Raw genomic sequence first — 901,550 nt, forward strand, 5'->3', positions numbered from 1 at the left:
GCTTCGGCGAGCCGTCGGAATTGAACAATCCGAAATTGGCCTCGGGATTGGTATTGCCGGCGGACGAGTCGCGATCGAACAGCTCGTAGAGATAGGTGGCGCTCACGCCGGCCTTGTAGGCATCGACCAGGGTGTTGAGGATCGATTTGGCCTGCACCGTCTCGTCGACGCCGAGATATTGGGTGTTGGCCTGGGTGGTGTAGCCGGTCTCGGTGATGACGACGGGCTTGCCCGGCGCCGCGGTCATGACGGCGCTCAGCGTTGCCGAAATCGAGCTGCCGGTCGTCAGGCTGGTGCTGACATAGGCATGGGCGTTGGCGTAGTCGACCGAGCCCGACATGTTGCCGAGCTGGCTGTAGCCTTGCGGATCGTTGTAGGCCAGTGACAGATTGTAGACGGGGATGCTGCCGAGCGTGGCGTTGGCATTGACGGCCTGGTAGAGCGCGCTCTGGAACTGGGCCGCGGCGCTGAGGCTCGAGCTGCCATTGTAGCTGAAGGGCTGGTGATTGGCCTCGTTGAGCCCTTCGATGGCGCTGATGCTGCCCGGATGGCTCACCGCGAACTTCTCGAGCGAGGCGATGTAGTTCTGCAGTCCGGTTGTGCCGGTCTGGGGCAGGGCGGACGACACCAGGAAGTCGAACTTGTAGCCGGCGGCGGCCAGGCCATCGACGACGGGTTGCGCAGCCGGGCTGGTCCCCATCGCGTCGCGGAGGTGGGTGACGCCGAGATACTCGAGGTCGTCGACCATCAGCGCGAGATTGTTGTAGCCGGTCCACCCGAAGCCGGCGTGGGTGTTGACGCCAATGGAGTTGATGAAGCCGCTGGCGGACAGGATGGTTTGATCGGACATTGCACACTCGATTTCAGCGCGAACGAAATTGCTCGCAGGATTTGCGTTCAAGCTTCTCTGTCGAGTGTGAATTTCAGATAAAAACGAAGCTGCAAATCGCGAGCGAAACGCGGTTCCTTGTGCAGGAACAGACTTGCTCGGCAGCAGCAGAATATCGATGCGATGCCGGTTCAGCGTGGCGCGAGGAAGGCGCTTTCAAGATTTTCGCGATTTGCACTGCTGAATGTATGCGCAGGCGGCGCGAAGGATTTCGTACGACGGGTGTTGCGACGCCGCGATGTGGCGCTCGTGTCCGCCGTTCGGAGTATCTTCGCCTCGTGCTTTCGCGCAGCTCGCACTCTGTCCTGCACGGGAAGTTCGTGGATGCCGCTTCCATGGGCGGTTAAACCCCATGATTTACCCGTAGGAGTTGTGGATGCTCAGGGATGCGGCAGGAGCGCGTTGCTGAGGGCCCGTTCCGCACCGGAACCCGATCTGCATCGCAAGAGGTGCGAGGATCAGCCGCGGCGGGCCGGCATCAGAAAGTCCCCGCGCCATCCAATGACCGCGGTCGCAATCGCTGCGATCACGATCTTGCCGGCGAGCCATGTCGCGGGCTCCGTCGGCATCGAGCCGAGCGATCCGATCAGGATCGCGGCCACCAGGGCCTGCATGACGAGCGGCCAGCGCGGGAATGCCTCAAAGCGCAGGGTCGGACCGAGTGCGACCAGCATGGTCGCGAGCGTGGCGACCGCAGCGCAGCCGACTGCGCCGCGCGGGGACAGGCCGACCGAGGTCGCAACCAGCGCGAAGGCGACGACAAGAGCGAGCTGGCCGGCCGCGACGAGGACCAGCCTGGTCGCCAGCTTCTCGAGATGGGGGACGACCGCGATCGTCGCCTGCAGATGGGTGTGCAGGAAATAGAAGGCGGCGACCATTGGCGCCGTCTCGAGAAAGCCGGCCAGGCTCGCCTGCGGCACCAGGATATGGGCTGCATCTGGAATGAATCCAATCAGTCCGCCGAGCAGCACCAGGGTGGTGCAGATCATGAATTCGAACATCCGCCGCGCCGACTGCACCGATTTTGCGCCGCTTGCGTGCTCGAAATCGTGGACCACCTCGGGATAGCTCACGGTGTGGATCGCCGCATTGAGAACCCAGAAGGGACGTTGCAGCAGGTCGAGCGCCATCGAAAATCCGGCCCCGGCCCCCGTCGCGCCCAGCCGGCCGATGACGATGACACGGAGCAGCACCGGCACCGACAAATGGATGACGGACGCGCCCGCCGCAAGCATGCCGTAGCGGGAGAATTCCTTCCAGTCGGCCAGCATCCTCTGCAACGACACGCGCTCCATCGGCGTGCGATAGGCGGCAAGGCCGGCGAGGAGGCCCAGAGCGTGCCCCGACGCGATGCCGAGCAGCGCCGCTTCGGCCGTTCCCGAGATCACGCCTCCGGCGACGGCACCGGCCAGAAGGGCGGTGGCACGCAGCGCCAGAAGCACGGAGGCGATGCCGAGCCGGTCGGACAGGCGGATCGACAGGAAATAGAGATCCGTCAGTCCCTGGAGGACGGAGATGCTCAGGCCCAGCGCGATAATCCCTCTCGGCAGCACGCTGGTCAGCGACGCGCAGCTCCCGACCACGACGAGCGCGGCCGCGCTCGTCAGGCCGGCCGCAAGCAGCGACCACCTCAGCCGGGCCGCCTCGTCCTCCTTGGCTGCCGCCAGAAAACGCAGTCCGGCCAGCTGCAGCCATTCGAACATCAGCACGCAGAGCAATTGGCTCGAGGCCAGCGCGAGGGAAAAGTTGGTGTAGTCGGCGGCGGGCAGCAGATGGCTGATCGCGAAGATCAGGATGATCGCCGCGGCGCTCTGATAGACGTAGCCCGCCATCGCGAACAGGCGTGTCATCGCGGAATGAGGCGCTCCTTACCGACGATCGCCGCTCCCTGCGGCGCTTCGGCCGTTGCTGCGCGCACCTGCGACATCCGCTGCTCGCGCAATTGTTCATACAGGTTCTTGTATGAAGACAGCACGTCCGAGAAGATCCACTTGTTGGTATCGGCGATCAGGCGCCGGCTGATCTCGTCGATCTTGTGCGGGTCGGCTGCGACCGCGAGCATGCTCTTGGCCAGGGATTGCGGATCGGCTTCGGTCAGCCAGCCGGTCACCCCGTGCTGGATGACCTCGGGCATGCCGCCGAAGCGCGTTCCGAGCAGCGGCCTGCCGGCCGCCTTGGCATCTGCGACGACCAGGGGACCGGGGTCGTGCCAGATGGAGGGCGCGACCACCACGTCGACCTGCTTGTAGAAATCGTCCGGCGCCACGAAGCCCATGAACTCGATTCGCGCATCCGGCGCGAGCGTCCTGAGGCGTCGCTGCTCCTCGTCGCTGACTCGGCCGGCGATCATCATGCGGATGCGATCCGGGGGCAGCAGCGCCAGAGCTCGCATCAAATTGTCGATGCCTTTTTCCTCGGTGAGGCGGCCGATGAATCCGAACGTCACCTCGGTGGTGCAAATCGGACGGGGATAGGGCGACTGCGGCGGCTCGGTCGAGGCATTGCGGATCACGGTGCGGATCGGCGTCTCCGCGAACATGCCCATATCGGTATGAATGGACAGGACGCGCTCGCTCACGCCGACCACGGCGCTGAGCCAGTGCGTGGCACGCTTGCGATGAAAGGTCAGAATTCCGCAGCTCGTGCAGGTGTGCTCGCAGGATCGTCCGTGGTCGAAGCGGGAGCAGCGCGGACAGGTCAGGTAATAGTCGTGAAGCGTATGAAGCACGGGAACGCCGAGCTGGGCGGCGACGCGCCAGATCGCGGTGGTGAGGCCCGACAGATTGTTGGAGTGCAGCACGTCCGGCTTGAAGGCCCGGATACGTTCCGCGATCAAGGGTGCCTGCATCTGCCAGTCGTCGATTGCGTGCCAGATGCTGCGCAATGCGATGTTCTTCTGCTCCGTGAAGGGCAGATACACGTTCCGCACCGGAGCGGAGTAGATGTTGATGCCGTCGCAGGTTTCCGGGGCCTGCTCGGGGGTGGATGCGGCCCGGATCACTTCCACCTCGTCACCGCGTTGCACCAGGCCTTCGGCGAAACGGCGGGCGAAGATCTCCGCGCCGCCGACGATCTTGGGTGCCTGAGGCGTCGGATAAAGCGTGGATGTCAAAAGAACTTTCATCGCGTCAACCTCATGTCTGCAAAATCGGCTCTACCGCGCCGGCCTGATCTCCAGGGTGGGAACGGCACTGTCATTGGCTGCAATCAGAACAGGTGTGCTCGAGACGGGAATCCAGACCCCGGACGCAGGCTTCGCCGCCTGGTCGCATGGCATCGCAAAGCTTGCGCCTTGCTGATCTCCCTTGAGCCGAATTTCGTAGCGCCGGTCCGGAGCCTCGGACCAGACGGCAATTCTGCCGCCGGAGGCCGTCGATGCATTGATCGACACGACGCCGCTGGCGAGCTCGCGTCGCTCGGCACTCAGGCTGGAGCGAATGAAGGCCCAGGCGCCTTGAGCCGCGCAGGCGACCGGCTTTGGCGAATTGTCGAAACGATAGAGCCCGAAATTGTCCTCCAGCTCGGACGGATTCTTTCCACTGTCCTTGAGCTCATAGAGCCACATGCCCTTGAGCCAGCGGGCCGCGGTCGACGCCCACAGGATGAGCTGCGCTGTATTGTCGGCCTGGGCCTGCTCACTGACGCCGCATTTGTTGCTGGCTGTGGTCCAGCCCGTCTCGGTGACATAGATCGGGAAGTTGGGGTTTCCGCTTGCCTGGCCGACGAGGCGGTGAAACGCCGTGAGCCGGTCGATGATCTCGGCCGAGGTGCGTTTGCTCGGGCCCATGCAGAAATTGTAGAGATGGATCGAAGCGCCGTCGGCATATTGAAGGATGCCGGTTCGCAGCATCTTCTCCGTCCATGTCCAGCCCGGATCGTCGCCGAGCGCGCCGACCAGGAAAGGCGCATTCGGTGCAACCCGCTTGACCGCCGGCCGCGCGACTTGCGCGAGCGCCAGATAGTTCTCCGGCGAGAACGCGGCGTCTTTCTTCGCCGCCAGATTCCATTCGTTCCAGAGTTCGAAGAGTGGGTGCTGCGGCAGGACCGATTGCGCCGCCGCCGCCGCATAATCGGCGAACCGCTGCCGCGCCTCATCGGTCGTCGGCGGCGTGGAATTCGGGACCAGATGATGGCCGAACGCAAGGATCAGAAGGGGGCGGGCGACGCCGGACCTGACTTGCGATTCCAGCCGGCTGAGCCTGGACGTGAACCCCATCCGGCGTCCCCCCACCTCGAAATCGGACCAGGGAAAATCGTCGCGGAAGGCGTTGAGGCCAAGCTGCTTGATCTGGGTGACGTTCTCCGCAGGCACGTATCCGCGCGGGCTCACCGGGCCACCCAGGCCCTGATGCGTGCCGACCCCCAGCAGGAATCGGGCATCGAGCGGCTGCGCCTGCTGTGCGCAGACGGAGACCGGCAGGAAAACGGATGCGATGAGGCTCGCGAGGCGGAGACTGTCGCGAACCAAGGTGCGTGCGAATAGTCGAGCCATCAGAAATTCTTGGAGAGATCCGATTGCAGTCCCGCCTTCGCCGCGACCGGCGTCCCTTCGTTCTGGAGCAGCTCGAGATAGACCTGCTGCAACTGCCCATGCGTCTTCTGAACGTCATAGAGTTGCTTGAACCGGTCGTAGCCGCGCTGTCCCAGCACCTTGAGATCGAAATCGAGCGCCCGCCGAAAACCGTCGACGAGCGGCTGAACGGCGACGGGCTCGCAAAGCACGCCGGTGACGCCGTCGACGACGATCTCGGGCAATGCTCCGCTGCGGAACGCCAGGATGGGTTTTGCTGCGCGCATCGCTTCCAGGGCAACGAGGCCGAAGGCCTCCCATCGTGACGGGATCACGACGAGATCGGCAGCCTCGAGCTGGGTCTCGATGGTCGGGCGGTCGAGCCAGCCCAGCAGGGACACGTTAGGCGGGACGCTCGGGCCTTCATATTTGTTGACGACGGAGGCGCCGATCATACGGACATCAAGTACGTCTTCGAGTTCGCGCGCCGCCTCGATCAGGAGATCGAAGCCCTTCTGACGGTCCAGGCGCCCGATGAAGAGAACCTTGACCTTCTTGGAGGTCCAGTCTGCCGCGACGGGCTGCGGCGAGCGCGTCTTCGAGATGCCGTTATGGACGAGCGTGAGGCGGTCGGCGGGAATTCCCGCCCGGACGGCTTCGTTGAACTCGTCGCCGGAGATGCAGATGATTCGGTCCGACGTTCGTGCGAGCAGGTTCTCCGCCGCCTTCGTCACCACGTGACTGAGCCGGCCGGTCTGGCGCGAAAACGCCCAGCCGTGCGGACAATAGACGACGCGCGGTCCGTCCGAGCGGGCCGCAAGCGCAGGGCGGAGCACGAGGCCCGCGAACGAGGAATGCAGGTGCACGACATCAGGACGGAAGGCATCCAGGGCCTGCATGCTCGCGCGCAGCATCTGGAAGAGTCCGGCGACGCCGCGGCTGGGTCGTTCGAACGTCGTAATGTGATTGTCATCGACCCCTGGAAGATCGCGACGATGATCCGACGGCACGACATAATGCACATTGTCCGCGCCGAAGCTTGCCTGTTGCTGGGGATGCAACTCGTTCAGGTAGCTCGCAATCCCGCCCCGAATCGTCTCGGCGATGTGCAGCACTTTCATCGTTTGCCTCGCATAAGGCTGCGTCGGAGAGCCGGACATCGTGTATCCCTGTTCTGTGTTCGCTAGTGCGAAACACAGTTCCTCGAATACGTAGCGATAATGGGGCAGCGATGTGGTGATGTTGCGCCATGATCATTCGCGTGCGTGCGATCGCTGTAAAAGCGAAAGAAATGTCATGGAACCATGCATCAGGCAGCAAGTTGCAAAAGGTTTGTGCAGGAACCATTGCGCGCAACGGGCGAGTCGTGTCGAATTTCAAGCAGCGCTGGCGACGTTTGCCGGGCCTGCGAGATGATCGAGCAGGGCCTTCGCCGATTTCTTCCACGAATAGAATGCAACGCGATCGTGCTGCCGCATGCGTTCCTGATCGGAGACGGCACCCGTTGCCAGTCTTTCGAGCATGAGCTGCTTCAGCGCTTCGGCATCGCTGGCGCTAAAATACGCAGCGGCGTCGCCGCATGTCTCCACGACGGCATCGGCCGTCGAGGCAATGACCGGGCAACCGAAGATCATGGCTTCGAGTGGCGGCACGCCAAAACCCTCATAGAGCGAAGGGAATACGAACGCCGACGCGTGCGCATAGAGCGCCGCGATCTCGCTGTCCGTGAGACGCCCGGCCAGCAGCAGGCCGGAGGCTCCATCGCCTGAATTGTCCTGAAAGACCTTGCTGTTATCGCCTCCGACGATGACCAGCGGAACGTCGGCCCGATCGAGCAGCTGGACCGCTCGGATCGCGACCGAAAGATTCTTGTTCTTGGTCCGCGAGCCCACATAGAGAAAGAACTTCCGGGGCTGGAGGCCGAGTCGGGCAATGATGTCCGGATCAGGCTTCGTCTTGGCGAAATGCTCTGCGCTGTTGGGAAAAACCGGGATCGCGGTTGCCGACAGATTCAGCACTTCGGCAAGCTCCTTGCGCGAAAAAGCGGATACGGTTGCGATGCTTGCATGTCGGGCCAGCAGCCGGCCCATCGTGCGGTGAACGGCCAGATAACGCCAATTGAAGAAGTCGGGCCTGCGAAAAACCTGCGCGTCGTGGATCACGACAATGTGGTCGCGATGGAACACCGGGCCGGCATTGGCCAGGCTGATCAAGCGGCCTCCCGCCGCGGCCCGCGCCAGATCGATTTGATCCCAGGCGTGCCCGCGCAAGCGGCCGACGTTGCGGACCTTGATTCGCTCGAGGTGAAGGTCCTCGCTTGCATCCACGGGCGTCAGCAATTGCCAGTCTGCATTTCGCAGCGACGCCGGCGTTTGCTCCGATGCCAGCTGCGCGTCGATCGCCTTGACGATCTCGGCAGCGTAGCGCTGAACGCCGGTGAGTTTTTGCGATAAAAAGCGGCCGTTGATGAAGAATTTCAATTGGCTACCACAATGGTTGATCGGAATTCGCCCGGGCTGCGAGACGCAGGCGGTGGACGAACCCGTAAAGGAGCAACCGTTAGGTACAGAAATATGACGCAGCTCTGCACGGTGCCGACGCTCCGCGCATGGCTGGTGCCCGCCTTGCTGCGGTTGGAGGCGCAGTGTAGATGTCGGCCATGAGTGACGATACCCACACTCTCCGCAGCGGCGGACTTGTCTCGACCATCAAGGCGCATGGCGCCGAGCTGTGCTCGTTGAAGGACGGCACCACCGAATTCGTCTGGCAGGCGGGGCCGGAATGGCTGCGCCATGCGCCATTGCTGTTTCCGATCGTCGGGCGCCTCGCCAGGGACGAATTGCGGCACCGGGGCAAGACCTACCGGCTGACCCAGCACGGCTTTGCGCGCGACAACCGTTTTGCGTGGAGGGAGCGCGGCGAGAGCCGCTGCGTGCTGGTGCTCGAAGACAGCGAGACGACGCGTGCGCTCTACCCGTTCGCATTCCGGCTGACCGCAACTTATACGCTCGACAGCGCCGGCCTCGATCTGACTCTCACGATCGCCAACAAAGGCAAGGAGACATTGCCGGCTTCGATCGGCGGTCATCCCGCGTTCAACTGGCCGCTCCAGCCGGGGCTTGCCAAGGAGAGCTATTCGCTGACTTTCGCGAGCGCGGAATCGTCTCCCGTCCGCCGTCTCGATGGCGGATTGCTGCGCCCGGCAACGGAGCCGAGCCCGGTCAAAGGTGCGGTGCTCCCCTTGTCCGAATCCCTTTTCACCGACGATGCCGTCATCTTCGACCGGATCGAGAGCAACGCGGTCCGCTATGCCGCGCCCACCGGTCCCTGGCTCACAATGTCCTGGCGCGGCTTTCGCGAGCTTGGCGTCTGGTCGAAACCATCCGGCGCACCCTTCCTCTGCATCGAGCCCTGGCGCGGTTACGCCAGTCCAGCCGGGTTCGACGGCGAGTTCAGCGACAAGCCCGGCCTGATGCACATCGCAGCAGGCGCGGAAGAGCAATTGTCGTTCCGGATCGAGGTCGGATCGTCCTGATGCCGGAAGGCCGCGCGCACATCCCGTTGCGGGCCGGGCGACGGCCCTCAGAGTTCGATCCGCGTGAGATCCTCGCCGAGCACGACAGGACCCGAATAGTCCTGCCTGACATCTTCGAGCAGTGCGTTCAGCATGGCGTCGTTGGTACGCGGCCGATGATGGGTCAACGCGAGCTTCTTGACGCCGGCCTTGGCCGCCACCTTGCCGACGGTGTCGCCGCAGGCGATCGTGAATTTCGCAAGACGGCGAAGGTGCTCGTTGGTGATCTCCGGCGTTGCGAGGAAACAGCACTGGACGAGCAGGTCGGCTCCCTGTGCCAGCCGCTCGAGCCCGGGGCAGGGGACGGTGTCGCCGGAAATCGCAATGACCTTGCCCTCGGCTTCGAAGCGGTAGCCGAGGCACATCCACCGCGCGAGGAAGGCCGGCTGCATGTCGAGACCGTCGCCATGCTCGACCAGCTCGGCGCTGATCTTCCAGCGTCCGGTGTCGAGAACGGGACCCGGTATGATGTCGGCTGCGACGACGGGTTTCCAGCCGCCGAGGCTCGGCTCGCCCTGATCGCGCCAGGCGATGTCCTTGTCGTAGACCTGCGTGATCAGCGTGTTGACGAGCCGTTCGGTATCCGGGGGACCATGGACGCGCAACGCGTCCTTGCGTCCGTGCATCCATGAATTCAGCATCACGTCGTAGAGGTCGCCGATGTGGTCGAAGTGATGGTGCGTGAGAAAGACCGTGTTGATCGCGCCGAGTGGAACGCCGGCCTTGCTGAGCTGCACCACGACGCCGCGGCCGGCGTCGAACAGGATGTTCTCGTCGCCGAGCCTGATCAGCGTGGTCGTCGCCATGCGCCGCGGGTCCGGGCGCGGGCCGCCGGTGCCGAGCAGTATGACCTCCATGGTGCCCACTCCCGTGTGAAGAGTCTTCACAGTAGAGTCGAAGGCGGCAATGAAGCAAGCCGCACCTGATCGGCGGGGAGCGGGTGGTGGTCGTTCAGCGCATGCTGGTCGCCGTGGCGGCGACGGTTGGCCGGAGGCTTGACCGGTCCGATCCCGTTGATGTCAGGCGATGCGCCAGGTCCTGCGCGCGCCGTTCGACCAGATGCCATGTGGCGCGTGCGATCAGATAGCTCAGCGCGGCGGTGGCGACATAGGCGATGAGCAGCGAAACCAGCCCGTCCGCGAGCGGCCAGAGCTGACGCAGGCCGTAGACCACCGCGAAATGCGACAGGTACATCGAATAGGAATTGCGGCCGAGCGCCTCGAGCGGCTGGAAGCGGATGGCAAGCTTGATGCAACCGGCAACCAGCGCGCCGAGCACGAGGTTGATCATGAGATAGTTGAACTCGTGTGAGCCCGTGACGCGGTCGGCGATGAAGGACAGCGCGATGAAGACGGCATAGATCGCGGCGTCCGACTTGGCAAAGCCGTCGCGCAGCGAGAAGAACAGAGCGCATCCGACCAGAAAGACCGGAAGCTGGTTCAGGAAGCTGAGGTGGAGCGTGGTCCAGACGAACGCCCCGTGGCCGGGGCCGTAATAGGCCGAGAACAGCGCGAAGGCCCACGGCTTGAACAGGAAGACATTGACGAGATGCAGCACGATCGCCAGCGCGAGATAGCGATGACGGCGCGACCCGAATGCGGTGATCAGAAGCGGGAAGACGAGATAGAAGGTCATCTCCGCTGCGATCGACCAGTCGCCGGGCACCACGCTGTTGACGCTGTCCGGCCAGAAGCCGTGCAGGAAGGTCGCGGTCAGGATCACCTGAAGCGGCCCGATACCATTGGGCGCATTGTCGCTTGGTCCGGTGCCGTTGATGATGAGATAGATCGGGATCGCGAGCCAGAACAGCGGCGCGATACGCAGGAAGCGGCGGATATAGAACTTGCGCGTCGGACTGGTTTCGGTGCGCTGCGTCCACATCAAGCACATCGTCATGGCGCTGACGAAATAGAACACGTTGACGCCGGTCCAGCCGCACATGAAGGCGAAATCGATGGCGCGGATATTCGACGGAAATGCCTGCGAGACATGGATCGCCATCACGCCGGCGATGGCGAGGCCGCGCAGGACATCGAGCGTGTGTGAACGAGCGAACGGCACTGTGCCTTGCTCGGTTCGACCGGCAGCCAACCGGGCCTGCCCCTGCATCACGCCTGCTCCGTGGTTTTGTGCTGGCGCGACCATAGTGGCGGCGCCGGGCTTTCCGAAGCCGAACGCCTTTTTTACCTTAACCGGGGGTTGAGCCCGGTTTCGAATGTTCGGGATCGGTGGCCGAGGCTGGGTGCAATGCCGGCGACAGGGCCCACCCTGCACATTGATGCGCGCGATGAGAATTGTGGGCCACTTCATACTTAATGTGTGGAGACCATGAGCAATATTGTTTGCGCGTCGCAACGCGCCTATTATTGCGGCGGCTAATTTCGGGGGCTCGAACAAGTCGTGAATGTCCGTTCACATGACAGCGCATTGCGCGGCGGCTTGAATTTGCAAGGCGGGCCGCAGGCAAACAGGACACCCAAGACCGTGGTTGATTCCGCACTTCGGGAATTGCGTCCCGCCGGCCGCGAGCGGCTGATCGTCGTCGAGGACGATCCGGTGACGCGGACGATGCTGGTCGGCTATTTCAGCGACAACAATTTCGACGTGGTCGGCGCCGGCTCCTGCGCGGAATGCCGTCAGGCGCTGCGCGCGCGCACCGATCTCGTCTTCCTCGACCTGCAGCTGCCCGACGGCGACGGCTTCGAGCTCGCCAAGGAGATCCAGACGACCAGCAACGCGGGCATCATCTTCGTGACGCGCCGCGACACCGACGTCGATCGCATCCTCGGCCTCGAGATCGCCGGCGACCACTACGTCACCAAGCCGATCAATCTGCGCGATCTGCTGGCGCGCGCCCGCAGCGTGCTGCGGCGGCGCTCGCTCGACCGCAAGGCGGCGCGCAACCACAATTCGATCGCCTTCGGGGACTGGATCATCGACCTGACCCGGCGCGAGCTGCTCGGCAGCGATGGCAAGCCGGTGGCGCTGACGCGTGCCGAGTTCGACCTGCTCGCGGCGCTGGTCGGCGCCGACGGACGGCCGCTCAGCCGTGACTATCTGATCGAAGTCGTCAGCAACCGCCAGGCCGAGGTCGACATCCGCACGGTCGACGCGCTGGTGGCGCGGCTGCGCCGCAAGCTCGTCGGCAGCGGCACGCCGGTGATCGCGACCGTCACCGGGGTCGGCTACAAGCTCGCGCTCAGCGAGCGGCTGTAACGCAACCTCGTCAGCGCGAAGCGACCCGCTTCCATTTCGCCTCGATGCGCGCCTTGATCCGGCTGACCCTGGCCTCGTGAGCAGCCCAATAGGCGCGGCTGGCCGCCGCGGTGCCCTGACGATAGCGGGCATAGACGGTTTTGGGCTGCGCCGCGACCTTCGATGTGTTCACCCGTTTTGCCGGGACCGCTGCGGGCGCGGCGGGAGTGGGGCGGGGCGCCGGCGCCGGCTCCGGTACGGTCGCGACCGCGGCCTCGGGCGCCTTCGAGTTCAAGGCGGCGAGACGGTTGCGGGCCCGGTTGCAATAAACCTGCGACCGCGGCGTCATGGCTTCCTCGCCATGGCCTGCCCGGTATTTCATGAGGGCGCGGCAGATGTCCCCGCCGGCCAGACGCCAGGCCTGGCTGAGATAAAGCACCCCATAATGGATGTTGATGTCGGGTTCGGCGAGTTCCGCATCGCTGCCCCGGAAGCCCAGCATCGCCGCCGTCTCGGGCCGCACCTGCATCAGGCCGATCTCGCCGACGCTGCCGATGACGGCCGAATTGTAGCCGCTTTCGACGAAGACGACCGCTTCGGCGATGTCGGCCGGTAAGTCGGTCTTCGCGGTTTCTCGCTCGATGATCTTCCGGATCAGGGCCCGGGATGACGGCGTCTCGCCGGCGCCGAGCTCCGTGGCGCCGTCTGCGGCGTGCGCGCCGAGCGGGGCCGACAACAGCAGGACGACCGCCACGTGTCTCCACGTTGCGCCGAGATTGAAGCGTGCCCGATCCCACAGCATTGCTCCGTCATAAATCGCCGGAGTTAACAACCGGCTTCCCGCGCGGTCACTGCCGCGCGCGGGCGCTCTGATCGGTGGGGGGCGCTTGCAACGGCCCGGCCAGATGGTCGTCGATCGCATAGAGCGTGCAGGTCTGCGACCATTTCAGGCAGGCAGCCAGCGAGTCGCGCTGGGCCTCCTCGGCCGTGACGCGTCCCGCGCGCCAGCCATAGCCGCCGTTCGGCGAGACCGCGAAAGCCTTGTGCGGCAGCATGCTGGCGAGATAGCGCGCGAACTCGCCCCTGGCGGCCTCGTTGAGCTGGCGCGGCGGCGGTAAGGTCTCGGGCAAGCCCAGGATGTCGCGACCGAGGAGGCCGCGCTCGCGCAGGAAGGCGTCGACATAGGGCGTCCATTGCGGACGGCTCGCCACCGAATAGAGATAGTGACCGTCGTCGCCGAAGGGCGGCGCAGCGATGAATGTCGCGTTGCCGCCACCGGCGCGAAACCCGTCATGGAGGCGGCGCGCGAGGTCAGGGCCGAAATAGGAATCGTTGGTCGCGTAGACCCACAGTGTCGGCACGCGCGAGGTCTTGCCGAAGGTGGCGAAAGCCTGCGCCAGCCCATCCTCGTTGCAGACGTCGTCATCGTCGCGCGAGCCGCGGCCGCCGGCGAAATTGATCGCGGCAATGAGACCAGGCGGCGCCTGCGCCGTCAGCGCGATGGTCGCGAGCCCGCCGGCGGAATGGCCGGCCGCGATCATGCCTGATGTCGTGACGTCGCTCCGCCGCGCCATCGCATCGATCGCGGCGCGCAAATCAGCCACCGCGACCGTGGCGGCGGGGAGGTAAGCGGCCTTGGCGCAACCGCCGACGCTGTCGACGCGTCCGCCGGGCGAGGTGCCGTAGCCGCGCCGCATCACAATCAGTGCCGCAAAGCCGCGCCGGGCATATTCCAGCGCGATGCCGTAATATCGGTGCGCGGACATGCTCGCGCGGTCGTCGAAGCTGCGCGGCGAACCGTGGCTGAGCAGCGCGAGCGGATAGCGCTTCGCGCCGGCCGGGCGGACCAGAAAGGCCTCCAGACCCTGCGGCCCGGCCTCCGCCATGGGGATGCGGAGATCCTCGGTGTAAAACTCCGCCGCCACCGCAGACGACGGCCCGCCCGCCGGGATCAGCCAGGCGATCAGCAGGGGGAGCAGCTTGCGCAGGACAGCCATGAGGCGATTCGAACAGCCGGAAGACCTCGACCATAGCATGATCCCGCAATTTGCATTGCGGTGCCGACAGTACGACGCGCGGCGCTAGCGCCCGGTGGATGCGCCGGGGCTGTCCGTGCTGTCGCTACGGAGCTCCCGCTCGAACCGGCGCTTCACCTTGGCGAGGTCATGATCCACGGCTGCGTTGCGCAGCATCGGGTTGAGTTCGATACCGGTTTGCTCGACGTATCCGGGAGACGACAGCACCAAGGAACTGGCGAGCAGCAGGGCCGTTGCGAGAATGGTCATGTCCCCATTCATGGACCCAAATGCGGCCATTTGTTGCCGGCGTCGGCCGATGGCTTTTGAGTTGGCGTGTGCAAGCCCAATGCTATGGTGCGGCAGGGCCTCAATTCGACAACGACGAGGATAGTTCAGTGGCTGATGTTCATCCCGCGGCAGGCAAGCAGGCTTCGCCGGACGCGCTCACCAATATTCCGCGGCTGGTGACGGCTTATTTCGCCGGCAAGCCCGATGTAGCGGATCCCGCGCAGCGCGTGGCGTTCGGCACCTCCGGCCATCGCGGCACCTCTGTCAAGAACACGTTCAACGAAGGCCATATCCTCGCGACCACCCAGGCGATCTGCGACTACCGGAAGGAAAAGGGGCTGACCGGCCCGCTCTTCATCGGCATCGACACCCACGCGCTGGCCGAGCCGGCGCTGGTGAGCGCGGTCGAGGTGTTCGCCGCCAACGGCATCGACATCATGATCGACAAGGACGGCGGCTATACGCCGACGCCCGTGATCTCGCACGCGATCCTCACCTACAACAAAGGGCGCACGAGCGGCCTTGCCGACGGCGTCGTCATCACGCCATCGCACAACCCGCCGGAAGACGGCGGCTACAAATATAATCCGCCGCATGGCGGCCCGGCCGACACCGATGTCACCGGCGTCGTCGAGAAGCGCGCCAATGCCTACCTCGCCGACGGCCTCGAGGGCGTGAAGCGCGTGGACTATGCCAGGGCGCTGAAATCATCGAACGTCCATCCGACCGACTTCGTCACGCCCTACGTCGCCGATCTCGGCAACGTCGTCGACCTCGAGCTGGTCAAATCCGCCGGCATCAACATCGGCATCGATCCGCTCGGCGGCGCCGCCGTGCACTACTGGCATCCGATCATCGAGCGCTACGGCTTGAAGGCCACCGTGGTGAACGAGGCGATCGACCCGACCTTCCGCTTCATGACGGTGGACTGGGACGGCAAGATCCGCATGGACTGCTCGTCTCCTTACGCGATGGCGAGCCTGATCGGGATGCGCGACCGCTTCGACGTCGCGTTTGCCAACGACACCGACGCCGACCGGCACGGCATCGTCACGCGCACCGGCGGCCTGATGAATCCGAACCATTATCTGGCGACCGCGATATCTTACTTGTTCGCGCACCGCCCGAACTGGAGCAAGGATGCCGCGATCGGCAAGACCGTGGTGTCGAGCTCGATCATCGACCGCGTCGCCAAGAAGCTCGGACGCAAGCTGGTCGAGACGCCGGTCGGCTTCAAATGGTTCGTCGACGGCCTGCTCACGGGCGGCTTCGGCTTCGGCGGCGAGGAGAGTGCGGGGGCCTCATTCCTGCGCCGCGACGGCGGGGTCTGGACCACCGACAAGGACGGAATCATCCTCGGTCTGCTTGCCGCCGAGATCATGGCGAAGACCGGCCGCGATCCCAGCCAGCTGTTCGGCGATCTCACCGCCGAGTTCGGCATGCCCCATTACGCCCGCATCGACGTCGCCGCGACCGGGCCGCAGAAGACCATCCTGAAGTCCGTCACGCCGGAGCAGCTCGGCTTGAAGGAGCTCGCCGGCGATCCCGTCCGTGCCACCCTGAGCAAGGCGCCCGGCAACGGCCAGCCCTTCGGCGGCATCAAGGTCGAGACCGATTTCGGCTGGTTCGCGGCTCGGCCGTCCGGCACCGAGGACGTCTACAAGATCTACGCCGAAAGCTTCCGCAGCCCCGAGCACCTGAAGCGGATCCAGCAAGAGGCGCAGGCCGGCCTGGCGAAGGTGTTTGCGCTGTAGCCGCTAGCCTCTCTTACCCTCCCCTCGAGGGGGAGGGTCGATCGCGCGTTAGCGCGAGCGGGGGGAGGTGAAGGTTCCTCCGCGACTAACAGTGCCCGAGGGGAGGGATCACCCCACCCGCTCCGCATCTTGCTTCGCTTCATGCGCAGTGGCCCTTCCCCTCTAGGGGAGGGTAATGCGCGCCATCATCTGAGAGGAAACGACCTGGGCGCGGTGTGTATACATAAATTGTCATATAGGTACTATGGTAGTCATAAATAAGGCTTGAATGACGCGACCTCCCTGTTATTGTATACATAACGCATACATGATCCGTGGGAGTGAGACCGATGACAAAACCCTTCCCGATGAATGCCTGGTACGCCGCCGCCTGGGATGCCGACGTCAAGCCGGCGCTGTTGCCGCGGACGATCTGCGGCAAGCATGTCGTGATGTACCGCAAGGCCGACGGTTCGGTGGCTGCGCTGGAGGATGCCTGCTGGCATCGCCTGGTGCCGCTGTCCAAGGGCCGGCTCGAAGGCGACACCGTCGTTTGCGGCTATCACGGCCTCAAGTTCAACGCGCAGGGCCGCTGCACCTTCATGCCCTCGCAGGAGACCATCAACCCGTCGGCCTGCGTGCGCTCCTATCCCGTGGTCGAGCGTCACCGCTACATCTGGCTCTGGATGGGCGATCCCGCGCTGGCCGATCCCGCGCTCGTTCCGGACATGCACTGGAATCACGATCCGGCCTGGGCCGGCGACGGCAAGACCATCCACGTCAAATGCGACTATCGCCTCGTGCTCGACAATCTCATGGATCTCACCCACGAGACCTTCGTGCACGGTTCCTCGATCGGCAACGAAGCAGTCACCGAAGCGCCGTTCGACGTCACCCATGGCGAGAAGACGGTGACGGTGACGCGCTGGATGCGCGGCATCGAGCCGCCGCCGTTCTGGGCCAAGCAGCTCGGCAAGCCCGGTCTCGTCGATCGCTGGCAGATCATCCGTTTCGAAGCGCCATGCACCATCGCGATCGACGTCGGCGTGGCGCCGACGGGCACCGGCGCGCCGGAAGGCGACCGCTCCCAGGGCGTCAACGGCTTCGTGCTCAACACCATCACGCCGGAAACCGAGAAGACCTGCCATTATTTCTGGGCCTTCGTGCGCAACTATCAGCTCGGTGAGCAGCGCATCACCTCCGAGATCCGCGAGGGCGTCTCCGGCATCTTCCACGAGGACGAGTTGATCCTCGAAGCGCAGCAGCGCGCCATGGACGAGAACCCGGACCGCATCTTCTACAACCTCAACATCGACGCCGGCGCGATGTGGTCGCGCAAGCTGATCGACAAGATGGTGGCGAAGGAAACCGCGCCGCAGCGCCTCCAGGCCGCGGAGTAACCGGCCATGGCCGAGCGTGAGGTCGACCGTTCCGTCTCGCAAACCGTGAAGGCGCAGCTCGCATTGCGCGACCAGATCCTGTCGGGCACTTTGCGTCCGGGCGAGCGCATCTCCGAACTCCAGGCGGTGGAGACCACCGGCGCCTCGCGCACACCGGTGCGCATGGCGCTGGTGCGGCTGGAGGAGGAGGGCCTCCTGGAGGCGATCCCCTCCGGCGGCTTCATGGTGAAGGCGTTTTCGGAGCGCGACATCTCCGACTCCATCGAGCTGCGCGGCACGCTCGAAGGCCTCGCCGCGCGCTTTGCGGCCGAGCGCGGCGTCTCCGCGCGCGAGCTCGAGCCCCTGAAGGAGTGCCTGGCCGCGATCGACGAATTGCTGCGCCAGGTGCCGATCTCGATCGAAGCCTTCTCGTCCTACGTCACGCTGAACGCGCGCTTCCACGCCCTGCTCACGGAACTGTCGCGCAGTCCGCCGCTGATCCGCCAGATCGACCGCGCCTCGGCTCTGCCGTTTGCCTCGCCCAGCGGCTTCGTGATGGCGCAATCCGCGCTGCCCGAGGCGCAGCAGATCCTGATCATCGGGCAGGACCACCATCGCGTCGTGATCGACGCGATCGAGAACCGCGAAGGCGCGCGCGCCGAGGCGATCATGCGCGAGCACGCGCGGCTCGCCGTGCGCAACTTGCGGCTCGCGCTGCGCAACCGGACCCATCTGGACCTCTTGCCGGCGCTCGCGCTGATCAAGTCTGCAGCCGACTGAGGGCCATCACCATGCGCTTCATCGAAACCTGGACTCCGGCAACGCTCGTGTCGACGCGCGATCTCGCTCCCGGCATCCGCGAATTTCTGATCCGGCCGGATCAGTATGACGGCGTCGCCTATCCGGTCGGCAGCCACATCAACGTCAGCGTGACCATCGACGGCCTGCCGGAGACGCGGTCTTATTCGCTGGTGGGCGAGGCCTCCCCGGCCGGCTTCAAGATCGCCGTGCGCCGCGCCGAGGATTCCCGCGGCGGTTCGCGCTACATGTGGCAGCTCGCGCCGGGCGCGCGGCTCGACATCACGCAGCCGGCCTCGCTCCTTGCCGTGGACTGGTCGCGCGAAAGCTATTGCCTGATCGCCGGCGGCATCGGCATCACGCCGATCCTCGGCGCCGCGCAGGCGCTGGCGCGCCGCGGCGCCGACGTCGCGCTGCATTATGCGGTGCGCTCCCGGGCAGAGGCCGCCTATCTTGATGACCTCGCAGCGCTGCTCGGCGATCGCCTGGTCGTTCATGCCGGCGACGAAGGCAAGCGGCTCGATCTCGACGCGCTGTTCGCCTCGGTGCCCAAAAGCGCGCTCGCGCTGTTCTGCGGCCCGATGCGCATGCTCGATGCCGCGCGCCATTCCTGGATCGGTGCCGGCCATGCGCTGCCCGATCTCCGCTACGAGACCTTTGGCTCCAGCGGCGCGCTCCCGACCGAAACGTTCCGTGTGCGCCTGAAGGGCTCCAATGTGGAGCTGGAGATCCCGCGCGAGCGCTCGATGCTGGATGTGCTCAATGCCGGCGGTCACGACGTGATGTACGACTGCAAGCGCGGCGAATGCGGCCTGTGCGCGATCGACGTGGTCGAGGTCGACGGCGAGATCGACCATCGCGACGTCTTCTTCAGCGACCATCAGAAAGAGAGCAACCAGAAGATCTGCGCCTGCGTCTCCCGTGCGCGGGGCACCATCACCGTGGATACGCTGCTGCGGGCGGATGCGATATGAGGTAGGAAGGATCGTAGCCCGGATGGAGCGAAGCGAAATCCGGGGGCGGTCTTGCTCCGTCGCGCGCTGTCCCGGATTGCGCTTCGCTCCATCCGGGCTACTTCGTCCCAAAGGATGGCCGTGCGGGAAAACCTACGCCGCGAACGTCGCTCGATACTTCTTGGTCTCCAGCAGCGCCAGCACGCCGTCCGCCGACACCGGGCGGCTGATCAAATAGCCCTGAACCTCGTCGCAATTGATCTGCCTGAGATATTCGAGCTGGTCGGCGGTCTCGACGCCCTCGGCGACCACGCCGATGTCGAGGTCGCGCGCAAGCGAGACCACCGACTTCACGATGGCCGCGCAGTCGGGCTGCACCAGCATGTCGCGGATGAAGGACTGGTCGACCTTGATGCGGCTGAACGGAAGCTTGCGCAAATAGGTGAGGGAGGAGAAGCCAGTCCCGAAATCGTCGAGCGCCACGGTGACGCCGAGCTGCAGCAGCGCGTTCAGCACGGGCTCGGCCGAGCCGTATTTCGACAGCAGCATCGATTCCGTGATCTCGATCTCGAGCCGGTGCGGGGCGATCTTGGCGTCGCTGAGCGCCTGCACGATGATCTGGAGGATGCCGGCGTTGTGAAACTGCGCCGCGGAGAAGTTCACGGCGACCCTGATCTCGTCAGGCCATTTGGCAACCGTCGCGCAGGCGCGGCGGATGACCCATTCGCCGATCTCGTGGATCAGTCCCGTCTCTTCCGCGATCGGGATGAATTCGCTCGGCGGCACCAGTCCGCGCTCGGGATGTTGCCAGCGCAGCAGCGCCTCGAAGCCGGTGATCCGGCTTTGGTCGAGATCGAGGAACGGCTGGAAGACGAGGAACAGCTCGTTTCGCGCGATCGCGCCCTCGAGGTCCGATTGCAGTGCCTTGCGATCGCGTGACACCCTGTCGTCGGCTTCCTCGAAGAAGCGGATCGTGCCGGGGCCAGCCTTCTTGGCGCGGTAGAGCGCTGCATCGGCATTCTTCATGATGTCGAGCGGCGTGGTGCCGTCGCGCGGCGCCAGCACGATGCCGACGCTGGTTGCGCCCACGACCTGGCGGCCCTCGATGCGGAACGGCTCCTCGAAGGCCGCGACGAAGCGTTCGGCGATCTCGAGGGCATCTTCGGGGCGCGCCAGATTGGCCATCACCAGCGCGAATTCGTCGCCGCCGATGCGCGCGACATGCTCGGCGGCGCGGGTGCAGCGTTGCAGGCGGCTTGCGACCTGGACCAGGAATTCGTCGCCGGCGGGATGGCCGAACTTGTCATTGACCTCCTTGAAGCGATCGAGATCGAGCAGGAGCACCGCAAACTCCTCGCCGGAGAGCGCCAGTCGCTTCAGCGCAGCCTCGAGCGTCTCGTTGAAGGCGACGCGGTTGGGCAGGTGGGTCAGGGGATCAAGGCGCACCGTGCGCTCCGCCTCGATCTGCTGCGTGACGCGCCGCGCGAACGAGAACGAATTGACGAACACGCCGCGGATCAGCACGCTGCCATAGACCACGACGAGGAAGGCGATCAGGAGAAAGGCCAGATCGCCGTTCCTGCCGAGGCAGATGGCGATCCCGACGAAGATCGGGGCCGTGAAGGCGATGGCCGCGATCGGGATGGTGGCAAAGGCGAGCGCACCGCCGGCCAGCATGCCCGAGCACAGGCAGGTGATGACGAGCTGGCCGCCGGTCGAAGCATCGGTGAAGAAGGCGACGGGGACGATGCCCCAGGCGGCACCGAGGACGAAGGCATTGCGCACCAGGCGGTGCATGGTGCGGCGGGAGACGAATTGCGGCTTGGTGATGCGGCGCGCGGCGCGGGATTGCAGACCGAACGCGATCGCGGCGCTGGCCACGGCGGCGGCCCAGACCAGGGCGGGTATCCTGTCGGGCGACTGCCACAGCGCGATGGCGAGCACGAGGGCGTTGCAGGCATTGGCGAGCATGATGCCGACCGAATAGCCGAGCACCAGCGCCATCTGTTCGGCACGGATATGGCCGGCCACGGCTTCGTCCGTCACGGGACCGCCGAACGCCGACAGATCGCCGGCAAACAGCCGCGCGAAATAGGTGGTCAGTTGAGTCCGCATTCCAGAGCCTAGCACAAGGGGGCGTTCGTCCAGCTCGGTCCGGAGAATTCGCTGCAAACCTTTGACGAACTATGAATTATCCCCGTTTGCGGCTGGCGGCGTGACCACTTCTGCGTGTTCAAGCGAGGGTATCGATAACAAATCGATACAAATGCGGGATGGGAGGGGAATGGTGGCGCCAATTCCCGCTGTCATGCTCCGCGAAAGCGGGGCATCCAGTACGCCGCCGCTTTTCGGCGTGATACGTTTCGTGCATCGACGAGGCTCCCGTGCGCCGCGTCGGCAACGGATGCATTTGCGATCCCGAGGGCCTGGCCATGAGCGAGCCTTCCGCCGATGTTTCGGCGACGGTCGAATACACGATGGATAAATGGCGGATGGACCGCCTTCCCTGGGCCATGTGGGCCTGCGTCGCCGGGCTTGCGATTGCCCTCCACGCCGAGAGCCGCGCCCAGAGCGGAGCGGTTTTGGCCGCCGTCTATCTTGCTCTCCTGGGTCTGGCGTTCGCAGCCTATGCACTGACGACGCTGATCGGACGGTCCGGCCTGCCATTGCTTCTTGAATTGTTGATCGGCGTCCTTGTCCTGATCGTCGTTTCCGGCCTGATCGGTTTCATCAGCGTGTTGGTCGGTGGACCAAATGGCCGCTCCAGCTATGTCGGCGTCATGCGCGGTCTCTACTGGAGCCACCTCGTCAATCCATCGCTGAACGTCTTCGGCTGGATGTTGCTCTATCTGGGTTTCGGATGGATCCTGTTCTCAGCTTACCGGCACCTCTATGCGGATCGGGCAGTCGTCTCGATGTCTGCCGCGGGCATCCGGTTTCATAGGCCGTGGCTCAAGGGTCTCTTCATTCCCTGGCAGGAGGTGCGTGGGGTGGGCCATCTCGTCGTTCCCGGCATCTCGGGCGTGCCGTTCGTAAGTCCATATGCCGCGGCCGTCACGGTCGGTCGGGATTTCCATGAGCGGCACATCGCTCCGAAGCGCAGCTTTTTCGCGCCACCCGGGGCCGAAGCCATGTTCCAGCCGAAAGGCGAGATGATGCAGGTGGTGCTGAACAGCGCCGACATGACGGTCAAGCCGGAAGATTTTCTCGGGCCTGCCGAGGCGCGCTGGAAGGCGTTTCGGGATCAACCGGGCTCGCCCTCCCAGCATTGCGGCACCATCGTCTACGGACGCTGGTCGATCGACGGATCTCGGTGGCAGGCCGTTCGGTTTCTTGCGCCTCTGGTCGGCATGGTCGTGGTCCTGGTGTACCGGTAGGTCCGATCCTGCTCAGCGCCCCAGCTGCTTCGGATCGTAGTAGAACCGCTCCTCGATCAGCTTGTCGCCGCGCCAGGTCTGCCATGCGATCTCGTCCAGCGTTCGTGTGACGCCTTCGGCATTCGTGAAGCTGAAGGTCCAGCGGGTCGCGACATGGTCTCCCTCGATCAGGCTCGGTCCGACGCGAACGGCCTTGACCTCCTTGGTCGCGGCCAGCACGCCGCGCTCCTTCGCGACCAAATTTTCCCGCCCGACGGTCGGGGCGGCGTTGTTCTCGTAGGTCGCGGCGTCGGGCGTATAAAAGTGCTCGATCGCGCCGACGAAATCTCCGTCCTCCAGGCGCTTGGCAAAAGCTTCGACGATGTCACGGCTCGGCATGATGCATCCTGTGATAAAACCGACTGATGGTCGGTAAATACCGACCGATGGTCGAAAAGTCAACTGGCGGCCCGCCTATGATTGGATTAGACGAGACCCATGGCCAAGCAGGCGGAACGGCGGGCGGCGACATCGGAGGCGATCCTGACGGCGGCACGCCGCCTGTTCGGGACGCAAGGCTTTGCCGCTACCACCATGGACGAGATCGCTGAGGCAGCCCGCATCGCCAAGGGCGCGGTCTATCATCACTTCAAGACCAAGGAGGCGGTGTTCGAAGCCGTGTTCGACGAGGTCTCACGCGACCTCGTCGTCGAGATCGACGGTGCCGCGCGCGCGGAGAAGGATGTGCTGGCCGCGATGGTCGCCGGCACCCAGCATTACTTCGCCGCCACCGCGAAGGGACCGACCGGCCAGATCATTTTGCGCGACGGCCCGGCGGTGCTCGGCTGGGAGCGCTGGCGCGAGATCGACGCAAGACACTTTGGCGGCAAGATGCCGCGCGCGCTGGCGGCGGCGATGGAGGCCGGTCTCATTGCAAAGCAGCCGGTCGAGCCACTGGCGCGGCTGCTGCTCGGCGCGGTGACCGAAGCCGCCGTCGCCTGCGCCGGCCGGGCCGATATCGCAAGGGCGGGCGCGGAATATGCCCGTGCGTTCAAGTCGCTGGTCGAGGCGCTGCGCGCCAAGCCATGATCGTGCTAGTGACGAAATGGAAACGCCCACACAACAAGAAGAACCGTAGCGCATGAACGCAAACTCCTCCCTCACGCCGTCCGACCCTGAGTTCGATTACATCATCGTCGGCGCAGGCTCCGCCGGCTGCGTGCTCGTCAACCGGCTTTCCGCGAACGGCAAGCACAGCGTGCTGCTGCTCGAGGCCGGGCCGAAGGATTCCAACATCTGGATCCATGTGCCGCTCGGCTACGGCAAGCTCTTCAAGGAGAAGACCGTCAACTGGATGTACCAGACCGAGCCCGAGCCGGAGCTGAAGGGCCGCCAGGTGTTCCAGCCGCGCGGCAAGACGCTGGGCGGCTCGAGCTCGATCAACGGTCTGCTCTATGTCCGCGGCCAGCACGAGGATTACGATCGCTGGCGCCAGCTCGGCAATACCGGCTGGGGCTATGACGACGTGCTGCCCTACTTCAAGAAAGCCGAGAACCAGTCGCGCGGCGCCGATCAGTATCACGGCACGGGCGGTCCGCTGCCGGTCTCCAACATGGTGGTGACTGACCCGCTGTCGAAAGCCTTCATCGACGCCGCGGTCGAGACCGGTCTGCCCTATAACCCTGACTTCAACGGTGCCACGCAGGAAGGCGTCGGCCTGTTCCAGACCACGACGCGCAACGGCCGCCGCGCCTCGACCTCGGTCGCTTATCTCGGCCCCGCCAAGGCACGCGGCAATCTCAGGATTGAGACCGAGGCGCTCGGCCAGCGCGTGCTGTTCGAGGGCCGCCGCGCCGTTGGCGTCGAATATCGGCAAGGCGCGCAAATCCGTCGCGCCCGCGTGCGAAGAGAGATCGTGCTGTCGAGCGGCGCCTACAATTCGCCGCAGCTGCTCCAGCTCTCCGGCGTCGGTCCCGCCGATCTCCTGCGCAAGCTCGGCATCGACGTCGTGCTGGACGCGCCGGGCGTCGGCCACGATCTCCAGGACCACATGCAGGTCCGCATCGTCATGCGCTGCTCGCAGAAGATCACGCTGAACGACACGGTCAACCATCCGCTCCGCCGCACACTCGCCGGCGCGCGCTATGCGCTGTTCCGGAAGGGGTGGCTGACGATCGCGGCCGGCACCGCGGGCGCGTTCTTCAAGACCAATCCGCGCCTCGCCTCGCCCGACATCCAGGTGCACTTCCTGCCGTTCTCGACCGACAAGATGGGCGAGAAACTGCACGACTTCTCCGGTTTTACGGCCTCGGTGTGCCAGCTCCGCCCCGAGAGTCGCGGTTCCCTGCGCATCCGGAGTGCCGACCCTGCGGCGCCGCCGGAAATCCGCATCAACTACATGTCGACCGAGACCGACCGCACCACCAATGTCGAGGGCATCAAGATCCTGCGCAGGATCCTGAATGCGCCGGCCCTGAAGCCGTTCGTGGTCAGCGAATACGATCCCGGCACGAAGGTATCCACGGATGCCGAAATTCTGGATTATTGCCGCGAGCGCGGCAGCACCATCTACCATCCGACCTCGACCTGTCGTATGGGCAACGACGCGCTCGCGGTGGTCGATCAGCGGTTGAAGGTGAGGGGGCTCGAAGGCATCCGGGTCGTCGACGGCTCGATCATGCCGGACCTCGTGTCGGGAAACACCAACGCGCCGATCATCATGATCGCCGAAAAGGCCTCCGACATGATATTGGAGGATGCGCGGTAGAGCATGATCCGGACCCGGAGGGCCGCGTTAGCGCAAAGTGGGGACCGGTTTTCCGATAAGATCATGCTCAAAACGAACGCCTCTCGAAAGGACAGGACTTGGCTACGCGATTGAAGATCGGCACACGCAAGAGCGCGATGGCGCTGGCACAGACGGAAGAGATCGCGCGCCGCCTGACCGCCGCCGTGCCCGGTCTCGACGTCGAGATCGTCAAGTTCGACACCACGGGCGATACCGACCAGATCAGCAAGCTGCTGCCGCATGGCGGCAAGGGCGGCGCCTTCGTGGCGCAGATCCGGGCCGCCGTGCTCTCGGGCGAATTGCAGGCGGCGATGCACTCGCTGAAGGACATGCCGGGCAACGAGGACACGCCGGGCCTCGTCATCGGTGCCACGCTGTCGCGCGATCCGTCCAGTGACGCGCTGGTGCTGCGCGACGGAGTTTCGCTCGATGCCTTCCGCCAATTCGGTGGCAAGGGATTCAAGATCGGCACCAACGCCGTGCGGCGGGCGGCGTATGCCCGACGGTTATTTCCAGAAGCGGAGATCATTCATTTCCGCGGTGCCGCCGACACGCGCGTGCGAAAGCTCGACAATCAGACGAAGCAGCGGCTGCCTGACGGCGGTGAGGTCGGACCGGCAGATGCACTGATCATGGCGCGTTCCGGACTCGATCGTGTCGGCCTTTCTCATCGCCTCACCTACGAATTCACGGCCGCGGAGATGCTGCCCGCCGCGGGGCAGGGCATCGTCGCCGTCGAATGCGCGGCGCAGGACTGGCAGACGCGACAAATCCTGTCATCGATCGACGATCCCGCCGCGCACGCCAGCGCGGATGCCGAGCGCGAGGTGTTGTGGGTGCTGAACGGCCACTGCAATTCGCCGGTGGCGGGCTTCTCGACCATATCAGGCGATCAGATGTCGCTCACCGCATCCGTGCTCGACCTCTCCGGCAACACCATCATCGAGGCTTCGCGCCAAGGCCCGGCCAATCGCCCGCGCGAGCTCGGCCGTGCGGTGGGTCTCGATCTGCTGGCCAAGGGCGCCGCCGAGATCATCGAGCGCAGCCGGCCGCGCTAGGCCTCGCTGCGAAACGCCGCGCCTGTTTGCCCCCGCGTCAAAAGCGCGTCCAAGTCGCATCATGGCAGCCCAGCCTTTTCAACGACTTGTCTACTGTGCATGGGGTTGTTTTCGCGTTTTTAAGTCCGCCCCCTCGGGGGCGGGGCGGAGCTAGCCCCGCACGCGCTTGATCATCTGCTCGACATGGGCGATCGGCGTCTCCGGCTGGATGCCGTGGCCGAGATTGAAGATGAAGCGCCCTGGCGCAAAATTGGCCAGCACGTCGTCGACCGCGCGATCGAGCGCGGCGCCGCCCGTGATCAGCACCAGCGGATCGAGATTGCCTTGCACCGCGACCTTGCTCTGCACGCGCTCACGGATGAAGGAAGGCTCCGCGGTCCAGTCGATGCTGACCGCATTGACGCCGGTCGCCTCGACGTAACCCGGCAGCAGCGCACCGGCGCCGCGGGGGAAGCCGATGATCTTGGCATCGGGCATCTTGGCCCGCACGCCCTCGACGATGCGCCGCGTCGGCTCGACCGACCAACGCGCGAATTCGGCCGGCGGCAGCACGCCGGCCCAGGTGTCGAAGATCTGCAGGGCATTGGCGCCGGCTGCGAGTTGCGCGAGCAGATACTCGATCGAGCTCTCGACCAGCACGTCGATGATCTCAGCAAATGCCTCCGGATGCCGGTAGGCCATCATCCGTGCCGGCCCCTGGTCGGGCGTGCCCTGGCCGGCGACCATGTAGGTCGCGACCGTCCACGGCGCGCCGCAGAAGCCGATCAGCGCGGTCTTGGGGTCGAGCGCGCTGCGCACGAGCTTGAGCGCCTCGAACACCGGCGCGAGCTTGCCGAGATCGGCGCGCGGCGCCAGCGTTGCGACCTTGGCGGGATCATCCAGCGGCTCCAGCCGCGGGCCCTCGCCGACCTCGAACCGGACCGAGCGCCCGAGCGCATAGGGGATCACCAGAATGTCCGAGAAGATGATCGCTGCGTCGAAGCCGAACCTGCGGATCGGCTGCAGCGTCACCTCGGCCGCCAGCTCCGGGTTGAAGCAGAGATCGAGGAAGCCGCCGGCCTTGGCGCGCACCTCGCGGTATTCCGGCAGATAGCGGCCGGCCTGCCGCATCATCCACATGGGCGGGATGCTCTGGCGCTGGCCGGAGAGCACGTCGATGAAGGGCATTTTTGCAGATTGGGGCACGAACGGTCCTGAACAGGGTGATGGCCCCTGATACACCGGCTCGGCCCCCAGCGGAACAGGGGAACCAGCGCAACAGGGCCGCGTTGACCAGCCAATGGAGGAAGATCATGGCTGAGACATTCAATCCCGCGCCGCATGACAAGCACGCTGACGATCTGCACGAAGCGCTCGCTGCCGACCGGCAGTCCAAGCTCGACGCCGGGCTGAAGGATACCTTCCCAGCGTCTGATCCCGTGAGCGCGGCGCAGCCGACGCCCTCAAAGGCCGACGCGGAGGCCGACAGTCCCTCGCTCTGGGACAAGGTCAAGGCGATCTTCAGCTAGCGGGCAGGCACGCCGGATTCCGATCGGCTTGCTAATATCCTGTTAGCAATGCGCCGATTGCGGCCTCCGTAGGACTACTGGAACCGGGCCAGATTACCGGGTATCCCGGTGGCGACTTCAGAGTTCACTAACAGAAGCGGCAGAGGTTCCGAAACATCGGAGACCTCTGCCGCATGAGCGCTGCTAACCAACGAGCTGGATGGAGCCGCCTGCCGCTGCGCGCGGCGGCGTTCGTCGTGCTGACCTGCGTGGCCATCCTCGGCGTCAGCGGCTGGCGCGAATGGGCGGCGCGCGATGCGGTGCTCAGGGGTGCCGAGACCGAGATGGCGAACGTCGCCCGCTCGCTGACCCAGCATGCGGAAGACAGCCTCGATCTCCTCGATTCCGGCGTCGTCGGCGTCGTCAGCCGCCTCGAGATGGATGGTACCGGTCCCACCACCATCGCCAAGCTCGGCAACGTCCTGGAGGCGCGCAAGAAGGCCGTCCCGCGCATCCACAGCCTCGCCATCATCGACGACCAAGGCAATTGGCTGACCTCGCCGGGCACGACCGGCTCGACGCTCAGCGACGATGCGTTCTTCCGCCATCATCAGCTCTCGCCGAAACGGGAGCCCTATGTCGGCCATCCCGTGAAGAGCCTCCTCGAGGGCCAATGGGTGGTCACGCTGTCGCGCCGCTTCAACAAGCCGGACGGCAGCTTCGGCGGCGTGGTGCTCGCGACCATCAACTCCGGATATCTCGCGCACTTCTACGAGCAGTTCGAGATCGGCCGCAACAGCTCCGCGACGCTGGTGCATGGCGACGGATTGATCATCGCGCGCAATCCCAGCAACGATAAGTTCGTCGGCCGCAGCGTCGCCGACACTCCGCTCTTCCGCGACGCCAGCCTGCAGCGGCCGAGCGGCGCCTATCATTTCAAGTCGCCGCTGGACGGCGCCGAGCGCGTCAGCTCCTTCAAGCGCTCTGGCCGCTATCCGCTGGTCCTGCTGGCGACGCTCGACAAGGAGGAACTGCTCGCGCCCTGGCGCGCCGCGGCAATCTCCCGCATGCTCTACGTCATGGCACTGGTGGTGCTGATTGCGGTCATCGGCGCCGTGCTGGTGCGGCAACTGCAGCGCGGCCAGCGCATGGCCGCCGCCCTGGTCGAGAAGGAGGCGCATTTCCGCCTGCTCGCCGAAGGCTCCAGCGACATGGTGACCCGCATCGGGCTCGACGAGCGGCTGCGCTATGTCTCGCCCTCGTCCGTGCGCGTCGTCGGCTGGCGCGCCAATCAATTGATCGGCACGCCGGCGCTGGCAGGCATCAATCCGGAGGACCTGCCGGAGGTCCAGGCCATCGTCGACGCCATGAAGCGTGGCGAGCGGGAGGAGGCGCGCCTCATCTACCGCAACTCGCACCGGCAGAACGGCGAAGTCTGGCTGGAATCGACCATGCGGGTGACGCGCAAGGACAATGGCCGCGTCGACGGCGTGGTCGCGATCTCCCGCGACATCACCGAGCACAAGAAGCTGGAAACCAGGCTCGAGACGCTGGCGATCGAGGACAGCCTCACCGGGCTTGCCAATCGCCGCCGCTTCGACGATCGGTTGAAGGAAGAATGGGCGCGCGCCTATCGCGACCGCTCCAGCCTCGCTTTGCTGATGATCGATGTCGATCACTTCAAGGCCTATAACGACGAATACGGTCACCCCGCGGGCGATGCCTGCTTGCGCCTGGTCGCGAAGATCATCGCCGCCGAGACGCAGCGCGCCGGCGATCTGGCCGCGCGCTATGGCGGCGAGGAATTCGCCATGCTGCTGCCGAACACCGATGCCGCCGGCTGCGCCCAGGTCGGCGAACGGATCCGCCAGGCCATTCACGAGGCCGGCCTCGTTCATAGCAGCAATCAGGCAGCCGGATGCGTCACCGTCTCGGTCGGCGGTGCGACCTGCCGGCCGGCGCTGGAGCGCACGGCCGGAGTGGCCTCGCTGGTTGAAGCGGCCGACCGGGCGCTCTACGCCGCCAAGGACGCCGGCCGCGACCGCTTGATGATGTCCGGCGAGCTCATGAACCTGCTGCCGAAGGCGTCCGGCCAGTAGGACGGGTCAATAATGCGGCGGAGGCTCGTTGGCGGGTCCCGGCGCATGGGCCTCGGCGTCCTGCAGCCGCTCGCCGAGCTCCGCGATCTTCCGCGTCAACAGATCGATCTGCTTCCACTGCGCCGTGATGGTCTGGTTCAGCGTCTCGATCGTGTCGTCCTGATAGGCGATGCGTGTCTCCAGCGTGTCGATGCGCTCGCCCAGCGTCTTGATGTCATTCGTCACGCGTTGCGTCCTTGTTCCGTTCGCGCAAGCCATGGCCAAGCGCGACACGCTCGTCGAACACGAAACATTCGCCGCGCCAGTGGCTCTGCGCCTCCGGCACCTCTTCCAGATATTTGAGAATGCCGCCCTTGAGGTGATAGACCTCGGCAAAGCCGCGCGCGAGCAGATGCGCGCTCGCTTTCTCGCAGCGGATGCCCCCGGTGCAGAACATCGCGATCCTGCGATGCCTGGCCGGATCGAGCCGCTCGGCGGCGAAATCCTTGAACTGGCCGAAGCTCCCGATGCCGGGGTCGACGGCGCCTTCGAACGTTCCCATCGCCACCTCGAAGGCGTTGCGGGTGTCGAGCAGCAGCGTGTCGGGCGCCGAGATCAACGCGTTCCATTCGCTTGCATCGACATAGGTGCCGACCTGGCGGGTCGGATCGGCAGCCGCATCGCCGAGCGTGACGATCTCCTTCTTCAGCCGCACCTTGAGCCGTCCGAACGGCATCGCTTCGGCAGCCGAGAATTTCAATTCGAGATTGTTCAGCCTGCCGCCGAACATGTCGCCGTGCACCAGCTCATGGGCGAGGGCGTCGATCGCACCCGGCGCACCGGCGAGCGTGCCGTTGATGCCCTCCTGCGCCAGCAGCACGCTGCCCTTCAGCTTGAGGCCGTCGCAGAACGCGCGCAGGGGCTGGCGCAGCTCGCGGTAATCCGGGAGGGCGGCAAATTGGTAGAAGGCGGCGACCTTGGTGACCGAATTCGGATCAGACATGGCGGCTCGTTTAGCAGGCGCGTGCGGCCTGGAAAACCCGCATGAGCCGCCTGCCCCGAAGGTCTATACGCCCAGCGGATGGCAGCCATTTCACTGGCATGCCAGCATTGCCCCTGCGGGCGGGAATGTGTCATGTAGACCCGGTTTTTCCGAGATGGCGCGCCACCTGCGCCCACGGCCAAGAGAGCAAGAAATTCGATGAGAAACTTCCATTTCCCCGGCCGGTCCACGGTCCACGCCACCAACGCGATGGTTGCGACCTCGCACCCGCAGGCCTCGCTCGCGGCGATCGAGGTGCTGCGCGAGGGTGGCACGGCGGTGGACGCGGCGGTGGCCGGCTCGGCCGTGCTCGGCGTGATCGAGCCGCAATCGACCGGCATCGGCGGTGACTGCTTCGCACTGGTCCAGCCGCGCGGCGAGGGCAAGATCATCGCCTATAACGGCTCCGGCCGCGCACCGAAGGCCGCAAACGCCGACTGGTATCTCGAACGCAAGATCAACTCCGTGCCGCTGACCTCGGCGCATGCGGTGTCGATCCCCGGCGTGGTCGATGCCTTCGCCACCGTCTTGCGCGATCACGGCAAGTTCGGCTTCGACCGGCTGCTCCAGCCCGCGATCAAGGCGGCGGAGGAAGGCTACGTCGTCGCGCCCCGCATCGCGTTCGACTGGAAGAACCAGTTCGAGAAGCTGAAGGCCGGCACCAACACGGTGCGGTACCTGCTGCCGGGCGGCAAGCCGCCGGTGGCCGGTGACGTCATCCGCCAGGCCGAGCTCGGCAAGACCCTGCGCGCGATCGCCAAGGATGGCCGCGATGCCTTCTATAAGGGCCCGATCGCCGAAGACATGGTCGAGACGCTGCGCGGGATCGGCGGCCTGCACACGCTCGACGATTTCGCCGCGCACACGACCGAGACGACGACGCCGATCGGCACCATGTACAAGGGCTACGACGTCTGGCAGTGCCCGCCGAACGGGCCCGGCCTCACCATGCTGCTGATGCTCAACATCCTGTCGCGGTTCGACCTGACGAAGTTCGCTCCGCTCAGCGTCGAGCGCTTCCATCTCGAGGCAGAAGCCGCGCGCATCGCCTACATGCATCGCGAACTGCATGTCGCCGATCCCGAGCACATGCAGGTCGAGGTCGCGAAGATCCTCGCCAAGGAGTTCTGCGACGAGCACATCGCCAAGATCCGCATGGACGGCATGCTCGATCTGCCTAATGTCGCGCCGCCGATGAACCCGTCGACGATCTACATCACCGTCGTCGACAAGGACCGCAACGTCTGCTCCTTCATCAACTCGATCGCGCATTCCTTCGGCTCGGCGATCGTCTCGAACAAGACCGGCGTCCTGTTCCAGAACCGTGCCGGCGGCTTCCGCATCCAGCCGGGGCATCCCAACTGCATCGAAGGCGGCAAGCGTCCGCTGCACACGATCATGCCGAGCCTGCTCACCAAGGGCGGCCGCTCCGTGATGCCGTTCGCGGTGATGGGCGGGCAGTACCAGCCGGTCGGCCAGACCCGCGTGCTGACCAACATCCTCGATTACGGCTGCGACGTGCAGGAGGCGATCGATATGCCGCGCGGCCTGCACTACGAGGGCCAGTATCAGCTCGAGGACGGCGTGCCGGCCGCGATCGTCGAAGGGCTGAAGAAGCTCGGCCACAAGACCGCCAGCGTGGTCGGCCCGCTCGGTGGCGCGCAAGCGATCTGGATCGATTGGGACAAGGGTACGCTGACCGGCGGTTCCGATCCGCGCAAGGACGGCTGCGCATTGGGTTATTGATCGCCAGCGCAAGTTCCTCGCGCGCGAGATCAGGAAAAGTTGACGAAGGGCGATGCGGCATTTGCTGCATCGCCCTTTTCCGTTCGGAACGGAGCTCATTGCTTCAGGTTAAGGGGCGATGAGCGGTGCAGGCGTGCGCTGCTTCGAGAGATCAGCGGCGGAGGCCTGGATGTCCGACATATCAAGTTCCAAACAATCAGCATTCGATCGGCGCGCCTTCATGGCCGGCGCGGCCGGCAGTGCGCTCGTCCCGATCACGGCGCGCGCGGCCGCAGAGGAGGCCAGGGCCCCCGCGGTACAGGACCCGTCACTCCCTGTCGATGTCACGCTGCGGGTCAATGGCAAGGACAAGCGCCTGCACATCGACGCGCGCACCACGGTGCTCGATGCGCTGCGCGACCATCTCAAGCTCACGGGCAGCAAGAAGGGTTGCGACCACGGCCAATGCGGCGCCTGCACGGTGCTGATCGACGATCGGCGGGTGGTGTCCTGCCTGACTCTCGCGCTCGCGGCCGAGGGGCAGGAGATCACGACGATCGAGAGCCTCGCCACCGACGATCGCCTGCATCCGATGCAGCAGGCCTTCATCGACAACGACGCGTTCCAGTGCGGCTATTGCACGCCCGGCCAGATCATGTCCGCGATTGCCTGCGTGAAGGAGGGTCATGCGGGCAGCGAGGCCGACATCCGCGAATATATGAGCGGAAACATCTGCCGCTGCGCCGCCTATCCCAACATCGTCGCCGCCGTGAAGCAGGCCGCGCCCGAGATCATGAAAGGCTAGGCGCATGCGACCGTTCACGTATCAAAGGGCAACGGACCCGAACGCTGCCGTGCAGGCGCTCAGCGCCGCTGCGGCCGCCAATAGTCCGCTGACCCAGGCCCAGGCGCAGCCGCTGGCCGGCGGCACCACGCTGATCGATCTGATGAAGCTCGACGTGATGCGGCCCGCCGCGATCGTCGACATCAATGCGCTCGCGCGCGGCTGGTCGGCGATCGAGCCGAAGGGCGACGGCCTGCGTCTCGGCGCGCTCGCGAAGATGTCGGATGTTGCCGCGCACGACGAGATCCAGCGCAATTACCCGGTGATCGCCAATTCCCTGAAGCTCGCCGCCAGCGCCCAGTTGCGCAACATGGCGACGCTCGGCGGCAACGTGATGCAGCGAACGCGCTGCAGCTATTTCCGCGATGTGTCCTATGAGAATTGCAACAAGCGCAATCCCGGCTCCGGCTGTGCCGCCATGGACGGCGTCAACCGCATGCACGCGGTGCTCGGCGTCTCCGACCAGTGCATCGCGACCTATCCCGGCGATTTCGCGCAGGCCCTGATCGCGCTGGATGCAACCGTCGAAATCACCGAAAAATCCGGCGTCCGCAGCCTGCCATTTGCGCAGCTGCACAAGGCGCCCGGTAGCACACCCGACATCGAGACCAGTCTTCAACCGGGTGAGCTGATCTCGGCGTTCTCCATTTCCGGACGCTGGCCCCGTTCGGTGTATCTCAAGGCGCGCGACCGGCAGTCCTACGAGTTTGCGCTCTCCTCGGCGGCGGTCGCGCTCGACGTGCAGGACGGCATGATCAGGGACGCGCGCGTTGCGCTCGGCGGCGTCGCCACCGTGCCCTGGCGGGCGCGTGAGGCGGAGGCGCTGTTGAAAGGACAGAGATTCGACGACGGCCTGGCGCAGCGTGTTGCCGATGCCGCCTTCGCGGACGCCAAGGGGCGGCAGCACAACAGCTTCAAGATTGAGCTCGGCAAGCGCGTCGTGGCACGCGCGCTCCAGCAAGCCGTAACGATGGAGATCTGATCATGACCGTTGCTGCTCCCGAGCCGAAGACGAACATGGGCCAGCCGGTGCCGCGCTATGATGGGGTCGTAAAAGTGACGGGACGAGCGACCTATGCGTCCGACATGCCGCTCGCCGACCCCGCCTATGCGTTTCTCGTCACCAGCGCCATCGCCAAGGGACGGATCGACAGCTTCGATCTCGATGACTCCAGGCGCGTCCGCGGCGTGATCGATATCGTCACCCACGAGAACGCACCGAAGCTGAAGGACTCCAAGCTCTTCAGCAATGGCGGCTATGCGGGCACGACGATCCAGCCGCTGAAATCCGCCGAGATCGCCCATGACGGCCAGATCATTGCGGTGGTCGTTGCCGAAACCTACGAGGCGGCCCGTGAGGCCGCCAACCGCGTCAAGGTCAGCTACACGGCCGCCACGCCAAGCGCGACCTTCGACTCCCCGGGAACGACCAGTGCGTCTGCGAAGGGGCAGAATGCCCAGTTCAAGGAAGACCCGAAGGTCGGCGATTTCGCCAAGGCGTTCGACGAGGCGGAGGTCAAGCTGACCGCTTCCTATGAGACGCCGGCGCAGCATCACAATCCGATGGAGCTGTTTTCGACAAGCTGCGCCTGGATGGGCGACGAGCTCGTCATCTACGAGCCGAGCCAGTTCGTCTACGGCCTGAAATATGGGGTCGCCGAACAGCTCGGCATCGACGCCGACAAGGTGCGCGTGGTCAACCCCTATGTCGGTGGCGGCTTCGGCTCGCGCGGCTCCATGACGCCGCGTACCGCCATCATCGCCGGTATTGCCAGGCGGCTGAACCGGCCGGTCAAGCTGGTCCCGACCCGCGACCAGGGCTTTACCATCACCACCCACCGTGCAGAGACCCGCCACGAGATCAAGCTCGGTGCGCGCCGCGACGGCAAGCTGGTCGCGCTCAGACATGAGGGCGCCGAAGTGTCCTCTCGGCCCGATGCCTATTGCGTCGGCGGCACCAAGACGACGACGCGGCTCTATGCCTGTCCGAATGTCGACAGCCTCGTCTCCATCGTGCGGGCCGACCGCAACACGCCCGGCTTCATGCGCTCGCCACCGGAGGTGCCGTATCTGTTTGCGCTGGAAAGCGCAATGGACGAGCTCGCGGTCAAGCTGAACATGGATCCGGTCGAGCTTCGACGTATGAACGACACCACCAACGAGCCTATCGGTGGCAAGCCCTACACCTCGCGCTCGCTGATGGCCTGTTTCGACGAGGCCGCCAAGGCGTTCGGCTGGACGCAGCGCTCGCCGCAGCCGAAATCGATGTCGGACGGGGACTGGCTGATCGGCTATGGCTGTGCCGCAACCTGCTATCCGACGCAGATGGGCCCCGCTGCAGCACGCGTCCGGCTGCAGCGCGACGGCCGTACCCGCGTCGAGATCGCCGGCCACGAGATCGGGACAGGTGCCTATACCGTCATTGCGCAGACTGCGGCCGAAAGGCTCGGCGTGCCGCTGGAGAAGGTCGCCGTCTTCATCGGGGATAGCGATCTGCCGCCGGCGCCCGTTGCCGGAGGCTCGAACTCCACGGCCAGCACCTGCTCGGCGGTGACGATGGTGTGCGATCAGATCCGGCAGCGCCTGTTCAAGGCGGCGATGCCGGGCCAAAGCCTGACGGACAAGGCCAAGGAGACCGTCGGCCTCGGCCAGACGCCGGCCACGCAGGCAGCAAAGGGCGATCGGCCGCTCGACCTGGAGAAGGCGTTCGACGCGCTCGGGGTCGGCGTCGTCGAGGAATATGGCGAGTGGAAGCCGGAAGGCGCGCCGCTGGATTCCTTCCGCGCCATGCATAGCGGGCAGGTGCGGCTCGTGGGCGGACACCAAATGAAGGATCAGATCGCCTATGCGTTCGGAGCGGAGTTCGTCGAGGTGCGCGTCAACCGCTTCACGCACGAGATCCGCTGCCCCCGCCTGGTCGGCGCCTTCGCTGCAGGCCGCATCATGAACCCGCGCACCGCGCGCAGCCAGCTGATGGGCGGACTGATCTGGGGCATGTCGTCGGCGCTGCTGGAGGCCACCGAGATCGACGAGCGCAATGCCCGCTACGTCAACGACAATCTTGCCGACTACCTAGTGCCCGTGAATGCCGATGTGGCCGACGTCGAGGTCATCTTGCTGTCCGAGCAGGATGACCGCATCAATCCCGTCGGCGCAAAGGGCGTCGGCGAGCTCGCCAATGTCGGCACCAATGCGGCGATCTGCAATGCGATTTACCACGCCACCGGCCAGCGCATCCGCAAGCTCCCGGTCCGGCTGGAAAATATCGAGGTGTGAGGGGTGGAAACCCCAACCGCGTTGCGCTAGACACCTTCCGCCACAAACGGAAGGTGTCTTTATGCAGCGTTTCCAGCGCGCGCTCCTCACCCTGATGTCGGCGCTCGCGATCACCGTGATCGCAGGCGTGTCGCATTTCGTTTCCACCACGGCCTCGGCCCAGACCGCAGGAAAGACCATGACCACAGCTTCAGGCTTGCAGATCATCGACTCCACCGTCGGCACCGGTGCCTCGCCGCAGCCCGGCCAGATCTGCGTGATGCACTACACTGGCTGGCTCTATGAGAACGGCCAGAAGGGCAAGAAATTCGACAGCTCCGTCGATCGCAAGGAGCCGTTCGAATTCCCGATCGGCAAGGGCCGCGTCATCGCCGGATGGGATGAGGGCGTTGCCTCCATGAAGGTCGGCGGCAAGCGCACGCTGATCATTCCGCCGCAGCTCGGCTACGGCGCGCGCGGCGCCGGCGGCGTTATTCCGCCGAACGCGACGCTGATGTTCGACGTGGAATTGCTCGCGGTGAAATGACGGCGCAGCTGTCGTTCCGGGTTCGGCTCTTCGAGCCGCCCTGGAATGACTGGACAAACAAAAAGACCGGCCTTTCGGCCGGTCTTTTCGCATTCAGCTCCTTTGCGCGTCATTCCGTCGCGCGCTTTGCGGAGGCCGCGGCGCGATCGATCGCATCCTTTGCGGCGTCCTTGGCATCGCCCATGGCCTGCTGGCCCTTGCCCTTCACTTCCTGAACGACACCTTCGCCCTTCAAGCGCTCGGAACCGGTGGCTTCACCGACGCCCTGCTTGGCCTTGCCGATTGCTTCGTTCGCGTTGCCCTTGATCTTGTCGCTGGTGCTGCCCATGAAACTCTCCTTTTCATCTGGTCGTGTAGTCAACGTCCCGGGGCTATGAGGGTTCCAATTTTGGTATGGCTCACGGGCGCGGCTTCGGGTTAGTTTGCCGCGCACGGAACCAACAGAAAGCAAGTCCCATGACCGGCCATGACCATTCGTATTCTCACCATGACCACGGTCATGACGATCGCTGGAAACATGACGGCGTGCGGGTCATTCCCGGCAACCAGCTCGATACCAACGTGCCGTCCACGGCCGGCATGGATCGTGCGGCCGCGATCAATTTCGCGCGTGTCGGTGCGCAGAAATTGTGGGCCGGCACGGTCAGCATCAAGCCCGATGCCAAGACCGGCGCGCACCACCACGGCCATCTCGAAAGCGTCATCTACGTCGTGAAGGGCAAGGCCCGGATGCGCTGGGGCGAGAAGCTGCAATTCACGGCAGAGGCTGGCCCCGGCGATTTCATCTTCGTCCCGCCCTACGTGCCGCACCAGGAGATCAACGCCAGCCCGGACGAGGTGCTGGAATGCGTGCTGGTGCGCAGCGACGGCGAAGCCGTGGCGATCAACCTCGACATCGAGCCAATCGAGAAGCCCGAGACCGTGCTGTGGATCGATCCGGTACACCGGGACCCGAACGAGAAGAAGTAGGACTGGCCCGGGGGGCGGCGCGATCGTCCCCCGGGACTCGAAAAAAAAATTCGGAGGCCGTGTCGGATGGCCTGTGGGCCATCCGTCCTTGGGCAGAACCCGCCCCAAGGAGCCTCCGATGCCCAAGATGATCTTCGTCAGCCTGCCGGTGACCGACCTCGCGCGCGCCACCGCGTTCTACGAGGCGGTCGGCGCGGTCAGGAACCCGCAATTCTGCGACGATACGGCGAGTTGCATGGCCTTTTCCGAGACCATCTTCGTCATGCTGACGACGCACGACAAATTCCGTCAATTCACGCCGAAGCCGATCGCGGATGCCAGAACCTCGAACCAGGTGCTGCTCTGCCTGTCGGCGGACAGCCGCAGCGACGTCGACGAGATCGTCGGCAGGGCCGAGGCCGCGGGCGGGGTGGCCGATCCCAGCCCGAAGGACGAATACAGCTTCATGTACGGCCGCAGCTTCGAGGATCCGGACGGCCACATGTGGGGCGTGAACTGGATGGATCTGGCGGCCGCGCCCGCGCAGCCGGCCATGGCCGACGCCTGATCGAAATCCGCAAATATCCAACATTCGAAGAGGAGCACTCGAGATGTCCAAGCTCGTGCCTTGCATGTGGTTCAACGGCGATGCCGAAGAGGCCGCGAAGTTCTATACCTCGCTCGTTCCGAACTCCGAGATCACGCACGTCCAGCGCAACGTTTCGGACGGCCCCTCCGGCAAGACGGGCTCGGTGCTGGTGGTCGAGTTCACGGTGGCCGGCCAGCCCCTGGTCGCGCTCAACGGCGGCATGAAGATGGAGTATACCCACGCCATCTCGCTGATGATCCATTGCGACGACCAGGCCCAGGTCGATAGCGTCTGGAATGCCTTTCTCGCGGATGGCGGCAAGGCAGAGCAGTGCGGCTGGCTCAGGGATCGCTGGGGCGTGGCCTGGCAGGTGGTGCCGAAGGTGATGTTCGAATTCCTGTCGAGCCCCGACAAGGCGGCCGCCGCGCGCGCGATGCAGGCGATGATGAAGATGGTGAAGCTGGATGTCGATGCGTTGCGCCGCGCGTTCGAGGGCAAGTCGGCGGCGTGACATCAGCGCGGATGCCGTAGGGTAGGCAAAGGCGCGTTTGCGCCGTGCCCACCCTTTGTCTCCAATATCGAGAGGTGGTGGGCACGCTTTCCCTATGCGCACCCTACGAAACTGCGCCCGCAGCTAGTAATTTATCCTTAGCCCGACGCCGCCGTGGATGGTGTTGCCCACCGGCTGCGGGCCCAGCGTGCCGTTGGCGAAGAGATCCACGATCCAGCCCTTCTGCACGCGGAAGCCGAGGCGGCCGCCATATTCGAACCAGCCCTGGTTGCCCATGGTCGGCACCACCACGCCCTGGCCGGTCACGGTCGCCACGATGCCGCTGCGGCTGGCAAACGACTGCACCCAGCCGCCATTGATGTTCGTCTCGAAATTGCTACCGAACAGATGTGTCCACTGGCCGCCGATCTTGACCAGGCTGGTGCGGTCGGTGCCATCAGCGATGGTGGCGTCGAACGGATTGAATGCCACCGCATTGTCGCTGTAGCCGGACACGCGCTGCCAGAGCTGCCAGACCTCGATCGAGGCTGCGACTTCGTCGCGCGGCGACAGGCGGCTCATCCAGCCGGCGCGGCCGTAGACCGCGTAGTTCGAGGCGTTGGTCGAGCTCGTCACGCTCACCGGCCCGAGGCTGGTGTTGTAGCTGCGGGTGTAGCGCGCCTTCTCCCACGGCGTCAGGATCGTGCCGACGTCGAAGAACGGACGCGACGAGCCCCAGTCGGTAAAGTCGTAACGCAGTGCGAAGGCGCCGATCGGTGCGCTCGTGATCTTGTAGCCGCCCTCGTTGTATTGCGTGTAGGCGATGCCGGCGAGCAGCGACAAATTGTTGGTCAATTCCTTGCGGCCGTGGATGCCGGCCGAGAACGAGCCGGCCGAGCCGAATGCGCTGATGCAATCGCTGCAATTGACTTGCTCGTTGACGCCCAGCAACACCGTTCCGAGCACCCGGTTGGTGATCATCTGGTTGAAGCGCTGGCCCGCGAGGCCGCCGATCGAATTGCCGCTGGAATCCGCACCGGTCGGCGTCGGCGCCGAGGTCGGTGATGGAGATGGACTCGGCGACGGCGACGGCGAGGGATAGGGGCTGGGCGAAGGAGAGGGAGAAGGCGACGGCGAAGATGTCGGTGATGGGGACGGAGAATAGGTCGGGTAAGGCGTCGGCTCACCACATTCGATCTCGCAAGAAGCCTGAGCTGCAACCGGGCGAACATCGAGCGCGACGAACGCAAGCGCGGCGGCCACGGTCAGCAGGCCGGCGAGGGCGAAGAGTCGAAAGTTGAATTTCGCCATCGTCAGCGCCCGCACAGCATGCCGTCGTCATGGACGGCGGGCGTGATGGTCGGCGAGGCGTCGGCATATTGGTTTACGGCGCAAAGCCCGGCGCTCGCGGCGCAGTTGGCGGCGAAGGTCCAGGGCGGCGAGTTGGATTTGGTGATGCCGACCTTGCCGCCGCTCGAGGTGATGATTGCGGTGTCGCCAGGCTGGGTGAGCTGCACGCACTGGAAGCTCGTCGTGCAGACGCTGGCTGCGCCGTCCTGAAGCACGACGACGGAGCGTCCGCGCTGCGAGAGGATGTCGAGCGTGGTGCCGCGCACGCCGATGGTGGCAAGCGGCGTCGTGATCTTGTAGGCGGTCTTCTCGGAATGTCCGGTGACGAAACGGAATGCGCCCGTGGTCATGCGGATCGCGACATCGCGATAGCTGTGTTCGTCGTTGAAGACGGTGCGGTCGAGCTTCAGCGTGGCGCTGGGGCCGAGCGACAGATTGGTGCTGTCGGCCATCACGAAGCGCGCCGCGCTGTCGGCGCCGGTGCGCACGGTCTCGTCGCGCAGCATGCTGTCGCCGACATTGATCGGCGTGGTGGACGCAGCGACGCGCACCACCTCGTTCTGGATCACGACGGCTTCGCCGACGCGCGTCTGCGCCATTGCGCAGGGCGCGGCGCCAAGCGCCGCCGACAACAGGGTGGGGAAAAACCAGAAACGCAAATTCATTTTCGCAACCGATCGATGTGTCCCTGATCGTACCGGATCGCGCAAGCTTGCGATGTGGCGGAATTATCACAAGCCGCGCGGGACGTGCGTCATGCTTAGTGACAGTTGCGGCAGAATGCGTTCAATGAAAAACGAGACTTCTATTTTTGTCCGCGGTGACGCCAATTTGCCACGCAAAACAGCCTCCCAGCAGCCGCTCGAATTGTCCGCGGTTCCGATGATGTCGCGAAGCGCAGTGATTGCTGTCGCAATCTTCCTGGTTGCGCATCTCGCGCTGTTGATCGGACTGACGACGCCGGAGAAGTTCGTCTTCGACGAGGTGCACTACGTGCCGGCGGCGCGGCAGATGCTGGCGCCGGCGATGTCGCAGCCGATGCTCAATCCGATGCATCCGCCGCTGGCCAAGGAGCTGATCGCGACCTCGATCGCGACCTTCGGCGACAATGCGCTCGGCTGGCGCTACCCCGCGACGTTGTTCGGCGCGCTCGCCGTCGTCGCGATCTATCTGTGCGGCCTCGCGCTGTTCGCGGCGCAAGGCCCCGCGGTCGCCGCGGCGCTGATCGCCGCCTTCAACCAGATGCTCTACGTGCAGGCACGCATCGCCATGCTCGATATCTTTGCGCTCTCCTTCGGTCTGCTCGCGACCGCCGCCTTCATGCACGGGTTTCGACGACAGCGTCCGCAGGCGCTGTTCGCGCTCGCCGGCAGCCTGTTCGGCTGCGCTGCGGCCTGCAAATGGAGCGGCCTGTTTCCGCTCGGCGTCTGCATCGTCATCGTCGCGGTGATCCGCCTGATGCAGGGCTGGCGTACGCTGTTCGCCGACGCGAAGCCGCAGGACTGGTATCGGCCGGACCTCTGGCCCGGCCTCCGGCTGCATCATGTCGTGCTCAGCTTCGCGATTCTGCCGGGCGTGGTCTATCTTGCCGCTTTCGTTCCGCTTTACGGGGTGTCGCTGCCGGAGCTGATCGAGGCGCAGCGCCGGATCTTTGCCGACAACACCACGACCGCGATTGCCGGCCACACCTATATGAGTTCATGGCCGTCCTGGCCGCTACTCGCGCGCCCGGTCTGGTTCCTGTTCGACAAGGTCGCGGAAGACAACGTCTCCGCGGTCGTCTTCCTCGGCAATCCGCTGGTTTTGTGGCCGGCGCTGCTCGCGCTCGCGCTCGTGCTGCGCGATTTCGTCGTCGAGCGCCGCTGGGATGCGTTCCTGATCGCGGCGTTCTATTTCGGTCCTTGGCTTGCCTGGGCCCTGCTGCCGCGCACGCTGGGTTTCATCTACTATTATCTGCCCGCCGCCACCGCGGCGTCGCTCGCCCTGGTCTATGTGCTGCGCCGGGACGGTCTGCCGCGCTGGCTGCTGTGGGCCTATGTCGGCGTTGCCGGGATCGGCTTTGCGGTCATGCTGCCGATTTCGGCAGCCTTCATCGGGACCTCGATGCGGAGCTTCGGCCGGCTGATGGTGTTCCAAAGCTGGATCTAGTGCCCGCTTGCGTGCATATGTTTGGTAGAATTATCTTGCCTGAATCAATCTGCGCGTGTGGACTGGCCGTCATCCTCGGGTCTGAGGAGCCTTCGGGTGAGCATGGAGGATCGCATCGCCAGTCCGGACCAGTCCAACGCTGATTGGCTGCGGGCCGTCGTCGACACCGCAGTGGACGGCGTGATCCTGATCGATGCGCGCGGCGGCGTGCTGATGTTCAATCCGGCCTGCGAGAAGCTGTTCGGCTATGCCGCCGAGGAAGTCATCGGGCGGAACGTCAAGGTTCTGATGCCGTCGTCCTACCGCGACGCCCACGACGGATATCTTCACAATTACCACGTCAGCGGCGAACGCAAGATCATCGGCATCGGCCGAGAAGTGGTAGGCCGGCGCAAGGACGGCTCGACCTTTCTGATGCATTTGTCGGTCGGCGAGAGCAAGCAGGTTGCCGGTGATTCGATCTTCGCCGGCATCATTCACGATCTCACCGAACGCGAGCGCGTCGAGCGCGAGCTGCGCGAGAGCGCTGCGCGGTTGCGGGCGGTAGTCGACACCGCCGTTGACGGCGTGATCCTGATCGATTCCGACGGCATCATCCTGAAATTCAATCCGGCCTGCGAAAGGCTGTTCAAATACGAGGCCGACGAGGTGCTCGGACACAATGTCCGGATGCTGATGCCCGAGCCCTACCGGTCCGAGCATGACGGCTACATCCGCAATTTCATCGCGACCGGCGACAAGAAGATCATCGGCATCGGCCGCGAGGTGCTGGGCCGGCGCAAGGACGGCACGACCTTCCCGATGGACCTTTCGGTCGGCGAGGCCCAGCAGGACGGCTCGTCCATCTTCGTCGGCATGATCCACGATCTCAGCGACCGCAAGCGCACCGAGGCCCAACTGATCCAGGCGCAGAAGATGGAGGCGGTCGGACAGTTGTCCGGCGGCATCGCCCACGACTTCAACAATCTCCTCACCGTGATCGTCGGCAATGCCGAATATCTCGCCGAGCAATTGGTGCCGCGCGGGGACCTGAAGCGCCTTGCCGACGACATCTGCAGCGCCGGCGAACGTGGCGCCGAGCTGACGCAACGCCTGCTCGCCTTCAGCCGCAAGCAGCTGCTGCGGCCGGTCGAGACCGAATGCAACAAGCTCGTCGAGTCCATGTACATGCTGTTGCGGCGAACGCTGCGCGAGGACATCGAGATCGCCACGCAGGCCGATCCTGCGCTCCGGCAGGCCTTTGCCGATCCGGCGCAGCTCGAGGCGGCGGTCCTCAACCTCGCGCTGAATGCCCAGGATGCGATGGCGTCAGGCGGACGCCTGACCATCTCGGCGGCGAATGCATCGCTCGATGCCGGTGATCACAATGCGCATCCCGATGTCGGGCCGGGCGAATATGTCGTGATCGCTGTGACCGACACCGGCACCGGCATGCCGAAGCGGGTGCTGGAACGCGCGTTCGAACCCTTCTTCACCACCAAGGAGGTCGGCAAAGGCAGCGGGCTCGGGCTCAGCATGGTGTATGGCTTCGTCAAGCAATCCAACGGCCACGTGACGATCTACAGCGAGCCGGGCCTGGGAACGACGGTGCGGATCTATCTTCCGGCCGTGCTGAGCAAGTCGCAGGGCGCGCCGCTGGCGGTCGAGAAGGAGGTGGCACAGAGCGGTTCGGAAATCGTGCTGGTCGTCGAGGACGATCCGTTCGTCCGCTCCTATGCGGTGATGAGCCTGGAGAGCCTGGGCTACAAGGTGATTTCCGCCGTCGACGGCAAGGGAGCCCTGCAGACGCTTGCCGTAACGCCGCATGTCGACCTGCTCTTCACCGACGTCGTCATGCCCGGGGGCGTCAACGGATGGGAACTCGCGGGTCTCGCCCGGAAGGAGAGGCCCGAGCTGCACGTATTGCTGACCTCGGGTTACGCCCTCGAAACGCTGGCCGCGAACGGCCACGTCCGGCAGGGCGCCCTGATCCTGGAGAAGCCTTACCGCAAGGCCGAGCTCGCGCGGCTGGTCCGGGAGGCGCTCGCCGGAGCGGTGCCGGTCTGAGCGACGGTCCGCCTGCCGGAGGGCCGGCAGGCGATGGTCGTCATCAGATCATTTCGACGCGGTCTTGGTGTCCATGTTCACGACCTGGACGCGGCGGTTGATCGGGTCGGCGCCGTTGGCGGTATCCTTCAGCTTGGTCTCGCCATAGCCGACGGTGACAAGATCGGTGCCGTTGAGGCCGTAGTTCTGCACCAGGTACTTCTTGATGGTGTCGGCGCGCCGTTCGGACAGGCCTTGATTGTACGCTTCGCCGCCGGTCGCATCGGTGTGGCCGGCGACCACGAAGGTCGAGCCCTTGAGCGCCGGATCGGACAGAGCCTTGCCGAGCGCCTGCACCGAGGGCACCGACGTCTTGGCAATATCGGCCGAGTTGTAATCGAACTGGATTTCCAGGTCGATTTTCGGCTTGGTCGCGGCGAGCTCGGCGATCTGCTCACGCTCGCCCGTCGAGAGCGAGCGGGTCGAGCGGTTGCGCACGGTATTCAGGAAGGTCGCTTCCTTGGCCTGCACGGCCGTGTCGGCCTGCGGACCGACGGACAGGCCGCGGGTTGCCGGCTTCGGCTTCAGTGCATCCAGGATCTGGCCAGTGGTGACATTGCTGTCGCCGGCCAGAGCCAGGCCTGCCGTCATCGACAGCGCGGCGGAGAGAGTTATCGCCTTCAGTCCAAAGAACTTATCAAAATGGGTCATTGTCGTATCCTCGCTGTTACGCCTGATAGCGATTTGATGCTGCGAGCATAGGTCGGGTTCAAAGGGCCCGATGTGATCTTGGTCACGGTGACGACACCGCGTCCAGGCCTGTTCTCGTGTATTTTCCGGCGTTCGGGCGGTGAACGGGCACGTTTGGCAGCCGTTCCGGGAGCGGAGCCGTTCGTCCCAATAGAGTGGTCGCATTCTCTCCGGGATAGGTTCACGCGGCGCCGGGCCCGATGTGATTGAAATCACCTTGCGATGCGCAGGCTCTTGGACCGCGTCGTCGCGCGGTCCAGTCGTGAGCAGGAAATCGGCCCGGTGCGCGCCCTGACCGTCCGCTTTCGCACCGCAGCAAGAAAATTATCTTCTCCGCGAAACGTCAGCGCGCGAGAATACGTAATTGCGAAGGCCGGCATGACGCCGGTTTCGTTTTACGGAGGAGACTTTTAGATGAAGATCTTGCTCACGGCCGCCGCCTTTGTCGCGTTCACCCTTTCGCTGTCCCCCGCGTCCGCCGCGATGATGGCGTGCACCAAGGACAACATGATGAAGTCCGCCGCGATGATGGGGGGCACGCCCGACACACCGGCCAAGATGGCGTCGAACAAGGAAATGGCCATGGCCAACACCGACATGAGCAATGGCAAGATGAAGAGCGCCTGCATGCACTACATGAAGTCGCAGAAGGCCATGATGGCGAAGTAGGCCTCGGCGACATCGAACAGCCGCGCTGTCAGCAGATGGCAGCGCGGCTTTTTCTTTGTCGGTTCTGGCCCACTGCTTTCTCCCGGCGCGAATCCCGCTACATTGCGTTCTGCAATGTCACGCACGCCCAAACCCCATCCCCTCACGACGAAACAGGCCCGGCAGATCTGGCTGCACGCCCAGCGGCTGGATGAGCGCGCCCCGTTCGGCGAGGGAGCGCAGGCCGTTGCGGACGCGGTCGCTCATCTCGGCTATGTGCAGATCGACACCATCAACGTCATCGAGCGCTGCCATCATCATATCCTGTTCAGCCGGATCCCGTCCTATCGCCGCGCCGATCTGCGTCATGCCCAGAGCGTCGACCGAAGCGTGTTCGAATATTGGACGCATGCGCTCGCTTACGTGCCGACCGGCGACTTCCGCATATTCCTGCCGGCGATGCGCGAGCATCAGCGCGAGGGGCACAAATGGTTCGCTTCGGTAAAGCCGGCCGACACGCGCAAGGTGATGCGGCTGGTGCGAGCCGGTCCGCTGACGATCCGCGACATCGAGGATGACGTGCTCACCGAGAAGGAGCATTTGTGGCAGAGCCGCAAGCCTTCGAAGCGGGCGCTACAGCTCGCCTTCTATACCGGCGCCGTCACCATCAGCGAGCGACAGGGCATGCTCAAGACCTATGAGCTGATGACGCGCCATTTCGGCTGGGACAAGCTGCCGAGGCCGGCCTCGGCCAGGGAGATCACGGCCTATCTGCTCGATCGCGCATTGCGCTCGCAAGGTGTGGTGAGTCTCGATTCCATCTGCCATCTCGATGCGCCGCGCAAGAAGGCGGTGGCCGGACTGATCGCCTCGCGCGTACGCCGCGGCGAGCTCGTGCCTGTTGCGATCGACGGCGCCGGCAAGCAGGAGCATTGGGCGGCGCCGGCCGCGCTCGAGGGGAATGGTGAGATGGTCTCGCCAGACCTCGTCCACATCCTCTCGCCGTTCGATCCCCTTATCATCCAGCGCAAGCGCACCAATCTCATCTTCGGCTACAACCATCTGTTCGAGGCCTATGTGCCGAAGGCCAAGCGCAAGCTCGGTTATTTCGCGCTGCCCGTGCTGGTCGGCGACGAGATCGTCGCCGCACTCGATCTGAAGACCGATCGGCAGGCCAGGAAGCTCTTGATGCAGAAATGGACCTGGGTCGGGCAGGGCAATAGGACGGCGGGGCGCAAGGCGCTCAAGCAGGGCATCGAGGAAGAGCTCGATCGCTTCGAACGGTTTCAGCTGGCGGAGTAACTGCGCCTTCGTAGGGCGGATTAGCCGAAGGCGTCATCCGCCACGGCCGTCGCGACGAAGAGAAGATGAGGCGGATTACGCTCCGCTAATCCGCCCTACGCCTTTCGGCGAACCGATCGATCCACACGCCGAATGCAATCCCCATCCCATACGCCACCACATTCCACAGCGAGAAGATTCGCCCCAGGAGCAGCGCGCCGGCCGTCGTCAGCCGGAATGCGTCGAGCCATGGCGTGTGCACCAGCCGGGAGAATTCCACGACGATGGCGATGATGGCCGCGACGGCTGCAATCTGCGTCCGCGTGAGTCGCGGCAGTAAAGCTCCGGCCAGCAGAAACACCATCGTGGCCCACAAGAGCGAGCCGCCATACTTCACCACGAAGGCGGGCAGGCCGAGTGGAAAGCCGTACCAGCGCAAGGCCAGTCCGCAGGCGATGACGATCAATGCGAGAGCCGCGCGGATCAGCGATGTCCGGAGCGGCGCAATGGCTTGATCCGGCTGCGTCCCGTGCATTGCTCGCTCCATTGACTCTTCGCCTGCGATGCTGAAAACCGCACACCAGCCCACAAAAGCAACAACCAGGGGGAAGCCATGAGCCAGACCACCATCGATGCCGGTTCCGCCGGCGGCGCCAACAACGCCAAGAGCGAAATCGAAACATCGACGATCCGCGCCATCTCCTGGCGCCTGATTCCCTTCCTGGTGCTGGCCTACTTCTTCTCCTATCTCGACCGCGTCAATCTCGGCTTCGCCGCGCTGACCATGAATGCCGAGCTGAAGTTCACCCCGCTGATCTTCTCCTGGGGCGCCGGCATCTTCTTCATCGGCTATTTTATCTTCGAGGTGCCGAGCAATCTGGCGCTGGAGAAATTCGGAGCCAGCCGCTGGATCGCCCGCATCATGGTGACCTGGGGCATCATCTCCGCCCTGATGGCGGTGGTCAGCGGCGTGACGAGCTTTTACGTCCTGCGCTTCCTGCTCGGTGTCGCTGAAGCCGGATTCTTCCCCGGCATCATCCTCTATCTCACCTATTGGTATCCGGCCGAATATCGCGCCCGCTTCCTGGCGGCCTTCGCCATCGCGGTGCCGGTCTCGACCGTGATCGGTGCGCCGATCTCCGGCCTCTTGCTCGGGCTCGACGGCATGATGGGCCTGAAGGGCTGGCAGTGGCTGTTCATCATCGAGGGTATCCCCTCCGTGCTGCTCGGCATCGTCACCTGGTTCTATCTCACCGACAAGCCGGAGAAGGCGGACTGGCTCTCGGCCGAGCAGAAGGCCTGGCTCAAGGCGAAGCTCGATTCGGAAATCGCGGCCAAGCAGGCCGTGAAGCATGTCTCGCTTGGCGAAGCGCTGTCCTCGCCGAAGGTGATCGCGCTCAGCCTGATCTATTTCGGCTTCGTCGGGGCGCTCTATGGCATGCAGTTCTGGCTGCCGCAGATCGTCAAGGCGTTCGGGCTGACCAACGCGCAGACCGGCTTCGTCACCGCGATCCCGTATCTGTTCGGCACCATCGCCATGATCCTGTGGGCGCGGCACTCCGATGCCACGCGCGAGCGCGTCATGCATGTCGGTGCGCCGCTGCTGCTCACCGCCGTCGCGCTCGCCGTCTCCAGCTACCTCACCGATCCCACCATGACGATGGTGGTGCTGACAGTGGCCGCGATCGGCGTGTTCTGCTGCTTCGGCGTGTTCTGGACCCTGCCGACCGCCTGGCTCTCCGGTACCGCCGCCGCCGGCGGCATCGCCCTGATCAACTCGATCGGCAACCTCGCAGGCTTCGGCGGGCCGTATCTGATCGGCTGGGTCAAGGAGGCGACGGGACAGACCTCGACCGGCCTCCTGGTGCTCGCCGTGCTGCCTCTTCTCGCCGGCATCCTGGTGTTCATTGGCGGCCACGAGACCAAGCACGAGTTCGCCGGGCAGGGGCGGTAGAGCGCACCGTCCGCGCTACCGGCTAATCTGCGTCGGCGCTTCTCTGTGAGCCAGCCAATCCCGAAAACACCAACATAGCGCGGTTGAGGCGCGACAGGTCGTCATCATCAAGTCGTCCCACTCCCTTAACGATCACGCATTCCTGATGACTGACGATTATTGACTTTTATCAGTGATTAGTCGACATTCCTCTCATTCGAGCTGCAGGAGTGTCCTTCGATGTTCGTCCGGTCGGTTTTGTCGAGCTATTCCAGGCTATTGGCAGGCGTGTCGCTGGCTCTGATGGCCGCGGCCCTGGCTGGGTGCAATGATACCGTTGCCGAGAAGGCCGAGCCGCCGCGGCCGGTTCTGGTCGCAACCGCGCATTATGATGCCGAGACCCCGGAACGCAGTTTCGTCGGCACCGTCAGGCCCCGGATCGAGAGCGATCTCGGCTTCCGCGTCGCCGGCAAGGTCGCCAAGCGCCTCGTCGAAGTCGGCCAGACCGTCGAAATCGGCCAGCCGCTCGCGACCCTCGATGAAGTCGATCTGAAGCTGCAGGCCGAGCAGGCGCTGGCCGAGCAGACCGCCGCGACCGGTGTGCTGGCCCAGGCCGCCGCCGCCGAGCAGCGCGCCAAGGATCTGAAGGCCAAGGGCTGGACCACGGATGCGCAGATGGATTCGAGCCGCGCCGCTGCGGACGAAGCCCGCGCGCGCCTGAACCGCGCCGAGCGCGCGCTCGAGCTGAGCAAGAACTCCCTTTCCTACGCGACGCTTGCTGCCGACGCCCGGGGCGTCGTCACCGCAACGCTGATCGAGCCCGGCCAGGTGGTCGCCGCGGGCCAGGCTTCGATCCGTGTCGCCCGCTTTGCCGAGAAGGAAGCGGTCGTCGCGATCCCTGAGACGCTGGTTGGACGCGCCAAGTCGGGCGTCGCCAGCGTCACTCTTTGGTCCGAGCCGGACAAGAAATATGCGGCCAAGCTGCGCGAGATCGCGCCGACGGCCGATCCGGCCACGCGCACCTATCTTGCGAAATTCTCGCTGCCCGAGGCCGACGACAAGGTTGCGCTCGGCATGACCGCGACGCTGACGCTGTCGGACGCTGCGACCGAGCGCGTCGCGCGACTGCCGCTGTCGGCGCTGTTCAACGAGGGCGGCAAGCCGTCCTTCTACGTCGTCGACGACAACGGCGCGCTCACCTTGAAGCCGGTGACGGTGAAGTCCTACGAGAGCAACGATGTGCTCATCACCAGCGGCGTGGATGAGGGCGCCAAGATCGTTGCCCTCGGTGTGCAGAAGCTAGATTCGGGCCAGCGGGTGCGGGTCGTGTCGTCACTGTCGTTTTAACTTTCGTCATTCCGGGCGATGCGCCCCGGAGTGACAAGAGAATGAGTTACGTCGTGTGAGGTGAGTTTCGGCCCTTGTCCCTAAGCAAAGGCTGAAGCGGCGAAGCGATCCAGAACCTGCCCAGCCCCCTGGATTGCTTCGCTGCCTCGCGACGACGGAATGAACAGAGTGGCTGTCGTGTCTTTGGCAACTGGATCGTCTTTTCGGAGAGAGCGATGAAGCGCTTCAACCTTTCGGCCTGGGCCGTCAGCCATCCGACGCTGGTTCTCTTCCTCATGATCATTCTCGGCGTCGCCGGATTCTTCTCCTATGAGAAGCTCGGCCGGGCCGAGGATCCGTTCTTCACGGTGAAGGTGGTCAACGTCTCCGTGATCTGGCCGGGCGCGACCGCGCAGGAGATGCAGACGCAGGTCGCCGATCCCATCGAGAAGAAGATCCAGGAGCTGCCCTATTTCGAGAAGGTGCAGACCTATTCCAAGCCCGCCTTCACCGCGCTCCAGGTGACCTTCCGCGACTCGACGCCGCCGAAGGACGTGCCTTATCTCTTCTATCTCTTGCGCAAGAAGCTGGTCGACGTGCAGGGCCAGCTGCCGTCGGGCATTCTCGGACCCGTCGTCAACGACGAGTTTTCCGACGTCGATTCCATCCTGTACATGATGACCGGCGACGGCGCCGATTACGCCCAGCTCAAGAAGGTTTCGGAAGGCTTCCGTCAGCGCCTGCTCAAGGTGCCCGGTGTGACCAAGGTCGACGTCTACGGCAACCAGGACGAGCGCATCTTCGTCGAGTTCAGCCACGCCAAGCTCGCCACCCTCGGCATCACGCCGCAGGCGCTGTTCGATTCGCTCGCCAAGCAGAACAACGTGACCCCCGCCGGCACGGTCGAGACCTCCGCGCAGCGCGTGCCGCTGCGTGTCACCGGCGCGCTCGACGGTGCCAAGGCCGTCGCCGAAACGCCGGTCGAGAGCAACGGTCGCGTGTTCCGCTTGGGGGATATCGCCACCGTCACCCACGGCTATGTCGATCCGCCGAGCTTCGTCGTCCGCCAGGAAGGCAAGGCCGCGATCGGAATCGGCGTCGTCACCGCCAAGGGCGCCAACATCCTCGAGCTCGGCAAGGAGGTCGAGAAGGCGACGGCCGACTTCATGAAGGCGGTGCCGCAGGGCATCGACGTCAAGCTGATCGCCGACCAGCCCAAGGTGGTCGAGCACGCCGTCGGCGAGTTCGTGCACTCCTTCATGGAAGCGCTCGTCATCGTGCTGTTCGTCTCGTTCCTGGCGCTGGGCTGGCGCACCGGCATCGTGGTCGCGCTGTCGGTGCCTTTGGTGCTCGGCATCGTCTTCGTCGTCATGAACATGATGTCGCTCGACCTGCACCGCATCACGCTCGGCGCGCTGATCATCGCGCTCGGCCTGCTTGTCGACGACGCCATCATCGCGGTCGAGATGATGGTGGTGAAGATGGAGCAGGGCTGGGACCGCATGCGTGCGGCGTCGTTTGCCTGGGAATCAACTGCGTTTCCGATGCTCACGGGAACGCTGGTCACGGCCGCTGGCTTCCTCCCCATCGGCTTTGCCAATTCCGCGGTCGGCGAATATGCCGGCAGCATCTTCTGGATCGTGGCGATCGCGCTGGTCGCCTCCTGGTTCGTGGCGGTGATCTTCACGCCCTATATCGGCGTCAAGCTGCTGCCGGAGATGAAGGTGCACCACAACCACGATCCGCACGCGGTCTACGAGACCCGAATGTACCGCGGCCTGCGCGCCATCGTGCAATGGTGCGTCAACCACCGCATCACCGTGGTGGCCGCGACCGTCGGCGTCTTCGTCGCCTCGATCGTCGGGTTCGGCCATGTCCAGCAGCAATTCTTCCCGCTGTCGGAGCGGCCCGAGCTGTTCTTCCAGCTGCGCCTGCCCGAGGGCACCGCTTTCAACGTCACCGAAAAGGCGGTGAAGAAGGCCGAGACGCTGCTGAAGGACGACAAGGACATCGAGACCTATACGTCCTATGTCGGCCAGGGCTCGCCGCGCTTCTGGCTCGGCCTCAATCCGCAGCTGCCGAACGAGGCCTTTGCCGAGATCGTCATCGTGGCCAAGGGCGTCGAGGCGCGCGAGCGCATCAAGGCCAAGATCGAGAACGCGGCTGCCGAGGGCTTCCTGTCCGAGGCGCGCGTGCGCGTCGATCGCTTCAATTTCGGTCCCCCCGTCGGCTTCCCCGTGCAGTTCCGCGTGATCGGCCCCGACGCCAACACGGTGCGCGAGATCGCCTACCAGGTCCGCGACGTCATGCGGCAGAACAAGAGCGTCAAGGATGTCCAGCTCGACTGGAACGAGCAGTCGCCCTACCTCAAGCTCGTCGTCGACCAGGACCGTGCCCGCGCCATGGGCCTGACGCCGCAGGACGTCTCACAGGCGCTCGCGATGCTGATCTCGGGCTCGCAGGTCACGACCGTGCGCGACGGCATCGAAAAGGTCGGCGTGGTCGCCCGTGCGGTCTCGTCCGAGCGCCTCGACCTCGGCGGCGTCGGCGACCTCACCATCACCTCGCGCAATGGCGTTGCCGTGCCGCTGCAGCAGATCGCCAAGATCGAGTATGCGCACGAGGAGCCGATCATGTGGCGGCGCAACCGCGACATGGCGATCACCGTGCGCTCCGACGTCGTCGACGGCGTGCAGGCGCCCGACGTCACCAACCAGATCACGCCGAAGCTGAAGGCGATCAAGGACCACCTCGAGCCGGCCTACCGTATCGAGGCGGGCGGCGCGTTCGAGGAATCCGCCAAGGGCAACGCCTCGATCTTCATCCTCTTCCCGGTGATGGTCATGGTGATGCTGACGCTGCTGATGATCCAGCTGCAGAGCTTCTCGCGCCTGATCCTGGTGTTCCTGACCGCGCCGCTCGGCATCGTCGGCGCCTCGCTCGGCCTCAACGTCGCCAATGCCCCGTTCGGCTTCGTGGCGCTGCTCGGCCTGATCGCGCTCGCTGGCATGATCATGCGCAACACGGTCATCCTGGTCGACCAGATCGAGACCGACGTCTCCCACGGCCTGACCCGGCGCGAGGCGATCGTGGAAGCCACCGTCCGCCGCGCCCGTCCGGTGGTGTTGACGGCGCTCGCCGCCATTCTCGCCATGATCCCGCTGTCCCGATCGGCCTTCTGGGGTCCGATGGCGATCACCATCATGGGTGGCTTGTTCGTCGCGACGTTCCTAACGCTGCTGTACCTGCCGGGCCTCTATGCGCTGTGGTTCAGGAAGAGCCTGGACGAGGCGGGCACCCCCGAGCAGCCTGCCGCGCCGCAGCATGGGAGCGATGACCCCCACGCAATTCCGCTTGCTGAAGCGGCTGAATAAATGAGAAGACTGCTGACGAACGAGTCCTGATCGATGGCCCTTATTTCGGAACATATCGAAGGCGACACCCGGGATCGTATCCTCGAGGTGGCCGAACGGCTGTTCCGCCAGATCGGCTACCAGAAGACCACGGTCGGCGACATCGCCAAGGAGCTCAGGATGAGCCCCGCCAATGTGTATCGCTTCTTTGAATCGAAGAAGGCGATCCATCAGGCGGTGGCCCGCTCGCTCATGGGCGAGGTGGAGCTCGAAGCGCAGCGGATCGTGGCAAGGCCGGGGCCCGTGCTGGACCGCTTCCGCGAGCTCCTCACCACCATCCATCGCATGAACACCGAGCGCTATGTCGGCGACAACAAGCTGCATGAGATGGTCGAGATCGCGATGCAGGAGGATTGGGACGTCTGCGTCAACCACATGGAATGCGTCGCCGGAATGGTCGGCCAGATGATCGCGCAAGGCGTTGCCACCGGTGAGTTCGAGGCGCCCGATCTGCAACTGGCCGCGCTCTGCTCGTGCACCGCGATGATGCGCTTCTTCCACCCCCAGATGATCGCCCAATGCGCCACCAAGCCGGGCCCGAACATCGACCAGATGATCGATTTCGTCATCGCGGGTCTGTCGCCGCGGCACTGACAGGCGGGACGTTTCTCCCTATAACGGCTGCCGTCATTCCGGGTCGCGCGTAGCGTGAAGCCGGAATCTCGAGATTCCGGGTTCGATGCTTCGCATCGCCCCGGAATGACGGATAGCGGAGAAGCAAGCGCGTGACCGACAAAGACCTGTATTTCTACGAGCCCTCCAAGGGCCACGGCCTCAAGCACGATCCCTTCAACGCCATCATCGCGCCGCGGCCGATCGGCTGGATCTCCTCCCGTGACGCCAAGGGCCACGTCAACCTCGCGCCTTACAGCTTCTTCAACGCCTTCTGCTACGTGCCGCCGATCATCGGCTTCTCCTCCACCAACTGGAAGGACACGGTGGAGAACATCCAGCAGACCGGCGAATTCGTCTGGAATCTCGCCACGATGGACCTTGCCAAGCACATGAATGCGACCGCTGCGCATGTCGCGCCCGAGGTCGACGAGTTCAAGGTCGCGGGCCTCACCGCGGTGCCCGGCAAGCTCGTCAACGTGCCGCGCGTCGGCGAGAGCCCGGTCGCCTTCGAATGCAAGGTGTCCGACATCATCCGGCTCAAGGGCGCCGACGGCAAGGAGGCCGACGCCTGGCTGACGCTGGGTGAGGTCGTCGCGGTCCACATCGACAAGGCCATGATCAAGGACGGCGTCTACCAGACCGCCGCCGCCCGCCCGATCGTCCGCGCCGGCCGCCGCGGCGATTATTTCGAGATCAAGCCCGAAAACATGTTCGAGATGGTGCGGCCGGATTAAGGCCGCCGCTTCGCTCTCCACGCCGTCATTCCGGGGCGCGCCGTCAGGCGCGAGCCCGGAATCCATTTATCGACAAACATTGCGGCGCGATGGATTCTCAGGTGCGCAATTGCGCACCAGAGCTCACGCTTCGCGTGCCCCGGAACGACGTGGGGAGACATCTAGCCCCATTCCCCTCCCGGAACTGCTCGCGCACCCTGGCCGTTATGGTCCGGGGCCCGCCCGGCCGCGTCAATTTTGCAGGCGAGATGTTCGCCTCCGCCAGCCAGTTTCCGCTAAAATGCCCGATAACCGCGCCGATGCACGAGGTCAGCCATGAGCTTCCGCCGCGACAACATCACGAAGCCGATCTTCTCCTGGGCGCGCGGCGTGCTGCCGGCGATGTCCGACACCGAGCGCGAGGCGCTGGAGGCGGGCGACGTCTGGTGGGACGCCGATCTCTTCACCGGCAATCCCGACTGGTCGAAGCTGCTGAAAATTGCGCCAGCCAAATTGACCGAGGAGGAGCGGGCTTTCCTCAACGGGCCCGTCGACGAGCTCTGCGCCATGCTCGACGAGTGGAAGATCTTTTGGGAATGGCGCGACCTGCCGCAGGACGTCTGGCACTTCGTCAAGCGCGAGAAATTCTTCGGCATGATCATTCCGAAGGAATTCGGCGGTCTCGGCTTCTCGCCCTACGCCCATTCGGAAGTGGTGCGCAAGATCTCGACCCGCTCGATCGCGGCCGCCGTCACCGTGATGGTGCCGAACTCGCTCGGCCCCGGCGAGCTCCTGATGCGCTTCGGCACAAAGGAGCAGCAGGAACGCTGGCTGCCGCGCCTCGCCGATGGCCGCGACATTCCCTGCTTCGGCCTCACCAGCCCGGAAGCCGGCTCCGATGCCGCCTCGATGATCGACAGCGGCGTCATCTGCAAGGGAGAGTTCGACGGCCGCGAGGTCATCGGGCTGAGGCTCAACTGGCACAAGCGCTACATCACGCTCGGGCCCGTCGCGACGCTGCTCGGCCTTGCCTTCAAGGCCTATGATCCCGAGCATCTCGTCGGCGATCAGGAAGAGCTCGGCATTACCGTGGCGCTGATCCCGACCGATCTGCCCGGCGTCGAAATCGGCCACCGCCATCTGCCGTCGATGCAGGTGTTCCAGAACGGGCCGAACCGGGGACGTGACGTCTTTATCCCCCTGGATTACGTCATCGGCGGCAAGGAGCGGCTGGGGCAGGGCTGGAAGATGCTGATGACCGCGCTTGCCGCCGGCCGCGGCATCTCGCTGCCGTCACTCTCTGCCGCGGGGGCCGCTTACGCGGCGCGCACCACCGGCGCTTATGCTCGGATCCGCGAGCAGTTCGGCATCTCCATCTCGAAATTCGAAGGCGTGGAAGAGCCGCTCGCGCGCATCGTGGCGACCGCTTACCAGCTCGATGCGGCGCGCCGGCTGACCTGCGCGGCGCTGAATGCCGGGGTGCATCCCGCCGTCATCTCCGGCATCATGAAGCTGCACGCGACCGAGCGGATGCGCACCGCGATCGACGACGCCATGGACATCCACGGCGGCAAGGCCGTGATCGACGGTCCGCAAAATTATCTCGGCAATCTGCACCGCGCCGTGCCGGTCGGGATTACGGTCGAAGGTGCCAACATCCTGACGCGCAATCTCATCGTGTTCGGGCAGGGGGCGATCCGCGCGCATCCTTATCTGCTCGACGAGATGAACGCGCTCGCGGACACCGATCGCGAGCGTGGGCTGACTGCATTCGACAAGGCGTTCTGGAAACATGTCGGGCATAGTTTCCAGACGCTATTCCGTGCCTTCGGTCGAAGCTGGACTTTTGGCGCCTTCGCGATGGCGCCTGACGCCGGCGACGCCACGCCGTTCTACCGCCAGCTCTCGCGCTATTCGGCGGCCTTTGCGCTCTGCGCCGACATGGCGCTCCTGACGCTCGGCGGCGCGCTCAAGCGCAAGGAGATGCTGTCGGCGCGCTTCGGTGACATCCTGTCCGAGCTGTATCTGCTCTCCGCCGCGCTGAAGCGCTGGCAGGACGAAGGTCGGCAGAAGGAGGACTTTGCCGCGCTGGAATGGTGCATGGCGAGCGGCTTCAGGACGATCGAGAACCGGCTCGCCGAAATCCTCGCCAACCTGCCGAACCGCTTCGTCGCCGGCTTCCTCAAGCTCGTCGTCCAGCCGTTCGGCGCGCGCGTGCTCGGCCCGTCCGACCGCGTCGTGCACCAGTGCGCTGCCATCGTGCTGGAGCCGTCGGCGGCGCGCGAGCGCCTGACGCCGGATCTGGCCCATGTCGACGACGACGGCGGCTTTGCCCGGCTGGAGCGTGCGTTCAAGCTGGTCGTGGGCACCGATGCGATCGCCAAGCGCATGCGCGCGGCGCATATCCGCGACTGGAAGGAAGCCGTCACCAAGGGTGTCATCACGCAGGCCGAGGGCGAGCAACTGGCCGCTGCTCATAGCGCCGTCACCGAAGTGATCGAGGTCGACGATTTTGCGCCGGAAGCGCTGTCGCCGATTTACAAGAAAACCGTCAATGTGCATCAGTTCTTCCAGGAACTCGGTGACCAGAGGGCGGCGAGCTGATGGCACGACCGGTATTCATCGTCGACGGCAGCCGGACGCCGTTTCTGAAGGCGCGTTCGGGCCCCGGCCCGTTCACGCCGGTCGATCTCGCCGTGCAATGCGGCCGGCCGCTACTGGCGCGCCAGCCGTTTTCGCCCGACAGCTTCGACCAGGTCATCCTCGGCTGCGTCAACGTGATCGCGGACGAGATGAATCCGGCCCGCGTCGCGGCGCTCCGGCTCGGCATGGGCGAGGACATGGTCGCCTTCACGGTGCAGATCAATTGCGGTTCGGGCATGCAGTCGATCGACACGGCCTACCGCTATATCCGTGAAGGCCATGCCGACATGATCCTTGCCGGCGGCTCCGAGGCGCTGAGCCACGCGCCGCTGGTCTGGCCGAATTCCGGCGTGCGCTGGTTCGCCGGCCTCGCCACCGCCAAGGGCGTGGCCGCCAAGCTCGCCGCGGCTTTCAAGCTGCGCCCGCGCGATCTCAAGCCGATCATCGGCCTCGAGCGCGGGCTGACCGATCCCGTCACCGACCTCAACATGGGCCAGACTGCCGAGGTCGTCGGCCATCTCTTCGGGATCACGCGCGCGCAGTCCGACGCCTATGCTGCCGAGAGCCATCGCCGGCTCGCGCACGCGCAAGGCGCGGGATATCTCAAGGGCGAGGTCGAAACTGCGTTCTCGCGCGATGGCAAGTTCTTCGACCATGACGACGGCGTGCGGCCGGATTCCACGGCGGAGACGCTGGCAAAGCTGAAGCCGGTGTTCGAGCGCCCCTGGGGCCAGGTCACCGCCGGCAATTCCTCGCAGATCACCGACGGCGCCTCCTGGGTGATCCTCGCCTCCGATGCCGCGGTCGCCAAGTACAAGCTCACGCCGAAAGCCGCGATCGTCGACAGTCACTGGGCCGCGCTCGACCCTGCTATCATGGGGCTCGGTCCGGTGATGTCGGCAACACCACTGCTCCAGCGCAACGGCCTTACCATCAAGGATGTCGAGACCTGGGAGCTGAACGAGGCTTTCGCCACCCAGGTGCTGGGCTGTCTCGCGGCCTGGAACGACGACAAATTCTGCCGTGAGATCCTTGGTCTCGACGGCGCGGCCGGCGAGATCGACCGTGACAAGCTCAACGTCGATGGCGGGGCGATTTCGCTGGGCCATCCCGTCGGCACCTCCGGCAACCGTATCGTGCTGCATCTCGTCAATGCGATGAAGCGGCTCGGCACGCGGCGGGGCGTCGCCACCGAATGCATCGGTGGCGGGCTCGGCGGCGCCATGCTGATCGAGGCGGTGTGACCATGGATTCCAAGATCATGACCGCGCTCGGCGACCGCGTCCTGGAACTGGGGCCCAAGCCCGCGCCGGACAGTCCGTACAAGCATTTCAAGCTCACCCGCGATGAAGACGGCGTCGCCTGGCTGCTGTTCGACCGCGCCGATGCCAGCGCCAATACGCTCTCGTCCGACGTGATGGAGGAGTTCGACGCCGCGCTCGCGGCGATCGAGACCGAGCGTCCGGCCGGCCTCGTGATCCGCTCCGCAAAGCCGTCCGGCTTCATCGCGGGCGCCGACGTCAACGAATTCCGCGGCGCGTCCGACCCGGAGGTGGTGGAGACCCGTATCCGGGCCGCGCATGCGGTGGTCGATCATCTCGAAGCGCTCAAATTGCCGACGGTCGCGGTCATCCACGGCTTCTGTCTCGGCGGCGGGCTCGAGGTTGCGCTGGCCTGCCAGTCGCGCGTCGCCGTCGACGGCGCGCGCTTCGGCTTCCCGGAGGTGATGCTCGGCCTGCATCCCGGTCTCGGCGGCACCGCGCGGCTTACCGCGCTGGTCAACCCGACCCAGTCGATGGCCTTGATGCTGACCGGCCGCACCATCGATGCGCGACGGGCCAAGGCGATCGGCCTCGTCGATACCGTCACGCAGGAGCGCCATGTCCGGGGCGCGGTGAAGGATGCGCTGTTCGGCCGGATGAAGCGGGCGCGCGCTGGCTTCCTGACTCACGCGACGAACTTCGGCCCGGTCCGCGGGCTGCTCGCAAAGCGCATGCGCTCGGAGGCGGCGAAGGCCGCGTCTCGCGAGCACTATCCCGCACCCTATGCGCTGATCGACCTCTGGGAAACCCATGGCGGCGGCAAGGCCGCGATGCTGAAGGCGGAGCAGGCGTCCTTCGCCAAGCTGATGGTGACGCCGACCGCGCAGAATCTGATCCGCGTCTTCTTCCTGCGCGAGCAGATGAAGAAGGCGGCAGGCTCCGGCAACTCGATCAAGCATGTCCACGTCATCGGCGCGGGCGCCATGGGCGGCGATATCGCGGCTTGGATAGCCGGGCAGGGCTTTCGCGTCTCGCTCGCCGACATGAAGGCCGAGCCGATCGCGGGCGCGGTGAAGCGCGCCGCCGAGCTCTACGGCAAGATCATCCGCAAGCCGGCCGAGGTGCGCGACGCGCTCGATCGCCTCATCCCCGACATGGACGGGGAGGGGGTGCGCAACGCCGATCTCATCATCGAGGCGGTCCCGGAAAAGCTCGAGCTCAAGCAGAAGGTCTATGCCGGGATCGAGCCGCGCATGAAGCCGGGCGCGATCCTTGCGACCAACACGTCGAGCATTCCGCTGCAAGATTTGCGCACTACGCTCGCGCGGCCGGAGCGCCTGGTCGGCCTGCATTTCTTCAATCCGGTATCGCGGCTGCAATTGGTCGAGGTCGTCAGCCACGACGGCAACGACGCGCAGACGCTGAAGGACGCACTTGCTTTCGTCGGTGCGATCGACCGCCTGCCATTGTCTGTGAAGAGCTCGCCCGGCTTCCTCGTCAACCGCGCGCTGACGCCCTACATGCTGGAAGCCATGGTGATGCTGGACGAGAAGATCGACCAGCGCCTGATCGACGCCGCAGCCGAGCAGTTCGGCATGCCGATGGGGCCGATCGAGCTCGCCGACCAGGTCGGGCTCGACATCTGCCTCGACGTCGGGGACATGCTGCGGACGAAGTTCGGCGACCTGCTGCCGCCGACGCCCGCCTGGCTGCGCGACAAGGTCGCCAGGGGCGAGCTCGGCCGCAAGACCGGCAAGGGCTTCTACACCTGGAAGGACGGCAAGGCAGAGAAGGCGCCGCTCCCCGAGACCGGTCCGCGCGTCACCGACCAGATGATCGACCGCCTGGTGCTGCCAATGTCCAACGTCTGCGTTGCGGCGCTTCGCGAAGGCATCGTCGCTGATGCCGATGCTGTCGACGGCGCCATGATCTTCGGCACCGATTATGCACCGTTCCGCGGCGGTCCGCTGAACTATGCGCGCACGCGCGGCGTGGAGAATGTCGTGTCCACCTTGCGCGGGCTCGCCGAGAGGTTCGGCGGACGTTTTGCGCCGGATGCGGGCTGGGACGGTTTGCGATAGGGAGCCGTCGGCAAAAGATGCTATCATGGGTGGTAGAGCCCAGGGAGCATCGCCGATGCCGACGATCCCGTTCTTCAAGCACGCGACCCCGCGCGAGATCATCATCACGCGGCTGTGCTGCGGGGCCGACGTCGTGGTGATCCTGTGTTGCGCAGGCTATCTCGTCGGGACTTATCCCGCGGCGGGATTGCGTTGGCCGTGGCTGATCGCGGCGCTCCTGGCCGGGTATTTCCTCGCTGACCTGTTTTCCGGGCTGGTGCATTGGGTGGTCGACACCTGGCTCGACGAGGGGATGCTCGGCCGCGGCATCGCGATCACGCGCGAGCATCACACCCATCCCGGCCACGTCCTGTTCTACGACTTCCTCGACCAGGCATCGCTCGGTGCGGCACCGAGCGCCGTAGTGGTCGGAATTGCGGCCGCCGTCACGGCGTCGTTTCCGGTTTCCACGTTCACTTATGCGCTGATGATCGTCTGGTTCGTGATCGCGATCTGCATGCTGTTTGGCATGAGCTTTCACAATCTCGCGCACTGGTCACACCGCCCGCCGCTCCTGCGCATCGCGCAACGGCTGCATCTGGTCTGCTCACCCGAGCATCATTGGCGTCATCACCATGACCACACCATCCGCTATTGTGTCATCAATGGATGGGCCAACTATCCCTGCGACCGTCTCCGGATTTGGAGCAGGCTGGAACGGCTGGTGACGGCGGTGACCGGACGCGCGCCGCGGGCTGACGATGCGGAGTGGCAACGCAGACTGAACGATGCCGGCGGCCTCGTTGGGGCGCCGTGGCCAATTGGATAGCGCAAGCTTGTCTCGTGTCGATGTTGCGCAAGGCGCCGCGGCTTTGTATCGAGAGCTGAGAGCCGCGGGAGACCAGCCATATGACCGATACGCAAATCCACGCCCCTGACAGCTCAGGCACCGGGCCAGGCGGCGATCTCTGTATCCGCACGCTGGCGATGCCTGCCGACACCAACGCCAATGGCGACATCTTCGGCGGCTGGCTGCTGAGCCAGATGGATGTCGGCGGCGGCGTGTTTGCGTCAAAGGTCGCGAAATCGCGGACCGTGACGGTCGCGATCGAGGCGATGAACTTTCGCAAAGCCGTCTATGTCGGCGATCTCGTGTCGGTCTACGCCAACATCGTGCGCGTGGGCCGCACCTCGCTCACCGTGCATCTGGAAGCGTGGGCGCTGCGTCGCGGGGAGGAGCATCCTTTCCTCGTCACCGACGGCAACTTCACCTACGTCTCGATCGACGAACACGGTCGCCCGCAGGCGGTTCGTCCGGCCGACGCAACCATCGCGACGTAACGACGTGCCTCATTGATATTGCATCGTCCGCTTCGTGAATGATGACCGATCACGTGTTCCTGCGTCGCGGCTTCGCCAAGAACCAGTCAAGAACCAGTCATAAAACGGATGAGGTCACGGCGTACTCAATTGCGTGTCGATTCGAGGTGGAAACGGCCTCAAATGCCCTGGGAACCTTTGGGCAGGAGCACCGTTATTTGCCCGCACTGAGGAATCCACGGACTATGCCGGACAGCTACATCATCGAAGTCGATTCGCAGACCGCAGGTATCGTCGTTCGTTCTTCCGGAGGCTACTGCTTCTTCGCCTCGTCCCACCGATTCAACCGTCTCGAAGGCCAGCTTTTCCGCAACGCGCGTGAAGCCGAGCGCGCCGCGCGCAAGCTGGTGAACGGAGATGTGAAGGAAGCGGCGTAAGCGCCCGCCGGTCGATCGGCCCGCGAAATGTGGGCGGAATTTTTTGCCGCCCTTGATACTGCCTTCCCCTGCGGGAGAAGGTGGCGCGAAGCGCCAGATGAGGGGGTCTATCGGTGAATTCAAAACCTAAGAGACTAACTCGCTGAGGCAACCTCTCACCCGTCTCGCCGATGTCGCGGCGAGCCGCCCTCTCCCACAAGGGGAGAGGGGCAAGAGCGTCATCACAACTTCGTTGCAGCTCGCGACAGCAGCTTCCACTCGTCGCCTTGCTTCTGCCAGTTCATCAGGATGTGAAGATTGGTGGATACCTTCTTTCCGTCGGCCGCCATCTCCTGCTCGCCCAGCCAGTGGAAGCGCACGATCGCGGCGGGGCCGACGACCTTGATGGTCGGATCCTTGTACTCGATCGACAGGAATTTGGATTTGCCGTCGGTGGCGTTGGCAATGAACGTCGCCTTGTCCTCGACCTTGCCGCTGGAATGGCTGTAGCTGAGATCGTCCCAGCACAGCGCGCCGAGCGCCTTCGGGTCAGCCGCGATCTGGGCGAGACGGAAGGCCTCGACCTTCTTCGCCACCGCCTCTTCGTCTGCCGAGGCGGCGAGCGCCGGTGCGGTGAGCGCAAGCGCGGAGACGGCAAGAGTCGAAAGAGCAAGGTCGCGTCGGTTGATCATCGTTTCCTCCTTTTTGATCTTGCAAGGAGTGTTGCAGTCGCGCGCGACTTTGTCGAGTGCTGCATTGTCGTCATGTGGATGCGCCATTGCGCGCTCGAGCCCGTATTGATACGCCTTTCGCATTGATGCGCCGCGGTTTTGGGAAAGTAGGGAAATGATCGAAGCAATCGGCAGGGCATTGTTGTTCGACATCGACGGCACGCTCGCCAACACCGACCCGCTGCATCTCGAGGCCTTCAACCAGGTGCTCGGGCCCCGCGGCCATGTGTTCGACCACGCGCGCTTCTCCAGGGAGCTGCAAGGCTTCGCCAACGTATCGATCGGCGACCGCTTTCTGCCCGACGAAACGCCGGAGCGGCGCGCCGCGATCCTCGCCGAGAAGGAAGCGATCTTCCGTGACCTCGTGGCAGGGCAGATCGAACCGTTGCCGGGGCTGATGGCATTGCTCGACCGCGCAGACGCGGCCGGCGTTCCCATGGTTGCCGTGACCAATGCGCCGCGTCTCAACGCCGAGCTGCTGCTGTCGGGCCTCGGCATCACCGCGCGGTTCAAGGCGATCGTGATCGGCGACGAGCTGCCGCACGGCAAGCCGCATCCGCTGCCCTATCAGGAGGGGTTGCGCTTCGTCGGAGCCAGTGCGGCGGCTTCGGTTGCGTTCGAGGATTCCCGCTCCGGCGTGCAATCGGCCGCCGCCGCCGGCATTCCGACGATCGGAATCCGGACCAGCCTCAGCCACGCCGACCTTGTCGGTGCCGGCGCAATTGCCTCTGCGAGCGCGTTCGACGATCCGGACCTGCTCGTGCGCCTTGCCGCCGCGATGGCATGGTGAGCCCACCTCATCCGTTAACCGTGATCGAGGCGCGCATTGACCGCCGCTGCGAACCGCCGCACCATGCCGCTTCCTGATTTGAGGCCCTTGCCGTGACCGGACTGACCCATCGCCAAGCCGAAATCCTCAACATCGCGCGCGCCTCGGGCCGCGTCATGGTCGAGGAGCTCGCGCGCCGCTTCGAGGTCTCGGCGCAGACCATCCGAAAAGATCTCAACGACCTCTGCGAGCGGCGCTCGCTGACCCGCATCCATGGCGGCGCCATCATCGCCTCCGGCGTCGAGAACCTCGCCTATGAGGCGCGCCGCTTCGTCGCCGCCGACGAGAAGAAGGCGATCGGAGCTGCCGCCGCATCCCTGATCCCGAACGGGTGCTCGCTCTTCATCAATATCGGCACCACGACGGAGGAGGTCGCGAGCGCGCTCACCTCGCATGAGGATCTCCTCGTCATCACCAACAATCTCAACGTCGCGATGCTGCTCTACCGCCACCCCCGCATCGAGGTCGTGGTTGCCGGCGGCACGGTGCGGCGCGCCGACGGCGCCGTGGTCGGCTCGACCGCGACGCAGCTGATCGGCCAGTTCAAGGTCGACTACGCCATCATCGGCGCATCCGCGATCGACGAGGAGGGCGCGCTGCTCGACTTCGACTATCGCGAGGTGCAGGTCGCACAGGCCATCATCGCCAACGCCCGCAGCGTCATGCTGGTCGCCGATTCCACCAAGCTGCGTCGCAGCGCGCCGGTGCGCATCGCCCACATCACGCAGATCCAGACCTTCGTCACCGACCAGGAGCTTCCCGAGCGCCTCGCCACCATCTGCCACAGCAAGGGCATCGAGGTGATGGCGGCGATGCCGAAGGGCGCGGATATCGACGATGCGCCGGCAGATAGCCAGGATGCCGCACCGGAGGCCGCGCCGGTGGTGCGTCTGCGATAAGACTAGGCGTCGCCCCACGGATTGTGCAGCGCCACGCCAGTGGGTTCGAAATCCGCGACATTGCGCGTCACGACGGTCAAGCCGTGAACAAGCGCGGTCGCTGCAATCAGGGCATCGCGTTCAGCCCAAGGATTGGGAACGTGAAGTTGCGCGCAGCACTGCGCGACCGCCGTATCGATGGCCAGAATCCGCTCTTCGAAGCGGGCCAGGACGTAATCGTCGATCCAGGCTCGCAGGATAGCACCTTGAACTGCGTCTTTCCGCTCGATCAGTCGCGCCCCGAGTTCAATTTCAAGAATCGAGATGGCGGACATGAAGAAATGTGCCGCGGGCACTGCATTGGCCCAGGCGAGAACGTTGCGATCAGCCTTGTCCGGCCGCCTCAGTTCGGAAATGACATTGGTGTCCAGCAGAAACATCAGTCGAGATCGGCGGGCCTGGAGATGCCGCCCTCGATGCGAGGCGGATCGAAATCGAAGTCCGCGTTCCCCTGAGCCAGAGCTTCGGCGAGGCTCATATGCCCGCCGCTCAGGCGCAGATAGTCTTCGATGGTTAGCAGGACATGGGCCGGGCGGCCGCGATCCGTAATGAAGACCGGGCCCTGCCAGGCAGCCTTCTTGGCTCCGCCGGTATCCTGGTTGAATTCTCGGCTGGTCAGAGTCGTCACCATCGTCAGTGCGTCCTTCGCCGTAGCAATGTCTCCAGCCCAGAATATGTAGTTATGTTGCTACATTCAAGGCGGACGGTGGCGTTCGGGGTATGGCTTGGCCGTCTCTTGGGCAGTCTGCCGCCAAATTTGCCCGTTCTTCGGCCGATTTCTTCGGCTTATGGACGTGGAAAAAGTTCCGCTTTCGCTTCTTTTCGCCTCTCTTTCATCTTGCTTTCGTTTTTCGGTGTGATCTAATCAAAAACGAAAGTAGCCGACCGAAGGAACGGGCGGCCGTCAGGGGAAGCGTCTGTTGGAGCGTATCTTCGACCTCGCCATCATCGGAGGCGGTGTTAATGGCTGCGGCATCGCGCGGGACGCGGTGGGTCGCGGTAACACTGTCTTCCTGTGCGAAATGAACGATCTGGCGAGCGGGACGTCGTCCTGGTCGACCAAGCTGGTGCATGGCGGCCTGCGCTATCTCGAATATTACGAGTTTCGCCTGGTCCGCGAGGCGCTGATCGAGCGCGAGATCCTCTGGGGCATCGCGCCCCACATCATCCGCCCCTTGCGTTTCGTTTTGCCGCATCACGCTGGCTTACGCCCGGCCTGGCTGCTGCGCCTCGGCCTCTTCCTCTATGATCACATTGGCGGCCGGCATCTGCTGCCCGCGACCCGCTCGGTTGATCTCGGGCGTGACGAGGTCGGCAAGCCGCTGATCCCGAACCGCTACACCCGCGCCTTCGAATATTCGGATTGCTTCGTCGACGATGCCCGCCTCGTCGTGCTCAACGCACGCGATGCCGCCGACAAGGGCGCCGAGATCCGTACCCGCACCCGCGCCACCGAGATCCGCCAGGCCGATGGCCTCTGGACCGTCGGCATGGTCAACACGCTGACCGGCGAGCGCTCGCAGATCCAGGCGAAGGCGCTGGTCAATGCTGGCGGCCCCTGGGTCGAGGACGTGCTCGGCCGCGGCGCGGGCGTCAACGCCAAGGCCAAGGTGCGGCTGGTGCAGGGCTCGCACATCGTGGTCCGAAAGCTCTACGACCACGACCGTGCCTACATGTTCCAGAATGCCGACGGGCGCATCATCTTCGTGATCCCGTATCAAGATGATTTCACGCTGATCGGCACCACGGACCGCGACTATGACGGCGATCCCGCCAAGGTGAAGGCGACGCCCGAGGAGATCCAGTATCTCTGCACGGCGGCGAGCGAATATCTGGCCAAGCCGGTGACGCCGGACGATGTGGTCTGGACCTATTCGGGCGTGCGACCGCTCTATGATGACGGTGCCAGCGAGGCCAAGGCTGCGACGCGCGACTACGTGTTCGAGCTCGACACGCCCGGCGGGGCGCCACTGCTGTCGATCTATGGCGGCAAGATCACGACCTATCGCCGCCTCGCCGAGGAGGCGCTGGAGCGGCTCGCGCCTTACTTGCGCAGCGCGAAGGCGCGCGAGGGCTGGACCGGCAAATGGCCGCTGCCCGGCGGCGACATGAACGTGTCCGACATCGACGGCCTGATCGCCGAACTTCAGCGGGGCTATCCTTTCCTCAGCCATGAGCATGCGCGGCGTCTCGCCCGCGCCTATGGCACAAGGGCCGCCAAGCTGCTCGGGGATGCCAAGGCAGCCGCCGATCTCGGCCAGTCCTTTGGTGCGACGCTCACCGAGCGCGAGGTCCGCTATCTCATCGCCCATGAATGGGCCGTGACCGCCGAGGACGTGGTCTGGCGCCGTTCCAAGCTTGGCCTGCGACTATCTGCCGACGAGATCGCCGTGCTCGACGACTGGATCAGGAGCCACGCGGTGTCGCAAAGTCCCCTGCTGGAAGCGGGAGGACGCTCATGACCGTGACACTCGACCACGTGACCCGGACCGTCGAGGGTGTCGAGCACATCCGCGACGTCTCGCTGACGCTCGAGAGCGGCACGTTGAACGTGCTGCTCGGGCCGACGCTGTCGGGCAAGACCTCGATCATGCGGCTGCTCGCCGGCCTCGACAAGCCGTCCAGTGGCAAGGTGGTGGTGAATGGCAAGGACGTCACCGGCGCCGACGTGCGCCAGCGTTCGGTCGCCATGGTCTACCAGCAGTTCATCAACTACCCCTCGCTCACGGTTTACGAGAACATCGCGTCGCCCCTGCGCGTGCAGGGCAAGCCGCGCGACGAGATCGAGGCGCGGGTGGCGGAGGCCGCAAAGCTGCTGCGGCTCGAGCCGTTCCTGAAGCGCACCCCGCTGCAACTTTCCGGCGGCCAGCAGCAGCGCACCGCGATCGCGCGCGCGCTCGTCAAGGGCGCCGACCTCGTGCTGCTCGACGAGCCGCTCGCCAATCTCGACTACAAGCTTCGCGAGGAACTGCGCGCCGAGCTGCCGCGGATCTTCGAGGCCTCGGGCGCGATCTTCGTCTATGCCACCACCGAGCCGACCGAGGCGCTGCTGCTCGGCGGCAACACGGTCTGCATGTGGGAGGGACAGGCGCTGCAGATGGGCGAGACCGCCAACGTCTATCGCCGGCCGCAGACGCTGCGGGTCGCCCAGGTGTTTTCCGACCCGCCGCTCAACCTGGTCGGCATCGAGAAGAAGAACGGCTCCGTGCAATATGCCGGCGGTACGGCATCGCCCGCCTCCGGTCTCTATTCGAGCCTTGCCGACGGCGCCTATCGCGTCGGCTTCCGAGCGCATCAGCTTGCGCTCGCCAATGGCGAGGCCGATCGTCACGCCTTCCACGCCACTGTTACGGTGACCGAGATCACCGGTTCGGAGAGTTTCGTGCATCTGACCCGCGACGGATCGAACTGGGTGGCGGTGCTGCACGGCGTGCACGAGTTCGAGCCCGGCCAGACGCTCGATGCCGTGCTAGATCCCAACGACCTCTTTGTGTTCGACGCGGCTGACCGCCTGGTCGCCGCGCCGGGCTCCTAAGGGGGAGGTGCGCCATGGCCCGCATTGACCTCGTCGATCTCGCGCATTCCTACGGCGGCAATGATGCGCCGCAGGAAAGCTTTGCGCTGAAGCCTGTGACCATGACCTGGCGGCAGGGCGGCGCCTATGCGCTGCTGGGCCCCTCCGGCTGCGGCAAGACCACACTGCTCAACGTCATCTCCGGCATCATCACGCCGTCGCGCGGGAAAATCCTGTTCGACGGCAAGGACATCACGCCGCTGTCAACCCAGAAGCGCAACATCGCCCAGGTGTTCCAGTTTCCGGTGATCTACGACACCATGACGGTCGGACAGAATTTGGCGTTCCCGCTGAAGAACCGCGGCGTGCCGCAGGCGGATATCGACCGGCGCGTCGCCGAGATCGGCCGTCTGCTCGACCTCGAACCCTACCTCAACCGCAAGGCGACGCGTCTCACGGCGGATGCCAAGCAGAAGATCTCGCTCGGCCGGGGCCTCGTGCGCAACGACGTCGCCGCGGTGCTGTTCGACGAGCCGCTGACGGTGATCGATCCCGAGCTGAAATGGCAGCTCCGCTCGAAGCTGAAGGCGCTGCATCGCGAGCTCGACCTCACGATGATCTACGTCACCCACGACCAGACCGAGGCGCTGACCTTCGCCGACACCGTCGTCGTCATGCATGACGGCCGCGTCGTGCAGAGCGGCACCCCGGCCGAGCTGTTCGACAAGCCGGCGCACACCTTCGTCGGCTATTTCATCGGCTCGCCCGGCATGAACATCCTGCCGGCGGAGGTGAGGGGACGCGAGGCCATCGTCGGCGGCCACGTCATCGCGCTCGACCGTGCTTACGACAATCTGCCTGCCGGCGCCAAGATCGAGATCGGCGTCCGCCCCGAATTCGTCGAGGTCGTCGCGCCCGCGCCGGGCCTGCTCACGGCGAAGATCGAGCGCCTCGACGATCTCGGCCGCATCCGTTTCGCGCGCGCGCGCTTCGGCGATGCCAAGCTCGCGGCGCGTGCGCCGGCGGGCTTTACCAGTCCGGACGGCATGGCCGGACTGAAATTCGATCCGTCGCACGTCCACGTCTATGCCGACAGCCTTCTGGTGGAGGGAGCCGCCTGATGGACAAGACCGTCAACCAAAAAGCCTGGTTCCTGGTGCTGCCGGTGTTCCTGGTCGTCGCCTTCTCGGCGGTGCTGCCGCTGATGACGGTGGTGAACTATTCGATGCAGGACACCTTCGGCAACAACCAGTTCTTCTGGAACGGCGTCGGCTGGTTCAAGGAATTGCTCGATCCCTCGACCGATCTGGGCGGCCGCTTCCTCGCCTCGCTCGGCCGTAACCTGTTCTTCTCGATGGTGATCCTCGCCATCGAGGTGCCGCTCGGCATCGTCGTCGCTTTGTCGATGCCGCGCCAGGGCTGGACGGTGGCGGCCTGCCTCGTCATCCTCGCGCTGCCGCTGCTGATTCCGTGGAACGTTGTCGGCACGATCTGGCAGATCTTTGGCCGTCCCGACATCGGCCTGCTCGGCTATGTGCTGAATGCCGCGGGCATCGACTACAATTACGTCTCCAACGACATCGACGCCTGGGTCACCGTCATCGTGATGGACGTCTGGCACTGGACCAGCCTCGTCGCGCTGCTGTGCTATGCCGGCCTGAAGTCGATCCCGGAAGCCTATTACCAGGCCGCCCAGATCGACGGCGCCTCGCGCTGGGCCGTGTTCAAGGCGATCCAGCTGCCGAAGATGAACCGCGTGCTGCTGATCGCGGTGCTGCTGCGCTTCATGGACAGCTTCATGATCTACACCGAGCCGTTCGTCGTCACCGGCGGCGGCCCCGGGAATTCCACCACCTTCGTGTCGATCGAGCTCGTCAAGATCGCGCTCGGCCAGTTCGACCTCGGCAAGGCCGCGGCGCTGTCGCTGGTCTACAACCTGATCATCCTGATCGTCTGCTGGATCTTCTACACCGTCATGACCAATGCGGGCGCCGAGCGGAAGCCCCAGGAAGGAGCCGCGTGATGCACTCGATTCCCGGCCGCCGCCTCATCATGGGGCTGTTCCTGATCTTCCTGCTGCTGCCGATCTACTGGCTCGTCAACATGAGCTTCAAGACCAACGCCGAGATCGTCTCGACGATGACGCTGTGGCCGCACACGCCGACGCTGCAGCACTACAAGCGCATCTTCACCGACGAGAGCTGGTATTCCGGCTACATCAACTCGCTGGAATACGTCGTCCTCAATACCATCATCTCGATCTCGGTGGCGCTGCCGGCGGCCTATGCGTTCTCGCGCTACCGCTTCCTCGGCGACAAGCACCTGTTCTTCTGGCTGCTGTCGAACCGCATGGCGCCGGCCGCGGTCTATGCGCTGCCGTTCTTCAACCTCTATTCGGCGATCGGCCTGTTCGATACGCCCTGGGCCGTTGCGCTCGCGCACTGCATCTTCAACGTGCCGCTGGCGGTGTGGATCCTCGAAGGCTTCGTGTCCGGCGTGCCGCGCGAGATCGATGAAACGGCATTCCTGGACGGCTATTCCTTCCCGCGCTTCTTCATCAAGATCCTGGTGCCGCTGATCGCGAGCGGCATCGGCGTCGCCGCCTTCTTCTGCTTCATGTTCTCCTGGGTCGAGCTGCTGCTCGCGCGCACGCTGACCTCGGTCTCGGCCAAGCCGATCGCCGCGATCATGACGCGCACGGTGTCGGCGTCGGGCATGGATTGGGGCCTGTTGGCCGCCGCCGGCGTGCTCACCATCATCCCGGGCGCGCTCGTGATCTGGTTCGTCCGCAATTACATCGCGAGCGGTTTCGCGCTCGGTCGGGTCTAGGGAGGCATCAATGGAAACCATCGCATGGATGGCCTGGACGCCGCCGACGGCGATCTTCTTCGCCGCGCTCGCCTGCACGCTCGCCGTGATGACGTGGCTTGCGGCGGTCTATCCCGAGGCCGAGCGCGTCGGTGTGCTGCGCATCCCGACCACGCGCGGCGATCGCCTGTTCATCTCGCTGATCTCGGCGGCCGTTATCCACCTTCTCTGGATCGGCTTCTTCGGCACCGATGCGATCGCAACGCTGCCGATCGGCGAGGACGGCGTCGAGATCTCGCGCCTGTGGCTCGCAAGTGGAATTTCGCTGGTGACGGCCGTGCTCATATTCCGCACGGTCTGAAGCTCGCGAAGGGACGGCCAGGCCCGGGGGCAATCCGGGTCTGTATAAAAGTTTGTCGCTGCAACGGAGGAACAACATGCGACAGTTTAGGAGAAGGAAAGGTCCATTGACCAAGAGCAGTTTTCTGACCATGTCCAGCGCCGCCGCGATCATCGCGGTGTCGTTCGCCGTCTCGGCGCCGGTCCGCGCCGCCGACGACGCCGTGATCCAGAAATGGATCGCGGAATTCCAGCCCTCGACGCTGTCGAAGGAAGACCAGAAGAAGGAGCTGGAGTGGTTCGCCAAGGCCGCCGAACCCTTCAAGGGCATGGAGATCAACGTCGTCTCCGAGACCATCACGACCCACGAATATGAATCGCAGACGCTGGCCAAGGCGTTCTCCGAGCTCACCGGCATCAAGCTCAAGCACGACCTCATCCAGGAAGGTGACGTCGTCGAGAAGCTGCAGACCCAGATGCAGTCCGGCAAGAACGTCTATGACGGCTGGATCAACGATTCCGACCTGATCGGCACGCATTTCCGCTACGGCCAGACCATCGTGCTGTCGGATTACATGACCGGTGAGGGCAAGGACGTCACCGATCCCATGCTCGACGTCAACGACTTCATCGGCAAGTCGTTCACGACCGGTCCGGACGGCAAGCTCTATCAGCTGCCCGACCAGCAGTTCGCGAACCTCTATTGGTTCCGCTACGACTGGTTCACCAACGCCGACTACAAGGCCAAGTTCAAGGCCAAGTATGGCTACGAGCTCGGCGTGCCCGTGAACTGGTCCGCCTATGAGGACATCGCCGAGTTCTTCACCAACGACATCAAGGAGATCAACGGCGTCAAGGTCTACGGCCATATGGACTATGGCAAGAAGGACCCCTCGCTCGGATGGCGCTTCACCGACGCCTGGCTGTCGATGGCCGGCAACGGTGACAAGGGCATTCCGAACGGTCTGCCGGTCGACGAGTGGGGCATCCGCATGGAAGGCTGCCGCCCGGTCGGCTCCTCGGTCGAACGTGGTGGCGACACCAACGGTCCGGCCGCGGTCTACTCGATCACCAAATACCTCGAGTGGCTGAAGAAGTATGCGCCGCCGCAGGCGCAGGGCATGACGTTCTCCGAAGCAGGCCCCGTCCCGGCCCAGGGCAACATCGCCCAGCAGATGTTCTGGTACACCGCCTTCACCGCCGACATGGTGAAGCCGGGCATCGCCGTGATGAACGCGGACGGTACGCCGAAATGGCGTATGGCGCCGTCGCCGCACGGTGCGTACTGGAAGGAAGGCATGAAGCTCGGCTATCAGGACGCCGGCTCCGTGACGCTGCTGAAGTCGACCCCGGCGGACCGCCGCAAGGCGGCCTGGCTCTATCTCCAGTTCATCATCTCCAAGTCGGTGAGCCTGAAGAAGAGCCATGTCGGTCTCACCTTCATCCGTGAATCCGACATCTGGGACAAGTCGTTCACCGAGCGTGCGCCCAAGCTCGGCGGCCTGATCGAGTTCTACCGCTCGCCCGCGCGCGTGCAGTGGACCCCGACCGGCAACAACGTGCCCGACTATCCGAAGCTCGCTCAGCTGTGGTGGCAGAACATCGGCGATGCGTCGTCCGGTGCGAAGACGCCGCAACAGGCGATGGATGCTCTCGCGGCGGCTCAGGACTCCGTCATGGAGCGCCTGGAGAAGTCCAACGTGCAGGGCGCCTGCGGTCCGAAGCTCCACAAGAAGGAGAAGCCGGAGTACTGGTTCGCGAAGGCCGAGAAGGACGGCACCATCGCGCCCCAGCGCAAGCTCGCCAACGAGAAGCCGAAGGGCGAGACGGTCGACTACGACACCCTGATCAAGTCGTGGCCGGCGACCCCCCCGAAGCGCGCGGAAGCCAAGTAAGCGGCGAATAGCGTCACCAAATGCGAAAGGCCGGGAGCGATCCCGGCCTTTTTTCTTAGCCTCGCCCCGCTTGCGGGGAGAGGGAGAAGATCACTCCGCCGGCTCGGCCGCCAGCGCCGGATAGTCCGTGTATCCCTTCGCGCCGCCGCCGTAAAAGGTGTTCTTGTCCCAGTCGTTCAGCGCTGCGCCCTGTTTCAGCCGCTCGACGAGGTCGGGATTGGAGATGAAGGGCTTGCCGAAGGCGATGAGGTCGGCCGCGTTCGCATCCAGCACCTTGGTGGCGAGATCGAAATCGTAGCCGTTGTTGGCGACGTAGGCGCCGGCGAAGCGCTTGCGCAAGGACGCATAGTCGAACGGGGCGAAGTCGCGCGGGCCGCCGGTGGCGCCTTCGACGACGTGGAGATAGACCAGCTTCAGCGCGCTGAGACCGTCGACGATGTGATCGAACAAAGCTTGCGGATTGCTGTCGGAGATGTCGTTGGCCGGCGTCACCGGCGAGATGCGGATGCCGGTGCGATCGGCGCCGGCCTCCGTCGCAACGGCCTTGGACACCTCGAGCATCAGCCGCGCGCGGTTTTCGATCGAGCCGCCATAGGCATCGGTGCGCTTGTTGGCGCCGTCCTTGGCGAACTGGTCGAGCAGATAACCGTTGGCGCCGTGGATTTCGACGCCGTCGAAGCCGGCCTCCAGCGCGTTCTTGGCGGCACGCTTGAAATCGTCGATGATGTCGGGAATTTCGGCAAGCTCCAGCGCGCGCGGCTCGGAGACGTCGGCGAAAGTACCGTTCACGAAGGTCTTGCCCTTGGCGCGGATCGCGCTCGGCGCCACCGGGGCCGCGCCATTCGCCTGCAGATCGACATGCGAGATGCGGCCGACATGCCAGAGCTGGATGAAGATCTTGCCGCCACGCTCATGGACCTTGTCGGTAACCTTGCGCCAGCCGGCGACCTGGTCCTTGCTGTAGATGCCGGGGGTGTCCTGGTAGCCTTGGCCCTGCTGTGAGACCTGGCTCGCTTCGGTGATCAGAAGCCCTGCGGAGGCGCGCTGGCCGTAATACTCGGCGGCGAGCGCGCCGGGTACGAATGTGCCGGGCACGGCGCGGTTGCGCGTCAGCGGCGCCATGACGAGGCGGTTGGCCAGCGTGATCGGGCCGAGCTTGTAGGTCTCAAACAATTTGGTCGAACGGCTCATTTGCGATGTTCCAGACGGTGAAAGGTCAGGAACACTTGTGCATCGCGACATCAGGCGCAAGGGCGGAGCCATACTCAAAGCGCAGGCTAGCTACGCGGCCGGGCCGCGTAGCATGATTCATGTGCAATTCCGGCTGCGGCAGGAGAATTCCACCACGCAACCGTGCGATTTGGCAAATCAGTTCGCGCCCATGAAATCGCGCTTGCCGATTTCGACGCCGTTGTGGCGCAAGATTGCGTGGGTCGTCGTGGCGTGAAAATAGAAATTCGGCAGCGAGAAGGCGCTCAGGAATTGCTGGCCCTTCATGGTGATGGATTTGTCCGGGCCGGCCGGGAAGGTGACGTCCTTGGTCTCGGCGCCCTCGAATTGCTCCGGCTTGAATGACTTCACGTAGTCGATGGTCTTCGCCAGCCGCTGCTTCAACTCCGCGAAGCTCGTCTCGGTGTCGGGCGTCGAGGGGACCTCGCTATGCGTCAGGCGGGCACAGCCCTTGGCGGCGAAATCGCTGACGAGCTGGACCTGCTTCGACAGCGGCAGCATATCCGGAAACAAGCGCGAGCCGAGCAGGACGCTGGGATCGATCTTCTTGGCCGCACAATGCGCCTCGGCTTTGGTAAGCAGCCCGGTCACGCTGTTCAGCATTTGCAAATAGGCAGGGACGACCGCGTCGTAGAAGGACATGTGATGCTCGCTTGTGAATGGGAAACCTCAGGAGAAAACCTGATCCACTCACATGGGAGGCTCATGGAAAAATACAATCGCGGGGAGGGCTTGTGCGGTGCGAAAATTCTATCGCACCACGCCCGCCGGCTGCGCCTGCGCCGTGCTGCCGCGCAGCCGTGCCAGCAGCTCGGCGGTCGGCCAGGAATCCGCGGGCAGGCCGAACTTGATCTGCATCGCCTTCACGGCGGCGCGGCTCTGCTGGCCCATCACGCCGTCGACCTTGCCGACATTGAAGCCGGCACGCACCAGGAGCTGCTGCAATTCCTTGAGCTCGTTGAACGGCAGCTGCGGGACCGGTTGGGCCGGCTTGCGCATGGGAGCTGCACCCGCAATGCGTGAGGCGAGATAGCCCGCCGTGGTCGAATAGATCAGCGAGTTATTCCACTCGGTGTAGGCCGCGAAATTCGCATAGGCCATGAAAGCCGGCCCAAAGCGTCCCATCGGCAGCAGCACGGACGCCGGCAGATTGTCGTTCGGCAGGGGACGGCCGTCGGGATAGGTGACGCCGAGTTGCGCCCAGGTCGAGCGCGGCTCCTTCACCGTGAGATCGGTCTTGTCCCACGGCAGGTTTGGCGGCACCTTGATCTCCTCAAGCCAGGGTTCGCCGCGCCGCCACTTCAAGCCGTTGGCGATGTAATTTGCGGTTGAGCCGATCACGTCGGCCGGCGAGCGCAACAGGTCGCGACGCCCGTCGCCGTCATAGTCGACGGCGTAGTTGGCGTAATGCACCGGCAGGAACTGGGTCTGCCCGAGCTCGCCGGCCCAGGAGCCGATCATCTCGTCGGGATGCAGATCGCCGCGGTCGATGATCTTCAGCGCGGCGATGGTCTCGCCCACGAACATCTCGGAGCGGCGGCAGTCATAGGCGAGCGACACCAGCGATTTCAGCGTCGGCAGATTGCCCATGTTCGCGCCGAAGTCGCTTTCCAGCCCCCAGAATGCGGCGATCACCGCCGGCGGTACGCCATATTCCTTCTCGGCGCGCGCGAACGCGCCCGCATGTTGCTTGATGTGCTGCTGGCCGTTCTGCATGCGATAGGGCGCGGCCATGCGTCCGGCGAATTCAGTGAAGAGCTGGCCGAACACGCGCTGGCCGCGGTCGCGGTTGACGATGCCCTGGTCGTAGATGAGATAAGGCGAGGCCTCCGCGATCGTCCGCTGCGACACGCCGGCCGCCACCGCTTGGCTCTTCACGTCGGCCAGGAAGCGATCGAAGCTCGCGCCATTATGACAAGAAGCCGCGCGCGGCGAGGGCACGGAGGCTCTTGGCGCGACAGGCCTGGCGGGCGGCGGCGCGAGCTGGGCGGAGGCGCTGGCGGGGCATGCGAGGAGCGCGGCGGCCGCAATCGCAAATCGGATCTGGAGCATGGGGGTTCCGGCGGGGAGGGCAGGCGTGGATTCGCCCGAAGTCTAGGTGAAGTGACGGCTCCAGACCATACTTTCCATGCCGTGCCGCTTGGCATGCGAGCGAGCCGCTGTCGCGGGGATTAGCCGAACAGCCGCATCAGCAGCGCCTTCCCGACCGGAAGTGCCCTGACGCCCCGATACGCGCGGACATATTCGCCGGCATAAAACGCTCTGATCGCATGCACGCGCGTGTCCATCCCCTCCTCAAACCGCACGGCAAATCCATCCGTGGTGCGTCGGACCACGACGGCCGCGATCGAGCGGCCGTAGATCTTGCATTCGATCGTGCTGCCGGGGAGCGGCGGATCGGGATCGATCAGCCGGGCGCCGGTGATGGAGATGTCGGCGAGCCGCGCCAGATGCGACTTGCCGGCCTGACGCAGGAGGATGGCTTCGTTGCGATCGAAGCGCTCCGCCTTGCGCTTGCGCGGTTGCTCGATGCAGACGAAGCAGACCACGGTGAGGATGAGCGCGTTGTAGAGGCTCCAGGCCAGCGCCAGTCCGCCATAGGCGATGTTCTCGCCGCGAAGGTGCAGGATGAAGGCATAGGCGATGGCGGCGAGCGTGATGAGAAGGGCGCAGCCATAGAGCCGCAGCAGCGGCCATTCGACAAATCGCCTGTCGCGGTCGCCGCCCTTCGCGGTCACCCTGAATTTATGCCCTTTCGGCTTCGTCAGACCGGTGGCGACGGCCTTGAGCACCGCGGGCGCGGCGATGAGTTGCGACACGTCCGTCATCATGGCGAGCGAACGGCCGCGCGACAGCCAGGCCATGGTGAGACCGTGCCAGACGTAGAACGGCAGGAAGAAGCGTAGCAGTTCGGTGAGGTTCGCCTGCACGGCCTTGATGCCGAACAGCAGGAACAGCCATGGCACCACGAGCCCGGCCACCTTCGAAACGTAGACTGCCGACCAGCTCATGAAGGCGTCCACAAGGGACAGTCGGTCGATGAAGGAGAGTTTAGACCCCTGCGAGAGCGGTCCGCTGCGGCCGCGGACGATCTGCATGAAGCCAAGGCACCAGCGCGCGCGCTGGGTGATGTATTCCTTCAGCCCCTTCGGCGCGAGTCCGATCGTCAGCCGCTCGTTGAGATACACCGTGGTGAGGCCGAATTCCTTCAGGCGCAACGTCACGAGATAGTCTTCCGTCACGGACTCGGTTGGAAAGCCGCCGATCTGCACCAGTCCGTCGTATCGAATGAGCGATGAGGTGCCGCAGCAGAAGGCGACACCCCAGGCGTCCTTTGCCGGCATCAGGATGTCGAAGAAGAACCGCTGCTCGTCCGGCCAGACGTCGGTTGCGGCAAGGTTGGTCTGGATTGGATCGGGATTGATGAAGTGCTGCGGTGTCTGCACCACGCCCACCGAGGCATCGTCCATCAGCGAGACGGTTCGCGCGAGGAAGTCGGGCCGCGGCACGAAGTCGGCGTCGAGGATGGCGATGAAGTCAGGCCGCTCCGATAGTGTGCCGACATGCCTGAGGGCATGGTTGATGTTGCCGGCCTTGGCGTGATGGTTGTCGCGGCGCGTGAGATAGTGACAGTTGAGCTCGCCCGACAGGCGCCGCAGCCACGGCCGGCGGCCGTCGTCGAGCACCCAGACCCGGTAATTGCCGTACTCCATTCCGGTCGCGCCGATGATCGTGCGCTCCAGGATCGATCGCTCCTCGTTGTAGGTGCAGATGAAAACGTCGATCAGCGGCGCGGCGGGATCGGTGGCGCGGCCGTCGATCCTGGACGATCCGGTACGGTCGACCGTTCGGCTCAGGAAGAACAGCGACAGCGTGACCGCGACGAGCGAGGCCACTTCCAGCAGCATGAAGGGATAGCCGATTACCGCATCGGCCGTCAGATGCGGCGGCGGAAGAGTTGCCGTGACGCGCCAATGGAGATAGCGGAGCAGGAAAACGAGTGACACGATGGCCAGCAACGAGCGCGCCTTCGTGCTGTCGCGCCGCAACAGCGGCACGATAGCCATGAAGGCGCCGAGCGTGATCAGGCCGGGTGTCAGCGCCGCCATCACGACGCGGGCTCATGCCTTGCAAACACGACGCGTCCGGTGCGACCGACGGTGCAGGTGCGCGCGGCGATATCGCCCAGCGCGACGGTCACGCGATAGGGCTCCTTGCTCAGCGCGTCGGGATTGATGGCGAGGTTGGCGGGCGCGCCGGCGGCACCGGTCAGATTGACGACGGCACCGGAGATCGCCTCGCCGCCGTCGTTCGGCTCGAACGTCGCGCGGTCGCCGAGCTGCAAGCGGTTGTAGACGCTTTCGGTGATGACGGCGCCGCTGCAATCGAGCACCTTGAGCAGGGGCTGGCCGGCCTGCACGTCCTCACCGGGTGAGGTCATCATCTCCCAGACGCGGCCCGCGACGGGTGTCGTGATGTTGGCCTCGGAGAGATCGGCGAAGCGAACCTCCTCGACGATGATCTCGTTGCCGAGCCAGGCGATCTCGGTGTCGCCGCGGACAAGATCGGCCTCGAGGTCGCCGGCGCGCTGACGCATCTCCTCCTCGCGTTGCACCGAGCTGGGCCGGTCGTTGTAGCTGTCGCCGAGGAACGAGCCATTCTGTGCGGCGGCAAGCTCGACCTTGGCGGCATCCAGCCGCTTGCGCGCGCCGAGCTCGGTCTGCTGCGACACCGAGAGCTCGCGTGTCAGGCGGGCCAGCTCGACGGTCGAGACATTGCCGGATTTCGCCAGCGAGGAGGCACGTTCCACCGCGGCGCTGGCCTCGTCCCGCCGCGCGGCCGCTGCTTCGATCGAGGTCTGGATCTCCGCGATACGGGCCTCGAGCTGCAGCACGCGTCCCTCGCGGAATTGCGCGGCCTGCCGCGCCAGATCCTTTTGCGCGGCCTGAGCCAAGGCAAGTTTTGCGGCAAGGCTCGGCCGCTCGTTCTCGAGGCGCGCTTTCTGCCGCCGGAGATCGTCGAGCCGGGTGCGGTCGCCGCGCGAGTTCACGACGCGCAGGACCACGGTTCCGGCATCGAGCCTGGCCTGATCGGTGACGTGCCGGACGGCCGATACGCGCCCGCCAATCGGCGTGCGCAGGGTGACGAGGCGCGAATTCAGCACCGCCTCGACGCTCGAATTCTCCCACAACGCGCGCAGCGGCAGCCAGCCGAAAATCGCGATGATGGCAAGTCCGATGACGATCTTGGTGCTCCGCCGCAGGCGGGACCAGCGACGCGGCGCGTCCGGCGCGATCGGCGCTTCGGGTGCGCGGCCGGGCTCGTCGTTGGCGAACATCTGCTCGTACAGCGCTTCCTGCAATCCCTTCGCGTCGGTCCTGGTGTCGTGAGGAGAGGAAGCGGATGCGGGATCGACGGAAGCGGGCGAGCGGTCCATCATGGCGGTCACCTTGCTGACGGGTGCCAACGGAAGCGGTCAATGCGCAACCACCGCGGGGTGTGCCGGGCTACCGCCACTTAAGCGGAGATGCGCTTTCCAGATTGCTAAGCGTCCGTGCGCGTTTTTGCGCAAATCCCGATCAAGGTTTAGCGGGGCCAGCAAGGCTGCTGCCCCAGTCCTGATGCGAGATGGATCTGCGGCCGGGCGACGCACGACCTTGCGGGATCTGGCGGCATTCATAGTTCTGGAGCGGCGGCCGAAGGTTTGCCCGCGGCCGGCCCAGGAGACGGCCATGAACTATCTTCGTACCGCAATGCTGCTTGCAGGCCTGACTGCCCTGTTCATGGGCGTCGGCTATCTGATCGGCGGTGCCTCGGGCGCCATGATCGCGCTCGTCATTGCTGCGGCGACCAATCTCTTCACCTACTGGAACTCCGACCGCATGGTGCTCTCGATGTACGGCGCCCATGAGGTCGACCGTTCGACTGCGCCGGAGCTGGTCGGGCTCGTCGCCGAGCTCGCCGGCCGCGCCGGCTTGCCGATGCCGCGCGTGTTCCTGATGGACGAGGTGCAGCCCAACGCCTTCGCGACCGGGCGAAACCCGGAGAATGCCGCGGTCGCCGTCACCACGGGCCTGATGCGCCAACTCAGCCGCGAGGAGCTCGCCGGCGTGATCGCGCACGAGCTCGCCCATATCAAAAATCACGACACGCTGTTGATGACGATCACTGCGACCATCGCCGGCGCGATCTCCATGCTGGCGCAGTTCGGCATGTTCTTCGGCGGCAATCGCGAGAACAACAATGGTCTCGGCATCGTCGGCTCGATCCTGATGATGATCCTCGCTCCGCTCGGCGCCATGCTGGTGCAGATGGCGATCAGCCGCACGCGCGAATACGCCGCGGATAATCTCGGTGCGCGCATCGCGGGACAACCGATGTGGCTGGCCTCCGCGCTGGTCAAGATCGAGGGTGCCGCGCATCAGGTGCCGAATTACGAGGCCGAGCGAAACCCCGCGACCGCGCACATGTTCATCATCAACCCGCTGTCGGGCCATGGCGTGGACAATCTGTTCGCCACCCATCCCTCGACGCAGAACCGCATCGCCGCGCTCCAGCAGCTGGCGGCCGAGCTCGGCACGCGGGCGGCGCCGTCGGTCGGTGCCAACGAGAACTATCCGCCGGCGGGACCGTGGGGGCGCTCGTCGTCGCGAGGTCCGTCGCGTGGCCCCTCACGTGGTCCTTGGGGCTGACGGAGCCGGCCCGGATCGAGGCCGGTTTTGTGACCTGGCGCACACAGGATCGCCTGATCGGGTGCTAACACGCGCGGGTGATGCTTTCTTCGAAAGGGGATGTGTGGCCGGCCCACTGCCGGTCACCGTCGAAGATGACCAGGTTTGCCATACCATTGCTGATCGTCCTTTGCGTGCTCTTGGGCCTGTCCACGCACATGGTCGTCAATTGCGGCGATGAGGACGATCCCGACATCTGTTCGGCGGTGATCGGCTTCTCGCCGCTGCGCGGCTCGCTGATCGCCTTTGCCTATGAAGGGCGCGGACGGATCGCGCTGCGCCATGGCGACTTCAGGCGGGCGATCGCCGATTTCGACGAGGCGATTCACCTCAATCCCAACCGCGCTGCGCTCTATCGCGACCGCGCGCTCGCGCGCCGCCAGAACGGCGACCTCGAGCTCGCCATCGCCGATTATGACGAGGCGATCGCGCATGATCCCAAGCTCGCTGCGCCCTATCACCAGCGCGGCCTCGCGCTCGCCGCCACTGGCGATCTCGATCGCGCCATCCTGAGCTACAACACGGCGGTCCGCCTCGATCCCAGCAATGCCGAGGCCCGCCTCGACCGAGGCCTCGCGTTCCTCGCCCGCGGCCAGGCCGACGACGCGCGCGCCGATTTCGAGGCGGCGCTGGCGCTGCCATCAGGCAAGGACGGCCGCGCGCGCGAAGCCGCCCGCGCCAAGCTCGCCGAACTCGCGAGCGCCGAGCCGGCGCAGGCGTCCGTGCCGAGGCGATAAAATTCTCGTGGATCTTGCTCTCTGTACCCTCTCTCCCCCTTGTGGGAGAGGGCGGCTCGCCGCGTAGCGGCGAGACGGGTGAGGGGTATCTCTCCGCGCGTGAATCTCTTGCGTTGAGTTTGCGGAGGCAACCCCTCATCCGGCGCCATAGCCGAAGCTTTGCTTCGGCGTTCCTCAGAACGGCGGCCCATGGCCGCCTCCTTCTCCCACAAGGGAGAAGGGAAGAATTCCAGCGCTTACTTCGCCTTCTTGGCTTTCGCCTTCTTCGCCTTGGCAGCCTTCTTCGCCGGCTTCTCGTCCTTGGCCTTCTTCTCCACCTTCACCGCAACCGGCGTGCTGGCGGCGATCCGCATCGACCGCGCGTAGCTGTCGGCGACGTTGTCGGCGGACATCTGTAGGCGCTTGGCGGCAGCGGTGGCCTGCTCCAGAGTGGCCTTGGCCATCATCTTGAAGCGCTCGGCTGTCTCCTTGCTCTTGGCCTTGGCCGCAAGGCCGTTGAAGCGATCCCGCCGCTCCTTGGCGCGGGTCATCAGGCCCGTATGCAGCTGTCTGGCCAGTTGCCGGATCACGACATCCAGGTCGGCGTCCGCCATGTTGTTCTATCCTCTTGAAATCAGGTATCGATGCGGGCGGGACTATGCAGATCGGGCCCCGCCTTGGCAATTCCCGGCCGGGTGTCATCCGCAGCTTCTGGCCGGCCAAAACCAAAAAAGCCGCGCATGGCGCGCGGCTTTCCAATGTTTCGGCGGGGTGCCTTATTTCAGCGAGGCAACCGGACCGTTCGCCGCCGCCGGCTCGGGGTCGAATCCGAACACGCCGACCAGATATTTGTAATAGTCCGGCATCTTCTCCTTGAGCGTCTCGCGCGACTTCGGGTCGTGGAATTCGCTCTTTCCGGCCAGGAAGATGCTGGCGGTCACCGCGAAGAACTCCATGGGATTCTTCATCGCATAGCTGTCCTTGGGCAGCAGGTCTTTGGACTTCGCCAGGGCGTAGTAGGCGATCACGCCCTTGTTGGAATAGCCGTCCGGCAGCAGCCGCGCATGATAGGCGTGAAGCAGCTCGTGCAGCAGCACGGCCTCCTTCTCGTAGCGCATCATGTCCGGGCGCAGCATGATCACGCCGAGCCCCGAATCGACCGCGAGGTCGACGGCGTTCGGATTGGTCCAGCGCTGCTTGTCCGGATCCCACACCGTGAGCGTCCGCGGCGCGGTGCGGCGGATGTCCGGCGTGACCCGGCCGTAGCACGCGGTCGCGGCGCCTTCGTCGAGGCAGGCGAGCTCGCTCGCGACGATCGGCACCGTATGGAAGAAGCGCAGCACGCGCGGCGACAGGCCGGCGCCTTCGACGAGGTCGATCTGCTGCTTCAGATTGTCGGTGAGCTTGTCGACGTCCTTGCGGTCGGAATTCTCCGACAGGTCGAACATGTAGCCGCGGTAGCTCTGGAAGCCCGGTGGCAGCGGCTGTGCTGCATCGGCATCGAGCGATCCGGCATGGGACGGACTGGCGAAGAGCGCGCCGACGATGATTGCGGTCAGCAGCAACGCAATGCGCATGATGAACCCCCTGATGTCACTTCGCCCGGCACAATAGGTCACCGTTGTTTGCGAAAAGTGAGTGGGGCGAGACTAAGGCACCGATGTTGAGGCGTGCTTAACCGTTGGTTGCAGAACGCCGCAGCGGATTAGGGCAGGGTTAACCAAGCATGGATTGGCGGGGCGCTTCGGCGTAACATCGTTCCGGGCAACAAGCCCCTCATCACGAGCCGGAAGGGAGGATGCCATGTATGCCGCCATCCGTCAGGCCAAGGCGAAAAGCGGGAGTGCGGAAGAGCTGGCGCGCCGCATCAAGGACGGCGCCGTTCCGATCATCAGCGACGTCGACGGCTTCCGCGCCTATTACGTCGTCTATGCCGGCGACGACACGGTCACCGCGATCTCGATCTTCGACAAGTTCGAGCAGGCCGAGGAAGCGAACCGGCGCGCGATCGCCTGGATCGAAAAGGATCTCGGCCCGCTGCTCGCCGGGCATGCGAGCGCCGCCGCGGGCCCCGTGATCGTGCATACGCTGGCGTGAGGCGTTGGCGGGTCAGTCGCGCCACATTCTCCGCTGTCATCGCCCGCGAAGGCGGGCGATCCAGTACTCCGTGACAGTTATGATGGAGCCAATGGGCCGCGGCGTACTGGATGCCCCGCCTTCGCGGGGCATGACAGCGGTGTGAGTGGGCTCGCTTCCCGCAAGAGATACTCCCTCACAACTCCCGAGCATTCGAGAACGCAAAACTCGACACCCTTCGCGTCGTCTCATCCAGAATCAGCGTGCGCGTGATCGGCGGCTCGGCGCGCTGGGCGCAGTTTTCGCGCTCGCAGAGACGGCAATTGACGCCGATCGGCGTGCCCTCGGTCTTCTCCAGGTCCATGCCGGCGGCATAGGTGAGGCGCGCGGCATGGCGGATCTCGCAGCCGAGGCCGATGGCGAAGCGCGGTTGCGGCAGCGGGTGCGGCGCGACCGGGCGGCGCACCATCTGCGCGATCGAGAAATAGCGCGTGCCGTCGGACAGCTCGATCACCTGCTTGAGCAGGCGGTCGGGCGTGTCGAAGGTCGAATGCACGTTCCACAGGGGACAGGTGCCGCCGAACTTCGAGAACGGGAAGGTGCCTGACGAGAAGCGCTTGGAGACGTTGCCGGCATTGTCGACGCGCAGCAGGAAGAACGGGATGCCGCGCGCGTTCGGCCGCTGCAAAGTCGTGAGCCGGTGGCAGACCTGCTCGAAGCCGGAATTGAAGCGCTGCGCCAGCACGTGGATGTCGTAGTTCAGCGCTTCGGCGGCGGCGAGGAACGCCGGATAGGGCATCATCACCGCCGCCGCAAAGTAATTGCCGAGCGTGATGCGGAACAGGCGGCGCGGCGCGTCGTCGAGCGGTCCGGCACGGCCGATGATGCTCTCCAGGGCTTGCGCGCATTCCCCTAAGCCAAGCTGGAAGGCGAGCTGGAAGGCGCGGCCGGGCGGGTCGACCAGCTCGGAGATCAGGAGCTGGCGGCGGTGGCGATCGAAACGCCGCAGCGTCTCGCGCATCACGTCGACCGGCATGACGCGGGTCTGGATCGAATGCTTTTCCCGCAGCCGGGCGGCCAGCGCCGCATAGAGTCCTTCGGCCGGCACGTTCAGCTCATCCCGCAACGTCTCGGCGGCCTGCTCCAGCTCCGGAAAATAGTTGCGGTTGGCCTCGATCAGCTCGCGCACCCGCTCGACCGGGTTGGCTTCGTAGCGCGTGCCGACGTCGCGGTCGGCCATTTGCGCTGCGGCCAGCGTCTCGCCCTGGCGGGCCTCGGTATAGGCCGCATAGAGCCGCTGCAGCGCATGGGTGACGCCGGGGCAGAGCTCGGCGAGGTCGCGCAGCTCCTGCTTGGGCACGTCGATCTGGCGGAACAGGGGATCGGAGAAGATCTCGTTGAGCTCGGCGAAGAAGCGGTCTTCGTCGGCGGTGGCGAGGTCGCGCAGATCGAGGTCATAGGTCTCGGCCAGCCGCAGCAATATCTGCGCGGTCACCGGGCGCTGGTTTCGCTCGATCAAATTGACATAGCTCGGCGAGATCCCGAGCCCCTCGGCAATCTGGGTCTGCGACAGCCCCAATTGCTGCCGGATTCTCCGGAAGCGCGGGCCGACGAAGAGTTTCTTGCCGGAACTGGCGGGCATGTCTCGGATCTCCAGAGTCGTACAAGGACAGGCTTGCTGACCTATTATTTTACAATATTTACAAAATAACATCTATTACATGTTCTGATGTTACATGACATCACCAATAAAAAACAAGCCATCTATACGAAGTTTCCGTTTTCGCGTTTAGCTCCTGACACGCATATCGCAATGCACTGTCAAGAATGTCGATGGCCTGCCATCGCCATCGCCAGCAAAGGGATTAGGCACATGAACTATCAGCCGCGCGGCATCAGCACCCTCCAGGGCCCGTCCTCGTATCAGGACGAGGTCAAGGCGGCTCAGGCGCTCCTCGAGACCCAGCCCACCTGGAACGGCGTGTCGGCCGAGGCCGTCGCCCGCATGCGCCTGCAGAACCGCTTCAAGACCGGCCTCGACGTCGCCCGCTACACCGCGGCGCTGATGCGGGCCGACATGGCGGCCTATGACAAGGACCCCACCAAGTACACCCAGTCGCTGGGCTGCTGGCACGGCTTCATCGCCCAGCAGAAGCTGATCTCGGTCAAGAAGCACTTCGGCGGCAAGACCGATCGCACCTATCTGTACCTCTCCGGCTGGATGATCGCGGCGCTGCGCTCCGAGTTCGGTCCGCTGCCCGACCAGTCGATGCACGAGAAGACCTCGGTGCCGGCGCTGATCGAGGAGCTCTACACCTTCCTGCGTCAGGCGGACTCCCGTGAGCTCAACGACATCTTCCGCCTGCTCGACAAGGCGCGCAAGGAAGGTGACACGACCCGTGAGAAGGAGCTGATCGCGAAGATCGACAACTTCCAGACCCACGTCGTGCCCGTCATCGCCGACATCGATGCCGGCTTCGGCAATGCGGAAGCGACCTATCTGCTCGCCAAGAAGATGATCGAGGCGGGCGCCTGCGCGCTGCAGATCGAGAACCAGGTCTCGGACGAGAAGCAGTGCGGCCATCAGGACGGCAAGGTCACCGTGCCGCACGAGGTCTTCCTGGCGAAGATCCGCGCCTGCCGCCATGCCTTCCTCGAGCTCGGCGTCGAAGACGGCATCGTCGTGACCCGCACCGACTCGCTCGGCGCCGGCCTGACGCAGCAGATCGCCGTCAGCCACAAGCCCGGCGACCTCGGCGACCAGTACAACAGCTTCCTCGATTGCGAGGAGATCACTGCGGAGAACGCTCGCAACGGCGACGTCATCATCAACCGCGACGGCAAGATGATGCGTCCGAAGCGCCTGCCTTCGAACCTCTACCAGTTCCGTCCCGGCACCGGTGCGGACCGCTGCGTGCTCGACTGCATCACCTCGCTGCAGAACGGCGCCGACCTGCTCTGGATCGAGACCGAGAAGCCGCATATCGAGCAGATCGCCAGCATGGTCGATCGCATCCGCAAGGTGGTGCCGAATGCCAAGCTCGCCTACAACAACTCGCCGTCGTTCAACTGGACGCTCAACTTCCGTTGGCAGGTCTACGACGCGATGAAGGAAGCGGGCCAGGACGTCAGCAAGTACAACCGTGCCGAGCTGATGAAGGCGGAGTACGACGATACGCCGCTGGGCAAGGAAGCTGACGAGCGCATCCGTACCTTCCAGGCGGATTCGGCCAAGCGCGCCGGCATCTTCCACCACCTGATCACGTTGCCGACCTACCACACGGCGGCGCTCTCGACCGACAATCTCGCTCGCGAGTATTTCGGCGAGCAGGGCATGCTGGGCTACGTCAAGAACGTCCAGCGCGCCGAGATCCGTCAGGGCATCGCCTGCGTGAAGCACCAGAACATGGCCGGCTCCGACATCGGCGACGACCACAAGGAGTACTTCGCCGGCGAGGCTGCCCTGAAGGCGGGCGGCGCCCACAACACGATGAACCAGTTCGGCTAACGCAGCACGCTATTGGACAGGAGACTGACAATGACCAAAGGCAGCAATTTCTGGGTGATCGGCGGCGAGTTCGGCTCGATGAACTTCCACAAGCTCGTGGAGGGCTCCGCCCAGGTCAAGGGTCCGTTCAAGACCCGCAAGGAAGCGGAGGACTGCTGGAAGGAAGTCTCGGAAGAGAGCCGCCACAAGGCCGGCGTCCGCTTCTCGATCGTGGAGGAGCCCTCGCGGGTCTCGGCCTGATCGCCCTCACTTAAGAAGACGTCCAAGGACGGATGGTCCCATCCAGGCTCTGCCTGGGTGGGATCGTCTGTTTTTGGCACAGGCGAAACGGCTGTGGGCGCCGTAAGTATCTGGAATTGTGGGTCTTTGCTGAGGGTGTGGTTGCTGATAGGTTAATGAGGATAAGTCGAGGACGAGGCCGACCATGTCAGAGCCCGAGACCAGCGGGACCCCTCCCGGCCAGCCGCGCCCGGTGCGGCTGCGCGATGCGCTGCTGCGTGCGCGGATCGAGGCCGCGGACCGGACCGGCGTCGTGGTCGATCTCAGGGACGCCGAGGTGGCGCGGCTCGAAATCCTCAATGATGCGCTCGACCCGCTGTTCGCTCAGGTGCCCGACCAGATCGACCTGTTCGACCGCGGCGTCAGCCAGGGCGATACGCCGCGGCTGTGGATCGACGTCGTCGCCCACATCGTGATGGGACGCGACAAGCGGATGTACCGCTTCGTCCAGGACACCCGCTTCGGCCGCATCGTGCTCGCCGAATCGCACGACACCGGGGCAATCGTCGAGGCCGTCACCGACTATGTCGCGCGCCGCATGGTCGAGCGCGAGCGGGCCATGGTGGTCCCGCCCGAACCCATGCCGGTGGCCGAGCCGCCGCCGCGTCGCTCGCGCCTCTGGCCGTTCGTGTTCGGATTCGTGCTCGGCGCCGCCGCGCTGTTCGGGCTTGCCGTGGTGGCGGCCTTGCGGAGCTGGTGAATTTTCTTCACGTCATTCCGGGGCGCCCGAAGCGCGAACCCGGAATCCATTCATCGCCACGCACTGCGGCCCGATGGATTCTCAGGTGCGCAATTGCGCACAGTCGCTCATGCTGCGGAATGATAGCGAGCTAGATCAGCCTCACATGCTTGATCTGCCCGACCTGAAAACCGGCCCCGAGCCCGCGCACCGTCTGCTCGCAGCGCCAGCCGGCATTGTCCTTCTCGATTCTGAGCAGATTATACGCCGCCGCCGGGTAGCGCCCGTGCGCGAGCGCGGAGGCCGAGGGCACGCCGAGCGCGGGAATGTTGCCGTTGGGGCCTTCGAACCACATCGTCGAATGAATGTGGTCGTGCCCGTGCAGGATCAGCTCGACGCCGTGGCGCTTGAGCAGCGCCAGCAGCGCGGCTGCGTCCGTCATCCGCTTCTGGCGCGCGTCGGATTTCAGCGGATGATGCACCAGCAGCACGCGAAAGACGTCCTCGGCCGCGAGGCGATCGAGCAGCGCTTCGAGGGCTGCAAGCTGATCGCGTCCGAGCGTGCCCGTTGCCATCAGCGGCAGCGTCGGCACCGCCGTGGACAGGCTGATCAGCGCGAGAGGCCCACGCCGGCGCACCGAGGGAAATCCGATGCGGCCGTCGTCGCCCGAGAGATAGGGAGCAAAGGTTTCGCCGAAGCGGTGGAAGGTCGCGCGGACATAGGCGTCGTGATTGCCAGGAATCGTCGTGACGCGGTCGGGCGGGCCGACCTCGTCGAGCCAGGCGCGAGCCGGCGCGAACTCGGCTTCGAGCGCGAGGTTGACGAGGTCGCCGGTCACTGCGATGTGGTCGGGCGCCTGCGCCTTCATGTCGGCAACCAGCGCGTCGAGCACCTCGCGGCGCTGGTACTTGTGGCGGTTGCGCGTCCAGTTGACGTAGCCGAACGCGCGCTTGCCCGCGAGCTCGATCAGCCGCGGTTTCGGCAGGGGCGCCAGATGCGGATCGGACAGATGGGCGAGCGTGAAGGGAGCCAGCGTGTTGGGAGCCATCGTGTTGGGAGCCATGGGGCGCGATTGCCTCGCTATTGCTCTGCTGTAATGGCAAGCTCGCAAGGAACGCGCAAGCAGAGCCTGAACCGCGGCGTCGAGGAAGCCTGATGGGAGAACGTCTGAACCGTGTCCGACGGAAAGCCGAGCCGCTGCTGCGGCGATTCTTCCACGCCTATTTCCTGATCGTCCGCGGCATGACGCTCGGCGTCCGCGCCGTGGTGCTGGATGCCGACAACCGCGTGTTCCTGGTCCGGCACAGCTATGTCAGCGGCTGGTATTTGCCCGGCGGCGGCGTCGATCTCGGCGAGACCATGGAACAGGCGATGCGGCGCGAGCTCAAGGAGGAGGGCGAAATCGACCTCACCGGTGCTGCCGAGCTGCATGGCATCTTCCTCAACAGCCACGTTTCCCGCCGCGATCACGTCGCAGTCTACGTGGTCAGGCATTTCCGGCAGGACCGCATCCCTGAGCCCAACCGCGAGATCGTCGAATGCGGATTCTTCGCGATCAATGCGCTGCCCGAGGGGACCACGGTTGGCACGCGGCTGCGCATTGCGGAAGTGCTGGATGGCAAGCCCCTGATTGCGACTTGGCGGTAAGGTGATCTGGCGGTGAAGCGATCCGGCGTTGAGGCAATCTGGCGGCCGAGCTCAACCGTCGGACCGGCCGCTCTTTTTTGCCTGCAGCTCCAGCGCAAGCAGGCTCTGCTCCTGAATCAGCGCGCAGTTCTGCCGCTCCAGCCTGTGCAGCCGCGCCGTCATGTTGTGCATGAACGCGAAGACCACCAGGAACAGGGCGCCGAACATCACCACGAATGGAAATACGACGCCGGTCAAATGGCTGACGAGATAGGCGATGCTCGGAAACAAGGCGAACGCCGCCGGGATGATCGCCACCATGGACAGCATCAGGAAATCGTAGAGATCCAATCTGCCCCGCAGCGTCCTCTTCAGCAGCATCAGCATGTAGATCAGTGCGAAGACGGAGATGACGATGACCGTCTCTAAGCTGGGAAGAACGTCCGTCATCGCGGTCCCCTCGGGATGTTCGACGAGCTGGTGAAGTGGCAGGACGATGTGGAACAGCGCGTCATGGCGATCTCACCAGACGCGCGAGCAGGATGTAGCCGAGGACGCGGATCATGTAGCTCGCCGATTTCAGCCCGTCGATCGAGCTGACGCCGGTTTCGCGCGCCCGCATCTCGACCGGGACCTCGTTGACCGTGAGGCCGGCGCGCATCGCCCAGGCCAGTGAGATCGGCTCGGGGAAATCCGCAGGATAGGCCTTCGCGAAGAAGGCGATGGCGGAGCGGTCGAGCAGCCGCATGCCGCTGGTCGGATCGGTGATGCGTCCGCCGGAGAACAGGCTGTTGAGCGCCAGCACGATCAGCTTGATGCCCGCGCGCCGCATGCGCGTCGAGCAGAAGCCGGCATTGTCGATGAAGCGGCTTCCGATGGTGATGTTGGCGGGGTCTTTGCGATAGGCGTTCAGCAGCGTCTCGATGGCGCGTGGATCGTGCTGGCCGTCGCCGTCGATCTGGATGCAGAAATCGAAATCCTGACGCGCCGCATATTTGATGCCGGTCTGCACCGCGCCGCCGATACCGAGATTGTGCGCGAGGCGGGCGACCGGTGAGCGGCAAGCTGCGACCGCGCTAGTTGCGTCGGACGAGCCGTCGTCGACGACGAGGGTGTGATAGCGGCGGCGGGTCGCGGCGATCTCATCGAGGAGATTGCCGATCGAGGCTTCTTCGTTGAAGCAGGGGATGACGAGCAGGATGCGCGGTGCGGCGGCACCGTCGTGGCACGCGTCGGTTGAATTCGATGCCGCGACCGAATCCAAGCCCATATCCATGCCCAACTCGGCCACGTCAGCCTCACCTCCAAAATCCCCCACCTTGCTATACTTGCCGATGCTTTTCCTGTACAGGCGGCCTGCCTTTTCCCCAGCTGCGCCGGGCCGCCCGGCAGACCTCCATGAGAGCTGCAAAAGTCCTTGTCTCGATTTTGTTTCTGGCAATGCTGGCCAGCAATATTCGCTTGATCTCGCATTGGAGCGAGAGCCGCGGCGTCTATGACGACATCTGCTATCTCAGGCAGGCGCATCTGTTCCAGCGCTTCGGATGGCAGGGGCTCGACACCAGCCTCGCCCGCGAAACCGACGGTTATCTCGCGAGCAAATTGCGCAGTATCGGTTATCCCGACTGGAGCGATCGGACCCGGGCGCCGTGCCACACGCTGACGACTGACGGCAGCAAGAGCGTGATGACGCCGCCGCCAGGCACCGGGTTCGTGCTGGCGCTGTTCCCGGAAGGGTTCCAGGTCGTTCCGCTCTATGTGCTGGCGAATTCGATCATCGCAGCGCTTGCGCTTTACGGCGTGTGGCGGGCGCGCGAGAGGGGCGCGTTGACGCTTGCCGCATTGTTCGGCGCGCTCTCGATCTATTTCATGATCAATCCGACCAAGGCGAGCTATTCGATGGCGCCGACCATGGTCGTCTGTGCATTGACGGGCCTGCTCACGGCGAGGCTGTTCGTCGAAGAGGACCGGCGCCGGCTGCTGATGATCGCAGCCATCGGCATTCTGCTCGGCCTGTCCGCGAGCTTCAGGATTGCCAACGTCGTTCTGTCCGCGGGCTATTTCCTGTTCTTCGGATTGTCCTTCCTGATCTGGCGCAGCCGCGAGACCTTCGCGGCAGGGCTCGCATTGGGCCTCGCGTTCCTGGTCGGGCTGTTGCCGGTGTTCGCGGCGAACCTCGTCAATTCGGGCCATCCCCTGGTCTCGGCCTACGGCGGTCAGGATACCGCGCCGCCGCGCCTCGATCCCGAAGTGCTGCTGGCCTATCTCCGCGACACGCAGTTTCCGCTGATCGTGATCGCCTGCGCGTCGACCGTGCTGTTGTGGCGCTTCGCCGGCCATCCCGGCGTCAGGAAGCTCGCGCTGCTCGTCGCCGGCAATCTCGTGCTGAACCTGGCTTTCTTTGCCACGCATCCGGTCTTCACGCCGTACTATGTCATTCCGATCCTGATGCAGTCGCTTTGGACGCTGCTGTTCGCGGTCGTCCTCACCCGCGGCCCGGTCCGGGGGTCCATCGCCCACGAGGCCGATGGACCGCGGCCCGCCGAGATGTTATCCCGCTTGTGACATTGACGCGTTTTCCGAACGCGAATTGGGACTTCTTCGCTCGAAGACGCATGCCGACATGACCGATCTCTCACTGACCATCCTTCCCGAAGCTGCCGGCGATGCCCAGGCGATCGAACGGTTGCACGAACGTACGTTCGGCCCCGGCCGCTTCGTGCTCAGCGCCTATCGCATCCGCGAGCACGTCGATCACCTGCTCGAATTGTCGTTCACCGCCCGCATCGGCACGCTGCTGGTCGGCTCGGTCAGGCAACTGCCGGTGCTGGTCGGCGAGACACCGGCCTTGCTGCTCGGGCCGCTTACCGTCGAGCCGCCATTCCGCGATCGCGGTATCGGCCGGCAGTTGATGGAGCGCGCGCTGAAGGACGCGAAGGCCAAGGGCCATTCCATCGTGCTGCTGGTCGGCGACGAGCCCTATTACAGCCGCGTCGGCTTCAAGCAGGTCCCCAAGGGCCGCGTCACCATGCCGGGCCCGGTCGATGCCGCCCGCATCCTGGTGTTCGAGCTCGTCGATGGCGCCTTCGAGGGCGTGTCGGGCCCGGTCGGCCCGGACTGGAGCAAGGCGCGGGCAGGATAGGGATATAGCTCCGGGCTACGGCGATCTCTTGGAGTCACGACCATGCAGGTGCGTCCCGCCGACCCCGCCGAGATCGATCACCTCGCGCAGGTGTGGCACGACGCCTGGCACGGCTCGCACGCCTCGCTCGCACCGCCCGAGCTCGTCCGCCTCCGCACGTTGCCGAACTTTCGTGATCGCCTCGCAGCCATGCTCGACACCATCATTGTCATGGGCCCGGTCGGCACGCCCTCGGGCTTCTGCGCGATCAAGTCTGACGAATTGTATCAGCTCTTCGTGTCGCAGGCTGCCCACGGGACGGGGGTGGCTGCCGCACTGATCGCGGACGCCGAGAAACGCCTCGCGGCGCGGGGTGTCGAATTGGCGTGGCTCGCATGCGCGGTCGGCAACATGCGTGCCGCGCGATTCTACGAAAAGAGCGGCTGGGACAACGTCGGCACCTTCGTCATGATGTCGGAGACCTCGATCGGGCCATTTCCCGTCGATCAATGGCGTTTCGAGAAGCGGCTCGCGCGCTCGGCGTGAGTCCGCAGCCCCGATTTCACTGCGCTCCATCTGGGCTATAGCCCACCGCTGAACAGGCATATGTCGGGGCCCTAAAGGCCCCGACCGCATTCCGCCTCAGAACTTGAAGTTCGCGAATGCCCGCACTCCGATGCCGGGCATCAAGACCTCGTCCTTGTTGTAGGACACAGAGTTGCGGATGTTCTCGTTGAGGAGATTGTTGCCGACGATGCCGGCCATCATCTCGCGTGCGCCGAACCAGTTGCGGTCGAGCTTGGTCTTGTAGCTGATTTCGGCCTTCAGCAGATTGTAGCCTGCCGTCGGCGTCTCCGCGATCGCCGCGACGTTGTTCTGCGCGAAGGCGTGCAGGAGGTTCACGCGCATCAGCCAGTTGTCGTCGCGCCAGAACACGCCGCCGCCCATGCGCATCGGGGGAATGCGCGGCACGTTGGTGCCGTCGCTGAACGTGGCGCGGACGAAATCGAGCTGGTTCTCGATGCCCCAGATGCCGCCCTGGAAGGCGCCGACGTCGAGCTGCGACTGGAATTCGCCGCCGCGGAAGTTCGCGTTGCGCTGCGAGTAGACCGCCTGGTTCAGCTCGGCGCCCGGGGTGCCGCAGGATGCGAAGTCGTCGTCGCAGGACACGCCGGTGAGGCGGCGATAGATGAAATTGTCGAAATGCGTGTAGTAGACGGTCGCCTCGAAGCGGAACGGCCCCGTTGCCCTGCGCACGCCGAGCTCGACCGATTTCGCCGTCTCGATGGTGAGATTGGGATTGCCGATGTCGAACGTCGCGGTCGCGTCGTGCCCACCGCGCGAGAACAATTCGGCCGCCTTCGGCGCGCGCTCGACATATTGCGCGGTGATGCTGCCGACCATACCGCCGGGCAGGTCCTGCAACAGCCCGATGCTGCCGCTCTTCGGCGTGAACGATGGATTGCGCGCGATCGCCGCCTGCGGCGCGCCGTCGGGGAGGTAATCCGCCGGGAAGTCCGGCGTCGTGCCGTGCAGCTCGACATGCTCGATGCGGCCGGCGACCTGCGCCCGCGTCGCAGCCGTGAACTTGAACTCGTTGAAGGCGTAACCGGCAACGCGTGTGCTGTTGTTGGGGTCCCACAGGCCGTTGAACAACGTGCCGGGATTGTCCGGGCTCGGCGCGCTCAATTCCTGATGCCCGACCTGGAAGCCGAGCGCGGTCGTCACCTCGGCGAAGCGCGCGTTGAACGGGATCAGCTGCACCTCGGTGCGGATCTCCTGCTCCTTGTTGGTGAAGGTCTGGCGGATGCCGTCGCTGTTGAGATCGGCGGGATCGGCAAGGCCGATCTCGTTGTGACGGTAGTCGGTCGCGCCGGCCCAGAAGCGCACCGTGTCGATCGCGGCCGCATCGGGATGGTACTCGCCCTTGACGTTGATCTTGGTCTGGTGGCCGTCGATCCGCGTGTGGTGGTCGGCGCCGTCGATGCCGGGGATGTGGTAGAGCGAGTCGTTCTGCGTGATCGACGCGCCGATATAGCCGCCCTGGAAGAAGTAGGAGCCGCCGATCGAGGCACCGTCCGAACGCGTCGCCGAGTTCGGCTGGCGGCCATTCACGGGGCGCGACTGATCATTCAGATAAGGATAGCCCGGAATGGAATAGTCCGAGGTCGTGCGGCCATAGGCATCGGCGTGGAACGCGAAATTGCCGCCGCCGGTGTCGAGCAGCACGCCGCTTTCGACGCCGCGGTCGACCGAAGAGAACGCGGTGCGCGTCTCGGCGGTGACGCAAGGCGAGGTCGAGGCGCTTGCGAGCGGGGCCTTGGTCGGCAGGCCGTAAGCCTGGAATGACGGCGCGCAGGATGGCACCGCATCTGGAATCCGGTTGTTGGTGGCGCTGACGACGCCGCCGATCGAGGTCGAGCCGTAGCGCAGCGCAGCAGGCCCGCGCACCACTTCGATCTGGTTGGTGGCGAGCGGATCGATCGGGACGAAATGATCTTCGCCGAGATCGGATGCGCCGCTCGAATTGGTGCCGTTTTCGACGATGCCGACGCGGTTGACATCGAGCCCGCGGATGATCGGCCGGCTGGAGGCGCCAGGCGCGAAGCTCGATCCGGTGATGCCGGGCTTGGAGAACAGGAGATCGCCGAGCTGGCCGCCGCCCTCGCGGCGGATCTCCTCGTTCGGCACCACCGTGACCGTCGCGAACTGGTTGGTCACAACAGGCAGCACGCCCTGCTGGGGTATGGCGGGCGCGGCCGTTGCCGGCGTTGCTTCCGCCGCCTGCTCGCGGTTGCGCACACGTGCCGTTCTCGTACCGCGGCCGGGATTGCGGGACGGCACCACCGCTCTGCGCACGATCGGGCTCGGGGCCGTCACGGTGACAGCGGGGATTTCGGTCGACGATTTGTCTTGCGCAGGCGTTTGGGCGAAAGCCGGTGTGGCGGCGGCACCGAGCAGGAGCAGGCTTGCTCCGCCAAGACGCTGCGCGCGTCGCGATTGAAATGACATGTCCTGATTCCAGTCAGGCGCCGTCCGCATGATGGTCTGCTGATCGGAGGCGGCCTGCCGTCGCGGCGCGACGGAATTCGACTTCAACGGATCCCGGGCATGCGCCGATCGGCGGCGAGCCCAGGCATGATCAATCGTTGGAGATCAGGACGCGGGAGGAGCGCGCGGCTGGAACGCCGTGCCGGCCGATTTCAGATGGAGAAATTCGGCGTCAGTGGTGCGGTAGAGCAGGTCGATCGCCTGCGGCAGCTGCAAGAGAGGCGGCGTCGCGAACAGGATCGTGCTCGCCATCGCGACGACGGCGCAGATCGCGCAATTGTCGTCAGCCGGATGGTCGCCATCGGGGGTCGAGGGCGATGGCTTGTGAATCGCGGAGCGGTCGGCCGAAGCCTGGTCTTTGGCACTGTCTTTGCCGCCGTCGGTCTGCTGCAGTGTGGCCTGGGCAAGCGGTGCAGCCTGCGCGAACCAATGGCTGTGCCCGAACGTCAGCGCGAACTGCACCAGCATCGCGAACAACGCGAGCCGGGCGCCGTGCCTGATATTCGACCGGAACCACTTCATCGGAACAAGCTACCCCCACATCGCAAGGCGCCAGATCCGAGGGCGTCGCGATGTTATAATGTAACATCACTCGACCCATGAGTAGATGTCAACGGTTCTCGAACCAAGCAGCGAGGGGTGGCGGGCCGATGTGGCGTTCGAGCAACGGAGCGCTCAGCGCCCCTCGCGCACCCACGTCGCCGCGAACGCGCCGAGCAGCAGCAGAAGTCCGATCAGGCCGGCAAAGATCGGCAGCACGCCGACGCCCTTGACGACGCTGGCATCGCGCATCCGCACGCCCATCCAGCCGTCACCGGCAAAGACGCTGGCCGAACGCACCGGGAGGATGCGCGGCAGCTCGACGCTGGCGCTGCTTGCCACGCGCACCGCGTTGCCGCCGGTCGCCTGGGCCAGAGGCTTCAGGGTATCGACCGTCGATGTGACTTCCGAAAACTCCTTCGGATTGGTCGGGCCGACATTGATCAGTGCCTTCAGCGTGCCGTCGGTGGCCTGCCACAGGCCGAGCTCGCTCGCGGGAAGGCTGGCGCGCCATTCGCCGGGATCGCCCGGGCTCAGCGTCAAATCGTTCGACACGCCCGACGGCGAGGTCACGCTCACCGGCTGGACGCTGTCCGCCATGGTTTGGCGTACCACGACGAGGTCCTTGCCCTGCACCTGCAGGCGCAGCGCCTCCTCGTCCAGATCGGGTTGCTTCATCAGCCAGTGCGACATCCGCCTGAGCAGGTCGAGATGCGGGCCGCCGCCCTCATAGCCGCGCGCCCACAGCCAGATGTGGTCGGAGAGCAGCAGCGCGACGCGGCCGTCGCCGAAGCGCGACAGGAACAGCAGCGGCTTGCCGTCGGCGCCCGTCATGACAGGCGGGTTGACGGAATTGCGGGTGTCGACCGTCCTGAAGAAACGGCTCCAACGCGGCGGCTCGGAGGCCGAGCCCTCGAGAGCGCGCGTCACGGGGTGGCGTTTGCCGATGTCGGACAGATGCGCATAGAACGGCTTTTCCGTCACCCCGACCGGTTCAGCCGGCAGCACCGTATCCAGCGGCGTGCGCCAGATGCTGGTGTTGGAGGCGTAATCGGGTCCGGCCGAGACCAGCACCGCGCCGCCACCGCGGACATAGCGCGCGATGTTATCGAAATAGGCGATCGGCAGCACGCCCTGGCGCGCGTAGCGATCGAAGATGATCAGCTGGAATTCGTTGATCTTCTGCTGGAACAATTCGCGGGTCGGAAACGCGATCAGCGACAATTCGTTGATCGGCGTGCCGTCCTGTTTCTCCGGCGGACGCAGAATGGTGAAGTGCACGAGGTCGACGCTGGCGTCGGACTTCAAGAGGTTGCGCCAGGTGCGCTCGCCGGAATGCGGCTCGCCAGAGACCAGCAGCACCCGCAGCTTGTCGCGCACGCCGTCAATGGCGACGACGGCCCGGTTGTTCACCGGCGTCAATTCGCGCTCGAGCGGGGAGGCCTCGATCTCGACGATGTTCGGGCCGGCATGCTTGATGTCGACGTCGACGCTCGCGGCCTGGCCGCTCGACAGCGTGCGCTCGTTGATGACCTCGCCGTCCCTGCGGATCGTGACCCTGGCGCGTTCGCCGGTGACGCCCTGGTCGTCGAGGCGGTAGCTGATGGTCTGGGTCTGCCCGACGATGCCGAAGCGCGGCGCGGCCGTGATCGCGATGCGGCGGTCGCGCTCGTCCTTCTGGCCGGTGATCAGCGCGTGTACCGGCGCCTGGAAGCCGAGCGCGGCGGCGTTCGCCGGAATGTCGTGGACGCGGCCGTCGGTGATCAGGAACGCGCCGGCGACGCGGTCGACCGGCACGTCGGACAGGGCCGAGGCGAGGGCGCCGAACAGTTTTGTGCCGTCGGTCTCGCCGTCAGCCTGTCCGGCCTCGACGACGCGCACTTCCAGCCCTTTGATCTTCTTCAGGCCGTCGACCAGCGCTTCCTGCGCCTGCGCGGCTTCACGATTGCGGCTGCCGAAATTCTGGCTCGGGCTCTTGTCGACGACGACAGCGGCGACCGAGGTGAGAGGTTCGCGGTCCTCGCGGGTGAAGGAGGGATTGGCGAGCGCGAGCAGGAACAGCGCCAGCGCGGCCACGCGCACGGCGGCGCCGCGCGCGCGCGCAACCAGCAGCACGAGCGCGATGACGACGATCGCGGCGAGCGCGAGCCACAGCACGATCGTGGGGACCAGCGGCGTGAAGGCGATGCCGTAGTTCATGACGATCCTATTGCCCCAGCCGTTCGATCAGCGCCGGTGCATGCACCTGGTCAGCCTTGTAATTGCCGGTCAGCGTGTACATCACGATGTTGGCGCCGGCGCGGTAGGCGAATTCGCGCTGGCGGGTGTCGCCGCCGGTCACCGGCAGCATGGCCTGGCCGTCGGGCCGCACGGCCCAGGCGCCGGCGAGATCGTTCGAGGTGATGATGATCGGCGAGACGCCGTCGCCGCCGCGCGCCGGCCGCTGCGCGCTGTCCTCGTCCTCGTCGCGCGGCAGGGTCTCGACCCAGGTCTGGCCGGTGACGAAGCGGCCGGGGAAGTCGCGCAGCAGATAGAAGGTCTTGGTCAGCACGTGCTCGCGCGGCACCGGCTCGAGCTCGGGCACGTCGAGCGAGGACAGGATCTGGCGCAGCGTCTGCATGGCCGGCGTCTGCGCGGCGCCGTTCGCGCCGGGCGGGGCTTCGATCGCGTCGCGGGTGTCGAACAGCACGGTGCCGCCCTGCTTCATGTAGGCGTCGATCTTGTTGATGGCGTCCTGCGGCGGCTTGGGCGCGCCCGGCACGATCGGCCAGTAGATCAGCGGGAAGAAGGCGAGCTCGTCGCGCGCGGGATCGACCCCGACGGGGTCGCCGGCCTCGAGCGCGGTGCGCTGCGCCAGGAACAGCGTCAGCCCGTTCAGCCCCGCTTTGACGATGGAATCGACGTCGGCATTGCCTGTCACGACATAGGCGAGGCGGGTCTGCGCCGTCGCTCGCATCGCGAAATCGTCGGTGGCATCGTCGGCGCGAGATGGCGCCGGGACGAGCGATGCGAACAGCAGGCCAAGGACAAAGCCAAGCACGATCATGGCGGGCGCGGCGCGGCGGCGCAGCAGCGCGGCGATCCCGCCGCCGAGCACCGCGACGATGATGGCGTCGATCAGGAACAGCGCGAGCGCGGTCGACAGCAGCCAGCCGCGCAGGTCCTGCGGCTCGGCGTTGGTGTAGGTGGCGTGCCGGGCGCGCAGGCTCGCGGTGTTGAGGGCCGCGATGCGGTCGGCGCTGGCAAGCGTGTTCACGGCGAGCGGTCCTTCGGCCGGGCCATAGAAGCCCGGCGGATGATCTGACGTGGCGCGGTCGCGATAGTCCGCGGGCAGGGGTTTTGCGGTCGCCGGCGGCGGGCCGAAGGCGCCGAAGCCGTCGAGGATGTGCAGCGGCGCCACCGTCTCGGTGGTCGCTTCGCTGGCGACGCCTGCGCCGGGCTTGGACGTGTAGCCGGACATGTCGACCACCCGGCGCAGCATTTCGACGAAGGTGCCCGACATCGGCAGGTCCGACCAGCGCATGTCGGCGCTGACGTGGAACAGGCTGACCAGCCCCTTGCCGCGATGCTCGCCGGTGACGAGCGGCGTGCCGTCTTCCAGCGAGGCCCAGCTCTTGGTGGCGAGCACCGCGTCGGGCTCGGCCAGCACCTGGCGGCTCACGGTGACGTCCCTGGGGACCATCACGCCGGCAAACGGGCCGTCGGCGGCGAAGGTCGCAAGATGCTGCGGCTTCTCCCAGGTCAGGCTGCCGCCGAGCGTGCGGCCGCCCTTGCGCAGCTTGACCGGCACCAGATCGTCCTCGGCCTGCGCGAGGCGGGGACCTGCGAACCGGACCAGGACGCCGCCCTGGTCGATCCAGGCGTTGAGCCGCTCGCGCAGCTCAGGGGCGATGGTGCCGACATCGGCGAGGATGATCATCGGCAGCTTCTGGTCCAGAAACTGCGTGATGCCCTGCTGCGGCGAGCCCTTGTCGGCAAGCCTGACGTCGGCGAACGGCGCCAGCGCGCGGGTGAGATAGAACGTCGGCGCCAGCAGCGGCTGCGCGGTCTCGCTGGTCGCGCCCGAGACGATGCCGATGGCGCGGCGGCGCCAGCGCTTGTCGAGCAGCTGCACCGCGCCGGCGGAGCGCTCGCCCGAGATCTCGAGCCGCGTGATGTCGTTGCGCAGCTCGACCGGCAGGTCGAACGCCGCGTCGGTCTCCTTGTCCTGCGGGCCGAACGAGAAGCGCGCCTCGCCGATCGGCGAGGCCTTCTGGTCCAGCGCCCGCACGGTGCCGATCGCGATTCCGCTGTCGGTACGCAGCACTTTCACCGTCATCCGTGCGGCGGCGTTCTCGGCCGCGACCAGCGCCAGTGGCGAGGAGGTGCCGCCTTCGAAGATGGTCAGGCTGCGCTCGCCGACGGTCTTGCCGAGCCCGGTCACGAACTCCTCGCCGCGGCCGGTGTCGATGCCGTCCGACAGCCAGGCGATCTCGCAATCGCCGGTCGCTTTCAGGAAGCGGTCGATCGCGGCGAGCGTGTCGACGCGGTCGATGGAATAGGGCTTTGGCGCGAGATGCCGCAGCGCGACGCGCGCGGCGCCCGCCGGCATCAGGGTGATGTCGCGGTTCGGCTCGGACAGCGGCACCAGCGCGATTGCGCGGCGGTCGTTGTCGGCATTGGCGATTAGCTCGTCGGCGGCCCTGACCCTGACGTCCCAGTGCGATGCGGCGCTCCAGCCGTCGTCGAACATGATCATCAGCGGCGCCTTGCTGCCGGCGAGGCCGGTCTGCGGATTCCAGATCGGGCCTGCGGCCGCGAAGATCACCAGCGCAGCCGCAAGCAGACGCAGCGCGGTCAGCCACCACGGCGTCCGCGACGGCGTCTCTTCCCGCGGGGCGATGTCGAACAACAGGCGCGTCGGCGGAAACTCGATGCGGCGCGGCCGGGGCGGCATCACACGCAGCAGCCACCACAGCACCGGGAGGCTGACGAGGCCGATCAGCAGCAGCGGTTCGGTGAAGGCGAGCGGCAGTCCCATCATGCGGCAGGCCCCGCCTTGATGGTCGTGGCGCGGGCGCCCGACTTGCTCACCTGCATGCCGGCATGCAGGAACAGCAAGAGTTCAGCAGCGGAGCGGTCGGTGGCGTGCGTGGTGAACAGCCAGTCGAGCTTGCCCGTCTCGGCGCGGATCTGGTCGCGGTGCAGCGCGAGCCGCGTGGTGTAGTCCTGCGCCCAGCTCTCGGCGCGGCCGGCGGTGATCACGCCGAAGCCTTCGGGCTCGACGAACTCGACGCGGCCGGAATAGGGGAACGATTCTTCGGCGGGATCGACGATTTGCACCAGCGTGCCGTGCGCGCCCGAGCCGGAGAGTCCGGCGAGCGTCGTCCTGATCTCGGAGATCGGCGACCAGAAATCCGACAGCACGATCGTCTCGGCGAGCGCGGCAGGCACGAAGGACGGCGGCAGGCTGAGACGATCGGCATCGTCATGCAGCATCGCCTGCGCCATCTTGTCGATCACGCTGCGGCTCGCGGTCGGCGCCATCAGCCCGGGAATGCCGACGCGTTCGCCGCCGGAGACCAGGAGCTCGGCCAGCGCGAAGGCGACGATCAGCGTCCGCTCGAGCTTGGACTCGCGCGCGGTCTTCGAGGCGAACGCCATTGAGGGCGAGCGGTCGGGCCAGATCCACACAGTGTGCGAGGCTTCCCATTCGAGCTCGCGGACATAGAGATGGTCGTCCCGCGCCGAGCGCCGCCAATCGACGTTCTGCGCCGGCTCGCCGGAGACGAAGCGGCGATACTGCCAGAAATTCTCGCCGGAGCCAGCGCGGCGCCGGCCGTGCAGGCCGTGGATGACGTTGGCGGCGATACGGCGGGCTTCGAGCACCAGGCGTGGCAAGGACGCGGCGAGCGTGCGGCTTTCGCCATCGGCACGTCGGATCGCGATGATCTCCTTCGCCGTGTGCCCGTTCTCCGCTGCCATCAACCGATCCGTGTCTTGAGCTGCTTGATCACGTCCGGAATCGTGCGGCCCTCGGCGCGCGCCTGGAACGTCAGGGCCATGCGGTGCTTCAGCACGGGCTCGGCGAGGTCGAGCACGTCGTCGACCGAGGGCGCGAGGCGCCCGTCGATCAGCGCACGCGCGCGCACGGCCAGCATCAAGGATTGGCTGGCGCGCGGGCCGGGGCCCCAGGCGATGAACTTGCCGGCTTCGCCGCTCTCCGCGCCCGGACGGGCCGAACGCACCAGCGACAGGATCGCCTCCACGACGGAATCGCCGACCGGCAGGCGCCGGATCAGCCGCTGCGCGGTGATCAGCGCGTCCGCGGTCATCGATCCCTTCGCCAGCGTTTCCTCGGCGCCGGTGGTCTCGAACAGGATGCGGCGTTCGGCGTCGCGATCGGGATAGTCGACGTCGATCTCCATCAGGAAGCGGTCGAGCTGCGCTTCGGGCAGCGGATAGGTGCCTTCCTGCTCCAGCGGGTTCTGCGTCGCGAGCACGTGGAACGGCTTCGGCAGATCGTGGCGCGCGCCGGCGACGGTGATGTGCTGCTCCTGCATGGCCTGCAGCAGCGCAGACTGCGTGCGCGGTGAGGCGCGGTTGATCTCGTCCGCCATCAGCAGCTGCGCGAACACCGGACCCGAAATGAAGCGGAAGGCGCGCTTGCCCGCGGTGCTCTCGTCCAGCACTTCGGCGCCGAGAATGTCGGACGGCATCAGGTCCGGCGTGAACTGGATGCGCTTGGCATCGAGGCCGAGCGTCACGCCGAGCGTCTCGACCAGCTTGGTCTTGGCAAGGCCGGGCACGCCGATCAGCAGCGCATGGCCGCCGGAGAGGATGGTGACCAGCGTGTTTTCGATCACGCGATCCTGCCCGAAGATGACGGACGCGATCGCTTCCTTCGCGGCGCGAATCTGGCCCGACACCTGCTCGGCCGAACGGACGATCCCGTCCTCGAGTTTCTCGACACTCTCCGCCATCCGTTCGCTCCTTCAGCCCGCCATGCGGCTTGCCTAGGCCGTCATGTCATCGCATCACGTCAGATCATCACGTTAGATCATGGGCCCCATGCTAGACTTGCAGGAAGGCCATGTATTCGTTGAATTAACCTATCCCCACCTTATCGGCTTCGGGTTATGTACGGCATCACGAAGTGGCGACCTCCCACACCGGGCTCATCCGGGGTGGAACCGTGCACCCGAGTACAACGTAGACCTGCACCAAACGTGCCAAGGACAAAGTCAGGGCAAACCATGGCGAACCAAGGGCAGAGCGCCAATCACGGTCTCGAAGGGCTAACGGCCGCTGCCAAAAACGCTGCCAATACCGAAGGCGCCAAAAAGGGCCTGCCGCCGGTGCATCTGTGGAATCCGCCGTTTTGCGGCGATCTCGACATCCGAATCGCCTCCGATGGTACTTGGTTCTACTTGGGCACGCCAATCGGACGTCCCGCTTTGGTGCGGCTGTTCTCGACCATCCTCAAGCGCGAGGGCGACAAGCATTTCCTGGTCACGCCGGTGGAGAAGGTCGGCATCCGCGTCGACGATGCGCCGTTCATGGCGGTCGAGATGCTGACGCATGGCGAGGGCCGCCAGCGGGTGCTGAGCTTCCGCACCAATGTCGACGACTGGGTCACCTGCGATGCCGCGCACCGGCTGCGCTTCGAGCAGGCGGCGGACGGCGGGCTGACGCCCTATTTGCATGTCCGCGCCGATCTCTGGGCCAAGGTCACGCGGGCGCTCTATTACGATCTGGTTGACATGGGCGAGGAGCGGATGGTCGATGGCCAGCCGATGTTCGGCGTCGAATCATCCGGCGAATTCTTCGCCATGGCCGATGCGGAGCAGGTGAGGGCCGCGCTTTGAACAAGCCAATCCTGAAGAAAGATCCAGTCGCGATTGGCGCGGCGGATTTCTTCGCCCGCTCGAAGGCGAAGCTGGGCTTCGACGTGCCGGCCGGCCTCTACGATCCCAACATCATTCCCGCCTCGGGCGATCCCGGCACCGACAAGATGCTGGAGATCGTCGCGCGCGAGCAGCCGGTGCGGCCCGCGGCGGTCCTGATCGCCGTGGTCGATCATCCGGAGCCGACCATCCTGTTGACGCAGCGCTCGGCCCATCTCAACGACCATGCCGGCCAGATCGCCTTTCCCGGCGGCAAGATCGACGCGACCGATTCCTCGCCGCTGGACGCGGCGCTCCGCGAGGCCGAGGAGGAGGTCGGGCTGTCCAGGGATTTCGTCGAGCCGCTCGGCTATCTCGATCTCTATGGCACCGCGTTCGGCTTCCGCATCCTACCGACGGTCGCCAGGGTGCGGCCCGGCTTTTCGCTCAGCATCAACCATTCGGAGGTTGATGACGCCTTCGAGGTGCCGCTATCCTTCCTGATGAACCCCGTGAACCATCAGGTGCACAGCAAGGAATTCCGCGGCATGGAGCGGTTCTACTACGCCATGCCGTTCGCGGAACGCTACATCTGGGGAGCGACGGCCGGAATGCTGCGTGTGCTGTATGAGCGGATCTATTCGTCATGATCCGGCCGGTTCTGACCGAGATCGGAATCTTCCTCATTCCCTTTGCCGTCTATGCGCTGTTCCTGGCCGCAACGCGCTCCGGCCTGTTCGCGCGCTCGTCCTGGCCGGTCACCGTCGTGGCGCGCCTCGTCCTGGCAGCGCTCGTGCTCGTCATCGCGGGGTTGATCGGCTTCGCGCATTTCTCCGGCGCCGCCCCGGATTCGACCTATATTCCCGCCCATATCGAGAACGGCAGGCTGGTGCCTGGCGTGGAAAGATAGGGGCGGCACGATGAGCCAGGAGCCCCTGGTTGCGCCGATACTCGCCGATGCGCCCTGGCTGATCTCGGGCGGGACCGCGCGTGTCCTGCGATTGCTCAATGCCGACGGCGAGGAGGCGCGGGTGGTCGGCGGCGCCGTGCGCAATGCGCTGCTCGGCCTTTTGCCCGGCGACATCGACATCGCCACCACGGCGCGGCCGGAGGAGGTGATGCGGCGCGCCAAGGCCGCCGGCATCAAGAGCGTGCCGACCGGCATCGATCACGGCACCGTCACGCTGGTCATCGACAGCCACCCCTACGAAGTCACGACGCTGCGCGAGGACACCGAGACCTTCGGCCGCAAGGCCAAGGTCGCGTTCGGCCGCGACTGGGTGAAGGACGCCGAGCGGCGCGACTTCACCATGAACGGCCTGTCGGTCGATGCGAGGGGCGTCGTCTACGACCATGTCGGCGGCATCGCGGATGCCAGAGCGCGCCGCGTGCGCTTCATCGGCGATCCCGACCAGCGCATCGCCGAGGACTATTTGCGCATCCTGCGCTTCTTCCGCATCCACGCCGCGTTCGGCGCGGGCGAGCCCGACCGCGACGGCACGCTCGCCTGCATCCGCGGGCGCGACGGCCTCGCCAGCCTCTCGGCCGAGCGGGTGCGTATGGAAATGCTGAAGCTCTTGGTGGCATCGGGCGCCGCGGCCGCCGCGCTGGCCATGGCCGAGGGCGGCTTGCTGCAGGCGCTGGTCGGCGGCGTCGTCTACACCGGGCCGCTGGCGACGATGATCGCGATCGAGCGCGAGCTCTGCCTCGCCGCGAGCAGCACGCGGCGCCTCGCCGCGCTGACCGTCGCCGTGACCGAGGATGCCAAGCGCGTCGCCACGCGCTTGCGGCTGTCCAATGCCGAGACCAAGGCGCTGGATTCGATGGGCCACCGCTGGTGGCGCCTCGCCACCAAGGACGATGCCAATGCCCGGCGGCTGCTCTACCGGCTCGGGCCTGAGCGCTATCACGATCGCGTGTTGCTCGGCTGGGCGAGGAACGGCGGCGATGTCACCTCGATGCGCTGGCGCGCGCTCGCCGAGCTGCCGCAGCGCTGGACTGCGCCGAAATTTCCGCTGAAAGCCGCCGATTTCCTCGCGCGCGGATTGTCCGAAGGACCCGCGCTCGGGCATGTGTTGACGCTCGCCGAGGACGCTTGGCTTGCGGCGGATTTTCCACTAGATGATGCCGCGCTCGCTTCCATCGCCGATCAAGCTGCGGCCCGCATCAGCCGCGACGAGAGAACGTGACCATCGTCTCAGCCTTCGCCGACATCTCGATCTTTCAGCTCTTGCTGGTCGCGTTGATGGCGTTGTTTGCTTCGGTCATCGGTGGTCTCGCCGGCTATGGCACCGGCGCCCTGATGCCGCTGGTGCTGGTGCCGCTGGTCGGCGCCGAGCCCGTGGTGCCGATCATCGCGATCTCCGCCATCTTCACCAATTGCAGCCGCGCGATTGCCTATCTACGCTACGCCGACCGCCGCCGCGCAGCTATCGTGCTCGCCTGCGCCGCACTGACGACGGCGCTCGGCGCCTATGGCTACACGCGGCTGACCAATGCGGGCGCAGCTCTCGTGATTGGCACCATGCTGATCCTGAGCGTGCCGCTGCGCCGGGTGCTTCGCCGCCGCGAGGTCAAGATCTCCGACAGCGGTCTTGCCGCCGGCTCGGTCGGCTATGGCGTTCTCGTCGGCGGCACCTCGGGCTCAGGCGTGATCCTGCTCTCGCTCCTGATGGCCGCGGGCCTCGAGGGCGCCGCCGTGATCGCGACCGACGCGATGATCTCGCTCGGCACCGGCCTCATCAAGGTTTCCGTGTTCGGCCTCGCCGGCGCCGTCACCGCGCAGGTGCTGGCCTTAGCCCTCCTGATCGGCGCGATCGCGATCCCCGGCGCGTTCCTGGCAAAGGCATTCGTGGAGCGGATGCCCGTGCATATCCACACGGTGATCCTGGATGTCGCGGTGATCACCGGCGGGCTGGTGATGATCTCGGCGGCGGCGCGGCAGCTCTTGGCGTAGCTTGCCTGGGCCCGATCGGGCATTCGCGGCTTTCCGCGATCCGGGTCGTTATCATAACGTCGGCTGCCGAGGGCCAATCGGAAGTCGCTGAACTCGATTGTCCGCGGCAGCTTTTGACCCATTGCAGACGTCGGTCTCCGCTGTCATTTTCCTCGAAGGGACGGGAAGGATTAGACGGATGTCACCGCAACGGCTCCACGACAAATACAAGTCTCGCATCTTGCAGCAACATGAAAGTAGTCAAGACGCGGACTTGATAAGCCTCATGGCGGCCAATGGCCTACGCGGCACGGTTTTTCACGTGCTAAAAACCATTACAGAACAATACGAAGACATATACACCGTGCTTATCGATGACCGGTCGGTTGTTACTTTTGAGATTCCGCGCACTGCTGGGGCGCTGACCGTCAAAGAACTCAGTGTTTTCTCTCTTAGCCAATATCGTGACGAACTAGGCCAAGGGAAGAGCCGCATGCGCTTGGACCGAGCGGCGGAAGATGCACGGAAACTCCTTATCAAATGAGTAAGGTGACGCAATTAGTTGGCGGCCCCGTTCCAGATCGCGAACGTCCGCTGTTGGCCCTTCTGCGACATTCAGCGATGTCCGCCGTTGCGCCATGATGGGCAGAGAAGCGGACATCGGACGCACTGGGACCGGGGCAGGCCGGGCTGACCGGAATGCGATCTTAGGCGGTGCTTACTCCTCGTCCTCGTCTTCGTCCTCGTCGTCCTCTTCCTCGATTTCCACGCGGTCGAGCACAGCCAGCGGCAGCGTCTCGCGGAACAGATCGCCTTCCATGCCCATCCAGAGGCAGAGCACCTCGTCCTGCTTCACGTCCGCAACCGTCAGCGGCTGGCCGCCGGATTTCAGCATCACGACATCGCCGGCTTTCAAGTCCATCGCGTGTTCCTTTCGCGTGATCGATCCGGAAGGCAAGCTAGCAAGCGGAGATGACAGACCGATCACGGCCGGCCGAGGCGGGAATTCCGCCGACGCAGAGGTGGAGAGCAGGGCGACGCAAATCAGGGGAGATCGCGAGGCAAACTCCGCCGTAGTCGCAGCAGCGGATAAGGCCGCCCATCACGATCGGTTTGCTTCGATTCTACGACGCGAAAACCCATCGCGTCGTAGAATGTGACGGCCTGGGTGTTTTGGGCATTCACCTCGACCTCGAGGTTCTCGCCACGAGAGGCCGCCTCGGCCACGAACCGCCGTCCCAGTCCCTGACGGCGAAACGCCGGCGCGATGTAGAGCGCGTCGATCTCCGTTCCTTCCATCCTCATGAATCCGATCACCCGATCGTCCTCGTCGACCGCAACGGTGAAGTCGCGATGCGGAAGATAGTCTCGCCGGACCTGAATGCAGATGTCCGCGAAATCGGATTCGCTGAGGAAGTCGTGGGTGGCCAGCACGGCAGCACGCCACACCTCGTACATCGCTTCGATGTCGTCAGGCCGCGACGCCCGCAGTCGCCAACCAGCCATGATGAAGCTAGTCGTTCGTCAGCCGCAGAAGATGCGGCACGGCCTCGGTGTCGACGGTGGCGCCGAGGCGCTCATAGAATCGCATGGCCGACGCGTTGTGCTTCCAGACATCCCAGCCGAGCCTCGTGACGCCGTAATCGGAGCCCCACTCCTTGGCCTTCATCATCAGCGCTCTGCCGATGCCCTTCCCGCGCGCATCGGCGTGTACCGCAATGTCGCTGATGTAGAGCGCGGCCTGAGCGCTATAGAGCTCGTGCGTCAGGATCCACGCGATCATGCCGACGACGCGATCTCCAAGCAGCGCGACGAAAAGGTGCACGGGCGCATGCTCGCGCGCATAGAAGGCGACATAGCGGTCCAGCGTCAGAGGCGGCGGCGGCTCTTCGATATGAGCCGCCAGTGCGTCCGCAAGAGCGCGAACGGCGGCATAGTCGCTCGCCTCGGCTTTTCGGATGTTCAATTCTCCACTCACGATGCCGTGCCTCCCGTTGGCGCTGAAACGCGCCCGCGGGGTCATCTACGTGCAAGCTCGGCAGGTCGTTACGTCAGCAGGCGAAGAAATTTTGGCGGCTGCTGCCGTTCGAGGCCGGCAGATGACTGCAACTCGCGCCAAAATCTCCCCGCCGCAAGTTTCGACGATGGCATCATACCCCTGTTTTGCCCGACGGATCAGAAGGCCTTTTTTGGAGAATCCGTAACCCTTTGATTCTGCTAGGGCCGTCTACTGTGCATGGGGTTGTTTTCGCATTTTTTGTTTGGAGCCCCTGCTCAGGAGCGGCCCGGCACCAGCTCGGTCAGCGAACGGATGATGCGGTCGGGCTTGACGGTCGAGCCTTCGGGCAGGCCGTCACCATGCACGTCGATCCAGATCGAATAGATGCCGAGCCGCTGCGGCGTCACGACTTCCCATTCCAGATTGTCGCCGATCATCCAGGTGTCCTCAGGCGTGACGCCGAGCGCCTCCATAGCGTGCAGATAGGCGCGCTCCTCGGGCTTGCCGAAGCCGTGCTCGCCCTCGATCTGGATGTGGTCGAACCGATGCGTCAGCTCGAACCGCTCGACCTTGGCGCGCTGCATCTCGGCGGCGCCGTTGGTGACGAGCGCGAGCTTGACGCCGCTGGCCCTGAACGCGTCGATCGCATCATGGGCGCCGGGGAAGACGAAGATCGCTTCCTCGCGGTAGGTGGTGAAACGGTCGGCGATGCGATCGGCGAGATCGTCGGGCAAGGCGCGATGGCCGCTTGCGGCGAGCGCGGCAAAGCCGCCGCGCACCGTGAGCCGCCGCGCCTCGCCGAGCTTCATCCGCCATGCGGCTTCCGCGTTCGCCCAGAAGTTTCGCGCGAAGGCGAGCACCGCGGCCGCGACCTGCGGCGGCGGCAGCGGCGCGAGCTCCTCGGCAAACTCGTTCGCGATCGTGTTCCAGGCGATCTCGGGCCGGCCATAGGCGGACAGGATGGTGTCGTCCATGTCGATCAGCATGGCGCGGGGCAGCGGCTTCAAGGCGGGCTTCATCGTCGTCACGGCCATTTCACCTCGGGCGGCATCGACGACAGGATCGACTCGACATTGCCGCCGGTCTTGAGCCCGAAGATGGTGCCGCGATCATAGAGCAGGTTGAACTCGACATAGCGGCCGCGCCGGATCAATTGCTCCTCGCGGTCGGCGGCGGTCCAGGCGCTTTCGAAATTGCGCCTGACGATCTCGGGATAGACCTTCAGGAAGGCGCGGCCGACGTCCCCGGTGAAGGCGAGGTCGGCGTCCCAGTCGCCGCTGTCGTGCCAGTCGTAGAAGATGCCGCCGATGCCGCGCGCCTCCTTGCGGTGCGGCAGGTAGAAATATTCGTCGCACCATTTCTTGTACTTGTCGTAGTCGGCAACGCTGCCGTGCTGGTTGCACGCCTCTTTCATCGCGGCGTGGAAGGCGATGGTGTCGGCGTCGTCCTGCGTGCGCCTGCGGTCGAGCACCGGCGTGAGATCGGCGCCGCCGCCGAACCAGGCCTTGGTGGTGACGACGAAGCGCGTGTTCATGTGCACGGCGGGCACGTTCGGATTGCGCATATGCGCGATCAGCGAGATGCCCGAGGCCCAGAATTTCGGATCGTCCGCGGCGCCGGGAATTTGAGCCCGAAACTCGGGGGCGAACTCGCCGTGCACCGTCGAGCAGTGCACGCCGACCTTCTCGAACAGCCGGCCATGCATCATCGACATCACCCCGCCACCTCCGGCCGCGCCGGTATGGTCGGTGCGCTGCCAGGGCGTGCGCTTGAAGCGGCCGGCCTCGCCCGGATAAAGGCTTGGCGGCGCGTCGTCCTCGAGCCGCTCGAAGCTCGCGCAGATGTCGTCGCGCAAGGCTTCGAACCAGGTGCGGGCGCGGGTCTTGCGGTCTTCGATCGTCGAACTGTCCATCTGCATTCCCGGTCGCGTTCTATCTGATGCCGAGCGACTTATGCGTCTGCACGCTGAGCCGCCATTGCGGGTGGTGCAGGCAGTAGTCGATCGCGCGCGCGGTGTTCTCGATGACCTCGGGGCCGTCCATCGGCTGCAGCGAGAAGCGCTCGAAGGCGAGGTGCTCGAAGGCTTCAGGGGCGGCGAGGGCCTGCGGATAGACCAGCTTCAGCTCGTGGCCCTGGCGCAGCACCAGCTCGCTGCCGCCCTTGGGGCTGACGCAGATCCAGTCGAGGCCATCGGGCGCTTCGATGGTGCCGTTGGTCTCCACCCCGATTTCGAAGCCACGGGCGTGGAGCGCCTCGATCAATGCGGCATCGACCTGGAGCAGGGGCTCGCCGCCGGTGAGCACGACATAGCGGTTGGCTGTGGAGGCGCGCCATTGTGCGGCGATGGTATCGGCGAGCTCGGCAGCCGAGGCGTAGCGGCCGCCGAGGGTGCCGTCGGTCCCGACGAAATCCGTGTCGCAGAACTTGCAGGTGGCCTCGAGCCGATCCGCCTCGCGCCCGCTCCAGAGGTTGCAGCCGGCAAAGCGGCAGAACACGGAGGCGCGCCCGGCATGGGCGCCTTCGCCTTGCAAGGTCAGGAAGATTTCCTTGACCGCGTAACTCAATCGTCTCTCCTCAAACCTTCAAACTTGCGGGTTCCGGATCTGCCGCAGCGCCTCGCCTGCGGCCATCGCCGCGGTCATGGCCACATTGAGCGACCGCAGCCCGGCTTTGATCGGGATCACCAGCCGCGCATCCGCGGCCTCGACCACCGCGTCGGTGACGCCGGCGCTCTCGCGCCCGAATAGCAGGATGTCCGACGTCTGGTAACGGAAATCGCGATAGTCGGTGGCGGCCTTGGTGGTGAACAGCAGCAGGCGGTGGCCATGCGCGGCGCGCCAGTCCTCGAATTTCAGCCAGGAGTCGTGCCTGACGATGCTGACATGGCCGAGGTAATCCATTCCCGCCCGGCGGAACGCGCGGTCGGAGACCGGGAACCCCGCCGGTTCGATGATATGGGCGTCCAGTCCGAGGCAGGCGCAGAGCCTGAGAATCGTGCCGGTGTTCTGTGGGATGTCGGGCTGGAAAAGCGCTATCTGCATCGGGGGTGGCGGGTTGGTTGCGGGTCGGAAATGTCTCAATAAAACATCGCATGGCCGGGAATTCGTGCATGGCACGCCCCCGCGCCGATAGCGGGCTTGCGCTCGCCCGGCAAGGGTGCCAATAGAACGATTCTGGACTGCTGTTTCGCCTGTTTAGAGGCGAATAAGCGAAGTTCTGCCGCCGCGGGGGGCCGCGGGCGCCGGCAGCCTTTCCGGGGACCTCATGGGCGCCTCCTGGAGCGGTTCCGCCGGCTGCGTAAGAAGAAAGGGTTGGAATCGTGACGACAGCGTCTTCGGCGGACCATCCGACACGCCGTGATTTCTTATTCGTTGCAACGGGGGCAGCTGCCGCAGTAGGGGGCGCAGCCGCGCTCTGGCCCTTCATCTCGCAAATGAATCCTGACGCCTCGACCATCGCCGCCGGTGCGCCGATCGAGGTCGATCTCAGCCCGGTCGCCGAAGGGCAGGACATCAAGGTGTTCTGGCGCGGCAAGCCGATCTACATCAGCCACCGCACCAAGAAGCAGATCGACGAGGCGCGCGCCGTCAACGTGGCGAGCCTGCCCGATCCGCAGACCGACGAGGCCCGGGTCAAGTCCGGCCACGAGCAATGGCTGGTCGTGATCGGCATCTGCACCCATCTCGGCTGCATCCCGATCGCTCATGAAGGCAGCTACGACGGGTTCTTCTGCCCCTGCCATGGTTCGCAGTACGATTCGTCCGGCCGCATCCGCCAGGGGCCCGCGCCCGCGAACCTGCCGGTGCCGCCGTACACGTTCGTTTCCGACACCAAAATCCAGATCGGCTGAGCTTCGGACGCACGTCCGAAGCTTCGCGCCGTCTCGTCGTTTTATTTCCTCAGGATCGCATCATGAGCGGACCATCCGACTACCAGCCGAGCAATCCGGCCCTGCAATGGATCGAGCGGCGCCTGCCGATCTTCGGCCTCATGCATTCCTCGTTCGTCGCCTATCCCACCCCGCGTAACCTGAACTATTGGTGGACCTTCGGCGCCATCCTCTCCTTCATGCTGGGGATGCAGATCCTGACCGGCGTGATCCTGGCGATGCACTATACGCCGCATGCCGATCTCGCCTTCAAGTCGGTCGAGCTGATCGTCCGCGACGTGAACTACGGCTGGCTGCTGCGCAACATGCACGCCTGCGGCGCGTCGATGTTCTTCTTCGCGGTCTACGTCCACATGCTGCGCGGTCTCTATTACGGCTCCTACAAGGAGCCGCGCGAGGTGCTGTGGATCCTCGGCGTCATCATCTACCTCCTGATGATGGCGACGGGCTTCATGGGCTACGTGCTGCCCTGGGGCCAGATGAGCTTCTGGGGCGCCACCGTCATCACCAATCTGTTCTCCGCCATTCCCTATTTCGGCGAGAGCATCGTGACGCTGCTGTGGGGCGGCTATTCGGTCGGCAACCCGACGCTGAACCGCTTCTTCTCGCTGCATTACCTGCTGCCGTTCCTGATCGCGGGCGTCGTTGTGCTCCACGTCTGGGCGCTGCACGTCGCCGGCCAGAACAATCCTGACGGCGTCGAGCCGAAGACGGAAAAGGACACGGTGCCGTTCACGCCGCACGCGACCATCAAGGACATGTTCGGCGTCGCCTGCTTCATGCTGCTCTACGCCTGGTTCATCTTCTACATGCCGAACTATCTCGGCGACGCCGACAACTACATTCCGGCGAACCCGGGCGTGACGCCGCCGCACATCGTGCCGGAATGGTATTACCTGCCGTTCTACGCGATCCTCCGCTCGATCCCGAACAAGCTGGCGGGCGTCGTCGCGATGTTCGGCGCGATCATCATCCTGTGCTTCCTGCCCTGGCTGGACGCCGCGAAGACCAAGTCGTCGAAGTATCGTCCGCTGGCCAAGCAGTTCTTCTGGATCTTCGTCGTGGTCTGCATCCTGCTCGGCTATCTCGGCGCACAGCCGCCGGAAGGCATCTACGTCGTTGCCGGCCGCGTTCTGACGGTCTGCTACTTCGCCTACTTCCTGATCGTGCTGCCGCTGCTCTCGCGCATCGAGAAGCCGCGGCCCGTGCCGAACTCGATCTCCGATGCGGTTCTGGCCAAGACCGGCAGCCGATCGACGCCGATGGTGTCGACCGCGATCATGCTGGCACTGGCGGGTTCGCTGTTCGCGGGCTCGGTCGACAGCGCGAAGGCGTCTGAAGGCAGCGACACGCCTCCCGGCAACAAATGGTCGTTCTCCGGCCCTTTCGGTAAGTTCGACCGCGGCGCGCTGCAGCGCGGCCTGAAGGTCTACAAGGAGGTCTGCGCCAGCTGCCACGGGCTGTCCTATGTCTCCTTCCGCAACCTCGCCGAGCCCGGTGGGCCCGGCTATTCGGTGGCGCAGGCGGCAGCCTTCGCGTCCGAATACAAGGTCAAGGACGGTCCGAACGATGCGGGCGACATGTTCGAGCGCGCAGGGCGGCCGGCGGATTATTTCCCCTCGCCGTTCCCGAACGAGCAGGCCGCACGTGCCGCGAACGGCGGCGCGGCGCCGCCCGACCTGTCGCTGATCACCAAGGCGCGCTCCTATAAGCGCGGTTTCCCCTGGTTCATCGTCGACTTCTTCAGCCAGTACCAGGAGCAGGGTCCGGACTACGTCTCGGCGGTGCTGCAGGGCTTTGACGATCACGTCCCCGAGGGCGTCACCATTCCGGAGGGCTCGTACTACAACAAGTACTTCCCGGGCCACGCCATCAAGATGCCGAAGCCGCTCAGCGACGGCCAGGTGACCTATGACGACGGCTCGCCGACCACGGTGGCGCAGTATTCCAAGGACGTCACCACGTTCCTGATGTGGACCGCCGAGCCGCACATGGAAGCGCGCAAGCGCCTCGGTTTCCAGGTCTTCATCTTCCTGATCCTGTTCGCGGGCCTGATGTACTTCACCAAGAAGAAGGTCTGGGCCAGCTCGCACTGAGCAGCGCGCGCGAAACGAGAGATGAGAAGCCCCCGCAAGGGGGCTTTTTTTCTGAGCTCAGCTCTCGGTCATTCCGGGTTCGCACTGTCGTGCGCCCCGAAATGACGAGAGTGTGGATTGCGCCTCGCGGTCCCAGCCGCCAAAATGCACGTCAATCGCTCTGCCAGAAACTCATCGGAGGACACCATGGGAACCGCCATCACCTTCAAGCGCCCGGATGGCAAGGACGCCTCGGGCTATCTCGCCAATGCCGCGCGCGGCAACGCGCCGGGCGTGGTCGTGATCCAGGAATGGTGGGGCCTGTCGGACCAGATCAAGGGCCTGTGCGACCGCTTTGCGCTGGCCGGCTTCGATGCGCTGGCGCCCGATCTCTACAAGGGCAAGGTGGTGCCGTATCACGACACGGACAGCGCCAACAAGGAGATGAACTCCCTCGACTTCATGGACGCCACCACGCAGACGGTGCGCGGCGCCGCGCAATATCTGGCGCGCAACGGCGCCAAGGTCGGGCTGACAGGCTTCTGCCTCGGCGGCGCCGTGACCATCATCGGTTCGGTGCACGTGCCTGAACTCGCTGCCGGCGTCGTGTTCTACGGCATCCCACCGGAGCAGGCGGCCAAACCCGCCGACGTCAAGATCCCGCTGCAGGCTCATTTCGCCAACAAGGACGATTGGTGCACGCCGGAGCTGGTCAGCGGCTTCGAAAAGGCCATGAAGTCCGCCGGCAAGTCGCTCGAGCTGTTCCGCTATGACGCCGAGCACGCCTTCGTCAACGAGCAGCGCCAGGCCGTACACGACCGCGAAGCTGCTGAACTCGCCTGGGGCCGGGCGACGGAGTTTTTCAGGAAGCATCTGGGGTAGCATGACGGGCAGCCCGAACCTCAGCTTCCGGCCGCTCGAAACGCACGATCTCAAGGCGATCAGTCTCGTGCACTACCGCGCCTGCCTGATCGCCTATCAATTCATGAACTGGTCGTATTCGCTGCAGGAGGTCGAGGCCTGGTATTCGCCTAAATTCGCCGAATGGAGCTGGACACTCGCAGCATTCGAGGCGGACGCCATGGCGGGTTTCATTGCGCTGGAGGGCCGGCATGTCGATCAGCTCTTCGTCGATCCATCGTGTCACCGGCGCGGCGCCGGTTCGGCGCTGCTGGAGCGAGCGATCGCGAGTGCGCATGCGAGTGCTCATGGCCGGTTCACGCTCAATGTATTCGAGCAGAATTTCGCTGCGCGTGCGTTCTACGAGAAACACGGCTTTCGCGAGCGCGATCGATGGATGAACGAGGAAGAAGGCGCCATCGACCTGCTATATGTCCGCGAGGGCTGAACAACCGTCAGGCTGTTTTCACGCTTTCAAGCCTCGAAAGAGGGCCCGGACGGGCAGGGGCGTGGTTCCGTCTCTTGACATGGCCTCTCTCGGATGGTGAGTATCCGCCCATGAGCACGGCCGTCCGCCCAGCCCGTCTTTGGTGGCGCACCTCCTAAGAGGTGGCCGGTGCGATTTATTCTCCCAAAATCGTCTGAGGTCGCCTGCACAGTGCGGCGGCCTTCTCGTTTGTCCTGTGTGGCGTTCCCTCGGCAAGTTTCGTAAGAGGACGACATGAACAGGACAGTCTTTGCCCTCCCGGCCCGAAGCGATTACTTGACCCGCGCAGGTCTCGCGATCACGCGCGTGGCCGAGCAGTTCACGGGCGGCGCCAACCGGCTCGACGATCTCATCAACCTGCTCGACCGCCGCCGCGGCGTAGTGCTGTCCTCGGGCACCACCGTGCCCGGCCGCTACGAGAGTTTTGACCTCGGCTTCTCCGATCCGCCGCTCAAGCTCGAGACCACTGGCGTCGATTTCAAGCTGGAAGCGCTGAATGGGCGCGGCCAGGTGCTGATCGCCTTCCTCGCCGATGTCCTGCGCGAGCCCTGCGTCGTGATTTCCGAGAAGAGCGCGACGCATCTTGCCGGCCACATCGTCCGCGGCGACGCGCCGGTCGAAGAGGACCAGCGCACCCGCCGCGCCAGCGTGATGTCGCTGGTGCGCGACATCATCGCAGCCTTCTCCGCCAATGACGACGGGCTGCTCGGCCTGTTCGGCGCCTTCGCCTACGACCTCGTGTTCCAGATCGAGGATCTCGAGCAGAAGCGCGCACGCGAGGCCGACCAGCGCGACATCGTGCTCTACGTGCCCGATCGCCTGCTGGCCTATGACCGCGCCACCGGCCGCGGCGTCGTGCTCGCTTACGACTTCGCCTGGAAGGGCAAGTCGACCGCAGGCCTGCCGCGCGAGACCGCCGAAAGCCCTTATTTGAAGACGCCGCGCCAGGGCTTCGCCGATCACGCGCCCGGCGAATATCAGGCGACCGTCGAGACCGCGCGCGCCGCCTTTGCGCGCGGCGATCTCTTTGAAGCGGTGCCGGGACAGCTGTTCGCCGAGCCTTGCGACCGCTCGCCGGCCGAAGTCTTCCAGCGCCTCTGCGTCATCAACCCGTCTCCTTACGGCGCGCTGATGAATCTCGGCGAGGGCGAGTTTCTCGTCTCGGCTTCACCGGAAATGTTCGTGCGCTCGGACGGCCGCCGGGTCGAGACCTGCCCGATCTCGGGCACCATCGCGCGCGGCACGGATTCGATCGGCGATGCCGAGCAGATCCGCAAGCTTCTGAACTCGGAGAAGGACGAGTTCGAGCTCAACATGTGCACCGACGTCGACCGCAACGACAAGGCGCGGGTCTGCGTCCCCGGCACCATCAAGGTGCTGGCGCGGCGCCAGATCGAGACCTACTCAAAACTGTTTCATACCGTCGATCACGTCGAGGGCATGCTGCGCCCCGGCTTCGACGCGCTCGATGCCTTCCTCACCCATGCCTGGGCGGTCACCGTGACAGGCGCGCCGAAGCTGTGGGCGATGCAGTTCGTCGAGGATCACGAGCGCTCGCCGCGGCGCTGGTATGCCGGCGCCATTGGAGCTGTGAATTTCGACGGCAGCATCAACACCGGCCTCACCATCCGCACCATCCGCATGAAGGATGGTCTTGCTGAAGTGCGCGTCGGTGCGACCTGCCTGTTTGATTCAGACCCCGCCGCAGAAGACCGCGAATGCCAGGTCAAGGCCGCAGCCCTATTCCAGGCCCTGCGCGGCGATCCGCCGAAGCCGCTGTCGACCTTCGCACCGGATGCGACCGGCTCGGGCAAGCGGGTGCTGCTGATCGACCACGACGACAGCTTCGTGCACATGCTCGCCGATTATTTCCGCCAGGTCGGCGCCGAAGTCACCGTGGTCCGCCATGTGCACGCGCTCGACATGCTCAAGCAGAAGACTTGGGATTTGCTGGTGCTGTCGCCGGGGCCCGGGCGTCCTGAGGATTTCGCGATCAAGAAGACGATTGATGCGGCGCTCGAGAAGAAGCTGCCGGTGTTCGGCGTCTGCTTGGGCGTGCAGGCGATCGGAGAATATTTCGGCGGCGAGCTCGGCCAGCTCACCCATCCCGCCCACGGCCGCCCCTCACGGGTGCAGGTGCGCGGCGGGCGCTTGATGCGCAATCTGCCGAACGAGATCGTCATCGGCCGCTATCACTCGCTCTTCGTCGAGCGCGACAGCATGCCGGAGGTGCTCGATGTCACCGCCAGCACCGAGGACGGCGTCGCCATGGCGCTGGAGCACAAGACCCTGCCGGTCGCCGGCGTCCAATTCCACCCGGAATCGCTGATGTCGCTCGGCAACGAGGTGGGACTACGTATTGTTGAAAACGCGTTCCGGCTGGATGCGCGTGTCGATTGAGAGGCACCAATGACCTTTGACCACGACATCAAGGCGAGCGTCCGCACCATCCCCGACTATCCCAAGCCCGGGATCATGTTCCGCGACATCACCACGTTGCTCGCGGACGCGCGCGCGTTCCGCCGTGCAGTCGACGAGCTCGTCAATCCCTGGGCCGGCAACAAGATCGACAAGGTCGCCGGCATGGAGGCGCGCGGCTTCATCATCGGCGGCGCGGTGGCACACCAGCTCTCGGCCGGCTTCGTGCCGATCCGGAAAAAAGGCAAGCTGCCGCACACCACGGTGCGGATCGCCTATTCGCTCGAATACGGCATCGACGAGATGGAGATGCATGTCGATGCCATCCAGCCCGGCGAGCGCGTCATCCTGGTCGACGACCTCATCGCCACCGGCGGCACCGCGGAAGGCGCCGTAAAATTGCTGCGGCAGATCGGCGCCAACGTCGTCGCCGCCTGCTTCATCATCGACCTGCCGGAGCTCGGCGGCGCCGCCAAGCTCCGTGCCATGGACGTGCCGGTGCGCACGCTGATGACGTTCGAGGGGCACTGAGCCGCCGTCGGCGGTCAGATCGCCTCGGCCTTGAGCTCGGCCCGCCAATGCAGCAGGCGCTCCTTCAGGAGCGCGTTCCTGACATAGGCACTCTCTTCGTCCTCCAGACGCTCGCATTCGTCAAACGTCAGGCCGGCCTCGCCGTGGGCTTTCCAGGCGGCCTGGAGGCTGCGGCAGGTATGGCTGCCCTGGCGGAGCGAGAACCAGATGCGGTTCCGGATCGTCTCGAGGTTCGGCGCCTGGCCGACCCAGGCCTCGCCCGAGGCCGCGCAGCGGACAACGTAGATGCCTGCAACGGTCTTGCGCTCCTTGTAGGCGGCGATCGCTGCTTTCCGGTCGATGCTCACGGGGGATGGGCCTTGCTGAGGGGATGTCGATGCCCGTCTCAATAAATCGGCTTCAGCCCGTCGTCAATATTATCCGGGTAAAAAACCAGCGCAATCAGGACCGCTGCAGGATCAGGCTGAGCTCGAGCTCGCGGAAAGCGAGGTAATTGCGCCGGGTCCATTGGTGCAGCTCGGTCGAGGCGTCCTTCTCCTGGCGGAGATAGCCGGTGAAGGAGAAGTTCAGCCGGTCGATATAGGTCTTGAGGAAGCCGGGCAGGGCGGGCAGGCGGAACAGCCGGCCGCCGGCCATCGCAGCTGGCAGCTCGCCGCGCACCACATGTTCGTTGTCGACCGTGATCAGGTTCATCCGCGGGATCCGCCCGCGCAGCATCTCGTGGGCGCGGGCCGAGACGCGGTCGGTGTCGGCGACGAACAGGATCTGGGGCGCGACGTGTCGGCGCGCCGCCTCCTTCAACAGGCCGATCTCGTCGGTCATCTTGAAGAACTCGTCGAAGGCGTGGAAGCCGAGGTCGATCACCTTGGGAAGCCCATCGTCGATGATGACGCGGTCCATCAGCTGCATCTTGCCGTAGGTGTCGATCACGTCAGCGGTCTCTGTGACCCCCGGCAGGTAGTCGAGCAGCGACGGCTCCTTCAGATTGACGTCGAAGGCCGCGACATTGCCGTTCTTGAGCAGCAGGAATTCGCTCAAAAGCCGCGCCAGCAGGGTCTTGCCGACCTGCGGGCGGGGCGAGCAGATGATGTAGACGGGCGTTGCGGGCATCGACAGCTATATCAGTCGAACTTGGCGACCAATCCAGCCGTATCAGCCCGGCTTGCGCAACTATTTTTCGCTGTTGCGGGTCACGGACTTCGAACCGACGATGTCGGTCAGGCGGATGCGGTCGAACTCGCTCCAGACGTTGGCCAGCCAGTGCCTGACATAGCCGCGCAGCACGAAGGAATAGTTCGCGGCCTCGTCGTTGATGCCCTTGTTGGCAACGAATTTCAGGAACGGGACGGACGACACCTCGACCTGCTCATAGGCCATTTCGTTGAGCTTGGGGATGGTCAGCTCGGTGGCGTCCTTGATGCGGTGGAAGTAGGAATTATAGGTCGCCTGGTCCCACTGGAAGAACTGGGTGTCGTTGATGAAGTTCTTCACCAGGAAGTATTTGGCACCGGTCATGAAGCCCGCGGTCTCGGCGATTTCGTCCAGAGAGGCGATCGAGGGTCCGAGGATGTGAAACACGGCAAAGGTGATCTGGCCGGCCTTGGCGGCGTCGAGGAAACCGATGTCGCGCAAGGATGCGAGCGCCGGCGAGAGCAGGCCGGCGCGGACGTCGATCACGGTGACCGACGGGCTCGTCGCGTTGAGCGTATCGAAGATCTTCATCTGATCGGCCGTCGTCGTCATGTCGACGATCTCGGTGATGTCAGGGTGGAAGCGCTTCAGGGTTCCGCGGGGCGACTCCGTGTCGAAGGCGCGCGTCGGCACGTTGTTGGCTGAGAAATAATCGAGCAAGGTGCGCGACACCGTGGTCTTGCCGACCCCGCCCTTGTCCGCGCCCACCACAACCACTGCCGGCTTTGCCATTGCTGTCCCCTAACGCGCGCCCCCCGATCGCGAGGTCGCGATCGGCCGGGTCCCAAATCGATGTCCCGAGGATGGTCCCAAGGATGTCCCGAGTCTGCTGTTGGGCGCGAACATGGCAGAAACAAGGGAGAATTCAATTCCGCAGCCCGTCGATACGGCAATTCCCGAAGTTTTTCCCAAGCGCGACGAAACTGCCGCGCGTGACGGCATATCGCGCGCTCAATGACGGCCCCAAGGGCCCATGGGATTGCCCGCGGGGTTGCTGTTCGCGGTTCCGGGGGCAGGCATGGGCGGCGGAGCGGCTGGGCCGCTGGCATCGTTCCAGGGACCATGATGGAGCGGCGGTGGGGCATGCTGCGGGTCGGCTGGCGCCCCGGGCTTGCCCGTTTCCTCGGTTGGTAGCAGCGGGCCCGGATCATGGCCGCCGGCAAACTTGACCAGTGCATCCACCCTCGATTGCACCGAGGGGTGGGTTGCGAACAGGTCGGCAAAGCCCTCGCGGGGATTGTCGACGCAGAGCTCCATCACGGCCGAGGTCGCGCCGGGCAGCTCGCCACGATTCTCGATCTTGCGCAGTGCTGAGATCATGGCATCGGGATCTTTGGTCAATTCCACCGAGCCTGCGTCGGCCAGATATTCGCGCGAGCGCGACAACGCGAGCTTGACCACCTGCGACAGCAGCCAGGCCACCACGATCAGTACGATCGCGATGATGATCACGATCACCGCGCCGCCGCCGGAGCTCTTGCTGTCGCTCGACGACGAGGAAGACGAGCGCGACGACGAGGAGGAGCCCGAGGACCACGAACCGCCGGAGCCGGAGCTCCAATTGAAATTTGTGAACAGTCGGAAGAACAATTCGCCGAAGAAGCCGACCACGCCGGCGATGATGACGGCGACCACCATCAGCTGTACGTCGCCATTCTTGATGTGGGTCAGCTCGTGGCCCAGCACCGCCTCGATCTCCTTGTCATTGAGCGTATCGAGGAGACCCGTGGTGACGGTGATGGAATATTGCCTGGGATTGAGGCCGGTCGCGAACGCGTTCAGCGCCGGGCTGTCCATGATCTTCAGCTTCGGCATGGTGATGCCGCGCGAGATACAGAGGTTTTCGAGCAGATTGTAGAGCCGCGGCTCTTCTTTCCTGTCGACGTCGTGGCCGCCGGTCACCGCATCGATCATCGATTGGTGGAAAAAATAGGCGATCACGATCCAGGCCGCGGCCACGACCGTTGCAACGGGCGCGGCGACGATGAGGTCGTGGAAGGCGCGGTTCAGATAATAGGCGACCGTGCCATTGCTGTTGATGACGACCTCGGCGACCAGCGCGCCAGCATAGACCAGCACATAGACCAGCGCGAACAGGCCGCCGAGCAACAGCATCGAACGAAACTTGTTCGAGGCGATGTGCGTGTAGAGACCATACGCGGCCATGACGCGGTTGCCCTGCGACCTAGCGGCTCAAGATCAGAACTTTACCTGCGGCGCCGCCTCGACCTCGGTGCGGCTGGCGCCGAGATCGAAGAAATCCCTCTTGGTAAAGCCGAACATGCCGGCGAACAGCGCCGCGGGCAGCTGCTGGATACCGGTGTTGTATTCCTGGACCGCGTTGTTGAAGAAGCGGCGGCTCGCTGCGATCTTGTTCTCGAGGTCGGAGAGCTCGGATGCGAGCTGCTGGAAATTGGCGTTGGCCTTGAGGTCCGGATAGGCCTCCGACAGCGCGATCAGCCGGCCGAGCGCGCCGGACAGCTGGTTCTCGGCCGCGGACACCTGCGCGGGGCCTTGCGCCGACATCGCCGAATTGCGCGCCTTGATGACGTCGTCGAGCGTGCCGCGCTCATGCGAGGCATAGCCCTTCACGGTCTCGACCAGATTGGGCACGAGATCGTGGCGCTGCTTGAGCTGAACGTCGATATCGGCAAAGGCCTGGCCGACGCGCTGGCTCAGCGCCACAAGGCGGTTGTAGGCGCTGAACGCGAGGAAAGCGAGGACGACGATGACGCCGAGAACGATCCAGCCGGTCGACATGGAGAACTCCTGAAGGGGGAAGAAGGCGGGCCTAGCCTAGACCAAATTGGCGCAGAGCGAGAGCCCCGGCGCAGAGGAGAGGTAGGACTTGGTCGAACGGGGAGCCGCCCGAGTTCAAGGCAAAAGCTCCCGATGAGGTTAACTTTCGGCAATGACGGCGTCGCCCCAGCGCCAACGCCGGGCACTCGCGTAGGCGGCCTTGTCGCGCCGTGGGACCTTTGTCAGTGCGACACCTTCTTCGGTGCAGAGTTTCGCCGCGATCTCGGCCTTGCCAACATCCGGCGGGGCCAGCACGCGTGCGGCGCGGCTCGCCGGCGCTGTGCGAGTCAGGGCGACGTAGATGAAGCGCTCGTCCTCGAACGGCACCTCGGCGCCCTTGATCTGCCGGTGCGCCTGCGAGCGGGGGAGGCGCTGAGAGAAATGGCACCAGTCGGGCGCGACGAGCGGGCAGGGCCTTTCGTGCGGGCAGGGCGCGGCGACGTAGGCGCCAGCCGCGATCAGTTGCTGGCGCAGCGCGAGGATGCGCGCGTAACCCGCGGGCGTGCCGGGCTCGATCACGACCAGCGCGTGGCGCGCTTTGGCCCACATGGTTTCCGCGAGCTTGCGCTGGTCGGCCTCGCTGAGCTCGCCGATGATGTAGCTGGCAATCACGAGATCGGCTTGCGAGGCCTCCGCGAGGTTCGCACCGGCATCGCCGGGCAGATAACGGCACTCCGCCAATCGCGAGCTGCCGCGTGCAAGTTCGAGCGCGAGCCGGCTCAACGTGGCGTTGGCGTCGAGCAGGGTGAAATCCTGCAGCGAGGGAAAGGTCTCCGCTGCCGCCCAGCTCGCGGTGCCCGGGCCTGCGCCGACGTCGAGCAGCGTTTCAGGTGCGAGGCTTGGTGCGATCTCGGTCAGCGCATTCAGGCTGGCCGCGACGGCGGCGTAGGTCGCGGGCATGCGCGCCAGCGCATAGGCGAGCGCATCGGCTTCGGACTTGATCGTGCCGGAGCCGCCGCCGGCGCGATAGGCGGTCGAGATTTTTTGCGAGCGCTGCGCCGCGTCGGTGCGGGAGAAGCCCTGCAGCTTGCCGTCGAGGGCGGCCTTCAGTTCGGCGGGGAGGGTGGGGGAGATCATCTTTGCCCACCGTCATTCCGGGGCGATGCGTAGCATCGAACCCGGAATCCATCGCGCGGCAGAGTCGGTCGAGGAATGGATCCCGGGTTCTCGCTGCGCGAGCCCCGGAATGACAGCCACGTCACGCCACGTTCTGGTCGAGAATGTCCACGGCCTCGGACAGGCTGACCGACACCAGTTGCGACACGCCGCGCTCGGCCATGGTGACGCCGTACAGACGGTTCATCCGCGCCATCGTGATCGGGTTGTGCGTGATGATGACGAAGCGCGTGTCGGTCGAGCTGGTCATCTCATTCAGCAGGTTGCAGTATCGTTCGACGTTGTGGTCGTCGAGCGGCGCGTCGACTTCGTCCAGCACGCAGATCGGCGAGGGGTTGGTCAAGAACACCGCGAAGATCAGCGCCATCGCGGTCAGCGCCTGCTCGCCGCCCGACAGCAGCGACAGCGTCTGCGGCTTCTTGCCCGGGGGCTTGGCAATGATTTCGAGACCAGCTTCGAGCGGATCGTCGCTTTCGATCAGGTGCAGCGCGGCCTCGCCGCCGCCGAACAGCTCGACGAACAGGCGCTTGAAGTGGTTGTTGACGACCTCGAACGAGGTCAACAGGCGCTCGCGCGCTTCCTTGTTGAGGCTCTGGATGCCCTGGCGCAGCCGCTTGATGGCTTCCACGAGGTCATCGCGCTCGGTGACGAGGCCGGTGTGCTGGGTCTCGACCTCGCGCAGCTCTTCCTCGGCGCGCAGATTGACGGCGCCGAGGCGCTCGCGGTCGCGCCGCATCTTTTCGAGGTCTTCCTCGATGTCGTGCAGCGGCGGCAGCTCCGCGCCGGGCTCGAGCTCGGCAAGGCCGGCGACGGCCTGCGGCTCGACCTCGAGCATGTCGCGGATCTCGCGCTCGATGTCCTCGAGCCGGCGCCGCGCGCCTTCCATGCGCTCCTCGGCGCGGGCCGTGGCCTCGCGGGAGCTCGACAGGGCTTCGAGGGTCAGCTTGGCGACGCGATCGGTCTCGGCCATCGCGCTTTCCGCGGTGGCGAGTGCGTCGGCGGCCATGCGGCGGTCGTTTTCCGCGTATTCGATCTCGGTGATCAGCGCGCTGCGCTTCTCGGCGAACACTTGCGGCGCGTTTTCGAGCTCGCTGCGCTCGATCGTGAGCTCGGCGATGCGGGCCTGGATGGTGTCGATGTGGGAGGCCGCGCTTTCCTTGCGGTACTGCCACTCGGTGCGCTCGGCGAGGATCGCCTGCACGCGGCGGTCGGCGAGCTCGGCCTCGCGGGCCAACGCCTGCGCCTCGGCGCGGACCTGGGCGGCCATGCGGCGGTGGCCTTCGATGTCGCTGCGGACGGCGGCGAGACGGGTCTCGGTGTCCTCGCTCGACGGCAGCTCGGAGATGCCGGCCTCGGCATATTCATAGGCAGCCTCGGCTTCGGCGCGGTCGGCGGCGAGGCGGCTGTGCGCTTCCGACAGCGTCGCCTTGCGCGCGGCATGGCGGCTGATCTCGCGCTCGGCGGTGGCATGGCGCTCGCGCGCGACGTTCAGCTCGCGCTGCGCGGCGCGCCAGGCTTCGCGGCTGGCGCCTTCCGTGCTGGCGGCCATCTGCAGCTCGGACTCGGCATTCTCCAGCGCTTGGCGCTTGATCTGCGCGTCGATGCGGGCCTGCTCCAGCTCGTTCTCGATGTCGACGAGACGGGCACGCTCGGCGAGGCGGCGGGCCGCGCCGGTTGGAGCATGGGCGGCAGCGACAAAGCCGTCCCAGCGCCAGACGTCGCCTTCGGGCGACACCAGCCGCTGGCCGGTCTTGAGCTGCGAGACCAGCTCGGCACCGCGCTCGCGCGGCACCACGCCGATCTGGGCCAGACGTCGGGCCAGCTCGGCCGGCGCCTGCACGTGATTGGAGAGCGGCACGGCGCCTTCGGGCAGTTCCGGATCGCCTTCGGTGTGGCCGACATTGGTCCAGCGCATCGGCGCCGACGGGTCGATCGGGGCGTCGAGATCGTCGCCGAGCGCGGCGCCGATCGCCTTCTCGAAGCCCTTGTCGACGGTGATGCCGTCGATGATCGGCGGCCACAGATTCTTGGTCTCGCCGTTGACGATCTTGGAGATCGTGCGTGCCTCGGTGTCGAGCCGCTGCACACGCTTGTCCGCTTCGACCAGCGGCGAGCGCGAGGATTCCAGCGTCTGGCGCGCGGCGACGTGCGCGGCTTCGCTGGCCTGCGCCGCGGCTTCCGAAGCCGCCAGCGTCTGCTCCGCGGTCTCGACCAGAGCGGTCAGCTCGTCGAGGTCGCCGAAGCCGCCGGTCTCGGCGGCAAGCTTCTGCTCTTCCGCGGCGACGTTCGCGATCTCCTGGTCGAGCCGGGCGAGCTTGTCGCGGTGGGTGCGGACATTGGCCTCGAGCTGATTGCGCTTGGCGGTGAGGTCGGCGAGCGCGGTGGTGAGCTCGGCGAATTGCTGCTCGGTCTCGGTCAGCACCGCCTCGGCTTCGGCGACGCGCTCGTCGACGCCGGAGCGCTTCTCGACGCGCGACTTGATCTCTTCCTTGAGCTCGGCGTCTTCGGTGTCGAGTCGCTGCAGCGCGACATCGGCATCCATCGTCTGCTGCTGGGCGCGGGAGATGTCGCCCTCGAACTGCGCGAGGCGGCGCTCGAGCTCGGCGACGCGCTCCTTGGCGCGCTCTTCCTCGCGGTCGAGCAGCTCACGGGCATTGGTCAGGCGCTGCAGCCCGGCGGCGGCGCGCGCTTCGGCATCGCGCAGCGCCGGCATTTCGGCGGCACGAATCGCCTGGATGCGAGCGGCCTCGGCCTGGTGCTGGGTGCGCTCGGCCATCTCGCGGACGGCGAGATCATGGGTCTGGCCGGATTCGTTGACGTCGGCATGCGCGCCGATCCAGCGCAGGTGGAACAGGGTGGCTTCGGCCTTGCGGACCTTGGCCGCGACCTCGCGATAGCGCACCGCCTGGCGGGCCTGCTTCTTCAGGCCTTCCATCTGCCCGGAGAGCTGGCCGATCACGTCCTCGACGCGCGTGAGATTGGTTTCGGCAGCCTTCAGCCGCAGTTCGGCCTCGTGGCGGCGGGCGTGCAGGCCGGCAACGCCCGCTGCGTCTTCCAGCACGCGGCGGCGCTGCTCGGGCTTGGCCTGGATGATCTCGCCGATCTTGCCCTGGTGGACGAGGGCCGGCGAGCGCGCGCCGGTGGCGGCATCGGCGAACAGGATCTGCACGTCGCGCGCGCGCACGTCGCGGCCGTTGATGCGGTAGACCGAGCCCGCTTCGCGCTCGATGCGGCGAGAGATTTCGAGCAGCTGGCTGTCGTTCATCGCCGCCGGCGCGGTGCGATCGGCATTGTCGATCGTCATCGTCACTTCGGCGTGGTTGCGCGCGGGACGGTTGCCGGAGCCGGCGAAGATCACCGCGTCCATGTCGGCGGCGCGCAAGCTCTTGTAGGAGGTCTCGCCCATCGCCCAGCGCAGCGCTTCGACGAGATTCGACTTGCCGCAGCCGTTGGGGCCGACCACGCCGGTCAGGCCGGGCTCGATGACGAAGTCGGTCGGCTCAACGAAGGACTTGAAGCCGTGAAGTCGCAGGCGGGTGATTTTCATAAGCACGCATCTCTGTTGGCAGGCGCGAATCCCCCTGCCGGGACACTACCATGGAAGGCAATGTCGCTATCCGGGCGAGTCGCGCGAGGCGCCTCATGCGGCTGGACAATGGCCGCGGTATGCCGCGAGGGCAACCGGCCAAAGCCGCTTTTCCCAAGGGATTTATGCCGGGAAAGATACGGCTTTCGAGATGCGAATCAGAGTCTTGACGCGCGAATCAGCTCTTGAGCAGCGGATTGATCTTCTTGGCGAACTCTTCGAACGAGGCCTCGCCTTTGATCTTCTCGCCGTTGATGAAGAAGGTCGGCGTCGAATCCACCTTGAGCACGTCGCTGGCGTATTTCTGGTCGGCGGCGATCTTGTCGAGCAGCGCCTGGTCCTTCAGGCAGGCTTCCACCTGCTGCTGCGTGAGGCCGGCCTGCTTGCCGATCCGCGTCAGGGTCTCGGTGGTGTTCTTCACGACCCAGTCGTTCTGCTGGCGGAACAGCATGTCGGTGACCGCGAAATATTTCGGTCCGTCGTCCTTCGCGATGCAGCGCGACAGCATCGAGCCGGCCGCGGCTTTGATGTCGAGCGGGAACTCGCGGAAGATGTAACGCACCTTGCCGGTGTCGATGTATTCCTTCTTGATCTTCGGGAACACCTGCTCGTTGAAGGCGGCGCAGTGCGGGCAGGTCATCGAAGCGTATTCGGTGATGGTGACGGCGGCGTCCTTCGGGCCGAGCGCCATGTCGGGCAGCGACACCGGCTTGGCCACATCGCCAGCCGACTGCGCCATGGCGTCAGAAATCAACCGGAGCGGCGAGAACCCGGCGACCGCGGCAAGCCCGGTCAGCGACAGCATCGTGGTGAAGGCGCGGCGGGTGATGATCAAGGTCGGCTCCCGGATTGGCGTGGTCTTGCCCCAGGGGGATATCGAGTTCCCGCCGGGCGGCCTGTCGCTAGCTTGAAACGTGGTTTGAAGCAATGGCGAGCGGCAGGGACGGGTCCAGATTGGCCGCAAAATAAGGCTCAATTTCGCTTGATGGCCGCCCCAAGCCGCGCCAGCGCCGTCTTCAGTTCTTCGTCTTCGATCGCCCCCAGGCTCTCCGCCACCTTGGCGACCGATTTGGGGTCCGGCGGGCCGGGCCGCTTCCGGGTCCGTGGCCGCGAGAGCGGGGCCTGGCGGAAAGCCAGCTTGCCGACCGCGCTCCAGCCGAAGAAGCGGTTGACCCGCTGCAGGATCACGTCGGCGGAATGCTGGATCTCCAGCGCCATCGGCCCCTCGACCCGCAGCACCAGCGTCGCCGGCTCCTGCGGCTGGCCCTCTACGGGCCGCGGCCATTGCATCTTCAAGGGCTCGGCATGGGCCGCGATCTCAGGCCCTGCGATCTGCGCCCACCGCGTCACCAGCTCGCGCGCGGCAAAACCCTGCTTGGCATAGGCCTCGGCAAAGACGTCGTCGAGCAGGATGCCGAGCGGTTTGGCGCTGATCGGGCCGGGTTTGGGAGGAAATTTGGACATGACCGGATCTAGGCCGCTGCACGCGGCCGAATGGCCTTGAGGTCGCGATCGATCTCGCGTCGCCGCTGCATCAGGTCGTAATCCATCTGAAGCCCCAGGAAAAAGCCCTCCGACAGACCAAAATAGCGGGCCAGCCGCAGGTCGGTGTCGGCGGTGATGTCGCGCTTGCCAAGCACGATCTCGTTGATCCGTCGCGGCGGCACGCGAACGGCGCGGGCCAGTGCGTTCTGGCTGAGATCCATCGGCTTCAAAAACTCCTCCAGCAGGATCTCGCCGGGGTGCGGGTTGCGGAGGAGCCCGTTCCTAGTCGTGGTAGTCGACGATTTCGACATCTCTCGGACCTCCGTCATCCCAAACAAAGCAGATGCGCCACTGATCATTGATCCGGATTGAATGCTGACCCCGGCGATCAGCCCTCAAGGCTTCGAGCCGGTTGCCCGGGGGAACCCTGAGATCGGCCACCCGCGCCTGGTTCAGCAAACGCAGTTTTCGCAGCGCTGCATTCTGAATGTCGGGCGGCAGTTTCCTGCTTCGCCGCCCGGACCAGATCAACTCGGTCTCGGAGTTGGCGAAGCTCTGGATCATGCTTGTGTATAACGCAAGGCGTTATAGCTCGCAACGGTCCGGTCGCGCTGGCCACAGGCGAAATCCTCCTCTAGTAAAGGCGAATGTCCTCCACGACGGCGCGCAAGAAAGAAAGGAGCACGACGTCCACCACGTCGTCGGCTCGCCCCACCTTGCTGCTCGCCTGGTACGACCGCCACCGGCGCCGGCTGCCTTGGCGGGCGGCGCCCGGAGAGGCGTCGGACCCGTACCGCGTCTGGCTGTCGGAGATCATGCTGCAGCAGACCACGGTGAAGGCGGTCGGGCCTTACTTCGAGAAATTCGTCGCGCGCTGGCCTGACGTCAGGGCGTTGGGGAACGCCTCGCAGGACGACGTGCTGCGAATGTGGGCCGGCCTCGGCTATTATTCGCGTGCGCGCAATCTCTACGCCTGTGCCGTTGCCGTCACGCGCGAGCGCGGCGGCGTCTTTCCGGACACCGAGGAGGGCCTGCGCGCGCTGCCGGGGATCGGGCCCTACACGGCGGCGGCGATTGCGGCGATTGCCTTCGACCGCCATACCATGCCGGTGGACGGCAATATCGAGCGCGTGGTGTCGCGGCTCTTTGCGGTTGAAGAAGAACTCCCGCAGGCGAAGCCGCTGATCCAGCAATTGGCGGCGACGCTGCTGGCGAATTCGCGCGCCGGCGACAGTGCCCAGGCGCTGATGGATCTGGGCGCCTCGATCTGCACGCCGAAGAAGCCGGCCTGCTCGCTGTGTCCGCTCAATGAGGATTGCATCGCGCGTGCGCAAGGCACGCAGGAAACCTTTCCGCGCAAGGCGCCGAAGAAGAGCGGCACGTTGCGGCGCGGCGCCGCCTTTGTCGTCACGCGCGGCGGCGAGCTGCTGGTCCGTTCGCGGCCGGAAAAAGGCCTGCTCGGCGGCATGACGGAAGTGCCGGGCTCGGACTGGCTCGCCGGCCAGGACGATGCGACCGCGAAGCAGCAGGCGCCGGAGTTGAAGGGGTTGTCGCGCTGGCAGCGCAAGGTGGGCGTCGTCACCCACGTCTTTACGCATTTTCCGCTGGAGCTCGTGGTCTATACCGCGAAGGCGGAGGCGCGCACGCGTGCACCCGAGGGTATGCGCTGGGTGCCGACTGCGACCCTGGCCGGTGAAGCGCTGCCCAACGTCATGCGCAAGGTGATCGCGCATGCGCTGGATCTTCCACCAAGCCGATCCTCCTGACAGCACGCTGGCAGCAGCGTTGCGCTAGGGGATTGCGAAACGGAGGCTGCCAATGGTCAAGACCGCACTCGACAACTTTCCAAGACCGCCCTGTGCCGAGCTGCTGGGGTGGCGGCTACTCGATGCGCGTCCGGAGGACGGTTGGATCAAGCTCGCCTTCGAAGCCAGGCCCGAGTTCTGCAATCCGGCAGGCTTCATCCAGGGCGGCATGCTCTCGGCCATGCTCGACGACACCATGGGCCCGGCCGTGCTGGTGATGAGCGAGGGCCGGCTCTACACCACCACCATCAGCATGACCGTGAACTTTTTGGCGCCGGCCAAGCCTGGGACGATTGTCGGCGAGGCCAAGGTGACGCAGCTCGGCAAGACGATTGCGTTCGTCGAGGCGAAGCTGATGGCGGAAGACGGCACGGTGCTGGCAACGGCAAGCGCGAGCGAGCGATTGCTGGAGGCGGCGAGGGTGGTGGGGAAATAGGCCGGGCCGCGCGCTCCTCTTCCCTTCTCTCCTTGCGGGAGAAGGTGGCGCGAAGCGCCGGATGAGGGGTATCTCTCCGCGAACTCTCATCGCGAGTTGAGCGCGGGGGGACAAACCCCTCAGGGCGCATTCATGCGCATCTCGCTTCGCGCGAAGTCCTAAGCTCCCGCCCGCGCATCCTTGCTCACGATCGGCGGCTTGGCGTTCAGCGCCTCCACCTGGAACCCCGCCACGCGCTTGTAGTTCGCCGCGATGTCTTCCAGCTCCTTTTGCGACAACACGTCGGTGACGACCTGGTACCCGTCGGGCGCGCGCTCCTCGACCAGCTGCATCACCTGCTCGGGGCCGTTCTTGCGGTTGAGCAGGACGAGGTCGGTGGTCGCGGGCCTGCGCTCGGCTTCATAGGCGAGCAGCGCCGCGCTCGTCGGGCCATGCGCGAGAATCTCGCGGGTGATGGTGCGGGCATCGAGGATCGCCTGCGAGGCGCCGTTCGAGCCGATCGGATACATCGGATGCGCGGCATCGCCCATCAGCGTGACCTTGCCAAAAGTCCATTGCGAGACCGGGTCGCGGTCGACCAGCGGATATTCATAGGCGTGGGGGCAGTTTCGGATCAGGCCGGGCACGTCGAGCCAGTCGAACTGCCAGCTCTCGAACCAGGGCAGGAACTCTTCCAGCCGCGCGGTTCGGTTATAGTCCTCGCGCCGCCACTGATAGGTCGGGGGCATATGTCGCTCGGCGACCCAGTTGATCAGGTGATTGCCGGATGCATCCGGCTCCTTGCTGATCGGATAGCAGACGAATTTCAGGATCTCATGCCCGGCCATGATCATGGTGCGGCCGCTGAGGAAGGCTTTCGCCGGCGTGACGCCACGCCAGAGGATGCGGCCGTTCCAGATCGGCGGGCCTTCGTTCGGGTAGAGCTTTTCTCGCGCGGCGGAATGAATGCCGTCGGCCGCGATCAGGATCGCGCCATCATAGGTCCCGGCGGCACTACCGGTCGCCCGGTCGATGAAGTCGGCGCGCACGCCGTCTGCGGTCTCGGTCCAACTGGTCAGATGATGGCTGGTGAGAATGTTGCCGCGGCCGAGCCGCTCGACCGCGGTGTCGAGCAGGAGCTGCTGCAGCGTGCCGCGGTGGATCGAGAATTGCGGCCATTTGTAGCCGGCCTCCAGCCCGCGCGGCTCGCTCCAGATCGGCTTGCCGTGCTTGGAGAAATAGGCGAGCTCGCGCGTCCGCACGCCGCTGGCGTCCAGCCTGTCCAAAAGCCCGAGTTCGATCAGTTCGCGCACCGCATGCGGCAGCACGTTGATGCCGACGCCGAGCGGCTTCAGTTCGGCGACACTCTCGAACACTTTTACGGGAACGCCGATCTGGTGCAGGCTGAGCGCAAGCGTCAGGCCGCCGATGCCGCCACCGGCGATGAGTACGGTCATGACAATCCCCCTCCGATTGACGCGTCTTCGCATGGCAGGGCGGCGGTGGGCAACTGCGAAGAGGTCGCCTATGGACGGCGCGGCGGGGGGCCGTTAACCTCGGGTTTTCCCATGAGGTCCGACATGCTCAAGCTCTACTACGCCACCGGCACCTGCGCGCTCGCCACCTACATCACGCTGGAAGAGGCCGGCGCCGACTACACGGCCGAGCGGCTGAGCTTCAAGGACAACCAGCAGAACAGCCCGGATTACCTCAAGATCAACCCGAAGGGCCGCGTCCCGGCGCTGGTGACCGATCGCGGCGTCCTCACCGAGACGCCGGCGATGCTGGCTTACCTCGCGCAGACATTCCCCAAGGCTAAACTCGCGCCGCTCGACGATCCCTTCGACTTCGCCCAGGTGCAGTCGTTCAACTCCTATCTGTGCTCGACCGTGCACATCAATCACGCCCACAAGATGCGCGGTGCGCGCTGGGCGACGCAGGAGAGCTCGTTCGCCGACATGAAGGCGAAGGTTCCGCAGACCATGGCCGCCTGCTTCGCGCTGATGGAGCAGAAAATGTTCAAGGGGCCGTGGGTGATGGGCGAGCAGTACACGATCTGCGATCCCTATCTCTACACGCTCTCGACCTGGCTCGAAGGCGACAGCGTCGACATCAAGGCCACGCCGAAGATCGCCGATCACTTCAAGCGCATGTCGGACCGCCCGGCGGTGGCGAAGGTGATGGCGGCGCAGAAGGCGTGACAGCTCTTGTAGGGTGGGTTAGCTGAGCAGATGCGCAAGGCGCATTTGCTCGGCGTAACCCACCATGCTCAGCGATCTCGACGAGGTAGGCGGATTACGCTTCGCTGATCCGCCTACGAAGATTTGTTCTCCAGCTCCCGGCCCGTTTCCAGCATCAACCGCCGCAACCAGATCGAGCCCGGGTCCATCTGCGCCCGCGTCGGGTAGAACATGAACTGCTCGTCGATGCCGGGGTCGAGCGGCGGCGTCACCGTGACGAGGCCGAGCTGTTTCGACAATGCGGCGATCAGCCGGCGCGGCACGAAGGCGACGAGATCGGTCCGGGCGGCGACGTGCAGTGCTTCGAGATATCCTGATACGACCAGCGAAATATGCCGCTCGATGCCCTTGGCTTGCAGCCAGGTGTCGATCAGATCCTCGTTGCTGCCGCGGATGATCACGCCGACATGGCGCGCGGCCAGGAAGGTCTCGCGCCGCTTCAGCTTCGCGGCCCAGGGGTGGCCGCGCCGCACCGCGAGGGCGTCGCTGTCGGTGTAGAGCAGCTGGCGGTGAAAGCCTTTGAAGGCATTGCCGATCGAGATCACGAGGTCGATGGTTTGGGCGAACTCGGCGTGGAAGATCGCAGGTCCCCGCCACGGCACGATGTCGATGCGAACATTGGGCGCGGCCCGCGTCACCTTCTCCATGAGCGGCGGCATCAGCAGCTCGACTGCGAGATCTGGCATCATCAGGCGGAATTGTCGTTCGCTGCGCGCGGCGTCGAAATCGTCGGGCACGAACAACCCGCGCACCTGGTCGAGCGCCTGCGCGAGCGGCGCGCGCAGGGCCTGCGCCCGCGGCGTCAGCTCCATCCGCGCGCCGGTGCGCACCAGCAGCGGATCGCCGAAGATGTCGCGCAGGCGCTGCAGCGCGTGGCTCGTCGCCGGTTGCGACAGCCCGATCCGCATGGCGGCACGACTGACGCTGGCCTCGCGCAGAAGCGCGTCGAGGGCGGTCAGCAGATTGAGGTCGAGCGAAGTCAAATTCATCAAACGAATAGATATCATATTCTCTATCGATTTGAAGAATTGTCTTCGCGCGGCGATGATCTCCGTGTTCTCACCAAACGGAGATGCCGCCATGAGCGCCGCCGCCAACAAGAAACTGATGCAGGATATTTTCGCCGCCGCCGCCAATCCCGATCCTGCCGCGCGCGATCGTGCCCTGTTCGCCGCAAGCCTTGCCGAGGACGCCAAATGGGTTGTCACCGGCCAATATTCCTGGTCGCGCACCTTTTCGGGCAAGGAGGCAATCCTTGTCGATCTGCACGGCTATGTGCGCAGCCGACTGCGCGACCGCACGCGCACGGTCGCGCACCGCTTCATCGCCGACGGCGACGTAGTCGTCGTGGAGGCCAAGGGCGACAACGTCACGCCTGAGGGCGTGCGCTACGACAACGACTATTGCCTGGTGTTTCGTCTCGAGGGCGGCAAGATCAAGGAAATCCGCGAGTACTGCGACTCGATCCTGACGGAGCGGGCGCTTGGTCCTTTTCCGCAGGCGCCGGTGAGAGCTGCGAGCTGAGGAGCGTGCGCGTCACCTCCGCCGGCCGGTGTCATCGGGCCGAGCCGGCGAGGGTCATGCGGGCCTGGCAGGCGCTCGTCGAGATGCTCCGGCACAAGCGCGAAGGGTCCCGGGTCCGAAATCAACTCGCTGCAATGACCGAGCGGGAGCTTCTGGACTGCGGAATGACCAGGGCGGAGATCACGTACGAGCTGCACAAGCCCCGCCTCCGGCAATAGAGGTCCGGGGGCATGGTCCGTCACCCGCGCCAATTTTGCAGCGCCGGTGGAACCCTTTGGGTTCCGCCGGCGTTTTCTTCGCTTCCGGGGCAATTGCGCCGCGGCATCGCGCGCGTTTGGGAAGTTCATGCTGGCTGGGGTTTCGGACGTTTCCACACAGGTAGACAGCAGCTTTCCCGGACTCCGTGGACGATTGAGAGACGCGACCGCGGCGGCGCACCGGGAGCTCGATGCGCAATTGTCGTCGTTCGATCTCACCGTCCTGACCGGCTATCGCCGCTTTCTCCAGGCCAGCGCCGGCGCGCTGCTTCCGCTCGAATCCGCGCTCGAGGCGGCTGGCGTCACCTTCATGTTTCCCGACTGGCCGGAGCGGGCGCGCAGCGCGGCGATCGCGGCAGATCTTGGACGGCTCGGCAGCGCCGCGCCATCTCCCGTATCGGTGCTGCCGCTGACGCCCGGGGGCTTGCTCGGGACCATGTACGTGCTGGAGGGCTCCCGGCTCGGGGCCAAGTTCCTGCTGAAAGAGGTCGCGGAGGCCGCCGATCCGCGCATCAGCGCGGCCACTCTCTATCTCCGTCACGGCACAGGCAAGCGGCTCTGGCAGAGCTTCCTGGCGAAGCTCGAAAGCGAGGCCTGCGACGAGGTCGAGGTGATCGCGGCGGCGCGCATGGCTTTCGCCGCGTTCGAGCAGGCGGCGGACCGCGCATGAACGAGGCCGTCAATCTCACCAATTGCGATCGCGAGCCGATCCACATTCCCGGCAGCGTGCAGCCGTTTGGCTTCATGCTCGTCGTTCTCTCGGATTTCACGATCTGCATGGCCTCGGACAATGTCGGCGGCTTTCTCGGAAGCGATCTTGCCGACATCCTCCAGCGGCCGTTGGCGACCGTCATCTCCGAAGCGGCCGTCGAGACCATCCGCAGCCGCGTCGATCATCTGAGCGGGCCGGATGCGACCGAGCGCCTGTTCGGTATCGAGCTCCAGGCCGGCAAGCCGCAATACGATCTCTCGATCCATTTCTCCGGCGTCTACCTCATCATCGAGGCGGAGCCGAGCGTCCACGAGCCGGGTGTCAACTCCGGCGAGCTGGTCCGCCTGATGCTCGACCGGATCCGCAAGACGCGCGGCATGACCGATCTTGCGCGCGAGGCGGCGCGCCAGCTCAAGGCGCTGGCCGGCTTCGACCGGGTGATGGTCTATCAGTTTCACCCGGACGGATCGGGCGAGGTGATCGCCGAGACCGCGGAGGCGGGACTCGAATCCTTCCTCGGCCTGCGTTATCCCGCCTCCGACATCCCGAGGCAGGCCCGAGCGCTCTATCAGCGCAACTGGCTGCGTATCATCGCCGACGTCAATGCCGTACCGGCAGCCTTGGTGTCCACGGCCACACACAATGCCGGGCTGCTCGACCTGTCGATGAGCGTGCTGCGCTCGGTCTCGCCGATTCACATCGAATATTTGCGCAACATGGGTGTCGCCGCCTCGATGTCCGTGTCGATCCTGCGCGACGGCAAGCTGTGGGGACTGTTTGCCTGCCATCATTATTCGCCGCGTTACATCTCATTCGACAAGCGTACGGCCTCCGAGCTGTTCGGGCAGATGTTCTCCTGGATCGTCGAGGGGCGCGAGCGCGAGGGCGACGTCGCCTATGAAGCCCGTGCCCACCAGGTTCAGGAGCGGTTGATCGAGATCGCGGCTGCGCATGAGCACAGCCGCCGCGCCATCGTCGACTTCCTCGGCGACTATCGCAAGATGGTCGACTGCGACGGCGTCGCGGTGTGGTCGGACAACAAGATCGCGCTTCAAGGAGACACGCCGACCGAGGAGGAAGTGAAGGACCTCGTCGCCTTCATCAACCGGACCTCGCCCGGGCGGATCCTGGCGAGCGCCGAGATCGCCAAGGTCTATGCCGCCGGCCAGTCCTTCCGCGACCGTGCGGCGGGTTTTCTCGCCATTCCGATCTCGCGAACCCCGCGCGATTGCCTGATCTTCTTCCGCCGCGAGGTCGTGCGGTCCGTGAACTGGGCCGGCGCTCCCGACAAGGTCTATGATGAAGGTCCGAACGGGCCGCGGCTGACGCCGCGCAAGAGCTTCGAGCTGTGGCAGGAGACGGTGGCGGGCCAGTCGAAGCCGTGGTCGGCGGCCGACATCCGCATCGCCGAGAGCCTGCGAGTCACGCTGCTGGAAGTCATCCTGCAATTGTCCGACCTCGCCGCGCGCGAGCGCCGCGGCGCGCAGGAGCGGCAGGAGCTGATGATCGCCGAGCTCAACCACCGCGTCCGCAACATCCTGAGCCTGGTCCGCGCCCTGGTGGCGCAGAGCAAGGACACCGCGACGAGCGTCGAGGAGTTCGCCAGCGTTCTCGGCGGCCGCATCCAGGCCCTGGCGCGCGCCCACGACCAGATCACCAATCTGAACTGGGCGCCGGTGGCGCTGCGAACCCTCGTCGAATCCGAGGCCGGCGCCTATCTCGGGGCGCGCGCAGGCCGGGTGAAGATGGGCGGGCCCGACGTCGCGCTGGATCCCAAGGCGTTCGCCACGCTGGCGCTCGTCGTCCACGAGATGATGACGAATTCCGCCAAATATGGCGCGCTCGCCGATTCCACCGGCAGCGTCGAGGTGGTCTGGCGCCTCGATCCCTCGTCGAGCCTGGTGATCGAATGGAAGGAAAGCGGCGGCCCGCCGGTGCAGCCGCCGTCGCGGCGGGGCTTCGGCACCACGATCATCGAGCGCTCGGTGCCGTTCGATCTCAAGGGCGACGCCGAGATCCGCTTCGATCTTCTGGGTGTGCAGGCGACCTTCGTCATCCCCGCAAATTTCGTAGAAATCGTGCCATCAATAGCAGGAGCCGCCATGCGCATCGAGGAGCAACAGTCCAGCCGTCCACGGCTGTCCGAGACCGCGCTGATCGTCGAGGACAATCTGATCATCGCCATGGCGGCGGAGGTCATCCTGCTCGATCTCGGCGCACGCCACGTCGACACCGCCGCGAGCGTCGATCAGGCGCTGCGTTCGATTGAACGCACGCGGCCGAGTTTTGCCCTGCTCGATCTCAACCTCGGCAGCGAGAGCAGCATCAAGGTGGCGCAGAAGCTGAAAGAGATCGGCGTGCCCTTCATCTTCGCAACCGGCTATGGCGAGCGCGCGCCGCTTCCGGCCGAGCTTGCCTCGGTGCCGGTCATCCAGAAGCCTTACACGCTCGAAGTGGTCGACCACGCCCTCGGCAAACTGCAGCAAGCCAGCGTTCTCTGAGGGTTCGCGTGCGACGCTATGCATGCCGCTGCGGATTCTTGCACAGCTTCGCATAGCTGCCGATAAAATCAGCAAGTCGATGTGCGACGAGGCGTGCACGCGCGAAGAATTTGAAGGTTCAATTAACGAGTGTCCTCCATTGTGTCGCGGTGCAGCGTGGGTCGCAAGGACGCGACGCGCGGCTGCCAGGTGGCCGGCAAAGAGCGCCGGACTCGGTCGGCTGCCCGAAGTGAAATGCATCTTGGTGGACAGTGGGAATGCCGAAGTTTCGTTTGCGGATCAGGGGACGCCTGTACGCAGGCTTCATGGCCCTTGTGGCGGTTGGTCTCGTGATGGCGGTGGTCGCCGTCTGGAATTTGTGGGCGGTCCAGGATCAGGTCGCAAGACAGTCCGCGCTCTCGGACAGCACGGCGCGGGTGCTGGAGATCTCTACCCACCTTCAGGCCATCCAGCGCGCCAATCTGCGCTATGTCTACGATGCCAACGAACCCGCGATGAAGGAGGCGCAAGAGCGCGAGACCGCGGCGACCGAGCTGTTGCGGGTTGGTGCAAAAGGAACGGCCTCCGAGGAGCGGCGGGCGCTCTATAACGGCCTGATCGACGACATCGGCAAAATGCGACGCCTGCGTGACAATCTCGGCGACGCCGTCAACGAGGCGAGAACCGGCAAGGCGACGTTGCTGCCGAGCGGCGAGGATCTCGCCACCAAGACCGGCAAGCTGGTCGATGTGGCGCGTGCGGCCGTGGACGAAGACACCGCGGCCCTCGTCGCCGACCTCGAATCCAGGATCCTCCTGGTCCGAATCGCAAACTGGCGTTTCCTGGCTTTGCGCGATGTGCAGGGGCCGGCGAGCTTCCGGGCCAGCGTCGACAGGGCGGCACAACGGCTCGCGGCGCTCGAGAAGAGCCCGCAGGCGACGGAACTGCGCTCGACACTGGCGCCGGTGAAGACCGCGCTCGGCCTCTACAAATCGGCGTTCGAGACGACATCCGCAGCGATGCTTCAGGCCGACGAGATTTATCACAAGAACCTCGCGCCCCTCATCGTCGACAGCATCGGCAGGCTCAAGGCCGCGGAAACGACCCTGAAGAAGGACTATCAGGACTCGCGCAGCCAGGCCGAAGCCGTGATCGCGAGCACGACGACCATTCAGGAGATCGCAGGCGGCCTTGCCATCCTGTTCGGCGCCATCGTCGCGTTCCTGATCGCCCGCAGCATCGTCGGGCCCCTGGCCTCGATGACGAGCGCGATGGGGCGGCTTGCCGGCGGCAATCTCGAGGTCGAGATCCCCGGTCGCGGCAAGACCGACGAGATCGGCGACATGGCCAAGGCGATCCAGGTGTTCAAGGACAACATGATCGACACCGAGCGCATGCGCGCCGAGCAGGCCGAGCTCGAGGCAGGGCAGGCCGAAAGCCGCAAGAAGGACATGGCCAGGCTCGCCAACCAGTTCGAGCAGGCCGTGGGCGAGATCGTCAACACCGTGTCGACGGCCTCGAGCGAGCTCGAAGCCTCTGCCGGCACCTTGACCACGACTGCTTCCCGGGCCCAGGACCTGTCGACGGAGGTCGCCTCCGCGTCCCAGGAAGCGACCGCGAATGTCCAGGCGGTTGCCACCGCGACCGAGGAACTGTCGTCCTCGGTCGGGGAGATCGCCCGCCAGGTGCAGGAGTCTGCACGCATTGCGGGCGAAGCCGTCGGCCAGGCCACCCGGACCAACGATCGCGTCGGCGAGCTCTCCAAGGCCGCGGCCCGGATCGGCGACGTGGTCGAGCTGATCAGCACCATCGCGGGTCAGACCAACCTCCTGGCGCTGAACGCCACCATTGAGGCCGCTCGTGCGGGCGATGCCGGCCGCGGCTTTGCCGTCGTCGCCACCGAGGTGAAGGCGCTGGCCGAGCAGACCGCGAAGGCCACCGGCGAGATCGGCCAGCAGATTGCAAGCATCCAGACGGCGACCGAGCAATCGGTCGGCGCCATCAGGGAGATCAGTGGCACTATCGAGCGGTTGTCGGAGATCTCCTCCGCGGTCGCCGCTGCGGTGGAGCAGCAGGGCGCGGCCACGCAGGAAATCTCCCGTAACGTGCTGCAGGCCGCTCACGGCACCCAGCGGGTCTCGACGAACATTGGCGACGTGCAGCGCGGGGCGTCCGAAACCGGTTCAGCCTCGTCGCAGGTGCTCTCGGCGGCGCGCTTGCTCTCGGCGGACAGCAACCGGCTGAAGCAGGAAGTCGCCAAGTTCCTCAGCTCGGTCCACGCTGCCTGAGGCTTGAAAGCAAAAGGGCCACGCGCATGCGCGTGGCCCGACCGGCTTTGTCGTGGGATCAGGCGACCTTGGTCGTCATGTGCTTGAACATGTTGGCGCGCGCCTCGTCGTCCATCTCGGCCTTGAAGGTGAACTTGTCCTTCAACGCGATCGCACGGCCCGCTGCGGGGCGCGCCGAGATCTCGTCCACCAGCCGCTTCACGTTCGGGTATCGCGCAACGGCGTCGTCGCCGAGCTTGAACGGCAGCATCCGCGCCCAGCCCCACAGCGCCATGTCGACGATCGAATAGTCGTCGCCGACCATGTAGCGGCGGCCTTCGAGGTGACCGTCGAGAATCTTATAGTGGCGATCGGTTTCGTACTGGTAGCGGTTATGGGCGTAGTCGTGGTTCTGGTCCTTCGGCGCAAAATGCTTGAAGTGCACCGCCTGGCCCGAATAGGGTCCGACGCCGGTGGCGATGAACATCAGCCAGGACAGGGTCTCGCCGCGCACGCTCGCGGAGGGCAGGAACTTGCCGGTCTTCTCGGCGAGATAGAGCAGGATGGCGTTCGAGTCGAAAACGATGGTGCCATTGTCGTCGATCGCCGGCACCTTGGCGTTCGGATTGATCTTCAGATAGTCCGGCGTGAACTGCTCGCCCTTGCGGGTGTCGATCTTCACCGGCTCGTAGGGCAGCCCGGACTCTTCGAGATAAAGCGCGACCTTGGTCGGGTTCGGCGATCCGTTGAAATAGAATTTGAGCATCGGTCTCCCCAGGGTTTGTTGCCAGGCGCGAATGCAGCGTCATTGCCGCGCCGCCTCTCTTGCCTGAACAGCGTCGAAGAGGGCAACCGGCGAGTTTGCCGGGCGGTATCTGCGCGGTACGCAGATCAGCCGGCGTAACAAAGGCCGATCGCCGCCGTAAGGACCATCGCCACGCCGGCCGCCTCCAGGCGCAGTCCGAGCCGGGTGGCCAAATGCATGTCGCAGGCCCGCGCCTTGCGCTCCGATCCGCGGGCGTAGCCGTGGACGATGACGTCGTGATTGAAATTGTCGTGCGCCTCGTTGCTGCTGGCGAGCCCGACGGAGATCACGAGCACGCCGAACAATGCGAGGCCGGCGAAGCCGAGCAGGGCGATCAGGAACATCGGAAACATGCCGACCAGGAAGATCGGCAGCAGCGGCACCAACAGCAATGTCTCGGACTGTCGTCGCATGGGAGCGGCCCGGCCAGGACGGAGGCTGATCGGGGGAGTCTAGTCCTGGCGGCGGCGGCATTCAACCATTGACGCCGTCGTTCCGGGGTGCGCTTCGCGAGCCCCGGAATGACGGCGAAGGGAGCTACTCCGCCGCCATGCCGGCGCGGATCTCGGCGCGCAGCTCGTCGATCAGCTTGAGACCCTTCTTGGTCTCGACGTGCCAGAAGGTCCAGCCGTTGCAGGCCTGGGCGCCCTGCGCCACCGCGCCGATGCGGTGGATCGAGCCGACCTTGTCGCCGAACATGATGGCGCCGTCAGCGCGGACCAATGCGCCGAGCTTCTTCTTGGCGTCGAACAGCTTCGTGCCGGGCATGATCATGCCGCGCTCGATCAGCTCGGAGAACGCGACTCGCGGCGCTTCGCGCGCGGTCGTGAACGGGGCGAGGCTGGCTTCCGGCAGCGGCTCGACCCTGGCGATGCGCTGCTCCGCGGCTTTGGCGTAAGTCTTGTCGCGCTCGAAGCCTATATAGGAGCGGCCGAGGCGTTTTGCGACCGCGCCGGTGGTGCCGGTGCCGTTGAACGGATCGATCACGAGATCGCCGGGCTTCGATGACGACAGCAGCACGCGCGCCAGCAGGCCTTCCGGCTTCTGCGTCGGATGCACTTTCTTGCCGTCGGCGCCCTTGAGGCGCTCCTCGCCGGTGCAGAGCGGGATCAGCCAGTCGGACCGTGCCTGCACGTCCTCATTGGCGGCCTTCAGCGCCTCGTAATTGAACGTGTAGCCCTTGGCCTTTTCGTCGCGCGCGGCCCAGATCATGGTCTCATGCGCGTTGGTGAAGCGGCGGCCGCGGAAATTCGGCATCGGGTTCGACTTGCGCCAGACGATGTCGTTCAGAAGCCAGAAGCCGAGGTCCTGCATGATCGCGCCGACGCGGAAGATGTTGTGATAGGAGCCGATCACCCAGATCGTCGCCGACGGCTTCATCGCGCGGCGCGCGGCAAGCAGCCAGGCGCGGGTGAAATCGTCATAGGCGGAGAACGAATCGAACTTGTCCCAGTCGTCGTCGACGGCGTCGACGTGGGATTCGTCGGGGCGCTTGAGATCGCCCTTGAGCTGGAGATTGTAGGGCGGATCGGCGAACACGAGATCGACCGAACCAGCCTGAAGCTTCGACATCTCGGCGACGCAATCGCCGAGGATGATGCGATGCGACGGAGACTCAAAATTTGTGCGGGGCGCCCTTGCAGACGCCCCGCGACGCGACTCTACCATGACTCAAGAACTCTGACTCAGGCGACGCTGTCGGCGACGCGGGACCAAACAACCGACTGACCGTTACATTGAAGCGGCAAAGTAAAAATCGACTTAATCCGCCGCTTTGGTGAGCAAGTCGCTTATCCCGTTCTGCGTGCATGTCATCGTGCGCATTCGCCGTGTTTTACAGAGGATTTCGCGATTGCCTGGGCCGCGGACGCCATCATGGCTGCAAAAAGACCGCAAATTTCTCTCGGAAAAAATTGCTCGACCCTCGGAAAATATTGCTGGCGTCGGCAGGTTGCCGCACTAGGCAATTTTTGCCGGCCACGATATTGATAAAGGCAACGGAAATTTTACGTGTGTGGCGCGTTGAGCTTTCGCACCTGTGCGCTCATCGAGCCGACGACATCGAAGCAGGGCCCCGCGAATCGGGACACCGGAGGGAAAGGCCGCCATGCGTTACGATGACTTCCGCCGCAGCGACGACATCGAGGATCGTCGCGACGAAGGTGGTGGCTTTGGCGGCGGCGGGGGCGGCGGGTTCGGCCTGCCCATGGGCGGCGGCGGGCTCGGCATCGGCACCATCATCATCCTCGGTCTGGTCGGCTACGCCTTCGGCATCGATCCGCGCATCCTGATCGGCGGCGCCGAGATTCTCACCGGCGGTGGCCAGGCACCGAGCTACCAGACGGATCGCCAATCCTCGTCAGGCAAGCGCGGCGCGCCGACCGACGAGATGGGCAGCATGATCTCGGGCATTCTCGGTGAGATCGACGATCGCTGGAGCGAGATCTTCCAGGCCTCGGGCCAGTCCTATACCGGCCCGAAGGTCGTGCTGTTCCGCAACGTCACCAATGGCGGCCGCTGCGGCCGGGCGGAGTCGGCGATGGGGCCGTTCTATTGCCCGCCGGACCGCACCATCTTCCTCGACACCTCGTTCTTCCGCGAGGTCGAGACGCGCTTCCGCGGCTGCTCCGGCAAGTCCGCGTGCAATTTCACCACCGCCTACATCATCGCGCACGAAGCCGGCCATCACATCCAGAACCTGCTCGGCATCATCCCGCGCGTGACGCGGCTGCAGCAGCAGGCGGGCTCGAAGGCGGAGGCCAACGCGCTCCAGGTCAAGGTCGAGCTGCAGGCCGACTGCCTGTCCGGCGTCTGGGTCAATCGCGAGGCGAAGAAGCGTCCGAACTTCCTGGAAGCCGGCGACATCGACGCCGCGCTGACCACCGCGAGCGCGATCGGCGACGATACGCTGCAGCGTCAGGCCACGGGCCGCGTCGTGCCGGACTCTTTCACGCACGGCTCGGCCGCGCAGCGCAAGCAATGGTTCATGACCGGCTACCAGCAGGGCACGGTCCAGGCCTGCAACACGTTCGGCGGCGGGGGGTAACAAACAAGACTTCGTGCCCCGGACGCAGCGCAGCGCTTCTTCAGCGGAGCGCTGCAGAGCCGGGGCCCACAATGCCGGTCTCCCAAGTCTCCAGATGGGTCCCGGCTCTGCGGTGCGGCGCTGATGCGCCGCACCTTGTCCGGGACATGAGAGACGCATCAATGGCTTCCATCGACGAATCCAAGCAGTTCATCCCGCTCAACATCGCGGTCCTCACCGTGTCGGACACGCGCGCGCTCAGCGACGACAAGTCCGGCCAGACGCTGGCCGACCGTCTGACCGCTGCCGGCCATCGTCTTGCCGCGCGCGAGATCGTCACCGACGACGTCGAGGCGATCCGTGACGTCGTTCGGCGCTGGATCGCGGATGCCGGCGTCGACGTCGTCATCACCACCGGCGGCACCGGCTTCACCGGGCGCGACGTCACGCCGGAGGCAATCGAGCCGCTGTTCGAAAAGCGCATGGACGGTTTCTCGATCGCCTTCCACATGCTGAGCCACGCCAAGATCGGGACGTCGACGATCCAGAGTCGCGCCACCGCGGGCGTCGCGGGCGCGACCTACATCTTCTGCCTGCCTGGCTCCCCCGGCGCCTGCCGCGACGGCTGGGACGGCATCCTGGCGGCCCAGCTCGACTACCGGACGCGGCCCTGTAATTTCGTCGAGATCATGCCGCGGTTGGACGAACATCTGCGAAGGCCGAAGGCGCAGGGCGCGACGGCGTAGGTGCGGATGGCTGACCCGTATCTCCCACGCCGACGGCCTTGCGACAGTGCTAGAGATCCATCTCCCAGGTCTCGCCGACCAGATCGACACCGAAGCTGTGGTGCTTCTCTTCCTTCACGAGCTTGAAGCCGGCGGTCTTATAGATGCCGCGCGCGGCGACCAAAATGCTCTGGGTCCACAGCGTCATCCTGCTGTAGCCCCGCTCGCGTGCGCCCTGGATGCACTGCTCGACCAGCGCGCGGCCGACGCCGAGCCCTCGCGCCTTCTTTTCCACCTGCAGCAGGCGTAGCTTGGCGATCTCGTCCGTGGCCTTGACCAGAAAGATCGAGCCGACCGGCTCGCCATCGACCTCCGCGATCCAGCAGTGCTCGCGCGCGGCGTCGTAATTCCTGATGAACTGCGCGCAGATCTCGGCGACCAGCGCCTCGTAGCTGATGTCCCAATTGTAGTCCGCGGCATAGGCAGCACCCTGCCTGGAGATCACCCAGCCCATGTCACCGACGCGATGGCTGCGCAGCATGAAAGCTGCGGGCCTTGTTCGGCGTTGCTCCAGCACGGACTCGATGGTCGCCATCGCCTGCGTGAGCCGCGATGCATCGCCGGCCGAAAGCTGAGCCAGCATTGCGGCGACCTCATTTTGCGAGCTCAGGTTCAGCTTGGCGAACGTCTGGCGGCCTTTGGCGGTGAGGCTGAGCTGGTATTGCCTGCGATCCGCGGGCAGGGGCCTGCGCGTGATCAGCCCCTTGTCATCGAAGTTCTGGACGATGCGGCTGAGATAGCCGGGGTCGAGACCCAGCTCGTTTCCGATCTCTTTTGCCGCGAGGTCGTCGCGATGCGCGAGCTCATACAGGACCCGGGCTTCGCTGAGCGAAAACGAGGTCTTGCCAAGATGCTGGTCGAGTACACCGAGCTTGCGAGTATAGAAGCGGTTGAAGGCGCGGACCGCGGCAACATGGTCGTCGGTACTGTCGATGGGCATGGATCACCTCAATACTTGCCATTGTCAAATAATTATTTGACTTTGGCAAGTATCTGCCGGCATCAGCCGACCATGACGATCCGGCTGCGCAGCATGGTGCGGGACGAACGGCCGAGGCGCCGGAGCAGCTGCGCCTCGGAACGGCGGGCCTGCGGCGGGTAGCCGCCGACCCGGTCGTAATGGTCACGGGCAATCAAGAGCCCTTGATCGCCGAACGGGCCAGCCAGCCCCCGTGCCACGGCCCTGAGGATGTCGCGCCATCCGGTATCCGCATAAGGCGAGCGTGCATAGCGGAACACTGCCGCACGATCCCGTCCGCTGGTCGCCACGGCCTGGATGAACTGGGTGGTCTCCTCGATCCAGCCGGTTTCCAGCACGGCCCCTGCGGGCAGGAACATCAACCAGGGCGAACGAGCCTGCAGCGCGCCGGCGGCGAGTGCGGCCCCCGGCGAGGTCCCCTCGAAGCCGACGAAACGGCAGCCTGCAACGTCGGCCACGCGCTCGATGACGCCGTTACGGGTGCCGTCGACCAGAAGCACTTCCCGGACGATGCCGGCGGCGGCTCCGGGCACCAGCGCGGCCAGACTTGCCACCGCCGTCTGCTCGACGCCTTCGGTCGGGATGATGACGCTCAGCATGATTGAGACTTCACTGTCCGCACTTCGGGAGAAGCGTAGTTCATTGTGAGGCTGTCATAAACCGGTAGCATTGCCGAGTGCAACTTTCTGGCGGCGCTTCGGCGTGGATGGTAAACCGCAGCCGGTCATCGGAGCCAAATGTGTCACGGCGACGCCGTCAATATTGTCGAATGTTTCGGCACGAGCTCATTCCAGCGGCATTCACCGTAATTTTACGGCGACGCTGCGCAGCGCGCGACAACAAACGTCGAAGGCGATGCGCCTTGCGAGAAAGACCCGAGCAGGAAAATGTGTGACGTTGGTGCCGGCGGAGGCCGCATATGAACGCCGATCAACTTCCCGTTGGCACGGCGCCAACATCGCCGACGCAGGAGGCTGCGCCGAGCTTGCGGATCCGGGCGCTGATGCTGGGCGACCGCATCAATGCGTCCGGCCTGGAGATCGGGACGCTGGTCTCGTCCACCCCGGCGGCCTTCCGCGTCCATGCCGGTCTTGCCGTGATCTTCCGCTACGGCGTCGTGGTGCTGATCGGTCTGCTCCCTTCGGAAGAGAAGGTTCTCATCGACAATTTGAAGTCACGCGTGACCGGAGAGCTCAGCCCCATCGAGGAGGAGATCGCGCAGGCGCAGCTCTGCAACGATGAGGCCGCCGAGGCGATCCAGCCGGGCGGACCGATCTGCCTTGCCAAATTCTCCGACGACCGGCTGCTGCTGGTTGCGGATGCGCTCGCCAAGAGCACGTCGCTGGCACGTGACGAGCGCCGCGTCGCGGCCGTCTTCGACGTGATCGAACCTTTTGCGCGCGAGCTCGCCGAACACGGCCGCACGCCGCGCCGGCGCAGGGCCATCCTGCAACTGATCGGCAACGCATTGCTGGTGCAGCAGCGCGTCGCCGGCCGCGTCGCGATCGCCGAGAAGCCCGACGTGCTCTGGGAGAAGCCCGAGCTCGACCGGCTCTATTCCCGTCTCGAGGACGAGTACGAACTCAAGGAGCGTCTCGACACGCTCGAGCGCAAGCTCACCGCGGTGTCGGAGACCGCCAACGCCCTGACCGACATCATCGACACCCAGCGCTCGCTCCGCCTCGAGATCGCGGTCGTGGTGCTGATCGTGATCGAGGTCGCGATCGGGTGTTTTCAGATATGGTCGGGCACACATTAGTGCAGCGAGAGGGCTGCGCGTGACTGTGCCGACTCCCCTTGTGGGAGAGGGCAGCTCTGCTGGGAAATGCAATCTCACTCGGGCGAGGGGTCTGTCTCCGCGACTCCAGCTCGCAATTTAGACTCGCGGAGAGATACCCCTCATCCGGCGCTTCGCGCTACCTTCTCCCACAAGGGGAGAAGGGAAGGGCCGCCGATGGCAATTCACCCCACGAGCACCATCTTGCAGTGCCGTGCGATCGTCAGCTCTTCATTCGTTGGAACGACGAATATTTCGACGTCACTCGCGTCCGCGCTGATCCGCTCGCGCGTCGCGTCATTCGCCGCAGCATCGATCCGCACGCTGAGCCAGCCGATGCGCTCGCAGATCGCGCTGCGAATTTCCTTGGCATGCTCGCCGATGCCGCCGGTGAAGACCAGGCAGTCCAAGCCGCCGAGTGTGGTGGCCATCATCGCGACTTGCTGCGCCGCCCGGAAGACGAACAAATCGACAGCTTCACGCGCGGCGGCCTCGCCGCTCGCCAGCAACGTTCGCATGTCCGCCGAGATGCCGGAGACGCCGAGCAGGCCGGACTCGTGATAGAGCAGGTGCTGGATCTCCTCCGCCGACATCTTCTCGTGCTGTTGCAGATAGAGCAGCACGCCGGGATCGATGGTGCCGCAGCGGGTCCCCATCACGAGGCCGTCGAGCGGCGTCAGTCCCATCGTGGTGTCGATGCTGCGGCCCTGGTGCAACGCGCACAGGCTGGCGCCGTTGCCGAGATGTGCGATGACGGTGCGTTTGGCGACGATCTCCGGAGCAATCTCGCCAAGGCGTCCCGCGACATATTCGAACGACAGGCCGTGAAAGCCGTAGCGCCGGACGCCGCGCTGCTCATAGCGCCGTGGAATCGCAAAGCGGCGCGCGGACGGCGCGAGGCCGTGGTGGAAGGCGGTGTCGAAGCAGGCGATCTGCGTCAGCGCAGGCCGGATAGCCGCGAGCGCGCGAACGGGCGTAAGGCACCGCGGCTGGTGCAGCGGTGCCAGCGGCGTCAACGCGTCCAGCTTCGCGGTGACATCGTCGGTCAGCACGACCGGGCCTGAATAGTCCGGCCCGCCATGGACGATCCGGTGACCGACGGCGCGCAGGCTGTGGTTGTCGAACCTCTCCTCGATGAAGGCGAGCACGTCGGCGAACAAATCGCCGCCGTCGGCATCCGGCGCCTCTCTCCGTGTCGCGAACAGGTCCTCGCCCGCCGGACTCTTCACGACGAGGCGAGGTTTTGCCTCGTGCTCGTCGAGCAGGCCCTTGCAGAGCAGGGCGGGCTCAGCCGCCGAGATGTCGAACAGGCCGAACTTGATGCTCGACGATCCCGAATTGAGGACGAGGACCGTGTCCGACATGGCTAGTCGCCGGCCTCAGTCGGCGTGTTGCCGCCGGAGCTGTTGGGCCAGACCCAGCCCTGGATCTCCGGCATGTCCTCGCCGTGCTCCCGCACATAGCGAGAATGTTCGATCAGCTTGTCGCGGAATTGCTGCTTGGCCTGCGCGGCCTTGGCCGCCAGTCCAGGCACGCGTTCGATCGCCTCGATCGCGAGGTGGTAGCGGTCGAGCTCGTTGAGCACGACCATGTCGAACGGCGTGGTCGTGGTGCCTTCCTCGGCAAAGCCGCGCACATGCATGCCGGCATGGTTGGTGCGGTTGTAGGTCAGCCGATGGATCAGATAGGGGTAGCCGTGATAGGCGAAGATGACAGGCTTGTCCGTCGTGAACAGGCTGTCGAAGTCGCGGTCGGACAGGCCGTGCGGATGCTGCTCCTTCGGTTGCAGCGTCATGAGGTCGACGACGTTGACGACGCGGATCTTCAGGTCCGGCAACGCCTTGTGCAAGAGATCGACGGCGGCGAGAGTCTCCAGCGTCGGCACGTCGCCGGCGCAGGCCATCACCACGTCGGGCTCGCCCGTTGGCTCTTCCGTCCCCGCCCAGGTCCAGATGCCGATGCCGGCGTCGCAATGCGTGGCGGCGTCCTGCATCGAGAGCCATTGCGGCGCCGGCTGCTTGCCGGCGACGATGACGTTGATGCGGTTGTAGGTGCGCAGGCAGTGGTCGGCGATCCACAGCAGGGTGTTGGCATCGGGCGGGAAGTAGATGCGGACGATATCGGCCTTCTTGTTGGCGACGAGATCGACGAAGCCGGGGTCCTGATGGCTGAAGCCGTTATGGTCCTGGCGCCAGACATGCGAGGTCAGGAGATAATTGAGCGAGGCGATCGGGCGCCGCCATGGCAGCTCGCGCGTGACCTTCAGCCATTTGGCGTGCTGGTTGAACATGGAATCGACGATGTGGATGAAGGCCTCGTAGCAGGAGAAGAAGCCGTGCCGGCCCGTGAGCAGATAGCCTTCGAGCCAGCCCTGGCAGAGATGCTCGCTCAGCACCTCCATGACGCGGCCGTCCTGCGCCAGATGAACGTCGTAAGGTTCGATCGGCTCCATCCAGACCCGTTCGGTCGCCTCGAACACCGCATCGAGACGATTTGACGCGGTCTCGTCCGGGCCCACGATGCGGAAGTTGCGCTCCTTCGCGTTGAGGCGGATGACATCGCGCAGGAATTTGCCGAGCTCGCGCGTCGCTTCGGCCACGACGCCGCCGGGCTGCGGCACCTCGATTGCGAAACGGTGGAAGTCCGGCAGCTTCAGCTCTTTCTTCAGGAGGCCGCCATTGGCATGCGGGTTGGCGCCCATGCGCCTGTTGCCGTAGGGCGCGAGCGCCTGAAGCTCGGGAACGAGGGCGCCGCTCGCGTCGAACAGTTTTTCGGGCTCATAGCTGCGCATCCAGTCTTCGAGCACTTTCAGGTGCGCCGGGTTTTCGCGGCAGCCGGCCACGGGCACCTGATGGGCGCGCCAAAAGCCCTCGACCTTCTTGCCGTCGACCTCTTTCGGCCCGGTCCAGCCCTTCGGGCTGCGCAGCACGATCATCGGCCAGCGCGGCCGCTCGACGCTGCCGCGGCCGTCGCGTGCGTGCTGCTGGATCGAGCGAATGCTGGCGAGCGCGACGTCCAGCGCGTCCGCCATGGCCTGGTGCATCAATTTGGGATCGTCGCCTTCGACGAACAGCGGCTCGTGTCCGAACCCGCGGAAGAGATCGCGGATTTCAGCATCCGGCATCCGCCCCAGCACGGTCGGATTGGCGATCTTGTAGCCGTTGAGATGCAGGATCGGCAGCACCGCGCCGTCATGGGCAGGATTGATGAACTTGTTGGAGTGCCAGGATGCAGCGAGCGGGCCGGTTTCCGCCTCGCCGTCGCCGACCACGCAGGCGACGATCAAATCGGGATTGTCCAGCGCCGCGCCATAGGCGTGCACCAGCGCGTAGCCGAGCTCGCCGCCTTCGTGAATCGAGCCCGGCGTTTCGGGCGCTGCATGGCTCGGGATGCCGCCGGGAAAGGAGAACTGCCTGAACAGCTTGCGCAGTCCGTCCGCATCGCGCGCGATCTCGGGATAGATCTCGCTGTAGCTGCCTTCCAGATAGGTGTTGGCGACCATGCCGGGCCCGCCATGGCCGGGGCCACAGACATAGATCACGTTGAGATCGAGCGCGCGGATCACGCGGTTGAGATGGGCATAGATGAAGTTCAGGCCGGGCGTCGTGCCCCAATGGCCGAGCAAACGCGGCTTGATGTGCTCGGCCCGCAGCGGCTCGCGCAGCAGGGGATTGTCGAGCAGGTAGATTTGCCCGACGGAGAGGTAGTTTGCGGCGCGCCAGTAGCGATCGAGGAGATCGAGGTCATTGCTCGCTGTGGCCGATTGTTGTTGATTTGTCATGTTCTTGCCGATTGTTGCCGAGCTGAGCCCCGCGATCGTCACCAACATTGTTCCGGTGCGATCGATCCCTGACCGGCATCAAACGAGATCGTTGCGACAGCCATGTTGCGTGAGGTCAAAGGACCGCGCCCGAAATTTGGGCGGGCTTACTTTGCATGGGGTTGTTTTCCGGTTTTTGGTTTGCGTTCTTGATTTGTTCCTTTTGCATGCTATCTTGGCTGCATGAGTCCAGCAGCATCCTCACATGCTCTCAAGCACCCGCCGGTCAAGGCGCCCTCCGAGCCGGCGGGTGCGGACTCTGACTTCCCTGCCGATTTTCCAGAACTTGGCGTCGCCATCGACCGCGCGCGCCGGCGCGGGCGGGGCGCGCAGTCCAATGCCAGCGGCCGCTTTGAGGCCGAGGCGCGCGTCGCGTTCGACGATGGCTGGCAGAGCCTGGAAGAGCTGCCGCCGTTCAAGACCACGGTCGCAATCGACACCTCGCGCAAGGTGATCACCCGCAACGATTCCCCCGATATCGGCTTCGACCGCTCGATCAATCCCTATCGCGGCTGCGAGCACGGCTGTGTCTATTGTTTCGCCCGGCCGACCCACGCCTATCTCGGCCTGTCACCGGGGCTGGACTTCGAATCCAAGCTGTTCGCAAAACCCGAGGCGCCTGCGCTGCTCGAGAAGGAGCTCGCCGCCTCCGGCTACGAGCCGCGGATGATCGCGATCGGTACCAACACCGATCCCTACCAGCCGATCGAGCGCGAGCACAAGATCATGCGCGGCATCCTCGAGGTGCTGGAGCGGGCCGGCCATCCCGTGGGCATCGTCACCAAGTCGGCGCTGGTGCTGCGCGACATCGATATTCTCCAGCGGATGGCCAAGCGCAACCTCGCCAAGGTCGCGATCTCCGTGACCTCGCTCGATCCGAAACTGGCGCGAACCATGGAGCCGCGCGCCGCGACGCCGCCTAAGCGGCTGGAGGCGCTGAAGCAGCTCGCCGACGCCGGCATTCCGACCACTGTGATGGTCGCGCCCGTGATCCCCGCGCTGAACGATTCCGAGATCGAGCGCATTCTTGATGCCGCCGCCCATGCCGGCGTCAAGGAAGCCTCCTATGTGTTGCTGCGGCTGCCGCTGGAGGTGCGCGATCTCTTCCGCGAATGGCTGATGGCGAATTATCCGGACCGCTATCGCCACGTCTTCACCCTGATCCGCGACATGCGCGCCGGCCGCGACTACGACGCCAAATGGGGCGAGCGCATGAAGGGCACGGGACCGATGGCCTGGACCATCGGCCGCCGCTTCGAGATCGCCTGCGAGCGGCTAGGGCTGAACAAGCGGCGCTCCAAGCTGACGACCGATCACTTTGCGCGGCCGAAGCGGAACGGCGATCAGCTCAGCCTGTTCTGACCCCTGTTCTGACTTGGAGTGGATGAGGCGCAGCATGGTCAGGGAACCCAACGTGCCGGTGCCGCGGCTCACCGTCATCACGCTCGGCGTCAGCGACATCCGCGCCAGCATCGCTTTTTACGACGCGCTCGGTTTCTCGCGCCGGCTGAAGGCGACCGGCGAGGCTGTCGCGTTTTACGAGACCGGTGGTCCAGTGCTCGCCTTGTATCGCTGGGACCAGCTTGCAGCCGACGCCGCGCTGCCGGACCAGCCGAGGCCGCAGGCCTTCCGCGGCATGACGCTCGCCTGGAACTGTCGGACCCGTGAGGAGGTCGATGCGGTGATGGCCTTCGCGCTCAGCAAGGGCGCGAAGCTGGTGAAGGCCGCGCACGAGACCGATTACGGCGGCTATTCCGGTTATTTCGCCGATCCCGACGGCCATCTTTGGGAGGTCGTGGTCGCCCCCGGCATCGATGTCGGCGACGACAGGCGGGTTCATTTGGCCGAGTAGGGCGGCCTGAATAACGGGAATTGCGCCGGGTTCCCGGTTGCGCAGGCCGGGCCGCTTGCGCACGATCCCGGCCATGATTCGAGACAAGTCCGCAACGAAGCCGGCCAAAGACGCGCCCAAGACGGCTGCTGAAAAGAAGGCCGCTGAGAAGAAGGCTGCTGCGAAGAAGGCAGTGCCTGCCAAGGCGGCAAGAGCGGCTGCGACCAAGACAAATGTCACCACGGCCATTCCAGCCGGCAAGAAGGGTATCATTGCCATCACCACCCCAAGCTTTCGCCGCGAGCGCGCGCTGATCAAGCGCGGCGTCTGGCCGGTCGCCGGCTGCGACGAGGCCGGCCGCGGGCCGCTGGCGGGGCCCGTAGTGGCGGCTGCCGTGATTCTCGACCCCAACCGCATCCCGCGCGGCATCGACGATTCCAAGCGCCTGACGGCCGAGGAGCGCGAAAAGCTGTTCGACAAGATCTGCGCCACAGCGCAGGTCTCGGTCGCCGTCGCCTCGCCCGCGCGAATCGATCGCGACAACATCCTGCGTGCCTCGCTGTGGGCGCTGAAGCGCGCCGTGGTGGCGCTGCCGGAGGCGCCCCGGCATGTCTTCGTCGACGGCCGCGACCGGCTCGACACGCAATGCGACTGCGAGGCCGTGATCGGCGGCGACGGCATCGTGCTGTCGATCGCCGCAGCGTCCATCATCGCCAAGGTCACGCGCGACCGCCTGATGTGCGCGCTGGCACAGGACTGCCCCGGCTACGGCTTCGAGCAGCATAAGGGTTACGGCGTCCCCGAGCACCTCGATGCGCTGAATCGCCTCGGTCCCACCATCCACCACCGCAGCTTCTTCGCTCCCGTCGCCGCCGCGCGTGCCAAGCACATGCCGTGGACGGTCGAGCCGGTGCAGGACCTGTTTACGGTGACCGAGGGCGAGATACAGGTGGAAGCCAGCGTCGAGATCGACGTATCGGCTGGGCTCTAGGCACCTAACCCAGCCCTCTGTCCGTCATTCCCAGGCATCCGCGGTCTCCGGAGCGACAGGAAAGACGAGGATGGCCGGGTCATAGGCGAGCGGAAGCGACGCCGTCCTTCGGACGACTAAGCCCGGCCATGAATGATCTGTTGTGCGTGTGCCTTTCGCTCCGCGTAAGAACGGGGAGAGGGAGCAGACCGTCGTTGCCACAACGCGTGACGCCCTTTATCAAAACAGATGTGAGCGAATAGGGCCGGCTGGACGGGTTGGCTGCATCTTTCGGGCGTTGCATGCGGTTTACCTCCCTGGTCATCGAGCTCATTCGCGCCCGGCCGCGGCTGATCGTGTGGATCGCCGTGCTGCTGCAGGCTGCGATGTGGCTGTTCGTGGCGCTGGTATTCTACCGCAGCCCGCCCGGCACGCTGGCGACGCTGCTGGCTTTCGGACGCGAATACCAGGTCGGCACCGACCTCGGGCCGCCCCTGCCGGTCTGGCTCGCCGACATCGCTTATCGCGCCGCCGGCGGCCACATGTTCGGCGTCTATGTGCTGGCCCAGCTGTGCGAGATCGCGACGTTCATTGCGCTCTATCATCTGTCCCGCGCCGTGGTCGGCTCGCAGCAGGCAGTGCTCGCCGTGCTCCTGACCATGACGGTGCTCGCCTTCTCCTCGTCGGCGCTCGACTTCGGCCCCCTTGTGCTGGCCCGGCCGCTGTGGGCGCTGCTGCTGCTGCACTCCTGGCAGATCATCGGCCAGCGCCGCGGCAATGCCTGGTTCGCCTGGTCGATCGAGGCCGGTCTCTTGCTGCTGACGACGCCCGCGGCGATCTTCCTGCTGCTGCTGCTCGTCGTATTCGCGGTCTCGACCGCAGGCGGCCGCCGGACGCTGCGCGCGTTCGATCCGCTGTTCGCGCTTGTCGTCGTCGCGGTGCTGGCACTGCCCTATGCGGTCTGGCTGATGCGCGCCGAGACGCTTGTGATGCCGGCCCTGCCGCAAATCTCGGAGCTGAATGCCCGAGCCCTGCACGCGGCCTGGCTGCTCGGCGGCCTCGTGCTCGGGGCCGCCGCGATTCCGGCGCTCGCCTTCCTCAACACCGGATTGTTCGCCACAAAGGGCGAGGAGCCGCCGATCATCTATCGTCCGCCGGTCGCGCCGCTCGCGCGCAACTTCGTCTATTTCTTCGCGCTGGCGCCGGCGCTCGGCGGGGTGATGATCTCCGGCCTGCTCGGGCTCGATTCCGTCGTCGGTGGTTCCGGGGTCGTATTGATCGTGTCCGGACTCGCCGTGGTGGTCGCGGCCGGCGATCTCATCGCGATGCGCCGTGCGCGAATGCTGCGGACGGTCTGGGCCGCGGCCGTCGTGGCCCCGGCCATCGGCGTCGTGCTGGCCGTCCTGTTGCTGCCCTGGACCGGTGCCAATGAGATTGCGACCTCGATGCCGGCGCGCGCGATTTCGGATTTCTTCGACGACAGCTTCGCCCGCCGCACCAACCATCGCCTGCGCGCCGTTGCCGGAGAGACGCAGCTTGCGAGCCTGATCACGCTGCATTCCGGCCGGCCGCATCTCTTCATCGACGCCGACCCTGCGCGCACGCCATGGATCAATCAGACGAAATTTGCCGAGACCGGGGGCGTCGTGGTCTGGCGCGCCTCCGACACCGCGGGCACGCCCCCGCCCGACATCCTCAAACGCTTTCCCGGCATCGTGCCGGAAGTGCCGCGCGCCTTCGAATGGCTGGTGACCGGCCGCCAGCAGCTGCTGCGCATCGGCTGGGCCATCGTGCGGCCGAAGGGGACGTAGCGTAGGTCTGTGCCTTGGCTCTGAGGAGCGCCACTGCGTGACGCACCGCGTCCGGGACACGAGAGAGCTCGCTACCTACCCCGCCAGCACCTTCGCGATCGCGCGCAGATCCTGCCATGCCAGCCTTTTGTACGACGGCGAGCGCAGCAGGTAGGCGGGATGGAACGTCGGCAGCGCGCGGATGGTGCGTTGGCCCGTCTCGTAGTCGAACCAGCGTCCGCGGGTGCGCATGATGCCCTCGCGCGTTCCGAGCAGCGTCTGCGTCGAGGGATTGCCGAGCGTCACCAGCACGTCGGGATCCACCAGCTCGATCTGGCGCTGGATGAAGGGCAGGCAGATCTGCGTCTCCTGCGGCGTCGGCGTGCGGTTGCCGGGTGGCCGCCAGGGAATCACGTTGGCGATGTAGGCGGTGCTGCGGTTGAGGCCGATGGCTCCGATCATCAGGTCGAGCAGCTTGCCGCTGCGCCCGACGAAGGGCAGGCCCTCGATGTCCTCGTCGCGGCCCGGCGCCTCGCCGACGAACATGATGCGTGCCTGCGGATTGCCGTCGGCGAACACCAGCCGCGTCGCTGTGTGCTTCAGCGCGCAGCCCTCGAAGCTCTGCATCAACTCGCGCAGCGCCTCCAGCGTCGGCGCGGTGCGCGCGGCCTCGCGCGCGGAGGCGATGGCGATGTCGGGGGCAGGGGCGGCCTCGCCGCGCATGACCGCGGGGGCGGCGACGGGGCGCGGTGCCTCGACCGAAGGCGCCGCGCGCGGGGCCGGCGGTGGGGCATCCAATTCCGCCAGGCGGTCGATAGGTTCCTCGGCGAGCGCGCAATCGACGCCGGCCTCCAGATAGAAGGCGAGAAGCTCTCGGACGGTGGGTGCGGGTTCGGGGATCATCTGGAAAGTCAGACTATTAGTTCATCTTAGACCGCCTTGCATCCCAGCGAAATGCGATTCCGAGGTTGTCCTACCCGGAAAAATCGGAAACAAGAGGGCGCAAACGACCGAGGACCGTCTCAAGGGCTGAGATCAGATGAGCACTGAAGAACTTCCCCCGCGCGAATCTATGGAATTCGATGTCGTCATCGTCGGCGCCGGCCCTTCGGGCCTGTCGGCCGCGATCCGGCTGAAGCAGCTCAATGCCGATCTCAACGTCGTCGTGGTGGAGAAGGGCTCCGAAGTCGGCGCGCATATTCTCTCCGGCGCGGTGATCGATCCGGCCGGGCTCGACAAGCTGGTCCCGGACTGGCGCGAGGATTCCGACTGCCCGCTGAAAACGCAGGTGAAGGACGACCGCTTCTACTGGATGACGGCCGGCGGCGCGATCAGGCTACCCAACTTCGTGATGCCGCCGCTGATGAACAATCATCACTGCTTCATCGGCTCGCTCGGCAATGTCTGCCGCTGGCTGGCGCGCAAGGCCGAGGCGCTCGGCGTCGAGATCTATCCAGGCTTTGCTGCCGCCGAGGTGCTCTATGACGAGGGGGGCAGGGTCAAGGGCATCGCCACCGGCGACATGGGCATCGGCCGCGACGGCAAGCCGAAGGACTCCTTCACCCGTGGCATGGAATTGCTCGGCAAGTATACGCTATTCGCCGAAGGTGCGCGCGGCAGCTTGACCAAGCAGCTCATCGCGAAGTTCGCGCTGGATGCCAAGAGCGAGCCGGCGAAGTTCGGCATCGGCCTCAAGGAAGTCTGGCAGATCGATCCGGCGAAGCATCAGAAGGGGACGATCCAGCATTCATTCGGCTGGCCGCTCGACCTGAAGACCGGCGGCGGCTCGTTCCTCTATCATTACGACGACAATCTCGTTGCCGTCGGCTTCGTCGTGCATCTGAACTACGACGATCCCTATCTGTCGCCGTTCGACGAGTTCCAGCGCTTCAAGACGCATCCGTCGATCCGCAGCACCTTCGAAGGCGCCAAGCGGCTCGCTTATGGTGCGCGCGCCATCACCGAGGGCGGCTATCAGTCGGTGCCGAAACTCAGCTTCCCCGGCGGCGCGCTGATCGGTTGCGCGGCCGGCTTCGTCAACGTGCCGCGCATCAAGGGCGTGCACAATGCGATGGGCACCGGCATGCTCGCAGCCGAGCACGTCGCGGCAGCGCTCGCCGCCGATCGCGCCAATGACGAACTTGTCGAGTACGAGAACGCCTGGCGCTCCTCGTCGGTGGGCAAGGACCTGTTCCTGGTGCGCAACGTCAAGCCTCTGTGGTCGAAGTTCGGCACCGTGCTCGGCGTCGCGCTCGGCGGCTTCGACATGTGGTGCAACACGCTGTTCGGCGCTTCGCTGTTCGGTACCCAGTCTCATGCCAAGCCCGATCGCGCTACGCTCGATCCGGCCAAACAGCATGCGCCGAAGAACTACCCGAAGCCGGACGGCAAGATCTCGTTCGACAAGCTGTCCTCCGTGTTCCTGTCCAACACCAACCATGAGGAGGACCAGCCGGTCCATCTCAAGGTCACGGACATGAACCTGCAGAAGACCTCGGAGCACGACGTCTTCGCGGGTCCTTCGAATCGCTACTGTCCCGCCGGCGTCTATGAGTGGGTCGAGGAGGGATCGAGCCCGCGTTTCCAGATCAACGCCCAGAACTGCGTCCATTGCAAAACCTGCGACGTGAAGGATCCCAACGGTAACATCACCTGGGTTCCCCCCGAGGGCGGTGGCGGTCCGAACTACGAGGCGATGTAACGGCCGGCCGGGCAAGCGGATCGGGTCACGACGTGGTCCGGTGCACGTTCGCGTGAGGAGGGGGCCGGCGCCCCCGGTCCTGGCCACGATAAGGCCATAGTAGCGGCGTCTTGGGGCTGCTCCTGACCGGTGACCTGGCCGTTTTGGGGTGTGCGGAAGGGGGCGTCCGGTCCGAATCCTTGCGGCGAAGCGCCAAAAGCGGCATTGTCGGCCCGACGGTTCCGGGTCCCGATGCCACCGGCCGCGTTCGCATGCGAGACGGCCCTCTGCTGCAAACCCAGGCACTACCAACTCAAGGCGAGCCCTGATGTTTTCAAATCGTTTCAACCGCTGGACTGTTGCCGCCATCGCCCTCATGAGCACAGCGATCGCGACCGTCCCGGGCAGGGTCCTGGCGCAGACGCCGGATCACCCGGAGAACACGGCGGCGCAGTTTCCGACCCGAAACGATCTGAAGTCGCTTACCGGGGCCGGCAGCTATCTCGCCGCTCGCCACGCCAGCGTCGAGCGTGACGCGGCCTCTGCCGCCGCGTTCTACCGCTCCGCCCTGCGCACTGATCCCAAGAACAACGAGCTGCTCGATCGCGCCTTCATTTCGTCGGTCGCCGACGGCGACATCGAGGAGGCGGTCAAGCTCGCCGAGCGCGTCCTCACCATCGATAAGACCAACCGCGTCGCGCGTCTCGTCGTCGGCGTGCACGATCTCAAGGTGAAGAAGTACGCGGCCGCGCAGACCAACATCAACCAGTCGATCCGCGGTCCGATCACCGATCTCGTTGCCACGCTGCTCTCGGGCTGGGCCGCCTATGGTGCAGGCGATGCCAAGGGCGGTGTCGCCACCATCGACAAGCTGGCAGGTCCGGAATGGTATCCGCTGTTCAAGGACCTTCACGCCGGCATGATCCTCGAACTCTCCGGCAAGGAGAAGGACGCCGGCACCCGCTTCGAGCGCGCCTACAAGCTCGACGATTCCATGCTGCGCGTGACCGAGGCCTATGCGCGCTGGCTGTCGCGCAACAAGGACTCCGCCGCCGCGACCAATGTCTACCAGGCCTTCGACAAGAAGCTGGCGCGTCATCCGCTGATCCAGGAAGGCCTGCGCGAGACCAGGGCCGGCAAGAAGATGCCGCCGCTGGTCGATTCCGCCCAGGCCGGCGCCGCCGAAGCGCTCTACGGCATCGGCGCCACGCTGACCCGCCGCGGCGGCGAGGATCTGGCACTGGTCTATCTCCAGCTCTCGCTCTACCTGCAGCCGACGCATCCGCTGGCGCTGCTCTCGCTCGCCGATCTCTATGAATCGGTGAAGCGGCCGCAGATGGCGATCAAGGTCTATGAGCGCGTGCCGTCGAGTTCGCCGCTCAAGCGCAATGCGCAGATCCAGCTCGCCATCGATCTGGATTCCGCCGACCGCACCGAGGAAGCGATCAAGATCCTCAAGGGCGTCACCACGGAGGATGCCAAGGACCTCGAAGCCATCATGGCGCTCGGCAATATCGAGCGCGGCCGCAAGAAGTTCGGCGACTGCGGCGCGACCTATTCGCAAGGCATCGACGTGCTGCCGGCCGGCAACGACAAGGCCAACAGCGTCTGGTATTATTATCGCGGCATCTGCGAGGAGCGTTCCAAGCAGTGGGCCAAGGCCGAGGCCGACATGAAGAAGGCGCTCGAGCTGCAGCCCGACCAGCCTCACGTCCTCAACTATCTCGGCTATTCCTGGATCGACCAGGGCGTGAACCTCGACGAAGGCATGAAGATGATCAAGCGCGCCGTCGAGCAGCGTCCCGACGACGGCTACATCGTCGACTCGCTCGGCTGGGCCTATTACCGCATCGGCAATTACGAGGAAGCGGTGAAGAATCTCGAGCGCGCGATCGACCTCAAGCCCGAGGATCCCACCATCAACGACCATCTGGGCGATGCCTATTGGCGCGTCGGCCGCACGCTGGAAGCCAAATTCCAGTGGGCGCACGCCCGCGATCTCAAGCCCGAGCCGGAAGAGCTGCCGAAGATCGAGGCCAAGATCGCGAACGGGCTGACCGAGGACAATTCGAACTCTTCGGCCGCGCAGGCGGAGAAGAAGAAGGACGACGGCAAGGGCGGTTAGTCTTAAGCGAAGTTGGGGCGTGTCGCCGATGCCGGCGTTGATTGAAGAAGGGCGCGCGAAGGTCAATTTGAGCCTTCGCGTCGTGGGCCGTCGTGCCGACGGCTATCATGATCTCGAAAGTGTGGTTGCGTTCGCCGACTGCGCCGACCGCCTTACGCTGGAGCCGGGCGGCGAGCTGAGGCTCACCACCACCGGGCCGCTGGCCGCGGCCTGTGGCGATACCTCCGACAATCTCGTGTTCAAGGCCGCCAAGCTGCTTGCCGAGGCGGTGCCGGGCCTGAAGCTGGGCGCGTTCGCGCTCGACAAGGTGCTGCCGGTGGCCGCCGGCATCGGTGGCGGCTCGGCTGACGCTGCGGCGGCGCTGCGGCTCCTGGCGCGCCTCAACGATCTGTCGCTCGATGATCCCCGGCTGCAGAAGGTCGCGCTCGCGACCGGCGCCGACGTGCCGGTGTGCCTGGCCTCGCGTGCCTGCGACATGACCGGCGTCGGCGAGCAGCTGCTGCCGCTCGCACTGCCGAGCATGCCTTGCGTGATGGTCAATCCGCGCGTGCCCGTTGCCACCAAGGACGTGTTCAGCGAATTGGGCCTGCGCAACGGTCAATTGCTGGTCGGTGTCGCCGACGTCATCCGCGCTCCGGCCTGGCCGGAGGAGGGCGGATCGATCGCCGATTGGATCGATGTTCTCGAACGCGTTCCCAACGATCTCGAAGCGCCTGCGCTGCGGATCCAGCCCGTGATCGGCGAGGTGCTGGAAGCCCTGCGCGACTCCCCCGGCGTCAAGCTCGCTCGCATGTCCGGCTCGGGCGCGACGTGCTTTGCGATCTACGGCGCGGCCAACGAAGCGCATACCGCCGCCGAAAAGATCCGGCGCGACCACCCCGGCTGGTGGGTGCATGCGGGGACGTTGAGCTAGGGCTTTCGCCGAAGACGCTGGAGCGTGCCACCCTACGGCAGTCGCACTAAATCTGCGGCGTCCTCAGCCAGCCCAAGAAACCGCCGGATCTCGTCCAGCACTTCCTGCGGCTTGTCATGCTGCAGCCAGTGTCCGGCGCCGGCGATGGTCTCGACGCGCGCTTGCTGGAAATACCGTTCGAGGCCCGCCGCCCTGGCACCGGCGAGAAAGCTCTCGCCGGCGTTGAGCAGCAGCGTCGGGCAGGCGATGCGGCGCCACAGCGCTATGTGATCGTCCGGCCAGAGCCGGTGCGGCGCGGAGGCGCGCTGATAGGGATCAAATTTCCAGCTATAGGAACCGTCCTCGTTCCGCCGCGCGCCGTGAGTGGCGAGATGCAGCGCGAGGTCACGGGTGAGACGCTTGTTGTGCAGCACCATCTGCGCTGCCGCGTCCTCGAGGGTCGCGTAGCGGCGCGGCGTGCGGTCATGCAGTCTGTCGAGCTGGCCGACCCATTTGCCGATGCGCTCATGCACTGGGGCCTTAGGCGTATCCGGCAGCATTGTCACGCCGTCGAGCACGACAAGCTTCGTGACCTTTTCAGGGAACGATCCTGAAAAGATCAGGCTCACCATGCCGCCCATCGAATGGCCGATGAGAGTGACCGCCGGCGCTGCGACGACGCGGATGAGCTGGGCGAGGTCGTAGACGTACTCGGTCAGCGCGTAGCTGCCGCCTCGGGTCCATTGGGAATCGCCGTGGCCGCGCAGATCGGGTGCGATTACGTGGAAATGCGGCTGCAGCGATCGGGCGATGACGTCCCAGCTCCGGCAGTGGTCGCGCCCGCCATGCACCAGGATGAGAGGCGGCGCGCTCTCATTGCCCCAATCGGCGTAGTGCAGCCGCAGGCCGTGGGATTCATAGAAGCGGTCCTGCGGGATGCTAGCCATTTGCCGGTCGCCGCGCCAAGGCCAACGAAAGGCCGAGACCTGCAATGAAGACGCCGGAGCTTTGGGTGAGACGCCGCATCAGATGCGGCCGTCCGATCAGCTGCGTGCGCGTCGCGGAGGCCATCAGCACCACGACGATGTCGGCGAGCGTGTTCAACGCCACCGAGATCGCCCCGAGCATGATGAATTGCAGCGTGGGGCTCGATCCGGCGGGATCGAGGAACTGCGGAATGAAGGCGAGGAAGAACGCGGCGGTCTTCGGGTTCAGCGCCTCGACCAGCACGCCGTCGCGGAAGGCGCGTTTGTCGCCGACAGCGTCGCTCTCGAGCGACAGCGCGCGGCCGGAGCTGCGAAACGTCTTGATACCGAGCCAGACCAGATAGAGCGCGCCGACGAATTTGACGGCGGCGAACAATTCGGCGCTCGCAAGGATGATTGCGGAGATGCCGAGGCTGCCGGCGACCACATGAACAAGCCCGCCCAGGGCCGTGCCCGCGGTCGAGGCAAAGCCGCTGGCGCGCCCGTCCGACAAGGTCCGTGCCGCGACGTAGAAGATGCCGGGGCCGGGAACGGCGGCAATGAGACAGGCTGCGGCCAGGAACAGCCAGAAATTGGTTTCGATCATCCTGTTTTCGTAGCGCAGCGGACCGCGATTGCAAGTCTTCTAGCTGGAACGGTCCCTCGTTTAGTCCACGCGGCGGAAGATCACGCTGGCATTCACCCCGCCGAAGCCAAAGCCGTTGGAGATGGCATGCTGCATCGGCAGCGGCCGCGCGTGGCCCGAGACGATGTCGATGCCGTCAGCGCCCGCATCGGGGTTTTCGAGATTGAGCGTCGGCGGCGCGATCTGGTCGCGCAAGGCGAGCACGGTGAAGATCGCTTCGAGGCCGCCGGCGGCGCCGAGCAGATGGCCGGTGGCCGATTTGGTCGCGCTGACGGCAATGCCGCGGTTGCGGCCGAACAATGCGGCGATTGCGCCGAGCTCGCTCTCGTCGCCCGCCGGCGTGGAGGTCGCATGGGCATTCAGGTGCTGCAAATCTTCCGGAGCAAGCTTCGCCTGCCGAAGTGCGATCTCCATGGCGCGGCGGGCGCCGTCGCCGTCAGGCGGGCCCGATGTCATGTGATAGGCGTCGGCCGTCGTGCCGTAGCCGACGAGCTCCGCGATCGGCGCGGCGCCGCGGGCGAGCGCATGTTCCCGCTCCTCGATGACGAGAATGCCGGCGCCTTCGCCCATGACAAAGCCGTCGCGATTCCGATCGAACGGGCGCGAGGCGCGCGCGGGCTCGTCGTTGAAGCCGCTCGACAGCGCGCGGGCCGCGGCGAAGCCGCCGAGGCTGACGATGTCGATGCAGGCCTCTGCGCCACCGCAGATCGCGACGTCGACCTCGCCTGATCGGATCATGCGCGCGGCATCGCCGATCGCCTGCACGCCGGCGGCGCAGGCGGTGACCGGCGTGCCCAAGGCGCCCTTGTAGCCGTATTTGATCGAGACGTGGCCGGCGGCGAGGTTGGCCAGGAACGAGGGGATCGTGAACGGCGACAGCCGGCGCACGCCGCGCTGCTCGGTGATGCGCACCGCCTCCGCCATCGCCGGGAAGCCGCCGACGCCGGAGGCGATGATCGTCGCGGTCCGTTCCAGCGCGGCCGCATCCTGCGGCGTCCATTTCGCCTGTGCGACGGCTTCTGCCGTGGCGAGCAGCGCGAACAGGATGAAGCGGTCCATCTTGCGCTGGTCTTTTGGCGCGGCCGCCTGTGCAGGATCGAAGCCGCCGTCGGCGTCATCGGCCTTGTCGGGCACGAGCCCGGCAATGCGCGCGGGCAGCGCCTGCGACCATTCCGGCAGCGGGCGCAACCCGCTTTGGCCGGCGAGCAGCCGGCGCCAGGATAATTCGACACCGCAGCCGAGCGGCGACACCGCGCCCATTCCCGTCACGACGATACGACGCATGTCAGTCTCCAGCCGGCGCGACGGCCGGGTTCATAGCCCTAAGCGAAGCGAGTCGTGTACGCATCCCGCGGCTCGCACGGGGACCTGCGATGACGACCGCATTGGCGAGTGTGATCGGTTGCATGTCGGTGGCATCGACCACGACCGGATCGAACGGACGACTATCTTTGCGGTTCGCCAGCAGAATGGATTCGCCCTTCGGCGCGAGATGCCTGTTGCCCCAGGCCAGCAGCGCCGCGACCACGGGGAAGAAATCCCGCGCCTTGTCCGTCAGCACATATTCGTAGCGCGGCGGCCGTTCGTGATAGCGGCGCCGGACGAACATGCCTGATGCGGTGAGATGGGCGAGCCGCCGCGACAAGATGTTCGGTGCGATGCCGAGGCTTTGCGAGAATTCGTCGAATTTCGTCGCCCCCTGAAACGCATCGCGCAGGATCAGAATGCTCCACCATTCGCCGACCGTCTCAACGGCCCGGCCGACGGGGCATTCTTGGATGGAAGGTAATTTGGGCTGCATGGGCAGAAAGTAGGTAAGTAACTTGCAAAATGCAAGTAACAGGGTAGGCGAGACCGAAGCTGAGCCGCTGTCGTGCCCCGGACGCAGCGCAACGCTTCTTCAGCGGTGCGCGGCGGAGCCGGACCCCATATTGCTGATCTCGGGGTGCCGCCTAGGTCCCTGTGTATCGAAATCCTGTCATGGTGGAGTGGGCGGGAAGCCGTTGGGTCCTTGGCGCTTGACGCCGTGAGCCGGCTCGGTCTCCCGCCCGTTCCATCTATCAACCTGAACAGTTGCACGAGGCTGCGCCAACAGACCTCGCATCACAGGGACAGGCACCATGATCATACGCCCTCGTTACGTCGGAATCGACGTCTCCAAACGATATCTCGATATCTTCGATGAGAGCCTGGGCGTGCCGGAGCGCATCGCCAACGCGCCGCAGGCCATCACACAGATCGCGGCGCGTTGGCGCTGCGATGTGCTGGTCGTCTTTGAAGCCACGGGCGTCTATGACCTTGAGCTTCGTGAGGCGCTCAGCCAGGCCGGCATCCGCTTTGCCCGGATCAACCCGGCCCGGGCCCGGGACTTTGCGCGCGCCAGCGGCCAGCTCGCCAAGACCGACCCGATCGATGCCCGGATGCTGGCGAGCTTTGCCCGGGCCATGCAGCCTGCCGCTGAGCAGGCTGCCAATCCTGCCCGCAATGCCCTGGCGGGGCTTGCAAAACGGCGGGATCAACTGGTTCTCATGCGTGCCCAGGAGAAGAACAGGCGCAGCGAGGCCGAGGACCGCGCCATGGCCGATCGCATCGGTCGGCTCATTGAAGTCCTCGACAATGAGATCGCCGCAATCGAGGCCGATATTAGCGCACTGATCAAGACTGAGCCGGAGGTCTCCGATGATGCGCAGTTGATGCGGTCACTTCCCGGCGTGGGCCCCGTAACCTGCATGCAGCTGATCGCGCAGATGCCGGAACTCGGAAAAGTGGGACCGAAGCAGGTGGCCGCGCTCGCCGGCCTGGCTCCCTTCAACGTCGACAGCGGCGCTTACCGCGGCAAGCGGAAGATCGTCGGGGGCCGAAAGCGCGTCCGCGATGCCCTCTACATGGCCGCTCTCAATGCGGTCCGCCGGGCCGATCCATTCAAGGCCTTCTACGCTCGACTGCGACAGGCCGGTAAACCTGCCAAGCTCGCTCTCATTGCCGTTGCCAGGAAGCTGTTGACGGTCCTCAACGCCATCATGCGCGATCGAAAGCCGTACCTGTACACTAGACCAACATAACAGTTGCCGGCTCTGCGCAGCAGCGTTTCACGCTGCAGAGCGTCCGGGACATGAGAAGAAGTGGGGCATCTTGCTCGGTGAGTGGGAGTGCAGCGAAGCAATCCAGGCTCTTTCCGCGGAGGGATTCTGGATTGCTTCGCTGCGCTCGCAATGACGGGGAGAGAGTTGCGCGCACACTCTCCCAGCGCCCAATCCAGGAAGAGCGTCAGCCGCCGCCTAATGCGACCGCGCCAGACAGAACGCCACCACCTGCTCCAGCGCGCTCTTCATCGGCGAGGACGGGAACAGTGCCAGTGCGTCGACGGCCATCGCGCCGTAGTGCTGGGCGCGGCTCAGCGTGTCTTCCAGCGCGCGGTGCTTGTTCATGAGCCCGATGGCGTGATCGAGATCGCTGTCGCCGATCTCGCCGCGCTCCAGCGCCCGGATCCAGAAGGCGCGCTCGGTGTCGTTGCCGCGGCGGAACGCGAGCACGACGGGCAGCGTGATCTTGCCCTCGCGGAAATCGTCGCCGGTGTTCTTGCCGAGCTTGGCGCTCTTGCCGCCATAGTCGAGCACGTCGTCGACGAGCTGGAAAGCGATGCCGAGATTCATGCCGACCGAGCGGCAGGCGGTCTGCTCGGCCTTCGGGCGGTTGGCGATGACGGGGCCGACCTCGCAGGCCGCCGCGAACAGCTCGGCGGTCTTGCCGCGGATCACGGCGAGATATTCGTCCTCGGTGGTCGCGGTGTTCTTGGCGGCCGCAAGCTGCATCACCTCGCCCTCGGCGATGGTGGCGGCCGCCGCGGAGAGGATGTCGAGTGCGCGCAGCGAGCCGACCTCGACCATCATGCGGAACGCTTGGCCGAGCAGGAAGTCGCCGACCAGCACGCTCGCCTCATTGCCCCAGAGCATGCGGGCCGAAAGCTTGCCGCGGCGCATCTCGCTCTCGTCCACGACGTCGTCGTGCAGCAGCGTGGCGGTATGCATGAACTCGACGGAGGCAGCGAGCTTGATGTGGCCGTCGCCGGCGTAGCCGGCGAGGTTGGCCATGGCGAGCGTCAGCATCGGCCGCAGGCGCTTGCCCCCCGAGGAGATCAGATGGTTGGCGACCTCCGGGATCATGGTCACGTCCGAACCGGTCCGCGACAGGATCGTGGCGTTGACGCGCTCCATGTCAGGGGCGACAAGGGCAACCAGCTCTTCGATCGACGCGCCGGGAGTTTCGAAAGGTACGATGACGGCCACGCCGGTCTCCAATATTTGCCCCAGAAGGGCTATTCTGACGGAAAGACAATAGAAACTGGCGGCGGATGCGGCAAGTGCTGCGGAACCATTGACATTTGCCGTCCCCCCCTTTTCAGGCAGGAGACCTGCGATTTGCGTGAACTGGTTCGGACCAACGATATGGTGCTGGTGTCGGCGATCGGCGCGCTGCTCGATGGCGCCAACATCCATCATCTGGTGCTGGACCAGAACATGAGCATCATCGAGGGCTCGCTCGGTATCCTGCCGCGGCGGATCCTCGTCCACGAGGACGACGCCCAGGAGGCGAGGGAGCTGCTGACCGAGGCCGGCCTCAGCCACGAACTGCGCGGCGATGAGTGAGGCGACAGATATTACCGAAGACGCCTTTCTCGGCGGGCGGTTGCGCCTCAAGCAGAAGCGGTCCGGCCATCGCGCCGGGCACGATGCGATCCTGCTCGCGGCGGCGACCGAGGCGCGCACTGGAGATCGCGTGGTCGATTTCGGGGCCGGCGTCGGCACGGCCGGGCTGGCGCTGGCCCGGCGTATTCCCGGGATCAGGCTCAGCCTGGTCGAGATCGATCCGGAGCTGGCCGAGCTCGCGCGCGACAACGCGGCGGCAAATGCGATTGGCGCCGAGACGATCGTGCTCGACGTCACGGCCGACGCGCAAGGCTTTGCGTCACATGGGCTGTCGCCCGACAGCGTCGACGTGGTGCTGATGAATCCGCCATTCAACGATCCGGCCCGGCATCGCGGCTCGCCCGATCGGCTGCGTCACACCGCGCATGTAGCAACGGAGGAGACGCTGCATGCGTGGGTGCATGCAGCGCGGCGCATCCTCCGATCGAATGGCGTGCTGACATTGATCTGGCGTGCAGATGGTATCGCCGATGTCCTGGAGGCCCTGTCGCGCGGCTTCGGCAGCCTTGCGATCCTGCCGGTTCACGGCGAGGCGGGGCGGCCCGCGATCCGCGTGCTGGTGCGTGCGGTCAAAGGTGGCCGGGCCCCGACGCGATTGCTGCCGGGCCTCATGCTCAATGATGAGGCGCGCGTTTCAAAAAACGAGATGATCGAGATTTTGGAGGGGAGAGCGGCCTTACCGCTGATGGAACCTTGACGGCTTACTGCGGAAGCGATTCCGACTGCTGCTCTTGCGGAGTCGTCAGGCGGATCGCCATGAACAGCGCACCGATCAGCAGCATCAGCAGATAGATTTTCATGGTGTTCTCCGCTGCCTCATTGCAGCCTCCCAACGAGAAATCTGCAAAACACGTTCCAGGCACTTCCAATGACAGTCGCGTGATAAGAAATGGTTAATCAGAGGTAACGGCATGGCCGAACAATTGAACGATCGTGAGAGTTCCGGCCTGGCCGACAAGCTCATGCAATATCTGCCGGCGCGCTTCCGCCCCGGCACTGCGGTGGTGCCGGTGGTGCGGCTGTCGGGCGTGATCGGCGCGGTGACGCCGCTGCGTCCCGGCATGACGCTCGCGGGCGTCGCCAAAGCGCTGGAGCGTGCGTTCTCGATGCGCAACGCCAAGGCGGTGGCGCTGGTGATCAATTCGCCCGGCGGCTCGCCGGTGCAGTCGCGTCAGATCTATCTGCGCATCAAGCAGCTCGCGGCGGAAAAGAAGCTGCCGGTGCTGGTGTTCGTCGAGGACGTCGCCGCCTCCGGCGGCTACATGATCGCCTGCGCCGGCGACGAGATCATCTGCGATCCATCTTCGATCCTCGGCTCGATCGGCGTGGTCGGCGGCAGCTTCGGTTTTCAGGAGGCGATCAGGCGGCTCGGCATCGAGCGGCGTCTCTACACGGCCGGCGAACACAAGGCGATGCTCGACCCGTTCCTGCCCGAAAATCCCGATGACGTCGCCAAGCTGAAGACGATCCAGCGTGAGATCCACCAGATCTTCATTTCGCTGGTGAAGGAGAGCCGCGGTGCGCGCCTCAAGGGCGCGGACGATACCCTGTTCACGGGCGAATACTGGGCCGGCGAGAGCTCGGTGGCGCTGGGACTTGCCGACAGCATCGGCGATCTCCGCTCAACTCTTCGTGCCCGGTATGGCGACAAGGTTCTCACCCCCGTGATCGCGCAGCCAACCGGGTTGCTGTCAGGTCTTTTGGGCCGGAAATCGCCCGGCGCGGGGCAGCTTTCGGCCCTGGAATCAATGGCCGGGCTGCCGGACGAGCTGATTTCGGCGGTCGAGACGCGGGCGATTTGGGCGAAATTCGGGTTCTAGCCGGAGTCCTTCCGCGCCATTTGGTCCGGGGGAACTTGAGGGCGAGCCAATTGCGGCGCGGCCCGGTCTGCGCAAGAATGTGCGTGGGGGCTGAGCACTCAACAAGGATCGACCGATGCCGCCGTTCGTCGCTTTCGCGGGCGTGCTGGGCGGGCTTGCCGTGGTCCGCTGGGCCTACAAGACCGCCATCAAGATCAACCAGGAGCTGGAGGAGATGCGCCTGTCACGCGTCGCCGAGGCAGCCCACATGGGGGATATCCAGACGCTGAAACGTGACCCCGTGACCGGGGCGTTCAGGCCGGGGTAGCCGCGCCTTTCCCATTTGCGCCGTCATTCCGGGGCAATGCGAGGCATCGAACCGGAATCTCGAGATTCCGGGTTCGCCCTCCGGGCGCCCCGGAATGACTGCTCTTTGCCCCCCTTTGCCTTGATTCCCACCCCCGCCGTCGATACGGTCCCGCGCGATTCAAAACCCCCGCGAGAGCCTGATCTGACGATGGACGCCTCATTGCCCGCCCATATGCGCCCGGAACGCTCGTTCCAGGGTTTTATCCTCGCGCTACAGCGGTTCTGGGCCGAGCAGGGCTGCGTGATCCTGCAGCCCTACGACATGGAGATGGGCGCGGGCACCTTCCATCCGGCGACCACGCTCCGCGCGCTCGGGCCGAAGCCCTGGAACGCCGCCTATGTTCAGCCCTCGCGCCGACCCAAGGACGGCCGCTACGGCGAGAACCCGAACCGGATGCAGCACTATTACCAGTTCCAGGTGATCATGAAGCCGTCGCCGCCGAACCTTCAGGAGCTGTACCTGAAGTCGCTCGCCGCGATCGGCATCGATAGCGCCGAGCACGACATCCGTTTCGTCGAGGACGATTGGGAGAGCCCGACGCTGGGCGCTTGGGGCCTCGGTTGGGAGTGCTGGTGCGACGGTATGGAGGTGAGCCAGTTCACCTATTTCCAGCAGGTCGCGGGCTTTGAATGCGCGCCGGTCGCGGGCGAGCTCACCTACGGGCTCGAGCGCCTCGCGATGTATGTGCAGGGCGTCGACCGCGTCTACGACCTCAATTTCAACGGCCGCGATGGCGACGCCAAGGTCACCTATGGCGACGTCTTCCTGCAGGCGGAGCGGGAATATTCGAAGCACAATTTCGAGGTCGCCGACACGGCGATGCTGTTCGAGCAGTTCAAGATGGCGGAAGCCGCCTGCAGGAAGTACCTCGATGCCGGCTGGAAGGACGACAAGCGCGAGGCGCATTTGATGGCGCTGCCGGCCTATGACCAGTGCATCAAGGCCAGTCACGTCTTCAACCTCCTGGATGCGCGCGGCGTGATCTCGGTGACCGAACGTCAGAGCTACATCTTGCGCGTGCGCGAATTGGCAAAAGCCTGTGGCGAGGCTTGGATCCATACTAAAGCGGGCGGAGCGGCCTGATGCCCGATCTTTTGCTTGAACTGTTCTCGGAAGAGATCCCCGCGCGCATGCAGGCCAAGGCGGCCGACGATCTGCGCCGCATGGTCACCGACAAGCTGGTCGCCGAAGGGCTCGTCTACGAGGGCGCGAAGGCGTTCGCGACGCCGCGCCGCCTCGCGCTCACCGTGCACGGCGTTCCCGCGCGTCAGCCGGACCTCAAGACCGAACGCCGTGGCCCGAAAATCGGCGCGCCCGATGCGGCCGTGCAGGGCTTCCTGAAAGCGACGGGTCTGAAGTCGCTGGACGAAGCAAAAATCCAGCGCGATCCCAAGGGTGATTTCTACATCGGCTTGATCGAGAAGCCCGGCCGCGATGCGATCGACGTGCTCGCCGAAATCCTCCCTGTCATTATCCGCACCTTTCCCTGGCCGAAATCGATGCGCTGGGGCGCGCGATCGGGCAAGCCGGGCTCGCTCAATTGGGTGCGCCCGCTGCACGCGATCACCGCGACCTTCGGGCTCGAGACCGAAGAGCCGGATGTCGTGAAGTTCGAGGTGGATGGCATTCAGAGCGGCCAGACGACATATGGCCACCGCTTCCTTGCGCCGGCGCCCATTCAGGTGCGCCGCTTCGAGGACTATGAGGCGAAACTTCTCAACGCCAAGGTCGTGCTCGACCCCGAACGCCGCAAGGACGCGATTCTCACCGACGCCAAGCAGCTTGCGTTTGCGCAAGGATTCGAGCTCGTCGAGGACCAGAACCTGCTCGACGAGGTCGCCGGCCTCGTCGAATGGCCGGTCGTGCTGATGGGCTCGTTCGAGCCGGAATTCCTGGCGACGCCTGCTGAAGTGATCCGCGCCACCATCCGCAACAACCAGAAATGCTTCGTGGTGCGCGATCCCAAAACGGGCAAGCTCGCGAGCAAGTTCATCCTGGTCGCCAACATCGAGGCGACCGATGGTGGTGCGACCATCATCGCCGGCAACGAGCGCGTCATTCGCGCGCGGCTGTCGGATGCGAAGTTTTTCTATGAGACCGACCTGAAGACGAAGCTCGAGGAGCGGCTGCCGAAATTCGAGCAGATCGTGTTCCACGAGAAGCTCGGCACCCAGGCTGCGCGCATCAAGCGCATCGAGCGCCTCGCCGCGGAGATCGCGCCGCTGGTCGGCGCCGATGTCGCCAAGGCGACGCGTGCCGCGCATCTGGCGAAGGCGGATTTGCTGACCGAAGTCGTCGGCGAATTCCCCGAGGTGCAGGGCCTGATGGGCAAGTATTACGCGCTGGCGCAGGGCGAGGATGCGTCCGTCGCGGCTGCGTGTGAGGAGCATTACAAGCCGCAAGGTCCTGCGGATCGCGTGCCGACCGATCCGGTCAGCGTCGCCGTGGCGCTCGCCGACAAGCTCGACACGCTCGTTGGATTCTGGGCCATCGACGAAAAGCCGACCGGCAGCAAGGACCCATATGCGCTGCGCCGCGCAGCACTCGGCGTGATCAGGCTGATCGCCGAGAACGCACTTCGTCTGTCGCTCATGAAGGTGGCAGCGTCCGCGCTCGTCGGCTTGTCGGTCAAGCCAGCCGATGCCTCGAAGGTGCCAAGCGACCTCCTCGCCTTCTTCGCCGACCGTCTGAAGGTCCAGCTCCGCGAGCAGGGCGCGCGGCACGATCTCGTCGATGCCGTGTTCGCGCTCGGCGGCCAGGACGATCTCCTGATGATCGTCCGCCGCGTCGAGGCGCTCGGCAAATTCCTGGAAAGCGATGACGGCAAGAACCTGCTCGCTGGCACCAAGCGCGCCAGCAACATCCTCTCCATCGAGGAGAAGAAGGACAAGCGCACGTTCGACGGCGCGCCCGATGCCGCGCTCTATGGCCTCGCTGAGGAGAAGGCGCTGGCGAAAGCGATCGACGAAGTGAAGGCGGAAGCCAGTGCCGCCGTCGCCAAGGAGGATTTTGCCGCCGCGATGCGCGCGATGGCGAAGTTGCGTCCGCCGGTCGATGCGTTCTTCGACAAGGTTCGCGTCAATGACGACGATGCCAAGGTGCGCGAGAACCGCCTGAAGCTCTTGAACGAGATCCGCAGCGCCACGCGCGCGGTGGCGGATTTCTCGAAGATCCAGGATTGAGGCTGCGTGCCTCAATCACCGCTTGTTATTCCGGGGCGCGCCACTTGGCGCGAGCCCGGAATCCATTTCACTTCATGATGCGCGGCACGATGGATTCCGGGTTCGCGCGCCCCGGAATGATAGTCCCAAAAAAGTGCCCCGCCCGGCGGGGGGAAGACCGGGCGGGGCCTGATGTCCGTTTTTAAACTGCTCGCGCCAGCCTGATGTGACGCGCCGGACATCTAGTTGAACTAGTCCAGCACCTCGACGATGCGGCGCGAGCGCGGCTCGACGAGCACGGTCTCGCCGTTCACGACGGTGTAGCGGTAGGTGGTGGCGCCGAAGCGTTGCGGCACGTCATAATAAGTGACGCCGCTTTCGGGTAAGGTGGCGCCGACCACGATGCGATCCGGAATCCGGAAGGCGGGCACGCGTTGTTCGACGACATATTCGCGGAAAGCGGGCCGCTGTTCGGCCGCAATGGTCGGAGCGCTGTCGACCACGGCGGGTGCGCGTCCGACGGTGACACCGCTTTGCGCCTGCGCCGCCAGGGGCGAGCCGATCGCGGCCGCGAGCGCTGCAAGGGCAAGAATCCTGTTCCGCATGGACAACTCCTTCGACGTGATGGTTCGGGCGCGCCAGCGGCGCGACCGGTTGCCAATGCATGCGTGTTGGCAATGTTCCGGGAAAAGCCCCGCCGCAACAGCGGCAATTTCGGGCAGTTTTCGTGGGAGCCGGAACTCGACTCGCCTGTTGCGCGTCTCTACTCCCGGAACCGGGAGGGCTATGATCCGCCCGCGATTCGCACCGCCTCCACAGAAAGATAATTCATGCACATCACCGTCGCCCACATTTCGCCGATCCTGTCGTTGATTGCGGGCGTGCTCATCCTGATCATGCCGCGGCTCCTCAACCTGATCGTCGCGATCTTCCTCATCGTGAACGGCGCGATCGGGCTCGGGCTCCTGAAGTGGCTCCGCTTCTAGGCGTTCACTTTTCGGAACTGTCCGACTTGCGCGGGCCCGCCCAAAATGGTGTAAGGCCCGCGATTTCCCATTCCTCTCGCAGGTTGTGTGCAAGCTATGGCCAAAGCCGCCTCGAAGCCTAAAAAAATGCCAGCGAAATCAAAGTCCTCCGCCGCCGCGAAGGCCGCGCCGCCGGCCCGCAAGGCGTTGGCCAAGAGCGCGCCGAAGCCGGTCGCCAAGCCCGCTGCAAAGGCTGCCGCCAAGCCCGCGGGCAAGCCGGCGGCAAAGGCCGTAACCAAGGCGGCCGCGCCCAAAGTCGCCGCGAAGCCCGCGCCGAAGAAGGCTGCGCCCGCGAAGACGACGCCAGCCGCGGGCAAGGCCGGCAAATGGGTTTACACGTTCGGTGACGGCAAGGCCGAAGGCCGGACGGAGATGCGCGACCTGCTCGGCGGCAAGGGCGCCAATCTTGCCGAAATGGCCAATCTCGGCCTGCCGGTGCCTCCCGGCTTCACCATCCCAACCTCGGTCTGCACCTACTTCTATGCCCACGGCAAAACCTACCCCAAGGAACTGCAGGCGCAGGTCGAGAAGGCGCTCGACCATGTCGGCAAATTGACCGGCAAGATCTTCGGCGACACCAAGAACCCGCTGCTCGTCTCGGTGCGCTCCGGCGCGCGCGCCTCGATGCCGGGCATGATGGATACCGTGCTCAACCTCGGCCTCAACGACCAGACCGTGGAAGCGCTGTCCGAATTGTCGGGCGATCGTCGCTTCGCCTATGACAGCTATCGCCGCTTCATCACCATGTATTCGGACGTGGTGCTCGGTTTCGAGCATCATCACTTCGAGGAAATCCTCGACACCTTCAAGGACAGCCAGGGCTACACGCTCGACACCGATCTGTCGGCCGACGATTGGGTCGACCTGGTCGGCAAGTACAAGGACGCGGTAGCCCGCGAGACTGGCAAGGACTTCCCGCAGGATCCGCACGACCAGCTCTGGGGCGCGATCGGCGCCGTGTTCTCATCCTGGATGAACGCGCGCGCTGTGACCTATCGCAAGCTGCACGACATTCCGGAATCCTGGGGCACCGCGGTCAACGTGCAGGCCATGGTGTTCGGCAATATGGGCGAGACCTCGGCTACCGGCGTTGCGTTCACCCGCAACCCCTCGACCGGCGAGAGCAAGCTCTACGGCGAATTCCTGATCAACGCGCAGGGCGAGGACGTGGTGGCGGGCATCCGCACGCCGCAGGACATCACCGAGGAAGCGCGCAAGGAATCGGGCTCCGACAAGGCGTCGATGGAAGCGGCGATGCCGGAGGCCTTCAAGGAGCTGACGCGGATCTACACGCTGCTCGAGAAGCACTACCGCGACATGCAGGACATGGAGTTCACGGTCGAGCAGGGCAAGCTGTGGATGCTGCAGACCCGCGGCGGCAAGCGTACCGCGAAAGCCGCGCTGCGCATCGCGGTCGAGCTCGCCAATGAAGGCCTGATCAGCAAGAAGGAAGCGGTCACCCGCATCGATCCGGCTTCGCTCGACCAGCTCCTGCACCCGACCATCGATCCCAATGCCAAGCGCGACGTGATCGCGACCGGCCTGCCGGCATCCCCGGGTGCTGCCTCCGGCGAGATCGTGTTCTCCTCGGACGAGGCGGCCAAGCTTCAGGGCGACGGGCGTAAGGTGATTTTGGTCCGCATCGAGACCAGCCCGGAAGACATCCACGGCATGCACGCCGCCGAAGGCATTTTGACCACCCGCGGCGGTATGACCTCGCACGCAGCGGTCGTCGCCCGCGGCATGGGCAAGCCCTGCGTCTCCGGCTGCGGCACCATCCGCGTTGATTACGGCCGCGGTACCATGAGCATCGGCTCGCGCACCTTCAAGACCGGCGACGTCATCACCATCGACGGCTCGCTCGGCCAGGTGCTCGCCGGCCGCATGCCGATGATCGAGCCGGAGCTGTCCGGCGAGTTCGGCACGCTGATGAATTGGGCCGACCAGGTCCGCAAGATCGGCGTCCGCGTCAATGGCGACACGCCCGACGACGCGCGGACCGCGATCAAGTTCGGCGCCGAAGGCATTGGCCTCTGCCGCACCGAGCACATGTTCTTCGAAGAGACGCGCATCCGCACGGTGCGCGAGATGATCCTCTCCGAGGACGAGCAGTCCCGCCGCGCCGCGCTCGCCAAGCTGCTGCCGATGCAGCGCGCCGACTTCGTCGAGCTGTTCGAGATCATGAAGGGCCTGCCGGTCACGATCCGGCTTTTGGATCCTCCCCTCCATGAATTCCTGCCGCACACCCACGCCGAGGTCGAGGAAGTGGCGCGCGCCATGAACACCGACCCGCGGCGCCTCGCCGATCGCGCGCGCGAGCTCTCGGAGTTCAATCCGATGCTCGGCTTCCGCGGCTGCCGCATCGCGATCGCCTATCCGGAGATCGCCGAGATGCAGGCGCGTGCGATCTTCGAGGCGGCGGTCGAAGCCGAGAAGCGCACCGGCAAGGCCGTCGGCCTCGAGGTGATGGTGCCGCTGATCGCGACCAAGGCCGAGCTCGATCTCGTCAAGGCGCGGATCGACGCCACCGCACAGGCCGTGATGCGCGACACCAACACCAAGCTGACCTATCAGGTCGGCACGATGATCGAGCTTCCGCGCGCCTGTCTGCTCGCGGGCGAGATCGCGAAGTCGGCCGAGTTCTTCTCGTTCGGCACCAACGACCTCACGCAGACCACCTACGGCATCAGCCGCGACGACGCGGCGAGCTTCCTCGGTCCCTACGTGGCGAAGGGCATCCTCTCGGTCGATCCCTTCATCGCGCTCGACCAGGAAGGCGTCGGCGAGCTGGTCAAGATCGGCGTCGCGCGCGGCCGCAAGACGCGGCCGAAGCTCAAGGTCGGCATCTGCGGCGAGCACGGCGGCGATCCGGCCTCGGTCGCCTTCTGCCACAATATCGGTCTCGACTACGTCTCCTGCTCGCCCTACCGCGTGCCGATCGCCCGCCTTGCCGCCGCGCAAGCAGCGCTCGGCAAAGCGATCGCGAGCCAGGCGTAAGCAGAACTAAAATGCTGGAATGAAGAGGCGGGGCGAAAGCTCCGCCTCTTTCCGTTTTGGCCGATGCTCTCTCCCCCCGTCATTGCGAGGAGCCCTTGCGACGAAGCAATCCAGATCGTCTCCGCGGAGAGATTCTGGATTGCTTCGCGGCGCTCGCAATGACGAGCATCGCGGATGCACCGCGCAACACGGGGAACTCGTCGCGCATCCGTAGTGATACGCGCCGTCAAGAGTTCCTTCACCATTCGCGTTGACGGGTCGTTTACCGCTTCACGTGACGACGCATTTACCAGCGCGCGCGATCGCCCCGTGAAAACACCTGTGTTCGCTTGAGTGTGCCGCACGCGCAACGCCGATTAACGCCCCGGCAACCTAAATTGGATACTTACGATAAAGATCGAATTGCACGGATGTACTGCTGCTCGATTTTTCTGGCGTAAGCGTAGCGTGAGCGTAACGATGTCAGTGTTGCGTAACCATCCGAAGGGCGCGCGGTTCGCGTCCTTCGGAATCGGTCTCTGCATCTTCGCATTGATGCCGAGAGAGACCGGCTATCAGGACATTGCCTCCTTGCTGGCGCGCCAACCTGGCGTTGCCGAGCGTTGGCAGAAGCAGGTGTTCTCTGCGGCGTCCTCGATCCAGCTCGCCACCTACAGTTTTTCGCGGCCCATCGGCACCTCCGTGCCGCAGAGCGCGATGGTGCGTCTCGCGAGCCTCGATGGCCGCGACGTCACTGGCGCGATCAGCCGCAATCCGGCGCTGCAGACCGCGCCGCGCTACCAGGCTTCCGACTTTCCCAAGGTCGATCGCTCCATGAAGGGTGATCGCCTCGCAACAATTGCACCGGGCCAGGCTCCGGAGACGAATGCGCCCGCAGCGGCACCGTCGCAGGAAGATCCCGCGACGTCGAACAGCTCGGTGTTCGGGGCCAAGACGGCCGCGTTGCCGCAGGCGATGTCGCCGGAATCCGCGGCCGCGCTCGATCCCGAGCTCCAGGAGGCGCTGCGCGCGCCGCCGCTGCCGCAATATGCAAATCCGCCACAAGCCAGCGATGCCGCGCGTGCGTTCGCGGTCCAGCCCCTCGAAGCGCTGAAGCGGGCGACTGCGCCGACGACGCCTGTGCGCGATCCCTTCAGCGTCAAGACCTCGAACCTGTTCTTCGGCAGCTCCTCGCTCGGCGGCAATCTCGAGAGCATAGAGAGCTGGAAGCCCGGCGCCGAACCGCTGATCGTGATGCCCGACCCCGACATGAAGGTGACGGCCTCGCTGACGCCGCCCACGGTGGAGATCGCCAAGGACATCGAGAGCGGCGAGAGCGTTGCTCCGAAGGGCGAGGTCAACGCCGACAACCAGCGGACCAGGTCTCCGGCGGAACGGCTCGCGCTCGACGACAAGTCGCGCGCGAAATCCGAGAAGTGCCTCGCGGAAGCGGTCTACTTCGAATCCCGCGGCGAGGCCGTCCGCGGCCAGATGGCCGTCGCGCAAGTCGTGATGAACCGCGTGTTCTCCGGCAAGTACCCCGATACGGTGTGCGGCGCGGTCTATCAGAACAAGCACCGCCATCTCGCCTGCCAGTTCACTTTTGCCTGCGACAACAATGCCGACGTGATCCGCGAGCCCGAGATGTGGGAGCGCGCCAAGAAGATCGCGAAAGCCATGCTCGATGGCCAGATCTGGCTGCCCGAAGTCGGCAAGTCCACGCATTATCATGCCTATTGGGTGCGCCCGTCCTGGGTCGCCGAGATGAAGAAGATGTACAAGACCGGCGTGCACACCTTCTACCGCCCGCGCGCCTGGGGCGACGGCAGCGAGGAACCGAGCTGGGGCACGCCGGCCCAGACCGCCGCGCTCTCCGCCGAGCTCGCCCAGGAAGCCAAGAGCTCCGCCGAGATGGGCGCGAGCGAGCGGAGGTAGTCGTCTTCACAAAGACACCGTCATGCCCGGGCTTGTCCCGGGCATCCACGTTCTTCGTTCCGCGTGGCTAAGGCGTGGATGGCCGGGACAAGCCCGGCCATGACGGAAAGACCGCTCACATCTCGATATCCAGCGCGCAATCGAAATTCGGCGCCGAATGGGTCAGCGCGCCCGCTGACGCGTAATCGACGCCGGTTGCGGCGATGGCGGCGATCGAATCCAGCGTGACGCCGCCGGATGCCTCCAGCTCGAGGCGGCCTTCGTTGAGCCGCACCGCCTCACGCAGCGTCGCAAGATCCATGTTGTCGAGCAGCACGGCGTCGGCGAGCCCGCTGTCGAGCACCTCGCGCAGTTGCGCCAGCGTATCGACCTCGATCTCGATCTTGACCAGATGGCCGGCGTGGCTGCGGGCGCGCTCCAGCACCGCTCGGACGCCGCCGGCGACCGCGATGTGGTTGTCCTTGATCAGGATCGCGTCGTCGAGGCCGAAGCGGTGGTTGAAGCCGCCGCCGCAGCGCACCGCGTATTTCTCCAGCGCGCGCAACCCCGGCGTGGTCTTGCGCGTGCAGCAGATGCGCATTGTCGTGCCTTCGGTGCGCGCGACATAATCCGCCGTGAGCGTCGCAACGCCCGACAGGCGGCCGACGAAGTTCAGCGCGGTTCGCTCCGCGGTGAGGATGGCGCGCGCGGGGCCCGAGATCGTCAGCACCTGCTGTCCCCTTGCAACGCGTGCGGCGTCACGGACATGCGCGCGCACCTCGATGTCGGGCGAGAGCCTTTGCAGCGTCACGAGCGCGAGCGGCAGACCTGCGATCACGCCGGGCTGGCGCGCGACCAGGATCGCTTGGGCCCTGGTCGCTTCGGGAATCGTCGCAAGCGAAGTGATATCGCCGGCGCGGCCGAGGTCCTCGTCGAGCGCGCGCTGCACGGCCGCGTCGATGGCGAGCGGCGAGAGGAAGGCGTCGGGATAGAGCAGTGAGGTCGGGTTCATCAGAGGCTTCCTTCAGGCAATCATGGGCTGGACGGTGCGCGGCAGGGGCTGCTCGCTCAGGCTTTCGGCGATCTGGCGCGCCGCCGCGAGATCGGTCATCGTTCGCTGCGCCAGCGCGGGCACATCCGTCGGATGGTCGATGCGGAAATGCGCGCCGCGGCTTTCGCGCCGGCTCCACGCCGAGGCTGCGACGAGCAGGGCGGATGTCGCCATATTGCGCAGCGCGGTGCTGGTTGCCTCGCGTTCGAGCGTGGCGATGTGGCGCACGGCTTCCGCAAGGCCGGGATCGTCGCGGACCACGCCGACATGCGCGCTCATCATCGCTCGCAGCCGCTTCACCATCGCGGCATCCGGCGCGCCGCCACGCGAAGCAACCGGTGCGTCGGGGACGCCGGCAGGCGAGGGGAGAACGCGGCCGGCGATGTCCTCGGCGATGCGCGCGGCGTAGACCACGGCCTCGAGCAGCGAATTCGAGGCGAGCCGGTTGGCGCCGTGGGCGCCGGTCGACGACACCTCGCCGCCGGCCCAAAGCCCATCGATCGAGCTGCGGCCGCGCCCGTCCACCGCGATGCCGCCCATATGGTAATGCGCGGCGGGCGCGATCGGGATGGCTTGCGTCGCCGGATCGATGCCGGCGGCGAGGCAGCTCGCATGCACGGTCGGAAATCTGTCGGCGAAACGTTTGCCCAGCGCCGCCCGCGCATCGAGGAAGGCGCCGCGCCCGGCCGCGATCTCGGCGAACACGCCGCGTGCCACGATGTCGCGTGGCGCGAGCTCGGCGAGCGGATGACGCGCCGCCATGAAGCGCTCGCCATTGCCGTTGATCAGCGTCGCGCCTTCGCCGCGCAGGGCTTCGGTGGCGAGCGGCGCCGGATCGCCTCCGGTCATGATGGCGGTCGGGTGGAACTGGACGAATTCGGGGTCGGCGATCACGGCACCCGCACGGGCGGCGATGGCAAGGCCGGAGCCGCCAGCCTCGCGCGGATTGGTGGTGACGGCATAGAGATGTCCGATGCCGCCGGTGGCAAGCACCACCGCGCGGGCGGCGAGCACGAGCGGCCGTGCCGAAGGATTGTCTGCTTCGCGCAACTGAAGTCCTGTGACGGCGCCATCCTCGGTCAGGAGCGTTTCGGCGACGACACCTTCGATGACGCGGATCGACGGCGTGCGGCGCACGGCCTCGCTCAAGGCCGCGATGATCGCGGCGCCCGCGCCGTCGCCCCTGACATGCACGATGCGGCGGGCGGAATGTGCCGCCTCACGGCCGACGGCGAGCCTGCCTTCGAGATCGCGATCGAAGGGGACGCCATAAGTGAGCAGGTCATGGATGCGGGGTGCCGCTTCGCGCGCGATGCCGAGCGCCACCGCCGCGTCGACGAGGCCGCCACCGACCGCGATCGTGTCGGCCGCATGCGCCTCCGGCGTGTCGCCCTCGGCCACGGCCGCGGCGATGCCGCCCTGCGCCCACGCCGATGATGCGCCCTGTCCGAGCGGCGCGGCCGAGATCAAGGTCACCGGCCGCGGCGCGAGTTTCAGCGCGCAAAACAATCCGGCAAGACCGCCGCCGACGATGACGATGTCGGTGCGGGTGGGATTGTGGATGTCGTTGGTCATTATTCTCTCCATTCACTCCGCTGTCGTCCCCGCGAAGGCGGGGACCCATAACCCCAGGGAGCAGTTGTGACGCGAGCTCGTCACTCCGAGTCGTCGCCAAACATTTTCCTGGGGCTAGCGCGACGAGCGCGAGCGCTCGCTCGGAGGTCCCGGATCTGCGCGCGCCTGAGGCGCGCTTGTCCGGGACGACAGCGGTGGTTGTTGCCGATCCTTGCCTTCAATTCTTCAGATTGATCATCCGCTCGACCGAGCGCCTTGCGCGATCCGCAAGCGCGGGATCGATCGTCACCTCCTCACGGAGCGTCAGCAGGCTTTCCAAAATGTTGGCGAGCGTGATGCGCCTCATGTGCGGGCAGAGATTGCAGGGTCGCAGCATCTCGACGTCAGGCAGCTCGGCCCGCACATTGTCGGCCATCGAGCATTCCGTGATCATCACCAGCCGGCGCGGCCGCCGCTCACGCACCCAGTTGATCATGTGCGCGGTCGACCCCGTGAAGTCGGCTTCCGCCAGCACGTCGGGCGGGCATTCCGGATGCGCGATGATCTGCACCGAGGGATCGGCCTCGCGGAAGGCGCGCAGCTCTTCGCCTGTGAAGCGCTCGTGCACCTCGCAGGCGCCCTTCCAGGCGATGATCTTCACGTCGGTCTTCGAGGCCACGTAAGTGGCGAGATAGCGATCGGGCAGGAAGATCACGCTTCGCGTACCCAAGCTCTCGACCACCTGCACCGCATTCGACGAGGTGCAGCAGATGTCGACCTCGGCCTTCACCTCAGCCGAGGTGTTGACATAGGCAACGACAGGTACGCCCGGAAATTTTTCGCGGAGCAGGCGGACGTCGGCGCCCGTGATGCTGGCGGCGAGCGAGCAGCCGGCGCGCGAGTCCGGGATCAGGACCGTCTTGTCCGGGTTGAGCAGCTTCGAGGTCTCCGCCATGAAGTGCACGCCGCACTGGACGATGATGCCGGCCTTCACCTTGGTGGCTTCGACGGCGAGCTGGAGCGAGTCGCCGCCGATATCGGCGACACAGTGGAAGATCTCGGGCGCCTGGTAATTGTGCGCGAGGATCACCGCGCCGCGCGCGCGCTTCAGCTCGTTGATCGCCAGGATCGTCGGCGCCATCAGCGGCCACTCGATCGGCGGGATCACATGCTTCACACGCTCGTAGAGCGGCGCGGTGGCGCGCGCGACCTCCGGCGTCCATGCCAGCGAGGGCGTCGGCAGCGTGGGTCCCGTTCGCGCCGGTGCGGCACGGGGGGAGGCGGTAGCTTGGCCTTGGTGCTGGCCCTGCGGCCGGTTGGCAAAGTCGTCGGGACCGTAAATTCCAGCGATCGGCATCGAAGCCTCCCTTGCATGTCGATTATGCTCATAATGAGTATATCTTGAGCCTGAAGAATCCGCCGGCGGGCGGGCATGGACTTTGTCAGGATTGATATACTCAGTATGAGCAAATCAGATATCATGCTCTGCCGGGAATGGCCAGATGCGCCCGCACACATTTTCGTCAGGTCCGGGCCGGTCGCCTCTGGCGAGGCCACATTGAAACGCAAGGCTCCCGCGGCAGCTCCCCGTGGAATGCAATCGTTTTTGACTTGGGATCTTCATGCAAGTGCATTAAATGGCACTTCGCGGCCGCTCCTGCGAATCCGCCAATGACAGACGAGGAACACCATGTCGATTTCAGCGGGCGAACTTCCCAGCTCACGTTCCTCCAATTGGCGCACCCCGGCCGTCATCATCCTCTGCGGCTGTGCGATCGGCATGCTTGGCTTCGGTCCGCGCTCGGCGCTCGGCTTCTTCGTGCAGCCGATGAGTCACGAATTCTCCTGGGGCCGCGACGTGTTCGGCCTCGCGATTGCCGTACAGAATCTGTTGTGGGGCCTGGGCCAGCCATTCGCCGGTGCGGTCGCGGATCGCTTCGGACTGTTTCGGGTGATGTGCGTCGGCGCTCTGCTCTATGCCGGCGGCCTTCTTCTGATGCGCTACTCCTCGACGCCGTTATCGCTCAACATCGGCGCCGGCGTCATGGTCGGTTTTGGTCTTGCCGGCTGCTCGTTCAATCTGGTGCTGTCGGCGTTCACCAAGCTGCTGCCGGCCGAGAAGCGCGGCCTTGCGCTTGGTGCAGGCACGGCGGCGGGCTCGTTCGGGCAGTTCCTGTTCGCGCCGATCGGCGTCGCGTTGATCGACAATTTCGGCTGGCAGCAGGCGCTCTCCGTGTTCGGCTTCCTGATGCTGCTGATCATCCCGCTAGCGCTGGCGCTCTCGACGCCGCCGGTGACGACCAAGGCCAATGCAGCTCCTGCGGATGATCAGACCATCACCAAGGCGCTCGCGGAAGCCTTCGGTCATCGCTCCTACGTGCTGCTGGTGCTCGGCTTCTTCACCTGCGGCTTCCAGCTCGCCTTCATCACCGTGCATCTGCCGGCGTTCCTGGTCGATCGCGGCATCTCCGCGCAAACCGGCGGCTGGGTGATCGCCGCCATCGGCCTGTTCAACATCATCGGCTCCCTCAGTGTCGGCTACCTCCAGAACTCGGTGCCCAAGCGCTACATCCTCTCGACCATCTACTTCACGCGCGCGCTCGCGACACTGGCCTTCATCTCGTTCCCGATCACGCCGTTTTCGGCGATTGCGTTTGGTGCGGTCTCCGGCCTGACCTGGCTCTCCACGGTGCCGCCGACTTCGGCGCTGGTAGCGCTGATGTTCGGCACGCGCTGGCTTGCGACGCTCTACGGCTTCGCCTTCGTCAGCCATCAGGTCGGCGGTTTTCTCGGCGTCTGGCTCGGGGGCATCGTGTTCGAGAAATTCGGTTCCTACACGCCGATCTGGTGGCTCTCGATCCTGTTCGGCGTGCTCTCCGCACTGATCAATCTTCCGATCGTGGAAAAACCCGTTGCACGGGCGGTTGCGCAGCCTGCCTGATCGGCTAAACATCCCCGGCAAACAAGTCAGGGAGTTCAGTCGTGGCCACATTCAAGGCGATCCGGATCGACAAGGCGGACAAGGGCACCACCGCCGCGCTCACGCAGTTCGATGAAGCCGAGCTGATGGACGGCGACGTCACGGTCCGCGTGGAATGGTCGACGCTGAACTACAAGGACGGCCTCGCGCTCACCGGCAAGGCGCCGGTGGTGCGCCGCTTCCCGATGATCGCCGGCATCGACTTTGCCGGTACGGTCGAGGCATCCTCGCATCCGCAGTGGAAGGCGGGCGACAAGGTGGTCTGCACCGGATGGGGCATGGGTGAGACCCATCTCGGCGCCTATGCCGAGAAGGCGCGGGTCAAGGGCGACTGGCTGGTCGCCCTGCCGCAGGGGCTCTCGGCGCGCGATGCCATGGCGATCGGCACCGCCGGCTTCACCGCGATGCTGTCGGTGCTGGCACTGGAAAGGCACGGTCTGTCGCCCAAGAGCGGCCCGGTGGTGGTGACCGGTGCCGCCGGCGGTGTCGGATCGGTGGCGACCGCGGTGCTGTCGAAGCTCGGCTACCACGTCATCGCCTCGACCGGCCGCGCCGCCGAAGCGGACTACCTGAAACACATTGGCGCCGCCGAGATCGTCGATCGCAACGAATTGTCGGGGGCGGCCAAGCCGATCGCCAAAGAGCGCTGGGCGGGCGGCGTGGACAGCGTCGGATCGACCACGCTGGCGAATCTGCTGTCGATGGCCAAGTACGGCGGGGCGATCGCGGCCTGCGGCCTCGCCGGCGGCCTGGACCTGCCGTCTTCTGTCGCCCCCTTCATTTTGCGCGGGGTGTGCCTTCTCGGCATCGATTCCGTGATGTGCCCGATTGAGCCGAGGAAAGCTGCCTGGCAGCGTCTGGCGTCCGATCTCGATCGAGCCAAACTAACTGAAATTACTCATGAAATTTCGCTGGACGACGTTCCCCAATGGGGCGCGAAAATCCTCGCCGGCGAGGTGCGCGGGCGCATCGTGGTAAAAATCGCTTAACGGCGTTTAGACTTTGCCAACCAAGCTGCTTCAATGTCGCCATGGTTAGTATGGTAAGCAGCGGGTAAAGAGTTAAGGCATCGCCCGCTGCGGGGTTGGGTTCGGAGTTGAGCATGCTTGCGCGTATTGTGTTGGGGGCTGTCACGGCGGCAGCAACGTTTGCGCCGGCCATTGCCGGAAGCATGAACGCTGACGAAGCGCGTCGCTTCGTGGCCGGCAAAGTGTTTGCCTTCACCTGTTTCGACGGCACCCGCGGCGCAGGCCGTATCCTCGACGATCTCGGCGCCGCCGGTGCGGTGCAGTTCTCGGGCGCGGGCCCCGTCAAGCACCTCCGCCTGCCCGGAAATACGCTCCAGATCCGCGGCCAGAACGTCTGCGCCTCGATCAAGGGCATTCCATTCGAGCCCTGTTTCAACCTGGAAAAGACCGACGATCGCAGCTTCCGCGGCTCGGTGTCGGGCATGGGCTTCGCCTATTGCGACTTCCATCACCAGGGCGGCAACCAGATGCTGATGGCGCGCGCTGCGGCGCGGCCACGCTCGCTGCACAGGCCGGAGCACACCGGTTCGGTCGGCCCGGCCAACACCGAAGTCGCCGCGCGCGTGGAAACGCCCCGCGTCGAGAGCAGCCGGCTCGAGCCGGTCAAAGCGGAAGTCAGGTCCGAGCCCGCCAAGAACGAAGGTCCGCTGGAGCTGCGCCGTTCGACTCAGTGAGATGGCCCTGCGGGGACTATCTGCACGCTTTAGTCGTTGAAGACGTTGATCAAACATGAAGCCGCCGCGCCGTAGTCATACGGACGGCGGCTTTCATGCGTTGGTAGCTGTTCGCGTCCCAGTTTACGTCCGGCCGGGGGGCGCGGCCCTACACAAGGGTTCAACGATGTCGCTGTACTTCTTCCGCATCAGCACCGGTCGCTATTCCGGCGCCGCCGACCAGCCGTACGAGTTCGAGGATCGCGCAGCCGCCTGGACCGAGATGACCGAGGTCTGCGCCAATTTGCTCGGGAGCATCGCGCGCGGCCTGAAGCCGAACGCCGAATGGTGCATGGAGCTGCTCGACGAGAACAAGAAGCCGGTTTTTCGCATCAGTCTCGTCGGCGAGAACGTGCCCTGACGGTTCGCCAACGTGCGACCGGCGTTAACCAATGTCAGTGCATGCAAATCCGCGAAGTCCGGGCTGTTGCACGTAGAAGCTGCGAAAAATCGCGAGGCTGAGCGGGTATTTCAGTACTTCTACTTAGGCTGTCGCGGTGCTGCTTAACGTTAATGAGGAACGTCGCTGTTAGCTTTCCCGGGTTGTGCACGTGCTTCGTCGCGGCAGTCGCATACGTCCGGGGAAATTTCGATGATGTTCATTCAGAACCTGCGAATTGGCACCAAGCTCGCCGTCACCTCCGCGTTGACCATAGGGCTGGTCGCGCTGATGATCTTTCTGCAGATGAGAGGGGATGCCGATGTCCAAAGGCTCAACAATGCCGCGTCAGGACAGCAGGCGATCGCGCAAAATGCCGCGGAAGCGAAGGCGTCGGTCCGGGGCATGCAGATCGGCATTCGCGACATCCTGACGTCTGCATCGCCGGCCGAGCTGCAGAAGGCGGTCACCTATTTCAACGACCGTCAGAGCGCTGCCACAAAATTCTCGAACGAAATGGCGAAGCTTTCACGCTCGCCGGAGAACCGCAAGCGGATCGATCGTCTGACCGTGCTGATCGGGGAGTTCGGCAAGGGCCAGCAGCAGATCGAAGCCATCCGCAAGCAGGAGCTGGCGCTCGAGGAGAAGAAAGACGCTGAAGGGGCGGCGCAGATCGCCAAGCTCGTGAGCGAGGTCGATCGCTTCCGCAAGGGAACGCTGGCGCCGATCAACGAAGAGATCAACCAGCTGGCCAACCAGATTACCGATTTCGCCAAGCAGAGAACCGTTGAGGCGCGTGCGGAAGCGGAAGCCGAGGCCGCCTCGGTCGCCCGGACGTCGCTCGTGACCGGCGTGCTGGTTGCGCTGGTGTTGATTGGAGCCTGCATCTTCTCGGTGTTCAGCATCGCGCGGCCCATGCGCGCGCTGACGCTGGCGATGGAGAAGCTCGCCGGCGGGGACTTCTCGGTGGTGCTCCCGGGCCTGGGCCGCAAGGACGAAGTCGGCGAGGTCGCTGGTGCCGTCGAAAAATTCAAGGTCGTGTCCGAGCAGAAGGCGCGCGAAGAAGCGGAGGGCAAGGTGCGGCAGGATCAGATCGCGGCCGAACGGCGCAAGGCCGAAATGTACAAGCTCGCGGACAGTTTCGAGTCTGCGGTCGGAGAGATCGTCGGCACGGTGTCCTCGGCCTCGACCGAGCTTGAGGCCTCCGCTACCACGCTGACCTCGACCGCCGAGCGCACGCAACAGCTTACCACTGTGGTGGCGGCCGCATCGGAAGAAGCATCGACCAACGTGCAGTCGGTGGCATCCGCAACGGAGGAACTGTCCTCCTCGATCACCGAGATCAGCCGCCAGGTGCAGGAATCCGCGCGCGTCGCCGGCGAGGCAGTCAGCCAAGCCCGCACCACGACCGACCGCGTCGGCGAACTGTCCAAGGCAGCGGCGCGGATCGGCGATGTGGTTGAGCTGATCAACACAATCGCGGGCCAGACCAATCTCCTCGCGCTGAACGCAACCATCGAGGCCGCTCGCGCCGGCGAGGCCGGACGCGGCTTTGCCGTCGTCGCTTCCGAGGTCAAGGCGCTTGCCGAGCAGACCGCGAAGGCGACCGGCGAGATCGGGCAGCAGATTGCCAGCATCCAGTCTGCGACCGAGCATTCGGTCGGTGCCATCAGGGACATCAGCGACACCATCGAGAAGCTGTCGGAGATCTCTTCGACCATCGCAGCCGCCGTGGAAGAGCAGGGCGCCGCGACGCAGGAGATTTCCCGCAACGTGCAACAGGCAGCGGCAGGCACGCATCAGGTCTCGTCCAACATCACCGACGTGCAGCGCGGCGCGAGCGAGACCGGCTCGGCATCCTCGCAAGTGCTGTCGGCTGCGCAGATGCTGTCGGGCGACAGCAACCGCCTCAAGCTCGAGGTCGGGAAGTTCCTCGAGACGGTGCGCGCCGCCTGACGGGGCCGGCGAGACGGGGCCGCCTCGGCGCAGGTGCATTCCGCCGCAGTCGCTCTCGCAGGGGAGGGCAAGCGGCTCAGGACCGGGGTCTCTCGCTTTCTGGAGGCGGTGCGTGCCGCGCGATGCCGGCTGCGCTGCAACAGATGGCTGCGGAACATATAACGGCTGCGGTGCCGAGTTCCGTAATTTAACGTAGCTTCCTGTTAACGCCTGTTTGCAACTATGGGCGCAATTTTACGGGATAAGAACCAGCCATCATCGTTGGAATGCCCTCCGCCCTATCGCCCTCGCGACGATCACGGCGCAGGTGATTTGTGCGTCGTAGGTCTCAACGGGATTTTTTGTGATGTCGAAGTTGTCGATCGTTTTCAAGCTTCTGACCGTGCTGTCGGTCCTCGTGCTCTCGCTCGCCGGTGTCGGCGTGATGGCGATCGGCACGATGCAGAACATCAATTCCCACACGGTCGAGATCGCGGAGAGCTGGCTGCCGAGCGTGCGTGCGCTAGGCTCCATGCGGGCCGACATCAATGAGCTGCGCGTCGCGCTCCGACTGCACCTGATGCAGGACAGTGCCGAGGGCAAGGAGGCCGCCGAGAAGCGACTGGCAGGCTTGCGCGAACGAATCGAGAAGACCCGCAAGGTTTACGAGCGCCTGATCAATGTGCCCGAGGAGCGCTCGCTCTACGAGCAATGGAGCAAGGCGTGGGCCGAGTACCTGAACGGCGTGCAAGAGACTATGGCGCTGTCGCGCAAGAGCGTCGGCCGCTTCCCGACCGATGCAAACGAGATGTTGCAGACCAAGGTCGCCAAGATGGCGCAGGCCGCCGATCCGCTGCTTCAGAAAGGCATCGAGCTCAACAACAGCGGCGCCGAGCTGGAGACTAAGCAAGCGGCCGACAGCTATGCGCTGATCTTCCGCGTGCTCGTCGGCATTATCATCGCGGCCGTCCTGATCGCGATCGGCGCCGCCTATTATCTGGTACGCGACGTTTCTCGCGGCATCGCCTCGATCATCCGCCCGATGCAGTCGCTCGGCGAGGGTGACCTCTCGGCCGAGGTGCCGCATCGTGGCGAGAAGACCGAAATCGGATCGATGGCGGATGCGCTGCAGATCTTCAAGGAGGCGCTGATCGCCAAGAAGGCCGCCGACGAGGCCGCGGCCGCCGATGCCGAAGCCAAGATCGAGCGCGGCCGCCGCGTCGATGCCATCACCCGCAAGTTCGAGGCGATGATCGGCGAGGTGGTCGGCACCGTCTCTTCGGCCTCGACCGAGCTCGAGGCCTCGGCCTCGACGCTGACCGGCACCGCGCAGCGCGGCCAGGAACTCGCGACCGTGGTTGCCGCGGCGTCCGAGGAAGCCTCCACCAACGTCCAGGCGGTCGCCTCCGCCTCGGAGGAGCTGTCGTCCTCCATCACCGAGATCAGCCGCCGCGTGCAGGATTCGGCGCGGATGGCGGCGGAAGCCGTCGAGCAGGCGGCACGGACCAACGAGCGCGTCAACGCGCTGTCCCAGGCCGCCTCCCGCATTGGTGACGTGGTCGAGCTCATCAACACCATCGCGGGCCAGACCAATCTGCTGGCGCTGAACGCCACCATCGAGGCGGCGCGTGCGGGCGAAGCCGGCCGCGGGTTCGCCGTCGTCGCCTCCGAAGTCAAGGCGCTGGCCGAGCAGACCGCGAAAGCGACCGGCGAGATCGGGGCGCAGGTGTCGGGCATCCAGGCCGCGACGCAGGAATCCGTCAGCGCCATCCAGGAGATCGGCGGCACCATCGAGCGGTTGTCCGAGGTGTCGGCGGCGATTGCCGCTGCCGTCGAGGAGCAGGGCGCGGCCACGCAGGAGATCTCGCGCAACGTCCAGCAGGCCTCGGTGGGTACGCAGGAAGTTTCGGCTAACATCACCGACGTGCAGCGCGGTGCGATCGAGACCGGCGAGGCCTCGGTCGAGGTGCTGTCGGCCGCGAAATCGCTGGCATCCGACAGCACGCGTCTCAAGGTCGAGGTCGCGCAGTTCCTGGAATCGGTCCGCGCGGCCTGATGATCAACTGCCCGTCTGCGGAGCCGGCGGCGGTGCGACCTGCCGCCGGAACAGGATGCGCTGGTACAGCCAGCCGATCGCAACCAGCACGATGCCGAGGCACATGAACGACAGCGCCTGGTAGACGCCTGTCAGCGTCGACATGTCGATGACGAAGGCCTTCAGGATCGTCAATGCGATGACGGCGGCCGAGGCCAGCCGCGCGCGCTCGGAGTTGACGAGAATGCCGACGCCGAGCAACACGACGCCGAAGGTCAGCCAGCCGATCGAATAGGTGTATTGCTCGGCGCCCGTGGTCGGTCCGCTGGACAGGATCGGGCCGTGATAGAAGCGGCGGATCTCCAGCGTCACGTAGGCGAGCGCGAACACCAGCGCACCGCCCGCGATCGTGTTGGCGTAGGCCTTGCCGCGCGCCCCGACCACCGCATAGGACAGCAGCAGCATTAGCACCGCCGGCAGCGCATAGCCGAGCAGCAGCAGGTTAAACACCGCGCCGCCGACGTCGATGCGCCAGATCAGCGGGTTCTCCAGGATCAGGAGGCCGAACACGCTGATCAGCCCGCCGATCGCCGTGAGCACGATCGCGCCGATATCGTGCACGATGCTGTGGCTGCGCAGCCGCAGGCGCTCCAGCCCGATCGCCATCGCGAGCGTGATGCAGACCTGGAGTGCGAATTCGAGCAGCGAGGGCGGCGAGATCATGTCGCCACCGGTCGCGAAATGCCGGATCTCCATGAAGGCGAGCAGCGCGGTGAACAGGATCGCGGCGGTCTCGACCATGCGCAGCGGCGGATCGTCGGCGCGGCGGCGAAGGAAGACGCTCGCGCCCCAGAACGAGGCCGCCGGCAGGCCGTAGCCCCAGAGCAGCCAGTTGAAGATCGGCGTGGTGCCGACGGCGTCGCCGACGATGCGGGGATCGTAGGCGATGCGCGCCGTGACGAGCCCCGCGAAGATCGCGGCGAGCCAGCGCAGGAACGGGATCGGCCGCTGCAGCGAGATCCAGGCGGTGCCGAGCGACATCAGCGCCAGCGCGATCGTCAGCCAGCCCTTCTCCAGCGCGAAGGTCAGCGCCAGCGCCAGCGCACCGAGCGTGCCGGTCGCGTACAGAGCGGTGGAGATCATGGTGCCCGGCCGGGTCTCGCGGCGCGAGAGAGCCTCGGTCGCGGCGCCGAAGCCTGCCGCGAGCAGTACCGCGAGGATCGCGAACGGGATCGAGCGGTCGAGATGGGCGATCCGCGCGTAGAGCGCGACGAGGATCGCGATCGGCGTCGCGACTGATGTCGCCGACCACACCACCGGGATGATCGCCGAATTCGACCGGCCTTGCGCGAGGAAGCCGGCAATGCCGAAGCCCGCGGCGAAGATCGCGGCCGTCACCAGATGCAGCGTCACGGAGCCGTCGATGGCGCTGGGCCCGATTCCGGACATCGCACCGCCCGGCAGCACCAGCATGTCGGGATTGGCGCGCACCGCCCATTCGGCGAACACGATGAAGACGGTCGCTGCGGCCGCGCCGAGCGCGCCGGTGGCGGCCGGCGCACGCCAGGCGACGAGCAGGGTTGCGCCGACGAGCAGCGTAAACGCGATCAGCGCCAAATCGGCATGCGCGCTCGACAGCACGATCAGCATCGCGCCGAACAGATAGGCACCGAGCGAGCCCGACGAGATCGGCTCGATCTCGCCGTCCTCGATGCTGGGTCCGAACATGAAGCCGCAGACGACGAGCAGCGCGGCCAGCACGAAGCCCGCGACGGCATGGAAGGCGTGCGGCGCGACCTGCAATTCGCTCGCGTCGAGGCCCGGGAAGATCCAGAGCACGGCAAAAGCAATCGTCGTGACCGCGAGCCAGCGCCACAGCCGGATGCGGGCGAGGCCGAAGCTCGCGGCGGTGACGACGGCGAGATAGATGTAGAGCGCCCAATAGTCCGGCTTGCCGCTGGAGACGAGCACCGGCGTCACGAAGGCGCCGACCACGCCGAGGCCGGCGAGCGCGGGGCCGTGCAGCAGCGCGGCCGCGAGCGTGCACATCGCGACGATGCCGAGCAGCACGAAGGCCGTGGCGGGCACGAGGAAGTCGTAGAGCGCATAGGCCGCATAGATGGTCGCGAACGCCACAGCCGTACCTGCCGCGGTGAGGATCGCGGGGATGTTGGCCATCGGCAGCGCGGCGATGGCCGAGATGCTCTCCTTGCGCCGCGTCCATTCGCCGGCCCCGAGCAGCGCTGCTGCGAACAGGCCGCCCAGGAACACGCGCACGCCTGGGCCGAGCAGGCCGGCCTCGATCGAATAGCGCACCATGAAGAAGCCGCCCAGCGCCAGCGCAAGGCCGCCGATCCACACCACCCAGCGCGTGCCGAGCTGCTCCTCGAAGCCGGGTTCACGACTATCAGGCGCGCGCCCGGGGAGCGGCGGCGGGGCATCGGCCCCTTGACTCGCTGCGAGCGGCGGCGGCTCTTCGGTGACGAGCGGAGGCGGCGCCGTTTCGGCCTCGGGCGCGAGCGGCGGAGGTTCGGTGGTCGCCGTTGCGGGAGCTTCAGCCTGCACGTATGCCGGCAACGGTGGCGGCGGCTGGACCGGTCGCTGCTGCGCGTAAACCCTCTCTTCGAGCGCGCTGAAGCGCCGACGCAGCTCGGTCGCCTGGCTTGACGCCTTGACTGCGATCAGGATGGCGATGATCGCGATGATCAGCGCAAAGACGTCAAACGGGCCGTCGAACATGAAGCCTCCAGGCGACCGGCGGGCAGGGGCCGATCGCGCAAATCTTGAGTTAGCGCCGGGAGCGTACGCGCAACCCCGGTGCGGGCCGCTCCTGGAGCACGTCGCGGCGGAAGCGGTAGAGCGCCGCCGGCCGTCCGCCCGTCTGTGTCGACATCACCCCGGTCGGTTCGACCAGGGCTTCCATTTCGACCAGGCGGCGGAAATTCTGCTTGTGCAGGTGCCGGCCGGAGATCGCCTCCACCGTATACTGCAGTTCCGTAAGTGTGAATTCGGGCGGCAAAAGTTCAAACACCACAGGACGATACTTCAGTTTCGCACGCAGCCGCGCGATCGCCGTGGCAAGAATCCGGCGATGGTCGAACCGCATCGAGGTCCCGAGCGGGGGAAGCGCCGTGCGCGCCAATGCCGCAGGGCGGCCGTCGCGCCTGGCTTCCTCGACCAGCCCGGCCTCGTACAGGAGCTCGTAGCGGTCGAGCACGCGCTCCTCGTCCCAGGCCGCCCCGTCGAGGCCGAAATAGAACCGCACGCGATCCTTGCGCGGCAGCGCGCGGGTCGTCTCCGGCGTCTCCTCCGCGGCCCACTCGGTCAGCGCGGGAATGATGTCGCGGGCAATGATCGCCGGCGGCTCCTCGCGCCGGTCTTCCCAGGGGAGGAAGCGATACCATGGCGCGAAGCTCGCCGCGTTCGCCGCTAGCTCGCCGTCCACCGCGCGCGTCAATGCGAGATAACCGATCGACACCATATGCGCCCCGGTGTCGCCGGCCTCGGCATGGCGGCCGCGATCGCCAAAGGTGTAGAGCTGCTCGACATAGCCGAGCCGCAAGCCCGCCTGCTCCTCGACCCAGGCGCGCAGGCCGATCTCGAAGGTGCGGTGCGCGAGCGCGTCGAACGGGCCGAACGGCAGGCCGGCAAGCCCTTCACTGTCGCGCGCGGTCAGGATCAGCGGCTCATGACCCTCGATCGCCACGATCGCCGCGGTCAGGCCGATCTCGATCGGCGTCAGCAGCTTCTCGCTCATGCGGCTGATATCACAGCTGTCATTCGAGCTCGATCACGAAGGGGCGGCCCTCGACCATCATCGCGCCCGGGCCGATCTCGTCGAGCGCGCGCAGCATGCGGCCGTTGCGCCCCAAGGCGCGGTCGGCAAGGCCGACGATGCGCCGGTTCGGCGAGGCGATCGGCGAGGCCGCGCGGATCTTCCTGGCGATCTCGAGCTCGTCGCGGTTGGGATTGAGCGCGCAGACCGCCGCGAACGCGCTCGCGGTCGAGCGGCTGATGCCGGCATAGCAATGCACCACCAGCGGTGCGCCGCGGTCCCAGGAGCGCACGAAATTCAGCACCTGGTCGATGTGCCCCTCGGAGGGTGCGACGAAACCGTCCATCTCCTCGGTGATGTCGTCCATCGACACCTTGAGATGATTGGCCGGCAGCACGGAGACCGGCCGGGCCACCTGCTCGACATTGGCCATCACGGTCAGCACATGGCTGGCCTTGGTGAGGCGGACGGTTTCGGGAAGCGCGGCGAGCGAACAGACGTGGATCATGGTGGACCTTTTTGCCGCGATTATAACGAGCGCTCGTAGGGTGGGCAAAGGCGCAAAGTGCCCACCATCTCGCAATTGCGCGCATCTCGCCTGGTTTCGCGGGCACGCTTCGCTTTGACCACCCTACGAAGGGATGATGCTACGCAGACACCGCGCCAAACCGCTCCAGAAACTGCTTCTCGGCCCGCGCCGCGGTCCAAGGCGTGAGATAATCGCGCCGGACGCTGTCGGTGAGGCCGGGATCCTTGCCGAACAGGCGCCGCGCCTCGCTCTCGCTGAAGCCGGCAAGCTCGGTCGCTTCCAGATAGGCCGCGCCGCGGTCGGCGGCCTTGATGGCTGATGTGATCTCCTCCGGCAAGTCCGGTGGCAGGCCGAAGCGGATATGGATGGCGCCGAGCAGGCGCTTCTCCACGGCCTTGTAATGGCCGTCGAGCACTGCCTTGAACGGCGAGATCATGTCGCCGATCACGTATTCCGGCGCATCGTGCAGCAGTGCGGCGAGCCGAATGCGCTGATCGGCGCGCGGCATCTCGTGCCGCAGCACGATCTCCACCAGCAGCGTGTGCTGCGCGACCGAGAAGATATGCGCGCCGATGGTCTGGCCATTCCAGCGCGCGACGCGCGCCAGCCCGTGCGCGATGTCGGCGATCTCGACGTCGAGCGGGGAGGGATCGAGCAGATCGAGCCGCCGGCCCGACAGCATGCGCTGCCAGGCGCGGGACTGCGCGTCGCGCGGGGTCTTCTTCACGGTCATTTGGACTTGAGACGCGGCTTGCGCGGCGCCTTGCCGCAAGTCGCGTGACAATGGCAGTCGACGAGATGGTCGTTGACCATGCCGGTCGCTTCCATGAAGGCATAGACGATGGTCGGGCCGACGAATTTGAAGCCGCGCGAGGACAGCTCTTTCGAGATTTGGGTCGACAGCGGCGTCGAGGCGGGCACGCTTGCCGTGGTCTTGAAATGGTTGACCTTGGGCTTTCCGTCCATGAAGTCCCACAGCAGCTTCGAGAAGCCCGGGCCCTTCTCCATGATGTCGAGATACGATCTCGCGCTCAGGATCGCGCCGTCGATCTTGGCCTTGTTGCGCACGATGCCGGCATCGTTCATCAGTGCGTGGACCTTCTTCTCGTTGTAGCGCGCGATCTTCTCCGGCTGGAAATCGTCGAAGGCTTGGCGGAAATTGTCGCGCTTGCGCAGGATGGTGATCCAGGACAGGCCGGCCTGGAAACCGTCGAGGATCAGCTTCTCGTAGAGCGCGCGGTCGTCATATTCCGGCACGCCCCATTCGGTGTCGTGGTACGCGACATAAAGCGGATCTTCGCCGGGCCAGGGGCAACGCGTCTTTCCGTCGGGATGCAGGCGAGGGGCTCGGCTCATGCGGTGGGCTGCTTCGCGGGGATACGAACGACGTCCGGGTCTGCCAGCTTCAACGCGAGCCCGCCAGCGGTCAGCGGCTGGCCGGCATCGAGCGCCTCGGCGACGCGGTCAATGCGCACCAGGGCAATGCCCTTGCCTTGCGCCGACGAGCCCATGGTGCCGACCGGCTTGTCGCCGGCCATGACGCTGACGCCGGCCTCCGGCGAGAAGTCGTCGAGCAGCACCTTGACGCTGCGGGTGCGTGCGGTGCCGCGATGCTGCATGCGCGAGACGACCTCCTGGCCGACATAGCAGCCCTTGTCGAAATCGACGCCGGCAAGGCGGTCCATGTTGGTCTCGTGCGGAAAGGCGTCGTTGTACGAGAAGTCGAGCCCGCCGCGCGGCACGCCGAGCGCGATGCGGTGCGCCTCGTATTCGGTCGCATCGACAAGCTCGGCCCCGATGAGGTCGGAGAGCTTCTGCTTGAGATCCTCGGGGATCAGGATGCGATAGCCGAGCCCGTCCTGGCGCGGATCGGCGAACGCAAGATCGGGCTGGGCCGCTGGCTGGCCATCCCAGGCGGCGAGCACGCCGAGATCGAGGTTTTCCACCGTGACCTTGGCGCGCAGCTTGTAGAATTTCAGCTTGGTGGCGAGGCTATCCGCCAGCGCTTTCGGGCAGTCGAGCAGGAACCCGCCGCCATGGCCTGCGGGCACCTCGGTGATCAGGAAATCGACGATGATCTTGCCCTGCGGCGTCAGCAGCGCGCCGAATCGCCCCAGGCCCGGCTTCAACCTGTCGACGTCGGTCGTGACCAGGCCGTTGAGGAAGTTGCGCGCATCCTCGCCCGCGACCTTGACCACGCCCCGGTCGGGAAGAAACGCTGATTTCATGCGAAAATCTCTTGCGACATGTTGCTCCGGAACGTAAGCCCGCGAGGCATAAACGACAAGACCTCGAGCCCTGCGCTTGGGGACGAGAGAGGCCTTCAGCCATGACCCAACGCTTCGATGTGATCCTCAAGAATGGCACCGTCGTCAACCAGGACGGCGAGGGTGTTCGCGATATCGGCATCACCAATGGCCGCATCGCCGAACTGGGTCCGCTGTCGCAGGCCTCCGCCGCGGAGGTGATCGACTGCAAGGGCCTGCACATCCTGCCCGGCGTGATGGACACCCAGGTGCATTTCCGCGAGCCCGGGCTGGAGCAGAAGGAAGACCTCGAGACAGGCTCGCGCAGCGCCGTGATGGGCGGCGTCACCGCCGTGTTCGAGATGCCGAACACCTCGCCGCTCACCGTGACCGAGGCCACCTTCACCGACAAGGTGAAGCGCGCCCATCACCGCATGCATTGCGATTTCGCCTTCTTCATCGGCGGCACCCGCGAGAACGTGCAGGACCTGCCGGTGCTGGAGCGCGCGCCCGGCTGCGCCGGCGTCAAAGTGTTCATCGGCTCCTCGACCGGTGCGCTCCTCGTGGAGGACGACGAAAGCCTGCGCCGCATTTTTCAGGTAATCCGCCGCCGAGCCGCCTTCCATGCCGAGGATGAGTACCGTCTCAACAATCGCAAATCTCTGCGTCTCGAAGGCGATCCGCGCTCGCATCCGGTCTGGCGCGACGAAACCGCGGCGCTGATGGCCACGCAGCGCCTGGTCAAGCTCGCGCACGAGACCGGCAAGCGCATCCACGTGCTGCACATCTCGACCAAGGAAGAGATCGAGTTCCTCAGGGATCACAAGGACGTCGCCTCTTGCGAGGCGACGCCGCATCATCTCACGCTGGTCGCGCCGGAATGCTATGAGCGCCTCGGCACGCTGGCGCAGATGAACCCGCCGGTGCGCGGCGCCGATCACCGTGCTGGCATCTGGCGCGGCATCGAGCAGGGCATCATCGACGTGCTTGGCTCCGACCACGCTCCGCATACGCTGGAGGAGAAGCAGAAGACCTATCCCGCCTCGCCCTCCGGCATGACCGGCGTGCAGACGCTGGTGCCGCTGATGCTCGACCACGTCAACGCGGGCCGGCTCTCCCTGGCGCGCTTCGTCGACCTGACCAGCGCCGGCCCCGCGCGTCTCTACAACATGGCCTGCAAGGGCCGCATCGCCGCGGGCTACGACGCCGACTTCACGGTCGTCGACCTCAAGCGCAGCGAAACCATCACCAACAAATGGGTCGCGTCGAAGGCAGGCTGGACCCCCTATGACGGCCTGCGTGTCACAGGCTGGCCCGTCGGCACGTTTGTCCGCGGCCGCCGCGTGATGTGGCAGGGCGAGCTGGTGACGCCATCGCAGGGCGAGCCGGTGCGGTTTCTGGAGACGCTGACGCAGTAGGACGCTTCGGTCGGGGACGAACGCACCATCCCCGTCCTTGCGAGGAGCCCTTGCGACGAAGCAATCCAGCGGCCCTCCGCGGAAAGATTCCGGATTGCTTCGCGGAGCCTGTCATCGGGCCGCGCTTCGCGCGGACCCGGTGGCTCGCAATGACGAGAGGAGAGAGCTACACTTCCTTTCGAACGGGAGTGCATTCCGATGTCAGAGCCAGCCGCCCTCATCACCACCGACCAGCTCGCCGCCATCCTCGGCGATCCCAACCTCCGCCTCTACGACTGCACGACCTATAACGAACCCGTCCCGCCGGGCAGCGACGTGCCGTATCGCGCGGTCCCCGGCGACAAGACGTTTGCAGCCGGCCACATTCCCGGCGCCGATTTCCTCGACCTGCAGGGCGAGTTCTCCGACACCTCGTCGCAACAATTCTTCATGATGCCCGATTTGGCCCAACTCGAAGCCGCCTTCGGCCGCCACGGCCTCGATGCAGGCAAGACCGTCGTGCTCTACAGCATCGGCACCATGATGTGGGCGACGCGGTTCTGGTGGATGCTGCGCTCGCTCGGCGTCGATGCGCAGGTGCTCGACGGCGGCTTCGACAAATGGAAGGAGGAGGGACGCCCAATCGAGACTGGCATACCGAAAGGCTATCCCGCGACGACCTTCAAGGCCACGCCGCGCGCGGATTTCTTCGTCGACAAGACCGCCGTGAAGGCGCGGATCGGCGATCCCGCGACGGTGATCGTCAACGCGCTCGGTCCGCAATTTCATCGCGGCCTCGAGCCGAGCCGCTACGGCCGGCCCGGCCGTGTGCCCGGCAGCGTCAACGTATCGGCCGCGACGCTCGTCAATGCCGACAAGACCTTGACGAGCCTCGCAGACGCCGAAGCCAAATTCACTGCTGCCGGCGTCACGCGCGACAAGAACGTGATCCTCTATTGCGGCGGCGGCATCTCGGCGACGATCGACCTGTTCCTGCTGACGCAGCTCGGCTACGACAGGCTGACGCTCTACGACGCTTCCATGGGCGAATGGGCGAGGGACCCGTCGCTGCCGATCGAGACGGATTAGCGAGGACTAACAAATCGGGAACCTTTTCCCTGGACTTGCATCCAATGTCCGGAACCAATGGAGAGAGGTAGCCATGCCAGGGACCGCAGCCGGCCTGTCCGTCGGCGCCAGGACGTCGGAAGTCGAGCTGATCGCGCGCGCACGGCACCGCGACGAAGCCGCATTGCGCGAGATCATGCAGGGCAACAACCGCAGGCTCTATCGCCTCGCCCGCGGCATTCTGCGCAGCGACAGTGAGGCCGAGGACGTGGTGCAGGAAACCTATGTCCGCGCCTTCACGCATCTCGACGGCTTTCTTGGTACGTCGGCGCTGTCGACCTGGTTGTCGCGCATTGCCATCAACGAAGCGCTAGGGCGCCTGCGCAGCCGGAGGCCGCAGGTCGAGCTGGGATCGGTGCCGGAGGCAGCGCTAGAAGCACAGATCATCAAGTTCCCCCTTTCGTCCGCCGCAACCGATCCGGAAAGATCCATGGCTCAACGCGAAATCCAGCGCGTCGTCGAACACGCGGTCGACGAATTGCCCGACGCCTTCCGCATGGTCTTCATCGCGCGGGTGATGGAGGGAATGAGCATGGAGGAGACGGCCGAGCTGCTCGGCATCAAGCCCGAGACCGTGAAGACGCGTTTGCATCGTGCGCGCGCCCTGCTGCGCGAGAACGTCGAGAAAAAGATCGGCCCCGTCGTGATGGACGCCTTTCCGTTTGCCGGGCAGCGTTGCGAACGCCTGACCGAGGCTGTGCTCAAACGCCTCGGCATCGGCTGATTGGCATCTGTTGATTGGCATCGGCGCGTCATTTTTCGGGAACGTTTGCGCGAAACTCCCATCCAATCCCTGTGACGCAATGCGCCGGGCAATGCCGGCACCACAGGAGCACCAAGCCATGTTCACCCGACGGAGCGCGGCGATCGCCGCGGCCATTCTGTTGTCGAGCTCCGCGCTGCTGCAAGGCGCCAGCGCCGCCGACAAGCCCACCGATCCGCAGATCGCCCATATCGCCTACACCGCTGGCGTGATCGACATCAACGCGGCCAAGCAGGCGCAGAAGAAGGCCAAGAGCAAGGACGTGAAGGCGTTCGCCGAGGACATGCTGCGTGACCACGAGGCCGTCAACAGGCAGGCGCTCGCGCTGGTCAAGAAGCTGAACGTCACCCCTGAAGACAACGACACCAGCAAGGCGCTGTCCAAGCAGGCGAGCGACAAGCTGGCCGAGCTCGACAAGCTGAGCGGTGCTGCCTTCGACAAGGCCTATGTCGCCAACGAGGTCGCCTACCACAAGGCGGTCAACGGCGCGCTGGAGACGCAGCTGATTCCGTCGGCGAGCAACGCCGAGCTGAAGAGCCTGCTGCAGACCGGCCTGAAGATCTTCCAGGGCCATCAGCAGCACGCCGAACATGTCGCGGCCGAGCTGAAATAGGGAGTGTGCGATGATGTCGGGGCGGCTGACTTCGTTTCCCATCGCGCTTGTCTTCGCCGCGATGGTCGTCCCGGCGCACGCCGCGACGATCGAGATCACGATGGAGAACCTCGTGATCTCGCCGGTTGAGGTGTCGGCCAAAGTCGGCGATACCGTCAGCTGGATCAACAAGGACGTCTTCGCCCATACCGCCACCGCGAAGAACGGTGATTTCGACGTGAAGTTGCCGCCCAAGGCATCGGCGACGTCAGTTCTGAAAAAGGTGGGAACGGTCGAATATTACTGCCGCTATCATCCCAACATGAAAGCGACGCTCAAGATCGAGCCGTGAGGGGAGGGAGCGCATTCCCGACTCCGTCAGGAACATCTCCCGGCCATTGCGAGACTAATGCTTGTCGGGGGCAAGCGGCTTCCGTGCGATAAAGCCGGCAGACTTTTGCGAAGCCTTTCGGCCAAATCTCTTCGCAAAGTCATTCATCCGTTGACTGGCCCCGCCCAAGCGGCGGGGTCATTTTCGGAAGCCTACTGCCTGCAGATGTCGACCGAGAATTCGCCGTTGCGGATACGGCCGGGGAAGCCTTCGACGAATTTGGCGACCGCGTCCTCGCCATAGGTGCCGACGAGCTCGGCAAAGGCCGCGAACAGGCTCGCCTGTGCCAGGCAGTCGCCGTCCACGCCGTCATGGCGCGCTTCGGCCCAAGCCTCGTTGAGATAGCTCAGTGCGGCCTGTTTCTGCTCGTGATCGGGCAGCGGCGCGCGGGCGGGGGCGTAGGAAATCGGCTGGCTCATGAAACTCGATCAGGGCTGGGGCGCGATCCACGGCGATGCGCTGTGCGAGAGGTGTAGCACGGGCGTTAACGACCGCTAGGCCACATCTTTAGGAACGGTTAACGGCTGTGTACAAAGTCGACGACAGAGTTCCGGCCCGGCTGTCGTTCCGGGGCGCGACGAAGTCGCGAGCTATGGTGCGTAATTGCGCACCTGAGAATCCATCGCGTTACAGAGTCGGTGGATGAATGGATTCCGGGCTCGCGCTGCGCTCACCCCGGAATGACACGAGGAGAGAACTAGTTCGCGTAACGCGCCGTGAGATCCCGCGAGATCTTCGAGCCTTCCTCGATATAGCGGCGGATCGCCACCGTCGCGGCCGGCGTGCAGCTGCGGTAGGTCTGCTGGAAGCCGTTATAGCCGCGGTTGAAACCGGCGATCATGCGGGTGCGGCGCTCCCCGGAGGGGGTTTCGGCATCGATCAGCGCCTGCATTTCGTTGCGCCATTTGTTGCCCTCGTTGGACCCGCAGACGCCGCGCAGATAGTGCAGCCCGCCGAGGATCTCGGCCAGCCGCTGCAAATCGGCGTCGAACGGCGCCGCCACGTCCTGGGCCCGAATGGGTCCGGAGGCGCAGGCGAGAATCAGGACAAAAATGGCCAGAAATCGCGTGGACATCGGCGGGGTGTATGCCCCCTCGAGGCGGTGGACGCAAGGCGGGGGCGCTCAGGGGCCAATCAGCCGCGCGGCGGACTGGATCACCTCTTCCAGCCCCCCGGTCAGCTTCAGGTCGGTAAGGCTCGCCAGGGCACTAGGGGAGATCCAGCGGTAATCGTCGAGCTCGTCGTTGAGGGACGGCTCCCTGGCCACCCAACGGGCGGCAAACGACATGATCAGATAATGGCCGGCGCCGGGCGCGGCCGGCAGCACCTCGCGCCAGCCGGCAAGGCCTGCGACGGCAATGTCGAGCCCGGTCTCCTCATCGACCTCGCGCTTAAGCGCCTGGTGCAGCGATTCGCCGAACTCGACCCGGCCGCCGGGCAGCGAATAGAACCCCTTCGCCGGCGAACGGGCGCGACGGGTCAGCAGCACCTTGCCGTCGCGGAAAATCGCGGCACTCACGGCAAGCTGGGGGTGGGTGGGCTGGACGACCGACGCCATTTCTTACGAGACCTGTTTTACAGGACTGGTTCCTACAGGAATTGGCTCAGTTCGCCATGATGGTATCGACGTCGGCTTCGGCGCCGCCGTGGATGATACCGCCGCAGGCCGCGATCAGCGGCTTGACCCAGAGCGCGGCCTGCTCGGCGAGGCGGATCCGCGTCGTGTCCTTCTCGACCTCGCGCATGGCCGTGCCGACCGCGGTCAGGATCGAGGTCATGGTATCCGTGAGGTGGTCGAACTGGGCGCGCACGTTGGGATCGGCCTTCTCATAGGCTTCGATGGCGAGGTCGCGCGCCTTGAAATTCGACGCCGTGAAATGCTCGGCATAGGACAGGGGCGACCAGGTCAAAAAATCCTCGGCGCATTCCGGCATGTCCGGAACCATTTCCAGCAGCATCACGGCTTCATTGAAATGGTTGAGATAGTCAGTGGCAAGCCCGGTCCGCGGGTTGATATTGGCCACGCGCAGCCGCTCGGCCCAGGCGGCGGCCTCGGGGCCCGTCTGTACATGCGTCCGCGCGGGTTGGGAGGCCGTTGAGCTCATCTGCCACAGTGTTAACGTTCGGGGTTAAAAGGACCTGAACGGACCCTATATAGACGCCCTGAGATGTGTGGACGCTTCGTCATAACTTCGGCCCCCGCGGCTTTGCGGCAACTGTTCGGCTATGTCGAGCAGCCGAATTTCCCGCCTCGGTACAATGTCGCGCCGACACAACCGATTCCGGTCGTGCTGGTCGAGAACGGCGCGCGGCATTTCCGGCTGATGCGCTGGGGATTGCTGCCCGGCTGGGTCAAGGATCCCAAGAGCTTTACCCTCCTGATCAATGCCCGCTCGGAGACGATCCTCGAGAAGCCCGCATTCAAGCGGGCGATTCGCCGGCGGCGCGGCCTGATCCCGGCCGATGGCTATTACGAATGGAAGGTGGAGGACGGCCGCAAGCAGCCCTTCTTCATCCACCGCGCCGACGGCGCGCCGCTTGGCTTCGCTGCGGTGTTCGAGACCTGGGCCGGCCCGAACGGCGAGGAGCTTGACACCGTCGCGATCGTCACGGCCGCGGCGGGCGAGGATCTCGCCGCGCTGCATGACCGCGTGCCCGTCACCATCGGCGAGCGCGATGTCGAACGCTGGCTCGACATCAAAGGCGACGATGTCGATTCGATCCTGCCGCTGCTCGCCGCCCCACGCATCGGCGAATTCGCCTGGCACCCCGTCTCCACCCGCGTCAACCGCGTCGCCAATGACGACGAGCAGCTGCTCTTGCCGGTCAGTGCGGAGGAGATGGCGGCGGAAGCTGAAGCGGCCAAGCCGAAGAAGGCGGCGCGGAAGGTTACTGCTGCATCATCGGATGACGGACAGGGCTCGTTGTTCTAATCACTGCCACCCTGCGGCAGCGGTGTTTTAAACGATCTCCCTCGCCCTCAACGCCGCAATCTCGGCGGCATCGAATCCCAGCTCGTCCAGCACCGCATCCGTATCGGCGCCCAGCTCCGGCGCCATCCGGTCCAGCCGGCCGCCGCCATGGGCGAGCTTGAAGCCGCTGCCGGCAAAGCGCAGCCGGCCGTAGGGCGTGTCGAGTTCCTGGATCGCGCCGCGCGCCTTGATTTGCGGATGGTCGATGACTTCCTCGACCTTCCAGATGCTGGCGCAAGGCGCGCCGGCGTCTTCCAGAATGGTCTCCCATTCGCGCGCAGGCCTCGCCGCAAGCGCCTCCTCGATGATGGCGCGCAAGGCCGGCTCGTTCTCGTTGCGCGAGAACCAGTCGGCAAAGCGTGGGTCGCTCAGCGTGTCTTCGCGGCCGAGCGCGGACATCAGCGCGCGATACTGCTTCTCGTTGTTGACGGCGAGCAGGATATGGCCGTCGCCGCATTTGAACAGGTTTGCCGTGGTCCGGCGGCTCACCGCCTGGTTGCCCGACAGTTGCTGGCGATGTCCCGCGACCGACCAGTCCGCGATCTGCCCGGAGAGGAAGGCCATTGTCGCCTCCAGCATGGAGACGTCGATGAGCTGTCCCTTGCCGGTGCGGTCGCGCTGGTAGAGCGCGCTCGAGACGCCGAAGGCAGCGGTCGCGCCCGAGAGCACGTCGCACACCGCAAAGCCCGCGCGCGTCGGCCCGGTCTCGGGATGGCCGGTGATCGCCATGATGCCCGACAGCGCCTGCATCTTGCCGTCATAGCCGGGCCGCAAACGATCCGGGCCGGTCTGGCCAAAACCCGACACCGCGCAATAGATCAGTTTTGGATTGATCGCCGAAAGCGCCTCGTAGCCGATGCCGAGCTTGTCCATCACGCCCGGGCGGAAATTCTCCATCACGACGTCGACGGTCGCGGCAAGCTTCTTCACGATCGCGATCGCCTCCGGCTTCTGCAGATCGAGCGTCAGGCTGCGCTTGTTGCCGTTGATCGCCTGGAACGCCGGTGCCAGCCCGCGCTCGGCCCATTCGCGTGAGAGCGGCGTGCGGCGCATGTCCTCGCCCTCGCGCCGCTCGACCTTGATGACGTCGGCCCCGAGCAGCGCGAGCTGGTAGCTCGCATAGGGGCCGGCCAGCACTTGCGTGAAATCCAGGATCTTCACGCCCTCGAACGGTCGCGTCACGTCGTTCTCCCGATAATTATTGTTCCTGGAGCCGTCAGGCGGCGCGGTTGCCGCGCGCGATCTCCTTCTGCTTGTCGAACTCGGCGCGGCGGCGTGCCAGTTCTTCCGGAGAGAGCTGCGCGACGTTGTTGTAGTCGAGCTTCCAGGAGGCGTCCTCGCTCCAGCGCAGCGGCGACTGCATCGTCGTCTGCGGGCCGCTCGCGGTCTCCAGCAGCTGAAGCGCCAGCTCCAGCGTCTGCGCCTGCGAGGCGACGTCGTGCGGCTTGCCGGCGGAATTGCCGAGCGGGAAGTCGGAGAACAGGAAGCGCGGCGCGGCCGCGTGCTCGATGATGTCCTTGGCGCAACCCATGATCACGGTCGGGATGCCGCCGGCCTCGAGATGCCGCGCCACCAGCGCCGTGGTCTGGTGGCAGACCGGGCAGTTCGGCACCAGCACCGCGACGTCGACCTTATCGGCAAGGCAGCGCGCCAGAATTTCCGGTGCATCGGTGTCGAGCGTGACGCGGTGGCTGCGGTTGGTCGGCGCGCCGAAGAAGCGCGGGGCAACCTCGCCGATCCGGCCCGCCGCGCTCGCCTTCAACAGCTGCGGCAGCGGAAACCAGGTGCCGTTGTCGGTGGCGCTGGTGTGCTTGCGGTCGTAGCCGATATGCGAGATGCGCAGGTCGTGCTCTCTCGACGTGTCGCCGTCATAGACCTGGTAGAACTTCGCGCTGCCATTATAAGCCGCGCCCGGCCCCTGGTCGCCCTTGGCGGGATCGTAGGGCGCGGCGGTGGTGATGATGGTCACGCGCGACTTCGCCAGCGGCTTCTTCAGCGGCTGGAACGGCGCTGCAGTGTAATGCGCCCAGCGATACGCCGTGGTGTAGCCGATCGCCGCGTAATATTCGCGCGTGCGCTGCATGTAGGGGATGGGAGAATCATAGTCGGGCGCAAAGCCGAATTCGTCGTCGCGCGGCGCGGTCATGGGCGCGTCTCCTGGTTCTTGGTTGGCGACAGACTAGAGATAGTTTTGGGGGTGCTCAACAGGGGAGCGGGGCAGCGCAGGGCTGAATTGCATGTGAGGATGCTGCGGCATCGGTGCTGCCACTTACCCTCCCCTGGAGGGGCCCCTCCAGGGGAGGGTAAGAAGCTCACCTGAACACGTGCAGCGCCGCGTATTGCAGCAGCATGATGGCCTTGGCGTCGATGATGCGGCCGTCAGTGATCATCGCCAGGGCCTCGTCGATCGAGAGCTCCAGCACCTCGATGTCCTCGCCCTCGTGCTCGAGGCCGCCGCCGTCGCTGACCCGCATCTCCGGCTCGTACTCGGCGACGAAGAAATGCAGTTTCTCGGTGATGGCGCCCGGGCTCATGAACGCCTCGAACACCTTGTGGACGTGATGCAGGCGATACCCGGTCTCTTCCTCCGCCTCGGCGCGGATGCGCTCCTCGGGCTCGGCATTATCCAAAACGCCGGCGGCCGCCTCGATCAACAGGTCGTCGTAGCCGCGTATGAAGGCCGGCAGGCGGAATTGCTTCACCAGGATCACGGTGCGCCGCGCGAGATTATACGGCAGCACGGCGGCGGCGTTGTCGCGCTCATAGGTCTCGCGATGCTGCGTTTGCCATTCGCCGCTGGCGCGCCGGTACTCGAACGTGGTGTTCTTGAGCGTGGTCCAATTGTTCGAGAGCACGCGGACGTCCTTGATGCGGACGCGGTCGGAAACGGTCATGATCTTCTTCCGGAACTAGGTGGGAGTGCGGCCGTCGAGCCACTTCTGGAACATCACGGAGGTCGATAGCTCGAAGCCCAGCGAGCCGTAGAACGCATTGGCCGCTTCGTTCTCGCGGCGGACCAGGAGCTGCAGCTTCGAAATTCCGGCCGCGCGCAGCCACTCCTCGGCCGCCGCCATGATGAGGCGGCCGAAGCCGCGCTTCTGGCAGTCTGGATCGACCGCGACATAATAGACCCAGCCACGATGGCCATCATGGCCGACCATGATTGTCGCCACGATCGCGCCGCCCTCGCGGCCGATCAGCACGGTGGAATTGTCGCGCCGCCGCGCCAGGGCGATGTCGGCATGCGGATCGTTCCAGGGCCGCGTCAGGCCGCAGCGCTGCCACAGCGCCACCACCGGTTCGACGTCGGCATCGGTGATCGCGGAGATCGCGAGCGCACTCACAGCACCTTCCCCGGATTCATGATGCCCTGCGGATCGAGCATCGCCTTGATCGCGCGCATCAGCTCGATCGCGGTCTTGTCCTTGACGTCGGGCAGCTCGTCGCGCTTGAGCACGCCGATGCCGTGCTCGGCGGAGATCGAGCCGCCCATGCGCAGCACGATCTCGAACACCACGGCGTTCACATCGTGCCAGCGCGCCAAATAATCGGCGGTGTCGGCGCCGACCGGCTGACTGACATTGTAATGCAGATTGCCGTCGCCGAGATGGCCGAACGGCACCGGCCGCGCGCCCGGGATCAGCTTCACCACGGCGGCATCTGCCTCGGCGATGAAGGCGGGCACGGCGGCGACGGGCACCGAGATGTCGTGCTTGATCGAGCCGCCCTCGGGCTTCTGCGCCGCTGACATCTCCTCGCGCAGCTTCCAGAAATTGTTGCGCTGGGCAAGGCTCGCCGCGATCACGGCGTCGTCGACGATCTCCTCTTCCATGGCGCGGGCCAGGATCGTCTCCAGCGGCGTGCGGGCGTCGTCGCCGGGCGAGGACAATTCCATCAGCACGTACCAGGGATGTTTCTCCGCGAGCGGATCGCGCACGTCGATGCCGTGCCGCACCGAGAAGTCGACGGCCATCTCCGACAGCAGCTCAAAGCTCGTCAGCGCATTGGCGGCTTCGCCCTGCGCGATCGTCAGCAGCTTCAAGGCCGCAGCCGGCGACTTCAGCCCGACATAGGCGGTCTCGACCGCTCGCGGCTTCGGAAACAGTTTCAGGGTCGCCGCGGTGATGATGCCGAGCGTGCCTTCGGCGCCGATGAAGAGATTGTGCAGATTGTAGCCGGTGTTGTCCTTTTTCAGCTTCGAGAGCGTATTGAGGACGCGCCCGTCAGCGAGCACGACCTCGAGCCCCAATGCCATCTCGCGCGCGACGCCATAGGCGAGCGCGGCGGTGCCGCCGGCATTGGTCGAGAGATTGCCACCGATGGTGCAGCTGCCTTCCGCGCCCAGCGACAGCGGAAACAGCCGGTCCACGTCGGAGGCCTTTTGCTGCGCCACCTGCAGCACGACGCCGGCCTCACACGTCATGGTATTGGAGGCAGTGTCGACCTCGCGGATCTTGTCGAGCCTGCGCAGCGACACCACGACCTCGCCATTGTGCGGGGTCTGGCCGCCGACGAGCCCGGTGTTGCCGCCCTGCGGCACCAGCGCGATCCTGTGCGCGGAGGCGAGCTTGCAGATGTCGGAGACTTCGGCCGTCGAGCCCGGGCGCAGCACCAGCGGCGAGCGGCCGTGGAACAGATTGCGCTCCTCGGTGACGTAGGGCTGGATATCGTTGGCATCGGTGATCGCGTGACGCTCGCCGACGATCTCACGAAATTGCTCGATCAGCTCGGGCGCAAGCGGCGGGACGGCGGGTGTGTTGACGTTCATTGTCGTGTCTCTTCTCAAGCTTCTCAGCGCGCAACCGCCGCCCGGCGCAACCGGTCGTTGATCGCTTCACCCAAATCTTCCTCGGGGATCGCCATCACCGCAATCGCCCGCGGGCCCTTCGCATCGAGCTCGCGAAGATAGCCGAACAGATTGGCGGCGGCTTCATCGAGATCAGAGGTGGGCGACAAATTCATGACAGCGGCGGCGGCCTCCATGCCGGGTAGGCGTGCAGGACCGAACGCCAGCAGCGCTTCGCTTGGCGCCACGTCCTGCGCTTTCAGCCGCACAGGCGCGCGCGGCGCGTAATGCGAGGCCAGCATGCCCGGCGCCAGCGGCTGGCTGTCGCCGATTTCGGCCTCCACCGGCGGCCGCGCCAGGGGCACGCCGAGCACCGCCTCGATCCGCTCGCGCGACAGCCCGCCGGGCCGCAGCAGCATCGCGGTCTCGAAGCAGCCGACGATGGTCGATTCGACGCCGACCGCGACGGGCCCGCCGTCGACGATCAGGTCGATCCGCCCTGACAGGTCGCTCTCGACATGGGCGGCCAGTGTCGGCGAGACGTGGCCGGAGATGTTGGCGGACGGTGCCACCACCGCCCCGCCGAAGGCGCGCAGGATCGCCTGCGCGACCGGGTGGGCGGGAATGCGGATCGCGACCGTGTCGAGGCCAGCGGTGGCGAGATCCGCCACCGGGCAGTTCTCCGTCTTCGGCACCACCAGCGTCAGCGGCCCCGGCCAGAACGCCTCGGCAAGCTTCAACGCGCGCGCGTCGAACCGCCCGATCCGGCGCGCGGCGGCGATATCAGGCACATGGGCAATAAGCGGATTGAACGCCGGCCGCCCCTTGGCGGCGTAGAGATGGGCAATCGCGGTGGCGTTGGCGGCATCCGCCCCAAGCCCGTAGACCGTCTCGGTCGGAAACGCGACCAGCCCGCCGGCCGCCAGCCGCCGGGCGGCAGCCTCCGCGCCGGCCGCACCGGCCGGTAAAATCAGCGTTTCAACACCCGTTTTCACAGGGACAAAATTCCTCATCTCGGCCGCTTGCGGTGCGCCAAACCCGACGCTATAAGCCGGCCTCTTGTCGGAGTGTGGCTCAGCCCGGTAGAGCACTGCGTTCGGGACGCAGGGGTCGCAGGTTCGAATCCTGCCACTCCGACCATTCTTCCAAAAGTTGACGTTTTCCAGAGGCTTGGCAGACCGGCTGTCAGCGCCTCGGAGCGCCTTTCTGCTACGATTTCGGGATCGGGTCCACGGCCGATTTGGCGGGGCAGGGCGGCTTGCTGCGGCGGCATGGCATGAAGCTTTGCACACCGCCAAGGTTCGTCGGTCCAGGCGCCGGCCCGACCAGCCGCGCCTGTTGCCGTCAAAACAGCTCCGGACGCACCACCTGCACGTCACTGACCGAGACCAGGCCCACCTGCCGGGCGACGATGGCGAAGACGGCCTGAAGCAGCTCGTCGAGGCGAGCTGCGTCCACGATACACCACAGCGCGAACATTCCGGCGGCATCGCTGATCTGGCCATCCGCTTCCCACCGACCGGCGTGGCCACGCCCGCCGGCGAGGGGCGCGACGGAGTAACCGCTCACGCCCGTGCGCTCGAGTTCGTCGGTCAGCCGCTTCAGCAGCGCCCGCTCGATCAGGATATCGATCCGCTTCTTGGCAAACATCTGCATGCTGTCTTCACCGTGCGATGATCTGGGCGGCGGCGATGTAGAGCGGGATGCCGACGATCAGATTGAAGGGAAAGGTCAGGCCGAGCGAGAGCGTCAGAGCGATCGCCGGGTTCGCGGCGGGCAGGGCCAGTCGCATCGCGGCCGGAACGGCGATATAGGAGGCGGATGCCCCTAGCGTCATCAGGATCGCGGTGCTGCCTGGCGACAGCCCGATGAGCCAGGCGAAAGTCGCAGCGAATGCGGCGCCGATCAGCGGCATCACCCAGGCAAAGCCTACGACCGCAGCAGACAGCGATTTCCAGCCGTCCCGCAGCCCGCGCCCGGCGATCAGGCCCATGTCGAGCAGGAAGACGCACAGGAAGCCGGGGAATGCATCGAGCAGGAAGGGCCTCAGCGAGGTCATCCCGCGTTCACCCGTGATGCAGCCGACCGCGAACGCGCCGAGCAAGGCAACGATCGAGCCGTTGAGTGCGATCTCGCGCAAAAAGCCTCCGGAGAACTCGCCTTTCGCTTTCCCTTGTCCGCTGCGCGCGATCAGCAGCGCCGAGAAGATCGCCGGTGTCTCCATCGCGGCCGCGACCGCGATCATATAGCCGTCAAAGGGCAGCGCGAGCTGGGTGAGCGCGCCGGTCACGGCCACGAACGTCACGGCCGAGATGGACCCGTAGTGACTGGCCACGGCGGCGGCGTTGATGTGGTCGAGGCCCGCGCCATAGCGCAGCAGGGCGTAGGCAATGAAGGGCAGGCCGGCCGACAGCACCACGCCGGCCCCGATCGTCAACACCAGCGCCAGCGTCAGGCCCTGATGGGCGACCTCGGCGCCGCCACGAAAGCCGATCGAGATCAGCAGATAGAGCGAAAGGAAGCGCGCGATCGCCTCCGGCACGGAGAGGTCCGAGCGGCCGAGCGAGGCGCCGAGGCCCACGCCGAAGAACAGCACCGAGGGTGAGACGAGATTCTGAACGGCGAGCGCGAGCATGGGACCTCCTGGCGGGTTGGGGCGAACGGAGGGCTGCATAGCTTTTCGTTGGTGTTTGCCAAAATTGATTGTATCAAGGATCATCATTGAAAAAGGCAATGATAATGGCTCGTCCGCGCCAAAACCTCGACATCGACCTGATCAGGTCCTTCGTCACCATCGTCTCGCTCGGCAACTTCACGCGCGCCGCGCAGACGCTGGGCTTGCAGCAGTCGACGATCTCCCTGCAAATCCGCCGGCTCGAGCAAATGGTCGGTGGCAAATTGCTCGAACGGTCGCCGCAAGCGGTCGCGTTGACCCCGGAAGGCGAGACGTTCTTCGACGATGCCCGGCGCATGCTCGACTTGAATGACGAAATGGTTGCGCGCATTCAGGAGCCGGCGATGCGGGGCCTCGTTCGCCTCGGCGCGCCCGAGGATTTCGCGACCCGCCATCTTCCCGATGTGCTTGCCCGGTTCGCCCACGCCTATCCCCAGGTCGATCTCGAAGTCACCTGCGATCTGACGATGAACCTGATCGAGCGCTTTCGCAAAGGTGCTTTCGATCTGGCGCTGATCAAACGCGAGCGCTCGATCGAAATCCCCGGCACCCGCGTGTGGCGTGAGCCGCTGGTCTGGGTCACCGGCGGCGTCGATCTCAGGCAAGGCGTGCTTCCGCTCGCGGTCTCGCCGAAACCCTGTGTCTACCGGAAGCGCGCAACCGAAGCCCTCGACCGCGCCAGACGATCATGGCGTGTCGCCTACACCTGCGGTTCGCTGGCCGGGACACTTGCCGCGGTCCGCGCGCGGCTTGGCGTGACGGTGCTTCCGAAGGATATGGTCCCTCCCGATCTCCACGTGGTGGACGGAAAGCCAATGCCCGATCTTAAGGACACGGAGATCGCGATCCTTGAACGCGACCGTCTTCCGCTGCCGGCGCAGCGGCTGAAGAGTTTCGTGATCAAGACCTTGAGCTGAATGTCCGGCCCGGACCGGTGGAACGTCGGTGCGGCGTCTCGTCACTGCCCGTCGATTTTCAAAAGAGCGGTGATCCAGCCGTCGCGAGGCTTCGTTTCAAGGGGGTCGATCGCAACGGATCGGACGATGGATGCGCGATAGCGCGTGCACCCATCGCGTCGGCATGGATCAATCACATCTGGAGAATTTGATGACGCCCGCAATTCGTTCGTTCGTGGCCGGAGCGGCCATGGTCGCTGGCCTGCTTGGTTCGTCTGCGGCACGCGCCGCCGACATCGTGGACACGGCGGTGTCTGCCGGCTCGTTCACCACGCTGGTGACGGCCGTGAAAGCGGCCGGCCTCGTCAATACGCTCAAGGGCAAGGGCCCCTACACCGTGTTCGCGCCCAATGATGCAGCCTTCGCCAAGCTGCCGCCCGGAACGGTCGAGTCGCTGTTGAAGAACAAGGCCAAGCTGGCGGCCATTCTGAAGTATCACGTCATCCCAGGCCGTGTGAAGGCTGCCGATGTCGCCGGCAAGTCGCTCAAGGTGGCGACCGTTCAAGGTCAGCCCGTGAACGTCGACGGAAGTCTCGGTGTCCGCGTCAACGATGCGCACGTGATCCAGCCGGATATCGAAGCGTCCAACGGCGTCATCCACGTCATCGACACCGTTCTGCTGCCGCCGGCCCGCGGAAAGAAAATGCACCATTGAGACGACTGCCTCATCCGCCTGGCCGCTGCGGCGGCCAGGCATTTGCGGGACGAGGTCGTCGGCAGTCTGGCGCGGGGCTCTACCGCCGCGCTATCACAACGCCCGCGAGGAACGCGACCATCAGCGCCGGCAGCGGCGCCTCGCGCACCATGCCGCGGACGATGTCCGGCCAGTGCTGCTCGGGGACCAGTCGCGGCGATCGCACCTTTGGTGCGGATTCGATGCCCCAGTTCGAGGCGAGCTCGGCAACCTCGCTTTCCGCGAGGCGCACGCCGTCGCGCACGCGGAAGATCGCAGCCTCCGATCGCTCGCGCGGCGCGAGCTGCATCAGCGTCGCGACAGCGGTGCGCAACGTCATCTCGCCAAAGCCTTGCAGCCGTACCTGCTCCTCGGGGTCGGAGGTCATGCCAAATCCCTCACAGCGCAAAATGGCGCGCGAGGGCGAAGGCCGCCGTCGCGCAAAGGACCAGCGTGGACACCGCGCCGGCCACGCCGCGTGCGAGATGGGCTCGCGTCAGGTGCCTGGTCATGATCGTGCTCCATGCTCTCATGGAAATGGCGGCACGTGACGTTGGTTCCTTCAGCGCCCCGAATCGACAAGCTCAGCCCTGCTGATTACTTCCGCAGCAACTCGCTCAAGGCCGCCGTCGCCTCGGCGCAGCGGATGTCGTCGATCTCGCGGGACAGGCTGAGCGCGCTCGCTTTGAGCTCTTCGAGCTTCCCGCTCGAAGAATGCAGGCTTTCCAGCTGACCCAGGCGCTTATTGAGATCGTCCAGTTTCGATTGGAGATGCCCGATGCTGGCGTCCCCATTCACTTTCCAAACGCGTTGTGCACGCATCGTCGTTCCCCTGATAGTCTCACGGCCTTGTGAGAGCGGTTCGTGGCCGGATTGGGAGTTTGTTTTGTCCGGCTTCAGACCGTGGGGAACCGTTGCATATCCGCAACGAAGTTCCCGATTCTTTGCCAAGGCGCGCGCGGCTCCGCACGATGATACCCGCAGGCATGAAATTTGATTGTGTGCCGTCACGACGACGGGCGAGCCGGCCTGTGCGCGCGGTGCGCCGCTCATTAGGCTCAGGCCCGACGCACTCCGGGACATGAAGGAATCACGCGTGACGAGATTTGTGACTGTTGCGGCCGGCCAGCTTGGCCCGATCGCGAGGAGCGAGAGCCGGACCCAAGTCGTGGCACGGCTGATGGCCTTGATGCGCGAGGCGAAGGCCAGTGGCTGCGACCTCATCGTCTATCCCGAGCTCGCGCTGACGACGTTTTTTCCGCGCTGGTATTTTGAGGATCAGGCCGAAATCGACAGCTTCTTCGAGCGCGAGATGCCGGGCCCGGAGACGCGAGCCCTGTTCGATCTTGCGCGCGCGAGCGGCATCGGTTTCAGCCTCGGCTATGCCGAACTGGCGGTCGAGGCCGGAATCGTCAGGCGCTACAACACGTCCATTCTCGTGGACAAGAGCGGCGCGATCACCTTGAAGTATCGCAAGGTTCATCTGCCCGGTCATGCCGAGCATGAGCCTTGGCGGAAATTTCAGCATCTGGAGAAGCGCTATTTCGAGCCGGGCAGCGGCTTCGGCGTCGCCAATGCGTTCGGCGGTGTGATGGGCATGGCGATCTGCAATGACCGCCGCTGGAGCGAGACCTATCGGGTGATGGGCCTGCAGGGCGTCGAGATGGTGATGATCGGGTACAACACGCCGGTGCACAATCCGCCCGCGCCCGAGCATGACGATCTCTCGCTGTTCCACAACCACCTGGTCATGCAGGCCGGCGCCTATCAGAACGGGACCTTCGTGGTCGGCGTCGCCAAGGCCGGCGTCGAGGAGGGTGTCGACCACATCGGCGGCAGCTGCATCATCGCGCCCTCGGGCGAGATCATCGCGCGCTGCGCCACCAAGGGCGACGAGCTCGCGCTCGCCCGCTGCGATCTCGACCTCTGCAATTCCTACAAGCGCACCACCTTCAATTTCGACGTCCACCGTCAGCCGCAGACCTATGGCATGATCGTGGACCGGAAGGGCGTGATGACGATGGCGGATGGATCGCCCGTGCGGGCAAAGGCATGATCTCCTCGTCGTAGCCCGAATCAGCGCAGCGATACCCGGGGACAGGCCGTGGCCGTCGCCCGTTTCGCCCGCTGTCACTCCCGTGCCCCGGACGCACCGCCGCGCCCCCGGCGATGCGGAGCATCGTCCGGGGTGGTGCGCTAGAGAGGCGGGGACCATCGCACCGCATTGGACCGTGCCGCTGCTGGATCCGGCCGCTGCGCCGCAACGCCAAACGGCGCTGCAGCTCGTCCGGGACACGCACCCCAACCAGCCTGCAGGCCTCCCCGGGCCGTGCCTTGCGGCTCGTTTACCAATCCCATTCGGCTGCAATTTCCATCTCGCGGTTTGCCTGCGGCTGTAGTACTTTCGTCTCAAGCGGGCCCGGTCAAAGGGCGGCAGGGGGAGGCTGATGAGGCGTGCGGGACTGTTTGGCGTACCGCGGGTACGGCCATGGTCGTGGCAGGCATTTCTGCTTGGATGCGTCGTCGTCGCTGTGTCGGCTGTGCTTCAGGGCATCTGCATCGCGCTCGGCGCGAAGCTCTATTTTGCGGTGTTCCTGCCCGGCTTGTTCGTGCTCGGCCTCGTCGCGGGCACGCCGGCGGCGGGATTTGCCGCACTGTTCACCATTCCGCTGGTGTGGTGGGCGTTCATTCCGCCCTTCTTCGAGTTCAACGCGCTGAGCAGCGCAAATACCGATTCCATCAACCTGTTCTGCCTGCTCGCGGTGCTGCTGATCGGCCTTGCCGATCTCTGCCGCGAGACGGTGAGGATCATCAGCCGCGGCGGGCTGAAGTCCCCGGCCGAGAGCGCGGCAACGAATCCGCAATAAATCGCTTTCGAAATCGTCTCCGAAATCGTCCTGGCAGCACGTCGCGCGTTGCGTGCGCGCAACAGTCCGGCAACCATCCGCGAGCTTGCCGCGCGCCGCTAACTTTTCGAAAAAGATTTGGCCGCAATTTCTCCCCCGGGAATGACGAGGGAGTTTTCGGACATGAACGGTCACGCCATCTTGGAGAATGTGCGCCGCTATCGCGGCATCGCATCGCTCTATCGCCAGACCGCTGCTTTCCGCCCGGGCCAGAGCTGGTCGCTGCTGGAGCAGGCGAAGGATTGGGAAGAGCGGGCTCTGTCGGAGCTGGAAGCCTATTTCGCTTTGCGCGCGGACCATTCCGCTCCGCTCGCTGCCTGATCGTTAACCATCGCTCAGGATACGATCGAAAGATCGGACGCGGGCACCACGAATTGTCCGCCCCACGCGCGAACCTCCGCCAGCTGCGCGATGATCTCGTCCTTCAGATTCCAGGGCAGGATGAAGACGTAATCGGGCCTAGCTGCGATCAAGGCGGCGGGATCGCGGATCGGCAGATACGTTCCCGGCAGCAGCAGGCCCTGCTTGTGCGGATTGCGGTCCACGGTGAACGAAATCAACTTGCGCGTGACGCCGCAATAATTGAGCAGCGTGTTGCCTTTCGCGGGCGCGCCATAGGCCACCACCGTCTTGCCCGCGCGCTGCGCGCCGACGAGAAAGCCGCGGATCATCTCGCGCTTCGCCGCGACCTTCGCCTGAAAATCACGATAGGTCGCAGGCTGGTCGAGCCCGGCGTCCCTTTCGCGTTGACGCAACCTCTCGAGCGTGGGCGAAGCGCCCTGAGGCGCGGCTTCGGCGCAGACATGCAGGCGCAGCGAGCCGCCATGGGTCGGCAATTCGTCCACGTCGAAGACGCGCAAGCCATGCGCGCGAAACACCGTCTCCAGCGTCGCGAGCGAGAAGTACGAGAGGTGTTCGTGATAGATCGTGTCGAACTGGATCTGTTCGATCAGATGCAACAGATGCGGCAGCTCCAGCGTCGCACGGCCGGTCTCGGGCAGGAGAATGCGCAGACCCGCGACGAAATCGTTGAGGTCGGGGACATGCGGCAGCACGTTGTTGGCGACGATCAGGTCCGGCTCGTGGCCTTCGGCGCGAAGCGCTGCGGCGGCACCGCGGCCAAAATAGCAGGTCCGGGTCGGAATCCCCTTGGCGATCGCCGTCGCCGCCGGACCGCTGGCCGGCTCGATCCCGAGCGCGCGGATGCCGGCGCGTTGAAAATATTGCAGCAAATATCCGTCATTGCTGGCGATCTCGATCACCTTGGACGCTGCACCGAGCCTCGCGCGGGCGATCATCTCGTCGGCGTAGCTCTCCGCGTGACGCAGCCAGCTCTCGGAATAGGACGAATAGTAGAGATAGCGGTCGAAGATGTTGGCCGCAGGCTCGAATTGCGGAAGCTGGACCAGCCCGCAGGCACCGCACGCGCGGGCATGCAGCGGATAGGTCGGCTCGGCCGCATCCGCCCGCTCCGTCGGGACGAAGGAGTTCGCCAAAGGCGACAGGCCGAGATCGACGAAGGTCTCGTCGAGCGCCCGCGCGCAGAAGCGGCATCGATGCCTGTCCATGAACGGGGCGTCCCGTTGTGCCGTCGTGCGGCGGCTGTTAGTGAATTCTCACACGTCACGGAAATTCCGCCAACGTTGCGCATGATGCAACCGAAAAGGCGTTTCGGTGAACGGATGTTCGCAACGGCGGTGTCGCGTTGCGGGGGCCCGAGATGAAGTTCACTCCATTGGCGCTGCCGGGCGTGGTTGAAATCGGGATCGAGCCGGAGCCTGATGCGCGCGGATTCTTCGCCCGACTGTTCGACGCCGAGGCGTTCGCGGCGCATGGATTGCCGACGCATTTCGCGCAACATAGCCTCTCCCGCAACGAACGCGCCGGCACCCTGCGAGGGCTGCACCACCAGGCCAGCCGGCCGGAGGCCAAACTGGTGCGCTGCATTGCCGGCCGCGCCTTCGACGTGATCGTCGATTTGCGCCGGTCGCTGCCGAGCTATGGACAATGGTGCTCGGTCGAGCTCGCCGCCGATCGGCACAACGCCGTGTTCATTCCCGCCGGATGCGCGCACGGCTTCCAGACGCTCGTGGACGGGACCGAGCTGATGTATTGCATCGACGTGCCCTATGACGCGCAAGGCGCAGCCGGCATTCGCTGGGACGATCCGTCGCTGGCGATCGCATGGCCGCTGCCTGATCCGATCCTGTCCGCGCGCGACCGCGCGCTGCCGTATCTCGCATGAGGCGGGTGCTGGTCACGGGCGCGTCAGGCTTCATCGGCCGCGCATTGCTGCCTGTGCTGGCGGCTCGCGGCTTCGAGGTTCATGGCATCGCGCGCACGGCGCAGCCGGCGATGTCAGGCATGACGTGGCGTGCGGCCGATCTCCTCACCGAAGCCGGCCGCGAGGAGGCACTGGCCGCAGTGCGGCCGACGCACCTCGTTCATCTCGCCTGGGAGGCCCGGCCGGGCCACTACCGCGAGGATCCGGTCAACCGGCTCTGGGCGGAGGCCAGCATCGACCTGCTCGCGCGCGCCAGGGCCTGCGGCACCGAGCGCATCCTCGGCATCGGAAGCTGCCTCGAATACGGACCGCAGGGCGGACCTTGCGAGGAGCGCACCAGCCAATGCCGTCCCACGACATTGTACGGACAAGCCAAGCTCGCCGCGGCCGAAGCCTATATCGCGGCGGGCGCCGCGTGGGGCCGCGTGTTTGTCCCGTTCGGCCCGCACGAGCCCGAAGCGCGCCTCATCCCGTCGCTGATCCGAAGCCTTCACGCGGGACAGCCCTTCGACTGCTCGCATGGCGGGCAGCTGCGCGACTTCGTCTATGTCGATGACCTCGCACAGTTGATCGCTGCCGTGCTCGACAGCGATCTCACCGGCGCGGTCAATCTCGCCAGCGGTGACGTGCGCAGCCTGCGCAGCGTAATCGAGCACGTCGCTGAGCTCCTCGATGCGCGCCATCTGGTCAGGTTCGGCGCCGTCACCGCCACGGGGGTCGACGCCGAGCCGATCATGGCCGCCGACGTCCGCCGCCTTCGCGAGGTGATCGCAGGCATACCGTCCATCGGGTTCGAAGAGGGGGCCGCACGCGGCCTTGCGTGGTGGATCGATCGTCGGTCGGGGAGGGCGTGAGTAGTTACCCCGCTGCACCCGTGGCAATTACGGAGTTGTCTCGCGGCCCACCTGTGCTAGCAACGGGCCGATCCAAATCACCTTCACGCCGGCCGGGGCAAGCGATGACCACGTTCAACCGCATCTTCACGACGGAGCGCCTGCTCCAGATCATCGTGATCCTGGCGGCCACCGTCGCGATGAAGCTGATGAGCTGAGCGCCGGCGCATTATCGCCCGCCGAACTCGGGCACGTCGGGCAGATAGTTCGACCCTTCCGAGCCCAGAAAATCGAACATCGCCTGCGCCGGCGGCAGCAGCACCTTGTCGCTGCGGCGGATCACGTACCATTGCCGCACGATCGGCAGGCCCGCGACGTCGAGCACGACGAGCCGGCCCTCGGTGAGCTCGTGCGCCACGGTGTGGGCCGAGATGAAGGCGATGCCGAGCCCGGCGATCACAGCCTGCTTGATGGTCTCGTTGCTGCTCATCTCCATGCCGATGATCGGCTCGAGGTCCGACTTCTGGAACATGCCCTCCATCAGCGTCCGCGTGCCCGAGCCGGGCTCGCGGGTGAGGAAGGTTTCGTGCACGAGATCGGTCAGGTTGAGGCCGGAATCCTTCTCCAGCCAGTGTCCCTTGCGCGCGACGATGATGTGCGGATTGCGGCCGAGCTGGCGGACGTCGACGCTGACGTCGGCCGGTGGCCGACCCATCACTGCGAAATCGAGGTCGTAGCCGTGCATGGCCCCTCGGATCTCCTCGCGATTGCCGATGGTGAGCTTGATCTCGATCTTGGGATAGCGCTTGGAGAACGCCGCGATCGCATGCGGCACGAAATATTTCGCGGTCGAGACCGCGCCGAGATGCACCGTGCCGCCGGTCCGCCCCGCGAGCAGATCGAGTGCGCCCTGGCAATCCGTGATCGCGGCCTCGACCCGCTCGGCCAGCGCGAGGACCTCCTTGCCCGCCTCCGTCAGCAGCATGCCGTCGCCGGTCCGCTGCACCAGCGGCAAGCCTGCGAGGTCCTGCAGCTGCCGGAGCTGCTGGGTCACGGCCGGCTGGGTCAGCCCGAGATGGCCGGACGCGGCCGTCACACTGCCCTTGGCTGAGAGCGCGGCAAGCGAACGCAGCTGCCGGATCGTCAGATGCCGGAGCTGAGCCGCCGCATGGCTGAGACCATTATAAGAAAATTCTTTGACGGTCATTATGAATAGAAATTTTCCTTATTAAGCTGCCCCTGTCAATCTCCTGATGCCGGGACTGACCGCAACGACCTCCAGAGGGGAGGGAACGGATGCGGCGCCGGCAAAGGGGATGAACGCAGATGACCGGGCAACTCAGGCTGGACGATCACCTTCAACGGTATTCCGAGACCGCGCCGCATGCGCTGGCCGTGGCCGCCGCGGTCGATGCCATCGCGGCAGCGGCCATCGAGATCGCCGACCTCATCGCGTCAGGCGATCTCGCGGATGCCTCCGGCCTGACGAGGGGGCTCAACAGCGACGGCGACGTCCAACGCAACCTCGACATCCAGGCGGATGCGATCCTGCGCCGCTGCCTCAGCAAGCTGCCGATCGCAGCGCTGGCGTCGGAGGAGATGCGCGAGGCCCAGATCGGCGATCGCGAGGCAAAGATCTGCGTCGCGATCGACCCGCTCGACGGCTCCTCCAACATCGACATCAACATGACCGTCGGCACGATCTTCTCGATCCTGCCTGCCCCGGATGACCTCACGCTCGCCTTCCATCAGCGCGGCTCGGCGCAGCTCGCGGCGGGCTTCGTCACCTACGGCCCGCAGACCTCCCTGGTGCTGACGCTTGGCGAGGGCGTCGACATCTTCACGCTCGACCGCAAGGCGGGCTGCTTCCGCCTCGCCCGCAGCGGCGTGCAGATCGCCGAGGCGTGTGAGGAATTCGCGATCAACGCCTCGAACCGCCGGCATTGGGATTCGCCGGTGCGCGCCTTCATCGACGAATGTCTCGCCGGCGTCGAAGGCCCCGCCAACCATGATTTCAACATGCGCTGGATCGGCTCGCTGGTCGCCGAGGCCTATCGCATCCTCACCCGCGGCGGCGTGTTCCTCTATCCCTCCGACGCGCGTCCCGGCTATGGCGACGGCCGCCTGCGCCTTGTCTACGAGGCGCATCCGATGGCCATGATCATCGAGCAGGCGGGCGGCTCGGCCACGACCGGGCGCGAGCGCATCCTCGACCTCTCGGCGCACAGCCTGCACCAACGCGCGCCGCTGATCATGGGCTCGAGCAACGAGGTGCACCGCGTCGAGGAGCTGCATTGCGATCCGCTGCTGGTTGCCAGCGTCTCGGCGCCGCTGTTCGCGCGGCGTGGCTTCTTCCGGCTGTGAGGAGGGTGACGCATGTCCAGGAAGCATCCGATCATCTCCATCACCGGCTCCTCCGGCGCCGGCACCACCTCGGTGAAGAAGACGTTCGAGCAGATATTCTTCCGCGAGAAGGTCAACGCCGCCTACATCGAGGGTGACGCCTTTCACCGCTACGACCGCGCCGAGATGCGCGCGCAGATGGCCAAGGAAGCCGATCGCGGCAACAGGCATTTCAGCCATTTCAGCCCCGGGACCAATCTGTTCGAGGAGCTGGAGCGGGCCTTCCGCGACTATGGCGAGACCGGCACGGCGGTGACGCGGCACTATGTGCACGACGCCGAAGAGTCCGCGCTGCACGGCGCGGCGCCCGGCACCTTCACCGATTGGGAGAAGCTGCCGGAGAACTCGGACCTGTTGTTCTACGAGGGCCTGCACGGCGCCGTGGTCACCGACAAGGTCAACGTCGCGCGCTATGCCGACCTCAAGATCGGCGTCGTGCCGGTCATCAATCTCGAATGGATCCAGAAGCTGCACCGCGACCGCAGCGCGCGCGGATATTCGACCGAGGCCGTCACCGACACCATCCTGCGGCGGATGCCGGATTACATCCACTACATCTGCCCGCAATTCTCCGAGACCGACATCAACTTCCAGCGCGTGCCGACGGTGGATACCTCCAATCCGTTCATCGCGCGCTGGATCCCGACGCCGGATGAATCGATGGTGGTGATCCGCTTCAAGAATCCGCGCGGCATCGACTTCCCCTATCTGCTGTCGATGCTGCCGCAGAGCTGGATGTCGCGCGCCAATTCCATCGTCTGCCCCGGCGCGAAGCTCGATCTGGCGATGCAGCTGATCCTGACGCCACTGATCATGCAGCTGATCGAGCGCAAGCGCAGCCTGAAGTGAACAGGGAGAGACACCGATGAACATCTCCGTCCACGCCGAAGCCGACCTCTCGGCGGTCACGCGCAATGATCTCGCCAACGCCGTCCGCTTCCTCGCGGTCGATGCCATCGAGACGTCGCAGTCGGGCCATCCCGGCCTGCCCATGGGCATGGCCGATGTCGCAGCCGTGCTGTTCTCGCGCTTCCTGAAATTCGACTCGGCTCATCCCAATTGGCCGGACCGCGACCGTTTTGTCCTCTCGGCCGGCCACGGCTCGATGCTGCTCTATGCGCTCCTGCATTTGACCGGTGGAGACGTCAGCCTCGACGACATCAAGGCCTTCCGGCAGTGGGGTTCGAAGACACCCGGGCATCCGGAATACGGGCACACCCCTGGTGTCGAGACCACGACGGGGCCGCTGGGTCAGGGCATCGCGACGGCGGTCGGCATGGCGCTCGCCGAGCGCATGGCGAACGCGCGGCATGGCGACGGCCTCGTCGATCACTTCACCTATGTGATCGCCGGCGACGGCTGCCTGATGGAAGGCCTCAGCCAGGAAGCGATCTCGCTCGCCGGCCATCTCGGGCTCGGCCGTCTGATCGTGCTGTTCGACGACAACGGAATCTCGATCGACGGACCGACCTCGCTGGCCACCTCCGATGATCAGCTCGCGCGTTTCGCCGCCTCCGGCTGGTCGGTGCGCAGCATCGACGGGCACGATCCCGATGCCATTGCGCAGGCGATCGCGGATGAGCGGGAGACCGCAAAGCCGTCGCTGATCGCCTGCCGCACCATCATCGGCTACGGCGCGCCCGACAGGCAAGGCACGGAAAAGGCGCACGGCGCGCCGCTCGGGACCGAGCAGGCCGCGGCGGCGCGGCGGACGCTCGGTTGGGATTATCAGCCCTTCGTGGTGCCGCTGCCGATCCTCAAGGCGTGGCGAATGATCGGGCAGCGCGGGCAGGTCGATCGGCTCGCCTGGCTCGATCGCTATGAACGCGCGACGCCGGAGCAGCGCGACATGTTCGTCGAAGGCAAGGCCGTCGCTCTGCCTGCCGCCTATGCGCTGGCCGCCGCGAGATTGCGCGAACGCTTCGCATCCGAACGTCCGAAGCTCGCGACGCGGCAGGCCTCGCAACAGGTGCTCGATGGCATCGCCGGGACGATTGCCGGCCTGGTCGGCGGCTCCGCGGACCTGACGCATTCGAACCTCACGCATGCCAAGACGCAGGCGCCCGTCAAGCGCGACGCGTTCGCTGGCGACTACATCCATTACGGCATTCGCGAGCACGGCATGGCCGCGGCGATGAACGGCCTCGCGCTTCATGGCGGCTTCATTCCTTATGGCGGCACGTTCCTGGCGTTCTCCGATTACAGCCGGCCCGCGATCCGCCTTGCGGCGCTGATGCGGCTGCGCGTCATCCACGTGATGACGCACGACTCGATCGGCCTCGGCGAGGACGGCCCGACGCACCAGCCGGTCGAGCATCTCGCGGCGCTGCGGGTGATCCCCAATCTCCTCGTGTTCCGCCCCGCCGACGCGGTGGAGACCCTGGAGGCCTGGGACTGCGCACTCAGCTCCGAGAACCGTCCGTCCGTCCTGTGCCTGTCGCGGCAGGCGCTGCCGACCTTCCGCAGCGACGCGCGCGGCAGAAACCGCGTCGCGTGCGGCGCCTATCTCGTGGTCTCGCCGGACGGCGGCCGCGACGTGACGCTGATGGCGACCGGCTCGGAAGTCTCGATTGCGCTGGAAGCCGCTCGCCTGCTTGCGACCGAGCATATCCGCGCGGCCGTGGTGTCCGCGCCGTGCTTCGCCCTGTTCGAGGAGCAGCCCGACGATTACCGCGCCGCCGTGCTCGGCACCGCGCCGTGCGTCGGTGTAGAGGCCGCCGTCGCCGGCGATTGGCATCGCTGGATCGGCACGGACGGCGAATTCGTCGGCATGCGCGGTTTCGGCGCTTCGGCGCCGGCGCCGGTGCTGTATCGCGAATTCGGCATCACGCCCCAGAGCATTGCGGAAGCCGCCCGCCGGGCAATCGCCCGCAAGCGCCAATAAGGAGGATCAATCGTGGCTCGTATCACCCTTCGCCAATTGCTCGATCACGCGGCCGGCCATGGCTACGCGGTGCCGGCGTTCAACATCAACAACATGGAGCAGGGCATCGCGATCATGCAGGCGGCGGCCGAGGTCGATGCGCCAGTGATCATCCAGGCCTCGCGCGGCGCGCGCAGCTATGCCGGCGATCTCATGCTCTCGCACATGATCGATGCGCTGGAGCGGACCTATCCGGACATCCCGCTCTGCATGCACCAGGACCACGGCAACGACGAGGCGACCTGCGCGTCCGCGATTGCCCATGGCTTTACCTCGGTGATGATGGACGGTTCCCTCAAGGCCGATGCCAAGACTGCCGCCGATTACGATTATAATGTCGCGATCACCCGCCGCGTCGTCGATCTCGCCCACTGGACTGGCGCCTCCGTCGAAGGCGAGCTCGGCGTGCTCGGCTCGCTTGAACATGGCGGCGGCGAGCAGGAAGATGGTCATGGTGTCGAGGGCAAGGTCAGCCACGACCAGCTCCTGACCGATCCCGACCAGGCCGTCGACTTCGTCCGCGCCACCAAGGTCGATGCCCTCGCGATTGCGATGGGCACCTCGCACGGCGCCTACAAGTTCAGCCGGAAACCGGACGGTGACATCCTGGCGATGCGGGTGGTCGAGGAGATCCACCGCCGGTTGCCGAATACGCATCTCGTCATGCACGGCTCCTCCTCGGTGCCGCAGCTGCTGCAGGACATGTTCAACCAGTTCGGCGGTGAGATGCCGCAGACCTGGGGCGTGCCGGTCGAGGAGATCGTCCGCGGCATCAAGAGCGGCGTGCGCAAGGTCAATATCGACACCGACTGCCGGCTGGCGATGACCGCGGTGTTCCGCAAGGTTGCGGCGGAGACGCGCTCAGAGTTCGATCCACGCAAATTCCTCAAGCCGGCGATGGATGCGATGCGCGAGCTCTGCCGCGATCGTTTCGAGCAGTTCGGCACCGCGGGCCACGCCAGCAGGATCAAGGTCATTCCGTTGAGCGAGATGGCGCGGCGTTACCGCGCCGGCGAGCTCGATCCGCGCATCGGCGCGCGCGAGCCTGTTGCGGCCTAATCATTCAGAGAGAGAAGAGCAGGAGAGAGCCATGAATGCACACGCAGGCACCGTCCGCGGCAAGGAACGCTATCGTTCGGGCGTGATGGAATACAAGCGCATGGGCTATTGGGAGCCTGACTACACGCCGAAGGACACCGACGTCATCGCGCTGTTCCGCGTGACGCCGCAGGAGGGCGTCGATCCGATCGAGGCTTCCGCCGCGGTCGCCGGTGAATCCTCTACCGCGACCTGGACCGTGGTGTGGACCGATCGCCTGACCGCCGCCGAGAAGTATCGCGCAAAATGCTATCGCGTCGATCCTGTCCCGGGCTCGCCCGGCTCGTATTTCGCCTACATCGCCTATGATCTCGACCTGTTCGAGCCGGGCTCGATCGCAAACCTGTCGGCCTCGATCATCGGCAACGTGTTCGGCTTCAAGCCGCTGAAGGCGCTGCGTCTCGAAGACATGCGCTTCCCCGTCGCCTATGTGAAGACGTTCCAGGGACCCGCGACCGGCATCGTGGTCGAGCGCGAGCGGCTCGACAAGTTCGGCCGGCCGCTGCTGGGCGCGACGGTGAAGCCGAAGCTCGGGCTTTCGGGCCGCAACTACGGCCGCGTGGTCTATGAGGCGCTGAAGGGCGGACTCGACTTCACCAAGGACGACGAGAACATCAACTCGCAGCCCTTCATGCACTGGCGCGATCGTTTCCTCTATTGCATGGAAGCCGTGAACCGCGCACAGGCGGCTTCCGGCGAAGTGAAGGGCACCTACCTGAACGTCACCGCGGGCACGATGGAGGACATGTACGAGCGCGCGGAGTTCGCCAAGGAGCTCGGCTCCTGCATCGTCATGATCGACCTCGTGATCGGCTACACCGCGATCCAGTCGATGGCCAAATGGGCGCGGCGCAACGACATGATCCTGCATCTGCATCGCGCCGGTCATTCGACCTATACGCGGCAGAAGAGCCATGGCGTGTCGTTCCGCGTCATCGCGAAGTGGATGCGGCTCGCCGGTGTCGACCACATCCATGCCGGCACGGTGGTCGGCAAGCTCGAAGGCGATCCCAACACCACGCGCGGCTACTATGACGTCTGCCGCGAGGACTTCAACCCGACCAAGCTCGAGCATGGCCTGTTCTTCGACCAGTCCTGGGCGAGCCTCAACAAGATGATGCCGGTCGCCTCCGGCGGCATCCATGCAGGCCAGATGCATCAGCTGCTCGATCTCCTGGGCGAAGACGTCGTGCTGCAGTTTGGCGGCGGCACCATCGGCCATCCCATGGGCATTGCGGCCGGCGCGATCGCCAACCGCGTCGCGCTGGAAGCGATGATCCTCGCCCGCAACGAGGGCCGCGATTACGTCCACGAGGGTCCGGAAATCCTGGCTCGGGCGGCCGAGACCTGCACGCCGCTGAAGGCGGCGCTCGAAGTCTGGAAGGACGTGACCTTCAACTATCAATCCACCGACACGCCGGACTTCGTGCCGACCGCGCTCGAAACCGTTTAGGGAGATTTGACATGAAGCTGACTCAAGGCTGCTTCTCGTTCCTGCCGGATCTGACCGACGACCAGATCTACAAGCAGGTGCAGTATTGCCTCACCAATGGCTGGGCGGTGAACATCGAGTTCACCGACGATCCGCATCCCCGCAACACCTATTGGGAGATGTGGGGCCTGCCGATGTTCGACCTTCAGGATGCCGCCGGCGTGATGATGGAGCTCGCCGAGTGCCGCAGGGTGTATGGTAATAGCTACATTCGCATCAGCGGATTCGATTCCAGCCATGGCTGGGAATCGGTGCGGATTTCCTTCCTCGTCAACCGGCCGCCGCAAGAGGCGGAGTTCGAACTGGTACGGCAGGAAGTCGGCGGTCGCGCGATCCGTTACACCACGGTGCGGAAGCCGGCTGCGCACGCCTCTCCATAACCATTCTCCTCCGCGCGGAGCACTCCCTGCTCCGTTTCGTTGGCGGACCACTGCTTCGCCGCTCCCCCGCGGCGAAGCTCTTTTCTTCGAGGGTAGCCATGCTGGATGTTCCCCACGCAACCCCGGCCGAGGCCGGCGAGACCCATTTCGATCTCCGCAAGGAAGCTGAAGCGGCCGGGATCACCGACACGCTGCAGCAGCTCGAGCAGGAGCTGGTCGGATTGAGGCCGGTGAAGAGCCGCGTGCGCCAGATCGCCTCACTGCTGCTGATCGAACGTATCAGGCAGCGCGCGGGGCTGGCGTCGGCACCGCCGACGCTGCACATGTCGTTCACCGGCAATCCCGGCACCGGCAAGACGACGGTGGCGCTGCGCATGGCCAGGATTCTGCACGGCCTCGGCTTCGTGCGGCGCGGGCAGGTGATCTCGGTGACGCGCGACGATCTCGTCGGCCAATATATCGGCCACACGGCGCCGAAGACCAAGGAGATCTTGAAGAAGGCGATGGGCGGCGTGCTGTTCATCGACGAGGCCTACTATCTCCATCGCCCCGACAACGAGCGCGACTACGGCCAGGAGGCCATCGAGATCCTGCTCCAGGTGATGGAGAACCAGCGCGAGGACCTCGTCGTGATCCTCGCCGGCTATGGCGAGCGCATGACGAGCTTCTTCGCCTCCAATCCCGGCTTCCGCTCGCGCATCGCCCACCACATCGAATTCCCCGACTATGCGGAGGCCGAGCTGCTCGTCATCGCCGAGCTGATGTTGAAGGAGCGCGGTTATCGCTTCTCGGCGGCGGCGCGCGAGGCGTTCGAGACATACATCGCGCTGCGCCGGACCCAGCCTTTCTTCTCCAATGCGCGCTCGATCCGCAACGCCGTCGACCGCATCCGGCTGCGGCAGGCCGATCGCCTGGTGTCCGATCTCGACCGCATGCTCGATGTCGCCGACCTCGAAACCATCGATCCCATGGACGTCCTGGCGAGCCGCGTCTTCAGCGGCGGCGCTGATGCGCGGAGTGCAAAATCATGAGCAGAGAGATCATCATCGCGCCGTCGATCCTGGCTGCGGATTTCGCGCGTCTCGGCGAGGAGGTCGCGGCCATCGACGCGGCCGGCGCCGACTGGATCCATTGCGACGTCATGGACGGGCACTTCGTGCCGAACATTAGCTTCGGCGCCGACATTATCAAGGCGATCCGGCCGACGACGAAGAGGATTTTCGACGTGCATCTCATGATCGCGCCTGTCGATCCCTATCTCGAGGCGTTCGCGAGGTGCGGAGCCGACGTCATCACGGTGCATGCCGAAGCGGGCGCCCATCTCGACCGCTCGCTCCAGGCGATCCGCGCACTCGGCAAGAAGGCCGGCGTGAGCTTGAATCCCGCGACGCCCGAGAGCGCGATCGAATACGTGCTGGACCGTCTCGATCTCGTGCTGGTGATGACGGTCAATCCCGGCTTCGGCGGCCAGTCCTTCCTCGAATCCCAGCTCGAGAAGATCAGGCGCATTCGAGCCATGATCGGCGACCGGCCGATCCGGCTCGAGGTCGACGGGGGTATCACGCGCGACAATGCCGCTGCCGTGGCGGCAGCCGGCGCCGATACGCTGGTGGCGGGTTCCGCTGTCTTCCGCGGCAAGAGCGTTGCCGATTATGCCGCGAACATCCAGGCCATTCGCAGCGCTGCCGAGTCGGGGCGGGTTCCGAAGCGGCAGGATAATGCCGTGCAGCCGATGCGCGTCGGCGAAGGCGCGTGCACCCGGTAGGTTACGGGTGGCATCTCCAGGCTATTGCGCGGCGGTATCGAAGTTTTTCCGGAGTCTTACGGAGAATTTGGCGCGACTCCGCAATGCTTTCATGTCGGGGTAACCAACGGTGCCGAAGTACGCAGGCGATTAACGGCGACGCAATGCGCCGCTTCACAATCTGTGGTTCAAGGACTGCAGAGAGTGTGGGATGCAGATTCAATATCTTCACTGGAATGCTGCCCATGGCTGGCGCGGAGCGGATGCCCTGCGCGAGCCTCCCCAGCTCGTGCTTTATTTCGGCAGCCGTGAGCAACTGGTGGACGGCGAACGTTATGGCGAGCTGCGCGGGCTCTATCCCGACAGCCATATCGTCGGTTGCAGCACCGGCGGACAAATTCATGGCGACGACATTTGCGACGACGAAGTGGTCGCGGTCGCCTTGCGCTTTGCCCGCACGCAGGTGCGGCTGGTGCAGGAGCTCATTGAGAGCCGCGACGCGTCTCGGGCCTGTGGCGCGCGTCTTGCTCGCCAGGTTATGGCGGCCGATTTGGCGGGCCTGTTTGTCCTGTCGGACGGGTTGGCGGTGAACGGGGGCGAACTGCTTGCCGGAATCACTGAAGTGCTAGGGCCGGATTTGCCCGTCACCGGCGGGCTCGCCGGCGATGGAACCCGATTTGAACAGACGATCGTCGGAGCCGACGCGGAGCCGTCGCCCAACCGTGTCGCCGCAATCGCATTCTACGGCGCCTCGTTCCGTTTCGCGCATGGCTGCGCCGGCGGCTGGGATGTGTTCGGGCCTCGCCGCAAGGTGACGAAGGCGGAAGGATCGGTAGTCGTGGAGCTCGACGGCGAGCCGCCGCTGGACCTCTATACTCGCTATCTCGGCGAGGAGGAGGCCGAGGCGATGCCGGGTTCGGGCCTGGCATTCCCGTTGCGCATTCACGACGAGGCGGAGCCGAACCGGCAGATCGTGCGCTCGGTGTTCGCGGTGGATCGCAATGCCCGCACCCTGACATTCGCCGCCGACATTCCGGAAGGATGTACCGCGCAATTGATGCGCGCCAATTTCGACAGTCTCGCCGCCGGTGCCGGCGAGGCCGGCAGGCAGGCACGCAGCGCCCTCGCGGAAGGGGTCGCCGGCGACAAGCTTGCGATTCTGGTCAGCTGTACCGGCCGCCGCAGGGTGATGGGGCAGCGTACGCAGGACGAGCTGGATGCCGTTGCCGCCGAACTCGGCGAGGACGTCGTCCGGATCGGATTCTACTCCTACGGCGAGATCGCCCCGCCGGCCGCATCCGGCCGCTGCGAGCTGCATAACCAGACCATGACCGTCACTGTCATCGCGGAGGCGGCCGCTTGACCATGCATCGGTTGCTCGCAAGACAGATCCGCCAGGCGACGGACGAATCCGGACAGGTCGATGTGACCAAGCTCTGTGAGCTCGTCGGCGCGGCCTATGAGGAGAGCGACCGGGATCGCCGTCGCACCGACCGTGCTATCAAGCTGATGATCGAGGAGCTCGAACAGACGCACAAGCGCGCCGAGCAGGATCTGCTGCGGGCGCGCGAATTCCTCGACAGCATCATCGAGAACATCCCGATCGCGGTATTCGCCAAGGATGCGAAGGACTCCCGCTACGTCCTGCTCAACCGCGCCGGCGAAGAATATTACGGAATGCCGCGCGAGGAGATGCTGGGCAAGACTCCGGAGCAGATCTTTCCGGACAGTATCGCCCGTGTCGTCAACGAGCAGGATCGCCGCGTCGTCGACAGCGGCTCGCCGATGTTCCTGGAGGGGCATCTGCTCGAAGTCGGCGTCAAGGGCCGCGATCGTCTCGTCAACTCGCGCAAGTTGCTGATCAGGGACGGTGCGGGCGCGCCGCAATATCTGGTCGGCGTGATCGAGGACATTACCGAGAGGATCACGAACGAGGCGCGGATCAGCCATCTCGCGCATCATGATGCGTTGACCGACCTGCCGAACCGTAGCGCCTTCAACGCCGCGCTCGACGAGCGGCTGGAGCGGGCGCAGGAGGCGGCGACCAGTTTTGCCGTGCTCAGCCTCGATCTCGACCGCTTCAAGGAGGTCAACGACGTATTCGGCCATCCCGTCGGCGACATGCTGATGCGGGCGGCGGCGGACCGGCTTGCCGCGGAAGCCGACGGTGCCTTCGTCGCCCGGATCGGCGGCGACGAGTTCATGATCCTGATGCCCGACGACATCAACCGGGAGGACGTTCTGGCGCTCGCCGAACGCCTGGTCGACACGATCGGCAAGGAGCTCGAGGTCGACGACTATCTCCCCCATGTCGGCCTCAGCATCGGCATTGCGTTCTATCCGGATGACGGCGTCAATGCCGCCACGCTGCTCGCCAACGCCGATTCAGCGCTCTATCGCGCGAAGCGCGAGGGCAGGGGGCGGGTCCGGGTCTTCGAATCCGAGATGGACCAGGAGCTGCGCGACCGCAGGCTGTTGCAGCACGATCTGCGACAGGCGCTGGAGCAGAACCAGTTCCTGGTCTACTTCCAGCCGCAGGCGCGGGTGGATGGCGAAGTCATCGGCTTCGAGGCTCTGCTGCGCTGGAACCATCCGACACGCGGCTTCGTGCCGCCGGACCAGTTCATTCCGCTTGCCGAGGAGATTGGGCTGATCGTCGAGATCGGCGAATGGGTCTTGCGCGAAGCGTGCCGCGAGGCGGCATCCTGGCCGCGTCCTTTGCAGGTCGCCGTCAATCTGTCCCCGGTCCAGTTCCAGGCCGGCGATCTCGAACGTTGTATCCACCAGATCCTGCTGGAGACCGGGCTTTCGCCGACGCGGCTCGAGGTCGAGATCACCGAGGGCGTGCTGATCGGCGATTTCACCCGCGCGCTCAACCTGCTACGGCGGCTGAAAGCGCTCGGCGTCCGCATCGCGATGGACGATTTCGGCACCGGCTATTCCTCGCTGTCCTATCTCCAGTCCTTCCCGTTCGACAAGATCAAGATCGACCGCGGTTTCATCTCCAACCTGGAGGCGTCGCCGCAATCGGCCGAGATCGTCCGTGCGGTCCTGAGCCTCGCGCACGCCCTGAACATCCCGGTCATCGCCGAAGGGGTGGAGACGGAAGCGCAGCGGGCCTTCCTGGCGCGCGAGGCCTGCGAGGAGATGCAGGGCTATCTGGTCGGCCGGCCTGACCTGATCGAACGCTACCTCGACCTGATCGGCGTGACCGTGGAGCGCCGGCTCTACGCCTAGCCCAAGTCCAGCGGCGCGGTTCCGGGCGTCAGTCCGACACCATTTGGAACTTTGACCCGGACATATATTTCCTAATAGCGAGCCGAGGCCAAGCGCCGCGGGGGGCGCAGCAAATCTTATGCACTACCGCCATCGGCCTGACGTAAATAGGGGCAATAAGCTCTGCGAATGCGAGGGAGGGTCTCATGGAGAACGTACGTCGCTACCGGGCGCTGGCGTCCCTCTGTCGTCAGCAGGCGGCTTACCGGCCGCTTCAGAACTGGGAACTCCTCGGCCAGGCCGAACATTTCGAGTATCTCGCCGAGGTCGAGCTCAAGGCGCATTTCGACGCCTGCAACGCGAAGCACGACGAGGGCGCCGCAGCGCCCGAGGCCTGGGAAACTCCGGTCGCGGCGTGACGGTGCCTGTTGGTCTCAATGCGACATCAGCGTCGGGACCGTCATGGCTTCCAGCATAGCACGGGTGACGCCGCCGAGAACGCGTTCCTGCAAGCGCGAATGGCCGTAGCCGCCCATCACCAGGAGATCGAGCCCCTTGTCGGCCGCCAGCGACAGGATGGTCGGCTGGATGTCGGCGCGCGTCGCCGACAGGCCGACCGTGCGCGTCGACAGTCCACGCCGGCCGAGATGTCTTGCCAGATTGTTCGCTGACGCTTCGTCCGAGACCGCTTTGGCTTCGTTGATGGTGATGATCACGATCTCCTCGGCGCGCGCCAGGAATGGCGCTGCGTCGTGCACGGCACGGGCCGCGACGCGGCTGCCGTCCCAGCAGATGCCGATCCGGCCTGCCTTGAATGCGCCATGGAAGGTGTAGGGCAGGAACAACACCGGGCCGCCGGATTGGAACAGGATCTCGCCGGGTACGTCGTTGTCGAACGAGCCGTGCGCAGGCTCGGGCTGAAGCACGACGCTGAGGTCGTGCAGCCGCGCCATCTCGCCGAGCGAGCCGGCTGCATCCACCGGGATCGCGCCGAGCGGACGGCAGGCGTAGGAGATGCCGGCGTTCGCCGCTTCGATCTCGAACACCGAGAGGGCCGCCTCGGCCCGCTCCACGGCGCGCTCGCGTTCCAGCTCGAACACGGCGGCAACCGCAGCGCCGCCTTCCATCACATAGGCTGCACTGGTTGCGACATAGCCGACCGCGACCGCGTCGAGATGGGCGTTGAACTGCGCTGCCAGCGAAATCGAGCCATCGATCGCGGAGCGCATGGGGCGTTCGGTGGGGATGTGAACGAGAATATCTTTGTACATGGGGCGCCTCCGATGAACATCATCCGGTGGCCGCAGTTTTTCACTGCCCGAAGGACTTGCGTTGAGCTGCATCAAATGTGCGGAAACGATCTTCCGACTGGTGTCCGCTCGCATGTTCTTTGCCAAGATTTAATCGGACGGACGGGACGTCGTAAGGTGACGATGTCCATGTTGGATGCAAGGCGACAGCTTCCAACATGGACATTTCGACATGAACGATCGCGTCAATTCCGGCACCCCGACGTCCCGCAAGATCCTGAAGCCGCGCCGGCTCGCGCTGCTCGGCACCGTGGCCGCGCTCGGCGTGGCCGTGCTGGCGGCCTCTCCCGGCTCTTCAAAATTCGGCCCGAGCTCCTTCATTGCGCCGGCGGAGGCTGCGGAATCCGCCGCGACGCCGCCGGGCTTCGGTGATCTCGTCAGCAGGGTCAAGCCGGCCGTCATCTCGGTGCGGGTCAGGATCGACCAGGACAGCGACAAGAGCGCGATGCTGCAACAGAACCGGATGGACTCCGACGAGGGCTCGCCGTTCGACCAGTTTTCGCGGCAGTTCGGCTTCCGTTTCCCCGGCGGCCCGAACGGCATGCCGCGCCAGCGCCATCAGACGATGACAGGCGAAGGCTCCGGCTTCTTCATTTCCGCCGACGGCTATGCCGTGACCAACAACCACGTCGTCGACCACGCCACCTCGGTGCAGGTGACGTTGGACGACGGCACGAGCTACACCGCGAAGGTCGTCGGCACCGATCCGAAGACCGATCTCGCGCTGATCAAGGTGGACGGCAAGACGGACTTTCCGTTCGTCAGATTCTCCGACCAGAAGCCGCGCATCGGCGACTGGGTGGTCGCGGTCGGCAATCCCTTCGGTCTCGGCGGCACGGTGACCGCCGGCATCGTCTCGGCCAGCGGCCGCGACATCGGCAACGGTCCCTATGACGACTTCATCCAGATCGACGCGCCCATCAACAAGGGCAATTCCGGCGGCCCGGCCTTCGACATGAGCGGCAACGTGATCGGCGTGAACACCGCGATCTTCTCGCCCTCCGGCGGCTCGGTCGGCATCGGTTTCGACATTCCGGCATCGACCGCCAAGCTCGTCGTTGCGCAGTTGAAGGACAAGGGCGCGGTGACCCGCGGTTGGCTCGGCGTGCAGGTCCAGCCGGTGACGTCGGAGATCGCCGACAGCCTCGGGCTGAAGGAAGCGCGCGGCGCCATCGTCGACACGCCGCAGGATGGCAGCCCGGCGGCGAAGGCCGGCATCGCGGCGGGTGACGTCATCACCGCCGTCAACGGCACCGCGATCAAGGACTCCCGCGACCTCGCCCGCACCATCGCCACGATTGCGCCGGGCAGTTCGGTGAAGCTCGACGTCTTCCGCAACGGCGGGACCAAGACACTGACGCTCGCTCTCGGCGAGTTGCCGAACGAGCGGCAGGCCAAGGCAAATGGCGGCGCCGACGGGGGCGTAGAGCAGCCGAGCGCCGGCACGCCCCGTCTCGGGCTCGGTCTGGCTCCGGCCGGTGACGTCCAGGGTGCCGGCCAGAAGGGCGTTGTCGTCACCGAAGTCGATCCGCAAGGACCGGCGGCGCAGCGCGGCATCCAGACCGGCGACGTCATCCTCAATGTCGGCGGCAAGGCCGTCGCCAATGTCGGCGACGTCCGCTCGGAGCTGGCGCAGGCCAAATCATCCGGCAAGCGCAGCGTGCTGTTGCAGGTCAGGAGCGCCGAGGCGACGAGGTTCGTCGCGGTGCCGCTCGCCTGAGGCGACCCGTATCTTCCCAACAAGCCAAAGGGCGGCCCTCGGGCCGCCCTTTCCTTTGCCGCCAGGATGTACGGCAAGCGCGGATAACATTCTCGTTAACGGCAGCGATGGTGACCCGGTTCATACGAAAAAGCCGCGTTCGGTCATCACAGTTCCGAGTCGTGGATATGCTCGGCGGCAACGAGGCAGTCGAGAGTTGCAAGCGTGGAACTTCGAACCCGCCGCCGTCTTGTGGAACTGGCCGGTGGTTCGCACTTGATCGGTGCCGACATGGATCGATTGAAGCTCTCGCTGAGGGGGGCGCTGCTTGCGGCGCCGTTCGTGCTCTGGGGTGGAAACGCGCTTGGTCGCGATGACGGCCGCTACGCGGACTCGCCCCTCAAGCCGTGGTTCGACAGCCTGCGCAGCCACCTCGGTCCGTGCTGCTCGGACGCCGACGGTTTTGCCGTCGCCGATCCCGACTGGGAGTCGCACAACGGGCACTATCGCGTGCGGCTCGACGGGGAGTGGGTCGAGGTGCCCGATGAAGCCGTCATCACCGAGCCGAACCGCGCCGGCCGCACCATGGTGTGGCCGGTGAAGACGGCTTTCGGAGTCTCGATCCGCTGCTTCATGCCGGGCAGCATGATCTGAGACAGGTCAGCATCAACGCGTGCTGGATTTGCGCTTCGACGATTTCCTGGCTGTCTTCTTCGTCGTCCGCTTCCTGGTCGTCTTCTTCTTGGACGTCTTCTTGCTGGCCTTCTTCGGGACCTTCTTGCCCTTCTTGCGCGCCTTCGACAGCCCGATCGCGATCGCCTGCTTGCGACTCTTCACGCGTCCGCCACGGCCTTTGCGGCCGCTCTTGGCCGTGCCCTTCTTGTAGCGGCGCATCTCGCTTTCGACATCGCTGCCGGAGCTGCGTGAGTAGCGGCGCTTCTTTGCCTTGCGTGCCATGCATGTTCTCCCTTGGCCGGAAGAACCGTTCGACACGGGCATGGTTCCGAAGAGCGCGCAACCTTCCAGGCGAAAGCCTAGAAGGAATTCGCCAGCTCGATCTCCGCTTCCAGCACCTGGATGCGCCGTGCGGCCTCGGTGGAGGACAGGTCGCGCGCATATTGTGCGGGCTGATAGGCCTCTTCGCTCAGCCGTTTCAGCCGCAGCGATTGCGCCCGCGTCATCTGCTGGGCAAGAAAGATCCTGGCGTCGTATTTACCTTGAACCTGCATCTGGCATCTCCGTCCTGAATTCGTGGCTTGACTATATGTTCTTATTTTGTTCTAACAAGCCATGGACAACAGAATTAATGAAATTCGACGTAAAATCAGTGCCTTGAGGCTGGAGATGGCCGACGTCGAGGCGTCCGTGCGCGCTTCCGTCAACGGCGATCGCGATTGCACCGAACAGGCCCTGGCGCAGATGGATCTGCGCCGAAAGGTCAATTTGCTGATCGGGAAATGGAATGCCGCCGGCGGTCCCGATGTCCTGCCTGACGTCCGAGACCGCGTGCGCCTTCGTCTCGTGAAGACAGCCGGTATTCCCCAGCGCGCGAGCAGAGGGCGATGAAATCTTTGAGGGGGGCGCCGTGGATGAGGACCCGGACAGTTACCGGATCTTGAGGTTGCGCGCCGAGATTCTCGAACTGGGCTCTGCCATCCGGCAGTTGCAGCGCGCGGGTCTTGATGATGCTGCGGCCCAACTTCTGATCGGACGCAAACGGGCGCAGCTCGATCATCTCGTGAAGACGAATGCTGAGGGGCGCGGGCTCAATCTCGGAACGCGCCGGCCGCCATGAGCTGACGCCTGACCATTTGGTGTTTGATTGCAGACTGAGACCAAGAAAAAGGCCCCGCGTCGCCGCGGGGCTTTTGATGTCGTGCCGGCCTGGGCTCACTTGGTGTTGGTCATGCCCTTGCTGGTCTTGTTCGTCATGGTGCCGCCCTGGTCGGAGCCGGGGCCCGAACCGCCCTGGCCGGAGGGATCGGCGCCCTTGGACGCCTTGGTGTTGGCGCCGGTGGTCTGCGACGACGACATCGACGATCCATGTTTCGCCTTGTGCGACTTGGCCTGTGCTGCGAGCGGCGCGGCGGCGAGACCGGTCGCCAGCATTGCGGTGAGAACGAGCTTGGTCGTTGTCATGCGAGGGAACTCCCTGGGTTAAATTGACGCAGGCAGCCAACCGCCGTTGAGCGCAGGAGTTCCCCGCAAAGCCTTCGGGCGCTTAGCGCACGCTTCAAGATTGCTTGTCCTCGGCGAGGATGAACACGACGCCGGTAAGTGTCGCGCCGATGGCGAAAGTCGTCACCAATGTGAGAGCGAAGATGATCGCGGCTTGGTTTCCGCCGTGACTGAGCAGGCCGGCGACGGCCGGATTGCAGAGGATCAGCGCGAGACTGAAGGCGAGGCCGAGGGCTGCGCCCATCAAGGTATGCGTCATCAGCCTGATGAGGCCGGTCGCAGAGATCAAGTCCGACGACTTTTTTGCGCGCATGGGAACAGCATCCCAATTTGGCATGCAACGCGGGCGATAATTCGCTGGTTCCATTTGAATGAAGGAATTGTCATCAACGGCTTCATCCGACGTTCATGCCGGGCTTGCGAGGATGAGCACCAGCAAAACGGGAACATCGACATGGGTAAGGTAGTCTTTCTTTACCGCTCGCTGGCCTATCGCAACGCGGCCGCGGACATTCTGCGCAAGGCGCGCAAGCTGCCGCGCGGGGCGGAGCGAAGCGCGGCTCGCCGCTATGCCAGGGCGCTACGCGATCTCGCCCAGACGGAAGCCTGGCTCGAGGGGCGGGTTGCGCGCGAACCGCGGACGATGCGACGCATGATGAGCGTGGCGTCCGGTTGATGCTTTTCCGCTCCGCCTGGATCGGAGCGGAAGCTCTCGGTTCTCGCCGGCTCTCGACGCGAGCCGGTCGCGATTTCGCTGGAAAACGCTCTAACCGGATGCGCGCTGCAATTCGGCGGAGCCGGCGTCCTCGAACTCGCCGGATGCGGGCGCCGCCGCCGTCTTGCGTGTCAACGGCACTTCGAGCCGGCACAACAGGCCTTCGGCTCGCCAATCGAACTTGGCCTGTCCACCAAGCTGGGACTCCACGCTCGCCAGCAGGCTCCGCGTGCCGAAGCCGCGCGATTTCGGAGTCATGACGAGCGGGCCGCCGGATTCCTCCCAGTTCAGCGTAAGCAATTGGTCCTCGACCTGCCAGCCGATCGTGAGCCGTCCCGACCTGGTCGAGAGGGCGCCGTACTTGGCCGAGTTGGTGAAGAGCTCATGGAGGGCGAGCGCCAGCGTCTGGGCCGTTGCCGGCAGTAACTGGACCTCCGGACCTGCCAGGATGATCTGGCCGCCGAGCGAATAGGGCGCCAGCTCCTCGTCGATCAGCCTGGAGAGCTCGGCACCCTGCCAGCTCGACAGCGACAGGATGGTGTGCACGCGCGCCAGCGCGTTGATGCGTCCCTCGACTGCGTTGACATAGGCCTTGACCTCGTCGGCCCGGGTAAGGCGCACGATCGACTGCGCCAGCGCCAGCGCGTTCTTGGCGCGATGATCGACCTCCCGCGCCAGCAGATTCTGCCGTTCCTCGGCACGCTTGCGTTCGGTGATGTCCACGGTGACGCCACTCACGCGCACGACGCGACCGCTATCGTCCACCGTCGCTGCCGCCGTGCCGACGCACCAGCGCACTTCTCCGTCGGGCCGCATGATCCGGAATTCGGTCTCGTAGGCCCGCGTGCCCCTGTTGAACTCGGCGATCGCCTTGCGCAACTGGTCGACGTCATCGGGATGCAACAGCGCCTGAACGTTGGCCGGGTTGACCTCGAAGCTCTCGGGGCTGACGCCGAAGATGCGATATTGCCCTTCGTCCCACATCCAGTCGCCGCTGATCCAGTCCCAATCCCAGGATCCCATCTTGCCGGCGGCGATCGCCATGCTGCGCCGCTGCTCGCTCTCGCGCAGCTTCGCCGTGGAGTTCTCCAGCTCCGCCGTGCGCGCGCGGACGCGATCCTCCAGCTCCTGGTTCAGCCGTTCGAGCTCGCGGGTCTTGCGGTAGAGTTCGGCGAACACCTTGATCTTGGCGCGCAGGACTTCCGGCACGACCGGGACCGGCACGTAGTCGACCGCGCCCATCTCGTAGCCGCGCAGCCGGTCGATGTCGCTGACCTGGATGGCGGAGATGAAGATCATCGCGGTCTTCTGGAAGCGCGGATGCTCGCGGATCATCGCGGCGAGCTCGAAGCCGTCGAGCTCGGGCATGCAGACGTCGACCAGGATCACCGCGATCTCGGTCTTGAGCAGCACCTCCAGCGCCTCGCGCCCCGACGAGGCGATCACGAGGTTCTCGCCGAGATCCTTCAAGATCACCTCATAGGCGAGCAGCTTGGCCGGCTGGTCGTCGACGAGGAGGATGTTGACCTTTTCGTGGTCCATTCTCGGGTCCAACTCAGCGGTGCAGCCACATGCGGATCGCAAGCAGCAATTGATCGGTGTTGACGGGTTTGGCGAGATAGTCGGACGCGCCGGCCTCCAGGCACTTCTCGCGGTCACCCTTCATCGCCTTGGCGGTCAGCGCGATGATCGGAAGACGGGCGAAGGCCGGGTTTTCGCGAATGACGCCGATGGTCTGATAGCCATCCATCTGCGGCATCATGATGTCCATCAGCACGATGGCGATTTCCGGATTGGATTCGACCAGCGTCACCGCCTCGCTGCCGGTCGTGGCCGTCAGCACTTTCATGCCGCGCCGTTCCAGCACGCTCGACAGCGCGAAGATGTTGCGGGCGTCGTCATCGACGAGCAAGGCGGTCTTGCCGATCAGGTCCTCGTCGGAACTGTTCAGCTTCTCCAGCATGCGCTGCTTCTCGACCGGAAGTTCCGTGATCACGCGATGCAGGAACAGTGCGGTCTCGTCGAGCAGCCGCTCCGGCGATTCCACGCCCTTGACCACGATGCTGCGTGCCATGGTGTGGAGTTCCGCGTCCTCCTCCGCCGAAAGCTCGCGGCCGGTGAAGACGACCACCGGAATGTTCGACAGCGCCTCGTCGTTGCGGATCTGGTCCAGCACCTCGAAGCCGCTCATGTCGGGCAGCCGGAGGTCGAGCACCACGCAGTCGCAGGGCGCCTCGCGCAGCGTCGAGAGCGCACCGGCACCGGTGTCCGTCGTCACGATCTCGATGTCGTCGTGATGCAGCAGCTCGCGGATCGAGAGCTGCTCGGCCTCGTTGTCCTCGACGATCAGGAGCCGCTTGCGCCTGGGACGTGCATATTCCTTGATCTGCGTCAGCGCGGCGGAAACGCCTTCGGTCGTCGTCGGCTTGTTGACGAAGGAGAAGGCGCCACGCGCCAGCGCATGCTGGCGGTCTTCGTCCAGCGTGATGATCTGCACGGGGATGTGGCGGGTCAGCGGATTGTGCTTGAGCTGGCTCAGCACGGTCCAGCCGAGCATGTCGGGCAGGAACACGTCGAGCGAGACGGCTCTCGGCTGGTATTGCTTGGCGAGCTCCAGCGCCTCCGCGCCGCGGGCGGCGACGAGCACCTTGAATCCCTTGTCGCGCGCGAGGTCGACCAGCACGCGCGCGTAATGCGGGTCATCCTCGACGATCAGGAGGATGCTGTCGCCGGGCTCGAGGTTGAGCCGGTCGTCGGGAAGCTGCTCGATGACGCGCTGCTCCGGCGCGGCCGTCTGGAGCGCCGGCGGCTGGTTATGCTGCTGCGGCGCTGGCGCCGCGCGCGGTGCCAGCGTCGGGCCGGAATATTTCAGCGGCAGGTAAAGAATGAAGGACGACCCCTTGCCGGGCGAGCTGCGCAGATGGATCTCGCCGCCAAGCAGGCTCGCCAGCTCGCGGCTGATGGCGAGGCCAAGGCCGGTGCCGCCGTATTTCCGGCTGGTGCCGGCGTCGGCCTGCTGGAACGCCTCGAAGATCAGCTTCTGCTTCTCCAGGGGAATGCCGATGCCGGTATCGGACACTTCGAACGCGATCACGGCCGGTGCGGAGTTCAGCACCGGGTGATCCGTTCCCCAGCCGCCGAGCGCGCCGGCGACCTTGAGGCGGACCTCGCCCTCGGCGGTGAACTTGAAAGCGTTGGAGAGCAGGTTCTTCAGAACCTGCTGCAAGCGCTTGGAGTCGGTGACGATGCTGCGCGGCAGGTTCGGATCGATGTCGATCTTGAACGACAGATTGCGGTTGTCCGCCTCGTGCCGGAATGGACGCCCGACGGTATCGAGCAGGTTCGCGGTCAGGATTTCCTCGGCGTCGACCGTCACCGTGCCGGATTCGATCTTGGACAGGTCGAGAATGTCGCTGATCAGATTGAGCAGGTCGGTGCCGGCGCCGTGGATGGTGCGGGCGAATTCGACCTGCTTGGCCGAGAGGTTGCCGTCCGGATTGTCGGTGAGCTGCTGTCCCAGGATCAGGATCGAGTTCAGCGGTGTGCGCAGCTCGTGGCTCATATTGGCGAGGAATTCGGACTTGTACTTCGAGGTCAGCGCAAGCTCGGTCGCCTTTTCCTCCAGGGCGCGGCGGGCCTGCTCGATCTCCTGGTTCTTGCGTTCGACCTCGACGTTGCGCTCGGCGAGCTGCTGCGCCTTCTGCTCGAGCTGGTCGTTGGTCTGCTGCAATTCGCGCTGCTGGGTCTGCAGCTCGCCGGCGAGCTGCTGCGACTGCTTGAGCAGGCCTTCGGTCTGCATCGTCGCTTCGATCGAATTGAGCACGATGCCGATGGAGTCGGTGAGCTGTTCCAGGAACGTCATCTGCGACGTCGTGAAGGAGACGAGCGAGGCGAGCTCGATCACGGCCTTGACCTGGCCCTCGAACAGCACCGGCAGCACGACGAGGTTCTTCGGTGCGACGCGGAACAGCGCCGAGTTGATCGGCACCACGTCGGGCGGAATGTCGGCGACCACGCGCGGCCGCTTGTCGAGAGCGCATTGGCCGATCAGGCCGTCGCCGAACTGCAGCACGCGCTGATAGGGGTAGATGCCGTCGCTGGCGTAGGAGGCCAGCAGCAGGAGCTGCGGATTGTCCTCGTTCTCGACCTGGTAGATCACGCCGGTATGCGCATTCACCAGCGGCGACAGCTCGGTCAGCAGCAGCCGGCCGACCGTGGTGAGGTCGCGCTGGCCCTGGAGCATGTTGGTGAATTTGGCGAGGTTGGTCTTCAGCCAGTCCTGCTCGGTGTTCACGTCCGTCGTAAGACGGAGATTCGTGATCATCGTGTTGATGTTGTCCTTCAGTTCGGCCATTTCGCCGCGCGCATCGACCTGAATCGAGCGCGTCAGGTCGCCCTTGGTCACGGCGGTCGCGACCTCGGCAATGGCGCGCACCTGCGAAGTCAGGTTGGCGGCGAGCAGGTTGACGTTACCAGTGAGGTCCTTCCAGGTGCCGGCCGCGCTCGGCACGTTGGCTTGGCCGCCGAGCCGGCCTTCGACGCCGACCTCGCGCGCCACGCTGGTCACCTGATCGGCAAAGGTCGCGAGCGTCTCGGTCATGTTGTTGATGGTGTCGGCGAGCGCGGCGACTTCGCCCTTCGACTTCACGGTGAGCTGCTGCTTCAAGTCGCCGTCGGCAACCGCGGTCACCACTTTGACGATGCCGCGCACCTGTTCGGTCAGGTTCGCCGCCATGAAGTTCACGGTGTCGGTGAGGTCCTTCCAGGTGCCGGCGACGCCGGGCACCTGGGCCTGGCCGCCCAGCTTGCCTTCGGTGCCGACCTCGCGCGCCACGCGCGTCACTTCGCCGGCAAAGGCGTTGAGCTGGTCCACCATGGTGTTGATGGTGTTCTTCAGCTCGAGGATCTCGCCCTTCACGTCGACAGTGATCTTGCGCGAGAGGTCGCCGCGTGCCACCGCCGTGGTCACTTCGGCGATGTTGCGGACCTGTGTGGTGAGGTTCGCGGCCAGGAGGTTGACGTTGTCGGTGAGGTCCTTCCAGGTGCCGCCGACGCCCGGGACGACGGCCTGACCGCCGAGGCGGCCCTCGGTGCCGACCTCGCGCGCGACGCGCGTCACTTCGGCGGCGAAGGAGCGGAGCTGCTCGACCATGGTGTTCAAGGTGTCCTTGAGCAGCAGGATCTCGCCGCGCACGTCCACCGTGATCTTCTTCGACAAATCGCCGCCGGCAATCGCGGTCGCGACCTCGGCGATGTTGCGGACCTGGGCCGTGAGGTTCGAGGCCATGAAGTTGACGTTGTCGGTGAGGTCCTTCCAGGTGCCGGCGACGCCGGGCACCTCGGCCTGGCCGCCGAGCTTGCCTTCGGTGCCGACCTCGCGCGCCACGCGCGTCACTTCGCCGGCAAAGCCGTTGAGCTGGTCCACCATGGTGTTGATGGTGTTCTTGAGCTCGAGGATCTCGCCCTTCACGTCCACGGTGATTTTGCGCGACAAGTCGCCGCGCGCCACTGCGGTAGTCACTTCGGCGATGTTGCGGACTTGGGCGGTGAGATTGCCCGCCATCGAATTCACACTGTCGGTGAGGTCCTTCCAGGTGCCGGCGACGCCGGGCACGTTGGCCTGGCCGCCCAGGCGGCCTTCGGTGCCGACCTCGCGCGCCACGCGCGTCACCTCGCCCGCGAAGCGGTTGAGCTGGTCGACCATCGTGTTCAGCGTGTCCTTGAGCTGAAGGATCTCGCCGCGCACGTCCACGGTGATCTTGCGCGACAGGTCGCCGCCGGCGATCGCGGTCGCGACTTCCGCGATGTTGCGGACCTGGGCGGTGAGGTTGCCCGCCATCGAGTTCACGCTGTCGGTGAGGTCCTTCCAGGTGCCGGCGACGCCGGGCACGCCGGCCTGACCGCCGAGCTTGCCGTCGGTGCCGACCTCGCGGGCGACGCGCGTCACTTCGCCGGCGAAGGCGTTGAGCTGGTCCACCATCGTGTTCAGCGTTTCCTTCAGCTGAAGGATTTCGCCCGACACGTTCACCGTGATCTTCTTCGACAAATCGCCCTTTGCGACCGCGGTCGCGACCTCGGCGATGTTGCGGACCTGGCCGGTCAGGTTCGAGGCCATCGAGTTGACGCTGTCGGTGAGGTCCTTCCAGGTACCGCCGACGCCGCGCACGACGGCTTGGCCGCCGAGCTTGCCTTCGGTGCCGACCTCGCGCGCGACGCGCGTGACTTCGCCGGCGAAGGCGTTGAGCTGGTCCACCATGGTATTGATGGTGTCCTTCAGCTCCAGAATCTCGCCGCGCACGTCCACCGTGATCTTCTTCGACAAGTCGCCGCCAGCGACCGCGGTCGTCACCTCGGCGATGTTGCGGACCTGGGCGGTCAGGTTCGACGCCATCGAGTTGACGCTCTCCGTCAAGTCCTTCCAGGTGCCGGCGACGCCGAGCACGTTGGCCTGGCCGCCGAGCCGGCCCTCGGTGCCGACCTCGCGTGCCACGCGCGTCACTTCGCCGGCAAAGGCGTTGAGCTGGTCGACCATGGTGTTGAGCGTCTCCTTCAGCTGAAGGATTTCGCCCGAGACGTTCACCGTGATCTTCTTCGAGAGGTCGCCGCTCGCGATGGCCGTGGCGACGTCGGCGATGTTGCGGACCTGCGCGGTCAGGTTCGAGGCCATGAAGTTGACGTTGTCGGTGAGGTCCTTCCAGGTGCCGGCCACACCGGGCACCTGGGCCTGGCCGCCGAGCTTTCCTTCGGTGCCGACCTCGCGCGCCACACGCGTCACTTCCGAGGCGAAGGAGTTCAGCTGGTCCACCATGGTGTTGATGGTGTCCTTCAGCTCCAGGATTTCGCCGCGCACGTCCACCGTGATCTTGCGCGAGAGGTCGCCGCGCGCCACGGCGGTGGTGACGTTGGCGATGTTGCGCACCTGGGCGGTCAGGTTGCCGCACATCGCGTTGACCGAGTCCGTCAAGTCCTTCCAGGTGCCGGCGACGCCGGGCACGATGGCCTGGCCGCCGAGCTTGCCGTCGGTGCCGACCTCGCGCGCCACGCGCGTCACTTCGGAGGCGAAGGAGCGGAGCTGGTCCACCATCGTGTTGATGGCTTCCTTGAGCTGCAGGATCTCGCCGCGGACGTCCACCGTGATCTTCTTGGAGAGGTCGCCGTTGGCGACCGCGATCGTCACCTCGGCGATGTTGCGAACCTGGTTGGTCAGGTTGTTCGCCATCGAGTTGACGCTCTCGGTGAGGTCCTTCCAGACGCCGGTCACCTCGGGCACCTGGGCCTGGCCGCCGAGCTTTCCTTCGGTGCCGACCTCGCGCGCCACGCGCGTCACCTCGGAGGTGAACACGCCGAGCTGCTTGATCATGGTGTTGACGATGGTCGCCGACTGCAGGAACTCGCCGCGCAGCGGACGGCCGTCGACGTCGAGCTTGACGGTCTGGAGCAGGTCGCCTTGTGCGACGGCGGCGACCGCGCGCGTCACCTCGCGCGTCGGCCACAGCAAATCGTCGATCAGCGTGTTGACGGAGCCTTCCATGTCGGCCCAGGAGCCCGAGGCGAGGCCGAATTTCACGCGCTGCCGGGTCTTGCCTTCGCGGCCGACCACCTGGCCGACCAGCTCGAGCTGTTGCGCCATGCGCTGGTTGGCGGCGATGATTTCATTAAAAGTGTCGGCGATCTTGCCGTCGATGCCGAGATAGTCGCCGCTCATGCGCACGGAGAAATCGCCGCTCCGCATCGCCTGCAAGGCGAGCAGCAGTTCAGCCCGGGAATCCGGATCCGACATACCGTTGGCTTTTGGCTTTGGGACGCGACGACCGGACCGTGATGCAGCTCCGGGATCGAGGTCGCTCATACTGATTCCCCCGCAAGCCTCGGCCGAATCCAAGGCAGACGCAATTTGTCAAAATAGAGCGTCAGCCAAATTCGAAATCAAGCGCCAAGGTGTGACGCGAGGAATGGAACCTGCCTTGCTCAGCCCGACATTAATAACCGCAATGTGCCGAATTGGTTCCATGCGGCTCCGAGAATGGTTGCCGTCTGTCTGGGCGTCATGCGGGGGGAGGCGCCGGCCTCCTTCGGAACGGAGCTCGAGCCCCGCGGTTAGCCCGCGCAAAGAGGAGAACAAACATGAAAGCAGGACTTGCTGCGATCGTGGCCATGCTGTTCGCCGGGGCGGCCCTGGCGCAGGGCGGTGCGCCCAGCGGCCGCGGGGCAGTGACCGGCGACCCAGCCGCAAGCTCCGCCACCCCGAAGGCCGATACGCCGACCACGGGGGCCGCAACCAGATCGAACCCGAGCGGAAGCGGCACCTCCTCGTCGGGCGGCAAGGACGACAATGGCGACGCGGGCCGGGACAAGATGCCGGAGAGCGACCGCACCGTGCGTCCGCACAGCCAGCAGCATCATCCGAACGACAAGTAGGGCTACTTGTCGGCCATGGTGCGCTCGGCATCCTTGACCTGCGCGTGCAGCAGGGGGAGCTGCTCGCGCGCGAAGGCTGCGAGCGCGGCGTTGTCGGGCGCCTTCAGATAGCTTTCGAGCAGCTTGATGGCCGATTCGTATTCGGGAATCTGGGAGGCATAGAAGCTGCGGATGTAGGTCGGCCCGTCCGAAGCGTCGGGCTCGACCAGGCTGGCGCTGACGGACGTCGTCTTGCCAACGCGGGGCTCCGCGCCAATCGTCTCCTGAATCTGCTTCAGCGCCTTGTCGCGTTTGGCCGCTTCCTCGGCCCGCAAGGCGGCGAGGTTCTTGACCTCGGTGTTGCCCTTCAGATCGGTGCTCTCGAGCAGACCCTGCTGAAAGCGGCTGAAATCGTACAGGCCGCCGATGACGTCCGTTGCGTTCGGCGGACGGTCGAGCGGCTTGCGTTCGCCGGTGCTGTCGGCAAGCGCAACAGTGCTGATCAATGCCAATATGATGGCGACGAGAACTCGCATCGATATCAACCGCGGATGGCGGGCGAAGTTCCCGAACGTTACGATGCGGTAAGGGCATTGCGACCCCGGAGTTCCGTCCCCACGTCTTCCCGATGAAACAGTCTGACATCTTCAGGGACAATGCCGACAATTGCCTTCAGCTCGCTGAGCGCGCCGAGGGACAACCCGCACACAAGCGCTTTTCGCGCATGGCGGACGCCTGGACGGCGCTCGCCCACGAGCAGGACTGGCTGGATGGCGAGATCCCGCCCGTCGCGGCCCGTCCCCCTCAACATCGGAGCGCGTGAGGGCTCGCCTTTTCGTGAGGGCGCGTGTGAGACCGCTCACGGAATGCTTGCGACCAATCCAGGATGATCAGGGATAGTCAATCGCGTTGGTTTCGATTCCAGAAGGAGGTTTTGCGATGGCTCCACGTCTGGCTCTGCTTTCACTCATTCTCGCCTTTGGCGTCTCGGTCGCGTTTGCGACGGTGACGACGGTGCGTCAGGTGCATCTGGAAAAGACGCCCGCCATCCACGCGGCGCACAGCTAGCATAACGCCGGAACATTCGAGGCCGCAGTGCGTAACCGCTTCGAGACATCAGAAGAGGCGAAGGCACATCATGGCCCATTCCGACCACGGCATCGTCAAGGACAAGCGGGCGGAGGAGCAGCCGCGTGACAAGCAGCGCGCGCAATCCGTGCACAAGACCGATCCGCAAAACGCCGATGCGAAAGGCTCGCCATCGCGAGAGGCGACGCGCGATCCCAAGCTGAACGATAACAGCAAGACTCCGGGCTCCGGCATGACACCGGATGATTCCGGCGGCGCGCCGAGCGGCTAGACGTCGAGCTACTCGAGGAACGGCAGATTTCGCGCGAGGAACGAATCTTCGCGCGTGGCGTCGACAGGTTGCTTCCGGTTGTCATGCCCCCGGTGCGCCGGAAGCAATCTCCAAGGACGGCCCTGGCGCTCACCGTGCCCGGGCCGTTTGCTTGTGGAGGTCTCCCGGCTAGTCTTCGGCGCCGCTTTCGGGCTCTCCCTGCGTGTGCCCGTCGGGTCCGCGGCCGAACACGCCGAAGCTGCTCGACTTCACGCCGGCGGCTGCGTCCACGCTCGCGGCAGCCAGCCCGAACCTGAGAAGCTCGCGGACCGCCGCAGCCCGCGTCGGCATGCGATGTTTGAACCGGAAATCGTCAACGGCGGCCAACTCGTCCGGCGAGAGCATGACCTGAAGCCGCTCGGCGCGAAGATCGTTCATGGTCGTCACGCAAATGAGTAGATTGAGTAGGTTACTCAACAACCCAACTTGGGGAAAGTTCCACAAGAGGCGGTGGAGTCCCCAAATGAGTAAAAATAAGCAGTAAAATCAATGATTTAGCATTGAACAATGGCAGCGGTCGCGCATTCTCCTTGAGAGGGAGAAAAGCCATGACGGATGAAGTCAGGTTGCCCCGTAAGCTCTCCGAAGAGCCCGAAGCCGCCAAACCGGTGCGGCCGAGCCACCAGAAGGTCATCGAACAAGTCGAGCGCTGGGCCAACAGCCCTGGGCTGCAACCACCGAGGACGGAAGATGCGAAGACGGTCTGAGCCCCATACATTCGAACAACGTCTCACGGCGCAGAAGCTGCGGCTCGAGCACGAGCTGTCGGGCCTGCCGGACGGACGCCAGCGCGAGATTGTTCTTGCGCGTATCGACCAGCTTCAGACCGCAGCCGAGATGTACGGCTTTCTGATGCTACGGGGAGATGCCGCGGCCGTTCGCTGATGCCCCGATGCGCACGGTGCGAGCGGTGATGCGAAGCTTTCGTCTCAGCCACCACGCCGAGACCGAAACGGTCGCCCATGCCAGAATGGCGGCGACGAACGCGCCAATCGTGGTCGTCGAAACCACGACATAAAAGACGCTCGCGAATGCCGCGAGACCAATGCTTCCCAGGCCGGCACCTGCAGCGTCGAGCGCTGCGGCCTGTTGCCCGCGTCTGTCTCCGCTGAGGCCGGCCTTTTCCTTGGCGCGGCGCTCATGGCTTTCGATCAACGTCGCGCTGGCGCAGAAGATGGCGGGGAGTGCCAGGAAGAGCCCGCCGACGGAGACCCCGAAATAGCTGCCGAGGAGGCCTGCTGCGACCGTTGCAAGGCCGCCAAGCGCGAAACGCACCGCGTATTCGTACCAATGCGTTTGCTTAAGCGAAGATGTCGACAGTTTCACCGGCATCACGCGGCGCCTCCGAAACCGGCAAGCAAACCAAACGCGACGACGATCCAAACCGCAAATGCGAGGATCGTCGCCGGCAGCGCCCCGAGACGAAACCGCATCAGCAGATGGCAGACGGCGAGGCTGTAGCAGCCGAGGGCAACCGCGCCGTAGATCATCGTCCAGCTTTCGGCGGCGACATATTGCGGGCCGTGCTGGACGACGGCGATGCCGAGCGTGGCGAGGGCGACGGATGGTGCGGCACCGAGGAGCCCCGCAAAACTCTTCGGCCGGAGCATGTCGCCTGCGATCGCGAAGGCGGAGACGATCAAGCCGCCGGCAACGAAACGCATGACATATTCCATCATGACAAGCCTCGCGAAGCCGACGCTCGCTGCTGGCTTGACCTTCCCAGCGTGAACGGCCTGAACGATCGCTCGACGATGACGCCAAGGATAAAGCCCGCCACCACGTCGCTCGCCCAATGTGCGAGAAGCACGACGCGCGTCGATGACAAGGTGACGGCGAGCGTGCGTGCCAAGCGGCGCCAGATGGCCGGCAACAGGCCGGCGGCCGAGGCGAGGGCGCCCATATGCACGGCGTGACCGGAAGGAAACGCGTCTCGCGACCGTCCCGAGAAGGGGACGCCATGCCGGTGCCCTGTGACGGTCAATCGGTCAGGCCTGGTCTGATCGAACACGGATTTCAGAACATGCGGCAGTACGGCCGTTGCGAAGGAGACCATCAGGATGTGATTGGCAACGGGGCGATGCTGCGGATGGAGGCGGGTGTAAAGCCATCCGGCCGCCGCGAGCGCGAGCAGCACATGCTCGTCGGCGCCCCAAGTCAGTGCTTGCGCGGCGTGCTCGAGGCTTGAGGTCGTGTTGTCTGCGATCCCGTTCGCGATCGCCGTATCGATCCGGGTGGGTTTGACTGTTACGAGCGCCATCGGTCAGCCGGCGATGTTTCCTCCATGACAGTTTTGTAAAAGCTGGGAGACAAGGATGGTTCCTGAGCTTCGGGAGCTTCCGCCGCGAGGCCTGACTACGGCTGTCCGGATCCGCCGGCGGCGCCATATACCTGGCCAGTCGCATAGCTGGCGTCGGCGGCGGCAAGCTGCACATAGATCGAAGCGAGCTCGACCGGCTGGCCCGGACGGCCGAGCGGTGTCATGCCGCCGAATTTTTCCAGCTTCTCCATCGTGGCTCCGCCGGAGACCTGCAGCGGCGTCCAGATCGGCCCCGGCGCGACGCCGTTGACACGGATGCCCCTGGAAGCGAGCTGCTTGGCCAGCGACTTTACGTAGTTCATCGTCGCCGCCTTGGTCTGCGCATAGTCGTAGAGATCCGGCGAGGGATCATAAGCCTGCTCCGATGTCGTGCCGATGATGCAAGCGCCGGGTTTGAGATGAGGCAAGGCCGCCTTGATGATCCAGAACGGCGCGTAGATGTTGGTCTTCATGGTCGCGTCGAAATCCTCCGACGGGACGTCGAGGATGGAGGCGCGGGTCTGTTGCCGGGCCGCGTTGTTGACGACGATATCGAGGCCGCCGAGGCCTTGCACCGCCTGCTCGACCAGCCTGCCGCAGAAGGCTTCGTCCTTGAGGTCGCCGGGGACCGCAAGTCCGATGCGTCCTTCCTTCTTGATCAACGCGATCACTTCCTGGGCGTCGGGTTCTTCCGCCGGCAAGTAATTGATGGCGACGTCGGCGCCCTCGCGAGCGTAGGCAATCGCGGCGGCGCGGCCCATGCCGGAATCGCCGCCGGTGATCAGGGCCTTGCGGCCGGCTAGCCGGCCGGAGCCCTTGTAGCTGGTCTCGCCATGATCGGGCCGCGGCTCCATCTGGCCGGCGAGGCCTGGCCAAGGCTGCGACTGCTTCTTGAACGGCGGCTTCGGATAGCGGCTGACGGGATCGATCAAGGCGTGCTCGGCCATGGACGTCTCTCCTTTCGCTGCAGACGCCAGCGAAGCCGCCGCGAGCGTTGCGCTCGCGCCGTGCATGACGTGGCGGCGGGATAGTGAGGTTTGCTGGGATTCGACATGATGCTCTCCGCGGTGGCCAGGGCTCAATGCGCGGAGACGGTCGATGTTGCTAAGCGAAGGACGCCGGGCATGCCCGACGTCCTTCAGCAATGTGTTACTTGGTGGATTGGCCGACGCTCGGGGCCTTGCCGAGCTCCTTGGCCATGTCGAGATGGTGCTTGAGCGCCGGCAGCGTCTTGCCGGCCCAGTCCTTCAGCGCGGAATTGTCACCGCCCTTGGCGTAGCGCTCGAACAGCGACACCGCATCCTCATGGGCGCTGACCTGGTAGGAGTTGTAGTCCGAGCTGAAATCCTTGCCCGAGGCATTCTTGAGCTTGTCGAGCTTGCTCTGGTGCGAGCTGTCGAGCGCCGTCGGAAGCGTCGCCTCGACCTTCTTGTCGCCGACCAGGCCCTTGAGCTCGGTGCTGGTCTTGGTGTGATCGGTGATCATCTGCTGCGCGAAGCTCTTCTCCTGGGCGTTGCCCTTCTGCTCGGCGAGCTTGCTCGACTCGATCTCGAACATGTCGCTGATCGCGACCTCCTTGACGAAGTCGGCGGTCGAAGGTGCGACGCCGAGCGCCGAGTTGACGCCGGTCTTCTCGCCCAGCGACTGGGCGAGCGCGGGGCCTGCGAAGAGCACGCAAGCAAGGGCGATGACGGCACGTTTCATGTGTGGTCCCTCCAATTGGACGCGCGGCCGCTAGCCGCGCCATGTTGCGCCGATCAACACGCCTCGGGGGCCGTGGTTCCTAACGATCAATCCGTGGGATTGCGCCCGGTGCGCGGATTGATCGGATCGGTCGGCTTGCGTCGAAGCCGCTCGGGCAGAAACGGCTCGTCGGAGGCGGCCGTGGCGTCGGCCCGCACGTCGGCATGCCGCTGCGCGCGCTCATGCGCCGTCTTATTGTCGTTGATCTGCCGCTTCACATCGAGGCCGTGAACGGGATCGTTGACGCCGTGCTGGATGTCGCGGAAGTCGCTCATGGTTCACCTCATTGCTTTCCGGGCAGGATCGTTTCGAGCACCTGCCGTGCTGCTCCCTTGATCATCCCGCCTTCGTTCGGGTCGCCCTTCATCAGGGCGAGGGAGAAGTTCTTGGCCTGTTGCAGCGTGATATGCGGCGGCAGCGGCGGCACTTCGGGATCGGTCTTCACCTCGAGCACGACGGGCATCTCGCATCCAAGCGCCTGCTCCCAGGCAGAGCCGAGCAGGTCTGGGCTGTCGACGAAGATGCCGCGCAGGCCGATGAGCTCGGCGAAGCGGGAGTAGGAGACGTCGGGAATGCGCTGCGAGGCCCCGAATTTCGGGTCGCCGTTGATGATGCGCTGCTCCCATGTGACCTGGTTGAGGTCCTCGTTGTTGAAGACGCAGACGACGAGGCGCGGATCCTTCCAGCTGCGCCAATATTTCGCGGCGGTGATCAATTCCGCCATGTTGTTCATCTGCATCGCGCCGTCGCCGACGAGGGCAATCACCGGCCGATCCGGATGGGCATACTTTGCGGCGAGCGCATAGGGCACGGCGGCGCCCATCGAGGCGAGGCCGCCGGAGAGCGAGGCCGTCATGCCGCGCCGCATCTTGAGGTCGCGCGCGAACCAGTTGGCGCAAGAGCCGGAATCGCTGGTGACGATCGCACGCTCGGGCAGGCGCGGGGACAGTTCCCAGGCAACGAGCTGCGGATTGACCGGGGCTGCGGGCTGATGTGCCCTTCCGTCCAGCGTCTTCCACCATTTCGCCACGTTATCTTCGATTCCATGGCGCCAGGCGCCGTCGCTCCTGGGTTTCAATCGCGGCAGCAATGCGCGCAGTGTCTCGGCGGCGTCGCCGACGAGGCTGACCTCCATGGGAAAGCGGATCGACAGCATGCTGGCGTCGATGTCGATCTGCACGCCGCGCGCGGCGCCTTCCCTCGGCAGGAATTCGGCGTAAGGGAAGGCGGATCCGACCATCAGCAGCGTGTCGCACTCCATCATCATGTTGTAGCTGGGCTCGGTGCCGAGCAGGCCGATCGAGCCGGTGACCCATGGCAAATCGTCGGACAGCACGGCCTTGCCGAGCAGCGCCTTGGCACAGCCCGCCGACAGCCGGTCGGCGACGGCGATCACCTCGTCGGTGGCACCAAGCGCGCCGGCGCCGACGAGCATCGCAACCTTCTTGCCGGCATTGAGCACCTCCGCGGCGCGATCGAGGTCGGCCTCGCGCGGCGTGATGCTGGGTGCGCTGTAGCCGATGCCGGAATGCAGCGTGCCGTGGGCGTGGGGCGGGCTTTCGTAAGGTTCCTCCTGCAGGTCGTTGGGCAGGATGATCACGGTCGGGGTCCGCCGCGCCAGCGCGATCCGGACCGCGCGGTCGATCAGGTGCCGCACCTGCGCAGGCGAGGATGCCTGCATGACATAGGCGCCCGCGACGTCCTTGAACATCGAGAGAAGGTCGAGCTCCTGCTGGTAGTGCCCGCCCAGGGCATTGCGGGCCTGCTGGCCCACGATCGCCAGCACCGGCTGGTGATCGAGCAGTGCATCGTAGAGCCCGGTGACGAGATGCGAGGCGCCGGGTCCGGAGGTCGCGATGCAGACGCCGAGCTGGCCTGAGAATTTTGCGTAAGCGGTCGCCATGAACGCCGCCATCTCCTCGTGCCGGGCCTGCACGAAGCCGATCTCGCCGTCCTGCCCCTGGGCCCGGTTCATCGCGCCGAACACGCCGTTGATGCCGTCGCCGGGGTAACCGAAGATGTGGCGCACGCCCCATTGATGCAGACGCTGGACGATGAAGTCGGAGACGGTCTGGGACATCGCGCGAACCTTGGCTGAGTGGATGAGCTCAGAACGGCTGCTTCCCTGCGATGTTCCTGTCTCGTGCCTGGGAACACGGACCGGAACGATCGCTGCCCCCTCGCGGTTGATTCAGAAATGGCTGAGTGGAGAATGACGATGCTGAATCAGGGCGAACTGGACCGCGACGAAATGGGTCGGCTGATCGGAAGCGACAAGGTCGAGGGAACATCGGTCTTCGGAGCCGATCGAAACAAGATCGGCTCGATCGAACGGGTGATGATCGACAAGATCAGCGGCAAGGTCTCCTACGCGGTGCTTGGCTTCGGAGGATTCCTCGGCCTCGGCAATGATCATTATCCGCTGCCCTGGCAATCGTTGAAATACGACACCGAACTTGGCGGTTACATTACCGCGATCACCGCCAAGGAACTGGAAGGTGCTCCCAAATATAGCGAGCAGACCGAATGGAACTGGAGCGATGACGCTGCCGTTCGCGGTATCAATTCCTATTATGGCGTCCCGTTCGCGTAGCAGAAGGATCAACCAATGAGCAAGGAACGGCCCACCGACGATCCCCGTAATCAGAATGATTGGGGTTCGCACAGGCAAACGGACAAGCCCTGGAAGGGCAATCCGGAGAAGGAGCAGGGAACGGACGAGGTGAAGCCCGACCTCGAGAAATGGCATCGGACCAAGACGCACTGAACCAAACGATTTCGCGGAATAAATAGGAGCGCAGCAGGCACAATGCTGCGCTCTATTTTTGTTGGCAGCGCGATCACGAATGACGGCGGCGCGCTGGGTGTGCGGAACCATGTTGCGGCGCCGTGGTTAGGCCCGCGGCGCGCACGACCGGTGCAAATCGGCTTGGCGCCAGCTCAATCCCAAGAGAGGTTGTTGGCCGTGGATGCTCAGACACGGGAGCGTGGCCCGTCCGCGGAGCAGCCGCAGAGGGCGAAGGACGCTCCACCACCGAATCCCGATCCGCCGCGCGACGCCAAGGATCAGCCGGAGAAGCCAGCGCCGTCGCTGCGAGACCGGCTTCGCGAGCATTGGCTGCTCGCGACCGCCGGCGCCATCGTGCTGATCGCCGCGATCGTCGGCGGTCTGCTCTACTGGCTCGAGGTGCGCCATTACGAATCCACCGACGATGCGTTCGTCGCGGCGCGCAGCTTTTCGGTGGCATCGAAGGTCGGCGGCTATGTGACCGACATTCCCGTCACTGACAACCAGCATGTCAGTGACGGCGATCTTCTCGCCAAAATCGACGAGCGCGACTATCGCATCGCCATCGAGCAGGCGGGCGCGCAGGTCGCCGTCTCCAAGGCGAACATCGACAATGTCGAGGCGCAGATTGTTTCGCAAGAGGAGCAGATCAAGCAGGCCCAGGCGCAGCTCGAGCAGGCGCAGGCCCAGCTTCAATTCGCGCAGCAGGAGTTCAAGCGCGCGGAAGAGTTGGTCGAGAAGGGCGCCGGCACCGTGCAGCGCCAGCAACAGACCCGCTCTGATCTCCAGGCGCAGCAGGCCAACACCGAGCGCGCCAAGACGGCGGTGACGTCGGCGCAACTCGGCATCAAGACGCTGCAGGCCCAGCTCGAAGGCGCCAAGGCGCAGCTCGCGCAGTCGCAGGCGCAGCTCGACCAGGCGAAATTGAACCTGCAATACACCAGCGTCGTCGCGGCGCAGTCCGGCCGCGTCGTCAAGCTCTCGGGCGCCAAGGGCACGTTCGTCACCGCCGGCCAGAGCCTGATGATGTTCGTCCCCGACGAGGTCTGGATCGTCGCGAACTACAAGGAGACGCAGCTGAACGACATGCGTCCGGGCCAGCCGGTCGAGATTCGCATCGATGCCTATCCCGGTCGCAAGCTCACCGGCCATGTCGATTCCGTGCAGCCGGGCTCCGGCACCGCGTTCAGTCTTCTGCCGGCCGAGAACGCCACCGGCAACTACGTCAAGGTGGTGCAGCGCGTGCCGGTGAAGATCGTGGTCGACAACTGGCCGGCCGATCTGCCTGTCGGTCCCGGCATGTCGGTCGTGCCCTGGACCAGGGTGCGATGACGGACGCTGCGCAAGGCGGCGCGTCTGCGGGCGGCTGGTCGCCGGAACGTTCGGCGGCCGGCGGGCACAATCCCTATCTCATCGCCTTCGTGGTCTCGATCGCGACCTTCATGGAGGTGCTCGACACCACCATCGCCAATGTCGCGCTGCGTCACATCGCGGGCAGCCTCGCGGTCGGCATCGACGAGAGCACCTATGTCATCACCAGCTATCTGGTCGCGAACGCCATCGTGCTGTCGATCTCGGGCTGGCTGTCGACGGTGATCGGCCGCAAGCGCTTCTATATGATCTGCGTGGCGACCTTCACATTGTCCTCGTTGCTGTGCGGCTTCGCCTGGAATCTGCAGTCGCTGGTGCTGTTTCGCATTCTTCAGGGCCTCGGCGGCGGCGGCATGGCCACCAGCGAGCAGGCGATCCTCGCCGACTCCTTCCCGCCGCACAAGCGCGGCCAGGCCTTCGCGATCTACGGCGTCGCCGTCGTGGTCGCACCGGTGATCGGCCCGACACTCGGCGGCTGGATAACCGACACCTACACCTGGCACTGGGTGTTCCTGATCAACGTACCGATGGGTCTGTTGTCGCTGTTCCTGGTCGGGACGCTGGTCCGGGAGCCCTCAGGCGCGGAGGAGGAGAGGGAGAGGCTGCTCAGCAAGGGCCTGCGCGTCGACTATATTGGCTTCCTGCTCGTCGCGATCGGGCTCGGCTCGCTCGAGTTCGTGCTAGATGAAGGCCAGCGCAACGACTGGTTCGGCTCGAACATGATCATCATGTTCGCGCTGCTGGCCGCCGCCTGCCTGCTCGCGCTGATCCCGTGGGAGCTGACGCGCGAAGATCCCATCGTCGATTTGCGCCTGCTCGGCCGCCGCCAGTTCGCCGCTTGCTTCCTGGTGATGCTCGCTACCGGTGCCGTGCTGATCTCGACCACGCAGCTCCTGCCGCAACTGCTTCAGACCGAGCTGAACTACACGGCGATGCTGGCCGGCCTCGCGCTATCGCCGGGCGGCATTGCGACCCTGGTGCTGATGCCCGTGGTCGGCCGCCTCGTCAGCTCGGTGCAACCGAAATACCTCATCATGTTCGGCGCGGCGATCGTCGCGTTCTCAATGTGGCATCTCACGGGACTGACCGGCGACATCACCTACGGTTACGCGGCGCTGTCCCGCATCTTCCTTGCGCTCGGTCTGCCCTTCCTGTTCCTGCCGGTGACGACCGCGTCCTATGACGGCGTGCCACCGGACAAGACCAACCAGGCCTCGGCCCTGATCAACGTCGCCCGCAACATCGGGGGATCCATGGGCGTCGCGCTGGCGCAGACGGTGCTGGCGCAGCGCCAGCAATTCCACCAGAGCCGCCTGATCGAGCACGCCGCACCTTCCGATCTCGGCTATCAGCAGACCATCGATGCGATGACGCGCTACTTCCAGGCGCAGGGCTCCAATGCGAGCGATGCGGCATCGCAGGCGGTCGCCTGGGTCGGTCGCACCTTGCAGCAGCAGGTCGATCTGCTCGCCTATATCGACGTGTTCTGGACGCTTGCGATCGTCGCGGTGCTGATGATCCCGACGGCAGCCGTGCTGCGGCCGATCAAGCTCGGTGGGCCGGCGCGGGGGCATTGAGGAAGCCTTGCCTGCAATCTCAGAGAAAGGGTGACCGCGGCGCGAAAGTCCGGCTAGACTGCACCCAATCCAAGGCAGAATTCCGGGAGGTAGTTACGTGAAGACCGCGATCACCGAGCTGTTCGGCATCGAGCACCCCATCATCCAGGGCGGCATGCATTTCGTCGGCTTCGCCGAGCTGGCAGCAGCCGTTTCCAATGCCGGCGGGCTCGGCATCATCACCGGTCTCACGCAGAAGACGCCGGAGCTGCTCGCCAAGGAGATCGCGCGCTGCCGCGACATGACCGACAAGCCGTTCGGCGTCAACCTCACTTTCCTGCCGACCTTCGCGGCGCCGCCCTATCCGGAGTATATCGCGGCCATCGTCGAAGGCGGCATCAAGGCGGTGGAGACCGCAGGCCGCAGTCCGGAGCAGTACATGCCGGCGCTGAAGGCCGCCGGCATCAAGGTGATCCACAAATGCACCTCGGTCCGCCACGCGCTGAAGGCCGAGCGCATCGGCTGCGACGCCGTCAGCGTCGATGGCTTCGAGTGCGGTGGTCACCCCGGCGAGGACGACATTCCCAACATGATCCTGCTGCCGCGTGCGGCAGAGGAATTGAAGATTCCGTTCGTCGCCTCCGGCGGCATGGCGGACGGGCGCAGCCTGGTTGCGGCCTTGTCGCTGGGCGCGGCCGGCATGAACATGGGCACGCGCTTCATCGCCACCAAGGAGGCGCCGGTGCATCAGAACGTGAAGAACGCGCTGGTCGCGGCCACCGAGCTCGACACCCGCCTGATCATGCGCAGCTTGCGCAACACCGAGCGCGTGTTGAGGAACGCCAATGTCGATCGCCTCATCGAGATCGAGCGCGAGAAGGGCGACAAGCTCAAGATCGACGACATCCACGACCAGGTTGCGGGCGTCTACCCCAGGATCATGCTGGAAGGCCAGATGGACGCCGGCGCCTGGAGCTGCGGCATGGTCGCCGGGCTGATCCACGACATCCCCTCCTGCAAGGAACTCATCGATCGGATCATGGGGGAGGCGGAACAGATCATCCGCAGCCGTCTGATGGGGTTCCTGGATGGGACGGGGGCGACGCGAAAGGTCGCCTGACACCGGCAAACTTCTTAACCACGGCGGCACTTGGCCACTGGAATTCCAGGCGAAGCCTCCCAAATAAGGGTAAATTACCCTTTCAAAATCAATTTCAGGAGGCGTCCGTGGTCCTGAAAAGCGGTTCTTTTGCAATTGCCGTTGCCCTCGTGCTCGCATGGGGCGGCATCGCGCGCGCTGACGACTACAAGCCAAACGAATATCTCGGTCTCGATCTCTCCAGGGCCGTGCTGTCTCCAAAACGTCTCGGGCCTGAGACGCAATTTGCACCGGTCGCCCTCGAAGCGCGCGGCGGCAACGAGGCGCAGGCGCGCGCGGAGCCCGTCGACGTGCCGAAGAAGGTGGCCGCCGAACGCGTCCGTGCGGTCGAGCCGAAGGTCGCGCATGCGAGGCCCGCGCAGCCGCGCGGCGCAGCCCGCACCAAGCTTGCGCATCGTCACGGCAACCCGCTCGACGCGCAGGCGATGGACACCCGCATCCAGACCTGGCCCTGCCGCTCCGGCGGCATCTGCAACTGGAAGCACTGAACGGGGGGCACCCCGTCATCCCCGCGTCGCAAAACCGTAGGCGGGGAGTCAAGAAACCGTAAGCTGGAAGTTAAGGAGCGCAGGCACCTTCCGTCGCGATTCGACGAAGGTTTCCTGAATGGCAACGCTCCGCGCCTCGCGCGCATGGACCCGGCGGCAATTCCTGGTCCGTTCGACTTCAAGCCTGGCGGTTGCCTCGCTCGGCACGCTCGCGACACCCTATCTCAGCCGCGCCGCTGATCGGCCGCAAGTCGCAGGCGGCATCCAGTCGGGCGACGTCTGCGATGGATCCGCCGTCATCTGGGCGCGTGCCGACCGTCCCGCGCGAATGCACGTGGAGTGCTCGACCGTCGAGAGCTTCAAGACCATCATTGCGTCGGCTTCGCGCGACGCGCTGCCGGACGCGGATTGCACCGCGAAGCTGCAGCTCGACGACCTGCCGCCCGAACAGGACATGTTCTATCGCGTCCGCTTCGACGACATCGCAACCGGCCTTTGCGGCGAGAGCCGCATCGGCCATTTCCGCACCGCGCCGGCAGCAGGCCGGTCGATCTCGTTCGTGTGGTCCGGCGATGTCGGAGGGCAGGGCTGGGGCATCGACATCTCGCGCGGCGGCTATCGCAGCTATCGCACCATGCTTGACAACCGACCGGACTTCTTCATCCATTCCGGCGATCACATCTACGCCGACTGCACGATTCCTGCCGAGCAGAAACTGCCGAACGGCGAGACCTGGCGCAACCTCGTGACCGAGGAGAAGTCAGATGTGGCGCACACGCTGGCGCAGTTCCGCGGCAATTACAAATACAACCATCTCGATGAGCACTTCCGCGCCTTCCACGCGGAGGTGCCGATGTTCGCGCAATGGGACGACCACGAAGTCACCAACGACTGGTCACCGACCGGCAGCTACGATGACGCAGGCTTTGAGGATGACGGCACCCCGCGCCTCGTCGCACGCGCTAGCCGTGCCTTCTTCGACTTCATGCCGATCCGCGACATCGGCGTGCGGCAGGGCCGGGTCTATCGGAAGATCGCTTACGGCCCGCTGCTCGACATCTTCATGATCGACATGCGCAGCTATCGCGACGACCGTTGGAATAAGGGCAGCGACCATCGCGGCTGGATCCTTGGTGCCGAACAGCTCGCCTGGCTCAAGCGCGAGCTTGCCGCCTCGCGCGCGACCTGGAAGGTGATCGCGGCCGATTTGCCGCTCGGCCTGATCAGCCTGGACGCCGTCGCGCTCGGCGACGGGCCGCCCGATCGGCGCGAGCACGAGATCGCCGATCTTCTCGGCTCCATCAAGCGCGCCGGTGTGCGCAACATCGTCTGGCTCACCGCCGACATGCACTACACCGCCGGGCACTACTACGATCCGAACAAGGCGCAGTTCAGGGATTTCGAGCCGTTCTGGGAGTTCGTTTCGGGCCCGCTGCATGCCGGCACCTGGGGTCCCGCCGAGCTCGACAACACCTTTGGGCCCGTCGCGATGTACCAGAACGGCTGCAGCGCGGCGCAGGGCGATAATCTGGCACCGTGCTTCGGCCTGCAGTTCTTCGGCCGCGTCGACATCGACGGCCCGACCGGCGTGATGACCGTGACCTTGAAGGACGTCGACAACCGCAGCCTCTGGTCGGTCGACATCGCGCCGCAGCCACAGGCGCGACCTGCGGTGGTTGCGCAGCATTCGTGAGGGGCGGATAACCTCTCCGCGTCGTCATGGCCGGGACAAGCCCGGGCATGACGTCGAGGACGCATCGCGCATCCCCGCTCTAACCCGATCTTGATTGGCCGCAGGGCTGCTCCCGCGCTAGATTGGCTATTCCCGCCACCTCTTTTCCATCACCAAAGAGTCTGCTTCCAACGCCCTCACGGTGTGGTCGGCGGGATGCAATATGTCAGGAGCCTGTTCATGGACAATCTGAAGACACAGGGCATCAGCATGCCCAAGCTCGGCCTCGGCACCTTTCGCATGCAGGGAGATGCCTGCCGCGCCGCGGTCGAGAGCGCGCTGTCGATCGGCTATCGCCATATCGACACCGCCGAGATGTATGCCAATGAGGAGCCGATCGGATCAGCCATCGCCGCGTCCCGCCTGCCGCGCGCCGAGCTTCACGTCACGACGAAGGTCTGGCACGAGAACCTCAGTCCCGACGCGATCCGTCGTGCCTTCGATGCGAGCCTGAACAAGCTCCGGCTCGACCATGTCGATCTCTATCTCGTGCACTGGCCGTCGACGGCCGCGAACTGGGGCGCAGTGTTCGAGACCTTGATGAAGCTGAAGGAGGAGGGACGTACCCGCGCCATCGGCGTCGCTAATTTCACCACGGCGCTGCTCAAGATCGCGGTCGAGGACGTCAGGGCGCCGATCGCCTGCAACCAGGTCGAATATCACGCGATGCTCGATCAATCGAAGGTGCGCGCCTATCTCGCGGCGAAGTCGATCCCGCTCGTCGCTTATTGTCCGCTGGCGCAGGGGCGCATTGCATCGGAGCCGGTGCTGGCCGAGATTGGCGCCAGGCACAACGCGACCGCCGCGCAGGTGGCGCTGAAATGGCTGCTCGACCAGGACGGCGTCGCCGCGATCCCGAAAGCCTCGCGCCGCGAGAGCCAGCAGGCCAACCTCGATGCGCTGAAGATCACGCTCGACGATGCCGATCGCAAGAAGATCGCCGCGCTGCCGAAGGATCGCCGCTGCGTCAATCCGGGCTTCGCACCGGCGTGGGATTAGTTCGATCCTTGATGCGCAAAGAAATGGCCCCGTGAGGGGCCATTTCCATATGCGCTCTCAGTTAGTCCCAGTGGCGATGGCTGCGCTTGATCACCACGACCTTGTCGCGATGATGGCCGCGATGCCAGCCGTAATCGCGATGGCCGCGGAATTCGGCGCGGGCGCCGTAGGGACCGTGATGATGATGGTGATAACCGCCACGCTTGATCACGACCGTTTCCGCGCTTGCCAGCGTCGGCGCCGCGATCACGAGTGCACCCAGGGCCGCAACCACATAACCAAGCTTCTTCATGATGTCCTCCTCGAAATTCGAATGCACATCTAAACCGCGCATTGATGCGAACGTTCCGGGAGAATCGCAGGAGAATTCTGAACAGCTGTTCAGGTAGCTAGTCGCAACGCTGCTGCGTCGGCGTGGGCGCGCCGGTGGCGACGTATTTGCCGTCCTTGATCGTATATTCGCCGCGCTCGCTGCGATTGTAGATCGCGCGCAGGCTGCCGTCCTTGAGGAGTAGCAGCCCGAATTCTCGGGCCTGGTGCAGCGAGGGGAAGTACACCATCACATTGAGCAGGCCCTCGGCGTTGACCGTGGCCGACACCACCTCGTTCTCGTCCCTGGCCTCGCCGAAATTGCGCCGGTACATCACCCGGCCGTCCTTCCGGATCTCGTAGGTCAAGAGCGCGCCCTTGTCGCGGTCGGGCCGGGCCGCGCAGTCGACCGCCCATGAGCCGAGCAGGCCCCATTGCTCGACCGTCGCGGCCAGCGTCTCGGCGCTTGCAGTTGCGGTGACCGCCCCCCACAGCATCGCGGCCGCGATCCAGCGGCCCAAACCACGCGTCATGTCCTGAAAGAACCCCCGCCTCGAAGAATTCCAAAGTGTAGCATCCCGTCGGCTGCCGTCCATGGCGGCCGCCGATCGCTCGCGAATTTGATCCGCGTCAATGAAGCCGGACTTTTCCGGGGTAGGATGACGCTTCCCGAAGGCGAACCTGGATAGACCAATGCTGAATCAAGTCATGGATTTTGCGGGCGAAGTGCTGCCAGGGAGTTGTGCCGTGCCGCCTTATTCCGAGACCGAGTTTCTGACCGAGCTGGGCGATCGCCTGCGGTCCTCGCGCATGCGCTGCGACCTGTCGCGCCGCGAGCTGGCCCGCCGTTCCGGGATTTCCGAGCGCTATATCGCCCAGATCGAGGCCGGCAAGGGCAATGTCTCGATCGTCCTGCTGCTGCGCCTGGCCTCCGCAATCCACGGCAGTCAGCCGCAGGCGGCCTGACGCTTCGAGGGGACCGCCATGGGGCAGCTCGTACTCGCCGCCAAGGTCACCCACGTTCCATCATTGATGCTGTCGGAGCTACCGGGCAGCCCGCTCCGCGCCGCGCGCGAGCCGGCGGTCAGTTCCTTGCGCGAGCTGGGCCGGCGGGCGAAAGAACGCGGCGTCACCTGCTTCGTGGTGTTCGACACCCACTGGCTCTCCAATTTCGGTTACCACATCAATGCCAATGCGCGGCATCGCGGCTCGTTCACGAGCCACGAAGCGCCGCAGATGATCCAGGATCTGCGCTACGATCTGCCGGGCGACACGGGCCTGGCGAAAGCCATCGCTGAGAGGGCCGGGGACGCAGGCCTCAACGTGATCGCCCATGAGGTGGCGAGCCTCGGGCTCGAATACGGCACCGTCGTGCCGATGCACTACCTGAACCCGGACGGCTTTGCGAAGGTCGTCTCGGTGGCCTCGCCGCTCTTCACCTCGTTCGAGGAGAGCCGGATCCTCGGTGAAGCGACCCGCCGCGCGATCGACGAATCCGGTGAGCGGGTCGCGATCCTCGCCAGCGGCTCGCTCTCGCATCGGCTCTGGCCGAACAAGAAGCTGGGCCCCGAGGCGTGGACCTCGGTCGCCAGCGAGTTCAACCGCCAGGTCGATCTGCGCGTGCTCGAGCTGTGGCAGAGCCGTCGCTACCGCGAATTCCTCGACATGCTCCCGGACTACGCCACCAAGTGCAACGGCGAGGGCGGCATGGCCGACACCATCATGCTGTTCGCCGCGCTCGGCTGGTACGACTATCGCGGCGCCGCTGAACAGCTCTGCGACTACTTTCCCTCGTCCGGCTCCGGCCAGGTCAACGTGGAGTTTCACGTCGAGGCGTGAGGCTGCGGCCTCAGGCCCGCTTCTCCACATTGGCGCTGCGGGCGGGCACGCCGAATTCCTTGCGGCAGACCTCGGCCAGCACGGCGACGCCCTCGCGGATTTGCTGATGCGAGGGACTTGCAAAGCACAGCCGCAGCCGCGAGCTGGAATGGCTCTTGTTGGTCGACCATTCCGGGCCCGGATTGATCGAGACGCCGGCGGCGAGCGCGGCCTGATAGAGCTTCAACGTATCGACCTGATCCGGCAGCTTGACCCAGAGGAAGATGCCGCCCTTGGGCTCCTCGAACTCGGCGGCCGTGCCGAACTGCTCGTTCAGCGCTTCCATCAGCGTGTCGAGCTTGGTGCGCAGTGCTTTCGTCAGCGCCGGTACATGGCTTGCGAAATGCGGCTTGCAATAGGTCGCCAGCACCATCTGCTCCAGCGCGCCGGAGCCCGCATCCGTCTTCAGCGCCAGCATCCGCGACATCACCTCCCAGGGCGCCACGATGAAGCCGACGCGCAGCGCCGGCGCGATCGATTTGGAGAACGAGCCGATATGGATGACGCCGCCGCTCTCGCTCATCGCGTAGATCGCCGGCGGACGCTGCCCCGACCAGACGAGGTCGGCATAGCAATCGTCCTCGAAGATTGGCACACCATACTCGGTCGCGAGCCGCACCAGCTCGGCGCGGCGGCTCTCGGGCATGATGCTGCCGGTCGGATTCTGCACCGTCGGGATGGTGTAGATGTATTTGGGCCGGATGCCGCGGCTCTTCAGATCGGCCAGCGTCGCGGCCAGCAGGTCCATGCGCATGCCGTCCTTGTCGAGGGGGACGCCGACGACGTTGACGCCGAGCCGCGCCAGGCGGGTCAGAGAGCCCTGATAGCTGTCCTGCTCGAAGATCACGGTGTCGCCGCGGGTCAGCAGCGTCGCGTTGACGAGGTCGAGCGCCTGCAGTGAGCCGGAGACGATCAGGAGATCGTCGATGGTGCACGTGAGGCCGGCATCGCGCTTGAGCTTGGTCACAAGGAATTCGCGCAGGGGCAGGTAACCCTGCGGGCCATGCGCCAGCCCGTAAGTGGCGAGCGACCGGCCCTCGCGCCGCAGCACCGCGTTGGCCGCTTCGACCAATTCGTCGAGCGGGACCTGTTCGGAATCGTTGTTGCCGCCGACGAAGCTGTATTTGGCAAGGCCCGTCCAGCGACCAGAAGGGGCCGGCAGCCCTGCCGGAAACAGGGGGGCGAAGTCGAAGCTGGACGTCATGGGGGCGTTCCTCGTTTTGTTCTTGTTGAGCAGCCGGCGTTGCACCGGGCGCCTTGTTCTTTCCCGTCCGCCCCCGGGGCGGGCGGGCCTACTTCTTGCCGGCCGTCCGGGTCGGACGGCCCTGGCTGATGAAAGCGTAATGCGCATTGGCGACGCCGCCAACCATCAGCGCCTCGACCACGGGCTCGGCGATCTCGCCTGTCGCGGCCCAGTCGACCAGGAAATTGGCGCCGGTCCCGCCGCGCACGTCGTCGGTCGGAATGAAGATCGAGATCGTCGCCAGAGGCTTCAGGGCGACCTGTCCCTTCAGGTAGGTCTCGACCTGCTTGCCTGCGGTGTCGAAATAGGCGATGCGTTTGACTACCAGTGCTTGCGTCTCGGAGGCGTTGTGAACACTCAAGGTCACCGAGAAGTCGACGCGCAGCTTGCCCTGGCTCATCGCCACGCTGGAATAGGCGGGCACGTAGAACCCGCCGGAGACGGCGAGTTCCTGGTTCGGCATTGCGGTGAGGGAATCGGCAAAGTTCTGTTCAATATTGACCTTGGATTGTGCGGCGGCGGGCACGGCAAAGGCGAGAGAGCATAGCAGCATTGCTGCGAACGACGCTTCTCGCATGTGACGAATTGCTCGCTTGCCGCGCCGCAACCCGCCTCTAGGGTGCGGCAAAACGGACCAATTTGGTATGCACGAGCTCATTCGCGACATCACTCTCTGTATTCTGTTTGCCTGGATGCTGGGCCTGCTCGCCCATTTCTCACGGCAGCCGCTGATCCTGGCCTATCTTATCGCCGGCTTCTGCATAGGTCCATTCGGCACCGGCTGGGTCCACTCGCAGGAATCGATCGGCGTCATCTCCGAGCTCGGCCTGATCTTCATGCTGTTCATGATCGGGCTCGAGATCGACCTGAAGAAGATCGTGCGGGCGGGAAAGGTGATCCTGTTCGCGGCGGGCGGCCAGCTGCTCGGCGGCTGCCTGCTCGGGGTGCTGTTCTTCGTCGGCATCGGCCTGTCGCTCGGCGGCGGGCACTTCGATGCGGTCTATCTCTGCGTCGCCTGTGCGCTGTCGAGCACCGTGATCATCGTCAAGGTGCTCTACGAGAAGCGCGAGCTCGACACGCTGCCGGGGCGCATCACGCTCGGCGTGCTGGTGCTTCAGGACATCTTCGCCATCCTGTTCCTGGCGGTGCAGCCGAGTCTTGCCAATCTGCAGGCCAGCGTCATCCTGCTCTCGATCGGCCGCGTCGCGGTGCTGGTCACTGCTGCGCTCCTGGTCAGCCGCTACGTGCTGCCGCGACTGTTCCACCAGATCGCCCGGCGCCCCGAGCTGATCCTGCTCGGCGCGCTGGCCTGGTGCTTTCTCGTCGCCGAGACCGCTGAACGGCTGTCGCTGTCGCGCGAGATGGGCGCCCTGATCGCCGGCGTCTCGCTCTCGACCTTTCCCTACGCGCTCGACGTCACCGCCAAGGTCACCACGCTCCGCGACTTCTTCATCACCCTGTTTTTCGTCGCGCTCGGCATGACCATTCCCATCCCCGGCCTCTCCGTGATCGGACTGGCGCTGATGATCGCGGCTTTCACGGTGGTGAGCCGCATCGTCACCACCTTCACGCCGCTCTATCTGATGAAGCAGGGCCTGCGCGCCAGCCTGTTGCCGGCGCTGAATCTCGCGCAGATCTCCGAGTTCTCGCTGGTGGTTATCCAGACCGGCGTCAACGATCACCATATCGCAGCGCAGACAGCCAACGCCGCCTCCTTCGCCTTCGTGGTGCTGGCGGTGCTCTCGACCTTCGCGATGAGCCGGAGCGACGAGATCACCCGCTGGGCGATCGGCCCCCTGAAGCGGATCGGCCTTAGGGATCTCGACCATGGCAGCGGCCATGGCGAGGAGGGGCACGAGGGCGGGCACGGCGAGGCCCGCCGTATCGTCATCCTCGGGTTTTTCCGTGCGGCGAGCGCGCTGCTGGCCGAGATTGAACGGCAGGCGCCGGTGCTGCTCGAGCAGATCACGGTGGTCGACTTCAACCCCAATGTGTACCAGACCCTGCTTTCGCGCGGCCTGCACGTGATCTACGGCGATATCAGCAATGTCGATACGCTGCTCCATGCCGGCATCGGCAAGTCCGAGATGATCATCCTCAGCGTGCCGGATTCGCTGCTGAAGGGCGCCACCAACGAGAAGCTGGTCCGCCACGTCCGCGCGCTCAATCCGACCGCCCTGATCGTCGCCACCGCCGACTTGCTGGCCGATGTCGGCGCGCTCTACGAGGCCGGCGCCAGCTACGTCACCGTGACCCGGCTCAGCGATGCGCACGAGCTGTTCACGGTCATCGAGGCGGCCCAGGCTGGCCTTCTCGCCGACAAGCGCGCCGAGCTCGATCAGCGTCTCGGCGAGCGCCGCGAAGTGTTGCCCTGAGGGCGGCCGGCCGCCTTCCGCTCCGGCTGTCTGCGCCCATATCCCTGGTATCTTCGGTGCAAGCCGGGCCCCGGATGGTCCGCGACCCGGAATAAGCGGTTGCGTCCAGGACACTAGCGCCCCGCCCCAAGTCCGGCTAAGCCTCCCGCTCATAACCGATAGAGATTGGGACATGCCCGATAGCGTCCAGGAAGTTTTGCAGGCCTTTGCCCGGGGTGAGCTCGTGGTCGTCACCGACGACGAGGACCGCGAGGGCGAGGGCGATCTGATCGTCGCCGCCTCGCTCTGCACCGCCGAGAAGATGGCGTTCATCATCCGTCACACCTCCGGCATCGTCTGCGCGCCCGTGACCACCGAGGACGCTCGCCGCCTGCGGCTCGACCCGATGGTGGCCCATAACGATTCCGCGCACACCACCGCGTTCACGGTCTCGATCGACTACAAGCCCGATGGCGGCACCGGCATCTCCGCCGAGGAGCGCGCCTCCTGCTGCCGCGCGCTGGCCAATCCCAACGTCGGCGCCAACGATTTCGCCCGGCCCGGTCACATCTTCCCGCTGATCGCCAAGGACGGCGGCGTGCTCTTGCGCTCCGGCCATACGGAAGCCGCCGTCGATCTCTGCAAGCTTTCAGGGCTGCCGCCGGTCGGCGTCATCAGCGAGTTGATGAACGACGACGGCAGCGTGATGAAGGGCGAGCAGGTCGCCCGCTTCGCCGCCCAGCACAAGCTGAAGCACGTCACCATCGCGGACATGATCGCCTACCGCCAGGCGCGCGAGAAGCTGATCGAACGGGTCTCGACCTTCGTCACCGAAAGCCCGATCGGACCGTTGCAGGGCTATGCCTACCGCTCGCCGTTCGATTCCATCGCCCACGTCGCGTTCGTCTACAACGGCGTCGGTGACGGCAAGAACGTGCTGACGCGCTTCCACAAGCCGAACATCGTCAAGGACATCTTCACGGGCCACAAGCGCATGGCGGCGGTGCTCGAGCATTTCAAGAAATCGGGCCGTGGCGTGCTGGTCTATTTGCGCGATGGCGCGGCCGGCGTGCCGGTGTCGGCATTGCCGGACGAGACCGCAACGGAGGCCGACCGCAACCGGCAGTGGCGCGAGGTCGGCGTCGGCGCGCAGATCCTGCGCGATCTTGGCGTTACCTCGATCCGGCATCTCACCTCCTCGGTGCACGACTACAAGGGCCTGTCGGGCTTCGGCATCGAGATCGTCGCCAACGAGCAGCTCGAGAGCTGACACGTCGTGTCGTTCCGGGATGGCGCTGAAAGCGCCCCGGAATGACGAAACCAGGATGCAATTGCACTTGTTGCCGCGGCGCTTTACTTTGTCGGGCAAATTTTGACGGAACCAGACGAAAGGACGTTTCATGAGCGTGCGCCCTCAGGCCAAGGACAAGCCGGCTGCGGCTTCATTCCAGTGGGACGATCCGTTCCTGCTCGACGAGCAGCTCACCGAAGACGAGCGCATGGTGCGCGACACCGCCCGCGCCTACGCCCAAGACAAGCTGCTGCCGCGCGTCTCCAAGGCCTATCTCGAAGAGAAGACCGACCGCGAGATCTTCAACGAGATGGGCGAGCTTGGCCTGATCGGCATCACGCTGCCTGAGGAATATGGCTGCGCCAATGCGAGCTACGTGGCTTACGGCCTGGTCGCGCGCGAGATCGAGCGGGTCGATTCCGGCTACCGCTCGATGAATTCGGTGCAGTCCTCGCTGGTGATGTATCCGATCTACGCCTATGGCGACGAGAACCAGCGCAAGAAGTACCTGCCGAAGCTCGCCAGCGGCGAGTGGGTCGGCTGCTTCGGCCTGACCGAGCCTGACGCGGGCTCCGATCCGGCCGGCATGAAGACGCGTGCCGAGAAGGTCGCGGACGGCTATCGCCTCACCGGCAGCAAGATGTGGATCTCGAACGCGCCGATCGCCGACGTGTTCGTGGTCTGGGCCAAGTCGGCCGCGCACGACAACCAGATCCGCGGCTTCGTGCTGGAGAAGGGCATGAAGGGCCTCTCCGCCCCGAAGATCGGCGGCAAGCTGTCGCTTCGCGCCTCCATCACCGGCGAGGTCGTGATGGACGGCGTCGTGGTCCCCGAGGACGCGCTGCTGCCCAACGTCTCCGGCCTGAAGGGTCCCTTCGGCTGCCTCAACCGCGCCCGCTACGGCATCTCCTGGGGCGTGCTCGGCGCCGCCGAGGACTGCATGCATCGCGCCCGCCAGTACACCCTGGACCGCAAGCAATTCGGCAAGCCGCTCGCCGCGACCCAGCTGGTGCAGAAGAAGCTCGCCGACATGCAGACCGAGATCGCGCTGGGCCTCCAGGGCTCGCTTCGCGTCGGCCGCCTGATGGACGAGGGCAAGTTCGCCCCCGAGATGATCTCGATCATGAAGCGCAACAATTGCGGCAAGGCTCTCGACATCGCCCGCGTCGCACGCGACATGCATGGCGGCAACGGCATCTCGATCGAGTACCACGTGATGCGCCACGTCCATAACCTCGAGACGGTCAACACCTACGAGGGCACCCACGACGTCCACGCCCTGATCCTCGGACGTGCGATCACGGGCATTCAGGCGTTTTTCTGAGCTCGAGAGTCGAGGTAGGAAACTCTGACGTCATGGCCGGGCAAAGCGCGAAGCACGTCTTCGCGCTAGATGTCCCGGCCATCCACGTCTCAGGGCCACGCGAAGAACGCGGATGCCCGGCACAAGGCCGGGCATGACGAAGTCAGCAAGGTATGAGCAAGCCATGTCCGACAATGACGACGTCCCGTTCAACCGCAATTTTCCGCTGAAGCCCGGCATCGTCGAGGAAGTCCGGCCCGGCGTGCGCCGCGTGCTCTGCAACAATCCGAGCCCGTTCACCTTCACCGGCACGGTCAGCTACATCGTCGGCCGGGGCAATGTCGCGATCATCGATCCCGGCCCGGACGACGCGGCACATGCGGCTGCGCTGCTCGATGCCATCAGCGGCGAGACGGTGAGCCATATCTTCGTCACGCATACCCATCGCGACCATTCGCCGAACACCGCGCGGATCAAGCAGGTGACGGGCGCGCCGGTCTATGCCGAAGGCCCGCACCGCGCCTCGCGCCCGCGTTTCGAGAGCGAGAAGCACAATCCGGAATCCGGCTCCGATCGGGATTTCGTGCCCGACATCAAGATCGCAGATGGCGATGTCGTCGAAGGCGACGGCTGGCGGCTCGAGGCGGTGGCGACGCCGGGGCACACCGCCAATCATCTGGCCTTCGCCTGGCCGGAGCGAAAGTTCACTTTCGTCGGCGATCACGTGATGGGCTGGTCCACCTCGATCGTGGCGCCGCCCGACGGCTCCATGATCGACTACATGGACTCGCTCGACCGGCTCGCCGCGCGCGAGGAGGACCTCTATTTCTCCGGCCACGGCCCGGAGATTCCCGACGGCCGGCGCTTCGTGCGCTTCCTGATCCGCCACCGCAAGGCGCGCGAGGCCTCGATCCTGCACCGCCTCGCCAAGGGCGAGACCGACATCCCGACCATGGTCCGCGCAATCTATATCGGCATCGATCCCCGGCTGACAACGGCCGCCGGCTATTCGGTGCTGGCGCATCTGGAAGATTTGGTCGCCCGCGGCGTGGTGGCGACGGATGGCGATCCCGTGATCGGCGGGACGTATCGGATGGCTTGAGGGCGAATGGCGAATAGGGAGTAGCGAATAGGGTGGCGTCCACTCGCTATTCGCCACTTCCCATTCGCTACTTCTTCACCGTCTTTGCCGGTGCCTTCGGCGGCGTCACCGGCGTCTTCTTCACCGGCTTGAGCGCGTCGGCATCGGCGGCGGTGTTGAGATCGTCGATGAATTTCTTGACGCGCGCGGCGTTGCTGCCGAGATCGCTGTCGAAATTGCGCGAGGCCGAGCGGATATCGACGCGGGAATCATCGCCGTCCGCCACGAACCTGATCGAAACGTCCTCGCGGAAACCCATGATCGGCGTCCGCGCCACCGCCTCGATGCGGCCGATGCGGCGCGGCGGCTGCGGTGCACGCTCATCGATGACGATCCATTTGCGCTTGTTGACGAGTTGGAGCGCGATCGCATAGGCGCGGTCGACGGAAATCTCGAGCTCGACGGGCTCGATGTCCGGATAGAAGTGGCGCTGCTGCTCCGCCGAATAGAGGCCGGCATAGACCGCGGTGTTGGTGCCCTCGCCGGTGCGCAGGCGCGCTAAGGCCTCGAAACGCGGCGGGTCGATCGGGTCGGTGGTGATGTCGTAGATCGCCGGCAGCTTGCGATATTGCAAGGCCAGATAGGCGGGATAGGCGAGGATCGCTCCGTCGATCAGGAACGCGAGCAGGATGCGCGCCATGCCGCGCGAGCCGTTCTGCCAGATCGCGGCAAAGCCTAGGAGACCGAACAGGATCGAGAGGCCCGCGATCGCGAGCCCACCGAAGAAGGTCGCCAGCGCCGGCTTCGGCTCCAGGAAGTCGAAGCGGACGATGATGACCGACACCACCACCGCCACCACCGCGAACACGGCCAGATTGCGCGCCCAGCTCGCGAGGCTGGACACGGGCTCCGACTGATAGGGAGCGGAAAACCTGCGGGCCATCGAGTGAGCTCTGCCGGGGTTGGCGATGCCGGCCAGTGCGGCGCGACGATGCGCCGTTGAGACCACGGCGCGGGGGCAAATTCAAGGGAGACCGGACTGTTACGGCCCGGACGAACCGTCATTCCGGGTTCGATGCTTCGCATCGCCCCGGAATGACATTCGAACGATGGCCTTACGCCGCCGCGTTCGGGAAGCGATAATCCTTGAACTGGTCGCGTAGCGCCGTCTTCAGGATCTTGCCGGTGGCGGTGTGCGGAATACCTTCGACGAAGGCGACGTCGTCGGGCATCCACCATTTGGCGATCTTGCCGTCCATGTATTTCAGGATCTCCTCGCGCGTGGCCTGCTGGCCCTGCTTGAGCTGCACGATCAGGAGCGGCCGCTCGTCCCATTTGGGGTGGAACACGCCGATCACGGCGGCTTCCGCCACGGCGGGGTGACCGACCGCGAGGTTTTCGAGGTCGATCGAGGAGATCCATTCGCCGCCGGACTTGATCACGTCCTTGGAGCGGTCGGTGATCCGCATGTAGCCGTCCTCGTCGATGGTCGAGACGTCGCCGGTGTCGAAGAAGCCGTCCTCGTCGAGAATGTTGCTATCGACGCGGTAATAGGCCTTGGCGACGGCGGGGCCGGAGACCTTGAGGCGGCCGAAGGTCTTGCCGTCCCAGGGCAGCTCCTTGCCGGCATCGTCGGTGATCTTCATCTCGACCGCGAAGGGCGCATAGCCCTGCATCTGCAGCACGTCGAGCCGTGCATCGCCGGTGGCGTTCTGGAACGGCGGCTTCAGCGCCGCGACGCTGCCGATCGGGCTCATCTCGGTCATGCCCCAGGCGTGACGCACGTTCGAGCCCATGTCGAGGAAGGCCTTGATCATCGAGCGCGGCATCGCCGAGCCGCCGCAGATCACCATCTTCAGGTCCGGCAGCTTGAGATTGTTCGCGGACATGTGCTGGAGCAGCATCAGCCACACCGTCGGCACGCCGGCGGTGTGCGTCACCTTCTCGGTCGAGAGCAGTTCATAGACCGAGGCGCCGTCGAGCTTGGCGCCGGGCATGACCAGCTTGGTGCCCTGCGAAGGGGCCGAGAAGGCGATGCCCCAGCTGTTGGCATGGAACAGTGGAACCACCGGCAGCATTGTCTCGGACGCGCTCGTGCCGAGGGCGTCGACATTGTTGGCCATCAGCGCGTGCAGCACGTTGGAGCGATGCGAATACAGCACACCCTTGGGGTCGCCGGTGGTGCCGGAGGTGTAACACATCGCGGCTGCCGTGTTCTCGTCAAAGTCCTTCCATTTGAATTTGCCGTCCGCCTGCGCAATCCAGTCCTCGTAGGCGATCACGTTCTTCAGCGTGGTCTGCGGCATATGCGCCTTGTCGGTGAGCACCACGTAGCGCTCAACGCTCGGCAGCTTGTCGGCGATCTTCTCCAGGATCGGAACGAAGGTGATGTCGGTCATCACGATGCGGTCCTGCGCATGGTTGATGATCCAGGCAATCTGCTCGGGGAAAAGGCGGGGATTGACGGTATGGCAGATGGCGCCGATTCCCATGATGCCGTACCACACCTCGAGATGGCGCCAGGTGTTCCAGGCGATCGTTGCGACACGGTCACCGAGCTTGATGCCGTCGCGCTCCAGCATCTGCGAGACCTTCAGCGCGCGCTTGTGGATCTCGCCGTAAGTGGTGCGATGGATCGGTCCCTCGACCGAGCGTGTGACAACCTCCTGCTTGCCATGAATTTTGGCGGCGTGTTCGATGATCCGGTGGCAGAGCAGGGGCCAATCTTGCATCAAACCAAGCATTCCGACGTTCCTCCGAGAAGTCGCTGGGCGCGTTATCGCTCTCAGCGTAGGGCCAAAGATTGCCATGAGTTTTAGCCTGCCGGACTTTCGCCGCAAATGGTCTTGTCGCGGCTATATGTCCGCTGGCGCGGCAATGGTTACCGCTGCGCTGGGATTGTCGCTGGTGCTCACCGAGAGGGCGGAGGCACGAAAATCGACATCCCCGCTGGACATCTTCGGTATCGCCGCACCCCGGCCGCGTCCGGCGGTCCATGCCGCCAAGATCCCGCTTCCGAGACCGCGCCCCGAGGAGGCGCCCAAGGCCTCGGATGAGGCTCCGCCAGATGCCGAGGGCAAGCCTGCTTCTGCAGACAAGCCCGGCACCGACAAGCCTGCCGAGGCAGCGACGCCACCCCCAAAACCGGTCTCGGCCTGCCGTCTCGCGCTGACCGAGGAGATCGCGATCGCGCCCTCCATTCCGGATATCCGCGGCCCCGGCGCCTGCGGCGGCGAGGATCTGGTGCGGCTGGAGGCCGTCGTGCTGCCGGACAAGCGGAAGGTGGCGGTCAAGCCGGCGGCGATCCTTCGCTGCACCATGGCGACCGCGCTCGCCGATTGGCTGCGCAAGGACATGGTGCCGCTGGCCAACAGCCTCGGCACGACCATTGGCGAACTCGACAATTTCGACAGCTTCGAGTGCCGCGGCCGCAACCGCGTCGCCGGCGCAATGCTGTCGGAGCACGGCAAGGCCAACGCCATCGATGTCCGCGCCATCAAGCTGGCCAACGGGCAGTCGATCGGCCTCACCGACCGCACCATGTCCCGCGACGTGCGCGAGCGCGTGCTGCACTCGGTCTGCACGCGGTTTTCCACCGTGCTCGGTCCGGGCTCGGACTGGTACCACGAGGACCACATCCATCTCGATTTGGCGCAGCGGCGCAACGACTACCGGATCTGCCAGTGGAATGTCTGGGATCCCTTGCCCCAGGTCGCCCCGCTGCTGCCGGCGGAGCGTCCCGAGGAGGCGCCGCCACGCGAGATCGCCGCCAAGCCCGAGGCCAAGGAGAACGTCAAGGACGGAGCCGACGACGAGGCGGCCGAGAAGGCTCCCGCGCCTGCGGACAAGCCGGCAGCCGAGGGCAGCAAGTCCCGGCCGCACAAGTCGGCAACAAAAAAGCGCCGGTGAAACCGGCGCTTCTGATGTCAGGAGATCAGGGGGCGATCAGTAGCTGCCCGCCTGGCCGGTCTGGCTGCTGCCGAGCGCAAGCCGCGAATTGTAGGGCGAGTCGCCGTGCTTGGGCTCGAGCACCACGACGAGGGTGCCGACCTTGACGCGATCATAGAGGTCGATCGCATCCTCGTTGGTCAGGCGGATGCAGCCCGAGGAGATCGAGGCGCCGATATATTCCGGCTGGTTGGTGCCGTGGATGCGGAACAGCGTGTCCTTGCCGCCCGAATAGAGGTACATCGCGCGGGAGCCCATCGGATTGTCCGGACCCGGCGCGACATAGGTCGGCACGCCCAGGCGCGAGATCTCGCCGGGGGTCGGATGCCAGGCCGGCCATTCGGTCTTGCTGCCCACCTTGGCGATGCCCGACCAGGCCATGGCTTCTTCGCCGACGGTGATGCCGTAGCGGATCGCCTTGCCGCCATCCAGCACGTAGTAGAGATAATGGTTGTCGGAATCGACCACGATCGAGCCCGGCGTTTCCTTGCGGTGGTATTCGACGATGGCGCGGCGGAACGGCTCGGCAACCGCGGTGTTTTCGTACCGGACCTTGGCGAGCAGTTCCTTGTCCTTCGGCTTGAAGGCCTTGGTGTCGGTCGCCTCGTAACGCGTGGCCTGCATACAGCCCGACAGCATCAGGCCAGCGGCCAAAATCGCAAATTTAACTTTCAGCGACGACATGGTTTGGTTCCAATCAAAACAATACCGTGCGGAACGCCTGAGCTTAACGCCCAAGTTCCTCGACTCCGTTTAATCCCATTATCGTTGAAATCTGCCACAATTCCAGCACTGAAGCCCTTTTCCCGCGCTGCGAGAGCCTACCTGTGGCTTTTCTGCCGCAAATTTTGCGGCCGCGTGGAGGTTTTGGGGCGGGGAACGCCGGACTGTCGATTCCGTGCCACAGTTGGGCCATGGCACCGCCACAAATGCAAACGCTTCCTTAATGCAGTTGTCATCGTGAACTGGCCAGAATCGCGCTAAGGGCTGTCATTCTGTCGCAGATCCTCGGAGTCGTGCATGTTTTCGGTGTTTGTTCCCTCCGAGTCCGCGCTGAAGAAGGTTGTCGTTGAGAATCTCGCCGCGTTGCCCGAAAGCGCGGTCTGGATCGATCTCGTCAATCCGACCGGGGCCGAGGACAAGGCGGTAGAGCGGCTCGCGGGTGTCGCCATTCCGACCCGGGAGGACATGCAGGAGATCGAGATCTCCAGCCGCCTCTATATCGAGAATGGCGCGCGCTACATGACCGCGACGCTGATGTGCCACTCCGATACCGACATGCCCAGGACCACGGCGGTGACCTTCATCCTCGCCGATCATCGCCTGGTCACGGTGCGCTACGACCAGCCCAAGCCGTTTGCCCTGGTCGAGGCCAAGTTCGCCCGCTCCTGCGCGCCGTCCATCACCGGCGAGGCCGTGCTGATGGAGCTGCTGGACGCCGTCATCGACCGTTGCGCCGACATCCTGGAGCGATGCGGCGCCGAGATCGACCAGGTCAGCCACGACATCTTCGAGCCCGAGAGCGAGCGCCACGGGCAGGCCAAGAGATATTCCCAGATCCTGATCTCGATCGGCCGCAAGGGCGATTTGACCTCGAAGGTTCGCGAAAGCCTGGTCTCGATCGGCCGCGTCGTGACGTTCCTGTCCGCGGTGGTGGAGGGCGTGAAATGGTCAAAGGACATGCGCGAGCAGCTCAAGACCATGCAGCGTGACGTGGCATCACTGACCGACCACGCCTCCTATCTCTCCAACAAGATCACCTTCGTGCTCGACGCCATGCTCGGCGTCGTCAATCTCGAGCAGAACAACATCATCAAGCTGTTCTCGGTCATGGCCGTTGTCCTGATGCCGCCGACGCTGATCGCATCGATCTACGGCATGAACTTCAAGGTGATGCCGGAACTCGAATGGGTGCACGGCTATCCGATGGCGCTGGTGATGATGCTGATCGCCGCGATCGTCCCGTACTGGATATTCAAGTTCAAGAAGTGGCTCTGAACGCGTCGCGCTCTCGGAAAATAGTGACCGAGACCTTACGCCGGACGCAGAGACACGGCTCATCGTGTCGCAGAATAGATCGAGATTGAGGCGTCGCGGTGATGGGTGCACCGTGCCGCAATTCCTCCGGTAAAATTTGAGCGGTGGGCTGAACGTTTGCGCGAAACTTGTCTGCGATAAGCAGTGCGTAGCCGCGAGGAACAACCATGGTTGAGAAACACATAACGTCGCCCCGCAACGTCATCGATCTGGCGAACTATCGTCAGGCGATGACGATCGGCAAGGCGTCGTCGATGTCGGTGCGCATGTGCCGGCACTGTGGTGCTCCGCTGCTCGACGGTGAGAATGACGACGACTGCTCGACCGCATTCAGCTCGGCCGCTCCGCGGCCGCGCGACAGGTCACGTCGGATTCGAATCGATTGAGGAACGGAAGGTAAGGGCGATCCAGGTCTTGCGGCGGCGTTGTCTGGATCGCCTTGCTTCCTTCCTTCGTTATCTTTCAGGTCTGTCAGCTGTGACGCCTGATGGGCAGGTGCGCTAGCGGTCGACTGAACCGCTCATTCAGCCGAAACAGAGCCTGTGTCGGCTGCTGTCAACCAGCTCGCGCAAAAATATTCCACTTTACCGAAATTCGGTTTTGGCGTATGTGTCGCCCATCCCGGCTCACCAGGAGGGGCGATCTCGAGGTCGTCTTGATCGCGAGCCGGGCTTGCGGTGGACGCGGCAGCGTCGGCATGAGAGGTGCGGGCAGGGCGGGTAGTCCCTGTGAGCCCGTGGCCGCGTGCAGACGAACGGCGCTGTTCAATTCGTCTCGCCACGTTCTTTCGGTAACGTCGACTAGGCCGGGAGATAACGTGGTGACCAGCGAATGCGCGTACGGCAAAACCGTGTGGTCCTGGCCGTCGTTGCTACGGTCAAGCCTGTTCGAAGATGCGCGCGAGCCCAACCGGGTGGACGGCATCGTCAATTCGAACGGCGAGGGAGGCCAAAGGAAAGTTCGGCTCCCGGGAGAGCGCGGCATAAGCCGTCCGACCATCGCGCAGGGAAGGTCGAGTGTTCGGCCACACCTGTATGCTGCTGTGCGGTTCTTCCTGCGTGTGCTCTAGCGCAGCGGACCGCGGGTGCGTGCCAGCACCCGGCCTTCCCTGCGCCCTCTTGGCTTGAGGGTGGAGCGACGAAGCAAATCTCGGGCGAATTCAGCCGCGAGAACGCGAAGGCATGCCTGCAAGGCGACGAAGCAATCCGGAGTCTTTCCGCGGAAAGATTCCGGATTGCTTTGCTGTGCTCGCAATGACGAGAAGAACCTATACGTGCTGGCCGCCGTTGATGTGGATCTCCGCGCCGTTGACGTAGGAGCTGGTGTCCGTGCACAGCACGTAGATGATCTTGGCGACCTCGTCGGGGGTGCCGAGGCGGTGCATCGGGATCTGCTGCTCGACGATCTTCTCGGTGCCAGGCGACAGGATCGAGGTGTCGATCTCGCCCGGTGCGATGGCGTTGACGCGCACGCCGACGCGGCCGAAGTCGGACGCCATCTCACGCGTCAGCGAGGCGAGCGCGGCCTTCGAGGTGGCGTAGGCGGCGCCCGCGAACGGATGCACGCGCGAGCCGGCGATCGAGGTGACGTTCACGACCGATCCCTTGGCCGCCTTCAATTCCTCGATCAGTCCGCGCGCGATCATGATCGGCGCGAAGAAATTGACGTGGAAGACATGCGTCCAGGTATCGAGATCGGTGTCGACCGAGCCGAGCCGGGAGCCGCCGGGGCCCTTCGGCGAGATCGCGGCGTTGTTGACCAGCGCATGCAGCATGCCGCCTTCGAGCCGGTCGCGGATATCGGAGATCGCGCGGGTCGTGTCCGCGGGATTGCTGAGATCGACCTGGATGTGATCCTCAGGGCCGGCATCCCACGGACAATCCTCCGGGAACGGATGCCGCGAGCAGGTGATGACGCGCCACCCCGCCGAGGAAAAGCGGATCACGGTGGCGTGGCCGATGCCGCGGCTTGCTCCGGTCAGGAGCAGCGTGCGGCGCGGCGCATTGGACGAATGCGGCATGGACATCTTTCAGGTCGGCCCAAAGTCTTAAGGGTACATCCGCGTCTTGGACCACGGTTGGCCGGCCGCGTCACGGCGAAATTCGATGCGGTCGTGCAGGCGGAATGGGCGGTCGTGCCAGAACTCGATCCGCGCGGGCGTGATGCGCCAGCCGCTCCAGCCCGGCGGCCGCGGCACTTCGCCGATGACGTGTCTGGCCGCGACTTTCGCGATGGCTTGTTCGAAGGCGAAGCGGCTCTCCAGCTCCTGCGACTGCTTGCTCGCCCAGGCGCCGATCTGGGCCTGCTTGGGCCGGGTGGCGAAATAGGCGTCGGCCTCGGCCTCCGTCACCGGCGTCACGTTGCCGCGGATGCGGACCTGACGGCGCAGCGACTTCCAGTGAAAAAGTAAAGCGGCCTTAGGATTTGCGGCGAGTTCGCGGCCCTTCTGGCTTGCGATGTGGCTGTAGAAGACAAAACCCTCGGTATCGAAGCCTTTCATCAGCACCATGCGCACATCAGGCAGCCCGTCGGGGTCGACGGTTGCGAGCGCCATGGCGTTCGGATCGTTCGGCTCGCTCTCGATCGCCTCGTTCAGCCAGCTCTCGAACAGCGCAAATGGCTCGTCGGCGGCGGTGAAATCACCGGATGTTAAGGGTGTCTGGTGTTTCATCGAGGTCGTGTCGGTCATGTCTGGAGTCCGAGTTGCGTCCCGCGGCCCAAAACGCGTTGTCGTCCGCTACCGCCCTATATAGGGCATGGGGACGCGTTGGCCTATCGGCGATCCGACCCACAGGCCTCGTCATGACGATCATTCTGATCGGACTCGGTACCGGGGGATGCAGCTTTTCCCGCAAGGACCAGAGCGCCTACGCCAAGGCCGACGACAGCGACCTCACCGGCTCGATCGCGCGACCGGCGAAGGAGGCCCCGCCGACCGAGACCGATCTCGCCTTCGCCCGCAACGCCGCCTCCGACGTCCTCAGCAAGGGCGACAAGGATTCCAGTCAGCATTGGGAGAATCCGGAGACCGGGGCGCGCGGCTCGGTGACGCCGATCGCGCAATCCTATGCCGCCGAGGACGGCCGCAAATGCCGCGATTTCCTGGCGAGCTATGTCAACGGGGCGACCGAAAGCTGGCTCCAGGGCGCCGGCTGCCAAAGCACCCGTGGCCGTTGGGAGATTCATACGCTAAAGCCGTGGCGGAGCTAGGATTCGGTCGGCAAGCCTAGTTGCAAAAATGCCACTCCGCCCCCACATGGATCGCAGGTGGGGCGGGGAGCCCTTTGAACAATTCGATTTCTTGAAGGAGACGTGACGGATGCGCGACCCCTATGAGGTCTTGGGGGTGCCGCGGAGCGCTAGCGCTGCCGCGATCAAGAGCGCCTATCGCAAGCTTGCCAAGAAGCACCATCCCGACAGCAACAAGGACGACCCCAAAGCCGCCGAGCGCTTCTCCGAGATCAACTCGGCGAACGAGATCATCGGCGACGAGGACAAGCGCAAGCAGTTCGACCGCGGCGAGATCGACGCCGAGGGCAAGCCGCGCTTCCAGGGGTTTCCGGGCGGTGGCGGGCCTCGTGGCCGCGCCGGTCCCGGCGGCTTCGAAAGCTATTCGTTCCGCTCCGGCGGCGGCCCTGGCCAGGGCGGCGGCGCCTTCGAGGATATCCTCAACAGCATGTTCGGCGGCGGGATGCGCGGCGCCCGTCCCGGGGCCGGCGGTGGAGCCCAGTTCGAATTCGACACCGGCGGCGTCGGGCTCGATCTCGACGTCAACGTTGCCATGTCCGTCTCGCTGGAAGAGTCGGTCAAGGGCGGCGAGAAACGCGTCCGGCTGCCGACGGGCAAGGAGCTCAACGTCAAGATTCCCGCCGGCGTCACCGAGGGCCAGCAGATCCGGCTCCGGGGGCAAGGCGAGTCCGCGCAAGGCCATCCGCCCGGCGATCTCCTGATCACCATCAACATTGCCCCGCACCCGTTCTTCAAGGTCGAGGGCGCCGACCTCAGGATCGACCTGCCGGTCACGCTCTACGAGGCCGTGCTCGGGGCCAAGGTCCGCGTGCCTACCCTCGGCAACGCCGTGGAGCTTTCGGTACCGAAAAACACCTCCAGCGGCCGGACCTTCCGCCTCAAGGGCAAGGGCCTGCCAAAATCCGGTGGAACCGGGGATCTCTTCGTCACCGTCAGGATTATGCTACCGGACGGGAACGACGCCGAGCTTGAAGCATTGATGGAGAAGTGGCGGGACCAACACCCCTACAATCCACGTAGCGGGCTTGGTTAGGCGATTCGAACTGAAGGGGTTCTCCTAAAGGCCTAGGGCATCGTCCGGGAGATGATGCTCATCATATGCCTGAGGCGTGGTAGCGCTTCACGAATTCGACGTGTCGGCTGTCCGGCGGGGCAGCCGATAAAAAGGTGCGGCCTCGAGAGGGGGACCAGCGCGGTACCAAAAACCCCAATCGAGGCCGCCCGCGTCGATCGGCGGATCGAACGCTGCTCATTTTCGCGTGATCATCCGGTGCGATAATGAGACGCGCCGATGTCTTCATTCCAAATTTTCAATGTCGGAATCTGGGCACTGCGGTGCAGCAGTCTCTCAGGTGCCGTTTTTCTCGGCCTGATCATAGACCGCCTGCGCCACCTTGGTCAGCCGGTCGCGATCACCGCCCCCGCTGACGACGTAGCCGACGCCGCGCTCGGCCCAGAACAGCGCGCCGTCCTTGTCCGTTTTGGCGTAGCGCATTTGCGTTGCACCATTCTCGGTCTTGGCCGTGTAGATGGTGTAGCGCTCGCCCGAGGCACCTTCATACATCAGGAACGAGGCCGGACCGCTTGGCCCCGGCAAAAGCCGGCCGCCGACGAGCTTCAGCCCGCTGGCCTCCAGGTTCGGCGCGAACACGGTCCAGCCGCAGCGCCGGGTCAGCCAGGCCTGGAGGTGGTCGCGCTCATTGCCGCCGACCTCGACGGGGTGGCGGACCTCGACGACATAGAGACGGTGTGCGTCGAGCGCGTCCGCGGTAAAGCTCTGGAAGGTCGAGGGCGCGCTGGCGGCGCCGTGTGCGACCCAGCCGGCCGTGCCGCCGGCGACGAAAGCAACCAGCACAGCCGCGGCGGCGCCATAGAGCCATTGCCGCGGGCGGCGTTCCAGCCGCTCGAGCTCCAGCCGCGCCGGCACCGGCTCCTGGGCAATGGAATCGTAGCGGGCGTGCAGCATCTCCGCCATCGCGCGCCAGGACTGCACGCGCTCGGCCTCTTCAGGATGGGCGGCAAGCCAGGCCTCGACGTCGGCGCGGCGCTCGGCCGGCAGCTCGCCGTCGACATAGGCGTGCAGTTCGTCCTCGGTCACTGGGATCTTGCGCTCGTTCATTTCGATCGTCTCTGGCTCTGTGGCCCTGAATGTCGTTCAAAGTTCAACTTCGCGTCGCTCATCGGCATGCTGCCGGCGGACAATACGCGATGCATCAATCCTGCCATCATTTCACCCGCCGCAGTGCCGGGCGCTCGCCTTCCAGCGAGGCCTTGACGTGGGCGCGGGCGCGGGCGAGGCGCGACATCACGGTGCCGATCGGCACACCCTGGATGTCGGCGACCTCGCGGTAGCTCATGCCTTCCAGCATGACCAGCAGCAACACCGAGCGTTGCTCCTCGACGAGCGTCGCCAGCGCCCTCTCGATGTCGCGGCCTTCGGCTTCGGTGCCGCTGGCATCCGGGTTGTTGTCCGTCAGCTGCATGAACTGCGGACGCCTTGCCAGCGAGCGCCGCCGATTCTTGTTGAGGTTGGTCAGGATCGTGTAGAGCCAGCTCCTGACGTCGCCCCCGAGAAACAATCGCTCCGAGCGCAGGGCCCGCACCAGCGTGTCCTGCACCAGATCGTCGGCTGCGTCCGCGTCGCGCGTGAGCGCGCGGGCGTAGCGGCGCAACGCCGGGATCATGGCTTCCACACTCTGGCGAAACGCACTCATTGCGGTCTTGACGTCCTGGTGTCAGGCGCGAGCGCCCATAGCGATCATAACACCCGAATGGAACGGCTATTCCGCCGCTCTAAACAGCGTTAACACGGCGTATTAGGGCTGTACCGCAGGGGAGGGCTGGTGTACCTCCAGACCTCACCAAGAGTTCGACGGGACGTTCAAAAATGGCGCAGAATTCAGGTCTGATGCAGGGAAAGCGCGGGGTGATCCTCGGTCTTGCCAACAACCGCTCGATCGCCTGGGGCATCGCCAAGGCATGCCACGCCGCCGGCGCCGAGCTCGCCTTCACCTATCAGGGCGATGCGCTGAAGAAGCGCGTCGAGCCGCTCGCCGCCGAGATCGGTGGTCTCGTGCTCGGCCATTGCGACGTCACCGATGCTGCGACCATCGATGCCGCGTTCGCGGTGCTGAAGGAGAAGTGGGGCAAGATCGACTTCCTGGTGCACGCGATCGCCTATGGCGAGCAGCTCGAGGGCCGCTACGTCGACACCACGGCGGAGAATTTTTCCAAGTCGATGCTGATCTCCTGCTACTCGTTCACGGCCGTGGCGCAGCGCGCCGAGAAGCTGATGACGGATGGCGGTTCGATGATCACGCTCTCCTATTACGGTGCCGAGAAGTGGATGCCGCATTACAACGTGATGGGCGTGGCCAAGGCGGCGCTGGAGGCTAGCGTACGCTATCTCGCCGCCGATCTCGGCGAGAAGAACATTCGCGTCAACGCGATCTCGGCCGGTCCCATCAAGACCCTCGCGGCATCCGGCATCGGCGACTTCCGCTATATCCTGAAGTGGAACGAGACCAACGCGCCGATGCGGCGCAACGTTTCGACGGAAGACGTCGGCGGCAGCGCGTTGTATCTGCTCTCCGACCTCTCGCGCGGCGTCACCGGCGAGGTGCATCACGTCGATTCCGGCTATCACGTGCTGGGCATGAAGCGGCCCGATGCCCCGGACATTTCGTTCGGCGGCAAGGACTAGTTTCAAATCCGGAATGGCCGTGCCCACGATCTACTATCTTCGCCACGGCGAGACCGAGTGGAATGCGCTCGGCAGGCTTCAGGGCACCAAGGACATCCCGCTGAACGCGCGCGGGCGCGATCAAGCCATCCAGGCCGGCAGCATCCTCGCCGATTTGTTCAAGCGCGAGGGGCGCGACAAGGCGGCGCTGCCTTACGTGTCGAGCCCGCTCGGCCGTGCGCGCCAGACCATGGAGCTCGCGCGCGGCAAGCTCGAACTACCGGTTGCCGACTATGCGCTCGATGATCGGCTGCGCGAGATCGGCTACGGCAGCTGGGAAGGGCTGACGCTGGCCGAGAGCGAGGCGAAAGATCCTGACATTTACGCAAGGCGCCTCGCCGACAAATGGACGGTGGGTCCGGCGGGCGGGGAGACCTATGCCGACGTCCAAATCCGCGTGCGCGCCTGGTACGATCAGCTCCAGGCCGACACCGTCGCGGTCGCCCATGGCGGCACCTGCCGGGCCCTGATGGTGTCGCTTGGGCTGGAGACACCAGCCAGCGCCGCCGAGCTCTATATCCAGCAGGGCGCCGTCTACGTGTTCCGCGAGGGACGGCTGGAGAAGTTCAGTTAGGCCACCATCGTCATTCCGGGGCGGTGCGAAGCACCGAACCCGGAATCTCGAGATTCCCCGGTGCGCAATTGCGCACCTGCGGTCTGGTCCTTCGGACCATCCTGGAATGAAGGAACGGGGTTGAACGCCGTGTTCCGCGGCGCTACCACAAGTCAGAACTGACTTACGAACCACCGAGCAGCGATGTCCTTCAACACCTTCGGCCACATGTTCCGCGTCACCACCTTCGGCGAAAGCCATGGGGTGGCTATCGGCTGCGTGGTCGACGGCTGTCCGCCCATGATCCCGCTCACCGAGGCCGACATCCAGGGCGACCTCGATCGCCGCCGGCCCGGTCAATCGCGCTTCACCACCCAGCGCCAGGAGCCGGACCAGGTCAAAATCCTCTCCGGCGTGATGGCGCATCCGGAGACCGGCGTGCAGGTGACGACGGGCACGCCGATCGGGCTCCTGATCGAGAACACCGACCAGCGCTCGAAGGACTATTCCGAGATCAAGGACAAGTTTCGCCCCGGGCACGCCGACTTCACCTATGAAGCCAAATACGGCCTGCGCGATTATCGCGGCGGCGGCCGCTCGTCCGCGCGCGAGACCGCGACGCGCGTCGCGGCCGGTGCGATCGCGCGAAAAGTGCTGCCCGACGTCCGCGTGCGGGGCGCTCTGGTGCAGATGGGCCCGCACAAGATCGACCGCGCCAAGTGGGACTGGGACGAGATCGCAAGGAATCCGTTCTTCTGCCCGGACAAGGACAAGGCCGCGTTTTTCGAGACCTATCTCGACGGCATCCGCAAGAGCGGCTCCTCGATCGGCGCGGTGATCGAAATCGTCGCCGAAGGCGTGCCCGCCGGACTGGGCGCGCCGATCTACGCCAAGCTCGATTCCGATCTGGCGGGGGCGATGATGACCATCAACGCGGTGAAGGGCGTCGAGATCGGCGCCGGCTTTGGCGCGGCCGAGCTCACCGGCGAGGAGAATGCCGACGAGATGCGCACCGGCAATGACGGTACGCGCTTCCTGTCCAACCATGCCGGCGGCGTGCTGGGCGGGATCTCCACGGGGCAGCCGGTGGTGGTGCGTTTCGCGGTGAAGCCGACCTCCTCGATCCTGCAGCCCCGCCGGACTGTCGATCGCCAGGGCGCAGACACCGAAATCTTCACGAAGGGCCGCCATGACCCCTGCGTCGGCATCCGCGCCGTTCCCGTCGGCGAGGCCATGATGGCGTGCGTGCTGGCCGACCACTTTCTGCGCGACCGCGGGCAGGTGGGGCGCTAGCGCCGAGTAGGGCGTCGCGCCGCGGTACTACCCACCGCGCAGCTTGACGATCCCGCAACTTCGTCAGCAAATGCGGGCATGCAAAGCTCCGAGCTCCAGCGCGTCTCTAACTGGCTGATCGACGGCGCTTGGGCAGCTCAGGAGTCGACCGTAGGGATTGCCGATTTCTGCGAACATCTCGTCGCGGCCGGCCTGCCGCTGACGCGTTTCGGCATTTTCATCCGTACGCTGCATCCCGAAGTCTTCGGCCGCAACTTCATCTGGCGGCAGGGGGAGGAGGTCGAAGTCGGCACCGTCGATTTCGACATCCTGGACACCCCCGAATTCGCCCGCAGTCCGCTCCGCATCGTCTTCGAGCAGGGCATCGAGGTCAGGGGACGCGCAAGCGATCCCCACAGCACGCGGTTTCCGTTCGTCAACGACATGCGGGCCGAAGGCGCGACCGACTACGTCGCGGTGCCGATGCCGTTTCTCGACGGCTCGGTCCATGCCACGAGCTGGGTGACACGGCATCCGGGCGGCTTCAGCGATGACCATATCGCGGCGATCCGGTCCATCGTGACGCCGCTGGCGCGCGTCAGCGAGATCATCACCCTGCGCCGTACCGCCGAGATGCTGCTCGACACCTATGTGGGCAACCGCGCCGGCGCGCGCATCCTCGGCGGCCAGATCCGCCGTGGCCATAACGACACGATGCAGGCCGCGATCTGGCTCTCGGACCTGCGCGGCTTCACCGCGCTCTCGGACCGGCTGCCCGCCGAGACCGTCGTCGAGATCCTCAACCACTATTTCGATTGCCAGGTCACCGCGATCCGTGGCCATGGCGGCGAGGTACTGAAATTCATGGGCGACGGCCTGCTCGCGGTGTTTCCGATCGACGAATATGTCGGCGACGCCGCTCATGTCTGCGCGCGCGTGCTGGAAGCGGCGCGCGAATCCCGCGCCAGCGTCGAGGCGCTGGCCTTTCCAGTCGGCGACGCCGTCGAGCGCTTCCGCTTCGGTGTCGCGCTGCATGTCGGCAACATCCTCTACGGCAATATCGGCGGCGGCAACCGCCTCGACTTCACCTGCATCGGCCCCGCGGTGAACCTTGCCGCAAGGCTTGAGAAGATCACGGGTCGGCTGGGGCGGACCGTCGTCGCCTCGGAAGGTTTTGCCAATGTCTGCCGGCACGACTGGCACGAGCTCGGCGAATTTCCGATTGCCGGGTTCTCCAAGGCGCAGCGCGTGTACGGGCTGGCGGAAGAGACGCCGGCGCTGGTCGATTGAGCCGCTATTCCTCCGGCTCGGTCGTGAACAGCAGTGGATAGCCCTTGGCGCGGCCGGCGTCGGTGGCGCGGGTCGCCTTGGTCTCGGCGACGTCCTTGGTGAATACGGCGACGACGCAGGCCCCTAGCTTGTGGGCGGTGATCATGACCTTAAAGGCCTGATCCTCCGTCATGCGGAATTCGGCCTTCAGCACCATGGTGACGAATTCGCGCGGCGTGTAGTCATCGTTGATCAGGATGACCTTGTGCAGCTTCGGCCGCTCGACCTTGGTCTTCGTCCTGGTTTTCGGCTTGGTAACGGTGTCGTTCATTCCGCCTCCTGGAATCGGCGGGCTCGGTTCCAGCCGCGGCGATCAGCTCGCAGCCTTCTCACCATATTGCAGGACCTGCACCTTCTCCAAGGTGATCAGCCCGCTCGACATCATGCCATCCAGGATGGGCAGGAATGCGTTGATGTTGTCCTCGCTGTCGACGATCTCGATCAGCAGCGGCAAATCTTCCGAAAGCCGCAGGATCTTCGAGGTGTGCAGCCGGCTCGATTTGCCGAAGCCCATGGGCCCGCGCAGCACGGTGGCGCCGGCAAGGTGCCGCTCGCGCGCCGTCATCACGATCGCTTCATAGAGCGGTTTGCCCTCGAAATGATCGCTCTCGCCGATGAAAATCCGGAGCGAAACTGCCTGATTGGGAATTTGCATGGTCAGCTCCTTGTCAAGCGGTTGTAGCGGCTCGCCATGATATGGCCGCTCCATACCGACACCAGCCAGCAGATCACGGAAGCGGCGATGTAGGCGAGCGCCGTGTATTTCATGCCGCCATGGAGCAGGCGGAAGGTCTCCAGGCTGAAAGTCGAAAAGGTGGTGTAGCCGCCGCAGAACCCGGTCATGACGAACTGCCGGTGCTCGGGCCGCGCCAGCATCCGGCCATCCGGGCCGGTCAGCGTCGCGTAGAAGCCGATGATCAGCGAGCCCGTCGCGTTGATGAACAGCGTAGCGAAGGGAAAGCCCGGTCCGGTATCGAGTGCAAGCCCGACCAGATAACGCGTCAGGCCGCCGACGATGCTGCCGGCGGCAACCCAGGCATAGAGCATTGCAGTGCGCCAGCGCTCGGCGGAAGGGGAGTTCATCAGCCGCTAGCCTCCCAGACGATCCGCAAGGAGGAAGCCGCAACTGACGGCGGCAAGGCACAGTCCGACGGAGAACACGATGTTGCCGAGCGCGTGCATCGGCTCGCCGCTTCGCGCGAGCGTCAGCGTCTGCAGGCTGAACGAGGACACCGTGGTGTAGCAGCCGAGAAATCCTGTCACCGCGAACAGCCACGGATCGGGCGTGGCGAACACCGAGCCGGGATGGGTCGCCAGCGCGCCGAAAATGCCGATCAGGAAGGCGCCGGTGACGTTGATGGTCATGGTGCCCCACGGAAAGGTCTCGCCCAGCCGCCGCGCGATCGCACCGGAGACGAAATAGCGTGTGCAGCCCCCTAGGGCGCTACCGACCACGATCGCGATTGCTCCGCTCAGCACGATGAACAGCCTCCCGTCATGATTTATCTTCCGCCGCCAGACCGTTGCCGACGGCGAGCAGCCCGATGAGCGCGACCAGCGCGAAGCCGAGTCCCGCAAGGAACGTTCCCGCCGGACCATAGACGTCCCACAGCGCGCCCGCGATCACGCTCGCGGCCAGCAGAGCAAGGCCGGTGAACAGATTGAAATAGCCGAACGCGGTGCCGCGCAGGTTCGGCGGTGCGGCATCGGCGACGAGGGCCGAGAGCAGGCCCTGCGTCAGCCCCATATGCAGTCCCCACAGCACCACACCGAGCGCGAGGCCTGCCAGATTAGGCAGCAGCGCAAGCGCCAGATCGGCCCCGGCGAGGAAGACGAGCCCGAGCGCGAGCAGGCCGGTCCGGTTGATCCGGTCCGAGAGCACGCCGGCCGGATAGGCCGACATGGCGTAGACGATGTTCATCAGCACCAGCACCGCCGGCACCCACATCGCATTCAGCCCGATGTTCTGTGCGCGCAGGATCAGGAAGGCCTCGCTGAAACGCGCCAGCGTGAAGATGATTCCGACGGCGACGACGCGCCAATAGACCGCTCCGAGCTGCCGCATCGCGGCGAGGTTGAGCGGATTTTTTGCAGGCTCCCGGCTTGGGTCCGGCTCCGGCTCGCTCACCGCGAACGCGATCAAGCCGAAGGACAGGAAGGCCGGCAGCACCGCGACCCAGAACACGATGGAAAAATTATCTGCCGTCCACCACATCAGGCCGATCGCTACCAGCGGTCCGACGAAGGCGCCGATGGTGTCGAGCGATTGCCGCAGGCCAAAGCTCGCGCCGCGCAGGCCGACGGGAGCGATATCGGCGATCAGCGCATCGCGCGGCGCGCCGCGAATGCCCTTGCCCACGCGGTCGATGAACCGCGCCGCCACCAGCCATCCGACGCTGGGCGCAAGCGGGAACAGCGGCTTGGTCAATGCGGCGAGGCCATAGCCGAGTGCGGCGAGCAGCTTGCGGCGGCCGAGCCAGTCCGACAGCGCGCCGGAGAAGATCTTGGTGATCGAGGCGGTCGCCTCCGCAATGCCCTCGATGAAGCCGACGGTCAGTGTCGAAGCGCCGAGCACGGTGACGAGATAGACCGGCAGCAGCGCGTGGATCATCTCGGAGGAGATGTCCATCAGCATCGAGACGAAGCCGAGCACCCAGATTCCTCTCGGTAGCCCGCTACGTGCGGCATTCGATGTCGTCGTCGTCACGTCTTCGCCTTCTCCTGGCCTTGCACCAGACAACAAAAAACCCGCCACCGGCGGGTTTGTCCATGCTCCCGCCGAAGGCAGAGGCTCAAAGATTGCCCCTCCTCAAGCAGGAGTCATCAGCCCACTACGGTCCAAGATTGCGGGTCAAGGCCGCCGGGCGGTTGTCGGGGGACTCCATCCCCATCTGTGCGGCCAACCTAGCATGGAAATCGCTTGGAACAAGTGGCGGGCGCGTCTCGGCCGGCGCCGTCATTCGGGATTCGGCTCTTCGAGTCGCCCCGGAATGACAGTGCTTATGATCGCGCCTGTTCCGGCAGCGCAAGCGCAACATGGCGGCAGCATTGCGCAAAGCGCGCGTCCTTCTAACCCGCAGATTCCTAACTTGAATGTGAAGCGCAAGCGATCTTCGCGCTTTGCGGCAAGGCGATTGCATGTCACCATCGCATCATACGACGGGAGAGGCTGCGATGCGCTTGCTGTTCTCGATCGGGGCTGTGCTGGCGGCCGGCATGTTTGCCGGAGGAGACGTCGCGGGCATCGCGGCGCCAGGACCTAAATTCGAGCCGCCCAAAAGTCAGCCACAGAGGTCGGCGGCCGACAGAGACGCGCAGACGGTTGACGTCGAGCTGGTCCTCGCTGTCGACGTGTCCTACTCCATGGACATGGACGAGCTCGCGATCCAGCGCGAGGGCTATGCTCAGGCGATCCAGTCGAAGGAGTTCCTCCAGGCCCTGAAGCTCGGCCCGAATGGACGGATCGCGGTGACCTATTTCGAGTGGGCCGCGTCCAGCGACCAGAAGATCATCATCCCCTGGCGGCTGGTCGATGGTCCTGAAACGGCGGATGCGGTCGCCGCCGAGATCATGAAGACGCCGATCCGGCGCGCCTCGCGCACCTCGATCTCGGGCGCGATCACCTTCGCGATGCCGCTGTTCGAAGAGGATCCCTATCGGGGCCTGCGCCGTGTGATCGACATTTCCGGCGACGGCCCAAACAACAATGGCGGCCCGGTCACGGTGGCGCGCGATGCCGCGCTCGAGAAGGGCATCGTCATCAACGGCCTGCCGATCATGGTCAAGGAGCCGTCCTATTCGACCATGGATATCGACAATCTCGATTTCTACTACGAGGACTGCGTCATCGGCGGCCCTGGCTCCTTCGTCATCACGATCAAGGACCGCGACAAATTCAAGGAAGCGATCCGCACCAAGCTGCTGATGGAGGTCGCCGGCCGCACGCCTGAGCGTCCGGTGATGCGGGTCGCCGACAAGGAGCCGCGCGTCAACTGCCTGATCGGCGAAAAGATCTGGTCGGACCGCTGGGGGCGCTGAAGGGCCGGCTGAGACCTTTTGCCCGCCCGGCCCATGCCCGAGCTTAACGGCTCGTTAACCGGTGCAGGGCCCTAATCAGCCGGTTTCTGTTCGTTTCCAGTCGGCATCCTGACATTGCCGAAGCGAATGAAAGCGGGTTTATCCGGCCCGTCTCCGAGCAATCCAATGGCCATCGTCTCATCGAGCACCAACCAGATTTCGCCCGCCAACGAGCGGCTGTATCACCAGAGCGCTCTGGTCGGCGACTGGAAGGGCAATTGGGTCGGCAACAACCAGCCCGTCGGCTTCAAGGTCGTGAACATCCGCGGCGCCCGGGCGCAGGTCGAGTACACCCATAACGGCCACACTGAGCGCGGCTTTGCCGAGGTCCAGGGCACGCTCATCACCTTCGGCGGGGTCACGGTCGGCACCAAGGACGGCAAGAACATGGTGATGCTGTTCTCCTTCGGAGGCGCCGGCAAGCAGACCGCCAATCTCGAGAAGCAGGCCCCACCGGCTTCCGACAGCCGTCTGATGGGAAGCTGGGGCGGCTATTCCAGCGCCAACGGCAAGAGCGCGAGCTTCAAGGTGCTGGCCGTCAACGGCAAGGAAGCGCAGGTCAGCGTTACCACCGACGGCGTCACTCGCCAGGGCACCGGCTACGTCTACAAGAACGTCATCATGTTCGGGCAGACGCAGATCGCGACAGACGACGGGCAGAACGGCAAGGTGATCTACCAGGTCGGCACGAAATCCTTCATGGTGCCGGTGACGAAATATCCGCCGGCCGATTCATCGTCCTCCGTGGACAGGACCGCCTGAGCGCGCCGTCTTTCGTCGGTCTCTCCATCACCGGTTCGGCGCCCGCTTCTCCACGAACGCTCTCAAACGCTCCTGCGCCTCGTCGGTCGTTGCGACATTGCAGAAATCATCCACGGCGCTCGCGATGCTGCGCCGATAGTCGAGATCGACCTGGCGCATGAAGGCGGCGCGGCCCATCCGCAGCACCGCGGCCGATTTAGCGGAAAATTGCGCCGCAAGCCTCAGCACCTCCGTCTCGAGTTCGGCATCATCCACCACGCGGTTCAGCACGCCGAGCTCGCGCGCTTCCATGGCGCTGAAGACCCGGCCGGTGAACAGCAGCTCGAAGGCACGATGACGTCCGACGATGCGCGGCAGATGCGCATAATGGATCGCGGGAATGACGCCGACGTCGATCTCGGGATAGCCGAACGTCGCGCTCTCCGCCGCGAGCACCACGTCGCACGACACCGCCATGGTCATGCCGCCGCCGCGCGCCGCGCCACCGACCGCGGCGATCGACGGCTTTCCCAGCCTGTACTGCGCATCGTAGAGGTCGATATAGAGCGCCTGGAGGAATTCGCGGATCTCGGCGCCGGACTTGCCGAGCAGGATGTCGAGATCGAGGCCCGCCGAAAAACGTTTTGCAATCGCACTCGCCAGCACGACGACGCGCGCGCCGTCATCGTCCGCCGCGCGGCGGAAGGCTGCGACGACGCTGCGGATCATCTCGAGGCTCAGCGCGTTGACGGGCGGGCGGCGTAGCGTGATGCGAGCGACGTCGCCGAGACGTTGGTACGCGACGGGATTGTCAGATGTCACCGCTTTCTCCATGCCTTCATTGGGACAGCACCTTCAACTCGCGGTCGATGTTGCGCAAGACGTCACAAGCGGGTGCAAGGGCGCCATCGCCGATCAGCCGCCAGACGTCGTCGGTCCGTTCCGCCAGATGCGGGATCGTCAGCGGCAACAGGGCGGCTTCGTGCAGCGCGCCCTTTTCGTTGATGAGATAGCGTTGGTTGAGCGCGAACAGCACCTGCGCGATGCAGGCGAGCGATCTGTAGAGAGAGCCCGCGACGTGGGTCCGGTCGCCGCGCGCAACGGCGAGCTCGGCGTTCTCGATGCCGAATGAGATTTCCCACTGGAAGCGCTGGATCAGGACGTCGCGCAGCGGTCGTGGATAGGGCAGGGCGATCGATTTCAGCCGCGCGATCAGGTCCTCCGGATCGTGCAGGGGCTGGCAATAGGCGATCTCGCCCATCCAGATGGCCGAGCAGAAGCCGTGCGGATGGCCGGGCTGATAATCCATGGTGACGAGGCCGGCATGGCAGGACTTCATCACGGCTTCGACCGTATCGGCATTGCGATAGAGCAGATCGACCTTGCGGCCTTCCACAGACAGCCAGGCGCCGCCGACGATCCATGGTCCCCATTCGCCGACCGGCGTCACGGTCGTGGCGGCGGGATCGTCGGCGATCTCCTTCGCAGCCGCCAGCAGCCGCTCGGTGTCGAGCGGGCTCGCGGCGGCGAAATAGAGCCCGACATCATGGTCGGAAGTGGGATGCGCGCTGCCTCGCGCGCGCGAGCCGCCGAGCACGATGGCCGCGACGCCGGGGACGTCGCGGAACGCGGATATCAGGCGCGAGAGCAACGGATCGGGGGGCATGAGGTTCAGTTGTCGGGACGGCTCACGGCCGCGACATTGGTGCGGCCGCGGCGCTGGCATTGGCGATATCAAGGCAGTATAATCTGCAAAAGTCTTGACGGTAGCTTCAATGTCCAGCCTTGCCCCTTCATCCGTTGTCGTAGCCTTGCTCGCTGTGCTTTGCCCGATCGCGGCCCCGGTTCAGGCCCAGGTCGCGCCGCTGAGATATTGGGTGCCCGGCGGGCCTTTCGGTCTCAGTGGCGGCGCCAACCAGAGTTCCGATAGATATGGCAATTTCACCAGCCTCAATGCTGGCGATGCGGATTCGCGTAGCGGCGCGGCGAACGGCTTCTTCGTCGGCAGCCAGCGCGGCAATCTCAATTGGAGCGCGCTCGGTCAGACCGGACTCAGTCAGGCCGGATTTGCCGGAAATTTCAACGCGCTCTCTTATGACAGTACGCAGTTCGGCTACAGCACCAAGACCGCGGGCGGCTTGCCCGTGACGTTCTTCGCTGGTTTCGACACTTTGAAATATGGCAATGGCATCGGCAGCTCGATTGCGCCGCTAACCTCGGGCGCGGCACCCGGCTACAGCGCGTTTGCGGGCGTGGAATTCAAGCCGACCTCCAATCTCAGCCTGTCGTTCGGTGCCGGTTTCATCCAGCAGGACTCGGGCCGCATGGACAGCGATATCCGATCGAACATGCTGCCCGGCGAGTCGCCGGCGCTGAGCGGGCTGCGGCGTTAGGATCGCATCACCAGCTCCGGCGGACGCCGCGGCGATTTCGGCAGGTCCGGACCGGCTCCGAAGCGCATCACGATATCGCATCGCCGTTCGCCCAGTCCAAGCGAGGCCGCAAATTGCGACCTCAGCGCCGCCACCTCGACCGGCTGGTTGACGAAGGCATATTTCAGTCCCAGCGCGGTTGCCAGCAAGCCGAAGCGCTGGCAGGCGCGCCCGACCGCGATCCAGTGCGATTTGTCGCTGCGATCTGCAGCGAGCGCGACGACACCCGCCGAGCTGGCAAGCTGTTCGCGGTACTTCTTGTTTTCCCCGCTTTCGGTGAAGAAGAGTTTCAGAAGTGGCCGCCCTAGCCATGACGGCAGGGAGGGATTTCCCGAGGCAGGCGCGAACAACCCGTCCATGGTCGCGAGCGCTTCCGCCTCGTTGAAGCGAATCCAGCTCACGAGCTCGCGCATGAAGGCCTTGTCGCGCATTTGCGCCGAATTGCCTTCGAGCACGTAGTCGGCGACCCCGGCGAGCGCGGCGCGCTCGGTCATCAGGATGGCTGTGACGTCAGGTTGACGACAGGCATCCTCGAGCCGACGCAAGGTCTCGGGCGCGACGGGCCTGCCGTCGAACGCCGCGCGGGTGCATTGCCTGATCGGAATCGCGGCCGCCAACGCAGATGGGGCGGGCGGCGCTTGCTCGAGCGCGATCACGATCCGGTCGCCGTCGATGACTGGGTCGGCGCGCCAGCCCAGCGTGGACGCCGCGAGGATGAGGTTTTCGGCGGCGCAGCCGAGACTGACGAACAGGTGATGATCGTCCGGATCGACGGCCGGGCAGCGGCGCGAAAAATCCGGCGCGATCGCGATGTCGTTGCCGCGTGCGGCGAAGATCCACGGTTGGGTGTTGTGGCTGTTGGCCGCGAGAGTGGCAAAGCGCACGAGTTCGCGATCCCGCGGCACGGCCCGCAGCGGAGCCCGAGATGCCGTCACCGCCGCGTCATAGGTCATCGCCGCCCCTGCGGCGGGAAGACCGCTGATCGCAGTCGCGGACAACCCGAGCGCGGTTGCGATGAACTGTCGCCGGTCAACCACAAGCGTCCGCTCCCTGCCGTTGCGCAGGATGCGTCTAGCAGTGGCGGGCTCCGGAACGATTGACCGGAATCAAGATCGGACACCGAATTCCGCGCAATCCGGGTTTGCGCATCACGACAAGCCCGCCACCAGCGGCCGCTGCAGATGCCGGGCCATGAGCTCGGCCGCCTCGGTGTAGCGCCGCGTCTCCAGAACGTCGAGCAGGCGCAAATGCTCGCGCACGTGCCGCCGCATGCCCTCGCGGTCGGCGAAGCTGCGATAGGCGAACAGGCGTCTGATCGAGTTCACGCGCTTCAGCGCTTCGAGAAAGAAGGGGTTGCCGGCTCCACGGATAATCTCTTCGTGGAATTCGCAGCCCGACTGAAAGATCTCGCCGATCGTCATCTTCTCGATCTCGCCTTCAAACACGCGTTGCTGGCGTTCGCGCAGGCGCACGATCACCTCCTGCGGTAGCGAAAAGCCGGGCTGCGCGATGGCCGCCGGCTCGATCACCGCGCGAAATGCCTTGGCCTGCGCTTGCGCTTCGGGACTGGAGACCGTCTCCGCAAAACGCCAGCCATAGCCCGGCAGGCGTGCGATCCAGCCCTCGGCGGCGATCCGGTCCAGCAGCCGCTGCAACTCGGCGCGCGTGACGTCATAGCGGCGCATCAGCTCCGCCTCGGTGACGTCGACCGGCAGCCGTGTCGCGAGCACGTCGCCCGCGACGGTCGCATACACCTGCTCGTTGCGCCTGACCGCCGCGAGCGCGGGCTGGGCTGCGCCGCTGGTCGGATTCTTCGCCAGCACGAAGCCGCGATGCGGCTCGCCGCGCGCCAATCCCGCCGCTTCCAGCGCCTTGAGGCCGAGCCGGATCGGCGCGCGTGAAAGGTCCAGCGCATCCGCAAGCCTTTGCTCGATCAGGCGGTCGCCGGCCTTCATGCCCTCGCGCCGGGCGAGCGCCATGATCAGCCCGGCGAGGTGCTCGGCGCGTTCGGAACCATTCTTGTCGCTGCGCGGTCGGGAACTATCGGATGCGCTCATTGCAGTGCATGCAAGTTTTAGGGCTTGACAGACTGTCCCACAGATTGTTCTTTTCTGCAACAATATACAATCGACCCAGGGAGAGAGCCCGATGGTGCGCGCGCCCGATGTCTACATTTGCGAGGTTGCTCCGCGCGACGGTCTGCAGAACCTGGACATCTTCGTTCCGACCGAAGCCAAATGCGCACTGATCGACACGATCGCCGCTGCCGGCGTCCGCGAGATCGATGCCGGATCGTTCGTGCCGCCAAAGGTCGTGCCGCAATTCGCCGACGTCGATGCGGTGATGGCGCATGCGCTGACCCACAAGTCCGCGACCATCGGCGCGCTGGTGCCGAATCCGAAGGGCGCCGGGCGCGCTATCGCGGCAGGCGTTGACGCCGTCTATTTCGTCATCTCCGCGAGCGAGACGCACAACCAGGCCAATGTCCGCCGCTCGGTCGACGAGCAGATCGAAGCATTTCGCGCGGTCCGCGCCGCGATCGACGACCGGCCTGTGGGCCAGCGGCCGCAATTGATGGGCGCGATCTCCACCTCCTTCGGCTGCTCGCTGGAGGGTGAGGTGAGTGAAGCGGCCGTGTGCCAGGTGGCGCGTGCCTTTGCCGAGGCCCGCGCCGACGAGATCGGGCTTGCCGACACCGTCGGTTATGCGACGCCCAAATCGATCGGGCAGATCGTCTCGGCGGTGCGGCGCGAGGTCGGATCGCAAATGACCCTGCGGCTGCATCTGCACGACACGCTCGGTGCCGGCCTCGCCAATGCCGTCGCGGGCCTCGAAGCCGGCATCCGCCGGTTCGATGCCGCGGTGTCCGGCCTCGGGGGCTGTCCCTTTGCTCCGGGAGCGCGCGGCAACATCGTCACCGAGGACCTCGTGTTCATGCTGGAACGCATGGGCCTCTCCACCGGCATCGACCTCGATCGCCTGATGCAGACGCGCGAAATTCTCGCCCGCCATATTCCGGCAGCACATTTGACGGGGCATCTGCACGAGGCCGGAATCCCGAAGGTCCTGCGGAGCGCGGCATGAGCATGGCTGCGCGTGAGACGGCATCGGAGCTCCGCCCGCTCGCCGGCCTTCGGGTCGTCGAGTTCAGCCAGATGGTGATGGGGCCGAGCTGCGGCTTGATCCTCGCCGATCTCGGCGCCGACGTGATCAAGGTCGAGCCGCCCAAGGGCGACCGCACCCGGTTTTTCAAGGGACCCGCCGCCGGCTTCTTCGCCACCTACAGCCGCAACAAGCGCAGCATCGCGCTCGACACGTCGACGGCGGAAGGCCAGGGCGTCGCGCGCAGGCTCATCGAGAACAGCGACGTCCTGATCGAGAATTTCCGGCCGGGCCTATTGAAGCGGATCGGCCTCGACTACGAGAGCGTCGCGGCCTTCGCGCCACGTCTGATCTATTGCTCGCTCAAGGGCTATTTGCCCGGACCTTACGAGAACCGCCTCGCGCTCGACGAGGTCGTGCAAATGATGGGGGGCCTTGCTTACATGACCGGCCTGCCCGACCGTCCGATGCGCGCCGGCGCCTCGGTCAACGATGTCATGGGCGGCATGTTCGGTGTGATCGCGATCCAGGCTGCGCTCGCCGAGCGGCAGCGGACCGGCCGGGGCCGCTACATCCAGAGCGCGCTGTACGAGAACAACGTGTTCCTGATGGCGCAGGCCATGATGTGCGAGGTGGTCAGCGGCCAGCCGTCCATTCCATATTCGATCAAGGACAGTCCGTGGCCGGTCTACGATCTTTTCGACACCAAGGACGGCTCGAAGCTGTTCGTCACCATCGTCGGCGAAGAGCAATGGGAGGCGTTCTGTCGGGCCTTCGATCGCGAAGCCTGGCTCGTTGATCCGCGCTTTGCGACGAGCAACGATCGCGTCGATCATCGCAGCTGGCTGATCCCCGAGATCGCGAAGATCTTCAAGCAATGGGACAAGGCCGATCTCGCAGCGCGTCTTGAACAACTCGATCTGCCCTACGCCCCGGTGAACAAACCCGGCGACCTCTTCGATGATCCGCATCTCAACCGGTCGGGCGGCCTGACCGAGATTCGGCTGCCCGGCGGCGGCGAGGCCAAGACGCCGCTGCTGCCGATTTCCATGGACGGAAGGCGCCTGCCCAATCGCTACGATCCACCTGGGATCGGCGAGCACAGCGGCGAGATCCTGAACGAGATCGGGATGTCGCCGAATGAGATCGAAGCGCTCCGACAGGCCGGGACGATCAAGGTCGCGCCGTCCTGATCGATCGGTGCCATCGAACAAGAGCAAAGGGAGGAGGAGCACATGAGCATTACCAGACGCCAGGCGTTGATCGCCGGCTCCGCATGGGCCGGCGCATCTCTGCTGCCGGGACAATCGCGCGCCGAGGCCAAGCAGGTCTCGCTCGCCTTCGGACCGGTCTCGCCGGTGTATGCCATCGGCATGATCGCGGAGCTGAAGGGGTACTTCAAAGACGAAGGACTCGATTCCAAGCTCATTACCGGCAACGCCGGCACATTCGGGCGTCAGACGCTGGCGGCAGGGCAGGCGTCGTTCGCCCATGGCGATGCCAGCCACCCGCTCCAGCTCGGTGCGCGCGGCAAGCCGTGCAAGATCCTTCTCGCGACCGAGATGGTGTGCTCCTACGCCAGCATCATGGTCCGGCAGGACCTCTACGAGAGCGGCATCACTACGGTCGAGAAGCTCGCCGACTTCAAGCGCCCCGATGGCGCCAAGCCGATCGTTGCCGCCACCGCGATCGGGTCCGGCACCTGGGTATTCGGCACTTATGTGTTCGAAGCGCGCGGGCTTGGCAGCAAGGTGAACTGGGTCGCGGGCGGCGGGCCCAACACGATGTTCCCTTCGCTCCAGACCAAGCAGTTCGACGCCATCATGGCGCCGCCGAGCTGGATCGTCGAGGTCGAGAAGAAGGGCTTTGGCAAGACGATCTACGACACCTCCAAACCCGGCGTGTTCGAGAGGGATTTCGGCGGGACGCTACCGGTGCTCGTGATCTACACGCTGCAGGACACGGTCGAGCAGGACAAGGCGATGGTGCAGGCCTATGTCAACGCGATCTATCGCGCGATGGCCTTCGTGAAGGCGACGCCGCTCGCGGAGGTGCAGGCGCTCGTTGCGCCGAAATATTTCTCAGGGATAGATCCCGATGCGATCAGCGCCGAGCTCGGCTTCGACAAGTCGACCTGGGCCTATGACGGTGTCATCGACAAGGCTGCGTTCGAACGCGGCGCCAAGCCCTGGTACCGCAAGGGCACGGATATCCCCGAGACCAGGTACGAGGATGTCGTCGACATGAGCTTCCTCCAGACAGCCAGGGCGAAATACAAATGATCGCCGCGTCAGGCCAGGGTCTTGCGCTCGCGCGCAACGAGGATCATGCAGCGGCGGCGCGCATCCGCATAGCGGTGCAGGGGCTCACCAAGCGCTTCAACGCGTCGGGGCGAGAGTTCGTAGCGGTGGACGACGTCTCCTTCGAGGTCAAGCAGGGTGAGTTCGTCGCGCTGCTCGGGCCGTCCGGCTGCGGCAAGAGCACCATTCTCAACATGGTCGCGGGGCTGCTGCCGCGCTCCGGCGGACGTATCCTGATCGACGAGGACTCGGTCGAGACCGGCAAAGTCAGCTCCGGGGTCGGGTACGTCTTCCAGCGCGATACGCTGTTTCCCTGGCGTACCGTCGAGCAGAATATCGGCTATGGGCTGGAGATCGCCGGATTGCCGAAGGTCGAGCGTGCGGGGCGCGTCGCTTCGGCCGTCGAGAAGGCCGGGCTGACGGGCTTTGCGCAGAGCTTTCCCCGCATGCTGTCCGGCGGCATGCGCCAGCGCGTCGCCTTGATGCGCACGCTGATCCTCGAGCCCGAGATCCTGCTGATGGACGAGCCGTTCGGCGCGCTCGACACCCACACCAAGCTGGAGATGCACAAGACGCTACTGGAGATCTGGGAACGCGAACGGCAGACCGTGTTGTTCGTGACTCACGATCTCGGCGAGGCCTTGACCTTGGCGAGCCGCATCATCCTGCTCTCGGCGCGGCCCGGACGCCTCAAGGAAGATTTCGACGTCGCCATTCCGCGTCCGCGCGATCCCGTTGCCATACGCGAGACCGCCGAATTCGGCCGCCTCTATTCCCACATCTGGCATTCGCTCGGCGAAGAGTTCCGCCGTACCAGGGCCGACTGACCATGTCCAACAGCCGCATCGTCATCCTGTTCTGGCAACTGGCCATTCTCGCAGCAATTCTCGTCGTCTGGCAGTGGGGCTTCGAATGGAGCAAGGCGCTGCTGCCGAAAGCCTTTGTGCCAAAAATCCTCGATCCTTATTTCGTCGCCAAGCCGTCGCTGATCTGGCAAAGTTTTTTGCGGCTCGGCTGCTTTGCTGACGCCGGCGGTTTTGCCGCCTGCGTCAAGAGCAATGACAACAATCTGTGGCTTGCCACGCTCGTCACCTTGAAGAACACCTGGTGGGGCTTCCTGTTCGGCTCGGCGAGCGGCATCGCGGCTGGCCTCGTTCTCGGCCGTTCGGAGTTCCTGGCGCGCGTGTTCGGGCCCTACATCGTGGCGCTCAACTCGATCCCGCGCATCGCGCTGGTGCCGCTCGTGATCCTGATCTTCGGCCTCGGCGACCTCTCCAAGATCGCGACCGCCTGGCTCGTCGTGTTCTTCGTGGTGTTCTTCAACACCTTCGAGGGAACGCGTGCGGTCGACCGCGATCAGATCGCCGCCGCCCGCCTGCTCGGCGCCAGCGAATTCACGGTGCTGCGGACCGTCGTGATCCCGTCGGCGCTCGCCTGGGTGTTCGCTTCTCTGCTGCCGGCGGTGTCCTTTGCGCTGATCGGCGTCATCGTCGGCGAGTTCATCGGCGCCGAGCGCGGCCTCGGCAAGCTCATCATCGAAGCCGAGGCGCGGGCCAATGCCAGTGAGATGATGGTCGCCATCTTCGTGATGATGTTCGTCGGCATCCTGCTCGCGGTCGCGGTGCGCTCGTTGCAGTCCTACCTCTTGCGATGGCAGCCGCAATTCGAGCCGTCGGCGTAGCCATCAACGGCTGAATCGCGCCACCAGCTCCACATGCGGCGTGTGCCGGAACTGGTCGACCGGCACCACCGCCTCCAGCCGATAGCCGCCGTCGATCAGCAGACGCGCGTCGCGGGCAAAGGTCGCGACGTTGCAGGACACCGCGATCACGACCGGTACTTTGCTCGCAGCGAGCTTTAGCGCCTGCGCCTGCGCGCCCTGGCGCGGCGGATCGAACACCACGGCGTCGAAGTCGCGCAGCTCCGGCGGCACCAGAGGGCGGCGGAACAGGTCGCGCGGTTCGGCCTTGATCGGCTTCAGGCCGGGTGTGCGCGCGGCCTTCGCCAGCGCCGCGACCGCCCCGGCGTCGTTGTCATAGGCGGTGACTCGCGCCTTCTCGGCGAGCCGTAGCGCGAACGGGCCGACACCGCAAAAGAGGTCGAGAACCTCCTTGGCCTTGCCGATGCGCTCGATGACGAGCGCGGCCAGCGTCTCTTCGCCTGCGACGGTTGCCTGCAGGAACGAGCCCGGCGGCAGCGTCACCTCGGCGCGGCCCATCTTCACCGTCGGCGGCAGGCGTTGCAGCACCAGCTCGCCATGCCGCGTCAGCCGCGCCAGGCGGTGCTGCTCGGCGACGCGCGACAGCGCGGTGACGAGCGGCGTCGGCAGCGGCCCGGAGCCGCGCACGTCGACATCGAGGCCGTTAAGAGTGGCGGTCACCTGGATGTCGAGCGGCTTGGTCACCGGCATCCTGGACGTCAGCGGCTCGGCGAGCGCCCAGGCGGCATCGAGCGCGCCTTCGAGCGCAGGATCGAGGATCGGGCAGCGGTGGATCGGGATGACGTCGTGCGAGCTCGTCGCGGAGAAGCCGACCTTGAGGATGTCGTGCGTGCCGAAGCGGCCATGCAGCGTGACACGGCGGCGGCCGGCGCCATGGGCACCCACCAGCGGCGCCACCTGGCAATCGATGGCGGCCTGCGCCAGCGTCTCGACCACGATGCCGCGCTTCCAGGAATGATAGGGCGCTGCCGCCCAGTGCTGGATCGCGCAGCCGCCGCAGACGCCGAAATGCGGGCAGAACGGCTCGATGCGCTCGGGGCTTGCGATATCGACCGCGAGCAGCTTGCGGCGATCGGGATGGTGGCCGACGACGTGATCGACCTCGACGGTCTCGCCTTGCAGCGTATAGGGCACATAGACCGCATCGCCCGTCGTGAGGCAGACGCCGTCGCCGCGATGGCCGACGTGATCGATGGTCAGGCGCTCAACCACGGCGCGCGCCCAGGAAGAATTCGACATTGCCGTCGCCGCCCGCGATCGGGGAGGGAAACACCTCGATATCGGTGCAGCCGAGCGACGCGGCGAAGGCGGCGATATCGTCGCAGATTTCCCGGTGCACGGCGGCGTCGCGGACGATGCCCTTCTTGTTGTGCTTCCTGTCCGCCTCGAACTGCGGCTTGATCAGCGCCAGCAGGCTCATCGGAGCGGCGGCGAGGGAGAGCGCCACCGGCAGCACCGTCTTGAGCGAGATGAAGCTGACGTCGATGACGACGACATCGGGCCGCGCCGGCAGCCTCTTGCCGTCATAGAGGCGGATGTCGGTCTCCTCCATCGACACGATCTTGGAATGACCGCGCAGCGAGGGATGCAGTTGGCTGGTGCCGACGTCGATGGCGAACACCAGGCTCGCGCCGTTCGCCAGCAGCACCTCCGTGAAGCCGCCGGTGGACGCTCCGACATCGAGGCAGACATGGTCCTCGATCTCGATCGGATAGCGCTCCAGCGCGCCGGCGAGCTTGACGCCGCCGCGGGAAACGTAGGGGTGCGCGGGCTCGGCCTGGATGACGGCGTCCTCGGCAATCGTCTCCGACGGTTTTGAAACCGGCTTGGCGTCGGCCGTGACGCGACCGGCCTCGATTGCCGCGCGCGCCCGCGCCCGGCTTTCGAACAGGCCGCGCTCGACCAAAAGAACATCCGCGCGCTTGCGGGCAGGGGACAATCGACTCTCCAGATAGGGCTGGCGCTTATGTAGCGATCAATCGCGCGGCCGCCATCCGGACGCAAGCCTCGAACGCGGCCAGATCGTGCCAGACGTCGGTGGGCATGGTGGCCGGCGTCACCAGCGGGCAGCCGTGCAGCTCCAGCGCGTGGATCATCATGAGGTTGTCGACGAGGCCGAAATCCTCGACGGTCAGGCCCTGCGCGTCGACCAGCCGCCCGTCCTCGGACGTGACGTCCATGAAGCGGCCGAGGCGGTCGGCATAGGTGGCGCCGTCGTTGGAATAGGCGAGGCAGAACTTGCTGCGCCCGGCCATATAGCCGAGTTCGTAGACGGTGCCGGGATCGGCACCGGCGCCACGGAACGGGGTGAGGTTGGCGATGATGGCATCGGCCTCGTCCATCATCGCCTCGTTGCCGCAGAAGATCTGCCGCGAAGCGTCGGACGCGGAAAGGTCGATGGCGTTGTCGAGGGGATAGAGGCCGGTCAGGCCATGCGCCGCGCAGATCTCGACCTTGCGCCGGCCGATTTCCATGGCATCCGGCAGGAACACGTCGGGACCTGCCAGATAGATTTTCATGGCGTTAGTACCGGAAAATTTGGGTCGAGGTGCAAGCCATAGCGTGCGGATTGCTGCCTGCCCCGCGTGCGGGGGAGGCAAAGGCGGCCTTTGGCTGCCGTTCTTAGGGAACGCCGATGCGAAGCATCGGCTACGGGAGAGGGTTGTGTCCTCAATCGAGAACCCCCGAGAGGAGAACGCCCTCACCCGAGGCTTCGCGTCGCCCTCTCCCGCAAGCGGGAGAGGTAAACCAGCCTCAAGCCAGCTTGACCGTCTCGGCCTTGACGTCCTTGCCGAGCGCCTCGAACACCTTGGCGACGATGCCCTTGGCGTCGAGACCGGCGCGGCCGTACATCGCGGCGGGGGTGTCGTGGTCCTGGAACACGTCGGGCAGCACCATCGAGCGGAACTTGACCATGCCGGTGTCGAGCACGCCCTGGTCGGTCAGGAACTGCGCGACATGCGAGCCGAAGCCGCCGACCGAGCCTTCTTCGATCGTGATCAGCACGTCGTGGTCGCGCGCGAGCTTGAGCACCAGTTCGGTATCGAGCGGCTTCATGAAGCGCGCATCCGCGATCGAGGTGGAGAGGCCATGCGCGGCGAGCTCGTCGGCGGCCTTCTCGCATTCGGCGAGGCGCGTGCCGAAGGAGAGCAGGGCGATCTTGCTGCCCTGGCGGATCATGCGGCCCTTGCCGATCTCGAGCGGAATGCCGACCTCGGGCATCTCGATGCCGCGGCCTTCGCCGCGCGGATAGCGCAGCGAACTCGGACGGTCGTTGATCGCGACCTGGGTCGCCACCATGTGCACGAGTTCGGCCTCATCGGCCGCCGCCATGATCACCATGTTCGGCAGACAGCCGAGATAGGTGTTGTCGAACGAGCCGGCATGCGTCGCACCGTCGGCGCCGACGAGGCCGGCGCGGTCGATGGCGAAGCGGACGGGCAGGTTCTGGATCGCGACGTCATGCACGATTTGGTCGTAGCCGCGCTGCAGGAAGGTCGAGTAGATCGCGCAGAACGGCTTGTAGCCTTCGGTCGCGAGTCCCGCGGCGAACGTCACCGCGTGCTGCTCGGCGATGCCGACATCGAACGTGCGGTCGGGGAAGGCCTTGTTGAAGATGTCGACGCCGGTGCCCGACGGCATCGCCGCGGTGATGGCGACGATCTTGTCGTCCTTCTGGGCTTCCTTGACGAGGCTCTGGCCGAACACGTTCTGGTAGGCCGGCGCATTCGGCTTGGCCTTGGCCTGCGTGCCGGTCGCGACGTCGAACTTGACGACGGCGTGGTACTTGTCGGCGGACGCTTCCGCGGGGCCGTAGCCCTTGCCCTTCTGCGTCACAACGTGGACCAGGATCGGACCGGTCTCCATGTCGCGCACGTTCTTCAGCACGGGCAGCAGATGGTCGAGATTGTGACCGTCGATCGGGCCGACATAGTAGAAGCCGAGCTCCTCGAACAGCGTGCCGCCGTCCATCATGAAGCCGCGGGAATATTCCTCGACGCGGTTGGCGCGGCTGGCGATGATCTTGGGCAGGCGCTTGTTGATCTGCTTGGCCGCATCGCGCAGCGTGCGATAGGTCTTGCCGGAGTAGAGCCGCGACAGATAGGCGCTCATGGCGCCGACCGGCGGCGCGATCGACATGTCGTTGTCGTTGAGGATGACGATCAGGCGCGAGTTCATGGCGCCCGCATTGTTCATGGCCTCATAGGCCATGCCCGCCGACATCGCGCCGTCACCGATCACGGCGATGACGTTGTTCTTGCCGCCGGAGAGATCGCGCGCCACCGCCATGCCGAGGCCGGCGGAGATCGAGGTCGAGGAATGCGCCGCGCCGAACGGATCGTAATCGCTCTCGCTGCGCTTGGTGAAGCCGGACAGGCCGCCGCCGGTGCGCAGCGTGCGGATGCGGTCGCGGCGTCCGGTGAGAATCTTGTGCGGATAGGCCTGGTGGCCGACGTCCCAGATCAGCCGGTCGCGCGGCGTGTCGAAGACGTAATGGATCGCGGTGGTGAGCTCGACCACGCCGAGGCCCGCGCCGAAGTGACCGCCGGTCACCGAGACGGCATCGATGGTCTCCTGCCGCAGCTCGTCGGCGACCTGGCGAACCTGCTCGATCTTGAGCTTGCGCAGGTCTTCCGGCGTCCGGATGGTGTCGAGAAGCGGCGTTTTACTGTATGCGTTCACGGCGATTTCCAATTTGTCAGCGCCGGAAGGTCATTCCGGTGCGCGATGGGTTTGCACAATATCGGCGCAGCGCGAGTCCTCAAACCGTCGGAGCCACCTGCATGGGGCAAGGCCCCGTCTTCAAGCTTAGGTAAGCTTAAGTGCGCTCCGGTTCAGTCTCTGTGATCCCTGTCACTTAGATCGGCTTCGTCCGTCCCAGCCAATTTCATTAGCAGATTGAAGCGCTTGTCGTCGGTAATCGGTGCCTACGCAAGGCTTGCAAAAAGCCACACTCCGCGCAGCTTTACACCAAAGCTTGGGCCAAAGCCAACCCGCCGGACCGATTAGGGGTATGCAGATGCAACCGGCGGGCCAGAGTGGTTAACCGTGGGCGGGGGCCATGGGTTCCGGCCCAGGCCCGCCCCTATGCAGGCTATTTTACCTGAATGACGTCTTTTTTGCCCTCAGCAGGCCGATTCCGGACCGGACGGGCAATCGATCCGTCTGCACGGAACCGCGAAGCTTCGGAACGACGCCGTGCGATCATGAAAACAATGCGGCGGCCACGCTTGCCGTGAAGCTGCTTCGCCCAGTTGTCAGGCGACCGCAGGAAATTCTCGGCTCCGCTTACTGGACGTCGAGCGGTGCCGTGCCGGTGGCCTGGCCGCTGGCATCGGTGGTGATCTTGTCGACGCGCGCTTCGGCCTGGCGCAGCAACTCCTCGCAGCGACGCTTGAGCGCCTCGCCGCGCTCGTAGATCGTCACGGATTCCTCGAGCGGCACCTTGCCGTCCTCGAGCCGCTTCACGATCGTTTCGAGTTCCTCGATCGCGCGCTCGAAGGTGAGCTTGGAGACGTCGACTTGGGTATTTTCGGCCATATCCGTTTCCGATTGCCCGATTCGCTTTCGCTGGAGTGAAGGCGGGTTTTGCGGGCTTAATGTGGCGGGCGTCTCTACGCGCCCATCAGGGCGCCGACATGCGCCGTAACAGATTCTTTCAGTCCTTGCAGGTCATAGCCGCCCTCGAGCACCGAGACAACACGCCCTCCGGCGGTCTTGTCGGCGAGATCCATCAGCTTGCGCGTCACCCAGGCATAATCCTCCGCGCGCAAATTCAGCGAGGCCAGGGGATCGCGGTAATGCGCGTCGAAGCCGGCGGAGATGACGAGCAGCTCGGGGCTGAATTTTTCGAGCTGCGGCAGGATCAGATTCTCGAACGCGGAGCGGAATTCCGGTCCGCCGTCCTCGGAGGCGAGCGGTGCGTTGACGATGGTGTCGTGGTCGCCGCGCTCGCCCTTGGCGCCGGTGCCCGGAAACAGCGGCATCTGATGCGTCGAGCAGTACATCACGGTGGGGTCCGACCAGAAGATGTCCTGGGTGCCGTTGCCGTGATGCACGTCGAAATCGACGATGGCGGCGCGCTTGATGCCGTATTTGCGCTGCGCATGGCGCGCGGCGATCGCGACGTTGTCGAAGAAGCAGAAGCCCATCGGCTTGCCGATCTCGGCGTGATGCCCGGGCGGACGCACCGCGACGAAGGCGTTGCGGTGTTCGCCCTTCATCACCGCTTCAGTCGCCGCGACCGCGCCGCCGACGCCGCGCATCACCGCCTCCCACGTGCCCGGCGACATCGACGTGTCGCCGTCGATATAGACCTGCCCGCTGCTCGGCGCGATGTGGCGCAGCTCGGTGACGTAGTGCTCGTTGTGGCAGAGCGTGACGAGATCGAGATCGCCCTCCGGCGCCTGGTCGCGCGCCAGGAACTGGAAGCGCTCATGCGACAGCGCTTCCTCCACGGCGCGCAGGCGATCGGGCCTTTCAGGGTGTCCCGGCGGCGTGACATGGTCGAGGCAGGCCTTGTGGGAAAGGAGGAGCGTGCTCATCAGGTCGGCCTCACAAGAAACGGGCTTTCGTCGTCGCTTGGCGCATCCGGCGCCAAAACGCAATGCCTGACACAATCTATGCGCTTGGGCGGCAATGGCAAAGGGGCGTCCCGGGCTGCTGCCGTTTGATCCGGATCAATTCACCCGCAGGATGCGGGTCGGCGGTAGCGGACCGATTGGTCCGTGCGCCCGGAAGAACGCGAACAGCGCGTCCGCGTCGTAACCGCCATATTGCGGCGAGGCGCCCTGTTTGGCGACGGTAAAACCGTCGCCGCCGACGGCAAGGTAATCGTTGAGGGTGATACGGTAGCCGCTTCCAGGCTCGATCGGCCTGCCGCCCAGCGTCATCTTCTCGGGGATCACGCGCTCGCCGAATGGCTTCGACGCATCCCAGGCATAGCTGAATCCGTTCGACACCTGGAGGATCCGCGGCCGCTTCGGGTCCAGCCATTGCTGCTCGAGCATGTCCTTGAGCTGGCTGCCGGTCAGCGTCATCGTGACCAGGCGGTTGCGGAACGGCTGGCTGGCGAACACATCGCCGAAGGTGATCGCGCCGTTCTCCTTCGGGACGATGTCGGTGCGGATGCCGCCGGGATTGGTGAGCGCGATGACAGCGCTGCCATCCCTGGCGTCCTTGGTCGCGGCGAGCTGCGCATCCGCAATGACATCGCCGAGCGCGCTTTCGCCGGCCTCGTTCGGCACGCGCGACAGCGTCTGCATCACCGATCCGGCCGGCCGGTTGGCGATCGGCGCCGAGAGCCTGTCATAGGCCTCGATCAGCGCGGTCTGCTCCGCATCTTTCGCCAGCGAGGCATTGGCGACGATGACGTTCTCGCCCCTGGCGCTGACGATGTCGCGCGTGGCGGGATCGAGCTTCAGGTCGATCGCGGTGACCAGCGTGCCGTATTTGTCACCGCTGGTGACGAGCCGCCCGTCGATATCGCAGACATAGGCGCGATGGGTGTGGCCGCTGACGACGACGTCGACGGCGCGGTCGAACTTCTTCACGATGTCGACGATCGGCCCGGTGATGCCGGGGCATTCATTGTAGTCGCCGGCGGGCTCGCCGCCCTGGTGGATCAGCACCACGATCGCCTCGACGCCGCGCGCCTTCAACTGCGCGACCTGTGCATTCACGGTCTCGGCCTCGTCGCGGAATTCGAGCCCCTGGATGCCTGATGGCGAGACGATGCCCGCGGTCTCCTTCAAGGTCAGCCCGATGAAGGCGACGGGGACGCCCTCGAACTCCCTGATCTCATAAGGCGGCAGCAAGCTGTTGCCCGTCGCGGCCTCGATGGTGGATGCTGCGAGATAACGGAATTTGGCGCCGGTGAAGGGATGCGGCCCCTGGCAGCCGTCGACCGGATGGCAGCCGCCGTTCTGCATCCGCAGCAGCTCGGTCTTGCCCTCGTCGAATTCGTGATTGCCGACCGAGCTGATCGCGAGCCCCATCATCGACAGCGACTCGATCGAGGGCTCGTCGTGGAACATCGCCGACAGGAACGGGCTCGCGCCGATCAGGTCGCCGGCGGCGACGAGGATCGTGTTCTTGTGTCCGTCGCGCAGCTGCTTGACCAGCGTCGCCATGTATTCAGCGCCGCCGGCCGCCACCATCACTTTCTTGCTCCTGTCCTCGGGATCTCCGATACGGATGCCACCCGGCGGCGGGCGCAGATTGCCGTGGAAATCGTTGATCGCGAGGATGCGCAGCTCGACCGGGGCCGCGGTCTGAGCCGTGGCGGGGAGGGCAAAGGTCAGCGCGAGAGCGGCAAGGGCGGATCGGTATCTCATGGAAGTAGAGTAGCCACCCCGCGCGAAGATTTCACGAAAGTTCTCACCGTCATTCTGGGGCGCGCGTAGCGCGAACCCGGAATCCATTGGGCTGCAGTGACGGTGGATAAATGGATTCCGGGCTCGCGACTTCGTCGCGCCCCGGAATGACTGGCAAGCCTAGGAAATGCGCGAGCGCCTACCGCTTCTTCCTGTTCGCGAACGCAGTGAACGCCGCCACCGCCTCGTTCGACTTCAGCCGTTCGCCGAACAGGTGGCCCTCCTGGTCGATGCGGCGGGTGAGCTCTTCGGCCGGCGCGCGCAGCAGCTTGCGCGAGGTTGCGACCGCTTCGGCCGGCAGCCGGCAGATATCGCGCGCCACCTTGCGCGCCTCGACCTCGGTATGTCCCGCCGACACCACGGTGTTGACGAGGCCGGCGGCATGCGCCTCCGCGGCGGAAAACGTCCGCCCCATCACCAGCATCGCGAAGGCGCGCTGATATCCCATCGTGTTCGGCACCAGGAGGCTGGCTGCGCCGACCGGCACCAGCCCGAGATGGATGTAGGGTGCGGAAAAGGTCGCGGCATTCGAGGCGAGCACGTAGTCGCAGTGGAACAGCATCACGGTGCCCATGCCGATCGACGCTCCGTCGACGGCCGCGATGATCGGTTTGACGTTGAGGGCGAGCGAATAGAGAAATTTTGCGCCTTCCGACAGCGTTTCGGGGCGCGAGGTGTCGGCGTGCATGAAATCGTCGATGTCGTCGCCCGCGGTGAACACGCCGGAGCCGCCGGTGATGATCATGCAGCGGATATCGGGATTGTTCTGCGCGGTGTCGATCGCGTGGCCCATCTCCCGGTACATGTCCTGGGTGATCGCGTTCTTCTTGCCGGGACGGCGCAGGGTGATCACGCGCGTTCCACGCTCTTCGGTGACGACGATGTTGCCATTCGGCATGAGGGTCCCCTGCGGTCGCCGCGATGCCCGCTGCTTTGCGAGTCTCGTCGGGCATCAGCCTACATCATCTCGCAAGCCTGCCAATGCGCTGGCTCAACCTTTTCGGCGCCAATTTCTGCAAGGCCGGCACGGGGCAGCCGCCGCTGTCGCGCACTGCAACAATGAGCTACAATGTTTTATTTGAAAAACCGGTGGTTGTAGTGCACGATGACCCGGTTCCATTTAGCCGATTGCTCGATTGATGATTGCTGCGACCCGCGTCGACGAATCCTCGCCGCACTACCGCGGCTGGCGCGTCGTGCTGGCCTGCTTTCTGATGGCCTTCTTCATGTTCGGCTTCGGCCTGTACGGCCAGGGCGTTTATCTCGCCGAGCTGCAGCGTGCCCATGGCTGGCCGGGCTCGATCGTCTCGGCTGCCAGCACCTTCTCGTTTCTCCTGACGTCCGTGCTCGTCATCTTCACCGACGATCTGCTCGACCGTATCGGGCTGCGCGCACTGATCCTATGCGGCCTGGTGGCGCTGGGCGCTTCGACCGCGCTGCTGGCGCTGATGCAGACGCCCTGGCAGCTCTATCTCGCCTATGCGCTGATGTCGGTCGGCTGGACCGGCATGGGTACCGTGGTGATCGCGACCGTGCTGAACTCCTGGTTCGAACGCCGGCGCGGGCTCGCGCTCAGTCTCGCGTTCAACGGCGCGACCTGCGGCGGCATCATCCTCGTTCCGTTGCTTCTGTCGCTGACCGGCAGCATCGGCTTTCGCTCCGCCATGCTGGCGGCCACGCTTGCGATGATGGTGCTGGTGCTGCCGGTGGTGATGATGTTCATCGGCTGGCCCGCCGGGACGGCGCAGGCGCCGGGCCACCGCCGCTCCGGTGAAGGCGTGCCGACGCCGGCCCACTCGCGCAAGGCCCTGCTCGCCAACGCGGCATTTTGGACCATGGTGCTGCCGATCGCGATCGCGCTGCTGGCGCAGATGGGATTCATCATTCACCAGGTGAGCTTTCTCGATCCGCTGATCGGCCGCTCCGCCGCAGGGCTCGCGGTCACCATCATGGCGGCGATGGCGGTGGTCGGCCGCCTGTCGCTCGGCCTCTTCGTCGACCGCCTCGATCCGCGTCTGGCCTGCGCCGCGTCGATGACGAGCCAGGCGGCGGCCCTGTTCGTGCTTCTCCAGAGCACGAACCCGACGATGCTGCTGGCGTGCTGCGCCGTCTACGGCTTCTCGATCGGCAACATGATCACCTTCCCGCCCTTGATCATCCAGCGCGAGATCGGCGCCGACGCCTTCGCCACCGCAATGGGATTGGGCACGTCGATCAGCGGCGTCGTCAGCGCCTTCGGTCCCGGCATCGTCGGCCTGGCGCGGAGTTTCACCGGAGATTACACCAGCGCGTTTGCGATGTGCGTCGCGCTGGATCTCGTGGCGGCGGGGATTGTGCTGTGGCGGCCGGGGAGAAGGGCGAAGCTCGCAGCTTCGTAGCCCGGGTCGGATGGCGCTCTCGTGCCCCGGACGCAGCGCAGCGCGACTTCAGCGGTGCGCTGCGGAGCCGGGGCCCATGCTCAGCAGTGTCGGTTGTTGCCATCTGCGTCCCGCTCTGCGCAGCAACGCCAAAAGCGCGTTTACGCGCGTCGTCGACACGCTATGGCGTTGCAGCGCGTCCGGGACACCAGCGTTCCTTACCCCAGCAGCACCGCATCCGCCGCCGCGACCGATTCCGCGCTCTCCGTCACGGTGCGCTCCAGCGCGCCGGCCTGCACGGTGATGTTCTCGGCGAAGAAGCGCGCGAGGGAGACGTAGCGCGCGGCGTCCGTGTTGCCGTCGGCCTTGGCAGCAAGCGCCTCGGAGGCGAGCAGGCAGCCGCCGAGCGTGGCGCCGAATTGCTGCAGATAGGGTGTTGCACCGGCAAGCGCCTCGTTCGGTGCGGACGCAACCCGTTCCAGCAGCCATTTGCTGGTGCGCGTGAGCGCCTCGAGCGCCTCGCGCAGCTTCGCTCCGGTGGTGCCGAAAGCGGGATCGTTGGAGGCCTCGACCTGTTTGACGGTTGCCGCGAGCTCGTCGAGCAGCGCCCACACCGACGCGCCGCCATTGGCCGCGAGCTTGCGCGTGACGAGGTCGATCGCCTGGATGCCGTTGGTGCCCTCGTAGATCGCGGTGATGCGCGCGTCGCGGTAGTGCTGCGCCGCGCCGGTTTCCTCGATGAAGCCCATGCCGCCATGGATCTGCACGCCGAGATAGGCGACCTCGTTGCCGATGTCGGTGGAATAGGCCTTGGCCATCGGCGTCAACAGCGCCGCGCGCGCGGCGGCATCCGCGCGCACCTTCGGATCCTTGGCGCGCGTGGAGACGTCGAGCGCGACCGCGGTCGCATAGCAGATGGTGCGCGCGGCGGCCGTCTGTGCGCGCATCCGCATCAGCATGCGCTTGACGTCGGGGTGGACGAAGATCGCATCCGAGCCGTCGCCCTTGCTGCCGACGGCGCGGCCCTGCTTACGCTCCTGGGCATACGACAAGGCCTGCTGATAGGCGCGGTCGGCGACGCCGACACCCTCCAGGCCGACGCCGAGGCGAGCCTGGTTCATCATCGTGAACATGCAGCGCATGCCCTGGTTCTCTTCGCCAATCAGAAAGCCGATGGCGCCGCCACGATCGCCCATCGTCATGGTGCAGGTGGGGGAGGCATGCATGCCGAGCTTGTGCTCGACGCCGCTGGCGAAGATATCGTTGCGCTGCCCCAGCGATCCGTCGGCATTGACCATGAACTTCGGCACGAGGAAGAGCGAAATCCCCTTGGTGCCGGCGGGCGCATCGGGCAGGCGGGCCAGCACGAAATGCACGATGTTGTCGGTCATGTCGTGTTCGCCATAGGTGATGAAGATTTTCGTCCCCTTGATGCGATAGGTGCCGTCGGCCTGCTTCTCGGCGCGGGTGCGCAGCGCGCCGACGTCGGAGCCGGCCTGCGGCTCGGTGAGCTGCATCGTGCCGGTCCATTCGCCGGAGACGAGTTTTTCGAGATAGATTTTCTTCAACTCGTCATTGCCATGCGCGTCCAGCGCCTCGATCGCCGAGGCCGTCAGCAGCGGGCAGAGGCCGAAGGCGACGTTGGCCGCGCTCCAGATCTCGGTGCAGGCTGCATTGATCGCGATCGGCAGGCCCTGACCGCCGAAATCTTCGGGACCGGCCACCGCGTTCCAGCCGCCATCGGTCCAGCGCTTGTAGGCGTCCGGCCAGCCCGGCGCGGTCGTGACCTTGCCGTCGTCGAGCTTGATGCCGTGCTCGTCGCCGACCTTGTTGAGCGGCGCCAGCACGTCGGACGCGAACTTGCCGGCTTCCTCCAGCACGGCGGCGGCGATATCCATGTCGAATTCGCCGTAATGACCGGCTTCCACGGCAGCCTTGAGGCCGGCGCCATGGTTGAGCGACAGCAGCATGTCATTAATCGGCGCGCGGTAGGTCATGGTTCACTCCCGTGGACAGGTCTTGGCGCCGTATTCCCATGAAACGGGGGAGGTCTCAATGGTCGCGATACGGGACCGCATCAGGATTTTGCGGGGCCCTCTCGTACGGTCCGATAATAAGGTGTCGGCGCGGCCGATCCCGGCGGCCGTGGTATTTTGCCTCTCCGAGCGGTTGAAATGCTGCTTCTCTCCCTATAGACCGGCAGCACCTGAGGGAATCTGCGGTAGCCCGGTCTTCCGTCGTTCCCCCCTGTTGGGGCGTAGCCAAGCGGTAAGGCAGCGGATTTTGATTCCGCCATTCGGAGGTTCGATCCCTCCCGCCCCAGCCAGAAAATTGCAAATCACTGAAAATGCTAAGTTTTTCGACCTAGGTGGGGCGCCGCGCCACGGCGTGCAGCACATGACTGCTTCACGGAGCGATCGTGCCAGCCGCAACTCATCTCTATCGAAGAAAAGCCATGTACTACTGGCGCCGACGTCTTCCGAATGCGCTCGCCAGCTGGTTTCATAGACGGCATCTGTTCTTAAGCTTGCAGACACCCGATCCAAATTTCGCACGGCGTTTGGTGGTGCTGCTCGATGCCAAATTGGAGGAGGTCGTGACGGCCTTCGAGCATTCGGAAATGCATCTGACGCCGCGCCAAGTGGACGACCTCCTGCGCGATGTCGTGACGAAGCATTTGAACAAGCTGGAGCGCTTGTCCGCTGCGGCGAAATCGTTCGCCGGCTTCGACGCAGCTCAAGCCGAGCGAGACGACCGCCGCGCCGCGTGGGCCTATCGCTTGCTTCATACGCAAGGATCCAACGCCGTCGTTCGCCCGACCGACGAAACACAGATGTCTGCGGAAGGTCTGACTGCGGCTGACATTGCTGCCGTCCAAGATCATTTGGCGATGCTACGCGTCAATGACCTCGTGCCCACCAGGCACGGAATTCTGCAAAATTTGCTCGCCGCCAACGGTGCACCGGCCGACGCAAGTAATTTGGCGATGGCGCAGGATGTCTATTTCCGCGGGATGTGGATGGCGCTTGCGCAATCTGAGCGGCGATATGGTGGCAAGATCGTCGAGGCCGAGGAATTTATCGACCGGATCCTCAAGGACAGGGTCCAGCCAGCATATCAAGTAGCTGCGAGGCCACTCGATTTAGTGCAACCGGCATACGTGCCGGAGCTGAATGATAGCGCCGATCGCGTTCAGGAGCAGGATGCTGCTGCTGTCGATGATCGATTCAAGGCAATGGCTGACCTGCTCGTTAGGAAGCGAAGCAAGGCAGAGCGTTGGAGTGCGAAGAGCAAACAGCAGGCGACGCAAATCTTCGACTTGCTGGCGAGATTTATGAAGGAAGAGCGCGGTATCGAGAACATGAGCGCGGTGAGGCAGAAAGATCTGGCCGCTCTGGCTAATTTTCTGGAAACTGAAATTTATAAGCACCACGGCAAGGGTAAGAACGACAAAGATCGATCGCTTGCGGAGATGCGCATCATTGCGCTGTCGAAACCGGAAGAACTTCGCGGCCTGGAGCCGGGCACGCTCAACCGCCATCTGACGTTCATCGATCAGTTATTTGATCTCGCCGAAGCCGAAGGTGTTGAGCTGGATGCTAAGCTCAAGATCACAAAGCTGCGTGTCATCAACAACACGGACGAACGCGAGCGCGATGAGCGCCTCAAGTTGCCGCTTCTGAAGATCAAGAATCTGTTCAATCAACCGCCGTTCGTAAACTGCGCTGGGTGGAATCGGCTTTCGGAAGAAGGCGCCCATAACGAATCCCTAGTTTTCCACGGTGCTCTTTATTTCGTGCCAATGCTGATGTTCTATGGCGGCGGGCGGCGCGAAGAATACTGCGGGCTGATGACGGGCGACGTCATTGAGACTAACGGCGAACATCCGTATCTGCACATCGCGAAGAACAAGTTCCGTCGCATCAAGAACGCGCAGTCCAAGCGAAATATCGTCATCCACCCCGAGCTCATTAGGTTGGGCTTCCTGAAGTATGTCGCGCTCATCCGTTTGCTCGGATATGAACTTGTTTTTCCTGATTTGTTTTCACCTACAACCAAATCGCCGTTGGGTAATCGGTATTACAAGCTGTTCAAGCCGGTCTTGATTACAGCGGGAATTACCGAAGAAGGGCTTGGCTCGCATGCGCTTCGACATGCGTTCGGAGCCATCTTGAAGAAGCATGACGTGAGAGAAGAGCATCGGGCTGATCTGTTGGGTCACAGTGGAAAGTCGGAAACCTCCGAGCGGTATTGTGAAGCCACCGAGATCGAGGCCATGTTCAAAATAGTCTGCACGATGCCGATAGTGACCGGCCATCTCGTCGCCCATCCAATCAATCTGTTTCATTGGGTAAGCGAAAAGAAAACGGCGCCGTTCTCACATCCCAGTCGGGTAAAGAAAGCAATGCTTTCGTAAATTGCGTTGGCCGGCGCGAACTTTGCGCGTCGTATTCCGCTTATTACTAGAGTTCGTAGTGCCACTCCCAAAAGTCTTGGGCGCCCGGATCAAGCGGCGCATCGTCGTCTTCGCTAGACTCCAAGGCTCGTTGGTTCTCGTTAACAAATGTACCGAGTTCATCCAGCTTTTGGCTGAGCTGCTTCATCTGACGTTTTTCCCAGACAACTCGCTCGCCATCTTCAACGTCGATAAATCCAAGCCGAGCCGCTTGCTCGAAATCTTCGCGATCTTGGAAAAAATTGACCTTGTAAGGTTTGGAGTAATACTCGCTCAATATAAATTTGAGAACTTCTCCGCTTCTCACCACCGACTTATATGCCTTAACCTCACCCGTGAGTGCATTGAACTGCTTCAAAATATCTGCATCGGTGTGCTGGGATTGAAGCGCCTTGAGTTCTGTTTTGTCCTTCAAAGCCTCGGTTGCTTCCAGCCTTTCCTTCAACTGACGGATTTCCGTTTCTGACGCATCCAGTTCCGCCTGAGCTTCCGCGAGCTGTTTGCTCTTTGCCTCAAGTTCGGCAGCCGAAACCATAGTTGGTCCTGACACCTTTTTCAGAAGCGGATCAATTGCCTTCAAAAATGCCCGGCGTTTAGTATCCCATTTTGTTTGAGACTTTGGCGTGAACGTAAGAGTTTTCTTCATGGTCTCGAGAAGCTCGTTATACTTTATGTCGTCGGCAATTTTCGCAACCTGCGTACCGAGCAAGACGTCTTTAACATCGCTGTATTCGAGCGGTGGAACGAGGATCGGGAAAATGTCGTGTGATTTGATCCACGCGGCTCCAAGCTCGCTGATGCAAAACTTACTTTCGAAATATGCCGGCGTGAGAACTAAGACCACAACTTTGGGGCTAAGCAGTTGCTCTTTGATGTACGTCACAAAGTTTTGGCCGTTGGGGATGCCGTAGCCATCCAGAGAGGAGCAGAAGATTTCCGTTTCCGGCACCCCCATCCCTTCCTCGATAAGCTCTACAATCTCCTTCACGAGGTCTTTGTCCCTCACGGCATGACTGATAAAAATTGATTTACTCAAGTTGCTCTCCACACAGTTCTGGCTTTGTTGATGGGTGCGCGAAACGCACGAATTTCAAAAGGGCTCAGATTATTTTGGTCTGCGGCCTTGGAGCTTCAAGCCCCTGCTTTCCAGGGATCTCCCGGTAACTTCTGGATCAAGGCCGCTGCAATCTCGTCAGCCGCCTTCTTCATATCCCACGAATATCCGTTGGCCAGCAGTGGGCTGATATCGGCAGTGAATTGAGCATCCGTCATTTTCTGGTGCATATTCTGCTCGAATAAAGCGCGGGTGATGTTATGACCGCCATGATCCATGTAGGACGCGAATGTTTTGACAATGCGCTCCGGATCGACCCCTTCCTGTTTCAGCGCAATCGCAAGATCGAAAAGATCGCGGCCTTTCTTGCGCTGATAGAGGGCCCGCAGTTTGGTGCCCAGGAGCTCGTCAAGCTCGTAAGTTGAGATGTCGCATTTTCCTGCAAACCAACGCGAAGCGACGCTGAATGGCATCTGTTTGAAGCCATGGACGGCAAAATGCTCCCGTGTATTAGTTTCGATTTTGAGCCTCATATTGATCGGCGGCGTATCCTCAGACGCAAAACGATAGACGAAGGTCACGCGGCCTTCGGTCTGCTTCCAGCGGGGTGTGCCGAGCCATGGATCGAGCACGGATCGCAAGGCTTCCATGACAGCGCCAGCTGGCTCTGCGCGAACCTGTACCAAATCGATGTCTTCTGAATAGCGGGCAGCGGGAATGATGTAGAGCTTGTAGAGGGCCGTGCCCCCGCGGAACGCCAAAGCCTTTGAAAGAACAGGGTGCGTGAATATCTCGACGAGCGCTCTGCAGATTACAAGATCTTGTTCCACCTGGATATCCTGCACCCAGGGAACGTGAGCCCGCCATTCCGAGATGTAGTCGCGCGGAATCATAGCTCTGGCTCCACTTCGGCATTGATGATCAGTTTCCAGTCGCTGTCGCGAGGGGCCTTATCGTAAGGCGCGGTCGGCAATAGCACGGCGGTCTGCCGCGCATGTTGCCGGACGTAAGATTTGAGAGCATCGGTACGGTCGCCCGCACCGGCTTTCGTGAGAAGATAACCGAGCCGCTGCGCCCACGGCATGGGTGCAGTTTGGGCCGCTGTTAGGAGCTTTTCGGGATTTATGCTCTCCGCCAGTTCTGCGAGGATAGTTGCGGCCTGATCGATTCCCCCGATAGGACCGGGGTAGCCGACCAGATCGACGGCTGTCGCCTCCGGCGTGGAAACCAGGAGAGTGCCGCGCGGAGTGTTAAAGCTCTGGGTTGGAATCGCGGCAATGTCTTTTCGGACGAAAAAGGCGACCCGAACCCTGCCACTGATGAGCGGACGACGGCTTTTTGCCAGCATCACCTGGAATTCTTGCGGTCGTTGGTGGGCCGCGCCGTGATACTGAGCGGCAGTTAGCAGCCCGGCGTAATAAGTAAGACCCAGCCTTTGCATGAGTGCGGGGATAAACTGGTCTGCGGGGAGAGATCCCAGAGATCGGTATTCGGGCGGGATGATAACGTAGAAGCCCCGGGCTGGTGACGCGATCAGACCTTGCTTGGCGAGACGGTTCAGAGCCAGCTTCACCGCGGCCGGTGAGACCCCAAGCGCTTTTTGGGCGTCACTGGACCCAAAATGATAGCGCCCGTTGGCAGCGAGTCGCGTCAGGTAATCTCGGGCATACAAGCGGTTTTCTGAAATCATCTGCGTAAAGTATCAAATTTCAATACTTTACGCAATCGATCCATTCGCAAACCTATACATTTTGACATTGTCAGCATTCTTATATTACGAATGTGACATTGGAGGCACCCAGTGACTGATGGACCCCATAGAAGCCTGCCCATGCGGCGGCACTGGAAGGACCTCGCGGAGCGATCTGCGAAGGCTGCGTTCTCGCCGGACCAAGTCTCCGAAGCGCTGCCGCACGCGCTGAAGAAAGAAATCCTCGCAGCGCCCATCAAGGAAATCCGCGACATTATGGGCGCCGACACTCTGTTTCCCGAATGGCGAATAGAGTGCCTGGATGCATTGCGGCTGGCTCACCGCTCGGCAGCTGCTACTCATGTCATCGACTGCGCCATCGCTGCCGCTGCTTCTGGATTGACCGGAGAAGCGGGCACTCACGCAGCGCTCCAAAATGCGCTCCAAGACACGACGCGCAGCGCCCTTCGCGGAATTGAAGAACACTATCAGCGGGAAGCCAGCTCCCGCAGCGCCGGATACGTGCGCACGCGGCTGGATGCCGCCAGCCAACAACTCGACTGCGGCGCTCTTGCTGGGGAACTCCTGGCACCGGGGACCCCGCCGTCCCCACGCTCTATTACGTTGCCGCGCCAGTCGGGCGTTGACGAAGGACCGCCCCTATGACCGTCACGGCTTATAAAGAGACGATCAGCGAGAAATCGATCGATGTTGTCGAAGCGAGCCGCAAGCCGCGCAAAGGGCGCGTCGCATTTAACCTCGACCGAAATCTCGAATTTAGCATCGAGGCGCTACGGTCCTATGCCTTCGCTCGCTGGGAAACCGTGATCTATGATGCAATGGTCGTTTCGGCTTCCATTGAATTCGCTGACCTGTCAGTCAAGCGGCCTTCACGCGGCTGGGCGCGGCGCATTAGCCTGCGCATTCCTGTGCATGATCCCGCCCGATGGAGTGATCCAGCTGTTTCAAACTCGCTGCACGACGCACTCGGCTTCCTTACGGGAGACTTTTGGACGCTGGAATTCATAAAGCGATCAAAACCTGTTCCAGCCCCGATACAAGAATGCTTGCCATTCCCGCGGCCGACCGAAGCGGTGATCGCCTACAGCGAGGGCATGGACTCGCGGGCTGTTGCGGGTCTTGCCGGTAAAGCGCTTGGCGACAAGCTTGTGCGCGTCCGCATTGGGTCTAAGGCTGCCGACAAGACCGTTTTTGACGGTCAGCTACTGCCCTTCGCGAGAGTTCCTTATAGATTCAAGAAGATCAAAATGAGCAATCGCGAATCGAGCGCCCGGACCCGCGGGTTCAAATTCGCGATGATCAGCGGATTAGCCGCTTACCTTGCTGATGCGCGCCAAATTCTGGTTCCAGAAAGCGGCCAAGGATCAATCGGCCCTGCCCTCTTGACCGTCAGCCATGCTTACCCGGACTACCGCAATCATCCTCTCTTCACCAAACGAATGGCTCGCTTCCTCGCGGCTTTGCTAAAGAACCCGGTGGAATTTGTATTTCCGCGTCTTTGGCACACAAAAGGCGAGACGCTGCGAGAATTCACGGAGCTGCCGGAAAGTGACTCGTGGAAAACCACGCGATCCTGCTGGAGAGATGTACGCTGGAGCGCCTTAGATCACAAACATCTACAGTGCGGTATATGCGCTGCCTGCATGCTGCGCCGCATGAGCGTTCACGCTGCCGGTTTACGTGAAGAGGATGGAATTTATATTTGCACGAATTTGAGTGCGCCGTCACTCGACGCGGCGATCCATCCCGATTTCACTCGAAGCAACCGCGCATTCGAGCAATACGCAATCGCAGGCACGCTTCATCTGGATCACATGGCAGACATGGCAAGCGCGGATGCGCGTCCCGCTATCCAGCGGCATGCCATTTTGACAGGGATGGCACTTGGAATTTCGGCCTCAGTCGCCGAAGAAAAGATTCTCAGCATGCTCGAACGGCATGCTGCGGAGTGGAGCAATTTTTTGGACGAGTTGGGACCAAACTCGTTCATCAGGAAATGGACGCGGGCAAGTCAATGAATGGAGAAAGACTTTCGGACAAGGAAATCGGCGAGCGCCTGCGGCTGGCGCGTGAAAACGCGAAGCTGACGCAGGTTGATGCCGCTGCCCAAATAGGGGTTGTGCGAACCACTCTCGTCGCGATCGAGCAGGGAAAGCGCCGCGTGCAGATGGAGGAATTGCAAAAGCTCGCTACCGCTTATCGGACTTCTGCGAACGCTCTCCTCCGCCGTGAAGCCGTACATCTTGATATGGTGCCTCGCTTTCGCAAATTGCAGGAAAGCAGCGATGACGCGGTAGAAGCCGCAACTCGGCTCCTGAATGACCTTGTCCGCGCCGATGTAGAGCTTGAGAACGCGCTAGGCGTGGTCCGCACGCGCAATTATCCTCCCGAGCGCCCAATCTTGCCTGGGGATATCCGGGCGCAAGCGGAGCAGGACGCGCAAGAGCTGCGCGACTGGCTCGGGCTTGGATCTGGTCCAATTACCGACATAGTATCCATCCTTGATTTGCAGCTCGGCGTTCGCGTCTACGTGCGTCCTCTAAATGGCAAGGTCTCGGGTCTATTTGCTTACGATGAGACTGCGGGCGCATGTATTCTGCTAAACGCGAACCATCCTCCTGAACGTCTGTTGCAGTCGGGAGTGCACGAAACCGCGCATTTGATCTCGACCCGACGTCAGGCCGAAGTGCTGACGGATGACGAGCGGTTTACGTCTCGCGAAGAACGATATGCCAACGCATTTCAGCGTTCCTTCATCACGCCTGCGCGGGTCGTACGTCAACAATTCGCGGAAATCACCGCTGGACAGTCTTACTTAACCCGCCGCCACATCATTCTACTTGCTCACGCTTCGGGTGTTTCTCGTGAGGCCATTGTGCGCCGCCTGGAGGAACTCAAACTCGCCCGCGAGGGCACCTGGGATTGGTTCGTCGCGAACGGCGGGATTACGGACGACCAAGTGCGTCAGGTGCTTGGTGAGTTGCCCGACAAAAAAGTCTATATGGCGCGGGCCCAAGGCCTCGTCCCACCGCGTCTCGCGCTCCTAGCCCGCGAGGCGTGGAAGAAGGACATCTATAGTGAAGGGCAACTTGCCCGGCTGTTGCAACTGAATCGTCACGAAGTAAGAGAGCTTCTTGACGGCGCTGAGAAAGAGGAAAGCGAAGCCAATGAGCTTGTCAAGCTTCCTCACTAATCCCCGTGCGAGCCTAGTTGCCGATGCCAGCGTCGCGATCAATTTGAACGCGACGGGTCGCGCTGCCGATATAATCAGAGCGGTGCCGAACCCTTTCTTCATTACGGAAAACGCCGCGGCAGAGCTGAAAGCAGGATCGCAGAAAGGTCACCGAGATCACGAGCAGCTTCTTGAGTTGATTGATGCCGGCCTCATACGCCGCGCTCCTCTCGGCACCCCAGGCATGGTGGTTTATGAAAGTCTTATCGGCGGGTCTGCGAAGCAGACACTCGACGACGGCGAGGCTGCGACCATCGCTTACGCTCAAGAGACTTCGGGGATTGCGCTCATAGACGAGCGCAAAGCAAGGTCGCTATGCTCTAGTCGTTATCCGTCGCTTCTGGTCGGATGCACCGTAGAGTTTCTGATGCACGACGCCATTGCATTGGCGCTCGGTGTCCAGGCGCAAGCCGACGCATTGACGAGCGCTTTAACCGGTGCTCGCATGCATGTGCCTTCTGAGTACCTGGAAAGACTGCGTACGATGATCGGTCCAGAGCGGGCGGTATTATGTAGCAGCCTGCCAAAGATGGCGCGAGCAGCGACCGCCTGACTGCTCGCGTTTGCTCACAGGGCGCGAGATCTTCAGTCCTTGGTTATCATGATTGCGCGCTCATCGGCGCCCCACTGAGCTCGCGGTAAGGACGAGTCATCGCACCCGACAAGTCAGGGGCCGACTTGTCCCGGCATGTTGCTCACGAAGCCCGGGCTACCCTGTGGCTGGATAGGTCCCGGTCCAAAGCGCCCGGCTCGGCCCTCGGAAGACGATGCGTCGATGACAGTGATAAACCTACGCGCTAACGGCAGGTTGGATAGCGACGAAATGAAATTCGGTAATTTCAAAATCATGACGTCGGCGCGCCATAAAGCTCGTAAAACCCGGGCGGTAGATGTCTTGCGCCGCAATGCAACAAGCGCTCAGCCGGAGTGATAACACCAATCTGACACCCGTCTTGACGAACAACCGCCGATTGTGCATGTTGATAACGCTTCCGGACGGAAGCTGAAAGAAGAACCCGAGACGGTTCTGGTAGTGGTGTCGCTGGATAGCGATGGCTTTGGCGGGATATTTTGCGATTTTTTTGCGCCCTGTTGAGCCGTCATATTGCGTGAGCCCGCGCTAGAATCGGTCTCTCCTTTTTGGAGAACCGAATGAACCCCGCTAAAGTTGTTATCCGTTTTGAGCAGGTATCCGAGCAAACGGAGGGACCTGTTCGCCGTATCGTGGGCTTTGTCAGGGCGAAGAATATGCTGCAACTATTTGATGCAGCAGACCTTGAAGCAAACCCTCGCGAAGCCAAAGCCGGTCCAGTCACCGCAGACATTATCGACAGCATTTGCGAAACGCCGGACACTTTTCCGTTCAAGACGAAGGGCGTCCTCGTCGGCGCTTCAAATTACGCCGCGCTCGAACGCAAGCGTTACGAGATCCGCTTCGAGAACACCAAGATTGAGGGAATCTTGGATGGCGGGCACAACATGCTTGCTATCGGAACCTTTGTTCTGGCACGGGCTCTCGGGGACGACCGGGTTTTCAAGAAGATCAAGCGTTGGACAGAATTGAAGGATGCCTGGGCCGCTAATCGTGCAGAGATTGCCGAGCTAAAACGGATTGCCGGCGAAGAATCGGCAGGTGGACCGCTTGATTTTCTTGTGCCTGTGGAAGTTCTTGTTCCTGCCGATATCACGAACAGCGAGACTGTGGACGAGTTCAATAGCTCTCTTCTCGATATTTGCGCGGCCCGCAACAACAACGTCGAGTTAACGCTGGAGACCAAGGCGAATAAGAAAGGGTTCTACGAGTATCTCCGTAAGTCACTACAGCCGCCGATTGCGAGGCGCGTCGAATGGAAAACAAACGACGGTGGCGAGGTCAAAGTGCGCGACCTCATAGCTCTCGCATGGATTCCTTTGTCGGTGATTGATTTGCCTGTGGAATTCAAGATCCCGCCGCAGAATCTTTATCGAAACAAAGGCGAGCTCGCCAAACACTTTGATACGCTGATGAGCGACGAGCGTGTCTCCAGCGCTGCGGAGGGCGACTATACACATGAGCTCCACAACAGCGCGGTGCATAGCGCCCTTGTCATCGCCGGCCAGCTCCCGGAGCTTTATGATAAGATCTATCGCGATTTTCCGGCGGCCTACAATGGTGATCGTGAAGGTCGCTTCGGCGGCCTTGCTGTAGTCAAGATGGCGGAACGAATGCGATCAAAGCCACGTACCCATTTCACGGATGTGGAAGTCGAGTATGCCTATCCGGATGGCTTGATAATGCCGCTGGTCTATGGCCTACGGGCACTCATGGAGAAGGACGCAAATGGACACGTCCGCTGGAAAGAGGATCCCTTCCGCTTCCTGGACGAGCATCTAGAATCCATTGTGAAAAAGTACCGCGTGATTCTCGACGCGTTCCGCGCTGATCCGCAAAAGGTTGGCAAGAACGAAGGATCGTACGACCTCGTCCTTGACGCTTTCGAGACAGAGGTTCTGAAGCGTCATGCCATGGCAGCTTCTGCTCAGGGAGCGCGGGTATGAGCGATGCACCGAAGGGACGTGATCTCTTTATCGTCGACAATAGTGTGTCGGGCTGGACTGCGCTACGTTATCTCGAAGAATGGACGGAAATAGCCAAGGGCTTCGACATTGCTACCGGCTATTTCGACATCGGCACCATTCTGGCGCTCGACGGAAAGTGGCAGTCGCTCAGCAAAATCCGAATACTTATGGGCGCCGACACAACGCATAGGACCCGAAAGGCCTTTTTGGATGCCGTGGTCAAGAAAGCTGTCGAGGAGCTAGACAAAAGCCTGGAAGCGACCAAAGATCCGAATCCATTTCTTCGAGGTGCGTCGGCAATCATCGCGGCGCTTCAGTCCCGGCAGATAGAATGTCGGGTTTACGATCGTGAGAAATTTCACGCGAAGACATACATCACGCATGCGAAGCTTGATGTGGTCGGTTCGCTAGCCTTGGTTGGCTCAAGCAATTTTACGATGCCGGGCTTGACCAAGAATATTGAACTGAATGTTCAAATTCAAAGCGCGCGTGAAGTCACCCAGCTCCAGGAATGGTTTGATGCTCATTGGAACGAAGCGGCTGACGTAACAGATCTCATTCTTGAGGCGATATCTCGTCACGTCCGGCTGTATTCACCGTTCGATGTTTACACGAAAGCCTTGCAGGAGTTCTTCCGCGGCCATGAATTGACCGCCACTGAGTGGGATGAGACCCGCTCAAAGATGTTTCCAAAAATCGATCGCTACCAGAAGGAGGCGTATTGGGCCTTAATGAAGATCGCGCGCCAACATTCCGGCGCGTTTCTTTGTGACGGCGTCGGCCTCGGCAAAACCTTTGTCGGCTTGATGTTGATCGAGCGCCTCGTCTTACACGAAGGAAAACGCGTTGTGCTCTTTGCGCCGAAAGCGGCAAAGGACGGCGTTTGGGAACCTCACTTGCGCGAATATCTCCCTCACATTGGCGGGGTAGGCGGCAACGCAGACTTCAGCAACTTGGCGGTGTTTAGCCACACGGATCTGGGGCGAAAGGGCGAATTCCCAGAGCGTTTCCGTCGAATTGCAGAACTGGCCGACGTTGTGATCATTGACGAAGCTCATCATTTCCGCAATCCGGGAAGCCGAGGAGGCGCGGACGGCACCGGCGTTCCATCCCGTTATTATCGGCTCTACGATCTACTGGACTCGACTGTGCGGCCGAAGACCCTTTTCATGTTAACGGCCACGCCGATCAATAATCGCATCAGCGATTTCCGGCATATGGCGGAGCTATTTACTCGCGGCAACGAGGCCTATTTCGCTCAAACGCTCGGCGTAAATAGTTTGCGATCGCATTTCAACAACATCGAGAAGCAACTACGAAAGACCGTGGGCCACGAAGTCGCTGATGTTTCAGGACACATCGCGGAGGTGCAGGATTTTCTCGCCGCCGACGAGATCTTCAAAAGTCTCGTTGTGCAGCGAAGTAGGGCTTATGCGCGCGAGAGCCAGATGCGCGAGACGGGCAATGCAGCCGTCTTTCCGGATCGAAAGGCTCCTCAGGTGGCCGAGTACTCCATCCGGAAGACCTATGGCCGCCTATTGGAGATGTTTGAAAAGGCATTTACCCGCACCAAGCCATTGTTCACTCTACCGATGTACTACCCACTCGCCTGGTACAAGGGCGCCGATAAGAGCATAGACCCCCTCGAAGAAGGGCGACAGGAACAGGTCGTTGGTCTTATCAGGACTAATTTTCTCAAGAGGTTCGAGAGTTCCGTCGCCGCATTCGAGCTGTCTTGCGATAGGCTTCTCCGGAAGCTGCTGGCATTCCTTGAAGTTCACAGCGAGACCGATTCAGAAAAGAGACGGTTGGAGCGGTGGAAATCCCAAAATGCAGAGCTCCTGGGTTACGCGGCGGCGCGGCAACTGGAGTTCTGGGAAGATGAGGACAGCGATCCTGATGACGACGTCGTGCCGCAGGAAATGCTCGACGCGGTCGAACACCTCAATCGAGAGGATTACAACGTCGCCGAAATGATGTCGGAGACGTTTCTAGACCTCGACCAGATTGTCCAGTTTATCGAGGAAGCTAGAAAGTTCGAAACACGGCATGATGACAAGTTGCAGAAGCTCATTCGTTTGCTGAAATCCAAGGATCTGGCAGACCAAAAAGTCCTAATTTTTACTGAGTTCGCCGATACCGCCCGCTATCTGAAGCGTCAGTTGGACAAGGCCGGTGTAGAGGGCGTCGCACAGGTTGACAGCGCGACGAAGGCAAATCGGGCCGATGTCATTCAGCGCTTTTCACCTTATTACAATGCTTACACCTCGAAAATGTTGGCGGACAGCGGTCGCGACGAAATTCGAGTGTTGATCTCAACCGATGTGCTTTCCGAAGGTTTGAACCTTCAAGATGCATCCCGGATGATCAACTACGATATTCATTGGAATCCGGTGAGGTTGATGCAGCGTATTGGGCGTGTTGACCGCCGAATGAATCCCGCGGTGGAAAAGCGTCTGATCAACGACCATCCGCAAGTTGCTGCATCACGCGGCAAGGTGAGCTTCTGGAATTTCCTGCCACCTGACGAATTGAATGCAATTCTGACGCTGTACACCAAGGTGACCCAGAAGACACTTTTGATTTCTAAGACTCTTGGGATCGAAGGAAAGAAGCTCCTGACGCCCGAAGATGACTACGAGGCTCTTAAAGAGTTCAATCACGCGTACGAGGGTACCAAAACCGCCGTAGAGGACATGCATCTCGAATATCAAGCGCTGCTTCTAGCGGATCCTGCGCTCCAAGATCGTCTCAGGGGATTACCTGGGGGCATATTTAGCGGAAGGCAGAGGCCGGCTAAAGGAATAGCCGGGGTGTTCTTCTGTTTTGCTCTGCCCGCTCTCGACAAGGAGACCGGAGAGTTCACGCACGAGGCGGGCACAACACGTTGGTATCTATACGACCTCAACCGGAACGCAATCTTGGAAGAGCCGGGCGACATCGCCACCAGCATTCGCTCCAAGCCGGATACCTCGCGGCAGTGCGAGATGGCCGAAAAGGCTCTGGTCGATCTCCGCGGCAGGATCGAGAAGCACATCAAGAACACGTACCTTAAGCGGGTAGACGCCCCCGTGGGTATAAAGCCGGCGCTCAAGTGCTGGATGGAAATCAACGAGGGCTGAGCCTGTGCCAACCGACCACCGGATTGAACTTGCCGCTATTAAGCGCTTCGACCAGCTTGTCCGCTATCTCCGGGATCCTATGGGCTGGCCAATCGACGGCGGCGATTTCGAGGAGCTGACTTTCGAGTACACACCGGAAGAACTCGGCATCGACACCAAGAGCGCAGCCAAAATCCAGGAAATCAAACGTCTGCGTCCGCTGTCTCCAAATCAACCTTGGGGCATATTTTTCGTCAAATTCGAGCCAAAGAATCTACCGGTTGTCGCGTTGCGTCGCATCCTCAGCGCCGTCGCGCTGAAGAAGCGTGCTTCCGCTAACAATGCCGAGCGCGCGGCGTGGGCAGCGGATGACTTGCTCTTTATCTCCAACTTTGGTGAGGGCAACGAGCGCCAGATCAGTTTTGCCCATTTCTCAACGGCTCGGGATGGTAATGATTTGCCGACTCTTAAGGTGTTGGGCTGGGACAACCTGGATACTGCGTTGCATCTCGATGCTGTTGCCAGGGAGCTAACGCAACACCTCGCTTGGCCTGACAACGATGCTGATGTCGATGCCTGGCGAAAAAATTGGCGGGCGGCATTTACCCTCGGTCACCGTGAAGTCGTCAGCACGTCGAAAGAGCTTTCGATCCGCTTGGCCGAGTTGGCCCGTGCCATCCGTGATCGTATTAATACTGCGCTTGCAATCGAGACCGAATTCGGTCCGCTTACCAAGTTGATGAAGGCGTTTCAGCAGGCGTTGGTTCACGATCTTGATGCTGACGGCTTCGCGGATATGTACGCCCAGACTATCGCCTACGGTCTCCTATCGGCCCGCATCGCGGACCCCAAGAAGAAGACCGCGGATGATTTCGCGGGCCACATGCGTACTAACCCATTTCTTCGCGAGTTGATGGAAACCTTTCTAAAGGTTGGCGGACGCCGCGGCAAAGCGGGGGGGCCGGGCATTGATTTCGACGAGCTAGGGGTGAGCGAAGTCGTAGAATTGCTCGACGACGCGAACATGGAAGCTGTCGTTCGCGACTTCGACGACCGAAATCCTCAAGAAGATCCTGTCATCCACTTCTATGAGTTATTCCTTAAGGAATACGACGCCGAGAAGCGAATGCAGCGCGGTGTTTTCTACACCCCCCGACCGGTGGTCTCGTACATCGTGCGTTCGGTAGATGAACTGCTGCGCACAGAGTTCGGTCTTCACGATGGTCTGGCCGACACCAGCACCTGGGGCGAAATGGCGAAACGCCACAAAGGTCTAACGATACCTCAAGGGGTTCCGCCCTCGCAGGCCTTCGTTCAAATCCTAGACCCCGCGACTGGCACGGGCACCTTCCTCGTAGAAATTGTCGACCTCATCCACAAAACGCTGATCGCCAAATGGAAGGCGCAGCGTTACGACGAAAAGGAGATTGAAACGCTTTGGAATGAGTACGTACCGAGGCATCTTTTGCCGCGGTTGCACGGCTACGAGCTGATGATGGCGCCTTATGCGATCACACATCTTAAGATCGGCATCAAACTCCACGAGACGGGATATCATTTCGGCAGTGAAGAGCGAGCGCGAGTCTACCTCACCAACGCACTCGAACCGGCGCACGATTTCTCGTCAAAGTTTGAGTTCATGATTCCGGCGCTTGCTCATGAGGCTCAAGCAGTCAGCCAGATCAAGAGCGCGCATCGGTTTACGGTGGTGATAGGAAATCCGCCGTATGCGGGCGTTTCATCGAATATGACTGAAGACGCGCAGCACCTCGTCGATGCATATAAACTTGTAGACGGTGAGGCGCTGAAAGAACGAAAACTCTGGCTGCAAGATGATTACGTCAAGTTTATTCGCAAGGCGCAGACGACTGTAGAAACCGCACACGTCGGTGTATTAGGTTACATCACTAATCATGGGTATTTGAGCAATCCGACTTTTCGCGGGATGAGGCAGAGCCTCATGGGCACGTTCCAATGTCTCCGCTTACTTGACTTGCATGGCAATACGACAAGAGCCGAGCGGCCTCCGGTAGGAGTAGGCGACGAGAACGTCTTTGACATCAAGCAGGGCGTTGCAATCTGCTTGGCAACACGAGGCGGTTCGGAATGTGGCGTTGAACACGCTGACTTGTGGGGGACGCGCGACGCTAAGTATTCGTGGTTGGCCAAGAGCTCGGTTGGCACAGTTAGCCATTCGCTGCTGGCGCCAGATTCTCCTTATTACTTCTTCGAAGCACTGAACATAGAGTTCCGAGAAGAATACAACACTGGCTGGCAAATTAATAATCTAATGCCGCTGAATTGTGCTGGCTTCATCACTGCGCGCGACCATTTTGTTGTTGATCTCGATAAGGCCGCCCTCCTTGCCCGCATCGCCGACTTTGCCGATTTGAGAAAGTCTGACGCTACAATTCGGGAAGAGTATTTTGAAGGCTGTGGCTCGGACAAGTATCCCGATGGTGACACACGCGGATGGAAAGTACCTAAAGCTCGCAAACAAGTTGCCAGTGACAAAAAATGGAAAGAACGCATTCGGGAATGTAGCTACCGCCCGTTCGATCAACGGTACGTCTATTGGGCCGATTGGATGATAGACTGGCCGCGGCCTGAGGTCTCCGGCCACATGTTAGGTGGAAGAAACGTAGCTTTTCACGTCTGTCGTCAATGCGTCGGTGAAGCGTGGTCACACGTACTCGTCGCTCGGGGGTTAATAGACGATTGCTACGTCTCGAACAAGTCACGGGAGCGTGGCTACATACATCCACTATACGTCTATGACGACGAAGAAGGCTTGGTGTTAGGCGTTGCAGGTGCGCCGAATTTCGCGCCTGCATTTCTCAGACAACTGGCAGCAACGCTGAATTTGCCGCAAGTTAAGCCGCACAATCTCCCGCGCGGCTTGAGTCCCGAAGATATTTTCAACTTCATCTATGCGATACTGTACAGTCCGACTTACCGAGTCCGCTACGCGCAGTTTTTAAAAGTTGAGTTTCCGCGTGTGCCTCTGGCCTCGAACCTTGCGCTGTTTGTCGAACTGGCCCGGCTGGGCGGCGAGCTCGTAGCTCTACATCTGATGGAATCCGCTAAGCTAGGCGAATCCGGGCCTGAATACGTTGGGTCGAAAGGCCTGGAGGTCGAGCGCGTCGGTTGGTCAAACGATACCGTCTGGCTCGATGCCGTCACGGCAAAGAGAGGTCAGCCGGCCACGGCCGGCACCACTGGCTTCCGCGGTGTGCCCGAGGCTGTTTGGAACTTCCAAATCGGCGGGTATCAAGTTTGTGAGAAGTGGCTCAAGGACCGTAAAGGCCGTATGCTCTCCAAGGCGGACATTGCTCACTACCAGAAGATTGTCGCGGCCCTCGCTGAGACTATCCGTTTGATGAAGGAGATCGACGAAGTCGTCGAAGCCCATGGCGGCTGGCCGGGCGCATTTGCGCAAGGATATGAAGCGACCCGTGGGATCGAAATGGAGACGGGGCTCGACGCAAGCAATTTAGTGCCACTCGCGCATCCGAGGTCCACGGCCGCCGCATATGGGATGGCCCTGCCGCGAGTGCTCAAAGCAGCCGAACCTGAAACGCAGTCCTACGAGACAGCCGCATCGACCGAGCTCGATGCTACACTCCCCAGTCCGGACGAGTTCGACCGGGAAGATTTGATTTGCCGTATTCGCCATCTGTTCGGCGACGGCCAGGAACGGGAGCGGGATGCGGCGATCGACGCGCTTGCCCGAGAGGTGGGTTACCAGCGCACGGGAACCCGGATTTACGGAGAACTCGACAACGTATTGCGAGCAGCAGTACGGCGGAGAATCATCGCAAGCGAGCGCGGCGTTCTTTGTCTATTCGCGCGGACGATCGAACAATACGACCGGGAGTTTCTGAAAGAGCAATTCTTAGCCTCCCTGAATGGCCGGCAGTGGACCGAACGTGAAGATGCCGTGCGCGCCTTCGCCCGGTGGATGGGATTCCGCCGGACCGGGCCTGCGATAGATGATACTGCACGTTCGCTGATCAATGGACTGCTGCGCGAAGATCGTTTGGAAAGCGACGGCTCACAGATCCGAAGATCCGGTTGAAATCCGTTAGGCAGAGGAACCTGACTGAGGTAGCCACGACCTCATGGGCTCGCGTTGCCGATGAAGCGGGCATTTCAGAAGAACGATAATTGACAAAGATGGGGTGGGGCTATGATTCAGGGTGCAAGGCAGTTGCCAACCATGCACGTTTCCGTTCGCGTGCCCTGGCATGACGGTCGATGGGCCGGAACGGTTTGTGCCAATCCTGGCGGCAACACGTCCTGTTTGATCCTTCCCCGAATTGCGGAAACTAAGGAAGATGAGTTCGAAATTGGGATCGCGGGAAAAGCGTGGAATACAGATGGGGTTGGTTTGCCGGCCTGCGCTGCGGAGCGGGGCGCCTTCATGTCTCCATTCGGGTATTCGCGTCGAGTCAAGCATCCATATAGCCACGATCCCCTCTACAAACACTTTGTAGGCAGTCAATTCCATCACCCAGCATATTCCGCGGCGGCGGTGCCGTTCGCATGGATGATGAAAGACCCTGACACCGGAATTCCTGCGAAGGCAGAAGCTTACAAGATCGGTTTCAAACCCGAATTGGAGCCGGATCTCGCCTTTGATAAGCTCTGGGTACAAGAGCGACGCAACCAGCTTGCAATGTTGGATACCTTCTTTGGAGCCATTACACCCGAAGAGTCGCTCGTCTTCTTTTACGCAAAACGCACTCCGCTGACTGAGGATCGCAGGCGGACAATTGTTGGCATCGGTCGCGTTCTCAAGGTCGATCCACCGGTCGAGTATGTTTATGAGAAAGATGCACCCTCTGGTGCTATGCGCTGCGTGTTGTGGGAGGGCAACCTGCATCACTCTATTCGTCCGACGATTGAGGACGGTTTTCTGTTGCCGTATCACGATCTGCTCGAACTTGCGGCAAAGGATCCTAGTATCGATCTAGCCAGCCTGGTGCTGCATGCTCCCGATGAGCATTGGGATGCTTTCTCGATGGGTACGGAGCACGTCACTCACGATCAAGCAATTACGGTGCTTCTCTCATGTGCTTCGCTGTTGGAAAGGCTTGCGAAATTGGTGCCGGGCAACTGGCACGTTGCGCGTGCCTGGGTTGATGCGCAACTAAACCGGCTCTGGCGACTTAGGGGGGCCTTTCCCGGTCTGGGCTCGTCACTGACAGCATTCGGCCTAACGCATGGGACGCTGATTGCACACGCCATTGGACAGCAGCTTCACGCGGACGGTTCCAAGGAAATCCGGGATCCCTGGCCGTTGGTCGGTAAGATCCTGCATGATCCAAAGTCGCTGCCTGCCGATCTCGCCTCCACTATCGGGCCAAGCGCGGCGAAATTGTGGGATAGCCTCAAGCCGGAACGGCGCGCGCTGTTGAAATTGCTGGCGCGGTTCGAGATTTCGTCCGATCAAGCGACGCGCTGGTTTGTGCCAGAAGAACGGGATCGTGCGGGTATTGTCGCATCAGATGCCGAAATCATCGCGAACCCGTTCCTTTGCTTTGAGGAAGATAGGGCGCGCATTGATCCTATCACGGTAAGAACCGTCGATCGCGGCCTTTTCCCGGACGCTACAGTTTCGGAAGCTCTGCCGATTCCCGAGCCGTCGCGTTGCTCGGAGGCGATCGACCCTCGCCGTGTCCGCGGGCTGTGTATGGCGACTTTGGACGAGGGGGCGGGGCAGGGGCATACCCTCCTGCCACAGTCGTGGCTCGTCCAGCGGGTACGCGATATGGAAGTCGCGCCTCAGTGCAACATCGGCGGAGATTGGATGGAGACCTTCGGTCCGGGTCTGCACAAGCGCTTGACGCCTGCGCTAATGGCGGACGGCGCGCCTGCCTGGCAACTCAAAGAATACGACCAAACCCGCGATCTAATCTCGGCCCGCGTAAAGCGGCGCCTCTCGGGCAAAATCCATAGTGGAGAGCACGACTGGCGTGCCTTGATCGATAGACAACTGCCGGCGTTTGTCGAAGCAACCGATCCCGAGACGGAGGAGCTCGCGCGGAACGAAAAAGCGACAGCTCTGGAGGAAATCTACCGATCAAGATTCTCGGTGTTGATCGGCCCCGCGGGAACCGGGAAGACTAGTCTTCTCTCCGCCTTGCTCTCCCTGCCGTCCATTGTCGAGGGTGGAGTCCTTTTGCTCGCGCCCACCGGTAAGGCACGAGTACAGATGCAGAAGCGCGCAAAGAACGCTCAGGCGTTCACGCTTGCACAGTTCTTGTTGGGTCTGGGTCGGTATAATCCGGAAACGGGCAGGTACATCGTCACCGAAGCCGCAAACCGAGAACGAGGCTACAAGACTGTGATCGTCGATGAGTCCTCGATGTTAACCGAAGATCAGCTCGCTGCAACATTTGACGCCATCGAGACCACGGCGGTCGAACGGTTGATTCTTGTGGGCGATCCCAGGCAGCTGCCTCCGATAGGAGCCGGGCGCCCGTTCGTAGATATTATCGCTTTTGTCGCGGCTAACGGCTCGCGTGAGACTGGAAAGGGGCCGCGAGGATATGCCGAACTAAAGATCGTCCGCCGCCAGACCGAGCAAGTTGACGCAAATACGCTAGGAGCTCGGGATGACATTATTCTTTCTCGTTGGTTTGGCAACGAAGCTCCAGATCCGGGCGCCGACGAATCGTGGGATCGCCTGGCTTCCGGCAAAGCTATCGGTATCCGCGCGATCCGATGGGAGGGCGACAATGATCTTCAGTCCAAATTGCTCGCGGAAATCAAAACGGCTGTTCGCACCATAGCACAAAACGAAGTCGCTGATGATGCCAATGACAGTGCATTCTTTGAAGTTAGTCTGGGAGGCCGGCCCTTCAACGACGTTGTCTATTTCAATGCTTCGAGAAGTGAAGTGGATGAAAAGGGAGTGGAGCGTCGCCGGGGTGGAGGCGCCGACGTTGAGTCCTGGCAAATTCTGTCGCCGATACGCGCAGGTGAGACTGGAGTTGACGGCCTAAACCGATGGCTACAGAAATCGTTTCGTCGGCAGTCTCGCGCCTGGGCTGAGCCGGAGAAGCCATGGGAGCGAAAAACCTGCAAACCTTTGGGAGCGCAGGGTATTCTGTACGGCGATAAGGTCATCAATATTTCAAATTCGCGACGTTACGACGTCTACCCTAAGTTGGATAAGGCCTATTTGGCCAACGGCGAAATTGGGCTAGTCGTAGGACAATTCAAAGGAAGAAATTGGAAGCCAAAAGGCTTGCCGTGGCAGATGGAGGTCGAATTCTCCTCTCAGCTCGGGTTTAAGTACGGATTCGGAGCCCGGGATTTTGGTGATGAGGGTGATGCACCTTTAGAGCTCGCTTATGCGCTAACCATCCACAAATCTCAGGGTAGCGAATTTGGGATCACCTTCGTGGTAGTTCCGAACCCCTGTCGTTTGCTATCGCGCGAATTACTCTACACCGCTCTGACGCGTCAACGAGAACGCGTGGTTATTCTGCATCAAGGCGACGTCCGTGATCTCCTGAAGTTGTCGTCCGCCGAGCATTCGGAAACATTCCGTCGAATCACAAATCTCTTCAGGAATCCGAAGCCCGTCGAATACATCGGTAAATTCCTCGAAGATGGCTTGATCCACCGCACTGCCAGGGGCGAGCTCGTGCGTTCAAAGTCAGAAGTGATAATAGCCAATCTGCTTCACGGGCTCGATATCGCATATACTTACGAACAACCTTTAGTCGGTCGCGATGGCAGCGTCCGATATCCAGACTTTACGATAGACGACGCGGAAACCGGCCAAAAGGTCTTTCTCGAACACCTCGGAATGATGACGGAGCCGGCATACCGTCGCCGCTGGCAGAGCAAACTCGGCTGGTATCGCGACCAGGGCGTTCTTCCTTCCGAAGAAGGTGGCGGCGAGTCAGGGATCCTTGTGACGACCACCGAAGAGCGTGGTATCGACTCAGCATTGATTCAACGCCAGTTGAAGAAGTTGCTTGCTATCTAAAATGAATCTGCGTCACGCGAGCCCGATCTCCATACTTCTCGCGGAGGTGTTGAGTGTATCTCTCTGTGCTTCTCATGAGTCGGGGCTGGAATGGACTTAACAGGTACCAAATTTAGATTCTCGGATGCGATTCGGGCGACGGTTGATCCGCAAACCCGCTCGGTAATGGATACGTTTGAGGGCCAGCAGACCTCACTGAAGTCGGCGATAGATCAACAAGCCGGTCATTTCTCTTTGTCGCAGGCCGAAGACATTCGCGAGACGCACAACAACTTTATTAAAGCCATTCTAGCGAGCACCGGCACCAAATATGTATCTCTATCGCTTTCGCTAGTGGAATCGGTCAACAAGTACGATTTCATCAGCTACGCGCTCGCCGCCAGATCAATCATCGAAATAGTTGCTACGTTTCGTTACTTTGTACGCCAAAAAATTGCACCTGTTGTGCATGAGATGGCTTCATCGCAGCATTACACCGCGGCACAGGTAAAGCAGCTGATTGAGCAAGAGAATGTTTATTTGCGGGGCACTCGCTTTGACTGGGTGAGCTTTTTTGATGGCGGATTTCGGCCTCTCAATGAGCGTTACGCAGAATGGCTTACCGAAAAGAAGAAAGACAAGAACGCAAAAAAATGGACGCCCGGGCGGCTCCCGCCAATCGAGCAAATCAACGTGACCACATGTCTGGAAAAATGGGCAGAAGCGGAGCCCGGGGTCGGGACGTTGTACGACTTGTTTTGCGATTTGGTCCACCCGAACATTGGGAGCGTCATGAGCACGATGGTTCATGTCGGTGACGAATTGCGGTTTAGGGTCAGAGATCCGTCGAGCGTTGGCTCGACGCTATTTCAGAAGAGCTTTGCGGCATTTCACGTGCTTACTTCTCGTGAGCTAACGGAGTTGATTGCGATATTATTGCATTTGGTTTTGCCCCTCGAAGCCGCGCCGGACAAAAGCCAATAGCCGCAGGACCTTCTGTGACCGGTTGAGGTTCAAAAGGCGGCGGGAACTGTGGGTCCGATCTTCGGGGGCGGTATGTTACAGGCCGACGAGATGATTCAGATCGACTTAGCGGCTAGTGTCCCTATCTTGGGCAACCACATGCGCTTTGGTTCGGAGCTCTATGCGATCGCTGATTGCTCGAACAACTTCAGCAACGCGTTGCGAAACCTGTCGCCGCATATGGCGCATACTTTCAACCAGTCGCCAATTTGGGAGGATTAGGGACCGGTGCTCTGATATTTCCCGGGCAGCCTCCAATGTCCGTTGTGCAGCCCGCGCAACGACGCCGAGATTAAGCGACCTTGCATCGCGCCGTAGCTTGATTTGGCCGCGGCTCATGAAATCAATTCGGTCGTCGACATAGTCGGCGACGTTGGCCTTTTCCGCGTACGATCTTGCTTCCGAGAACAGCCGTTCACAGATTGCAGTATGTGAGGGGGCGTTACGCAGATCGATTTGGCGTCGCTGGACGGCTGCCTCAAGGCGATCGCGTTCGACGACGACGCGAGCATCGATTCTGTGCCTGGTGAGACCGACGTAGACCTCTCGTGCATCGGTCGGTTTCGCAATGTAGACCACGGCCGCGGCCGACGTTCGCCCCTGGACCGAATAGGCGGTTCCTGCATAGGCCGACGAAATGCGAGGCGGGCCGGCCACGCGCCCTGTTTGCTCCCGGACCAACGATGTCCACGGCTCCTCGATCAACCGGCCATCCTCGAGGCGAATGGCCATCTTTAATTGATCATGATCAAGTCCAATGCGCTCGATCGTCCCGCGCGTGCCATTCCGAACGCGAAATTGGGGTAGGTTCTCGCCGAACCGAATGCGATCGCCTTGGGCAATCTCGATTAGACCAATCTTCTTGTCCCGGCCAACGGCAGGGAGCGAAAGATTCGGGCCCCGAAGGAGGCCGTCAGCACGCAACACGACGCGGGCCGCCTTATTGAGAATTGCCGCGTCGGAATTTCGCCGGGTAATGATCAGAACATCATCGCCATGCGTCGCGCGATACTCATTCCACACCTGGATTGCGCGGGCCTGCGCCTCTGCTTCACCTGAGACGAGTTCCAATCTATCATTCTTATTGTATGTACGCAGGCCGGCTTCCGGATCGCCCTTCGCCATTACCATCGAAGCCGCCCGCTGCCATGATACTTCTTGCCTGCGCACTTGCGAAAGAACTGCGCTACGCGCGACCACATCGGCGACCGCTCGCAGCGCGCTGCCACCTTGTACCGATTGAAGCTGCCGGCGATCTCCGAAACATACGACCTTCGCACGCGCCTCGCACGCCACCGTCAACACGGATTCGAGCTCACGCACGCCGGCCACTCCGATCTCGTCAATAACGATCAGAGTCGCGGCATCAATCGGGGAGCTTCGTTCGCGGACGTAGTCGTATCGCCATTTAGCAATTGCCAGCGCGTCAATACCACATGATTTCGAGAGTTCGTCCGCCGCAATCCAAGTAGGCGTCAGTCCTAGCACCTTGAGCCCGGAGCGATGCGCAGCTTCTACCAGCGCGCGGGTTAGAACCGTCTTTCCGGTGCCGGCAGGTGCTTCGCAGATGGTCACTCCATCGCGATTGGCTGCAACTCTTATGGCCTGTGCCTGTTCACCAGATAGGTGAGGCGCATTGGCGAGCGCTGCTTCAAGCGCGTCCGCTCGAAACCAATCATGCTCCTCGGAGCGATCGGCTGCTCGTAGCAGGCGCGCTTCAGCGGCTGCGATGGAGGGCGTCGTCCAGCATTCCGCCCTCTCGCCACCCGCGAGCCGTTGAAGAATCCCACGCTCCTCATATGACTGTAGTTCTGCCCAGACCTGATCTATGCCGACAGCGAGGAAGCTTGCCTCGACGAGGGCGCCATGCAGGAGCTCCTTGCGGCCGATCACGCTTTGATGCCCAAAGATCTTTGAGGCGGCAACCGCAACCGGACCTGTCCCTTCAATTTCCGGAGGATCAAAATCACGCTCGGCGACCACTTCTAACTCACGAGCTGGCACGAAGTCGCGAGCCGCCTTCCACGGATCGATGTCTATTGCGGCGAGTTCTCCTTTCCAGCGCTGCTCCAGAACATCGCCGACAGGGACCTCATCTTTTGAACCGCGCGTTGCCAGCGCGGCAAGTTCCTTCTGAGCACCGCTGGCGTGCCGCCCGATGCGCTCTTCGATCTGGTGGGATCGCTTCGAAAATGTCTCGATCATATCGTCCGGAATGCCGGCGATCTCGAATTGTTGGCGGCCGGCCGGGCGCAACGAGAGGCCGAGTTCCGCAAGACGCTTCGCCAGCGATGCCCTGAACGCCCCGCCTACGACGAGCTGGTTCTCGAATAACTTCTCCGGTTCAAGTGTGCGGTGCTTATTCCGATTGCCGGATTTATTCTGATCGTGACAGCCGGCAACGTTCATGAGAACGGCGTGCGTATGGAGATTCGGATCGCCCTCGCGCGAGGTAAAGTGGTCGAAGCGGCCGACGATGACATCTGCAGGCGCTTGGCGAACATATCCGCCCGGGCCCAATCTAACTTCCACGAGCCGTTCTTCCACCAAAAATCTGAGAGCGTCCTGCACCGCTGCACGATGCAATTCTTGCAGCATGGTACGCTGATTTTGGTCTCCGGCCATCCACAGTATGGACAGAGATTTCGGAGCCGAAAATGTTACGTCCCATCCCGCCCGGTGGCCTGATCCCGAACCACGTACGAGCGGTCTTCCCGTGCTAGGATCAATTCCCCCGCATAGATCCCGGAATGTTTCTTTATCGATCTCGGCACCGGTTCGGACAATGGTTTCGCCGGTCGACCACCAGGTGCCGCCTCCATCACGGACGTAGTATTCGTCGCGGCTTGCGGGCCTTGCCTCGCGATTGGGGTCGTTGACATAATAAAGCCCGGCGTCGCGACCGCCACCCAGCGCGTGAAGGGATGCGGTCATACCTTCGGAGGCGCGTACCGGCACAAGCTGGAGACGTCAACGTTGCTCCCGGCAGTTGCCTCGCCGACGAAGCTTGCTAATTCCAGCAGCCCCTGATCCACGGCTTCCAGCCGTTCGACAAGGGCAAGGTGTCGAATCGTGATATCCAGATGCTGAACAATGCACTCGACAATCAGGTCAGCCGAGGGAATCTTTGCGGCACGGGCAGCCTGCTCAAGCCGCTCAGCGAGCTTGTTGTCAATCTGGACCGTGTAGGAGCTCATGCGATCTCTCCAGATGCGCCGTCGGAAATGGCGTGGGCGGTGCCGCCGACGCTTTGGCCGTCGCACGCGACGGCCCGCGCATCAAGGCTCGCCTCCCACGGATTTCGTTCGTGGTTAGCCGGAAGCAACTTTAGTGCGTGTGGTGTGCAAATTAAAATAAATGGTCAGTAGCTGGTAAACTGACTGGTATCCACTAGTCCGACTAGTCCTCGCTAGGCCCTGCGCCGGCAGCCTATATGTGGCCTGCCATGCCCCTTGACCCCAAGAAGCTGCGAGAAGACGCCCGACGTCTCCAGAAGGCCCATCCGCCGACGAGAGTGGGCAAGGAGACGACCGGGACCACCTCGGCCATCAGAGCCGCTCTCCCCATCATTTATGACCTCCGAAAAGAGGGGGTCTCATGGCCTGTGATTGCTCAAGCGCTGGCCGGGCAGGGTGTCGTTCAGGGTAAGGACCGGATCCCTCTGACGACAAAGCGCCTTACGGCAATCGTCAGCCAGCTGGAAAGCCAGGAGCGAAAAAAAGCCACCCGGAGGGAGCGGGTCCGGCGCGACTCCGTCCAGGAGCCGGCGGAACGGCAACTCAGGCTCAGGCTGTCGCCGGACCTTATAGGTCCTCCGGTCGGCACGGAACCTCGCACGCAGTCCACCGAAGAGGAATTGCGTCGATCCGCTTTCGACAAGATCCAATCGTTACTGAAGAAGGAATAAAGGATGCCGCGGATTCTACTCGTCACGCAAGAAAAGGGCGGAGTCGGCAAAACCGTTTTCGCGCGAGCCTTGGCTGAAGCGATCGACGGCGCGCCTGTTATTGAAATCGATTCAAGCCCCCGTATGATCGAGCTTGGCGACCGTGTCACATTCTTCAAGATGCGAGCTGACCGCGCCGCTATCGAGAAGACGGGCGGCAAGGCGTCTCGCGCGGAATTTGACGGTGTGCTGGCCGCTCTAGAAGCTGCAACAATTCCTACGATCGTCGATGTCGGAGCGAACACGTCTCTTACATTCCTGAGCGTCATTTCTGAGATCGCGCCCGTCTTGTCCACCCATGGAGTCGAATTCGGCGTCTGTGCGATCGTTACAACTGAACACGCCGCCATGGCTGCCGCTTCATCGATCCTGACATCAACAAAGCCTTGGGCGAAGGCTCAGTTCCTGATCGAAAATCGATTGCATGAAGCCGTTGACGCAGAATGGATGAGAAAAGGCAGTGTCGGCACGAAAGTCACATCTTTCGATCAGCAGGTGCTTGAAAAAGGCGCCGACGAGATTCTGCAGGACGGAGGCTTGGCCAGCATCGTGCAACTCGATCCGGCGAAGCTGCGTGCAAAACATGGACTTGGCCCTGCCTTACGCATTCAGAAGGATCTTGAACGATTTCGGAAAGAGGCCATGGAGGCCGTGAGGCCTGCCGCAGAATGGCTGATTGGATGAGCGCCAACAATCAAGCACTGAGCAAAAAATACAAGTCTGCCGCCAAACGAGTAGGAGATGTTGAGCGGCAGCTCGAATTAGTAAGCAAACGCCGGTTGGCAGAACTATTGAAGCAGTCGAAGGCGCATCGGCTCAACGCGTTTGATGATGTTGATCTGCTTCCAAACGAAAAAAACGAACTTCGGAAGTCGATTTTGATCGACGGCCCCCGACCGAAGTGGCAGGCTCTAGGCTGGCGGCCTGCGGCTCTACTTCGTCGCCGGATGCTATCCGTCTCATACCTTCTGAGAGGGCTCTACGTCGCGGCTCTTGTCGTACCAGTAGGATACGTTTTCTACGCGGCATGGAGCAACACGGGCCAGCTTATCGTCACCTCAAGTCCAATGACCGTGGACTGGCGAATGCCAAACGGCGGAATTCTCAGGCGCACAGTGCCAGCCGGCGAAAGTCTTGTGCTATTGAAGCGCCACGATGGATCTTATGTCGTCCGGAAGTGGTATGCGCAAGAAGGGTACGCGACCGCCAAAGTCAACGTTGCAAATAATCGATAGAGGCGATCAGCCGCTCTTGCCGACGGGCGGCTGAAAATCGACGAGCGATGCAAAGCGCCGGTCGTCATGAGCAACCGTGCGCTTTAGCTTTACCCGGTCCGGGGTGTGCGACAGGCTGTTCAACAACACAATCTGATTCTTTTGTAGCAATTTGGGAAGATTAGAGGGGGGCACAAGCCGCAATGCTTCAGTCGTTTTCGTCTGAACCGGCTTGCCCGTCCGGGAGTCCGGCGTCGTTGTGACTTTGATTCCCGTGTACGTGCCAATCGCGTTCGACCAATATTCGTTCTCGTTTGGCAGAGATGCTGGAAGATTAAAGACATTGAGCATTTCTGCGGTGGCAATCATGGTATCGGCGCCGTTGACGCCGTATGTGTCGACGAGCTGCGATCGAGACTGCCAAAACGTCCAAATTGACAATCCGTAACCTGGCAATTCTCCTACGCCGTTTAAAATGGCGTCAAACCGGCCGAGAACAAAGGCCTCGTCGATGAACGCGATGATCCGTTCACTCGGTCGATTTTTACGCACAGACACAAATAGATCGGCGAGCAGCCAACGAACATAAGGCGCAAGAATCTTTTTTTCCTCCCCGGCTGGTAGTACGATGAAGAGGTCGACATTGCCGGCTGCAAGGTCCGCCAATTCGAATGTATGCGCTTGAACGACAGCTTGCATACGGCTGTCGCGTAACCACTGCGTGGATTGCTGTGCGGTCGACGTGATACTGTCGCGGGATTTCGGATCCATCTCAAGTATTGCGGCCGCAGCCTGTGATGAGTGATCCGTTGCGGTGCGGACCGCCTTCAGCATGTCGTCGGGGTTCATGAGAAGCAGGGCGGCTCCGACCGGATCGGCCTTTCCATTCCGCAGCGTTGCCAAAATTGCAGCAACGATCAGATCGCTTGCTCGGCTTTGGAAATAATTGTTGTCACTTGCCTCCTTAGCAGGAGGCAAAAGAGACAGGGCCATACTTTGAAGATAGAGGATGTTTGATGGATCTACGAGCAGAAGGGGGTTCCATCGGTCCGCGCCGCCGGCGAGATTGAGAGGATCAATACAGCGCACAATCCGTCCCATTGATTCGCGGCGGCGCTTCACGGCTCGGTAAGCATCGCCTTTTGGATCAATCACAACCGCTGGCCCTGCCCAAGCGTCAGGTTCCGGACATGTTAGGTTTGGAATAATGAAGCCGCCCGTCTTCCCCGTTCGAGGTGGCGCGATGGTGAGAAGATTTCCCTCCACCTGGATCCGTACGGCTTTGCCGGTGATGGGGTCGATTCCGACCTCTAACCCCTTATTCATTTTACTGACAGTTCTGTCCGACGCCCACCTGGCATCGCCATAGACTCCTGAGTGGTCGCGGAGCGAGGCAAGCTTGCCGCTGAGCAGAAGAAGCGAGGCAATGAAGGCTGTCACGCCCCAGATGGCATAGAACTGGACAACCCCGCCACCAGCGAACGCGGGCAACTGACCCCGCGCCATGTCCAGATATGTGCCGAAGATCATCGGAAAGTTGATAAAGCGATCGAAAAAATGAAGTGCCCAGGCGGCAGGCGAAACGCCAGCGAGTTCTGGCGGCCAGCTCACTGCAAGCCAACCATGCTGCGCAACAAAGGCGATGGGATAGCCGATCGTGAGCGCAAAACAAACAATGGTGAGTGTGAGCAATATTTTTGGATAAGTCAGATTCATATCAGTAAGACGCTTCTCGTTGACTGATCGCTACAAACCAGAAGAATTCTTACGATAGGGCGAAGAACTGAAGCGCTTTTTAAGTAACGCAAGCCATCGTTATTAGTAAGAGCGTGCTCTATGTCGCTCAGTGACGTGGAGTATTAGGAAGAAATGTCAGTCCTCACCCCGGAAGAGTTTAACAAACAAGAAGCTATGGCGATTGCGTTGGAGAACGCCCGCATTCTTCTTTTGCGAAGGATTAAGGCGCTCGCCCCCGCTGAGCGAGGACTTTCTCCGGACGAAGACGATTCCAGACGTCTGCAATTCGCAGACGATTTCCTTCGTGAGGTATGGAATGTTCGTGCACTCGGCCCTGTCCAACTAGGAAGAACCCCCGACGAGTGCGATGAGCTTCTTCCGAAGCTCCAAGCGGCTCTTGGACAAATTGATCAGCTTGTTCAGGATTGGCTCCAACGCCGATCAGCACGCCGTTGAATCTGCCGATACGATCAGCTCTTGTGCCGTGCTTCACAGAGGTGATACACAAAGACGTGCTGCTGGAAAAACCTTAACGATTTCAGTCGTTTCAGCGGGTTGGGTCGGGGGGTGAGTACCCTCCCGCCCCAGCCAGCATACAAGCTGTTGAGTTCGTTGGGTAAGCAGCTCCATTCCTGCCAAATTGTTCGGCGCGTTTGGAAACTGAGCTTCTAATGCCCGGTCCAGAATCGAACCAAGCGATGTCCTGCATCAAGCTGTAGTTCACCCAGCCGATGGCGCAGAGTTTGTCGCCGTGACGCTGCGGCCGTTGCGGGGGACGCGGCTCGTCGCCGTTACGCCGCTTTCCTGCGGGGCTTCGGCTTTGCTTTTTTGTCGAGCAAGACCCGCTCAGGCGCCGGGCGCGCGCCGGGACCAGGGTGGACATGAACTTCCTTGGCTGAAAGCGGCTCGCCGCATTCCGAGCACACCATCACGGGGTCGAACATCTTTCCGCACTTGCGGTGCTCATGCAGCAGGGGACGTCCGCGTTCGTCGACCATGTGGGTGTCGCCCCAATGCACGAGCGCCATCATGATCGGATAGAGGTCGAGGCCCTTTTGCGTCAGGATATACTCGTGGCGCTTGGGCGATTCCTGATAGGGAATGCGGCGCAGGACGCCCTGCCGGACCAGCTTCTTCAACCGCTCGGCGAGCAAGTGCCGTGTGATTCCAAGCGCCGACTGAAAACCCTCGAAGCGGCGCGTGCGCAGAAAGCATTCGCGGAGAATCAGGAGAGTCCAGCGGTCACCAATCACACCGATGGTACGAGCCATCGAACACGGCTCTTCCTCAAGTTCATCCCATTTCATTCTGCTCTCCGGTCGGCCGGCGCCTGTTCCGCTCGAATCAGGGGGAAGCGGCAGCGCCGCTCACACCATTCTAGATAGGTACTAAAGCGGATACAATACCCCCGCCGCTCGTCCGAAACCTCGTGATTTCAGAGCAGATTTGACAGTTCAATTTTAGAACTATAGAAATGAGTGACAGCCTGCGTTCGGCCTGGAAGATCACCAAATCCGACCAACATCGCGCTCTGCGGGAGGAGCTGACATGTCCCTCAAAGTTGAATTCCTGTTCGATTTCGGCAGTCCGAATGCTTACCTCGCGGAACTGGCGCTTCCGGGAATCGAACGGCGCACCGGCGTGAAATTCGAATATGTCCCGATCCTGCTCGGCGGCATCTTCAAGGCGACCGGCAACATGTCCCCGTTCGATTCCCTTCGTGGCATCAAGAACAAGCCGGAATACCAGGCTCTGGAGACCCAGCGCTTCATTCGCCGCCATAACGCGACGAAGTTTCGTCCCAATCCGTTCTTTCCGGTGAATACGCTGATGTTGATGCGCGGCGCCGTCGCGGCGCAGCTCGAAGGCGTGTTCGAGCCGTATTTCCGCGCGGCCTACCACCACATGTGGGAGGAGCCGAAGAAGATGGATGACCTCGAAATCTTCCGAACAGCGTTCATCTCCTCAGGCGTCGATATCGACCGGTTGCTTGCGCGTGCACAGCAGGACGACGTCAAGAAGGGGCTGATCGATCGGACCACCGAGGCGGTCAATCGCGGCGCATTCGGCTCGCCGACCTTCTTCGTTGGAAAGGAAATGTTCTTCGGCAAGGACCAACTCCGCGATGTCGAAGAGTCGATCGTCGAGCAGATCGGCCAGCCCGTTTCGAAGACGGCCTAGGGCAGAACCTGAGCCTGCAGAGCCGGCAGATGTCCGGCGTCTGCGTGGACGAAAATTCAGTCGGCGTCATAACAAAACCAATTCAGGGAGAATGTCATGCCCGGTCCACTCAACGGCGTCCGTGTCCTCGATCTGACCGGCGTGGTGTCGGGCCCGTTCGCGACCATGTTCCTGGCGGATCAGGGCGCGGACGTCCTGAAAATCGAACCGATCGGCGGCGACATTACCCGGCGCAGCCGTGCCACGATTGATAAGGAAGGCGAGTTCTCCGCGCTATTCATCTCGTCAAACCGTGGCAAGCGCTCGCTGTCGATTGACGTCAAAAGCGCGGCCGGCCGTGAGGTTCTGGCCAAATTGGTCGCGAAGGCGGACGTGCTGGTGCAGAATTTCCGGCCCGGCACCATGGAGCGCCTCGGTCTCGGCGTCGAGGAGTTGCGCCAGCGCCATCCGCGCCTGATCTATGTCTCGATCAGCGGTGTCGGCGACACCGGACCCTATGTGAAGAAGCGTGTTTACGACCCGATCATTCAGGGCCTCTCGGGCTTTGCCGATATCCAGTCGCAGCCGGTCACGAACCGTCCGCAGATGATCCGGACTATCGTCTGCGACAAGACCACCGCCGTGTTCACCGCCCAGGCGGTCGCAGCAGCCCTCTACGCTCGCGAGAAGACAGGGCAGGGTGATCACATCCAGGTCGCCATGCTGGATGCGATGATCTCGTATTTGTGGCCCGAAGGCATGATGCAATACACGGTGGTGGGTGCCGAGGCCGCTGCTGCCGATCCCAACGATCGCCCCGATCTCGTGTTCAAGACCAGCGACGGCTACATCACCGCCGGTACAATTTCCGATTCCGAATGGCAGGGTTTCTGCCGCGCCACCGGCGACGCCGAGCTTGCCAAGGATCCCCGGTTTGCGACGCCATCGGCGCGCTCGGTCAACGCCACGGCACGCATCAACAAGATGGCCGAATATATCAGCCAGCACACCACCGCAGAATGGCTGGAGCGTCTGGATGCCGCCGATGTCCCCTGTTCGCCGATCCTGCGGCGGAGCGAGATCATCCACAATGAACAGGTGGTCGCGCGCGACATCATTGCGGAGTTCGATCAGCCGAAAGTGGGGCGGGTGCGGCAACCTAAGCCGGCGGCGCGTTTTGCGATCAACGAGGCCGCGATCGGTGGGCCTGCTCCCCGGGTGGGTGAGCACTCCCGCGACGTGTTGCACGAGCTGGGCTACGACGACGGCGCCATCGACAAGATGGTCGCCGAGCGCAGCCTGCGCGTCGCGGTCTAACCGCGAAGCCCGTTGGCGACGGTATTCTAGACCTTCGCCGGCGCCGGCGTGATCGGTGCCATCGGAACATTCGCCGCAACGGCTCGCTGAAAGGCTTCCCGTTTCCTGATGCGTTCGAGATAGGGCTGAGCGTTGTCGCAAATGCCGACGCCATAGGCGATGGCCCACTCCAGGCAGGTCGTGAGCAGGATGTCTGCGCTCGTAAACCGGTCGCCCATCAGGAATTGCCGGCCATCTGCGAGCGCGACTTCGACATGGCGCAACTGCTGGCGGAAATACTCGCCGGCCTGGGCAACGACCTCGGGTGCAATGCCGTAGATCGGTCCGAGCGCGTCGGCCCGATGGCGGCGCATCACGTAAAGGCTGGTGGAATCCAGCTCCGCGACGATAAAGAAGCACCATTCCAGCCACGCGGCATACTCGCGCGGGGCTTCCGGAATCAGCGATCGTTCCGGCGTGGAATACATGCGCGACAGGTAGGCAACGATCGCTGCGCTCTCGCCGATGCAGAAGTCGCCATCCTGAAGCAGCGGGATCTTCTGGCGCGGATTGAGCTTCGAATATTCTGCGGTCTTGGTTTCACCGGTTCGCGGGCCAATGGGCTTTGTCTTGTAGGCTAAGCCCAGTTCGTGCATGGCCCAATGCGGACGAATGGTGCGACTCGTTCCAACGCCCCACAGGGTCAGGTTTGATGCCGCATCCATATTACCATTTCTCCACGGACGGACGGAGATCGAGCTCGTGGGTCCAGCCATCTTTGCTTTGCTGGTGGGTGAACCAATAGGCTTCGGCAATGGAAGACGTCTTGGTCAGGCTATCCGGCGGAATATCGCTTGCTTCGATCCCCTTCGCTGCCTTCATGCGTTGGTGAATCGCCTCGCTATCCACGCCAGCGTCGATCAGGAGATGCACGACGTGAATGTTCTTCGGTCCAAGCTCGCGCGCCATCGCCTGGGCCACTGCTCGAAGTCCGAACTTAGCTGATGAAAATGCTGCAAACCCCGAGCCGCCACGCACGCTTGCCGTCGCACCGGTAAAGAAGATGGTGCCGCGTCCGCGCGACAGCATCACGCGGGCAGCCTCACGTCCAACCAGGAATCCACCATAGCAGGCGAGTTCCCAGGCTTTGAAGAACAACTTCTCCGTCGTGTCGAGCAGAGGCTTGTTGACGTTCGAGCCGGCATTGTAGAGGCAAACCTCGACGGGCCCGTGCTCCTTCTCGACCCGCGCGAAAATGCCTTGGACGTCTGCTTCCTGGCGCGCATCCACGCTGAATGCGTGAACGTCATGCCCCGCAGCCCTCAACTCGGCCACCAGTTCCTGCGATTTGGAGGCATCGCGCCTGCAGATGCAAACCGTATAGCCGCCTCGGGCAAAACGCCGGGCGACCGCCGCGCCAATGGCATCGCCTGCGCCAACAAGTATCGCTACACCGCGGCTCGCCGCCATCCTCGATTCTCCCATTAAGTTCTTATTTGATACTGTAGACTAGCTGTCCGATGGTGCATTGTAAACGGCGGTTTTATCAGTCACGCAAAACCGTAATCAGACATGGATTGTCCATTCGCCTCCGGGAAAAGTCCGACGATGATTTATCGATTGACAAGTTCTAAAAAAGAACTATAAGTCGAAACCAAGTGTGCCGCATTGCAAAGTCGGCATGGTCGGTCGGGAGGTCAGTCGTGCTGGAGCTTTCAGAGACGATCAGTGGCGACGAGATTGCTGTCGGCTTGCCGGGCCGAATCCATGAAGTAACGGCAGGGCCGCTTGCCAGAGCGCCCGACCGGATTGCGCTGGTCGAGGACGGGGCTTCCTGGAGCTATCGAGACCTGGAGCAGCGCGTTAGCCAGATCGCCACCGTGCTTTCATCGCTGGGGATCAGGGCCGGCGATCGGATGATCATTGTCAGCGAAAACTGTATTGCGCTTGCTGCTTTGCTGCTGGCGGCGAGCCGGCTCGACGCCTGGGCAATCGTCGCCAACCCGCGCCTGTCGGCGCGCGAACTGGATCAGATCCGCGATCACAGCGGCGCCCGGCGGATGTTGTTCACGTCGGGTATTTCGAAAGAGGCCGCAGCTCACGCCTCTCGCTACGACGCCGAGAATCGGCGAATTGGCGCGCTGCCGGAAATTGGCGTTGGCCCGCTCAACGAAAGCGCGACAGTCGAGCCGGTGGAGGCTGATCCAGCAAAGCAAGTCGCGGTTTTGATCTACACGTCAGGGACAACGGGGACTCCCAAGGGCGTGATGCTCTCGCATCACAACCTTCTGATCAGCGCAAAGACCACTGCGTACTTCCGCAGGATGAACGAGGACGACAAAATCTATCTTGTGTTGCCGATCTCGCATATCGTCGGCATCTCGCTCCTGATCATGACGCTGATGGTCGGCGGCACGGTGCGGATGGTCAGCAAATACGATCCTGCGGCGACCGCAAAGGCCATCGCGGAGGAGGGCGTCACCATCCTCAATGGCGTGCCTGCCACCTATCAGCGCCTGCTGGAGTACAAGAGCGTATCAGGCGTGGAACAACTGTCCCGAGGCTCGTTGCGCTTGATTGCCGTCGCCGGCGCGCCGCTGGATTTGAACCTGAAGTTGCGCGTGGAAAGAGAGTTCGGGCTTCCGTTGCTCAACGGCTACGGGATCACCGAATGCTCGCCGGGAATATCAGGCGTACGTTTCGATAGGCCACGCTCGGATCAGGCTGTCGGCACGCTGCTGCCTGGTGTGGAAGCGCGGGTGCGAACCATCGAAGGATTTCCGACTGTATCCGGTGAAGTCGGCGAGCTGCATGTTCGCGGGCGCAACGTGATGCTGGGATACTATCGTGCCCCCGAGCTCACCGCGAAGGTGATTGACAGCGAGGGCTGGTTCAATACCGGCGATCTCGCACGTTTCGATGGCGATTGTCTGTACATCGCCGGCCGCACCAAGGAAATGATCATTCGTTCCGGTTTCAACGTCTATCCCGCGGAGGTCGAAGCAGTCCTCAGCTCACACGAGGACGTCGTGCAATCCGCTGTGGTCGGTCGTGCCGCGGACGGCAATGAGGAGATCGTGGCCTTTGTGCAATTGCTGCCAGGATCGCGCACGACACCAGAGACCCTGATGCATTTCGTCCGATCTCAGCTGACTTCTTACAAGCGGCCGTCCGAAATCGTCATACTCGATGCCTTGCCGGCGACCTCGACCGGCAAGATACTCAAGCACAAGCTCGCGGAGTCCTTGCGCGGAGGTGGCGCAACCCCCGCGGTGCAGACGCCCGAATTCCGCAGGCAACATAACTAACTTTACCGGGAGGACATCTTGCAAAAGAGAAACGCAACCGTGGCCGTCATCGGCGCCGGAGACTTCATCGGCGGCGAGATCGCCAAAAAGTTCGCCGCAGAAGGCTTCACGGTCTTCGCCGGCCGTCGTAACGGCGACAAGCTGGCTCCGCTCGTCAAGGATATCGAGGCTGCCGGCGGAGAGATTCACGCCCGTTCGCTCGACGCCCGCAAGGAAGACGAGATCATCTCCTTTCTCAACGATGCGGACAAGCACGCGCCTCTGGAAGTCTGCATCTTCAATATCGGGGCGAACGTCAATTTCCCCATTCTGGAAACCACAGAACGCGTTTTCCGCAAGGTCTGGGAAATGGCCTGCTATTCCGGCTTTCTGGCCGGTCGCGAGGCGGCCCGCCTCATGCTTCCGCGCGGGGGTGGCAACATCTTCTTTACCGGGGCGACCGCCTCGCTCCGAGGCGGCAGCGGCTATGCTGCTTTCGCAAGCGCCAAGTTTGGCCTTCGTGCGGTCGCGCAAGCCATGGCCCGCGAGCTTGGCCCGAAGAACATTCACGTCGCGCATCTCATCATCGATTCCGGCGTGGATACCGAGTGGGTTCGGCAACGCCGGCTGGAGGCTCTGGGGCCCACTGCGCTGGATGATCCGGACGCCTTGATGCCTCCGTCCTCCGTCGCAACTTCCTATTGGCAGCTCTACCAGCAGCCGAGAAGCGCATGGACGTTCGAGCTGGAGATCCGTCCCTTCGGCGAGAAGTGGTAGCGGGCCTGCTGCGATGGAGCTCAAGCTTTCGCCCGAGGACGCCGAGTTTCGTGACGAGGTGCGCAGTTTCATTGCGGAGAACTATCCGCCGGAAATGCGCGTTCCCAATCCGGAGACCGACCTGACCAAGGAGCAGTCGCTGCTGTGGCACCGGATCCTCCACAACAAGGGTTGGATCGCCCCGCTCTGGCCCAAGGAATATGGCGGCCCGGGCTGGTCCGTCACCCAGCGCTTCATCTTCGAGCAGGAGACCTCTCGCGCTGGCACGCTGCCGCCGCTCGCCTTCAGCGTCACCATGGTCGGGCCGGTGATCTACACGTTCGGCAACGAGGCGCAGAAGAAGAAATTTCTGCCGCGGATCCTGTCCGGCGAGGATTGGTGGTGCCAGGGTTATTCGGAGCCGGGCTCGGGCTCCGACCTCGCAACCGTCAGAACCAAGGCGGTGCGTGACGGCGACCACTACATCGTCAACGGTCACAAGACCTGGACCACGCTGGCGCAGCATGCCGACTGGATCTTCTGCCTCGTGCGGACCGATCCGAGCGCGAAGCCGCAATCCGGCATCTCCTTCCTGCTGATCGACATGAAGTCGCCCGGTGTCACCGTGCGGCCGATCATCACGATCGATGGCAGCCACGAGGTCAACGACGTCTTCCTCGAGAACGTCCGCGTGCCCGCCGAGAACCTGATCGGTGAGGAGAACAAGGGCTGGACCTACGCCAAGTTCCTGCTCGGCAACGAGCGCACCAGCATGGCCGGCATCGGCCGGTCCACCCGCTACATCAACAAGCTGAAACAGATCGTGAAGGCCGAAATACCGGCCGAGGATCCCGCGCATCTCGAATTTCTGCGGGACATTGCCCGCGTCGAGCTCGACGTGCTGGCGCTGGAGGCGACCGAGCTGCGCGTCGTCGCCCAGCTGGCGCGCGGCATAGATCCTGGCCCGGCCGCCTCGCTTTTCAAGATCCGCGGCACCGAAATCTTCCAGGCCATCACCGAACTCACCCATCGCGCGATCGGCAATTACGGTCTTGCCATCCGCGAGCATCCGGTCAGCGCCAATCGCTTCATGCCCGGTCCCGCCTACGGCCATACCGCGTCGGAGAAATATCTGAACGCGCGCAAGCTCAGCATCTACGGCGGATCCAACGAGATCCAGCGCAACATCATCGCCAAAGCCGTGCTCGGGCTCTAGCCGCGGCGGATCGGGAGGATCGGATGGATATTCAGTTCACGGAAGAGCAGGAATTGCTGCGGTCCAGCGTCCAGCGGCTGCTGCGCGACCAGTACGACTTCGAGGCGCGGCGCAAGAGCGTGGCGAGCGAGGAAGGCTTCAGCCGGAAGCAGTGGGCGGCTTTTGCCGAGCTAGGCCTTCTCGCTGCGCCGTTCTCCGAGGGCGCCGGCGGTCTCGGCGGCGGTCCGTTGTCGACCATGATCGTCATGCATGAGTTCGGCCGTCACCTCGTGGTCGAGCCATTCGTCGAGACGGTGGTGCTGGCCGGCGGATTGATCGAGCATGCGGGCTCGCCGGAGCAGCAGCAAAGCTTCATCCCGGACATCATCGACGGCTCGAAGATCTGGACGCTGGCCTGGACGGAGAAGGCATCGCGTTTCGATCTTGCCCATGTCGCCACGAGAGCGCGGCGCGAAGGGAGCGATTACGTCCTGGCAGGCGCAAAGACCGCGGTGATCGCAGCGCCTTGGGCGGACTATCTGATCGTCTCGGCCCGGACCTCCGGCGATGACCGTGAACGCAGCGGCGTCAGCCTGTTCGTGGTCGATCGGCGCGCGACCGGCGTCGATCTCCAGAGCTTCAAGACCATCGACGGCCGCCGGGCCGCCGAAGTCAGCCTGCGCGATGTCCGCGGCCAATTGCTGGGCGTGGAAGGCGAGGGCGTTGCCGCGCTGGAAACCTGCCGCGACCGCGCCATCGGCGCGCTCTGCGCGGAAGCCGTCGGCGCCATCGGCGAGCTGAACTCGGCGACGCTGGAATATTCCAAGACGCGCAAGCAGTTCGGCACCACGATCGGCTCGTTCCAGGTGCTGCAGCACCGCATGGTCGACATGTTCATCGCCCATCAGGAGGCGCTCTCCCTGATGCAGCATCTGAGCCTCAGCCTCAGCGACGGCGATGCCGGCCTGTCGCGGCTCGCCTCCGGTGCCAAGTCGAAGATCGGCTATGCGGGCAAGTTCGTCGCCGACCAGGCGGTGCAGCTTCACGGCGGCATGGGAATGACTGACGAGCTCAACGTCGGGCACTATTTCAAGCGACTCTCCTCCATCAACATCCAGTTCGGCGACCCCGCGTTCCACGTGCTGCGTTACGCGCAGCTGGACGCGGCCGCGTAAACAGAGAGGCCAGCATGACGACTGAAGCAGTCATCGTTTCCACCGCTAGGACGGCCGTCGGGAAGGCCTACCGCGGCGCACTCAACAATACGGACGGTCCGACCATGGCCGGGCACGTGATGGCCGAAGCGGTAAAGCGCGCCGGCATCGCCCCGGGCGAAGTCGAAGACGTGGTCATGGGCTGCGCCATGCAGCAGGGCACCATGGTGATGAACGTGGCGCGCAAGGGCGCGATGCGCGCCGGCCTGCCGGTGACGGTCGCCGGCACGACCATCGACCGGCAATGCGCCTCCGGCTTGCAGGCCATCGCGGTGGCCGCACGCTCGGTGATGCTCGACGGCGTCGAGGTCGCGATCGGCGGAGGCATCGAGTCGATCAGCCTCGTGCAGAACGACCACATGAACAAATTCCACGCCGTCGACGACGAGCTGATGGCGATGAAGCCCGAAATGTACATGTCGATGCTCGATACGGCCGAGGTCGTCGCCGAGCGCTACAAGATCGGCCGCGACAAGCAGGACGAATACAGCCTCGAGTGCCAACGCCGCGTCGGCGCTGCGTTACAGGCCGGCCGCTTCAACGACGAGATCGTGCCGTTCACGACCAGGATGGCGCTGTTCAACAAGGACACCAAGGAAGTCACCTACGAGCAGGTGACGCTCACAAAGGACGAGGGACCGCGTCCCGAGACCACCGCCGAGGGCCTCGCCAAGATCAAGCCGGTGTTCGAGGGCAAGACCATCAGCGCGGGAAATGCCAGCCAACTTTCGGACGGCGCTTCGGCCTGCGTGATCATGAGCGACAAGATTGCGGCGAAGAAGGGCCTCAAGCCGCTCGGCATCTTCCGCGGCTTCGTTGCCGCCGGCGTCGAGCCCGACGAGATGGGCGTCGGCCCGGTCGCCGCGATCCCGCGGCTGCTCAAGCGCCATAACCTGAAGATCGACGACATCGACCTCTGGGAGTTGAACGAGGCCTATGCGGTGCAGGTGATCTACTGCCGCGACAAGCTCGGGATCGATCCGGACAAGCTCAACGTCAACGGCGGCTCGATCGCGATCGGCCATCCCTACGGCATGACCGGGTCGCGGCTCACCGGCCATCTCCTGATCGAGGGCCGGCGGCGCAAGGCGAAGTACGGCGTCGTGACGATGTGCATTGGTGGCGGCATGGGCGCGGCCGGACTGTTCGAAATCATCCACTGAACGGCAACGCGGGAGATCATTCGTGAAGACAGCGATCACTGAACTGTTCGGCATCGAGCACCCGATCATCCAGGGCGGAATGCACTATGTCGGCTTCGCGGAAATGGCGTCGGCCGTCTCCAACGCGGGCGGGCTCGGCTTGATCACGGGCCTGACGCAGAGAACACCGGAACTGCTGGCCAAGGAGATCGCACGCTGCCGGGATATGACGGACAAGCCGTTCGGCGTGAACCTCACGTTCCTGCCGACGTTCAGCGCGCCGCCCTATCCGGAATACATCGCGGCCATCAGGGAGGGCGGTGTCAGGATCGTCGAAACCGCCGGGCGCAGCCCCGAGCAGTACATGCCGGCCCTGAAGGCGGGCGGCATCAAGGTGATCCACAAATGCACCTCCGTCCGGCACTCCCTGAAGGCCGAGCAGATCGGCTGCGATGCCGTCAGCGTCGACGGCTTCGAGTGCGGCGGCCATCCCGGCGAGGATGACATGCCGAACATGATTCTGTTGCCGCGCGCGGCCGAGGAGCTGAAGATCCCGTTCGTTGCCTCCGGCGGCATGGCGGACGCGCGCAGCCTGGTTGCGGCACTGGCGATGGGCGCTGCGGGCATGAACATGGGCACGCGCTTCATCGCCACCAAGGAAGCGCCGGTGCACGAGAACGTCAAGAAGGCGCTGGTCGCGGCGACGGAACTCGACACCAGGCTCGTGATGCGCGCGCTACGCAACACCGAGCGGGTCCTGAACAACAAGGGTGTCGAGCAGCTGCTCGAGATCGAGCGCGAGAAGGGCAAGAGCCTCAAGATCGAGGACATCCATGAGCAGGTGGCGGGCGTCTATCCCAAGGTGATGATCGACGGCGACATGGATGCGGGCGCGTGGAGCTGCGGCATGGTCGTCGGGCTCATTCACGACATTCCGACGGTGAAGGAGCTGATTGATCGCATCATGGCGGATGCCGAAAGACTCATCCGGCAGCGCCTGACTGGCTTCCTCGACGGCACCGGGCAGCGGCCGGCTGCGGCTCGGGCGATCGCGTAGACGGAAGGACTTACCGCTTCCCGACGTTCTGACGGAGGCTATGCGCACGCATGGTCATGCGTGCGTCGATCTTTGATGAAGCTCGATAGGCCAGATCAACGGCGTTCGGCAGCCTCGGGGGTAGCTTATGGACCAGGCCGACTTCCACTACTATGAGCCGTCGAAAGGGCACGGACTCAGGCATAATCCGTTCAATGCGATAATCGCGCCGCGTCCGATTGGGTGGATTTCGTCGCGCAACGCAGCCGGTCAATTGAACTTGGCGCCGTACAGTTTCTTCAACGCGTTCCTCTACGATCCTCCCATCATCGGATTCTCGTCGATTTCGTGGAAGGACACCGTCAAGAACGTCAGCGAAACCCGTGAGTTCGTCTGGAATCTTGTCACCATGGATCTCGGCGAGCGCATGAACGTGACAGCGACGCCGCTCGATCACGGCGTGAGCGAGTTCGAAACAGCCGGACTGACGCCGATACCCGGACGCCACGTTGCCGTGCCGCGGGTGGGCGAGAGCAGGGCCGCCATGGAATGCAAGGTGGTCGAGGTCTCTCAACTGGCCAACGCACGCGGTGAAAAGGTCGAAGGCTGGTTCGTGCTTGGCGAGGTCGTCGCAGTCTACATCGACAAGGCATTGATCGAGGACGGTGTCTACAACACGGCGCTTGCGCGCCCGATACTGCGTGCCGGCAGGGGTGGAGATTACCTCGAGGTCAGGACCGAAAACATGTTCGAGATGAAGCGCCCGGCTGGCAGCAGCAAACCGGAATTCCACGGCACCTGATTGCGCCGGAAACAGGCTCAACTGTCGGGCTAGCCAGGCATTGTGTCGACAGGCCTGAGCACGGCTTCGCAAAGCCGATGAGAAACTGAACGGAAAGCCTGTGCGGAGTCATATGCCCATCAAGACCCCGGGCCCCGCGCGTAAAGGCCAAGAGCCAGCAGGGAAAACGCGCTCATCACGACGCCCAGCGCCAACATTGCTTCATGTGACACTGTGGCAGCAAGCCATACGCCGATCGCGGCGATCATCATCTGCAAGAAACCGAGCAGCGCCGAGGCGGCGCCGGCCTTCTCGCCGAATGGAGAGAGTGCCCGCGCAGTGGCCAATGGACTGACAACACCCATGCCGAGAAGAAAAACGCACATCGCGCCCAGAAACGGCAGGAAAGTCGGGCTGATCATCGAGATGAGCAGGATTGCAAGGCTGCTGGCGGCCGTCCCGCACAAACCTGCCCGGATCGGGCCATCGAGCCCGTAGCGGGGCGCCAATCTTGTTGCGAGCATACCCGCGGCGAATACGATGAAGACGGTGCCGGCGAAAAAGAGGCCTAGCTGGATCGGCGTGAAGTGCAACGCTTCGATGAATAGACGTGGCGCAGCGGAAAACATCGAGAATAAGCCGCCCATGGTGAGGCTCGACGCGGCCGCGGGGGTAGCGAAGCGGCGGTCGCCAATCAGGCCGGCATAGGTCCTGCCGATGGCAGCTGGATTGAGCGGCGTGCCGATCGAATGGTGGGTTTCGCCGAGAACGATGCTGTAGGCAACGGCGCCGACGGCGGCGAATATCCCGACCAGTGCGAATTCGGCGCGCCAGCCCAGGCCGTAGTCGAGGGCGCCGCCAAGCAGCGGCGAGAATCCGGGCGCTGCGGACATCACGATCATGATGAGCGCCATCGCGCGCGCCAGTGCCGCGCCACTGAACATGTCGCGGGCGATGGCGCGAGACAGCACGGAGGTCGCGCAGGCACCCGTGGCCTGCACAACGCGGCCGGCCAGGAGATTGGGCAGGTCGGTCGCCAGACCGCACCAAACGCTGCCGGCAAAGAACACGGCAAATCCGATCAGGACCGGCCAACGCCTTCCGTAGCGATCCGACAGCGGTCCGACCAGGAGCTGGCCCAAGCCGAACACGGCAAGAAAGACGGTGATGGCGGACGTGACCGCCGCACTCGTGACATTCAATGAGATCGCAATCTGCGGTAAGGACGGCAGCAGAATGTTCGTCGCGAGCGTTCCCATCGCGGCCAGGACGGAAAGGACCGCGATCGGCAGGGTGCTGGACGCGGGAACGTCCCGGCGCACGGGATTGATCAGGTCGGCCATGGGAACTTTCGGAAATTAGGACAGGTACGTTAAGCGACGAGTGACGCGGTCCGCGCCGCTCGCCGAGCTCTTTCTTGTCCGACCGGCCGTGTTCTCAGCGGACGACGCGCTCGATCGCGATGGCGGTAGCTTCGCCGCCGCCAATGCAGAGCGACGCGACGCCGCGCTTGAGGTTTCGCGCTTCAAGCGCGTGCAGCAGCGTCACAATCAACCGCGCGCCCGTGGCGCCAATGGGATGACCTAGCGCGCAGGCGCCGCCGTTGACGTTCAGCTTTTCTCTGGGGATACCGAGATCCTTCTGCGCCGCCATCGCCACGACGGCAAATGCCTCATTGATCTCGAACAGATCTACGTCGCCAACACTCCAGCCGACCTTGTCCAGCAGCTTGCGAATAGCCGGGATCGGGGCCGTGGTGAACCATTGTGGCTCCTGGCTGTGGGTGGCATGGCCCTTGATCTCGGCGAGCACTGGGAGGCCGTCGCGATCGGCCAGCGAGCGCTTCGCCAAGATGAGCGCCGCAGCGCCGTCAGCATTGGCGGATGAGGCGGCGGGCGTGATGGTGCCGTTGGCGCGGAACGCTGGCTTAAGTCCCGGGATTTTGGCGGGATCGACCTTGAGCGGATGCTCGTCATTGGAGATGATCCGGGGCCCGGCCTTTTCAGTCAATGTGATCGGAGCGATCTCAGCCTTGAAGGCGCCGCCTTCAACCGCCTTGCGGGCCCGCGTCAACGTCTCGATTGCATAATCGTCCTGATCCTTGCGGGTGAATTGATAGGCCTCCGCCGTGGCCTCGCCGAAATCGCCCATCGAGCGTCCGGTCTCGTAGGCGTCTTCCAGTCCATCCATCAACATGTGGTCGATGATGCGGTCGTGGCCGGCGCGATAGCCGCCGCGCGCCTTGGCCAGCAGATACGGCGCATTGCTCATGCTCTCCATGCCGCCAGACAGAACGGTCTCGGCGGAACCCGCATTGATGATATCGTGAGCCAGCATGGTGGCCTTCATGCCGGAACCACAGACCTTGTTGATGGTGGTGGCGCCGGTGGCATCCGGCAATTGGGCGCCGCGCGCGGCCTGGCGTGCCGGCGCCTGGCCCTGTCCGGCTGGCAACACGTTGCCCATGAACACCTCGTCGATCCGCTCTGGCGACAGCTTGGCCCGTTCCAGAGCTGCTCCAATCACGTGGGAGCCGAGCTTGTGGGCACTGAGCGGCGAGAGCTCGCCCATGAAGCGGCCGAGCGGCGTACGGGCTGCGGAGAGGATGACGACGGGATCGGAAGCGGCGGCCATGGCGAATTCTCCTATTGATCGCTTCGTTATATGACGATAGTCATATAACACTGGCGACATTGCAATGGAATATTGCCCGCTCTCAAAGCGGTCCAGAGGCGCTGGTGGATGGGAACGGGTTCGAACAAGCGGTCACCCAGCAGCCTGCACGGAGGGGAGATGCGTTACCTAGGAGACCATAGGCGCCAGACCCATCGCCGGATCGTCGAAAATGCCTCCTACGGCCTGCGTCAAAACGGTGCTCAAGGACTTAGCGTTGTCGAGCTGATGAAGCTCGCGGGTCTTACGCACGGCGGGTTCTATAACCATTTCGAGTCACGTGCCGCACTCGTTGGCGAGGCAATCGCGTTTGCAATGGACCAAATGGTCGAGCGGTGGAAAAAGCTGGCGAACCGAAAGGCCAGCGGGGATCGCTTCGAGACGCTGATCGCCGATTATCTCAGTTCCCGTCACCGCGACAATCCCAGACAAGGTTGCGCGCTTCCAGCTCTGGCCGCTGATGTTGCTCGATCGAGCCCGAGTGAGCAACGGGCGCTTGCTTCCAAGCTGGAGGAGATGATTGACATCCTGATCGACGTGCTTCCCGCCGAGGGTCCTCAACAGGTGCGCCAAATCGCGACGAGCGCCATTGCGACCATGGTTGGATCGATCGTGCTGTCGCGTGCTGTCGGCGCCGGGAAGCTTTCCGACGATATTCTCGACGCCGGACGGATGACTGTCTGCGGCCGGCCTCACAAGCGGCAGCACAGAACGGCGAAGGCGATGAGCTGCGACAAACCATAATTTGGGAGGTGCCCATGACGGCCGGCCAATGGCTCAAGACAGCCTGCAACCTGTGTTACGTAAATTGCGGCATCGAGGTCTGGGTGAATGAGGGGCGCCTCGAGAAGGTACGAGGCGACCGTTCAAACCCGAAGTCGCAAGGCTATCTGTGCAACAAGGCGGCGCGCATTCCCTACTATGCGCATCACGAGGATCGGCTCACGACCCCGTTACGTCGTCGCGCCGATGGCGGCTTTGATGAAATCGAGTGGGACGTCGCGATCGCAGAAATCGCACAGCGGCTGCGGCACATCGTTGACAGCTTTGGCGGCAAGAGTATTGCCCTTTATGGCGGCGGCGGGCAGGGCAACCACGCTGGCGGCGCCTACGCCAGTGGCTTGTTGCGCGCGCTGGGCTCGCGCAGCGTCTTCAACGCTCTTTCGCAGGAAAAAACCGGAGACTTCTGGGTCAATGGGCACATGTTCGGCAGCCAAACCTGCCACACTTCGGAGGACGTCCATCATTGCGATCTCTTGCTTGTCATCGGGGCAAATCCCTGGATCGCGCACGGCTTCCCCAATGCGCGCGACCATCTCAATCAGATCCGCAAGGATCCCGCACGCAAGCTGATCGTCATCGATCCCCGGCGAACCGAAACCGCAGAGATGGCGGATCTGCATCTCGCGGTTCGTCCCGGTGCGGATACGTTTCTCCTTGGCGCGCTGCTGGCCATGCTCGTCCGGTCCGACCGGATCGACCATGCGTTCATTGAGGAGCACACGATCGGCTTCGCGGAAGTGCGGCAAGCGCTATCGAACATCCCCGTTGAGGAATGGGCGGCCGCTGCCGATATCTCGCTCGCGGAGCTGGAGCGCTGCGCGGCGATGATCGCGGCCGCGAAGGCCATGGTGGTTCGCGTTGAACTCGGCATCCAGCAAGGCGTCAACTCGACTCTCAACTCCTATCTCGAGAAGCTCTTGATCATGCTTTCCGGCAATTTCGGCCGTGAAGGTACCAACCAATTGCATAGCTGGCTTCAGCCGCTATGGGGAAATTCTCCGAACCAGACATTCGCGCCGACCGGCGACGCCATCATTGGCGGCTTGTTGCCGCCCAACATTTTCCCCGAAGCCGTTCTCAAGGACCATCCGGACCGGTTGCGCTGCGCCTGGATCGACAGCTCCAATCCCGCCAACACAGCCGCAAACACTGAGGCCGTGGAACGCGCACTGCGCTCGCTCGAACTATGCGTTGTGGTCGACGTTGCGATGACCGAAACCGCCAAGCTCGCGCATTACGTTCTCCCGGCGTCCACACAATACGAGAAGACCGAATTTACTCTCTTCAACTACGAGTTCCCGACAAACTATTTCCATGTTCGTGCCGGTGTTCTGCCGCCGCTCGCGGGCACCTTGCCGGAGCCGGAGATCTATACGCGGCTTGCGATCGCCCTGGGGCTTCTGCCGGGTGACAATGTGCTCGCGCCGCTCCGTGAAATAGCGAGGCGCTCGCGACCTGAATTCGCCGCTGCCTTTCGTGCTTTCATCGCGGAAAACCCTGCGGCGGTGCCTGCCCTGGTGCTCTACCATACGCTGGGACAGATGCTTCCGGATGGCACGGCGGCCGCGGCTCCCTTGTGGAGCGCGGCACTGGCTTGCGCGAAGCGATCGCCGCAAGCCGTGCGGCGGGCGATCGGCGCATCCGAGGAGGTGGCGGACCATCAGCTCGGAGATCTCCTGTTCGACACCATCGTGGCCGCCCGGCAAGGCTCGGCGGTTACCCGGCACGCGTATGACGAGGTCTGGTCACTGATCGCCCATTCGGATCGCAAGGTTCGGCTGGTCGTCCCGCAGATGCTGGAATGGCTGGCGCGTCTCGATCCGCAAGCCGCTAGCGCGCCAAAGGAGTTCCCGTTCGTGCTGGCGGCTGGTGGCCGTCGCATGTTCAATGCCAACCAGATATTTCGCGATCCGGCGTGGCGTCGCGACGATCCGGACGGCGCCCTGTTGATCAATTCGAGCGATCTGAGCGAGCTGGGTGCGAAGGATGGCGACTGGATCGCCGTCGAGTCGTCGGTCGGGCGGCTCGTCGTCCGCTGCAAGGTCGATGACGCCATGCGGAACGGCCAATTGGCGCTGCCGCACGGCTACGGTCAGGCATACCCGACACCGGACGGAGAGCGCCTGATCAACGGACCGCGCATCAATCTGCTCACCGAGAGCGGCAACCGCGATCCCATCGCGGGCACGCCCTACCACAAGAACGTCCCGGTGCGCTTGTCCCTGGTGTCCGGGCACGAAGCTGCCGCCCATCAGTCGCAATCCGAGCGAATTCACAAGAGATCGGCCGGACAATAGTCGAAGGGAGCGTCAAATGACCGAGAAGCCAATCGCGATCGTGACCGGGGTGGGCCCGGGCACGGGAGCTGCCATCGTCAAGCGCTTCTCTGCCGGTGGTTTCCGTATCATCGCGCTTGCCCGCTCTGCAGGGCTCATCGATCGGCTTGCGCAAGAGCTTCCCGACGTGCACGCGATGACCTGCGACGTATCGGACGAAAGCCAGGTGCGGACTGTAGTCACAGACGTAAAGCGGCGTTTTGGCCCGGCTGACGTTCTCATCCACAACGCGGTCGGCGGGGGCTGGGGGAATTTTCGCGAGATCGATCCGAAGATGCTGAGGGGCAACTTCGAAGTCAATGTGATGGGCCTATTGTACTTGGCCCGGGAAGTGGCGCCTCACATGATCGATCGCGGCAGAGGTGCAATCCTTGTGACCGGAAACACGTCTTCGATCCGAGGCAAAGCCAATTTCGCCGGCTTCGCGCCGACCAAGGCGGCACAGCGCATTTTGGCCGAGTCGATCGCACGTGACCTGGGACCTCTCGGTGTGCACGTCTCCTATGTTCTCATCGACGCCGTTATCGATACGCCCCGGATGCGTGCGCGGATGAGCGACAAACCGGATGAATTCTTCATCAAGCCGGCGGCGATCGCCGACGAATTGTTGCATCTCTACGGTCAGGACCGCTCGGCCTGGTCGTTTCTCACGGAACTGCGGCCATTCAACGAAAATTGGTGATGCTCGAACACGGACACGGCGCGCTGGGTCACTTTGGATAGCTCTCCGCGGGACTTGAAAGGTCAGAAGCATGACTGATGGATCCATCTTGGTTGACACGGGGACGGACGAACTGCTGTGCGCGATCAGGGATCGCGTCGCGGTGATTACCTTGAACCGACCCGAAGCCCGAAATTCGTTATCCGATCATCTTACGCCAGCGTTGCGCCGGATGATCAAACGGAATGGAGATGATCCTCAGGTCGGAGCCCTCCTGATTACCGGTGCAGGCACTGCGTTCTGTTCGGGCGGCGACGTCAAGGGGATGGGCGGCAACTCTGCCCCGCCGGCCATGTCAGTCAGCGACAAGGTTGCGCGGTTGCGGGAACGTCAGCGAACCCTGACCGGCGTACTTGTTTCGGTGCGCAAGCCCACCATCGCGGCTTTGCCGGGACCGGCGGCTGGCGCCGGGCTTGCGATCGCACTCGCTTGCGACCTTCGTATTGCAGCCGAATCCGCGATCATGACGACTGGCTACGCCAGGATTGCGCTCACCGGCGATTACGGCATTTCGTGGCTGCTGACCCGGCTGGCGGGGACGGCGCGTGCCCGCGAACTGATGTTCTTGTCTGAACGGATCACTGCACGGCGCTGCGAAGAATTGGGCCTTATCAATCGCGTGGTGCCCGATTCCGAACTGCAAAGCGAAGCATTCGAAATGGCGAGAGCATTGGCGAATGGCCCGGCGAGCGCCTATGCCTCCATGAAGGACAATCTCGACCTTGCGCTGTCGGCCGACTTCCTGACGTCACTGGATCAGGAGGCCGAGAGGATGGTCCTCGCGGCGGGCACTGCGCAGCACACCGAAGCCGTCCGGGCATTTATCGAGAAACGTCCGCCGACTTACAGGTGAGACTCTCTCAATTTATTGCTCCGAAGTTCTAGGCTGCCGCGCTCGCGACCGCACAAGCCGGAGATTTCAAGCGAATTGCTCATTCGACTGGCGCGATGCGAATGGAACGCGTTCCGATCGGAGCCCCGGTCGCACGGTCGATCGTAAGGGGATCGATCTCCGTTCCGCCCTCGGCGTCGTAGAACCGGATCATCTTGCCTCCGCCGCGATGCTTGCGTCCCCACGCGCCGATCGCGAAGAGCACCGGCAAAAAGTCGCGCCCGGCTTCCGTCAGCACATATTCGTCCCGTGGCGGACGGTCCGAATAACGACGTTTCTCCAGCAGCCCTTCCTCGACGAGGGCTGAAAGCCGCCCTGTCAGCATCGTTGGCGCGATACCGAGACTCTTTCGAAAGTCATCGAAGCGGGTCAGGCCTCCATGGGCGTCGCGCATGATCAACATGCTCCACGCGTCCCCGACAATCGCCAGGCACCGGGCGATCATACAGGGTTGGGTCGAAAGTTTTTTCATGTAAGTCTCGTTTTAGTAGTGACTTCGTACTAAATTGATAGTAACGTATCGTTCGTCGATGTTCCAGAGCAAATTGAGAAGGCCGGAATGAGCAAGACAGAACAGGGAAGTGCGCTGATTCCGGGTGCTTCCGGTGCCAGCCGAGCGGTGGAGCAGTGATGTCAAACTATGTCAGCCACCCGGGATCGGTCGTGCGCTATGTCGATGCGCCGAATCTCTCGATCAGTGCCGCAGGAATAACCTTCGCCTATCGCGATATCGGTCCGCGCACCGGCGTGCCGCTGATCCTTCTCAACCATTGGGCCGCCGTTCTCGACAATTTCGATCCGCGGATCGTCGATGGCCTCGCCACTAGGCATCGTGTGATCGCGATCGACTACCAGGGTATCGGCGCTTCAAGCGGGAAAGCGCCTGTTACCGTTGGCGAAATGGCGCGAGATACAATTGCTCTGGTCGCCGCGCTGGGTTTTGAAAAGATCGATCTGCTCGGCTTTTCCCTCGGCGGCTTCGTGGCGCAGGAGATCGCGCTGAAGGCCCCTGGTCTCGTGCGAAAGCTGATTCTGACCGGCACGGGCCCGGCAGGCGGCGAAGGTATCGAGAAAGTTGGGCCGGTGTCGTGGCCGCTGATGATCAAAGGCTTGCTGACTTTGCGAGACCCGAAATTCTACCTGTTCTTCACCTCGACGGCCAATGGCCGCCGAGCCGCAAAGGCTTTTCTCGCAAGGCTGAAGGAGCGCAAGGCAGATCGGGACAAAGCAGCCACACCAGCGGCCTTGTTGCGGCAACTCGAGGCGATCAAGAGCTGGGGCCAGCAGGCGCCTCAGGATCTCGGCAGCATCCGCATCCCGGTCCTGATCGCGAATGGCGATAACGATATCATGGTGCCGACCGCAAACAGCGCCGACATGGCACGGCGTATCCCTGGCGCACAATTGGTCATCTACGAAGATGCCGGGCATGGCGGGATTTTCCAGTACCACGCCGATTTCGTGCTGAAGGCGCTGTCCTTCCTCGACGCTTGACGCTGCGACCAAATTTCGAATTGGAGATGACATCATGAAGGCATTCGTCGTCGACAAATACCAGACGAAAGGCGCTCTGCGCCCGGTAACCATGCCAGAACCGGAGTTGCGGGACGATGATGTCCTGGTCCGGGTTCACGCAACTGCCGTAAACGTGCTGGACTCCAAGCTCAGGGATGGAGAATTCAAACTCATCCTGCCGTATCGTCCGCCCTTCATTCTGGGCCACGATGTTGCCGGGACGGTCGTCCGGGTTGGCCGCAATGTCAGGCGGTTCAAGGCAGGCGACGAGGTCTATGCACGGCCGCGCGATCATCGGATCGGAACATTCGCCGAATTCATTGCCATGAATGAAGCCGACGTCGCGCCGAAGCCTGCGAACATCAGCATGGAAGAGGCAGCGTCGATCCCGCTGGTGGGGCTGACGGCCTGGCAGGCGCTCGTCGAGGTGGGCAAGCTGAAGCCTGGCCAAAAGGTTTTCATCCAGGCCGGTTCCGGCGGGGTGGGGACTTTCGCGATCCAGCTCGCCAAGCATCTCGGCGCGGTCGTGGCGACGACGACGAGCGCGAAGAATGTCGAAATGGTCAAGAGCCTCGGCGCCGACCTGGTCATCGACTACAAGACGCAGGATTTCGAGAAGATCTTGTCAGGCTATGATCTGGTCCTGCACAGCCAGGACGCCAAGACGCTTGATAAATCTCTGCGGGTGCTCAAGCCGGGCGGCCTGCTCATTTCGATCTCCGGGCCGCCCGACCCCGAATTCGCCAGGGAGCAGGGCATGAACCTTTTCCTGAAATTGGTGATGCGCTTGCTGAGCCATGGTGTGCGGAAGAAAGCCGGAAAACTTGGTGTGCGCTTCTCGTTCCTGTTCATGCGCGCGCAGGGACAGCAGCTACGCGAAATCACGTCCTTGATCGAATCCGGCGTGATCCGTCCGCTCGTGGACAAGGTTTTCGCGTTCGAAAAAACCGGCGATGCGCTCGCCTATGTCGAGACCGGGCGCGCAAAGGGCAAGGTCGTGATCAAGGTGGCAGACTAGCATCCACGGCGGACCAACCGGAAATTACGATCCTGCCTCATAGAGCACCTCGAGAAAGAACAGGATCATGGCCAAGAATCCTGTCGCAGGCGCGGCCCCATTTCTCGCGTGTACGATCGGAAAGCAGATCCTGAAGCCATCAAACGCATCGGAGGAAGCAACATGACCCAGTCCAGCCCCGGCACTCGGACTTCTACAGAGGAGGTTGCGCTCATAGTGGGTGGTGGCCCGGGCATCAGTTCGAGTTGCGCCAGGCTGTTCGCCGAAAACGGGATGCGTGTCGCCGTCGCGGCCAGGAATCCGGGAAAAGCCGTCCTTGAGACTCTCGGAAAGATGCACGGCGTGCGTCGGTACGCCTGCGATGCAAGCGAACCGGCGGCCGTGGCTCAACTGTTCGCGAACGTCGCTCGAGAGATCGGAGCGCCGAGGCTCGTCGTGCATAACATCGATGGCCGCGTTCCCGGCATTTTCCGCAAGGGCATTCTCGAAGCCGACCCGATGATGGCGCTCGAAACAATTCGAAACTCGGCATTCAGCGCGTTTCTGGTAGGTCAACAGGCAGCTCGGCTCATGCTCGGAAACGAACCCGACGTCAATGGTGCGAGAGGAACGATCATCTTTACGAACGCCAGCGCGGCGCTCAAGGGCTTTCCATCAAGTGGTGCATTTGCGATGGCGTGCCATGCCAAGTCCGGACTCGCGCAAAGCATGGCGAGAGAATTGATGCCGCAGGGAATCCATGTGGCGAATGTGCCGATCGATGCCGCGATCGGTTGGGCTCAGGAGGACGGGACCCGCGCGCACCGGCTGGCGGGAACGACCGTGGACGACAACATGGCCGACCCTGTCCATATCGCGGAAACCTATCTGCAGCTGCACCGCCAGCACCGGTCGACCTGGGCTTTTGAAGTCGTGCTGCGGCCGTGGGTCGAGAAATGGTAATCGCGCTCAGCTGATCCCTCCAAACAATTGCGTGGATGTAGCCAATTCTAAATTGGAATTCTTCATCCGCGCCAGAAATGCCCATTTCGTGCTCGACCTATTGACGATCGCGCGTCTTGACAGTTCTATTTTAGAACGGTTTACTCCGCCAGCCGATAAGAAGGATGGGTGCGGACCTCCCGGCTGAAGGGGGCCGCGCACGTTACCGAAAACAAGGCGCGAGGGAGGATGTCATGAGGAGCGTGGACGAGCTCACAGCAGCCGAACTGCTGGACGGCCTGCCGTCCAGGGTGCACGAGGTCTACGCACCGTTCGTGCGGGATATTCCGGATCATCCGGCCTTCATGGAAGGCGGGCGTGCCTGGAGCTACCGGCAGTTCTCGGATGCGGTCGACGCTGCGGCAAAGAATCTCGCCGGATCGGGCATCAGGCCCGGCGATCGCGTGATCATTGCCAGCGAGAACAGCGTGGCCCTCGGCGTGATGCTCTTCGCAGCGAGCAAGCTCGATGCCTGGGGTATTCCGGTCAATCCCCGCCTTTCGCCACGAGAGATCGACCTGATCGCGACGCACAGCGGCGCCAGACGCGTTCTGTTCAACTCGGCGCTGTCGAAGGAAGCGGCCGATCATGCCATTCGCGCCGGTGCGATAATCGGCGCCGTCGGGCCGTTCGGCGGAATCGGCATCGGTCCTCTCAATGCGGATGCCGAAACGGAGCCCGTCGAGGAGGATGGCGCTCGCCAGGTCGCGGGCCTTTTATACACCTCGGGCACGACCGGTGCACCGAAGGGCGTCATGCTGAGTCACCGCAACCTCCTCTTCACCGCAAGGACGTCGGGGATCCTTCGCCGGAGCGGTCCAGGCGACCGCATTTACGGCGTGCTGCCGATGTCGCACATCGTCGGGTATTCGATCTTGCTGATCTCGACGCTGATGCACGGCGGCACGTTGCATGTCGTGGCCAAGGCCGATCCCGCTGCGCTGGCTCACGCCATCGCCGAGGAAGGGATTACGAGCCTGTTTGGCGTACCTGCCACATATCAGCGTCTGCTCGAACACAAGGCGGTCAAGGGCATCCAACAGCTCGAACGGGGCAGCCTGCGGATCATGGCCGTCGCCGGCGCTCCGCTCGACCTCGATCTCAAGAAGCGGATCGAGGACGAGTTCGGAATTCCGCTGCTGAACAATTACGGCATCACGGAATGCTCACCGGGACTCACGGGGGTCCGTTCGGAGCAGCCTGTCCCGGACGAGTCGGTCGGCCCGTTTCTTCCTGGCATTGAGCACCGGATCGTGGACGGGCGAGGAAAAGAGGTGGCGACCGGAGAGGTGGGCGAACTGCACGTTCGAGGTCCGAACATCATGCTCGGCTACTATCGTGCGCCCGACCTGACAGCGGCGGCGATCGATGAGCAGGGATGGTTCAACACGGGGGATCTCGCGCGGGTGAACGGCAAGGGGAATCTCTACATCGCTGGTCGCACCAAGGAGCTTATCATCCGCTCCGGCTTCAACGTTTATCCCGCCGAGGTGGAGGCGGTCCTGAACGCTCACGACCAGGTCGTTCAGTCGGCCGTCGTCGGACGAAAGGTCGAGGGCAACGAGGAGGTCGTCGCATTCGTTCAGCTTCTCCCCGGCGCGAGCATCGGCGCGGAAGACCTCAAGGCGTACACGGCCCAGTTGCTCACGTCCTACAAGCGTCCGAGCGAACTGATCGTGCTTGACGCTCTGCCCTCGGCCTCCACCGGCAAGATACTGAAGCACAAGCTACGGGAGATGGCGAACGAACAGGCCGCCCCGAAGACGTCCCGCGCTGCAGCTGCTGGCTGACGGATGTCGGGAGTGCTCTGAACGGAATATGCCCACAGGAAAAAACGGTGAGCGACGGACCTGTCGCCGAAGGGAGATGACAATGTTGAGAGGCGCCATGATTGTAGCCGCGCTCGCGGCATCCATAGCCGGCGCGCATGCGCAGACGCCGGGCGTCACTGAATCCGAGATAAAGATAGGAGCGACGTTCCCTTTCAGCGGCCCCGCTTCGCCGCTCAGCAATACCGGAAAGGGCATGATCGCCTACGTCAATTCGATCAACGAGCGTGGCGGCATCAACGGGCGGAAGATAAACCTCGTCACCTACGACGATGCCTACAGTCCCCCCAAGACGGTGGAGCAGACCAGGAAACTTGTGGAAAGTGACGAGGTGGCGTTCCTGTTCGGCCCGCTGGGTACGCCCGGCATCAGCGCTACTATCAAGTACGTCAACGCGAAGAAAGTCCCGCATCTGTTTGTCGTGAGCGGAGTCACGAAATTCACGAACTTCGCTGAATTCCCCATGACCACGACGGGATTGCCAAGCTACGACACCGAAGGACGAATCTACGCGAAATACATCACCCAGACCCGGCCGGACGCGAAGATTGCCATCCTGTATCAGAACGACGATCTGGGTAAGGACTTCGTCAATGCATTCAAGGGCTATTTGAAGGACGATTTCGACAAGAAAGTCGTCGCGTCGTCCTACGAAGTGACGGAGCCGACCATTGATTCCCACGTCGTTTCGCTGAAATCGTCTGGCGCATCGGCGTTCTTGGTGGCCGGCACACCAAAATTTGCAGCGCAGGCCATCAAGAAGGCCGATGAGATAGCCTGGAAGCCGCTGTTCCTGATCAACTTCGTTTCGAGCTCGGTGTCTTCGACCATCGTCCCCGCAGGACCGGAAAAGGCCGTCGGCATAGTCGCCGCGACGATCACGAAGGACCCGAATGACAAGAAGTGGGCCGACGATCCCGGCATCAAATGGTATCGCGAATTCTTCGCCAAATACCTGCCGGGCGCAGATATCGGAGACAACAATTACCTGTTCGGGACCCAGCAGGGACAGCTCCTGGAGCAGGTGCTCAAGCAATGTGGCAACGATCTCTCGCGGGAGAATATCGTCAGGCAATCGCGCAGCATCCGCGGGCTGTCGCTTCCCACTGTCATACCAGGTGTCATCATCAACACGGGCCCCGAAAGCAGTATGGCGTATACGCAGCTGCAGCTGCAACGCTGGAACGGGACCACGTGGGAGCAATTTGGCAGTGTGCTCAGCGCCGACGGGAAGTGAATTGCACCTGCTGAACCTGCTGCGCAGGTGTTTTGAGCCCGTAACGCGATCAACTGAATCATGGAGCACGGATGTCCAGCGGCGTTCTTTTCCGGCCTTTCAAGCTGAAAGGGCTGAACTTGCCGAACCGGGTCGTGATGGCGCCGATGACGCGCTCATTCTCTCCGGGCGGAATCCCGACCGAGGACGTCGCGCAATATTACCGCCGGCGTGCCGAAGGAGCGGTCGGCCTCATTATCTCGGAGGGCACGGGTGTGGATCGTCCGGCATCCTTGAACGATCCGAATGTTCCCCGTTTTCACGGGGAGAAGGAGTTGGCAGGATGGCGGCGTGTGGTCGACGAGGTGCATGCGTCCGGTAGCCTGATGGCACCGCAGCTATGGCACGTCGGAGCCGTTCGCACCCGCGCCAAGGATTGGTCTCCTCCGGGCCCCTACGACAGTCCGTCCGGCCTGTCGCGACCGGAGAAGAAATTCGGCGAGCCGATGAGCGAAGAGGACATCGCAGACGCCATCCGCGCTTTCGCCGATGCGGCGCTTGCCGCGAAGCGCCTGGGGTTCGACGCCGTCGAATTGCACGGCGCGCACGGCTATCTGATCGATCAATTCTTCTGGGAAGGCACCAATCGCCGCGAGGATGCCTATGGAGGCAAGGACCTGCCGGGCCGGGCGCGGTTTGCCGCTGATATCGTTCACGCCGTGCGCAACTCGGTCGGACCCGACTTTCCGATATTGCTGCGGATCAGCCAGTGGAAACAGCAGGACTACGAAGTGAAACTGGCCGATACGCCTCGCGCGTTGGAAGCCTGGCTCAAACCGCTGGTCGACGCGGGGGTCGATATCCTGCATTGCTCGCAACGGCGCTTCTGGGAGCCGGAGTTCGATGGTTCCGATTTGAACTTCGCCGGATGGGCCAAAAAGGTGACGGGGGTGCCGACGATCTCGGTCGGGTCGGTCGGCCTGACCGGCGAATTCATCGCCGCATATGGCGGGGAGAGCTCCCGTCCGGCGTCCCTCGACGAACTGATCCGCCGCCTCGATCGAGAGGAGTTCGATCTTGTTGCGGTGGGGCGGGCGCTGCTTCAGGATCCCCAATGGCTCCTGAAGATACGCGACGGCAGGACGGGAGAATTGATGGCCTTCGAACGGACTGCGTTCGCTGCGCTGAACTAAGGCTCAGCGATGACGGGTTGCGAAGCCCGGCTGCGTCGCCGCTGAATATAGGTTATCCAAATATTCGGTGGCCGGCATTCCGGCGATCTGTCCAAGCTGGTTGCCAAAGAAGATCGGCGCGCGCCGGTCGATGGCAGAGGCGTGCGCGTCATTGTGCAATCTCCTGGAAGCAATTCGGAGACATGCAACGAGCGACACCAAGACCCGGGCCGGCCGAATCCGCACCGAAGTACATGGGCATGTGTTCAAGATCATCATCGATAACGTGGCGAAGAAGAACTCACGGCTACTCCGATCAGGAGATTGCCGCCCTTACCAACTCAAGCGTGCTGGTCATGGGACGTCTCCGGTGCGGCTCCTGTCGCATCAACGCTAGCAGCTTCGCGGCTGCATCATCAGGAAGACGATCGGCCATGGCCGAAAGAACATTCGGATCGACGCGAGGCGCGCGCCAACGGGGCTCGTTGCAGGAAAGGTGACGGTGGGGTGTGTCCGCCCATCGCCGTCCGATTGCTTCGCGACGCGCAATCGCAAAAAAAATCCTGCGCAGTGTCGATTCCGAGCGAAGTCGGCCGTCTACGAGGCAGAGTTCCTCCCAGGGGAAGCTGACCATGGCGCCGACCTATACCATTTCAGCGCAGACCGCCGCCGAGCCGCCCAAGGTCGCCCTTCCGGCGGTGTCACCGCGCACGCGTGCCATGCTGGAGGGCGCGATCCTTCCCACGATGCTGCGGCTCATCGTCGGCAATCTCGCCGTCATCGTCGTACAGGCGGCGCTTGTCCTGATGGAAGCCTACTACATCAGCTGGCTCGGATATGACGCGGTAGCGGGCATTACGCTGGTGGTCCCCCTGGTGACGCTCATGCTGACGATGTCGACGGCGGGGATCGGTGGTGGCGTGTCGGCAGTCGTTGCTCAGGCTCTGGGCGCGCGGCGCTTGGAGTTGGCCGACGCCGCTGCGCTGCACGCGATCATCCTCGGTATCCTGTTCGGTCTTGGATTCACCGCCGCCGAGCTGCTCGGCGGGCCAGCCCTGTTTCGTGCCATGGGGGCCACGGGCGGCGCGCTCGAAGCCGCCGTCACCTATGGCGGGGTGTTCTTCGCCGGCATGACTGCGCTTTGGCTCTACAATATCCTGACCTCGATCCTGCGGGGGGCGGCCATATTGCGCCTGCCGTCCCTCGTGACGCTTGTCGGGGCCGCGGTGACCCTGATCCTTTCGCCGGCACTCATCATGGGCTGGGGGCCGCTGCCGCAGCTCGGGATTGTCGGCGCCGGGCTGGCCACGGTGATCTTCTACGTCGGCGCGACCACTTTCCTGGCCGTCTATATCCTGTCGGGCCGCACGCAGATCAATCCGCTTCGCTGCCGACGGATCGAGCTCCGCGTGTTCTGGCAGGTCCTGCGCATCGGTCTGCCGGCAGCGGCGAACAACCTCGTGACGAGCGGCACGCTGCTGCTGATCGCATGGCTGGTCGCGCATTTCGGCACCGAGGCTCTTGCCGGCTACGGAATCGGCTCGCGCCTCGAGGGGGCGCAGATCCCGGTCTTTGCCGGCATCGGCACTGCGGTCATCGCCATGGTCGGCGCGAACATGGGTGCTGGCCAGGTGGCAAGGGCCGAGCGCATCGCCTGGATCGGCGCCGGTCTCGCCGCCGGCGTATCCGGTGCAATCGGGGTGTTCGGATTCTCGTTGCCGGCGGTCTGGATCGGCTTGTTCAGCAGCGATCCAGCCGTGCTGGATGCCGGCATCGGCTATCTGCGTACGGTTGCGCCGGCCTTCCCATTCGTCGGCATTGCCGGCACGCTCTTCTTCGCGTCGCTCGGCGCTGGCCGCCCGTTCTGGGCGCTCTTCTTTGCGAGCACGCGGCTCGTCGTCGCCGTCGGGGGCGGTGCGTTGGCCGGCATCGTGCTCGGCGGTGGCCTCGAGGCGGTTTATGCCGCTATCAATGTCGGCTTGATCATCTATGGTGGCGGCACTGCGCTGGCCTTCGGGCTTGGCTCTTGGCGCCGTCGAACGGCATGACGAACGAGGACATCGCGAAATATCCGACTCGGAGAGGTTGAATCGACTGTCGTGTGAAGGAGCACGCCGTCGCTTCGCTAAGGAAAGAGGAGAAAACCATGCAATACGCTTTCTTGATCTATCGAGACGAAGCCGCTTTTGACGCCGAGCGCGGCAATGCCGCCGCGATGCAGCACCTCGGCGCCAGGCACATTGCATTCAGTCAGGAGGTCGGTAACGCGAGGATCGCCGGCGCAGGCCTCAAGAGCGTCGCTCTTGCAACAACCGTTCGCACGGCCGCCGACGGCGTTCAGGTCGTTCACGATGGCCCGTTTGCCGACGCCAAGGAACAGCTTGGCGGATTCTACGTCATCGATGCGCCTGACCTCGACGCCGCCATCATGATCGCCAAGAAGATTCCGTTTCTGAAAGACGGCGCCGTCGAGATCCGGCCCGTATTGGGCTAGTGATGGGTATGGCGGGGCGCGCCAACCGTCGCTTCCCGATGGTCGGCCCGCCGACGGGGCGTCCGTGACGTAAGCGGGTCTTGCGCCGGATCGATTGGTTGGAATTCCTCGCGGGGGCCAATCGCGCTATTCGCCGAGGCTTGCGAGGCGCTGCTCCATCCAGAGCTGCTCCGCCGACGGCAAGCCCAGCGCGAGCGCGGCTGCGTAGGCCTCGCATGCCGCTTCCTTCTGCCCATTCCGTCCCAGCAGATCGGCGCGAACCGCGTGATAGGGTGGGAATTTCGCGAAGGCCGCGCCGTCGAGCGTCTCCACCTCCGCCAGGGCTGTGGCGACGCCGGCAACTTCGGCGAGGACGACCGCCCGATTCAATCGCACGATCGGATCGTCTCGAACGGAGAGCAGGGCGTCATAGAGCTGCAGCACCTCCGGCCATGGTGGAGGTTCGGCGAGGCTGCGGCGGGCACACCAGGCCCCGTGAATGGCCGCCTGCAGCACGCGCGGGCGTTGCGACCCGAGGCTCGTGGCGCGGGCAAGATAGCGCTCGCCATCCTCGATCAGCAGCCGTTGCCATAACATGGGGTCCTGCTCGGACAGCGGCACCATGGCGCCATGCGCATCGAGGCGTGCGGGACGGCGCGCTTCGGCAAAGTTGACCAGAGCGGCCAAGGCGATCACGTCCGGCTCGTGCGGCAGAAGCTCCGCCAATATCCGCGTCAGGCCCAGCATCTCGGCCGCATAGCCGGCATGAGGTCCTGCGCCGGCCGCATCCTCATGCGCCTTGGCATAGGCGACCTCGAGGGTCGACAACACCGAGTTCAGTCGCTCCGGCCACGCCTCGGGTCCCGGCACCTGGAACGGCACGCCGGCTTCGGCGATCTTGCGCTTGGCGCGCACCAGCCGCTGCGCCATCGTCGTCTCGGCGACCAGGAACGCACGCGCAATCTCGGGGACGGAAAGACCACAGACAAGCCGCAAGGTCAGCGCCGCGCGGGCGTCGGGCGTCACCGCAGGGTGGCAGCAGATGAAAATGAGCCTCAGCCTTTCATCGGGAATGAGATTGGCGTCGTCCGCAAGCGCATCTTCGATCGTCGGCGTTGGCGGTGGCGGCTCGGGGGCCAGTTGCGCGCGGACACGCCGTTGGCGTAGCAGGTCGAGTGCGTGGCGATCGGCCACGCGATAGAGCCAAGCCGCCGGATCGCTTGGTGCGCTGGGACTGGGCCACGCCTCGACCGCGCGCGTGCAGGCCTCCGAAAAGGCCTCCTCTGCAAGATCGAGATCGCGGTAGCGTGCGGTCAGAGCGGCGACAATCCGCGCACCCGATTCCCGGAAAACCTGATCGAAGGGCGATGCATTCACCGGCATACGAATGGCGACCAACTCTCGGCTACGACCCTGGCGCTCGAATTCCAAGCTCGCATCGCATAGCGGCCCGATCAGGCGCGACATTCTCGATCGAGACGGGCACCATCTGCTGGAATTTTCCGGGCGAAATTCCCAGCGCTCTACCTTAGCATGTAGAGCGAGTTCTAGGCAAGGCAGCCCGCTGCTCCTGGCTCTTTATCGGGAATGCTCCGGCATGGCGTTCTTATGGCGCTTTCAGTCGTGAGCCTGATGCTCGACTGGCTTCTCCATGGCGGACACGTCAAGCGGTGGGAGCCGAGACCGATACGGCTCGTCAAGGCGGCGCTGTGGCCGATCGTCTGTCTGCCTGCCTTGGCACTGTCGTTGTCCTCCGTGCCGCCGCGGTGGAGCGGAGCGGGTCAACTGGCTTTCGCAATAATCGGCGCCGTCGCAGCGAGCCTGGTGGACCTGCGCTATTGCCCGTCGATCGCAGGCCCGCGCCTGCCGGGACGATCTCGCCGCCGCACTGAACAGCGCTACGGCGATCAGGCTCGTCTCGTCAGAGGCGCGTGACAGGAATGCGCCGCGCAGCCCTCGATTCGAGATCGAGCTCATAGGGGGTCCCGAACAGGTTGTTCATCAGCGCGCGCGCGATACGATCGCGCGCCTGCCCGATCGATTCACAGTCGACGTCGTTGAGCTCGATCAGGATGGAGGTAAAGAGTTCGTCGCTCACCGTCGCGCGCAGGTGATCCTGGAATTCATTGAAGTCCTTGAACTCCATACTCGCGAGGCGGGCGAAGTCGCCGTGATTGTAGTCTCGAGCGGCCGCCTGCTGGTAGGCATTGAGCCTGAAGGGCGCGTGCTCGTCGGACGGCTGTGGGTTCGCGGTGGCGATCATCGCTATTCTCCCGGCGAAGTGTCGGTCCCGCGCCCCGAGGTTAAATCCGCCGGGCCGGGATGTCCTATGGCCATTGGCACAGCCGGCTGGCCAATCGAACAGGCGGCGGTCTTCGCGGCGCGACAGCGCCGATTGGTCCGGTCACTGACGACGCGCGAGGGCGCCGGACGGCCGGCACGCCAATGCCCGCCGAAAAAATGTTGGCCTTCTGTCGATTCCGCACCGGCTCGAACGTCTAGAGGGCACGACGTCGATCTCGCGCCCGAGCTGGCTCGGCCCGCCGGGCCCTCGGCGGTTCTCGTCCGGCATCAAGCCAAAACCAGGAGAACATCTCATGACAAGCCGACATCACGGGATCATCCCGTCGTTGGACGCCATCTGCTTGTTGGGGCTGCTCGCGCCGATGGTGGCCAGTACGGCGATGGCTCAGTCAGCGTCTGCTCCGAGCGGGATGCCGCGGCTGATGGATCGGGAAACAGAGGTTGCCATGGCGCTCAGCGCCTGCCCGCCGGCGGTGGCGAGCAAGGCGGCAGTCTATGTTCTCGAGAAGTCTGGCTACGTCAAAATACGAGATAGCGAGAATGGTTTCACGGCCCTGGTCCAGCATTCGATGACCACCAGCCAGGAGCCCGAATGCTTGGATGCAGAAGGAGCGCGCTCGCATCTGCCGCGCATGCTGAAGGCCGCCGACCTGCGCGGCCAGGGAAAGAGCCCCGAAGAGATCAGGCGTTTCATGGCCGATGGGCTCATCAAGGGCTTGTTCCGGCCGCCGACCCGCCCGGGCATCATCTACATGCTGTCGAAGGAGAATATCGTGCCTGACTCAAAGGGAGGCACCGAAAGCTTCCCGCCTCATGTGATGTTCTACGCCCCCTACCTGACCAACGCCGATCTCGGCTCGGGCGGCGAAGCGGAGGGCGGAGCGGCCTTCGTTGCCGGCGAAGGTTCGCCCTTTGCTCTCATCATCGTGCCCGTCCCGGCGCAGACGGGTTCGGGTCACCCGCATTGAACGGCGGACCAGGCAGATCGGCGTTTGAGGGGGAGTTCGAGAAACTCCCCGCTTCTATCAAACTGTTCTTATGCCGGCATTCGGAGGTTCGCTGTTCCGGCCCAGCCGGCAAGCTGCTGACCCCCGAATTGCCGACGGCGCTGGCCTGGATCTGAGGCGGCTGCGCCAGGACCGCGCCTGCAAGTGCGTCGACGTCCGTCGCTTCGCTCGATGCAAGCGCAACATTCCCTCCATCCGGAATTGATCCGATTGGGATTTCCCGACGACATCGGGAAGATCCGGGCGTTCGGTCGTGGAACCTCTCGAGCCAGGTTCGCGCTCGGGGCGCGAAAGCGCTTGACACGGGTCGTAATACTTAACATGTTAAATATATCGAATGACGCCCCGGCTTGATGCCGTCGGCAGGGGCGATGCCGTTCGTCACTGGCTTTGCGAAAACAAACAGCGGGTCGCTGCCCACATGCGGTCCGGCACAAAGGGAGTGAACCGTCGTGTCCAAGCTTCAGGAAAACATCGACAAGGCGGAGCGCCACCTTGCTCGCTTCAAGGAGAAGGGCGTGCTGAACCGGATCGGCGGCGATGACGTCCCGGCTGCCGACAGTGCGACGTTCGAAACGATCTCTCCCGTCGATCTGAAGCCGCTTGCCAAGGTGGCGCATGGCAAGGCTGCGGATATCGACCGGGCCGCGAAGGCCGCGCACGCAGCCTTTCCGCAATGGGCCGAGACATCTGGGGAAGCCCGGAAAGCGCTCTTGCACAAAGTTGCCGACGCCATCGTCGCCCGCGCCGAGGAAATTGCCTTCGTCGAATGCATGGATACCGGGCAGTCCCTGAAATTCATGGCCAAGGCCGCGCTGCGGGGCGCCGAGAATTTCCGCTTCTACGCCGACCGCGCGCCCGAGGCGCGCGATGGCAAGACGCTTCGCACCGACGGCCAGGTCAACATGACCACCCGCGTGCCGATCGGTCCGGTGGGCATCATCACGCCCTGGAACACGCCCTTCATGCTGTCGACGTGGAAGATCGCGCCGGCGCTTGCGGCCGGCTGCACCATCGTTCACAAGCCGGCCGAATTTTCGCCGCTGACCGCGCGTCTCCTGGTCGAGATCGCGGAAGAGGCCGGCCTGCCCAAGGGCGTCTGGAATCTCGTCAACGGTCTTGGCGAGGACGCCGGCAAGGCGCTGACCGAGCACCCGCTCGTCAAGGCGATCGGCTTCGTCGGGGAGGGCCGCACCGGCTCCATGATCATGAAGCAGGGCGCCGATACCTTGAAGCGTGTTCACTTCGAGCTCGGCGGCAAGAACCCGGTGATCGTGTTCGCCGATGCCGATCTCGATCGTGCCGCGGACGCGGCGGTGTTCATGATCTACTCGCTCAATGGCGAGCGCTGCACCTCGTCCTCGCGCCTGCTCGTCGAGGCGAGCATCCATGACAAGTTCACGGCGATGGTTGCGGAGAAGGCCGGCCGGATCAAGGTCGGGCATCCGCTCGATCCCGAGACCGTCATCGGTCCGTTGATCCATCCCGTCCACGAGAAGAAGGTGCTCGGCTATTTCGAGATCGGCAGGTCGGAGGGCGCGACGATTGCTACCGGCGGCCGCAAGGTCGATGGTCCCGGCGGCGGCTGCTACGTCGCCCCGACGCTCTTTACCGGCGCCAACAACCAGATGCGCATCGCGCAGGAGGAGATCTTCGGCCCCGTCCTGACGGCGATTCCGTTCAAGGACGAAGCCGAGGCGCTCGCGCTCGCCAACGATGTCCAGTACGGCCTCACCGGCTATCTCTGGACATCGGACGTCACGCGCGCCTTCCGTTTCACCGACCGGCTGCAGGCCGGCATGATCTGGGTCAATTCGGAGAACGTGCGCCATCTGCCGACGCCGTTCGGCGGCGTGAAGAGTTCCGGTATCGGACGCGACGGTGGAGATTGGTCGTTCGATTTCTATATGGAGACGAAGAACGTGGCGTTTGCGACCAAGGCGCATAACATCCAAAAGTTGGGCGGCTAAGCGGTCCGCAGCAGATCAAGGAGGACATCATGGCATTGCCGACGCCTAACCTTTATCCGCCGTTCAATATCGTACGTCTCAGTCATGTCGAATTTGGCGTGAGCGATCTTGCCAAGTCCCGCGCGTTCTATGTCGACACGCTCGGCTTGCAGGTGACCGACGAAGGCTCCGATGCGATCTACCTTCGCGCGATGGAAGAGCGCGGGCACCATTGCATCGTGCTGAGGAAGTCCGACAAGATCGAGGCCCGCGATCTCGGCTTCAAATTGTTCGGCGAGGAAGACCTCGACAAGGCCGTCCACTTCTTCAAGAGCAAGGATTTGCCGGTCGAATGGGTGGAGCGTCCCTATCAATCGCGCACGTTCCGCACCCGCGATCCCCACGGCATTCCGCTCGAGTTCTATTCCAGGATGGACAGGCTGCCGCCCATCCACCAGAAATACGCCCTCTACAAGGGCGTGAAGCCGCTCCGCATCGACCACTTCAATTGCTTCTCGCCGAACGTCGATGAATCCGTCGCCTTCTACAACGAGATCGGCTTCCGCGTGACGGAGTACACGGCGGATGAGGAGACCGGACGCTTATGGGCCGCCTGGACCCACCGCAAAGGCGGCGTTCACGATCTCGCCTTCACCAATGGCCGCGGCCCGCGCCTGCACCACACGGCTTTCTGGGTGCCGACCCCGCTCAACATCATCGATCTGCTCGACCTCATGGCAACGACGGGGTGGGTCTCCAACATCGAACGTGGTCCAGGTCGCCACGGCATCTCGAATGCCTTCTTCCTCTACATCCTCGATCCCGATGGCCACCGCATCGAAATCTACTGCTCGGACTACCAGACGGTCGATCCCGATCTCGAGCCGATCAAATGGGACCTGAAGGATCCGCAGCGTCAGACGCTGTGGGGAGCGCCCGCGCCGAAATCCTGGTTCGAGCACGGCAGCCTCTTCGCCGGAGTTGCGCCGCGCGACGCCGAGCTGGCGGCCCAGCCGATCATCGCTCCCTGATCGGGCCGAGAACACAGTAGAAGAAAGGCCACGCATGTCTCGTCCGAGGTTCATCAGCTTCACCCGCAACGGCTCGCTCGGCTATGGCTTGCTGGTGGATCGCGGTGTCATCGATCTGTCCCGGCGTCACGGCAAGCGCTGGTCCTCTTTGCGTGAAGTGATCGAAGACGGCGCGTTGCAGTCCCTGGCCGAAGAGAGCGCCGCGCTGTCGGCGGATTTTCCGGTCGAGGACATCCGCTATGAAATTCCGGTGCCGGCACCGGAAAAGATCATCTGCGTCGGCGTCAACTTTCCCGACCGCAACGAGGAATACAAAGACGGGCAGGCGGCCCCCTCCAATCCCTCGCTCTTCATCCGCTTTCCGCGCTCGTTCACGGGCCATGAACAAGCCCTGCTGCGTCCCCCCGAGAGCCCGCAGCTCGATTACGAAGGCGAGATCGTCATCGTGATCTGCAAGGGCGGTCGCCGCATTGCGCAAGCCGCGGCGCTCGACCATATCGCCGCGCTGTCGCTATGCAACGAAGGCACGATCCGCGATTGGGTCCGGCACGCCAAGTTCAACGTGACGCAAGGCAAGAATTTTGACGGTACCGGTTCGATCGGACCCTGGCTTGTCCCCTATACCGATGAGAGCCAGCTTGCCGACATCAGGCTGGAAACCCGGGTCAACGGTGAAGTCCGCCAGCAGGACCGCACCAGCCGGATGATCTTCTCCTTCCGCAAGATCATCAACTACATCTCGACGTTCACGACCTTGGTTCCCGGCGATGTCATCGTGACGGGTACGCCGACGGGTGCGGGCGCGCGTTTCGATCCGCCGATCTGGCTCAAGCCCGGCGACGTCGTCGAGGTGGAGGCGGAGGGCATCGGCGTGCTCCGCAACACGGTCGCGGATGAGGCGTGATCCCTGATCACGTCGGCGAGGCGGCACGCACGCGAATGCGGCCCTCGTCGTCCACGACGATCGGAATGGCATCGAGCACGCAATCCTGGCCGAGTCCTTCGACGCCAACGCCGTCCCGAACGCGGAATCCGGCGCTGTGATTGGTGCACCGAAGCACCGCACCGTCCGCGCTCAGCACGTTGGAGCCGCGATGATCGAGCGGCAGGTACTGGTGGGGACATGCGTTGACATAGGCCACCAAAGTGCCCGCCGACCTCACGATCAGGACCGGAAAATCAGCCGGGCCGAACTTGATGGATTTGAGGCTTCCTTCGCCGATGTCAACGGCCTCGCACAGGATTGCGCCTTCGGCTGGAGCGCCGCGATAGCTCTTCCATGCGTCAGATATGGCTGCCTCCCTCAGGACGCCTTAAGCACGCCGCGCTGAATCTGGTCGGCCTCGATGCTCTCGAACAGGGCCTTGAAATTGCCCTCGCCAAAACCGTCGTCGCCCTTCCTCTGGATGAACTCGAAGAAGATCGGGCCGATCACGGTCTTGGAGAAGATCTGGAGCAGGATGCGGGTCGCCCCGCCATTGACGACACCCTCACCGTCGATCAGGATTCCGTGCTTGCGCATGCGATCGAGCGGCTCGGTGTGGCCCTTCACGCGGTCGAACGATTTGTCGTAATAGATCGAGGGCGGGCCCGGCATGAATTCGAGCCCGCGGCCGGCGATGGCGTCGGTCGCCGCATAGATGTCGTCGGTGCCGACGGCGATGTGCTGGATGCCTTCGCCCTTGTACTGGCGCAGATATTCTTCGATCTGGCTCTTGTCGTCGGCGCTTTCGTTGATCGGGATTCGGATCTTGCCGCAGGGCGACGTCAGGGCGCGCGAGGTCAGGCCGGTCAGCTTGCCCGAAATGTCGAAGTAGCGGATCTCGCGGAAATTGAACGTCTGGCTGTAGAACTTGTACCAGGTGTCCATGTTTCCGCGCATGACGTTGTGCGTGAGGTGATCGAGATAGTAGAACCCCACGCCCTTCGGAGCCGGATCGACCTCACCGATCCAGTCATACTCGGCGGAATAGGGCGAGCCCTTCGCGCCATGGGTCTCGACCAGATACAGCAGGGATCCGCCGATGCCGACGACGGCCGGCACGTCGAGCGACTTGTCGTTGCCGGTATATTCGGTGCCGCCGAGGTCGAGGACGCGCTTCAGCGCGTGTTTGGCGTCGACGACGCGCCAGGCCATCGCCGGCGCGCAAGGCCCGTGCTCGGCGACGAAGCGCGCGGCATTGGAGTTCGGCTCCCGGTTCAGGACGTAATTGATCTTTCCCTGGCGCCAAAGGGAGATGTCCTTGGTCTTGTGCCGGGCGACCTCCGTGTAGCCCATCTGCTCGAAGAGCTTGGCGAGCTTCTGCGGCTCCGGATGGGCGAACTCGACGAACTCGAAGCCATCGGTGCCGGCCGGGTTGATTGCCGAAATGGTGGCGGGTGGGGCATCGTGAGGGAAGGGGCCCAATGTCGCGCTCCTGGAATGGGATCTGCTCCGACACGAAATATACTGCCGCCCGGCTGCACGATCTCCGCAAAATCCGCTCGACAAAGCCCAGCTATGCGTGAAACATGCGAATATCTGCAGTTTCGCGCAAGGATTACGCATGGACCAGTTCGACGTCAAATTGCTGCAGGCGCTTCAATCCGATGGACGTCTGTCGAATTTCGAGCTGGCCGACATCGTGGGTTTGTCGGCATCGCAATGCTCACGCCGCCGCGCCGCGCTCGAAGATGCCGGCGCGATTGCGAGCTACCACGCCCATCTCGACCGAGAAGCGCTCGGACTCGGCATCGTCGTCTTCGTGCAGGTGACGCTTGCGACCCACTCGCCGGACAATTCGCGGCGCTTCCTCAAGCTGATCGAGAGCCTGGAGGAGGTGCAGGAAGCCTATGCGCTCACGGGCGAAGCGGACTACCTCGTCAAGGCGACGATCACCGATCTGAAGGCGCTCTCGCGGCTGCTCAACGAGGTGTTTCTGCCGCACGACAGCGTCGCGCATGTGCGCTCGTCCATCGTTCTCGACCGCTTGAAGCAGACCTCGCAATTGCCGCTTGGGCACCTCATCCCTGCCGAGACGCGTGCTGCGGAGGGCGCCAGGTCGCGAAGGAAAGGTTCATCACAGCGATCTAGACGGTCCAGCTAGCTGAGCGCTGCCGAGAGCTTGTGCATCACCCGGTCGAGCACCTTCACTTCTTCGGCGGTGAGCACGCTCAGCAGCTCCGTCTCCCGCGCCAGCGCGAAGGGCACGATCTTGCGATAGAGCGTGCGGCCGGCCGAGGTCAGTGAGACGATCAGCTCACGCCGATCGTCCGGATGATGCTTGCGGCTGGCGATGCCGCGCGCTTCCAGGGCCTGCACGGCGCGGCTGACCTGCATCTTGTCGAGCGTCGTCAGCGGACCGATCTCCTTGGTCGCAATCTCCGCCCGTCCGCCGAGGATCGCAAGCACGCGCCATTCCTGCCGCGTCAGCGCAAAACGCTCGGAATAGACCTCGGCAACGGCGAGCGACACCTGCTCGGCGAGGCGCGCCAGCCGGTACGGAAAATATTGCTGCAGATCGAGCTCGCCGCCATCCGGCGCCGTGACACGGTCGGCGGCTGCGGCCCGGCCTCGTGCTTCACCCGAACATCCCATCACGCCGTTTCCGCGCCTTTAGGTCCACAGCCAGATTCTTCCGGGCCGATTGATTTAGATCAAATCCAGGAAATAGTAACATCTGATACGAATTTCGCAACCGCAAATCCAGGGAGCGAAATCATGAAGATCGAGAAGATCCATCACGTCGCCTATCGCTGCGTCGACGCCAAGGCCACCGTCGCGTTCTACAAGAAGGTCATGAACATGGATCTGCTCGGCGCCATAGCCGAGGACCGCGTGCCTTCGACCAAGGCGCCCGATCCCTACATGCACATCTTCCTCGATGCCGGGAACGGCAACATCCTCGCCTTCTTCGAGCTGCCGAACTCGCCGCCGATGGGCCGCGATCCCAACACGCCGGAGTGGACCCAGCACATCGCCTTCCAGGTCAAGGACCTCGCCGAGCTCGAAGAGGCCAAAGCGCGCGCGGAGGCCGCCGGCCTCGACGTCGTCGGCGTCACCGACCACACCATCTTCAAATCGATCTATTTCCGCGATCCCAGCGGCCATCGCCTGGAGATCGCGGCCTGGACGGCCACGCCCGATCAGATCGACCGCATGAAGTCGGTCGCGCATGAGATGGTCGAGGAATGGTCGCGCACCAAGCGTCCGCCGCGCCACACCGCCTGGATGCACGAGAAGGAATTCGCGGACGCGCATTGATCTCCGGCCGTGCATCAGGAAGCGAACATGACGAGCTACATCTATCCGAAGTTCGGCTATCGGCGTTCCCAGGAGCAGGCCGAGGGGATCGTGAAGCGGCATCCGATCGTGGTGATCGGTGCAGGTCCCATCGGCCTCACCGCGGCGCTGGACTGCGCGGCCCGCGGCCAGCCGGTCGTGGTGCTCGACGACAACGACACGGTCTCGATCGGCTCGCGCGCGGTCTGCTACGCCAAGCGTCCGCTCGAGATATGGGACCGCCTCGGTTGCGCCGCGCCCATGGTCGAGCGCGGCGTCAGCTGGAACGTCGGCAAGGTGTTCTTCCGGGACGAGCTGTCCTACCAGTTCGATCTGCTGCCCGAGGCCGACCATCAATGGCCGGCCATGATCAATCTGCAGCAATATCATCTGGAAGAGATGCTGGTGGCCAAATGCAAGGCCAATCCGCTGATCGAGCTGCGGTGGAAGCACCGTCTCATCAGCCTCAAGCAGGCCGCCGACCATGCGACCTTGGCGGTGGAAACGCCCGACGGCATCTTCACCATGGAGGCGCAATGGGTGATCGCCTGTGACGGCGCCAATTCCGACGTGCGCAAGATGGTGGGCGCCGAGTTCACCGGTCAGTTCTTCCAGGACCGCTTCCTGATCGCCGACGTCGCGATGAAAGCGGATTTCCCGACCGAGCGCTGGTTCTGGTTCGATCCGCCGTTCCATCCCGGCCAGTCCGTGCTGCTGCACCGGCAGGCCGGCAACATCTGGCGGATCGACTTCCAGCTCGGCTGGGAGGCCGATCCCGATGAGGAAAAGCGGCCGGAGCGGGTGATCCCGCGCATCCGCGCGATGCTCGGCGAGGACACCGAATTCACGCTCGAATGGATCTCGATCTATCAGTTCGCCTGCCGTCGCATCGACAATTTTCGGCAGGGCAGGGTGCTGTTCGCCGGCGACGCCGCGCATCAGGTCTCGCCGTTCGGCGCGCGCGGCGCCAATACCGGCGTCCAGGATGTCGACAATCTCGCCTGGAAGCTCGCGATGGTGCTGCGCGGCGAAGCCTCGGAAGCCCTCCTCGACAGCTATCACGAGGAGCGTGCCTATGCCGCGGACGACAACATCCTGAACTCGACGCGGGCCACCGACTTCATCACCCCGAAGACGAAATCGAGCCGCTATTTCCGCGACGCCGTGCTGGAGCTCGCCCGGCATCACGGTTTTGCGCGACCGCTGGTCAACAGCGGCCGGCTTTCGACGCCGACCCCTTATGTGACATCAGTGCTCAATACTCCCGACCACGACGCGGTGCCGGACGGCATGCGGCCCGGCACGAATGCGGCGGATGCGCCGATTGCGGTGGACGGCAAGCCCGCCTGGTTCCTGCATTGTCTCGGCGACGGCTTCACGGTCGTGGCCTTCGGCAAGGTAAGCGACAAGACCGAGATTGCGGCGGGGCCATTCGCGGCAAAACTCATTCTCGTCGGCCGTGACATCGAGGACCCCACAGGTCTCCTTGCGCAGCGCTACGGCGCTTCGCCCGGAACCACCTATCTGTTCCGCCCGGATCAATATGTTGCCGCGCGCTGGAGCGGATTCGACGAGGCGGAGATCACCCAGGCGCTGTTGCGTGCCGCCGGCCACGACACCGCCGACCGGACGGAGCTTGCCGCATGACGCTGAATCTGTCGCCGAACATCGCCGACCCCGACGATTTTTACGCCGAACTGATCAACAGCCAGCGCGATCTCGACGAGGAGCAGGCCCTGCGCATGAACGCCCGCCTGGTCCTGTTGCTCGCCAATCACATCGGCGACCGCAAGGTGCTGACGGAGGCGATCGGCTGCGCCCGCAGAGGCGGCGGCTAGGTCGCGGACGCCGGCCGCATCGAGGCAAGAGGTCGTATGAAGCCGCAGGCGGCGCCGGGTTCCTGTCGCGCGATCTCGCCGGCTGAATGCGGCGCCGAGGTCGCTCGCGTCGAAAAGCCACGGGGGCACCTCTTCTTGACTTGGCTCAAGGTGAGCTCGGCGAAGTTCGCCATCCTCTCAGGCCACACCAAGGTCGGAGGAAGCCCCATGGTAGGCCGAACCGTTGCCGCAGCGTTGCTGTTCGCCGTCCTGAGCCAGCCAGCTTTGGCTCAATCGCCAGCGGACCATCAGAGCCATCATCCAGGACAGGACCAGGCGCCGGCGTCGCCGCAGTCGAGTTCTCCTGCAAATCCGTCCGCCGAGCGGCAAGGCTCGATGCGCGGTGGAGATATGATGGGAATGATGGGACAAGGAATGAAGGGGCATGGCGCGACAGGCGGTGATGCCGTGCAGTCGCCGGTCGTCTTCCGCATCATCTTCGCGCTGATGGATGCCGATGGCGACGGAACCGTCTCGTTGCCGGAGTTTCAGCTCGCTCACGAGCGAATTTTCAAGGCAATGGATCGCGACAAGGACGGAAAGCTCACCTTTGAGGAGATGGTGGCGTTCATGCACAGGAACAAGAGCCACGTCGCGCCACAGCAGTGAGCCGAACCGAAGGGCAGGCGCGCCAGGCCATATCGTTTGATCGGGTCCTGCGATGGGCTCTGGTTGCGATCGCAATCGCCGGGTTGACCGCCGGCATTCTCGCGCGGGCCGCGGGCCGACCTGATCTGGCCGAGGTCGCGTGGTCGCTCGGCACGGCGCCTGTGATTGCAGGATTGGCGGTCTCGATCATCCAGGATCTGCTGAGAGGCCGCGTCGGAGTGGACGCGATCGCTCTGCTCTCGATGAGCGCGGCGTTGGCGCTCGGACAGCCGCTCGCAGGCGCCGTGGTCGCGCTGATGTATTCCGGCGGCAACGTGCTGGAGGAGATCGCGGTCGCACGGGCGGAGCATGATCTCAGGTCCCTGGTCGATCGCGCGCCGCGGCAGGTCCATCGCAAGTCCGGCGAGCGCATCGAGGATGTCGCGATCGAGGACGTCACGACCGGCGAAGAGCTTCTGGTCAAGGCGGGCGAGATCATACCGGTCGACGGCGTGGTCGCCTCGGCCTTCGTGGTGATCGACGAGTCCGCGGTGACCGGCGAGCCGATCCCGGTGGAGAAGACACGCGGAAGCGCCGTTCTGTCCGGGTCTCTGAATGCGGGCGAGACCTTCCAATTGACCGTGACCGCGGCGGCCAGCGAGAGCACCTACGCGGGGATCGTACGCATGGTGACGGCAGCGCAAACTGCGAGAGCTCCCTTTGTGCGGCTCGCCGACCGGTACGCGCTGATCTTCCTGCCGGTGACTCTCGTCATCGCCTTTGTGGCCTGGTACATCTCCGGTGACGTGACCCGCAGTCTTGCCGTGTTGGTGGCGGCGACGCCGTGCCCCTTGATCCTGGCCGCGCCCGTCGCCTTCATCGCCGGGGTGGCGCGAGCCGCTCGCCGCGGCATTCTGGTCAAGGGCGGGAAGGCGCTGGAGGCGTTGGCCCGTGCGCACACCGTGCTGTTCGACAAGACCGGGACCTTGACGGTCGGCGGAGCGCGATTGCTGTCCGTCGAAGTTGCGCCGGGAGAGGATCCGGATGAGGTCCTCAGGCTCGGGGCGTCGCTCGAACAAGCTTCGCATCACGTGCTTGCCAAAGCCGTCGTCGGTGCGGCGCTCGCCCGCGGGCTCGCGCTGAAGCCGCCGGATCACGTCAAGGAGACCATGGGGTCCGGCCTCAGCGGCCGGATCGACGGACGCCAGGTGGTGGCGGGCTCGCGGGAGATGCTTCTTTCGCACGCCGAGATGTCGCCGTGGGAGTTGCGGGCAATTCGTCGTGCGTCGTGGCGCTCGGCGCTGATCGTCTTTGTCGCGGTGGACGGCCGTCTCGTCGGCGCGTTGCTGCTGGCAGACGAATTGCGCGCCGACACGCCACGGGCGATCCGGCTGCTGCGCGATGCAGGCATCGCGCGGATGGTGATGGTCACGGGTGATCGTGCCGCGGCGGCGCAGGCCATCGGAGCGGCGCTCGATCTCGATGCCGTGCTGGCCGATCGCGTTCCCTCGGACAAGGTCGAGGCGGTGCGGAGCGAACAGCGTCTGCATCCGACCATCATGGTCGGGGACGGCATCAATGACGCCCCTGCGCTGGCCGTGGCCGATACCGGCGTCGCGCTCGGCGCGCGGGGTGCAAGCGCCTCCTCCGAGGCGGCGGACGTGGTGATTCTCACGGACCGGCTGGATCGGGTCGGCGAAGCGATCGTCATCGCGCAGCGGGCGCGGCGCATTGCCCTGCAAAGCATTTTCGTCGGGATGGGATTGTCATTTGCGGCAATGGCTGCCGCCAGCCTCGGCTGGCTCGATCCCGTGCCCGCCGCGATCGTTCAGGAGGTGATCGACGTCGCCGTCATCCTGAACGCGCTGCGGGCACTCAATCCGCCCCTGCTCAGGAATGGTCCGCGCCTCACCGCAGAGCAGGGACTGACGTTGCATCACGATCATCAGGCGCTGCTCAAAGACCTCGATCGCTTGCGCCAGATCGTCGATGCGCTTGACGATGCGGAGCCCGAATCCACGGCCGCCTTGATTGGTGAGGCGCACCGACTGGTCCAGAGCAGCGTCGTGCTGCACGAACGCGAGGATGAAGACAGCGTCTATCCGAAGCTCACGCAAGTGCTGCGCGACCGCCACGGGCTCTCTGCCATGAGCCGTGCGCATCGCGAGATCCTGCATCTCGCGCGGCTGCTCGCCCGGATCGCGGAGGATCTGCCGTCAGAGAAGATCGACCGCTACCTCATTCGAGACGCCCAACGCGTGATCGAGGCGATCGAGACGCTGGTGCGCATGCACACGGCCCAGGAGGAGGACATCTACGAGGCCGTGGCGGCATAGGCGGCAATCGACCTCAGTGTTTCAGCGGTTGCCAGCCGGCGTGGTCAAAGTATTCGCCATATTGAGCGAGCGCCCGCACGATCTTGATGGCTCCCTCGTCGCGGCCGGTGCCGCTCTTCATCCTGGCTGCACCGTCGATGATCTGCTCGAGAACGAGGTGGAGCTGCTGGTCGGCCTGCTCGGGCAGCTTGCAGTTGCCCACGACGTCATCGACCTGCGCCTGGATTCGCGCGGCCAGAGCCTCGTACCGCGCGGACGTAAACACATTGCTGTGAATGGGTCCCAGCGATTGCCTCATCGCAAGGCTGATGTCGTTCATGCCGCGGCGCAAGACATCATCGGTCGGCCACTTCTTGCCATGGTCGAGCTGCGGCCGGGTGGTCGCGGTCGGCCCTTCATGCGCGTGTGGTCCGGCAGCGAGAGCAGGCTGTCCGAGGACAAGACAAAGTGCAAGGGCCGTCAGCGCAAACGATTTGGTCGGGATCATCACGGAATTCCTCCGAAAGCTTCTTTGCTTTCAGGTGGGGGATCGCGACGGGCAGGAGTTTGTGCTGGAGCAAAGTCTCGAGCGGAACGAGCTGCGGCCCGGCGACGCAGGATGCCCGGACAGGCATCAGACTGTCGTCGGCCAATGCACGGAATGCGGCTCATCACGAACGGGGTTGAGTCAGCTCAATGCAACGCAGCCCGATCGGTTCAAGCTTGCGCGGCAACCTCGTGAGAGAAGGACGGCATGCACAAGCTAAAACGGGTATTTTGGGGCAGTCTGGTGGTTCTCGTCCTGCTGTGGCTGGTTGCGGAGCCGCAGCCGTTCGGCCCGGGCTCCTTCTTCCCGCTTCGCGAACGAATGGTGCAGTTGAGCGGCGTGCTGGCAATCGGTTGCATGAGCATGGCGATGATCCTCGCGCTACGACCGCGCTGGCCGGAGGCTTGGTTGAGCGGTCTCGACAAGATGTACCGCTTGCACAAATGGTTCGGTATCGCCGCCCTGGTGACTGCCGCTATCCATTGGCTATGGGCCAACGGTCCGAAATGGGCGGTCGGCTGAGGGGTGCTGACTCGACCACAGCGTGGACCAAGGCCCGTCATCGAAAATCCGATCGAGGCGTTCTTTGGCAGCCTTCGTGAGCCAGCGGAGGGGCTGGGCGAATGGGCCTTCTACGGCGCCGTGGTGCTGATTGCTTTGGCGCTCATTCAAATGTTTCCCTATCGGCTCTTCTACAAGACGCATCGGCTGCTTGCGATCGCGTATCTGGTTCTGGTCTTTCATGCGGTCAGTCTGATCAAGTTCAGCTACTGGATGTCGCCGCTCGGCTGGATCGTCGCGGTGCTGCTCGCCTTCGGCACGTGGGCTGCGGCTGTCGCGCTGCTGCGGCGCATCGGGGCTCGGCGGCAGGCGCAAGGCAGGATCACATCGCTCAAATATTATCCCGGCGTCAGAGCCATCGAGACCGAGATCGAGGTGCCTCACGGCTGGCCGGGGCATCGGCCGGGCCAGTTCGCATTCGCCACGTCCGATGTCTCCGAGGGTGCGCATCCCTATACGATCGCCTCCGGCTGGAACGCAGCAGACCCCAGGATCGTCTTCATCGCCAAGGAGCTCGGGGACCACACCAGCCGGCTGCGGGAGAAGCTCCGCGTCGGGCAGGAGGTGAAGGTGGAAGGCCCCTATGGGTGTTTCACTTTCGACGATGATTGCGCGCATCAGATCTGGATCGGCGGCGGTATCGGCATCACGCCCTTCGTTGCCCGCATGAAGCAGGCGGCCATGAAGGATATTCCCGGTTGCTCTGTCGCGCAGGCGGTTGACCTCTTTCACACCACCGCTGACGTGGATGAGGAAGCGCTCGGCAAGCTTGCCGCAGACGCGCACCCGGCAGATGTCCGTCTCCACGTCCTCATCGACGCCCGCGATGGACGACTGACCGGCGAGCGGATTCGCCAAGCCGTCCCGCAATGGCGCGAGGCGAGCATCTGGTTCTGTGGCCCGGCGGCGTTCGGGGAGGCACTCAGACGAGACTTCGGTGCGCAAGGCTTCCCTGTCGGACGGCGGTTTCATCAGGAGCTGTTCGCGATGCGATGACCAAAAGCACTTATGCGAGCCGCTTCGCAGCTTGCCCTGGCAGCCTTTCCCTGTAATCTGCTACCAACAACAGGGAAGGGATCGATGGGAGGAGTTTTGGAGGGCGTGCGCGTCCTCGATTTCGGACGCTATATCGCAGGCCCCTATTGTGCGACCTTGCTGGCCGAATTCGGTGCCGAGGTCATCCGCGTCGAGAAGCGCGACGGCAGCGAGGACCGCTTCGTGGCGCCGGTCGGCGAAAATGGCGAGGGCGCGCTGTTTCTCCAGGTCAACCGCAACAAGAAGTGCATCACGCTCGATCCGATGAAGCCGGAAGGGCAGGAGGTGATGCGCCGCCTGATCGCGACCGCGGACGTCGTCGTCGCCAATCTGCCGCCGCAGACCCTGCGCGCGATGAAGCTGGATTACGACTCGCTGAAGGCGATCAAGCCCGACATCATCCTGACGACGGCAACCGCGTTCGGTGGGCCGGGGCCCTGGTCCGACCGCGTCGGCTTCGACGGCGTCGGGCAGGTCATGTCGGGATCGGTGTACATGACGGGCGCAGGCGATCCGCCGTTTCGCGCCGCGGTGAACTGGGTCGATTTCGGCACCGCGCTGCATTGTGCGTTCGGCACGCTCGCCGCGCTGATCGAGCGCGGCAAATCCGGACGCGGGCAGATCGTCGAGGGCGCGCTGCTCGCAACCGCTTTGTCCTTCACCAATGCGACGCTGATCGAGCAGGCCGTCATCAACGTCAATCGCGTGCCCACGGGCAATCTCGGCCAGACCGCGGCGCCCGCCGACATCTACCGCACGAAGGACGGCTGGGTGCTATGCCAGGTCACCGGACATCCGTTGTTCAAGCGCTGGGCGCGGCTGATGGGCGAGGAGGAGGTGTGGCTGAACGATCCGCGCTTTGCCGACGATATCAGCCGTGGCAACAACGGCGCGGTCATCAGCGAGCGGATGGCGCGCTGGTGCGCCGAGCGCACCACGCAGGAGGCCGTCGATACGCTCGGCCAGGCCATGATTCCGACCGGACCCGTGCTCTCGCCGCAACAGGCACTGGATCATCCGCACATCCGCGCCGCCGGGTTCATGCAGGATGTCGGCTATCCCGGCCTCCCGAAGCCCGCACCGGTGACGCGTGCTGCGGTCCGGCTCTCGGAAACGCCGGGCGAAATCGCGCACCGTCCACCGACGCTCGGCGAGCACACCGATCTCGTCCTCGCAGAGCTCGGCTACGACGACGCCGAGATCGCGGCGCTTCGGCAGGGCGGGATCATCTAGCGCTCGACGCACCAGGCCGCGCCGTCAGTCCGCGCTACGCTTCCAGGCACCGGTGCCGAGCTTGCCCGTGATCGTCGCCAGCGCGTCGTGGACCTCGTAGGCGCCGCCATCGCTGTAACCTGACAAGCCTCTGAGTGCTTGCAGGCTCCAGCGGCCATTCGCGGCGGTGATCCTCCCCTCGTGCGAACGCGCAGAACGTGGAGGCTCGGCGTGGAACTTGTAGGTGCCGTCGATCATGATCTGCCAGATCCAGCGGGATTGTCCGCGGCGGCTCGGCACCATGATTTCCCAGGTGCCGACCAGCGCCGGATCGATCGTCGATGACGTCGGCGCGTGCGCTGGAACCGGGGAGATGGCGGCTGGAAGCGGACTGACCGGCGCCGTGTCCCCCGCGCCGTCAGGCGGTCGACCGGCGAGATAGATCGCCTTGCGCGACAGCGAGCCGTAGACGAAGGGCTGCTGCTCGTTGCGGGTCGCCTCCATCACGTCGTCGCGGACGTTGCGGAACATGAATGTGATCTCGACACCCGGAGTCTCGATGTTGCGCAGTAGCGCGGTTGCGAACGGGCTGTTGCGCGCGTCGCCATCGAGCGCGGTGGTACCGTCTCTTGCGGCATACGCCACGAGAACATTGCCGGCCGGCTCGACGCGGCTGAGCCCGGCGTTCGGGGTTGCCCGCGTCGCGAGCGAGCGGTTCATCCTGGCGGCAAACGGATTGTTGCGGCAGGCGTCGAGGATGACGAGGCCAAGGCTCGTGGTGTTGGACACCTGCAACATCACGCTTCTGAGGCTGATGGCTTCGTTGGCCGCGTCGGTGTCCCGCTTCAGCTCTGCGTCGATCGGGATCAGCCAGTTCTCGCCATTGATTTCCATGCCATGACCAGCGAAATACGCGGCCGCCATGTCGGCGCCCGCGGCCTCACGCCCGAATGCGAGCAGGGCGCGGCGCATGTCATCGAAACCTGCGTTGGTGATCAGGGAGGCCGTGAAGCCGAGCCGCTTTAGCGCCGCGGCGATGTCGCTGGCGTCGTTCGGCGGATTGAGCAGGGAGGGCACGTTCCGGTAGGCGCCGTTGCCGATCACCAGCGCGACACGCTTGCCGTCCGCCGCGGCGCCGGTCGGTACCAGGCCCGCAAACGCGGTTGCGAGGGTCACTCCCGAAACAAACTCGCGTCGGTTCATTGGATCTCGCCTGCTCGAGCGAGATCCATGGTACAGCAACCGGTCCAGAGTGGCCAAGGGCCAGGCGCCGCTCGAGCTGGCGTCTTTGCGCTACAGCAGCCGCTTCAGCGCCCGCGCGTCGGCCGGCGCCGCGCTCTTCTGGTCGTTGTCGAAATAGACGTAGACGTCGCAGCCCTGCCGCTTCCAGGACTTGATGCGCTTGGCCCATTGTGCCAGCGCGGCCTTGCTATAGTGCCCGTGATAACGCCCGCTCGGCCCGTGCCCGCGCACATAGACGAAATCCGCCGTGCGCTTCCATGGCGCGGGCGCGTCGGCATGGTCGGACAGGCAGAGCGAGATGTTCTCGTCTGCCAGCATGCGCAGGATGCGCGGCTGGTACCAGCTCGGATGACGGAACTCGAAGCTGTAGCGCCGCTTGCGCGACAGCAGCTTGAAAAAAGACGCGAGGCGGTTGGCGTTCGCCTCGAATTGCGGCGGCAGCTGGAACAGGATCGGGCCGGCCTTGCCGCCGAGCCTGGAGATGCGGTCCTCCAGCAGCGCGAGGCTGTTGACGGAGCGCTCCGAGAGGCGCTTCCAGTGCGTGATGAATTTCGACGCCTTCCAGGCGAAGACGAAATCGCGCCCGGTCTGCTCGCGCCATCCCGTCACGGCTTCGGGCGTCGGCGTGCGATAGAACACCCCGTTCAGCTCGGTCGTGTCGAACTGTCCGGCGTAATAGCTGAGCTGCTGCTTCAGCGTCACGCCTTCAGGGAAGAACGGGCCGCGCCATGAATCGTAGTGCCAGCCCGAAGTTCCGATCAGTACGCGCGCCATCGATCCGTCATCCCTCGGACGCGGCGGCAGGCCGCGCCTTCTCCGGGGCAACGTTCGTGCACGAAATATGTTGCTGTCGGCGTGGCGGCGTGCGGCTGGATCAGTTCGACGCCAGCGCCGCCTTGGCCACTTCCGCCATCCAGCTCGACGCCACCGGCAGGATCGCGTCGTTGAAATCGTAGCGCGGGCCGTGCAGCTCCGCGCCGTCGCGCAACTCGCCGTTGCCGATCCAGACGAAGGCGCCGGGCCGCTGCTGCAGGTAATGGGCAAAATCCTCGCCGGCCATGCTGGGCGCGAGGTCGCGCCGCACGGGCGCCTTCACCTTCTGCGCGGCGATGCGCGCGAGGTCCGCCTCGTCGGGCGTGTTGACCACCACACCCACACCCCAGACGATGTCGGGCGTGACCTTGACGCCGAAGCTGGTCGCAATGCCGGCGCAGGTCCGTTCGATGCCGGCGAGGATGACGTCCTTGACCGCCTCGCGGTGGTAGCGCAGCGTGCCGCGAATCGTCACGCGTCCGGCGATCTGGTTCGGCGCGGTGCCGCCGTCGATGGTGCAGAGCGAGAGCACGGCCGTGTCGAGCGGATCGACGCCGCGCGCCACGATCGATTGCAGCGCCACGATGAGATGGCCGGCCGCCATCACCGGATCGCGCGTCAGATGCGGCATGCCGGCGTGGCCGGCATGACCCTCGATGGTGATGGTGATGCGCCCGCCGGAGGCCATCACGACGCCGTCATGCACGGCGATGGTGCCGGCGGCGAGGCCCGGCCAATTGTGAAAGCCGAACACGCGCTCCATCGGAAAGCGGTCGAACAGCCCGGCCGCGACCATCGCGCGCGAGCCGCCAAAGCCTTCCTCCGCCGGCTGGAAGATGAAATCGACCGTACCGCTCCAGCTGGGATCGGCGGCGAGCAGCGCGGCGGCGCCGAGCAGCGAGGCGGTGTGTCCATCATGGCCGCAGGCATGCATCACGCCCGATGTCCTGGAGGCGTAGGGCAGGCCGGTGTCCTCGGTGATCGGCAGCGCGTCCATGTCGGCGCGCAGGCCGACCCGCCTTTGTGCATGACCGCGGGTCAAGGTCGCGACGACGCCGTGGCCGCCGACGCCCGCCTCGAACGGAATGCCGAGTTCGGTGAGCCTCGCTCGCACGAAGGCGGAGGTCTCCTTCTCCTGGAGCGACAGCTCCGGGTGGGCATGAAGGTGCCGGCGCCATTCGGTCAGTTTCTGATGCAGCTCGGGTGTCAAGGCAGGGTCTCTCGCAAGATGTAGGTTGCCGGCACAATAGCGGATTATCCGCGCCATGCATCAAGCGCCTTGGAATGGCTCGCGTGCAGCAAAGCGCGCCGCGCCGAAGTCATTCCGGGGCGCGCCTCTTGGCGCGAGCCCGGAATCCATCGCGCAGCAAGCTCCGTGGCCCAATGGATTCCGGGTTCGCGACGTCGTCGCGCCCCGGAATGACAAGCATTGGGCATCACGCCAGCTTCGCCAGCCCCGCCCAGTCGAAGCTGATCCCATGCCCAGGCCGATCCGGCGCCAGCGCCTTGCCATCCTCAAGCACCAGCGGATGCTCGATATATGTGTCGAGCCCAAACCCGTGCGCCTCCAGGAAAGAGCGGTTCGGGCACGCCGCGAGCAGATGCACGGTGATGTCGTGGGCGCCGTGGCTGGTGACGGGCAGGTTGAACGCTTCCGCCAGCCGCGCGATCTTCATGAAGGTGGAAACGCCGCCGCAATTGGTGACATCGGGCTCGGGATAGGACACTGCGCCTGATGCGATGTAGCTCTTGAACTCCCACAGCGAGCGCAAATTCTCGCCCGCCGCGATGGGGACACCGCCCTCCTGCATGATGCGAGCGTGGCCCGCCACGTCGTCGGGAATGATCGGCTCCTCGAGCCAGGTGAGGTCATAAGGAACGAACGCGCGCGCCGCGCGGATCGCTTCCTCCACGGTCCACTTCATGTTGGCATCCACCATCAGCGGAAAGCCGTCGCCGAGATGCTGCCGCATCGCGGCGACTTTTGCGACGTCGGATTTCAGGTCGGGCCGGCCGACCTTCATCTTGATGGCCCGAAAGCCTTTCGCGAGATTGCCGTCGGTCTGCGCGAGCAGCTCGTCCACGGAGAGATCGAGGTCGATGCCGCCGGCATAGCACGGCACGCGGGCATCGAAGCCGCCGAGCAATTGGTACAGCGGCAGCTTCGCCCGCCGCGCCTTCAAATCCCACAGTGCGATGTCGAGAGCGGATAGCGCCAGCACCACCGGCCCGCCACGCCCGCCATAATGCAGCGCCCACCAGACGTGATGCCAGATCGCTTCGGTATCGTCGGCCTCGCGGCCCTCGACCAGCGGCGGGATCTCGCGCCTGAGGATGTCCGCGACAGCGCCGCCATTGCGGCCGACGGTGTAGGTGTAGCCGACGCCTTCGGCGCCATCGGCATCACGGATGCGGCAGGTGATCAGCTCGAACGCCGTGATCTCGCCATGGGTGGAGTCGGACAGCGTGACGGGAAGGGGGATCCGGTAGAGTCCGGATTCGATGTGAGCAATGCGCGGCATGGTGCCTCCCTTTTTGTTGTTCTTGTTGCGTCGGGTGGGTTAGCCGAGCAGATGCGCAAAGCGCATGTGCTTGGCGTAACTCACCACTTTGATCTCCGCGGCGGCAGAAGCGGTCGGTTGCGCCCTTGCCTCACCGCATCGTCGCAAGCTGCACCGCCAGTGCACACGCCCGGTCGTATTCGTCGAGATTGATCCATTCGTCGATCGTGTGCGCCTCGTTCTGGCCGGCGCCGAAGGTCACGGTCGGGATGCCGTGGCGGACCATCCAGTTGGCATCCAGCCCGCCATTGGCGGTGCGGACGTTCGGCGTGCCGCCGACCGCCGATACGGCCTCGACCGCGCGCTTGATGACGGGCTGGCTGTCCTTCATGCGGAACGGATAATAGTCGGTCTCGGCCTTGAACTTCACCTTGCCGGACTTTCCTTGCGCGTTCGTCACCGTCTTGGCCGCCTTCTCGAATGCGGCCTTGTAGGCTTTCGTGATCTCCTTGAAGAACTTTCCGTCATGGCTGCGGCATTCGCCGCGCACATGCACGTAATCGGTGACGACGTTGGTGGCATCGCCCGCCGGGCGCCCTTCGCCGCCGGTGACGGGGCCGACATTGCTGGTGCCCATCCGCGCGCTCGCGCCCTTGCCCTTCACCACCTTGCCGAACCAGCCGCCGGCCTTCACGTCCGCAAGTGCGAGCGCCATGATCATGGTCGAGGAGATGCCGCGCTCCGGCGCGACGCCGGCATGCGAGGCGCGGCCGAAGATCTCGACGGTCCAGCGGTCGGCGCCGACCGCGCCGATGACGACATTGGAGGCCGAGCCGCCGTCATAGTTGAAGGCCATCACCGGCGAGCCCAGCTCGTCCAGCTTGACGTGGCGCGCACCGTAGAGCCCGCTCTCCTCGCGTACGCAGAACAGCAGCGTGATCGGGGGATGGTCGAGCTTCTGCTTTTCGAGCTCGGCGGCCAGCGTCACCAGCACGCCGCAGCCGCAGCGGTTGTCGCCGCCCAGCGCGGTCTTGGCCTCGTTGACGATCTTGCGGCCCGATTTCTTCGGCTTGGCGCCGGCGCAGAGCGGCACGGTGTCCATGTGGGTCATGAACATGATGCGCGGCTGGTTGTGCAGCGCGCCGCGGCCGGGCAGGTCGACGATGAGGTTGCCGGTCTCGGTCGGTACGGGAATGCGGCTGTTGGCATCGTCGAGCCGGATCGCCTTCGCCGGCACGCCGCTCTCCTTCAGCGCGGCCATGAGCTCACGCCCGATCGCCGCCTCCTGTCCGGTGACGCCCTCGACTGCGAGAAAGCGCATGAGACGATCGGTGGCGGCTTTGGTGTCGACAGGCATGATTCATTCCCTTGATGCACGATGCCTGTCAGCATCCCCTGCGGTACTCGGTTGTGCAAGGCGGCCTCGACGCATGAGCCACGCCCTTGCGTTGCCAGGCGCGCATGGTCCCGAAAGCGGCCTCGGCTACCGCCCATGGCCGGGCGGTATAGGGCGGGCATCGCGTCGCACAAATATGTCGCGCGACCAGCATAATGTGTCCGGATGTTGCTGTCCGGTGACAGCTTTGGTGGCGATTCGCTCCTAACTTAAAGGTGTTTTCCGGCGCCGCGCCACGCCGACTTTGCCGAGACATATTGGGGACGATGATGCGGATCGCGGCAATTGCGGGAAGTGCCTTGTTGTTCGGTGTCGTCGCGGCTGACGCTGCGGATATGGCGGTCAAAGCGAGGCCGCTGCCGGTCGCCGCGCAGGTCTTCAGCTGGACCGGATTCTACGTCGGTGCCAATGTCGGCGGCGCCTGGACTCCCAGCACCGGCAGCAGCGATGGCGGCGTGCTGTTCCCCGGTTTCATCGTCCTGCCCCCGGTCTCAGCTATCATCACGCTCGTTCCGGGACAGACCGGCACCCTTGCAGGTGACGGCCGCCGCAGCGGCGTCATCGGCGGCGGCCAGATCGGCTACAATTGGCAGGTCCAGCAGTTCGTGCTCGGCGTGGAGGCCGACGTGGTCGGCACCGGTTTGAACGGGTCCAGCGCCAGCGCTTCGCGCACCTTTGGCGCCCCGCTGTTTGCGCCCGCGGTGACGCAGACGGTGACGGTCGATTTCGGTCATGTCGACTGGATGGCCAGCTTCCGCGGCCGCGCCGGCGTCACGGTGGACCGCGCGTTGTTCTATGTCACCGGCGGCGCTGCCGTCGCCGAGATCGGCGGTTCCAGGACCACCGTCGTCAACGGTCCCGGCATTGCCATCCCCGCGGGGTCGTTCTCGGCAGCGAACGGCGGCTCGACCACGCGCTGGGGCTGGACCGTCGGCGGCGGCATCGAATGGGCCTTCAACCCGAATTGGAGCCTGGCCGGCGAATATCGCTACACCGACTTCGGCAGCCGCAGTGTCGCCTTCACAGTTCCCGACGGGTTGGGCGGCGTGCTGGCAACGGGCACCTCGAGCTCCCGGCTGACCGTCGAGCAGGCGACGCTCAGGGTCAATTACCGCTTCGGCGGACCGGTGATCGCGAAGTACTGATCTTCGGGCCCCATGACGGTCTGGAAGCACGCGCGGGCGGCGTGAGCGAAACGCTCAGCCCGTCCCGCGAAGCGGAGACGTGTAGGCCAGGAAGACCAGCACGCCGAGCGCCAGCATCGCGGCCATGAACAGCAGCACCGCCGGCAGCCCGGCGAACGCCGCCACCGCGCCGGTCACCGACTGCATCAGGGCCGCACCGAGAAAGAAGGCGAGGTTCACGGCCGCAAGCGCCTTGCCCGCGACTTGCGCCTCGACCAGCTGGCGGGACATGCCAAAGATCAGCGGCTGGGCGGAGGTCGCAAGGCCGATCAGCACGAACAGCACCAGGTCGTATTGCGGCGGCATCACAGCCATCCCGAATAACGCAGCCACCGCGTAACGCGGCGCCCCGAGCGCCATCAGCGCCACCAGCAGCGCTCCCGCCATATGCGTGCCCGCCACCAGATCGCGGCGGCGGCCGAGCCTGCGGTCGATCATGCCGATGAGAAGCGGACCTGCGATCATCGCCAGCGTGAACGCGCCGAGCTGGTTGCCGGCCTCGACCCGCGACAGTCCCTTGACCTGCATCAGCCACGGCCCACCCCACAAGCCGCGCAGCACCAGCGAGGTCGCGAGCGACACCAGCGCCAGAGCGATCAGGCCGCGTAGGGGACGCGAGAGGCCGAGCCTGAGCACCTCGATCATCTGCGACAGCGGAGAGGATTCGTCCTTGTGCTCGGCCGGCTGGTGCGGCACCAGCGCGAACACGGCGAGCGCGACCGCAACGCCGCCAGCTGCGGAGATCCAGAACCCGGCGCGCCAGCCCCAATTGTCGACCACGAAGGCAAGCGGGCTCGATGACAACAGCATGCCGATATTGCCGATCGAGAGGATCGCGCCCGACCACAGCCCGAAGCGGCTTGCCGACAATTGCTTGGCCGCCAGCGTCATCGGGCACATCAGCATGCCCGAGGTGGCGACGCCCAGCATGAACTGCCCGACCGCGAAGCTCGCTGCGCCGGTGGCAAATGCCGACGCCACCGCGCCGAGCACGGTGCCTGCGAGCAGGCTCAGCGACACCGGGCGCACGCCGAAGCGATCCATGGCCGCCCCGACTGGAATCTGCGCCGCGGCGAAAGCGAAAGGATAGATCGAGGTGAGGCTGGCGAGGGCTTGCGGCTCGATGCGGAAGTCCGCCGCCATCAGATCGAGGCTCACGGCCGGAATGGTGCGCAGCAAGGTCGAGAGCATGTGGCCGCAGGCGAGCGCGAGCAGCGCAAAGACCAGCGCGCGGGTGCCGTCTCCCGCCTCGTTCGTGGCAGCCGTCGTCATGAGCGTTCGTCCCGGAGAGATTTCGGATTGGCGTACATGATTGGGGGGCGTGCGCCAATGGCGGCAGCGGGACCCCATTATTCCGGAATGTGGCTTCTCCGCATTACTGGCAGCGGTTGCCTGCCGGCCGTCGAGACGAAGCTTAACGGGTGTTCAGGCTTCGGACCGTGATGAACCAGGGCGATCGTCCGGACGTTATGATCGGGAAACGTGGCATCCTGGAAAGCGGGAAGCCCTGATCTGTGGTTGGGCAGCGGCAATGTCTTCCTCCGAGAGTACAGGTCAGACGACCAGCGAGGCGGCCCGCAGGGAGCGGAGGAGAGGCAATTCCTTGCTGGCGGTTTTCGCGGTCGGGTTTCTCGTTTTTAGTGCCGCGGCCGGCGCACTCTATTATGCGTTGCGGCCCGATATCCTCCGGATCGCCGTTGGACCAGCTGGCAGCGACGATCATAAAGCCATTCAGGCGATGGCCGATGTCTTTGGCGGCGAAAGCCGGGCTCTCCGGCTGCGCCCGATCAAGACCGACGGGGCGGTGGAGGCTCTTGCTTTGCTTCGGGCCGGCAAGGCCGACCTCGCCGTCGGCCGCGGAGATCTGGACATGCCTGCGGAGGCGCAGACCGTCGCCGTCGTCCGTAAGAACTTCGTCGTGCTGTGGGCTCCGTCCGGCCCCGCTGGCAAGGGTTCGAAAAGCAAGGGCTCGAAACAAAAGGCTTCGCCGAAAATCAAGGAGGTCGCCGATCTCGCAGGTCGCCGCGTCGGCGTGATCGGCCGGACGCCTGCGAATGCGGCGTTGCTGCGCGTCATCCTGAGCGCCTCCGGCGTGGAGGCAGACAAGGTCGTCGTGACACACTTCGGTGCCGACCAGATCGAGGATCTGGCGCGCGATCCGGCCATCGATGCATTCATGGCGGTCGGGCCGCTCGACAGCAAGATCACATCCGATGCCGTGGCCGCGACCGCGCGGACGCGCGGCGCGCCGAAGTTTCTTGCCATCGAGACGTCGGAAGCCATCGCCCTGAAGCACCCCCGGTATGAAGCGGAGGAAATTCCACCCGGCGTCTTCAATGCGGATCCGGCCTGGCCCGATGACAAGGTTGAAACGGTCAGCGTCAGCCACCTCATCGTCGCGAGAAAGTCACTGCCGGAAACGACGGTCGCCGCCTTTTTTCCGTCAGCTCTTCGCAGTTCGCCAGGCGATTGCACGGCAGGTGCCGGGTGCAGCGCACATTACCAAGCCGGACGTCGACAAGGATACCGAACTGCCTGTGCACCGGGGCGCGGCGGCTGTTATCGACGGCAACGAGCGGACCTTCCTCGACCGGTACGGCGATTACTTCTGGTTCGGGCTGCTGCTTCTGTCAGGGATCGGTTCGGCCGCCGCCTGGCTGCGTCGCTATCTGAATCGCGACGAAAGAGAGGAAACCAACAGCCACCGCAACAGAATCCTGGCCATGGTGTCCAGCGCACGAACCGCGGGATCGAGCCAGGAGCTTCTGGCTTTGCAGCGCGAAGCCGACACCATCATCGGCGAAACGCTCGCGTGCTACGACGACGGCGCCATCGAGGAAGATGAGCTCGCGGCATTTGGTCTGGTGCTCGGTCTGTTGAGCAGTGCTATCGCGGAGAGACGGACCGCGCTGCAGCGGACCAACCTCGAACCCGTGCGGGGCGCGGTGGCCGCACCGCGAGGCTGAGGCGGTCCGAAAATGCGGCTGCTGAAACGTGGCGCAATTGGCCGCAATGTCGACGGATTGAGGGTAGAGCCCAGCGGATCAACTTATGCTTGTGCGCGCCGCTTTCCGACGCGGACGAAGCCTTCGTGCCGCCACGCATCCTGCTGTCGATCGCGACGCTTTCGTCGCCTCTCGCTTTTACCGTCGTTCATCGCCGGTTGATTCGGGAAAAATCGGAACAAAGGGACGTGATCGCTCTTACCCCAGTCAGGAAACCTGCTCATGCTGTGCTCAAAACCATCACGCGTCATTCGCACAACGCTTGATCTTGCAAACGCAAGGCAGGTCAAGTCCGTTCGAAGGCGCCTCAAGATCTCCGATGCCGATCTGATCAGGATCGTCGACAAGATCGGAAACTCTCTGCACGACATAGAGAAGGAAGTGCAGCTCGAAAAGCTCGCGCTCGATGAGCAGGCCAGCAACAAGGGCGGGCTCACGGCCCCCTGATAGATCCAGTCACCAAACGGAAAGGAGCACTTCCATGAACGGCTTGATTTACCTCGTAGGACTAGTCGTCGTGATCGCGGCCATTCTGTCATTCTTTGGCTTGCGTTGACGGTTCTTCTCTGCCGGGCCGCCGCGTCACCCCATCCGGGGGTGAAGCAGTCGGCAAGTTCGGGTGCATCAAATGGACGATTTGCACCAGGTGAATACCATCATCGCCACGACCATTTGCGCGTTCTTCAAGGGACATCCCGACGCGCAGATCGGGACCGAAGAGGCCAAGCTGCTGGCGAAGCAGATTGCCCAGGCGCTGGATGAGGCAGGGCTGCAGATTGCCGCCGTCAATCCAGCGCACGCGCCGCACTAAAGCATGATCCGGAAAAATGCGAAGCGGTTTTCCGAGAAGATTATGCGCAAACAAGAACCTAAAGCGCGACGGCGATTCAATCCAAATCTCATCGGGCTTTAGGACGCGGACGCGCTAGCGCGAAGCCATAATTTGATGGAAGCGAGTTGAACGAAGGCGCGGGAGTTGGCGGCAAGCCTGTCGGACCCGCAGACCATCGCTATCGACCAGGGCGTGAATTTTTCTCGTCAGACCGCCACGATCGCAAAACCCAGAAGATATCACTAAGTACACGGCGGTTGTTCACCCCAGGAACGCCGCGGGGCTTGCTTGGCAGCGTCGGCCTGATGGCAGCCCATTCATCATCGGCGAGTTCGTCGCGCATGAAGGCTTCTACGTCGTGTCTTTTCGAAAGACGTAGCTGTGTTCTTCCACCATCATCATGATGAGGTTTGGAGTCGCGACCTTGCTTCGGCAAGGTGATCCCGACTTTGCAAGCCGGCGGTCGGGTGGTGCCAAGGCAATGGCTCACCGGGGCCGCAATTCCAGAACTCTACCCGTGAAGTTGAGTAACGCGTGGCTCAATGGATCAATCAATCGCTGTCCTTTCAATGAAATGCCTGACAGCGCAGATGGAGCGACTCGATGTCCACGATCACGACTAGCGACGGTGTAAACATCTTCTACAAGGATTGGGGATCAGGTCAGCCGATCGTCTTCAGCCACGGTTGGCCGCTGACAGCGGACGACTGGGATGCCCAGATGACGTTCTTCCTTCATCACGGGTATCGGGTGATCGCCCACGACCGGCGCGGCCACGGCCGGTCCGACCAGCCCAGCACCGGCAACGACATGGACCATTGGGTTGACGACCTCGCGGCCCTGACAGAACACCTCAACCTGCGCGAGGCGATCCACATTGGGCACTCGACAGGCGGCGGTGAGGTGGCTCGCTATGTCGCTCGCCACCAGAAGCGCGTTGCGAAGGCGGTTCTGGTCGCTTCACTGACGCCGAACATGTACCGGAGCGAGAACAACGCGTCCGGTCAACCGCCGGAGTGGTTCGAAGCGATCCGGGCAGGCGTGCTGGGCAACCGGTCGGAATTTTACCGTTTCGTCCCCGAGAATCCGTTCTACGGGTACAACCTCGATGGGGCCAAGCCTTCGGAGGCAATCATTGCGAACTGGTGGCGCCAAGGCATGGCCGGCGGTGCTCTCGCTCACTACGCGACTGTCGCCTCTTGGCTCGAAGATTATACTGAAGACCTCAAGAAGATCACCGTGCCGGTGCTGGTGATGCATGGCGAGGCGGATCAAGTCGTCCCATTCGCTAGTTCCGTGCCGCGTGCGGTCGACTTGCTCAGGAACGGGTCGCTGAAGACCTATCCCGGCTACCCCCATGGCATGCTGACCACGCATGCGGATGTCCTCAACCCCGACCTGCTGTCGTTCATCAGATCCTGACGACATCTCTCATCCATCATCGCCTGCGCACGAAGGAGATGCCGTTTGCAAGGCAGCCTCTCCTTCCAATTCAAGCGACGGTCCACGACAGCCGCTTTTGGCCCTAAAGCGTGATGAGATCGAGTTTGATAGCGACAGCGGAGGTGCGCTCCCTCGCCCGCTTGCGAGAGAGGGGTGGGCAGAGGGTGTTTCCGCAATGGGATAGTCCCGAGAGGATACAGCTCTTAGTCGGCGCGCGGGACGATGCTTCGCATCGTCCGGAGATGCCGACCTCTTCCGCAAGCGGGAGAGGTTTTCCCTCGCGGCAACCGATTCAATCCAAACCCATCCCACCCTGGTCTTTCTGCTGGCGAGCCGGTGGCGCCGTTAAGCCTCGATGTTGCTTTGTGAACACGAGTCCGAGTCCAGCTCCCTCAGCAGCTTTCCTGCATCGTCCAGCAGCTCCCGGATCGCCCGTCGCTCCGCGATCCGCGCTTGCGTGAAAGTGCCATGCTTGCGCGCGTTGTGGTTTCCCCATGGCGCGCCCGATCCGGGCGCGCCGCCGTGCATGCGGCAGCGGAGCTTGCCGCACACGGCTGGAGCGCGGCAGGCGAAACCTCTGCGGGTCGCGGCGCCGCAGCGCGGGCTTGCGGCCATCGCGCGCGTGTTGCGGATGTGACCGGCGCTCATGCGGTGGCGCCTTGCATGGCTGCGGCCCGGTCGTTTTCGCGCTTGCCGGCTTCGCGCGACGGGACCGGTCCCGCGTTGATCGGCGCGCCGGGCTCGCCGACGGCCAGGTGCGCATGCTGCGCGACGTTCCCCACGATCGCGCTGCCGCCGTCCTGCACCGAGAGTTTCTGCACCGTGATCGGACGCTCGCCATTGCCGCGATGGCGGTTGAGCGCCTCCATCTGGGCTGCGAAGGTGCGGGCGAGCCGGGTCAATGTGCGCGTGATGCCTTCCTGCTGCGCGAGGTCTTCGGTGAAGGCGAGGCGGCAGGCCGAGCGCATCGTGGCGACGTGAACGGACACCATCTGCGCCGTCAGCATGGCCTCGAGCGAATCCCTGGGCGCGATGCCCTTCATCATCGAGACCATGAAGGCGAGATTGGCCTCGTCAGGCTTCTGCAGGATCACGCTGGCCTTCATCAATTGCTTGAGGATGCCATGCAGCGCGTCGCGGTCGACGGCGCCGAGCGCCCCGGCCATCAGCCGTTCGCCGGCCTGCGCGTCGGGATGCTTGATCACGATGCTTCGTCGGGTGAGCTTGATCCGCGGGGTCGGCCTGCTGCCGTCATATTTGGTGGCGGGCGTCGTGCTGTTGCAAGTCAGGGCTGTCGTCATGTCGATATCTCCTCAGGCCCGCAGCAGGCGCGCGGAGGCTCGCCGGGCGAGACCAATCCGCGCAACTGCCGCGCAGCGGGTTCGATTTTCAGATGTCGATGAAGGGCTTATGCGCGATCGCACGAGGCAGCCCTGGCCCAGCGGGCCGTGGAGCTCACGGTTGTCGCGACGATGCCAATATGCCCCTGATTTGCCCGACGAGTCAAAATCGATTTCGCCACATCCGAAGATTGGCGCCCCTGCCTAAGCCCCTGTTTCGACTGAGGCCGTCTACTGTGCATGGGGTTGTTTTCGCATTTTTTGTTTGCAGGGGGGCGTACGTGCCGTGCGACGGAATGCCGGTGCCCGAACGCGATTGCGAAATCCGCGATGGCCGCTATTCATGATCTTCGGATGCGTCGCACCAACAAGCCTGCACAAGCGGCGCCGTGAGGTCTGGGGAGAAACCAATGCAACGAACCATCCGCCTGCTGGCCGTCATCGCCGGAATGTGCGCCTGTGCGCTGTCGACGCAGGCCCTGGCGCAGAAATATCCGGTGCGGCCGGTCAAGGTCATGGTCGGCTTCAGCGCCGGCGGTCCGGTCGACGTCGCCGCGCGCATCATCGGCGATCGCTTGAGCAATAGGCTGGGGCAGCCCTTCGTGGTCGAGAACCGCGCCGGCGCCAACGGCATGATCGCCGCCGAAGGCGTCGCGCGCGCGGACGGCGACGGCTACACCATGCTCGCCTGCAACTCCTCCACCATCACGCTCAACAAGACGCTGTTCAAGGATATCCGCTACGATCCGGAAAAGGATTTTGCACCACTCACCACCGTCGTGTCGGCGCCGCTCGTGCTGGTGGTCAATCCGGAGAATCCCAAGACGGCCGATATCAAGACCGTGGCCGATCTCGTCGCCGCGGCGAAGGCTGCGCCCGGCGCGCTGGCTTACGGTTCGGGCGGCAACGGCAACCTTGCCCATCTCGCCATGGAGCTGCTCAGCCAGAAGGCCGGCATCAAGCTGATCCATGTGCCCTATCGCGGCGGTTCGGCCGCGGAGGTCGGCATCCTCGCGCAGGAGGTGCTGGCTGTGTTCGATCCGCTCTCCGCCGTGCCGCTGGTCAAGGCCGGCAAGCTGCGCGCGCTCGCGGTGTCGTCGGCCGAACGATTGCCGTCGCTGCCTGATGTGCCGACCGTTGCGGAAGCAGGCTATCCCGGCTTCGACATCTCGTTCTGGGTCGGCTTCTTCATGCCGAAGTCGACGCCCGCGCCGATCCTCGAAACGCTGCACCGGGAGATCGTCGCGGCGGCCAAGGACCCGGCGGTCGCGGAGAAGCTCAGCTCGCAGGGCGTCGTCAGCGTGCTCAGCCCCGCCGACTACGCCGCCAAGATCGCCAAGGAGACCAAGGACCTCGCCGAGGTCGTGGCAGCCGCGAACATCAAGGCGGAGTAGGGGCGCTTGATGGCGGCGATCTCTATTCGCCGCCGGTCAGCTGCGCCAGGCGGTCGAGCAGCGGGCGTTGTCCCGCATTGATCTTCTCCCGCGCTTCTTCGAGCGTGAACCATTCGGCACGATCGACCTCCGGGAAGACTTGCCGTTTGCCGCTCCGGGGCGGCCATTCCATCTCGAAGCTGTTGCTGCGAACGCTGCGTGGGTCGAGATCGAGCTCGACCGCGAAGGCGGTGACGAGCTTGCCGCCGCGCTGCTTGACCTGACCAAGCGCGGTCAGCGGCTCGGACAGCTCAAGCCCGAGCTCTTCGGCGAACTCGCGCCGCGCGGCGACGTCCGCAGCTTCTTCGTCCGCGTATTCTCCCTTGGGAATCGACCATGCGCCGAGATCCTTGTTGCGCCAGAAGGGGCCACCGGGATGAACCAGAAGCACCTCGAGCGTCCGGCGCTTGCGATAGGCGATGATCCCGGCACTCTTCGATGGCATCGCTGGTTCCGTGCAGAAGGGGGCAGCCGTTCTCCCGGCACGGTCTATCGAGATGCGCCGGATCGAGGAGATCGAGGAGCAAGCAATATCGGAGCCACGCGTGCGAGTGGCTCCGAACACTAGCCCGAAGGCCGTTCGCGCGATGCGAAGCGAATGGCGCGGGCTTTCGCGCTCTTTCCGGCCGCGCGTGCTGCAATCATGCTGCGCGCCTTGCCGTGGGCTGAAGCGCCTTTCCGCAGCAGGGTTGCGAACCGCTTGCTGGCGCGGCTCGTCGACAGCCGCGCGGCGAGCTGTTCCGCCTTGCGAATGAAAGCGATGGCGGAAGGTGTCAGGTTGACTGGAACCCAAGCCACGTCCTTGGCCTTCGAGAGACTGCCCACACCTTCGCAAGGCGCCTCGCGCGGCAGGTCGATCCGGATCGCAAGCGCCTCCGACCGTTCGGTCCAGTCCTCGGCCTTGGTGCCGGTGATGATGCGGACATAGTCGCGCGTCTCGCGTGGCAGCTCACTTTGTTTGGCAAGCCATTTCTGAATGCGGCCCGGGCCTGCATTGTAGGCGGCTGCGGCAAGGCCGAGATTGCCGAAATCATCGCGCAGCTTGCGCAGGAACCTGGCCGATGCCGGCAGCGCCTTCATGGGATCGAAGGGATCATCGAGCCCGACTTCGGCGGCCGTCTCCGGCATGAACTGCGCGACGCCCTGGGCGCCGGCCTGGCTGACCTCGTTGGACTTGAAGCGGCTCTCCTGCCAGAGCAGGCGGGCAAAGAACGGCACGGGAATGCCGCTGGCCTCGGCGGCTTCGCGAAGCGCATGGCAGAACCGATCTGTCGGTGAAACCGGCTCCTCGGCGACCGGTTCGCCCGCGCGCGGCGGCTCGATCGTTTCCTCATGCGCCGCGCGCGCGTTGGCGAGCTCAATGGCCTGCACGCTGGCGAGGAAGAGTTCGACCACCGGAACCAGTGGGGAGGCATGATTGTTGTGAAGAATGGCGGTGTCGAAAGTTGATGTTTGCCGCGACGCCGATGGATCGAGGTCGCACATCAGAACCAGAAACGCGGCGCACGCCGCGACGACAAATCGCATTTGCTGGGGCAACCTCGAACTGTGGGATGAACGGCCAGCGATGCGCCGGCGATAGGGAGTTCTTAACCTTCCGATTGCGGCAAAGCTGCGGTCTCGTCGGTTCCTTCGGTGTTACTACGGTGTTCCCAAAGAGAAACTGCCCGCGATTTTGCGGATCATTATTTTCAAAGGGACGAGCGATCATGGTGCGATGGATGCTTGGCGCGGCGATGTTGCTGGGGCTCGTCTGCCCGGCGCTCGCAGGCAATCTCGACGCAAAGGCCGTGAACGATGCAGCGCGTCCGGAAAAGCCGCCGGCTGCGGACAAGGTGAACGCGCCGGTGACGAAGCTTCAGATCTTGCTCGATCGCGCGCAATTCTCTCCCGGCCAGATCGACGGCAAGCTCGGCGAGAACGCGCAGAAGGCGCTGAAGGCGTTCGCCGAGCAGAACGGTCTCGGCTTCGACAAGATCATTGCCCCGGAACTATGGGACAAGCTGAACGCAGCGAGCGAGGGTCCTGTCGTCGTCGACTACAAGATCACCGACGCGGATGTGAAAGGGCCTTTCCTCAAAAAGCTGCCGGCCAAGCTCGAGGACATGAAGTCGCTGGAGGCGGTGGGCTACGCTAGTCCGCTCGAAGGCCTCGCCGAGAAATTCCACATGAGCGAAGAGCTGTTGAAGGCACTCAATCCGGGAAAGTCCTTCGACAAGGCCGGCGAGACGATTGTGGTGGCGAGCGTGCCGGCGCGGCGTGAGCTTCCGCGCATCGCCCGGATCGAGATCGACAAGGCGGGCGCGACGCTGAAGGCTTACGAGGGCTCCGGGCGTCTGGTCGCGTTCTATCCGGCGTCAATCGGCAGTCCGGATCGGCCGACGCCGACGGGGACGCTGAAGGTCACCGGCACCAACGAGCTGCCGACCTATCACTACAATCCCGAGTACAAGTTCAAGAGCGTGAAATCCAACAAGCCCTTCGAGATCAAGCCGGGCCCCAACAACCCGGTCGGATCGTACTGGATCGGGCTGTCGGCGCAGGGCTATGGCATCCACGGGACGGCGGAGCCTGACAGGGTCAGCAAGTCCGCCTCTCACGGCTGCGTCAGGCTCACCAATTGGGACGCGCGCGCGCTCGGCGAGAACGTCAAACGCGGCATGCCCGTCGTCTTTCTCGATGCACCGACGGACTCCTCCTCGAAGCAGCAGGGCAAGACCACCGGCAAGCGCGCTGCCAATACGCGTTAGAGAATTCGTTCAAGTCAGCCGTCAATGAAGGCGAGCAGGGTGCCGTTGGCTTTGGCTGGCGGCACGCAGATCGCGGGCCCGCTGCGCACGGCAGCCGAACCCAGCGCCTTCGCCGTCGCGGCGAAGTCATCGCTGACGAGCACCAGCGTAGCGCCGCCGCGCTCGGCGAGGCCGGCGAGCGACACGCCGGGATAACGCTTTCCGAGCTGCTCCAGCGTGAGATAGACGAAGTCGGCGCGATCGCCGCCGGAGGGCACTGTCACGGCGCCGTCGGTCTCGGCCTTCGGCTCGCGTTCGATCAGCCGGCCGAGATGCGCCGCGTCCTGCGCCGGCTCGGGCGTTGCGATCAGAATCTGCTTGATTCGCTTCGCCGCGTTGGCGTGCTTCATCAACTCGGGAATCCACACGGTCTCGCGCGTCTTGTGCTGACAGGCGAAAATGCGCACGCCGCCGGGCGCTTCGGCGGTCGGCCACATGAAGGTGCGGAATTTTGCCGCCGAGACCGTGCCGTCAGGCAGCGTCACCGGCCGCTCGAAATCGGTTGGGCCGATCGGCGTCAGGCCGCGGGCGCGGATCTCCTCCGCGCCGGCGGCGGAATCGACCGCGGTGAAGGCGATGCGCTCGATGCCTTCGCCGCGCTTGTCGAGGAAGGCGCGTGCCGGGGCATTGTGCTCGGTTGCGGCAAGCACGCCGAGCAGCTCCATGTAATCGGGGTCGAACATGATGGTGTAATTGCCGGTGCCCATATGCGCGCTGTGAGTGCCGCGCGGGGAGATTGTGAAGCCGAGCCGCCGGTAGTTCTCGGCGGCCTTGTCGAGGTTCTTCACCATGACGACGGCGTGGTCGATACCGATGACGTTCTTGAGGGCCACTGTTCTTCCTCGATTGCAAACTGAAGTGAGCCGCGCCGGCGGCCGCTAGTTCTGTCTACGCCGGATAGGCCGTCAAGTCATTTTCAATTCAGTGCGAGATGCGGAATTTCATTTCACGAAATGATTGGCGCGACGGCGTCAAGGGCGCTGCTCGAGATAGGCAGCAAGGACGGCGCGCTCCTGGCTGGTCATTTCGGTGACGTTGCCCGGCGGCATCGCGCTGGACCAGGCCGCGACACGGCCGATCAGGCGGATGTTGCGATGGATGTGCGCGGGCGTATCGAGCACAATGCCCTTCGGTGCGGTCACGATCCCGGTCCAGACCGGCTCGGCCGCGTGGCACATGCTGCACCGGGACATCACGATCTCCTCGACAGCGGCGAGGCTCGGCTGCGCCGGGAGCGCGGCCGTCTTCGCCTCGCGCGGGCCGGCGGCGGAGAGGAAGAGGATCGCAATCACGCCGATGGCCGCCACGCCCCACACCCACCATGGCGACTTTCGCCCGGCATGCCGCTCGTTGAAGAAATGACGGATCACTGGGCCGAGCGCCAGGATGATCGCGACGATGATCCAGTTGAAGCGGGTGGCGTAGAGCAGGGGATAGTGGTTGCTGATCATCAGCACGACGACGGGGAGCGTCAAATAATTGTTGTGAAGCGAGCGCTCCTTGCTGGCCTTGCCGAGCTTCGGATCGGGCGCCTGTCCCGCGATCAGGCTGGCGACGATCTTCTTCTGGTTCGGGATGATCAGCGCGAAGACGTTGGCGACCATGATGGTGCCGATGATCGCGCCGATCTGGTTGAAGGCGCCACGGCCGCTCAGCACATGGGTGAAGGCGTAGGTCAGCGCGACCAGGAACAGATAGCCGCCGATAGTGAAGGGCAATTCGCGCTGCGCAAGCCCGCTCCGACAGGCACCTTCATAGAGCAGCCACGCCAGCGCGAGGCTGAAGAGGCTGAACAGGCCGGCCTGGAACGGCGTGAGATCGAGGATCGACTTGTCGACCAGGAACAGATCGGCCTCGAGATAATACACCACCACCATCAGCGCGAAGCCGGACAGCCAGGTGGTGTAGGCCTCCCATTTGAACCAGGTCAGCTCGTCCGGCATCTGGCTGGGCGCGACCAGATATTTCATGATCCGGTAGAAGCCGCCGCCGTGGACCTGCCAGGCCTCGCCCTGGACGCCATTCGGCAGGTCGCTGTTGGGCCTGAGGCTGAGGTCGAGGGCGATGAAATAGAATGAACTGCCGATCCAGGCGATCGCAGCGACCACGTGCAGCCAGCGGAGCAGCAGGCTCGCCCATTCCGATATGATGGATCCCCACATGATCATCCCGTCGATTGCGACAGCGATGCCGCAGCTTTGATGACCGCAACCCCCGCTTGACCAATGTGTCGCACCTATCCGCGGGGTTTTCCAGTACGATGGCCGGCGGCTGATGCACATCGTGCATGCACCAGCTGACGTGTGATGCGGCAGAGCTTTGATATGCTGCGATGGTGTCGATCATCGGGATTGCAGGCCGGGAGGACAAATTGAAGAGCAGAATCTTGTCCGTCGCGATATCCGCGGGGCTTCTGTTTGCGATCGGAGCGCGGGCCGAGCCGGTGCTGCAGGGCAAGGAGGCCTACGGCGATTGGCAGGCCGACAAGCCCGGTACGATCAGGCTGATCCGGTCGCAGGATCTGGTCAAGCCCGGCGCGACACGGTCGGTTGCGAGCTCGTCGCGGGTGGTGCCGCGACCGCCGGAGGTCGCGCTTCAGGTGCCGGCTGGATTCAAGATCGAGCTGTTCGCCGAAGGCCTGCGCGCGCCGCGCATCATAAGGGTCGCGCCGAACGGCGATGTCTTCGTCGCGGAGACGCGGGCCGGCGCCATCCGCGTGTTGCGGGCCGGGGAGGGCGGCAAGGCCGCGACCAACGAAATGTTTGCCAGCGGCTTGCGGCAGCCTTTTGGCATCGCCTTCTTCCCGAACGGCGACAATCCGCAATGGGTCTATGTCGCCAACACCGACAGCGTCGTCCGCTTTCCCTATCAGGCCGGCGATCTCAAGGCGCGCGGCAAAGCGGAGACGATCGTGGCAAGCTTGCCGCATGACGGCGGCCATTCCACACGCGACATCGTCTTCACGCCCGACAATAAGCGCATGCTGGTGTCGGTCGGCTCGCTCAGCAATGTCGCGGAGGGCTTGGGCACGCCGCCGGGCGGACTGGAAGCCTGGTCGAAAGCGCAACCGCTCGGCGCGGCCTGGGCCAGCGAGACGGAGCGCGCCGCCGTGCTGGCCTTCACGCCCGACGGCAAGGAGCGGAAGATCTACGCCACCGGCATCCGCAATTGCGTGGGCCTTGCCATCCAGCCACAGACCGGGCTGCCCTGGTGCTCGACCAACGAGCGCGACGGCCTCGGTGACGATCTCGTGCCCGACTACGTCACCAGCATGAAGGAAGGCGCGTTCTATGGCTGGCCGTGGTTCTACATCGGCAACAATGAAGATCCGCGCCATGCCGGCGCGCGGCCGGATCTCAAGGACAAGGTGACGGTGCCTGATGTGCTGATCCAGCCGCATTCGGCTTCGCTCGGCATGACCTTCTACCAGGGCACGCAGTTTCCGTCCGAGTATCAGGGCGATGCCTTTGCCGCCGAGCACGGCTCGTGGAACAGGTCGAAGCGCACCGGCTACAAGGTGGTCCGCATCCGCATGAAGGACGGCAAGCCGACGGGGGAGTATGAGGATTTCGTCACGGGCTTCGTGGTGAGCGACATCGAAGTTTGGGGAAGGCCGGTGGGAGTTGCCGTGACGAAGGATGGATCGCTATTGATGTCGGAGGACGGCAACGGCACGATCTGGCGGGTGACAAGCGCGCGGCAGTGACGGTGCACCCTCTCCCCTTGTGGGAGAGGGTGGCTCGCGGCGAGACGGGTGAGGGGTTCTCTCCGCGAGTCCAACTTTCATTTCGGCGCGTGGAAAGAACCCCTCATCCGGCGCTTCGCGCCACCTTCTCCCACAGAGGGAAGAAGGAAGAGGAGGACCTACCCCCGTCTTACACTGGCCCCGCCATCCACCGGCAGCGTCACGCCGGTGATGAAGTTCGCCTCGTCCGACGCGAGGAACAGCGCGGCGTTGGCGACGTCCCAGCCCGTGCCCATCTTCCTGCGTAGCGGCACCTTGCTGTCGCGTTCGGCTTCGACCTCGGCGCGGGTCTTGTGCCATTCGCGGGCGCGGGTATCGACGGCCATGGGTGTGTTCATCAGGCCGGGCAGGATGACGTTGGCGCGGATGCCATATTCGGCGTTCTGGTAGGCGAGCTGTTCGGTGAAGGCGATCATCGCCGACTTCGTCGCCTTGTAGGCGACGTAAGGATAGGTCGTGATCGCCGCCATCGAGGAGATGTTGATGATGGCGCCGCTGCCTTGCGCGCGCATGATCGGTATCACCTCTTTCGCGGCGAGAATGCAGCTCTTCAGATTGATGGCGACGACGCGGTCGAACGCCTCTTCGGTCAGTTGCAGCAATTCGGCATCGCCGCCCGACAGGCTGACGCCGACATTGTTGTGCAGCACGTCGATCCGGTCCCAGCGCGACTGCGCGTTCTTGACCATCGCCTCGATGTCGGCCGACTTCGTCACGTCGGCCTTGAAGGCCGCGGCGGTGCCGCCTTTGGCGGCGATCATCGCAACGGTTTCCTGCGCGGACTCCAGATGATGGTCGACGCACAACACCTTCGCGCCCTCCCGCGCAAAGGTCAGCGCGGTGGCGCGGCCGTTGCCCATGCCTTCGCCCGGGCTTTGTCCGGCTCCGACCACGATGGCGACCTTGTCCTTGAGGCGCATGACGCTTTCTCCCTGCTTTTTCATCACGATAGCACGGACGATGCGCGGCAGAAGACCGATCGTGCCGCACGCCGTCCCGCCGGGTGCGCATGGCTGTATCGCGACGGCGAAGGCGCATGCGGGCCAGCAGCTTTCCGTTGTGTGGGAACCGACCTCACGCGATCGCGTTTGTTGCGGAGCCTGTCCCGCGCTAGGCTCTGTCCCGGGGCTTCCCAACCGCCAGTGGCTTGCCGATGAATCTGCTCGATCCGCAAGGGCCCGTGGCTGCGGCCAACAGAACCATCCTGGTCGATTCCGTCTTCATCATGCTGGTGATCGTGGTGCCGACCATTGTCGCGATCCTGGCCTTTGCGTTCTGGTTTCGCGCCTCCAACACCAAGGCGCGCTACCAGCCCAACTTCGTCTATTCCGGCCGCGTCGAGATGGTGGTGTGGTCGATCCCGGCGCTGACAGTGATCCTGCTCGGCGGCGTCGCCTGGATTGGCTCGCACCAGCTCGATCCCGCGGCACCGGTGCCGGGCACGGGCAGTCCGGTGCGCATCCAGGCCGTCTCGCTCGACTGGAAATGGCTGTTCATCTATCCCGACCAGCGCATTGCCACCGTCAACACGCTGACGGTGCCGGCCGGCGCTGAGCTGAATTTCCAGCTGACCTCGTCGAGCGTGATGAACACGTTCTTCATCCCGCAGCTCGGCAGCATGATCTACACCATGAACGGCATGGTGACGAAGCTGAACCTGCGCGCCGACAACGAAGGCAAGCTGCAAGGGCTGTCGGCGCATTTTTCCGGCGACGGCTTTCCCGACATGATGTTCGACGTCAACGTGGTATCGCCGCTGGCTTTTCCCGAGTGGGTGGCGGGCACGGCGAAGACCGACGCGGTGCTGAACGAGGACAGCTACAGGAAGCTGATGCAGCAGGGCATCGAAAAGGGCAGGCCGGCCTACCGCCTCGAAGATCCGCGCCTGTTCGACCTGATCGCGACCCAGCACATTCCGCCGGGACCGGGGCCGGAGCTGATCTCCGAGGCCGGCCGTCCGCACAGTGGAGGCGTTGATGCTCGGTAAGCTCGACTGGTCCGCTATCCCGTTCGATCAGCCAATTCCGCTCGTCGCAGGCGCGATCGTGCTGGTCGCGATCCTCGGCGTGCTGGCCTGGGTCGTGGTGAAGGGGCATCTGCCATACCTCTGGCACGAATGGATCACCAGCGTCGATCACAAGCGGATCGGCGTGATGTACATTCTGCTGGCCTCGGTGATGCTGCTGCGCGGCGGCAGCGACGCCATCATGATGCGGATCCAGCAGGCGGTCGCCTATCAGTCGCAGGGCTACTTGCCGCCGGAGCATTACAACCAGATCTTCTCGGCCCACGGCACCATCATGATCTTTTTCGTGGCGATGCCGTTCGTGATCGGATTGATGAATCTCGTCGTGCCCCTCCAGCTCGGCGTGCGCGACGTCGCGTTCCCGACGCTCAATTCGGTCGGCTTCTGGCTGACCGCGACCGGCGCGTTGCTGGTCAACATGTCGCTCGTGATCGGTGAGTTCGCGCGCACCGGCTGGCTCGCCTTTCCGCCGCTGTCGGAATTGTCTTATTCACCGGGCGTCGGCGTCGATTATTACGCCTGGTCGCTGCAGATCTCCGGCGTCGGCACGCTGGTCGCCGGCATCAACCTCGTCACGACAGTGCTGAAGCTGCGCACCAAGGGCATGAACTATCTGCGCATGCCGATGTTCTGCTGGACCACGCTCGCTTCGAACCTCCTCATCGTCGCGGCCTTTCCGATCCTCACGGCGACGCTCGCGATGCTGCTGCTCGACCGTTACCTCGGCTTCCACTTTTTCACCAACGAAGCCGGCGGCAACGTCATGATGTTCATGAATTTGATCTGGGCCTGGGGACATCCCGAGGTCTACATCCTGGTGCTGCCCGCGTTCGGCATCTTCTCCGAGGTGGTCTCGACCTTCTCCGGCAAGGCGCTGTTCGGCTATCGTTCCATGGTGCTCGCGACCATGGCGATCTGCGTCATCTCCTTCATGGTCTGGCTGCACCATTTCTTCACGATGGGGGCGGGTCCCGACGTCAACGCCATCTTCGGCATCGCCAGCATGATCATCGCGATCCCGACGGGGGTGAAGATCTACAATTGGCTGTTCACGATGTATGGCGGCCGCATCCGTTTCGCGACACCGATGCTGTGGTCGGTCGGCTTCATGGTCACCTTCATCATCGGCGGATTGACGGGCGTCCTGCTGGCGGTGCCCCCGGCCGATTTCGTGCTTCACAACAGCATGTTCCTGGTGGCGCACTTCCACAACGTCATCATCGGTGGCGTGCTGTTCGGGGCCTTCGCCGGCTTCGAATACTGGTTTCCGAAGGCGTTCGGTTTCCGCCTCGACGAGCGCTGGGGCAAGGCTGCGTTCTGGTTCACCTTCGTCGGCTTCTTCGTCACCTTCATGCCGCTTTACATCGTAGGCATGCTCGGCATGACCAGACGAATGCAGCATTACGACGTCGCGGCGTGGCGGCCCTGGATGATCGTTGCTGCAATCGGCATGGCGGTGCTGACGATCGGCGTGATCTGCCAGATCGTGCAGCTCGTGGTCAGCATCCGCAATCGCGAGGCGCTGCGCGACCGGACCGGCGATCCCTGGGACGGCCGCTCGCTGGAATGGGCGACCTCGTCGCCGCCGCCGGTGTTCAATTTCGCCTTCAATCCCGACGTGCGCGGCGAAGACGCCTATTGGGACATGAAAGCCCGCGCGCAGCAGCAATCGCTCGAGCATGACAAGCGCGAATATCGCGACATCGAAATGCCCCGGAATTCCCCAACCGGCTTTGTCTGCGCGTTCTTCGCCACTATCATGGGGTTTGCGCTGATCTGGCACATCTGGTGGATGGTGATCCTGGGAGGCCTCGGCGCATGGGCGACCTTCGTGGTGTTCGCCTGGCGGGACCATGACGAATACGTCATTCCGGCCGAGGAAGTCGCTGCGGTCGACCGCGTCAATCTCGAGGAGCGGCGCAGCCTCGTCAGCATGGCGGGGACGGTCTGATGGCGATGATCGCGACCGCCGGCCACGCGCAGGCCGATCCCCATCACATCGGTGTGGTGATCGAGCATCCCGGTCCTGCGCCGAAGCGGATCGTGACCGCCTACGGCTTCTGGATCTTCCTGCTCTCGGACATCGTGATGTTCTCCTGCTTCTTCGCGGCCTATGCGGTGCTGGCTGGCCAGACCGCCGGCGGCCCCAAGGGCTCGGAGATTTTCGAGCAGAGGAACGTCGCGATCGAGACGGTCTGCCTGCTGCTGTCGAGCTTCACCTGCGGCATGGCCAGCATCGCGGCCGATATGCGCAACCGGTTCTGGTTCTATCTCGGCATGAGCGTGACCTGCGCGCTCGGGCTGATCTTCCTCGCCATCGAGTTCCGCGAATTCGCCGACCTCGTCGCGCGCGGCTTCGGTCCGTCGCGCAGCGCGTTCCTGACCGCGTTCTTCTCGCTGGTCGGCTGCCACGGCCTGCACGTCTCCGCCGGCGTCTTGTGGCTGCTCACCATGATGGCCCAGGTCTTCGCAAAAGGCTTTCGCGCCGATGTCCTGCGCCGGGTGATGTGCTTTGCGTTGTTCTGGCACGCGCTCGATATCGTCTGGGTCGGGGTGTTCTCGGTCGTCTATTTGCTCGGGAGTGGCGCATGAGCGATCAATCGCACATCGGACACGACCTCGCGCCGGGTGAGGAAGAGCAACACAGTGTCGGGACCCGAATCCTCGGTTACGTCATCGGGCTCGTACTTGCGCTGCTGCTCACGGCGACATCGTTCTTCATCGCGGGCACTGATCTGGTCTGGCAGCCCTCGATTCCCGTTGCGCTCATCGTGCTGGCGATCGCGCAGATGGGCGTGCATCTGGTGTTCTTCCTGCACATCACGACCGGCCCCGACAACACCAACAACGTGCTGGCGCTGGCCTTCGGATTGCTGGTGGTCTTCCTCGTGGTCGGGGGCACGGTCTGGATCATGGCGCATCTGAACGCCAACATGCCGCCGATGGACCAGATCATGATGCGGCACTAGCGCGCGAGGACGTAAGGCCGCCCAAAAAGAAGAGCCGCTTGTTGTGACAAGCGGCCCAAGTCTAGGGAGGAAACGCCCAAGCAAAGACAATCCAATGAGGATCGTCCGCCAAGGAAACGCATGCGCAAGCGCTTGCGTATGTTCATAAGTGCAGCAACTCGCGAAGGAGTTCAATTCCGGATCAATACGGTCCCGGACTACCACTCACGGATGCGTGAGCGGGTTTGTTCACTTCGGCCGGCGGCAATTATAGGCCTTGCGGAAGCCGGCCGCCTGGGCGTCGTCCTCCGAGCAGAACCAGCGGTCCGGTTTGGTGGTCGCCGGGTAGCTCGGGCAACCCCGCAAATGATAGATGCCGATATTGCCGGTAACGCGCGCGCGCACCGCAAGCTTGCCCTTGATGCTGCAGCTCGGCGGCATCGTCAGCTCCTCCGGGAACAGCGCGGCGCGAATCTCCTTGTCGCGGTCCTGGCGGCAGGCCGCGCCCAGCAGTGCGCCGTCCTTCTTGCCGGCGCGGAAGTCTTGCGGTGCAACAAAGCAGCCTTTCCAGATTCCGGCCGAGGCCGTCCTGGCTTCGCCTGCCGCCGGCTTGACGTTCGCCTTGATCGGCTCCCGCGCGATGGCAAAGCCGAGCTTGATCAGCTGCTCGTTCAGCGTCGACTTGTCGCCCTCGGCCGTGCAGATCGCCCGGTGCCGCTTGCCGAAGCTTTTCTCCGGCCCGACATCGTCACAGCGCACGGGCCGCTTGTTGATCAGCTTGGCCAGCTGGTCCCGCGCATCGATGCCGCAGGTCCAGGGATCGGCATGATCGTCGATGCAGACCTGGTCCAACTCGGGCGCGTCGACGCCGTCGAGCCGGTAGGTGACGTCGCCGAGCTGGATCGAGTTGCCGTCGCGCACCGTCGCGGCGGCGGTCAGCGCGGAGGCCGGCTGGGACGACGCCAGGAATCCGGACAAGGCGAAGAAACAAAGAAGCGCAAACGCGCGGGCGGCGGCAAAGACATTTCGGAAGGACATAAGGTCTCGCTATCGATGGCTCGGACCGCCTGTTCCTAGCATCCAGATGTGGCGATACCAATGGTCTGCGCCCTGCGAAGTGCGACATTCCGGCCTCGCGGCTTTACTCCCCGGCCGCTCTGATCCTATCGTTCGCGGAGCTTGCGAACCGTGCAGGCCGAATCGCCCGGTAAGCGGCGAGGGCGGGAGGACAAGGTTGCGATGAAAGACCCCGTGGACGTCCTGATCATCGGCGCCGGCGCTTCGGGCGCGGCGGTGGCGTGGTCGCTGGCCGAGACCAAGATGCACATTCTCTGCCTGGAGCAGGGCGGCTGGATGAACCCGGCTGAATATCCGAGCACGGGCCGGGACTGGGAGGCCAAATTCTACGGCGAATGGTCGTCGAGCCCGAACGTGCGTGGCCGGCCCGAGGACTATCCCATCAACGACGACAATTCGCCCATCAAGGTCGTCAACTACAATGCGGTTGGCGGTTCGACCGTGATGTACACCGCGCATTGGCCGCGGCTGCATCCCTCCGATTTCAAGGTGAAGACGCTGGACGGCGTCGCCGACGACTGGCCGATCGACTACGACGCCCTGACCCCGTTCTTCGAGGAGAACGATCGCATGATGGGCACGTCAGGCCTCTCGGGCGATCCGCTCTCGCCGCTGACGCATCCGCCGATGCCGCCACAGCCGATGGGATTGTCCGGCGCCATCATCGGCAAGACCATGAACCAGCTCGGCTGGCACTGGTGGCCGTCGGACACGACGGTCGCGACGATGGACTATGAGGGGCGGGCGCGTTGTATCAATCTCGGCCATTGCACGCCGGCCTGCGCGCAAGGCGCGAAGTCGTCCACCGACATCACCTATTGGCCGCATGCGATCCGCGCCGGCGTCGAGTTGCGCACCCATTGCCGGGTGCGCGAGATCACCACCGACGAGAACGGCATGGCCTCGGGCGTGGTCTATTACGACAAGGATGGCGTCGAGCAGTTCCAGCCCGCGCATGTCGTCATCATCGCCTGCAACGGCGTCGGCACGCCCCGCCTGCTGCTCAACTCGAAATCAAACCGCTTCCCGAACGGCCTTGCCAATTCATCCGGCCTCGTCGGCAAGAATCTGATGTTCCATCCCTACGCGCAGATCTACGGCTATGTGAAGGAGCCGACCGATAGCAACCGCGCGCCGCCGACCTGCCTCTGGAGCAAGGAATGGTACGACACCGACCTGTCGCGCGGCTTCGTGCGCGGCTACGGCGTGCAGTTCGTGCGCGGCGCCGGGCCGGTGTTTGAGGCCGTCGTCAGCGAGCAGAAGGGCATTTTGCCGTGGGGCGAGGATCATCACCGCGTTTTCCGCAAGCTCAACGGCCATCGTCTCGGTTTCTCCGCGATCTGCGAGGATTTGCCGGAGGAGCACAACCAGGTCACGCTCGATCCGGTCCTGAAGGACAGCCACGGCATCCCGGCGCCGAAGATCGACTACACGATCAGTGAGAACAGCCGGAAGATGATGGAGCACGCACTCACCCGCGGGCGGGAGGTGCTCGAGGCCGCTGGTGCGACCGATATCTGCATCAACTCGCCGATCCCGTGGGGCGGATGGCATCTGCTCGGCACCGCGCGGATGGGCACCGACCCGGAGCGCTCCGTGGTCAACGAATGGGGCCGCTCGCACGACGTCAAGAACCTCTTCATCGTCGACGGCAGCATCTTCGTAACATCGGGCGGGGTGAACCCGACCTCCACCATCCAGGCTCTCGCGCTGTACATTGCCGACCAGATGAAGCAGCGCCTGACCAATTTGTTCGATTGAGGCCGTCATGTCCGCAGATAATCAACTGACGCCGCGGCAGCGCGATGACCTCCGTATCATCGCCGCGATGATCATTCCCGCCAGCGATGAATACAAGGTGCCCGGCGCCGACGATGCGGCAATCCAGGCCGACATTCTGGCAACGCTCGGCCGTGACACCGGGCTGGTGGCCGCAGCGCTCGATCACCTGGCGCGGCTCGCGGGGATGCCATTTGCCGACCTCGAGCCCACCGCGCGCGACGGCGTCGCGCAGGAGTTCCGTAAGCACGGCGGCGCTGCTGCGGCGACGCTCGTCCGCGTCGTCCTGCAATGCTATTACCGCGACGACCGCGTGCTGCGCTCGCTCGGGCTCGAGCTGCGTGCGCCGTTCCCCAAGGGCTATGTGCTGCCTGACGGTGACTGGTCGCTGCTCGATCCGGTCAAGGCAAGAGGCGGCTCGCTAAGGCGGGCGCCCTAGCCATCTGGGCAGTCCAGCCCTGCGCACCTTGCGCGGCAGGGAACAGGCCACCATCTGTGTGAGCCTTCAAGGACTCTTGCCATGCTGGATTTCACCTCAGATATCGTCGATGACGCACCGTCATCGCGAACGGCGGCGGCTGCTCCGGTCGATGACGGAACGCTGCTGGACGCCTATTCCAATGCCGTGATCGACGTGACCGACCGCGTCGGCCCTGCGGTCGTGCGGGTCGAGACCGGGCCCAAGGTGCCTGATAGACGCGAGCGCGGCGGGCTCGGCTCGGGCATCGTGATCTCGCCTGATGGCCTCGTGCTCACCAACAGCCACGTGGTCGGCACGTCCAAGGAGATCCGGCTGCGCGATGTCGAGGGCCATGTCGGCGAGGCCCAGGTGCTCGGTGTCGATCCCGATACCGACCTTGCGCTGCTGCGCGCCAACGGCGCGCGCCATCTGCCCTATGCCTCGCTCGGCAATTCCAAGAGCTTGCGGCGCGGCCAGCTGGTGATCGCCATCGGCAATCCGCTCGGCTTCGAATCGACCGTCACCGCCGGCGTGGTGTCCGCGCTCGGTCGCTCGATCCGCTCGGTGAGCGGCCGCACCATCGAGGACGTGATCCAGACCGACGCCGCGCTCAATCCCGGCAATTCCGGCGGACCGCTGGTGTCGTCGCATGCCGAGGTGATCGGCATCAACACCGCCATCATCAACGGGGCGCAGGGCATCTGCTTCGCTGTCGCCAGCAACACCGCGCAATTCGTGCTGTCGGAGATCATCCGCCACGGCTATGTCCGCCGCGCCTATATCGGCGTCGCCGGGCAGACCGCGCCGGTGCCGCGGCGGCACGCGGTCGCGGCCGGCGTCGAGAACAAGATGGGCGCGCTTCTGATGCAGATCGAGCCGGATGGACCTGCGGCAAAGGCGGGCCTGCTGCCCGGCGACGTCGTGATCAGGCTCGACGGCGTCGAGATCAACGGCGTCGACGATCTGATCCGCGTGCTCGACCGCGACCGGATCGGCCGGCGGCTCGCCATGGACGTGCTGCGGCTCGGCCGACTGCGGGCGATCGATATCGATCCCGTAGAGCGGAAGCCCGCCCGCTAGCGTCCGACGGGCGAGGCGAGGTATGACTTTGTCATGCCTCGCTTTCGGACACCCGCCGCATGATGCCGACACATGAGACCTACGATGTCATCGTCATCGGCGCCGGTGCCGGTGGCATGACGGCGGCGGCCGTTGCCGCGGCCGAAGGTCTGCACGTGCTGGTGATCGAGAAGACCGCCTTTGTCGGCGGCACCACGGCCTGGTCCGAGGGCATGGTCTGGATCCCCGCCAACGCCAAGATGAAGGAGGCGGGGCTCTCGGACACGATCGCCGATGCCGTCCAATATCTGTCGAGCACGGTGCCTGAAACCGCCAATGCCGGCCTGCGCGCCGCCTTCCTCACGCGCGGGGCCGAGGCGATCGCCTGGCTCGAAGCCAACACGGAAGTTCGTCTCCAGTCGGTGAAGGCCTGTCCGGACTATTATCCGGAACGCCTGGGCGCCACATCAGGCGGCCGCGTGCTGGAGCCGGCTGCGTTCGACGGAACGGGGCTGGGCAGAGCTTTTGCGCGATTGCGGCCACCGCTGCCGGAGTTCACGCTGTTCGGTGGCATGATGGTCAATCGCCCCGATAGTCAGCATTTGCACAGGGTTGGAAGATCGCTGCGCTCGACCATGCGCGCGGCGCGGCTCGTCTCGGCCTATGCACTGCAGCGGCTGCGAAGCCGGCGTGGCACGACGCTGCATCTCGGCAACGCGCTTGCCGCCCAGTTATACGCCTCGCTGCTGGCGCGGCAGGTTGAAGTTCTCTTCAGCGCCGACGTCGAGGCTCTCTCGATGCAGGGTGATCGCGTCAGCGGCGTGGTGATCCGCCATGGCTCCCGCGACCGGCCGATCGCGGCGCGCCGCGGCGTGGTGCTGGCGACCGGCGGCTTTTCGCACGACGCCGTGTTGCGCAAGCGTTATTTTCCGGCGGCGGCTGGATTTGTCTCGGTGGCCCACACCTCCAGCACCGGCGACGGGCTGCGGCTTGCGGCAGCGACAGGTGCGGCGCTCAATACGGACGCGACCAGCCCGGCCCATTGGGTGCCGGCCTCGCTGTTTCGCCGCGCCGACGGCAGCCGCGGCGTGTTCCCGCACACCGTAGCCGACCGCGCCAAGCCGGGGGTGATCGCCGTCAACGCCGCGGGCCGGCGCTTCGTCAACGAGGCGCTGTCGTACCATGAATTCGTGCTCGGCATGCTGCGTGATGGCAATGGCGAGCCGGACCGGCCGTTCCATTTGATCTGCGACCGCGCGTTCCTCTGGACCTATGGCCTTGGCCGCATCAAGCCGTTCACGCGCAGCTATCGGCGTTATGTGGCGAGCGGCGAGTTGATCGAGGCGCCTGATATCGCACAGCTCGCAGGCAAGATCGGCGTCAAGCCCTCCGTGCTCGCGGCGACGCTGGCGAGCTACAACGAAGGGGCAAAGGAGGGCCGTGACCCCGAGTTCGGCCGCGGCAGCACCATCTATCAACGCCACCTCGGCGACATCAGCCACAAGCCCAATCCCTGCGTCGCGCCGATCACGCGGGGGCCGTTCTTCGCGATGCGGATCTATCCGGCCGATCTCGGCACGGCGATCGGCCTGAAGGTAGACGCGCAGGCCCGCGTGCTGCGCGCGGACGGCACGCCGATCGCCGGCCTCTATGCCTGCGGCAACGACATGGGCTCGATCATGAACGGGAATTGTCCGGGGCCGGGGATCACGCTCGGGCCGGCGCTGACGTTCGGGTACATCGCTGGGCGGCATCTGGCGGAGGGGGCGATGACGTTTGCGACAACGCCCGCCGTCGCCACGACTTCAGTCTAGCCATCCCCACCGCTGTCATGCCTCGCGAAAGCGGGGCATCCAGTACGCCGCGGCCTATCGGTCAAATCACAACCGTCTCGGAGTACCGGATCGCCCGCCTTCGCGGGCGATGACACTGAGTGTGTGACGAGCGCGTCCTACGACCCCCGTCATTGCGAGCGCAGCGAAGCAATCCAGGAATCTCTCCGCGGAGGCAGTCTGGATTGCTTCGTCGCAAGGGCTCCTCGCAATGACGCGGAGGGAGCGCGGGCTCTGAAGGTTACTCCGCCGCCGCGGCAAAGCGGCTGTTCTCCAGCTCCGCTTCCAGGCGCGCCGTCTCGGCCGCCGCCAGTTTGACGTTGGCTTCCTTGACGTGGCCAAAGCCGCGGATCGTCTCGGGCACGCGCGAAAGCCGCGTCAGCAGCGGGATCTGCCCGGCCTTCAGCCCGACGATCCGCCGGTCGATCATCGCCAGATAATCTTCGACCAGCTTGCGCTCGGTCCGGCGCTCGTCGGTGCGGCCGAACGGATCGAACGCGCTGCCGCGCAGGAATTTCAGGCTGGCGAGAACGCGGAAGGCGTGGAGCATCCAGCCGCCGAACTCCTGCTTCTGAAGCCGGCCCGTCACCTTGTCGCGCTTGGCAAAGATCGGCGGTGCGAGATGGTATTTCAGCGTGAAATCGCCATCGAACTTTTCCGACACCTTCTTCGCGAAGCTGCCGTCGGTGTAGAGCCGCGCGACCTCGTACTCGTCCTTGTAGGACATCAGCTTGAACAGGTTCTTGGCGACCGCCTCGGTCAGCTCCGTGGACGCCGGCGAGGCGGCATTCTCAGCCTTGCGCACCCTGGCGACCTCAGCGAGATAGCGGTCGGCATAGGCCTTGTCCTGATAGGAGGTCAGGAATTCGGCGCGCGTCGCGATGATGTCGTCGAGCGACTTGGTCGGCGCGGCGGCGCGGTTCTTGAACTGCAGCACGCTGCGCACCCGCGACATGTCATGGGCTGCGAGACGGCCCCAGGTGAAGGCGAGCTTGTTCATCTCGATCGCGGCGCCATTGATCTCGATGGCGCGCAGCAGGGCCTCCAACGACAGCGGGATCGCGCCCTTCTGGAAGGCGAAGCCGAGCATGAAGGGGTTGGTCGCGATGCTGTCGCCCATCAGCGCCGCGGCGATGCCTGTCGCATCGATGATGTCGAGGTTCGTGTCGCCGACGGCGTCACGCAGCACGGTCTGCATCGTGCCCATCTCGAAATCGAGGTCGGGGTTTTGCACGAAGCTCGCGGTCGGCTGCAGATCGGCGTTGACAAAGGCCTTGGTCACGCCGCGTTCGGCGCGGCTGAGCGCGGCGGGACCTGCCGAGACGATCATGTCGCAGCCGAGGATGACGTCGGCACCGCCCGTGGTGATGCGGACTGCCGAAATATCTTCCGGCTTCGGGGCGATGCGAACATGGCTCATCACCGCGCCGTTCTTCTGCGACAGGCCCGTGAAATCGAGCGCCGAGCAGCCGCGGCCATCGACATGGGCGGCCATGCCGAGCACTGCGCCGATGGTGATGACGCCGGTGCCGCCGATGCCGGTGACGAGGATGTTGTAGGGGCCGTCGAGCTCGCGCGCCGGCGGCAGCGGCAAATCGGCGAACAGCTGGCCGGAATCCACCGCCGACGTCTTCATGCGCTTCAGGCTGCCGCCATGCACGGTCACGAAGCTGGGGCAAAAGCCTTCGACGCAGGAGAAGTCCTTGTTGCAATTCGACTGGTCGATCTGGCGCTTGCGGCCGAACTCGGTCTCCAGCGGTTGCACCGAGACGCAGTTGGAGGCCTGCGAGCAATCGCCGCAGCCTTCGCAGACCAGTTCGTTGATGAAGGCGCGTTTGGCAGGATCCGGATAGAGCCCGCGCTTGCGGCGGCGGCGCTTCTCGGCGGCGCAGGTCTGGTCGTAGATCAGGACCGTGAGGCCCTTGATGTCGCGCAGCTCGCGCTGCACGGCATCGAGCTCGCGGCGATGATGGATGGTCGCGCCTTGCGGGAAGTAATTGCCTTGCGGATACTTGGCGGGATCGTCGGAGACGATCGCGAGCCGCTTGACGCCTTCGGCCCAGACCTGGTGTGCGATCTGCGCGACATTGAAGGCGCCTTCCGCCGGCTGACCGCCGGTCATGGCAACGGCGTCGTTGTAGAGGATCTTGTAGGTGATGTTGATGCCGGCGGCCGATGCCGCGCGCAACGCCAGCAAGCCCGAATGGGTGTAGGTGCCGTCGCCCAGGTTCTGGAAGATGTGCGTCTCGCTGGTGAAGGGCGACTGGCCGATCCAGTTCACGCCCTCGGCGCCCATATGCGAGATCAGATCGGTGCGGCGGGTCGGCATGCTCAGCGCCATGCCGTGGCAGCCGATGCCGGCCATGGCGCGGCTGCCTTCGGGCACGCGCGTCGAGGTGTTGTGCGGGCAGCCCGAGCAGAAGAACGGCGTGCGGGCGAGCTTGATCTGCGTGCTTGCGGCGACCGGATTGTCGAAGGCCTCGAGCCGGGCAAGGCGCTGCTCCAGCACCGGGCTGTGATGGCCGAGCTTGCGCAGGCGCGCCACCAATGCGCCCGCGACGATGGTCGGCGTCAGCTCGCCCTCACTCGGCAGCAGCGGCGCGCCGCGCTCGTCGCGCTTGCCTGTGACGGTCGGGCGCTTTGAGGCGTCGATATTGTAGAGTATTCGCATCAGCTGGTCTTCGATGAAGCCGCGCTTCTCCTCGACCACGAGCACGTCCTGCAGGCCTTCCGCAAAACGCTTGGCGCCGCTTTCCTCCAAGGGCCAGGTCAGCGCGACCTTGTAGATGCGAAGGCCGAGATCCTGCGCGTCCTTGTCGGTGATGCCCAAATCGGCCAGCGCCTGCCGCAGATCGAGATAGGCCTTGCCGGTCGCGACGATACCGAGCCGCGCGGGTTTGGAATCGAGCACGATGCGGTCGAGCTGGTTGGCGCGGGCAAAGGCCTGCACGGCCGCCATCTTCGGCCCGAACAGGCGCTTCTCCGCTTCGAGCGGCGGATCGGGCCAGCGGATGTTGAGGCCGCCGGGCGGCATTTCGAAATCATCAGGAAGGACAATTTTGATACGCTCGGGATCGCTGTCGATCGACGCAGAGCTCTCGACGGTCTCGCTGATCGCCTTGAAGCCAACCCAGCAGCCGGAGAAGCGCGACAGCGCAAAACCGTACAGGCCGAGATCGAGATAGTCCTGCAGCGTTGCGGGATTGATCACGGGGATCATTGCCGCCGCGAACACCTGCTCGCTCTGATGCGCCAGCGTCGAGGACTGGCAGCCATGGTCGTCACCGGCGAGCGCGAGCACGCCGCCGTTGAGCGCGGTGCCGGCCGCATTGGCGTGCTTGAGCGCATCGACCGAGCGGTCCACACCCGGGCCTTTGCCGTACCAGATGCCGAACACGCCATCGACCTTGGCGCCGGGAAACAGGCCGACCTGCTGGCTGCCCCAGACCGCGGTTGCCGCCAGGTCCTCGTTCAGTCCGGGGACGAAGGCGATGTCGTGCTGCTGGAGATGCGACTTCGCGCGCCACAGCGCGTGGTCGTACATGCCGAGCGGGGAGCCGCGATAGCCGGAGACGAAGCCGCCAGTGCTCAGCCCCTGGAGCCGGTCGCGTTCGCGCTGCAGCATGGGCAGGCGGACCAGGGCCTGTGTGCCGGACAGGAAGATCCGCTTCGATTCGAGCCGGTATTTGTCGTCCAGCTCGACCTGCAACAGCGTCATTTCAAGGTCCTTGTTGTCCTGGTCCGGGAGGGATTTTGCGCCGCGGGAGGCTTGCGGCTTTGCGAAGCGGAAGATACCCAGTCAAGAGCATGGGCCGGCGAAGTCAATATCGCTGGCCGCATCCGTGGCGCTCCTGCTCGTCATGGCTTGCTGGCGGAGGACATCATGGCTGCAAACGCATTCGACACTCAAATCACCGAGACGACCGAGGCCCTGGTCGGCCCATGGCGCCAGCCGCGTCAGATGCTGCAGGCCCAAACTTACGACGCGCATGCCTCGATCCACGACGACGCCACCGCGCAGAAGCTCGGCTTCAAGGGCGGCACCATCGAGGGTCCCACGCATTTCAGCCAGTTTGCGCCGCTCGGCGCGCGTCTGTGGGGCCGCGCCTGGTTCGAGACCGGATGTCTGTCCGCGCATTATCGCAGCGTCTGCTATGAGGGCGAGGAGGTGCAGGCAATCCTGTCGAAGCCGTTGCCCGGCAACAGTCAGTGCCAGGTCCAGATGGTCAAGCACGACGGCACGGAGGTGCTGCGCGGCACGGCGTCCGTCGGTGAACCCCATGCAGCGACGGCACTGGAGGCCCGCCTTGCCGAGCTCAAACCGCTGGCCGATCCCGTGATCCTGCGCGACGTGCGGGTCGGCGTGACCGGCAAGCGGCAGACGGTACGGATGGCGTTCGACCAGATCATGGGCGACCTCTATCCGTTCTCCCTCAGGCAGAAGCTCGCGGTCATCACCGAGAGTTCGCCTTATTATTCCGGCGCCGACAATCCGTGGGGCAGGGCCATCATCCCCATGGAGATGCTGAGCGTGCTGTTCCAGTATCGCTCCAAGGACGATCCATTGCCGGCCAAGGGACCGGCCGTCGGCCTGTTCGCCGACCAGCAGATCCGCCTGGTGAAGGGGCCGCTCTTCGAGGGCGAGGAGTACCAGGTCGAGCGCGAGGTGGTTGCGCTCTCCGGCAGCCGCCGCACCGAAAGCGCCTGGGCCAGGACCAGCGTGTTCGACAAGACGAACACGCTGGTTGCGACCATGCTGTTGAACATGGCGACGCTGAAGGATTCTTACGCGCCGTACGAGGAAGAGTATCGGCTGCTATACGGCGCGTAGGCCAGGCGACGTCAGAGCTGTTCGTATGACCGCATGCGCGCCATCCCGCCCCATTGCTCGAAGATGGGCTGTGCCGTCGCATTGATCTCCGCAATCGACATTCCTCGGCCCACGCCCGAACCGGCGAACACCGTCCAGATCACGTCTCGCGTTCCGAGGCCGCCCCGCTTGGGATCGGCATTGATGCCGAGGCTGGAAGCCAGCGCGATCGAGCCTTCGCCGATCTTGTCGGCCGGGCCCGTCTCGGCAAACTGACAGAAGCAGAGCTTGCCGTTCAGCTTGTTGTAGGCGACTCCAAGGTCGCCGAGCCGCAGCACTTTCGCCGAGGTGAAGTGCCGGAAGCGGCCGCCGGGCAGGACGACGAACGGAATGGTGCTCGCATCGATGTAGTGGCTGGGCCGATCGGCAGGGAAACCGGGGTTGGTCAGCGATGTCGTTGCGACATAATAGCCGGGCGCCGGATCCGCATTGTCCTGAACCCTGGGAACGCCGTGCGCATCGGTCACGAGCGCCCACCAGTTTCCGGGCCGTCCAGCGTTCGCGAGGAAATCGAGCGCGATGGCGTTGTTCTGGTGATAGGCCTTCGGCGCCCCGTCTGCGTCGACCGCGAAGCGGCCGCGGAAGACGGCCGCGCAGACATCGGTCGTCTCGTAGACCTGCCAACCCTCGGGAGCGCTATAGGCGAGCCGGATGGGGTCGTGCGCCGGCGCGACCCCCAGCATTTCGGCACCAAAATTGGCGACGGCAGGCGCGCCGCCGAAGCGTTCGCGCATGGTTTGATCGATCTGCGGCCATGTCAGACCGGACGAGATCGGATTGTCGTCGGACCGTAGTTGAACATGCGGCGCATCCTTGAACCGCGGCCAGAGCAGGCCTGCGGTCAGACCGAGCCGCTTCGCTTCCTGGGCGTAGACCTGATAGCCGTTGATGCCGTTGATCTTCCTGGTCGTGGACCATTCGGCTCTTCCCTCGACCTCCCAGAAGCAGTCGACGGCCTCGCCCCATTGATGCCAGCTGTTCCCCGGAAGGACCTTGGTCACCTCGTCTCCGTTCTGGGGGCCGACCGACTGCAGCACGTCCGCAAGATACGACGCGCCGTTTTGCCGAAGCGTCGCGATCGCATTGTTGATCTCGATGATCGAACGCGATTGCCGCCAGTAGCGCGCCTGCTGCGCCGGCGTCCTGACGCTTTCGGTCGGCACCATGGTGACGCCGTTTGCCGCACAGGCTTGAAGCAACTCGCTGACCAGCGAGCGGAATTCCGGGACGAGGTCGCCCAGTGAAATGGCCATCGGAAAACTCCACAATCAAATGTTGCGCAATGAGAGAATGCTACCCGATTTGTCGGCCGGTGCAAGATCGGGTGGGGACGGGACACCCGCCAAGCGGCAGGATGCGCGGCCGGGCCTCGGCTTTATCTAACGCTGACCTGCCGGGGGAGACGGCGTTGCTGCCGAGACTCGCAGGCGCAGCGTGCCTCGGAATGATGGAGACCAAAGTCGCGCCGCTCATCCTCTAGGCAAATGCACGCCGCAAAGCCGTCGCACAGGGAATAAGCAGGCACAGGCGTTCTTCCTAACCTTCTGAGCGTGCTTCGAATTCCTCCGCGGCCTGCACGCCGTCGCAATTGTACACAATGGCACGCCGCTTGCAGAACTCCTGGCGCAGTTCTCGCGAGGGGCGGGCGTCATGCTGGACTTGAGCAAGCCGACATTGGGCGTCATCAGCGCCGAGCCCGAGCCGATCGCACTCGACTGGTCCGCCACCGCGCTTCTGATTATCGACATGCAGCGCGACTTCATGGAGCCCGGTGGCTTCGGCGAGACGCTGGGCAACGACGTCAGCCAGCTGGCGCGCGCGGTGAAGCCGATCGGCGCGGTGCTGGCGGCGGCGCGCGACACCGGCATGCTGGTGATCCACACCCGCGAAGGCCATCTGCCCGATCTCTCCGATGCGCCGCCGGCGAAGATCGAGCGCGGCGCGCCGAGTCTTCGCATCGGCGATCCCGGCCCGATGGGCCGCATCCTCATTCGCGGCGAGGCCGGCCACGACATCATTCCCGCACTTTATCCGCTCGACAGCGAGGTCGTGATCGACAAGCCCGGCAAAGGCGCGTTCTACGCCACTGAGCTCGGCGACGTCCTGGAGAGATACGGTATCGAAAACCTGCTGGTGTGCGGCGTCACCACCGAAGTGTGCGTCAACACCACGGTGCGCGAGGCTAATGACCGCGGCTACCGCTGCGTCGTCATGTCGGACGGCTGCGCGTCCTACTTTCCCGAGTTTCACGAGATGGGCCTGAAGATGATCAAGGCCCAAGGCGGCATCTTCGGCTGGGTCACGGACTCGGCCGCAGTTCTGGAGGCAATGAGGACTTCGACCACATCAGGGGGACGATCATGAGCACATTGACGGGGACGGCCGGCAAGTCTGAGATCGATACGTCCGGTTTCAAGCCGGCACTATGGACATCTGGCGATTGGAACGCGTTTTTCGGCTTCGGCACCAACATCCTAGTCAACATGCTGGTGCTCACGGGCCTGTTGCGCTTCGTCCTGAAGATGCCGGACAGTCTGGTGTTCGGCCGCATCCTGCCCGCGCTCGGGCTGATGATGTGCCTCTCGACGTTCTACTACGCCTACCTTGCCTACCGTCTGGCGCAGAAGACCGGTCGCAACGATGTCTGCGCGCTGCCCTCGGGCGTCAGCGTGCCGCACATGTTCATCGTCACCTTCGTGATCATGCTGCCGATCACACTGAAGACGGGTGATCCGCTCAAGGGCTGGTCCGCCGGCCTGGTCTGGGTGTTCTTCCAGAGCTTCATTCTCATGATCGGCGGCTTCATTGCGCCGTTCATTCGCAAGATCACGCCGCGCGCGGCACTGCTCGGCACGCTCGCCGGCGTCTCCGTCACCTTCATCTCGATGCGGCCGGCGCTGGAAATGTACATGACGCCGCAGATTGGCCTGGTCTGCTTCGCCATCATCCTGGTGAGCTGGTTCGGCGGCGTGAAATATCCGCGGGGCATTCCCGCAGGCCTCGTCGCCATCGCGGTCGGCATGGTCATCGCCTGGGGCTCGAACCTGTTCGGGCTCGGTCTCGGAGGCTTGAGCATCAAGGGCGTTGGCGATGCCTTCGCGAACTTCGGCTTCTCGGTGCCGATCCCGGCAATCGGCCACGTCTTCTCCGGTTTCGAATTTCTCGGCATCATCCTCGTCACCGCCATTCCGTTCGGCATCTACGACCTCGTCGAGGCCATGGACAATGTCGAGAGCGCGGAAGCGGCCGGCGACGAATATCCGACCACGCGGGTGCTCACGGCCGACGGCGTCGTCAGCCTGATCGGCTGCCTGATGGGCAATCCCTTCATCAATGCCGTCTATATCGGCCATCCCGGCTGGAAGGCGATGGGCGGCCGCATCGGCTATTCGGCGGCAACCGGCATCATGGTAATCGTGCTGGCCTGGTTCGGCATCATCTCGGTGCTGCTGGCACTCGTGCCCGTGGTCGCGATCTCGCCGATCCTGCTCTACATCGGCATGCTGATCGGCGCGCAGGCGTTCCAGACCACGCCGGTCAAGCACGCGCCCGCGATCGTGCTGGCGCTGACGCCGCATCTGGCCGCCTGGGCCAAGCTGCAGATCGACACGATGCTCGGTTCGACCATGAATGCGGCGGCAACCGTCGGCGGGATGGCCGCCGACAAGGCCGACGCGGTGAAGGCTGCCGCGATCGCAGCGCTGCCGCAGCAGGGCGTGTTCTACCACGGCCTCGAGGTGATGGGCGGCGGCTCCATCCTCGGTGGCCTCATCCTGGGTGCGATCGGCGTCTTCATCATCGAGCGGGATTTCGAGAAAGCCTCGGCGTTTGCGCTGGTCGGTGCCGTGCTGACCTATTTCGGCTTCATGCATGGCGAGGCGGTCGGCATCGGCGGCGGCTTCGGCGTCACACCCGCGGTCGCGCTGGCCTATGCCGCGATGGCCGCTGGCCTGTTCGCGGCCAGCAGGCTCGGCGCCGGCGAACATTATGCCTCGCATCCGGAGATGTCTGCCGCACCGGCGGAATAGCAGAACAGCGCGGCCTTCCGTGAAGCGGCCGGCCTGTGCCGGCCGCTTTCGCTTCAGGGCCGCACTGCCGGTGTCTCCATCGGCAGGCCATGCGCCCGCGACATCAGATAGAGCTCGAGCGCGACCAGCTCGGGCGAGCCGTACTCATAAGCCTGGGCGCGCACGCCGCTCATGCAGCTGCGCAAGCGCCTCTCCAGCGATCCCAGCGTTTGCCATTCCAGGCGGTAGAGCGGATAGCCGGTCGGCTGTCCCTGCGTGATCGGCGCGCCCGCGAGGCGCTTGTCGAAATTGTCGTCGTGGCAATTGGTGCAAGCGAGATTGAGCTGACCCTCGCGCCGCATGAAGAGCTCGCGGCCTTGCTCCACGAAGGGTTTGGCCTGCGGATCGTCCCCGGCCGTGATCGCGGCCCCGCGCGATTGATGGGCGACGAAGGCGGAGAGCGCGAGGAGGTCGCGGCTCTCGTAGGGCAGCGGCGTCGCCTGCTGATGATCGGCTCTGCAGAGATTGATGCGCTGGTCGAGCGTGACGGGGCGGCCGAGCGTCGTGTCGATCGCGGGGTAGCGCGCCGCGACGCCCTTCATGCTGCCGCGCGCATCGCCATGACAATCCGCGCAGGCCTTCTCCGCGCTGCCGGTCTTCTTCGCCCACAGCTGTTCGCCGTCGAGCACGAACAGCATGGCCGGATTGGAGGTGTCGTCGTCCTGCATCGCCCGGGTGTCGGGTCCCATGAACGAATAGCCGGACCGGCGCGCATCGGGCGGAATTTCACCGGCGAGCAGGGCAGGGGCCACAGCGAACAAGGTCGCCGCGGCTATCGCGCGCCAAACGCTCATTCGACCGTGATCGATGCCGACGCGGTGGACGAGTAGCCGTTGTCGCCGATCCATTCGAACTCGAACTTGCCGCTCTCCTTGGCGACGGTGAAGAACGACAGATAGGGATTGGCCGCGATCGCCGGAAACAGGTCGGCGCGGAAGATCTCGGCGCCGTTGTAACGGCAAATGAAGCTCGTGATGATGTCGCGCGGCACCAGCTTGCCGTCCACAGTGTGGCGGAAGCCTGTTTCCATGATGTGCGAGGTCAGCGTACGGATCTCGATGACGTCGCCGCGTTTGGCCTTCGCGGGAACGTTGATGAGCGCGGCCATCAGTTCATCTCCTCGGTGCAGGCCGCCAGCGTCACGACCACGTCGGCGACAACCTGCCAGAACGTGTCGTCGGACATACGCGCGATCGCCACCACTTTCTGGGTGTCGGCAAGGCGGATGCGGGTCGAGACCTGGGCCCGGCCGGAGGAGGGGCCGAGATAGAAATTGCCGATGTTCGGCTGCGGGTTCTTCTCGTTGAAGACGTGAATGCTCTTGACGTAATCGTCAGCCGTCATCGGGCTTGCGACGCTCACCGTCATCGGCACGGTGTTGCCGTTCTCGACCAGCGGAGGAATATCGAGCTTCACCCTGCCGGTGCTGACGGATGCTTCGCCGACGATGTTGCGGATCGCACCATTGAGCATCGCGGGCGTTGCCCGAAGCGGACGCAGGGTGACGATCGGGAGCGTTCCGGCGGCGGTGATGCCTCCGGCGAGGCTCAAGAATTGTCGTCGCGTGGTTGGCATGAACAGTCCTAGTCACGAAGCGTTGCAAGAAAGGCCACGATGTCCTCGATCTCGGCGGCCGACAATATCGCCTTGCCGGCAAAATTGCGTCCGACCCGCACGAGGCCGTCGTTGCGATAGTAGGACGGCATGATGGTCTCTGCGTTGAATCGCGAGGCATCGACCAGTCGAAGCCGCAACTGGCTCGCCGTCCATCGGTTCCCGGCCCCGGTGAGGTCAGGCGCGAGGTCGCCCTGGAACCGCGTTTCCGGGAAGGGGCCGGAATGGCAGAGGATGCAGGTCGTGCTGCGTGCGAGCACCAGGGTCCGTCCGCGCGCGGCATCGCCAGGCGAGCCGGTGAGCGAGGTTGGAATGCCATCGCCGACGATGTTGTAGGAGACGAGTTCGTCCGCGTGCACAACGCTGGCAAAGGTGAGGCCCATTATGAGGAATGCGACAATCGCAGATGTCGGGAAGGATGGCTGCGACTGCCGCGAACTCCACTTACCTCTCCCGCTTGCGGGAGAGGTCGAACCGAAGGCGAGGGTGAGGGTTCTCGCTTCTTGGAGATTCTCGCGAGTGGAGACACCCCCCGCAGGCGGGGGAGGGAGCGCACCGAGGTGTTCGCGGCAAGCTTGGTCCATCATCGCTCTAGCCAAAGGTGTCCGCCGTGATGGTTTGAAACCAGCGCTCCGCCTCCGCGGCTTCGCGGGCCCGCAATTCGCGTGGCGCATCGACCGGACTGGTCGCGCCGCCTTCGACCTCGGCGAAGATGTCGCCTCTTGGCTGGTAATTGCCGGCAAGGGAGAAGCCGTAGCCGGGTGCGACGGTGTTGTAGCAGACGCCTGTGAGCCGCGGCGTTTCCGGCGCGCGGCCGGCGAGGAGACGGACGATGGCGGCGGCGCAGGCCTTGCCTTGCCCGCTTGCGGCCGACGCCGATTTGGGGATGCCGCCGCCGAGGCAGGCATCGCCGATGACATGGATGTCTTTGACGAGTTTCGACTCGAAGCTCACGGGATCGATTGGGCACCAGCCGGTCGTATCTGCAGCGCCCGCGATCTCGGCGATGCGTCCCGCACGTTGCGGCGGGATGACGTTGGCGACGTCAGGGGTGTAATTGCCGAACTCGGTGACGATGGTCATGGTCCCAGGATCGACGGAGGTGACGCGGCCGCCTTGCGACAGGCCAACGCGCTCGATCATGTCGCCGTACAGCTCCTTCCACGCCCTCTCGAACAGCCGCTGCTGGGAGAAATTGTCCTTGGCGTCGAGGATCAGGACTTTCGAGCGTGGCTTGTTCGTCTTCAGGTAATGCGCGATCAGGCTGGCGCGCTCGTAAGGCGCAGGCGGGCAGCGCGACGGATTGGCCGGGATTGCAATGGCGACCGTGCCGCCATCTGCCATCGCTTCCAGCTGCTTGCGCAGCAGCAGCGTCTGCGCGCCGGCCTTCCAGGCATGCGGCATCTTGTCCGATGCGGCCTCGTCATAGCCGGGCAGGGCCTCGCCATGGAAGTCGATGCCGGGGGAGAGCACGAGACGATCATAGGCAAACGCGGTGCCTTCGGCTGTGGTCACGCTACGCTTTTGCGGGTCGATGGCCGTCGCGGCCTGAGCCACCACGACGATGCCCTCGGCCGCGATCCTGTCATAGCCGAAGCGTTGCGTCTCCATCTTGCGCAGCCCGGCGATCACCTCGTTGCTGAACGGGCAGGACGTGAAAACCTTGTTCGGCTCGATCAGGGTGACCTGCAGGTTCGCGTCGGCGCGCTTGAGCGCACGCGCGCAGGCCGCGCCACCGAAGCCGCCGCCGACCACGACGATGCGGCCTGCCGATTGCGCACGCAGGATCGAAGGTGTGGCGAGCGATGCGGCCGCGGCGGCGATGCCGAGGACGGCATTCCGCCGTGTCACCGGCACATTCATGAGGCTTGTCCGGAAAAATGTGCCGCGGCGGCTATCGTGGCCGCCGCGGCGTTTCTCAGGCGAAGGTGATGTTCTGGTCGCGCAGCGGCACCGAGCGGATGCGCTTGCCGGTCGCGGCGAAATAGGCGTTCAGCACCGCCGGCGCGGCAACACCGATGGTCGGCTCGCCGACGCCGCCCCAGAACCCGCCGCTCGGCACCATCACCGATTCCACCTTCGGCATCTCGTTGATGCGCATCGAGTTGTAGGTGTCGAAGTTGGTTTGCTCGATCTTGCCGTCCTTGACAGTGCAGCCGCCGTAGAACAGCGCGGAGAGGCCATAGACGAAGGAGCCCGCAATCTGCCGCTCCACCTGCGCCGGATTGACGACGTAGCCGGGGTCGGTGGAGGCGACGATGCGATGCACCTTGATCTTGCTGCCGTCGGTCACCGAGATCTCGGCGGCGCCGGCGACATAGCTGCCATAGCCCATGACCTGGGCGATGCCGCGATAGATGCCCTGTGGCGCCGGCTTGTCCCAGCCGATCTTCTCCGCGACCGCATTGAGCACCGCGATGTGCTTGGGGTGATTGCCCATCAGCTTGCGGCGGAATTCGAGCGGGTCCTGGCCTGCGGCCTGGGCCAGCTCGTCCATGAAGCATTCCATGTAGATCGCGTTGTGATTGACGTTGACGCCGCGCCAGAAGCCGGGCGGAACGTGCGGGTTGCGCATCGCGTGCTCGACCAGCAGGTTCGGCACCGAATAGCCGAACGCGGCTTCGCCCGATTGAGCGACGCCCTGGAACGCCGCCGGATCCATGCCGTTCTGCAGCGCCTCGGGGCGCAGCGAGAACAGGATCGATTGTCCGGACAGGCGGTAGTGCAGCGCGACCAGATTGTTGTTGGCATCGAACGCGCCGGTCATCTTGCACTGGGTGATCGGGTGATACCGGCCATGCGCCATGTCCTCTTCGCGCGACCACAACAGCTTGATCGGTGTGCCCGGCATCTGCTTGGCGATGACGACCGCCTGGCGGACATAGTCGGTCTGGCCGCGCCGGCCGAAACCACCGCCCAGCATTACCTTGTGGACGTCGCACTTCTCCGCGGGCAGGCCGGACGCTTCCAGCACTGCAGCGAAGGCGGCTTCGCCGTTCTGCGTGCCGCACCAGACCTCGCATTTATCCGCGGTGTAGAGCGCGGTGGCGTTCATCGGCTCCATCGTGGCGTGGTTCTGGTAGGGATAGGAGTAGACGGCTTCGACCTTCTTTGCCGCACTCGCAATCGCGGCCTTGGCATCGCCGTTCTTGTTGCCGACATAGGCCGGCTGAGAATCGTCGAGGCCCTCGTTGAGCCATTTCGCAATCGACTCGCTGGAGACCTTGGCGTTGTCGCCTTCGTCCCAGACGATCGGCAGGGCCTCCAGCGCGGTCTTGGCGTGCCACCAGGTGTCGGCGACCACAGCAACGGCGGTGTCGCCGACCTTGACGACCTTCTTGACGCCTTTCATGCCGGCGATCTTGGCTTCGTCAAAGCTCTTCAGCTTGCCGCCGAACACCGGGCAGTCCTTGATCGCGGCATTCAGCATGCCCGGCAGCTTGACGTCGGCGCCGTAGATCATGGCGCCGGTGGTCTTGTCGACGGTGTCGAGGCGCTTCACGCCCTTGCCGATCAGCTTCCAGTCCTTCGGGTCCTTCAGCTTGACCTCGGCCGGCGGCGTCAGCTTCGCGGCGGCTTCGGCGACCTTGCCGTAGGTCGTGGTCCGGCCCGACGCCTTATGCGTGATGACGCTGTTTTCGGCCGAGCATTCGGAGGCCGGCACCTTCCATGCGTCGGCGGCGGCCTGGATCAGCATCACGCGCGCGGTGGCGCCGCCCTTGCGGACATAGTCCTGCGAGGAGCGGATGCCGCGGCTGCCGCCGGTCGAGAAATCGCCCCAGACGCGCTTGCGTGCGACGCTCTGGCCCGGTGTCGGATATTCGGTCGTGACCTTGGTCCAGTCGCATTCGAGCTCTTCGGCGACAAGCTGGGCGAGACCCGTCAGCGAGCCCTGGCCCATCTCGGAGCGGGCGATGCGGATCACCACGGTGTCGTCCGGCCTGACCACGACCCAGGCGCCGATTTCGGGCGAGCCGTCGGCCGCGCGCACAATGGCGGGCCCGCCGAAGGGGATGTCGAGGCCGATGGCGAGGCCGGCGCCGAGCGTGGCACTGCCGATGACGAAGGCACGGCGATTCATCTTGGGAGAAACATGCTTGTTCATGGGCGGCTCCTTTAGGCGCTTGCGATCGTGTGGATCGCTTCGCGCACCTGCTGGAAGGTGCCGCAGCGGCAGATATTGGTGATGGCCTCGTCGATGTCGGCGTCGGTCGGTTTCGGCTTCTCGGTCAGCAGCGCCGCCACCGCCATGATCATGCCGCTCTGGCAATAGCCGCATTGCGGCACGTCCTGGGCGATCCAGGCCTCCTGGACCTTGTGCAGGGTGCCGCCCGAGGCGAGCCCCTCGATCGTGGTGATCTTCTTGCCCTCGGCCTCGCTGACCGAGACGCCGCAGGAGCGGGTGGCGACGCCTTCGATGTGGACCGTGCAGGCGCCGCATTGTGCAATGCCGCAACCGTATTTGGTGCCGGTCAGGCCGGCATTCTCGCGAATCGCCCAGAGCAGCGGCGTATCCGGCTCGACGTCGAGAGTGAAGGTTTTTCCGTTGATTATTAGGTTTGCCATCGCAGTCCCCTGATTGGCCCAATCCACCGATTGGACGCAGGCGCGCAATGTGTCCGGCAAAATGGAACTGTTCAAATCAACAGTCCGCGGGGTGGCTGCCGAAAATTTTCGCGGGTGTGGGAAGATCATGGGCCAAGCGGGGTCGCGTCGAAGCCCGCCCGGGTCCGAGCGGAGGCTTCTCTCTTGCCGCCAACAGGCGGCCTGAGACGACGTTCCGGTGTTCCGCCCAGCGTAATTTGCCACCAATGTCGGGATGCAAGTCGGCGATGCTTTGCTACAGTGCGAACGACGCCAGAGGAGTTCCATGATCGTGCCGAGCCCCTGCAACGTGCTGATGCTCTATCCGCTGTTCACGGCGGAATCGTTCTGGAGCTTCGGCGAATCCTGCAAGCTGATGGGCGTCCGGCGTCCCGCCGCTCCTCTCGGTCTGATTACGGTCGCGGCGATGTTGCCGTCGAGCTGGACCGTCCGGCTGATCGACTGCAACACGCAGGCGTTCGGTGACGACGATCTCGCCTGGGCTGACGTCGTATTCACCGGCGGCATGTTGCCGCAGCAGGCGGATACGCTGCACCTGATCGACAAATGCCGTGCGGCGGGCAAGCCGGTTGTCGTCGGCGGTCCCGATCCCACGTCGAGCCCCCACGTCTATGAAAAGGCTGACTTCCGGGTGCTCGGCGAGGCCGAGAGCGTCATCGACGAATTCATCGCGGCCTGGGAGGGCGGAGCCCGCTCCGGCATCTTCACCGCGCCGAAATTCCAGGCCGACGTCACCAGGACGCCGGTGCCGCGTTTCGACCTCCTGAAGTTCGAGGACTATCTCTATCTCGGTGTGCAATATTCGCGCGGCTGCCCGTTCACCTGCGAGTTCTGCGACATCATCGAGCTCTACGGCCGCGTGCCCAGGACCAAGACGACCGAGCAGATGTTCGTCGAGCTCGAGACGCTCTACAACATGGGCTACCGCGGCCATCTCGACTTCGTCGACGACAATTTCATCGGCAACAAGAAGTCACTGCGCCAGTTCCTGCCGCAGCTGGCCGAGTGGCAGCGCGCCCACAACTATCCTTTCGAGCTGTCGACCGAGGCGTCGGTCAATCTCGCCGACGATCCTGAATTGCTGGAGCTGATGGGCGCCGCCAATTTCTTCGGCATCTTCGTCGGCATCGAGAGCCCCGATCCCGCAACGCTGGTCGCGATGCGCAAGAAGCAGAACACGCGGCGCAACATCGCCGAGAGCATCCATAAGATCTACGCGGCCGGCATGCTTGTTACCGCCGGCTTCATCGTCGGCTTCGACAACGAGAAGGTCTCGATGGCGGAGGCGATGATCGACTTCATCGAGGAGGCCGCGATTCCCGTCGCCATGGTCGGGCTACTGTATGCGTTGCCGAACACGCAGCTGACGCGGCGGCTCGCCAAGGAGGGCCGGCTGCATCCGGATCATGATCTGGCTTCGACAACGGGCGGCGACCAGTGCACCGGCGGCATCAATTTCGATCCGGTGCGGCCGCTGCGCGACATTCTGACGGACTACAAGACCGTGCTGGAGCGCGTGTACAGCCCGGCCGCCTACGCCGGCCGCGTCGACAAGCTGATGACGCTGCTCGACCGCTCCAGGCAGCGCCACGAGCTCGCCGAGGGCGACATCCGCGCCAGGGTCGGCGCGATGGAGACCGTGCACAAGGTCGTCACCGCCATTCCCGAGGCGCGCGGGCCGCTGTGGCAGACCTTCATGAATTGCGCCAAGCGTGACACGTCATCCGCGCGGATCGCGGTGCAGATGATCGCGGCCTATGCGCATCTCGGGCCGTTCTCGCGAAAGGTCATCGATGCCATCGATGCGCGCCTGGCCGCGCTGGACGACGAGACGATCGTTCCGGCGGCGGCCGTCGATGTGACGGCGGCCCGCCATTTGGCCTGAGGATTACTTCACCGCCAGCCGCAGGAAGCTCATCACGCTGCCGAGGGCGGCAAAGCCGGCACCGAGCGCCAGAGCCAGCGTTGCGCCCTCGTGGCCGGCGAGCGCAAAGCAGGCCGCGGCAAGCGCGGCGCCCGTCGTCTGTCCCGTCAACCGCGCGGTGGCGACGATGCCGGAGGCGCTGCCGCTGCGATGCGGCGGCGCGCTCGACATCACCGCCTTCATGTTCGGCGCCTGGAAGAACCCGAACCCCATGCCGCAGATCACCATCCGCCAGATGATGTCGGCAATGGCGGGGTTGGCCGGCAGTGTTGCGAGCAGCGCCATGCCGAGGCCGAGCAGCACGAGGCCGATGCCGCCCAGCAGGCCGACCGCATGGCGGTCTGACAGGCGCCCGGCGATCGGCGCCATGATGCCGACCACGAGCGGCCATGGCGTCATGAAGAAGCCGGTCTCGACCTGCGAGCGGCCGAGCACGTCCTCGAAATAGAACGGCAGCGAGACGAAGGCGAGGCCCTGCACGGCGAAGGAGCACACGGCCGTCGCCGCCGACAGCGCGAACATCGGCCGGGCGAACAGGTCGATCGGCAGCATCGGCGCCGGATGATCGGCGTGCCGCCGCGTCAGGATCAAGCCGAGCGCAAGGGCGGCGACCAGCTCGATGCCGACGAGGACAGGCGAGAGATTGTGCGCGGCGCTGCCGATGCCGGTGATGAACAGGCCGAGGCAGGCCGACGCCAGCACCGCGCCGAGGAAATCGAAGCCATGATCGGCGCGCGGCGTTTTCGGCAGCATTGCAAAGCCGATGCCGATCGCGACGAGGCCGAACGGGATGTTGACGGCGAACAGCCAGGGCCACGGGCCGAGCGCGAGGATGGCAGAGGCGATCGACGGCCCGAACGTGAAGGCGGTCGCGACAACGAGCGCGTTGTGGCCAAAACCGCGGCCGAGCATCCGGCCCGGATAAACGAAGCGCACCAGCGCCGTGTTGACGCTCATGATGCCGCTCGCACCTAAGCCCTGCAGCGTGCGCGCGACCAGGAGACTCTCCAGCGACCACGCCACCGCGCAGAACAACGAGGCGATGGTGAACAGGATCAGGCCGCCGAGATAGATGCGCTGGTGCCCGACGATCTCGCCGAGCGCCCCGAGCGGCAGCAGCGTCGCCACCAGTGCGATCTGGTAGACGTTGACCACCCAGACCGACTGCTCCGGTGAGACATGCAAATCGGCGGCAATCGCGGGCAAGGCGATGTTGGCGATCGCAGTGTCGAGCGAGGCCATCGCCAGCGCGGTGAAGATCGCCGCGATCGCCCAGCGGCGCTGGGCGGCCGGAAGGCCATCGGCGATGGGATGATCGGGCTCGCGCGCGGCGGCAGGTAACGTGATTGTCATTGCGTTGGCGCGTTGCTCCGGCGGCCTCGCTGAGGGGACATTGGCATGTACTACGGCCCGCGCTGCTTCCACAGGCATATGCGTGCATGATGTGTATGCGCGAAGGCTGGGCGATGGTGCTTCGCGCGGGCGTATGATCGCGCCAGCTGCTGCAACGAGGGAAGCGCCATGCAAATCGTCGTTCTGCCCGGTGATGGCATCGGACCTGAGATCACGACCGCGACCACGGGCGTGCTGCGCGCGGCGTCCGAGCGCTTCCAGCTCGACCTGCGCCTCGAGGAGCATGCGGTCGGGCATGCCAGCCTGAAGCTGTCGGGCACCACGGTACGGCCAGAGCTGCTCGACATCGTCCGGGCCGCCGACGGCCTGATCCTGGGCCCGACCGCGACGTTCGACTTCAAGGACGAGGCGCGTGGCGAGATCAATCCGTCCCGTCATTTTCGCAAGAACCTCGACCTCTACGCCAATATCAGGCCCGCGCGCACTTATGCGGGGAGGCCGGGCCGCATCAGTGATTTCGACCTCGTCGTGGTCCGCGAGAACACTGAAGGCTTCTATGCCGACCGCAATCTGGAACAGGGCAATGGCGAGATGCTGGTCACGCCCGACGTCGTGATCTCGCTGCGCCGGATCACGCGGCTGTGCTGCGAACGCATCGCCCATGCCGCCTGCCGTCTGGCGATGAAGCGGCGCAGGCATCTCACCATCGTGCACAAGGCCAATGTGCTCAAGATCGGCGACGGCATGTTCCTCGACATCTGCCGCGAGGCGGCGAAGGCCTATCCCGGCCTCGCGGTCGACGACATCCTGGTCGATGCCATGATGGCGCATGTGGTGCGCAGTCCCGACCGTTTCGACGTCATCGTGTCCACCAACATGTTCGGCGACATCCTGTCCGATCTCACGGCAGAGCTCTCCGGCAGCCTCCGCCTCGGCGGCTCGCTCAATGTCGGCGAGCGCTACGCCATGGCGCAGGCCGCGCATGGCTCGGCGCCCGATATCGCCGGACAGGATGTCGCCAATCCGATCTCGCTGATCCTGTCGACAGCGCTGCTGCTCGCCTGGCACGGCGAGAAGACGGGCGCCGTCCGCTATGAAGAGGCCGCGCGTGCGATCGAGGCGGCGGTGGCCAAAGCGATCGGCGAGGGCAGGGCGACGCGGGATGTCGGCGGCAAGCTCGGCACCATCGCGGCGGGGGCGGCGGTTGCGGAGATCCTGCAGGCGGGGTGAGGCTCCAGACCAAAAAGTCGAAGAACAACCCCATGCACAGTAGAAGTCCCTTGATTGATAAGGGATTTTCGAAACGTTTCCGAGGGGGCGTCCGCAGCCGCGATCAAGTTGAGCCATCGGGCAAAACACTGAGCCGCTGCCTGGCCCTGGGGACTGGGGCACGGTGCACTCCCACCTAGTTTGCCCGGATCGGTCGCTAATGGCGGCGCGCATCTGTCGGCCGACGTTGAGCCAGATCAACACTCCCGCAGCAAGCTCGCGGACCTTTCCATGAGGCATCGATGGAAAGAGCGGCCGACATGCAGATCCTACTCAGGGAAATCCGGAATACTCCTTTGCTCTGGATGCTGGTGTTCGTGCCCATCGTGCTGGTGGCCGAGAAGGCGGCCCCGCATTCCCACACGCTGCTGTTCGTGCTGGCGGTACTGGCCATCGTGCCGCTCGCGGCCCTGCTCAGCCATGCCACCGAGGCGGTCGCCGCGAAGACAGGCGATGCCGTGGGCGGACTGCTCAATGCCACGCTCGGCAATCTCACCGAACTGATCATCGCCATCACCGCGCTGCGCGCAGGCCAGTACATGCTGGTGAAGGCCTCGATCGCGGGCGCGATCGTCACCAACGCGGTGTTCATGCTGGGGGCCTGCCTGCTGCTCGGCGGCTTGCGCTACCACGTGCAGGAGTACAACCGCGCCGGCGCGCGGCTCTCGTCGGGCCTGCTGTTGATGGCAACCGTGGCGTTGCTTGCGCCTTCGGCGGTCGCCGATCTCGAGCACCTGCCGCCGGACGGGGGCGTTCTGAATAAGCTCAGCCTCGGCATTTCAATCCTCCTGATCCTCGCTTACGCACTCGGTTTGTGGTTCTCACTCGTGACCCACAAGGAATTGTTCGCCAGCGCCGATCACGGCGACGACAAGGAGGCGCACTGGCCGATCGGATTAGCCGTGGGCACGCTGCTGGTCGTCACCGTGCTGGTCGCGCTGGTCAGCGAGATTTTCGTGGAATCAGTACAGAAGGCGGCGGAAACCTTCGGAATGAGCCCGGCCTTTGTCGGCTTCATCGTCGTCTCGCTGGTCGGCGCCGCCGCCGAATTCGCGGTGGCGTTCGGTGCGGCGCGCAAGGACCGGCTCGACATGGCCGTCAGCATCGCGCTCGGCAGCGCCTCGCAGATCGCGCTGTTCGTCGCACCCGCGCTGGTGCTGCTCAGCTATGTCGTGGGGCCGAAGCCGATGGACCTGCAGTTTTGGCCGGGCGCCGTCACCATGGTGATGATCGCGACGGTCACGTCGGCCTACATCACCGCCAGCGGCCGCTCGGCATGGTTCGTCGGCGCGCTGATGATCTTCATCTATGCGGTTTTCGCGCTGACGCTCTATGTGGTGCCGCCGGCGGGCCAGGGATGAAGGGCGTTCGTCTGTCCTGAGGGTCACCCCCCCCGCCGGTCATGTCCATGGCTTCACGGCAGAACGGTCGTGACCACATAGACGACGACGGCGGCGCCGAGACAGCGTCGCCACGGATTCACGCCGCGAAAGATCTCGTCGGCGCCCCAGATGATCAGTCCGGCTTTCATGACGATCGTCAAAGCGACGCTGGATTTGCCTGCGGCAGGCCAGATCCAAAGCAGAACTCCCGCAACGATCACGATCCAGAGGACGAGATTCGGCCACTGCGCGATGGTGATGGCACCAGTTTCACGGCTTCTGAAGAACCACTCAAGAAATCGCCGCACGTTCCCGCGCAGGTCAGAGCTTAACCTCACCCTCTTCACCGCCCTTCCAATAAGTGATGCGGTTGGCTTTGACCTTGATCAGGACGAGGCCTGGCGTATCGATGCCGTCGTCGAACCAATCGTCGAGATCGCTAATCCAATGCTGTTGGAAAGCCGCCTTGTCGCGGATCAGCTCGGCGGTCCCTTCGACGGCGACGTAGATCCCGTTCGAAAACAGGCCCGCTTCCGACGAAAACCCGAGCGCGACTTTCGGATTGCGCTGGATGTCCGACACGGTCCGCGTTTGCTCATAAGCAAAGTAGTAGGACGTGCCGTCATAGGCGACATCGCCGTTGTTGCTCATTGGACGGTTGGCGATCTCGCCGATCTCGGTGTGGGTCGAAAGAATGGCGATGTCGATCCCGGCCATGTCCTTCGCGATTTCGGCAAGCGACGTCTTGGGCATGAACTTTCCTCCAATGAGGCTTGAGCAACGGCGGGATGAACCTCACGTTCCTCGCTCTCGTATCGCTCAAACAAAAACCGCCCCCGGCTTTGACCGGAGGCGGTGTTGAATCAGATCGGCTCAGTGGCCGGTGCCGGGCTTGGTGGTCTTCGGCGGCTTGCCGTCTTCCATGCGGCCCTCGTTGCGAAGATCGCGCCCCTCCTGGGCCTTGCGCTGGCTCTCGGGATCCTTGCCGTGCTCGTTCATCTCTTCCTTGATGTAACCGGCGCCTTCCTTGATCTTGCCTTCAACGCTCATGATGTTCTCCTTCTATATATGAGAGCTAACGCGTTGGCGGATCGACCGTTCCGGCATAGAGCCGCGCGGATTCGCGAGGAACCCTTCCGACATGCCGCGATTCCGAAATGGGTCAGCCAGCACCGCCTCTATTGGGACGGTGTGACGCTCAGGCTGTCGACGACGCCGGAGCCCTCGTCGACGAGTTGTTGAGCGCTCATCCAGATATCGCGGCCGGGAATCTTCTTGCGCAGTCCCGCGAGCCAGGCCGTGTTGACGCGGCGAATGCCCATGTCCTTGTGGAACAGGTCGTCGGTGGCTTGCGTCTCGACGGTCTTCACGACCTCCGCGACCACGGCCCTGTTGGCCTCGCCTAATTCCTGTCGCTTCATCATGTCCCTGGCGCTGCCGGTCAGGCTGGCCTCGTGAAACATGAAGTAGGCGTCGGGATCGGCCACGCGCCTTGTGCCCGCGAGAAAGATCGGAACGCACATGGAGGCACAGACGCCGGCCTTCTGCACGAACGTGTCCATCGCACGGTTGCGGGCGCGGATCGCGGCGACGACCTTGCGGCCGTGCTCGATCGAGCCGCCGGGCGAGTTGAGGACCAGCACGAGCCGGCGTTGATCGGACTTGAATTGATCAAGGGCGGCGCCCACCCGCTCGCTCATGGGCTCCTGGACGGGGCCGCTCCAGCCGAGCAGGATGCGGTCCGGCTCTTTGCTGATGGACAGCGTCTGGCGTGACGCTGCCTCCCTGGAACCAGACGGCATTTGACAGATGCCCCACAGCAGCAAGATGCCGCCGGCACCGAGGACGGTTACGAGCCGTGACATGCTCTACTCGCCCAGGTTCACGAATTGAGCGATCGCCAGAACAGGAGCAGCGAGCCGAAGGTGAACAACGCCACCAGGCCCGCCACGGAAACAAACGAGACCGTCCGGTTCCAGAGCTTTGTTTCCGCGGCATAGAGAACCGTGATCGCCGCGCGGTCGGTCGTCGAACGCGCCGGCACCAGGGTTTCTCCGCCGCCGCTGCTGAAGAGCATCATGAACTTGTGGATCACGGCCGGCTGGTCGGGCCTTGCGACTGAAATGATCTTGGTGCTGCAGAAGGTGATCACGAAGTTCGTTCGCTCGCACGTCCCTTCGGTGGCACGCAGGTCATAGGCAGGTTGCCAGGTGCCGGAAAGGCGATGGTCGCGCAGAATGCCCGCGCCGTAGCTTGCGATCAGCCCGTAGAGCATGGCGCCGCAAGCCAGCAGCGCAACCAGCCAGCGGAGCGGGCTGCCTGTCGCCACCGGAGTCCCGGAAGTGGCCTGGCTGGCTGCGGGCGCGGCGGGCAGGCCGACGTCGAACGTTTGAGCTGCGGCACCAACTCCGGACTGACGCTTGCCGAATGCCATTTCGCTCGCTCCGAACAGGGCAGGTTCGGCTGCTACCTGAGGATGAAAAGCAAAAGATTCGTTTAATTTGGATCCGCGAATTTTCTGGATGCGGCTCGAAGGACGGCTGAGCACCTGCGAAACCCGAGATGCTCCGTGTCGAAAGCCGTCGTCGGGTTCACGGCGCTCCGCCATCTACAGGCGTCGTCCAGACTCACGGCATTCAACTTCCGGTAGCCTTGTTTTGACTTCGCGGTGGCCGTTCCTGCCGAGATCATGGCAGATACCGCGTCATGGCGGGATGGCTGACCATCATGAAATCGATCGGTGCCTACATCACCGGTTGGGGAGCCTGCCTGTTCATGGCGTGGATCGGGCTTTCCGAGCTGTGGCGCTGGTGCACGACAGGCGCGCTGCTCGGCTTGTTTCGCGGCACGGATCACCTCAGGAGGTGGCAGCTCGTCACATTTGAGAGCGATCCGTTCAATTTCGTTTCGCTCTTGACCGTCTACGGCATGGTCGCTGTCACCGGCGTGACGATTTGCGCCATGCAGTGCCTGATGATCCGCCGATGGTGGTTGAAGAGGCCGGCACAGCGTCAATGAGGACGGCACAGTCTGTCGGCGCGCCCTAACTCACCCCACGATCTCCGTGCCGGCGTGGCGATTCCGCATCCCGCCCTAGAACTGATACCGCCGCAGTCCCCCGTCCACCGGTATCACCGTGCCCGTGATGTACCGCGCCACGGGTGAAGCCAGGAACACCGCGAGCGCGGCGAGGTCTTCCGGCTCGCCCCAATAGCCGACCGGGATCTCTTCCTCCGCAAAACGCTCGCGATAATCCGGCGCATAGTTGCGGCGGATCTGCTCGCTCATGATGCGGCCGGGCGGAATGCAGTTGATGGTGATGCCGTGCTCGCCGATCTCGCGGGACAGGCCCTTGGCCCAGGCGTGCACCGCGGCCTTGGCGGCGAACGCGGCGTTGAGGCCCTCCGGCTCGGACTTGCCGGTGATGTTGACGATGCGGCCCCATTTGCGTTCGATCATCTGCGGCAGCAGCGCATGCGCGATGCGGCGGTAGCTGGTGAAGTTCAGCGCGATCGCCTCGTCCCATTTGCTGTCGGGTGCGTCGACCGGCAGCGGCCGGCTGCCACCGGCATTGTTGATGAGGATGTCGACATGGCCGAGCTCCTTCAACGCGAAGGCCGCGATCTTCTCCGCCGCGTCCTTGGCCATGACGTCCTGCTCGAACGGCGTGATCAGCCCGCCGCCGACCTCCTGCACCAGCTCGGCGAGCAGATCGGTGCGCCGCGCCACACCGACGACGCGCACGCCTTCGGCGGCGAGGCCCTTGGCGATGGCACGGCCGATGCCGATGCTCGCGCCGGTGACAACAGCGGTTTTCGATTTGAGCCCGAGGTCCATGGTCACACGCTCTCTTGTTGGTTTTTGCGCCGTCCGTTTCCTGCCCGTCCCGCGGGCCTTGAATTGCCTCCGCGGGACGAGCAGTGGTAACCAAGAGCGACGTTGAAGGAAACACGAAAAAGAAAAGGCACCTGAGCGATGGTCTGGGATCCGCAGCAATATCTGAAATTCTCCGGCCACCGGCTCCGGCCCGCGGTCGACCTCCTGATGCGGATTCCGGATTTCGGCCCGCGCGAGATTGCCGATCTCGGCGCGGGCGCCGGCAATGTCACAAAGCTCATCAAGGAGCGCTGGCCGGCCGCGGCGGTGACGGGGGTCGAGGGCTCGGCCGAAATGGTCGCCGCGGGCCGCAAGGCCGCACCCGACGTGGAATGGTCGCATGAGGACCTCGGCCATTGGCGTCCCGCCAGGCAATACGACTTGATCTATTCCAATGCCGCACTGCACTGGCTGCCCAATCACGCGGCATTGTTTCCGTCGGTGATGGAGAAGGTGAAGCCTGGCGGCATGCTTGCGGTGCAGATGCCGCGCAACTTCCTGGCGCCCTCGCACGTGCTGATCGGCGAGACGGCGCTTGATGGTCCGTGGCGGTCCAAGGTCGAGCATCTCGTCACCCCGCCGCCGGTCGAGGGGCCGGCCTTCTATCACGATCTTCTGGCGCCGATGTCCGATAACATCGACATCTGGGAGACCGAATATCTGCAAGTGCTCGAAGGCGAGAATCCCGTCAAGGAATGGACCAAGGGGACCTGGTTGACGCGCTATCTCGACGTGCTGGCGGACGATGAGAAGATCGCGTTCGAGGCCGCCTATGGGATGCGCGTTGCAAAGGCCTATCCGAAGAATGCGGCTGGGCAGACCCTGTTCCCGTTCCGCCGTCTCTTCATGGTGGCCCAGCGCAAGGGCTGATGCATTGCCGCAATGCGACATAAGCGCTCGTTCGGAAGGCCGGGCGCGCGTGCCGGGTTGCGCCGACCGCACCCGTCAAGCTAGCTTGGCTGCGGCAAATTGGGCTTAGGTCTAGTTGTTCGGCTGGCGGATTGCTGCCACTACTGACCTGTAAAACAAAAAGAACCCGGTCTTCGAGGTTGTTGGGGAGGTCTTCATGCGCAAACTGCTTCTCGCGGTCGCTGCGGCCGCGTTGGTTCTGGCCCCTGCCGTTGCGCAGGCCCAAAATCCGATCGTCATCAAGTTCAGTCACGTCGTCGCCAACGACACCCCGAAGGGGAAGGGCGCGCTGAAATTCAAGGAGCTCGCCGAGAAATACACCGACGGCAAGGTCAAGGTCGAAGTCTATCCGAACTCCACGCTCTACAAGGACAAGGAGGAGATCGAGGCGCTGCAGCTCGGCTCGGTGCAGATGCTCGCGCCCTCCACCGCGAAATTCGCGCCGCTGGGCGTCAAGGAGTTCGAAGCACTCGACCTGCCGTGGCTGTTCAAGGACGACCAGACCTATTCCAACGCGATGAAGGGCACGCTCGGCAAGTGGCTGTTCCAGAAGCTCGAGGCCAAGGGCATCACCGGGCTTGCCTATTGGGACAACGGCTTCCACATGCTCTCCTCCAATCGTCCCTTGCTGAAGCCGACGGATTTCCAGGGTCTTAAATTCCGCATCTCCGGATCGAAGATCGCCGACCAATATCTTCGTATCATGGGCTCGATCCCGCAGATCATGGCGTTCTCGGAAGTCTACCAGGCCCTGCAGACCGGGGTGGTCGACGGCTGCGAGAACACCGCGTCCAACTATCTGACGCAGAAGTTCTACGAGGTGCAGAAGGACATCACCGTGTCCTATCACGCCCATCTGCAATACGCCGTCATCGTCAATTCGAAGTTCTGGTCGGGCCTGCCGCCCGATATCCGCACCCAGCTCGACAAGGCAATGGCGGAAGCGTCCGACTACACCAACTCGATCGCGCGCCAGGAGAACGAGGACGCGCTGGCCGAGATCAAAAAGACGGGCAAGACCAATCTGCACTATCTCACCGACGCCGATCGCAAGGCCTGGCAGGAGGCGATGCAGCCGACCTATAAATGGGCCAAGGGCAGGGTCGGGCAGGAGGTGCTCGATCTCGTTGCCAAGGAACTCGACGTCAAGATGAACTGACGGCCGCGGCCCAATAAGAACAACACCAACGGTCGGGGGTGATCGCACTCCCGGCCGTTTCGCTCTTGAACGATGAGCCGATGCTGGGGGGATCAAGTTGCTGCGTGTGCTGAATCGTTTTCTCGATCATCTCGAGGAATGGCTGATCGCGACGATGATCGCGGCTGCGACGTCGCTGATCTTCGTCGCCGTGCTGCATCGTTACGGCGCCGGGCTGTCGATCGACATCGCCAAATGGGCGGAAGCCCGCAACCTGGCTTTCCTGTCCGTCCCGGCGCGCGCGGCGTTCGTGTGGCTGGCCGCGCTCGATCTGTCCTGGGCGCAGGAGCTCTGCATCTACATGTTCATCTGGATGGCGAAGTTCGGCGCCGCTTACGGCGTGCGGACCGGCATCCATGTCGGCGTCGACGTGCTCGTCAACATCCTTCCGGGCGGATCGCGCCGCCGCGTCATCACCTTCGGGCTGTTGTGCGGCGCGCTCTTCACCGCCATCGTCGCCTATTTCGGCGCCGCGTTCGTCGGCCAGATGTGGCAGACCGGACAGCAGTCCAACGATCTGGAGGCGCCGATGTGGATGGTGTATCTCACCATCCCGCTCGGCTCCGGCCTGATGTGCTTCCGCTTCCTGCAGGTCGCCTGGTCGTTCTACCACACCGGCGAGCTGCCGCATCACGACATGGCGGGCGTCGAAGGCGTCGAGGTGGACCCGGTGCATCCGGCGCCGGTCACGCCCACCCAAGTGGTCCGGGACGAGCGCAGCCCGCTCGGCTGGATCCTGATGCTGCTGCCGGTGCTGATCGTCGCGATCTGCTTCGCGCATGCGGGCCATCTCATCACCTTGCCGCAGGGCCTGCGCGTCGCCATCGTGTTCGCGCTGCTGCTCTCCCTGATGCTCACGGGCATGCCGATCTCGATCGCGCTGGGTCTCACCGTGCTCAGCTTCATGTTCACGCTGACCGATGTGCGAACGGAATCGGTGGCACTGAAGCTGTTCACGGGCATCGAGAATTTCGAGATCATGGCGATCCCGTTCTTCATCCTCGCCGGCAACTTCCTGACCCATGGCGGCGTGGCGCGGCGGATGATCACCTTCGCCACCTCGCTGGTCGGCCATTGGTACGGCGGTCTCGCTTTGTCGGGCGTGGTGGCCTGCGCACTGTTCGCGGCGATCTCCGGCTCCTCGCCGGCGACCGTGGTGGCGATCGGCTCGGTGATCCTGCCGGCGATGGTCGCGCAAGGCTTCCCGAAGCGGTTCGGCGCGGGCGTGATCACGACGTCGGGCTCGCTCGGAATCCTCATTCCGCCGTCGATCCCGATGGTGCTCTACGCCGTCTCCACCAACAGCTCGGTGGGCAAGCTGTTCATCGCCGGCATCGTGCCGGGGTTTGTGCTCGCTTCGCTGCTTGGCGCCACGACGTTCTATCGGGCCTGGCGCAACGACTATCCGAGGATGCGGAAAGCCACCTTCGTCGAGCGTCTCGACGCCTTCCGCAAGTCGATCTGGGGCATCCTGCTGATCGTGATCGTGATCGGCGGCATCTACAGCGGCCTGTTCACGCCGACCGAAGCCGCCGCCGTCAGCGCGGTCTATGCCTTCATCGTCGCGGTGTTCATCTACAAGGATTTGAAGCTGCGCGACGTGCCGCGGGTGCTGCTGTCATCGGCGAATTTGTCGGCGATGCTGCTCTACATCATCACCAACGCCGTGCTGTTCTCGTTCTTGATGACCTACGAGAATGTGCCGCAGGCGCTCGCGCAATGGATGATCGACCAGGGCCTGGGGTGGATCGGCTTCCTGCTGCTCGTCAACCTGCTGCTGCTGGTGGCAGGTAACGTGATGGAGCCGTCCTCGATCATCCTGATCATGGCGCCGATCCTGTTCCCGGTCGCGATCAAGCTCGGCATCGATCCCATTCATTTCGGGATCCTGATGACGGTCAACATGGAGGTCGGCCTGTGCCATCCGCCTGTCGGCCTCAATCTCTACGTCGCCTCGGGCATCGCCAAGATGGGAATTACCGAACTCACGGTCGCGGTGTGGCCGTGGCTGCTGACGATGCTGGGATTCCTCGTGGTGGTGACGTATTGGCCCGGCCTGTCGCTGTGGCTGCCGCGGCTGCTGGGGATGTAACTGCGCACACGGTGCCCCCTTTCTCCTTGTGGGAGGGGGGCCTGTGCGTCGCTTCATCCGGGCTACGCATGCTTCCGCCGGCAATGGCAATCATCCGCCAGATGCGGTTAGATGCCGCGCGACAAGCCGGGAGGATGCCAGCATGACAGAACGCAGCAGCGAGCCCAAGGACGCGACGCCTTCCGTCATCGCGCAGCAGAACGCGCTGCTGAACGCGCTGCCGTTTTCCGACACGCGGGATTTCGACGATGCCGCGCGCGGCTTCCTCGGCACGGTCGAGAACGCAGCGATCACGAACCCGCAAGGGCGGACGGTCTGGAGTCTCCAGCCTTACGGCTTCCTGTCCTCTGAACAGGCGCCGCCCACGGTCAATCCGAGCCTGTGGCGGCAGTCGCGTCTCAACATGCAGCACGGCCTGTTCGAGGTCGTGCCCGGCGTCTATCAGGTGCGCGGGCTCGACATCGCCAACATGACGCTGATCGAGGGCGACAGCGGTATCATCGTCGTGGACACCCTGACCTCGATCGAGGGCGCCCGTGCCGCGCTCGATCTCTATTTCAGGCATCGGGGCCTAAAGCCCGTTGCGGCCGTCATCTTCACGCACACGCACACCGACCATTGGGGCGGCGCGCGCGGCGTGCTGGAGGAGGATGCGCTGGCGAGTGACCGCGTGCCGATCATCGCGCCGAATCTGTTCATGGAGCATGCCGTTTCCGAGAACATCATTGCGGGGCCGGCGATGCTGCGCCGGGCGCAGTATCAGTTCGGCTCGCTGCTCGCCAAGGGCGCGCGGGGACAGGTCGATTGCGGGCTCGGCAAGTCGATGGCGGCAGGATCGGTCGCGCTGCTGCGGCCGACCGACCTGATCATGGCGACCGGCGATACGCGTGTGATTGATGGCGTCGCGTTCGAATTCCAGATGGCGCCGAACAGCGAGGCGCCGGCGGAGATGCATTTCTTCATCCCGCGCTACAAGGTTCTGAACCTCGCCGAGAACTGCACGCACAATTTTCACAATCTGCTGCCGTTCCGCGGCGCCGACGTGCGCGATGCGCTGGCCTGGTCGAAATATCTGGGTGAGGCCCTGCAATTGTGGGACGGCAAGGCGGAGGCGATGTGCGGCCAGCATCATTGGCCGGTATGGGGGCGCGAGCGCATCGGCACGATGATCCGGCAGCAGCGCGACCTCTACAAATTCGCGCATGACCAGACCATCCGCCTGATGAACCACGGCCTCAACGCCGCCGAGATCGCCGAGACCATCCGCTTGCCGAAGAGCCTGGAGGGAGCCTGGCACGGGCGCGGCTATTACGGCCACATCCGCCACAATGTGAAGGCGATCTACCAGAAATATCTCGGCTGGTACGACGCCAATCCGGTCAATCTCGATCCGCTGCCGCCGGTCGAGTCAGGCAGGAAGTATGTCGACTATATGGGCGGGGCGGACGCGGTCCTGGCGCGGGCGCGTACCGATTTCGACAAAGGCGAGTTTCGCTTCGTCGCCCAGGTGCTCGGCCATCTCGTCTTTGCCGAACCGGATAACACGGCGGCGCGCGATCTGCTTGCCGACACGCTGGAGCAGCTCGGCTACGCTGCCGAAAGCGCGACCTGGCGCAACGCCTATCTGTTCGGCGCGCAGGAATTGCGCCAGGGCATGCCGAAGGTGCCGGCGCGTCCGCCGATGCCACGCGAGACGCTGGCCGCGCTGCGCACCTCGCAGCTCTGGGACGTCCTGGGTATCCGCCTCAACGGCCCCAAGGCGGAGGGCAAGCACATCGTCTTGAACTGGCGCTTTTCCGATACCGGCGAAAGCTTCGTGCTGAATCTGGAGAATTGCGCGCTGACCTACACCGAGGGCGTGCAGGCTGAGGGGGCCGATGCCAGCTTCACGCTGGCTCGCGCAACGCTCGACGAGGTGATCGCCAAGCTGACGAGCTTTCCGGAAGCCGTCGCCGCCGGCAAGGTCCAGCTCGCGGGCAATCCGATGAAGCTTGCCGAGCTGATGGGGCTGATGGACGAGTTTCCAAGGATGTTCGAGATCGTCGAGCCGAAGCGGACGGTGGTGGTGTAGAGGGCTCGTGCCCCGGACGCAACGCAGTGCGCCCGGGACACGAGAGTAGCAAGTGCCTCAGCGCTACTCCGCGCTGCTCACCAGCTTGATCCGCGGCGCCTGTTTTTCGGCGAGGCTACGGTAGGCCGCGAGATAGTCGAGCGCCATGCGCCGCGCGGTGAAGCGCGTCTCGAACTGCTTGCGGATCGCGGCGCGGTCGAGTTGCCCGAGGCGGCCGACGACACCGGCGGCGCTGAGCACGTCCTCGACGATGAAGCCGGTCAGCCCGTCGTCGATGATTTCAGGCACCGAGCCGCGGTTGAAGGCGATGACCGGCGTTCCGCAGGCCATGGCTTCGATCATCACGAGACCAAACGGCTCCGGCCAGTCGATCGGCAGCAGAAGCCCGAGTGCGCCGCTCAGGAAATCCGACTTCTCGTGATCGCTGATCTCGCCGATGAACTCCACCAGCGGGTTGTTCTCGATCATCGGCCGGATCAGCTCGTCATAGTAATCCTGGTCGGCGCGATCGACCTTGGCCGCAATCTTCAGCGGAATGCCGCAATGGGTCGCGATCTTGATGGCGCGGTCGACGCCCTTCTCGGGCGCGATGCGGCCGAGCACGGCGAGATATTCCTGCTTCGCCGGCTTGGGTGTCAGCAGGTTCTCCGGAAGGCCATGATGAATCGTCGTCACCCAATTCGCCTGCGGCACCGGCCGCCGCTGTGCGTTGGAGATCGAGATGACGGGCATCTTGGAGAAGGTGTTGAAGACCGGCTGATGCTCCGGCAGATCGAGCCGGCCGTGCAGCGTGGTCAGGAACGGCGTCGGCTGCCGGTGGAACAACGACCAGGGATAATAGTCGAGATGGAAGTGGAGGAAGTCGAACTCCTCGTCGTCACATTTCTGCCGCACGCGCTCCAGCAGCACCATGTGCAACGCATTGGGATCGCGCACGGAACCGTCGAGACGAAGGGCCTTCGGCCACAGCGCATCCAGCTTGGCTGAGGTCTGGGAATCGCCGCTGGCGAACAGCGTCACGTCGTGCCCAAGCGCTACCAACTCCTCCGTCAACCAATGCACCACCCGCTCGGTGCCGCCATACAGCTTGGGTGGAACAGCCTCCGTCAACGGAGCTACCTGCGCGATGCGCATCTCACCATCTCCTCTGCGATCATGAAAGTTGAAACCCCCGCCAGTACGGCACCGGCATGCCAGACAGGGGAACGTTCCCGCAGTTGCGAAGTTCCTCCCTGCGAACGTTACTTATTCGACACGTCCGCGGAGCGTCTCGATGCTGCCACGACATCTTCTCAGATCGTCTGCATCCGCATGTCGTGATCGCCCGGCCCGGGAACCGAGGCGAAGAGGTCGATGTTCAGTCGATCAGTAACAAACGAAAACCAAGCATAACGGGGCGATAGCCACATGGATCATCTTTCTGGATACGCGCGCAGACCATTTGCCTTTGTCTTGCGCTATCTTCGGATGCGAATGGCGTCGCATCTGGTGATCCTGACCGCGGTCGTTGCAGCGGTTGCCTGCTCCGTAGGCACGCAATACGGGGTCAAATCCCTGGTCGACGCCTTGTCTGCTGGCCCGTCGCAGGACGGTGGCGTATGGCTGGCATTCATTTTACTCATGTCGCTGATCGCCGCCGACAATTTCCTGTGGCGGATTGCGAGTTGGACGGCGAGCTTCACCTTCGTTCGGGTCACGGGTGATTTACGCCGTGACATATTTCGTCATCTGACCGGGCACGCGCCGAGCTACTTCTCCGATCGCATGCCCGGCATGCTGACGAGCCGCATCACGGCGACGTCGAACGCGGTGTTCACGGTCGAGAACATGTTCGTCTGGAACGTGCTGCCGCCGTGCATTGCCACAGTTGCGGCAATCGCCTTGATTGGAACCGTCAGTCCTTACATGGCGCTCGGCCTGAGCGTGATCGCCGGCGGCATGGTCCTCGCGATGTTCCGCCTCGCCGCCGCCGGCAAACCGCTGCATGACGACTTCGCCGACAAGGCCGCCGCGGTCGACGGCGAGATGATCGACGTCATCAGCAACATGCCGCTGGTCCGCGCCTTCTGCGGCATCGGCCATGAGCATGAGCGGTTCGACGCGACCGTGAACCGCGAACTGACGGCGCGGAGCCGTAGCCTGCGATACCTCGAGAAGCTACGGCTGCTGCATGCCGCAGTGACTGTGGTTCTGACGATCGCATTGATGGCCTGGGCCATCACGCTCTGGCAGAAGAGCGAGGCGACCACCGGTGACGTCGTGTTGGTTTGTACGCTCGGTATCTCCATCCTGAGCGCGACGCGCGATCTCGCGGTTGCGCTGGTCGATGTCACCCAGCACGTCGCGCGGCTGACCGAGGCGATCGCTACGCTGCTGGTGCCTCACGAATTGCGCGACCACCCCGAGGCGGAACCTCTCGTCAAGAGCGGCGCCGCGATTGCATACAACAACGTCACTTTCGGCTATCCCGGCGGCGACAAGATTTTCGAGCGCTTCAGCCTGCGGCTTCAGCCCGGCCAGCGGGTGGGCCTGGTCGGCCAGTCCGGCGGCGGCAAGTCGACGCTGTTCACGCTGCTGCAGCGCTTCTACGATACCGACGAGGGCAGCATCACCATCGACGGCCAGGACATCTCCAAGGTCACGCAGCAGAGCCTGCGCGAGGCGATCTCCGTCGTGCCGCAGGACATCTCGCTGTTCCATCGCTCGATCCGCGAGAACATCCGCTACGGCCGGCCGAACGCCACCGACGACGAGGTGCTGCGGGCGGCGATCGCGGCGCGCTGCGATTTCATCGACAGCCTGCCCGAAGGCCTCGACACCATGGTCGGCGACCGCGGCGTCAAGATGTCCGGCGGCCAGCGCCAGCGCATCGCGATCGCGCGCGCCTTCCTGAAGGACGCGCCGATCCTGCTGCTGGACGAGGCCACCGCGGCGCTCGACAGCGAATCCGAGGAGGCCATCCGTGAGGCGCTGTCGCGCCTGATGCGCGGCCGCACCGTGATCGCGATCGCGCACCGGCTGGCGACGCTGCGCAATTTCGATCGCGTGGTCGTGCTGAGAAATGGTAAGATCATCGAAGACGGATCGCCCGAGCGCCTCATGCAGGGTCACGGACCCTATCGTGAACTGGTCACGCAGGAAATGAGCCGGCTCGCGCAAGCCGCCGCGTAAAGCCAACAGTCGCGTTCTCGAGTCGGTCGCGTTTCAAAACAAGCGCAGGGGAGCAGTTCATGTCGGCTGAAGCCGTAACCCAACTCGTCTCCGTGACGCGAACCCCGGAACAGGTCGCGGAGCAGCCCTTCTATATTCCGATGACCGGGCCGTCGGCCCGGCCGCGGCGGTCCCTCAAGCACGACGACATGTTCATCGTGCTCGACAGCCATGGCGACATCGGCGCGTCGGCCGGCGGACCGGACGGCCTGTTTCACTACGACACGCGCTACCTGGCGCGGCTGGAACTGGTGCTCGACGATCTCCAGCCGCTGCTGCTCGGCTCGAACCTGCGCGACGACAATTCGGCGCTGACCGTCGATCTGACCAATCCGGACATCTACCGTCAGGGCCGCCTGGCGTTTCAGAAGGATCTGCTGCACATCGTGCGCACGATCTTCCTCTGGCGCGGCACGGCCTATCAGCGCATCGGCGTGCAGAACCACGGTGACGGGCGGGCCAGCTTCGAACTGACGCTGCTGTTCGACAACGATTTCGCCGATCTGTTCGAGGTCCGCGGCGAGCGCAGGCCGCGCCGCGGGACCGGCACGAGCAGACTGCTCGGGCCGACCGACGTGCTGTTCGAATATCGCGGTCTGGATGACGCCGAGCGCACCACGGGGCTGCATTTCGACCCGCGTCCAACGCGGCTGTCGGTGAACGCGGCGACCTGGCAGCTCGAACTGGACCCTCACGAATCGAAATCGCTGTTCGTAGCCGTATCCTGCAACCGGCCGGTCGCGGAGAAGCCCGCGCGCTTTTTCAGGGGCTTGCTCGCCCACCGCCGCGAGATGCGCCAGTCCACGATGGGCGCCGCCAGCATCGAAACCTCCAACAACATCTTCAACGAGGTGCTGTGCCAGGCCATGGCCGACCTCAACATGCTGATGACGGAGACGCCGCAGGGGCGTTATCCCTATGCCGGCATTCCCTGGTACTCCACGACGTTCGGCCGCGACGGCCTGATCACCGCGCTGCAGATGCTGTGGGTCGATCCGCGCGTCGCCAAGGGCGTCCTGCGCCGGCTCGCGCATTTCCAGGCCAAGGTGGTCGATCCGCTTGCCGATGCCGCGCCCGGCAAGATCCTGCACGAGATGCGCGGCGGAGAGATGGCGGCGCTGCGAGAGGTGCCGTTCGCGCAATATTACGGCAGCGTCGATTCGACCGCGCTGTTCGTCCTGCTGGCCGGGAGCTATTTCGAACGGACCGGCGACGAGAAGACCTTGATCGAGCTATGGCCGGCGATCGAGGCGGGGCTGGCCTGGATCGACGGTCCCGGCGATCCTGACAAGGACGGCTTCGTCGAATACCAGCGCGCCACCGAGAAAGGACTGGCCAACCAGGGCTGGAAGGATTCGTATGATGCCATCTTCCATGCCGACGGCCAGCTCGCGGAAGGCAATATCGCGCTCGCCGAAGTCCAGGGCTACGTCTACGCCGCCAAGCAGCTCGCCGCGCGTTGCGCCTTGCGGCTCGGCAAGCCGGACCGTGCGCGCAAGCTCGAGGCCGACGCCAGAGCGCTGGCCGAACGCTTCGAGAAGGCATTCTGGTGCGAGGAGCTCGGCACTTATGCGCTCGCCCTCGACGGCAAGAAGCGGCCCTGCAAGGTGCGGACCTCGAACGCCGGTCAGGTGCTGTTCAGCGGCATGATCCGCGAGGACCGCGCCCGCCTCGTCGCCGCCGATCTGATGCGGCCGCATTTCTTCTCGGGTTGGGGCATCCGCACCGTCGCGCGGGGCGAAGCGCGCTACAACCCGATGTCCTACCATGACGGGTCGATCTGGCCGCACGACAACGCGCTGATCGCGCTCGGGCTCGCACGCTACGGCCTCAAGCACTCGGTGGCGCACGTCTTCAAGGGGCTGTTCGACGCGGCGACCTACATGGACCTGCGCCGTTTGCCCGAATTGTTCTGCGGCTTCCGGCGCGAGAAGCGGCGAGGGCCGACGCTCTATCCGGTCGCCTGCGCGCCGCAGGCCTGGGCCAGCGCGACGCCGTTCACGCTGCTGGAAGCGGCGCTCGGCATCGAGTTCGACGTGGTGCGCGGCGAGATTCGCCTGCGCAACCCGCATCTGCCGGCGTTCCTCAACGAGGTGATCCTGCGCGATCTGCGTCTGGGCGAGTCCAGCGTCGATCTTCGCGTCAGCCGCCATGGCGACGACGTGGCGCTGGAGGTGTTGCGCACCCGCGGCCAGATCCAGGTCTCGATCGTGCTGGCGCGCTAGCGGCGCGCATGGAGGGCGTCATGCGTGCGATCGGAATATTGGGCATAGCCATCGTTGCGAGCCTGGCGGGCGCGACCTCGCACGCTGCAGACGAGCCGCCCACAAGTCCGAGTGAGGCCAATGCGCCGGCGGCCCAGCCGCCGGCCTCGACCGTGCCGGTCACGCCGAAGGATGCCGCCCCGCCGCCGTCGGTGACCATCATCGGCGCGAGCGAGGCCCATGGCGTGCTCGGCCGCGACGTGCGCAGTGCGGCCGGCGAGGACATGGGCCGCATCGTCGACGTCATCGTCGATCGCACCGGCCATGTCCGCGCCGCGGCCATCGATTTCGGCGGGTTTCTCGGCGTCGGCAGCCGCAAGATCGTGGTGGACTGGAACGCGCTGCGCTTCGGCAAGATCGCCAACAAGAAGGACAGCATCACGCTGGAATTGACCAAGGCGCAGGTCGCGGCCGCGCCGGAATACAAGGAAGACACGCCGATCGTCGTGCTCGGTGCGTCCGGCAGCCTTCAACCGCTGCAAGCAATCCAGTGAGGTGCGGGGAGGGCTGACCGCCTGTGCTGTTGTCGAGGAAGCCGAACCATGCAGATCGCGAGGGCCGCGTTGAACAGGACGACGTCGCCGCGCCATCGGTCGCTGGCATCCCGGCGCCGTCGCGCCAGAGCCTGCGTGGCCTCGACTGGTTCATCTTCTTCCTCGCTGATGTGCAGACGGGATTCGGTCCGTTCATCGCGGTCTATCTGACCACCCAGAAATGGACCCAGGTCGAGATCGGTCTCGTGCTATCGATCGGCGGCATCGTCGCGTTGATCGGGCAGATGCCGGGCGGGGCGATCATCGATGCCGCGAAATCGGAGCGACTGGTTGCCGCCCTTGCGATCGCGACCATCGGCGCTTGCGCGCTGGCCTATGCCGCGATGCCGATCTTCCCCGTCGTGGTGGCCGCGGCCACCTTGCACGCGGCGGCGAGTTGCGTGCTGGGGCCGGCGATCGCGGCGATCAGCCTCGGTCTCGTCGGCCCCTTCGCGATCGGCGAGCGGCTCGGCCGCAATGCGCGCTTTGCCTCGCTCGGCAACGGCGTGGCGGCGGCCGTGATGGGCACCGCGGGCTATCTGTTGTCGAGCCGCTCGGTTTTCCTGGTGACCTTCCTGCTCGCGATTCCGACCCTGATCGCGCTTTCGCGCATCCGCGAGAACGAGGTCGACATCAGGCGCTGTCATGGCGAGATGCCGGCTGACGCAGCCGTGCGCGGCGACACCAACATCTGGCACCTGATCCGGCAGCGTCCGCTCATCATCTTCGCCCTCAGCGTGCTGCTGTTGCAACTCGCCAACGCCTCGATGATGCCGCTGATGGCAAGCGCCGTGACGGCGCGGTCCGCGCAATGGGCGACGGTGCTTGTCGCCTTTTGCATCGTCGTCCCGCAGGCGATCGTGGCGCTGCTGTCGCCAACCGTCGGCCGCAAGGCACAGGCATGGGGCCGGCGGCCTCTGCTTCTGATCGGCTTCGGCGCGCTGATGATTCGCGGCCTGCTGTTTGCGACCGTGCGCGATCCATATCTGCTGGTCGCCGTGCAGGTGTTCGACGGCATCACCGCGGCGGTGTTCGCGGTGATGATTCCGCTGATCGTGGCGGACGTCGCCTTCGGCAGCGGCCATTTCAACCTGGCCCAGGGCATCGTCGGCACCGCGACCGGCATCGGCGCGTCGCTAAGCACGGTGCTCGGCGGCTATGTCAGCGACAAGTTCGGCAACGCGACCGCCTTCATCGGGTTGTCCGGCGTTGCCGCGACGGGGCTGTTGCTGATTCTCTTCGTGATGCCGGAGACGCGACGCACGGCATGATCGCCGCCTCAAGAAAATGGCCGGCCGAAACGAGTTCGGCCGGCCAAGTTGTAGGGAGGAGGAAAGCTAGGATCAGGCGTCGAGATGTTGCAGGCGCTGACGGTTGCGCAGCACGATCTGGCGGGCGCCGGAGAAGCCCAGGATGCCCTGGGTGTGAAGCTGTGACAGCGCGCGCGACACGGTTTCGAGGGTGAGGCCGAGATAATCGCCGATGTCGCGGCGGCACATCGGCAGCGCCATCATGCCGGCAACGGCGAGGCGGCGGTCCATTTCGAGCAGGAAGGTGGCAACGCGCTCCATCGCGGTCTTGCGGCCCAGCAGCAGCATGTGGTCCTCGGCATGGCGCAGCTCGCCAGCCGTCATCGCCCAGAGCTTGCGGGCAACCTGGACGTCGGTGCCTGCAGCCTTCTCGAGGCTGGCGCGCTTCACGAGGCGCACGGTGGTGTCGATGATGGCTTCGGCAGCAAGGCGGTGGGCAGGACCGGATTCGAGGCCGAACACGTCGCCGGGAAGATGGAAGGCGCCGATCTGGCGGCGGCCGTCGGAAAGCAGCTTGTAGCTGCTCACTGCGCCGGAGACGACCTGGTAGACATATTCGGCCGGCTCGTCCTCGCCATAGATCTCCTCGTCCTTGCGGTAGGAGAATTCGGTCGCGACCAGACCGACATGGCCGGTGATGGCGCCGAACTGGTCGGTGACGGGATGGGCGGGAGCAGCCTTGCCGATAATCTGGGTGTTGATCGCCGGGGTGTTGATCGTCTGGGTCAGCATCTTCGCCATCTCCGTTGTGATGGCGCTTTGGTACGCGGTATCCGGCGCTTCGAAAATTTCGATCGATATCTTAAGGGTGTCGCCTTACGTAGAATCCCGTAGGTCAGGCGCGGGGATGGTCCTGGATGGCGTGGCGGATGCACTTGACCAGGTTTTCGTCGAGAAGCGGCTTCAAAACCACGTCTTTGATGCCCGCCATCGCAGCCCGGGCCGAGATGTTCTCGTCGGGATAGCCGGTGATCAGGATCACGGGCACCTGGCGGTCGGATTTGCGCAAGCGGCTGGCCAACTCGATGCCGTTGATGTCCGGCATCTTGTAGTCGATGACGTAACAGTCCGGTCCAGCCGCTCCGCCGATGTTGAGCAGCGCCGTGCCGCTCCTGAAGGTTCGCACGGCAAAGCCGTCGGTCTCCAACAGGAACCGCAGGGATCCCAGGACGGCGGCGTCATCGTCGACCACAAAGACGGTGAGTTGTGCGGGGGACGACGGCCGCACACGATGTGAGCTGACCTCGATCATGTTGTCTGGTTACCACCGCGCCGGGAAGGCGCCTTGACATGCCTCAATCGTTGAGCATGCCCGCGCGCATCGCCAGCCGGACCAGTTCCGAGAGACTGTTGGCCTGCATCTTGGTCATGACATTGGCCCGGTAGACCTCGATGGTGCGCGGGCTGATGTCGTATTCGCGGGCGATCAGCTTGTTGGAAAGGCCCGCAATCAGACCTTCCATGACCTGGCGTTCCCTGGGGCTCAAGGACGCGACGCGGGCGGCGATGTCCTGCGCGACGGCTTCGTTCTTGGCGGCAGGCTCGGCCTGGCGGATCGCCGATTCGATCATGGCGGTGAGGCGGTCGTCATCGAACGGCTTTTCCAGGAAGTCGACCGCCCCGAGCTTCATCGCCTCGACTGCGAGCGGCACGTCGCCATGACCGGTCATGATCAGGATCGGGAATGCGCTTTGCTGCGCCTTCATCCGCTTGAGCAGCTCGATCCCGTCGAGGCCGGGCATGCGCACGTCGGAGACAACGCAGCCGAAGCCGAGACCGGGCAGGGCATCGAGAAAGGCGAGTGCGTCATCGAACAGCGTGACGCCGAAACCCGCGGAATCCAGCAGGAAATTCAGCGAATCGCGCATCGCTGCGTCGTCGTCGATGACGTAGACGTGTCCCTTGGTCGTCATGATCAGCTTTCGTCGGTTGCCGGCAAGGTGAAGCGGAATGTCGCTCCGCCCGCTGCGTTGCTCTCGGCCCACATGCGGCCGCCGTGAGCTTCGATGATCGAGCGGCTGATGGAGAGCCCCACGCCCATGCCGGTGTCTTTGGTGGTGAAGAAGGTCTGGAATAGATTTGGAATGACGTCGTCCCGGAAGCCGGAGCCGGTATCGGAGACTTCCACCTCGATCATGTCGTCGGCAACGCGGGTGTTGGCGACGACGAGCTCGCGGCGCGGCGACTGCGCCATCGCCTCCAGCGCGTTGCGGAACAAATTGACCAGCACCTGCTGGATCTGCACCCGGTCGGCGAGCACGAGATCGGCGTCGGGATCGAGGCTGAAGCGGAGCTGGACGTTCTGCTCGCGCGCGCCGGCGAGCCCGAGCGCGCCGGCCTCCTCGATCAGCTTGGACAGGCTCTCGACCCGCTTCTCCGACTCGCCGCGGGACACGAAGTCGCGCAGGCGCCGGATGATCTGGCCGGCGCGCAGGGCCTGCTCCGCCGCGCGATCCAGCGCGTTTTCGACCTTCGGCGTGTTGGGATCGCTGCTACCGGCGAGAAGGCGCCGCGACCCCTTCATGTAATTGCTGATCGCCGCCAGCGGCTGGTTGAGCTCGTGGGCGAGCGCAGAGGCCATTTCGCCCATCGCGGTCAGCCGGGAGACGTGGACGAGCTCGGATTGCAATTCCTGGAGCCGGGCCTGGGTCTGCTGATGCTCGGTGAGGTCGCGGACGAAGCCCGTGAAATAGGGCTCGCCGCCGGATTCCATCTCGCCGATCGACAGGTGCATCGGAAAAGTCGTACCGTCGCGGCGCTTGCCGGTCACGATGCGGCCGATGCCGATGATGTGCGGATCGCTCGTGGTGCGGTAACGGGCGATGTAGCTGTCGTGCCGGGTGCGATCGGGCTCCGGCATCAGGATGTTGACATTCTGGCCGATCGCCTCGTGCTCGGACCAGCCGAACAGGCGCTCCGCGGCCGTGCTGAAGAGCTGCATGATGCCATGGCCGTCGATCACGATCATGGCGTCAGGAATGGTATGGAGAATGGAGCGGAGGTGGGTCTCGCGCGTGCGGAGCGCCTCCTCGACCTGCTTTTCCTCGTCGATGTCGAGAAAGATGCCGGTGAGATGCCGGGCGGTCCCTGCGTCGTCCCTGATAACCCCGGCCCGGGCGCGGATCCACTGCCCGCTGCCGGAGGCGTTCGTGACCCTGAAGGACACGTCGAAGCTGCCGCCACGCTCGGAAACCCGCTTGATTGCGCTCTCGACCCGCTCTCTGTCCGTGGGTTGAAGCCGCGACAGGAAGAGGTCGTAGGTCGCCGGTCGATCCCGCTCGATGCCGAGCAAGGCCCTGGCGGTGTCGGACCAGTCCAATTCCCGTGTCGCGAGGTCGAGATCCCAGGTGCCGACGCCAAAGCCCTCGATCCGAACGCGAAAGCGTTCGCCCCGACCGTCGTCCTGCGAGTGCGTTACGCGGGTCGGCGACACATGATGCTCCTGTCCTGATGCGGCGGCCCCGGACGGGGTTACCGCTCGCCTAATGTCGCCCAAGGCCGGGCCGGAGGCAAGTTCTGTTGCCCGCCCGTTGACGGCAAGCCGGGCGTCGGCGGCCTCCTTGATCTATCTCATCTCCATGTGCGGAGGCAGGCGTAAGTTTCACCAAAGTCTTTGCACTGGAGAATTCCGATGACATACGCGACGGTGATGGTCAGCCTGGCGCTCGATCAGCCCAACGAAGCGCGTCTTCAGGTCGCCGGTGAGCTTGCCGAACGATTCGAGGCTGCCATCGTCGGGGTTGCCGCGGCGCAGTTTGCACCGCCGCTCTATTTCACCGACGGCGCCGAGGCGCAAGCGCTGATCGACGACGGCGAAGCTTCGGTCAAGGGTCGGCTGGCCGGCCTCGAGGCGCAATTCCGTGCGGCGACCAGGAATCGTGGCGGACATGCGGAGTGGCGCAGCGCCGTGGACTTTCCGGCGCGATTCGCCCTGGCGCAGGCGCGCTGCGCCGACATCGTCGTCAGCGGCGGGCAGAGCCCGGCCTTCTCCGACGCGTTCGCGCTCGCAAGTCCCAAGGATCTGGTGATGCAGGCCGGTCGCCCGCTTCTCGTCGTCCCCGATCGGGCCAACTGGCTCGATCTGCGCAGCGTGCTGGTGGCGTGGAAGGACACGCCGGAGGCGCGGCGGGCGGTGGCCGATGCGCTGCCGATGCTGCGCAAGGCGAGGGACGTCACCATCGCCACAATTCCGGAGCGCGACGACGACCGTTCGGTCGTGACGGCCGGCGTCACCGACGTGGCCGCCTGGCTCGCCCGCCACGGCGTCACCGCGACGGCGCGCATCTGCGAGGGCGCGCGGAACGAGACCGCCGCCGCGCAACTGGAGCAAGTCGCAGGCGACGTCGATGCCGGCCTGATCGTTGCGGGCGCTTATGGTCATTCGAGGTTTCGCGAACTGATCCTGGGAGGCGTCACCCAGTATCTGGTCACGCAGACCGCCCGCATCGTGCTGCTGTCGCACTGACGGCCGGCCGGAATCGAATCGAGGAGGACGCGCCGTGTACAAATTTCTTGAACAGACCGTCGACGGCTACATGACGCGCAACGTCAAGGCGGTGCAGCGCGACCGTGATCTGCTCGAGCTCAGCGAGATGTTCGAGACCGACGATTTCAACTCCTATCCGGTCGTGGACGACGGACAGGTGGTGGGAATCGTCACCAAATTCGACATCCTGAAGTGCTTCGCCTTCACGCCGAGCCAGATGCTGCCGCGCTATCACGACCTGATGAGCCGCAAGGTCGGCGACGTCATGACGCCCGAATTCATCTATGTCAGTCCCGACACGCGCCTGACGCGCGTGCTCCAGATCATGGTCGAACACCGCATCCGGAGCATCATCGTGCTCGACAGCGCGCAGAAGCTGGTCGGAATCATCGCCCGCGAGGACGTCATCGCAGCACTCAAGGCGACAGCGCAGGACTGACGGACCATCCCTGATCGAGATTCATCGTCGCCTCCGGGAATCTACGGAGGCGGCTTCCGTTCGCGTGTGTCACGCCGGGCCGGCGTCCTCGTGCGCCGCGATCTTCGAGGGAACGGGCAAGATCGTCGACGGATCCGAAGAACTTAAGTGCTGCTCTTGATTGAAATCAATTCCCGGTGAGAGCGGATGTGGTTTCTGGCGCTGTGTTCTTTCAGAGAGAATCCGCATGAGCCAGCCCTCCATGTCCAAATCCATGACCATCGGTGAAAGCGGCCTGGCTGTCGTGTTCGCAGTCACCGCCTTCCTCTGCGTGATCGCCGCAGCCAAGGCGCTCGATGCGCCCTTCGCCTTCCATGCCGCGCTCAGCGCGGCGGCGAGCCTGGCCGCGGTGTTCGTCATCGTCAACCGCTACCTCGATCGCCCGGCGGCGCTGCCGCCGGAGGAGATCAACGGTCGCCCCAACTACAATATGGGTCCGATCAAGTTCTCCTCCTTCATGGCGATGTTCTGGGGCATTGCCGGCTTCCTGGTCGGCCTCATCATCGCCTCGCAGCTGGCCTGGCCCGCGCTGAACTTCGATCTGCCCTGGACCAGCTTCGGCCGCCTGCGGCCGCTGCACACCTCGGCCGTGATCTTCGCGTTCGGCGGCAACGTGCTGATCGCGACCTCCTTCTACGTGGTGCAGAAGTCCTGCCGCGCGCGGCTCGCCGGCGATCTCGCGCCGTGGTTCGTCGTGGTGGGCTACAATTTCTTCATTCTGATCGCCGGCACCGGCTATCTGCTCGGCGTCACCCAGTCGAAGGAATATGCCGAGCCGGAATGGTACGCCGATCTGTGGCTGACCATCGTCTGGGTCGCCTATCTGCTCGTCTTCCTTGCCACCATCATCAAGCGCAAGGAGCCGCACATCTTCGTCGCGAACTGGTTCTATCTCGCCTTCATCGTGACGATCGCGGTCCTGCATCTCGGCAACAATCCGGCACTTCCCGTCTCGGTGTTCGGCTCGAAGTCCTACGTCGCCTGGGGCGGCATCCAGGACGCCATGTTCCAGTGGTGGTACGGCCACAACGCGGTCGGCTTCTTCCTGACCGCCGGCTTCCTCGCCATCATGTACTACTTCATCCCCAAGCGTGCGGAGCGGCCGATCTATTCCTACCGGCTGTCGATCATCCACTTCTGGGCGCTGATCTTCCTCTACATCTGGGCAGGGCCCCACCATCTGCACTACACGGCGCTGCCGGACTGGACGCAGACGCTGGGCATGACCTTCTCGATCATGCTGTGGATGCCCTCCTGGGGCGGCATGATCAACGGCCTGATGACGCTGTCGGGTGCCTGGGACAAGCTGCGCACCGACCCCGTGCTGCGCATGCTGGTGGTCTCCGTCGCCTTCTACGGCATGTCGACCTTCGAAGGCCCGATGATGTCGATCAAGGTGGTCAACTCGCTCAGCCACTACACCGACTGGACCATCGGCCACGTGCACTCCGGCGCGCTCGGCTGGGTCGGCTTCGTCTCCTTCGGCGCGCTGTACTGCCTGGTGCCGTGGGCGTGGAATCGCAAGGGCCTCTACAGCCTGAAGCTCGTCAACTGGCACTTCTGGGTCGCGACCCTCGGCATCGTCCTCTACATCTCGGCGATGTGGGTGTCCGGCATCCTCCAGGGCCTGATGTGGCGTGCCTACACCTCGCTCGGCTTCCTCGAATATTCCTTCATCGAGACCGTCGAGGCGATGCATCCCTTCTACATCATCCGCGCCGCCGGCGGTGGGCTGTTCCTGATCGGCGCGCTGATCATGGCCTACAATCTCTGGATGACCGTGCGCGTCGGCGAACAGGAAGTTCAGATGCCCGTCGCTCTTCAGCCGGCGGAATGAGGAGCTAAAGCAATGTCGTTCTGGACACGCCACCAAGTCTTCGAAAAGAACTCGATCGTCCTGATCGTCGGCATCCTGCTGGTGATCGCGATCGGCGGTCTCGTCGAGATCACCCCGTTGTTCTACCTCAAGAGCACGATCGAGAAGGTCGACGGGGTCAGGCCTTACACGCCGCTGGAGCTGGCGGGGCGCAACGTCTACGTCCGCGAGGGCTGCTATCTCTGCCATTCGCAGATGGTCCGCCCCCTGCGCGACGAGGTCGAGCGCTACGGCCACTTCTCGCTCGCCGCCGAGAGCATGTACGACCACCCGTTCCAGTGGGGCTCCAAGCGCACCGGCCCGGATCTTGCCCGCGTCGGCGCCAAATACTCCGACGACTGGCACGTCACCCATCTGACCAACCCGCGCGCGATCGTGCCGCAGTCGGTGATGCCCGGCTACCCGTTCCTCAGCAAGACCGAGGTCGACCCGGATGCGATCGCCGGAGACATGCGCACGCTGAGGGTCGTCGGCGTGCCCTATAGCGACGAGCAGATCGCCAATGCCGCCGCCGATATGAAGGCCCAGGCCGATCCGGAGAACGCCGGCGCCGACGCCTTCAACAAGCGCTACGCCAAGGCCGTCGTGCGCAATTTCGACGGCAAGACCGGCACGCCGACCGAGATGGACGCGCTGATCGCGTACCTGCAGATGCTCGGCACGCTGGTCGACTTCAAGATCTACAACGAGAAAGCCAATCTACGCTGAGAAGGCACGTACGATGAAAGCTATCCTGTCAGTCCACAATCTAGCGTCCGAGCTCGTGACGACGATCTGGACGCCGGTGTTCGTCGCGATCTTTCTCGCGATCATCGCCTACGCATTTTGGCCCCGTAACAAGGCTGCTTTCGATGAAGCAGCACACCTGCCGTTGCGGGAGGAGTGAGAGACCATGACCGATCATCATAGCGACATCGATTCCGTCTCCGGCAAGTCCACGACCGGGCACGAGTGGGACGGCATCAAGGAGCTCAACACGCCGCTGCCGCGCTGGTGGGTGATCTGCTTCTACCTCACCATCGTCTGGTCGATCGGCTACTGGGTCGTCTATCCGGCCTGGCCGCTCGTCTCCAGCAACACCACGGGCATGTTCGGCTATTCCTCGCGCGCCGACGTCGCGGTCGAGCTCGCCAATCTCGAGAAGATCCGCGGTGACAAGATGACGGCGCTGGGAGCGGCCTCGCTCGCCGACATCGAGAAGGACCCGGCCTTGCTGGCGCTCGCCCGCGCCAAGGGCAAGACCGTGTTCGGCGACAATTGCGCGCCCTGCCACGGCTCCGGCGCCGCTGGCGCCAAGGGCTATCCGAACCTGAACGACGACGACTGGCTGTGGGGCGGCACGCTCGACCAGATCATGCAGACCATCCAGTTCGGCGCACGCTCCGGTCATGCCAAGACGCATGAGGGCCAGATGCTCGCCTTCGGCAAGGACGGCGTGCTGAAGGGTGACGAGATCGTCACGGTCGCCAATTACGTGCGGTCGCTGTCGGGCCTGTCGACCCGCCAGGGCTTCGATAAAGCCAAGGGTGAGAAGATCTTCGCGGAAAACTGCGTCGCCTGCCACGGCGACGGCGGCAAGGGCAACCAGGAGATGGGCGCGCCGAACCTGACCGACAAGATCTGGCTCTACGGCTCCGACGAGGCGAGCCTGATCGAGACCATCAGCCAGGGCCGTGCCGGCGTGATGCCGGCCTGGGAAGGGCGGCTCGATCCCGCCACCATCAAGGCGATGGCGGTCTACGTCCACTCGCTCGGCGGTGGAAAATAGCGGATCCGCGGCTCGAACGGTTCAGGCGGGGGTGAACAAAAGTGCCCCCGTTTGAGCTGGATCAACTGATGCGGCGGTGTCGGGTCTAGGTTCAATCGCACCTCTTTCAGAAGTTCCAAGCGATGAACAAGACCGTCAACCCGAACGAGCTCAAGCCTGTGGACGACAACGGACCGCTCTACGCGGCCCGCAAGAAGGTCTATCCACAGAGCGTCTCCGGCACCTTCCGCCGGATCAAATGGGGCCTGATGGCGATCTGCCTCGGCGTCTATTATTTCCTGCCGTTCGTGCGCTGGAACCGCGGCCTCGGCGCCCCCAGCCAGGCGGTGCTGATCGATCTTCCCAACAGCCGCTTCTACTTCTTCTTCATCGAGCTGTGGCCGCAGGAGGTCTACTACTTCACCGGCCTGTTGATCGTGGCCGCGGTGGCGCTGTTCCTGATGAATTCGGTCGGCGGCCGCATCTGGTGCGGCTATCTCTGTCCGCAGACGGTATGGACCGACCTGTTCTACGCGGTCGAACGTCTGATCGAAGGTGACCGGCGCGAGCGGATGAAGAAGGACAAATCGTCCGACCCGCTGAAGCTCGAGCGCATCTCCGAGATCGTGCTCAAGCATTCGATCTGGCTCATGATCGCCTGGTGGACCGGCGGCGCCTGGGTGCTCTACTTCAATGACGCGCCGACCCTGGTGAAGGAGCTCGTCACCTTCCAGGGGCCGATGATCGCCTATATCTGGATCGGCATCCTCACTGCGACGACCTACATCCTCGCCGGCTACATGCGCGAGCAGGTCTGCACCTATATGTGCCCGTGGCCGCGCATTCAGGCCGCGCTCACCGACGAATGGGCGCTCAACGTCACCTACCGCTACGACCGTGGCGAGAAGCGCACCTCGGTCAAGAAGGCTGCCGAGCTGCGCGCGCTCGGCGAACAGGTCGGCGATTGCGTCGATTGCTACCAATGCGTCGCGGTCTGCCCGACCGGCATCGACATCCGCAACGGACCGCAGATGGAGTGCATCCAGTGCGGCCTGTGCATCGATGCCTGCGACAACGTGATGGCCAAGATCGGCCGGCCGAAGCGGCTGATCGGCTACGACAACGACATCAACATCCATCGCCGCCAGGAAGGCAAGGCGCCGATCTACCGGATCGTCCGGGCCCGCACCATCGTCTACAGCGCGATCATCGCGGCGATCGGCGGCTTCATGGTCTATACGCTGGCGACCCGCAGCCTGCTCGACGTCAACGTGCTGCATGATCGCAATCCGGTCGCGGTCAAGCTCAGCGACGGCTCGATCCGCAACGCCTACACGGTGCGGCTGTTGAACAAGAGCGGCTACGATCGTGCGATCGCCATCGACGTCGAGGGGCCGGTCAATCCCACCATGCACGTCGTCGGCGTCGATTCGGTGACGCCGGACCGCCCGATCATCGTGATCCCGCGCGACTCCACCAGCGAGCTGCGGCTGCTCGTCACCGCACCGGCTGAAAACAACCCGGAGAAGTCAATTCCGGTTCGCTTCCACGTCATGGATATCGGCCTCGGCGTCGCCGCGAGCGCCACCGACAATTTCGTCGCGCCGTAAGTTCAGGAGACCGTCATGTCATCCAAGCCACTGACCGGAACCAAGGTCTTCCTGATGCTGGTCGCTTTCTTCGGCCTCGTGATCGGCGTCAACGTCACCATGATGAAGCTGGCGATCGCGACGCTGCCCGGCACCGACGTCGACAGCCCCTATGCCGCCGGCCTGACCTACGAGCGCGAGATCTCGGCGGCGCACGACCAGGCTTCGCGCAAATGGAAGGTCAACGCCCATATCGAGCGCCGCAACGACGGCGGCGCAATGGTCCAGGTCGAGGCGCGCGATGCCGGCGGCCAGCCGATTTCCGGGCTGAAATTCGGCGGACGCCTGGAACGGCCGACCGACAAGCGCGCCGATCTCGCCGTCGAGCTCACCGAGGCCGGCATCGGCCTTTATCGCGGCGATGCCGCGTCCGTCGCGCCGGGCCAATGGGACCTGGTGATCGAGGGAGAGGCGCGAGGGACGCGCGTGTTCATGTCGCGCAATCGCGTGATCCTGAACTGAAGGATTTTGTCATGCAGGTCACGCGCGATTTCTCTCACTATGTTCGCGATGCGGGCGAGGGGGTCCAGCATATCGATCTCGCGGTCGAGGGCGTTCACTGCGCCGGCTGCATGGCCAAGATCGAGCGCGGCCTGTCCGCCATCCCCGACGTCACGCTGGCGCGCGTCAACCTCACCGACCGCCGCGTCGCGCTGGAATGGAAGGCGGGCACGCTCGACCCCGGCCGCTTCATCGACCGGCTCGAGGAGCTCGGCTACAAGGCCTATCCGTTCGAGACCGAGAGCGCGGAGGTGGCGGAGGTTGCCGAATCGCGCTTCCTGCTGCGCTGCCTCGGCGTCGCCGCCTTCGCCACCATGAACGTGATGATGCTGTCGATCCCGGTGTGGTCGGGCAACGTCTCGGACATGCTGCCCGAGCAGCGCGACTTCTTCCACTGGCTCTCGGCGCTGATCGCGCTGCCGGCGGCGGCCTATGCCGGCCAGCCGTTCTTCCGGTCGGCCTGGCGCGCGCTGTCGGCGAAGACGACCAACATGGACGTGCCGATCTCGATCGGCGTGATCCTGGCGCTCGGCATGTCCGTGGTCGAGACCATCCACCACGCCGAGCACGCCTATTTCGATGCGGCGATCATGCTGCTGACCTTCCTCCTGGTCGGCCGCTTCCTCGACCAGAACATGCGGCGGCGGACCCGCGCGGTCGCCGGCAATCTCGCGGCGCTGAAGGCGGAGACGGCCGCGAAGTTCATAGGTCCCGACGAGATCTCCCAGGTGCCGGTCGCCGCGATCCATCCCGGCGACATCGTGCTGCTCAGGCCCGGCGAGCGCTGCGCGGTCGACGGCACCGTGATCGAGGGCCGCTCCGAAATCGACCAGAGCCTGATCACCGGCGAGACGCTCTATGTCACGGCCGAGCATGGCACGCCTGTCTATGCGGGATCGATGAACATCTCCGGCACGCTGCGGGTGCGGGTCTCGGCCGCGTCCGAGGCGACGCTGCTCGCCGAGATCACGCGGCTGCTCGACAACGCGCTGCAGGCGCGCTCGCGCTACATGCGGCTCGCCGACCGCGCCTCGCGGCTGTACGCGCCGGTGGTGCATGCGACCGCGCTTCTGACCATCCTCGGCTGGGTCGTTGCAGGCGCGTCCTGGCATGATGCGATCGTGACCGGCGTTGCCGTGCTGATCATCACCTGTCCCTGTGCGCTGGGCCTTGCCATTCCGACCGTGCAGACCATCGCCTCCGGCGCGATGTTCAAGTCCGGCGTGCTGCTCAATTCCGGCGATGCGATCGAGCGGCTGGCCGAGGCCGACCACGTCATCTTCGACAAGACCGGCACGCTGACGCTGCCCGATCTCGAAGTGATGAATGCCGCCGACATTCCCACTGACATCTTCGAACTCGCTGGCCGGCTTGCGCTGTCGAGCCATCATCCGGTCGCCGCCGCCGTGGCGCAGGCCGCCGGCGCCAAGTCGCCTGTGGTCGGTGCGGTCGAAGAGGCCGGGCAGGGCGTCCATGCGACCGTAGACGGCATCGAGCTTCGGCTTGGCCGCCCCTCCTTCTGCGGCGCTGAAGCGCTGGTCGGCAGCGCCATGGTCGATCCCGAAGCCTCCATCGTCGCGTTCAGCAAGGGCAACGAAAGGTTCATCCTCTCGGTTCGCCAGGGCCTTCGCCCGGATGCGCAGGCCGTGATTGCAGCGCTGAAGGCGCGCAACATCGGCATCGAGATCCTCTCCGGCGACCGCGAGCCGGCGGTGAAGGCGGCGGCGCATGCGCTTGCAATCCCCGAATGGCGCGCCGGCGTGACGCCAGCAGACAAGATCGCGCGGATCGAGGAATTGAAGCAGCGCGGCGCCAAGGTGCTGATGGTCGGCGACGGCATGAACGATGCGCCCTCGCTCGCGGCGGCCCATGTCTCGATGTCCCCGATTTCGGCCGCGCATCTGAGCCAGGCCACCGCCGATCTCGTCTTCCTCGGCCGGCCGTTGGCTCCGGTGGTCGCCGCAATCGACGCCTCGCGCAAAGCGCTGCATTTGATGCGGCAGAATCTCTGGCTTGCGATCGGCTACAATGTCCTCGCCGTGCCGGTTGCGGTCAGCGGTGTCGTGACGCCCCTGATTGCGGCGGCGGCGATGAGCGGATCCTCGATCCTGGTCATGCTGAATTCGCTGCGCGCTCGCAGCGCCTCGCGGGAGATCGTGTGATGGAGATCCTGGTTATCCTGGTCCCGCTGGCCTTGATGCTCGGCGGTGCCGGCCTCGTCGCCTTCCTGTGGTCGCTCCGGAGCGGCCAGTACGACGATCTCGACGGGGCCGCCTGGCGCGCCATCGCCGACGACGAGCCGCCGCAGGAAGCCCCGGCCAAGCGCTAGCGCTTCAGGGCGAAAGTGAGCAGGGCTGCGACCCCCAGGGCCATGCCGATTCCGGCCACACATGCGTGCCAGCCGAAGGCGTCGAACAGGCGTCCGAGCACGGCCGTACCGATCAGCCCGCCGCTGAAATAACACGCAAGATAGGTCCCGCTGGCGATGCCGCGGTTGTCGGCGGCCGCCTGTCCGACCAACCCCGTCGTTGCTGCCTGCGCGAAGAATGTGCCGACGCCGACCAGCACCATACCAGTGAGGACTTCGCGCAGATGCGGCATCAGCATCAAGGGCAGGCCCAGCCCGGCAATGGCGAGGGCGCCCCAGATGGTCGGACGCGTTCCGAGCTTGGACGCCACCCTGCCGGCCAGAAGCGTCGTGACGACCGACGGCAGGAAGACGAAATAGACCAGGCCCAGATCCATCATCCCCAGCGCCAGCGGCGGCCGCACCAGCACGAAATTCACGAAGGTGAAGGTGCCGATGAAGGCGAACAGGATGCAGAAGCCGATGCCGAAGGCAGCGCGCAGCCGCGGATTGCGCCAATGCGCAATGGTTGCTTTAAGCGGCGAAGCCGCCGCCGGCATCATCGCATGCATCGGCTGCACGCGTCCGATCGTGAAATAGACCAACACCGCGCCGGACAGATTGAGTGCTGCGAACAGATAGAAGTTCCAGGCGAGACCGAGACTGTCTGCAACCGCCGCCGAAATCAGCCGACCAACGAGATTGCTCGCAACGTTCCCCGTGATGTAGGCCGCAAAAGCGCCGCCGGCGTCCATCGCGCTGCATTGCTCGCCGAGATAGGCGAGGGTGAGCGCGAAGGCTGACGCCATGCAAAGGCCCTGTGCGACCCGCAGGGCGGTGAAGACGGCAAGATTCGGCGCCGAGGCCAGCAGGCTGGTCGGGATCGCCAGCAGCGCCAGGCTGAGCAGGATGCCGCTGCGACGGTCGATGTGCGGGCTGAAAAGGCCGACCACGAGGCTGGCCGTGGCCATGCCGAAGGTGCTGGCGTTGACGGCAAAGCCCATCGCCGCCGGCGTGACGCCGTAGTGCCGCGTCAGCGAGGGCAGGATTGCCTGCGTCGCGAAGAGGTCGACGACGGTCAGGAACGCGGTGAGGCCGATGACGAGCGAGCGCAGCGCCAGACCCGGCGCGTGCGTCTCCATTGTCGGTGTGGCCGGTTTGATCAGTGCGGAAAGATCGGTCATGTCGGTCGTCCTGTAGGGATGCGGCGCCCGGGGTGGGGAAGTCCCGGGCGCCACATCTCGTAACGAGCGCGCTGGGGCTGGGGGCGCTCGTTACATGTGGTGGTCGTTGGGATCCTTGCGGACGTCGCCGACATAGAGAATGACGGTGTCCTTGCCGAGGTTCTTCCACCAATGCGAGGTGCCGTGGACTTCGGGACGGATGTCGCCGGCCTTGTGCACGATCGGATCGACGCAGTTCGAGGCGTATTCGACGATCTCGCCCTGCTGCACGAAGATCAACGCGGGACGGTCGTCATGGCTGTGCCAGGGCACGATGCCGCCAGGCGCGATGGTCAGCTTGCGGAAACGCAGCTCGCGGCCCTCGATATGGGCGGGCTGCTTGCCGAGGTCGATGGCTCCCAGCGTCACATCGGTGACGCCGACCGGCTTGTAGTCGACCATCTGCTGGGCGTTCGGCTTGACCTTGTCGGCGGGGCATTCGCCCGCGGCGGCCGGCTGCGACACGAATGTCAGTGCGCCGACGAGGGCAAGGCCGGACCAGGCCTGGCGCGACAATCCGGGATGCTTGGACATGAGAAGTCTCCTGTGTTGACCGCAACCACGCTGGTTGCCGGCTATGACGGGAGCTTCATCGAGATCGTCTCCATCCTGAAATGCCGGCTCGCTCTCGATGCGATAGCGCGGTGCTATGTTGATGCGCGGCGGCTATCGATCCGATTGGGCAATTGCATTTCCGCTTTCGCGTCATTCGGCGTCCGATGACAGGGCGCCCGATTGGCGGGCGTTCACGTCAATCCGGAGGAGCACCCCCATGCCGAAATTGTCCAAGACCCTGATCGCCACCGCAGCGTTTGCCATTATCGCCACCTCGGCTTTCTCGGAGGCCGCCTGGGACTTCAAGGCCGGCATGGCCTATGTCTATGGCGGCCCGGGCAAGATGTCGGCGATGGCCATGGCCCCGGCCGAGAAGAACCACGAGGCGATGATGAAGAACGCCAAGAAGGTGCCCGACAACACCGTCTTCTTCATGAGCAACGGATCGATGTACTATACTTCGGGGCGGCTCGATCCGACCGGCAATTTCTACGTGAACTGAACGGGTCCTGGTATCGCGGCCGCCCCTTGCGGGCGGCCGAACCGGGAAACTAATATTCACCGAATGCAATGCCGGAGCAGAAGATGACGTCTCTCTCGCCAGCCGATGCCGAACAGCTCAGGCTTGCCTTCCAGCGCTGTCGCGACATGGACGGCACGCTGAACGAGCAGCTCCGCGCCTATGCTGATGCCAGCCGCGCGGTCTTTCCGGCCTATGGCGAGGCCGTCGACCGGTTGGTGGCGAGATTGGGCGGTAACGGCGGCGGCGAGACCGCGCCGCGTCCGGGCGATGCGATGCCGCCGTTCATGCTGCCCGACGAGGGCGGCCATCTCGTCACGCTGCCTGCGCTGCTGGAGCGCGGTCCGCTCGCCGTGATGTTCTTCCGCGGCCACTGGTGTCCCTATTGCCGGCTCAATGTCCGCGCCGTGGTCCAGGCGCTCGATCGCATCAAGGCGATGGGGGCGCAGGTCGTCGCGGTCATGCCGGAGACGCAGGAATACACTCGGCAGCTCAAGGCCGAATCCGGCGCGCCGTTTCCGATCCTGACCGATCTGGACAACGGCTATGCGCTGTCGCTCAATCTCGCAATCTGGCTCGGCGCCGAGATCCAGGGCCTGTTGTCGTATCAGGACATGGCGAAATTCCACGGCAATGACGGCTGGTTGCTACCGATCCCGGCCGTGTTCGTGGTCGGCCGCGACGGGATCGTCAAAGCCCGCTTCGTCGACCCCGATTTCCGCAAGCGCATGGAGATCGATGATCTGCTCGAGGCGCTGGAGAGCGCGAGCAGGGGTTGAGGCCGCGCACACTCTTCCCCTCCCTGCTTGTGGGGGAGGGCGGCTCGCCGCGAAGCGGCGAGACGGGTGAGGGTTCTCTCCGCGCGTGAATCTTTTGCGTCGAATACGCGGACAGACCCTCATCCGGCGCTTCGCGCCACCTTCTTCCGCAAGGGGAGATGGGAAAAAGCCGTCCCTATTATCCCGCAATCTCGCGCCAGTCGGCGCCGCGCAGCATGCGCATCACGGCATTGGCGACCGCCGTGCGCTGCCGGCCGGCCACTCCGTAAAGGCTGACGGTGCGACGGGCGTCCAGTCCGGCGACAGTGGCGCGCGTCAGCGTTTCCGGCAAGGGGGAAGTGTGCGGCATCATGGCGACACCGATATCGGCCTCGACGAGCTCGATCAGGTCGCGCTCGCTCGAAATCTCGTGGCCATGCTCGATGCCGTGCTCGCGCAGGCTGGCGGAGATGCGGCGCGAATGCTCGCAGAACGTCCGGCTCAGCAATTGCTCCGAGCGCAGATCCTCCAGTTCGATGCTGCTGCGTCCGGCCAGCCGATGTCCGTCGCCAACGACGAGCTCGAAGCTCTCGGTGAACAGCGGCCAGGCGTCGAGCCGGTCCCAGGCCTCGTCGATCTCCGCGGCGATGCCGAGCTCGGCCTCGCCCTTCTTCAGGAATTCACCGACCTCGCGGCTCGTCCCGCGCAGGAAGCGCAGTTCGAGCCGGTTGAACTGTCGCCTGATCTCGTTGAGGTGCGGGATCAGCAATGCCAGATCAATCGAATGCGTCAGCGCGATGCGCAGCGCGCCGATCTCTCCGCTCCTGAACGAGGAGGCGAGCGAGCGCGCGCCGGCGGCGGCGTCGAAGCACTGCTTCAGGAGCGGATGCATGCGCTGGCCGAGCTCGGTCAGTTGCGCCGCCGGCCGCTCGCGGCGAAACAGGTCGCCGCCGAGCTCGGCCTCGAGCTGCTTGATCGCGCGCGTCAGCGAGGGCTGCGTGACGTTGCACTCCTCGGCCGCGCGCGTGAAGTTCAAAAGCTGCGCCACCGCGAGGAAATAGCGGACCTGGTGCATTTCCATGGATCGGCTCCCCAGCAAGATGGGCTCGAATCTAGCCGATCGGAACGGGAAATGACATCCCGCCCGCAATAGCGCGGACGTATGGAGTCGGAAGCCAGCCGGTATTTCCGTTTGGGCTGGCGATCCTCCAAGTATTGCGAAGGCTGGAAGCCAGTCATCGCCAACGGAGACCGTGTCATGAACATACCGCTGAAGCCGCAGACATCCCAACCTGCGCGCGCGCTCGCCGGCAGGGTCGCGCTGGTCACGGGCTCGACCAGTGGCATCGGTCTTGGCATCGCACGTGCCCTGGCGGCAGCCGGCGCCGATGTCGTGCTGAACGGTCTCGGTGTCGTCGCCGAGATCGGCCGGACACGGGAACAGATCGCCGCCGAGTTCGGCGTCAAGGCGAGCTACTCGCCGGCCGACATGACGAGACCGAAATCGATTGCCGAGATGATCGCGGCGACCATCGCCGAGTCCGGCCGGCTCGACATCCTCGTCAACAACGCCGGCATCCAGCATGTCGCGCCGCTCGAGCAGTTTCCGGTCGAGAAATGGGACCAGATCCTCGCGATCAACCTGACGTCGGCCTTCCACACCACGCGGCTCGCGCTGCCGGCGATGCGTCAGAACGGTTTTGGCCGGATCATCAACGTCGCCTCGGCTCACGGCCTGGTCGGCTCGCCGTTCAAGGCGGCCTATGTCGCTGCCAAGCACGGCATCGTCGGTCTGACGAAGGTCACGGCGCTGGAGACCGCGGAGGCGGGTATCACCTGCAATGCGGTCTGTCCCGGCTACGTCTATACGCCGCTGGTCGAAGCGCAGATCGACGGGCAGGCCAAGGCGCACGGCATCTCGCGCGATCAGGTGATCCGCGACGTGCTGCTCGCGCAGCAGCCGAACAAGCGCTTTGCCACGGTCGAGGAGCTCGGCGCGCTCACGGTGTTCCTGTCGACGGACGCCGCGGCTTCGATCACCGGCATCGCGCTTCCGGTCGACGGCGGCTGGACCGCGCACTAACATGAGCCGGCGCAACAAGCGGCCTTCCGCAGCGGCAGTGCAAGCTGATCAGGAGCGACACATGAATGGTACGCAGACGAACATCCAGCGCAAGGACCTGCCGGGGCAGGTGGTTCTCGTGCTTCAGGGCGGCGGCGCACTCGGCTCCTATCAGGCCGGGGCCTACCAGGCATTGCACGAAGCCGGCATCGAGCCGGACTGGATCATCGGCACCTCGATCGGCGCGATCAATGCGAGCCTCATTGCGGGCAACGCGCCCGAGCACCGGCTTGCGCGCCTGAAGGAGTTCTGGAAGCGGATGGAGCAGCAGCCGGTCTGGGATTGGCGCACCGCGTTTCCGGGCTTCAACGAGAAGCTGGCCTATTGGGCGACCGTGACCCACGGCATTCCAGGTTTCTTCCGCCCGAATCCACTGGCACATGCCGGCGATTCCTACCCGCTAGGTGCCGATCACGCGGGCTATTACTCGACCGCTCCGCTGGAGAAGACGCTGTGCGAGCTCGTCGATTTCGATCTCGCCAACCGCTGCACGCCGCGCCTGACGGTTGGCGCAGCTCATGTCGGCACGAGCGAGATGCGCTATTTCGACAGCCGAGACGGCGAACTGACGGTGAAGCATGTCATGGCTTCGGGCGCACTGCCGCCCGCTTTTCCCGCCGTGCGGATCGATGGCGAGCTCTATTGGGACGGCGGCATCCTCTCGAACACGCCAACCGAAGCGGTGTTCGACGACAACCCACGCAGGGACTCGCTGATCTTCTCCGTTCATCTGTGGAACCCGGTCGGGCCCGAACCCACCACGATGGCGGAGGTGCTGAACCGGCACAAGGACGTGCAATATTCCAGCCGGATCGCGAGCCAGATCGTCCGTCAGCAGCAGGCGCATCGCCTGCGCCATGTCATCAACCAGCTCGCGGCGCGGCTCCCCGAGAGCGAACGCAACGATCCTGCGGTGAGGGAGCTGACGAGCTACGGCTGTCCGACCCGCATGCATGTCGTGCGGCTGCTGGCGCCGCAGCTCGAGCGCGAGACCCATACCAAGGATATCGACTTCAGCCCGGCCGGGATCACGCGGCGCTGGCACGCCGGCTATGCTCACACGAAGTCGGTGCTGGCGCGCAAGCCCTGGATCGGCGAATTCGATCCGCTCGCCGGTGTGGTGCTGCACGAGCATACGGACGAGATGCCGATGGCGGCGGAATAGGGACGCGCCGCTCTTCATCGAATTGCCACAGGGCTTGCCGATCGTCGGTCATCCCACGCAGTCGAAGGGCGTGCAGATGGTGTCCGCGAACGATCTCGAGGCAACGCTCGATCAGGTCCGCGCTTGCGCAGCGGGGCCGGTGGCTGGTGTGTTCGGCCCTGACACGCTGACCTGGCGGATCGACCGCGAGGCCATCGTCTTTCTCGGCGCCGGCCGCGCGTTGTTGCTGCAGCTGGCCCACCCTTGGGTCGCTGCCGCCATCGCCGAGCATTCCAGCACGTTTGCCGATCCGATCGGCCGCTTCCATCGCACCTTCGACATCGTCTTTGCCATGGTGTTCGGCTCGCTCGACCGTGCCTTGCTGTCGGCCCGGCAATTGCACCGTCGTCACAGCATGATCGTCGGAGAGATGCCCGAGACCGTCGGCCCGTTCGCGGCAGGCTCGCGCTATTGTGCCAACGACATTCCGTCGCTGCGCTGGGTTCACGCGACGCTGGTGGAGTCCGCGCTGATGGCGCACGATTTGGTGCTGCCGTCATTCTCGGCGGAGGAGCGCGAGCGTTACTGGACGGAGAGCCGGCTGTTCGGTGCGTTGTTCGGATTGACCTCGGACGATCTGCCGGCGGACTGGTCGGGCTTTACCGCCTACACCGCGACGATGGCGCAGTCGGAGGCGCTGACCGTGAGCCCGGCGGCACGCGAGATCGCGACGCAAATCTTCAGCGGTGCGAGACCTTGGCTGCGGCCGCCGCGCTGGTACCGCGCGCTGACGGCGCGGATGTTGCCGGAGCCGATACGTGCAGGCTTTGGGTTTGAGCCGGACGCGCGCGACGAGAAGGCGGCCGACAATGCGCTGCGCAGGATCCGGCGCGTCTATCCGAAATTGCCGGCCAGGCTGCGCTACGTCGGGCCCTATCAGGAAGCGCAGGCGCGCTTGCGCGGCGAACCGCAGCCCGACTGGATGACGCGCTGTCTCAACCGCGCCTGGATCGGTCGGCCGCAGATGGACATGCGCGGGAAGGTGTGAAAGCCTGATCTCTCGTGTCCCGGACAAGCCACAACGCGCAAAGCGCGTTGCGGCGCAGAGCCGGGACCCATGATGCGCCGGAGTGGAGCGCAGACTCTCTCAACGCCGTCATTGCGAGGAGCCTACCTCACACCGACGCCAGCTTCCGGTACAGCGCGCTGTAGCTTCCCGCCGAGATGCTCCAGGAGAACGAACGTCCCATGGCGCTGCGGCGCATGGTGTCGAGTTGGTCTTGCGCCCTGAAAGCCGAGAAGGCCCGGCGGACGCCGCCGAGGAAGGAATCGCGCGAGGGTTTCGAGAACAGGAATCCGGTCTCGCCGTCGGTGATGGTCTCGGCGAGGCCGCCGGTCTGGTGCCCGATCGGCAGCGAGCCGAAGCGCTGGGCGTACATCTGGCTGAGGCCGCAAGGCTCGAAGCGCGACGGCATCAGGGTGAAATCGCTGCCCGCAAAGATGCGGCGGGCCTGAGCGTCGTTGAAGCCGATCACCACGCCGATGGCGTCGGGGCGGCGGCGATGCGCGTCGATCAGGGCCTGCTCGAGCGCCGGCTCGCCGGAGCCGGTGACCACGATCTGCCCGCCGGCATCGACGATCTCGTCGGCGGCCGACAGCACGAGGTCGATGCCCTTCTGGTGCACGAGGCGCGCGACGATGCCGAACATCGGGCCGCGCGAGACCGCAAGGCCGAATTGCTTGCGGACGTAATCCGCGTTGGCCCTCTTGCCGACCCAGTCACCGGCGCCGAACTGCTGGGCCAGCTGGGCACAGGAGCGCGGGTCCCAGCTCTCGTCGATGCCGTTGAGGATGCCGGTGAGCTCGGCCGCGTCTGAGCGCTGGCGGAGCAGGCCCTCCAGACCGCAGCCGAACTCGGCCGTGGTGATCTCCCGCGCGTAGGTGCCGCTCACGGTGGTGAGGTGCGAGGCGTAGACGAGGCCGGCCTTGAGGAAGGAGAGCTGGTCGTAGAACTCGATGCCGTCGATGTGGAAGGAGCTCTCCGGTGCGCCGATCCGCCGCAGCGCCTCCTTCGGGAAGAGGCCCTGATAGGCGAGGTTGTGAATCGTCAGGATCGACGGCAGCTTGGCGCCGCCCCAGGCGAGATAGGCCGGCACGAGCGAGGCCTGCCAGTCATTGGCATGGATCAGGTCTGCTGCCCAATTCTTGTCCAGCCTGCCCATGGCCAGCTCAGCGGCTGCCGAGGCAAAGCGCGCGAAGCGAATGTCGTTATCCGGCCAGTCGCGTCCGGACTCGTCGCCATAGGGGTTGCCCGGCCGGTCGTAGAGTTGCGAGCAGAGCAGCACGTAGACCGGCATTCCGTCCTTGGTCGCGGCCCGGCCGAGCGAGCAGGCAGGCATTTCCGCGAACGCCGGACAACGGCCAACGACCTGAATATGCGTGAGTTGTTCGATGATGTCGCGATAGCCGGGCAGCATGATCCGGATATCAGCGAAGGAGCGAAGGGCGCGGGGCAGGGCCGCGGACACGGCGCCGAGTCCGCCGACGCGGACGAAATCGTCCATCTCCGTGGTGACGAACAAGACCCTCAAGAACAGCTGCCCTCTTCCGATCCCGTTTGCTGTTATGCAAGAACGGGTCCAGTTGTCCCGGAAATTCCCAAGCCCGCCTACGAGACACGTCGGTTCGGTAAAGACTTTCCTACTCAGCCGCCGCCCTCTAGGGTCGGCGCATCAACAAGAGAGAACATTGATTGTTCCTACGCGACCGAGGACGCAGCAAGTATGCAGCTAGCAGATGAGCATGAGGGGATGACGACAAAGGCCTTCGCGGGCCTCAGGGTCCTGGATTTTTCGACCACCATCGCCGGTCCTCACTGCGCGCGGATGCTTGCCGACATGGGCGCCGAGGTCATCAAGATCGAGACCGACGGCGGCGAGACGATGCGAACCCGGCCGCCTCTGCGCAAGGGTCATAGTACCACGTTCGGCCAGCTCAATGTGGGCAAGAAGAGCGTGGTGCTGGACCTCAAATCCGAGGACGGCAAGGAGGCGGTCCGCCGGCTGGCCGCGACATCGGATATCCTGGTCGAGAACTTCCGCCCCGGCGTGATGCACCGGCTGCGGCTCGACTACGACAGGCTGCGCACCGTCAATCCGAGGCTGATCTATTGCTCGATCTCCGGCTACGGGCAGAGCGGCCCTTCGGCCGAGCTACCGGCCTACGCGCCGGTGATCCATGCCGCCTCCGGCTACGACATGGCGCATCTCGCCTACCAGCCCGGCCGCAATCGCCCCGATTATTGCGGCATCTATCACGCCGACGTCGTCACCGGCACCTATGGTTTCGGCGCGATCGCGTCCGCGCTCTATCAGCGGACCGTGACCGGGCTCGGCCAGCACATCGACGTGTCCATGCTGGAATCGATGCTGTCACTGACGCTGACCGAATTACAGAGTGCGCAATTCGCCGTGAAGCCGCCGCCACGCCCGATGTTCGGGCCGACCGAGACGGCAAGCGGCTATGTCATGATCACGGTCGCCAGCGAGAAGACATTTCAGGCGCTGATGGGTGTGATCGGCCGTCCCGAATGGATCACCGATGCGCGCTTTGCCACCTATGCCCCGCGCCGCGAGAATTGGGCGGAGGTGATGGACGGCGTCGAAGCCTGGTCGCGGCAGTTCACGACCGATGCGTGTCTCGCAGCGCTCAGTGCGGCCGGCGTGCCGGCTTCGGCCTATCGCACCGTGTCCGAGGCGCTGGCCGATCCGCAGCTCGCGCACCGGCAGGCGCTCACGTCCGTGCAGGACGAGGGCGGCTCCTTTCGGGTGCTCAACCTGCCGTTCCGGATGTCGGGCGCCGACACCACGCCCGCCAAGACGATGGCTGCGCTCGGCGAGCATACGAATGCGCTGCGCGAGGAGCTCGGCCTCGCTGACGAGGCGCCAATTCCGACAGGCAAAACAGCCGCGACATTCTGAGCAGCATTGCGTCGCACATGCGGCGTGATCTCGCGCGCGTTCCTCTTGCCGCCGCGCGCTTTTGTCGTCAATCTCGCCTCCAGTCATTCAGCGATCCGAAACATCGGACGAGGGATCCCGGGGAGGAACCATGACGAAGATTGCTGCCGCGGCGCGCAAGCACGCGCCGATTTTCCTTGTTGCGGCATTTGGCATCCTTCCGCTGACCGAGCCTGCGCAGGCGCAGAAGTCCGGCGGCAGCATCACCGTCGGTCAGGAGCTCGACATCCCCGGCTTCGACCCGCTCAAGGTCGGCGTTTACGACACCTCGACCAACACCGCTGCCGCCGCGATCTTCGACACGCTGACAACGCTCGACGACAAGGGTGAGCCGGCACCGAAGCTCGCGGTGTCCTGGACCCATTCCGACGATTACAAGAGCTGGACCTTCAAGCTGCGCGAGGGCGTGAAATTCCATGACGGCACGCCGTTCAATGCGCAGGCCTTCAAGGAGAATTTCGACCGGCAGAAGGACCCCGCCAACAAGTGCCGCTGCGCCTTCTACATCACTAACATAAAGGAGGTGCTGGCGCCGGATGAACACACCGTCGTCTTCAATCTGACCGATCCCTCCGTGAACCTGCCGGCAACGATCACCATCCAGAGTCAAAACAATGTCGTGCATTCGCCGACGGCCTGGAAGACCAAGGGCGATGACTACAACCGCAACCCCGTCGGCACCGGTCCCTACATCCTGAAATCATGGACCGCCGGCGACCGCATGGTGCTGGAGAAGAATCCCAATTACTGGGACAAGGGCCGTCCCTATCTCGACCGCATTGTCCTGAAGCCGTTGCCAGATGCGCAGTCGCGCTTCGCCTCGCTGCAATCGGGCGAGGCCGACATCATCTGGGACGACGAGAACGACGCCGACAACATCATGAAGGCGCAGAAGGACCCCAAGCTCACCGTTCACACCTACAAGGGCTCGGGTGCGCAGGTTTACGCCTTCAACACCAAGGTGGCGCCATTCGACGACGTTCGTGTGCGACAGGCGCTCGTGATGGCGATCGATCGCCCGAAGATGTCACAGGCGATCACCAATGGCCTCAGCCGGCCCGCGACCAACCCCTATGGCGACGGCTCCTGGGTCAAGTGCAAGGACGACGGCGCGCTGCCGTTCGACGTCGAGAAGGCCAAGGCGCTGATCAAGGATTACGGCAAGCCGGTCGAGTTCAAGACGCTGGTGACCGCGACGCCTAGGGGCCGCATGGTCGGCCAGGTGCTGCAGCAGTTCTGGAAGCGCGTCGGCGCCAACATGGAGATCGAGCAGGTCGATCAGGCCACCATTCCCTCGCGTGCCTTCACCCGCCAGTTCCAGATGACGCCGTGGCGCATCGTCGATCTCGCCGATCCAGATCCGCAAATGTACGCGAATTTCCGCACCGGCAGCCCGCTGGCGCTCGCCGGGTATTCGAACCCCGAGCTCGACAAGCTGCTGGACCACGCGCGCGTCACCGCCGATGTCGGCCAGCGCACCGAGGATTATTGCGCCATCGGACGCCTGATCAACAAGGAGGCGATCTGGTTCTGGACGTTCCAGAACACCTATTACGCGCTGTCGAGCGCCAAGCTGAAGGGCTTCCCGAAGATCTACAACGGCGTGATCGACGTTTCGACGACCTGGCTGGAATGACCGCGCGATGCTGAACTTCGTCGTTCGGCGACTGCTTGCCATGCTCCCGGTGCTGCTCGCGGTCTCGCTGCTGACCTTTCTGATCGCCTCGCTGCTGCCGGGCGATCTTGCTTTGGTCATCCTCGGCGATCAGGCGACGCCGGAGAACGTAGCGGCGCTGCGCCGCGACATGGGGCTCGACCAGCCGCTGTGGTGGCGTTATCTGAGCTGGCTCGGTCACGTCCTGCAAGGCGACCTCGGCCGCTCGTTCCGCACCGGGCAGACGGTGTTGCAGGCGGTCGCCGAGCGCATTCCCGTCTCGCTCGAGCTGATGCTGATGGCCGAGTTCATCGGCCTCTTGATCGGCGTTCCCGTCGCAATCGCCTGTGCTGCGCGGGCCGGCGGCGCGTTCGACCGCTTCATGACGGGCAGCGCGTTCGCGATGCTGTCGATGCCGTCTTTCCTGATGGCGATCCTGCTGATCTATTTGTTTGCGGTCGAGCTGCACTGGCTGCCGGCGACCGGCTATGTGCCGTTCACCGAGGAGCCGCTGGGCAATCTGCGCTTCTTCGTGCTGCCGGCGCTGACGCTGGCGCTGGCGGAATGGCCTGGCATCATGCGGGTGCTGCGCTCCGACATGATCGCGACCCTGCAGGAGGACTATATCGCGCTCGCCAAGGCAAAGGGCCTCAAGCCGGCTCGTATCCTGTTCGTGCATGCGCTGAAGCCGTCGTCCCTGACCCTGGTGACGGTGACCGGCATCAATATCGGCCGCCTGCTCGGCGGCACGTTGATCGTGGAATCGATCTTTGCGCTGCCCGGCATCGGCCGTCTCCTTGTCGGTGCGATCTACACCCGCGACCTCGTCATTCTCCAAGGCGTGGTGCTGCTGGTCGCCTGCGGCTTCGTCATCGTGAACTTCATCGTCGACATGCTCTACGCCGTGCTCGACCCCAGGATCCGCCATGGCCGCGCTTGAGCTCTCGATGCAGGACGAGGCGGTGCCCGTGTCGGCTGGCCGCGAGCGAAAGCTCGGCCTCTTGTTCTGGATCGCGAGCACCTGGCTCGCGATCATCCTTGCGCTCGCGATCCTCGCGCCGGTGCTGCCGCTGCAAAATCCCGTCGACATGGACATGCTGGAGCGGCGTGCGGCGTTCTCCAGCGAGCATTGGTTCGGCACCGACGGGCTCGGCCGCGACGAGCTCGCCCGCCTGATTTTCGGCGCGCGGGCCTCGCTGACGGTCGGGTTGATCGCACCGATGATCGGCTTGACCATCGGCGGCGCGTTTGGCTTGCTCGCCGGCTATTTCCGCGGCCGGTTCGAGACGCTGGTGGTCGGCAGCATGGACGTGCTTCTCGCCTTTCCGCCGCTGATTTTTGCGCTCGCGGTGACCGCTTATCTCGGCCAGTCGGTCCCCAACCTCACCCTGATCCTCGGTGTGCTCGGCATACCCGCCTTCATGCGGGTGGCGCGGGCGGCGACGCTGACGCTAGCGCGGCGGGAATTCGTGATTGCGGCTGAGGCGCTCGGTGCCAGCCATGCGCGCATCCTCCTGCGCGAGCTGTTGCCGAACGTGATCCTGCCGCTGCTGGCCTTCTTCCTGCTCGGCGTCGCCGTCACCATCGTCGTCGAGGGTGCGCTGTCCTTCCTCGGTCTCGGCGTGCCGCCGCCGGTGGCGAGCTGGGGCAGCATGATCGGCGAGGGGCGCGACAGCCTCGACGTCGCGCCGCGGCTGGCGTTTCTGCCGGCGGCCGGACTGTTTCTGACCGTGCTGGCCTTCAATCTGGTCGGCGACACCTTGCGGGCCCTGACCGACCCGCGTCAGGGGGCACTGTGAGCGGCCCGCTTCTGACCATCGCGGACGTCGCGGTCGAGCTGCCGACCCCGCGCGGAACGCTGTGCGCCGTCGATCATGTCGACCTGTCGCTGGAGGCGGGCCGCACGCTCGGCATCGTCGGCGAATCCGGTTGCGGCAAGACCATGCTGTCGCGCGCGGTGCTGCAGCTGCTGCCGAAAAAGGCAAAGCTCACGGGTCGCGTGATGTTCGACGGCCATGACCTGGTGCGGCTCGCGCCGGAACGCCTGCGACGCCTGCGCGGGCGCGACCTCGCCGTCGTGTTCCAGGATCCCATGACCTCGCTCAATCCGGTCCTGACCATCGGCACACAGTTGATGGAGACGATCCAGGAGCATCTCGAGCTCGATGCGCCCGAGGCACGGAAGCGCAGCATCGAGCTTCTGGCGGCGGTCGGCATTCCCGCGCCGGAGCAGCGGCTCGCGCAATATCCGCATCAATGTTCCGGCGGCATGCGACAGCGCATCGCGATTGCGATCGCGCTGTCCTGCGAGCCGAAGCTCTTGATCGCGGACGAGCCGACGACCGCGCTCGACGTCACCATCCAGGCGCAGATCCTGGATCTGCTCGCGCGCGAACAACGCCGCCGCCACATGGCCATGATCATCATCACTCACGATCTCGGCGTCGTCGCCGGCCGTGCCGACGAGGTCGCAGTGATGTATGCCGGCAGGGTGGTGGAGCGCGCACCGACCTCGGCCTTGTTCAAGTGCATGCATATGCCCTACACCGAGGCGTTGCTGGCGGCGATCCCGAAGCTGGATGCCGCGCCGCATACGCCGCTGCCGGCCATCTCCGGCCGTCCGCCCGATCCGACGCGGCCGCTGCGTGGCTGCTCCTTCGCGCCGCGCTGCCGCTATGCGGCGAGCGATTGTCACCACGCCAAGCCCGCGCTGACGCGCGCGGAGACACCCGGACATCTCTATGCCTGCTTCCATCCGATCCAGATGACGGAGGGCGTTGGCGCATGATGCAGCCTGCCGTGCGCGCCGAACCGCTCCTGAACGTCGACAATCTCGTCGTCGAATACGGTCTCGGCAACAAGACGGTGCATGCCGTTTCCGGCGTCAGCTTTCAGGTCGCGCGCGGCGAGACGCTGGGGCTGGTCGGCGAATCCGGCTGCGGCAAGTCGACGCTGGGCCGCGCCGTGCTGCAGTTGCGACGCGCCAGATCCGGGCGTGTGCTGTTCGATGGCGAGGATCTCACCGCGATGGAGGGCGAGGCGTTGCGCAAGATGCGCCGCCGCGTGCAGCTGATCTTCCAGGATCCGATCGCCTCCCTGAATCCGCGCCGCCGCATTGGCGACATCGTGGCCGAGCCGCTGATCATCGCCGGCGTCAAGGATGCCGCCGAGCGCAAGCGCAGGGTTTACGAGGTGCTTGGCGCGGTCGGGCTCGATCCTGATCTGGTGGCGAACCGCCTGCCGCATGAGTTCTCCGGTGGCCAGTGCCAGCGCATCTGTATCGCACGGTCTCTGGTGCTCAATCCGGAGTTCATCGTCTGCGACGAGCCGGTCTCGGCGCTCGACGTCTCCATTCGCGCGCAGATCCTCAATCTACTGGAGGAGATGAAGGCGCGGTTCGGCCTGACATTGCTGTTCATCGCGCATGATCTTGCGGTGGTCAAAGCGGTCAGCGACCGCGTTGCGGTGATGTATCTCGGCCGTCTCTGCGAGGTCGGCCCTTCCGAGCAATTGTTCGCGAGGCCCGCGCATCCCTATACGGGACTGCTGTTGCAGGCGATCCCGGTGCCCGATCCGGACGTTCGTCCCGCCGAGAGTGTCGCGGGCGGCGAGCCGCCATCGCCGATTGCACCGCCGTCCGGCTGCCGCTTCCGCACCCGCTGCCCGCGGGCCGATCAGCGATGCAGCGCGGAGATACCGGAGTTGCGCGAAGTCGCACCCGCCCAGTTCGTGGCTTGCCATCATCCGCTGGCCTGAACTAAGACCGGTTTGTCTCGCCTTGCCGGCCATGGCATGGTGGCGCGGCGACAAGAAGCATGCGGGAGGACGCCGATGAAGAGTTTCAAGGTTGCCGATTTCAAGGCGCCGTTGCAGGAGTTCGACGAAGCGACGCCGCAGCCGTCGGGCACGCAGGTGCTGATCAAGGTGAAGGCGGCTGGCGTCTGCCACAGCGATCTCCACATCTGGGAAGGCGGCTACGATCTCGGCCACGGCCGCAAGCCGCTCTCGCTGAAGGACCGCGGCATCAATCTGCCGCTGACCATGGGACACGAGACCGTCGGCGAAGTCCTGGCTTTCGGCCCCGATGTGAAGCCGACCGACCAGGGCGATCTCAGGCTCGGCGACGTCGGTCTCGTCTACCCCTGGATTGGCTGCGGCAAATGTGCGACCTGCCTGGCTGGCGACGAAAACATGTGCCTGACGCCGCGCTCGCTCGGCGTCTATTGCGACGGCGGCTATTCCGATCACATGCTGGTGCCGCATCCGCGCTATCTGCTCAATTTGAGAGGGCTCGATCCGGCGACCACCGCGCCCTATGCCTGCTCGGGCGTCACCACCTACAGTGCGCTGAAGAAGGTCGAGCAGTACTTCGATACGCCGATCGTGATGTTCGGCGCCGGCGGCCTCGGCCTGATGGCGCTGTCGCTCTTGAAGGCGATGGGCGGCAAGGGCGCGATCATGGTCGATATCGACGCCAGGAAACGCGAAGCCGCCGAGAAGGCCGGTGCGCTTGCCACCGTCGACCCCAAGGCGCCCGACGCGCTGGAGCAGCTTGCCAAGAAAGCGGGCGGGCCGATCCGCGCCGTGATCGACCTCGTCGGCAACGCCGCGACGACCCAGCTCGGGTTTGATTGCCTCACCAAGGGCGGCAAGCTCGTCATCGTCGGCCTGTTCGGCGGCGGCGCGACCTGGGCGCTGCCGCTGATTCCGATCAAGGCGATCACGATCCAGGGCAGCTATGTCGGAAACTTGCGCGAAACGCAGGAGCTGCTCGACCTCGTTCGCACCAAGAAGGTGCCGCCGATCCCGGTGACGACGGCGCCGCTCGCCAAAGCCAACGACGCGCTGTTGCAATTGCAGCAGGGCGCGGTGGTCGGGCGCACGGTGCTGACGCCGTAATTCAGTTGTCGTTCCGGGGCGATGCGAAGCATCGAACCCGGAACCTCGAGATTCCGGGTTCGGTCCTGCGGACCGCCCCGGAATGACGCCTTTGTCTTAGGAATATCCATGTCCGCAAACAACGCCTTCCACATTGCCGTGCTCGCCGGTGACGGCATCGGTCCCGAAGTCATGGCGCCCGCGCTCGAGGTGCTGCGCAAGGTCGGCGACAAATCTGGCCTGAGCTTCCGCTTCACCGAGGCGCCGGCTGGCGCCACCAATTATCTGGCGACCGGAAAATCGATGCCTGATTCGACGATCAAGCTCTGCGAGGAGGCCGACGCGATCCTGCTCGGCGCCTGCGGGCTGCCGTCGGTGCGCTACCCCGACAATACCGAGATCGCGCCGCAGATCGAGCTGCGTTTCATCTTCGATCTCTATGCCGGCGTGCGGCCCGCGCGCCTCATTCCTGGCGTGCCGAGCCCGATCGTCGGTGCCGACCAGCGCGGCATCGATCTCGTCGTGATCCGCGAATCCACGGAAGGGCTGTTCGCCTCGATGGGCAAGGGCGTCGTGACCCACGAGGACGCGCGCGAGACCATGGTGATCACGCGCAGGACTTCCGAGCGCCTGTTCGAGTTCTCGTTTCGCCTGGCCGAGCGGCGCAAGGCGCGCGGCAAGCCGGGGATGCTCACCTGCGTCGACAAGGCGAACGTGTTCAAGGCCTTTGCATTCTTCCGCGGCATCTTCGACGAGATCGAGAAGAAGCATCCTGGGGTGAAGACCGACCGGCTCTATGTCGACGCCTGTTCGGCGATGCTGGTGAAGCGCCCCTGGGATTTCGACGTGATGGTGATGGAGAACATGTTCGGCGACATCGTCTCCGACATCACCGCGAGCCTGATCGGCGGCCTCGGCATGGCGCCGTCGGCCGACATCGGCGACAAATACGCGGTGTTCCAGCCCTGCCATGGCACGGCGCCCGATATCATGGGGCAGGGCAAGGCCAATCCGACCGGCATGATCCTGTCGGCGGCGATGATGCTCGACTGGCTCGCCGACAAGCACGGCATCGAGAGCGCGGCGGAAGCGGGCGAGACGATCGAGCGTGCGGTGGATCAGGTCTATGCCGGCGGCATCAAGCCGATGGAGTTCGGCGGCAGCAACGGCACCGCGGACATCACGAAAGCGGTGCTGGGCGCGCTCTGAAAAGCAATCGAAGGCTCCAGTTCATCTCAAAGAAAAGGGGCCTTACGGCCCCTTTGTCGTTCACCAGCGGCGCCAGTGGTGGCGGTGACCCCAGCCCCACGGACGCGGGCCGTAGAAGCGGCGCGGGCCGCCATAATAGCCATAGGCGCCGTAATAGTTCGGGCGCCAGAAGCAGCGGCCCCAGGGGTTACAGACCCAGCGCACCTGATCGACATTCGCGGCCGGCCCGCTCGCGACTCGGTCGGCCTGCGGAATGCCGTTCGGCATCGCGGCAAGCGCTTGCCCTGATGCGAGCGCCGCACCGCCAAGGGCAGCCAGACCAAGCACAGCAAATTTCAGTTTCATCGCAATCTCCCTTATTGGTGGCGGGAGAACTACCGCGGGATCAACTGGTTGCTAGCGCGCTGAGCCGCGCGAGGAATTTAATCTTCCTGAACAAAGGTTCAGCTACTTGCCCTGGAACTGCGGCTTGCGCTTTTCCATGAAGGCCTGCCGGCCCTCGCGGAAATCCGCGCTGTCCATGCAGGCGGTGCCGATCGACTTGATCGCGTCCATGTCGCGTCGGCTTTCGTCCTTCAGCACCTCTGCAATCGTGATCTTTGCGGCCTTGATCGCCAGCGGGGCATTCTCGGAGATGGTCTGCGCGATCGCCATCGTCTCACCCCAGAGCTCGCCCTCGGGGAACACGCGCTCGACGAAGCCGATGCGCAGCGCCTCCGCGGACTCGATGCGCATGCCCGTGTACATCAGCAGCCGTGCCCAGGACGGGCCGACCAGCGACACCAGATGCTTCAAGCCGTCATAGCCATAGGCGATGCCGAGTTTCGCGGCGGGAATGCCGAACTGGCTGCCGTATGCGGCAAGGCGGATATCGGCGAGCATCGCGACCTGCATGCCGCCGCCGAGACAGAAGCCCTGGATGCAGGCGATGGTCGGCTTGGGATAGTTGGCCAGCAGTGCGCGCTGGGCGGCGCTGCGCTTGGCATATTCCTCGGACGCCGCCGCGTTATGGCGGGTCTTCTCGAACTGGCTGATGTCGGCGCCGGAGACGAAGGCCTTGCCGCCGGCACCGCGCAGGATCACGACGCGCACGGCATCGTCGTCGCGCAAGGCCGTCAGCGCCTCGCCAAATCCCTCCCACATCTCCAGCGACATCGCGTTGCGCTTGTCGGGATTGTTGAAGGTGATCACGCCGACGCCGTCGGTGACGTGCTGGAGGATCTTGCCGTCGGCGTAGGCTATTTCACGGGAGATGTCGGGCATTGCGCGCTCGCTGGTCGTAGGCCGGGGGCAATGTGGGGCGCGGGCCCTTGCGGGGTCAACCGGGGCCGGGTGGGCTTGTCTGCATCAGCCTGTGCCGGGATTGCATGGCGCGTCGTCCCGAGTGTCGTGCGCGCAAAGAAAAAGGGGCGGTCGAGCCGCCCTGGAAAGGCCACGCGCAGGTGCGCGGGCCGGAATATGCTCGTTCAATCCGGCCGCGCCCCCGCGACGCGGCGGATTGAAAGATCGGCCTTGAAGACCGGAGCGTCGGTCGATCTCAGCTTTCGTTCGCTGCGATCGATTCCATCAGCGAGACGAGCTGGCGTTGCACCGTCTGGTCCTTGATCTTGCTGTAGGCGCGCAGCAGGCGGAGGCTGAACGCCGAATCGAGGAACAGCAGGCTCTCGACTTCGCGCGCCTTGTTGTCGCCGTCGTAGAAGAAGGTCACGGGCACGTCGAGGGCGGAAGCGATCTGCTGAAGACGAGCCGCGCCGACGCGATTGACGCCCTTCTCGTATTTCTGGACCTGCTGGAAGCTGACGCCGAGCTTTTCGCCGAGCTCGGCCTGCGAGATCTTCATCTCGACGCGCCGCAAACGAATCCGCTTGCCGAGCTCGATGTCCGGCTTGCCGGCACTACGCTGCTTCATTCTCTTCGCCGCTGCTTTCATTTTGGTTTTCACCTTTGTTCTTCGGTTGAAAATCCCCCGAAGAGCTGGGTCAGGGGTTCGCCCATATACGAGTCCTTGAATTCATGCGGGTGCACGAACTCTTCCTTAAACCACGGGAAACGAGCTGGACTGAAAGCTTCGATCAGCCAGTCGATCATGTGCCGCACGCGCGGAATACGGCCGCTACCGGGATGGTAGGACAACCAGATATCCAGCGGTCGGTTCAGCTCGACCTCCAGTGGAATCAATTTCCCGCCGAGCGCAATGGCGTAGCTGGGGAAGACGCCGATGCCGGCGCCATTCGCGACCGCCCAATAATTGGCGCTCGAGACGTTGGTCTTCATGACCAGAAGGTCACGCTCCGAAACGCCCGGGAAGAAGCTCTCGAAGGATTCCTTGGCGGCGAGCTGGTCGGCGAATTGCAGCACCAGGCGATGCTTGATCAATTCCGCCGCCGAACGCGGCGCGCCATGCTTTTCGATGTATTTCTCGGAGGCCCAGAACATCAGGTGCATGCGGCCGAGCCGCACCAGCTTGATGTCGAGCGCCGAGGGACGCGACAGATGGATGGCGACGTCGGCCTCATGGCGCGAGACGTCGGCCGAGCGCATCGCGCAATGCAGGTCGACCAGGATTTTCGGATAGGCCTGCTGGAACTCGACCAGGCGCGGGGCGAGCCAGAACGTGCCGAGCCCCTCGGTGACGGCGACCCGGACCTCGCCGGACAGGGCGTTGGCCATCGAATCACTGGCGCGCAGCACGTCGAAGGTGGCAGCCTCCATGCGCTCGACGGCGGACACCACGAGCGCGCCTTCATCGGTCAGATGGGTACCGTGGACGTCGCGGGTGAACAGCGTGGTGCCGGTCTGGCGTTCGAAATCGTCGATCCGCCGGCGCACGGCGTTGATAGACAGCGACAGGCGTTCGGCCGCCGAACGGAAACTTCCGCATCGGACGACTTCGAGGAATATGCGGGCCGCATCCCAATCAGAGAGGCCGCTGAGATTTGTCTTTGGGCGTTCCGCCACAGGAACGCCCCTTTCCGCCAAGGAGTGCATACAAGTCCCTTCGGACAGCTAAACTGGCAGAATCTGGCGCAAACCACAACCACTGCGGGTTGGGGGATGATGAGTTTTGAACGTCATCCTTACTACCCCGTGGGTGGTATCAGAATGCTGCCAGGGGCTGGGAATCGGGCAGACTGTTCGCCCGGATGAGGGGTGTGGCGTGAGTTCCGTTGCGAGCCGTGAAATGGCTGCGGGATTGCAGGCACTGTCCGCAATGGATGCCGTTGCGCGAGAGCTGGCGCCGTCTCCCTCGATGGATCAATCACAGCGCACCAAGCGTTTCCTCGCCGATCATTTCGAAACCGAGCGACATCGCAACGCGGCGATGGCAGCCGGAACCGCGGTTCCACAGCGGAATCCCGCTGAAATCAGGTTCAGAGGCACAGCGGCCTCGTGCTATCCTTGGTCTTCCATGGGGGCCGAGGGGGTCGTCACCATTACGTCTCGCAGGCCGAATTAACGGAAAGAACGCCGGTGTCGCATTCAGACGAACAGTTGCAGTCGGTGCTGGAAACGCTCGAGGAGTGCCGCAAGGTTCTCAACGCGTGCAACAGCCGTGAGTCGGCCGAGCTGCTGTCCATTGTCATCCTCGACGTCAGGATGAAACTCAAAGGAATCGACAGTGCCGATCTCAAGGCATTGTGCGACGAAATGCTGCGGAGCGCTGCGAGCGAACCGTCGCACCCTTCCAAGCAGACGCAGGACCAGCCCCGGCGTCCGCTGCTCCGCGTGGTGAAATAGCCACGCCGCCGAGTCTCGCTTTTTGGCGAGATTTGTGCGCGTCCCGATGCCGCACCTGTGATCACAGACGGCATCGGGAGGAGCCCTGGTTTCGCGCGCCTCTGTTGCGCATTCTCCGGCATCGGCTACACCTGAGCCGGTTCGGCTCCGGGCCGGGCGCATTCCCCGCGCGCCGTACCGGCACCTGAGATGGCTCAGACGGCATCATGCAAAATGTTTCGATCCCGGCGGCGCTGATTGCCGGCCTCGTCAGCTTCCTCTCGCCTTGCGTCCTGCCGCTGGTCCCGCCCTATCTGATCTACCTCACGGGCGCCACGATCGAGCATGTCGAGAGCGACGAGCCGTCCTCGGCCTCCAAGCGCGCGATCATGATGTCGGCGCTGCTGTTCGTGCTCGGCTTCTCCACGGTCTTCGTCGCGCTCGGCGCCAGCGCCTCGCTGGTCGGCGGGCTGATCCGAGCCTGGTCGGCGGAGCTGTCGATCCTCGCCGGCATCGTCATCATCGTCATGGGGCTGCACTTCCTCGGACTGACGCGCATCGGCCTGTTGATGCGCGAAGGACGGCTGCCCATTCCCAAGCCGGTCGGCCTCTGGGGCGCCTACATCATGGGCCTTGCCTTCGCGTTCGGCTGGACCCCCTGTATCGGCCCGATCCTCGCCGCCATCCTGTCGATCGCCGCGGCCGAGGCCACGGTGACGAAGGGGGCCGGCCTGCTCGCGGTTTATTCCGCCGGCCTCGGCATTCCCTTCCTGATCGCCGCCCTGATGATCGAGCAGTTCTCGGCGCTGTTCGCGCGCATGAAGGGCCACCTCGTCAATGTCGAGCGCGCCATGGGCGTGTTGATGGTGATCACCGGCATCGGCTTTCTCACCGGCGCGGTCTCCAATGTGAGCATCTGGCTGCTCGAGACCTTTCCGGCGCTGCAGACCATCGGATAGAGCGTCGTCCCCGTTTACCGCGCCTCGTCCAGCGTGCAGACCACCGTGCAGACCACGCCGCGCGGCAGGAAGTCGACGGTTGCTTCGCCGCCGAGCTGGTCGCGGGCGCTGCGCTCGATCAGGCGCGAGCCGAAGCCGCGTTGCACCGGCGCCGTCACCGGCGGTCCGCCGATCTCGGTCCAGATCAGCCGGAGCCGCGGCTTCGGCGCATCGGTGATGACCTCCCAGTCCAGCGTCACCCGGCCGGTCTCGTTGGACAGCGCGCCGTATTTCGCGGCGTTGGTGGCGATCTCGTGCACGATCATCGACAGCACCACGGCAAGACGCGGCGACAGCGGCACGTCGGGACCGGCCATGCGGATGCGGTCGGGACTGTTCAGCAGGAATGGCTGAAGCGCGCGGGCGATCACGTCGCGGAGCTCGGAGCCGGCCCATTTCTCCTGGCTCAGCAGGTTGTGCGCTTCGGCCAGCGCGCCGAGCCGGCCCTCGAACTTTGTCCGCTCGTCCCGGCTGGCGCTGCGGAAGGTCTGCACCGCGATCGCCTGCATCAAGGCCAGTGTATTCTTGACGCGATGGTTGAGCTCGTCGATCAGGAGATTGTGCAGCATCTCGCCGCGCGCGATCGTCGTCGCCATCCTGACCGCGAAGGTCAGGCCGGTCAGCAGCAGGATGCCCCCGATCAGGCTGGTGATGGCGATGTTGCGCCAGAGCGGCGCGATCAGCGAGCTCTCGGCGACGCCGGCCACGACCCTCCAGCCGGTCAGGTGCGAGGTCGTGAAGGCGGAAGACAGCGCCACGCCGTCGAGCGACACCGTCGATAAGGTCTCCTCCGAGCTGCGCGACATCGCGTCGTAAATCGCGCCGGACGCCTGCTTGCCGATCGTCGCGCTCGGGTTCGGTACGCGGGCGAAAACGATGGCTTTGGTGTCGACCAGGGACACGGTCCAGAGCTGGTCGGGCCGCTGCTTTTCGACAAGCTCCTGAAAGATGCTGATCGGCGGGCTGAAGCAGAGATCGTAGATCACCTCTCCGTCGCGAAACACCGGAACCTCGACGGTGAGCACCTGCCGTCCGTTGATCGCACCGGTGAACAGATCGGAATATTGCGGCGACTTGTTCGCAAAGACCCTTTCGACGATCGCGAGATTGCCGCGCGCCGGCAGGCTCGCGGTGTCGTCCGTCGCGGAGGAAAACAGCAACCGGCCCTTGCGGTCGGAGACCAGCACCAGACCGCCTTTGCCATACTGCTCGACAAAACCGAGCGCGATGCGGCGGAAGCTCTCGAAGTCGCCGTTGCGCAACGAATTGGTCAGCGCCAGCACCTGCAGGCCGCCGGTCATGCGCTGAACCTCCGAATCCAGCACGAGGCGCATGCTGCGCACGTTCTCCAGCACGCGGCGCGTGGCGTCGCCGCGGTCCTGTTGGTAATTGTAGACGGCAATGCCGACCGCGAAGACGATCAGCGGCAACATCGTTCCCGTGACCAGAAGAGCGAGGCGGACCGGCAGGGTAAGCTTTGACAAACGCGAGTGTCCCGGTTCCGGCGCGGCGGCGCCGGAGTATGATTTTGGCCAGACCATACGGGCGGGACTGGCGCTGCGCCACGATTTTCGCGTCGAGCGCAAGCCTCTGCGTATTGAAGAGAGGGACAGAAGTGCAGGCCGGCTGGAGGCCGATTGCACTGCAGCAGTGGCCCTGCGACGAAGGAGTCGCTCCTACGCAGGCGAAATGACTTCCGTCCGGCCGGGGTTTTTCATACGCTTGCCCTCGCAAGCCGCATACCGGCTGCGCTCACGCCCCGGCGACAGGGTCGGAGCATCAAAGGGAGGGGAGACGATGAAGCGAAGATCATTTCTCGCTGGTATCGGCGCGACCACTGCGGCGGCTACGATCGGCATGCCGTCGATCCTCAGGGCGCAAGCGCCGATCACGCTCAACGGAGCCGTGCAGTTCAACGACGACCACGCCTTCAACCGGGCGCTGCTCCGGTTCGAGGAGCTCGTGAAGAAGTATTACGGCAAGCCTATCAATTTCACCCTGCACAGAAATTCCTCGCTCGGCCTCGAGAAGCAGTATTTCGAGTACATGTCGCAAGGAAAGGCGGTCGATTACGGCATCGTCTCGCCGGCCCATATGTCGACCTTCGCCAAGGCCGCCCCGTTCATCGATGCGCCCTTCGTGTTCAAGGGCATCGACCACATGAACAAGGTGGTCGAAGCCAACATCCTGGCGCCGATTGCCGACGAGGTCGCGGCGAAGGCCGAGGTGGTCCTGATCGGCTATTCCGGCGGCGGCATCCGCAACATCTTCGCCAACAAGCCGCTCAAGAACCTTGCCGATCTCAAGGGGCTCAAGGTTCGCGTGCAGGGCGCGCCGATCTGGTCGAAGACCTTCGCGGCGGTCGGCATGAGCCCGACGGTGATCGCCTATAACGAGATCTACAACGCGATCCAGAACGGTGTGATCGCCGCCGGTGAAAACGAGGCGGCCGGCGTCGAGGCAATGAAGTTCTACGAAGTGGCTCCGCATCTCAGCCTGACCCAGCACGCCGTGTCGATCCGGCCGATCTGCTTCTCGGTGAAGACGCTGAAGACCTTGCCGAAGGATCTGCAGGACGCGATCATGAAGGCCGGCAAGGAGGCCGGCGATTACGGCCGACAGCTCGAGTCGAGCGAAGAGGTCGTCAAGCTCGACACGCTCGAGAAGGCCGGCAAGCTCAAGCGCGTCCCCTTCGAGGAGCGGGACGCCATGAAGAAGCTCGCCGACCCCGTGATGGCCGCCTACGCCAAGGAAATCGGCGCGGAAGGCATTTTCGAGAAGATCAACGTCGTCTGAGGTCTCTGCGTCCGCCGACAGCATCTCCGGGCAAGCCCCGCTTCTTGCCCGGACGTGGCGGATGTGCTGCCGCTGGGAGTCCCAATGTCTGACATGCCCGTCCCGTCCACACCGTCGCTGTGGCGCCGCGCTACGGCGGCTTATGCGAAATTGCTGGAGTTCCTGCTGGCCGCCTGCGTCGGCATCCTCGTCGTTCCGGTCACGCTGCAGATCATCTCGCGCTACACGCCCTTCATTCCGTCCTACATCTGGACGGAGGAGATGGCGCGCTTCCTGTTCATCTGGACAATCATGATCGGTGCCATGGTCGGCGTCCGCGAAGCGCAGCATTTCGAGGTCGACGTGTGGCCGGATCTGTCGCGGCGATCGGAGGCTGCCGTGCGGATCCTGGCGCGGCTCGGCGTCCTGGCGCTGGCGCTGGTGTTCGTAACGGCCGGAATCGAGTTCACCCGCTTTGCCTGGAACAGGACGTCAGAACTTGCCGATTTGCCACTCTGGGTGATTCACGTCGCCTGGCCCGTTGCCGGCGTGACGTGGATCGTCTTCGCGGGCGAACAGATCGTCGATGAAATGCGCGTACTGGTCGGGGCACGGCAATGAGCGGCAATGTACTCTCCGCCGGACAGGCCGCGATGGTGCTGTTCGGGGTCTTCGTCGGCCTGCTCATCGTGCGCGTGCCGGTCGCTTTCGCGCTTGGCCTCGCCTGCGTGCCGATCCTGCTGATCGAGCCGCGCCTGTCGCTGATGATGCTCGCGCAGGAAACCTTCAATGCCTACAATTCCTTCATCCTGCTGGCGGTGCCGTTCTTCCTGCTGACAGCGAACCTGATGAGCATCGGCGGCATCACCGACCGCCTGGTGGCGCTGTCGCGCTCGATGGTCGGGCACTGGCCGGGCTCGCTGGCGCAGATCAACGTCGTGCTGTCGGTATTCTTCGCCGGTATCTCGGGTTCGTCCACCGCGGATGCGGCGAGCCAATCAAAAATCTTCATCGATGCGCAGACCAAGGAGGGCTACGACCTTTCGTTCTCGATCGCGATCACCGCGGTTTCCGCGGTGCTCGCAGTCGTCATCCCGCCGTCGATCCTCATGATCGTCTGGGGCGGGCTGATCTCGACCTCGATTGCCGCGATGTATCTGGCCGGCATCGTGCCGGGTCTGCTGATCGCGGGCGCGCAAATGGCGACGGTGCACGTCTACGCCGTCCGACGCGGCTACCCGACCTATCCAAAGTCGACCTGGGTGGAGATGCGCTGCGCCATCTGGAAGTCGATACCTGCGCTGATGACGCCGTTCATCATCGTGGGCGGCATTCTGCTCGGCTGGTTCACTGCGACAGAGTCGGCTTGTGTCGCCGTGCTCTATTCCGTGGTGCTCTCGGCATTCTTCTATCGCGAGACTGGCATTCGCGAGTTGTACAAGGCGCTGCTCGACACCGGGCGCCTTGCCGGCGTGGCGCTGTTCTGCGTCGGCACCGCCAGCGCGTTCGGCTGGCTGCTCGCCTACTACAAGATCCCGCAAGAGCTTCTGGCCAATGTCTCGACCTGGGGCATGGGGGCCGTTGCGGCCGGCTTCTTCATCTCCTTCTGCTTTCTGGTGGTGGGCTGCTTTCTCGACGCCATCCCGGCCATCATCATCGTCGGCACCGTGCTGGAGCCGCTCGCCAAATCGGTCGATCTTCATCCGGTCCAGTTTGCGATCATTTCCATCGTGTCGCTGGCCTTCGGACTGGTGACGCCGCCTTATGGTCTTTGTCTGATGATCGCCTGTTCGATCGCGGGCGTGCGGCTGCGCTATGCGCTGAAGGACACGGTGATCATGCTGATCCCGATGCTGCTCGTGCTGGCGGCCGTCATCGTCTGGCCCAGCGTGTCGCTGTTCCTGCCGCGCCTGATCGTGCCGCAAATGCTCAAATGAGCGTCTGCAAGTGAGCTTCTGCAAATGAGCTTCTGAAAGTGCGATTCCGCGGACGAGGGCCGCGGGATCGAGGCAATTGGCTACAGGTTGCTCTCGGTGATCGCGGCGTAGACCATGCTGCGCAGCTCGCGCCGGATCGGATAGGCGCTCGACGGCAACACCTGCGTCATGAAGATCGCAATCAGCTCCTCGGCCGGATCGATCCAGAACGAGGTGGTGGCCGCGCCACCCCAATTGTATTCGCCGGGGCTGCCGGCGATCAGCGTCTCGGCCGGCCGCATCGTCACGGCAAAGCCGAGGCCGAAGCCGATGCCGTTATAGGCGGCTTCGGAGAACAGCGAACGGGAGACCTCCGGCAGCGCGCGTCCGCCCGGAATGTGGTTGCTCGTCATCAGCGCCAGCGTCTTCGGTCCGATCAGCCTGACACCGCCGAGCTCGCCGCCATTCAGCAGCGCGCGGCAGAAGGTGAGATAGTCGGCAACCGTCGAGCACAAGCCGCCGCCACCCGAGATGAAGGACGGCGGGGTGAGGAACGAACTCGTCGACGGATCGTCCTGCAGGGTCAGGCCCTCGCGCCGCTGGCCGGCATGGAACGTCATGCCGCCGCCGGGGTCGGCAGAATAGCACGCGGCAAAGCGGTGAGCCTTCGAAGCGGGCACATGGAAATCGGTGTCGGTCATGCCGAGCGGATCGAGGATGCGTTGTTTGAGGAATTGCTCGAACGGCATGCCCGAGATCTTGCCGACGAGATAACCGAGCACGTCGGTCGCGACCGAGTAGTTCCAGGCTTCGCCCGGCGAGAATTCCAGCGGGATCTTGGCCAGACCCTCGATCATGGTCTGCAGCGTGCCCGACTTCTCGACCTCGCCGATCTTTTCAGTGCGGTAGGCGGCGTCGACATTGGAGCGCTGCTGGAAGCCGTAAGTGAGGCCCGCGGTGTGGCGCAGGAGGTCCACGATCAGCATCGGCCGGGACGGCGGCCGGGTCAGGAAGGCCGGGTAGGTGCCGGCGACGAAGACGCCGAGATCCTTCCATTCCGGAATGTACTTGGCGACGGGCTCGTCGATCGCGACGAGGCCTTGCTCGACCAGCATCATGAAGGCGACGCTGGTGAGCGGCTTGGTCATGGAATAGATGCGGTAGATGGTGTCGTCCTTGACCGGCAGCTTGCGCTCGACATCGGCAAGGCCCTGGATCGAGCTGTGCGCGACCTTGCCGCGGCGATAGACCAGAAGATGCGTGCCCGGGAAGCGGCCGGCATCGATGTACCGGCTCTTCAGATGCGCATCGATGCGGTCGAGCGCGGCCTTGGACATGCCGACGGATTCGGGCGAGGCAGGGGTGGGCGCGAGCATCAGTTCCTCCGGGCAGTTTTGTCGCTCCGTTGATAGCCAAATGACGACTGCATTCCAAGCCGCTCGCGCTTAACGCAGGGGGGTCGGCTGGTGTAGGCTGCCCCTGGAACGCCTCCAAGGAGCCCCAAAGGCCTTCAGAATGGGCGAACGAGAAAAACACAGGGCAAGCCATCATGACCCAGTTCAACGAGACTGACCTCACCGAAGCCGTCGTCAGGAGCTTCGACAGCACGCCCAATCCCCGCGCGAAATTCCTGCTCCAGGAATTGGTGAAGTCGCTGCACGATTACGTGAGCAGGACCGGCCTGACCTTCGAGGAATGGGACTACGCTATCGATTTCCTGACCCGCACCGGGCAGAAATGCACCGACACCCGCCAGGAGTTCATTCTCCTGTCCGACGTGCTCGGCGTCTCCATGCTGGTCGACGCGGTCAACCATCGCGACCGCGAGGGTGCCACCCAGACCACCGTGCTGGGCCCGTTCTATGTCGGCGAGCACAAGGTGACGGCGCACGGCACCGACATCTCGCCGAACAACCAGACCGGCGAGCGGATGTTCGTGCAGAGCCGCGTCACGGATTTGAAGGGCAAGCCGCTCGCGAACGTCCCCGTCGACGTCTGGCATGCCGATGACGACGGCTTCTACGATTCCCAGAAGGCCAATTATGACGAGGTCGGCGCCTCGGCGCGGGCGCGCTTCATCACCGACGATGACGGCCGCTTCTTCTTCCGCACCATCCTGCCATGCAGCTACCCGATCCCGACCGATGGCCCGGTCGGCGAGATGATCGTGCAGACGGGCCGCCATCCGATGCGCCCCGCGCATGTGCATTTCCTGGTGAATGCGAAAGGCTATGAGCCGCTGATCACCCACGTCTTCATGGACGGCGACAAATATCTGGATTCCGACGTGGTGTTCGGCGTGAAGGACGATCTCGTCGCCAGGGTCGAGCCGCGCACCGACCCCACGATGCCCGACGGCACCAAGGCGAGCGGGCGCTGGCATTTGATGTCTTACGAATTCCACCTCAAGCCCGGTGGCGGCATGGCGCCGAAGCCGCTGGGCGTGAAGGCCGGAGAGCCGGCGTGAGGGCGCGGATTCATCCCCCGATGTAGGCTGCCAACTCGTCGGGCGTTCCCTTCGGAAATGCTTCCTTGAGATGATCGAGGAAAGCGGAGACGCGAGCACTCAGCAATCGCCGCGAGGGATAGAGCGTCCACAGGGCGATATCGGATCCCTCAACATCGCCCCAGCGTAGCAGCGTGCCGCTGGCCAGGTCGTGGCTGACCAGTGACAGGGGCAGCCGCGCAGCGCCGACGCCGGCTCGAATAGCATCGCGAACCATCATCAGCGACGACAGTCGAAGAACGGGGTCGACAGCGAGACGCGAGGTACCGCTTGGTCGCTTGATGTTCCAGGCGGCAGCCTCGTTGTCCGCTCCGCGCACGACGACAGGAACGGCGAGATCGCCCTTCGGTCGCTTGAGATTGGGACTGGCCACGACCACCAGGCGGTCGTGCAAGAAGATGCGGCCGACCAGGCTTTCATCTGGATGGGGGTTGACCCTGATCGCGAGGTCAAAACCCTCCTCGATCATGTCGACGTAGCGATCATCCGTCGTGACCTCGAGCCTTACTTCGGGATGCTTGAGCGCGAAGCCGGCCGCGAGCCGGCCCATGGCGGTCTGCGAAAAGAGCAGGGGAGCGCTGATCCGCAATCTGCCTCTCGGCTTGTCGCCGCCCGCGGCGATCGCTGCCGCCGCCTCGTCGAGCTCGGTGAGGAGCGCGCCCGTTCGCTCGTACAGCGCGCGTCCCTCCTGGGTGAGTTTGAGCGTGCGGCCGCCGCGCTCGAAAAGGCGCAAATCGAGGCTGCTCTCAAGTTCGGACACGCGCCGGGACAAGGTCGCTTTCGGACGTCCCGCGGCGCGCGCGGCCTTTCCGAACCCTCCGTGTCGGGCGACGAGATTGAAGTCGGCGAGCGCAAGCAAATCCATCTGTTCCACCAGTGAGACGGCCTGTCCAGATATAGCGTCTATCGGCTCACATGTGGATCACTAATTTCCGGGTGTCTCAACCAAACCGGAGTGATCCCCATGACCATCCTCGTTACAGGCGCCACCGGCACGATCGGCCGTCACGTCGTCGAGCAACTCGTCAAGCGTGGCGCCGATGTGCGCGCGCTGGTCCGAAATCCCGCGAAGGCCAACTTCCCGGCAAGCGTCGTTGCGGTGCAGGGCGACTTGCTGGACGTCGATTCCCTGCGCGCGGCGTTCTCCGGCGTTTCGACGCTGTTTCTGCTCAACGCCGTGGTGCCGGACGAATTCACCCAGGCGCTGACGGCGCTCAACCTTGCCCGCGAAGCCGGCATCGAACGGTTCGTCTATCTGTCGGTCATTCACAGCGACCGCTACGTGAACGTTCCGCACTTCGCCGGCAAGTTCGGTGCCGAGCGGATGATCGAGCAAATGGGCTTCAATGCGACCATCCTGCGCCCCGCCTATTTCATGAACAACGAGCTCATGATCAAGGACGCCGTGACCGGATATGGCGTCTACCCCATGCCGATCGGCAGCAAGGGGCTTGCGATGATCGACGCTCGCGATATCGGTGAGATCGCGGCGATCGAATTGATCCGCCGCGAGACGTCCGCCGCGACGCTTCCGATCGAGCGCATCAATCTCGTTGGCCCCGATACGATCACCGGCGCCAAGGCGGCCGCGATCTGGTCGGAGGTGCTCGGACGCTCGATCGCCTATGGTGGCGACGACGCCGCGGCATTCGAAAAGAATCTCAGGCAGTTCATGCCCGGCTGGATGGCGTTCGACATGCGGGTGATGAGCGAGCGCTTCGTCACGGAGGGGATGATCCCCGAAGCCGGTGACGTCAAGCGTCTGACCGACACCCTGGGACGTCTCTTGCGCTCCTATCGCGACTTCGTCGCCGAGATCATGGCCTCGGCCTGAGGGCTTGCTCGAGCAGGTGCGCGCTGGCGCCTGGCTGAATCGCTCGCCACTGATCATGTGGTGAGCGGGTAGCCCGGATCAGCGCGCGTGCAAGAGCGCCAGCAGCACGACCACCGCGCAGGCAAGCGCGGCCGAGGTCAGTTTCCAGAACATCAGCGGGCTGCGCTCGAGCAGCGGCGTGATCCGCGTGTCGAGATAGGCCGGGTTGGGGGTGCGCAGCTCGAAGACGAACTCGGACAGATCCTCGTGCCGCTTGTAGGGATCGGGATGCAGCGCGCGGCGGAGCGCGCCGTCGACCCAGGCCGGCACGTTGCGGTCGTCGTCGGTCGGACGGTATTTGAGCTTTCGCACGTCCGCCTTGCGGCGGATCCTGGCGACGTGGGTGCCATAAGGCAGCTTTCCCGTGAGCATCTGGTAGCAGATCACGGCCAGCGAGAACATGTCGGAGCGCGGTGAGCCGCCTTGCCCGAGAAAATATTCCGGCGCAGTGTACTGCACCGTGCCCAGGATTTCATCGGATTCGTCCGGCGGCGCGGCCTCGGCGACGCCGGCGACCCTGACCGATCCGAAGTCGATGATCTTCGCGGTGCCGGTCTTGTCGATCAGGATGTTGTCGGGCCTGAGGTCCTGGTGCAGCATCTCCATGCGATGGAAGGCGCGCAAGCCCGCGGCAATCTGCTCAACGATGCCGCGCACGGTTTCGAGATCGGGGCGCGGATTGTCGGTCATCCACTGCTTCAGCGTCTGCCCCTCGACGAACTCGGTCGCGACGTAGAGATGGCTGCGCCGCCGCGACTGCGACAGCGGCTTGAGCACATGCGGGCTGTCGATCCGGCGGGCGATCCATTCCTCCATCAGGAATCGCTTGAGATAGGCGGCGTTGTCGCGCAGATCGACCGACGGCAGCTTGAGCGCCACCGGCTGCTCGGTCTCGGTGTCGACGGCAAGGTAGATATGGCTGCGGCTGCTGCCGTGGATCTCGCGGACGATCCGGTAGCCGTCGAACAGTGCACGCGGCTCCGGCAGCGCGGGAAGCGGCAGTTGCGAGGTCTGATTGAAGATGCCGGCCGGCTCGCGCTGCGGCACCGCATCGATGCGAATGATCTGGACGGTGATGTTGTCGTCGCTGCCGCGCCGGTAGGCTTCCTCGACGATCGCCTTGGCCGCTCCGTCGAGCTCGGCGGCGTGCTCGTTCAGCGCGCTCGTGACGAAACGCGCGTCGACGAATTCGTAGGCGCCGTCGGTCGCCAGCAGGAACGTGTCGCCGGCCTCGACCTCGAAAGCCTGATAGTCGATCTCGAGCTGCGGATTGATGCCGAGCGCGCGGCCGAGATAGGTCTGCTCGGACGAGACGATGATGCGGTGGTCGTCGGTCAGCTGTTCCAGCGCCTTGCCGGCGACGCGGTAGATGCGGCAGTCGCCGACATGGAAGATGTGCGCGGTGGTCGCCTTGATGACCATGGCGCTGAGGGTGCAGACATAGCCCTTGTCGCGGTCATAGGCGTATTGGCTCTTGCGCGTTTGCGCATGCAGCCAGGAATTGGTGGCGTCGAGCACGCGGCGCGCGGACGTCTTCACCGTCCAGGATTCCGACGTGCAGTAATAGTCCATCAGGAAGCTCTTGACCGCCGACTCGCTGGCGATCTGGCTCACGCTGCTGCTCGAGATGCCGTCGGCGAGGACCGCGGCGATCCCTTTCAGGCCGAGTAGCGGCTCCTCGGGAATCAGGACGCCGTGGAAATCCTGGTTGACGGGCTTGCGACCCTTGTCGGAGTGCTGGCCGACCGAAATCAGGAGTCCGCGGGTCATCGTCGTCACCATGAGAGGGGAGCCTCACCCTGCTCGGGCGAGGCTCCCCTGTCGAGACGTATTCGATCAGGCCGCGACGCGGGGCTTCGCAGCCTTGTCGACCTGGCGCTTCGGCTTGGTCATGACATGCGTGGCGTAGAGGGTCATGCCGGTGAAGGCGAGGCCGCCGACGAGGTTGCCGAGCACGGTCGGGATCTCGTTCCAGATCAGATAGTCCATGATCGAGAACTTCGCATGGAGCATCAGGCCCGACGGGAACAGGAACATGTTCACGACGGAATGCTCGAACACCATGTAGAAGAACACCAGGATCGGCATCCACATCGCGATGACCTTGCCGGGGACCGAGGTTGAGATCATGGCGCCGACGACGCCGGTGGAGACCATCCAGTTGCAGAGCATGCCGCGCATGAACAGCGTCGCCATGCCGGCCGCACCATGCGCGGCGTAGCCGAGCGTTCGGCCCTCGCCGATGTTGCCGATCGCCGCGCCGACCTTGTCGGGCGCCTGCGTGAAGCCGAACGTCGTGACGAAGGCCATCATGAAGGCCACGGTAAAGGCGCCGGCAAAGTTGCCGACGAAGACGAGACTCCAGTTGCGCAGCACCCCGCCGAGCGTGACGCCCGGGCGCTTGTCAATCAGCGCCAGCGGGGCGAGCACGAAGACGCCAGTCAGCAGGTCGAAGCCAAGGAGATAGAGCATGGAAAAGCCGACCGGGAACAGCAGCGCGCCGATGATCGGCTGGCCCGTGTTGACGTTGATGGTGACGGCGAACCAGGCCGCCAGGGCCAGGATGGCGCCGGCCATATAGGCGCGGATGATGGTATCCCGGGTGGACATGAAGATCTTGGACTCGCCCGCATCCACCATCTTGGTGACGAATTCCGAAGGCGCGAGATACGACATCAATGGTTCCTTTGCTTCGTATGAATGAAGGTACGTTCGTTCGGGCGGCGCCGGTCTCGCGGCGTTCCTTGGCGCGCTGATCGGCGAGCCGAGATCCAGCGGACCCAAGGGCAGGGAGAATCTCGCGCGGAATCGCATCACGACGACTGCGCCGGGGGTCCAGCGAAGCACGCTCAAGCTTTCCCCGCGTTTCAGCCCCTGGAGGCCTCAACATTTCGGCGAACCGCAGTCGTCGTTGACTGAGCGATCTGTGAGAAAGCAATCTGCGTGCCAAGCCTTGCGGGTGGTCTTTGAGCTGTCCTGATGCCGATTTCGACCAAGGATGGGATGCTGTTGAGATCAGAGCAGTGCGGTGATCCCTGCCCTCGAAGTGAGGTCTGCCCATTTTTTGTGCGTCGCACAAGGACTGGGCGGCCCGCTGGATTTGCGGGCGCAATCGAGCCCCGCGTTACAAGCGACTTTAAGATAACTATCTGATCCTGTTGGTTATTCCGGAATGGCTCGGTCTGGCACGCTTCTTGTTTGATAGTGGTCGACGCCATCGACGCCGTCCCTCGAAGATCTCCATCCGAATCGTGACCTTCGCCATCCGGGGCCTTCCCGGAGACGTGCACCTGTGCGCGTGGGGGTGGCTGGCGTGCGCGGATGGTCCTTCGTTCACAAAGGAGCATCACATTCAATGACGAAGCCAACTGATAAGTCCTTGCGCGGCCGCCATAAGAGCAATCTGCTCGGCGGAGCTGGCGCGAACCCGCTCACCGGTCTCGACCGCCGTACCTTCCTTGCCGGGGGAGCTGCCGCCGCGGCTTATGCAGTCTCCGCCGGTCGCGTGCGCGCAGCCGCGCTCAAGCCGGAGAAGGAGGAGCTGAAGTTCGGCTTCATCAAGCTCACCGATATGGCTCCGCTGGCGGTCGCCAAGGAGAACGGTTATTTCGAAGACGAAGGCCTGTTCGTCACGCTGGAGGCCCAGGCCAACTGGAAAGTTCTGCTCGACCGCGTCATCAGCGGCGAGCTCGATGGTGCGCACATGCTGGCGGGCCAGCCATTGGCCGCGACGATCGGGTTCGGCACCAAGGCGCACATCATCACACCGTTCTCGATGGATCTGAACGGCAACGCCATTACGGTGTCGAACGAGATTTTCGCGTTGATGAAGCCGGGCATCCCGAAGGATGCGAGCGGCAAGCTGGTGCACCCGATCAAGGCCGAGACGTTGCGCCCTGCCATCGAGAAGCTGAAGGCTGACGGCAAGGCCTTCAAGATGGGCATGGTGTTCCCGGTGTCGACTCACAATTACGAGCTGCGCTACTGGCTCGCTTCGGGCGGCATCAATCCCGGCTATTATTCGGCCGAGGACGTGAGCGGAACGGTTGCGGCCGAAGCGCTGCTGTCGGTGACGCCGCCGCCGCAAATGCCGGCAACTCTGGAGGCCGGCACCATCAACGGCTATTGCGTCGGCGAGCCCTGGAATCAGGCCGCCGTCTTCAAGGGCATCGGCGTGCCCGTGATCACCGATTACGAAATCTGGAAGAACAACCCGGAGAAGGTGTTCGGCATCACCGCCGCATTCGCCGAGAAGAATCCCAACACGGTGCTCGCGCTCACCAAGGCGTTGATCCGCGCGGCGATGTGGCTGGACGAGAACGCCAATGCCAACCGCACCAAGGCGGTCGAGCTGCTCTCGAAGCCGGAATATGTCGGTGCAGACAAGGCAGTCATCGCCAATTCGATGACCGGCACCTTCGAGTACGAAAAGGGCGACAAGCGGCCGATCCCGGACTTCAACGTCTTCTTCCGTTACTTCGCCACCTATCCCTATCTGTCCGATGCGGTCTGGTACCTGACCCAGATGCGCCGTTGGGGACAGATCGGCGAAGCCAAGAGTGACGCGTGGTATCACGACACGGCCAAGAGCGTGTACCGGTCGGATCTCTATCTGGCTGCAGCCAAGCTTCTGGTCGCCGATGGCAAGGCCAGGAAGGAAGACTTTCCCTGGGACAGCGACGGCTATCGGGCGCCGACATCCGAATTCATCGACGGTCTGAGCTACGACGGCCGCAAGCCCAATGCCTACATCGACAGCCTGAAGATCGGCCTGAAGGGCAAGCAGAAGATCGACGGTGCCAAGGTCATCGACGGCTGAGAAATCGCAGCCGGGCCGCTGCAGCGCGGCCCGGCTCCCTGCTCGCAATCCGGCGGTGGACGCCAAGGGAATACGCAAATGGCATTGGTTAGCGAATACGTCGACGTCAGCGCGGAAGAGGCCAAGCGCGCGCGGCGGGAGCGGATGCTCGCGCGCATCAACGGCGCCGCCGTCTATCTGAACATCCTGGGCCTCGGCTGGCTTGCGCCGCTTGCGCGCATCGCCGCGGGCGATATGGTCAAGCCCCAGTTGAAGGAACTGCGGCAGGGATTGGTGGTGCCGCTCCTCGGCATCGGCGCCTTTCTCCTCGCATGGGCCGTGGCCGCGCCTCAGGTCAAGACCTCGCTCGGCGCCATTCCCGGGCCGGCTGAGGTCTGGGTCCAGACCAAGAACCTCTACGCCGATCACCGTGCCGAGCGCGCCAAACAGACGGCGTTCTATGAGCGTCAGGACGCGCGGAACGCCAAGGTGATCGCCGACGGCCATCCCGAGGAGGTCCGGCATCGCAACTACGCCGGCAAGCCGACCTATTTCGACCAGATCATGACCAGCCTCATGACGGTTGCGCTCGGCTTCGTGGTGGCGACGATCGTCGCCGTTCCACTCGGCATCCTTTGCGGCCTGTCCAAGACCATGAACGGCGCGCTCAACCCGTTGATCCAGATCTTCAAGCCGGTGTCGCCGCTCGCTTGGCTGCCGATCGTGACGATGGTCGTCTCGGCGCTTTACGTAAATCCATCGGAATTCCTGCCGAAGTCGCTGGTCATCTCCGCGATCACCGTGACGCTCTGCTCGCTGTGGCCGACGCTGATCAACACCTCGCTTGGCGTTGCTTCCATCGACAAGGACCTGCTCAATGTCGGACGGGTTCTCCAGTTGCCGACCCGGCGCACCATCACCAAGCTGGTGCTGCCGAGCTCGCTCCCGCTGATCTTCACCGGTCTGCGACTCTCGCTCGGCGTCGGCTGGATGGTGCTGATCGCGGCCGAGATGCTGGCGCAGAATCCCGGGCTCGGAAAGTTCGTCTGGGACGAATTCCAGAACGGCTCCTCGCAGTCGCTCGCGCGGATCATCGTCGCCGTGCTGACGATCGGCATCATCGGTTTCCTGCTCGATCGGGTGATGTACGCGTTGCAGTCCGCCTTCACCTTCTCCGGCCAGCGCTGAGGACGGCCCATGTCGTTTCTGTCTCTCAAGGGTCTGTGCAAGGCCTATGGTACCGGCGCCAAGCGGACCAGCGTGCTCTCCGACGTCAACCTCGATGTTGCCGAAGGCGAGTTCATCGCCATCGTGGGCTTCTCGGGAAGCGGCAAGACGACGCTGATCTCGACCATCGCAGGCCTCGTGCAGCCCGATTCGGGCGAGATCACGCTGAAGGGCAAGCCGGTGACCGCGCCTGGTCCCGACCGTGGCGTCGTGTTTCAGTCCTACTCCCTGATGCCGTGGCTTACAGTGCGCGGCAACGTGGCGCTCGCGGTCGACCAAGTTTTCGCCCGCGAGAGCAAGGCCGAGCGCGCGGCCCGGGTCGATCGCTACATCGCGATGGTCGGGCTGTCACATGCCGCAACGCGCCTGCCCGCCGAGTTGTCCGGCGGCATGCGGCAGCGGGTCGCCGTTGCGCGCGCGCTGGCAACCAGTCCGGAGATCCTCCTGCTCGACGAGCCGCTGTCGGCGCTTGATGCCCTGACCCGTGCCAAGTTGCAGGACGAGATCGTCGACATCTGGTCGCGCGACAAGCGTACCGTGGTGCTCATCACCAACGATGTCGACGAGGCGATCCTGCTTGCCGACCGCATCATCCCGTTGTTGCCGGGCCCGGACGCGACCTTGGGCCAGGAATTCAAGGTCGACATCCCGCGCCCGCGCGACCGCACATCGGTCAACGAGGACCCTGCGTTCAAGCGGCTGCGCCAGGCCGTCACCAGCTATCTTCTCGACGTGGTCGACGAGCGCGCCTCGCGGTCCGACGGCGCGGTACGAACGCTGCCAAACGTCGTGCCGATCACCCAAACCGAGAAACCGCCGGCGGCCTATCAGAAACGGGCAGCCGCCGTCACCTTCAATCTCGATCGCTACCTCGAATTCTCCCAGTTGTCGAAGGTGTATCCGACGCCGGCTGGGCCGCTGACCGTGGTCGAAAACTTCGATCTCAAGGTACGCAAGGGCGAGTTCATATCGGTGATCGGACATTCCGGCTGCGGCAAGTCGACGGTGCTGTCGATGACCGCGGGCCTCAACGACGTATCCCTCGGCGGCATCATTCTCGACGGCCGCGAGGTGACCGCGGCCGGCCCAGACCGGGCGGTGGTGTTCCAGGCGCCCTCGCTGTTTCCGTGGCTCACGGCTCGCGAGAACGTCGCGCTCGGCGTCGATCGTGTCTATCCACATGCAACGCGGCGGCAGCGCGACGAGATCGTCGACTATTACCTCGAACGGGTCGGTCTCGCCGATTCCTTCGACAAGCCGGCCGCGGCGATGTCGAACGGCATGCGCCAGCGCGTCGGAATCGCGCGCGCCTTCGCATTGTCCCCGAAGCTGCTGCTGCTGGACGAACCTTTCGGAATGCTCGACAGCCTCACCCGTTGGGACCTGCAGGAAGTGCTGATGGAGGTCTGGAAGCGCACGCAGGTGACGGCGATGTGCGTCACCCACGATGTCGACGAAGCGATCCTGCTTGCCGATCGTGTGGTGATGATGACGAACGGGCCCAACGCGCGGATCGGCCATATCATGGAAGTCGACATTCCCCGACCCCGCACGCGCAAGACCTTGCTCGAGCATCCGGACTACTACCGCTACCGCCGCGAGCTGCTCGATTTCCTCGAGGCCTATGAGCACGGAGCTGCACCCAAGGCGCCCGTGGCGACCTCTGCAGCAAGTCCTGAAGCGGCGTGATCGTCCATCCGCGACGCGCCCAAATAATCGACATCAAGCTCAATCCTTGTGCGTCGCACAAGGATTGAGCGAATCGCAAATTTAGCGTGCGGAAAGGCCCTGCGAAAAATTCGGGCAACGCGAATAACGTTCTGAATTCCCTGTATTTCCAGCGTGCACGCAACTGGCACGGAAATTGAAGCGTCTTTGCGCGACGCCAACGACGACGTCCCTCAACATCATCAATCAGCATCGTAACTCGCCACCGGGGTGAAGCCTCGGAGCGTGCCTCCGTGGCCGGAGGCTGAGCCTGCAACGACGCAGCGGTGAGCCTGGAAGGGATACTCAATGACGAAGAATCCGACTTGGATTTCAGACTGGCGCCCCGAAGATGAGGCGTTCTGGAACGCGACCGGCAAGACTATCGCGCGACGCAACCTGATCTGGTCGATCGTGGCCGAGCATATCGGCTTCTCGGTCTGGCTGATCTGGAGCATCGTCACCACCAAGCTGCCGCAGGCCGGCTTCCACTACACCACCGACCAACTGTTCCAGCTTGTCGCGGTGCCGGGCCTGATCGGCGCATTGATGCGCTTTCCCTATACATTCGCAGTGACGACGTTCGGCGGCCGCAACTGGACCATCTTCAGTGCGGCGATCCTGTTCATTCCGACCCTGTCGCTGGCCTATTTCGTGAGCCAGCCCGACACGCCGTTCTGGCTGATGCTGCTGGTTGCCTCGACCGCGGGCCTTGGCGGCGGCAATTTCGCCTCCAGCATGACCAATATCTCCTTCTTCTTCCCCGACCGGATGAAGGGCTGGGCGCTCGGCCTGAACGCGGCTGGCGGAAATATCGGCGTCTCCAGCGTGCAGCTGCTGACCCCGATCCTGATGACGCTCGCCGTCTTCAACCTGTTCCAGGCAACGCCCGTCGACGGCATCTTCCTGCAGAATGCCGGCCTGATGTGGGTGCTGCCGATCGCGATCGCGGTGTTCGGCGCGGTGTTCTTCATGAACAACCTCACCATGGCGAAATCGTCGGTGAAGAACCAGCTTGCCATCGTCAAGCGCAAGCACACCTGGATCATGGCGTATCTCTATATCGGCACGTTCGGATCCTTCATCGGCTACTCCGCCGCGTTTCCGCTGCTGATCAAGACGCAGTTTCCGCAAGTCACGATTGCGATCGCGTTCCTGGGGCCGCTGGTCGGCTCGCTGTCGCGTCCGCTCGGCGGCTGGCTCGCCGACAGGATCGGCGGCTCGATCATCACGTTCTGGAATTTCATCGTGATGGCGGGCGCGACGGTCGGCGTGCTCTACTTCGTCGGGCAGAAGGATTTCATCGGCTTCCTGTCGATGTTCCTGATCCTGTTCGTGACGACGGGCATCGGCAACGGCTCGACCTACCGCATGATCCCCTCGATCTTCCGCGAGGAGAACCTGTTCAAGGTGCGCGGCAAGGGCGATGCGGCGCGCGCGATGGCGCTCAAGACGGCGAGCATCGAGAGCGGCGCGGCAGTCGGTTTCATCGGCGCCATCGGCGCCGTTGGTGGCTATCTGATCCCGACCGGCTTCGGCAAGTCGATCGCCATGACCGGCGGGCCGCAACTCGCGCTCGTGATCTATCTCGCCTTCTACGCCACCTGCCTCGCGTTGACCTGGTGGTTCTACCTGCGTCGCAGCCCGCAGGGCGAAGGCGTCTCAGGCCTTGCCGAAGCCAGGGTCTGATACTTGGTACGAATCTCGCTTCTCCCCGTACGCGGGGAGAAGTCTCTCTGATGACGTTTGACCCATGAACTTTTTCCGCAACGGCGCGGACGAAGGCAGACCGAAACAGACAGGAGAACATCATGACGCCAGAACAGATCGCCCTCATCCAGCAGAGCTTCGCCAAGGTCGCGCCGATATCGGAGCAGGCCGCGGTGCTGTTCTACGATCGTCTTTTCGAAGTGGCGCCGTCGGTGCGCGCGATGTTCCCTGAAGACATGACCGAGCAGCGCAAGAAGCTGATGGGCATGCTCGCGGCCGTCGTCGGTGGCCTGTCGAACCTCGAGACGATTCTTCCCGCGGCCTCCGCGCTGGCCAAGCGCCACGTCGCCTACGGCGCGGTGGCCGAGCACTATCCCGTGGTCGGCGAGACCTTGCTGTGGACCCTGGAGAAGGGTCTTGGCGAAGCCTGGACGCCCGAACTGGCAAAGGCCTGGACCGACGCCTACGGCGTGCTGTCCGGCTACATGATGTCCGAAGCCTACGGCGCACAGCCGCAGGCCGCTGAATAGGAGATGCCTCGTGAGTGAACCGCTGGTCATCGTCGGTAACGGTATGGCGGCCGCGCGTCTGGTCGACGAGCTCGCCAAGACCTCACTCGGCCGCTACGCGGTCGCCGTGATCGGCGAGGAGCCGCGGCTCGCTTACAATCGCGTCCTGCTCTCATCCGTGCTGGCCGGCGAGACCGGCTCGCACGAGATCGAGCTCCGGCCGGCGGACTGGTGGCGCCATCGCGGCGTCACCGTGCGCTATGGCTATCGCGTCAGCGAGATCGACGTCGGCCGCCGCGAGCTGAAGATCGACGGCGAAGAGAGCATGGAATATTCCAAGCTGGTGCTCGCCACCGGCTCGACGCCGCTGCGGCTGAACGTGCCGGGCGCCGATCTCGCCGGCGTGCACACGTTTCGCGATACGCGCGACGTCGACCTTTTGCTGACGCTGGCCGCGGCCAAGAAGCGCGTTGTCGTCGTCGGCGGCGGCCTGCTCGGGCTTGAAGCAGCCTATGGCCTTGCCAAGGCCGGCGCGCCGGTGACGCTGCTGCATCTGATGGACCGGCTGATGGAGCGCCAGCTCGACGGGCCGGCTGCCGATCTGCTCAAGACGCTGGTCGAGCGCAAGGGCATCCGCATCCTGCTCAACGCTTCGACCGCCCGGATCCATGGCGATGGACATGTCGAGGCCGTCGAGCTTGCCGATGGCAGCCGTATCGAGGCCGACGCCGTGATCTTCGCTGCCGGCATCAAGCCGAACGTCGCGCTGGCCAAAGAGGCGGGGATCGCCGTCAACCGCGGCGTCGTCGTCAACGACGTGATGCAGACCTCCTCGTCCGACATTTTCGCACTCGGCGAGTGTGCCGAGCATCGTGGCACCTGCTACGGCCTGGTCGAGCCCGCTTATGAGCAGGCGCGGGTGCTGGCGCGGCACCTGGCCGGCCGGCCCGCCGCCTATGAGGGCAGCGTGGTCTCGACCAATTTGAAGGTGTCCGGAGTCAGCGTGTTCTCCGCCGGCGACTTCATGGGCGGGGAGGGCAGCGAGAGCCTCGTGCTGACCGACCGCAGGCGTGGCACCTACAAGAAGCTCGTGATCGCGGACGGCCGGCTCACCGGTGCGGTGCTGATCGGCGATACCGTCGATGCGCTCTGGTATCTCGAGCTGATCCGCAATCGCGACAAGGTCGCGGCGATCCGCACCGACATGATGTTCGGCCGCGCGCTCGCGCTTCCTTCGAAAGCGGCTTGATATGACGGCGATCGATCCCACGCTCCGCGCCACCAAGACGACCTGTCCCTATTGCGGCGTCGGTTGCGGCGTGCTGGCGACGCCCGACGGCAGGGGCGGGGCGGCAATCGCCGGCGATCCCGATCATCCTGCCAATTTCGGCCGGCTCTGCTCCAAGGGCTCCGCGCTCGGCGAGACCGTCGGGCTGGAAGGCCGTCTGCTCTATCCGATGATCCGCTGCAAAGGCCTATTGGAACGCGTCGCCTGGAGCGATGCGCTCGATCATGTCGCCCATCGCATGCAGCACATCGTGGCCCGCGACGGCGCCGACGCGGTCGCGTTCTATCTCTCTGGCCAGCTGCTGACCGAGGACTATTACGTCGCCAACAAGCTGATGAAGGGTTTTGTCGGCACGTCGAATGTCGACACCAATTCGCGGCTCTGCATGTCGTCGTCGGTTGCCGGCCATCGCCGCGCCTTCGGCGCCGACACCGTGCCCGGCTGCTACGAGGATCTCGACCAGGCCGATCTGCTCGTCTTCGTCGGCTCGAACGCGGCCTGGTGTCACCCGGTGCTGTTCCAGCGCATGCTCAAGAATCGCGGGGAGCGCGGCGCGCGCATGATCGTCATCGATCCGCGCCGCACCGACACGGCTGATGACGTTGATCTGTTCCTGGGGCTCAAGCCCGGCACCGACACCGCGCTGTTCTCCGGCCTGTTCGTCCATCTCGCCGACAATGACGCGCTCGATCAAGACTATATCGCGCAGAACACGAGCGGTTTTGACGACGCACTGGCGCGCGCGCGGAGCATTGCCGGCAGCGTCCCCGCGACTGCGCTCGCCACGGGCCTCTCCGAACAGGACGTCGCGACCTTCTTCAAGATGTTCCGCGACACCGAGAAGGTCGTCACGCTCTATTCGCAGGGCGTCAACCAGTCGGCGCAGGGCACCGACAAGGTCAACGCGATTCTGAACTGCCATCTCGCGACCGGCCGCATCGGCAAGCCGGGCGCCTCGCCGTTCTCGCTCACCGGTCAGCCCAATGCGATGGGCGGCCGCGAGGTCGGCGGCCTCGCCAATATGCTGGCCGCGCATATGGGCTTCACGCCGCCCGACATCGACCGCGTCAGGCGGTTCTGGAAGGCGCCACGCATCGCCACCCATGAGGGGCTGAAGGCGGTGCAATTGTTCGAGGCCATCAATCGCGGTGAGGTCAAGGCGCTCTGGGTGATGGGCACCAATCCCGCGGTGTCGCTGCCGGATGCGGACTTCGTGCGCGAGGCGTTGAAGAAGCTCGAGCTGTTCGTGGTCTCCGAGAACGTGCTGTCCAACGACACGGTCGAGGCCGGTCCGCATGTGCTGCTGCCGGCGCTGGCCTGGGGCGAGAAGTCGGGCACGGTGACCAACTCCGAACGCCGCATCTCGCGACAGCGCTCGTTCCTGCCGGCGCCGGGCGAGGCGCGCCCCGACTGGTGGATCCTGAGCGAGACCGCAAAGCGTCTCGGCTTCGGCGACAGTTTCAACTACAAATCCGCCGCCGATATTTTTCGCGAGCATGCCGCGCTCTCGGCGTTCGAGAACGAGGGCGGCCGCGATTTCGACATTGGCGCGCTGACCTCGCTCTCCGACGAAGCCTTCGACGCGTTGAAGCCGGTGCAGTGGCCGGTGCGCGAAGGCGGGGCGCCCGGCGAACGCTTCTTCGCGAGCGGCGGCTTCTTCACCAATGACGGCAAGGGTCGCTTCGTCGCGCCGGAAGTGCCGGCGCTGCGCAGCGAGACCGGACCATCGCGTCCGCTGCGACTGAACACCGGACGCATCCGCGACCAGTGGCACACCATGACGCGCACGGGCCTCAGCCAGCGGCTCGGTGCGCATCTGCCCGAGCCGTTCGTCGAGATCCATCCCGATGACGCCAGCAAATATGGCATCGTCCATGACGGCTACGCCCGCATCACCACCGACTATGGCCAATGTATCCTGAAAGCGGTTGTGAGCGATCGCCAGCAGCGCGGCGCTCTGTTCGTGCCGATCCACTGGAGCGCGATGAACGCCTCGCACGGCCGCGTCGGGGCGCTGGTGCAGTCGTTCACCGATCCGTTCTCGGGGCAGCCGGAATCGAAGGCGACGCCGGCCGCGATCGCGCCCTATGAATACGTCTTCCGCGGTTTTGCGCTGTCGCGGCAGCAGCTCGATCTGCCGCCGAACCTGATGTGGACCCGTGTCACGGTCGCCGGCGGTTTCGGCTATCTGTTCGCCGACAATGCGGACCTGTCGCGCTGGCCGGCCTGGCTCGACGGCGTCGCCGGCGAGGATGTCGCCGAATATCGCGATTTCGGCGGCGGTATCTATCGTGCGGCCTCTTTCACCGGCGATCGGATCGAGGCTTGTCTGTTCGTCGGCCCCGGGCATGATGCCGGTGACTGGGAGGTGGTCAAAACCGCCTTTGCGGCCGATCACGTCAGCGACGAGCAGCGCCGTATGTTGCTGTCGGGCAAGTCGACGGAGGGGGCAGCCTCGACCGGACCGATCGTCTGCGCCTGCTTCGGCGTCGGCCGCGGCACCATCTGCGACACCATCGCCACTGGCGCGCGCACGGCGGCCGAGATCGGTGCGAAGCTCAAGGCCGGCACCAATTGCGGCTCCTGCATCCCCGAATTGAAGCGCCTGATCGCGACGACGGATGCGCCCGTGAAAGAGGCCAAGCTCGCGCGGGCCGTGGGATCGGTTTCCTAGGGTGGTTTAGCGCAGCGTTATCCACCGCTCTTCCTCTGCCGAAATGACGGTCTCGTGCCCCGGACGCAGCGCAGCGTCCTCTTGACGGTGCGCTGCAGAGCCGGGGCCCATGTTGCCTCGAGTGCTGGGCTTTTCCAGGTCCCGGCTCTGCGCCGCAACGCTGACGCGTTGCTGCGCGTCCGGGACAGGAGGGTGAGCGGCGATTCCGCCGCGCCTTCGCCCCATTCGACGCGCGCTCGATTGTGCCTTATGGTGCCGCGCGCTCCCCTCAACAATCACAACAACAATGATGTACCTGGAAACGCCGCCGCGTCTGATCGAGACGAAACTCTTCTCCGCCATGCCCGAAAAATTCCGCCGCAAGGGCGTGCGGACCGATTGGGCTGACGCCAACCGGCCGGGCATTGCCACCGACAGCTTCATCGAAGGGCCATCCTTCGACAAGAACGGCAACCTCTACGTCGTCGACATTCCCTTCGGCCGCATCTTCCGTATCGCGCCTGACGGCGAATGGTCGCAAATCGCTGAATATGAGGGATGGCCGAACGGGCTGAAGATCGCGGCCGACGGCCGCGTCCTGGTGGCCGACTACATGCATGGCATCATGGAGCTCGACGTCAAAGCCGGCCGCATGACGCCGGTCATGACCGCGCGCAACTCGGAATCCTTTCGCGGCTGCAACGATCTGCATCTCGCCTCCAACGGGGACATCTATTTCACCGATCAGGGCCAGACCGGATTGCATGATCCAAGCGGCCGGGTCTATCGGCTGGCGTCGAACGGCCGGCTCGATTGCCTGATCAACACCGGCATCAGCCCGAACGGCCTGGTTCTCGACGCAACCGAAACCGTGCTGTTCGTCGCGATGACGCGCGACAATGCAGTGTGGCGCTTGCCGTTCATGAAGGATGGCAGCGTGTCCAAGGTCGGCCGCTTCTGCTCGCTGTTCGGCACCAGCGGTCCCGATGGCCTGACCATGGACGCCAAGGGCCGCCTGTTCGTCGGCCATGCCTCGCTCGGCCACGTCTTCGTGTTCGCGCCGAACGGCGAGCTGATCGCGCGGATCAAGTCATGCGCGGGGCCGAACTGCACCAATGTCGCGATCGGTGGCGCCGGCAAGGATCGTCTCTATATCACGGAGTCGTCGACCGGCAGCGTGCTGGTGGCGGATATCAGTGGACTGTGAGCTTTGACATGAACACCAAATCCTTCGGCAAGACCGGCGCCGATGTTTCCGTGATCGGGCAAGGCACCTGGTATCTCGACCACGGCGACCGCAACCGCGCGATTGCAGCGCTTCAGCGCGGGCTCGATCTCGGCATGACGCATATCGACACCGCCGAGATGTATGGTGATGCGGAGCTCGTCATTGCCGACGCCATCACGGGCCGCCGCGACGACGTGTTCCTGGTCTCCAAGGTGTTGCCGAGCAACGCCTCGCGTCGCGGAACCATCACCGCCTGCGAGCGCTCGCTGAAGCGGCTGAAGACCGACCGTCTCGATTGCTATCTGCTGCATTGGCGCGGTTCCTATCCGCTCGAGGATACCGTCGCCGCGTTCGAGGAGCTGGTGAAGGCTGGCAAGATCGGGTCTTGGGGCGTTTCCAATTTCGACGCCGACGATCTCGACGAGATTCTCGCCGTCGCCGGCAAGGGGCGCATCGCCTGCAATCAGGTGCTCTATCATTTGAAGGAGCGCGCGATCGAGCACGCGGTGATCCCGTGGTGCGAGCGGCATGGCGTCGCGGTGGTCGCCTATTCGCCGCTCGGGCACGACGACTTCCCGGACGCGCGCAGCAAGGGCGGTGCGGTGCTGGCGAAGATTGCGGAAGCGCGTCGCGCGACGCCGCGTCAGGTCGCGCTGAGCTTCCTGACCCGTGCAACTACGGTGTTCGCGATTCCGAAGGCCTCGTCCGCGGAACATGCTGCCGAGAATGCGGCGGCCGGCGACCTCGTGCTGACGAAAGACGAGATTGCGGCGCTCGATGCGGCGTTTCCGCGCGGCCCGAAGCCGCGCAGCCTGCCCATGCTGTAACGCACAAACGCCCATTATTAACGGAGCATTGACGCGCGCGGCGGCTCGCGCATATCGGCATCCTGTTTTCGGAAGTTGTGAACGCGGCGCATTTGTCGTTTTTTACAACCGCTCTCGATTCGCATTTTGCCCGGGTTCCAGCCGTGACACCGCCGCCCGCCGTAGCCGCAAGGCTCGACAGTATTCCCATGCCCGCCCCGGAGAAGAAGCAAGAGGCTCGCCGTGCCCCCGCGCGCGTCGATCATCCCTTCAAGGGCATTGCGCTGGTGCTGCTGTCGACGGTGTTTCTCGGCACCTCCGACGTCACCGCGAAATACCTCTCGACCAGCCTGCCGTCGATCGAGATCACCTGGATCCGCTTCGTCACCTTCGCGCTGATGTTTACGCCGGTGATGCTGCCGGGCTCGCCGCTCCACGCGATGCGCACCGATCGCCTCGGCCTGCAATTGATGCGCGGCGCCGGGCTGCTCGGCTCGTCGCTGTTCTTCATCACGGGCTTGCGCTTCCTGCCCATTGCCGAAGCCTCAGCCACCGGTTTCGTCTCGCCGCTTTTCGTCACTGCGCTGTCGATCATCTTTCTCAGCGAGAAGGTCGGCATGCGGCGCTGGATCGCCACTGCGATCGGCCTGACCGGCGTGCTGATCATCCTGCGCCCGGGCACGAGCGCGTTTCACGCCGCCGCGTTCTTCCCGATCATCTCGGCATTCTGCTGGGCTGCCGCGCTGATCCTGACGCGCATGATGAGCGGCCGCGAAGCCGTGCTCACCACCATGGCCTATTCCGCGCTGACCGGCGTTGCGATCCTGTCCGTGATGGTGCCGTTTGTCTGGGTCACACCGAGCTGGACCGCGATCGGTCTCGGCATCGTGATCGGCGTTGCCTCCACCGTCGGCCAGTGGATCATCGTGCTGGCCTATCGCTACGGCGATGCCTCGGTGCTGGCGCCGTTCTCCTACACGCAACTGCTCTGGGTCAGTATTCTGGGCTTCTTCATCTTCGGTGAGGTGCCTGACGTCTGGACCGTCGTCGGCGCCGCCTTCATCGTCGCCAGCGGCCTCTACATCGCGCATCGCGAGCGGGTCCGACGGGCCCAACTGCTGGTGCTCGAAGAGCGTTCCCCGAATCCCTGACGCAAGTCGCCCCGCCTGCTTCGTGCTATCAATGGCTCCAACGAAAAGGGGAGGAGCCGGATGCGCGCTGCGATTTTCAGAAACGGCGAGATTGTCGTCGGCGAGATGGCCGAACCCAAGCCCGGGCCCGGCCAGGTGCTGGTCAAGACGCTCGCCTGCGGCATCTGCGGCTCCGACCTGCACGCGCGCCAGCACGCCCATCGCATGGTGGAGATGGCGCGGAAGACCGGGCGCAAGCCGATGGACCTCACCCGCGACGTCGTGTTCGGCCACGAGTTCTGTTGCGAGATCGTCGACCATGGTCCCGGCACCGCGCGCAAGCTTAAACCGGGCACCCGCGTCTGCTCGCTGCCGGCGCTGGTGACGCCCGGTGGTATCGAAGGCATCGGCTATTCCAACGACAATATCGGCGGCTATGCCGAGGCGATGCTGCTGAGCGAAGCGCTGCTGCTCGAGGTGCCGAACGGTCTGGCGCCGGAACACGCGGCGCTGACCGAGCCGCTCGCGGTCGGGGTCCATGCCGTGGCGAAAGCCAATATCCGCGGCGGCGAGGTGCCGCTCGTGATCGGCTGCGGCCCGGTCGGGCTTGCGGTGATCGCCGCGCTGAAGCTGAGGGGACTGCATCCAATCGTTGCGGCCGACTATTCACCGGCAAGGCGCGCGCTGGCAGCCAAGCTCGGCGCCGACATCGTCGTCGATCCCAGCGTGTCGCAGCCCTATGCGACCTGGGCCGAGCACGCCCAGATGTCGGAGGCCGAGAAGGCGGCGCGGCCGCCGTTCCAGGCCATGCTGCCGGCGCTGAAGCCTGCGATCATCTTCGAATGCGTCGGCGTGCCCGGCCTGCTGCAGCAGGTGTTCGAGGGCGCGCCGCGCGACGCGCGTATCGTCGTTGTCGGGGTCTGCATGGAGAGCGACAGAAACGAGCCGATGCTCGGCATCATGAAGGAGCTCAACGTCCAATACGTGCTCGGCTACACGCCGGAGGAATTCGCCGCCTCGCTGCGCCTGATCGCGGAAGGGCAGGTGGACGCGGCTGCGATGGTGACGGCGGAGGTGGGTCTGGACGGCGTCGCCACGGCGTTCGCGGATCTCGCCAATCCCGAGGCGCACACCAAGATCATCGTGCAGCCGTGGCGGTGAGGGGCTACACCGGCAGCGCGATCGAATACTTCACCTGGCTGAGCGCGAAGCTCGATTCGATCGAGGCGATGCCGTCGAGCCTGGTGAGCTTGGTCTTCAGGAACGTCTCGTAGGAGGCGAGGTCGGCCGCGACGACGCGCAAGAGATAGTCGCGGTTGCCGGTCATCAGATAGCATTCCAGCACCTCGTCCCATTTCGAGATCGCGCGCGCGAAGCGGTTGAGATCCTCTTCCTTCTGCCGCGCCAGCTTGATCGAGATGAAGACGCTGACATGCAGGCCGAGCGCCTTCTGGTCCACCGTCGCGACATAGCGCGAGATGACGCCGCGCTCCTCCAGCAGCTTGACCCGGCGATGGCAGGGCGAGACCGATAGCCCGACCTTGTCGGCGAGCTCCTGCATGGTCAGCCGGCTGTCGGCCTGGAGATGGCTGAGGATCCTGCGGTCGATGGCGTCGAGCTCGGGCATTGGGATGAAACCTGTCATTGGGGCGGTCGGTTGGTAAAATATCCCAATATCGTCAGGTATGGCGCGAAAAATTGAGAAGTTTGGGGCCGCTCGCGGGCGTATCATCGCGCCACCTGTTTTCCGGGAGCATTGCCATGCCCGTTGATTCCGCCCGTCTGGACACATTGACAGCGCTGGCCCGCAAGGCGCTGTGGCTGTCGTCCTGGACCATCCACCACGCCAACCACATCCGCCCCAGCGCGGACGGACTCAAGGTCGGCGGACATCAGGCCTCCTCGGCCTCGCTCGCCACCATCATGTCGGCGCTGTATTTCCATGTGCTGCGCCCTGAGGACCGCGTCGCGGTGAAGCCGCATGCGAGCCCGGTGTTCCATGCCATCCAATATCTGTTCGGCCGGCAGAGCCGCGAGAAGCTGGAGAACTTTCGCGGCTTCAAGGGCGCGCAGTCCTATCCCTCGCGCACCAAGGATGTCGACGACGTCGATTTCTCCACCGGCTCGGTCGGCCTCGGCGTCGCGCAGACGCTGTTCGCCTCGCTGGTTCAGGACTACGTCAAGGCGCATGGCTGGATGAAGGATCGCCGCGAAGGGCGGATGATTGCCCTCGTCGGCGACGCCGAGATGGACGAAGGCAACATCTTCGAGGCGCTCGCCGAGGGCTGGAAGCACGGCCTGCGCAACACCTGGTGGGTGGTGGACTATAACCGCCAGTCGCTCGACGCCGTCGTGCGCGAGGGGCTTTGGGAAAAGTTCGAGACCATGTTCCGCAATTTCGGCTGGGACGTCGTCATCGTCAAATACGGCCGTCTGATGCGTGAGGCGTTTGCGGAAGCGGGCGGCGAGGCACTGAAGCGCTGGATCGACAATTGCCCGAACGCGCTCTACGCCGCGCTGTGCTTCCAGGGCGGCGCTGCATTCCGCAAGCATCTTCATGATGAGATCGGCGACCAGGGGCCGATCACTAGGCTGATCGACAGGCGCAGCGACGACGAACTGCTGGCGCTGATGTCGAACCTTGGCGGCCACGACATGGCGAGCATGCTGGAGGCATTCGAGTCGATCGACCACGACCGCCCGGTCTGCTTCATCGCCTACACCATCAAGGGCGTCGGCCTGCCGTTCCAGGGCCACAAGGACAACCACGCCGGCCTGATGACGGTCGCGCAGATGGAGAAATATCGCGACAGCCAGAACATCCGGCCCGGCCACGAATGGGACAAATACGAGGGCCTCGCACAATCCGCCGCCGAGCTTGACGCCTTCCTCGCGCGCGTGCCGTTCAACCAGGACGGCCGCCGCCTGACCGCGCCCGTCATCGAGGTCCCCCAGCAACTCGCGTTCAAGCCGACGCCGCAGATGTCGACCCAGCAGGGCTTTGGCCTCGTGCTGAACGAGATCGCCCGCGGCGACAGCGAGCTGGCGAGGCGCATCGTCACGACCTCGCCCGACGTCACCGTCTCGACCAATCTCGGTCCCTGGGTGAACCGGCGCGGCCTGTTCGCCAGCGCCGAGAAGGCGGACTTATTCCGCAGCGAGAAAATTCCATCCACCTACAATTGGGACGCTTCGCCAAAGGGTCAGCACCTCGAGCTCGGCATCGCCGAGATGAACCTGTTCATCATGCTCTCGGCGCTCGGCCTATCGCACCAGATCAACGGCGAGCGGCTGCTGCCGGTCGGCACGCTCTATGATCCCTTCATCGAGCGCGGCCTCGATGCGCTGAATTACGCCTGCTATCAGGACGCGCGTTTCATGGTGGCGGCGACGCCGTCGGGCATCACGCTCGCGCCCGAAGGCGGCGCGCACCAGTCGATCGCGACGCCCCTGATCGGCATGGCACAGGACGGGCTCGCCTCGTTCGAGCCGGCCTTCGTCGACGAGCTCGCCGTGATCATGGGTTGGGGCTTTGAGCACATGCAGCGCGATCCGGGCGAGGGCGGCTCGGTCTATTTGCGGCTCTCGACGCGCAGCATCGAGCAGGCGCAGCGCATCATGACACCGGAATTGCAGCAGGGCATCACCGATGGCGCCTATTGGCTACGCAAGCCTGGCCCGAATGCCGAACTCGTGATCGCCTATACCGGCGCGGTCGCGCCCGAGGCGATCGAGGCCACCGGCTTCATCGGCGAGAGCCGCCGCGACATTGGCCTGCTCGCAATCACCTCCGCGGACCGGCTCCATGCGGGCTGGACCGCCGCGCGGAAATTGCGGCGCGATCGGCGCGGCGTGCAGCATCTCAGCCATATCGAAAAGTTGCTGGCGCCGTTGCCGCGCGACTGCGGCATCGTGACCGTGATCGACGCCCACCCGTCCGCGCTCGGCTGGCTCGGCAGCGTCCGCGGCCACCGCGTCGAGGCGCTCGGCGTCGAGCAGTTCGGCCAGACCGGCAGCATCGCCGACCTTTATCGGCACTACGGCATCGATGCGAATGCCATCATCGACGCGGCCGAAAGCCTCACCACCGGCGCTCCGGTGCTGCATCGGAAGATGGCGGTGTAGTCGAGGTAACCCCGGCGCATGGGCCCCGGCTCTGCAGCGCTCCGCTGAAGAAGCGCTGCCATAGCGCGTCAAAGACGCGCGTAAACGCGCTAATGGCGTCCGGGGCACGAGAGTATTTGCACGCGTTCTAATTTCGTGTCCCGGGCGCACTGCGGCGCGAAGTGCCGCGGTGCTGAAGCGGGACCCATGGCCGCGCTTGCCTCGGTTCAAACCAAGTCCCATATTCCGCCCGTCCGCCGCAACGCTGGCCCCGCATATGGCGGGTTCAATTGCCGGCGCTTTCGTGCAAGGATGCCTGCCGAAACGCCCCCACCATGCCCCCAAGAAGAGGTTAACGATGGTCAATCGCATGCAATTCTACATCGACGGCGCCTGGGTCGATCCCGCCGTCAAGAAGTCGACCGCCGTGGTCAATCCCGCGACGGAAGAGGCGATGTACGAGGTTGCGCTGGGCTCCAAGGCCGACGTGGACAAGGCGGTTGCCGCCGCCAAGCGCGCCTTCGCGACCTTCTCCCAGACCAGCCGTGACGAGCGCGTCGCGCTGCTTTCGAAAGTCATCGAGGTCTACAAAGGCCGTCTCAAGGAGATCGGCGCCGCCGTTTCCGACGAGATGGGCGCGCCGCTGCCGATGGCGGAGAAGCTGCAGGCCGGCGCCGGCCTCGGCCATCTCATGACCACGCTCGACGTGCTCAAGAATTATCATTTCGAGGAGCCGGTCGGCACCGCCATGGTGCTGCGCGAGCCAATCGGCGTGGTCGGCATGATCACGCCCTGGAACTGGCCGCTAAACCAGATCGCCTGCAAGGTCGCGCCCGCGCTTGCCGCCGGCTGCACCATGATCCTGAAGCCATCCGAATTCACGCCGACCTCGGCGCTGATCTTCGCGGAAATCCTCCATGAAGCCGGCGTGCCCAAGGGCGTGTTCAACCTCGTCAACGGCCTCGGCCCCGAGGTCGGCGCCGCCATGAGCGAGCACCCCGACATCGACATGATCTCCTTCACCGGCTCGACCCGCGCCGGAATCGATGTGGCGAAGCGCGCTGCTCCCACCGTGAAGCGCGTCAGCCAGGAGCTCGGCGGCAAATCGCCGAACGTCATCCTCGAAGGTGCCGACCTCACCAAGGCGGTGACCGGCGGCGTGATGCACATGTTCAACAATTCCGGCCAGTCCTGCAACGCGCCCTCGCGCATGATCGTGCCGGCCGCGAAGATGAAGGAAGTCGCCGCGATCGCGAAGGCCGTCGCCGACAAGACCAAGGCCGGTGATCCCCGCGCCGAAGGCACCACCATCGGCCCCGTCGTCAACCGCGGCCAGTGGGACAAGATCCAGGGCCTGATCAAGAAGGGCATCGACGAGGGCGCAACGCTCGTCGCCGGTGGCCCGGGCTTGCCCGAAGGCGTCAACAAGGGCTTCTATGTCCGCCCGACCATCTTCGCGGACGTCACGCCCGACATGACGATCGCCCGCGAAGAGATCTTCGGACCGGTGCTGACCATCATCGGCGCCAAAGACGAAGCCGAGGCGGTGCAGATCGCCAACGACACGCCGTACGGTCTTGCTGGCTATGTCACGGGTGCGACGGTCGAGGACGCCAAGCGCGTCGGCCGCCAGATCCGCGCCGGCAACGTCAACCTGCAGGGCGTGCCCAACGACCGCACCGCGCCGTTCGGCGGCTACAAGCAGTCCGGCAACGGCCGCGAGTGGGGCAAGTACGGCCTCGAGGACTTCCTCGAAGTGAAGGCGGTTGCCGGCTTCAACGCGGCGTAAGCGCACGCGACTGACGGACATGACGCCGGAGCGGGCAACCGCTCCGGCGTTTTTGTTGATCTCTCTCTCTCGTCATTCCGGGGCGTCGCGTAGCGACGAGCCCGGAATCCATTTGTCCGCAGCCTCTGCTGCACAACGGATTTTCAGGTGCGCCATTGCGTACCATAGCTCGCGCCGAAGAGGCGCGCCCCGGAATGACGCCAGAGAGAAGCGCTTATCCTCCCAAGGCTCCCTGCGTGTTCACATACAGCGCGTAGATCGACTGGCTCGCCGCCATGAACAGGCGGTTGCGCTTGACGCCGCCGAAGCAGAGATTGGCGCAGCGCTCGGGTAGGGCGATGCGGCCGATCATGACGCCGTCGGGCGCGAACACCACGACGCCGTCGAGCTCGGGATCGCCCATGCCCCAGCCGCACCAGAGATTGCCGTCGATGTCGCAGCGCATGCCGTCGGGCGTGCCCGGGCCCGCGTCGATATGAACGCGCTTGTTGGAGATCGTCGTGCCGTCAGCCGAGACGTCGTAAGCGAGGATCTTGCGGTTGGGCACGCCGCGGGATTCCACGACGTACAGGATCTTCTCGTCCGGCGAGAAGCACAGCCCGTTCGGCCCGAGCACGCCCTCGGCGACGATGGTTGCCTTATTCGTCGCGGGATCGAACCGGTAGACATTCGGCTCGATCTCCGGCTCGGCCTTGTAGCCCTCGTAATTGCCGAGCAGGCCGAAGGTCGGATCGGTGAACCAGATCGAGCCGTCCGATTTAACGATGACATCGTTCGGCGAGTTCAACCGCTTGCCGTTGAATTGATCCATCAGCACGGTGATGCTGCCGTCATATTCGGTGCGCACCACGCGCCGACCGCCATGCTCGCAGGTGACGAGCCGGCCCTGCCGGTCGCGCGTGTTGCCGTTGGCGAAATTGGAGGGTTTGCGGAACACGCTGACTGCGCCGGTCTCCTCCTCCCATTTGATGATGCGCTGGTTCGGAATGTCGCTGCAGAGCAGATAGCGCCCGTCGCCGAACCACACGGGACCCTCGGCCCAGCGCAGGCCGGTCGCGAGCCGCTCCACCGCCGACAGCTTTAGCCAGTATTTTTCGAAGCGGGGATCCAATGCCCTGATCGCGGGGTCGGGGTAATAGGTCGCTGGCCGCCAGCCTTGGCCGAAATCCGGGGAGTGGGACGATGCCTCATTCATGTCGGTTCTCTCGTTTCGTTCCCTCTGGACAATTCTGCTATCATTAGAGACACGTGACCGCAAATCGGTCACTAACGGCGAGGGACGACAATGCCGCGTATCTTGATGACGGGAGCTTCGGGCGGAATCGGCACGAGCCTGCGAAAACTGCTGCCGCCGATCTATCCGGATCTCCTGCTCTCCGACATCAAGCCGCCGGCCGATCTCGGCGCGAATGAAAAGTTCAAGGCGGCGGACCTCGCCGACCTCGCGCAATGCGAGGCGATCTGCGAGGGCGTCGACGGCATCATCCATTTCGGCGGCTATTCGGTCGAAGGCACTTGGGATCAGATCCTCCAGGCCAACATTATCGGCGGCTACAACCTGTTCGAGGCCGCCTACCGCAAGGGCGTCAAGCGCGTGGTGTTCGCCTCGTCGAACCACGCCGTCGGTTTCTATCCGCGCCACCACAAGATCGGCACCGACGTGACCCCGCGCCCCGACGGGCGCTACGGCGTCAGCAAAGTGTTCGGCGAGGCCGTCGGCGCGCTCTACGCCGACAAGCACGGGCTGAAGGTGACGTGCCTGCGCATCGGCAATTTCGGCGACATGCCGCTCGACCAGCGCCGGCTCTCGATCTGGCTCAAGCCAGACGACCTCGTGCAGCTCTGCCGCATCGGGCTCGAGCATCCCGACATCCATTTCGAAGTGTTCTACGGCGCCTCCCTCAACGAGCGCGCCTGGTGGGACAACCACCGCGCCTACGAGTTCGGCTACCGCCCCACGGGCCGTGCCGAAGATTTCCGCGAGCACGCAATGGCCGAGCAGGCCAAGCTGAAGCCGGATCCGGTCGGCGATTATTTCCAGGGCGGCACGTTCTGCAGCATGGAGTTCGATGCTGATCCGAGCCGGATCATTGATTGGAAGAAGCGGTAGGGAGCGCGCTCGACATGGTGAGAGCGGCCAAAGCTCTGCCTGGCCGCTCTCACCGGACGCTCGCGCGGGATCAGAACAGGCCGGGGATCAACATCGCCACCTTCTGCCTGTAGTGCCGGTACTGATCTCCGAACAGGGTGACCAGGTCGCGCTCCTCCAGCCAGATGCCGACGAAGATGTAGGCTGTCGTCACCGTCGCGAACAGCATGTGCCCAAGCGTCATGGTGGGCGTCGACCAGAACGCGATGATGAAGCCGAGATAGATCGGATGCCGGATCAGGCGGTAGAGGCCCGGCGTCCTGAATTTCATCGGCTCGGCAAGCCGGCCTGCAAAGTGGCTGACGACTTGCGTCAGCCCGAACAATTCGAAATGGCTGATCAGGAACGTGCTGTACAGCACGATCAGCCAGCCGGCGAAGCTGCCGGCGACCGCGGCGTAAGCTGCCATCGGCGTCTCGATCTCCCAGACGATGGCCGTGATCGGCCGCCATTGCCAGAACAGCAGGACCAGGCTCAGGCTTGCCAGCAGCACATAGGTGCTGCGCTCGAGCGCGGGCGAGGCGAAGGCGGCGAACAGCTTCTTGAAGCCCTGGCGCGCCATGCCGCTGTGCTGAACGGCAAACAGGGACATCAGCGCGAGGTTGATCAAGAGGGACTGTCCGGTCGAGCCTGTCGCGCCGCTGTTGATCGTCTTGGGCACGACGAGCTGCGCAACGAAGCCGACAGCGTAAAGAAAAGTCCCGAAGAAGATGAGATAAGCGAGCACGCCGTAGCCAAGCACGAAGCTTCGTGCCGCCAGCGCGCTTGTGGTCTGAGCTGGTCCGTTATGCAGGGTGATGGACATGATAAAGTTCCGATCTTGTGGTGGACATTGAATGGCTGAGTTGGGGGCGTGCCACTGTTGCCTTCGTCACATTGCAAGGACTGTCGGGACCATGGGCGCCTTGCATTTGCCGGGGCTTTTCCGGGCGTTTGCGGCACTCGCCGCCTCGGGCCGAAGGTCGTCTGACGTCGTTGCGGCCGAAGCCAGAACCAGCGACATCATGATGGCGCCGATTGTCCCGGTCGCCAGCGCAGCGGTTCTCAACTTGAAATTTCCGAGCATGGAAATCTTGAAATCGGAGGTCCTGACTTCGGCCTCGGGTTGGATGAAGGAATTCATGACTATGTCCTCGAAATGAAATCGTTGTGGGGAATGCAAATGCTCTGCAGCGTGTCTCGAGCCGTGCTGTGGTCGTTGGCTGTGGTGCTGCACCCCTTCGCGAACTGCATTGCGGCCTTCTCGCGGTTCGCCAGCATGCTGGCGACAGACCGATTGATGAGCCGGCGAAGCCGCAGCAGGATGGCGGCGAGATGTCGCTGCAAAGGGCTTGGCGCGGGCGGCGCCTGAGACTGAACGGACATTTCCTTATCCTTTCGCGGAATCACGAGACGATGACGGCGCCCGCGCTGATTGCTATTCGGCGGCAGCCGTCTGCGGTGTGGGATCGTCGCGGACGACCACGGTCGTGGCGACCTTGTAGAATTCCTCGCCCGGCATGCCGACGCGCCGCGCATGCTCGCGGATCGACTCCCCGTCGCGCGCTTCGTAGATGCAGAAGGTGCCGATGCGCCCGTCGGCCTCATGGACCACGTAGCTGCGGATCCAACGGACGCGGTCGGACATCTGTTCGTTGCCGATCCGCGCGGACTTCGCGCCGGCGGCTTCCAGTTCGTTCAGGTTCGCCCAGGCGCTCGGGCGGCGAATGACATAGAGTTCCATCAAACATCTCCTCAGGGGTTGTCGCCTGCGGGTCGGGAGCGACCCAGGCCGTGAGGAGCTATAGGCGCGGCTAGCGCTGACCGTCCTTACCGTGGGCTGATCATTGCCTGATCCTTGTCTGAACCTTTTCGACCTTGCCAGGACTTAACGATATGACCCTCAGGTTTGGACCCTTCGAGCTCGATGAAGAGGGCCGTGCGCTCATCCATGCGCAGCGGGAAGTCCCGTTGCAGCCGCGTGTGTTCGATCTGCTGGTCTACCTGACCCGCAACCGCGACCGGGTCGTCACCAAGGCAGAGCTGCTTGATACCCTGTGGCCTGATGTCACCGTCACCGACAATTCCTTGCAACGTGCGGTGAGCATGCTGCGTGGCGTGCTGCGCAAGGGTGGCATGGATGGCGCCGTCCGGAATATGCCGGGCAGGGGTTATCGTTTCTGTATCGAAGGCGTATCGGAGCTGCAGGTTGCCGCTCCCGGGGCGAGGGATGAGCAAGCTCCGGACCTGCGGGCGCAAGCGCAGCGTGCCGCTGCCGCGCAAGCCTGGGACGAAGCCGCAGCACTGTTCGAGGCCGTCGATGCCGTTCAACCGCTCGAGGGCGCGGACTTGCATCAATGGGCGCTGGCCCTGCAGTGCACCGGCAAGGCCGATGCAGCCCTTCCGCTCTTGGCTCGCGCAGTTGCCGCCCATACCAGAGCCGGCAAGGTGCCGCTGGCTGTCGTCGATGCCGTCACGCTCTCCGGCTTGCACTTCGAGCGCGGCCAGGCGGCGATTGCCAAGGGCTGGCTGGCACGGGCGGAGGATTGGGCCTCCGAAGTCGAGGATCCCGCCACGACTGCGCTTATTCTCTGGATGAAGTCGAAGGTCGCGGCGTTCGAAGGCGAGCCCGAACAGGCGCTTTCGCTTGCCGATGTCGCGTACAGCACGGTCCGGCACAAGAACGCTCTTGGCATCGAGGCCCTGAGTCTTGCTTATCGCGGGTTCTACCGGCTGTGTCTGGGCGATACACGCGCAGGACTGGCGGATCAGGACCTCGCCGCTGCGATGGCACTCTCCAGCGGCGATATCGATCCAATCATTGGAGGCATCCTCTACTGCAACATCCTGTGGGCGGCGCGGATGTTCGGGGATTGGGCGAGGGCCGACCAGTGGACGCTGGGCTATCAGAAATATTGCACCGAGAGCGGGATGGAATTAACCGGCTCCTGCCAGCTTCATCGGTCGGAAGTCCTTGGCGTCAGGGGCTCGCTCGGCGAAGCCCTGTCGCGCATTCAAGATTCGCTGGCGCGGCTGACCAGTGATGCACCATGGGCGACCGGCGATGCCAATCGCGTGCTCGCTGACATTCAGGCTGCGATCGGGAATGACGACGCCGCGTTCGAGGCCTACGAAAAGGCCTATGCCCTCGGTTGGTGTCCCGAGCCCGGCCGCGCCATGCTCTTGCTGGAACGTGGCGAAGCCGAAGCCGCCTACAGCAGTCTCGAGCGTAGCTTGATCGGAAAATCCTGGTGGACCCTGCAGCGGCGAGGAATATTGTTCGCGCATCTGGCGCTTGCCGCCGCGCATACAGGCCGCCATGAGCAGGCCCGGGAGCTGATCGAAGAGCTTTCCGGAAGTCCCGACCGATGGCCGATGCCGTCGATCCGGGCATTGACGAATGAAGCGCAGTCGGTGCTCGCGCACGCGCGCGATGACTATGAGGCAGCGCTGCGACATCTGCATCTCGCCCGGCAATTGTGGTCGAGCATCGACGGGCGAGTGCAGGCCGTCAGGTTGAGGTTGCGGATCGCGAAGCTGCAATTGGCTCATGATGACGTGCGAGGCGCATCGGCGGAGATTCACGCAGCCCAGCTTGCGGCTGGCGAACTCGGTTCGCGGAAGTTCGAGGCTGCGTGTGCGGCTTTGCGAGGCGAGGCCGATACGCGAGCGACGGGACGAGCTGCCTAGCGACCGTCGCGATACTTGCCCAGCCTTGTCAGCGGCATAGATTTTTCGTTCAGGTCAGCGCGCGCCGCCGCTTGCTTTGGTGTCCCATCCCTTGATGTGGATCAATGGTGCTCCTGTCTTTTGGCTTTCGATCTGCAATCGTAATTCAGCAACGGTTGTGTTGATGACGACGCAAGGACGGTAGCGAAGTCACGACAATGAAACTCAAATTGTCAGTTGCAATACTCGCGATGATCGTCTCCAGACCGGCGCAAGCCGCGACGCTCACCGACGCCGAGGCGGCGTTCCTCGATCAGATGGTCATCGCATCTGTGGTGCTGGAACAGCGATGTGACGGTTACGAGGTTGATGGCAGCGGCAGCGTTCAGCTCGGCGCCCGGCTGCTCGGCAGTCCGGATGCGGCGATGGCCATGATCGACGCCTATGCCGCGGCCATCAAGGCCCGCGATGGCGAGAGCTACGATCCCGCCAAATTCCGTCCCGAAGTGTCCGATGCGGCCAGCAGAACGTTCAGGCATGTTCGGACGGACTTGATCAGGAACCCAAAAAGGGCCTGCGCCGAATATGGCGAGGCGAGCGTGGATCGCGGGTTGTTGAGGCGGTATTGAAGGGGTCTTCGGCGTCATTCTAACCGCAGCTCGACCGATCTACGCGCGAGCTCCTCCAATCCGCGCCAGATAATCCTTCTTGCTGAACTGCATGTGGTCCACGCACAGCTGCGCCAGCGCCCAGCTGTCGCGGCCCCGCAGGAGCTCGATCATCATCTCGTGCTGACGACGTGATTGTGCGAGGCCGTCGCGATCGGCGAGGTTCTTCGCCCGCATCGGTAGTGTCAGGTTCATGTAGTCCTGCAGCGAGCGCACCAGATAGGGATTGCCGCAGGCGGTGAACAGCGCGAGGTGAAAGGCATCGTTGGCTTCATGGATGCCGCGCAGGTCCTGCGCATCCGCCTTGGCGCAATATTGCCGTTGCAGCGCGGTCAGCTCGTCGATCAGGCCCTGCGGCGCGGGCAGGGGGATCATCAGCGCGGCCTGCCGGGTCAGCATCTCCCGGACCTCGTAGATCTGCCGGACCTCCTCGGCCGAGTAGAACCGCACGGTGGCGCCGACATTCCTCTCGCGACGGACGATGCCGCGTCGTTCCGCGTCCACCAGCGCCTGGCGCACGAAATGGCGTGAGGTGCCGTAACGCGACATCAGCGCGTCCTCGGTCAGGCGCGCTCCCGGCGCGAGGCGGCCGAAGATGATGTCCTCCTCCAGCCGCGCGACGACGTTGTCCGGATCGTCGCGCCGGACGGGCATGCTGTCTGCGGTATGAATGTCGGACATGCCCTCGGCCTCCGGCTGCGGCCGGTCTGCCCTGTGGAGCAGGGACAAGGCAGATTGTCAATAATCCAAGTCCGTAGAGGTGTCCCAGGCGCGAAAATGCGACAATATGGACCAATCTTATTGACAATCAGGACGCAGGCTGTACCACAATGGCAAATTGAGGAGTGGCATGATGACGAGTGGGTTGCGCAAGGGTCTGACGAGCTATGGCGATGCCGGCTTCTCGCTGTTCCTGCGCAAGGCGTTCATCAAGGCCATGGGCTATTCCGACGACGCGCTGGAGCGCCCCATCGTCGGCATCACCAACACCTATAGCGACTACAATCCCTGCCATGGCAACGTTCCGCAGATCATCGAAGCCGCCAAGCGCGGCGTGATGCTGTCGGGCGCGATGCCGTTCGTGTTCCCGACCATCTCGATCGCCGAGAGCTTTGCGCATCCGACCTCGATGTACCTGCGCAATCTGATGGCGATGGACACCGAGGAGATGATCCGCGCCCAGCCGATGGATTCGGTGATCGTGATCGGCGGCTGCGACAAGACGCTGCCGGCGCAGGTCATGGCCGCCATCAGCGCCGACCTGCCGACCGTGGTCATTCCGGTCGGCCCCATGGTGGTCGGCCATCACAAGGGCGAAGTGCTGGGGGCCTGCACCGACTGCCGCCGTCTCTGGGCCAAATACCGCGCCGGCGAAATGGACGATTCCGAGATCGAGGCGGTGAACGGGCGTCTGGCGCCGTCGGTCGGCACCTGCATGGTGATGGGCACCGCCTCGACCATGGCCTGCATGATCGAAGCAATGGGCCTGTCGCTGCCGATGAGCGCGACGATTCCCGCGCCGCATGCCGAGCGTTTCCGTCTTGCCGAGGCCAGCGGCAAGGTCGCCGCCGAGATGGCCAAGACCAAGGGGCCGAAGCCGAGCGAGCTGCTGACACCGGCGTCTTTCAAGAACGCGCAGGTGGTGCTTCAGGCCATCGGCGGCTCGACCAACGGCCTGATCCATCTCACCGCGATGGCGCATCGCTCGCCGCATCGGCTCGATCTCGGAGTGTTCGACCAGATCGGCCGCGAGGTGCCGGTGCTGGTCGATCTCAAGCCGTCGGGCGAGCACTACATGGAGCATTTCCATCACGCCGGCGGCGTACCAAAACTGCTCGCGCAGCTCGGCGACCTCGTCGATCTCGACGCCAGGACGATCTCGGGCCAGACGCTGCGCGATGTCGTCGCCAATGCCGAGGACGTGCCAGGGCAGGACGCCATCCGCTCGCGCGACAATCCGATCAAAAAGGAAGGCGGCCTCGCCGTGTTGCACGGCAACCTCGCGCCGCGCGGCGCCGTCATCAAGCAGTCGGCTGCGAGCCCCAAGCTGCTCAAGCATACCGGCCGCGCGGTGGTGTTCGAATCCGTCGAGGACATGACCTTGCGCGTCGACGATCCCGATCTCGATGTCACCGCCGACGACGTGCTGGTGCTGCGCAATGCCGGCCCCAAGGGCGCGCCCGGCATGCCGGAGGCGGGCTATCTGCCGATCCCGAAGAAGCTCGCGCGTGGCGGCACCAAGGACATGGTGCGCATTTCGGACGCGCGCATGAGCGGCACGGCGTTCGGCACCATCGTGCTGCACATCACCCCGGAATCCGCCGTAGGCGGGCCGCTGGCACTGGTGCAGAACGGCGACATGATCAGCCTGGACGTGGCCAAGCGCAGCATCGAGCTGCTGGTCGACGCGGCCGAGCTGGAGCGGCGCCGTGCTGCGCTAAAACCGGCTGCGGCGCCGGAGGAAGCACGCCGCGGCTACGCCTGGCTGTTCAACGAGACCATCATGCAGGCCGACGAGGGCTGCGATTTCGATTTCATGCAGAGGACTGGGAAGACCGAGACGAGCTGACCGAACGACGAACGCTCAGACCGCTTAAAGCGGCGGGCGATACAACAGGGGGAAACGATGATTGCACGATCCATGCCGAGATTCTTCCATGGGTTGACGGCCGCGGCCGCCATGCTTGTCGTCACCGGAGCGGGGGCACAGGAGGTGAAGCATTATCGCTTCGCCTATGACCAGCCGCGCAATACCGGCTATTCCATCGCGGGTGACCTGTTTGCCGAGAAGCTCAAGGAATTGAGCAAGGGCACCATGATCATCGATCAATATCCCGGTGCACAGCTCGGGCAGGAGCCACAAGTGCTCCAGCTCGTGAAAGCCGGCGACGTCGAATTCTCGATCATCTCCTCCGCCAACACGGCGACGATCTCGCCGCAGGCTGGCGTGATGTCGCTGCATTATCTGTTCCGTGACGAGAACCACGTCGTCAAGGGGCTGGCCGATCCCCGCGTGTTCGAAGCGCTCAAGACCATGATCGACGAGACCACGCAGGGCCTGCATGTGATCGCGACCGGCTCGCAGGGCGTGCGCCACATGTACGCCAGGAAAGAGATCCGCAACGTGGGCGACATCAAGGGCGCGAAGATCCGCGTGCAGGCGACCGCAACCGAGGACACCATGTTCCCGGCCTATGGCGCCCAGACCGTGCACATGCCGTTCGGCAGCGTCTACACCAGCTTGCAGACCGGTGTCGTCGACGTCGCCGAGAACAGCATCAACGTCTATCTCGTCAACAAGCACTACGAAGTTGCGCCGGTCCTCAACATCACCGAGCACGAGGCCAACAACGCGCTGGTGTTCATCTCCGACAAGCTCTGGCAGAGCCTGTCTGCCGAGCAGAAGGGCTGGGTGCAGGCCGCGGCCAACGAGGTCAGCACCAAGGAGCCGCAGAAGGCGTTCGACCTCGAGCGCAGCGCGGCCGAGAAGCTGAAGAAGATGGGCGTGAAGATCGTCGACAACGTCGACAAGAAGAGCTTCACGGCGATCGCCGATCCCTATCTCGACAAGCTCGCCAAGGAGCTCGGCCCGCACGCCGAGAAGATCAAGGATTTGATCCGGTCGATCAACTGACCGCCAAGAAGGTCGTCATGCCCGGGCGGAAGCGCGAAGCGCGTCTTCGCGCCAGGTGTCCCGGGCATCCACGTTCTTCCTTCGAGTCCGCGCCGAGTGCGTGGATGGCCGGCACAAGCCCGGCCATGATGGAAAGCCGCAGCCGGGAACAATCATGGCCATCGCCGACAAACTGCTCGTGCAACGCCAACGCCATCTCAAATGGCGCGCGCTCGACTGGCTCGAGCTCGCCCTGATGATCCTCTGCGGCGTGCTATGCTTCGGCTTCTCGCTGTCGGTCACCGCCGACATCGTCACCCGCACCATCGGCCATCCCTGGCTTTGGCTGCAGGAGGTGACCTCGACGCTGTTCATCTATGCGATCTTCGTCGGCACGGCCGCGGCGACGCGCCGCAACGACCATCTCTATCTCACCGCGATCTCCGAGGCGATGCACGGCACCTCGCGGCTGATCGTCGAGGTCATCATCCGCATCGTGGTGCTCGGCGTCGCCTTCTGCCTCGTCTGGTACGGCTATCAGAATTATCTGCGCGGCTTCGGCAGCTTTCGGCTGCCGTCGGGCACGCCGATCGCCTCGCTCTATGCGATCATTCCGTTGTCAGGCGTGCTGATCGGCTTGTTCACCATCGAGCAGCTCGTCAACGGCCTGCGCAACGGCTTTGACCATCCCGAGCCGCCCGAGGAGGACGGAACGCCAGTCGTCACCGACGCGCAGGCGAGGGCTCAGCTATGAGCGCACCTGTTGTCCTGACCTTGATGACGTTCTGCTTCCTGTTCTTCGGCTATCTGGGCGTGCCCGTGCCGTTCTCGCTGATGGCAGGTGTCTTCGTCGGCGCGCTGCTGTCGGATGTTTCGCTCGCCGCGATCATTCAGAAGATCTTCGACGGCGTGGACTCCGAGGCGCTGCTGGCGATCCCGTTCTTCCTGTTGGTCGGCGAGCTCATGAGCTCCGCCAACGTCGTTGTGCGAATAGCCAATCTCTCGGTATCGCTGGTCGGCCATATCAGGGGCGGGCTGTCGCAGGTCGTGGTCGTCTTCAGCATGTTCTTCTCGGAGATGTCGGGCTCGACCACCGCCGACGTCGCCGTGATGAGCCGCGCGCTGGGCGGCCCGATGAAGCGCGAGGGCTATGAGCCCGCCTTCATCGCCGCCATCATTGCCTCGGCCTCGACGATTGCAGCTTTGGTGCCGCCGAGCATCACCGCGGTGGTCTATGGCGCCGTCGGCAACGTCTCGATCGCCGGCCTGTTCATGGCCGGCGTCGTGCCCGGCCTGATGATCGGCTTCGGTCTGATGATCTATTGCTATTTCTTCGGCCCCTCGGGCCTGCGCAAGCCCCGCGCGCCGCTGCGCCAGGTGGTGTTCGCGGCTGGCGATGCGGCGCTGCCGCTGATGATCCCGGTGATCCTGCTCGGCGGCATCCTGACGGGCTGGTTCACGCCGACGGAGGCCGGCGTCGTTGCCGTCGTCTGGATCATTCTGGTGGTCATCCCCGCGCTCAACCGCGGACACATCAAGAAGATCCCTTACGATTTCTGCCTCGCCGGCCTGATCTTCTCGCTGCCGCTGATCACCATCGGCGCCGCCAATGCGTTCGGCTGGATGCTCGCCTATCTGCGCGGTGCGACCTATATCGCCGAGTGGATCACGTCGATCGCCGGTACCGACCCGCATCTGATCATGCTTTTGATGGTGCTGCTGTTCACCATCGTCGGCGACTTCATCGAGCCGGTGCCCACCATCATCATCTTCATGCCGCTGGTCAACGCGCTGACGGAAGCGGGCGACATCAACGCCGTGCACATGGGCGTAGTGCTGATCGCGACGCTCGCCTTCGGCCTGATCACGCCGCCTTACGGGCTGGTGCTGCTGATGGGCTCGAAATTCGTCGGCGTCAGCTTCGCCAAGGCGCTGCGCGCGGCGTTGCCGATCTATGTCGTGTTCCTGGCGACGATCGCGTTCGCGATCTATTTCCCGAGCGTGGTATTGTGGCTGCCGCGGCACGTGCTGCCCGAATCGGTCGGCTGCTTCAAGTCGCCGGCCGGGACGGGCTATATCTGTCCGCAATAGGCGCTACTTGCCCTTGCTGGTGAACTTCTTCACGGCGGTGCGGAAGTCTTCCGTGTTCATCGCCATGATGATCTTGTGCTCCTCGGCATCGAGCTGCTGTTTCACCGGTGTGGTGGCGGCCTGATACACCAGCGACTTGGTGCCTGATATCGCGGCCGGCGGGTTCTGCGCGAGCCGCTCGGCGAGCTGTCGCGTCGCCGCCTTCAATTCCCCGGCGGGAACGACCTTGGCCACCAGGCCCCATTCGTAGGCCTGCTGTGCGGTAAAATTGTCCTCGCCGAGGAAGATCTGCAGCGCCCGGCGCGAGCCGACCGTGCCGACGATTCCGACCGTCGAGCCGCCGTCCGGCGATACCCCGATCTTGGCATAGGCCGGCGTGAACTTGGCATCGTCGGCGGCGATGCAGAGGTCGGTGACGAAGGCGAGGCCCATGCCGGCACCGGCGGCCGAGCCGTGCACGCTCGACACCGAGATTTTCGGCATGCGCCTGATGATCTCGATGAAGGCATGATAGTGCCTTAACAGCTCGCCGACGACCGGTGTCACAGTGCCGGCCTCGGCGGCCGCCCCGATCGTCTGCAGATCGCCGCCGGCCGAGAAGGCGCGGCCTTCGCCCTCGATCACCAGGACCTTGATGGCGTCGTCGCCTTCGATACAGGCGGCGAGCTGCTCGAGCTTCTGCGCAATCGCAAGGTTGATCGAGTTGAACGCGGCGGGGCGGTTGAGCGTGATGGTCGCGATCGGGCCGTCGACCTTGAGCAAGGCGGGATCGTCGGGCTGGGAGATGGGAACTGGCATCTGGATATCCCCGGCATGAGGTGGCTGGCAGCGACTAAATCGCAGAAGGGCGGGGGAGACAATCCCCGCGCTGCGCCCTTGCACTGGGCGGAACGATAGGCTCAAATGGACCCGCCTTTTCCAAGGGACGGACACGAGCGCCGGCTCCTCGTAAGGTCAGCAACCAAAATCAGCGAGAGAGGAGACGGCATGGGTCACGCTCGTGTCTTCCGGAAATGGGCTGTCCGATGAGCGACGGTCCGGTGATCATCGTCGGTGCCGGCCATGGCGGCTACCAGGTCGCGGCATCCCTGCGGCAGGCAGGCTTTGCCGGCCGCATCTGCCTGATCAACGACGAGGCGCATCTGCCCTATCAGCGGCCGCCTTTGTCCAAGGCCTACATCAAGGGCTCGGCCGGTCCCGAGAGCCTGATGTTCCGGCCCGAAAAATTCTACCAGGACCAGAAGATCGAGCTGATCGCCGGCCGGGCGGCGTCGATCGACCGCGCGGCGCGGAAAGTTCATCTCGCTTCGGGCGAGACTCTTGGCTACGGCCACCTCGTGCTGGCGACGGGCGCGCGCAACCGGCTGCTCGATCTGCCCAACGCCAATCTGCCCGACGTGAAATATCTGCGCATCCTCGACGAGAGCGAGGCGTTGCGGGCGATCATGCCGTCGAAGACGCGCGCCGTGATCATCGGTGCCGGCTTCATCGGCCTCGAATTCGCGGCGACCGCGCGGATCAAGGGCCTCGAGGTCGACGTGCTCGAGCTTGCCCCTCGCGTGATGGCGCGCGCGGTGACGCCGGAGGTTTCGGAGTATTTCCAGGAGCGGCATCGCGCGGCCGGCGTCCGCATCCATCTCGGCGTGCAGGCGACCTCGATCGAGGCAGGGAACGGCAAGGTCACCGGCGTGTCCTTGAGCGACGGACGGCATCTGCCGGCCGACCTCGTCCTGGTCGGCGTCGGCGTGCTGCCGAACATCGAGCTCGCGGCGGAGGCGGGCTTGCCGGTCGCCGCCGGCATCATCGTCGACGAATATCTTGCAACGGCCGATCCTGACATCTCCGCGATCGGCGATTGCGCGCTGTTCGCGAGTCCCAGATTCGGCGGATCGCTGCGGCTGGAATCGGTGCAGAACGCGACCGATCACGCCCGCTGCCTCGCGGCGCGGCTGACCGGCGACAAGAAAGCTTATGACGGCCATCCCTGGTTCTGGAGCGACCAGGGCGACGACAAGCTGCAGATCGCAGGCCTGACCACGGGCTATGACCGCGTCGTGCTGCGCGGCAGTCCCGCGAACAAGGCGTTCTCGGCGTTCTGCTACAAGGGCGACAGGCTGCTCGGCATCGAATCGATCAACCGCGCCGGCGATCACATGTTCGGCCGCCGCTTGCAGGCCATGGACCGCTCGATCACGCCGGAGCAGGCCGCGGACGAAAGCTTTGATCTGAAGAGCGCGCTGGCGTGATCAACCAGCGGCGAGAACAGCTTTAACCTCCGCGGCCGCCGGCATCGACGGCCCCGCGCCCATGCGCTGCACGCTGATCGACGCCGCCGCGTTGGCGAAGGCGAGGGCGGCGCGCAGAGGCACGCCGTCAGCCAGTTGCGCCGCCAGCGCGCCGGCAAAGCAGTCGCCGGCGCCGGTGGTGTCGACCGCCTTCACGACGCGCCCGGGCACCGAAAACTCTTCGCGCCCGGCCAGCGCGAGCACGCCGCGCTTGCCGAGCGTGATGCAGATGGTCTGGTCCTCGCGCGCCTGAAGTCGTCGCGCGACGTCGATGATCCGTGTGGCAGTATCGTCTTCGGACAGCTCCATGCAGGCGAGGAAGCCGAGCTCGGTCTCGTTCAGCACGAGGACGTCGACCAGCGCGAGCAGCTCATCGGACATCTTTTGCGCGGGCGCCGGGTTGAGCACGGTGACGACGCCGGCCTCGCGCGCCCGGTGGAAGAACGCGGCGATCGTCGGCAACGGAATCTCGAACTGGCTGACCGCGACATCGCCCTTCAGGAGCGGCACGCCGCCGACATCATCGGCGCTCACCAGCGCGTTGGCGCCGGGAATGACGACGATGGTATTGTCGGCCTCGGCGACCGTGATGATCGCGGTGCCGGTGTGGGCCTCCGCATTCTCCTTGAGATAGCCGAGGTCGATGCCCTGGTCGCCGAGGAAGGCTTTCAGCTCGGCCCCGAAGAAATCCTTGCCCAGCCGGCCGATCAGCGTGGTGCCGGCGCCGAGCCGAGACGCCGCCACCGCCTGGTTCGCGCCCTTGCCGCCCGGAAAATACAGCACCTGCTTGCCGGCGACCGTCTCGCCGACGCGGGGATGGCGATGGGCGGTCGCCACCACATCCATGTTGATGCTGCCGGCGACAAAGACGCGCCCCATGGGAAACCTCGGCGAACGCTAGACCCTGACCTCGAACTCGTGCCTGACCTTGGCGATGTCGACCAGCGTCGGCAGGCCGGCCTCGTTGCCGAGGCGCTGGATCTTGTAGGTCGAGGCGGCCCGCGCGAAATCGAAATGCTCGCGCCAGCTTTTGCCGGGATGGGCGAGGTAGGAATAGACATAGGCGCCGTGGAAGACGTCGCCGGCCCCGTTGGTGTCGATCACCCGCTCGCGCGGGATCGGCATCGCCGGCATCACCTGCACCGTTCCGGTTTCGTCGAACCAGAGCAGGCCCTTCTCGCCCATGGTGACGCCACCGATCCTGCAGCCGCGGCTCTTGAGATAGTCGAGCATTTTCTCCGGCGTTAGGTCCATCTGCTCGCACAGGCGCTCGGCGACGATCGCGACGTCGATGAATTCCAGCAGCTCATGGGTGTTGGTGCGCAGGCCGCCGCCGTCGAGCGAGGTCAGGATGCCGGCCTCGCGGCACACCTTGGCATAATGGATCGCGGCGTCCGGCTGGTGGCCGTCGACATGCAGCGCGCGGCAGCCGCCGAGATTGAGCATCGGGAAGGGATGGATGTGCTCGTCGTCGCGGCAGCGCACGATGGCGCGCTTGCCGTCCTTGGGCATGATGAAGGACAGCGAGGATTGGTTGACCTTCCGCCCGTGCAGCGAGATCGCGTATTTCGCACACATGTCCTGGAACATGCGTCCCAGCCAGTCATTGGCCGCGGTGGCGATGAGATCGGGGACGATGCCGAGCTTGGCGCAGCAGAACGCCGCCGTCACCGCATTGCCGCCGAAGGAGACGGCGTAGTCGGAGGCCACGTGCTTTTCGTCGCCGGTCGGCATGTGGTCGGTGATGAAGACGACGTCGATATAGGTCTGTCCGATGAAGAGAGCCTGCATTGCTTGTCCGTCATGCGCTTGTGGTCCCGGCCGGCGCGCTTACTGTAGCACCGGTTCCGCTCCGGCGGGACGCTGAAATTATTCGCAAATCTGCCGCCCGAAGCGCTTGAGGTCAGCATGGTCAGGGAATACGACCATCACCGGGCAATGCCAAGCCCGGACAAACGCCGTGTTTCTGCCCGGGGGTTCCAGAGCCCTGAAACGGGCGATCAAGAGGGGGAAAGATGATCACCGGCCTCGATCATGTCGTCGTTCTAGTGAGGGACATCGGGGCGGCAAAGGCGGCCTATCAGACGCTGCTGGCCCGTGCGCCGTCTTGGCAAAATTCGGGTGAGGGCGCCGACCGCGTGCTGTTCACCCTCGCAAACATGACGATCGAGTTGATGGCGCCCAGCGGCTTCAGCGTGACGGCGGATCGCATGCGCGCGCTGCTGGACGACCAGGAGGGCGTGCTCGCCAGCCTGTGCTTTCGTGTCGCGGACATGAGCCGGATGCACCGGCGGCTGGAGCGGGTGGCCTTGAATCCGGATCCGGTCGCCGAGGTCGAAAGCAGCGATACGGAAACAGGCAACGTGCTGCACTGGAAGCGCACACGCGCCGCCACGGAACTCACGCGCGGCGTGCGCATGTTCTTCCTCGAGCTCGCCGACGAGCGGCCGCTCTCCCCGGCGACCGACATCGCGCCGATCGACGCGCTCGACCACGTCGTGGTCACCACCGAGGATTCCGAACGAGCCGCCGCGCTCTACGGCGCGCGGCTCGGCCTCGATCTGGCGCTCGACCGCTCGCACCAGGATTGGGGCCAGCTGATGTTCTTCCGCTGCGGCGACCTCATCGTCGAGGTGGTGCGCCGGCCCGTCGCCGGCAGCGACCTCGCGCATGACCGTCTCTGGGGCCTGAGCTGGCGCGTCACCGACATCGACGCCACCCGCGCCCGCCTGATCGCGGCCGGCCTCGACGTCACCGAAGTCCGCAACGGCCGCAAGCCGGGGACGCGGATCATGACGGTGCGGAATGGCACTTGCGGGATTCAGACGGTGCTGCTCGAGCGCTCTCCAAAGCCGGTCGAGTGAGGGACCTCACTCTCGTGTCCCGGACGCGCTGCAACGCTCTTGGCGTTGCTGCGCAGAGCCGGGACCCATCTCTCCACGAATCCGCTGCAACATGGGCCCGGCTCTGCAGCGCACCGCCGAAGAAGCGCTGCGCTGCGTCCGGGGCATGAGATCGTTCTCAAACGCTCGCCCGCGTGTTACAGCTGACGAGAGACCACCCAGCGAGCACACGGTTTGGCGAAGGCAAAGCGAACTCTGAAATGGCAGCGTGACCCCGAGGGGATGCGGCTGCGCATTCTCGAAGCCGCCAAGCAGGAGTTCTCCGCCCATGGTCTCGCCGGTGCGCGGGTCGACCGCATTGCGGCCAAGGCCGGCGCCAACAAGCGCATGCTGTACTATCACGTCGGCAACAAGGACGAGCTCTATCTCGCGGTGCTCGAAGGCGCCTACGACAAGATCCGCAGCGAGGAGCGCGGGCTCGATCTCGAACATCTCGATCCGCCCGAAGCGATCAGGCGCCTGATCGAGTTCACCTGGAATTACTTCCTGCGCAATCCCGAATTCCTGTCGCTGCTCCAGACCGAAAACCTCGCGCGCGCCAAGCATCTGAAGAAGTCGACCAAGGTCAAGTCGATGCACTCGCCCTTCGTCGAGATGATCCGCACCGTGGTGCGGCGCGGCGTCGACAGCGGCGACTTCCAGGTCGCGGTCGACCCGGTGCAGCTCTACATCTCGATCGCCGGGCTCTGTTTCTTCTATCTCTCCAACTCGGCGACGCTCAGCGTGATCTTCGGCCGCGATCTCCTGGACAAGAAGGCCAAGGACGAGCGGCTGGCGCACATGGTGGGCCTGGTGCTGGCCGCGCTGACCGGACAGTCCGTTGCCCTGTTCGAGATCGCGAAGGCGCCGAAGTCGCGCACCGCGTTGGCGCAGACGGTCTAGCGACGTTCCGTTGCCACTCTCTTTGCTGTCATCGCCCGACTTGATCGGGCGATCCAGTATTCCAAAGGCGGTTTTGATTGAGCCGAGAAGCCGCGGCGTACTGGATTCCCCGCCTTCGCGGGGAATGACACCGAGGGTGGGTCGCTCTCGTGGCCCGGACGCAGCGGGGCGCTCTTGCGGTGCGCCGCAGAGCCGGGACATGGGCGCGACCGTCCCGCCACCCCAACGGAACCCCGGCACAAAACGTCACAGGGAAAGCTCTGGACAGTATTTATCCAACGGGTTAATTTCTCCCCACAACGAAGAAGACTGCCGGGAGTGAAAATTGGCCGAGCCGAAGCCGCAAAACGCTGTTTCCAAGATGCTGAATGCAGCCTGGGTTCGGCCGTTCTTGTTCCTGGTCTTCATCGTCGTTGCCTGGGATCTCGCGATCCGTCTGTTCAGGATCCCTGCCTACCAGATCCCGTCGCCGCTCGATGTCGTCGCCGTGCTGCGGACTGAATGGCCGGAGCTGCTGCGCCAGTCCTGGCCGACCACCTATGCGACCGTCTGCGGCTTCCTGCTGTCGGCGCTGTTCGGCATTCCCGTCGCGATGCTGATCGCGGGCTCGAAGACGGTGGAGAGCTACGTCTATCCGCTGCTGGTGTTCTCGCAATCCGTGCCGAAGATCGCGATCGCGCCGCTGTTCGTGGTCTGGTTCGGCTTCGGCATCATTCCCAAGGTGATTTCCGCGTTCCTGCTCGGCTTCTTCCCGGTGGTCGTCTCCGCCGTGCAAGGCTTCAAATCGGTCGACCCTGATATGGTCGATCTCGCCCGCGCCATGCAGGGCAGCCGTTTCCAGGTGTTTTGCGCGGTGAACCTGCCGCACGCGCTGCCGGCGATCTTCTCAGGGCTGAAAGTGTCGGTGACGCTCGCCGTGGTCGGCGCCGTCGTCGGCGAGTTCGTCGGCTCCAATTCCGGCATCGGCTACGTCATGCAGCGCTCGATCGGCACGTTCGACCTGCCGACGATGTTCGCAGCGCTCGTGATCCTCGCTCTGCTCGGCGTGGTCCTGTTCTGGATCGTCGACCGCATCGAGAAGCTGGTGATTCCCTGGCATGTCAGCCAGCGCGAGGACGTGATTTTCGCCTCTTAACTTAAGCAACGGCCGTCAATGGCCGAAACATAACGACAAGGGAGAGTGACGATGAAGCGTTTGATTGGGGCTGCGTCAGCGGCGTTGATGCTGTTCGCGGCCATGCCCGCGCAGGCAGCCGACAAGGTCGTGCTGATGCTGAATTGGTACGTCTATGGCGAGCACGCGCCGTTCTACTACGGCAAGGCCAAGGGCATCTATGCCGCCGAGGGCATCGACCTCGAGATCCAGGAAGGCCGCGGCTCGGCTGCGACCACGCAGGCCGTCGCGGCGAAGACCGCCGATTTCGGCTATGTCGACGTGCCCACTATGATGCGCGCGGCGATCAAGGGCGCGCCCGTGGTCGCGACCGGCGTGCTGCTGCAGACCTCACCGATGTCCGCCATGGGCTTCGTCGACAAGAACATCAGGAAGCCCGAGGACATCAAGGGCAAGACGGTGGCGATCACGCCCGCGGATTCCATGACCCAGATCTGGCCGCTGTTTCTGAAGAAGACCGGCCTGAAGGAGAGCGACTTCCAGACGGTTGCCGGCGACGGCCAGACCAAGCTCAATGCCGTCATCAACGGCCAGGCTGATCTGCTGCTCGGCTATGTCATGGATCAGTCCATGAAGATCAAGGACGCCACCGGCAAGGACGTTTATCCGATCAAGTTCGCCGACTACGGCATCAACATGGTTTCCTCCGGAATCATCGCCAACACCGATTACGTGAAGGCCAATGCCGACCTCGTCCGCCGCTTCATGTCGGCGACGACCAAGGCCGTCGAGGCCGCCGAGAAGGAGCCGAAGGCGGCAGCGCAATCGATCCTCGATGCCAACCCCAAGGGCGGCAAGATCGACACGCTGACGCAAGGTTTCGAGCTGACCATCCCGCTCTACCGGACCGCGGAGACCAAGACCAAGCGGCCTTTCCAGGTCACCGATCAGAACATGACGGAAACGGTCAATCTGCTGGTTGAATATGGCGGGCTGGATGCCAAGGCCAAGGACCACCCGAAGGCCTTCTACACCAATGATTACCTGCCGAAGAGCGGTTCGTGAGCGATGATTTTCCGCTGTCGTCCCTGCGTTCGCAGGGACGACGGTTGGAGAGAGGTGAGATGAACCCAGCGACCAAGCCAATCGATATGCAACCGTCCACCCATCTGCGCCTGGTCTCAGACCGCGCGGGCGATGCTTCGGGCATCAGACTATCGGGCGTGTCCAAGACCTACCGGACGCGCGATGGCGACGTGCCGTCGCTGCGGCCGCTCGACTTCCATATCAATGACGGCGAGTTCTTCGTCGTGGTCGGCCCCTCCGGCTGCGGCAAGTCTACGCTGCTCAAGCTGATCTCGGGATTGCTGCCGCCGACGTCGGGCGAGATCCTGGTCGAGGGCGAGAAGGTGACGACGCCGCACGGCAATGTCGGCATCGTCTTCCAGAACGCGTTGCTGCTGCCCTGGCGCAACATCCTGAGCAACGTGATGTTGCCGATCGACATGAAGCGACTGCCGCGGCAGGAATACCTCGATCGCGCCAAGTCACTGTTGAAGCTGGTCGGTCTCGAGGGCTTCGAGAAGAAGCTGCCCTGGCAGCTCTCCGGCGGCATGCAGCAGCGCGCTTCGATCTGCCGAGCGCTGGTGCACGATCCCAGGATCATGCTGATGGACGAGCCGTTCGGCGCGCTCGATGCGCTGACGCGCGAGCGCATGAACGTCGAGCTGATGCGAATCCAGCGCGAGACGAAGAAGACCGTGCTGTTGATCACGCATTCGATTCCGGAAGCCGTGTTCCTCGCCGACCGCGTGCTGGTCATGACCGAGCGCCCCGGCGCAATCGCCGCGATCTACGACGTGCCGCTGCCGCGCCCGCGCTCGCTCGACGTGATGGCCGACCCAGTGTTCACCGAGCTCGTGCAGCGCATCCGCAAGCATTTCTTCTCGCAAGGGGCGTTGGATTAGAGTGGTCATCGGATTCTCATTGATCGCCTCAAGCGCGGTGCGCTCCCTCCCCCGCTTGCGGGGGAGGGTTGGGGAGAGGGTGTCTCCACTCGCGAGAACCCCCCGGAAGAGAAAGCCTTCACCCGGCGCTTTGCGCCGACCTCTCCCGCAAGCGGGAGAGGTGCAACGCCGCCTGAGCTGCATCTCGGGAAAGAACTAACACCATGGCGCCGCGCCTGAAGCTGCGAGACATCGCCTTCTTCGAACGTCCCGTGCATTTCGCGCGGCCGTTCCGCTTCGGCGCGATTACAATTAATGCAACGCCGCAGCTCTTCGTGAGGGTCGAGATCGAGGTCGAGGGCAGGGGCGTTGAGGTCGGCGCCAGCGCCGAGCTGCTGGTGCCGAAATGGTTCGACAAGCGGCCGGAGCTGTCGCCGGCGCAGACGGTCGACGGGCTGCGACGGTCGCTGGAGATCGCGCGCGGGCTCTATCTGGCGAGCACGGGATATCAGACGGCGTTCGGTCTGCACGCCTCGTGCATGAATGCCCAGGTCGCGGCTTGCGCGAAAGAGAACATTCCGCTGCTTGCCGCCGCGTATGGTCCCGCGGAAATCGACAAGGCAATCCTCGATGCGCTGCTGCGCGCCGCAGAGACAAGCTTTTTCCGCGGAATGGCCGCGAACGTCGCCGGCATCGATGCGCGGCTTTCTCCTGACCTGAGCGAGAGGGACATCACGACTTTTCTCGCCAGCCGGGTGCCGCTGCAGCGTGTTGCTATCAGGCATACGGTTGGTCTCGATGATACGATCGAAGGCGAGGGCGGCGTTGCCGACTCGCGCGAGAGCGCTGGTGCTCGTTACTACAAGCTCAAGCTGTCCGGCGACCCCGTCGCCGATGGGGCGCGCCTGGCGCGGATCGGCAAGGAGCTCGATATGTTGGGGGGTGACACCAGCGTCACGCTCGATGCCAATGAGCAATATGCCGACCTTGCCCCGTTGCAGGCCTTGATGGACCGGCTCGATCATGACGCCGCGCTGCGGCCGATCGCCTCGCGCTTGCTCTATGTCGAACAGCCGATGCCGCGCGATATCACGCGGCAGTCCCCGCTCGGCGCTCTAGCCGCCCGCGGTTTCATCGTCGACGAAGCCGACGATTCCTACGATGCCTTCCCGGCGGCGCGGGCGCTCGGCTATCGCGGCATCTCCTCGAAGTCCTGCAAGGGCCTCTACAAATCCATCGTCAATGCAACGCGCGCAGCGAAATGGAGCGGGGAAGGCGAGCAGTTCTTCGTCTCCGGCGAGGACCTCACCTGCCAGGCCGGCCTTGCCGTGCAGCAGGACCTCGCGCTCGGCGCGTTTATCGGCGCCACCCACGCCGAGCGCAACGGCCATCATTATGTCGATGGCTTCGGTGAAACGCCTCTCGCCGAAGCGCAGGCCTTTGCCACCGCGCATCCCGATCTCTACGCCGATGCCGGGCAGGGCATCCGCCTCTCCATTCACGACGGCGATCTCCTGACGGGATCGCTCCATGCTGCGGGCTTTGCGACGTCGGTCCATCCGGACTGGTCGGCGCTCAGCCCGCTCGAACAGCCAAAATCACCTAGGGAGCAATTGGCATGACCACCCAACGCCTCGGTCTCATCATGAACGGCGTCACCGGCCGCATGGGGCTCAACCAACATCTGATCCGCTCGATCGTCGCGATCCGCGAGCGGGGCGGGGTGCGCCTGAAGAACGGCGATCGCGTCATGCCGGATCCGATCCTGGTTGGCCGCAGCGCCGAGAAGGTCGAGGCGCTCGCCAAGCGTTACAACATCACGCGCTGGACCACCGATCTCGATGCCGCGCTCGCCGACAAGAACGACACCATGTTCTTCGACGCCGCGACCACACAGGCGCGGCCGGGACTGCTGACCCAGGCCATCAATGCCGGCAAGCACGTCTATTGCGAGAAGCCGATCGCGACGAATTTCGAGGAGGCGCTCGAGGTCGTGAAGCTGGCGAACGCCAAGGGCGTCAAGCACGGCACGGTGCAGGACAAGCTGTTCCTGCCCGGCCTGAAGAAGATCGCCTTCCTGCGCGACTCCGGCTTCTTCGGTCGCATCCTCTCGGTGCGCGGCGAGTTCGGCTATTGGGTGTTCGAAGGCGGCTGGCAGGAGGCGCAGCGGCCATCCTGGAACTACCGCGACGAGGACGGCGGCGGCATCATTCTCGACATGGTCTGCCACTGGCGCTATGTGCTCGACAACCTCTTCGGCAACGTCCAGAGCGTGAGCTGCATCGGCAATACCGACATTCCCGAGCGTTTCGACGAGCAGGGCAAGAAGTACAAGGCGACCGCGGACGATTCCGCCTACGCGACGTTCCAGCTCGAGGGCGGCATCATCGCCCACATCAACATGTCCTGGGTGACGCGCGTCTATCGCGACGACCTCGTCGCCTTCCAGGTCGACGGCACGCTCGGCTCGGCGGTTGCTGGCCTCACCGACTGCATGATCCAGGCGCGGCAGGCGACCCCGAGGCCGGTGTGGAATCCCGACGAGAAGCGGCTGCATGATTTCTACGGCGACTGGCAGAAGCTGCCCGACAATGTCGCCTACGACAACGGCTTCAAGGAGCAGTGGGAGATGTTCATCCGCCACGTCTACGAGGATGCCCCCTACAAGTTCACGCTGCTTGAAGGCGTCAAGGGCGTGCAACTCGCCGAATGCGCGCTGAAGAGCTGGAAGGAGCGGCGCTGGATCGACGTCGCGCCAATCAAGGCCTGAGGAGGGACACATGAACAAGCCCGTCCAACCCATGTCGTCGTTGTCCCTGAAGCTGCCGAAGGCCGATCGCTCGATCGAGACTTACCGGTTAGCTGCCTCGCGCACGTTTCCCGCAAAGCTCGAGGGGCCGCTGAACCGTATCGCGTTCTCCGCGGTGCATACCGTGGCCGATCCCTTCGCGGACAATGATCCCTGGCTCTCGGTTGCCGTCGACTGGGACAAGACCATCGCCTTTCGCGAACACGTCTGGGACCTCGGCCTCGGCGTTGCCGAAGCGATGGACACCGCGCAGCGCGGCATGGGGCTGGATTGGCCGACCTCGCTCGAGCTGATCACGCGCTCGGTCGGCGCCGCCAAGCGGCGCAACGCGCTGTTGTTCTCGGGCGCCGGCACCGATCATCTCGCGGTCGAGGACGCCGGGAGCCTCGATGATGTGATCCGCGCCTATGAGGAGCAGATTTCGGCCGTCGAGAAGGTCGGCGGCCGCATCATCCTGATGGCCTCGCGTGCCCTGGCGAAACTCGGCCGCAACGCCGACGACTACGCCAAGGTCTATGACCGCGTGCTGTCGCAAGTCCGCGAGCCCGTGATCATCCATTGGCTCGGCGACATGTTCGATCCCGCGCTGTCAGGATATTGGGGCACCGGGGATCTCGACAAGGCGATGGACACGGCCGTCGCCATTATCAACGGCAACGCCGCCAAGGTTGACGGCGTCAAGGTCTCGCTGCTCGACAAGCAGCGCGAGATCGACATGCGCCGTCGTCTCGACAAGCGCATCAAGATGTATACCGGCGATGATTTCAACTATGCGGAGCTGATCGCCGGCGACAGCGAAGGCTTTTCACACGCGCTGCTCGGCATCTTCGATGCCATCGCACCGGCGGCGTCCTATGCGCTGTCGCGGCTGGCGGCCGGCGACGAGGCCGGCTTCCACGACGTGCTGGGGCCGACCGTGCCGCTGTCGCGCCACATCTTCAAGGCGCCGACGCGCTTCTACAAGACCGGCGTCGTGTTCATGGCCTACCTTAATGGCCACCAGGACCATTTCACCATGGTCGGGGGACAGGAGAGCACGCGCTCCACGCTGCATCTCGCAGAGCTGTTCCGTCTCGCCGACAAGGCCGGCCTGCTCGCCAATCCTGAACTCGCGACGCAGCGGATGAAGACCGTGCTCGCTACCCACGGTATCGAATCCTGATGCGCGATTTCTCGTCCGACCATCGCTGGCTGTCGCTGAACACGGCGACCGTCCGCAAGCAGGGTAACCTCGTCGAAATCATCGAGGCCTGTGCCAGGCACGGCGTCCGCGCCATCGATCCCTGGCGCGACCAGGTTGCGTCCGTCGGTCTGGAGCGTGCCGCGCGCGCGGTGCGGGATGCCGGCCTCGATCTCTCAGGCTATTGCCGCGGCGGCATGTTCACCTCGGACGCTTCGCGCCGGGGCGAGGTCCGCGACGACAACCGCCGCTGCGTCGACGAAGCCAAGGCGCTGGGCGCGCCCTGCATCGTTCTCGTCGTCGGCGGCCTGCCGCAATATTCGCGGCCGGGCAGCGATGCGTCGAAGGACATCGCGGCAGCGCGCGGGCAGGTCGAGGAGGCGCTGGCCGACATGCTCGACTATGCCAAACAGGCAAAGCTGCCGCTGGCCATCGAGCCCTTGCATCCCGCTTATGCGGCCGACCGTGCCTGCGTGAACACGACAAAGCAGGCGCTCGATATCTGCGACCGGCTCGACCCCGGCCGCACCGGCATGCTCGGCGTCGCGCTCGACGTCTATCACATCTGGTGGGATCCGGATCTGATGGAGCAGATCGCGCGTGCCGGTCAGGATCGCCTGCTGGCCTTCCACGTCTGCGACTGGCTGGTGCCGACCAGGGACATCCTCAACGACCGCGGCATGATGGGCGACGGCGTCATCGACATCAAATCTGTGCGTGCTGCGGTCGAGGCGCAGGGCTTTGCCGGCTATTCCGAGATCGAGATCTTTTCCAACGATTGGTGGGGCAAGCCGATGGACGAGGTGCTCAGCACCTGCATCACCAGGCACAAGACGGTGGTGTAGGTAATTTGACACCGTGCGCCTGCCCGTCTGATTGACGAGTTGAATCAGAGGGTTGGCTACTGTGCATGGGGTTGTTTTCGCAATTTTTGTTTTGGCGCCTCAGCCGATCGTGCAGGGCACGCTCAAAAAGCCGCGAAACCGCACCCGGCCGCCCCGCACCGGCTGTCCGCTCACGGCATAGTTCGGGAAGCGCGCCAGGAAGCGTGAGATCGCGATCGCGCCTTCCAGACGCGCCAGCGCCATGCCTGCGCATTGATGCGCGCCGGTGGCGAAGGCGAGGTGCCGGTTTGGCGTACGCGCGACGTCGAAGCGTTCGGGGTCCGGAAACTGCGCGGGATCGCGGTTGGCCGCGCCGATGCACAGCGTCACCGAGGTGCCGGCTTCGAGCATGACGCCGCCGAGCTCGACGCGCTCGGTTGTCATGCGGTTGCCGAGCTGGTTCGAACTCTCGTAGCGCAGCATCTCCTCGACGGCCGTCTTGATCAGGTCCGGATGGTCGATCAGGCGCTGCTTCTGGTCGGGATTGCGGTCCAGCGCGACGAGGCCGTTGCCGATCAGGTTGGTCGTGGTCTCGTGGCCGGCATTGAGCAGGAAGATGCAATTGTGCAGCAACTCCTTCTCGGTCAGCCGCTCGCCATTCTCCTCGCCCTGGATGAGCCGCGTCAGCACGTCACGCTCGGCATTGCCCGGCTTCGCACGCCGGCGCGCCACTAGCGTTTCCAGATAGGCCAGGAAATCCGTCACCGCCTTGTTGCCGCGCGCGGCGGCGGCGGGCGACACGACGGGTTCGAGCGCCCCGAGGATCGCCAGCGACCAGTCGCGCAGCGGCCCGCGTTCCTCGTGAGGCACGTCGAGCAGATTGCCGATCACCTCGATCGGAATCGAGGCTGCGAAGTCCTCGATCAGCTCGCACGCGCCCTTGGTTGCGATGGCGTCGAGCAGGCCGTCGACCAGCTTGATGAGATCACCCTCCATCCCAGCAATTGCACGCGGTGACAGCGCCCCCATGATCAGGCGCCGCACGCGCGTGTGCGCCGGCGGATCGTTGAAGACAAGGCTGGTGGTGTGGTGCTCGTAGAGCGGGGTGTCGCCGTATTTCGGCGCGAACTCGCGCTTCTTGTCCGAGCTGAACGACTTCGTGTTCTTGTAGGTCGTGACCAGATCGTCGTAGCGGGTCAGAAACACGGTGCCATTCGGCAGGCGCTTGACCGGCTCGTTCTCCCGCAGTGCACGATAGGTCGGATAGGGGTTGTCGTAGAACTCGGGCGTCAGCTTCTCGAGGTCGAAGCTTGCCGCCAGCTCCTTCGCATCTGCGTTCATCCCGTTATACTCGCCGGTTAAAGCCGATATGCCGTTTTTGTTGTTCGGTCGACGCGAGCATGCGTCTACAGTCTTCGAACACTGCTAGCCGACCGGACAGGAAAATGCACGCGCGCGCTGACGCTCCCGACACGGCCCCGACTTGGCCCGATGATATCTTTGCAACCCTGCAACGCTTCGACGTCCGCCAGGTGCCTTATGTGCCTGACGCAGGCCATTCGAAGCTGATCAACCGCGTGTTGGCCTCACCGACGATGCGCGGCATTCCCCTGACGACGGAGGAGGAGGGCGTTGCGCTCCTCGCCGGCGCCTGGACCGGCGGGCAGCGCGGCGTGCTGCTGATGCAGTCGAGCGGCGTCGGCAATTGCATCAACATGCTGTCGCTGATCCCGATCCTGCGCTTTCCATTCCTCACCCTCGTGACCATGCGCGGCGAGTGGGGCGAGTTCAACCCGTGGCAGGTGCCGATGGGATCGACCACGCAGGGCGTGTTCGAGCTCTCGGGCGTCCAGGTGCTGCGCGCCTCGCACGCGGCCGAGGTGCCGGCCGTGTTGGAGGCTGCTGCATCGCAGGCCTACAACGCGCTGACGCCCACCGCTGTCCTCCTGTCGCAGCGCCTGATCGGCGCCAAGGTTTTCACCAAATGAGCAAGGCCAATCTCCTCGACCGCCGGCAGGTGGTCTCCACACTACTTGCGAACCGCAAGGACGTCGTCGCGATCGGCGGCCTCGGGGCCTCCACCAACGACATGTGCGCGGCCGGCGACCACGCCCGTAACTTCTACCTCTGGGGCGGCATGGGCGGCGCTGCGATGATCGGGCTCGGCCTCGCACTGGCGCAGCCGAAGCTGCCGGTCTTGGTCATTACCGGCGACGGCGAGATGCTGATGGGCCTGGGCAGCTTTGCCACCATCGGCCTGCAGAAGCCGTCCAACCTGTCGATCGCGGTGCTCGATAACGAGGCCTATGGCGAGACGGGCGGGCAGACCAGCCACACTTCGGCGGCCGCCGATCTCGTCGGCGTCGCCCGCGCCTGCGGCATCAATGACAGCCGTTCTGTCACGACCATGGCCGAGGTCGAGGCCTTCGCCAAAGCCGTCCATGACGTCTCGGCCGGGCCGCGCTTTGCCAATATCAAGATCGGCAGCGCCGAGCTGGAGCGGATTTTGCCAAGCCGGGACGGGACTTACATTCTCAACCGGATCCGCGGCGACCTCGGCTTCCAGCCGATCTAGGGCGGCCCTGTCCCTTCCGGTGGCGCCTAGGTCCTGCACGCGAACCGAGCGGGCGGGATCAATTTCCACTGAATTTACAACGCACTTAGGTTGCGATGCAACATAATGCTTGACTTCTGCGTGGGTGAGTGCTTACTCACCCAGCATGAGCTCATTGCGTATGACGAGCGACCTGAGGCGTCAATTGATCCTCGGTGCCGCGAAGCGCTGCTTTGCCCGACATGGCTATACCGGCACCACGACGAAGAGCGTGGCGGCCGCCGCTGCCATTTCCGAGGCGCTGCTGTTCAAGCATTTCCCGTCCAAGGCGGCGCTCTACGCCGAAATCCTCAGCGACGAATGCGAGGCCGATCCGGCGCTCACCGAACTTCTCGAACGGGAGCCTTCGACCGCCACACTGGTCGAGGTGATCCGCGGCATGGTCCAGCATTTCCTCCACATCGCCGATGGTCCCGATCAGGAAGAGGCACAGCGGTTGCGACTGATGGCCACGAGCCATTTGGATGATGGCGAATTCGCCCGGTTGCTGTATGCCAAGATCGAGACGCTGATCGGGGCGATCTTCGTCGCCTCGCTCGAACGTGCCGTTGTCGCCGGGGACGCGCGGCCATGCAGCGGCGATCCGCTCAACCTGTTCTGGTTTGCGCATCACACGGTGATGACCACGGCGCTGACCAGACTTTCGGCCACGCCTTGCCTGGTCTACGGCAAGGCTGACGACCTCGAGCGGCAGCTGTGTGAGTTTCTCCTGAGAGGTATCGGACTTAACGACGCCGCAATTGCTTCGCATCTGGGCCACGATGAGGCCGCGGATGCCGGCAGGACGGCGATTGCAGAAAGTGCATGACATGAACATCGTAACCGAACACAAGATTTCGGGCGAACCGATCGACAACAAGGCTCCCAAGCGTCCGGTCCGGCCGGTGCTCTGGTTCATCATCGTCGGCACGCTGCTGGCCGCGCTCGTCGGCGGCCTCGTCTGGTTCAATTATTTCCGCGGCCAGATGATCAAGCAGTTCTTCGCCAACAACAAGCCGCCGCCGACCGCGGTCAACGCGGCGGAGGCGAAATCCGAAGTGGTGCCGAACCTGCTCACCGCGGTCGGCGGCCTCGTCGCCGTGCACCAGGTCGACGTCAGCGCCGACGTCAACGGCCGCGTCACCGAGATCAAGTTCGAGCCGGGCACGCGTGTCGAGGCCGGCACGCCGCTTGTGCAACTGTTCGACGCGCCGGAGCAGGGCGACCTCGCCAACTACAAGGCTCAGGCAACCGTCGCGCAGCTGTCGCTCGATCGCGCCAAGCAGCTCGCCTCGCGCCAGTTCGGGCCGCAGGCCACCGTCGATTCCGCGCAGGCTGCCTATGACCAGGCGCAGGCCGGCATCGCCAAGACTGAAGCGCTGATCTCGCAGAAGCTGGTGCGCGCACCCTTCGCCGGTGATCTCGGCGTCCGCAAGGTCGAGGTCGGTCAATATCTGACGGCAGGCACGGCGATCGTGTCGCTGACCGACCTTTCCGAACTGTGGGCCAACTTCACGGTGACCGAAAAGGATTCCGGCAGCCTCAAGGTCGGCCAGACCGTCCGCCTCAAGGTCGATGCCTATCCGGGCCGGATCTTTGAGGGCAAGATCACCACGATCGAGCCGCAGATCTCGGCCGACACCCGCAACATCCGCGTGCAGGCGACCGTTGCCAATCCGGAGAAGATCCTTAAGCCCGGCATGTTCGTGAACACCACGGTGGTGCTGCCGGACAAGCCGGCCGTGATCACCGTGCCGGAGACGGCGGTCGACTACACGCTGTACGGCGATTCCGTGTTCGTGATCACCGAGAAGAAAGGAGAGGATGGCAAGACCAGTCTCTCCGCGGTGCGCACCTTCGTGCAGACCGGCAGCCGGGTCGAAGGTCGCGTCGAGATCATCAAGGGTCTGAAGGCGGGTGACAAGGTCGTCGCGGTCGGCCAGCTCAAGCTGCAATCGGGCGCTGCGGTGTCGATTTCGACCGACCCGGTTCCGCAGATCCCGGCGCAGCCGCCGCGCTACTGATCCATGACATTCGAGTGATCCGGCCTCGCCGGATCACTTCTCTTGAGACAAAGAAATCGAGATCGCCGCGATGGCCCTTACCGATATTTTCATCAAGCGCCCGGTTCTGTCGGTCGTCGTCAGCCTGCTGATTCTGCTGATCGGCCTGCGTGCGGCGATGGTGCTGCCGATCCGGCAATATCCCAAGCTGTCGAACACGGTCATCAACATCACGACCGTCTATCCGGGCGCATCTGCGGACCTGATCCAGGGCTTCATCACGACGCCGATCGAGCAGGCGGTAGCGTCCGCCGAGGGCGTCGACTACATCACGTCGTCCTCGGTGCTCGGCACCTCGACGATCCAGGTCTACATCAAGCTGAACTTCGATCCGAACCAGGCGCTCACCGAGGTGCTGGCGAAGACGAATTCGGTCAAATATCTGATCCCGAAGGAATCCAACGACCCGATCGTCACCAAGACCACCGGCCAGACCACGGCCGTGATGTATCTCGGCTTCTCGTCCGAGGAGCTCTCGGGCTCGGCGATCTCGGATTATCTGACGCGCGTGGTGCAGCCGGTGCTGTCGACCGTCGACGGCGTGGCTTCCGCCGACATCCTCGGCGGGCAGACCTTCGCGATGCGGCTGTGGCTCGACCCCGAGAAGATGGCCGGCCGCAACGTGTCGCCGGCGGACGTGGCGTCGGCGATCCAGGCCAACAACTTCCAGTCCGCGGCCGGACAGGCCAAGGGCTATCTGATCGTCTCGAACGTCTCGACGAATACGGGCCTGACCAACGTCGACCAGTTCAAGAAGATGATCGTCAAGGCGAAGGACGGCGGCTTCGTACGAATGGAGGACATCGCCACCGTCGAGCTCGCCGCCCAGAGCACCGATGCGAGCGTCGCCTTCAACGGCGAGCACGCGATCTTCATCGGTGTGCAGGCCACCCCACAGGGTAACCCCTTGACGCTGGTCAAGGGCGTGCGCGCGCTGTTCCCCGAGCTCGAACGCAATCTGCCGCCGTCGATGAAGATGAAGGTCGCCTACGACTCGACCAAGTTCATCCAGTCCTCGATCGACGAGGTGGAGAAGACGCTGGGCGAAGCCGTGATCATCGTGATCGTGGTCATCTTCCTGTTCCTGGCCTCGCTGCGGTCGGTCATCATCCCGGTCGTCACGATTCCCTTGTCGATGATCGGCGTCTGCACCCTGATGCTGGCGCTGGGATTCAGCTTCAACCTTCTGACGCTGCTCGCGATGGTGCTGGCGATCGGTCTCGTGGTCGATGACGCCATCGTCGTGGTGGAGAACATCCATCGCCATCTGGAGGAGGGCAAGACGCCGGTCCAGGCGTCGTTGCAAGGCGCGCGCGAGATCGTCGGTCCCGTCATCTCGATGACCATCACGCTGGCCGCCGTGTACGCGCCGATCGGCTTCCTCGGCGGCCTCACCGGTTCGCTGTTCCGCGAGTTCGCCTTTACGCTGGCGGGTTCGGTGATCGTGTCGGGCGTGATCGCGCTGACCTTGTCGCCGATGATGTGCTCGGTGCTGCTGAAGAACACCGAAGAGGGCCGCTTCGCCAAGCTCGTCAACCGGGTGTTCGGCGCGCTGACGCGCTGGTATGGCCGCAGGCTCGACCGCTCGCTCGACTACAAGGCGATCACGGGCCTGTTCGCGATCACCATCCTCGGGCTCGTCGGCTTCCTCTACATGCACACCTCGAAAGAGCTGGCGCCGGAGGAAGACCAGGGCATCGTGTTCGCGGTCACCAAGGCACCGAAATACGCCAATATCGACTATGTCGATTTCTACGGCGAGAAACTCGACGAGAAATTCCAGCAATTCCCCGAGACCGATCTGCGCTTCGTGCTGAACGGCATCAACGGCCCGCAGGGCGGCATCGCCGGCATGCTGCTCAAGCCCTGGGACGAGCGCAAGCGCTCGTCCATCGCTCTGAAGCCGCTGGTGCAGGCCGAACTCTCCAAGATCGAGGGCGTGCAAGCGTTCGCCTTCAACCTGCCGCCCCTGCCTGGCGGGCCCGGCGGCCTGCCGGTTCAGATGGTGATCAACTCCACGGCGGGGTTCCAGACGGTCTATGAGCAGATGGAGAAGCTGAAGGACGCAGCCCGCAAGAGCGGCATGTTCATCGTCTCCGATAGCGATCTCAACTTCAACCAGCCCAATGTGAAGGTGACGATCGACCGCAGCAAGGCGCAGGATCTCGGCGTCAACATGCAGAACCTCGGTGCGACGCTCGCCGTGCTGCTCGGCGGTAACTACGTCAACCGTTTCAATCTCGAGGGGCGGTCCTATCAGGTGATCCCGCAGGTGCCGCGCGCCAAGCGGCTGTCGCCGGAATCGCTCGGCGGTTACTACGTGACGACCAATACCGGCCAGCAGCTTCCGCTGTCGACGGTGGTGTCGATCCAGACCAAGACCGATCCAAATTCGCTGACGCACTACAATCAGCTCAATTCGGCGACGTTCTCGGCGGTGCCGATGCCCGGCGTGACGGTCGGCGCGGCGGTCGACTTCCTCGAAAGCGAGGCCAAGAAGCTGCCGCAGGGCTTCAGCCATGACTATCTGGCGGATTCCCGGCAATATGTTCAGGAGGGCAACCAGCTCGCGATCACCTTCGGCTTCGCCCTGATCATCATCTTCCTGGTGCTCGCGGCGCAGTTCGAGAGCTTGCGCGACCCGCTGGTGATCATGATCTCGGTGCCGATGGCGATCGTCGGCGCGCTGATCCCGCTGTTCTTCGGCGTCGCGACCATGAACATCTACACCCAGGTCGGGCTGCTGACCCTGGTCGGCCTGATCACCAAGCACGGTATCCTGATGGTGGAGTTCGCCAACGAGCTCCAGGTCAACGAGCGGCTCGACCGTCGCTCGGCCATCGAGATGTCGGCTCGCATCCGCCTGCGGCCGATCCTGATGACGACGGCCGCGATGGTCACCGGCCTGATCCCGCTCCTGACCGCGACCGGCGCGGGCGCGGCCAGCCGCTTCTCGATCGGTCTTGTCGTCGTCGCCGGCATGTCGATCGGCACCCTGTTCACGCTGTTCGTGCTGCCGGCGGTGTATGTGGTGCTGGCGACCGATCACCGCGCCGCGGCCGATTCCGAGCGGAACAAGCAGGTTGCCGAGCTCGACCTCGACGCCAAGGCCCTGCGGCCGACCTGAAGCTGTCAGCAAGCGAACCAAGGGGAGGCAGCGGTCCATCCGCTGCCGCCCTTTTTCGTTGTGCCACCGCATCCGCAGTCGGCGCCGCAGCCCTGGGGACGCGGCCTCCTGCGCTCGCAAGAGACAAGGTCCGCGCTTCTTGCTAGTTTCGCGGGATGAGCCTTTCCCTCCATCCTGACACCCCGCAAGCGAGGACGCTGCCGAGCGCGGCTCCGGCTGGCGCCGCCTCCGGCGCGGGACGGGGGATCCGGGCGCGGCTGTTCACCAAATACGTTGCGCTGTTCGTGGCCGTCGTCGCCATCGCGCTGCTGGCCAACGGCCTGTTCGAGGTCTTCTTCTATTATCGTGAGCACAAGGCCTCGCTGATCCAGGTCCAGCATGAGCAGGCCGAAGCAGCCGCGGCCAAGATCGGCCAGTTCGTCAAGGAGATCGAGAGCCAGCTCGGCTGGACCACGCAACTGCCGTGGTCGGCGAGCTCGATCGAGCAGCGCCGGTTCGACGCGCTGCGGCTGCTGCGTCAGGTACCTGCCATCACTGAGCTTGCCCAGGTGGATTCGACCGGCAAGGAACGGTTGCGGGTCTCGCGGCTGGCGATGGACGCGATCGAGAGCGGGACCGACCTGTCCGGTGACCCCAAGTTCATCGAGGCGGTCGCCCACAAGGTCTATTACGGGCCGGTCTATTTCCGCCGGGAGTCCGAGCCCTACATGACGCTGGCGCTGGCCGGCGCGCGCAAGGATGCCGGTGTCAGCATCGCCGAGGTCAATCTCAAGCTGATCTGGGACGTGGTTTCGCAGATCAAGGTCGGCCAGCGCGGGCACGCCTATGTGGTCGGCCCGGAAGGCCGCCTGATCGCCCACCCCGACATCAGCCTCGTGCTGCGCAACACCGACATGTCCGGCCTCGCACAGGTGCGCGCCGCGCAAGCTGCCGGCGGCACGATGCCGGATGCGCTCGAGGAAGCGTGCAATATCCAGGGTCAGAAGGTCTTGACGGCATCGGCTCCCATCGAGCCGCTGCACTGGACCATGTTCGTCGAGCTGCCCGTCGAGGAGGCCTACGCATCGTTCTACGCCTCGTTGCAGCGGCTCGCGATCGTGTTGCTCGCGGCATCGATCTTCGCGGTGCTTGCGGGAATATTCCTGGCGCGCCGCATGGTCGGGCCGATCCAGGTGCTGCGCAGCGGCGCCGAAAGGATCGGTGGCGGCGATTTCTCGCAGCGCATCTCGATCCGGACGGGTGACGAGCTCGAAGGGCTCGCCGACCAGTTCAACGACATGGGCGCGCGCCTGCAGGAATCCTATGCGGACCTCGAAAACAAGGTCGAACGGCGAACTGCGGAATTGAGCGAGTCCTTGCAGCAGCAGACCGCGACCGCCGACGTGCTGAAGGTCATCAGCCGTTCGGCGTTCGATCTGCAGACCGTGCTGAACACGCTGGTCGCATCGGCCGCGCGCTTGTGCGACGCGGACGAGGGCACGATCTTCCGGCCTCGCGACGGCGTTTTCTATTTGGCGGCAAGCTGCGGGCTCGACGCGGAGCAGGAAAGCAAGCTTCGGACTTTCGCCTCCGTACCGGAGCGTGGGAGTGTGGTCGGGCGTACACTGCTCGATGGCAAGACGGTCCATGTTCCGGACGTGCAGGCCGACCCGGACTATGCCCCCTCGGCCGCGCGCCGGCGTTCCATCGTACGTACGATGCTCGGTGTCCCTCTCCTTCGAGAGGGGACACCGATCGGCGTGTTCGTCCTGACGCGGCATATGGTGCGGCCCTTTAGCGACAAGCAAATAGAACTCGCTACGACCTTCGCAGATCAGGCCCTCATCGCGATCGAGAATGTCCGACTGTTCGAGGAGGTTCAGGAACGCACGACAGAACTGTCGCGATCGCTCGACGATCTGCGCACCGCGCAGGATCGCTTGATCCAGACCGAGAAGCTCGCCTCGCTCGGCCAGCTCACAGCCGGCATCGCCCACGAGATCAAGAACCCGCTCAACTTCGTCAATAATTTTTCCGCTCTGTCGACGGAGCTGATCGACGAGCTCAGCGAGGTGCTCGCAGCGGCGAGCCTCGACGGCAAGACCAAACAAGAGGTCGACGAGCTCACCCACATGCTGAAGGGCAACCTCGAGAAGGTGGTGCAGCACGGCAAGCGCGCCGATTCCATCGTCAGGAACATGCTGTTGCATTCGCGCGAGGGCTCCGGCGAGCATCGCGCCGTCGATATCAATGCGGTCGTGGAGGAGAGCCTCAACCTCGCCTATCACGGCGCGCGCGCCGAACGACCGTCCTTCAACGTCGCGCTTCAGCGCGCCCTCGATCCCGCCGCCGGCATGGTCGACATCTATCCGCAGGAGATCACGCGCGTCCTCCTCAATTTGATCTCCAACGGATTCTATGCCGCCGCCAAGCGCAGGGAGAGCGCGGGCGACGCGTTCGAGCCCACCTTGAGCGCCGCGACCAAGGACCTCGGCGCCAGGGTCGAAATCAGGATCCGTGACAACGGCACCGGCATTCCGCCCGAGGTGATGGAGAAGATGTTCAATCCCTTCTTCACCACCAAGCCGGCCGGCGAGGGCACCGGCCTCGGCCTGTCCATGAGCCATGATATCGTCGTGAAACAGCACGGCGGCACCATCGACGTGAACTCCACACCCGGTGTATTCACCGAATTCGTCATCACCCTGCCGCGCACGATGACGGCAGGCGACACTTCCGGAGGCAAGTCTTGAACGTTTACATCCTGGTCGTCGACGATGAGCCCGACGTCGAGGCGCTGTTCCGGCAGCAATTCCGCCGCGAGCTGCGCGCCGGCCGCTTCCAGATGGAGTTCGCCTCTTCAGCGCCCGATGCGCTCAAGCGCGCCGCGGAGGTTCGCGACCCCTCGTTGATCCTGATCCTGTCCGACATCAATATGCCCGGCATGAGCGGGCTGGACATGCTGCCGAAAGTTCGCGCCGCACACCCGGACGTTCCCGTGATCATGATCACGGCCTATGGCGACGCCGAGACCCGGCGGAAGGCGATCGAGCGCGGCGCCGTCGGGCTTCTCACCAAGCCGATCGATTTCGCGCTGCTGCGGCAGGAGATCGACACGAGGCTCGAGCAAGCCGCATGAGCGCGACCATCCTCTTCGTCGATGACGAGCCGGATCTCGAGGCGCTGGTCCTGCAAAAGTTCCGCAGGCAGATTCGCGGCGGAGAGGTCACGATCATGTTCGCTCGCGACGGTATCGAGGCGCTTGCTTCGCTCGAGCAGAATCCGCAAGTCGACATGGTGGTCTCCGACATCAACATGCCCCGGATGGACGGGCTGTCGCTGTTGGCGAAGCTCCAGGAAGCCGAGGACAAGAAGTCGACCATCATCGTCTCCGCCTATGGCGACATGAGCAACATCCGAACCGCGATGAACCGCGGCGCGTTCGACTTCCTGACCAAGCCGATCGACTTTGCCGATCTGGAAGCCACGATCGGGAAGACCATCCGTCATATCGAGATGCTGCGCGAGGTGAAGCGCCGCCAGATGGAAGCCGAGCGCGCCCACGCCGCGCTGTCGCGTCATTTCTCGCCTGAGCTCGCCAGGCGTCTGGCCGCCAGCGGTGAGGGCGAGGGCATCGAAGTGCAGTGGCGCGACGTCGCCACCATCTTCACCGACATCACCGGCTTCACCTCGTTGGTCGAGACTGCGCCGCCCGAGACGTTGGGCAAGCTGCTCAACGAGTATGTCGGCGGCATGACCGAGGTCGTCTTTGCCCATGAGGGCACGGTCGCAAAGATCATCGGCGACGCGATCCAGGTGCTCTTCAACGCGCCCGGAGATCAGCCCGATTATGCCACGCGCGCGGTGGCCTGCGCCCACGAGCTCGATGCCTGGGCGCAGGAGTTTCGCGCGCGCCAGAGTGCCATGGGTGTTGCCTTTGGCGCCACCCGCATCGGCATTCACGCCGGCCCGGCGCTGGTCGGTAATTTTGGCGGCAACCGCTTCTTCGACTACACCGCGTATGGGGATTCCATCAACATCGCGGCGCGGCTGGAGGCCGCCAACAAGCATCTGGGCACCCGCATTTGCGTCAGCGCCAGCGTTGCCGCAGCGGCTGAGAATTTTCAAGGCCGCCCCGTGGGCGAGCTGATGCTGCGTGGGCGCAGCGAGCCGCTACGCGCGTTCGAGCCGCTGCCCCCGGGCAAATTCGAAGCGCCGGAAACGGCGCTGTACTCTGAGGCTTTCGCCAAGATGGAAGCCGGCGATGCGGCGGCCATGCCGGCCTTTGCCGCGCTGGTCGGCATGCATGCCGACGATTCCCTGGCCGGCTTTCACCTGAAGCGCCTGCTCAACGGCGCCAAGGGCATTCGCATGCAGCTTGAATAGGAGTGCGTCATGGTTCGTGAGTTCTCTGCCGGCAATTACCGGTTCATTCCGTCCGTGTTTCAATATTCTGCGGGCGCAGCCGCGGATGAGGGCTATGAGATCGAGCGCGTCCGCTTCGATCGCCTGATGCCGCTCGCGGAAGGCTTTGCGATGGCGGCAAAGTTCATCCAGGAGGCGGGTCGTCCCCTGACGGCGTTCTGCGCCTGCGAACTGCGTTCGCCGGCGGCCTTCAGCGAGGAGGGCTTTCGCGCGTTCAACCTGCATTATGTGAAGACGCTGTCGGAATGGGGCATCTTCGACGGCACCACCAACCCGGTGGCACGCAGCAATGTCTGCCCTGAGATCGATCCGCCGGCCGAGCCGTCGTTCTATGCGTTCTCCTTCACCCGCCCCACGCGCTCCAAGGCAGCGTCGTTCGTGATCGCCGGCGGCGCCGAGGCGCGCGAGGGCAGCGGGACCTATGTCGAGCGCACCGTGCGCTATCGCGACCTCAGCCCGGAGGGGCTGCGGGAAAAGGTGCGCTTCACCACGACGTCGCAGATGGAGAACCGGATGGCGGCGTTCGGTTTCGGCTGGAAGGACACGACCGGCGTGCAGGCCTATTCCGTCCACGACTTCCACCACGCGCTCGTCGATGAACTGGTCCGCCGCGGCGCGCTGCGCTCCGGCCTGACCTGGCATTTCGCACGGCCGCCTGTGGTCGATCTCGAATACGAGATGGATTGCCGCCGCGTGATGCGGGAGGTGGTGATTTGAGGTCCTTGTGCTGAGGAGGGAAGTCCCTTTCGTCGGAGCGCCAAGCGAGGCTCGTTCCTTCAGCGTTAGCGCTGCCTGGGATCCAGCGCATCGCGCAGGCCGTCGCCGAGCAGGTTCAGCGACAGCACCACGAGGAAAATCGCAAGCCCCGGCCAGATCGCCATCCACGGCGCCTGGGTCAGGAAGCGCTGCGCCGCGTTGAGCATGCTGCCCCAGGACGGTGCCGGCGGCTGCTGGCCGAGGCCGAGGAACGAGAGCGCGGCCTCGGCGATGATGGCGGCGGCGATCGAGAGCGTCGCCTGCACCAGCAGTGCGGGCAGGATGTTCGGCAGGATATGCGAGAGCGCGATCCGCCACGGCGGATTGCCGAGCGCGCGCGCAGCCTCGACATAATCCTCGGCCTTGACGACGAGCACCTGGCCGCGGGTCAGGCGGACGAAGATCGGGGTCGCCGAGATGCCGATCGCGATCATGGCATTGCCGAGGCTCGGCCCGAGGAACGCGGCGAGCGCGATCGCCAGGATCAGGAAGGGACAGGCCAGCATCGCGTCCGTGATCCGGCTGATCAGCGCATCGAGGAAGCCGCCGCGATAACCGGCGAGGAGGCCGAGCGGAACGCCGATGCCGAGCGCGATCGCGACCGAGATGAGGCCCGCGAGCAGCGAGGCGCGTGCGCCGTAGACGACGCGGCTGAGGATGTCGCGGCCGAGCTCGTCGGTCCCGAACCAATGCGCCGCGGTGGGCGGCTTGCGTACCAGGCTCCAGCTCGTCGCGATGGGATCGTAGGGCACGATGAGCGGGGCCAGCACGGCGAGCACGATGACCAGCACGAGCACGACGAGCCCGAACACCGCCGCCTTGCGCTTGAACAGCCGCCGACGCGCGCGGCGGGCCGGGCTATCCAGCTCGTCGGCGAGGGTGAGAGGGCTCGGCAGCGCGGCGTCGGTCATGGATCTAGCCTCGAAGCCGCGGATTGACGAGGATGTAGGCGATATCGGCCACGAGGTTCAGCGTGATGTAGACGGTCGCCGTCACCAGCACCACGCCCTGCACCACGGCGTAGTCGCGGTTGAAGACGGCATCCACGATCAGCTTGCCGAAGCCGGGGATGGAGAATATCTGCTCGGTCAAGACGGCGCCGGACAGCAGCGTGCCGAGCTCCAGCGCGCCGAGCGTGATGACGGGCGTCAGCGCATTGCGCATGGCGTGCTTGAGGATCACCGAGCGCTCCAACAATCCCTTGGCGCGTGCGGTGCGGACGTAGTCGCTTTCCAGCACCTGAAGCATGGCGCTGCGCGTATGCCGCATCAGCACCGCGGCGATCGCGTTGCCGAGCACGAAAGCCGGCATGATGGTGGCAGCCAGGCTGGCGCGCCAGTTCTCGGTGAGCGGCACGTAGCCGGACGCCGGTAGCCAACCGAGCTCGATCGAGAACAGGAAGATCAGCATGATCCCGAGCCAGAAGTTCGGCGTCGAGATGCCCCATAGCGCAAACAGGTTTGCGCCATAGTCCCAAGCCGAGCCTTTCTTCACGGCCGCGACGATGCCTGCGGGAATGCCGATCAGGAACGCGATCACGATCGCCATCGAGCCGAGCTGCAGCGTCACCGGCAGCTTCTGTGCGATCAGCTCGCGCACCGGCATCTTGTTGCGCAGCGACTCGCCGAAATCGCCCGACAGCACGCCCTTGATCCAGTAGGCATACTGCACCGGGACGGGCTGATCGAGCTTGTACTGGCGGCGGATCTGCTCGATCACCGCGGGGTCGCGCTCTTCGCCCGCCATCACCAGCGCGGGATCGCCCGGCAGCAATTGCTGCAGCGAGAAGATCAGCACCGAGACGAAGAACAGCGTCGGCACGATCTGCGCAAGGCGGCGGGCGAGGAAGTTCAGCATCCTCTCGTCGTCACTTCAGCTTGAGGCCGACCACGCGCACGAGGCCGTCGGGCATCTGCTTGTAGCCTTCGAGCTTGGTCGTGTGCGCGATGATGATGCGGCGGTGGTAGAGGTAGAGCAGCGGCTCTTCGTCCTGTACGAGCTTGGCGAGCATCTCATAGCTGGCCTTGCGCTTGGCGGGATCAGTGACCAGCCGCGCGTCTTCCAGCGCCTTGTCGGCCTGCGGATTGTTCCACGCGCCATAGTTCTGCGGCGCGCCGCTATGCAGGAACACGAAGGTGTTGCCGTCGGGGTCGACGCGGCCGCTCCAGGCGAGCATGTAGGCTTGGTAGTCGCCGGCCTCAGCCTGCTTCAGTCCGGTTGCGAACTCGGTGAGGCGGATCTTTATGTCGAACCCGGCTTCCGCCGCCATCGACTGGATCACCTGCGCCGGCGTCTCGGTCTCCGCGCCCTTCGGCACCAGGAAGTCGACGCTCACCGGCGGCGTTACGCCGGCTTCCTTCAGCAGCGCCTTGGCCTTCTCGACGTTGCGCGGACGGACCGGGAGCGATTTCTGATAGTAGGGATGGTCAGGATTTACCCATTGATTGCCGACCTGGAACTCTCCGTTGAACACGACCTGGTTGAGCGCCTCGCGGTCGATGGCCAGGTCGAGTGCCTGCCGCACCTTGGCGGACTGGCTGAGCGGTCCCTTGGCCTTGTCCTTGCCGATGTTGAGCGTGATGCCCTGATAGCCGAGCTCGATGGCGGTCGCGACCCTCAGCCGCGAATCCGCGCGCACGTCCTTCAGATCGGTGGCGAGCACACGCTCGATCAGGTCGAGCCCGCCGGACTTCAGGTTCGCGAGCCGCACGGTGGCATCGACGATCGGCTGAAACACGATCTTGTCGATGAAGATATTGTCCTTGTTCCAGTAGTCCGCGAATTTCTCGAACACGATGCGGTCCTGCTGCACCCGCTCGATGAATTTGTAGGGGCCGGCGCAGACCGGGCGCAGGCCGAACTTGTCGCCGGCTTCCTTCGCCGCCTTCGGCGACACCATCATCCCGGCGCGATCGGTGAGCTGGGCTAAGAGCGGCGAGAACGGCGACTTCAGCACCAGCTTGATTGTGAGGGGATCGACGACCTCGATATGATCGACCGAGGCCAGCTCCGGTTTGCGGAACGAGCCGGGGAAGGTCAGATGCCGCTCCAGCGAGAACTTTGCGGCTTCCGCGTCGAACGGCTCGCCGTCGTGGAATTTCACGCCGGGGCGCAGCTTGATGACGAGGCTCTTGCCGTCGTCGGCGGTCTCGCTCGATAGCGCGAGCTGCGGCACGATGTTGAGCTTCTCGTCGATGTCGAACAGCTTGTCGCAGAAGGCGGAAAAGACGATGCGGCCGACATAGGTGCGCGCCATCGTGGGATCGAGGATATCGGGGTCCTCGGCGAGGCCGATGCGCAACGTACTCTGGGCCTGCGCGGCTGCGATCGACAACAGGATGGCGGCGGCCGTTGCGGCCAGGCGAAACATCTTCATCGGTCAATCCCCATTGCTTCGGCTATGTCGTTGTGGACGCGGCGCCTTGTATACCAACCCCGGCGAGGCTTCCGCCTTCCGTCTTTTGGCTGAAGGCCGCGACCAATTTTGCAAGAGTGGGCGAAAATCCGCCGGCGGCCGGCAGGATGGCGTCGGCTGGCGGCAGCTCCGCGATGCGGTGGCAGGCGGTGGCATGGCCGGTGCCGTCGGCCAAGAGCTTCGGCGCTTCGCTGCGGCAGCGCTCGATCACGAAGGGGCAGCGGGTGTGAAAGCGGCAGCCCGCGGGCGGATTGAGCGCGCTCGGGATCTCGCCCTGCAGCAGGACCGTCGCTCGTTTCGCCTTCGGTTGCGGCAGCGGGATCGCGGACAGCAGCGCCCGGCTATAGGGATGGCGCGGCGATGCGAACAGCGCGTCGGCTTCCGCGGTCTCGACGATCTGGCCGAGATTCATGACCGCCACGTGGTCGGCGATGTGCTTGACCACGGCGAGGTCGTGCGAGACGAAGATGTAGGCGAGACCGAGCCGGTCCTGCAGCTCGCGCAACAGGTTGAGGATCTGCGAGCGGATCGAGACGTCGAGCGCCGAGACCGGCTCGTCGCAGATGATCAGCTTCGGCTCGACCGCGAGCGCGCGGGCGATGGCGATGCGCTGGCGCTGGCCACCGGAGAATTCGTGCGGATAGCGCCGCGCCAGCCGCGGCTCCAGCCCGACCAGCCGCAGGATCTCCGCGACGCGCGCGCGCCGCTGCGCCGGCGGCACGAGATCGTGCAGCGCCAGTGGCTCGGTCAGGATCTGGCCGACGGTCATGCGCGGATTGAGCGAGGCGTAGGGATCCTGAAAGATGATCTGCGCCTCGCGACGGAATTTTCGCAAGCCGTCGGCATCCAGCGCGAGCAGGTCGCGGCCATTGAAGCGCACCGTACCTGCATCCGGCTCGATCAGCCGCAGCAGGAGGCGGCTGACGGTGGATTTGCCGCAACCGGATTCGCCGACCAGGGCCAGCGTCTTTCCGGCATCGAGCGAGAAGGACACGCCATCGACCGCCTTGACGTGCGCCAGCGGCCGGCCGAACAGCGAGCGCTGGGCGACGAAATGCTTGACCAGGCCGGTCACCTCGAGCAGCGCCATCACGACACCAGGCGTTCGAGCGGCGCGCGGATGCAGCGCGAGAGGTGGCCGGGACTGACTTTGATCAAGGGCGGCGGCGCCTTGGTGCAAGCCTCCAGCACGAACGGGCAGCGCGCGGCGAAGCGGCAGCCGGCCGGCGGCTGCGCCATGTTCGGCACCATGCCTTGGATCGTGGCGAGCTGCTCGGCGCGATGGTCGAGCCGTGGGATCGAGCCGAGCAGGCCGACGGTGTAGGGGTGCTGCGGCGCGGAGAACAGCTCATCGACGGCGGCGCGCTCGACGATCTCGCCTGCATACATCACCGCGACCTCGTCGCAGACTTCGGCGACGACGCCGAGATCGTGGGTGATCAGGATGATGGCGGCGCCGCTTGCGGCCTTCAGCTCGCGCATCAACTCCAGGATCTGGGCCTGCAAGGTGACGTCGAGCGCGGTGGTCGGCTCGTCGGCGATCAGGAGACGCGGGTCGCAGGCGAGCGCCATCGCGATCATCACGCGCTGGCGCATGCCGCCGGAGAGCTTGTGCGGATATTCGTCGATCCGCCGCTCCGGCGAGGGGATGTGGACGCGCCGCAACAGCTCGATGGCCCGCTCGCGCGCGCTCTTCCGCGGGCCGCCGCGGTGACGCAAAATGGTCTCGATGATCTGGTCGCCGATGGTGAAGCTCGGGTTGAGCGAGGTCATCGGCTCCTGGAAGATCATCGCGAGCCGGTTGCCGCGCAGGTCGCGCAGGGTCTGGTCCGGCGTCCGCAGGAGGTCGATGCCGTCGAAGCGGATCGCGCCCGATATTTCCGCGCTTTGTTTCGGCAACAAGCCCATGATCGCCAGCGACGTCACGCTCTTGCCGCAGCCGGATTCTCCGACGAGGCCGAGCGTGGCGCCGTTGGCGACGCTGAGATCGACGCTGTCGACGGCATGGGTGACGCGGCCGTCGTCGCCATGGAAGCGGATGCGCAGCTCGGTGATCTCGATGAGGGGGCTCGCGCTCATGATCGTCTTGCGCGCGCTGCTTGGATGCTGGCGTCGATGACGCTGCGATCGGTGTTGCCGGCCGGGTTCTGCCGCGTCGGCATCGAGGGCCGAAAGTGCACCCACAGCTCATGGCTGACCGCTTCGAGCCGTTCGAGGTCGCCGAGTGGATCGGGATGGTCGTCGGCGCGTATGTCCAGCGCCGGCCATTCCTCCTCGCCGTGGATCAGCAGCGCCGCGGACTGCTTGCCGCGTTTGTCGCCGCCGGCAGCTTCCCCTGCGCGCATCGCCGCGAGCAGGCGGCGCGGGAAGGGCAGGCTGTCGTTGGCGAGATAAGTCTTTGCCGTCTCGGCAAGCACGTCGGCGCCCGCGAGCATGTTGCCGGCGATCGAGAAGCCGCTGCCCGCGGTGTGACCGCACCAGTCGACACAGTCGCGCCCGGTATGTGCAGCGACCTCGCCGCTCGCATCCATGATGTGGACCTGCCGGCTCTCGCGGCCGTCGTCCGCCGCGAGCAGGGCGGCAAGCACGTCGTGGGCGTTGAGGCCATCGCGCAGGAGCTTGACGCCGTCGATGCCGTAATAGGGATTGACGAAGGCCTGCGTCGCGATGGCGCCGAGGCCGGCCTCAATATACGGCACGCGCGCGCCGACGGCGAAGAACCGGGTCGCGACTGCGATGCCGAACTGGCCGGTGGCAGGATCTTTCGCGATGATCGACCAGGTCATGTGCTGCCTATCAGCGTCCCGCGGCGTAACCCTGCATGCCGCGCGGATTGGCGGCGGCGCGCCGGCGGACGCCGACCCGCGAGGCCGCGGTGAGGCGGCCTTCGGACCAGTCGGGGCCGACCTCGACGATATGCCCGCGCTCGCGAAGGTTTTCGATCGTCGCCTTCGGCACACGATTCTCGACCACGAGCACGCCTGGACGCGCAGTGCGCGGCCAGAACGAGATCGGGAAATGCTCGGAATGCCAGGCCGGCGCGTCGATGGCTTCCTGCAGATTGAGATTGCAATGGACGTGGCGCAGGAAGAATTGGGTGATCCACTGATCCTGCTGGTCGCCGCCGGGCGAGCCCCAGGCAAGATAGGGCTCGCCGTCCCTCAGCGCCATGCTCGGCGACAGCGTGGTGCGCGGGCGCTTGCCCGGCGCGAGCGAACTAGGTTGGTTCTCCTCCAGATCGAACATTTGTGCGCGGCTGCCGAGGCAGAAACCGAGTTCGGGAATGACAGGCGAGGATTGCAGCCAGCCTCCTGAAGGTGTCGAGGACACCATGTTGCCGGCCTTGTCGATGATGTCGAAATGCACGGTGTCACCGCGCACCTCGCCGAAGCGCCCCACGGTCGGTTCACCGGCGCCTAAAGCGCCAACGGCTTCGCGTTGGCCTTCAGCGCGGCGCAGCTTGACCACGCCGCCAAGGCCCTCGACCGCCCCGGGCCGCAGATCGAGCGAAGCCTTCTCGGTGACGAGCTTGCGGCGTTCGTCATTATAGGCATCCGATAGCAGCGTCGCGATCGGGATCTCGCTGAATTTCGGATCGCCGTAGAATTTTTCGCGGTCGGCAAAGGCGAGTTTTGCGCATTCGATCTGGAGATGGATGAACTCGGGCCCGGTCGGATCCAGGCCGTCGAGGGCAAAGCCCTTCAGCAGTGCGAGCTGCTGCAGGGTGACCGGACCCTGGCTCCAGACGCCGGCCTTGCAAACAGTGTAGCGGCCATAATCGTAGGTGAGCGGCGCTTCGATCGTCGGCTGCCAGCACGCCATGTCGTCGGCGGACAACACGCCGCGATGTGGCGAGCCGCTGACGTCCATCACTTCTTGCGTGCGGCAGAACTTGTCGATGGCCTCGGCGACGAAGCCTTGCGACCAGGCCTTGCGCGCGCGCTCTATCTCGGCATCGCGGCCACCGCCGCCGCTTTCGGCTTCGCTCAGGATCCGCGCGTAGGTCGCGGCCAGCGTCTTGTTGGTGAAGAGCGTGCCGGGCTTCGGCACCTCGCCGTTCGGCAAGTATACCGCGGCGGAGGTTGGCCAATGCTTGCGGAACAATTGCTCGACGGTCTGGATGGTGGCGCAGGCGCGCTCCACGAGCGGATAGCCATCGCGGGCGTAGGAGATCGCGGGCTCCAGCACGTCGCGCACGCGCATCGTGCCGTAGTCGCGCAGCAGCATCATCCAGGATTCGAAGGTGCCGGGGACGCAGGCGGCGAGCAGGCCGGTGCCCGGCACCATGTCGAGGCCCTCGCTCTTGTAATGCGCGATCGTGGCACGCGCCGGGGCCGGGCCCTGGCCGCAGATCACTTCGGTGCGACCGCGCTTCGCGTCGTGCACGATGACGGGCACGTCGCCGCCGGGGCCGTTCAGATGCGGCTCGACCACCTGCAGCGTGAAGGCGGTGGCGACGCCGGCGTCGAAGGCGTTGCCGCCCTTTTCCAGGATGGCCATGCCGACGGCTGTCGCGATCCAGTGCGTGGTGGCGACGACCCCGAAGGTGCCCTCGATTTCGGGGCGTGTTGTGAACGGATCGGGATTGACGTTGCTGGCCATGGGCTACCTCATTTGCGGCGCGCGCAATTGATCACAGCCGATGCTGGGATGCCAAATGCGCAGGCCGCATGGCACGCGCGCGTCACGCTGGGACCGGCGCGGTGTTAACAGCGTGGCAGGCGACGCCGTTGATCAGTTCCGGCGTTTCCTTCCGGCAGAGATCGAACGCCAGCGGGCAGCGCGGATTGAAGGCGCAGCCGGGGGGCGGATTGATCGGGTTCGGGATCTCGCCTTTCACCGGAATTCGCTGGCGGCCGCTCATGGCAAGGTCAGGCACGGCGCCCAGCAGCATCTTGGTGTAGGGCATGCGCGGATTGGCGAACAGCTCGCGTCCCTCCGCGATCTCGACGATGCGGCCGAGATACATCACGCCGACGCGGCTCGCCATGTGGCGGACCACGGCGAGGTTGTGGCTGATGAACATGTAGGTCAGGCCGAACTTGTCCTGGAGGTCGCGCATCAGGTTGAGGATCTGCGCCTGCACGGAAACATCGAGCGCCGAGGTCGGCTCGTCGCAGACGATGAACTCGGCATCCGAGGCGAGCGCCCTGGCAATCGCGATGCGCTGGCGCTGGCCGCCGGAGAATTCGTGTGGAAATTTCAGCCGGTCGTCGGGATGCAGGCCGACCAGGGTGAGCAATTCTCCGACGCGGGCCTGGATGTCGCGCTCGCCCTGGATCAGGTCGAACGCGCGGATCGGCTCGGAGATGATGGCATCGACGCGGAAGCGCGGGTTCAGGCTGGCATAGGGATCCTGGAAGATCATCTGGATGCGGCGGCGCAGCTTGCGGCGCGCAGGCGCCTGCCGCGGATCGGTCATCGAGACGCCGTCGATCAGCACGTCGCCCGCGCTCGGCGGCAAGAGGCCGACGACCATCCGAGCGACCGTTGTCTTGCCCGAGCCGGACTCGCCGACCAGCGCAAACGTCTCGCCCTTCCTGATGTCGAAGGTGACGTGATCGACCGCCTTGAGAAATTCGAGGTGGCCGCCTTCGAGCACGCGGTTGAGCCAGGGTTTTGAGACGTCGAACACCCGGCGCAAATTTGTCGCCTGGACGAAGGGAGTGCTCATGCCGCGCTCTCCGCCGGCACGCTGTCATAGAGATGGCAGGCGACCGATTGCGCGCCCCGCGGCAACGGCTCCGGCCGCTCGACCCGGCAGCGGTCGAACGCGAAGGCGCAGCGCGGATTGAAGGAGCAGCCGCGCGGGATCGCCGAGAGGCGCGGCATAGAGCCGGGAATTTGCTGCAGGCGCTTGTCGTCGCCGGCCAGCGTCGGGATCGCGCCCATCAGGCCCTTGGCGTAAGGGTGCAGCGGATTTCTGACGACATCCTGGACCGGACCGATCTCGGCGACACGGCCGGCATACATCACCGCGACGCGGTCCGAGGTCTCCGCGATCACGCCCATGTCGTGCGTCACCAGCATCACAGCGGTGCCGTGGTCGCGGCCAAGCCGCTTGATCAGCGAGATGATCTGCGCCTGCACGGAGACGTCGAGCGCGGTGGTCGGCTCGTCGGCGATGATCAGCTCGGGCTCGGCGCAGATCGCGAGCGCGATCACGACGCGCTGGCGCATGCCGCCGGAGAATTCGTGCGGATAGCCGTCGATGCGCTTGTCCGGCGCGGGAATACCGACCTCGGCGAGCAGGTCGATGGCGCGGCGGCGCGCGGCGGATTCTGACAGGTTCAGGTGGGTCCTGATCGTCTCGACGATCTGGTCGCCGACCCGGTAGAGCGGATTGAGCGAGGTGAGGGGATCCTGGAAGATCATGCCGATCCGCTTGCCGCGGATGCGCCGCATCTCCTCCGGCGGCAGATTGTCGATGCGCTGGCCCGCAAGGCGAATCTCGCCGCCGGCGATGCGGCCGGGCGGATCGATCAGGCCGATCACGGCAAGGCCCGTGACGGACTTGCCGGCGCCGGATTCGCCGACCACGCCCAGCACCTCGCCCTTGGCGATGTCGAAGGAGACGCCGTCGATGGCGCGCAGCGTGCCGCGGCGGGAGGCGAACTCCACCTGAAGGTTACGCACGGAGAGGATGGGTTCGGTCATGAGCGAGGCGTATTCATCGAAGGATTGCTCATCAGAGTGTTGCTCATCGGAGTTTCGGATTGAGCGCGTCGCGCAACCAGTCGCCGAGCAGATTGATCGACAGGATCAGCCCGGCCAGCGCGAGGCCCGGAAAGGCGACGATCCACCATTCGCCGGCGAACAGATAGTTGTTGCCGATGCGGATCAGCGTGCCGAGCGAGGGCATCGTGTCGGGCAGGCCGACGCCGAGGAAGGACAGCGTCGCCTCGGTGATGATGGCGAGCGCGAGGTTGATGGTGGCGATGACCAGGATCGGACCCATCGTATTGGGCAGCACGTGCCGCAGCATGATCTTCGGCGCCGGCAGGCCGATCAGCTGCGCGGCCGCCACGTAGTCCTTGTTCTTCTCGACCATCACGGAGCCGCGCACCGTCCGGGCATACCCCACCCAGAAACTCAGGCCGATCGAGATCACCAGCACCACCAGCATGCTGGTGGCATCCAGCCGGTTGCCGAAGATCGATTTGGCGATGCCGTTGACGAGCAGCGCGATCAGAATGGCTGGGAAGGTGAGCTGCACATCCGCGATCCGCATGATCACGCCATCGACCGCACCGCCGAAATAGCCGGCGATCAGGCCGAGCGCAATGCCGAGCGCACCCGCGAAGATCACGCCGGCAACGCCGACGGCAAGCGAGATGCGCATGCCGTAGAGGATGGCGGAGAACACGTCGCGGCCCTGCTCGTCGGTGCCGAGCAGGAACGGGGCCTGGCCGTCGGCGGTCCATAGCGGCGAGATGCGCGAGTTCATCAACTGGAGCTGCGCCGGATCGAACGGATTCTGAACCGCGAGCGCGGATGCAAAGATCGCGAGCAGGAAGAACAGCACGGTGATGGCCGCCGCCACCATGGTCAGCTTGGAGCGGCGGAACGAATAGAAGATGTCGCTGTCGAGCGCGCGGCTCAGCCAGCTGCGGCCGGCATGCGCCGGCGGTGCGCTCGGCTTGTCGGGACTGGAGGCGACTGCGTCGGACATGCAGGATTGCCTTATGTGGCGCGGCCGACCGTCGCGCGCAGGCGCGGGTCGACCACGGTGTAGAGGATGTCGACCACCAGATTGATGGTGACGAAGATCAGCGAAACCATCAGCAGATAGGCGGCCATGATCGGGATGTCGACGTTTTGCACGGCTTGCACGAAGAGCAGCCCCATGCCCGGCCATTGGAATACGGTCTCGGTGATGATGGAAAATGCAATAACCGAGCCAAACTGGAGCCCGGCTACCGTGATCACGGGAATTAGCGTGTTCTTCAGCGCGTGGCCGAAATGGATGGCGCGGGTGGTGAGGCCCCGGGCGCGGGCAAAGCGGATGTAGTCGGTCCGCAGCACTTCCAGCATCTCCGCGCGCACCAGCCGCATGATCAAGGTCATCTGGAACAGGCCGAGGGTGATCGAGGGCATGATCAAGGCCTTCAGTCCCGACAGCGTGAGCAGGCCCGTGCTCCACCAACCGAGCTTGACCACCTCGCCGCGGCCGAACGAGGGCAGCCAGCCCAACGTCACCGCAAACAGATAGATCAGCAGAATGCCGATGAGGAAAGTCGGCAACGAGATGCCTATCAACGAAACCGCCTGCAACAGTTTGGCCAACATGGTATCGCGCCTGAGTGCCGAATAGACGCCCATCAGAATGCCGAACACCATGGCAAAGACGGTGGCGCAGATCGCAAGTTCCAGCGTGGCGGGCATGCGCTCCATCAACAGCGTCGAGACCGGCTGGCGGAACTGATAGGAGACACCGAACTTGAACTGCGCGGCATCGGCGAAATAGCGTACGAACTGCACCGGCACGGGGTCGTCGAGGCCGAGCGATTTGCGCACGATTTCGCGTTCGGCCGCCGACGTGTCGATCGAGACGATCTGGTTGACGGGATCGCCGGCGAAACGGAACATCGAGAAGGCGATGATGCCGACGGCGAACATGACGCCGATGGCCTGAATGGCGCGGCGAAGAGTGAAAGCGAGCATGCCTTCCACTGTCCTTGTGAGCCTGCGGCCGACGACTTTGTCAGCCGGAAAAAGGAAAGGTCCCGGAAGCCTCGCGCTGCCGGGACCTTGTGATCAATCGACTTCTATTCCTTCTTGGTCGCCCAGTGGAACATCACCAGATTGTCGGCGCGCTGCGGCAGGTTGACCTTTTTCGATACGCCCCAGGCCAGCGCCTGCTGGTGCAGCGGAATGTAGGCCCAGTCCTTGATGCTGATTTCGTAGGCCTGCTTGATCAGCTGGTTGCGCTTGGCGGTGTCGGTTTCGACCAGCACCTTGTCGGTGATGGCGTCGAACTCCTTGTTGCAATAGCCGCCGAGGTTGGCCTCGCCGCGCGAGGATTTCGCATCGTCGCGGCAGCCCATGATGTCGTAGAGCACGTTGTGCGAGTCCATCGTGCTCGGCGTCCAGCCCAGCAGGTAGAACGAGGTCTGATAGCCGCCCTGCTTGAGCACCTTGGCGAAGTACTGCGCCTTCGGCTGCGCCAAAAGATTGATCTTGACGCCAATGCGGGCGAGCATGCCGACGACAGCCTGGCAGATTGCGGCGTCGTTGACGTAGCGATCGTTCGGGCAATCCATCGTGACCTCGAAGCCATCGGGGTAACCGGCCTCGGTCAGGAGCTTCTTGGCGCCGTCAGGATCGAATTTCGGCCGCGTGAACTCCTTGGACAGCACGAACAGCTCGGGCGCGATCATCAGGGCTGACGGCGTCGACAACCCGCGCATCACGCGCGTCTTGATCAGCTCGATGTCGATCGCCTTGTAGAAGGCTTCGCGGACACGAGCGTCCTTGAACGGGTTCTTGCCCTTGATGTTGGAGTAGAGCAGCTCATCGCGCGTCTGGTCGAAGCCGATGAAGATCGTGCGCAGCTCCGGCCCCTTCAGTACCTGGGCGTTCGGGCTGGAATCGACGCGGGAGATGTCCTGGATCGGCACCGGCTCGATGACGTCGACCTCGCCGGAGAGCAGCGCGGCGACACGGGTAGCGTCGGAGGAGATCGGGGTGAAGATGATCTCCTTCAGATTACCTTCCATCTTGCCCCAATAATTGGGGTTGGCCTTGAAGACCGTCTTCACGCCGGGCTGATGGCTTTCGATGATGAAGGGGCCAGTGCCGTTCTCGTGCAGCGAGGCGTAGCTCGGCGTGGTCGCCGCCACCGGCGTCGGATCGACGACGTTGTTCTCCTCGGCCCATTTCTTGTCCATGATGTACCAGACATCCCACGAATTATGCAGGATGGGATTGGGCGAAGGCAGGACGAAATCGACGGTGTAGTCGTCGACCTTGACGACCTTGACGTCGGGCGCAAGGCGGGTCTGCATATTGGACCCCTTCTTGCGGACGCGATCGGCGGAGAACACGACGTCGTCGGCGGTGAAGGGGTCGCCGTTGTGGAATTTCACGCCCTTGCGCAAATGAAAGCGCCAGCGGGTCGGCTCGGGGGTTTCCCAGCTCTCCGCCAGCGCCGGAATGATCTTGAGCTCCTTGTCGCGCGCGGTGAGGCCTTGATAGACGTGACCGAGATGGGCGTGTGTCGTGCTCTCGTTGAGCGTGTAGGGATCAAGGGACTTCAGGTCGCCCTGGTTGGCATAGCGTAGCGTCTGGCTGGTTGCCGGCGAGACCGTCAACGCAAATGCACCGGCGAGCGTCGCCGCAAACAGACTTCGACATACAGACATTCTTGACCCTCTCCACGCCGCCGTGCCGGTGGTTTTTGATTGTTCGGCCGGCCGATTAATCCATGTTGCCCAGAGTTCTCGACCGGTGCAAGCGCCATTCCAGCAAGGAACGCGCCAAGTTGCACCGCTGTGCAGCAATGCTGACCAGCAATTTGGGGTGGAGGCCCGTGGGAGATATTCGACTTTCGACCTGTGCATTCCCCGGGGCAGTGCGGTGACGTCTCTGCCGCGGGACGTCGCCAAAGGGGGGTGATTGACCATACCCCTGGATTGCGGAAGCTGGCGCCTTGCCGTCCGCCTCAGGTCGCTTGCGTTGCACACCGTGTCGCGGCGATACTCCCGCCAAGCCGCTCGAATCTCATCTGGAGGGGACATGAAAGTTAACATCGAAATCGACTGCACCCCCCTCGAGGCCCGCCAGTTCTTCGGTCTGCCCGACGTCGGGCCGATGCAAACGGCGGTGATGGACAAGTTGCAGCAGCAGGTGCTCAGCAACATCGAGAAGGTCTCGCCGGAATCGCTGATCCAGAGCTGGTTCACGTTCGATCCGAAGATCGCCGAGCGGTTTCAGGACATGTTCGTCACGATGGCGGGCCTCGGCGGCACGCGCAGTAGCGACAAGAAGAAATAGTGTCGCCCGGGCAGGAGGAGGGGCAGGAGAGAGGCCGGCTTCGTCCGCCGGGTCTTGGTCTGTTGCTCGCCGAAGCCCGCGGCCTGTTCGAGCTCAATGCGAGCCTGCTGCTGTCGCCGATTCTGATGCGGGCGCCGAGGGGCGACGGCCATCCGGTGCTTGCACTGCCGGGCTTTCTGGCCAGCGACCTCTCGATGGTGCCGATGCGGCGCTATCTCAGCGAGCTGGGCTATGAGGCACAGGCCTGGCGGATGGGCCGCAATCTCGGCGGTCTCGGCCGGATGCGGGACGCTCTGCGTGCCCGTCTCACGGAGATTCATGCTGCGAGCGGACGCAAGGTCAGCCTGGTCGGATGGAGTCTCGGTGGCGTCTACGCCCGCGATCTCGCGCTGTGGGCACCCGACATGGTCCGCTACGTCGTCACGCTCGGCAGCCCCTTTGCCAATGACGTGCGGGCGACCAACGCCACGCGGCTCTACGAAGCGCTATCCGGTGAGCGGGTTGAGGATCTTGCGGAAGCGCGCGAGCCGATCGCCGGCGATCTGCCTGTGCCGACAACCTCGATCTATTCGCGTGCCGACGGTGTGGTGAACTGGCGGACCTGCTTGCTGCGTCCCTCCGACCGTGCCGAGAACATCGAAGTGCACCTGGCGAGCCATATCGGCCTCGGGGTCAATCCCGCGGCGCTGTGGGCCGTGGCCGATCGTCTGGCCCAGCCGGAGGGAGAATTCTCGCCATTTGACCGGGCAGGGCCGTTTGCCATTGCATATGCCCCGCCGGAACAGGCAATATCGGCCTGACGAGAAGCGCCGGCCAAAGGCGCCCGTCAAATCTTGCGGGAGGGAACTATGGCTGACGGTAAGAAGCTGTCGTCGCTGGACGCGTCGTTTCTCTATCTGGAAACGCCTGAGATGCCGATGCATGTCGGGAGCATGGCGATCTTTCGCCTGCCCGACGACTACAAGGGCGACTTCTTCGAAGACTTCAAGGCGATGATCGTCTCGCGCCTGCACATCGCGCCGATCCTGAAGGCGCGACTGGAGAAGGCGCCGCTCGACATCGACCATCCCTCCTGGGTCGAGGACGATCAGTTCGACATCGATCGTCACATCTTCCGCGCCAGCCTGCCGCAACCACGCGACCGCGCCACGCTCGAGCGCATCGTCGGCTGGATGCATGCCAAGCTCTTGAACCGTGCCCGCCCGCTCTGGGAGTTCTACGTGTTCGAGGGCATGAAGGACAACGAGGTCGGGCTCTATTCCAAGATGCACCATGCCGCGATCGACGGTGGCGCCGGCGCGGCGCTGACCAACATGATCTACGATATCTCGCCGATCCCGCGGCAGGTCGAGCCGCCGACGGCCGGAAGCAAGCCGGGGCAGGAGCCGCGCGACATCGCGGCGAACCTGCTGGATTCCTACCAGCAGCTGTTCAACCAGCCCCTCGATGCCGGCAAGGCCGCCCAGAACCTGCAACTGCCGCGCACCGGCAAGAGCGACATCGGCTCGATCCTGTTCGACAACGCGATGTACCAGATCGAGAGCGCAGTGCGCTTCGCGGGCAATATCCCGACCATGGTCAAGAGCGTCTCCGAGGTGCTGGGCAAGGTCTCCGATCCGAAATCGCGCGAGAGCCTTGCCAGCATGGTGTCGCCGCCGACCATGCTGAACAAGACCATCTCCTCGGAGCGCAGCTTTGCCGGCGTGTCGATCTCGCTGTCGCGCTCCAAGGCGCTGGCCAAGCGCGCGGGCGGCAAGCTCAACGACGTCGTGCTGGCGCTCGCCTCCGGCGTGGTCCGCCGCTATCTTCTGCAATATGGCACGCTGCCTGCGAAATCGCTGACGGCGGCCGTGCCGATCTCGCTGCGTGAGGAGGGAAACACCGAGGCCAACAACCAGGTGTTCGGCATGATCTGCGCGATTGCGACCAATATCGACGATCCCAAGGCGCGGCTCGAGGCCATCATCGCGCAGTCGACCAAATCCAAGGAGATGTCGCATCCGCTGCGTGCCTTGATGCCGCAGGTCTCCAACATCTCGATGCTGGGCGCACCGATCATGGTGCAGATCCTGGCGCTGCTCTACAGCCGTTCGAACCTCTCGGACGTTCTGCCGCCGGCTGCAAACATCACGGTGTCCAACGTGCCGGGGCCGCGGCAGACGCTCTATGCCGCGGGCGCCGAGCTGCTGCACATCTTCCCGGTGTCGATCTCGACGCACGGACAGGCGCTCAACATCACCGTGCAGAGCTACCGCGACCAGCTCGATTTCGGCTTCATCGTCGGCGCCAACATCATTCCGCATGTGCAGGTGATGTGCGACATGCTGCCGGAGGAGTTCGCCGCGCTGGAGGCGGCCTATGCGCCACCGGCGGCCGAGATCAAGGGCGCCGCGGAATAGGAAGTTTGTGATGATTGAAATGCCGCCGCTCCAGTTCGCGCAGACGAACGGAATCCGCATGGGCTATTACGAGGCAGGCCCGGCCGACGACAAGCCGCCGATCGTGCTGTGCCACGGCTGGCCCGAGCTCGCCTTCTCCTGGCGTCACCAGATCAAGGCGCTGAGCGAGGCGGGCATCCGGGTGATCGCCCCGGACCAGCGCGGCTACGGCGCAACCGACCGGCCCGAGCCGGTCGAGGACTATGACATGGAGCATCTGACCGGCGATCTCGTCGGTCTGCTCGACCATCTCAATATCGACAAGGCGATCTTCGTCGGTCACGATTGGGGCGGCTTCGTCGTCTGGCAGATGCCGTTGCGGCACCCGTCGCGCGTCGCCGGCGTGGTTGGCGTCAACACCCCGCATTGGGACCGCACGCCGATCGACCCCATCGCCCTGTTTCGCCAGCGCTTCGGCGATCAGATGTATATTGTCCAGTTCCAGGATCCCGCGCGCGGGCCGGACAGGATCTTCGGCAGCCGCGTCGAGCAGACGTTCGATGCCTTCATGCGCAAGCCGCTGGCGCGCCCGCCGGCAAAGGCCGAGGAGCCGCCGATCGCGGGTGTCGGCGCCTCGTCGAAGACCAATCTGGCGTTTCCGCAAATGATCGCAGCCTACGATGCCAAAGTCGATCCGCGCGCACCGATCCTGTCGGCCGACGAGAAGAAGGTGTTCGTCGACACCTTCACGAAAACTGGTTTCACCGGCGGTATCAACTGGTATCGCAACTTCTCCCGTAACTGGGAGCGGTCGAAGGGCCTGGATCACAACGTCCATGTGCCCTCGCTGATGATCATGGCGGAGAACGATGCGGTGCTGCCGCCGTCCGCGGCCGACGGCATGGAGAAGCTGATCGGCGATCTCGAGAAATATCTGGTGAAGGATAGCGGCCATTGGACGCAGCAGGAGAAGCCGGAAGAGGTCAGCGCCAAGCTGATCGAATGGCGTAGAAGGCGGTTTGGTTGACGACGCGGTCGTCCAGGTAAGTGGCACCGTCGTTCCGGGATGGTCCGAAGGGATCGCGAAGCGACCCTGGGGACCAGACCCGGAACCTCGACAGTCCGGGTTCGATGCTGCGCATTGCCCCGGAATGACGGCAAGAGGGGGAAGCGAAGTTAAATGTCATCCAAGAACCGTCTGGACCCGATCCCGCATCCGCCCACCAAGCCCGTGGTCGGCAACATGCTGTCGCTGGATTCGGCCGCTCCCGTGCAGCACCTGACGCGGCTCGCCAAGGAGCTCGGCCCGATCTTCTGGCTCGACATGATGGGCTCGCCGATCGTCGTCGTGTCAGGCCACGACCTCGTCGACGAGCTCTCCGACGAGAAGCGGTTCGACAAGACAGTGCGCGGCGCGCTGCGGCGCGTGCGCGCGGTCGGCGGCGACGGGCTGTTCACGGCCGACACCAAGGAGCCGAACTGGAGCAAGGCGCACAACATCCTGCTCCAGCCCTTCGGCAACCGCGCCATGCAGTCCTATCATTCGAGCATGGTCGACATCGCCGAGCAGCTCGTCCAGAAATGGGAACGGCTCAACGCCGACGAGGAGATCGATGTCGTCCACGACATGACCGCACTGACGCTTGATACGATCGGGCTGTGCGGCTTCGACTATCGCTTCAATTCGTTCTACCGGCGGGACTATCATCCCTTCGTCGAGTCGCTAGTGCGCTCGCTCGAAACCATCATGATGACGCGCGGCCTGCCGTTCGAGCAGATCTGGATGCAGAAGCGGCGCAAGACGCTGGCCGAAGACGTCGCCTTCATGAATAAGATGGTCGACGAGATCATCGCCGAGCGGCGCAAGAGCGCGGAGGGGATCGACGACAAGAAGGACATGCTGGCCGCGATGATGACCGGCGTCGATCGTTCGACCGGAGAGCAACTCGACGACGTCAACATCCGCTATCAGATCAACACGTTCCTGATCGCGGGCCACGAGACCACCAGCGGGCTGTTGTCCTACACGCTCTATGCGCTGCTCAAGCATCCGGACATTCTCAAGAAGGCTTATGACGAGGTCGACCGCGTCTTCGGTCCCGACGTCAACGCGAAGCCGACCTATCAGCAGGTGACGCAGCTCACCTACATCACGCAGATCCTGAAAGAAGCGCTGCGACTGTGGCCGCCGGCGCCGGCCTACGGCATCTCCCCGCTGAACGACGAGACCATTGGAGGCGGCAAGTACAAGCTTCGGAAAGGCACCTTCACCACGATCCTGGTGACCGCGCTGCATCGCGATCCCTCCGTCTGGGGGCCGAATCCCGATGCCTTCGATCCCGAGAATTTCAGCCGCGAGGCGGAGGCGAAGCGGCCGATCAATGCCTGGAAGCCATTCGGAAACGGCCAGCGCGCCTGCATCGGCCGCGGCTTTGCGATGCACGAGGCCGCGCTAGCGCTCGGCATGATCCTGCAGCGCTTCAAGCTGATCGATCACCAGCGCTACCAGATGCATCTGAAGGAAACGCTGACGATGAAGCCGGAGGGCTTCAAGATCAAGGTACGTCCGCGCGCCGATCGCGAGCGGGGTGCCTACGGAGGGCCCGTTGCGGCTACCGGTTCAGCGCCGAAGGCGCCGCGTCAGCCGACGGCCCGGCCCGGCCATAACACGCCGATGCTGGTGCTGTACGGCTCCAACCTCGGCACCGCCGAGGAACTCGCGACGCGCATGGCCGACCTTGCCGAGATCAACGGCTTTGCCGTGCATCTCGGCCCGCTCGACGATTATGTCGGCAAGCTGCCGCGGGAGGGTGGCGTGCTCATCATCTGCGCCTCCTATAATGGTGCACCGCCCGACAACGCGACGCAGTTCGTCAAATGGCTGGGCGACGATCTGCCGAAGGATGCCTTTGCGGGTGTGCGCTATGCCGTGTTCGGCTGCGGCAACAGCGACTGGGCTGCGACTTATCAATCGGTGCCGCGCCTGATCGACGAGCAATTGTCGAAGCACGGCGCACGTGCGGTTTATCCGCGTGGCGAGGGCGATGCGCGCAGCGATCTCGATGGCCAGTTCCAAAAATGGTTCCCGGCCGCCGCCCAGGTCGCGACCAAGGAATTCGGCATCGACTGGAATTTCACCCGCACCGCCGAGGACGATCCGCTCTATGCGATCGAGCCTGTGGCGGTGACCGCCGTCAACACCATCGTCGCCCAGGGCGGCGCTGTGGCGATGAAGGTGCTCGCCAACGACGAGCTTCAGAACAAGGGCGGGGCCAATCCGTCGGAGCGCTCGACGCGCCATATCGAGGTGCAGCTGCCGTCCAATGTCAGCTACCGCGTCGGCGATCACCTCAGCGTCGTCCCGCGCAACGATCCGACCCTGGTGGATTCGGTCGCCCGTCGCTTCGGCTTCCTGCCGGCGGACCAGATCAGGCTCCAGGTCGCCGAAGGCCGCCGCGCGCAATTGCCGGTGGGAGATGCCGTGTCGGTCGGGCGCCTGCTCAGCGAGTTCGTCGAGCTGCAGCAGGTCGCGACGCGCAAGCAGATCCAGATCATGGCGGAGCACACCCGCTGTCCTGTCACCAAGCCGAAGTTGCTGGCCTTCGTCGGCGAGGAGACGGAGCCGCTCGAGCGCTATCGCGCCGAGATCCTGGCCAAGCGCAAATCGGTGTTCGATCTATTGCTCGAATATCCCGCCTGCGAATTGCCGTTCCACGTCTATCTGGAGATGCTCTCGCTGCTGGCGCCGCGCTATTACTCGATCTCGTCCTCGCCGTCGGTGGACCCGGCGCGCTGCAGCGTCACGGTCGGCGTGGTCGAAGGTCCCGCCGCCTCCGGCCGCGGGGTCTACAAGGGAATCTGCTCGAACTATCTGGCCAATCGCCGCGTGGGCGATACGGTCTATGCCACCGTGCGTGAGACCAAGGCTGGCTTCCGCCTGCCGGACGATCCATCCGTGCCGATCATCATGATCGGCCCGGGCACCGGCCTTGCGCCGTTCCGCGGCTTCCTGCAGGAGCGCGCCGCGCGCAAGGCGAAGGGGGCCAGCCTCGGGCCATCCATGCTGTTCTTCGGTTGCCGCCATCCGGATCAGGATTTTCTCTACGCGGAGGAGCTGAAGGCGCTGGCGGCCAGCGGCATCACCGAGCTGTTCACGGCGTTCTCGCGTGCCGACGGACCGAAGACCTATGTGCAGCACGTGCTGGCCGCGCAGAAGGACAAGGTCTGGCCGCTGATCGAGCAGGGCGCGATCATCTATGTCTGCGGCGACGGCAGCAAGATGGAGCCGGACGTGAAGGCGGCGCTGGTTGCGATCCATCGCGAGAAGAGCGGCAGTGATGCCGCCGCCAGTGCGCGCTGGATCGAGGAGATGGGGACGCAGAACCGCTATGTGCTCGACGTCTGGGCGGGCGGGTGATTATTCGTCCGACCGTGCTAAACGTCGCCCATGATTCCCTGGGAAAAAATCGACACCGCCAAGATCCCCGGCTCCGACGAAGAGCTTCGCCTGATGCGGCGGGGCAAGGAGTTCTCCATCAAGCTCGGCACCAACGAGCTGATGAACAATCGCCTGTCCGGGTCGGAAGCCGCGCTCGCGACGCTTGCCGCAAAGCAGATCGAGAGAGTCGCAAAACCCGTCGTTCTGATCGGCGGCCTCGGCATGGGTTTTACCTTGCGCGCGGCGCTCGCCGTGCTCGGGTCCAAGGCGAAGATCGTGGTCTCCGAGCTCGTGCCGGCGGTGGTGAGCTGGGCGAAAGGCCCGATGGCGGAGGTCTTCGGCGACAGCCTCGATGATCCCAGGGTGGACATAAGGGAAATCGACGTCGGCGAGATCATCCGTGCGAAGAGCGCAGCCTACGACGCCATTCTCCTGGACGTCGACAACGGGCCCGAGGGTTTGACCCGAAAGGACAACGACGCGCTCTACAATGCGAGCGGGCTAACGGCGGCGAAGACGGCCCTGCGGCCGGGCGGCGTGCTGGCGGTGTGGTCGTCCGGACCCAACCCCGCATTCACCAAGCGTCTCAAGCGCGTCGGCTTGGACGTCAACGAAGTCGCTGTCCGCGCCACCGGCAGAGGCGGCGGCGCGCGCCACGTGATCTGGATCGCGAGGAAGAGTTAAGCGGCCTGTGCCGCCGCGCCATGCGCGTGCTTGTCGATGGCGCCGATGATCTCCGGCCAGAACCGCATCGGCAGCGCGTGGCCCATGCCTTCGATCATCAGCAGCTTTGCATTCGGGATCGACGCCGCCGTGTCCTTGCCGCCTTCGGGGCGCACCAGCGGATCGACGGTGCCGTGAATGACGAGTGTCGGCGTCTGCACGGCGTGCAACCGTTCCTTGCGACTGCCGGATGCCAGCACGGCGCGGAGCTGACGGCCGACGCCGGCCGGATTGAGCCCGCGGGCGAACACGCGCTCGGCACGACCCGGGTCCAGGGCTTCCTCCTCCGGAAAATGCCCTGCGCGGAGCACTTTCCAGGTCTGGCCGTAGCGGACCATGAATTCTTCCTTGCTGCGCGGCGGTGGCGCCATCAGCATCGCGGCAGCCTCGCGCGACGGCGGCGGGATGCGCGGATTGCCTGTCGTCGACATGATCGATGTCAGCGAACGGACGCGGTGCGGAAACGACAACGTGACCTCCTGCGCGATCATGCCGCCCATGGACGCCCCGACCAGATGCGCCGACTTGATGCCGAGCGCATCCATCAGCCCGACCGTGTCCTTCGCCATGTCGATCAGTCTGTAGGTCGCGGCGACGGGAATCCTGAGGAAGCGCAGCTTCAATAGCTCGAGCGGCGTCAGGCGCTTGCCGCCGGTGAGATGGCTGGACTTGCCGATATCGCGGTTGTCGAAGCGGATCACGCGGAAACCGCGCGCGGCAAGCTGCTCGCAGAACGCATCGTCCCAGTGGATCATCTGCGCTCCGAGCCCCATGATCAGCAGCAGCGGCTCGGAATTGTCGTTGCCAAAAATCTCGTAGCAGATGTCGATGCCGTTGGCGCGGACGGTCTGGGGCGGCTGATGGCTGGTCACGGGTCCCTCCTGCTGATCGATGCTGTATCGCACGGTTTCCCGTCTCAAAGAAGCGGCGTGCCAAGTGGCGGGCGTGCTTGCCGGTTGACCGGCATCGCGCAACGGTGTGGTATGGCGAGAAAAGAAGGGCATCGCAGCTCTCGATTTCAGGAGGACGCCGATGACCGACAAGACCAACGACCCCGTTGCCATGTGGCAGAAGATGGTTGGTGAGATGGAGAAAGGGTTCAACTCTTTCGCCAATCAGGCCATGTCGTCGCCGGAATTTTCGCAGGCGATGAACCGTGCGGGCGGAGTTGCTGCAGGTGCTCAGAAGCAGCTCGGCGAGCTCATGGAGAAATACCTCGTCACGATGAATTTGCCGAGCCGGGAGCAGATCACGGGTCTTGCGGAGCGGTTGCAGTCGATCGAGGCCCAGATCGGCGAGATGAAGTCGATGCTGAACCAGATGGCGGCGAGTTCCGGCATCGCGCAAGGCTTGGATGGCACGCCGCGGCCGCCGCGCACCAAGCGTCCGCCCTCCGAGAACGGAGAGCCGACATGAACGCGCCGACGGGACTCGATTTCGCATCCATCCCGGACCGCATCCAGTCCGAGGTGCAGCGCGCCATCCAGCGCAGCATCAAGGGCGTTGAATATTTCTCGACCTCGGGCCCTTCGCTCGGCTCGACACCGAAGGACGTGCTGCATTCGCGCGGCACGATGAGCCTCTATCACTACCGGCCGATGTCGGACGAGATCTACCGCGTACCGGTGCTGATCGTGATGGCCACCACCAACCGCGGCTATATTCTCGATCTCGTCCCCGGCCAGAGCTTCATCGAGTTCCTGCTCAAGCGCGGCTACGACGTCTATATGCTCGACTGGAGCGCGCCGCGGCCGGAGGAGAAGAGCCTGCGGATGGAGGACTATGTCCTCGACTTCATCCCGGATTGCGTTCGCCGCGTGCAGGCGGACTCCGGCGAGCAGGACGTCTCCGTCATCGGCTATTGCTTCGGCGGCGTGTTGTCGCTGCTCTATGGCTCGATCCACGCGGAAGGGCCGATGAAGAACCTGATCTGCTTCACCACGCCGATCGACTTCCGCGAGATGAAGCTGTTCTCGAACTTCTCCGACCGTCGCTATTTCGACGTCGACCATCTCGTCGACAGTGTCGGCAACGTGCCGCCGGAGATGATCCTGTCCTCGTTCGAGATGCTGCGCCCGGCCTCGCGCACCGTGAGCCAGATCCAGCTCTGGGAAAACATCTGGAACGACGAGTTCGTGAAATCCTACCGGATGTTCGACCGCTGGGCGACCGACACGCTGCCGTTGGCGGGCGAGTATTTCCGCACCATCACCAAGGACCTGATGTGGGACAACAAGCTGTTCAACGACACCATGTCGGTCGGTGGCCGCGCGGCGAAGCTGGAGAATATCAAGGTGCCGATCCTGCATGCGGTGGCCGAGCACGACCACATCGTGCCGTATGAGGCCGCCAAGCACCTGATTACGAAGATTGGATCCGCGGACAAGGAAGAGGTGATGCTGAAAGGCGGTCACGTCTCGCTGGTCGCAGGTGCCAACGCCGTGAAGCGGCTGTGGCCGAAACTGGATACCTGGCTGGGAAAGAGATCGATATGAGCGAGCAGCGTTCCTATCCGCGTCACGTCAAGACCGACGCCGGCGATATCGAGATTCGCCTGATGGCACCTTCAGACGAAGCTGCGGTGCTCGCCTTCGGCAAGGGCCTGCCGACGCACGATTTGCTGTTCCTGCCGCGCAACATCAGCGAGCCGAAGGTGCTGTCGGCCTGGGTCAAGGAGATCGAGCGCGGCGCGATCACGAGCTTGCTCGCGGTCAGGGACGGCAAGGTCGTCGGCTGCGGCACGCTGGTGCGCGATCCTCATTCATGGTCGCCCCATGTCGGCGAGATCCGGATGGTGGTCTCGCTCGATGTGCGGGGCAAGGGAGTGGGGCGGGCGCTGTCGCAGGAGACCTTTGCGCTCGCACTTGGGGCGGGCCTGGAAAAGCTCTCGGTCCAGATGACGGTCGACCAGCAGGCCGCCATCGCCCTGTTCGAGAGCCTCGGCTTCAAGGCCGAAGCGTTGCTGCGCGACCACGTCCGGGACGTCGAGGGCAAGACCCATGATATCGTGGTGCTCGGCCACAACATCGCGCAGGTTCAGGCCCAAATGGAGGCCTATGGGCTGCCGGGGGCGGTGCAACACTAGGGGCCGGGCAGCCGGCGCCGGAAGCTCCGCTGAGAACCCGTTGGCCAGGGAGGCATCGAAGTGCCTTCCATTAAGGCTGTTCACGAATTCGTGATATCGCACTGCAATATGAATATTGCATCGCACAATTAACTATGCCATATAGGACGTGCCCCGGGCCGATACGGACGGGGTGAGCCCATAGCTCAACCTAATGAGGATGGAGAGAACCCCATGACCACTGAAACCAACACCGCTTTCGAGGGCTTCAAGGACGCTTTCAAGAACATCCAGAACCTGGAAGTTCCCGAGGCCGCCCGCGAGTTCGTCAAGAAGACCGCCAACACCGCCAAGGACCGTGCTGCCGAGGCTTTCGCCGGTTCCGAGCGCGTGACTGCCGCCGTCGAGAACGCGGTGACCGAATCCGTCACTGAAGCCGGCAAGATCAGCCGCAACATCCAGCAGGCGATCTACGAGGACGCCGAGGCGTTCTTCTCCAGCATCGACAAGCTCGCTTCCGCCAAGTCGTTCAGCGAGGCCGTCGAGATCCAGTCGGGCCTGCTCCGTTCGCGCGGCGAAGTGTTCGTCTCGCGTGCCAAGGCGACCGCCGACTATTTCGGCAAGCTCGCCGCCAACGGTGCGAAGTCCGTTCAGGACAATTTCGCCAAGGTCTACAACAAGACCGCCTGATCCGGCGCCCTGAGTGCAAACTGAAATTTGAGGCCCGCTTCGGCGGGCCTTTTGTTTTTGTCTGCTGCGTTCCCCGGATGCAGCGCAGCGCGCCCGGGCGATGCGATGCATCGTCCAGGTGGCGTGGTGCACTGCTGATCCCGCGGGCCATGCTGGGTCCCTGTGTATCGAAATCCTGTCATGGTGGAGTGGGCGGGAAGCCGTTGGGTCCTTGGCGCTTGACGCCGTGAGCCGGCTCGGTCTCCCGCCCGTTCCATTTATCAACCTGAACAGTTGCACGAGGCTGCGCCAACAGACCTCGCATCACAGGGACAGGCACCATGATCATACGCCCTCGTTACGTCGGAATCGACGTCTCCAAACGATATCTCGATATCTTCGATGAGAGCCTGGGCGTGCCGGAGCGCATCGCCAACGCGCCGCAGGCCATCACACAGATCGCGGCGCGTTGGCGATGCGATGTGCTGGTCGTCTTTGAAGCCACGGGCGTCTATGACCTTGAGCTTCGTGAGGCGCTCAGCCAGGCCGGCATCCGCTTTGCCCGGATCAACCCGGCCCGGGCCCGGGACTTTGCGCGCGCCAGCGGCCAGCTCGCCAAGACCGACCCGATCGATGCCCGGATGCTGGCGAGCTTTGCCCGGGCCATGCAGCCTGCCGCTGAGCAGGCTGCCAATCCTGCCCGCAATGCCCTGGCGGGGCTTGCAAAACGGCGGGATCAACTGGTTCTCATGCGTGCCCAGGAGAAGAACAGGCGCAGCGAGGCCGAGGACCGCGCCATGGCCGATCGCATCGGTCGGCTCATTGAAGTCCTCGACAATGAGATCGCCGCAATCGAGGCCGATATTAGCGCACTGATCAAGACTGAGCCGGAGGTCTCCGATGATGCGCAGTTGATGCGGTCACTTCCCGGCGTGGGCCCCGTAACCTGCATGCAGCTGATCGCGCAGATGCCGGAACTCGGAAAAGTGGGACCGAAGCAGGTGGCCGCGCTCGCCGGCCTGGCTCCCTTCAACGTCGACAGCGGCGCTTACCGCGGCAAGCGGAAGATCGTCGGGGGCCGAAAGCGCGTCCGCGATGCCCTCTACATGGCCGCTCTCAATGCGGTCCGCCGGGCCGATCCATTCAAGGCCTTCTACGCTCGACTGCGACAGGCCGGTAAACCTGCCAAGCTCGCTCTCATTGCCGTTGCCAGGAAGCTGTTGACGGTCCTCAACGCCATCATCCGCGATCGAAAGCCGTACCTGTACACTAGGCCAACATAACAGTTGCCGGCTCTGCGTCGCAGCGCTGCGCGTTGCGCCTTGTCCGGGACACGAAGAGACCGACGCGCTAAGTATCCCTCATGACTCCGCCCACCACCTTTTCCTTCGACACTCCCGGCGATGCCGAACGTGCGGCCGAGCTGCGCCGCGTCAAGGCGCTGGCGACGCTGGTGCTGGCGTCCACGCTTGGGCTCTTCATCGTCGCCAAGATCTTCTTGAACGTGCATCCCGTCTTCGGCTTCATCGCCGCCTTCGCGGAAGCCGCGACCATCGGCGGGCTCGCCGACTGGTATGCCGTGGTTGCCCTGTTCAAGCGGCCGCTCGGCCTGCCGATCCCGCACACCGCGATCATCCAGAGCAATCAGGCCCGCATCGCCGACAAGCTCGGCGAGTTCATCCAGGTGCATTTCCTCGAGGCCGGCCCGGTCGAGGCCAAGCTGAAGGAGATCGATTTCGGATCCTTCGTCGCCGACTGGCTGCGTGATCGCAAGCGCAGTGACGATCTGGCGCGCTTTGCGCTACGCCTGTTGCCCGAGGCCGTCTCTGCGACGGAGAGCTCGGGCCTGATGACCTTCATCATTCGCCGCATGTCGTCGCAGCTCCAGGCGGTCGACCTTGCGCCGCTCGCGGCCGGCACGCTGCGCGGCTTCGTGGCGGAAGGGCGCCACCAGATCCTGTTCGACGATCTCCTGCACGTGATGCATGAGACGCTGAACCAGAAAGAGACGATGGGGATGATCCGCGAGAAGGTGCGCGCGGAGTTGCCGACCCTGCTCCGGCTCTATCGCGCCGACAAGTTTCTGGTGAACAAGATCGTGGCGTCCGCCACCGCGTTCTTCAACGAGGTGCGCAATGATCCCAAGCATCCGTTCCGCGGCGAGTTCGACCGCATGGTGCTGAGCTTCGTCGACCGGCTCGGCACCGATCAGGCTTATATCGACCGCATCGACGGCTTGAAGCGCGATCTCTTGGCGCGGCCCGAGCTCGCGGATCTTGCCCGCACCGTCTGGTCCAATACGCGCTCCTTCATCGAGCGCAGCGCGAGCGGCGAGACGCAGGTGCTGCAGCATCATCTCGCCGGCATGTTCGTCGCGGCCGGCGAAGCGCTCGCGGGCGATGCCGAACTGCGCGGCGAGATCAACAAGGGCTTGGTGACGGTGTTGCGCAGCTTCGTCGCCGACCAGAAGAGCGGCGTTTCGATCTTCATCTCCGACCAGGTCAAGGCGTGGGATATGGCGCAGCTGATTTCGCTGATCGAAATCAACATCGGGCGCGACCTGCAATACATCCGCTTCAACGGCTCGCTGATCGGCGGCCTCGCCGGGCTCGCGCTCTACTCCGTAGAATCCCTGCTGAGATGGCTGTGACTTTTGCGTCACGGCCGGTGGCATTCACACGCAGGCCTATTGTCGCCCCGCATCTCTCCCGCTTGAATGCCGGGAACCGGCCGCCTAGCTGATTCATGTTGCGCTGCGGAACGATCAAGAAGCCGGCGAGTTGGAATCTCCATGCATTTGCCGGCCTCGTCCGGCCACCTTTTCAGCAATTCTTCCAGGGGACCATTGATGACCGCTACTGCCCAGACGCTGCGTCCGCCGTCCCGTACTCTGATGTTTCTGGAAGGGCGCGCGATCCACGAGTTCGGCGCATTCCTCGGCGCGCTGCCGCTGCTGAGCCTCGCGCCGCGCGGCGATGGGCATCCGGTGCTGGTGCTGCCGGGCCTCGTCGCCTCCGACGCGTCCACGCGCGCGCTGCGCACCTTCCTGTCCGGCAAGGGCTACGCGGTGAGCGGGTGGCGCCAAGGCCGCAATTACGGCCTGCGCGATGGCGTGCAGCACGCGATGGTCGATCTGGTCCAGGAGCTCAGCGACAATCACAGCCGCAAGATCAGTCTTGTGGGCTGGAGCCTCGGTGGTCTCTATGCACGCCAGCTCGCCAAGATGATGCCGGAGCGTGTGCGTCAGGTGATTACGCTCGGCAGCCCCTTCGCCGGCAATCCCCGCTCCACCAACGCCTGGCGCGTCTATGAATGGGCGAGCGGACGGAAGTCCGACGAGGTCGATCCGCAGTTCGGTGGCGAGCTTGCCGTCCCGCCGCCGGTGCCGACCACCGCCATCTTCAGCCGCACCGACGGCGTCTGCGCCTGGCAAGGCTGCATGGAGAAATCGGGCGCGCAGACCGAGAGCATTGAGATCGAGAGCAGCCATTGCGGCATGGGCCATCATCCGGCCGCGGTCTATGCGGTGGCCGACCGCCTCGCACAAAAGGAAGGCCAATGGCGTCCGTTCGACCGCAGCGGCTGGCGCAGCGTGGTGTATCCCGACCCGCACAGGTGATTTCTTCGCCTCTCCCCGCTCGCGGGGAGAGGCCGCAATTGCGAAAAGCAAATTCCGGGTGAGGGTGACTCTCCACGAGTCCAATTCTCACCGACTCCGCGGAGACTCCCCCTCATCCCGACCTTCTCAGCGTGAGCGAAGCTCGTCGCGGCCCCGCAAGCGGGGAGAAGGAGTGGAGGCATTGTCGCTTCCATCCATTGTCGCGCCCGCACCAAACGCGCTATGCCTGCCGCATGGCGCATCCGCTTTCCCGCATCATCGACCAGCTCAAGCGTGAACCGTCGCGCACCGGCTCCATCGTCATCACCGTGTTCGGCGATGCTATCGTGCCGCGCGGCGGATCCGTGTGGCTGGGCACGCTGCTGGAATTCTTCCAACGCCTGGATATCGACAGCGGCGTCGTCCGCACCGCGATGTCGCGCCTTGCCGCCGATGGCTGGCTGACGCGCGAAAAGGTCGGCCGCAACAGTTTCTACCGGCTTGCCGACAAAGGACGCCAGACGTTTGAAGCTGCCACGCGCCACATCTACGATCCGCCGCCGTCGGACTGGACCGGACGCTTCGAGCTGCTCCTGATCGGCAATGGCGAGGACCGTGACGTTTCCCGCGAGGCGCTTCGCAACGCCGGCTTCGGCAGTCCGCTGCCGGGCGTCTGGGTCGCGCCGTCGGGTGTGCCGGTGCCGGACGAAGCCGCGGGCGCCATCCGTCTGGAAGTCTCCGCCGAAGACGATAGCGGCCGCCGTCTGCTCAGCGCGAGCTGGCCGCTGCAGCGCACCGCGGACGCTTATCTGAAATTCATGAAAACGTTCGAGCCGCTCCGCGCCGCAATCGCGCGCGGCACGGATCTGTCCGAGGCCGACGCCTTCACCGCGCGCATCCTCTTGATCCACCATTATCGCCGTGTTGTGCTGCGTGATCCCTTGCTGCCGGGCGAATTACTGCCGGCGGACTGGCCGGGCAGGGCGGCCCGTGACCTCTGCGGCGATATCTATCGCGCGCTGCTCGCTCCCTCCGAGCAATGGCTCGATGATCATGGAACCAACGAAAAGGGGCCATTGCCGCCGGCGCGAAAGCTGCTGGAACGGAGGTTTGGCGCCTGAGATTTATGTTACAGAAATATCTTGCATGAAGTAATTCTTGTTATATATTCTCTCCCAATCAATCGGGAGGATGCGCATGTATACCCAGGCGCTGAACACGGCCGAGACCGACGACCGCGGTCTGGAGGACGCCGGCAGGGCTGCGCGGTTCCAGGCCCGTATCGATGCCGAGGAGCGCATCGAGCCGAACGACTGGATGCCGGCGGCCTATCGCAAGACGCTCACCCGCCAGATTTCCCAGCACGCCCATTCCGAAATCGTCGGCATGCTGCCCGAAGGCAATTGGATCACGCGCGCGCCGACGCTGCGCCGCAAGGCCGCGCTGCTGGCCAAGGTGCAGGACGAGTGCGGCCACGGCCTCTATCTCTACGCCGCTGCCGAGACGCTCGGCACCTCACGCGAGGAGCTGGTCGACGCCATGCTCGCCGGCAAAGCGAAGTATTCCTCGATCTTCAACTATCCGACGCTGACATGGGCCGACATCGGCACCATCGGCTGGCTGGTCGATGGCGCCGCGATCATGAACCAGATCCCGCTGTGCCGCTGCTCCTACGGCCCCTATGCGCGCGCGATGATCCGGGTCTGCAAGGAGGAATCGTTCCACCAGCGCCAGGGTTACGAGATCATGCTGACGCTGTGCCGCGGCTCGGACGAGCAGAATGCGATGGCGCAGGACGCGCTGAACAGATGGTGGTGGCCGGTGCTGATGATGTTCGGTCCGCCCGATGCGACCAGCCAGCACAGTGACACTTCGACGAAATGGAAGATCAAGCGCTTCTCCAATGACGAGCTGCGCCAGAAATTCGTCGATGCCACCGTGCCGCAGGCGCAATATCTCGGCCTCACCGTTCCCGATCCCGGCATGATTCAGGATGCCGACGGGCACTGGCGCTACAGCGAGATCGACTGGACCGAGTTCAAGCAGGTGCTCGCCGGCAACGGCCCTTGCAATCGCGACCGCATGGCCGCGCGCCGCAAGGCCCACGAAGAGGGCGCCTGGGTGCGCGAGGCGGCCGCAGCCTATGCCGCCAAGCGCGCACAGCGCCAGACCGCGCAAGCCGCGGAATAGGGAGATCGATATGGCCACGCCGAACACGCCGCTGTGGGAAGTCTTCATTCGCAGCCGCAACGGGCTCGCGCACAAGCATGTGGGATCGCTGCACGCGAGCGATGCCACCATGGCCCTGCAGGCCGCTCGCGACATCTACACAAGGCGTGGCGAGGGCCTGTCGATCTGGGTGGTGCCGTCGACCGCGATCACCGCGAGCGATCCCGCCGAGAAGGGCATGATGTTCGAGCCGGCGGAATCCAAGATCTACCGGCATCCGACGTTCTACGAGGTGCCCGAGGAAGTGGGGCACATGTGATGGCGACCGCCAACATCGAGGTCTCCGAAACGCCTTTGGTGCTCTACGCGCTGCGCCGCGCCGACGATGCGCTGATCCTCGGCCATCGGTTGTCGGAATGGTGCGGGCATGCGCCGATGCTGGAAGAGGACATGGCGCTCTCCAACATTGCGCTCGACCTGATCGGCCAGGCGCGAGAGCTCTACAGCTACGCCGCCAAGGTCGAAGGCAGGGATAACGACGAGGACAAGCTCGCCTACTTGCGCGACGTCAGGCAGTACCGCAATTTGCTGCTGGTCGAGCAGCCCAACGGCGATTTCGCGCACACCCTGGTGCGGCAGTTCTTCTATTCGGCGTTCGCCGACCTCTACTGGCGCGCGATGATGAGCTCGCGTGATGCGACGCTGGCTGCGATCGCCGCCAAGTCGGAGAAGGAGAGTGCCTATCATCTGCGCCACGCCTCGGAGTGGATCATCCGGCTCGGCGACGGCACCGACGAGAGCCACGCACGCGCGCAGGCCGCGGTCGGTCACCTCTGGGCCTTCACCGGCGAGATGTTTGCCGTCGACGAGGCCGAACGCGCCCTGATCCATGCCGGTCTCGCCGCCGATCCCGGCACCTTGCGCGGTCGCTGGCTGCAGACGCTTTCCGATGTCGTCAGCGAGGCCACTTTGGTGCTGCCGCAGAACGACTGGATGCAGCAGGGCGGCCGCACGGGCCGGCACAGCGAACATCTCGGCCATCTCCTGTCCGAGCTGCAATCGATGCAGCGCACCTTCCCGGGGCAGACATGGTGAGCGTGCTGGAGCGCGATAGCGAGCTGCGCCAGCGCGCCTGGGACGCTGCGGCGAGCGTGGTCGATCCGGAGATCCCGGTCTTGACCATCGCCGATCTCGGTGTGCTCCGCGAGGTTGCGTTGGCCGGCGATCATGTCGAGGTCGCGATCACGCCGACCTATTCTGGCTGTCCGGCGATGAACATGATCGCGCTGGAGATCGAGCTGGCGCTGGAGCGCGCCGGCTTTAGCCGTCCGAAGGTGCGCACGGTGCTGTCGCCCGCCTGGACCACCGACTGGATGAGCGAGGAGGGACGCGAGAAGCTGCGCGCCTATGGTATTGCGCCGCCGCAAGCCTCGAACTCGCGCCGCGCGCTGTTCGGCGAGCAGACCATCACGTGCCCGCAATGCGGCTCGGACAAGACCGAGCTTTTATCCGAATTTGGCTCGACCTCCTGCAAGGCGCTGTGGCGCTGCAAGTCCTGCCGCGAACCGTTCGATTACTTCAAGTGTCATTGACCATGTCAGCAGCAGCCGCACCGCGCTTTCATCGCCTGGCCGTCAACGATCTCCGCCGCGAGGCTTCCGACGCCATCTCCATGACCTTCGCCATCCCGGGCGAACTCGCCGGCGATTACGCCTTCACGCCCGGCCAGTACCTGACGCTCCGCACTACGCTGGATGGAGAAGAGGTGCGCCGCTCCTATTCGATCTGTTCCGGCCCTGACGACGGTGAGATCCGCATCGCCGTGAAGAAGGTCGACGGCGGCGCGTTTTCGAATTGGGCAGCCGAAGATCTCAAATGCGGCGACGAGCTCGACGTGATGACACCGACGGGCCGCTTCGGCGTGGTCCCGCCGGCAGAAAGCGCGCGTGTTCATGTCGGCTTCGCTGCTGGCTCCGGCATCACGCCGATCCTGTCGATCGTGAAGGGCGTGCTCGCGCGCGAGCCGGGCAGCCGCTTCTTCCTATTCTACGGCAACCGCAGCACCGACAACATCATGTTCCTCGAAGCGCTCGAGGAGCTGAAGGACCGCTTCATCGATCGCCTCTCGATCTTCCACGTCATCTCCGGCGAGGAGCAGGACATCCCGATCCTGCATGGCCGGCTCGACGGCGACAAGGTGAGGGTGCTGCTGCGCTCGCTGGTGCCGGCGGGAAGCGTCGATCATGTCTATGTTTGCGGTCCCCTTGGCATGAGCGAGGATATCGAGGCAACGTGCCGCGAGCTCGGCATCGTGCAGGACCGTATCCACGTCGAGCGTTTCGTCTCCGAATTCGGCGGCAAGCCCAGGCCAAAGAAGCTGGTTGCGCCCGACGCGCCGCCGAAGGCGATCGCATCGCTGATCATCGACGGCAAGCGGCGCGACGTGCCGGTCGCCGAGGACGAGGCGATCCTCGATGCCGCGCTGCGCGCCGGCGTCGATCTGCCCTTCGCCTGCAAGGGCGGCATGTGCTCGACCTGCCGTGCCAAGCTGGTCGAAGGCGAAGCGCCGATGGACATCAACTATTCGCTGGAGCCGTGGGAGCTGAAGGCGGGCTTCATCCTGACCTGCCAGGCCAAGCCATCGTCGGAGCGCGTCGTGGTCGATTATGATCATGTCTGAGGAGGCGTATCAGTGCCTGACGTTGCAAATGCGTCGCATTATTTGACAGTCCTGGCCAACCAGCAGAACATCATGTGCAAGCATTTGACCGGGAGAGGCGCGTGAACCTCAAAGCCGCTGTGTCGCCTGACGATGTCGCCCGCGCCTGCGGCGACGCAATGTGGGCGGATGACGATGCCTCCAAGGGACTCGGCATGGAGATCGTGGAGATCGGTCCGGGCTTCGCGACGCTGGCGATGACGGTGCGGCCGGACATGGTCAACGGCCAGCGCATCGCCCATGGCGGCTTCATCTTCACGCTCGCCGATTCCGCCTTCGCCTTTGCGTGCAACTCGCACAACGACCGCGTCGTTGCCGCGCAGGGCCAGATCACCTTCATCAAGCCCGGCAAGCTCGGCGATCGCCTCGTTGCCAGGGCGCGCGAGATCACGCGCGGCGGGCGCTCCGGCATCTATGACGTGCGCGTCACTGCAGGCGACACCGTGATCGCGGAATTCCGCGGACACTCGCGCGTCATTCCCGGCACGTGGCTGCCGACACAAGAGCAATAACCAACCAAGAAAGAACAAATCAATGTTGTGGGGAAGCGAGGATGGCTTTGACGAGGTTGAAAGAAATCGGCGGCTATAGCGCCGAGATGGACGCGCATGAACGCGCCTCGCGCGACGAGATCATGGCGCTGCAAAAGCAGCGGCTCGCCTGGTCGCTCAAGCACGCCTATGACAACGTTGCACATTATCGCAAGGCGTTCGATGAAGCCGGCGTGCATCCGTCCGACTTTCGCGAGCTGTCCGACCTTGCGAAATATCCGTTCACGGTGAAGACGGATCTACGCGACAATTATCCGTTCAACATGTTCGCGGTGCCGCGCGAAAAGCTAGTGCGCGTGCATGCCTCCTCCGGCACGACCGGCAAGCCGATCGTGGTCGGCTATACGCAGGCCGATATCGACACATGGTCGGACGTGATGGCGCGATCGATCCGCGCCGCCGGCGGCCGCACCGGCATGATCATTCACAATGCCTATGGCTACGGTCTCTTCACCGGTGGATTAGGGGTGCACTACGGCGCCGAGAAGCTCGGCTGCACCGTGGTGCCGATCTCAGGCGGCATGACCGAGCGGCAGGTGCAGCTCATCAATGATTTCCGCCCTGATATCATCACGGTGACGCCGAGCTACATGCTGGCGATCCTCGACGAGTTCAAGCGCCAGCGGCTCGATCCGCGCCAATGCTCGCTCAAGGTCGGCATCTTCGGTGCCGAGCCCTGGACCAATGCGATGCGCGGCGAGATCGAGGACGCCTTCGACATGGACGCGACCGACATCTATGGCCTCTCCGAGGTGATCGGCCCAGGCGTCGCGCAGGAATGCATCGAGACCAAGGACGGCCTGCACATCTGGGAGGATCATTTCTACCCCGAGGTGATCGACCCCGAGACCGGCGCGGTGCTGCCCGACGGTGAGAAGGGCGAGCTGGTCTTCACCTCGCTCACCAAGGAAGCGTTCCCGGTGATCCGCTATCGCACCCGCGATTTGACGCGGCTTCTCCCCGGCACCGCTCGCCCCGGCATGCGGCGCATGGAGAAGGTCACGGGACGCTCGGACGACATGATCATCCTGCGCGGTGTCAATCTGTTCCCGACCCAGATCGAGGAGGTGCTGCTCGCGACCGATTGGTGCGGCGGCCATTTCATCCTGGAGCTGACCCGCGAAGGCCGCATGGACGAGCTCACCATCATCGCCGAGGCGCGCTCCGAAAGCTGGGACGGACGAGGCCTCGTCGACCACGCCGACCGGATCTCGACCCACATCAAGAACACGATCGGGATCAGCTCCAGGGTGAGGGTAGTCGCGCCGGATACGCTGGAGCGCTCGCTCGGCAAGGCCAAGCGGCTCTACGACAAGCGGCCCAAGGACTGACTGGAAGGACCGACTTGGCGGATTGACATGGCGGATCGACTTGGCGGATTGACTTGACCGGTCCCAGAGGCGACAAGGCCCGCGAGAAATCGCGGGTCTTTTCATGTCGCCAGCCGATGCCAAAACCGTCGAAGCGCGCTGCGTGCGCCTCAATGCCAAAGCCGAGAACGCCGCCGCGCTTGCGCCGGTGGTCGAGCGTCAGACGCTGACGCGCGGTCCGAACGATCTCCTGATCGAGGTGAAGGCCGCAGCCGTCAATCCGTCCGACGTCAAGGCCGCGACCGGGCTGATGCCCTATGCCGTGTTCCCGCGCACGCCGGGCCGCGATTATGCCGGCATCGTCATCGACGGGCCGGCCGGCACCGCCGGCCGCGAGGTGTTCGGCTCTTCCGGCGATCTCGGGATCCGCCGCGACGGCACCCATGCCAGCCATCTCGTGGTCGAGGCCGAGGCGGTCGTCGAGAAGCCGAAGACGGTGTCGTGGGAGGAGGCCGCCGGCATCGGCGTGCCCTTCGTCACCGCGATGGAAGGTTTTCGCCGCGCCGGCGTGCCGAAGAGCGGCGAGACCGTGCTGGTGTTCGGCGTCAACGGCAAGGTCGGTCAGGCTGCGGTGCAGATCGCGACGTGGCAGGGTGCGCGCGTCATCGGCGTGGTGCGCAAGGCGGAAACCTACGAAGGCCACAGCAACGCGCCGATCGAGGTGGTCGATGCCTCCACGACCGACGTTGCCGCGCGCGTGCGCGAATTGACTGGCGGCAAAGGCGCCGACATCGTCTTCAATACGGTGGGCGATCCCTATTTCCAGGCGGCACACAAGTCGCTCGCCTTGCGCGGTCGCCAGATCCTGATTGCCGCGATCGACCGCATCGTGCAGTTCAACATCCTCGAATTCTATCGGGGCCAGCACACCTATGTCGGCATTGACACGCTCGGCCTGTCTTCGGCCGCGACCGGCGCGGTGCTGCGCGATCTCGGCCCGGGCTTTGCCGGCGGCCAACTGAAGCCGTTCCCGATCAAAGCGAGCGCCGTCTATCCGCTCGATCGAGCCAAGGAGGCCTATGTTGCCGTCGCCGGCTCCTCGCGCGACCGGGTGATTATGAAGCCGTAATCATGGAATCGTCCTCCCTGCTCGTCATCCTCGCCGGCCTCGGCATCGGTCTCGTCTACGGCGCCGTCGGCCTGCTCAGCGGCTTCTGCCTGATGAGCAGCATGCGCGGCTGGCTGGCCGAGGGCGACGGGCGGCTGGTGCGGACCTATGCGCTGGCGATCGCGGTCGCGATCGCCGCGAGCCAATTCCTCGCCGGCAACGGAATGGTTGATCTCGGCAAGACGATCTACCTGCAACCGTCGTTCTCGGTGCCGGTGCTGTTCATCGGCGGCATGCTGTTCGGTTACGGCATGGTGCTGTCGAACGGCTGCGGCTCGCGCGCGCTGGTGCTGCTCGGCCGCGGCAATCTCCGCTCCTTCGTCGTCGTGGTCGTGCTGGCCATCGCCGCGCAGATGACGCTCAAGGGCCTGATCGCGCCGGCGCGCATCGCGCTGGTCCAGGCTTCGCAAACCACGGTCAACGCGAATTCGCTGCCGTCCTTGCTGGCGACGCTCGGTCTCACGGAGGCGCTTTCGCGCGCGCTCGCAACCGTCACGATCGTCGTCGCGTTGATGCTGTTTGCCTTCGCGCATCCGGCGTTCCGCCGTTCGCCCCGCCAGATCGTCGCGGGCATCATCGTGGGCCTCCTCGTTGCCGGCGGCTGGTACGTGACCGGCTGTCTCGGTGCCGACGACTTCAATCCCGTCCCGGTGACCTCGCTCACCTTCATCGCGCCGATCGCCGACAGCCTGCAATACGCCATGCTCTCGACCGGCCTGACGCCCAACTTCGGCATCGCGACGGTTGCCGGCGTCTTCGTCGGCAGCCTGATGACGGCACTCGCCACCGGCCGCTTCAAGCTCGAAGGCTATTCATCGCCACGCCACATGCTGCGCTCGGGCACCGGCGCTGCGCTGATGGGGATCGGCGGCGTGATGGCGTTCGGCTGCTCGATCGGGCAGGGGCTCACGGGCGTCTCGACCCTCGCGCTGGGCTCGTTCGTCGCGATCGCCGGCATCCTGCTCGGGACTGCGGCGGGCCTGCGCGGCGCGCTGCGGGTTCAGCCTCTCGCCGTAGCCTGACTTCGCAGGAACCGGTCGCCTAGCGTCGCAAGACCGATGCCGCTGACGATCAGCCCGGCCGCGACGGCGAGACTCACATCGACGGGCTCACCGAGCAGGATGGCGGCGCTGGCAATGCCGACGAGCGGCGTTCCCGTGGTGCCGAGCGCCGTCGTCAAGGCCGAGATGCTCTTGTTGACCATCGACATCGCCCAATAGGCCAGCGCCGTCCCGATCAGGCCGGCGTACAGAAACAGCAGGACGAGCCGCCACGACCATTCGACGTGCGGCGGGCCGTCCGTGACCACCGCCGATCCCGTCAGCACGATCGTCGCCACGAGCACTTGCCAGATCAGGAGCTGGAGCGGTGAGGCGATCCAGCGGTGCGCACGGATGTAGATGATGTTCGCGGCCCAGGAGATCGCGGCCAGGATGACCATGCCGGCGCCGATCACGACGTTGCTATTGGTCCAGTCGATCGAGGTGGGATTCAGGATCACGGCAAGGCCGGCCAGTCCGAGCAAGGCGCCGGCGACTTTTGGCGCGGTCAGCGTGTCCTTCCCGAGCAAGGGCGCGGCGATCGCGACCCAGAGCGGCGTGGTGTAGCCGAGCACGATGGCCTTGCTCGCGGGCAGGAAGCGCACGCCGGCCGCGACCAGGACCGAGAAGATTGTCATGTGCAGCAGTGCGACGCTGAGCACCACCGGAATGTCGCGCCGTTCCGGAATCACCAGATTGTTGCTGAGCCCCAGGATCACGAACAAGCCAGCCAGCGCGATCCAGCTCCGGATCGCCGATGTCCACAGCGGCGGAAGGAACTGGACGAGCTGTTTCGTCACCGACCAATTTACGCCCCAGGCCAGCACGACGATGAGGAACAGGCCGACGGCGGCGCGAGGGGACAGGGTGTTCATTTCGATGGTCCTTGAAACAGTCCAGTGCGGCGGATAGCATTCCGCTTGGCACCTGAAAAAGTGCCAGATTGGAGAAGAATGAGGGGCCAGTGTCCGAGGGCATGATCGCGGGCCTGATCGACCTCGATCGCGCCGACGACGAGGGGTTGACGGCGCGGCTGACGGTGCAGCTCCGAAGCCTGATTGCGAGTGGTCGACTTGGTAAGGGCCATGAGCTGCCGTCGAGCCGCCGGCTCGCGAGCGATCTCGGCGTGTCCCGCAACACCGTCACCTACGCGTTCGAGCAGCTCGCCGCGGAGGGGTATCTGGCTGCGTCGCAAGGGCGGCGCGCGGTCGTGACCGTCGACGGTGCTGGGCGGTTGGACGCGGCAGGGGCAGCGGCATCGCGCCCGCGCTCCGGTAAGCCGCGGCTCTCCCCTTGGGCCTCAAAGCTCGAGCAGACGGACTGGCCGATGTCTTATCTGGCGCCGCTAAAGCCCTTGCGTCCGGGGCATGGCGACGCGAGAGAGTTTCCGAACGAAATCTGGGGGCGCTGCCTGCGTCGGAGCGCCGTGGGGGCAACCAGGCGCGAGCCCGGTCCGGTCAACCGGCCGCGCTTGCGCGCGGCGCTGGCGCATTACCTCGCGACCGGTAGAGGCGTTCGTGCCGACGCGGAGCAGATCCTGATCCTGCCGAGCGCGCAGGCTGCGCTCACCCTGATTGCGGCTGCCGTCATCACGCCCGGCGACGATGTCTGGGTCGAGGATCCCGGCTATCCCGGTGCTGCGGCCGCCTTTCGTGCCTCCGGCGCGCGCGTGACTGGCATCGGTCTGGACGAACAGGGGATGCAGCGGATGGCGGGCCTGGCGCCTCCAACGCTGATCTTCATGACGCCGTCGCACCAGCATCCGACCGGGCGGCTGATGTCACTGGCCCGCCGCACCGAGTTTCTGAAGCTGAGCAGGCCCGGCAAGACCTGGATCGTGGAGGACGACTATGACGGCGAATTCCACTATGACAGCCGGCCGGTACCGGCGTTGCAGGGGTTGGACGCCCACGGCCGCGTGTTCTATGTCGGCACCTTCTCCAAGGCGATGACGTCGGACATCCGGCTCGGCTATCTCGTCGCGCCGCCGGCGCTGGTCTCTACGCTGGAGATCGTGCAGCGGCATATCGGGCTGATCGCCGCTAGCGCCGTCCAGGACGCGCTGGCCGAGTTCATCGCGGACGGGCATTTTCTCGCACATCTGCGGCGGATGCGCCGGCTCTATCACGCGCGGCGCGATCATCTCGTCGAGGGGCTGCAGCGCTATCTCGGCGAGGTGCTCACGGTCGAGGTACCCTCGGGCGGCATCCAGCTCGTGGCGCGCCTCAAGCGCGGCCGCGCCGATCAGGCAGCAGTCAAACGACTGGTCGAGGCAGGGGTCGAAACGCGCGCCTTGTCGAGCCTGACGCTCGGACGGCCGCGAGATCACGGCCTGCTGCTCGGCTTTGCGGCGTGGCGCGAGAGCGAGATCAGCGCCGCCGTGCGGACGATGGCCTCGTGCTTCTAGAGCATGATCCGGAAAAGTGCGCAGCGGTTTTCCGACAAGATCATACTCAAACAATAGCCTGGCGCGTTAACCCACCGCCTTCGTCACGATACGAATCTCCGACGTCAGCGTGCGGTGCACCGGACACTTGTCGGCGATCTCCATCAGCTTCCTGCGTTGCTCGGCATCGAGCGCGCCGTCGATGGTGATGTCGCGCTCGATCTGGTCGAGCATGCCCTCGCGCGTGTCGCACTCCGCGCAATCCTTTGCGTAGATCTTGGAGTGCTTCAAAGTGACTGTGACGCGGTCGAGCGGCAGCGACTTGCGGTCGGCATAGAGGCGCATGGTCATGGATGTACAGGCCCCGAGGCCAGCGAGCAGGAAGTCATACGGGCCGGGCCCGGCATCTGCGCCGCCGGCCGCAACGGGCTCGTCCGCCACCAGATGATGCGGACCGACGGTGATGGTCTGGTTGAACTTGCTTTTGCGGGTCTCCTGGACCACGACCTTCCGTGGTTCCTCCGGGAGATCCATCACTCTCGCGGGCTTTGCCGTGTCGACGTAGCGGCTGGCCCAGGCGGCGATCACGTCGGCCGCGTAAAGCGCGTCAGCCGGCCTGCTCAGCAGGTGATCGGCGTGGTCGAGCGAGACGAAACTCTTGGGGTGCTTCGCTGCCACAAAGATTTTGGTCGCATTGTCGATCCCGACGGTGTCGTCGACCGGCGAGTGCATCACCAGCAGCGCCTTGTGCAGGCCGGTGATATCCCTCATCAGTTCGTGCTCGGCGATGTCCTCGAGGAATTCGCGCTTGATCCGGAATGGGCGTCCCGCCAGCGTGACCTCGACCTCGCCTTGCGCGCGGATGTCGTCGAGATGCTCTTTGAACAGCCCGGTCACATGCGCGGGATCGGAGGGGGCCGCGATGGTCACGACCGCCCTGGCTTCCGAAATCTTTCCAGCGGCCGCAAGGATCGCGGCGCCGCCGAGGCTGTGCCCGATCAGGATCGACGGCGCCTTGCGGACGCTGCGCAGATGATCGGCAGCGCGGACGAGATCGGCGACGTTGGACGAAAATGTCGAATTGGCAAAATCGCCCTCGCTGGAGCCGAGCCCGGTGAAGTCGAAGCGCAGCACCGCGATGCCCTTGGCCGCGAGCGCAACGGCGATGCGCTTGGCGGCAAGCGTATCCTTGCCGCAGGTGAAGCAATGCGCGAACAGCGCGTAGGCCGCGGGCTCGCCGTCCGGCAATTCCAGCGCGGCCGCAAGCTGATGGCCGCCTTCGCCGGTGAATTGAAAACGTTCCGTCGGCATGGGCTTTCCCCGATTCTTGCTTGAATGCTAATCGTTCGAATAGCGCTGCTCGGCCCAGGGATCGCCGCGGTTATGATAGCCGCGGACTTCCCAGAAGCCCGGCGCATCCTTGGTCAGGAATTCGATGGCCTGGAGCCATTTCGCGCTCTTCCAGAAATAGAGATGCGGCACGACCAGCCGCACCGGCCCGCCATGCTCGTCCGTCAGCGGCTGGCCGGACCAGCTATGGGCGAGCAGCGCGTCCTCCGCGGCGAAGTCTTCCAGCGCGAGGTTGGTGGTATAGCCGTCGTAGGAATGCAGTGTCACGAAGCGCGCGTCCTCGCGCGGCTGGCAGGCGGCCAGCAGCTCGCGCGTGGCAAGCCCTTCCCACTCGTTGTCATAGCGCGACCAGGTGGTGACGCAATGGATGTCGGAGGTGAAGTGGGCCTGCTTCTGCGCCGCGAACTCCGCAAAGGTCCAGAACACCGGCGTTTCGACCGCGCCGTAAACGTCGAGGCGCCAGCGCTCGCGCGACACCGGCGGCACGACGCCGAGGTCGAGCACCGGCCAATCCTTGGTGAGGTGCTGGCCCGGCGGCAGGCGCTGCTCCTCCGGACGCGTGATCTTGCCGGTGAGGAAGCGGCCCTCGCGCGCCCATTTCTCCTTGGTGCGGGTCAGCTTGCTGTCGGGCGGGTCGTTGTCGACGGACATGGGCTACTCGTGGCGGTGCATTGCGGAGGCGTGCTTGGTGTCGCGCATGGTGGAATAGATGATCAGCGACACGCAAATGATGGCGCTGAGATAGAAGTAGAACCAGTCTTCGTGCCCGATGCTCTTGAAGTAGAGCGCGATCGCCGGCGCCGTGCCACCGAAGATCGAGACCGTGATCGCATAGGGCAGGCCGACGCCGAGCGCGCGGACATTGGTCGGGAACAGCTCGGCCTTCACCACCGCATTGATCGAGGTATAGCCGGCGACGAACAGCCAGGCGCAGCAGATCAGGATGAAGGCGACGAAGGGTGACTTGGTCTCCTTCAGCGTCATCAACAGCGGAACGGTCGCAAGCGTGCCGGCGACGCCGAAGAAGATCAGAAGCGGCTTGCGCCCGATCCGGTCGGAGATCGCGCCATAGATCGGCTGCAGGATGGTCGCGAAGATCAGGGTGCCGAAGATCACCAGCGTGGTCTGGTCCTCGGTCAAGCCGACCGACAGCTTGACGAAAGTCTGCATGTAGGTGGTGAAGGTGTAGAACGCCGCGGTGCCGCCGGCGGTGAGGCCGACGACCAGCAGGAGCTCGCGCGGATAGCGCAGGAGATTGGTGATCGAGCCGGTGGGCTTCACCACCTTCTTGGCTTCCTCGAACGCCTCGGTTTCATGCAAGCCGCGCCGCATCACCGCGGCAAAGATCGCGAGCGCCGCACCGATCGCAAACGGGATGCGCCAGCCCCAGGCTTTCAGCTCCTCCGGCGTGAGGAAGACCTTTTGCAGGAGCAGCAGCACGATGATCGCGGTGAGCTGGCCGCCGATCAGCGTCACGTACTGAAAGCTGGAATAGAAGCCGCGATGCCTGGGATCGGCGACCTCGCTGAGATAGGTGGCGCTGGCGCCATATTCGCCGCCGAGGCTGAGGCCCTCGATCACGCGGGCAAGCGCCAGGATCACCGGCGCGGCGAAGCCGATCGTGGCATAGGTCGGCGTCAGCGCGATGATCAGCGAGCCGAAGCACATGAAGACGACCGAGAGGGTCAGCGAGATGCGCCGGCCGAAATGGTCGGCAAGATAGCCGAAGAACCAGCCGCCGAGGGGGCGCATCAGGAAGGTCGCCGCGAACACGACGGCGACGTTCAATTGCTGCACGACAGGGTCGTTGCCGGGGAAGAAAGCCGGCGCGAAATAGAGCGCGAACGCCGTGTAAGCGTAGAAATCATACCACTCGACGAGATTGCCGATCGAACCGATGAAGATCGCCTTGATCCGCCGCCTGGCATCGGCGAGGTCGATGTGGTCAGAGGCCGGTTGGGTTGCTTGCTCTGTCACGTCCGGCCTCTCCGCTGTCTGGAAAGGCTTTACATCGCCTTTCCGAGCAAAAATGGCAACTGGCGAGGCCCACGCACCGTGCCTTGCGACCAGGTCACCGTGCCTGCCGGATCGAGGGCGAAGTCCGGAATGCGCTTCAGCCATTCCTCCAGCGCAACCTGCATCTCCATGCGGGCGAGATTGGAACCGACGCAGCGGTGGATGCCGAGGCCGAAGGCGGCGTGGCGATTTTCGCGGCGATCGATCACGACTTTGTCAGCATCCGGAAACATCTTGGGATCGCGATTGGCGGCCGGGAAGGACAGCAGCACCATGTTGCCCGCCTTGACCGGGCAGCCCGAAATGGTGGTGTCCTTGACGACCTCGCGGGCCATCGTCACCGGGGAATAAGCGCGCAGCAGTTCCTCCACCGCGGTCGGGATCAATGCGGGCTCGGCGATCAGCCGCTCGCGATCGGCCGGCACCCTCGCCAAATGCCATAGCGAAGATCCGATCGCGCTCCAGGTGGTGTCGATGCCGGCGATCAGAAGCAGGCGCAGCGAGCCCAGCACGTGGGACTCTTCCAGCGGCTGGCCTTCCTTGTCCTTGGCGTTCATCAGGTAGGAGATGAGGTCGTCGGTCGGCCTCGATTTGCGGTCTTCGATATGCGTCCTGAAATAGGCGCTCATCTCCTGCACGGCCTGGAGCAGCTTGGTCTCGTCCCTGATGCCGAGCTCGAGGATCATGTGGATCCAGTTGATGAAGAGGTCGCTGTCGCTCTCGGGGATGCCCAGCATGTGCGCGATCGCCCGAACCGGGACGTATTTGCTATAGCGAGCGGCGGCGTCGACCTTGCCGTCGGCGATGAACCCGTCGATCAGCTCGTTGCAGATCGCGCGCATCCGCGGTTCCAGCTTCTTCATCGCATCCGGCGTGAAGGGCGGCAGCAGCAATTGCTTGGCCGGCTTGTGCACGGGCGGATCCGAGGTGATCGGAGGGGCTGCGTTCCTGGCGATCTCCGGCCGCACGTCGCGGACGATGATACGGCGTGAGGAGAAATGCTCGGTGTCGTTGGCGATCTCGCGCACGGCCTCATAGGTCGTCGGCATGTAGCAGCCGAGGAAGCGCTCGGTGTGCACGACCGGACTTGCGGCGCGCAGCTCATCCCAGATCGGGAACGGGTCTTCCGTCCACTGCGGATCGGTGTGGTCGAAGTCGTTGACCCAGTCGATGACGGGCGGATGGGCGACAGGCTGGCTGACGTCGGACATGGCAGGAAATCCTTGGCTCGTGGTCGCTGACAGGACGCAAGCGGCGGGGCCGCGCTACTCCTCGATCACATCGATTGCGATTTCCGGGCAATTGGATTTGGCGAGCCAGGCCTTGTCTTCGAGCCCGGGCGGGACCGTGCCGTCGCCGGCTTCATGTGCGTTGCCGAATTCGTCGAGCTCGAAAAGTTCCGGCGCGAGTGCCTTGCAGCGTGCGTGGCCCTGGCATTTGTCGGGGTCGACGTGAACCCTCAATCGCTCTGTCATGGCGGCATCCTTGGTCGTATGCGCGTGGCCCGGGAGGGCGGCGCGTTCCTCGTGTCGATTTTATCCGCGGCATCTGCCGCAGGCTTTAAGTTATATACTATTACATTCGCGACCGGCTTTCCCTGTCAAGCGCAAACTTGTAGGCTTGGCCACAACATGCGCTCTCAACTCGCCCGCAAGCCCGAAAACACCTATCATCATGGCGATCTCCGCGACGCCCTGATCAAGGCCGCGCTACGCGAGGCGGAGCGGGGCGGCGCCGAGGCGATCAGCATCAAGGCGCTGGCAAAGCAGCTCGGGGTCTCGCAGCCGGCGCCGTACCGGCATTTTGCCGATCGCGAGGCGCTGCTTGCGGCGGTGACGGCGGAGGCGTTCCGGCAGCTCAGCGCAACCTTTCGGACGGCGATGGCGAAACCGTCCAGGCAGTCGAAGCTGTCGCGGCTGGCGCAGGCCATGCTGGATTTCGGATTGCGCCGCAACGGTATCTATCGCCTGATGTTCGCGTCTCGTACCGTGTCGTGTGCGGCCAAGGGCAGCGAGCTGCACGAGGCCACGCGCGAAACGTTTGCGCTCGTGATCGAGGCCCTCGAGGTACCTGCCGTCGGCTATTTGCGCGAACGGCAGGCTCTCAAGATCTGGGCGGCGCTGCACGGCGTGGTGATGCTGGCCGAGCAGGGCCTGTTCACCGGCGAGGCTGCACAGACCACGCGCGAGGAACTGGTCGAGGATTTCGTCAACGAAACGAAGGCGGCCCTCGCCGTGGCGATCAAGGACGCGCGGCGTCGGAAGAAGACCGGCGCTTAGGCTTTCGCCTTCAGCATGTTCATCAACTTGTCGACCGCGCTGTCGGGCGTGGTCACGACGGGACGGCCGGTGGCTTCCGCGACCCCTGGAGCAGTGGCGGCGATGCTGAACTGCGCCAGCGCGATGACGTCGCAATCGCGCAGGTCCCTCGAAGCTTCGACGATCAGCCGATCGTGCGTGGCGCGATCGCCGCGGTCGAGCGCCGCCAGCGCGCCCTCGGCGAGTTTCGGAACGACCTGGACCGAGGCCGGAAACTCCGGCGGCATCGAGACCAGGGTCGGCGGGAAGGTCGAGAGCAGGCCGATGCGCCTGCCCATCGTCACCGTACGCTCGATCATCGCTTCGTTCGGCTTGAGCACCGGCATCGGCGCCTGCGCGCGCGCGACCGCCTCGATGCAGGGGCCGAAGGCAGAGCAGGTGAACAGGATCCCGCTCGCCCCGGTTGCCGCGGTATAGTCGCCGAGCGCGAGGAAGCGCTCGGTCATGGCATCGTCGAGCTTGCCGTCGCGGGCCAGATCCGCCGACAGGCTGTCGTCCAGCAGGTTCATCAGCCGCGCCGCCGGCCACGCCTTTGCGAACGCCGCTTCGATCGGAGCGATGGAGTGCTTGAGGGCATGGATCAGGGCGATGCGTGGGGGCGTCGTCATTGAAGGTGGCTACCTGGGTGATCTTGTGCCCCGGCTCTGCGCAATGCGAAGTATTGCGCTGCAGAGCCGGGGCCCATCCTTTTTGGCGTTAAAAGTCGTGGCTTCCTGGGTCCCGGCTCTGCGCAGCAGCGTTGCACGCTGCAGCGCGTCCGGGACACGGGAGACAATTACTTGAACGGCACCGCGTACATCAAGCCGCCCTTGCTCCAGAGGCCGTTGAGGCCGCGGTCGAGCTTGAGCGGGCTCGCCTTGCCGACATTCCGCTCGTAGATCTCGCCGTAATTGCCGGTGGCCTTGATCGCGGTGACCAGCCATTTGTTGTCGAGCCCGAGCCGGGAGCCGAGATCGCCGGAGGCACCTAACAGACGCTGGATCGCGGGCGTCTGCGACTTCGTCATCTCCTCGACATTGCCTTGGGTGACGCCGAGCTCTTCGGCCTCGATCAGGCCGTAATGCAGCCAGGTGATGATGTCGCTCCAGACCTCGTCGCCGTTGCGGGTGAAGGGGCCGAGCGGCTCCTTGCTGATGGTCTGCGGCAGCACGACGTAGTCGGCAGGGTTCGGTGCCGCGGTGGTCACGGCGCCGGCCAGCGCGGAGGCGTCCTGGGTCATCGCATCGCAGCGGCCGCCGAAGAAGGTCTGATACATGGTGTCGACGCGGTCGAACACCAGCGGCTTCCAGTCGATGCCGTTGGCACGGCCGTAATCGCCGAGCGTGACTTCGTGCGTGGTGCCCTGAGCGACGCAAACGGTGGCGCCCTTGAGGTCCTTGATCTCCTTGACGCCGAGGTCCTTCTTCACGACAAAACCCTGGCCATCGTAGAAGTTGATCGGTCCCTGGCGCAGGCCGAGCGTGACGCCGCGCAAGTACGTCTGCGTCGAGTTGCGGTAGAGCACGTCGATCTCGCCCGATTGCAGGGCGGTGAAGCGGTTCTGCGCGGTCAGCGAAACGTAGCGCACCTTGCTGGCATCGCCGAGCACGCCGGCTGCGAGCGCGCGGCAATAATCGACGTCGAGACCCCGGTAATCACCTTGCGAGTCCGGCGCGGAGAAGCCGGCAAAGCCGGCGCTGACGCCGCACACCAGCGTGCCGCGGCTCTTCACCGTGTCCAACGTTGCGGCGGATGCGACAATTGTCGATGCAGCGAGCACGCCCGCCGCGATAACCACTTTCCTCATCATGCTACTCCCCTCAGTGATTGACACTACGCAACACTTTGTCGACGGCCGTGCCGAGCTTGTCGACGATCAGGTCGATCTCGTCGGCGGAGGCGATATAGGGCGGCGCCAGCAACACGTGGTCGCCGCGCACGCCGTCCACGGTGCCGCCGCCCGGATAGCAGCCGAGCCCACCAGCGAATGCTTCCGCCTTGATCTTCTGATTAAGCTTGAGCGCGGGGTCGAACGGGGTGCGGCTGGCGCGATCAGCGACCAGCTCGATCGCCCAAAACAGGCCGCGGCCCCTGATATCGCCGACATGGCGGTGATTGCCAAAGCGCTCGGTCAGCCGCTGCTCGAGTTGCTTGCCGCGCTCCCTGACGCAGTCGAGCAGGCGATCCTCGCGGATCACATCCTGCACTGCGAGTGCGGCCGCGCAGGCGAGGGGATGTGCGAGATAGGTGTGGCCGTGCTGAAAAGCGCCTGAGCCTGCGCGGATGGTGTCGATGAGCTTGCCGCTGGCGAGCATGGCCCCGATCGGCTGGTAGCCGCCGCCGAGCCCCTTTGCGATCGCCTGGATATCGGGCGCGATGCCTTCCTGCTCCCAGGCGTGCGTGGTGCCGGTACGGCCCATGCCGCACATGACCTCGTCGAGGATGAGCAGCGCGCCGTGGCGGTCGCAGATCTCGCGCACGGCCCTGAAATAGCCGTCTGGTGCCGCCACGGCGCCGGCGGTGGCGCCGACCACCGGCTCGGCCAGGAACGCCGCCACGGTCTCAGGGCCAAGCCGCTGGAACTCGGCTTCCAGCTCGGCCGCCAGCCGCGCCACGAACTGCGCATCCGATTCGACGTCGTGCTTCTCGTGATAGGCGAAGGCCGGTGTCACGTGGCTGAAGGCTCCGGAGAGCAGGGGTGCGTAGGGCGCGCGGCGCCAGGCATTGCCGCCGGCGGCGAGCGCGCCGAGCGTGTTGCCGTGGTAGCTCTGTCGCCGTGCGATGAAATGCTGCCGCTGTGGCTCGCGGCGCTCGATGAAATATTGTCGCGCCAGCTTGATGCTCGCTTCGATCGCCTCGGATCCGCCGCTGACGAAATAGGCATAGGCGAGACCGCCGGGCTCGTGTCCGACCAGCGCCTCGGCGAGGGCTTCGGCGGGCTCGGACGAGAAGAAGGCGGTGTGGGCATAGGCCAGCGTCGAGGCCTGCTTGGCCATCGCCGCGATCACGCGGGGATGCTGGTGGCCGAGGCATGAGACCGCCGCGCCGCCGGAGGCGTCGATCACGCGCCGTCCGTCCTCGGCGAAGAGATAGACGCCTTCGCCGCCGATCGCCTTGGGCGGCGTCTCGCGGAGCGAACGGTGCAGCACGCGGCTGGTGCGAGTGCTCATGGATCAACCTTTCTCCGAGACGTAGGTGGCGGCAGCAGTGAGACGCGCCTCGGTATTTTCCAGTCGCTTCTTCGCGGCGACACCGCCGAGCGAGAATGTGACCGCCGCAAGCGACTGCGCGATCGCGATCGCGCCGGTGAGGCTGGGGAAGAAGCCGGGAGAGGAGGCCGCCTCGAACAGCAGCACGTGGTCGGCGCCCTCGGCCATCGGCGCCGAGAGGCTGTCCGCAATCGCGATCAGCGTTGCGCCGCTGCGATAGGCGGCCTGTGCGACACCGACGCTCGCATGGGTATAGGGCAGGAAGCCGATGACGATGACGGCCTCGCCGGGCCTGAACGCACCGAGGTCGAGATCGTCGGGGCCCGAGACGCCAACGAGCTGCACCTGCTCCGGGCGGAACAGCCGCAGCTCGTAGTTCAAGAGCTCTGCAACGCTGCGGCAGCTGCGATAGCCAGCGATCCAGATGCGCTTGGCCTCGTGCAGCGCGCGGGCAGCTTCCGCAATGGGCTGGGCCGGGATCCGTGGCAGGCCGGCGGCCTCCGCCTCGAGCTTCTCGGTGACGAGCGCAACATCGGCGTTCGGGCCAGGCCTGCGGCCTCTGGCGCGGCCGGAGAACGGCGAGGCCTGCGACGGCCGCCGCGCCTCGGTCAGCGCCGCGCGCAATTCGTCCCAGCCCGAATAGCCGATCGCCTTGGCGAGGCGCGTGAACGCGGCGGGATCGGCGCCGGCTTCCGCCGCGAGGTCGCGCATCGAACGGGTGGTGGCGTCGTAATCGTTGGCGGCGACGAAGCGACCGACCTCCTGCAGCCGCATCGGGAGCGATGGCAATGCAATGCGCAGTTCGCTCAACGGCGAGGATTTCGCGGGCTCGGCCATGAAACATTTGTTGCATGAATTTTATATCAGTGCAACAGTTGACGTGCGCTGCCGGAAATCGTCCCTGTCGAGAAGGATTTTTGCGCTGTGACCACCGATGCTCGAAGACCGCCGCCGCGCCGCCTGTACGGCGCATGGGGACGCCGCGAGCTGCAAGGCCTGTTCTGGCAGGTGCTGGTGGTCGGGATCGCGCTCGCGGTGATCGGCTTCCTCTGGTCCAACACCGTCACCAACCTCTCGGCTCGCCGCATCACGACCGGCTTTGCCTTCCTCGGCCGCGAGGCCGGCATGCCCATTGCCGATAGTTTGCTGGCCTATAATCCGAGAGACACCTATCTCTGGGCCTTCGTCGTCGGTGTCGGCAACACGCTGCGCGTTGCCGTCATCGGGATCGTGCTCGCGACCGTCCTCGGCACGCTGATCGGTATCTCCCGGCTATCGGCCAACTGGCTGCTGTCGCGGCTGGCCGCCGTTTATGTCGAAACGCTCCGCGATATCCCGCTGCTGCTCCAGCTGCTGTTCTGGTACGTGCTGATGCAGGCGCTGCCGGCCGCACGTGCGGCATGGCGGCCGATCGAGGGCGTGTTCCTGTCCAATCGCGGCCTGATCCTGCCGGCCATTCCGATTGGCCCGCTGCAGTTTTGGGTGCTCGGCGCCGCCGTGCTCGGAGCTGCCGTGTTCTATCTCGTCAGGAGGCGGCTGATCGCGCAGCAGATGCGCGACGGCAAGCCGCGCCCGGCCTGGCCGGTTGCGCTCGGCCTCATCATCGTGCCGCCGGCGGCTGTCTCGTTGGTGCTTGGCGTGCCCTGGACGATCGAGTGGCCCCAATTGCGCGGCTTCAATTTCGTCGGCGGGTTGACGCTCGCTCCGGAATATTTCGCGCTGCTGATCGCGCTCGTGACCTACACCTCGGCCTTCATTGCCGAGATCGTCCGCAGTGGCATCCAGTCCGTGCCGCGCGGGCAATGGGACGCCGCCAACGCGCTCGGCCTGCGCCGCAGCTTCATGCTGCGGCAGATCATTTTGCCGCAGGCGCTCCGCGTCATCGTGCCGCCGATGACGAGCCAGTATCTCAACCTGACCAAGAATTCCTCGCTCGCGGTCGCGATCGGCTATCAGGACGTGGTCTCGATCGCCAACACCACGCTGAACCAGACCGGCCAGGCGATCGAGGCGATCGCGCTGATCATGGCAGTGTTCCTGACCATCAGCCTTTCCATCAGCTTCTTCATGAACTGGTACAATGCGCGCATTGCGCTGGTGGAGCGCTGATCATGACGGTGATCGTCGATATCCCCGATGCGCCGCGCCGCGCCCGCCGTCCGCAGATTGGAAATCCCGTGCTGCGCTGGCTGCGCGCCAATCTGTTCTCGTCGGTCCCGAACGGTATCTTATCGATCGTGCTGCTGGCGATTCTTGCCAAGGGCGTTTTCAGCTTCGTGCAGTGGGGTGTTGCGAACGCCGTGTGGCTGACGCCCGCGAACGATTCCAGCGCCTGCCGCGCGGTGCGCGGCGTCGGTGCCTGCTGGGCCATCATTCCCGAAAAGTACCGCTTCATCCTGTTCGGCACCTATCCGTTCGACGAGCAGTGGCGGCCGGCGCTATCGGTGCTGCTGTTCATCGCGCTGTTCTATCTCTCGAGCCGTCGCGCCCTGTGGCGGCGCGAATTGGTCTATCTCTGGATCGGCGTATTGGCGCTGATCAGCGTGCTGATGTGGGGCGGGGTGCTCGGGCTCTCCTTCGTCTCGCAGGACCGCTGGGGCGGATTGCCGGTCACGCTGATCCTCGCGACCTTTGGGCTCGCATTCGGCTTTCCGCTCGGCATCCTCGTCGCGCTCGGCCGGCGCTCGAAGCTGCCGGCGATCCGCTCGCTCAGCGTGCTCTATGTCGAGCTGATCCGCGGCGTGCCGCTGGTCAGCCTGTTGTTCATGGCGAGCGTGATGTTCCCGCTGTTCATGCCAAGCGGGTTCAACATCGACAAGCTGCTGCGCGCGCAGATCGCCATCATCCTGTTCGCGGGCGCTTATCTCGCCGAGGTGATCCGCGGCGGCCTCCAGGCCGTGCCGCGCGGACAATACGAGGCGGCCGATGCGCTCGGGCTGTCCTACTGGCGCAAGAACCGGCTGATCATCCTGCCCCAGGCGATCCGCCACGTCATCCCGCCGCTGGTCAACACCTTCATCGCCTTCTTCAAGGACACCAGCCTCGTCCTCATCATCGGCATCTTCGACCTGCTGACGACGGCGAAGACCGCGATCATCGATCCGGCCTGGCAGCAGTTCTCGGTCGAGGTCTACATCTTCGTCGCCGCGATCTATTTTGTCTTTTGCTTTGCGATGTCGCGGTACAGCCGCGGCCTGGAGGGCGCGAGCAGGAGATGATCTTCCTTCTCCCCTTGTGGGAGAAGGTGGCGCGAAGCGCCGGATGAGGGGTTCTGTCGCCGTATTCAGGCGGTGAGAGAGTCCCTTGTGGAGAGAACCCCTCACCCGTCTCGCCGCTTTGCGGCGAGCCACCCTCTCCCGCAAGGGGAGAGGGTACTGGGGAGTTTGTCGTGCAAAGAAGCGTTACGTCTTAACCCTTCGGATCGATCGGCATCGTTCCGCGCAGGCCCAAAATATCCTCAAGCACCTTGGCGCCCGCGAGCACCTCCGCGTCGCCCCTGGGCGCTCCGACCACCTGCACGCCGACCGGCAGGCCCGAGGCCGTGAAGCCGCAGGGCAGCGATAGCGAGGGGCAGCAGGCCAGCGTGATGGCGTAGACGATGCCGAGCCACTCGACGTAGTTCTCGAATCTCTTGCCGGCACATTCGGCGACGTAGCGGTGCTCGATCGGGAAGGGCGGCACGATCGTGGTGGGTGTCAGCAGCAGATCATAGGTCTTGAAGAACTCGACCGCCCGCGCGGTCATGCCAACGCGCTGGGCCTCGGCGCGCGCGAGCTGCTCCACGGTGAGCTTGAGGCCTTCCTCGATGTTCCAGATCACCTCGGGCTTGAGCAGGTCGCGCTTGGTGCGCAGCAGCTCCGCCTTGCTGATCGCGAAATCGAAGGCGCGCAGCACGTGGAAGCACTCATGCGCCTCGCGCCAGTCCGGATGCGCTTCCTCGACGATGACACCGGCCTCGGCAAAGCGTTCCGCAGCCTTCCGCGTGATCGCCTTCACCTCGGGATCGACAGGGGTGATGCCGAGGTCAGCCGAATAGGCGATGCGCTTCGGCTTCTTGCCGGACCGCGCGGATGTCAGGAACGAGGTCGCCGGCGCCGGCAGCGACAGCGGATCGTCGGCATAATCGCCGCTCATGGCATCGAGCAGCAGCGCGAGATCCTCGACATTGCGTGCCATCGGGCCCTGCACGCCGAGATTGCGATCGATCGCCACTTTCGGCGTATGCGCGACGCGGCCGATGCTCGGCCGCATGCCGACGATGCCGCAGAAGGCTGCCGGGCTGCGCAAGGATCCGCCCATGTCCGAGCCCTGCGCGAGCCAGGCCATGCCGGTGGCCAGCGCCACCGCGGCGCCGCCGGAGGAGCCGGCCGCGGACTTCGTCATATCCCAGGGATTGAGCGTCGCGCCGAACACCTCGTTGAAGGTGTTGGCGCCGGCGCCGAACTCCGGCGTGTTGGACTTGGCGTAGACGAGCGCGCCGTTGGCCTCGAGGTTCTCGACCATCAGGTCGGACTTGGCTGGAATGTTGTCCTTGAAGATCGGCGAGCCCTGCGTGTTCAGGACGCCCGCAACGTCGGTCAGATCCTTGATCGGCACCGGCAGGCCCGCGAGCAGCCCCCGCGCGCCGGCGGGTTTGCGCATCAAGGCCTTGGCGCTGTCCCGCGCGCGATCGAAGCAGAGCGTCGGCAGCGCATTGACCTTGCCGTCGACCTCCTTGACGCGCTTCTCCACCACATCCAGCAGTTCGAGCGGTGAGACGTCGCCGGAGCGCAGCTTCTCGACGACGGCGCAGGCGGTTTGTTGGATCAGGTCTTGAGACAATTATTTTACTCCTACCTAGATTGTCATTCCGGGACGCCCGGAGGGCGAACCCGGAATCTCGAGGTCCTCTGGTGCACAATTGTGCACTGTAGTTCGATGCTTTGCATCGCCCCGGAACGACGGTGTCAAAAAGGACGAGGCAGCTAACCCCAGCCTGCGCTGATGCCGCCGTCCACGGTGTAGATCACACCCGACGTATAGCCCGCGCGGTCCGAGGCCAGGAACGCCATGAGGTCGCCGATCTCGCGCGCATGCGCAGGGCGGCCGAGCGGCAGACTCTTCTGGAATTCCTTGTAGCGGCTCTCGTCGCCGAACTGGTGCTTGGCCCGCGTCTTCAGCAGCGTGACGTGACGATCGGTGCCGACGGGGCCCGGATTGATGCCGACCACGCGGATGTTGTCGGCGAGGCTTTTGCCGCCGAGCGCGCGGGTGAAGGCCATCAGCGCGGCATTGCCGGCGCTGCCGCAGATGTAATTGGCGTCGAACTTCTCGCCGGCGGCCCCGATGTCGTTGACGATGACGCCACCGCCTTTGGCCTTCATCTGCGCGTAGATCTGCCGCGTGAGGTTGATATAGCCGAACACCTTCAATTCCCAGGCGTGGCGCCAGGTCGCTTCGTCGATCTTGTCGATCGAGCCGCCGGGAATGTCGCCGGCATTGTTGACGAGCACGTCGATGTCGGCGGCTTCTTTCGCCAGCCGTGCCACGTCCTCCGCCTTGCGCAGATCGACGATGCTTGTCGCGGCGTCGATTTGATGCGCCGAGCGTAAGCGCTCGGCCAGCGCCTTGAGCTGATCGCCGCTGCGGGCGGCGAGCAGGAGATGCGCGCCCTCCTCGGCAAATGCCTCGGCCGCGGCAGCGCCGATGCCCTTCGACGCGCCCGTGATCAGGACGCGCTTGCCACGCAGATGCAGATCCATTGGGGGTACTCTCGGAATTGGAACTGGATCAAACCAGTAGGCGCTCGGCCGCGCCACGGTCAACATTGCAGTGCAGCGTTGCACTGCCGCCGCGTTTGGTCCATTGCAGTGCGGTCAAAAAGGCGGCGGCTGCCTGACCAAAAAGGGACGTTCTCGATGAGCAAGAAACAATACCGGATCGCGGTCATTCCCGGCGACGGCATCGGCAAGGAAGTCATGCCCGAGGGCCTGCGCGTCATGGAGGCGGCGGCGAAGAAGCACGGCATCGCCCTGCATTTCGACCATTTCGATTTCTCGTCCTGGGACTATTACGAGAAGCACGGCCAGATGATGCCGGATGACTGGAAGGAGAAGATCGGCAAGCACGACGCGATTTATTTCGGCGCGGTCGGCTGGCCGGCCAAGATTCCGGACCACGTCTCCCTCTGGGGCTCGCTGATCAAGTTTCGCAGGGAGTTCGACCAATATGTGAATTTGCGCCCGGTGCGGCTGATGCCCGGCGTGCCGTCGCCGCTGGCGGGCCGCAAGCCCGGTGACATCGATTTCTGGGTGGTGCGCGAGAACACCGAAGGCGAATATTCCTCCGTCGGCGGCCGCATGTTCCCCGACACCGACCGCGAGTTCGTGACGCAGCAGACGGTGATGACCCGCACCGGTGTCGACCGCATCCTGAAATTCGCCTTCGAGCTCGCGCAGTCGCGGCCGAAGAAACACCTGACTTCCGCGACGAAGTCGAACGGCATCTCCATCACCATGCCCTATTGGGACGAGCGCGTGGAGGCGATGGCGAAGAAGTTTCCCGGCGTGAAGTGGGACAAGTACCACATCGACATCCTGACCGCGAACTTCGTGCTGCATCCCGATTGGTTCGACGTCGTGGTCGGCTCCAACCTGTTCGGCGACATCCTGTCCGACCTCGGCCCGGCCTGCACCGGCACGATCGGCATCGCGCCGTCAGGCAACATCAATCCCGAAGGCGACTTCCCCTCGGTGTTCGAGCCGGTGCACGGCTCGGCGCCCGACATTGCGGGACAGGGCATTGCCAATCCGATCGGCATGATCTGGTCGGGGGCGATGATGCTGGAGCATCTCGGCCAAAAGGAAGCCGGCCGTTCGATCGTCGAGGCGATCGAGCGTACACTGGCGGAGCGTACGCTGCGGACCAAGGACCTCGGCGGCAACGCCGACACCACGGCCTGCGGCAAGGCGGTTGCGGATATGGTGGATTGAGGCGGGGCTTCCCCTCTCCCCTTGTGGGAGAGGGTGGCTCGCCGCGCAGCGGCGAGACGGGTGAGGGGTCTGTCTCCGCGAACACCGATCATCCGTCGCAGGATTACGTGCGGAGAGAACCCCTCATCCGGCGCTTCGCGCTACCTTCTTCCACAGGGGGAGAAGGGTAGGACAGCCGTGCGTTTGGCTCGTGCTACACATACGACGTCCGCGCCGGATCGAAGATCGGCGGATAATCGTTGTCGTCGAGCAGGTCGAGAAACTCATTGAGCCCGCCGGCCCTGATCAACGCCAGCTCCCGATCCGAGATCAGGTTCACGGTCAAAATCTCGACCGGATCGCCCGCGATTTCCAGCGCTTCGGCGATCTGCTTGTCGGTGCCGATGATCGGCGTGAGGAACAGAAAAGTCTGAAAGTCCGTTCCTGCAACCGGTGGCCACGGCAACGCGATGCGGTGACCGAACCCGAACCAGGTCGTGTCGACGAACGGCAGATTGGCCAGCCAGCGCAGATTGTCGCGGACATCCGGTGTCGGCTCGCGGACATACCACATCAGCTCGGCGCGCGGCTTCGCGTCGCCCTGCACGCCGTGCATCCGCTGCTGGCTCATGCCGTTGGTCAAGAGGACATAGCCTTCGTCGGAGCCTTCCCGGCATTCAGGAACGAAATCACGGCCAAACGCATGGATGTCGATGCGACGTTCGGCGTCGTGCGTGAAGCTGTGCTCGGGCTCGCCTAGCTCGCTTTCATAGACGTCGAGCCGATGCCGGTAGAGGTCGATTGCGGGAGAGGGCTCGCTGGAGCCGGACATGAGCTTTGCGAGACGGGAGAGCATGTGAACCTCGAGCGGATATGGGCCGGGATATCCCCGTTGTCGCAACACAATGGGGGCCGGTTCATCTCCGCTCCGCAAGCTTCGCCCTAGTCCAGATTTCCTTGCGCAATTGTCCAGGAGCCCCGGCTCATGCCGAGCGATGTCGCGCGACTAGCTCACGATCTTCTCGATCGCCGCCTGATCCAACCCGAATTTCTTCCCGGCCTCCAGGATCTCCTGCCAGGTGGTCGGATCGACCGGAATGCCTTCGGCGAGGCGCTTTGTCTTGATCTCGCGCTCGGGCTCGCCGGCGATCTTGACCTTGTCGACGCCGGAAGCGGGTGGTGAGCCGGTGTGCCAGGCCATAAAGCTCTCGACTTCACGCGCGAGATTGTCTCCGGTGCCGAGCTTGGCGGGATCGATGACGATCGAGAGCATGCCGTTGAGGACGTTGTACTTGCCGTCGGACGGGCCCTTGACGACTTGCCCGCCGGAGAGCGCGCCGCCGAGGATTTCGCACACCAGCGCAAGGCCCGAACCCTTGTGCTCGCCGAACGGAAGGATGGCGCCGTAGGGCGGGATCACGGTGTAGCGCGGATTGACCGTGGGCTTGCCTTCATTGTCGATGATGGTGCCGGGCTCCAGCGCGACGCCCTTGTTGTGGGCGACACGGGTCTTGCCTTGCGCGATTCTGCTGGTGGCGAAGTCGAGCACGATCGGGTCCTTGCCCCGTCGCGGGATGCCGACGCAGAACGGGTTGGTGCCGTGGCGCGGATCGCTGCCACCCCAGGGCGCCACGATCGGCCGCGAGATCACGTTGACGAAGTGGATCGAGACCAGGCCGTGGTCGATGCACTGCTCGGCCCAATGGCCGATGCGGCCGATGTGGTGCGAGTTGGAGAGGCCGACCAGGCACACGCCGTTCTGCTTGGCGCGCTCGGCCGCAAGCTCCATCGCCTCATGGCCGATCACCTGGCCGTAGCCGGTGAGGCCGTCGAGGGTGAGCAGCGGACCGGTGTCGAGCACGATCTTGACATGCGCGTTCACGGCGAGGCCGCCATTGGTGACGCTCTGGACGTAGCGCGGGATCATGCCGACGCCGTGGGAATCGTGTCCTTTCAGATTGGCCTCGACGAGGTTGCTGGACACGAGCTCGGCCTCGCGGTCCGAGGAGCCGCCGGCCTTGACGATGGCACGGATGGCCTTGGTGAGCGGCTCAGCCTTGATGATGCGATAGTCGGCCATTGTCGTTGCTCTTATCCCTTCACGATCCGGCGGCAGTGCTCCCACGCCGCGCCAATCAGGTTCTCGCTGGCCTCCGGCGTCCGGAATGCCGAATGTGCCGACAGCGTCACGTTTGGAATCTTCGTCAGCGGATGATCGCCGGGCAGGGGCTCGGTGTTGAAGACATCGAGGCCGGCATGGCGGATGTGGCCGGACTTCAGCGCGTCGATCATCGCGGCTTCGTCGACGATCGCGGCGCGCGCGGTGTTGACGAAGATGACGCCCGGTTTCATTTGAGCGATCTTCTCGCGCGTGATCATGCCGCGTGTCTCGTCGTTGAGCAGCAGATGCAGCGACACCACGTCGCTCCGCGCCAGCAAGGTGTCGAGATCGGTGAACTCGACGCCCGGATAGCTCTTCGGCGAGCGGTTCCAGGCGATCACCTTCATGCCGCTGCCGGACGCAATGCGCGCCACTTCAGCTGCGATGCCGCCAAAGCCGATCAGCCCGAGCGTCTTGCCGGTGAGCTGCATGCCGTCCTCGCGCAGCCAGTTGCCGACGCGCATCTCGCGATCCATCTTCGCGATGACCCGGGCCGAAGCCCACATCAGCGCGATCGCGGATTCGGCGACCGCGGTGTCGCCATAGCCCTTGATCAGATGCACGGAGATGCCGAGCTCGGCGAGCTCCTCCGGATTCATGTAGCTGCGTGCGCCGGTTCCGAGGAACACGACGTGCTTGAGCCCTGTGCACTTCTTGGCGACCTCGGTCGGCAGTGCGGTGTGGTCGACGATCGCGATCTCGGCGCCGTCGAGAACTTCCGGATATTGCTCCGGCTTGATGTCGGGATTCCGGTGGATCCGCACCTTGGGATCACCGGGCTTTTCCAGCCGCTCCATGATCACGGCGAGGGCTTCGTTGGCGTCGACGAAAACTCCGCGCATGGCTCTCTCCGGTCAGGACGCGACGCCGGCGATCGCCAGCACGGTATGCATGAGGACGTTGGTTCCTGCGGCGCAGTCGGCCTGCGTGGCGTCTTCCAGCTCGTTGTGGCTGATACCGTCCTTGCAGGGCACGAACACCATCGCCGCCGGCATTTTGGTGTTGAGGTTGCACGCGTCGTGGCCGGCGCCCGAGGTGATACGGCGCGAGGAGTAACCGAGCGTCTTCGCCGCGCTCTCGACCGCTGCAATGAGCTTGGGATCGAAATGCGTCGGGGGCTTGCGCCAGACCAGATCGAGCTTCACCTCGACCTTGCGACGCGCGGAGATCTCGGCAATCGCCGCGCGCAGATCGCGGTCGAGCGCGTCCATGATCGCCCCATCCGCGCTGCGGCAATCCACGGTGAAGGCGATCTCGCCGGGAATGACGTTGCGCGAGGGATTGGCGATCACGGCCTCGCCGATGGTGCCGACCGCCTTGGGCCCATGCTTCTTCGCGATCGCCTCCATCGCCAGCACGATCTCCGACAGCGTCGCCAGCGCATCGCGTCGTAGCGGCATCGGGGTCGAACCGGCATGGCTCTCGAAGCCGGAAATCTTGCCGTCATACCACAAGACGCCCTGGCCGGAATCGACCACGCCGATGGTCTTGCCTTCGGCCTCTAGGATCGGGCCCTGCTCGATGTGCAGTTCGACGAAGCAGCCGAGCTTCTGGAAGCCCACCGGCTTGTCGCCGCGATAGCCGATGCTGTCGAGCGCCTGGCCGACGGTCGTGCCGTCGATATCCTTGCGCGACAAAATGTCGTCGGTGGTGAAGTCGCCGACATAGGCTGCGGAGGCCATCATCGCCGGCGCGAAGCGCGAGCCTTCCTCGTTGGTCCAGTTGACGACGCAGATCGGCGCCTCGGTCTCGATGCCGGCATCGTTCAGCGTGCGGATGACTTCGAGCGCGCCGAGCGTGCCCAGGATGCCGTCATACTTGCCGCCGGTCGGCTGGGTGTCGAGATGCGAGCCGATGCCGACGGGCGGCTTCGACATGTCGCGTCCCTTGCGCAGGCCGAATTGTGAGCCGAGCGCATCGGTGTGCACCTCGAGCCCGGCTTCCTCGCAGGCTTTGCGGAACCAGTCGCGCACCTGCTTGTCTTCGGCACTCAGTGTCAGCCGCCGCACGCCGCCCTTGGCCGTCGCGCCGAATTGCGCGGTCTCGTGGATGGAGCCCCAGAGGCGGGCAGAATCGATTTGCAAATTGGTGACGGCTCGGCTCATGCGTTCGGTCTCTCGATTGTCCGGCGCCTTTTTCAATGACCCGCCAGCGCGGGCGCGTCAACCGCGAGGCTGCTCTGCGCAATTTGCCGTGCAAGCTCGGCGACGCGCTCTACGGCGACGACGTCGGGCGAGGCAAGCCAGCTCGCGGTGAAGGTCAGCGGCGCGATGGCAAGATCGGTGTCGAGCAGCTGCAGCCGCCCGTCGGCAAGCTCGTTCTCGACGATGGCGTCGGGGATGACGGCAACGCCCAGCCCCTCGACCGCCATGTGGATGACGGTGGCCAGTGAAGCCGACGCGTGCAGGCGGATCGGCGGCAGGTCCGGCCGGTCGAACACCTCGCGCACGACCTCGTAAGGCTTGGTCTTGCGCGGGAAGGTGATGATCGGAAATCGCGCGAGATCCGCCGGCGTCACCGGGCCCTTGCCGAGGCCGAGGGAGGGGCTTGCGAGAAAGCCGATCGGATAATCGGCGAGCACGCGGTTGTGCACGCCGGAGGCGGACAGCGGCCCGACGACGAACGCGAGCTCGATCTCCTGCGCGAGCAGGCGCGCGGTGAGGTTTGGCGTGATGTCGACTTCGATCTCCAGCGACAGGTTCGGATAGACCTGGTTCACGCTCTTCACGAGGCGCGGCAGCCAGGTGTGCACGATGGTCTCGGCGACGCCGAGCCGCATCACGCCGCGCATCGCCGACCGATCGCCGATCTCCGCCATCATCTGGGCGCGCAGGCCGATCAGCTTCTCCGCATAGACCATCATCTGGCGGCCGCTCGGCGTCGGCGAGGCCACGCGATGATCGCGGTTGAGCAGCTTCACGCCCATCTCGCGCTCGAGCTGGGCGATGCGCTGGGAGATCGCCGGCTGGGTCGTGTTGAGCCGCTGGGCGGCGCCCCGGAAGCTGCCGAGCTTCACAACCCAGAGGAACGTCTCGATCGACCTGAAGTCCAGCATTGGAAGGATTTTCCCAGTCGATAAATCAGATTTATCGAGATTGATTAGAAACGACGATTAGACTTTATAGCACGCTTGGTGTTGGCTTGTCTTTGTCGAGTTTATAGGCAGGTCGATCTCATGACTGTTTTGGTGGCAGCGCAGCAAACTGAAACGCCCGACACGCTCCCGAGCCGCAAGGCGCGGCTTGCCTATCGTCAGGGACTGGTCGCTTCCACCGCCGGCGTCGCTCCCGGCTTCGTCCAGGGCAATCTGGCGATCCTGCCGGCGGAATATGCCAGCGCCTTCCACCGCTTCTGCCAGCTCAATCCGAAACCGTGCCCGATCATCGGCATGTCCGATGTCGGCAGCCCCCACATTCCCGCGCTCGGCGCCGATCTCGACATTCGCACCGACGTGCCGCGCTACCGCGTCTGGCGCGACGGCGAAGTCGTCGACGAGCCGACCGACGTGACCAAGCATTGGCGCGATGATCTCGTCACCTTCGTGCTCGGCTGCTCGTTCTCGTTCGAAGAGGCGTTGCTCGACGAGGGCATGCCGATCCGCCACATCGAAGAGAACGTGCGCGTGCCGATGTACCGCACCAACATCGCCTGCGGCGAGGCCGGTCCGTTCGCCGGCCCCATGGTGGTGTCGATGCGGCCGTTCAAGCCGGCGGACGCGATCCGTGCGGTGCAGATCACCTCGCGCTATCCCGCCGTGCACGGCGCGCCCGTGCATCTCGGCCACCCGCATCTGATCGGCATCAAGGATATCGCCAAGCCCGACTACGGCGATCCCGTGCCGGTCGCCGAGGACGAGATCCCGGTGTTCTGGGCCTGCGGCGTGACGCCGCAATCGGTCATCAACGCCGCGAAGCTTCCGTTCGCGATCACGCATTCGCCCGGCCTGATGCTGGTGACGGATCTCAAGAACAGGACCATGGCCGTGATTTAGTGGGCAGCGTTTGCTGCTTCTTCGGGCTTTACCGCATCCATCAATCGCTTCATTCGATCAACCGAAATTCAGTACAGGGGACTTTGCCATGACGATCACTCGCCGCGACGTGTTGTTGGGAGCCACCGCCACTGCCGCTCTCGTGCCGCTGGCAGCGCGCGCGCAGACCTCGGAAGTCGTGATCGGTGTGATCTATCCGTTCTCCGGCGGCAGCGCACAGCAGGGCGTCGACGCGCAGAAGGCCTATGAGACCGCGCTCGAAGTCATCAACAAGAACACCGATTTCGATCTGCCGCTGGCCAAGGGCGAGGGCTTGCCGGGCCTCGGCGGCGCGAAGATCCGCCTCGTCTTCGCCGATCACCAGGCCGATCCGCAGAAGGGCCGCGCCGAGGCCGAGCGCCTGATCACGCAGGAGAAGGTCTGCGCCATCATCGGCACCTATCAGAGCGCCGTCGCCGTCACCGTCAGCCAGATCTGCGAGCGCTATCAGGTCCCGTTCGTGTCCGCCGACAATTCCTCGCCGAGCCTGCATCGCCGCGGCCTGAAGTACTATTTCCGCGCCGCGCCGCATGACGAGATGTACTCGGCCGCCATGTTCGACTTCTTCGACGCCATGAAGAAGAAGGGCACCAAGATCGAGACGCTCTCGCTGTTCCACGAGGACACCATCTTCGGCACCGATTCCGGCAATGCCCAGACCAAGATCGCCGGCGAGCGCGGCTACAAGATCGTCACCGACATCAAGTATCGCGCCAACTCGCCCTCGCTCTCGGCCGAGGTGCAGCAGCTCAAGTCTGCCAACGCCGACGTGCTGATGCCCTCGAGCTACACCACCGACGGCATCCTCCTGGTCAAGACTATGGCCGAGCTCGGCTACAAGCCGAACGCGATCGTGGCGCAGGATGCCGGCTTCTCCGAGAAGGCGCTCTACGATGCCGTCGGCGACAAGCTCGAAGGCGTGATTTCGCGCGGCACCTTCTCGCTCGACCTCGCGCAGAAGCGCCCGATGGTCGGCAAGATCAACGAGATGTTCAAGACGCGCTCGGGCAAGGACTTCAACGACCTGACCTCGCGCCAGTTCATGGGCCTGATCATCCTCGCCGACGCCATCAGCCGCGCCAAGTCGACCGACGGCGAGAAAATCCGCGATGCGCTGGCGGCGACCGACATCCCGGGCGAGCAGACCATCATGCCCTGGAAGCGGGTCAAGTTCGACGAGATGGGCCAGAACAACGACGCCGATCCGGTGCTGCTGCAATATGTCGGCGGCAAGTTCGTCACCATCTTCCCGCCGCAGGCCGCGATCGCCGAGGCGATCTGGCCGATGAAGTAAGATTGGGAAAGCGGGAGCTCAGACGTAGCTCCCGCCCTCATCCTGAGGAGCGGGCGTAGCCCGCGTCTCGAAGGACGGGGGCTGGGCCATCCTTCGAGACGCGCGCTTGTGCGCGCTCCTCAGGATGAGGATCTATTTCGGGGGACAGACTTTTGACAGCCCAAGCCATTATCCAGAGTCTCGCGAGCGGCCTGCTCATGGGCCTGCTCTACGGACTGATCGCGGTCGGCCTCGCGCTGATCTTCGGCCTGATGGACGTCACGAACTTCGCCCATGGCGAGTTCCTGATGATCGCGATGTACCTGTCCTTCTTCCTGTTCGCGTTCTTCGCCATCGACCCCTTGCTGTCGGCGCCATTGGTCGCCGCGGCACTCTTCGTGTTCGGGGCGGTGATCTATCTCTTGATTGTACGCTTCGCCATGCGGGCCAAGGCCAACGCCGGCATGGTGCAGATCTTCACCACCTTCGGCCTGGCCATCGTCATGCGCGGCCTCGCGCAGTTCTTCTTCACGCCGGACTATCGCAGTATTCCGCAGTCCTGGCTCGGCGGAAAGACCATCTCGATTGCCGGCATCTTCCTGCCGGAGCCGCAGCTGGTCGGCGCGCTGGTCTCGATCCTCGCCTTCGCCGGTCTCTATTTCTTCATCCACCGCACTGATTTCGGCCGTGCGCTGGAAGCCACCCGCGAAGATCCCGGTGCGGTCGCGCTGGTCGGCATCGACAAGAACCGCGTGTTCGCGTTCGGCTGGGGCCTCGGCGCCGCGCTGGTCGGCCTCGCCGGCGCGATCATGGCGAGCTTCTTCTACATCTATCCCGACGTCGGCGCGTCCTTTGCCCTGATCGCCTATGTCACGGTGGCGCTCGGCGGCTTCGGCAGCGTGTTCGGCGCCTTCGCCGGCGGCATCATCGTCGGTCTCGTCGAAGCCACCACCGCCCTGGTGCTCCCGCCGTCGCTGAAATCGGTCGGCATCTACGCGGTTTATCTGCTGGTCGTCTTCATCCGGCCGCGCGGCCTGTTCGGATCGATCTGATGGACAAGGAATTTGCAGCGCGGCGCCGCCGCGACCTGATCATCGCCGCGGTGCTCGCCGCGATTGCCGCAGCGGCGCCCTTGTTCGTGAAGGACGTCGTCGTCCAGAACATCCTGATCCTGACGCTGATGTATGCGGGACTGTCGCAGAGCTGGAACATCCTGTCCGGCTATTGCGGGCAGATCTCGCTCGGCCACGCGCTGTATTTCGGCCTCGGGGCCTACACCACCGAGCTGCTGTTCACCAAGTTCGGCGTGCTGCCCTGGTTCGGCATGCTGGCCGGCGGCGTGGTGTCGGCGCTGATCGCGATGGGGCTCGGTTATCCCTTCTTCCGCCTGCGTGGCCATTACTTCGTGATCGCCACCATCGTCATCGCCGAGATCGGCCTGCTGCTGTTCCACAATTGGGAATGGGCGGGCGCCGCGATGGGCATCACCATTCCGATCCGCGGCGACAGCTGGCTGAAATTCCAGTTCCTGCGCACCAAGCTGCCATACTTCTATTTCGCGCTGGCTCTGTGCTGCCTCGCCTGGTTCGTCACCTGGTGGCTGGAAGACTCCAAATGGGGCTTCTGGTGGCGCGCGGTGAAGGACAATCCGGACGCGGCCGAGAGCCTCGGTGTCGACGTGTTCAACTCCAAGATGGGCGCGGCCGCGGTCTCCGCCTTCCTGGTCGCCGTCGGTGGCAGCTTCTACGCGCAGTTCGTCTCCTACATCGACCCTGAGAGCGTCATGGGCTTCCAGTTCTCGCTGCTGATGGCGCTGCCCGCCGTGCTCGGCGGCATCGGCACCCTGTGGGGGCCGGTGTTAGGGGCCGCCATCCTGATCCCGCTGACCGAGCTGACGCGCTTCAAGTTCGGCGGCTCGGGGCGCGGTGTCGACCTCATCGTCTACGGCACGCTGATCGTCCTGATTTCGCTGGCCTTGCCGCGGGGCCTCCTCAGCCTGTTCTCACGCCCGAAGAAGACGGGAGCCACACGATGACCGCGCTTCTCGAAACCCGCGGGGTCTGGCAGCGCTTCGGCGGCCTCGTCGCCAACAGCGACGTCTCGATCTCCGTCGGCCGCGGCGAGATCGTCGGCCTGATCGGCCCCAACGGCGCCGGCAAGTCGACGCTGTTCAATCTCATCGCGGGCGTGCTGCCGCCGACGCAAGGCTCGATCCTGTTCGACGGCGAGGACGTCACCCGCATGCCGGCGGCCCAGCGCTGCCAGCGCGGCGTCGGGCGCACCTTCCAGGTGGTCAAGAGCTTCGAGACCATGACGGTCATCGACAACGTCATCGTCGGTGCGCTCGTCCGCAACACCGTGATGCGCGAAGCGCGTCGCAAGGCGCACGAGGTGCTGGAGTTCACCGGCCTTGCCGCGCGCGCCGACGTGCTGGCCAGCGACCTCGTGCCGGCCGAAAAGCGCCGCCTCGAAGTCGCCCGTGCGCTCGCGACCGAGCCGAAACTGCTGCTGCTCGACGAAGTCCTCACCGGCCTCACGCCGACCGAGGCGCAGACCGGCGTCGCGCTGGTGCGCAAGGTGCGCGATGCCGGCATCACCGTGCTGATGGTCGAGCACGTCATGGAGATCGTGATGCCGCTGGTCGACCGCGCCATCGTGCTCGACCTCGGCAAGGTGCTGGTCGAGGGCAAGCCAAACGATGTCGTCCGCGATCCCAAGGTGATCAAGGCATATCTGGGAGATCGTCATGCTGTCGGTGCGTGAAGTCACGACCGCCTATCAGGGTCTGGTCGCGATCTCCGCGGTCTCGATCGAGGTCCAGAAGGGCGAGATCGTCTGCGTCGCCGGTGCCAACGGCGCGGGCAAGTCGACGCTGCTGAAATCCATCGCCGGTGCCGAGCGTCCGCGCTCGGGCAACGTGACATTCGACGGCAGGCCGCTCAACGGCATGGCGCAGCACCACATCACGGCGGCCGGCATCGCCTATGTGCCGGAGAACCGCCGCCTGTTTCCGCGCCTGTCTGTGCGCGACAATCTGCGCCTCGGCAGCTATCTCTATCGCGGCGAAGCCGACCGCGAGGGACCGCTCGATCTCGTCTTCCAGCTGTTCCCGCGCCTCGCCGAGCGCCTCGATCAGCGCGCCGAAACGCTCTCCGGCGGTGAGCAGCAGATGCTCGCCATCGGCCGCGCGCTGATGACGCGTCCGCGGCTTCTGATGCTGGACGAGCCCTCGCAAGGCATCATGCCGAAACTGGTCGACGAGATCTTCCAGGCGGTGCTGCGCATCCGCGACGCCGGCATGACCGTGCTGATCGTCGAGCAGCGCATGGCCGAGTGCCTGGAGATCGCCGACCGCGCCTACATCCTGCAAACCGGCCGTGTGCTGATGCAGGGCCCGGCCGCGGAGATCAAGGGCAATCCGGATGTGCGCAAGGCGTATCTGGGGCTGTAGGTACGACGTGTGGGGCGAACGTCCCCGCATACCCGGTGTCATCGCCCGCGAAGGCGGGCGATCCAGTAATCCGAGACGCCAACGAGATACGGATAAGCCGCAGCGTACTGGATTCCCCGCCTGCGCGGGGAATGACAGCGGTGGGTGAGGCCGCGCTGGTGCGCTTATGGAAACACGGCCCTAATGCCCGTGCCCATGCTCCGGCAGCGTTACTCCGAACACCTTCACCAGATCCGCCACCTGCTCCGGCGACAAATACCGCGGGTTCATCCCGCGCAGCAGCAGATACAGCTTCGCGGTCTCCTCCAGCTCCTCGGTCGCGAACACCGCCGCTTCCAGCGTGTCACCGGCAACCACCGGGCCGTGATTGGCGAGCAGCACCGATGAGTAGTTTCCCGCCAATCCCTTAATCGCATCGGCCACTGCGGGATCGCCGGGCCGATAATACGGCACGAGCGCGGTGGCGCCGCATTTCATCAAATAATAGGCCGTCATCGGCGGCAGCGCGGCGCGCGGGTCGATCTCGGGCAGCATCGACAGCGCGACCGAATGGGTGGAGTGCAGATGCACGATCGCCTTCGCGCTGCCGCGTGTGTCGTAAAGCGCGGTGTGCAGCGGAACTTCCTTGGTCGGCGCATCGCCCGAGAGCAGCCGGCCGGTTTCGTCCAGCCGCGACAGCTTTGCCGGATCGAGGAAGCCGAGCGAGGCGTTGGTCGGCGTCACCAGCCAGCCGCCGCCGTCCAGCCTGACGCTGATATTGCCGGAGGAGCCCGGCGTCAGCCCGCGCTCGAACAGGGACCGTCCGAAGCGGCAGATGTCCTCGCGCAGCCGGGTCTCGTTGCTGCTTTCAGTCCTCATGGCCGTCATGCCCCTTTGTCTCACGCTTTGGCAGCGCGACCAAGCCGTGTTATCGGTTCGTCGAGCCCGCCGCAAAGGCCGGCCGTCCAGGAAACGTTCGCAAGGGTCAGTTGCATATGTCCGCCTCCACGTCTCAAAATCAGCGCATCGCCGTCATCGGGCTCGGCTCGATGGGGTACGGCATGGCGACCTCGCTGAAGCGCGCCGGCCACGCGGTCACCGGTTGCGACGTTTCGGCTGACGCCGTGGCGCGTTTCGTCAAGGATGGCGGTGCGGGTGCCAGCACGCCGGCAGATGCCGCCAAGGGCGTCGATATCGTCGTCAGTGTCGTCGTCAATGCCGCGCAGACCGAGACGATCCTGTTCGGCAAGGATGGCGCCGCCGAGACCATGCCGAAGGGCAGCGTGTTCGTCTCCTCCGCCACCATGGATCCCGATGTGGCGCGACGTCTCGCCAAGCAGCTCGAGGCGACCGGCCGGCATTATCTCGATGCGCCGATCTCAGGCGGCGCGCAGCGTGCTGCGCAAGGCGAGCTGACGATCTTGGCCTCCGGCAGTGCCGCCGCGTTTGCAAAGGCGCGGGCGGCGCTCGATGCCATGGCCGCCAAGCTCTACGAGCTCGGCGATGCCGCAGGGCAGGGCGCCGCCTTCAAGATGATCAACCAGCTGCTCGCCGGCGTGCATATCGCCGCCGCGTCGGAGGCGATGGCGTTTGCCGCCAAGCAGGGCCTCGATATCCGCAAGGTCTACGAGGTGATCACCGCGTCCGCCGGCAATTCATGGATGTTCGAGAACCGCATGCCGCACGTGCTGGACGGCGATTACACGCCGCGTAGCGCCGTCGAGATCTTCGTCAAGGATCTCGGAATCATCCAGGACATGGCGCGCAGCGCCCGATTCCCCGTGCCGGTTTCCGCCGCCGCGCTCCAGATGTTCCTGATGACATCAGCCGCCGGCATGGGCCGCGACGACGACGCGTCGGTGGCGCGAATGTATGCGCAGGTCACCGGCGTGAAGCTGCCCGGCGACAAGTAAGCAAGAGGACTTCCATGCCGCGTTTTGCCGCCAATCTCTCGATGATGTTCACCGAGGTGCCGTTCCTCGATCGCTTCGATGCCGCCGCTTCAGCCGGCTTCACCGCGGTCGAGTTTCTCTTTCCGTACGATCATCCCGCCGAGGCGGTCGGCGAGCGGCTCAAGCGCAACGGCCTGACCCAGGCGCTGTTCAATCTGCCGCCAGGCGACTGGAATGCCGGCGAGAAGGGCTTTGCGGCGTTGCCGGCGCGGTTCAACGATCTCAAGGCGAGCCTCGAGACGGCGCTGCCTTACGCCAGGGCGACCGGCGTGAAGCGCCTGCACCTGATGGCCGGCATCGCCAACCGCGGCGAGCGCGTCGCGATCGAGGCCTTCTACAAATCGGTGGCATGGGCCGCGGAGTTCTTCGCACCCCACGGCATCGACGTCGTGATCGAGCCGATCAACGCGCGCAACGTGCCCGGCTACTTCCTCAACGATTTCGGCTTCGCGCGCGACCTGATCCAGGAGCTGAGGCTTGCGAACCTCAAGCTCCAGTTCGACATCTATCATTGCCAGATCATCCATGGCGACGTCACCATGCGGTTGCGCGAGATGATGCCGATCATCGGTCACATCCAGATCGCCAGCATCCCTTCGCGCAACGAGCCCGACGGCGAGGAACTCAACTATCCGTTCCTGTTCGAAGAGCTCGACCGCCTCGGCTATACCGGCTTCGTCGGCTGCGAGTACAATCCGCGCGGCAAGACCGCCGACGGCCTTGCCTGGTTCAAGCCCTACGCTGGAGTGAAGCCGTGACACTTGCAGCGAACATTGCTCTTGGCTGCATCGCCGACGACTACACCGGCGCGTCCGATCTCGCCAACACGTTGACGCGCGCGGGCCTGCGCACCGTGCAGACCATCGGCGTGCCCGCGGACGATCTAGCACTGCCCGAGGTCGATGCCGTCGTGGTGTCGCTGAAGAGCCGCTCGATCGAGGCGGGCCTTGCCGTGTCGCGTTCGCGCGCGGCGGAGACATGGCTGCGCAGCCGTGGCGCAAGCCATGTGCTGTTCAAGATCTGCTCGACCTTTGATTCCACCGACGCCGGCAATATCGGCCCTGTCATGGACGCGCTCTGCGCCGAGTGCGGCGAGGCGATCGTGCTGGTGACGCCGGCCTTTCCGGAGACCGGTCGCACCGTCTACCAGGGCAACCTCTTCGTCGGCGCCGTGCCGCTCAACGAGAGCCCGCTGAAGGACCATCCGCTCAACCCGATGCACGATTCCAACCTGGTGCGCGTGCTCGCGCGTCAGAGCAGGACGCGGATCGGTCTCGTCGACCTCGCGACCGTCACGCGCGGCGCCGATGCCGTGCGGGCGCGACTGACCGAGCTCGCCGGCAAGGGGATCGGCGCTGCGATCATCGACGCCGTGTTCGACCGCGACCTCGAGACCATCGGCCTCGTGGCCGGTGAACATCGCTTGTCGGTCGGTGCCTCCGGCATGGGCCTCGGGCTTGCGCGCGCGCTGGTCTCGACGGGCAAGGTCAAATCGACCGCTGCGAGCAGCGACGCCGGTGCAGCGGTCGGCGGACCGGCCGCCTGTCTTGCCGGAAGCTGCTCGCAGGCGACGCTTCAGCAGATCGCCAATGCCGAACGTGTCATGCCGGTGTTGCACCTCGATCCCGAGCAGATTGTCTCAGGCCAAGGCGAAGCGCAGCGCGCGCTCGCCTGGGCTCGGCCACTTCTGGCGGAAGGTCCCGTTCTGATTGCTTCGAGCGCGACGCCGGAGGCCGTTACCGCCGTCCAGGCGCGCCACGGCCGCGACGCCGCCGGCCACGCCATAGAGCAGGCCATGGCCGATATCGCCGAAGGGCTGGTGCAGGCCGGCGTCAGGCGCCTCGTCGTTGCCGGCGGCGAGACGTCCGGCGCCGTGGTCGATCGGTTGAAGATCCCCGGATTTCTCGTGGGGGTAGAAATTGCGGCGGGGGTCCCCGTGTTGCGCACGGTCGGTGCGGCTGCAGGCGAGATGCTGCTTGCCCTGAAATCCGGCAATTTCGGCGGCCCCGCGTTCTTCTCCGACGCGCTTGGGCTCATGCGCTGAGCGCAGGGCGTTCTTAGCTGCCCATTCATTTCTTTCTGGCTTCCGTACTCGTACGGAGTCGTAGTTAACGTCTGCTCAGGTGCTCTGGTGTTGGATGTCGGCGCTGCTCCTTTTGGTTGATTCGTAAGACCTCCGCACGCGCCGCCGCGCCAGCACAACGAGACCCGATTATGTTTGCCAAGCTTTCCATTCGCGCCAAGATCATCAGCGTCGTGGCGTTCCTGCTGCTCGCGATGACCGGCATGGGCCTGCTCGCCGTGTCGAAGATGCGGTCGATGAATGCCAGTACCGTCGATATCACCACGAACTGGATGCCGAGCGTCAGGGTGATCGGCGACCTGCGAGCCGCGGTCATCACATACCGCAACGTGGTTCGCCAGCACATGCTGGCCGAGGCCCTGGAAGACAAGCTCGTGGTGGAGAAGACCGCTGGCACGGTGACCGAGGCGCTCGCCAAGACGCGCAGCAAGTATGAAGCCATGATCAGCTCCCCGGAAGAGCGCGCGCTCTACGGCCAGTGGTCGAAACTCTGGGACGATTACAAGAAGGGCACCGACGAGGTCATGGCCTTGTCGCGCAAGGAGGCGGGCAAGATCCCGCGCGAGGCACAGGAGCTCAACTCCAAGACGGTCAACAAGATCGGCCTTCAGGCGGATGAGGTCCTGAACAAGGACATCGAGCTCAACACCAAGGGCGGCGAACAGGCCGCTCAGGATGCCGCCGACAACTATTCCTACGCTTTCATGCTGGTGTCGGTCATTCTCGGCGCCGCTGTGGTGATCGGGATCGGCCTCAGCTTCTATCTGGTCCGCGACGTCTCGAACGGCATCAATTCCATCACCGAGCCGATGCAGGCGCTGGGCCGGGGAGATCTGGCCGCCGAGGTCCCGCATCGCGGCGAGAAGACGGAGATCGGCGCCATGGCCGACGTGCTCCAGATCTTCAAGGAGGCGTTGATCGCCAAGAAGGCCGCGGACGAAGCTGCGGCCGCGGATGCCGAAGCCAAGATCGAGCGCGGCCGCCGCGTCGACAACATCACCCGCGAATTCGAAACCATGATCGGCGAGATCGTCCAGACCGTGTCGTCGGCTTCGACGCAGCTCGAAGCCTCCGCTTCGACGCTGACCTCGACTGCCGACCGCTCCCAGCGGCTTGCGACCACGGTTGCAGGCGCTTCGGAGGAGGCTTCGACCAACGTGCAGTCGGTCGCCTCTGCCACCGAGGAGATGGCCTCGTCGGTCGGCGAGATCAGCCGTCAGGTGCAAGAATCGGCACGGATGGCAGGCGATGCCGTCGGCCAGGCGCGCGCCACCACCGAGCGCGTCAGCGAGCTGTCCAAGGCCGCCGCGCGCATCGGCGACGTCGTTGAGCTGATCAACACCATCGCGGGCCAGACCAATCTGCTCGCGCTGAACGCGACCATCGAAGCCGCGCGTGCCGGTGAAGCCGGTCGCGGTTTCGCCGTGGTGGCCTCCGAGGTGAAGGCGCTCGCCGAGCAGACCGCGAAGGCCACCGGCGAGATCGGCCAGCAGATCTCCGGCATTCAGGCAGCGACCAACGATTCGGTTGGCGCCATCAAGGAGATCTCCTCCACCATCGAGCGCCTCTCCGAGATTTCCTCGGCGATCGCGGCCGCGGTGGAAGAGCAGGGCGCGGCGACGCAGGAGATCGCCCGCAACGTGCAGCAGGCGGCGCAGGGAACGCAGCAGGTCTCCTCCAACATCACCGACGTGCAGCGCGGCGCGACCGAGACCGGCACGGCGTCCTCGCAGGTGCTGTCGGCAGCGCAGATGCTGTCCAACGACTCGGGCCGATTGAAGAACGAGGTCAGCAAGTTCCTGACCAACGTCCGCGCGGCCTGATCCCTCCGTCAGGTATCGGATGACGCAAGAGCGGCGCCCTCGGCGCCGCTCTTTGCTTTTGGGGAGAGCCTGCGCGCACTGACATATTTTTCACGTGGGTCGTACGGTTCCAAATCTTTACGGGTTCCGAACTGAGGGAACTTTAACTTTCCTCGCAGTGTTTCGGAGACTCAACCCGTGAAGCTGCTTTCATTTTCCGCCATTCGCTCCATCCAATTGAAAATCGCGCTGATCGCCGGCCTCTGCCTTGCTGTCACCTGTGTCGTGCTGATCGGCTACGGCCTCTTCTCGACGCAGAGCATGAACCAGTACGTGACCCACGAGGTCATGCAGCTGGTGGACCATCAGACCAAGGAGAGCCTGATGAACCGGGCCTCCACCGAAGCCAACGCGATCAAGGCCGAGCTCGAGGTCGGCTTTGATGCTGCGCGCACCACGGCGCATGCCTTCGCGACCCTGGCGGACGAGAAGACCGGCACTCCGATCGCGGCGCGGCGGGCCCAGTTCAACGCGCTGCTGCGTCACGTGCTCGAGCTCAACCCCGCCTTCAACGGCACCTATTCGGCCTGGGAGCCCGGGGCGCTGGATGGCGATGACGCGGCGTTCAAGGGTCGCAAGGAGGTCGGATCGGACAACACCGGCCGCTTCCTGCCGTATTGGACGCGCAACGCAAACGGCGATATCGCAGTCCAGCCGCTGGTCGAGTACGACAGCAGTGAGCGGCACCCCAACGGCCTCGTGAAGGGCGCCTGGTACATCAATCCGAACACGACGGGCAAGGAGAACATCCTAGGCCCGCTGCCCTACATCGTGCAGGGCAAGGCGGTCTTTCTGGCGACCATGTCGGTCCCGGTCATGATCGGCGGCAAGTTCCGCGGTGTTGCCGGCGCCGACTACAATCTCGATTTCGTGCAGAAGCTCGCAATCAAGATCAACGGCTCGCTGTTCGAAGGCAAGGGCAAGGTCGCGATCCTCAACGATACCGGCCTGATCGTCGCCAACAGCGCAAACCAAGAGGTGATCGGCAAGAATGCGTCGGAAGCCGACCCGCGCTGGAGCGAGAGCCTCGCCATCGTCAAGGCCGGCAAGAGCACGGTGCAGGACGATCCGAAGTACGCCAATATCGACATCTATGCGCCGATCCGCTTCGGGCTCACCGAGAACGCCTGGTCGGTCGTGATTTCGATCCCGCGCGACGTGGTGCTGGCCTCCGCCCGCCAACTGGATGCTTCGCTCAGCGCCCGAGCGACGTCGAACACGTTCTGGCAGCTCGGCGTTGGCCTCGTCATCGTGCTGGCGGCCATCTTCCTGATCTCGTTCGCGGCACGCAAGATCGCGCGGCCGATCCAGGATTGCGCCAATTTCGCCGATGGCATCGCCAAGGGCGATTTCAACCAGCAGCTCGAGATCAATCAGGCTGACGAGGTCGGCAGGCTCGCGACGTCGCTGGGCTCGATGCAGGGCGACATCAAGCGCAGCATCGAGCAGCGCGCCCAGGACCAGGCCGCTGCCGACCGCGAACGCAAGCGCGCGATGAACGAGCTGGCGGACAGTTTCGAAGCGCAGGTCGGCGGCATCGTGGAGACGGTCTCGGCCGCATCCGGCGCGCTGGAGACATCGGCGGGATCGCTGAGCTCGACCGCCGAGCGGGCGCAACAACTCGCCTCCGTCGTCTCCGCCGCGTCCGATCAGGCGTCCGGCAACGTGCAATCGGTGGCCTCGGCGACCGAGGAGATGGCTTCGTCTGTCGGTGAGATCAGCCGTCAGGTGCAGGAATCGGCGCGGATGGCGAACGATGCCGTCGGTCAGGCACGCGCCACCACCGAGCGCGTCAGCGAGCTGTCCAAGGCGGCCGCGCGCATCGGCGACGTCGTCGAGCTGATCAACACCATCGCGGGCCAGACCAACCTGCTGGCATTGAACGCCACGATCGAGGCGGCGCGCGCGGGCGAGGCCGGCCGCGGCTTTGCGGTGGTCGCTTCCGAGGTGAAGGCGCTCGCCGAGCAGACCGCGAAGGCGACCGGCGAGATCGGCCAGCAGATCTCCGGCATTCAGGTGGCGACCAACGATTCGGTCGGCGCCATCAAGGAGATCTCCTCCACCATCGAGCGTCTCTCGGAAATCTCCTCCGCGATCGCAGCCGCGGTGGAAGAGCAGGGCGCGGCGACCCAGGAGATCGCCCGCAACGTGCAGCAGGCGGCGCAGGGCACCCAGCAGGTCTCCTCCAACATCACCGACGTGCAGCGCGGCGCGACCGAGACCGGCTCGGCCTCCTCGCAAGTGCTGTCGGCCGCGCAAATGCTGTCGAACGACTCGGGCCGGCTGAAGAACGAGGTCAGCAAGTTCCTGACCAACGTCCGCGCGGCATAATCCTTGTCCGATCGAACGACGAGCGGCGCCAAGAGCGCCGCTCGTTTCGTTGAGCCGGCGCGTGAGTGGCACGGTGCGGCGGCGCTGCGCCGCGCAGGTTCTCGCGGGCAACGTTTTGATAAGCATAAGCAGTGAAGCCCAGGGCCTTACGATTGCACTTTGACGTGAGACAACATCGCGTTGCGAACGTTGGGTAGTTCTCGTGAAGCCGACCGGTTCCGTCATTGGAAGCGGTGCTCGGAAGAAGGAAGCCAGCGGTGCATCTCAGAATAGGCACGGTACTACCCGTCATCATTTCAGCGCTTGCCTTGATGGGGGTGGCGGCCACCGGCTACACGGCCGTTCAAGCCTACCACGACCGTCAGGAGGCGGAGGTCTTCGTCGGTCTCAACGGCATTTCGCAATTGCTGCTGCACGGTGCCGGGCAATGGGCGAAGGAGCGCGGCATGACCAATGCGGCGCTAAATTCGCCCGAGGTGCTTGCCGCCGATCGACGCTCGGAAATCGACGGCGTGCGTGCGACGTCGGATCAGGCCTTCCGCGATGCCGTGCAACGCCTGCGCGGCGTCACGGCGATGAAGGGCGCCGAACAGCGTGTCTCGGAAGCGGAGCGGGCATTCCAGAACTTCGAAAACCTGCGCCGCAAGGTCGATGCGAATCTCGCCAAGCCTTTGCCGGAGCGCGACGGCGAGGTGATCAAGGCCTTTGCCCCGGCGATCACCGACCTGATCGAAATTGCCACCAACAGGCTGCGCCTCACGCTGGAGACGCTGACCAGCTCGCCCTCGGCGGCCATGGCACGCCTCGTCGGCCTTCGGCACCTGACGGCGGAGATGGCCGAGAACGCCGGCCGCGAACGTGCTTTCCTCGGCGGGTTGATCAGCTCGCATGCGAAACTTGCAGCGGACGGCATCGGCCGGATCGCCACCTTCCGCGGCCACGTCGAGCTCGCCTGGGAGACGGTCGCTCCGATCGCCGAACGCAGCGACGTTCCGGCAGCACTCGCGAGAGCGATCAAGTCGGTGAATGAGGATTACTTTCGGACCTATGGCGCACTGCGTGCCGAAATCCTCGCGGTCGGTCCGACCGGTGAGTACAGGATCGGTGGCCGGGATTACGTGAGCCGCGCGACGACGGCCATCAATTCCATTCTCGCCCTGGCGGACGCGATCGGCGCGGCGGCGGATATGGAGGCTGCCGAACAGGCGAAGGCGAGCGCCTCCAATCTGATCGTCAGCGTTGCGATTCTGTTCGCGAGCCTTGGCCTCACGCTGCTGAGCTTCTGGGTTGCGCTGTCGCGGATCGTGCGCCCATTGTCGGCTTTGACGGGTGCGATGGGCGAGTTGGCGAGCGGCAATTTCGCGGTGGTTCTCCCCGGACTTGGCCGCAAGGACGAGGTGGGCGACATGGCCCACGCGGTGGAGACGTTCAAGGTCAAGGCCGAGGAGAAGGCGCACGAGGTGGCAGATGCCAAGATCAGGCAGGACCAGGTCGCGGCCGAACAGCGCCGCGCCGACATGCACAGGCTTGCCGGTCAATTCGAGACCGCAGTCGGCGAGATCGTGGATGCCGTGAGCTCGGCTTCGACCGAGCTGGAAGCCTCTGCCGGTGCGATGAACGTGACGGCCGCGCGGGCGCAAACGCTCGCCGTCGCCGTCGCCGACGGTTCGGAGGAAGCTTCCGCAAACGTCCAGTCGGTCGCCTCCGCGACCGAGCAGCTGTCGTCCTCCGTCACCGAAATCAGCCGCCGGGTGCAGGATTCGGCCCGAATGGCCAACGAGGCCGTCGATCAGGTCCGGTTGACCGATGGGCATATCGACGGATTGTCGCGGGCGGTCGCCAAGATCGGCGACGTCGTCGAACTCATCGACCAGATCGCAGGGCAGACCAATCTTCTCGCGCTCAACGCGACGATCGAAGCGGCAAGAGCGGGCGAGTCCGGGCGCGGCTTCGCGGTGGTCGCGTCCGAGGTCAAGGCCCTGGCCGCGCAGACGGCGAAGGCGACCGGCGAGATCGCACAGCAGATCACCGGCATCCAGTCGGCGACCCAGGAATCCGTCACGGCCATCCGCGACATCGGCGGCACCATCGCGCGGCTGTCCGAAATCGCTGCAGCCATTGCCGCGGCGGTGGAGGAGCAGGGCGCGGCGACGCAGGAGATCACGCGCAACGTCCAGCAGGCGGCCAAGGGTGCGCAGCAGGCCTCGACCAATGTCGGCGAGGTCGAGCGGGGAGCCGCCGAGACCGGCGCGTCGTCCTCGCAAGTCTTGTCGGCGGCGCAGATGCTGTCGCGCGACTCCAATCGTCTCAAGCTCGAGGTGTGCAGGTTCCTGAACGCGGTCCGCGCCGCCTGAGACAGGCTGGTGCATGGCTGTGATGTCGATTTTGCAGTGCGGTAGCAGGGAAGTGAAGGCAGGATAGTTCTGGTTATTAGCGTTTCCGGCGGTGCTCCGGTAAAGGGAAATGGGGATCGCCGTGGGGGCGGCTTCCGTAGTCTCATTTGACCTGGAATTGCCTGGCGCATGATTGCTCTGGTCCGTATTGCCCTGAGTCGGCCGTATACGTTCGTCGTGCTCGCGCTCCTGCTGCTGATCATCGGACCGCTGGCGGCGCTGCGGACGCCGACCGACATCTTCCCTGACATCCGCATTCCCGTGATCGGCGTGGTCTGGCAGTACACCGGCCTGCCGCCCGACCAGATGTCCGGCCGCATCACCACGCCGTTCCAGCGCGCGCTGACGACGACCGTCAACGACATCGAGCACATCACCGCCAACTCCTACAACGGCTTTGGCATCATCAAGATCTTCTTCCAGCCCAACGTCGACATCCGCACCGCCAATGCGCAGGTCACCGCGATCTCGCAGACGCTGCTCAAGCAGATGCCGCCAGGCGCGACGCCACCCTTGATCCTGAACTACTCGGCCTCCACCGTGCCGATCATCCAGGTGGCGCTGTCGGGCGATGGCCTGACCGAGCAGAACCTCGCCGACATCGGCATCAACCAGCTGCGCACGCCGCTGGTCACCGTGCCCGGCGCGGCGATCCCCTATCCGTTCGGCGGCAAGCAGCGCCACGTCCAGATCGATCTCGATCCCACCGCGCTCCAGGCCCGCGGGCTATCCGGCCAGGACGTCGCCAACGCGCTGGCCGCGCAAAACCTGATCACGCCGGTCGGCACCCAGAAGATCGGCCAGTTCGAATACAACATCCAGCTCAACAATTCGCCGCTGAAGATCGACGAGCTCGGCAACCTTCCAATCAAGACCGTCAACGGCGCCATGGTCTATGTGCGCGACGTTGCGAGCGTACGCGACGGCAATCCGCCGCAGACCAACATCGTCCATGTCGACGGCAACCGCTCGGTGCTGATGATGGTGCTGAAGGCGGGCGCGACCTCGACGCTCGACATCATCGCCGGCATCAAGCAGAAGGTGATTGACGTCAAGGACCAGCTCCCCGACGCGCTGAAGATCGGCTTCATCGGCGACCAGTCGGTGTTCGTCCGCGGCGCGATTCAAGGCGTCGCGGTCGAGGGCGTGATCGCGGCGCTGCTGACCAGCGTCATGATTCTGCTGTTCCTCGGCAGCTGGCGTTCGACCATCATCATCGCGGTCTCGATCCCGCTCTCGGTGCTGGGCGCCATCATCATGCTGTCGGCGATCGGCGAGACGCTGAACATCATGACGCTTGGCGGCCTCGCGCTCGCGGTCGGCATCCTCGTCGACGACGCCACCGTGACCATCGAGAACATCAACTACCATTTGGAGCAGGGCAAGCCGGTCGAGCAGTCGATCCTCGACGGCGCCAACCAGATCGTGACGCCGGCCTTCGTGTCGCTGCTCTGCATCTGCATCGTGTTCGTCCCGATGTTCTTCCTCAGCGGCGTCGCGCGCTTCCTGTTCGTGCCGATGGCGGAAGCCGTTATGTTCGCGATGATCTGGTCGTTCATCCTGTCGCGCACGCTGGTGCCGACCATGGCGAACTATCTGTTGCAGCCGCATGTCCACCACGAGGGCGCCCCGCCGAAATCGCGCAATCCGCTGGTCTGGTTCCAGCGCGGCTTCGAGGCGCGGTTCGAGCGCATCCGCGGCGGCTACCATGATTTCCTCGGCCTTGCGCTGGCCCACCGTGCGGTGTTCGTGATCGGCTTCCTCTGCGTGGTCGGCGCGTCCTTCGCGCTGGTGCCGTTCCTGGGGCGCAACTTCTTTCCCGCGGTCGATGCCGGCAACATCCTGATGCATGTCCGCACCCAGGTCGGCACCCGCGTCGAGGAGACCGCCAACCAGCTCGCCGACGTGCAGAAGGCGGTGCGCAAGCTGATCCCGGGCGAGATCGAGACCATGACCGACAACATCGGCATGCCGATCTCCGGCATCAACATGACCTACAACAACACCGGCGTGATCGGCCCGCAGGACGGCGACATCCAGATCAAGCTGAAGGAGGGCCACAAGCCGACCGAAGAGCATGTGCGCGTGCTGCGCGAGCAATTGCCGCGGTTGTTCCCCGGCGTCAGCTTCGCCTTCTTGCCGGCCGACATCGTCAGCCAGATCCTGAATTTCGGCGCGCCGGCGCCGATCGACCTGCAGATTCGCGGCGCCAATCTCGCCGCCAACTTCGCTTACGCCAACTCCCTGCTGGCAAAGGTCCGCAGGATCCCGGGCGTGGCCGACGCGCGGATCCAGCAATCGCCGAACGCGCCGACCTTCAACATCGACGTCGATCGCACCCGCGCGCAATATGTCGGCCTGACCGAGCGCGACGTCACCAACAGCCTCGTGGTCAATCTCGCGGGATCCTCGCAGGTCGCGCCGACCTATTACCTCAATCCCGACAACGGCGTGTCCTATTCGATCGTGATGCAGACGCCGCAATACCAGATCGACTCGCTCAGCGCGCTGCAGACGCTGCCGATCACAGCCGCGGGCAATGCGCAGTCGCCGATCCTCGGCGGCATCGCCGACATCAGGCGCTCGGCCTCGAGCGCGGTGGTCTCGCAATACGATATCCAGTCGATGGTGCAGATCTTTGCGACCACCTCGGGCCGCGACCTCGGCGCAGTCGCCGCCGACATCCGCCAGGTGATCGCGGATACGGCCAAAGAGGTGCCGAAAGGCTCCTCAGTGGTGCTGCTCGGACAGGTGCAGACCATGAACAGCGCCTTCACCGGCCTGTTGTTCGGGCTGCTCGGTGCTGTCGTGCTGATCTATTTCCTGATCGTGGTGAACTTCCAGTCCTGGTCCGATCCTTTCGTGATCATCACGGCGTTGCCGGCTGCGCTCGCCGGCATCGTCTGGATGCTGTTCACGACCGGGACCACGCTGTCGGTCCCCGCGCTGACGGGCGCCATCATGTGCATGGGCGTTGCCACCGCCAACAGCGTGCTCGTGATTTCGTTTGCGCGCGAGCGCTACGAGGCGCTCGGCGATCCCATTGCCGCCGCGCTCGAGGCCGGCTTCGTGCGGTTCCGCCCGGTGCTGATGACCGCGCTCGCCATGATCATCGGAATGGCGCCGATGGCGCTGGGGCTGGGCGAGGGCGGCGAGCAGAATGCGCCGCTTGGCCGCGCGGTGATCGGCGGCCTGATCTTTGCGACCTTCGCCACGCTGATGTTTGTTCCCGTGGTGTTCAGTATGGTACACAAGAAACAAGGCGCCAAAGTCGCCGCCCCTTTGGAGACCTCGCATGTCGCCCACTGAATCCGGCTCCCCGGTGTCGCGCCGGAAACTGGGCATCTTCGGCGTGGTGGCGCTGATCGCGGCTGGCCTCGTCGTCGGCACGGGCATCCGTGCCCGCGAGGAGCAGGGCTCCAAGCTGAGGGAATGGACCGATGACCAGGCCATTCCGAGCGTGGCGGTGATACAGCCGAGCGCCAAGGCGCAGAGCGCCACCATCGACCTGCCGGGCCGGCTGGAAGCCTATTACCGCGCGCCGATCTTCGCCCGCGTGTCGGGTTATCTGAAGAGCTGGAGCGCCGACATCGGCGCCCGCGTCAAGGCGGGGCAGGTGATCGCCGAGATCGAGGCGCCCGACCTCGATCAGCAGCTCTTGCAAGCCAGAGCTGACCTCGCCAGCCAGCAGGCCAGCGCGAGGCTGTCGGAGGCAACGCTGAACCGGCGCAAGACGCTGGTCGCCTCCAACTTCGTCTCGGCGCAGGAGATCGACGAGCGCACTGCCGACCTCTCCAACAAGAACGCCGCCGTCAATTCGGGCAAGGCCAATGTCGAACGGCTGGAGGCGCTGGCCGGCTACAAGAAGATCGCCGCGCCGTTCGACGGCATCGTCACCGCGCGCGACACCGACGTCGGCGCCCTGATCAATGCCGGCGGCGGCTCCGGTCCGGCGATGTTCGTGGTCTCGGACATCACCAAGCTGCGCGTCTACGTCAACGTCCCCCAGAATTACGTGCCGGCGATCAAGATCGGCGCCAAGGCGACCATCACGCTGCCGGAATATCCGAACCGGAATTTCCAGGCGACCGTGGAAGCCTCCTCGCAGGCCGTCGACGTCGCCTCCGGCACGACGCGCATGCAGCTCGGGCTCGACAATTCGAGCGGAGAGCTGATGCCCGGCGGCTATGCCAGCGTGAAGCTCAACCTGCAGCGCGACTCCGCGCCTCTCAGCATCCCCGCCAGCGCCCTGATATTCAACGGGAGCGGCTTGCGCGTTGCCACCGTCGGCGCGGACGACAAGGTGCTGTTCAAGCCCGTGACCATCGCCCGCGACCTCGGCCGCGAGATCGAGCTCGCCTCGGGCATCGCGGCAGATGACCGCGTCATCACGGCCCCGCCGGACGGCCTCTCCGACGGCGATCCGGTGCGCGTGGTCGGCGCCAGGGGCAAGCCGGCGACGGCGTCGGAGAAGCAGGCGCCGAAGGGGTAGGGCAGTCTCGTTCCCCGGACGCAGCGCAGCACGCAGTGGTGCGCTGCAGAGCTGGGGCCCGTCTCTTCGCGCCGTAGCATGTCGCTTTCTAGGTCCCGGCTCTGCGGAGCGGCCCTTCGCGCTGCACCCTGTCCGGGACACGAGAACAAGCTATGCCACGCGCCACTCGGGCACACCATCCGCGGCCATCGTGATCTCGCCCAGCGATCCCACCGGCGTCCGGTCCATATCGAGCAGATGCGCCAGCGTCGCTTCATCGCTCGCCGGTATCCGCGCCAATGTGCGCCGGTCGTCCGCCGTCCGCAGCATCACCACGCCATGCTCGACATTGCCGCCGCGGCCGTAGAGCACCGTAAAGCTCTCGACCCTGCCCTTGCCCGAGGCCTCGCTAGCGAACTCCGGCACCGCGCGCTTGTTGCGGTCGGCTTCGGCTTGCACGCCGGTCTCCTGCGCCAGCGCCTCGCGCGGCGGCGCCTTCGCCACCACCAGCGCGTGATGTTTGGTGACGAAGCCGCCCTGGCCATAGAGCAGGCCGAGCCTGCCGCCGTCGCGCAGGCGCCGCACCATCGCGCAGGCCGCATGCGTCATGTAGGTATTGAGCGGTGCGCCGAAGAAGGTGAGGCCGCCGGTCACGGTCGGCTGCACGTCGGCACCAAGGCCGAGCGTGCGCCGTGCCATCTTGGGTACGCAGGGGAAGCAGCTATAGAGCTCGATCGCGTCGAACTTTTTCCCGTCGCCGCCGGCGAGGTCCACCACCGCTTTGAGCACCGCGTTCTGCGGATGGCTCTCGTAGAACTGGTCGCGCAGCAGATAGTCGCGCGGCTCTTCCGCCGAGGCGCCGCCGAGCGGATAGACCAGTTTGTCCTCCGCGATGCCGAGCGCGCGCGCCTTGGCGAGGCTGGTGAGCATCAGTGCGCCGCCCATGTTGACGCTGGGATTGGCGACCATCAGCTTGTTGTAGGGCCACGCGATCAGGCGGTTGTCCGCGCTCGGCGTCGTGATCTCCTCCGGCGCATAGCGCCGCTTCAGCCACGCATTGGGATTTTGCGCGGCGGCCTCCGAATAGCGCGACCACAGCGTGCCCGATTCCGCCATCGCCTCGCGCGGCGTCTGGCCCCAATGCGCGGAGGAGGCGGCCTCGTAGAATGGATAGACCGTGACGGGCCGGAACACCCCTAGCTTCACCGCCAGCGGCTTCTGGAACGCCGCGCCGCGCTTGGGCTCCTCGACGTCATGGGCGAACGGCGTCCATGGCAGCTTTGCGCCGGCACGCTCCGCCTTGGTCGCGGTCGATTGCGCCTCGGCGCCGCAGATCGCCGCCACGCTGCATTCGCCGCGGGCGATGCGCTTGGCTGCCTCGTGGATGTAGCGGATCGGGCTCTCGCCGCCGACCGGGCCGTAATAGCAATGCGCTGGCGTAATGCCGAGCCGTTGCGCCAGCAGCTTTTCCGGATCGCGATAGCGCCAGCTCAGGAAGTTGACGACGTCGAGCGACTGCACCTCGCCGAGCAGCTTTGCGCCGGCATCCGCCTCGGCGCGCCGCAGCGCCTGTTCGAGCAGGTCGAGCGGCTCGAGGCCTTCGGTGATCTCCTTCGGGCGGTCGACGATCTCGCCGATGCCGACGATGACGGGGATGCGGTCGGGGGAAACAATCGTCATTTTTCTTGCTTCTTCACTCTCTCAGAAATCTCCGACCTCGTCCTGAGGAGCCCGCGAAGCAGGCGTCTCGAAGGACGGGCCGCGGGCTCTCATGGTTCGAGACGGCGCTTGCGCGCTTGCTCACCACGAGGGTCTATCATTCCGCCACCAGCGCATTCATGTGCTCGACGGCTTCGGCGAAATCTACCTTGAACTCCTGCACCACGGCACCCGCCGACTTCACGCTGTCGATCAGCCCGACGCCCTGGCCGACGAAATAGCTGACGAGATCGCGCGCCCTGGCGTTGCCGCTCGCGGCCGCTCGATCGATCGAATGAAACGCGTCGCGGCTGATGATGCTCTGCAGCGGCATCGGCAAGGCGCCCGGGCTGTCCGGCGCGCGGTCCCAGGCGTCGGTCCAGACCGAACGGAGCTGCCGCGCCGGCTTGCCGGTGCGTCCCTTGGAGCGCACGGCGTCGCGCGAGGATGCCGCGATCATCTTCTCGCGGAAGATCTCCGTGGTTTCGGCTTCCACCGTCGCAAGCCACACTGAGCCGGTCCAGGCGCCGGCCGCGCCCATTGCCATGCAGGCCGCCATCTGCCGTCCGGTCATGATGCCGCCGGCCGCCAGCACCGGCACGTCGCGAATCGGCTTGATCGCCTTGATCACCTCCGGCACCAGCACCATGGTCGAGACCTCGCCGCAGTGGCCGCCGGCTTCGGTGCCCTGCACCACGAGGATGTCGACGCCGGCCGCGACCTGGCGCAGCGCGTGCTCCTTGGCGCCGACCAGCGCTGCGACCGGCACGCCGTGTTTCTTGCCCATCTCGATCATCGCCTTGGGCGGTACGCCGAGCGCGTTGGCGATGAGGCGGATCGGATGATTGAAGGAGACCTCGAGCAGCTGCAGCGCGGTTTTTCCGTCGAACGGCTGCGGCTGATCGGCTGCGACCTCCGTGCTCGCCAGTTCGATGTCGTATTTCTTCAGGAGCTCGCGCGTGTAGGCGCGGTGCTCTTGCGGCACGCGCGCTTCCAGGCTCTTCCAGGTGACGTCCTTCTCGCCCGCCGTCGAGATGTTCTCGGGGATCAGCACGTCGATGCCGTAGGGCTTGCCGTCGACGTGATCGTCGATCCACTTCAACTCGCGTTCGAGCGTATCGGGCGTGTGCACGGTCGCCCCCAGCACGCCGAAGCCGCCTGCGCGGCTGACGGCGGCGACGACGTCGCGGCAATGGCTAAAGGCCAGCAGCGGGAACTCGATTCCCAGCATGTCGCAGATCGGCGATTTCATGGCTCTCTCTCCCGGCGGCCTTCGCATTTTCGTTGTTTTCGCTGGCGAAGCAAAGTGACGCGAGCCAATCGATGACATGCCGGATTCGGCGAGGCATCTTGTGTGTAGGCGTCGCGCGCTTCCCTCACGCCGACCGCCCGTCATTTCGGGTTCGCCCTGCTGGCGCCCCGGAATGACGGGGAGGGCCGCCTGCCATGACAAAACGTGAAGTTGTCCCGGCCGGCAATGCGTTGCCGTGCCCTTGTCATCGGCCATTCCAGGGCTAATTAATGCAGGCGCATCTTTCCGCCGGAGCCCCCGCATGACCGACACCCCCGCCTACGTGCCGCCCAAAGTCTGGACCTGGAACAAGGAGAATGGCGGGCAGTTCGCCAGCATCAATCGCCCGATCGCCGGCCCCACCCATGACAAGGAGCTTCCGGTCGGCAAGCACCCGCTGCAGCTCTATTCGCTGGCCACCCCGAACGGGGTCAAGGTCACGGTGATGCTGGAGGAGCTGCTGGCCCTCGGCCACAAGGGCGCCGAATACGACGCCTGGCTGATCAAGATCGGCAATGGCGACCAGTTCGGCAGCGGCTTCGTCGCCATCAACCCGAACTCGAAAATCCCGGCGCTGATGGACCGCTCGGGCCGGGAGCCGATCCGGGTGTTCGAATCCGGCTCGATCCTGTTCTACCTCGCCGAGAAGTTCGGCGCCTTCCTGCCGAAGGACGTCAAGGCCCGCACCGAGGCGATGTCCTGGCTGTTCTGGCAGATGGGCAGCGCGCCCTATCTCGGCGGCGGCTTCGGCCATTTCTACGCCTACGCGCCGACCAAGATCGAATACGCCATCGACCGCTTTGCGATGGAGACCAAACGCCAGCTCGACGTGCTCGACCGGCGCCTTGCCGACAACGAATATCTCGCGGGCAAGGCGTACACGATCGCCGACATGGCGGTCTGGCCGTGGTACGGCGCTCTCGCCAAGGGGCTGGTCTATGGCGCCGGCGAGTTTTTGTCGGTGCAGGACTACAAGAACGTGCAGCGCTGGACCGACCAGATCGCGCAGCGCCCCGCCGTGAAGCGCGGCCGCATGGTCAACCGCGTCTCCGGCGATCCCGCCAGCCAGCTGCACGAACGCCACGACGCCAGCGATTTCGAGACCAAGACGCAGGACAAGATCGAGCCTGCGACGTAGGTGCGTAGGGCGGATTAGCCGAAGGCGTAATCCGCCACTCTTCGTCACGTAGGCGTTCGGCGGATTACGCTCTCGGACTGCGCTTTGCGCAGCCGGGAGCTAATCCGCCCTACGCGATCAATCCGGCAAAATTCCCCCGGAGCCGCCAAGATCCGCGGGCAGGTCGGCATATTTCGGCAGGCCATCCCTAACCGAGACCATCTTGCTCGCGTAGTTCGCGTGCAGGGTCGGCTGGTGTCGGTATCCCTTCAGCAGATTGGCGTAGACGTCGATCAGCCGCATCCGCGGATGCTCGGTCATGACGTGGCCGCCGCAGCGCTTGCAGAACTTTCGATAGGAATGCTCGGTCTTGTTGAACGTCCCGAGCTCTGCCTCGCCCTTAATGATGCGCACAGCGTCCGACTTCCACAGGCTGAAGGCGTTGATCGGCGCCGCCGACCAGGCTTGGCAATCGGCGCAATGGCAATAGCCAGCAAACATCGGTTTGCCGGTGACCGCGACCTCGACCGCGCCACAGAAACAGCCGGCGCGATAGCTCGCCTGTGGCTCGGCATGCGTGTTCCTTCCCTCGGCGAGGAGATCGTTGTATTCAGGACTCTTCCGCATGAAATTGCGAATGAAATCGCACTCGACCAAGAGCTTGCGGCCCTGCGCCCGCACCGCATCCAGCGTGGCGCGGCCGAGCTTCGAGCCGATGCCGCGGCCGCCGAGCTCCGGCGGCACCTCGGTGTGCACCAGCGTGATCGCGCCGTCGGTCTTGCGGTAGGTGACGAAGGCGATCGGCCCGTCGACGTCGAGCTCGAACCGCTCGCGTTCTTCATTGTCGCGAAAGGCTTCCGGCATCGTTTCGCTCCTGGGTTCGACTATTTGGTCTTTGCGCCTTCCGCCGCCGGAAACACCACGCGGTCGTCGGTGCGGCAATAGCGGTCGGCGAACATGCGGCCGATCGGGTGATAGCGGTCCATGTGCACCCGCATCGTCTCGTCATCCCACAGCTCGTCGCGAATGTGGAAGTGGAGACCTTCGCCCATGATCAGTTTGCGATCGTCGTTGACGTCGATCAGCTTCCAGAGCTTGCACTCCATCGCCCAGGGCGTGTCGGCGAGCCGCGGCACCGCGATTGTCGTCGAGGGCGCAAGCTTGAGGCCGAGATAATCTGGCTCACCGACCTCAGGCGGAAAGTCGCCGCTGCTCTCGTGCATCGCTCGCGCCAGCGGCTCATCAGCGATATTGACCACGAATTCGCCGGTGCGCTGGATGTTGAGGAAGGTGTCCTTGTCCTCACCACCAGGCTTGCGGTTGGCCGCGAACATGCAGAGCGGCGGATCCTCGCAGAAGGCGTTGAAGAAGCTGAATGGCGCTGCGTTGACGACGCCGGTCGGCCCCAGCGTCGTGACCCACGCGATCGGCCGCGGCAGGATGAAGGACGTCAGCACCTTGTAGCGCTCGCGCGGCGTCAGCTCGCTGGCGGCGTAGTCCATAGTGGCTCCTGGGCAAGTCGTCATTGCCGGGCTTGACCCGGCAATCAGTCAATCCTGAAGACATGCTCCTCACGATGGATGCGCGGGTCAAGCCCGCGCATGAGGAGTTGGGATCACGCCATGCTCAGCTCGTGGCGCCCGACCACCATCCAGTGCACCTCGTCCGGACCATCCGCAAAGCGCAGGTGACGCACGTCCTGGTACATCTCGGCGAGGGGAGTCCAGTGCGAGATGCCGGTGGCGCCGTGCATCTGGATGGCCTGGTCGATGATCTTGCAGGCGCGCTCCGGCACCATGGCCTTGACCATGGAGACCCAGACGCGGGCCTCCTTGTTGCCGAGCACGTCCATCGCCTTGGCGGCCTTCAGCACCATCAGTCGCATCGCCTCGATCTCGCAGCGCGCCTGCGCGATGATTTGCATGTTGCCGCCGAGATGGGCGATCTTCTTGCCGAAGGCTTCGCGGGTGAGGCCACGCTGCACCATCAGGTCGAGCGCCTTCTCGGCCTTGCCGATGGTGCGCATGCAGTGATGGATGCGGCCGGGGCCGAGGCGGAGCTGCGAGATTTCGAAGCCGCGGCCTTCGCCGAGCAGCATGTTCTCCTTGGGCACGCGCACATTGTTGAAGCGCATGTGCATGTGGCCGCGCGGCGCATGGTCCTGGCCGAACACGTACATGGGCCCGAGCACCTCGACGCCGGGCGTGTCGCGCGGCACCAGGATCTGCGACTGCTGCTTGCTCGGCGCCGCATCCGGGTTGGTCTTCACCATCACGATGAGGATCTTGCAGCGGGGATCGCCGACGCCGGAGATGTAGTACTTCTCGCCGTTGATGACCCATTCGTCACCGACCAGTTTTGCGGTCGTCGAGATGTTCTTGGCGTCGGAGGAGGCGACGTTCGGCTCGGTCATGACATAGGCCGAGCGGATCTCGCCGTTGAGCAGCGGCTTCAGCCACTTCTCTTTCTGCTCCTTGGTGCCGACGCGCTCCAGCACCTCCATGTTGCCGGTGTCGGGGGCCGAGCAGTTCATGCTCTCCGACGCCAGCGGGCTCTTGCCGAGCTCGGAGGCGATATAGGCGTAGTCGAGGTTCTTCAGGCCCTGGCCGGTCTCGTCGTCGGGCAGGAAGAAGTTCCAGAGGCCTTCCTGCTTGGCCTTGTTCTTGGCCTTCTCCAGCACCTCGAGCTGCTTCGGCGTAAAACTCCAGCGGTCTTCCTTGCCTTCGCCGGCCTTGGCGAACTCGATCGACATCGGCTCGACCGTGTCGCGGATGAACTTCTTGACGTGATCGTAGAGCGGCCGGACCTGGTCCGACATCCGGAGGTCGTTGAGCTCGTCGCCGGGATTGAGGGTGTAGTTGGTGGTGCGGGGAATATAGGTGTGTTTTGTCATTGTTCCTCCCGGGGACGCTGAGATCGTTCTGGCGGCAGAATAGTGCCAGCGCGGCCAAAGTGCGAGCGCGCATTTTTCACGCGGAGCCATGCCACGCGATGGAATTTGGCGAGCTCGTTTGAAATGTTGTTTGAATGGGGTGGAGAGGCGGCAGGTCCGCGCCTTACACGCCGCTGTCATCGCCCGGTGAAAACCGGGCGATCCAGTATTCCAGAGAGAGCGACGATTGGATCGAGATGTCGCGGCGTATTGGAATCCCCGCCTTCGCGGGGAATGACACCCAGCGTGAGGTTTAGTTCGGTAGCCGATGCATCGCGCAGATCTTGTTGCCGTCGAGATCGCGCAAATAGGCGAGATAGAGCTTGCCGCCGGGGCCCTGGCGGATGCCGGGCGGATCCTCGATCGATTTTGCGCCGGCGGCAACGCCCGCCGCATGCCAGGCATCGACCTGCTCCGGCGAATTGGCGGCAAAGCCGATCGTGCCGCCGTTCGCGCAGGTCGCGGGCTCGCCGTTGATCGGCTTCGACACCGAGAACACGCCGGTCTTGGTGATGTAGAAGATGCGGTGGCCGTCGACCCTGGCGGGCCGGACCTCGAGCGTGCTCAGCAAATTGTCGTAGAACGTCTTGGCCTTGTCGAGATCGTTGGTGCCGATCATGATGTGCGAGAACATTTGCCCATTCCCTCAGTATTGTAGCCCGGATGGAGCGAAGCGAAATCCGGGTCTTGTTTGCTTGTGCGGTCCCGGATTGCGCTTCGCTCCATCCGGGCTATAAAATCAAAATGCCGTATAGCCGCCGTCAATCACGAAAGTATCCGCGGTGTGGTACGACGAGGCCTTGCTCATCAGATAGACCGCGATGCCGCCGAAATCGGATGGCTCGCCGAAGCGCCGCACCGGAATCCGCGGCATCACGTTGGCGACGAATTTCTCGTTCGCCATGATGCCTGCGGTCATGTCGCTCTTGATCCAGCCTGGCAGGATCGCGTTCGCGGTGACGCCGTGGCGGGCGAGCTCGACGCCGAGCGCGCGCACCAGCGCGTTGATCGCGGCCTTGGTCGCGGCATAATGCTCGTTGCGCGCGGTGCCGAAGATCGAGGCGAGGCTCGAGGTCGCAACCAGTCGGCCGAAGGGGTCGCCGGCATTGGCGCGCTCGGTCATGTGCCGCGCGGCAGCCTGGAAGGCATGGAACACGCCGTCGAGATTGGTGGCAAACATCGTGCGCCATTCCTCCTCGGTGCGCTCGATGAAGGAGCGCCGGCCGCCGCCGCCGATGCCGGCATTGGCGAAGCAGCCGTCGACCCGGCCGAAAGTGTCGAGCGTCGCCTTCATCGCGGCGTTGACCGAGGCCGGATCGGTGACGTCGCAGACGCGGCTGTCGACCTTGCCGGAGAGCCCCGACAGGCTCGCGGCGGCGGCCTTGTTCTTCTCGGCATTGCGGCCCCAGATCGAGACGTTGCAGCCCTGGCCCGCGAGCGCCTGCGCGATGCCGAGCCCGATGCCGCCATTGCCGCCGGTGATCACGGCGACGCGGCCGGTGAGGTCGAAAAGGTTCATGGCGCGTTTCCCGTTTTTTGGCACAGACGCGCATCAGCCGCTGCGCGCAAGATTGCTTGCTATGCTCTGATCACCATGGACAAGACCGCGTCAAAAATCAAATATGCGCCCCGGCAAAACGAATTCCGGTCTGCGAAACTGGCGCAGGCCGCAACTCACGAGGAAACCATGCAGTTCAAACACGTCACGCTCGATTTCGATGGTTCGGTCGCTATCCTCAGGCTCGACCATCAGGAGGTGATGAACGCGGTCTCCGTGGACATGCTGGGCGGTCTTTCCGAAGCGCTCGATACGATCGAGGAGAAGAAGGACGAGGTGCGCTGCGTGGTGCTGACTGGCGCGGGCCGCGCCTTCTGCACCGGCGCCAATCTGCAAGGCCGCAACAACCAGTCGAAGAAGACCAAGGCCGGCCTGACGCTGGAGACCGGTTTCCATCCCTTCCTCCGCCGTATCCGCAATCTGCACTGTCCCATCATCACCGCAGTTAACGGCCCGGCCGCCGGCGCCGGCATGAGCTTCGCGCTGCTCGGCGACATGATCTTGTGCGCGCGCTCGTCCTATTTCCTGCAAGCCTTCCGCCGCATCGGCCTCGTGCCGGATTGCGGCTCGACCTGGCTGTTGCCGCGGCTGGTCGGCCGCGCGCGCTCCATCGAATTGTCGCTGATGGGCGAGCGGCTGCCGGCCGAGAAGGCGCTGGAATGGGGCCTCGTCAACCGCGTCTATGACGACGGCGTGCTGATGGAGGAGGCGATGAAGCTCGCGCGCGACCTCGCCAGCGGTCCGACGGTGGCGCTGTCGCTGATCCGCAAGCTCTACTGGGACAGCCCGGAAAATTCCTTTGAGGATCAGCTCAATCTCGAATTCCAATGCCAGCTTCGTGCGGGCGACACCCAGGATTTCCGCGAGGGCGTCGGCGCATTCCTGGAGAAGCGGCCCGCCAAATTCAACGGCAGATGATCAAAGGCAAATGATCGAGGCGGAGCTTTCCCGCAGCGTCCAGCGCTGGTGCAAGGGCGCGACCGGCGTCATCGGCGCGGCCAAATTGTCGGGCGGCGCCAGCCAGGAAACCTGGCGCTTCGACATCACGCACCCTGATGGGCCGATCGGCGCGATCCTGCGCCGCTCGCCGAAAGGCTACGGCGCTGCGCCGACGCGCGCGGCGGGTCTTGGGGCTGAAGCGCAGCTGATGCAGCTCGCTTATGAGGCCGGTGTGCCGTCGCCGCGCGTGATGCATGTGCTCGTGCCGGAGGACGATCTTGGAACCGGCTTCATCATGCAGCGCGTCGAAGGCGAGACCATCGCGCGCAAGATTCTGCGCGACGATGAGTTCGCGGCGGCGCGGCCGCATCTGGCGCGCCAGATCGGCGGCATTCTCGCCGGCCTGCATCGGCTGCCGCAGGACAAGCTGCCAAAACTGCGCAGCAGGTCGGCGACGCAGGAGATTTCCGAGTTCGAGCGTGACTATCGCAGCCTGAACTGGCCCAAGCCCGTGTTCGAGCTGGCGCTGCGCTGGCTGCGCGACCACGATCCTGGCCCCTCGGGCGAGACGACCTTGGTGCACGGCGATTTCCGCAACGGCAATCTCATCATCGGTGCCGACGGCGTGCGCGCCGTGCTCGATTGGGAGCTCGCCCATCTCGGCGATCCCATGGAAGATCTCGGCTGGGTCTGCGTCAATTCGTGGCGCTTCGGCGAGATCGACAAGCCTGTCGGCGGTTTTGGCTCGCGTGAGGAGCTGTTTGCGGGTTATGAAGCCGCGGGCCGCAAGGTCGATCCCACGCGCGTCGAATTCTGGGAAGTCATGGGCACGCTGCGCTGGGGCATCATGTGCGGCGGCATGATGCAGCGCTTCCGCGAGGGCCCCGACCATTCGATGGAGCGCGCCATGATCGGCCGCCGCGCCAGCGAGACCGAGATCGATCTGTTGCGGCTGCTAGCGCCGCGCGGGAGCTGAGCCATGCAGGACGAGCCGACCCCGATCGAGCTGACCAAATCGGTCGCCGATTTCCTCCGGAGCGACATCACCCCGCTGATCTCCGGCCACCAGGCCTTCAAGCTCCGCGTCGCCATCAACATCCTCGACCTCGTGACAAGGCAATTGACGCGGGAAGAGGGGAGCGATGCGGCGGAGGTGGAGCGGCTGCGCGCGCTGCTCGGAATCGACGGATCAGTGACCGATCTCAACCGTGCGCTCGCGGATCGCATCGCCAAAGGCGAGATCGACCTCGCAACGCCAGGCCTCGCCGAGCATCTGTGGGCGACCACGATGGACAAGCTCGCCGTCGATCAGCCGAACTACGCGTCCTACAAGCGGGAACTGGGGCGGGGCGGATAAACGACGTTCCATCCGCCGTCATTCCGCGGCGTCGCACAGCGACGAACCCGGGATCCATTCATCGGCTCGCTTTGGCGCTCGATGGATTCCGGGCTCGCGCCTGTCGGCGCGCCACGGAATGACGAGCGGCGAGAAGCCCGATCACTTCCCCACCCATTTCGGCGGCCGCTTCTCCGAGAACGCCTTCGGGCCCTCGATGTAATCCTGCGAGGCCACCATCGCCTGCACCGCCGGGTACTCGCGCTGCTCCGCGATCGCCTGCTCCAGCGAGACGCCAAGTCCCTTCTGGATCGCCTGCTTGGAAGCCCGGATCGACATCGGCGAGTTCTTGGCGATCGTCTCGGCCCAGCGCAGCGCGGCGGTGAGCGCTTCGCCCTGCGGCACCACTTCGTTGACGAAGCCGAGCTCGAGGCCTTCCTTGGCGCTGACATGGCGCGCGGTGAGGATCATGCCCATGGCGCGCTTGAGGCCGATCTGCCGCGGCAGGCGATGCAGGCCGCCGGCGAGCGCGGCGAGGCCGACGCGCGGCTCGGGCAGGGCGAAGGTCGCGTTCTCCGAGGCGATGATGAGGTCGCAGGCGAGCGCGATCTCGAAGCCGCCGCCCATCGCGACGCCGTTCACCGCCGCGATAACAGGCTTGTCGCAGTCGAAGCGCGCGGTGAGGCCGGCAAAGCCGCCCTTGTCCCAGCCGCGCTTGCCGCCCGCCGCCTGCCACTTCAGGTCGTTGCCTGCGCAGAACGCCTTGTCGCCGCTGCCTGTGACGATCGCGATCCATTGCTCGGGATCTCCGGAGAAATCGTCAAACACCTTCTGCAGCTCGAAATGCGCATCGGTGTGCAGGGCGTTGTAGACCTCCGGCCGCGACAGCGTCACGATCGTGATCGGCCCCTTGCGTTCCACCTTGGAAAATTTCAGCTCCATCGCGCGCTCCCGGATTTTCTTTCGAAGGAATATTGGCGCCATACTACCGCGCGCCCACGCTCAAGCACCATCGAATTGCGTGGGTGCGCCTTGCGCATCCGGCACGCCTCGCATTGCTTGACTCGGCCGCGCTCTTCTCACCTTAATCGTGCGAAGCAAAAGCGCGCCTAGCGCCTTAACGCAAAACGATAAAATCAATCCGGGAGAGAACCTGTGGATTTTTCATTGCCAGCCGATCTCGTCGCCTATCTCGGAGAGCTCGACCGTTTCATCGCACGCGAGATCAAGCCGCTGGAAGAGGCCGATGACAACATCCGCTTCTTCGATCATCGCCGCGAATGGGCGCGCACCGATTTCGAGAACGGCGGCCTGCCGCGCCACGAATGGGAGGCGCTGCTGCGCAAGGCCAAGGACCTCGCGGATGCCGCGGGTCATCTGCGCTTTCCGGTGCCGAAGCAATATGGCGGCAAGGATGGCTCCAACCTCTGGATGGCCGTGATCCGCGAGCACTTCGCCGCAAAAGGCCTCGGCCTGCACAACGATCTCCAGAACGAGCACTCCGTCGTCGGCAATTTCCCCGTCGTCACCATGCTCGACCGCTACGGTCGCGACGACCAGAAGGCGATGATCGACGGCTCGATCAAGGGCAAGTATCGCATCACGTTCGGCCTCACCGAGCCGCATCACGGCTCGGACGCCACCCACATGGAGACGCGCGCGGTGCCCGCGACCCGCGACAACGTCAAGGGCTGGATCATCAACGGCGAGAAGATGTGGACCACCGGCATGCATGTTGCCACGCATTGCGCGCTGTTCGCGCGTACCAGTGGCAATGACGGCGACGCGCGCGGCATCACGTGCTTCCTGGTGCCGGCCAAGAGCCATGGCGTCAAGGTCGAGGAATACATGTGGACCTTCAACATGCCGACCGATCATCCGCGCGTCAGTTTTACGGATGTGTTCGTCCCTGAAGATGCACTGTTCGGCGAGGTCGGCCGCGGCCTGTCGCTGGCGCAGTGCTTCGTGCACCAGAACCGCATCCGGCAGGCCGCAAGCTCGCTCGGCGCTGCCGTCTACTGCATCAACGAGAGCGTCAAATACGCGCGCGAGCGCAAGCCGTTCGGCAGGGCGCTCGCCGAGAACCAGGCGATCCAGTTCCCGCTGGTGGAGCTTGCGACGCAGGCCGAGATGCTGCGCCTTCTGATCCGCAAGACCGCCTGGGAGATGGACCAGCTCACCGAGGAGCAGATCGAGCGCACGCTCTCCGACCGCGTCTCGATGTGCAACTACTGGGCAAACCGCCTCTGCTGCGAATCCGCCGACCGCGCCATGCAGGTCCATGGCGGCATGGGCTATTCACGCCACAAGGCGTTCGAGCACATCTACCGCCACCATCGCCGCTACCGCATCACCGAGGGCAGCGAGGAGATCCAGATGCGGAAAGTCGCGGGGTTCTTGTTCGGCTATATGGGGCCGGGGAAGCATTGAGGCTTGCACCGCTCTCGTAGGGTGGATTAGCCGCAGGCTTAATCCACCACTTCCGTCGCCCCGGAAAATAAAGAGGTGGGTTACGCCTGCGGCTAACCCACCCTACGGCATCTCGTCCTAATTCACCCTTCGATCCTTCCCCGCCCAGTGCGGTTCGCGCAGTTGCCGCCGCAAAATCTTTCCCGACGGGTTCCGCGGCAGCGCCGGCAGGAACTCCACGCTCTTCGGCGTCTTGAAGCCGGCGATGCGCGTCCGGGTGAAATTGATGATGTCGGTGGCGGTCGCCTCCTTGCCCGGCTTCATCACCACGACGGCCTTCACCGCTTCGCCCCATTTGTCGTCGGGCACGCCGATCACGGCGGCCTCCGCGACGTCAGGATGATCGCACAGCGCGCTCTCGACCTCGGCGGGATAGATGTTCTCGCCGCCGGAGATGATCATGTCCTTGATGCGGTCGTGGATATAGAGATAGCCGTCCTCGTCCATGTAGCCGGCATCGCCGGTGCGCAGCCAGCCGTCGCTGAGCAATGTCGAAGCGGTCGCCTCCGGCAGGTTCCAGTAGCCCGCCATGTTCGAGCCCGACCGCGTCGCGATCTCGCCGACTTCGCGCGGCGGCAGCGGCTTGCCGTCGGCGTCCAGGATCGCGATCTCGACGCCCGGCAGCGCCTTGCCGGCCGAACGCATCCGCTCCAGCCCCTCGACGTGATCTTCAGGCGGCAGCGCGACGATGGTGCCGGTGGTCTCCGTCATCCCGTACAGCTGCACGAAGCCGCATTTGAAGACCTCGATGCACTCCTTCAGCAGCGCCGCCGGGATCGGCGAGGCGCCATACAGCATGTATTTCAATCGTGAAAAGTCCACCGTCTTGGCGCGCGGCTGCCGCACCACGAATTGCATCGCCGCCGGCACCATGAACAGCTTTGTGATGCCGCTGTGCTCGAAGAAGTCCAGCACCTTGGTCGGATCGAACTCGCGCGCGATCACGCCGCGGGCGCCGTGATAGAGGCCCATCACGCCCCAGCCGGAGCCGCCGATGTGGAACACCGGCATCGCGACCAGCGAGACGTCGTCGTTCGACCACCGGTTCCACTCCGGCTTGTCCTCGGCATTGCCTGACTGCACCAGGTTGAGGAAGTTGGCGTGCGAGAGCATCGCGCCCTTCGGCTTGCCCGTGGTGCCCGAAGTGTAGAGCTGGATCGCGATGTCCTTGGTGTCGATCGCCACCTTCGGATCGTCGCCGCCCTGCGCATCGCGCCAGGCCGTAAAATCCTGCCATTCCGGCACACCGCCTTCCGTGGTGATGACAGTGCGCACGCCCGGGATCTGATCCCTGATCTGATGGACCTGCGTGATGAATTCCGGCCCGACGAACAGCACCGGCGCCTTGCAGTCTTCGACGATGAAGGCGACCTCGGGCCCGGCGAGGCGCCAGTTCACCGGCGCCATCACGACGCCGGCCTTCATCGCGCCCATCAGCAGCTCGAAATAGATGTCGCTGTTCTTGCCTAGATAGGCGATGCGGTCGCCATGTCTGACGCCCATCGCGATCAATGCGTTGGCGACCTTGTTGGTCCTGACGTCGAACTCGGCGAAGCTGGTGAGGCGGCCCTCGAACTCGTAGGCGATGGCATCGCCGCGGCTCCCGGCGCGCTCGCGCACGATGTCGGCGAGAGTTGCCAATTTCTGTGTGGACATGTTTCTCCCGTGGCGTCTTGTTTTTGTGCGGGGGAGTGTGAAGTCAATCGCGGAGGAAGACAAGACGGAGGGGGATGCCGCAGTTTCGTGTCCCGGACGCTGCGCACCACAGAGTGATGCGCTGCGCTGCGTCCGGGGCACGAGAGAGCACTATCCCCGCTTCGCCCGGTCCTTCTCGTTCTGCGCCATGATGCTCTCGCGCGCGGTCTTCCAGTCGTCGTCGCTCCAGTCGCGGAGCTGGTAGAAATTGCCGCCCATCGCGAGCGCCTGCGCGCCGTCCATCGCGATGGTCTCGCCGCTGATCCAGTCGCAGCCGCCGGAGATCAGGAACACCGCGACGTTCTGCAGCTCCTCCATGGTGCCGACGCGGCCCATCGGGTTCATCGCCTTGGTGCGCGCGCCGGCTTCGTCGCCGGGCTTGATGCGCTTGCTCATGCCCTCGGTCGGAATTTCGCCGGGTGCGATGGTGTTGAGGCGGATGCCATAGCGGCCCCATTCGGCGGCGAGCGACATCGTCATGGCGTGGATCGCCGACTTGCTCATCGCCGACGGCACCACGTAAGGCGAGCCGTTGCGCACCCAGGTCGTGGTGATCGAGACGACGTTGCCGGGTTGCTTGGCCGCGATCCAGCGCTTGCCGACCGCCTGGGTCACGTAGAACGTGCCGTGCATGACGATGTTGGCGACGGCGTCGAAGCCGCGCGGCGACAGCTCCTCGGTGCGCGAGATGAAATTGCCGGCAGCGTTGTTGATGAGGTCGGTGAGGCCGCCGTCGCGGAAGATGGTCTCCACCATCTCCTCGACCGCGAGCGCGTTGCGGATGTCGACGCCGTGGCTGGTGACGCGGCCGCCATGGAGATCCATCAGCTCGGTCGCGGTCTCGTCGCACACGATCTTGCGCCGGCCGCAGATGTGCACTTCGGCGCCGAGCTGGAGGAAGCGCGCCGCCATCGACTTGCCGAGGCCCGTGCCGCCGCCGGTCACGAGGATGCGCCGTCCAGCCAGAAGATTTTCCTTGAACATGGCTGTTTCTCCCGTACGGATTGTCAGTTAATTGGTCGATTGACTAAATCCGGCCGCCAGCGTCCTGTAAAGCGGCACTGAACAAGAACAGGCAAGAACTAGGGGAGAATTCATCCATGGAAGAGCGCGTCTCGATCTCGATCTCGGAAGGCGTCGCCGACGTGCGCCTGGTGCGTGCGGACAAGATGAATGCGCTGGATCAGGCCATGTTCGAGGCGCTTGTCGCCGCCACAGACCGGCTTTCAAGGGACAAGAGCGTGCGCGCCGTCGTGCTTTCAGGCGAGGGCCGCGCCTTCTGCGCCGGGCTCGACATGGGGCGTTTTGCCGCCATGAAGGAGAAGGGCGGCAACGGAATTCCGGGTGGCGAAAATCGTGATCTCACCAAGCGCACGCATGGCCAGGCCAACTTCCCGCAGCAGGCGGTGTGGGGCTGGCGCCAGCTTCCGGTGCCCGTCATCGCAGCGGTGCATGGCGTCGCCTTCGGCGGCGGCTTCCAGCTCTCGCTCGGCGCCGACATGCGCTTCCTCTCGGCGGATGCGCGGATGTCGATCATGGAGATCAAATGGGGTCTCGTGCCCGATATGGCGGGCACGCCGATCCTGGCAAGCCTCGTGCGCGACGATATCCTGCGCGATCTCACTTACACCGGCCGCATCTTCTCGGCGCAGGAAGCGATGACCTACGGCCTCGCCACCCGCATCTGCGACGACCCGCGCGCGGCGGCGCTGGAGGTCGCGCGCGAGATCGCCGGCAAGAGCCCGGATGCGATCCGCGCCGCCAAGCGGCTGCTCAACAATCTCTCGGTCGACCCGGGTCCGGCGCTGCTCGCGGAATCCGTCGAGCAGCAGAAGCTGATCGGCAGCCCGAATCAGACCGAGGCGGTGCGCTCCAATCTGGAGAAGCGTGCGGCGAAGTATGCGGATTAGCCCCTCCTGTCATTCCGGGATGCGCCGAAGACCCGGAATCCATCGAGCCGCACGCTCTGTCGCCAAATGGATTCCGGGTTCGATGCTCGCATCGTCCCTAAATGACGATCTGACTGGTACCCATTTCTCAACCCGACGAAAGATCGGAAAACAACAATGAGCGAAACCTCCGACTTCCTCGGCATCGTCTCCGGCGACCGCCGCCGCACCCACACCGAAGTCGCAGCCCGTGCCGACCGCATCGCCTCCGGCCTCGCCAGGATCGGCGTCAAGCCAGGCGACTGCGTCTGCATGCTGATGCGCAACGACATCGCGTTCCTGGAGGCGGCCTATGCCGCGATGCGCCTCGGGGCCTATGGCGTGCCGATCAACTGGCACTTCAAGCCGGAGGAGATCAACTACATCCTTGGCGACACCGGCACGTCCGTGCTGATCGGGCATGCCGACATGCTGCACGCCCTGCGCGATGCCATCCCTGAGGGCGTCACGGTGCTCAGCGTGCCGACGCCGCCGGAGATCCTGTCCAATTACAAGATCGATCCGGGTCATCTGACGACGCCCGACTTCGCGATCGATTTCGAATCCTGGCTTGCGCAGCATCAGCCCTATGCCGGGCCAGTCGTGCCGCAGCCCATGAACATGATCTACACGTCCGGCACCACAGGTCACCCCAAAGGGGTCCGGCGCAACGCCCCGACGCCGGAGCAGCAGGCCGCCGGCGAGCGCATGCGCGCGATGATCTACGGGCTGAAGCCCGGCGCCCGCGCGCTGCTGCCGGGCCCGCTCTATCATTCCGCGCCGAACTCGTTCGGCATCCGCGCCGGCAAGCTCGGCGGCGCCTTGGTGCTGATGCCGCGCTTCGAAGCGGAAGAATTTCTCGAAGCGATCGAACGGTACAAGATCGACACCATCTTCATGGTGCCCACCATGTTCATCCGCCTGATGAAGCTGCCCGAGCAGGTACGCAAGAAGTACGACGTCTCCTCGCTGCGCCACGTCATCCATGCCGCAGCGCCCTGTCCGGCCGACGTCAAGCGCGCCATGATCGAATGGTGGGGACCGGTGATCTACGAGTTCTACGGCTCGACCGAATCCAGCGCCGTCACCTTCGCGACCTCGGAGGACGCGCTGAAGAAGCCCGGCACGGTGGGCAAGATCTCGCCCGGCGCCGAGCTGCGCTTCCTCGGTGAGGACGGCCGTGTGCTCGGCACTGGCGAGATCGGCGAGATCTATTCCCGCATGACCGAGCTTGCCGATTTCACCTACCACAACAAGCCGGAGAAGCGCACCGAGATCGACCGCGACGGCTTTATCACCTCGGGCGATGTCGGCTATATCGACGAGGACGGCTACGTCTTCATCTGCGACCGCAAGCGCGACATGGTGATCTCGGGCGGCGTCAACATCTACCCGGCCGAGATCGAGTCCGTGCTGCATGCCGTTCCCGGCGTGCATGATTGCGCCGTGTTCGGCATCCCCGATGCCGAGTTCGGCGAGGCGCTGATGGCCGTGGTGGAGCCGCAAGCCGGCGTCACGCTCGAGGCCGCCGGCGTTCGTGCCGCGCTGAAGGCGCATCTGGCCGACTACAAGGTGCCCAAGCACATCGAGATCCGCAGCGGCCTGCCGCGCGAGGATTCCGGAAAAATCTTCAAGCGCCGCCTGCGCGATCCCTATTGGGAGCAGGCGGGCCGGAAGATCTGACAGTCCGTTGCCCGGATGAGCGACAGCGATAGCCGGGCCGATATGAGAGTCGAGCCCCGGATGTCGCTTCGTTGATCCGGGTTACAGAACCGATCAGGGAAGGGACCTCCATGAACGACGCGGCAGCTGCGACCCACGAAGTCCTCTACGAGACCGCCGATCACATCGCGACCATCACGCTGAACGCGCCGGAACGCATGAACACCATCTCCGGGCCGATGCTGAACGATCTGGCGCGGCTGCTCACCGAAGCCAACGAGGACAAGGACGTCCGCGTCGTGATCCTCACCGGCAAGGGCAGGGCGTTCTGCGCCGGGCTCGATCTGCGCAAAGAGCGCGACGGCAACGGCCTCAGCGCCGCGTCGTCGCCAACCACGATCAACCTCCGCAACACGCCGCCGACAGTCCTGCAGGCGATGGACAAGCCGACCATCTGCGCCGTCAACGGCGGCGCGGCCGGCTATGGCATGGACACCGCGCTCGGCTGCGACATCCGCATCATGGCGGAGTCCTCGAAACTAGCCGCTGCCTTCGTCAAGCGCGGCGTGGTGCCGGAATCCGGCGGCACCTGGCTGCTGCCGCGCATGCTCGGCTGGGCCAAGGCGTCCGAACTCATCTTCACCGGCCGCACCCTCAGTGCCCGCGAATGCCTCGAATGGGGCCTCGCCAACGAGGTCGTACCGGACGCGGAGCTGATGACCCGTGCCACCGCGATCGCCCGGGAGATCGCCGCCAACGCGCCGCTTGCGGTGCAGGCCTCCAAGCGGATGATGCGGATGGGCCTCAACGAGACCTTCCACGACCACGTCCATCACGTCTATCTCCAGCTGCTGCCGCTGTTCAAAACCCAGGACATGGCCGAGGGCATGAAGGCGTTCATGGAAAAGCGGGAGCCGAAATTTGAAGGGCGGTAGCCCGGGTGAGCGCAGCGATACCCGGGACGGTGAGAGTTAGGTCCCGGATTTCGCTTCGTTCATCCGGGCTACCTTGCCGTCTTAGCAGAGACAGATTTCGATCCTATATAGAGGGCGTCATCGTCTAACGGATCATCCCATGACCCCCGTTTCCATCCTCCTCAACATCCTCTGGATCCTCATCGGCGGCGCCTGGATGGCGTTCGGCTGGTTGATCGCCGCGGTCATCATGGCCATCACCATCGTCGGCCTGCCCTGGGCGCGGGCGGCATTCAACATCGCCGTCTACACGCTGCTGCCGTTCGGCTCGCGCGCGGTCAACCGCTACGACGTCACCGGTATCGAGGATATCGGCACCGGCCCGCTCGGGGTGATCGGCAACATCATCTGGTTCGTGCTCGCCGGCTGGTGGCTCGCGCTCGGCCATCTCCTGACGGCGCTGGTGCTCGCAATCACCATCATCGGCATCCCCTTCGCCTGGGCTCACCTCAAGCTTGCCGGCATCGCGCTCTGGCCGATCGGCAAGGTGATCGTGCCGGCGTGAGGGAATCTCAGGATGGGGTGGGCAAAGCGAACCCCATCGACCCGTCCGCCGGTGACGAAGCGCGATGGGCGTCGCAGGGGCGCGACCCATCCTGCCCCCGCTGTCAGGTGCATGATGAGTTCTGTTGCAGTCCCTGGTTGATTTTGTATTCTCGTTCTCGCCAAGCTCGGGAGTGGGGAGCCAAATGCGCAGGCCGGGATGTCGTCGCTGTTGTTTCCAAACCGGGGAAGCTGCCGTGCGCGACGGCATGATCTCATGACCCTTCTTCGCCAATCCCTTCCGCTCATTATCCTCACTTTGACGGCTGGATCAGCAAGCGCCGCGACGCCGGCGGAGATCGTCCGTAAATGGGGATTGATTGGCAGATGGGCCATCGACTGCGCCGTACCGGTTCAGCGTGGCGCGAATAACGGCGTGGCCTATGAGATTACGAGGGAAGGCCGTCTCATCTACCGGCAGGATCCCGCTGACAGGGATCGCGGGTACGAGGTGGTGGAGGTGACGAGAGGCGAGAACAACATGCTCATCCTCCGCACAGAGTTTCCCAACTTTCAAAAGACGCGTGAGAATGGAATTGTCCTGCAGGCGGATGGGACGCTGCGCTCGATCTTTAACCGGGACGACGCCGGCAATTACACCGCACGCGACGGCCGCTTCGTCGCTTCCGGACGAGAGACTGCGGGCCTGCATCGCTGCGCGGGAGGCAATTAGCCGGCAGGAGGGGCGGGGCGCCAGCGAAACCCATCGTTCCGTCTTCCGAGGACGAAGCATGATGGGTTTCGCTACGCTCTACCCATCCTACGCGCTACGCAGCTTGGCCCTCAAATCTCCTTCCACCAGCGCCAGGTTGTCGCCATCGCCAGCAGGCCGAGCGCGCCTGTTACGGCCGTGGCGTTGTGGGATCCGATGCGGTCGGCGAGCCAGCCCAGCCAGAAGAAGCCGAGCGGACCGATGCCGATGCAGACGGTGAGGACGCCGAGGATACGCGAGCGCATGTCCGGCGGGGATGCGAGGTAGACCAGCGTGGCCTGCATCGTTCCAAACCCGGCGCCACCGATCCCCGTCACGATCAATGCCGCACCCGCCAGCACCGGGCTTTGTGACAGTGCGAACGTCACGACGGTGAGCATGTAGCAGAGCACGCCGCCGACAAAGGCCCGGCCGTACCATCTCGGCGTGAGCCACAGCGCCAGCACGAGGGCGCCTGCGAAAGCGCCGATGCCGTCCATGGTCGCCAGCAGGCCGACGCCCTCGGGGCCCAGATGCAGGCGATCGCGTCCGATCACCGGGATCATGCTGGTGAACGGCCAGGCAAACACATTGTAGATCACAGTCACGATCAGCACGCCGCGGATACGCTTGTCGCTGCGCGCGAGGGCGAGACCCTCGGCGATGCGCGCCAGCACGGGCCCCGTCTGCACAGCGTGAGCATGGTGTGCGCGGACCGTCAGAACGGTCGCCAGCGCCGCGCCATACATCAGCGTGCTCAAGAGCAGGACGCCCTGGAGACCCGCGCCGGCGAGCAGGATTCCGCCAATCACCGGACCGACCATACGGCTGGCGTTGCTGGCGCCGACGTCGAGCGACATAGCAAGGCTCATCTTGTCGCGGCCGACGGCCTCGCCGATCATCACCCGGCGCACCGGATTGTCGGTGCACCAGCCGCAGCCATTGACGAAGCTGGCGAAGGCGAGATGCCAGATCGCGAGTTGCCCGATCGCGTTCAGCACTGCGAGCACTGCGGAGGTGCCGGCCATCAGAGCCACGACGACGAAGAGCATCCGGCCGCGGTCGAGGCGCTCGGCGAGCGCGCCGAGAAACACGCCGAACAACCCCATCGGAAGCAGACGGAGCATGGTCATCATCGCGACGAGAAACGCCGATTCGGTGCGCTGGTAGACGACAACCCCGACCGCGACGGTCTCCACCCAGCGGACGGTGGCGATGATCAGCCCAACCCACCACAATCGCCAGAAGTCCGGTGCGTCGATGATCCGCCGGAACGGCGATTTGCTCACTGCTTGTTTCCTCGCGGGCGCTGCTTGGCCCTTATCCCTCCCTATCGGAAGCTCGGCGGAAGAAACAAGCTCTTTTCAACAAGCAATTCTGGGAACCAGATGTTGGCGCAGCTCATAGGATGGCTAGAGCGCCAGCGAAGTCCAACGCCCTGTTCGTCGATGGCAAGGCATGATGGGTTTCGCAGGGGCTCAATCCATCCTGCGCGCTGTTCACTCAGGGGCGAATGCGGATGATCGTATTCCCTTTGCGCCGTCCGGTCGGGTTCAGGGCGGCGAGCGCGTCGTTGAAGTTCGAGACGTTGCCGATGTTCGTCCGCAATCGTCCGCCACGTACCCGCTGGACGATCTCACTCAATTGGGCACGATCGGCCTCGACGACAAAGTCGATCGCCAGGCCGTCGGAGGGCCGCGCCTCGGCCGGTCCGACGATGGTGACCAGGATTCCTCCGGCTCGAATCAGTCCTGCGGACCGCTTCTGGATGTCGCCGCCGATGACGTCGAACACCAGGTCGACCTTGCCGATGTCTTCCAGGGCGTCGTTGTCGAGGTCGACGAATTCCTTTGCGCCGAAGCCGAGCACCGTCTGACGGTCGGCGGCGCGTCCGGAGCCGATGACGTAGGCGCCGGCCTCCCGCGCGAGTTGCGTCACCATCGAACCGACTGCGCCGGCCGCGCCGTGTGCCAGGACGCTCTGCCCCGCCCGGAGACGGCCATGCTGGAACAGCCCTTGCCATGCGGTGAGGCCCGAGACCGGCAGGCTCGCGCCCACCGTGAAGTCGACGTCACCCGGGAGCGGCGCGAGGTTGCGCGCCTCGATCGCCACATATTCGGCGAGCGTGCCGTCGCGATACCAGTCCGCGAGGCCAAACACCCGCTGTCCCACCGACAGCCCCGTCGTGCCATATCCGAGTGCGGTGACTACGCCAGCCAGCTCGTGCCCGGGGATCGACGGGGTTCGGTCACGCTCGAGGCGATCGGTCCAGGTCGAGGGCCACGTCAGCTCGGTCGGAACAAATCCCGACGCATGAATTCGAACAACGACGTCGTTTATCGATGGCTGCGGCTCGGGCCGGTTGGCCAGCTTCATCCCGGCGGTTCCCGCGGCCTGCTCCGTTACAACGATCGCCTTCATGGGATTATCTCCTCGGTCATTGTTTCCTCATGCAACTGTTGCAGGCAGCGCGAGCGCGACGGCTATCTTCGCTGTCTGCATGGACCGGGGCTCCCACTGAGACTGATCGGGATGCTTCGGTCGTGGTACTGGCGGGTAGATGCTTCGCGCCTCGTCATGACACCAGTACCAAGATTGCAAAATCTGGCTGTACCAAGCGCATCGAGGCGGAGAGCAGGTTCAGCTCGGAGGATGAGTAGAGCGTCAGCGAAGCCCATGAATTCCGCCGCCTCTGACGAAACACGATGGATTTCGCAAGGGCTCGACCGATCCTGCGCCCCCATCATGTCGAGGCATCCTCCGACAACGCGGGGCGACGGGGCTGCGTCTCAAATATTCTGATTGACCGAATTAAAAATTTCGGCTAAACCGCATTCCATCCTGGCCTGCCAAGGGGGCGTTTCGCGATCGTCACGATACGTGAGCCGGGATGCGATGGACGCGGCAGCGCCGGCGCGTAAGGTGATGGCAGGGCGGGCAACCCTCGTGAGCCATCACGATCCCCGATACGACACGGCGCGGTCACAGCGTTTCTTTTCGGCGTCGGGGGCGAGCACGCGCGAGCTTCCGGCTGTCCGGGGAGGGACGACCGCGGACGGCAAAAGCGTGTGGTCCTGACGCCCGGGGTTCTGGCGTCAAGGCTTGCGGTGATGTGGCGGCCCGACCGGGCGCGTGCATCGATCAGCCGCAAGGCGACGGGGGCAATAGTGCATCGCTCCCGGGGGAGAGCGCGCCATAAGCCGTAACACCATTGCGCAGGGAAGGCCGGGCGTCCGGCATCACCTGTGGTCAACCCCGCGTGCGTTCTTGTCGCGTGCGGACCTTCGGGTGCCAGCCGGCGCCCGGCCTTCCCTGTGCCCTTTGTTCTCGACGAGGGCGAAACGGACAGCCAAGCTCGGGCGAAACGGCCGCGGGATCGCGAAGGCGTGTTTACAGAGATAAACCAGGCAGCTCTCGTGCCAGTCGAAGCTCTCGTGCCCCGGACGCAGCGCAGCGCTCCTTCAGCGGTGCGCTGCAGAGCCGGGGCCCATCTCTCCACGTGGACCGTGTGGCTCCTGGGTCCCTGTGTATCGAAATCCTGTCATGGTGGAGTGGGCGGGAAGCCGTTGGGTCCTTGGCGCTTGACGCCGTGAGCCGGCTCGGTCTCCCGCCCGTTCCATTTATCAACCTGAACAGTTGCACGAGGCTGCGCCAACAGACCTCGCATCACAGGGACAGGCACCATGATCATACGCCCTCGTTACGTCGGAATCGACGTCTCCAAACGATATCTCGATATCTTCGATGAGAGCCTGGGCGTGCCGGAGCGCATCGCCAACGCGCCGCAGGCCATCACACAGATCGCGGCGCGTTGGCGATGCGATGTGCTGGTCGTCTTTGAAGCCACGGGCGTCTATGACCTTGAGCTTCGTGAGGCGCTCAGCCAGGCCGGCATCCGCTTTGCCCGGATCAACCCGGCCCGGGCCCGGGACTTTGCGCGCGCCAGCGGCCAGCTCGCCAAGACCGACCCGATCGATGCCCGGATGCTGGCGAGCTTTGCCCGGGCCATGCAGCCTGCCGCTGAGCAGGCTGCCAATCCTGCCCGCAATGCCCTGGCGGGGCTTGCAAAACGGCGGGATCAACTGGTTCTCATGCGTGCCCAGGAGAAGAACAGGCGCAGCGAGGCCGAGGACCGCGCCATGGCCGATCGCATCGGTCGGCTCATTGAAGTCCTCGACAATGAGATCGCCGCAATCGAGGCCGATATTAGCGCACTGATCAAGACTGAGCCGGAGGTCTCCGATGATGCGCAGTTGATGCGGTCACTTCCCGGCGTGGGCCCCGTAACCTGCATGCAGCTGATCGCGCAGATGCCGGAACTCGGAAAAGTGGGACCGAAGCAGGTGGCCGCGCTCGCCGGCCTGGCTCCCTTCAACGTCGACAGCGGCGCTTACCGCGGCAAGCGGAAGATCGTCGGGGGCCGAAAGCGCGTCCGCGATGCCCTCTACATGGCCGCTCTCAATGCGGTCCGCCGGGCCGATCCATTCAAGGCCTTCTACGCTCGACTGCGACAGGCCGGTAAACCTGCCAAGCTCGCTCTCATTGCCGTTGCCAGGAAGCTGTTGACGGTCCTCAACGCCATCATCCGCGATCGAAAGCCGTACCTGTACACTAGGCCAACATAACAGTTGCCGGCCAGCTCTGCGCAGCAACGCCGCCAGCGCGTTTACGCGCGTCTTCGACGCACGAACGGCGTTGCTGCTTGTCCGGGACACGGATGCCACCGTGTGCACCGCTCCCAAGTTCATCTTGCGCTGCGGTAGAAAAATATCGCACACTCGTTCGCGCCGGGGAGCCACAGGGAGCTCTGCAAGAGGAGCGAGCCATGTCCCTCCAGACCATTTCATCCGACGCCACTGAGCATCGCGCCAACCGGCCCGAGGACGCCCAGGCCACGGAAGCGGAGGCGCGGCTGCGCGACGACATCCGCCTGCTCGGGCGCATCCTCGGCGACACCGTGCGCGACCAGGAGGGCGCCGACGTGTTCGACCTGGTCGAGCGCATCCGGCAGACCTCGATCCGGTTCCACCGCGACGAGGACCGGCTCGCCCGCCGCGAGCTCGAGCAGATCCTCGACAGCATGTCGACCTCCGAGACGGTGCGGATCGTCCGCGCCTTCAGCTATTTCTCCCACCTCGCCAACATCGCCGAGGACCAGAACAACATCCGCCAGATGCGGGCTCGCGGCGCAGGCAAGAACTCAGGTGTGCTGGCGGAAACGCTGGCCCACGCCAAGGCGGCGGGCATCGACCCCGACGCGCTGCGCAGCTTCTTCAAGTCCGCGCTGGTCAGCCCGGTCTTGACCGCGCACCCAACCGAAGTGCGCCGCAAGAGCACCATGGATCGCGAGATGGAGGTCGCAGGCCTGCTCGACCGCCGCGAGCGCGTCGCGCTGACCGCGGAGGAGGCGGATGCCAGCGACGAGCAGCTCCGCCGCGAGGTGCTGACGCTGTGGCAGACCAATCTGCTTCGCCGCACCAAGCTCACCGTGCTCGATGAGGTCGCCAACGGCCTGTCGTTCTACGACTACACCTTCCTGCGCGAGGTCCCGCGCCTCGTCAACGCGCTGGAAGACCGGCTGGAGGAGGGCGGCGAGCAGGCGGCCGGCGAGCTCGCCTCGTTCCTGCGCATGGGGAGCTGGATCGGCGGCGACCGCGACGGCAATCCCTTCGTCACCGCCGACGTGATGCGCGGCACGCTGCGGCTGCAGTCGAGCCGCGTGATGCAGTTCTATCTGAACGAGCTGCACGTGCTCGGCTCGGAATTGTCGATCGCGGCGCACCTCGCCGATGTCTCCGAGGAGCTGCGTAACCTCGCCGAGCGCTCGCCAGACACCTCGCCGCACCGGAGCGGCGAGCCTTATCGGCTGGCGGTCTCCGGCATCTATGCGCGCCTGACCGCGACGGCCGAAAAGCTCGAGGTCGAGATCACGCGCCGGCCCGTCGGCAAGGGGGCGCCTTATACCAGCGTGAAGGAGCTGCAGGCCGATCTCGACGTGCTGCACCGTTCGCTGATCTCCAACAACGCCCGCGTCATCGCGCGCGGCCGGCTGCGGCTGCTCCGGCGCGCGGTGGACTGCTTCGGCTTCCATCTGGCGCGGCTCGACATCCGCCAGAACTCCGCGGTGCACGAGCGCACCATCGCCGAGCTGATGGATGCCGCCAACCCCGGCATGTCCTATCTCGCGCTCGGCGAAGACGCCCGCATCTCGCTGCTGACCAACGAGCTGCGCTCGACGCGCGCGCTGGTGTCGCCCTTCGTCAAATACAGCGACGAGACCATGGGCGAGCTCAACGTCTTCCATGCCGCCGCGGAGGCGCACGCCAAGTTCGGCTCGGACGCCATTCCCCAATGCATCATCTCGATGTGCAAGGGCATGTCCGACATGCTCGAGGTCGCGGTGCTCTTGAAGGAGGTCGGCCTCGTCCATCCTTCCGGCCGCAGCGCCATCAACATCGTGCCGCTGTTCGAGACCATCGAGGATCTGCAGGCCTCCTCCGGCATCATGGATCGCATGCTGTCGCTGCACGACTACCGGCGCCTCGTTGACAGCCGCGGCAGCGTGCAGGAGGTCATGCTCGGCTATTCCGACAGCAACAAGGACGGCGGTTTCGTCACCTCGGGCTGGGAGCTCTACAAGGCCGAGATCAATCTCGTCGAGGTGTTCGAGCGGCATCACGTGCGCTTGCGCCTGTTCCACGGCCGCGGCGGCTCTGTGGGGCGCGGCGGCGGACCGAGCTATGACGCCATCATCGCGCAGCCCGGCGGCGCGGTGAACGGCCAGATCCGCATCACCGAGCAGGGCGAGATCATCTCGTCGAAATATTCCAACGCCGAGGTCGGCCGCAACAATCTGGAGATCCTGGCGGCCGCGACGCTCGAGGCGAGTCTCTTGCATCCGCGCCAGAGCGCGCCGCGCCGCGAATATCTGACCGCGATGGACGAATTGTCGAACCTCGCCTTCAAAGCCTATCGCGGCCTCGTCTACGAGACCGAGGGCTTCGTCGATTATTTCTGGTCATCGACCGTGATCAACGAGATCGCGACGCTGAACATCGGCAGCCGCCCGGCCTCGCGCAAGAAGACCCGCGCCATCGAGGACCTGCGCGCCATCCCCTGGGTGTTCTCCTGGGCGCAATGCCGCCTGATGCTGCCGGGCTGGTACGGCTTTGGCAGCGCGGTCGAGCAGTGGATCGCGGAGCATCCCGACAAGGGCATGCCGTTCCTCAAGGAGCTCTACAGGGAATGGCCGTTCTTCCGCATGCTGCTGTCGAACATGGACATGGTGCTCGCGAAAAGCTCGATCGCGATCGCCTCGCGTTATGCCGAGCTCGTGCCGGATGAAGCCTTGCGTGAAAAAATCTTCGGCCGCATCCGCCGCGAATGGCACGCCTCGATCGAGAGCCTGCTCGACATCATGGGCCAGGACCGGTTGCTGCAGGGTAATCCGTTGCTGGAGCGCTCCGTGCGCCACCGCTTCCCCTATCTCGATCCGCTCAACCACGTGCAGGTCGAGCTCCTGAGAGAGCACCGCGCGCAGAACCCGGACGAGCAGGTGCTGCGCGGGATTCAGCTGACGATCAACGGGATCTCGGCGGGGTTGCGGAATACGGGATAGGGGAGAGTAGCGAATGGCGAGTAGCGAAAAGGAGACATATTCCCTAACGACTCGCCACTCGCCACTCGCGCTACCTCACGGCTTCATCGCGCCCTGCACGCTGGTGTAGACCGCATAGAGCGAGGTCGAGCCGCAAATATAGAGCCTGTTGCGCTGCTGGCCGCCGAAGCAGAGGTTGGCCACGGTCTCCGGAATGTGGATCTTGCCGAGCAATTCGCCCGATGCCGTATAGCAGCGCACGCCGTCCTCGTTCGGATCGCCCCAGCCGACCGAGCACCAGACCCGCCCTTCGGTGTCACAGCGGACGCCGTCGGTGATGCCAGGTTTCGGCATCTCGGCGAAGACCTTGCCGTTCGAGACCTTGCCCGCGGCGACGTCCAGGTCGAACACGCGGATATGCGATGGATTGTCCGGCCCGTCCGTGAAGCCGGTGTCGCAGATGTAGAGCTTCTTCTCGTCCGGCGAGATGGCGAGCCCGTTCGGCTCGACGAAGTCGTCGACCACGACCTTGACCTCGCCGGATTTGGGGTCGACCCGGTAGACATTCTTCTTCTCCTGCTCGGGCTCGGCCTTGATCCCCTCGTAGAACCCGCCGATCCCGTAGGCGGGATCGGTGAACCAGATCGCGCCGTCGGCGGTGACGACTGCATCGTTCGGCGAGTTCAGCCGCTTGCCGTTGAACTTGTCGGCGATCACGGTGATCGAGCCGTCGAGCTCGGTCCGCGTCACGCGCCGGCCACTGTGCTCGCAGGTGATGAGGCGTCCTTCGCGATCGATGGTGTTGCCGTTCGAGTTCATCGAGGGCTGACGATAGACGCTGAGGTGACCGTCATCCTCCGAGAAGCGCATGATGCGGTTGTTCGGGATGTCGCTGAACAGCACATAACGGCCTGCCGCGAAATAGACCGGCCCCTCGGCCCAGCGGAAGCCGGTCGCGACGCGCTCGACCGCCATGGTGCCTGCGAAGGCGGGAAAACCGGAGGGGCCGAATGTCGGCGGCCCTTTCTTGGCGGATTCCAGGTGGGCATCCGGGTAGCGGCTGCCGGGCAACGGTCCGAGCGGCAATGGCGCCGTCGACATCGTCGGCGCGCCGGTCTGGCCCAGGGGCGCCACGGAAGCAGCGCCGGCCGCGCCGATGGTCATGCCCGTTGCCGCGACTGCGGCGGCGCCCTTGAGCAGGGTGCGGCGGGCGAGAACGGGTTCGCCGGAATCGGTGATGATAGGCTGGGGTATCGTCATGGTCGCCTCCCGATTTTTTTGTTGGGAGGAGACCATCCGCCCGCATTCGGGCGTAAAGCGGGCGATCTCCGGCCGAACAACCGGAGATCGCAATGCAGCAATAGAAGGGATCCGGCTAGACGGGATCCCAGGTGAAGATGTCGGCGGAGCGGTCGAGCTTGTAGAACGAGCCCTTCAGCGCCGGCATGCCGTGTTCCGCGATCGACTGCGGCGTCCAGCCCTCGCTCCGCTGCACCGAGCGAATGGGGCGGTTCTGGCTGAACAGGAAGATCTCGTTCATGCGCACGCCGAAAATCTGTCCCGTGACGTCCTTGGCGGAGTCGCCGAGCAGATAGCCGCACAGCGGGGCGATCTTTTCGGGTCCCATCTGCTTGATCTTTTCGACCCGCGCCTTCTCCGCTTCAGTCTCCGTCGGGATCGTGCCGATCATGCGCGTCCAGGCGAACGGCGAGACGCAGTTGGAGCGGACGTTGAAGCGGCCCATGTCGAGCGCGATGGATTTGGAGAGGCCGACGATGCCGAGCTTGGCTGCAGCGTAGTTGGCTTGTCCGAAATTGCCGATCAGGCCCGAGGTCGAGGTGAAGTGCACGAACGAGCCGCTCTCCTGCTCGCGGAAGATCCGCGCCGCGGCGTGAGAGACGTAGAACGAGCCCATCAAATGCACCTTGATGACGGCCTCGAACGCCTCCACGCTCATCTTGTGGAAGATCATGTCGCGCAAAATGCCGGCATTGTTGACGACGCCGTCGAGCCGGCCGAAATGATCGGTCGCCGTCTTCACGATCTTGCTGGCGGGAATGGCTTCCGCGACGCTCTCGAAATTGGCGACCGCCGTGCCGCCGCGCTTCTTGATCTCCTCGACCACTTCCTCGGCCGGTGCCGCGTTCGAGCCCGCGCCGTCGGAGGCGCCACCGGGATCGTTGACGACGACCTTGGCGCCTTCGCCCGCGCACAAGAGCGCAATCTCGCGCCCGATGCCGCGGCCTGCGCCGGTGACGATGATGACCTTGTCCTGCAGTGATTTGCTCATGTGGGTTCTCCGCTATGTGTTCGAAATTCCGCTGTCATTCCGGGGCGCGCCTCTTGGCGCGAGCCCGGAATCCATTTTTCCGCCTCGCTCGCTGCACGATGGATTCCGGGCTCGTCGCTTTGCGCCGCCCCGGAATGACAGCCAGCTACCTCTCGTTCGTAAACACGATCGTGCCACTCGCCGCGAACATTCCGCCGACGCCATGACACACCGAAATTGTCGCGTTCGGCACCTGCGCCGGCGCGATGCCGCGCATCTGTCGCACGCTCTCCTGCAGCGCGTACATGCCGTACATGCCCGAATGCATATAGCTCAATCCGCCGCCATTGGTGTTGAGCGGCAGTTTCCCGCCGGGCCGCGTATTGCCGTCCGCGATGAATTTTCCGGTCTCCTCATGGGGCATGAATCCGAGATCGCCGAGGCCGAACAGCGGCAGATGCGCAAACGCGTCGTAGATCATGAGATGATCGACGTCCTTGTGCGCGATCCCGGCTTCCTTGAACGCGAGGGGACCTGCGGTCTTGAACGCCCGCGAAGAATTGAACGTTTCCATCTGGCTGACCATCGGCGTCTCGACGCTCTCGCCGGTGCCCATGATGTAGACCGGCTTGCGCGGAAAGTCCTTGGCGCGGTCGGCCGAGGTCAGGATCAGCGCGCCGCCGCCATCGGTGACGAGGCAGCACTGCAGCAGGCGGAACGGATAGGCGATCATGCGCGAGTTGAGAACGTCGGCGACGGTGATCGGGTCCTTCATCATCGCGCGCGGATTCTTCGCCGCCCATTCGCGCTGCACCACCGCGACCGAAGCCAGCTGCTCGTGGGTAATGCCGTAGGTCTTCATGAAGCGCAGCACGGGGATCGGGAACATGCTGGGCGGGCCGTAGACGCCGTAGGGCGCCTCGAACTGGCCTTGCAGGCTATCGGCGGGGATCGAGCGCGGCGCCTTGCCGATCATCGACTTGCCGCTCTCGGCATGAGTGATCAGCACGGTCTTGCACAGGCCGGCCTCGATTGCTGCCGCGGCGTGACGAACGTGCAGCATGAACGAGCAGCCGCCGACCGAGGTGCCGTCCACCCAGGTCGGCTTGATGCCGAGATAATGGCAGACCTGCTGCGGCGTCTCGACCGCGGTGGCGAAGCCGTCGATGTCGGACAACTTCAGCCCGGCATCCGCGATGGCATTCAGCGCCGCATCCGCGTGAAGCTGGAGCTGCGACATATTCGGGATAACACCGAGCTCAGTGGTCTCGGCCGCGCCGACGACGGCAACCTGGTTCTTGCGCATGGCTTACCCCTTCGCCGGACGGAAGACGGGAAGGGTGATCTTGTCGTCGAGCGCCTCGAAGGCGACCTCGAGCTTCATGTCGAGCTCGAGCGCCTCCGGCGTCTGCGGGCAGTCGATGATGTTGCTCATCATCCGCGGCCCCTCGGCAAGCTCCACCACGGCGATCGCGTAGGGCGGCGTGAAGCCGGGCGCGGCGGGCCGGTGGTTGATCACGTAGCTGTAGAGGAAGCCCTTGCCGCTTGCCTTGAAGATGCTGACCTTGCGCGAGGCGCAGGACGGGCAGAACGGGCGCGGCGGGAAGTAGACATGCGCGCAGGCGTCGCAGCGCTGCAGGCGCAATTCGCCGGCTTTGGTGCCGTCCCAGAAATGCTGGGTCTCCGGCGTCGGTTTCGGTCGCGCGCGCTGCGGTTCGGCCATCTCGGCGGCTCCTCCAAGAGACAGGCTTGGCGCCCGCCTGTTTCGATCTTGATGCGACAATCGGCTATCGTGCGTCAACGGTCCAGCAATACGCATGCATGCCATCATGCGCACAATGCTTGTGTCGAACTCAGCCAGCGCTATAGATTGCGCGCGACAATATTCCGTGAGACAGACATGCCCGATTTTCCGACACTGGCAAAAATCGCCGAAGACCTCGAAAGCGGCCGCACCACCTCCCGACAGCTGGTCGAGGCGTGCATCGCCAGGATCGCCGATCCCTCGGGCGAGGGCCGGCGCACCTTCCTCCATGTCGACAAGGACGCTGCGCTTGCCGCGGCGGATGCGATGGACGGCTTGCGCAAGGTGAAGGCGGCGCCGTCGCGCTATGCCGGCATTCCGGTCTCGATCAAGGATCTCTTCGACATCAAGGGCCAGGTGACGCGCGCCGGCTCCCGCGCGCTCGACGATTCGCCGCCGGCCGAGCAGGATGCTGCGACGGTGGCGCGGCTGCGCAAAGCCGGCTTCGTCGTGATCGGCCGCACCAACATGACCGAGTTCGCTTATTCCGGTATCGGCATCAATCCGCATTACGGCACGCCGAAAGGCGCCTGGAACCGGGCTGCCGGCCATGTGCCGGGCGGCTCGTCCTCGGGCGCGGCGGTGTCCGTGCTCGACGGCATGGCACATGGCGCCCTCGGCACCGACACCGGCGGCTCCTGCCGGATTCCCGCGGCCTATAACGGCATCGTCGGCTACAAGCCGACGCAGCGGCGCGTGCCGCTCGACGGCTCGGTGCCGCTGTCGTTCTCGCTCGACAGCATCGGGCCCTTGGCACGATCGGTCAGCTGCTGTGCCATTCTCGATGCCGTGCTCGCGAACGAGCCGATCACTGCGCTCAAGCCGCGCCCGGTGAAGGGCATGCGGCTCGCGGTGCCGACCACCATCGCGCTCGACGACCTCGACGCAGAGGTCTCCGAGACCTTCGAGCGCGCGCTGAAGACGCTGGCCGACCACGGCGCCATCATCGAGCGCATCGAGATGGCCGAATTCCACGACATCGGACCGATGAACGCCAAGGGCGGCTTTGCCGCGTCCGAGAGCTATGCCTGGCATCGCTATCTCCTCACGTCGAAGGGCGACGTCTACGATCCCCGCGTCTCCGTTCGCATCATGCGCGGCGAGGCGCAGAGCGCGGCCGACTACATTGATCTGCTCAACGAGCGCCGCTCGCTGATCGCCCGCGTCAATGCACGCATCGCGCCCTATGACGCGCTGGTGCTGCCGACCACGGCCAACACGCCGCCGAAGATTTCGGATTTGGCCGACGACAAGGCGTTCACCACGCAGAATTTGCGCGCGCTGCGCAACTGCACCCTGATCAACATGATCGACGGCTGCGCCATTTCGCTCCCTGCGCATCGCCAGGGCGACGTTCCCGTCGGCCTGATGCTGGCTGGTAGCGGTGGTTCGGACCGCCGCATCTTCGAACTTGCTGCCGGCATGGAGGCCGTCATTCGTGTTTGACCTCACTTTCACCGTCGACGCCCAGGATACCACCACGCCGCTGACGCTGGCGATCGACCAGATGGTCATCGCCGGCTGGACCGGCCGCGATCCCGTCGCGCGCGACAAGCACATCAAAGAGCTGCAGGAGATGGGCATCGCCCCACCGGCCTCGACGCCGATCTACTACCGCGCCTCGGCGCGGCGGCTGACCCAGGAAGACAGCATCGAATGCACGGGCGGCGATTCCTCCGGCGAGGTCGAGTTCGTGCTGATCGGCTGGCAGGGCCGCATCTTCGTCGGCTGCGGCTCGGATCATACCGACCGCAAGGTCGAGGCTTACAACGTCACGGTCTCCAAGCAGATGTGCGACAAGCCGGTCGCTTCCACGCTGTGGGAGCTCGAGGACGTCATCGGCCACTGGGACAAGATGATCCTGCGCTCCTACGCCACCATCAAGGGCGAACGCGTGCTCTACCAGGAGGGCACACTGGACGCGATGTTGCCGGTCAATGACCTGATCGCGCGCGGCTTCGATGGCGGCAAGTTCCCCGACGGCTGCGCCATGTTCGGCGGTACCTTCGCCGCCAAAGGCGGCATTCGCCCGGCGGAGCGGTTCGATTTCGAGCTCGAGGACCCCGTGCTGAAACGTACAATCAGGCACGGCTACGACGTCGTGACGCTGCCGGTGCGGGGCTAGGTTCCCTACGGGAATCGGGTGGTCGTAGCCGTTGCGTTCTGCCAAACATTCTTCGTCATTCCGGGGCGCGCCTCTTGGCGCGAACCCGGAATCCATCGTGGAGCAAATCGGTGGAGGAATGGATTCCGGGCTCGCGACTGCGTCGCGCCCCGGAATGACGGAGAGACAGGATCATCGCCATGGCAATCGCGAAACGTATTACCGATGTCGATGCTGCGCCCGATCTTGCATCGCACGTCGATGCCCTCGACTGGTCGCAGATCACCGCCGAGCTCGACTCCCAGGGCTGTGCCGTCCTGAAAAACCTGCTGACGCCGGACCAGTGCCGCGCCGTCGCGGCGCTCTATCCTGACGATGCGCATTTTCGTAGCCGCATCGTGATGAGCCGCCATGGCTTTGGCCGCGGCGAATACAAATATTTCGCCTATCCGCTGCCCGACCTGATCGCGCAATTGCGGCCTGCGCTGTATGCGCATCTGGAACCCGTCGCCAATCGCTGGAACGAAGCGATGGGGATCGACATCCGCTATCCCGCCGTGCATGCCGCTTTCCTCAAGCGTTGCCACGAGGCGGGGCAGGCGCGGCCGACGCCGCTGCTGCTGCAATATGAGGCCGGGGACTTCAACTGCCTGCACCAGGACCTCTACGGCGAGCACGTGTTCCCGCTGCAGGTCGCGATCCTGCTGTCCGAGCCGGGCCGCGACTTCACCGGCGGCGAGTTCGTGCTGACCGAGCAGCGCCCGCGCATGCAATCGCGCGCAGAGGTGGTGCCGCTCGCGCAGGGCGACGCGGTCGCCTTCGCTGTGCATCACCGCCCGGTGCAGGGGACACGCGGCGCCTATCGCGTTAATCTCCGCCATGGCGTCAGCCGGATCAGGTCCGGTCAGCGCCACACGCTGGGTGTGATCTTTCACGACGCGAAATGAGCGGAGCCATTGACGGCTGATTTGTTCGACAGCGTTGCCGAGGCGCAGCCGTCGCGCGAGGAGATCGCAGACGGCGCCGTACTGTTGCGCGGCTTCGTCACGCCGATCGAGAGCGAGCTGATCGACGCCGTGCGCGCCGTCGTGGCGCAATCGCCGTTCCGCCGCATGACCACGCCCGGCGGCCACCTGATGTCGGTGGCGATGACCAATTGCGGCGAGCGCGGCTGGATCACCGATCACACCGGCTATCGCTACGATCCCATCGATCCCAGAACCGGCGCGCCCTGGCCGGCGATGCCACCGGTGCTGCGCGATCTCGCTCGCCGCGCGGCGGAGCAGGGCGGTTTTACCGGCTTCGCGCCCGATGCCTGCCTCGTCAACCGCTACGAGCCCGGCACGCGGCTGTCGCTGCATCAGGACAAGGACGAGCTGGATTATTCGGCGCCAATCGTCTCGGTCTCGCTCGGGCTGCCCGCGACCTTCCTGTTCGGCGGCCTCGCTCGCGCCGACAGGCCGCGGCGTTTCCGGCTGGTCCACGGCGATGTCGTGGTTTGGGGCGGCCCGTCCAGGCTCGCCTATCACGGCGTCGCGCCGCTCGCCTACGGCGAGCATGCGCTGCTCGGGCGGAAGCGGATCAATCTGACCTTCCGCCGAACGCGCTGAGGCGTTTCCTCGCCCGCTTGGCTCGTCTAAGCTCGGGACCGGGGGGAGGCGGCTGACATGACGACCATCGAGCACACGGCGGATGCCGGGACGGCTAATCGCACCGGCCTTTATCTGGCCGCGCTGCAATTGGTGTTCACGCTGGGCTGGACAACTTACGTCATCTACCTGCCGAAGCTCGCCGCCGAGGTCGGGATCGCGCCGGGCGCCGTCATCCTTATCCTGATGCTGGATCAGGCCATCTTCACCATTGCCGACACCGCGATGGGAATCGCCGCCGACAAGCTCTCGCCTTACGCCGGCCGGCTCGGCCTGTTCGTCGGGATCGTCACCGCGATCTCCTGCGCCGCATTCGTGGCACTGCCCTTCGTCGCCGGAACCGGTGCGGCTGCGCAAGGCTGGTTCATCGCACTGATCGTGATCTGGTCGGCGACCTCCTCGGCGCTGCGCGCGCCGCCGCTGACCTTGCTCGGCAAGCACCGCGCCAAGCCGCAGGCGCCGTTCCTCGCGGCGCTGGCGATGCTCGGCTACGGCGTCGCCGGCGCGGTCTCGCCCTATCTCGGCGTGGTGCTGCGCGAGCACGATGCGCAGCTGCCCTTCGTCATCTCCAGCGTGGTGCTGCTGCTCACGGCACTCGGGCTGTCGCGGATCGAGCACGACGTGGCGCGCGACACCATGCCGCCGAGGCCGGACGAGGCGGCAAAGCCGCTCGGTCTCGTGCCGATCGCCTTCATCGTCGCGATGGTCGCGCTCGCGCTCGGCTACCAGTTGCATTTTGCCATGAACAGTGCGCCGGCCTATCTGCGGTTCGCGGCATCCGGCGAACTGCAATGGCTGATGCCGGTGTTCTGGATCGGCTTCAACATCGCGATGTTTCCGGCGAGTCTCGTCGTCAAGCATCGCGGCGGCCTGATCGTGATGGGCGCCGCAGGACTGCTCGGCGCCGTCGCGATCGCGGCGGCCGAGCTCGCCGGCAACCTCAATACGCTGATCGCGGCGCAGTTTCTCGCCGGCGCCGCATGGGGCTGCATGCTGATGAGCGCGATCTCGGCTGCGCTCGCGATCGGCTCGACCGGCGCCGAGGGCAAGGTCACGGGCCTGGTCTTCTCCGCACTCGCCCTCGGCACGTTCGCACGCATGGCGGCCGTCGCTGGCGGCCTGCAGAAGATGCCCGAATACGCGCCGCTGCTGCACTGGGCGCCGGTCGCCTGCTGGTCGGTCGCAGGCGCGGGCTTGCTGGTGATCGCGGCGGCGCGGCTACAGGGCGGCGGTGCTCAGATCAAGGCTTCGGCGGGTGGATGAACGCCCACGGGCTGACTTCGGAATCCCGCGCCACTTCCACCGAAATCAAATACGGCCCGCCATGGCTAAGCGCCTTCTCCATCGCTGCCTTGAACTGGTCCGGCGCCGTAACGCGCGCAGCCGCAACGCCAAATGACTCCGCGAGCTTGACGAAATCCGGATTGACCAGATCCGACGCCACCACGCGGCCGTCGAAGCGTTCACGCTGGTCGCGGCGGACATTGCCGTAGGCGTTGTTGTTGAACACCAAGGTCACCACGCCGATGTTGAACTGCACCGCGGTGGCAAGCTCCTGCACGCCGAACATGAAGCCGCCGTCGCCGGTGATGGCGACCACCGGCTTGTCGGGATTGGCGACCTTGGCGCCCAGCGCGGTCGGGAAGCCCGAGCCGAGCGTGCCCTGGTAACCCGAAGTGATGAAGGTGCGCGGCTGGTAGATCGGAAAGCCGTACCAGGAGGCGAAGCCGAACTGTGACAATTCATCGGTCACGATCGCATTCGCCGGCAGCACCTCGCGCAAAATGTTGAGATAGGCCATCTGCGGCTGGATGCGCTGGATCTCGGCCTGCGCGGCCGCGGTGGCCTCGCGGATCTCCTCCCGCCGCCCACGCGTCCGCGCATGGCCGGCTTTCTTCACCGCCGTGACCAGGTCGGCCGTGCCGGCTTTGGCATCGGCGACGATGGCGGTATCGACGGCGAGACGGCGCATCTCGGCCGGGTCGATGTCGATGCGAATGGATTTGAGGCCGCTCGGCTGATAGGGCCAGCGGAAACCGGACGCCGGCAGCTCGGCGCGCGTGCCGATCGCGATCATCAAATCGGTCGTGGGCCACAGCTTGTAGGCCGCGGCCATGGTCAGGCCGAGCTCATGCGCGTTGGAGACGATGCCGCGCCCGCTGCGGAAGGCGACGACGGGCGCATCGATCATCTCGGCGAGTTCGAGGATCTCCTCGCCGGCCTCGATCGCGCCGCTGCCGACGAAGATCATCGGCGCCTTGCTGGCCTTGATCCGCGCCGCCGCCTGCTTGACCAGATCGGGATCTGGTTGCGGGGAGGGCAGCGGCTCCAGCACCCGGGCCGCCGAAGTTGCGGCGCGCTGCGTGAAGACGTCCCAGGGCATCTCGACCGAGGCGGGGCCGCGCCGGCCCGAATTCATCTCCTGGAAGGCGCGCGCCACGATTGTCGGCGCGTTGGCTGGATATTCGATCCGGTCGGCCCATTTCACATAGGTGCGCAGGGTCGCGAGCTGGTCCGGCATCTCGTGCAGATGGCCGCGGCCCTTGCCCAGGAATGGCGTCGGCACCTGGCCGGTGACGCACAGCACCGGCTCGTTGCAGCCGAAGGCGGTGAGCAGCGCCGCGCTGGCATTCAGTACGCCGGGGCCGGGCACCACGCTGAACACGCCGGGTCTGCCGCTGGAGCGCGCATAGCCGAACGCCATGTAGCCGCAGGCCTGTTCGTGCCGCGCGCCGATCACCTTGAGCTGGGCCTGGTGAAAGGCGTCGAACAGGCCGTAGACCTGTGCGCCAGGCAGGCCGAACACGGTGTCGACGCCGTGGGCGACCAGGCCGCTTACGATTGCTTCGCCGCCGGTGAGGGTGGTCATTGCGCTAAATCCAATTCAATTGACGTTCGGGTATCCGCGACACTGCCATTTTGGCAGAACTCGGACGCCCGCGGCTTCGAAAAACATCAACCCGCTTGTGCATCCGCTTTCAGGGCGTCGTGGATGTTGTTGCGCTTCCAGCTGGTGTCCTTGTCGTTGATCTGCATGTCGAACGACAAGGCGAACTTGCTGGCGGCAAAAACGGGATCGAGATGGCGCGAGAGCGCCTGGAAGACGTGCTCGCCGGCCTGCTGTCGCGTCTTGAGGTCGCGGCCCTCGCCGATGCGGAGCACCATGTCGAGAAAGCCGTAATCCTGTCTGGCGTCGGCGATCGCATAATGCTCGCAGCGGATGGCGCGGACGCGGATGCCGCCGAGCGGGAAGATGCCGGTCTCGACCGCCGCCTTGCGCACGACTTCGCACACCAGCTTCATGTCGAGACGGCCGTCGAGATTGGCCGAGTATTCGATCGTGAAATGCGGCATCGCGTTTTCACTCCCTGTCGTCTTGTTGCCTTACGCGAAGTAGCAGCTCACCGAGCCATAGGCGCCATAATCGGCCTGAATTGTGTCGCCCTTGCGGGTCTCGATCGGACGGATGAAGGAGCCCGCGAGCACGATTTGGCCCGGTTCGAGCGCGAGCCCAAGCGGCGCGATCTTGTTGGCGAGCCACGCCACCGCGGTCGCCGGATGATTGAGCACGCCGGCGGCAAGGCCGGTCTCCTCGAGCTGGCCGTTCTTGAAACACAGCGCACCGATCCAGCGCAGGTCCGCGTCGAGCGGGCGGATCGGCCGGCCGCCGAGCACGATGCCGGCATTCGCCGCATTGTCGGCGATGGTGTCGAAAATCTTCCGCGTCGCTTTCGTGGCGGGATCGACGCGCTCGATCCGGGTGTCGAGGATCTCCAGCGCCGGCACGACGAAGTCGGTGGCGTTGAGCACGTCGAACAGCGTGCAGTCGGGGCCCGAGAGGCGCTTGCTCATAACGAAGGCGAGCTCGGCTTCGACCCGCGTCGCGATGAAGCGCTCGGTCGGCACCAAGCCGCCATCGGCAAAGAACATGTCGTCGAGCAGCACGCCCGAATCCGGCTCGTCGATGTTGAGCGCGCTCTGCATCGCCTTCGAGGTCAGGCCGATCTTGTGGCCCTTGACGGTGCGCCCCTCCGCGATCTTGACGTCGACCCAGGCCTTTTGAATCGCGTAGGCATCGGCAATGGTAATGCCGGGGAAATCCTGCGAGAGCTGCCGGATCTGCGTACGGGTCTTCTCCGCCTGGTGCAGACGCCTCGCGCAGGCTTGGATATCGTCGTCGGAAAGCGCCATTTGCGATCTTACAAATTGAGGTGCCGCGAGATGCTTAACATGTTAAATGAATGCGTCAAACCCCATTTCGGCTTGCTGCACCGCAAACTTCCTGCGGTTTGAAAGGGCATCATGGTGAAGAAACCGGCTGATCCAGCGAACGGAAGCGTGTCCGCCACACGTCAGGTGCCGATGCGCGATTTCTCGCGCTCGCTGCCGATGTCGCTGCTGCGGGCGCGCGAAGCGGTGATGCGGCAGTTTCGTCCCTCGCTGCGCGAGCACGGCCTGACCGAGCAGCAATGGCGTATCCTGCGCGCGCTGGCGGCGATCGAAGCGGTCGAGGTCACGGAACTCGCGCGCACGGCGTTCCTGCTCGGACCGAGCCTGTCACGCATCCTGCGCGATCTCGAGGCGCGCAATCTGATCGAGCGCAGAATCGCGAAAGCCGACCAACGCCGCAGCATGGTCTCGATCTCCAAAGAGGGGGTGAAGCTGATGGCCGCCGTGGCGCCGAATTCCGAAGCGATCTATGCCGAGATCACGCGACGCTTTGGCGCACGCAAGCTCGCCGAATTGCAGGACATGCTGAGCGAACTCGAACACAGTCTTGCCGGGCTCGGAAGCGCGGATGATACCCTCGCGGAGGGGTGAACCCAGATATGCGCGCGTGCGCGGCGAGAGCCATGGACATTCACGCTTTTTTTCGCTCAAAGTGCGGCCGAACCCGATCCGCGGCGAGTGAAAGCAACAGGGAAGGAAAGCAACGTGGGCAATAAGGTCAAGGACATCTGGAAGTCGGGCAAGGCCGTGGTCAACGCGTGGCTGGCTATTCCCTCCGGCTTCTCGGCCGAGATGATCGCGCAATGCGGCTTCGACAGCGTCACCGTCGATATGCAGCATGGCGTGCAGGACTATCTGTCGATGGTGCAATGCTTCCAGGCGATGGACAAGCATCCGGTCACCCCGATGGTCCGCGTGCCCTGGAACGAGCCCGGCATCATCGGCAAGGTGCTCGACGGCGGCGCCTATGGCGTGATCTGCCCGATGGTCAACACGCCGCAGGAAGCCAGGAACCTCGTCTCCTATTCGAAATATCCGCCGCAGGGCGTCCGCTCCAACGGCCCGATCCGCGCCGGCATGTACGGCACCGCGGGCTCGTACCAGAAGACCGCCAACGCCGACACCATCCTGCTGCCGATGATGGAGACCAAGACCGCGGTCGAGAACATGGAAGCGATCCTCGACGTCGAGGGCATCGACGGCGTCTATATTGGCCCGTCCGATCTCGGCTTCTCCTACGGCCTCGAGCCCAAGCTCGACCGCTCGGAGCCCGAGATCCTCGCGATCTACGAGAAGATCATCAAGGAGTGCGGCAAGCGCGGCCTCAATCCGGGCATCCATTGCAGCGGCGCCGAAGGCGCAGCGCGCGCCATCAACATGGGCTTCAAGCTGGTGACGCTGTCGAATGAGGTCGGCCTGATGACGACCTACGCCAAGATGCAGGTCAACGCGACCCGCAAGGATTCCGGCGGCAAGGCTTGAGCTTGTGTGTCCCGGACGCGGCGCAGCGCAAAGCGCTGCTCCGCAGAGCCGGGACCCAGTCGCTGTCAAGCACATGACGTAACACTGGGCCCCGGATCTGCAGCGCACCGCTGTCGCGCAGCGCAGCGTCCGGGGCACGATACTTGAAGACCCAAGGAGACCTCCCATGACCATCAGCCCCGTCATCCGCCTGCATCCCGATGATGGCGTGCTGATCGCGCGCGCCAGCCTGCCGCCGGGGACATCGGTGGCCGACGGCGTGACCACGGTCGAGCGCATTCCCTCCGGCCACAAGGTCGCGATCAGGCCGTTCGCTGTGGGCGAACCTGTGATCCGCTACGGCCAGATCATCGGCTTTGCGACCCAAGCCATCGCGCCGGGTCAGCACGTGCACGTGCAGAACATCGGCATGGGCGATTTCGCCAAGGACTACGCCTACTGCGCCGACGTCAAGCCGACACCGAATTTCGATCTGCCGGCAACGTTCGAAGGCATCCGCCGTCCGGACGGCCGTGTCGCCACCCGCAACTATATCGGCATCCTCACCTCGGTGAATTGCAGCGCGCATGTCGCAAGCCTCGTCGCCGACGTCTTCAAGAAGAATCCCTTCACCGGCGACAATCCGCTGGCCGATTTCCCCAATGTCGACGGCGTGGTCGCGCTGACCCACAAGACCGGCTGCGGCATGACACAGAACGAGCCGCTCGCGCTGCTCCGCCGCACGCTCGGCGGCTATGCGCGGCACGTCAATTTCTCCCACGTCATCGTGCTCGGCCTCGGCTGCGAGGTGAACCAGATCGGCGGACTCATGGAAGAGCAGAAGCTCGCCGGCCGCCTGCGCGCGATGGACATCCAGGAGGTCGGCGGCACCCGCAAGACGGTGGAGGCGGGCATCGCCTTCGTGCGCGAGGCGCTGGCGGATTCCAACAAGGTCAGGCGCGAAACCGTGCCGGCAAGCGAACTCACCGTGGCTCTGCAATGCGGCGGCTCAGATGGCTATTCCGGCGTGTCCGCCAATCCGGCGCTGGGTGCTGCCAGCGATCTCATCGTGCGCCACGGCGGCACCGTGATCCTGTCGGAGACGCCGGAAACCTACGGTGCCGAGCATCTCTTGACGCGCCGTGCCGTCAGCCGCGAGGTCGGCGAGAAGCTGGTCGATCTCATGCGCTGGTGGGACGACTACACCGCGCGCGAAGGCGCCGAGATGAACGCCAATCCGAGTCCCGGCAACAAGGCCGGCGGCCTCACCACCATTTTGGAGAAGTCGCTCGGCGCGATGGCGAAGGCCGGCACCACCAATCTCGTCGAGGTGTTGCGCTATGCCGAGCCCATCACCAAGAAGGGCTTTGTGTTCATGGACACGCCCGGCTACGACCCGGTCGCGGCGACCGGCCAGGTCGCCGGCGGTGCCAACCTCGTCTGCTTCACGACCGGTCGCGGCAGCGTGTTCGGCTGCAAGCCGGCGCCCTCGATCAAGCTCGCCACCAACACGCCGATGTACAAGCGCATGGAAGAGGACATGGATGTCAATTGCGGCACCATCCTCGAAGGCGAGGAAAGCGTGCAGGAATGCGGCCAGCGCATCTTCGACCTCATCCTGAAGACGGCCTCGGGCCAGCCGACCAAGAGCGAGAGTTTTGATTTCGGCGGCGCCGAGTTCGCGCCCTGGGTGCTCGGCGCGACGATGTAGTCGCGCTACGCACCGATGCAATCGCGATGCAGTCGCAATTGAATCAAGTGATAACGGCGGCGCGTGCAGTTGCGCCCGACGCAACGATCGCTCGCTAAGTAATGATACGGAGGCGCGTATCGCGCCCGCAAGTTCCCAAGCTTACACCTGATTAACACTGTTGCCGTAGACAGGGCGTGATGCGGCTCCACAGCGTGGTGGGGCCGGCCTTTGTTCAGGGATCAGACGATGCAAGCGATACGTCCTACTGGGGTGGAGAATCTCCTCGGTGAGGAGGAGCTGATCGTATCGAAGACCGATCTCAAGGGACGCATCACCTACGCCAACGACGTCTTTCTGCGCATGGCGAAATATCCCTGGAAGCAACTGATGGGGGCGCCCCACAGCCTGATCCGCCATCCCGACATGCCGCGCTGCGTCTTCAAGCTGCTATGGGATACGCTCCAGGCCAAGCAGGAAATCTTCGCCTACGTCGTCAATCTCGCCGGGGATGGCAGCCATTATTGGGTGTTCGCTCATGTCACCCCGACGCTCGACGATCGCGGCAACATCATCGGCTATCATTCCAATCGGCGCAGGCCCGATCCGGCGCCGGTCGAGAAAATCAAGCCGATCTACAAGGCGCTCTGCGCCGAAGAGGCGCGCCACGCCAATGCCAAGGACGGCATGCGCGCGAGCTTCGACGTGATGGTCGGTCTGCTCAAGCAAAACGGTGTCGGTTACGATGAATTTGTGCTCTCTCTCTAAGGCGCAGGGAGCGACCGCGCTCGCGTGTGTTGTTGCCGTCGTTGCTTTTGTTCTCTCTGTTATCGGTGTGACCGGAGTGGCCAGCGCCGCGTTGCTCGGCGCGACGGTCGCGCTGCTCGGCTATGGGCTCTGGTGCCAGCATCGCGCGGCACTGGCCGTCGACGAAGTCGCCGACGTCTGCCGCAAGGCGGCGCGCGGCGATCTCGAAGCGCGGATCCTGAGCGAGCGCCAGGCCGGGCGGATCGGCGCCATCCAGAAATCCGTCAACGACATGCTCGACATCACCGACGCCTTCGTGCGCGAGGCTTCGGCGTCGATGGACTATGCCAGCCGCGGCAAGTATTTCCGCAAGATCCTCGCGCGCGGCTTGCCCGGCTCGTTCCGCCGCTCGGCCACCGTGATCAATGCCGGCACCGACAGCCTCGGCCGCCGCGTGGTCGAGATCGCGGGCCTCGCCCAGCAGTTCGGCACGCATCTCGACGACGTCGCAGGCAGCCTCATGAGCGCCGCGACAGATCTCGAATCCGACGCCGGCCAGATGGCGGCCGCGGCGGAGATGACGAGCCGCCAAACCTCCGGCATGCGCAACGCGTCCGATCAGGCCTCGAGCAACGTCGCGACGGTGGCGAGCGCCGCGGAGCAACTCACATCCTCGATCGCGGAGATCAGCCGCCAGGTGGAGGGCTCGACCACCAGCACCGGCCGCGCCGTCGATGAGGCCAATCGTGCCGGCAGCGAGATCCGCATCCTTGCGGATGCCGCGCTGCGGATCGGCGACGTCGTCAAGCTGATCAGCGAGATCGCCGAGCAGACCAACCTGCTGGCGCTCAACGCCACGATCGAGGCGGCGCGGGCGGGCGAGGCCGGCCGCGGCTTCGCGGTCGTCGCCTCCGAGGTCAAGAGCCTCGCCAACCAGACCGCGAAGGCGACCGAGGAGATCAGCGCCAAGGTCGGCGAGATGCAGCAATCGACGACCAATTCGGTCGCAGCCGTCGAGGCGATCGCACAGACCATCGCCGAGATCGACGGCATCACCGCGAGCATTGCGGCCTCGATCGAGCAGCAGGGCTCCGCGACCCGGGAGATCGCCCGCAACGTCCAGGAGGCCTCCGCCGGCACCTCGCAGGTCTCCTCCAACGTGACAGGCATCAGTGAAGCCGCCGCCGACACCGGCCGCGTCGCCAGCCGCGTCAACAGCGCCTCCGAGCGCGTCCACGGCGAAGTCGAGACGCTCCGCCGCGAGGTGACGCAGTTTTTGCAAAGACTGACCTCGGCGGCGTAGGCTGTCGCGGAGAGGACGGCGCCGTCTTCCCTCCCTCCTTGTGGGAGAGGGGTGGCTCGCCGCGTAGCGGCGAGACGGGTGAGGGGTTCTCTCCGCAAGTGATCCTGCACCGAGTCTGCAGAGACATACCCCTCATCCGGCGCCATAGCCGAACTTCGCTTCGGCGTTCTTAGGAACGGCGGCTGAAGGCCGCCTATGCCACCTTCTCCCGCAAGGGAAGAAGGAGGAAAGCACCCGGCCGCAACTTACCTAGGCACCCGCTGCCCGTTGTTAGTGCTTGATCGCACCCACATCAGGTGTTCTGCTCAAAAAAGCTGCTGGAGCACCGCACCCCGTGTCGATCTACGTCGCTTTGCATCATGTCACGCACTACAAATACGACCGCCCGATCGACCTTGGTCCGCAGACCATCCGCCTGCGCCCGGCGCCGCATACGCGTACGCCGATCCTGAGCTATTCGCTCAAGGTCACGCCATCCAACCATTTCGTGAACTGGCAGCAGGATCCACTGGGCAATTGGATCGCGCGTTACGTCTTCCCGGAGAAGACGACCGAATTGAAGATCGAGGTCGATTTCACGGCGCAGATGACCACGGTCAACCCGTTCGACTTTTTCGTCGAGCCCTACGCCGACAGCTTTCCGTTCGAATATCCCAGGGATCTCAAGACCGAGCTCGCGCCCTATCTCGAGACCATCAAGCCCGATCGCCTGTTTGCGAAATATCTGGATACGATCCCGCAGGACGCTCCGAACACCGTCAACTTCCTGGTCGAGCTCAATCGCGAGCTGCAGAAGAAGATCCGCTACATCATCCGGATGGAGCCGGGCGTGCAGACGCCGGAGGAGACGCTCGCCTCGGGTGCGGGATCATGCCGCGACTCCGCCTGGCTGCTGATCCAGATCTTCCGTCATCTCGGGCTCGCCGCGCGCTTCGTCTCCGGCTATCTGATCCAGATCCGCCCCGACATTGACCCGATCGAGGGCCCGCCGGAGGTGGAGAACGACTTCACCGATTTGCACGCCTGGGTCGAGGTCTATCTGCCCGGCGCCGGCTGGATCGGCTTCGATGCGACCTCCGGCATGCTGGCGGGCGAGGGCCACATCCCGGTTGCCGCCACGCCGCATTATCGCTCCGCCGCGCCGATTTCGGGCGGCGCCGGCTTTGCCGAGGTCGAGTTCGCCTTCGACATGAGCGTGAAGCGCATCCGCGAGGCGCCGCGCATCACAAAGCCGTTCTCCGACGAATCCTGGGCGCGGCTCAACGATCTCGGCGAGCAGGTCGACGGTGATCTCGCGAGCGCCGACGTGCGGCTCACCATGGGCGGCGAGCCGACCTTCGTCTCGGTCGACGATCTCGAAGCTGCGGAGTGGAATACGGAAGCCGTCGGCCCGACCAAGCGCGCGCTCGGCGATGATCTGATCCGCCGCTTGCGCACGCGCTTCGCGCCCGGCGGTCTGCTGCATTACGGCCAGGGCAAATGGTATCCGGGCGAGAGCCTGCCGCGCTGGGCCTTCGGCCTGTACTGGCGCAAGGACGGCGTGCCGATCTGGAAGAATGCGGACCTGATCGCCAGGATCGAACATCCGCGCCGCGCCGAGGTGAAAGACGCCGAGGCCTTCATGGAAGGCACCGCGGCCCGGCTCGGCCTCGATCCCGGCTACATCATGCCGGCCTATGAGGACGCCGCCTACTGGCTGCAGAAGGAGGCCGAGCTTCCTTTCAATGTCGATCCCTCCGACGCCAAATTGTCCGATCCGGAAGCGCGCGCACGGATGGCGCGGGTGTTCGACGAGGGCCTCAACACGCCGCGCGGCTTCGTGCTGCCGGTGCAGCGCTGGAACGCGCCGCCGCGCTGGCGCAGCGAGCGCTGGCAATTGCGGCGCAATCATCTGTTCCTGATGCCGGGCGATTCACCGTTGGGCTTGCGCCTGCCGATCGGCTCGCTCGGCTACGTCCCGCCGAACCAATATCGCTACATCGTCGAGCAGGACCCGATGGAGTCCCGCGGCAAGCTGCCGGTGTTCACGCTCGCGGCGCGTCCGGAATCACCACCGCGGGCCGCCCCTGAAAACCTCAATACGGTCGTCCCGGTGCGCACCGCGATGTCGGTGGAAGTCCGCGACGGCGTCATCTGCGCGTTCATGCCGCCGGTCGAGCGCATCGAGGATTATCTCGAGCTGGTCGCCGTGCTCGAAGCCACCGCCGAGGAAATGCAGCTCCCGGTTCACGTCGAAGGCTATCCGCCGCCGTTCGATCCGCGCATCGAGGTGATCAAGGTGACGCCCGATCCTGGCGTGATCGAGATCAACATCCAGCCGGCAAAGAATTGGCGCGAAGCGGTCGAGATCACCTCCGGTCTCTATGAAGACGCCGGCAAGGTGCGTCTCGGCGCCAACCGCTTCCTGGTCGACGGCCGCCACACCGGCACCGGCGGCGGCAATCACGTCGTGATCGGCGGCTCGAGCCCGCAGGACTCGCCGTTCCTGCGTCGGCCGGATCTGCTGAGGAGCCTCGTGCTGTATTGGCAGCGGCATCCCTCGTTGTCCTATTTCTTCTCCGGCCTGTTCATCGGCCCGACCAGCCAGGCGCCGCGCATCGACGAAGCCCGCCACGACAGCATCTACGAGCTCGAGATCGCGCTCTCGCACGTGCCGCCGCCGGGGTACCAGACGCCGCTATGGCTGGTGGACCGCCTGTTCCGCCACCTGCTGGTCGACATCACCGGCAACACCCACCGCGCCGAGATCTGCATCGACAAGCTCTACTCGCCGGAGGGGCCGACGGGCCGGCTCGGCCTCGTCGAATTCCGCGCGCTCGAAATGCCGCCCGATCCGCGCATGTCGCTGGCGCAGCAGCTGTTGATCCGCGCGCTGATCGCGAAGATGTGGCGCGAGCCGCAAGCTGGCAAGTTCGTGCGCTGGGGCACCGCGCTGCATGACCGCTTCATGCTGCCGCATTTCATCTGGGAAGACTTCCTCGACGTGCTCGGCGAGCTCAAGCAGTTCGGCTACGCGTTCGAGCCGGAATGGTATCTGGCCCAGCTCGAATTCCGCTTCCCCGCCTTTGGCCGCGTCCATCACGGCGGCGTCACGCTGGAATTGCGCCAGGCGCTGGAGCCTTGGCACGTGCTGGGCGAGGAGGGGTCGGCCGGCGGCACCGTGCGCTATGTCGATAGCTCGGTCGAGCGGCTCCAGGTCAAGGCGGAGGGCTTCGTCGAGGGCCGCCACATCGTCACCTGCAACGGCCGCCGCCTGCCCATGACCTCGACCGGCCGCTCGGCCGAGGCTGTCGCCGGCGTCCGCTTCAAGGCCTGGCAGCCGGCCTCCGGCCTGCACCCGACCATCCCGGTCCACGCACCGCTGACGTTTGACCTTATTGATACCTGGAACGGCCGCTCGCTCGGCGGCTGCGTCTACCATGTCGCCCATCCCGGCGGCCGAAGCTACGATACCAAGCCGGTCAACACCTATGAGGCCGAGGCGCGGCGGCTGGCGCGCTTCCAGGACCACGGCCATACCCCGGGACCGGTCCAGCCGCCGCCCGAGGAACGCACAAATGAGTTCCCGCTGACCCTCGACTTGCGGACTCCGCTCCTGCAATGAGTATGATGGTGGGGCAGGGAGAGGCGCATGGCCGAGGGCGCAGCCGAAGAGAACGACAAGGCGGGTAGGGCGCCAAGTCAACGTGATGGACAACGTGAGAGCCAGCGCCGCCTCGCGCAATGGGTCCGTGACTATCGCCGGCTGCCCGGCATCCCCGACGAGTTCTTGGGGTCGGACGGCGCCCCGCGCGGGGTCTGGAGCCGCTTCTTCGATGCCTTCGGCGCGCTCGCGCCCGACGAGATCGAGCGGCGATTCGGCATGGCCGACCGCCACCTCCGCGAGGCCGGCGTCACCTACCGCGCCCCCGGCGACAGCGCCGACCGGCCCTGGGCGATCAGCCATCTGCCGCTTCTGATCGACGAGACCGACTGGCGGCAGCTTTGCGCCGGCATCACCCAGCGCGCCGAGCTGCTCGAGCGCGTGCTGGCCGATATCTATGGCGAGGGCCGGCTGGTCGCCGAGGGCGCGCTGCCGGCGGCCGCGATCGCCGGTAGCCCGGAATACCTCCGCCCCGTCTGTGGCGTGCCGCCGCCGGGCGGGCGCTATCTCTCGCTCTATGCCGCCGATGTCGGCCGCGGTCCCGACGGCCGCTGGTGGGTGCTCGGCGATCGCACCCAGGCCCCATCAGGCGCGGGCTACGCGCTGGAGAACCGCCTGGTGCTGTCGCGCGCCTTCTCCGACCTCTACAAGTCGATGAACGTGCCGCGCGTCGCGCCGTTCTTCGAGGCCTTTCGCGACTCTCTTCGCGCACGCGCCGACCGCGACGAGCCGCGCATCGGCGTGCTCACCCCCGGCAGCTTCAGCGAAACCTATTTCGAGCACGCCACGCTGGCGCGCTATCTCGGCTTCCTCCTGGTCGAGGGCGACGATCTCGCCGTCAGCGACAACCGCATCCACATCCGCACCGTTGCCGGCCTCAAGCGGCTCGACGTGCTGCTGCGCCGCGTCGATTCCAATTCGCTCGATCCGCTCGAGCTCGATGCGTCCTCGCATCTCGGCGTGCCCGGCCTGATCGACGTGCTGCGCAAGGACGGCGTCGTCGTCGCCAACATGCCGGGTTCGGGCGTCCTGGAGGCGCGGGCGCTGCTCGGCTTCCTGCCGGCGCTGAGCCGGCGCCTGCTCGGCGAAGAGCTGAAGATGCCGCATATCGCGACCTGGTGGTGCGGCCAGCGCTGCGCGCGCGAGGAGGTGCTGGCGCGGCTCGACGAGGTCGCGATCGAAGGCGCCTATCGGCGCGGCGTGCCCGGTTTCGACCGCGCAGGGCCGGTGCTCGCGAGCGAGCTCGATGCAAGCGACCGCCAGCGCCTGGTCGACGCCATCACCACGCGCGGCATGGACTATGTCGGCCAGGAGGTGGTGCGGCTTTCGACCATGCCGGTGTGGGAGCAGGGCCAGATCACGCCGCGTCCCTTCGTGCTGCGCGTGTTCGCCGCCGCAACGCCCGACGGCTGGGCCATCATGCCCGGCGGCTTCTGCCGGATCGCCGAACAGCCGGACGCGCGCGCCGTGTCGATGGGCGACGGTGCGCGCGCCGCCGACGTCTGGATCGTCTCCGACAAGCAGGTCTCGACCGCGACCTTGCTGCCGGCGACCGACAAGGTCCGCATCCGCCGCATCGCCGGCGTGCTGCCGAGCCGGGCCGCCGACAATCTGTTCTGGCTCGGCCGCTATCTCGAACGCGCCGAGGCGACGCTGCGCCTGGTGCGCGCTTTGGGCTCGCCGAGCGGACCCAACAAGGGCACTGCGGCCTCGCTGCAATCGGCCGAACGCATCCAGCGCCTGCTGGTAGCCTGGGGCGCGGTCTCGCAGACATCGCGCACCGCGTCCGGGCGCATCGTGGCGGAAGCGCTGCAGAGCCCTGATCGTTTCGGCTCGGCCCTGTCACTGGTCCGCGCGGCGCAGCGCACGGCGACCTCCTTGCGCGAGCGGCTGTCGCCCGATGCCTGGCAGGTCATCACCGAGATGGCCGAGCGTCTGGCGTACGAAGTCGAGGACGACGACAGCGTGCTGAGCGCGGCCGAGCTGACCTTGCAGGAGCTCGCGAGCTTCGCTGGCCTCGCGCAGGAGAACATGAACCGCGCCGCCGGCTGGCGCTTCCTCGACATCGGCCGCCGCACCGAGCGTGCCATCAACACCACGCGCTTCACGCGCCAATTCGCCTATGACGAAGCCGGCGACGAGGACCTCGACATCCTGCTCACCCTGGTGGATTGCCAGATCACATACCGCTCGCGTTATCTGCTGGCGCCGATCCTGGCGCCGGTGCGCGACCTCGCCGTGCTCGACGGCTACAATCCGCGGTCGGTGGCGTTCCAGGTGACGACGCTGAACGAGCACATCGCCGCGCTGCCGAGCCTGAGGGAGCACGGCCTGATCGAGAAGCCGGAGCGGCTGGCGGTGGCGATGCAGGCGATGCTTGCGACGGCGGAGGCCGAGAAGCTCGAGGTCAAGACGCTGTTCGCGCTGGAGCAGGACCTGCTCAGCCTCGCGGATGCGATCGGGCAGCACTACTTCCCGCATGGCCCCAATGCCGCCCGGCCGGAAAAGCTGACGGGGCTGGCGTGATCTACGACATTCGTCACGTCACCACCTACGAATACGAGAGTCCGGTCAGCTTCGCCCGCTGCACGCTGCGGCTGGAGCCCAGAAGCGGCGCCGGCCAGGAGCTGATCTCGCACAGTGTCGAGATCCGTCCGCGTCCTGCCGAGCGCAATGTGCGGCGCGATTTCTTCGGCACGCTGACCGAGAGCGTGGTGATCGAAGCCGCGCATCGCAATCTGCGGATCGATTCACGGTCGCGAGTCTCCGTCTCGCGGCAGCCGCCGGCGCGCGATGCAGCGAGCCCCGCCTGGGAGAGCATTCGCGACATTGCCTTCGAGGCGACCAGCCTCGGGCCGTCCTCGCCGATCGGCTATGTCTTTGCGAGCCCGCTGGTGCCGGTGCTCCGTCCGGTCAGCGCTTATGCGGCGGAAAGCTTTCCGCCCGGCGCGGCCATCCTCGAATGTGCCGTCGATCTGATGCACCGCATCCGCGGCGAATTTCGCTACGACCCGAAGGCGACGGTGATCTCGACGCCGCTGACCGAGGTCTTCGACAAGCGCCACGGCGTCTGTCAGGATTTTGCCCATGTGATGATCGCAGGGCTGCGCGGGCTCGGTCTGCCGGCGGCCTATGTCAGCGGCTATCTGCGCACCATTCCGCCGCCGGGCCAGCCGCGCCTGCAGGGCGCCGACGCCACCCACGCCTGGGTCTCGCTGTGGTGCGGTGCGGTGCTGGGCTGGGTGGATTTCGACCCGACCAACGACCTCTTGATCGGCAACGACCATATCGTGCTCGCGGTCGGGCGCGACTTCTCCGACGTCTCGCCGATCGACGGCATCATCGTCGGCTCGCCCAAACAGAAGCTCGGCGTCGCCGTCGACGTGTTGCTGGTGGAATGACCGCGATCACCGTCCCGCAGCCCGTTTCCCGGGGTGTAGCGAGACGTTAGCGCAACCGTGATGTCGCACAGCACAACCGCAACATTTTTTCGTGTTCTCGTTCCAGCATTTGGTTACTCGGCCCAAGATGGGCTATGCTGGCGTCGCGTCGAGAACAATAGAGACTTCGGGAGATGGCATGGGACACCAGCGGCGGAGGGGGCTGCATCCATGATAACCTTACCGAGACTAGCGGCTGAATCCCTCGAGAACTTTCTCGGTAAGTTCATGCGTCGCCGGTACGATGAGACTTCTGCCAATATCGTCGAGAGCGCGACCCGCACCGCCATGGAATGTATCGGCAACAGCGATGCGCTCTATCACAATATCGAGCATACGATGCTGGTGACGCTGGCGGCCCAGGCGATCCTCGGCGGCCGAAGCCTTCATGCGCATCTGTCGGCCGAGGATTACGTCCACGTGCTGATCGCCTGCCTCGCCCACGACATCGGTTATGTGCGCGGACTGTTCGAGGAGGACGATGCCGACGGCTTCGTGATCGACGCGGCCGACACCAAGATCTCGCTGCCGCGCGGTGCATCGGATGCCAGCCTGATGATGTATCACGTGGATCGTTCGAAGCTGTATGTGACTCGGCGGTTGCGGCATATTCCCGGAGTCGATCCGGAGCGCGTTGCCCGCGCCATCGAGGGCACACGCTTCCCGGCGCGCGAAGGGCAGGAATATGATGACGAAGCCTCGATCCTGCGCGCCGCCGACTTCATCGGCCAGCTCGGCGATCCCAACTATCTGCGCAAGGCCAACGCGCTCTACTACGAGTTCGAGGAGGTCGGCATCAACCGCCAACTCGGCTACGATTCGCCCGCCGATATCGTGAACCGCTATCCACAGTTCTACTGGAACAGCGTCGCACCGTACATCCAGACCGAGATCGGCTATCTCAACAAGACCGAGATCGGCCGGCAGTGGATCGCCAATCTCTACAGCAACGTGTTCCGCGCCGAGCGCGACATCTCGCTGTCGGGACCGCAGAAGTAGGGGTGCTCCATCCGGGCTACGCCCCCGCAAGCTCCGTGAGAACCATGCAACAAAAAACCGTCACCACGGACATCCTCGACATCGCCTATCGCGAATACGGTGCGCCCGACGGCTGGCCCTGCATCATGGGCCACGGCTTTCCCTACGACGTGAACGCCTATGCCGAGACGGCGCCTGTCATCGCCGAGGCCGGCGCGCGGGTGCTGGTGCCCTGGCTGCGCGGCTACGGGCCGACGCGGTTTCGCTCTCCCGACACGCTGCGCTCCGGCGAGCAGGCGGCGCTCGGCGCCGATCTCCTGGCCTTCATGGATGCGCTTGGTATCGAAAGCGCAGTTGTCGGCGGCTACGATTGGGGCGGGCGCGCCGCCTGCGTGGTCTCGGCGCTCCATCCCGAGCGCGTGATTGGCCTCGTCTCCGGCAATTCCTACAACATCCAGAACATCGCCCGCGCCATGGAGCCGGCCTCGCCGCCGGAAGAGGCGGCGCTGTGGTATCAATATCTCTTCCACAATGAGCGCGGCCGCCGCGCGCTGGAGCGCAACCGGCGCGGCTTTGCGCGTCAGCTCTGGGCCATGTGGTCGCCGACATGGAGCTTCGACGATGCCACGTTCGGGACCAGCGCGGCGTCGTTCGACAATCCTGATTTCGTCGACGTCGTGATCCATTCCTATCGCCACCGTTACGCGCTGGTCGCGGGCGATCCCGCCTATGCGGACATCGAGGCGAAGCTCGCCGCGCAGCCGGCAATCCGCGTCCCCGCGATTGCGATCGACGGCGACAGCGACGGCGTCAATCCCGGCACGGCCCATCACGCCCGCAAGTTCGAGGCCTTCTTCGAGCGGCGCGTGTTCGCTGGCGCCGGCCATAATCTGCCGCAGGAGCGGCCGGCCGAATGGGCGCAGGCCGTGGTCGACGTGCGGAAAGCGGCGGCGTCACAGCCGGCCTAAGCTCGGCCCTCCCAAATTTCCCTCATCTGCGGGAACCTTTTCCGATCGCAGCCGTCCAAGCTGTGGGCCCGCTTCTGGATCCGGGCTCGCTGCAGGGGAGGATCTCGATGAAGTCGCACGTGCGTAAGCTGGAACGGGTCGCGGTGGCGCAGGCGCCGGTCGAACGGCCCGACAGGGCGGAGGTGGAGCAGGCGATCCGGACCATGATCCGCTGGGCCGGCGATGATCCCGCGCGCGACGGTCTGCGCGAGACCCCTGATCGCGTTGCGCGAGCTTTCGAGGAGTATTTTTCCGGATACGCGCAGGACCCGACCGAAATCCTGCAAAAGACCTTCGAGGAGATCGAAGGCTATGACGAGATGATCGTGCTGCGCGGCGTTCGCTTCGAGAGCCATTGCGAGCACCACATGGCGCCGATCGTCGGCCGCGCCTGGGTCGCCTACATCCCGCAGGGGCGCGTCGTCGGCATCTCCAAGCTCGCGCGCGTGGTCGACGTCTACGCCAAGCGGCTTCAGATCCAGGAGAAGATGACCGCGCAGATCGCCAACACGATCAACGACGTGCTCAAGCCCGAAGGTGTCGGCGTCATCATCAAGGCGACGCATCATTGCATGACCACGCGCGGCGCGCACAAGCCCGGCACCGATCTCGTCACCAGCCGCATGCTGGGCGTGTTCCGCGACAATGCGCTGACGCGCCAGGAATTGCTGGGGCTCGCCAATTCGAACGATTGATCCGCACGCACGAAGGAGGCGTTGCCATGGCCGAGGACAAAAAGCCGAGCGGACCGGACCTGAGCAAGGGCGTGCCGCTGACCGCGTTCAAGGACGGCAAATTGCTCGGTCATGTCGGGGAGGACGACGTCCTGCTGGTGCAGGCCGGCGGCGAGATCTTTGCGATCGAGCCGGCCTGCAGCCATTATCACGGCCCGCTCGCCGAGGGCCTCGTGGTGGGCGATACCATCCGCTGCCCCTGGCATCATGCCTGCTTCTCCTTGCGTACGGGTGAAGCCAGCCGTCCGCCGGCTTTGAACGCGCTGGCGGTCTGGGAAGTCGAGCGCGATCGCGACAGCATTATCGTCCGGCGCAAGCGCGAGGCACCGAAGCCACCGGCCGCGCATCGCAGCGCGCCCGCTCGGGAGAAATTCGTCATTGTCGGCGGCGGTGCCGCCGGCTTCACCGCCGCCGAGACGCTGCGGCGCGAGGGCTTTGCCGGCGCCATCACCATGCTCAGCAATGACGGCGCGATGCCGGTCGACCGGCCGAACCTCTCCAAGGATTACCTTGCGGGTAACGCGCCGGAAGATTGGCTGCCGCTGCGCGGCGAGGACTATTATGGGGACGCAGGCATCGATCTCAGGCTCAACACCGAGGTCACCGCCATCGATGCCAAGTCGCGCAGCATCACGCTCGGCAATGGCGACAAGCTGCCGTTCGACCGGCTGCTGCTCGCGACCGGCGCCGAGCCGGTCAAGCTGCGGATTCCGGGCGCGGACCAGCCGCATGTTCACACCTTGCGCTCCCTCGCGGACAGCCGCGCCATCATCAAGGCTGCAGGCAGTGCCAGGCGTGCGCTGGTGATCGGCGCCAGCTTCATCGGCCTCGAGGTCGCGGCCTCCTTGCGGGCGCGCAAGATCGAGGTGCATGTCGTCGCGCCTGACGAGCGGCCGATGCAGAAGGTGCTGGGCGCCGAGATGGGCGATTTCGTCCGCTCCCTGCATGAGGAGAACGGTGTCATCTTTCACCTGGAGGACACGGTGGAGAAGCTCGACGGCATGCTTGCGACGCTGAAGAGCGGCGCGGTCATCGAGGCTGACCTCGTCGTCGTCGGCATCGGCGTCAAGCCGCGTCTCGCGCTTGCCGAGCAGGCGGGACTGGCGGCCGATCGTGGCGTCAGCGTGAGCGAATATCTGGAGACCAGCGTCGCGGGCATCTTCGCGGCCGGCGACATCGCGCGCTGGCCCGATCCGCATTCCCGGCAGACCATCCGCGTCGAGCATTGGGTGGTGGCGGAGCGGCAGGGACAGACCGCGGCGCGCAACATGCTCGGCAGGCGCGAGCGCTTCGACGCCGTGCCGTTCTTCTGGAGCCAGCACTACGACGTGCCGATCAACTATGTCGGCCACGCCGAGAGCTTCGACGACATCGCCATCGACGGCAGCATTTCCGGAAAGGACTGCCTGCTGAAGTACCGCAAGGACGGCCGCGTGCTCGCGGTCGCTTCAATTTATCGCGATCTCGACAATCTCAAGGCCGAATTGGAGATGGAGCGCTCGCAGGGCTGAAGCTGCGCGCTCGATCTTGATTTGCGTCAACGTTGCAGCAGGTGAGGGCTGCTCTGATCGCTGTGGTCCCGGTGCGGCGCGTGCTATCCTGGCGTGTGCCCCGGGCTTCGCATGCAGGAGTGGCCCATGACCAGTGCTTCAGATGCATCTCATCCTCCCAGTCTCGGCTCGGGTATCTCGGCGCTCCATGGCAAATGGGGCTGGATCGTTGCGCTTGGCGTCGTGTACCTCATCGCCGGCTTCGTCGCGCTCGGCAGCATGGTGATGGCGACGGTGGCGAGCGTGATCGTTGTCGGCGCGATGATGATCGTCGCCGGCGTGACCGAGGTCATAGGCGCCTTCCAGATGAAGAGCTGGGGCAAGTTTCTGATCTGGGCCTTGCTCGGCGTGCTTTACATCATTGCCGGCTTCCTCACCTTCGAGAACCCGCTCTTTGCCGCGGTTCTGCTGACGCTGTTCCTCGGCGCCTCGCTGCTGGCCTCCGGGGCAGTCAGGCTGTTTCTCGCCTTCAGCATGAAGCGGGAAAGCCCGTGGGTCTGGGTGGCGCTGTCGGCGGTCGTCACCCTGCTGCTCGGGCTGCTGATCCTGGCACGCTGGCCGGTGAACAGCGTCTACGTTCTCGGCCTGTTTCTCGGCATCGACCTGATCATGGCGGGTGCCGGCTGGGTCAGCCTTGGCCTCAGCCTGAAGCAGCGCCGCTAGGCGAAATGAGAGCGAACTGAATCGCGACGCGCCCAAGAGTTCGGTTTGCCATCTCACCGATGGGAGAGGTGAAGCGCCGACCCATGGTGCGAACGCATCATCAGCAACTCGACGCAAGACCGCCTGGCGGAACTCCGCTGATCTGACGTGCTGACTATAAAGCAGCACGCCGCGCGCCTCTTCGCGCGGACGATGATCATCGGGGAGAAACCATGAAAGCTGCCTTGGTCCTGGCCGCAGCATTGGCTGCCGGCTGCCTGTCGACGCCTGTCTCCGCGCAAAAATCCTATGGTCCTGGTATCACCGACACCGAGATCAAGATCGGCAACACCATGCCCTATAGCGGGCCGGCTTCGCCGCTCAGCATCACGGGCAGGGTCATTGCGGCCTATTTCGACGAGGTCAACGAGAAGGGCGGGGTCAATGGCCGCAAGCTCAATCTGATCTCGCTGGACGACGCATTCTCGCCGCCCAAGACCATGGAGGCGGCGCGGCGCCTCGTCGAGGGCGACGGCGTCGCCTTCATCTTCGCGACCATGGGCACGGCGCCGAGCTCGGCGATCGCAAAATATCTCAACAGCAACAAGGTGCCGCAGCTGTTCTTGATCAGCTCGGCCTCGAAGTGGAACGATCCCGCCAACATGCCGTGGTCGATGGCGCTGCCCTGGGCGCCGAACTACACCAGCGAGGCCGCGATCGACGTCGCCTATGCCCGCGCCAAGAACCCGAATGCGCGCTTCGCTGTGCTCTATCAGAACGACGATGCCGGCAAGGAATATCTGCGCGGGGTCAAGGAGGCGCTCGGCGCCGATGCCGACAAGGCGATCGCAATGGCCTCGAGCTTCGAGGTCACCGACCCCACCGTCGATTCCCAGGTGCTGACGCTGGCGAACACCAAGGCGGACGTGTTCATGATCTATTCGGTGACGCCGCGCGCCTGCGCGCAGGCGATCCGGAAAGCGCACGAGGTCGGCTGGCAGCCGGCGCGCTTCCTCGCCAGCGGCTGCGCCAACAAGGCGACCGTGATGGTGCCTGCGGGGCTCGATGCCGGCAAGGGCGTGCTGTCGCTCGGTTCGCTCAAGCCCTTCGTCGAGCAGCCGAAGGACGATCCGGCGATGACGGCCTATATCGACTTCATGAAGAAGCGCTTGCCCAATGCCGACGTCAACAACGTCGCCGGCCTCTACGGCTACACCGTCGCCGAAGCCCTCGTGGTGCTGCTGAAACAATGCAAGGACAATCTGACGCGCGAGAACATCATGGCGCAGGCCGCGAATTTGAAGAACGTGCCGCTGTCGCTGCTGATGCCCGGCATTACGCTGAACACCACGCCGCGGGATTTCCGCCCGATCAAGGACGGTTACATGCTGCAGTTCGACGGCAATGACTGGGTGGTGGCCAGCGAGCTCTTGAAGGGGACGTGAGGGGCTGCCGTGGAGACGGTGCATCCTCTCCCCTTGCGGGAGAGGATGGATCGCATCGAAGATGCGAGCCGGGTGAGGGTATCTATCCTCACGAACGGTATCGCTAGCGGAGAGAACCCCTCATCCGGCGCTTCGCGCCACCTTCTCCCGCAAGAGAAGGAAAGAGGAGACCACCATGGACTTTCAACACTCCGCCCGTTCGCTGGAGCTGCAGGAGCGCGTTCGGCAGTTCATGCGGACGCATGTCGAGCCGGTCGAGGAGCTCTACTACGAGCAGGTCAAGCCGGAAGCTGCGCGCTACAGGACCCCGCCGGTGCTGCAGGACCTGAAGAAGATGGCGCGCGAGCAGGGGCTCTGGAACCTGTTCCTGTCAGGCGAGCACGGACCGGGTCTCTCCAATCTCGACTATGCCCCCGTGAAGGAGATCATGGGCCGCATCCTCTGGGCGCCCGAAGTGTTCAACTGCTCGGCGCCCGACGTCGGCAACATGGAGGTGCTGGCAAGCTACGGCACCAAAGCGCAGCAGGAGCGCTGGTTGAAGCCGCTCCTGGAGGGACGCATCCGCTCCGGCTTCTCGATGACGGAGCCGCAGGTCGCCTCCAGCGATGCCACCAACATCCAGTGCGCCATCACGCGCGACGGCGACGACTACGTCATCAACGGCCGGAAGTGGTTCACGTCAGGCGCGATGAACGAGGATTGCGAGATCCTGATCGTGATGGGCAAGACGGCACCTGATGACCCCGACCGCCACCGCCAGCAATCCATGATCCTGGTGCCGAGGAACACGCCGGGCGTGCGCGTTGTCCGCGACATGCTGACCTACGGCTATGACGATGCCCCCAGCGGCCACCCCGAGATTTCTTACGACAACGTCCGCGTGCCCGCCGAGAACATCCTGCTCGGCGAGGGCCGCGGCTTCGAGATCGCGCAGGGCCGGCTCGGTCCCGGCCGCATCCACCATTGCATGCGGCTGATCGGCTGCGCCCAGCGCGCGCTGGAATTGATGTGCCAGCGCGCGGTGTCGCGGGTCGCCTTCGGCAAGCCGCTCGCCGAGCAGGGCTCGGTGCGCGAGGACATCGCACACTCCTTCTGCGAGATCGCGCAGGCGCGCCTGCTGACGCTGCAGGCCGCCGACAAGATGGACCGCGATGGCAACAAGGCCGCGCGCGACCTGATCGCCGCGGCCAAGATCGTGGTGCCCGGCATGGCCGCCCGCGTCATCGACCGCGCCATCCAGATCCACGGCGCCGCCGGCGTCTCGCAGGACACCTTCCTCGCGCGCGCCTACGTCTACGCCCGCTTCATCCGCATCGGCGACGGCCCGGACCAGGTGCACCTCGCCGCGGTGGGGAAAGAGCTGATCAAGCGGGGCGGGGTGATGGGGTAGGCAGACAGATTTTCGGGCGCTCGCGCAAAAATTGGTGCTGGCATCTGGTCAGGCGGTAGCACGGTATGCTTTGATGAACCAGATGATTGGTGCGTCACTGCCGACGTTGTTGCGCTCGGCACTTGAGCGAGCAGGTCAACAATGTACAGTTTCGTCCCGAGCAGCCGGATGTCCGGCGTGCGAGTCATCGCGGCCGTTCTCGTCTCCATCCTGATCCTCTTGAGCGGCCGATCTGCATTTGCGGCGATTGAGCCCTTTCCTTCGGATTTCAAAATCCAGCGTATCTCGGTCAACGGCGTCACGCTGCATGTCCGCGTGGGCGGACAAGGGCCGGCCGTCGTCCTCCTGCACGGCTTCGGCGACACCGGCGACATGTGGGCGCCGCTCGCCAAGGCGCTCTACAAGGACCACACCGTGATCGTTCCGGACCTGCGCGGCATGGGGCTGTCGTCGCAGGCCCCAGCTGGTTACGACAAGAAGACCCAGGGCGTCGACATCGCCATGGTCATGGACAAGCTCAACGTGCAGAAAGCCGATCTGGTCACACACGACATCGGCAACATGGTGGGCTATGCGCTCGCGGCGCAATACCCCGATCGCATCACCAAATGGGTCGTCATCGACGCGCCGCTGCCCGGCATCGGGCCCTGGGACGAAATCCTGAAGAGCCCCATGCTGTGGCATTTCAATTTCCGCGGCCCCGACGTCGATCGCCTGGTCAAGGGCCGCGAGCGCATCTATCTCGACCGCTTCTACAACGAGCTCTCGGCCGACCCCAGGGCGATCGACGAGGCGACGCGCAATCATTATGCGAAGCTGTACGCCCGGCGGGGCAACATGCACTACGCCTTCGAGCAGTTCGCAGCGTTCGGCAAGGACGCTACGGACAACAAGGCTTTTGCCGCGACCAAGCTGAACATGCCGATCCTTGCCCTTGGCGCCGAAAAGTCCTTTGGCGAGCAGCAGGCCGCCATCATGCGGGACGTCGGCACCACGGTGGACGGCGGTATCATCACCGGCTCCGGACATTGGATCATGGAAGAGCAGCCTGCGCAGACCGTGAGCAAGGTGCGCGCGTTCCTCGACGGGAAATGAGGGGCAGGATGATCGGCGTGGGTCCGCGCCCTGCGCTTGGCCCGCCGTCTTCGCGCCTCGTGATGGCGTAGCGACTTACCGTCCGCTTCCGATCATCCTTCAGGCAAGCCGGCCAGGCGCAGCCCCTCGAAGTAGCGCTGGCGTCGTGCGAGGTAGATGGGATTGTCGCCCTTGGCGTTGAAGCGGTAGCGGCGGATCGTGAAGCTGGGATCGAGAGCAAGCCCTGCATCGGCGACGGATCGCGCCTCCTTGAGGTCTCCCGCCAGCGCCAGCGCTGTCGCAAGATGAAAATGCGATAGCGCGTGATTTCGGTTCACCTCCATGCTGCGCCGGAACCAGTCGATGGCTTCGCGATCGGCATTGATGCTCAATCTGGCCAGCCCGACGAACATGTACCACAGAAAGGCGCGCGTATCCCGCGGGGAGAGCCGAAGCGCTTCCTGGATGTGCCCCTCCACCTCCTCGCTAAGGCCCGATTGATATTTGCCGAGACCAATGAATCCATGCGCATCGGCCAGATTCCGGTCGAGCGCCAGCGAGCGCCGGCATTGTGCAACACCGTTATCGATGCGGTTCGTCTGAATTTGCACGGCGCCGAGCAGCATGTGGGCTCTGGGATGATTGGGGGCGCGGAGCAACGCGCTGTTCAAGGCTGCTTCCGCAGCGTCGAAATGCACCTTGACGTCATCGGCCATGAAAGCCGATCCAACGGACACATCGACCTGAGCCGCCGCGACGGCCGCTTCGATGTTGCCGGGATCCAGCGTCAAGGATCGGGTAAAAAAATCCCTTGCCTGCGTTAGAAGGACGCGCGTCACGCCCCTGTTCTGAAGGGCTCGGCCCTGGAAGTACAGGTCCATCGCATCGGGGCGGGGCGATCGCTCCGCGCGGCGTGCTTCGGCGGCGATGAGCTCCGCATTCAAGGTGTTGGCGAGTCGAGACACGATCTCATCCTGCATGTCCAGGAGCTCGGCGGCGGGCTTGTCGAAGCGGTCGGCCCACACTTGGCTCCCCGTCTCTGTGTCGGTCAGCTGCGCGTTCAGGCGAAAACGGTTGCCGCCGCGTTGCACGGAGCCTTCGAGCACGTAATGCACGTTCAGGTCGCGGCCGATTTGCCTGGCATCGACTGCTTTGCCCTTGAAGGTAAATGCCGTGTTGCGGCCGATCACGAACGAGCCGGCGATGCGCGACAAGTCCGTCGTCAGGCTCTCCGTCACGCCATCGACGAAATAATCCTGCGCCGGATCGTCTCCGATGTTGGCGAATGGCAGGACGACGATCGACAAATGCGGTACCGTGGGAGGCGGCGGCGGTTCCCCATCATCGGATAGCCGCGGCGTCTCGCCGGAAACAACAAGGGGCGCGGCCAACTGTTCGTCGGGCACCAGCATATAGCCGCGGCGGGGCAGCGTCTTCAGCGCAGATCGGCCGACATCTCCCAGGGCCCGCCTGACATCGCCGATGGCCTGGACGAGGGAATCCTCCGTGACCTCGCAATCCGACCAGACCTCATCCATGATTTCGCTTTTGTCGACCAGCTGCCCGGGCCGCTTTGCCAGCAGCCGCAGTACCGCCCAGGCGCGCGGACGCAGGGGAACGACAGCGCCGCTCCCGTCGCGCAGAGTTTCGTGGGCGAGGTCCACGATCCGATCGCCGATGACGATGGAATGCTGCGATGCCTTCAACAAGGATGCCTCGTGAACCTTGCTTTCGGAAAATTTCGGCGCAGTTTCGGGACGCCGACGGGATTGTACAGCATCATCCTGCAGCGCGGGATAGCAAAACGCACCCTATCGAAGCCACCAACGCGAGGTAAGCTTCCATGATCCGGACCCCCATCGCTGCTGCGTTGAGTCTCTTGATCGTCGGCCTTTCGCCCGTTGCCGGGGCGGACAGAAAATACGGTCCCGGTGTCAGCGATACCGAAATCAGAATAGGCCAGACGGCGCCCTACAGCGGGCCGATCTCGTCGTTGAGCCGCTTCAGCCGGATTGAAACAGCCTATCTCAAAATGATCAACGCGGCCGGCGGTATCAACGGCCGCAAGGTGACGCTCATTTCGCTCGACGATGCCTTTTCGCCGGCCAAGACAGTGCAACAGACGCGCAAACTCGTAGAGGACGACGACGTGCTTGCGATCGTGGGATCAATCGGCACACCGACCAATCTCGCGGTAGCGAAGTATCTCAACAGCAAGCAAGTTCCGCAGATCCTGCTGCTCGCCAGCACGCCGAAGCTCGACGATCCCGAGAATTTGCCATGGACGACCACGTTCATGATGCCGCAGCCGGTCGAGACCAGGATCTACGCCGAGTATCTGATGAAGACCAAACCTGACGCGAAGGTCGCCGTGATCTATCAGAACGACGATCTCGGAAAGGGCAATCTGGCCAGCTTCAAGGCGGCTCTGGGATCGAAGGCCTCGACCATGGTGGTGGCCGAGGCGGCCTACGATATCGCGGAGCCGACGGTCGATTCACAGATCCTCGCGCTGAGAGCATCGGGTGCCGATACGTTGTTTCATGCCTCCAACGCACGATTTGCTGCACAATCTATTCGAAAGGCGCACGAGATCGGCTGGAAGGTCCAGCATGTGCTGCTCTCCGGCGTCAGCAGCATTTCGGCTGTCCTGCGTCCGGCGGGACTTGTGGCCTCCACAGGCGCGGTCAGCGCGTTTTGGTTGAAGACGTCGGAGGATCCGATGTGGGACGACGATGCCGGCATGCGCGAGTTTCGGGCATTCATGCAGCGGTGGGCGCCAAATGACGATATCGAGGAGTCGATCTTTCCCTATGCGACGGCTCAGATCATCGTCGAGGTCCTCAAGAAGTGCGGCGACGACCTGTCGCGCGAGAATCTCATCAGGCAGGCCACCAACATCCGGGAGGTTCAACTGCCGACGTTCCTGCCGGGCCTTACGATCAACGTCTCTCCATCGCGCCGGATCGGCTGGACAAAGGCGAGGATGGCACGTTTCGACGGCACCAGATGGGTGCTGCTCGATGACGTCGTCGGTAACTGACGATCGGTTGTTCGCAAGAGCGAAGTGTTCGAGGGGGATTGCGAAATGACCGACAGCCTGAATATCGCCATCGTCGGCGCGGGCATCGGCGGATTGTCTGCGGCGCTCGCGCTGGGCGCGCGGGGCATGAATGTTACGGTTTTCGAAAGCGCAGAGACCCCGCGCGAGGCCGGGGCCGGACTGTCCATCCCTCCGAACGCACTGATCTTGCTCAAACGTACATCGCTCTGTGACAAAATCGAGAAGATCACCACCAGGAGCCAGGGTCTTACGCGACGGACGTCACGGGGAGAGCTTGTCTTGCCCGGCTCGCCCACCGTGCTCAGCTATCAGATTCACCGCGTGGAGTTCCTCGAGATGCTCCTTGGTGAGGTGAAAGGGCCGGTCCGGTTCGGACATCGGTGTGCAGCCGTTGAAGACACGCCGACCGAAGTGCGCCTGATCTTTGCCAATGGCGCCGTCTGCGATGTGGATGTTGTCATCGGTGCGGACGGCATTCATTCAGTCGTCCAGCGCCAGATCGGCCTGGCAGCCCACCCGACCAGCGAAGGCATCGTGGCCTACCGCGGCCTGGTGCCGTCGCAAAAGCTGTCATGGGGCGCAGAACTGCGTGGCCTGAACATGTGGATGGGCGAGGGCCGCAACTTCATCTGCTTTCCGGTATCGCAGGGGCGATTGATCAATATCGTTGCATTTGTCCCGAGCATGCGTGACATGGAGGAAACCTGGTACGCACCCGGCGACGTCAGGGCTCTTGCAGCCGAGTACGAGGGCTGGGATGCGCTTGTCCAAGACTTGATTTCGGCGCTCGACCAGACGTTTCGCTGGGGCATCTACGATCGGCCGCCGTTGCCGTATTGGTCGCGCGGACATGTGACGCTTCTCGGCGACGCCGCGCATCCGATGGTGCCCCATTTCGGGCAAGGCGCGGGGCAAGCGATCGAGGATGGCTTCGCACTTGCCGTCCTGCTGGAGCGCGCGAGGCGTGACGAGATTCCGGCACGGCTGAACGCCTATCAGGAACTGAGATTGGGGCGGACCAGTCGTGTTCAGGCCGCCTCGCGCCTCGCCGGCCGGTTCTACCGGTCTGCCGGCAGCGATCGCGCTGAACAGGCGCAGCGATCGCAAGCCTGGATGTCGGCGGCGGAATGGATCTTCCCGCACGACGCCGAGAAGGCTGCTTTGGCCATTCTGTAGATCGCCTAAAGTCTCTCTTCAGGACGTCGTGGACCTCCGCGCTGGCCGCCGCTGCCGCGGCAACCCGGAAGCCTGTGAAGCCCGGGTGGGCAAGCGTCAACCCGGAACGATCTCGTCGAGCGGCCAGATCGGACGGCGGACGTTTCGATACGTGAGCTTGCTGTGATCGAAGGTGGCAAGTCCGCCGCTGTCGGCCAGGATCACCTCCTTGGCCATGGGCGCGAAGGCCGCCCGGAAGTGGTGCGCCGACTTGACGGCGACGACCCGGAATTGAGCCGGCTCTGCCCCGAGAATCCGGAACATTTCCCGATCATAGGTCTGCAGCGTGTTGGTCGAAATCGCGATGGAGATGCCGTCGACCTCGAGCAAGGCGCTGGGCCCGAGCGTCATGGGTTGACCGGCATTCATCGGCCCCTCGCAGACGAAGGCGCCGTCCGACAGGCCGGTCACCCGCCCGGTCAGCGTGAGCGGAGGTCCGTAGCTTTCGGGATGGCGCTTGGCCCCGAGAACGACATCCACGCTGGCCCCGAGGCCCGCAGCGTGGCAGCGGGAAGCGGCTTCGGGATCGCCGAGGACGCCGAACAGCACGCTGCGGACTTCGGCCTGCAGCAGCGCCTCCAGCAGGCGGATGCCATCGCCGTAGGCGCCCGAACCGGGATTGTCGCTGAAGTCGGCGATCACGAAGGGACGGGTGTCGGCGACGTCAGTCGCGGCTGCGGCGGCAAGCTTCGTTGCATCAGGCAAGTCGAGCGCCGTGACGGTGACCTCGGCGCGCCGGCGGACCATCTCGTCCTCGAGCGCCGCCGCGGCCTGCCGCGCGGCCGCTTCGGCGGCGTTGTGGGAGGCATCGTAGGTGATCTGAATGCTGGGGCCGACCTCGGCAATGTCAGAGCGGCTGAAGCCTGCGCAGACATCGACGGACAACAGGCCCGGCGTTTGCGCCTCCATGTCCGCGGCGCGCGCCAAGAGGTCGCTCATCACGCCGCCCTGGGTCCGTCCGTGATTGCATCCGTCGAGCAGAGGTGCTTGCGAGCGGAAGACCTTCGGGCGGGTCGTGCCGTCCATCGCCGCCTGCAGCAGCTCGGCGGCCCGGAACGCCGTCTCGTATTGGTCGATGTGCGGATAGGTGCGGTAGGGCAGCATGATGTTGGCCAGCCGGCCCATGCGTTCGGTGACGTTGGCATGCAGATCGAGCGTCACCGCAATCGGAATCGTCTCACCGAGACGCTGGCGCAGTCCTTCGAGCAGCGCACCTTCGGCGTCGTCGTCGGTCTCGGTCACCATCGCGCCGTGCAGCGCCAGGATAACGCCGTCGAGCGGCCCGCTCTCGCAGGCCGCGTAGACCAGGCGCTGCAGTTCGGCCCAGCACGCCGCCGTCACCTTGCCGGACGGGGTGGCCGCGGCGGCGAGCGGCTGCACCAGGGTCCAGCCGTAACGTTTGGCTGCGGCCAGGTGCGCGGCGATCTCCATTCTTGTGTCGGCCAGCGCCGCGGCGATCTCGCCGTCACGCAGAAACAGCCGCTTGCGGTAGTCCTCGAGCGTGGTCGGGATGACCGAGAAAGTGTTGGTCTCGTGGGCGATCTGCGCCGAGAGAACGCGCCGCGTCTGGCTCATGGGATTCCTTTGTTTTTTTCTTATGCAATCTCACAAGTCAGCCGCGCCGACACGCGCCGTCTCCTGCTCGGCACTGCATGACCGCATCGTGCCCCTGTTTTGCCCGACGAGTCAAAATCAATTGCGCAGGAGCTTCAGGTTTCGCGCGGGCCGCCAAGCCATTGAAAAACCTGACCCCGGCTACTGTGCATGGGGTTGTTTTCCAGATTTTTGTTTGGAGGCCCCCACCGCCGCCCGGCGGTGGCGTTGGCGCGTTCACCCCGCCTTGGCGATGCGGCTGTCCGCGCGCAGGTTCTGGAAGAACGTCTCGACCTCCCGGGACAGCGTGTCCGCGGTCTCGGCCACGCTGCCCGCCGCCGTCAACACAGAGGCTGCTGCCGTATCGGTCTTGCCGATGGCGTCGCGCAGCGAGGTGATGTTGGCGACCAGCGTCTCGTTGCCTTGCGCGGCGCTTTGCGCGTTGGACGAGATCTCGCGCGTGGCGGCGTCCTGCTGGCCGATGGCGCCGGCGATCGCCGAGGTGACTTCGTTGATCTCGCGCACGGCACCGCCGATCTCGCGCACGGCATCGACCGCGTTGCGGGTCGAGGCCTGGATCATCGCGACGTTCTCTGAGATCTCGGCGGTGGCCTTGGCGGTCTGGCCAGCCAGCGCCTTCACCTCATGGGCGACCACGGCAAAGCCCCGGCCGGCATCGCCGGCGCGGGCGGCCTCGATTGTGGCGTTGAGCGCGAGCAGGTTGGTCTGCTCGGCGATCGCCTGGATCAGGTTGAGCACGCCGTCGATGCGCTGCGTGGCCGCGGCAAGGCTCTCGATCTCGGAGATCGACTTCTCGGTGCGCTGGCCGGTCTGCTCGACCGCGCCGGCGCTCTGCCGCACCTGGCGCCCGATCTCCACCACCGACGCCGACAGCTCCTCGGCCGCGCCCGCCACCGCCGTGACGTTGTGCGAGGCCTGCTCGGTGGCGTTGGCCGCCGTGCCGGCGCGGCTGTTCGCATCCGCGGTGACGCGGGTGATGGTCTGCGCGGTCTCGCGCATGGTGGAGGCGTTGTCGCTGAGGCCACGCATGATCGCGCCGATCGCCTCGCGGAACTGCTCGACGGACTGCTCGATATGGCGGGCGCGCTCCTCGCGCGCGGCGGAGTCCTGCGAGACCTGCGAGGCGAGGTTGCGGTTGCGGCCCATGGCCTCCTGGAAAACCTGGATCGCGCGGGCGAGCGCGCCGATCTCGTCGGCGCGGCCGGAGTGCGGCACCACGACGTCCTCGGCGCCGTCGGCGACCTGCTTGATGGTGTCGGTGATGGCGGCCAGCGGCCTTGCGATCGAGCGGGCGATGATGACGATGCCGATCACGACCAGGGCCAGCGCCACGCCGCCGAGGCAGGTCAGGACGAAGGACAGGGTGCGGTTGGTCTCCGTCTCGTGCGCGATCTGCTTGGCCCGCTCGGCGTAGACCTTGGACAGCGCCTCGAGGTCCTTGTTGAGCGCCGAGCGCACGGCGCGGTTGGCGTCGTTGTCGCCCCATTCGCGGCCCGCGGCCGCATTGATCTCGACGCCGCGGCGCACCAGCTCCTTGCGGAACTCGACGAATTGCTCGATGCGCTTCTTGAACGTGGCGAACTGCTCGGCATCGTCGGCTTTGACGATGGTCTGCCAGCGCTTCACGACATCGAGGATCTGCTCGTTGAACTTGAGCAGGCCGTCGCCGTATTTCTTCACGACCTTCGGCTCGGTCGACATGTAGACTCCGCGGGATTCCATCACGACCGCATAGACCAGCGAGTTGACGCGCTCGACGTTCAGCGCGGCGGCGTTCGCCGTCTCGATCGCGCTCGTCAACTCGGCGCCGCGGCGGCTGTTGTAGTCGGACAGCCCGGCGATCGCCGCCGTGAGCAGCGCAAACAGCGCGAAGATCGCATAGAGCTTGGCGGCGAGCGTGAAGCGGCCGGCGGGACCGGCGGCATTCCCAGATCGGTCTGATGTCATGGTCATTCAGGTGCCCGGATTGGCCTGAAGTGGCCGGTGAGGGGGATTCTACAAAATTGATGCAAAACTATGCAGAACGAAGATGGATGCGGCGTTAACGCGCCGCTCCGCGGCCTCCGTCCTTGGTCGAAGGAAAGGCAAGTTATTTCAGCGTCTTGATCAAAAGGTAGAGTTTCAGGATAGTCCTTGCGTCGGCCGTTGGCCGACCACCTCTCGGAGAGGCCCTTGGTCTACCGCCACACCATCGACGCCACGACCCACATTTTCCCGGACCTGCGCGATCTCCTGGCCAAGGCGACGCCGCCGCGCTCCGGCGACCGGCTGGCCGGGATCGCCGCCGACACGGCCGAGCAGATGATCGCGGCGCGGATGGCGCTCGCCGACGTCCCGCTCGCAAGATTCCTGCAGGAAGCCGTCATCCCCTATGAGGCCGACGAGGTTACCCGCCTCGTCATGGACAGCCACGACGCCAAGGCCTTGGCTCCGGTGGCCTCCCTGACGGTTGGGGCCTTCCGCGACTGGCTGCTGTCGGACGCCGCGACGCCGGAGGTCCTGAAGACGCTGGCCCCCGGCATCACCCCGGAGATGGCGGCAGCGGTCTCAAAACTGATGCGCAACCAGGATCTGATCCTGGCGGCACGGAAACGCGAGGTCACCACCGCCTTCCGCAACACCATCGGCCTCAAGGGCCGGATGAGCACGCGGCTGCAGCCCAACCATCCGTTCGACGATGCCAGGGGCATCACCGCCTCGATCCTCGACGGCATCCTGCTCGGGGCCGGCGATGCCTGCATCGGCATCAATCCGGCGAGCGACGATCCGGCCGTTATCGCGCGATTGCTGCGGCTGCTCGACGAGATCATCTCGCGGCTGCAGATCCCGACGCAAGGCTGCGTGCTCACCCATGTCACGACGACGCTGTCGCTGATCGGGCAGGGCGTGCCGGTCGATCTCGTCTTCCAGTCCGTTGCCGGCACCGAGGCCGCCAACCGCAGTTTCGGCATCGACCTTGCGCTTCTCAAGGAGGCGCAGGAGGCCGGGCTGTCGCTGCGGCGCGGCACCATCGGGCAGAACGTGATGTATTTCGAGACCGGCCAGGGCTCGGCGCTGTCGGCCGGCGCCCATCACGGCGTCGACCAGCAGACCTGCGAGGCGCGCGCCTATGCGGTGGCCCGCGCCTTTGCGCCTCTCTTGGTCAACAGCGTGGTCGGCTTCATCGGCCCGGAATATCTCTATGACGGCAAGGAAATCATCCGGGCGGGACTGGAGGATCATTTCTGCGGCAAGCTGCTCGGCCTGCCGCTTGGGATCGACATCTGCTACACCAACCATGCGGAAGCGGACCAGGACGACATGGACAATCTGCTGACGCTGCTCGCCGCCGCCGGCGTTACCTTCATCATGGGCGTCCCCGGCGCCGACGACGTCATGCTGAACTACCAATCGACGTCTTTTCACGACGCGCTCTATGTCCGTGACGTCTTCGGCTTGCGCCGCGCGCCGGAATTCGACGATTGGCTGGCTCGGTCGGGCATTACAGGCTCAGATTTCCGGCTTGCCGGCGATGCAGGCCTGCTGCCCGATTTTGCCTCGCGGCTGATTGCGTGAGGCGGTGCGCAGCGCCAAACTCCCTTCGAGGAAACTATCTGCGCCTCCCGGAATTATGCTTGTGCCACAATATTGAGAAATTCCGGCGGCAGCATTACGCTATGTGTCTGGCTGGCAATTTCCGCAACATCAGTCGAGCGTGGCGGGGGAGCTTAGATGCGAGCTGAAAGTAACGGAACATCCCGGCGGATTCTCTGTGTGTTTCCGCGCTACACCTCCTCGTTCGGCACGTTCGAGCATTCCTATCCGCTGACCGACGGTGTCCGTGCCTTCATGCCGCCGCAGGGGCTGTTGCTGATCTCGGCCTATCTGCCTGAGGATTGGCAGGTCAAATTCGTCGACGAGAACCTGCGTCGTACCACCAGGGAAGAGTTCGAATGGGCCGAGGCGGTCTTCGTCAGCGGCATGCACATCCAGCGCCAGCAGATGAACGACATCTGCCGCCGCGCCCATGAGTTCGATCTGCCGGTCGCGCTCGGCGGCCCCTCCGTCAGTGCCTGTCCCGACTATTACCCGTCGTTCGACTATCTCCATGTCGGCGAGCTCGGCGATGCCACCAACCAGCTGATTGAGATCCTGTCGCGCGACACGGCGCGTCCAGACGAACAGGTGGTCCTCACCACCAAGGACCGCGTGCCGATGACGGAGTTTCCGATCCCGGCCTACGAGCTTGCCGACGTGAAGAAGTACTTCCTCGGCAGCATCCAGTATTCCAGCGGCTGTCCCTATCAGTGCGAGTTCTGCGACATCCCCGGTCTCTACGGCCGCAACCCGCGCATCAAGTCGCCGCAGCAGATCATCGCCGAGCTGGATCGTCTACGTGAATGCGGCATGACCGACACGGTCTATTTCGTCGACGACAATTTCATCGGCAACCGCAAGGCGGCGATGGATTTGTTGCCGCACCTGATCGAATGGCAGAAGCGGACCGGCTACGTGGTCCGGCTCGCCTGCGAGGCGACGCTCAACATCGCCAAGCGGCCCGAGATCCTCGAGAAGATGCGCGAGGCCTACTTCATCACCATCTTCTGCGGGATCGAGACGCCCGATCCCGACGCGCTGAAGGCGATGCAGAAGGACCACAACATGATGGTCCCGATCCTGGAGGGCGTGCGCACCATCAACTCCTACGGCATGGAGGTGGTTTCGGGCATCATCATGGGGCTCGACACCGACAAGCCGAATACGTCGGAGGCGCTGCTCGGCTTCGTCGAGGAATCGCGCATTCCGCTGCTCACGATCAACCTGCTCCAGGCGCTGCCGAAGACGCCGCTGTGGGACCGGCTGGAGCGCGAGGGTCGTCTTGTCCACGACGATGGCCGCGATTCCAACGTCGACTTCCTGTTGCCCTATGACGAGGTCGTCGCGTCCTGGAAGCACGCCATGGGCGTCGCCTATGAGCCCGAGAGGGTCTACGCGCGCTTCCAGTACCAATGCGACCACGTCTATGTGCATCGCCTGAAGATGCCGACACCGGACGAGATGAAGACCTGGCCCAACATCCGGCGCGGCCTCGTCATGCTGCGCAACATCTTTTGGAAGGTCGGCGTGCTCGGCGACTACAAGCGCGTGTTCTGGAAGTTCGCGCTGGGGCGCATCAAGCGCGGCGATCTCGAAGGCCTGATCGGCTGCACCCTGATCGCGCACCATCTCATCACCTTCGCGCGCGCGGCCTCCAGCGGCAGGCAGAACGCCTCGAACTACTCGATCCGGCTGCGCGAGGCCGCCGTTCCCGCCGAATGAGTGATCCGTCCGTTCCGGCTCGCCCGATCATCGACCTCAGGTCGTTCACGCCCGCGCGCGTTGCGCTCGGGCGCAGCGGGGCAAGCGTGCCGACCAAGGCGCTGCTCGATTTCACGCTCGATCATGCCCGTGCCCGCGATGCCGTGCATGCCGCCTTCGATGCGCCGCGTCTGGTCGCCGATCTCGCAGGCCTCGGCCTCGACGTCACCGAGGCGAGGAGCCAGGCGGTCGACCGCGGGGATTATCTGCGGCGGCCGGATCTGGGGCGACGGCTCGAGCCCGGCTCGGCCGATGTTCTGGCGCGAGCGGCTTCCGCGCCATGCCAGCTCGCGCTGGTGATCGGCGACGGCCTGTCCGCGGCGGCGGTCCATGCCCATGCGGTGGCCCTGGTGAGGCGACTGCTGCCGTTGCTCGCCGAAGGCGATGCTGTCGCGCTCGGCTCTGTCGTCGTCGCCTCAGGCGCGCGCGTTGCGCTCGGCGACGAGATCGGCGCCCTTCTCGGCGCGCGCATGGTCGTGACGCTGATCGGCGAGCGGCCCGGCCTGTCGGCACCCGACAGTCTCGGCGCCTATCTGACCTTCGCGCCCAAGCCGGGCCGCACCGATGCTGAACGCAATTGCGTGTCCAACATCCACCACGCCGGACTGAGCTATGACGAGGCTGCCTGCAAGATCGCCTGGCTGGTCCGCGAGGGGCTGGCGCGTCAGGTCAGCGGCGTGGCGCTGAAGGACGAGAGCGCGGACCGCGCGCCGCGTCGAATTGGCACATTCTCGGCCGGATGACCCGCGCAGGACCCAAAATCGCCGCATCTTGATCGATTCGCCCACACTTCGCCTGCTTGCGAAAAGACCAGTTGACCTGCTAAACCCCTCGCGGCGATTTTCCGCGCATTTTCAAAGGGCAAGCCTCCCATTGGTATGGCATTTTCAAGCCGTTCGCGGGGCGCAACAAGCTCTCAAGACCGAGCCGATTTAGGAACTGGATAAGGCATGCTCGAAAAGCACAGCGAGAATGAGGTTCATGTCGACAAGGTCGAGCAGGGACCTACGTCCTCGATCGCCTTCGGGCTGGAGCGTCTCGGGCTGATCGCCGTCCGGGCGCCGATCGTCTCCTGCATCGTCCTGCTCGTCCTGATCGTCGGCGCCGTGTTCGGCATCCACCGGATCAAGATCGACGATTCGCTGTCGCAGCTCTTCCGCTCCGACAGCCGCGAATTCCACCAGTATGAAGAGGTGACGAAGAAGTTCCCGGCCGAGGAATTCGACGTCCTCGTCGTGGTCGAAGGCAAGAACCTCCTGGCGCGGAATAATCTCGAGAAGCTGCGCGACTTCGTGACCGACATGCAGCTGGTCGAAGGCACGCGCGGGCTGGTCTCGCTGTTCTCCGCCCGCCAGGCGCCGGCGCCGGGCAAGCTGCCGGCGGCCCTGTTCCCGGCCGAGCTGCCCGAAGGCGCCGACTACGACAAGTTCATCGAGACGGTCAAAAACAACGAGATCATCCGCGGCAAGCTGTTGTCAGAAGACGGCACGCTGGCGCTGATCGTGCTGTCGCTCGATCCGGAGGTGGTGGCGTCCAGCAGGCTGACCAAGACCGTCGCCGACATCCGCGCGCTGATGAAGGAGGATCTCAGCGATACCGGGCTCAACGTGCAGCTTTCCGGCGTGCCCGTGATGCAGCTCGAGATCCGCAACGCCGTCGAGCGCGACGGCCTCACCTACAACATCCTCGGCATTCTCGCCGGCTGCATCATCGCCATCATCTTCTTCCGCAAGATCTCCTTCATGGTCGCCGCGGCGTTCCCGCCGATGATCGCGATCCTGCTGGCGCTCGGCGCGCTCGGCTGGGCCAATTTCAATCTCAACATGTTTCTGAACGTGATGACGCCGCTCATCATGGTCATCAGTTTCTCGGACTCGATGCAGCTCACCTTTGCCGCGCGTGACCGGCTGATCGCGGGCCAGGACAAGTTCACCGCGTTCAAGAACGCCGTGCTGGTGGTGGGACCGGCCTGCGTGCTGACGCATGGCACCGCCGGCATTTCCTTCATCGCGCTGCAGTTCTCCAACTCCGACCTGATCCGCAAGTTCGGCGAGGCGGGTCTGGCCGCCACCATCATCGCGCTGGTCGCGGTGCTGTCGCTGGTACCGGTGTTCGGCGTGCTCCTCGTGCGCAACGAGAAGACGTTCGCGGTCAAGTTCCAGGGTGCGGATGCCGGCGTCCAGGCGTTGCGCAATTTCTGCTACTGGATCGCGGTGCGCATGGTCGGCCGGCCCGGCCTGTTCAGCCTGATCGCGGTGCTGTTCGTCGGCGGCCTCGGCGTCATCTACGCCAATCTGGAGCCACGCTACCGGCTCGCCGACCAGGTGCCGGACAAGCGGCAGGCGGTCGCCGCCAGCGACCGGCTCGATGCCAAGCTCACCGGCGCCAATCCGGTCAACGTGCTGATCCAGTTCCCGAAGGGTGAATCGCTCTATTCGCCGGAGACGCTCCAGACTATCGCGGACGTGCATGCGACCGTGGAGAAGGCGGCCGGCGTCGGCAATGTCTGGTCGGTCGAGACCCTGCGCCGCTGGCTGGCGGAAAAGGCCGGCAGCGCCGACGTCGCGACGCTGAAGGAATATGTCAGCGTCATTCCCGAGCATCTGGTGCGTCGGTTCATCGACGCCGAGCAGGACGCCGTCGTGGTCGCCGGCCGCGTGCCGGACAAGGATTCCAGCCAGCTGTTGCCGATCGTCGACAAGCTCGATGCCGAGCTCGACGCCGTCCGCAAGAAGCATCCCGGCTATGAGGTTGCGGTGACCGGTCTTGCTGCGATCGCGGCACGCAATTCGGCCAGCATGATCGAAAAGCTGAACCGCGGGCTCACCGTCGAATTCGCGCTGGTCGCGATCTTCATCGGCCTTGCCTTCCGCTCCTGGGTGGTGATGTTCGCCTGCATCCTGCCGGGCATCTTCCCGGTGGTGATGTCGGGAACAGTGCTGTGGGCGATGGGCGAGGGCCTGCAATTCGCCAGCGTCGTCGCGCTGACCGTCTCGTTCGGGCTCGGCCTCAGCGCCACCATCCACTTCCTCAACCGCCTGCGCCTGGAGAGCAAGCCGGGGGTCGGCTCGGCGCTCGCGGTGGAGCGGGCGACCGTGCTGGTCGGACCTGCGCTGATCCTGACCACGGTGGTGCTGGCCTGCGGCCTGGTCGTCACCGTGTTCTCCGACCTGCCGTCGCTGCGGCTGTTCGGCTGGCTCAGCGCCTTCTCGATGGTGATGGCCCTCGTCGCCGACCTCTTCATCCTCAGGCCGACGGCGATGTGGCTGATCAATTTGCACGGCAAGCTGCAGGGCACCGACAAGCCGGCGATCTGAGACTGGGACGGCGGACGTCGCCCAGCGCTCACGCCTCGATCCGAACGATGCCGTACGGATTGAACTTGAAGTCGGCCTCGGCGTAGTCCTGTTCGCGCGACAGCGTGAGCTTGCGATCGCGCAAGGTCGCATCGATGCCGTGCTCGGCCATGGCGTCGGCGATCTCATCCATCAGCAACACCGCGGACCGATCGTTGCCGCGCGATCTTGCGACATAGACGTCCGGCAGGCCGACGAGGTGGTAGCCGACGGTCTCGTAATAGCGATCGCCGGCCAGCGGACGCTTGGCGAGGGCGAGACGACAGGCCCTGGTCACGGCGGGCGTCATGCGCAGGCCCTGGTCAGTCTTCGCGCCGTTGCGCGCCTGATCCGCGAGACTGCGCCACCGCGCGACACCATGGGCGATGCCGGCGCTTTCGCCTTTTGCGGCAATGGCGCCTGCATCGAACATCTCGTCCACGATCTGCAGTGCGGCGGCCGAGCCGGCGACTGTCTTCTGCTGATCCATCCGCGGGCTCAGCACGTAGAGCACCGCCTTGTGGTTGGCGACCGCCGCCTCGTCCGCCGCCGACCATGCCTTCGGGAAGACGCGGTCCCAGCACACGCCGAATGATCGCGCCATGTTCGCATCGGGCTTTGCTTGCGAATAGGTGCGGTCGATCTCGAAACCGAAATCGGCGATGGTCTTGGCAACTGCCTTCGGCGGCTGCAGCAGATTTTCATTCTTGCCGAGGAAGCAGAGCACGTGACGCGGCTTCACGGACGAAGGCTGCATGCTCGCTCCAGGCGGGTCATTGGCGAAGGCGCGCGTGGCCACGAACAGCCCGGCGGTCTTGAGCAGATGTCTGCGGATCGGGTCCATCTCGGCAAGTCCGTCTCGGTGGGTTCAGGTCAGCAAAAAGCCCCCGGCTCGCGAGAACCGGGGGCCGCATGTCACATGGCTGAGAAGAAAGGATCAGCTCTTCGTCATGGTGATGTTGACGCCGCGGATCTCGCCCTTGGACGAGATCTGCACCGTTTGCTTGGTGCCGTTGGTGCGCAGCGAGAGGTTGGCGGCAAAGCCGTTGGCCTCCACGAACACGTCGATCTGGCCGCCGCCGGCGGTGCCCTGCAGATTGCCGAAGATGTTGCGGCTGGACTCGCTCCAATTGCCGGAGATGCGCTCGCCCTGGCTCGTCACGTCGCTGGTGAGGTCGAACTTGTAGCTGTCGGACGCGCAGTGCAGAGCCTGCTTCAAATTGAGGCCGCTGCCGGCGACCTTGTAATCGGCCTTGCAGCGAATGCGCTCGGTTGAGCCGTCTGACAGCGACACCGTGCCGGTGCCGGTCCAGGCGCCGTCGAAGCCGGCAAACGGGCCGGAGGACTGAGCGTGGCCTGCCGAAACCGAGAAGAGCAGTGCCGCCCCGATGCCGGCCGCCTTGATTGCCAGTCCAGATCGCCCAAAGAATTTCATCTCAAATATCCCGTTTTAGAACGACGCCCGCTCACGCTCGAGAACGTCTCGCCACATCGAAAGTTTAGTGCTCCGAGCCGGTGTCAGGTTCAAAGCCAGGCTGCCAGAGATGGCGGTTCACAACGCCTTGCGCCAGGCCTGGATCCGCCGATTTGCTCTGTTTCGGTATGTTTCCGGCGGAAAAGGCCGGGAGGAGAGATGCAGCTCTGCAACAGGTATGCAGTAAAACGCAGCGGTCCTGAATTATGACGTAGTATCAATCTCTTACATCTGCCAATGAAGGCGAAGGGAAGACCTGATTTGGTGGGCGCGGCGCCAATTTGGCCGCATTTGCCAGTGCTTGTGCCTTCTCCGAGGCCGCTACCGCGCGGCGACTTGCCATCAGAACAATCCGTTCCGGTCGTCCGCCCTGTGCAGTCCGGGTTCGGTGCGATTCTGCCGTCAGAATGAAGGAATACAATGCGTAAGCTTCTCGTCGCTCTCACCCTGCTGTCGGCATCTGTTTCGACGGTGGCGTTCGCCCAGCAGGGGCGTGGCACCGAGTCCGAGCAGAAGGCCTGCACGCGCGACGTGCAGAAGTTCTGCCGTCCGGTCATCGACCAGGGCGATTTCACCATCCTGGCCTGCCTCAAGGAGAACCGGTCCAAGATCTCGCAGGCCTGCGACCAGGTCCTGAAGAACCACAACCAGTAAGATCGGCCACTGGCCCACAAAAGGCGGCCTCGAGGGCCGCCTTTTCGGGCCCGATTCGCGGAAGGCAGCCATCGCCAGACAGGATTGGTTTTGCGGCCGTATTCCCCTATATGGGGGCCGCGGCGGATCGCCGGCATGAGCCCGCGAGAAGAAGCCCTTTCTATCCAAACGATTGTAGCCAGCCCTCGATGACCTCTGCGAGCGAATTGCGATCCGGCAAGGGAGACCGCGACGAGAATTTTCCCGTCGCGTCCTGGATCATTCATCCGCGTCATCGCGCCCTGATCCTGGCGTATTACAATTTCGTCCGCACCGCCGACGACATCGCCGACCACGCGACGCTGCCGCCCGACCAGAAGCTGGCCTATCTCGACCTGCTCGAGGCGGAGCTGCTCGGCAAGGGCGACACCCAGGCAGAGGCCGTCAGCTTGCGCCGTGCGCTCGCCGAGCGCGGCATGGCGCCGCGCCATGCGCTCGACGTGCTGATCGCGTTCCGCATGGACGTGACCAAGCTGCGCTATGAGACCTGGGACGAGGTCATTCACTATTGCCGCTATTCGGCGATGCCGGTCGGCCGCTTCATGCTCGACGTCCATGGCGAGAGCACCTCGACCTGGGCGGCATCGGATGCGCTCTGCGCGGGCCTGCAGATCACCAATCATTTGCAGGATTGCGGCAAGGATTTCCGCGAGCTCAACCGCGTCTATCTGCCGCGCGATGCGCTGGCAGCACATGGCGCCTCGGTCGAGCAGCTCGGGCTTTCGCAGTCGCCGCCGGCGATGCTGGCCTGCCTGCAGGCGCTCGCCGCGCGCAACGAAGCGCTGCTCGACGAGGGCAGGTCGCTGGCTGCGGAGATCCGGGATTTCCGTCTCGGCATCGACGTCGCGGTGATCCAGGCCTATGCCGACCGCATCGTGCGCCTCTTGAAGGTGCGCGATCCGTTGCGCGAGCGGGTGCATCTGAACAAGTTCGAGCTGCTCGTCTTCAGCCTTGCCGGAATGCTCGGTGAGGGAGGCCGCCGCGCGATGGGACGCAAGGCCATTTCCAGACCGGGGACCGCACATGACGCTTGAGGCGACAGCGCCCGGCGCCAATTATGGCTCGACCGCATCCGGCAGCTCCTTCTACGCCGCGATGCGCATCCTGCCGCGCGACCAGCGCGAAGCGATGTTCCAGATCTACAGCTTCTGCCGCCAGGTCGACGACATCGCCGATTCTCATGGCCCGCGCGAAGAGCGGCTCGCCGCGCTGCAGGAATGGCGCAACGACATCGACGCGCTCTACCAGGGCAATCCGCCGCCGCGGCTGAAGGACTACGTCGCCTCGGTGAAGACCTTCGGCCTCAAGCGCGAGGATTTCCTGGCGATCGTCGACGGCATGGAGATGGACGTGCCGCAGGACATCCGCGCGCCCGACATGGCGACGCTGGATCTGTACTGCGATCGCGTCGCCAGCGCCGTGGGACGGCTGTCGGTGCGGGTGTTCGGCCTGCCCGAAGACGACGGCATCCAGCTCGCCTATCATCTGGGCCGCGCGCTTCAGCTCACCAACATCCTGCGCGACATCGACGAGGACGCGGGTCTCGGCCGGCTCTATCTGCCGCGCGAGGCGCTGCTTCATGCCGGCATCACCTCCGACGATCCGAACCGCGTGATCGCCGAGCGCGCGCTGCCGAAGGTCTGCCTGCCGCTGACGCAGCGTGCGAAAGCGCATTTCGAGAAGTCGGACGAGATCATGAACCGCAACAAGCGCCGCACCGTGCGCGCGCCGCGGATCATGTCGAAATACTATCATTCCATTCTGGATCTCCTGATTGCGCGCGGTTTCAATGCGCCGCGCCAGCCGGTGCGTGTGTCAAAGATCACACGCATCCTGATCCTGCTCCGCTACGCTTTCATCTGATGCAAAAGACAGCTCACATCATCGGTGCTGGAATTTCCGGCCTCTCCGCCGCCGTGCGGCTCGCCAATGCCGGCTTCAAGGTCGCCGTGCACGAGGCCACGCAGCAGGTCGGCGGCCGCTGCCGTTCCTATTTCGACGGCGCCACCAACCTCACCATCGACAACGGCAATCATCTGCTGCTGTCGGGCAACAGCCACGCCCGCGCCTATGCGCGCGCGATCGGCACCGAGGCCGGCCTCGTCGGCCCGGAGAGCGCGCAGTTTCCGTTCGTCGACCTCAAGACCGGGCAGCGCTGGCAGATCGATCTCGGCACCGGCCGGCTGCCGACCTGGGTGCTCGACGAGGGCCGTCGCGTTCCCGATACGGGTCTCACCGATTATCTGAAGCTGGCGCCGCTGATATGGGCGTCGGAAGAGACGCTGGTCGGCAAGTCCATTCCGACCGACGGCATCCTCTATCAGCGCCTGGTGCAGCCGCTGCTGCTGGCAGCGCTCAACGTCGATCCGCCCGAGGGCTCGGCCGGGCTCGCCGGCGCGATCGTGCGCGAGACGCTGCTTGCGGGCGGGCAGGCCTGCCGTCCGCTGATCGCGCGCGACGGCCTCAGCGCCGTGCTGATCGAGCCCGCTGTGAAGTTTCTGCAGGATCGTGGACATACCGTTCAGCTCGGCCATGAGCTGCGTTCGTTTGCGAGCGGCGACGGCAAGGCCAGTGCGCTGCATTTTGGCGGCGAGGACGTCATCCAGCTCGCTGAGGGCGATGTCGTCGTGATGGCGGTGCCGCCGCGCGCCGCCGCCGGCCTGCTGCCGGGGCTGAAGACGCCGACCGAATTCCGCGCCATCGTGAACGCGCATTTCCGCATCACGCCGCCGGCGGGCTCGGCGCCGATCCTCGGCGTGATCGGCGGCGTCGTGGAATGGCTGTTCGCGTTTCCGAACCGGTTGTCCGTCACCATCAGCAATGGCGATCGTCTGGTCGACATGCCGCGCGAGGAACTCGCGCAGAGCATCTGGAACGACGTCTGCAAGGCGGGCGGGGTGTCGGGTGAGCTGCCTCCGTGGCAAATCGTGCGCGAGCGCCGTGCCACATTTGCGGCGACGCCGGCGCAGAATGCCCTGCGCCCGGGGCCGGTCACAGCGCTGAAAAACCTGTTCCTTGCGGGGGATTGGACTGCTACGGGATTGCCTGCAACCATCGAGGGATCAGTCCGGTCCGGTGATCGCGCCGCCGATCTGGTTCTGGCCGCCAAAGGGTAGGCGGCCCTGACGGGCAAATGTCCCGGCCTATTTCAATCGACTATCGGAGCAATCGAGCGACATGGATTCCGTGACCGCGACCAGCCGCGAAGCTTTGGAATCGAGCATTGCATCGGCGACGCAGGGCGTCCTCGACGTCCAGCAATCCGACGGCCATTGGGTGTTCGAGCTCGAGGCCGACTGCACGATTCCCGCCGAATACGTCCTGTTGCGCCACTATCTCGCCGAGCCCGTCGATGTCGCGCTCGAAGCCAAGATCGCCAATTACCTGCGCCGCATCCAGGGCGCTCATGGCGGCTGGCCGCTGGTGCATGACGGCGAGTTCGACATGAGCGCCAGCGTGAAGGCCTATTTCGCGCTGAAGATGATCGGCGATTCCGTGGACGCGCCGCACATGGTGCGTGCGCGCGAGGCGATCCATGCCCGCGGCGGGGCGATCAACAGCAACGTCTTCACCCGCTTCCTGCTTGCGATGTACGGCGTGGTGACCTGGCGCGCGGTGCCGGTGCTGCCGATCGAGATCGTGCTGCTGCCGTTCTGGTCGCCGTTCCACCTCAACAAGATCTCCTACTGGGCGCGCACGACCATGGTGCCGCTCATGGTGCTCGCGGCGCTGAAGCCGCGCGCGAAGAACCCGAAGGGCGTCGGCATCGACGAACTGTTCCTGCAGGATCCGCGCTCGATCGGCATGACCGCCAAGGCGCCGCACCAGAGCATGGCCTGGTTCGTGCTGTTCCGCGCGCTCGACGGCATCCTGCGCGTCGTCGAGCCGATGTTTCCGAAGAGCCTGCGCAAGCGCGCCATCGATGCCGCGCTCGCCTTCACCGAGGAGCGGCTCAACGGCGAGGACGGCATGGGCGCGATCTATCCGCCCATGGCCAACATCGTCATGATGTACGACGCGCTCGGCAAGGACGAGAATTTCCCGCCGCGCGCGATCACGCGCCGCGGCATCGACAAGCTGCTGGTGATCCACGACGACGAGGCCTATTGCCAGCCCTGCGTCTCGCCGGTCTGGGACACGACGCTGACCGCGCACGCATTGCTCGAGGCTGGCGGCGACAAGGCGGTGCCCGCGGCCAAGCAGGGCCTCGACTGGCTGATCCCGCGGCAGGAGCTCGAGGTGAAGGGCGACTGGGCGGTGAAGCGGCCCGACGTGCGCCCGGGCGGCTGGGCCTTCCAGTACAACAACGCGCATTACCCCGACCTCGACGACACCGCGGTGGTGGTGATGTCGATGGACCGCATGCGACGGGAGCACGGCGCCACCGGCTATGACGCCGCCATCGCGCGCGGCCGGGAGTGGATCGAGGGCATGCAGAGCGACGACGGCGGCTGGGCTGCCTTCGACGTCAACAACCTCGAATACTACCTCAACAACATCCCGTTCTCGGACCACGGCGCGTTGCTCGATCCGCCGACCGAGGACGTCACGGCGCGCTGCATCTCGATGCTGGCCCAGCTCGGCGAGACCGCGAAGACCAGCAAGCACGTGGCCGACGGGGTCGCCTACCTCCGGAAGACCCAGCACCCCGAGGGGTCCTGGTACGGCCGCTGGGGCATGAATTTCATTTATGGAACCTGGTCGGTGCTCTGTGCCCTCAACGTGGCCGGCGTCGACCACGGGGATCCCATGATTCGCAAGGCCGCCGACTGGCTGGCCTCGATCCAGAACGAGGACGGCGGCTGGGGCGAGGATGCCGTGAGCTACCGGCTGGACTACCGGGGCTGGGAAGCCGCCCCCTCGACCGCCTCGCAAACGGCATGGGCCTTGCTTGCCCTGATGGCGGCAGGCGAGGTTGATCACCCGGCCGTCGCCCGCGGGGTGGAGTACCTGATTGCAACACAGAACGAAAAAGGACTGTGGGACGAGCAGCGGTACACCGCCACAGGCTTCCCCCGCGTGTTCTATCTACGTTATCATGGTTACCCAAAGTTCTTTCCGCTGTGGGCGTTGGCGCGGTATCGGAACTTGCGGAACACCAACAGCAGGGTGGTAGGGGTCGGAATGTGACTTTGGGGACGGGGGACTATTTAACCGCGGGTCAGGCCATCGACCCGCGGCCGATATTGATCGTGACCGGACTGGTGCAGGAGGCCCGCATCGCAGCCGGGCCAGGAATGGCGGTCATCTGCTCGTCCAGCAGCCCGACGCAATTGCGGGCGCTGCTGACGGTGGTCGATCCTGAGACGATTCGCGGCGTGATCTCGTTCGGCGTGGCCGGCGGGCTCGACCCGACTCTGCGTTCCGGCGACGTCGTGCTGGCGACCGAGGTGCTCTCCGGCGACACCCGCTGGGCCGCGGGCCTCTCGCTCGGTGACGATCTGATCGACCGCCTGACCTCGGGACGCCGCCGCGTGGTGCGCGGCAGCCTCGCCGGTGCCGAGGAAGTGGTCACCAAGCGCGCCTGCAAGGCCGCGCTGCATTCTGAGACGGGCGCTGCCGCCGTCGACATGGAAAGCCACATCGCCGCCGCCTACGCCACGGAAGCCGGGCTGCCCTTCGCCGCGGTCCGCGTCATCAGCGATCCCGCCCACCGCGCGCTGCCGGCGCTCGCCCGTGCCGCGATCAAGCCGAACGGCCAGATCGATCTCGCCGCCGTGCTGCGCGGCATCGTCCGCAATCCGGCGACGCTGCATGCCCTGGTCTCGACCGGCATCGACTTCAACCGCGCGCTGCGATCCTTGCGCGGCTGCCGCGATTATCTGATCGGGACCGAGCTGATCGAGAGCGAGGCAATGGTGTCGAAGGCGGCCTGAGCGGGACGTCGATCCCTAGAATAAGGAAAGGCCCGGTCGCGCGACCGGGCCTTTTTGTTTGGTGTCCTGATCCGGATGTAACTCGCTGACAGTACTGGACTGGTGCCAGCGAGAGCCGTCGGCAAAACACCGCAAACCCCGTCAACCCCTCCGTACAAAAATATTCCACTTTCCCGAATTTCGGATTTGTAGCATAGAGCGTTCATCCCGGCCCTGCCAGAGGGGCGCTTCGCGATCGGCACGAGATGCGGGTTGGGGTGCGGTGGACGCGGTAGCGCCGGCGCGACAGGCGATGACAGGGACGGGCGACCGTTGAGGCATGCGCGACGCGCTACGACACGGCGCGGTCACAGCGGTTTCGGTCGCCGTCGGAGGTGAGCACACGCGAGCTCCCGGCGATCAGGTCGAAACCGTCCGCGGACGGAGAAGTCGTGTGGTCCCGACGCCCGCGGTTCTGGCGTCAAACCTCGCGGTGATGTGGCGGTCGACCGGCACGTGCATCGATCAGCTGCGAGGTGACGGGGGCAATAGTGCAACGCTCCCCGAGGAGAGCACGAAGGACACCGCGAAAACCATCCGCGCAGGGAAGGCCGGGCGACCGGCAACACCTGTGATCCATCCCGTGTGCATTTTCATTGCGCACGGACCGCGGGTGCCGCCGGCGCCCGGCCTTCCCTGCGTCCTCTGGTCTTTCGAGGGCGAACGAACAGCAAAACTCGGGCGAAAGAAGCCGCGGGAATGCGAAGGCGTGTCTGCACGTTGAGTTGAGCTGCGAGCTGGAGGACACCGGCGATTCAACTTGCTCCGTCATTGCGAGGAGCCCTTGCGACGAAGCAATCCAGACTGCTGCCGCGGAGACAGTCTGGATTGCTTCGCTGCGCTCGCAATGACGCTGGGTTGGCCAGCGTGCCTCCGAGCCCCACGACACTTGCTCGAAACAAAAAGCCCGGTCGCAATCGCGGCCGGGCCTTTGTCGTGAGAGTTGATGGCGTCCGCTTACGCCGCGGTCGAAGCCTTCTGCGCGGCCTTCGCCTGCGCGGCTTCGGCCTCGTCCTTGCGGATCTCCGACAGGCGCTTCTGCACTTCGGCCGAGAAGATGTATTGCGCCGGGCGCTGCTTGGACATGTCGATCTCCGGCGCCATCGGGCCCGAGGTCTTGATGCCGCGCAGCGACACCCACATCGCCTTCAGCGGGTTGTTGAGCGCGGCAGTCGCAGCCGTCGGCTCGTAGCCGCAATGGGCCATACAGTCGGCGCACTTCTCGTACTTGCCGGTGCCGTAGGTTTCCCAGTCGGTGGTGTCCATCAGCTCCTTGAAGGTTTTTGCGTAGCCTTCACCGAGCAGGTAGCAGGGCTTCTGCCAGCCGAAGATGTTGCGCGCGGGCATGCCCCAGGGCGTGCACTCGTATTCCTGGTTGCCGGCGAGGAAGTCCAGGAACAGGCCGGAATGCATGAAGTTCCACTTCTTGCCCTTGCCCATCGCGAAGACGTCGCGGAACAGCTTCTTGGTCTTGGTGCGGTTGAGGAAGTGCTCCTGGTCCGGCGCACGCTCATAGGCATAGCCCGGCGACATCGAGACGCCGACGCCGAGCTCGACGGTAAGGTCCAGGAACTTTGCGATCTCCTCGGCCGGATGGCCGTCGAAGATGGTGGCGTTGACGTTGACGGTGAAGCCGCGCGCCTTGGCCGCCTTGATCGCGGACACGGCGCGGTCGAACACGCCCTTCTGCGACACCGCCTTGTCGTGATGGTCCTTCAGGCCGTCCAGATGCACCGAGAAGAACAGGTACGGGGAGGGCTCGAACAGGTCGAGCTTCTTCTCGAGCAGCAGCGCGTTGGTGCAGAGCGAGACGAACTTCTTGCGCGCGACGAGGCCACGCACGATCTCGCCGATCTCCTTGTGGATCAGCGGCTCGCCGCCGGGAATCGCCACCATCGGCGCGCCGCACTCGTCGGCCGCGTCCCAGCACTCCTGCGCGGTCATGCGGCGGTTGAGGATCGCATCCGGATAGTCGATCTTGCCGCAGCCGACGCAGGCGAGGTTGCAGCGAAACAGCGGCTCCAGCATCAGCACGAGCGGGTAGCGCTTGCGGCCAAGCAGTTTCTGCTTGAGCAAATAGCCGCCGATACGCATTTCCTTGAAGAAGGGGATTGCCATTACAAGTTTCTTTCTGGGCTTTTCAATTCGGGTGGGTCAGCTCGCAGCCAGTTGGGCCGGAAGCCGGAATTCGATGTTTTCCTCGCGGCCCGGCAACACCTGGATCTTCACCGGTCCGATCCGCCGCATCGCTTCGATCACGTCATCCACGAGTACCTCAGGCGCCGAAGCGCCGGCCGTGATGCCGACGGTCCTGGCATTTTTCAACCACTCCGGATTGAGCTCGCTGCCGTCGGCAATCAAATAACTCGCGACGCCGGCCTCGGTGCCGATTTCGCGAAGCCGGTTCGAATTCGAGCTGTTGGCAGCGCCCACCACCAAGATCACGTCGACCAGCTTGCTCAAGTCCCTTACCGCAGATTGGCGGTTCTGTGTCGCATAGCAGATATCCCGGATATCCGGACCTTGAATGTCTGTAAAGCGGGCCTGGAGGGCCGCGATGATGTCCTTGGTGTCGTCGACCGACAGGGTGGTCTGGGTGATGTAGGCCACTGGCGTATCCGCCGGCAGGGTGAGCGCCTTAACCTCTTGAACGCTTTGAACAAGCAGCACGGGGGCGGGAACCTGGCCCATCGTGCCCTCGACCTCGGGGTGGCCGGCATGGCCGATCAGGATCAGCGTGCGGCCCCTGGTGATGTAGCGCTTCCCCTGATTGTGAACTTTCGTGACCAGGGGGCAGGTGGCATTGAGCACCGGAAGGTCGCGCGCGGTGGCCTCTTCCTCGACGCTCCGGGCGACGCCATGGGCGCTGAAGACCGTCACCGATCCTGGCGGAACCTCGGACAGTTCCTCCACGAAGATGGCGCCTTTGTTCTTCAGGCTCTCGACAACGTATTTGTTGTGCACGATCTCGTGGCGCACGTAGACGGGCGGGCCGTACTTCTCCAGCGCCCGTTCCACGATCTCGATTGCACGCACCACGCCCGCGCAGAAGCCACGCGGTTGCGCCAGATAAACTTCCATAGGACGCCCATCACGCAAGTTGCACCAATCCGCTTTCCGCAAGTCCCCGGCGGCACCCCGATACTGACCAATGAGTTGCAATATCCGCACCATTGGTTCGCGCACGCGGTAGCCACCCACCCCCGTTGGGGCTCCGGCGCATGGAGGCGCAATACTTTGTGTCAAAAAATCGGCAGCAAGGAAAGGTCGAATGAAACTCTGGGATACCCAGCCACCCGCTTGAAGGTATTATAGTATAGATTTCATCTCAGGCAAAATGGCGACATTTGCGCTCACACTTGGCCACTTTCCCGCCTCAACTCGCCGGCTATACCGGGGCCGCCCCGCATGATTTTGCCCGGTCTCGCGCCGTTTACTTCGAACCTTGTTGCGGCGAGAACCACCCAAAACAGCAATAGGTTTCGCCCGGGAACTCCGATAAACAGCGGGCGTTTCCGGCAAGCTGTTAACCGCAGAAAGAAAAGAAGTGCTGCAAAGCGTAGTCGTTGCCATCGTCAGGGCCTGCACCCGGCTTGCCTCCCTCGTCGTCGTCCTCGGGCTCCTGCTGGCGGTGGGTGCGGGCTATTACGCGTCCCAGCACTTCGCCATCAACACCGACATCAATTCGCTGATTTCTCAGAACCTCGATTGGCGCAAGCGTGACCAGCAATTCGACAAGGCGTTCGATCAGAATGAATTAATCCTGGCTGTTGTCGAAGCCCAAACGCCGGAGATGGCGAGCGCTGCGGCAGACGCGCTCTATGCCAAGCTGAAGGGCGACAAGACCAACTTCCAGTCGATGCAGCAGCTCGGCAGCGGCGAGTTCTTCGAGAAGAACGGCCTGCTGTTCCTGCCGACGGAAGAGGTCGGCAAGATCACCAGCCAGTTCGAATCCGCCGCGCCCCTGATCGAGATCATGGCCGGCGATCCCTCGATCCGCGGCCTGACCGGCGCGCTGGAGACCGGACTTGCGGGCGTCAAGCGCGGGCAGGTCAAGCTCGACAACACCGAGCGGCCCTTCAACCTGATCGCGCAGACGGTCGAGACCCTGCTCAACAAGGGCAATGCGAGCTTCTCCTGGCGCGAGCTCGTCAGCGACGAGCCGCTGAAGGATTCCGACAGGCGCGCTTTCATCGAGTTCAAGCCGATCCTCGACTACAACGCGCTGGAGCCCGGCAAGGACGCTACCGACGCGATCCGCATGGCCGCAACGGATCTGGATTTTTCGACCAAGTACCAGGCCCGCGTGCGGCTGACCGGCCCGATTCCGATCGCCAACGAGGAATACGCCACCGTGCAGGAAGGCGCCGTCGTCAACGGCGTCGGCACCGTTCTCGTCGTGCTGGTCATCCTGTGGCTGGCGCTGCACTCGTCGAAGATCATCTTCGCAGTGTTCATCAATCTCTTCGTCGGCCTTGCGATCACGACCGCGGCCGGACTGATGATGGTCGGATCGTTCAATCTGCTGTCGATCGCGTTCGCGGTGCTGTTCGTCGGCCTCGGCGTCGATTTCGGCATCCAGTACAGCGTCCGCTACCGCTCGGAGCGCTACAAGCACAACGACCTTTCGGGCGCGCTGGTGCTGGCGGCCAAGCGCTCGGCGGTGCCGCTGTCGCTCGCTGCGATGGCGACGGCCGCCGGTTTCCTCTGCTTCATGCCGACCGACTACAAGGGCATCGCGGAGCTCGGCCAGATCGCCGGCGTCGGCATGCTGGTGGCGTTCCTCTCGTCGATCACCGTGCTGCCGGCCATGCTGAAGCTGCTGAACCCGCCCGGCGAGAAGGAGCCGGTCGGCTATGCCTTTCTGGCGCCGCTCGACAATTTCCTGGAGAAGCACCGCGTGCTGGTCGTCGGCGGCACGCTGTTGCTGGCGCTCGCCGGCCTGCCGCTGCTCTATTTCATGAAGTTCGACTTCAACCCGATGAACTTGCGTAACCCGCGTGCCGAATCGATCGCGACCTTCCTCGATCTGCGCAAGGACCCCAACACCGGCGCCAACGCCATCAACGTGATGGCGACGTCCGAGGAGCAGGCAAGGCAGATAGAGGCGAAGCTGGAGAAGGTGCCCGAAGTGCTGCGGGTGATGTCGCTCAACAGCTTCGTGCCGCCGGACCAGCCGCCGAAGCTGAAGCTGCTCGCGCAGGGCGCCAAGGTGCTGAACCCCGCGCTCAACCCCGATCAGATCGATGCGGCGCCGTCCGACCAGGAGAACGTCGAGGCCCTGAAATCCTCGGTCGACAATCTCCGCCGAACCGCGGGCGACGCGAAAGGCCCGGGCGCGGTCGCCTCGCGGCGTCTCGCCGACGCGCTCGAAAAGCTCGCCAATGGCGACGAGGCGACACGCAACAAGGCGCAGGATGTGTTCGTCGCGCCGCTGAAGGTCGTGTTCGACCAGCTCAGGAACGCGATGCAGGCGGGGCCCGTCACCCTGAACTCGCTGCCGCCCGACCTCGCGAGTGCCTGGAAGAGCAAGGACGGCATCATCCGCGTCGAGGCGCTGCCCAAGGGTGATCCCAACGACAACGACACGCTGCGCAAATTTGCGGCGGCGGTGCTCGTTGCCGAGCCGACCGCGATCGGCGGGCCGGTCTCGATCCTGAAATCCGGCGACACCGTGGTGCGGGCGTTCATCCACGCCGGCATCTATGCGCTGCTGGTGATCAGCCTCTTGCTGTGGATCACGCTGCGCCGGTTCGTCGACGTGCTGATGACCCTGGTGCCGCTCCTGGTTGCAGGCGCGGTGACGCTCGAGATCTGCGTGTTGATCGGCCTGCCGCTCAACTTCGCCAACATCGTCGCGTTCCCGCTGCTGCTCGGTGTCGGCGTCGCCTTCAAGATCTATTATGTCGTGGCCTGGCGCTCAGGCAGGACAAACCTGCTCCAGACCAGCCTGACACGCGCGATCTTCTTCAGCGCTCTGACGACCGCGACGGCGTTCGGCAGCCTGTGGCTGTCGAGCCATCCCGGCACGTCCAGCATGGGCAAGCTGCTGGCGCTCTCGCTGGTGACGACGCTCGCAGCCGTGTTGCTGTTCCAGCCGGCCCTAATGGGCAAACCCCGCAATCTCAGGGAGTAGGCAGATGTCGCCGACCGGATCGGCGGCGCCCTTCTGAGCGGGTTTGGCGGCGCCGGCCGCCTTCGGGGCTGCGGGAGCAGGCGCGGGCGCGGCGGCAACCGTCGTGCCTGCGGCTTTCGGCGCCGCGCCGGCGGGCTTCGGCCCGCCCTTGGCCATGGCGTTGGCGGGGCTCAAGGGGATCGGCGGGCCGACCCGGGTCCAGGTCTCGCCGCCGCAGAGGAAGCCCATCACGCAGCCCTTGATTTCAAGCTGGTCGGTGCTGACAGGCGTGATGGTCGCGCTGTAGATCTGGCCGTCCTGGGCGTTGTAGACCTGTCCCTCCCACTGATCGGCGCCCGCCTTCTTCTTCATGTCGATCAGCGTCACCATGCCGAGCGTCGGCCTGTTCTTTTTCGAGACATCCGGATTGTTCTCGTCGCGCCCGCCGGGCTTCTTTTCCCAGGCAACGGCGCCCCACATGCTGCCATTGCATTGGGCGACGCGGATGTTGGCGACGCCGTCAGCGACCCGCCAGTCGCCGGTCGGGTCGGCGGCGAGCGCCGGGGTCAGGCAGGTGTAACCGCCAGCCAGTATTAGTCCGGTGTAAAGGGCTAAACGCATGATAGTTCCTCGGCAGTGCAACATGGTTTAAAGCTGTGCTTGCGAAGATGGTCCGAAAAAGGGCAAAAGGCCGCACAGACCGTTTTCAGTCACGGTCCCTTTTCAGTTGACGAGACGACCCTCAACCGAAGTATGTAACGGATGCACAGCCCAAATCCAGACATGTCTCAGCTATTCGCGGACCGTCAGGCCCAGCGCAGCACCCTGCATAATCGGTATCTGAACGAGCAGTTCGTTCGGGTCCTCAAAACCATCGGCTACGATGTCGGCTTCCAGAAGGGGCAGGGGCAGTATCTCTACGATCGCGATGGCGCGCGCTATCTCGACCTGTTGTCCGGCTTCGGCGTGTTTGCGATCGGGCGCAATCATCCGGTCATGCGCGATGCGCTCAAGAGCGTGCTCGATGCCGACCTGCCCAACCTGGTGCAGTTCGACGTCTCGGTGCTCGCCGGCGTGCTCGCCGAGCGGCTCCTGAAATACGTCCCCTATCTCGACAAGGCGTTCTTCGCCAATTCCGGCGCCGAATGCGTCGAGGCCGCGATCAAATTCGCGCGCGGCGCCACGGGGCGCCCCGGCATCGTCTATTGCGCCCATGGCTATCATGGCCTGACCTATGGCGCGCTGTCGCTAACCGGTGATTCGAATTTCCGCACCGGCTTCGAGCCGCTGCTGCCGGGCTGCACCTCGATCCCGTTCAACGATCTGGCGGCGCTGGAAAAGGCGCTGGCCTCGCGCGAGGTCGCGGCCTTCGTCGTCGAGCCGATTCAGGGCAAGGGCGTCAACATGCCCACCGACGAGTTCCTGCCCGGCGCGGCCGCGCTCTGCAAGAAGTACGGCACGCTGTTCGTCGCCGACGAGATCCAGACCGGCATGGGCCGTACCGGCCGCTTCCTCGCGGTCGAGCACTGGAACGTCGAGCCCGACATGGTGCTGCTGTCGAAGTCGCTGTCGGGCGGCCACGTGCCGGTCGGCGCGGTGCTGACGCGCAAGGCCATCTTCGACAAGATCTTCAACCAGATGGACCGCGCCGTGGTGCACGGCTCCACGTTCTCCAAGAACGATCTGGCGATGGCTGCGGGCATTGCGACGCTCGACGTCATGGAGTCCGAGAAGCTGATCGAGTCCGCCGCCAAGCGCGGCGCCGAGCTGCGCCTCGCGCTGACGCGCATGGTGCCCGGCTATGAGCTGATGAAGGAAGTGCGCGGCAAGGGCCTGATGATCGGCGTCGAGTTCGGCCCGCCGAAGTCGCTGCGTCTGCGCGCCTCCTGGAACGTGCTGGAGACCGCCAACAAGGGCCTGTTCTGCCAGCTCATCACCGTGCCGCTGTTCAAGGACCACAAGATCCTGACGCAGGTTGCCGGCCACGGCAGCCACACCATCAAGCTGCTGCCGCCGCTCACCATCACCGAGGAAGACTGCACCTGGATCGAGAAGGCGTTCGACGACGTCATCGCCGGCAGCCACAAGGTCCCCGGCGCGATCTGGTCGCTCGGCAAGACGCTGGTGGACAACGCGGTGAGAAGGTCGGCCTGATCTTCGGCCGACGCGCCGATCAGCAGCGCCCGGCGTAGTCCCAGATATGAAGCATGTTCAGCGTGAACAGGCCGGCAAAGCCGGCAATGGCGGCGAGGAGCGCGAACCAAATCCATTGCTTGCGCTCCTTGAGGGCCAGCAATGCAGCGCAGCCCGCCGCGAACATCGACGGAAGCGTGGTGCAGATAATCAGTGACGGAATCATGTCTGTCCTCCCAATGGAGCTGCAATCTGCCAAATTGCGCTCGCGAGGACTGTGAGAGGCGTCACTTCTTCAAACCATGGTGCGGCGCTTCGCCCGCTGCCGGCAATTACCCCTCCACATTCGCCTTCATCGCTGCCTCGAACTTGTCGACGAACTCGGCGAGCTCGTCGGCTCCGATGTCGCTGACGGCCCAGAAGTTCAGGCCGCGATTGCCCCAGCGGCGGCAGTTGAAGCCCTGCATCGTCTCGGTCTTTGGCGCGCGATACTCGGCGTTCGAGGTCTGCGACACGAACAGGTTGATCACATGCTGTCGGCGCCGGTAGACGACGGCGCCGATGGCGCGGGCGTCGGCATAGTCGAGCCGGCCGCCGACCAGCGTGAAGCCTTGCGCGGTGAGGTCGATCACGGGCGGGGCGACGTCGAGCTTGCCGTTGAACCACGGCTTGACCGTGTGCTGGTCGGTCGAGACCACGTCGGTGAGGTGGCCCGCCTGCAGCGAGCGCAGATGCGCGGAGACGACCTCCGACAGGATGCGCTGCTGGTCGTCCTGGCGCAGCACAAATGCGACGACGCCGGACGCCGCGAGCGCGGAGACGGCCGAGCCCATCGCAAAGCCGCGCAGCACGGAGCGCCGTGACGGCTGCTGGCCTGGTGCCTGCGGCAGCGAGGCTTCGATGCGAGTACGCAGGCTCGCCGGCGCGGTGTAACGCAGATTGGTGTCGGCAAGCACGCGCTGCATCTCGCGCTGCGCGGCGAGCTCCGCGGCGCAGTCCGGGCAGATTGCGATGTGGGCTTCGACCTCGCGCGCATGGCCGGCATCGAGCTCGTTGTCGAGCAGCGCGTGAAGCAGGATCCTTGCTTCGTCGCAGGTCATTTCGCTTGCTCCTCTTCCGCCGTCCAGGCCGCGCGCAGCATGGCGCGGGCGCGGGCGAGGCGGGACATCACGGTGCCGACGGGGGCGCCGACGGCGTCGGCGATTTCACGATAGGACAGGTTGTTGATCTCGCGCAGCACGAAGGTTTCCTTGAACGGCTCGGCGAGCGCGTCGATCAGCTTGCGGATCGCGCCGGCATCGCGGCTGCGCAGCATCTCGGTTTCCGGGCTTGCCTCGTTCTCCTGCCAGATCGGCGTCTGCTCGGCGGCACCGGGCGTATCCTCGATCGGGCTGGGCCTCGACGCGCGCCGCGCATATTCGGCGTTGCAGACATTGCGCAGAATCGCGAACAGCCAGGGCTTCATGGCCGGCCCGCGATAGCTGTCGAAGTGCTTCAGCGCGCGCAGATAACATTCCTGCACCGCATCCTCGGCGTCGGAGGCATCGCGCAGCAGATAGCGCGCGAGCGTGTAGACGTCGTCGAGATAGGGCAGCGCCGCTTCGCGGAAGCGTTGCGCCTTCTGCAAATCGTCGGTGGCGGGCATCGCTCCTCGCTTTGCCTCTGCTTCTTTTGTTGTCGCGATCGAAGGCGCACGCGCCCGGCCGGCGTGGGACCACCGGCCGGGCAAGACGTTGATGCCTTGGTTGGAGACGTTACTCAACCTTGATCATCCCCGTCATATGCGGGTGCAACGAACAAAAATATTTGTAGTCGCCCGCATTGGTGAAGGTGAACGTGAACTTGTCGTCGGTGTCCAGGGTCTTGGACCTGAACTTGCCGGCCGACACCACGGTGTGGGGGATGTCGTCCCGGTTGGTCCAGGTCACGGTGGTGCCGACCTTGATTGTGAGCTCGGGCGGCTGGAAGACGAAATTGTCGATATGGATCTCCATGTCGTCGGCGCGGGCGCTTGTTGCGGGCAACAGGATGGAAGCGGCCAAGGCGAGACCGAGATCGACGCCGAAGTCGCGGCGGTTGAGTGTCTTCATTGTCAGCTTCCACCCTAGCCCTGGAGCGGCGTGTCGATGATCGCGAGCCGCTGCTCGTTCTGCTTGAAGTTGACGCTGGCAACGCCGAGCATGCTTCGGAGCCTGGCGTCCTCGACCTTCATCGGACCAGGCGAGGGGGCGGCGCCCGGCGCCGGCTGCGGGAAAGCGGTGGAGCGCGCCGTGTGGAAGGTGACGTTGCCCTCGACTTTCTGCATCACCTGGTGGATGTGGCCGTTGAGCACGGTGACCGAGCCGAAGCCCTTGACGTATTCGAGCGCGCGGCCGCCGTCCTCGGTGCCCCAGCCCCACTCGGGATAGACGGTCCAGAGCGGAATGTGCGCAAACAAGACGATAGGCGTCGATTTCGATTTGCCGCGCAGATCGCTCTCGAGCCATGCGAGTTGCTCGGCGCCGAGATTGCCGAGACCGCCGGCCTTGAGATCGACCACGTTGACGAGGCCGACGAAGTGCACACCGCCGGCGTCGAACGAATACCAGCCGTGGCCCTTGGTGCCGCGGCCGTAGCGCTCGCGATAGAGCTTCACTTCCTCATCGATGAAGTCGTGCTCGCCGGGGACGTAATGCACGTCGAGCTTGGTCTGCGAGATAATGCGCTCGGCGTTGTCGAACTCGGCGGCCTTGGACAGATGGGTGATGTCGCCGGTGTGGATCATGAAGGACGGCTTGGCCGGCATCGCGTTGATCTTGTTCACGGCCTCCTCCAGCGTGCCGAGCGCGTTGGGATTGGCCGGCTTGTCGAAGCCGACATGGCTGTCGCTGATCTGCAGGAAGGTCATGCCGGGCGCGGCCGCGGTCGCGGCTTGCGCGGAATCGATGATGCCGAGCGAGCGCGGCACGCCGCCCGTGACCGTCCAGAGCACCCCGGTGCCGGCCCATGTCATGCATTCCAGCACCTTGCGGCGGCTGACGCCGTCGTTCCCGTGATCGTGTCCGCTCATCGCGCATCTCCCGCTCGCCCTGAATTGGGCTTCGGGGAGGTGATTGCGGGAGGGGGAAACTTATTCCCGGATGGGATGACGTTTTCGTGAGGAGGACGATCTCGTGTCCCGGACGCGCTGCAACGCGCAAGCGTTGCTGCGCAGAGCCGGGCCCAGCAAGCTGCACTGCGCGCCGCGAGATAGGCCCCGGCTCAGCAGCGCATCACTGCGTGCTGCGCCGCGTCCGGGGCGCGAGACCTATCTTGTGAATTCCCTTACCGCATCCACCACAGCCGCCGGCATTTCCTGCGCCACGCAATGCCCGGCACCCTCGAACACCATCGTGCTGACGCGAGGAATCAGCGAGACCGCGCGCGCTGCCATCTCCTTGTAGATCGGCCCCGACTTCGCTGCGGTCGTGACGCGCACCGGGCAGTCGATCTCGGTGAGAGAGCCGAACGGATTGCCGCGGGCATCGCCGACGTAAACCTGCTCCATTGCCTCGTAGATCGGGCGCAGGATCGCGGTCTCGATCTCGGGCGTGCAGCAGAGCCGCACTCGCCCATCGTCGAGCGACACGAAGCCGTGACGCACATAGGCGCGGAGCGAGGTCTCGGTCCAATCCGCAAACGCTGGCGCCGTGCGGTAGCGCTCGAAGACGGCATCCGCGCTGTCGAACTCGGCGCGCCGGCGCAGCGTGCCCTGCACGCGAGCGAGGGATTCGTCGTTCAGTCCTCCGGAACGGGCCGCGCGCGGGTCCATCACGGTCGGCTCCATCACGAACAGGCGGGTGAAACGTCCGGGCAGGAGCTTTGCCGCGAGCAGAAGATCGGTCGCGCCCGCGCTATGGCCGATGCCGTAGACATCGCGCAGCTCGAGCGCCTCGATCACCCGGCAAATATCATCGGCATAATCCAGGAAATGATAAGCACCGGGCTTGTGGCTGGCGCCGTGGCCACGGCGGTCGAGCGCATAGACGGTGTAGGTCGAGGCAAGCTCGCGCGCGACCTCGTCCCAGACGGCGGCGACGAAGCCGGTGCCGTGCACGAGCAAGGCGGGCGGCCTGCCGCTCTCGCCCCATTGCAACATCGCGATCTCTGCGCCGGCCGGGCCGATTGAAAAGCGGTGGGGGTTCATGATGGCGGGACGCTACTTCGCATCCTCCAGGATCATGGTCGCGCCCTTCTCGGCGATCATCGCCGTCGGCGTGTTGGTGTTGCCCGAGGTGATGGTCGGCATGATCGAGGCGTCGACGATGCGCAAGCCTTCGAGGCCGTAGAAGCGCAGGCGCTCGTCGACCACGGCCATGGGATCACTCACCGCGCCCATCTTCGCCGTGCCGACGGGATGGAAGATGGTGGTGCCGATGTCGCCGGCAGCCTTGGCCAGCGAGGCGTCGTCATCGCCGACGGTGGGGCCGGGCAGGTATTCGGTCGGGCGATATTTGGCGAGCGCCTTCTGCTGCATCAGGCGGCGCGTGGTGCGGATGGCGTCGGCGCCGACCTGGCGGTCGTCGTCGGTCGACAGGTAATTCGGCGCGATGATCGGCTTCTCGTCCGGGCTCGCCGAGCGCAGCCGCACGGTGCCGCGCGAGGTCGGCTGCAGATTGCAGGCGCTGACGGTGATGGCGGGGAAGCGGTGCAGGGGATCGCCGAACTTGTCGAGCGACAGTGGCTGCACGTGGAACTGGATGTTGGCGCGCGCGCGCGTCGCATCCGAGCGGGTGAAGATGCCGAGCTGCGAGGGCGCCATGGTCAGCGGACCACGGCGGCGGAAGGCGTAGTCGAGGCCCATCAAGCCGCGGCGGAACAGATTGTAATAGGTCTCATTCAGCGTGCGCACGCCCTCGACCTTGTAGATCGCACGCTGCTGCAGATGGTCCTGCAGATTGCGGCCGATGCCGGGCTTGTCCATCACGATGTCGATGCCGAGCGGCGACAGCCAGTCGGCGGGTCCGATGCCCGAACGATGCAGCACCTGCACCGAGCCGATGGAGCCGGCCGAGAGGATCACCTCGCGTTTCGCGCGTGCCTCGATGATCTCGCCGTTCTGGATGAAGCGCACGCCGACGGCATGGCCCTGCTCGATGATCAGGCGATCGACCAGCACATGCTTCTCGAGCCGCAGGTTCGGACGATTCAGCGCCGGCTTGAGGAAGCCGCGCGCCGAGGACCAGCGCCGGCCGCGCTTCTGGTTGACGTGGAAATAGCTGGTACCTTCGTTGTCGCCGGTGTTGAAATCCGGAATGCGCTTGATGCCCATCTCCTCGGCGGCGTCGCCGACCGCGTCGAGCACGTCCCATGACAGCCGCGGCGCTTCGATGCGCCAGCCGCCGCCGGCGCCGTGATGCTCGCTCGCGCCGAGGAAGTGGTCTTCGAGCTTCCGAAACAGCGGCAGCACGTCCTCGTAGCCCCAGCCGGTCATGCCGAGCTGGCGCCAGTGATCGTAATCGGCAGCCTGTCCGCGCATCGAGATCATGGCGTTGATCGCCGAGCAGCCGCCGATCACCTTGCCTCTGGGATAGGCGAGCGAGCGGCCGTTCAGCCCCGGCTCGGCCTCGGTCTTGAACATCCAGTCCGAGCGCGGGTTGCCGATCGCGAAGAGATAGCCCACGGGGATGTGGAACCAGATCCAGTTGTCGTCGCCGCCGGCTTCGAGGATGAGGACGCGGTTCCTGGGCTCGGCCGAGAGCCGGTTGGCGACGATGCAGCCGGCCGTGCCGGCCCCAACGACAATGTAGTCAAACTCACCTTCGAGCCGTCTTGGCATTCTGCTTCCACCCGGATGGTCACTCAACGTTTCGTCCTAATAGGCAGACGCTGCGGGCCGGGACAAGCCCGGCCATGACGACAGGACAGAGCTACCCTCAATCTGCGGGAGTTAGGTGGACTGCCGCTTGCATGGTAGACAGTCCTGCATTTTCAACAAAGCTCGAGACCCTCCATGCCCATCGTGAACCGCGTCGCCGACCTCCAACCCGATATTCAGGCCTGGCGCCGGGACATCCATGAGCATCCCGAGCTGCTGTACGATGTTCATCGCACTGCAGCATTCGTGGCGGAGCGGTTGCGCGAGTTCGGCTGCGATGAAGTCGTGACCGGCCTCGGCCAGACCGGCGTCGTCGGCGTGATCAAGGGCAGCAAGCCGGCCGGCGAGGGGCTCAAGGTGATCGGCATGCGTGCCGACATGGATGCGCTGCCGGTCGACGAGCAGACCAACCTGCCTTACGCCTCCAAGACCCCGGGCAAGATGCACGCTTGCGGTCATGACGGTCACACCGCGATGCTACTCGGGGCAGCCCGCTACCTCGCCGAGACCCGCAACTTCGCCGGCGATGCGATCGTGATCTTCCAGCCTGCCGAGGAGGGCGGCGCCGGCGGCGCGGCCATGGTCAAGGACGGCCTGATGGAACGCTTCGGCATCGAGCAAGTCTACGGCATGCACAACGGCCCGGGCATCCCGATCGGCTCGTTCGCGATCCGGCCCGGTCCGATCATGGCGGCGACCGACGAGCTCGATATCAACATCGAAGGCGTCGGCGGTCACGCCGCGCGTCCGCACAAATGCATCGATTCCGTGCTGGTCGGGGCGCAGGTGATCACCGCCTTGCAGTCGATCGTCGCACGCAGCGTCGATCCCCTGGAATCGGCCGTGATCTCGATCTGCGAATTCCACGCCGGCAACGCCCGCAACGTCATTCCGCAGACCGCGACGTTGAAGGGCACCATCCGCACGCTCTCGCCCGAGGTGCGCAAGCTCGTCGAGAAGCGCGTGCACGAGGTGGTCGCGGGCGTCGCCCAGATCACCGGCGCCAAGATCGACCTGCGCTATCAACGCAATTATCCCGTCGTGAACAACCACGCCGCGGAGACCGAGGTGGCGCGCCGCATCGCCAGGCAGGTCGCAGGCGATGCGAATGTGCACGAGATGCCACCGCTGATGGGCGGCGAGGATTTCGCTTATATGCTGGAAGCGCGGCCCGGCGCCTTCATCTTCTGCGGCAACGGCGACAGCGCCGGCCTGCATCACCCCGCCTACAATTTCAACGACGAGGCGATCGTGTATGGCACGTCGTACTGGGTGAAGCTGGTCGAGGAATCGCTGGCGGCGTCGTAAGGCTTTTTCTTCACCTAGCCCCGCTTGCGGTCGGGCATCGCGAATGAGGTTTGGGCTGGGGCATTGACACCAACCACGACGTCATGCCCGGGCTTGTCCCGGCCATCCACGCCTTTCCACGCGCTGAGAACGTGAATGCCCGGGACAAGCCCGGGCATGACGACGTCTGTGCAGTCTTGAGAGGCAAGAGCTTTAGAAGATCCGCGAGAAGATCACGTAGAGCGTGGCCGACAGCATGATCGCGCAGGGCAGCGTCAGCACCCAGGCCATCAGCAGGTTGCGAATGGTCGACCATTGCAGGCCCGAGCCGTTCGCCGCCATGGTGCCGGCGACGCCTGACGACAGCACGTGGGTGGTCGAGACCGGCAGGCCGAACACGTCGGCGGCACCGATCGTGGCGGCCGCCACGAGCTCGGCCGAGGCGCCCTGCGCGTAGGTGAGATGGGTCTTGCCGATCTTCTCACCGACGGTGACGACGATGCGCTTCCAGCCGATCATGGTGCCGAGGCCGAGCGCGATGGCAACCGCGATCTTCACCCAATTCGGGATGAACTTGGTGGCAGCATCGAGCGAGCCCTTGTAGGCGTTCAGGGTCGCGATCTCGTCCTTGCCGAGATCGTTCTCCTTGTCCTTCATCAGGAAGCGGATGGCTTCCGAGGTCATGTACATGTCGTTGCGGGTGTTGCCGACGGCCTCCGCCGGCACTTTGCTCAGCGAGCCGTATTGGGCAACTTGATTGCCGACATCCTTCACCAGCACGGCGAGCGAGGGATAGGTGCCTTCGTTGAGCTGACGCAGCGCGATGTATTGCGTCACGGCGGGGCGGGGATCACCGATGATGCTGTGGCCGGCGCCTTTCGCCGCGATCACCCTGGACGCGGCCTCCGAGGTCTTCTGGAATTGGGCGACCTGGGATTCCGGCAGCGCGCGGTTGAGGGCGTAAGCCGTCGGCACGGTGCCGATCAGGATCAGCATGATCAGGCCCATGCCCTTCTGGCCGTCATTGGAGCCGTGCGCGAAGCTGACGCCGGTGCAGGTTGCGATCAAGAGGCCGCGGATCCAGAGCGGCGGCGCCTTGTTGCCCTCGGGCGCGGCGTAGAGCGCCGGGTTGCGCACGATGAACTTGAGCAGCAGCAGCAGCACGGCGGCGCAGATGAAGCCGAACAGCGGCGACAGCAGCAGTGCGTAGCCGATCTCGGTCGCCTTGGTCCAGTCCACGCCCGAAGTGCCGTCGCGGCCGCGCATGACGGCGTTGGCGACGCCGACGCCGATGATCGAGCCGATCAGCGTGTGCGAGGAGGAGGCGGGCAGGCCGAAGAACCAGGTGCCGAGATTCCACAGGATCGCGGCGATCAGCAGCGCGAACACCATCGCGAAGCCGGCGCTGGAGCCGACCTGGAGGATCAGCTCGACCGGCAGCAGCGAGACGATGCCGAAGGCGACCGCGCCGGAGGAGAGCAGCACGCCGAGAAAGTTGAAGAAGCCCGACCACATCACCGCGACTTCGGCCGGCAGTGAATGGGTGTAGATCACGGTCGCAACCGCATTGGCGGTGTCGTGGAAGCCGTTGACGAATTCGAAGCCGAGCGCGATCAGCAGCGCGACGAGCAGGAGGATGTAGGGCAGATAGGTCGTCACCTTCGTGCCGGTGGCGTTGACGTCGGCATAGATGCTGTAGGCGACGAACAGCAGGCCCGCGGCGAGGATGCCGAAGAACAAAATCATCGTCAGTGGATTGAAGCCCTTGTCGAGATTCGGCCGCGAGGCCGGCTGAACGGGCGCGGGATCGGCTACCGCGCGGTCGAATGCAACATCGGTCATGTCTGGACGCCCCTTACCTTGCAGTTGAGGGGCATTGTCCGCGATGGATTTGAAGGCTGGATGACAAGCGGCGGTTGAAGGCCGCTTTCCCACCACTATTCAGGCGGCGTGCGCGGCTTTCCTCTGCAGGCCCGCTGCAATCTTCAGATCTTCGACAAAGCGCCGATATTCCAGCACCTTGGCCTCCGGATCGGGCAGTCGCAGCAGATAGGACGGGTGCACCGTCACCAGAGCCTTTCGCCCGTCGGGAAGGTCTATGAGGCGGCCGCGGGTCTTGCCGATCGGGGTGATCTTGCCGAACACGCTCTGCGCCGCGGTGGCACCCATCGCTACGATCAGATCGGGTTGGATTACTGAGACTTCCCGCTCGAACCATTGCCGGCACGCCCGGATCTCCGGCGTATTCGGCTTCTGGTGCAGGCGGATCTTTCCACGCGGCACGAATTTGAAGTGCTTGACGGCGTTGGTGACATAGACCTTCTTGCGGTCGACCCCGGCTTCCGCAAGCGCACGGTCGAGCATCTGCCCGGCCGGGCCGACGAAGGGGTGGCCCGCGAGGTCTTCCTTGTCGCCGGGCTGCTCGCCGACCAGCATGATGTTGGCCGATCTCGGGCCTTCGCCGAATACGGTCTGTGTCGCGTCCTTGTAGAGAGGACAGGCGCGGCAATGCGCGGCCTCCTCGCGGAGGGTTTCGAGATCGTCGGCGGCGGTCTTGCGTGGCATCGGAGCCTCCGGCCGCTTCTGGGGCTTGTGCGGATCGGTTGCGGCGTTGGCGATCATGGCGCCGGTCATGCGCTCGGCGTCCTCGATCAAGGGCTTAATGATCGAGGCTTCGGGCAGGTTCCTCCAGTATTTCTTCGGCATCTCGGCCTGCATCGCCTTCACCTTGAGCCGGGCCGGATTGAAGATGCTGGCGTAGTAGCGCCGCCAGGTTTCCTCCAGTCGATCCTCGCCCGGCGCCTCGCTCTTGCTGACACCCGGTGTGAACGCGAGCGCATGGCCATCCCAATGCGCGCAGAGGTCCGGCGTCAGGATCGACCAGGGCATGTCGGCGAAGCGTTTGGCGAAGAACGGCGCTGCGAGCTCGACGATGTGATGCTCCGGCTCGAACCAGGCGACGTAATGCGCTGCGCGTTCCCTGCCGATCTCGCGGAAGCGCACGAAGGCATGCATCTTGTGCTCGTCGCGATGGACCGCTCTCGCCATGGCGGTGACTTGCGCGACGTCAGGGTCGGTCGCGGCCTCGATGAGATCGTGATTGTCCTTCAGCCGAAACAGCAGCCGATAGAGGATGGCAAAGCGCTCGGGATCGCGGTGCAGGATCGCTGCTTTCGCGAGTTCGATGAACTTGCCTGATACGTTGAAGGTGCCGTCGTTCACCTCGAGGATTGGTGACGGCGCGGGCGGGGCGAACAGCTCGGCTTCGCCGCCTTGCACGGCAAAGGTGACATCGGCGGGCCTCACGTGGTGAAGCACGAGGCTGCGGGCGGCTGTGCGCCAGCCGTCGAAATCGGTTTCGGTCTCGAGGGTGATGTACTGCATCAGAAGCCAAATCCCAATTGTGTTGCCTTCGGCTTGAACCGTTCGATCAGCCGCGCGTCGTCGAGACGGTACGGCGAAGGGCGGTGATCGCTGAGGACGATGAACGGCAGCGCCTTGTGCTTGGGCACATGCAGCCGTGCGAGATCGGCGAAGCGGATCGTGGTGGTGCGCCGTGTCGCGATGATGCGTTCGACCGCCTTGGTGCCGAAGCCGGGCACACGCAGCAGCTCCTCGCGGCTGGCGCGATTGACGTCGAGCGGAAAGCGGTCGCGGTGGCGCAGCGCCCAGGCGAGCTTTGGATCGATGTCGAGCGGCAGCATCGCGCTGTCGTCGACGATCTCCGCAACGTCGAAGCCGTAGAACCGCATCAGCCAGTCGGCCTGATAGAGCCGGTGCTCGCGCAGCAGCGGCGGCTGCACCAGCGGCAAGGCGCGGCTCGCGTCGGGGATCGGGCTGAAGGCGGAATAATAGACGCGCCGCAGCTTGTACGAGCCGTAGAGATTGGAGCTGGTGTGGAGAATGGTGTGATCGGAGGCGCTGTCGGCGCCGACGATCATCTGCGTGCTCTGGCCCGCCGGCGCGAAGCGCTGCGGCCTCGCCTTCGTCTTTGCTTTGCGGTCGTCCTCGGCTTCGTCCAGCTTCAGCCGCAGCCGGCCCATGGTGCGGCGGATCGCGCGCACGTCCTTCTCGGGCGCGAATTGCTGCAGGCTGGTCTCCTCGGGCATCTCGATATTGATGGAGAGGCGGTCGGCATATTTGCCGGCCTCCGCGATCAATGCGTCATCGGCCTCGGGAATGGTCTTGAGATGAATGTAGCCGCGGAAGTGATGCTCCTCGCGCAGTCTTCGCGCGACGCTGACCACCTGCTCCATGGTGTAATCGGGGCTGCGGATGATGCCGGAGGAAAGGAACAGGCCCTCGATGTAATTGCGCCGGTAGAAGTCGAGCGTCAGCTTGACCACTTCCTCGATGGTGAAGCGGGCGCGCGGCACGTTCGAGGAGGCGCGGTTGACGCAATAGAGGCAATCGTAATTGCAGGCGTTGGTCAGCAGCACCTTGAGCAGGGAGATGCAGCGTCCGTCCGGTGCGTAGGAATGGCAGATGCCCATGCCGGGCGCGGTCGAGCCCATGCCCTTGCGGTCGCTGGAATCCCGCTTTTCAGTACCGCTGGAGGCACAGGACGCGTCGTACTTGGCGGCGTCGGCCAGGATTTCCAGCTTGCGTTGTACGTCCATGTTTGAATCCCGTTGATTCCACTGATGAATCCGCAAGCGCGCCAATTCGATTGACTCTCCGCGCGCCGTTAGCTTTATATTAGAACATATCATGAACAAATGAGCCAGCCATTGGTTCTCTTCGAGAGCCACCGGCAATCACCTCTGAAGGAGCGGCGAGCATGAGCGGCGCACGTCTAAGCGCGCTTGCGACCTTGCGCGGCCAGATCGAACGCATCGAGACCGCGGAGATCGTGCACCAGCACGATCGGGTCGCGCTCGGCCATAACGAGGTCGATGCCGTGCTGAAGGGCGGGCTCGCGCGCGCGGCGATCCATGAGGTGTTTTGCGAGGGGCGGCAGGGTACGACCGCCACAGGATTCGTCATGGGTCTTGCGGGACGCGTGAGCGCGCAGCGGCCGCTGTTGTGGGTGCGGCAGGATTTTTCGGAACTGGAAGCCGGCGCGCTGTCGATGAGCGGGCTCAAAGAGCTCGGCCTCGACCCGCGCCGCGTGGTGACGGTGCGCGCCGCCGATGTCGAGAGCGCGCTGCGAACCTCGGCCGATGCGCTTGCCTGCGACGCGCTGGGGGCCGTCGTGCTCGAGCTCTGGGGGGAGACCAGGCAGTTCGATCTCGTGGCGAGCCGCAAGCTGACGCTGGCCGCGCAAGGCTCCGGCGTCACCGGTCTCTTGCTGCGCATGGCGGCGCAGCCGCTGCCCTCGACCGCAGAGACCAGGTGGATGTTGCGCGCGGCACATTCGCCGCCGGGAGCTGTGTGGAGTGCCTGGGGCGCGCCGCGCTTCGATGCCGAGCTCTTGCGCAATCGTCATGGCCCCTGCGGCCGGTGGATCATGGAATGGAATTGTGATGAGTGCCAGTTCAGTGAGCCGAAGGCGTATTCTCAGCTTGTGGCTGCCGCGCCTGCCCATCGACCGGATCCAGCGGTTCTTGCAGGTGAGCGGCGGCGCGCAGGATGAACCCGGCATCGTCGTCATCAAGGACAACAATGCGCTGGTGATCCATGCGCTGGACGAGGCCGCCGAGCGCCTCGGCCTGTATATCGGCCAGCCGCTGGCGAATGCGCGGGCGATGTGTCCGGATTTGCGTGTATTCGACGCCGATGTCGTGGCCGATGCGAAGACGCTCAGCGACATCGCCGATTGGTGCGATCGCTTCACGCCGCTGGTGGCGCTCGATCCGCCGCATGGGCTGTTCCTCGATATCACCGGCTGCGCACATCTGTTCGGCGGCGAGGCTGCGCTGCTCAAGACGCTGGTCCGCGCGCTCGCCCGCCAGGGCTTTGCCGTCGGTGCGGCGATCGCCGGCACGTCGATCTGCGCGCGTACGCTGACGCGGCAGGCATCTGGCAGCATCGTTGCCGATGGCAACGAGGCGGCGGCGATCGAGCGGTTTCCGGTGTCCGCGCTCGGTGCGGACGAGGCCATCACCACCGGCTTGCGCCGCGCCGGCCTCAAGACCATCGGCGACGTCGCATCGCGCAGCGCCTCCGAGATCACGGCGCGGTTCGGCGCCCGGTTCTCCACGCTGCTCGCGCATGCGCTGGGGCAGGGCGATGCGCCGATCAGCCCGCGCAAGCCGCTGCCCGATTACATCGTCGAGAAGCGCTTTGCCGAACCGATCGCGACCGACACCATGATCGCAATGACGCTGTCGCGGCTCGCCGACACCTTGATCGCATCGATGGAGAAACAGGGCAAAGGCGCGCGGCGGCTCGAAGCCGCCTTCTTCCGCACCGACGGCGTGGTGCGCGCCATCATGGTCGAGACCGGACGTCCCGTGACGCGAAGCGCGGTGATCGACCGCCTGTTCCGCGAGCGGCTCGATGCGCTCGCAGATCCCCTCGATCCCGGTTTCGGCTTCGACATGGTGCGCCTGTCGGCGAGCCGCACCGAGATCGTGGTGCAGGAGCAGCGCGATCTCGACGCCCATGTCCATGACAATGACGAGCTTGCCGCGCTGATCGACCGCATCGCCGCGCGCATCGGGGGGAAACGCGTCGTCGTGCACCTGCCGGAGGATACCCATATTCCTGAATGTGCGGTGATGGCCGCGCCGGCGCAGCATCATCTCGCAGCCGCCATGCAGGCCGAATGGCCCGCGCGTGTCGAGAGCGAGCCGCCGCTGCGTCCCCTGAGGTTGTTCGACAAGCCGGAGCCGATCAAGGTGCCGTTCGCGGCCGTGCCGGATGGTCCGCCGCATCAATTTACCTGGCGCCGCGCGCTGCATGCCGTGGTGCGGGTGGAGGGGCCCGAGCGCATCGCGATGGAATGGTGGCGGCAGGACGGCAAGCAGCTGACGCGTGATTATTTCCGCATCGAGGATGCCGAGGGCCTGCGCTTCTGGATCTTTCGCGATGGTCTTTACGAGGGAGAGGTGTTCGATGGCGATGGCAAGCCCGCTTCTCCCGGCTGGTATGTGCACGGTCTCTTCGCATGACGTCCCCCGCCTATGCCGAGATCGGCATCACCACGAACTTCTCTTTCCTGCGCGGCGGCTCGGATCCGCGCGCCTATGTGCGTCAGGCGAGCGAGCTCGGCCTTCCCGCGATCGGAATCGCCGACCACAACACGCTAGCCGGCGTGGTGCGAGCGTGGAGTGAGCTCGACAACGATAAGGTGGTGCACAAGCCGAAACTGCTGATCGGCGCGCGCATCGTCTTCAGCGACGGCACGCCCGACATTCTGGTCTACCCGCGCGACCGCGCCGCCTATGGCCGGCTGTGCCAGCTCCTGACCCGGGGCAAGCGTGGCGACGACATCACGCGGATCGAGAAGGGCGAGTGCCGTCTCGCCTTTGCCGATCTCCTGGAGTTTTCGGAAGGACAGCTCCTGGTCCTGACGCTGCCGCATCGCTTCGAGCCAGTGCAGGCGCTGGATGTCCTCGCAAAGCTGAAAGCAAGCCGCGCCGAGGGCGTGTGGCTGGCGGCGAGCCTGGTCTATCGCGGTGACGACCGCCGCCGCCTCGCGCGGCTCGATGATCTCGCGATGAAGGCAAAGGTGCCGCTGCTCGCGACCAACGAGGTGCTCTATCACGATCCCGATCGCCGTCCGCTACAGGATGTGCTGACCTGCATCCGGGAAAAGACCACGATCGAAGCTGTGGGGCGGAAGCTCGAGGCCAATGCCGAACGGTTCTTGAAGACGCCGCGCGAGATGGCGCGGCTGTTCCGCGATATCCCCGATGCGATCGCACAGACCATGCGCTTTGCGGACAGGATTACATTCACACTCGACCAGCTCAAATACCAATATCCTGACGAGCCGGTGCCGCCGGGCAAGACCGCGCAGGGACATCTGGAGGACCTGACCTGGGCGGGCGTCGACAAATACTTTGGTGGCAATATCGACGCCAAGCTGCGCGCGACGCTCAACAAGGAGCTCGCGCTGATCGCCGAGCTGAAATACGCGCATTACTTCCTCACCGTGCATGACATCGTGCACTACGCGCGCAGCCAGAACATTCTGTGCCAGGGGCGGGGATCGGCGGCGAATTCGGCCGTGTGCTACGTGCTCGGCATTACCTCGGTCGATCCGACCAAGGTCGATCTGCTGTTCGAGCGCTTCATCTCCAAGGAGCGGCTGGAGCCGCCCGATATCGACGTCGATTTCGAGCATTCGCGCCGCGAGGAGGTGATGCAATATGTCTATCGCCGCTACGGCCGCCACCGCGCCGCGATCATCGCCACCGTCATCCATTATCGCCCGCGCAGTGCCATTCGCGACGTCGGCAAGGCACTGGGCCTGACCGAGGACGTCACCGCCGCGCTCGCCGACACCGTCTGGGGCAGCTGGGGCAAGGGCCTCAACGACATGCAGGTCCGGCAGGCCGGGCTCGATCCCAAAAACCCCATGATCAACCTCGCGGTCGAGCTTGCGACCGAGCTGATCGAATTCCCGCGCCATCTTTCCCAGCATGTCGGCGGCTATGTGCTGACGCAGGACCGGCTCGACACCTATGTGCCGATCGGCAATGCCGCGATGGACGACCGCACCTTCATCGAATGGGACAAGGACGACGTCGACGCACTCAGCATGATGAAGGTCGACGTGCTCGCGCTGGGCATGCTGACCTGCATCCGCAAGTGCTTTGATCTGATCGACCAGCATAAGGGCGAGCGCTACGCGCTCGCGGATATCAAGGGAGAAGATGACGACGAAGTCTATCAAATGCTGCAGCGGGGAGAGTCGCTCGGGGTGTTCCAGGTCGAGAGTCGCGCCCAGATGAACATGCTGCCGCGCCTGAAGCCGCGGACGTTTTACGACCTCGTCATCGAAGTCGCGATCGTGCGGCCCGGGCCGATCCAGGGCGACATGGTGCATCCTTACTTAAGGCGTCGGAAAATGAAGCCGGAGGATATCGAGTATCCTTATCCGAAGGGTGGCAATAAGAACGAGCTTCGTGAGGTCCTGCACAAAACACTCGGTGTGCCCCTGTTCCAGGAGCAGGCCATGCGGATTGCGATCGTGGCCGCAGAGTTCACCTCGGAAGAGGCCAACGGATTGCGGCGTGCCATGGCAACGTTCCGCAACGTCGGGACCATCGGCAATTTCGAAGAGAAAATGATCGGCAATATGATCCGTCGAGGGTACGATCCTCAATTCGCGCGAAACTGCTTCGACCAGATCAAAGGCTTTGGTTCCTACGGCTTTCCCGAGAGTCATGCGGCGAGCTTCGCGCAACTCGTCTATATCTCGTCGTGGCTGAAATACCATCACCCTGACGCGTTCTGCTGCGGCCTGTTGAACTCGCAGCCGATGGGGTTTTATGCCCCGGCGCAGATTGTCGGCGACGCCCGCAAGAACGGCGTCGAGATTCGTGACATCGACGTATCCTGCAGCTTTGCGCAAAACACGCTGGAGGAGGGGAACGGCAAATATTGCGCGGTGCGTCTCGGCTTCCGTCAGATCGACGGATTCCACTGGCTGGACGAGGATGAGGAGCGGCTGAAGCGCTCTCAGCTGTCATTCCGGGGCGCTCCGCTTGGCGCGAGCCCGGAATCCATCGGGCCGCATACGCCTGGAGGAATGGATTCTCAGATGCGCAATTGCGCATCAGAGCTCGACGCTGACGCGTCCTGGAATGACAGGAAGGAAGACTGGGCCGACCGCATCGTCGCCGCCCGCAAGCGCCGGCCCTTCACCTCGCTGGAAGACTTTGCCCGCGACACCGGTCTGCCCAAGCGCGCGCTGATCCTGCTGGCGGATGCCGACGCGTTCCGCTCGCTCGGGCTCGACCGCCGCGAAGCGCTGTGGCAGGTGCGGCGGCTGCCTGATGATGTGCCGCTGCCGCTGTTCGAGGCGGCGACCGCCCGCGAGCAGCCGGACGAGCATGCCAAGCCTCTGCCCGAGATGCCGCTCCCCGAGCAGGTTGTCGCGGATTACCAGACCATCCGGCTGTCGCTGAAGGGTCATCCGATGGAATTTCTGCGCGAGATGTTTTCGCGTGAGCGGATCGTCGCCTGCAGGGAGATCAGCCACGAGAACGAGCGGCGCCGCGTCCGCTGTGCGGGCGTGGTGCTGGTCCGGCAGCGGCCGGGCAGCGCCAGCGGCGTCGTGTTCATGACGCTGGAGGACGAAACCGGCATCGCCAATGTCGTGGTGTGGCCGAAGATCATGGAGCAATATCGGAAAGAAGTGATGGGCGCGCGCCTCATCGAGGTTCACGGCTATATCCAGAGCAGCCCCGAGAAGGTGACGCATCTGATCGCCCAGCGCATGATCGACCGCTCGCACGATCTGGTCGGTCTTGCCAACGATGCGCTGAGCCGCAAGCATTCGGCGCCGGCAGGCGCCACACTGGTCGAGCCGCTCAATGAAGACCCCCGCGCGCTCGCGGATATGCCCGCGCAAAAGATCCGCCACCCCCGAAACGTGCGCATCCTGCCGCCGTCGCGGGATTTCCATTGAGGGATGGCGCGGGATGCCTCTACACCGTCATTGCGACGACGGTGCGCCACACTCTCGGTCGTCATGCCCGGGCTTGACCCGGGCATCCACGTTGTTCAGCGAGCGCGGCAACGCGTGGATGGCTGGGACAAGCCCGGCCATGACGGAAGAGAGAGCCCGGCAAGCCGCATCCTCAAAAATTCACCCGGTTCGAGATCGCCCCATCCACGACGAGATTCGATCCCGTGGTGAATCCCGACACCGGGCTCGCCAGAAACACCGCGGCGTTCGCGATGTCCTGCGGCGTTGCCATGCGGCCGGTCGGATTGCGCTTCATCGCGTCGTTGTAACGCTCGGGCATGTTCTTCTCGATCATCTCCCAGACGCCGCCCTTGAAATAGACCGTGCCGGGCGACACGACATTCACGCGAATCCTCTTCCTGGCGTATTGCCGCGCCAGTCCCTTGGCCATGTGGATCAGCGCCGCCTTGATCGGGCCGTAGGAGCTGGCCGTGTCGGCCTGCGCTGCCGAGATCGAGGAAATGATGACGAAGGCGGCGTCGCCGCTGCTCGCCCCACTGGCCTCGAGAAGCGGCCGCGCAGCGTCGAACGCGTGCACGGCACCGAGCACGTCGAGCCGGAAATTCTGCTCCCACGAGGCAGGATCGTGGCCCTGCGCCATCGCGCCGGCATTGGCGAACAAAAGGTCTACGCCGCCAAGCTCCTTGGCCGCGTCCTCGATCCAGGATTTCAGCGCCGCGCCGTCGGTGACGTCGACCGCGCCGCCGGTCGCCTTGATGCCGCTCGCCTTCAGTTCCGCGACAGTGGCCGCGACCTGATCGGCGTTGCGCGCGCACACCGCGACATTGGCGCCTTCACCGGCGAGCGTCGCCGCGATCGCCCGCCCGATGCCGCGCGTGCCGCCGAGGACGATGGCGTTCTTGCCTTTGAGACCGAGATCCATTGTTGGCTCCTTTTTTTGGTGCCGCGAGTGTAGCTGTTTCAGGAGATCCGCATAAGCCTTCACATCGTCATTGGAGCCAACGGGTCCGAGCAAAGCGCGGCCCGATGACAGGCTCCGCGAAGCAATCCAGAAATGCTTCCGCGGAAACAGTCTGGATTGCTTCGTCGCAAGAGCTCCTCGCAATGACGGGGAGAGACCCTCATTCCGGCGCCGCTCCCACCGGCGGGCCGCCGGGCGGGCGGTGCAGGAAAGTCAGCGAGGCATAGGCGCCGGCCCAGGAGCCGATGGCCGCGAAGGCGACGTAGAAGGCGTTTTCGGTGTAGCTGATCACGGCATAGGAGGAGAGCAGGTACCAGACCGCGCTCCAGTTCGCCGCCGGAATGCGCTTGCGCGCGATCACGGCCGAGGTGAACATGACATAGACGGCATCGGTGGCCGCCGTCGCGATGAATACGGCACCTGCGATGAGGGGATCGATGGCGGCCATTGCAAACCTTTCTGTGAACGTGACATGGTCGGGAAAACTAAAGGGAGAGAAGCGGCATGCAAAGCCCCGCCGACATTCTCAAGGACATCTGGACCTCTGCAGGTGGTGACGCGGCCGCCCTCGATCGCGTGCGGCTGACCGGCGAGGAGCCTCAAATCCCGTCCTCGTTTCGCGTCGCGGTCGCCGGGCAGACGACGATCGCTGCCGCCGGCCTTGCTGCTGCTGAAATCTGGCGGCTGCGCAGCGGCGAGACGCAGCAAGTTTCCGTCGACATGCGCCACGCCGTCGCCGAATGCCGCTCCGAGCGCTATCTCCGTCTCGACGACAAACCGCCGCCGCCGGCCTGGGACGCCATCGCCGGCGTCTACAGGACCGGCGATGGCCGCTTCGTTCGCTGCCACACCAACTTCCCGCACCATCGTGACGCCGTCTGCAAGGTGCTTGCCTGCGAGCCGGAGCGCGACAAGGTGCAGGCGGCGCTCATGCATTGGAAGGGCGAGGATTTCGAGACTGCGGCTTACGCCGCGGGCGGCGTCGTTGCCCTGATGCGCAGCTACGACGAGTGGTCCGCGCTGCCCCAGGCGTGCGCGCTCGCGCAATTGCCGCTGATCTCGATCGAAAAGATCGGCGAAGCCGCGCCGAAGCCGTGGCCACAAGGATCATCGAGCGACGATCGTCCGCTTTCGGGCCTTCGCGTGCTCGATCTCTCCCGTGTCATCGCAGGTCCCGTCGCCGGCCGCACGCTCGCCGCGCACGGCGCTGATGTGCTGCTGGTGTCGGGTCCGGAGCTGCCCGCCATCGACTGGCTCACCATCGACACCGGCCGCGGCAAGCTCACCACCTTCATCGAACTGAAGAGCGAAGCGGGCAGGGCGCAGTTGCGCGAATTGCTGGCGGATGCCGACATCTTCTCGCAAGGCTATCGCCCGCATGCGCTCGCCGCGATCGGCTTCGCGCCGGAGGATGCAGCGAAGATCAATCCCGGCATCGTCTATGTTACGCTGTCGGCCTATGGCCATGCCGGTCCCTGGGCCGAGCGCCGCGGCTTCGACTCGCTCGTGCAGACCACGACCGGATTCAACCACGCCGAAGGGCGCGCGGCCGGCCTCGATGGTCCCAAGGAATTGCCGGCGCAGATGCTCGACCACGCCACCGGCTATCTGATGGCGTTCGGCGCGATGATGGCCAAGGCGCGTCAGGCGAGCGAGGGCGGCAGCTGGCACGTACGCGTGTCGCTGGCGCAGACCGGGCGCTGGCTCTGGAATCTCGGCCGGCTCGACGGCGGACTGAACACCCCGGATCTTACGGGCGAGGCCGTACATGCTGCGTTCATCGAGAGCATGCCATCTGGCTTCGGCATATTGAAGGCGGTGCGCCATTCGGCGCTGCTATCGACGACACCGGCACAATGGTCTCGTCCGGCGATGCCGCTCGGCTCTCATCCGGCACGGTGGCCGGAGCGAAGCTGACGTGAAGCTGACACGTCGCAAAAATTTAACGCAAACCGAAAGGTGCGCAGCGTTTTTTAGGTTGTCTGAAATCCTAATTCGGCACTATTAGCGCAACCGATAAGGCAGGTACCTGCCGAGATCGTCGCAGACACGACCGGGCTCCATGGTAGATCAAAATACCAAGCTATTGCAGGTGTTTACAAAACAACGGGTGATCACATCCGTAGTTCTACTAGCTCTTGCCGGCGCCGGTGCCTACGGTTTCCTGTCCTTGGGCCCCAAGGAAAAGAAGCACTCCGAGATCTCCAGCCAGTCGCGCAGGAATGCGCAGAACTTCACGCCGACGCCGTCCGAATGGGCGACGCTGACGATCGAGCCGGTCAAAGCCAGGGCCTTCCGCGCCGAATACGTCACCGAAGGCAAGGTCGCCGTCGACGAGGACCGTTCGACGCCGGTGTTCTCGCCCTATGCCGGCCGCGTCACCAAGCTGCTGGCCAAGCCGGGTGAGACGCTGAAGCAAGGTCAACCGCTGTTCACAATCGAGGCCGCCGACACGGTGCAGGCCCAGAACGATTTCATCGCGGCGATGACCTCGCAGAACAAGGCGAAGTCGGCGCTCGAACTTTCCGATATCCAGTACAAGCGCGCCAAGGACCTCTATGAGGGCCATGCCATTCCGCTGAAGGACTATCAGCAGGCGGAAGCGACGCAGGTTCAGGCGCGCAACGACATGCGCTCCTCGCAGACCGCGCTGGAAGCCGCACGCAACAAGCTCCGCATCCTCGGCTTCACCGACGAGACCATCAAGGCGTTCCAGGACAAGGGCGCCATCAATCCGGAAGTCACGATCTATTCGCCGATCGCCGGCACGGTGGTACAGCGCAAGATCGGCCCGGGCCAGTACGTCAATTCCGGTGCCAGCGATCCGGTCTTCGTGATCGGCGACCTCTCCACGGTCTGGCTCACCGCCTTCGTGCGCGAGAGCGACGCGGCCGCCGTGTGCATCGGGCAGGACATCACCGTCAACGTGATGGCGCTGCCGGGCCGGCCGCTGACCGCCAGGATCAACTACGTCGCCGCCGCCATCGATCCCAACACCCGCCGCCTGCTGGTCCGCGCCACCATCGACAACAAGGACGGCCTGCTCAAGCCGGAGATGTTCGCGAACGTCACGATCTATTCGGCCGGCGACCGCGCCGCTCCGGCCGTGCCGAAACAGGCCCTGATCTATGAAGCCGACAAGGTTCGTATCTGGGTCGCGCGTGAGGACAAATCGGTCGAACTGCGCCAGATCAAGATCGGCCTCATCAACGGCAACCTCGTCGAAGTCACCAGCAATCTGAAACCCGGCGAGCAGATCGTCACCAAGGGCAGCCTGTTCATCGACCGCGCGGCGTCCGGCAGCTGATCGACGACCCAAGAAAATTGAAGACCTGAATGGATCGTCTCGTCGCCCTTGCCGTCAACCGGCGCTTCCTGATGGTCGGCATGTTCGTCGCTGTCTTGATCGGCGGCGTGATCGCGTTCAACCAGCTCAACATCGAGGCCTATCCCGATCCGACCCCGCCGATGGTCGACATCGTGACGCAGAGCCCCGGACTGTCGGCGGAGGAGATCGAGCGCTACATCACGATCCCGATCGAGACCCAGGTCGCAGGCCTGAAGAACGTCACGACCATCCGCACCATCTCGCTCTACGGTCTCTCCGACGTCAAGATTCAGTTCTCCTTCGCCTACACCTATGACGAGGCGTTGCAGCAGGTGTTGAACCGCCTGGCGCAGCTGGCGCCGCTGCCGGGCAACGTGCAGCCGCAGATTTCGCCGCTGAGCCCGATCGGCGAGATCTTCCGCTACCGCCTCGTGGGGCCGCCGAACTACAGCGTGCTCGATCTCAAGACCATTCAGGACTGGATCCTGCAGCGCCGCTTCCGCGCCGTGCCAGGGGTCATCGACGTCACCGGCTGGGGTGGCAGAAGCAAGACTTATGAGATCCAGGTCGACTTCAACAAGCTGGTCGCCAACGGGCTGACGCTGCCGCAATTGCTCCAGGCGGTCGGCAATTCCAACGTCAATGTCGGCGGCAACACCGTCAATATCGGCCAGCAGTCGGCCGTGGTGCGCGGCGTCGGCCTGATCCGGTCGATCGACGATCTCGCCAATACCATGGTGGCACAGAGCGGCGGCAATCCGGTGCTGGTGAAGGACGTCGCAACCGTCACCGTCGGCCAGAAGCCGCGCCTCGGCATTGCCGGCCTCGACGAGGCCGACGACATCGTGCAGGGCATCGTCCTGATGCGGCGCGGCGAGCAGAGCTCGCCGACCATCAAGCGGGTCCATCAGCTCGTCCAGACCATCAACAATTCCAGCATCCTGCCGCCCGGCGTGCGCATCGAGCGCATCTACGACCGCGGCGATCTGATCGAGCTCACCACCCATACGGTGCTGCACAACATGGTGGTCGGCATTCTCTTGATCGTGCTGTTGCAGTGGATCTTCCTCGGCGATCTGCGCAGCGCGCTGATCGTCGGCGCCACCATTCCGTTCGCGCTGTTCTTCGCCGTCATCATCCTGGTGCTGCGCGGGGAATCGGCCAATTTGCTGTCGGTCGGCGCGATCGATTTCGGCCTGATCGTCGATGCCACCGTCATCATGGTGGAGGCGATCTTCCGTCGTCTGACGCAGACGACGCCGATGTCGGAATCCGAGCACATGTCCAATGAGACGTTGTTCGGCATGAAGAGCCACGCCATCCTCAGCGCGGCGGCCGACGTCTCGCGCTCGATCTTCTTCGCGGCGGCGATCATCATCGCGGCCTTCCTGCCGCTGTTCACGCTGTCGGGCGTCGAGGGCAATATCTTCGGACCGATGGCCCGCACCTATGCCTATGCGCTGGCCGGCGGGCTGCTTGCGACCTTCACCGTCACGCCGGCGTTGTCCGCGATCATCCTGCCCGCGCATGTCGAGGAAACCGAGACCAGGGTCATGCTGATCCTGCACCGGCTGTACTCGCCGCTGCTGCGATGGGCGGTCGCCAATCGCAGCATCGTGCTTGGCGGTGCGGTCGGCCTCGTGCTGATGACGGTGGCGCTCGCCCGGCTGCTCGGCCTCGAATTCCTGCCGAAGCTGGAAGAGGGCAATCTCTGGATTCGCGCCACGTTGCCGCCGACCATCTCGCTCCAGGAGGGTAACTCCTACGTCAACGAGATGCGCAAGGTGATTCGCGCCCGGCCCGAGGTCGAGTCCGTCGTATCGCAGCACGGCCGTCCCGACGACGGCACCGATGCCGCCGGCTTCTTCAACGCCGAGTTCTTCGCGCCGCTGAAGCCGATCAGCCAATGGCCCGGGACCCGCGACAAGGAAGAGCTGACCGCGCAGCTGCTCAAGCAGCTCGACGATCGCTTCCCCGGCGTCGAGTTCAACTTCTCGCAATATCTCCAGGACAACGTCTCCGAAGCCGTCTCCGGCGTGAAGGGCGAGAACTCGATCAAGCTGTTCGGCAGCGACCTCCAGGCGCTGACCGACACCGCCAACAAGATCAAGCAGGTGCTGTCGACCGTGCAGGGCGTCACCGATCTTGCGGTGTTCACTTCGCTTGGCCAGCCGACCGTCCAGATCGACATCAACCGCGCCAAGGCCGCGCGTTATGGCCTTGCGCCGGGCGACATCAATGCCACGATCAAGGTCGCGATCGGCGGCGACACGGCCGGTGACCTCTACGAGCCCGGCAGCGATCGTCACTTCCCGATCATCGTCCGCCTCGCACCGGAATATCGCAGGAGCGCGGAGGCCATCCAGAATTTGCGGATCGGTGCGCCCGGGCCGAACGGCACCGTCACCCAGATTCCCCTCAGCGAGGTCGCCAATATCAGCCTCGTCTCGGGTGCGGCCTACATCTATCGCGAGCAGCAGGAACGCTATCTACCGATCAAGTTCTCGGTGCGCGAGCGCGACCTCGGCAGCGCGATCAGCGAGGCCCAGCAGAAGATCGCGGACCAGGTGCAGCTGCCGCCCGGCGCGCACATGGACTGGGTCGGCGAGTTCGGCAATCTCCAGGATGCGATCCGGCGGCTGTCGATCGTGGTGCCGATCTCGCTGGCGCTGATCGGCGTGCTGCTCTGGTTCAATTTTGGCTCGATGACCGACACGCTGCTCGCGATGAGCGTGATCCCGATGGCGATCTTCGGCGGCGTGCTCGGCCTCTTGATATCAGGCACGGCATTCAGCGTCTCTGCGGCGATCGGCTTCATCGCGCTGTTCGGCATCGCGGTGATGGACGGCATCATCATCCTGTCGCAGTTCAACCAGCTCATCGAAGAAGGCATGGATCGCATGACCGCGGTGGTGCGCACCGGAGAGCTGCAGCTCCGGCCGGTGCTGATGACATGCGTCGTCGCCGGCGTCGGCCTTCTGCCGGCGGCGCTGTCGGAGGGGATCGGCTCGCAGGTGCAGAAGCCGCTCGCGGTCGTCGTCGTCACCGGCATGATGCTGGCGCCGGTCGTGATCCTCGTGACCTTGCCGGTCCTGATCTCGTTCTTCTCGCGCCGCGCGCGCTGAGCGTCAGAAGCCGTAGAGCCGCGCCGGATTGTCGACCAGGATCTTCTTGCGCACGCCGGCATCCGGCGCCCAGACCGGAAGCTGATTGAGGAGACGTCCGTCGTCGATCTGGTAGAGCGGCGCGATGTCGGTGGCCTTGCGTCCCTCGACCCGGCTCGAATCCGGATGCGGCCAGTCCGTGCCCCAGACGATGCGGTCCGCATTTGCCGCGATCAGCGCCTGCGCATAAGGCACCATGTCCTGATAGTCGGGCGCGAGCTTCGACGAGCGATAGGCGCCGGAGATCTTCACATAGGCCTTGCCGGACTTCACCAGCGCGACGAGATCGGAGAAGCCAGGCTGCTCCGCGCCGCGCTCGGCTTCGAGGCCGCCGAAATGGTCGAACACGACGGGCACCGGCGCCGTCTCGACCAGGTCCTTGATTGCCGAGATCATGGTCAGTGTGGTGTAGAGCTGCACGTGCCAGCCGCGCGCCTTCATGCGCTCGACGGCCGCGGTGAAGCGCGGCCGGCCGACATTGGGGTCGTTGACGCCGCCGGTCGCCAGGTTGAGGCGGATGCCGCGGAAGCCGTCCTGATGCATCGTGTCGAGCTGCGCCTCGGTGGTCTTGTCGTCGATCACGGCGACGCCGCGCGCGGTCGCGCCGCGCGCCTTCATGCCGAACAGGGTGGACGAGTTGTCGGTGCCGTAGACGCTCGGGGTGACGATCACCACGCGCTCGATATGCAGCGCCTTGTGCAGTGCGGCCATTTCTTCGGGGCTGGCGGGCTCGGGCGTGTAGACGCGCCCTGCGAAGAACGGAAATTTTTCGACATCGCCATGGATGTGGGTGTGGCAGTCGCAGGCATGCGCCGGGACGTCGAAATTCACCGGCGTTGCAGGCTGCGCCGCACGGGCGTGGGCTTTGCTGGTCATGGCTACTCCGGCGGCAAGGGAGGCGAAGAGGACGCCGCGTCGGCTGAGCATGGTTTCTCTCCCTGCATCGTTCTTGAAGACGATGCCGGGACAGTATCACATCAGCCCGGCAACCGCTGCACGTCACTGCATAGCTGCTCAACGAGGTCCGCAAGCGGGCGTGCGCCGTCAACACGCACGACCGGGCAGGGCAGGCCAGCGAGCCACGCTTCATGCTTTGCGAAGCTGCGGCCCTCGCGATCTCCGATTTCGTAATGGGACGCCCATTCGATGAAGGCTTCGGTCTCCTCACGACGCCAGCCGCCGGGCGCGACGGCATCAGCACCGAAATGCGCGGCCTCGCGGGCGCGCAATCGCTTCAGCCGTAGTTCGCGCGGCGTGACCACGAAGACGACGAGGTCGAAATACGCGACGAGTTCGTCGCCCCAGCCGGTGGCGGTTCCGCTCAAGACCCAGTCGTGCCGCGGCAGGAACATCTCGCGCATCAGACGCAGCCGATCAGCGGCCGGGCGCGTGGTCTGGTAGGGCGGCACGGTCGGAAGCCAGAAATAATCGTCGCTATCGTGATGCGGCAGCGCAAGCCGGCCGGCAAGCGCGCGACCGAGCGTCGTCACGCCGGCGCCCGAGGCTCCCGTCAGATGGATGCGGCGGCTCTTCATGTTCACCTGACATTGTCTGAACCGGTCGGGCGGCTGGTCGCAGCAATCGCGACGTCCAGGGCGCCTTGCGGCGGGCTCCCTCAGGCGGCGCGGCGGCGCTTCGTCGCTCGTCCGCTGGTCGCGAGTTGAGCCGACAATGTCAGGCCCAACGCCGCGACAATGCGCATGACCGTGCCGAACTCGGGATTTCCCGTCTCTCCGAGGGCCTTATACAGGCTTTCGCGGTTCAAGCCGGCTTTTTTGGCGATGGTGCTCATGCCGCGCGCACGCGCAACGAGACCGAGGGCGTCGCGCACGAAATCGGCGTCACCGGTTTCCAGCGCGGCGGCAATATAGGCGGCTTGGCGCTCTTCAGTGTCGAGATAGTCGGCGGCATCGAAGCGCGTCGTCTTGGATGCCGCTTTGACCGCCGTTTTTGCTGCTTTCGGCATCACAATGTCTCCGCTAGTTGCTGAGCTAGCTTGATGTCCTGTCGCTGCGTGCGTTTGTCGCCGCCACATAGCAGGATCCACGATCTGCGTTCCGCGCTGCACATAATAGATTCGGTAGCCCGGACCGTGGTCGATGCGCATTTCCCGGATGTTGTGGCCGACGCCCTTGCTGTCGCCGGGATTACCCATCTCCATGCGGCGAAGGCGGACGGTAATACGGGCAACTGCGCTCGCGTCCTTGAGGCGATTCAGCCACTCCGAAAAAAGCTCGGTCTGCCTCACCTCGATCATGGGACACAACTGTAGCCCATGGGCGACAGCATGTCAAAGAAACCGGGGGACGCATCGAGACGGCAGGCGGTCCAAGATGCTGTGAAGCGATGCTGCGCGGGCGCCTACTGTCCCGACGGCGTGCGCAGGCCGTGCCAGGCGTCGCGGACCTGGTGGTAGTGCACCTCGGGCAGGTAGTCCGGCGTGTTCAGGCTCAGCGTCTTGACGTCGAGATGGCCGCTCGCGCTGAGCAGCGTGTAGGAGGCGATGACGCGATCGCGCTGCGCGCCGATCAGGCGGGCCTTGGCCTGGATCAGGTCGGCCTGCGAGTTGAGCACGTCCACCGTCGTGCGCTGTCCGCCGGCGGCCTCGCGCTGCACGCCTTGCAGCGCGACGGTCGCGGCCTTCACCTCGGACTCCGACGCGGAGACCGCGACCTTGGCGCCCTCATTGGCAACCCAGGCGCTGACCGCGGCCGTGCGCGCCTGGTTGCGCACCTGGTCGAGCACGAGCCGGCTCTGCGCCGTGATCTCCTTGGCCTGCCGGGTCTGCGCGGCGGCCTGGCCGCCGTCATAGATCGGCGCGGTGACGTTGGCGACGATCGAAGCCTGGTCTTCGGCGAAGGTACCGAGCGTCGGGTCGTTGTTGCGGCTCTTGCTGGCGCTGCCCTGGATGGTGGCGCTCGGCAGCAGCGCGCCTTCGGCGATGCGGATGTTGGTGGAGGCAACGTCGACGTCGAAGCTGGCGGCCATCACTGCCGGATGCTGGCGGATCGCCATCGTCATGGCGTCTTCGCGGCTCTTCGGCAGATAGCGGTCGACGACTTCGGCGGGCCGAAGCTGCGAGGGCGAATTGCCGATCACTTGCGCATAGGTCGCCTGGCTGATGGCAAGCGCGACTTCTGCGGCGTTGAGATCGGCAAGGCCGCGATTGAGGCGCGCTTCGGCCTGCGCGCTGTCGGTCGGCGTGACATCGCCGGCGTTGAGGCGGCGCTGGGTGACCGCGAGCGTCTCGCGCAGGAAGGCGACGTTGGAACGCTGCGCCTCGACCAGCGACTGGTTGGCGAGCACGTTGGTGTAGGCGGTGACCGCGTCGAGCAGGACGCCCTGGCCGACATTGCGCAGCGCCTCGCGGCCCGACTGCACCTGGAGTTCGGCGGCCCGCACATTGTTGGCGGTACGGAACCCGTTGAACAGGGTCTGCGTCACGGTGACGCCGATGATCCATGGCTTCAAATTGCCGGTCTGGATCGTGTTGTCGGGCAAGAGATTGCGCACCGTTTGCAGGCCAGCGCTGAGGCTCGCCACGATCTGCGGCCGGTAACCGGCGAGGGCCTGCGGCACGTTCTCGTCCGTGGCGCGTTGTCGCGCGCGTTCGGCATTGAGCTGCGGGTTGGTCTGGTAGGCCTTGGCCAGCGCCTCCGGCAGGGCTTCGGCCCAGGCGCTGGAGGGCAGGGCGCAACAGAGCGCCAGCGTGGTCCATGTCGCAAGCGCAGGACCCACGCCCGATCGATGCCGCGTCATCACGCGACCAGCTCTGGCGGTACGTCCAATCATGTAATCCCGCTTAATCCGGCTGTCCGCCCCCGCCGACGGTGGCCTCTTAACTGTTTAACCAGCCGAGGTCCCGCAGGCAAACTGCCGCGGGGGAAACCCCCATGAAATCCGTGCTTGTTGCAGCTTCGTCACAGGGGGCTTAAGGGAGCGCGGCAGAGCCTTACACCAGCCTGACCGCTCGCCGAAATTACCGGTTCTTGTTCAGCGGCTTGCGCTTCTCGATGAACGCCGCCATGCCCTCGGAGCGGTCCTCGAGCGCGAAGGTCGCGTGGAACAGGTTGCGCTCGACGCTCATGCCCTCGGCGAGCGTGGTCTCGAAGGCGCGGTTCACCGCCTCCTTGGCCATCGCGACGGCAGGGCGCGACATCGCGGCGATCTTTTCGGCCGCCGCCATCACCTCGTCCATCAGCTTGTCGGCGGGGACGATGCGGCTGACGAGGCCTGAGCGCTCGGCTTCCGCCGCATCCATCATGCGACCGGTGAGGCACAAATCCATGGCCTTGGACTTGCCGATCGCGCGCGTCAGGCGCTGCGTACCGCCGATGCCGGGAATGGTGCCGAGCGTGATCTCGGGCTGGCCGAACTTTGCCGTGTCGGCGGCGATGATGATGTCGCACATCATGGCGAGCTCGCAGCCGCCGCCGAGGGCATAACCGGCAACTGCCGCAATCGTCGGCTTGCGGCAACGTGCGACGCGGTCGCCGCCGATCGCGGCAAAATCCTCGGAGAACATGTCGATGAAGCCCTTCGGCTGCATCTCCTTGATGTCGGCGCCGGCGGCAAAGGCTTTCTCGCTGCCGGTCACGACGATGCAACCGATGGCGTCGTCGGCTTCGAGATCATCGACGGCAGCTGCGATCTCGCGAAAGACGCCGAAGGAGAGCGCGTTGAGCATCTTCGGCCGGTTCAGCTTGATGATGCCGACCGCGCCTTTGCTTTCGACGATGATGTGTTCGAACGTGCTCATGCTCCACCCACGCGTTTGATTGGGCGGGCAATGTGCCCGCTGGCGCGGATGCCTTCAAGGGGGCTCAAGGCCCCGGAACACGCGGCGAGCGCGCGTTCCGGAAGAGGTGTTTCAGACGAAGAATTCGGGCCGGGCCGGGCTTGCAATCACGCCATGAACATGCGTGCGGCGGATGCCAGCGTCAGCAGCGTGCCTACGCCGATGAAGATCTTCCCGATCAGGGAGCTCTGGTCCCAGGCCGAGCTCTGCTGGCTGCTTGCCATCACCGGCGCCGGCCGTGGCTGGGCCTCGGTTGCGGCAATCACCGTCTTCTGCGCCGGCGGGCTGTCCTGTTGCACGGCACGGTCGATGTCGTTGAGCTGATCGGGTGCGACGACCTGGCTCTCGGGGTTCGGGGCGCCGGGATTATCGGCCGCGGCCTGGACATTGTCGTTGGCGCGGTCAGTCATCGCGGAGGCCGCCGCCGCGGTCGGCGTATCGGCGGCGGCGAGCTGGGCATTGGCATTGGCGACCGCCGGCGGCATCTGGCTCGAGGCCGGCGTGTCATTCTCGGCCTTGGCGGCGGCCTTCGGCTCCTCGGTCTTTGCCGGGGCGTCGGTCTTGTCGTCGGATTTCTGTGCGGTCTTGCTGCTGCTGCTGCTGGCGCGGCGCGACTCATGGCGCCGGTGCTTGCTCGGCTTGGCCGCGTCAGCCTGTTTGCCTGCGCTGTCCGATTTTCCGCCGGTGGCCTGGTCCGGCGCCGCCTGTGCAACGCCTCCGAACAGCACGAAAAGGCCGGCAAGAAGGATCAATGCCGCGCGCCCGCTGGCTTTCATCATGGTGATGATCTCCCCAATTCCGCCCGTCCCGGGAGCGAACAGAGACCCCGGGGCGTGACGACAGCGGGGCAGAAAATGGGAATCTTCGAGCTAGACCGGGCAAAAACGGGGCAAACCGGCCCGCTGCCACCGGCCGCCGGGTGCGGGACGGGCCGATCGGTGTTATGAGCCGTCGCAGAGGTTGACGGCCGTATCGGTCGCGAGGTCCGGGCATTGATCACGAATTCGTGATCTCGTTCGGCCCGCGTAACAAATTGAACGAACGGCCGAATTGCATGGTGAGGGGCGCGCGTGCGCGGACGTGAGGACGAATGGACCGGCCTGATGCGGTCGGCCATGGCAGGCGATGATGCGGCATATCATCGCCTGTTGAAGGCGATCACGCCGGTGCTGCGCGCCGCGGCGAGGCGTGGCCTGGCGCGGGCCGGGCAACCCCCTGATCAGGCCGAGGATATCGTGCAGGAGATACTGTTGGCGGTGCACCTGAAGCGGCACACCTGGGACAGCGAGGCCCCCTTTGCCCCCTGGCTGTTCGCGATCGCCCGCAACAAGCTGATCGATGCGCTGAGGCGACGCGGCAGGCGCGTCTTCGTCAACATCGACGATTTCGCCGAGACGCTGCCGGGCGAGACTGCGCAGGAAACAGTCTCTGCGGGCGAGGTCGCAGCGCAACTGGGCACGCTGCCGCAGCGCCAGCGCGACGTGCTGCAGTCGATCGCGGTCGAGAGCGCCTCGATCAAGGACACGGCGTCGAAGTTTTCGATGAGCGAAGGCGCGGTGCGGGTCGCACTGCATCGCGGACTTGCGGCACTGACTGCCAAATTGCGGGACCACTAGTCATGGATACCGACCAACTGATCCGCTCGCTCGCAGCCGACAACGCCCACCGCGCCCCGCGCGTCGGGGCCGTGCTGACCATGGCGCTGCTGGTGGCCGCGCCCCTGTCGATCCTGATTTTCGCGACCTTCCTCGGCGTGCGCGCCGACGTGATGACGGCCATGCGCAATCCGTTCTTCGACATGAAGTTCGCGGTCACGCTGTCGCTCGCGATCCCGGCGATCATCGTCAGCCTGCATCTGTCGCGTCCCGAAGCCCTGATGCGCGGCTGGGGCTGGCTGCTGCTGCTCCCCGTTGGGCTGCTTGCGGTCGCGATCGGCAGCGAGGCGATGATGGCGCCGGCGATGCCGATGACGATGCGGCTGGTGGGCAAGAATTCCAGGGTGTGCCTGCTCGCGATCCCCGCGATGTCGCTGCCGTTGCTCGCGGGTGCACTATTCGGCCTGCGACATGGTGCACCCTCGCAACCCGCGCTGGCCGGCGCGCTCGCCGGCCTGGTGTCGGCCGGCTTGGCCGCGACGCTCTACGCCTCGCACTGCACCGATGACTCGCCCCTGTTCGTCGCGACCTGGTACACGCTTGCCGCCGCGCTGGTGACGGCGATCGGCGCGGCGGTCGGATCCAGGGTCCTGCGCTACTGACGAGCCAGTCTCATGCCGGAATCGTGCCCTGCTGCATGCGGTGGAAGCGCAGCACCTGCTGCGCGGTCGACGAGCGCAGCGCCTCGTAAGTATCGCGCAGCGTCAGCATGTCGGTCTGCGAGCTGCCCGAGAGCTTCTCGCGCATGGCGATGATGGCGCGCACGCTCGGCCAGGTCATGCCCGCGACCTTGGCGAGAATCATCACGCCCTCGGTGCGGCTTTCGATCATCATGGTCTCGGCGGTCTCGACCGGGATGCCCGCGAGCGCGGCGAGCCCCGCATTGGTTTCGTCGAACTTGCCCTGCTCGGCGAAGTTGGTGACCTGGAATTCGTTGAGACGGCCGTCCTCGTGCAGCGATTTCACCAGCGCGCGCGCCATCTCCGTCTGCTTGGTCATGGCGGCGGCGCGGACCCTCTGGGCCACTTCCTGGACCACGCTCGACACCTCGTCCGCGAGCTCGGGATGCGCGGCCTCGAGCTTCCTGCGCACGCTCAAGGAGGCCTTGGCGACCAGCCTCAGGTAATGATGACGCGGCAGGTCGGGCCGCAGGCCGATGCAGGTGGCGAGGTCGTCGTCCCGTTCGGCGCGGGTGACGAGGTCGGTGAGGCTTCCCTCGGAGAGCCGCGCGCCCGGATTCTTGACGGTCGACTGCACCACGTCCGCGTCGCCGCGCGTCACCAGCACGTCGGTCAGCGCTTCCGACAGCACGCGCCGCAGCGAGATCGCCTTGAGATGCGCCTGGCCCCTCGTGCGCGCGATCTCGATCAGGGTCGTCTCGTCCAGCCGCTCCGATTTCGACAGCACGGGCCCGGAGACCTCGATGACCTCGTCGAGCGCGAGCGTGCGCATGATTTTCGGCGGCGCGGCCGCGATCGGTGCGAGGCGGTTGGCGAGCAGCGCCCTGGCCGACGTCTCGATCTGCTCGGCCAGGCACTGGAATACGTCGTCGAACACGCGGATGTGGTCGTCGGAATAATCCACCGCGTTGCCCACGAAGAGATCGGTGACGCGGCGCAACGTCTCGACCCGGCGCGCCACGGTGCCGTGCGAGAGTGCGGTCTGTAGTTCTTCCAGCAGATTCTCGGATGATTTTGCGGATTTGGATCTCATTGCCCTGTCCTGGAGCGCTCGGTCCGGCTGCGGCTTCTGCCGCACCGGAGAAAAATGGATTGGTCAGCTCGTTGCAATGCGGTTGCGCCCTTGCGCCTTGGCGGAATAGAGCGCGCGGTCGGCGCGCGCGAGAAACGTGTCGGCGGTATCATTGTCGCGCAGCGTGACGACGCCCGCGGAAATGGTCACGTGCATGCCCGGAGAGAATGCGCTCCAGTCGAGATCGGCGACGATGCTGCGCAGGCGATCGAGCATGCGCTGGGCGGCGTCGTCCGGGGTGTCCGGCAAAAGCAGCAGGAATTCCTCGCCGCCGTAGCGGCCGAAGCTGTCGGCCGGGCGGATGTTGGCGAAAATGGTGATCGCGAAGGTGCGCAGCACCTCGTCGCCGACGGGATGGCCGTGGGCGTCGTTGATGCGCTTGAACCAGTCGAGATCGATCAGCGCGATCGCGCAAGGCGTCGAGGCCTGTCGCGACTTTTCGATCGCGACGTCGAGGAGGCGCATGATGCAGCGGCGGTTGTAGGAGCCGGTGAGCTCGTCGAGCTCGGCCAGTTCCTCGATGCGCTGATAGGCGGCCTTCAGCTCGATGCTGCGCCGGTACAGGATCTTGCGCAGGGTGGCGCCGAACAGGCCGAGAAAGGCGCATTGGCCGATCACCAGCACGAAGCAGAGCATCGAGGCGGTTCGCTCCAGGCGGGTGCCGACCGGCAGTCCGATCGGCAGGTCCGAGCCCAGGAAGACCAGGGCGAGCCCGCAGGTGGCAAGGCCCCAGGTGACCATCGCCTGGCGCGAGGTCATGCGCAGCGTGCCAAACGCGAAGATCAGGAACAGCACGGCGAGGAACGCGACCCCGACCGTCGGCACGGCGAGCAGGAACACCAGCTGCAGCGCCATATGCGCCGAGATCTGGAACACGGTGAGGTAATGATCCTCGAACCGGTCGCCGAAGCCGGCTTCCGACAGCACGGTGAACGTGCCGATGATCAGGAGGCCGCCGAGCCAGAACAGCGACGGAACGGCCATATCGACCGCGCCGCCATAGGCGTAGAGCAACAGGACCGAGGCGCCCAGCGAATAGCTTGCCACCTGGCCGATATACATCTGGCGGCGCTGCCGGGTCCGGCGCCCCTGGACCTCGGGGGCCGCGGCCTCGGGCGCGAGGACGAGATCCGCGACCTCAGCGGCATTCCTCTCGGGAAAGGACGTCGCGGCCGTGCTCATGGTCCCGCCAATGGTGGATGTCAGCGTAAAAATCTACGTGGCAAGCCTTTAGGTTTGGTATCCTTTTGAAACCGAATCCGAACCGTGCAGCACGGAACAAGGTGATGGGCCGGCGGAGGAAATTTTACGGGGATCAGGCATCCGCTGCGATGCGGTCGAGCCAAAGTCGTGCTTGGCGCGACATATGTCGGGCAAGACTGCTGTCGGGCAAAACTGCTATGGGAACCGGATGAGGCCGGGCCGCCTGTGCCGGACAGGCATTCCGCAGGGAAGTATCTCAGTATTATGTTACCGATCTGGATTGTAGCGGCCGACCGCCGCGGGTGGGACGAGAAAAACGCGCGTATGTGGGGTGGATCACACAGGCGCCCGTATGACTGCGGTATGTTGAACAATTTTGCACCCCCCGTCGAACCGTCCGCCGTATCGACCCGACCAACTTTGCGAGACGGCAATTGAGCGTGACACAGGCGGCTTCGGACGAGGTCCTGATCGCCAGGATCGCTCAAGGTGACCGGCTCGCCATGCAGGTGCTGTACGGGCGGCATCATGTCAGGGTGTATCGTTTCGGGCTGAGGCTCGTGCGAGACGAGCAGGCGGCGGAAGACCTCATCAGCGAGGTGTTTCTCGACGTCTGGCGTCAAGCCGGCAAGTTCGAGGGCCGATCCGCCGTTTCCACCTGGCTGCTGGCAATTACCCGGTTCAAGGCCCTGTCTGCGCTCCGGCGCAGGAAGGATTTCGAACTGGACGAAGACGCCGCGAACGCGATTGAGGACACGTCCGACAATCCGGAAACGGTGGCTCAGAAGAAGGATACCAGTGAAGCGTTGCGAGGGTGTCTGACGGGCCTCTCGCCGGAACACAGGGAAATCGTCGATCTCGTCTACTACCACGAGAAGTCCGTGGAAGAGGTGGCCGAAATCGTCGGGATACCCGAGAACACTGTTAAGACGCGCTTGTTCTATGCGCGCAAGAAACTGGCCGAACTGCTGAAGGCAGCCGGCGTTGAGCGAGGCTGGCCATGATGGCTTTGAGCAAGAAGATGCTGGAGCAAGAGCCCAGTGAAATTGAACTGCTGCTGCCCTGGCACGCTGCCGGCACGCTGAACGCGCGCGATGCGCGCCGTGTCGAGGAGGCGCTGGCGCGCGATCCCGAGCTCGCCAAGCAATATGCCGTGATCCGCGGCGAATACGAAGAGACCATTCATTTGAACGAGAGCTTGGGCGCTCCGTCGGCACGCGCGATGCAGAAGCTGTTCGCCGCCATCGACGCCGAGCCGGCGCGGGCGATCGGCTCGCTGCCGCTGTCGGCGCGCATCTCGACCTTCTTCGCGAGCCTGTCGCCGCGCACGCTGGCGTGGTCGGCAAGCCTTGGCGCCGTCGCGCTCGTGCTGCAGGCCGGCATCATCGGCGCCGTGCTGATGAAGAACCAGCCCGCGACCTTCCAGACCGCCTCGCTCTCGACCAGCGCGCCGATCACGCGCGAGCTTGGCAGCGCAACCGCGCCGGCCCGCGCGCTGGTGCGCTTCACGCCCGAGGCGCGCGTCTCCGACATCACCGGGCTGCTCGACAGCTACCAGGCCTCGATCATCGGAGATGCCAAGGGCGGCATGTTCCGCCTCCAGTTCGACAAGGCCATGAACCGGGACGAGCTCGCTTCGCTGCTCGGCAGGATGCAGCGCGAGAAGTTCGTCAACCTTGCCGTCGCGGCGCCCTAAGCGCGCCGCTGAACCGATGACGGGCAAATCCGAGAGCAGGGTGCGCGCCGGGGCCTACGCTTCATCGGTCGGCGCTGCGCTTCTGATCGCCGCCTGTCTCGGCGTCGAGGTTGCACAGGCGCAGGCGATCATGCGCACGCCCACGATCAGCGTGCCCTCGCGAACGCCGACCATCTCCACGAACATCACGCCGCGGGTCAGTCCCAATATCGCCGCGCGCGCGGTCAGCGTCGGCCGCGGCCCGCGGACGATGGCCACCATTCCCCACACCACGACGTCGCGCATCCGGCCGACGACGACGGTGCTGCCCTATGCGCACTACTCGCCGAACCTGTACCCGGCCTGCACCGCGCCTTATCGCGATGCCGATGGCGAATGCCTGGCGCAGCCGAATGCAGGCGGCGGTGGCTCAGCCAAATCCGGCAAGAAGAGCGCCGGCAAGGGCCGGGGCGATGCCACGCCAAGCGCCGCCAATGTGCGCAGCTTCGCCAACGAATTCGTGGCGGAGATCGACGGCACGCTGTCGCCTGGCGATGCCGACGCGCTTGCCCGCCGGCACGGCCTGACGCGCGTCTCCTCGGAGAATTTCCCGCTGATCGGGGCGACGTTCGGCCTTTTCCGCATCACGGACGGCCGACCGTACGAGACCGTGAAACGCGAATTCGCGGCCGACGGCAGTGTCCGCTCGGTCCAGCCGAACTTCCGGTATGTGCTCCAGGACCAGAAATCGACGACGCAGAGCGAGGGCGATCCCGCGCAATATGCCCTGGCCAAGCTCCGCCTGCCGCAGGCGCATACGCTGGCGCACGGCGCCAACGTCACGGTGGCCGTGATCGACTCCGGCATCGACGCCAAGCATCCCGAGCTCGCCGATTCCGTCTCCGACAATTTCGATGCGCTCGGCAGCGCCGAGGGGCCGCACGTCCACGGCACCGGCATCGCCGGCGCGATCGTGGCGCATGCCCGCCTGATGGGCAGCGCGCCCGAGGCGCGCATCATCGCGATCCGTGCCTTTGGCGGTGCCAATGGCGGCGCCGAAAGCTCGTCCTACATCATCCTGCGCTCGCTGAATTACGCCGCCGAGCACGGCGCGCAGATCGTCAATATGAGCTTTGCCGGTCCAAAGGACGCGGTGATCGAGCGCGCCATCGCGGCGACCGCCGCGCGCGGCCTCGTGCTGATCGCGGCCGCCGGCAATGCCGGCGCGAAATCGCCGCCGCTCTATCCGGCGGCCAATCCCAACGTGATCGCGGTCAGCGCGACCGACCAGCAGGACAGGCTGTTCACCGCGTCCAACCGTGGCAATTACATCGCCGTCGCAGCGCCCGGGGTCGACATCTTCCTGCCGGCGCCGGACGGCAAATACCAGATGACCTCGGGAACCTCGTTCTCGGCCGCCTATGTCTCCGGCGTCGCGGCGTTGCTGCTTGAGCGCAACTACGCCCTGAAGCCGGAAGCGTTGCGCATGACGCTTTCGAAGACTGCACGCGACCTCGGCTCGCCCGGGCGTGACGATCTGTTCGGCGACGGGCAGGCCGATGCATTTGCCGCGGTCATGGCCGTCCCCGCCGACAACGCGACGCCGGTCGCGGCTGCGTCCGGTACAACAAAACGTGAAGATGCCGGCAAGCGTCGCGACGAGCCCAATAGCCGCGCGATCGAACAACCCTCGCTGTCGAGCGCGGATGATAAAGCCACGGTTTCTCAGGCGGATAGGCCGGCGACGCGCTAGCGGTTGCGGCAAAGCTGCGCGGCAGAGCGAAGCTCAAAAAAGCGAACCCCGCGTTGAACGTTCAGCCCGCTGCCACGACCAAATTATGTGGGAGCGGTCATCCCTCCCCATCAGTCATATCAGGCGCGAGCGCCCATCCACCCCAAGCGCCCATATGGCTCGACCCGTCCGGTTGTCCCCCCGGACGGGTCTTTTCTTTTTGGGCGTCCGATTTTTTGAAACTCTGCATGCGTTCAGCTTTCGGTTGAAAGGTCGCGTCGGCATTCCGGCCGCCGCTCGAGCGACACGCCGCAAGCCCGCTATGCTTGTGCGAAGCTTGACTCGAAAACGCAGTAAATCTCCGCACGACTACGGAGTTTGGCGACGCGCGGGGTGTCGTTGCTGGACAAGTCAAAACTTTTCCACAAAATATTCATGTCGCTTCTAAATTGATTCGTGTGCGTTGCGTCCCCGCGTCCGTGTTCTCTCCTGACGGGCTGGTCTATGACACTTCGCCAAGAATCTAACGGCGCGTCTATTCGCGCCGTGGCCGTTGGCCGCGACGTCGCGGCGCGCTGGTGCGCTCTCGCCGAGCAGCGGCTGCAGCATCTCTCCGAAATGTTCGAGACCGGCCGCTGGCGCCGTTATCATTCCGAGATCGCATTCCTCGAAAACATCCAGGAAGCCAAGCGCGCCGTCCAGACCTGGCGCGCGCTCGCAACCGGCGGGGACGTCGCGGAGGCGGCCGCAAGCGTGACGCCGGCATTCGGTTGGTCGCCGGCGACCATGCCTCGCGTATTTCCGCGTGAGCAGCAGGCGCAGGCCGTGCAGCCCAAGACCCTGCAGCCAAAGGCCGTCCATATCGCCTCCGAGACCGCCGTGCCGGTCAGGCTTGATCCCAAGCCGAACGTTCTTGCCGAAATCACCGAAGCCCCGCTCGCGCCGCTCGCCGCGCCCGTAGCGTTGGCGTCATTTACCGCGCCGGCCGAGGTGCCACCGCTCAGGGCTCCCGCTGCGAGGGCCCCGCTCACTGCACCCGCCGTGAGGTCACCGCTCGACACGCCCGCCGCAATGGCTCAGTTCACCGCGCCGGACGTGAAGCCGCCGCTGGCGGTGCCTGCCGCGAAGCCGCCCAAGGCCGCGCCTGCCGCGATGGCGGCGCTCTTGCCGCAATTCACCCCGCCGGCCGAGGAAATCGTCGCAGCCCCCGAGCGCGTCGTCGAATTCACCTTCAGCCTCGACGGCCTGGAAGCCAAGTACCCGCTGCTGCGGAACGCGTTCTAAGAGACGCTCAGCAAGGGATTGCATCCGTCATCCCCGCGCAACCGCGAAGCGGTTGTCGCTGGAGGTGCGAGGCATGGGACGCAATGCGTCCCATGGGGAGCCTCGAAGGATGAACGGCCTGGCTGCCAGCCGCGCCTACCTTCGGACCGCATTTCCACCGAGCACCACCTGCGCAAATCGCTGCGCGCCCTCTGCCGACAGATCCGAGGTCACGGCACGCGCGTGATCGAGGCCGACGACGGCGCCGCGCGGGGTCTCCGAGATCATGTTGTTGTTGACGAGCGCAATGCCGGCGCCCGGCACGATGGAGACGCCGATTCCGGCCAGGGCCTTGCGGATCACGTTGCCCGTGATCGCGACGTCGCGGAGATATTTGCCCCAGCCGGCGACGATGCCGTAGGACGGCGCGTTCTCGATCACGTTCCCGGTCACGGACGAATCCGCCTCGATGTAGATGCCGACGCCGGCATCGTCATCAGGCGCGGTGCCGATCGGCCGCTTCGGAATCAGATTGCGGATGATGTTGCCCTGGACCACCGCGATGCGGCCGCCCTCGTTGAAATTGCAGACGGAGACGCCGACGGCCGCGCCGTCCACAATGTTGTTGGCGATCACCGCGGCTTCGAACGCGAACTCGGAATAAAGCGCGACCTCGCGCACGTCGCTGACGCTGTTGCCTGATATTTGGATGTTCGAGGCGGAGTTGCCGCGCACGGCCGAGTAATCACAGTTCTTGATGCGATTGCCGCGCACGATCACGTTGCCGGCGCGGAAAGCATTGATGGCGTTGCCGTACTGGCCGGAGCCGCCGGGGCCCGCCTTGATGTTCTCGATGCGGTTATCAGTGACCAGCGTGCCGTCATCGCCGATCGCCGTGCGCAGGATCTCGATGCCGTTGTCATTGGTGCCGAGAATCGTGTTGCGGGAGACGTTGAGGCCCTTGGCATCGAACGACACCACCGCCGTCACCGCGATGTCGGTGAAGATATTCCCGGCGATCTCGCCGGAGACCTGCTCGAGCCAGATGCCGCTGCCGCCCGATCGCGTGACCTCGCAATCGGTGATGCGGACGTCGCGGCCGCCGAGAACATGGATCAGTCCGCGCCGCGTCGGCAGCGGGATGCCGGCGCCGTCGAAGGTGAGGCCGGTGAGGCCGATCGCATCGGAGCCGTCGCTCTGGATCGCCGAAGCTCCACTGGTGAAGATGAGTTTCGTTGCGCCGCGCACGCCGATCAATTGTGCGCCGTTCGGCAACCGCAGCAGCCCGCTGCGATAAACGCCGGGCGGCAGCGCCAGCGGCATCTGCGCTCGCGCCGCCTCGTCGATCGCACGCTGCAGCGCGCGTGTCTGATCTTCGCTGCTGCCGGGTCGCACGCCGTATTGCGTGGCATCTCGGCCGAGCAGGGACGCCAGCGGCGCCGCGCGCGCGGCGTCGGCCGGCATGGCCAGCGCACCGGCGATGCCGGCAGTGGAAGCTCCGATGAGGTGGCGGCGATTGAGGTCCATGACGCGTCCTCCGCGCGGATTAGGTAGCGCAGGGCCGACGCGGGCGCGGGGATTGTTCGCGGTAGGGTTAAACGTTTACCGCGGCGGAGGTGCCAGCGTGTTCCGTCGCTTCCTTGCCAACCCCACCATTTCCATCAGCATGGCCTCGCCGGCATCAACGAGTTCCTCCAGCGTGATCCGGGCTGCGCCCTTCCGTCGCACCGCGCCGCTGCGCCCAAGCAGAGGGATGTGGAAGAACGCCGCAAGCTGCGGACCACCGGCCTTGACGTTCTCGATCGCGCGCCAGCTCAAATAGTTGCAGAGATAGGCGCCGGCATCGCGCGAGGACCGTGCGTCGATGCCGGTGAGGCGCGCGGCGCGCAGCAGCCTTGCCGTGTGCGGGCCGAACGCCATGGCGTCCGCGGTGCCTGTGATGCCGCGCTTGCTCGAACGGGTGTTGGCGGCATCGGGCCAGAGCATGGTGACGGCGTTGCGCGCGCGGGTCTCGATGCGCAGGTAAGGCGTGCGCGCGGCGAGGCCGAACATCAACAGCGCATCCGGCCTCACTTTCGCGAGCGCGTCAGGCAATTGCCGATCGACCGCGGCGTAGGTGACCGGGAAGATGTGGCTGAACAGCTCGACATCGTCGAGCGCTGGCCGGCGCAATTGCGCGAGCCGCGCCACCAGCGGCTGGGTTGGGTTGTAGGGCGCGCCGGGAAACGGCCCGAAGCCGGTGAGGAGAACGCGGAGCCTGTCGCTCATTGCAGCAACTCCAAAATCTGCTCGGCGGCGAGGGCCGGGGTGAGGTGGCCTTCGGCGACTTCAGTCTCGATCTTCTTCACCTTGGTGCGAACCGATGCCTCGCTGCGCAGCCGCGCCAGCATGCGTTGCTCCAGCATCGACCACATCCATTTCACCTGCTGCTCGCGACGCCGCGCGGCGAACTCGCCGGAGGCATTCATCGCCTTGCGGTGGTCGAGGACTTTCTGCCAGAGCTTTGCGATGCCGTCGCCGGTCAGCGCCGAATAGGTCTCGACCGGCGGGTGCCAATGTTCGGACCGGGGACTGAGAATGTGCAGCGCGCCGCGATAGTCGGCGGCCGTGACCTTGGCGCGCTTGAGATTGTCGCCGTCGGCCTTGTTGATCGCGATCATGTCGGCGAGCTCGACCAGGCCCTTTTTGATGCCCTGCAATTCGTCGCCGCCGCCCGGCAGCATCAGCGCAAGGAAGAAGTCCGTCATGTCACAGACCGCGGTCTCGGACTGGCCGATGCCGACGGTCTCGACCAGCACGACGCCGAAGCCCGCCGCCTCGCACAGCAGCATCGCCTCGCGCGTCTTGGCCGCGACGCCGCCGAGCGTGCCCGAGGACGGCGAGGGCCGGATGAACGCGTCGCTGGAGGCGGACAGCCGCGCCATCCGCGTCTTGTCACCGAGGATCGAGCCGCCGCTGCGCGCCGAGGAGGGATCGACCGCGAGCACTGCGACCTTGTGGCCCTGTTCGATGAGATACGTGCCGAGCGCATCGATGGTGGTGGATTTTCCGACGCCGGGCGATCCCGTGATGCCGACGCGGAATGCCTTGCCGGTGTCCGGGAGCAGCATCTGCACCAGCTCGCGCGCCAGCGCCTGATGGTCGCCGCGCCGGCTCTCCACCAGCGTGATGGCGCGGGCGAGGGCCGCGCGGCTGCCGGCGCGGAGCTCCTTGGCGAGGGATTTGATGTCGAGCGAGGCCTTCTTCTCAGTCATGCCCTGCTTTACAACGCCGATGCGGGGCAGGCGAGGGCCGCTCGCCTCAAATCACCTGCTTGTTGCTGCCGCGGCTTGCGCCGGTTTCACCTTGCGCCAGGCCCAGACCATCACCGGCCAGAGCAGGGCGCCGATCGCCATCGACGCGAGGATGGCCGCGACGGGCCGCTCGAAGAACGGCAGGATACTGCCGTCGGATTTGATCAGCGACGTGACAAAGGCCTGCTCGACCATGGTGCCCATGACGATGCCGAGCACCATCGCAGCGACGGGATAGCCGTTCGCTTCCATGACATAGCCGATCACGCCGAAGGCGGCGACGGTGACGACGCCGAACATGTTGTTGCCGATCGCGAACGAGCCGACCGCGCAGCACAGCATGATGATCGGCATGATGGCCGCGCGCGGCGCCAGCAGGATGTAGGCGGCGACCCGGATCATGGCGATGCCGAGCGGGATCATCAGGATGTTCGCGATGATGAACATCAGATAGATCGCGTACATGCTCGACGCTTTCTCGGTGAAGAGCGTCGGGCCGGGATTGAGCCCCTTCATGTAGAGCACGCCGATCGCGATCGCGGCGATGGTGTCGCCGGGGATGCCGAACAGCAGCGAGGGCACCCAGCCGGAGGCAATGCTGGCATTGTTGCTGGCGCCGGCCTCGACCAGGCCTTCGACATGGCCGGTGCCGAACTTTTCCGGCTCCTTGGAGAAGCGCTTCGACATCGCGTAGGACACCCAGGCGGCCATGTCGGCGCCGGCGCCCGGCAGCACGCCGATGATGATGCCGACGATGTTCCCGCGCGTCATCTGCCAGTGATACTGCTTGGTCAGCTTCCACTGTCCCGCCATGATGCTTCCGAATTTTCGGCGCGGCAGGGGCGGCGGTTCCGGCGTGAGCATCGCGCGCATCACCTGCGCCACCGCGAACACGCCGACCAGCGCCGGGATCGGCTCGATGCCGCCGAACAGATCGGTGAGGCCGAAAGTGAAGCGTGGGACGCCGCCGGGATTCTCGATGCCGACGCAGGAGACGAGCAGGCCGATGAACATGCCGGCGATCGCCTTCACCGGCGAGGAGCGCGCCACCAGCGTGGCGCACATCAGGCCGAGCAGCGCCAGCCAGAAATATTCGAAGGTCGAGAACGACAGCGCGATCTCGGCGAGCGGTGGCGCCAGGATCATCAGCGACAGCACGCCGGCGATGCCGCCGACGGCGGAGAACCACACGCCGGCGCCGAGCGCGAGCTCGGCCTGGCCCTTGCGCGTCATGGCGTAGGCTTCATCGGCATAGGCGGCTGAGGCGGGCGTGCCGGGAATACGCAAGAGCGCGCCGGGAATGTCGCCCGAGAAGATCGCCATCGAGGAGGCCGCGACGATGGTCGCGATCGCCGCGATCGGCGACAGGTAGAAGGTGACGGGAACGAGCAGGGCGGTCGCCATCGTCGCCGACAGGCCGGGCAGCGAGCCGATCACGAGGCCGTACACGGAGGCTGCGACCATCGCGATGATGACCTCCCAGGTGGAGATCAAGGCGAACGCTTCAATCAAGGTCTTGAGCATGGGGAATTACCAGGGCGTCGGCAGCAGGCCGGCAGGAAGCGGCACACGCAGCAACTTGCCGAAGATGAGGTGGATGGCGAAGGGCGAGAGCGCCGCGAGCGGCAGCGCCAGCTTCCACTTGGCCCCGAGCGCGGTCGAGGTGACATAGACCATGATCGCCGCGGTGATGATGAAGCCGAACCGGTCGGCTGCAAACACGTAGAACAGCAGCAGCGCCGGCGGCAGCAACGCGCGCAGGCCGTAGAGCTTGCTCTGCGGCGGCGGAGCTGCGGCCTGGCCGTCCTCCAGCGGGATCAGCTCTTCCTCTTCCTCGAAGGAGTGGCCGATCCCGAACACGATCGCGAGCCCGCACAGCGCGAGCCCGCTGCCGATCACCAGCGGAAACACGTTGGGGCCGACCGGCTGGCCCGGCACCGGCGGCAGGATATAGCCGCCATAGGCGGCCGCAGCGCCGAGTGCGACGAGAAACGATCCCGTGATGGAGTCGGGAAGACGCATGGAGAGAAGTCCTGTGAGAGAAGTTCTCTCTCTCCCCGTATGCGGGGAGAGAGTGGGGTGAGGGGAGTCTCCGCGACAACGGTGAGAGTTGGACTCGTGGAAGCTCCCCCTCACCCGAATTCGAGCGAAGCTCGAGTTCGACCTCTCCCCGCAAGCGGGGCGAGGTGAAAAAATCAAGCCTTGCTGAGGCCCGCCGCCTTCATCGCCTCGCCCATCTGGGCGTCGCCCTTGTCCATGAAACCGGCGAACTGGGTTGCATCGCCCCATACGGTGCCGAAGCCGCGGTTGCTCATGAAGTCCTTGAACTCGGCGGACTCGTAGACCTTCTTCAGCGCCGCGGTGAGCTTGGTTGCGATCTCCGGCGGCAGGCCCTTCGGTGCGCCGATGCCGCGCCAGGCGCCGGTCGCGTAGTCGATGCCCATCGCCTCCTTCAGCGTCGGCACGTCCTTGAAGACCGGATTGCGCGCAGGCGCCATGATGGCGAGGCTCCTGGCCTTGCCGGCCTCGATGATGGCGCGCGCCTCCGGAACCGAGCACGTGGTGAGATCGAGGCCGCCGGCGGCGAGATCCTGCATCGCGGGCGCGGCGCCGTTCGACGGCACCCAGGCGACCTGATTGGCGGGCAGGCCCATCGCCTGCATCCAGCCGACCAGCGCCAGATGCCAGATGCCGCCCTGGCCGGTGCCCGAAGCCTTGAACTTGCCGGGAGGGGCGGCCTTGATCGCCTCGGCGAGCTCCTTGACCGTCTTGTAGGGCGAGGAGGACGAGACCTGGATGCCCGGGGGATCCTCGTTCATGAGGGCCAGCGGTGTGTAGCTCTTCGGCGTCAGCTCGGTGAGGCCCTGCCAGTGCATCATCGAGATTTCGACGGTGAGCATGCCGATGGTGTAGCCGTCGGGCTGCGCGGTCGCGATCGCGCTATGGCCCACCACGCCGGAGCCGCCGGTGCGGTTGACCACGTTGAAGGGCTGGCCGAGGTCCTTTTCCAGCAGCGCAGCGACGATGCGCGCGGTCGCATCGGTGCCACCGCCGGCGCCCCAGGGCACGATCACGGTGACCGGACGGGCCGGATAGGCTTGTGCGAGTGCCGGCTTGAACCCGAAAGCGGCGGATGCCGCGACGGCGGCGGTCGAAGCCGCAAAGGTGCGGCGCGAAATCTTGGACATTGAATGCCTCCCAGCGGCGCCCGTGACGTCGGGCGCTCTTGTCAATGACGACATTCTAGTCGGCTTTGCAGCGCCGCCGCAAGGTAGCGCTACCAACGAGATCGACATGTTGTGTGAAAACCGCATGCCCATCGGATGTGCAATCGGAAATCGGGTGGGTTTTGTCTGCGCGCCCCACCAACCTGAGCGCGCAATGGATGACAAGAGGCAAGCCACACACATGACCCAAGCCTATTACAGCGCCGTGCTGGACCGCCCGCTGGACCAAGTCTGGTCGCTGATCCGGGATTTCAACAATTATCCCGCCTATATCGACGGCGTCAGCGAGAGCGTGATCGAAGACGACAAGCCCGGCGATGAAGTCGGCGCCGTCAGGCGCTTCTGCTATCTCGGAAACTGGATCCGCCAGCGCCTGGTCGATCATTCGGACCGCAAGCACACCCTGACCTATGCCGGCCTCGAAGCGCTGCCCTATCCGCAAGATGACGGACGTCAAGCGCCGGCACCGACACGCTATCAAGGCACCATGCATCTGCGCCCGATCACCGAGGGCGATCGCACCCTCATCGAATGGTCGGTCGCCCTCGAGACCGAGCCCGCGGACGCTGATCGCTGGCAGGCCCTGTTTACGTCCTGGATTCCGGATTGGACGGATTCACTTGCGCGGACGTTGGCGCGGACCCAACCGCGATCCGGCTAGTGATCGCTCACGGCTCGTCCGCATCGCCCTTCGGCCGCGCGCCGCCGAAGATGCGGGTGCCTTCCGCCGCCAGGTAAGGCTTCAGCGTCTCCCACGGCACGAAGGCGACATACTCGCCTTCGGCATAGGGGCCGACGGCGTAGGGCGGATAGTGGAAGGTGAGGCCGGAGCTCTTGCCGGCTTCGGTTGACGGCGCGAGCGTCACCGCACCGACCTTGAGCAGGCTCGGTTTCAGCTCCTTGAACCATTCGTCGGTTGCGGTCTCGCCGGCGTCGCGCTTCTTCTTCTCGGCTTTCAGCCAGGTGACGATGGCTTTCACCATCGCCTTCATGGTCGCGCCGTTGTCGGCGGTCTCGGTGAAGAACGGGCGGATCGAGATGCGCTTGTTGTCCACCTTGTCCCACAGGATCGTGTTCACGTCCGAATTGGGATGCGCGCCGCGAGTATTCATGTAGTCGTCGCGCAGGATGCTGACATAGCGATCGGCGACGACCGAGCGGATTGAGTATTTGCGCTCAAAATCCCAGCCGCCGTCTTTAAAGAACTGCGGATCGGTTTTGCGCGCGGCGGCAGCTTCGGCCGCATTCTTGTCGAGCCACTTTTTGCCTTCGGCGAGGCAGTCCGCCGCCAGTGCCGCATCCGCCTTGATCTTGTCGTCGAGGAAGAGGCGCGCCTCGATGCTCTTGGTCTTGATGACGGTGTCGGGCTTGGGGTCGGCGGCGTGGGTGGGACCGAACAGCGCGCTGCAAATCGCGGCAACAGCGAGCGCGCGCATGAAACCTGGCGCGAGAAACATCACGCAAACCTTTCTTGCCGGAAAATAGACGGCGAAGCTACTCCGCCGCCTCGCTATGCCCGAGCCGGGTGTTCAGCTTGCGGATCAACTCCTCGGCGGCCTCCGCGATCACCGTGCCCGGCGGGAAGATGGCTTCCGCGCCTGCGGCATAGAGCGCATCGTAATCCTGCGGCGGCACCACGCCGCCGACGATGATCATGATGTCGTCGCGGCCCTGCTTCTTCAGCGCTGCCTTCAGCTCCGGTACTGCGGTCAGATGGGCGGCGGCGAGCGAGGAGACGCCGAGGATGTGCACGTCGTTCTCGACCGCCTGCCGGGCGGCTTCATCCGCGGTGGCAAACAGCGGCCCGATATCGACATCGAAGCCGATATCGGCAAACGCGGACGCAATCACCTTCTGGCCGCGGTCGTGGCCGTCCTGGCCGATCTTGGCGACCAGGATGCGCGGGCGGCGGCCTTCCGCTTCCTCGAAGGCGTCGATCAGCGCCTGAACCTTCTCGACCTGGTTGCCCATGCTGGACGCCTCCCGCTTGTAGACGCCGGTGATGGATTTGATCTCGGCGCAGTGCCGGCCGAACACCTTCTCCATCGCGTCGGAAATTTCGCCGACGGTCGCCTTGGCGCGCGCAGCATCAATCGCGAGCGCCAGCAGATTGCCGTTGCCCTCGCCGGCCGAACGCGTGATCGCGGCGAGCGCGGCATCGACGTCCTTCTGATTGCGCTCGCTCTTCAGCCGCGTCAGCTTGTCGATCTGCAGGCGCCGGACGTTGGAATTGTCGACCTTCAGGATCTCGATCTTGTCCTCGTCGGTCGGCTTGTACTTGTTGACGCCGATCACCGCCTGCTTGCCGGCGTCGATCCGCGCCTGGGTCTTGGCTGAGGCTTCCTCGATGCGCAACTTCGGCAGGCCGGCCTCGATCGCCTTGGCCATGCCGCCGAGCTCCTCGACCTCCTGGATGTGGCCCCACGCCTTGGCCGCGAGGTCGCGCGTCAGCCGCTCGACATAATATGAGCCGCCCCAGGGGTCGATGATGCGGGTGGTGCCGCTCTCCTGCTGCAGGAACAGCTGGGTGTTGCGGGCGATGCGCGCCGAGAAATCGGTCGGCAGCGCCAAGGCCTCGTCGAGCGCGTTGGTGTGCAGCGACTGGGTGTGGCCTTGCGTTGCCGCCATCGCCTCGACAGTGGTGCGCATCACGTTGTTGAAGACATCCTGCGCGGTCAGCGACCAGCCCGAGGTTTGGCTATGCGTGCGCAGCGACAGCGAGCGCGGATCCTTCGGGTTGAAGGGTTTCAGGAGCTTCGCCCAGAGCAGCCGCGCGGCGCGCAGTTTTGCCACTTCCATGAAGAAGTTCATGCCGATCGCCCAGAAGAACGACAGGCGCGGCGCGAAGCGGTCGACATCCAAGCCTGCGGCAAGTCCGGCGCGCAGATATTCGACGCCGTCGGCGAGCGTATAGGCGAGCTCGAGGTCCTGCGTCGCGCCGGCCTCCTGCATGTGATAGCCGGAGATCGAGATCGAATTGTACTTCGGCATCTTCTGCGAGGTGTACGCAAAGATGTCCGAGATGATCCGCATCGAGGGCGCGGGCGGATAGATGTAGGTGTTGCGCACCATGAACTCTTTCAGAATGTCGTTCTGAATGGTGCCCGACAGCTTCTCCGGCGGCACGCCCTGTTCCTCCGCGGCCGCGACGTAGAGCGCGAGGATCGGCAGCACCGCGCCGTTCATGGTCATGGACACGCTCATCTGGTCGAGCGGAATGCCCGCAAACAGCGTGCGCATGTCGTAGATGGAATCGATGGCGACACCGGCCATGCCGACGTCGCCGCCGACGCGCGGATGATCGGAGTCATAGCCGCGATGGGTCGCGAGGTCGAAGGCGACCGAGAGGCCCTTCTGTCCGGCAGCGAGGTTGCGGCGGTAGAACGCGTTGGAATCTTCCGCCGTGGAGAAGCCGGCATATTGCCTGACCGTCCAGGGCTGGTTGACATACATGGTCGGATAGGGACCGCGCAGATAGGGCGCGATGCCCGGATAGGTCTCGAGGAAATCGAGGCCCGCAAGATCGGCTTCGCCATAGGCGGGCTTCACCAGGATTCCCTCGGGCGTCAGCCACGGCTCGGCGCTGCCCGCAGGCGCGGCGGTGGTAGCCCTTGCGAAGGCGATGTCGGCAAAATTCGGAATGCGGCTCATGGCTTCAACCATATCATCAATCATGATCCGGATGCTGATGGCTCACGATGGTGGCCATCTTCTCCGGTCCGTAATTCTGTTGCGTGGTTTGGCTCGGCAGATTGGCGATGCCGACCACCCAGCCGAGGCGGGATTCAGTGCCGAACTGTCGAGTCGGGATCACGCGGTCGGGGCGGTCGAAGGCGCCGGTCATGATCTCGATCCGGTCGCCGTCGATCCGGCCGAAGCTCAGCGGCGTGCCGCAGGCGGCGCAGAAGCCGCGTTCGGCAATGGTGGAGGAGCGGAAGAAGGACGGCTGCCCCTTGGTCCAGGTGAAATCGGTCTTGTTGATGTCGGCAAAGGAGGCGAACGGCGCGCCGGCCGCCTTCTGGCACATCCGGCAGTGGCAGATCGAGACCCGGTTCGGCGCCGTCGCGACGCCGAAGCGCACCGCCCCGCATTGGCAGCCGCCGGTGAGAACGGGTTTAGAGGTGTCGGTCATGGCTGCTCCATCCGTCGATAGGCGTCTTGCAGCGTGGCAAGCGCATCGCCTCCGGCGAAGACGAAGCCCGTGACGCCGGCGGCCCGCAGCGTCGCCTCGGCATCAGCAGGGCGACCCGCCAGATAGATATGTCGCGCGCCCGTGGTTTGCAGGGCCTTGGCCGCGGCTTCGGCGTGTTCCGCATAGACCTTGTCGCTGGAACACAGGCAGGCCAGCTCGGCGCCGGAAGCCTTGAAGGCGGCGGTAAGCTTCGCTGGATCGGCAAAGCCCTCGCTGCCCGTGGCCTCGATGCCGCCGGCCTCGAAGAAGCTCTTGGCAAAGGTCGCGCGCGCCGTGAAATCGGCGGGCGTACCAAGATTGGCCAAGAACACTTTTGGCCGCACGCCACGCGCTTTCAGCGTCGCATCGGATTTGTCGCGGAGCGCCTCGAACGGTTCCGCCAGCCGGATCGGCGGCAGCGGATCGAATTTATATTTCTGCTCGCCATAGGGGGCGAGCGCGACCGGCGTCGCCGTCAGGACGGTAGCTTCGCTTTCATGCAGGTTCGGAAACTCGCTGGCGCCGGTCAGCACGTCGCGGCGTTTTGCGATGTTGGCGTCACGCGCTTTTCGCGCGGCCGCGACCTTGCCCTGGAACAGGCCTCGCTGAAGCGCGGCAAAGGCGCCGCCGGCCTTCTCGCTCTCCTGGAACAGGGCCCAGGCGGCTTCGCAAAGCTGCGCGGTCAGCGTCTCGATGCCGCCGGCGCCCGCTGCGGGATCGCTGACCTTGGCGAGGTTGCTTTCTTCCAGCAGCAAAAGCTGCGTGTTGCGCGCCACGCGGCGCGCGAACGGATCGGGCAGCCCGAGCGCCAGCGTATGCGGCAGCACGGTGATCGCGTTGGCGCCGGCGAGGCCGGCAGCAAACGTCGCGATGGTCGCGCGCAGCATGTTCACATAGGGATCGCGCTGCGTCAGCATGCGCCAGGCCGTATCGGCAGCGATGAACAGCGGCTTCGGCGTCAGCCTGCACGCTGTTTCGATACGCGCCCAGAGCAGCCGCAGCGCGCGGAATTTGGCCATCGTCAGGAACTGGTCCGCGTCGGCGGACAGCCGCGCGTAGACCATGCCTTGCGCCTGCTCGAGCGGAATACCGGCGCCTTCGATCGCGCGCAGATAAGCGATGCCGCAAGCGAGCACGAAGGCGAGCTCCTGCACCTCGGAGCCGCCGGCATCGTGGATCACGCGTCCGTCGGCGGAGGCGAACGGTCCCTTGAAGCCGAGCCCGGCGAGGCCCTTGATGGCGCCGGTGATCGCGGGAGCGATCTCTTCCCACGTGTAAGGGCTGTGGCCCCACACCGCGCCGGCCGCGAGCGGGTCGAGCCCGAAGCGAATGTTGCAGGCCGCGGGATCGAGGCCCTGGATCTTCACGTATTCCGCGACATGGATCGCCGCCATCCGTGACTGCGGACCGATCTGAAGCTCTAGGCCGATGCCGGCATCGAGATGAATGTCCTTCAGGACCTTTGCGACCGCGTCGGCCGAAGGTTCCAGCCCGAAACCGTAAGCGCCGTTGGCGCCGGCGAACACCAGCGCGAGCCCGGTCGCGCCGTTCTCCAGATCCTGCAAGGCCTGCGCATTGGCGAGCGCCGCATCGGGATGGTCAATCCGCTGGATGATTTGCCAGGGCGCGGCCGCAGCCCGTCCCGCCACGGGCGCGACACCCTTGGCGCGCGGATAGAGCGGATCGATCTTGAGTCCGTCATAGGTCTTGCCGACCAGTTTCTCGAACGGCGCGCCCTTCAGCACGCCATCGACCAGCTTGCGCCAGTCCTCGACGGTCGCCTTGGGAAAATCCGCCGCCAGCGGCAGGTCGTCAGTCACGGAGGTCATGCGGCGAGGGGCTCCCAAACGTCTTGCTATTCGCGGGGCGAATTTGCCACGGCGGACCGTCCCTGCAAACGGTCGTTTTTGGTTAACCGGTATCCGGAAGCCGCTCAATGCCTTGCGTCGAGACGCTGGCGAGCCCGTCGCGCACACGAATGCCCGAGATCACGCGGTCCGGCGCGATCTCGGCCAGCGGCACCAGCACGAAGGCGCGCTCGAACAGGCGCGGATGCGGCAAGGTCAGGTCGGGCTTCTGCAAGGACACATCGTCATAGGCGATCATGTCGAGATCGAGCGTGCGCGGGCCCCAGCGCCGATCCTTGCCGCGCGTGCGGCCGAACTTCTGCTCGACCTTCTGCAGCACGAACAGCAGCGCGTGCGGATCGAGGCCGGTCTCGATCTCGACGCAGGCATTGATGAAGGGGGCCTGATCCTCGTCGCCCCAGGGCGGCGTCGCGTAGTCCGAGGAGCGCGCGATCAGCGCACCCTGCGCCATGCCGCAGATATGGGCGATCGCCTTGGTGAATGTCCCGCGGACATCGCCGACATTGCCGCCGAGCGCGATCAGCACGCTTGCCATCTTATGGATGCCGCGAGCGCGTCAGCATGATGCCGACATCGTCGAAGATCGCGGCGATCGGCGCATGCGGCTTGTGCACTGTGATCTTCACGGCGCGGATCCGCGGGAAATGCGACAGGATGGCGTCGGCCACCGCGCCGGCGGCGCGCTCCAGAAGCTTGTAATTGGTGTTCTTGAACGCCGCCGTCGTCGTCGCCACCACGTCGGCATAGGACACGGTGTCGGCGAGCCGGTCGCTGCGCGAGGGCTCCGAGAGATCGGTATAGAGCTCGAGGTCGATGACGAAGCGCTGGCCGACTTCGGTCTCGTGATCCATCACGCCGTGGCGGGCATGGATCGACAGGCCGGTGACGAAGATCGTGTCGGTCATTACTTGCCCTCTGGCTTGCCCTCGATCGCGTGCGCGACCCGCAGGGCCTGCAGGGTCTCGGCGACGTCATGGGTCCGGATGATCTTGGCGCCGCGCTGCGCGGCGATCAGATGCGCGGCGATCGAGCCGGCGAGACGCTCCGATGGCTCGGACGGCGACACCGAGGCGATGAAGCGTTTTCGCGAGGCGCCGACCAGGATCGGCAGGCCGAACATCTCGAATTCGCGCAAGCGCGCCAGCGCGGTCATGCTCTGCTCGGCGGTCTTGCCGAAGCCGATGCCGGGATCGAGCACGATCTTGTCGCGGGCGATGCCGGCCTTGGCGGCGATATCCAGCGAGCGCAGGAAGAACGTCTTCATGTCCGTGACGATGTCGATGGCGGGATCGGCGTCGTCGCGGTTGTGCATGACGATGATGGGGACGCCTCTTGCGGCCACCAGCGGCGCCATGGCGGGGTCGCGTTGCAGGCCCCAGACGTCGTTGGCGATCGACGCGCCCTGGTCGAGCGCGAAGGCCACAACCTCCGCCTTCATGCTGTCGATCGAGACCGGCACGCCAAGGGCCGCGACGCCAGCCAGCACCGGCTTCAGCCGGGCGAGCTCGTCGCCCGCCGTGACCGGCTTCGCGCCCTTGTACGGCCGGGTGGACTCGGCCCCAATATCGATGATGTCGACGCCGTCCGCGATCATCGCCCGCGCGCGCGCGAGCGCCTTGTCGGGCGTGATGAACTCGCCGCCGTCGGAGAAGGAGTCCGGGGTGACGTTGAGCACGCCCATCACCGCCGGGACAGGCCGTTCCAGCAGCGTCCGCAGCGCATCTGGCCCGGCCGAGCCGGCCGGGGAGACGGTTGGGGAGGGCGAGGCATTCATGCGGGTGGCTTTAGCGGTCGGGGAGGGGGAGTCAAGCGGGGTCGGGATGCCGAGGGCTACGAGCCTCGCTTTCCCGTCACCCTGAGGTGGCCGCTCCTTCAGCGGCCCTCGAAGGGCGACGGCCCGGCTGTCGAGGTGTCGCCGCTCATCCTTCGGGGCTCTCCACGGGACGCGCTGCGTCCCGTGCTTCGCACCTCAGCATGACGGGGAGAGGGCGGACCGATACGCCACAGCTAATACGTGATCTTCGGCTGCAGCTTCTTCGCCTTGGCGATGATGTCGCCGACAGACTTTTCGGAGGGCAGGATACGGAGCAGCTTCTTCTTCTCGTTGGCGTCGCGCATGCTCTGGGCCAGCCTTGCCGGATTCCGATAGGCGAGCTCGCGCACGGTGGTGACGCCGGCGGCGCGGACGAGGCCGACCTTGGCCCGGCCCATGCCGGGGATACGCATGTAGTCGGAGACGTTGGCCCATTCCAGCAGCAATTGCTCGCTGATGCCGGTCTTGGCGGACAGCGCCTTGCGGCCCTTCACCGTGCCGGCCGCCTCCAGCAGCGCGTCGGTGGTGCGGATACCTTCCGCCTTCAACTTGTTGGCGGCAAAGACCGACAGGCCCTCAATCTCGGAGATCGGATATGTCATGATACTCGATATGAAATGCCAAGGCTCAGGCGAAATAAGGCTCAGGCGAATTGGCTGAGGCCCGGCGTCCCCGCAACGATCTTGCCCATCTGATCCGCTCCGATTTTGTCTCGGCCGAAGCGGAAAAGTTCACGGGCGACGTTTTGAATCTCCGACATGCCGAGCCCCAGGCCCATCAGGCGCGTGCCGACCGCCATCAGGCCGCCGCCCATCAGCCGCGACAGTCCGCCGCCGCTCCTGGATGCCTCGATCGCGGCTTCCGCTCCGGGGATATGATCGATCAGGGCCTGCACGCTATCGGGAGGACCCTCGCTGCGGAGGAAGCCCAGGATGATGCCGACGGTTTTTTCAGCGACAGCACCATCTATGCTGGCGTTTGTCGCCAGCCGCCCGATCAGCTCGTCCATAAGGCCCGCCCCTCAGCCGGTTGTATGCCGGAGTATTGCTTTCGAAAATGATCTTGAGCCGGTGTGATGTGAAATACAAGCGATGAACGCGGGCCTCGCCGCGATTCACCTTCGAACGCGCAAGAGGTGTTGCAGCGTTGCAAGAGCGGAGATGGAATCGGCGAAAAATTGCCGCGTTGCGAACGGCTCGTCCCTACTTTTGGCTGATAGCATTCGTCGGTTTCCGACAATGTCGCATGGGCGGAGCGCGTTGAATGGTTTTAATCGGCGCGCGACATGCGTTAAACTACGGAACTGGTGCATTCGAGTTTCAATACGCGAAACCCGACAGAAGAGATCAGAGAGAAGTATGACCGCACAGGACAGCAAGCTCGGCGATACCGACGACAAGATCTTCGTCGGCAAGGGAGACGAGCAGGCATGGCTGGCGCTGGCGCTCGCCAATCGCCACGGCCTCGTCACCGGTGCAACCGGAACCGGCAAGACCGTGACGCTGCAGGTCATGGCCGAAGGATTTGCGCGCGCCGGCGTTCCGGTCTTCGCCGCCGACATCAAGGGCGACCTCTCCGGCATCTCCGAGGTCGGCGAAGCCAAGGACTTCATCCTCAAGCGCGCCTCCGAGATGGGGCTGACATTCCAGCCCGACCAGTTCTCGACGGTGTTCTGGGATGTGTTCGGCGAGCAGGGCCACCCGGTGCGCGCGACCGTCACGGAAATGGGGCCGCTTCTGCTCGCGCGCATGCTCGATCTGAACGACGTGCAGGAAGGCGTGCTCAACGTCGCCTTCCGCGTCGCCGACGACGCCGGGCTGACCCTGATCGACATGAAGGATCTCCGCGCGCTGCTCGACGCAATCGTGCCCGATAGCGGGAAGAAGGGGGCGGACGCCGAAGAGAGCCCGCTGGCCGACGTCAAAAAGGCGGCGCAGGGGTTCGGCAACGTCACCAAGGCCACCGTCGGCACCATCCAGCGCCAGCTGCTGGTGCTGGAGAACCAGGGCGGCACCAAATTTTTCGGCGAGCCGGCGCTGACGCTGAAGGACTTCATGAAGACCGACCGCGACGGCCGAGGCATGGTCAACATCCTGGTCGCCGACAAGCTGCTGCAGAACCCCAGGCTTTACGCAACATTTTTGCTCTGGATGCTGTCGGAGCTGTTCGAGGAGTTGCCCGAGGCAGGCGATCTGCCCAAGCCGAAGCTGGTGTTCTTCTTCGACGAGGCGCATCTGCTGTTCAACGACGCGCCCAAGGCGCTGATGGACAAGATCGAGCAGGTGGTCCGCCTGATCCGCTCCAAGGGTGTCGGCATCTACTTCGTGACGCAGAACCCGATCGACGTGCCCGACCGTGTGCTCGGACAGTTGGGTAACCGGGTGCAGCACGCGCTGCGCGCCTTCACCCCGCGCGACCAGAAGGCGGTCGCGGCCGCGGCCCAGACCTTCCGGCCCAACCCCAAGCTCGATACCGCCAAGGTGATCATGGAGCTCGGCAAGGGCGAGGCGCTGGTGTCCTTCCTCGAAGGTAACGGCACGCCGACCATGGTCGAGCGGGTGATGATCCGTCCGCCGTCGGCCCGCATCGGACCGATCACGCCGGACGAGCGCAAGGCGATCATGGCTGCAAGCCCGGTGAAGGGTAAATACGACACCGCGGTCGATGAGGAGTCCGCCTACGAGATGATCCAGAAGCGCATCGCCGGCACGGCGGCGACGGCCGACGGATCGGCTGGCGGAAGCGGCGGCGGGATTCTTGGCCAGATCGGCTCGATCGTCGGCACGGTGTTCGGCACCAACGTCAAGCGTGGCCGCATGTCGACCGGCCAGGTCATCGCGCGGGATGTGACGCGATCGGTCACCAACCAGGTGATCGGCGGGATGGCGGCCAATATCGGCAAATCGCTTGGCGGCCAGCTCGGCGGCTCGATCGGCCGCACGCTGGTTCGCGGCGCGCTCGGCGGATTGCTGCGAAGGTAGGCAGCTCTCGCGTCGCCACCTTCGAGACGCCCGCCGTGCGCAGGCTTGCTACGTCGTGTCGTGGCTGGCACCGGCGCGGCGGCGGCGCTAAAAGCGCAGATATCTCGACACCGGAAATCAGGAACATGACCATGGCCCATGCGCAGCTTCAATCCGTGCTCGATCACATCGACAAGGACTTCGACAACAGCCTGGAGCGTCTGTTCGCACTGCTCCGGATCAAGTCGATTTCCGCGGATCCGGCCTTTGCCGGGGATTGCAAGGCGGCGGCGGACCACCTCGCCAAGGACATCGCGAGCCTCGGCGTCGCCACCGAGGTGAGGTCGACCGCGGGCCATCCCGCCATCGTCGGCAAGACCCAGGGAGACGGCAAGTCCGGCGGGCGGCCGCATGTGATCTTCTACGGCCATTACGATGTGCAGCCGGTCGATCCGCTCGATCTCTGGCACCGTCCGCCGTTCGAGCCCGTCGTGACCGACCACGCCGACGGCCGCAAGATCATCGTCGCGCGCGGCGCCGAGGACGACAAGGGCCAGGTGATGACCTTCGTCGAAGCCTGCCGTGCCTGGAAGAAAGTGACCGGCTCGCTGCCGATCGACGTCACCTTCCTGATCGAAGGCGAGGAGGAGGTCGGCTCGAAGAATTTCGTGCCCTTCATCGAGGCCAACAAGGACGAGTTCAAGGCCGACTACGTGCTGGTCTGCGACACCGGCATGTGGGATCGCAACACGCCGGCGATCACGACCTCGCTGCGCGGCCTGCTCTATGAAGAGCTGAAGATCACCGCCGCCAATCGCGACCTGCATTCCGGCGTGTTCGGCGGCAGCGCGATGAACCCGATCCGGGTGCTCACGAAAATTCTCGGCGGCCTGTTCGACGATGACAACCGCATCACCATTCCCGGCTTCTATGACGGGGTGAAGGATCTGCCGCCGGACATCCTCGCGCAATGGAAGAAGCTCAACCTGACGCCGGAGATGTTCCTCAAGCCGATCGGCCTGTCGATCCCGGCGGGCGAAAAGGGCCGCCTGCTGATCGAGCAGGCATCGTCGCGCCCGACCTGCGACGTCAACGGCATCTGGGGCGGCTATATCGGCGAGGGCTCCAAGACGGTGATCCCCTCGCATGCCTCGGCCAAGGTCTCGTTCCGCCTGGTCGAAGGGCAGGACCCGCAAAAGATCCGCAAAGCCTTCCGCGACTACGTCACGGCGCGGCTGCCGGGCGACTGCAAGGTCGAGTTCGGCGACCATTCCGCCGCGCCCGCCGTCGCGCTCGACTGGAACATGAAGCCGCTTGCGGCGGCCAGCAAGGCGCTCACGGAGGAATGGGGCAAGGAGACCGTGCTGATGGGCTCGGGCGCCTCGATCCCGATCGTCGCCGACTTCAAACGCACGCTCGGCCTCGACTCGCTGCTGGTCGGCTTCGGCCTCGATGACGACAACATCCACTCGCCGAACGAGAAATACGACCTGCGCAGCTTCCAGAAGGGCATCCGGTCGTGGGCAAGGATCCTCGCCGCGCTGGCGGAGGTGAAATAAGGGCACTCTGTCCGCGTCATCGCGAGCGCAGCGAAGCAATCCAGAAATCCCGCCGCGGATTGCTTCGTCGCTTCGCTTCTCGCAATGACGAGTGGGCCAAATAAAAACGCCGCCCGGAATTGGGCGGCGTTTCATTCCAAAAGGCGTAGAGGTTCGTTGAGAGCTACTCTACACCAAATCCCGAAAATCTCAAGACCGGTAGCCCGGCAGTTCGCGATCGAGCTTGCGCAGCAAGGGCGGCCAGACGAGGTTCGTCGCGCGCAGCTCGGCGCGATCGCGGTTGGCGAGCAGCTCGGTGTTCTTCTCGATCGCGATCTCCTCGACCGGATAGACCGGCGTGCCGAGCGCGCGCGTGCGCACCTGCATCGAGCAGGCGCGCTCGAGGTGGTACATGCGCTCGAAGGCGGAGGCGACCGAGCGGCCGACCGTCAGCGTGCCGTGATTGCGCAGCAGCATGTGATTGTGGTCGCCGAGATCCTTCTGCAGCCGCGGCCGCTCGTCGTGGTCGAGCGCGATGCCCTCGTAGTCGTGATAGGCGAGGTCGTGGGTGACGAGCTGGGCGGTCTGGTTCAGGGGCAGCAGACCTTCCGCGCTGCTCGACACCGCGGTGCCGTCGAGGGTGTGGAGATGCAGCACGCAGATCGCGTCCTCGCGCACCTCGTGGATCGCAGAATGAATGGTGAAGCCGGCCGGGTTGATGCTGTATTCGCTCTCGGAGAGCTGGTTGCCGTGCAGGTCGACCTTGACGAGGCTCGATGCCGTGATCTCGTCGAACATCAGCCCATAGGGGTTGATGAGGAAGTGATGGTCGGGACCGGGCACGCGGGCGGAGATGTGGGTGTCGACCAGATCGTCCCAGCCGTACAGCGCGACCAAGCGATAGCAGGCGGCGAGATTGACCCGTTGCTGCCACTCGGCCTCCGTCATGTTGGACGGCACTTCCTTCAGGCGCGCTTCCGCTGGCGACATGGCTGGTCTCTCCGAACATCGTTGTTGCGGGGAGGAGCGTAGTACCGCTCCAGGTTGGCAGCAAGGCACACAGAGCGCGGCAGTCCAGCGTAGCCCGCATGGAGCGGGCCACGAAGATCATTACGGCGCGGGGATCGACAGCAGGCTGGAAATGCTGCGGCCGCGGATGTCGTAGACGCGGGCGAACACCACGTCGTCGCGCTTGATCTCGACCATCACGGGCGCGGTGAGGCCCTTGCAGTAGAACTCGCCGAGCGTCATCGCGAAATCGGCCGCGTTGGAATCCCAGCCAATGGTGAAGTCGGGCCCGAGGGCGACCTGCGCCGGGCGCTGCGGACCGCACACCGCGACCTTCCATTTGCGGCCAGCCGGCGGCACTTCCTGGCGCTCGACGATCTGCTCGCGCAACTCGTCGGAGGCCTGCTTCAGCGCCAGACCCCAATAGTCCAGCATGAAGCGGTCGTCGGCGCCGCGCACGGTGCCGGCGATGTGGTTGAAATGCGTGTATTGATAGGGATGCAGCCGGATCATCTCGGCGAGCGACAGCGCGAGGCCGAAGCAGAAGGTCGCGAGCACGACCGGCTGCCAGGTGCGGTGATTGGCGCGCAGGCGCTCCATTGCCCTCGCGAATGCGACGCCGCCCAGCACCGCCATCGGCGGAATCACGAACACGAAATGGCGGATGCCGTTGTACAGCGCCGGCCGCTTCACCATCGCGATCGCGAGCGGCAGGGTCGCAGCCAGCGTCAGCATCAGCATGATGGTCTTGCGCCGCGCCGGCACGTGGCCTCGCGGCAGCATGGCGAAGGTGCTGACCACGGCGCCGGCCGTCAGCACCAGCATCACTTCGGGCAACTGGAGCGCGAACAGCGTCGGCAGATAGGACCACGGCATGTCGGGCACCGACACGATCGCGCCGTCGAACATCTCCTTCCACGGCTTCTCGAAGAAGTGCGAGAAATAGGTCAGCGCCTCGAAGGGATTGCCGGGCTCCAGGATCGACCACGGCCAGATCAGGCCCATCACGAGATAGCCGAACGCGAGGCCGGGCAGCAGCACATAGACGACATGGGCGAAGCGCCTGATAGCCTCGCGCAGACCCTCGCCGCGCAGTTCCTCCAGGAACAGCGGCACAAAGCCGAGCATGGCATAGACCAGCGCAAGCCCGCCGAGAATGCGGCAGCCGAGCGAGAGGCCGGCGCCGAGCCCGACGATCAGGATCGTGCGCGGCGACGGCTGAGGATATTCCTCGGCGAGCCGGACGAGGCCGAGCATCAGGATGATCATGGCCACCGCGAAGGGCGCGTCCTTCGGGTTCATGAACATGTGGCCGTAGAAGATCGGGCACAGCGCGAGCAGCAGGAGTGCGGCCAGGCCGGCGAGGGGGCCGCCGATGCGGCGGGCGAGGCGCCAGGTCACCGCAAGTCCGATCACGCCGACGATGGCGCCGACCAGGCGTCGTGTCTCGAACAATTCGAGCGGAATGATCTTGTGCAGGAGGGCCGCGACCATGTCGAAGCCGCCGCCATACATGTAGAGATTGGCGAAGGAGAGCGCCGCGGTGTCCTTGAAGCCGGAACCGAACATGCGCAGCAGCAGGTCGGCATATTCAGCGTGGGTGTAATCGTCCCAGCCGAGGCCGTAGTCGCGGAAGGTCAAGCCGGCAATGACGGCGACCGCAGCCAGCACCAGCATGGCAAGATCGTCGCAAGTTCGTTCGACCGAGCGCCGCTGCGGCGTGTCGATCGCCGAAGTCGTGATGGATGTCATGGCTATCGGTGCCCCGGAATCCCCTCTTGGCCCTGCTGGTGCGCGCGGGCCTCAACCCCGGACTCCCTATAGCGCAGTTCCATTACCAAGTAATTGGGCATTATGGCTAAATTCCTGATGCGACGCAGCAATTCCGGATCAGCGGCAGTCACCCAGCAGTAGCGAGCCCTAGCTGAAGGGAATGTGAATAAGTCCCTGATTTCCTTCCCATTAGGAACGCTGCTTGTATTTGGTCGTTGGCGTGGAACACCGTATGACGGTATCGTGGCGTGACGGGTCGCGTGTGGACGTGCGGCCGGGGGTGAGTTCGATGACCTTGGCATTGTTGATCGCGGGGATTTTCGCCGTCGTGGCGGGCCTCCTTTCGATCCTGTTCGGCTTCTCAGTCAGGGAGTTCAGCCTCGGCAGTCCCCTCATAATCTCGGGCACCATCGCCGTCTGCTCCGGATTGTTACTGGCCGGCCTCTACGTCGTGGTCGCGGAACTGCGGGGCATCGCGCGCCGGCTGGCCGGTGCGCCGTCCGAGGTGCGGGTCAGGCCCGTGCTGCCGGGCCTCGCTGCATCCGGGCCGGGCGCCGCTGCGCCCGAGCCGATGCCTGCATCGGCGGCAAGGAGCGAGGCAAGAAACGACTCGGCGCCGCCACCGCCGCCACCGGCTGCAGGCCCCCCGCCTTGGCAGAGCGAAGCTGCCGCGCGGGAGCGTCCGCGTGTCGAGGCTCCGCCGGAGCCTGAGGCTGCAACGCCGCTCGCGGCTCCGGAAACGCCGCGCCGACGCAATCTGTTGTTCGCATCGACCTCGCGCAAGGAGCGGGAGCGTGCCGAGGCGAAGGCCACCGACGGCGCGCCGCCGCAACTGCCTGCCGAGCCCAGTGAGGCCCTGGAGACTCCGTCTGCAAGCTTTGACGATGCCTGGCCGAAGCCGGACCGCATGCGTCCGCCGGAGCCGCCGCCTGCCTTGCGCCGCCCGCCGCCGCGTTCGCCATCGACCTTCGCGGAGGCCGCCCCGTCTGCGCCGGAGCCGGCGCCTCCACCACCTGTCGAGCAGCCGCCTGTCACCGTGCTCAAATCCGGCATCGTCGACGGCATGGCCTATTCGCTCTATTCCGACGGCTCGATCGAAGCGCAGATGCCGGAGGGCATGATGCGCTTTGCCTCGATCGACGAACTGCGCTCGCATCTCGACCAGCGCGGCTGAGCGAGATAAAGCTCCCTCCACACGTCGTCAGCTCATCCTCGCCAGTTGTCGCATTTCGGCCGAACGGCTGGTTGACACGGATAGTTCGGCGTCGTCTATCCCGTGAGGCGCAAGGTGGAGAGAGGGCGGGCCGATGTCGGACGCTGGGGCGAAAAATTTCATCGAGCTGACGGCGAGCATCGTGTCGGCCTATGTCGGCAACAACCCGACGCCGGCCGCCGATATTCCTAACCTGATCAGCCAGGTGCATGGCGCGCTGGTGCGGGTGTCGTCCGGCCGCACCGAGACCGCACCGCTCGAACCGGCGAAGCCCGCGGTCTCGCTGAAGAAGTCGATCGCGCCGGATTATCTGGTTTGCCTCGAAGACGGCAAGCGCTTCAAATCGCTGAAGCGCCATCTGCGCACGCAGTACAACATGACGCCGGAGCAATATCGCGAGAAATGGGGCCTGCCGGCCGACTATCCCATGGTCGCGCCGAACTACGCAGTGGCGCGCTCGCAGTTGGCCAAGCAGATGGGCCTCGGGCAGCAGCAGCGGAAGAAGGGGAAGTAGCGCGGGTAGCGTGACACGCCGCTGCTCGGGAGGTGTCGCAGGGCGGGCAAGGTGCGCTCTTGCGCGCCGTGGCCACGAGTTTTTTCCGATCACGCTCAGGACGTGGGCACGCTTCGCTTTGCGCCCCCTGCGAAAGCTACTTACGACGCTTCCGCGAGCGCTTCTTTCGCGTCGGTCTTGATGCGCTCGACCATCGAGCGAAGGCCGTTGGAGCGCTGCGGCGTCAGATGATCGCGAAAGCCGAACTCGTTGAACACCGCGATCGCGTCGGTATCGAGAATCTCCTGCGGCGTGCGGCCCGAATAGAGCGACAACACGATCGCAACCAGCCCGCGCACGATATGGGCGTCGCTGTCGCCGCGATACTTCAGGATCGGCGCGCCATGGCTGCGGTCGACCAGCTTCTGCAGCCAGACCTGGCTGACGCAGCCGTTCACCTTGTTCGCGGCGGAATGTTCCGCCTCCGGCATCGGTTCCAGGGTGCGGCCAAGCTCGATGACGTACCGGTAGCGGTCGTCCCACTCGTCCAGAAGCTCGAAATTGTCCCTGATTTCGTCGATTGTCGTCATGCTGGCCCGTGTTCCCGCTTCCCGCCAATATAGGGATGCGAAGCGCCGAAATCGATAGGGTTTGGGGCCTAATTCGCTGCTTGAGGGCCGCGCCATTCCAGCGCGAGATCGTCCTGGCTCAGGGTGTCGTGCGGCGCTTCGCTCGAGACGGCATCGCCTTCGCCGGCCATGGCGATCGAGCCGGTATGGTCGGGCGCCTTCTTGTCGTTCTTGTCGTTTTTCTCGTTCTTGTCGTTGGTGATCTGATCTTTCTTGTCGTTGATGATCTGGTAGATCTTCTTCGCGCCGTCCTGGGCGCGCTGGCCGATGATGGTCGCGGCCTGCCCGCCGACCTCGCAAGCCGCCGGCTGGCGCTTGCAGAACTGGGTCATGTCGGAGACGGCCGCGGTCGCAGCCTGAACCGCGTCGGCAGCGCCGATCTGCGGCAGCTTGTCCGATTCGGGCGTCTTGTCCCGCGGCAGGAGCACCAGCACCAGCCCGAGCCAGAATGTGATGCGGAGCAGAAAGCGCATCTCTATCGACCTGTATGGTAGATCCCGTCCGCGGCGAACTCCGGGGATGTCGGACCTAGCAACTCTCGATAAATCGCAAGTGATTGCCTTGAGCTTAATTCGCGGAAAATTGGCGCAAATTTCTTCGCGATCGAAGGTGTCGTAAATTTTCGATTGACGCCGCGGCCCGTGTTACTGCTGGCGGGCCTTCCACCAATTCGAAACCATGAGCGGAACGGTGAAACCCTGTGTTCACCATCCTCACTGAAGACGTCGCCAAATCGTCTAAAAAGCCCCGCGATGTCCCGGCGTCCGGCCGCGTGCCGCGCCGCCTTAGCACTCGTTTAAGGTCGCTCTGACACGGTGGGCTCAACGACAAGGAGGCGTTCCGGCGCGTCTTCTAAGACGATTGAGCCGAAGCGCGAGACCCGTGACAGTTTTGAGTATCATCCGCGATTGTCTCGATGCGCTGCTGCATCCCTCCGCGCGTTACGATGCGCTGATGCGCGCGCGGCACCGTGCCTTCATGGCGCCGCGGCTGCTGGGCAGCCTGGCCGCCTTTGCCGCATTCCCGATCTATCTCGTCCTGCGCGGCGCGCCGAGCGCGATCGAGGTCGCCGCCTTTGCATGGCTGATCGCGCCGATCATGCTGTCCTGGTTCCTGTCGCGCACCGGCCGCTATGAAGGCGCGCATGTGCTGTCGTCGCTGGCGCTCGCCGGCCTGATCATGGCGGTCGCGGGCTCAACGGGCGGCATCGAATCGTTCGGCGCGGTGTGGCTGGTCGTGGTTCCGCTCGAAGCCGCGCTGTCGGCCTCGCGCCGCGTCACCGTCTTCGCAGCATTGCTCGCACTGTCCTGTGCGGGACTGCTGACCCTTCTCAGTCAGCTCGGCTGGCTGCCGTCAGCAGACACCAGCGCCGCAGAACGCGGCGTGCTGATGGCGTGCGGTGTCGTCTCGGCGACGGTCTATGCCGCGGGCCTCGCCTTCGGTGCAGAATCGCTCGCGCGCACCAGCGTTGCACTGCTGTCCCGCGAAGAGGAGCGTTACCACCTGCTCGCCCGCAACATGAGCGACGTCGTCTCGCGGCATCAGCGCAACGGCGCCGTGCAGTTCATCTCGCCGGCGGCGGAGGCCATGCTCGGCATGCCGGTGGCGCAACTGCTCGGTCATGGCCTGTTCGACCGCGTCCATGTCGCCGATCGCCCGGCCTATCTCACCGCGCTGTCCGATGCCGCGCGCGGCGAGGTGCGCAGTGTCGAGTTCCGGCTGCGGCGTGAGCCGGATGGGACCGAGCGCGGCCAGATCGATTTTCTCTGGGTCGAGATGCGCTGCCGCCCGCTCGACCAGGATCTGGGACGTGACGCCGCGCGCGAGGCGGAAGTCGTCGCCGTGATGCGCGACGTCACCGGTCACAAGCTGTCCGAGCAGGCGCTCGAGCAGGCGCGCAGCGCCGCTGAAGCGGCCGATGCCGCCAAGACGCGCTTCCTCGCCACCATGAGCCATGAGCTGCGGACGCCGCTGAACGCCATCATCGGCTTCTCCGAGATGATCGCGCAGGAGCAGACCCTGATGCTGGGTGCGGCCCAGCGCCGGGAATATGCCCAGCTCATCAACGATTCCGGCCAGCATCTGTTGTCGGTCGTCAACGGCATCCTGGACATGTCGAAGATGGAGTCGGGCAATTTCGAGATCGCGTCCGAGCCGTTCGCGCCGCGCGCCTCGCTCTTGCATTGCTGCAATCTCCTGGCGCTGAAGGCGCGGGAGAACGGCATCGACCTCATCACCGACGCGCCGCAGGACCTGCCCGTCATGACCGGCGATCCCAGGGCCTTCAAGCAGATCGTGCTCAACCTCGTTGCCAACGCCATCAAGTTCACCGAGCGCGGCGGCCAGGTGTCCGTGTCCGCAGCGGTGACCGGCTCGCAGCTGACGCTGCGCATCAGCGATACCGGCGTCGGCATCTCGCCCGACGATCTCAAGCGCATCGGCGCGCCGTTCTTCCAGGCGGGCAAAACCTATCAGCGCCGTCACGAAGGCACCGGCCTCGGATTGTCGATCGTGAAGAGCCTCGTGGCGTTGCATCTCGGCGAATTGACGGTACAAAGCAGGTTGGGCGAGGGCACCGCCGTCACCGTCAGGCTGCCGCTCGTCTACACGCCGTCGCAAGCCAAGCCGGCCGAGAGCAAGATCGCGACGCTGACGCCGGTGCTGCGCCAGGAAATTCAAGGTCAGGAACTTCAAGGCCGGGAGATTCAAGACCAGGCTCGCGCCCCCTCTCAGGACCAATCCGCTCTGGTGAAGAAAAGTGCCTAAGAAATCTGCCAAGGACGTAGCCGCTCCGCGCCGCCGTGGTGCCAAAGCCGCAATTGTCGATATCGAGACCGAGCGCAACCTCGTGATGCGCGTGCTGCTGCACAGCCCCAAGGACACGCTGGCCGGTCTCATCGCCGTCGCCGCGATCGGCGCAATCGTTGCCAATGCGCTGTTCCTGCAGACCGGCCGGCATCCGGCGCCGATGTTCGGCACCGTGATCAATCTGCCCGCGCCGTCCTCCGTGGCGCTGTCGAATCCCTTGCCGCGGCCGCGCCCCGTCGGCGCCGACAGCTCGCCACTCGAGCCGCGCGCGACCGAATTCCGCGCTGAGCCCAAACCCGCCGAGCGCGCCGCCGAGAAGCCGCCGGAGAAACCCGTCGAAGCGACCGCATCGACGCGCGCGAACGATCCCATGACCAATCTGGTCAAGCAGACGACCTCGACGCCGCCCTCCGCGATGCGTCCGCCGGCCCCGATTCCCGTAACCCACAACCCTGCCGCACGACGTATCGCCGGCGTGCAGCGCGCGCTGTCCGAATATGGCTACGGCAATCTGAAGATCACGGGCACGATGAGCGGCGAGACCCAGTCCGCGATCCAGAAGTTCGAGCGCGAGCACAAGATGCAGGTCACCGGCCAGCTGTCCGACCGGCTGCTGCGCGAGCTCGGTGCCGCGATCGGTCATCCCGTCGAATAGCCACGCCGCTCGCTGTCATTGACGCCGATCAATTGTCGGGCATGCCGCACCGGCACATCATGGCGTGTTCGGCAGGCGCGATTTGCTTGGGATCAATGACGGCCGACAGTTACGTGGACCATGATCGCCCATCTTCAACGAGGAAGAGAGGGTGTCATGTTCAAGGTCTCGGTCCTGGTCTGGATCATGCTGGGTACGGTGCTGGCGGGCGTCAGTCTGATCGTCGTGCTGATGGTGCCGAGTTTCGCCGCCGATGCGATCAGGAACATCCCTTATGCGGTCGCCGTGGGATTTGCGCTTGCGGTGCCGCTGTCATACCTCGTTGCGCTTCAGATCCGCGGCGGGCGGGGCGTCAGCAAGGCGTGACAATCGGACGCTGAGACTGGCGGCGCGCGTCACGCTGGCCTATCGTTCGACTCATGCGTTTGAAATCCAATATATGGGTCGCGGCTTACCTGCGCCGGTGCCAGACCGAGGGCGTGTTCGGAGCAGTCCGCCGTCGCGGCGCCGAGGAGGCGGGCGCGGTGTTCGTGAAGGTGTCGCTGCTCGACGGCCAGGCGATGCTGTATGCGCCGGCCCCGCAGACCTCTTACGATGACGGCCGCCCCGTCGATCGCTTCTTCGTGCCGGTCGCGCCGCAGCCTCTGCCGGAGCACACCATCGAGGAACGTCTCGCTAAGGAAGTCCGCTTCGACCCGGACGCCTGGATCGTCGAGACCGAGGACCGCGCCGGGCGGCATTTTCTGGAGCTGGCGAAGACGTAACGGCTGCTTCGATCGTATCCCGGACAAACGGCGACGCGTCAGCGTCGCCGTGCAGAGCCGGAACCCAGTGGGCTGCACGGCGTGACGCGGTGAGATGGACCCTGGCTCTGTAGCGTACCGCTAGCGCGCTGCGCTGCGTCCGGGGCACGAGCTGAAGATGCCTCAGGGCCGGCTCTAGCGCTCCGACGACCCGTCGGTGCCGGTGCGGCGCGGCGGCATCGCGCCCGGCTGCACGCTTGGCCGCGTCTGGCTCGCGCCGGCACGGGCGCGCTGGCGTTCGCCGTCGTGCAGTGACGGCTGGTACTTCGCGCGGGTGACGGCGAGCGTCGAGCCGCGCCAGGCCGCCAGCATCACCAGCGCCGCGCGTTCGCTGATTCGGTCGTAGAGCCGCGACAACCGGTACACCTCGTTCACGGAGGTGCCGATCTCCGGCTTGAAGAACAAGAGGATGCGCTGGAAGTTCGGGCTCGGCATGTCGAGCGCGCGCGCGGCGACCGCGAGGGCCTCGCCGCCGGCATCGTCGACGATCTGGGCTGCGACGCGCGAGGGCAGGATCAGGCTGTCGCCGAGCTCCAGGGCGAAGTTCTCGACATCGCCCGCGATCGCCGCCATCTCCAGGATCTGAATCGCACGCTTGGCGCGCACGGTCGGAATGCGAGGGGCGGCCTTCAGCGGGGTCTGCGCCAGATTGTGCAGGATCAGCGCGCGCTCGGAGGGGCCGGCGCCGAAGAACATGTCGTGGATCTCGGCGGCGTCCTTCGGCTGCATCGCCATGCTGGCGGCCATGCGCAGCTCGGCGTCGGAGGGCGTGCGGACCGGAGCGGGGGCGGGGGCGGGAACGGGAATCTCGCGGGCGAGCGGAATCCTGCGGCCTTCCTGGGCTGCGACCAGCCCGAGCTTCTGCAGCACCGCCACGGGCGTCTGCGGATAGACCGCGAGCTTGGCCTTGATGGCCGCGCGCGTCGCATCGTCGACCTGGTCGATCAGCCGTGTTGCAAGCTCGGTGAACTGCCGCTGCTCGTCCTCGCTGTGGACGCGCGTCTGGACATAGAGGTCGGTCAGCACGCGCAGCAGCGTCGGCCGAACATCGACGCCTTCGCGACGGGACAGTGACATCAGCCCGTCGAATCCGGGAAACAGCGACTTGGTCATGGAGGGATACGCGACCTGGAAAACATGCTCGCCGCCAGCCTAGCGCAGGCTCCTTTAAAGGCTCGTTAAGGAAAACGAGGCGTGAAGCCGAACGCTCGACTTGTATCGATCCCGTGCCTTGAAGGGACGTCGCGGCCGGCCCGTGCGGCTACGGTCGGAACGCCGCGTTTACACCCCGTTAACCATGAACTGATCTTAATGAATTGCATGTTGCAGGGGCGCGTTCGGTCGCGCGGCAATTGAAGAGAGCTGACATGGGGACCATCATTGAATTTCCGGCCGGTCGCCGGGTGGGCTCGTCGGGGGATGTCGCTCCGCGCGCGGACATGGGAACTATCCTGATCCTTCCCGTCATCCGTATCGAGCGCGAGGCAGATGAAACCAGCGGCGATCGCGGCCCTGAGCAGGGCACAGCGCCGGGACGCCGTCGTCGCCGCCGCTGACATCCGGCTGCGTGCAATGCCGGACACCATCCGCCAGATCCGGCCCGTCATATCGGCCGTCCTGCTCGCGCTGCTCGCTGCCACGCTCGGTGCGTGCAGCGGTGGCGATTTCGGCCGTACGCGCGCCGACATGCGCAGCGACGACATGCATCGCTGGCTGGGTGCGGAGGTCACTTCCAGCGTCGGCCTGAAGCCTTCGCAATTCCAGCTCACCGACGAGGAGCGCCAGCTGCGCGACCTCGCCTATCCCATGATCGAGCCGCCATTGTCGCGCCCCGCCTGGAAGAGCGTGTTCGGCGACTACAAGGCGATGCCCTCGCCCTGGCGGCAGAAGGTCGTGTTCGACCGCACCATGTACGGGCGCACGCTGATCGACGAACCGCACCGCTCGCACTCCTCGCGCTATGCGCAGCTGATCGAGGACGTGCGCAACGACATCACCCGCTTCGAGCCGTTCTTCGGCAGCGCCATCCGCGTCATCGATCTCGACAGGAAGCGCGATGCCAGCATGGCGCGCGTCTCAGCGCTCTCGCCGAAGGAGAAGGACGACGCGGTCGCGCGCATGCAGGAGAACTCGCTGATCGTGCAGTGGGTGCAGCAATGCCTGGAGCAGCGCGTCTCGTCCTACCGCTGGGCGCTGGAGCGCCTGGTGATCCAGGCGCCCGACGGCATGGCCGCCGACGCCGACCGCCTGATCGGCGAGCTCGCCGCCCAGACCGCCAACCCGCCGGTCCAGGCGCAACCGCCGTACGGCCGCGCGGTCATCTCGAAGGGCTGAGGGCGCGGCCCTGTCGGCACTCGCGCCAGGCGATCCTGCCCGCCGCGGCCAATCAGCGCGCTCAGCCCGAGGCCGCGCGTCAGTTCGAAATCCCGAGGACCTGTGCCGTCCCTGGGCCGCCCAACTCTGTTGAGGCCTCAGGGAACCGGATTCATGGCTCTTGTCCTTCCGGACCGGCCGGATAGGATTGTCCCGTTTCTTCAAAGTCATTTTACCCCGAAGGTCTTTCGCGATGAGCTTAGACGCCCTGCGTCCGTTCAAGAGCCGTCCGGACGTTACCCCGCGCCATCACCTGCTCGCGCTTGCCATTTTCCTCGGGTCGACCGGCTCCGCGGCCGCGTTGACCAAGGAGGCAGCGATCGAGAATTGCCGGATGAGCGTCGGCAAACCGATCGTGCAGGCCTGCATGCGCGCTGGCGGCGGACCCGCCGGGGGCGCCAATCTCGAAGCCTGCCGCGCCAAGGCCTCGCCTCAGGTCAAGGCTTGCGTGATGGCGGCGCTGAATGCTGCCAATGGTCGTGCCAATATCGCGGTCGAGCTTCCCAAGGAAACGGCGCCCAAGCTCGAGGCGGGTGCCGCGCTCCCGAAGGATTTCGTTGCGCCGCCGCGCAGCATTGCCGACATCACCGCGGTCCTCGACGGCGACAAGCCCGACGAGAAGATGATCGCGGAATTGAAATCGGACGCCGACGCCGCGCCCAGCGGTAAGGAATCCCGCCAGGATCTCGCTCAGCTCTATTTCGATCGCGCCAACGCACGCGCTCAGCTCGGTCGGCTGGCCGAAGCGATCTCCGATTCCGACAAGGCCGTAGAGGTGGGGCGCGGCGCGGTCGGTCCGCAATTGCTAGGACGGATTCTTCAACTCCAGTCGCTGCAATATGCTCTCGCCGGCGATCCGAAGCGCTCGCTCGAGATCATGCAGAGGCTTCTGCGCGAATCGGCCAGCATGCCGGGCGCCAAGGGATTGCAGTTCAACACCAACCGCGCCGTCGCGTCCGTCCTCATCCAGATGGGCGATGTCGCCCAGGCCGAAGCCTATGTCCGCCGCAGCCAGATTGCGATCCAGGAGGCCCGCACCAGCGGTCATCCCAATTGGCGGTCGGCTTACGCGAAGTTCGGCCAGAGCTGGGAAGGCGAGTTGGAGCTCTCGCGCGCCCTGATCTTCGAGGCGCGCGGGCAGTTTGCCGACGCCGAGGCCGCATATCGCAAGGCCGAGCTGCGCAAGCGCGCAAGTACGAAGGCAGTCATGGAATCCGACAATCCGCCGGCGGAGACCATCCTGCTGCAGGCGATCGACGGCATGGTGCTGAATCAAGCCCGCATGAAGGCCAGGCAGGGCAGGCTCGCCGAGGCTGAGGTGGATGCGCGCCGCGCGCTGCTCTCGCGCCTGAAGGATACCGGCAAGTACAATTCCGTCACGCCGCGCTTCGTGATGGGGCTGGCGGGCATTCTGGTCGACCAGGGTCGTTACGAGGAGGCCGAGAAGCTCGGCCGTGTCGCCCTCGAGATCAACAAGAAGGTCGGCGTGCCGGAGGAGTCGCAGGCGACGGTGCAGTTGCTGTCGCAGCTTGCAGGCATCCTGACGCTGCGCCGCCAGACCGCCGAGGCGGGCGAGATGTTTGCCAGGATCGACAAGGCCGTCGCCGGCTGGGATTCGCAACGCCGTCAGGTGTTCGAACTCAATCCGTCTCGTATCCTGTCGCTCTATGGTTCCGGACAGTTGGACGCAGGCATTGCCGCCGCCGAGCAGCTCGTGAAGAAGCAGATCGCCCGGGTCGGCGAGAACCATTTCGATGCCGCTTCGGCGCGCGGCACGTTGGCCGTCGGATTGATGCGCGCTCGGCGCGACTCCGATGCGATCAGGGAGTTCAAGGCGGCCATTCCGGTCATGATGGCGAGCGCCAATGAGAACGCCGATGACGAGAACACCACGGTGGTGGCCGCGCGCAGCCAGCGGCTGCAAACCATCGTCGAAAGTTACTTGATGCTGCTCGCCAGGGCCGAAGGGACCGGCAAGGACGTCGGGGAGGAGACGTTCGGCCTCGCCGACGGTGTCCGCGGCCGTTCGGTCCAGCAGGCGCTGGCGGCTTCGAGTGCGCGCGCGGCGGCAAAGGATCCCGCGCTCGCCGAACTCGTGCGCAAGGAGCAGGATTTGACCAAGCAGGTCAACGCCCAGCTCGGTACGCTCAACAACGTGCTTGCGCTCCCCGCGGCGGAACGGGACGACAAGGGCGTTGCGCAAATCCAGGCCTCGATCGCGGCACTGCGCGGACAGCGCGACAAGGCACGCCAGGAGATCAAGCAGAAATTCCCGATCTACGCCGATCTCGTCTCACCCCGGCCGCCGAGTGTCGCGGAGATCCGCGCCACGCTGGCCGACAACGAGGCCATGCTGTCGTTCTATTTCGGCCAGAACGGCAGCTTCGTCTGGGCCGTGCCGAAGTCGGGGCCTGTCGCGTTCGCCGCCGTCCAGGCGAAGATCGGCGATATCGAAAGCAAGATCCGCAAGCTGCGCGAAGCGCTCGAACCGCAGGCCGCGATGATCTCGGACATCCCGCCGTTCGACCTCAAGCTCGGCTATGAACTCTACGAGCTGTTGCTCAAGCCCGTTGAGAGCGGATGGAAGCCGGCCAGGAACCTGATCGTCGTGACCAATGGCGCGCTCGGCCTGTTGCCACTGTCATTGTTGCCGACGGCGCCGGCGGAGGTCGCCGCCGACGAGGATCCGCTGTTCATCGGTTACCGCAACGTGGCGTGGCTGGCGCGAACCCATGCCGTGTCGACGGTCCCATCCGCGGCGGCGTTGCGCACGCTGCGGCAACTGCCGCCGGGCAAGCCGGGACGCGGCGACCTCGTCGCCTTCGGCGATCCCTACTTCAACAGGGATCAGCAGGCTGAGGCGGACGGCGCCGGGGAGAAGGTTCAGGTCGCCGACGCGGGCGGCAATGTCACGCGCGGCGGCCCGCTCAAGCGCCGCAACAGTCCGAAGCTCGATGGCGTCGACAGCGCCGAGCTTGGTTTGCTGCCGCGGCTACCCGACACCGCGGACGAGCTGAAATCGATCGCGCTGGCGCTGCAGGCCGATCCCTCGAAAGTCCTGTTCCTAGGCAAGGACGCCACCGAGAATGCGGTAAAGACCATGAATCTGTCCGGCTTCAGGATCCTGGCCTTTGCCACCCACGGCCTCGTCCCGGGCGAGCTGAACGGGCTCACGCAGCCAGCACTCGCCTTGTCCTCTCCGGCGGTGACGGGAGAGGGCGGCGACGGCCTCCTGACCATGGAGGAGATATTGGGTCTCAAGCTCGATGCTGACTGGGTGATCCTGTCGGCCTGCAACACCGGTGCGGGCGCTGGCGCAGGGGCTGAGGCGGCGTCCGGGCTTGGGCGCGCATTCTTCTACGCTGGAACGCGTGCGCTCCTAGTGACGAACTGGTCGGTGCATTCGCAGTCGGCGCGGCAATTGGTGACGGACTTGTTCAAACGGCAGGCCGACGATCCCAAGCTGTCGCGCAGCGAAGCGCTGCGTCAGGCGGCGATGGCTCTCGTCGATGGTCCGGGCTATCTCAACAGCGAAGGAAAAACCGAGTTTGCCTATGCGCATCCGCTGTTCTGGGCGCCGTACACGATCATCGGCGATGGCGGCGTGCGCTGACAAAAAGATGAGGGAAGGGATGAACGGACGATGACGCGGAATGTCTTGTTGGGCGTTGTGGCGGCAGCTTTGTTGCTTTCGGCACCTGCGCACGCCACGCAATTGATCACCGAGGAAGAAGCCAAGCTGCCGCCGCCGAAGGGAGCGGTCGCGGCCGACCGGCGCGGCATTCTGCGCGGTCCCAAGGTCGAATTCATCTCGCCCGGCGGTGCCGTCAGCTCGCCGATGCCGCTGGTGTTGAAGTTCGAGTCGTTCGGCGGGGCTAAGATCGACCCGGAATCGGTCAAGGTGATCTTCCTCCGCACGCCCAACGTGGACCTCACTCCGCGGGTCAAGCCGTTCGTGAAAGCGGAAGGCATCAACATGCTCGACGCGGAGCTGCCACCGGGGGAATACACCGTGCGGGTCGACGTCAAGGACAGCGATGGTCGGCCCGGCACGACCATCTTCACCTTGAAGGTTGCACCCAAGTGACGTGTCCTTACTGCCGGGCTGACAGCGCCGAGGGTGCGCTGGTCTGCGCTGCCTGCGGGCGCGACATCGCCGTGCCCGCCACGTTGATCGCCGAAAGAGACGATCTCCTGCGCAAACGGGAGGAGCTGCGCGATGAACTGACGCGCGCCAGAGCCGAAATCGAAGCCGTCACAAGGCGAAGGAAGTCGCGTTAGCGATGGAATGTCCGTTCTGCGCCGAAACCATCAAGGATGAAGCGATCGCGTGCAAGCATTGCTCGCGGGACTTACGCGTCGTGCAGCCGATGCTGCGCGAGATCGACGACATTGTCGCCGATCTGGACAAGCTCAGGCGCGATCTCGACCGCATCAATGTCCGGCTGGAGCGCTACAACAATCCGCTGCGTTATTACAGCACGCACGCGGTGCTCTACGTTGCCATTCCATCCCTCCTGCTGGTGGTCGCGCATGTGCTCGTGACCATCACTTTCAACGTATCCGCGCTCCCGCTACGGATCGCGTCGATCGCGATACCACTTCTGTTCGGCTTCGTGGCCTATCCGTTGCACCGCGTCTCTACCTTGCCCGCCTTCGTGCTGGCGTTCCTGACGGCAGGTGTCAGCATCCTGTCGATGTTGACGGTAACCGGAGTTCACGATCATGTCCCGATCTTGCCGGAAGCCTGGATCGAATGGCGCGAGGTGTTCGAATATGGCGCTAGCATCCTGCTTGCCTTCGTCTCCGGAAACATATTGAGCGTGGTGATCTTCCAAGTGCTGCCGCGGGTTTTGACCCACGGCGGCAAGCCGAATGCGTTTGCCTTTCGCGTGGCGCGCTTGCTCGGCCAGCACGTCGGCGAAGAGCAACTGCGCCGCCGCGCCCGCCTAATTCAGGATCTCATGCAGACCGTCGGGCCGCTGGCCGGCGTGGCCGCGACCGGTATCGGCTCTATCTATGCCGGCTTGAAGGGCTTGTTGGGTTAGCTCGGTCTTTAGCCCCAGCGCGCGGTCCGGCCGGCCGCTGCTTCTGCAGCTTCCCCACAAACTCCTTCAGCGCATCCGCCAGCGGGACCGAGGCGCGGTAGGCGAGGCCGACCTCGCGCGTCACCTTGACCTCGATCTCGCGCACCGCGATGTCGGGATTGCCGCGCGCCGCGCCCTCGGGGACGATGGCAATGCCGACACCGGCCGCGACCAGCGCGATGGCCCAATCCTCGGATTGTGCGATCGCAGCGGTCTGGCGCCGCTGCGCATTGCGGCCGAAGAACGCGCTTTGCTCACAATGGCAGCGGTCGATCAGCGGGACGCTGGCGAGATCGGCGGTGCGAAGCTTGTCCTTCAGCGTCAGCGGATGCGACGGCGGCAGCGCGGCGACGTAGCGCTCGCTCCACATCGCGACGAACTGCTCGTCCTTGCGCCGCATGCTCTTCGAGATGATCCGCGCATCCGCCTGCTCGTCGCTGCCGACGAGGCGGAGCGCGACGTCGCTGCGCGCCGTCAGCGGCTTCAAGAGCGCGATCGTGCGAGGCACGTCGAGCGTGCGCATCAGGCCGAGCGTGACATTGGTCTTCGTGCTCGGCTTCCTGAACAGGCTGCGCGCCGCGTCGGTCTCGTCGATGATGCGGCGCGCCAGAATGTGAAACTGCTCGGCCGAGGCGGTCGGCGCCACGCCCTTCTTGTGCCGGATGAACAGCGTGGTACCGAGCTCGGCCTCGAGACTGGTGATAGCGGTCGAGATCGACGGCTGCGATACGAAGCAGGCCCGTGCGGCGGAAGTCAGATTGCGTTCGCGGTAGACGGCGGCAAAATAGCGAAGCTCGCGGATGTCCATAGGATAAGCCTAGAGATAGCATCAATAATCGATATTTTACCTATGACGAGAGCGATGACAAGAACGGCTGCTCAGGACAGGCGAGGGTCATCCATGAAAATCCACCACCTCAACACCGGCACGATGTGCCCGCTCGGCCGCCGCCTGGTGAACGGCTCTGGCGGCCTGTTCCAGCGCGCCCGCCTGGTCTGCCATTGCCTGCTGATGGAGACCGGGGACGGACTCGCTCTGGTCGATACCGGCATCGGTCTTGGCGACATCGGCACGCCCGAGCGGCTGGGGCGGCGGTGGGTCCGGCAGACCGCGCCAAAGCTCGATCCCGCGGAGACGGCGGTCGAACAGGTGAGGACGCTCGGCTATTCACCCAACGACGTGCGTCACCTGCTGTTGACGCATCTCGACCGAGACCACGCCGGCGGCGTGCCCGACTTCCCTCACGCCGCGATCCACGTTCATCGCGCCGAATACGACATGGCGGTAGAGCGCAAGCCGGCGCCGCCCGAAGGGCGCTATGTCACGGGGCAGTGGAGCCACGGACCGCGCTGGCAATTCTATGGCGAAGCCGGCGAGGACTGGTTCGGCTTCAAAGGCGTGCGTGCGCTCGGCGACACGGAAGCCGATATCCTGATGATCCCGCTCGCCGGGCACACGCTCGGCCATTGCGGCATCGCGGTGCGCTCGGCCGACACATGGCTGCTGCATGCCGGCGACAGCTACTTCCATCATGCTCAGCTCGACGCATCGCCGCGCGTGCCCCTGATGCTCGGCTACTTCCAGCGCCGCGGCGACATGGACCGCGCGATGCGGATCGCCAACCAGGCCCGGCTGCGCGCGCTGAAGCGCGATCACGGCGATCGCGTGACGATCGTCAACAGTCACGATCCCGCCGATTACGAGCGCTGCCGCTGCGGCGCGCATTGAGCGCGCGGCAGCGCCTCAGCGCTGCCCGTCGTGCACGGAGATCTCGGATGCCTTCAGGCCCCCGATGCGAGCGTGGGGGCGGCCGCCGGTTGCCATCACGAGGCCGAAGGCGATCTCGTCACGTCTTGGTGCGTCCCACAGCGTCATCTCCGCCGTGCCGAAATGGCTGCGGACGTAACACGCGTGGATGTGGCCGAGCGGCACCATCAGCCGCGTGCCGGGACCGCCGATGGTCTTTGCCGCCGGCACGATCGCCTTCGGTTGTCCCAACACCGCGCGCATGCCCTGGCCGCCGGCTTCATGCCAGACCGCGCCGTGCTCGAGCTCGCCGTCCTCGCCGACGATGATGCCCTTGCCATAGGCCTCGATGCGCTCGGCGCCGCCGAGCTGCGCGATCAGTGCGCCAGCGAGCTCGCGGCCCAGGCCGCGCAAGGACGCCTGGAACGGCATCAGGTCCGGCTCATAGCGGCCGGCGAAGGGATTGCGGATCACGGCAATCGCGGTGCCGACCAGCAGCGGCTTCTCCAGCCGGGGGCCGCGCTCGTGCCAGACGGTCTCGACGCCGAGCGCGGTCTTGCGAATGTCGTAAGACATGTCTTGGGACATGCGACGTCTTACGCCTCGTCCACGACGGGATTGCGGAGCACGCCGATATTCTCGATCTCGACCTCGACCACATCGCCCGGCTTGAGGAAGACCGGCGGCTTGCGGGTGAAGCCGACGCCGGCCGGCGTGCCTGTCGCGATGACGTCGCCGGGCACGAGGTCGAAGATGGTCGAGCAATATTCGATCAGCCGCGGGATCGAGAAGATCAGCATCGAGGTGTCGGAGGACTGCACGGTCGCCCCGTTGACGCGCGTCTCCAGCTTGAGTTTCGTCGGGTCGCCGATCTCGTCCGGCGTGACCAGCCACGGACCGAACGGGCCGGTGCCGACAAAATTCTTGCCGGAGGCGATCTGCTGCGCATGGCGCTGCCAGTCGCGCACGCTGACGTCGTTGTAGATCGAGTAGCCCGCAACGTGAGTCCAGGCGTCGGCCTGGCTGATGTGACGGCCGCCCTTGCCGATCACCACGGCGAGCTCACCCTCCCAGTCGAAATTGTCCGAGACTTTGGGCCGGATCACCGGCGCGTTGTGGCCGACCTGGGAGCGCCAGACCCGCAGGAAGATTGGCGGAAACTCCGTGATCTCGCGCTTCATGCCGAACGCCACGGCTTCGTTGTGGTGGTCGAGATAGTTGCGGACCGCGCAGACGATCTTCTCGGGGCGCGGGATCACCGGCAGGTATTTGACGTCGCTCAACGCCAGCGTCGGCTTGTGCTGGGCGACGATGGCGTCGCGCTTGGCGTAGTCATCGCTGCCGAGGAAGTCCGCAAGCGTGGGGTATTGGGGCAGAGCGCGGCCCAGATCCACCACGCCGTTTTCGACAACGGCGCCCCAGCTTTCCCGATTTCCATCCAAGAACGACAGCAGCTTCATGGTTTCGCCCCAAGGGTTCCTATTTTCGATCTAATCTATTATTTTCGAAAATGAGCCGAGGCGCAAGCCCGCCCTGTGAAAATGCCATCGCCTAATCGCTGTCGAGCAGGTGGGCGGCGTATTTTGCGACATTATCCGCGGTGGTGCGGATATGGGTCTCGATCAGCTGCACGGCGAGATCGGCGTTGCGCGAGATCGCGGCCTGCATGATGGCCTGGTGCTCGCCGGCCTTGTCGCGCGGGCGCGGCCGGAAATTGGCCGACAGGTGCCGGTAGCGCTCGGCACGGTCGAACAGTTCGGCGCGAATGGCGAGCAACGTCGCCGAGCCGCAAGCAGACACCAGTGCTTGGTGGAATTGCCGATGCGCGATCTTCCATTCGGGGTCGCGCAGGGGATGCTCGGGATCGCGCTGCTCGATCCGCTTGAGGCGATGCAGCGTGGAGATGACAGCGATTTCCCAGTCGTCGTCGCCGCGCTCGATCGACCGGCGGATCAACTCCACCTCGATCAGCACCCGCGCGTCGGTGACCTCAATCAGATCCTGGCGGCTGACCGGCGCGACGCGAAAGCCGCGCTGCTCCTGGGCGTCGACCAGGCCTTCAGCGGCGAGCGCGGTCAGCGCCTCCCGCAGTGTCGTGAAACTCGCGCCGAACCGCTCGCGCAGCACGTCGAAGCGCAACGGCTCGCCGGGCGCAAGCGCGCAGGCGATGATCTCCTCGCGCAGCCGATGCGTGATGTCGGCGGCGATGGTCTTGCCGAATTCCTTGCGCGGGCGAACGGCGCTGTCAGCCATGGAGATCTGCCATTGAATCGATGGCTCAAGATGCCGTGCCAACGACCATCTTGCAATAATTTTCGTAATGAGTATGATTTTCGAAAATACGGCTTGGGAGGCTGAGGACGTCATGAGAGCGGTGCTGGTGCGTCAGCCGGGTGGGCCGGATGCACTCGAAATGGTCGAGCTTCCGGTGCCTGCGCCCGGCGCCGGCCAGGTGCAGATCCGGGCCGAGGCGTTCGGAGTCGGTCAGCCCGACGTGCTGATCCGGCGCGGCGTCTACAAATGGATGCCGCCATTGCCGGCCAATCCCGGCAATGACGTCGCGGGGCGCATTTCCGCCCTCGGCTCCGGCGTCGAAGGCTTTGCGATCGGCCAGAAGGTGCTGCTGAGCGCGCGCGATCTCTCCCAGCGCGGCGGCTGCTACGCCGACTATGTGGTCGCGCCCGCGGATGCCGTTCACGCGCTGCCCGACAATGTCGATCTGCAAGCCGCGGGGTGCCTGTCGAACTACCAGGTGGCCTATGCCCTGCTGCACGAGTGCCGCCATCCGCGCTCGCCGGCCAGCGTGCTGGTGATTGGCGCCGCCGGCGGCGTCGGCACCGCGCTGGTGCAACTGGCCAAGCTCGCCGGGATGACTGTGATCGGCACGGTCTCCACCGAGGAGAAGGCTGCCTTCGCGAAAGCGAACGGCGCCGATCACATCATCTTCTACCGCAGCGAGGACGTGGTGGCGCGCACCCGCGAGCTGACGGGGGGCGAGGGCGTCGGCCTCGTGCTCGATCATGTCTGCGGTCCCGAGTTCACCGGCTATCTTGGCGCACTCGGCAAATGGGGCACGCTGCTGTCCTACAACGCCTTCGCGGGACTTCCGGAAGAAAACCTGATGGCGGCGATGCGCAACCATCTCGACATTTGTCCGGCGATACGATGCTTCTCCTTCCACATCTACGACCACGATCGCGACGGCCGCCGCGCCCTGATGCGCAGCGTGATCGATGCGCTCGGCCGCAACGCGATCAAGCCGGCGATCTCGGCCGTGCTGAGGCTCGACGAGGTCAGGAAAGCGCATACGCTGCTGGAGCAGGGCTCGGCGCTCGGCAAGATCATCATGATTCCATGAAGGGGTGGATTGCACGATGAGCACACAAGCACCCATTGCACGCTTCACCCGGCTGCGGCACGCGACCTTCACCTCGCCGGATCCGGAGCGGCTGCTCGACTATTATCGCGGCGTGATCGGCCTTGGCCTCGTTGCCCGCGATGGCGATCGCCTGTTCCTCGCCAGCGAGTCCGAGCAGCTCTCGCTCGTGATCGAGCCTGGCGATGCCGCGCTCGGCAGCATCGCCTTTGAAATCTCCCCGGAGGTCCAGATCGACGCACTGGGCGCCGCGCTGAAGCAGGCTGATCTGCGGCCCGAGCTGCGGAGCGATCCGTTGCCCGGTGTTTCCAGACTGCTGTCCTTTACCGATCCGGAAGGCACGCGCTTCGAGCTGATCCAGGGCTGGACGCCGACGCCCGCGCAGGAGCGAATCGGCGGGTTTGCCGTCAGCAAGCTCGGCCATGTCGCGCTGCGCACGCCTGACCCGAAAGCCGCCTCGGAGTTTTACGCGAACGTGATGGGCCTGCGCGTCTCCGACTGGATCGAGGACCGCTTCGTGTTCATGCGCAGCGGCTTCGAGCATCACACGCTCAATTTTGCCCGCGCGCCCGTCCGCAGTCTTCATCACTTCGCCTTCGAGCTGCGGGGCCCCGACCACATGCATCGTGCCTGCGATCATCTCGCGCGGCACAAGCTGCCCGTGCTCTGGGGGCCGGTGCGTCACGGCCCCGGCCACAACACCGCGATCTATCACCGCAATCCCGATGGCCACCTGGTCGAGCTGTTCCATGATCTCGACCGGATGGTGGACGAGGAGCTCGGCTATTTCGAGCCGCGTCCCTGGCACCGCGATCGCCCGCAGCGGCCGAAGGTCTGGGTCGGGCTGCCGCGCGACGTCTGGGGCATGCCGCCATCGCCTGAATGCACGGAGTTCGCGCGCTAGCGCGATCACGACTTGAAGACGCCGCACACGCTGCGGCCAACGATAGAACAATCAAGGGGAGAAGCATCCATGCGAGGGATGAAGCGGCTTGCTGCGGCCATTTTTCTGCTCGGCGTTTTTCTTGCCAGTTGTCTGACCGGTCCGGCATCGGCGGAGAATTATCCGTCGCGTCCGATCCGCCTGCTGCATGGCTTTGCCGCCGGCGGTGCGGCCGACACGCTCTCGCGCATCATCGCCGACGGACTGTCGAAGAAGCTGGGCCAGCCGGTCATCGTCGAGGCCAAGCCGGGCGCCGGCGGCAACATCGCGGCGGACGCGGTCGCCAAGGCGGCGCCTGACGGTTACACGCTCGGGCTCGTCACCGGCGCCCACGCGATTTCCGCGGCGACCTACAAGAGCCTCGCCTATCAGCCGGCCGACAGCTTCGAGATGATCTCGACGCTGGTCTACTACGCGCTCGTCATCGCCGTGCGCAACGACTATCCCGCGAAATCGCTGGGCGAGCTCATTGCGATCGCCAAGGCAAAACCCGGCTCGCTCAGCTTCGGATCGGTGGGTTTCGGCTCGACCCATCACCTCGCGGGCGAATTGCTCAACGCCACCGCCGGAATCGAGATGGTGCACGTGCCGTATCGCGGCGATTCCCAATCCACCACCGCGCTGCTCGGCGGCGAGGTTCCTGTCGTCGTCGGCACGCCTGTTCTGCTCGCCCCGCAAATCCAGAGCGGCGCGATCCGCGGCCTTGCCGTGACCTCGCCGGCGCGCACCGCGTTGCTGCCCGATGTCCCGACGGTGCAGGAGGCCGGCATCAAGGGCTACGACGTGCGCACCTGGGCCGGCCTGCTGGCCCCCAAGGGAACGCCGCCCGCCATCATCGCCGCGCTCAATGCCGCAACGCTGGATGCGCTGAGGGATCCCGAGCTCAAGCAGCGCCTGGAGACGGCCGTCGGCGGCGAGGTCCGCGGCAGCTCGCCGGAGGAGATGAAGAAGCTGATCGAGACCGAGATCGCCAAATGGACCGGCGTGGTGGAGCGGGCAAAGATCCCGCGGATCTGAGCCGGGCAGGGGACCGCGCGATGCCGGCCGGGCTCCCTGCTCACGAATGCTTGATCCGGATCAACAAGCGCCGCTGGCTCTGGGATATGCTAGGAAGAAGGCATTGCGGCCCGAAAGGTAAATTCATCCAGATGCGGTTCGTCCGTACCATCCTGGCATTTGCCATCGCCATCTCCCTGGCGATGCTGCCGGTTGGCGTGTCCGCATCAAGCCTTGCCACGTCGTCGGACGACATGCACGCGACCATGCAGATGGGCGGCGACGCCGAGATGGCGATGGACGATTGCTGCCCCGACATGAAGGGACCGGCCTCCTCCACGGGCGGCTACAAATGCGGGATGGGCTTCTGCTGCGTCGGCGGGCTCGTTGCGCTCGATGACGTCAGGCCCGTCGTCTTCGGGCATTTCGCCGTCGCGGCGAGCACGCTTCCCATCCCTGAGGACCAGGTCGTCTCCGTCCGCGGCGGCCCTCCTCCCTTCCGACCTCCTCGAATCTGATCTCGCCAAGCCCAAAGACACGTGCGGCATGCCCGCGCGCGAGAACTGACGTGCGCGCTTCCTGCGCCACGGCGAAGATCAGATCATGAGGACAAGACAATGCTTGCCAGATTCAGCACAGCGGCGCTCGCCGCCACCCTTTCGCTTGCCGCATCCGCCGCGATGGCGGGCGCCGGCGACTACGCCTTCGAGCCCGTCACGACGCAAATGAAGAAGGGCGACGACGTCACGCTCTCGGTGCGCCTGACCAACAAGCAGACCGGCAAGCCGGTGGCGGACGCCGTCATCTTCAAGACCCGCGTCGACATGGCCCCGGACGGCATGGCCGAGATGGAATCGGCCGTGGCGCCGTTGCCGTCGCAGGAGCCGGGCGTCTACGCCTTCAGGACCGACCTGCCGATGGCGGGCCGTTACCAGGTCACGCTGTCGGCCAAGGTGCAGGGCGAGGCTGAGACCGTCACCGGCAAGGTGATCGTCACGGCGATCAAGTGAGCGTTCGGACGCCCCGCGGCGTCCGCACTTCTCTGTCCCTTTCACATGGACACGATCACATCATGACAACGCTGCGTCTCCTGACTGTTCTCGCGCTGGGCGGTGGCCTCGCGCTGGGCGCGACATGGGCCTTGTTCGACGGGCATTGGTCCGTTTACGCCGAGGCAACGCCGGCTGTGGCCGAGGCGAACCGGGCTCCGCTCTATTACCGCGATCCCAGCGGCGCGCCGTTCTGGTCCGCCGCTCCGAAGAAGGATGACCGCGGCCGCGACTATCTGCCGGTCTACGAGGACGGCCAAGCCGCCGCTGCGGCACCAAAGCCGCCGCAGGCGGCGTCATCGCGAAGGATCCTCTACTACCGCAATCCCATGGGCCTGCCCGACACCTCGCCGGTGCCGAAGAAGGACCCGATGGGGATGAACTACATCCCCGTCTACGAAGGCGACGAGGTCGACGACGGCACGGTAAAACTCTCGCCGGGCAAGATTCAACGTACCGGCGTGAAATCCGAGCCCGTCGAACGGCGCGCGATCCGCGTCTCGGTCAAGGCGCCCGGCACGATCCAGCTGGACGAGCGCCGCATCTCGGTGATCGCGATGCGCGCCGAAAGCTTCGTGCAAGAGGTTGCCGACGTCACCACCGGCACGCGCGTGAGGGCAGGCCAGCCGCTGATGGAGATCTACAGTTCGGCGGTCGCCTCCGCCGCGGCGGAATATCTCGCGACGATTACCTCGAAGACGGTGGGCGGCGTCGAGATGTATGGCCGCGGCTCGCGGCAGCGGCTAATGAACCTCAACGTGCCCGAACAAATCATCGCCGAGATGGAGCGGACGCGCGTCGCGCCCGTCACCGTGCATTGGTCGGCGCCGCGCGACGGCATCGTGCTCGAACGCAGCGCGATCGAAGGCATGCGCGCCAATCCCGGCGACGTGTTGTTCCGGATCGCGGATATCTCGCTGGTCTGGGCGCTGGTCGACGTCGCCGAGCGCGATCTCGGCACGATCGCAGTCGGGCAGGGCGTGGCGGTGCGCGCGCGGAGCTTTCCCGGCCGCATCTTCAGCGGCAAGATCGCCGTGGTTTATCCGCAGGTGAACCGCGACACCAGGACGGTGCGCGTCCGCATCGAGCTCGCCAATCCCGATGCTGCGCTGCTGCCGGACATGTATGTCGATGCCGACATCGACACGGCCGATGGCGCGCCCGTGCTGGCGATCCAGGACAGCGCGGTGCTCGACACCGGCGCGCGTCAGGCCGTCCTGGTCGACAAGGGCGAGGGCCGCTTCGAGCCGCGCGAGGTGAAGCTTGGCCGGCGCGGCGGCGGCTATATCGAGGTGCGCGACGGACTCGCGGACGGCGAGGCAGTGGTCACCTCCGCCAACTTCCTGATCGATGCGGAAAGCAATCTGAAGGCCGCGCTCAAGGGCTTTGCGGAAGGAGCGCCGCAGGCGTCCGAATCCGGCCACGCCGCGGGAGAGCACAAATGATCGCCCGCATCATCGCCTGGTCGGCGCGCAATCTGCTGCTGGTGCTGTTCGGTACCGGCTTTGCGGCCGCCGCCGGTCTCTATGCGCTGATCCATCTGCCGCTGGATGCGATCCCGGACCTCTCCGACACCCAGGTCATCGTCTACACCGAATATCCCGGCCAGGCGCCGCAGGTGATCGAGGATCAGGTGACCTATCCCCTGACCACGGCGATGCTGACCGTGCCGAAATCGAAGGTCGTGCGCGGCTTCTCCTTCTTCGGCGTGTCGTTCGTCTACGTGATCTTCGAGGACGGCACCGACATCTACTGGGCGCGTTCGCGCGTGCTGGAGTTTTTGAACGGCGCGGCGTCGCGGCTTCCCGCCGGCGTCAGCCCGACCATCGGGCCCGATGCCACCGGCGTCGGCTGGGTCTATCAGTACGCGGTGATGTCGAAAGAGTTGAATCTCGCCGACCTCAGGACGATCCAGGACTGGAACCTGAAATTCGCGCTGGCCAAGGCCGAAGGCGTCGCCGAGGTTGCCAGCATCGGCGGCTTCGTCAAGCAGTACAACGTGGTGCTCGATCCGCAGCGGATGCGCGATCGCGGCATCAGCATGCAGAAGATCCGCGACGCGATCCGCGCCAGCAACGCCGATGTCGGTGGGCGCACCGTCGAGCTCGCCGAGTTCGAATACGTCATCCGCGGCAAGGGCTACATCAAGAGCATCAACGATCTCGGCAACATCGTGCTGAAGACGAGCAACGGCACGCCGGTGCTGCTCCGCGACGTTGCCCATGTCGAGCTCGGACCGGACGAGCGCAGGGGTATCACCGAGCTGAACGGCGAGGGCGAGGTCGCAAGCGGCATCGTGCTGCAGCGCTTCGGCGTCAACGCCCTCGACGTCATCGAGAACGTCAAGCGACGCTTCAAGGAGATCGCGAGCAGCCTGCCGGCATCGGTCGAGATCGTCCCGGTCTACGACCGCTCCAGCCTGATCTACGCGGCGATCGACACGCTCAAGCACACGCTGTTCGAGGAGAGCATCGTCGTCGCGCTGGTCTGCATCGTGTTCCTGCTGCACGTCCGCAGCGCGCTGGTCGCGATCCTGATGCTGCCGGTCGGCGTGCTGATGGCGTTCGGCGCCATGAAGCTGCTCGGCCTCGGCTCGAACATCATGAGCCTAGGGGGCATCGCGATCGCGATCGGCGCCATGGTCGATGCAGCGATCGTCATGATCGAGAACGCGCACAAGCATCTCGAACGCGCCAAGCCCGATCAGTCGCGCGTGCAAATCCTGATCGATGCCGCCTCGGAAGTCGGTCCTGCGCTGTTCTTCAGCCTGCTGATCATCACCGTGTCGTTCATGCCGATCTTCACGCTGGAATCGCAGGAGGGGCGGCTGTTCAGTCCGCTCGCCTTCACCAAGACGTTCTCGATGGCCGCTGCGGCCCTCTTGTCCGTCACGCTGGTGCCGGCGCTGATGGTGATCTTCGTCCGCGGCCGGATCGTGCCGGAGGGCAGGAATGTCATCAATCGCTTCCTGATCTGGATCTACCGGCCCGTCATCAAGGGCGTGCTTCGCGCCAAGACGCTGGTGATCCTCGCCGCCGTCGCAGTGCTCGCGGTCACCGCTTGGCCGGCAGGCCGGCTCGGCACCGAATTCATGCCGACGCTGAACGAGGGCACGCTGCTCTACATGCCGACCACGCTGCCCGGCATCTCCGTCACCAAGGCGGCCGAGCTGATGCAGACCCAGGACCGCATCATCAAGTCGTTCCCGGAGGTCGCCTCGGTCTACGGCAAGGCGGGACGGGCGGCGACCGCGACCGACCCGGCGCCGACCGAGATGTTCGAGACGGTGGTCAATCTGAAGCCGAACGAGGCTTGGCGCCCCGGCGTCACCGTCGACAGCCTGATCGCTGAGATGGACAAGGCGCTGCAATTCCCCGGTGTTTCCAACGCCTGGACCATGCCGATCAAGGCGCGCATCGACATGCTGTCCACCGGCATCCGCACGCCTGTCGGCGTCAAGGTCATGGGCACCGATCTCGTCGAGATCGACCGGCTTGCACGGCAGGTCGAGCGCGTGATCAAGACCGTCCCGGGCACGTCCTCGGCCTATGCCGAGCGCGGCATCGGCGGTTATTATCTCGAGATCGTGCCGGACCGCGAAGCGCTCGCGCGCTATGGCATCCTTATCCAGGACGTTCAGGACACCATCGCTGCTGCGCTCGGCGGCCAGACGGTGACGACGACCGTGGAGGGCCGGCAGCGCTTCACGGTGAACATGCGCTATCCGCGCGACCTCCGCGACAATCCCAAGGCGATCGCCAGCGAAATCCTGGTGCCGATGCCGGCGGGCGGCGCCGTGCCGCTCGGCGAAGTCGCCAAGGTCGAGCCAGCGCGTGGGCCGACCTCGATCCGGACCGAGAACGGCCAGCTCGCGACCTACATCTATGTCGACATCCGCGATCGCGACATCGGCAGCTACGTCGCGGACGCGCAACGCGCGGTGACGGAGAGCATCCAGTTTCCCGCCGGCACCTATGTGGTCTGGAGCGGACAGTACGAATATCTGCAGCGCGCCGCCGCGCGCCTGAAGATCGTGGTGCCCGTGACGCTCACGATCATCTTCCTGCTGCTGTACCTGAATTTCAAGGCGTTGACCGAGACCCTGATCGTGATGCTGTCGCTGCCGTTCGCGCTGGTCGGCGGCATCTGGATGATGTGGTGGTTCGGCTTCAACCTGTCGGTCGCGGTCGCCGTCGGCTTCATCGCGCTCGCGGGCGTTGCCGCCGAGACCGGCGTCGTGATGCTGATCTACCTCGACCACGCGCTGGCCGAGATGAAGGCAAGGTGCGGCACCGAGGGCAGGGTCTTCATCCGTGCCGATCTTCACGACGCCATCATGGTCGGCGCGGTCGAGCGCGTTCGGCCCAAGATGATGACCGTGGTCGCCATCATGGCCGGCCTGCTGCCGATCATGTGGAGCACCGGAACGGGATCGGAGATCATGCAGCGCATCGCGCTGCCGATGATCGGCGGCATGATCTCGTCGACCCTGCTGACGCTGATCGTGATCCCCGCGATCTTCGGCCTGGTGAAGGGGCGGGGACTGCCTGATGGCGAGCAGCCGGCGCTGGCCGATAACCACGCCGTTGAAGCGGTCAGCGCCGTGCAGGCGTCGCAAGCGGCGGAGTAAGATCAGCGTCGCAGGGTACTACGGCTGCGGCGGAAAGCGCTCGAACGCCGGCAATTCATGCGCGTGCTCCATCCAGCGCAGGCGCTCGGCGACCTGGATCTGCATCGTGGGCGGCACGGCCTCGGGATCGTCGTAAGTCGCGCTCTGGATGTCGATCACGCCCGGCATCAGGCTGGCATTGACGTAAAACAGGCCGGTGCCGCAATCGCCGCAGAAGTGCCGCCGGCCGTGTTCCGACGAGCTGTAGATCCTGGGCTCGCCCTTGGTCAGTTTGACGGCGCCATCCGCATACATCGTCCAGCCAACGACAGGTGCGCCGGCATGGAGGCGGCAATCGCGGCAATGGCACAGCGCATGCACGATCGCCTCGCCCTCGACCTCATAACGGATCGCGCCGCAGTGACAGCCGCCGGTGATGGTGCTCATGCGTCTCTCCCGACCGGATATTGCTTTGCCGATCGATAGCGTCCGCGATTTGCGGCATCAACGATGCAATCGGTTTGCGCTTGCGTCCTACTGTCGCGTGACAGCTGCTGCCATCGACCCGTCTATCGCGCTTCCACCACTTCACCGTCCTCCTTGACGAAGCGGCCGACGGGATTGTCCAGCAGGTCGATGACGGCTTCCGATGGGCGGCACAACCGCGTGCCCTTTGAGGTCACGACGATCGGACGGTTGATGAGAATGGGATGTGCGAGCATCTGGTCGATCAGCTCGTCGTCGGACCATTTGGGATCTTCGAGGCCGAGCTCCTTGTACGGCGTTCCCTTCTCGCGCAGCAGCGCGCGCACGGAAACGCCCATTGTCTCGATCAGCTCCTTGAGCGTCTCGCGCGAGGGCGGCGTCTTCAGATATTCGATCACGACGGGTTCGGTGCCGCTCTGCCGGATCATCGCCAGCGTGTTGCGCGAGGTGCCGCAGGCGGGGTTGTGATAGATCGTGACGCTCATGATCGGTTCTCCGCAACTCACTGGCGCGCTTCCAGGGCCGCCCGGGCTCTGCCAGCGCCTCCCTCATACCAGCCCCGGGTCGCCTTGACGATGCGGACAACCGACAGCATCACGGGGACCTCGACCAGCACGCCGACCACGGTTGCCAGCGCGGCGCCGGAGTCGAGGCCGAACAGGCTGATCGCCGCGGCAACCGCCAGCTCGAAGAAGTTGCTCGCGCCGATGAGGGCGGCCGGAGCAGCGACGCACCAGGCGACGCCAAACCGTCGGCTCAGCCAGTACGCCAGGCCCGCATTGAGATAGACCTGGACAAGGATCGGCACGGCGAGGATGGCAATGACGAGCGGCTGCCTGACGATCTGCTCGCCCTGGAAGCCGAACAGCAGCACCAATGTCGCGAGCAGCGCCACCAGCGACAGAGGCTGCAGCAGCCGCATGACGCGGTCGAAACCGGCCACGCCATTCCGCAGCAGCGCCTTGCGCCACAGCTGTGCGACGATCACGGGAACCACGATGTAGAGCAGGACGGAGAGCAGCAGCGTGCCCCAGGGGACACTGATCGAGGCGACTCCCAGCAGCAGTCCCACCAGCGGAGCGAACAGGAACACCATGATCAAATCGTTCAGGGCGACCTGGCTCAGCGTGTAGTGAGGCTCGCCCTCGCACAGGTTCGACCACACGAACACCATCGCAGTGCAGGGCGCGGCCGCCAGCAGAATCAAGCCGGCGATGTAGGACGAGATCTGCCCGGCCGGCAGCAGCGGCGCGAAGAGATGGCCGATGAAGAAGGAACCGAGCAGCGCCATCGAGAACGGCTTCACGGCCCAGTTGATGAAGAGGGTGACGCCGACGCCGCGCCAGTGCTCCCGGACCCGACCGAGCGAACCGAAGTCGATCTTCAACAACATGGGTACGATCATGAGCCAGATCAGCAGGGCGACCGGTAGGTTGACCTTGGCGACCTCGGCGGCCGCGACCGTGCCGAAGAATCCGGGCATGACGTGCCCCAGCGCCACGCCGACGACGATGCAGAGCGCGACCCACAGAGTGAGGTATCGTTCAAAGATGCCCATCGTCACGCCACCCGCGCTGCCGGGATGGAGCGCGCCGAATGGCCACTGCACTGGAACGACACATTGTAGACCTGGTCAGGCACGGCTTCGCTCCCTCCGTTTCGGCGCGCAGCAGGCTTGCAGCGTCTCGACCACGGGATTGCAGACTTCCGGGCGTCCGCCGCAGCAATCGCGCAGCAGGAACAGCGCGACGTCGCGGAATTCGCCGAGATTGGCGCGGTAGACGATCGAGCGGCTGTGCCGCTCGGAACTGACGAGGCGCGCCCGGCTCAAGATCGCCAGATGCGCAGACAGCGTGTTCTGCGGCACTTCCAGCAGGCGGGCGAGGTCGCCGGCGGCCAAGCCGTCAGGCTCATGCCTGACCAGCGTTTGGAAGGCTTCCAAGCGCGTCGGCTGCGCCAGCGCGGCAAGGGCGAGGACGGCTTCTTCTGATTCCATATATCCAGATTTACGGAAATGTTTCCGGCGGGTCAATCGGAATTCCGAAGCGGCGTGCATTAATTCGAACATTCTAGAAATATGGTTGACGCGCAGGCAGAACAGGCGCAGCGTTACTGCCATGAAGATCGCCGACGCAGCAGCACGATTGGAAGCCCTGGGCAATCAGACCCGGCTCCAGATCTACCGGGCCCTGGTCCGGGCCGGGCACGCGGGCATGCCCGTCGGCCGCCTGCAGGACAAGCTGAAGATCCCGGCGTCGACGCTGTCGCATCACATCAAGACCCTGGTTGCGGTCGGGCTCGTCAGCCAGGTCAGGGAATCGACCACGCTGATCTGCCACGCCAATTTTGACGCGATGCGAGGCCTGGTGGCCTTCTTGGCGGCGGAATGCTGCGCCGACGAAGTCGGATGCAAGGGGGCGCAAACGGCGGCGTGATTCTTTTACGAATTTGTTCGATGATTCTAGAAATATGGGAGAAGTCGGAGTGAGCACCAAGATCAGCGCCAAGACGGTCGCCATCATCGGAGCCGGGCCGGTGGGCCTTGCTGCCGCCGCACATGTGCTCGAACGCGGCATGTCTCCCATCGTGCTCGAGGCCGGCCCTGAGGCCGCGCACGCGGTCCGACAGTGGCAGCATGTCCAGCTGTTCTCGCCGTGGGAGTATAATATCGACAAGGCGTCGGCGCGCCTGCTCGCGCCGACGGGGTGGAATTCGCCGGACCCTCAATCCTATCCGACGGGCAGCGAGCTGATCGACCGATATCTGATGCCGCTCGCCACGCGCACGAAGCTGCGCGAGGCGATCCGGACTTCGAGCCGCGTCACGGCGATCAGCCGCGCCGGCTTCGACAAGGCGAAGACGAAGGGGAGGGAGCACGCGCCGTTCGAGATCCGTTATCAGAACGGCAGGGGTCCCGAGGTGCTGCGTGCTGATGCCGTGATCGACGCGTCAGGCAATTGGTTCTCTCCCAATCCCGCCGGCAGCAACGGTTTGCCTGCGATTGGCGAGCGCGAGCGGGCCGACTGCATCTCCTATGGCATGCCGGATGTGCGGGGCACGGGTCGCGCCAGATATGCCGGCAAGACCGTTGCCGTGCTCGGTGCCGGCCATTCGGCGGTCGGTACGCTGATCGATCTCGCGCAGCTCGCGGGCGAGGTACCGGGCACGCAAGCGATCTGGTTGTTGCGCGGTGCCGATCCCGCCAAGGCCTTCGGCGGCGGCCGCAATGACAAGCTGGCCGCGCGCGGCGAACTGGGCTCGGCCTTTGCCGCACTCGTCGCCGCCGGCAAGATCAAGGTGGAGAGCGAATTTGGAGTCACGCATCTCGGGGAGGCCGAAGGTCGCCTGAAGATTTCGGCTGGCAGCGGCTGCGGTGCGCGAAGTGTGGTGGCCGATCAACTCGTCGTCTCCACCGGCTTCCGTCCCGATCTATCGTTCCTGTCCGAATTGCGGCTGCGGCTCGATCCGGCCATCGAGGCGCCTGTGGCGCTCGCGCCGCTGATCGATCCCAACGAGCACAGCTGCGGCACGGTCCGTCCCCACGGCGCGCGCGAGCTCGCGCACGACGAGCCGGGCTTCTATCTTGCCGGCATGAAGTCATACGGCCGTGCGCCGACCTTCCTGATGATGACCGGATACGAGCAGGTCCGCTCGATCGCGGCCGACATCTCAGGTGACAAGAAGGCCGCTGCTCGGGTCGAGCTCGTGCTGCCGGAGACCGGCGTCTGCACGCGGGGTGGGGTCGAGACGGCCGATGCGGGATGCTGCGGCGGCCCGGCGAAGCAGGATCTCTCGGCTTGCTGCGCGGCGGATGAATCGGCCAAGAAGGCAGGCCGCGCCGGGTGTGGCTGCTCATGACGCGATCAGACGGGAGGAGAGCATTCGGAGCTTGAGCGGGGCGCCGCTGATTGCGGTGATGTGTCTCGGCCAGCTCGGCAATCTGCTGCCGCATGTGACGCTGTCCGCGAACCTGGCGCAGCATCTGATGCCGGCGTGGGGGCTGTCTGCTGCCGAAGGCGGGCTGATGGCGAGCGGCTACGCGTTCGGATACATGCTGGCTGTTCCGGTCCTGACGACGCTGACCGATCGCATCGATGCGCGGATCGTGCTGCTGTGCGGCTCCATCGTCAGCGGCCTCGCGACCCTGGCGTTCGGCGTCTTCGCCGACGGGTTCTGGTCGGGCACCATCATCTGGTCGCTCGCGGGGTTGGGCTTTGCCGGCGCCTACATGCCGGGGCTGAAGGCGCTGACCGACCGATTGCCTGCCGGCGACACGTCGCGGGCGGTGACGCTGTACACGTCGAGTTTCTCGGTGGGCGTCGGCCTGTCGTTCCTGGTTGCGCAAGTCCTCGCCGATCGCTGGGGCTGGCGGACCGCGTTCTACGTTACCGGCGTCGGCCCGATCGCGATGGTGGCCGCGTGCCTGCTGATCGAGCAACGGCGGCCGGCGCCGAAGGCCGGACGGCTGCTGAATTTCGCACCCGTCTTCACCAATCGCGAGGCGCTCGGCTACATCCTCGGTTACGGGGCCCACTGCTTCGAGCTCTACGGCATCCGCACCTGGCTGGTCGGGTTCTGGACCTTCGTCGTTGCGCATCAAGGCGGGCCGTCCTGGATGACGCCCGTGCTGATGAGCTTCTGCTTCGCGGTGATCTCGATGCCCGCCAGCATCCTCGGCAACGAGGCCGCCCTGAAATTCGGACGCCACCGCGCGATCACGGTCGTGATGATCGCGTCGGCCTGCGTTGCGCTGGTGATCGGACTCAACGCCACGGCTCCGGCATGGGTGCTCGCGCTGCTGCTGATGCTCTACGGCCTGACGGTGCCGGCGGATTCAGGCGCGCTCACCGCGGGCATGTCGGCTGCGGCTGTCTCCGAGCATCGCGGCGCGACACTGGCCCTGCACTCGACGGTCGGCTTTGGCTTGTCGGCGCTCGGCGCCTGGGGCACCGGCGTGGCGCTCGACATCGCCGGCGGACCGCAGAGCGCAAGCGGCTGGCTGCTGGTGTTCATCGTGCTCGCGGCCGGAATCGCACTGGGGCCGCTGGCGCTATTGTGGGCGCGGCGGGATCATGCGGGCAAGCGTTCATCGTGAGCCCGGCCGCTGCGGGGATCGCTAGTCATCACGCACTGGGTAGAGCTCGCGCGGATTGTCGGATGCGTTTGAACTATCGGCCTCGTACCGACGACCAAGATCCGTGCGTGAATGGGCTGAACTGCGCGGTTTGAGAACGCCGTCGAACAGCCGATTGGGTAAAATCATGTTCGACACCCTGGTGAATTCCCTGGTCGTTCTCTCCGTCGGCTTTCCCGCCGTGCCATGGCTTTTTGGTGCGCGATGGGGAAGGAGGGGCGTTTGGTTCAGTACAGGAATTTCCGTTGTCACCCTGCTAGGTGTTTTTCCCATCGTGTTTGAGTTGGGGTGCGGCGCCTGTGGCCAGGGCGCAATTGCCATCTTCCTGCTGGTGCCGATCTGGATTGCGTCGGCAATGTTCACGGTCGCTTCCGCGGCGGTCGCCCACTTCAAATTCGCGCACTGATTTCCGCAGCCGCTTGGGTTAACGAGGCGCCGACCTCCGGCTTGCGGATCACCGGGCCTCGGCATGGTCAGACTTGATCGACGGTGCGCGCAGCTGACATGCGGCTACGAGCTTGTTGCGATGCACAGCGCATCGGTATAGAAAAGATGATGGCGGTAAGATCGTGCGTAACGTCAACTGCGCAACGCCCACGGGTACCTGATCTCATGACCAAAGCGCGCGCCGTGCCCATGCCCAGCAACAGCGCGCTCACGCCGCTTTACGGGGGCGCGGACCTTCTGGACGCGTTTGCAATTCACCTGCCGGCGGGCGCCAGCGACGATGTCGAGGTGCTGGCACGCGCCGCGCTCGAGCGACAGGCGTGGTGGATTCGTGCACTCACGCGCCTCCGCGATGTGGTGATGTCGACGGTCGGCGTCAAATCCTCGCGCGCCGTCGGTCTCGCCGGCGCGGCGCATGGGCCGGTGATCGGCTTCTTCCCGGTGCTGTCAAAGAGCGCGACGGAATTGATCCTGGGCGCGGACGACCGGCATCTCGACTTCCGCCTCACGATCCAGCTTCGTGCCGACGCAGCAAATCGGCGCGAGCTGGTCGCGGGCACAGTGGTGCATTGCCATAACCGGCTCGGGCGCATCTATCTGGCGACGATAGCACCGTTTCATCGCGTGATCGTGCCGGCCAGTCTGGAGCAGGCGGCAAAAGCCGTGAAGATCTAGGCCGGCCACGCTGTAGGGGCAATCGCATCTGGGCAAGACGTGACGAGGCGCGCGTGCTCACGATGACAAGGCAACGCATAGGTGCCTGAGGCGATGGGGTTTTCGTCGCGTTGGATTACAGTGCAAAGCGCTGAAATCAAATCAAAACAGCCAGCCGAGACCCCCTGAACGACGGGGATCCGGAAAATACATTGTTCTCACCAATTTTTGGTTGCAATCTACCTTCGGATCAAGCCTCGCAGGCTCGCGCCCTGCCAGTCTGATCATTGATTGCGATGGTGCTCGCCTCTTCGCTCTGATGTGGGGTCGGGCCAATTTCGAGCGCTAGCATTGGTGCAGTTCAGCCCGCCAGTTTAGTTTTGGCCATGTGTCATGCCTCCGCTATACCCGCCGAGTTAAGTGCGCTCTTGGTGTCTCCCAGGGCCTACGCCACCCAGAATGCATTGATGGCTGGCTTTCGCTGGTTGCGATCGAATAAGCCGCTTGGCTGGCTCGAGATGGACGGCTTCGACCCGTTTTGGGCGGTCACTCGATATGCCGATATCGTCGAGGTCAGCCGCCGCCACGATCTCTTCCGCAATGGCGATCGGGCCAGCACACTCGTGCCCAAGGCCGCCGACCGGCTGGCGCGCAGCCTGACCGGCGGCAGTCCGCATCTCATGCGGACACTTTTGCAAATGGACGCCCCGGACCATTCACAATATCGCCAAGTCACGCAACGATGGTTCGCGCGGCAAAGCGTTGCGATGCTTGAAGATCGCGTTCGAGCGATCGCGCGTGACCTCGTCGACGACACGATCAAGCGGGGCGAGACCTGCGAATTCGTGCACGACGTTGCCCAGCTCTACCCGTTGCGAGTCACGATGACGATGCTCGGGCTACCGGCGGAGGACGAGGCGCATCTGCTCGCTCTCATCCAGGGACTATTCCGTAGTCAGGACGACCCACCGGCGCGCGCGCGCTGGGCCAGCCGTGATCCGGCACGGCACGCCAGGCGTTTGAGAGACGCGGTTGCCGACTTCGACAGCTATTTTGCGCCGCTGATCGAACAGGCACGTCGATCCCCGCGCGATGGCCTCATCAGCGTGATCGCAAACGCCACGGTAGACGGCGAGCCGATCGATCGGTTTGAAGCCGTCAGCTATCTGATGGTGCTCCTGACGGCCGGTCATCACCCCGTTGGCTCCGCCATATCGGGCGCAATCTGGGCAATGTGCGAAAATCCCGGCGAATTCCGCAAAGTCAAATCCGACCTCCGTCTCGTGCCTGATCTGGTCGAGGAAGCGGTGCGCTGGACCGCGCCAGTGCAGCATGTCATGCGGACCGCGAGGGAGAATGTCGTGTTGGACGGGCGCCAAATCGCCGCCGGCGACTGGTTGATGTTGTGCTATCTCTCGGGAAACCGGGACGAGCTGGCCTTCGACTCGCCGGACCATTTCCGTATCGGCCATGACCGCGGCCGCAACGTTGCCTTTGGTCATGGTGCGCATATTTGCCTTGGTCAACATCTGGCAAGGCTGGAAATGCAGGTCTTTTTCGAGGAATTGCTGCGCCGGCTGACGTTCATCGAGCTTTCGGGTACGCCGCGCCGGCTGGCGTCGATTTTTATAGGCGGCCCTCGGACTCTGCCTGTCAGGTTTTCCGTTCTGTGATCTTGGAAGAGTGTTCTTTTACGTGGGCGGCATTTGAGGACAAACCAATGAGTACTCCGGATTTCGCACGCATCGTCGAGGACGCAATCGAGGCTGCCGATCCGCCGGTCGCAAATACAGGCGTTGGCGTCGCGATCCTGCAGAACGGCCGGATGGTCTATGCCGGTGGCTTCGGCTTCCGCAACCGCGCGACCGGGACGCTGGTCAATGAGCACACGCTCTTTCCAATCGGCTCGGCCACCAAGGCGTTCACCAGCACGTTGCTCTCGATCTTCGCGGAGGACAAGGTGTTATCGCTTGACCGGCCGATCTGCCAGTTTGTTCCATCCTTCAAGATGTCGGACCCGCTCGCGTCGGGCGAGGCAACGTTGATCGACCTCCTCTGTCATCGCACCGGGCTCGCCCCGCATGATTGCCTCTGGTACCTCGGTCCTTTCGCGCGGGCGGAGTTGTTCTACCGCCTGCGCGATCTGCCGTTAGCGGTGCCGTTCCGGGCGAAGTTCATCTACAACAACTTGCTGTACATGGTTGCCGGCCATCTCCTCGAGATACTGACCGGCGAGAGCTACGAGGATATCATACGGAGCCGCATCCTCGGTCCTCTCGGAATGACTGAGACGACGCTGTCGTTTGCGGACTATCTGCAAAATTCGAATCGCGTGCTCGGCTATATCGGCGAGGCACCCCTGGCCCTGAAGGACTTCACCAACATTGGTCCCGCGGGCGAGATCAACTCATCGGCACTCGACATGGCGAAGTGGGTCGAGCTGTTGCTGAGAAGGGGGATGACAGGGAACGGCAAGGTCGTGATCGGCGAGGGAGCGCTGGGACTCACCTATCACCCGTTCAGCGATGCCGGCGACGGGACCATGTATGGACTGGGGTGGAACGTCGGGAAGCTGACCATCAAGACACCCAACGGTCCTCGGCAGAAGAGATTGGTGTTCCATACCGGCGATCCCCAGGGCGGTTCGGCATACGTGTCGTTCATGCCGGACGACGGGATGGGGGTGGTCGTCCTCACCAACCAGCACTGCACCAACCAAATGCTGCGCAACAAATGGCCCGATAAGATCGCGACCGCCGTTTACGATCATTTGCTAACCAACTCGCTTTCCAATACCGTCGAGCTTCCCAGCTGCGCTCCGATGGGAGCCCTGAGCTTGTCCGCCGAGCCGCCGTCGCCGGTGGCCAAGGGCGTGGCCATGGCCCTGGCGCCGCCCGCAATCGCGAAATTCACGGGAATGTTCAGCAATCCCGGATATGGCGATCTCGTGGTGAGCCTGAATGGCACCATTCTGTCGATCAGCTATTACGGGTCGAGCTGGCAGCTGGATCAGTTTGGCGACACGACCTTCCTGTTCACAGTGGGGGCGTTCGGGACCTTTTTCCCCGTGCTGGTCGAATATTATAGGGATAACGACGGTGCCATCGCGGGACTTTCCGCCCAGCTTGTCCAGCGACCGCTCCTGATGATGATCCCGTTCGCAAAGCGTTAGGACCTCGGCAGGTTGGGGGTCGAATGCGCGGCGGGACCATGACTATGGCAACAACGCATTTCCCGCGTTATCCTGATCCGTGGCGATCGGATGCAAGGTCCTGCGTATGCTTTGCCGATACTGCAATAGCGACAACAGCGCGACGAATGCATTCTGCGAGACCTGCGGAAAGCCGATGCGCACGGTCTGCATCGCGTGCGGCCACGTCAACGGCCCGATCAGCCGCTTCTGCGGCAAATGCAGCGCGCCGCTCACCATTTCCTCGAGCCGGTCGGCGGAAGAATGGTTGCGCGCGCTGAGCGCGACCGGCGGCGAACGCAAACAGCTCAGCGTCCTCTTCGCCGATATCAGCAACTCGACGTGGCTGATCCAAAACGCCGATCCCGAGGACGCAATGCGTCGGATCCAGCCGGCGATCAACGCCATGCGGCGGGGGGTTGAGCGCTACGACGGCATCGTCAACAAGGTGCAGGGCGATGGCGTGATGGCGTTGTTCGGCGCACCGGTGCCCCGTGAGGACCACGCGGTGCGCGCTTGCGGCGCGGCCCTGGCGCTTCAGGCTGCCCTGGCGGAACTCGGTGATCGCGATCTGAGGATCCGGGTCGGCGTCCACAGCGGCGAGGTGATCCTGCAGGCGGTCGTCAACAGCCTCTATCACACATACGATGTGTCCGGGTCCACCGCGCATGTGGCGGCGCGCATGGAGCAGATGGCCGAGCCGGGCGAAATCCTGATCACCGGCGCCACGGCCGCAGCGGCCCGCAACTACGTCGAAGCGACGCCGCTTGGACTGCGTGTGGTTCGCGGAGTGACCGAACCAATGGAGGTTTTCAGGCTGGAGCGCCTGCATCATGCGCCGGCTAGCGTCATATTTCGCAGTCAGACTGCGCTAACCCCGCTGATCGGTCGCTCCGCTCAGATCGACCTGCTTGAGGCAGAACTCGCCAGCGCAGCCGCCGGCGAGCCGCGGGCTGTCGGCGTCGTCGGAGAAGCCGGCTCGGGGAAGAGCCGGCTTTGCTTCGAATTCGCCGAGCGCTGTCGCGATCGAGGCTATCGGGTTTTCGAAGCTCGTGTGACAGCGCACGGCCACGCGACGCCCTATCAGCCCGTCGTCGAACTGGCTCGCGACTTTCTTGGCATCAAGCCCGGCATGCTGGCCTCCGAGGCGCAGGAGCGGGTGGAAAGCGTCATGTCGGCATACGGGGTGGACGACGAGACGCTGGCACTGTTGCTCGGCTTTCTGGGCCTCGTCGACCCGGATCAGCCGACGGCCCAGACCGATCCCGCGATGCGCAAGAAGCGGCTCGTCGAACTGGTGCGTCTGTTCGTGCGATCGGGACCGCAGCTGCAGCCCGCGCTCATTCTCCTCGAGGACTTGCACTGGATCGACGCCGCGAGCGAGGAATTCATCGACGTGATCGCCGATGCCATCACCGGCACCAAGACCATGCTGCTGCTGAACTTCCGGCATGGCTACAGCGCGCCTTGGATGCAGCGAAGCCATTACCGGCAAATCAACCTCTCCTCGCTGGCCGATACCGAGTCCGAAGGACTATTGCGCCTGCTTCTCGGCTCCGATTCCTCGCTGGCGCTGGTTTCGCGCAATATCGCCCATCGCGCACAGGGCAACCCGTTCTTTCTCGAGGAACTGGTGCGTTGCCTTGTCGACCGCGGCGATTTGGAGGGGGAACGCGGCAATTACCGGCTTGCGGGAGGCATCGAGGCGATTCCCTTGCCGCCCACGATCCGAGCCCTGCTCGCTGCCCGGATCGATCACCTCGACGAACCAGCGCGCCGCGTGTTGCAGTATGCCGCGGTGATCGGCCGCGAAGCGCCGCGCGATATTCTCGAAGCGCTGACGGGGCTGTCGTCTCCGGAGCTCGACGACGCGCTCGACCGGCTGCGCCGCTCGGAGCTGCTGCGCGAACTGGCGCTCGATCCCGGCGTCCATGCCTTCTCGCATCCACTCGTTCAGGAGACCTGCTATGGCGTTCTCCTGCGCGAGCGCCGTCGCGGCATCCATGGCGACGTCGCGCGCATCATGAAGCAGCACTTCACGGACCGGAAGGAGGAGCGGGCCAGCCTGCTGGCCTATCATCTCGAAGAAGCCGGCCAGCCGATGGAAGCGGCGCAGGCCCATATCCGGGCCGCACTATGGATCGGTACGCACGATTCAAGCCAGGCCTTGCGAAGCTGGCGGAAGGTCCATCAATTGCTGGAAGGCCAGCCGTTATCCGAGTCTATCGGTTATCTGCGGCTGACCTGCTGCATCCAGGTCCTGACCTTCGGCTGGCGCGAAGGTATTTCGGCCGAGGAGGCGCGGCGTTGGTTCGAGGAAGCACGGCAACTGGCGCTCGTCTCGGGCAATGCGCGGGCCCATGCCTGGATTCATGCCGCATATGGCCGGAACCTCGCGGTGAGCGGATCGGCGGACGACTACGTCGCGCGGACGCGCGAGGCGCTCGCGCTGACGAGTGGGCAGGACCGTAGCGGCGAGGCGATGCTGACCGCCGTGCTGTCACAAGCAACGCGGTTGTCGGGACGGCTCGACGAGGCGCTGCAGGCTATCATCGACGCGACCGGACGCGCTGACGCCATCAGCGAATTCGACCGTCAGCTCTTCAACTTCGACGTCGCGCGCTGGCTGACCGTAATGCGCGGGCAGGTCCTGGTCCAGCTCGGGCGCTTCGACGAGGCAAGGCCCTGGCTCGACCGTATGCTGCAGATCGAAGCCGATTCCAACGACATCACGCTCCATCTCGTCAACGTTGCCTTTGTCGACATGGCTTGGGCGCTTGAGGATAAGGCGCTCGCCGATCTTCACGCCGCGCGTGCCATGGCGATGGCCACCGAAACCGGCAGCCCCTATATCCTCGTGAATGCGCTCGCCTGTCTCGGCCTGGCGCATCTGGTCGGCGGCCGGTTTGCCCAGGCGGTGGAAAGCCTCGACAAGGCGCTGTCGGTTGCGCGAGTGCGCAAGGCCGGGCTTGAATCGGAGGCGCGGATTCTGGCCGATCTTGCCAATGCACACCGGCTGAACAATGAGCTGGAGGCGGCTCAACTCGCGGCAGCAGAGGCAATCGAGGTGGCGACGGCACGGACGGCGCGCGTTGCCGAATGTCTCGCCCGTCTCGTCCGGACGGATGTACAGCGACAGGCGGGCCGGGTCGAGCTTGCGCTCTCGGATTTAGCGCGCGCCCGAAGCCTGATGCAGGAAACCGGCGCGAAGCTATACGCGCCTTTGATGGATGAGGTTGCGGCAAGGTTCGATGAAGGTCCGACGTCTGCACGCGATGCGGTAAACGGTCAGGGCAGATAATCGCCGTTGCGCCGGCTATGGAGCGGTGTCAATCTTAAGCTGCATTGAGTTTTCTTCAGCCATTTGATCGGAGATTGCGGATGCCTCATCTTCAAACAGCGCTCGGTAAGCTCAACATCGCCTTCTCGAAGGAAAGGATTGCCAAGTTGGTGCCGCACAGGGACGCCTTCAAGGAAGGCCAGCCTCTTGGGCAGAGCGGCGTCGTCATCGACGACAAGATGGCGATCAAGGGCGAATGGAGGAAGTTCCTGGGGCAGATACCGATCGCGCAGCAGGAAGCGATCCGCGCCGTCATTTTCGCCGCGCTTGGGACTGACCCGGCGACGCCCATCACATTTGCCTGGGCACCTGGGTACGATTTCGAGGTCTTGATTTGGCAGGCACCGGACACCCGGACTTCGCGCGGCGGTATCACCATCCTGATCAAGAGTCGCTATCCCTCCGACAGCCATCCGTTGGCGAACGAGCCGCCGTACGGCAGCTGAATCTGCGGGGCTCAAGGCGGTTCGGGTTCGTCACGACGGTGTGCCACCGACGGACCCGCTGCCGTGCGTCCCCAGCCAGCGGAGATAGTTCCCGCAGCGATCGATCACCTCGCTTGGGGAAAGGTCGAACTGCTCGAGCGCATAAGTGTGCCGCGCTTTTGCGGCCTGCTCGCTCTCGAGATGGCGCGCCATCGCGCCTTCAAAACTCGCGCCGCCGTAGGGATAGCCGAAGCGCCGGTAAACGCTGCGTACCGTCGCCACTGGATCTGCGACGAGATCCTCAAATCGGATGTCGGTGATCTGGCCCGCCTTGTCCGCCGGCGCCGCCATGGACCGGTCCATGTTATCCACGAACATGTCCAGAAGAGTGGAGCCGATTTCGGCATAGTCCACTCTTTGCGCGAACAACCGCCGGTAACCTGACACGAGGCTGCACAGGGATGGCACCGCCTCGGAGGGATGGCGGTGCAGCCGCACCACGTTGGCGTCGGGAAAGACGTCGAACAACACTGGCAAGAAATGCAGGTGGGTCGTAGGGGATTTGCTCACCCAGACATCGCCGCGGACATATAGCTGCAAATGCTGTACCTGCAGCCGATAATGCGAGTAGAGCTGGTGGAGGTCTCCCTTGCTCAGCTGCTTTAACCATTCCCAGTATTCAGGTGCCTGATAGAACATTGGCGTCAGCGTGTTATGCCGCATCATCCAGTGACACTCGTCCGGCGCAAGGGCTGCCATCGGATGTATCTTCAGGATCGACGGATCGGCGGCAGTAAACGCCTTCAGCCGTCGCCGCGCGAACGCGATGCGCGGATCGGACGCGGCCGTCTCGGGACGCGGAGGCGGCGACGGGCTCCATAATTCCCACAGCCGAGGCGCGCGCATGTGAGGATCGAGCGCGATCAGATTATGGAGGAGAGTGCTTCCGGTGCGGCCGTATCCGGTGATCAAGAGCGGGCGCCTGACCGGAATGTCGGCGATCTCGGGATGATCAGCGATATCCCGGGATACGCTGAGGTCGGCCAGGATGCGGACGAATAATTCGCGCTGGAGGAGACGCAACTCCCCTTCGGTGTACCGACCGGGTCTCGCCAGCGCCGAGGCGAGGCAGCGCAATCCATCGAGATGGACATCGTCTGGTGGTTTGCTCCAACCGCCGAGCTTTCGCGCGGCGGCGCGCCAGAGGTCGTCGATATCGATGGTGCGAGCCGGCGACATTGGCTGCAAGGCTATGCGCGCCGACAAAGGCTTTCAAGATCCGAACAGGCCGGCATCAGGTCAGCGGCCGCTTGAGTGGTCCGTGGCTTAAACCCAACGATTTCAATGCCCCTGCTACTGTGCATGGGGTTGTTTTTCAGATTTTGGTCTTGAGGGCCGCCGAACAGCCGCGCGTCACCGCCGGCCGCGCGGCGCTTCGGCCTTGGCGGGCGGCTCGGTCTGTGGCGCGCAGGTCGCGGCTTGCAGCGTGGCCTGCGCCTGCTGCATCAGGCCGGGCTCGGGGGCGAGCGCCTTCATCACGATCAGGCCGGTGGTGCTGGGGGAATCGATGATGAGGCGGTCGGCCGCGGTGACCTCTTCGTCCTCGGGCAGATCGTTGTGCTGCGCTTCCGTCATCAAATCGAGCTCGATCACCTTGCGGCCCGCCGAGCGGTCGTTGATGGCGTAATAGGCGATCTCGTTGCGGGTGTAGAACGACACCGAGGTGTAGGCCTGGCTGACGGGCACGGTGAGCTTGATCGGTCCACCCGAAAGGTCGTAGCGGCAGATCGCCAGCGCAAAGGCCGGGTCCATGAACGGCATCGGCGACGTCGAGGGATCGGCGAGGGGAAGCTGGCTGACGGCGTTCAGCTTCGTCATCGGCGTTAGCCTGGAATAGGCGTCCTGCGTCGCGATCCGCGGCAGCGCCAGCACGCTGACGAGATGGACGACGAGGCCCAGCACGATGCCGGCAACGATGGTGAACAGCAGGCGGATCATGAGCAGCCCACCGTCGAGATGGAGGGCATCGGCGCATCGCGTTGGGTACGCGTCGCAACGCCGACCGGGGTGTCGTAGAGGCGCAGCATCAGGGCGTAGCGCTCGATGCCGCCGGTCGGCAGCCAGTTGCCGGCGCGCGAGCGCGAGGCGATGCGGATCTCGAACGAGCCGTCGGACTGCCGCACGATCTCCTGGCTGGTGAAGCCGTAACGCTGGAGCGAATTCGCGACGAGATGGCCTTTGCGGTCGTAGAGCGTCAACGTCCAGAACCGCGCGGGCGGCGTCACGCCGGAGACGATCACGTCGCAGCGGCCGTCGAGCGCCTTCTTCTTGTCGTCGGTGGTGGCGGTGAAGGCGACGCCGTCGCCGGTGCCGATCGGCAGCTCGCCGTTGCGCACGATGGTGGCGCGCGAATAGGGATCGACGTCGGCGGTGCCGGTGCGCGGGCGCGCGGTCCAGGCGCCGATGGTCAGCGCACCGATCTCGGTGCCGCGCGTCGTCGTCATCCAGGTCGCGCCGACGCCGACCACCGTCGCGAGCAGAAGGGCCGTCAATGTGATCAGGATCAGCCGCACGGGTTTCGATCAGTTCTTGCGCGGGGCGGTGGCGTTGGCATTCTCTTCCGCATAGTTCTGCGGGAAGGCGAGCGCGCTCGTCGCCGAGGCCGGCTTGGCCGCCTTGGCGTCGGCATCCGCCGATTTCCTGGCCGTCTTGGCCGCGTCATCCAGCAGCTTCTCGACGCGCACCAGGATGTCGGCGCCGCGCTTGGTCAGCACCGGCGGCGGACCGGGCTTGGTCTCCAGGATCTTCGGCGCTGCGTTGGCCTGCGCGTTGCTCACGTGCTGCGGCGGCAGCTTCTGGCCCATGCCGATGCCTGGGATCTCCCGCACCTCGACGCCCTGATGCGCCGCGAGCATGATGTCGTGCCAGGTCTGCGCCGGCAACGAGCCGCCGGTCATGCGGTTGGTCGGCGAGTAATCGTCGTTGCCGTACCACACCGCGCAGGTGAAATTGCCGGTGTAGCCGACGAACCAGGCGTCGCGATACGCGTTGGTGGTGCCGGTCTTGCCCGCGGTCGGAATGCCGTCGAGCGCGGCACGGCGCGCCGTGCCTTCGCTGACGACGTGGCTCATCATGCCGGCCATGTCGGCGGCAACGGAGGCCGGGATCGCCTGCCGCGGCTTCGGGCCGTCGCGGTCCCAGCGCCAGACGAGGTCGCCGGCGCCGGTGCGCACTTCGAGCACCGAATGCGGCGTCACCGCCTTGCCGCGGTTGGGGAAGGTCGCGTAGGCGACGGCGTGCTCGAGCACGGTGACTTCGTCCGAGCCGATCGGCAGCGACGGCGTGTCGGGCAGCGGCGCCTTGAGGCCGAAGCGGCGCGCGACCTCGACGATCTTGGCGCGGCCGACCTTGGCCGGGTTCTGCGCTTTGGGCTCGTTCCTCCGGCCGATCTCGATCGAGAGCTTCACCGGCACCACGTTGATCGAGCGCGTGATCGCCTGAGTCAGCGTCACCGAGCCGGAATAGGAATGACCATAATTCTGCGGGCACCAATTGCCGATGCAAACCGGGCCGTCGACCACGACCGAGTTCGGCGTGTAACCGTTCAGCAGGGCGGTGGTGTAGACATAGGGCTTGAACGAGGAGCCGGGCTGGCGATAGGCGTCGGTGGCGCGGTTGAACTGGCTGGCGCCGTAGTCGCGGCCGCCGACCATGGCGCGGATGCCGCCGTCGAGATCGGACACCACGGTCGCGGCCTGCGTCGCGTGATAGTCGCGGCCGAACTGGCGCAGCTGGTTCTCGACCGCGTCCTCCGCGGCCTTCTGCACGTTGGTGTCGATGGCGAGCCGGACCACGAAGACGCGCTCGGTGTACGACTTCGGGAAGGTGTCGACCAGCTTGCGCATCTCGTCGAAGGCGTAGTCGAGATAGTAGTTCGGCGAGGCCTCGTCGCGGCGGTCGACCGCGAAGGCCGGATTGCGGCGGGCGCCGAACACCTGGCCCTCGGTCATGAAGCCGGCATCGACGAGGTTGTCGAGCACGACGTTGGCGCGGGCGCGGGCGGCGGGCAGGTTGATGTGGGGGGCGTATTTGGTCGGCGCCTTGAACAGGCCGGCGAGCATCGCGGCTTCCGCCAAGGTCACGTCGCGCGCGGATTTGTTGAAGTAGAAATGCGCCGCGCCGTCGACGCCGAAGGTGCCGCCGCCCATATAGGCGCGATCCAGATACAGCTTGAGGATCTCGTTCTTGGTCAGGCGCCATTCCAGCCAGACCGCGAGGAAGGCCTCGTTGACCTTGCGCTCGATGGTGCGCTCGTTGCTCAGGAACAGGTTCTTGGCGAGTTGCTGGGTGATCGAGGAGCCGCCCTGGCGGACGCCGCCCGCTTGCGCGTTGGTCACGAGCGCGCGCGCGGTGCCGGCGATGTCGATGCCGAAATGCTCGTAGAAGCGGCGGTCTTCGGTCGCCAGCGTCGCCTTGATCAGCACGTCAGGAAAATCTTCCAGCGGGATCGAGTCGTTGTGCTTGATGCCGCGGCTGCCGATCGGGTTGCCGTAGCGGTCGAGGAAGGTCACCGCGAGATCGGACTTCTTCAGCCAGTCCTCGTCCGCGGTCTCGCGGAAGGCGGGAATGGCGAGCGTGAGCATCACGACCAGGCCGCCGAGGCCCAGCGTTGCGGCTTCCGACAGTGGCTCGATGAACACCCAGCGCTTCCAGCGCCCGACATAGAAGCGGTCCATGAAGGTCGAATAGCGCTCGTAGAGCTCGCGGATGCCCTTGGCCGAGGAGAACAGCGAGGAGTCGATGCGCGCATCGAGATCCAGGAAGAAATTCCGGATCTTCTGCTTCCAATGCGGTGGTATGATCTGGCGCACCTAGAACCCTTGAGGCTCGCTTCGAAAGCGTCCAAGCACCCGGCCGGGGCGGCGTCGAGACGTCTTGGGGGAATGTTGCGGCAAACCCAAGGCGCCCGGCCAGCATCCGAGGGACTTGCTGTTCCTTCTAGCCGAGCGGGGGCCATAAACCAATGGTCAGGCTCGCGATTTTGAACAACAGGCCTAATTGACCCCGGGTCATTACGGGCCTCAAAGGCGCGTTGCTTGCACCATGGCGGCCGCACGCCCTAGATGGCATGGCTCGTTGCTCTTTCGAACCTTTGTTGAGGCGCATGACCGCAGCTCCCAAACGACCTTCAGGCCAGGAAGGATTCTTCTGGAAAACCAAGACGTTGGAAGAGATGTCGGCGGGCGAATGGGAAAGCCTGTGCGACGGCTGCGGCCGCTGCTGCCTGAACAAGCTCGAGGACGAAGACACCGGCGAGATCTATTTCACCCATATCGGCTGCAAGCTGCTCGATGGTGCGAGCTGCGCCTGCAAGGACTATCCGAATCGGTCCGACAAGGTTCCGGATTGCGTCCGCCTGACGCCGGCCAATGTCCGCACCCTGAACTGGCTGCCGCCGAGCTGCGGCTACAAGCTCGTCGCCGAGGGCCGTGACCTCTATTGGTGGCATCCGCTGGTCTCCGGTGATCCCAACACGGTGCACGAAGCCGGCGTCTCCGTGCGCGGCCGGGTCGAGGGCAGCGAGGAGGAGATCCCGGACGAGGAGCTCGAAGACCACATCGTGCAATGGCCCGCGCTTCTGCCGAAACGGGCGCGCTTGAAGCGACGTCCGAAGGACTGAGCCGCCGCACGGGCTCCGATCACTTGTTCGGGATGACCCGGGGGCGGGATGCTCCCATGCGCCGGGGTGCCTGCCCGGGACAAACTTTGCTGTCTAGATTGGGCTGCATAGAACGAATCCTTTGCGGCGTTGCGCCGCCCCATGACGTCCGAGCGAGATGAACAAGTTCGACCGGCAGAGCAGTTCTGCCGACATCCAGACTTTGCCCGACGACATCGCCGAGGAGCTGTCCCGGCTTCCGAGCGAGGTCATCAGTGTCGATGACGCGCCGTCCATCACGCCGCCGGCGCCGCTGTCGCAGGACGAGGTCCGCACCATCGTCATCAGCCTGATGCTGACGATGTTCCTGGCGGCGCTCGACCAGACCATCGTGGCGACGGCGTTGCCGACCATCGGGCGCCAGTTCCAGGACGTCTCCAATCTCTCCTGGGTCATCACCGCCTATCTGCTCGCCTCGACCGCGGTCGCGCCGGTGTTCGGCACGCTCAGCGACATCTACGGCCGCCGCGTCATGATCATCATCTCGCTCAGCCTGTTCGTGGCGGGCTCGGTGCTGTGCGCGGTGGCACCGAACATGCCGATGCTGATCCTGGCGCGCGGCCTTCAGGGGCTTGGCGGCGGCGGCATCATGCCTGTCGTGCAGACCGTGATCTCCGACGTCGTCTCGCCGCGCGAGCGCGGCCAGTACCAGGCCTATTTCTCCAGCGTCTGGATGGTCGGCGGCATTTTGGGTCCGGTCATCGGCGGCGTGTTCGCCGAGCATCTGCATTGGTCGATGATCTTCTGGATCAATCTGCCGCTCACCGCCGCGGCGCTTGGGCTGCTGCTGCCGAACATGAAGAAGATCCCGGTGTTCCACCGCAAGCGCAAGGTCGACTGGCTCGGCGGCGTGCTGCTGATGGCGTCTGCGGTCGTCTTCATGCTGGTGCTGACCTGGGGCGGCTCGCGCTATCCCTGGCTGTCGCCGACCGTACTGGCGATGGTGGGCGGCGCCGTCGCGCTCGCGGTGACCTTCGTCTGGCACGCCCGGCGGGCCGACGAGCCGTTCCTGCCGCTGAAGCTGCTGACCGGATCGGTGGCGCCGTTCGCGCTGACGGCCGGCGGCTGCGGGCTCGGCGCGATCACCGGCCTCACGGTGCAGCTGCCGCTTTATTACGAGTCGGTCTACCATCTCACCGCCAGCGAGGCGGGTCTCGCGCTGATTCCGCTGGCGGCGGTCTCGACCTGCGGCGCGGCGATCGCCGGCCGCACCATGGCCCGTGCAAAACACTACAAGCGCGTCGCCATCATCGGCACCTCCTGGGCCGCGCTGTGCGGCCTCGGCCTCACGCTCACCACCTTGCCGCTGTGGAGCCTGCTCACGCTGATGGCGGCGTTCGCGCTTGGGCTCGGCACCACGTTCCCGGTCTGCGTGGTCTCGCTGCAGAACTCGGTCGCGCGCCCGCAGGTCGGCACCATCACCGGCGCGATGAACTTCTTCCGCTCGCTGATGTCCTCGTTCACGGTTGCCGCCTTCGCCGCGATCCTGCTGATCGCGCTCGGCATCGACGTTCCGCTCGCCGGCGAGCATCACGCCGCGGGCAGCGTCGCCATTCCCACCGAGGACATGCGGCACGCCTTCCGCTACGTGTTCGGCGCCGCCACCGCGCTGATGACCATTGCCGCGCTGTGCCTGATCGCGATGGAAGAGCGGCCGCTGGCCGGTCCTTCGGCGAAGCAACCCGTCGAGATGGCGGAGTAGGGCTCAGTCCGCGCGAACCGGGAAGCTGCTCTTGCGTGGCAGCAGGATCGTGAATTCGGTAAACTTGCCCGGCTCCGTCGCGACCTCGATCGTGCCGCCATGTTGCTTCACCACGATGTCGTGGCTCATCGACAGTCCGAGGCCAGTGCCTTCGCCGGCCGGCTTGGTGGTGAAGAACGGATTGAACATCTTCTCCTTCACCTCATCCGGGATGCCCGTGCCGTTGTCGCGGATGCGGATCTCGATGCTGTCGCCGCGGTCGCGGGTCGCGGCGGTCACGACCGGCTCGTAAGCGCCCGCTGCGGTCTCCGCCTTGCGCTTGGCGACCGCATGGAATCCGTTTCCAATCAGGTTCAGCAGCACCCGCGTGATCTCCTGCGGGAATACGTCGGCCGAGCCGGCGGCCGGATCGAGGTCGCGTTCGAGCGTCACGTCGAACTGCGGCTTCTCGGCCCGCGCGCCGTGATAGGCGAGGTTGAGGCTCTCCTCGACCACCGCGTTGATGTCGCTCAGCCGGTGCTCGCCGCCGCCCTCGCGCGAATGCAGCAGCATGTTCTTGACGATGGAATCGGCGCGCCGTCCGTGCTGCACGACCTTGCCGAGATTGTCCTTCAGCAGCCCCGTGAGCTCGTCCACCTCGGCGCGAACGTCGTCGGCGAGGTCGACAGGTGCGAGCACCTCGTTCAGCTCGTCGGTCAATTCGGCGGAGAGCGAGGCGAAATTGTTGACGAAGTTGAGCGGGTTCTTGATCTCGTGCGCGATGCCGGCGGTGAGCTGGCCGAGCGAAGCGAGCTTCTCGGTCTGGACCAGCCGGTCCTGCGCCGCGCGCAAATCGTCGAGCGACCTGGCAAGCTCCCGCGTGCGGCTCGCGACTTCATTGAACAGGCTGACATTCTTGATCGCGATCACCGCTTGGTCGGCGAAGGTCTGCAGCAGGTGCACGTGATGCTCGGCGAACGGGCCCGCTGCGCGTCGCGTCGCGATGATGATGCCGATCGCTCCGCCCTCGCTCATCAAGGGCGCGAACAGCATGCTGCGATAGCCGCGGGCGCGCGCGATGTCGCGCGCCGCCGGCTCAAGCTCGGTGTCGGGCAATTGCGCGGCGGTCCCCTTGGCCACGAGCTGATAGGGCGGGAATCGCGCGAACGGCACAGGGAACGAGGCCTGCAGCACGCGATCGCCGGCCGGATCGGTCGGCGTGAACGCCGCAATGTGCGCGGCGCCGTCGACGTAGCGCAGCACCGCCGTCGAGAAGCCGCCGATCAACCGGTTGGCGTTGGCGGCGATGGCCTCGAACACCGGCTGCACGTCGGACGGCGAGGCCGCCATCACCTTCAGGATGTCGGCGGTGGCGGTCTGGCGCTCCAGCGCCTCCTGTGTCGCGTTGAACAGGCGTGCATTCTCGATCGCGATCACGGCCTGGTCGGCGAAGGTCTGCAAGAGCTGCACGAGGTCGGGAGCGAACGCGCCCGGCTCGGCGCGCGTGACGCTGATCATGCCGACCGGCGTGCCGCGGTTCATCAACGGCATGAACAGTACGCTGCGGAAGCCGCGCAGCCGCGCCAGCTCGCGATTCAGCTCGGGGACGTCAGCGGCCTCGCTGTCGGGAAACTGGATCGTCTCGCCGCCGCGCACCAGCGCAAAGGTCGGAAACTCCGCGATCTTGCGCGGGAACGAGGCCTTCAGCCCTTCGTCCGCCTCCGGGCTGGTCGGCGTGTAGGCCACGAGATGCAGCTCGTCGCCGATGAACTGGAGCACGGTGGCGGAGAAGCCGTCGAGCAGGCGCTTGGAGCTCGACGCAATCGCGGCGAACACCGGGCGGGCATCGGAGGGCGAGGCCGCGATGTTGCGCAGGATCTCGGCGCTGGCGTTCTGGCGGTCGCGCGCAATGGCAAGCTCGCTGCGCAACCGCGCATTCTCGGCCGCAAGCTCCACGGCGACATCATGGGAAGAATTGGTCATTCGCAATCCGCCTTGGTGCCGCGGCAGGCGCGGCACCGGGCCGGATTATCACATCCCCTGCGGCCGGAGCCAGCGCCCGGCTTGCCTCACGTGCCCGGCCGCGACACCTCCGTCTCCTTGCTGGTGATGAATTCCAGCAGCACCGGGATGCCCTCCTGCGTCTTCTGGATGCCGCGCTTGATTGCGGGGATGATGTCCTCCGGCCGCGTCACCCGCTCACCATAGCCGCCGAAAGCGCGCGCCATGGCGGCATAGTCGCCGGAAATGTCGGTCGAGCGATATTTCTCGGTCGAGATCGGCATCACCTTCAACTCGATCGCCATCGAGAAATTGTTGAGCAGGATCGACATGATCGGGATGCGCTCGCGCACTGCGGTCTCGAAATCCATGCCGGTGAAGCCGATCGCCGCATCGCCCCAGACATTGACGCAGAGCTTGTCGGGCCTTGCCAGCTTGGCGCCCATCGCAAGGCCCAGGCCATAGCCGAGCTGCGTCGTCTTGCCCCAGCCGAGATAGGTGAGGGGTTTTGTCGATTTCCAGAACGGCGAGAGCTGGTCGCGCGGGCTGCCGGCATCGTGCGTGATGATGGTGTTGTCGATGTCGACCGTGTGCTGCAAATCCCACAGTACGCGATAGGGGCTGAGCGGCGCATCGTTGCTGGTGAGCTTCGGCATCCATTTCGCCAGCCACTCCTTGTGCGAGGCCGCGATCTCGGCCGCGACGGATGAGGCATCTCGGTCCGCGGTGACGGTCTTGCCGATCTCCTCCAGCAGCGCATCGAGCACCAGGCCGGCGTCGCCGACGAGGCCGATTTTTGCCTCCACATCCTTGTTGAGATGATTGGGATCGAGCGTGGAATGGATGATGGTCTTGCCCTTCGGCATCGCGATGCCGAAATTGGTTTCCGTGAACGAGCAGCCGATGCCGAAGATGACGTCGGCTTCGCCGAGGAATTTCGGCACCGCGCGCGGCACCGCAAGGCCGCCGGAGCCGAGCGAGAGCGGATGCGTTTCGGGGAATGACGATTTGCCGCCTAAGCTGGTGGTGACGGGGATCGCCAGCCGCTCCGCGAGCCGCTTCAACTGCGGCCAGGCCTGCGCGTAATGCACGCCCTGGCCGGCATAGATCACCGCGCGTTTGGCGTTGACGAGCAGTTGCGCGGCTTCCTTCACATGAACGGGATCGGCGCCGTAGCGCGTGCGCGTGTAGTCGAGCGGCTCCGGCACCTCCTCGTTCCACATGTCGGAGGGGATCTCGACGATGACAGGGCCGCCGCGGCCGTTCTTCAGTTTGGTGAAGGCGCGGCGGAAGATGTTGGCGACCTCCGCCGCGAGGATGATCGGCTCCGACGATTTCGCGAACGGCTTCATCGCTTCGCTGGAATTGAAGTTCGGCTCGATATGCGAAAGCCGGCGCTGATAGCCCATCGGCAGCACCAGCACGGGCACGGATTCGCCGAAGCATTGCGCGACGCCGCCCATCGCATTCTCCGCGCCGGGCCCATGCTGCATGCAGAACGCGCCGATGCTGCGTCCCGAGGTCACCCGCGAGATCGCATCCGCCATGTGGATGCCGACGCGCTCCTGCCGCACCATCACCGGGCGGATCTCTGCTTTCGCGGCGTGCTCGATCAGATGGTTGACGGGATAGCCGCAGAGGATCTCGATCCCCTCGCGCCGCATGATTTCCGCAATAGCGGTGCCGAGCTTCATGGCGTCTCTCCCCTTGAGGCTTTGGCCGGTTGATCCGGCCGGTTGGGCAGAGAGGATCAGGAATCGACTGCAGGGTAAAGCGAAGCGCGGCGCGGATGCGGTAGGTCAGCCATGCAGGAGGGGCGTCACCAGGCCAAAGTGGAGCCGAGTGACGACGTTGCAAGCCGGAGATGACGATTGCATGATGAGGCAACCTCGCCGCGGAATCCCGGAAGATGTTGCAGCTCGATCATATCACGGTCATCGCTCCGAGCCTGGCCGAAGGCGTCCTCCATGTTCGAAACTGCCTCGATCTCGATGTCCCATTCGGGCAGCGCCATGCCTATATGGGCACCCACAATCACCTGCTTCAGCTCGGTGACTCCGTCTACCTGGAAATCGTGGCGCTCGATCCCGAGGCCGTTGCGCCGGGCCGCCCGCGCTGGTTCGGCCTGGACGACCAGGACCAGGTCAGGTCCGATTGGGATGAGGGCCGCCGCCTGCGCGGCTGGGTCGCGCGAACCGATGTGATCGACGCGGTCCTCGCGGGCCGAGAAGATATCTTCGGCGCCAAGGTTCCGCTTCCCGCAAATGATCCGTCGTTCGACTTCGCCATTCCGAACGACGGCTCACTCCCGCTCGACGGCGCCGCTCCCTCGATCATCGACAGGCGTGGCAAGCCCCGCTCGATGGCTGCGATCGCGGATCTCGGCGCGCGGCTAACATCCTTCACGCTCGAGCATCCGGAACCCGCCGCGCTGCAGACGCTGTATCGGTCGTTGACGATCGACCGGCCGCCGGACATCGTCAGAGGACCCAAGCTGCGCTACCGCGCCCGGATCGAGACATCAGGCGGACCCCGAGAGCTGACCTGAGGGCCGCCGGCATCCGGCGGCGCTCTGTCCATTCTCCAGCGGCGCGGCCTTCGAAGTTCAGACCAGCGTGTCCACATGCAAGCCCGCGTGGGCGAGCAAGGACTGGATCACGACGTTGTCGCCGGGACCGCCGTCCAGCACGTCGATGCCGCCGCCGCCGATCAGCACGTCGTCACCGAGCCCGCCGAGCAGCGTGTCGTTGCCGGCGCTGCCGATGAGCACGTCGTTGCCGGCGCCGCCGTCGAACACAAGGTGCGGCCCGCCCGGGCCGACGCCAGACGCCGTGATCACGTCGTCGCCGCCGAGACCGTTGATGGTGATGGTGTCGTTGAAGTCGAAATTCTCGATCACGACCTGGCTGGCCAGACCGTCGATCACCAGCGCGCCGTTGCTGTTGAGCGACAGCGTGATGACGTCGTCCCCGCCGGTGCCGTTGATCACGATGTTGTCGACCGCGCCGTCGCCCCCGGGGGTGCCGGGAACGGCGCCGAGGTCGATCTTCACCTGCGTCACGTCGGTGCCGGTCATGTCGCCGACAGTGATCTTGTCGGCGCCGCCGCGGACGTTGAACGCGATCGTCTCGACGCCGCCCGTGTCCATCGTGATATTTGCGACGTCCCGCGTCAGCTCGGCGCGGGAGCCGTTCGCGAAGATGTTGATGGTTTCGGCGATGTTGGCGCCGTTGAACAGCAGGGAGTCACTGCCCGCCTGGCCCTCGACCGTGTCGTTGTCGTCGCCGGGATTCCAGACGAAGGTGTCGTTGCCGGCGCCCATCAGCGCGACGTCATTGCCGTCGCCGCCGTTGATGATGTCGTCGCCCTGACTGCCGCGGATGGTGTCGTTGCCGATGCCGCCGTTGATCGTCAGTTGCAGCGCGCCGGCAGCGAGCCCGCTCGCGTCGATGACGTCGTCGCCGCTGAGGCCATTGAGGGTCAGCTGATCGGTTCCGTCCATTCCGGTCACGTGCGTCGCCGCATGCAGGCCGAACACCGTCACGCCACCGGCGTTGCCGCGCACGCCGAACGTGTCGGCAGCCTGGCTGGCATCGACCGAGACGGTATCGACGGCTCCGTCGGGCGTACCGGTCGAGCCGCCGAGGTCGATGTTCACCTGCGTCAGTTCGGTCCCGCTCAGATCGCCCACCGCGATATGGTCGGCGCCGCCCAGCGTATGGAGATCGGCATGCTCGACCCCGTGCAGATCCATCGTAATGTTGGCGACGTCGCGTGTCAGCAGGGCGCGGTCGCCGTTCGCCACGATGGACATGGTCTCGGCAATGTTGGCGCCAAAGAACCGCAGCGTGTCGACGCCGGCACCGCCCTCGACGGTGTCGCTGCCGTCGCCCGGATTCCACTGAAAGATATCGTTGCCGGCGCCAAGCAGGGCGACGTCGTTGCCCTGGTTGCCGTCGATGAAATCATTGCCGTCGCCGCCGATCAGCGTGTCGCTGCCGGCGCTGCCGAGGATCGTATCGTTGCCGGCGCCGCCGTCGATCGTCAGGTGCACGATTCCGGCGGCCAGCGCGGCGGCCGAGATCGTGTCGTTGCCGCCGAGGCCCTCGATGAGAAGCGCATCGTTCGCGCCTTCCGCATTGGTGATGGCGAGTGCGGCCGGCAGTCCCGTGACCGCAACCGAGGTGCCCGTGCCGGACACTTCGATCGCATTGGCGCCGTTCGTGCCGACGAGCGTCACGGCGTCGGCCGCGCCGTCACCAGTGCCGTTCGACCCGAGATCGATATTGACCTGCTTGACGTCGGTTCCAGCCAGGTTGTTGACGACGATATCGTCGCTGCCGCCGCGGGCGTTGATGGTGACGGTCTCTATGCTGTCGAGGTCCATCGCGATGTTGGCGACGTCGCGCGTAAGCAGCGTGCGTCCGCCATTGGCGGCGGACAGGGCGATGTGCTCGGCGATGTTCGAGCCGTTGAACAGCAGGGTGTCGGTGCCGGCCTGTCCGTCGACCTTGTCGCTGCCGTCGCCGGGATCCCACTGGAAGGTGTCGTTGCCCGCGCCCAGGAGGGCGGTGTCGTTGCCCTGGTTGCCGTCGATGAAATCGTTGCCGTCGCCGCCGAGCAGCAGATCCGCGCCGTTGCCGCCGAGGATCGTGTCGTTGCCGGCCCCGCCGTCGAGCGTCAGCGCGATGAGCGCGGCGAGATTGCCTGAGGCCGAGATCATGTCGTCGCCGCCGCCGGCATGGACCACGAGGTTCTCGGTGGTGCCGATGTCGAGCGAGAAGGGGGCCGGGTCGACCCGGTCGAAGCGCACGCGCGTGCCGTTCGCCGTGATGGCAAAGGTTTCGCTGCCGTTGCCGCCGTTCACCTCGGCGGTATCGATGCCTTCGCCGCCCTCCATCAGGTCGCTGTCGTCGCCGGGATTCCAGATCATGCGGTCGTTACCGGCTTCACCAAACATCTGGTCGTTGCCGTCGCCGCCGACCAGCACATCGTTGCCGGAACCGCCGAACAGCAGGTCGTTGCCGCCCTTGCCGAACAGCGTGTCGTTGCCGGACTGGCCGAACAGCATGTCGCCGCCGGATCCTCCGGTCAGCACATCGTTGCCGGCGCCGCCGAACAGGTTCGCCGCGGGCATCGCGCCGTTGCTCTCGTCGATCGTGATGATGTCGTTGCCGTCCTGGCCGAAGGCCTGGATCAATTTCGTGTTGGCGACCGTCGCGGGGCCGCCCTTGATCGCGACTGCGCCGTGGTTGACGACGATCGTCCCGGCTGCGTTGCGGCCCAACGTGACCGAATTGTTGTGGCCGTTGCCAAGGACGGTAAGAATTCCGGCGGAAAAATTTGCTGTGACAGCCATGTGCACTTCTCGCTCTGCGTGATCGAAATAGGCCGTGCGGCGGTATCGTGACGCTTTTCGCGATGCCGAGGCGAACGGCAAACAATCTCGTCTGTAGGCCGGGATGCCGGTTCCGGCTTGGCTGAAGTCTTCCGATGGGCTCCTGTTTTCCTTGAGAACAGCTTGATTTTTCGGGAAGGGCGCGGTGGAGCGGCAGTTCACGCAGCCGTGTTCGCAGCAACCCAGCCGATGCCGCCCACCATCCGTTGTGTCGCCCGACGGGCAAAACACGCCAGCGCTGGGTCCATATGCCCTGGCAAAAATATTCGTATTTACAGAAGTTCGGTTTTGCCGTACAACGCGCGCCATCCCGCCCGCCACAAGGGGCGTTTCGCGATCGTCACGAGACGCGGGCCGGGATGCGGTGGCCGCGACGGCGTCGGCGCGCGATGGTGGCTAGCAGGGCGGGAAACCGTGAGCAGCGCCAGGCGCGATACGACACGGCGCTGACAGCGTCTTCGAATGGTCTTTGCGGTGAGCGCACGCCAGCCGCGGAGAGCCCAGCGAGGACGTGCGCGGACGGAGAAGTCGTGTGGTCCCGACGCCCGCGGCTCTGGCGTCAAGTCTTAGCGGAGATGCAGCGGCCAACCGGTGCGCGCATCACACATCCGCAAGGCGACGGGGGCAATAGTGCAACGCTCCCCGAGGAGAGCACGAAGGACACCGTGAAAACCATCGCGCAGGGAAGGCCGGGCGACCGGCATCACCTGTCGTCCACCCCGTGCGCGTTCTCTAGCACACGCGGGACTTCGGGTGCCAGCCGGCGCCCGGCCTTCCCTGCGCCCTTGCTTTCGAAGAGGGCGGAAGAGACAGCAAAGCTCGGGCGAGATTCGCCGCGAGGATGAGCAGGTATGTCCATTGCCAAACAGCGGTCTCGTGCCCCGGACGCGCGGCGGCACGAAGTGATGCGGCGCAGAGCCGAGGCCCATATCTCACAGCGCGACCGTCGGAAACATGGGTCCCGGCTCTGCGCAGCAGCGCAAGAGCGCTGCTGCGCGTCCGGGACACGAGAGCGGTGCGATATCGCCAATGACGTCGGTTGGAGAGGCGCCAACGCGCCGCTACGTCGTCTCCTCCAGCGCGCGGCGCAGCCGTCGGATGATCACGCCGCGGGCGCGGTCGTCGGCGGCGACTCCAATCCGGTCGTTGATGTCGAGCATGAGCTCGGACATCTCGTTGTGCCAGTCGAGGCGGGTCACGGCTTCCGGCGCGAGGCGGCGGCGGTGATCGACGTCGAGCACGCGCGGTTCGGGCGCGGCGAGTTCGTAGATGTCGTCCAGCGTCGGCTGATAGACCTTCGCCGCCGGAATGATGCGCTTGGCAACGCGTTCGGCGAGGCCTGCGATGGCGGCTTCCTCGCCGTGGACCAGGAACAGCCCGCGGGCGATCGGCCGGCGCGCCGCGATCCAACCGGCCATGCCGGCACCGTCGGCATGGCCCGAATATTCGTCGATCATGCGGATGCGGGCGGCGACCTTGATCTCCTCGCCCTGGATCCGCACCGCCTTGGCCCCGTTCTGCAGGAAGCGGCCGAGCGTGCCGTTGGCCTGGAAGCCGGCGAGCAGCACGGTCGCGCGCTCGTTCCACAGCCAGCGCTTCAGATGATGGCGGATGCGGCCGGCGTCGCACATGCCGCTTGCGGCGATGATGATGTGGAATCCGGACAGGCGCATGATCGCCTTGCTCTCGTCCGCCGTCTCCGTGAATTTGAGATGCGGCGAGTTGAGCAGCCGCGCGGCATCGACCGATGGGTCGAGGCTCTCGGCATGGCGGCGAAACACTTCGGTGGCGCGGATCGCGAGCGGAGAATCGAGGAAGATCGGTGCGGTCGGAATCTCGCCGTGCTCCATCAGGTCGACGAGATCGACGATCAGCTCCTGGGTGCGCTCGACCGCGAAGGCGGGCAGCAGCAGCGCGCCGCCGGCCGCCGCCGCATCGCGCACCTCGGCCGCGAGGTGCTTGCGGCGAAGGGCAGGCGTCGTCGCCTCGCGCACCCGGTCGCCATAGGTCGATTCCGAGATGACGTAGTCGAGATCGCTTGGCGCTTCGGGATCGGGTTGCAGCAGCTTGGCCTCCGGCCCGACGTCGCCGGAGAGCAGCACGCGCAGCGGACGTGGCGCGCCCTGCTCGGCGATCTCGAGCTCGATCGAGGCCGAGCCGAGCAGATGGCCCGCGTTCCAGTAGCGCGCGCGGACGCCCGGGATCACGTCGGTCCAGCGTTCGTAGTCGACCGCTCGAAACGATTGCAGCGATGCGATCGCATCGGCCTGCGTGTAGATGGGGAAAACTTCCTTGCGGCCTCGCGAGGCGTTGCGCCGGTTGAGCTGGGTGACTTCCGATTCCTGGATGCTGCCGGCGTCGGGCAGCATGTAGGAGCAGAGATCGATCGTGCCGCGCGTCGCCAGGATCGGTCCCTCGAATCCCGCGCGCACGAGTTTCGGCAACAGGCCGCTATGGTCGATATGGGCATGCGTGAGCAGCACGGCATCGATATCGGCGGGGCGAAACGGAAAGGCGCCGTAGTTGAGCTCCTTCAGCGTCTTCTGGCCCTGGAACAGGCCGCAATCGACCAGGAAGCGGCCGCCTGCGGTCTGGAACAGATAGCTCGATCCCGTCACGGTGCGGGCGGCACCGCAAAATCGAACGGTAGTGCTCATGGAATCGTCTCCGCAAGATGTGTCGTCGGCAGTTCGGACCGCAACGCGGTCGCGAGAATCTCGTCGAGCGCGATCGCGTTGGTCGGGTGCGGCACGCTGTCGGTCGAGCGGATCGACCGGATGCCAGCGCTGGAGAATGCGACGGTCATCGCGGGCGGAAACAGCGCGTGCGTGATGACAGCGTCGACGGCGGTCGCGCCCATCGCCGTCAGAGCCTTGGCCGCTTCCATCAGCGTCGTCCCTGAGGAGACGATATCGTCCACCAGCAGCGCCGGCCGTCCCGACAGCAGCCCGGGATCGGCAAAACTGATCGCCACGGAACGATCGCCGTGTCGCGTCTTGTTTGCCGCCGTGTGCTGCAATTGCAGCCGGCGCGCGATGTCGCTGACCCAGGGCTCGGACTCCATGTCGGGTCCGATCACGATGGTCGAGGGGTCGATGCCGCCGCTTGCCAGTGCGGCCGCGATCGCAGGCATGGCGGACAGATTCTCCGCTTCAATGCCTGGAAAGACCAAGCGGATGTCGGAGGTGCGATGCAAATGCGCATCCACGGTGACGATTCGGTCGACGGTCCTTGCGAGCAGATCACCCATGGCACGCTGGCTGATGGCCTCGCCCGCATGAAACGCAGCATCCTGCCGCATGTAGCAGAGATAGGGCGCGACCAGCACCAGCCGCTTCGAACCGCCACGTCGCAAGGCCTCCGCAGCGAACAGCAGGGCGATCAGCTTGTCATTGGGTTGATCGAGCGGGGCATAGAGGAGGGTGGTGTCTGTCGCCGGCGCGACGGTGACGCGCAGCTCGCCGTCCGGAAAGCGATGCACGGCGATCTCCGCGCAGGACAACCCAAGCCGCGCCGCAAGGCGTTTCGCCGCATCGTTGCCGCCGGACAATGTCTGCAGCGCGATCGTGCTCATGGCGCGGTCTTGCCCTGCGGGGGCTCATGACCGTTGACGACGTAACCGCTCTCCTCGGTGGCGGCATCGGTGGCCAGGTCATGCTCGGGGCGGCCGAACGTGTAGACGCGATAGAGCGGCTCGCCCTGCTCGACGCGATCGCCGATCTTCTTGAACAGGCGGATGCCGGCACCCTTGTCGAGCGGCGCGCCGGCGGTGCGGGCGAGGCGGTTCAGACGCAGGCAGTCGATGGCGGACACGGTGCCGTCATGCGCCGCCTTGACGTCGAAGCTGAGCGATCCCAGCTCGCTGCCGCATGTCGACGGGCCCTGGGCGTCGATGATCTTCTGCATCTGCTTCAGCGCCGCGCCGCTGTCGAGCAGCTCGCGCGCCCGCGCATAGCCGGCGCCGCCGCGCAGCTTCGGATCGTATTCCAGCAGATGCGCGGCCAGCCGCAGCGACTTCTCGCGCAGATCGCGAGGCGCATCCGGATCGTTGCCGAGCACGGCCATGACGTCATTGGCCTCGAGCACCGGGCCGATGCCGTTGCCGATCGGCTGGCTGCCATCGGTCATGATCACCTCGACCGAGCGGCCGAAGCGGTCGCCGACGAATTCGAACAGCTTGCGCAGCCGCATCGCCTCGACGCCGCTCGTGACCTTCGCGGTCGGCCCGACCGGAATGTCGATCAACAGATGCGTCGAGCCGGCCGCGATCTTCTTGGACATGATGGAGGCGACCATCTGCTCGCGGGTATCGAGGCTGAGCGGGCGCTCGACGGAGATCAGGACGTCGTCGGCCGGCGACAGGTTCACATGTCCGCCCCAGATCAGGCAGCCATTGCAGGCCGAGACGATCGCCTTCATCTCCTCGACGCCGACATTGACCCGCGCCAGCACCTCCATCGTGTCGGCGGTGCCGGCGGGCGAGGTGATGGCGCGCGAGGAGGTCTTGGGGATCGGCAGGCCATGCGCGGCGACGATCGGCACCACCACCATCGAGGTGCGATTGCCGGGGATGCCTCCGATGCAATGCTTGTCGACGACAACAGGCGTCGGCCACACCAATTGCGTGCCGGCCTGGGCCATCGCGCCGGTGAGGGCGAGCAGCTCGTCGCTGGTGATGAAGCTCGCCGAGCCGATCAGGAAGGCGGCGATCTCCATGTCCGAGTAGCGATAATGGGCGAGGTCGTCGATGATCGCGCCGATCTCGGCCTGGCTCAAGGTTCGGCCGCGGATCTTTGCGCGCACCGCTTCCAGGCTCTCCGGAGGCGAGGCCGGCCTGACGGTGACCTGGGTGCCCACGCCTTGCGCGAAGCGGTGGAACGCGGGTTCAGAGAGGCCGATCTCGTCGGGGGCCACCAGCGTATCGTCGTCGGTGATCAGCAGCGTCGCCAGCAGGACCTTGCCGCCCTGGCGCAGCTCGACGCGGCTGAAGCCGCGGAAGATCTCGGCGCGCAGCGCTTTCGACTGCCGGGAGAGCACGACGACGTTTTCGCGTCCGGTATCGAGCCGGACACGGCGTATCTTCAGTTGGGCGTGCGGAAGGTCTGGATGCATGGACGGGCCGGCAGGAGGAAACTCGGCGTCCATGCTTAGACGTCGCGGTCCTGATGCTGTTGACCCAGATCATGGCCCGCGCGCGGCTACAGCACGGGCGGGCTGCGGCGTGCCGTCACGCAGCCGTGCTGCTGCAGGCGCGTCGGTCCGGAAATGGGAGGAGCCGAATGCGGCGGCGATATCGCCGATATCGGCCCCGGCCAGATCGGGATCGGGGCTACTTCATTGCCGTGCTGATTGCGACGAACTTACTGTTGAGGAGGGTCGTGCCCATGGTGTTCACGGCCGTTATGATTGCCAGCGCGATGCCGGCGGCGATGAGACCGTACTCGATCGCGGTCGCACCGTTTTCATCGGCAAGGAAAGACCTAAGCAAAGGCATTGCCAACTCCTGTTCGTCCGATCCAACGTATGACCGCGTCGTCATCGAATTCGTCAATAGATCGAATAAGTCTTTATGCGCGCCAAAAGAATTAAGACCGGGCGATCGCGCCTCCGCTGATACGACGGCAGTCATTAAATTAAGGTTCCGCCGGCCTGTCCAAATGGATTCAAATCGCGGGGCCCGTGTGGCTGGTCAAGCCTCGGGAGGCGCTTGCACGATACCGGCATCGAGAGAGGGGTGGCGCTTAACGAATTGTTGAGGCTGTTTGCCGGGCCATCGCGGTCATCGGCGCCCGCCAGGCGCGTTCAGGGCCCGCAACATGGCGATACGGGCGAACATCATCCAGCCGCCGCCCGTCTCGGCCGCATTGATCAAGGTCTCGACGGCGGTCTGCCAATGCGCCTCGTGCTGGGCGTCCGCGGGCAGCTGCATGATGTAGTCGGCGGCGTCCTGGAGCGTGAGCAGCGCGCGCTTGCTGCTCACGCGAACGGGATCGTCGAACGCCGTCGACCAGGGCATGTCAGGCCGCCCGATCCGCGAGAGGTGACATCACGGCGTGATCGCGCGCGCGGTGCGGCTAACCGGCCTTCTTCGTTCGCGCCGGCGCGCGCACCGGCTTGTCGGGCTTCTTCGGTGCGGTTGCGGCCTTCGCCGCGGCCTCCTTGCCACCCTTGCCGGCGATCGGCAGCAGCATCTCGCGCTGGCCCTCGACGCGCTTCTTCGGCTTCTTGGCCTTGGTCTCCTTGGCGACCTTCGCCGCGGGCGCGGTATCCTTCTCGTTCGCGATGCTCTTCTTCAGCGCGTCCATCAGGTTGATGACGTTGCTGCCGGTCTTCGGCGCGGCCTTGGCCGCGATCGGCATGCCCGAGCGCTTCTTGTTGATGAGATCGATCAGGGCGGTCTCGTAATGATCCTCGAACAGCTCGGGCTCGAACGCGCCGGACTTCTTCTCGACGATGTGCTTGGCGAGGTCGAGCATGTCCCTGGTGAGCTTCACGTCCTGGATGTCGTCGAAATATTCGCTCTCGCTGCGGACCTCGTAGGGATAGCGCAGCAGCGTGCCCATCAGCCCGCTCTCGAGCGGCTCGAGCGCGATGATGTGCTCGCGGTTGGTCAGCACCACGCGGCCGATCGCGACCTTGTCCATGCTGCGGATGGTCTCGCGGATCACGGCATAGGCGTCGTGGCCGACCTTGCCGTCCGGCACGAGATAATAGGGGCGGATCAGATAGCGGTTGTCGATGTCGGACTTCGGCACGAACTCGTCGATCTCGATCGTGTGCGTGGAGTCCAGCGCGATGTCGTCGAGCTCGTCCTTGGTGACCTCGATATAGGTGTCGGTGTCGACCTTGTAGCCCTTGACGATGTCCTCGGAGGTGACCTCGTCGCCGGTCTCGGCGTCGACCTTGAGGTACTTGATCCGGTGCCCGGTCTTGCGGTTGATCTGGTTGAAGGAGACCTTCTCGGTATCCGAAGTGGCCGGATAGAGCGCGACCGGGCAGGTCACGAGCGACAGACGCAGAAAACCCTTCCAATTGGCGCGGGGGGCCATGGGCTACTCCAAACGCAACGGGGACAGACGACTAGGATACCATCGGGGAACAACGAATCAAAGCAAGGTCGGCTGCTGAATCTTGCAACTGCGTTAACTGGCCGCTGGGCCATGCTGTGCCGCCCGATCCGGCCGCAAAAGCCGGAACATCGTATCCCATCACGCGTTGGCTCTGGACATCGGCTGCGAGGAGGTCGCGGCTATCGGGAGCGACATCCAGAGATTGAGGGCATCATGGCAACCACGCGAGAGCAGCATCAGATCGTCGAAACGGCAACCGAGGCGCGGCAGGGTGAACCTGGGCCGTCCGTTGCCGCCCTGCTCGCCATCTCGACCGGGCTTGCGATCCTGATCCTCGCCGTCATCTGGTTCGTGTTCTTCCGGACCTGACGGCCAAATTCACGGGAAGGGCGGACCTTCCACTTGCCGCAGTCCGCGGCACATCTGCGCCCGTCCTGCTGCCGGCTCATCCGGCCGCAGGGCGGGCGCAGTCGCGTTGGCTGCGAACACGGCGTATATGACCAAAAAGTAACGCGGCAGGTTCCCGGCGTTCATATTCAGTTCACGCCGGAATTGCTCATCTGGCGCAGTGTTGATGCGGCCTATCTCTGGAGAGAAACGTGCGCCTGCTCGTTGTTGAGGACGACCCCGATCTCAATCGCCAGCTCACCAAGGCGCTGACCGACGCTGGCTATGTCGTCGATCGGGCCTTCGACGGGGAGGAGGGGCATTATCTCGGCGACAACGAGCCGTATGATGCCGTCGTGCTCGACATAGGTCTGCCGAAGAAGGACGGCATCTCGGTGCTGGAGGCCTGGCGCCGCAACGGCCGCACCATGCCGGTCCTGATCCTCACCGCACGCGACCGCTGGAGCGACAAGGTGCAGGGCTTCGATGCCGGCGCCGACGACTATGTCGCAAAACCGTTCCATCTGGAGGAAGTGCTGGCGCGCATCCGTGCGCTGCTGCGCCGCTCCACCGGCCATGCCCAGAGCGAGCTCAGCTGCGGCCCCGTGACCCTCGACACCCGCACCGGCCGGGTCAGCGTTTCCGGCAATCCCGTCAAGATGACCTCGCACGAATATCGGCTTCTGGCCTACCTGATGCACCATTCCGGGCGTGTGGTGTCCCGCACCGAGCTGGTCGAGCACCTCTACGACCAGGACTTCGACCGCGACTCCAACACGATCGAAGTGTTCGTCGGCCGCATCCGCAAGAAGCTCGACGTCGACATCATCCAGACCGTCCGCGGCCTCGGCTATCTCCTGACCCCGCCGGCCGCTTGAGGCGTTCCGGGGCTTGACGGGCCGCCCCACAGGGGCCTTGGTCCGATCATGACCTCCGCCGCCCTGCCATCCTGCGCCTCCCGGGATCGTTCCGATGGCCGCTAGCTCACTTGCCAACCGACTGTTCCTGTCGGCGACCGCCTGGCTCGTGGTGATCCTGGCCATCACCGGCGTGGTGCTGTCGTCGGTCTACAAGAACGCCACGGAGCGCGCCTTCGACCGCCGGCTCAACCTCTATCTGCGCACCCTGATCGCGGAGGTCGCGACCCCCGACGAGCCGCCGGACCGCCAGTTCCAGTCGCTGGGCGAGCCCCTGTTCGAGCTGCCGCTGTCGGGCTGGTACTGGCAGATCACGCGGACCGACACCGAGAAGCCGGAAGTGCGGTCCTCGCGCTCGCTCTGGGACAAGAAGCTGCCGAAGCTGGAGGAGCAGGGCACCGAGCTCACCGCCGCCGGCATTCGCCTCGCCTATGTCGACGGGCCCGAGGGGCAGAATTTGCGCATGGTCGAACGTCCCGTCGATCTCGGCGCCGACGGCAAATTTCTCGTCAGCGTCGCCGGCGACGACACCGAGATTTTCGACGAGACGCGCAGCTTCGACTATTATCTCGGCGGCACCTTCACCGCGCTTGGCATCGTGCTGCTGCTGACGACCGTGTTCCAGGTCCGCTTCGGCCTCGCACCGCTCAAGCGCATCTCGGAATCGATTGCCGATATCCGCTCCGGGCGGGCGGAGCGGCTTGAGGGCGAATTCCCGGTCGAGATCGCGCCATTGGCGCGCGAGACCAACGCGCTGATCGATGCCAACCGCGAGATCGTCGAGCGCGCGCGGACCCATGTCGGCAATCTCGCCCACGCCATCAAGACGCCGCTCTCGGTGATCGTCAACGAGGCCGGCGCCCACATTGCCGATCCGTTCGCAGCCAAGGTGATGGAGCAGGCGGACGTGATGCGCGACCAAGTCGCCCATCATCTGGAGCGCGCGCGCATCGCGGCGCGGGTCTCCGTGGTCGCGACCGTGACGGAGGTGGCGCCTGCCATCGAGGCGCTGCGGCGGACCATGGAGAAGATCCATCGTGATCGCGGCATCGTGGTCGAGGCCAAGGCGGATCATTCGGCGAAATTTCGCGGCGAGCGCCAGGATCTGGAGGAGATGGTCGGCAATCTCGTCGACAACGCCTGCAAATGGGCGGCCTCGCGCGTCTTCATCGAGGTCCTCGTGGAGGCGCCGCACCAGGCGGGGGTGGGCCCGCGGCTGCGGATCATCGTCGATGACGACGGCCGCGGGCTGTCGGAGGCCGAGCGCGCCCAGGTCTCCCGGCGCGGCCAGCGGCTCGACGAGTCCAAGCCCGGATCGGGGCTGGGGCTGTCGATCGTGACCGACCTTGCCGCGCTCTACGGCGGCAGCCTCTCGCTCGGTGGCGCGCCGACCGGCGGCCTGCGGGCCGAACTGGTCCTTCCGGGAATATAATCCCTTGTTCCGACGTGGCTTTTCGATCCCGCCCAAGGCCTGCGGACGCCAACCGAGGGGATTCGACCCGACTTCCTAAACGGCTTCTTAAGTGGGCCCTCCTATGATCGCGCCCGGACGCATCCCATGTCCGCCATTTTACCGTGCATTACCCGGGCGCATGAGCCAGACATCGATCGAGCGGCTGAGGGAATATCTCGCGCAGCTCCCGCCGCAGTCGCAGGCGCTGCTGATGCGGGAGTTCGAGCGTGCGCTCGATCGCGGCCAGGACACCGCGGTGGCGACCCTCGTGCTCGAGCAGTTGCGCAAGATCGTCCGCAAGACCGAAGCCGAAGAAGCCCCGCCGCCGCGCACGGATGATCTGTCGCGGCTGCTGTTCCAGGCGCTGGAACCCTTCCTGGTCGAAGCCGGCACCCCGATCCGGGTCGGTCAGATCCGCCGCTCTTCGCTGCAGCCGATCTGGCAATGGCTCGGCCGCGACGGCGCGCCGGACAAGGTCAACGAATTCGAGGCCGCGCTGGCGCGTATGCCCGCCGACAGTGCGGGGCAGGTCGAGGCCTTGGCGCAGAAGCTCCAAGCGGTGGCTGCGGACGCCATTTTCGAGCTGACGGGTCCCGGCGGCGGCGACAAATCGCGCGCGCTGGCCCGGGTCGGCCCGCCCAACGTGATCGAGGACCTCTACTCGATCGGAGCGGTGCTGCAGGTCCGGGAGGCCATCGCCGGCCTGAACGAGAAGCTGCCGCGGACCTTGCGCGCCTTCGGCGATTCCCAGATCGCCTCGGTGACGTCGGCGCTCAACATTCCGGTGCTCCAGACGCCGCAGATGCTGCCCTTCGCGCTGTCGATCGTGGTGCAGCGGATGACCGCGCCGTGGCAGATCATCCGCCTCGCCATCAAGATTGCCGCCTCCGACGACGAGATCCGCGTTGCGGCGACGCCTTACGGCGTCGCGGTCACGATCGCGCTGCACGATCTGTCCTGTGTCGCCGCCACCCTGCGCATGGACATCAAGCGCGGCCATTTCGACAACGTGGCCGGCAACCTCAAGACGTTGCACGATGGCGTGCGGGGCCTGCGCACCGAGCTCGACCTGCGCAACGATTCCGCCTGGGGCAAGCAGCTGACCTCGATCCGGGCCGACATCTCCAACGCGCTGCAATCCGAGATCGACAGCGTTCCCGGTCGCGTCCGCCGCATCCTGCGCCAGCGCCCCGAGAAGGACATTCCACCGGGCGCGCGCATCGACAGCACCGAGGTTGAGGAAACCGTGGCGCTGATCGATTTCGTCGCGACCTGCCGCAATTATGCGAGCGAGCTTGCGATCAACGAGGTGACGCTGCGCACCTATTCCGATCTCCAGCAATACGTCGAACGTTCGACCGAGCAGCTGGTGCAGTCGTTGCGCGCCGCCGACCACAAGGTCCGCACCTACAGGCAGCAGCAGGTCGACGCCGCGATTCGCTTCTGCCAGGTGCTGTTTGGTGACGACTACGCCTCGCTGATGAGTCGGGCCGCGCAGAACGCCGCGACGGGCGAGCGCAAATCGTCGCGCGCAAGCTGATTCAAGCGCATCTTTTCGTGATCACAATTTGTGGTTGACGGTGCCGATGGCGCGCCGTACGGTCCCGTGCAACTCTGGGGAACTTCTATTTGTGGGCGCATGAAACCCGTTATCAGCTCGATCGAAATTGAGAACCGCATCATTGTTGCCAAGTATCAAAGACTGATGGTCGGCGCCAAGGTGGTGCTGATCGAGAAGGCAAGCGGTCGGCAATTGTCCGAGACCATCACCAGGGTTGCATCTCCGGTTCCGGTCGGCGCGCTGCGCATCAGACTGCCGGAGGCCGTCAAGCCGGGAACATACTTCCTGAAGGCCTTCAACGGGCACGGTGAGGACGCCGCGCAAAGTGCGGATTTCGAGATCGGCTAAGCCGTTGGTCTTCCACCGTTTCGAGACCGTGCGCGGTCGCGCCGAATTGACAATTGTCAATTGCCGCATCGTCCGGCCGTGGTGTAAAGCCACCTATGGGCGCGGTTCGTGCGCTGCCGGAAGCTTGCCAGATGACGCTATGGTTCGTGTTCGCGCTGATGACGGTCGCGGCGATTTTCGCCGTGCTTTGGCCGCTTGGCCGCAAGGGACGCGCGCAAGATCAGGGTAGCGAGGTCGCGGTCTACAAGGACCAGCTGGCCGAGGTCGAGCGTGATCTCGCCGCAGGCTTGATTCCGGCCCCGGACGCCGAGGCTGCGCGCGTCGAGATCAGCCGCAGGCTGCTTGCCGCGGCCGCCAGCGAGCCCGCGGTGGCACCGACGTCGAATCTGAAATGGCGCCGCGCCGCGGCCGTAGCGGCGCTCGCCGGCCTGCCGCTCGTTGCGATCGCCGTCTACATGCCGCTCGGCTCGCCCAAGCTCCAGGACTTCCCGCTGGCACAACGCGAGCGCGCGCCGGGCAAGGCGCAGTCGCTCGAGAATCTCGTCGAGCAGGTCCAGCAGCATCTGGAGAAGAATCCCACCGACGGGCGCGGCTGGAACGTGCTTGCGCCGGTGCTGCAGCGGCTCGGCCGTTTCGACGACGCCGTGCGCGCCTATCGCAGCTCGCTCACCTACAATGGCGAGAGCGCGGAGCGCCGGGCCGATCTCGGCGAGGCGCTCTCGGCCGCCGCCGGCGGCGTGGTGACCGCCGAGGCCAAGTCCGAATTCGACCGTGCCCACGCCCTGGACGCCGAGGATCCCAAGGCGAACTACTTCCTGGGCCTTGCCGCCGAGCAGGACGGCCGCAAGGACGATGCTGCCAATATCTGGCGCGCGCTGCTCGCGAAAGCGCCCGCGGATGCGCCGTGGCGTGCCCTGGTGCAGACCTCGCTGGCGCGGGTCGGCGGCGGTGGCACGATGCCCGCGTTGTCCGACGAGACGATTGCCGCTTCCAAGGACATGGCCGAAGGCGATCGCAACGCGATGGTGCGCGGCATGGTCGAGCGCCTCGCCACCCGGTTGAAGCAGAACGGCGACGACGTCGAGAGCTGGCTGCGCCTGGTGCGCGCCTATCTCGTGATGGGCGAGCGGGACAAGGCGATGGGGGCATCAGTCGATGCCCGGCAGGCGGTTGCCAGCGATGCCGAGCGGCTTCGCCAGCTCAACGAAGGCCTCAAGACGCTCGGGCTCGGCGGATGACGATGTCGGGACGAGAGCAGCGGAGAACGGATACGCCATGACGCGCAAGCAGCGACGTATGACCATCATCGGCGGCTCGCTCGCCGTGCTCGCGCTTGCGGCCGCGCTGGTGCTCAACGCCCTTCGCGACTCCATCGTGTTCTTCTCGACGCCAACCATGGTCGCCGAGAAGCACGTCGAGCCGGGCAAGCGGTTTCGTCTCGGCGGGCTGGTGCAGCCCGGCTCGCTGCAGCGCGGGGACAATCTCGCGGTGAGTTTCGAGGTCGCCGACGGCAACGCCAAGCTGCCGGTGGCCTACAAGGGCATCCTGCCCGACCTGTTCCGCGAGGGGCAGGGCGTCGTCGCCGAAGGCGCGCTCGACGCCAATGGCGTGTTCAAGGCCGATACCGTGCTCGCCAAGCACGACGAGACCTACATGCCCAAGGATGTTGCCGATGCCCTGAAGAAGCAGGGGCACTGGAAGGACGATTACGGCGGCAAGCCTTCCGACGGCGGCAAGACGTCTGATGCAGGCAAGCCCGCGGCGACGACCGCGCAAGGCAATCCGCAGGGAGCAGTGCGGTGATCGCAGAATCCGGACATTACGCGCTGGTGCTGGCGCTTGGGCTCGCACTGATCCAATCCGTCGTGCCCCTGATCGGCGCGCGCCTGCACGACGTTGCGCTCATGAACGTGGCGCGCTCCGCGGCGTTGGCGCAACTGCTGTTCGTCGGCGCCTCGTTCACAGCGCTCGTGATGCTGCACGTGAACTCGGATTTCTCCGTTGCCAACGTCTACGAGAATTCCCACTCGATGAAGCCGCTGCTCTACAAGATCACCGGCGTGTGGGGAAACCATGAAGGCTCGATGCTCCTGTGGGTCTCGATCCTGGCCTTGTTCGGCGGGCTGGTTGCCGCCTTCGGCAATAATCTGCCGCTGTCGCTGCGCGCACATGTGCTCGCCGTCCAGGCCTGGGTCGCCAGCGCCTTCTATCTCTTCATCCTCGTGACCTCGAACCCCTTCCTGCGCATCGCGAGCCCGCCGATCGAGGGACGCGATCTCAATCCGGTGCTCCAGGACATCGGGCTCGCCGTTCATCCGCCGATGCTCTATCTCGGCTATGTCGGCTTCTCGATCTCGTTCTCCTTCGCCATCGCGGCGCTGATGGAGGGGCGGATCGACGCGGCCTGGGCGCGCTGGGTCCGGCCGTGGACGCTGGTCGCGTGGATCTTCCTCACGCTCGGCATCGCCATGGGATCGTACTGGGCCTATTACGAGCTCGGCTGGGGCGGCTGGTGGTTCTGGGATCCGGTCGAGAACGCCTCGCTGATGCCGTGGCTCTCCGGCACGGCGCTGCTCCATTCGGCGCTGGTGATGGAGAAGCGCAACGCGCTGAAGGTCTGGACCATCCTGCTCTCGATCCTGACCTTCTCGCTGTCGCTGCTCGGCACCTTCCTGGTGCGTTCGGGCGTCATCACCTCGGTGCACGCCTTCGCCACCGACCCCACCCGCGGCGTATTCATCCTGCTGATCCTCTGCCTGTTCATCGGCGGCAGCCTGTCGCTGTTCGCGGGCCGTGCCAGCTCGTTGAAGCAGGGCGGCCTGTTCGCGCCGATCTCGCGCGAGGGCGCGCTGGTCCTGAACAATCTGCTGCTTACGGTCGCCTGCGCCGTCGTGCTGTTCGGCACGCTCTATCCGCTGGCGATGGAGATGCTCGCCGACTTCAAGATGTCGGTCGGTGCACCCTTCTACAACCTGACCTTCGCGCCGCTGTTCGCGCTGTTGCTGCTTGCCGTGCCGTTCGGGCCGATGCTGGCGTGGAAGCGCGGCGATTTGCTCGGCGTGACGCAGCGTCTGCTGGCTGCAGGCGTTGCCGGGCTCGTCGCCGTCGCCGTCGCCTGGGGCTGGGCAACGGGCGGCAGCACGCTGGCGCCGCTCGCGATCGGGCTTGGCGTCTTCGTCATCGCCGGCGCCATCACCGACATCGTCGAGCGGACCGGCCTCGTGCGGCTGCCGTTCGCAACGGTGCTGCACCGGGCCCGCGGCCTGCCGCGCTCGGCCTGGGGCACGGCGTTTGCGCATGCCGGCCTCGGTGTCGCGCTGATCGGGATCGTCTGCGAGACCACCTGGAACAGCGAACACATCGCGACGATGAAGCAGAACGACGTCGCTCACATCGCCGGCTTCGACGTCAAGCTCGACGGACTGCTGCAGCGTCAGGGCCCGAACTTTCGCGAGATGATCGCGCAGTTCAACGTCAGCCGCGACGGCGCCCCGCTCAGCGTCATGACGCCGTCCAAGCGCAGCTTCACCACCCGCGGCTCCTCGACCACCGAGGCCGCGCTGCTGACGCGCGGCGCCAGCCAGCTCTACATTTCGCTCGGCGACGCCAATGCCGAGGGCGCCATCGCCGTACGCATCTACTACAAGCCGATGGTGCTCATGATCTGGTGGGGGCCGGTGCTGATGGCGTTCGGCGGCGTGCTGTCGCTGTCCGACCGGCGCCTGCGGGTCGGCGCGCCGAAGCCGGCGCGGGCCAAGCAGCGCCTCCAGCCGGCGGAGTGATCCGATGCGCCGGATGATGGCTGCGTTCGCCGTGCTGATGCTGCTGGCTTTGCCTGCGGCCCACGCGGTGCAGCCCGACGAGATCATGTCGGATCCCGCCAAGGAAGCCCGTGCGCGCGAGCTGTCGCGCGAACTGCGCTGCATGGTCTGCCAGAACCAGTCGATCGACGATTCCGATGCGCCGCTGGCGCGCGACCTGCGGCTCCTGGTGCGCGAGCGCATCGGCGCCGGCGACAGCAATTCGCAGGTGCTCGACTTCCTGGTCGCGCGCTACGGCGAGTTCGTGCTGCTGAAGCCGCGCTTCGAGCGTCAGACTCTGGTGCTGTGGCTGCTCGGGCCGCTGCTGCTGATGGCGGGCGGCGCGGCACTGTGGCTGCAAATCCGGCGTCGCGCGCGTGATGGTGCCGATTTACCAGCGCCGCCACTCACGCCCGATGAACAGGCACGGGTCGCGGCCTTGATGTCCGACGAAGCCAAATCTCCCTAGCAACTCACGCGCCCTGGTTACGTAATGCTACGTAGACGGGCGGCCCGCCGCCGCGCGGTTCATGGTATTTTGACCTTTGTCTGGAAGTTTGTCGCGAGCTTTGATTCCAGACTCCGAGTCCCCGATGTTCGCGAACAGCAATCTGACGATCCGCTTCCTGGTCGGCGCCGTCGTCGCTGCATTATTGTTTCTGCTCGGCATTGGCGGCGGCACCGGCTTCATCGCGGTGCTCTATCTCAACAACGAGATCACCGGCCTGTCCGCGGACTTCGCGGCGCTGAGCGGTCCTGCGCGCGATCACGCCATGCAAATCTATCAGCAGGCGCAGACCGCGTTCTCGTTTTTCCTGGCCGCCTGCGGCGTGATCGCAATCGTCGCCTTCGCGATCTGCCTCACCACCTGGTTCGCCGTCCGCAACGGCATCCTGAATCCCCTGGCGGCGATCGTCCATGCGATGCGCGAGGTCGCCGACCAGAAGTTCGAGACATCAGTCCCCGGGCTCGGCCGCACCAACGAGATCGGCCTGCTGGCCGGCGCGCTGGAGGTCTTCAAGACCAACGGCATCGAGCGGCGCCACCTCACCGAACGGCAGCTGCACGAAGCGCAGCACCAGGCCGAGCGATCGAAATTCCTGGACGACCGGATCAAGCGCTTCAACGATCTCGTTGCCAGCGTCGTCGACAGCGTGGCGTCGTCGGCGGTGCATCTGAAGAGCAACGCCGAGACGCTGTCGCGAACGGCCAACGACACCAGCACCAAGGCCAATGCGGTGGCGAGCGCCGCGAGCCAGGCCAGCGCCAGCGTGCAGACGGTGGCAGGCTCTGCCGGGGAGATGACGAATTCGATCGGCACGATCAGCCGCCGCGTCACGGACGCGACCCAGCGCGCCGAAGGTGCGGCGTCGCAGGCGGAGAAGAGCCGTGACACCATCCACACGCTGTCCGATGCCGCCGACAAGATCGGCGAGGTCGTCCAGCTCGTGCAGGCGATCGCGTCGCAGACCAATCTGCTGGCGCTGAACGCCACCATCGAGGCGGCGCGGGCAGGGGAGGCCGGCAAGGGATTTGCGGTGGTCGCCTCCGAGGTAAAGAATCTGGCGCATCAGACCAGCAAGGCGACGGAGGAGATCACCTCCCATGTCGCCAGCATTCAGGGCATCACAGCCGAGACCCGCGGCGCGATCGACGCCATCTCCAAGACGCTGTCTGAGATCTCGTCGATCATGTCCGGCATCGAGATCGACACCGCCCAGCAGCGTAACGCGACCCAGGAGATCACGCGCAGCGCCCAGGACGCCGCGCGCGGGACCCTCGACGTTTCCAACCATATCGTTCAGATCACCTCGACCTCCGCAGAGACCGGCCGAATGGCCGCCGAGGCCAGGGATTCGGCGGTCGATCTGTCGCAGCAGGCCGAGACCCTGAAGCGCGAGGTCGACGAGTTCATCGTCAGCGTCAGGGCGAGCTAAGCACGTAAAAAAGGCGCCTTTCGCGCCATCACGGGAACTTGGTTAAGTTCCTGGGGAATCACAATTTTCGCCTGCGTTGAACTGCCGCATCCGCGTTCCCGTTCATTACAAAAGTTTAACCCCGCCGCCAGCGCACGGTAAGGCGGGAGCCCCCATCTTCAGGTCCGTAAGGTGCCGCCCTCAGGCATCACATGGATTTCAAGGCCCTGGAGATCTCTGCATGACCGACCGTATCGACCTCTCGAACCTTCCGTCCTATCGGCAGCCGCGCCGGTCGGTGTTCTCCGCGCGCAAATTCGCGCTGATGGCCTCGGTCGTCGCCGGTCTCGGCGCGGCGGTCTACGGCTTCAGCCCATCGACGTCGCCGGCCGATCTGTTCTCGAGCCCGGCGCATGCCCAGGTCAACAACGAGGTCCGCAAGGTCGAACGTCCCATCGGCTTTGCCGACATCGTCGAGCGCGTGAAGCCGTCGGTGATCTCGGTGAAGGTCAACATCAAGGAGAAGACCGCGAGCAACGACGATGGCGACGATTCCTCCTCGCCATTCCAGCCGGGCTCGCCGATGGAGCGATTCTTCCGCCGCTTCGGCGGTCCGGACGGTTTCCCCCCGGGCCTCAAGGGGGGTGGCCGTGGTCGCGTGGTGCAGGGCCAGGGCTCCGGCTTCTTCATCTCGGCTGACGGCTTTGCCGTGACCAACAACCACGTGGTCGACGGCGCCGACAAGGTCGAGGTCACCACCGACGACGGCAAGACCTACACCGCCAAGGTGATCGGTACCGACCAGCGCACGGACCTCGCCTTGATCAAGGTCGAGGGCAGCTCGAATTTCCCGTTCGCCAAGCTCGCCGACAGCAAGCCGCGGATCGGCGACTGGGTGCTCGCAGTCGGCAATCCCTTCGGTCTCGGCGGCACCGTGACCGCCGGCATCGTTTCGGCGAGCGGCCGCGACATCGGCAACGGTCCCTATGACGATTTCATCCAGATCGACGCGCCCGTGAACAAGGGCAATTCCGGCGGTCCGGCCTTCGACACCAACGGCGAGGTGATGGGCGTCAACACCGCGATCTACTCGCCGTCCGGCGGCAGCGTCGGCATCGCGTTCTCGATTCCGGCGAGCACCGTGAAGAGCGTGGTCGCCCAGCTCAAGGACAAGGGCTCGGTCAGCCGCGGCTGGATCGGCGTGCAGATTCAGCCCGTCACGTCCGACATCGCCGACAGCCTCGGCATGAAGAAGGCCGAAGGCGCGCTGGTGGCGGAGCCGCAGGCGAACGGTCCGGCCGCGAAGGCCGGCATCGAATCCGGCGACGTGATCACGTCGGTCAACGGCGAGACCGTCAAGGACGCCCGCGAGCTCGCCCGCACAATCGGCGGCATGGCGCCCGGCGCGACAGTGAAGCTCAACGTGCTGCACAAGGGCCAGGACAAGGTCATCAACCTCACCCTCGGCCAGTTGCCGAACACGGTCGAGGCCAAGGCCGACAATGACAATGACAGCGGCAAGGGTGCGAGCAAGGGCACCGATGTGCCCAAGCTCGGCATGACCGTTGCGCCTGCCAATTCCGTGGCCGGCGCGGGCAAGGAAGGCGTCGTGGTCACCGAGGTCGATCCGAAGAGCGCCGCGGCCGAACGCGGCTTCAAGGAAGGCGACGTGATTCTCGAAGTCGGCGGCAAGAGCGTCGCCACCGCCGGTGAAGTCCGCGATGCCATCACCGCGGCGCGGGCCGACAACAAGAACAGCGTCCTGATGCGCGTGAAGAGCGGCGGCCAGTCGCGCTTCGTCGCGGTGCCCCTCGCCAAGGGGTAGGCCTTCAGGAGGTTTTGAGATGAAGGGTGTCGCCGGCATCAGTCGCCCCGCCGTCGGCGCCCTTCGGGGAAGCAGCGTAACGTCAGCTTCCCCTTGCTACCTTCCGGTGGAAAAACGCCCCCCTCCGTCGGAAGGCCTAGGGCGGTGGAGTCCCCCCAGCTTCACCGCCCGCCTTTTTTCCTGATGCCAGAGTCTCCCACTCGGCTTGCATGCGATTGCCGCTCGCGCCATGTTTAGAGAAGGTTGACCTCCTTGACCGCCGCCGAACGCACGATGCGCCTCCTCATCATCGAAGACGACCGCGAATCCGCCGACTACCTCGTGAAGGCGTTTCGCGAAGTCGGACATATTGCCGACCACGCCGCAGACGGCGAGGAGGGCCTCGCCATGGCCGAGAGCGGCGATTATGATGTGCTGGTGGTCGACCGCATGCTGCCCAAGCGCGACGGACTGTCTGTCATCGGCGCGCTGCGCGACAAAGGCAACACCACGCCGGTGCTGATTCTCTCCGCGCTCGGGCAGGTCGACGACCGCATCAAGGGCCTGCGCGCCGGCGGCGACGACTATCTGCCAAAGCCCTATTCCTTCGCCGAGCTGCTAGCCCGGGTCGAGGTGCTGTCGCGCCGCCGCGGCGGGCCCGCCGAGGACACGCTCTACCGCGTCGGCGATCTCGAACTCGACCGGCTTTCGCATCGCGTCGCCCGCGGCAAGGACGAGCTGACGCTGCAGCCGCGCGAATTCCGCCTGCTCGAATATCTCATGAAGCATGCCGGCCAGGTGGTGACGCGGACCATGCTCCTGGAGAACGTCTGGGACTATCATTTCGATCCGCAGACCAACGTGATCGACGTGCACATTTCGCGGCTGCGCTCCAAGATCGACAAGGGATTCGAGCGGCCGCTGCTGCACACGATCCGCGGCGCCGGGTACATGATCCGTGACGGCATTCGGTAAACTCGTCCGCACCACGGCATTCCGGCTGACGCTGGTCTATTTGCTGCTGTTCGCGATGTTCGCGGCCTCGCTGCTGGCTTATTTCGCCTGGAATACGCGGCGGCTGATCACCGAGGAGATCACGCAGACGGTCAATGCCGAGACCTCGGAGATCTCCGAGATCTACGGCCGCCGGGGCCTGCGGGCTCTCGTGCTGGCGATCGAATACCGGGCGCTGCGGCCGGGCGCCAACCTATATCTCGTGACCACGCCGACCGGGCAGGCGATCGCCGGCAATGTCGGCTCCCTGGCGCCCGGCGTGATGGCGACGCGCGGCTGGTCGGAGACCGCCTACCGGCGGATCGAGGACGCCGACGACCGCGACCATCGTGCGCTGGTGCGTGTCACCGAACTCGAGAACGGCTTCCGCCTCCTGATCGGCCGCGACCTTGCCGAGCGGCGGCGGCTGTTCGGTATCGTCGCCAAGGCCGCGCAATGGTCCGTCCTGATCGTCGTGGTGCTCGGCCTCGGCGGCGGCGTCTTCGTGGCGCGCCGCGTGCTCCGGCGCATCGATGCGATGACGGGGACCGCGCAGCGCATCATGACCGGCGATCTCAGCGAGCGCCTGCCGGTCGGGCGCAGCGGCGACGAGCTCGATCGCCTCGCCGAGAACCTCAATGCCATGCTGGAGCGGATCGAGGCGCTGATGGCGGGGCTGAAGGAGGTCTCCGACAACATCGCCCACGATCTCAAGACGCCGCTGACGCGCCTGCGCAACCGGGCCGAGGAGGCGCTCGCGAAATCGGGCTGCGAGGCCGATTACCGGGCGGCGCTGGAGCGCACCATCGAGGAATCCGACGGTCTGATCCGCACCTTCAACGCGCTGCTGATGATCGCGCGCGCCGAGTCCGGACAGGCGCGCGGCAACATGGATGATTTCGACGCGGCCGAGGTCGCGGGTGGCATTCACGAGCTCTATGAGCCGCTCGCCGAGGACGACGGCATGACCTTGAAGGTCAAGGCCGACCCGACGCCTGTTCACGCCAACCGCGAATTGATCAGTCAGGCGCTCGCCAATCTGGTCGAGAACGCGATCAAATACGGCAAGCCGGTCGCGCAGGCGGGCGGAACCGTGGTCAGCATGGAGGCCCGGCCGATCCTGATCGAGGCGAGGCGCGACGGCGACAAGGTGCTGCTCAGCGTCACCGATCGCGGTCCCGGGATACCCGAGGCCGACCGCGCGCATGCCGTCGAACGATTCGTCCGCCTGGAAGCGAGCCGCACGCTGCCGGGCTCCGGCCTCGGTCTCAGCCTCGCCGCGGCGGTCGCGACATTGCATGGCGGCGAGTTGAGATTGGACGACGCCCAGCCCGGCCTCGTCGCCACGCTAGTGCTGCCGGTGCGCCTCGGTGCTGGCGACAGGGTTGCTCCGCCAATACCGGATGTGCCACAGAAGGTGGCATGAACCACTCCGCGCCGGGAAACGCGGACAAGCATGGTGAGAGGCTGGCCGCGCGCTTCGCGGAGGCTCCCCATATTGCCGCTTCCACAACCGACGAACGACGTTTCGAAAGCTGGCTGAGCGAGCTCGAGCCGGCCCAATCGGCCCGTCTCGAAACGCTGCTGGCTCATCCCTTTGCCCGGGACATCCTGGCCGGTATCGCGGAATTCTCGCCTTATCTGTTCGATCTGGTGCGCGCCGATGCCTTGCGCCTGATCCGGCTGCTCGAATGCGATCCGGATGCGCATCTGACGGAACTCATCGCGGACGCCAGGGAGGCGGTGCTCGCGGCGGCGGATGAGGCCGAGGTGATGCGGCTGCTTCGCCGCATGAAAGCGGAGGCCGCGCTGCTGACGGCTCTGTGCGACATCGGCGGGGTCTGGCCGGTGTTGCGGGTGACGGCGGCGCTGACCGATGTCGCGGTGTCTTCGGTGCAGGCGGCGCTCCAATACCTGCTGCGGCAGGAAGCCGCACGTGGCAAGATCGCGCCGCCCAATCCCGAGGCGCCCGAGGAGGGCTGCGGGCTGATCGTGCTCGCCATGGGCAAGATGGGCGCGGGCGAGCTGAACTATTCCAGCGACATCGATCTCATCGTGTTCTTCGATCCCGATGCGACGACGCTGGTCGCGGACATCGAGCCGCAGCCGTTCTTCGTCCGCGTCACGCAAGGCATGGCGCGCATCCTGCAGCAGCGCACCTATGACGGCTATGTGTTCCGCGTCGATCTGCGCCTGCGGCCCGATCCGTCCTCGACGCAGGTGGCGATCTCGCGCGACGCCGCGCTGAACTATTATGAGCGGGAAGGGCGCACCTGGGAGCGCGCCGCCATGATCAAGGCGCGTGCCTGCGCCGGCGATGCCAAAGCGGGCGAGGCGCTGCTGGCCGAGATCGCGCCGTTCGTCTGGCGCAAGCATCTCGACTTCGCCGCACTCGCCGACGTCCACGACATGAAGCGGCAGATGCAGACCTATCGCGGCCAGAGCGAGGTCGCGGTCGAGGGGCACAATGTCAAGGTCGGCCGCGGCGGCATCCGCGAGATCGAGTTCTTCGCACAGACCCAGCAACTGATCGCCGGCGGCCGCCATCCGGAATTGCGGGTGCGGCCGACGCTGAGAGCGCTCGACATTCTCGCGTCGAGCAATTGGATCACCTCTGTTGCGCGCGACGAGCTGACGACGGCCTACGAATTCCTGCGCCGGGTCGAGCATCGCCTCCAGATGATCGCGGACGAGCAGACCCATGCGCTGCCCGAAGACAAGGACGCGGTCGAGCGCTTTGCGCGCTTCTTCGGCTATCGGGATCGCGAAGCCTTTGCGAGCGACCTGCTGCGGCAGCTCAAGATCGTGCAGGGGCACTACGAAAAGCTGTTCGAGGGCGACGATCCGACCGGCACGGCCAAGCTGCCGGCGCTCGACTACAGCGCCGGTCCCGACGATCCGCGCATGCTGCAGCACCTCGCAGCGCTCGGCTTCAAGAAGCCTGCCGCAGTGGCGCAAACCGTGCGCGACTGGGTCACCGGCGACTATCGCGTGTTCCGCAATGACGCCACGCGGAATGCCTTCGTGGAATTCGTGCCGGCGCTGATCGACGGGCTTGCCCATGCCGAGGAGCCGGATCGCGCCGTCGTGGCGTTCGATCAATTCCTGGGCGCGCTGCAGCGCGGCGGTCGGCTGTTCATGCTCCTCGGCCAGAACCGCGAGCTCGTCGCGCTGGTGGCGCTGGTGCTGGGCGCGGCGCCGCGGTTAGGCGAGATGCTGGCGCGGCAGCCGCAGCTGATGGATGGCCTGATCGATCCGCGCTTCTTCGGCGCCATGCCGGACCGGCAGGAATTGTCGGGGCGGCTGGCTGCGACCGTGCAGGATGCCGGCTCCTACGAAGAGTTCCTCGATCGCCTGCGCCTGTTCGGGCAGGAGAGCCTGTTCCTGATCGGCACGCGGATCCTCTCCGGTACCGTCTCGGCGCAGCAGGCGAGCACGGCCTTTGCCGATGTCGCCGAAGGCATCGTCCACACCGTGCATGGACTCGTGGCCGACCGCTTCGCCGCCCAGCACGGCCGTATCAAGGGGCAGGAGACCGCGATCATCGCCATGGGCCGGCTCGGCAGCCGCGAGATGACGGCCTCGTCCGATCTCGACCTGATCCTGCTCTACGATTTCGACGCCGACAATCCTGACTCCGATGGGCCGAAATCGCTGCAGGGCGCGCATTATTTCGCGCGGCTGACCCAGCGCCTGATCAGCGCCTTCACGACGCGCACCAATTACGGCGTGCTCTACGAGATCGACATGCGGCTGCGACCCTCGGGACGCGCCGGCCCGGTGGCCTCGAGCCTCGTCTCATTCGCCGATTATCAGGCCAACGAGGCCTGGACCTGGGAGCATATGGCGCTGACGCGCGCCCGCGTGGTATCGGCTTCGCCGGAATTCCGGGAACGGATCGAGCGCGTCATCCGCGACGTCCTGACCCGCCACCGCGATCCCGTGATCACCGCCAACGACGTCGCCGACATGCGGCGCGCCATTGCCCAGGAGAAGGGCGAGGCCGACTGCTGGGATCTCAAACATGCCGCCGGCGGCATGGTCGACATCGACTTCATCGCGCAATATCTCCAGCTCGTGCACGCGCACGACAAGCCGGAGATCCTCGATGTCAGCACCATGCAGGTGCTCGACAACGCCTGCAGGCTTGGCGTGTTGCCCCAATCGGAGACCGGGATATTGCGTGCCGCCGCGCGGCTCTATCACGACCTGACGCAGATCCTGCGGCTGTGCGTCAGCGACCGCTTCAAGCCCGAAACCGCCGGCAACGATCTGCAGCGCGTGATGGCGCGGGCCGGCGACGCGCCGGATTTCTCGTCGCTGGAGGCGCGCGTGAAGGAGACGCAGAGCGAGGTGCGGCGCGTCTTCAGGGCGCTGCTGGAAGGGGTGTAGCCTGCTTCAGAGAGGCGAGCGCCTCGCGCACGTCGGGCTCCAGGCCCGCGCCGCCGGCGTCGAGATGGGCGAAGATCGCGCGCTTCATCCGGGGATCCCAGAACTTCTTGATGTGCTCGGCGATCCCCGGCACGGCCTTGCCGTGGCCCTGGCTGCGGAAGAACGTGCCGATCTGGTTGGCCATGTAGATCAGGCGGTCAGGCGACATCGGCAACCTCCGTAGCATGGCGAGCCGCGACCCGGCTGCCGTGCGTAAAAATTTCGAATCCGTCCTGCCGGGCGATCGCGACCAGCGTGATGCCGGCGGCTTCCGCGGTGCGTATTGCGAGCGCGGTCGGCGCGGACACCGCGATCATCACTGATGCGCCGATCGCGGCGGCCTTCTGCACCATCTCGACCGAGACGCGGCTCGTCAGCAGCACCATGCCGGCCGCGGCGTCGGTGCGGCTTCGCGCCAGCGAGCCCGCGAGCTTGTCCAGCGCGTTGTGGCGGCCGACGTCCTCGCGCAGCGCGACGATGTTGCCGGCGGGGGACCAGAATGCGGCGGCGTGCACCGCGCGGGTTTGCAGGTTGATCGACTGCAAGGGCGCGATGGCCTGCATCGCCGCCATGATCTCTTCCGGCGTGAAGCGCTGGCCCCGCGACACGACCGCCGCGGGCCGCACGGCTTCGGCAATGGACTCGATGCCGCAGATGCCGCAGCCGGTCGGTCCGGCAACGTGGCGACGGCGCTCGCTGATGCGCGCGGCATCCTCAGGCGCAAGCCACATCCTGAGCTCGATGCCGTCGTCCAGGCGAACCACTTCGAGCGAGCGGATATCGTCGACCGACTTGACGATGCCCTCGCTGAGGCTGAAGCCGACCGCGAAGTCTTCCAGGTTCTGCGGCGTTCCCATCATGACGGCGTAGGTGCCGCCATTATAGGTCAGCGCCAGCGGCGTCTCCTCCGGAATGAAGCGCGTTCCTTCGGACGCCACGCCGTTGCGCCAGATTCCGCGATCGATCGCCTGAACCGCGACGTGCATGCCGTTACTCCGCGGCCTCGGCCGGCGCGATGCGACGCGACTGCCGCGCCTGCGCGTCATAGGCCTTCTGCCAGTCCGACGGGCCGTTCGAGGGCGAGACCTCGACCGCCGTGACCTTGTATTCGGGACAATTGGTCGCCCAATCCGAATAGTCTGTCGTGATGACGTTGGCCTGCGTGTCCGGGTGGTGGAAGGTGGTGTAGACGACGCCGGGCGCGACGCGGTCGGTGATCTCCGCGCGTAGCGTGGTCTCGCCGGCACGGCTCTTCAGCCGCACCCAGTCGCCGTCGCGGACGCCGCGCTGCTCGGCGTCGTGCGGATGGATCTCGAGGCGATCCTCGGCATGCCAGACCACGTTCTCGGTGCGCCTGGTCTGCGCGCCGACATTGTACTGGCTGAGGATGCGCCCCGTCGTCAGCAGCAGCGGATAGCGCGGGCCGGTGCGCTCGTCGGTCGCGACATATTCGGTGACGACGAACTTGCCCTTGCCGCGGACGAAGCCGTCGATATGCATCACCGGCGTGCCTTCGGGCGCCTTCTCGTTGCAGGGCCACTGCACCGAGCCGAGCTCGTCGAGCTTGGCGTAGGAGACGCCGGCGAAGGTCGGCGTCAGCGCCGCGATCTCGTCCATGATCTCCGAGGGGTGGCTGTAGTTCATCTCGAAACCCATCGCCTTGGCGAGGCCGATCGTGACCTCCCAGTCGGCCATGCCGTTCTTCGGCGTCATCACCTTGCGCACGCGCTGGATGCGGCGCTCGGCGTTGGTGAAGGTGCCGTCCTTCTCGAGGAAGCTCGAGCCGGGCAGGAAGACGTGGGCGTAGTTCGCGGTCTCGTTGAGGAAGAGGTCGTGAACGATGACGCATTCCATCGCCGACAGCGCCGCCACCACGTGGCTGGTGTTGGGGTCGGACTGGAGGATGTCCTCGCCCTGCACGTAGATCCCCATGAACGTGCCTTCGACCGCGGCGTCGAACATGTTGGGAATGCGCAAGCCCGGCTCGGGGTTGAGCTTGACGTTCCACAGCGCCTCGAACTGGTCGCGCACGGCATCGCCGGAGATGTGGCGATAGCCGGGCAGCTCGTGCGGGAACGAGCCCATGTCGCAGGAACCCTGCACGTTGTTCTGGCCGCGCAGCGGATTCACGCCGACGCCGGGGCGGCCGATATTGCCGGTGACCATCGCGAGGTTCGCGATCGCGATCACGGTGGTCGAGCCCTGACTGTGCTCGGTGACGCCGAGACCGTAATAGATCGCACCGTTGCCGCCGGTGGCGTAGGTGCGGGCGGCTTCGCGCAGGTCCTTCGGATCGACGCCGGTGAGGATGGCGGTGGCTTCCGGGCTGTTCTTGGGCTGCGCGACGAAAGCCGCCCATTCCTCGAACTCGCTCCAGTCGCAGCGCTCGCGCACGAAGGTTTCGTTGACGAGGCCTTCGGTGACGATGACATGCGCCAGCGCGGTCATGACCGCGACGTTGGTGCCGGGCATCAGGGGCAGGTGCAGCGCCTTCACATGCGGCGATTCCACCATCTCGGTGCGGCGCGGATCGATCACGATCAGCCTGGCGCCCTGGCGCAGCCGCTTCTTCAGTCGCGAAGCGAATACCGGGTGAGCGGAGGCCGGGTTGGCGCCGATGACCACGACGACATCGGTGTCCTCGACCGAGTCGAAATCCTGCGTGCCTGCGGAGGTGCCGAAGGTGGTGGCAAGGCCATAGCCGGTCGGGGAGTGGCAGACCCGGGCGCAGGTGTCGACATTGTTGTTGCCGAAGCCGGCGCGGATCAGCTTCTGCACCAGATAGGTCTCTTCGTTGGTGCAGCGGGACGAGGTGATGCCGCCGATGGCATCGCGGCCGTACTTCGTCTGGATGCCGCGCATCCTGGTCGCGGCGAACGAGAACGCCTCGTCCCAGGACACTTCCTTCCAGGGATCCTCGATCCGGTCGCGGATCATCGGCTTGAGAATGCGTTCCCCGTGGTTGGTGTAGCCCCAGGCGAAGCGGCCCTTGACGCAGGAATGACCGCGATTGGCCTTGCCGTCCTTGTAGGGCACCATGCGCACGACTTCCTCGCCGCGCATCTCGGCCTTGAAAGTGCAGCCGACGCCGCAATAGGCGCAGGTGGTGACGACGGAGTGCTCGGGTTGGCCGATCTCGATCACGGATTTTTCGGTCAGCGTCGCGGTCGGGCAGGCCTGCACGCAGGCGCCGCAGGACACGCATTCCGAGCCGAGGAAGCTCTCGCTCATGCCAGGCGAGACGCGGCTGTCGAAACCACGGCCGGAGATGGTCAGCGCGAAGGTGCCTTGCACCTCCTCGCAGGCGCGGACGCAGCGCGAGCAGACGATGCACTTGGAGGGATCATAGGTGAAGTACGGGTTGGACTCGTCCTTCGGCATCCAATGGTCGTTGTCGCAGCCATGGGATTTGGCGAAAACATGGTTCTCGCCCTCATAGCCGTAGCGCACGTCGCGCAGGCCCACCGCGCCGGCCATGTCCTGCAATTCGCAGTCGCCGTTGGCGCCGCAGGTCAGGCAGTCGAGCGGGTGGTCGGAGATGTAGAGCTCCATCACGCCCTTGCGCAGCTTCTTCAGCCGCTCGGTCTGGGTGTGCACGACGAGGCCGTTCATCACCGGTGTGGTGCAGGACGCCGGCGTTCCGGCGCGGCCCTCGATCTCGACGAGGCAGAGACGGCAGGAACCGAACGCGTCGACCATATCGGTCGCGCAGAGTTTCGGGATCTGGTGACCGGCATCCATCGCGGCGCGCATGATCGAGGTGCCCTCGGGCACCGTGACCTCATTGCCGTCGATGGTCAGCGTGACCATCGTTTCCGACTTCGAGCGCGGCGTGCCGTAGTCGATTTCTTCGATCAGAGACATCGTCGTTCTCCTATTCCGCGGCCTGAAGCGTGGTCGGTGCCGGGATGAAGTCCTCCCGGAAGTGCTTCAATGCGCTCAGCACAGGGTACGGCGTGAAACCGCCGAGTGCGCAGAGCGAGCCGAATTTCATGGTGTTGCAGAGGTCTTCGACCAGCGCGAGGTTTTCATGGACGCGCTCGCCGTTGATGATCTTCTCGATGGTCTCGACGCCGCGGGTCGAGCCGATCCGGCAGGGCGTGCACTTGCCGCAGGATTCGACGGCGCAGAACTCCATGGCGAAGCGCGCCTGCCGGCGCATGTCGACGCTGTCGTCGAACACGACGATGCCGCCATGGCCGATCAGGCCGTCGCGGGCGGCAAACGCCTCGTAGTCGAACGGCGTGTCGAACAGCGCGCGGGGGAAATAGGCGCCTAAGGGCCCGCCGACCTGCACGGCGCGAACCGGGCGGCCGGTGAAGGTGCCGCCGCCGATATCGTCGACGAGCTCGCCGAGCGTCACGCCGAACGCCGTCTCGAACAGCCCGCCATGGCGGATGTTGCCGGCGAGCTGGATCGGCATGGTGCCGCGCGAACGGCCCATGCCGTAATCCGCATAGGCCTTGGCGCCTTCGGCGAGGACGAAGGGGATAGCCGCGAACGACAGCACGTTGTTGATGACGGTCGGCTTGCTGAACAGGCCGTGATGCGCCGGCAGCGGCGGCTTGGCGCGCACGATGCCGCGCCGGCCTTCGAGGCTTTCCAGCAGCGAGGTTTCCTCGCCGCAAACGTAAGCGCCGGCGCCGACGCGGACTTCGAGATCGAAGCTGTCAGTCGAGCCGCCGATCCTGTCGCCGAGATAGCCGCCGCGCTTGGCGGCTGCGATGGCCGCATTCAACGCCTCGACCGCGTGCGGGTATTCGCTGCGGATATAGATGTAGCCCTTGGTCGCGCCGACGGTGAGGCCGGCGATCGTCATGCCCTCGATCACCAGGAAAGGATCGCCTTCCATGATCATGCGGTCGGCGAAGGTGCCGCTGTCGCCTTCATCGGCGTTGCAGACGATGAACTTGCGGTCGGCCTTGGCCTGCGCGACGGTCTTCCACTTGATGCCGGTCGGGAAGCCCGCGCCGCCGCGGCCGCGCAGGCCCGATGCCGTGACTTCGCTCAGGATCGCCTCGGGTCCGAGCGAGAGCGCGCGCTCAAAGCCCTTGTAGCCGCCATGGGCGCGGTAATCGTCGAGCGAGCGCGGATCGATCACGCCGCAGCGGGCGAAGGTGAGGCGGGTCTGGCGCTTCAGCCAGGGAATCTCGTCGGTTGCCCCCAGCCGCAACGCATGCGGTGTGTTGCTGGCGAGCGCGTCGAGCAGCGAGGGCACGTCGGCTTCCGTGACCGGACCGAAGGCGATCCGGCCCTGGGGGGTCGCCACCTCGACCAGCGGCTCGAGCCAATACATCCCGCGCGAGCCGGTCCTGACGATCTCGATTCCTACGCCGCGCTTGCTTGCTGCCTGCTTCAGCGCCAGGGCAACTTCGTCGGCGCCGACGGCGACTGCGCCGGCGTCACGTGAGACGAACAGACGCAAGCTCATCGCTGGGCCTCCGCAACGAGGGCATCGAGGCGCTTCTGGTCGAGCCGGCCGATCAGGCGGCCGTCGAGCATCGCGGACGGAGCGGTCGCGCACAGGCCGAGGCAGTAGATCGGCTCCAGCGTGACGCGATCGTCGGCCGTGGTGTTGCCAAGCAACACGCCGAGCTTTGCTTCTGCGCGCGCAGCCAACGCATCGCCGCCCGCGGCCTGGCAGGCCTCCGCGCGGCACAGCTTCAGCACGCGGCGGCCGGCGGGCTTGTGGCGGAAGTCGTGGTAGAACGTGAACACGCCATGCACTTCGGCGCGCGACAGATTGAGCGCCTGCGCCACCATCGGGATCGCGGCCTCCGGCACATAGCCGAAGGCTTCCTGCAACGCATGCAGGATGACCAGCGTCGCGCCCTCTTGGTTGGCATGTTCGGCGATGATCTCGCCGCCGCGCGTCTCGTTCCAAGGCTCAAAAAGCGCTGTCATTCTTCGTTCTCAACCTGAGCGTTTCCTCAGCGCAAACTAGTTGGAATCATTCGAAGATCAATAAAGCCGTCCCGTGCTGCGATTGCGAATTCAGATCGATTTGCAACCGCAATCGATCGATACGAAATGGCAATGAAAACTGGATCGGCTGCCGGTTTTCGCGTGTTGGTGCAGGCCAGGCGTGCTAGCTTGCATGCCACGATGGATCCGAGAGGACTGGCGGTTGATCGACAAGCTTGAACTATTGCTGGCGCTGGCGAAGGAGCGGCATTTCGGACGCGCGGCGGAGGTTTGCGGCGTGACGCAGCCGACGATGTCGACCGGGCTGAAGCAGCTCGAGGAGATCCTCGGCGTGATGCTGGTCCAGCGCGGGTCGCGCTTCCAGGGCTTTACGCCCGAAGGCGAGCGGGCGCTCGACTGGGCGCGGCGGATCGTCGGCGATGCCCGCGCGATGCGCGAGGAGATCAACGGGCTGAAGCACCAGCTCTCCGGCGAGATCCGCATCGCGGCGATCCCGACCGTGCTCGGCATGGTGGCCGCGCTGACGACGCCGTTCCGTGCAAAGCATCCGGAAGTGCGCTTCCGCATCCAGTCCACCACCTCGTCCGAGGTGCTCGGGCTGCTGGAAAATCTCGAAGTCGATGCGGGGCTGACCTATATCGAGAACGAGCCGATCGGAAAGGTGCGGACCATTCCGCTCTACAACGAGAGCTATCGTCTTCTGACCGCGCCGGATGCGATGTTCGGCGACCGCGAGACGGTGACCTGGACCGAGGTCGGGCAGGTGCCGCTCTGCCTGCTGACGCCCGACATGCAGAACCGCCGCATCATCGACCGCGCGCTGCGCTCGGTCGGCGCAGAGGCGACGCCGACCCTGACCTCGAACTCGCTGCTGGTGCTGTTCACGCATGTCAAGACGGGACGGTGGGCGAGCGTGATGCCGGCCAAGCTCGCCGAGACGCTCGGTCTGTCCGACACGGTGCGCTCGATCCCGATCGTCGATCCCGACGTCAATTACAGCATCGGCATGGTCATCCCGCAGCGCGATCCGATGACGCCGCTGATCGCGGCGCTGGTCAATGTCGCGCGGGAAGTGGCGCCGTCGCTGCAATTGTAGAGCAGAATGCAGTTGAGTTGAATTAAGCGGCCGCGCGCTCGGTGCACCTCCCGCTTGCGGGAGAGGTCGGCGCAACGCGCCGGGTGAGGGTTCTCTCCTCTTGGGGGTTCTCGATTGCGGAGCTACCCTCTCCCCAACCCTCCGCCGCAAGCGGGAAGGGAGCTGCAGCTGTAGGGTCTCAGGCCGCGGCCGATATCCCGGACGCCGCCTTGATCGCGTCGCGTGGCAGGGTCACGCGCACGACGGTGCCGACCTCGAGCTTGGAGCGCAGCCGCATCGAGCCGCCGTGGAGCTGGGCCAGCGAGCGGGCGATCGCAAGGCCGAGGCCCGAGCCGTGATAGGTCTTGGTGAGCTGACTCTCCACCTGCTCGAACGGGCGGCCGAGCCGTGCCAGCGAATGCGGCGCGATGCCGATGCCGGTGTCCGCGATCATCAGCACGATCCGGTCGTCGAGCTGCCGGCTGCGCACCACGACGCGCCCGCCGTCGGGCGTGAACTTCACCGCATTGGAGAGGAGGTTGACGATGATCTGCTTGGTGGCGCGGCGGTCGGCGACGACGGCGATGGATTTGGCGATGTCGGCGTCGAGGGTGATGTGCTTGTCCTGGGCGCGGCCGGTGACGACCCGCAGAGATTCCGCCAGCGTCCGCGACAGGTCGAGCTGTTCCATGTCGAGCTTCATGCGGCCGGCCTCGATCTTCGACATGTCGAGGATGTCGTTGATGACCTCGAGCAGATAGTGGCCGCTGGTCAGGATGTCCTGGCAATACTCCTGGTACTTCTCGCTGCCGAGCTCGCCGAACATGCCCGAGCCCATGATCTCGGAGAAGCCGATGATGGCGTTGAGCGGCGTGCGCAGCTCGTGGCTCATATTGGCGAGGAATTTCGACTTGGTCTGGTTGGCTTCCTCGGCGCGGGTCTTTTCGCGCTGGTATTTCTCGGCGAGGTCGGCGAGCTCGACCGCCTGGCGCTCCAGCGCGGCCTGCGAACGCTTCAGGTCGATGACGGTGGCGCGCAGGCGCAGGTCGTTGTCGACCAGCTTCTGCTCGTGCTCCTTGATGCGGGTGATGTCGGTGCCGACCGAGACGTAGCCGCCATCCTTGGTGCGGCGCTCGCTGATGTGCAGCCAGCTGCCGTCGTCGAGCTGCGCCTCGAAGGTGCGCGCGCCGGGCCCTTGGGCGGCGGTCTCGTTGTGGCGGGTGCGCACCTCCGGCATGCGGCCGACCTCCAGCACGGTCTCGTAGGAGGTGCCGGGAATAACGGCGGTCTCGGGCAGCTTGTGCAGGCGCTGGAAGTGCGAGTTGCAGAGCACGAGACGGTCGCTCGCGTCCCACAGCACGAAGGCTTCCGGGATCGTCTCGATGGCGTCGCGCAGGCGAAGGTCGGCTTCCACCGTCTTCTCGGCGAGGCTCTTCTGCTCGGTGATGTCGACGGCGATCCCGATCAGGTGCACGCTGGAATCGGTGGCGCCGCGGGTCTTCTCGCAGCGGACGCGCAGCCAGATCCAGTGGCCGTCGACGTGCTGCATGCGGAAGGTCTGGTCGATGTGGTCGATCTTCTCGGAGATGAGCTGGTCGGCGATCGCGAACAGGTCGATGTCGTCGGACTTCACCAGCGCATTGACCTCGCCGAAGGTGAGGAGCTCGTTGCGGCCGTCGAGGCCGAGCATCGAGAACATCGACTGCGACCAGAAGATCCGCCCGCGCGACAGGTCCCAGTCCCACAGCCCGCAGCGGCCGCGGTTGAGCGCGGTGTCGATGCGTCCGCGCACGGCGTCGTTGATGAGGTCGCCCTCGCGGGCGCGGGTGGACTGCCAGTGGAAGGCGAAGCCGAGGATCAGGACGACGAATCCTGTCGTGGCCGACAGCGTCACCGAGAGCGCGGCGTCCGAGCCCCAGATCGGCTCGTTGCGCTCCTGGATCACGGTGACGAAACCGGGCATCGACTTGATCTGCCGCGAGGTCGCCATCGCGGCGTTGCCGTTCGGCAGCGTCATGTCGGAGATATTGCCGTCGCGTGTCGGCGCCGCGAGCAATTGTGCCGTCGTGATGGCATCGAGCAGACGGTCGTTGCCCGAGGGGTCGCTGTCGACCGGAACGCGGGCGAGGACGCGTCGGTCGATGCCGGCCGAGGTGACGATGACGTGGCGGCCCGAGGCCGTGCCCCAGGACGGGATCAGGTCCGGCAGCAGCGTCGGCAGGCTCTCGATGTTCTTCAGCCGCTCCTGCCGCACGGAGGTGATGCGGTCGATGCGCTCGGCCAGCAGATCGGCGAGCGCCGAGATGTCGTGGCGGATCACCAGCCGCTTCTGACGCGTCTGGTCGACGACCTGAACGAACGCGCCGAGACAGATCGTGATCAGGAAAGCGATGATCAGCGTCGGCACGGCGCGACGAAGCGCCGGCTCCGCGATCAAGAGCCGATGATAGGCAGGTTTCGCGATCGATTGCGCCAATCCTTTGATCGAATCGGATTGGACGCACGCGTTCGCGGCGTCTGCACGCGACATGCCTTCGGCCCCCTGAAAACCAGCTTGCAACTGAAGTCCGGAAGCAGCCCCACATCGCTTCCGAATCACAGCGATTTGAATCCAGTTTTCGCGGGCTGTCGAGAGTCAACGAATCGTTAACGCGAAATTATTCTTATCCAACGCGAGATTTGTGCATCGCGCGTCCGCAAACTCACGGGCGGGAGGAGTCCGAAACGGGAACGTGTGACTCCACGCACATTCTTCGTGTCGTGCGACTCGTCACGCGCGCGGCGGTTCGGCGTGACTGATGACGCGCTTGACGCTCGGGAACGC

At 64.7% G+C, this 901,550-nt stretch carries 814 protein-coding genes, 2 tRNA genes, 4 pseudogenes and 1 riboswitch (2 of these 821 cut by a window edge); of the genes and pseudogenes, 471 read left to right on the top strand and 349 right to left on the bottom strand.

Annotation, left to right across the window (positions count from 1 at the left end; translation table 11 throughout):
- From AC0WRY_RS08080 to AC0WRY_RS08105, 6 genes are all read right to left on the bottom strand, one after another.
- Nucleotides 1-850, bottom strand: partial view of an RHS repeat protein gene (locus tag AC0WRY_RS08080; RefSeq protein WP_194406497.1) — the 5' portion only. Its footprint begins 3,059 nt before the window's first position; the window shows 850 of its 3,909 coding nt (coding positions 1-850); the start codon lies at nt 848-850; its stop codon lies beyond the left edge, outside the window.
- A gap of 497 nt (nt 851-1,347) precedes the next feature.
- Nucleotides 1,348-2,739 carry a hypothetical protein gene (locus AC0WRY_RS08085; RefSeq protein ID WP_194406498.1) on the bottom strand — a complete coding sequence of 464 codons (1,392 nt, stop codon included), beginning with the start codon at nt 2,737-2,739 and terminating at the stop codon, nt 1,348-1,350.
- Nucleotides 2,736-4,013 (bottom strand): glycosyltransferase family 4 protein, encoded by a 1,278-nt coding sequence (locus tag AC0WRY_RS08090; RefSeq protein WP_194406499.1) that lies wholly within the window; start codon nt 4,011-4,013, stop codon nt 2,736-2,738. Before AC0WRY_RS08090 ends, AC0WRY_RS08085 begins: the two co-directional genes overlap by 4 nt.
- 30 nt (nt 4,014-4,043) lie before the next feature.
- Nucleotides 4,044-5,381: a hypothetical protein gene (locus AC0WRY_RS08095; RefSeq protein WP_491122914.1), complete on the bottom strand. Its 1,338-nt coding sequence runs from the start codon at nt 5,379-5,381 to the stop codon at nt 4,044-4,046.
- The gene (locus tag AC0WRY_RS08100) at nt 5,381-6,520 is read right to left on the bottom strand and encodes a glycosyltransferase (RefSeq protein ID WP_194406501.1); all 1,140 of its coding nucleotides are present in this window, start codon (nt 6,518-6,520) and stop codon (nt 5,381-5,383) included. The genes AC0WRY_RS08095 and AC0WRY_RS08100 overlap by 1 nt, the downstream gene beginning before the upstream one ends.
- A 255-nt stretch (nt 6,521-6,775) precedes the next feature.
- Nucleotides 6,776-7,879, bottom strand: a complete 1,104-nt coding sequence (locus AC0WRY_RS08105) for a glycosyltransferase family 4 protein (protein WP_194406502.1) — start codon at nt 7,877-7,879, stop codon at nt 6,776-6,778.
- Between the two features lie 179 nt (nt 7,880-8,058).
- Here AC0WRY_RS08105 and AC0WRY_RS08110 point away from each other — a divergent pair, with 179 nt between their 5' ends.
- Complete coding sequence (locus AC0WRY_RS08110; protein ID WP_194406503.1) at nt 8,059-8,934, top strand: aldose 1-epimerase family protein; 876 nt, start codon at nt 8,059-8,061, stop codon at nt 8,932-8,934.
- A gap of 47 nt (nt 8,935-8,981) precedes the next feature.
- Here AC0WRY_RS08110 and AC0WRY_RS08115 read toward each other — a convergent pair whose 3' ends face one another.
- Together AC0WRY_RS08115 and AC0WRY_RS08120 are read right to left on the bottom strand one after the other, a co-directional pair.
- Nucleotides 8,982-9,830, bottom strand: coding sequence for an MBL fold metallo-hydrolase (locus AC0WRY_RS08115; RefSeq protein WP_194406504.1), 849 nt, complete (start codon nt 9,828-9,830; stop codon nt 8,982-8,984).
- 94 nt (nt 9,831-9,924) lie between these two features.
- On the bottom strand, nt 9,925-11,082 hold the full coding sequence (locus AC0WRY_RS08120; RefSeq protein WP_194406505.1) for an acyltransferase family protein: 1,158 nt from the start codon (nt 11,080-11,082) through the stop codon (nt 9,925-9,927).
- A gap of 291 nt (nt 11,083-11,373) precedes the next feature.
- On the opposite strand from AC0WRY_RS08120, the gene AC0WRY_RS08125 reads away from it, so the two are divergent.
- Nucleotides 11,374-12,189 carry a response regulator transcription factor gene (locus tag AC0WRY_RS08125; RefSeq protein ID WP_194406506.1) on the top strand — a complete coding sequence of 272 codons (816 nt, stop codon included), beginning with the start codon at nt 11,374-11,376 and terminating at the stop codon, nt 12,187-12,189.
- Between the two features lie 10 nt (nt 12,190-12,199).
- Here AC0WRY_RS08125 and AC0WRY_RS08130 read toward each other — a convergent pair whose 3' ends face one another.
- From AC0WRY_RS08130 to AC0WRY_RS08140, 3 genes are all read right to left on the bottom strand, one after another.
- Nucleotides 12,200-12,970 carry a transglycosylase SLT domain-containing protein gene (locus AC0WRY_RS08130; protein ID WP_194406507.1) on the bottom strand — a complete coding sequence of 257 codons (771 nt, stop codon included), beginning with the start codon at nt 12,968-12,970 and terminating at the stop codon, nt 12,200-12,202.
- 46 nt (nt 12,971-13,016) lie between these two features.
- Nucleotides 13,017-14,165 carry an alpha/beta hydrolase family protein gene (locus tag AC0WRY_RS08135; protein ID WP_194406508.1) on the bottom strand — a complete coding sequence of 383 codons (1,149 nt, stop codon included), beginning with the start codon at nt 14,163-14,165 and terminating at the stop codon, nt 13,017-13,019.
- Nucleotides 14,166-14,249: 84 nt separating this feature from the next.
- Entirely contained in the window at nt 14,250-14,453 is a 204-nt protein-coding gene (locus AC0WRY_RS08140; RefSeq protein ID WP_194406509.1) for a hypothetical protein, read from the bottom strand.
- A 128-nt stretch (nt 14,454-14,581) separates the two neighbouring features.
- Between AC0WRY_RS08140 and pgm the strand changes: the two genes are divergently transcribed.
- The 4 genes from pgm to AC0WRY_RS08160 all read left to right on the top strand — a co-directional run bounded on the left by pgm (nt 14,582) and on the right by AC0WRY_RS08160 (nt 19,358).
- Nucleotides 14,582-16,228 (top strand): phosphoglucomutase (alpha-D-glucose-1,6-bisphosphate-dependent), encoded by a 1,647-nt coding sequence (pgm, locus tag AC0WRY_RS08145; RefSeq protein ID WP_194406510.1) that lies wholly within the window; start codon nt 14,582-14,584, stop codon nt 16,226-16,228.
- A gap of 329 nt (nt 16,229-16,557) precedes the next feature.
- A complete protein-coding gene (locus tag AC0WRY_RS08150) occupies nt 16,558-17,607 on the top strand; it encodes an aromatic ring-hydroxylating dioxygenase subunit alpha (protein ID WP_194406511.1) in 1,050 nt (349 codons plus the stop codon).
- 6 nt (nt 17,608-17,613) lie between these two features.
- On the top strand, nt 17,614-18,366 hold the full coding sequence (locus AC0WRY_RS08155) for a GntR family transcriptional regulator (RefSeq protein WP_194406512.1): 753 nt from the start codon (nt 17,614-17,616) through the stop codon (nt 18,364-18,366).
- A gap of 11 nt (nt 18,367-18,377) precedes the next feature.
- On the top strand, nt 18,378-19,358 hold the full coding sequence (locus AC0WRY_RS08160) for a PDR/VanB family oxidoreductase (protein ID WP_194406513.1): 981 nt from the start codon (nt 18,378-18,380) through the stop codon (nt 19,356-19,358).
- 132 nt (nt 19,359-19,490) lie between these two features.
- Here AC0WRY_RS08160 and AC0WRY_RS08165 read toward each other — a convergent pair whose 3' ends face one another.
- Nucleotides 19,491-21,452: a putative bifunctional diguanylate cyclase/phosphodiesterase gene (locus tag AC0WRY_RS08165; RefSeq protein ID WP_194406514.1), complete on the bottom strand. Its 1,962-nt coding sequence runs from the start codon at nt 21,450-21,452 to the stop codon at nt 19,491-19,493.
- 317 nt (nt 21,453-21,769) lie between these two features.
- On the opposite strand from AC0WRY_RS08165, the gene AC0WRY_RS08170 reads away from it, so the two are divergent.
- The gene (locus tag AC0WRY_RS08170; protein ID WP_194406515.1) at nt 21,770-22,714 is read left to right on the top strand and encodes a hypothetical protein; all 945 of its coding nucleotides are present in this window, start codon (nt 21,770-21,772) and stop codon (nt 22,712-22,714) included.
- Between the two features lie 12 nt (nt 22,715-22,726).
- Here the strand turns inward: AC0WRY_RS08170 and AC0WRY_RS08175 are convergent, their stop codons facing one another.
- A complete protein-coding gene (locus AC0WRY_RS08175; RefSeq protein WP_194406516.1) occupies nt 22,727-23,092 on the bottom strand; it encodes a nuclear transport factor 2 family protein in 366 nt (121 codons plus the stop codon).
- Nucleotides 23,093-23,191: 99 nt separating this feature from the next.
- Here AC0WRY_RS08175 and AC0WRY_RS08180 point away from each other — a divergent pair, with 99 nt between their 5' ends.
- From AC0WRY_RS08180 to hemC, 3 genes are all read left to right on the top strand, one after another.
- Nucleotides 23,192-23,782, top strand: a complete 591-nt coding sequence (locus AC0WRY_RS08180; protein WP_194406517.1) for a TetR/AcrR family transcriptional regulator — start codon at nt 23,192-23,194, stop codon at nt 23,780-23,782.
- Between the two features lie 52 nt (nt 23,783-23,834).
- The gene (locus tag AC0WRY_RS08185) at nt 23,835-25,460 is read left to right on the top strand and encodes a GMC family oxidoreductase (RefSeq protein WP_491122915.1); all 1,626 of its coding nucleotides are present in this window, start codon (nt 23,835-23,837) and stop codon (nt 25,458-25,460) included.
- A 98-nt stretch (nt 25,461-25,558) separates the two neighbouring features.
- On the top strand, nt 25,559-26,539 hold the full coding sequence (gene hemC, locus AC0WRY_RS08190; protein WP_491122916.1) for a hydroxymethylbilane synthase: 981 nt from the start codon (nt 25,559-25,561) through the stop codon (nt 26,537-26,539).
- A 150-nt stretch (nt 26,540-26,689) separates the two neighbouring features.
- Here the strand turns inward: hemC and hemE are convergent, their stop codons facing one another.
- Nucleotides 26,690-27,724, bottom strand: a complete 1,035-nt coding sequence (gene hemE / locus AC0WRY_RS08195) for a uroporphyrinogen decarboxylase (protein WP_491122917.1) — start codon at nt 27,722-27,724, stop codon at nt 26,690-26,692.
- A 107-nt stretch (nt 27,725-27,831) separates the two neighbouring features.
- On the opposite strand from hemE, the gene AC0WRY_RS08200 reads away from it, so the two are divergent.
- Both AC0WRY_RS08200 and AC0WRY_RS08205 read left to right on the top strand, forming a co-directional pair.
- On the top strand, nt 27,832-28,047 hold the full coding sequence (locus AC0WRY_RS08200; RefSeq protein ID WP_194406521.1) for a hypothetical protein: 216 nt from the start codon (nt 27,832-27,834) through the stop codon (nt 28,045-28,047).
- A 173-nt stretch (nt 28,048-28,220) separates the two neighbouring features.
- Nucleotides 28,221-30,125 carry a sensor domain-containing diguanylate cyclase gene (locus AC0WRY_RS08205; protein WP_491122918.1) on the top strand — a complete coding sequence of 635 codons (1,905 nt, stop codon included), beginning with the start codon at nt 28,221-28,223 and terminating at the stop codon, nt 30,123-30,125.
- A 6-nt stretch (nt 30,126-30,131) separates the two neighbouring features.
- On the opposite strand, the gene AC0WRY_RS08210 is transcribed toward AC0WRY_RS08205, so the two are convergent.
- Both AC0WRY_RS08210 and trhO read right to left on the bottom strand, forming a co-directional pair.
- Complete coding sequence (locus tag AC0WRY_RS08210) at nt 30,132-30,350, bottom strand: SlyX family protein (protein ID WP_194406523.1); 219 nt, start codon at nt 30,348-30,350, stop codon at nt 30,132-30,134.
- Complete coding sequence (gene trhO / locus AC0WRY_RS08215; protein ID WP_491122919.1) at nt 30,340-31,107, bottom strand: oxygen-dependent tRNA uridine(34) hydroxylase TrhO; 768 nt, start codon at nt 31,105-31,107, stop codon at nt 30,340-30,342. The genes AC0WRY_RS08210 and trhO overlap by 11 nt, the downstream gene beginning before the upstream one ends.
- 198 nt (nt 31,108-31,305) lie before the next feature.
- On the opposite strand from trhO, the gene ggt reads away from it, so the two are divergent.
- The 5 genes from ggt (at nt 31,306) to AC0WRY_RS08240 (ending at nt 37,517) form a co-directional block, all read left to right on the top strand.
- Nucleotides 31,306-32,892, top strand: a complete 1,587-nt coding sequence (gene ggt, locus AC0WRY_RS08220) for a gamma-glutamyltransferase (RefSeq protein WP_491122920.1) — start codon at nt 31,306-31,308, stop codon at nt 32,890-32,892.
- A gap of 220 nt (nt 32,893-33,112) precedes the next feature.
- Nucleotides 33,113-33,676: a (2Fe-2S)-binding protein gene (locus AC0WRY_RS08225; RefSeq protein ID WP_285812643.1), complete on the top strand. Its 564-nt coding sequence runs from the start codon at nt 33,113-33,115 to the stop codon at nt 33,674-33,676.
- Nucleotides 33,677-33,680: 4 nt separating this feature from the next.
- Nucleotides 33,681-34,697 carry an FAD binding domain-containing protein gene (locus tag AC0WRY_RS08230; protein WP_194406526.1) on the top strand — a complete coding sequence of 339 codons (1,017 nt, stop codon included), beginning with the start codon at nt 33,681-33,683 and terminating at the stop codon, nt 34,695-34,697.
- A gap of 2 nt (nt 34,698-34,699) precedes the next feature.
- Nucleotides 34,700-36,991, top strand: coding sequence for a xanthine dehydrogenase family protein molybdopterin-binding subunit (locus tag AC0WRY_RS08235; RefSeq protein ID WP_491122921.1), 2,292 nt, complete (start codon nt 34,700-34,702; stop codon nt 36,989-36,991).
- 61 nt (nt 36,992-37,052) lie between these two features.
- Complete coding sequence (locus AC0WRY_RS08240) at nt 37,053-37,517, top strand: FKBP-type peptidyl-prolyl cis-trans isomerase (RefSeq protein ID WP_018323238.1); 465 nt, start codon at nt 37,053-37,055, stop codon at nt 37,515-37,517.
- 109 nt (nt 37,518-37,626) lie between these two features.
- Here the strand turns inward: AC0WRY_RS08240 and AC0WRY_RS08245 are convergent, their stop codons facing one another.
- On the bottom strand, nt 37,627-37,845 hold the full coding sequence (locus AC0WRY_RS08245; protein WP_491122922.1) for a CsbD family protein: 219 nt from the start codon (nt 37,843-37,845) through the stop codon (nt 37,627-37,629).
- A 128-nt stretch (nt 37,846-37,973) separates the two neighbouring features.
- Here AC0WRY_RS08245 and AC0WRY_RS08250 point away from each other — a divergent pair, with 128 nt between their 5' ends.
- The 3 genes from AC0WRY_RS08250 (at nt 37,974) to AC0WRY_RS08260 (ending at nt 39,565) form a co-directional block, all read left to right on the top strand.
- Complete coding sequence (locus AC0WRY_RS08250; protein WP_491122923.1) at nt 37,974-38,486, top strand: cupin domain-containing protein; 513 nt, start codon at nt 37,974-37,976, stop codon at nt 38,484-38,486.
- 118 nt (nt 38,487-38,604) lie between these two features.
- Complete coding sequence (locus AC0WRY_RS08255) at nt 38,605-39,033, top strand: VOC family protein (RefSeq protein WP_491122924.1); 429 nt, start codon at nt 38,605-38,607, stop codon at nt 39,031-39,033.
- A gap of 43 nt (nt 39,034-39,076) precedes the next feature.
- Nucleotides 39,077-39,565, top strand: a complete 489-nt coding sequence (locus tag AC0WRY_RS08260) for a VOC family protein (RefSeq protein WP_194406531.1) — start codon at nt 39,077-39,079, stop codon at nt 39,563-39,565.
- Nucleotides 39,566-39,688: 123 nt separating this feature from the next.
- Here AC0WRY_RS08260 and AC0WRY_RS08265 read toward each other — a convergent pair whose 3' ends face one another.
- Both AC0WRY_RS08265 and AC0WRY_RS08270 read right to left on the bottom strand, forming a co-directional pair.
- Entirely contained in the window at nt 39,689-40,855 is a 1,167-nt protein-coding gene (locus AC0WRY_RS08265; protein WP_491122925.1) for a hypothetical protein, read from the bottom strand.
- A gap of 2 nt (nt 40,856-40,857) precedes the next feature.
- Nucleotides 40,858-41,559: a FecR family protein gene (locus tag AC0WRY_RS08270; RefSeq protein ID WP_194406533.1), complete on the bottom strand. Its 702-nt coding sequence runs from the start codon at nt 41,557-41,559 to the stop codon at nt 40,858-40,860.
- Between the two features lie 52 nt (nt 41,560-41,611).
- Between AC0WRY_RS08270 and AC0WRY_RS08275 the strand changes: the two genes are divergently transcribed.
- Nucleotides 41,612-43,042: a phospholipid carrier-dependent glycosyltransferase gene (locus AC0WRY_RS08275; RefSeq protein WP_491122926.1), complete on the top strand. Its 1,431-nt coding sequence runs from the start codon at nt 41,612-41,614 to the stop codon at nt 43,040-43,042.
- A gap of 102 nt (nt 43,043-43,144) precedes the next feature.
- Nucleotides 43,145-45,088, top strand: a complete 1,944-nt coding sequence (locus tag AC0WRY_RS08280) for a hybrid sensor histidine kinase/response regulator (protein ID WP_491123451.1) — start codon at nt 43,145-43,147, stop codon at nt 45,086-45,088.
- A 48-nt stretch (nt 45,089-45,136) separates the two neighbouring features.
- Here the strand turns inward: AC0WRY_RS08280 and AC0WRY_RS08285 are convergent, their stop codons facing one another.
- Nucleotides 45,137-45,778, bottom strand: a complete 642-nt coding sequence (locus AC0WRY_RS08285) for an OmpA family protein (RefSeq protein ID WP_491122927.1) — start codon at nt 45,776-45,778, stop codon at nt 45,137-45,139.
- A gap of 453 nt (nt 45,779-46,231) precedes the next feature.
- Between AC0WRY_RS08285 and AC0WRY_RS08290 the strand changes: the two genes are divergently transcribed.
- The gene (locus AC0WRY_RS08290) at nt 46,232-46,486 is read left to right on the top strand and encodes a hypothetical protein (protein ID WP_063196637.1); all 255 of its coding nucleotides are present in this window, start codon (nt 46,232-46,234) and stop codon (nt 46,484-46,486) included.
- A gap of 114 nt (nt 46,487-46,600) precedes the next feature.
- On the top strand, nt 46,601-47,767 hold the full coding sequence (locus AC0WRY_RS08295) for a winged helix-turn-helix domain-containing protein (RefSeq protein ID WP_491122928.1): 1,167 nt from the start codon (nt 46,601-46,603) through the stop codon (nt 47,765-47,767).
- 85 nt (nt 47,768-47,852) lie between these two features.
- Here the strand turns inward: AC0WRY_RS08295 and AC0WRY_RS08300 are convergent, their stop codons facing one another.
- Nucleotides 47,853-48,281, bottom strand: a complete 429-nt coding sequence (locus tag AC0WRY_RS08300) for a ribosomal maturation YjgA family protein (protein WP_491122929.1) — start codon at nt 48,279-48,281, stop codon at nt 47,853-47,855.
- 78 nt (nt 48,282-48,359) lie between these two features.
- On the opposite strand from AC0WRY_RS08300, the gene AC0WRY_RS08305 reads away from it, so the two are divergent.
- The 11 genes from AC0WRY_RS08305 (at nt 48,360) to AC0WRY_RS08355 (ending at nt 63,468) form a co-directional block, all read left to right on the top strand.
- On the top strand, nt 48,360-49,700 hold the full coding sequence (locus tag AC0WRY_RS08305) for an MFS transporter (RefSeq protein ID WP_211419510.1): 1,341 nt from the start codon (nt 48,360-48,362) through the stop codon (nt 49,698-49,700).
- Nucleotides 49,701-49,919: 219 nt separating this feature from the next.
- The gene (locus tag AC0WRY_RS08310; RefSeq protein ID WP_491122930.1) at nt 49,920-51,026 is read left to right on the top strand and encodes an efflux RND transporter periplasmic adaptor subunit; all 1,107 of its coding nucleotides are present in this window, start codon (nt 49,920-49,922) and stop codon (nt 51,024-51,026) included.
- Nucleotides 51,027-51,241: 215 nt separating this feature from the next.
- The gene (locus AC0WRY_RS08315; RefSeq protein WP_491122931.1) at nt 51,242-54,379 is read left to right on the top strand and encodes an efflux RND transporter permease subunit; all 3,138 of its coding nucleotides are present in this window, start codon (nt 51,242-51,244) and stop codon (nt 54,377-54,379) included.
- A 33-nt stretch (nt 54,380-54,412) separates the two neighbouring features.
- Nucleotides 54,413-55,012, top strand: coding sequence for a TetR/AcrR family transcriptional regulator (locus AC0WRY_RS08320; RefSeq protein ID WP_194406541.1), 600 nt, complete (start codon nt 54,413-54,415; stop codon nt 55,010-55,012).
- Between the two features lie 131 nt (nt 55,013-55,143).
- Nucleotides 55,144-55,767, top strand: a complete 624-nt coding sequence (locus tag AC0WRY_RS08325; RefSeq protein WP_491122932.1) for a flavin reductase family protein — start codon at nt 55,144-55,146, stop codon at nt 55,765-55,767.
- A 315-nt stretch (nt 55,768-56,082) separates the two neighbouring features.
- Entirely contained in the window at nt 56,083-58,350 is a 2,268-nt protein-coding gene (locus tag AC0WRY_RS08330) for an acyl-CoA dehydrogenase (RefSeq protein ID WP_491122933.1), read from the top strand.
- On the top strand, nt 58,350-59,633 hold the full coding sequence (locus AC0WRY_RS08335) for an acetyl-CoA C-acetyltransferase (protein ID WP_194406544.1): 1,284 nt from the start codon (nt 58,350-58,352) through the stop codon (nt 59,631-59,633). Before AC0WRY_RS08330 ends, AC0WRY_RS08335 begins: the two co-directional genes overlap by 1 nt.
- Nucleotides 59,634-59,635: 2 nt before the next feature.
- Complete coding sequence (locus AC0WRY_RS08340; RefSeq protein ID WP_194406545.1) at nt 59,636-61,732, top strand: 3-hydroxyacyl-CoA dehydrogenase NAD-binding domain-containing protein; 2,097 nt, start codon at nt 59,636-59,638, stop codon at nt 61,730-61,732.
- Nucleotides 61,733-61,787: 55 nt separating this feature from the next.
- A complete protein-coding gene (locus tag AC0WRY_RS08345; RefSeq protein ID WP_194406546.1) occupies nt 61,788-62,540 on the top strand; it encodes a fatty acid desaturase CarF family protein in 753 nt (250 codons plus the stop codon).
- A gap of 80 nt (nt 62,541-62,620) precedes the next feature.
- On the top strand, nt 62,621-63,052 hold the full coding sequence (locus AC0WRY_RS08350; RefSeq protein ID WP_194406547.1) for an acyl-CoA thioesterase: 432 nt from the start codon (nt 62,621-62,623) through the stop codon (nt 63,050-63,052).
- Nucleotides 63,053-63,276: 224 nt separating this feature from the next.
- Complete coding sequence (locus tag AC0WRY_RS08355) at nt 63,277-63,468, top strand: hypothetical protein (RefSeq protein ID WP_018645288.1); 192 nt, start codon at nt 63,277-63,279, stop codon at nt 63,466-63,468.
- 221 nt (nt 63,469-63,689) lie between these two features.
- Here AC0WRY_RS08355 and AC0WRY_RS08360 read toward each other — a convergent pair whose 3' ends face one another.
- A complete protein-coding gene (locus AC0WRY_RS08360; RefSeq protein ID WP_246776440.1) occupies nt 63,690-64,139 on the bottom strand; it encodes a nuclear transport factor 2 family protein in 450 nt (149 codons plus the stop codon).
- A gap of 154 nt (nt 64,140-64,293) precedes the next feature.
- On the opposite strand from AC0WRY_RS08360, the gene AC0WRY_RS08365 reads away from it, so the two are divergent.
- The gene (locus AC0WRY_RS08365) at nt 64,294-64,968 is read left to right on the top strand and encodes an HAD family hydrolase (protein WP_194406549.1); all 675 of its coding nucleotides are present in this window, start codon (nt 64,294-64,296) and stop codon (nt 64,966-64,968) included.
- Nucleotides 64,969-65,060: 92 nt separating this feature from the next.
- A complete protein-coding gene (locus AC0WRY_RS08370; RefSeq protein WP_194406550.1) occupies nt 65,061-65,906 on the top strand; it encodes a DeoR/GlpR family DNA-binding transcription regulator in 846 nt (281 codons plus the stop codon).
- A 2-nt stretch (nt 65,907-65,908) separates the two neighbouring features.
- On the opposite strand, the gene AC0WRY_RS08375 is transcribed toward AC0WRY_RS08370, so the two are convergent.
- Both AC0WRY_RS08375 and AC0WRY_RS08380 read right to left on the bottom strand, forming a co-directional pair.
- Nucleotides 65,909-66,325: a type II toxin-antitoxin system VapC family toxin gene (locus AC0WRY_RS08375; protein ID WP_194406551.1), complete on the bottom strand. Its 417-nt coding sequence runs from the start codon at nt 66,323-66,325 to the stop codon at nt 65,909-65,911.
- Entirely contained in the window at nt 66,325-66,576 is a 252-nt protein-coding gene (locus tag AC0WRY_RS08380) for a type II toxin-antitoxin system prevent-host-death family antitoxin (RefSeq protein WP_194406552.1), read from the bottom strand. The genes AC0WRY_RS08375 and AC0WRY_RS08380 overlap by 1 nt, the downstream gene beginning before the upstream one ends.
- A 289-nt stretch (nt 66,577-66,865) precedes the next feature.
- Here AC0WRY_RS08380 and glpD point away from each other — a divergent pair, with 289 nt between their 5' ends.
- The 7 genes from glpD (at nt 66,866) to AC0WRY_RS08415 (ending at nt 74,501) form a co-directional block, all read left to right on the top strand.
- Nucleotides 66,866-68,407, top strand: coding sequence for a glycerol-3-phosphate dehydrogenase (gene glpD, locus AC0WRY_RS08385; RefSeq protein ID WP_194406553.1), 1,542 nt, complete (start codon nt 66,866-66,868; stop codon nt 68,405-68,407).
- Nucleotides 68,404-69,480 carry an ABC transporter ATP-binding protein gene (locus AC0WRY_RS08390; RefSeq protein ID WP_194406554.1) on the top strand — a complete coding sequence of 359 codons (1,077 nt, stop codon included), beginning with the start codon at nt 68,404-68,406 and terminating at the stop codon, nt 69,478-69,480. Before glpD ends, AC0WRY_RS08390 begins: the two co-directional genes overlap by 4 nt.
- A gap of 14 nt (nt 69,481-69,494) precedes the next feature.
- Nucleotides 69,495-70,580, top strand: a complete 1,086-nt coding sequence (locus AC0WRY_RS08395; RefSeq protein ID WP_194406555.1) for an ABC transporter ATP-binding protein — start codon at nt 69,495-69,497, stop codon at nt 70,578-70,580.
- The gene (locus AC0WRY_RS08400) at nt 70,580-71,482 is read left to right on the top strand and encodes a carbohydrate ABC transporter permease (protein WP_194406556.1); all 903 of its coding nucleotides are present in this window, start codon (nt 70,580-70,582) and stop codon (nt 71,480-71,482) included. The genes AC0WRY_RS08395 and AC0WRY_RS08400 overlap by 1 nt, the downstream gene beginning before the upstream one ends.
- Nucleotides 71,482-72,288: a carbohydrate ABC transporter permease gene (locus AC0WRY_RS08405; protein ID WP_194406557.1), complete on the top strand. Its 807-nt coding sequence runs from the start codon at nt 71,482-71,484 to the stop codon at nt 72,286-72,288. The genes AC0WRY_RS08400 and AC0WRY_RS08405 overlap by 1 nt, the downstream gene beginning before the upstream one ends.
- Nucleotides 72,289-72,298: 10 nt before the next feature.
- The gene (locus AC0WRY_RS08410; RefSeq protein ID WP_194406558.1) at nt 72,299-72,628 is read left to right on the top strand and encodes a DUF2160 domain-containing protein; all 330 of its coding nucleotides are present in this window, start codon (nt 72,299-72,301) and stop codon (nt 72,626-72,628) included.
- Nucleotides 72,629-72,758: 130 nt separating this feature from the next.
- Nucleotides 72,759-74,501 (top strand): ABC transporter substrate-binding protein, encoded by a 1,743-nt coding sequence (locus AC0WRY_RS08415; protein ID WP_194408201.1) that lies wholly within the window; start codon nt 72,759-72,761, stop codon nt 74,499-74,501.
- A 90-nt stretch (nt 74,502-74,591) separates the two neighbouring features.
- On the opposite strand, the gene AC0WRY_RS08420 is transcribed toward AC0WRY_RS08415, so the two are convergent.
- The 5 genes from AC0WRY_RS08420 to AC0WRY_RS08440 form a co-directional block, all read right to left on the bottom strand.
- Nucleotides 74,592-75,692, bottom strand: coding sequence for an alkene reductase (locus AC0WRY_RS08420; RefSeq protein WP_194406559.1), 1,101 nt, complete (start codon nt 75,690-75,692; stop codon nt 74,592-74,594).
- A gap of 177 nt (nt 75,693-75,869) precedes the next feature.
- Complete coding sequence (locus AC0WRY_RS08425) at nt 75,870-76,373, bottom strand: DUF1993 domain-containing protein (RefSeq protein WP_194406560.1); 504 nt, start codon at nt 76,371-76,373, stop codon at nt 75,870-75,872.
- Between the two features lie 108 nt (nt 76,374-76,481).
- Nucleotides 76,482-77,783 (bottom strand): lytic murein transglycosylase, encoded by a 1,302-nt coding sequence (locus tag AC0WRY_RS08430; protein ID WP_194406561.1) that lies wholly within the window; start codon nt 77,781-77,783, stop codon nt 76,482-76,484.
- 119 nt (nt 77,784-77,902) lie between these two features.
- Complete coding sequence (locus tag AC0WRY_RS08435; protein ID WP_491122934.1) at nt 77,903-79,840, bottom strand: glycosyltransferase; 1,938 nt, start codon at nt 79,838-79,840, stop codon at nt 77,903-77,905.
- Nucleotides 79,840-81,171, bottom strand: coding sequence for an HlyD family secretion protein (locus AC0WRY_RS08440; RefSeq protein WP_491122935.1), 1,332 nt, complete (start codon nt 81,169-81,171; stop codon nt 79,840-79,842). The genes AC0WRY_RS08435 and AC0WRY_RS08440 overlap by 1 nt, the downstream gene beginning before the upstream one ends.
- A gap of 292 nt (nt 81,172-81,463) precedes the next feature.
- On the opposite strand from AC0WRY_RS08440, the gene htpX reads away from it, so the two are divergent.
- Together htpX and AC0WRY_RS08450 are read left to right on the top strand one after the other, a co-directional pair.
- Nucleotides 81,464-82,423: a zinc metalloprotease HtpX gene (gene htpX / locus AC0WRY_RS08445; RefSeq protein ID WP_194406564.1), complete on the top strand. Its 960-nt coding sequence runs from the start codon at nt 81,464-81,466 to the stop codon at nt 82,421-82,423.
- A 134-nt stretch (nt 82,424-82,557) separates the two neighbouring features.
- On the top strand, nt 82,558-83,199 hold the full coding sequence (locus AC0WRY_RS08450) for a tetratricopeptide repeat protein (RefSeq protein WP_194406565.1): 642 nt from the start codon (nt 82,558-82,560) through the stop codon (nt 83,197-83,199).
- A gap of 236 nt (nt 83,200-83,435) precedes the next feature.
- Here the strand turns inward: AC0WRY_RS08450 and AC0WRY_RS08455 are convergent, their stop codons facing one another.
- Both AC0WRY_RS08455 and AC0WRY_RS08460 read right to left on the bottom strand, forming a co-directional pair.
- Nucleotides 83,436-83,792, bottom strand: coding sequence for a hypothetical protein (locus AC0WRY_RS08455; RefSeq protein WP_194406566.1), 357 nt, complete (start codon nt 83,790-83,792; stop codon nt 83,436-83,438).
- Between the two features lie 162 nt (nt 83,793-83,954).
- On the bottom strand, nt 83,955-84,755 hold the full coding sequence (locus AC0WRY_RS08460; protein ID WP_194406567.1) for a hypothetical protein: 801 nt from the start codon (nt 84,753-84,755) through the stop codon (nt 83,955-83,957).
- Nucleotides 84,756-84,981: 226 nt separating this feature from the next.
- On the opposite strand from AC0WRY_RS08460, the gene AC0WRY_RS08465 reads away from it, so the two are divergent.
- The gene (locus AC0WRY_RS08465) at nt 84,982-85,275 is read left to right on the top strand and encodes an antibiotic biosynthesis monooxygenase (protein ID WP_014497428.1); all 294 of its coding nucleotides are present in this window, start codon (nt 84,982-84,984) and stop codon (nt 85,273-85,275) included.
- A 175-nt stretch (nt 85,276-85,450) separates the two neighbouring features.
- On the opposite strand, the gene AC0WRY_RS08470 is transcribed toward AC0WRY_RS08465, so the two are convergent.
- The gene (locus AC0WRY_RS08470) at nt 85,451-86,896 is read right to left on the bottom strand and encodes a helix-turn-helix domain-containing protein (protein WP_194406568.1); all 1,446 of its coding nucleotides are present in this window, start codon (nt 86,894-86,896) and stop codon (nt 85,451-85,453) included.
- Between the two features lie 231 nt (nt 86,897-87,127).
- On the opposite strand from AC0WRY_RS08470, the gene AC0WRY_RS08475 reads away from it, so the two are divergent.
- The 3 genes from AC0WRY_RS08475 to AC0WRY_RS08485 all read left to right on the top strand — a co-directional run bounded on the left by AC0WRY_RS08475 (nt 87,128) and on the right by AC0WRY_RS08485 (nt 89,741).
- Nucleotides 87,128-88,762, top strand: coding sequence for an isocitrate lyase (locus AC0WRY_RS08475; protein WP_194406569.1), 1,635 nt, complete (start codon nt 87,128-87,130; stop codon nt 88,760-88,762).
- 30 nt (nt 88,763-88,792) lie between these two features.
- Entirely contained in the window at nt 88,793-89,002 is a 210-nt protein-coding gene (locus tag AC0WRY_RS08480; RefSeq protein WP_028134831.1) for a DUF4170 domain-containing protein, read from the top strand.
- A 184-nt stretch (nt 89,003-89,186) separates the two neighbouring features.
- Nucleotides 89,187-89,741: a hypothetical protein gene (locus AC0WRY_RS08485; protein ID WP_194406570.1), complete on the top strand. Its 555-nt coding sequence runs from the start codon at nt 89,187-89,189 to the stop codon at nt 89,739-89,741.
- A gap of 130 nt (nt 89,742-89,871) precedes the next feature.
- On the opposite strand, the gene AC0WRY_RS08490 is transcribed toward AC0WRY_RS08485, so the two are convergent.
- Nucleotides 89,872-90,753, bottom strand: coding sequence for a metallophosphoesterase family protein (locus AC0WRY_RS08490; protein ID WP_194408202.1), 882 nt, complete (start codon nt 90,751-90,753; stop codon nt 89,872-89,874).
- A gap of 122 nt (nt 90,754-90,875) precedes the next feature.
- On the opposite strand from AC0WRY_RS08490, the gene AC0WRY_RS08495 reads away from it, so the two are divergent.
- A complete protein-coding gene (locus AC0WRY_RS08495) occupies nt 90,876-91,367 on the top strand; it encodes an NUDIX domain-containing protein (RefSeq protein ID WP_194406571.1) in 492 nt (163 codons plus the stop codon).
- A gap of 51 nt (nt 91,368-91,418) precedes the next feature.
- Here the strand turns inward: AC0WRY_RS08495 and AC0WRY_RS08500 are convergent, their stop codons facing one another.
- Nucleotides 91,419-91,796 (bottom strand): DUF2304 domain-containing protein, encoded by a 378-nt coding sequence (locus AC0WRY_RS08500; RefSeq protein WP_194406572.1) that lies wholly within the window; start codon nt 91,794-91,796, stop codon nt 91,419-91,421.
- 61 nt (nt 91,797-91,857) lie between these two features.
- Entirely contained in the window at nt 91,858-92,622 is a 765-nt protein-coding gene (locus AC0WRY_RS08505; RefSeq protein ID WP_246776442.1) for a glycosyltransferase family 2 protein, read from the bottom strand.
- Nucleotides 92,623-92,744: 122 nt separating this feature from the next.
- Here AC0WRY_RS08505 and AC0WRY_RS08510 point away from each other — a divergent pair, with 122 nt between their 5' ends.
- Genes AC0WRY_RS08510 through AC0WRY_RS08520 form a run of 3 tightly spaced genes read left to right on the top strand, consistent with a single transcriptional unit; the run spans nt 92,745 to nt 95,013 of the window.
- On the top strand, nt 92,745-93,911 hold the full coding sequence (locus AC0WRY_RS08510) for a hypothetical protein (RefSeq protein ID WP_246776443.1): 1,167 nt from the start codon (nt 92,745-92,747) through the stop codon (nt 93,909-93,911).
- A 58-nt stretch (nt 93,912-93,969) separates the two neighbouring features.
- Nucleotides 93,970-94,488 carry a GNAT family N-acetyltransferase gene (locus tag AC0WRY_RS08515; RefSeq protein WP_194406574.1) on the top strand — a complete coding sequence of 173 codons (519 nt, stop codon included), beginning with the start codon at nt 93,970-93,972 and terminating at the stop codon, nt 94,486-94,488.
- A gap of 42 nt (nt 94,489-94,530) precedes the next feature.
- Nucleotides 94,531-95,013 carry a GNAT family N-acetyltransferase gene (locus AC0WRY_RS08520; RefSeq protein ID WP_194406575.1) on the top strand — a complete coding sequence of 161 codons (483 nt, stop codon included), beginning with the start codon at nt 94,531-94,533 and terminating at the stop codon, nt 95,011-95,013.
- Between the two features lie 96 nt (nt 95,014-95,109).
- Here AC0WRY_RS08520 and AC0WRY_RS08525 read toward each other — a convergent pair whose 3' ends face one another.
- The 6 genes from AC0WRY_RS08525 to AC0WRY_RS08550 all read right to left on the bottom strand — a co-directional run bounded on the left by AC0WRY_RS08525 (nt 95,110) and on the right by AC0WRY_RS08550 (nt 105,020).
- On the bottom strand, nt 95,110-97,479 hold the full coding sequence (locus tag AC0WRY_RS08525; protein ID WP_491122936.1) for a TonB-dependent receptor: 2,370 nt from the start codon (nt 97,477-97,479) through the stop codon (nt 95,110-95,112).
- Nucleotides 97,480-97,623: 144 nt separating this feature from the next.
- Complete coding sequence (locus AC0WRY_RS08530) at nt 97,624-98,040, bottom strand: DUF2946 domain-containing protein (RefSeq protein WP_194406577.1); 417 nt, start codon at nt 98,038-98,040, stop codon at nt 97,624-97,626.
- Between the two features lie 153 nt (nt 98,041-98,193).
- A complete protein-coding gene (locus AC0WRY_RS08535) occupies nt 98,194-100,257 on the bottom strand; it encodes a hypothetical protein (RefSeq protein WP_194406578.1) in 2,064 nt (687 codons plus the stop codon).
- Between the two features lie 7 nt (nt 100,258-100,264).
- Nucleotides 100,265-103,081: a DUF4159 domain-containing protein gene (locus AC0WRY_RS08540; RefSeq protein ID WP_491122937.1), complete on the bottom strand. Its 2,817-nt coding sequence runs from the start codon at nt 103,079-103,081 to the stop codon at nt 100,265-100,267.
- The gene (locus AC0WRY_RS08545) at nt 103,078-104,022 is read right to left on the bottom strand and encodes a DUF58 domain-containing protein (protein ID WP_194406580.1); all 945 of its coding nucleotides are present in this window, start codon (nt 104,020-104,022) and stop codon (nt 103,078-103,080) included. The genes AC0WRY_RS08540 and AC0WRY_RS08545 overlap by 4 nt, the downstream gene beginning before the upstream one ends.
- Complete coding sequence (locus tag AC0WRY_RS08550; RefSeq protein ID WP_194406581.1) at nt 104,022-105,020, bottom strand: AAA family ATPase; 999 nt, start codon at nt 105,018-105,020, stop codon at nt 104,022-104,024. Before AC0WRY_RS08550 ends, AC0WRY_RS08545 begins: the two co-directional genes overlap by 1 nt.
- 273 nt (nt 105,021-105,293) lie before the next feature.
- On the opposite strand from AC0WRY_RS08550, the gene AC0WRY_RS08555 reads away from it, so the two are divergent.
- The 6 genes from AC0WRY_RS08555 (at nt 105,294) to AC0WRY_RS08580 (ending at nt 109,402) form a co-directional block, all read left to right on the top strand.
- On the top strand, nt 105,294-105,905 hold the full coding sequence (locus AC0WRY_RS08555; RefSeq protein WP_194406582.1) for a DUF1285 domain-containing protein: 612 nt from the start codon (nt 105,294-105,296) through the stop codon (nt 105,903-105,905).
- Complete coding sequence (locus tag AC0WRY_RS08560) at nt 105,902-106,573, top strand: CoA pyrophosphatase (RefSeq protein ID WP_194406583.1); 672 nt, start codon at nt 105,902-105,904, stop codon at nt 106,571-106,573. Before AC0WRY_RS08555 ends, AC0WRY_RS08560 begins: the two co-directional genes overlap by 4 nt.
- Nucleotides 106,570-106,833 (top strand): DUF6111 family protein, encoded by a 264-nt coding sequence (locus AC0WRY_RS08565; RefSeq protein WP_194406584.1) that lies wholly within the window; start codon nt 106,570-106,572, stop codon nt 106,831-106,833. The genes AC0WRY_RS08560 and AC0WRY_RS08565 overlap by 4 nt, the downstream gene beginning before the upstream one ends.
- 10 nt (nt 106,834-106,843) lie before the next feature.
- On the top strand, nt 106,844-108,112 hold the full coding sequence (locus AC0WRY_RS08570; RefSeq protein ID WP_194406585.1) for a CCA tRNA nucleotidyltransferase: 1,269 nt from the start codon (nt 106,844-106,846) through the stop codon (nt 108,110-108,112).
- Entirely contained in the window at nt 108,109-108,879 is a 771-nt protein-coding gene (locus AC0WRY_RS08575; protein ID WP_194406586.1) for a sulfite exporter TauE/SafE family protein, read from the top strand. Before AC0WRY_RS08570 ends, AC0WRY_RS08575 begins: the two co-directional genes overlap by 4 nt.
- 178 nt (nt 108,880-109,057) lie before the next feature.
- Nucleotides 109,058-109,402: a hypothetical protein gene (locus AC0WRY_RS08580; protein WP_194406587.1), complete on the top strand. Its 345-nt coding sequence runs from the start codon at nt 109,058-109,060 to the stop codon at nt 109,400-109,402.
- A gap of 174 nt (nt 109,403-109,576) precedes the next feature.
- On the opposite strand, the gene AC0WRY_RS08585 is transcribed toward AC0WRY_RS08580, so the two are convergent.
- The 7 genes from AC0WRY_RS08585 to AC0WRY_RS08615 form a co-directional block, all read right to left on the bottom strand.
- Nucleotides 109,577-109,780: a YodC family protein gene (locus tag AC0WRY_RS08585; RefSeq protein ID WP_194406588.1), complete on the bottom strand. Its 204-nt coding sequence runs from the start codon at nt 109,778-109,780 to the stop codon at nt 109,577-109,579.
- 122 nt (nt 109,781-109,902) lie between these two features.
- Nucleotides 109,903-110,364, bottom strand: coding sequence for an acetyltransferase (locus AC0WRY_RS08590; RefSeq protein WP_491122938.1), 462 nt, complete (start codon nt 110,362-110,364; stop codon nt 109,903-109,905).
- Between the two features lie 7 nt (nt 110,365-110,371).
- Entirely contained in the window at nt 110,372-110,836 is a 465-nt protein-coding gene (locus AC0WRY_RS08595) for a GNAT family N-acetyltransferase (RefSeq protein ID WP_194406590.1), read from the bottom strand.
- 296 nt (nt 110,837-111,132) lie between these two features.
- Nucleotides 111,133-111,891, bottom strand: coding sequence for an HAD family hydrolase (locus AC0WRY_RS08600; protein WP_194406591.1), 759 nt, complete (start codon nt 111,889-111,891; stop codon nt 111,133-111,135).
- A complete protein-coding gene (gene hemF, locus AC0WRY_RS08605; protein ID WP_194406592.1) occupies nt 111,882-112,769 on the bottom strand; it encodes an oxygen-dependent coproporphyrinogen oxidase in 888 nt (295 codons plus the stop codon). The genes AC0WRY_RS08600 and hemF overlap by 10 nt, the downstream gene beginning before the upstream one ends.
- A 19-nt stretch (nt 112,770-112,788) precedes the next feature.
- Nucleotides 112,789-113,421 carry a 7-carboxy-7-deazaguanine synthase gene (queE, locus tag AC0WRY_RS08610; RefSeq protein WP_194406593.1) on the bottom strand — a complete coding sequence of 211 codons (633 nt, stop codon included), beginning with the start codon at nt 113,419-113,421 and terminating at the stop codon, nt 112,789-112,791.
- 18 nt (nt 113,422-113,439) lie between these two features.
- A complete protein-coding gene (locus tag AC0WRY_RS08615; protein WP_194406594.1) occupies nt 113,440-113,898 on the bottom strand; it encodes a tRNA (cytidine(34)-2'-O)-methyltransferase in 459 nt (152 codons plus the stop codon).
- 278 nt (nt 113,899-114,176) lie between these two features.
- Here AC0WRY_RS08615 and petA point away from each other — a divergent pair, with 278 nt between their 5' ends.
- The 6 genes from petA (at nt 114,177) to AC0WRY_RS08645 (ending at nt 121,157) form a co-directional block, all read left to right on the top strand.
- Complete coding sequence (gene petA / locus AC0WRY_RS08620; protein ID WP_194406595.1) at nt 114,177-114,707, top strand: ubiquinol-cytochrome c reductase iron-sulfur subunit; 531 nt, start codon at nt 114,177-114,179, stop codon at nt 114,705-114,707.
- 62 nt (nt 114,708-114,769) lie between these two features.
- Nucleotides 114,770-116,842, top strand: coding sequence for a cytochrome b/c1 (gene fbcH, locus AC0WRY_RS08625; protein WP_194406596.1), 2,073 nt, complete (start codon nt 114,770-114,772; stop codon nt 116,840-116,842).
- Nucleotides 116,843-117,028: 186 nt separating this feature from the next.
- On the top strand, nt 117,029-117,703 hold the full coding sequence (locus AC0WRY_RS08630; RefSeq protein WP_194406597.1) for a dienelactone hydrolase family protein: 675 nt from the start codon (nt 117,029-117,031) through the stop codon (nt 117,701-117,703).
- Nucleotide 117,704: 1 nt separating this feature from the next.
- On the top strand, nt 117,705-118,169 hold the full coding sequence (locus AC0WRY_RS08635; RefSeq protein WP_194406598.1) for a GNAT family N-acetyltransferase: 465 nt from the start codon (nt 117,705-117,707) through the stop codon (nt 118,167-118,169).
- Nucleotides 118,170-118,442: 273 nt separating this feature from the next.
- On the top strand, nt 118,443-120,608 hold the full coding sequence (locus tag AC0WRY_RS08640) for an anthranilate synthase component I (RefSeq protein WP_194406599.1): 2,166 nt from the start codon (nt 118,443-118,445) through the stop codon (nt 120,606-120,608).
- Between the two features lie 9 nt (nt 120,609-120,617).
- Nucleotides 120,618-121,157: an adenine phosphoribosyltransferase gene (locus AC0WRY_RS08645; RefSeq protein ID WP_018323310.1), complete on the top strand. Its 540-nt coding sequence runs from the start codon at nt 120,618-120,620 to the stop codon at nt 121,155-121,157.
- Nucleotides 121,158-121,171: 14 nt separating this feature from the next.
- Here AC0WRY_RS08645 and AC0WRY_RS08650 read toward each other — a convergent pair whose 3' ends face one another.
- The 11 genes from AC0WRY_RS08650 to AC0WRY_RS08700 form a co-directional block, all read right to left on the bottom strand.
- The gene (locus AC0WRY_RS08650; protein ID WP_194406600.1) at nt 121,172-121,504 is read right to left on the bottom strand and encodes a GIY-YIG nuclease family protein; all 333 of its coding nucleotides are present in this window, start codon (nt 121,502-121,504) and stop codon (nt 121,172-121,174) included.
- 94 nt (nt 121,505-121,598) lie between these two features.
- Nucleotides 121,599-122,267 carry a hypothetical protein gene (locus AC0WRY_RS08655; RefSeq protein ID WP_194406601.1) on the bottom strand — a complete coding sequence of 223 codons (669 nt, stop codon included), beginning with the start codon at nt 122,265-122,267 and terminating at the stop codon, nt 121,599-121,601.
- Nucleotides 122,268-122,327: 60 nt separating this feature from the next.
- Complete coding sequence (locus AC0WRY_RS08660; protein ID WP_063196576.1) at nt 122,328-123,080, bottom strand: P-loop NTPase family protein; 753 nt, start codon at nt 123,078-123,080, stop codon at nt 122,328-122,330.
- 219 nt (nt 123,081-123,299) lie between these two features.
- Nucleotides 123,300-124,514, bottom strand: a complete 1,215-nt coding sequence (locus AC0WRY_RS08665; RefSeq protein ID WP_491122939.1) for a M48 family metallopeptidase — start codon at nt 124,512-124,514, stop codon at nt 123,300-123,302.
- A 33-nt stretch (nt 124,515-124,547) separates the two neighbouring features.
- Complete coding sequence (locus tag AC0WRY_RS08670) at nt 124,548-125,108, bottom strand: LemA family protein (RefSeq protein ID WP_194406603.1); 561 nt, start codon at nt 125,106-125,108, stop codon at nt 124,548-124,550.
- 138 nt (nt 125,109-125,246) lie between these two features.
- Complete coding sequence (locus AC0WRY_RS08675; RefSeq protein ID WP_194406604.1) at nt 125,247-126,224, bottom strand: small ribosomal subunit Rsm22 family protein; 978 nt, start codon at nt 126,222-126,224, stop codon at nt 125,247-125,249.
- 121 nt (nt 126,225-126,345) lie between these two features.
- Complete coding sequence (gene smc / locus AC0WRY_RS08680; protein WP_491122940.1) at nt 126,346-129,810, bottom strand: chromosome segregation protein SMC; 3,465 nt, start codon at nt 129,808-129,810, stop codon at nt 126,346-126,348.
- Between the two features lie 217 nt (nt 129,811-130,027).
- Nucleotides 130,028-130,684 (bottom strand): DsbA family protein, encoded by a 657-nt coding sequence (locus AC0WRY_RS08685; protein WP_194406606.1) that lies wholly within the window; start codon nt 130,682-130,684, stop codon nt 130,028-130,030.
- Between the two features lie 137 nt (nt 130,685-130,821).
- The gene (locus AC0WRY_RS08690) at nt 130,822-131,313 is read right to left on the bottom strand and encodes a DUF721 domain-containing protein (RefSeq protein ID WP_194406607.1); all 492 of its coding nucleotides are present in this window, start codon (nt 131,311-131,313) and stop codon (nt 130,822-130,824) included.
- Nucleotides 131,314-131,321: 8 nt separating this feature from the next.
- Complete coding sequence (locus AC0WRY_RS08695) at nt 131,322-131,645, bottom strand: HigA family addiction module antitoxin (RefSeq protein ID WP_028134868.1); 324 nt, start codon at nt 131,643-131,645, stop codon at nt 131,322-131,324.
- Nucleotides 131,617-131,898 carry a type II toxin-antitoxin system RelE/ParE family toxin gene (locus AC0WRY_RS08700; protein ID WP_194406608.1) on the bottom strand — a complete coding sequence of 94 codons (282 nt, stop codon included), beginning with the start codon at nt 131,896-131,898 and terminating at the stop codon, nt 131,617-131,619. Before AC0WRY_RS08700 ends, AC0WRY_RS08695 begins: the two co-directional genes overlap by 29 nt.
- A gap of 83 nt (nt 131,899-131,981) precedes the next feature.
- Here AC0WRY_RS08700 and mutY point away from each other — a divergent pair, with 83 nt between their 5' ends.
- Both mutY and AC0WRY_RS08710 read left to right on the top strand, forming a co-directional pair.
- Complete coding sequence (mutY, locus tag AC0WRY_RS08705; RefSeq protein ID WP_194406609.1) at nt 131,982-133,100, top strand: A/G-specific adenine glycosylase; 1,119 nt, start codon at nt 131,982-131,984, stop codon at nt 133,098-133,100.
- Between the two features lie 52 nt (nt 133,101-133,152).
- Nucleotides 133,153-133,575, top strand: a complete 423-nt coding sequence (locus AC0WRY_RS08710; RefSeq protein ID WP_194406610.1) for a PaaI family thioesterase — start codon at nt 133,153-133,155, stop codon at nt 133,573-133,575.
- A gap of 158 nt (nt 133,576-133,733) precedes the next feature.
- On the opposite strand, the gene AC0WRY_RS08715 is transcribed toward AC0WRY_RS08710, so the two are convergent.
- Nucleotides 133,734-135,011: a flavin-dependent oxidoreductase gene (locus AC0WRY_RS08715; RefSeq protein WP_194406611.1), complete on the bottom strand. Its 1,278-nt coding sequence runs from the start codon at nt 135,009-135,011 to the stop codon at nt 133,734-133,736.
- A 123-nt stretch (nt 135,012-135,134) separates the two neighbouring features.
- Here AC0WRY_RS08715 and AC0WRY_RS08720 point away from each other — a divergent pair, with 123 nt between their 5' ends.
- Nucleotides 135,135-135,755 (top strand): glutathione S-transferase family protein, encoded by a 621-nt coding sequence (locus tag AC0WRY_RS08720; protein ID WP_194408204.1) that lies wholly within the window; start codon nt 135,135-135,137, stop codon nt 135,753-135,755.
- Nucleotides 135,756-135,868: 113 nt separating this feature from the next.
- Here AC0WRY_RS08720 and AC0WRY_RS08725 read toward each other — a convergent pair whose 3' ends face one another.
- Nucleotides 135,869-136,783: a LysR family transcriptional regulator gene (locus AC0WRY_RS08725; protein ID WP_194406612.1), complete on the bottom strand. Its 915-nt coding sequence runs from the start codon at nt 136,781-136,783 to the stop codon at nt 135,869-135,871.
- Between the two features lie 91 nt (nt 136,784-136,874).
- Here AC0WRY_RS08725 and AC0WRY_RS08730 point away from each other — a divergent pair, with 91 nt between their 5' ends.
- The 5 genes from AC0WRY_RS08730 (at nt 136,875) to AC0WRY_RS08750 (ending at nt 143,055) form a co-directional block, all read left to right on the top strand.
- On the top strand, nt 136,875-137,318 hold the full coding sequence (locus tag AC0WRY_RS08730; RefSeq protein WP_194406613.1) for a nuclear transport factor 2 family protein: 444 nt from the start codon (nt 136,875-136,877) through the stop codon (nt 137,316-137,318).
- Between the two features lie 134 nt (nt 137,319-137,452).
- The gene (locus AC0WRY_RS08735; RefSeq protein WP_371746355.1) at nt 137,453-137,536 is read left to right on the top strand and encodes a hypothetical protein; all 84 of its coding nucleotides are present in this window, start codon (nt 137,453-137,455) and stop codon (nt 137,534-137,536) included.
- 127 nt (nt 137,537-137,663) lie between these two features.
- Entirely contained in the window at nt 137,664-138,245 is a 582-nt protein-coding gene (locus tag AC0WRY_RS08740; RefSeq protein WP_194406615.1) for a biliverdin-producing heme oxygenase, read from the top strand.
- A complete protein-coding gene (locus AC0WRY_RS08745) occupies nt 138,242-140,788 on the top strand; it encodes an HWE histidine kinase domain-containing protein (RefSeq protein ID WP_491122941.1) in 2,547 nt (848 codons plus the stop codon). Before AC0WRY_RS08740 ends, AC0WRY_RS08745 begins: the two co-directional genes overlap by 4 nt.
- Before the next feature lie 257 nt (nt 140,789-141,045).
- Nucleotides 141,046-143,055 carry a methyl-accepting chemotaxis protein gene (locus AC0WRY_RS08750; RefSeq protein ID WP_491122942.1) on the top strand — a complete coding sequence of 670 codons (2,010 nt, stop codon included), beginning with the start codon at nt 141,046-141,048 and terminating at the stop codon, nt 143,053-143,055.
- A 58-nt stretch (nt 143,056-143,113) separates the two neighbouring features.
- Here the strand turns inward: AC0WRY_RS08750 and AC0WRY_RS08755 are convergent, their stop codons facing one another.
- From AC0WRY_RS08755 to AC0WRY_RS08765, 3 genes are all read right to left on the bottom strand, one after another.
- Nucleotides 143,114-143,800, bottom strand: coding sequence for a glutathione S-transferase family protein (locus AC0WRY_RS08755; protein ID WP_491122943.1), 687 nt, complete (start codon nt 143,798-143,800; stop codon nt 143,114-143,116).
- Nucleotides 143,801-143,925: 125 nt separating this feature from the next.
- Nucleotides 143,926-144,252, bottom strand: a complete 327-nt coding sequence (locus AC0WRY_RS08760; protein WP_194406619.1) for a hypothetical protein — start codon at nt 144,250-144,252, stop codon at nt 143,926-143,928.
- A gap of 124 nt (nt 144,253-144,376) precedes the next feature.
- The gene (locus AC0WRY_RS08765) at nt 144,377-145,507 is read right to left on the bottom strand and encodes a site-specific DNA-methyltransferase (RefSeq protein WP_491122944.1); all 1,131 of its coding nucleotides are present in this window, start codon (nt 145,505-145,507) and stop codon (nt 144,377-144,379) included.
- Between the two features lie 439 nt (nt 145,508-145,946).
- On the opposite strand from AC0WRY_RS08765, the gene ypfJ reads away from it, so the two are divergent.
- Nucleotides 145,947-146,885 carry a KPN_02809 family neutral zinc metallopeptidase gene (ypfJ, locus tag AC0WRY_RS08770; RefSeq protein WP_194406621.1) on the top strand — a complete coding sequence of 313 codons (939 nt, stop codon included), beginning with the start codon at nt 145,947-145,949 and terminating at the stop codon, nt 146,883-146,885.
- Between the two features lie 161 nt (nt 146,886-147,046).
- Nucleotides 147,047-147,610, top strand: coding sequence for a molybdenum cofactor biosynthesis protein B (gene moaB, locus AC0WRY_RS08775; protein WP_211419441.1), 564 nt, complete (start codon nt 147,047-147,049; stop codon nt 147,608-147,610).
- Between the two features lie 49 nt (nt 147,611-147,659).
- On the opposite strand, the gene AC0WRY_RS08780 is transcribed toward moaB, so the two are convergent.
- Entirely contained in the window at nt 147,660-148,589 is a 930-nt protein-coding gene (locus tag AC0WRY_RS08780; protein ID WP_491122945.1) for a bifunctional helix-turn-helix transcriptional regulator/GNAT family N-acetyltransferase, read from the bottom strand.
- A gap of 62 nt (nt 148,590-148,651) precedes the next feature.
- On the bottom strand, nt 148,652-149,227 hold the full coding sequence (locus tag AC0WRY_RS08785) for a glycosyltransferase family protein (RefSeq protein ID WP_491122946.1): 576 nt from the start codon (nt 149,225-149,227) through the stop codon (nt 148,652-148,654).
- A 320-nt stretch (nt 149,228-149,547) separates the two neighbouring features.
- Between AC0WRY_RS08785 and AC0WRY_RS08790 the strand changes: the two genes are divergently transcribed.
- Entirely contained in the window at nt 149,548-150,387 is an 840-nt protein-coding gene (locus AC0WRY_RS08790) for an RMD1 family protein (RefSeq protein ID WP_194406625.1), read from the top strand.
- Between the two features lie 203 nt (nt 150,388-150,590).
- Here AC0WRY_RS08790 and AC0WRY_RS08795 read toward each other — a convergent pair whose 3' ends face one another.
- Nucleotides 150,591-151,769 (bottom strand): acetate/propionate family kinase, encoded by a 1,179-nt coding sequence (locus AC0WRY_RS08795; RefSeq protein WP_491122947.1) that lies wholly within the window; start codon nt 151,767-151,769, stop codon nt 150,591-150,593.
- A gap of 2 nt (nt 151,770-151,771) precedes the next feature.
- Nucleotides 151,772-154,186 (bottom strand): phosphoketolase family protein, encoded by a 2,415-nt coding sequence (locus tag AC0WRY_RS08800; protein ID WP_491122948.1) that lies wholly within the window; start codon nt 154,184-154,186, stop codon nt 151,772-151,774.
- A gap of 222 nt (nt 154,187-154,408) precedes the next feature.
- On the opposite strand from AC0WRY_RS08800, the gene AC0WRY_RS08805 reads away from it, so the two are divergent.
- The 4 genes from AC0WRY_RS08805 (at nt 154,409) to AC0WRY_RS08820 (ending at nt 158,837) form a co-directional block, all read left to right on the top strand.
- Complete coding sequence (locus AC0WRY_RS08805) at nt 154,409-155,587, top strand: PA0069 family radical SAM protein (RefSeq protein WP_491122949.1); 1,179 nt, start codon at nt 154,409-154,411, stop codon at nt 155,585-155,587.
- Nucleotides 155,588-155,621: 34 nt separating this feature from the next.
- On the top strand, nt 155,622-156,077 hold the full coding sequence (locus AC0WRY_RS08810) for a VOC family protein (RefSeq protein WP_491122950.1): 456 nt from the start codon (nt 155,622-155,624) through the stop codon (nt 156,075-156,077).
- A 73-nt stretch (nt 156,078-156,150) separates the two neighbouring features.
- Entirely contained in the window at nt 156,151-157,047 is an 897-nt protein-coding gene (rnhB, locus tag AC0WRY_RS08815) for a ribonuclease HII (RefSeq protein WP_491122951.1), read from the top strand.
- 281 nt (nt 157,048-157,328) lie between these two features.
- Entirely contained in the window at nt 157,329-158,837 is a 1,509-nt protein-coding gene (locus AC0WRY_RS08820) for a glycosyltransferase family 39 protein (protein ID WP_491122952.1), read from the top strand.
- 75 nt (nt 158,838-158,912) lie between these two features.
- Here AC0WRY_RS08820 and AC0WRY_RS08825 read toward each other — a convergent pair whose 3' ends face one another.
- The gene (locus AC0WRY_RS08825) at nt 158,913-159,719 is read right to left on the bottom strand and encodes a uracil-DNA glycosylase (RefSeq protein WP_491122953.1); all 807 of its coding nucleotides are present in this window, start codon (nt 159,717-159,719) and stop codon (nt 158,913-158,915) included.
- 136 nt (nt 159,720-159,855) lie between these two features.
- Between AC0WRY_RS08825 and AC0WRY_RS08830 the strand changes: the two genes are divergently transcribed.
- The 3 genes from AC0WRY_RS08830 to AC0WRY_RS08840 all read left to right on the top strand — a co-directional run bounded on the left by AC0WRY_RS08830 (nt 159,856) and on the right by AC0WRY_RS08840 (nt 164,534).
- A complete protein-coding gene (locus AC0WRY_RS08830; RefSeq protein ID WP_194406633.1) occupies nt 159,856-161,517 on the top strand; it encodes an electron transfer flavoprotein-ubiquinone oxidoreductase in 1,662 nt (553 codons plus the stop codon).
- Between the two features lie 307 nt (nt 161,518-161,824).
- Complete coding sequence (locus tag AC0WRY_RS08835) at nt 161,825-163,621, top strand: tetratricopeptide repeat protein (RefSeq protein ID WP_491122954.1); 1,797 nt, start codon at nt 161,825-161,827, stop codon at nt 163,619-163,621.
- A gap of 28 nt (nt 163,622-163,649) precedes the next feature.
- A complete protein-coding gene (locus AC0WRY_RS08840; protein ID WP_194406635.1) occupies nt 163,650-164,534 on the top strand; it encodes a 4-(cytidine 5'-diphospho)-2-C-methyl-D-erythritol kinase in 885 nt (294 codons plus the stop codon).
- A 32-nt stretch (nt 164,535-164,566) separates the two neighbouring features.
- On the opposite strand, the gene AC0WRY_RS08845 is transcribed toward AC0WRY_RS08840, so the two are convergent.
- The 4 genes from AC0WRY_RS08845 to AC0WRY_RS08860 are packed head-to-tail and all read right to left on the bottom strand — an operon-like array spanning nt 164,567 to nt 167,925.
- A complete protein-coding gene (locus tag AC0WRY_RS08845) occupies nt 164,567-165,460 on the bottom strand; it encodes an alpha/beta fold hydrolase (protein ID WP_491122955.1) in 894 nt (297 codons plus the stop codon).
- Nucleotides 165,453-166,085 carry a LysE family translocator gene (locus AC0WRY_RS08850; protein ID WP_194406637.1) on the bottom strand — a complete coding sequence of 211 codons (633 nt, stop codon included), beginning with the start codon at nt 166,083-166,085 and terminating at the stop codon, nt 165,453-165,455. The genes AC0WRY_RS08845 and AC0WRY_RS08850 overlap by 8 nt, the downstream gene beginning before the upstream one ends.
- Nucleotides 166,086-166,145: 60 nt before the next feature.
- Nucleotides 166,146-167,408 (bottom strand): beta-ketoacyl-ACP synthase II, encoded by a 1,263-nt coding sequence (gene fabF / locus AC0WRY_RS08855; protein ID WP_491122956.1) that lies wholly within the window; start codon nt 167,406-167,408, stop codon nt 166,146-166,148.
- A gap of 1 nt (nt 167,409) precedes the next feature.
- On the bottom strand, nt 167,410-167,925 hold the full coding sequence (locus AC0WRY_RS08860; protein WP_491122957.1) for a winged helix-turn-helix transcriptional regulator: 516 nt from the start codon (nt 167,923-167,925) through the stop codon (nt 167,410-167,412).
- A gap of 319 nt (nt 167,926-168,244) precedes the next feature.
- On the opposite strand from AC0WRY_RS08860, the gene AC0WRY_RS08865 reads away from it, so the two are divergent.
- Nucleotides 168,245-169,186: an IS110 family RNA-guided transposase gene (locus tag AC0WRY_RS08865; RefSeq protein WP_491121955.1), complete on the top strand. Its 942-nt coding sequence runs from the start codon at nt 168,245-168,247 to the stop codon at nt 169,184-169,186.
- A 216-nt stretch (nt 169,187-169,402) separates the two neighbouring features.
- Here the strand turns inward: AC0WRY_RS08865 and AC0WRY_RS08870 are convergent, their stop codons facing one another.
- The gene (locus AC0WRY_RS08870) at nt 169,403-170,410 is read right to left on the bottom strand and encodes a polyprenyl synthetase family protein (RefSeq protein ID WP_491122958.1); all 1,008 of its coding nucleotides are present in this window, start codon (nt 170,408-170,410) and stop codon (nt 169,403-169,405) included.
- 132 nt (nt 170,411-170,542) lie between these two features.
- Between AC0WRY_RS08870 and AC0WRY_RS08875 the strand changes: the two genes are divergently transcribed.
- The 6 genes from AC0WRY_RS08875 (at nt 170,543) to glyS (ending at nt 176,181) form a co-directional block, all read left to right on the top strand.
- Nucleotides 170,543-170,770 carry a putative signal transducing protein gene (locus tag AC0WRY_RS08875; protein WP_018323354.1) on the top strand — a complete coding sequence of 76 codons (228 nt, stop codon included), beginning with the start codon at nt 170,543-170,545 and terminating at the stop codon, nt 170,768-170,770.
- Nucleotides 170,763-171,527, top strand: coding sequence for a tRNA1(Val) (adenine(37)-N6)-methyltransferase (locus AC0WRY_RS08880; RefSeq protein ID WP_491122959.1), 765 nt, complete (start codon nt 170,763-170,765; stop codon nt 171,525-171,527). The genes AC0WRY_RS08875 and AC0WRY_RS08880 overlap by 8 nt, the downstream gene beginning before the upstream one ends.
- Before the next feature lie 214 nt (nt 171,528-171,741).
- A complete protein-coding gene (locus AC0WRY_RS08885) occupies nt 171,742-172,650 on the top strand; it encodes a S49 family peptidase (protein WP_491122960.1) in 909 nt (302 codons plus the stop codon).
- Between the two features lie 115 nt (nt 172,651-172,765).
- Entirely contained in the window at nt 172,766-172,957 is a 192-nt protein-coding gene (locus AC0WRY_RS08890) for a hypothetical protein (RefSeq protein WP_491122961.1), read from the top strand.
- Nucleotides 172,958-173,146: 189 nt separating this feature from the next.
- Nucleotides 173,147-174,082: a glycine--tRNA ligase subunit alpha gene (locus tag AC0WRY_RS08895; protein ID WP_491122962.1), complete on the top strand. Its 936-nt coding sequence runs from the start codon at nt 173,147-173,149 to the stop codon at nt 174,080-174,082.
- Nucleotides 174,082-176,181, top strand: coding sequence for a glycine--tRNA ligase subunit beta (gene glyS / locus AC0WRY_RS08900; protein WP_491122963.1), 2,100 nt, complete (start codon nt 174,082-174,084; stop codon nt 176,179-176,181). Before AC0WRY_RS08895 ends, glyS begins: the two co-directional genes overlap by 1 nt.
- Before the next feature lie 230 nt (nt 176,182-176,411).
- Here the strand turns inward: glyS and AC0WRY_RS08905 are convergent, their stop codons facing one another.
- Entirely contained in the window at nt 176,412-176,765 is a 354-nt protein-coding gene (locus tag AC0WRY_RS08905) for a DUF1236 domain-containing protein (protein WP_194406644.1), read from the bottom strand.
- Nucleotides 176,766-176,990: 225 nt separating this feature from the next.
- Here AC0WRY_RS08905 and AC0WRY_RS08910 point away from each other — a divergent pair, with 225 nt between their 5' ends.
- From AC0WRY_RS08910 to AC0WRY_RS08920, 3 genes are all read left to right on the top strand, one after another.
- On the top strand, nt 176,991-177,146 hold the full coding sequence (locus AC0WRY_RS08910) for a DUF3096 domain-containing protein (RefSeq protein ID WP_008562090.1): 156 nt from the start codon (nt 176,991-176,993) through the stop codon (nt 177,144-177,146).
- Between the two features lie 96 nt (nt 177,147-177,242).
- Complete coding sequence (gene ppdK, locus AC0WRY_RS08915; RefSeq protein WP_194406645.1) at nt 177,243-180,182, top strand: pyruvate, phosphate dikinase; 2,940 nt, start codon at nt 177,243-177,245, stop codon at nt 180,180-180,182.
- Nucleotides 180,183-180,641: 459 nt separating this feature from the next.
- Nucleotides 180,642-182,096: a cell wall hydrolase gene (locus AC0WRY_RS08920; protein WP_194406646.1), complete on the top strand. Its 1,455-nt coding sequence runs from the start codon at nt 180,642-180,644 to the stop codon at nt 182,094-182,096.
- Nucleotides 182,097-182,211: 115 nt separating this feature from the next.
- Here the strand turns inward: AC0WRY_RS08920 and nadC are convergent, their stop codons facing one another.
- The 3 genes from nadC to nadA all read right to left on the bottom strand — a co-directional run bounded on the left by nadC (nt 182,212) and on the right by nadA (nt 186,037).
- Nucleotides 182,212-183,090 (bottom strand): carboxylating nicotinate-nucleotide diphosphorylase, encoded by an 879-nt coding sequence (nadC, locus tag AC0WRY_RS08925; RefSeq protein ID WP_194408205.1) that lies wholly within the window; start codon nt 183,088-183,090, stop codon nt 182,212-182,214.
- 9 nt (nt 183,091-183,099) lie between these two features.
- Nucleotides 183,100-184,701: an L-aspartate oxidase gene (locus AC0WRY_RS08930; protein WP_194406647.1), complete on the bottom strand. Its 1,602-nt coding sequence runs from the start codon at nt 184,699-184,701 to the stop codon at nt 183,100-183,102.
- 217 nt (nt 184,702-184,918) lie between these two features.
- Nucleotides 184,919-186,037, bottom strand: a complete 1,119-nt coding sequence (gene nadA / locus AC0WRY_RS08935; RefSeq protein WP_194406648.1) for a quinolinate synthase NadA — start codon at nt 186,035-186,037, stop codon at nt 184,919-184,921.
- Between the two features lie 333 nt (nt 186,038-186,370).
- Here nadA and AC0WRY_RS08940 point away from each other — a divergent pair, with 333 nt between their 5' ends.
- The 6 genes from AC0WRY_RS08940 to AC0WRY_RS08965 all read left to right on the top strand — a co-directional run bounded on the left by AC0WRY_RS08940 (nt 186,371) and on the right by AC0WRY_RS08965 (nt 193,771).
- A complete protein-coding gene (locus AC0WRY_RS08940) occupies nt 186,371-187,621 on the top strand; it encodes an MFS transporter (protein ID WP_194406649.1) in 1,251 nt (416 codons plus the stop codon).
- A gap of 41 nt (nt 187,622-187,662) precedes the next feature.
- Nucleotides 187,663-188,649: an acrylyl-CoA reductase (NADPH) gene (gene acuI / locus AC0WRY_RS08945; RefSeq protein ID WP_194406650.1), complete on the top strand. Its 987-nt coding sequence runs from the start codon at nt 187,663-187,665 to the stop codon at nt 188,647-188,649.
- 113 nt (nt 188,650-188,762) lie between these two features.
- Nucleotides 188,763-189,362, top strand: a complete 600-nt coding sequence (locus tag AC0WRY_RS08950; RefSeq protein WP_194406651.1) for a hypothetical protein — start codon at nt 188,763-188,765, stop codon at nt 189,360-189,362.
- A 166-nt stretch (nt 189,363-189,528) separates the two neighbouring features.
- Nucleotides 189,529-189,762 (top strand): DUF6894 family protein, encoded by a 234-nt coding sequence (locus AC0WRY_RS08955; RefSeq protein WP_194406652.1) that lies wholly within the window; start codon nt 189,529-189,531, stop codon nt 189,760-189,762.
- Between the two features lie 231 nt (nt 189,763-189,993).
- Nucleotides 189,994-191,736 carry a methyl-accepting chemotaxis protein gene (locus tag AC0WRY_RS08960; protein ID WP_194406653.1) on the top strand — a complete coding sequence of 581 codons (1,743 nt, stop codon included), beginning with the start codon at nt 189,994-189,996 and terminating at the stop codon, nt 191,734-191,736.
- 346 nt (nt 191,737-192,082) lie between these two features.
- Entirely contained in the window at nt 192,083-193,771 is a 1,689-nt protein-coding gene (locus AC0WRY_RS08965; protein ID WP_194406654.1) for a methyl-accepting chemotaxis protein, read from the top strand.
- A 3-nt stretch (nt 193,772-193,774) separates the two neighbouring features.
- Here the strand turns inward: AC0WRY_RS08965 and AC0WRY_RS08970 are convergent, their stop codons facing one another.
- The 6 genes from AC0WRY_RS08970 to ygfZ form a co-directional block, all read right to left on the bottom strand.
- A complete protein-coding gene (locus AC0WRY_RS08970; RefSeq protein WP_491122964.1) occupies nt 193,775-196,489 on the bottom strand; it encodes a DUF2339 domain-containing protein in 2,715 nt (904 codons plus the stop codon).
- 49 nt (nt 196,490-196,538) lie between these two features.
- Entirely contained in the window at nt 196,539-197,507 is a 969-nt protein-coding gene (locus AC0WRY_RS08975) for an NUDIX hydrolase (RefSeq protein WP_211419409.1), read from the bottom strand.
- A gap of 19 nt (nt 197,508-197,526) precedes the next feature.
- Nucleotides 197,527-198,033, bottom strand: a complete 507-nt coding sequence (locus AC0WRY_RS08980; RefSeq protein ID WP_194406657.1) for a tyrosine phosphatase family protein — start codon at nt 198,031-198,033, stop codon at nt 197,527-197,529.
- 139 nt (nt 198,034-198,172) lie between these two features.
- Nucleotides 198,173-198,787, bottom strand: a complete 615-nt coding sequence (locus AC0WRY_RS08985) for a YfbR-like 5'-deoxynucleotidase (protein ID WP_491122965.1) — start codon at nt 198,785-198,787, stop codon at nt 198,173-198,175.
- Nucleotides 198,784-199,410, bottom strand: a complete 627-nt coding sequence (locus AC0WRY_RS08990) for a DNA-3-methyladenine glycosylase I (RefSeq protein WP_491122966.1) — start codon at nt 199,408-199,410, stop codon at nt 198,784-198,786. The genes AC0WRY_RS08985 and AC0WRY_RS08990 overlap by 4 nt, the downstream gene beginning before the upstream one ends.
- Nucleotides 199,407-200,282, bottom strand: coding sequence for a CAF17-like 4Fe-4S cluster assembly/insertion protein YgfZ (gene ygfZ, locus AC0WRY_RS08995; protein WP_483069214.1), 876 nt, complete (start codon nt 200,280-200,282; stop codon nt 199,407-199,409). Before ygfZ ends, AC0WRY_RS08990 begins: the two co-directional genes overlap by 4 nt.
- A gap of 101 nt (nt 200,283-200,383) precedes the next feature.
- Here ygfZ and AC0WRY_RS09000 point away from each other — a divergent pair, with 101 nt between their 5' ends.
- The 5 genes from AC0WRY_RS09000 to AC0WRY_RS09020 all read left to right on the top strand — a co-directional run bounded on the left by AC0WRY_RS09000 (nt 200,384) and on the right by AC0WRY_RS09020 (nt 204,532).
- Entirely contained in the window at nt 200,384-201,718 is a 1,335-nt protein-coding gene (locus tag AC0WRY_RS09000) for a dihydroorotase (RefSeq protein WP_491122967.1), read from the top strand.
- 198 nt (nt 201,719-201,916) lie between these two features.
- On the top strand, nt 201,917-202,786 hold the full coding sequence (locus AC0WRY_RS09005; RefSeq protein ID WP_491122968.1) for a sulfurtransferase: 870 nt from the start codon (nt 201,917-201,919) through the stop codon (nt 202,784-202,786).
- A 73-nt stretch (nt 202,787-202,859) separates the two neighbouring features.
- Nucleotides 202,860-203,549 carry an RNA polymerase sigma factor gene (locus tag AC0WRY_RS09010; RefSeq protein ID WP_491122969.1) on the top strand — a complete coding sequence of 230 codons (690 nt, stop codon included), beginning with the start codon at nt 202,860-202,862 and terminating at the stop codon, nt 203,547-203,549.
- A gap of 118 nt (nt 203,550-203,667) precedes the next feature.
- The gene (locus tag AC0WRY_RS09015) at nt 203,668-204,201 is read left to right on the top strand and encodes a DUF4142 domain-containing protein (protein WP_491122970.1); all 534 of its coding nucleotides are present in this window, start codon (nt 203,668-203,670) and stop codon (nt 204,199-204,201) included.
- A 10-nt stretch (nt 204,202-204,211) separates the two neighbouring features.
- A complete protein-coding gene (locus tag AC0WRY_RS09020; protein ID WP_491122971.1) occupies nt 204,212-204,532 on the top strand; it encodes a cupredoxin domain-containing protein in 321 nt (106 codons plus the stop codon).
- Between the two features lie 191 nt (nt 204,533-204,723).
- Here the strand turns inward: AC0WRY_RS09020 and AC0WRY_RS09025 are convergent, their stop codons facing one another.
- The 4 genes from AC0WRY_RS09025 to AC0WRY_RS09040 form a co-directional block, all read right to left on the bottom strand.
- The gene (locus AC0WRY_RS09025) at nt 204,724-204,990 is read right to left on the bottom strand and encodes a hypothetical protein (protein ID WP_028134933.1); all 267 of its coding nucleotides are present in this window, start codon (nt 204,988-204,990) and stop codon (nt 204,724-204,726) included.
- A 278-nt stretch (nt 204,991-205,268) separates the two neighbouring features.
- Entirely contained in the window at nt 205,269-205,646 is a 378-nt protein-coding gene (locus AC0WRY_RS09030) for a TIGR02301 family protein (RefSeq protein WP_194406666.1), read from the bottom strand.
- Between the two features lie 48 nt (nt 205,647-205,694).
- Nucleotides 205,695-206,129: an NUDIX hydrolase gene (locus AC0WRY_RS09035; protein ID WP_194406667.1), complete on the bottom strand. Its 435-nt coding sequence runs from the start codon at nt 206,127-206,129 to the stop codon at nt 205,695-205,697.
- A 46-nt stretch (nt 206,130-206,175) separates the two neighbouring features.
- Nucleotides 206,176-206,676, bottom strand: coding sequence for a hypothetical protein (locus AC0WRY_RS09040; RefSeq protein ID WP_194406668.1), 501 nt, complete (start codon nt 206,674-206,676; stop codon nt 206,176-206,178).
- 63 nt (nt 206,677-206,739) lie between these two features.
- Here AC0WRY_RS09040 and AC0WRY_RS09045 point away from each other — a divergent pair, with 63 nt between their 5' ends.
- Complete coding sequence (locus tag AC0WRY_RS09045; protein ID WP_194406669.1) at nt 206,740-207,504, top strand: SOS response-associated peptidase; 765 nt, start codon at nt 206,740-206,742, stop codon at nt 207,502-207,504.
- Between the two features lie 27 nt (nt 207,505-207,531).
- On the opposite strand, the gene AC0WRY_RS09050 is transcribed toward AC0WRY_RS09045, so the two are convergent.
- From AC0WRY_RS09050 to AC0WRY_RS09075, 6 genes are all read right to left on the bottom strand, one after another.
- Nucleotides 207,532-208,725 carry a CaiB/BaiF CoA transferase family protein gene (locus tag AC0WRY_RS09050; RefSeq protein WP_194406670.1) on the bottom strand — a complete coding sequence of 398 codons (1,194 nt, stop codon included), beginning with the start codon at nt 208,723-208,725 and terminating at the stop codon, nt 207,532-207,534.
- 34 nt (nt 208,726-208,759) lie between these two features.
- Nucleotides 208,760-209,689 carry a glycine reductase gene (locus AC0WRY_RS09055; protein WP_194406671.1) on the bottom strand — a complete coding sequence of 310 codons (930 nt, stop codon included), beginning with the start codon at nt 209,687-209,689 and terminating at the stop codon, nt 208,760-208,762.
- Nucleotides 209,690-209,855: 166 nt separating this feature from the next.
- The gene (locus tag AC0WRY_RS09060) at nt 209,856-210,437 is read right to left on the bottom strand and encodes an NUDIX hydrolase (protein ID WP_194406672.1); all 582 of its coding nucleotides are present in this window, start codon (nt 210,435-210,437) and stop codon (nt 209,856-209,858) included.
- A gap of 15 nt (nt 210,438-210,452) precedes the next feature.
- Nucleotides 210,453-210,887 (bottom strand): GNAT family acetyltransferase, encoded by a 435-nt coding sequence (locus tag AC0WRY_RS09065; RefSeq protein ID WP_194406673.1) that lies wholly within the window; start codon nt 210,885-210,887, stop codon nt 210,453-210,455.
- The gene (locus AC0WRY_RS09070) at nt 210,884-212,311 is read right to left on the bottom strand and encodes an FAD-binding oxidoreductase (protein WP_194406674.1); all 1,428 of its coding nucleotides are present in this window, start codon (nt 212,309-212,311) and stop codon (nt 210,884-210,886) included. Before AC0WRY_RS09070 ends, AC0WRY_RS09065 begins: the two co-directional genes overlap by 4 nt.
- A gap of 23 nt (nt 212,312-212,334) precedes the next feature.
- On the bottom strand, nt 212,335-213,324 hold the full coding sequence (locus AC0WRY_RS09075; RefSeq protein ID WP_491122972.1) for an L-threonylcarbamoyladenylate synthase: 990 nt from the start codon (nt 213,322-213,324) through the stop codon (nt 212,335-212,337).
- A 68-nt stretch (nt 213,325-213,392) separates the two neighbouring features.
- On the opposite strand from AC0WRY_RS09075, the gene AC0WRY_RS09080 reads away from it, so the two are divergent.
- Nucleotides 213,393-213,469, top strand: a tRNA-Pro gene (locus tag AC0WRY_RS09080).
- A gap of 204 nt (nt 213,470-213,673) precedes the next feature.
- Here AC0WRY_RS09080 and AC0WRY_RS09085 read toward each other — a convergent pair.
- Nucleotides 213,674-213,985 carry a P-II family nitrogen regulator gene (locus AC0WRY_RS09085; protein WP_194406676.1) on the bottom strand — a complete coding sequence of 104 codons (312 nt, stop codon included), beginning with the start codon at nt 213,983-213,985 and terminating at the stop codon, nt 213,674-213,676.
- Between the two features lie 7 nt (nt 213,986-213,992).
- Nucleotides 213,993-214,964, bottom strand: a complete 972-nt coding sequence (locus tag AC0WRY_RS09090; protein ID WP_194406677.1) for a sodium-dependent bicarbonate transport family permease — start codon at nt 214,962-214,964, stop codon at nt 213,993-213,995.
- Between the two features lie 104 nt (nt 214,965-215,068).
- On the opposite strand from AC0WRY_RS09090, the gene AC0WRY_RS09095 reads away from it, so the two are divergent.
- Together AC0WRY_RS09095 and AC0WRY_RS09100 are read left to right on the top strand one after the other, a co-directional pair.
- Nucleotides 215,069-215,920: a LysR family transcriptional regulator gene (locus AC0WRY_RS09095; protein ID WP_194406678.1), complete on the top strand. Its 852-nt coding sequence runs from the start codon at nt 215,069-215,071 to the stop codon at nt 215,918-215,920.
- A gap of 190 nt (nt 215,921-216,110) precedes the next feature.
- Nucleotides 216,111-216,614: a fasciclin domain-containing protein gene (locus AC0WRY_RS09100; RefSeq protein WP_210347001.1), complete on the top strand. Its 504-nt coding sequence runs from the start codon at nt 216,111-216,113 to the stop codon at nt 216,612-216,614.
- A gap of 79 nt (nt 216,615-216,693) precedes the next feature.
- On the opposite strand, the gene AC0WRY_RS09105 is transcribed toward AC0WRY_RS09100, so the two are convergent.
- Entirely contained in the window at nt 216,694-217,020 is a 327-nt protein-coding gene (locus tag AC0WRY_RS09105) for a hypothetical protein (RefSeq protein WP_194406679.1), read from the bottom strand.
- A gap of 209 nt (nt 217,021-217,229) precedes the next feature.
- Nucleotides 217,230-217,454 (bottom strand): hypothetical protein, encoded by a 225-nt coding sequence (locus AC0WRY_RS09110; RefSeq protein ID WP_194406680.1) that lies wholly within the window; start codon nt 217,452-217,454, stop codon nt 217,230-217,232.
- 274 nt (nt 217,455-217,728) lie between these two features.
- Here AC0WRY_RS09110 and AC0WRY_RS09115 point away from each other — a divergent pair, with 274 nt between their 5' ends.
- The 3 genes from AC0WRY_RS09115 to AC0WRY_RS09125 all read left to right on the top strand — a co-directional run bounded on the left by AC0WRY_RS09115 (nt 217,729) and on the right by AC0WRY_RS09125 (nt 219,859).
- Nucleotides 217,729-218,688, top strand: a complete 960-nt coding sequence (locus AC0WRY_RS09115) for an N-carbamoyl-D-amino-acid hydrolase (RefSeq protein ID WP_194406681.1) — start codon at nt 217,729-217,731, stop codon at nt 218,686-218,688.
- A 391-nt stretch (nt 218,689-219,079) separates the two neighbouring features.
- Complete coding sequence (locus AC0WRY_RS09120; RefSeq protein ID WP_194406682.1) at nt 219,080-219,499, top strand: DUF4118 domain-containing protein; 420 nt, start codon at nt 219,080-219,082, stop codon at nt 219,497-219,499.
- Between the two features lie 162 nt (nt 219,500-219,661).
- The gene (locus AC0WRY_RS09125) at nt 219,662-219,859 is read left to right on the top strand and encodes a hypothetical protein (RefSeq protein WP_194406683.1); all 198 of its coding nucleotides are present in this window, start codon (nt 219,662-219,664) and stop codon (nt 219,857-219,859) included.
- 14 nt (nt 219,860-219,873) lie between these two features.
- Here AC0WRY_RS09125 and AC0WRY_RS09130 read toward each other — a convergent pair whose 3' ends face one another.
- On the bottom strand, nt 219,874-221,106 hold the full coding sequence (locus tag AC0WRY_RS09130) for a class I SAM-dependent methyltransferase (RefSeq protein WP_194406684.1): 1,233 nt from the start codon (nt 221,104-221,106) through the stop codon (nt 219,874-219,876).
- Nucleotides 221,107-221,258: 152 nt separating this feature from the next.
- On the opposite strand from AC0WRY_RS09130, the gene rfbC reads away from it, so the two are divergent.
- Together rfbC and AC0WRY_RS09140 are read left to right on the top strand one after the other, a co-directional pair.
- Nucleotides 221,259-221,783, top strand: a complete 525-nt coding sequence (gene rfbC / locus AC0WRY_RS09135; RefSeq protein WP_194406685.1) for a dTDP-4-dehydrorhamnose 3,5-epimerase — start codon at nt 221,259-221,261, stop codon at nt 221,781-221,783.
- The gene (locus AC0WRY_RS09140; RefSeq protein WP_194406686.1) at nt 221,780-222,676 is read left to right on the top strand and encodes an NAD-dependent epimerase/dehydratase family protein; all 897 of its coding nucleotides are present in this window, start codon (nt 221,780-221,782) and stop codon (nt 222,674-222,676) included. Before rfbC ends, AC0WRY_RS09140 begins: the two co-directional genes overlap by 4 nt.
- A 208-nt stretch (nt 222,677-222,884) precedes the next feature.
- Here AC0WRY_RS09140 and AC0WRY_RS09145 read toward each other — a convergent pair whose 3' ends face one another.
- Complete coding sequence (locus AC0WRY_RS09145) at nt 222,885-223,862, bottom strand: LysR family transcriptional regulator (protein ID WP_194406687.1); 978 nt, start codon at nt 223,860-223,862, stop codon at nt 222,885-222,887.
- Nucleotides 223,863-223,981: 119 nt separating this feature from the next.
- On the opposite strand from AC0WRY_RS09145, the gene AC0WRY_RS09150 reads away from it, so the two are divergent.
- The 11 genes from AC0WRY_RS09150 to AC0WRY_RS09200 all read left to right on the top strand — a co-directional run bounded on the left by AC0WRY_RS09150 (nt 223,982) and on the right by AC0WRY_RS09200 (nt 236,330).
- Nucleotides 223,982-225,019 carry a class 1 fructose-bisphosphatase gene (locus AC0WRY_RS09150; protein ID WP_194406688.1) on the top strand — a complete coding sequence of 346 codons (1,038 nt, stop codon included), beginning with the start codon at nt 223,982-223,984 and terminating at the stop codon, nt 225,017-225,019.
- Between the two features lie 12 nt (nt 225,020-225,031).
- On the top strand, nt 225,032-225,907 hold the full coding sequence (locus tag AC0WRY_RS09155) for a phosphoribulokinase (RefSeq protein WP_194406689.1): 876 nt from the start codon (nt 225,032-225,034) through the stop codon (nt 225,905-225,907).
- Between the two features lie 16 nt (nt 225,908-225,923).
- Nucleotides 225,924-227,942, top strand: coding sequence for a transketolase (tkt, locus tag AC0WRY_RS09160; RefSeq protein ID WP_194406690.1), 2,019 nt, complete (start codon nt 225,924-225,926; stop codon nt 227,940-227,942).
- Between the two features lie 12 nt (nt 227,943-227,954).
- Nucleotides 227,955-229,040 carry a class II fructose-bisphosphate aldolase gene (fba, locus tag AC0WRY_RS09165; protein ID WP_194406691.1) on the top strand — a complete coding sequence of 362 codons (1,086 nt, stop codon included), beginning with the start codon at nt 227,955-227,957 and terminating at the stop codon, nt 229,038-229,040.
- A gap of 31 nt (nt 229,041-229,071) precedes the next feature.
- Complete coding sequence (locus AC0WRY_RS09170) at nt 229,072-230,532, top strand: form I ribulose bisphosphate carboxylase large subunit (RefSeq protein WP_194406692.1); 1,461 nt, start codon at nt 229,072-229,074, stop codon at nt 230,530-230,532.
- An 11-nt stretch (nt 230,533-230,543) separates the two neighbouring features.
- Nucleotides 230,544-230,951 carry a ribulose bisphosphate carboxylase small subunit gene (locus tag AC0WRY_RS09175; protein WP_194406693.1) on the top strand — a complete coding sequence of 136 codons (408 nt, stop codon included), beginning with the start codon at nt 230,544-230,546 and terminating at the stop codon, nt 230,949-230,951.
- A gap of 98 nt (nt 230,952-231,049) precedes the next feature.
- A complete protein-coding gene (cbbX, locus tag AC0WRY_RS09180; RefSeq protein WP_194406694.1) occupies nt 231,050-231,982 on the top strand; it encodes a CbbX protein in 933 nt (310 codons plus the stop codon).
- On the top strand, nt 231,979-232,716 hold the full coding sequence (rpe, locus tag AC0WRY_RS09185; RefSeq protein WP_194406695.1) for a ribulose-phosphate 3-epimerase: 738 nt from the start codon (nt 231,979-231,981) through the stop codon (nt 232,714-232,716). The genes cbbX and rpe overlap by 4 nt, the downstream gene beginning before the upstream one ends.
- A 190-nt stretch (nt 232,717-232,906) precedes the next feature.
- Nucleotides 232,907-234,058, top strand: a complete 1,152-nt coding sequence (locus AC0WRY_RS09190) for an FIST signal transduction protein (RefSeq protein ID WP_194406696.1) — start codon at nt 232,907-232,909, stop codon at nt 234,056-234,058.
- Nucleotides 234,059-234,060: 2 nt separating this feature from the next.
- On the top strand, nt 234,061-235,932 hold the full coding sequence (locus AC0WRY_RS09195) for a putative bifunctional diguanylate cyclase/phosphodiesterase (RefSeq protein WP_246776491.1): 1,872 nt from the start codon (nt 234,061-234,063) through the stop codon (nt 235,930-235,932).
- A 185-nt stretch (nt 235,933-236,117) separates the two neighbouring features.
- Nucleotides 236,118-236,330 (top strand): hypothetical protein, encoded by a 213-nt coding sequence (locus AC0WRY_RS09200; protein ID WP_194406698.1) that lies wholly within the window; start codon nt 236,118-236,120, stop codon nt 236,328-236,330.
- Between the two features lie 15 nt (nt 236,331-236,345).
- On the opposite strand, the gene AC0WRY_RS09205 is transcribed toward AC0WRY_RS09200, so the two are convergent.
- Nucleotides 236,346-237,182 (bottom strand): universal stress protein, encoded by an 837-nt coding sequence (locus tag AC0WRY_RS09205; RefSeq protein WP_194406699.1) that lies wholly within the window; start codon nt 237,180-237,182, stop codon nt 236,346-236,348.
- A 211-nt stretch (nt 237,183-237,393) separates the two neighbouring features.
- On the opposite strand from AC0WRY_RS09205, the gene AC0WRY_RS09210 reads away from it, so the two are divergent.
- Together AC0WRY_RS09210 and AC0WRY_RS09215 are read left to right on the top strand one after the other, a co-directional pair.
- Complete coding sequence (locus tag AC0WRY_RS09210) at nt 237,394-238,941, top strand: Do family serine endopeptidase (RefSeq protein WP_194406700.1); 1,548 nt, start codon at nt 237,394-237,396, stop codon at nt 238,939-238,941.
- Between the two features lie 270 nt (nt 238,942-239,211).
- The gene (locus AC0WRY_RS09215; RefSeq protein ID WP_194408207.1) at nt 239,212-239,574 is read left to right on the top strand and encodes a hypothetical protein; all 363 of its coding nucleotides are present in this window, start codon (nt 239,212-239,214) and stop codon (nt 239,572-239,574) included.
- A gap of 12 nt (nt 239,575-239,586) precedes the next feature.
- Here the strand turns inward: AC0WRY_RS09215 and AC0WRY_RS09220 are convergent, their stop codons facing one another.
- Together AC0WRY_RS09220 and AC0WRY_RS09225 are read right to left on the bottom strand one after the other, a co-directional pair.
- On the bottom strand, nt 239,587-239,877 hold the full coding sequence (locus tag AC0WRY_RS09220; RefSeq protein WP_194406701.1) for a DUF6496 domain-containing protein: 291 nt from the start codon (nt 239,875-239,877) through the stop codon (nt 239,587-239,589).
- A gap of 77 nt (nt 239,878-239,954) precedes the next feature.
- The gene (locus AC0WRY_RS09225; RefSeq protein ID WP_194406702.1) at nt 239,955-240,149 is read right to left on the bottom strand and encodes a DUF3072 domain-containing protein; all 195 of its coding nucleotides are present in this window, start codon (nt 240,147-240,149) and stop codon (nt 239,955-239,957) included.
- A gap of 115 nt (nt 240,150-240,264) precedes the next feature.
- On the opposite strand from AC0WRY_RS09225, the gene AC0WRY_RS09230 reads away from it, so the two are divergent.
- A complete protein-coding gene (locus AC0WRY_RS09230; RefSeq protein WP_194406703.1) occupies nt 240,265-240,486 on the top strand; it encodes a hypothetical protein in 222 nt (73 codons plus the stop codon).
- Between the two features lie 19 nt (nt 240,487-240,505).
- Nucleotides 240,506-240,715 carry a hypothetical protein gene (locus AC0WRY_RS09235; protein ID WP_194406704.1) on the top strand — a complete coding sequence of 70 codons (210 nt, stop codon included), beginning with the start codon at nt 240,506-240,508 and terminating at the stop codon, nt 240,713-240,715.
- A 95-nt stretch (nt 240,716-240,810) separates the two neighbouring features.
- Here the strand turns inward: AC0WRY_RS09235 and AC0WRY_RS09240 are convergent, their stop codons facing one another.
- Both AC0WRY_RS09240 and AC0WRY_RS09245 read right to left on the bottom strand, forming a co-directional pair.
- A complete protein-coding gene (locus AC0WRY_RS09240; protein ID WP_194406705.1) occupies nt 240,811-241,059 on the bottom strand; it encodes a hypothetical protein in 249 nt (82 codons plus the stop codon).
- Between the two features lie 94 nt (nt 241,060-241,153).
- Nucleotides 241,154-241,411, bottom strand: a complete 258-nt coding sequence (locus tag AC0WRY_RS09245) for a hypothetical protein (protein WP_194406706.1) — start codon at nt 241,409-241,411, stop codon at nt 241,154-241,156.
- A gap of 141 nt (nt 241,412-241,552) precedes the next feature.
- On the opposite strand from AC0WRY_RS09245, the gene AC0WRY_RS09250 reads away from it, so the two are divergent.
- On the top strand, nt 241,553-241,774 hold the full coding sequence (locus tag AC0WRY_RS09250) for a hypothetical protein (protein WP_194406707.1): 222 nt from the start codon (nt 241,553-241,555) through the stop codon (nt 241,772-241,774).
- A gap of 90 nt (nt 241,775-241,864) precedes the next feature.
- Here AC0WRY_RS09250 and AC0WRY_RS09255 read toward each other — a convergent pair whose 3' ends face one another.
- Nucleotides 241,865-243,355, bottom strand: coding sequence for an HWE histidine kinase domain-containing protein (locus AC0WRY_RS09255; RefSeq protein WP_194406708.1), 1,491 nt, complete (start codon nt 243,353-243,355; stop codon nt 241,865-241,867).
- Nucleotides 243,356-243,368: 13 nt separating this feature from the next.
- A complete protein-coding gene (locus tag AC0WRY_RS09260) occupies nt 243,369-249,662 on the bottom strand; it encodes a HAMP domain-containing protein (RefSeq protein WP_194406709.1) in 6,294 nt (2,097 codons plus the stop codon).
- Between the two features lie 275 nt (nt 249,663-249,937).
- On the opposite strand from AC0WRY_RS09260, the gene AC0WRY_RS09265 reads away from it, so the two are divergent.
- The gene (locus tag AC0WRY_RS09265) at nt 249,938-250,231 is read left to right on the top strand and encodes a hypothetical protein (protein WP_194406710.1); all 294 of its coding nucleotides are present in this window, start codon (nt 249,938-249,940) and stop codon (nt 250,229-250,231) included.
- Nucleotides 250,232-250,233: 2 nt separating this feature from the next.
- Here the strand turns inward: AC0WRY_RS09265 and AC0WRY_RS09270 are convergent, their stop codons facing one another.
- Nucleotides 250,234-250,746, bottom strand: coding sequence for a DUF4142 domain-containing protein (locus AC0WRY_RS09270; protein WP_194406711.1), 513 nt, complete (start codon nt 250,744-250,746; stop codon nt 250,234-250,236).
- Nucleotides 250,747-250,838: 92 nt separating this feature from the next.
- On the opposite strand from AC0WRY_RS09270, the gene AC0WRY_RS09275 reads away from it, so the two are divergent.
- From AC0WRY_RS09275 to AC0WRY_RS09285, 3 genes are all read left to right on the top strand, one after another.
- Nucleotides 250,839-251,033 carry a hypothetical protein gene (locus AC0WRY_RS09275; RefSeq protein ID WP_194406712.1) on the top strand — a complete coding sequence of 65 codons (195 nt, stop codon included), beginning with the start codon at nt 250,839-250,841 and terminating at the stop codon, nt 251,031-251,033.
- Nucleotides 251,034-251,149: 116 nt separating this feature from the next.
- Nucleotides 251,150-251,278, top strand: a complete 129-nt coding sequence (locus AC0WRY_RS09280; RefSeq protein ID WP_256438924.1) for a hypothetical protein — start codon at nt 251,150-251,152, stop codon at nt 251,276-251,278.
- 70 nt (nt 251,279-251,348) lie between these two features.
- Nucleotides 251,349-251,570, top strand: a complete 222-nt coding sequence (locus tag AC0WRY_RS09285) for a hypothetical protein (RefSeq protein WP_194406713.1) — start codon at nt 251,349-251,351, stop codon at nt 251,568-251,570.
- Between the two features lie 168 nt (nt 251,571-251,738).
- Here the strand turns inward: AC0WRY_RS09285 and AC0WRY_RS09290 are convergent, their stop codons facing one another.
- On the bottom strand, nt 251,739-251,987 hold the full coding sequence (locus AC0WRY_RS09290) for a hypothetical protein (protein WP_194406714.1): 249 nt from the start codon (nt 251,985-251,987) through the stop codon (nt 251,739-251,741).
- A gap of 170 nt (nt 251,988-252,157) precedes the next feature.
- Here AC0WRY_RS09290 and AC0WRY_RS09295 point away from each other — a divergent pair, with 170 nt between their 5' ends.
- Both AC0WRY_RS09295 and AC0WRY_RS09300 read left to right on the top strand, forming a co-directional pair.
- Entirely contained in the window at nt 252,158-252,316 is a 159-nt protein-coding gene (locus AC0WRY_RS09295) for a hypothetical protein (protein WP_194406715.1), read from the top strand.
- On the top strand, nt 252,300-252,494 hold the full coding sequence (locus tag AC0WRY_RS09300; RefSeq protein WP_194406716.1) for a hypothetical protein: 195 nt from the start codon (nt 252,300-252,302) through the stop codon (nt 252,492-252,494). The genes AC0WRY_RS09295 and AC0WRY_RS09300 overlap by 17 nt, the downstream gene beginning before the upstream one ends.
- On the opposite strand, the gene AC0WRY_RS09305 is transcribed toward AC0WRY_RS09300, so the two are convergent.
- The 7 genes from AC0WRY_RS09305 to AC0WRY_RS09335 form a co-directional block, all read right to left on the bottom strand.
- Complete coding sequence (locus AC0WRY_RS09305; RefSeq protein WP_194406717.1) at nt 252,465-252,941, bottom strand: hypothetical protein; 477 nt, start codon at nt 252,939-252,941, stop codon at nt 252,465-252,467. The genes AC0WRY_RS09300 and AC0WRY_RS09305 overlap by 30 nt on opposite strands.
- Nucleotides 252,941-253,288, bottom strand: coding sequence for a DUF3147 family protein (locus AC0WRY_RS09310; protein ID WP_194406718.1), 348 nt, complete (start codon nt 253,286-253,288; stop codon nt 252,941-252,943). The genes AC0WRY_RS09305 and AC0WRY_RS09310 overlap by 1 nt, the downstream gene beginning before the upstream one ends.
- Entirely contained in the window at nt 253,285-253,869 is a 585-nt protein-coding gene (locus tag AC0WRY_RS09315; protein ID WP_194406719.1) for a phosphatase PAP2 family protein, read from the bottom strand. Before AC0WRY_RS09315 ends, AC0WRY_RS09310 begins: the two co-directional genes overlap by 4 nt.
- 95 nt (nt 253,870-253,964) lie before the next feature.
- The gene (locus tag AC0WRY_RS09320) at nt 253,965-254,855 is read right to left on the bottom strand and encodes an SDR family oxidoreductase (RefSeq protein WP_194406720.1); all 891 of its coding nucleotides are present in this window, start codon (nt 254,853-254,855) and stop codon (nt 253,965-253,967) included.
- Between the two features lie 202 nt (nt 254,856-255,057).
- Nucleotides 255,058-255,612: a DUF4142 domain-containing protein gene (locus AC0WRY_RS09325; RefSeq protein WP_194406721.1), complete on the bottom strand. Its 555-nt coding sequence runs from the start codon at nt 255,610-255,612 to the stop codon at nt 255,058-255,060.
- Between the two features lie 86 nt (nt 255,613-255,698).
- Entirely contained in the window at nt 255,699-255,926 is a 228-nt protein-coding gene (locus tag AC0WRY_RS09330; protein ID WP_194406722.1) for a hypothetical protein, read from the bottom strand.
- An 8-nt stretch (nt 255,927-255,934) separates the two neighbouring features.
- Nucleotides 255,935-257,731: a thiamine pyrophosphate-requiring protein gene (locus tag AC0WRY_RS09335; protein ID WP_194406723.1), complete on the bottom strand. Its 1,797-nt coding sequence runs from the start codon at nt 257,729-257,731 to the stop codon at nt 255,935-255,937.
- Nucleotides 257,732-257,869: 138 nt separating this feature from the next.
- On the opposite strand from AC0WRY_RS09335, the gene AC0WRY_RS09340 reads away from it, so the two are divergent.
- The 8 genes from AC0WRY_RS09340 (at nt 257,870) to AC0WRY_RS09375 (ending at nt 265,744) form a co-directional block, all read left to right on the top strand.
- A complete protein-coding gene (locus AC0WRY_RS09340) occupies nt 257,870-258,244 on the top strand; it encodes a PRC-barrel domain-containing protein (RefSeq protein WP_194408208.1) in 375 nt (124 codons plus the stop codon).
- A gap of 15 nt (nt 258,245-258,259) precedes the next feature.
- Nucleotides 258,260-258,418, top strand: coding sequence for a hypothetical protein (locus AC0WRY_RS09345; protein ID WP_194406724.1), 159 nt, complete (start codon nt 258,260-258,262; stop codon nt 258,416-258,418).
- Nucleotides 258,419-258,616: 198 nt separating this feature from the next.
- Nucleotides 258,617-259,771, top strand: coding sequence for an HlyD family secretion protein (locus AC0WRY_RS09350; RefSeq protein ID WP_194408209.1), 1,155 nt, complete (start codon nt 258,617-258,619; stop codon nt 259,769-259,771).
- Complete coding sequence (locus AC0WRY_RS09355; protein ID WP_194406725.1) at nt 259,768-261,387, top strand: DHA2 family efflux MFS transporter permease subunit; 1,620 nt, start codon at nt 259,768-259,770, stop codon at nt 261,385-261,387. Before AC0WRY_RS09350 ends, AC0WRY_RS09355 begins: the two co-directional genes overlap by 4 nt.
- A gap of 97 nt (nt 261,388-261,484) precedes the next feature.
- Nucleotides 261,485-262,486, top strand: a complete 1,002-nt coding sequence (locus AC0WRY_RS09360; RefSeq protein WP_194406726.1) for an NAD(P)H-dependent flavin oxidoreductase — start codon at nt 261,485-261,487, stop codon at nt 262,484-262,486.
- A gap of 107 nt (nt 262,487-262,593) precedes the next feature.
- Nucleotides 262,594-263,013 carry a hypothetical protein gene (locus AC0WRY_RS09365; protein ID WP_194406727.1) on the top strand — a complete coding sequence of 140 codons (420 nt, stop codon included), beginning with the start codon at nt 262,594-262,596 and terminating at the stop codon, nt 263,011-263,013.
- A gap of 118 nt (nt 263,014-263,131) precedes the next feature.
- The gene (locus AC0WRY_RS09370) at nt 263,132-264,706 is read left to right on the top strand and encodes an alkaline phosphatase D family protein (RefSeq protein WP_194406728.1); all 1,575 of its coding nucleotides are present in this window, start codon (nt 263,132-263,134) and stop codon (nt 264,704-264,706) included.
- 219 nt (nt 264,707-264,925) lie between these two features.
- Nucleotides 264,926-265,744: an aldo/keto reductase gene (locus tag AC0WRY_RS09375; protein WP_194406729.1), complete on the top strand. Its 819-nt coding sequence runs from the start codon at nt 264,926-264,928 to the stop codon at nt 265,742-265,744.
- A 61-nt stretch (nt 265,745-265,805) separates the two neighbouring features.
- Here AC0WRY_RS09375 and AC0WRY_RS09380 read toward each other — a convergent pair whose 3' ends face one another.
- Nucleotides 265,806-266,036, bottom strand: coding sequence for a hypothetical protein (locus tag AC0WRY_RS09380; RefSeq protein WP_194406730.1), 231 nt, complete (start codon nt 266,034-266,036; stop codon nt 265,806-265,808).
- A gap of 97 nt (nt 266,037-266,133) precedes the next feature.
- A complete protein-coding gene (locus tag AC0WRY_RS09385) occupies nt 266,134-266,586 on the bottom strand; it encodes a hypothetical protein (RefSeq protein WP_194406731.1) in 453 nt (150 codons plus the stop codon).
- 160 nt (nt 266,587-266,746) lie between these two features.
- Between AC0WRY_RS09385 and AC0WRY_RS09390 the strand changes: the two genes are divergently transcribed.
- On the top strand, nt 266,747-267,019 hold the full coding sequence (locus AC0WRY_RS09390; protein ID WP_128916759.1) for a helix-turn-helix domain-containing protein: 273 nt from the start codon (nt 266,747-266,749) through the stop codon (nt 267,017-267,019).
- 18 nt (nt 267,020-267,037) lie between these two features.
- Nucleotides 267,038-267,892, top strand: a complete 855-nt coding sequence (hpaD, locus tag AC0WRY_RS09395) for a 3,4-dihydroxyphenylacetate 2,3-dioxygenase (RefSeq protein WP_194406732.1) — start codon at nt 267,038-267,040, stop codon at nt 267,890-267,892.
- 10 nt (nt 267,893-267,902) lie between these two features.
- Here hpaD (AC0WRY_RS09395) and AC0WRY_RS09400 read toward each other — a convergent pair whose 3' ends face one another.
- Entirely contained in the window at nt 267,903-269,135 is a 1,233-nt protein-coding gene (locus AC0WRY_RS09400; RefSeq protein WP_491122973.1) for an aminotransferase-like domain-containing protein, read from the bottom strand.
- Nucleotides 269,136-269,223: 88 nt separating this feature from the next.
- Nucleotides 269,224-269,727: a DUF3124 domain-containing protein gene (locus tag AC0WRY_RS09405; protein ID WP_194406734.1), complete on the bottom strand. Its 504-nt coding sequence runs from the start codon at nt 269,725-269,727 to the stop codon at nt 269,224-269,226.
- A gap of 91 nt (nt 269,728-269,818) precedes the next feature.
- Here AC0WRY_RS09405 and AC0WRY_RS09410 point away from each other — a divergent pair, with 91 nt between their 5' ends.
- From AC0WRY_RS09410 to AC0WRY_RS09425, 4 genes are all read left to right on the top strand, one after another.
- Complete coding sequence (locus AC0WRY_RS09410; RefSeq protein ID WP_212065469.1) at nt 269,819-271,549, top strand: cation:proton antiporter; 1,731 nt, start codon at nt 269,819-269,821, stop codon at nt 271,547-271,549.
- A gap of 172 nt (nt 271,550-271,721) precedes the next feature.
- Complete coding sequence (ribB, locus tag AC0WRY_RS09415; protein WP_194406736.1) at nt 271,722-272,798, top strand: 3,4-dihydroxy-2-butanone-4-phosphate synthase; 1,077 nt, start codon at nt 271,722-271,724, stop codon at nt 272,796-272,798.
- Between the two features lie 130 nt (nt 272,799-272,928).
- Nucleotides 272,929-274,143 (top strand): acyl-CoA dehydrogenase, encoded by a 1,215-nt coding sequence (locus AC0WRY_RS09420; protein ID WP_194406737.1) that lies wholly within the window; start codon nt 272,929-272,931, stop codon nt 274,141-274,143.
- Nucleotides 274,144-274,306: 163 nt separating this feature from the next.
- On the top strand, nt 274,307-275,224 hold the full coding sequence (locus AC0WRY_RS09425) for an MBL fold metallo-hydrolase (RefSeq protein ID WP_194406738.1): 918 nt from the start codon (nt 274,307-274,309) through the stop codon (nt 275,222-275,224).
- Between the two features lie 67 nt (nt 275,225-275,291).
- Here the strand turns inward: AC0WRY_RS09425 and AC0WRY_RS09430 are convergent, their stop codons facing one another.
- Nucleotides 275,292-276,146 (bottom strand): DUF1499 domain-containing protein, encoded by an 855-nt coding sequence (locus AC0WRY_RS09430; protein ID WP_194406739.1) that lies wholly within the window; start codon nt 276,144-276,146, stop codon nt 275,292-275,294.
- 172 nt (nt 276,147-276,318) lie between these two features.
- Nucleotides 276,319-277,947: a fatty-acid--CoA ligase gene (locus AC0WRY_RS09435; RefSeq protein WP_491122974.1), complete on the bottom strand. Its 1,629-nt coding sequence runs from the start codon at nt 277,945-277,947 to the stop codon at nt 276,319-276,321.
- 64 nt (nt 277,948-278,011) lie between these two features.
- On the opposite strand from AC0WRY_RS09435, the gene AC0WRY_RS09440 reads away from it, so the two are divergent.
- Nucleotides 278,012-279,112, top strand: coding sequence for an extensin family protein (locus AC0WRY_RS09440; protein WP_491122975.1), 1,101 nt, complete (start codon nt 278,012-278,014; stop codon nt 279,110-279,112).
- A 36-nt stretch (nt 279,113-279,148) separates the two neighbouring features.
- Here AC0WRY_RS09440 and AC0WRY_RS09445 read toward each other — a convergent pair whose 3' ends face one another.
- Nucleotides 279,149-279,835 (bottom strand): L,D-transpeptidase, encoded by a 687-nt coding sequence (locus AC0WRY_RS09445; protein WP_194406742.1) that lies wholly within the window; start codon nt 279,833-279,835, stop codon nt 279,149-279,151.
- 336 nt (nt 279,836-280,171) lie between these two features.
- Between AC0WRY_RS09445 and AC0WRY_RS09450 the strand changes: the two genes are divergently transcribed.
- Both AC0WRY_RS09450 and AC0WRY_RS09455 read left to right on the top strand, forming a co-directional pair.
- Nucleotides 280,172-281,149 carry a magnesium transporter CorA family protein gene (locus AC0WRY_RS09450; protein ID WP_194406743.1) on the top strand — a complete coding sequence of 326 codons (978 nt, stop codon included), beginning with the start codon at nt 280,172-280,174 and terminating at the stop codon, nt 281,147-281,149.
- Between the two features lie 206 nt (nt 281,150-281,355).
- On the top strand, nt 281,356-281,574 hold the full coding sequence (locus AC0WRY_RS09455; RefSeq protein ID WP_194406744.1) for a hypothetical protein: 219 nt from the start codon (nt 281,356-281,358) through the stop codon (nt 281,572-281,574).
- An 881-nt stretch (nt 281,575-282,455) separates the two neighbouring features.
- Here the strand turns inward: AC0WRY_RS09455 and AC0WRY_RS09460 are convergent.
- Nucleotides 282,456-283,208 (bottom strand): SDR family NAD(P)-dependent oxidoreductase, encoded by a 753-nt coding sequence (locus AC0WRY_RS09460; protein WP_491122976.1) that lies wholly within the window; start codon nt 283,206-283,208, stop codon nt 282,456-282,458.
- Between the two features lie 27 nt (nt 283,209-283,235).
- Nucleotides 283,236-283,877 (bottom strand): pyridoxamine 5'-phosphate oxidase, encoded by a 642-nt coding sequence (gene pdxH / locus AC0WRY_RS09465; RefSeq protein ID WP_491122977.1) that lies wholly within the window; start codon nt 283,875-283,877, stop codon nt 283,236-283,238.
- Between the two features lie 113 nt (nt 283,878-283,990).
- On the opposite strand from pdxH, the gene AC0WRY_RS09470 reads away from it, so the two are divergent.
- Nucleotides 283,991-284,398, top strand: a complete 408-nt coding sequence (locus AC0WRY_RS09470) for an RT0821/Lpp0805 family surface protein (protein WP_194406747.1) — start codon at nt 283,991-283,993, stop codon at nt 284,396-284,398.
- Nucleotides 284,399-284,507: 109 nt separating this feature from the next.
- Entirely contained in the window at nt 284,508-285,470 is a 963-nt protein-coding gene (locus tag AC0WRY_RS09475) for a DnaJ C-terminal domain-containing protein (RefSeq protein ID WP_194406748.1), read from the top strand.
- 315 nt (nt 285,471-285,785) lie between these two features.
- Here AC0WRY_RS09475 and AC0WRY_RS09480 read toward each other — a convergent pair whose 3' ends face one another.
- A complete protein-coding gene (locus AC0WRY_RS09480) occupies nt 285,786-286,556 on the bottom strand; it encodes an anti-sigma factor family protein (RefSeq protein WP_194406749.1) in 771 nt (256 codons plus the stop codon).
- 106 nt (nt 286,557-286,662) lie between these two features.
- On the bottom strand, nt 286,663-287,151 hold the full coding sequence (locus AC0WRY_RS09485) for a sigma-70 family RNA polymerase sigma factor (RefSeq protein WP_194406750.1): 489 nt from the start codon (nt 287,149-287,151) through the stop codon (nt 286,663-286,665).
- A gap of 173 nt (nt 287,152-287,324) precedes the next feature.
- On the opposite strand from AC0WRY_RS09485, the gene fabI reads away from it, so the two are divergent.
- From fabI to AC0WRY_RS09505, 4 genes are all read left to right on the top strand, one after another.
- Nucleotides 287,325-288,140, top strand: a complete 816-nt coding sequence (gene fabI, locus AC0WRY_RS09490; RefSeq protein ID WP_194406751.1) for an enoyl-ACP reductase FabI — start codon at nt 287,325-287,327, stop codon at nt 288,138-288,140.
- Nucleotides 288,141-288,153: 13 nt separating this feature from the next.
- Nucleotides 288,154-288,753: a histidine phosphatase family protein gene (locus tag AC0WRY_RS09495; protein WP_194406752.1), complete on the top strand. Its 600-nt coding sequence runs from the start codon at nt 288,154-288,156 to the stop codon at nt 288,751-288,753.
- A 183-nt stretch (nt 288,754-288,936) separates the two neighbouring features.
- Entirely contained in the window at nt 288,937-290,025 is a 1,089-nt protein-coding gene (aroC, locus tag AC0WRY_RS09500) for a chorismate synthase (protein WP_194406753.1), read from the top strand.
- A gap of 78 nt (nt 290,026-290,103) precedes the next feature.
- Nucleotides 290,104-291,294 carry an adenylate/guanylate cyclase domain-containing protein gene (locus AC0WRY_RS09505; protein ID WP_194406754.1) on the top strand — a complete coding sequence of 397 codons (1,191 nt, stop codon included), beginning with the start codon at nt 290,104-290,106 and terminating at the stop codon, nt 291,292-291,294.
- Nucleotides 291,295-291,298: 4 nt separating this feature from the next.
- On the opposite strand, the gene clpS is transcribed toward AC0WRY_RS09505, so the two are convergent.
- Genes clpS through AC0WRY_RS09530 form a run of 5 tightly spaced genes read right to left on the bottom strand, consistent with a single transcriptional unit; the run spans nt 291,299 to nt 294,040 of the window.
- Complete coding sequence (gene clpS, locus AC0WRY_RS09510; protein WP_194406755.1) at nt 291,299-291,604, bottom strand: ATP-dependent Clp protease adapter ClpS; 306 nt, start codon at nt 291,602-291,604, stop codon at nt 291,299-291,301.
- 42 nt (nt 291,605-291,646) lie between these two features.
- Nucleotides 291,647-291,988 (bottom strand): DUF190 domain-containing protein, encoded by a 342-nt coding sequence (locus AC0WRY_RS09515; RefSeq protein WP_194406756.1) that lies wholly within the window; start codon nt 291,986-291,988, stop codon nt 291,647-291,649.
- 2 nt (nt 291,989-291,990) lie between these two features.
- The gene (gene crcB / locus AC0WRY_RS09520) at nt 291,991-292,416 is read right to left on the bottom strand and encodes a fluoride efflux transporter CrcB (protein ID WP_194406757.1); all 426 of its coding nucleotides are present in this window, start codon (nt 292,414-292,416) and stop codon (nt 291,991-291,993) included.
- Between the two features lie 6 nt (nt 292,417-292,422).
- Nucleotides 292,423-292,812: a fluoride efflux transporter CrcB gene (crcB, locus tag AC0WRY_RS09525; RefSeq protein WP_371746308.1), complete on the bottom strand. Its 390-nt coding sequence runs from the start codon at nt 292,810-292,812 to the stop codon at nt 292,423-292,425.
- A gap of 16 nt (nt 292,813-292,828) precedes the next feature.
- Entirely contained in the window at nt 292,829-294,040 is a 1,212-nt protein-coding gene (locus tag AC0WRY_RS09530; protein WP_194406758.1) for an MFS transporter, read from the bottom strand.
- A gap of 100 nt (nt 294,041-294,140) precedes the next feature.
- Nucleotides 294,141-294,231, bottom strand: a riboswitch (Fluoride riboswitch).
- A 276-nt stretch (nt 294,232-294,507) separates the two neighbouring features.
- On the opposite strand from AC0WRY_RS09530, the gene AC0WRY_RS09535 reads away from it, so the two are divergent.
- Both AC0WRY_RS09535 and AC0WRY_RS09540 read left to right on the top strand, forming a co-directional pair.
- On the top strand, nt 294,508-295,371 hold the full coding sequence (locus tag AC0WRY_RS09535; protein WP_491122978.1) for a DUF1194 domain-containing protein: 864 nt from the start codon (nt 294,508-294,510) through the stop codon (nt 295,369-295,371).
- 165 nt (nt 295,372-295,536) lie between these two features.
- The gene (locus AC0WRY_RS09540) at nt 295,537-296,172 is read left to right on the top strand and encodes a hypothetical protein (protein WP_194406760.1); all 636 of its coding nucleotides are present in this window, start codon (nt 295,537-295,539) and stop codon (nt 296,170-296,172) included.
- Nucleotides 296,173-296,199: 27 nt separating this feature from the next.
- Here the strand turns inward: AC0WRY_RS09540 and AC0WRY_RS09545 are convergent, their stop codons facing one another.
- Nucleotides 296,200-296,973, bottom strand: coding sequence for an enoyl-CoA hydratase/isomerase family protein (locus tag AC0WRY_RS09545; protein WP_246776448.1), 774 nt, complete (start codon nt 296,971-296,973; stop codon nt 296,200-296,202).
- Nucleotides 296,974-296,989: 16 nt separating this feature from the next.
- Nucleotides 296,990-297,817 carry a nucleotidyltransferase domain-containing protein gene (locus AC0WRY_RS09550; protein ID WP_194406762.1) on the bottom strand — a complete coding sequence of 276 codons (828 nt, stop codon included), beginning with the start codon at nt 297,815-297,817 and terminating at the stop codon, nt 296,990-296,992.
- 109 nt (nt 297,818-297,926) lie between these two features.
- Here AC0WRY_RS09550 and AC0WRY_RS09555 point away from each other — a divergent pair, with 109 nt between their 5' ends.
- Nucleotides 297,927-298,544, top strand: coding sequence for a hypothetical protein (locus AC0WRY_RS09555; protein ID WP_491122979.1), 618 nt, complete (start codon nt 297,927-297,929; stop codon nt 298,542-298,544).
- Here AC0WRY_RS09555 and AC0WRY_RS09560 read toward each other — a convergent pair.
- Nucleotides 298,541-299,620 (bottom strand): Acg family FMN-binding oxidoreductase, encoded by a 1,080-nt coding sequence (locus AC0WRY_RS09560; protein WP_194406764.1) that lies wholly within the window; start codon nt 299,618-299,620, stop codon nt 298,541-298,543. The genes AC0WRY_RS09555 and AC0WRY_RS09560 overlap by 4 nt on opposite strands.
- 111 nt (nt 299,621-299,731) lie before the next feature.
- Complete coding sequence (locus AC0WRY_RS09565) at nt 299,732-300,640, bottom strand: GntR family transcriptional regulator (RefSeq protein ID WP_246776449.1); 909 nt, start codon at nt 300,638-300,640, stop codon at nt 299,732-299,734.
- Nucleotides 300,641-300,731: 91 nt separating this feature from the next.
- Here AC0WRY_RS09565 and AC0WRY_RS09570 point away from each other — a divergent pair, with 91 nt between their 5' ends.
- The 5 genes from AC0WRY_RS09570 to AC0WRY_RS09590 are packed head-to-tail and all read left to right on the top strand — an operon-like array spanning nt 300,732 to nt 305,666.
- On the top strand, nt 300,732-301,667 hold the full coding sequence (locus tag AC0WRY_RS09570) for a hydroxymethylglutaryl-CoA lyase (protein ID WP_194406765.1): 936 nt from the start codon (nt 300,732-300,734) through the stop codon (nt 301,665-301,667).
- Nucleotides 301,664-302,878 carry a CaiB/BaiF CoA transferase family protein gene (locus AC0WRY_RS09575; protein ID WP_194406766.1) on the top strand — a complete coding sequence of 405 codons (1,215 nt, stop codon included), beginning with the start codon at nt 301,664-301,666 and terminating at the stop codon, nt 302,876-302,878. Before AC0WRY_RS09570 ends, AC0WRY_RS09575 begins: the two co-directional genes overlap by 4 nt.
- Before the next feature lie 42 nt (nt 302,879-302,920).
- Entirely contained in the window at nt 302,921-303,967 is a 1,047-nt protein-coding gene (locus tag AC0WRY_RS09580) for an ABC transporter substrate-binding protein (protein ID WP_194406767.1), read from the top strand.
- The gene (locus tag AC0WRY_RS09585) at nt 303,964-304,812 is read left to right on the top strand and encodes an ABC transporter ATP-binding protein (protein ID WP_194406768.1); all 849 of its coding nucleotides are present in this window, start codon (nt 303,964-303,966) and stop codon (nt 304,810-304,812) included. The genes AC0WRY_RS09580 and AC0WRY_RS09585 overlap by 4 nt, the downstream gene beginning before the upstream one ends.
- Before the next feature lie 2 nt (nt 304,813-304,814).
- On the top strand, nt 304,815-305,666 hold the full coding sequence (locus tag AC0WRY_RS09590; protein WP_194406769.1) for an ABC transporter permease: 852 nt from the start codon (nt 304,815-304,817) through the stop codon (nt 305,664-305,666).
- A gap of 3 nt (nt 305,667-305,669) precedes the next feature.
- On the opposite strand, the gene AC0WRY_RS09595 is transcribed toward AC0WRY_RS09590, so the two are convergent.
- From AC0WRY_RS09595 to AC0WRY_RS09630, 8 genes are all read right to left on the bottom strand, one after another.
- Nucleotides 305,670-306,917: a class I SAM-dependent RNA methyltransferase gene (locus AC0WRY_RS09595; RefSeq protein ID WP_194408212.1), complete on the bottom strand. Its 1,248-nt coding sequence runs from the start codon at nt 306,915-306,917 to the stop codon at nt 305,670-305,672.
- A complete protein-coding gene (locus tag AC0WRY_RS09600) occupies nt 306,910-307,644 on the bottom strand; it encodes a TlyA family RNA methyltransferase (protein WP_194406770.1) in 735 nt (244 codons plus the stop codon). The genes AC0WRY_RS09595 and AC0WRY_RS09600 overlap by 8 nt, the downstream gene beginning before the upstream one ends.
- A gap of 25 nt (nt 307,645-307,669) precedes the next feature.
- A complete protein-coding gene (locus AC0WRY_RS09605; RefSeq protein WP_194406771.1) occupies nt 307,670-308,224 on the bottom strand; it encodes a nucleoside 2-deoxyribosyltransferase in 555 nt (184 codons plus the stop codon).
- Between the two features lie 235 nt (nt 308,225-308,459).
- A complete protein-coding gene (gene dxs / locus AC0WRY_RS09610) occupies nt 308,460-310,388 on the bottom strand; it encodes a 1-deoxy-D-xylulose-5-phosphate synthase (RefSeq protein WP_194406772.1) in 1,929 nt (642 codons plus the stop codon).
- Between the two features lie 606 nt (nt 310,389-310,994).
- Nucleotides 310,995-311,246, bottom strand: coding sequence for an exodeoxyribonuclease VII small subunit (locus AC0WRY_RS09615; RefSeq protein WP_091964702.1), 252 nt, complete (start codon nt 311,244-311,246; stop codon nt 310,995-310,997).
- 74 nt (nt 311,247-311,320) lie between these two features.
- Nucleotides 311,321-312,250, bottom strand: a complete 930-nt coding sequence (locus AC0WRY_RS09620; protein ID WP_194406773.1) for a histone deacetylase family protein — start codon at nt 312,248-312,250, stop codon at nt 311,321-311,323.
- A 135-nt stretch (nt 312,251-312,385) separates the two neighbouring features.
- Nucleotides 312,386-314,041, bottom strand: a complete 1,656-nt coding sequence (locus AC0WRY_RS09625; protein ID WP_194406774.1) for a bifunctional metallophosphatase/5'-nucleotidase — start codon at nt 314,039-314,041, stop codon at nt 312,386-312,388.
- Nucleotides 314,042-314,219: 178 nt separating this feature from the next.
- Nucleotides 314,220-314,978, bottom strand: coding sequence for an enoyl-CoA hydratase-related protein (locus AC0WRY_RS09630; protein ID WP_194406775.1), 759 nt, complete (start codon nt 314,976-314,978; stop codon nt 314,220-314,222).
- 83 nt (nt 314,979-315,061) lie between these two features.
- On the opposite strand from AC0WRY_RS09630, the gene AC0WRY_RS09635 reads away from it, so the two are divergent.
- Together AC0WRY_RS09635 and AC0WRY_RS09640 are read left to right on the top strand one after the other, a co-directional pair.
- On the top strand, nt 315,062-315,220 hold the full coding sequence (locus AC0WRY_RS09635; protein WP_194406776.1) for a hypothetical protein: 159 nt from the start codon (nt 315,062-315,064) through the stop codon (nt 315,218-315,220).
- Nucleotides 315,220-316,458, top strand: a complete 1,239-nt coding sequence (locus AC0WRY_RS09640; protein WP_194406777.1) for an MFS transporter — start codon at nt 315,220-315,222, stop codon at nt 316,456-316,458. Before AC0WRY_RS09635 ends, AC0WRY_RS09640 begins: the two co-directional genes overlap by 1 nt.
- Nucleotides 316,459-316,655: 197 nt before the next feature.
- Here the strand turns inward: AC0WRY_RS09640 and AC0WRY_RS09645 are convergent, their stop codons facing one another.
- The gene (locus tag AC0WRY_RS09645) at nt 316,656-318,434 is read right to left on the bottom strand and encodes an acyl-CoA dehydrogenase family protein (protein WP_194406778.1); all 1,779 of its coding nucleotides are present in this window, start codon (nt 318,432-318,434) and stop codon (nt 316,656-316,658) included.
- 254 nt (nt 318,435-318,688) lie between these two features.
- Here AC0WRY_RS09645 and AC0WRY_RS09650 point away from each other — a divergent pair.
- Both AC0WRY_RS09650 and AC0WRY_RS09655 read left to right on the top strand, forming a co-directional pair.
- Nucleotides 318,689-318,763, top strand: a tRNA-Gln gene (locus AC0WRY_RS09650).
- 129 nt (nt 318,764-318,892) lie between these two features.
- Nucleotides 318,893-320,854: a DUF6538 domain-containing protein gene (locus AC0WRY_RS09655; RefSeq protein ID WP_491122980.1), complete on the top strand. Its 1,962-nt coding sequence runs from the start codon at nt 318,893-318,895 to the stop codon at nt 320,852-320,854.
- 46 nt (nt 320,855-320,900) lie between these two features.
- On the opposite strand, the gene AC0WRY_RS09660 is transcribed toward AC0WRY_RS09655, so the two are convergent.
- The 3 genes from AC0WRY_RS09660 to AC0WRY_RS09670 form a co-directional block, all read right to left on the bottom strand.
- The gene (locus AC0WRY_RS09660; RefSeq protein WP_491122981.1) at nt 320,901-321,929 is read right to left on the bottom strand and encodes a TIR domain-containing protein; all 1,029 of its coding nucleotides are present in this window, start codon (nt 321,927-321,929) and stop codon (nt 320,901-320,903) included.
- A gap of 95 nt (nt 321,930-322,024) precedes the next feature.
- The gene (locus AC0WRY_RS09665; RefSeq protein ID WP_491122982.1) at nt 322,025-322,840 is read right to left on the bottom strand and encodes a nucleotidyl transferase AbiEii/AbiGii toxin family protein; all 816 of its coding nucleotides are present in this window, start codon (nt 322,838-322,840) and stop codon (nt 322,025-322,027) included.
- Entirely contained in the window at nt 322,837-323,637 is an 801-nt protein-coding gene (locus AC0WRY_RS09670) for a type IV toxin-antitoxin system AbiEi family antitoxin (protein ID WP_491122983.1), read from the bottom strand. The genes AC0WRY_RS09665 and AC0WRY_RS09670 overlap by 4 nt, the downstream gene beginning before the upstream one ends.
- Before the next feature lie 141 nt (nt 323,638-323,778).
- Between AC0WRY_RS09670 and AC0WRY_RS09675 the strand changes: the two genes are divergently transcribed.
- From AC0WRY_RS09675 to AC0WRY_RS09715, 9 genes are all read left to right on the top strand, one after another.
- Nucleotides 323,779-324,303, top strand: coding sequence for a hypothetical protein (locus AC0WRY_RS09675; protein ID WP_491122984.1), 525 nt, complete (start codon nt 323,779-323,781; stop codon nt 324,301-324,303).
- Nucleotides 324,300-325,676 (top strand): 7-cyano-7-deazaguanine synthase, encoded by a 1,377-nt coding sequence (locus AC0WRY_RS09680; protein ID WP_491122985.1) that lies wholly within the window; start codon nt 324,300-324,302, stop codon nt 325,674-325,676. The genes AC0WRY_RS09675 and AC0WRY_RS09680 overlap by 4 nt, the downstream gene beginning before the upstream one ends.
- Nucleotides 325,655-326,851: a helix-turn-helix domain-containing protein gene (locus AC0WRY_RS09685; RefSeq protein WP_491122986.1), complete on the top strand. Its 1,197-nt coding sequence runs from the start codon at nt 325,655-325,657 to the stop codon at nt 326,849-326,851. The genes AC0WRY_RS09680 and AC0WRY_RS09685 overlap by 22 nt, the downstream gene beginning before the upstream one ends.
- The gene (locus AC0WRY_RS09690) at nt 326,793-327,443 is read left to right on the top strand and encodes a PIN domain-containing protein (protein ID WP_491122987.1); all 651 of its coding nucleotides are present in this window, start codon (nt 326,793-326,795) and stop codon (nt 327,441-327,443) included. Before AC0WRY_RS09685 ends, AC0WRY_RS09690 begins: the two co-directional genes overlap by 59 nt.
- A gap of 599 nt (nt 327,444-328,042) precedes the next feature.
- Nucleotides 328,043-329,428 carry a hypothetical protein gene (locus AC0WRY_RS09695; RefSeq protein WP_491122988.1) on the top strand — a complete coding sequence of 462 codons (1,386 nt, stop codon included), beginning with the start codon at nt 328,043-328,045 and terminating at the stop codon, nt 329,426-329,428.
- Complete coding sequence (locus tag AC0WRY_RS09700) at nt 329,425-332,571, top strand: helicase-related protein (RefSeq protein ID WP_491122989.1); 3,147 nt, start codon at nt 329,425-329,427, stop codon at nt 332,569-332,571. Before AC0WRY_RS09695 ends, AC0WRY_RS09700 begins: the two co-directional genes overlap by 4 nt.
- Before the next feature lie 4 nt (nt 332,572-332,575).
- Nucleotides 332,576-336,628, top strand: coding sequence for a type ISP restriction/modification enzyme (locus AC0WRY_RS09705; protein WP_491122990.1), 4,053 nt, complete (start codon nt 332,576-332,578; stop codon nt 336,626-336,628).
- Between the two features lie 111 nt (nt 336,629-336,739).
- Entirely contained in the window at nt 336,740-340,555 is a 3,816-nt protein-coding gene (locus AC0WRY_RS09710) for an AAA family ATPase (protein WP_491122991.1), read from the top strand.
- Nucleotides 340,556-340,645: 90 nt separating this feature from the next.
- The gene (locus AC0WRY_RS09715; RefSeq protein ID WP_491122992.1) at nt 340,646-341,518 is read left to right on the top strand and encodes a hypothetical protein; all 873 of its coding nucleotides are present in this window, start codon (nt 340,646-340,648) and stop codon (nt 341,516-341,518) included.
- Nucleotides 341,519-341,623: 105 nt separating this feature from the next.
- On the opposite strand, the gene mobF is transcribed toward AC0WRY_RS09715, so the two are convergent.
- Nucleotides 341,624-344,491 carry a MobF family relaxase gene (gene mobF / locus AC0WRY_RS09720; RefSeq protein ID WP_491122993.1) on the bottom strand — a complete coding sequence of 956 codons (2,868 nt, stop codon included), beginning with the start codon at nt 344,489-344,491 and terminating at the stop codon, nt 341,624-341,626.
- Entirely contained in the window at nt 344,488-344,754 is a 267-nt protein-coding gene (locus tag AC0WRY_RS09725; protein WP_491122994.1) for a hypothetical protein, read from the bottom strand. Before AC0WRY_RS09725 ends, mobF begins: the two co-directional genes overlap by 4 nt.
- A gap of 713 nt (nt 344,755-345,467) precedes the next feature.
- Here AC0WRY_RS09725 and AC0WRY_RS09730 point away from each other — a divergent pair.
- Together AC0WRY_RS09730 and AC0WRY_RS09735 are read left to right on the top strand one after the other, a co-directional pair.
- On the top strand, nt 345,468-346,187 hold the full coding sequence (locus tag AC0WRY_RS09730) for a P-loop NTPase family protein (protein WP_491122995.1): 720 nt from the start codon (nt 345,468-345,470) through the stop codon (nt 346,185-346,187).
- A complete protein-coding gene (locus AC0WRY_RS09735) occupies nt 346,172-346,738 on the top strand; it encodes a hypothetical protein (protein WP_491122996.1) in 567 nt (188 codons plus the stop codon). Before AC0WRY_RS09730 ends, AC0WRY_RS09735 begins: the two co-directional genes overlap by 16 nt.
- A 6-nt stretch (nt 346,739-346,744) precedes the next feature.
- Here the strand turns inward: AC0WRY_RS09735 and AC0WRY_RS09740 are convergent, their stop codons facing one another.
- The gene (locus AC0WRY_RS09740; RefSeq protein WP_491122997.1) at nt 346,745-348,433 is read right to left on the bottom strand and encodes a type IV secretory system conjugative DNA transfer family protein; all 1,689 of its coding nucleotides are present in this window, start codon (nt 348,431-348,433) and stop codon (nt 346,745-346,747) included.
- Between the two features lie 153 nt (nt 348,434-348,586).
- Here AC0WRY_RS09740 and AC0WRY_RS09745 point away from each other — a divergent pair, with 153 nt between their 5' ends.
- Nucleotides 348,587-348,910, top strand: coding sequence for a hypothetical protein (locus tag AC0WRY_RS09745; RefSeq protein WP_491122998.1), 324 nt, complete (start codon nt 348,587-348,589; stop codon nt 348,908-348,910).
- A 335-nt stretch (nt 348,911-349,245) separates the two neighbouring features.
- Here the strand turns inward: AC0WRY_RS09745 and AC0WRY_RS09750 are convergent, their stop codons facing one another.
- Nucleotides 349,246-349,761: a winged helix-turn-helix transcriptional regulator gene (locus AC0WRY_RS09750; protein WP_194406779.1), complete on the bottom strand. Its 516-nt coding sequence runs from the start codon at nt 349,759-349,761 to the stop codon at nt 349,246-349,248.
- A gap of 241 nt (nt 349,762-350,002) precedes the next feature.
- Here AC0WRY_RS09750 and AC0WRY_RS09755 point away from each other — a divergent pair, with 241 nt between their 5' ends.
- Together AC0WRY_RS09755 and AC0WRY_RS09760 are read left to right on the top strand one after the other, a co-directional pair.
- Nucleotides 350,003-350,635 carry a 2-hydroxychromene-2-carboxylate isomerase gene (locus tag AC0WRY_RS09755; RefSeq protein WP_194406780.1) on the top strand — a complete coding sequence of 211 codons (633 nt, stop codon included), beginning with the start codon at nt 350,003-350,005 and terminating at the stop codon, nt 350,633-350,635.
- A gap of 96 nt (nt 350,636-350,731) precedes the next feature.
- The gene (locus AC0WRY_RS09760) at nt 350,732-351,931 is read left to right on the top strand and encodes a CaiB/BaiF CoA transferase family protein (RefSeq protein ID WP_194406781.1); all 1,200 of its coding nucleotides are present in this window, start codon (nt 350,732-350,734) and stop codon (nt 351,929-351,931) included.
- Nucleotides 351,932-351,957: 26 nt separating this feature from the next.
- Here AC0WRY_RS09760 and AC0WRY_RS09765 read toward each other — a convergent pair whose 3' ends face one another.
- Nucleotides 351,958-352,566: a glutathione S-transferase family protein gene (locus tag AC0WRY_RS09765; RefSeq protein ID WP_491123452.1), complete on the bottom strand. Its 609-nt coding sequence runs from the start codon at nt 352,564-352,566 to the stop codon at nt 351,958-351,960.
- Between the two features lie 70 nt (nt 352,567-352,636).
- Nucleotides 352,637-353,380 (bottom strand): SDR family NAD(P)-dependent oxidoreductase, encoded by a 744-nt coding sequence (locus AC0WRY_RS09770; protein WP_194406782.1) that lies wholly within the window; start codon nt 353,378-353,380, stop codon nt 352,637-352,639.
- A 233-nt stretch (nt 353,381-353,613) separates the two neighbouring features.
- Between AC0WRY_RS09770 and AC0WRY_RS09775 the strand changes: the two genes are divergently transcribed.
- The 7 genes from AC0WRY_RS09775 (at nt 353,614) to AC0WRY_RS09805 (ending at nt 361,342) form a co-directional block, all read left to right on the top strand.
- Complete coding sequence (locus tag AC0WRY_RS09775) at nt 353,614-355,218, top strand: class I adenylate-forming enzyme family protein (RefSeq protein ID WP_491122999.1); 1,605 nt, start codon at nt 353,614-353,616, stop codon at nt 355,216-355,218.
- An 18-nt stretch (nt 355,219-355,236) separates the two neighbouring features.
- Nucleotides 355,237-355,974 (top strand): SDR family oxidoreductase, encoded by a 738-nt coding sequence (locus tag AC0WRY_RS09780; RefSeq protein WP_211417971.1) that lies wholly within the window; start codon nt 355,237-355,239, stop codon nt 355,972-355,974.
- A gap of 13 nt (nt 355,975-355,987) precedes the next feature.
- Complete coding sequence (locus AC0WRY_RS09785) at nt 355,988-357,169, top strand: acyl-CoA dehydrogenase family protein (RefSeq protein ID WP_491123000.1); 1,182 nt, start codon at nt 355,988-355,990, stop codon at nt 357,167-357,169.
- Nucleotides 357,170-357,192: 23 nt separating this feature from the next.
- A complete protein-coding gene (locus tag AC0WRY_RS09790) occupies nt 357,193-358,323 on the top strand; it encodes an acyl-CoA dehydrogenase family protein (RefSeq protein WP_491123001.1) in 1,131 nt (376 codons plus the stop codon).
- A gap of 14 nt (nt 358,324-358,337) precedes the next feature.
- The gene (locus AC0WRY_RS09795) at nt 358,338-359,525 is read left to right on the top strand and encodes an acetyl-CoA C-acyltransferase (RefSeq protein WP_491123002.1); all 1,188 of its coding nucleotides are present in this window, start codon (nt 358,338-358,340) and stop codon (nt 359,523-359,525) included.
- Between the two features lie 22 nt (nt 359,526-359,547).
- Nucleotides 359,548-360,561, top strand: a complete 1,014-nt coding sequence (locus AC0WRY_RS09800; protein WP_194406787.1) for an NAD(P)H-dependent flavin oxidoreductase — start codon at nt 359,548-359,550, stop codon at nt 360,559-360,561.
- 127 nt (nt 360,562-360,688) lie between these two features.
- Nucleotides 360,689-361,342: a flavin reductase family protein gene (locus AC0WRY_RS09805; protein ID WP_491123003.1), complete on the top strand. Its 654-nt coding sequence runs from the start codon at nt 360,689-360,691 to the stop codon at nt 361,340-361,342.
- A gap of 119 nt (nt 361,343-361,461) precedes the next feature.
- Here AC0WRY_RS09805 and AC0WRY_RS09810 read toward each other — a convergent pair whose 3' ends face one another.
- Together AC0WRY_RS09810 and AC0WRY_RS09815 are read right to left on the bottom strand one after the other, a co-directional pair.
- Entirely contained in the window at nt 361,462-362,664 is a 1,203-nt protein-coding gene (locus tag AC0WRY_RS09810) for a multidrug effflux MFS transporter (protein ID WP_491123004.1), read from the bottom strand.
- Nucleotides 362,665-362,758: 94 nt separating this feature from the next.
- Nucleotides 362,759-363,955, bottom strand: coding sequence for an acetyl-CoA C-acyltransferase (locus AC0WRY_RS09815; RefSeq protein WP_491123005.1), 1,197 nt, complete (start codon nt 363,953-363,955; stop codon nt 362,759-362,761).
- A 159-nt stretch (nt 363,956-364,114) separates the two neighbouring features.
- On the opposite strand from AC0WRY_RS09815, the gene AC0WRY_RS09820 reads away from it, so the two are divergent.
- From AC0WRY_RS09820 to AC0WRY_RS09835, 4 genes are all read left to right on the top strand, one after another.
- Nucleotides 364,115-364,738 carry a TetR/AcrR family transcriptional regulator gene (locus tag AC0WRY_RS09820; protein WP_491123006.1) on the top strand — a complete coding sequence of 208 codons (624 nt, stop codon included), beginning with the start codon at nt 364,115-364,117 and terminating at the stop codon, nt 364,736-364,738.
- 14 nt (nt 364,739-364,752) lie between these two features.
- On the top strand, nt 364,753-367,074 hold the full coding sequence (locus tag AC0WRY_RS09825; RefSeq protein ID WP_491123007.1) for a molybdopterin-dependent oxidoreductase: 2,322 nt from the start codon (nt 364,753-364,755) through the stop codon (nt 367,072-367,074).
- Between the two features lie 16 nt (nt 367,075-367,090).
- Entirely contained in the window at nt 367,091-367,795 is a 705-nt protein-coding gene (locus AC0WRY_RS09830; RefSeq protein WP_491123008.1) for an SDR family NAD(P)-dependent oxidoreductase, read from the top strand.
- A 70-nt stretch (nt 367,796-367,865) separates the two neighbouring features.
- Nucleotides 367,866-368,687, top strand: a complete 822-nt coding sequence (locus AC0WRY_RS09835) for an enoyl-CoA hydratase-related protein (RefSeq protein ID WP_491123009.1) — start codon at nt 367,866-367,868, stop codon at nt 368,685-368,687.
- Between the two features lie 79 nt (nt 368,688-368,766).
- Here the strand turns inward: AC0WRY_RS09835 and AC0WRY_RS09840 are convergent, their stop codons facing one another.
- Nucleotides 368,767-369,198 (bottom strand): winged helix-turn-helix transcriptional regulator, encoded by a 432-nt coding sequence (locus AC0WRY_RS09840; protein ID WP_491123010.1) that lies wholly within the window; start codon nt 369,196-369,198, stop codon nt 368,767-368,769.
- Between the two features lie 158 nt (nt 369,199-369,356).
- Here AC0WRY_RS09840 and AC0WRY_RS09845 point away from each other — a divergent pair, with 158 nt between their 5' ends.
- From AC0WRY_RS09845 to AC0WRY_RS09880, 8 genes are all read left to right on the top strand, one after another.
- Nucleotides 369,357-370,220 (top strand): alpha/beta fold hydrolase, encoded by an 864-nt coding sequence (locus AC0WRY_RS09845; protein WP_491123011.1) that lies wholly within the window; start codon nt 369,357-369,359, stop codon nt 370,218-370,220.
- Between the two features lie 34 nt (nt 370,221-370,254).
- Complete coding sequence (locus AC0WRY_RS09850; protein ID WP_491123012.1) at nt 370,255-371,259, top strand: NADP-dependent oxidoreductase; 1,005 nt, start codon at nt 370,255-370,257, stop codon at nt 371,257-371,259.
- A 162-nt stretch (nt 371,260-371,421) separates the two neighbouring features.
- Nucleotides 371,422-372,201 (top strand): SDR family oxidoreductase, encoded by a 780-nt coding sequence (locus AC0WRY_RS09855; RefSeq protein ID WP_491123013.1) that lies wholly within the window; start codon nt 371,422-371,424, stop codon nt 372,199-372,201.
- A 233-nt stretch (nt 372,202-372,434) separates the two neighbouring features.
- Nucleotides 372,435-374,030: a class I adenylate-forming enzyme family protein gene (locus AC0WRY_RS09860; protein ID WP_491123014.1), complete on the top strand. Its 1,596-nt coding sequence runs from the start codon at nt 372,435-372,437 to the stop codon at nt 374,028-374,030.
- 97 nt (nt 374,031-374,127) lie between these two features.
- The gene (locus tag AC0WRY_RS09865) at nt 374,128-375,306 is read left to right on the top strand and encodes an ABC transporter substrate-binding protein (protein WP_211418316.1); all 1,179 of its coding nucleotides are present in this window, start codon (nt 374,128-374,130) and stop codon (nt 375,304-375,306) included.
- A gap of 71 nt (nt 375,307-375,377) precedes the next feature.
- Complete coding sequence (locus tag AC0WRY_RS09870; protein WP_491123015.1) at nt 375,378-376,478, top strand: NADH:flavin oxidoreductase; 1,101 nt, start codon at nt 375,378-375,380, stop codon at nt 376,476-376,478.
- 611 nt (nt 376,479-377,089) lie between these two features.
- Complete coding sequence (locus tag AC0WRY_RS09875) at nt 377,090-378,505, top strand: MATE family efflux transporter (protein WP_491123016.1); 1,416 nt, start codon at nt 377,090-377,092, stop codon at nt 378,503-378,505.
- A gap of 53 nt (nt 378,506-378,558) precedes the next feature.
- On the top strand, nt 378,559-378,951 hold the full coding sequence (locus tag AC0WRY_RS09880; RefSeq protein ID WP_491123017.1) for a YciI family protein: 393 nt from the start codon (nt 378,559-378,561) through the stop codon (nt 378,949-378,951).
- Between the two features lie 126 nt (nt 378,952-379,077).
- Here the strand turns inward: AC0WRY_RS09880 and AC0WRY_RS09885 are convergent, their stop codons facing one another.
- Both AC0WRY_RS09885 and AC0WRY_RS09890 read right to left on the bottom strand, forming a co-directional pair.
- Complete coding sequence (locus AC0WRY_RS09885) at nt 379,078-380,313, bottom strand: RNA polymerase sigma factor (RefSeq protein ID WP_491123018.1); 1,236 nt, start codon at nt 380,311-380,313, stop codon at nt 379,078-379,080.
- A gap of 538 nt (nt 380,314-380,851) precedes the next feature.
- The gene (locus tag AC0WRY_RS09890; protein WP_211417934.1) at nt 380,852-381,193 is read right to left on the bottom strand and encodes a hypothetical protein; all 342 of its coding nucleotides are present in this window, start codon (nt 381,191-381,193) and stop codon (nt 380,852-380,854) included.
- 334 nt (nt 381,194-381,527) lie between these two features.
- Between AC0WRY_RS09890 and AC0WRY_RS09895 the strand changes: the two genes are divergently transcribed.
- From AC0WRY_RS09895 to AC0WRY_RS09910, 4 genes are all read left to right on the top strand, one after another.
- On the top strand, nt 381,528-382,202 hold the full coding sequence (locus tag AC0WRY_RS09895; RefSeq protein ID WP_491123019.1) for a hypothetical protein: 675 nt from the start codon (nt 381,528-381,530) through the stop codon (nt 382,200-382,202).
- A 491-nt stretch (nt 382,203-382,693) separates the two neighbouring features.
- On the top strand, nt 382,694-384,211 hold the full coding sequence (gene hpaE, locus AC0WRY_RS09900; protein ID WP_491123020.1) for a 5-carboxymethyl-2-hydroxymuconate semialdehyde dehydrogenase: 1,518 nt from the start codon (nt 382,694-382,696) through the stop codon (nt 384,209-384,211).
- A 29-nt stretch (nt 384,212-384,240) separates the two neighbouring features.
- Nucleotides 384,241-385,221: a 3,4-dihydroxyphenylacetate 2,3-dioxygenase gene (gene hpaD / locus AC0WRY_RS09905; RefSeq protein WP_491123021.1), complete on the top strand. Its 981-nt coding sequence runs from the start codon at nt 384,241-384,243 to the stop codon at nt 385,219-385,221.
- Between the two features lie 34 nt (nt 385,222-385,255).
- Nucleotides 385,256-386,125, top strand: a complete 870-nt coding sequence (locus AC0WRY_RS09910; protein ID WP_491123453.1) for a fumarylacetoacetate hydrolase family protein — start codon at nt 385,256-385,258, stop codon at nt 386,123-386,125.
- Nucleotides 386,126-386,132: 7 nt separating this feature from the next.
- Here AC0WRY_RS09910 and AC0WRY_RS09915 read toward each other — a convergent pair whose 3' ends face one another.
- Together AC0WRY_RS09915 and hppD are read right to left on the bottom strand one after the other, a co-directional pair.
- Entirely contained in the window at nt 386,133-386,528 is a 396-nt protein-coding gene (locus AC0WRY_RS09915; protein WP_491123454.1) for a Rieske (2Fe-2S) protein, read from the bottom strand.
- Nucleotides 386,525-387,628, bottom strand: coding sequence for a 4-hydroxyphenylpyruvate dioxygenase (gene hppD / locus AC0WRY_RS09920; RefSeq protein WP_491123022.1), 1,104 nt, complete (start codon nt 387,626-387,628; stop codon nt 386,525-386,527). Before hppD ends, AC0WRY_RS09915 begins: the two co-directional genes overlap by 4 nt.
- Before the next feature lie 139 nt (nt 387,629-387,767).
- Between hppD and AC0WRY_RS09925 the strand changes: the two genes are divergently transcribed.
- The gene (locus tag AC0WRY_RS09925) at nt 387,768-388,307 is read left to right on the top strand and encodes an Lrp/AsnC family transcriptional regulator (protein ID WP_491123023.1); all 540 of its coding nucleotides are present in this window, start codon (nt 387,768-387,770) and stop codon (nt 388,305-388,307) included.
- Here the strand turns inward: AC0WRY_RS09925 and AC0WRY_RS09930 are convergent.
- Complete coding sequence (locus AC0WRY_RS09930) at nt 388,304-388,798, bottom strand: MarR family winged helix-turn-helix transcriptional regulator (protein ID WP_491123024.1); 495 nt, start codon at nt 388,796-388,798, stop codon at nt 388,304-388,306. The genes AC0WRY_RS09925 and AC0WRY_RS09930 overlap by 4 nt on opposite strands.
- A gap of 123 nt (nt 388,799-388,921) precedes the next feature.
- On the opposite strand from AC0WRY_RS09930, the gene AC0WRY_RS09935 reads away from it, so the two are divergent.
- The 5 genes from AC0WRY_RS09935 (at nt 388,922) to AC0WRY_RS09955 (ending at nt 394,283) form a co-directional block, all read left to right on the top strand.
- A complete protein-coding gene (locus tag AC0WRY_RS09935; protein ID WP_211417926.1) occupies nt 388,922-389,464 on the top strand; it encodes a VOC family protein in 543 nt (180 codons plus the stop codon).
- A 27-nt stretch (nt 389,465-389,491) separates the two neighbouring features.
- Complete coding sequence (locus AC0WRY_RS09940; RefSeq protein WP_491123025.1) at nt 389,492-391,129, top strand: FAD-dependent oxidoreductase; 1,638 nt, start codon at nt 389,492-389,494, stop codon at nt 391,127-391,129.
- Entirely contained in the window at nt 391,126-391,320 is a 195-nt protein-coding gene (locus tag AC0WRY_RS09945; RefSeq protein ID WP_194406814.1) for a DUF2783 domain-containing protein, read from the top strand. The genes AC0WRY_RS09940 and AC0WRY_RS09945 overlap by 4 nt, the downstream gene beginning before the upstream one ends.
- A gap of 36 nt (nt 391,321-391,356) precedes the next feature.
- Nucleotides 391,357-391,968, top strand: coding sequence for an EF-hand domain-containing protein (locus tag AC0WRY_RS09950; RefSeq protein WP_491123026.1), 612 nt, complete (start codon nt 391,357-391,359; stop codon nt 391,966-391,968).
- Between the two features lie 242 nt (nt 391,969-392,210).
- On the top strand, nt 392,211-394,283 hold the full coding sequence (locus AC0WRY_RS09955) for a heavy metal translocating P-type ATPase (protein ID WP_491123455.1): 2,073 nt from the start codon (nt 392,211-392,213) through the stop codon (nt 394,281-394,283).
- Between the two features lie 13 nt (nt 394,284-394,296).
- On the opposite strand, the gene AC0WRY_RS09960 is transcribed toward AC0WRY_RS09955, so the two are convergent.
- Entirely contained in the window at nt 394,297-394,770 is a 474-nt protein-coding gene (locus AC0WRY_RS09960) for a hypothetical protein (protein ID WP_246776451.1), read from the bottom strand.
- A 246-nt stretch (nt 394,771-395,016) separates the two neighbouring features.
- Here AC0WRY_RS09960 and AC0WRY_RS09965 point away from each other — a divergent pair, with 246 nt between their 5' ends.
- From AC0WRY_RS09965 to AC0WRY_RS09975, 3 genes are all read left to right on the top strand, one after another.
- Nucleotides 395,017-395,331 (top strand): ferric reductase-like transmembrane domain-containing protein, encoded by a 315-nt coding sequence (locus AC0WRY_RS09965; RefSeq protein WP_491123027.1) that lies wholly within the window; start codon nt 395,017-395,019, stop codon nt 395,329-395,331.
- 3 nt (nt 395,332-395,334) lie between these two features.
- Nucleotides 395,335-396,366 (top strand): ferredoxin reductase family protein, encoded by a 1,032-nt coding sequence (locus AC0WRY_RS09970; protein WP_491123028.1) that lies wholly within the window; start codon nt 395,335-395,337, stop codon nt 396,364-396,366.
- Nucleotides 396,367-396,450: 84 nt separating this feature from the next.
- Nucleotides 396,451-397,638 (top strand): CaiB/BaiF CoA transferase family protein, encoded by a 1,188-nt coding sequence (locus AC0WRY_RS09975; RefSeq protein WP_491123029.1) that lies wholly within the window; start codon nt 396,451-396,453, stop codon nt 397,636-397,638.
- A gap of 24 nt (nt 397,639-397,662) precedes the next feature.
- Here the strand turns inward: AC0WRY_RS09975 and AC0WRY_RS09980 are convergent, their stop codons facing one another.
- From AC0WRY_RS09980 to AC0WRY_RS10000, 5 genes are all read right to left on the bottom strand, one after another.
- Nucleotides 397,663-398,793 (bottom strand): caspase family protein, encoded by a 1,131-nt coding sequence (locus tag AC0WRY_RS09980; protein ID WP_491123030.1) that lies wholly within the window; start codon nt 398,791-398,793, stop codon nt 397,663-397,665.
- A 117-nt stretch (nt 398,794-398,910) separates the two neighbouring features.
- Complete coding sequence (locus tag AC0WRY_RS09985) at nt 398,911-399,633, bottom strand: DUF72 domain-containing protein (RefSeq protein WP_491123031.1); 723 nt, start codon at nt 399,631-399,633, stop codon at nt 398,911-398,913.
- 100 nt (nt 399,634-399,733) lie between these two features.
- Nucleotides 399,734-400,882, bottom strand: a complete 1,149-nt coding sequence (locus tag AC0WRY_RS09990) for an amidohydrolase (RefSeq protein WP_491123032.1) — start codon at nt 400,880-400,882, stop codon at nt 399,734-399,736.
- A gap of 226 nt (nt 400,883-401,108) precedes the next feature.
- On the bottom strand, nt 401,109-402,194 hold the full coding sequence (locus AC0WRY_RS09995) for a mandelate racemase/muconate lactonizing enzyme family protein (RefSeq protein ID WP_491123033.1): 1,086 nt from the start codon (nt 402,192-402,194) through the stop codon (nt 401,109-401,111).
- Between the two features lie 130 nt (nt 402,195-402,324).
- Nucleotides 402,325-403,530, bottom strand: coding sequence for a M20/M25/M40 family metallo-hydrolase (locus tag AC0WRY_RS10000; protein WP_491123034.1), 1,206 nt, complete (start codon nt 403,528-403,530; stop codon nt 402,325-402,327).
- 338 nt (nt 403,531-403,868) lie between these two features.
- Between AC0WRY_RS10000 and AC0WRY_RS10005 the strand changes: the two genes are divergently transcribed.
- Nucleotides 403,869-404,714 (top strand): outer membrane protein, encoded by an 846-nt coding sequence (locus AC0WRY_RS10005; protein ID WP_491123035.1) that lies wholly within the window; start codon nt 403,869-403,871, stop codon nt 404,712-404,714.
- A gap of 54 nt (nt 404,715-404,768) precedes the next feature.
- Here AC0WRY_RS10005 and AC0WRY_RS10010 read toward each other — a convergent pair whose 3' ends face one another.
- Nucleotides 404,769-406,025, bottom strand: coding sequence for an MFS transporter (locus AC0WRY_RS10010; RefSeq protein WP_491123036.1), 1,257 nt, complete (start codon nt 406,023-406,025; stop codon nt 404,769-404,771).
- Between the two features lie 466 nt (nt 406,026-406,491).
- Here AC0WRY_RS10010 and AC0WRY_RS10015 point away from each other — a divergent pair.
- From AC0WRY_RS10015 to AC0WRY_RS10030, 4 genes and pseudogenes are all read left to right on the top strand, one after another.
- Nucleotides 406,492-407,121 (top strand): annotated as a pseudogene (locus AC0WRY_RS10015) (ABC transporter substrate-binding protein); the annotation flags it as partial.
- A gap of 112 nt (nt 407,122-407,233) precedes the next feature.
- Nucleotides 407,234-407,719 carry a hypothetical protein gene (locus tag AC0WRY_RS10020; protein ID WP_491123544.1) on the top strand — a complete coding sequence of 162 codons (486 nt, stop codon included), beginning with the start codon at nt 407,234-407,236 and terminating at the stop codon, nt 407,717-407,719.
- Nucleotides 407,720-407,980: 261 nt separating this feature from the next.
- Nucleotides 407,981-408,205 carry a hypothetical protein gene (locus AC0WRY_RS10025; RefSeq protein WP_194406823.1) on the top strand — a complete coding sequence of 75 codons (225 nt, stop codon included), beginning with the start codon at nt 407,981-407,983 and terminating at the stop codon, nt 408,203-408,205.
- Between the two features lie 181 nt (nt 408,206-408,386).
- Nucleotides 408,387-408,569: a hypothetical protein gene (locus tag AC0WRY_RS10030; RefSeq protein WP_194406824.1), complete on the top strand. Its 183-nt coding sequence runs from the start codon at nt 408,387-408,389 to the stop codon at nt 408,567-408,569.
- Between the two features lie 232 nt (nt 408,570-408,801).
- On the opposite strand, the pseudogene AC0WRY_RS10035 reads toward AC0WRY_RS10030, so the two are convergent.
- Nucleotides 408,802-408,933, bottom strand: a pseudogene (locus AC0WRY_RS10035) (IS5/IS1182 family transposase); the annotation flags it as partial.
- A 260-nt stretch (nt 408,934-409,193) separates the two neighbouring features.
- On the opposite strand from AC0WRY_RS10035, the gene AC0WRY_RS10040 reads away from it, so the two are divergent.
- On the top strand, nt 409,194-410,012 hold the full coding sequence (locus AC0WRY_RS10040; protein ID WP_491123037.1) for an alpha/beta fold hydrolase: 819 nt from the start codon (nt 409,194-409,196) through the stop codon (nt 410,010-410,012).
- A 366-nt stretch (nt 410,013-410,378) separates the two neighbouring features.
- Here the strand turns inward: AC0WRY_RS10040 and AC0WRY_RS10045 are convergent, their stop codons facing one another.
- Both AC0WRY_RS10045 and AC0WRY_RS10050 read right to left on the bottom strand, forming a co-directional pair.
- A complete protein-coding gene (locus AC0WRY_RS10045; RefSeq protein WP_371746313.1) occupies nt 410,379-410,681 on the bottom strand; it encodes an HGGxSTG domain-containing protein in 303 nt (100 codons plus the stop codon).
- Nucleotides 410,678-411,334 (bottom strand): hypothetical protein, encoded by a 657-nt coding sequence (locus AC0WRY_RS10050; RefSeq protein ID WP_491123038.1) that lies wholly within the window; start codon nt 411,332-411,334, stop codon nt 410,678-410,680. Before AC0WRY_RS10050 ends, AC0WRY_RS10045 begins: the two co-directional genes overlap by 4 nt.
- A 449-nt stretch (nt 411,335-411,783) precedes the next feature.
- Between AC0WRY_RS10050 and AC0WRY_RS10055 the strand changes: the two genes are divergently transcribed.
- Nucleotides 411,784-412,767 (top strand): Bug family tripartite tricarboxylate transporter substrate binding protein, encoded by a 984-nt coding sequence (locus tag AC0WRY_RS10055; protein WP_491123039.1) that lies wholly within the window; start codon nt 411,784-411,786, stop codon nt 412,765-412,767.
- Nucleotides 412,768-412,789: 22 nt separating this feature from the next.
- On the opposite strand, the gene AC0WRY_RS10060 is transcribed toward AC0WRY_RS10055, so the two are convergent.
- Together AC0WRY_RS10060 and AC0WRY_RS10065 are read right to left on the bottom strand one after the other, a co-directional pair.
- Complete coding sequence (locus AC0WRY_RS10060; protein WP_491123040.1) at nt 412,790-413,251, bottom strand: NUDIX hydrolase; 462 nt, start codon at nt 413,249-413,251, stop codon at nt 412,790-412,792.
- 119 nt (nt 413,252-413,370) lie between these two features.
- A complete protein-coding gene (locus AC0WRY_RS10065; protein ID WP_491123041.1) occupies nt 413,371-414,333 on the bottom strand; it encodes a lytic transglycosylase domain-containing protein in 963 nt (320 codons plus the stop codon).
- A 182-nt stretch (nt 414,334-414,515) separates the two neighbouring features.
- On the opposite strand from AC0WRY_RS10065, the gene AC0WRY_RS10070 reads away from it, so the two are divergent.
- Complete coding sequence (locus AC0WRY_RS10070; protein WP_491123042.1) at nt 414,516-415,556, top strand: L,D-transpeptidase family protein; 1,041 nt, start codon at nt 414,516-414,518, stop codon at nt 415,554-415,556.
- A gap of 14 nt (nt 415,557-415,570) precedes the next feature.
- On the opposite strand, the gene AC0WRY_RS10075 is transcribed toward AC0WRY_RS10070, so the two are convergent.
- Together AC0WRY_RS10075 and AC0WRY_RS10080 are read right to left on the bottom strand one after the other, a co-directional pair.
- Nucleotides 415,571-416,428 carry a VOC family protein gene (locus AC0WRY_RS10075; protein WP_491123043.1) on the bottom strand — a complete coding sequence of 286 codons (858 nt, stop codon included), beginning with the start codon at nt 416,426-416,428 and terminating at the stop codon, nt 415,571-415,573.
- Between the two features lie 138 nt (nt 416,429-416,566).
- Entirely contained in the window at nt 416,567-417,757 is a 1,191-nt protein-coding gene (locus AC0WRY_RS10080; RefSeq protein WP_491123044.1) for a urate hydroxylase PuuD, read from the bottom strand.
- Between the two features lie 209 nt (nt 417,758-417,966).
- Between AC0WRY_RS10080 and AC0WRY_RS10085 the strand changes: the two genes are divergently transcribed.
- A complete protein-coding gene (locus tag AC0WRY_RS10085; protein WP_491123045.1) occupies nt 417,967-419,301 on the top strand; it encodes a PQQ-dependent sugar dehydrogenase in 1,335 nt (444 codons plus the stop codon).
- A gap of 158 nt (nt 419,302-419,459) precedes the next feature.
- Here the strand turns inward: AC0WRY_RS10085 and AC0WRY_RS10090 are convergent, their stop codons facing one another.
- Nucleotides 419,460-420,260, bottom strand: a complete 801-nt coding sequence (locus AC0WRY_RS10090) for an SDR family NAD(P)-dependent oxidoreductase (RefSeq protein WP_194406834.1) — start codon at nt 420,258-420,260, stop codon at nt 419,460-419,462.
- A gap of 233 nt (nt 420,261-420,493) precedes the next feature.
- On the opposite strand from AC0WRY_RS10090, the gene AC0WRY_RS10095 reads away from it, so the two are divergent.
- Genes AC0WRY_RS10095 through cyoD form a run of 4 tightly spaced genes read left to right on the top strand, consistent with a single transcriptional unit; the run spans nt 420,494 to nt 424,335 of the window.
- Nucleotides 420,494-421,327 carry a cytochrome ubiquinol oxidase subunit II family protein gene (locus AC0WRY_RS10095; RefSeq protein ID WP_491123046.1) on the top strand — a complete coding sequence of 278 codons (834 nt, stop codon included), beginning with the start codon at nt 420,494-420,496 and terminating at the stop codon, nt 421,325-421,327.
- Nucleotides 421,317-423,317, top strand: a complete 2,001-nt coding sequence (cyoB, locus tag AC0WRY_RS10100) for a cytochrome o ubiquinol oxidase subunit I (protein WP_194406836.1) — start codon at nt 421,317-421,319, stop codon at nt 423,315-423,317. The genes AC0WRY_RS10095 and cyoB overlap by 11 nt, the downstream gene beginning before the upstream one ends.
- Nucleotides 423,317-423,958: a cytochrome (ubi)quinol oxidase subunit III gene (locus AC0WRY_RS10105; protein ID WP_194406837.1), complete on the top strand. Its 642-nt coding sequence runs from the start codon at nt 423,317-423,319 to the stop codon at nt 423,956-423,958. The genes cyoB and AC0WRY_RS10105 overlap by 1 nt, the downstream gene beginning before the upstream one ends.
- Nucleotides 423,955-424,335, top strand: a complete 381-nt coding sequence (cyoD, locus tag AC0WRY_RS10110) for a cytochrome o ubiquinol oxidase subunit IV (protein ID WP_194406838.1) — start codon at nt 423,955-423,957, stop codon at nt 424,333-424,335. Before AC0WRY_RS10105 ends, cyoD begins: the two co-directional genes overlap by 4 nt.
- A 228-nt stretch (nt 424,336-424,563) precedes the next feature.
- Here the strand turns inward: cyoD and AC0WRY_RS10115 are convergent, their stop codons facing one another.
- Nucleotides 424,564-425,352: a thermonuclease family protein gene (locus tag AC0WRY_RS10115; protein ID WP_491123047.1), complete on the bottom strand. Its 789-nt coding sequence runs from the start codon at nt 425,350-425,352 to the stop codon at nt 424,564-424,566.
- Between the two features lie 201 nt (nt 425,353-425,553).
- Between AC0WRY_RS10115 and AC0WRY_RS10120 the strand changes: the two genes are divergently transcribed.
- The 4 genes from AC0WRY_RS10120 (at nt 425,554) to AC0WRY_RS10135 (ending at nt 430,503) form a co-directional block, all read left to right on the top strand.
- Nucleotides 425,554-427,152 (top strand): GMC family oxidoreductase, encoded by a 1,599-nt coding sequence (locus AC0WRY_RS10120; protein ID WP_194406840.1) that lies wholly within the window; start codon nt 425,554-425,556, stop codon nt 427,150-427,152.
- A 7-nt stretch (nt 427,153-427,159) separates the two neighbouring features.
- Entirely contained in the window at nt 427,160-427,609 is a 450-nt protein-coding gene (locus AC0WRY_RS10125) for a hypothetical protein (RefSeq protein ID WP_194406841.1), read from the top strand.
- 81 nt (nt 427,610-427,690) lie between these two features.
- Nucleotides 427,691-428,710: a S1C family serine protease gene (locus AC0WRY_RS10130; protein ID WP_194406842.1), complete on the top strand. Its 1,020-nt coding sequence runs from the start codon at nt 427,691-427,693 to the stop codon at nt 428,708-428,710.
- Nucleotides 428,711-428,769: 59 nt separating this feature from the next.
- Complete coding sequence (locus AC0WRY_RS10135; protein WP_194406843.1) at nt 428,770-430,503, top strand: FAD-dependent oxidoreductase; 1,734 nt, start codon at nt 428,770-428,772, stop codon at nt 430,501-430,503.
- A gap of 259 nt (nt 430,504-430,762) precedes the next feature.
- Here AC0WRY_RS10135 and AC0WRY_RS10140 read toward each other — a convergent pair whose 3' ends face one another.
- Complete coding sequence (locus AC0WRY_RS10140; RefSeq protein WP_194406844.1) at nt 430,763-434,239, bottom strand: indolepyruvate ferredoxin oxidoreductase family protein; 3,477 nt, start codon at nt 434,237-434,239, stop codon at nt 430,763-430,765.
- Nucleotides 434,240-434,404: 165 nt separating this feature from the next.
- Between AC0WRY_RS10140 and AC0WRY_RS10145 the strand changes: the two genes are divergently transcribed.
- The gene (locus AC0WRY_RS10145) at nt 434,405-435,352 is read left to right on the top strand and encodes a hypothetical protein (RefSeq protein WP_194406845.1); all 948 of its coding nucleotides are present in this window, start codon (nt 434,405-434,407) and stop codon (nt 435,350-435,352) included.
- An 11-nt stretch (nt 435,353-435,363) separates the two neighbouring features.
- On the opposite strand, the gene AC0WRY_RS10150 is transcribed toward AC0WRY_RS10145, so the two are convergent.
- The gene (locus tag AC0WRY_RS10150) at nt 435,364-436,644 is read right to left on the bottom strand and encodes a glycoside hydrolase family 75 protein (RefSeq protein WP_194406846.1); all 1,281 of its coding nucleotides are present in this window, start codon (nt 436,642-436,644) and stop codon (nt 435,364-435,366) included.
- 397 nt (nt 436,645-437,041) lie between these two features.
- Between AC0WRY_RS10150 and AC0WRY_RS10155 the strand changes: the two genes are divergently transcribed.
- Both AC0WRY_RS10155 and AC0WRY_RS10160 read left to right on the top strand, forming a co-directional pair.
- Complete coding sequence (locus AC0WRY_RS10155; RefSeq protein WP_194406847.1) at nt 437,042-437,755, top strand: cysteine hydrolase family protein; 714 nt, start codon at nt 437,042-437,044, stop codon at nt 437,753-437,755.
- Nucleotides 437,752-439,419, top strand: a complete 1,668-nt coding sequence (locus AC0WRY_RS10160) for a regulator (RefSeq protein ID WP_194406848.1) — start codon at nt 437,752-437,754, stop codon at nt 439,417-439,419. Before AC0WRY_RS10155 ends, AC0WRY_RS10160 begins: the two co-directional genes overlap by 4 nt.
- Before the next feature lie 53 nt (nt 439,420-439,472).
- Here AC0WRY_RS10160 and soxA read toward each other — a convergent pair whose 3' ends face one another.
- The 7 genes from soxA to AC0WRY_RS10195 all read right to left on the bottom strand — a co-directional run bounded on the left by soxA (nt 439,473) and on the right by AC0WRY_RS10195 (nt 445,638).
- A complete protein-coding gene (soxA, locus tag AC0WRY_RS10165; protein WP_194406849.1) occupies nt 439,473-440,252 on the bottom strand; it encodes a sulfur oxidation c-type cytochrome SoxA in 780 nt (259 codons plus the stop codon).
- Complete coding sequence (gene soxZ, locus AC0WRY_RS10170) at nt 440,249-440,566, bottom strand: thiosulfate oxidation carrier complex protein SoxZ (RefSeq protein ID WP_194406850.1); 318 nt, start codon at nt 440,564-440,566, stop codon at nt 440,249-440,251. Before soxZ ends, soxA begins: the two co-directional genes overlap by 4 nt.
- On the bottom strand, nt 440,566-441,033 hold the full coding sequence (locus tag AC0WRY_RS10175) for a SoxY-related AACIE arm protein (RefSeq protein WP_491123048.1): 468 nt from the start codon (nt 441,031-441,033) through the stop codon (nt 440,566-440,568). Before AC0WRY_RS10175 ends, soxZ begins: the two co-directional genes overlap by 1 nt.
- A gap of 8 nt (nt 441,034-441,041) precedes the next feature.
- On the bottom strand, nt 441,042-441,455 hold the full coding sequence (gene soxX, locus AC0WRY_RS10180) for a sulfur oxidation c-type cytochrome SoxX (protein WP_194406852.1): 414 nt from the start codon (nt 441,453-441,455) through the stop codon (nt 441,042-441,044).
- A 208-nt stretch (nt 441,456-441,663) separates the two neighbouring features.
- On the bottom strand, nt 441,664-442,935 hold the full coding sequence (locus tag AC0WRY_RS10185; RefSeq protein WP_194406853.1) for an NAD(P)/FAD-dependent oxidoreductase: 1,272 nt from the start codon (nt 442,933-442,935) through the stop codon (nt 441,664-441,666).
- Between the two features lie 55 nt (nt 442,936-442,990).
- Entirely contained in the window at nt 442,991-445,177 is a 2,187-nt protein-coding gene (locus tag AC0WRY_RS10190) for a xanthine dehydrogenase family protein molybdopterin-binding subunit (RefSeq protein ID WP_194406854.1), read from the bottom strand.
- An 11-nt stretch (nt 445,178-445,188) separates the two neighbouring features.
- Complete coding sequence (locus AC0WRY_RS10195) at nt 445,189-445,638, bottom strand: (2Fe-2S)-binding protein (protein WP_194406855.1); 450 nt, start codon at nt 445,636-445,638, stop codon at nt 445,189-445,191.
- Nucleotides 445,639-445,942: 304 nt separating this feature from the next.
- On the opposite strand from AC0WRY_RS10195, the gene AC0WRY_RS10200 reads away from it, so the two are divergent.
- Nucleotides 445,943-447,562, top strand: a complete 1,620-nt coding sequence (locus tag AC0WRY_RS10200; RefSeq protein WP_194406856.1) for a B12-binding domain-containing radical SAM protein — start codon at nt 445,943-445,945, stop codon at nt 447,560-447,562.
- A gap of 3 nt (nt 447,563-447,565) precedes the next feature.
- On the opposite strand, the gene AC0WRY_RS10205 is transcribed toward AC0WRY_RS10200, so the two are convergent.
- Nucleotides 447,566-448,954 carry an MFS transporter gene (locus tag AC0WRY_RS10205; protein WP_194406857.1) on the bottom strand — a complete coding sequence of 463 codons (1,389 nt, stop codon included), beginning with the start codon at nt 448,952-448,954 and terminating at the stop codon, nt 447,566-447,568.
- Nucleotides 448,955-449,122: 168 nt separating this feature from the next.
- Between AC0WRY_RS10205 and AC0WRY_RS10210 the strand changes: the two genes are divergently transcribed.
- Together AC0WRY_RS10210 and cax are read left to right on the top strand one after the other, a co-directional pair.
- Nucleotides 449,123-450,184, top strand: a complete 1,062-nt coding sequence (locus AC0WRY_RS10210; protein WP_194406858.1) for an isocitrate/isopropylmalate dehydrogenase family protein — start codon at nt 449,123-449,125, stop codon at nt 450,182-450,184.
- A 299-nt stretch (nt 450,185-450,483) separates the two neighbouring features.
- Nucleotides 450,484-451,584, top strand: a complete 1,101-nt coding sequence (gene cax / locus AC0WRY_RS10215) for a calcium/proton exchanger (RefSeq protein WP_194406859.1) — start codon at nt 450,484-450,486, stop codon at nt 451,582-451,584.
- Nucleotides 451,585-451,637: 53 nt separating this feature from the next.
- On the opposite strand, the gene AC0WRY_RS10220 is transcribed toward cax, so the two are convergent.
- The 5 genes from AC0WRY_RS10220 to AC0WRY_RS10240 all read right to left on the bottom strand — a co-directional run bounded on the left by AC0WRY_RS10220 (nt 451,638) and on the right by AC0WRY_RS10240 (nt 454,213).
- Nucleotides 451,638-451,913 (bottom strand): hypothetical protein, encoded by a 276-nt coding sequence (locus AC0WRY_RS10220; RefSeq protein ID WP_194408220.1) that lies wholly within the window; start codon nt 451,911-451,913, stop codon nt 451,638-451,640.
- Nucleotides 451,914-451,926: 13 nt separating this feature from the next.
- Complete coding sequence (locus AC0WRY_RS10225; RefSeq protein ID WP_194406860.1) at nt 451,927-452,358, bottom strand: pyridoxamine 5'-phosphate oxidase family protein; 432 nt, start codon at nt 452,356-452,358, stop codon at nt 451,927-451,929.
- Nucleotides 452,359-452,478: 120 nt separating this feature from the next.
- A complete protein-coding gene (locus AC0WRY_RS10230) occupies nt 452,479-452,655 on the bottom strand; it encodes a hypothetical protein (RefSeq protein ID WP_018322718.1) in 177 nt (58 codons plus the stop codon).
- 128 nt (nt 452,656-452,783) lie between these two features.
- Entirely contained in the window at nt 452,784-453,470 is a 687-nt protein-coding gene (locus tag AC0WRY_RS10235; protein WP_194406861.1) for an ATP-dependent Clp protease proteolytic subunit, read from the bottom strand.
- A gap of 17 nt (nt 453,471-453,487) precedes the next feature.
- On the bottom strand, nt 453,488-454,213 hold the full coding sequence (locus AC0WRY_RS10240; RefSeq protein WP_194406862.1) for a hypothetical protein: 726 nt from the start codon (nt 454,211-454,213) through the stop codon (nt 453,488-453,490).
- Nucleotides 454,214-454,311: 98 nt separating this feature from the next.
- Between AC0WRY_RS10240 and AC0WRY_RS10245 the strand changes: the two genes are divergently transcribed.
- Nucleotides 454,312-454,623 carry a hypothetical protein gene (locus tag AC0WRY_RS10245; protein WP_194406863.1) on the top strand — a complete coding sequence of 104 codons (312 nt, stop codon included), beginning with the start codon at nt 454,312-454,314 and terminating at the stop codon, nt 454,621-454,623.
- A 75-nt stretch (nt 454,624-454,698) separates the two neighbouring features.
- On the opposite strand, the gene AC0WRY_RS10250 is transcribed toward AC0WRY_RS10245, so the two are convergent.
- Nucleotides 454,699-455,442: an SDR family NAD(P)-dependent oxidoreductase gene (locus AC0WRY_RS10250; RefSeq protein WP_194406864.1), complete on the bottom strand. Its 744-nt coding sequence runs from the start codon at nt 455,440-455,442 to the stop codon at nt 454,699-454,701.
- Nucleotides 455,443-455,580: 138 nt separating this feature from the next.
- On the opposite strand from AC0WRY_RS10250, the gene AC0WRY_RS10255 reads away from it, so the two are divergent.
- From AC0WRY_RS10255 to AC0WRY_RS10275, 5 genes and pseudogenes are all read left to right on the top strand, one after another.
- On the top strand, nt 455,581-456,351 hold the full coding sequence (locus tag AC0WRY_RS10255) for a methyltransferase domain-containing protein (RefSeq protein WP_194406865.1): 771 nt from the start codon (nt 455,581-455,583) through the stop codon (nt 456,349-456,351).
- A gap of 196 nt (nt 456,352-456,547) precedes the next feature.
- Entirely contained in the window at nt 456,548-457,549 is a 1,002-nt protein-coding gene (locus tag AC0WRY_RS10260) for a DctP family TRAP transporter solute-binding subunit (protein WP_194406866.1), read from the top strand.
- Nucleotides 457,550-457,901: 352 nt separating this feature from the next.
- Nucleotides 457,902-458,129, top strand: a pseudogene (locus AC0WRY_RS10265) (TRAP transporter small permease); the annotation flags it as partial.
- Between the two features lie 309 nt (nt 458,130-458,438).
- Nucleotides 458,439-459,680, top strand: coding sequence for a TRAP transporter large permease (locus AC0WRY_RS10270; RefSeq protein ID WP_371746357.1), 1,242 nt, complete (start codon nt 458,439-458,441; stop codon nt 459,678-459,680).
- Between the two features lie 142 nt (nt 459,681-459,822).
- Nucleotides 459,823-461,751 (top strand): alkyl/aryl-sulfatase, encoded by a 1,929-nt coding sequence (locus AC0WRY_RS10275; RefSeq protein WP_491123049.1) that lies wholly within the window; start codon nt 459,823-459,825, stop codon nt 461,749-461,751.
- 63 nt (nt 461,752-461,814) lie between these two features.
- Here AC0WRY_RS10275 and AC0WRY_RS10280 read toward each other — a convergent pair whose 3' ends face one another.
- Nucleotides 461,815-462,885, bottom strand: coding sequence for a glycosyltransferase family 4 protein (locus tag AC0WRY_RS10280; RefSeq protein WP_194406869.1), 1,071 nt, complete (start codon nt 462,883-462,885; stop codon nt 461,815-461,817).
- A 273-nt stretch (nt 462,886-463,158) separates the two neighbouring features.
- On the opposite strand from AC0WRY_RS10280, the gene AC0WRY_RS10285 reads away from it, so the two are divergent.
- From AC0WRY_RS10285 to AC0WRY_RS10300, 4 genes are read left to right on the top strand one after another with little or no spacing between them, the layout of a single operon-like run.
- Nucleotides 463,159-464,922, top strand: a complete 1,764-nt coding sequence (locus AC0WRY_RS10285) for an ABC transporter ATP-binding protein (RefSeq protein WP_194406870.1) — start codon at nt 463,159-463,161, stop codon at nt 464,920-464,922.
- 59 nt (nt 464,923-464,981) lie between these two features.
- Nucleotides 464,982-467,186, top strand: a complete 2,205-nt coding sequence (locus AC0WRY_RS10290) for an amylo-alpha-1,6-glucosidase (RefSeq protein WP_194406871.1) — start codon at nt 464,982-464,984, stop codon at nt 467,184-467,186.
- Between the two features lie 20 nt (nt 467,187-467,206).
- Complete coding sequence (locus AC0WRY_RS10295) at nt 467,207-467,719, top strand: PRC-barrel domain-containing protein (protein ID WP_194406872.1); 513 nt, start codon at nt 467,207-467,209, stop codon at nt 467,717-467,719.
- Nucleotides 467,720-467,742: 23 nt separating this feature from the next.
- The gene (locus AC0WRY_RS10300; RefSeq protein WP_194406873.1) at nt 467,743-469,029 is read left to right on the top strand and encodes an MFS transporter; all 1,287 of its coding nucleotides are present in this window, start codon (nt 467,743-467,745) and stop codon (nt 469,027-469,029) included.
- Nucleotides 469,030-469,101: 72 nt separating this feature from the next.
- Here AC0WRY_RS10300 and AC0WRY_RS10305 read toward each other — a convergent pair whose 3' ends face one another.
- The 4 genes from AC0WRY_RS10305 to fixL form a co-directional block, all read right to left on the bottom strand.
- Nucleotides 469,102-469,800 (bottom strand): helix-turn-helix domain-containing protein, encoded by a 699-nt coding sequence (locus AC0WRY_RS10305; RefSeq protein WP_194406874.1) that lies wholly within the window; start codon nt 469,798-469,800, stop codon nt 469,102-469,104.
- A 103-nt stretch (nt 469,801-469,903) separates the two neighbouring features.
- Nucleotides 469,904-470,320 carry a response regulator gene (locus AC0WRY_RS10310; RefSeq protein WP_194406875.1) on the bottom strand — a complete coding sequence of 139 codons (417 nt, stop codon included), beginning with the start codon at nt 470,318-470,320 and terminating at the stop codon, nt 469,904-469,906.
- Between the two features lie 43 nt (nt 470,321-470,363).
- Nucleotides 470,364-470,981, bottom strand: coding sequence for a response regulator FixJ (gene fixJ / locus AC0WRY_RS10315; protein WP_194406876.1), 618 nt, complete (start codon nt 470,979-470,981; stop codon nt 470,364-470,366).
- 2 nt (nt 470,982-470,983) lie between these two features.
- Nucleotides 470,984-472,501, bottom strand: coding sequence for a sensor protein FixL (gene fixL / locus AC0WRY_RS10320; protein WP_194406877.1), 1,518 nt, complete (start codon nt 472,499-472,501; stop codon nt 470,984-470,986).
- Between the two features lie 198 nt (nt 472,502-472,699).
- Between fixL and AC0WRY_RS10325 the strand changes: the two genes are divergently transcribed.
- The 10 genes from AC0WRY_RS10325 to ccoS all read left to right on the top strand — a co-directional run bounded on the left by AC0WRY_RS10325 (nt 472,700) and on the right by ccoS (nt 482,134).
- The gene (locus tag AC0WRY_RS10325) at nt 472,700-473,533 is read left to right on the top strand and encodes a universal stress protein (protein WP_491123050.1); all 834 of its coding nucleotides are present in this window, start codon (nt 472,700-472,702) and stop codon (nt 473,531-473,533) included.
- 34 nt (nt 473,534-473,567) lie between these two features.
- Nucleotides 473,568-473,993 (top strand): CBS domain-containing protein, encoded by a 426-nt coding sequence (locus tag AC0WRY_RS10330; protein WP_194406879.1) that lies wholly within the window; start codon nt 473,568-473,570, stop codon nt 473,991-473,993.
- 226 nt (nt 473,994-474,219) lie between these two features.
- On the top strand, nt 474,220-475,869 hold the full coding sequence (gene ccoN, locus AC0WRY_RS10335; RefSeq protein ID WP_194406880.1) for a cytochrome-c oxidase, cbb3-type subunit I: 1,650 nt from the start codon (nt 474,220-474,222) through the stop codon (nt 475,867-475,869).
- 12 nt (nt 475,870-475,881) lie between these two features.
- Nucleotides 475,882-476,616, top strand: a complete 735-nt coding sequence (gene ccoO, locus AC0WRY_RS10340; protein ID WP_194406881.1) for a cytochrome-c oxidase, cbb3-type subunit II — start codon at nt 475,882-475,884, stop codon at nt 476,614-476,616.
- A gap of 13 nt (nt 476,617-476,629) precedes the next feature.
- Nucleotides 476,630-476,794 (top strand): cbb3-type cytochrome oxidase subunit 3, encoded by a 165-nt coding sequence (locus AC0WRY_RS10345; RefSeq protein ID WP_194406882.1) that lies wholly within the window; start codon nt 476,630-476,632, stop codon nt 476,792-476,794.
- 6 nt (nt 476,795-476,800) lie between these two features.
- Nucleotides 476,801-477,676: a cytochrome-c oxidase, cbb3-type subunit III gene (gene ccoP / locus AC0WRY_RS10350; RefSeq protein ID WP_194406883.1), complete on the top strand. Its 876-nt coding sequence runs from the start codon at nt 476,801-476,803 to the stop codon at nt 477,674-477,676.
- A gap of 122 nt (nt 477,677-477,798) precedes the next feature.
- Nucleotides 477,799-479,265, top strand: coding sequence for a cytochrome c oxidase accessory protein CcoG (gene ccoG / locus AC0WRY_RS10355; protein WP_194406884.1), 1,467 nt, complete (start codon nt 477,799-477,801; stop codon nt 479,263-479,265).
- Between the two features lie 15 nt (nt 479,266-479,280).
- Nucleotides 479,281-479,766 (top strand): FixH family protein, encoded by a 486-nt coding sequence (locus tag AC0WRY_RS10360; RefSeq protein ID WP_194406885.1) that lies wholly within the window; start codon nt 479,281-479,283, stop codon nt 479,764-479,766.
- 11 nt (nt 479,767-479,777) lie between these two features.
- Nucleotides 479,778-481,967, top strand: a complete 2,190-nt coding sequence (locus tag AC0WRY_RS10365; protein ID WP_194406886.1) for a cation-translocating P-type ATPase — start codon at nt 479,778-479,780, stop codon at nt 481,965-481,967.
- The gene (ccoS, locus tag AC0WRY_RS10370) at nt 481,967-482,134 is read left to right on the top strand and encodes a cbb3-type cytochrome oxidase assembly protein CcoS (RefSeq protein ID WP_008550618.1); all 168 of its coding nucleotides are present in this window, start codon (nt 481,967-481,969) and stop codon (nt 482,132-482,134) included. Before AC0WRY_RS10365 ends, ccoS begins: the two co-directional genes overlap by 1 nt.
- Here ccoS and AC0WRY_RS10375 read toward each other — a convergent pair.
- Nucleotides 482,131-483,336 carry an MFS transporter gene (locus AC0WRY_RS10375; protein WP_194406887.1) on the bottom strand — a complete coding sequence of 402 codons (1,206 nt, stop codon included), beginning with the start codon at nt 483,334-483,336 and terminating at the stop codon, nt 482,131-482,133. The genes ccoS and AC0WRY_RS10375 overlap by 4 nt on opposite strands.
- 90 nt (nt 483,337-483,426) lie before the next feature.
- Nucleotides 483,427-483,909: a cupin domain-containing protein gene (locus tag AC0WRY_RS10380; protein WP_194406888.1), complete on the bottom strand. Its 483-nt coding sequence runs from the start codon at nt 483,907-483,909 to the stop codon at nt 483,427-483,429.
- A 238-nt stretch (nt 483,910-484,147) separates the two neighbouring features.
- Between AC0WRY_RS10380 and AC0WRY_RS10385 the strand changes: the two genes are divergently transcribed.
- Together AC0WRY_RS10385 and AC0WRY_RS10390 are read left to right on the top strand one after the other, a co-directional pair.
- Nucleotides 484,148-484,432: a hypothetical protein gene (locus AC0WRY_RS10385; RefSeq protein WP_194406889.1), complete on the top strand. Its 285-nt coding sequence runs from the start codon at nt 484,148-484,150 to the stop codon at nt 484,430-484,432.
- Between the two features lie 83 nt (nt 484,433-484,515).
- Nucleotides 484,516-485,229 carry a peroxiredoxin-like family protein gene (locus tag AC0WRY_RS10390; protein WP_194406890.1) on the top strand — a complete coding sequence of 238 codons (714 nt, stop codon included), beginning with the start codon at nt 484,516-484,518 and terminating at the stop codon, nt 485,227-485,229.
- A 178-nt stretch (nt 485,230-485,407) separates the two neighbouring features.
- On the opposite strand, the gene AC0WRY_RS10395 is transcribed toward AC0WRY_RS10390, so the two are convergent.
- Nucleotides 485,408-486,289 carry a LysR family transcriptional regulator gene (locus tag AC0WRY_RS10395; protein ID WP_194406891.1) on the bottom strand — a complete coding sequence of 294 codons (882 nt, stop codon included), beginning with the start codon at nt 486,287-486,289 and terminating at the stop codon, nt 485,408-485,410.
- 177 nt (nt 486,290-486,466) lie between these two features.
- On the opposite strand from AC0WRY_RS10395, the gene AC0WRY_RS10400 reads away from it, so the two are divergent.
- The 3 genes from AC0WRY_RS10400 to AC0WRY_RS10410 all read left to right on the top strand — a co-directional run bounded on the left by AC0WRY_RS10400 (nt 486,467) and on the right by AC0WRY_RS10410 (nt 489,522).
- Nucleotides 486,467-487,291 (top strand): 3-hydroxybutyrate dehydrogenase, encoded by an 825-nt coding sequence (locus AC0WRY_RS10400; RefSeq protein ID WP_194406892.1) that lies wholly within the window; start codon nt 486,467-486,469, stop codon nt 487,289-487,291.
- A gap of 61 nt (nt 487,292-487,352) precedes the next feature.
- Nucleotides 487,353-488,495, top strand: a complete 1,143-nt coding sequence (locus AC0WRY_RS10405; protein ID WP_194406893.1) for a DUF3734 domain-containing protein — start codon at nt 487,353-487,355, stop codon at nt 488,493-488,495.
- Nucleotides 488,496-488,571: 76 nt separating this feature from the next.
- Nucleotides 488,572-489,522 carry an oxygenase MpaB family protein gene (locus AC0WRY_RS10410; protein ID WP_194408221.1) on the top strand — a complete coding sequence of 317 codons (951 nt, stop codon included), beginning with the start codon at nt 488,572-488,574 and terminating at the stop codon, nt 489,520-489,522.
- Nucleotides 489,523-489,649: 127 nt separating this feature from the next.
- Here AC0WRY_RS10410 and glgA read toward each other — a convergent pair whose 3' ends face one another.
- Entirely contained in the window at nt 489,650-491,065 is a 1,416-nt protein-coding gene (glgA, locus tag AC0WRY_RS10415; protein WP_194406894.1) for a glycogen synthase GlgA, read from the bottom strand.
- A gap of 192 nt (nt 491,066-491,257) precedes the next feature.
- On the opposite strand from glgA, the gene AC0WRY_RS10420 reads away from it, so the two are divergent.
- The 8 genes from AC0WRY_RS10420 to AC0WRY_RS10455 all read left to right on the top strand — a co-directional run bounded on the left by AC0WRY_RS10420 (nt 491,258) and on the right by AC0WRY_RS10455 (nt 500,234).
- The gene (locus AC0WRY_RS10420; RefSeq protein ID WP_194406895.1) at nt 491,258-492,454 is read left to right on the top strand and encodes a CaiB/BaiF CoA transferase family protein; all 1,197 of its coding nucleotides are present in this window, start codon (nt 491,258-491,260) and stop codon (nt 492,452-492,454) included.
- Nucleotides 492,455-492,584: 130 nt separating this feature from the next.
- On the top strand, nt 492,585-494,129 hold the full coding sequence (locus tag AC0WRY_RS10425; RefSeq protein WP_194406896.1) for an ABC transporter substrate-binding protein: 1,545 nt from the start codon (nt 492,585-492,587) through the stop codon (nt 494,127-494,129).
- A gap of 7 nt (nt 494,130-494,136) precedes the next feature.
- Nucleotides 494,137-495,087 carry an ABC transporter permease gene (locus tag AC0WRY_RS10430; RefSeq protein WP_194406897.1) on the top strand — a complete coding sequence of 317 codons (951 nt, stop codon included), beginning with the start codon at nt 494,137-494,139 and terminating at the stop codon, nt 495,085-495,087.
- Nucleotides 495,074-495,946, top strand: a complete 873-nt coding sequence (locus AC0WRY_RS10435) for an ABC transporter permease (protein WP_194406898.1) — start codon at nt 495,074-495,076, stop codon at nt 495,944-495,946. Before AC0WRY_RS10430 ends, AC0WRY_RS10435 begins: the two co-directional genes overlap by 14 nt.
- Entirely contained in the window at nt 495,943-496,935 is a 993-nt protein-coding gene (locus AC0WRY_RS10440) for an ABC transporter ATP-binding protein (RefSeq protein ID WP_194406899.1), read from the top strand. The genes AC0WRY_RS10435 and AC0WRY_RS10440 overlap by 4 nt, the downstream gene beginning before the upstream one ends.
- Complete coding sequence (locus AC0WRY_RS10445) at nt 496,932-497,903, top strand: ABC transporter ATP-binding protein (RefSeq protein WP_194406900.1); 972 nt, start codon at nt 496,932-496,934, stop codon at nt 497,901-497,903. Before AC0WRY_RS10440 ends, AC0WRY_RS10445 begins: the two co-directional genes overlap by 4 nt.
- Before the next feature lie 75 nt (nt 497,904-497,978).
- A complete protein-coding gene (locus AC0WRY_RS10450; protein ID WP_194406901.1) occupies nt 497,979-499,046 on the top strand; it encodes an alcohol dehydrogenase in 1,068 nt (355 codons plus the stop codon).
- Nucleotides 499,047-499,154: 108 nt separating this feature from the next.
- Nucleotides 499,155-500,234 carry an isocitrate/isopropylmalate dehydrogenase family protein gene (locus tag AC0WRY_RS10455; RefSeq protein WP_194406902.1) on the top strand — a complete coding sequence of 360 codons (1,080 nt, stop codon included), beginning with the start codon at nt 499,155-499,157 and terminating at the stop codon, nt 500,232-500,234.
- 60 nt (nt 500,235-500,294) lie between these two features.
- Here the strand turns inward: AC0WRY_RS10455 and AC0WRY_RS10460 are convergent, their stop codons facing one another.
- The 4 genes from AC0WRY_RS10460 to AC0WRY_RS10475 form a co-directional block, all read right to left on the bottom strand.
- The gene (locus AC0WRY_RS10460) at nt 500,295-500,579 is read right to left on the bottom strand and encodes a hypothetical protein (RefSeq protein ID WP_194406903.1); all 285 of its coding nucleotides are present in this window, start codon (nt 500,577-500,579) and stop codon (nt 500,295-500,297) included.
- A gap of 102 nt (nt 500,580-500,681) precedes the next feature.
- Nucleotides 500,682-501,497 carry an enoyl-CoA hydratase gene (locus AC0WRY_RS10465; RefSeq protein ID WP_491123051.1) on the bottom strand — a complete coding sequence of 272 codons (816 nt, stop codon included), beginning with the start codon at nt 501,495-501,497 and terminating at the stop codon, nt 500,682-500,684.
- A gap of 274 nt (nt 501,498-501,771) precedes the next feature.
- Nucleotides 501,772-502,143 carry a helix-turn-helix domain-containing protein gene (locus tag AC0WRY_RS10470; protein ID WP_020608151.1) on the bottom strand — a complete coding sequence of 124 codons (372 nt, stop codon included), beginning with the start codon at nt 502,141-502,143 and terminating at the stop codon, nt 501,772-501,774.
- Between the two features lie 29 nt (nt 502,144-502,172).
- The gene (locus AC0WRY_RS10475) at nt 502,173-503,222 is read right to left on the bottom strand and encodes a LysR family transcriptional regulator (protein WP_194406905.1); all 1,050 of its coding nucleotides are present in this window, start codon (nt 503,220-503,222) and stop codon (nt 502,173-502,175) included.
- 483 nt (nt 503,223-503,705) lie between these two features.
- On the opposite strand from AC0WRY_RS10475, the gene AC0WRY_RS10480 reads away from it, so the two are divergent.
- Nucleotides 503,706-503,972 (top strand): hypothetical protein, encoded by a 267-nt coding sequence (locus AC0WRY_RS10480; protein WP_491123052.1) that lies wholly within the window; start codon nt 503,706-503,708, stop codon nt 503,970-503,972.
- A gap of 206 nt (nt 503,973-504,178) precedes the next feature.
- Nucleotides 504,179-504,910 carry a cytochrome c biogenesis CcdA family protein gene (locus AC0WRY_RS10485; RefSeq protein WP_194406907.1) on the top strand — a complete coding sequence of 244 codons (732 nt, stop codon included), beginning with the start codon at nt 504,179-504,181 and terminating at the stop codon, nt 504,908-504,910.
- 14 nt (nt 504,911-504,924) lie between these two features.
- On the opposite strand, the gene AC0WRY_RS10490 is transcribed toward AC0WRY_RS10485, so the two are convergent.
- On the bottom strand, nt 504,925-506,382 hold the full coding sequence (locus tag AC0WRY_RS10490) for a sensor histidine kinase (protein WP_491123456.1): 1,458 nt from the start codon (nt 506,380-506,382) through the stop codon (nt 504,925-504,927).
- 364 nt (nt 506,383-506,746) lie between these two features.
- Here AC0WRY_RS10490 and AC0WRY_RS10495 point away from each other — a divergent pair, with 364 nt between their 5' ends.
- The 3 genes from AC0WRY_RS10495 to AC0WRY_RS10505 all read left to right on the top strand — a co-directional run bounded on the left by AC0WRY_RS10495 (nt 506,747) and on the right by AC0WRY_RS10505 (nt 509,661).
- Nucleotides 506,747-507,745 carry a TRAP transporter substrate-binding protein gene (locus tag AC0WRY_RS10495; protein WP_491123053.1) on the top strand — a complete coding sequence of 333 codons (999 nt, stop codon included), beginning with the start codon at nt 506,747-506,749 and terminating at the stop codon, nt 507,743-507,745.
- 84 nt (nt 507,746-507,829) lie between these two features.
- Nucleotides 507,830-508,345 carry a TRAP transporter small permease gene (locus AC0WRY_RS10500; protein WP_491123054.1) on the top strand — a complete coding sequence of 172 codons (516 nt, stop codon included), beginning with the start codon at nt 507,830-507,832 and terminating at the stop codon, nt 508,343-508,345.
- On the top strand, nt 508,342-509,661 hold the full coding sequence (locus tag AC0WRY_RS10505) for a TRAP transporter large permease (protein ID WP_194406910.1): 1,320 nt from the start codon (nt 508,342-508,344) through the stop codon (nt 509,659-509,661). Before AC0WRY_RS10500 ends, AC0WRY_RS10505 begins: the two co-directional genes overlap by 4 nt.
- Before the next feature lie 80 nt (nt 509,662-509,741).
- Here the strand turns inward: AC0WRY_RS10505 and AC0WRY_RS10510 are convergent, their stop codons facing one another.
- Nucleotides 509,742-511,016, bottom strand: a complete 1,275-nt coding sequence (locus AC0WRY_RS10510) for a serine hydrolase domain-containing protein (protein ID WP_194406911.1) — start codon at nt 511,014-511,016, stop codon at nt 509,742-509,744.
- Between the two features lie 173 nt (nt 511,017-511,189).
- On the opposite strand from AC0WRY_RS10510, the gene AC0WRY_RS10515 reads away from it, so the two are divergent.
- A complete protein-coding gene (locus AC0WRY_RS10515; RefSeq protein ID WP_194406912.1) occupies nt 511,190-512,107 on the top strand; it encodes an intradiol ring-cleavage dioxygenase in 918 nt (305 codons plus the stop codon).
- Between the two features lie 10 nt (nt 512,108-512,117).
- On the opposite strand, the gene AC0WRY_RS10520 is transcribed toward AC0WRY_RS10515, so the two are convergent.
- On the bottom strand, nt 512,118-513,011 hold the full coding sequence (locus tag AC0WRY_RS10520; RefSeq protein ID WP_194406913.1) for a LysR family transcriptional regulator: 894 nt from the start codon (nt 513,009-513,011) through the stop codon (nt 512,118-512,120).
- 99 nt (nt 513,012-513,110) lie between these two features.
- Between AC0WRY_RS10520 and AC0WRY_RS10525 the strand changes: the two genes are divergently transcribed.
- Nucleotides 513,111-513,980 carry an SDR family oxidoreductase gene (locus tag AC0WRY_RS10525; RefSeq protein WP_491123055.1) on the top strand — a complete coding sequence of 290 codons (870 nt, stop codon included), beginning with the start codon at nt 513,111-513,113 and terminating at the stop codon, nt 513,978-513,980.
- A 78-nt stretch (nt 513,981-514,058) separates the two neighbouring features.
- On the opposite strand, the gene AC0WRY_RS10530 is transcribed toward AC0WRY_RS10525, so the two are convergent.
- Nucleotides 514,059-515,789, bottom strand: a complete 1,731-nt coding sequence (locus AC0WRY_RS10530; protein ID WP_491123056.1) for a bifunctional protein-serine/threonine kinase/phosphatase — start codon at nt 515,787-515,789, stop codon at nt 514,059-514,061.
- A gap of 66 nt (nt 515,790-515,855) precedes the next feature.
- Nucleotides 515,856-516,695, bottom strand: coding sequence for a formate/nitrite transporter family protein (locus AC0WRY_RS10535; RefSeq protein ID WP_194406916.1), 840 nt, complete (start codon nt 516,693-516,695; stop codon nt 515,856-515,858).
- Nucleotides 516,696-517,374: 679 nt separating this feature from the next.
- Here AC0WRY_RS10535 and AC0WRY_RS10540 point away from each other — a divergent pair.
- The 11 genes from AC0WRY_RS10540 (at nt 517,375) to AC0WRY_RS10590 (ending at nt 532,236) form a co-directional block, all read left to right on the top strand.
- On the top strand, nt 517,375-518,838 hold the full coding sequence (locus AC0WRY_RS10540) for a CmpA/NrtA family ABC transporter substrate-binding protein (protein WP_194406917.1): 1,464 nt from the start codon (nt 517,375-517,377) through the stop codon (nt 518,836-518,838).
- Between the two features lie 78 nt (nt 518,839-518,916).
- Entirely contained in the window at nt 518,917-520,005 is a 1,089-nt protein-coding gene (locus tag AC0WRY_RS10545) for an ABC transporter permease (protein WP_194406918.1), read from the top strand.
- A gap of 9 nt (nt 520,006-520,014) precedes the next feature.
- Nucleotides 520,015-521,733, top strand: a complete 1,719-nt coding sequence (locus AC0WRY_RS10550; protein WP_491123057.1) for an ABC transporter ATP-binding protein — start codon at nt 520,015-520,017, stop codon at nt 521,731-521,733.
- Nucleotides 521,734-522,060: 327 nt separating this feature from the next.
- Entirely contained in the window at nt 522,061-523,440 is a 1,380-nt protein-coding gene (locus AC0WRY_RS10555) for an MFS transporter (RefSeq protein WP_491123058.1), read from the top strand.
- A 122-nt stretch (nt 523,441-523,562) separates the two neighbouring features.
- The gene (locus tag AC0WRY_RS10560) at nt 523,563-523,991 is read left to right on the top strand and encodes a globin family protein (RefSeq protein WP_194406921.1); all 429 of its coding nucleotides are present in this window, start codon (nt 523,563-523,565) and stop codon (nt 523,989-523,991) included.
- Between the two features lie 10 nt (nt 523,992-524,001).
- Nucleotides 524,002-525,219: an NAD(P)/FAD-dependent oxidoreductase gene (locus AC0WRY_RS10565; protein ID WP_491123059.1), complete on the top strand. Its 1,218-nt coding sequence runs from the start codon at nt 524,002-524,004 to the stop codon at nt 525,217-525,219.
- Nucleotide 525,220: 1 nt separating this feature from the next.
- Entirely contained in the window at nt 525,221-527,932 is a 2,712-nt protein-coding gene (locus AC0WRY_RS10570) for a molybdopterin-dependent oxidoreductase (RefSeq protein ID WP_491123060.1), read from the top strand.
- Nucleotides 527,933-528,221: 289 nt separating this feature from the next.
- Nucleotides 528,222-529,118, top strand: coding sequence for an SMP-30/gluconolactonase/LRE family protein (locus AC0WRY_RS10575; RefSeq protein ID WP_491123457.1), 897 nt, complete (start codon nt 528,222-528,224; stop codon nt 529,116-529,118).
- Nucleotides 529,119-529,126: 8 nt separating this feature from the next.
- The gene (locus tag AC0WRY_RS10580) at nt 529,127-529,966 is read left to right on the top strand and encodes an aldo/keto reductase (RefSeq protein WP_491123061.1); all 840 of its coding nucleotides are present in this window, start codon (nt 529,127-529,129) and stop codon (nt 529,964-529,966) included.
- Between the two features lie 188 nt (nt 529,967-530,154).
- On the top strand, nt 530,155-531,096 hold the full coding sequence (locus AC0WRY_RS10585) for a DMT family transporter (protein ID WP_491123458.1): 942 nt from the start codon (nt 530,155-530,157) through the stop codon (nt 531,094-531,096).
- 60 nt (nt 531,097-531,156) lie between these two features.
- Entirely contained in the window at nt 531,157-532,236 is a 1,080-nt protein-coding gene (locus AC0WRY_RS10590) for a zinc-binding dehydrogenase (RefSeq protein ID WP_491123062.1), read from the top strand.
- Nucleotides 532,237-532,240: 4 nt separating this feature from the next.
- On the opposite strand, the gene AC0WRY_RS10595 is transcribed toward AC0WRY_RS10590, so the two are convergent.
- Nucleotides 532,241-532,702, bottom strand: coding sequence for an Lrp/AsnC family transcriptional regulator (locus tag AC0WRY_RS10595; protein ID WP_483072203.1), 462 nt, complete (start codon nt 532,700-532,702; stop codon nt 532,241-532,243).
- A 134-nt stretch (nt 532,703-532,836) separates the two neighbouring features.
- Between AC0WRY_RS10595 and AC0WRY_RS10600 the strand changes: the two genes are divergently transcribed.
- Together AC0WRY_RS10600 and AC0WRY_RS10605 are read left to right on the top strand one after the other, a co-directional pair.
- Nucleotides 532,837-535,200, top strand: coding sequence for a thiamine pyrophosphate-binding protein (locus AC0WRY_RS10600; protein ID WP_491123063.1), 2,364 nt, complete (start codon nt 532,837-532,839; stop codon nt 535,198-535,200).
- Between the two features lie 337 nt (nt 535,201-535,537).
- A complete protein-coding gene (locus tag AC0WRY_RS10605) occupies nt 535,538-536,968 on the top strand; it encodes an aldehyde dehydrogenase family protein (RefSeq protein ID WP_194406927.1) in 1,431 nt (476 codons plus the stop codon).
- A 214-nt stretch (nt 536,969-537,182) separates the two neighbouring features.
- Here the strand turns inward: AC0WRY_RS10605 and AC0WRY_RS10610 are convergent, their stop codons facing one another.
- A complete protein-coding gene (locus AC0WRY_RS10610) occupies nt 537,183-538,163 on the bottom strand; it encodes an SMP-30/gluconolactonase/LRE family protein (RefSeq protein ID WP_194406928.1) in 981 nt (326 codons plus the stop codon).
- Between the two features lie 90 nt (nt 538,164-538,253).
- Between AC0WRY_RS10610 and AC0WRY_RS10615 the strand changes: the two genes are divergently transcribed.
- A complete protein-coding gene (locus AC0WRY_RS10615; protein WP_194406929.1) occupies nt 538,254-539,078 on the top strand; it encodes an NAD-dependent epimerase/dehydratase family protein in 825 nt (274 codons plus the stop codon).
- A 70-nt stretch (nt 539,079-539,148) separates the two neighbouring features.
- Here AC0WRY_RS10615 and mddA read toward each other — a convergent pair whose 3' ends face one another.
- The gene (gene mddA, locus AC0WRY_RS10620; RefSeq protein WP_194406930.1) at nt 539,149-539,922 is read right to left on the bottom strand and encodes a methanethiol S-methyltransferase; all 774 of its coding nucleotides are present in this window, start codon (nt 539,920-539,922) and stop codon (nt 539,149-539,151) included.
- A gap of 91 nt (nt 539,923-540,013) precedes the next feature.
- Between mddA and AC0WRY_RS10625 the strand changes: the two genes are divergently transcribed.
- Nucleotides 540,014-540,259 (top strand): hypothetical protein, encoded by a 246-nt coding sequence (locus tag AC0WRY_RS10625; RefSeq protein ID WP_194406931.1) that lies wholly within the window; start codon nt 540,014-540,016, stop codon nt 540,257-540,259.
- Here AC0WRY_RS10625 and AC0WRY_RS10630 read toward each other — a convergent pair.
- Together AC0WRY_RS10630 and AC0WRY_RS10635 are read right to left on the bottom strand one after the other, a co-directional pair.
- Nucleotides 540,243-540,482 carry a hypothetical protein gene (locus tag AC0WRY_RS10630; protein WP_194406932.1) on the bottom strand — a complete coding sequence of 80 codons (240 nt, stop codon included), beginning with the start codon at nt 540,480-540,482 and terminating at the stop codon, nt 540,243-540,245. The two genes, AC0WRY_RS10625 and AC0WRY_RS10630, sit on opposite strands and share 17 nt — an antisense overlap.
- 52 nt (nt 540,483-540,534) lie before the next feature.
- Nucleotides 540,535-540,840: a nickel-binding protein gene (locus tag AC0WRY_RS10635; protein ID WP_194406933.1), complete on the bottom strand. Its 306-nt coding sequence runs from the start codon at nt 540,838-540,840 to the stop codon at nt 540,535-540,537.
- Nucleotides 540,841-540,992: 152 nt separating this feature from the next.
- On the opposite strand from AC0WRY_RS10635, the gene AC0WRY_RS10640 reads away from it, so the two are divergent.
- On the top strand, nt 540,993-542,786 hold the full coding sequence (locus AC0WRY_RS10640; protein ID WP_194406934.1) for a winged helix-turn-helix domain-containing protein: 1,794 nt from the start codon (nt 540,993-540,995) through the stop codon (nt 542,784-542,786).
- A 197-nt stretch (nt 542,787-542,983) separates the two neighbouring features.
- Nucleotides 542,984-543,394, top strand: coding sequence for a hypothetical protein (locus tag AC0WRY_RS10645; RefSeq protein WP_194406935.1), 411 nt, complete (start codon nt 542,984-542,986; stop codon nt 543,392-543,394).
- Nucleotides 543,395-543,433: 39 nt separating this feature from the next.
- Here the strand turns inward: AC0WRY_RS10645 and AC0WRY_RS10650 are convergent, their stop codons facing one another.
- On the bottom strand, nt 543,434-544,114 hold the full coding sequence (locus AC0WRY_RS10650) for a GntR family transcriptional regulator (protein ID WP_194406936.1): 681 nt from the start codon (nt 544,112-544,114) through the stop codon (nt 543,434-543,436).
- A 172-nt stretch (nt 544,115-544,286) separates the two neighbouring features.
- On the opposite strand from AC0WRY_RS10650, the gene AC0WRY_RS10655 reads away from it, so the two are divergent.
- From AC0WRY_RS10655 to AC0WRY_RS10670, 4 genes are all read left to right on the top strand, one after another.
- Nucleotides 544,287-546,002: an IlvD/Edd family dehydratase gene (locus tag AC0WRY_RS10655; protein ID WP_194406937.1), complete on the top strand. Its 1,716-nt coding sequence runs from the start codon at nt 544,287-544,289 to the stop codon at nt 546,000-546,002.
- 57 nt (nt 546,003-546,059) lie between these two features.
- The gene (locus AC0WRY_RS10660; protein ID WP_194406938.1) at nt 546,060-547,067 is read left to right on the top strand and encodes a TRAP transporter substrate-binding protein; all 1,008 of its coding nucleotides are present in this window, start codon (nt 546,060-546,062) and stop codon (nt 547,065-547,067) included.
- 154 nt (nt 547,068-547,221) lie between these two features.
- Entirely contained in the window at nt 547,222-547,800 is a 579-nt protein-coding gene (locus tag AC0WRY_RS10665) for a TRAP transporter small permease (RefSeq protein ID WP_194406939.1), read from the top strand.
- A complete protein-coding gene (locus tag AC0WRY_RS10670; protein ID WP_194406940.1) occupies nt 547,797-549,137 on the top strand; it encodes a TRAP transporter large permease in 1,341 nt (446 codons plus the stop codon). The genes AC0WRY_RS10665 and AC0WRY_RS10670 overlap by 4 nt, the downstream gene beginning before the upstream one ends.
- Before the next feature lie 3 nt (nt 549,138-549,140).
- On the opposite strand, the gene AC0WRY_RS10675 is transcribed toward AC0WRY_RS10670, so the two are convergent.
- Entirely contained in the window at nt 549,141-549,935 is a 795-nt protein-coding gene (locus AC0WRY_RS10675; protein WP_194406941.1) for an enoyl-CoA hydratase/isomerase family protein, read from the bottom strand.
- 227 nt (nt 549,936-550,162) lie between these two features.
- Between AC0WRY_RS10675 and AC0WRY_RS10680 the strand changes: the two genes are divergently transcribed.
- Entirely contained in the window at nt 550,163-551,383 is a 1,221-nt protein-coding gene (locus AC0WRY_RS10680) for an NAD(P)/FAD-dependent oxidoreductase (protein ID WP_194406942.1), read from the top strand.
- Here AC0WRY_RS10680 and AC0WRY_RS10685 read toward each other — a convergent pair whose 3' ends face one another.
- Complete coding sequence (locus AC0WRY_RS10685; protein WP_194406943.1) at nt 551,384-552,301, bottom strand: ribokinase; 918 nt, start codon at nt 552,299-552,301, stop codon at nt 551,384-551,386.
- Between the two features lie 18 nt (nt 552,302-552,319).
- The gene (locus AC0WRY_RS10690; RefSeq protein ID WP_194406944.1) at nt 552,320-553,213 is read right to left on the bottom strand and encodes a sugar kinase; all 894 of its coding nucleotides are present in this window, start codon (nt 553,211-553,213) and stop codon (nt 552,320-552,322) included.
- A gap of 224 nt (nt 553,214-553,437) precedes the next feature.
- Here AC0WRY_RS10690 and AC0WRY_RS10695 point away from each other — a divergent pair, with 224 nt between their 5' ends.
- The 9 genes from AC0WRY_RS10695 to AC0WRY_RS10735 all read left to right on the top strand — a co-directional run bounded on the left by AC0WRY_RS10695 (nt 553,438) and on the right by AC0WRY_RS10735 (nt 563,101).
- Nucleotides 553,438-554,286 carry a VOC family protein gene (locus AC0WRY_RS10695; RefSeq protein WP_194406945.1) on the top strand — a complete coding sequence of 283 codons (849 nt, stop codon included), beginning with the start codon at nt 553,438-553,440 and terminating at the stop codon, nt 554,284-554,286.
- A gap of 213 nt (nt 554,287-554,499) precedes the next feature.
- Entirely contained in the window at nt 554,500-555,207 is a 708-nt protein-coding gene (locus AC0WRY_RS10700; RefSeq protein ID WP_194406946.1) for a TetR/AcrR family transcriptional regulator, read from the top strand.
- 325 nt (nt 555,208-555,532) lie between these two features.
- The gene (locus tag AC0WRY_RS10705) at nt 555,533-556,342 is read left to right on the top strand and encodes an ABC transporter permease (RefSeq protein WP_194406947.1); all 810 of its coding nucleotides are present in this window, start codon (nt 555,533-555,535) and stop codon (nt 556,340-556,342) included.
- A 51-nt stretch (nt 556,343-556,393) separates the two neighbouring features.
- Nucleotides 556,394-557,386, top strand: a complete 993-nt coding sequence (locus tag AC0WRY_RS10710) for an ABC transporter substrate-binding protein (protein WP_194406948.1) — start codon at nt 556,394-556,396, stop codon at nt 557,384-557,386.
- A 59-nt stretch (nt 557,387-557,445) separates the two neighbouring features.
- The gene (locus tag AC0WRY_RS10715; RefSeq protein WP_194406949.1) at nt 557,446-558,288 is read left to right on the top strand and encodes an ABC transporter ATP-binding protein; all 843 of its coding nucleotides are present in this window, start codon (nt 557,446-557,448) and stop codon (nt 558,286-558,288) included.
- A gap of 203 nt (nt 558,289-558,491) precedes the next feature.
- A complete protein-coding gene (locus AC0WRY_RS10720; protein ID WP_194406950.1) occupies nt 558,492-559,889 on the top strand; it encodes an enolase-like domain-containing protein in 1,398 nt (465 codons plus the stop codon).
- On the top strand, nt 559,886-561,037 hold the full coding sequence (locus AC0WRY_RS10725; protein WP_491123064.1) for a Gfo/Idh/MocA family protein: 1,152 nt from the start codon (nt 559,886-559,888) through the stop codon (nt 561,035-561,037). The genes AC0WRY_RS10720 and AC0WRY_RS10725 overlap by 4 nt, the downstream gene beginning before the upstream one ends.
- A 10-nt stretch (nt 561,038-561,047) precedes the next feature.
- Nucleotides 561,048-562,238 carry a dihydrodipicolinate synthase family protein gene (locus AC0WRY_RS10730; protein WP_491123065.1) on the top strand — a complete coding sequence of 397 codons (1,191 nt, stop codon included), beginning with the start codon at nt 561,048-561,050 and terminating at the stop codon, nt 562,236-562,238.
- Nucleotides 562,238-563,101 carry a sugar phosphate isomerase/epimerase family protein gene (locus tag AC0WRY_RS10735; protein ID WP_491123066.1) on the top strand — a complete coding sequence of 288 codons (864 nt, stop codon included), beginning with the start codon at nt 562,238-562,240 and terminating at the stop codon, nt 563,099-563,101. The genes AC0WRY_RS10730 and AC0WRY_RS10735 overlap by 1 nt, the downstream gene beginning before the upstream one ends.
- Nucleotides 563,102-563,200: 99 nt before the next feature.
- Here the strand turns inward: AC0WRY_RS10735 and AC0WRY_RS10740 are convergent, their stop codons facing one another.
- The gene (locus tag AC0WRY_RS10740) at nt 563,201-564,421 is read right to left on the bottom strand and encodes a cytochrome P450 (protein ID WP_491123067.1); all 1,221 of its coding nucleotides are present in this window, start codon (nt 564,419-564,421) and stop codon (nt 563,201-563,203) included.
- 104 nt (nt 564,422-564,525) lie between these two features.
- Between AC0WRY_RS10740 and AC0WRY_RS10745 the strand changes: the two genes are divergently transcribed.
- The 9 genes from AC0WRY_RS10745 (at nt 564,526) to cnbZ (ending at nt 575,984) form a co-directional block, all read left to right on the top strand.
- A complete protein-coding gene (locus AC0WRY_RS10745; protein ID WP_194406955.1) occupies nt 564,526-565,068 on the top strand; it encodes a phosphonopyruvate decarboxylase in 543 nt (180 codons plus the stop codon).
- Entirely contained in the window at nt 565,065-565,655 is a 591-nt protein-coding gene (locus AC0WRY_RS10750) for a thiamine pyrophosphate-dependent enzyme (protein ID WP_194406956.1), read from the top strand. The genes AC0WRY_RS10745 and AC0WRY_RS10750 overlap by 4 nt, the downstream gene beginning before the upstream one ends.
- Before the next feature lie 145 nt (nt 565,656-565,800).
- Nucleotides 565,801-566,502, top strand: coding sequence for a TetR/AcrR family transcriptional regulator (locus tag AC0WRY_RS10755; protein WP_491123459.1), 702 nt, complete (start codon nt 565,801-565,803; stop codon nt 566,500-566,502).
- A 1-nt stretch (nt 566,503) separates the two neighbouring features.
- Nucleotides 566,504-567,697, top strand: a complete 1,194-nt coding sequence (locus AC0WRY_RS10760) for an efflux RND transporter periplasmic adaptor subunit (protein WP_491123068.1) — start codon at nt 566,504-566,506, stop codon at nt 567,695-567,697.
- 70 nt (nt 567,698-567,767) lie between these two features.
- Nucleotides 567,768-570,863, top strand: a complete 3,096-nt coding sequence (locus AC0WRY_RS10765; protein ID WP_194406958.1) for a MexW/MexI family multidrug efflux RND transporter permease subunit — start codon at nt 567,768-567,770, stop codon at nt 570,861-570,863.
- Nucleotides 570,864-571,018: 155 nt separating this feature from the next.
- Nucleotides 571,019-573,595, top strand: coding sequence for a sensor histidine kinase (locus AC0WRY_RS10770; protein ID WP_491123069.1), 2,577 nt, complete (start codon nt 571,019-571,021; stop codon nt 573,593-573,595).
- Nucleotides 573,592-573,981, top strand: a complete 390-nt coding sequence (locus AC0WRY_RS10775) for a response regulator (RefSeq protein WP_018315558.1) — start codon at nt 573,592-573,594, stop codon at nt 573,979-573,981. The genes AC0WRY_RS10770 and AC0WRY_RS10775 overlap by 4 nt, the downstream gene beginning before the upstream one ends.
- A complete protein-coding gene (locus AC0WRY_RS10780; RefSeq protein ID WP_491123070.1) occupies nt 573,978-575,228 on the top strand; it encodes an adenylate/guanylate cyclase domain-containing protein in 1,251 nt (416 codons plus the stop codon). The genes AC0WRY_RS10775 and AC0WRY_RS10780 overlap by 4 nt, the downstream gene beginning before the upstream one ends.
- A gap of 9 nt (nt 575,229-575,237) precedes the next feature.
- Nucleotides 575,238-575,984, top strand: a complete 747-nt coding sequence (cnbZ, locus tag AC0WRY_RS10785; protein ID WP_194406961.1) for a 2-amino-5-chloromuconate deaminase CnbZ — start codon at nt 575,238-575,240, stop codon at nt 575,982-575,984.
- Nucleotides 575,985-576,049: 65 nt separating this feature from the next.
- Here the strand turns inward: cnbZ and AC0WRY_RS10790 are convergent, their stop codons facing one another.
- The 12 genes from AC0WRY_RS10790 to AC0WRY_RS10845 form a co-directional block, all read right to left on the bottom strand.
- Complete coding sequence (locus tag AC0WRY_RS10790) at nt 576,050-576,934, bottom strand: ABC transporter permease (RefSeq protein ID WP_194406962.1); 885 nt, start codon at nt 576,932-576,934, stop codon at nt 576,050-576,052.
- Between the two features lie 4 nt (nt 576,935-576,938).
- Nucleotides 576,939-577,880 (bottom strand): ABC transporter permease, encoded by a 942-nt coding sequence (locus AC0WRY_RS10795; RefSeq protein ID WP_194406963.1) that lies wholly within the window; start codon nt 577,878-577,880, stop codon nt 576,939-576,941.
- Nucleotides 577,881-577,890: 10 nt separating this feature from the next.
- Complete coding sequence (locus tag AC0WRY_RS10800) at nt 577,891-579,399, bottom strand: ABC transporter substrate-binding protein (protein ID WP_491123071.1); 1,509 nt, start codon at nt 579,397-579,399, stop codon at nt 577,891-577,893.
- Between the two features lie 22 nt (nt 579,400-579,421).
- Nucleotides 579,422-580,528 carry an ABC transporter ATP-binding protein gene (locus AC0WRY_RS10805; RefSeq protein WP_194406965.1) on the bottom strand — a complete coding sequence of 369 codons (1,107 nt, stop codon included), beginning with the start codon at nt 580,526-580,528 and terminating at the stop codon, nt 579,422-579,424.
- On the bottom strand, nt 580,528-581,517 hold the full coding sequence (locus AC0WRY_RS10810) for an ABC transporter ATP-binding protein (RefSeq protein ID WP_491123072.1): 990 nt from the start codon (nt 581,515-581,517) through the stop codon (nt 580,528-580,530). The genes AC0WRY_RS10805 and AC0WRY_RS10810 overlap by 1 nt, the downstream gene beginning before the upstream one ends.
- Nucleotides 581,514-582,224 carry a DUF1028 domain-containing protein gene (locus AC0WRY_RS10815; protein WP_491123073.1) on the bottom strand — a complete coding sequence of 237 codons (711 nt, stop codon included), beginning with the start codon at nt 582,222-582,224 and terminating at the stop codon, nt 581,514-581,516. Before AC0WRY_RS10815 ends, AC0WRY_RS10810 begins: the two co-directional genes overlap by 4 nt.
- Before the next feature lie 10 nt (nt 582,225-582,234).
- Nucleotides 582,235-584,040, bottom strand: coding sequence for a gamma-glutamyltransferase family protein (locus tag AC0WRY_RS10820; RefSeq protein ID WP_491123074.1), 1,806 nt, complete (start codon nt 584,038-584,040; stop codon nt 582,235-582,237).
- An 82-nt stretch (nt 584,041-584,122) separates the two neighbouring features.
- Nucleotides 584,123-585,112 carry an ABC transporter ATP-binding protein gene (locus AC0WRY_RS10825; RefSeq protein WP_194406969.1) on the bottom strand — a complete coding sequence of 330 codons (990 nt, stop codon included), beginning with the start codon at nt 585,110-585,112 and terminating at the stop codon, nt 584,123-584,125.
- Nucleotides 585,109-586,095, bottom strand: a complete 987-nt coding sequence (locus AC0WRY_RS10830; RefSeq protein ID WP_194406970.1) for an ABC transporter ATP-binding protein — start codon at nt 586,093-586,095, stop codon at nt 585,109-585,111. The genes AC0WRY_RS10825 and AC0WRY_RS10830 overlap by 4 nt, the downstream gene beginning before the upstream one ends.
- 43 nt (nt 586,096-586,138) lie before the next feature.
- On the bottom strand, nt 586,139-587,110 hold the full coding sequence (locus tag AC0WRY_RS10835) for an ABC transporter permease (RefSeq protein ID WP_491123075.1): 972 nt from the start codon (nt 587,108-587,110) through the stop codon (nt 586,139-586,141).
- A gap of 11 nt (nt 587,111-587,121) precedes the next feature.
- Entirely contained in the window at nt 587,122-588,102 is a 981-nt protein-coding gene (locus AC0WRY_RS10840; protein ID WP_194406972.1) for an ABC transporter permease, read from the bottom strand.
- A gap of 104 nt (nt 588,103-588,206) precedes the next feature.
- Entirely contained in the window at nt 588,207-589,802 is a 1,596-nt protein-coding gene (locus tag AC0WRY_RS10845) for an ABC transporter substrate-binding protein (protein WP_194406973.1), read from the bottom strand.
- A gap of 373 nt (nt 589,803-590,175) precedes the next feature.
- Here AC0WRY_RS10845 and AC0WRY_RS10850 point away from each other — a divergent pair, with 373 nt between their 5' ends.
- From AC0WRY_RS10850 to AC0WRY_RS10875, 6 genes are all read left to right on the top strand, one after another.
- Nucleotides 590,176-590,433, top strand: coding sequence for a DUF6489 family protein (locus tag AC0WRY_RS10850; RefSeq protein WP_028135213.1), 258 nt, complete (start codon nt 590,176-590,178; stop codon nt 590,431-590,433).
- Nucleotides 590,433-591,233 (top strand): esterase/lipase family protein, encoded by an 801-nt coding sequence (locus AC0WRY_RS10855; RefSeq protein WP_491123076.1) that lies wholly within the window; start codon nt 590,433-590,435, stop codon nt 591,231-591,233. Before AC0WRY_RS10850 ends, AC0WRY_RS10855 begins: the two co-directional genes overlap by 1 nt.
- A 48-nt stretch (nt 591,234-591,281) precedes the next feature.
- Nucleotides 591,282-592,832: a wax ester/triacylglycerol synthase family O-acyltransferase gene (locus AC0WRY_RS10860; protein WP_211417799.1), complete on the top strand. Its 1,551-nt coding sequence runs from the start codon at nt 591,282-591,284 to the stop codon at nt 592,830-592,832.
- Between the two features lie 10 nt (nt 592,833-592,842).
- Nucleotides 592,843-593,838 carry an alpha/beta fold hydrolase gene (locus tag AC0WRY_RS10865; RefSeq protein ID WP_491123077.1) on the top strand — a complete coding sequence of 332 codons (996 nt, stop codon included), beginning with the start codon at nt 592,843-592,845 and terminating at the stop codon, nt 593,836-593,838.
- Between the two features lie 153 nt (nt 593,839-593,991).
- Nucleotides 593,992-597,228, top strand: coding sequence for a bifunctional cytochrome P450/NADPH--P450 reductase (locus tag AC0WRY_RS10870; RefSeq protein WP_194406976.1), 3,237 nt, complete (start codon nt 593,992-593,994; stop codon nt 597,226-597,228).
- 30 nt (nt 597,229-597,258) lie between these two features.
- Nucleotides 597,259-597,933 (top strand): spermidine synthase, encoded by a 675-nt coding sequence (locus tag AC0WRY_RS10875; RefSeq protein ID WP_194406977.1) that lies wholly within the window; start codon nt 597,259-597,261, stop codon nt 597,931-597,933.
- On the opposite strand, the gene AC0WRY_RS10880 is transcribed toward AC0WRY_RS10875, so the two are convergent.
- Nucleotides 597,930-598,844 carry an alpha/beta fold hydrolase gene (locus tag AC0WRY_RS10880; protein ID WP_194406978.1) on the bottom strand — a complete coding sequence of 305 codons (915 nt, stop codon included), beginning with the start codon at nt 598,842-598,844 and terminating at the stop codon, nt 597,930-597,932. The genes AC0WRY_RS10875 and AC0WRY_RS10880 overlap by 4 nt on opposite strands.
- Nucleotides 598,845-599,004: 160 nt before the next feature.
- Between AC0WRY_RS10880 and AC0WRY_RS10885 the strand changes: the two genes are divergently transcribed.
- The 17 genes from AC0WRY_RS10885 to AC0WRY_RS10965 all read left to right on the top strand — a co-directional run bounded on the left by AC0WRY_RS10885 (nt 599,005) and on the right by AC0WRY_RS10965 (nt 614,242).
- Nucleotides 599,005-599,388: a hypothetical protein gene (locus tag AC0WRY_RS10885; RefSeq protein WP_194406979.1), complete on the top strand. Its 384-nt coding sequence runs from the start codon at nt 599,005-599,007 to the stop codon at nt 599,386-599,388.
- Nucleotides 599,385-600,467 (top strand): PHA/PHB synthase family protein, encoded by a 1,083-nt coding sequence (locus AC0WRY_RS10890; RefSeq protein WP_194406980.1) that lies wholly within the window; start codon nt 599,385-599,387, stop codon nt 600,465-600,467. Before AC0WRY_RS10885 ends, AC0WRY_RS10890 begins: the two co-directional genes overlap by 4 nt.
- Complete coding sequence (locus AC0WRY_RS10895; RefSeq protein ID WP_194406981.1) at nt 600,464-601,057, top strand: GNAT family N-acetyltransferase; 594 nt, start codon at nt 600,464-600,466, stop codon at nt 601,055-601,057. The genes AC0WRY_RS10890 and AC0WRY_RS10895 overlap by 4 nt, the downstream gene beginning before the upstream one ends.
- Nucleotides 601,058-601,270: 213 nt before the next feature.
- Complete coding sequence (locus AC0WRY_RS10900; protein WP_194406982.1) at nt 601,271-601,726, top strand: phasin; 456 nt, start codon at nt 601,271-601,273, stop codon at nt 601,724-601,726.
- 320 nt (nt 601,727-602,046) lie between these two features.
- Nucleotides 602,047-602,988: an IS110 family RNA-guided transposase gene (locus AC0WRY_RS10905; RefSeq protein ID WP_194404488.1), complete on the top strand. Its 942-nt coding sequence runs from the start codon at nt 602,047-602,049 to the stop codon at nt 602,986-602,988.
- Between the two features lie 80 nt (nt 602,989-603,068).
- The gene (locus AC0WRY_RS10910) at nt 603,069-604,355 is read left to right on the top strand and encodes a DUF445 domain-containing protein (RefSeq protein ID WP_491123078.1); all 1,287 of its coding nucleotides are present in this window, start codon (nt 603,069-603,071) and stop codon (nt 604,353-604,355) included.
- Between the two features lie 198 nt (nt 604,356-604,553).
- A complete protein-coding gene (locus tag AC0WRY_RS10915; protein ID WP_194406984.1) occupies nt 604,554-605,324 on the top strand; it encodes a lipase family alpha/beta hydrolase in 771 nt (256 codons plus the stop codon).
- Nucleotides 605,325-605,557: 233 nt separating this feature from the next.
- Nucleotides 605,558-606,424 carry a phenylacetic acid degradation operon negative regulatory protein PaaX gene (paaX, locus tag AC0WRY_RS10920; protein ID WP_194406985.1) on the top strand — a complete coding sequence of 289 codons (867 nt, stop codon included), beginning with the start codon at nt 605,558-605,560 and terminating at the stop codon, nt 606,422-606,424.
- Between the two features lie 76 nt (nt 606,425-606,500).
- A complete protein-coding gene (paaA, locus tag AC0WRY_RS10925; RefSeq protein ID WP_491123079.1) occupies nt 606,501-607,493 on the top strand; it encodes a 1,2-phenylacetyl-CoA epoxidase subunit PaaA in 993 nt (330 codons plus the stop codon).
- Between the two features lie 10 nt (nt 607,494-607,503).
- A complete protein-coding gene (paaB, locus tag AC0WRY_RS10930) occupies nt 607,504-607,791 on the top strand; it encodes a 1,2-phenylacetyl-CoA epoxidase subunit PaaB (RefSeq protein WP_008136594.1) in 288 nt (95 codons plus the stop codon).
- On the top strand, nt 607,791-608,567 hold the full coding sequence (gene paaC, locus AC0WRY_RS10935) for a 1,2-phenylacetyl-CoA epoxidase subunit PaaC (RefSeq protein WP_491123080.1): 777 nt from the start codon (nt 607,791-607,793) through the stop codon (nt 608,565-608,567). The genes paaB and paaC overlap by 1 nt, the downstream gene beginning before the upstream one ends.
- Nucleotides 608,561-609,064 carry a 1,2-phenylacetyl-CoA epoxidase subunit PaaD gene (gene paaD / locus AC0WRY_RS10940; protein ID WP_491123081.1) on the top strand — a complete coding sequence of 168 codons (504 nt, stop codon included), beginning with the start codon at nt 608,561-608,563 and terminating at the stop codon, nt 609,062-609,064. Before paaC ends, paaD begins: the two co-directional genes overlap by 7 nt.
- Before the next feature lie 2 nt (nt 609,065-609,066).
- Nucleotides 609,067-610,152, top strand: a complete 1,086-nt coding sequence (gene paaE, locus AC0WRY_RS10945) for a 1,2-phenylacetyl-CoA epoxidase subunit PaaE (protein WP_491123082.1) — start codon at nt 609,067-609,069, stop codon at nt 610,150-610,152.
- Nucleotides 610,153-610,253: 101 nt separating this feature from the next.
- Nucleotides 610,254-610,703 carry a hydroxyphenylacetyl-CoA thioesterase PaaI gene (gene paaI, locus AC0WRY_RS10950; RefSeq protein ID WP_491123083.1) on the top strand — a complete coding sequence of 150 codons (450 nt, stop codon included), beginning with the start codon at nt 610,254-610,256 and terminating at the stop codon, nt 610,701-610,703.
- Nucleotides 610,704-610,744: 41 nt separating this feature from the next.
- Nucleotides 610,745-612,073 (top strand): phenylacetate--CoA ligase PaaK, encoded by a 1,329-nt coding sequence (paaK, locus tag AC0WRY_RS10955; protein ID WP_491123084.1) that lies wholly within the window; start codon nt 610,745-610,747, stop codon nt 612,071-612,073.
- Nucleotides 612,074-612,176: 103 nt separating this feature from the next.
- Entirely contained in the window at nt 612,177-613,181 is a 1,005-nt protein-coding gene (locus AC0WRY_RS10960; RefSeq protein ID WP_491123085.1) for a quinone oxidoreductase family protein, read from the top strand.
- Between the two features lie 2 nt (nt 613,182-613,183).
- The gene (locus AC0WRY_RS10965; protein WP_491123086.1) at nt 613,184-614,242 is read left to right on the top strand and encodes a YeeE/YedE family protein; all 1,059 of its coding nucleotides are present in this window, start codon (nt 613,184-613,186) and stop codon (nt 614,240-614,242) included.
- Here the strand turns inward: AC0WRY_RS10965 and AC0WRY_RS10970 are convergent.
- Nucleotides 614,221-615,135, bottom strand: coding sequence for a DMT family transporter (locus AC0WRY_RS10970; protein WP_194406994.1), 915 nt, complete (start codon nt 615,133-615,135; stop codon nt 614,221-614,223). The two genes, AC0WRY_RS10965 and AC0WRY_RS10970, sit on opposite strands and share 22 nt — an antisense overlap.
- Before the next feature lie 101 nt (nt 615,136-615,236).
- On the opposite strand from AC0WRY_RS10970, the gene pdxR reads away from it, so the two are divergent.
- Nucleotides 615,237-616,667 carry a MocR-like pyridoxine biosynthesis transcription factor PdxR gene (pdxR, locus tag AC0WRY_RS10975; RefSeq protein WP_491123460.1) on the top strand — a complete coding sequence of 477 codons (1,431 nt, stop codon included), beginning with the start codon at nt 615,237-615,239 and terminating at the stop codon, nt 616,665-616,667.
- A gap of 66 nt (nt 616,668-616,733) precedes the next feature.
- On the opposite strand, the gene AC0WRY_RS10980 is transcribed toward pdxR, so the two are convergent.
- Genes AC0WRY_RS10980 through AC0WRY_RS11000 form a run of 5 tightly spaced genes read right to left on the bottom strand, consistent with a single transcriptional unit; the run spans nt 616,734 to nt 621,487 of the window.
- Nucleotides 616,734-617,957 carry a bifunctional alpha/beta hydrolase/OsmC family protein gene (locus tag AC0WRY_RS10980; RefSeq protein WP_194406995.1) on the bottom strand — a complete coding sequence of 408 codons (1,224 nt, stop codon included), beginning with the start codon at nt 617,955-617,957 and terminating at the stop codon, nt 616,734-616,736.
- A 27-nt stretch (nt 617,958-617,984) separates the two neighbouring features.
- A complete protein-coding gene (locus AC0WRY_RS10985; protein WP_491123087.1) occupies nt 617,985-618,647 on the bottom strand; it encodes a sulfite oxidase-like oxidoreductase in 663 nt (220 codons plus the stop codon).
- Between the two features lie 3 nt (nt 618,648-618,650).
- Nucleotides 618,651-619,973: an MFS transporter gene (locus AC0WRY_RS10990; RefSeq protein ID WP_211417778.1), complete on the bottom strand. Its 1,323-nt coding sequence runs from the start codon at nt 619,971-619,973 to the stop codon at nt 618,651-618,653.
- 29 nt (nt 619,974-620,002) lie between these two features.
- The gene (locus AC0WRY_RS10995; protein ID WP_491123088.1) at nt 620,003-621,223 is read right to left on the bottom strand and encodes a cytochrome P450; all 1,221 of its coding nucleotides are present in this window, start codon (nt 621,221-621,223) and stop codon (nt 620,003-620,005) included.
- Between the two features lie 54 nt (nt 621,224-621,277).
- Nucleotides 621,278-621,487 (bottom strand): ferredoxin, encoded by a 210-nt coding sequence (locus AC0WRY_RS11000; RefSeq protein ID WP_100181354.1) that lies wholly within the window; start codon nt 621,485-621,487, stop codon nt 621,278-621,280.
- Between the two features lie 156 nt (nt 621,488-621,643).
- On the opposite strand from AC0WRY_RS11000, the gene AC0WRY_RS11005 reads away from it, so the two are divergent.
- Entirely contained in the window at nt 621,644-622,291 is a 648-nt protein-coding gene (locus AC0WRY_RS11005) for a TetR/AcrR family transcriptional regulator (RefSeq protein ID WP_491123089.1), read from the top strand.
- On the opposite strand, the gene AC0WRY_RS11010 is transcribed toward AC0WRY_RS11005, so the two are convergent.
- The 4 genes from AC0WRY_RS11010 to AC0WRY_RS11025 form a co-directional block, all read right to left on the bottom strand.
- On the bottom strand, nt 622,288-622,938 hold the full coding sequence (locus tag AC0WRY_RS11010; RefSeq protein WP_491123090.1) for an aspartate/glutamate racemase family protein: 651 nt from the start codon (nt 622,936-622,938) through the stop codon (nt 622,288-622,290). The genes AC0WRY_RS11005 and AC0WRY_RS11010 overlap by 4 nt on opposite strands.
- Before the next feature lie 167 nt (nt 622,939-623,105).
- Nucleotides 623,106-624,119, bottom strand: a complete 1,014-nt coding sequence (locus AC0WRY_RS11015; protein WP_194407001.1) for an amino acid ABC transporter substrate-binding protein — start codon at nt 624,117-624,119, stop codon at nt 623,106-623,108.
- Nucleotides 624,120-624,129: 10 nt separating this feature from the next.
- Nucleotides 624,130-625,479 (bottom strand): aspartate aminotransferase family protein, encoded by a 1,350-nt coding sequence (locus tag AC0WRY_RS11020; RefSeq protein WP_491123091.1) that lies wholly within the window; start codon nt 625,477-625,479, stop codon nt 624,130-624,132.
- A 3-nt stretch (nt 625,480-625,482) separates the two neighbouring features.
- On the bottom strand, nt 625,483-626,355 hold the full coding sequence (locus AC0WRY_RS11025) for a MurR/RpiR family transcriptional regulator (RefSeq protein WP_194407003.1): 873 nt from the start codon (nt 626,353-626,355) through the stop codon (nt 625,483-625,485).
- Between the two features lie 87 nt (nt 626,356-626,442).
- Here AC0WRY_RS11025 and AC0WRY_RS11030 point away from each other — a divergent pair, with 87 nt between their 5' ends.
- Nucleotides 626,443-627,627: an amino acid ABC transporter permease gene (locus AC0WRY_RS11030; RefSeq protein WP_194407004.1), complete on the top strand. Its 1,185-nt coding sequence runs from the start codon at nt 626,443-626,445 to the stop codon at nt 627,625-627,627.
- A 2-nt stretch (nt 627,628-627,629) separates the two neighbouring features.
- Nucleotides 627,630-628,736, top strand: coding sequence for an amino acid ABC transporter permease (locus tag AC0WRY_RS11035; protein WP_194407005.1), 1,107 nt, complete (start codon nt 627,630-627,632; stop codon nt 628,734-628,736).
- A gap of 190 nt (nt 628,737-628,926) precedes the next feature.
- Here AC0WRY_RS11035 and AC0WRY_RS11040 read toward each other — a convergent pair whose 3' ends face one another.
- Nucleotides 628,927-630,339, bottom strand: a complete 1,413-nt coding sequence (locus AC0WRY_RS11040; RefSeq protein WP_491123092.1) for an amidase — start codon at nt 630,337-630,339, stop codon at nt 628,927-628,929.
- 143 nt (nt 630,340-630,482) lie between these two features.
- Entirely contained in the window at nt 630,483-631,259 is a 777-nt protein-coding gene (locus tag AC0WRY_RS11045) for an SDR family oxidoreductase (RefSeq protein ID WP_194407007.1), read from the bottom strand.
- A gap of 156 nt (nt 631,260-631,415) precedes the next feature.
- Between AC0WRY_RS11045 and AC0WRY_RS11050 the strand changes: the two genes are divergently transcribed.
- Nucleotides 631,416-632,489, top strand: a complete 1,074-nt coding sequence (locus AC0WRY_RS11050) for a tartrate dehydrogenase (RefSeq protein WP_194407008.1) — start codon at nt 631,416-631,418, stop codon at nt 632,487-632,489.
- Nucleotides 632,490-632,682: 193 nt separating this feature from the next.
- Here the strand turns inward: AC0WRY_RS11050 and AC0WRY_RS11055 are convergent, their stop codons facing one another.
- From AC0WRY_RS11055 to AC0WRY_RS11075, 5 genes are all read right to left on the bottom strand, one after another.
- Entirely contained in the window at nt 632,683-633,324 is a 642-nt protein-coding gene (locus tag AC0WRY_RS11055; RefSeq protein WP_194407009.1) for a suppressor of fused domain protein, read from the bottom strand.
- Nucleotides 633,325-633,474: 150 nt separating this feature from the next.
- A complete protein-coding gene (locus AC0WRY_RS11060) occupies nt 633,475-634,548 on the bottom strand; it encodes a malate/lactate/ureidoglycolate dehydrogenase (RefSeq protein ID WP_491123093.1) in 1,074 nt (357 codons plus the stop codon).
- Nucleotides 634,549-634,559: 11 nt separating this feature from the next.
- Nucleotides 634,560-635,471 (bottom strand): NAD(P)-dependent oxidoreductase, encoded by a 912-nt coding sequence (locus AC0WRY_RS11065; protein ID WP_483069503.1) that lies wholly within the window; start codon nt 635,469-635,471, stop codon nt 634,560-634,562.
- A 12-nt stretch (nt 635,472-635,483) separates the two neighbouring features.
- On the bottom strand, nt 635,484-636,734 hold the full coding sequence (locus AC0WRY_RS11070; protein ID WP_491123094.1) for a Zn-dependent hydrolase: 1,251 nt from the start codon (nt 636,732-636,734) through the stop codon (nt 635,484-635,486).
- 32 nt (nt 636,735-636,766) lie between these two features.
- Nucleotides 636,767-637,684: a LysR family transcriptional regulator gene (locus AC0WRY_RS11075; protein ID WP_194407013.1), complete on the bottom strand. Its 918-nt coding sequence runs from the start codon at nt 637,682-637,684 to the stop codon at nt 636,767-636,769.
- A gap of 120 nt (nt 637,685-637,804) precedes the next feature.
- Here AC0WRY_RS11075 and AC0WRY_RS11080 point away from each other — a divergent pair, with 120 nt between their 5' ends.
- From AC0WRY_RS11080 to AC0WRY_RS11105, 6 genes are all read left to right on the top strand, one after another.
- Nucleotides 637,805-638,620, top strand: coding sequence for a putative hydro-lyase (locus AC0WRY_RS11080; protein ID WP_194407014.1), 816 nt, complete (start codon nt 637,805-637,807; stop codon nt 638,618-638,620).
- Nucleotides 638,621-638,708: 88 nt separating this feature from the next.
- The gene (locus AC0WRY_RS11085; protein WP_285811941.1) at nt 638,709-639,953 is read left to right on the top strand and encodes an ABC transporter substrate-binding protein; all 1,245 of its coding nucleotides are present in this window, start codon (nt 638,709-638,711) and stop codon (nt 639,951-639,953) included.
- A 197-nt stretch (nt 639,954-640,150) separates the two neighbouring features.
- Nucleotides 640,151-640,984 (top strand): branched-chain amino acid ABC transporter permease, encoded by an 834-nt coding sequence (locus AC0WRY_RS11090; protein WP_246776496.1) that lies wholly within the window; start codon nt 640,151-640,153, stop codon nt 640,982-640,984.
- Nucleotides 640,984-641,967: a branched-chain amino acid ABC transporter permease gene (locus AC0WRY_RS11095; protein ID WP_491123095.1), complete on the top strand. Its 984-nt coding sequence runs from the start codon at nt 640,984-640,986 to the stop codon at nt 641,965-641,967. The genes AC0WRY_RS11090 and AC0WRY_RS11095 overlap by 1 nt, the downstream gene beginning before the upstream one ends.
- Nucleotides 641,964-642,695, top strand: a complete 732-nt coding sequence (locus AC0WRY_RS11100) for an ABC transporter ATP-binding protein (RefSeq protein WP_259205173.1) — start codon at nt 641,964-641,966, stop codon at nt 642,693-642,695. The genes AC0WRY_RS11095 and AC0WRY_RS11100 overlap by 4 nt, the downstream gene beginning before the upstream one ends.
- Nucleotides 642,679-643,383, top strand: a complete 705-nt coding sequence (locus tag AC0WRY_RS11105; protein ID WP_194407019.1) for an ABC transporter ATP-binding protein — start codon at nt 642,679-642,681, stop codon at nt 643,381-643,383. Before AC0WRY_RS11100 ends, AC0WRY_RS11105 begins: the two co-directional genes overlap by 17 nt.
- A 180-nt stretch (nt 643,384-643,563) precedes the next feature.
- Here AC0WRY_RS11105 and otnC read toward each other — a convergent pair whose 3' ends face one another.
- Nucleotides 643,564-644,250: a 3-oxo-tetronate 4-phosphate decarboxylase gene (gene otnC, locus AC0WRY_RS11110; RefSeq protein WP_194407020.1), complete on the bottom strand. Its 687-nt coding sequence runs from the start codon at nt 644,248-644,250 to the stop codon at nt 643,564-643,566.
- A 107-nt stretch (nt 644,251-644,357) separates the two neighbouring features.
- On the opposite strand from otnC, the gene ltnD reads away from it, so the two are divergent.
- The 8 genes from ltnD (at nt 644,358) to AC0WRY_RS11150 (ending at nt 658,475) form a co-directional block, all read left to right on the top strand.
- Entirely contained in the window at nt 644,358-645,275 is a 918-nt protein-coding gene (ltnD, locus tag AC0WRY_RS11115) for an L-threonate dehydrogenase (protein ID WP_194407021.1), read from the top strand.
- Between the two features lie 14 nt (nt 645,276-645,289).
- Nucleotides 645,290-646,072: a 2-oxo-tetronate isomerase gene (otnI, locus tag AC0WRY_RS11120; RefSeq protein WP_194407022.1), complete on the top strand. Its 783-nt coding sequence runs from the start codon at nt 645,290-645,292 to the stop codon at nt 646,070-646,072.
- Complete coding sequence (gene otnK, locus AC0WRY_RS11125) at nt 646,069-647,358, top strand: 3-oxo-tetronate kinase (RefSeq protein ID WP_194407023.1); 1,290 nt, start codon at nt 646,069-646,071, stop codon at nt 647,356-647,358. Before otnI ends, otnK begins: the two co-directional genes overlap by 4 nt.
- A 170-nt stretch (nt 647,359-647,528) precedes the next feature.
- A complete protein-coding gene (locus AC0WRY_RS11130) occupies nt 647,529-649,220 on the top strand; it encodes a methyl-accepting chemotaxis protein (protein WP_194407024.1) in 1,692 nt (563 codons plus the stop codon).
- 177 nt (nt 649,221-649,397) lie between these two features.
- Entirely contained in the window at nt 649,398-651,590 is a 2,193-nt protein-coding gene (locus AC0WRY_RS11135; protein ID WP_194407025.1) for a methyl-accepting chemotaxis protein, read from the top strand.
- Between the two features lie 257 nt (nt 651,591-651,847).
- A complete protein-coding gene (locus tag AC0WRY_RS11140; RefSeq protein ID WP_491123096.1) occupies nt 651,848-653,944 on the top strand; it encodes a methyl-accepting chemotaxis protein in 2,097 nt (698 codons plus the stop codon).
- A 168-nt stretch (nt 653,945-654,112) separates the two neighbouring features.
- Nucleotides 654,113-657,292 (top strand): efflux RND transporter permease subunit, encoded by a 3,180-nt coding sequence (locus tag AC0WRY_RS11145; RefSeq protein ID WP_491123097.1) that lies wholly within the window; start codon nt 654,113-654,115, stop codon nt 657,290-657,292.
- A complete protein-coding gene (locus AC0WRY_RS11150; RefSeq protein ID WP_194407027.1) occupies nt 657,279-658,475 on the top strand; it encodes an efflux RND transporter periplasmic adaptor subunit in 1,197 nt (398 codons plus the stop codon). The genes AC0WRY_RS11145 and AC0WRY_RS11150 overlap by 14 nt, the downstream gene beginning before the upstream one ends.
- A gap of 150 nt (nt 658,476-658,625) precedes the next feature.
- Here AC0WRY_RS11150 and AC0WRY_RS11155 read toward each other — a convergent pair whose 3' ends face one another.
- Nucleotides 658,626-660,134, bottom strand: coding sequence for an acetyl-CoA acetyltransferase (locus tag AC0WRY_RS11155; protein WP_194407028.1), 1,509 nt, complete (start codon nt 660,132-660,134; stop codon nt 658,626-658,628).
- A gap of 136 nt (nt 660,135-660,270) precedes the next feature.
- Complete coding sequence (locus tag AC0WRY_RS11160; protein ID WP_194407029.1) at nt 660,271-661,404, bottom strand: nitronate monooxygenase; 1,134 nt, start codon at nt 661,402-661,404, stop codon at nt 660,271-660,273.
- A 301-nt stretch (nt 661,405-661,705) separates the two neighbouring features.
- Here AC0WRY_RS11160 and yghU point away from each other — a divergent pair, with 301 nt between their 5' ends.
- Nucleotides 661,706-662,581: a glutathione-dependent disulfide-bond oxidoreductase gene (gene yghU, locus AC0WRY_RS11165; RefSeq protein WP_491123098.1), complete on the top strand. Its 876-nt coding sequence runs from the start codon at nt 661,706-661,708 to the stop codon at nt 662,579-662,581.
- 117 nt (nt 662,582-662,698) lie between these two features.
- On the opposite strand, the gene AC0WRY_RS11170 is transcribed toward yghU, so the two are convergent.
- The 5 genes from AC0WRY_RS11170 to AC0WRY_RS11190 form a co-directional block, all read right to left on the bottom strand.
- A complete protein-coding gene (locus AC0WRY_RS11170) occupies nt 662,699-663,424 on the bottom strand; it encodes an N-acetyltransferase (RefSeq protein WP_371746322.1) in 726 nt (241 codons plus the stop codon).
- Nucleotides 663,425-663,444: 20 nt separating this feature from the next.
- Nucleotides 663,445-664,062: a flavin reductase family protein gene (locus AC0WRY_RS11175; RefSeq protein WP_194407031.1), complete on the bottom strand. Its 618-nt coding sequence runs from the start codon at nt 664,060-664,062 to the stop codon at nt 663,445-663,447.
- Between the two features lie 113 nt (nt 664,063-664,175).
- Entirely contained in the window at nt 664,176-665,453 is a 1,278-nt protein-coding gene (locus tag AC0WRY_RS11180; protein WP_028143270.1) for an acyl-CoA dehydrogenase family protein, read from the bottom strand.
- Nucleotides 665,454-665,745: 292 nt separating this feature from the next.
- A complete protein-coding gene (locus AC0WRY_RS11185; RefSeq protein ID WP_063196139.1) occupies nt 665,746-666,126 on the bottom strand; it encodes a VOC family protein in 381 nt (126 codons plus the stop codon).
- 105 nt (nt 666,127-666,231) lie between these two features.
- Entirely contained in the window at nt 666,232-667,011 is a 780-nt protein-coding gene (locus AC0WRY_RS11190) for an SDR family NAD(P)-dependent oxidoreductase (protein WP_194407032.1), read from the bottom strand.
- Nucleotides 667,012-667,179: 168 nt separating this feature from the next.
- Here AC0WRY_RS11190 and AC0WRY_RS11195 point away from each other — a divergent pair, with 168 nt between their 5' ends.
- The 3 genes from AC0WRY_RS11195 to AC0WRY_RS11205 are packed head-to-tail and all read left to right on the top strand — an operon-like array spanning nt 667,180 to nt 669,346.
- On the top strand, nt 667,180-667,968 hold the full coding sequence (locus AC0WRY_RS11195; RefSeq protein WP_194407033.1) for an enoyl-CoA hydratase/isomerase: 789 nt from the start codon (nt 667,180-667,182) through the stop codon (nt 667,966-667,968).
- Nucleotides 667,969-667,978: 10 nt separating this feature from the next.
- On the top strand, nt 667,979-668,965 hold the full coding sequence (locus AC0WRY_RS11200; RefSeq protein ID WP_194407034.1) for a phosphotransferase family protein: 987 nt from the start codon (nt 667,979-667,981) through the stop codon (nt 668,963-668,965).
- A gap of 3 nt (nt 668,966-668,968) precedes the next feature.
- Nucleotides 668,969-669,346, top strand: coding sequence for a DUF6285 domain-containing protein (locus tag AC0WRY_RS11205; protein WP_194407035.1), 378 nt, complete (start codon nt 668,969-668,971; stop codon nt 669,344-669,346).
- A gap of 141 nt (nt 669,347-669,487) precedes the next feature.
- Here the strand turns inward: AC0WRY_RS11205 and AC0WRY_RS11210 are convergent, their stop codons facing one another.
- Complete coding sequence (locus tag AC0WRY_RS11210) at nt 669,488-670,267, bottom strand: enoyl-CoA hydratase-related protein (protein WP_194407036.1); 780 nt, start codon at nt 670,265-670,267, stop codon at nt 669,488-669,490.
- 213 nt (nt 670,268-670,480) lie between these two features.
- Between AC0WRY_RS11210 and AC0WRY_RS11215 the strand changes: the two genes are divergently transcribed.
- Nucleotides 670,481-671,755 (top strand): acyl-CoA dehydrogenase family protein, encoded by a 1,275-nt coding sequence (locus AC0WRY_RS11215; protein WP_194407037.1) that lies wholly within the window; start codon nt 670,481-670,483, stop codon nt 671,753-671,755.
- A gap of 117 nt (nt 671,756-671,872) precedes the next feature.
- Here the strand turns inward: AC0WRY_RS11215 and AC0WRY_RS11220 are convergent, their stop codons facing one another.
- Complete coding sequence (locus AC0WRY_RS11220; protein ID WP_194407038.1) at nt 671,873-673,450, bottom strand: fatty acid--CoA ligase; 1,578 nt, start codon at nt 673,448-673,450, stop codon at nt 671,873-671,875.
- A gap of 150 nt (nt 673,451-673,600) precedes the next feature.
- On the bottom strand, nt 673,601-674,473 hold the full coding sequence (locus AC0WRY_RS11225) for an SDR family oxidoreductase (protein WP_194407039.1): 873 nt from the start codon (nt 674,471-674,473) through the stop codon (nt 673,601-673,603).
- Nucleotides 674,474-674,589: 116 nt separating this feature from the next.
- Between AC0WRY_RS11225 and AC0WRY_RS11230 the strand changes: the two genes are divergently transcribed.
- From AC0WRY_RS11230 to AC0WRY_RS11250, 5 genes are all read left to right on the top strand, one after another.
- Nucleotides 674,590-675,399, top strand: a complete 810-nt coding sequence (locus tag AC0WRY_RS11230) for a crotonase/enoyl-CoA hydratase family protein (protein ID WP_194407040.1) — start codon at nt 674,590-674,592, stop codon at nt 675,397-675,399.
- Between the two features lie 156 nt (nt 675,400-675,555).
- Nucleotides 675,556-677,100 (top strand): acyl-CoA synthetase, encoded by a 1,545-nt coding sequence (locus AC0WRY_RS11235; protein ID WP_194407041.1) that lies wholly within the window; start codon nt 675,556-675,558, stop codon nt 677,098-677,100.
- Nucleotides 677,101-677,210: 110 nt separating this feature from the next.
- Complete coding sequence (locus tag AC0WRY_RS11240) at nt 677,211-678,014, top strand: enoyl-CoA hydratase/isomerase family protein (RefSeq protein ID WP_194407042.1); 804 nt, start codon at nt 677,211-677,213, stop codon at nt 678,012-678,014.
- Between the two features lie 139 nt (nt 678,015-678,153).
- On the top strand, nt 678,154-678,558 hold the full coding sequence (locus AC0WRY_RS11245) for a YccF domain-containing protein (RefSeq protein WP_194407043.1): 405 nt from the start codon (nt 678,154-678,156) through the stop codon (nt 678,556-678,558).
- A 255-nt stretch (nt 678,559-678,813) separates the two neighbouring features.
- Nucleotides 678,814-679,269: a hypothetical protein gene (locus AC0WRY_RS11250; RefSeq protein WP_194407044.1), complete on the top strand. Its 456-nt coding sequence runs from the start codon at nt 678,814-678,816 to the stop codon at nt 679,267-679,269.
- A gap of 110 nt (nt 679,270-679,379) precedes the next feature.
- Here AC0WRY_RS11250 and AC0WRY_RS11255 read toward each other — a convergent pair whose 3' ends face one another.
- Both AC0WRY_RS11255 and AC0WRY_RS11260 read right to left on the bottom strand, forming a co-directional pair.
- Complete coding sequence (locus AC0WRY_RS11255) at nt 679,380-680,576, bottom strand: MFS transporter (protein WP_194407045.1); 1,197 nt, start codon at nt 680,574-680,576, stop codon at nt 679,380-679,382.
- Nucleotides 680,577-680,790: 214 nt separating this feature from the next.
- On the bottom strand, nt 680,791-681,708 hold the full coding sequence (locus AC0WRY_RS11260) for an NADP-dependent oxidoreductase (RefSeq protein ID WP_194407046.1): 918 nt from the start codon (nt 681,706-681,708) through the stop codon (nt 680,791-680,793).
- A 1,262-nt stretch (nt 681,709-682,970) separates the two neighbouring features.
- Here AC0WRY_RS11260 and AC0WRY_RS11265 point away from each other — a divergent pair.
- Complete coding sequence (locus AC0WRY_RS11265; protein WP_194404488.1) at nt 682,971-683,912, top strand: IS110 family RNA-guided transposase; 942 nt, start codon at nt 682,971-682,973, stop codon at nt 683,910-683,912.
- A gap of 200 nt (nt 683,913-684,112) precedes the next feature.
- Entirely contained in the window at nt 684,113-686,905 is a 2,793-nt protein-coding gene (gene ppc / locus AC0WRY_RS11270) for a phosphoenolpyruvate carboxylase (protein WP_194407047.1), read from the top strand.
- A gap of 75 nt (nt 686,906-686,980) precedes the next feature.
- On the opposite strand, the gene AC0WRY_RS11275 is transcribed toward ppc, so the two are convergent.
- From AC0WRY_RS11275 to AC0WRY_RS11290, 4 genes are all read right to left on the bottom strand, one after another.
- Nucleotides 686,981-688,144 (bottom strand): SMP-30/gluconolactonase/LRE family protein, encoded by a 1,164-nt coding sequence (locus AC0WRY_RS11275; RefSeq protein WP_194407048.1) that lies wholly within the window; start codon nt 688,142-688,144, stop codon nt 686,981-686,983.
- A gap of 115 nt (nt 688,145-688,259) precedes the next feature.
- Nucleotides 688,260-689,174: an SDR family NAD(P)-dependent oxidoreductase gene (locus AC0WRY_RS11280; RefSeq protein ID WP_194407049.1), complete on the bottom strand. Its 915-nt coding sequence runs from the start codon at nt 689,172-689,174 to the stop codon at nt 688,260-688,262.
- A 145-nt stretch (nt 689,175-689,319) separates the two neighbouring features.
- Nucleotides 689,320-690,459, bottom strand: a complete 1,140-nt coding sequence (locus AC0WRY_RS11285; RefSeq protein ID WP_194407050.1) for a thiolase C-terminal domain-containing protein — start codon at nt 690,457-690,459, stop codon at nt 689,320-689,322.
- A gap of 3 nt (nt 690,460-690,462) precedes the next feature.
- Nucleotides 690,463-690,876 carry a Zn-ribbon domain-containing OB-fold protein gene (locus AC0WRY_RS11290; RefSeq protein ID WP_027568974.1) on the bottom strand — a complete coding sequence of 138 codons (414 nt, stop codon included), beginning with the start codon at nt 690,874-690,876 and terminating at the stop codon, nt 690,463-690,465.
- Between the two features lie 177 nt (nt 690,877-691,053).
- On the opposite strand from AC0WRY_RS11290, the gene AC0WRY_RS11295 reads away from it, so the two are divergent.
- The 5 genes from AC0WRY_RS11295 to AC0WRY_RS11315 all read left to right on the top strand — a co-directional run bounded on the left by AC0WRY_RS11295 (nt 691,054) and on the right by AC0WRY_RS11315 (nt 695,973).
- Complete coding sequence (locus AC0WRY_RS11295) at nt 691,054-692,403, top strand: amidase (RefSeq protein WP_194407051.1); 1,350 nt, start codon at nt 691,054-691,056, stop codon at nt 692,401-692,403.
- Entirely contained in the window at nt 692,396-693,082 is a 687-nt protein-coding gene (locus AC0WRY_RS11300; protein WP_194407052.1) for a DUF2848 domain-containing protein, read from the top strand. Before AC0WRY_RS11295 ends, AC0WRY_RS11300 begins: the two co-directional genes overlap by 8 nt.
- Nucleotides 693,083-693,261: 179 nt before the next feature.
- The gene (locus AC0WRY_RS11305) at nt 693,262-694,008 is read left to right on the top strand and encodes a 2OG-Fe(II) oxygenase (RefSeq protein ID WP_194407053.1); all 747 of its coding nucleotides are present in this window, start codon (nt 693,262-693,264) and stop codon (nt 694,006-694,008) included.
- 9 nt (nt 694,009-694,017) lie between these two features.
- Nucleotides 694,018-694,671 (top strand): DNA oxidative demethylase AlkB, encoded by a 654-nt coding sequence (gene alkB / locus AC0WRY_RS11310; RefSeq protein ID WP_491123099.1) that lies wholly within the window; start codon nt 694,018-694,020, stop codon nt 694,669-694,671.
- A gap of 57 nt (nt 694,672-694,728) precedes the next feature.
- A complete protein-coding gene (locus AC0WRY_RS11315) occupies nt 694,729-695,973 on the top strand; it encodes an MFS transporter (RefSeq protein WP_194407055.1) in 1,245 nt (414 codons plus the stop codon).
- On the opposite strand, the gene AC0WRY_RS11320 is transcribed toward AC0WRY_RS11315, so the two are convergent.
- The 3 genes from AC0WRY_RS11320 to hpaH all read right to left on the bottom strand — a co-directional run bounded on the left by AC0WRY_RS11320 (nt 695,951) and on the right by hpaH (nt 698,901).
- A complete protein-coding gene (locus AC0WRY_RS11320) occupies nt 695,951-697,579 on the bottom strand; it encodes a thiamine pyrophosphate-dependent enzyme (RefSeq protein WP_194407056.1) in 1,629 nt (542 codons plus the stop codon). The genes AC0WRY_RS11315 and AC0WRY_RS11320 overlap by 23 nt on opposite strands.
- A gap of 86 nt (nt 697,580-697,665) precedes the next feature.
- Nucleotides 697,666-698,064, bottom strand: coding sequence for a 5-carboxymethyl-2-hydroxymuconate Delta-isomerase (locus tag AC0WRY_RS11325; protein ID WP_194407057.1), 399 nt, complete (start codon nt 698,062-698,064; stop codon nt 697,666-697,668).
- Nucleotides 698,065-698,094: 30 nt separating this feature from the next.
- Complete coding sequence (gene hpaH, locus AC0WRY_RS11330; RefSeq protein ID WP_194407058.1) at nt 698,095-698,901, bottom strand: 2-oxo-hept-4-ene-1,7-dioate hydratase; 807 nt, start codon at nt 698,899-698,901, stop codon at nt 698,095-698,097.
- A 111-nt stretch (nt 698,902-699,012) separates the two neighbouring features.
- On the opposite strand from hpaH, the gene hpaR reads away from it, so the two are divergent.
- The 16 genes from hpaR (at nt 699,013) to AC0WRY_RS11410 (ending at nt 720,065) form a co-directional block, all read left to right on the top strand.
- Nucleotides 699,013-699,531, top strand: a complete 519-nt coding sequence (hpaR, locus tag AC0WRY_RS11335; RefSeq protein WP_194407059.1) for a homoprotocatechuate degradation operon regulator HpaR — start codon at nt 699,013-699,015, stop codon at nt 699,529-699,531.
- A gap of 114 nt (nt 699,532-699,645) precedes the next feature.
- Nucleotides 699,646-700,422 carry an HpcH/HpaI aldolase family protein gene (locus AC0WRY_RS11340; RefSeq protein WP_194407060.1) on the top strand — a complete coding sequence of 259 codons (777 nt, stop codon included), beginning with the start codon at nt 699,646-699,648 and terminating at the stop codon, nt 700,420-700,422.
- Nucleotides 700,423-700,588: 166 nt separating this feature from the next.
- A complete protein-coding gene (locus AC0WRY_RS11345) occupies nt 700,589-702,112 on the top strand; it encodes a UxaA family hydrolase (protein WP_194407061.1) in 1,524 nt (507 codons plus the stop codon).
- A gap of 228 nt (nt 702,113-702,340) precedes the next feature.
- The gene (locus AC0WRY_RS11350) at nt 702,341-702,859 is read left to right on the top strand and encodes a PAS domain-containing protein (RefSeq protein ID WP_194407062.1); all 519 of its coding nucleotides are present in this window, start codon (nt 702,341-702,343) and stop codon (nt 702,857-702,859) included.
- Complete coding sequence (locus AC0WRY_RS11355) at nt 702,837-704,141, top strand: methyl-accepting chemotaxis protein (RefSeq protein ID WP_194407063.1); 1,305 nt, start codon at nt 702,837-702,839, stop codon at nt 704,139-704,141. Before AC0WRY_RS11350 ends, AC0WRY_RS11355 begins: the two co-directional genes overlap by 23 nt.
- A 334-nt stretch (nt 704,142-704,475) precedes the next feature.
- A complete protein-coding gene (locus AC0WRY_RS11360) occupies nt 704,476-707,745 on the top strand; it encodes a transglutaminase family protein (RefSeq protein WP_491123100.1) in 3,270 nt (1,089 codons plus the stop codon).
- A gap of 27 nt (nt 707,746-707,772) precedes the next feature.
- Entirely contained in the window at nt 707,773-710,310 is a 2,538-nt protein-coding gene (locus AC0WRY_RS11365) for a circularly permuted type 2 ATP-grasp protein (RefSeq protein WP_491123101.1), read from the top strand.
- On the top strand, nt 710,307-711,185 hold the full coding sequence (locus tag AC0WRY_RS11370) for a transglutaminase family protein (protein WP_259205251.1): 879 nt from the start codon (nt 710,307-710,309) through the stop codon (nt 711,183-711,185). The genes AC0WRY_RS11365 and AC0WRY_RS11370 overlap by 4 nt, the downstream gene beginning before the upstream one ends.
- A 210-nt stretch (nt 711,186-711,395) precedes the next feature.
- Nucleotides 711,396-712,223, top strand: a complete 828-nt coding sequence (locus AC0WRY_RS11375) for an HD domain-containing protein (RefSeq protein WP_211417719.1) — start codon at nt 711,396-711,398, stop codon at nt 712,221-712,223.
- Between the two features lie 44 nt (nt 712,224-712,267).
- Nucleotides 712,268-713,170: an alpha/beta fold hydrolase gene (locus tag AC0WRY_RS11380; protein ID WP_491123102.1), complete on the top strand. Its 903-nt coding sequence runs from the start codon at nt 712,268-712,270 to the stop codon at nt 713,168-713,170.
- A gap of 107 nt (nt 713,171-713,277) precedes the next feature.
- Complete coding sequence (folE, locus tag AC0WRY_RS11385) at nt 713,278-713,904, top strand: GTP cyclohydrolase I FolE (protein WP_194407069.1); 627 nt, start codon at nt 713,278-713,280, stop codon at nt 713,902-713,904.
- Nucleotides 713,905-713,930: 26 nt separating this feature from the next.
- Nucleotides 713,931-715,454, top strand: a complete 1,524-nt coding sequence (locus AC0WRY_RS11390; RefSeq protein ID WP_491123103.1) for an FAD-dependent oxidoreductase — start codon at nt 713,931-713,933, stop codon at nt 715,452-715,454.
- Nucleotides 715,455-715,580: 126 nt separating this feature from the next.
- On the top strand, nt 715,581-716,156 hold the full coding sequence (locus AC0WRY_RS11395) for an HdeD family acid-resistance protein (RefSeq protein ID WP_491123104.1): 576 nt from the start codon (nt 715,581-715,583) through the stop codon (nt 716,154-716,156).
- Nucleotides 716,157-716,368: 212 nt separating this feature from the next.
- Nucleotides 716,369-717,580, top strand: a complete 1,212-nt coding sequence (locus AC0WRY_RS11400) for an ABC transporter substrate-binding protein (protein WP_491123105.1) — start codon at nt 716,369-716,371, stop codon at nt 717,578-717,580.
- 175 nt (nt 717,581-717,755) lie between these two features.
- Complete coding sequence (locus AC0WRY_RS11405) at nt 717,756-718,970, top strand: acyl-CoA dehydrogenase family protein (protein ID WP_491123106.1); 1,215 nt, start codon at nt 717,756-717,758, stop codon at nt 718,968-718,970.
- 141 nt (nt 718,971-719,111) lie between these two features.
- Nucleotides 719,112-720,065 (top strand): alpha/beta fold hydrolase, encoded by a 954-nt coding sequence (locus AC0WRY_RS11410; protein WP_491123107.1) that lies wholly within the window; start codon nt 719,112-719,114, stop codon nt 720,063-720,065.
- 92 nt (nt 720,066-720,157) lie between these two features.
- Here AC0WRY_RS11410 and AC0WRY_RS11415 read toward each other — a convergent pair whose 3' ends face one another.
- Entirely contained in the window at nt 720,158-721,753 is a 1,596-nt protein-coding gene (locus tag AC0WRY_RS11415) for a winged helix-turn-helix domain-containing protein (protein ID WP_491123108.1), read from the bottom strand.
- Nucleotides 721,754-721,887: 134 nt separating this feature from the next.
- Between AC0WRY_RS11415 and AC0WRY_RS11420 the strand changes: the two genes are divergently transcribed.
- Together AC0WRY_RS11420 and AC0WRY_RS11425 are read left to right on the top strand one after the other, a co-directional pair.
- Entirely contained in the window at nt 721,888-723,087 is a 1,200-nt protein-coding gene (locus AC0WRY_RS11420) for an ABC transporter substrate-binding protein (RefSeq protein ID WP_491123109.1), read from the top strand.
- A 45-nt stretch (nt 723,088-723,132) separates the two neighbouring features.
- Nucleotides 723,133-724,284 carry an FAD-dependent monooxygenase gene (locus AC0WRY_RS11425; protein ID WP_491123110.1) on the top strand — a complete coding sequence of 384 codons (1,152 nt, stop codon included), beginning with the start codon at nt 723,133-723,135 and terminating at the stop codon, nt 724,282-724,284.
- A gap of 96 nt (nt 724,285-724,380) precedes the next feature.
- Here AC0WRY_RS11425 and AC0WRY_RS11430 read toward each other — a convergent pair whose 3' ends face one another.
- Both AC0WRY_RS11430 and AC0WRY_RS11435 read right to left on the bottom strand, forming a co-directional pair.
- Complete coding sequence (locus AC0WRY_RS11430) at nt 724,381-725,898, bottom strand: M81 family metallopeptidase (RefSeq protein WP_491123111.1); 1,518 nt, start codon at nt 725,896-725,898, stop codon at nt 724,381-724,383.
- 255 nt (nt 725,899-726,153) lie between these two features.
- Nucleotides 726,154-727,884, bottom strand: a complete 1,731-nt coding sequence (locus AC0WRY_RS11435) for a methyl-accepting chemotaxis protein (protein ID WP_491123461.1) — start codon at nt 727,882-727,884, stop codon at nt 726,154-726,156.
- Nucleotides 727,885-728,109: 225 nt separating this feature from the next.
- Between AC0WRY_RS11435 and AC0WRY_RS11440 the strand changes: the two genes are divergently transcribed.
- The 4 genes from AC0WRY_RS11440 to AC0WRY_RS11455 all read left to right on the top strand — a co-directional run bounded on the left by AC0WRY_RS11440 (nt 728,110) and on the right by AC0WRY_RS11455 (nt 734,591).
- Nucleotides 728,110-729,492: an ethanolamine ammonia-lyase subunit EutB gene (locus AC0WRY_RS11440; RefSeq protein WP_491123112.1), complete on the top strand. Its 1,383-nt coding sequence runs from the start codon at nt 728,110-728,112 to the stop codon at nt 729,490-729,492.
- Nucleotides 729,493-729,648: 156 nt separating this feature from the next.
- On the top strand, nt 729,649-731,235 hold the full coding sequence (locus AC0WRY_RS11445) for a B12-binding domain-containing radical SAM protein (protein WP_194407080.1): 1,587 nt from the start codon (nt 729,649-729,651) through the stop codon (nt 731,233-731,235).
- Entirely contained in the window at nt 731,232-732,017 is a 786-nt protein-coding gene (gene eutC, locus AC0WRY_RS11450) for an ethanolamine ammonia-lyase subunit EutC (protein WP_491123113.1), read from the top strand. Before AC0WRY_RS11445 ends, eutC begins: the two co-directional genes overlap by 4 nt.
- A gap of 207 nt (nt 732,018-732,224) precedes the next feature.
- Nucleotides 732,225-734,591 carry an efflux RND transporter permease subunit gene (locus AC0WRY_RS11455; RefSeq protein ID WP_212065249.1) on the top strand — a complete coding sequence of 789 codons (2,367 nt, stop codon included), beginning with the start codon at nt 732,225-732,227 and terminating at the stop codon, nt 734,589-734,591.
- Nucleotides 734,592-734,619: 28 nt separating this feature from the next.
- Here the strand turns inward: AC0WRY_RS11455 and AC0WRY_RS11460 are convergent, their stop codons facing one another.
- Nucleotides 734,620-735,453: a hypothetical protein gene (locus AC0WRY_RS11460; RefSeq protein WP_491123114.1), complete on the bottom strand. Its 834-nt coding sequence runs from the start codon at nt 735,451-735,453 to the stop codon at nt 734,620-734,622.
- A 93-nt stretch (nt 735,454-735,546) separates the two neighbouring features.
- Nucleotides 735,547-736,044, bottom strand: a complete 498-nt coding sequence (locus AC0WRY_RS11465; RefSeq protein WP_091953368.1) for a hypothetical protein — start codon at nt 736,042-736,044, stop codon at nt 735,547-735,549.
- A 459-nt stretch (nt 736,045-736,503) separates the two neighbouring features.
- Here AC0WRY_RS11465 and AC0WRY_RS11470 point away from each other — a divergent pair, with 459 nt between their 5' ends.
- The 6 genes from AC0WRY_RS11470 (at nt 736,504) to AC0WRY_RS11495 (ending at nt 742,652) form a co-directional block, all read left to right on the top strand.
- Nucleotides 736,504-736,737, top strand: coding sequence for a hypothetical protein (locus AC0WRY_RS11470; RefSeq protein WP_194407084.1), 234 nt, complete (start codon nt 736,504-736,506; stop codon nt 736,735-736,737).
- A 188-nt stretch (nt 736,738-736,925) separates the two neighbouring features.
- A complete protein-coding gene (hpnC, locus tag AC0WRY_RS11475) occupies nt 736,926-737,810 on the top strand; it encodes a squalene synthase HpnC (protein WP_194407085.1) in 885 nt (294 codons plus the stop codon).
- Nucleotides 737,800-738,639, top strand: a complete 840-nt coding sequence (gene hpnD / locus AC0WRY_RS11480) for a presqualene diphosphate synthase HpnD (RefSeq protein WP_194407086.1) — start codon at nt 737,800-737,802, stop codon at nt 738,637-738,639. Before hpnC ends, hpnD begins: the two co-directional genes overlap by 11 nt.
- Nucleotides 738,639-739,892, top strand: coding sequence for a hydroxysqualene dehydroxylase HpnE (hpnE, locus tag AC0WRY_RS11485; protein WP_491123115.1), 1,254 nt, complete (start codon nt 738,639-738,641; stop codon nt 739,890-739,892). The genes hpnD and hpnE overlap by 1 nt, the downstream gene beginning before the upstream one ends.
- A gap of 61 nt (nt 739,893-739,953) precedes the next feature.
- Nucleotides 739,954-741,906 (top strand): squalene--hopene cyclase, encoded by a 1,953-nt coding sequence (shc, locus tag AC0WRY_RS11490; RefSeq protein ID WP_491123116.1) that lies wholly within the window; start codon nt 739,954-739,956, stop codon nt 741,904-741,906.
- Entirely contained in the window at nt 741,903-742,652 is a 750-nt protein-coding gene (locus tag AC0WRY_RS11495; RefSeq protein ID WP_194407089.1) for a phosphorylase, read from the top strand. The genes shc and AC0WRY_RS11495 overlap by 4 nt, the downstream gene beginning before the upstream one ends.
- Before the next feature lie 996 nt (nt 742,653-743,648).
- Here the strand turns inward: AC0WRY_RS11495 and hpnH are convergent.
- Both hpnH and ispH read right to left on the bottom strand, forming a co-directional pair.
- A complete protein-coding gene (gene hpnH / locus AC0WRY_RS11500; protein ID WP_194407090.1) occupies nt 743,649-744,809 on the bottom strand; it encodes an adenosyl-hopene transferase HpnH in 1,161 nt (386 codons plus the stop codon).
- Nucleotides 744,810-744,845: 36 nt separating this feature from the next.
- The gene (ispH, locus tag AC0WRY_RS11505; protein WP_194407091.1) at nt 744,846-745,772 is read right to left on the bottom strand and encodes a 4-hydroxy-3-methylbut-2-enyl diphosphate reductase; all 927 of its coding nucleotides are present in this window, start codon (nt 745,770-745,772) and stop codon (nt 744,846-744,848) included.
- A 466-nt stretch (nt 745,773-746,238) separates the two neighbouring features.
- Between ispH and hpnN the strand changes: the two genes are divergently transcribed.
- Entirely contained in the window at nt 746,239-748,827 is a 2,589-nt protein-coding gene (hpnN, locus tag AC0WRY_RS11510) for a hopanoid transporter HpnN (protein WP_194407092.1), read from the top strand.
- On the opposite strand, the gene AC0WRY_RS11515 is transcribed toward hpnN, so the two are convergent.
- Entirely contained in the window at nt 748,795-749,427 is a 633-nt protein-coding gene (locus AC0WRY_RS11515; RefSeq protein ID WP_194407093.1) for a DUF2147 domain-containing protein, read from the bottom strand. The genes hpnN and AC0WRY_RS11515 overlap by 33 nt on opposite strands.
- A 141-nt stretch (nt 749,428-749,568) precedes the next feature.
- Between AC0WRY_RS11515 and hpnO the strand changes: the two genes are divergently transcribed.
- Entirely contained in the window at nt 749,569-750,960 is a 1,392-nt protein-coding gene (gene hpnO, locus AC0WRY_RS11520) for an aminobacteriohopanetriol synthase HpnO (protein WP_194407094.1), read from the top strand.
- A 19-nt stretch (nt 750,961-750,979) separates the two neighbouring features.
- Here the strand turns inward: hpnO and AC0WRY_RS11525 are convergent, their stop codons facing one another.
- The 7 genes from AC0WRY_RS11525 to AC0WRY_RS11555 form a co-directional block, all read right to left on the bottom strand.
- Entirely contained in the window at nt 750,980-751,165 is a 186-nt protein-coding gene (locus AC0WRY_RS11525) for a hypothetical protein (RefSeq protein ID WP_194407095.1), read from the bottom strand.
- 106 nt (nt 751,166-751,271) lie between these two features.
- On the bottom strand, nt 751,272-752,039 hold the full coding sequence (locus AC0WRY_RS11530; protein ID WP_194407096.1) for an anti-sigma factor family protein: 768 nt from the start codon (nt 752,037-752,039) through the stop codon (nt 751,272-751,274).
- The gene (locus AC0WRY_RS11535; protein WP_194407097.1) at nt 752,036-752,584 is read right to left on the bottom strand and encodes a sigma-70 family RNA polymerase sigma factor; all 549 of its coding nucleotides are present in this window, start codon (nt 752,582-752,584) and stop codon (nt 752,036-752,038) included. Before AC0WRY_RS11535 ends, AC0WRY_RS11530 begins: the two co-directional genes overlap by 4 nt.
- Before the next feature lie 109 nt (nt 752,585-752,693).
- A complete protein-coding gene (locus AC0WRY_RS11540) occupies nt 752,694-753,029 on the bottom strand; it encodes a cupredoxin domain-containing protein (RefSeq protein WP_194407098.1) in 336 nt (111 codons plus the stop codon).
- 14 nt (nt 753,030-753,043) lie between these two features.
- A complete protein-coding gene (locus AC0WRY_RS11545; protein WP_194407099.1) occupies nt 753,044-753,988 on the bottom strand; it encodes a metallophosphoesterase family protein in 945 nt (314 codons plus the stop codon).
- Nucleotides 753,989-754,225: 237 nt separating this feature from the next.
- The gene (locus AC0WRY_RS11550; protein ID WP_194407100.1) at nt 754,226-755,104 is read right to left on the bottom strand and encodes an alpha/beta fold hydrolase; all 879 of its coding nucleotides are present in this window, start codon (nt 755,102-755,104) and stop codon (nt 754,226-754,228) included.
- A 12-nt stretch (nt 755,105-755,116) separates the two neighbouring features.
- The gene (locus tag AC0WRY_RS11555) at nt 755,117-756,736 is read right to left on the bottom strand and encodes a GMC family oxidoreductase (RefSeq protein ID WP_194407101.1); all 1,620 of its coding nucleotides are present in this window, start codon (nt 756,734-756,736) and stop codon (nt 755,117-755,119) included.
- A 174-nt stretch (nt 756,737-756,910) separates the two neighbouring features.
- On the opposite strand from AC0WRY_RS11555, the gene AC0WRY_RS11560 reads away from it, so the two are divergent.
- Nucleotides 756,911-758,083: a M20 aminoacylase family protein gene (locus tag AC0WRY_RS11560; protein ID WP_194407102.1), complete on the top strand. Its 1,173-nt coding sequence runs from the start codon at nt 756,911-756,913 to the stop codon at nt 758,081-758,083.
- A gap of 192 nt (nt 758,084-758,275) precedes the next feature.
- On the opposite strand, the gene AC0WRY_RS11565 is transcribed toward AC0WRY_RS11560, so the two are convergent.
- The 3 genes from AC0WRY_RS11565 to AC0WRY_RS11575 form a co-directional block, all read right to left on the bottom strand.
- Complete coding sequence (locus tag AC0WRY_RS11565; protein WP_194407103.1) at nt 758,276-759,904, bottom strand: inorganic phosphate transporter; 1,629 nt, start codon at nt 759,902-759,904, stop codon at nt 758,276-758,278.
- Nucleotides 759,905-760,003: 99 nt separating this feature from the next.
- A complete protein-coding gene (locus tag AC0WRY_RS11570; RefSeq protein WP_194407104.1) occupies nt 760,004-761,446 on the bottom strand; it encodes a UdgX family uracil-DNA binding protein in 1,443 nt (480 codons plus the stop codon).
- Nucleotides 761,446-762,681 carry a putative DNA modification/repair radical SAM protein gene (locus AC0WRY_RS11575; RefSeq protein ID WP_194407105.1) on the bottom strand — a complete coding sequence of 412 codons (1,236 nt, stop codon included), beginning with the start codon at nt 762,679-762,681 and terminating at the stop codon, nt 761,446-761,448. The genes AC0WRY_RS11570 and AC0WRY_RS11575 overlap by 1 nt, the downstream gene beginning before the upstream one ends.
- Nucleotides 762,682-762,842: 161 nt before the next feature.
- Here AC0WRY_RS11575 and AC0WRY_RS11580 point away from each other — a divergent pair, with 161 nt between their 5' ends.
- The 3 genes from AC0WRY_RS11580 to AC0WRY_RS11590 are packed head-to-tail and all read left to right on the top strand — an operon-like array spanning nt 762,843 to nt 768,587.
- Entirely contained in the window at nt 762,843-763,637 is a 795-nt protein-coding gene (locus tag AC0WRY_RS11580) for an ImuA family protein (protein ID WP_194407106.1), read from the top strand.
- Nucleotides 763,528-765,117 carry a Y-family DNA polymerase gene (locus tag AC0WRY_RS11585; RefSeq protein ID WP_194407107.1) on the top strand — a complete coding sequence of 530 codons (1,590 nt, stop codon included), beginning with the start codon at nt 763,528-763,530 and terminating at the stop codon, nt 765,115-765,117. The genes AC0WRY_RS11580 and AC0WRY_RS11585 overlap by 110 nt, the downstream gene beginning before the upstream one ends.
- Nucleotides 765,114-768,587, top strand: a complete 3,474-nt coding sequence (locus AC0WRY_RS11590; protein ID WP_194407108.1) for an error-prone DNA polymerase — start codon at nt 765,114-765,116, stop codon at nt 768,585-768,587. Before AC0WRY_RS11585 ends, AC0WRY_RS11590 begins: the two co-directional genes overlap by 4 nt.
- Before the next feature lie 172 nt (nt 768,588-768,759).
- Here the strand turns inward: AC0WRY_RS11590 and AC0WRY_RS11595 are convergent, their stop codons facing one another.
- Together AC0WRY_RS11595 and AC0WRY_RS11600 are read right to left on the bottom strand one after the other, a co-directional pair.
- Nucleotides 768,760-769,530 (bottom strand): SDR family NAD(P)-dependent oxidoreductase, encoded by a 771-nt coding sequence (locus AC0WRY_RS11595; protein ID WP_491123117.1) that lies wholly within the window; start codon nt 769,528-769,530, stop codon nt 768,760-768,762.
- 199 nt (nt 769,531-769,729) lie between these two features.
- The gene (locus tag AC0WRY_RS11600) at nt 769,730-770,017 is read right to left on the bottom strand and encodes a hypothetical protein (RefSeq protein ID WP_057027154.1); all 288 of its coding nucleotides are present in this window, start codon (nt 770,015-770,017) and stop codon (nt 769,730-769,732) included.
- A gap of 56 nt (nt 770,018-770,073) precedes the next feature.
- Between AC0WRY_RS11600 and AC0WRY_RS11605 the strand changes: the two genes are divergently transcribed.
- From AC0WRY_RS11605 to AC0WRY_RS11615, 3 genes are all read left to right on the top strand, one after another.
- On the top strand, nt 770,074-771,486 hold the full coding sequence (locus AC0WRY_RS11605; RefSeq protein ID WP_194407110.1) for a CoA transferase: 1,413 nt from the start codon (nt 770,074-770,076) through the stop codon (nt 771,484-771,486).
- A gap of 145 nt (nt 771,487-771,631) precedes the next feature.
- Nucleotides 771,632-772,876, top strand: coding sequence for an efflux RND transporter periplasmic adaptor subunit (locus AC0WRY_RS11610; protein WP_194407111.1), 1,245 nt, complete (start codon nt 771,632-771,634; stop codon nt 772,874-772,876).
- A 29-nt stretch (nt 772,877-772,905) separates the two neighbouring features.
- On the top strand, nt 772,906-776,022 hold the full coding sequence (locus tag AC0WRY_RS11615) for an efflux RND transporter permease subunit (RefSeq protein WP_194407112.1): 3,117 nt from the start codon (nt 772,906-772,908) through the stop codon (nt 776,020-776,022).
- Nucleotides 776,023-776,025: 3 nt separating this feature from the next.
- Here AC0WRY_RS11615 and AC0WRY_RS11620 read toward each other — a convergent pair whose 3' ends face one another.
- From AC0WRY_RS11620 to AC0WRY_RS11650, 7 genes and pseudogenes are all read right to left on the bottom strand, one after another.
- Nucleotides 776,026-776,988 carry an amidohydrolase family protein gene (locus tag AC0WRY_RS11620; RefSeq protein WP_194407113.1) on the bottom strand — a complete coding sequence of 321 codons (963 nt, stop codon included), beginning with the start codon at nt 776,986-776,988 and terminating at the stop codon, nt 776,026-776,028.
- Nucleotides 776,989-777,038: 50 nt separating this feature from the next.
- Entirely contained in the window at nt 777,039-777,596 is a 558-nt protein-coding gene (locus AC0WRY_RS11625; protein WP_491123118.1) for a P-loop NTPase family protein, read from the bottom strand.
- 80 nt (nt 777,597-777,676) lie between these two features.
- On the bottom strand, nt 777,677-778,027 hold the full coding sequence (locus tag AC0WRY_RS11630) for an addiction module antidote protein (protein ID WP_194407115.1): 351 nt from the start codon (nt 778,025-778,027) through the stop codon (nt 777,677-777,679).
- Nucleotides 778,028-778,165: 138 nt separating this feature from the next.
- Nucleotides 778,166-778,318 (bottom strand): annotated as a pseudogene (locus AC0WRY_RS11635) (type II toxin-antitoxin system RelE/ParE family toxin); the annotation flags it as partial.
- A gap of 104 nt (nt 778,319-778,422) precedes the next feature.
- Nucleotides 778,423-779,820, bottom strand: a complete 1,398-nt coding sequence (locus AC0WRY_RS11640; RefSeq protein WP_491123119.1) for a TolC family outer membrane protein — start codon at nt 779,818-779,820, stop codon at nt 778,423-778,425.
- Nucleotides 779,821-780,040: 220 nt separating this feature from the next.
- Entirely contained in the window at nt 780,041-780,820 is a 780-nt protein-coding gene (locus AC0WRY_RS11645; protein ID WP_491123120.1) for an enoyl-CoA hydratase, read from the bottom strand.
- A gap of 146 nt (nt 780,821-780,966) precedes the next feature.
- Nucleotides 780,967-781,638, bottom strand: a complete 672-nt coding sequence (locus AC0WRY_RS11650) for a hypothetical protein (RefSeq protein ID WP_491123121.1) — start codon at nt 781,636-781,638, stop codon at nt 780,967-780,969.
- 291 nt (nt 781,639-781,929) lie between these two features.
- On the opposite strand from AC0WRY_RS11650, the gene AC0WRY_RS11655 reads away from it, so the two are divergent.
- The gene (locus AC0WRY_RS11655; RefSeq protein ID WP_194407120.1) at nt 781,930-782,475 is read left to right on the top strand and encodes a sigma-70 family RNA polymerase sigma factor; all 546 of its coding nucleotides are present in this window, start codon (nt 781,930-781,932) and stop codon (nt 782,473-782,475) included.
- A gap of 2 nt (nt 782,476-782,477) precedes the next feature.
- Nucleotides 782,478-783,116, top strand: coding sequence for an NrsF family protein (locus AC0WRY_RS11660; protein ID WP_194407121.1), 639 nt, complete (start codon nt 782,478-782,480; stop codon nt 783,114-783,116).
- A gap of 10 nt (nt 783,117-783,126) precedes the next feature.
- On the opposite strand, the gene AC0WRY_RS11665 is transcribed toward AC0WRY_RS11660, so the two are convergent.
- Both AC0WRY_RS11665 and AC0WRY_RS11670 read right to left on the bottom strand, forming a co-directional pair.
- The gene (locus tag AC0WRY_RS11665; RefSeq protein WP_491123122.1) at nt 783,127-784,227 is read right to left on the bottom strand and encodes a DUF2336 domain-containing protein; all 1,101 of its coding nucleotides are present in this window, start codon (nt 784,225-784,227) and stop codon (nt 783,127-783,129) included.
- A 63-nt stretch (nt 784,228-784,290) separates the two neighbouring features.
- Nucleotides 784,291-785,448 carry a GGDEF domain-containing protein gene (locus AC0WRY_RS11670; protein ID WP_491123123.1) on the bottom strand — a complete coding sequence of 386 codons (1,158 nt, stop codon included), beginning with the start codon at nt 785,446-785,448 and terminating at the stop codon, nt 784,291-784,293.
- A 455-nt stretch (nt 785,449-785,903) separates the two neighbouring features.
- Between AC0WRY_RS11670 and AC0WRY_RS11675 the strand changes: the two genes are divergently transcribed.
- The 4 genes from AC0WRY_RS11675 to AC0WRY_RS11690 all read left to right on the top strand — a co-directional run bounded on the left by AC0WRY_RS11675 (nt 785,904) and on the right by AC0WRY_RS11690 (nt 790,160).
- The gene (locus AC0WRY_RS11675; RefSeq protein ID WP_194407124.1) at nt 785,904-786,473 is read left to right on the top strand and encodes a sigma-70 family RNA polymerase sigma factor; all 570 of its coding nucleotides are present in this window, start codon (nt 785,904-785,906) and stop codon (nt 786,471-786,473) included.
- Nucleotides 786,470-787,165 (top strand): hypothetical protein, encoded by a 696-nt coding sequence (locus AC0WRY_RS11680; protein ID WP_194407125.1) that lies wholly within the window; start codon nt 786,470-786,472, stop codon nt 787,163-787,165. Before AC0WRY_RS11675 ends, AC0WRY_RS11680 begins: the two co-directional genes overlap by 4 nt.
- A 16-nt stretch (nt 787,166-787,181) precedes the next feature.
- The gene (locus tag AC0WRY_RS11685) at nt 787,182-788,897 is read left to right on the top strand and encodes a S8 family serine peptidase (protein WP_491123124.1); all 1,716 of its coding nucleotides are present in this window, start codon (nt 787,182-787,184) and stop codon (nt 788,895-788,897) included.
- A gap of 525 nt (nt 788,898-789,422) precedes the next feature.
- The gene (locus AC0WRY_RS11690; protein ID WP_194407127.1) at nt 789,423-790,160 is read left to right on the top strand and encodes a TIGR03809 family protein; all 738 of its coding nucleotides are present in this window, start codon (nt 789,423-789,425) and stop codon (nt 790,158-790,160) included.
- Nucleotides 790,161-790,295: 135 nt separating this feature from the next.
- On the opposite strand, the gene AC0WRY_RS11695 is transcribed toward AC0WRY_RS11690, so the two are convergent.
- The 6 genes from AC0WRY_RS11695 to AC0WRY_RS11720 form a co-directional block, all read right to left on the bottom strand.
- Nucleotides 790,296-791,666 (bottom strand): TIGR03808 family TAT-translocated repetitive protein, encoded by a 1,371-nt coding sequence (locus AC0WRY_RS11695; protein ID WP_491123125.1) that lies wholly within the window; start codon nt 791,664-791,666, stop codon nt 790,296-790,298.
- 75 nt (nt 791,667-791,741) lie between these two features.
- Nucleotides 791,742-792,407 (bottom strand): pyroglutamyl-peptidase I, encoded by a 666-nt coding sequence (locus AC0WRY_RS11700; RefSeq protein ID WP_491123126.1) that lies wholly within the window; start codon nt 792,405-792,407, stop codon nt 791,742-791,744.
- Entirely contained in the window at nt 792,404-793,393 is a 990-nt protein-coding gene (gene meaB / locus AC0WRY_RS11705) for a methylmalonyl Co-A mutase-associated GTPase MeaB (protein WP_194407130.1), read from the bottom strand. The genes AC0WRY_RS11700 and meaB overlap by 4 nt, the downstream gene beginning before the upstream one ends.
- 51 nt (nt 793,394-793,444) lie before the next feature.
- Nucleotides 793,445-794,956 (bottom strand): tripartite tricarboxylate transporter permease, encoded by a 1,512-nt coding sequence (locus AC0WRY_RS11710; RefSeq protein ID WP_194407131.1) that lies wholly within the window; start codon nt 794,954-794,956, stop codon nt 793,445-793,447.
- 6 nt (nt 794,957-794,962) lie between these two features.
- On the bottom strand, nt 794,963-795,454 hold the full coding sequence (locus AC0WRY_RS11715; protein WP_194407132.1) for a tripartite tricarboxylate transporter TctB family protein: 492 nt from the start codon (nt 795,452-795,454) through the stop codon (nt 794,963-794,965).
- A 173-nt stretch (nt 795,455-795,627) separates the two neighbouring features.
- Nucleotides 795,628-796,620, bottom strand: a complete 993-nt coding sequence (locus AC0WRY_RS11720) for a tripartite tricarboxylate transporter substrate binding protein (protein ID WP_194407133.1) — start codon at nt 796,618-796,620, stop codon at nt 795,628-795,630.
- Nucleotides 796,621-796,840: 220 nt separating this feature from the next.
- Here AC0WRY_RS11720 and AC0WRY_RS11725 point away from each other — a divergent pair, with 220 nt between their 5' ends.
- On the top strand, nt 796,841-797,320 hold the full coding sequence (locus AC0WRY_RS11725) for an SRPBCC family protein (RefSeq protein WP_194407134.1): 480 nt from the start codon (nt 796,841-796,843) through the stop codon (nt 797,318-797,320).
- 7 nt (nt 797,321-797,327) lie between these two features.
- Here the strand turns inward: AC0WRY_RS11725 and AC0WRY_RS11730 are convergent, their stop codons facing one another.
- The 9 genes from AC0WRY_RS11730 to AC0WRY_RS11770 form a co-directional block, all read right to left on the bottom strand.
- Complete coding sequence (locus tag AC0WRY_RS11730; RefSeq protein ID WP_371746358.1) at nt 797,328-798,095, bottom strand: RsiV family protein; 768 nt, start codon at nt 798,093-798,095, stop codon at nt 797,328-797,330.
- Between the two features lie 58 nt (nt 798,096-798,153).
- Nucleotides 798,154-800,310, bottom strand: a complete 2,157-nt coding sequence (gene scpA, locus AC0WRY_RS11735; RefSeq protein WP_491123462.1) for a methylmalonyl-CoA mutase — start codon at nt 800,308-800,310, stop codon at nt 798,154-798,156.
- Nucleotides 800,311-800,326: 16 nt separating this feature from the next.
- Entirely contained in the window at nt 800,327-800,791 is a 465-nt protein-coding gene (locus AC0WRY_RS11740; RefSeq protein WP_491123127.1) for a GFA family protein, read from the bottom strand.
- Entirely contained in the window at nt 800,788-802,659 is a 1,872-nt protein-coding gene (locus AC0WRY_RS11745; RefSeq protein WP_491123128.1) for a methylmalonyl-CoA mutase family protein, read from the bottom strand. The genes AC0WRY_RS11740 and AC0WRY_RS11745 overlap by 4 nt, the downstream gene beginning before the upstream one ends.
- An 82-nt stretch (nt 802,660-802,741) precedes the next feature.
- The gene (gene folK / locus AC0WRY_RS11750; RefSeq protein WP_491123129.1) at nt 802,742-803,233 is read right to left on the bottom strand and encodes a 2-amino-4-hydroxy-6-hydroxymethyldihydropteridine diphosphokinase; all 492 of its coding nucleotides are present in this window, start codon (nt 803,231-803,233) and stop codon (nt 802,742-802,744) included.
- 1 nt (nt 803,234) lies between these two features.
- Nucleotides 803,235-803,603 carry a dihydroneopterin aldolase gene (gene folB, locus AC0WRY_RS11755; RefSeq protein WP_027533885.1) on the bottom strand — a complete coding sequence of 123 codons (369 nt, stop codon included), beginning with the start codon at nt 803,601-803,603 and terminating at the stop codon, nt 803,235-803,237.
- Nucleotides 803,603-804,472 carry a dihydropteroate synthase gene (folP, locus tag AC0WRY_RS11760; RefSeq protein ID WP_194407140.1) on the bottom strand — a complete coding sequence of 290 codons (870 nt, stop codon included), beginning with the start codon at nt 804,470-804,472 and terminating at the stop codon, nt 803,603-803,605. Before folP ends, folB begins: the two co-directional genes overlap by 1 nt.
- Before the next feature lie 233 nt (nt 804,473-804,705).
- Nucleotides 804,706-805,113, bottom strand: coding sequence for a DUF4332 domain-containing protein (locus AC0WRY_RS11765; protein ID WP_194407141.1), 408 nt, complete (start codon nt 805,111-805,113; stop codon nt 804,706-804,708).
- A 41-nt stretch (nt 805,114-805,154) separates the two neighbouring features.
- The gene (locus AC0WRY_RS11770; RefSeq protein WP_491123130.1) at nt 805,155-805,520 is read right to left on the bottom strand and encodes a DUF2267 domain-containing protein; all 366 of its coding nucleotides are present in this window, start codon (nt 805,518-805,520) and stop codon (nt 805,155-805,157) included.
- 349 nt (nt 805,521-805,869) lie between these two features.
- Here AC0WRY_RS11770 and AC0WRY_RS11775 point away from each other — a divergent pair, with 349 nt between their 5' ends.
- Nucleotides 805,870-807,492, top strand: a complete 1,623-nt coding sequence (locus tag AC0WRY_RS11775; protein ID WP_212067161.1) for a helicase HerA-like domain-containing protein — start codon at nt 805,870-805,872, stop codon at nt 807,490-807,492.
- Nucleotides 807,493-807,623: 131 nt separating this feature from the next.
- Nucleotides 807,624-809,030 carry a M20/M25/M40 family metallo-hydrolase gene (locus AC0WRY_RS11780; protein ID WP_194408231.1) on the top strand — a complete coding sequence of 469 codons (1,407 nt, stop codon included), beginning with the start codon at nt 807,624-807,626 and terminating at the stop codon, nt 809,028-809,030.
- A gap of 189 nt (nt 809,031-809,219) precedes the next feature.
- Here AC0WRY_RS11780 and AC0WRY_RS11785 read toward each other — a convergent pair whose 3' ends face one another.
- Both AC0WRY_RS11785 and AC0WRY_RS11790 read right to left on the bottom strand, forming a co-directional pair.
- Nucleotides 809,220-809,999, bottom strand: coding sequence for a class II aldolase/adducin family protein (locus tag AC0WRY_RS11785; protein WP_145663372.1), 780 nt, complete (start codon nt 809,997-809,999; stop codon nt 809,220-809,222).
- A 120-nt stretch (nt 810,000-810,119) separates the two neighbouring features.
- A complete protein-coding gene (locus tag AC0WRY_RS11790) occupies nt 810,120-811,769 on the bottom strand; it encodes a glycosyltransferase family 39 protein (RefSeq protein WP_194407144.1) in 1,650 nt (549 codons plus the stop codon).
- A gap of 310 nt (nt 811,770-812,079) precedes the next feature.
- Between AC0WRY_RS11790 and AC0WRY_RS11795 the strand changes: the two genes are divergently transcribed.
- Together AC0WRY_RS11795 and AC0WRY_RS11800 are read left to right on the top strand one after the other, a co-directional pair.
- Nucleotides 812,080-812,964: a DUF308 domain-containing protein gene (locus AC0WRY_RS11795; RefSeq protein ID WP_194407145.1), complete on the top strand. Its 885-nt coding sequence runs from the start codon at nt 812,080-812,082 to the stop codon at nt 812,962-812,964.
- 133 nt (nt 812,965-813,097) lie between these two features.
- Complete coding sequence (locus AC0WRY_RS11800) at nt 813,098-813,517, top strand: Ros/MucR family transcriptional regulator (RefSeq protein WP_194407146.1); 420 nt, start codon at nt 813,098-813,100, stop codon at nt 813,515-813,517.
- 140 nt (nt 813,518-813,657) lie between these two features.
- Here AC0WRY_RS11800 and AC0WRY_RS11805 read toward each other — a convergent pair whose 3' ends face one another.
- Both AC0WRY_RS11805 and AC0WRY_RS11810 read right to left on the bottom strand, forming a co-directional pair.
- A complete protein-coding gene (locus AC0WRY_RS11805) occupies nt 813,658-814,086 on the bottom strand; it encodes a SufE family protein (RefSeq protein ID WP_194407147.1) in 429 nt (142 codons plus the stop codon).
- A 68-nt stretch (nt 814,087-814,154) separates the two neighbouring features.
- Nucleotides 814,155-814,598 (bottom strand): DUF5330 domain-containing protein, encoded by a 444-nt coding sequence (locus AC0WRY_RS11810; protein ID WP_194407148.1) that lies wholly within the window; start codon nt 814,596-814,598, stop codon nt 814,155-814,157.
- A 409-nt stretch (nt 814,599-815,007) separates the two neighbouring features.
- Here AC0WRY_RS11810 and AC0WRY_RS11815 point away from each other — a divergent pair, with 409 nt between their 5' ends.
- The 4 genes from AC0WRY_RS11815 (at nt 815,008) to AC0WRY_RS11830 (ending at nt 818,352) form a co-directional block, all read left to right on the top strand.
- Nucleotides 815,008-816,891 (top strand): PAS domain-containing sensor histidine kinase, encoded by a 1,884-nt coding sequence (locus tag AC0WRY_RS11815; protein ID WP_194407149.1) that lies wholly within the window; start codon nt 815,008-815,010, stop codon nt 816,889-816,891.
- Nucleotides 816,884-817,588, top strand: coding sequence for a peptidoglycan-binding domain-containing protein (locus tag AC0WRY_RS11820; protein ID WP_194407150.1), 705 nt, complete (start codon nt 816,884-816,886; stop codon nt 817,586-817,588). The genes AC0WRY_RS11815 and AC0WRY_RS11820 overlap by 8 nt, the downstream gene beginning before the upstream one ends.
- 156 nt (nt 817,589-817,744) lie before the next feature.
- Nucleotides 817,745-817,954, top strand: a complete 210-nt coding sequence (locus AC0WRY_RS11825; RefSeq protein ID WP_211417653.1) for a hypothetical protein — start codon at nt 817,745-817,747, stop codon at nt 817,952-817,954.
- A 53-nt stretch (nt 817,955-818,007) separates the two neighbouring features.
- Nucleotides 818,008-818,352: a DUF1491 family protein gene (locus AC0WRY_RS11830; protein WP_491123131.1), complete on the top strand. Its 345-nt coding sequence runs from the start codon at nt 818,008-818,010 to the stop codon at nt 818,350-818,352.
- A gap of 174 nt (nt 818,353-818,526) precedes the next feature.
- Here AC0WRY_RS11830 and AC0WRY_RS11835 read toward each other — a convergent pair whose 3' ends face one another.
- Nucleotides 818,527-819,504 carry a DUF2336 domain-containing protein gene (locus AC0WRY_RS11835; protein ID WP_285812010.1) on the bottom strand — a complete coding sequence of 326 codons (978 nt, stop codon included), beginning with the start codon at nt 819,502-819,504 and terminating at the stop codon, nt 818,527-818,529.
- Between the two features lie 254 nt (nt 819,505-819,758).
- On the opposite strand from AC0WRY_RS11835, the gene AC0WRY_RS11840 reads away from it, so the two are divergent.
- The 5 genes from AC0WRY_RS11840 (at nt 819,759) to AC0WRY_RS11860 (ending at nt 825,812) form a co-directional block, all read left to right on the top strand.
- Nucleotides 819,759-819,947 (top strand): hypothetical protein, encoded by a 189-nt coding sequence (locus AC0WRY_RS11840; protein ID WP_212067156.1) that lies wholly within the window; start codon nt 819,759-819,761, stop codon nt 819,945-819,947.
- A gap of 16 nt (nt 819,948-819,963) precedes the next feature.
- Nucleotides 819,964-820,725 carry a hypothetical protein gene (locus tag AC0WRY_RS11845; RefSeq protein ID WP_194408232.1) on the top strand — a complete coding sequence of 254 codons (762 nt, stop codon included), beginning with the start codon at nt 819,964-819,966 and terminating at the stop codon, nt 820,723-820,725.
- 232 nt (nt 820,726-820,957) lie between these two features.
- A complete protein-coding gene (locus AC0WRY_RS11850) occupies nt 820,958-824,377 on the top strand; it encodes a CHAT domain-containing protein (protein ID WP_491123132.1) in 3,420 nt (1,139 codons plus the stop codon).
- A gap of 57 nt (nt 824,378-824,434) precedes the next feature.
- Nucleotides 824,435-824,851 carry an Ig domain-containing protein gene (locus tag AC0WRY_RS11855; RefSeq protein ID WP_246776497.1) on the top strand — a complete coding sequence of 139 codons (417 nt, stop codon included), beginning with the start codon at nt 824,435-824,437 and terminating at the stop codon, nt 824,849-824,851.
- A 196-nt stretch (nt 824,852-825,047) separates the two neighbouring features.
- Nucleotides 825,048-825,812, top strand: a complete 765-nt coding sequence (locus AC0WRY_RS11860) for a hypothetical protein (protein WP_491123133.1) — start codon at nt 825,048-825,050, stop codon at nt 825,810-825,812.
- On the opposite strand, the gene AC0WRY_RS11865 is transcribed toward AC0WRY_RS11860, so the two are convergent.
- On the bottom strand, nt 825,778-826,659 hold the full coding sequence (locus AC0WRY_RS11865; RefSeq protein WP_491123134.1) for a LysR family transcriptional regulator: 882 nt from the start codon (nt 826,657-826,659) through the stop codon (nt 825,778-825,780). The genes AC0WRY_RS11860 and AC0WRY_RS11865 overlap by 35 nt on opposite strands.
- 93 nt (nt 826,660-826,752) lie before the next feature.
- On the opposite strand from AC0WRY_RS11865, the gene AC0WRY_RS11870 reads away from it, so the two are divergent.
- A complete protein-coding gene (locus AC0WRY_RS11870) occupies nt 826,753-827,580 on the top strand; it encodes an MBL fold metallo-hydrolase (protein WP_491123135.1) in 828 nt (275 codons plus the stop codon).
- Between the two features lie 15 nt (nt 827,581-827,595).
- On the opposite strand, the gene AC0WRY_RS11875 is transcribed toward AC0WRY_RS11870, so the two are convergent.
- The 3 genes from AC0WRY_RS11875 to AC0WRY_RS11885 form a co-directional block, all read right to left on the bottom strand.
- Nucleotides 827,596-828,174 (bottom strand): amino acid synthesis family protein, encoded by a 579-nt coding sequence (locus tag AC0WRY_RS11875; RefSeq protein ID WP_491123463.1) that lies wholly within the window; start codon nt 828,172-828,174, stop codon nt 827,596-827,598.
- 20 nt (nt 828,175-828,194) lie between these two features.
- Nucleotides 828,195-829,058 (bottom strand): fumarylacetoacetate hydrolase family protein, encoded by an 864-nt coding sequence (locus AC0WRY_RS11880; RefSeq protein WP_491123136.1) that lies wholly within the window; start codon nt 829,056-829,058, stop codon nt 828,195-828,197.
- A gap of 91 nt (nt 829,059-829,149) precedes the next feature.
- Complete coding sequence (locus tag AC0WRY_RS11885; protein ID WP_194407161.1) at nt 829,150-829,851, bottom strand: FCD domain-containing protein; 702 nt, start codon at nt 829,849-829,851, stop codon at nt 829,150-829,152.
- Nucleotides 829,852-829,963: 112 nt separating this feature from the next.
- Here AC0WRY_RS11885 and AC0WRY_RS11890 point away from each other — a divergent pair, with 112 nt between their 5' ends.
- The 7 genes from AC0WRY_RS11890 to AC0WRY_RS11920 all read left to right on the top strand — a co-directional run bounded on the left by AC0WRY_RS11890 (nt 829,964) and on the right by AC0WRY_RS11920 (nt 838,592).
- Nucleotides 829,964-830,956, top strand: coding sequence for a zinc-dependent alcohol dehydrogenase family protein (locus tag AC0WRY_RS11890; RefSeq protein WP_491123137.1), 993 nt, complete (start codon nt 829,964-829,966; stop codon nt 830,954-830,956).
- Nucleotides 830,957-830,972: 16 nt separating this feature from the next.
- On the top strand, nt 830,973-831,878 hold the full coding sequence (locus AC0WRY_RS11895) for a VOC family protein (RefSeq protein ID WP_491123138.1): 906 nt from the start codon (nt 830,973-830,975) through the stop codon (nt 831,876-831,878).
- Nucleotides 831,879-831,947: 69 nt separating this feature from the next.
- On the top strand, nt 831,948-832,934 hold the full coding sequence (locus AC0WRY_RS11900) for a tripartite tricarboxylate transporter substrate binding protein (RefSeq protein ID WP_491123139.1): 987 nt from the start codon (nt 831,948-831,950) through the stop codon (nt 832,932-832,934).
- A gap of 20 nt (nt 832,935-832,954) precedes the next feature.
- Nucleotides 832,955-833,431, top strand: a complete 477-nt coding sequence (locus tag AC0WRY_RS11905) for a hypothetical protein (RefSeq protein ID WP_491123140.1) — start codon at nt 832,955-832,957, stop codon at nt 833,429-833,431.
- A 99-nt stretch (nt 833,432-833,530) separates the two neighbouring features.
- Entirely contained in the window at nt 833,531-833,923 is a 393-nt protein-coding gene (locus AC0WRY_RS11910; RefSeq protein WP_491123141.1) for a FixH family protein, read from the top strand.
- Nucleotides 833,924-833,985: 62 nt separating this feature from the next.
- Complete coding sequence (locus AC0WRY_RS11915) at nt 833,986-835,407, top strand: efflux RND transporter periplasmic adaptor subunit (RefSeq protein ID WP_491123142.1); 1,422 nt, start codon at nt 833,986-833,988, stop codon at nt 835,405-835,407.
- Nucleotides 835,404-838,592, top strand: coding sequence for an efflux RND transporter permease subunit (locus tag AC0WRY_RS11920; protein WP_491123143.1), 3,189 nt, complete (start codon nt 835,404-835,406; stop codon nt 838,590-838,592). The genes AC0WRY_RS11915 and AC0WRY_RS11920 overlap by 4 nt, the downstream gene beginning before the upstream one ends.
- Before the next feature lie 18 nt (nt 838,593-838,610).
- Here the strand turns inward: AC0WRY_RS11920 and AC0WRY_RS11925 are convergent, their stop codons facing one another.
- The 4 genes from AC0WRY_RS11925 to AC0WRY_RS11940 form a co-directional block, all read right to left on the bottom strand.
- On the bottom strand, nt 838,611-839,018 hold the full coding sequence (locus tag AC0WRY_RS11925; RefSeq protein ID WP_491123144.1) for a GFA family protein: 408 nt from the start codon (nt 839,016-839,018) through the stop codon (nt 838,611-838,613).
- Nucleotides 839,019-839,140: 122 nt separating this feature from the next.
- Complete coding sequence (gene arsC, locus AC0WRY_RS11930) at nt 839,141-839,542, bottom strand: arsenate reductase (glutaredoxin) (RefSeq protein ID WP_491123145.1); 402 nt, start codon at nt 839,540-839,542, stop codon at nt 839,141-839,143.
- A 17-nt stretch (nt 839,543-839,559) separates the two neighbouring features.
- Complete coding sequence (gene arsB, locus AC0WRY_RS11935; RefSeq protein WP_491123464.1) at nt 839,560-840,615, bottom strand: ACR3 family arsenite efflux transporter; 1,056 nt, start codon at nt 840,613-840,615, stop codon at nt 839,560-839,562.
- A 75-nt stretch (nt 840,616-840,690) separates the two neighbouring features.
- Nucleotides 840,691-841,053 carry an ArsR/SmtB family transcription factor gene (locus tag AC0WRY_RS11940; RefSeq protein WP_491123146.1) on the bottom strand — a complete coding sequence of 121 codons (363 nt, stop codon included), beginning with the start codon at nt 841,051-841,053 and terminating at the stop codon, nt 840,691-840,693.
- Nucleotides 841,054-841,174: 121 nt separating this feature from the next.
- On the opposite strand from AC0WRY_RS11940, the gene AC0WRY_RS11945 reads away from it, so the two are divergent.
- The 9 genes from AC0WRY_RS11945 (at nt 841,175) to AC0WRY_RS11985 (ending at nt 852,268) form a co-directional block, all read left to right on the top strand.
- Nucleotides 841,175-841,492, top strand: coding sequence for an ArsR/SmtB family transcription factor (locus tag AC0WRY_RS11945; protein ID WP_194407171.1), 318 nt, complete (start codon nt 841,175-841,177; stop codon nt 841,490-841,492).
- 61 nt (nt 841,493-841,553) lie between these two features.
- The gene (locus tag AC0WRY_RS11950; protein ID WP_491123465.1) at nt 841,554-842,915 is read left to right on the top strand and encodes an NAD(P)-binding domain-containing protein; all 1,362 of its coding nucleotides are present in this window, start codon (nt 841,554-841,556) and stop codon (nt 842,913-842,915) included.
- Nucleotides 842,916-842,973: 58 nt separating this feature from the next.
- On the top strand, nt 842,974-844,152 hold the full coding sequence (locus AC0WRY_RS11955; protein ID WP_194408237.1) for an MFS transporter: 1,179 nt from the start codon (nt 842,974-842,976) through the stop codon (nt 844,150-844,152).
- Between the two features lie 166 nt (nt 844,153-844,318).
- Nucleotides 844,319-844,597, top strand: a complete 279-nt coding sequence (locus AC0WRY_RS11960; protein WP_491123147.1) for a hypothetical protein — start codon at nt 844,319-844,321, stop codon at nt 844,595-844,597.
- Between the two features lie 206 nt (nt 844,598-844,803).
- The gene (locus AC0WRY_RS11965) at nt 844,804-845,313 is read left to right on the top strand and encodes a DUF2867 domain-containing protein (RefSeq protein ID WP_491123148.1); all 510 of its coding nucleotides are present in this window, start codon (nt 844,804-844,806) and stop codon (nt 845,311-845,313) included.
- Nucleotides 845,314-845,759: 446 nt separating this feature from the next.
- Entirely contained in the window at nt 845,760-846,965 is a 1,206-nt protein-coding gene (locus tag AC0WRY_RS11970) for a cytochrome P450 (RefSeq protein ID WP_491123149.1), read from the top strand.
- A gap of 47 nt (nt 846,966-847,012) precedes the next feature.
- A complete protein-coding gene (locus AC0WRY_RS11975; protein WP_491123150.1) occupies nt 847,013-848,464 on the top strand; it encodes a serine hydrolase in 1,452 nt (483 codons plus the stop codon).
- Nucleotides 848,465-848,570: 106 nt separating this feature from the next.
- Entirely contained in the window at nt 848,571-851,783 is a 3,213-nt protein-coding gene (locus AC0WRY_RS11980) for an adenylate/guanylate cyclase domain-containing protein (RefSeq protein ID WP_491123151.1), read from the top strand.
- Nucleotides 851,784-851,827: 44 nt separating this feature from the next.
- Entirely contained in the window at nt 851,828-852,268 is a 441-nt protein-coding gene (locus tag AC0WRY_RS11985; protein WP_194407177.1) for a hypothetical protein, read from the top strand.
- A gap of 30 nt (nt 852,269-852,298) precedes the next feature.
- Here AC0WRY_RS11985 and AC0WRY_RS11990 read toward each other — a convergent pair whose 3' ends face one another.
- From AC0WRY_RS11990 to AC0WRY_RS12005, 4 genes are all read right to left on the bottom strand, one after another.
- On the bottom strand, nt 852,299-853,486 hold the full coding sequence (locus AC0WRY_RS11990; RefSeq protein WP_491123152.1) for a sulfotransferase family protein: 1,188 nt from the start codon (nt 853,484-853,486) through the stop codon (nt 852,299-852,301).
- A 174-nt stretch (nt 853,487-853,660) separates the two neighbouring features.
- Nucleotides 853,661-854,245 carry a DUF1254 domain-containing protein gene (locus tag AC0WRY_RS11995; RefSeq protein WP_194407179.1) on the bottom strand — a complete coding sequence of 195 codons (585 nt, stop codon included), beginning with the start codon at nt 854,243-854,245 and terminating at the stop codon, nt 853,661-853,663.
- Nucleotides 854,242-854,820, bottom strand: a complete 579-nt coding sequence (locus tag AC0WRY_RS12000; RefSeq protein WP_194407180.1) for a DUF1214 domain-containing protein — start codon at nt 854,818-854,820, stop codon at nt 854,242-854,244. Before AC0WRY_RS12000 ends, AC0WRY_RS11995 begins: the two co-directional genes overlap by 4 nt.
- 9 nt (nt 854,821-854,829) lie before the next feature.
- On the bottom strand, nt 854,830-857,118 hold the full coding sequence (locus AC0WRY_RS12005) for a transglycosylase domain-containing protein (RefSeq protein ID WP_194407181.1): 2,289 nt from the start codon (nt 857,116-857,118) through the stop codon (nt 854,830-854,832).
- Between the two features lie 293 nt (nt 857,119-857,411).
- On the opposite strand from AC0WRY_RS12005, the gene AC0WRY_RS12010 reads away from it, so the two are divergent.
- The gene (locus tag AC0WRY_RS12010) at nt 857,412-857,927 is read left to right on the top strand and encodes a YcgN family cysteine cluster protein (RefSeq protein ID WP_194407182.1); all 516 of its coding nucleotides are present in this window, start codon (nt 857,412-857,414) and stop codon (nt 857,925-857,927) included.
- Nucleotides 857,928-858,084: 157 nt separating this feature from the next.
- The gene (locus tag AC0WRY_RS12015) at nt 858,085-859,668 is read left to right on the top strand and encodes an MDR family MFS transporter (RefSeq protein ID WP_194407183.1); all 1,584 of its coding nucleotides are present in this window, start codon (nt 858,085-858,087) and stop codon (nt 859,666-859,668) included.
- A gap of 3 nt (nt 859,669-859,671) precedes the next feature.
- On the opposite strand, the gene AC0WRY_RS12020 is transcribed toward AC0WRY_RS12015, so the two are convergent.
- Nucleotides 859,672-861,630: a GAF domain-containing sensor histidine kinase gene (locus AC0WRY_RS12020; RefSeq protein WP_194407184.1), complete on the bottom strand. Its 1,959-nt coding sequence runs from the start codon at nt 861,628-861,630 to the stop codon at nt 859,672-859,674.
- 86 nt (nt 861,631-861,716) lie between these two features.
- Nucleotides 861,717-863,342, bottom strand: coding sequence for a thiamine pyrophosphate-requiring protein (locus AC0WRY_RS12025; RefSeq protein ID WP_491123153.1), 1,626 nt, complete (start codon nt 863,340-863,342; stop codon nt 861,717-861,719).
- A gap of 215 nt (nt 863,343-863,557) precedes the next feature.
- Here AC0WRY_RS12025 and AC0WRY_RS12030 point away from each other — a divergent pair, with 215 nt between their 5' ends.
- Complete coding sequence (locus AC0WRY_RS12030) at nt 863,558-864,196, top strand: VOC family protein (protein ID WP_194407186.1); 639 nt, start codon at nt 863,558-863,560, stop codon at nt 864,194-864,196.
- Nucleotides 864,197-864,253: 57 nt separating this feature from the next.
- Here the strand turns inward: AC0WRY_RS12030 and AC0WRY_RS12035 are convergent, their stop codons facing one another.
- The 7 genes from AC0WRY_RS12035 to ku form a co-directional block, all read right to left on the bottom strand.
- Nucleotides 864,254-867,007, bottom strand: coding sequence for a beta strand repeat-containing protein (locus AC0WRY_RS12035; RefSeq protein ID WP_194407187.1), 2,754 nt, complete (start codon nt 867,005-867,007; stop codon nt 864,254-864,256).
- A 1,100-nt stretch (nt 867,008-868,107) separates the two neighbouring features.
- Nucleotides 868,108-869,703 carry an MBL fold metallo-hydrolase gene (locus AC0WRY_RS12040; protein ID WP_194407188.1) on the bottom strand — a complete coding sequence of 532 codons (1,596 nt, stop codon included), beginning with the start codon at nt 869,701-869,703 and terminating at the stop codon, nt 868,108-868,110.
- Entirely contained in the window at nt 869,700-870,620 is a 921-nt protein-coding gene (locus AC0WRY_RS12045; protein WP_194407189.1) for a ribose-phosphate pyrophosphokinase, read from the bottom strand. Before AC0WRY_RS12045 ends, AC0WRY_RS12040 begins: the two co-directional genes overlap by 4 nt.
- Entirely contained in the window at nt 870,617-872,158 is a 1,542-nt protein-coding gene (locus AC0WRY_RS12050; RefSeq protein WP_194408238.1) for a thymidine phosphorylase family protein, read from the bottom strand. Before AC0WRY_RS12050 ends, AC0WRY_RS12045 begins: the two co-directional genes overlap by 4 nt.
- 217 nt (nt 872,159-872,375) lie before the next feature.
- Entirely contained in the window at nt 872,376-872,540 is a 165-nt protein-coding gene (locus tag AC0WRY_RS12055) for a Flp family type IVb pilin (RefSeq protein ID WP_194408239.1), read from the bottom strand.
- A gap of 285 nt (nt 872,541-872,825) precedes the next feature.
- Nucleotides 872,826-873,062 (bottom strand): hypothetical protein, encoded by a 237-nt coding sequence (locus AC0WRY_RS12060; RefSeq protein WP_194407190.1) that lies wholly within the window; start codon nt 873,060-873,062, stop codon nt 872,826-872,828.
- 58 nt (nt 873,063-873,120) lie between these two features.
- Nucleotides 873,121-874,095, bottom strand: coding sequence for a non-homologous end joining protein Ku (gene ku, locus AC0WRY_RS12065; RefSeq protein ID WP_194407191.1), 975 nt, complete (start codon nt 874,093-874,095; stop codon nt 873,121-873,123).
- A gap of 234 nt (nt 874,096-874,329) precedes the next feature.
- Between ku and AC0WRY_RS12070 the strand changes: the two genes are divergently transcribed.
- The 14 genes from AC0WRY_RS12070 (at nt 874,330) to AC0WRY_RS12135 (ending at nt 891,687) form a co-directional block, all read left to right on the top strand.
- Nucleotides 874,330-874,485, top strand: coding sequence for a hypothetical protein (locus AC0WRY_RS12070; RefSeq protein WP_174718932.1), 156 nt, complete (start codon nt 874,330-874,332; stop codon nt 874,483-874,485).
- A 230-nt stretch (nt 874,486-874,715) separates the two neighbouring features.
- Entirely contained in the window at nt 874,716-875,381 is a 666-nt protein-coding gene (locus tag AC0WRY_RS12075) for a response regulator transcription factor (RefSeq protein ID WP_018315821.1), read from the top strand.
- A 94-nt stretch (nt 875,382-875,475) separates the two neighbouring features.
- Nucleotides 875,476-876,852: a sensor histidine kinase gene (locus AC0WRY_RS12080; RefSeq protein WP_194407192.1), complete on the top strand. Its 1,377-nt coding sequence runs from the start codon at nt 875,476-875,478 to the stop codon at nt 876,850-876,852.
- A gap of 160 nt (nt 876,853-877,012) precedes the next feature.
- A complete protein-coding gene (locus AC0WRY_RS12085; RefSeq protein WP_491123154.1) occupies nt 877,013-878,413 on the top strand; it encodes a hypothetical protein in 1,401 nt (466 codons plus the stop codon).
- 99 nt (nt 878,414-878,512) lie between these two features.
- A complete protein-coding gene (locus AC0WRY_RS12090) occupies nt 878,513-878,782 on the top strand; it encodes a hypothetical protein (protein WP_194407194.1) in 270 nt (89 codons plus the stop codon).
- A gap of 131 nt (nt 878,783-878,913) precedes the next feature.
- Nucleotides 878,914-880,020 (top strand): c-type cytochrome biogenesis protein CcmI, encoded by a 1,107-nt coding sequence (ccmI, locus tag AC0WRY_RS12095; RefSeq protein ID WP_491123155.1) that lies wholly within the window; start codon nt 878,914-878,916, stop codon nt 880,018-880,020.
- A 37-nt stretch (nt 880,021-880,057) separates the two neighbouring features.
- Nucleotides 880,058-880,585 carry a cytochrome c maturation protein CcmE gene (gene ccmE / locus AC0WRY_RS12100; protein ID WP_194407196.1) on the top strand — a complete coding sequence of 176 codons (528 nt, stop codon included), beginning with the start codon at nt 880,058-880,060 and terminating at the stop codon, nt 880,583-880,585.
- Entirely contained in the window at nt 880,582-882,564 is a 1,983-nt protein-coding gene (locus AC0WRY_RS12105; protein ID WP_194407197.1) for a heme lyase CcmF/NrfE family subunit, read from the top strand. Before ccmE ends, AC0WRY_RS12105 begins: the two co-directional genes overlap by 4 nt.
- A 4-nt stretch (nt 882,565-882,568) precedes the next feature.
- Nucleotides 882,569-883,051: a cytochrome c-type biogenesis protein gene (locus AC0WRY_RS12110; protein WP_491123156.1), complete on the top strand. Its 483-nt coding sequence runs from the start codon at nt 882,569-882,571 to the stop codon at nt 883,049-883,051.
- A 124-nt stretch (nt 883,052-883,175) separates the two neighbouring features.
- A complete protein-coding gene (locus AC0WRY_RS12115) occupies nt 883,176-884,519 on the top strand; it encodes a methyl-accepting chemotaxis protein (protein WP_491123157.1) in 1,344 nt (447 codons plus the stop codon).
- Between the two features lie 220 nt (nt 884,520-884,739).
- Entirely contained in the window at nt 884,740-886,323 is a 1,584-nt protein-coding gene (locus AC0WRY_RS12120; RefSeq protein WP_211417605.1) for a Do family serine endopeptidase, read from the top strand.
- Nucleotides 886,324-886,596: 273 nt separating this feature from the next.
- The gene (locus AC0WRY_RS12125; RefSeq protein ID WP_194407201.1) at nt 886,597-887,277 is read left to right on the top strand and encodes a response regulator transcription factor; all 681 of its coding nucleotides are present in this window, start codon (nt 886,597-886,599) and stop codon (nt 887,275-887,277) included.
- Nucleotides 887,261-888,721 (top strand): sensor histidine kinase, encoded by a 1,461-nt coding sequence (locus AC0WRY_RS12130; protein WP_194407202.1) that lies wholly within the window; start codon nt 887,261-887,263, stop codon nt 888,719-888,721. The genes AC0WRY_RS12125 and AC0WRY_RS12130 overlap by 17 nt, the downstream gene beginning before the upstream one ends.
- Nucleotides 888,718-891,687 carry a bifunctional [glutamine synthetase] adenylyltransferase/[glutamine synthetase]-adenylyl-L-tyrosine phosphorylase gene (locus AC0WRY_RS12135; RefSeq protein ID WP_194407203.1) on the top strand — a complete coding sequence of 990 codons (2,970 nt, stop codon included), beginning with the start codon at nt 888,718-888,720 and terminating at the stop codon, nt 891,685-891,687. The genes AC0WRY_RS12130 and AC0WRY_RS12135 overlap by 4 nt, the downstream gene beginning before the upstream one ends.
- Here the strand turns inward: AC0WRY_RS12135 and AC0WRY_RS12140 are convergent.
- The 5 genes from AC0WRY_RS12140 to AC0WRY_RS12160 are packed head-to-tail and all read right to left on the bottom strand — an operon-like array spanning nt 891,662 to nt 897,630.
- On the bottom strand, nt 891,662-891,895 hold the full coding sequence (locus AC0WRY_RS12140) for a formate dehydrogenase subunit delta (protein ID WP_194407204.1): 234 nt from the start codon (nt 891,893-891,895) through the stop codon (nt 891,662-891,664). The genes AC0WRY_RS12135 and AC0WRY_RS12140 overlap by 26 nt on opposite strands.
- Nucleotides 891,885-892,712: a formate dehydrogenase accessory sulfurtransferase FdhD gene (gene fdhD / locus AC0WRY_RS12145; RefSeq protein WP_194407205.1), complete on the bottom strand. Its 828-nt coding sequence runs from the start codon at nt 892,710-892,712 to the stop codon at nt 891,885-891,887. Before fdhD ends, AC0WRY_RS12140 begins: the two co-directional genes overlap by 11 nt.
- A gap of 4 nt (nt 892,713-892,716) precedes the next feature.
- Entirely contained in the window at nt 892,717-895,590 is a 2,874-nt protein-coding gene (gene fdhF / locus AC0WRY_RS12150) for a formate dehydrogenase subunit alpha (RefSeq protein WP_194407206.1), read from the bottom strand.
- Nucleotides 895,591-895,600: 10 nt separating this feature from the next.
- On the bottom strand, nt 895,601-897,157 hold the full coding sequence (locus AC0WRY_RS12155; RefSeq protein ID WP_194407207.1) for a formate dehydrogenase beta subunit: 1,557 nt from the start codon (nt 897,155-897,157) through the stop codon (nt 895,601-895,603).
- Nucleotides 897,154-897,630: a formate dehydrogenase subunit gamma gene (locus AC0WRY_RS12160; protein WP_194407208.1), complete on the bottom strand. Its 477-nt coding sequence runs from the start codon at nt 897,628-897,630 to the stop codon at nt 897,154-897,156. Before AC0WRY_RS12160 ends, AC0WRY_RS12155 begins: the two co-directional genes overlap by 4 nt.
- Before the next feature lie 223 nt (nt 897,631-897,853).
- On the opposite strand from AC0WRY_RS12160, the gene AC0WRY_RS12165 reads away from it, so the two are divergent.
- Nucleotides 897,854-898,747: a LysR family transcriptional regulator gene (locus AC0WRY_RS12165; protein ID WP_194407209.1), complete on the top strand. Its 894-nt coding sequence runs from the start codon at nt 897,854-897,856 to the stop codon at nt 898,745-898,747.
- Nucleotides 898,748-898,925: 178 nt separating this feature from the next.
- Here AC0WRY_RS12165 and AC0WRY_RS12170 read toward each other — a convergent pair whose 3' ends face one another.
- Nucleotides 898,926-901,256 carry a PAS domain-containing sensor histidine kinase gene (locus AC0WRY_RS12170; RefSeq protein ID WP_194407210.1) on the bottom strand — a complete coding sequence of 777 codons (2,331 nt, stop codon included), beginning with the start codon at nt 901,254-901,256 and terminating at the stop codon, nt 898,926-898,928.
- A 240-nt stretch (nt 901,257-901,496) separates the two neighbouring features.
- Nucleotides 901,497-901,550 carry the 3' end of a cation-efflux pump gene (locus AC0WRY_RS12175; RefSeq protein WP_194407211.1) on the bottom strand. Its footprint extends 1,320 nt past the window's final position, so only the last 54 of its 1,374 coding nucleotides appear in the window; the start codon falls outside the window, past its right edge — the gene reads right to left on this strand; its stop codon occupies nt 901,497-901,499.

This window comes from Bradyrhizobium sp. T-12 (assembly GCF_058314695.1).

Excerpts from the sequence above, each read along its gene's own strand:
- AC0WRY_RS08205 (WP_491122918.1), top strand. The coding sequence starts at position 28,221 with ATGAGCGCTGCTAACCAACGAGCTGGATGGAGCCGCCTGCCGCTGCGC.
- AC0WRY_RS08405 (WP_194406557.1), top strand. The coding sequence starts at position 71,482 with ATGCACTCGATTCCCGGCCGCCGCCTCATCATGGGGCTGTTCCTGATC.
- AC0WRY_RS11565 (WP_194407103.1), bottom strand. The coding sequence starts at position 759,904 with ATGACCGATGTTGCATTCGACCGCGCGGTAGCCGATCCCGCGCCCGTT.
- AC0WRY_RS08460 (WP_194406567.1), bottom strand. The coding sequence starts at position 84,755 with ATGCGCATTGCGTTGCTGCTGACCGCAATCATCGTCGGCGCGCTCTTC.
- AC0WRY_RS09285 (WP_194406713.1), top strand. The coding sequence starts at position 251,349 with ATGGCCCATTCCGACCACGGCATCGTCAAGGACAAGCGGGCGGAGGAG.
- AC0WRY_RS08795 (WP_491122947.1), bottom strand. The coding sequence starts at position 151,769 with ATGTCGGACACGGTCCTCGTCCTCAATTCGGGATCGTCGAGCATCAAG.
- AC0WRY_RS08430 (WP_194406561.1), bottom strand. The coding sequence starts at position 77,783 with ATGCTCCAGATCCGATTTGCGATTGCGGCCGCCGCGCTCCTCGCATGC.
- AC0WRY_RS08790 (WP_194406625.1), top strand. The coding sequence starts at position 149,548 with ATGAACGCCGATCAACTTCCCGTTGGCACGGCGCCAACATCGCCGACG.
- AC0WRY_RS09700 (WP_491122989.1), top strand. The coding sequence starts at position 329,425 with ATGAGCGATGCACCGAAGGGACGTGATCTCTTTATCGTCGACAATAGT.
- AC0WRY_RS08450 (WP_194406565.1), top strand. The coding sequence starts at position 82,558 with ATGACCAGGTTTGCCATACCATTGCTGATCGTCCTTTGCGTGCTCTTG.
- AC0WRY_RS08340 (WP_194406545.1), top strand. The coding sequence starts at position 59,636 with ATGGATTCCAAGATCATGACCGCGCTCGGCGACCGCGTCCTGGAACTG.
- AC0WRY_RS10670 (WP_194406940.1), top strand. The coding sequence starts at position 547,797 with ATGAGCGCACCTGTTGTCCTGACCTTGATGACGTTCTGCTTCCTGTTC.
- AC0WRY_RS10385 (WP_194406889.1), top strand. The coding sequence starts at position 484,148 with ATGCCGAAATTGTCCAAGACCCTGATCGCCACCGCAGCGTTTGCCATT.
- AC0WRY_RS08810 (WP_491122950.1), top strand. The coding sequence starts at position 155,622 with ATGGTCAGGGAACCCAACGTGCCGGTGCCGCGGCTCACCGTCATCACG.
- cnbZ (WP_194406961.1), top strand. The coding sequence starts at position 575,238 with ATGGTTCGTGAGTTCTCTGCCGGCAATTACCGGTTCATTCCGTCCGTG.
- AC0WRY_RS09265 (WP_194406710.1), top strand. The coding sequence starts at position 249,938 with ATGAAAGCAGGACTTGCTGCGATCGTGGCCATGCTGTTCGCCGGGGCG.
- AC0WRY_RS09985 (WP_491123031.1), bottom strand. The coding sequence starts at position 399,633 with ATGGCGCGCGTACTGATCGGAACTTCGGGCTGGCACTACGATTCATGG.
- AC0WRY_RS08590 (WP_491122938.1), bottom strand. The coding sequence starts at position 110,364 with ATGGCTGGTTGGCGACTGCGGGCGTCGCGGCCTGACGACATCGAAGCG.
- ccoN (WP_194406880.1), top strand. The coding sequence starts at position 474,220 with ATGAGCCAGCCCTCCATGTCCAAATCCATGACCATCGGTGAAAGCGGC.
- AC0WRY_RS09965 (WP_491123027.1), top strand. The coding sequence starts at position 395,017 with ATGCACAAGCTAAAACGGGTATTTTGGGGCAGTCTGGTGGTTCTCGTC.
- glyS (WP_491122963.1), top strand. The coding sequence starts at position 174,082 with ATGCCCGATCTTTTGCTTGAACTGTTCTCGGAAGAGATCCCCGCGCGC.
- AC0WRY_RS12015 (WP_194407183.1), top strand. The coding sequence starts at position 858,085 with ATGAACAAGTTCGACCGGCAGAGCAGTTCTGCCGACATCCAGACTTTG.
- AC0WRY_RS09120 (WP_194406682.1), top strand. The coding sequence starts at position 219,080 with ATGAGGCGTGCGGGACTGTTTGGCGTACCGCGGGTACGGCCATGGTCG.
- AC0WRY_RS08930 (WP_194406647.1), bottom strand. The coding sequence starts at position 184,701 with ATGACCAACGACATCCACAATCCCACCCGCACCGACATCGTCATCGTC.
- AC0WRY_RS11570 (WP_194407104.1), bottom strand. The coding sequence starts at position 761,446 with ATGCAGTACATCACCCTCGAGACCGAAACCGATTTCGACGGCTGGCGC.
- AC0WRY_RS10970 (WP_194406994.1), bottom strand. The coding sequence starts at position 615,135 with ATGAACACCCTGTCCCCTCGCGCCGCCGTCGGCCTGTTCCTCATCGTC.
- AC0WRY_RS11980 (WP_491123151.1), top strand. The coding sequence starts at position 848,571 with ATGCTTTGCCGATACTGCAATAGCGACAACAGCGCGACGAATGCATTC.
- AC0WRY_RS09695 (WP_491122988.1), top strand. The coding sequence starts at position 328,043 with ATGAACCCCGCTAAAGTTGTTATCCGTTTTGAGCAGGTATCCGAGCAA.
- AC0WRY_RS09570 (WP_194406765.1), top strand. The coding sequence starts at position 300,732 with ATGGTGCGCGCGCCCGATGTCTACATTTGCGAGGTTGCTCCGCGCGAC.
- AC0WRY_RS11235 (WP_194407041.1), top strand. The coding sequence starts at position 675,556 with ATGAGCGAAACCTCCGACTTCCTCGGCATCGTCTCCGGCGACCGCCGC.
- AC0WRY_RS10985 (WP_491123087.1), bottom strand. The coding sequence starts at position 618,647 with ATGTCCGTCGACAACGACCCGCCCGACAGCAAGCTGACCCGCACCAAG.
- AC0WRY_RS08350 (WP_194406547.1), top strand. The coding sequence starts at position 62,621 with ATGACCGATACGCAAATCCACGCCCCTGACAGCTCAGGCACCGGGCCA.
- AC0WRY_RS11285 (WP_194407050.1), bottom strand. The coding sequence starts at position 690,459 with ATGCGCAAGAACCAGGTTGCCGTCGTCGGCGCGGCCGAGACCACTGAG.
- AC0WRY_RS11245 (WP_194407043.1), top strand. The coding sequence starts at position 678,154 with ATGACCCCCGTTTCCATCCTCCTCAACATCCTCTGGATCCTCATCGGC.
- AC0WRY_RS09270 (WP_194406711.1), bottom strand. The coding sequence starts at position 250,746 with ATGCGAGTTCTCGTCGCCATCATATTGGCATTGATCAGCACTGTTGCG.
- AC0WRY_RS08550 (WP_194406581.1), bottom strand. The coding sequence starts at position 105,020 with ATGGCGGAGAGTGTCGAGAAACTCGAGGACGGGATCGTCCGTTCGGCC.
- AC0WRY_RS10760 (WP_491123068.1), top strand. The coding sequence starts at position 566,504 with ATGAACATCGTAACCGAACACAAGATTTCGGGCGAACCGATCGACAAC.
- AC0WRY_RS10380 (WP_194406888.1), bottom strand. The coding sequence starts at position 483,909 with ATGTCCAAGCATCCCGGATTGTCGCGCCAGGCCTGGTCCGGCCTTGCC.
- AC0WRY_RS09110 (WP_194406680.1), bottom strand. The coding sequence starts at position 217,454 with ATGCGTGCACAACGCGTTTGGAAAGTGAATGGGGACGCCAGCATCGGG.
- AC0WRY_RS09605 (WP_194406771.1), bottom strand. The coding sequence starts at position 308,224 with ATGAAAATCTATCTGGCAGGTCCCGACGTGTTCCTGCCGGATGCCATG.
- AC0WRY_RS09250 (WP_194406707.1), top strand. The coding sequence starts at position 241,553 with ATGGGTAAGGTAGTCTTTCTTTACCGCTCGCTGGCCTATCGCAACGCG.
- AC0WRY_RS09930 (WP_491123024.1), bottom strand. The coding sequence starts at position 388,798 with ATGGGATGTTCGGGTGAAGCACGAGGCCGGGCCGCAGCCGCCGACCGT.
- AC0WRY_RS08310 (WP_491122930.1), top strand. The coding sequence starts at position 49,920 with ATGTTCGTCCGGTCGGTTTTGTCGAGCTATTCCAGGCTATTGGCAGGC.
- AC0WRY_RS10530 (WP_491123056.1), bottom strand. The coding sequence starts at position 515,789 with ATGACCCGCGGACTCCTGATTTCGGTCGGCCAGCACTCCGACAAGGGT.
- AC0WRY_RS08155 (WP_194406512.1), top strand. The coding sequence starts at position 17,614 with ATGGCCGAGCGTGAGGTCGACCGTTCCGTCTCGCAAACCGTGAAGGCG.
- AC0WRY_RS08465 (WP_014497428.1), top strand. The coding sequence starts at position 84,982 with ATGTATGCCGCCATCCGTCAGGCCAAGGCGAAAAGCGGGAGTGCGGAA.
- AC0WRY_RS10050 (WP_491123038.1), bottom strand. The coding sequence starts at position 411,334 with ATGACGACAGCCCTGACTTGCAACAGCACGACGCCCGCCACCAAATAT.
- AC0WRY_RS10755 (WP_491123459.1), top strand. The coding sequence starts at position 565,801 with ATGAGCTCATTGCGTATGACGAGCGACCTGAGGCGTCAATTGATCCTC.
- AC0WRY_RS08715 (WP_194406611.1), bottom strand. The coding sequence starts at position 135,011 with ATGACCGTACTCATCGCCGGTGGCGGCATCGGCGGCCTGACGCTTGCG.
- AC0WRY_RS10535 (WP_194406916.1), bottom strand. The coding sequence starts at position 516,695 with ATGTCGTATCTCGCGCCTTCGGAATTCGTCACCAAGATGGTGGATGCG.
- AC0WRY_RS10685 (WP_194406943.1), bottom strand. The coding sequence starts at position 552,301 with ATGGGGCGCGTCTTTGTCGCCGGCAGCATCAACATGGATGTGGTGGCG.
- AC0WRY_RS09305 (WP_194406717.1), bottom strand. The coding sequence starts at position 252,941 with ATGCCGGTGAAACTGTCGACATCTTCGCTTAAGCAAACGCATTGGTAC.
- AC0WRY_RS10025 (WP_194406823.1), top strand. The coding sequence starts at position 407,981 with ATGCTGTGCTCAAAACCATCACGCGTCATTCGCACAACGCTTGATCTT.
- AC0WRY_RS10400 (WP_194406892.1), top strand. The coding sequence starts at position 486,467 with ATGAACATACCGCTGAAGCCGCAGACATCCCAACCTGCGCGCGCGCTC.
- AC0WRY_RS11765 (WP_194407141.1), bottom strand. The coding sequence starts at position 805,113 with ATGACATATCCGATCTCCGAGATTGAGGGCCTGTCGGTCTTTGCCGCC.
- AC0WRY_RS11575 (WP_194407105.1), bottom strand. The coding sequence starts at position 762,681 with ATGGACGTACAACGCAAGCTGGAAATCCTGGCCGACGCCGCCAAGTAC.
- AC0WRY_RS09715 (WP_491122992.1), top strand. The coding sequence starts at position 340,646 with ATGGACTTAACAGGTACCAAATTTAGATTCTCGGATGCGATTCGGGCG.
- AC0WRY_RS08435 (WP_491122934.1), bottom strand. The coding sequence starts at position 79,840 with ATGGCGGCGCTGACACCCGGCCTGATCACGCTCGGCGCCTTCATGGCT.
- AC0WRY_RS08880 (WP_491122959.1), top strand. The coding sequence starts at position 170,763 with ATGAGTGAGGCGACAGATATTACCGAAGACGCCTTTCTCGGCGGGCGG.
- AC0WRY_RS08470 (WP_194406568.1), bottom strand. The coding sequence starts at position 86,896 with ATGCCCGCCAGTTCCGGCAAGAAACTCTTCGTCGGCCCGCGCTTCCGG.
- AC0WRY_RS08780 (WP_491122945.1), bottom strand. The coding sequence starts at position 148,589 with ATGCCCATCGACAGTACCGACGACCATGTTGCCGCGGTCCGCGCCTTC.
- AC0WRY_RS10310 (WP_194406875.1), bottom strand. The coding sequence starts at position 470,320 with ATGATCGAGGTCAGCTCACATCGTGTGCGGCCGTCGTCCCCCGCACAA.
- AC0WRY_RS10295 (WP_194406872.1), top strand. The coding sequence starts at position 467,207 with ATGCGTGCGATCGGAATATTGGGCATAGCCATCGTTGCGAGCCTGGCG.
- hpaD (WP_194406732.1), top strand. The coding sequence starts at position 267,038 with ATGGGGCAGCTCGTACTCGCCGCCAAGGTCACCCACGTTCCATCATTG.
- AC0WRY_RS11305 (WP_194407053.1), top strand. The coding sequence starts at position 693,262 with ATGGCAATCGCGAAACGTATTACCGATGTCGATGCTGCGCCCGATCTT.
- AC0WRY_RS11230 (WP_194407040.1), top strand. The coding sequence starts at position 674,590 with ATGGAAGAGCGCGTCTCGATCTCGATCTCGGAAGGCGTCGCCGACGTG.
- AC0WRY_RS12020 (WP_194407184.1), bottom strand. The coding sequence starts at position 861,630 with ATGACCAATTCTTCCCATGATGTCGCCGTGGAGCTTGCGGCCGAGAAT.
- AC0WRY_RS11725 (WP_194407134.1), top strand. The coding sequence starts at position 796,841 with ATGACCCAAGCCTATTACAGCGCCGTGCTGGACCGCCCGCTGGACCAA.
- AC0WRY_RS09420 (WP_194406737.1), top strand. The coding sequence starts at position 272,929 with ATGAGCGTGCGCCCTCAGGCCAAGGACAAGCCGGCTGCGGCTTCATTC.
- AC0WRY_RS09935 (WP_211417926.1), top strand. The coding sequence starts at position 388,922 with ATGAAGATCGAGAAGATCCATCACGTCGCCTATCGCTGCGTCGACGCC.
- AC0WRY_RS10830 (WP_194406970.1), bottom strand. The coding sequence starts at position 586,095 with ATGACCGAACCCATCCTCTCCGTGCGTAACCTTCAGGTGGAGTTCGCC.
- AC0WRY_RS10425 (WP_194406896.1), top strand. The coding sequence starts at position 492,585 with ATGACGAAGATTGCTGCCGCGGCGCGCAAGCACGCGCCGATTTTCCTT.
- AC0WRY_RS08965 (WP_194406654.1), top strand. The coding sequence starts at position 192,083 with ATGTCGAAGTTGTCGATCGTTTTCAAGCTTCTGACCGTGCTGTCGGTC.
- AC0WRY_RS08700 (WP_194406608.1), bottom strand. The coding sequence starts at position 131,898 with ATGATCCAGAGCTTCGCCAACTCCGAGACCGAGTTGATCTGGTCCGGG.
- AC0WRY_RS11175 (WP_194407031.1), bottom strand. The coding sequence starts at position 664,062 with ATGGACTACGCCGCCAGCGAGCTGACGCCGCGCGAGCGCTACAAGGTG.
- AC0WRY_RS10470 (WP_020608151.1), bottom strand. The coding sequence starts at position 502,143 with ATGAAGCAGCGTAGTGCCGGCAAGCCGGACATCGAGCTCGGCAAGCGG.
- AC0WRY_RS11010 (WP_491123090.1), bottom strand. The coding sequence starts at position 622,938 with ATGACGACGCCCCCACGCATCGCCCTGATCCATGCCCTCAAGCACTCC.
- yghU (WP_491123098.1), top strand. The coding sequence starts at position 661,706 with ATGACCGACACCCCCGCCTACGTGCCGCCCAAAGTCTGGACCTGGAAC.
- AC0WRY_RS11845 (WP_194408232.1), top strand. The coding sequence starts at position 819,964 with ATGCCGGACACCATCCGCCAGATCCGGCCCGTCATATCGGCCGTCCTG.
- AC0WRY_RS11220 (WP_194407038.1), bottom strand. The coding sequence starts at position 673,450 with ATGTCCACACAGAAATTGGCAACTCTCGCCGACATCGTGCGCGAGCGC.
- AC0WRY_RS10510 (WP_194406911.1), bottom strand. The coding sequence starts at position 511,016 with ATGCTCGCGCCCACCCCTGCCTCGCCCGAATCCGTCGGCATGTCCAAG.
- AC0WRY_RS12140 (WP_194407204.1), bottom strand. The coding sequence starts at position 891,895 with ATGTCGCCTGACCGCCTGATCTACATGGCCAACCAGATCGGCACGTTC.
- AC0WRY_RS11530 (WP_194407096.1), bottom strand. The coding sequence starts at position 752,039 with ATGACCTGCGACGAAGCAAGGATCCTGCTTCACGCGCTGCTCGACAAC.
- AC0WRY_RS08320 (WP_194406541.1), top strand. The coding sequence starts at position 54,413 with ATGGCCCTTATTTCGGAACATATCGAAGGCGACACCCGGGATCGTATC.
- AC0WRY_RS12115 (WP_491123157.1), top strand. The coding sequence starts at position 883,176 with ATGTTCGCGAACAGCAATCTGACGATCCGCTTCCTGGTCGGCGCCGTC.
- AC0WRY_RS09175 (WP_194406693.1), top strand. The coding sequence starts at position 230,544 with ATGAAGCTGACTCAAGGCTGCTTCTCGTTCCTGCCGGATCTGACCGAC.
- cyoD (WP_194406838.1), top strand. The coding sequence starts at position 423,955 with ATGAGCGATCAATCGCACATCGGACACGACCTCGCGCCGGGTGAGGAA.
- AC0WRY_RS10410 (WP_194408221.1), top strand. The coding sequence starts at position 488,572 with ATGGTGTCCGCGAACGATCTCGAGGCAACGCTCGATCAGGTCCGCGCT.
- AC0WRY_RS12170 (WP_194407210.1), bottom strand. The coding sequence starts at position 901,256 with ATGTCGCGTGCAGACGCCGCGAACGCGTGCGTCCAATCCGATTCGATC.
- rpe (WP_194406695.1), top strand. The coding sequence starts at position 231,979 with ATGAGCAGAGAGATCATCATCGCGCCGTCGATCCTGGCTGCGGATTTC.
- AC0WRY_RS10835 (WP_491123075.1), bottom strand. The coding sequence starts at position 587,110 with ATGTCCGACGCAGTCGCCTCCAGTCCCGACAAGCCGAGCGCACCGCCG.
- AC0WRY_RS09480 (WP_194406749.1), bottom strand. The coding sequence starts at position 286,556 with ATGAACGAGCGCAAGATCCCAGTGACCGAGGACGAACTGCACGCCTAT.
- AC0WRY_RS10965 (WP_491123086.1), top strand. The coding sequence starts at position 613,184 with ATGGAATCGTCCTCCCTGCTCGTCATCCTCGCCGGCCTCGGCATCGGT.
- AC0WRY_RS08885 (WP_491122960.1), top strand. The coding sequence starts at position 171,742 with ATGGCCGAACAATTGAACGATCGTGAGAGTTCCGGCCTGGCCGACAAG.
- AC0WRY_RS10665 (WP_194406939.1), top strand. The coding sequence starts at position 547,222 with ATGGCCATCGCCGACAAACTGCTCGTGCAACGCCAACGCCATCTCAAA.
- AC0WRY_RS09875 (WP_491123016.1), top strand. The coding sequence starts at position 377,090 with ATGGCGCCGACCTATACCATTTCAGCGCAGACCGCCGCCGAGCCGCCC.
- AC0WRY_RS11540 (WP_194407098.1), bottom strand. The coding sequence starts at position 753,029 with ATGAAGACACTCAACCGCCGCGACTTCGGCGTCGATCTCGGTCTCGCC.
- AC0WRY_RS10895 (WP_194406981.1), top strand. The coding sequence starts at position 600,464 with ATGAGCGAGCAGCGTTCCTATCCGCGTCACGTCAAGACCGACGCCGGC.
- AC0WRY_RS11355 (WP_194407063.1), top strand. The coding sequence starts at position 702,837 with ATGAATTTGTGCTCTCTCTCTAAGGCGCAGGGAGCGACCGCGCTCGCG.
- AC0WRY_RS10395 (WP_194406891.1), bottom strand. The coding sequence starts at position 486,289 with ATGGAAATGCACCAGGTCCGCTATTTCCTCGCGGTGGCGCAGCTTTTG.
- AC0WRY_RS10770 (WP_491123069.1), top strand. The coding sequence starts at position 571,019 with ATGAGCCTTTCCCTCCATCCTGACACCCCGCAAGCGAGGACGCTGCCG.
- AC0WRY_RS10105 (WP_194406837.1), top strand. The coding sequence starts at position 423,317 with ATGGCGATGATCGCGACCGCCGGCCACGCGCAGGCCGATCCCCATCAC.
- AC0WRY_RS09810 (WP_491123004.1), bottom strand. The coding sequence starts at position 362,664 with ATGGCCGACCTGATCAATCCCGTGCGCCGGGACGTTCCCGCGTCCAGC.
- AC0WRY_RS11095 (WP_491123095.1), top strand. The coding sequence starts at position 640,984 with ATGGACAAGGAATTTGCAGCGCGGCGCCGCCGCGACCTGATCATCGCC.
- AC0WRY_RS09280 (WP_256438924.1), top strand. The coding sequence starts at position 251,150 with ATGGCTCCACGTCTGGCTCTGCTTTCACTCATTCTCGCCTTTGGCGTC.
- AC0WRY_RS10600 (WP_491123063.1), top strand. The coding sequence starts at position 532,837 with ATGCCCGTTGATTCCGCCCGTCTGGACACATTGACAGCGCTGGCCCGC.
- AC0WRY_RS08980 (WP_194406657.1), bottom strand. The coding sequence starts at position 198,033 with ATGATCCACGTCTGTTCGCTCGCCGCGCTTCCCGAAACCGTCCGCCTC.
- AC0WRY_RS10280 (WP_194406869.1), bottom strand. The coding sequence starts at position 462,885 with ATGCGCATCGCGCAGGTAGCTCCGTTGACGGAGGCTGTTCCACCCAAG.
- AC0WRY_RS10160 (WP_194406848.1), top strand. The coding sequence starts at position 437,752 with ATGAGCACATTGACGGGGACGGCCGGCAAGTCTGAGATCGATACGTCC.
- hpnH (WP_194407090.1), bottom strand. The coding sequence starts at position 744,809 with ATGGCAATCCCCTTCTTCAAGGAAATGCGTATCGGCGGCTATTTGCTC.
- AC0WRY_RS10325 (WP_491123050.1), top strand. The coding sequence starts at position 472,700 with ATGACATACGCGACGGTGATGGTCAGCCTGGCGCTCGATCAGCCCAAC.
- AC0WRY_RS09855 (WP_491123013.1), top strand. The coding sequence starts at position 371,422 with ATGACCCAGTCCAGCCCCGGCACTCGGACTTCTACAGAGGAGGTTGCG.
- AC0WRY_RS08895 (WP_491122962.1), top strand. The coding sequence starts at position 173,147 with ATGGACGCCTCATTGCCCGCCCATATGCGCCCGGAACGCTCGTTCCAG.
- AC0WRY_RS10560 (WP_194406921.1), top strand. The coding sequence starts at position 523,563 with ATGACGCCAGAACAGATCGCCCTCATCCAGCAGAGCTTCGCCAAGGTC.
- AC0WRY_RS11915 (WP_491123142.1), top strand. The coding sequence starts at position 833,986 with ATGACAACGCTGCGTCTCCTGACTGTTCTCGCGCTGGGCGGTGGCCTC.
- AC0WRY_RS09620 (WP_194406773.1), bottom strand. The coding sequence starts at position 312,250 with ATGAGCACGCTCCTCCTTTCCCACAAGGCCTGCCTCGACCATGTCACG.
- AC0WRY_RS08495 (WP_194406571.1), top strand. The coding sequence starts at position 90,876 with ATGGGAGAACGTCTGAACCGTGTCCGACGGAAAGCCGAGCCGCTGCTG.
- AC0WRY_RS11150 (WP_194407027.1), top strand. The coding sequence starts at position 657,279 with ATGTCGCCCACTGAATCCGGCTCCCCGGTGTCGCGCCGGAAACTGGGC.
- fdhD (WP_194407205.1), bottom strand. The coding sequence starts at position 892,712 with ATGCACGTCGCGGTTCAGGCGATCGATCGCGGAATCTGGCGCAACGGC.
- AC0WRY_RS08670 (WP_194406603.1), bottom strand. The coding sequence starts at position 125,108 with ATGTCGACCGGCTGGATCGTTCTCGGCGTCATCGTCGTCCTCGCTTTC.
- AC0WRY_RS10900 (WP_194406982.1), top strand. The coding sequence starts at position 601,271 with ATGACCACTGAAACCAACACCGCTTTCGAGGGCTTCAAGGACGCTTTC.
- AC0WRY_RS09815 (WP_491123005.1), bottom strand. The coding sequence starts at position 363,955 with ATGGCCGCCGCTTCCGATCCCGTCGTCATCCTCTCCGCAGCCCGTACG.
- AC0WRY_RS08180 (WP_194406517.1), top strand. The coding sequence starts at position 23,192 with ATGGCCAAGCAGGCGGAACGGCGGGCGGCGACATCGGAGGCGATCCTG.
- AC0WRY_RS09310 (WP_194406718.1), bottom strand. The coding sequence starts at position 253,288 with ATGATGGAATATGTCATGCGTTTCGTTGCCGGCGGCTTGATCGTCTCC.
- ku (WP_194407191.1), bottom strand. The coding sequence starts at position 874,095 with ATGGCCCCCCGCGCCAATTGGAAGGGTTTTCTGCGTCTGTCGCTCGTG.
- AC0WRY_RS09330 (WP_194406722.1), bottom strand. The coding sequence starts at position 255,926 with ATGAGCGACTTCCGCGACATCCAGCACGGCGTCAACGATCCCGTTCAC.
- AC0WRY_RS10870 (WP_194406976.1), top strand. The coding sequence starts at position 593,992 with ATGTCATCCAAGAACCGTCTGGACCCGATCCCGCATCCGCCCACCAAG.
- AC0WRY_RS08250 (WP_491122923.1), top strand. The coding sequence starts at position 37,974 with ATGACCGGCCATGACCATTCGTATTCTCACCATGACCACGGTCATGAC.
- AC0WRY_RS10520 (WP_194406913.1), bottom strand. The coding sequence starts at position 513,011 with ATGGATTTGCTTGCGCTCGCCGACTTCAATCTCGTCGCCCGACACGGA.
- AC0WRY_RS10625 (WP_194406931.1), top strand. The coding sequence starts at position 540,014 with ATGGGCGCCTTGCATTTGCCGGGGCTTTTCCGGGCGTTTGCGGCACTC.
- AC0WRY_RS10250 (WP_194406864.1), bottom strand. The coding sequence starts at position 455,442 with ATGGACCTCGGGCTCAAATCGAAAACCGCTGTTGTCACCGGCGCGAGC.
- AC0WRY_RS09495 (WP_194406752.1), top strand. The coding sequence starts at position 288,154 with ATGGCCGTGCCCACGATCTACTATCTTCGCCACGGCGAGACCGAGTGG.
- AC0WRY_RS12080 (WP_194407192.1), top strand. The coding sequence starts at position 875,476 with ATGGCCGCTAGCTCACTTGCCAACCGACTGTTCCTGTCGGCGACCGCC.
- AC0WRY_RS11190 (WP_194407032.1), bottom strand. The coding sequence starts at position 667,011 with ATGAACCTTTTCGACCTCACCGGCCGCGTCGCCGTGATCACCGGCGGC.
- AC0WRY_RS09320 (WP_194406720.1), bottom strand. The coding sequence starts at position 254,855 with ATGGCCGAGCACGCCTTGATCGATCCCGTCAGCCGCTATCCGAAGCCG.
- AC0WRY_RS11965 (WP_491123148.1), top strand. The coding sequence starts at position 844,804 with ATGACCAAAGCGCGCGCCGTGCCCATGCCCAGCAACAGCGCGCTCACG.
- AC0WRY_RS08675 (WP_194406604.1), bottom strand. The coding sequence starts at position 126,224 with ATGATCTCCCCCACCCTCCCCGCCGAACTGAAGGCCGCCCTCGACGGC.
- AC0WRY_RS09040 (WP_194406668.1), bottom strand. The coding sequence starts at position 206,676 with ATGAGCTCAACGGCCTCCCAACCCGCGCGGACGCATGTACAGACGGGC.
- AC0WRY_RS08655 (WP_194406601.1), bottom strand. The coding sequence starts at position 122,267 with ATGCCCGCAACGCCCGTCTACATCATCTGCTCGCCCCGCCCGCAGGTC.
- AC0WRY_RS08150 (WP_194406511.1), top strand. The coding sequence starts at position 16,558 with ATGACAAAACCCTTCCCGATGAATGCCTGGTACGCCGCCGCCTGGGAT.
- AC0WRY_RS10695 (WP_194406945.1), top strand. The coding sequence starts at position 553,438 with ATGATCACCGGCCTCGATCATGTCGTCGTTCTAGTGAGGGACATCGGG.
- AC0WRY_RS10605 (WP_194406927.1), top strand. The coding sequence starts at position 535,538 with ATGGTCAATCGCATGCAATTCTACATCGACGGCGCCTGGGTCGATCCC.
- AC0WRY_RS08400 (WP_194406556.1), top strand. The coding sequence starts at position 70,580 with ATGGACAAGACCGTCAACCAAAAAGCCTGGTTCCTGGTGCTGCCGGTG.
- AC0WRY_RS08765 (WP_491122944.1), bottom strand. The coding sequence starts at position 145,507 with ATGGTAGAGTCGCGTCGCGGGGCGTCTGCAAGGGCGCCCCGCACAAAT.
- AC0WRY_RS10800 (WP_491123071.1), bottom strand. The coding sequence starts at position 579,399 with ATGAAGATGTTTCGCCTGGCCGCAACGGCCGCCGCCATCCTGTTGTCG.
- AC0WRY_RS08160 (WP_194406513.1), top strand. The coding sequence starts at position 18,378 with ATGCGCTTCATCGAAACCTGGACTCCGGCAACGCTCGTGTCGACGCGC.
- AC0WRY_RS10730 (WP_491123065.1), top strand. The coding sequence starts at position 561,048 with ATGAACAAGCCCGTCCAACCCATGTCGTCGTTGTCCCTGAAGCTGCCG.
- AC0WRY_RS09575 (WP_194406766.1), top strand. The coding sequence starts at position 301,664 with ATGAGCATGGCTGCGCGTGAGACGGCATCGGAGCTCCGCCCGCTCGCC.
- AC0WRY_RS11435 (WP_491123461.1), bottom strand. The coding sequence starts at position 727,884 with ATGACATCAGACCGATCTGGGAATGCCGCCGGTCCCGCCGGCCGCTTC.
- AC0WRY_RS11550 (WP_194407100.1), bottom strand. The coding sequence starts at position 755,104 with ATGAACCCCCACCGCTTTTCAATCGGCCCGGCCGGCGCAGAGATCGCG.
- paaC (WP_491123080.1), top strand. The coding sequence starts at position 607,791 with ATGGCGACCGCCAACATCGAGGTCTCCGAAACGCCTTTGGTGCTCTAC.
- AC0WRY_RS10910 (WP_491123078.1), top strand. The coding sequence starts at position 603,069 with ATGACTCCGCCCACCACCTTTTCCTTCGACACTCCCGGCGATGCCGAA.
- AC0WRY_RS09300 (WP_194406716.1), top strand. The coding sequence starts at position 252,300 with ATGCGAAGACGGTCTGAGCCCCATACATTCGAACAACGTCTCACGGCG.
- AC0WRY_RS10420 (WP_194406895.1), top strand. The coding sequence starts at position 491,258 with ATGCAGCTAGCAGATGAGCATGAGGGGATGACGACAAAGGCCTTCGCG.
- AC0WRY_RS09345 (WP_194406724.1), top strand. The coding sequence starts at position 258,260 with ATGAGCAAGGAACGGCCCACCGACGATCCCCGTAATCAGAATGATTGG.
- AC0WRY_RS09430 (WP_194406739.1), bottom strand. The coding sequence starts at position 276,146 with ATGGCCCGCAGGTTTTCCGCTCCCTATCAGTCGGAGCCCGTGTCCAGC.
- AC0WRY_RS12010 (WP_194407182.1), top strand. The coding sequence starts at position 857,412 with ATGACCGCAGCTCCCAAACGACCTTCAGGCCAGGAAGGATTCTTCTGG.
- AC0WRY_RS10475 (WP_194406905.1), bottom strand. The coding sequence starts at position 503,222 with ATGCACTCCTTGGCGGAAAGGGGCGTTCCTGTGGCGGAACGCCCAAAG.
- cbbX (WP_194406694.1), top strand. The coding sequence starts at position 231,050 with ATGCTGGATGTTCCCCACGCAACCCCGGCCGAGGCCGGCGAGACCCAT.
- AC0WRY_RS08990 (WP_491122966.1), bottom strand. The coding sequence starts at position 199,410 with ATGAGCCGAGCCCCTCGCCTGCATCCCGACGGAAAGACGCGTTGCCCC.
- AC0WRY_RS12135 (WP_194407203.1), top strand. The coding sequence starts at position 888,718 with ATGAACCACTCCGCGCCGGGAAACGCGGACAAGCATGGTGAGAGGCTG.
- AC0WRY_RS09740 (WP_491122997.1), bottom strand. The coding sequence starts at position 348,433 with ATGAATCTGACTTATCCAAAAATATTGCTCACACTCACCATTGTTTGT.
- AC0WRY_RS10585 (WP_491123458.1), top strand. The coding sequence starts at position 530,155 with ATGCCCGCCCCGGAGAAGAAGCAAGAGGCTCGCCGTGCCCCCGCGCGC.
- AC0WRY_RS12025 (WP_491123153.1), bottom strand. The coding sequence starts at position 863,342 with ATGAAGCTCGGCACCGCTATTGCGGAAATCATGCGGCGCGAGGGGATC.
- AC0WRY_RS09795 (WP_491123002.1), top strand. The coding sequence starts at position 358,338 with ATGACGACTGAAGCAGTCATCGTTTCCACCGCTAGGACGGCCGTCGGG.
- AC0WRY_RS09015 (WP_491122970.1), top strand. The coding sequence starts at position 203,668 with ATGTTCACCCGACGGAGCGCGGCGATCGCCGCGGCCATTCTGTTGTCG.
- AC0WRY_RS11045 (WP_194407007.1), bottom strand. The coding sequence starts at position 631,259 with ATGGATCTGCATCTGCGTGGCAAGCGCGTCCTGATCACGGGCGCGTCG.
- AC0WRY_RS09260 (WP_194406709.1), bottom strand. The coding sequence starts at position 249,662 with ATGAGCGACCTCGATCCCGGAGCTGCATCACGGTCCGGTCGTCGCGTC.
- AC0WRY_RS12040 (WP_194407188.1), bottom strand. The coding sequence starts at position 869,703 with ATGAGCACTACCGTTCGATTTTGCGGTGCCGCCCGCACCGTGACGGGA.
- AC0WRY_RS11830 (WP_491123131.1), top strand. The coding sequence starts at position 818,008 with ATGCGTTTGAAATCCAATATATGGGTCGCGGCTTACCTGCGCCGGTGC.
- AC0WRY_RS11405 (WP_491123106.1), top strand. The coding sequence starts at position 717,756 with ATGGACTTTCAACACTCCGCCCGTTCGCTGGAGCTGCAGGAGCGCGTT.
- AC0WRY_RS10055 (WP_491123039.1), top strand. The coding sequence starts at position 411,784 with ATGCAACGAACCATCCGCCTGCTGGCCGTCATCGCCGGAATGTGCGCC.
- AC0WRY_RS10790 (WP_194406962.1), bottom strand. The coding sequence starts at position 576,934 with ATGACCGACGCCGCGCTGCCGAGCCCTCTCACCCTCGCCGACGAGCTG.
- AC0WRY_RS11600 (WP_057027154.1), bottom strand. The coding sequence starts at position 770,017 with ATGGCCGCCATCGATCCCCTCATCGCAGGTGCCGTATTCATCGCGACG.
- mddA (WP_194406930.1), bottom strand. The coding sequence starts at position 539,922 with ATGTCCATCACCCTGCATAACGGACCAGCTCAGACCACAAGCGCGCTG.
- AC0WRY_RS10430 (WP_194406897.1), top strand. The coding sequence starts at position 494,137 with ATGCTGAACTTCGTCGTTCGGCGACTGCTTGCCATGCTCCCGGTGCTG.
- AC0WRY_RS09925 (WP_491123023.1), top strand. The coding sequence starts at position 387,768 with ATGGACCAGTTCGACGTCAAATTGCTGCAGGCGCTTCAATCCGATGGA.
- AC0WRY_RS09515 (WP_194406756.1), bottom strand. The coding sequence starts at position 291,988 with ATGCAAATTCCCAATCAGGCAGTTTCGCTCCGGATTTTCATCGGCGAG.
- AC0WRY_RS12060 (WP_194407190.1), bottom strand. The coding sequence starts at position 873,062 with ATGCCCTGGTCGACGGCGTTCGACGATCCCGTTCGCGTGAGCAGCAAG.
- AC0WRY_RS11380 (WP_491123102.1), top strand. The coding sequence starts at position 712,268 with ATGCAACAAAAAACCGTCACCACGGACATCCTCGACATCGCCTATCGC.
- AC0WRY_RS09295 (WP_194406715.1), top strand. The coding sequence starts at position 252,158 with ATGACGGATGAAGTCAGGTTGCCCCGTAAGCTCTCCGAAGAGCCCGAA.
- AC0WRY_RS10245 (WP_194406863.1), top strand. The coding sequence starts at position 454,312 with ATGGCGGGATGGCTGACCATCATGAAATCGATCGGTGCCTACATCACC.
- AC0WRY_RS11430 (WP_491123111.1), bottom strand. The coding sequence starts at position 725,898 with ATGAGCCAGACGCGGCGCGTTCTCTCGGCGCAGATCGCCCACGAGACC.
- AC0WRY_RS12110 (WP_491123156.1), top strand. The coding sequence starts at position 882,569 with ATGCGCCGGATGATGGCTGCGTTCGCCGTGCTGATGCTGCTGGCTTTG.
- AC0WRY_RS09105 (WP_194406679.1), bottom strand. The coding sequence starts at position 217,020 with ATGACCTCCGACCCCGAGGAGCAGGTACGGCTGCAAGGCTTTGGCGAG.
- AC0WRY_RS10915 (WP_194406984.1), top strand. The coding sequence starts at position 604,554 with ATGACCGCTACTGCCCAGACGCTGCGTCCGCCGTCCCGTACTCTGATG.
- hpnC (WP_194407085.1), top strand. The coding sequence starts at position 736,926 with ATGACCTCTGCGAGCGAATTGCGATCCGGCAAGGGAGACCGCGACGAG.
- AC0WRY_RS09125 (WP_194406683.1), top strand. The coding sequence starts at position 219,662 with ATGAACGGTCACGCCATCTTGGAGAATGTGCGCCGCTATCGCGGCATC.
- AC0WRY_RS09455 (WP_194406744.1), top strand. The coding sequence starts at position 281,356 with ATGGTTGAGAAACACATAACGTCGCCCCGCAACGTCATCGATCTGGCG.
- AC0WRY_RS11780 (WP_194408231.1), top strand. The coding sequence starts at position 807,624 with ATGGCCCATGCGCAGCTTCAATCCGTGCTCGATCACATCGACAAGGAC.
- AC0WRY_RS10090 (WP_194406834.1), bottom strand. The coding sequence starts at position 420,260 with ATGCGCCTCAAGGACAAGGTCGCCATCGTGGTCGGAGCCGGACAAAGC.
- AC0WRY_RS10460 (WP_194406903.1), bottom strand. The coding sequence starts at position 500,579 with ATGAAACTGAAATTTGCTGTGCTTGGTCTGGCTGCCCTTGGCGGTGCG.
- AC0WRY_RS11710 (WP_194407131.1), bottom strand. The coding sequence starts at position 794,956 with ATGCTCAAGACCTTGATTGAAGCGTTCGCCTTGATCTCCACCTGGGAG.
- AC0WRY_RS10595 (WP_483072203.1), bottom strand. The coding sequence starts at position 532,702 with ATGCCCGAGCTCGACGCCATCGACCGCAGGATCCTCAGCCATCTCCAG.
- AC0WRY_RS11680 (WP_194407125.1), top strand. The coding sequence starts at position 786,470 with ATGATGGCTTTGAGCAAGAAGATGCTGGAGCAAGAGCCCAGTGAAATT.
- AC0WRY_RS11955 (WP_194408237.1), top strand. The coding sequence starts at position 842,974 with ATGTGTCTCGGCCAGCTCGGCAATCTGCTGCCGCATGTGACGCTGTCC.
- AC0WRY_RS08480 (WP_028134831.1), top strand. The coding sequence starts at position 88,793 with ATGACCAAAGGCAGCAATTTCTGGGTGATCGGCGGCGAGTTCGGCTCG.
- AC0WRY_RS11525 (WP_194407095.1), bottom strand. The coding sequence starts at position 751,165 with ATGATTCCGTCACTGATTATCTGCACCACGCTTCCGTCGATGTTCGCG.
- hpaH (WP_194407058.1), bottom strand. The coding sequence starts at position 698,901 with ATGGCGCTTTCCGACGACGATATCCAAGCCTGCGCGAGGCGTCTGCAC.
- AC0WRY_RS09200 (WP_194406698.1), top strand. The coding sequence starts at position 236,118 with ATGGAGAACGTACGTCGCTACCGGGCGCTGGCGTCCCTCTGTCGTCAG.
- AC0WRY_RS08360 (WP_246776440.1), bottom strand. The coding sequence starts at position 64,139 with ATGATCAACCGACGCGACCTTGCTCTTTCGACTCTTGCCGTCTCCGCG.
- folK (WP_491123129.1), bottom strand. The coding sequence starts at position 803,233 with ATGGCAAGCGTGCTGATCGCGCTCGGCGGCAATGTCGGCGATGTCCGC.
- AC0WRY_RS08845 (WP_491122955.1), bottom strand. The coding sequence starts at position 165,460 with ATGGCTAGCATCCCGCAGGACCGCTTCTATGAATCCCACGGCCTGCGG.
- AC0WRY_RS10205 (WP_194406857.1), bottom strand. The coding sequence starts at position 448,954 with ATGACAATCACGTTACCTGCCGCCGCGCGCGAGCCCGATCATCCCATC.
- AC0WRY_RS11395 (WP_491123104.1), top strand. The coding sequence starts at position 715,581 with ATGACCAGTGCTTCAGATGCATCTCATCCTCCCAGTCTCGGCTCGGGT.
- AC0WRY_RS08245 (WP_491122922.1), bottom strand. The coding sequence starts at position 37,845 with ATGGGCAGCACCAGCGACAAGATCAAGGGCAACGCGAACGAAGCAATC.
- hpnO (WP_194407094.1), top strand. The coding sequence starts at position 749,569 with ATGCACAGCCCAAATCCAGACATGTCTCAGCTATTCGCGGACCGTCAG.
- AC0WRY_RS11890 (WP_491123137.1), top strand. The coding sequence starts at position 829,964 with ATGAGAGCGGTGCTGGTGCGTCAGCCGGGTGGGCCGGATGCACTCGAA.
- AC0WRY_RS09950 (WP_491123026.1), top strand. The coding sequence starts at position 391,357 with ATGAAGCCGCAGGCGGCGCCGGGTTCCTGTCGCGCGATCTCGCCGGCT.
- AC0WRY_RS12160 (WP_194407208.1), bottom strand. The coding sequence starts at position 897,630 with ATGACAGCGCTTTTTGAGCCTTGGAACGAGACGCGCGGCGGCGAGATC.
- AC0WRY_RS09140 (WP_194406686.1), top strand. The coding sequence starts at position 221,780 with ATGAGGCGGGTGCTGGTCACGGGCGCGTCAGGCTTCATCGGCCGCGCA.
- AC0WRY_RS11860 (WP_491123133.1), top strand. The coding sequence starts at position 825,048 with ATGGAATGTCCGTTCTGCGCCGAAACCATCAAGGATGAAGCGATCGCG.
- AC0WRY_RS11155 (WP_194407028.1), bottom strand. The coding sequence starts at position 660,134 with ATGACGATTGTTTCCCCCGACCGCATCCCCGTCATCGTCGGCATCGGC.
- AC0WRY_RS08165 (WP_194406514.1), bottom strand. The coding sequence starts at position 21,452 with ATGCGGACTCAACTGACCACCTATTTCGCGCGGCTGTTTGCCGGCGAT.
- AC0WRY_RS08600 (WP_194406591.1), bottom strand. The coding sequence starts at position 111,891 with ATGGCCGTGACGACGATGAAGCCCGCCTTGAAGCCGCTGCCCCGCGCC.
- AC0WRY_RS11790 (WP_194407144.1), bottom strand. The coding sequence starts at position 811,769 with ATGACATCCATCACGACTTCGGCGATCGACACGCCGCAGCGGCGCTCG.
- AC0WRY_RS08140 (WP_194406509.1), bottom strand. The coding sequence starts at position 14,453 with ATGACCATTCTCGCAACGGCCCTGCTGCTCGCCAGTTCCTTGGTGCTG.
- AC0WRY_RS11375 (WP_211417719.1), top strand. The coding sequence starts at position 711,396 with ATGATAACCTTACCGAGACTAGCGGCTGAATCCCTCGAGAACTTTCTC.
- AC0WRY_RS09275 (WP_194406712.1), top strand. The coding sequence starts at position 250,839 with ATGAAACAGTCTGACATCTTCAGGGACAATGCCGACAATTGCCTTCAG.
- AC0WRY_RS10045 (WP_371746313.1), bottom strand. The coding sequence starts at position 410,681 with ATGAGCGCCGGTCACATCCGCAACACGCGCGCGATGGCCGCAAGCCCG.
- AC0WRY_RS08265 (WP_491122925.1), bottom strand. The coding sequence starts at position 40,855 with ATGGCGAAATTCAACTTTCGACTCTTCGCCCTCGCCGGCCTGCTGACC.
- AC0WRY_RS10725 (WP_491123064.1), top strand. The coding sequence starts at position 559,886 with ATGACCACCCAACGCCTCGGTCTCATCATGAACGGCGTCACCGGCCGC.
- AC0WRY_RS09805 (WP_491123003.1), top strand. The coding sequence starts at position 360,689 with ATGGACCAGGCCGACTTCCACTACTATGAGCCGTCGAAAGGGCACGGA.
- AC0WRY_RS10765 (WP_194406958.1), top strand. The coding sequence starts at position 567,768 with ATGGCCCTTACCGATATTTTCATCAAGCGCCCGGTTCTGTCGGTCGTC.
- AC0WRY_RS10010 (WP_491123036.1), bottom strand. The coding sequence starts at position 406,025 with ATGACGACGGCTGCCACGAACGAGGCGGGAGACGGCACCCGCGCGCTG.
- crcB (WP_194406757.1), bottom strand. The coding sequence starts at position 292,416 with ATGAACTCCCCTTCCGCCGAGCGCTGGCGCACTGCAATGCTCTATGCC.
- AC0WRY_RS08395 (WP_194406555.1), top strand. The coding sequence starts at position 69,495 with ATGGCCCGCATTGACCTCGTCGATCTCGCGCATTCCTACGGCGGCAAT.
- AC0WRY_RS08240 (WP_018323238.1), top strand. The coding sequence starts at position 37,053 with ATGCAGCGTTTCCAGCGCGCGCTCCTCACCCTGATGTCGGCGCTCGCG.
- AC0WRY_RS08135 (WP_194406508.1), bottom strand. The coding sequence starts at position 14,165 with ATGGCTGTCCTGCGCAAGCTGCTCCCCCTGCTGATCGCCTGGCTGATC.
- AC0WRY_RS11835 (WP_285812010.1), bottom strand. The coding sequence starts at position 819,504 with ATGACCAAGTCGCTGTTTCCCGGATTCGACGGGCTGATGTCACTGTCC.
- shc (WP_491123116.1), top strand. The coding sequence starts at position 739,954 with ATGGATTCCGTGACCGCGACCAGCCGCGAAGCTTTGGAATCGAGCATT.
- pdxH (WP_491122977.1), bottom strand. The coding sequence starts at position 283,877 with ATGACCGACACGACCTCGATGAAACACCAGACACCCTTAACATCCGGT.
- AC0WRY_RS10635 (WP_194406933.1), bottom strand. The coding sequence starts at position 540,840 with ATGGAACTCTATGTCATTCGCCGCCCGAGCGCCTGGGCGAACCTGAAC.
- AC0WRY_RS11800 (WP_194407146.1), top strand. The coding sequence starts at position 813,098 with ATGTCGGACGCTGGGGCGAAAAATTTCATCGAGCTGACGGCGAGCATC.
- otnC (WP_194407020.1), bottom strand. The coding sequence starts at position 644,250 with ATGACGGCCATGAGGACTGAAAGCAGCAACGAGACCCGGCTGCGCGAG.
- AC0WRY_RS11870 (WP_491123135.1), top strand. The coding sequence starts at position 826,753 with ATGAAAATCCACCACCTCAACACCGGCACGATGTGCCCGCTCGGCCGC.
- trhO (WP_491122919.1), bottom strand. The coding sequence starts at position 31,107 with ATGTCTGATCCGAATTCGGTCACCAAGGTCGCCGCCTTCTACCAATTT.
- hpnE (WP_491123115.1), top strand. The coding sequence starts at position 738,639 with ATGCAAAAGACAGCTCACATCATCGGTGCTGGAATTTCCGGCCTCTCC.
- AC0WRY_RS09460 (WP_491122976.1), bottom strand. The coding sequence starts at position 283,208 with ATGCCGCATTCGTCCAATGCGCCGCGCCGCACGCTGCTCCTGACCGGA.
- AC0WRY_RS11130 (WP_194407024.1), top strand. The coding sequence starts at position 647,529 with ATGTTTGCCAAGCTTTCCATTCGCGCCAAGATCATCAGCGTCGTGGCG.
- AC0WRY_RS09435 (WP_491122974.1), bottom strand. The coding sequence starts at position 277,947 with ATGCTTGGTTTGATGCAAGATTGGCCCCTGCTCTGCCACCGGATCATC.
- AC0WRY_RS11145 (WP_491123097.1), top strand. The coding sequence starts at position 654,113 with ATGATTGCTCTGGTCCGTATTGCCCTGAGTCGGCCGTATACGTTCGTC.
- AC0WRY_RS10840 (WP_194406972.1), bottom strand. The coding sequence starts at position 588,102 with ATGCTCGCTTTCACTCTTCGCCGCGCCATTCAGGCCATCGGCGTCATG.
- AC0WRY_RS08410 (WP_194406558.1), top strand. The coding sequence starts at position 72,299 with ATGGAAACCATCGCATGGATGGCCTGGACGCCGCCGACGGCGATCTTC.
- paaD (WP_491123081.1), top strand. The coding sequence starts at position 608,561 with ATGGTGAGCGTGCTGGAGCGCGATAGCGAGCTGCGCCAGCGCGCCTGG.
- AC0WRY_RS11900 (WP_491123139.1), top strand. The coding sequence starts at position 831,948 with ATGCGAGGGATGAAGCGGCTTGCTGCGGCCATTTTTCTGCTCGGCGTT.
- AC0WRY_RS11585 (WP_194407107.1), top strand. The coding sequence starts at position 763,528 with ATGAGTGCCAGTTCAGTGAGCCGAAGGCGTATTCTCAGCTTGTGGCTG.
- AC0WRY_RS11275 (WP_194407048.1), bottom strand. The coding sequence starts at position 688,144 with ATGACGATACCCCAGCCTATCATCACCGATTCCGGCGAACCCGTTCTC.
- AC0WRY_RS11720 (WP_194407133.1), bottom strand. The coding sequence starts at position 796,620 with ATGTCCAAGATTTCGCGCCGCACCTTTGCGGCTTCGACCGCCGCCGTC.
- AC0WRY_RS11665 (WP_491123122.1), bottom strand. The coding sequence starts at position 784,227 with ATGAGATCCAAATCCGCAAAATCATCCGAGAATCTGCTGGAAGAACTA.
- AC0WRY_RS10235 (WP_194406861.1), bottom strand. The coding sequence starts at position 453,470 with ATGTCACGGCTCGTAACCGTCCTCGGTGCCGGCGGCATCTTGCTGCTG.
- AC0WRY_RS08525 (WP_491122936.1), bottom strand. The coding sequence starts at position 97,479 with ATGTCATTTCAATCGCGACGCGCGCAGCGTCTTGGCGGAGCAAGCCTG.
- AC0WRY_RS09100 (WP_210347001.1), top strand. The coding sequence starts at position 216,111 with ATGACGCCCGCAATTCGTTCGTTCGTGGCCGGAGCGGCCATGGTCGCT.
- AC0WRY_RS09215 (WP_194408207.1), top strand. The coding sequence starts at position 239,212 with ATGGATCGATTGAAGCTCTCGCTGAGGGGGGCGCTGCTTGCGGCGCCG.
- AC0WRY_RS08500 (WP_194406572.1), bottom strand. The coding sequence starts at position 91,796 with ATGACGGACGTTCTTCCCAGCTTAGAGACGGTCATCGTCATCTCCGTC.
- ccoG (WP_194406884.1), top strand. The coding sequence starts at position 477,799 with ATGAACAAGACCGTCAACCCGAACGAGCTCAAGCCTGTGGACGACAAC.
- AC0WRY_RS08835 (WP_491122954.1), top strand. The coding sequence starts at position 161,825 with ATGTTTTCAAATCGTTTCAACCGCTGGACTGTTGCCGCCATCGCCCTC.
- AC0WRY_RS11470 (WP_194407084.1), top strand. The coding sequence starts at position 736,504 with ATGCGTAAGCTTCTCGTCGCTCTCACCCTGCTGTCGGCATCTGTTTCG.
- AC0WRY_RS08110 (WP_194406503.1), top strand. The coding sequence starts at position 8,059 with ATGAGTGACGATACCCACACTCTCCGCAGCGGCGGACTTGTCTCGACC.
- AC0WRY_RS09025 (WP_028134933.1), bottom strand. The coding sequence starts at position 204,990 with ATGAGCCAGCCGATTTCCTACGCCCCCGCCCGCGCGCCGCTGCCCGAT.
- AC0WRY_RS11265 (WP_194404488.1), top strand. The coding sequence starts at position 682,971 with ATGATCATACGCCCTCGTTACGTCGGAATCGACGTCTCCAAACGATAT.
- AC0WRY_RS11630 (WP_194407115.1), bottom strand. The coding sequence starts at position 778,027 with ATGCCGAAAGCAGCAAAAACGGCGGTCAAAGCGGCATCCAAGACGACG.
- AC0WRY_RS08085 (WP_194406498.1), bottom strand. The coding sequence starts at position 2,739 with ATGACACGCCTGTTCGCGATGGCGGGCTACGTCTATCAGAGCGCCGCG.
- AC0WRY_RS11745 (WP_491123128.1), bottom strand. The coding sequence starts at position 802,659 with ATGACCTCCGTGACTGACGACCTGCCGCTGGCGGCGGATTTTCCCAAG.
- AC0WRY_RS10735 (WP_491123066.1), top strand. The coding sequence starts at position 562,238 with ATGCGCGATTTCTCGTCCGACCATCGCTGGCTGTCGCTGAACACGGCG.
- AC0WRY_RS10680 (WP_194406942.1), top strand. The coding sequence starts at position 550,163 with ATGAGCGACGGTCCGGTGATCATCGTCGGTGCCGGCCATGGCGGCTAC.
- AC0WRY_RS09835 (WP_491123009.1), top strand. The coding sequence starts at position 367,866 with ATGACTGATGGATCCATCTTGGTTGACACGGGGACGGACGAACTGCTG.
- AC0WRY_RS10580 (WP_491123061.1), top strand. The coding sequence starts at position 529,127 with ATGAACACCAAATCCTTCGGCAAGACCGGCGCCGATGTTTCCGTGATC.
- AC0WRY_RS09255 (WP_194406708.1), bottom strand. The coding sequence starts at position 243,355 with ATGGACCACGAAAAGGTCAACATCCTCCTCGTCGACGACCAGCCGGCC.
- AC0WRY_RS09290 (WP_194406714.1), bottom strand. The coding sequence starts at position 251,987 with ATGAACGATCTTCGCGCCGAGCGGCTTCAGGTCATGCTCTCGCCGGAC.
- AC0WRY_RS08230 (WP_194406526.1), top strand. The coding sequence starts at position 33,681 with ATGCGACCGTTCACGTATCAAAGGGCAACGGACCCGAACGCTGCCGTG.
- AC0WRY_RS11825 (WP_211417653.1), top strand. The coding sequence starts at position 817,745 with ATGTTCAAGGTCTCGGTCCTGGTCTGGATCATGCTGGGTACGGTGCTG.
- AC0WRY_RS08275 (WP_491122926.1), top strand. The coding sequence starts at position 41,612 with ATGTGGCGGAATTATCACAAGCCGCGCGGGACGTGCGTCATGCTTAGT.
- AC0WRY_RS11465 (WP_091953368.1), bottom strand. The coding sequence starts at position 736,044 with ATGAAATTCTTTGGGCGATCTGGACTGGCAATCAAGGCGGCCGGCATC.
- AC0WRY_RS09405 (WP_194406734.1), bottom strand. The coding sequence starts at position 269,727 with ATGCTGCTATGCTCTCTCGCCTTTGCCGTGCCCGCCGCCGCACAATCC.
- otnI (WP_194407022.1), top strand. The coding sequence starts at position 645,290 with ATGCCGCGTTTTGCCGCCAATCTCTCGATGATGTTCACCGAGGTGCCG.
- AC0WRY_RS08330 (WP_491122933.1), top strand. The coding sequence starts at position 56,083 with ATGAGCTTCCGCCGCGACAACATCACGAAGCCGATCTTCTCCTGGGCG.
- AC0WRY_RS11730 (WP_371746358.1), bottom strand. The coding sequence starts at position 798,095 with ATGCGCGCGCTCGCTGTTGCCGCGATTTGCAGCGCGCTGTTCGGTCCC.
- AC0WRY_RS10780 (WP_491123070.1), top strand. The coding sequence starts at position 573,978 with ATGAGCGCGACCATCCTCTTCGTCGATGACGAGCCGGATCTCGAGGCG.
- AC0WRY_RS10450 (WP_194406901.1), top strand. The coding sequence starts at position 497,979 with ATGAAGAGTTTCAAGGTTGCCGATTTCAAGGCGCCGTTGCAGGAGTTC.
- rfbC (WP_194406685.1), top strand. The coding sequence starts at position 221,259 with ATGAAGTTCACTCCATTGGCGCTGCCGGGCGTGGTTGAAATCGGGATC.
- AC0WRY_RS10715 (WP_194406949.1), top strand. The coding sequence starts at position 557,446 with ATGAACCCAGCGACCAAGCCAATCGATATGCAACCGTCCACCCATCTG.
- htpX (WP_194406564.1), top strand. The coding sequence starts at position 81,464 with ATGAACTATCTTCGTACCGCAATGCTGCTTGCAGGCCTGACTGCCCTG.
- AC0WRY_RS08170 (WP_194406515.1), top strand. The coding sequence starts at position 21,770 with ATGAGCGAGCCTTCCGCCGATGTTTCGGCGACGGTCGAATACACGATG.
- AC0WRY_RS10135 (WP_194406843.1), top strand. The coding sequence starts at position 428,770 with ATGATGCCGACACATGAGACCTACGATGTCATCGTCATCGGCGCCGGT.
- AC0WRY_RS10640 (WP_194406934.1), top strand. The coding sequence starts at position 540,993 with ATGACCCTCAGGTTTGGACCCTTCGAGCTCGATGAAGAGGGCCGTGCG.
- AC0WRY_RS10000 (WP_491123034.1), bottom strand. The coding sequence starts at position 403,530 with ATGCCTGTCGACACCAAAGCCGCCACCGATCGTCTCATGCGCTTTCTC.
- AC0WRY_RS11535 (WP_194407097.1), bottom strand. The coding sequence starts at position 752,584 with ATGCCCGCCACCGACGATTTGCAGAAGGCGCAACGCTTCCGCGAAGCG.
- AC0WRY_RS08690 (WP_194406607.1), bottom strand. The coding sequence starts at position 131,313 with ATGTCCAAATTTCCTCCCAAACCCGGCCCGATCAGCGCCAAACCGCTC.
- AC0WRY_RS10405 (WP_194406893.1), top strand. The coding sequence starts at position 487,353 with ATGAATGGTACGCAGACGAACATCCAGCGCAAGGACCTGCCGGGGCAG.
- AC0WRY_RS10065 (WP_491123041.1), bottom strand. The coding sequence starts at position 414,333 with ATGCGATTTGTCGTCGCGGCGTGCGCCGCGTTTCTGGTTCTGATGTGC.
- AC0WRY_RS10590 (WP_491123062.1), top strand. The coding sequence starts at position 531,157 with ATGCGCGCTGCGATTTTCAGAAACGGCGAGATTGTCGTCGGCGAGATG.
- AC0WRY_RS10115 (WP_491123047.1), bottom strand. The coding sequence starts at position 425,352 with ATGTCCTTCCGAAATGTCTTTGCCGCCGCCCGCGCGTTTGCGCTTCTT.
- AC0WRY_RS08975 (WP_211419409.1), bottom strand. The coding sequence starts at position 197,507 with ATGAGCGAGAAGCTGCTGACGCCGATCGAGATCGGCCTGACCGCGGCG.
- AC0WRY_RS09655 (WP_491122980.1), top strand. The coding sequence starts at position 318,893 with ATGTACTACTGGCGCCGACGTCTTCCGAATGCGCTCGCCAGCTGGTTT.
- AC0WRY_RS11775 (WP_212067161.1), top strand. The coding sequence starts at position 805,870 with ATGACCGCACAGGACAGCAAGCTCGGCGATACCGACGACAAGATCTTC.
- AC0WRY_RS11060 (WP_491123093.1), bottom strand. The coding sequence starts at position 634,548 with ATGGCCGACTATCGCATCATCAAGGCTGAGCCGCTCACCAAGGCCATC.
- AC0WRY_RS11615 (WP_194407112.1), top strand. The coding sequence starts at position 772,906 with ATGGATCGTCTCGTCGCCCTTGCCGTCAACCGGCGCTTCCTGATGGTC.
- AC0WRY_RS09470 (WP_194406747.1), top strand. The coding sequence starts at position 283,991 with ATGACGATCATTCTGATCGGACTCGGTACCGGGGGATGCAGCTTTTCC.
- AC0WRY_RS11610 (WP_194407111.1), top strand. The coding sequence starts at position 771,632 with ATGGTAGATCAAAATACCAAGCTATTGCAGGTGTTTACAAAACAACGG.
- AC0WRY_RS08555 (WP_194406582.1), top strand. The coding sequence starts at position 105,294 with ATGGCGAACCAAGGGCAGAGCGCCAATCACGGTCTCGAAGGGCTAACG.
- AC0WRY_RS08970 (WP_491122964.1), bottom strand. The coding sequence starts at position 196,489 with ATGTTCGACGGCCCGTTTGACGTCTTTGCGCTGATCATCGCGATCATC.
- AC0WRY_RS10435 (WP_194406898.1), top strand. The coding sequence starts at position 495,074 with ATGGCCGCGCTTGAGCTCTCGATGCAGGACGAGGCGGTGCCCGTGTCG.
- AC0WRY_RS08300 (WP_491122929.1), bottom strand. The coding sequence starts at position 48,281 with ATGCACGGGACGCAGCCGGATCAAGCCATTGCGCCGCTCCGGACATCG.
- nadA (WP_194406648.1), bottom strand. The coding sequence starts at position 186,037 with ATGCCGATCGCTGGAATTTACGGTCCCGACGACTTTGCCAACCGGCCG.
- AC0WRY_RS08760 (WP_194406619.1), bottom strand. The coding sequence starts at position 144,252 with ATGCGACGACAGTCCGAGACATTGCTGTTGGTGCCGCTGCTGCCGATC.
- AC0WRY_RS09190 (WP_194406696.1), top strand. The coding sequence starts at position 232,907 with ATGCAGATTCAATATCTTCACTGGAATGCTGCCCATGGCTGGCGCGGA.
- AC0WRY_RS10710 (WP_194406948.1), top strand. The coding sequence starts at position 556,394 with ATGAAGCGTTTGATTGGGGCTGCGTCAGCGGCGTTGATGCTGTTCGCG.
- AC0WRY_RS11515 (WP_194407093.1), bottom strand. The coding sequence starts at position 749,427 with ATGCGTTTAGCCCTTTACACCGGACTAATACTGGCTGGCGGTTACACC.
- AC0WRY_RS10815 (WP_491123073.1), bottom strand. The coding sequence starts at position 582,224 with ATGACCTGGTCGATCATCGCGAAAGATCCTGCCACCGGCCAGTTCGGC.
- hpaR (WP_194407059.1), top strand. The coding sequence starts at position 699,013 with ATGGTGAAGAAACCGGCTGATCCAGCGAACGGAAGCGTGTCCGCCACA.
- AC0WRY_RS09230 (WP_194406703.1), top strand. The coding sequence starts at position 240,265 with ATGGCCGACGTCGAGGCGTCCGTGCGCGCTTCCGTCAACGGCGATCGC.
- AC0WRY_RS08545 (WP_194406580.1), bottom strand. The coding sequence starts at position 104,022 with ATGGCAGCGGAGAACGGGCACACGGCGAAGGAGATCATCGCGATCCGA.
- meaB (WP_194407130.1), bottom strand. The coding sequence starts at position 793,393 with ATGACTGAGAAGAAGGCCTCGCTCGACATCAAATCCCTCGCCAAGGAG.
- AC0WRY_RS10875 (WP_194406977.1), top strand. The coding sequence starts at position 597,259 with ATGATTCCCTGGGAAAAAATCGACACCGCCAAGATCCCCGGCTCCGAC.
- AC0WRY_RS09975 (WP_491123029.1), top strand. The coding sequence starts at position 396,451 with ATGGGAGGAGTTTTGGAGGGCGTGCGCGTCCTCGATTTCGGACGCTAT.
- AC0WRY_RS10525 (WP_491123055.1), top strand. The coding sequence starts at position 513,111 with ATGACCATCCTCGTTACAGGCGCCACCGGCACGATCGGCCGTCACGTC.
- AC0WRY_RS08735 (WP_371746355.1), top strand. The coding sequence starts at position 137,453 with ATGACCGAGCGGGAGCTTCTGGACTGCGGAATGACCAGGGCGGAGATC.
- AC0WRY_RS12050 (WP_194408238.1), bottom strand. The coding sequence starts at position 872,158 with ATGCATCCAGACCTTCCGCACGCCCAACTGAAGATACGCCGTGTCCGG.
- AC0WRY_RS09220 (WP_194406701.1), bottom strand. The coding sequence starts at position 239,877 with ATGGCACGCAAGGCAAAGAAGCGCCGCTACTCACGCAGCTCCGGCAGC.
- AC0WRY_RS11715 (WP_194407132.1), bottom strand. The coding sequence starts at position 795,454 with ATGCGTCTTCCCGACTCCATCACGGGATCGTTTCTCGTCGCACTCGGC.
- AC0WRY_RS09870 (WP_491123015.1), top strand. The coding sequence starts at position 375,378 with ATGTCCAGCGGCGTTCTTTTCCGGCCTTTCAAGCTGAAAGGGCTGAAC.
- AC0WRY_RS11020 (WP_491123091.1), bottom strand. The coding sequence starts at position 625,479 with ATGAGCACTCGCACCAGCCGCGTGCTGCACCGTTCGCTCCGCGAGACG.
- AC0WRY_RS10570 (WP_491123060.1), top strand. The coding sequence starts at position 525,221 with ATGACGGCGATCGATCCCACGCTCCGCGCCACCAAGACGACCTGTCCC.
- aroC (WP_194406753.1), top strand. The coding sequence starts at position 288,937 with ATGTCCTTCAACACCTTCGGCCACATGTTCCGCGTCACCACCTTCGGC.
- AC0WRY_RS09770 (WP_194406782.1), bottom strand. The coding sequence starts at position 353,380 with ATGGCGGCGAGCCGCGGTGTAGCGATACTTGTTGGCGCAGGCGATGCC.
- ccoS (WP_008550618.1), top strand. The coding sequence starts at position 481,967 with ATGGAGATCCTGGTTATCCTGGTCCCGCTGGCCTTGATGCTCGGCGGT.
- AC0WRY_RS08235 (WP_491122921.1), top strand. The coding sequence starts at position 34,700 with ATGACCGTTGCTGCTCCCGAGCCGAAGACGAACATGGGCCAGCCGGTG.
- mutY (WP_194406609.1), top strand. The coding sequence starts at position 131,982 with ATGTCCTCCACGACGGCGCGCAAGAAAGAAAGGAGCACGACGTCCACC.
- AC0WRY_RS11055 (WP_194407009.1), bottom strand. The coding sequence starts at position 633,324 with ATGCTCTCCCGTCTCGCAAAGCTCATGTCCGGCTCCAGCGAGCCCTCT.
- ypfJ (WP_194406621.1), top strand. The coding sequence starts at position 145,947 with ATGCGTTACGATGACTTCCGCCGCAGCGACGACATCGAGGATCGTCGC.
- AC0WRY_RS11895 (WP_491123138.1), top strand. The coding sequence starts at position 830,973 with ATGAGCACACAAGCACCCATTGCACGCTTCACCCGGCTGCGGCACGCG.
- AC0WRY_RS08115 (WP_194406504.1), bottom strand. The coding sequence starts at position 9,830 with ATGGAGGTCATACTGCTCGGCACCGGCGGCCCGCGCCCGGACCCGCGG.
- ltnD (WP_194407021.1), top strand. The coding sequence starts at position 644,358 with ATGTCCGCCTCCACGTCTCAAAATCAGCGCATCGCCGTCATCGGGCTC.
- AC0WRY_RS09710 (WP_491122991.1), top strand. The coding sequence starts at position 336,740 with ATGATTCAGGGTGCAAGGCAGTTGCCAACCATGCACGTTTCCGTTCGC.
- fbcH (WP_194406596.1), top strand. The coding sequence starts at position 114,770 with ATGAGCGGACCATCCGACTACCAGCCGAGCAATCCGGCCCTGCAATGG.
- AC0WRY_RS08660 (WP_063196576.1), bottom strand. The coding sequence starts at position 123,080 with ATGGCAAAGCCGGCAGTGGTTGTGGTGGGCGCGGACAAGGGCGGGGTC.
- AC0WRY_RS11345 (WP_194407061.1), top strand. The coding sequence starts at position 700,589 with ATGACCATCAGCCCCGTCATCCGCCTGCATCCCGATGATGGCGTGCTG.
- paaB (WP_008136594.1), top strand. The coding sequence starts at position 607,504 with ATGGCCACGCCGAACACGCCGCTGTGGGAAGTCTTCATTCGCAGCCGC.
- AC0WRY_RS11295 (WP_194407051.1), top strand. The coding sequence starts at position 691,054 with ATGCCCGATTTTCCGACACTGGCAAAAATCGCCGAAGACCTCGAAAGC.
- tkt (WP_194406690.1), top strand. The coding sequence starts at position 225,924 with ATGAACATCTCCGTCCACGCCGAAGCCGACCTCTCGGCGGTCACGCGC.
- AC0WRY_RS09580 (WP_194406767.1), top strand. The coding sequence starts at position 302,921 with ATGAGCATTACCAGACGCCAGGCGTTGATCGCCGGCTCCGCATGGGCC.
- AC0WRY_RS11850 (WP_491123132.1), top strand. The coding sequence starts at position 820,958 with ATGAGCTTAGACGCCCTGCGTCCGTTCAAGAGCCGTCCGGACGTTACC.
- AC0WRY_RS09340 (WP_194408208.1), top strand. The coding sequence starts at position 257,870 with ATGCTGAATCAGGGCGAACTGGACCGCGACGAAATGGGTCGGCTGATC.
- AC0WRY_RS09730 (WP_491122995.1), top strand. The coding sequence starts at position 345,468 with ATGCCGCGGATTCTACTCGTCACGCAAGAAAAGGGCGGAGTCGGCAAA.
- AC0WRY_RS11365 (WP_491123101.1), top strand. The coding sequence starts at position 707,773 with ATGGCCGAGGGCGCAGCCGAAGAGAACGACAAGGCGGGTAGGGCGCCA.
- AC0WRY_RS08200 (WP_194406521.1), top strand. The coding sequence starts at position 27,832 with ATGGCTGAGACATTCAATCCCGCGCCGCATGACAAGCACGCTGACGAT.
- AC0WRY_RS08390 (WP_194406554.1), top strand. The coding sequence starts at position 68,404 with ATGACCGTGACACTCGACCACGTGACCCGGACCGTCGAGGGTGTCGAG.
- AC0WRY_RS12035 (WP_194407187.1), bottom strand. The coding sequence starts at position 867,007 with ATGGCTGTCACAGCAAATTTTTCCGCCGGAATTCTTACCGTCCTTGGC.
- AC0WRY_RS09045 (WP_194406669.1), top strand. The coding sequence starts at position 206,740 with ATGTGTGGACGCTTCGTCATAACTTCGGCCCCCGCGGCTTTGCGGCAA.
- AC0WRY_RS09315 (WP_194406719.1), bottom strand. The coding sequence starts at position 253,869 with ATGGCGCTCGTAACAGTCAAACCCACCCGGATCGATACGGCGATCGCG.
- AC0WRY_RS11005 (WP_491123089.1), top strand. The coding sequence starts at position 621,644 with ATGCGCTCTCAACTCGCCCGCAAGCCCGAAAACACCTATCATCATGGC.
- cyoB (WP_194406836.1), top strand. The coding sequence starts at position 421,317 with ATGCTCGGTAAGCTCGACTGGTCCGCTATCCCGTTCGATCAGCCAATT.
- AC0WRY_RS10850 (WP_028135213.1), top strand. The coding sequence starts at position 590,176 with ATGAAAGTTAACATCGAAATCGACTGCACCCCCCTCGAGGCCCGCCAG.
- AC0WRY_RS08305 (WP_211419510.1), top strand. The coding sequence starts at position 48,360 with ATGAGCCAGACCACCATCGATGCCGGTTCCGCCGGCGGCGCCAACAAC.
- AC0WRY_RS11695 (WP_491123125.1), bottom strand. The coding sequence starts at position 791,666 with ATGGACCTCAATCGCCGCCACCTCATCGGAGCTTCCACTGCCGGCATC.
- AC0WRY_RS09865 (WP_211418316.1), top strand. The coding sequence starts at position 374,128 with ATGATTGTAGCCGCGCTCGCGGCATCCATAGCCGGCGCGCATGCGCAG.
- AC0WRY_RS11225 (WP_194407039.1), bottom strand. The coding sequence starts at position 674,473 with ATGTTCAAGGAAAATCTTCTGGCTGGACGGCGCATCCTCGTGACCGGC.
- AC0WRY_RS09400 (WP_491122973.1), bottom strand. The coding sequence starts at position 269,135 with ATGACGTCCAGCTTCGACTTCGCCCCCCTGTTTCCGGCAGGGCTGCCG.
- AC0WRY_RS08865 (WP_491121955.1), top strand. The coding sequence starts at position 168,245 with ATGATCATACGCCCTCGTTACGTCGGAATCGACGTCTCCAAACGATAT.
- AC0WRY_RS10390 (WP_194406890.1), top strand. The coding sequence starts at position 484,516 with ATGACGTCTCTCTCGCCAGCCGATGCCGAACAGCTCAGGCTTGCCTTC.
- AC0WRY_RS09895 (WP_491123019.1), top strand. The coding sequence starts at position 381,528 with ATGACAAGCCGACATCACGGGATCATCCCGTCGTTGGACGCCATCTGC.
- AC0WRY_RS08910 (WP_008562090.1), top strand. The coding sequence starts at position 176,991 with ATGCACATCACCGTCGCCCACATTTCGCCGATCCTGTCGTTGATTGCG.
- AC0WRY_RS11910 (WP_491123141.1), top strand. The coding sequence starts at position 833,531 with ATGCTTGCCAGATTCAGCACAGCGGCGCTCGCCGCCACCCTTTCGCTT.
- AC0WRY_RS10795 (WP_194406963.1), bottom strand. The coding sequence starts at position 577,880 with ATGCTGAACTTCCTCGCCCGCCGCCTTGCGCAGATCGTGCCGACGCTG.
- paaE (WP_491123082.1), top strand. The coding sequence starts at position 609,067 with ATGTCAGCAGCAGCCGCACCGCGCTTTCATCGCCTGGCCGTCAACGAT.
- AC0WRY_RS08725 (WP_194406612.1), bottom strand. The coding sequence starts at position 136,783 with ATGAATTTGACTTCGCTCGACCTCAATCTGCTGACCGCCCTCGACGCG.
- AC0WRY_RS08960 (WP_194406653.1), top strand. The coding sequence starts at position 189,994 with ATGATGTTCATTCAGAACCTGCGAATTGGCACCAAGCTCGCCGTCACC.
- AC0WRY_RS10550 (WP_491123057.1), top strand. The coding sequence starts at position 520,015 with ATGTCGTTTCTGTCTCTCAAGGGTCTGTGCAAGGCCTATGGTACCGGC.
- AC0WRY_RS11445 (WP_194407080.1), top strand. The coding sequence starts at position 729,649 with ATGCGAGCTGAAAGTAACGGAACATCCCGGCGGATTCTCTGTGTGTTT.
- AC0WRY_RS09060 (WP_194406672.1), bottom strand. The coding sequence starts at position 210,437 with ATGACCGTTTCCGACCGCGTCCGCATCAAGGACGTCCGCGTGCTCTCG.
- AC0WRY_RS08295 (WP_491122928.1), top strand. The coding sequence starts at position 46,601 with ATGTCACGCACGCCCAAACCCCATCCCCTCACGACGAAACAGGCCCGG.
- AC0WRY_RS08255 (WP_491122924.1), top strand. The coding sequence starts at position 38,605 with ATGCCCAAGATGATCTTCGTCAGCCTGCCGGTGACCGACCTCGCGCGC.
- hpnD (WP_194407086.1), top strand. The coding sequence starts at position 737,800 with ATGACGCTTGAGGCGACAGCGCCCGGCGCCAATTATGGCTCGACCGCA.
- AC0WRY_RS09750 (WP_194406779.1), bottom strand. The coding sequence starts at position 349,761 with ATGAAATGGGATGAACTTGAGGAAGAGCCGTGTTCGATGGCTCGTACC.
- AC0WRY_RS09765 (WP_491123452.1), bottom strand. The coding sequence starts at position 352,566 with ATGCACGAACTGGGCTTAGCCTACAAGACAAAGCCCATTGGCCCGCGA.
- AC0WRY_RS09370 (WP_194406728.1), top strand. The coding sequence starts at position 263,132 with ATGGCAACGCTCCGCGCCTCGCGCGCATGGACCCGGCGGCAATTCCTG.
- AC0WRY_RS11640 (WP_491123119.1), bottom strand. The coding sequence starts at position 779,820 with ATGACGCGGCATCGATCGGGCGTGGGTCCTGCGCTTGCGACATGGACC.
- AC0WRY_RS11160 (WP_194407029.1), bottom strand. The coding sequence starts at position 661,404 with ATGAAATCGCCGATCTGCGACATGCTGGGAATCGAGTTCCCGCTGCTG.
- AC0WRY_RS10275 (WP_491123049.1), top strand. The coding sequence starts at position 459,823 with ATGACAGAACGCAGCAGCGAGCCCAAGGACGCGACGCCTTCCGTCATC.
- AC0WRY_RS09325 (WP_194406721.1), bottom strand. The coding sequence starts at position 255,612 with ATGAAACGTGCCGTCATCGCCCTTGCTTGCGTGCTCTTCGCAGGCCCC.
- AC0WRY_RS09625 (WP_194406774.1), bottom strand. The coding sequence starts at position 314,041 with ATGAGATACCGATCCGCCCTTGCCGCTCTCGCGCTGACCTTTGCCCTC.
- AC0WRY_RS10655 (WP_194406937.1), top strand. The coding sequence starts at position 544,287 with ATGACGAGTGGGTTGCGCAAGGGTCTGACGAGCTATGGCGATGCCGGC.
- AC0WRY_RS11015 (WP_194407001.1), bottom strand. The coding sequence starts at position 624,119 with ATGATGAGGAAAGTGGTTATCGCGGCGGGCGTGCTCGCTGCATCGACA.
- AC0WRY_RS10345 (WP_194406882.1), top strand. The coding sequence starts at position 476,630 with ATGAAAGCTATCCTGTCAGTCCACAATCTAGCGTCCGAGCTCGTGACG.
- AC0WRY_RS09475 (WP_194406748.1), top strand. The coding sequence starts at position 284,508 with ATGCGCGACCCCTATGAGGTCTTGGGGGTGCCGCGGAGCGCTAGCGCT.
- AC0WRY_RS11670 (WP_491123123.1), bottom strand. The coding sequence starts at position 785,448 with ATGAGCACGGCCGCGACGTCCTTTCCCGAGAGGAATGCCGCTGAGGTC.
- AC0WRY_RS10255 (WP_194406865.1), top strand. The coding sequence starts at position 455,581 with ATGGTCTGGGATCCGCAGCAATATCTGAAATTCTCCGGCCACCGGCTC.
- AC0WRY_RS11425 (WP_491123110.1), top strand. The coding sequence starts at position 723,133 with ATGACCGACAGCCTGAATATCGCCATCGTCGGCGCGGGCATCGGCGGA.
- AC0WRY_RS11100 (WP_259205173.1), top strand. The coding sequence starts at position 641,964 with ATGACCGCGCTTCTCGAAACCCGCGGGGTCTGGCAGCGCTTCGGCGGC.
- AC0WRY_RS11185 (WP_063196139.1), bottom strand. The coding sequence starts at position 666,126 with ATGTTCTCGCACATCATGATCGGCACCAACGATCTCGACAAGGCCAAG.
- AC0WRY_RS11865 (WP_491123134.1), bottom strand. The coding sequence starts at position 826,659 with ATGGACATCCGCGAGCTTCGCTATTTTGCCGCCGTCTACCGCGAACGC.
- AC0WRY_RS11885 (WP_194407161.1), bottom strand. The coding sequence starts at position 829,851 with ATGGCTGACAGCGCCGTTCGCCCGCGCAAGGAATTCGGCAAGACCATC.
- AC0WRY_RS09205 (WP_194406699.1), bottom strand. The coding sequence starts at position 237,182 with ATGTACAAAGATATTCTCGTTCACATCCCCACCGAACGCCCCATGCGC.
- AC0WRY_RS08420 (WP_194406559.1), bottom strand. The coding sequence starts at position 75,692 with ATGAGCCGTTCGACCAAATTGTTTGAGACCTACAAGCTCGGCCCGATC.
- AC0WRY_RS08475 (WP_194406569.1), top strand. The coding sequence starts at position 87,128 with ATGAACTATCAGCCGCGCGGCATCAGCACCCTCCAGGGCCCGTCCTCG.
- AC0WRY_RS10185 (WP_194406853.1), bottom strand. The coding sequence starts at position 442,935 with ATGAATGTGCCGGTGACACGGCGGAATGCCGTCCTCGGCATCGCCGCC.
- AC0WRY_RS10145 (WP_194406845.1), top strand. The coding sequence starts at position 434,405 with ATGGCTGCAAACGCATTCGACACTCAAATCACCGAGACGACCGAGGCC.
- AC0WRY_RS10040 (WP_491123037.1), top strand. The coding sequence starts at position 409,194 with ATGTCCACGATCACGACTAGCGACGGTGTAAACATCTTCTACAAGGAT.
- AC0WRY_RS11090 (WP_246776496.1), top strand. The coding sequence starts at position 640,151 with ATGGGCCTGCTCTACGGACTGATCGCGGTCGGCCTCGCGCTGATCTTC.
- AC0WRY_RS09355 (WP_194406725.1), top strand. The coding sequence starts at position 259,768 with ATGACGGACGCTGCGCAAGGCGGCGCGTCTGCGGGCGGCTGGTCGCCG.
- AC0WRY_RS08635 (WP_194406598.1), top strand. The coding sequence starts at position 117,705 with ATGACGGGCAGCCCGAACCTCAGCTTCCGGCCGCTCGAAACGCACGAT.
- AC0WRY_RS09670 (WP_491122983.1), bottom strand. The coding sequence starts at position 323,637 with ATGATTTCAGAAAACCGCTTGTATGCCCGAGATTACCTGACGCGACTC.
- AC0WRY_RS10210 (WP_194406858.1), top strand. The coding sequence starts at position 449,123 with ATGCAAATCGTCGTTCTGCCCGGTGATGGCATCGGACCTGAGATCACG.
- AC0WRY_RS09960 (WP_246776451.1), bottom strand. The coding sequence starts at position 394,770 with ATGATCCCGACCAAATCGTTTGCGCTGACGGCCCTTGCACTTTGTCTT.
- AC0WRY_RS08955 (WP_194406652.1), top strand. The coding sequence starts at position 189,529 with ATGTCGCTGTACTTCTTCCGCATCAGCACCGGTCGCTATTCCGGCGCC.
- AC0WRY_RS10360 (WP_194406885.1), top strand. The coding sequence starts at position 479,281 with ATGTCATCCAAGCCACTGACCGGAACCAAGGTCTTCCTGATGCTGGTC.
- AC0WRY_RS11625 (WP_491123118.1), bottom strand. The coding sequence starts at position 777,596 with ATGAAGAGCCGCCGCATCCATCTGACGGGAGCCTCGGGCGCCGGCGTG.
- AC0WRY_RS08520 (WP_194406575.1), top strand. The coding sequence starts at position 94,531 with ATGCAGGTGCGTCCCGCCGACCCCGCCGAGATCGATCACCTCGCGCAG.
- AC0WRY_RS10070 (WP_491123042.1), top strand. The coding sequence starts at position 414,516 with ATGGTGCGATGGATGCTTGGCGCGGCGATGTTGCTGGGGCTCGTCTGC.
- AC0WRY_RS08540 (WP_491122937.1), bottom strand. The coding sequence starts at position 103,081 with ATGATGGGACTGCCGCTCGCCTTCACCGAACCGCTGCTGCTGATCGGC.
- ribB (WP_194406736.1), top strand. The coding sequence starts at position 271,722 with ATGCCCGATAGCGTCCAGGAAGTTTTGCAGGCCTTTGCCCGGGGTGAG.
- AC0WRY_RS08185 (WP_491122915.1), top strand. The coding sequence starts at position 23,835 with ATGAACGCAAACTCCTCCCTCACGCCGTCCGACCCTGAGTTCGATTAC.
- AC0WRY_RS09375 (WP_194406729.1), top strand. The coding sequence starts at position 264,926 with ATGGACAATCTGAAGACACAGGGCATCAGCATGCCCAAGCTCGGCCTC.
- AC0WRY_RS10610 (WP_194406928.1), bottom strand. The coding sequence starts at position 538,163 with ATGAATGAGGCATCGTCCCACTCCCCGGATTTCGGCCAAGGCTGGCGG.
- AC0WRY_RS11620 (WP_194407113.1), bottom strand. The coding sequence starts at position 776,988 with ATGCTCAGCCGACGCGGCGTCCTCTTCGCCTCCCTTGCCGCCGGAGTA.
- hemF (WP_194406592.1), bottom strand. The coding sequence starts at position 112,769 with ATGGACAGTTCGACGATCGAAGACCGCAAGACCCGCGCCCGCACCTGG.
- AC0WRY_RS08580 (WP_194406587.1), top strand. The coding sequence starts at position 109,058 with ATGTCACCGCAACGGCTCCACGACAAATACAAGTCTCGCATCTTGCAG.
- AC0WRY_RS09535 (WP_491122978.1), top strand. The coding sequence starts at position 294,508 with ATGCGCTTGCTGTTCTCGATCGGGGCTGTGCTGGCGGCCGGCATGTTT.
- AC0WRY_RS09725 (WP_491122994.1), bottom strand. The coding sequence starts at position 344,754 with ATGAGCTCCTACACGGTCCAGATTGACAACAAGCTCGCTGAGCGGCTT.
- AC0WRY_RS12090 (WP_194407194.1), top strand. The coding sequence starts at position 878,513 with ATGAAACCCGTTATCAGCTCGATCGAAATTGAGAACCGCATCATTGTT.
- AC0WRY_RS11000 (WP_100181354.1), bottom strand. The coding sequence starts at position 621,487 with ATGACAGAGCGATTGAGGGTTCACGTCGACCCCGACAAATGCCAGGGC.
- AC0WRY_RS10485 (WP_194406907.1), top strand. The coding sequence starts at position 504,179 with ATGCAAAATGTTTCGATCCCGGCGGCGCTGATTGCCGGCCTCGTCAGC.
- AC0WRY_RS08415 (WP_194408201.1), top strand. The coding sequence starts at position 72,759 with ATGTCCAGCGCCGCCGCGATCATCGCGGTGTCGTTCGCCGTCTCGGCG.
- AC0WRY_RS10825 (WP_194406969.1), bottom strand. The coding sequence starts at position 585,112 with ATGAGCACTCCCTTCGTCCAGGCGACAAATTTGCGCCGGGTGTTCGAC.
- eutC (WP_491123113.1), top strand. The coding sequence starts at position 731,232 with ATGAGTGATCCGTCCGTTCCGGCTCGCCCGATCATCGACCTCAGGTCG.
- AC0WRY_RS09890 (WP_211417934.1), bottom strand. The coding sequence starts at position 381,193 with ATGATCGCCACCGCGAACCCACAGCCGTCCGACGAGCACGCGCCCTTC.
- AC0WRY_RS12070 (WP_174718932.1), top strand. The coding sequence starts at position 874,330 with ATGGCAACCACGCGAGAGCAGCATCAGATCGTCGAAACGGCAACCGAG.
- AC0WRY_RS09035 (WP_194406667.1), bottom strand. The coding sequence starts at position 206,129 with ATGGCGTCGGTCGTCCAGCCCACCCACCCCCAGCTTGCCGTGAGTGCC.
- AC0WRY_RS08665 (WP_491122939.1), bottom strand. The coding sequence starts at position 124,514 with ATGGCCGCGTATGGTCTCTACACGCACATCGCCTCGAACAAGTTTCGT.
- AC0WRY_RS11945 (WP_194407171.1), top strand. The coding sequence starts at position 841,175 with ATGAAGATCGCCGACGCAGCAGCACGATTGGAAGCCCTGGGCAATCAG.
- AC0WRY_RS09645 (WP_194406778.1), bottom strand. The coding sequence starts at position 318,434 with ATGACCTACCGCGCGCCGATTAATGACATGCTGCTGTCGCTCAACCAT.
- AC0WRY_RS10490 (WP_491123456.1), bottom strand. The coding sequence starts at position 506,382 with ATGTTGCCGCTGATCGTCTTCGCGGTCGGCATTGCCGTCTACAATTAC.
- AC0WRY_RS08290 (WP_063196637.1), top strand. The coding sequence starts at position 46,232 with ATGAAGATCTTGCTCACGGCCGCCGCCTTTGTCGCGTTCACCCTTTCG.
- AC0WRY_RS08565 (WP_194406584.1), top strand. The coding sequence starts at position 106,570 with ATGATCCGGCCGGTTCTGACCGAGATCGGAATCTTCCTCATTCCCTTT.
- AC0WRY_RS10515 (WP_194406912.1), top strand. The coding sequence starts at position 511,190 with ATGACCCAGTTCAACGAGACTGACCTCACCGAAGCCGTCGTCAGGAGC.
- AC0WRY_RS08530 (WP_194406577.1), bottom strand. The coding sequence starts at position 98,040 with ATGAAGTGGTTCCGGTCGAATATCAGGCACGGCGCCCGGCTCGCGTTG.
- AC0WRY_RS09410 (WP_212065469.1), top strand. The coding sequence starts at position 269,819 with ATGCACGAGCTCATTCGCGACATCACTCTCTGTATTCTGTTTGCCTGG.
- AC0WRY_RS08225 (WP_285812643.1), top strand. The coding sequence starts at position 33,113 with ATGGCCGGCGCGGCCGGCAGTGCGCTCGTCCCGATCACGGCGCGCGCG.
- AC0WRY_RS08315 (WP_491122931.1), top strand. The coding sequence starts at position 51,242 with ATGAAGCGCTTCAACCTTTCGGCCTGGGCCGTCAGCCATCCGACGCTG.
- AC0WRY_RS08785 (WP_491122946.1), bottom strand. The coding sequence starts at position 149,227 with ATGCTGAGCGTCATCATCCCGACCGAAGGCGTCGAGCAGACGGCGGTG.
- AC0WRY_RS10810 (WP_491123072.1), bottom strand. The coding sequence starts at position 581,517 with ATGAGCGCGAGCCCCCTCATCGAGATCACCGAGCTGCGCATCCGCTTC.
- AC0WRY_RS10505 (WP_194406910.1), top strand. The coding sequence starts at position 508,342 with ATGAGCGGCAATGTACTCTCCGCCGGACAGGCCGCGATGGTGCTGTTC.
- AC0WRY_RS11455 (WP_212065249.1), top strand. The coding sequence starts at position 732,225 with ATGCTCGAAAAGCACAGCGAGAATGAGGTTCATGTCGACAAGGTCGAG.
- AC0WRY_RS11990 (WP_491123152.1), bottom strand. The coding sequence starts at position 853,486 with ATGTCGCCGGCTCGCACCATCGATATCGACGACCTCTGGCGCGCCGCC.
- AC0WRY_RS10630 (WP_194406932.1), bottom strand. The coding sequence starts at position 540,482 with ATGTCCGTTCAGTCTCAGGCGCCGCCCGCGCCAAGCCCTTTGCAGCGA.
- AC0WRY_RS11460 (WP_491123114.1), bottom strand. The coding sequence starts at position 735,453 with ATGGACCCGATCCGCAGACATCTGCTCAAGACCGCCGGGCTGTTCGTG.
- ispH (WP_194407091.1), bottom strand. The coding sequence starts at position 745,772 with ATGGAAGTTTATCTGGCGCAACCGCGTGGCTTCTGCGCGGGCGTGGTG.
- AC0WRY_RS08750 (WP_491122942.1), top strand. The coding sequence starts at position 141,046 with ATGCCGAAGTTTCGTTTGCGGATCAGGGGACGCCTGTACGCAGGCTTC.
- AC0WRY_RS09425 (WP_194406738.1), top strand. The coding sequence starts at position 274,307 with ATGTCCGACAATGACGACGTCCCGTTCAACCGCAATTTTCCGCTGAAG.
- AC0WRY_RS09830 (WP_491123008.1), top strand. The coding sequence starts at position 367,091 with ATGACCGAGAAGCCAATCGCGATCGTGACCGGGGTGGGCCCGGGCACG.
- AC0WRY_RS11785 (WP_145663372.1), bottom strand. The coding sequence starts at position 809,999 with ATGTCGCCAGCGGAAGCGCGCCTGAAGGAAGTGCCGTCCAACATGACG.
- AC0WRY_RS11105 (WP_194407019.1), top strand. The coding sequence starts at position 642,679 with ATGCTGTCGGTGCGTGAAGTCACGACCGCCTATCAGGGTCTGGTCGCG.
- AC0WRY_RS09630 (WP_194406775.1), bottom strand. The coding sequence starts at position 314,978 with ATGCCGAATGGCAACATCGTCGTCACCGAAGAGCGTGGAACGCGCGTG.
- AC0WRY_RS11260 (WP_194407046.1), bottom strand. The coding sequence starts at position 681,708 with ATGAAGGCGATCGTTGTAACGGAGCAGGCCGCGGGAACCGCCGGGATG.
- AC0WRY_RS11805 (WP_194407147.1), bottom strand. The coding sequence starts at position 814,086 with ATGACGACAATCGACGAAATCAGGGACAATTTCGAGCTTCTGGACGAG.
- AC0WRY_RS08270 (WP_194406533.1), bottom strand. The coding sequence starts at position 41,559 with ATGAATTTGCGTTTCTGGTTTTTCCCCACCCTGTTGTCGGCGGCGCTT.
- AC0WRY_RS11410 (WP_491123107.1), top strand. The coding sequence starts at position 719,112 with ATGTACAGTTTCGTCCCGAGCAGCCGGATGTCCGGCGTGCGAGTCATC.
- AC0WRY_RS11880 (WP_491123136.1), bottom strand. The coding sequence starts at position 829,058 with ATGAAGCTGCTGTCGTTCTTGGATGGAAATCGGGAAAGCTGGGGCGCC.
- AC0WRY_RS08535 (WP_194406578.1), bottom strand. The coding sequence starts at position 100,257 with ATGAACTACGGCATCGCCTTCACGCCGCTGGTCCCCACGATCGTGCTG.
- clpS (WP_194406755.1), bottom strand. The coding sequence starts at position 291,604 with ATGAACGACACCGTTACCAAGCCGAAAACCAGGACGAAGACCAAGGTC.
- AC0WRY_RS08355 (WP_018645288.1), top strand. The coding sequence starts at position 63,277 with ATGCCGGACAGCTACATCATCGAAGTCGATTCGCAGACCGCAGGTATC.
- AC0WRY_RS11700 (WP_491123126.1), bottom strand. The coding sequence starts at position 792,407 with ATGAGCGACAGGCTCCGCGTTCTCCTCACCGGCTTCGGGCCGTTTCCC.
- AC0WRY_RS09555 (WP_491122979.1), top strand. The coding sequence starts at position 297,927 with ATGTCCAGCCTTGCCCCTTCATCCGTTGTCGTAGCCTTGCTCGCTGTG.
- AC0WRY_RS09850 (WP_491123012.1), top strand. The coding sequence starts at position 370,255 with ATGAAGGCATTCGTCGTCGACAAATACCAGACGAAAGGCGCTCTGCGC.
- AC0WRY_RS08280 (WP_491123451.1), top strand. The coding sequence starts at position 43,145 with ATGGAGGATCGCATCGCCAGTCCGGACCAGTCCAACGCTGATTGGCTG.
- AC0WRY_RS09635 (WP_194406776.1), top strand. The coding sequence starts at position 315,062 with ATGCGCTGGCTCAACCTTTTCGGCGCCAATTTCTGCAAGGCCGGCACG.
- AC0WRY_RS08285 (WP_491122927.1), bottom strand. The coding sequence starts at position 45,778 with ATGACCCATTTTGATAAGTTCTTTGGACTGAAGGCGATAACTCTCTCC.
- AC0WRY_RS10150 (WP_194406846.1), bottom strand. The coding sequence starts at position 436,644 with ATGGCCATTTCACTGGGCGACCTCGTCCCGGAATTCCGCTCGCTGGTC.
- AC0WRY_RS09860 (WP_491123014.1), top strand. The coding sequence starts at position 372,435 with ATGAGGAGCGTGGACGAGCTCACAGCAGCCGAACTGCTGGACGGCCTG.
- AC0WRY_RS11770 (WP_491123130.1), bottom strand. The coding sequence starts at position 805,520 with ATGGACGAGCTGATCGGGCGGCTGGCGACAAACGCCAGCATAGATGGT.
- AC0WRY_RS12045 (WP_194407189.1), bottom strand. The coding sequence starts at position 870,620 with ATGAGCACGATCGCGCTGCAGACATTGTCCGGCGGCAACGATGCGGCG.
- AC0WRY_RS09505 (WP_194406754.1), top strand. The coding sequence starts at position 290,104 with ATGCAAAGCTCCGAGCTCCAGCGCGTCTCTAACTGGCTGATCGACGGC.
- AC0WRY_RS11025 (WP_194407003.1), bottom strand. The coding sequence starts at position 626,355 with ATGGCCGAGCCCGCGAAATCCTCGCCGTTGAGCGAACTGCGCATTGCA.
- AC0WRY_RS12055 (WP_194408239.1), bottom strand. The coding sequence starts at position 872,540 with ATGCCTTTGCTTAGGTCTTTCCTTGCCGATGAAAACGGTGCGACCGCG.
- AC0WRY_RS12030 (WP_194407186.1), top strand. The coding sequence starts at position 863,558 with ATGTTGCAGCTCGATCATATCACGGTCATCGCTCCGAGCCTGGCCGAA.
- AC0WRY_RS09675 (WP_491122984.1), top strand. The coding sequence starts at position 323,779 with ATGCGGCGGCACTGGAAGGACCTCGCGGAGCGATCTGCGAAGGCTGCG.
- ccmI (WP_491123155.1), top strand. The coding sequence starts at position 878,914 with ATGACGCTATGGTTCGTGTTCGCGCTGATGACGGTCGCGGCGATTTTC.
- ccoP (WP_194406883.1), top strand. The coding sequence starts at position 476,801 with ATGACCGATCATCATAGCGACATCGATTCCGTCTCCGGCAAGTCCACG.
- AC0WRY_RS08905 (WP_194406644.1), bottom strand. The coding sequence starts at position 176,765 with ATGCGGAACAGGATTCTTGCCCTTGCAGCGCTCGCGGCCGCGATCGGC.
- AC0WRY_RS11180 (WP_028143270.1), bottom strand. The coding sequence starts at position 665,453 with ATGACAAAACACACCTATATTCCCCGCACCACCAACTACACCCTCAAT.
- AC0WRY_RS10500 (WP_491123054.1), top strand. The coding sequence starts at position 507,830 with ATGTCTGACATGCCCGTCCCGTCCACACCGTCGCTGTGGCGCCGCGCT.
- AC0WRY_RS11205 (WP_194407035.1), top strand. The coding sequence starts at position 668,969 with ATGCAGGACGAGCCGACCCCGATCGAGCTGACCAAATCGGTCGCCGAT.
- AC0WRY_RS08730 (WP_194406613.1), top strand. The coding sequence starts at position 136,875 with ATGAGCGCCGCCGCCAACAAGAAACTGATGCAGGATATTTTCGCCGCC.
- AC0WRY_RS11970 (WP_491123149.1), top strand. The coding sequence starts at position 845,760 with ATGGCTGGCTTTCGCTGGTTGCGATCGAATAAGCCGCTTGGCTGGCTC.
- AC0WRY_RS08830 (WP_194406633.1), top strand. The coding sequence starts at position 159,856 with ATGAGCACTGAAGAACTTCCCCCGCGCGAATCTATGGAATTCGATGTC.
- AC0WRY_RS10540 (WP_194406917.1), top strand. The coding sequence starts at position 517,375 with ATGACGAAGCCAACTGATAAGTCCTTGCGCGGCCGCCATAAGAGCAAT.
- AC0WRY_RS10465 (WP_491123051.1), bottom strand. The coding sequence starts at position 501,497 with ATGCCCGACATCTCCCGTGAAATAGCCTACGCCGACGGCAAGATCCTC.
- AC0WRY_RS10885 (WP_194406979.1), top strand. The coding sequence starts at position 599,005 with ATGACCGACAAGACCAACGACCCCGTTGCCATGTGGCAGAAGATGGTT.
- AC0WRY_RS10740 (WP_491123067.1), bottom strand. The coding sequence starts at position 564,421 with ATGAACGCAGATGCGAAGGAGCTGGCGGCAAGCTTCGACCTCGAGAAG.
- AC0WRY_RS09390 (WP_128916759.1), top strand. The coding sequence starts at position 266,747 with ATGCTGAATCAAGTCATGGATTTTGCGGGCGAAGTGCTGCCAGGGAGT.
- AC0WRY_RS11070 (WP_491123094.1), bottom strand. The coding sequence starts at position 636,734 with ATGAGCCGAGCCGTCACCAATTTGCAAATCGATTCTGCCCGCCTCTGG.
- AC0WRY_RS11740 (WP_491123127.1), bottom strand. The coding sequence starts at position 800,791 with ATGACCGACACCTCTAAACCCGTTCTCACCGGCGGCTGCCAATGCGGG.
- AC0WRY_RS08120 (WP_194406505.1), bottom strand. The coding sequence starts at position 11,082 with ATGCAGGGGCAGGCCCGGTTGGCTGCCGGTCGAACCGAGCAAGGCACA.
- AC0WRY_RS11390 (WP_491123103.1), top strand. The coding sequence starts at position 713,931 with ATGGCCGAGGACAAAAAGCCGAGCGGACCGGACCTGAGCAAGGGCGTG.
- AC0WRY_RS10615 (WP_194406929.1), top strand. The coding sequence starts at position 538,254 with ATGCCGCGTATCTTGATGACGGGAGCTTCGGGCGGAATCGGCACGAGC.
- AC0WRY_RS09150 (WP_194406688.1), top strand. The coding sequence starts at position 223,982 with ATGACCGGGCAACTCAGGCTGGACGATCACCTTCAACGGTATTCCGAG.
- AC0WRY_RS10155 (WP_194406847.1), top strand. The coding sequence starts at position 437,042 with ATGCTGGACTTGAGCAAGCCGACATTGGGCGTCATCAGCGCCGAGCCC.
- AC0WRY_RS10290 (WP_194406871.1), top strand. The coding sequence starts at position 464,982 with ATGTCGGCTGAAGCCGTAACCCAACTCGTCTCCGTGACGCGAACCCCG.
- AC0WRY_RS09840 (WP_491123010.1), bottom strand. The coding sequence starts at position 369,198 with ATGAAAAAACTTTCGACCCAACCCTGTATGATCGCCCGGTGCCTGGCG.
- AC0WRY_RS09885 (WP_491123018.1), bottom strand. The coding sequence starts at position 380,313 with ATGCCGGTGAATGCATCGCCCTTCGATCAGGTTTTCCGGGAATCGGGT.
- AC0WRY_RS09020 (WP_491122971.1), top strand. The coding sequence starts at position 204,212 with ATGATGTCGGGGCGGCTGACTTCGTTTCCCATCGCGCTTGTCTTCGCC.
- AC0WRY_RS10175 (WP_491123048.1), bottom strand. The coding sequence starts at position 441,033 with ATGCCAACCACGCGACGACAATTCTTGAGCCTCGCCGGAGGCATCACC.
- AC0WRY_RS09615 (WP_091964702.1), bottom strand. The coding sequence starts at position 311,246 with ATGGCCGAAAATACCCAAGTCGACGTCTCCAAGCTCACCTTCGAGCGC.
- AC0WRY_RS09550 (WP_194406762.1), bottom strand. The coding sequence starts at position 297,817 with ATGCCCCCCGATCCGTTGCTCTCGCGCCTGATATCCGCGTTCCGCGAC.
- soxA (WP_194406849.1), bottom strand. The coding sequence starts at position 440,252 with ATGAGCGTTTGGCGCGCGATAGCCGCGGCGACCTTGTTCGCTGTGGCC.
- AC0WRY_RS08570 (WP_194406585.1), top strand. The coding sequence starts at position 106,844 with ATGAGCCAGGAGCCCCTGGTTGCGCCGATACTCGCCGATGCGCCCTGG.
- AC0WRY_RS10845 (WP_194406973.1), bottom strand. The coding sequence starts at position 589,802 with ATGTCTGTATGTCGAAGTCTGTTTGCGGCGACGCTCGCCGGTGCATTT.
- AC0WRY_RS10270 (WP_371746357.1), top strand. The coding sequence starts at position 458,439 with ATGCTCACGGGCATGCCGATCTCGATCGCGCTGGGTCTCACCGTGCTC.
- AC0WRY_RS08840 (WP_194406635.1), top strand. The coding sequence starts at position 163,650 with ATGCCGGCGTTGATTGAAGAAGGGCGCGCGAAGGTCAATTTGAGCCTT.
- ygfZ (WP_483069214.1), bottom strand. The coding sequence starts at position 200,282 with ATGAAATCAGCGTTTCTTCCCGACCGGGGCGTGGTCAAGGTCGCGGGC.
- AC0WRY_RS09450 (WP_194406743.1), top strand. The coding sequence starts at position 280,172 with ATGTTTTCGGTGTTTGTTCCCTCCGAGTCCGCGCTGAAGAAGGTTGTC.
- AC0WRY_RS11035 (WP_194407005.1), top strand. The coding sequence starts at position 627,630 with ATGACGGTGATCGTCGATATCCCCGATGCGCCGCGCCGCGCCCGCCGT.
- arsB (WP_491123464.1), bottom strand. The coding sequence starts at position 840,615 with ATGGGCATCTTTGAACGATACCTCACTCTGTGGGTCGCGCTCTGCATC.
- fabI (WP_194406751.1), top strand. The coding sequence starts at position 287,325 with ATGGCGCAGAATTCAGGTCTGATGCAGGGAAAGCGCGGGGTGATCCTC.
- AC0WRY_RS10720 (WP_194406950.1), top strand. The coding sequence starts at position 558,492 with ATGGCGCCGCGCCTGAAGCTGCGAGACATCGCCTTCTTCGAACGTCCC.
- AC0WRY_RS10030 (WP_194406824.1), top strand. The coding sequence starts at position 408,387 with ATGGACGATTTGCACCAGGTGAATACCATCATCGCCACGACCATTTGC.
- AC0WRY_RS08510 (WP_246776443.1), top strand. The coding sequence starts at position 92,745 with ATGAGAGCTGCAAAAGTCCTTGTCTCGATTTTGTTTCTGGCAATGCTG.
- AC0WRY_RS10240 (WP_194406862.1), bottom strand. The coding sequence starts at position 454,213 with ATGGCGGAGCGCCGTGAACCCGACGACGGCTTTCGACACGGAGCATCT.
- AC0WRY_RS09565 (WP_246776449.1), bottom strand. The coding sequence starts at position 300,640 with ATGAGCGCATCCGATAGTTCCCGACCGCGCAGCGACAAGAATGGTTCC.
- AC0WRY_RS11075 (WP_194407013.1), bottom strand. The coding sequence starts at position 637,684 with ATGCTGGACTTCAGGTCGATCGAGACGTTCCTCTGGGTTGTGAAGCTC.
- AC0WRY_RS12085 (WP_491123154.1), top strand. The coding sequence starts at position 877,013 with ATGAGCCAGACATCGATCGAGCGGCTGAGGGAATATCTCGCGCAGCTC.
- mobF (WP_491122993.1), bottom strand. The coding sequence starts at position 344,491 with ATGACCGCATCCCTTCACGCGCTGGGTGGCGGTCGCGACGCCGGGCTT.
- AC0WRY_RS11350 (WP_194407062.1), top strand. The coding sequence starts at position 702,341 with ATGCAAGCGATACGTCCTACTGGGGTGGAGAATCTCCTCGGTGAGGAG.
- AC0WRY_RS09735 (WP_491122996.1), top strand. The coding sequence starts at position 346,172 with ATGGCTGATTGGATGAGCGCCAACAATCAAGCACTGAGCAAAAAATAC.
- paaK (WP_491123084.1), top strand. The coding sequence starts at position 610,745 with ATGGCTTTGACGAGGTTGAAAGAAATCGGCGGCTATAGCGCCGAGATG.
- AC0WRY_RS10200 (WP_194406856.1), top strand. The coding sequence starts at position 445,943 with ATGATCGTGCCGAGCCCCTGCAACGTGCTGATGCTCTATCCGCTGTTC.
- AC0WRY_RS09090 (WP_194406677.1), bottom strand. The coding sequence starts at position 214,964 with ATGCTCGCGCTCGCCGTTCAGAATCTCGTCTCACCCTCGGTGCTGTTC.
- AC0WRY_RS11920 (WP_491123143.1), top strand. The coding sequence starts at position 835,404 with ATGATCGCCCGCATCATCGCCTGGTCGGCGCGCAATCTGCTGCTGGTG.
- AC0WRY_RS08920 (WP_194406646.1), top strand. The coding sequence starts at position 180,642 with ATGTCAGTGTTGCGTAACCATCCGAAGGGCGCGCGGTTCGCGTCCTTC.
- ppc (WP_194407047.1), top strand. The coding sequence starts at position 684,113 with ATGTCCCTCCAGACCATTTCATCCGACGCCACTGAGCATCGCGCCAAC.
- AC0WRY_RS08850 (WP_194406637.1), bottom strand. The coding sequence starts at position 166,085 with ATGATCGAAACCAATTTCTGGCTGTTCCTGGCCGCAGCCTGTCTCATT.
- AC0WRY_RS10375 (WP_194406887.1), bottom strand. The coding sequence starts at position 483,336 with ATGACCGATCTTTCCGCACTGATCAAACCGGCCACACCGACAATGGAG.
- AC0WRY_RS09640 (WP_194406777.1), top strand. The coding sequence starts at position 315,220 with ATGATTGCTGCGACCCGCGTCGACGAATCCTCGCCGCACTACCGCGGC.
- AC0WRY_RS11400 (WP_491123105.1), top strand. The coding sequence starts at position 716,369 with ATGAAAGCTGCCTTGGTCCTGGCCGCAGCATTGGCTGCCGGCTGCCTG.
- AC0WRY_RS09335 (WP_194406723.1), bottom strand. The coding sequence starts at position 257,731 with ATGTCCCAGACCGTCTCCGACTTCATCGTCCAGCGTCTGCATCAATGG.
- AC0WRY_RS09440 (WP_491122975.1), top strand. The coding sequence starts at position 278,012 with ATGAGTTTTAGCCTGCCGGACTTTCGCCGCAAATGGTCTTGTCGCGGC.
- AC0WRY_RS11560 (WP_194407102.1), top strand. The coding sequence starts at position 756,911 with ATGCCCATCGTGAACCGCGTCGCCGACCTCCAACCCGATATTCAGGCC.
- AC0WRY_RS09585 (WP_194406768.1), top strand. The coding sequence starts at position 303,964 with ATGATCGCCGCGTCAGGCCAGGGTCTTGCGCTCGCGCGCAACGAGGAT.
- AC0WRY_RS11905 (WP_491123140.1), top strand. The coding sequence starts at position 832,955 with ATGCCGGCCGGGCTCCCTGCTCACGAATGCTTGATCCGGATCAACAAG.
- AC0WRY_RS11080 (WP_194407014.1), top strand. The coding sequence starts at position 637,805 with ATGACTGTTTTGGTGGCAGCGCAGCAAACTGAAACGCCCGACACGCTC.
- soxZ (WP_194406850.1), bottom strand. The coding sequence starts at position 440,566 with ATGGCCGCGCTCATCAACGTTCCCGCGAAGGCCAAACGCGGCGACGTC.
- AC0WRY_RS09820 (WP_491123006.1), top strand. The coding sequence starts at position 364,115 with ATGCGTTACCTAGGAGACCATAGGCGCCAGACCCATCGCCGGATCGTC.
- AC0WRY_RS11320 (WP_194407056.1), bottom strand. The coding sequence starts at position 697,579 with ATGACCACCCTCACCGGCGGCGAAGCAATCGTAAGCGGCCTGGTCGCC.
- AC0WRY_RS10820 (WP_491123074.1), bottom strand. The coding sequence starts at position 584,040 with ATGGCCAGCAACGTCAATCCCGATCCGTTCACAACACGCCCCGAAATC.
- AC0WRY_RS08585 (WP_194406588.1), bottom strand. The coding sequence starts at position 109,780 with ATGGACTTGAAAGCCGGCGATGTCGTGATGCTGAAATCCGGCGGCCAG.
- AC0WRY_RS11940 (WP_491123146.1), bottom strand. The coding sequence starts at position 841,053 with ATGGAATCAGAAGAAGCCGTCCTCGCCCTTGCCGCGCTGGCGCAGCCG.
- AC0WRY_RS10650 (WP_194406936.1), bottom strand. The coding sequence starts at position 544,114 with ATGTCCGACATTCATACCGCAGACAGCATGCCCGTCCGGCGCGACGAT.
- AC0WRY_RS11975 (WP_491123150.1), top strand. The coding sequence starts at position 847,013 with ATGAGTACTCCGGATTTCGCACGCATCGTCGAGGACGCAATCGAGGCT.
- AC0WRY_RS08335 (WP_194406544.1), top strand. The coding sequence starts at position 58,350 with ATGGCACGACCGGTATTCATCGTCGACGGCAGCCGGACGCCGTTTCTG.
- cax (WP_194406859.1), top strand. The coding sequence starts at position 450,484 with ATGCAGATCCTACTCAGGGAAATCCGGAATACTCCTTTGCTCTGGATG.
- AC0WRY_RS09195 (WP_246776491.1), top strand. The coding sequence starts at position 234,061 with ATGCATCGGTTGCTCGCAAGACAGATCCGCCAGGCGACGGACGAATCC.
- AC0WRY_RS09240 (WP_194406705.1), bottom strand. The coding sequence starts at position 241,059 with ATGACAACGACCAAGCTCGTTCTCACCGCAATGCTGGCGACCGGTCTC.
- AC0WRY_RS11290 (WP_027568974.1), bottom strand. The coding sequence starts at position 690,876 with ATGGCCGAACCGCAGCGCGCGCGACCGAAACCGACGCCGGAGACCCAG.
- fdhF (WP_194407206.1), bottom strand. The coding sequence starts at position 895,590 with ATGTCTCTGATCGAAGAAATCGACTACGGCACGCCGCGCTCGAAGTCG.
- folP (WP_194407140.1), bottom strand. The coding sequence starts at position 804,472 with ATGAATGCCTCGCCCTCCCCAACCGTCTCCCCGGCCGGCTCGGCCGGG.
- AC0WRY_RS11660 (WP_194407121.1), top strand. The coding sequence starts at position 782,478 with ATGGATACCGACCAACTGATCCGCTCGCTCGCAGCCGACAACGCCCAC.
- ccoO (WP_194406881.1), top strand. The coding sequence starts at position 475,882 with ATGTCGTTCTGGACACGCCACCAAGTCTTCGAAAAGAACTCGATCGTC.
- AC0WRY_RS09070 (WP_194406674.1), bottom strand. The coding sequence starts at position 212,311 with ATGAACGTCAACACACCCGCCGTCCCGCCGCTTGCGCCCGAGCTGATC.
- AC0WRY_RS08890 (WP_491122961.1), top strand. The coding sequence starts at position 172,766 with ATGCCGCCGTTCGTCGCTTTCGCGGGCGTGCTGGGCGGGCTTGCCGTG.
- AC0WRY_RS08940 (WP_194406649.1), top strand. The coding sequence starts at position 186,371 with ATGTCGATTTCAGCGGGCGAACTTCCCAGCTCACGTTCCTCCAATTGG.
- AC0WRY_RS08640 (WP_194406599.1), top strand. The coding sequence starts at position 118,443 with ATGAACAGGACAGTCTTTGCCCTCCCGGCCCGAAGCGATTACTTGACC.
- AC0WRY_RS08440 (WP_491122935.1), bottom strand. The coding sequence starts at position 81,171 with ATGATGGACCGCTCGCCCGCTTCCGTCGATCCCGCATCCGCTTCCTCT.
- folE (WP_194407069.1), top strand. The coding sequence starts at position 713,278 with ATGAAGTCGCACGTGCGTAAGCTGGAACGGGTCGCGGTGGCGCAGGCG.
- AC0WRY_RS09685 (WP_491122986.1), top strand. The coding sequence starts at position 325,655 with ATGGACGCGGGCAAGTCAATGAATGGAGAAAGACTTTCGGACAAGGAA.
- AC0WRY_RS11590 (WP_194407108.1), top strand. The coding sequence starts at position 765,114 with ATGACGTCCCCCGCCTATGCCGAGATCGGCATCACCACGAACTTCTCT.
- AC0WRY_RS08455 (WP_194406566.1), bottom strand. The coding sequence starts at position 83,792 with ATGGCGGACGCCGACCTGGATGTCGTGATCCGGCAACTGGCCAGACAG.
- AC0WRY_RS08860 (WP_491122957.1), bottom strand. The coding sequence starts at position 167,925 with ATGCAGCCCAAATTACCTTCCATCCAAGAATGCCCCGTCGGCCGGGCC.
- AC0WRY_RS10865 (WP_491123077.1), top strand. The coding sequence starts at position 592,843 with ATGATTGAAATGCCGCCGCTCCAGTTCGCGCAGACGAACGGAATCCGC.
- scpA (WP_491123462.1), bottom strand. The coding sequence starts at position 800,310 with ATGAGCCGCATTCCGAATTTTGCCGACATCGCCTTCGCAAGGGCTACC.
- AC0WRY_RS11250 (WP_194407044.1), top strand. The coding sequence starts at position 678,814 with ATGACCCTTCTTCGCCAATCCCTTCCGCTCATTATCCTCACTTTGACG.
- paaA (WP_491123079.1), top strand. The coding sequence starts at position 606,501 with ATGTATACCCAGGCGCTGAACACGGCCGAGACCGACGACCGCGGTCTG.
- AC0WRY_RS11605 (WP_194407110.1), top strand. The coding sequence starts at position 770,074 with ATGCAAAGCCCCGCCGACATTCTCAAGGACATCTGGACCTCTGCAGGT.
- AC0WRY_RS08100 (WP_194406501.1), bottom strand. The coding sequence starts at position 6,520 with ATGAAAGTGCTGCACATCGCCGAGACGATTCGGGGCGGGATTGCGAGC.
- AC0WRY_RS08695 (WP_028134868.1), bottom strand. The coding sequence starts at position 131,645 with ATGTCGAAATCGTCGACTACCACGACTAGGAACGGGCTCCTCCGCAAC.
- AC0WRY_RS10080 (WP_491123044.1), bottom strand. The coding sequence starts at position 417,757 with ATGTGGGGATCCATCATATCGGAATGGGCGAGCCTGCTGCTCCGCTGG.
- AC0WRY_RS11210 (WP_194407036.1), bottom strand. The coding sequence starts at position 670,267 with ATGGAGCTGAAATTTTCCAAGGTGGAACGCAAGGGGCCGATCACGATC.
- AC0WRY_RS11420 (WP_491123109.1), top strand. The coding sequence starts at position 721,888 with ATGATCCGGACCCCCATCGCTGCTGCGTTGAGTCTCTTGATCGTCGGC.
- AC0WRY_RS08345 (WP_194406546.1), top strand. The coding sequence starts at position 61,788 with ATGCCGACGATCCCGTTCTTCAAGCACGCGACCCCGCGCGAGATCATC.
- AC0WRY_RS11325 (WP_194407057.1), bottom strand. The coding sequence starts at position 698,064 with ATGCCGCATTTCACGATCGAATACTCGGCCAATCTCGACGGCCGTCTC.
- AC0WRY_RS10230 (WP_018322718.1), bottom strand. The coding sequence starts at position 452,655 with ATGAGCGTTGAAGGCAAGATCAAGGAAGGCGCCGGTTACATCAAGGAA.
- AC0WRY_RS09760 (WP_194406781.1), top strand. The coding sequence starts at position 350,732 with ATGCCCGGTCCACTCAACGGCGTCCGTGTCCTCGATCTGACCGGCGTG.
- AC0WRY_RS11170 (WP_371746322.1), bottom strand. The coding sequence starts at position 663,424 with ATGCCGGAAGCCTTTCGCGACAATGAAGAACGCGAGCGGTTCGAGCTC.
- AC0WRY_RS11875 (WP_491123463.1), bottom strand. The coding sequence starts at position 828,174 with ATGTCTTACGACATTCGCAAGACCGCGCTCGGCGTCGAGACCGTCTGG.
- AC0WRY_RS11810 (WP_194407148.1), bottom strand. The coding sequence starts at position 814,598 with ATGCGCTTTCTGCTCCGCATCACATTCTGGCTCGGGCTGGTGCTGGTG.
- folB (WP_027533885.1), bottom strand. The coding sequence starts at position 803,603 with ATGACCGACACGATCTTCGTCACCGGCCTGTCGATCCATGCCCGCCAC.
- AC0WRY_RS12155 (WP_194407207.1), bottom strand. The coding sequence starts at position 897,157 with ATGAGCTTGCGTCTGTTCGTCTCACGTGACGCCGGCGCAGTCGCCGTC.
- AC0WRY_RS08515 (WP_194406574.1), top strand. The coding sequence starts at position 93,970 with ATGACCGATCTCTCACTGACCATCCTTCCCGAAGCTGCCGGCGATGCC.
- AC0WRY_RS10860 (WP_211417799.1), top strand. The coding sequence starts at position 591,282 with ATGGCTGACGGTAAGAAGCTGTCGTCGCTGGACGCGTCGTTTCTCTAT.
- AC0WRY_RS11685 (WP_491123124.1), top strand. The coding sequence starts at position 787,182 with ATGACGGGCAAATCCGAGAGCAGGGTGCGCGCCGGGGCCTACGCTTCA.
- pdxR (WP_491123460.1), top strand. The coding sequence starts at position 615,237 with ATGATCGCGGGCCTGATCGACCTCGATCGCGCCGACGACGAGGGGTTG.
- AC0WRY_RS11580 (WP_194407106.1), top strand. The coding sequence starts at position 762,843 with ATGAGCGGCGCACGTCTAAGCGCGCTTGCGACCTTGCGCGGCCAGATC.
- AC0WRY_RS10140 (WP_194406844.1), bottom strand. The coding sequence starts at position 434,239 with ATGACGCTGTTGCAGGTCGAGCTGGACGACAAATACCGGCTCGAATCG.
- AC0WRY_RS11545 (WP_194407099.1), bottom strand. The coding sequence starts at position 753,988 with ATGAGCGGACACGATCACGGGAACGACGGCGTCAGCCGCCGCAAGGTG.
- AC0WRY_RS11065 (WP_483069503.1), bottom strand. The coding sequence starts at position 635,471 with ATGCGCGGAGTTTTCGTCGACGCCAACGAAGCCCTCGCCGTGATCATG.
- AC0WRY_RS09665 (WP_491122982.1), bottom strand. The coding sequence starts at position 322,840 with ATGATTCCGCGCGACTACATCTCGGAATGGCGGGCTCACGTTCCCTGG.
- AC0WRY_RS09745 (WP_491122998.1), top strand. The coding sequence starts at position 348,587 with ATGTCAGTCCTCACCCCGGAAGAGTTTAACAAACAAGAAGCTATGGCG.
- AC0WRY_RS08710 (WP_194406610.1), top strand. The coding sequence starts at position 133,153 with ATGGTCAAGACCGCACTCGACAACTTTCCAAGACCGCCCTGTGCCGAG.
- AC0WRY_RS08825 (WP_491122953.1), bottom strand. The coding sequence starts at position 159,719 with ATGATCCCCGAACCCGCACCCACCGTCCGAGAGCTTCTCGCCTTCTAT.
- AC0WRY_RS10750 (WP_194406956.1), top strand. The coding sequence starts at position 565,065 with ATGAGCAAGGCCAATCTCCTCGACCGCCGGCAGGTGGTCTCCACACTA.
- AC0WRY_RS08720 (WP_194408204.1), top strand. The coding sequence starts at position 135,135 with ATGCTCAAGCTCTACTACGCCACCGGCACCTGCGCGCTCGCCACCTAC.
- AC0WRY_RS08805 (WP_491122949.1), top strand. The coding sequence starts at position 154,409 with ATGAGTCCAGCAGCATCCTCACATGCTCTCAAGCACCCGCCGGTCAAG.
- AC0WRY_RS10980 (WP_194406995.1), bottom strand. The coding sequence starts at position 617,957 with ATGCCGACGGAACGTTTTCAATTCACCGGCGAAGGCGGCCATCAGCTT.
- fabF (WP_491122956.1), bottom strand. The coding sequence starts at position 167,408 with ATGCGTCGTATCGTCGTGACGGGAATGGGCGCGGTGTCGCCGCTCGGC.
- paaX (WP_194406985.1), top strand. The coding sequence starts at position 605,558 with ATGGCGCATCCGCTTTCCCGCATCATCGACCAGCTCAAGCGTGAACCG.
- AC0WRY_RS09005 (WP_491122968.1), top strand. The coding sequence starts at position 201,917 with ATGTCAGAGCCAGCCGCCCTCATCACCACCGACCAGCTCGCCGCCATC.
- AC0WRY_RS10060 (WP_491123040.1), bottom strand. The coding sequence starts at position 413,251 with ATGCCATCGAAGAGTGCCGGGATCATCGCCTATCGCAAGCGCCGGACG.
- AC0WRY_RS09030 (WP_194406666.1), bottom strand. The coding sequence starts at position 205,646 with ATGTCCACGCGATTTCTGGCCATTTTTGTCCTGATTCTCGCCTGCGCC.
- AC0WRY_RS10905 (WP_194404488.1), top strand. The coding sequence starts at position 602,047 with ATGATCATACGCCCTCGTTACGTCGGAATCGACGTCTCCAAACGATAT.
- AC0WRY_RS09095 (WP_194406678.1), top strand. The coding sequence starts at position 215,069 with ATGGCTCGTCCGCGCCAAAACCTCGACATCGACCTGATCAGGTCCTTC.
- AC0WRY_RS08380 (WP_194406552.1), bottom strand. The coding sequence starts at position 66,576 with ATGGTGACGACTCTGACCAGCCGAGAATTCAACCAGGATACCGGCGGA.
- AC0WRY_RS09000 (WP_491122967.1), top strand. The coding sequence starts at position 200,384 with ATGACCCAACGCTTCGATGTGATCCTCAAGAATGGCACCGTCGTCAAC.
- AC0WRY_RS10365 (WP_194406886.1), top strand. The coding sequence starts at position 479,778 with ATGCAGGTCACGCGCGATTTCTCTCACTATGTTCGCGATGCGGGCGAG.
- AC0WRY_RS09145 (WP_194406687.1), bottom strand. The coding sequence starts at position 223,862 with ATGACCGTCAAAGAATTTTCTTATAATGGTCTCAGCCATGCGGCGGCT.
- AC0WRY_RS09680 (WP_491122985.1), top strand. The coding sequence starts at position 324,300 with ATGACCGTCACGGCTTATAAAGAGACGATCAGCGAGAAATCGATCGAT.
- AC0WRY_RS11995 (WP_194407179.1), bottom strand. The coding sequence starts at position 854,245 with ATGATCCGCCTGCTGTTCACCATCGTTGCCGGCATCGTGCTGGGCCTC.
- ppdK (WP_194406645.1), top strand. The coding sequence starts at position 177,243 with ATGGCCAAAGCCGCCTCGAAGCCTAAAAAAATGCCAGCGAAATCAAAG.
- AC0WRY_RS10125 (WP_194406841.1), top strand. The coding sequence starts at position 427,160 with ATGTCCGCAGATAATCAACTGACGCCGCGGCAGCGCGATGACCTCCGT.
- AC0WRY_RS11085 (WP_285811941.1), top strand. The coding sequence starts at position 638,709 with ATGACGATCACTCGCCGCGACGTGTTGTTGGGAGCCACCGCCACTGCC.
- AC0WRY_RS09790 (WP_491123001.1), top strand. The coding sequence starts at position 357,193 with ATGGATATTCAGTTCACGGAAGAGCAGGAATTGCTGCGGTCCAGCGTC.
- AC0WRY_RS11555 (WP_194407101.1), bottom strand. The coding sequence starts at position 756,736 with ATGCCAAGACGGCTCGAAGGTGAGTTTGACTACATTGTCGTTGGGGCC.
- AC0WRY_RS09845 (WP_491123011.1), top strand. The coding sequence starts at position 369,357 with ATGTCAAACTATGTCAGCCACCCGGGATCGGTCGTGCGCTATGTCGAT.
- AC0WRY_RS10195 (WP_194406855.1), bottom strand. The coding sequence starts at position 445,638 with ATGGCAAACCTAATAATCAACGGAAAAACCTTCACTCTCGACGTCGAG.
- AC0WRY_RS08130 (WP_194406507.1), bottom strand. The coding sequence starts at position 12,970 with ATGCTGTGGGATCGGGCACGCTTCAATCTCGGCGCAACGTGGAGACAC.
- AC0WRY_RS09590 (WP_194406769.1), top strand. The coding sequence starts at position 304,815 with ATGTCCAACAGCCGCATCGTCATCCTGTTCTGGCAACTGGCCATTCTC.
- AC0WRY_RS09485 (WP_194406750.1), bottom strand. The coding sequence starts at position 287,151 with ATGAGTGCGTTTCGCCAGAGTGTGGAAGCCATGATCCCGGCGTTGCGC.
- AC0WRY_RS10445 (WP_194406900.1), top strand. The coding sequence starts at position 496,932 with ATGATGCAGCCTGCCGTGCGCGCCGAACCGCTCCTGAACGTCGACAAT.
- AC0WRY_RS11595 (WP_491123117.1), bottom strand. The coding sequence starts at position 769,530 with ATGGATCTCGGTCTCAAAGGCAAGAACGCCATCGTCCTCGGCGGCACG.
- AC0WRY_RS08985 (WP_491122965.1), bottom strand. The coding sequence starts at position 198,787 with ATGACCGTGAAGAAGACCCCGCGCGACGCGCAGTCCCGCGCCTGGCAG.
- AC0WRY_RS08175 (WP_194406516.1), bottom strand. The coding sequence starts at position 23,092 with ATGCCGAGCCGTGACATCGTCGAAGCTTTTGCCAAGCGCCTGGAGGAC.
- AC0WRY_RS09940 (WP_491123025.1), top strand. The coding sequence starts at position 389,492 with ATGACGAGCTACATCTATCCGAAGTTCGGCTATCGGCGTTCCCAGGAG.
- AC0WRY_RS10575 (WP_491123457.1), top strand. The coding sequence starts at position 528,222 with ATGTACCTGGAAACGCCGCCGCGTCTGATCGAGACGAAACTCTTCTCC.
- AC0WRY_RS09010 (WP_491122969.1), top strand. The coding sequence starts at position 202,860 with ATGCCAGGGACCGCAGCCGGCCTGTCCGTCGGCGCCAGGACGTCGGAA.
- AC0WRY_RS11840 (WP_212067156.1), top strand. The coding sequence starts at position 819,759 with ATGGGGACCATCATTGAATTTCCGGCCGGTCGCCGGGTGGGCTCGTCG.
- AC0WRY_RS10960 (WP_491123085.1), top strand. The coding sequence starts at position 612,177 with ATGTCGCCAGCCGATGCCAAAACCGTCGAAGCGCGCTGCGTGCGCCTC.
- AC0WRY_RS08755 (WP_491122943.1), bottom strand. The coding sequence starts at position 143,800 with ATGCTCAAATTCTATTTCAACGGATCGCCGAACCCGACCAAGGTCGCG.
- AC0WRY_RS11650 (WP_491123121.1), bottom strand. The coding sequence starts at position 781,638 with ATGATGAAAGCCAGCGGGCGCGCGGCATTGATCCTTCTTGCCGGCCTT.
- AC0WRY_RS09955 (WP_491123455.1), top strand. The coding sequence starts at position 392,211 with ATGAGCGCGGCGTTGGCGCTCGGACAGCCGCTCGCAGGCGCCGTGGTC.
- AC0WRY_RS12120 (WP_211417605.1), top strand. The coding sequence starts at position 884,740 with ATGACCGACCGTATCGACCTCTCGAACCTTCCGTCCTATCGGCAGCCG.
- AC0WRY_RS10660 (WP_194406938.1), top strand. The coding sequence starts at position 546,060 with ATGATTGCACGATCCATGCCGAGATTCTTCCATGGGTTGACGGCCGCG.
- AC0WRY_RS09245 (WP_194406706.1), bottom strand. The coding sequence starts at position 241,411 with ATGCGCGCAAAAAAGTCGTCGGACTTGATCTCTGCGACCGGCCTCATC.
- AC0WRY_RS09995 (WP_491123033.1), bottom strand. The coding sequence starts at position 402,194 with ATGCCGCGCATTGCTCACATCGAATCCGGACTCTACCGGATCCCCCTT.
- AC0WRY_RS11200 (WP_194407034.1), top strand. The coding sequence starts at position 667,979 with ATGATCGAGGCGGAGCTTTCCCGCAGCGTCCAGCGCTGGTGCAAGGGC.
- AC0WRY_RS10555 (WP_491123058.1), top strand. The coding sequence starts at position 522,061 with ATGACGAAGAATCCGACTTGGATTTCAGACTGGCGCCCCGAAGATGAG.
- AC0WRY_RS10190 (WP_194406854.1), bottom strand. The coding sequence starts at position 445,177 with ATGAACAAGCATGTTTCTCCCAAGATGAATCGCCGTGCCTTCGTCATC.
- fixJ (WP_194406876.1), bottom strand. The coding sequence starts at position 470,981 with ATGACGACCAAGGGACACGTCTACGTCATCGACGACGACGCAGCGATG.
- AC0WRY_RS09170 (WP_194406692.1), top strand. The coding sequence starts at position 229,072 with ATGAATGCACACGCAGGCACCGTCCGCGGCAAGGAACGCTATCGTTCG.
- AC0WRY_RS10995 (WP_491123088.1), bottom strand. The coding sequence starts at position 621,223 with ATGTCCGACGTCAGCCAGCCTGTCGCCCATCCGCCCGTCATCGACTGG.
- AC0WRY_RS09785 (WP_491123000.1), top strand. The coding sequence starts at position 355,988 with ATGGAGCTCAAGCTTTCGCCCGAGGACGCCGAGTTTCGTGACGAGGTG.
- AC0WRY_RS10130 (WP_194406842.1), top strand. The coding sequence starts at position 427,691 with ATGCTGGATTTCACCTCAGATATCGTCGATGACGCACCGTCATCGCGA.
- ccmE (WP_194407196.1), top strand. The coding sequence starts at position 880,058 with ATGACGCGCAAGCAGCGACGTATGACCATCATCGGCGGCTCGCTCGCC.
- AC0WRY_RS09755 (WP_194406780.1), top strand. The coding sequence starts at position 350,003 with ATGTCCCTCAAAGTTGAATTCCTGTTCGATTTCGGCAGTCCGAATGCT.
- AC0WRY_RS08745 (WP_491122941.1), top strand. The coding sequence starts at position 138,242 with ATGAACGAGGCCGTCAATCTCACCAATTGCGATCGCGAGCCGATCCAC.
- AC0WRY_RS08630 (WP_194406597.1), top strand. The coding sequence starts at position 117,029 with ATGGGAACCGCCATCACCTTCAAGCGCCCGGATGGCAAGGACGCCTCG.
- AC0WRY_RS09825 (WP_491123007.1), top strand. The coding sequence starts at position 364,753 with ATGACGGCCGGCCAATGGCTCAAGACAGCCTGCAACCTGTGTTACGTA.
- AC0WRY_RS09910 (WP_491123453.1), top strand. The coding sequence starts at position 385,256 with ATGTCTCGTCCGAGGTTCATCAGCTTCACCCGCAACGGCTCGCTCGGC.
- AC0WRY_RS11280 (WP_194407049.1), bottom strand. The coding sequence starts at position 689,174 with ATGAGCAAATCACTGCAGGACAAGGTCATCATCGTCACCGGCGCAGGC.
- soxX (WP_194406852.1), bottom strand. The coding sequence starts at position 441,455 with ATGGGCCTCACCTTTGCCAGCGTTGTGCACGCGGACGAACTCGTCTCC.
- AC0WRY_RS09445 (WP_194406742.1), bottom strand. The coding sequence starts at position 279,835 with ATGTCGTCGCTGAAAGTTAAATTTGCGATTTTGGCCGCTGGCCTGATG.
- AC0WRY_RS11195 (WP_194407033.1), top strand. The coding sequence starts at position 667,180 with ATGCAGTTCAAACACGTCACGCTCGATTTCGATGGTTCGGTCGCTATC.
- AC0WRY_RS11050 (WP_194407008.1), top strand. The coding sequence starts at position 631,416 with ATGAGCAAGAAACAATACCGGATCGCGGTCATTCCCGGCGACGGCATC.
- AC0WRY_RS08800 (WP_491122948.1), bottom strand. The coding sequence starts at position 154,186 with ATGACAAATCAACAACAATCGGCCACAGCGAGCAATGACCTCGATCTC.
- AC0WRY_RS08260 (WP_194406531.1), top strand. The coding sequence starts at position 39,077 with ATGTCCAAGCTCGTGCCTTGCATGTGGTTCAACGGCGATGCCGAAGAG.
- AC0WRY_RS10675 (WP_194406941.1), bottom strand. The coding sequence starts at position 549,935 with ATGCCAGTTCCCATCTCCCAGCCCGACGATCCCGCCTTGCTCAAGGTC.
- AC0WRY_RS10745 (WP_194406955.1), top strand. The coding sequence starts at position 564,526 with ATGCACGCGCGCGCTGACGCTCCCGACACGGCCCCGACTTGGCCCGAT.
- AC0WRY_RS10285 (WP_194406870.1), top strand. The coding sequence starts at position 463,159 with ATGGATCATCTTTCTGGATACGCGCGCAGACCATTTGCCTTTGTCTTG.
- AC0WRY_RS08095 (WP_491122914.1), bottom strand. The coding sequence starts at position 5,381 with ATGGCTCGACTATTCGCACGCACCTTGGTTCGCGACAGTCTCCGCCTC.
- AC0WRY_RS10690 (WP_194406944.1), bottom strand. The coding sequence starts at position 553,213 with ATGCAGGCTCTCTTCATCGGACAGACCTATATCGACGTCGTCTTCATC.
- AC0WRY_RS10890 (WP_194406980.1), top strand. The coding sequence starts at position 599,385 with ATGAACGCGCCGACGGGACTCGATTTCGCATCCATCCCGGACCGCATC.
- AC0WRY_RS09225 (WP_194406702.1), bottom strand. The coding sequence starts at position 240,149 with ATGCAGGTTCAAGGTAAATACGACGCCAGGATCTTTCTTGCCCAGCAG.
- AC0WRY_RS11795 (WP_194407145.1), top strand. The coding sequence starts at position 812,080 with ATGACCTTGGCATTGTTGATCGCGGGGATTTTCGCCGTCGTGGCGGGC.
- ggt (WP_491122920.1), top strand. The coding sequence starts at position 31,306 with ATGAGAAACTTCCATTTCCCCGGCCGGTCCACGGTCCACGCCACCAAC.
- AC0WRY_RS09130 (WP_194406684.1), bottom strand. The coding sequence starts at position 221,106 with ATGGACAGGCATCGATGCCGCTTCTGCGCGCGGGCGCTCGACGAGACC.
- AC0WRY_RS09085 (WP_194406676.1), bottom strand. The coding sequence starts at position 213,985 with ATGCAGATGTTTGCCAAGAAGCGGATCGATATCCTGATCGAGCGGGCG.
- AC0WRY_RS11925 (WP_491123144.1), bottom strand. The coding sequence starts at position 839,018 with ATGAGCACCATCACCGGCGGCTGTCACTGCGGCGCGATCCGTTATGAG.
- AC0WRY_RS10805 (WP_194406965.1), bottom strand. The coding sequence starts at position 580,528 with ATGGCGCTGCTCGAGGTGACCGGCCTGGTCAAGCATTTCGTCGCCCAG.
- AC0WRY_RS08485 (WP_194406570.1), top strand. The coding sequence starts at position 89,187 with ATGTCAGAGCCCGAGACCAGCGGGACCCCTCCCGGCCAGCCGCGCCCG.
- AC0WRY_RS12125 (WP_194407201.1), top strand. The coding sequence starts at position 886,597 with ATGCGCCTCCTCATCATCGAAGACGACCGCGAATCCGCCGACTACCTC.
- AC0WRY_RS09210 (WP_194406700.1), top strand. The coding sequence starts at position 237,394 with ATGAACGATCGCGTCAATTCCGGCACCCCGACGTCCCGCAAGATCCTG.
- AC0WRY_RS09385 (WP_194406731.1), bottom strand. The coding sequence starts at position 266,586 with ATGACGCGTGGTTTGGGCCGCTGGATCGCGGCCGCGATGCTGTGGGGG.
- AC0WRY_RS08425 (WP_194406560.1), bottom strand. The coding sequence starts at position 76,373 with ATGTCCTTCTACGACGCGGTCGTCCCTGCCTATTTGCAAATGCTGAAC.
- AC0WRY_RS09945 (WP_194406814.1), top strand. The coding sequence starts at position 391,126 with ATGACGCTGAATCTGTCGCCGAACATCGCCGACCCCGACGATTTTTAC.
- AC0WRY_RS11240 (WP_194407042.1), top strand. The coding sequence starts at position 677,211 with ATGAACGACGCGGCAGCTGCGACCCACGAAGTCCTCTACGAGACCGCC.
- AC0WRY_RS08375 (WP_194406551.1), bottom strand. The coding sequence starts at position 66,325 with ATGTTTCTGCTGGACACCAATGTCATTTCCGAACTGAGGCGGCCGGAC.
- AC0WRY_RS08820 (WP_491122952.1), top strand. The coding sequence starts at position 157,329 with ATGCGGTTTACCTCCCTGGTCATCGAGCTCATTCGCGCCCGGCCGCGG.
- arsC (WP_491123145.1), bottom strand. The coding sequence starts at position 839,542 with ATGAGCGTCACGATCTATCACAACCCCGCCTGCGGCACCTCGCGCAAC.
- AC0WRY_RS09540 (WP_194406760.1), top strand. The coding sequence starts at position 295,537 with ATGGCCATCGTCTCATCGAGCACCAACCAGATTTCGCCCGCCAACGAG.
- AC0WRY_RS10120 (WP_194406840.1), top strand. The coding sequence starts at position 425,554 with ATGAAAGACCCCGTGGACGTCCTGATCATCGGCGCCGGCGCTTCGGGC.
- AC0WRY_RS09380 (WP_194406730.1), bottom strand. The coding sequence starts at position 266,036 with ATGAAGAAGCTTGGTTATGTGGTTGCGGCCCTGGGTGCACTCGTGATC.
- AC0WRY_RS10495 (WP_491123053.1), top strand. The coding sequence starts at position 506,747 with ATGAAGCGAAGATCATTTCTCGCTGGTATCGGCGCGACCACTGCGGCG.
- moaB (WP_211419441.1), top strand. The coding sequence starts at position 147,047 with ATGGCTTCCATCGACGAATCCAAGCAGTTCATCCCGCTCAACATCGCG.
- AC0WRY_RS08505 (WP_246776442.1), bottom strand. The coding sequence starts at position 92,622 with ATGGATATGGGCTTGGATTCGGTCGCGGCATCGAATTCAACCGACGCG.
- AC0WRY_RS10260 (WP_194406866.1), top strand. The coding sequence starts at position 456,548 with ATGCGCAAACTGCTTCTCGCGGTCGCTGCGGCCGCGTTGGTTCTGGCC.
- AC0WRY_RS11315 (WP_194407055.1), top strand. The coding sequence starts at position 694,729 with ATGACGACCATCGAGCACACGGCGGATGCCGGGACGGCTAATCGCACC.
- AC0WRY_RS10455 (WP_194406902.1), top strand. The coding sequence starts at position 499,155 with ATGTCCGCAAACAACGCCTTCCACATTGCCGTGCTCGCCGGTGACGGC.
- AC0WRY_RS10095 (WP_491123046.1), top strand. The coding sequence starts at position 420,494 with ATGAATCTGCTCGATCCGCAAGGGCCCGTGGCTGCGGCCAACAGAACC.
- AC0WRY_RS09055 (WP_194406671.1), bottom strand. The coding sequence starts at position 209,689 with ATGACCGCGCCGCGCGACGACGAATTCGGCTTTGCGCCCGACTATGAT.
- AC0WRY_RS10645 (WP_194406935.1), top strand. The coding sequence starts at position 542,984 with ATGAAACTCAAATTGTCAGTTGCAATACTCGCGATGATCGTCTCCAGA.
- AC0WRY_RS10225 (WP_194406860.1), bottom strand. The coding sequence starts at position 452,358 with ATGCCCAAGACGTCGCTTGCCGAAATCGCGAAGGACATGGCCGGGATC.
- AC0WRY_RS08615 (WP_194406594.1), bottom strand. The coding sequence starts at position 113,898 with ATGCAGATAGCGCTTTTCCAGCCCGACATCCCACAGAACACCGGCACG.
- rnhB (WP_491122951.1), top strand. The coding sequence starts at position 156,151 with ATGATTCGAGACAAGTCCGCAACGAAGCCGGCCAAAGACGCGCCCAAG.
- hpaD (WP_491123021.1), top strand. The coding sequence starts at position 384,241 with ATGGCATTGCCGACGCCTAACCTTTATCCGCCGTTCAATATCGTACGT.
- smc (WP_491122940.1), bottom strand. The coding sequence starts at position 129,810 with ATGAAAATCACCCGCCTGCGACTTCACGGCTTCAAGTCCTTCGTTGAG.
- AC0WRY_RS08645 (WP_018323310.1), top strand. The coding sequence starts at position 120,618 with ATGACCTTTGACCACGACATCAAGGCGAGCGTCCGCACCATCCCCGAC.
- AC0WRY_RS11960 (WP_491123147.1), top strand. The coding sequence starts at position 844,319 with ATGTTCGACACCCTGGTGAATTCCCTGGTCGTTCTCTCCGTCGGCTTT.
- AC0WRY_RS08090 (WP_194406499.1), bottom strand. The coding sequence starts at position 4,013 with ATGAAAGTTCTTTTGACATCCACGCTTTATCCGACGCCTCAGGCACCC.
- AC0WRY_RS09155 (WP_194406689.1), top strand. The coding sequence starts at position 225,032 with ATGTCCAGGAAGCATCCGATCATCTCCATCACCGGCTCCTCCGGCGCC.
- AC0WRY_RS10305 (WP_194406874.1), bottom strand. The coding sequence starts at position 469,800 with ATGCTGACCCAGACGATCAACACCCCGGCGATCAACACCCAGATTATC.
- AC0WRY_RS08365 (WP_194406549.1), top strand. The coding sequence starts at position 64,294 with ATGATCGAAGCAATCGGCAGGGCATTGTTGTTCGACATCGACGGCACG.
- AC0WRY_RS08740 (WP_194406615.1), top strand. The coding sequence starts at position 137,664 with ATGCTGGCTGGGGTTTCGGACGTTTCCACACAGGTAGACAGCAGCTTT.
- AC0WRY_RS11645 (WP_491123120.1), bottom strand. The coding sequence starts at position 780,820 with ATGAGCACGTTCGAACACATCATCGTCGAAAGCAAAGGCGCGGTCGGC.
- AC0WRY_RS08950 (WP_194406651.1), top strand. The coding sequence starts at position 188,763 with ATGCTTGCGCGTATTGTGTTGGGGGCTGTCACGGCGGCAGCAACGTTT.
- AC0WRY_RS10545 (WP_194406918.1), top strand. The coding sequence starts at position 518,917 with ATGGCATTGGTTAGCGAATACGTCGACGTCAGCGCGGAAGAGGCCAAG.